The sequence below is a fragment of the Curtobacterium sp. SL109 genome (assembly GCF_026672405.1).
Classification (GTDB): Bacteria; Actinomycetota; Actinomycetes; order Actinomycetales; family Microbacteriaceae; genus Curtobacterium.
Genome location: NZ_JAPPRB010000002.1, coordinates 2,958,756 through 3,737,071, shown reverse-complemented (window position 1 = coordinate 3,737,071; position 778,316 = coordinate 2,958,756). Strand labels below are relative to the sequence as shown.

Genomic DNA, 778,316 nt, shown 5'->3' with positions numbered 1-778,316 from the left:
GTCTGAGACCAGGATCTGGTCGATGGTGTTCCGGTGGTCATAGCGAGAGGGAAACGCCCGGTCACATTCCGAACCCGGAAGCTAAGCCTCTCAGCGCCGATGGTACTGCAAGGGGGACCTTGTGGGAGAGTAGGACGCCGCCGGACTCAACGTAAGAAAAGATGTGGCCATCGGCCCTCCATCGAGAACTCGCAGGGGAGACCCTCGTTCTCGTGGAAGGCCGGTGGCCATTTCTGTTTTCCACGCCCGAGCGTGACTCGACGTGCCGCCCGGTCCGTGATGGACTGGGACGGCTCAGCGTCATGCAGGGCGCACACAACGACACAGCGGACGACCGCCGGCGCAACAGCACCGGCACGCATGAGGAGCAACGGTGGCGAACGACGACGAACGGCGCAACGACCGCGACGACGAGCGGGGGGATCGACCGCGTCGCGATGGCGACAGCGCTCCTCGGGGCGACGGAGCTCCTCGTCGTGACGGGCCGCCCCGTCGTGACGGCCAGGGCGCTGGCCGTGGTGGTTGGTCGTCCGGGCCTCGCGAGTTCGAGCGTCGAGAGAGCGATCGGCGCGAACGGCCCTCTCGTGACGGCGACCGTCCGGCGCGCACTGACCGGCCGGCGCGCGACAGCGCTCCGGGCCGTGGGTTCCGTGACGGTGGTCAGCGTTCCGACCGGCCGGCATGGCGTGGAGAACGGGACGACGCTGGTCGTCCGCCTCGGTCGGGTGGCCCGCGATCGGACCGCCCGTCGGGTTCCGATCGTCCGCGTCGTGATGGGGATCGTCCGTTCAACTCGGATCGTCCGCGTCGTGATGGGGATCGTCCGTTCAACTCGGATCGTCCGCGTCGTGATGGGGATCGGCCGTTCAACTCGGATCGTCCGCGTCGTGATGGGGATCGGCCGTTCAACTCGGATCGTCCGCGTCGTGATGGGGATCGGCCGTTCAACTCGGATCGTCCGCGTCGTGATGGGGATCGGCCGTTCAACTCGGATCGTCCGCGTCGTGATGGGGATCGTCCGTTCAACTCGGATCGTCCGCGTCGTGATGGGGATCGTCCGTTCAACTCGGATCGTCCGCGTCGTGATGGGGATCGTCCGTTCAACTCGGATCGTCCGCGTCGTGATGGGGATCGTCCGTTCAACTCGGATCGTCCGCGTCGTGATGGGGATCGTCCGTTCAACTCGGATCGTCCGCGTCGTGATGGGGATCGTCCGTTCAACTCGGATCGTCCGCGTCGTGACGGCGACCGCCCGTTCAACTCGGACCGTCCGCGTCGTGACGGCGACCGCCCGTTCAACTCGGACCGTCCGCGTCGTGACGGCGACCGCCCGTTCAACTCGGACCGTCCCCGTCGTGACGGCGACCGTCAGGAGCGCGGCCAGTTCAGCACGCGCGGCGGCGACGACCGCAAGCGCTTCGGCGACGGCTCTCGTGCGCCCGGTGCCCGCTTCGGCGAGGCCGCGCGCGACGACTGGGAAGACCGCGACCCGTACGGCACCCGCTCGATCCGCCCGCGCCACGAGGACCCGGAGATCCCCGAGGAGGTCCAGGCGCGCGACCTGCACCCGCAGGCTCGCACGGAGCTGAAGACCCTCAGCAAGGACAACGCCGAGTGGGTGGCGCGCCACCTCGTGACCGCGGCCATGTTCATCGACGACGACCCGGAGCTCGCGAACCAGCACGCCCTCAGCGCTGCTCGTCGTGCCGGTCGGGTCGCAGTGGTCCGGGAGACGGCAGCGATCACCGCCTACCGCCTCGGGGACTTCAGCACCGCCCTCCGAGAGCTGCGCACCTACCGACGCATCTCCGGGCGCAACGACCAGCTCCCGATGATGGTGGACTGCGAACGCGGACTCGGTCGTCCGGAGCGGGCGCTCGAGCTCGGCCGGTCGGTCGAACGCTCGGCGCTCGAACCCGGCGTGCAGGTGGAGCTCGCGATCGCGATGTCCGGCGCGCGTCTCGACCTCGGGAATCCCACAGCTGCCCTCGGTGAGCTGGAGATTCCACAGCTCGACCCGTCCACGGCGTACACGTGGTCGCCCGCGCTCTACAGTGCTTACGCGGCCACGCTCGAGGAGCTCGGCCGCCAGGACGAGGCCGACGAGTGGTGGGCCCGTGTCGATCGTGCGGCAGAGGCCCTCGCCGAAGTCGCCGACGAAGACTCTTGGGAGACAGTTGATGTGGTCGAGGAAACGTTCGAAGTCGACGAGCCCGCTGACGAGCTCGAACAGCCCGGAGACGCCGACGAGCTCGAGCAGCCCGGAGACGTCGACGAACCCGGCGAGCCCGACCAGCTCTCGCCCCTCGGGGACCCCGGCTCCGACGACGACCTCGACGACGAGCCCGACGACGACCTCGGCGAGATCGACGACGACAACCCCCGCGACGTCGACGGGTCCGCAGCCGACTGACACCCCGCGTCCGCCAACGGACGGTGTCGACGTGGTCCTCACCGACCTCGACGGCGTCGTCTACCGCGGCCGCAACGCCATCCCCTACGCGGTGGAGGCCCTGACCCAGGCGTCCCGCACCGCACGGGTGGGCTACATCACGAACAACGCCTCCCGCCGTCCGTCCGACGTCGCCGAGCACCTCGAGGGTTACGGGCTGCAGGTCGGCCCGGACGACGTCGTCACGTCGTCGCAGGCCGGTGTGCGGCTGCTCGAGACCCTCGTGCCGGCGGGCTCCACGGTCCTGGTCATCGGCGGCATCGGCCTGACCAGCATCGTCGAGCAGGCGGGCTTCACCGTGACCGCGAGCGCTGACGACGCACCGGCAGGCGTCATCCAGGGGTTCTCCCCGGACCTCGGGTGGACGCAGCTCGCCGAGGCCTCGTTCGCCCTCGCGGACCCGCAGATCCCCTGGGTCGCGACGAACATGGACTGGTCGATCCCGGTGGAGCGTGGCATCGCGCCGGGCAACGGCACGCTGGTCGCCGCCGTGCACCAGGCGGTCGGTCGGATGCCGGTCGTGGCAGGCAAGCCCGAACGACCGATCTTCGACGCGGCCCTGGCCAGGTTCGGCGGTGAGCGTCCGCTGTTCATCGGGGACCGACTCGACACCGACATCAAGGGCGCCAACGACGCCGGCATCCCGAGCGTGCTCGTGCTGACCGGCATCGACCAGGCCAAGCAGGTGCTGGCGGCGGACGAGCGCTCCCGCCCGACCTACGTGCTGCAGGACCTCCGTGGGCTCTCGGCGCCGTACCCCGTGACACACCGGCACACCGCCGACGACGGCACCCGCTACGTCAGCGTGGGTGATGCCACCGTGCGGATGCAGCGGAACGTCGTCCGCGTCGAGCGGGCGGGGTCCGACGCGATGGACCTGCTGCGTGCGGGGGCGACGGCGATCTGGGACTCCGGCCTGGCCATCTACGGCCTCGACGTGGACCCGCAGCTGTACGGCGGCGAGTAGCGTGTCCGACGTGCCAGTCGACCAGCAGGAGCAGCCCAGCGACATCGCCGAGCGTGCCCGAGCGGCAGAGGAACTCCCGCTGACCGACCGCGCCGACGTCTTCGCCGGTCTGCACGACGAGCTGCGCACGCGGCTCGAGAGCGGCGGCACCGCGAGTGCCTGACGCCGACATGACGGCCCCGGACTCGGTGCAGACCGACGGTGCCGCGGACACGGGCGAGCGTACGGCCGCCGCGCCGGTCCGGCTCGACGCCGCCATCGCCGCACGTGGCCTGGCCAGGTCCCGCACCGCTGCCGCCAAGCTCATCCTGGACGGACGGGTCAGCGTCGACGGCGCTCCGGTCGTCAAGGCGTCGACACCGGTCACCGACGACACCCGGATCGTGGTCGACGCCGGCGACGAGTGGGTGTCCCGTGCGGCGCTCAAGCTCGTCGGCGCGCTCGACACCTTCGGCGTGGACCCGTCGGGCCGCGTCGCGCTGGACGTCGGCGCGAGCACGGGCGGCTTCACGCAGGTGCTCCTGGCCCGCGGAGCACGACGTGTGGTCGCGCTCGACGTCGGGCACGGGCAGCTCGACCCGGTGGTGGGGCTCGACGACCGCGTCACCGTGGTCGAGGGCGTCAACGCCAGGAACCTGACGGCCGCCGACTACCTGGCCCTCGACCCCGCCGCGGGGGAGACCAGCCTGGTCGTCGGGGACCTGTCCTTCATCAGCCTGCGGATCGTCCTGCCCGCACTGGTCGAGGCCGTGCCGGCGGACGAGTACGTCCTGCTCGTCAAGCCGCAGTTCGAGGTCGGTCGGGGTGGTGTCCGTGAGGGCATCGTGCACGACGCCGACCTCCGGAACGACGCCCTGATGAACGTGCTGTGGGCAGCGTGGGACCTCGGCTTCGGCACCGCGGGCATCGCGGCGTCGCCGATCCTCGGCACCCACGGCAACCACGAGTACGTCGCGCGTCTCCAGCGAGGCGCAGGGTCGAACCCGACAGAATGGATCGACCGGGCCACGGAACTGGCGGAAGGAACCCCATGAGCGACGACCGGCACATCCTGCTCGTGTCGCACACGGGTCGGCGGGACTCGATCGACGCCGCGGTCGAGGTCTGCGACCTGCTGCACGCGGCCGGCGTCACCCCGGTGATGCCCTTCGACGAGTACGCCGACATCCGCCGGGCCGAGGCGTCCGTGGGCAAGGTCGACATCCTCGGCGTGGACGTCCAGCTCGAGGACCTCGAGATCGTGATCGTCCTCGGCGGCGACGGCACCATCCTCCGCGCGGCGGAACTCGCACGCGGCACCCACGCCCCGCTCGTCGGCGTGAACCTCGGCCACGTCGGGTTCCTCGCCGAGAGCGAGCGGGACGGCCTCGGCGAGACCGTGCAGCGCGCCCTGTCCGGCGACTACAACGTCGAGGAGCGCGTGGCACTGCAGGTCGACGTCGTCGTCGGCAACGAGGTCGTCTACTCGTCGTGGGCACTCAACGAGGCCACCATCGAGAAGGCCTCCCGCGAGCGCATGCTCGAGGTCGTCACCGAGGTCGACGGTCGTCCGCTGTCGTCCTTCGGCTGCGACGGCGTCGTCGTCTCCACCCCCACCGGCTCCACCGCCTACTCGTTCTCGGGTGGCGGCCCCATCGTCTGGCCGAACGTCGACGCCATCCTCATGGTGCCGCTGAGCGCCCACGCGCTGTTCTCGCGGCCGATCGTCGTCGGGCCGGACTGTGTCCTGGCGATCGAGGTCCTCCGCCGCACGAGCGGTGTCGGCGTGCTGTGGTGCGACGGCCGACGCACGCACGACCTCCCCCCGGGAGCCCGCGTCGAGGTCCGTCGTTCGCCGGAGCCCGTCCGGGTCGCACGGCTCAAGGACGCCCCCTTCACGGACCGCCTCGTGGCGAAGTTCCAGCTCCCGGTCGCCGGCTGGCGCGGCCCGCAGCACGACGACGAGGAGACCGGGGGCGACAGGTGATCGAGGAGATCTCCATCGCCGACCTCGGCGTGATCGGCGAGGCCACCCTCGAGCTCGGCCCCGGCTTCACCGTCGTCACGGGTGAGACCGGCGCCGGCAAGACCATGATCGTCACCGCGCTCGGGCTGCTGCTCGGCGCACGTGCCGACGCCGGCTCGGTCCGCCGTGGTGCCTCGAGCGCCGTGGTCGAGGGCCGCTGGCACGTCCCGGACCACGCCACGGTCGTCGACCGCGTCGAGGACGCCGGCGGCGCGGTGGAGGACGGCGAGCTGATCCTCACGCGCACCGTGTCGGCCGAGGGCCGGAGCCGCGCCACGGTCGGTGGCCGCAGTGCCCCCGTCGCCGTGCTCGGGGAGCTCGCCGACCAGCTCGTCACCGTGCACGGGCAGTCCGACCAGATCCGCCTGACGTCGTCCACCGCCCAGCGTGCGGCGCTCGACGGCTTCGGTGGCGCCACGGTCGAGAAGGCACTGCGGAAGTACGTCACCGCGTACGACGCCTGGCAGGAGCACGCCGCCGAGCTCGAGACCCTGACGCGGGACCGCGACGACCGGCTCGCCGAGGCCGCTCGGCTGCGCGCCGCCTCCGACGAGATCGAGGCCGCGGCACCCCAGCCCGGCGAGGACGCCGAGCTCGCGGAACGCGCCGAGCGCCTCGGCAACCTCGAGGAGCTCCGCCTGTCAGCGGGCCTGGCACACGAAGCCATCTCGTCCGAGTCCCTGGACGGTGCCGCGGACGTGATCGGCCTCGTCGAGGCCGCCCGCCGTGCGGTCGAGCGGGTCGTCAGCGCCGACAGCACCCTGCAGCCGGTCCTCGAGCAGCTCACCGAACTCGGGATCCAGGCCAGCGAGGCCTCGGCCAGCCTGTCGAGCTACCTCGGGTCGCTCGAGCCCGAAGCCGGCCACGACCTCGAACTCATCAACGAACGCCGCGCGGTCCTCGCCGCCCTGGCACGGAAGTACGGCGAGACCGTCGACGACGTCATCGCGTTCGGCGAGCGGGCCTCGAACCGACTGCTCGAACTCGACGGTGACGACGACCGCATCGTCGCCCTGCAGCAGGCCGTCGAGCAGGACGAGCAGACCCTCGCCACGGCGGCCTCCGCGCTGACCTCTGCCCGCACGAAGGCCGCGACCGACCTGGCCAAGCGCGTCACCGCGGAGCTGAAGACGCTGGCGATGGGCGGCGCGACCCTGGTGGTCGAGGTCACCGACGCCGGTGAGTACCGACGCCACGGCCGGGACCAGGTCGCGATCCTGCTCCAGCCGCACTCGGGCACCGACCCGCGACCGATCGGGAAGGGCGCGTCCGGCGGGGAGCTCTCCCGCGTCATGCTCGCGATCGAGGTCGTGATGGCCGGCAGCACGACGGTGCCGACCTTCGTGTTCGACGAGGTGGACGCCGGGGTCGGGGGTGCTGCCGCGATCGAGATCGGCCGTCGGCTGGCCGCGCTCGCCGAACGCACCCAGGTCATCGTCGTCACGCACCTGGCCCAGGTCGCGGCGTTCGCGAACAACCACCTCAACGTCGTGAAGGACGCCAGCGGCGCGGTGACGTCGTCGAGCGTGCGGCGCCTGGAGGGCGACGACCGGCTACAGGAGATGGCCCGGCTGCTCTCCGGCCTCGGCGACAGCGCCAGCGGCATGGAGCACGCCCGCGAACTGCTCGAGGTCGCGGGCCGCTCCGCCTGACCAACGCGAGACGCGCCCGGCGAACGCGAGTCGCGCCTCCCGGCACTTCTGACGTACGATGGAACCCCGTGGCGGACACTCTCAGCAGCGGTACCCAGGCAAGCATCCCGACCCCGAAGGTGACGAAGCAGATCTTCGTGACCGGCGGGGTCGTCTCGTCTCTCGGCAAGGGCCTGACGGCGGCCAGCCTCGGCAACCTCCTCACGGCTCGCGGCCTCCGGGTCGTCATGCAGAAGCTCGACCCGTACCTCAACGTGGACCCGGGCACCATGAACCCGTTCCAGCACGGCGAGGTCTTCGTGACCGACGACGGCGCCGAGACGGACCTCGACATCGGGCACTACGAGCGCTTCCTCGACATCAACCTGTCGCAGTCGGCGAACGTCACGACCGGCCAGGTCTACTCGACGGTCATCGCCAAGGAGCGCCGCGGCGAGTACCTCGGCGACACGGTGCAGGTCATCCCGCACATCACCGACGAGATCAAGCGTCGGATGCGCGAGCAGGCCGGCAACGACCCGCAGCCCGACGTCATCATCACCGAGGTCGGTGGGACCGTCGGTGACATCGAGTCCCAGCCGTTCCTCGAGTCCGCGCGCCAGGTGCGTCACGAGCTCGGCCGCAACAACGTGTTCTTCGTGCACGTGTCGCTGGTGCCGTTCATGAACGCGTCCGGTGAGCAGAAGACGAAGCCGACGCAGCACTCCGTCGCCGCGCTCCGCTCGATCGGCATCCAGCCCGACGCCCTCGTGCTCCGCTCGGACCGCCCGGTGTCTGACTCGAACAAGCGCAAGATCGCGCTCATGTGCGACGTGGACGAGGACGCCGTGGTGAACGCCGTGGACGTCCCGTCGATCTACGACCTGCCGACGCTGCTGAACAGCCAGGGCCTCGACCAGGTCATCGTCGACGCCCTGCACCTCGAGGCCGGCGCGGTGGACTGGACCTCGTGGAACCCGGTGCTGCGCGCGGTGCACGAGCCGAAGAAGGACGTCACCATCGCCCTGGTCGGCAAGTACATCGACCTGCCGGACGCCTACCTGTCGGTCACCGAGGCGCTCCGTGCGGGTGGCTTCGCGCACAACGCCAAGGTCACGCTGAAGTGGGTCGTGTCCGATGACTGCACCACGCCCGAGGGCGCGGCCAAGCAGCTCGGCGACGTCGACGGCATCTGCGTCCCCGGCGGCTTCGGCGTGCGCGGGATCGAGGGCAAGCTCGGTGCGCTGAAGTTCGCGCGCGAGAACCAGATCCCCACGCTCGGCCTGTGCCTCGGCCTGCAGTGCATGGTCATCGAGTACGCCCGGCACGAGGCCGGCCTGGTCGACGCCTCGAGCTCCGAGTTCGACCCGGAGACCTCGACCCCCGTCATCGCGACGATGGCCGAGCAGGTGGACATCATCGCCGGTGGCGACCTCGGCGGCACGATGCGCCTGGGCCTCTACCCCGCCCACTTCACCGAGGGCTCGCTCGCCGCGTCGCTCTACGGAGCCCCCGAGGCCTCCGAGCGGCACCGCCACCGCTACGAGGTCAACAACACGTACCGCCAGCAGATCGCGGACGCCGGCCTGGTGTTCTCGGGCACCTCGCCCGACGGCACGCTCGTGGAGTACGTCGAGCTGGACCGTGCGGAGCACCCGTTCTACATCGGCACGCAGGCGCACCCCGAGCTGCGCTCGCGGCCGAACAACGCGCACCCGCTCTTCGCCGGCCTGGTCGAGGCAGCGATCGCGCGGAACGAGGCGTCGCGCCTCTTCGACCCGGAGTCGGAGCAGGTCGCGTAGCCAGCGTCACCAGCAGACAGACGGGAGGCTCCCCACCGGACCGGTGGGGAGCCTCCCGTCCGTCGTCTGGTCGGGTCCCGAGAAGCGGTGACGGTGGCCGCTGGTTTGATGGGGCCGTGACCGACGAACCGATCTCTGACGAACCCGCTTCCTTCGACGTGACCGACTCCGCGCTCGTGTACGAGGGCGCCGTGTGGAACGTCCGCCGCGACACCGTGGCGTACGGCGACGGCAGCATGGTGCGCGAGTACATCGACCACACCGGCGCGGTCGCCGTGTACGCCGAAGACGACGAGGGCCGCGTGCTCGTCATCCAGCAGTACCGGCACCCCGTGCACCTGCGCGACTGGGAGCTGCCGGCCGGCCTGCTCGACAAGCCGGGGGAGGACCACCTCGTCGCCGCGCAGCGGGAGCTCGCGGAAGAGGCCGACGTGCAGGCGGAGACGTGGGAGCCGCTGGTGCACTACAACACCTCGTCCGGTGGCAGCAACGAGTTCATCGAGGTCTTCCGGGCCCGTGGCGTCACGGCGACGTCGTCGGCCTTCGAGCGGGAGGCCGAGGAAGCCGACATCGTGGTGCGCTGGGTCCCGCGGGCCGAGGTGCTCGAGGGCATCTTCGCCGGCCGCATCCACAACTCGGCGCTGATCGTGGCGGCGCTCGCCGTGGACGCGCTCGAACGCGGTTGACGGGCTGGGCGGGCGCTAGCCTCGTCGGGTGATCCCGCTCGACCGTGCCACCGAGACCTACCTGCGGCACGTCGCAATCGAGCGGGGACTCTCCGACCACACGCTGTCGGCCTACCGGCGGGACCTGGCGACGTTCGCCGAGTGGATCGCCACGCAGCCGGAGGTGTCGTCGGCGGGTGCTGACCGAGCCGGTGGTGCGTCGGTGGCGACCGACGTGGGGCGCTTGGCTCGGGCGGACCTCGCCGGGTTCGTGACGCACCTGGCGACGCGTGAGCCGGCTCCGCTCGCGCCGCGCTCCGTCGCGCGGATGCTCAGCTCCGTTCGGTCGTTCAGCGCGTTCGCCGCGGGGGAGGGCTGGCTGCCGCTCGATCCCGGCGCTTCCGTCCGTCCGCCGAAGGCCCCGATGCGGCTGCCGAAGGCGATCTCGGTGCACGACATGGAGCGGCTGCTCGGAGCGGTCGACGGCGACGACCCCGTGCAGCTCCGGGACCGGGCGCTGCTCGAGCTCCTCTACGCCACGGGTGCGCGCATCTCCGAGGCCGTCGGGTTGTCCATGGACGACGTCACGACACTGTCCGGGGTGGACGAGGCCGCGGACGCCGACACCGACGTCTCCGTGGTGCGGGTCACCGGCAAGGGCAACAAGCAGCGCATCGTGCCGCTCGGCAGCTACGCCCGGGACGCGGTCGAGGCCTACCTGGTGCGGGCGCGGCCGCTGTTCGCCACACGGGGGAGCTCGACGCCGGCGCTGTTCCTCGGGGCCCGGGGTGCGCGGCTGTCCCGCCAGAGCGCCTGGCTCGTGATCCAGGCTGCTGCCGCCGGTGCCGACCTCGCCGAGCACGTGTCACCGCACACCTTCCGACACTTGTTCGCGACGCACCTGCTCGAGGGCGGGGCGGACGTGCGCGTGGTGCAGGAGCTCCTGGGGCACGCGAGCGTCGCGACGACGCAGATCTACACGATGGTGACGGCGGACATGCTGCGGGACGTGTACCAGACGGCGCACCCGCGGGCGCGGCGGTAGGGCGGGCGCGACGGACGCGCGGGCGCGACGGACGCGCGGGCGCGACGGTCGCGCGGGGCGCGTGCGCGGCGTCCGCGCTGGTGTGGGGGTGTCGTGTCAGACCATGTGGGACACGGCGACGACGCCCGTCGCCAGCGCCACGACCATCGCCGAGGCCGACAGGCTCCGGGCCACCGGACGCCAACCGCCCGTGGCGTTCGGGTGCACGAGGCCGGCCACCCCGGCGGTGAACCCGAGCACACTGCAGGCGCCCCAGGGGTTCAGCGCCACGGAGACGACCGCCAGCACGACAGCTAGGCACGTCATCACGCAGAACCGCTGCGCGGCGCCGGCACCGTAGGCCACCGTGCGGCTGTCGGCCGGGCGGGCGAGCACCGAGAACGCCGGCCCGGTGGGCGTCACGACGATCGGCCGGACCGCCTCGACCGGGCGGCTCGGGAGCGGCCTGGTGGCGTCACCCCAGGCGCGGCCGTCCCACCATCGGAGACGGGCGGCTTCCCGGGGGTCCGGGAACCAGCCTGCGGCCGGCAGCGTCACGGGGAGCTCCTGAGAACGGGTGGAAGGTGCTCACTGACGCTAGGACGACGCTGCCGCCTGCCCCAGTCCCAACCCGGGTGTCGGCAGGAAGGGGGACAGGCGGCGGGCGGGGTTCAGGCGGGGACGGGCGCGGCGTCCACCTCGCGCATGACGGCGGCGACCGCAGCCAGCTGCCGGGCGTTGAAGTCGACGCCCAGCTGGATGGGCATTGCTTTTGATGTACATTCATCGTCATGCGCACGCACGCCCGGGTTCAAGCGGCAATTTACACGCGGATCAGCCGGGATCAGACCGGCGAAGGGGAAGGTGTTCAGCGGCAGGAGGAAGCGTGCCGCAAGTTGGCCGAGTCGATGGGCATCGAAAACCCCGTCATCTACTCGGATAACGACATCGGAGCCAGCAATCGAACGGGGCCGAAGGCCCGACCCGAGTACGAGGCCATGCTCCGCGCCGTTCAAGATGGAACGGTCTCCACGATCATCGCCTACTCCAACAGTCGTCTGACTCGACGACCAAAAGAGTGGATCAAGCTGATTGACCTGGCGAGCGAAGGCAAACTTCAGATCGCCACGGTGGTCTCGGGCCGACATGACCTCACGACCGCCGACGGACGAGCCGTAGCGCTCACGGTCGCAGCCTGGGATGGAGCGGAGTCAGACAGAATCTCCGAACGCCAAACAATAACCTTCGAGCGTAATGCATTGGAAGGTAAGCCGAAACTCCAACGGCAGCGAGCCTTTGGCTGGGAGGCGGACGGTATAACGCTCCGCGAGGAAGAGGCGAACCTGATCCGTTCGGCCATCGAGAAGATCAAGAACGGTGCCTCCATCGCCAGTATCCAGCATGAGTGGAACCGAGCCGGGATCAGGACCGCGGTTGATCCCGAGCAGTCGAAGAAGAAGACCAAGCCCACTGGCGAGTGGGAATGGTCAGTGGTCTACCGCGTTCTCCTCGGCTGGCGAACGGTCGGTGTTCGCACCCGCCACAGAGAACCACTCCGCGATGGGCACGGCGAGCTGGTCAAGGGAGCCTGGGAGCCGATCATCACCATCGAGGATCGGAACCAGGCGCTGAGCATGTTGCAGCGGCTGTCGCGGAAGAAGATCCGGACGGGGAGCTGGCCGCTGGCAGGCATCCTGCGCTGTGGTGAGTGCATCCAGCCGCTCTACGGTCAACTACCTTCCGGCACGCGGAGTCGCGCTCTCTACGCCTGCAAAAAGGGGCACCTCGCGATTTCGGCGGGGCTGCTGGAACAGTACCTGATCAGCCTCGTTGCCAACCGCGCCTACAAGGATCAGCAGGGGCGGAGGCAAGCGTACGAGCCGGTGACCGAACAGGATTTCCCCGGCACCGAGGAGATCAAGCGAGCCGAGGAGATGATCCCTGAACTGATGGCGGCTTGGAGAGAACGCCGGTTGGCCGGAGCCATTGCCTTCCCGGAGGTGGAAGTTCTGAACCGACGGATCAAGGAGCTGACGAACCAGCGCGACGAGTTCTTAGCGTCTCACTCAGCACCGATCAGCCCGCTCCGTCGATCAAGCGATGCGCTCGAAGAGCTGTTGGACATGCAAGGGCAGTTCCTGCGAGTTACCCCGCCCTCCCCTTCCAGCGCCGGTCCACGCTTAGGGGAGCCAGATGAGGGCGAGACCAGCAACGCCTGGACGCCCGGTGCCGAGCATGTTCGCAGCCGTGACCGGGTGCAGGAACTTCCCTTCGCTGCAACGGACGAGGAAACCGCCGAGCTGAACACATTGCTGCGCGGTGAGTTCAAGTGGGTCGCCATTAGGAAGGGGAAGGCAGGTCGTCAAAGCGCTGAGCAGTTCGCCTCCCGAGTCGATCCGCTCTGGCGGTGAGCCACCGTTCGAGCGGAGCGCTGGCTACATGCCAGTAGCCAGCTCTCCCCAGCTCACGAAGCGGCAGCGCGATCGAGCGTCGTAACCTTCGAGTACAGTGCGCGGAGCGACTGATCCGACATATCGATGATTGGCTCGTACATGAACGAGTTAAGGTGAAGCGTCTCCGCTGTCGTGAGAAGTACTGATCGAAGCACCCGGAGTTCTTCTGGCTGAGCCGCGCCGCCCTCTTCGACCAGCTTGAATAGCGCCCAGGTCTGATTTTTTGTGATCGTGTCGGTCGCATTGGGGTCGCCGATCAGCTTCAACATGTAGGACTCTGCGCGGAGACGGAGTGCAATCGCGAGAACGATCTTGTTCGCGAAGTTTACGCCTTCATCCGCGTCGAGGCATTCGTCCGCTTCGTGCCAAATCGCGTCAACGACGGTCTCGTCGCCGTCGGGCCAGGCGCTCGCCTCGGTCCCCATGAAGGTTGTATGGAACAAGGCGTCAAGGTCTGCTTGAGTAATTGTACGCGAATCTGTCTTCAGGTGCAGCAGAGAGGTAAGCAGGAGGTAGCTTGAGTCCTGATTGCCCCGGCTGTATTCAAGGATGTTGCGAGCGAACGGGATACACGCGATGCGTTCACGAGCGTTCGTGAACATCTTGCCCTTAAGGTCGCCTTCGAATGGGTTCTGGATGAGCTTACTGTTCATCGCTTCAAACCGAACGCGATCGGTGCTTTTCTCTGCGACGAAACAGCCACCCCAGCTGACTACCTCCCGACCGCGGATGGTGCGCAGGAAGTCAAAGTTGTGTGTCAGGATCACGAGTCGGAAATGTGCCTCCGCCTCCATTTCCTTCAGGTAGTGAATGATGGCGTACTTGTTTTTGTAGTCGAAGGAGTCGGCGATGTCGTCGATGATGAAAAGGCTCAGCTCGCCGGACTTTCGCCTAGCTTCCACCTCGAAAAGGATGTTGAGGATGTAAAGCGCCTTCTTCTCGCCCGTGCTCAGCACCTGCAGGAGGTGTTCACGGTCCACTTGCGTGGAACCGCCGCCGTCTTCGAACTCGAAGTCCACGGTCAAAAACGGTTCCTGGGCGAGCATGACCTGCACGCGATTTTTCGGGACGAGCTTGAACGGTACATCGAAGCGATCGTTGAACTGCTCGATGACTTCTTCCCACTGAGTGCGCTCTGCCGCTGCTGTCTTCAAGATTTCCCGGCGGCGCTCCCGCGAGGACTTGTGCAGACGCACCGCTTCACCGAAAAGCTCGTCGTGAATCTTGAAATAGGAGACCCAGAGCTTTTCCTTGAAGCGATCGATGTTCTCGAACTCAACAAGGAGTTCCGGGCGTCCCGAGATGAACTTGAAGAAGTCGCGTGTAGCTTGATTGGCGTTGAGGGCCTTGCCCAGCCGTTCCAGCCCGGCTGCCAAGTCTGGATCCTCGTGGATGCGTCGCTTCTCCTCGGTGATGAGAGTCGTGAGCTCCTTCTCGCTCGAAATCTCATGGGGTTCGTCCTCGCCAGCGAGAAGGAGCGAGTGCTTGGCCTTGAAGTAACCGTGGCTCACGAGGCTCTTGCTCACGGTTTCCGCGTTGTAGTAGTTGAACGATTCCCGGCTGAAGAAAGTGGAGTCGTCTAGAAGCTGGTTCAGCCGCTGTACATAGTCGGCGAGTAGGTGGCTGAGGTCCGGGTCGGCAAGGACTTTGTCGACGCTGCTGTTGAAGAGAGTGTCGTAGGGGACTCCGGCAAAGACGGGCTCCTCGAGCTCATCGACCTCGTAGCTGACCCGGGTGAGCGCCTCAAAGAAGTTGTCCTCCTCTTTGGTGAAGACCTGTGAGACTAGTTGAGCCACATCTTGCTTGGTCTGTGCGGTCTTCTTCAGTTCTTTGGTTAGATCGCCCTGAATCTTCGACAGCCCCTTCTGGATGCTTTCGAACTCCTTTCGAAGCGATGCATTCACCAGCAAGGTGGTCGCGTATTTGTCCGGCGTGTACTGTTCGTCGTACGCCAAGAAGACGGCGACGGATTCCGGCGTGAGTTCGTTCCCCGAGTCGTCGAGGATGTTCCGGACCGTGTCCCGGTCAGGGAAGACATGGTCGGAAGACTCCTCGCCGCGAGCCAGGTCAAGGAAGGTTCTCGCGAAGCTGGATTTCATCGTCCCGTTCGGCGCGTAGATCGCGATGCTTCGTCGCGGCTCCGGCGTGTTCCTCCTCAAGCGCTCGAACGGCAGTGTGGCGTCTAGCTCTCGGATGCCGTGACAGTTGCGGAGCGAGAGTTGGAGGTTCCTCATGTCGCAGGATCCTAGCGGCACTGGTAGCAAGCAAGGGGGCAGTCCAAACCGGTTTCTTGGCGTGCGGGGAGCTGGACGACCGGGAGTCAACGCCGCAGTGAGCAGTGAGCCTCCGCTCGGACGGGTAAGACCGCTGATGTCATAGCTGAGGGCCGGGGCGACCTTCACGAAACCCCGACCCTTCACTTCTGCTATCGAATGAACAAGCTCAACACCCCCTGAATCACATACATCACCATTACGAGACCCGCGATGAGCACGACGGGCTTGTAGTGCCACGGGAGACGCCTCCAGGCCGACCGGGCTGCGTTCTTGGCGTGCTGCTTCATCTGGTCGTTGAACTTTGACATCAGTTCTTCTCCTTCGTTGTTTCGAGTCCCAGAACGGCTCGGGCTGCCATCCGTTGTCTTGCTTCGCGGCTGCGCCTCTCGTAGGCCTCGCGGCTCTCGTATTCACCGCTGAGCGCGCGCTTGATCGTTTCCGCGGAGCGGTTGATGACCTTGCCGTCCTTCTTCTGCACCTTCGCCATAACGATGCCGATGGCGGTGTAGCCGAGGCCGCGATCATGGAGCGCACGGATCTTCGCGAGGTCGGCGTCGGTGAGTTCCGGCTTGCGACCGAGAGGAACCTCGTTCTGCGCCAAGTAGCCGAGGGAACGCCGGGTCTTCTTCGAGACCTCGACGCGGTAGGTCTCGTCCGTAAGTGCTCGGAAGGTCATCTCGATGGACTGGGCGGCTTCCTCAGCGTCGTCGTAGGTCCGTGCCTCCCGTACGACGAAGATCGACCCGCCAGCGTCGGTGATGTTCCACGCCCAACTGGTTCGGCGAAGCCGGGGCAAATCGGTCTTGGCAAAGACCTGAGTCAGCGAGCCGTAGGCGTCGTCCCGACGCTCCCGGAGCTTGACCGCTTCCTCAATCGTCGTCACACGGACTCCGAGAGCGCAGCTCAACGGGTGTGCGCACACCTCTAGATGCCTTGCCGAAGTGGGCAGGTGGTGAAAGGGCGTCCTGACCTCCTCAGCCGAGGACGCACATCAACACCGTCGGCGCAGATAGACCATCGGTGCCGAAGCTCCCACACCTGTTATGCGACCGCCTGATCCTCGAAGCGGTAGTGTCCCTGAGGGTAGTAGCGACAGCAGTGCCAGCAGGGATCGGTGCGCGGCCAGTCGATGTCCACATGTAAGCCGACTCGTTCTCCAAGCTGTGCCGTGCCTCGCATCACACACCACCCCGGGACGACTATCAATCCCATGCGTCCGACGCCTGCCCTAAGCTGTGTCCAACTCGACCACCACGGAGGGTAACTGTGCGAGATGTATTCAGGGCGTTCTATCCGCCGTCCGACTCCGAGTTTGAGCATCTTTGGAGTGACGGCATCATCGTCTTGGATACAAACACGCTACTCAACTTCTTCCGCTACACGCCAGAAACGCGAGACGACTTCTTCCGCGTTCTAGAAAGTTTCGCGGACGGCTTGTGGCTGCCCTACCAGGTGGGTCTGGAGTTCCAGCAGAGCCGTCTCGCTGTCATCAACTCAACGGGTGAAGCATTCGAGACGGTTCGAAAAGCGGCGAAGACTGCCAAAGACGGCTTGAAGGCCAGCTTTGACGCGTATAGCAACCACCCTACGCTCGACAGAGGCAAGCTTGTCGAGGAGGTCGAAAAGTTATTCAAAAGTTTTGAAGCGAATCTTGCGAAAACCGAGCAGGCGCACAAGCGGTCACTACAGGGGAAAAATGACCCCGAGCGCACTTTCGCTCGAATCACAAATCTCTTCGAGGGGCGTGTCGGGTCTGGGTTCTCAGAGCAGGAGTTGGGGCAGATTCGCTCTGAGGGTCAGGGACGCTACGAGAAGAAGGTGCCGCCGGGCTTCAAGGATGCCAACAAGACGACTGGCGACCCCTATGGTGACCTGATCGTCTGGAAGGAGATCATCCGCCAGGCCGCGGCATCGCAGAAGCCAGTCATCTTCGTGACAGGGGATGTGAAGGAAGACTGGTGGCGCCGCGAGCAGGGGCACACATATGGGCCGCGGCCCGAACTCGTCGATGAGTTCTGGGCGGGGGTGCAGCAGCGAATTCACTTTTACGAGCCGCTTCAGTTCCTGCGGTTCGCGACCAAGCGTAGGCAGGTCAGTATCAGTGATCAGTCGTTCGATGAGGTGGAGCAGGTCGCCGAGGCGGAACGCCTGCGCGATGTGCTGCTGCGCCGACGAGAAGATCTGGTCCGTGAGGCCCGTGTGCGTCGACGCGAGATGGAGCGACAGCAACGAGCGCTGCCTTCTGACGCGCGGCGTAGCGAGCTGCTCGAAGAGCTCTCCGCAATCGACGAAGCTGAGCGCCACATCCGGAATGAGCAGAAAGCTCTCGACGCTAGGTTGAGCGCGGCACTGGGAGGGGGGCTCGCCGGCGAGGATGTTACCGGCGAGAAGCGGCACGAGCAGCTGCGAACTCGCATCCACCAGCAGGAACGGCTCGAACGGCGTCTCGCCGACCTCGGGTCTCTTCGTGAGCGCCGGAACGAGATAGAACGGCAACTACTTGCGACTCATCGATCGCGCGATGACGAGCCGTCGTCATTCAACCAAGTCCGTTGGATGGAAGCAGAACGCGAGCTGAAGAAAGTTGAGCGCGCACTGAGGGAGCTAGACGAGAGCCTTTGAACGCCACTGCGGAGTCGTAATCCACTCGGCCTGACCGAGAGTCGGTGGCGATGTCCTTTCCGCGTTTCCCCAGGGCTTCCTTTTGGCCTGTTCGGCTCCGAAGGTTGCTCAAGTAGTTCGCCATGCATGAGGATGGAGGGCGTGGACATCCAGCAGGCGGTAGACCAGTTCAACAACGCGCTCAACCACTGTGACAACCTGGTTGCCGTTCACCGTGGCCACGGTGGAGTGAATCGCGGACGCCGCTATCAAGAGGTCTCCATCGACCGAGCGGTCATCGTGCTCGCGGTGGCGGCGTGGCAGGCTGCGGTTCAAGACCTCACTACGGCGCTACTAGACACTGCGCGGCCGACGGGGCCGACGCCCATCGATGTCGCGCGTTACAACGCATTGACCGGGTTTGCCAGGAAAGCGATAAGCGACTTCGCAACCCCCAACGCGGAAAATACCCAGCGTCTGATGGTCAGTGCAGGTTTCGATCCGAAGCCACTCTGGACTTAGACCATCGCGGGCGGCCAAGGAAGGCCTCGCACAACTTGGACACCTCACATGGTTTCCGTCAGGCTCAACGAGTGGCTGAAGATACGACACGCGCTGGCGCATGGCCACGAAGAGCTTCCCGTCAATCAAGCTCTCTACTCGGTTCGAAATGCCGGAGTCACTTCGAACCCAACTCTGGTTCTCAAGGATGCGGAAGCGTGCATAGCTTTCTTGAACCGCCTCGTCAGTCTCACCTCGGCAGGGCTTGCCGCGCATCTTGGAATCACGATCGTTTATCCTCGCGGCTAGTGCGCCGATCTGACGAATGGGCAGTCCCGGAAGCTGCGTGAGACCTGACAGGTGCGCCCCTCGGGGTTAAACGCGCGTCTCCAACGCAGGCGCGATGTCTCGCACGATCGAGGTCAGCATTCGTACACAAAAATCAACGCCCAACTGGTTCGGCACGGTGACGAGCACCGTGTCCGCGGCCCGCACGGCTGCGTCTGCCGCGAGCTCCGCGACGAGGTCCTCGGGCGACCCGATGTACGAGCGACCGAACCGGGCGAGGCCGCCGTCGAGGTAGCCGACCTGGTCAGCGCCCTCGGCCTGCGCACGGAGGCCGAAGTAGTGCTGCGACTCGTCGTCGATGATCGGGATGATGCTGCGCGAGACCGAGACGCGGGGTGTGCGCTCCCAGCCCGACTCCGCCCAGACGCGACGGAAGCGTTCGATCTGCTCGGCCTGCAGTTCGTCGAACGGCACGCCGGTGTCCTCAGTGAGGAGCGTCGAGGACATCAGGTTCATGCCCTGCTCGGCCGTCCACTCCGCGGTGGCGCGGGTGCCGGCGCCCCACCAGATGCGGTCGCCGAGTCCGTCGGAGAGCGGCAGGACCGGCAGCGAGCCCTCGGCGCCGGTCATCTGCGGGTTCGCGTTCGCCATCGGCTCGCCGGCGATCGCGCGCCGGAAGACGCTGGTGTGCGCTCGGGCGAGGTCGGCGCCGTTCGGGTCGGAGGCCTCGGGCACGTAGCCGAAGGACTGGTACCCGGCCTGCGCGGTCTCGGGTGACCCACGGCTCACGCCGAGCTGGAGTCGGCCGCCGGAGATGAGGTCGGTCGCTGCCGCCTCCTCCGCCATGTAGAGCGGGTTCTCGTAGCGCATGTCGATCACGCCGGTGCCGATCTCGATGCGGCTGGTCCGGGCGGCGATCGCGGACAGGAGCGGGAAGGGCGCCGCCTGCTGCTGGGCGAAGTGGTGGACGCGGAAGTACGCGCCGTCCACGCCGGCCTCCTCGGCAGCCACCGCGAGGTCGATGCCCTGCACCAGGGCCTCACGACCGCTGCGCACCCTCGACCCCGGCACGTCGCGCCAGTGTCCGAACGACAGGAATCCGATCTTGGTCATGTCGATGCGAACGCATCCGCACGGACGGCCATTCCGCGCGACTACGGTCGGCTCCATGGAGTTCGACCCGCGGAGCGCGCTGACCGACGAGCGAACACGGTCCGAGAAGCTGCTGGCCGACGTCGAGCGGAGCATGCGGGACGTCAGCGACGCCCGCGACGGCGCGAACACGGACGACGAGCACGACCCCGAGGGCGCGACGCTCGCCTGGGAACGCGGCTCGCTCGGCGCGGTGCGGGACGACGCCCGCCGCCGGATCGGGCTGGTCGACGCGGCGCTGGCCCGGCTCGACGCGGGCACGTACGGCACGTGCGCCGTCGGCGGCGAGCCGATCCCGGAGGCGCGGCTGGCGGCGGTCCCGTGGGCCGCGACCTGCGTCGCGCACGCGTGAGGAGCCTCCCGTCCGCCGCCTGGTGACGTGACCCGGTCTGGAGGCTCGGCCACCGTCCACGACGGAGGCGACGGTCACCCGCTGCGCCGGTGATTCTCAGCCGCGGGCCCTACCGTTCCCGCATGGAGACGGACCGGGACCACCTCACTGCGAGCGCAGCGGATGCTGCACGGCCGCAGCGGTTCCGGTGGTTCCACGACATGCGCGCCTGGATCCACGCCCGGCCGCACGTGCACCTGTTCTGGAAGGTGCTGATCGGCATCGTCGGCGGGCTCGTGGTCATCATCGGGCTGATCCTGGTGCCGCTGCCAGGGCCCGGGTGGCTCGTGGTGTTCATCGGGCTGACGATCCTGGCCAGCGAGTTCCACTTCTTCCACCGGATCATCACGTGGCTCCGGGCGCAGCTCCACCGGTTCTGGGACTGGGCGAAGGCCCGCGGTCCTCGGTGGCTGCGCCGGATGGCCGACCGGAACAAGGCGGACGTCGACGCCGCCCACGAGGACGCCCACCGGACCATGGGCCGACAGGCCCGGCCCGGGCACTAGCGCTCGGTCAGTCTGCTGCCGCGGTCCGGATCGAGCCGGTGGCGGTGCGCTCGAGGACCTCGGACGCGTGCTCCTCGACCACGGCGGCGTCCTTCGACACGAGCTGCAGCACGAGGGCGACCCCCGCGGCGAGGACGATGAAGGCGCCGTACCCGGCGATGACCGGTACGAGGCCGACCGTCGGCTCGAGCAGGCCCCCGATCACGGCCGGCACGCCGAACGCCAGGTAGCTGACGACGTAGATCGTCGAGAGCAGACCGGCACGGTGCGTCGGGGCGGCGGTGGCGAGCAGCATCCGGAGCGGCGCCTGGAACCCCGCGCCGAACCCGACGCCGGCGATCGCGCTGCCGACGACGAGCCCCGGCAGGGAGTGCGCGAACACGAAGCCGACCGTGACGACCGGCCCGAGGATCAGTGCGACCAGGCCGATGAGCACGCCGACCCGGGCGTCGAGTCGCTGGATCGCGATGCCCGTCGCTGCACCGACACCGGTGACGACGGCGATGAGGGCCCCGGCGGCGAAGTGGTTGTCGATGCCGAAGACCGCGCCGAGCGCCGAGGGCACGAGCGAGAGGAACAGGCCGCCGAGTGCCCAGCTCGCCACGAGGGAGCCCGCGACACCGCGGAACAGCCGGCGTGAGGACCGCGGCACGGCGATCGTCGGGCGGAGGGAACGCAGGGCTCCCGGACGTCGGGTGACCTGCTCGGGGACGACGACGAGCGCGACGAGCATGAGCACGAGGAGCACGCCGAAGAGCAGGTAGACGAACTGCTCGGGCGCTGGACCCCACTCGACCAGGGCGCCGCTCGACAGGGCGCCGGTGGCGAGCGCGATCGGCGGGACGGCACCGTTCAGCACGCCGGCGAGGGTGGGGTGGCGCTCGAGCGAGTTGTCGATGAGCGCAGCGCCGAGTGCGCCGATGAGCAGTCCGACGGAGACGCCCTGCAGCACACGGTCGAGGATGAGCGCCCCGAGGCCGTCCGCGACCGCGAACAGCCCGAGTGAGACGGCCAGCCCGATGCCGCCGGCCACGAGCACCGGCTTCCGCCCGACGTGGTCGGACAGGCGCCCGGCGACGAGCAGGCTCGCCAGCAGCCCGGCGACGTAGATCGCGAACACGGCGGTGAGCATGAGCGGGGTCAGGTGCCACTCGGCGGCGTACACCGGGTAGATCGGCGACGGGACGGCCGAGGACGCCAGCGACACGAGCAGCAGCGCCGCGATGATCCAGAACCCGGCGACCGAGCGAGTGGACTGCATGAGCGACCCTTCCGTTGTGCGAGGCCCGTCGTGCGCGAGCCGCTGTGCCAGACCCGCTGTACGAGTCTGTTCGTACCGCATTGGTACAGCACGATCGCTGTACGACGCAAGTCGTACTGGGAGGGGAACCCTGGTAGCGTCCCGTCCATGCCCGAGCGCGTCGATGCCCCCGAACGGCTGCCGCAGCCGTCCCCGGCCGAGATGGACCTCCCCGTCGTGTTGGACGCCCTGTCGGATCCGATCCGACTCGCGATCCTGCACCGGTACCTCGTCGACGCCGCCGGCGGTGAGCGCTCCTGCGGATGGGTCGGCATCGACCGGCCGAAGTCCACGTTGACGCACCACTTCCGTGTGCTGCGTGAGGCCGGGCTCCTCGAGCAGCACCTGGAGGGCCTGACCCGGATCAGCCGCGTGCGCGTCGAGGACGTGCAGCAGCGGTTCCCCGGCCTGCTCGACCTGGTCATGGCGTGGCAGGTCCCCGCGGCGCTGATGCGGGCGGACCTGGTCGCATGAGCACGCACACGCTGCCCGAGGTCGTCGCCGAACCGGCCGTCACCTCGGCGCTCGCCGCAGACCTGACGGCCGCGGGCTTCACCGTCGACGGGGTCGACGCACTCTGGGGCGTAGACGCCGCCGAAGCGCTGCACCGCGGCAACCGGGTGCCCGCGCTCCGTGCCCTCGCCGCGCGGGACACGTCCCCGCTCGGCACCCTGGCCACGCTGTTCGTGCTCGGGCTGCCGGTCGCGCGGACCGCGGCTGACGCGGCCTTCCCCTCCGTGCGCGTCGACGAGCTCGTGCGCGCCGGGATCGTGCGTGTGGAGGAGGTCGACGCCCCCGACGTGGACGCGGTCGACGACGCCGACCTGGTGCGGCCCGCGGTGGACCTGCGCCCGTACGCGTTCGTCGACGACGCGGGTGCCGGCAGCTGGTGGATCGTGTCGGACCTCGGGGAGCTCGCACTCGGCGCCGCGCTCGACGAGGAGCACGTGCTCGGCATCGGCGGGGCCACCACCACGCTGAGCGGGCTGCAGGTCCCCGTGCCCGTCCGTCGGGTGCTCGACCTCGGCACCGGCTGCGGCATCCAGGCCATGCACGCCAGACGGTTCGCCGACCAGGTGGTCGCGACGGACATCTCCCGTCGCGCGCTCGACATCGCCCGCTTCAACGCCGAGCTCAACGGCCTGGACGGCATCGAGTTCCGTCTCGGGTCGCTGTTCGAGCCGGTGGCGGGGGAGCGCTTCGACCGCATCGTCTCGAACCCGCCCTTCGTCATCACACCCCGCACCGAGGGCGTGCCGTCGTACGAGTACCGCGACGGCGGCATGGTCGGCGACGCGCTCGTCGAGACCGTGCTGCGCGGTCTCGCCGACCACCTGGAGCCCGGCGGCACCGCGCAGCTGCTCGGCAACTGGGAACACCACTGGGGCGTGGACGGCCTGGACCGCGTCAGCGGGTGGTTCGCCGACACCGACCTGGACGTCTGGGTCGTCGAGCGCGAACGCCAGGACCCGAACCGCTACGCCGAGACCTGGATCCGCGACGGCGGCACCAAGCCCGGCACACCGACGTTCGACCGCCTGGTCGGCGCCTGGCTCGACGACTTCCAGGAACGCCGGGTCATCGGGGTCGGCTTCGGCTACGTCGTGGTCCGGAAGCCCCGGACGGGAGGCCCGGCTGCGCTCCGGCGGTTCGAGCGCGTCCCCGAGACGCTCGGCTCCAACCCCGCTGGCCTCGGTGCCACGGTGGCGCGGCTCCTCGACGCGGCCGAGTGGCTGGCCGCACACGACGACGTCGCGCTCGCGTCGGCGCACCTGCGGGTCGCGGGGGACGTCACCGAGGAGCGCTTCTACTGGCCGGGCAACGACGACCCGACCGTGATGACGCTCGTGCAGGGCGGCGGCTTCGGTCGTCGCGTCGACGCCGACACCGCGCTCGCCGCGTTCGTTGGGGCCTGCGACGGGGAGCTGTCCGTGGCCGCGATCGTCGGCGCGCTCGCGCAGATCACCGGCGTCGACGAGCAGGCGCTCGCCGCGGACCTGCTGCCGGCCGCACGCGAACTGGTCCTCGACGGGCTGCTGTCCCCGGCCTGACCGCTGGGCGCGCTCGTCTCCGGACGCACGTGACCCCGGGCGCGGTCAACGACGCCCGGGGTCACGTGGTGGAGCTCAGGAGCGGTGGTCGCGCCAGGAGTGCTGCGGGTCGTAGCCCAGCAGCTCGCGGGCCTTCTCCGACGACAGCAGGGAGCTGACGCCGTCGATGTCCGAGCGGCGCTCGATGTCGGGCACGAAGCGCTCGACGAGCTCGAGGGTCGGGGTGTCCATCACCGTGTCGGGGCTGGCGATCACGAAGGCCTCGAAGCCGGTGAGCTCGCTCTCGACGGCCTTGCGCACGGCCTGGGCGCCGTCGCGGGAGTCGATGTAGGACCACAGGTTGAAGGTCTTCGCCTCGGGTGTCGCGTCCCACGGGTACGACGGGTAGTCGGTCTCGTCCATGACGTTCGAGAACCGCAGCCCGATCATCTTCAGCGTCGGGTCCCAGCGGGTGAAGTGCCGGGCCATCTCCTCCTCCACGGCCTTGCCGAGGGAGTACGAGGACTGCGGGCGCACCGGGAAGTCCTCGTCGACGGGCAGGTAGGGCGGGTGGTGCTCGCCCATCGGGATGCCGAGCAGGGTCTCGCTCGACGCCCAGACCACGTTCCGGATCTTCGCCGCGCGAGCCGCGTGGAACACGTTGATCGACGAGGTGACGTTGTTCGTGATGAGCGCCACGTCCGGCACCTGCCCGGGAGCGGGGACGGCCGCCAGGTGCACGACCGCGTCGACGTGGTCGTAGCGGTCGTCGACGCCGATGAACGCGTTCAGCACCTGCCCGTAGTCGGTCAGGTCGATGCGGACGAACTGCACCCGTTCGGGCTTGTCGGGCGAGGGGACCCGGTCGAGGAGGACGACGTCGTACCCGTGTTCGTCGAGGTCGCGCACCACCGCTCGTCCGAGCTTGCCGCTGCCGCCGGTCACCACTACGCGAGTCATCGCGCCTCCGCTCATCGTCGAGTTGCTGTCCACCCATCCTGCCGTGCGGGGGTGGACGCAGGCAGGTACTGACGGTGCCCTGCTGTGCCGGGGGTGCGCCGAGCCTCCTGGCCGGTCGTCAGGAGGCGGACACGGCGGCGACCTCGGCGATCGCGAGCCGGGTGACCAGCTCGACGTGCGCGGCCATGTCGCGGCTCGGGTCGAAGAGCCACTGGATCTGCATGCCGTCGGAGACGGCGAGCAGGACGCTCGTGAGCTCCTCGGGGTCGAGGTCGGCGCGCAGCCGGCCGTCCTCCTGCATGCGGCGGAAGTCGGCGGCCATGACCCGACGGAACTTCTCGTAGCGCTCGCGGAACCAGGCGTGCGCGGGGTGCTCCGGGTCGGTCGCCGCCGCGGCGGACAGGTTGACGAACATCTGCACGAGACCGGGGACCTCGGCGTTGTGCCGGACGATCGCTGCGAGGAGCTCCGCCGGGTCGTGGGCGTCCCAGTCGGCGGCGTCGTCGATCGCGTCGCGCCGCCGGAGGACCTCGACCCAGAGTTCGTCCTTGGACTCGAAGTAGTGCAGGAGTCCGGCCTGTGTGAGCCCGACGGCTTCGGAGATGTCCCGGATGCTGGTGCGTCGGAAGCCCTGGCGGGCGACGAGTTCGAGCGCGACGGTGAGGATCTGCTCGCGCTTGGCGATGCCCTTCGCGTAGGAACCCCGTCGTGTCATGGCAGGACTGTACCGCCGACGACAGGGGACCATTCGCAGGCACCTGAGCACCCTTCCATCCGCTTTCCGTGCCATCACCAGATCCATTCACTAGCATGGACGCCAGCGTCAGGCGGCTGGTTACCGTCGACGTGCGCACCGCCAAGGGATCGCCGTGTGAGCGACGCGGCCTCCTGATCCGGCCGATGGAGCCCCGGCGGTCCCGGTGCGTCAGATGCGCCCTCGCGTTCTCGCGGGGGCGCATCGTCGTTCCCTGTCCTGGTGGTTCCGGTCCTGGATGACTTCTGCCGTTGTCGGACAAAGTGATGACGCTTCATCACGATTCCCTGGGAGCAGGACCGCGTGATTGTGACAAACCAGGCGGTAGGTGGAACGATGAGGGCGCCATCTCGGGCGGATCAGGGTCGAGATGGTCATCCGGCTGGGGGCCCCGGGTCGCACCACCCCGAGTGTGCTCCCGCCGGATGTCCTCGTCAGCGGACCAGGTGCGGCGCGACCTGCTCGGCGATCACGGTCAGGATCCGCTCGTGCGACGCGGCGTCGCCGTTGGCCGGCAGCGTGATCACGAGTTCATCCGTCGCGGTGACGGCCGGGTCGGCGCGCAGGGCCTCGACGATCGCGGCGGGTTCGCCGGAGACGACCTTGCTGAAGCGGAACGGCGGGGTGCCGGACAGGGGGCGTCCCTCGTCGTCCATGCCCGAGGCGTAGCTGGTGAGGAACTCCTCGTGGACCTCGCGGTCGTGGTCGTCCAGCAGCGGGACGACGATCCGGCCGACGGCGACCTTCGGGGTGCGCCCGACGTGCGTGCCGGCCGCCTGGAGTTCGGCGAAGCGGGCGCGGTAGGCCTCGATCTGCGCCGCCTGTGCCACGGCGAAGGACTCGCCGGTGTCCTCGGTGTTGAGGGTCGAGCAGTGCAGCAGGAGGCCCTTCTCGGCCGTGCGCACCGCGGTGCCCATGCTGCCGCCACCCCACCACATCCGGTGGCGGAGCTCGGGGCTCAGCGGCTGCAGCGTCAGGTCGGTGCCCTCCGGGATGCTCTCGTAGCCCTTGCCCGACGTGCCCAGCGGCTGGCCGTCGAGGACCTCGAGGAGCCGGGAGGCGCGTGCCTCGGCCTCCTCGCGGAAGCTCCGCTCGACGCTGCCGAACACCGGGTCGAGGATCGGGCCGTAGCCGGCGATCCCCGTGCTGATGCCGAGCTGCACGCGACCGCCGCTGAGCAGGTCGACCGTGCTGGCGTCCTCGGCGAGACGGACCGGGTCCTCGTAGCGCATCCCGAGGACAGCGGTGCCGAAGCCGATCGTGCTGGTCCGCTGCGCGGCGGCGGCGAAGAACGTCATCGGGCTCGTCAGGAACGGCTCGAAGTGCCGACCGCGGACCCACCCGGTGCCGTACCCGAGCCGCTCGGCGGTCTCGAAGAGGCGGAGGCCGTCCTCCAGGGCGGCGGCCGCGCCGACGGCGCCCCCGTGGTTGGGGACGAAGGACAGGAAGCCGAGTTCACGCACGAGTCGAGTGTATGCGGGTGCATGGATCTGTGGAAGGTGCGGTGGCTGTCCACGGATGTCGAGCCTCCCGACCGTCCGCCGGTGCCGGGCTGGGAGGATGGGTGCATGACCGACGTCACCACTGCTGCTCCGCTCGTCGCCGCGATGCCGGCGGCCCCCGGCGGTGTCGTCGACCCCGACGCCGTCTACCAGGCCTTCGCCGACTGGGCCGAGTCGAGCGGGCGACCGCTGTACCCGGCGCAGGACGAAGCCGTCATCGAGCTGGTGTCCGGGGCGAACGTCGTCCTCAGCACGCCCACCGGCACCGGCAAGTCGCTCGTCGCGGCCGGCGCGCACTTCGCCGCGCTCGCCGAGGGCAAGCGCAGCTGGTACACCGCGCCGATCAAGGCCCTGGTGTCGGAGAAGTTCTTCCAGCTCGTCGACCTGTTCGGCGCCCACAACGTCGGCATGGTCACGGGGGACTCCAGCGTCAACGCGGACGCCCCGATCATGTGCTGCACGGCGGAGATCCTCGCCAACCTCGCACTCCGTCAAGGTCCCGACGCGGACGTGGACGTCGTGGTCATGGACGAGTTCCACTTCTACGGCGACGCCGACCGCGGCTGGGCGTGGCAGGTGCCGCTGCTCGTGCTCGAGCATGCGCAGTTCCTGCTCATGTCGGCCACGCTCGGGGACGTCACCACGATCGCGGACGACCTGTCGCGGCGCACGGGCCGGCCGACCGCTCGGGTGACCGGCGTCTCGCGTCCGGTGCCGCTCGAGTACGAGTACGTGATGACCCCGGTGCAGGAGACCGTCGAGCGCCTGCTGGAAGAGGGCAAGGCGCCCGTCTACATCGTGCACTTCGCCCAGGCCGCCGCACTCGAGCGGGCGCAGGCGCTCATGTCCGCCAAGGTCGCCTCGCGTGAACGCCGTGATCAGATCGCCGAGGCAATCGCCACGTTCCGCTTCAGCGCCGGGTTCGGGCAGACGCTCTCCCGCCTGATCCGCGCCGGCATCGGGGTCCACCACGCGGGGATGCTGCCGAAGTACCGACGGCTCGTCGAGCAGCTGGCACAACGTGGGCTGCTCCCCGTCATCTGCGGCACGGACACCCTCGGCGTCGGGATCAACGTGCCGATCCGATCGGTGCTGCTGACCGGCCTGACCAAGTTCGACGGCACCCGGATGCGCCAGCTGTCCGCGCGCGAGTTCCACCAGATCGCCGGACGTGCGGGTCGTGCCGGGTACGACACCGAGGGCGACGTCGTCGCCGAGGCACCTGAGCACGAGATCGAGAACGCCCGTTCGGTGGCCAAGGCGGGGGACGACCCGAAGAAGAAGAACAAGATCAAGCGCAAGAAGGCGCCCGAGGGCTTCGTCTCGTGGGGGCAGGCGTCCTTCGAACGGCTCATCAACGCCGAGCCCGAGCCGATGGTGTCGCGGATGCGGATCACGCACGCGATGGTGCTCGCCGTCGTGGGCCGCGGGGGCGATGCGTTCGAGGACGTCCGGTTGCTCGTGTTCGACAACCACGAGCCGCGGTCCCGCCAGCTCGACATGGCCCGTCGCGCCCTGACGATCGCCCGCACGCTCATCAACGCCCGGGTGATCGAGAAGGTGGACGGCGCGTACCGCGTGACCGTCGACCTGCAGGCCAACTTCGCGCTGAACCAGCCCCTGTCGCCGTTCGCGCTCGCCGCGTTCGAGCTCCTGGACCCCGACTCGCCGACGTACGCGCTCGACATGGTGTCCATCGTCGAGGCCACCCTCGACGACCCCCGCGCGATCCTGTCGCAGCAGCAGTTCAAGGAGCGCGGGGAAGCCGTCGCGCGGATGAAGCAGGAGGGCATCGAGTACGAGGAGCGCATGGAGCTGCTCGAGGAAGTGACCCACCCGAAGCCGCTCGACGAGCTCCTGACCGCCGCGTACGAGGCCTACGCCGCCGAACAGCCGTGGGTGCTCGACTTCACGCTGTCACCCAAGGCCGTCGTCCGCGACATGTACGAGCGCGCGATGACCTTCGGCGACTTCGTGCGGTTCTACCAGCTCACCCGGTCCGAGGGGCTCGTGCTCCGCTACCTCTCCGACGCCTACCGCACGATGCGGCAGACCATCGCGGACGAGCAGCGCACGCAGGAGCTCGACGACCTGATCGAGTGGCTCGGGGAACTCGTGCGCCAGGTCGACTCCTCGCTGGTGGACGAGTGGGAGGCCCTGATGAACGGGGACGTGGCGCTCGCCGAGGCCGAACACGCGGAGATCGCGCCGCCCCAGCCCGCGCGGCTCACCGGCAACGTGCGGGCGTTCCGCGTGCTCGTGCGCAACGCCCTGTTCCAGCGGGTGCTGCTCGCCGCGAACGACGACATCGACGGTCTCGGCGAGCTCGACGCCACCGCCGGCTTCGACCGCGCCGCCTGGGATCTGGTGCTCGAGGAGTACTACGACGAACACGACACCATCGGGATCGACGCCGACGCCCGGTCGATGCAGTTCCTCGACCTGTCCGAGCAGGGGCGGACGTGGCGTGCGCGGCAGATCTTCGCGGACCCGGCCGGCGACAAGGACTTCGGCTTCTCCGCGACGATCGACCTCGACGCCTCGGACGAAGCGGGCGAGGCCGTCGTGCGGGTCACGGAGATCGGTCGCTTCGACGGGTGGACCGAGGTCGACGTCGACTGACGCGCGGTCCGGCGCGCCCTGGTGCGCGGGTGTCCGGCCGTTCGGGGGTGTGCCGGACTTCCGGCGGACGAGTAGCGTCTCCCGCGCCACCTACCGGAAGGAATGCGACATGCGCATCGGATCCAGCATCGCCCTGATCGTCATCGGCGCGATCGTCGCCTTCGCGCTGAACGTGCAGCTCGCCGGCATCGATCTCCGCCTCATCGGCTACATCCTGATGGCCGCGGGCGTCGTCCTGCTCATCATCAGCCTGGCGGTGGCCTTCGGCGGCCGTCGCACCACCACGACCACGCGCTCGGGCGTCGACCCGGCCTCGGGGGAGCAGATCACGCGGCAGGACCGCCGCGACGGCACCTACTGAACCACCTGACTGACTGACGGGTCCGGGCTCTCGAGTCCGGGCCCGTCGTCGTGTGTCCGGGGCCGGGGCCGGGGCCGGGGCCGGGGCCGTGTCTGGTTCCGGTTCTGGCGGCGGTGCGCCGGATTCCGTCCGCGGCGCTGACGGATCCGGTCGACGAAGCGCGGCGCTGACGAACCGGATCCGTCACGGCGCTTCCGGAACTCCGTCGCGCGGAGCAGCGGAGCAGCGGAGCAGCGGAGGCGCGGGTCTTCAGGCCGCGGAGCCCGTGGGCGTCCGAGCTCCGACGACGTCGGCTCAGAACAGGGTCGCGGGCGGAGTCGCCTCGGGGTGCGCTGCCGGCTCCGCGACCTCGACGCGCTTCCGAGTCGGGGGTGCGCTGCCGGCTCCGCGACCTCGACGCGCTTCCGAGTCCGAGCCCGTCGGTGTGTCTCCGGGGCTGGTTCTGGGGGCGGTGCACCGGATTCCGTTTACGGCGCTGACGGATCCGGTCAGCGAAACCCGGCGCTGACGGACCGGATCCGTCACGGCGCTTCCGGAAATCCGTCGCGCGGAGCCGCGGAGGCGCGAGTCGTCAGGCCGTGGAGCCCGTGGGGCTCCGAGCTCCGACGACGTCGGCTCAGAACAGGGTCGCGGGCGGGGTGGCCTCGGGGAGCGCTGCCGGTTCGGCGACCTCGACGCCCGGCCAGCCCGGACCCGTCGGCACGTCGGTGCGGTTCTGGTACGCCGTGGCAGCACCTCGGGCGCGGACGTCGGCGGCCTCGTTCATCTCGTGGCCCATGTGCCCGCGGACCCACTCGAAGGTGACCTTGCGGCCCTGCAGCTCGGCGTCGAGCTCCTTGATGATCTCGACGTTCAGGACGGGCTTGCCGTCGGCCTTGCGCCAGTTCTTCCGCTTCCAGCCGGCGAGCCACTCGGTGCAGGCCTTGATGGCGTACTGGCTGTCGCAGAGGATGTGCAGGGGCTCGCCGGTGTCCTTCGTGGCGCGGAGCAGCTGCAGCACGGCGGTCAGCTCGCCCTGGTTGTTCGTCCCGCGCGGCCACCCACCGGCGGCCCAGCGGTCGTCGTCGACGTACCAGGCCCAGCCGGCCGGGCCGGGGTTGCCGAGGGCGGAGCCGTCAGCTGCTGCGACGATCGTCACGGGGGACCTCCTGAGGTGGGGCGAGTGCCCGACAACGGTAGCGGACCCGGGGAGGTGCTCCCTCAGCGGACGGAGGCGCCGTCGAGCGCCGAGACCAGCGCGTCGCCGTCGGGGACGTCCCAGAACGCGGTGGTCCTCGGGCCGAAGACGCCGTCGAGCCCGGTGTTCGCGTACATCGCCTGTGGGTTGCCGCCTCCGAAGAACGCCCGTGCGCCGGAGTTCCCCGTCTCCCACTGCACCGAGCAGTGGGCTCGGTCGCGCGTCCACTGCACGTTCCGGTCCGTGCGGCGGACGTCGGTCTCGCGGGTGCTGCGGCCGTTCGTGATGAAGACCCGTCGGTCGGTGACCGCGTACACCTCGGTGCGCTTGCGGTGCCGTTTGACGAGGAAGCGGCCGACCAGCATGTACAGGCCGACGAACACGAAGACGCTGCCGAACACCAGGAAGAACGGAGGCGCACCGTCTGTCGTGGCCTCGGTCATCCAGAACGCCATGAACCCGCACCAGAACAGGCTGAACGGGATGAGGAAGCCGTCCCGCCCGGTGAACAGCTTGCGGGGGTCGCTCTGCCCCACCCACAGCAGGTGTTCGCCGCTGCGGAGTTGGTCGGAGGCCAGGGCACGAGGATCCATCACGCCACGACGCTACCGATCCGAGCGTCCCCCGTCCGACCCCCAGAACTGGGAACGCCGGACCCTGGCCCGCCTAGCGTCGGCGGGGACGAGAGGAACACCCATGAGCAACGACATCGCAGGCCCCGAGCACTCCGACGACCGTGACCGCTCCGAGGCACTGACGAACGCCGCACACTCCGACGACGTCGACGGCGTGGACGAGCGCGAGCAGCGGGCGGCCGACACGTCCTACAGCCCGTCGAGCGAGCGGGAGATGGACGCGTCGCAGACCCTGCAGCGCGACGACGACGACCTGCGCGAGGACGGCATCGACCCCTCGCGGATCGTCGCGGCCCCCGGGACCGGCGGCGCCGACGACGCGGGCGACGTCGAGCCCGAGCCCGGTGACCTGCACCTGCCGTGGCAGTCGGAGAGCAACTGACCCTCGCCGCTACGACACCGAGTCCGGGTGGGAGCCCGTCCGCTGCCCGGACTCGAGCGTCGCGATCGCGGCCAGGTCGTCGTCGCTGAGCACGAAGCCCTCGACGTCGAGGTTCGCGCGGATCCGCGACGGCGTCACGGACTTCGGCAGGACGACGACGCCCTGCTGCATGTTCCACCGCACGAGGACCTGCGCCACGCTCACCCCGTGGGCGTCGGCGATGCGTGTCAGCACCGGGTCCTCCACCAGGCGCCCCCGCCCGAGCGGCGACCATGCGCCCGTCACGATGTCGTGCCGCGCGTGGAACGCCATGAGTTCGTGCTGGGGCAGCCACGGGTGCCGCTCCACCTGGTTCAGCGCCGGCACCTCGCCCGTCTCCGCGATGACGCGTTCGAGGTGCGGCACCTGGAAGTTGGAGACGCCCACGCTCCGGGCACGCCCGCTCTCGCGGAGCTCGACGAGGGTGCGCCAGGTCTCGACGTAGCGGTCGTTCGCCGCGGCCGGCCAGTGGATCAGGTACAGGTCGACCGCGTCGAGTCCGAGCCGGTCGAGGCTGGCGTCGAACGCCCGCAGGGTCGCGTCGCGCCCCTGGTGGTCGTTCCACACCTTGGTGGTCACGAAGACGTCGTCACGGTCCAGCCCGGAGGCCCGGATCGCCTTCCCGACCCCGCGTTCGTTCCCGTACATCTCGGCGGTGTCGACGTGGCGGTAGCCGGCGTCGAGCGCGATGCCGACCGCGGTCTCGGCGTCCGCGTCGTCGACCTTGTACACACCGAAGCCGACGGCTGGGACGGAGCGGCCGTTGCGGAGGGGGATGGAGGTGACCATGCGTCCATCCTGCCGCGCGGGGCGGAGGTGGGGCGGGCCTCCAGACCGGATCTGTGGAGAGCGCGCTCGCCGGGGCGTCCTCAGGTGGGGAGGTTGACCGGCTCGGTGTCGGGGATGGGGCTGGCGTCGCGGCCGCGCAGGTCGGGGAGCCAGCGCTTCGCGACCAGCGGCAGGAGCACCCCGACGAACGCTGCTGCTGCACCGACCGCCAGGCCACCGGTGGCGCCGTGCTGGTCGATGAGGAAGCCGGCGACCGCTGATCCACCCGCGGCGCCGATGAGCTGCCCGGTGCCCATCCAGCCGTAGGCCTCGGCGGTGTCGGAGAACTTCACCGTGGCGGACACGGAGCCGAACATCACGGCGAGGGCCGGTGCGATGCCGCCGCCGGCGATGAGGAGTGCGAACGACAGCCACCAGAACCCGGTGCCGAACGTGGCGAGCCCCAGGCCGATGAAGACGATGAGCATGCGGGTCCAGAGCGTGCTCGGCGAGATCGGACGGTGGCCGAACGCCAGACCGCCGACGAGCGAGCCGACCGCGAAGATGGCGAGGACGATGCCGGCGTTCGGGCTGCCCTCGCCGAAGGCGCTGGTGACGCCGGCCTCCACCGCGGCGCACGCCCCGATGAGGAGCAGGCCGGTCAGGGTGGCCACGACGACGGACGGACGCTTCATCACGACGCCGAACGCGCGCTTGGACCGGGGGATGCGCACACGGCCGAGCTCGGGGGAGGCGATGAACCAGACACCGCCGACGACGAGGAACACCATCGCGACGACGATGGCCTCGACCGTGCCGATCTGCGTCGCGACGAACGTGGTGATGACCGGGCCGGCGACCCAGATGAGCTCCTGGGCGCTGGCGTCGAGCGAGAACAGGGGCGTGAGCTGCGCTGAGGTCACCATCTTCGGGTAGATGGTGCGCACCGCCGGCTGCACGGGCGGAACCGCCAGCCCGCCGAGGAACCCGATGACGACGTACGCCCACAGGGGCATCAGCACGAAGGCGATGACGGCCATGCTCGCGAGCGCGACGATGCTGGTCAGGATCAGCACCGGCCGCATGCCCCAGCTCCCCATCCACCGGCTGGTGAGCGGGCCGGCGATGGCCTGGCCGACGCTCGTGGTGGCGAGCACGAGACCCGCGGAGCCGTACGAGCCGAAGATGTGCTCGACGTGCAGCAGGTAGGCGAGCGAGAGCATCCCGAACGGGAACCGTGCGGTGAGCTGGGCGGCGATCACACGGCCGACGCCGGGGGTCTTCAACAGGTTGCCGTACGCGCTCACGCAACGAGTGTACGGACCGGACGGGGCGGCGCGGGGCGTGTGTCACCCGACCGGGGGAGGGTGCCCTGGACGGGGTCCGGGACCCGCTTCTCAGACACGCCGACGAGGGGGTACGAACGGGCCGTTTCCACACCTCGGGACAACCCCCTCCACAGGCTGTTGGCAGTGTCGGTGGTGCGCGCCAGACTGGCGGAAATCCGGGGCTGTGGGGAATCCACAGACTGTGGATGGCGTTGTGGAAACTACAGGGGTGTAACACTTCCTCTAGTGGTCCACCCGGGCATCGGGCACAACATGTAGTAGCGTCGTGCTCAGCACAGCACCAGAACTTCGGGCTCCGAACGGGGTCCAGAACAAGGGGAGAACATGGCCGTCATCGTCTACACCAAGCCGTCCTGCGTCCAGTGCACCGCCACGTACCGGGCCCTCGACAACAAGGGCATCCAGTACGAGGTGCACGACGTCTCGACGGACGACGCCGCCCTCGAGCACGTCAAGAGCCTCGGCTACATGCAGGCCCCCGTCGTCGTGACCGACGACGACCACTGGTCGGGCTTCCGTCCCGACAAGATCGCGACCCTCAGCGCCGAACTGGCGTAGGGCTCCACCGTCCGGCGGACGGTGGGTCGAACTCGATCAGGAGGCTCGACTCACCACCCGCCGGACACCCCCGGTCCGTCTGTCCGCACCTGACAAGGAGCGACACCATGAGCCGAATCGTCTACTTCTCGAGCGTGTCCGGGTACACCGCGCGCTTCATCGAGAAGCTCGGCCGCGACGCGGACCGGATCCCGCTCTACCCGGGCGAACCGTTCCTGCACGTGGACGAACCGTACGTCCTCGTCCTCCCCACCTACGGTGGCGGCAACGGCGAGGGAGCGGTCCCCAAGCAGGTCATCAAGTTCCTGAACGACGAGCACAACCGGTCACTGATCCGGGGCGTCATCGTCGGCGGGAACACGAACTTCGGTGAGGCCTACGGCCTGGCGGGCGACGTCGTGTCGCGCAAGTGCCACGTGCCCGTGCTCTACCGCTTCGAACTCTTCGGCACGCCGGACGACGTGTCCGCGGTCAACTCAGGATTGGATGCATTTTGGACGCAGCAGTTGCAGACGTCGATCTGACGTCGCCGACGACGGGGATGGACTACCACTCCCTCAACGCGATGCTCAACCTCTACGACGCGGACGGCAAGATCCAGTTCGACAAGGACCGCGAAGCCGCCAAGCAGTTCTTCCTGCAGCACGTCAACCAGAACACCGTCTTCTTCCACAACCTGAAGGAGCGGCTGGACTACCTGGTCGAGAACGAGTACTACGAGCAGGCGACGATCGACCTGTACTCGATGGACTTCATCCAGCGCCTGAACGACCTGGCGTACTCGAAGAAGTTCCGGTTCCAGACGTTCCTCGGCGCGTTCAAGTACTACACGAGCTACACGCTCAAGACGTTCGACGGCAAGCGCTACCTCGAGCGCTTCGAGGACCGCGTCGTGATGACCGCCCTCGGCCTGGCCCAGGGCAACGAGCAGCTCGCGATCGACCTCGTCGAGGAGATCGTCGCCGGCCGCTTCCAGCCCGCCACCCCGACGTTCCTCAACACCGCGAAGGCCCAGCGCGGCGAGCTCGTCTCCTGCTTCCTCCTCCGCATCGAGGACAACATGGAGTCGATCTCCCGCGGGATCAACTCCTCGCTGCAGCTCTCGAAGCGCGGCGGCGGCGTGGCCCTGCTGCTCTCCAACATCCGCGAGGCCGGCGCCCCGATCAAGCAGATCGAGAACCAGTCCTCAGGCATCATCCCCGTGATGAAGCTGCTGGAAGACTCCTTCTCCTACGCGAACCAGCTCGGTGCGCGTCAGGGTGCCGGCGCGGTCTACCTCAGCGCCCACCACCCGGACATCATGAAGTTCCTCGACACCAAGCGCGAGAACGCCGACGAGAAGATCCGCATCAAGACGCTGTCCCTCGGCGTCGTCGTGCCGGACATCACGTTCGAGCTCGCGAAGAACAACGAGGACATGTACCTGTTCTCGCCGTACGACGTCGAGAAGGTCTACGGCGTCCCCTTCGGCGACGTCCCGATCTCCGAGAACTACCGCGCGATGGTCGACGACTCGCGCATCAAGAAGACGAAGATCAAGGCGCGCGAGTTCTTCCAGACCATCGCGGAGATCCAGTTCGAGTCGGGCTACCCGTACATCGTGTTCGAGGACACGGTGAACAAGGCCAACCCGATCAAGGGCCGGATCAACATGTCGAACCTGTGCTCGGAGATCCTGCAGGTCAACACCCCGACCACCTTCAACGAGGACCTCTCGTACAAGGAGATCGGCAAGGACATCTCCTGCAACCTCGGCTCGCTGAACATCGCGCTGACGATGGACTCGCCGGACTTCGGCAAGACCATCGAGACCGCCATCCGCGGCCTGACCTCGGTCTCGCAGATGTCCCACATCACGTCGGTCCGCTCCGTCGAGGACGGCAACGACAAGTCGCACGCCATCGGCCTCGGCCAGATGAACCTGCACGGCTACCTGGCTCGTGAGCGCGTGTTCTACGGCTCCGACGAGGGCATCGACTTCACGAACATCTACTTCTACACGGTGCTGTTCCACGCCCTGCGCGCCTCGAACAACATCGCGATCGAGACCGGGGAGACCTTCGACGGCTTCCGCGACTCGAAGTACGCGTCGGGTGAGTTCTTCGACAAGTACACCGACCAGGTCTGGACGCCGGCCACCCCCCGCGTCGCGTCGCTGTTCGACAACGCGGACATCACCATCCCGACGCAGGACGACTGGAAGGCGCTGAAGGCGTCCATCCAGGAGCACGGCATCTACAACCAGAACCTGCAGGCCGTCCCGCCGACCGGTTCGATCTCGTACATCAACCACTCGACGTCGTCGATCCACCCGATCGCGTCGAAGATCGAGATCCGCAAGGAAGGCAAGCTCGGCCGCGTCTACTACCCGGCGCCGTTCATGACGAACGACAACCTGGACTACTACCAGGACGCGTACGAGATCGGTGCCGAGAAGATCATCGACACGTACGCCGCGGCGACGCAGCACGTGGACCAGGGCCTGTCCCTGACGCTGTTCTTCAAGGACACCGCCACCACGCGCGACATCAACAAGGCGCAGATCTACGCATGGCGCAAGGGCATCAAGACGATCTACTACATCCGTCTGCGCCAGCTCGCCCTCGAGGGCACCGAGGTCGAGGGCTGCGTTTCGTGCATGTTGTGACGCCTCCGGCGTCGTGCATGCTGCGTCGTCTCGGTCGCTGACGCGACCACCCCCGGCCTGGAGGCGCGGTGCCAGCCCGCACCGCGCCTCCCGGCCTTCGATTCGTCACCATCTCAATTCCGGAAGAAGCAATGACTCTCACCGACCCGGTCCACGCCACCGGCAAAGCCGTCCCGCTGATCCGTTCGGTCAGCGCGATCAACTGGAACCGCATCCAGGACGAGAAGGACGTCGAGGTCTGGAACCGCCTCGTCAACAACTTCTGGCTGCCCGAGAAGGTGCCGCTGTCGAACGACGTGCAGTCGTGGAACACCCTCACGCCCGAGGAACAGCAGCTCACCATGCGCGTGTTCACCGGTCTGACGCTCCTGGACACCATCCAGGGCACCGTCGGCGCGATCAGCCTGATCCCCGACGCGATCACCCCGCACGAGGAGTCCGTCTACACGAACATCGCGTTCATGGAGTCGGTGCACGCCAAGAGCTACTCGTCGATCTTCTCGACCCTGGCGTCGACGCCCGAGATCGACGACGCCTTCCGCTGGTCCACGGAGAACGTGAACCTGCAGAAGAAGGCGCAGATCGTCCTCGACTACTACACCGGTGACGACCCCCTGAAGCGCAAGGTCGCGTCGACCCTGCTCGAGTCGTTCCTGTTCTACTCCGGCTTCTACCTGCCGATGTACTGGTCCTCGCGCGCGAAGCTCACCAACACCGCTGACCTCATCCGCCTGATCATCCGCGACGAAGCCGTCCACGGTTACTACATCGGGTACAAGTTCCAGAAGGGGCTCGAAGGCGCCTCCGAGGAGCGCAAGCAGGAGATCAAGGACTACACGTTCAGCCTGCTGTTCGAGCTGTACGAGAACGAGATCCAGTACACGCAGGACCTCTACGACCAGGTCGGGCTGACCGAGGACGTCAAGAAGTTCCTGCACTACAACGCCAACAAGGCGCTGATGAACCTGGGCTACGAGCCGATGTTCCCCAAGGAGACGACGGACGTGAACCCGGCGATCCTGTCGGCCCTGTCGCCCAACGCGGACGAGAACCACGACTTCTTCTCGGGGTCGGGCTCGTCGTACGTCATCGGCAAGGCGGAGAGCACTGAGGACGAGGACTGGGACTTCTGAGCCCGGTCTGACTCGTGGGACGCCCCGCTGGCTTCGGCCGGCGGGGCGTTCTTGGTTCGCGGGCGTTGTTGCTGACATGGCCGAATAGCGGACGCTCATCGAGATTCGTTTGGACGGACTATGTGAGACGGGATGCCGGAAGGCGGGCGCCATAAGAGGCCGTGTCCGCTGGAGGACCGGCTACCGGACGCCGAGGCAGCCGTGGTGGCCTCAGTCCCGGTTCCAGAGATCGCGAATCCGCACAAGGAGCCCTGACGGGACTTTTGAACCCTCGACATCGCCGAGAGCGATCCCCGGCGGTCCTGGTACATGGGTGGCACAAGGGGTCACCCCCCACCCTTCCGCCCTGACATACCGGATGTCATCGAGTGGGTGGGGTGCGCGCTGGGTCAGTCGCCGTCGTCGGTCAACCAGTCGGTGTCGGGGTTGGCGAGGAGTGTGGCGAGCCCGACGCTGACGTGCAGCGCCTGCGATGGAGGGACGATCGACTGGTGGTTGATGATGTCGTCTGCTTCGGTGACGACGGCTGCTGCCATGACGACGAACCCTGTGAGGTACGCGCCTTCACGTTCGTCTGCGACGTGGGCGGCCATGGCTTCCTCGACTGCTTGCCTGGTGGTGTCGCTCATCGGTGTGCTGCCCTCCCTGCTGCTGCCCGGTTGCACCTACCTGCGTGCTCGGGTCCTCGGTAGATGCTGCGGTCGTGGTCGTCGTGGCCGAGGTCCCACGGTTTGGTGGGGGTGATGACCTCACCGCAGCGCCAGCACTGCACGGTGCCTCGTGCTACCCGGGGCGCCCAACGTGCCCCCTCCCGGTCATGCCCTGCCCCGTAGCCCCTGGCTTGCCGTGACTCCCTGGCCCGCTGGTCTGCAGGCTGGTGGGTGGGGCAACGGTACGTGCGGGGTGGGGTGAGGGTGGGGCAGCCGGGCTCGGAGCAGACAGGCATGGTGGGCCCTCCCAGCGACTACGCTCTCGTACGTGAACCCCGCTCAGTCTCTCTACGACTACCTCTTGAGCATCAAGGAACGTGTCGCCCCGGGCAACGTCAGCGTCGGGAAGGCGCGCGGCCTTGCTACCTCGGGCGGCATGCATCAGCAGATGCGCGCAGTTATCGACCTGGTCGCGATTCGCGAGGGCATCAATGAGCTGGAGGCGGCCGGTCTGCCTGTTGCCACGTACCGCAAGTACGAACAGGGCTGGGCGAAGATGGTCATGTCGTTCCCAGAAGGCTGGGGCCAGAACGTCGACGCGGAAGCGACCTACCCGATGTCGACCCTTGATCATCTGCACACGTTGGCCGGTTGGTTCGCGACTACCCGGCCGCTGCCGAGCAAGAGGAGCCAGGGGGAGCTGAAGGCGTTCCTGCTCGACGTTCAGAAGCTTCTCGAAGCCGACGACAGCATCAGTGGCGAGCTGAAGGCGTACCTCAACCGACTCATCCGCGAGATGCAGAACGCACTCGACGACGCGGTACTGCTCAAGCGCTTCGACTTCGATGAAGCGGGACGGCGGCTGTGGACCGGGCTCTTCGCGGCTTCGGCTCAGACCCAGGACGAGGAGAAGAAGTCGGCGTGGACTGACCTCGCGAACAAGCTGTGGTGGCCCACCGCTGCTGGCGTGCTCGGGTCTGCGCCCTCGATCATCTCGGGCGTTCTCACCGCTACGGCTCACAACTAACGCGGATCGTCAGTCTCTGGCGGTCGCGCCCCAGTTGCTGAGTGAGGTGCGTATGGGCGGCCGCCAGGAAGTAGGTGGGCCGACGCCGCCTCCTAGAGACGCCGGCCCGTGATCCTTCGCCACCGGCGGCCGGGCGGATTATCCCGTGACCTGGGGCAACGACGCCTCACCGGACGGGGCGCTTCGTTGCTTCTTGGGTTGGCCCTTCCGCCACCGACCGGCCAGCCAGACTCCCGCGCGACAATGCGGACGGCGCCGGAGACGAGTTAGGGACACCTGGTTTGACTGTCCGATGGCCGAAGGCCGATGGGCTACTGAGACATCCTTGGATCGCTTTCCGACGATTGGGAGGACCGCCGAGCGCGCTCCTGCCGGCCCAAAGCAGATTGCGCGTGCATGATCATTTTTGGTGGTGGGATGAAGTCCGACCGGTGGCCTCCGGGCGCTGTCGCCCGCTGACCATAGACTCAGGCTGTGACCGACGGCGAGGTGCGAAGCGATGGTTCCGTGTGCACCAAGGAGGACTGCGCTCCAATACGCCATCACTGGTACGCCTCCGATGGCACGCAAGAACACCGAACCGTTGCCGGCCAAAACGTGGCGCAGGCGCTCCGACAACTGCTCACTGAGGCTGGACTCGAGGGCGAGGATCGGGACCGCGTCATGGGTGAGGTCGCGGCCCGCATGAAGCGACTGGTGCAAGGCAAACTTCTGCCGATTCACCATGTGAAGGGCCCGATGGAGACCGTGACCGGCATCGACCTCTTCGAGGTCCGAACACAGGTGTACCGCGGCGAGGGTATCGACGAGGTGCTGGTGCGCGTCTACCACGTCGAGCCCGTCGACCTAACTCGGGTAGGTGGCTCCACCGTGGTAGGGCTGCATATGCATCTCAAGGACGTCTCAGACCCGAAGCAGGTCCGTAGCCGCCAAGACGAGGAGCTGCAGCACGCTCGCAAGCGTTACTTCGAGGGACGCGGTGGGAAGTGGGGCGGAGCCTCGCTCCCGTAACCACTGGCGGGTTCACAGCAGCGCCATATAGGCTGCGGCCTATGACCATCGAGTTCGACGACGGGCTGGGGTTCGAGGCAGAGGAGACGCCGTCCGAGCGTCTTGCCCGACAGCTCGCAGACGCCGACCTTCAACTGATCGCCCAGATCCGTGCCAAGCGGATCGAGCTCGGCCTCTCGCAGGCCGAACTCGGACGGATGCTGCACATCAGCCAAGCAACAGTTTCCGAGTTCGAGAGCGGGATGACGGAACCAAAGATGCAGACCGTCCGCCGCTACGCACACGCGCTCGGCCTGCTGATCGAGCACTCCGTCCGCGACGTTGACACCACCTACGAGCTGGGGCGCGACGCCGTTGAAATCGAGCTCACCAGTGGTGCGAGATTCACCGCGCAGACCGGCTCGTACACAGCATTGGCCAACTCGAAGCGAACGGACTTCGCCATTGCAGCGTGACGACCGCGTCGACGGTGACGAGCAGTTGGCGGTCAGCCGAGTCGTCGCGGACATCCATGAGCTGGTCGAACTGGTTGAGCTGGAGGACGTCTTTCTCTGGGAGGAACGAAGCCGCCGCATCGACGAGACGAAGACCGAAGGTGACGAGGTCCCGCGAGTGCGGAACGTGATGAACGTCGCGGACCGCGCCGACGGACTCGGAATCGGCTTTCGTTTCCGGATGACCTTCGACGACCGCCAAGGCAACGAGTTCATTGCCGATCTTCAAGCGCAGTACGAAACACCGGAGCGACTCGAAGTCAGCCAAGAGCTGCAAACCGAATTCGCCGAGAGGGTAGCCTTCTTCACGGTCTACCCGTATCTGCGGGCCTCGATACAGACTGCCGCCGCCCGTATGGGGGTCCCCGCACCGGTGCTGGCGATCGTGCGTGCTGGACAATTCAAACTGGGTTCACCTATGAGCGCAGACGCCGCAGCAAACGAGTTCGAGGACAGGGCGCCCGAAGAGTAGGACCACAGCGACCGTTGCTGTTGACGGGTCAGAGGTGATCGGGGCTGCACAGCTGGTTTCGGGACATACCTGCAAGCATGCGGATCGGAGCGGGTTGGCCTTTTTCAGCCGCCGGCGAGTGGGCTCCGCCGTTCGACGAGGACGTTGTCGCGCCACTGCGGCCGACGGCCCAAACGCCATGAGGCCGATGCGTTCTTGGGTGTCGGGTTCGCGGAACCCGTGGCGGGCGTGGATGGTTCGGGAAGCGGTGTTTTCGGGGAAGATCCCGGACTGGATGGTCCAGATGCCTGCTGCTTCCGTCGATTCGATGAGGGCGTCGAGAAGGGGATGTCCGATGCCGCGGCCCGGCGCCGCGGCCGCGGCGTACACGGAGTGCTCGACGACGCCCCGGTACACCGGCCGGGCCGAGGTTGGGGAGACCACCACCTAGCCGAGGACCTCGGTACGGTCGACGGCGACGAATCGGTGCTCGGGCAGCTTCCCCGCATCGAACGCCTCCCACGTCGGCGGTGCCGCCTCGAACGTTGTGTTTCACGCTCCGTCCTATCGCTGACATGTGGGGGGCGGCACCGCCGCCGTCGCGTGTCCGCGACCGTATGTCGTCGGATGCGTTGGCAGCATCCTGTCCAGCCTCCCGCCTGATTCGTGCGACCATGCCACGCTGCACGCGGCGCGCATCAAGAGCACCTCGGTCAACTACCAACGAGTGAAGTAGCGCATGATCATTCAAGAGACCAACAGCAGCATCAGCAGCATCTTGCGGGACACCTTTGGGCCGATATCTGAGCAGGTGCGCCGCGTACTTGGGTTGCTCGACAACGACGAGAACTTCGCGTGGCAGATCTGGTGGTGTCCAGACGACGCCGACTGGATGTTCAACCCCGAACAGGCTGAGGAGCAGTACGGGGGTTCCTACCTCCAGGCCGGCGGCACCGCGGAGAAGATGAGCGTGGAACTCCGCCGACGTGAGGACGACGGCGAGTACCGCTTCTACATCGTCGGCCGTGACCACGACCTCGCGGAACCGCTCACGGAGACCATCGACGTGCAGGCTGCTCACGAGCCGCGGCACCCGGCAGAGCTCTTCACGGCCGACCAGGCAGCACCGGTTTTCATGCACTACGTCGAACACCAGACAGTCCCCGACGGCCACACGCTCCGGCTCATCGCCGACATGTGACAGATGGCGGCGCCGCCGCCGCGTGTCCGCGACCCTGTTCCGGACTGGAGGCGCGGTGCCAGCTGGCACCGAGCCTCCAGGCTGACCAAGTGGGGACCTGGCTCAGGCGGACTGCGCCGGGTGGCTGGCGAGCACCTTGCCGAGCAGGCCGATGAGGGCCTTGCGCTCGTCGGGGGAGAGCGCGGTCAGGAGCTCCGCCTGCACCGCCTGCGCGTGGTCCAGGAGCTCTGACGACCTGGCTCGGCCCGCTGTCGTGATGGTGACGACGTTCCGCCGCCGGTCCTCCGGGTCCGGCTGCCGGCTCGCGAACCCGTCGGTCTCGAGGCGGACGACGATGCCGTTGACGTTGTTCCGGTCGAGACCGAGGATCCGCCCGATGTCGGCCTGGCTGAGCGGGCCGTTCTCCTCGAGGAGGGACAGGACCGCGAAGTCGGACCGTGCTTCGAGCGGCATCCTGGCGCCCGTGAGGCGCGCCCCGATCGTCGCGACGCGGCCGGCCTGCCAGCTCACCAGGGTCCGGAGTGCCTCGGGAGGTGTCGGCGCTTCATGCATGGCAGCACGATACCAGTTGGCCCGACCAACGATGGGTGTTACCGTTGGCACAACCAACATTGGTCCGACCAAGGAGTTCCGCCATGAACGAAGCACCCTCCACCCACGACCTCTCCGGCCGCCGCGTCCTCGTGCCCGGCGGCACCGGGGGTGTCGGCGAAGGCGTCGTCCGCGCGTACCTCGACGAGGGCGCCGACGTCGTCGTGCCCACCCGGTCCGAGGCGCGCGGAGCCGAGTTGCGCGCTGCGCTCGGCGCGATCGGGACGTCCCCGCTGCTGCACCTGCCGACGCACGACTACACGTCCTTCGCCGGGGCCGAGGCGCTCGGTCGCGAGATGACCGAGCGGATGGGCGGCATCGACGACGTCATCGTGCCCGTGGGCGGCTGGTGGCAGGGCGGGCCGCTGACCGACATCGGCGAGGACGACTGGGCCACTGCCTTCACCGGACTCGCCACGGTGCACATGGCGGTGGCGCGGTCGATCGTGCCTCGGCTCAGCGGCCTCGGCGCGTACACGGTGATCGTCGGCCAGTCAGCCGAGTTCCCGGTGCCCGACAGTGGACTGGTGAGCATGGAGCAGGCCGCGGTGCTCATGATGCAGCGCGTCCTCGCGGCGGAGTCGCCGGACGAGCGGATCCACGCGATGGTGCTCGGGCCTGTCCGGACCCGGTTCGTCGAGGGTGACCCCGAGTGGGTCTCGGCGGCCGAGGTCGGCGCGGTCGCGATCGGGCTGTCTCTTGCGACCGAGGTCAGCAGCCGGACCGTGCCCCTCGGGTCGGCCGCCGAGGCTCGTGCGACGCTCGAAGTGGTGGTGCCAACACGCTGACCGCACGGGTTGCGACAGTCGCGCCCGCTACCGGCTGAGCTCGTCCTCGACGAACGTCGGGCGGCCGAGGGTGACCGCCGGGATCGCCGCCGCGAGCGTGACGGCGAGGAGGAAGAGCAGCGGCAGCGTCCACCCGCCACTGGCGTCGTGGAGCAGCCCGACCAGCAGCGGGCCGAGCGCGCCGAGTGCGTACGCGGTGCCCTGGGCGAAGCCGCTCAACGCGACGGTTCCGCCGTGTGTCCGGGTGCGGACGTTGATGAGCACGAGGCAGACAGGGAACAGGATCGAGCCGCAGCCGATCAGGAGCACCCAGAGCAGGGTGAGTGGCGCGGGCGCGAGCAGCAGGCCGAGGTAGCCGAGTGCGAAGCTCAGGACGCCGGCGGCGATCAGCCAGCCGACGTTGCGGAGTCGGGGCACGAGCAGGGGAGCGATCAGTGCGCCGGGGACGCTGATCACGCCGGTGACGGCGAGGAGCACGCCCGCTTCGGTCGGGGTCGAGCCGGCGACGTCCTGCAGGATCTCGGGCAGCCAGGCGAAGGCCGCGTAGGTGCAGATCGCGCTCGAGGAGAAGAGCGCGGTGATCGACAGTGCGGCGCGGGATCGCCACAGACGGGTGACGACCTCGGTGGGTGCGGGGCTGACGAGACCGGCGTCTGTGCGGCGGAGTTGGCGCTGCTGTGCGAGGACGATGAGCCAGGGGACGAGTGCTGCCGCCGAGGTGACGGCCCAGACGGCGAGTGAGGTCCGCCACCCGGCGTACTGCGCGATGGGTGCAGCCAGAGCGGCCGGTACCGAGGTGCTGACTCCCACGATGCACGCGTAGACCGCGGTCAGCAGGGCCACCCGGTCGGGGAAGTAGCGACGGACGACGGACGGTAACAGCACGTTGCCGACACCGGTCCCGGCGAACGCCAGGATGCTGCCGACCAGCAACATCGCGACACCCGGTGCGACCGCGCGGACGAGGTGGCCGACCGTGATGAGGGCCAGCGCGAGGACGATCCCGCCGTCGAGGCCGAGACGCCGTGCGACGCGTGGGGCCGTGAACCCCGAGGCCGCGAACAGCAGCGGCGGCAGGGTGCCGAGCAGGCCGACGTCGAGGTTCGAGACGGGGAAGTCGGCCCGGATGTCCCCGATGATCGGGGAGACCGCAGCGACCGCTTGGCGGAGGGTGAACGCCACGAGCACGATGCCCAGCAGTGCGGCCGTGCGACCCGCCCACAGAGGAAGGCGACGGCTCTCGAGCATCTGCCGAGTCTAGGGGTGAGGTTGCTTCGTCTCAGGCGCGCGGCCTGGGCTTGGCTTCAGCACCCAGACGGTCTGCTCAGCGGCGCTGGCTCTCGGCGGGCGGGTCCTCGGTCGGAGTCACCAGGAGGGCGGCGGCGATGTTCGCGGCATCGAGCACGACGCGAGTCAGGGGCTCGATGTCGAGATGGGCGCGGTTCATCTCGAGGAGCTTCGCGGCAGCGTGCGCGTAGGCCACGTACCAGTCCTCTGGCGGAAGCTCCCCCGCGGGGATCGCGAAGGTCCGGAGTCCGAAACCCACTGCTTCGCGTGGCATCCAGCGGGCGCTCGTCCCGGGTGCGAACCGCGGGACGTCGAACTCGGGGGTCCCCATCGTCACGCTGCTGTGGTGGCGGATGTCCTCTGCGGTGGGTGCGATCCGCCCGGCGTCGACGAGCGGCGCGGTGACGATCGCGTACACCGAGGCTGGCGCCACGAACAGCGGGTACTCGATCGCCTCGCCCACTGCGAAGCGCTCACCGCCCGGCCCCTGGCCGATCCTGTTGACGCGGCCCTGGTACTCCGGGGAAGCGTTCTCGACACCGCGGAGCGCAGCCACTTGCGCCGCCCGTCCCGCGAGCGACCCGAGGACGGTCAGGACGGTCTCGGCGTGCAGGCCTTGCGGATCCTCGAAGACCGCTGCTGCGTGCGCGAGGATGCCGTCGCCCACGGCTCGCGCACGGGCGTACCGGTCGTCGGCGATCGTCATCGGCGGGGTGGTTGCCGCGCTGGGGGACGCTGCTGCTCCGTCCGGTGCTGCTGCCTGAGGCTCTGTTCCCTCGCGGGGAGGCATGTACTTCGCCATCGCGTTCGCGCTGTCGAGCGCCACCCGGGTCAGGCTCGCGAGGACGGCCGGGTCCGCCCGGTACTGATCGAGGATCGTCTTCACCGCGAGCGCGTAGGCGACGTACCACTGCGTCACGGGCAGCCGTCTGGAGTGCTGGATGGCGAGGGCCCGACCGCAGTGCTCGAGCGCTTCGCGGGGGAGCCACCGCACACTCGTGCCCGGTTCGAGCCGCGGGACCACGAACGCGTCCGTCCCGATGGCCTGCGCGGCACGCACGGTCAGGTCCTCGGCCGACGGCGCCGTCCCGCCGACGGACCGCAGCGGTGTGGTGACGATGTTCCAGACGCTGTACTGAGCGTCGAAGAGCGGGAAGGCGATGGCGTCGCCCATGAGCGCCCGAGCGCCGTTGGCGCCGTCGATCACGAGGTCCGTGCGCGAGGTGTAGTCCGGGTCGCCGGACCGCTTGCCCATCACGAGCGCGGCCTGGGTGCCGAGGCCGGTCATCGCACCGAGCACGGTCACGGCGCTCTGCGGATCGAGGTCGGCTCCGTCGGTGAACGACGTCGTCGTCAGTGTGGCGAGCCGCCGGCCCATGAGCGTCGCGTACGCCAGCGGATTGGTCGTCGCTTCGGCATCGGCCTGCGCGAGCCACCGGTCGAGCTCGGTGTCCTGCCCGGCGCCGTCGCCCGTCGTCGCTGCTGCGCCGTCAGCCTGCGCGCGCCGTTTCCGTCCGAACACGGTTCCCCCTTCGCTCGGTCCATCGTGGCCTGGGCCGCACGGCGGATCGAGCCCGCATCTGGGGGGGGGCTTGTGGTCGCTCCGGTGCTGTCCCCGCGACCGCATTCCGGACTGGAGGCGCGGTGCCAGCTGGCACCGCGCCTCCAGTCCGACTCGGACGCAAGCCTGTCCGCCACCTGCCACGTCAGCGCTGGTGAGTGCGTCGGCCCCTCCGCGCTTCCAAGACGAACTTGGCACCGAGGCCGGCCCCGATCACGACGACGGGGGTGCCGATGAGGAAGACCGCCGATGATGCCTCGGGGGCGCTGGAGGCGATCGCGAGCAGTGCTGCGAGCGCAGTGATGACGATCAGCAGGTACAGCAGCCATGCGCGCATGAGGATTGTCCTTTCCTGCTTCGGGTCAGAAGGGCCTGGACCGTTCTGGAGCGGTACGGCAGTATGTCAGACAACACCAGGACTTCTGCGGCTCGAGTGTCGCAGCTCGACCACAGAGGGAGGCGCCAGGTGCGGAATACGCTGGCGCGCTCGGGACACTGGCGCGCGAGTCTTTGCACAGCCAGCGGCTGGCGGACCGTCCGTGAGCCCCGCGGGCCGTACGCCGCCGCTTCGATGCTCGAGTGGGGGAGCATCACGAAGGGGCTCGTGGGTACGACAGCCCACCTCGCACTCGAGGTCGAGCGGCCGGTCGTGCACTACCTCCCGGGTGTGCCCGATGCCGAGATGACCGTTGCTGATCTCATCCACCACACCTCGGGTCTGCCGCGGCTTCCAGCCACGATGCGCGACCGCCTGTTCGCTGACCCCTACCGAGAGGCTGTCGGGGTTCCTCTGGACCTGGCAGCGGCGGTACCGGTCACTTCCCGAGGCCAGTTCGTGTACTCGAACCTCGGGTACGCCCTCCTCGGTGCAGTGCTCGACGAGGTGCACGGCGACTGGTTCGCCGCTGTACGCCAACACGTCTTCGAGCCAGCGGGGATCAGCTCTGCGGTACTCGTGCCTGCCCCGGCAGAGCGCGTGGTGCCGAAGTTCCTCGGTCGTGCGATCACGCCCTGGGCGCTCGGGGAGTCGTCGTTCGCGGCGGCAGGCGGCGTCTGGTCGACGTTCGACGACCTCTGTCGCTACGCCGACTGGGCGCTCGAGGCTGGCGCTGGGGGCGCTCGCACGGTGAGCTGGCAGCGGCGAGGGGCATCGACCTGGATCAACGGCGAGGTGCGAGCGGCAGGAGCGGTCATCGCCAACGCGGCAGGAGCCACCGCGGTCGTGCACGCGCTTGCGAAGGCTCCGCATGCAGCCGACAAGATCGCCACGGCGCTCATCGAGCAGGAGGTGCGGCGCTAGTGCGACCGGCACCCCGTCGGCTCCTCGCAGTCTTCGCTGCTGCGTTCCCCGTCATCGTCGCGATCGCAATCACCAGCGTCTGGTGGGATCGGCTACCCGATCGGATTGCCACGACGTTCGGTCCGGACGGAAGCCCGACCGGCTACGGAACGCCGGCAGGGACAGCGATCCTGTTCGCCGCGCTGCAGGCGATGTTCCTCGCAGGGGCGATCGGCTCCGCTGTTGCCCGAGACCGGCGCAAGGGTCGCATCGGGTGCGCGGTCACTGCAGGATTCGTCGCGGCTCTCGGGGTCAGCTGGTTGATCATCGCGGGCTCGGCGTCGTCGTCGTTGAGCTCGGCGGCCTGGTGGTTCCTCGCGGCGGCACCAGCATGGGCCTGCGTCCCGTACTGGCTCCTGTCCTGTCCCCACGAGGAGTGAATGGCACGGATCGCTGAGAGGGTGATGGGGCTCGTGAGCGCGGTGAAAGGTGACGCCAGTCCCCACGCGTCCTGTCTGCCGGACCACAGCCGAGCCTCCAGGCCGGGCCGGTCCGAAGACACGCACCCGGCGGACGCGACATGAACGGCGGCCCTCCTCCTTCCGGAAGAGCGCCGCCGTTCTGTCCCGCTGTGGTCAGTGAGCCGACGGGACAGCGGCGCCGACGAGCTCCGCTCGGACGATGTCCGCTCCCGCCGCAAGCGCGCCGAGCTTGTCCAGCGCAGCACCCCGTGCCAGCGGAGCCATGCCGCAGTTGGAGCTCGGGATGAGCTTGTCGGCATCGACGAACTCCAGGGCGCGGCGGAGCACCTCCGCGACCTCCTCCGGGGTCTCGACGGTCTCGGTGGCGACGTCGATCGCGCCGAGCATGACCTTCTTGCCGCGGATGAGTTCGACGAGCTCGAGCGGGACGTGGGAGTGGATGCACTCCAGCGAGACGATGTCGATCGACGACTGCTGCAGGAGCGGGAAGGACTGCTCGTACTGGCGCCACTCGGCCCCGAGCGTCTCCTTCCACTTGTTGTTGGCCTCGATGCCGTAGCCGTAACAGATGTGCACGGCTGTCTCCACGCGGAGTCCCTCGGCGGCGCGTTCGAGCGCGGCGACGCCCCAGTCCTGCACCTCGTCGTGGAAGACGGTGAAGGCGGGCTCGTCGAACTGGATGACGTCGACGCCGGCGTCCTGCAGCTCCCGGGCTTCCTCGTTGAGGATCGTGGCGAACTCCCACGCCAGCTTCTCGCGGCTCTTGTAGTGCTGGTCGGAGAGGGTGTCGATCATCGTCATCGGGCCGGGGAGCGCCCACTTGATCGGGCGGTCGGTCTGGCTCCGCAGGAACGCAGCGTCCTCGACGAACACGGGCGCCCGGCGGCTCACGGCACCGACGACGGTCGGGACGGCGGCGTCGTACCGGTCGCGGATCCGGACGGTCTCCTTGCGGTCGAGGTCGACCCCGTCGAGGTGCTCGATGAACGTCGTGACGAAGTGCTGGCGGGTCTGCTCGCCGTCGCTGACGATGTCGAGGCCGGCGCGCTCCTGCTCGTGGACCGCGGCGCGGAGCGCGTCCTGCTTGCCCTCGGCCAGTGCTGCGCCGTCCAACCGCCAGGGCGACCAGAGCTTCTCGGGCTCGGCGAGCCAGGAGGGTTTCGGCAGGCTGCCGACGATCGCGGTGGGCAGGAGCGTGGTCATGCGGTGTGGGTCCTGTCGTTCAGGGGGCAGGGGGCAGGTGGTCAGCAGGGTGGACGGCCAGCGGGTCAGGCGGCCAGTGGGTCGGGCGGTCAGTGGGCGAGGGCGGTGTGGCTGGTGGCCCACTGCTCGAGCAGCGCCCGGTGCGGCGTCACGAGGTGCTCCTCGGTGTACCGGCCCTGGGTGATGGCGAGGCGGCTCCGTTCCTCCCGGTCGTACGTGACGGACGGCGTGGAGAAGTCCGTGTGCGCCAGGCTCGGGCGGTAGGTGCTCGGAGCGGCGGTGTTCGCGTTGTAGATCTCCGGCCGGTAGATCCTCTGGAACGTCTCCATGGTGCTGATCGTGCCGATGAGCTGCAGGTCCGAGTAGTCGTTCGCCACGTCGCCGCGGGAGTAGAACGCGAGGGGCGCCTTCCCGCCGGCGGGCATGAAGTAGCGGACCTGCATGCCCATCCGACCGAAGTAGTCGTCGGTGAGGGAGGAGTGCTCGTGCTCGTACTCGGCGCCGAGGACCGGGTGGACGTACTCCGTCTGTCGGTAGGTCTGGCTCGTCGAGACGCTGATGCACACGACGGGCTCGACGCTGAAGTTCGACCGGAACGCCGAGGACTCCAGGAAGCGCTGGAAGAGCTGCCCGTGGAGCTCGCCGAAGTCGGACGGGACCGAGGACAGCGACGGCAGCAGGACGGCGAAGTCGTAGTCGCGGAGGTACGAGGAGAAGTTGTTGCCGAGGATCCCCTGGTGGCGCTCGCCGGTGTACTGGTCGAGGATCGCGACGTCGAGCATCTCGAGCAAGGGGAACTCGCCGGCAGAACCCTGGTCGACGAAGTGCGCGGTGACCGAGACGATGTCGAGCTCGACCCGGAAGCGGTCGCCAGCCGAACCGGCAGACCCGGCAGACCCGGCCGACCCGGCCGGGATGCCCGACGCGAGCTCGTTGCAGCGCCGGTCGATCATGCCGATGGCCGTGCGGAGGTTCTGCTGACGGTGCTCACCGCGCGCCAGGTTGGCGAAGTTCGTGGTCAACCGGGAGCTGTCCGCGGGGGAGTAGTCCTCGTCGAACCGCGTCCGCGTGATGCTGAAGGTCAGGTCATTCGCCATCCCCCGAGCATGACGGGACGAGTGGGTCATCGGGTAATCCCCAATTGCTATGCGCTGGTATAGCCTCCGCCTATGGCCCGGGTCTCGAACGACATCACGCTGCAGCAACTGCGGTACTTCATCGAGGTCGCGACGGAGGGCTCGATCAGCGCAGCCGCCGATCTGCTCTACGTCGCGCAACCGACCCTGTCCGCGGCGATGAAGGACCTCGAGACGCGGATCGGGCGCCCGCTGTTCGTCCGGTCGGCCCGCGGGGTGGTGCTCACCGTCGACGGCGTCGAGTTCCTCGGGTACGCCCGACAGGTCGTCGAGCAGGTCTCCCTCCTCGAACAGCGCTACGTCGGTGGGCAACCGTCGCGTCGGCTGCTCGGGGTGTCGGCGCAGCACTACTCGTTCGCCGTGGAGGCCTTCGTCCGCATGGTCGAAGCGGCGGCCGCGGACGAGTACGAGTTCTCCCTCCGCGAGACGCGCACGTGGGACATCATCGAGGACGTCCGCACGCTGCGGAGCGAGGTGGGCATCCTCTACCGCAACGACTTCAACCGGCAGGTCCTCGGGAAGCTGCTCCGGGACGCCGGTGTCGTGTTCACCCCGCTGTTCATCGCGGAGCCGCACATCTTCGTGGCCAAGCGGAATCCGCTCGCGTCCCGGAAACGTGCGACCCTCGCCGACCTCGCGGACCTGCCGCGGCTCACGTTCGACCAGGGCGCGAACAACTCCTTCTACCTGGCCGAGGAGATCCTGTCGACGATGTCGAGCAAACGGGAGATCCGCGTCTCGGACCGGGCGACGATCTTCAACCTCATGATCGGCCTCGGTGGGTACACGATCTCGACGGGGCTCATCAGCGACGACCTCGACCCCGAGATCGTCGCCATCCCGCTCGACGTCGACGAACGCATCGAGATCGGCTGGATCGCCCACGCCTCGGTCCCCCTCACCGTGCAGGCGCAGGCGTACCTGGACGAGCTGCGGGCGGTGGTCACCGGCTACGGCGTCGAGCCGCTCGGCTGAGCGAGTGGACACCGGACGGGAGGCTCGTGGCGGGCCCGCCACGAGCCTCCCGTCCGTCCGTTGTCCTGCCCGCTTCTGCCAGGTCCGAGCAGTTACCCTGAGCCCGCCAGGACCTCGGTCGTGAGCGACAACCCGAAGGCACGCGGAGGCAACGTGGACGGCAGAGCACGGCAACGAGGACACCGACGGATCCGGACGGCATCGCGCGTGGTCGCAGGGGTGCTCGTCGCCCTGGTCGCGACCGTCGCGACGGGGTGCGCCTCGACGAAGCCGGCGGAGCGCGAGCCCCTCGCCGCGTGGAACGCCGCCGTGGCCGACCGGTCTGATGCCCCCGCCAAGTGGGTCGCTCTCGGGGACTCGATCACCGAGGGCCAGGGTGCCTCCGCCCGTTCCACACGCTGGATGGACCTGACGCTGGACCAGCTGCGGAAGCGTCACGCGACGTCGGGGACCCGCGGGGGTGCCGGGTACCTCCCCGCGCAGTTCGCGGTCTACGCGCCGGACTCGACCTGGGGCGACTGGGCGACGTCGAAGACGGGGTCGAGCCAGTACGACGTGACCGTCCCCGACCTCGGCTACCGGGCGGTCGCCATGCAGGGGGGCGCTTCGCGGACCTACCCGTTCACGGGGACCGGCATCGACATCTGGTGGACGCGCTACGACGGGTCGGGCGACTTCACGTACAGCATCGACGGCGGCGCACCCACGACGGTGTCGACGACGGGGAAGGCCAGCACGGGGACGGTCACGAAGGTGGACGGCCTCCGGCGGGGGGAGCACGCCATCACCGTCACCGCAGTGAACCCGTTCTCGCTGCAGGGCTTCACGGTCTACGACGGCGATCGAGACAAGGGCATCCAGCTGTACGACTCGGCGCACTCCGGGGCGACGATCGCGACCTTCACCGAGGACCAGGCTGGGTTCCTGCGGGCCATGCGCCGCGCGGGGCCGAACCTGGTCACCATCACGCTGGGCGGCAACGACTCGCAGCACGTCACGCCCGCGGAGCTCGGACGGCAGTACCAGGGGTTCCTCGAGGCGCTCGCCGCACTCCCCACGAAGCCCTCACTGCTGGTGATCGGCGAGTTCACGCCGGCGCCCGCGATGACGAACAACATGTCGAGCCCCTGGTCGAGCTACCTCTCCGCCACGAAGAAGGCCGCTGCGGCTGCCGGGGCTGCGTACGTGAGCATGGACGACACCTTCCCGAAGGCCACGTACTCCGGCACCGGGATCTACTCGACGGACGGCCTGCACCCGAACGACAAGGGCCAGCGCCGGATCGCGAAGCTCGTGCTGTCCACCCTCGCCGCGCACGAGGACTGACCGACCGCGCCGTGCCGCGGGCGGTCCGCACGAGCTACGGAGTCGCTCCGCCCGGGTGCGCCTGCCGGGTGCGCTGCCGGCGGTCGACGGCGATGATGCCGGCGCCGAGGAGGCCGGCGAGCACGGCACCGACCGTGTTCATGAACCAGTCGTTCGTGTCGCACGCCCTGCCGAGGTCCGGCAGCAGTGCCTGGACGAGCTCGATGGCGGCGGACAGCCCGGACGCCGCAGCCACGACCCAGACCGGTCGGCTCGTGAGCAGCGCGGCGAAGAGCGTCAGCGGGAACAAGAGCGCGACGTTGGCGAGCGTGTCGATGCCCTGGAACGGGACGGAGAACTGCACCGTGCAGAAGGTCCCGTTGCCCCCGTCGCCCGCCGGGGTCATCGTCAACGCGAGCACCCCCACCGCGCTGATGACGGCGAGCGTCACGAGCATCCGCCGAGCCTGCCGGCGGTGCGTCCACCATCCCAGGGCCGTGAACGCGACCAGGACGACCCAGAAGAGCACCTTCACGGCCGATGCGTGGTTGACGAGGAAGGTCGTGATCACGAGGAGATCCTCCCATCGCTCGTGCAGGCCGGCGGTACCGCTGCGCTCGTCGCTATGGTGTCTGCGTGCGAGACCTCGTGTGGGACGGGTACCTGAACGCCCGAGACCTGGGCGGCCTCCCGACGCCCCGGTCCGCGACCGGGGCGACCCGCTTCGGCAGGGTGGCACGAGGGCCGCGCCGCGAGCTGTTGACCGAGACCGGGTGGCGGGACGCCCACGGCTGGGGCCTCGCAGCGGTGGTCGATCTCCGGTGCGCACACGAGGTCGGCGTCCGCGACGGGGACCCCGTCGTCGCTCCCGAGACGCTCGACGCTGTCCCGGTGGTGCACGCGCCGACCGAGGACCAGGACGACCCCGAGTTCCGGGAGACGTGCTTCCCGATCCTGGACTCGCCCGAGTACTGGCGACACAACTGGCGCATCTTGCCGCACCTCGTCCTCGGCACGCTGACGGCGATCGCGGACGCGCCGCACGGACTCCTGGTGCACTGCAGCGCTGGCCGCGACCGAACGGGCATGATCAGCGCGCTCCTGCTCAGCAATGCGGGGGTTGCGCCAGCGGTGGTCGCTGCCGACTACGCGGAGTCGGTCCGGGTGATGGCAGGGGCGAAGTCGCACGCGCCCCACGACCGGCAGGCCACCTGGGGGACGGACGAGGTCGACGAGTGGATCGCGCTGACTGCTCCGATCGTCGAAGACGTGGCTGCCGACGTCGACGCCGCCTTCGCGACCATCGGGGCTGACGCCGAGCTGCGGGTCCGGCTGCGCGGTCGCCTGACGGAGCGCTGATGCGGTGTCGTCGGAGTGCGCTTGCAGTCGCGGTGCTGACGATCGTCGGGGGCGGCCTGAAGACATCGGACGCGGAGCACCTCGACCGCATGATCACGCACGTTCCCGCACGATCCCGCATCATCAGGCATGAGTTACGGTCATGAACTGGCCTGGGCGGGCAGGATCTGACGGGTCGGTCTCGATGGTCGAGGCCCGAAGAGGAGCACCCGCATGTCGTCGAACCCGTACCAGTCGAACGCGCAACAGGCGGCGCCGACCGCAGCGCCCCGTTTCGTCACCATCGCGTTCTGGTTGTACCTGATCACCGCGCTCGCGCACATCGTCGGCATCATCATCAGTGCGACGCGGCTGCCGGCAGCGCAGCAGGCGGCGAAGGACCAGCTCCAGCAGTCGGGGACCTCGACGAACGGCGTGGACGTCAACGGCATCCTCGGCGCGACCCTCGTTGCCAGCATCGTCATCGGCGTGCTCTACATCATCGCGTTCATCGTCTTCGACCTGTTCATGCGCCGCGGTGCGAACTGGGCCCGGATCGTCCTGCTCATCGTGACGATCCTCGGCCTCACCAGCGTGATCGGTGGCTCCGGTGTGGGCGCGGTCGGGGTCCTCGCCTCGGTCGTCGCGGCCGTCCTGACGTTCCTGCCGGCGTCGAACGCCTGGTTCCGCGCGGTGAAGGACCGCAAGCGGGGCGCGATCCAGAACTGACGAGATCCAGACAGGAGGCTCGGTGCCGGTTGGCACCGAGCCTCCTGCACGTCCGAGGGGCTCAAGGGGTCTGCGTCTTCCCGGCGAGGACGGCTGGTTCGGCTCAGCGGAGCGGGGCTGCCCGGTCGAGGCGCGGTGTCGCGATGCCGAGCTCGCGGGCTGTGCGGGACACGTCGTCGATGACGGCGCGCGGTTCTGCGGCGTTCGGGTCACCGTGTCCCGCGAGGCTCGCGCGGGCGATCGGGACGAGGCGCGTCGCTGCTGCGAGCGTGGCTCCCGTCAGCTTCGGGCGCCGCGCGGGGAGCGACGCCGTCCGGTGGAGGCTGAGGTCGACGCCTCGTGCCTCGAGGACCGGGAGGAGCTCGCGGCTCGTCAGGAAGGCGTCGCCGAGTGCGCGCCGGTCCCCGATCATGCTCGCGAGCCCGCCGTGGCGCAGTGCCGCGGAGAACATGCCGGCGTCCAGGACGACGTGCAGCCAGAGCCATCCGCGCATGTCCGGTTGGTCGCGGACGACGAAACCTGCCTGTCGGAAGGCGAGCCGAGCCTCCAGTCCGCGTCGGTCCGGACCGGGTGCCGGTGCTGCCAGGGTGACTGATCGGAGGACCCCACCGTGCAGGACGCCGTCGTCGCTGAAGCCGCCGCCCGCGCCGGGGAAGCCGAACACCACCTGGTCGGCCGGGATCGGGGCGATCGCGTCGACGGGTTCCTCCCAGACGTTGCCGAGGACCACCACTGTCGCGTCGCCGATGCGGGGCGCCAGGAACGCTGCCGCTTCGTGGAGTCGGTGGTGGCCGACGCTGAGGACGACGAGGTCGTAGCCGTCGTCCGGGTGGGCCGACTCACGGAGCTCGGCCCGGTAGGAGGTTGCGCTCCGTCGGCCGAGGGGGCCGCGTCGCCCGTCGACGACGTCCAGCTCCACTCGGTCGCCGTACTCCGCAGCGCGCCCCGGGCGGACGTAGTGGTCGACGTCGTGGCCTGCCTGGTGGAAGGCCTGGCCGTAGATGGTCGCGATGACTCCGCGTCCGAACATGAGGATCCGCATCGTGCACCTGTCCACTAAGTTGGAGGCTGTCTCCACTTGGGAAGATACGGAGACTGTCTCCATTTGTCAACGACTGCTGCCCGATCGAGGAGGACCAGTGCGCGCCGATGCTCGACGGAACCGGGACGCGATCATCGCGGCGGCGCGGACGGTGTTCGAGCGCGACGAGCAGCTCCGGTTCGACGACTTCGCCACCCGTGCCGGTGTCGGGGTCGGGACGCTGTACCGGCACTTCCCGACGCGGGAGGCGTTGGCGGCGGCGGTCTACCAGGGCGAGGTCGAGGCGCTCTGCGGGCAGGCGCGTGACTCGGCGCGGCCGGCGGGGGAGCGCCTCGAGGTGTTCCTGCACACGTTCGTGGAGTACGTGGTCGAGCATGCAGCGTTGGCCCGGACCCTCGCGTCCGTCGTCGATCCGGCGACCCAGGCCGAGGGTGGCAGCGAGCTCGAGCGCACGCTCGGTGACCTGATGGCCTCCGCGGTCGCCGAGGGTGCCATCCGCGAGGATGCGACTGCGGGTGCTGTGCTCGTCGCACTGCACGGCATCGGGTCTGCGACCGATCGGCCCGAGTGGGCGGTGGAGGCGCGAGGGTTGGTGGAGCTGGTGCTACGGGGGCTCAGGACGCGCTGACCTGCGGAAGCGGTCGGCTCGGAGCCAGACGTCCGAGCTAGGCGGCCGGACTGGCGGGTCGTTCCGGGCGGTCGGCGGCGCGTCCGTGCAGCCAGTTCGGTGCCCCGCCTCGGCTCGTCCTTCAGCGTTGGGTGACGCAACATCAGCACGGCGGGCGCTGTCGACCACAGCGAGGTCGGGGCCGTCGCGGTCAGTCCTCGATCGGGTTCTGCGTCAGCGTGAACGTCAGCCCGCTCAGGTTGATCGTCTGCGCCTTGCCGGTCGTCACGTCCGACGACAGACCGATCGTGTAGGTCACGTCGAGCACCGAGGTCCCCGCCGTGGGCTTGACGGTCCAGGTGGTCCGGCCGGCCGGGGCCAGTGACGAACTCGTCGACGAGACGCCGAGCGACTGGGTCGACGCGGCGATGAGGTCGGCGTCGCCGGTGATGCTCTGCGGTGTCCAGGACAGGTCGGCGGAGAGGTCGTCCCCGGTCGCGGTGACGTTCAGCGTCTGGTGGAACTGGTACGTGTTCCCCGGCACCATGCGCACCTTCGCGATGTCCACGACGTCGGAGCGGCCGTTCGTGATGTCCGTCCAGACGCCGTCGGCGTTCGCGGACAGGGCGAGCGTGCCCGAGCTGACGGTCGAGGGCTGGGTCTCGGCGTCGGCGTTCCAGAGGGCGAAGGTGCTCGCGCCACCGAGGAGCAGGGCGATGCCGGCAGCCCCGGCGATGGCACCGTTGACGATCTTGAGCATGGGGTTCCGTTCGGGTCGGGTTCGCGGAATGCCCTGAACGTACCGGTCCCCCGAAGTGCGGACACGGGCCTCATCCACTTCACCGGCCCCCAGAACGAGGGTGTGCCGATGGGTCGCGGTCCACGGCTCCGCGGGACCGTAGAATCTCGTGTGACCTCCGAGCCCCTCGACCCCAGCAGCATCCCTCCCGAGGACCTGGCCGTCACGCTCCGGGTGTTGGAGCAGCTGACCGAGATCGACGATGCGCACCCCGACTTCGTCCGGGTGCGGCACGCGACGGCGAAGATGTTCAAGGCCGTCAAGCGGGCGCACCGGCTCGAGAAGCGCGCGGTCATCGCTGAGGCGGATCGACGCGTCATCGCCGCGACCGCGACCGGCGCCGCGGACCGGATCGACGACGAGACCCGCGGCGTCCCCATCAGCACCTCGACGGCAGCGGCCACCGCCGGCACCCTGCTGAAGGCCCGCCCCTGCTACATGTGCAAGCAGCAGTACACGGTCGTCGACGCGTTCTACCACCAGCTGTGCCCGGCATGCGCTGCCATGAGCCACGCCAAGCGCGACGCCCGGACCGACCTGACGGGCAAGCGCGCCCTGCTCACCGGCGGGCGCGCGAAGATCGGCATGTACATCGCGCTCCGGCTGCTGCGCGACGGTGCCCACACCACCATCACGACCCGGTTCCCGCGCGACGCGGTACGCCGGTTCACGAGCCTGCCCGACTCCGCCGACTGGATCTCGCGTCTGAAGGTCGTCGGCATCGACCTCCGTGACCCCGCGCAGGTCATCGGGCTCGCGGAGGACGTCGCCGCGTCCGGGCCCCTCGACATCCTGGTGAACAACGCCACGCAGACCGTGCGCCGGTCGCCGGGGGCGTACCAGCCGCTCGCCGACGCCGAGCTCGCCCCGCTGCCGGACGGGCCACTGCCCGAGCTGGTGACGTTCGGCCACACGAACGACCAGCACCCGCTGGCACTCGCGCGCTCGGTCACGGCGCACCCCGTGCTCGCGGCCGCCGCGGCCCGGGCGGAGGAGCTCACCGAGCAGGCGATGGCTCCCGGGTCGAGCTCGCTCGAACGACTGGCCGGAGGAACCGCGATCGACGCCGGCGGTCTCGTCCCCGACCTGCACGACGTGAACTCGTGGACGCAGCAGGTCGACGAGGTGGACCCGCTCGAGATGCTCGAGGTGCAGCTCGCGAACACGACGGCACCGTTCATCCTGATCTCGAAGCTCCGAGCGGCGATGGCAGCGAGTGGCGCACGCCGGACGTACGTGGTGAACGTGAGCGCGATGGAAGGGGTGTTCGGCCGTGCGTACAAGGGGCCGGGGCACCCGCACACGAACATGGCGAAGGCTGCGGTCAACATGCTGACGCGGACGAGCGCGCAGGAGATGTTCGAGACGGACCGGATCCTGATGACGAGCGTCGACACCGGCTGGATCACGGACGAGCGGCCGCACCCGACGAAGGTGCGACTGGCGGAGGAGGGCTTCCACGCTCCGCTCGACCTGGTCGACGGAGCAGCACGCGTGTACGACCCGATCGTGCGGGGAGAAGCTGGCGAGGACGTGTTCGGCGTCTTCCTGAAGGACTACCAACCAAGCGCCTGGTGATCCCGGTGCCACCGGCAGGTTCGCGAGCCTAGCGTGGGGTCGTCATGACAGCTGAAGATCGCACAACTCCGGAGTCCGACGTGGCTCCCTCCGACCAGCCGGATCCGAACCGCTGGAAAGCCCTCGTCATCTGCCTGCTCGGCGGCGGGATCGTCCTCCTCGACGTCTCGATCGTCAACGTCGCGCTGCAGTCCATCTCGACCGGGCTCCCGGGCACCTCGCCCGAGGCCGTCCAGTGGATCCTGTCCGGGTACGCCCTGTCCTTCGGGCTCCTCCTGGTACCCGGCGGCCGACTCGGTGACGCCACGGGCCGACGCCGGATGTTCGTCATCGGGGTCGGGCTCTTCACCGTCGCGAGTGCCCTCTGCGGGTTCGCGCCGAACGGCATCGTCCTGGTGGTCGCGCGCCTGGTGCAGGGGCTCGCGGGCGGTCTGCTCACCCCGCAGGTCACCGCGCTCATCCAGCAGCTGTTCCGCGGCAAGGAGCGGGGCACGGCATTCGGGCTCTTCGGGGCGACGGTCGGCATCGCGACCGCGATCGGTCCGCTCATCGGCGGCCTGCTCATCACGGCGTTCGGCACCGAGAACGGGTGGCGCTTCGTCTTCTTCGTGAACCTGCCCGTCGGGATCGTGACGATCCTCCTGGCCTTCCGCTACCTGCCGGGCATGACCAGCACGGAGCGGGGCCGCAAGCACGACTTCGACCCGGTGGGCATCGTGCTGCTCGGTGCCGCGGTGGTCGCGCTGCTCCTGCCGTTCGTGCAGTCCTCGGAGTGGAAGGGCAACACGAAGTGGTGGCTCGTGGTCGTCGCCGTCGTGCTCGGCGCGCTCTTCGTCCTGTGGGAGCGGCGCTACGAGCGGACGAAGGAGCCCCTGATCGACCTGGGGCTGTTCCGCCGTCGGTCCTTCTCGCTCGGCGTCGGCCTGGCCACGCTCTACTTCGCCGGCTTCACCCCGCTGTTCTTCGTCCTGACGCTCGCGCTGCAGTCGGGCCTGCACTACTCGGCGCTGATGGCCGGCCTGTCGTCGGTGCCGTTCGCGATCGGTTCGGGCATCGCCTCGACCATCGGCGGTCGGATCGTGCACCGCTTCGGTCGGCAGCTCATCGTCATCGGGACGATCCTCGTGCTCCTCGGGCTCGGCGCGGTCATCTGGGTGGTCGCCAACCACTACCGGTCCGACCTCGGCTGGTGGCTCGTCCTGCCGCTGCTCGTCGCCGGCATCGGCTCCGGGCTCACCATCTCCCCGAACCAGACGCTCACCCTCTCCGAGGTGCCCGTCGAACAGGGCGGCTCCGCGGGCGGTCTGATCCAGGTCGGCGCCCGGGTCGGTTCCGCAGTGGGCATCGCCGCGGTCGGCAGCGTCTTCTACTCGATCCTGGCGAACTCGAACGGCGACTACGCCAAGGGCCTGCCGCTCGGGCTCGGCGTCTCGCTCGGCTTCGTCGCCGCGGCGCTGGTCGCCGGGATCGTCGACGTGGTCGTCGGCAAGGCGCGGGGGACCGAAGCGACGGTCTGAGCACCGGACCACGGACGGACGGGAGGCTCGGACCACGGACGGACGGGACCATCGGGCAGCCATTCGTCCTGGACGGGTGCGCTGTCGCCGTGGGTGTTGTACGTTCTCCGCATGAGATACATCACATGGAATCGGAGCAAGTTCGTCACCGTGGCGCTCGCAGCCGCCCTGGTCGGCGCGCTCGCGTTGCCCGCGACGGCGTCGGCGTCAGGCGAGGGCCTCGTCGGCGACCAAGCGTCCGGAGGGTCTGCCGTGATCACCGGCGGCGAAGGGACGCGGGTCGTCGTGGACGACACGGCGAACGGCGGGCGCCTGCGGACCACGCAGCGAGTCGGCGGCGGCGTGTGGATCTACGGCATCGGCGGCGGGAACTCGTACTCGTACTACGACCACAGCGGCAAGACGCACAAGTCGACGGCCTGCGCCGGCTTCGGGACGAGCTGCAGGAGTTCCGGGTGGGTGGCGAAGGGCACGCGCTCCGTCGCCCAGGTCCTGCGGACCGCGGGCGGCAACACCGCCTTCTGGGACACGAAGTAACGGCACTCGAGTGGCCTCGAACGTCCTCCGCGTGGGGACCGCTCTCGCAGCCGCGGTGGTCTCGTTCCTGATCGGCTTCGCCGTGCTCAGCGTTCAGGACACGCAGTCGATGGCGACGATCAGGTCGGCACTGATCATCTCCGAGGCGAACGAGGCCGCTCGAGTCGTCGACGTCCTCCGGTCGGAGGCAGAGCACCGCAGCGCCAACTTCTACCGCGTCCGGATGGACCCGACGGGGCGGACCCCGACGCGGACGCTGGTCCCGGTCATCGGTGACCGGGCCGCACACGACCGGGCGTTCCCGGCGGGGGAGTACGCGCGGTTCGACGTCTCCCTGACCACCGAGCTCGAGGCGGCCGGGGACCCGCGCGGCAGCTGGCTCTCGACGCTGCCGCCGCGCGCACTCCAGGACGTCGCGACGACGTTGGGTCGCGCGGGTGTCGAGGCGCAGGTGCAGTCGCTCGGGTGGGCCAGTCTCTTCCGGTTCATGGTCGGGTACACACCGACGGTGACGGCAGCAGTGGTCACGATGAGCGGTGCGTGGCTGCTCGGGTTCGTCCGAGCGGCGTCGCGTGCACGCGTGACAGCGGTCTCCAGGACGCTCGGTGTGCGGTGGCCGTCCGGGCGCGACGTCGGGATGTCCGTGCTGCTCGCAGCCGGCGCGTTCGTCCTCGTCGGCGGGTTCGCGATCGCAGCGCTCGACGGCTACAACGGCGGACACCGGCTGGCCGCCTACTTCGGCGTGAGTGGTGCCGTGTGGGGCTCCCTCGTGATGGCGTTCGTCTGTGGGGCCTGCGTGTCGGGCTCGCTCCCGCGCCGCCTGCGGTTCCGGTCCGCCTTCTCGGGATGGCTGCCGTGGGGCAGAGGAGCTGTTCTGATGCCAGCCGTGCAGGTGCTGACGTTGACGCTCGTCGTGTTCCTCGTCGCACAGGCCGGGACAGCATGGGGATCACTCGTCGTCGTCCGCGACAGCCGTCCTGACTGGCAGGCATGCGCGGGGTGCACGACGACGATCTTCCAGGGCTTCGACGGCCCCACAGCGCTCGAGGACGCAGTGGAGCCGTTCGCCTCGGCGGTCCGTGCCACTGAGGCCTCGGGTGGGGTCCTCCTCAGCTGGGCGCCCGGAGCGGCTCGTGGTGATCGGTACACCCCGGGGGACCCAGGGTCGAACGTGATCGTTGCCAACCCGACGTTCATCGAGCGTTCCCGGGGGCGGGTCCCTGATCCGCTCGACGGGGCGGACGGGCCCGGGGAGTGGGGGCTCCTGGTACCGAGCGACCAGGCAGAGCGGGCAGCGGCCATCGCGGCAGAGTGGCGCATGTCCTTCCGAGAGCCGCTCGGGGAAGTCCCGAACCGGGCGGCGCCGAAACGCCCGCACGTCGCCACATACACGCCCGGTACCGTCTTCAACTACGGCCAGACGGACCTGCGCGACCGGGCGTACTCGGAGTCTCCCGTCATCGTCGTCGTCCCGGCGTCAGCCGGCCTCCTCGACGACGACTCCTACTTCGCCGCCGGCTCCGCCGGGGACCTCCTGTTCACCGGTGGCGCCGCATCGACACACCGGGTGCTCGATGCCGCTGGCGTCCCTCGGTCCGTGTACGTGGTCGACGCGCTCGCCGACCAGATCGACCGCGGCGTCGCGACGGCCCGAGCGTGCCTCCCCATCGCACTGGTCGGTGGCGCAGCCGGGGTCCTCGCTGCGGTGGGCATGCTCGTCGTGCGCACCCGGGCCTCCGTCCTCGCGAACCGCGACCGGCTGCTCTTCCACCGCACGCACGGACGATCACCGAGCCGCGTCCATCTCCGGACCTGGCTCCGGACCGCGGGACTCTTGGCAGGGACCGCGGTCGCCCTCGGCCTGGCGATGCTGAGCGGCCTCACGGGCGCTGACGTCGTTCCTCGGACCGTGGGGGTCGTCTTCGGTGCGGTCGTCGTGCTGGTCGTCCTGACGACCTGGGTCACCACCGCTCGGACCGCCACGACGAAGGAGTTGCTCTCCCATGGGTACTAGCGAGCCAGCGATCGAGGCGATCGGCATCCGCCACGAGGTCGGCGGCCGTCTGCTGTTCGACGCCCTCGATCTGACCGTCCGAGCGGGTGACGTCCACGCGGTGGTCGCACCCTCGGGCGCCGGGAAGTCGACACTGCTCCGGATGATCGGGGGACTCGAGCGCCCGGGTGCCGGCACGATCCGGGTCCTCGACCACGACGTCACGGCACTGCGGGGTGCGGGGCTGCGTCGACACCTCCGCGACCGCGTCGCGTTCGTGTTCCAGGACGCCGGCCTCGTCGAGCGGTGGACGGTCCGGCAGAACATCACGGCGGCCGCTGCGGCAGCGCCACACATCCCGGTCGGCGAGCCGTCGAGCCTGGACGAAGCGGCAGACCTCCTCCATCTGCCGCAGGCGCTCCTGGGACGACGAGCCGCTGAGCTGAGCGGTGGGGAGCGTCAGCGGGTGGCGATCGCCAGGGTCCTCGTCCGCAAGCCACCGGTGGTGCTGATGGACGAGCCGACCGCCGCCCTGGACGCGGAGCTGACCGATCGCGTGGTGCACCTCGTCCGCGAGCTCTCCGATCAGGGTGCAACGATCGTGATGGCGACCCACGACCCGGTGGTCATCGGCGCCGCGGATTCGACCTCGACGCTGTTCCAGCTGCCCACCTGACGCACCGGAGGCGCGCTGACGACGGTCTCCGCACCGGACGGCAGTCCTCGTTTCGCAGCGTGACGGATCCGGTTCGCGGATCCCGGGGCGAGCCGACCAGATCCGTCACGGCGCGAACCAAATTCGGCCCAGCCACCAGGCGGCGGGTTCCGGGTTCAGACCGAGACAGACAGGAGGCTCGGTGCCAGCTGGCACCGAGCCTCCTGTCTGATCCCGGGTCGCGTCAGAACTGCGTGGTGCCCCGCACGGCGCGCGGCCGCCCGTCCGGGTCCACCGCGAGCCGCGCCGCCGGGGCGGCCCACTCGGGCTCGGCGTCTCGCTCGGCTTCGTCGCCGCGGCGCTGGTCGCCGGGATCGTCGACGTGGTCGTCGGCAAGGCACGGGGGACCGAAGCGACGGTCTGAGCACCGGACCGATACGGACCGGAGGCGGTCAGAACGCGGCGAGTGCGTCGCGGACCATGCGGAGTCCCTGCGCTTCGAACGTCTCGTCGTCGACGGCGAAGGCCCACACAGCGGTACCGACCGCCTCGCGGAGCTGCAGCCAGCGCCACGTGTCCGGCTCGCGAGGATCGTCGCCGTAGCCCGCGAAGAAGGCCTGCTCGAGTGACGGGTCGCTCTGCCAGTGCAGGACCGCGAGCCGCGTGAGGTCGAACGCCGGCGGACGGAAGGCGAAGCGTCCGAAGTCGATGGCGTGCAGGCGACCGTCGTGCACGATCCAGTTGCGCGGGTGCCAGTCGCCGTGCGTGGGGACCACCGTCACGGGGCCCGGGGTGAACGTCTGCAGCAGTGACCGGGCTCGTGCCGCGCTGGCAGGGGCGATGCGGTGCGGGGTGTCGAGGGCAGCGAGCACCTTCGCCTGTTCGGCGGCCAGGAAGTGCTCGTCGATCCTGGCCGTCTGGTCGTGCAACCGCCGCAGGACCGTGCCGGCCTGACGATGCAGGTCAGCCGAGGTCTCGTCGGGCGTCGTGAGTGCGAGATGCCCAGGGATGCGGTCGAGGACCAACACCCGGGCATCGACGTCCGCCGCGACCATCCGCGACGTGTCGCCTCGACGGACGAGTGCGCCGGTCCACTCCTGGTGCGCCGCGAGTTCTCGGGCGAAGTGCGTGTTCTGCGGGCCGCAGGCCTTCACGGTGTACTCGCGATCGCCGCTCTGGACATGGAACACCCGGGTGTCGAGCAGCCCCCATGATTCGTCGGAGACCACGGACGCCGCTGGGAGCACCCGTCGGACGAAGGCGACCTGCGCGTCGGTCAGCCCGCTCTCGCTCCACTGCATGTGTCGAATCTACGGACGATGCGCGCTCGCTCGAGCATGGTCGGTGTCTGTGTCGGTGTCTGACGAGCACCGGTTTTCGTTCTCCGGCGTGACGGATCCGGTTCGCGGATCCCGGGGCGAGCCGACTAGATCCGTCACGGCGCGAATCAAATTCGGCCCAGCTACCAGGCGGCGGGTTCCGGGCTCAGACCGAGACGGACGGGAGGCTCGGTGCCAGCTGGCACCGAGCCTCCCGTCTGATCCCGGAGTCGCGTCAGAACTGCGTGGTGCCCCGCACGGCGCGCGGCCGCCCGTCCGGGTCCACCGCGAGCCGCGCCGCCGGGGCGGCCCACAGGCGCTGCAGCGCGGACACCGGCTCCGGCTCGTGCTGCCGGATGCGCCCGGGGGGACGGGGGCCCGGTTGGCCGTCCTCGTACCAGTGGTCGAGCGCCCGGGCGTGGGACCGCCAGAGCGCGAGGAGCTCGGCTCCCGAGCCGTCCAGCCGCGGGTCGTCCGGGGTGGTCGCGAGGTGTTCGGCCCAGAGCTCGTGTCGGAGGTCCCGCGCGAGCGACCCGTCCCCTGCAGAACTGTCGACCACGGCGCAGGTGAGCTCGCTGTCGGAGGTCCAGGAGCGCCGGTTGAAGTTGTCCGAGCCGATCGTGAACCAGGCGTCGTCGACGATGCAGACCTTCGCGTGGATGTAGATCGGGCGGCCGGACTCGTGCTCCAGGTCGAACACCCCCACGCGGTCGGGGGCCGAGCGACGGAGGGTCGTGATCGCGTCGATCTGCCCGAGGCGGCTCGGGGGCCCGCCGAGCACGCCGTCGGAGTTCGGGTACCGGGGCACGAGGATGACCACGCGGAGCTCGGGGTTCCGCTCGAGCGCCTCGGCGATGCCGGTGGCGACCTCGCGGGACCAGAGGTACTGGTCCTCGATGGTGATGAGGTCCCTGGCCGTGCGGAAGGCCTTGCCGTAGGCGCGCGCGATGCTCCGCTCGCCCTGTGGCGCGAACGGGAACGGCGGGCGCTTCACGCCGTAGGTGCGGAGGAGCTGCACCGCGTGGTCCCCGGCCGGCGGCGGCGCGGGCGTGCGTTCGGGCAGCGGCTCGGGGCGGCGCGGCATCCGCGCAAGGCGCTGCAGGAGCATCCGGTACGGCAGGCTGCGGTCGAGCGGGTGCGGGTCGTCCCACCGTTCGGCGAACACGGCGAGGACGTCGGCGACGACCGGGCCGCGGAGCTCCATCGAGGCGTCGTGCCACGCGGGCTGCTTGCCGTAGCGGGAGTCGATCGAGACCGGCTGCGGGTCGCCCTCGTGCGCGGCGTCGTCGCGGCGGCTGTGGCACAGGTCGATGCCACCGACGTAGGCGACGTCGCGCGCGGGGTCGTCCCGGTGCTGGATGACGAAGAACTTCTGGTGGTGGGAGCCGAACACGCGGACGCGCTGGTCGAGGAGGACCTCGCCGCCGGCGTCGTTGATCTTCCGCCCCAGCAGTTCGTTCGCCCGGGAGCTGAGCGACGCCGAGATGCGCTCGCCGTGGGAGCGCCAGATGAGCCCGCGGACCTCGACCCCTGCGCGTGCCCGGTCGGCCAGCAGGTCGCCGATCGTGGGGCCGTCGGGCAGCAGGCGCTCGTCGGCGTCACCGCGCCAGTCGGTGAACCACACGCGGTCACCGGGCTCGAGCGCGGTCAGCTCGGCGTGGATGCGCTCGAAGTACGGCGCCCCGTGCACCAGTGGGCGGACGAGGTTGCCCTCGGACCAGGCGGGGGTGTCACCGGCACCGGCGTGGACCTCGGTGGCGGTGTTGCCGCGCTCGTCGCGGGACAGGAACCAGTGACGCGGGTCGATGGGCACGGTCGAACACTACGGGCAGCGCTTCCCGAGGACCCCGGGCGTGCGCGAGAATCGCCCCATGAACGCTGAACACGAGGACAGGCCGCGCGTGGTCGCGGTGAGCAGGGACGGCGACCACCGGTTCAGCAAGCCGGTCGTGCAGGAGCTCACCCTCGTCGAGGGCTGGGGTGTCGAAGGCGACGCCCACGCCGGCACCACCGTGCAGCACCGCTCACGGGTGGCGCGGGACCCCTCGCAGCCGAACCTCCGTCAGGTGCACCTGATCCACGCCGAGCTGTTCGACGAGGTGGCCGAGGCCGGCTACGCGGTCGCGCCGGGGGAGCTCGGCGAGAACGTCACGACGCGCGGCATCGACCTGCTCGGCCTGCCGGAGGGGACCCTGCTGCACCTCGGCGACGACGCCTGCGTCCGCGTCACGGGCCTGCGCAACCCGTGCCAGCAGATCAACGGCTTCGAACCGGGGCTCCTGCGCGAGGTGCTGGGCAAGACCGAGGACGGGGTCGTCGAGCGCAAGGGCGGGGTGATGAGCGTCGTGGTGTCGGGCGGGGTCGTCCGGCACGGCGACGCGGTCCGCGTCGAGCTCCCCGAGGGCGAGCAGACGCCGCTGCAGCCGGTGTGACCCCCTGACGGACGGGAGGCTCGGTGCCAGCTGGCACCGCGCCTCCCGTCCAGCTCTTGACAGCAGCCGCTTGTAAGTGTTTGATCAGTCACATGCCCGCCACCGGAACCAGCCCCCGCTCCACTGCCGAGGCTCAGCGTGCCCGGATCACCGCGGCTGCCGTCCGGGTCTTCTCGGAGAAGGGCTACCACGCCACCCCGGTCGCGGACGTCGCGGCCGAGGCGGGAGTCTCACCGGCGTACGTCTTCCGGCTCTTCCCCGGCAAGCTCGGCGTGTTCGTCGCGGCGGTCGAGGACACCTACGAACGCGTCGCCGAGGCGCTCGCCGCGGCCGGCGAGTCCAGCGCCGAGTCTGACCCGACCGCTCGACTGGCATCCATGACGAACGCCTACATCGCGCTCGTCGAGGACCGCGACCTGATCATGCTGCAGGCGCACGCGCAGAGCGCCAGCAGCGTGCCCGAGATCCGCGACGCCGTGCGCAGCGGACTCGGCGAGGTCGTCCGTGCCGTCGAGCGGGCCTCGGGGGCGGCGCCCGCCGACATCCAGCGCTTCGTGGCGTACGGGCAGCTGTGTCACCTCATCGTGCAGACGGACCTGTCGGCCGTCGGTGCGTCGTGGGCGCAGTCGATCACGGCCGGCATCCGGCACCGCTGAGCTGCCCCGCTCCTCGCCTTCTTCTTCATGTCCGCAGTTGTGACTGTCCAATCAGTAACCAAACGAATCGAGACCACCATGAACGACACCACCACCCACGTCGTCCTGCCGGGCATCGTCGAGCCGGCCGGGCTCCTGGTCGAGGAGACCCCTGTCGCGGCACCTGGAGCGGGGGAGATGCTCGTCAGCGTCGAGGCGACCGGCATCTCGTACGCCGAACGGGCCATGCGACGCGGCCGCTACTTCATGCAGCCCGCGTTCCCCTTCACACCCGGGTACGACCTCGTCGGCATTGTGACCGCGGTCGGCCCGGATGTCGACCCCGCGATGACCGGGCGGCGCGTGGCGAGCCTGACGAAGACGGGCGCCTGGACCGGACGCGCGGTCGTCGCCGAGCGCGACTCGGTCCTCGTGCCGGACGGTGTCGCGTCCGAGGACGCCGAGGCCGTCACGGTGAACGGCGTCACCGCGTGGCAGATGCTCCACCGTGCCGCGCGGGTGCGTCCGGGGCAGACGATCCTGGTGTTCGGGGCGAACGGCGGCGTCGGCGGTGTGCTCATCCAGCTCGCCCGGCACCACGGCGTCCGCGTGATCGCCGCTGTGTCCCCGCGGCACCACGAGGCCCTGCGACGGGACGGCGTCGACGCCGTGGACTACGCCGACCCCGAGCTCGAAGCCCGGGTGCGCGCGCTCGTTCCGGCCGGGGTCGACGCCGTCTTCGACAACATCGGCGGTGCCACGACGCAGACCGCTCGGTCCCTGCTCGCCCGCGGAGGTGTGCTGGTCTCGTACGCGATCATCGACGCGGTGAGCGGGACGGGCAGCCTGTGGCCGCCGTTCCTGTCCCACATCGGCCGCATCGCGTTCTGGAACGCGCTGCCCGGTCAGCGCGCGGTGTTCTACGACCTGTGGAGCGGACACAGCCGCACGCCGAAGCGGTTCCGCGCGCACCTCGTGGAGGACCTCGGGCGGGTGCTGGAGCTCGTGCGCGACGGGGTCGTCACGCCGAGGATCGCCGCCCGGTTCCCGCTGACCGAGATCGTGCAGGCGATGGAGCTCGCGGAGTCGCGGACGCTCGACGGCAAGGTGGTCCTGCTGCCCTGACGTGGGCCGCGCCGCGACTCCGATCGGTCAGAGCTCGACCGTGCCGTTCTCGATCGGGTCCTTGTCCGGGTTGCGGGTGACCGCGGCCCGAGCGGTCTTCGCGATGTACGCGACGGTGCTGCTCGGCCCCTCCCAGTACTCGGCGGAGTCCGCTTCGACCTTGATCAGTGCCAGGCCCGCCGTGTCGAGCCCGTCCGGGAACCAGGCCTGCAGGGGCTTGACCCACAGTTCCTCGGCCTTCTGGCGGTCGTGGACGACGCTCGCGCGGCCGGCCAGGGACGTCCACGAGTGGCCCTTCGTGTCCGAGAACGACACGTTCACCTCGGGGTGGATGCCGATCTGCTCGGCCTTGGCGGAGTCGTCATAGGCGAAGAACCACAGGTCGCCGTCGAACTCGGCCTCCTGCAGCGCCATCGGGCGGCTGACGTGCTTGCCGTCCGTGGTCATCGTGGTGAGCATCGCGACCTTCGCGTCGTTCATCAGGTCGGCGATGTGGTGCTGGTCGCTGGGGGTGGTGTCGGACATGGGTGTGCTCCTCGTCGAGAGACCGGGTGGTGCTCGTGACGCTACGCGCGGGCGGTCGGGAGGCTCGGTCTCGGTGCGTCGCGCGGCTTTCCGCGACGCACCGTCGTCGGGAACGGGCTGCGGCCTGGAGCCCCGTGGCGACCCGCCGCTCGGTACGGTGATCGACATGGCCACCTTCACGCCCCCGCCCACCGACACCATGCGTGCGAAGCTCCTGCTCGCAGCACGCGAGGAGTTCGCGGCGGTCGGCATCACCGGCGCCCGGATCGAACGCATCGCCGCGTCGTCCTCGAGCAACAAGGCGCAGATCTTCCACTACTTCGGCAGCAAGGAGGGCCTGTTCGACGCGCTCTACGCCCAGACCCTCGCGGAGACGCTCGCACTCGTGCCCCTCGACGCCGAGGACCTGCCCGAGTACGCCGGGCGGCTGCACGACGCCGCGGTGCAGCGGCCGTGGGCGCAGCGCCTGGTGACCTGGTACCGACTGGAGCGCGGTGACGCAGCCCCGATGGAGGCGGTCGTCGCGAGCAACGCCGAGGCGGTCGCCGAGATCGAACGGGCGCAGCGCGCGGGGGTCCTGCCGCGGACCCTCCGTCCCGCGGTGCTGCTCGGGCTCGTGGTGCACCTGGCGGCGTTCTGGAGCGAGACCAGCCCCGAGTTCGACACCCTGGTCACCGCGATGATGCCGGCCCGACGTCGGCAGGTCGTGGTGGACGCGGTCGCGGCGCTCGTGCGGCGCTGACCCCTCCCGACCCGGCGCGCCCGCGTCCTCCGGCGCGCCGGCCTCCTGACCCGTCAGCTCGCGTCCTGGCCCTGGCAGGACCGCACGATCGCGACCGTCACGAGCGCGGCCGCCACGAGCGTCAGCACGACGCCGGCGACCTGCACGCCCGACTCGAACTGCGCCAGCCGCGTGCTCGTCCAGACGGTCGTCGCGATGCTCCCGCTGACCATGGCAGCCAGCACCGCTCCCGAGGCCGCGATCCCGACCCCGGTCGCCAGCTCGCTCGCCGTGTCCACGAGCGCGGCGCCCATCGAGGTCCGGTCGGCGGGCAGCCCGCGGAGGACGTCGTTGCCGGCGACCACGCCGACGACCCGCATGCCGGCAGCGACGAGCATGAGTGCGGCGGCCACCCACCCGTAGCCGAGGTGCCCGAACGCGGCGAACACCCCGAGCCCGAGGACGACGGCCACCGAGCTGGACGCTGCCGCCCGACGGAGCCCGACCCGCTGCACGAACGGCCCGACGAACCGGCCGCTGGCGAGCAGCACGACGACCTGCGGCAGCATCCCGACGGCGGCGGCCGCCGGTGACCAGCCCCAGCCGAACTGCAGCTGGAGCGTCACGAGGTAGGACAGCCCCGCGACGGCGAGTCCCGCGCCGGCCTTGAACGCCAGTCCGCTCGTCACCAGCGGCCGAGCGACGAGTGCGAGGTCGAGCAGCGGGTGCCGGGCCGACCGTTCACGCAGGACGAACGCGACAGCTGCCACCACGGTCATCGCAGCCACCGCCCACGTCTGCCACGACCGGCCGAGGTCGACCGCGAGCGTCGGTGTCACGAGGGCCCCGGCGATCGTCGCGGTCCCGAGGAGGGCGCCCGCGACGTCGATCGGGGCCCGGTGGAGTCCCTCTGCGGTGTCGGGGCCGATGCCGGTCCGGATCCCGACGAACGCGACCAGGGCGATGGGGGCGTTCGCGAGCAGGAGCACCTGCCACGGCGCCACGGCGAGCACCAGGCCGCCGATGGTCGGGCCGATCGCCAGGCCGACCAGTCCCGCCGTCGAGATGACGGTGAGGGCGCGGACGCGCAGGTCCTCGGTGTCGAAGAGCCGGAACGCCAGCGCCATCGACCCCGGGGTGGTCATCGCGGCGGCGACGCCCATCACAGCGCGGAGGGCGATGAGCTCCGGGGTGGTCGTGACGACCACGGTCGCGAGGCTCGCCACCCCGAGCAGCACGAGCCCGACCAGCATGACGCGGCGGCGACCCACCCGGTCGGCGACGGCGCCGAACAGCAGCATCAGCCCACCGAAGACGACGGAGTAGGCGCCCGTGACCCACTGCAGCCCGGTGGTGGTGGCGTGGAGTTCACGGCCGATGGTCGGCAGCGCCACGTTGAGGAGCGAGTTGTCGAGCATCTCGAACAGGAACACGGCGGACAGGCCGGCGAGGGCGAGCCACGCCTCGCGGAGCGAACTCGGCGCGAGGCGACGGAGCGTGGGGACGGCGGACATGAGCGCACTCCTTCAGGTGAAGAAGTGGCGACTCGAGCGAGTCACGTGCGCGCGCCCGGCGCACGTGGCGCGGGCTTTTTCCCTCTGCGCCCACCGTAGATGACGACGTGGGCCGACAGCAAGCACGGCTGCGGGGTCCGCGATGGCGCGGAACACCGGACGGGAGGCTCCCCACCGGGCCGGTGGGGAGCCTCCCGTCCGGTGGGTGGCCGACCGCGGAACGCCTCAGGACGCCTTGCGGCGTCGGGGGGTCGCGGATCGCGGCGGGGCCGCGCGGAGGCGGTCGCCGACCTTGCCGAGGACGGCCGCGAGGGAGTCGACCTCGTCCGTGGTGAGCGTCTCGAAGAGGAGGCCGCGGACGACGGCGATGTGCCCGGGGAAGACGGTGGCGAGGACGGCGCGGCCGGCCTCGGTGATCGTGACGACGACACGGCGTTCGTCCTGGGGTGCGGTCGATCGGCTGACGAGTCCGCGCTGGTCGAGCAGCTGCGCCTGGTACGTCAGGCCGCTGCGGCTGTAGACGACGCCGTCCGCCAGGTCGGTCATGCTGCGGCTGCCCGTCGGGTCGTCGCCGAGCCGCGCGAGCAGCTGGAACTGCACGTAGCTCAGGCCGCCGGCGTCGCGGAGCTGCTGCTCGACCGCGGGACGGAGGAGTGCGCTGACCTCGGTGAAGGCGAAGTACGCGGCGAGCTCCGTCGGGGAGAGTCCGGGCTGGGGTTCGACCATGGTCCGATCCTACCGTTGCTTCGAGTTCGAAGCAGTGCTACGGTCAGCACCAGTTGCTGCGAACTCGAAGCACAAGACGAGAGGCATCACCATGAAGGCAGTCCGTTTCCTCGAGGTCGGTGGACCCGAGGTCCTGCAGTACGTCGACGTCGAGCAGCCCCGGCCGGCCGCCGGCCAGGTGCGGATCCGCGTCGCAGCGTCCGCGTTCAGCTCCGCCGACACCGGCATGCGGGCGGGCGTCCTGCCCATCCCGGTGACGCTCCCGCACGTGCCTGGTTACGACGTGTCCGGCACCGTCGATGCGCTCGGCGACGGCGTCCAGGGCTTCGCGGCTGGCGATGCCGTCATCGCGTTCCTGCCGATGGGCGAGGACGGCGGCGCGGCGGAGTACGTCGTGGCTCCCGCTGACGTGCTGGTCCACGCGCCGACCAGCATCCCGCTGGCCGATGCGGCGGCGCTGCCGTCGGTGGCTCTCACCGCGCAGCAGGCGTTGTTCGACGACGGCGGGCTGCAGGCCGGGCAGCGGGTGTTCATCGTCGGTGCGGGCGGTGTCGTCGGCAAGTACGCGGTGCGCCTGGCGAAGCGCGCAGGCGCCTACGTCATCGCCACGGCGAGCCCGCGGAGCGCCGACGCTGTCCGCGCTGCGGGTGCGGACGAGGTCGTCGACCACACGGTGTCGTCCCTGCGGGAGGCCGTGGCCGAGCCGGTCGACCTGCTCCTGAACCTGGCGCCGATCGAGCCGGCGGAGTTCGCCGCCCTGGTCGAGCTGGTCCGCTCGGGTGGAGTCGTCGTCAGCACCACCGCGTGGATGCCCGCGCCGGACGATGCTGAACGCGGGGTGCGGTCCGTCGTCGTGTTCGTGCGGAGCGACCTCGCGCAACTCGCAGAACTGGTGCGGTTGGTCGACGCGGGGGAGCTGCGGGTGGAGGTCTCGCGGCGGATCCCGTTGGCCGAGCTGCCGGCACTGCACGCCGAGGCTGCCGAGGGCCCGGTCAGCGGGAAGGTGATCGTGCTCCCGGAGGCGGTGTGACGGAGGGGTCCTGATCGGGCAGATCGGTCTCGGAGTGGTCCGGCTCGGGGCGCTGGCGGACGGCGCGCACGGCGATCCAGGTGCTCCAGACCGACCCGGCCACCGCTGCTGCCGCGATGGCCACGACGAGCGGCTCGCTGTCCCACTGGCCGAGCAGACATCCGATGACCCCGGCGACGGCCATCCCCGCGGCGGTCGTGAGCATCGGGACGAGGGCTGCCTGGTGTGCTCGCTGCCATGCGTCAGGGTCTCGGAGGGTGGCCGCCGTGCGGATGCCGAGCCAGCGGTTGCGGGGGACGACGCCACGGGCAGGGAGCACGACGCTGAGGGCGACCAGCACAGCTGCGGCGATTTCGACGACGATCATCGGGGCCGCTGGGGGTCCGGCGACGACATCGGGCTTGTCGTCTCGAGGGCGTCTGGTGGCGGTGTGCTCCCGGCGAGGTGCGCGGCCGTCGTCGCGATCCACAGTGCGGCGAGGGCGATCAGGCCCACGACGCCCGGACCGGCCATGACGAACGCCACGACGAGGGTCACGAGTGCCGCGAGCATGAGCGCCACCGGGAGTCTGCGGCCCCTGGTCGTTCCTTGCTGACTGGTCATGACGCACCCCTCCTCGATCACCATCCGGTCAGACTCATCCTGCCGGTAGCGTGTGACATACGCAACCGTGAGCGAGGAGCAGCATGCATCGACGATCGCCCCTCGGGCAGCGACTCCTCGTCCTCGGGTGGTTCCTGTCGGCGTTCTTCCTCAGCAGCGCGCCGCTTGTCCTCGGGGTCATCGCAGCGGACATCGTGCCCGCTGTCGGCGGTGTCCGGCGGTCCGTTCCTGTACCGGTGCTCGTCCTCGCCCTGATGGCGGTGGTCGGCATCGCGGTCGTCTTCGGCGGTGCGCTCGAACGCCTGGTCGAGCGGCTCGTCACGGCGCGCTCGGTGCTCCAGCGGACCACGCAGGAGGCTGCGTCAGCCCTTCTGCTCTGGCTGCTGCTCCTGCCGCTCATGGAACGCGGACTCGGCGCAGCGGTCGCGGCGGGCGTCTCGATCGCGCTCTACAAGGCGGCCGAACTGGTGCTCGACCGACTCAACCGGACGGGGGCCGACACGGCTGACGACTGAGTCGTGCTGCCCCCGATGGTGCCGACGTCAGCTGAGGCTCTCGAAGACCATCGTGGCCTGGATGCGGTCGCCGCCACCGAGGCCCTTGCTCCCGCTGCTCGCCGTGGTGATCGTGTGGAGCCGGTAGCCCTTCGCCGCCTGCTCGTTGATGGTCTGCTCGAGGGATGTCAGGTTGCCCGAACCGGTCCCGAGGAACTTCTCCTTGAGGATCACCTGGAGGACGACGTACTGCATGGGAAGCTCCTTCTGAGGTCACGGGCGAACCGGACGTCGCCTCGGCCAGTGTCCGACGCACAGCCACCCACGCCGTAGCCCCCGTTCGCGCTGCAACCGGGTCGGCATCTGGCACCGTGCCGCGATGCATCGAGGCGGATGATGCGGTGGCGGGGGCCGCCGGGCGGCGGCTGGCGAGTACCGGCGCCTGCTCCCGGAGTGCGCGGACAGGTGACGGCGGACGCGGGGCGAGACGGACTGGAGGATCCCCACCAGCTGGCAGGGAGCCTCCAGTCCGTCGTCGCTACGGCGACCTGGTGAGCCGGACGGCCGTGGACTCGTACGGCTGGAGCTGCAGGTGCAGCCGGTCTCCCTGGAGGTCGACGGTGCCGGCAGTCTCATCGCCGAGGTAGGTGCTGCGGACCGCCGACGCAACCGCGATGCCGAGGCCGATGGTGAGGTCGACCGGGTGCTCGGACATCGACTGCAGCCGGACGATCGACTGCTGGTCGTCCTCGCCGGCGACGACCGACACCAGCCGGACACGGTCGTCGTCGAGCGTGAGCAGTTCGGCGGACGGGACCGTCGACGCGCCCGAGCCGGATGCCGGTGCCGTGACCATCGGCCGGACCAGGTCCGCGGTGGTCTGGAGCGCGACTGCCTCGACCGGCTGACCCGGTTCGGCACGGACGCCGATCGCGTACTCGAAGGTCGCGGTGAACCCCTGCTCGATCGGGAAGTTCGTGTCCCACACGTTGTTGTGCACCCACGAGTAGACCGTCGCGGAGCGGGCGGGGCTCGTGCTCGCCGGGAACGGCGCGTAGGGCAGGGAGATCGTGCCGGGGTGGACGAGTGGAGCGTCCTTCGTCACCCACACGACGGCCGCGTCCTGGTCCTCGACGCTGACCCAGTTGCGGATCGCGCGCATGTGCTGCGGAGCGCCGGGGATGTGCGGCAGGCCGTCTCCCGTGACGCCACCGGAGACCTCGTACCGGACGACGGGCTGCTCGGCCGCGAAGGGGAACGCGAAGAAGGCGCTCTCCTTGGTCCGCGTGACGGGCTTCGCCAGGCGGTTCGCGATCCGCAGGCGGGGCTCGCCGTGGCGCAGCCGGAGGGTGACCTCGACGCTGTCGACCCCGGCAGCGGCGAAGCGGTAGACCAGGCGCTCCTCGACGGCGTCGGAGACCCGCTCGACCAGGACGGCTGGGCCCCCGGTCGTCCGCGACGCGAGGAGCTCGAGACGATCGGAGCTCCACAGCTTGTTCGCCAGGTGGTTGACGCCGGCTCCCGACGAGCCGTACTCGTCGTAGACGTACCCGTTGAAGCCGGCGGGCGCGTGCTGCTCGACGACCTCGCGCCCGGTCGCCACCTCGACGACGGAGCGGATCGTCGACGTCTGGGGATCGACCGCGACGCGGAGGTAGGCGTTCTCGAGCGTGAAGAGGTCGGCCGCCGGGATGATCAGCGCGTCGTGGGTCCGGGGGAGCTCGGGGGCGGAGTCCGACGACATGACGTCGACCCGCACGAAGCCGAACGCGGGGACGTCGGCCAGCTGCGCAGTGATCCACCGGCCCGACTCGCGGTGCAGGGAGTTCGACTGCGCCTCGACCACGATCGGCAGGTCGGCACCGGTGCGGCCGTCACGGAGCGTGACGTGTGCGTCGAGGGGGACCGTCGACTCCTTGAGCAGGAACCGCACGGCCCCGGTCCGGGCCGCACCGGAGGCGTTCGCGACGACGATCGCCGTGCGGGCGTCCTCGGGGGCGGCGACGGCGTCGGCGAGGTAGACGAGCGCGTGTTCCTCGAAGTCGCGGCCGCGCTGGTGAGCGGTGATCGCCTGCGCGACCTTCCACTGCCACTGGCGCTCGCCGGAGTCGTAGCCCTCGTCGCCGTGCGTCCACGAGTTGCTCGCACCCCACGTGTGCTCGTTGAACATCGAGATCGCGTCGTACGTGGCGTCGGCATCGGCTCGTTCGGTCGGGACGGCCCGCCCGCCGAGCCAGGCTGCGGCCTGGGAGAACGACCGGGCGTCGCTCACGGCGACCTGGGCTTCGCGTGCCAGGGCGAGGGGGACTGCGGCCGACCCGACGCCCTCCACCCACCAGTCGCCCCAGTCGCCCTCGACGGTGACGAGCTCGTCGCCGTGGCGCGCTTCGGCCTCGGCGAAGAAGTCCTCGTTCGTCGAGACCCGGAGCGTCGGTGAGCTCCAGGTGTCGTTCCAGCGGCGGACGACCTCGGAGAGATGCAGGCGCGCGGGACCGTTGTCGCCCATGAACCCCTGGGTGCGGAGGTGCAGGACGTCCCACGGGTAGCCCGAGCGACCCTCGGCCTGTTCGCCGTGCGCCCCGAAGACACCGGGCGGGAACGGGTAACCGCGGGTCGCGAGCGCGGTCAGGTAGGCGGGCAGGTAGGCCTCAGCGACCTCGTACGACTCGGTGAGCCCGACCATCGGACCCTCCATGTACGCCAGACCGTGCGGGCTGTCGGTCATCCAGACCACGATCGAGTTGCCTGCCGGGGTCCGCCAACGGAACAGCCGCGGCAGGTCGAGGGCGCCGTTCTGGTGCGGCATCGACCGCCCCGCCCAGTTGTGGGCGACCGCGAGGTACCGCACGCCGACGTCGTGGAGGGCGTCCGGGAGCCCGGCGACCTGCCCGGGGACGTCCGTCTGCATGGCCGTCGTGAAGTCGATGCCGTACTGGTCGCGGATCCGGCGGGCCTCGCGCAGCAGCTCGTGCAGTTCCTCGGTCGAGCAGGTGTCCGTGTGCAGGTTGTAGGGCATCGCGCTGAGGCCGATCGAGCCCTGGCGGACCAGCTCCACGAACTCGGCGACCTTGGCGGCGGGACGGTGGCGCTCCCAGTCGGCGAAGGCCCAGAGTGCCTCGACGTTCCAGCGGAAGCGTGATGCCTCTGGCCACGCACGCGTCGCCGCGGCCAGTTCGACGGCGGAGTCGAGGTAGGACCGCTGGGAGGAGATGACCGTGGTCTGCGGGTCGGTGTAGCCGAAGTCGAAGTGCGAGTGGTGGACCACGTGCACGGACCAGTCGCGTTGGGGGAGGAGCACGAACGAGATGTCGGTGGCGGTCTCGGACTCGGTCCCAGCCACGGTCAGGGTGACGTCGGTCGGCTCGTCGACCGTGCGGACCAGCAACCGGACGGAGGTCGTGTCCGGCGCCGGGGCAGTGCCCATGACGCGGTCGACGCCGTCGGGGCCGGTGAGGACCGCCGTCACGTCACGGGGTTCGTCGCTGGTCGCGCCGGCGGTCTGGCCGTCGCGTTCGCCGGTGGTCTGGCCGTCGGGTTCCCCGTCGAAGAGCAGGCGCACGCTCTGCACGGCGACGCCGTCGCGCACCGTCTTCAGTGGTTCCGGGATGACCCGCACCCGGAGGTTGCCCACGGTCGCGGCGGCCACGGTGGCGCGGTCGAGGAGCCCGTCACGGGCCTCCAGGTGGGACCAGGGCTGTGCGGAGACGAGGGCTGGTTCGGTCATCGGAGCTGGGGTTCCTTCGGTGGTCGGGAGGAGGATTCGGGTGGTCGGGCTCACGCCGTGGGTGTCAGGCGGTCGGGCTCACGCCGTCGGGTTCAGCCCGCGGGCGAAGAACCGTTGGAACGCGAAGAACACGATGACGGTCGGCAGGGACGCGACGAGCGCCCCGGCCAGCGCGACCGGCGGCCCGTACGTGGAGTAGTTGCCGGTGAGGTCGGCGAGCGTGGCCATCACCGGCCGGATGTTCGGGCTCGACGAGAGCGTCAGGCCGAACAGCAGGTCGTTCCAGATCCAGGTGAACTGGAAGACGAACGCCGCCAGGAGCGCGCTCGTCGAGAGCGGCAGGTGGACCTGGAAGAACATCCGGACCCACCCGGCACCATCGAGCGAGGCGGCCTCGCGGACCTCGTTCGGCAGCCCGGACATGTGCCCGCGGACGACGAAGAACGCGAACGGGATCGTCAGCGCGACGTAGACCAGGAGCATGCCGTACTGCGTGTCGAACAGCGACGTGGCCGCGAACCCGGTGAACAGCGGGGACAGGAAGGCCTGCAGGGGCAGGATCGTCCCGATGTAGATCACCCAGAACCAGAAGGTCGGGCGCTTGACCGGCATGATCGTGACGGCGAACGAGGCGAGCGCGGCGATGAGCACCGCGGCCCCGGCTCCGACCACGGAGTAGAGCAGGCTGTTCAGCATGCCCTGGCCGACGTTGGCGTTCCGGAACGCGATGCCGATGTTGTCGAAGAGGGACCACGAGGTCGGCCACCACGACGGCGTGCCCGAGTAGTCCGCGCCCTTGGTGAAGGCGTTGACGACGAGCAGGTACGACGGGATGAGCCAGATCAGGGACACGACGATGAGCACGGCCGCGAGGACGCGACGGGAGGTCTTGGTCATCTGCGGTCTCCTGCTAGTCGGTGGGTCGGAGTTGCCGGCGGAGGTACGCCCACGAGGCGACGACGACCACGACGGTGAGGAACACGGCGACTGCTGCACCCGAGCCGTACCGGGAGAGCGTGAACGTCTCGCGGTACATGGTGAGCGCGAGGGTCTCGGACGCGGTGCCCGGACCGCCGTTCGTCAGCAGCAGCACCTGGTCGAAGACCTTCAGGCTGCCGACGATCGAGATGCCCACGACGACGACGGTCATCGGGCGCAGCTGCGGGAAGGTCACGGACCAGAACAACCGCCAGCCGGAGGCGCCGTCGATCTGGGCGGCCTCGAGCGTGTTCGGCGGGATCGACTGCAGCCCCACGAGGAACAGGATCACGCAGGCGCCCGTGGCCTGCCAGGTCGTCGCGATGATCATCATCACCGTGTTGAGCGGCCACTGCAGCAGCCACTGCGACACCAGGGGACCGAGGCCCATCGCCCGCAGCAGCGTGTCCAGGCCGCCGTCCGTGGAGAGCATGAAGGTCCAGACCACGGCGGTCGCCGACCCGGAGATGGCGTACGGCAGGACGATGGCGAAGCGTGCGAGTGCGCCGAGCTTGAGCTTCCAGGTGCCGACAGCGATCGCGAGTCCGATGCCGACGGGCAACAGGAGTGTGCCGACCACCCACAGGAAGGTGTTGAGCACCGACTGGCCGAACGCCGGGTCGGCGAACATCGCTCGGTAGTTCCCCAACCCGACCCAGCTCCGGGTGAAGCCGTTGTCGTTGAAGAAGCTGCGGTAGATCGTGAACAGGAACGGAGCGACGAGCAGCGCGAGCACGAGCAGGACCGACGGGGCGAGGAACGCGCCACCGGTCAGCCGGACGCGGAGCGGCACACGGTGGCCCGGCGCGGCCCGGGGCGGACGCGCTGCCGGTGCCTGCGGGTCGACCGCCGCCTCGGGGACGGGAGGTTGCGTGAGTGTCATGCGGCGTTCCAGGTCTTCCACTCGGTCCGGGCGCGGTTCTCCATGGAGCGGAGGGTGGCGGCCCCGTTCGCCTTCGACGGGTTCACCATGAACGCGCCGAGGTCCTGCACGTTGCCCTCGACCAACGGGGTGGGCGACGCCTCCCAGTAGCGCGTCAGCTCGACGGGTCGCACGCGGGCGACGTCCTTCGCGAGGTCCTTGACGAGGTTCGACTTCGGCAGCGCGTGCGGGTTCGGACTCGTGTCGCCGAGGAACCCGACCCACGCGGTCTGCACGTCGGTGGCGAGCCAGTTCTTCGCGACGTCGACGGCTGCACGGTGTCGATGCGCCTTGACCGGCACGGACAGCGAACCACTCTCCACGATGACGGCCGGTTCCGCGTCGCCACGGGGCGGGACGCGGAAGAAGCCGATGTCGTCGTCGGTCAGCCCGGCGGCGAGCAGGGTGTTCGCGAACCAGGTGCCGTAGAGCATCATGCCGAACTTCCCTTTCCCGACGAGTCCGGGGAGGTCGTTCGAGGTGACGTCCGGCGCGGAGAAGAAGCCGTCCGCGTACATCCCCGACCAGAGGTCCATGGCCTCGGTGGCCTGGTCCGCGGTGTAGCTCGCCTTGTTCGTCGTGACCGCCTGGTAGTACGCGGGATCGGTCGAGGCGAGCAGCTGCATGAACCAGATCTCGGCCTCCCACGTCGTGGCACCCGGCGAGAGGAACGGCGTGATGCCCGCGTCCTTGAGCTTCTGCGCGGCGTCCATGACCTCGTCGAACGTGGTCGGTTCGGCGATGTCGTGCTCGGCGAAGGCCTTCTTGCTGTAGAAGACCGCGTAGTAGCTCTTGTAGAGCGGGACGCCGTACGGCTTCCCGCGGTAGCTGAACGACTCGCGTTGCGCCGGGTCGACCCAGCCGCGCTCGGTGACGTCGTCCCAGACGTCGCTGAGGTCGGTGAGGATGTCGGCGCGGGCGATGTCCTGCAACCGGTAGCCGTTGGTCCACTTGATGAGGTCCGTCGTGCTGTTCGTCTGCGCCGTCATCCGGATGATCTGTCCGTAGTTGGCGACGCTGGCCACTGATCGGGACGTGATCTCGTACCCGATGCGCTTCGCGAGCACGGCGGACGCGGCCGCGTAGCCGGGGCCCCACGTCGGGTTGTCGCTGTTCAGGGTCACGGTGCCCGGGGCCGAGGGGAGCGTGTCGGACCCACGGGCGCACGACGCCAGTGCCATGGCGAGGAGACCGCCGCCGCCGAGGGCGAGGGCGGTCCGGCGGGTCACTCCGGGCCCGCTGGAGAACGGATGAGGCATCGGGCGTTCCATTCGACGGTGAATTGATAACGTTACCAAGGGGAGCATACACGGCGGCGGTCCGGCCGCAAGTGGAGCGTCGGGTATACATGGGACCCATGCAGGCAACCGCGGGATCGGGACCGGAGCGGAAGCCCGCGATGACCGTGAAGGACATCGCCCGGGTCGCCGAGGTCAGTCCGATGACCGTCTCTCGGGTGCTCTCCGGAGGCAAGAACGTACGACCGGCACTGCGCGAACACGTCGAACGCGTGATCGCCGAGGTCGGCTACCACCGCAACGAGAACGCCCGCAGCCTGCGACCCGGGCAGCGGTCCGGCCTGGTCGGCGTGATGATCACGAACATCGGCAACCCGTACTACGCAGGCGTCGTGCAGGGCATCGAACAGGTGGTCGCTGCGACCGGGCGCCGGATCCTCGTCGGCACCACGAACGAGGACGGGGACCTCGAGCGCCAGCTGCTCTCCGACTTCCTCGGTCGCCAGGTCGAGGGACTCATCGTCGTGCCGGTGGGGCAGGACGGCGAGCGCTTCACCGCGGCACGTCTGCACGACGCGCCGCTCGTCCTCGCCTCGCGCACGGTCGAGGACGCACCAGCGGACGCAGTCCTCATCGACGACGTCCACGGCGCCCGCGAGGCGACCTCGATCATGCTCGACGAGGGGCACCGCCGGATCGCCTTCCTCGGCAACAAGGTCACCGTGTCCACCGGGCAGCGTCGCCTGGCCGGGTTCCGGAGCGCCTTCGCCGCGAGCGGGACCGACCCGGACGAGCGGTTGATCGTGCTCGAGCTCCAGGACGCCGACGCGGCCGAGCGGGCGATGCGGGAGCTCCTGGTGCTCCCCGATCCGCCGACCGCGGTCTTCGCCGCGAACAACCGGATCAGCGTCGGGGCCATCCGCGCGATCGCGCGGGGCACCGCCGACGGATCGGTCACCGCGCCGCCGCGGCTGTTCGCGTTCGACTCGTTCGACTTCGCCGACATGGCGCCGATCCCGCTGTCGGTGATCGACCACGACCCCGCCGAGCTCGGCCGCGTGGCCGCCAGGATGCTGCTGTCACGTCTCGACGGGTCTGCCGACGGCCAGCCGCCGCGGCTCGTCGAGCTCCCGGTGCACATCGTCCACCACTGAGACGGTCGGCCTGCTCGGTCGGCCGGTCCACTCGGCCTGGAGGCTCGGCTTGCGTCCGCGCGCAGGTTCAGCGGTAGTGTTGGTAACGTTATCAGCGCGAAAGGGGTCCCATGACCGCCTCCCTGCCCGCAGGCGTGACCGCCGGCCAGTACGACAAGGCCCCCGTCATCGACCTCCCGCCCGGCCACGACGTCTGGGCTGCCGAGCGCACCTGGCAGCAGCTCGCGTCGCGGCTCGACGGCCCCGGTCCCCGGACGATGGCCGTGGACACCTACCCCGGCAGCGACCTCGACGGGCTCCGCCGCGAACTCACCGCCGCAGCACCGGACGCCCTCGTCATCGACGTCGAGGACGCAGCTGCCCTGCCCGCCGCCGAGATCGAGGACCGCATCGCCGCGAACCTCACCGACGACCGGGTGTTCGGCGTGCTCGGGCACCAGGTGCTCAGCGACCTCTACGACCAGGAGCGCCTCGAGCAGGTCGCCGAGCGCGTCCGGTCGGCCGGGGGCGCCGTGGTGGTCATCGGCTGGGGTGCCACCCTCGTCCCCACGACGTTCGACACGGTGGTGCTTGCCGACCTCGCCCGCTGGGAGATCCAACGCCGACAGCGAGCAGGTGCCCCGAACTGGCGCGCCGACAACGGCGACGAGGACCAGCTCCGCAAGGTCAAGCGCGGGTACTTCGTCGAGTGGCGGATCGCCGACCGGCACAAGCGCACGTTGTTCGACCGCATCGACCTGGTCCTCGACGGCAACGGGTCGATGGCCGACGCCAAGCTGATCGGGGCCGACACGTTCCGCGCCGGCCTCGAGCTCGCGAGCCGTCGACCATTCCGTGTCGTCCCGTTCTTCGACCCAGGGGTGTGGGGCGGCCAGTGGATGAAGGAGGTCCTCGAGGTCGGGGACGCCGACAACTACGCGTGGTGCTTCGACTGCGTGCCGGAGGAGAACAGCCTGCTCTTCCGCGTCGACGACACGGTCGTCGAGCTCCCGGCGCTCGACCTCGTGTTCCGACACCCGCGCGAGCTCCTCGGTGCCAGGACCTTCGCCCGCTTCGGTGCCGAGTTCCCGATCCGCTTCGACTTCCTCGACACGATGTCCGGCGGCAACCTCTCCCTGCAGGTCCACCCACTGACGGACTACATGCAGAACGTGTTCGGGATGCCCTACACGCAGGACGAGAGCTACTACATGCTCGACGCCGCCGAGGACGCCGTCGTCTACCTCGGGGTCCGCGACGACGCCGACCCGGAGGCCATGCGGTCAGCGCTCCGGACGGCGTCGGACGGCCAGGAGCCCTTCCCGGCCGACCGGTTCGTGAACACCTTCCCGGCGAAGAAGCACGACCACTTCCTCATCCCGGCCGGCACCGTGCACTGTTCCGGCGCCGACTCGATGGTCCTGGAGATCTCCGCGACGCCGTACATCTTCACGTTCAAGATGTGGGACTGGGGCCGGGTGGGTCTGGACGGCGTGCCACGACCGGTCCACCTCGACCACGCCTTCGCGAACATCCAGTGGGACCGCCGCACCGACTTCGCGCGGGACGAACTCGTCAACCAGGTGACCGAGGTGGCACGTGGTGAGGGCTGGGTCGAGGAACGCACCGGCCTGCACGAGCTCGAGTTCATCGAGGTCCGTCGACACTGGTTCGACGGCGTCGTGCTGCACGACACGGACGGCACCGTCAACGTGCTGAACCTCGTCGAGGGCGCCGAGGCCGTCGTCGAGAGCCCGGACGACGCCTTCGAACCGTTCGTCGTGCACTACGCCGAGACCTTCATCGTCCCCGCGAGTGTGGGTCGCTACACGATCCGACCCTGCGGTGCCGGGGCCGGCCAGCGGCTCGGCACCGTGAAGGCGTCCGTCCGGGGGACCGGACTCAGCGACTGAGGTCCGGGTGCCGCTGCCACACGACGGCGGCACCCGACAGCGGTGCTCGGGTGCCGAGCGCCGCGGGGGCGACCACGGCGTCGTCGGTCGCCCGTCCGAGACCCGCCCGGATCGCCGGCGCGACGACTTCCCACGCCCGCGCGATCGAACCGCCGACCACGATCCGCTCGGCGCGGAAGCGATCCACCCAGGGCCGGAGTGCGACCCCGAGCGCTGACGCCGCCGTGTCGAGCACCTCGCGGGCGATGTCGTCCCCGGCTCGGGCCAGGGCGCAGATCTCCTCCACCGAGCTCGTCCGTCCGGAGCGTCGCAGCTGGTCGCGACGGAGTGCGGGGGAGGAGAACGTGTCCTCGAGTGGACGGCCGTCGATCGTCAGCCGGTGGACCTCGCCCTCCTCGGGCACGGTCTCGCCGGTGCTGACCTCGACGCCGTCGACGAGGAACGCCGAGCCGACGCCGGTCCCCAGCGTGATGCAGATCGTCCGGTGGGCGCGTGCACCGGCACCGGCCGCCCACTCGCCGATGCCGTATGCGACGGCGTCGTTGCAGAACCGCACTGCGTCCGGTCCGACCTCGAGCCGCTCGGCGAGGGCGCCGCGCAGGTCGATGCCCGCCAGTGACCGGAACTTGTCGACGCCGGCGAAGGTCCCGGTGCCGGCTCGGTAGTCGAACGGGCCGGGCATCGCGACCGCCCATCCGCGCACCGGTCGCCTCGTCGTGAGTTCCCGTGCTGGACCGGTGAGCTGCTCGAGCAGGACGCCGAGCGGCGCGTGCGGATCGATCGCCGCGCCCCGTTCGACCAGCACGTCGCCGGGGTCCGTCGGGTCGACGAGCGCAGCAGTGACGTGGCTCCCGCCGACGTCCAGGACGCCGACGGGAGCCCGTTCGGTCTGGTCCGTGCTCAACTGACCTCACCGAGTCGGTCGGACGACCAGCCGAGCGCGGCGAAGACCTGGATCATCGCGGCTTGGTCGAGCGTCGCAGCGGGGCGGTCCCAGTCAGGGTCGCCGCCTCCGCTCGGCTGGAAGTGGAACAGCCCGCTCGCCGGGTCGCGGTTGTCCCGCCAGGTCGCGGTGGCCCACTGCTCGGCGGCTGCGCGGTAGGACGGGTCGTGCTGGACGGAGTCGAGCAGCAGCAGGTCCTTGATGTAGAACGCGTTGAACACGGCGGGCTGCTGCTGCAGGCGGTTCTCCGCGGTCCAGTACCGCAGCGACGCCGTGGCCGCGTTCGTCGCCTGTCGCAGGTACTTCGGGTCCTCCGTCGCGCGGTAGAGGATGGTGGCCGTGCCGATCATCGCGCCCGAGTTGTACGTCCACAGGGTCGGGTCGACCGTGCCGTCGTCACTGATGCTGTTCCGGTAGAGACCGGCGGACTCCTTGAGGCACCGGTTGTTCCAGTCGTACAGCTTCGTGCTCCAACGCAGGTAGGACGAGGTGCCCGTCTCCTCGTACAGGTGCGCCGCGAGCTGTGCGGTGAGCCCCGTGACGTTGGCAGCGCGGGTGGTGTTGTCCGGGCGGTCGATCCAGTCGGAGCCGCCCGGGCAGGTCAGGGTGGTGTCGGGGTTCCAGCTCCGCACGGCCACGTCGAAGGCGGCCTCGGCGTGGTCGAGGGCGGCCGGGTCGTCGGTCGCCTGGAACTGACTGACGAACGACAGGCCGACCACGGCGTTGTCGTCGTAGTAGACGTCGCCGCCGGTGCCGAGCGGCGCGGGCAGGTAGGACTCGTACCCGGGTCGGCCCCCGGGAGCGACCGCGTGGTATCGCTCGAAGCCGTCGACGCGTGCAGCAGCGGCGTGGGCGTACGCGGGCCCGACGCCGTCGACGCCCTGCAGATCGAGGGTCGCCTGGGTCGCTTCGCGGTACTCCCAGAGGTACGAGTACGGGTTGCCGGTGGTCGTGTCGGTGTTCTCCCGGTACAGGCCGTGTCCCGCCGAACCGGTGTACAGGGCGTCCTGCATGGCGTCGTAGGTCGCACTGGCGCGCTGCTGCCACACGGCGTCGGGTGATCCCGTCACTGCCTGGGCGGCCTGCGGTGCACCGGACACGGCGACACCGAGGACGATCGCGGCCGCGGTGACCTGTGCGCCGCGGACGGTTGCGCTTCGAGTCGAACTGAGCATCGTTGCTCTCCTTCGCATTGGTATCGTTACCATAAGCGTCTCGGGACCCGGTGACAAGCGCACTGTCCGAGGCGGACGGAGGGCGAGCCTCCCGTCAGCGTGCTGCGTCGGCGGCCGACCGCAGCGTCCGCTCGGCGTCGTCGAGGTAGTCGGTCAGCAGTGCGGACGCCGCCGATCGGTCGTCGGCGCGCAGCGCGTCGACGATCGCCTCGTTCCGCTCGACGAACCCGGCGTGGAAGGACCCGGGGTCGTCCGTGGTGAGGAACGCGAGCCGCATCTCGGCGAGCAGACCGTCCATCAGACCCCAGATCCGTTCGCTCGGGACAGCTCGGACGAGTGCCGCGTGGAAGCGGATGTCGGCGGTGCCGACGGCACGCCAGTCGCCGGCGGCAGCAGCGGCGCGCGCCTCGGACACGGCGGACGAGGCGTCGGCGAGGGCGGGGGAGGACGGCGTGCACGCCCAGATGGCAGCCGATTCGAGCACGCGGCGGGCGGCGTAGAGGTCGACGACGTCGGCGGCCGAGAGTCGGCGGACGAACACCCCGCGGTTGAAGACGTGCTCGACGAGTCGGTCGCGGGCGAGGAGTCGGAAGGCCTCGCGCAGCGTGTTCCGGGAGACCCCGAGCTGGTCGCTCAGGCGTTCCTCGGACAGCTGCGCGCCCGGGGCGAAGTCGCCGGACGCGATCATCGTGCGCAGCCGGGTCGCGGAGGACTCGGCGCCGCTGACGGTTCGGTTCATGCCCCGATCCTGACACGGGCGGGGGACAACTCCTCCACAGGCAGCGTGTGTGACCGCCGTGTTACAAGTCGCGGAAGGGTCTTGTGATTGTTGAACAATGCAGTCCAGACTGTCCCGCATGTTCGTCCTCATCGGCGTCGCCGTCGTCATCGTCGGCTTCGCACTGCGCGTCAACGCGCTGCTCGTCGTCACCGTCGCGGGGATCGTCACCGCGGCCATCGGCGGGATCGGTCCCGTCGGCATCCTCACCGCGTTCGGCGACGGCTTCGCCTCCAGTCGCAGCGTCACGACCTTCGCGCTCGTGCTGCCGGTCATCGGTCTGATCGAGCGCTACGGCCTGCAGGACCAGGCCAAGCGACTCATCGCGAAGCTCGACAAGCTGACCACCGGGCGCCTGCTCGCCGGGTACCTCGCGATCCGGCAGGTCACCGCCGCCGTCGGCCTGACGAGCATCGGTGGCCCGGCGCAGACGGTGCGCCCGCTCGTGTACCCGATGGCCGAGGGCGCCGCCATCAAGAAGTACGGCAGCGTGGACGACCCGATGCGCGAGAAGATCAAGGGCTTCTCCGCGTCCTCGGACACCGTCGGCGTGTTCTTCGGTGAGGACGTCTTCGTCGCGGTCGGCTCGATCCTCCTCATCACCACCTTCGTCGACGCGACCTACGACCTGGCACTCGAGCCGATCGACCTCGCGCTCTGGGCGATCCCGACGGGCATCGCCGCGCTGCTGGTGCACGGCATCCGGCTGCTGCTCTTCGACCGCAAGCTCGACCGGATGGCGGCGGACATGCGCGGCGCCTCGACCACCACGGGGGTGGCAGCGTGATCACCAGCGAATGGCTCTACTGGCTCATCGGCGCGTTCTTCATCGCGGTCGCGGTGCTCATCGTCACGGACCGGGAGCACGCCAAGCGCCTCGGCAACGCGGCCTTCTGGGGCATCCTCGGCATCTCCTTCTTCTACGGCACCTTCGTCGCCGCCAAGACGGCACCCTCGTGGGTCCTCGGCATCGCGGTCCTGGTGATGGTGGCGCTGGCCGGCCTCGGCTTCACCGGCACCACGGCCAGGGGTGGTCGGCCGAGCCGCACCCGCGTGGCGAGCATCCCGGGTGCGGGCGTCGGCGCGGAGACCGGTCCGGCGGAACCCACCGGGGCCATGGCCCGGCAGTCGAGCGACAGCACGAGCGTGCTCGCGACGACGTCGCCTGAGGAACGTGCGTCCTTCGCGACGCGCTTCGGCAACCGGCTCTTCATCCCCGCACTGGTCGTCCCGGTGGTCGCCGTCCTGGTCGCCACGCTCGGCCCGCTCGTCACGATCGGTGGCACGCCGTTGCTCGCCGAGGGCAGTGCGACCCTGACCGGACTCGGCATCGGATCGGTCCTGGCCGTGGTCGTGGCGGTGTTCGTCCTGCGCCCGCCGAAGATCGCCACACCGATCCGCGAGGGCGGCCGACTCCTGCAGGCCATCGGCTGGGCAGCGCTGCTCCCGCAGATGCTCTCCACGCTCGGCATCGTGTTCACGCAGGCCGGGGTCGGCGACGCGGTCGGCACCATCATCAAGACGATCCTGCCGAGCGGTTCGCTGCTCGCCGCGGTCGTCGTCTACTGCCTCGGCATGGCGCTGTTCACCGTCATCATGGGCAACGCGTTCGCCGCGTTCCCGATCATGACCGCCGCGATCGGCTGGCCGGTCCTGGTGCAGGGCTTCGACGGCAACCCGGCGGCCATCTTCGCGATCGGCATGCTCGCCGGCTTCTGCGGCACCCTCGTCACCCCGATGGCGGCGAACTTCAACCTCGTCCCCGCCGCGCTGCTCGAGATGCGGGACAAGTACGGCCCGATCAAGGCCCAGATCCCGACCGCCGCCATCCTGCTCGTCGTCAACATGGGAGTCATGTACGTTGTCGCCTTCTGACCCCACCCGGGCCGCCTGGGCCGCGGACTTCGCCGCCGTGGCCGCGGACAACATCACCCGCGAGTACCCCTACGCGTCGCAGCACACCACGTCCGGCCCGGACGACCGGGCCCTGCCGGTCGAGCTGCACCCGGCCTTCGCCACCTCCTACGACTGGCACTCGTCGGTGCACATGCACTGGCTCGCCGCCCGCTTGGTCGCGTTCGGCCTGCCGGCCAGCCAGGAGGCCCCGATCACCACGATCCTGCAGGCCCACCTGACCGCGGACCACCTGGCGACCGAGGCGGCCTACCTCCGCAGCGCGTCGCACTTCGAGCGCCCCTACGGGTGGGCCTGGGTCATGCGCCTGGCGGCGGAGGTCACGTCGTCGCCGGTGCCCGCCATCCGTGCGCTCGGGCCCGGGTTCGTGCCGGTGGTCGACGCCGTCGAGGACCTCGTCACCCGCTGGGTCGACGGTGCGGCGCACCCCGTCCGGCACGGGGTGCACTCGAACTCCGCGTTCGGGCTGCAGCTCGTGCTCGAGGCCGCCCGGTCGCTCGGGCGGGACGACCTCGCCGCGACGTGCGAGCGCGCTGCGCGTGACTGGTTCGGCGCGGACACCGCGTGGCCCTTCGCGTGGGAGCGCAGCGGGCACGACTTCCTCTCGGCGGGCCTGGCCGAGGCCGACCTCATGCGCGCGGTCCTGCCCCCGGCGGAGTTCGCCCCGTGGGTCCGTGCCTTCTGCTCCGATGTGCGCGCCGGCGACGACGTCCTGCAGTCGACGGTGGTCCGCGACGAGAACGACCCGCAGCAGGTGCATCTGTTCGGGCTCGACCTGTCCCGTGCCGGCGCTGCCCGTCGGGTCGCGGACGCCCTGCGTGCTGCGGGTACGTCGACCGACGACCTCGCGGACCTGCTCGACGACGCGGCGGAGCGGCTGCTCGTGTCCGGGCTCGCCGCGAGCGTCGGCGAGGAGTACTACTCGACGCACTGGTTGGCGAGCTTCGCCTGGGACGCGATGGAGGCCCGCGAACACTCCCTGCGGTGACGGCTGTTCCTCTGGTGTTTGCAGAGACAACATCGGCTGTCAAGCCCCTGCGCTCGTTGTCGTGAACAACTACGTTCTGTGGACAGCCGAGATCCGGCTCGACACCGCAGGGATCCGGTGTCGATCGTCACGTCAGGGAGTGACAGCCATGCAGAAACGAACCACCACCAGAGCGACACTCGCCGCTGTCGTCCTCGGCGCAGCGATCGTCGCCGTCCCGCTCGGATCGACGTCCGTCGCGGAGGCCGGCACCCCGGCACCCGTCGGTGACGTCGGGCCCTTCAAGCAGACGTTCCGCGAGGACTTCAGCACCGCGGCCGCGGCGAACGGCCAGTTCGCCAGGACCTACGCGAACTCCTGGCAGCCCTACCCGGACGGCACCTCCGGGATCTACTCCTCCAGCACGCAGGTCAGCGCCCGCGACGGCTACATGGACGTCAAGCTCGACGGCGCGCGCGGGGCCGCCGGGACCTTCGGCACGCCGAACGGTGCCTGGTCGCACGTCGGCGGGAAGTTCTCGGTCCGGGCGAAGGCCGAGGGCGGGACGGGCAACGGTGCGGCCTTCATGCTGTGGCCGTCGTCGAACGTCTGGTCCGACGGCGAGATCGACTACCCGGAGGGCAACTTCGAGAGCACGCCGATGGCGTTCCAGCACTCGATGACGCCGGGATGGGAAGCCCACTCGACGAGCATCAGCACCGGGGTGTCCTGGCGCCAGTGGCACACCTACTCGGTCGAGTGGATCCCCGGGAAGTCCGTGACCTACCTGGTCGACGGCAGGGTCATCCGGACCGTGACGGTGGACGTGCCGACGACGCCGCACCGGTACATGTTCCAGGTCGGGAACTGGGGCGGCAACGGACACCTCGACATCGACTGGGTCAGCACGTACGCCTACGTCGGCTGATCCGGGTCACACGACCCGGAAGCGGACCGTGTCGCCCGGCCGGAGCTGGGCGGCACGGTCGACCGATGCGGGTGTGAGGACGGCGACGACCGGGTACCCGCCGGTCACGGGGTGGTCGGCGAGGAACAGCACGGGGAAGCCGTCCGGCGGCACCTGGAGCGATCCGGTCTCGACGCCCTCGCTCGGGAGCTCGTGCGTGACTGCGCGGACGAGGGGCTCCGCCGCGGTGGTCCGGACGCCGACACGGTCGCTGTCCGGGCTCACGCGGTGGTCCTGCCCCGTCAGGGTCGTCCGCCACGCAGGTGTGAACCAGTCGTCACGCGGACCCGGGACGACGTCGAGCACGACGGACTCCCACGGCCAGGGCTCGAGCGGCGGCGCGACGGCGTCGACCACGGGCCAGCCGTCGGCCTCGGTGCCGATCGGGAGCGCATCGCCGGCCTGCAGCGGAGCGGGACCGAGCTGCGCGAGCGAGTCCCACGACCGGCTGTCGAGCACCGGCTCGACGGCGAACCCGCCACGGACGGCGACGTACGAGCGCAGGCCGGTGTCGGGGACGCCGAGGTGCACGGTGTCGCCGGGACCGAGCAGCAGGACCTCGTTCGCGGCCGCGCCGTGAACGCTGCCGTCAGCCCGCTCGACCTCGACCGCGCAGGCCGCTCCGGTGACGGCGGCGACCACGTGCGCGTCGGATCGGAGCGAGACGGAGCCGAGCAGGGCCTCCAGGACGGCTGCGCCGGGACGGTTGCCGACCATCCGGTTGGCGAGCGCCGCGGAACCTCGGTCGGCTGCGCCGGCCGCGCCGAGTCCCATGTCGCTGAAGCCCGGGCGGCCGAGGTCCTGGGTCGTGACGCCGAAGCCGATGCGCTCGACGGTGAGCGTGTTCACGTGCCACTCGTGTCGACGAAGCGGATGCGTGTGCCGGCGGGTGCGAGCGCCGGTGGGTCGCGGTCGAGTGACCACATCGGGACGTCGGTGCGCCCGATGAGCTGCCAGCCGCCGGGGGAGGTGCGCGGGTAGACGGCGCTGAACTCCCCGGCGAGGGCGACGGCGCCGCTCGGGACGGCGGTGCGTGCGGTGCTGCGGCGGGGCAGGTCCAGCGAGGGGGCGGTTCCGGTCAGGTAGCTGAAGCCGGGAGCGAAGCCGCAGAAGGCGCTCGTCCAGATCTGGCCGGTGTGCCAGGCGACGAGGTCGGCGGGGGTCATGCCGATGAGGTCGGCCACGGCGGTGAGGTCGTCGCCGTCGTACGTGACGGGGATCACGACGGCTGCGGCTGCGTCAGCGTCCGCGTCTGTGGCCGTCTCGGCTCGTGCTGCGGTGCTGGTGGCGGACGGCGTGATGCCTGCCAGGTCGGCGCGCAGGCGGGCGGCGTCCGTGCGGGTGCGGTCGTAGCGGAACAGGAGCGTGCGGGCGCCGGACACGACCTCGGTGACTCCGGGGGTCGGTGGCCGAGGCCGGCGCGGAAGGCGACCGTGTCCTGCAGGGTGTCGAAGGTGGCGAGCAGGGCGCTGCTGCCGGCGGGGCGGAGGTCGAGCGTCATGCGGGCGTCTGGTCTGTTGCCGCTCCAGGAACGGGCACGGGCACGGGCGCGGTTACGGCTCCGGCTCCGGCTCCGGCTCCGGTGAACGGGGCGATGGCGATGTCCTGCTCGGTCAGCAGCCGGCGGATCGCCCGGGCCATCGCGACGGCGTCGGGGGAGTCGCCGTGGACGCAGACCGAGTCCGCGCGGACGGAGACCTCGGACCCGTCGACGGCGGTCGCGACGCCCTCGGTCACCATGCGGAGGACGCGCTGGGCCACCTGCTCGGGATCGTGCAGGACGGACCCGGGCGTGCTCCGCGACACGAGGGAGCCGTCGGGTTCGTAGGCGCGGTCGGCGAAGGCCTCGCTGACGGCGCGGAGTCCGTGGCGCTCGGCTGCGCGCAGGAGCTCGGAGTCGGGCAGGGCGAGCACGGCGAGGGACGGGTCGACGTCGGCGATCGCGCGGACGACGGCCTCGGCCTGGACCGGGTCGGCGCAGGCGGTGTTGTAGAGCGCCCCGTGGGGCTTGACGTACGTGACCCGGGTGCCGGCGACGCGGGCGGTGGCGGTCATGGCGCCGAGTTGGTACACGACGTCGGCGTGGAGTTCGTCCGGCGTGACGTGCATCGGGCGCCGGCCGAAGCCCGCCAGGTCGCGGTGTGCGACGTGTGCACCGACGGCGACGCCGCGCTCGGCAGCGGCGCGGCAGGTGGCGAGCATGATCGTCGGGTCGCCGGCGTGGAAGCCGCAGGCGATGTTCGCGCTCGAGACGACGTCGAGCATCGCGCCGTCGTCACCCATGCTCCAGGCGCCGTAGCCCTCGCCGAGGTCGCTGTTGAGGTCGATCGTCGTCACGGGTGCTCCCTGTCGTCGCCGGGTTGTTCAACAATCTAGTCCGGGGACGGCGGGGAGGCCAGTGCGGGGCGGTGCGCGTCGGCAGCGCCGTGCCGGAGCTGCACCGCGACGGACGGGAGGCTCGGTGCCAGCTGGCACCGAGCCTCCCGTCCGGGACGCGGCTACTTCGTGAGCACCGCCGCGACCTCCGGGATGCGGTCGATGTACCCGCGCACCAGGTCGCGGGCGATCGTGACGCTGTCCACGAGGGGGTGCAGCGCGAAGGCCTTGAGCGCCTCGTCCTTCGACCCGGTCATGGCGGCGGCGATCGTGTGGCGCTCGACGGCCTTGACCTGGGACATCAGCCCGATCTGGTGCAGGTCTGGCTGGTCGGTGGACATCGGGTGGACGCCGTTCGCGTCGACCATCGTCGGGACCTCGACCACGGCGTCCCGGGGGAGCCCGGCGATCGTGCCGTTGTTCCGGACGTTGAGGATCATCGTCTGGCGCTCGTTGCGGCTGATCGCTGCCATGACCCCGAGGGCGACGCCCGCGTAGCCCTGGTGCGACGGGTCGGTCTCGCGCTCCTTGGCGTCGACCGGCTCGTCCTGCGTGCCGCCCTTCGCCTCGGCCATGTAGGACGCGCTGCGCCGGGCGACGGTCTCGCGCCACAGGTCGGCCACCCCGTCACCCGCGGCGGTGGCCCGGTCGTAGAAGGCGGACTGGCTCTCGGCGAGGAAGTCGCCGCGGGTCTTGCCGGAGCCGATGATCGAGCGCACGGCGTCGCGGTTGAAGTAGTAGTAGTACAGGTACTCGTTCGGGATGGCACCGAGGCTGCGGATCCAGTCGAGCCCGAAGACGTGGCCCTCCTCCATGGCACCGAGACGCCCGTCGTCCGCCATCAGCTCGGGGAGCACGTCGCGGCCGTCGTACATCACGCGGCGCATCCACCCGAGGTGGTTCAGGCCGACGTAGTCCATCTGGACCCGGGTGTGGTCGAGGCCGAGCATGCCGGCGACCCGGCGCCCGAGGCCCGAGGGGGTGTCGCAGATGCCGAGCACGCGGTCGCCGAGGACGGTCTGCATGGCCTCGGTGATGATGCCGGCGGGGTTCGTGAAGTTCATCACGTAGGCGTTGGGTGCGAGGTCGCGGATGACCTTCGCGGCCTCGACCATGACGGGGACGGTGCGGATGGCGTACGCGAGCCCGCCGGGGCCGGTGGTCTCCTGCCCGAGGACGTCGAGGTCGAGCGCGACGTGCTCGTCGCAGCGTCGTCCCTCGAGCCCGCCGACGCGGAGGGCGGCGAAGACGTAGTCACTGCCCTCGACCGCGCGGTGCAGGTCGGTCGTCGGCTTCAGGACCGGGGCGTCGGGGAAGTCGGCCGCGAGCTCGGTGAGGATCGCCACCATCGCGTGCAGGCGGACCTCGTCGACGTCGTACAGCGCGACCTCCTCGACCCGGGGGGAACCGGTGTCGCGCAGGAGTGCCTGGTAGACGTACGGCGTGCGGAACCCGCCGCCTCCGAGGATGCAGAGCTTCATGTGATGACGACCTCTCCGCCGGCGTTCCGGCTGTGTGCGAGTGTTTCGTCGGGGGCGCCGGTCGTCGTGATCAGCGTGTCGACGTCGGTGAGGGAGCAGAGCCGGAGGGCCCCGCTCCCCGGGAACTTGGTCTCGGACGCGAGCAGCACCACACGATCGGCGGCCGCGATCATGGACTGCTTGATGGGGGCCTCGACCGCCATGTTGTCCACCACGTGTCCGTTGGCGCGGACACCGGTGCAGGACAGGAACAGCAGGTCGGCGCTGACCTGCTCGAGCGCGGCCTCGGCGAGCGAACCGACGAGCGTGCGGTAGTTGCGTCGGACGACCCCGCCGAGCAGCACGAGCCGCACGGCCTCGTCGTCACGGAGCACGTCGAACACCGCGAGGTTCGTGGTGATGACGGTGATGTCCCGGCCGCGGAGCAGCTCGGCGATCTGCGGCGTGGTCGTGCCGATGTCGAGGATGACGACCTGGCCGTCGGTGACCATCGCGGCGGCGGCCTCGGCCATGCGGCGCTTGAGGTCGAGGTCACCGGCCTGCTCGAACGGGGTCTCGACGGCCTCGTCCGGGTCGGTGTCGTCCTGCGCCGTGGCTCGCGGGGGGAGGACCGCGCCACCCCACGTGCGGACGAGCTCGCCGTTGCGGTCGAGCATCTCGAGGTCGCGGCGGATCGTCGCCGGGCTGACCGCGAGGGCCTCTGCGAGTTCCTGCACGGAGGCAGCACCGTCAGCCCGGAGTGCCCGGATGATGCGGTTCTGTCGGTCGCGCAGGATCATGGCGTCACAGTAACGCAGTTCGAGCAGAAACAAGCAAGATCGCGCAAGCGGAAGCCGCACTCAAGCAGACTTAACAAATCTGGCGCAACCAGGTAACGTCCTCGCAACACGAAGCACGCAGGCTTGAGCACCACCACCGGATCCGTCCCAGGTCGAGCACACCTGCGCAGCACTGATCCGCGATGACGAGGAGACTGCCGTGACCGAGGCGCATGCCGAGCCACGACCCACCGGACACACCGGCGGGCAGGCCGACGAGACCACTCGCGGCACCCTCCTGTTCGCCGGGGACGTCTACTGCGACGTCGTCTTCTCCGGGGTCACTGCTCCCGAGCAGGGCGCCGAGGTGTTCGCCGAGGCATTCGCCATCACCCCGGGCGGCGTCGCGAACCGTGCGGTCGCCGCTGCCCGAGCCGGTGCCCCGACGATGCTCGCGAGCTGCCTGGGCGACGACGTCCTCGGCCGCCACGTGTACGACGTGCTGACCGCCGAGCCGTTCCTCGACACCTCCCTGCTCGAGCTGGTGCCCGGTCACCAGAGCGCCGTGTCCGTGGCACTCACCGGGCCCGACGACCGCAGCTTCATCACCTACGAGGAGCACCTCGGCCCGACCGTCGTGCCGGACGACATCGGCCCGGTGGCCGCGACGCACGTCGGCATCGCCAAGCCGCTGCCCGCCTGGGTCGCCCGGCTCCGCGCGGCCGGCACCACGGTCGTCGGCGGGGTCGGGTGGGACCACACCGGCGAGTGGAGCGGCGGGGTGCTCGACCGTCTGGCCGAGATCGACGTCTTCGTGCCGAACGACGTCGAGGCCATGCGGTACACCCGGACGGACTCGGCGCTCGCCGCGGCGAAGGTGCTCGCCGAGCGTGTGCCGCTCGCGGTCGTCACCCGTGGGCCCGACGGCGTCGTGGCGGTCGACTCCGCCAACGGCGTGGTCGTCACTGCCGACACGGTCCGTGTCGACGCCGTCGACCCGACCGGCGCCGGTGACGTGTTCGTGGCGTCGTTCATGGCCGGTGTGCACCACGGCTGGGACCTCGAGACGCGGCTGCGGTTCGCTGCCGCCAGCGCGGCCTTCGCCGTCACCGGACTCGGGGGAGCGGCGAGCGCGCCGCACCCGGACGAGCTCCGCGTCTTCCTCGACCAGCGCGCTGCCCCGGGCGACTGGTCCTTCCTCGCCGACGTCCCCAGCGCCGACAACTGACCCGAACACCCACCCCCTCGCAGAACTGGACCCACCATGAAGCACATCAGCAAGGCGTCGATGCTCATCGGCGTCGCAGCGGCGGTCGCCCTCGGCCTCACCGCCTGCACGCCCGGCGGGTCCGCCGCCCCAGCCGCCTCCCAGAGCCTCGGCCCGGTGTCGAAGGACGTGGGCTCGGCGAAGACCACGCTGACCGTCTGGGACCAGAACACGGACACCGGCATCAACGACGCGCAGCAGGTCCTCAACGACGCGTTCGAGAAGGCCCACCCGAACATCACGGTCAAGCGGGTCTCGCGCTCCTTCGCCGACCTGAAGACCACGCTGAAGCTCGCCCTCTCCGGGGACAACCCGCCGGACGTCGTGCAGGCGAACCAGGGCTACCCGGACATGGGCGCGTTCGTGAAGGCCGGGTTCCTGCGCCCCGTCGACGACTACGCCGAGCTCTACGGCTGGGACGACTACTACCCGTCGAGCCTGCTCAAGCTGAACTCGTTCTCCTCGGACGGGACGACCTGGCAGGGGGACCAGCTGTACGGCGTCTCGCAGACCGGTGAGCTGGTGGGCCTGTACTACAACAAGGAGGTCCTCAAGGCGGCGGGGACCGACAGCCCGCCCACCACCGTGGCCGAGCTGACCGAGGACATGCAGAAGGTCAAGGCCGCGGGCACCCTGCCGCTCAGCTACGGCGACGTCGAGAAGAGCCCCGGCATCCACCTCTACGGCCTGGTGCTCTCCGCCCTCGCCGGGCGCGAGTCCGTCAACGACCTGGTCGCCGGCAAGTCCGGCAGCTGGACCGGGGACGACGAGGTCGAGGCAGCCAGCACGATCAGCGGCTGGGTGAAGGACGGCTACGTCACCGAGGGCGCGAACGGCGTCTCCCGCGACGACGCCGTGAGCGCGTTCGGCTCGGGGAAGTCGGCCTTCCTCATCACGGGCACCTGGTACCAGGCCACCCTCGAGGCCGCCAGCAAGGCGAAGGACATCGGGTTCACGGCGCTCACGCCGACCGGGGCCTCGACCCCGGTGACGATGGGCGGCGAGGGCCTCGCCTGGGCCATCACGTCGAAGACGAAGAACGCGGACGCCGCAGCCGCGTACGTCGACTTCGTCACGAACGCGAAGGCCGCCACGACCCTGGTCGACCAAGGCAACCTGCCGACCGTGGTGCCGGACACCGACACCCCCGCCGAGGGCACGATCGCCGGTGACATCACGAGCAACTACAAGACGATCTCCAGCGCCAACGCCCTCACGCCGTACCTCGACTACGCCACCCCGACCTTCTACGACACCATCACCGCGGCCATGCAGGACCTCGTCGCGGGCAAGGCCACACCGGAGCAGTACACGAAGACGCTGCAGACCGACTACACCGGCTTCGTCAAGAAGTGAGGACCGCCTCGTGACCCAGTTGACCGGGACCCGGGCGGGTGCTGCGCCGAGCAGCGCCCGCCCGGCCCCCGCCGGCGCCGCCGCAGCCTGGTGCCGTACCTCTACGTCCTGCCGGCGTTCGTCGTGTTCGCGGTGTTCCTCGGGGTGCCGTTCCTGCAGAGCATCCAGTACTCGTTCTACGACTGGGACGGGCTCTCGCCAGCGACCTGGGCGGGCTTCGCCAACTACGCCGGCGTCGTGACCGACCCGCAGCTCCGCGCGTCGTTCGGGCACGCACTCGTGCTGATGGTGTTCTACGCTGCGATCCCCGTGGTGGTGGCGCTGTTCCTCACCGCGCTGATCTCCCGGGCGAACGGCCTGCGCGGGATGTCGTTCTTCCGCACGGTGCTGTTCCTGCCGCAGGTCATCGCCTCGGTCGTCGTCGCGACGATCTGGGTGTCGATCTACTCCGCCGACGGGCTGCTCAACGACGGCCTGCGCCTGGTCGGCCTCGGGCAGTTCGCCCAGGTCTGGCTCGGCGGGTACGACACGGCCCTGCCCGCGATCGGCTTCGTCGGCACGTGGCTGAACGTCGGCCTGTGCCTGGTGCTGTTCCTCTCCGGCGTGGGCAACATCCACCCGAGCTTGTTCGAGGCCGCCCGCATCGACGGTGCCGGTGCGGCGCGCGAGTTCTTCTCCATCACGTTGCCGTCGCTGCGCGGGCAGATCGCGGCGGCCCTGACGCTCACGGTCGTCTCGGCGCTGAAGACCTTCGACCTGGTCTACGTCACCACCAGCGGCGGACCCGGCAACTCGACGTCCGTCCCGGCGTTCGAGGCCTACAACCGGGCGTTCCAGACCGGGCAGGTCGGCTCGGCAGCGGCGGTCGCCGTCTCGCTCACCGTCGTCATCATGATCGTCACGGCCCTGATCGGTCGTCTGCAGCCGAAGGACGTCGCATGAGGCTCTCCGTCCGCGAGAAGACCGTCAACTACGTCATCCTGACGCTCTTCGCCCTGTTCGCGATCATCCCGCTCATCGGGGTGCTGCTGTCCTCGGTCACCCCGTCGGCGCAGAACTCGGGCGGGTTCAGCCTGCCGACGAAGATCGACCTCGGGAACTTCGGTGCCGCGTGGACGCAGGGGCACTTCGCCACCTACATGTTCTCCAGCGTCCTGGTCACCGTGTCGGTGGTCGTCCTGACCACGATCCTCGCCGTGTTCGCCGGCTTCGCGTTCGGCCGGCTCGACTTCTTCGGCTCCAACGTCCTGTTCTTCGTGATGCTCGCCGGCCTGATGCTCCCGGCCGAGGCCTTCATCATCCCGCTCTACTTCAACCTGCGGTCCGTCGGCCTCACCGACACCTACTCCAGTCTGGTCCTGCCGCAGACCGCGCAGTCCCTGGCCTTCGGCATCTTCTGGATGCGCAGCCAGTTCCGCAGCTTCCCCGGCGAGGTCATCGAGGCCGCCCGCCTCGACGGCGCCCGCGACGTCCGCCTGCTCTGGCAGGTCATGGTCCCCGCGGCGATCGCCCCGATCATGACGATGTCCCTGCTCATCACCATGTGGACGTGGAACGAGTTCCTGCTGCCCCTGGTGCTCATCACGAGCGAGGACCACCGCACGGCCCCCCTCGGCCTCGCGTTCTTCAAGGGCGCGCACCTGACGGACTACTCGTTGCTCTCCGCCGCCGGGGTGATCGTCGCCCTGCCGATCGTCGTCCTCTACTTCTTCCTGCAGAAGCGGTTCATCTCCGGCATGCTCGGCGGCTTCGCCGACCGGTGACCCCGGAACGGACGGGAGGCTCCCCACCAGCTGGTCAGGAGCCTCCCGTCCGTCGTCGGGTCGCGTCGGACGCGATCCGCTAGGAGAGCTCGATCGTGCTGCTGTAGATGCGCTTCACGCCGGGGGCAGCGAGGACCTGGCCGAGCGGGGAGGCGCCCTCGGGGGTGCCACGCCATGCGGCGTAGGCGTCGTGGTCGGCGGTGGTGGTCCAGTGCTCGACGACCACGAGGTGCGTGGGGTCGGCGTCGTCGACCAGGACCTCGAGCGACTCGCAGCCGTGGTGCTGGCGGGTCTGCGCGAGCGTCTCGCGGACCGTCGACTCGACCTCCTCGGGTGAGGCGTCGCTCCGGAGTTGAAGATCGAGGAGGACCGTCGTCGTCATGCTGCACCGTTTCTGTCGTTCTGGGACGCACGTCGGAGGACGCGCTTCCCCTCCAACTCTGCCCGTCCCGCCGGTGTTCCGTCCCAGGGGGTGTCCCGGTCGGTGTCGCGGTGTCGCGGTGTCGCGGTGTCGCGGTGTTGCGGGCGGGAGACGGCCTGAGCGACGAAGTCGTTGTCGTACGACCTCGACGATGTCGTGCCCGAGGTCGCCGGTGTCGGTGTGCGGGCGCGACGCGACACCGTCGGTGTCGTACGACCTCGACGGTGTCGTCCCGTGCGCGCTGCGGGGATGCGTGCGCATGGTCCGACACGGCGGGCGTGGATCGACTCGTGCGGTGTCGGAACCTGCGTGCGGCGGGGATGCGTCCGCGAGGTCCGACACGGCGGGCGTCGATCAACTCGTGCGATGTCGAGAGATGCGTCCGCATGTTCCGACCGGGGACACAGGACACGGGGATGCCGGGACACGGGGTCGGGGACGCGGGGGAGTTCGGTCGGGACGGTGACGGATCTGGTCGGGGGAACTCGGGGGACGCGAACCGGATCCGTCAGGCGGCGGGAGCGGAACCGTCAGACGGCGGCGGCAGCGAGCAGGGACTCCGCGTCGTGCCGGGCGGCGGCGACGGCAGCGGCGTCGAGACCGCAGGCACGGAGGCAGGTCGTGACGATCGCGTCGCGGTCCTCGTCCTCGACCCGACCGGCACGCCGGAGCTGGATGACGGTCTCGGCGAGCTGGATGAGCACGGCGCCGAGCTGCGTCGGGGTGAGTGCCACGTCGGGGGTGGCGGCGCGGGAGCCGAGTCGGCCGTAGGCGTCCTGCAGCTCCTGGCGCTCGACGCGGAACCCGTCGTACCGCTCGCCCTGCACCTCGGGCAGCAGGTACAGCGTCCCGATGTTGTGCGGGGTGCGCACGAGCGTGTCCACGTCGATGAGCACCAGCGCGGCGAGGGCACCCGCGGCGCTCGTCGACCCCGGCACGCGCTGCTCGAGGTCATGGACGACGTCGAGCGAGGGACGAACGGACGTCGTCAGCAGCTCGACGAGCATGTCGTCCTTGCCCGCGAAGTGGTAGTACAGCGACGCCTGCCGGACCCCGACGCGCTCGGCGATCGCGCGGGTCGAGGTCGCGCTGAACCCGTTCTCGACGAACAGCGCCGCCGCAGCGTCGAGGATCTGGTCGCGGGGGCTGAGCTCCGGGCTCGTGTCCGGCACGGCGCGGGGACGTCCGACGCGGGACGGTCGGTCGTCGGAGGGCATGGCCCCATCCTCCCAGGCCACCGTGCTCAGCCCTGCTCCCGGTAGGCACGCCAGCCGCCGTGGTGGGTGATGTCCTCGGCGCCGACGACCGCCAGGGGCTCGACGAGGAAGCCCGTGACGTCCGAGCCGTCCTCGAGCGTGACGGTGCCGATCGCCATCGGTGCGGGCAGTGCGGTGACGAAGGTCGCGAAGCCCGCGGCGGGCAGGCGCCAGACCTCACCGACGACCGAGCCGGCGGCGGGCCCACTGCCGGACCCGACCGGGCCCGCGCGGACCAGCCCCGGCTTCGGCGGCACCGTGTCGAGGGCGTACAGCCGGTAGTCGGAGGCGGTGCGGGCCTCCCGGACGAACGATCCGCCCGCCGCGACCAGCTGACCGTTCAGCGGCTGGTCGCGGAGGTGCGCTCCCACCACCAGCAGGTCGACCGTGGGGGCGAGGAACGCGGAGGCGAGCGCCGCGAGCCGGCGGTCCGTGAATGCGGGACCGGTCAGCATGACGCCGAACGGCAGCCCGTCGACGAAGCCCGCGGGCACCGCGAGCGAGGCCATGTCGAGCAGGTTCGCGAAGTTCGTGTACCGCCCCATCCGGCTGTTCGCACCGATCGGGTCCGCGGCGACCTCGGCGAGTGTCGGGTGCCAGGTGGTGGTCGGCGTCAGGAGCGCGGTCGTGCCCTCGAGCACCGCGCGACCCGCTGCCCCGAGGGCGTCGAGCCGGGCCATGTCGGCGAACAGCTCCGACGCGCTGGGTCGGGCCCCGCCGAGCACGATCGACGCGACGGACGGGTCGAGGTCCTCGCCGACGAGGTCCCGGTGCGCCTCGATGTGGGCGCCGACGGCCGCGTGCCGCTCGGCGACGAACGCCCCGTCGTAGAGCAGCGCCGCGGCGTCGAGGAGCGGGGCGATGTCGACCTCGACGACCTCGTGCCCGAGTGCGCGGAAGCGGTCGACGGCGGCGGCGAACGCGCTGGCCCACCCGTCCGCGAGCCCCTCGAGCTGGGACGGCAGCGGGACGGCGATGCGCGGGAGCGTCGGGAGTGCGGCGTGGGCGCGGTCCTCGCGGGCGAGCGGGTCGATGCCGTCCGGCCCGGTCATCAGCTCGGCGGCGGTCCTGGCGAGCCCGAGCGACGCTGCGAACACCGTGACGCAGTCCTGCGACCGGCACGCCGGCACGACGCCGGTGTTCGGCACGAGCCCCTTCGTCGGCTTGACCCCGACGAGGTTGCCGAGCGCTGCCGGCACCCGACCGGAGCCGGCGGTGTCGGTGCCGAGCGCGAAGTCGACGATCCCGAGCGCGACGGCCGTGGCGGACCCGCTCGACGAGCCGCCGGAGATCCTGGTCGGGTCCCAGGCGTTCCGGACGGCGCCGAAGGGGGAGCGGGTGCCGACCAGGCCGGTGGCGAACTGGTCGAGGTTCGTCTTGCCGACGACGACCGCACCGGCCGCCCGCAGTCGGGCGACCGCGGTGGCGTCGGCCGTGGGCTCGTACGCGTACGACCTGGCGCCGGCGGTCGTGGGCAGGCCGGCGACGTCGATGTTGTCCTTCACGGCGAAGAGCAGCCCGGCGAGGGGGAGCGACGGGTCGACGCGGGAGGCCTCGGCGAGCACGTCGGCGCGGTCGCGCAGGGTGATCCAGACCTCGGGGCGGTCGACCGCGGCGATCCGGTCGAAGGCATCGTGGACGCGGTCAGCCGCGGTGCTCACGGTGCCTGCAGCGGTCGCGCCGACACCGCTGACACCGCTGACACCGCTGACACCGCTGACGGCGCTCATGCCGGTGCCCCGATCGCGGCGAGGACCTGGCCCGGTGCGACCTGCTCGCCCGGTGTGACGTAGACCTCCAGGACGTGTCCGTCCACGGGTGCGTGCACCATCGACTCCATCTTCATCGCCTCCACGGCCAACAGCTTCTGTCCGGCGTCCACCCGGTCGCCCGGTCGGACGTCCACCTGCCACACCGTCGAGGTGAACGGTGCGGTGACGGCCGTCGACCCCTCGGGCACGGTCACCGCGTCGGGCACGACCACGGCCGGTTCGTCGCGGACGTCGAACTCGCCCGAGGCCCGCCACCGGTCCTTCTCCTCGCCGAACGCCCGGGCCTGCTGTGCCCGGAACGCCGCGATCGAGTCCGCGTTGTCCCCGAGGAACCGGTCGTACGACGCGATCGAGAACTCGCCGTCGACGGTCTCGAAGTCCCCGCGGCCGGCGTCGGTCTCGGCCCGCAGCTCGAGGAGCTCCTCGGCACCGACGGGGTACCACTCGATCCGGTCGAAGAACCGGAGCGCCCAGGGGTCCTCCTGGAACAGCCCGCCGCGGCGGAAGCGGTTCCAGATCTGCACGGTGCGGCCGACGAACTGGTAGCCGCCGGGGCCCTCCATCCCGTAGATGCAGAGGTACGCGCCACCGATGCCGACGGAGTTCTCGGCCGTCCAGGTGCGCGCCGGGTTGTACTTCGTGGTGACGAGTCGGTGCCGGGGGTCGAGCGGGGTGGCGACCGGGGCGCCGAGGTACACGTCGCCGAGGCCGAGCACCAGGTAGCTCGCGTCGAACACCGTGCGGAAGACGTCGTCCACGGAGTCCAACCCGTTGATGCGCCGGATGAACTCGATGTTCCAGGGCGTCCACGGGGCGTCGTTCCGGACGCCGTTCATGTACCGCTCGATCGCCAGCCGGGTCGCGGGGTCGTCCCACGACAGCGGCAGCTTCACGGTGCGCGACGGCACGACGAGCTGGTCCGTCGGCGGGATCTCGTCCTCGAGCTCGCGGAGCAGCCCGGCCACGTCGCGCGCCTTGAGCACGGACGCGTCGGTGTGCACCTGCAGCGAACGGATGCCCGGCGTGATGTCGAGGACGCCCTTCGGCGTGTGCTCCTGCAGCTTCGTCATGAGCGCGTGGACCCGCATCCGCAGCGCGATGTCGAGCGTCATGTCGCCGTACTCGACCAGGACGTTGTCGTCGCCGTCGCGGCGGTACGCCACGCTCGGTCGGGTCGGGGTCGCGTCCAGGCGCGCCAGCACCCCGTCGTCGCCGTCACCGCCGGTGCGCCCGTCGCGTCCCGTGCGCGGGACCGTCCTGGAGGCTCGGTTCGCGATGAGCGCGGCGGCGTCGGTCTCGCGGACGGGGACGAAACGGACGGTGTCGCCCGGGCGCAGCTGGCCCAGCTTCCACAGGTCGCCGCTGGCCACCACCGCGGGGCAGACGAACCCGCCGAGGGACGGCCCGTCCGGTCCGAGGATGATCGGGGTGTCGCCGGTGAAGTCGATCGCGCCGACCGCGTACGGGGTGTCGTGGATGTTCGAGGGGTGCAGGCCGGCCTCGCCGCCGTCCGTCCGCGCCCAGCCCGGCCGGGGGCCGATGAGCCGGACACCGGTCCGTGCGGAGTTGTGGTGCACCCCGTAGTCGGTGGCGTAGAACACGTCGAGGTCCGCCCGGGTGAAGAAGTCCGGTGCCGCGTGCGGGCCCTCGGTGACCGCGATCTCCCACGCGTCCGTCAGTGCCGTGCGGTGCTCGGCCTGGGTCGGGCCGCCGACGAGTCCGAGCCGCGTGCCAGCGGGGAAGGCCGGGTGCGGGGCGTCGGAGTCGGGGGAGCCGGGACGGAGCACGTCGCCGGCGAGCAGGGCCCGGCCCGCGTGGCCACCGAAGCCGCCCAGCGTGAACGTGGCCGCGGAGCCGAGGTAGGTCGGCACGTCGAAGCCCCCGCGCACGGCGAGGTAGCTCCGAAGTCCCGGGCCGGGAGCAGTCCCGAGGGCGAGCGTCTGTCCGGCGGCGACCTCGAGCGGCTCCCACAGCGCGACGGGCTCGCCGTCCAGGGTGAGCGGCACGGGTGCCCCGGTGACGGCGACGACCGCGGCGGCCGAGAACGTCAGCGTGGGGCCGGTCGCGGTGACCTCGAGCGCGGGGGCGCCGTCCGGGTTGCCGACCGCCCGGTTCGCCTCGGCGAAGGACGCGGCGTCGAACGGGCCGCTCGGCGGGACCCCGACCTGCCAGTACCCGAGCCGACCGGGCAGGTCCTGCACGGTCGTCATCGTCCCGGGCACCACGACGTCGATGCGCGGGTCCGGGTCCTCGGTCGTGTCGAGCGTGGACGTCGAGTGCGTCGCCGTGCGGAGCTCGAGGTCGTCGGTGAGCGTGCGGAGGAGCCCCGCGTTCGTGACGATGCCGTCGATGCGGGTCTCGGCGAGGGCGTCCCGGAGCCGGTCGAGGGCGTCGTCGCGGGTCTCCCCGGTCGCGATCACCTTCGCCAGCATCGGGTCGTAGAACGCCGACACCTCGGAGCCGGTCTCGACCCAGCCGTCGACGCGGATGCCGGTCGCGGTGCCGTCGTCGGTCGAGGTGGCGGGGAAGACCGCCTGCGTCACCAGGCCGCTCGACGGCAGCGAGCCCTTGGCCGGGTCCTCGGCGTAGACGCGGGCCTCGACGGCGTGCCCGGTCGGGGTCCAGCGGCGGTCGAACACGTCGTCGGGGATGCCGGCAGCGCCGTCGCGGGCCAGCCGGAGCATCAGCTCGACCAGGTCGACGCCGTAGACCTCCTCGGTGACCGGGTGCTCGACCTGCAGGCGGGTGTTCACCTCGAGGAACGACGCTTCCTCGCGCACCGGGTCGTAGACGAACTCGACCGTGCCGGCGCTGCGGTACCCGATGCTCGCCGCGAGCCGACGGGCGGACTCGTGGAGAGCCTCCCGGACGTGGTCCGGCAGTGCCGGGGCCGGAGCCTCCTCGATGACCTTCTGGTTCCGGCGCTGCAGCGAGCAGTCGCGGTCGCCGATGACGGCGACCCGGCCCTCGCCGTCGCCGAAGAGCTGCACCTCGACGTGGCGGGCCGGTCGGACCAGGCGTTCGAGGAAGATGCCGGCGGCGCCGAAGGCGGCTGCTGCGGTGCGTTCGACGCTCGCGTAGGCCTCGCGCACCTCGTCGAGCGTGGCGCAGGCCTGCATGCCGATCCCGCCACCGCCCCCGGTGGCCTTGAGCATGACGGGCAGGCCGATGCGGTCGGCGGCGGTGACGGCGTCCTCGGCTGAGGCGAGCAGTCCGGTGCCGGCGAGCATCGGAACACCGGCGGCGGCGGCGAGCTCGCGGGCGGTGTGCTTGGCGCCGAACGCCACGATCTGGTCGGCGGTCGGGCCGACGAAGCGGATGCCGGCCGCGGCGCAGGCCTGCGCGAACGCGGTGTTCTCGGACAGGAACCCGTAGCCGGGGTGGACCAGGCCGGCTCCGGAGTCGAGTGCTGCCTGGACGACCGCGTCGATGCGCAGGTACGATTCGCGGGCGGGGGCCGGGCCGAGGCGGACGGCGACGTCGGCCTCGCGGACGTGCCCGGCGGCACGGTCGGCGTCGGAGTACACGGCGACCGTGCGCATCCCGAGCGCCTTGGCGGACCGGATGACCCGGCGGGCGATCTCCCCGCGGTTGGCGACGAGGACGGTGTCGGTGCTGAGGGCGGGACGCCCGTCGGGCGTCGGTGCCGGCGTCGCGCCGGTGTCGAGGGCGGTCACGGCTGCACCACGATCATCCGGAGGGGCGTGCAGGAGAAGTCGTTGCAGGGGTTGTTCATCTGCGGGCAGTTCGACACGATCACGAGCACGTCACGCTCCGCCCGGACCGCCACGCGCTTGCCGGGGGCGCTCATGCCGTCGACGATGCCGAGGGCGCCGTCCGCCTCGACCGGGACGTTCATGAACCAGTTGAGGTTCGAGACCAGGTCGCGGACGCCGAGGCCGTGTCGGGCCGCCTCGGCGAGGAAGTTCTCGCGGCAGCCGTGCTGGTACGCCGTGTGGTGCCCGTAGCGGAGCGTGTTCGACTCCTTCGAGCAGGCGCCGCCGATGGTGTCCTGGCGGTCGATCTCGTTGCCGACGACGGTCATCAGCGGGCGGCCTTCGTTCGACATCAGGACCGTGCCGGTGCGGACGTAGGCGTTGCCCTGCGCGACGAGGGTGTCGGGGACGCTGTACCGCTCGTCGGGGTCGTGCGCGTCGTAGACCAGGCAGTCGGCGCTCTGGTTGCCACCGACGTCGACGATCGTGAGCACCTCGCCGGCCCGCACGACGGCGGACCACGGTGCGAGCGGCGCGACCCGGTCGTCACGGACGACCGTGCCGGGCACGAGCGACTCGCTCCAGTCGAGGACGGCGTCGGGCGCGTGCACGGCGCCGACGGGGACGGTGGAGGTGATGGTGTCGGTCATCGTCTCAGCCTCGTGCTTCCGCGTGGTCGATGGAGTTCAGGTAGGCGCGGGTCAGCTCCGGCGTCGCGGTGAAGCGCTCGTCGGCCGCCGTGGTCGGTTCCCCGCGCCAGGCGTGCACGCGCAGGGGCCCCACGACGTAGTCCGGCCGCGGGTCGAGCGGGTGCGCGACGTTCGCGATGAGGACCAGCAGCGGGAGCTCGGCGACGAGCGTGACGTGGCGCCCGGGCCCTGCCGACCCGATCGGCTCCAGCGCGCCCTCGGGGTCGACCCGCACGCCCTGGAAGAACGAGATGCTCGGCGGCAGGTCGCGCTTGGTGAGCCCGTGCTTGGCGGCGGCCTTCGCCAGCAGCGACCGGCCGCTCGGGGACGGCCCCTCGGGGGCGGCGTCGCCGTACTTCGCGGTGTTCCAGGCGTCGGTCGAGGTGCCGCAGAACGCGTCGTGTCGGCCGGAGGTGTCCTCCACGATCGTGGCGAGGGCCCGACCGTCCCCGCTCAGCAGCGGCGACCCGGCGCCGAGGTACGCCTGCCACGGGATCTTCTGCGTGTCCGCGACGTTGAGGCGTTCCCACGGCTCGATCGCGTTGTAGACGACCGTGTTCGCGCAGGCGTCCCCGGTCGGGTCGTCGAGGCGGATGCGGGAGCCGCGGGCGAGGACCCGGTGCGTGTACCCGCCGGGAGCCACCGTCTCGGCCCAGACCAGGTCGGCGGGGTCGACGCCCTCGGGGACGAACGGGGACGTCGACGCCGGCAGCCAGGGCATGTACTCCGACTGCGACCCGGCCTGCGCGCGGGCGTCGGAGCGCGAGGCGGTCACGCTGTCGGTCTGGTGGAGGTCACGCATGGGGGTCCTTCGTGGTGGAGCGGGTGGGGCGGGGTGGTGCCGGTGCGGCGCCGGGGCGCCGCGGGCGCCGCGGCAGGTCAGGCCTCGGCGGCGGCGGGCACGGCGGTCGGCACGGCGGCCGTGGTCGGGACGTGCGCGAGCGTGAGCGGTCCGTGTGCCCGGTGCCGCCACGACGACCAGGCCCAACCGACGAGCAGGACGCCGCCGATGAACAGCAGCGCGCTGTACTGGAGCCACCAGGAGTTGCCGGTCAGGTCGTAGATCTCCGGGCGGGGCCAGATGAGGTTGACCGCCATGCCGATCTGGAACGCGACGGCCAGGGCGTTCAGCGGGATGCCCCACCGGCCGAGCGTGAAGAGCGGCTTGCCGTCCTCGTCGACCCCGGTCGGGAAGCCTTCGCGCCGCAGCCGGATGCGCTGCACCAGCAAAGGCCCGGTCACCCCGAGGTAGGCCAGGTAGAGCATCGCGATGCACAGGCTCGACAGGGCGGTGAAGATCGCGGACTGCCCGATGTTGACCGCGAGGGCGAGTCCGGCGCCGACACCGACGACGATCGATGCGGCGATCGGGGTGCCGGTACGCGGGGAGACCTTCGCGAGCGTGCGGTGGAACGGCAGCGCTCCCTCGCGGGCCATCGAGAAGACCATCCGGGCACCGGCGGTCTGCACGGCCAGCGTGCACGCGAACACGGCGACCGCCACGGTGCAGAGCAGGAGCCGACCGGCCACCTCGCCGAGCGTCGACGTGATCACCCATGCCAGCCCCTGCGTGGCGAGCTTGCCGTTGGTCAGGCTCGGGGCGGCGACGAGTGCGCCGATGATGAGCAGCCCGCCGCCGAGCCCGGACACCGTCAGCGCACGGACGATCGTCTTCGGGGTCGTCCGTCGCGGGTTGTGGGTCTCCTCGGCCAGTTCGCCCGCGGAGTCGAAGCCGACCATCACGTACGCGGCCATCAGCGAGGACGCCAGGAACGCGAAGACGTACGGCTCGGTGCTCGAGGACCCGACGCTGGTGAACACGACGCTCGCGCTGCGGTGGGGGAGCAGGAACAGCGCGCCGATGAGCACGACGACGCCGACGATCTCGATGAGCACGCCGAAGCTCGTCACGCGGGCCATCAGCCGGACGCTCGTGATGTTGACCACGGTGGTCACGACGAGCATCACGAGGCCGAGCACCACGGCGTTCGCAGCACCCGTCGCGGACGCCAGCGAGGGGTCGGCTCCGGCCCCGCCGACGATCTGGAAGCCGCTCCAGATCGCGGGCAGCACGGCCTGCACGGCGATGGCGGCGACCGCGACGGTGAGGGTCTGGCCGATGATCATCGTCCAGCCGGTGAACCAGCCGAACCGGGACCCGGCCAGGCGGCTCGACCACTGGAAGATCGCCCCGGAGATCGGCCACCGGGCGGCGAGCTGCGCGAAGTTCAGTGCGACCAGCAGCTGGCCGCCGAAGACGAGCGGCCACGCCCAGAAGAACGCGGCACCACCGAGCCCGAAGCCGAGTCCGAAGAGCTGGAACACCGTGGTCAGGATGGACACGAAGGAGAAGCCGGCCGCGAAGGAGGAGAACGAGCCGACCCCGCGGTGCAGTTCCTGTTCGTAGCCGATCCGGGCGGTGTCCTGGGTGTCAGGGCCGGCGGAGCCGGTCGACGTGGTGGCGCGCGGTGCGTGGAGCGGAGCTTCTGGAGAGCGCATGGCTTCAGACCTTTCGCGGAGTACCTGTCGGGTGACAGGTAGTGCGACCAAGTGTCGTGCTGGGCTGTGTCGTCGCCGTTGCCCGGCTGTTTCGGGCATGTGACACGGACGGCCCGCGTGTGAACTTCTCGCGTCGGCGGCCTCCACGGGCGACTTGACCTGCCTGTCCTACATACGTAGAGTCAGGGACGTGGAACCCCTGCAACGCATCACGGCCCCGACGGTCGACGTCCTCACGGCCCTGCTCGAGAACGACGGCCCCGTGTGGGGCCTGCTCGTCGTCAAGGAGACGGGACGCCCGACCGGCACCGTCTACCCGATCCTGGAACGCCTCGAGGAACGGGGGTGGGTCGAGTCCTCGTGGGACGACGACCCCGACCACCGCGGCCCCCGACGCCGTCTCTACGCCTTCACCCCGGACGGCCGTGCTGCAGCCCAGGACCTCCGCCGGTCGTGGGTCCGCACCGAGCGGCCGTCCCGTGCCACCGGTGCCACCGGCCCCGCTCGTGCCACCCGCGTCGGGACGGTGGTGACCGCATGAGCCTCCACGAGCACGTCCTCGCGCTCGCCGTGGCCTGGTCACCGGCAGACCAGCGCACCACCCGCCGCGAGCAGTGGGCCGCCGACGTGCGGGACGCCCACGAGCTCGGCCTCCGCCCCGGCCAGGTCGCCCGCGGCGCGCTGCTCACCACGATCGTGCGACGCACCGCCCGGCTCCCGGGCGACGGACCGGTCGCCCCGGTCATCGTCGTGGCCGCCGCGGTCGTCTCCGTCCTCGTCGCCGTCGCGTTCGAGATGCGCCTCGGCGGGCACTTCGGGTCCGGTCAGTGGGGCTGGTACGGGTTCATCGCGGTCGACGCCCTGCTCGGGTCCGTCCTGCCGGCGCTCGCCGTCGCGGCGGTGCTGGTCGTCCGTGGCACGCGTCGAGCGGCCGTCACGGCCCCGGTCACGGCGCTCCTCGTCCTCGCAGCGGTCGTCGTCGGCACGGCCCCCGTGTGGCTCGGCCCGACGCTCGTCCCCGGGGACTGGATCCTGCCGACCGCGGGTCTCGCCGCGTTCCTGCTCTGCACCGCCGGCCCTGGTGCCCGCTGGGCAGCGCTCGTCCTGCCGACGCTGCTGTCCGTCGTGACGCACCAGTTCGCCGGTCGGATCACGGTTACGTGGCTGCCGTTCGCGGACCACCTCCCCGCGCTGCTGGCGCTCGTCGTCGGCACCCTCCTCGTCCTCAGCTCGCCTCGTCAGGAAGCCTCCGTCGCATGAAGAACCGCACCGTCTACATCACCGCGATCGGGACGGGCGCGGTCGTCCTGACCGCCGCCGTCTGCGTGGTCGGGGGCTTCCTCAGCGGGTCGGTCGACGCCGCCGAGATGCCAGCCAGACCGTCGTCGCTCGCACTCCCCACGGGGCCGGCGCTGCTCACCGCGTCCGCCGGGCCGATCGACCTCGAGCTCACCGTCGACGGGCCACGGGTCGTCACGCAGGTCCACGACGACGGCGAGCTGCAGACCGTCGGCGGCGACCGCCTGCACGCCGGACTCGCAGCGGACCGGGTGCTCACGTCGGGATCGGTGTCGGGCGGCGAGGCCGAGGACACCGACCACGCGTACGGGATGCTCGTCGGGCAGGCCGGCGCCGACGTGACCGCGGTGACGGTCGACGCGGACGGGCAGCGGACCGCAGCCGTGCTGCGGGACGGCCAGTGGGCGGCGGTCTGGACCGTCCGCCACGTCGACGACCTGCCGACGGACGCGACCGTCCGGTACACGACGCGGGACGGTGCGGAGCACCGCGTCTCGACGACTGCCGTCGACGACGTGCGTCCGTCCGACGGGTAGCGCCGGCCGCCGGGGTGGCGCGGTGACGGACGGGAGGCACGGTGCGGGCGGGCACCGAGCCTCCCGTCCGTCACCTGGTCCGGTCCCGGGGTCGCACGGCGGAGGGCCCCGCGACCGTGGTCGCGGGGCCCTCCGGTGAGCGTGTCAGCTCACTTGACCTTCGTGGTGATGGTCGGGCTGGTGCTGCCCGCGATCCACTTGGTCGGGGCGAAGGCCGCGTGCAGCTCGTGCGTGCCCTTGCCGAGCGGGATCGTGGCCGTGGCCGTCCCACCGTGGACCGAGAAGGACTTGAGGGTCTTCGAGCCCTCGTAGACCTTCGTGGTGCCGTTCACCGCCAGCCCGGGGGCCGTCACGGTGACGGTCGCCTTGCCGTTGCTGTAGGTGACCTTGGTGGTCGAGGTCGCCCGGACGACGGTGACCGTGGTGGCGGTCGTCGTCGCGGAGTCGGCCCCGGTCCAGTCGGAGTCGCTCGTGAAGGCCGCACTGATGGCGTGCGTGCCGACGGTGAGCTTCGCCGGCAGGGTGATGACGGCCTTGCCGCCGACCACCTTCGCGGTGCCGAGGGGCGTCGTGCCGTCCGTGAAGGCGACCTGGCCCGAGGTGGCGCCGATGCCGTCGCCGATGGTGGCGGTGACCTGCACGGGCTTGACCGCACCGTAGGGCTGCTTGGCGGCGGAGACCGACACGGTCGTCGTCGTCGCCGGGGTGCTGGCGTCGAGCGTGAACGCGTCGACCGTGGAGCCGATCGGCGCCGGGTCGGCCGAGGCCGTCGGCTTCAGGGTCACGCCGCAGCTGTCGACCTTGCCGTGCTGCACGGCCGAGTTGAGCGTGGTGCAGTCGCTGGCGCGGACCGTGGTGACGGCGAGGTTGTCGTCCGTGACGCCGACCTTGACGTAGGTGCGGACGTGCTCCTGGTTCTCGACCGAGTTGGCGAAGTGACGCTGGCCGGTCGGGTCGAGCGGGTCCGGGCCGTAGCCGCCCTGGGTGGAGTCCGGGGTGGTCAGGTCGTAGTACTTCGAGCCCGACGCCGAGTTCGCGGTCAGGTAGATGACGCCACCGGGGCCGGCGAAGACCTCGTCAGCGCCCGGCTGCTCGTCCGGGTTGGCCTTCTTGCCGTTCTTGATCGCGTAGCTGCGCGAGTAGGAGTGGTCGTGGCCCTGCAGGACGATGTCGACGCCCATGTCGGAGAACGCACGCGTGAAGTCGAACCGGCGCTGCTGGTTGTCCTTGTCGTTCGCGTGGTCGGCTGGCGAGTAGATCGAGTGGTGGTAGACCAGCGCGGTCCACTTCGCGTCGTCACCGTGGCGGGTGATCACGTCGCGGACGTAGTTCACGTGCGCTGCGTCCGAGCCGCCCGAGTAGGCGTTCGAGTTGATGTCGATGAACAGGACGCCCTTGTACATGTACCAGTAGTCGCCGCCCGAGTTCGCGGCGGTGTTGCCACCCGGGTAGAAGTCCGGCACCTTGAGCGAGTTCGGCAGCTGGTTGTGCTGCTCGTACGACTTGCCACCGACGTCGTGGTTGCCGATGGTGGAGGCCCACGGGTAGCGCTTCAGCACGTCGCTGCTGTCGGCGAACGCGCCCCACTGGTACTCGTTGTTCGCGTTCTCGACCTGGTCGCCGCCGGAGACGAGGAGCTCGGCGTCCTTCTCCTTGGTCGTCGCGTACTCCAGGGTGTCGGCCCAGCCAGCACCGTCGTCGTCGACGAAGCCCGACGAACCGATCTGCGGGTCACCGAAGAACAGGAAGTCGAAGTCGCCGCTGAAGCTCTTCGTGGTGAACGTGTACGGGGTCGACCAGGCGGAGCCGTCCGCGGCACCGACGTGGTACGTGTACGTCGTGTTCGGCTCGAGGCCGTCGATGACCGCGTGCGCGTTGACGTAGCCGGCCTCGTTGGTGATGCCCGCGATGGTCTTCGTGCTGCTGTCGGTCGTGCTGGTGTCGGCCGCGGTGTTCGCGGTCGCCGATGCACCGATGGTCTTCTTCGCGTCGGTGAAGACGCCGCCGGTCATCGAGTCGGTCTTCTGGATCTCGACCGACTGGGCGACGTTGGTCGGGAAGTACCAGGACGCGATGCGCTGGCTCTCGGTCGCGCCGACGCCGAGCAGGATGTGGATCGGGCCGCCGGTGGAGATGTTCGTGGTCGGCGTGTTCGTGGCCGCGGTGGCGGTGCTGGTGCCCATGAAGGAGGCACCCGCGAGGAGCGCCGCCCCGAGGACTGCGCCGCCGACGCGGAGGGTGGTGGATCTGCGCCGGGTGCTGGCGCCAGACAAGAGACTCATGGAGGGTCCGTTCTCGTGGACAGGGGTGTGTGCTGCACGGAAGACTCTGCATTCGCCTGGCAACGCCTTGGTGAACGCTGTGTGTCCATCCGTTCCGGGTTGGAAGCTGTTCAGCCGGTCAACCCGCCGCGAGCCGTTCCACGAACCAGATCATCCCCATCACGAACACCCCGGCGGTCACGATCCCGGTGACCCAGAGCGACGCCCGGTGGGCCTTCCGACGCAGCAGTGAGAGCGGCGGGAACACGATCACGATGATCGCGAGCTGCACGGCCTCGATGCCGACGTTGAAGATGAGCAGCGACACGAGCAGCTGCCAGGAGAACGCCTCGTGGATCCCGAGCGCCCCGGCGAACCCGAGTCCGTGGATGAGTCCGAACGCGAACACGACCGCCAAGCGCGTCCACCCGGCACGGTCCAGGGCGAACCGACCACCGTCGGGCACGATCAGCTCGTCCGCGTGGGAGCGCCGCCGGAACAGCCGCCAGAGGTACCAGCCGGCGACGGCTGCGATCGACAGGGCGATGAGCGGCTCGACCACGATCGACGGTGGGCTCACGACCCCGAGCGCCGCCAGGATGAACGTGATCGAGTGCGCGATGGTGAACGCCGACGCGGTGAACACGACCTCGCGCAGGCGGCGTGACCCCGCGATGAGCGCGACGAGGAACAGGATGTGGTCGATCCCGGTCAGCAGGTGCTCGGCGCCGAGCTGGAAGAACTCCCAGAACCGGGCACCGGCGGACTGCTCGGTCGAGAACGAGGGTCGGTCGGCGTCGAGCGTCGCGGAGCCCTCCTGCGCGTCCACGGCGTAGGTGACGATCGTCTTGGTGTCCTTCACGAACGTCTCGGAGTCCGGGAACAGCGTCGAGGTGACCACGTGCCCGGCGACCGTGTGCGCGGACGTCGTCGGGCAGTGGAAGTCGGCGACGACCTCGGCGTACGGCACCTCGTCCTGCATGTCGACGTGCATCGGCTGCTGCAGGGTGCCCCGGCACTCGCGGCCCCCGGAGGTCACGGAGAACCGGTCGAGGACGTAGTCGGCCATGGTGTCCCGGTGCTGCTCGGCGATCCGGGTCATGGCGGGGAAGTCCCCGTCGTCCCACGCTGCCTGGCCCTGCCGGTAGAACGCGTCGGCGTGCTCGCTGGTGCCGACGGAGACGAGCATCAGGTCGTACTCCAGGCCCAGCCGTGCCCGTACGACCCCGGAGTCCTCGGAGGTCACGTGGGCGTAGACGACCGAGCTGAATCCGTGCGCCGAGGCGGGTGCGGCACCGCCCACGAGCGCGACCAGGACGGTGCCGAGGAGGACGAGCGCGCCGAGGACCGTGGCGGCCACACGGGCCAGGACTGCGGTGGTGCGGGGGGAGCGGCGTCGGGACGCCGTGCGGGGGGTTCCGGGGATCACCGGCCAGACGATCTCCACCCCTGGCGACCGGCAGGGAAACAGCAGGTGACCAGCAGCTGGACAGCGTTCGGACAGGTGCCCATGACGGACGACGCGGCACCCGGGCCGTGGTTCCATGGTCGCGATCCGCCCGCCGACCCGCCCTTGGAGCCCTCCGTGACCAGCCTCGTCTCCCGCACGACGTCCCTGCTGGCGGCCGTCGCGGTGCTCGGTGCCGGGGCACTGCTCCTCGCCGGGTGCTCGTCCGCGTCCGAGGGCACGGCCGAGCCCCGCGCGACCGCCACCGCGGGCACGCTCGACGCCGGGTTCTGGGACGCGAGCCACCCGCCGGCGCCGGAGTCCACCGTCAGTCCGTCACCCGGGTCGTGGAAGGGCGTGCACCCGCCGTCGGGCTACCGCGTCGTCCTGCTGTCCGCGGGGGACGTCGACGCGGACGGCGATGGCGAGACCGCCGCGTCCGCACCGACGCAGGCGCTGGTCGGGGCCGTCGATGCCTGGGCCGACACCGAGGGCGTCACCCTGACCCGGGTCCAGCCCCGAGGGAGTGAGAACGTGCTCGACGCCGTCGCCACCGCGGTCGGCAAGCACGCCGACCTGGTCATCAGCGTCGGCAACGACATGGTCGACCCGATCGCCGCGATGTCCCCGAGCGCGTTGCACCAGCAGTTCCTGGTGCTCGGGGCCGAGATCGCCGAGCCCACCTCGAACGTCACCGCCGCCGACTGGACCGGCGCGGGCTACCGCGGCGAGGGACTCGGCACCGCGAGCCACCACGACCCCGCGAGCTTCACCGAGGAGCGCGCCGGACGGGCACTCCGCGCGGGCGTCGCCGCCGTGCTGCACGGCTACAACGGCACCGTCGTCTGGGTCGCGTGAGCCCCGACCACCGTTGTGCGGACAGCGACCACCGTTCTGCGGACACTCGCGGACCGGGTGCGGTGCGCCGGACGTATCCTGACGACGGAAGCAACGACGATTCCGGCCGAGCCTCGCATGGTCCGAACCGACGTGTCCGGGTGCGAGACGCAACCTCCTGACCCGAGCGACATGACAGAACACATCATCGAGTACGTCGCCCGTGACCGAACGGGCATCACCGCCGTCATCACCACGACCGGCGTCATCGACGTGGACACCGTGATCCACAACATCAGCTCAGGGCACTCCGGCTACGTCGTCCGCGCGGGCGAGTGGCGTCGTGCCCCCGTCCGCAGCCTCTCCGTGCTGGGCGGTGCCTACCTGTTCGCGAACTGGGACGGCTCCAAGCGCAACAACCTGCACGACGTCGCGTTCCAGGCGCCGACGCGTCCGGCCCGTCCGCAGGGCCCCGGCGGGTTCGTCGCAGCGCTGACGACGGCGCTCGCGATCTTCTTCGGCCGGGACCGCCGCAGCGCCTGACCTGACCTGACCAACCCGGTCCCGGTCGCGGTCCCGGCCGCCCCGCCCCGCCCCGTCTCGGCTCCGCTCGGCAGACGGGTTCGCGAACCGCGCGCTGAAGGATCTGGTCGGCTCGACCCGAGATCCGCCGACCGGATCCGTCATCGGCCCGAACGAACGTCGGTCCGGGCCGGCCCCGGACGGGAGGCGCGAACCGACTCCGCCACGAGCCTCCGGTTCGCGTCGCCGACCGGGAGGTGTGGGTCGACCCCGCCACGAGCCTCCGGTTCGCGTCGCCGACCGGGAGGTGTGGGTCGACCCCGCCACGCGCCTCCGGTTCGCGTCGCCGACCGGGAGGTGTGGGTCGACCCCGCCACGCGCCTCCGGTTCACGTCGCCGAGCGGGACGCATGGGTCGCGCCCGGCCCCGCGCCTCCCGTCCGCGTCGCCGACCGGGAGGTACGGGTCGACCCCGCCACGAGCCTCCGGTTCGCGTCGCCGACCGGTCACGACGCCCCGCTCACGTCCGCCGAGCGGTCACCGGCTGTCGTTCGGACCACGCGGAGCCGACGGTCCCTGGCCACTCGCGGAACCCCGTCGGGGTGTCGTGACCACTCGTCGCCGGCTGTCGTACGCGCTCGCGCGCGCTCCCACGCGCCCCGCACCGTGCGGGGTCCTGCGGCTGGTGCGAGGCTGACCACCCTGTGCGCCGCATCAACCGCGCACGGAGTGGCCGACCTCGCACCAGGACGCGCCCGCGCCGCCCGCAACCGCGCCCGCGCGCCGCCTACTGCGTGACGCCGTCGAGGTCGTCGACCCCGGCGGCGACCGCCGCGGCACGGCGTGCACGCATCGACGGAGCGGCGACGGCCGCGAGGACCGCCAGCACGGCGACCCCGGTGCACGCCCAGAAGCCGATCGTGAACGCGTCGTCGGTGGGGAGCCCCTGCGCGGTGCTGTGCGAGGTGATCAGCGCGGCGATGACGGCGGTGCCGACGCTCGAGCCGATCGTCCGGACGACGGTGTTGGCGCTGATGGCCTCGCCGGTCTGGTTCGCGGGGACGCTCTCGATGATGGCGTTCGAGCACGCGGCCAGGGCCAGGCCGATGCCGATGCCGGTGAAGACGCCGGAGACGACGACCTGCCAGAGCTCGCCGTGGGCGATCGCGGGCAGCAGGAACGCGACGACGATCGAGATCCCGCCGAGCAGCATCGGCGGCTTCGGGCCGATGCGACGCACCAGGATGCCGGCGATCGGTCCGGCGATGACCATCATGACGACGGTCGGCAGCAGGAAGAGCCCGGCCTGGGTGACGTCCTTGCCGAAGCCGTAGCCCAGCGCGCTCGGCAGCTGCAGCAGGGTCGGGACGAGCACGAACGTGCCGAACATCGCGAAGCCGAACACCAGTGCGACCAGGTGCGCGGTCCACACCCCGCGCACGGCGAAGTGCCGGACGTCGATCAGCGGCTCGGCGACGCGGAGCTCGACGAGCACGAACGCGACGAGCGCCACGGCACCGAGAGCCAGCAGCCCGACGGTCTTGGCGTCGCCCCAGCCCCAGGTCTCGCCCTCGCTGACGGCGAGCAGGATCGCGACGAGGGACACCGCGAGCACGCCCGTGCCGAGCATGTCGAGGCGGCCGGGCTTGCGCACCGGGGACTCGGGCATGCCGAACACGGCACCGAGCAGCGCGATCACGACGAGCACGGCGGGCAGCCAGAACAGCCAGTGCCACGACAGGTGCTCGACGATCGGGCCAGCGGCGACGATGCCGACACCGGCACCGATGCCGAAGATCGCGGAGAGCAGGCCGATCGTGACGCTGACCTTCTCCTTGGGGAGCTCGTCGCGGACGATGCCGATCGAGAGCGGCATCACGGCTCCGGCTGCGCCCTGCAGTGCCCGCGCGACGATGAGGGTGCCGAGGTTCGGCGCGAGGGCGGCGAGGACAGCCCCGACGAGCAGGATCGTGAGCACCACGATGAGCACCTTGCGCTTGCCGACCATGTCCCCGAGGCGACCGAGGATCGGCGTGAGCACCGACGCGGACAGCAGGTACGCCGTGAGCACCCAGCTCGTGGCGCTCGTCGAGGCGCCGAGGTCCCTGCCGATCGTCGACAGCGCCGGAGCGACGAGGGACTGCAGGACCGCGAACGACAGGCCGCCGAGCGACAGGTAGACGATGATCGCCGTGCTGTTCGGACGACGGCCGTCCGTGGTCGGGTGGGAGCCGGTGCGGGGGCTCGCCATGGTCTCGGTCATCGTGCTCCGTCTGGTCGATGTAAACAGCTGCTGACTCGACGAGGGTACGCGGTTCGGCGCTGATGTCAACAACTGCTTACATCCCGCCGCGGACCGCTACGCTTCGACCATGAGCAAGGACGCCACGGCCACCCGGCTGCTCCTCGTGCAGGCCGCCCGGCGCCGGTTCGCGTTCGACGGCTACCGCGCCACGACCGTGCGCGACATCGCCGCGGACGCCGGGGTCAACGTCGCGCTGATCAATCGGTACTTCGTGTCGAAGGAGGGGCTCTTCCGCGCCTGCCTCGACCGCGCGGTGCGCGACCTCGACCCGGGGGAGGACGCCACCGGGCACCTCGACCGAGCCCTCCGCGGACTCATCGGACACGTCCTCCGCTCACCCACCGACGAGGACTCGATGCAGCTCATGCTGCTCCTGCGGACCTCGGGCGACGAGGGCGTCGACACGATCCGCCGCGAGACCCTGCACCGCTACGCCGAACGCCTGGCGCAGGCGGTCGGCGACCAGGTCACCGAGGACCTGCTCATCCGCGCCGAGATCGCGCTGTCGGTCGTGCTCGGCATGACGATGCTGCGGACCGCCACGCGGGTCGAGCCCCTCGCCTCCGCCTCGGAGGACGCCGTCGCCGGCCCGCTGGACGACGCGCTCCGCGCGCTCCTGACCGGACCCACTGCCTGACGGGAGGCCCGTGGCGGGGCCCACACGAGCCTCCCGTCCGGTGGTCAGCACCGCACTCGCTGTCCGTCCGGCCCACCGGGACCGAGTACCGTCCAGCATGGACCGTCCGACGCCGACCGGCAGGGAGCACGCCTCGTGACAACCACCCGCGAGCACCGCCTCGTCGACACGTTCGTCGCCCTGACGGACACCCTCGTCGACGACTACGACGTCGTCGACCTGCTGCAGACCCTCGTCGACCGCGCCGTCGAGATCTTCGACGCGGCGGCGGCGGGGATCCTGCTGCTCAACCAGGACCACGAACTCGAGGTGCTGGCGTCGACCAGTGAACGGTCGAGCTTCGTCGGGCTGCTCCAGCTCAACGCCGGCGACGGCCCCTGCATCGAGTGCTTCACGACCGGCGAGCCCGTGTCCGCCGAGGACCCGGCCGAGATGCGCCGGCGCTGGCCGGTGTTCGCGGCGGCGTCCGCCGAGGCCGGCTTCTCCTCGGTGCACGCGATCCCGATGCGGCTGCGCGACACGGTGCTCGGCTCGCTCAACCTGTTCCGCGAGGACGAGGGGGCGCTCAGCCCTGCCGACGCCCTCGCCGCCCAGGCCCTCACCGACGTCGCGACGATCAGCATCCTGCAGCAGCGGACGCTCGAGCAGGCGAGCGTCACCCAGGCCCAGCTGCAGCGCGCCCTCGACAGCCGCGTCGTGATCGAGCAGGCCAAGGGCTTCATCGCGCACACGCACCACGTCGACATGCAGGCGGCGTTCGCGATGCTCCGGCAGCACGCCCGAGCCAACCGCGAACCGCTCGTCGACGTCGCCCGCGCGGTCACGGAACGCCGCTTGACGCTGTCCTGACGGACGGGGCTCCCGCTCCACTACGCTCGGGACCAGTGGCCCCGGACCCCGGCTGCGGTACTGCCCGACCGGAGGACCCTCAATGAGCGAGATCATCACGACCGGACCACGTCCCGGCACCAGTGGCACGTCCAGCTACACGGCGCTGCTCGCCCGGATCAAGGACGAAGGCCTGCTCGGCCGCCGCACCGGCTGGTACTGGGGACTCATCGTCGTCCTCGTCGCCCTGCTGGCGCTCGCCGGAGCCGCGTTCGCCGTGCTCGGCGACTCGTGGTGGCAGCTCGTCATCGCCGGCGTGCTCGGTCTGCTCTTCACGCAGTTCGCCTTCCTGGCGCACGAAGCGGCCCACCGCCAGGTCTTCGCCTCGCACACGTGGAACGACCGCGCTGCCCGCTACGGCGGCACGCTCCTGACCGGGATCAGCTACGCCTGGTGGACCGGCAAGCACACCCGGCACCACGCCAACCCGAACACGGTCGGCAAGGACCCGGACATCTCCTTCGACGCGATCTCCTTCCGCCCCGAGGACGCCGCCAGCCGCACCGGCTTCCTGCGCGTGCTCGTCCGGGTGCAGGGCTGGGCCTTCTTCCCGATGCTGCTCATCGAGGGCGTCAACCTGCACTGGCAGTCGATCCGCACCTACACGAGCCGCGGTCCGGTCAAGGGCCGCTGGTCCGAGGCCTCGGTGTTCGCGGTCCGCTTCGCGCTCTACCTCGGCGTCGTCTTCTGGTTCCTGCCGCTCGGAATGGCGTTCGCGTTCCTCGGCGTGCAGCTCGCCGTGTTCGGCTTCTGCATGGGCATCGCCTTCGCGCCGAACCACAAGGGCATGCCGATCATCGAGCCCGGTCGCCGCGTGGACTTCTTCTCACGCCAGGTCCTGACCTCCCGCGACATCACCGGCGGGCGCTGGGTCGAGTACTTCATGGGCGGCCTCAACCACCAGGTCGAGCACCACCTGTTCCCGAACATGGCCCGACCGAACCTCCGGGCCGCGCGGGTCATCGTGCGCGACTACTGCAAGACGCAGGGCGTGCCGTTCACCGAGACGACCCTCGTGCAGTCGTACGCGATCGTCGTGCGCTACCTCAACGAGGTCGGGCTGGCGGCGGCGGACCCGTTCGCGTGCCCGATGGTCGAGCGGCTGCGCTGAGCCTCAGGCGCGCCCGCGGTTGCGGCGGCGGATCTCCTTCGGCGCCCGGCCTGCCTGGAACGACCGCGCCGGGTCGACGACGAAGCCCTGCCGCAGCGCCTCGCGGCCGATGAGCATCCGGAAGCCCATCTGGTCGCGGTTGCTCAGGGTGACCTCGGCCTCCACCGTGCGGCCGGCGAGCTCGATCGCGGTCAGGACGACGATGCGCTCCTGCGCGTGACCCGACGAGCTCCGGACGACGCGGCGGTCGTGGACGTCGCACTCGACGGTCGCCTGGTCGGCGTCCGAGTCCTGCCAGGGATGCACCGAGAACCGCACCCGGTCACCCGGCAGCTCCTCGAGGTCGAACGCGTGCAGTGCCGAGGTCCGTGCGCCCGTGTCGAGCTTCACCTTGATCCACGGGATGTCCAGGTCCGGCAGCGCGGCCCACTCGCGCCAGCCCGAGACGATCGGCGTGCGCCGCGTGGGCTTCGGGTCGTCGGCCATGCGCCCATCCTGGCAGGGCAGCACCCGCGGCGCGTCGATCGCGGCCCGCGGCACGCCCGCGGGGCGGTTCGTCTGCCAGCATGGAGCGTCGCCGTCGCCACCCCCGAACCCGCGGAGCCTCCCGATGAAACTCGCCATCCTCTCGCGCGCCCCGCAGGCGTACTCGACGCAGCGACTCCGCGCGGCGGCGCTGGACCGCGGCCACGAGGTCAAGGTGCTCAACACCCTGCGCTTCGCCATCGACCTGACCGGGGACGCGCCCGACCTGCAGTACCGCGGCAAGCTGCTGTCCGACTACGACGCCGTCCTGCCGCGCATCGGCAACTCGATCACGTACTACGGCACCGCGGTGGTCCGGCAGTTCGAGCAGATGGACGTCTACACGCCGAACACCGCGAACGGCATCACCAACTCGCGCGACAAGCTCCGGGCCAACCAGATCCTCTCGCGGCACGACATCGGCATGCCGGCGACGACGTTCGTCGCCGGTCGGGCCGACGTCCGCGGGGCCATCGAGCGGGTCGGGGGAGCGCCCGTCGTCATCAAGCTGCTCGAGGGCACCCAGGGCATCGGCGTGATCCTGGCGCCAGAGGCGAAGGTCGCCGAGTCGATCGTCGAGACGCTGCACTCCACGAAGCAGAACGTGCTCATCCAGCGCTTCATCGCGGAGAGCCGCGGGAAGGACATCCGCGCGCTCGTCGTCGGCGACCGGGTCGTGGCCGCCATGCGCCGGAGCGCCAGTGGCGACGAGTTCCGGTCGAACGTGCACCGCGGCGGCACGGTGGAGCAGGTCACGCTCACACCGGAGTACGAAGAGGCGGCGGTCCGTTCCGCGCAGATCATGGGGCTCCGCGTCGCCGGCGTGGACATGCTCGAGGGCAACGACGGCCCCCTGGTGATGGAGGTCAACTCGTCCCCGGGGCTCGAGGGCATCGAGCGCGCCACTGGCCTCGACATCGCCGGCGCGGTCATCGACTTCATCGCGAACCAGGTCGCCTTCCCCGAGATCGACGTCCGCCAGCGCCTGTCGGTGTCGACCGGGTACGGCGTCGCGGAGCTCCTCGTGCACACGAACGCGGACCTGGTCGGCAAGACGATCCACGAGTCCGGCCTCGGCGACCGCGACATCACCGTGCTCACGCTGCACCGCGGCTCGACGGTGATCCCGAACCCCCGCGGCACGGTCACCCTCGAACCGGGCGACCGGCTGCTCTGCTTCGGCAAGCTCGAGGAGATGCGCTCGATGATCCCCGAGCGCCGCAAGCGCCGCGCGAAGCTCCGGAAGCTCCCGAAGGAGCCGCTGCTCGAACCGTGACGCCAGCGGCGTCCGTGACGACGGGCGGGAAGCGCCCCCCAGTGACCGCTTCCCGCCCGTCGTCGGTCATCAGAGGTCGCAGACCGAGGTGGGCAGGTTCTTGTCGGAACTCACCCACACCGAGTCGACGTGCGCCCCGTCGTTGTCGAGTTGGAACGAGACCAGGCCGTCGGGCAGTTCCAGGTCCCACCTCGACCACGCGCCGCTCGCCGTGGAGACCTTCTCCTGCAAGGACGGGTACGCCGCGTGCAGCGCTTCGGAGCTCGATCCGACGCCGATGCCCGCCGGTGTCGTGGGCCCGGCCGTCGTCGTCCGGGGCCGGTCCCCCTCGGCCCCGATGAGCACACCCGTCACCCGGTCGTCGTCGTCGGTGATCCGCAGCGTCGGGCTGCCGTCGCGCGCCCAGGTCCCCGGCGCCGTGCAGCTGCTCGGTGACGCGGGTACCAGCCGGTACGCCTGTTCGAGGTCGTCGCTCTCGGCCTCCGTGGGGCCGCCGAGGGCGACCGGGCCGACCTCGTTGCCGGAGACGGTCCATGTGGATGGGTCGTCGAGTGCGAACGCGCCCTTCGTGGGCGTGACAGAGGGTGTCGCCGAGGGTGTCGGCGCGGGGTCCGGCGTCTCCTCGACGGGTGCCGCCGCGGGGGTGCTGGGTGCTGCCGGTTCGGTGGGGCTGGGCGTGGAGGTGGGTGCTGGTGCGGCGGCGAACGGCTGCGGGATCATGCCGAGGGCGACGCCGCCGCTGGTGGCGCCGAGGCCGAGGAGTGCGATCACGCCGATGGCGATCCCGGTGCGACGGCCGCGCCGGCGGGGTGCCGGCTTCCGGTCCTCCGCGCGGTCGAGCACGCTCTGCTTCATCGCGACGAGCATGCGCTGCAGGTCGTCTCCGGTGGGGGGCTCAGTGTTCATCGTGCATCACCGCCTTCTTCAGTCGGGCTCGGGATCGGGAGACGCGCTGGGTGACGGCGCCGACGCTGAGGCCGAGGATCTCTGCGGCTTCGGCGTAGGAGTGGCCCTCGAGGAGGCAGAGCTCGCAGATCCGTCGGTCGACGGGTGCCAGGGCGGCGATCTCGTCGCGGACCCAGCGCAGGCGCTCGCGGGCCTCGGCGGCGTCCGCGCGGGCCGGCAGGTCCTCCGGCAGTTCGTCACCGGCGCCCTTCGCCAGGCGTCGCGCCTGGTTGCGGGCGTGGTTCCGGCAGACGACCAGCAGCCACGGCAGCAGCGCGCTGGTGGCGAGGTCGATCGTCGCCGCCTTCTGCCAGAGCGTCAGGAACGTGTCCTGCACGAGTTCCTCGACGTCCTGTCGGCGTTCGGCCTGTGCCCATGCGTAGCGGGTCAGGGTGGGTGCGAAGCGGTCGAACGCGTCGGCGAGTGCCGTACGGTCCCCGTCCGCGAGCCGCCGCGTCAGTGTCGCGTCGGCTTGGGTGTCGTCGTCCACGGTTGCCCCCTCTCACCTGAAGAAGTGTCCGGTACCGCCCGATCCTGACGAGCCGTCACACCCATCGGCGTGTCGCACGGGTGCGCCAGTGCAGGAGCACGGTCCGCCAGTGCAGGATCGAGGGGTGAACCAACTCCCCGAGGTCCTCCGGTCACCCCTGCACGTCGCACCGATGGCGGGCGGGCCGTCGACGCCGGCGCTCGTGATCGCCGCGGCCCGGTCCGGTCAGTTCGCGTCCCTGGCCGCCGGGCACCGCACCGCCGAGGAGCTCGCCGCCGAGATCGCCGAGGTCCGCACGCGCACCGACCGGTTCGGCGTCAACGTCTTCGTGCCGAACCCGGTCCCGATCAGCGACGCCGACTACGACCGGTACCGCACGTCCCTCGGCGTCCCCGACCTGCCCGACAAGCGCGAGGACGACGACGCCTGGTCCGACAAGCTCGCGCTGCTCCTCGACGACCCGGTGCCCGTCGTCTCCTTCACGTTCGGGCTGCCGTCGGCCCAGACCGTCGCGGACCTCCGCCGCCGGGGCACGGTGACGGTCCAGGCGGTCACCAACCCGGTCGACGCCGCGGCAGCAGCCGACCGGGGGATCGACGTCCTGGTCGTGCAGGGCGAGGCCGCCGGCGGACACTCCGCCGTCCTCGACCCCGAGCAGTCGCCCGTGTGGGAACCCCTGCCCGACCTGGTGCGCGCGGTCCTGGCGCGGGTCGACCTGCCCGTGGTCGCCGCCGGCGGCATCGGCGGACCTGACGACGTCGAGGCCGTCCGGCTCGCCGGCGCCTCCGCAGCGATGATCGGCACGCTCGTCCTCCGCACCGACGAGGCCGGTACCGGAGCGACCCACCGCGAGGCGCTCGTCGACCCCGTCTTCGACCGCACGGCACTCACCCGCGCCTTCACCGGACGACCGGCACGCGCGCTCGTCAACCGCTTCGTCCGCGAGCACGAGGACGCACCGCTCGGCTACCCGGCGCTGCACCACCTGACCCGGCCCATCCGCACCGCGGCCGCCGCCGACGGTGATGCGCACGCGCTGCACCTGTGGGCCGGCCGGTCCTGGCGGGCCGCGTCGGACGGTCCGCTCGCAGACACCCTGGAGGCCCTGCTCACGTGACCCGCGCCGGTCACCTGATGCGAGCCTCCCGTCCGTCGCCCCGGCCCTGTGCACCGGCGAGTGGCTGTCCACAGGCCAGCCGGGCTGTGCGCGCGCCCGTCGCAGGCGCACTACGCTCGGATGCGGCCCGCGTCGCAACGTTGCGGTGGTCCGCGGACCACTCAGTTCTGGCGTTCAGGAGGACCCCGTGACCGAATCCGCACCCGTCGACCCCACGACGACCGAAGGCTGGAAGACGCTCGCCGGCATCGCCGACGGCTTCTCCCCGGACCTGCGAGGGTGGTTCGACACCGACCCCGGCCGTGCCGAGTCGTACACCTTCCAGGCAGGTGACCTCACCGTCGACCTGTCGAAGGGCCTCGTGACGAAGGAGATCCTCGACGCGCTGCTGCAGCTCGCCGAGGACACCGGCGTCGCCGAGCGCTACCGGGCGATGATCTCCGGCGAGCACATCAACGTGACCGAGGACCGCGCCGTCCTGCACACCGCGCTGCGCCGTCCGGCCACCGGCGAGCTCGTCCCCGCGAAGCCCTTCGTCGTCGACGGCCAGGACGTCGACGCCGACGTGCACGCCACGCTCGACAAGGTCTACGCGTTCGCCGAGCAGGTCCGCTCGGGCGCGTGGAAGGGCGTCACCGGCAAGCGCATCGAGACCGTCGTGAACATCGGCATCGGTGGCTCGGACCTCGGCCCGGTCATGGTGTACGAGGCCCTCAAGCCCTACGTGCAGGCCGGCATCGAAGCCCGCTTCGTGTCGAACATCGACCCGACCGACATCTACGAGAAGACGGCGGACCTCGACCCCGAGACCACGCTGTTCATCGTCGCGTCGAAGACCTTCGGCACCCTCGAGACCCTGACGAACGCCCGTCTGGCGCGCCAGTGGCTGTGGGAGCGGCTCGAGCTGACGGACGCGTCGGACAACGACAAGACCGCCGCGGTGGCCAAGCACTTCGTCGCCGTCTCCACCGCGCTCGACAAGGTCGCCGCGTTCGGCATCGACCCCGAGAACGCATTCGGCTTCTGGGACTGGGTCGGCGGCCGCTACTCCGTCGACTCGGCCATCGGCACCTCGGTGATCGTCGCCGTCGGCAAGGAGAACTGGCAGGACTTCCTCGCCGGGTTCCACACCATCGACGAGCACATGCGCACCACCCCGCTCGCGTCGAACGTGCCCGTCCTCATGGGCCTGCTCAACGTCTGGTACTCGAACTTCCTCGGTGCCCAGAGCCACGCGGTCCTGCCGTACACGCAGTACCTGCACCGCTTCGCCGCGTACCTGCAGCAGCTCACGATGGAGTCGAACGGCAAGCGCGTCCGCTGGGACGGCACCCCCGTCACGACGGACACCGGCGAGGTGTTCTGGGGCGAGCCCGGCACGAACGGCCAGCACGCGTTCTACCAGCTCATCCACCAGGGCACGCGCCTGATCCCGGCCGACTTCATCGCCGTCGCGAACCCGGCCCGTCCGCTCAAGGACGAGACCGGCGACGGCAAGGCGGTCGAGCCCGGCCAGGACGTCCACAACCTGTTCCTCGCGAACTTCTTCGCGCAGACCAAGGCGCTGGCGTTCGGCAAGACGGCTGACGAGGTCCGCGCCGAGGGCACCACCGACGAGTCGATCATCGCTGCCCGCACGTTCACGGGCAACAAGCCGTCGACGTCGATCCTGGCGCCGGCCCTGACCCCGAGCGTCGTCGGTCAGCTCATCGCGCTGTACGAGCACATCGTCTTCACCGAGGGCACCATCTGGGGCATCGACTCCTTCGACCAGTGGGGTGTGGAGCTCGGCAAGCAGCTGGCGCTCCAGATCGCCCCCGCGGTCGACGGCGACCAGTCGGTCCTCGAGACCCAGGACTCCTCGACCAAGGCGCTCATCGCCAAGTACCTGGAGCTCCGTAAGTAGCACCCGGCGCACCACGACACCCCGTCGCCCTCGTGGCGGCGGGGTGTCGTCGTGTCGGGGGCCAGCCGTGCCCCGCGGTGAGATCGCACTTCATGTCGGGTCCCGGCGTGCGGAGGCGACACGAAGTGCGATCTCACCGGGCGCGGAGTCCCGGGGCCCGGGGCCCGGGTCCCGGGCATCGGGTCTCGGGTCTCGGGTTCGGGGTCCCGTGTCTCGGGTTCGGTGAGCGGTCACGACACACCGACTGTGCGTCGTCGAGCGGTCGCGTTCCGTCTCGTACGAGCCGTCCCAGCGACAGCGTGCGACCGTTCAGCGGGTCGGAGAGGCCCCGCCCGAGGTCAGCGTCGGAGCGGGTCGAGGTTCATCGTCGTGCCCTCGTAGAGGTACTGCTGGTCGCCGTACACCGTCAGTGACGGGTTCAGCCAGACGAGGTCCGACACCGACAGGCCGAACCGCGCTGCCACGTCGCCGATGAGGTCATCCGGAGCGACGACGTAGGACGCCGGCGCCCCGCTGGCGGTCGTCGACGGCACCGTGCCCGTGGCGTCCGGAGCGGCTCCACTGTCCGTCGGGTGCACGTTGGTCGTCCTGGCCGGGACCGACCACGACAGCGGCGTCACGGCGAGCACCTTGCCCGGCCCGATCTCGACCGGCAGGGCGGCGTCCGGGGTCGCGGACGAGTACGTCACGAGCGCACCGAGGAAGGACGGGTCGTGGCCAGCCTGCGCCATCGGCACGGAGACCGTCGGGCCGGGGGTGGTCGTCGCTCCGCCGAGCTGTTGGTCACCGTCACCGATGTGGCTCATGCCGTCCCCGACCGCGGGTGTGACGCGGAGGAACGAGGCCGACACCGGGACGGGCAGCGTCGAGGTGAAGCCCGAGTACTGCACGGCGAACCGGTCGTCCTGGTCGGCCACCACTCGGAAGTGGAAGTGCACGCTGCCCTTCGGCGACGCGACGTCCCCTTCGCTGACGACGGTCCCGGGCGGGATCGACGACATGGTCGGCGCGGGGCGTGGTGCCTCGGTCGGGGCAGCCGTCGGCGGTCGAGGCGACGCGGACTCCCGGAGCAGGTCGGCTTCGGTCTGTCCGGCCGCATCGGTGTCGGCGGTCGCACTCGGCGTCGGCGTCGGCGTCGCACTGGTCGACCGCGACGGTGCCGGCAGCGCGTCCTGACCGCCCCGCAGCAGTGAACACCCGCCCACGGTCGTGGTGAGTGCGAGTGCCGCCGCGACGGCTGCGATCCTGGTGGTCCTGGTGTTCACGTTCCCCCTCGTCCGGGATCGTAGCGGACGTGCCCGCGGCGCTGGCGGGCGATCCGGACACTGCGTCGGAGGACACATCGGGTCATTCCGGAACGACGGGAGGCCCGGCTCGCGACCCGACGTGGGGAACGCGAGCCGGGCCTCCCGGTCGTGTGCTTGCCTCAGCTGACGCGGTCGCGGCGGCGACGGCCGAGCAGCCGCAGGACGAAGCCGAGCCCGAGCGCAGCGAGTGCGGCGGACAGCCACCCACCGAGCTCAGCGCCGGTGAACGCCAGCTCGCGGTCCTGCGCGCTGATCGGGGACGGGATCGTCGTGGGGGAGGCGTCGGAGGGTGCCGCGCCGAGCGAACCGCTCGACGAGGTGGTGCCAGGCACCGTCGGCGAGCTCTCGTGGTCTCCGTCCTCGACGGTGCTCTCGGGGACCAGGGTCACGAGCATGCTGCTGCCCTCCGACGTGTTGCCCGTCTCGTCGACGGCGACCACGGTGAGCAGGTGCGCGCCGGGGTCGAGCGGGAGCGCCGTGCGGAAGGCGAAGCGTCCGTCCTGGTCGGCGACGCCGCGGCCGATCTCGCGCCCGTCCTCGTCGCTGACGATGACGGTCGAGCCCGGTTCAGCGGTGCCGCGGACGATGCCCGTGCCGTCGACGATGTCGTCGAAGTGCTCCAGCGCGGGAGCTGCCGGGGCCGTGGTGTCGACGTCGACGGTGGTCTTCGTGGCGGCGGAGGCGTTGCCGGCCGTGTCCTCGGCGATGACCTCGAGGTCGTGCTTGCCGTCCGTCAGGGGTTCGTCGAGCTCCACGGTCCAGCTGCCGTTCTCGTCGGCGGTGTCGCGGCCGAGTTCCTCCCCGTCCTCATCGCGGATGACGACGACGGTGCCGGGTTCGGCGGTGCCGGTGATGGGGCCGGTGCCGTCGGCGAGGTCGGCGGGGCTGGTGACCTTCGGTGCGTCGGGTGCCTTCGTGTCGATGTCGACGGTGGTGTCTGTCGGGTCGGAGGCGTTGCCGGCCTTGTCCTCAGCGACGATCTGGAGGTCGTGGGATCCGTCCTTGAGGGGTTCGTCGAGTTCGATGGTCCAGTTGCCGTTCTCGTTGGTTTCGTCCTGGCCGATGACGTCGCCGTTCTCGTCGCGGATCACGACGATGGTGCCGGGCTCAGCGGTGCCGGTGATGGGTCCCTGTCCGTCGGCGAGGTCCGTCGGGCTGGTGACCTTCGGGGCGTCGGGTGCGTTCGTGTCCACGTCGACCGTGGTCTTCGTCGGGTCGGAGCCGTTCCCGGCCGTGTCCTCGGCGATGACTTCGAGGTCGTGCTTGCCGTCTTCGAGGGGTTCGTCGAGTTCGACGGACCAGTCGCCGTTGTCGTTCGCGGTGTCGCGGCCGATCTCGTCGCCGGTCTCGTCGCGGATGATGACGGTCGCGCCAGGTTCGGCGGTGCCCGTGATCGGGCCCTTCCCATCGGCGAGGTCCGACGGGCTGGTCACGACGGGCGCGTCGGGTGACTTGGTGTCCACGTCGACGGTGGTCTCCGTCGAGTCAGAGGTGTTGCCGGCGTCGTCCTGCGCGATGACTCCGAGGTCGTGCTTGCCGTCCGTGAGGGGCTCGTCGAGTTCGACGGACCAGTTGCCGTTCTCGTCTGCTTCGTCCTGTCCGATGACGTTGCCGTCTTCGTCGCGGATGATGATGGTCGCGCCGGGTTCGGCGGTACCGGTGATGGGGCCCTTCCCGTCTGCGAGGTCGGCCGGGCTGGTCACGACGGGCGCGTTGGGTGCCTTGGTGTCGATGTCGACGGTGGTGTCTGTCGGGTCGGAGGTGTTCCCGGCCTTGTCCTGGGCGATGACCTCGAGGTCGTGCTTACCCTCGGCCAGCGGCTCGTCGAGTGAGACGGTCCAATTGCCGCTCTCGTCGGCTTCGTCCTGCCCGATGACGTCGCCGTTCTCGTCGCGGATGATGATGGTCGCGCCGGGTTCGGTGGTGCCGGTGATGGGGCCCTTCCCGTCTGCGAGGTCGGACGGGCTCGTCACGACAGGCGCGTCGGGTGCCTTGGTGTCGACGTCGACCGTGGTCGGAGTGGGTGCTGACTTGTTGCCGGCGTCGTCCTGCGCGATGACTTCGAGGTCGTGCCTGCCGTCCTTGAGGGGCTCGTCGAGTTCGACGGTCCAGTTCCCGTTCTCGTCGGCTTCGTCCTGCCCGATGACGTTGCCGTCTTCGTCGCGGATGACCACGACGGTTCCCGGCTCTGCGGTACCCGTAATCGGCCCGGTGCCGTCAGCGAGGTCGGCAGGGCTGGTGACCTTCGGGGCGTCGGGCGCCTTGGTGTCGATGTCGATCGTCACCGGAGTGACGGCGGAGTCATTGCCAGCCTTGTCGGACGCGACGACTTCGAGGTCGTGCTTGCCCTCGTCGAGGGGTTCGTCGAGTTCGACGGTCCAGTTGCCGTTCTCGTCGGCCTGGTCGCTCCCGATGACGTCGCCGTTCTCGTCGCGAATCACGACCACCGTTCCCGGCTCTGCTGTGCCGGTGATCGGACCCTTCCCGTCTGCGAGGTCGGAAGGGCTGGTCACCTTGGGTGCGTCAGGTGCCTTCGTGTCCACGTCCACTGCGGTCTTCGTGGGGTCGGACGCGTTCCCGGCCTTGTCGGAAGCGACGACTTCGAGGTCGTGCTTGCCCTCGTCGAGGGGTTCGTCGAGTTCGACGGTCCAATTGCCGTTCTCGTCGGCTTCGCCTTCGCCGATGACGTCGCCGTCCTCGTCGCGGACGACGATGGTCGCGCCGGGCTCTGCGGTGCCGGTGATGGGGCCGGTGCCGTCGGCGAGGTCGGCCGGGCTCGTCACGACGGGTGCGTCGGGTGCCTTGGTGTCGATGTCGACGGTGGTGTCGGTCGGCGTGGAGGTGTTCCCCGCCTTGTCGGACGCGACGACTTCGAGGTCGTGCTTGCCTTCGTCGAGGGGTTCATCGAGTTCGACGGTCCAGTTGCCGTCCTCGTCCGCTTCGTCCTTGCCGATGACGTCGCCGTTCTCGTCGCGGATGACCACGACGGTGCCGGGCTCTGCGGTGCCGCTGATCGGGCCCTGGCCGTCCGAAAGGTCCGACGGGCTGGTCACCTTGGGGGAGTCCGGTGCCTTGGTGTCGACGTCGACGGTGGTGTCGGTCGGCGTGGAGGTGTTGCCGGCCTTGTCCGAAGCGACGACTTCGAGGTCGTGCCTGCCCTCGCCGAGGGGCTCGTCGAGTTCGATGCTCCAGTTGCCGTCCTCGTCGGCTTCGTCCTGCCCGATGACGTTGCCGTTCTCGTCCCGGATCACGATCGTGGCCCCGGGCTCGGCGGTGCCGGTGATCGGTCCGGTGCCGTCGGCCAGGTCCGACGGGCTGGTGACGACGGGCGCGTCCGGGGCGTCGTCATCGACGTCGACGGTGATCGGCGTCGGCGCGGAGACGTTGCCGCTCGCATCGGATGCGACGAGCTCGAGGCGGTGCGCGCCGTCGACGAGCGGCTCGTCGAGCACGATCTCGAACAGTCCCTCGGGTCCTGCCTCGCCACGGCCGATCTCGTCGCCGTCCTCGTTGCGGACGATCACGGTCGCGCCGGGCTCGGCGGAGCCGGTGAAGGGACCGGTGCCGTCAGTCAGGGACTCGGGCGTGGTGCTGATGGGCGCGTCGGGTGCGGTGACGTCCGGCGCGACGACGGTGACCGGCGACGGGCCGGACTCGTTGCCGGCATCGTCCCGGGCGACGACGACGAGCTCGTGGGGGCCTTCGTCGAGTGGTGCGTCGAGACGGACGGCGAACTCGCCGTCGTCGTCTGCTCGGTCCTGCCCCAGGGGCCGCCCGTCCTGGTCCCGGATGACCACGAGGGCGCCCGGTTCCGCGGTGCCGACGACGGGCCCGGTCGGCGACGCGAGCTCCTGTCGGTCGACGGCGGGGGCGTCGGGCGCGGTCGTGTCGAGGACGGTCGCCGTCGCAGCGGTGGCGGGGGAGACGTTGCCGACGGCATCCGCGGCGACGACGTCGAGCTCGATCGTGCCCACAGGGAGCGGCTCGTCGAGCTGCACGGAGAAGGACCCGTCGGCCTCTGCCGTGGCCCTGCCGAGTTCGTTGCCGTCTCGGTCGCGGACGATGACCGTGGAGCGCGGTTCGGCGGACCCGGTGATGGGGCCGGTCGGGTCGGTGAGGGTTCCGGGGTCGTCGACGACCGGAGCGTCGGGGGCGGTCGCGTCGACGTCCAGGGTCGCGACGGTCGGCGTCGCCGTCATGCCGTTGCGGTGCTGCAGGGCGGTGACGGTCACCGGACCCTCGGGCAGGGCCTCGGTGACGGGGAACATCCACGTGCCGTCGTCCTCGACCGGCACGGTGACGAGGGGCTGGTCGCCCACGGTCAGGTCGATGGTCCCGCCGGGGACGCCACGCCCACGGATGACCGGCGTCGGGCCGACCTTCGTCGACGGCTCGTTGATGACGGCAGCGGTGAGGGCGACCGTGATGACGAGGGTGGTGGAGGTCTGCGTGCTGGTGTTCTCGAAGCCGGACTCCGGGTTGGGCACGAAGGAGCCGACGAGCGTGATCTGGTCACCGGGCATCGCATCGGCGTCGACCTTGAAGGGCACGCGGATGTGAGCGAAGTTGGCGCCTCCGGTGCTCAGCGCGTGCGGGTTCGCGTTGACGCAGGTGTTCGTCTTGCGGTCAGCACTGTAGGTACAGCCGACGACGTTGGCCGTCCCCACGTTGGAGACCGCCCACGGGAGCCTCGCCGGGAAGGTGGCCGGCCCGGTGATCGTCCACTGGATGTCGAGCTTCCGGTTGGGCACCGCGACGCTTCCGCGGTTCTTGATGTTCAGCGAGGAGTTGTCGTCGACCTGTTGTCCGGGCAGCGCGGTCGCGGTGCCCCCGCCCTCTGCGACGAGGTTCACGGCGGTCGCACTCGGAGCGGGCGAAGCGGCGGGTGACGGAGCGACCGACGGAGCGACCGACGGAGTGGGCGAAGCAGCGGGCGAAGGATCGACCGCAGGCTCGACCGGGGTCGTGGCCTGCTCGAGTTCGGGCGGCTGCTCAGCCCCCGGCGCCGAGCCGTCGTCGGTCGAGCGCTCCTCCATCGTGGCCTCCGTCGCGGCGGCCACGTCGGGCACGGCCAACGGTGCGAAGGCGAGCAGGAGCGCGGCGGCGGTGGTGGCTCTGGTGCGCGGGGGCATTCGGTCTCCGATCCTCGGGTGTGAGCATAAGCATACGAAATATCAATGACGAACGCAATGCTTCACTCCCGGGAAACGGACCGCCGAACGCTTCCGGATCGCGCATCCAGGCCAGATGCGGAAGTATGTATCGGTGACGATCATGACGGAACGGCCGGTCGACGAGTCGACGACCACTGAAACCGAGCGGCCCGGCAACGCGACGGCGAGGCACGACAACGTCGCGCTGCTCTCGGTGGCGACCACGGTGGCCGAGCGTGTGACGACCTCGGCGGACATCGAGGAGAAGCTCCGCGGGGTGCTCCGACGCCTGCGTCTGCCGATGGGGCTGCTCGAGCGGGTGGCCGGTGTCAAGGAGCGTCGCAACTGGGGCGAGGGGCAGTCCTTCCAGGACGCCGCCATCGACGCCGGACGCCGTGCCATGGCCGAGGCGGGCATCAAGCCCGAGGACGTCGGCCTGCTCATCAACACGTCGGTGACCCGTCCCCACCTCGAACCCTCCGTCGCCGTGCGTCTGCACCACGGGCTCGGGCTGCCGTCGTCGGCGATCAACTTCGACATCGCGAACGCCTGCCTCGGGTTCGTCAACGCCATGAGCGTCGCCGCGGGCATGATCGACTCCGGTCAGATCAAGTACGCGCTCGTGGTCGACGGCGAGGACGCCGACCAGGTGCAGCTCAACACGATCGAGCGCCTGAACCAGGGCGGCCGGAACCGCAAGGACTTCATGAGCGAGTTCGCCAGCCTGACGCTCGGCTCCGGTGCTGCCGCTGCCGTGCTCGGCCCGGCGGACATGCACCCGGGTGGACACCGGATCGTGGGCGGCGTCACCCGCGCGGCGACCCAGTGGTACGACCTCTGTGTCGGCAGCGTCGACGGCATGTTCACGGACGCCAAGATGCTGCTCAAGGGCGGCATGGAGCTCGTCGTCGCGGCCTGGAACGAGGCCCGTGCCCACTTCGACTGGGCGGACATGGACCGCTACGTCCTGCACCAGGTCTCGGACGTGCACACCAACGCCTTCGTCGAGGCCATCGGCGTCCCGCGCGAGAAGGTCCCCACCACGTACGAGCGCTTCGGCAACGTCGGCCCGGCGTCGATCCCGATCACCCTGGCGGACGAGGTCGCGAGCGGACGCATCCGCCCCGGCGACCGCGTCTTCCTCGGCGGGGTCGGCTCCGGCATCAACACGGCGATGATGGAACTCCGCTGGTGACATCGGGGCTGCCCCGCGTCGCCGCGAGCACTGCTCCGGCGACGCAGCCGCCCTTGCTGCCCGGCCTCGACCCCGCGTGGTCGCGCCTGGTCACGGTGCCAGCAGACCGCTCGGTCCGGCCGGGAGGCTCGGATCACGCCGAGCGCACCTGGCACGTCCTCGACACGGCCGGGTCCCTGGCTGCGCTGGGGGTGGAACCGGTCGGCACGCTGCTGTGCGTGCACGGCAACCCGACGTGGTCGTACCTGTGGCGGTCGGTGCTCCGCACCTCGCTCGACGTCGCCGCCGCGGGCGGTCCGGCCTGGCGCGTGGTCGCCGTCGACCAGCTCGACATGGGCTTCTCGGAGCGCACCGGGGTCCTCCGCGGCCTGCCGCAGCGCGTCGCGGACCTCGGTGCGCTGACGGACGAGCTCGGGCTGACCGGACCCGTGGTCACCCTCGGCCACGACTGGGGTGGGGTCGTCTCCCTCGGCTGGGCCGTGGACCACCCGGACCTCGTGGTCGGTGTGACCACGTGCAACACGGCGGTGCACCAGCCCGACGACGCTCCCGTCCCGGCGCCCCTGCGCCTGGCGCTCCGCCCGCAGGTGCTCGGTCGCGGCACGGTCGTCACGCCTGCCTTCCTCGAGACGACGCTGGCGATCGCCCACCCGAAGCTCGACCGGGCCGTGGCGGACGGCTTCCGCGCCCCCTACCGAGGCGCTGCCCGGCGTGGTGGCATCGGCGGCTTCGTCGCCGACATCCCCCTCGGCGCCGCACACCCGAGTGCCCGCGAGCTCGACCGGATCGCGTCCGGCGTGGCCGCGCTCGACGTCCCCGCACTGCTGCTCTGGGGGCCGCGGGACCCGGTGTTCCTGGAGCGCTACCTCGACGACCTGGTCGACCGGCTGCCGCGCGCCGACGTACACCGCTTCGAGGGCGCCGGGCACCTGCTTCCGGAGGATGCCGACGTCGCCGGCACGATGTTCGACTGGTTGGGCGACCGCCTGCCGGAGGGCCACGTGCCCGCTGGGGACGAGCCGAGCCTCCCGTCCGGTCCTGACGCGCCTTCCCGGCCACTGTGGGCGGCACTGGACGCCCTCCGCGACTCGGACGAGGCCGCCCTCGTCGAGATGGCGGCGCCGGGCGGCACCCGGACGATCAGCTGGCGGCTGCTGTCGCGACGCGTCGACGAGGTCGCAGCCGGTCTGCTCGACGTCGGGGTGCGACCGGGTGACCGCGTCTCGCTGCTCGTGACGCCCGGAGCCGACCTGACCGCCGCGCTGTACGGCTCGATCAGGATCGGCGCGACCGTGGTCGTGGCGGACGCGGGACTCGGGCTGCGCGGCCTCACGCGTGCCGTGAAGGGCGCCCGGCCGGACTGGGTCATCGGGGCGCTGCCCGGACTGGCGGCGGCCCGAGCGCTCGGGTGGCCCGGTCGACGGATCGCGACGCTCCCGCTGCCGGCTCCGGCACGCGCGGCGCTCCGGGTGGAGCACACGCTCGCCGGGGTGGCGCGCCGTGGTGCCCGTCGTCTCGCCGCAGGCACCGCGTTGCCGGACGCCCCGCCGTCGGACACCCCGGCTGCCGTGCTCTTCACGTCCGGGTCGACCGGTCCGGCGAAGGGCGTCGTCTACACGCACGCGCAGCTCGGGGCCGTCCGCGACGTGCTCTCGGCGCAGTACGGCATCGGTGTCGGCACGGGGCTCGTCGCCGGCTTCGCCCCGTTCGCGCTGCTCGGACCAGCGCTCGGAGCCCGCTCGGTCGCACCGGACATGGACGTCACCGCGCCCCGCACGCTCACCGCGTCGGCCGTCGCCGCGTCCGTCGTGGCTGCGGACGCGACCGTGGTGTTCCTGTCGCCGGCCGCGCTCGCGAACGTGGTCGCCACCGCGGGTGCGCTCGACGCCTCCGAGCAGGCGGCGCTCGCTCGCGTGCGGCTGTTCCTGTCGGCGGGCGCTCCCGTGTCGGCGGCGTTGCTGACCGCGGCGACCGAGCTGATGCCGAACGCCAGCGCCCACACCCCCTACGGCATGACCGAGGGGTTGCTCATGACCGACGTCGACCTGCCCGCGATCCGTGCGGCTGCCTCGGTCGTCGACGGTGACGGCGACGGTGCTGGCGCCGGCGGGGTCTGCGTCGGCCGGCCCGCGGCGTCCGTGCAGGTGCGCATCGCCCCGCTGTCCGCGTCCGGGTCGCCGACCGGTGACCTCACCGACGAGCCCGACGTCACCGGCGAGATCGTCGTCGCCGCGCCGCACGTGCGCCAGGCCTACGACCGGCTGTGGCGGACGAACCGGGCGTCGCGCCTCGGGCTGACCGACCCGCGCGGCCACCGCACGGGCGACGTCGGCCACCTGGACGCATCCGGGCAGCTCTGGGTCGAGGGCCGGCTGCAGCACGTCGTCACGACGCCGTCCGGGGTGCTGACGCCCGTCGGGCCCGAGCAGCGCATCGAACGCGTGCAGGGCGTGGGACGGGTCGGCGTCGCCGGCATCGGACCCAGCGGCACCCAGCAGGTCGTCGCGGTCGTCGAGACCGTGCCAGCAGCGCGGAAGCCGGGCCTGGCGCCGTCGGACCTCGCCGCAGCCGTGCGTGCCGCGGCGGGGGTCCCCGTGGCCGCCGTGCTCGTCGTGCCGGTGCTGCCGACGGACATCCGCCACAACTCGAAGGTCGACCGCACCCGTCTGGCGCGCTGGGCGACGTCGGTGCTCAGCGGCGGGCGGATGGTGCGGCCGTGAGGGTCCTCGTCACCGGGGCGAGTGGGTTCCTCGGCCGTGCCGTCGCCGGCGCCGTGCGGGACGCCGACCACGAGGTCCGGACGTTCCAGCGGCGACCGTCGGGGGTCGACGGCGTCTCGGACTCGCTCGGGACGATGACCGACGCGGCTGCGGTCGCGCGGGCGGTGGACGGCGTGGAGGCGGTCGTGCACCTCGCCGCGAAGGTCTCGCTCGCCGGCGACCCCGCCGACTTCGAGCGGTTGAACGTCGAGGGCACGCGGACGCTCCTCGCGGCAGCGCGATCGGCCGGGGTGTCCCGGTTCGTGTTCGTGTCGTCACCCTCGGTCGCGCACACCGGGTCGTCGATCTCCGGCGCCGGTGCCGCACCGGCGTCGCCGGCACAGGCCCGCGGGGACTACGCCCGGACGAAGGCCGCCGCCGAGCTGCTCGCCCTGGCCGCCGACGCCCCCGGGTTCGCCGTCGTGGCCGTCCGACCGCACCTGGTGTGGGGCCCGGGGGACACGCAGCTCGTCGGACGGATCGTCGACCGTGCCGCACGAGGGCGACTCCCGCTGCTCGACAGCGGCGCCGCGCTCATCGACTCCTGCTACGTGGACAACGCCGCCTCCGCGATGGTCGCCGCGCTCGACCGTGCCGACGCCGACGAGGTCCACGGCAACGCCTACGTCGTGACGAACGGGGAGCCCCGGCCGGTCGCGGACCTGCTCGACGGCATCTGCCGGGCGTCCGGCGTGCCCACGCCGCGGTGGCACGTCCCCGCCGGTGTCGCCCGCGCGGCCGGGTCCCTCGTCGAGGCCGTGTGGCGCGTCCGTCCGGGTGCGGACGAGCCGCCGATGACGCGGTTCCTCGCCGAGCAGCTGTCGACGTCGCACTGGTTCGACCAGCGGCGCACCCGGCGGGACCTCCGGTGGGAGCCCAGCGTGTCGATCGACGAGGGGCTGCGCCGGCTCGCTGGCTGACGTCCCGCGCCGGGTCGCTGGCCGACGTCCCGCGCCGCTTCGTGCGTGCTGTGGCTGCCGTCCTGTGCCACGCGGTCGTCGCGTCCGTAGTGTCGGGGACATGACAACCACCGTCCTCGTCGCCGGCGCCACCGGAGATCTCGGGGGCCGCATCGTCGGCTCACTCCTCGACCACGACACCCGGGTCCGAGTGCTCTCTCGGCCCGGCAGCTCCTCCGCCACCGAGCAGTACGGCGGCACCGACCGCGTCGAGGTCGTCACCGCGGCGTACACCGACCACGCGGCCCTCGTGGCGGCGCTGACGGACGTCGAGGTCGTCGTCTCCGCGGTCAGCGGCACGCGCTCGGTGATCGTCGACGCGCAGACGGCCCTGCTCGCCGCCGCGGTCGAGGCCGGCGTGCCGCGCTTCATCCCGTCCGACTACTCCGCCGACTACCGGTCCATCACCCCGGGGACGAACCGGAACTTCGAGCTGCGCCGCGAGTTCGCCGCCACCCTCGACGCCGCACCGATCCGCGCCACGTCGGTCCTCAACGGCGCGTTCGCCGACATGCTCACCGGGCAGGCACCCATGATCCTGTTCGACCGTCGCCGCGTGCTGTTCTGGTCCTCGGCCGACCAGGTCCTCGACTTCACCACGAAGGACGACGTCGCGCGCGTGACCGCCGCGGCAGCCCTCGACCCGAACGCCCCGCGGGTCGTCGAGGTCGCTGGGGACCAGGTCACCGCCCGGTCCGTCGTTGACACGATGTCGCGCCTGACGGGCACGCCCTTCCGTCTGCAGTGGGCGGGCACGGCGACGACGCTCTCCGGCATGGCGAAGGTCGGGCGCCGCCTGTCGAAGGACCCGGACGAGCCCTTCCCGGCGTGGCAGGGGATGCAGTACTTCGTGAGCATGTTCAGCGGCGAGGCCGAGCTCCACCACGTGGACAACGACCGCTACGGTCCCCACACGTGGACGACGGTCGAGGACGTCCTGGCAGCGCACGTCGCGGCCTGACCCTCCCGACGCACCCAGCGGCCTGCCAGCGTCGTCCCCGAGACGCTCGCGAGACACCGGTGTCCGGGCGTGACGCCGCGGATGATCGCGGCGTCGTGCGAAGACACCGGTGTCGTGCGTCCGACCACCACCCGTCGACGCAGGACGTACGACGCACGACGCACGACGTACGACGCGGGACGCGGGACGCGGGGAACCGGACGCGGGCGTCGGGCGTCGGCGGTACGGTCGTCGCATGGACAGGTCCGAGGTCATCGCTGCCGCCGCTGCCGCGCACGCCGCCCGCATCGCCGCTGCCGGCGGTGACGACTCCGCCGCGCGGGACCGCGCCGAGTCGGCAGCGTCGGCGCCGCAGGACCACAGCCGCGTGGACGAGGCCGACCGGGCCGCCGACCGCACCGAGGGGGTCCTCTCCGACTGGCGCCGGATGGGCACCCGACGCGGGGTGTCCCCGGACGCGCAGGTCCGGGCAGCGTGGTCCGTCGGCGGCGTCCCCGACCCGGGCCCCGGCCGAGCGCTGGCGAACGTGCTGCTCTCCACGGCAGGCCACGCGGGTCGGGTCGCCGATGCTGCGCGCCGCAACGAACGCCTGAGCGGCGCCGCACGCACGGCCGCACGCCGCACCGTCCGGCGGTACACGGACCACGGCGCCGAGATGTCGACCCTCGGGGACGTCCTGCGCGGCCAGCAGCCCGACGCCGAGTAGGGCACACCGCGCAGCCGGCTCCGGACCGCACCCCGGGAACGACGGGAGGCCCAGTGCCAGCTGGCACCGGGCCTCCCGTCCGAAAGTGGCAGACGCTACGGGCGCAGGAGCACCTTGCCGACGCGACCGGCGGTGTCCGAGGCGCGGACCGCGTCGCGGACGTCCTCGAACACGAAGGTCTCGGCGACGGGGAGCGTCAGCGATCCGTCCAGCACGCGCTGGATGAGCTCACCGAAGAGCTGCTGCTTCGTGTCGGCGGGCATGGTCCGCGACACGACGCTGCCCCAGAAGCCCTTGACCGTGACCTGCTTGAAGATCACGGCACCGGAGGGGATCTCCATCGTCGGCGACGCCATGGCGCCGAAGACGACGAGCGTGCCGTTCTCGGCGAGGGTCGAGACGATGTCGGCCGCGGCCTTCCCGCCGACGGACTCGACGCCCGCGACGATCGGGGCGCCACCGGTGATCGCCGTGACCTGGTCCTGCCAGTCCTCGGCGTCCGTGGCGACGATGCGCTCGATGCCCTGTTCGCGGAGCTCGTCGACCCCGGCGGCGCGACGCACCAGCCCGACGACGTTGATGCCCCGCGCTGCGGCGAGCTGCGCGACCATGCGGCCGACAGCGCCGTTCGCGGCGTTCTGGATGAGCCAGTCGCCCTCGTGCAGGTCGAGGGAGTGCAGCAGGCTGATGGCGCTGAACGGCATCGAGACGAGCTGGGCAGCGGACTCGTCGGTCATGGCCTCGGGCACGGGGATGAGCCCGGCCGCGTCGGCGACGTAGTACTCGGCCCACACGCCGAAGGTCCCACCGGCGACGCGCTGACTGACGGAGAGGGCCGTGACGCCCTCGCCGAGGGCCTCGACGACGCCGAGCGCCTCGGTGCCGGACTGGGCGGGCAGCTCGGGCTTGAAGCCGTAGGTGCCACGGACGGTCCACAGGTCGTGGTTGTGGATCGGGGAGAGGACCGTGCGGACCAGGACCTGGCCGGCGGCGGGCTGGGGGACCGGGCGCTCGGCGACGGTCAGGACGTCGGCAGGCTCGGCGAAGGTCTCGTGGACGACGGCGCGCATGGTGGAGTCGGTCATGGGTCAGTCCTCCGAGACGGTGATGGTGACGTCGATGTTGCCGCGCGTCGCGTTCGAGTACGGGCACACCTGGTGGGCGGCGTCCGCGAGGGCCTGGGCCTGGTCGTGGTCCATGCCCGGGATGACGACCTCGAGCATGACGGCGAGCTGGAAGCCGCCCTGGCCGTTCGGGCCGATCTGCACGCGACCGCCGACGGACGAGTCGGTGACCTTGACCTTCTGCGAGCGGGCGACGCCCTGCAGTGCGGAGTGGAAGCACGCGGCGTAGCCGGCGGCGAAGAGCTGCTCGGGGTTGGCGCCGTTGCCGGAGCCGCCCATGTCCTTCGGGATCGCCATGTCGAGGTCGACGCGGCCGTCGCTGGTGGCGACGTGGCCGTTCCGGCCCTCTCCGGTGGAGATGGCTTCTGCGGTGTAGAGGACGTCCATGGTGGAGGTTCCTTTCCTTCGTGGGGTCAGTGGTCCGTCGGCGCCGGGGCGGGCGCAGCGGCGGCGTGCATCGTCTCGGTCAGACGGTGCAGGGTCTGGATGAGCTCGGCGGCGGCACGCTCGTCGGGCAGCCCCGTGCCGGCGGCGATCCGCCCGGGGATGTCGGCGAGCTCGCCCCGCAGGGCACGCCCGCGCTCGCCGGTGGTCACGGTGACGACGCGCTCGTCGGCACTGCGACGCTCACGGCGCACCAGGTCCGACTGCTCCATGCGGCGCAGCAGCGGCGACAGGGTGCCGGAGTCGAGCTGCAGGTGCTCCCCGAGGCCCGAGACGGTCTGGTCGCCCTCCACCCACAGGGTGACGAGGACGAGGTACTGCGGGTAGGTCAGCCCCCAGGGCTCGAGCATGGAGCGGTAGGCCTGCGTGGTGGCGCGGGTCGCTGCGTAGAGGGAGAAGCACACCATCTCGTCGGTCACGGGCATGACTCCACCGTCGCACACAACCGGGTTGCGCACAACCTTTCCGTGCGCCTGCTGAGCGGTCGCGCAGCGAGGCCGTTAGGCTGACGGGACCAACGATGACCAGCAACCACCCAGCCTCGGCACGAACGACGACCCCGCGAGTCGGCTCGTCGACGTCCCACGGCAAGACGATCCTGATCGGCGAGCACGCCGTGGTGTACGGCGCACCCGCCCTCGTGCTCCCGGTCAACGACGTCCGGGTCACGGCCACGGTCACGCCCACCCCGGGCAGCAGCGGCCACGGGCTCGAGTCCGCGGTGCACACCGGTCCGCTCGACCTCGCCCCCGCCGCGGTCCTGCCCACGGTCACGGCGGTCACCGCCACCCTGCGCCACCTCGGCGTCACGGACCAGCACTTCCACGTGCGGGTCGACAGCGACGTGCCCACCGCCCGCGGCATGGGCTCGAGCGCAGCCGTCGCCGCCGCGGTCACGGCCGCCGTCGCCGACGCCCTCGGGGTGACGCTCGACGCGCAGACCCACCACGACCTGATCCAGGAGTGCGAGCGCGTCGCCCACGGTCGGCCGTCCGGACTCGACGCCCGCGGGGTCGTCGCGGACGTGCCCGTCTGGTTCGAGGACGGCCACGTCGAGCCCGTCGACGTCACCGGTGAGTTCGTCTTCGTCGTCGCCGACACCGGCGTGCCCGGCCACACCCGCGGTGCCGTCGCCGCCGTCCGCGAGCACCACGACCGGGCCCCCGCCGAGGTCGATGCGGTGATCGGACAGATCGGCGACCTGGCCCGACGCGCACGGGGGACACTGGTCGACGGCGATGCCCAGGCGCTCGGTGCCACCATGGACGCCGCGCACGCACTGCTGACCACCCTCGACGTGTCGAGCGACGACCTCGACCGCCTCGTCGGCGCCGCCCGCAGCGCGGACGCCCTCGGCGCGAAGCTCACGGGCGGTGGACGGGGCGGCTGCGTCCTCACACTCGCCGCCGACGGCGACCACGCGGTCCGGATCGCCGACGCGCTCCGTGCCGCCGGTGCCACCGCCACCTGGACCACTCGGATCGGAGACCGTGCCTGATGACCGCCACCGCCGTCGCGCACCCCAACATCGCCCTCGTGAAGTACTGGGGCAAGGCGGACGCCGACCTCGCGCTGCCCGCGACGGGCAGCGTCTCGATGGGCCTCGACGTCTTCCCGACGACGACCTCCGTCACCCTGCAGGACAGCCAGGAGGCCCGTGATGCGTTCGTCCTGAACGGTCGCGTCGTCGACGACGGTCCCCTGACACGCGTCGAGCGGTTCCTCGACCTGGTCCGGGAGCTCGCGGGCAGCGACGCGCGCGCGTCCGTCGAGTCGACGAACACGGTGCCGACGGGTGCCGGCCTGGCCTCGAGCGCCTCCGGCTTCGCGGCGCTCGCCACCGCGGCGGCGGCCGCCTACGGCCTCGACCTGTCCGAGCGTGACCTGTCCCGGCTCGCTCGACGCGGATCGGGGTCTGCGACGCGGTCCATCCCCGGCGGGGTGTCCGTCTGGCACGCGGGCGACGACCAGGGCTCGTTCGCCGAGACGATCCCGGCGCCGCCCATGGCCATGGTCGTCGTGACGATCAACCACGGCCCGAAGGAGATCGGCTCGCGCGAGGCCATGCGCCGCACGATCGCGACGTCGCCGTTCTACCCGGCGTGGGTGACCTCGACGACCACGACCGTCACCGACATGCTCGACGCCTGCGCCGCGGGGGACTTCACCCGCGTGGGCGAGCTCACCGAGAGCAACGCGCTCCGCATGCACGCCACGATCGAGGGCTCGTTCCCGCCCATCCGCTACCTCACGGCCCGCAGCGTCGCGGTGTTCGACGCCGTCGCCGAGCTGCGCGCATCGGGCGTCGAGGCCTACGCGACCGCCGACGCCGGACCGAACGTCGTCGTGCTCACGAAGCCCGAGGACCGGGGCGCCGTGGCGTCTGCGCTCGGGCACCTGGGCGACGTCATCGAGTCCGGCACGGGACCCGCCGCACGTGTGGTCCGCTCCGAAGGAACGGGGAGCCAGCCCGTCCAGAAGGAGACCGCCGAGTGATCGAGTTCCGCGCCCACGGCAAGTTGTTCGTCGCCGGAGAGTACGCCGTCGTCGAGCCCGGGCAGCCGTCCGTGCTCATCGCCCTCGACCGCGCCATCACGGCCACCGTCGCCGAGGGCCACGGCGCCGGCAGCGTGCACTCCGAGGAGTACGGACACCTGCCGCTGACGTGGACCCGGGCCGAGGACGGCCTGGCGCTCGACCGCGAGCACCACCCCTACGACTACGTGATGGCGACGATCGACCTCGTCGAGAAGCTCCGTGCCGAGCTCGGGATCGAACCGCGCTTCCACGACCTGCGCATCATGAGCCAGCTCGACGACGCCAGCGGGCGCAAGTTCGGCCTCGGGTCGTCCGCCGCCGTGACCGTCGCGACCGTCGGTGCCCTCGACCGCTTCTACGGCCTCGGGCTGACCCAGCGCCAGCGCTTCCAGACGGCCCTGCTCGCCACCATCCGGGTGAACCCCCGCGCGTCCGGTGGTGACCTCGCCGCGAGCACCTTCGGCGGGTGGCTCCGCTACAGCGCCCCGGACCGCGAGCGCCTCGCCGAGCACCTCGAGACCCGCACCGTGTCCGAGATCCTGCACGACGCCGACGCGTGGGAGGGCTTCGACGTCGAACGCCTGCCCGAGCCCGAGGACCTGCGGCTGCTCGTCGGCTGGACCGGCTCGCCGGCGTCCACCACGAAGCTCGTCGGTGCCGTGCGTCGGCACCGCAACGGCGGCTACGCGACGTTCCTCGACGACAGCCGCAGCTGCGTCGACGACCTGACCACGGGCCTCCAGACCGGCGACGCCGAGCGTACGCTCGACGCGCTCCGCCGGGCCCGCGGACTCATGCAGCGACTCGGCGACTCCGTCGGGTCCAGCATCGAGACCGACCGCCTGACCACGCTGTGCGACGTCGTCGAGCGCGCGGGCGGGGCGGCCAAGCCGTCCGGTGCCGGCGGCGGCGACTGCGGCATCGCGCTCGTCCCCGCGGACGGCGACATCCCGAGCATCCTCCGCGAGTGGGAGGCCCATAACATCCGGCACCTCACCATCGCCGTGCAACCCCCGGAAGGCCCCCTCGATGCACACCGCTGACAAGACCACCACCCAGACCCCGATCCCGACCCGCTGGGTCGGACCGATCCGGGTCAGCGGCAACGCGGTCGAGGGTGAGCACGAGGTCCCGCTCGCCACGTACGAGTCGCCGCTGTGGCCCTCCGTCGGCCGCGGTGCCCGCATCTCCCGCATGGTCGAGGGCGGCATCGTCGCGACGGTCGTCGACGAGCGGATGACCCGCTCGGTCGTCGTGCGGGCCTCGAGTGCCGCCGCCGCGCACATGGCCACGGGTCGGATCCTGGCGCGCCAGGCCGAGCTCGAGCAGGTCGTCGTCGGGCAGAGCCGGTTCGCCAAGCTCATCGAGGTGCACCCGGAGATCGTCGGGGACCTGCTGTTCCTGCGCTTCGCGTTCACGACGGGCGACGCCTCGGGCCACAACATGGTGACGCAGGCCGCGGACACGCTGCTGCCGACGATCCTGGCGTGGGAGCCGGAGCTGTCGTACGTGTCGATCTCGGGCAACTTCTGCTCCGACAAGAAGGCCACGGCGGTGAACGGCATCCGCGGGCGCGGGCGGCACACGATCGCCGAGATCGTCCTGCCCGGCATGGTCGTCGAGCGCTTCCTGAAGTCGTCCACCGAGCGGATCGTGGAGCTGAACACCGCGAAGAACCTGGTCGGGTCGACGATCGCCGGGGCCCTGCGCTCCGCGAACGCCCACTACGCGAACATGCTCCTCGGCTTCTACCTGGCCACCGGGCAGGACGCCGCCAACATCGTCGAGGGCTCGCAGGGCATCACCTTCGCCGAGGCCCGTGGCGACGACCTGTACTTCTCCTGCTCGCTGCCGCACCTCATCGTCGGCACGGTCGGCAACGGCAAGGGCAACGACCTGCCCGTCGTCGAGGACGCCCTGGTGCGCCTCGGTTGCCGTGAGGACCGCGAGCCCGGCCTCAACGCACGACGACTCGCCGGCCTCTGCGCCGCGACCGTGCTCTGCGGCGAGCTGTCCCTGCTCGCTGCGCAGACCAACCCCGGTGAACTCATGGCGGCGCACGTCGCGATGGAACGTGCCGGATCGACGAAGGGCGGCGACGCAGCATGAGCGCCATCGGCATCCACGACCTGGCGGTCGCGACGGGGCACCACGTGCTCGAACTGGACGACCTGGCCGAACGGCTCGGCGTCGACCCCGCGAAGTACCACGTCGGCATCGGGCAGGACGCCTTCAGCGTGCCGGCACCCGACGAGGACATCGTCACGATGGGCGCCGCCGCGGCCAAGCAGGTCATCGACCGGCACGGCTCCGACGGCATCCGCACGGTGCTCTTCGCCACCGAGTCCGGCATCGACCAGTCCAAGGCCGCCGGCGTCTTCGTGCACGGGCTGCTCGGGCTGCCGCAGGCCGTCCGCGTCGTCGAGCTGAAGCAGGCCTGCTACGGCGGGGCCGCGGCGCTCCAGCTCGCGCTCGGCATCATCGCGCGGAACCCCGACGAGCGCGTGCTCGTCATCGCGGCCGACGTCGCCCGCTACGACGTCGACACCGCCGCCGAGCCCACGCAGGGCGCAGGGGCGGTCGCGGTCCTGGTGTCCGCCGACCCCGACCTGATCGAGATCGAGCCGCTGTCCGGGCTGTTCACCGCCGACGTCGACGACTTCTGGCGGCCGAACGACCGCTCCACTGCGCTGGTCGACGGGCGGCTGTCCGTCAGCGCCTACGTCGACGCCTTCATCGGCGCGTGGGACGACCTCGCCGCGCGGGGCGGCCCCGCGTACGACATGATCGACCGCTTCGTGCACCACCAGCCCTTCACCAAGATGGCCCTCAAGGCCCACCGCAAGCTCACCCAGCACGTCGGCGTGCCGTTCGACGAGACCGAGCTGCAGACCGGCTTCACGTACAACCGGCAGGTCGGCAACACGTACACGGCGTCGCTCTGGATCGCGCTCGCGGCGGTGCTCGACCTCGACGACGACCTCGACGGCACCCGCATCGGGATGTTCAGCTACGGCTCGGGCAGCGTCGGGGAGCTCATCACCGGGGTCGTGCGTCCCGGGTACCGCGAGCACCGTCGCCAGGGAGCGGTCCGTGCGGACCTCGATGCCCGCGTGCCGCTGACCGTCGACGCCTACCGCGCGCTGCACGCCGACGGTGCGGCGACGAGCAAGGACGTCGACCGTCCGCGCGTGACGGCGGCCCCGTTCCGGTTCGCCGGCGTCCTCGGCGGCGCACGGCACTACGAGGCGACCACCCCCGCGGCCTGAGCCGCGGGTCTGGAGCACCCCGAGCCTCCCGTATCGTTGTCATGACGAGTGCGAGGGGATGACGATGCATGACCAGGTCCGCGACCTCGTCGCGTCGCTCCCGCCGGCCCCGCGCCTGTCGGACGTGGTCGACGCCGTCGCGGGACGCGTCGGCAAACCCGTCCGGGTCGTCGACGTCGACGGACCGGGCTGGGGCGGCCTGACCGCCCTCGTGGCGCAGCACGACCACGAGGCGATGGTCCTGGTGCCGACCACCGCCCCGCCGCTGTACCGGATGCACTGCGTGCTGCACGAGCTCGGGCACCTGGTCCGCGGGGACACCGGTGCCCCGCCGACGACGCAGCTCGGCTTCGACAGCTGGGTCTCCGGCGGGCACGTCTGCCAGCGGTCCCTCGACGACCGGCCGGACCTGATCGGCGCCGGCGGTGCGGACGAGCACTTCGCCGAGGCGTTCGCGTACGACCTCGCGCAGGTGCTGCTCGCCGGCACCGTCGACGCCGACGAGCGGACCTACGGGTAGTGGTCGCCCTGCACGCCGCCACGTTCTGGTGCGCGGCACTGATCTTCCTGCTGCGCGCACGGCACGTGTGGCGGAACCCCCAGGGGCGTGCGACCTGGGCGGCCACGGGCGTCGGCGCGCTCGGGCTCCTGACGCTCGGCAGCGTCGTGCCCCAGCGGGACCTCGACGCGCTGCTCGGTGGCACGAACGTCATCAACCTCGCGCAGAACCTGCTCGCCGCCACCGCGTTCTGGCTGATGCTCCGCGCGAGCACGCAGGACCTGCCCGAACGGCCCCTGCTCGCGCGGCCGCTGTCGATCGTCGTGATGCTCGCCGCGTTCACGGTGCCGTTCCTGTTCATCCAGGACCGCGGCGGCACGGTGTTCACGTTCCTCATCGACGAGCTGCACCAGACGCCGACCTGGTTGTACGGGACGATCTACATGTGCGTCGTGGGAGCGCTCGCGGCGTCGACCCTGGTGCGCGGTGTCCTGCGGAGCCCCGGGGCGCTCGTGGTGTTCCGCGTCGGGCTGGTGCTCGTGCTGGTGGCGAGCGTCGACGAGCTGCTCTCGATGGCGGCCGACCACTTCGGGCTGTTCGACGAGCCGACCCGGGTGGTGCTCCGCTTCCTCTTCGACCCGCCCTTCTACGTCGGGATCGTGCTCATCGTGGCCGCCATGGCGTCCCTGACCATGCGGCGGTGGAGCCGCGACGCCGAGTACGTCCGCCACGGCCGTCGGCTGGAGCGCATCGCCCGTCGGCACGGTCTGCGCGGCCGGGGCCGGCGCGGGGACCCGCGCGTGCGGGCCTACGACCTGGTGATCGCGATCCGCGACGCCGAGGTGCAGGGGCAGACGCTGAGTCCGGCCGAGGCGGGGCAGGTGCGGTCGGCGGAGTCCGTGCTGGCGCGGAGCCTGGTCGGATGAGCGGGGTGCAGCGGTGACGGTACTCGGCGTGCTCGGGCTGGTGCTCGTGCTGCTCGTGCTGTTGGGCCTGCTCGTCGTCGTCCGGCTCGTCGTGGGGCGGGTCGTGCTGTCCGGACGGGAGCACTGGACGCCGGTGCTCGCCGTGGACACCGGGTCGATCACGCTGCCGTTGTCGGACGAGACCAGGAGCGTGGGGACGTTCGGGCTGTGGCACGGCGGGGGTGCCGGCGCCGAGCACAGCGTGGCCGGGCGCACCGTAGCCGGGCACACGGTCGTCGGGTCGGTGCTCGAGGTCGACGAGGTGCGCGGGACCGTCCGCCGCGCCGTGCTCGACTCCGTCGGGGACCGTCCCACCGAGGTCCGCTGGACGGGTCACATGCTGCGTGACCCCTCGGTGCTCGGCACCCCGTGGAACGAGGTCGACATCCCGACGGCGTTGGGCCCCGCGCCCGCGTGGCAGATCTCGCCCCCAGCCGCCGGTGCGGCCGGTGCGGCCGTCTCCGTCTCACCTGGCACCCCCGCCGCCTCCCGCACCTGGGCGGTCCACGTGCACGGCATCCGCACCACCCGGGTCACCGCGCTCCGCACCGTCCCCGCGGTGACCGCCCTCGGCTGGACCTCGCTCGTGCCGTCGTTCCGCGGCGACGGCGAAGCCCCGTCGGACACCCCGGCCTCGCACCTCGGCGCGCGGGAGTGGCCGGACGTCGAGGCCGCCCTCGACCACGCCGTCGCCCACGGTGCCGAACGCCTCGTCCTGGTCGGATGGTCGATGGGCGCGACGATCACCCGCGAGCTCCTCGTGCACTCGGCGCACCGGGCACGCATCGCCGGGATCGTCCTGGTCGCACCGGCGCTCGACTGGGCGACGACGGTGCAGACGGCCGCTGCACGCTCCGGGCTGCCCGGCCCCGTCGTCCGCCTGGCGCTCGGGACCATGGCGGCGCCCGGGCTCTGCCGGCTGGTCGGGCTCCGGGCACCGGTCGACGTCCGGGCACTGTCATGGGTGCGGGACCCGACCGCCCCGCCGCTCGACCACCTGCCGCCGACGCTCGTCGTGCACTCGCCGGGGGACCCGACCGTGCCGTTCCGGCTCAGCGAGCAGTTCGCGGCGCAGCACCCCGGGACCGTCACGCTCGCGGTCAGCGAGCCGACCGGACACGGCTGGGAGCGGAACCGTGACGCGGCCTGGTTCGACGCGCAGGTCACCGGGTGGGGCGCCGCGCTCGACTGATGCGTGCGCTCCGGCGGCCCGGCCCCGACAGGCGGTCTCCGGATCGCGCGGTGACGGATCCGGTCGGCGATGCCCGGGGATCGTGAACCGGATCGTTCACCGCGCAATCTCGGATCCCGCGGTCGGCGGCGCAGACCCGGCGCCCCTGACCCGGCGCCCCAGACCCGGCGGTCCCGTACCGACGACGTCCCCGACGCCGCACAGACCGGGTGCACGCCGCGCCCCGACGCCGCGCACGCCACCCGGACGCCGACGCACGTCCGGGGGAGTAGACAGACGCATGGGACAGCTCATCTACGCCGGCGAGACACTCGACCTGCACATCGACGACCGGGCCCTGACGCACCTGCAGATCGTCATCGTCAACCTGCTCCGGCGCGACCACCGCTTCGTGTTCTCGTGGAAGGACGACGTCACCCACGGGGACGGCCGCAGCAGCATCTGGCTGCACCCGAACGTCAGCCTGCACTTCAGCTTCGCGGGCGGTCGCACGCCGTCGATCAACCGGTCGTGGCTCGAACAGCTCTACGCGTCGGCGTCGTCCGGGTCCGGACTCGTGCTCACGCCGGAGCCGGTCGACACCAGCGTGGGTGACGACTCACCGTGGTCGCGCGCCGTGGCGCCGGGCTCCGACGAGTCCTAGCGCCTACCATCATGAAGTTTCTTCGTCAACGGGTTCCGCGCCATCAGGACCATCGCGTACGGTGGCCCCATCGCCCGATGCGCGGACCTGCGCCGGCTCAGGGCGCCGCGTGGGCCTCGGGAGACCTGGATCAGGGGGTTCCCGCGCGTATCGAGTGATGAGGTCGCCGTCCCCGGCAGAGGATTCGGGTTCCGAACCCGGGGGCGGCGACCGCCTCACGATCTCGACAGCCCGCCGTCGCCGCGGTGCTCAGTAGACGTCGCGCACGTACCGCTTCGCCCGCCGCAGGTCGGCCAGGTAGTCCACTGCGTCGTCGGCCCCACGACCGCGCTCCGTCGCGATGACGTCGAGCAGCGCAGCCTCGACGTCCTTCGCCATCCGGGACGCGTCGCCGCACACCGTGAAGGTCGCGCCGTCCTCGAGCCAGGCGTACAGCTCCCGTGACTGCTCACGCATCCGCGTCTGCACGTAGACCTTCTCGGCCTGGTCGCGCGAGAACGCCAGGTCGAGCCGGGTCAGCACACCGTCGGCCTGCAGCGCGGACAGCTCGTCCGCGTAGACGAAGTCCGTGTCGCGGTGCTGGTCACCGAAGAACAGCCAGTTCCGGCCCGTCGCACCGCTCGCGGCACGCTCGTGCAGGAACCCGCGGAACGGCGCGATGCCCGTGCCCGGCCCGACCATGACGAGCGGGGCGTCGCCGTCCGCCGGCACGCCGAACGCCGCGTTCGGCTGCAGGTACACGCCGACCTCGTCGCCGACCTGGACCCGGTCGGCCAGGTGTGTCGACGCCACCCCGGAGTGCTTCCGGTGGTCGTCGCCGTACCGCACGGACGCCACGGTCAGGTGGATCCGGTCCGGGTGCGCGAGCGGGCTCGACGAGATCGAGTACTGGCGCGCCTGCAGCGGCCGGAGGAACGGCAGCAGCTCGTCGAGCCCCGGCGCCGAGTCACCGGCGTCGCGGAGCAGGTCGAGCACGTCGCGCCCCCAGAGCCAGCGGTCGAGCTCCTGCTTGTCGCCGTGCGCGACCACCGCCGCGAGCTCGCTGGCGGGTGCCCGTTGCACGAGGTCGGCGATCAGGTCCTTCGACGGCGTCCGGACCTCGCGGTCCGTGCGCAGCAGCTCGCGGACCGATCGGCCGTCGAACGTCTCGTCGCCCGTGGCACCGAGGTGCTCGAGCAGGTGGTCCACCAGGGTGTCGTCGTTCACGGGCACCACGGCCAGCGCGTCGCCGGCGGCGTACGTGATGCCGCTGTCGCCGAGGTCGAACTCGTAGTGCCGGATCTCCTTCGCGCTGCGCGGGTCGGAGAGCAGACGGTTCTCCACCAGGCGCGCCGGGTACGGGTTGCGCTTGGTCCACTGGGACCCCGGACGGGAGGCCCGGGTCGACCCCGCCCCGCCGGCCGCGGTCGTGCCCGTGGTCACCGGCCCGGTCGCGCCGGTCCCGCCGGTCGCCCCGGTCTCGGCGGCGATCCGGTCGAGGACGGCGGCGGTCCAGAGGGCGGCCGGGTCCTCGTAGTCGACGTCGCAGTCGACGCGGTCGTGCACCCGGGTGGCGCCGAGCTGCTCGAACCGGGTGTCGAGGAGCTTGCCGGCCTGGCAGAACTCGTCATAGCTCGTGTCGCCGAGCCCGAGGACGGCGTACTGCAGGCCCTCGAGGCGGGGCACGGTGCTCGCCTGGACCGCGTCCCAGAACAGGCCGGCGTTGTCGGGCATCTCGCCCTCGCCGTACGTCGAGGTGACGACGAGCACGTGCGACATCCCGGCGAGCTGCTCCGGCGTGACGTCGTCGAGTGCTCGTGCCCGGCCGCCGAGCCCGCGGGCGGTCGCCCCGGCCACGAGCTGGTCGGCGAGGGCCTCCGCCGTGCCGGTCTGCGTGCCGAACAGCACGTCGACGGTGGTCGTCGGCGTGCTCGGGGCCGTGGCGGTGCCGGCGGCGGCGATGCCCGCGATGAACCCGGCGAGCCAGGACTCCTGCGCGGCCGAGAACGGGGCGTCGACCGGGATCAGCTGACCGGTCGGGGGCAGGACGCTCACGCGGTCACCGCCTCGGCCGGGGCCTGCGGGGCGCGGCGGGCGATGTCCTCGAGTGCCGCGGTGGCGAGGAGCTCGTCGAAGCGGGCCTCGTGCAGGCGTCCGTCGTTCTTGGCGTTCTGGTGCATGATCCAGCCCGTGGTGCCGGGTGCGTCCATGCTGCGGTTGTTCCGCTGCGTGAGCGCACGCTTGTGGTCGTCGAGGCGCTTCACCGCGATGAGGGTCGCGAGCTGGTCGTCCGTGAAGCGCTCGAGCGTGCCGCGGAGGTACTTCACGACGCGCTGCTTGACGAAGAAGTCCTCGGTGAGCACCAGGTTCCGCACGGCCTCGAGCACCCGGGGGTCGGCGGGACCGACGGCGCCGGGCACGCGCTCGAGCGCCAGGTCCTGGGCGACACCGAGCACCGTGTACGACGACAGGAGCGAGAACATGTCGCCGCCCTGGTCGCCGAGCGCGGGTGCCCTGCCGCCGAGCACCGTGCGGCGGTCGCGGTAGTCGAGCTTGAACGCGCGGAGCTTGTCCGTCGCGGTCGAGACGGCGAGCTCGTCGAGCAGCTCGTTCCGGGTCGAACCGGCCAGGATCGCGTCGGCGTCCTGGGTGAGCAGGAGCGCCCGGGGCATGCCGACGAAGACGTGCGTCCGCGTGGTCTCCCAGTCCGCGAGCAGGCGGGCGGCGAGCTCGGAGCCCGTCGCTTCGAGGTGCCACGTCAGGAGCAGGCGGGCGGCGTCCTCGTGGAAGGCGCCGCGCGCGGTGTCGAGCACCGGGAAGACCAGGAGCGAGTCGGTGCTGGCGCGCTCGGCCACCCGGCCGGTCGGGTCGTACTGGTACAGGAACCCGCCGGACATGCCGTTGCCGAGGCCCTTGCCGAAGCCGCCGAGGTTGAACACGGCACCGCCGGTCATGTACTCGCAGCCGAAGTCGCCGACGCCCTCGACCACGGCGGTCGCGCCGGAGTTCCGGACGGCGAAGCGGTCGCCCGCCTCGCCCTGCACGAAGGTCCTGCCGCCCGTCGCGCCGAACAGCGCGAAGTTGCCGACCAGGACGTTGCCGCCGCGGTCGGAGCTGCCGCCACCGGGCGCACGGACGACGATGCGCCCGCCGCTCTGGCTCTTGCCGACGCCGTCGTTCGCGGTGCCGGTGTGGTCGAGCGTCACGCCGTCGTTGTTGAACACGCCGTAGGACTGCCCGGCGGAGCCGCTCGTGCGGATCTTCACGGCACCGTCGACGAGCCGACGACGTCCGCGGTCGTCGGTCGACACCGCGGGGGCACCCTGCAGGGCGTCGGCCCCGAGCTCGTGGTTGAGGACGCGCTCCAGGTCGATGCCGAGCTGGCCGCCGACGGACTTGTCCGCGTTGCCGAGGAGCACGCCGTCGATCGTCACGCTGTGCTCGTGCCGGACGAGCAGTGCCTCGCGGACCCGCTCGATGAGCGCGTCGTCGGTGGCGTAGTCCTTCTCCAGGTACTCGGGGTCGGTGACGACCTTCTCGGGCACCTGCGTGAGCAGGGCCCGGACGTCGAGCCGCCCGACGCTGGCCGGGTGGTCGAGGAGCTGGAGCAGGTCGGTGCGGCCACGGGCCTCGCGCAGGGAGCGCAGGCCGAGGCGGGCGAGGATCTGCCGGACGTCGTGGGCGATGTTCAGCAGGTACTGCGCGAGCGCGCGGGGGTCGCCCTCGAACGCCTCGGCGTTCGTGGTCAGGCCCGCCGGGCACTTCACGTTGCAGTTCTTCGCCATCACGCAGCCGAGCATCATCAGCGCGGTGGTGCCGAACTCGAACGAGTCCCCGCCGAGCAGCGCCGAGGTGACGACGTCGCTGCCGGTCTGGTGCGCACCCGAGCAGCGGAGGACGACCTTCTGGCGCAGCCCGTTCGCGACGAGGGCCTGGTGCACCTCGGCCACGCCGATCTCCGCGGAGCGGCCGGCGTACTTCAGGCTCGTGACGGCCGCGGCCCCCGTGCCGCCGGTGTTCCCGGCGACGTTGATGACGTCCGCGCCGGCCTTCGCGACACCCACGGCGATCGTGCCGATGCCCTCGGAGGACACCAGCTTCACGATCACCCGGACGCGCGCGGCCTTGCAGTCGTGGATGAGCTGCGCGAGGTCCTCGATCGAGTACGTGTCGTGGTGCGGCGGCGGCGAGATGAGCTCGACACCGGGGGTGCCACCACGTGCGGCGGCGATGTCGACCGTGACCTTCGCGGCGGGCAGCTGGCCGCCCTCGCCGGGCTTCGCGCCCTGGCCGATCTTGATCTCCAGCTCCTCGAGCATCGGGTCGGCGAGGTAGCCCGCCCAGATGCCGAACCGGCCGGAGGCGAACTGCTTGATGCGGGAGCCGCGGATGGTGCCGTAGCGGGTGTGGTGCTCGCCGCCCTCGCCGCTGTTCGACATCCCGCCGACCATGTTCGTGCCGTGCGCGACGGCCTCGTGCGCGGTCGCGACGAGGGCGCCGTGGCTCATCGCCCCGGACGCCAGGGTCCTGGTGACCTCGTGCGCCGGCTGCACCTCGTCGAGCTCGACGCTGGCCGGGGCGCTCTCGAGCAGCCCGAGCAGGTCCACGGCGGAGCCGGTGGCGCGGAGCGTCACCTGGTCGGCGTCGACGGAGTCGACGTCCACCTGGCCGGGGAAGAGCAGGCCGAGCCCGTCCGCGAGGGCCTGATGGCGCAGTGCACCCAGCGACGCCGTCGACGTGAGCTCCAGGCGGAACCGGGCCGGGCCTCCCGACCGGCTGTCGTCAGCAGACGGACGCGAGCCGAGCAGGCCGCGCACCGTGACGCTGCTGTTGCCGGTCAGCGAGAACCGGCCGAGCTCACGCGCGAAGTCCTCGGCGTCGTCGATGCCGGTGACGTCCGCGGGGAGGGCGAGCACGTCGCGGAGCGCGGAGGGGCGGCGGGAGCGCTCCTCGTGCGTGGTCTGCAGGAACGTGCGGTAGCCGGGGGTGATGCGGAAGGCGTCGATCTCGGCCGTGCTGAGCCGGTCGTAGCCGGTGTTCCGGTACGCCGCGTCGGTGATGCCGAAGGCGTCGTCGAGCTGGCCGAGCGTCAGCAGGCGGAGGGCCTCGGAGTCACCGGCGCGCTCGAAGGACGGGCGCTCCTCGGTCATGCCGCCGAAGCCGCGGACGGACGCCACGCCGAACGAGTGACCGGCGCCGTCCGAGCGCTCCTTGAAGAGGCCGAGCAGCGGCACCTGGGCGTCGCCCTGCACGGCGACGGCGCGCTCGTGCCAGTCGGTCGCCGCCTGCGCGATGCGGGTGAAGCCGACGCCGCCGACCGGGGCCTGCATGTGCGGGAAGACCCGGGCGAACAGGTCGTCACGGGTGTCGAGGTAGTTCGGCTCGAAGAACTCGCCGCCGATGTAGCTCTCGGCGGTGCACAGGCCGACGCGGCCCATCGTCTTCGCGAGGGCCTTCTCCGCGGCCTTCCGGAACTGCTTCAGTGCGAGGTCCGTCGCGGTCAGCTCACCGGCCGGCGCGGGCGCTGCAGGGTACTTCTCCTCGGCACGCAGGCGCGCGGAGAGGCTGTAGACCGCCGCGGCACCGAAGCCGAGGGCCGTCGCCACGTGGTGCGACGACGGCAGCTGCCCGGACTCCGCTACCACGGAGACCCGGAGCCGAAGACCGGTCTCGATGAGGCGCTGGTTCACGGCCGCGACCGCCAGGATCACGGGCAGGGGCGCGCGGGTGGAGGACACCTCGCGGTCCGTGACGACCGCGATGCCGCCGGTGCGCTCGGCGAAGCGGACGACGTCCTCGGCGAGCTGCAGCACGGCGGCGCGCATGGCGTCGGCGTTGGCCTGCTCGTCGTCGCGGACGGGGGTGTAGAGCATGTCGAAGCGCTCGAGCGGCACGACGTCCTGGTCGCGCAGGCGGACCATGTCGAGGTGACCGAGGATCGGCGACTCCACGACGAGTTGCCGGGTCGTCGCGCCGGTGCCGTGGCCCGGGTCGGTGGCGCTGCCGGTGCCGTCCGGCTTGCTGCCGAGGGTCACGCGCATGCTCATGCCGTCGGCCTCGCGGATCGAGTCCAGCGGCGGGTTCGTGACCTGGGCGAAGCGCTGCGAGAAGTACTTCGCCATGCCGCCCTCGGTGTCGCTGAGCGCGTTGATGGCGTTGCCGTAGCCCATCGCCGAGATCCGCTCCGAGCCGTTCTGCAGCATCGGGTCGAGCATGAACCGGAAGCTCTCCTGGTTCAGCGAGTACGCCACGTAGCGGCCCTGGAGCGACAGGTCGCCGTCGTAGCCGAGGGTGTTCGTGGTGCGGTCGTAGTCCGGCGCGGGCAGGTCGTCGAGGTTCACCCGGGCCGCGTCGAGGAGGGTCTCGTAGTCACGGCGGGCAGCGAGCATCGACAGGACCTCGCCGGTGCGCATCAGCGAACCGGTGCGGTGGTCGACGACGAGCATGCCGCCGGCCTCGATCCGGCCGCGGTGCACGACCTCGTCGTCGGGGAACGTCACCTGGCCGGACTCCGACGACACCATGAGGTACTCGGACGTCTGCACCGTGCGCAGCGGCCGCAGCCCGAGGCGGTCGAGCCGGGCGCCCACGACGTCGCCGTCGCTGAAGATCACCGCGGCGGGTCCGTCGTTCTTCTCCTCGTACAGCGAGAAGTACTCGAGCATCGCGCGGACGTCGGGCGTCAGGGTGCGGTCGTTCTCCCACGCCGGCGGCATGAGGGTGACCACGGCCTCGACGATCTCGAGCCCGTCGTCGAACACGCGGCTCTGCAGCGTCTGGTCGAGGCGGCTCGAGTCGGACTGGCCGGGCGGGCGCACGATGCTGCGGGTGCGGGCACGCGCCAGCGCCTCGTCGGACAGCCGGTTCTTCCGGTCGGTGTTCAGCTCGCCGTTGTGCGCCATCAGGCGGAACGGCTGCGCCATCGTCGGGTGCGGCTCGGTGTTCGTCGAGAAGCGGGTGTGGAAGTACAGCGTGCGGACCGAGTGCCGGGGGTCACGGAGGTCCGTGAAGTACCCGATGACCTCGCCGGAGTTCAGGCGGCCCTTGAGGACCTGCGTGCGGGCGCTCAGCGACAGCGGCGACAGGGCGGCGTGCTCCAGGTGCTGCTCGGCTGCCTGACCGTAGGAGACGGCCTCGATGGCGAGCAGCGCCCGGTTCGCGGCGGCGTCGACCTCGGCGCGGGACCAGGCCTCGGGGGCGCGGAAGACCCACTGCACGATGGGGAGCTGGTACTGCTCGGCCTCGGGGCGCGCGACCGTGTGGTCGACGGGGACGTCACGGACCAGGAGGAGCTCGAAGCCCTCGGTGGTGACGGCGTCCGCGACGGTGCGTTCCGCCGCGGCGCGCTCGGTCGGGTCGGTCGGGACGAAGCAGTTCGCGACGCCGAAGTGGCCGGCGCGGAGCGGCTCGCCGGTGAGCGCGCTGAAGAACTCCACCGACAGGTCGATGCTCACGCCCGCGCCGTCGCCGACGCCCTCGGAGGACTTGCCACCGCGGTGCGGGATCGCACAGAGCGCCTCGTCGCCCTTGCGGATGACGTCGTGGCTCGGGGTCCCGTCGAGACGGGTGATGAAGCCGACGCCGCAGGCGGAGGATTCGCGGGCAGGGTCGTACAGACCGAAGGGAGAGGGGTTCACGAGCGTGTCCATGTGGAGCGGGTGCCAGCAGCGGACGACGGAGGCTGCAACGGTGGAGCGCTCGCCGCGGGCAGACCGGTGGGTGGCAGTCGGGCCCTGTGGGGGTGGTGCGGTGAGGCGATGCTACGGGCTGGTATACCGCGGGCGCAACACCGTCGGGTGGGCGGTGGCGCGTCGTGGCTGGTGCCGTTCGGCGCGGACGGGTCGTGCGTGCCTGGTGCCGTTCGGCGCCGCACAGCAGGAACCGGTCCGAACCGCGGACGTGCGCGGTTCGGACCGGTTCCGGTGGTGCAGCGACAGCGGGCTACTCGGCGCCCTCGTCCTCTTCCTGGTTGAAGTGCGAGCCGTCCTCGGTGAAGCCGGCTGCGACGCCCTCGGGGTGGTCGGGGATGGTGCCGTCCTCGCCGAGACCGCCGGGCTTCTCGGTGCCCTCGGGGTCCGGCGTGCTGTCGTGCGCGTGGGTGTCGGATGCGTTGCTGTCGGTCATGCGCTGCTCCTTCGCAGATGGTGAGCGGCGGACGTACGGTCCGTGTCTCGGGATCGCCACGGTACTCACGCTCCTGGAGCACTTGGTGCGAACTTGCGCACCCCGTGCGAGCTCCTGTGGCCGCACGGGGTGCAGGACCTCGCACGGCGCGGGAGAACCCGCACGGTGCGAGCGCGGACGGCTGGTCCCGGGCAGCTCAGGCGTAGCGCCGGGCCGCCCGGAGCGCGGCGTCGGTGTACGAGCCGCCGAACAGCACCACGTGCAGCAGCAGCGGCGCGAGCTGGTGCAGCTCGACGCGCTCCTGCCACCCGGGCGCCAGCCGGGACTCGGCGTCGTAGGCAGCGACGACCGTCTCGAGTCGGGGGAGCCCGAACAGTGCCAGCAGCGCGAGGTCGGTCTCCGCGTGGCCACCGTGCGGGTTCGCGTCGATGAGCACGGCGCCCGTCGGCTCGGAGCTGTCCCGCGGCCAGAGCACGTTCCCCGCCCAGAGGTCGCCGTGCAGCCGCGCGGGGCCGTCCCCGACGAGCGCCGGCTGCGGGGAGCCGAGCGAACCGTCCTCGAGCCGGGCGCACACACGCTCGAACACGGCGGCCTCGGACCCGTCGTACCCGCCGGCGTCGACGATGCGCGACACGTAGTCGCGGATCCGGTACTCCGCGAAGAACTCGCCCCAGGTCTCCGGCGCCTCGGACGCGGGCACGAACGGCGTGCGGGAGCGCCCCATCCGCATCGGCCCGTTCGCCGGGAACCCGGGTGACGGCGCTCCCCAGTGCGCGGCACCGGCGGCGTGGGTGTGGGCCAGCGACCGGCCGAACCGTTCCGCCTGGGCCGCTGTCGGTGCGGTGTCGGAGACGAACTCGAGCTCGAGCACCGTCGGTCGTGGTCGCCCGAGCACCCGGGCGATGCGGGTGCCGCCTGCGTCCTCGGCCTCGGCGAGCCACTCGAGCCCCGCGGCCTCGGCGGCGGCTTCGTTCGGGTCGGTGAAGGTCTTGACGTAGGTCTCGGGCATCACCCCATCCAACCCGGGGACGCCCGGACGCCGGCCGGACGCCGACCGGCGAGGACCGGACGCGACCGTGCCCCACCCGACCGCCCGTCAGACCGCGTCGACCAACGCCCGCGCCAACGGGTGCCACGCCCGCGAGGACGGCCCGCTCAACACCAGCGTCCGCTCGAGCCGGGGGAGGGTCGGCACCATGACGAGGTCCGCCGGCAGCATCACGCGGCCGAGCGTCGGCACGATCGAGACGCCCTCGCCCCGTTGGATCATCCCGAACATCGTGCTCATCTCCCGCACCCGGTGCGCGTAGCGGAAGGGCTGCCCGGCGATCTCGTGCATCCGCTGGATCTGGTACTCGCACCCGCCGCCGCCCGCGACGAGTCCGTCCTCGTGCAGGTCGTCGAGCGTCAGCGCCGTCGCGTCGGCGAGGGGGTGGTCCCGGCGCACCACGGCGGCCATCTCGTCGGTCGCCACGACGACTCCGCCCTCCGGCACGACGGACGGGTCGACGAGCACGGCGGCGTCGACCGTCCCGGCCTCGAGCCACTCGGGCATCTCGTCGTCGTCCCCCTCGTAGACCTGCACGTCGACGTCCGGCAGGGTCACCGCCCACAGCTCGCGGAGCCGCGGCAGCAGGCCCTGGCAGACGGTGGGGACGGCGGCGAGGCGCACGGTGCCGCGCGCTGTGCCGGGCCGGACCACGGCCTCCAGGGCGTCGACGGAGGCGAGCACGCTGCGGGCGTGACCGAGCAGGCGTTCACCCAGCGGGGTGGGTGCGGCGGGACCGCCGCGGCGGAGGACGGCACCGCCCACCTCGCGCTCCAGGCCTGCGACGGCGTGCGAGACGGCCGACTGCCCGACGCCGAGGGCGGCGGCGGCCGCGGTGAACGAGCCGGAGTCGACGGTCCCGACCAGGGCGCGGAGCTGGGCGATGGTGATGTTCATGCGTCTCCCTCATGGGAGCATGAGACGGATGCGTTTGCCTCATGCCGAGCAGTGGCTCGACACTAGCGGCATGAACGCCTTCCTGTTCGTCCTGGTCGCACTCACCTGGGGCTCGAGCTTCCTCTTCATGAAGATCGGGCTCGAGGGCCTCTCGCCGCAGCAGGTCGCGCTCGGACGCGTGCTGCTCGGGGCGCTGACGCTCCTGGTGATCATGGTCGTGACGCGGCGGAAGTGGCCGCGGTCGCTGGCGCTGTGGGGGCACCTGCTCGTGCTCGCGGTGTTCCTGAACGCGGTGCCGTCGAGCCTGGTGGCGTGGGCGGAGCAGAGCGTGCCGAGCGGCCTGGCGAGCATCTACAACGCGACGACGCCGATCATGGTGCTGCTCGCGCTGCCCCTGCTGCTGCCGGCCGAACGGCTGCGCGGTCGGCAGCTCGTCGGCGTGCTGGTGGGGATCCTCGGGGTGCTGGTCCTCGTCGGGCCGTGGGGCCTCATCGGTGACCCGGCCGTGCTCGCCACGGTGCCCGGCCAGCTCGCGCTGCTCGGCATGACCGCCTGCTACGGGTTCGGCCTGGCCTACATGCGCCGGTTCGTCGCGGGCAGCGGCCATGACTCGGTCACGCTGACGACGGTCCAGCTGACGCTGGGCGCGGCGCTGCTGCTCGTGGTCGCGCCCGTCACGGCGACCGGCGCGATGCACCTGGACTGGAGGATCGTGGCTGCGATGCTCGCACTCGGTTGCCTCGGCACGGGGCTGGCCTACATGTGGAACACCGGACTCGTGCAGGCCTGGGGCGCTGCGCGCGCGTCCACGGTGACATACCTGACGCCGGTGGTCGGGGTGGTGCTCGGCGTGCTCGTGTTGGGGGAGCGGGTGCGGTGGAACGAGCCGGTCGGGGGCGTCGTGATCCTGGTGGGGATCGCGCTGGCGTCGGGGGTGCTCGGACGGCGGCGCCGCGCGGCCGTCCCCGACGGGGCGGCTGAGCGTCCTGTCGTGGTTCCGGACGAGGCCCGGGACACCGCACGCGGCGCTTGACGGCGGGGGCGCCGGCCGGAGCCTCCACCCCGCGTGCCCAACGGTCACGACACCCCGCTCACCTTCGCCGAGCGGTCGCTGGTCGTCGGCTGGCGGCCCCGGATCCGACGGTCACCGCCCGTTCGCCGAACCGCCGACGGGGTGTCGTGACCGTTCGCGGGCGCTGAAGTGGCGGACGGCGGACTGCGGACTCCGGACGCCGGGGACACTCGCTGGCGGGAACGCGGAAGGGCACGTCGACGGATCGACGTGCCCTTCCGTTCGCTGCCCGGGGTCAGCGGGTGCGGGTCGTCCCGAGCCGGGGCAGGACGATGCCGAGGACGATCATCGCGACGGCGAGGAACGCGTGCAGCACGTTGTCGGCGCTGTTCAGCGGCACGAAGTTCGCGCCGCTCGTCATGCCGGCGGTGAACAGGCCGAAGACGAACAGCACGGCGTAGACGATGCCGCCGACGAGCAGGTAGAGGCGCGAGCCGCTGGCGGTGCGGGACGCGACGAGCCCGACGATGCCGAAGAGCAGGTGCACGATGTTGTGCAGGATCGACACCTGGAACAGGCCGAGCAGCAGGGCCATCGACCCGTGGCCGGCGAAGGACATCGTGCCCATGTCCATGGTCAGGCCGGGGATGAACCCGGCGATGCCGACGATGAGGAAGACGACACCGAAGAGCAGTGCGCCGCGCTGCGTCCAGGTCGAGCCGGCGGTGGTGCGGGGAGATGCTGCGTTGCTGGTCACGATCGGACCTCTCGTCGGGGCGCGGGTGCCCGCGCGGCCTTCACCGTAGGCGGACGGTCCGGGCCGGGTTCGCCCCAGTTCGGGGGTGCCTCCGTCGCAGCGGCGGGCCGGTCCGGCGGTCAGGCGGCCTGGCCGTCAGCCGCTCCGGCGGTCAGCCGCTCCGCCGGTCAGCCGATCCGCCCGACCGTGACGTGCCAGCCGAGGTCCGAGGCGCGGCGCTCGAGCTCGGACGCGTTCGACCGGCAGAGCGATCCCGAGCCGTCCGGGTAGTACCGGCGGATCGCAGACTCCGGCACGAAGCGCCCGCCGAGGGGGTCGGACCCGAGGTCGCGCACCTTCCACCAGCGCTCGGTGGCCTGTTCGAGCGCGGCGTCGAAGGGGACCTCCACGTCGACGATCTTCAGGCGGTCGTAGCCGGCGTCGTCGAGCTCGGACAACAGGTCGTCGAGGTAGTCGACGCTCGACAGGGTGCCGTGCACGACGACGTTCTCGCCGTCGCGCAGGGACCGACGGCGCAGGGTGTCCGCGACGGCCGTCGACTCGGCGTGCACGAAGCCCGCCAGCTCACGTGGCTGCACGGGGCGGCCGTCGACGAGCACCTGGCCGGTCCACCCGTCGAGCAGCCCGTCCGCCGCGGCACGTTCGAGCAGGGCGTCCTTGAAGTCGTCGGCGTCGACGTGGCGGTAGGCGTCGAGCTCCGGCATCCGCGCCAGGGCCGTCGACTTGCCGGCGCCGGGCGGACCGGCGGTGACGACGACCGCCAGGGTGCCGTCGTCGCTCGGGGCCGGCGTCCGGTCGGCGTGCGCGGCGAGCAGCTCCTCGTGCAGGCGCAGGCGCTCGGCCGTGTAGAGGAAGCCGTCCGGGGCGTACCGCAGTCGGCTGCTCGCCGCGGGGTCGTCCGACCAGGGGTCGTCGAGACAGGCCTGCCGCAGGAACGCGGCGAGCTGGTCGGCGGTGCGGTCGCGGAGCGGACGGTCGTTCGTGTCGGCGTCGGTCACGGGCGGCGGACCCGGCCCTGGCGCCCGGCGATCGCCCGGCGGACCGTCTCGTACTCGCCCTCGCTGATCAGGCCGTCCTGGAACGCGGCGGCGAGCTCCTTCGCGGTGCCGGTCTGGGCCGCGGCGCTGTCGTAGCCGGAGTCACGCGCCGGTGTCCGGTGGGTCATCGCCATCGTCGAGAGCTCGCGCACCATCGTGTCGGAGTCGATCAGGCCTGCCTGGCGCTGGGAGATGACCTCGCGCAGGGACGGCCGCGACGCCGTGAGCGCTCGCCGGGTCAGGCGGCGGGAGACCTCGGGCTGCGAGATGCCGGCGAGCCGGGCGATGTCCCGCTGGGAGACCCCGAGGTCGGCGAGGTCGAAGATGCCGCGACGGAGCTCCATCTCGGCGAGGTGCTGCTGTTCGCGGCTGTGCAGGACGCTGAGGACGGCGGCGCGCACCGACGCGGTGTCACCGTCCATCCGCGCGGCCAGGGCGTCCACGAGCGACTCGAGGTCGTGCCGCGGCCGGCGTCCGGCCCGGTGCCGAGGGTCCATGTCCGTCATCGTCACTCCGTTCCCGCGATGCCGATCGTACCGCCGGCGAGCGCCTGCGATCGTCCGCCGGTGAGCCCCGATCGTCTCGTCGTCGAGCGTCTCCGTAGGATCGGGGCATGGGCGGTGACGGCGTCGACGTGTGGCTCGACTCCTGGCAGGTCGACGAGGACCACTTCGAGGTGTCGCTCGGCGAGCAGGTCGACTGGGACACCGTGACCATGGACGGGTCCTGGGTGTCGCGGCTGTTCGTCGACCGGGCGATCCCGTGGACCCGCGACACCTACGCGGACGCGACCCGAGCGCCGGAGGACCCGTCCTGGCACCGGGTGCAGGGCCGGGTGTCCGGCATCGAGCAGGTCACGGTCGCCTTCGTCGCGTCGGATGACCCGGCGGACCCCGGCCTCGTTCCCGTCCCCGGGACCGCGGTGGTGCAGGCGGTGACCTCTCTCTGGGACCGTCCCACCCAGCCGGACGTGCTGGTCGGGTTCGTCGTCCGCGTGGAGTGATCGCTCCGTCGGCGGGACGTCTGTTGGTCCGGAGGGCGCATCGGGCTCATCGAGGACGCATGGGCTCTTCCCTGGAAGCGGAAAGGGTCCTATGGTTTACAGCGTTGTAAACGGAGCGTCGATCAGGACACTCCGCACACCCGGCCGACCCCGGCCCGATGGACGACGTCGTCCACGAGGAGTTCCCTGTTGCGTCCCTTCTCCGTCCGATCCCGGGGGCGGCAGCGCGCCGTCGCCGCTGCCGTCGTGGGCACGACCGTGCTGGGCCTGCTCGGCCTCGCCGCGCTCCCGGCCACGGCCGACACCGCCGCCGCTCGCACCGTCCAGTCCGGCCAGGCCCGCTTCGAGGTGCTCTCCCCGACGCTGATCCGCACCGAGTACGCCGGGGACAGTCGGTTCACCGACGGCAGCACCTTCAACGTCATCGGTCGCGACGACTTCGCGCCGACGACCTTCACGAAGACCGAGCGGGACGGCTGGCTGACGCTCGACACCGGGTCGATGATCGTCCGCTACAAGGAGGGGTCGGGGGCGTTCACGCAGGACACCCTGCAGACCACCCTGACCCTGCCGTCCGGGCAGCGGGTCGCCGGGACGCCGTGGGTGTCCACGCCGACCCCGTCCTGCGCGATCGGGTCGTTGTGCGAGGCCGAGACGCTCGGGCTCACGGGGCTGTCGCTCGCGACGGACCACGCCGGCTTCACCGGTGCCGGGTTCGCCGCGGGCTTCGAGTCGGTCGGCAACGCCATGACCTTCACGACGACCGCTGCGACGGCCGGTTCGTACGACCTGGCCCTCCGCTACGCGAACTCGCAGGGGGGCGACGGCAAGGTCGCCACCCGCACGCTGAGCGTCACGGTGGACGGCGGTGCCCCGAGGACGATCAGCCTGGCTCCCGGTGCGGACTGGGACGACTGGAGGACCACGGCCGCCACGGCGGTCGACCTGCCCGCCGGCACCCACACGGTGCGCATCGAGCGCGCCGCGGGTGACTCCGGCCAGGTCAACGTCGACAGCCTCGCCCTCGTGACGACGGGTGCCGCGTACCCGGCTCCGACCACGACCGTCGCCGGGCAGGACTGCGCGTTCGGCGCGGTCTGTCAGGCCGAGGACACCACGCTCACCGCCCCCGCCACCGCGGCGACGAACCACAACGGCTTCGCCGGTGACGGCTTCGTCGCCGGGTTCGAGCGTGCGGGCGCCGCGATGACCACCCACGTCACCGGTGTGCCGGCCGCCGGCGACTACACGCTGCAGGTCCGCTACGCCAACGGCGGCACCGCCACACCGACCCTGACCGCGGCCCCGGCCGGACAGGCCACGGCGACGGCGACCCTGCCGCCGACGAGCGGCTGGGACTACTGGAACACCGTGCAGGTGCCGGTGCACCTCGCCGCCGGCGCGAACGACGTCGTGCTCGGCTGCCCGACCGTCGCGGCGAACTGCAACGTCAACTTCGACACCGTCGCCGCGGTCGACTCCGCGTCGCCGGTCCTCGCCGCGCACGCCCCGCTCGGCGGCTACCGTCGCGACCTCGACACCGCCAACGGGTCGGTGAAGACGAACCCGGGCCTGCTCTACCAGGACGGGTGGTCGCTCCTGGACGACAGCGCGTCGGCCGGGTACGACCAGGCGACGGACACCGTCACGCCTGCGAGCGACCACGGCGGGAAGCAGTACCAGGACGGCTACGTCTTCGGCTACGGCACGGACTACCGCCACGCCCTGCAGGAGCTCGCAGTGCTGACCGGCCCGACGAAGCTGCTGCCCCGCTGGGCGTACGGCGTCTGGTACTCCGAGTACTACGACCGCTCGCAGGCGGACTACCTCGCGATCGCGAAGCAGTTCAAGGACGAGCAGGTCCCCGTCGACGTGATGGCGATCGACACGGACTACAAGGTCGGCAGCCCGACGAACGAGGGCGACAGCAAGTGGGACGGCTGGTCGGTCGACCCGGCCCGGATCCCGGACATGACGAGCCTGCTCGCCGACTGGCACGCCGAGGGCATCCACAACACGCTCAACATCCACCCGTCGATCTCGGGCAGTGACCCCCGGTTCGCCCAGGCGCAGGCCACGGCGAAGGGCAAGCTGACCAAGGGCGATGGCGACCGCTGGCTGTTCGACTGGTCCGACCCCGACCAGCTCAAGGCCTACTTCGACCTGCACACGGCGATGCAGCCGAAGGGCGTCGACATGTGGTGGCTCGACTGGTGCTGCAGTGAGGTCTCGAAGTACTCGGCCAACGGCGTCACCCCCGACGCCTTCATCAACCAGCAGTACGCGAAGGCCACCAACGAGGCCCTCGGTGGCCGCGGACTCGCGTTCTCGCGGGCGTACGGGTCGCTGACCGCGGGCGGCTACGGCAACCCGCAGCCCGTGCCGACCGGCCCCTGGGCGGACAAGCGCACCACCGTGCACTTCACCGGCGACACCACGTCGTCGTGGGACATGCTGCTCGCCGAGGTCGGCTACACACCCGGTGAGTCCGCGGCGACCGGCCTCGCGTCGATCAGCCACGACATCGGCGGCCACAACGGTGCCCAGTACGGGATCACCGGCGCCGAGCCGGGGACGACCCAGCTGCCCGAGGACCTCTACGCCCGCTGGGTGCAGCTCGGGACCTTCCAGCCGATCGACCGCCTGCACAGCAACCACAGCGACCGGCTCCCGTGGCAGTACCCGGCTGCGGCGAACGCCTCCGCGAAGCAGTTCCTCGACCTCCGCGAGGACCTGCTCCCGCTGACGTACACGCTCGCCGCCCAGGCGACCGCGACCGGCACCCCGATCCTGCAGCCGCTCTACCTGCAGTACCCCGAGGCGCAGCAGTCGTACGCCATGGCCGGCTCGGAGTACCTGTACGGGCCGGACGTCCTCGTCGCCCCGGTCACGACCGCGAACGACTCCTCGGGGAAGGCCACCCGTTCGGTGTGGTTCCCGGCCGGCAGCTCCTGGACCGACTGGTTCACGGGGGAGACCCACCAGGGCGGCACGACCGCGCAGGTGACGACCGGACTCGACGCGATGCCGGTGTTCGTGAAGAGCGGCGGGATCGTCCCGACCCGATCGCACCACGTCGCGAACGACGGCTCCGGTCCGCTCGACGCCGTGACCCTCCGGGTCGCGACCGGGGCGAACGGCGCCTTCGCGCTGCACGAGGACGCCGGCGAGGACACCGCGACCGCCGGGACCGGTGCGAGCGCGGCCGCGGACGTCACCACGACGGCGGACGCGACGAGCCGGGCGGCGGCGGGCAGTGCCTCCACCGCGGTGCGGTACACGCAGCAGACCGCTGGCGGACAGCTCGCCATCGCGCCGGCCGACGGCTCCTTCGCCGGCCAGGTGCGGGACCGCAGCTGGACCGCGACCTTCACCGACACCGACCGTCCGACCACGGTCACCGTCGACGGTCGTGCCGTCCCGCAGACCGGCTGGACCTACGACGCCGACGCGCGCACCCTGACGGTGCCGGTCGACGAGCGGTCCGTGACCAAGCGCACGGTCGTGCGGTTCTCCACCGCGGCCGCGGTGACCCCGACGCTGCAGGTAGCCGACCCGCGGGTCAAGGCCGGCGCGACGCAGACCGTCACGGGCGGCGGGTTCCCCGCCTCGAGCGACGTGGTGCTCGCGACGCAGCCCGACGTCGGTGGCGTGACCGTGCGGTCCGACGCGGACGGCGCGTTCTCGGCCGACCTGCCGGTGGCGACCACGGCCTCCGGGCGGGTGGGGGTGACGGCATCGGTGGACGGTGCCGTCGTGGCCCGCGCCGCCTTCACGGTGACGGCGGCTGGTCCTGCTCCGACGGCCCCGGCGAGCGGTACTCCCGGTGCCGGACCCACCTCGGGTGCGGGGGCGCCCGGTCCTGGAGGCGGTGGTGCCGCGGACGGCGCCGGTTCCGGTCCGGCACACGCCGGGTCCGGGACGGGGGCCGAGCGTCCGGGTGGGGCGCTCGCGTTCACCGGCGCGGACCTGGTGCCGATGGGGCTGCTCGCCGCGGCGCTGCTGGCTGCCGGAGGCCTGCTGCTGACGCGGCGGCTCCGTCGGGGACGGTCGCGCGGCTGAGGCTGCCCGCCTCCGGCGCCCGTCGCCTGTGAGGCCCGGTGCGAGGTTGCCCACTCCGTGCGATGTCAGGACGTCGCACGGAGTGGGCAAGCTCGCACCAGGCGGCCCCCGGGTCAGAGGGTGACGAGCGCGACGCCGAGTGCGAGCAGGGCGACACCCTGCAGGGTCGCCCGCAGCACGATGACCCGGTCCCACCGCTCCTGCAGCGCGCGGGCGTCCGCGGGGGTCTCGTGGGCGTCGGCCGCTGCGGTGAGCCGCGCGTTGACCAGGGCGCTGATCCGGAGTAGACGACCATCCACGCCACGAGCAGGACGAACGCGCCACCCGCGAGGACGGCGGCGGCCGCATGACCCGCCAGGGCGGCGAGCACGGTCGCGACGAGGGCGAAGAGGAGTCCGACGACGCCGGGCACGCGCATCCGGACGTCGGCGTAGCGGTGCAGGTTGCCCATCACCGCGGTGAGGGCGGCGTCGCTGACCCGGGCGAGGGCCGGGCGCTGGGCGATCGCGCAGAAGACGTCGGTGCCGTAGACGACCCCGGTGCCCATGACCGCGAGCAGTGCGGCGACCTGGACGAGGACGGTCATGCGCGGGACTCCTGGTCCCCGCCGAGTGCCGGGAGGGCGCCGACCTGCTGGAAGACCTCCATCAGGTTGAGCTCGTCCCAGTGCTCCACGAACAGGCCGTCCTCGACGCGCCAGATGTCGATGCTCCGCATCTCGACGGGGCGTCCCGTCGCCGGGATGCCGAGCAGGTCGCCGGTGTGGGTGCCGCGGTACACGAAGCGGCCGACCACGCGGTCACCGGCGACGACGAGGTCCTCCATCGTGACCGTGACGTCGGGCAGGCCGTGGAAGAACGCCGCCCAGAACGTGCGGTTCGCGGCGCGGCCGTCGGGGACGACGACGTTGTGGTTGCGGTAGCCCTCGGCGACGAAGGTGTCGACGAGTTCCGGGTCGTGCGTGTTGAGCATGGTCAGGTACGTCTCGGCGAGTGCTTCGTTGGTGGTCATGACGGTTCCTTCTAGGTTAGCGGTGCTAAGTAGTAGCAACGCTAACCCTGCTCCGACGTCGCGTCAATAGCGGTGCTAGCGACACGTGTTACTGCTAGCATCGCGGCATGGCATCCACGGACCGGCGACAGCGCGAACGCACAGCGCAGCGCGACCTGATCGTCGCGTCCGCTCGGGCACTGGCGGCTCAGGAGGGCTGGGACACGGTCACCACCCGCCGCCTGGCGACCGAGATCGAGTACAGCCAGCCGGTCATCTACAAGCACTTCGCGTCCCTGGACGCCCTGGTCGAGGCCGTGGCACTCGAGGGCTTCGCCGAGCTCGCGGCGGCCCTGCACCAGGCCCGGGCGGGAGCTGCGGGTGCAGGAGCCGTGGCCGTCGTCGCGCACGCGTACGTCGACTGGGCCGTGGCGAACCCGTCGCTCTACGACGCCATGTTCATCCGCGCCACCGGCCTGCACTTCGGTGCCGAGGAGACGCCGCCCGAGCTGACCGACGGGTACGCCGAGCTCCGGGCGGCGACGACTGCGATCGCCGGTGACCGCGACCCCGACGTCCTCGCCGAGGTGCTGTGGGCGGCCCTGCACGGACTGGTCCTGCTCGACCGCGGGGGTCGGCTGCGGCCGGCGCACCGACGGGCCCGCGTCGAGGCGGTGGCTGCGCTCCTGGCCGGCTGACCCGGGCGCACCGAGGTCGTCCGCCGCCGGTCAGCGTTCCGTGGACGCGCGCAGTCCCCGGTCGACGAAGTCGATCATCCACGCGAAGCTCGTGTCGACGTCGGTGCCCATGCGGAAGCCATCCGAGGCCTCGATCGTGGCGAACCCGTGCAGCACGCTCCGGAGCATGCGGATCGCGTGCACCTCGTCGGCCGGGTCGAGGCGGTACCCGCGGAGAGCGGCCGCGAAGGACGCGAGGCTGCGCTCGAGTGCGGTGGCCAGCGGGTCCTCGGGTCCGGTCGGACGTGTGCCGACGGTCGCGGCGTACCGGCCCGGGTGCCGCTGCACGTACTGTCGGACGGTCTGCGCGGCTGCCCCGAGGGCGTCCACGCCCGCGAGACCCTGCATGGCCTCGCGGAGTTCGTCGCCGAGCTCGTTCGCCGCGAGGACCGCGACCCGGCGGGTCAGGTCGGGCAGTCCGTCGACGTGCTTGTAGAGCGAGGGGGACCGCACGCCGAGGCGTTCGGCGACGACGCTCATGCTGAGCTGCGCGAGACCGATCTCGTCGGCGAGCATCGCGGCGGCTTCGGTGACGGTCGCCGGGTCGAGGCCGGCCCTAGGCACGGGGACCCGTGGTGCCCGTGGTGTCCGCGGTGCCGGCACCCACGGTCCGGCGGAGGAACGGCAGCAGCAGGGCCACCACCTGGTCGGGCGTCTCGGTGTGGGGGTAGTGCCCGGCACCGTCGATGACCGCGAGCTCGCCGAGGCCCTCGGTCAGGTCACCGATGACCCGGAGGCCCTCGGCGCGGGGGTCCGCCCAGTCGGGGTCGGCGCTGCCCTCGACGACGAGCACGGGGCAGCGTACGTCGGCCAGGTGGGCGCCGGCGTCGGCGGGGGAGGTCTTGGTCATGGCGCGGAGTGCGGCCATGCGCTCCGGCTGCTGCAGGGTGGTCTCGATGCGGTCGCGCTCCTGGGTCCAGTCGACGGGCTTCGTCGGGACGGCGACGTCGAGGTAGGCCATCCAGCCGGCCAGGCTGCCGGTCGTCATGACCTTCGCGAGCTGCAGGGTGCCGGCGCGGTGGTGCTTGTTGCGCAGGAGCCCGACGAGGTCGACGCCCTGCTTCCGGGTGAACGGGGCGAGCTCGACGATGCCGACGACCACGTCGGGAGCGGTCGCTGCGGCGATGGTGGCGGCACCGCCGCTGATGGACTGCCCGACGACGACGGCCGGCCCGCCGAGGTGGCGGACGACGGCGACGAGGTCGCGGGCGATGTCCGTGCGCTGGTACGACGGCCACGTGGCGCTCGAGTCGCCGCAGCCGCGGACGTCGACGTTCGCGACCCGGTAGCCGGCGGCGACGAGCTGTGGGACGACGAACCGGTACGCGTGGCGGCTGTCGCCCATGCCGTGCGCGAGGACCACGAGCGGGCCGGCACCGGTGACGTCCACCGCGATGGTCCCGTCGTCGGTGCTGATGTGTTCGAGCATGTCGGCCTCCTGGCTAATGGGTGTAGCCAAAAGCTACGACCATTAGCCAGCGATGTCAACACCTCGTCCGTAGGCTGGCCCGATGACGTCACCGGCGCGCCTGCTCTTCGCCTCGTCGCACCCCGGGCCCACGGTCACGGTCACGGTGCTCGCCGCGGTCATCGCCGCCGCGGTCGGCCACCCGGTGTGGCTCGTGGTGCTGGTCGCGCTGACGGTGGTCGCCGGGCAGCTGTCGATCGGCCTGGCGAACGACTGGATCGACGCTGACCGCGACCGGGCCGTCGGCCGCTCGGACAAGCCGGTCGCCCGCGGTCTCATCCGCAAGGAGACGGTCCGGGACGCCGCCGTCGTCACCGCCGGCATCGCCGTCGTCCTCTCCCTGTTCCTCGGACCGGTCGCCGCCGTCGCGCACCTGGTGCTGGTGGCCGCCGGGTGGGCCTACGACGCCGGCCTGAAGCGCTCGGTCTGGTCCGTGGCGCCGTTCGTCGTCGCGTTCGGGATGCTGCCGGTGGTCGCCGTGTCCGCCGGTGCCGACGCGCAGCTCCCCGCCGCATGGGCGATCGCGACCGGCGCGGTGTTCGGCGTCGCGATCCACTGCACGAACGTCCTGCCCGACCTGGTCGACGACGAGGCGACGGGTGTGCGCGGCTTCCCGCACCGGCTCGGCCTGCACGCCGCGGGCGTGGTCGCGTTCGCGTCGCTCGTGGTCGCCGCCGGACTCGTCCTCGTCGGTCAGCTCGGCGGGGACGACCCGGTGCGTGGCCTCGGCGTCGTGCTCGCGGTCGCCGGCACGGTCGTGGTCGTCGTGCTCGCCGTCGTCGGCGTCCGTCTCGTGCTCACCGGTCCACCGACCCGCGTGCTGTTCCGGCTGGTCATCGTGTCGTCGCTGGTGCTCGTCGTCGAGCTGGGACTCGCCGGGGCGCGGCTCGTCGCCTGAGGGGCTTCAGGCCCACCGCATCGCGTACAGGCGCGCCAGCAGGTCGGCGGTCGGGAGGCCCAAGGCCGTCCGCAACAGCGCCTCACGAGCCAGCACGGCCGGCCCCTCGGCACGGCCACCGACGGCCATGTTGGCCTCGGACTGACGCGCGGCCCGCCGGGCGACCGCCTGTCGGCGGCGGGCGTAGCCGGGCCACGGGCCGGCGCTGCCCGTGCGGACACCGTCCGTCAGCAGGGGAGCGAGGTCGGCGGCGTCGAGCCAGCCGAGGTTCATGCCCTGCCCGCCGATCGGGCTGATCTCGTGCGCGGCGTCGCCGATGAGGACGACGCGGCCGATCCCCACGCGGAGGGCCTCGCGGCGACGGACCCGGAAGCCGCTGAGCATCGAGCAGGTGTCGGCGTCGACCGCGGCTCCCGTGCGCTCGCGGACGGTCCGGGCGAGCGTGCCCGCGTCCACCTCGTCGTCGGCGGGGGTCCCGCGGCCGACGAGCGCGACGTAGCGACGGCGGTCGTCGGGCAGCGGGAACGACTCCACGACGCCATCGGGTCCGACGTCGACCAGCGCCGTCGAGCGGGCGGACACGGGCTCGGGGTCGGCGAAGTCGCCCATCACGTAGCGGTCGGGGTAGTCGCGGCCGACGGTGTCGATCCCGAGCAGGTCCCGCACGGTGCTGCGGGCGCCGTCCGCACCGACGACGAACCCGGCTCGCAGCGCGATCGGTGCGCCGTCGGGGCCGGTGCCCTCGACGTCGACGTGGTCCCGGTGACGGTGCAGCGCGGTGACGCTCGTGCCCGTCCGGAGGGCGTCCGGCGACCAGGCCGCGAGCCGGTCCCGCAGGATGCCCTCGGTCCGGTGCTGGTCGAGGGTGGCGACGTACGGGTGCGTGTCCGACGCCCGCGCGAACGACAGCGTGCCGAGGGTCCGGCCGCGACTGCGGGCGATGCCGTGGCGCACGAGCGTGGCCTCGGCGAGGACCGGCACGTCGGCGCCGATCGCGGCGAAGGCGTCGAGGGAGGGTGCGTGGATGCCGATCGCCCGAGAGCCCCACGGGGTGGTGTCCCGCCGCTCCCACACCTGCACGTCGAGCCCCGACTGCGCGAGCAGCGCCGCGAGGAACACCCCGACCGGGCCGCCGCCCACCACGAGGACGTCCGTGGACGACCCGGCCACGTCCTGGGTCACTCGGCCACCTGCGCGGCTGCGCGCTCCGCTGCCAGCAGGCGCCGAGCCTCCCGGAAGCGGCGGCGGAGCCGTTCGATCGGGACCTCGACGGCGTAGGCCGCACCGACGGCGACCAGGATCGCGGTGCCGAGCAGCCAGATCCAGGCGGACGCACCGGCGATGCCGGACACCACGGTGCCGAGCAGGGCGATGACCAGTGGGTGCCAGAGGTACGCGGCGTACGAGACGCGGCGACCGAACCAGGCCACCGGGCGCCACGAGAGCGCCACGGACACCGGCGTCCGCACGGAGACCAGACCGCCGATCAGCAGCGCGGAGACGACACCGGTGGCGGGGAGCAGCAGGCCGAACGTCCAGGCGTGCCGGCCCCAGTCGTCGCCGATCGCGACCTGTACGGCCACCAGGAGCCCGAGACCGACCCAGGTGCCCACGTGCCCGGCGACCCCGGCCGCCCACGTCCGCACCCGCTCGTCGTCGAGGAGCAGCGCGAGCAGGCAGCCCGTCGCCAGCGGGACCAGGCCGAGCACGGGGGAGAAGTAGACGTCCGGCGTCGCTCCGCCACCCGGGGTGCGGTAGCTCGCCCACGAGGCGACGGACGCGCCGACGACCACGACGCCGAGGCCGACGGTGAGCGCTCGACGGTGGGCCCGGACCGCGAACAGCAGCACCAGCACGGGTGGCCAGACGAGGTAGAACTGCTCCTCCATCGACAGGCTCCACGTGTGACCGAAGACGCCCTGGGTGGTGTCCCAGAACGAGCGGAAGAGGTTGCCGGTGTAGGTCAGGGCGATGAGGGCGGCTTCGCCGGCGGAGAACGAGGCGCCCTTGTAGTCGCCGACCCACGACCACAGCGCGATGCCCGCGGCGACCATCACCAGGAGGGCCGGGTACAGGCGGAGCAGGCGCTTCAGCCAGAAGCTGCCGAGGCGGATCCGGCCGGTGCGTCGCTGTTCGCCGAGGAGCAGTGACGTGATGAGGAAGCCGGAGAGCACGAAGAAGACCTGGACGCCGATGAAGCCGCCCTCGAAGCCGGCCACGTGCAGGTGGTAGAGCATGACGATGAGGATCGCGACGGTGCGGAGTCCGTCGAGCGCGGTGGCGCGGTGCGCGAGGGGGCCGGCGGCTGCGGTCGCTGCGGTCTTGGTCGCTGTGCTGGCGGGCGCGGGTGTCGCTGTGCTTGCGGTCGTGCCGGCGGTCGTGGCTTGCGCGAGCGTGCTCGTCGACACGTCGCCTCCTCGTCAGGGGTCGGGTTCCTGACCTGCCAGGATGCTCCGTCAGCCCAAGAGCGACCTCAAGATCGACCTGTACGTCCGTTCGGCGACGGTGCCACGAGGGCCGTCAGGGCGTCGAGGCGTTCCCGGGTGAGGGCCTGCAGGGAGCGGTCCTCGCCCGGTGCGATCCACTGCTGGAACGACAGGTGGAACACCGTGACGGTCATCTCGGCTGCGAGCGTGGCCCCGGGTTCCCCGATGCCACGCTCCCGGAGTGCCTCGCCGATGCGGACCGTGAGCGTCGCCAGCTTGCCGAGTTCGCGCTCGCGGAGGGACGGTTCGGCCTCGATGATCGGCTGGCGCATCCGCGACCAGGCACGGCGCTCGTCGGTGAAGAGGGCGGCCGTGCCCTCGAGTGCCCGGCTGACGAGCTCGAGCGTGGGGGTGCCGTCCGGAGCGGCCACGATCGGGTCGAGGAACATCGCGACGAAGTCCTCCTGTCCGGCGAACAGGACCTCGCGCTTGTCGTCGAAGTGCCGGAAGAACGTGCGTTCCGTGACCTCGGCAGCGGCGGCGATCTCAGCGACGGTGGTGCGCTCGAACCCCTGCTCCGCGAAGAGGTGCAGGGACACGCTCTGCAGGCGCTCGCGGGTGCCGGGTTGCCAACGTGCCATGGGGAGAGTCTACTGATGACAGTGCATGACATCGGGTGCTACGGTGATGTCAGTCGGTGACATCGGGGCGTTGACTCGCCCTGATCGTTCTCGTTCGGTCTCGTTCGTCCTGGAAGGACACACCATGCACGTATTCGTCACCGGAGCCTCCGGCTGGATCGGCTCCGCCACCGTCGACGAGCTCGTCGCCGCCGGCCACCGCGTCACCGGACTCGTCCGCTCGGACGCCTCCGCCGCTGCCGTCACCGCCGCCGGTGCCACACCGCTCCGCGGGGACCTCGACGACCTCGACGCCATCCGCCGCGGGGCGTCGGACGCCGACGCGGTCGTGCACCTCGCCAACAAGCACGACTGGGCGAACGCAGCCGCGACGAACGCCGCCGAGCGTGCCACGGTCGAGACCATCGGCACCGCGCTCGTCGGCACGGACCGCCCCTTCGTCGTGGCCTCGGGCATCGCCGGGCTCGCGCAGGACCGACCGGCCGTCGAGACCGACGTCTCGCCGTTCAGCGGCCCCGATGCCATGCGCGGCGGCAGCGAGAACCGCGCCCTCGACTTCGTCGACCAGGGCGTCCGGACCGTCGCCGCACGCTTCGCCCCGACCGTGCACGGCGTGGGCGACCACGGCTTCATCGCGCTCATCACCGCCGCCGCGACCACGCACGGGGTGTCCGCCTACGTCGGGGAGGGCACCAACTCCTGGTCAGCCGTGCACCGGTCCGACGCTGCGCGGCTCGTCCGGCTCGGGCTCGAGCAGGCGCCCGCCGGCACCCGCATGCACGCCTCGGCGGAGACCGCGATCCCGACGCGGGCGATCGCCGAGGCCATCGGGGACGCCCTCGGGCTCCCCGTCACCTCGGTCGACCCGGCCGACGCCGTCGCCCACTTCGGGTTCATCGGGCAGTTCTTCGCGATGGAGATGTCCGGGTCGTCCGCCGCGACGCGGGAGCTCCTCGGGTGGGAGCCGACCGGCCCCACGCTCCTCGAGGACATCGCCGCGGGCGCCTACGCCGCTGCCACGCGGTAACCGCCGCGCGGTAACCGCTGCGCGGCCCGGTTGGGTCGTGGGCGGGTGCGGGTGCGGCCGGGCGGTGGCCGCCCGGTGGCTGCCCGGTGCGAGGTTGCCCACACGGTGCGGGTCCCTCGCGCTGCACCGGGTGCACGAACGCGCACCGGCCGGAAGAACGCGCACGGTGCGAGCGCCACGAGCCATCCACCGGACGGGAGGCTCGTGGCAGCCCGGCACCGAGCCTCCCGTCCGCCGCGTGGCGGGGAGCGCACGCCGCTTCCGACTCGGAACGACAAACCCGAGGTCGTACGACAGCGATCGTGTCGTCCGTCACGTTCGACCCAGCGCCTCGCGACTCGGAACGACAAAGCCGAGGTCGTACGACAGCGATCGTGTCGTTCGACGTCGAGCTGCTCGGCGCAGCGCGTCCGCGCTACTCGGCCTTCTGCATCTGCCAGGGCTCGGGCTCGCGGTCGCCGTTCGGGCGCACCGGGCGGACGTCCCCGACGATCGGGATCGAGCGCTTCCGCATGAACCACAGGTAGCGCACGAAGAAGTGGGACAGCGTCGACAGGCGGTTGCCGTTGCCGAGCAGCGACGCGATGTGCACCGCGACCCAGGCGGCCCACGCGACGGGCCCGACCATCGTGATGCCGCCGCGGAGCTGAGCCACCGCGGCGTTCGTCCCGATCGTGGCCATCGTGCCCTTGTCGTGGTACTTGAGGTGCTCGGTCGGCTTGCCCTCGAGCGTGCGGACGATCTGCTTGGCGATGTGCTTGCCGCCCTGCAGCGCCGGCTGGGCGAGCTGCGCGAGGGCGTGGTCCTGCGCGGCGATGTCACCGGCGGCCCAGATGCCCTCGACCCCCTTCACGCTGAGGTCGTCGTTCACCTGGATGCGCCCGCCGTGCGTCTGCGGCATGCCCCAGTTCGCGACCTCCTTGTGCGCGGCGACGCCCGTGGCCCAGATGACCTGCGACGCCGGGATGAACTCGCCGTCCGCGGTCATGACGCCGTCGCGGCGGACCTCGGAGACGCCGGTGTTCAGGCGCAGGATGACCCCGCGCTTGCGGAGCACCTTCGCCGCGTACCGACGGAGTCGCGGCGCGAAGGGCTTCAGCAGCTCACCGCTCCGGTGCACGAGCGTGATGGTGATGTTCCCGCGGACGATCTCCGGGTAGGCGCCCTCGAGCGCCTGGTCGCGCAGCTCGGCGAGCGCGCCGGCCATCTCGACGCCGGTCGCACCGCCGCCGACGATGACGATCCGGATCTCGTCCGGGCCCTGGTTGGCTGCCGCTTCCTCCAACCGGGTGAAGAGCTCGTCGCGGATGCGCAGGGCCTGCGACCGGGAGTACATCGAGTACGCGTACTCGTAGGCGCCCGGGGTGCCGAAGTAGCTCGTGTTGACGCCGTTCGCGAGGACCAGGTGGTCGTAGTGCAGGTCCTCCCCGTCGGACATCTCGGCGATCTTCTCGTCCGGTCGGATGTTCGTGAGGAGTCCGTGGCGGAACTCGGCGTTGTCCTGCCGCGCACGGAGGCTCCGGAGGAAGTAGGTCACGTCCCCGGCGTTCAGGCCGCCCGTCGCCACCTGGTACATGAGGGGCTGGAACATGTTGTAGACGTGGCGGTCGACGAGGGTGACGCGGACCGGGGCGTCGGCGAGTTCGCGCATGGCGGCGATCCCGGCGAACCCACCGCCGACGATGACGACGTGCGGGCGAGGGTCCTGCGGCATGGTGAGCTCCGTGGGTGATGCGGTCAACGGCAACCACAACGGTACGCCGCTTCCGGCATCCTCCGGTCCACCCCTGCGGGTGCCGGATCGGAGGATGGGCGCAGCGCCGTCAGTCGGCTCGCGGCGCGTAGGTGCTCACGACGTTGCCGCGGCTCGTCACGGTGCTCTCGACCAGTCGGAGGCGCGTGGGCGGGTCGGTCGGTTCGAAGAGCTTCCGACCGCTGCCGGCGATCGCCGGGTGCACCATGAGCTGCAGTTCGTCGAGGAGCCCCGCGAAGAGCAGGCTGCGCACGAGCGTCACGCTGCCGCAGACCGCGATGGCGCCGCCGTCCCGCTCCTTGAGCTCCCGCACGAAGGCGTGCACGTCTCCCTGGATGCGGGAGCTGTTCTCCCACGTCAGGTCGTCGCCGAGGGTGGTCGAAGCCACGTGCTTCTCGATCGGGTTGATCCACTGGCCGAACGGGTCCTCGGGGTGGGCGGGCCACCACTCGGACCACTCCGTGTAGCTGTTCCGACCGAGGAGCACCGTGTCGGTCCGGGCCATGAAGGTCCCCATGCCCGCGCCGAGCTCGTCGTCGAAGCTGTCGTACTGGAACTTGAAGGGGTCCTGCACCACGCCGTCGACCGACGTGAACAGGCCCGCTGTCACCGTGCGCATGACCGGAGGTTAGTGCGCCGGGCGCCGTCGCGACACCCCCGGGTCGTCCACCGGGCGACTGCGAGCCACGACTGCGTACTGTCGAGGTGTGCGCGCACTGGTGGAGACGGTCTCGGTGGACGGGATGCCCGTCCGGCTCCGCACGATCGCGCCGGCCGGCCGACGGCACGACGCCCTCGAGCCGACCGTCGTCCTGGTGCACGGCATCGGGATGTCGCATCGCTCGTTCGGCCGGTCGCAGATCGCCCTGGCCCGGGAACACCGCACCATCACCGTCGACCTGCCCGGCTTCGGTGGCCTGCCCGGCGCCGGACGCCGACTCGAGATCCCCGAGCTCGCTGACCTCGTCATGCGGGCGGTCCGCTCCCGCGGCGTGCACGAGAGCATCCTGGTCGGCCAGTCGATGGGGGCGCAGGTCGTCGTCGAAGCCGCCATCCGCCATCCGGAGGAGGTCGACTCGGTCGTCCTCGTCGGACCGGTCATCGACGACCACCGGAGGACCCTGCTGCAGCAGGCGCTCTCGCTCGGGGTCGACGGGTTCTTCGAGACGGCGCGGATGAACGCCGTCCTCGTGACCGACTACCTCCGGAGCCTCCGCCAGTACCGCTGGCAGCTCCGGCCGATGATGCGGTACCCGATGCGCGAGGCCGTCGGGCGGTTGCGCGTGCCGGTCCTCGTCGTGCGTGGGCACCGGGACCCCATCGCCAGGAGCGCCTGGACCGCGCGGCTCGCCCAGGTCGCCGAGCGCGGGGCGCTCGCCGAACTCCGGGGGGCGCACCACGTGCAGGAGCACGAGCCGGGCGCCTTCGCGGAGCTCGTCGACGAGTTCCGCCGGATGCAGGCGCTGGAGGCGACCCGATGAGCGGCGGGCAGGTCCACGCGGCCCGAGCCGAGCCTCCTGTCCGGGTGGGACTGGTGCGACGGGCGTGGTGGGCGGTCCTCGACTGGTGCTACGCGATCCGCTGGCAGGTGCAAAGCTTCGGACCGACCACGGCCGACGACTACCGGGACGGTGACGGTCAGCCCGTCGTCGTGATCCCCGGGGTCTACGAGACCTGGCACTTCATGCGGCCGCTCATGGACGCCCTGCACGACCGAGGACATCCCGTGCACGTGCTCGCGTCGTTGCGGCACAACCTCCGGCCGGTCCCGATCTCCGCAGCAGAGGTGATGTCCTCCATCGAGGAGCTCGACCTGCGGAACGTGCTGCTCGTGACCCACAGCAAGGGCGGGCTGATCGGCAAGTACGCGATGGCGCACCTGGACCACGACGGGCGACTCGACCGGATGGTCGCGGTGTCCACCCCGTTCGGCGGTTCCGTCTACGCGAACCTCGCGCCGGTGCCGCACCTGCGGGCGTTCCGGGCGGCGGACCCGGTGCTCGCCGGGCTGGCGCGGGAGCTCGACGCGAACCGGCGGATCACGTCGGTGTACGGGGTGTTCGACACGCTCATCCCCGGGGGCAGCGCGCTCGCCGGGGCCACGAACGTGCGGGTGCCTGTCGGGGGCCACTTCCGGATCCTCGGCGACGCCCGAGCTCGCGACGCCGTGCTCGAGGCGGCCGCGCCGCGCTGACCCGCACGGGCTGCGGCGGCCTGTCCGTGAGCTAGCCGACGGTCCGGTGCGGGGTAGACCACCCCGTGCCCGGTCGTGGCGGCGCACCAGGTGTGGGAGCTCGCACCGGTCGAGCGACCGCGCACGGTGCGGGATCAGCGCCGGGCGACGCTCGCGCGCTCGACGATCCGGTGCGGGATCACGACGGTCGACGGGGGAGCGTCGCGGTCCGCGATCCGTGCCGTCAGCAGGTCGAGGGCAGCGTCGGCGAAGGCCCGTCGGTCGAACGACACCGTGGTCAGGGCGGGGATCGCGAACGCCGCACCGTCGACGTCGTCGAACCCGACCACGCTCACCTGGTCCGGCACGCTGATGCCCCGTGCCGCCAGGACGTGCAGCACGCCGAACGCGATCGAGTCCGTGAACGCGAAGACGGCGTCGGGCAGCGGGTGGGTGTCCAGCCAGACGCCGAAGGCCCCGGCTGCGTCGGCCGTCGACCACCCGGGGAGCGGCACCCGGAGCGCGGGGTCGGGGGTGAGGCCGGCGTCGCGCAGGGCGGCATCGTGTCCGTTGACCCGCCGCTCGCTCGTGGCGGTGACCTGGGCGCCGTCGGCAGCGGGTTCCGGGGCGCCGACCACCGCGATCCGCCGGTGTCCGTGGTCGAGCAGGTAGGTCGTGACCTCGTGCGCTGCGGCACTGCTGTCGACGTGGACCTGGTCGACGTGCTCCGGCTCGACCTCGCCGATGACCACCGTCGGGGGCAGCCCGACGGTCGACGCGAGCACGCTCGCGCTGAGCGACACCGGGTTGAGGACCAGCCCGTCCACCAGGTGCGCCCGGGCGCGGGACACGAGCTGCCGTTCCCGCTCGGGGTCGGCGGCGGTCTGGTCGAGCTGGACGACCCAGTCACGGTCGCGGGCGAGTTCCACGAACCACCGCGCGAGTTCGGCGGAGTAGGCACTGCTCATCTCGGGCAACGTCAGCGCGATCGCACCCGATCGGCCGTTGCGCAGTCCCCGGGCGGACAGGTTCGGGACGTAGTCGAGCTGCTCCAGCGCCTGCTCGACCCGCTCGCGGGTGTCGGGCCGCACGACGACGCCGCCGTTGATGACGTTGGAGACGGTCTTCGGGGAGACCCCGGCGAGGGCTGCCACGTCCCGCACGGTCGCTCGCATGGAGCAACCGTAGCGCGGCGGTGGTCAGGGGCGGCGGTACCGGTGGACGTGCGTGACGTACGGCACCGGGACGGTCGCCCGTCCGGCGGTCTCGGGCGCTCCGTCGAGCAGGTCCTCGACCTGCCGCAGCAGCGCCCGGCGCTCGTCGTCCGGCATCACGATGACGTAGCTCCGCGAGGCGATCATGTCGAGGAAGTCGGCGCGCGACTGCTCGTTGACCCAGGCGAAGGTCTCGTGGGCACCGTCCGTGAAGGGCTCGCCCACGAACGGTCGGTCGTACTGCATGATCCGCGACTCCGGTCGCATGATGAGCGCGCCGAGGTCCGCCGACCAGGCGATGGACTCGTCCCGGATGTTCCACACCAGACCGAGGACTCCGCCCGGTCGGAGGATGCGCGCCGCTTCGAGCGCGCCCGCCGTCGGGTCGACCCAGTGCCACGACTGGGCGAAGGTCACGAGGTCCGCGCTGCCGTCCTCGAGCGGGACGGCCTCGCCGGTCCCCTCGAGCGCCCGAACGCCCGGCAGCACGTCGGTCAGCCGCGCTCGCATCGCGGCATCCGGATCGACCGCCACCACCTCCGCGGCCCGGGGGAGCAGTGTCCTGGTGAACTTGCCCGTCCCGGCGCCGACGTCGACTGCCAGCGTCACGGGATCCGGCGCGAGCCACTCCGCGACCGCCGAGGGGTAGCCGGGGCGTCCGCGCTCGTAGGCGTCGGCGGCTGCGCCGAACGAGCGTGCGTGCTGCTCGAAGGTCATGCGCCCACCCTGCCACGCGGTGTCGGTGGGCAGTGTGGCCGGCCCACTGCCGGACGGGAGGCTCGGGGCGGGCTGGTCCCGGGCCTCCCGTCCGGTGGCGGTGCGCCGACCCGGTCGGCTGCGACCAGTCGAGCCAGGCGGGCTGACCGGGCGATGTGGGCGGCACTCGTAGGGTGGGACGATGCCGAGTCTGGAGCGTGTCCCTGCCCTGGTGGCCACCGGCTTCCTCGCGATCCCCGTCGCCGAAGCCCTGGTCCGCCTGCCCGCCGACGTCCTGAGCCGGATCCAGGCCGCACCGATCGACGCCACCCTGGCGGACACGGCAGCGTTCTCGGAGGCCTACGGCTACCCGCTCGAGGGCGGCGCGAACTGCATCGTCGTGGTGGGCAAGCGCGGCGAGGACCTGACGTACGCGGCGTGCATCGTGCTGGCGTCGACGCGGCTCGACGTGAACCGCACCGTGAAGCAGCTGCTCGGGGCGCGGAAGGCGAGCTTCGCGCCGATGGACGACGCCGTCGCGATGACCGGCATGGAGCACGGTGGGATCACGCCGATCGGGTTGCCGTCCTCGTGGCCCGTCTACGTCGACTCCCGCGTGGCGGGGGTGCCCGAGGTCGTCATCGGTGCTGGCGTCCGTGGGGCGAAGCTGTTCCTGCCCGGGGCCGTCCTGGCCGGGCTGCCCCACGTCGAGGTCGTCGAGGGGCTCGCGACCACGACGGCGGACTGACCGCACGACGGAGGGAGCGGTTCAGTCCTGGCGGGCTGACCACTCCCGGAACGGCAGCGTGGCGTCCTCGCTCGGCCCCTGCTCCGCACGCAGGGTGCGCTCGTCGACCGGCTTCGCGTACTCGTCGTAGAACGTGTCGAGGGTCATCAGGCGGTTGCCGTCCTCGTAGTGCTCCGACTCCTGCTCCCGCGACGCGGCGAACACGATCCGGTCCGGCTGGGCGTAGTACAGCGCACCGAGGCACATCGGGCACGGGTACGCGGTGACGTAGACGTCCGTGCCGGTGAAGTCGGTGATGCCCATCTCGGCGGCCAGTCGGATGGCGGAGATCTCAGCGTGCGCCGTCACGTCACCGGACTGCGCGACCTGGTTCGCGGCTTCCACCAGGACCTTGCCGTCGCGGACGACGAGGCAGGCGAAGGGCTTGCCGCCCTCGCGGACGTTCTGGACGGCGCGCTTCACGACGCGTTCGGTGAACCTGGTGTCGGTCTCGGTGGAGCTCATGCCAGCGACGATGCCACCGAGGGCTGACCGGCCCGTGCGCGGCGAGGTACGGGCAGGGTCAGTCGGTCGGGTTGATGAGGCAGAAGGGGTGTCCGGCGGGGTCGAGGAACACGCGGAAGCTCTCGATGCCGGCGTCGTCCTTCGCCACGCCGGTCGCCGTGGCGCCGATCGCGAGGACCGCGGCTTCGCCGACGTCGAGGTCATCGACCTTGACGTCGATGTGCATCTGCTGCGGGACGTCCTGCCCGGGCCACTCGGGCGCCCGGTAGTGCTCGACCTGCTGGAACGCGAGCAGCGGCCGGCTGCCCTCGAGCGGCAGCACGACCTCGGCCCAGTCCTCGTCGAAGACCACGACCTCGCCGCCGAGGAGCTCAGCGTAGAACCGGGCGAGGGCGCGGGTGTCTGCGCAGTCGAGGACGAGGACGTCGAAGGTGCCGATCATGCCGGTGAGGGTAGTCCTCAGCTGCTGGCGGCGGACAGGGCCTTCGTGATCCGCTGCAGCGAGACCGTCTCGGCGGTGCCGAGCTCCTGCGCGAAGAGGCTCAGCCGGAACTCCTCGAGCATCCACCGGGCGTGGACGAGCTCCGGGTGTGCACCGGCGGCTGGCGGGAACGTGCCGCCCGCGTCCTCGTACCGACCGGTGGCGACCGAGACCTCGCGCATCCAGGTGGCGTCACGCCCGGGGTTCTGCACGAGCTTCGTGACCCGGGCCTCGACGCCCTGCAGGTACACGCGGATCCGACGGAGGCGGTCGAGGCCGGCAACCGCGACGAAGCCCGGGAACACCAGGCGCTCGAGCTGCTGCCGCATGTCGTTCAGCGCGGGGAGCAGCGCCATGGACGTCGCCTGCTTCATCGCGCGCTCGGCCTTCCGCTGGGCGGCGAGGACCGCGGCGACCTCCGACACCGCGGTGAACATCGTGTCGACGACCCCGGCGGACACGGAGTCGCGGACGGCCTCGAACGCGACGCGCGTGTAGAGCAGCCCGTCGGGGTGGGCGGCGCGGATGCCGGCGTCGACCACCGCCGCGAGCACGTCGTCGAACAGCGCGGCCGTCGACGGGTACGGGCTGGCTGCGAGCGCGAGCTTCTCCTGTGACGTCAGGTGCGACTGGATGTAGGACACCGGCGAGGGCACCGCGAGCATCACCAGACGACGGACACCGGCGGGCATGCGGACCGCCCGGTCGGCCGGGGTCGCCAGGAGCTGCACGCCGACCGTGGCCTTCGGGCCGGAGCCTTCCTCGACCAGGGCGGGGTAGGCGCGGATCACGCCGCCCGCCTGCCTGGTGTCGAGCACCTCGGGCAGGTCGGTGTCGGGCCAGGCCACGAGCCCGGAGCGCTCGAGACGACCGGCGGGAGCGGCATCCGCCACCCGTGCGGCCCCGGACCGTCGGCCACCCTGCTGCGTCGCCCGCGCGACGCTCTCCTGGGTGCGGTCCTTGAGCTTGGTCTGCAGGGCCGACAGGTCCTTGCCGGCCTCGACCCGACGACCGCGCTCGTCGACGACGGCGTAGGTCGGCAGCAAGTGAGCGGGGACCCGCGTCATGTCGAAGTTCTGCTCGGTGACCGGCACGTACGTCATGCGCTGGATGGTCTTGGCGAGGGTGGCCCGGAAGCTCTCGGTCGGCGTGGTCGGGGCGTCGTCCGGGAGCTCGTCGACGATCTTCTCCGCCCAGTCCGCCGCGGGGACGACGTTCTTGCGGATCTGCTTCGGCAGGGCCTTGATCAGTGCGGTGACGAGCTCCTTCCGGAGCCCACGGACCTGCCAGTCGAAGCCCTCCTCGCGCATCCGGGGGAGCAGCGCGAGCGGGACCTGCACGCTGACGCCGTCGTCCTCGGCGCCGGGCTCGAAGCGGTACCGGACCGCCAGTCGGTTGTCGCCGGACCGCCACTGCGTGGGGTACTCGGTGTCGTCCTCGGCCGCGGAGGCAGCGGACTCGTCGAGCAGGTCCTCGCGCCGCATCGTCAGGAGGTCGGGTTGTTCCCGGCGCGTCCGGCGCCACCAGCCCTCGAAGTCGCGGGTGGTCGCGATCTCGGCCGGGATGCGGGCGTCGTAGTACTCGTAGACGGTCTCGTCGTCGAGCAGGATGTCGCGGCGACGCGTCCGTTCCTCGAGCTGTTCGAGTTCCTTGCGGAGCGTCCGGTTCGCGCGGTCGAAGGCCTGCTGCGAGTCCCACTCGCCCTCCACCAGGGCATGCCGGATGAAGAGCTCGCGGGAGTGCACGGGGTCGATGCGGGCGTACTGCACCCGCCGACGCTGCACGATGGGCACGCCGAACAGGGTCACCCGCTCGTACGCGACCGCTGCCCCCTGCTTCTTCTCCCAGTGCGGTTCGCCGTAGGTGCGCTTGAGCAGGTCACCGGCGAGCTGTTCGGTCCACAGCGGGTCGATGCGCGCGGCCGTCCGGGCGAACAGCCGACTGGTCTCCACGAGCTCGGCGGCCATCACGGCGTCGGGCTGCTTCTTGGCGAGCACGCTGCCGGGGAACAGCACGAAGCGGGTGTTGCGCGAGCCGAGGTAGTCGCGCTTCTCGCGGTCGCGCAGCCCGATCTGGCTGAGGAGTCCCGCCAGGAGCGAGCGGTGGACGGCGTCGGGGTCGTCCCTGCGGTCGTTGTCCACGTGGACGCCGACCTGCTTGGCGGCGCGGGACAGCTGGCGGTACAGGTCCTGCCACTCGCGGATGCGGAGGTAGTTGAGGAACTCGGCCTTGCACAGCCGCCGGAACGCGCTGGAGGACAGCTCGTCCTGCTTGTCCTGGATGTGGTTCCAGAGGCCGAGCAGGGTGAGGAAGTCGCTGGTCGGGTCGGCGAACCGCGCGTGCAGCTGGTCGGCGTGGGCACGCTTCTCGAGCGGTCGTTCGCGCGGGTCCTGGATGCTCAGGGCCGAGACGATCGCGATGACCTCGCGTCCGACGCCCTGCTTGCCCGCTTCGAGCACCATCCGACCGAGGCGCGGGTCGATCGGCAGGCGGGTGAGCTGCCGTCCGGACTTCGTGATCGCGCCGCCGGCGTCCACCGCGCGGAGCTCGCGGAGCAGGTCGAGGCCGTCCTTGACGCCACGGGAGTCCGGCGGCTGCAGGAACGGGAAGGCCTCGATGTCGCCGAAGCCGAGGCTGATCATCTGCAGGATCACGGCGGCCAGGTTCGTCCGCAGGATCTCGGGGTCGGTGAACTCCGAGCGGCGGTCGAAGTCGTCCTCCGAGTAGAGCCGGATCGCGATGCCCGCGCTGGTGCGTCCGGCGCGACCGGACCGCTGGTTCGCACTGGCCTGCGAGATGGCCTCGATCGGCAGCCGCTGGACCTTGGCGCGGGGGGAGTACCGGGAGATGCGGGCCGTGCCGGTGTCGATGACGTACTTGATGCCGGGGACGGTCAGCGAGGTCTCGGCGACGTTCGTGGCGAGCACCACGCGGCGCCGGACCCCCGGGGTCGCGCTGCGCTGGAACACGCGGTGCTGGTCGGCGGCGGACAACCGCCCGTAGAGCGGCAGGACCTCGGTGCCCGGGTAGTGCTTGCCCTCGATGGCGTCCTGGGCGTCGCGGATCTCGTTCTCGCCGGACAGGAACACGAGGACGTCGCCGGGAGCTTCACGCGCGAGTTCGTCGAGCGCGTCCGTGATGCCGGTGAGCTGGTCGCGGTCGTCGGCGCTGCTGCCGGCGTCGGCCGTCCGCGAGTCGGTCTCGTCGTCGTCGTCGTGGGCGTCCGCGTCGGGCTGGTCGGCGACGAGCGGGCGGTACCGGATCTCCACCGGGTAGGTGCGCCCGGAGACCTCGATGATGGGGGCGTCGTCGAAGTGCGCTGAGAAGGACTGCGGGTCGATCGTGGCGCTCGTGATGATGAGCTTGAGGTCTGGGCGCCGGACGAGCAGCCGCTTCAGGTACCCGAGCAGGAAGTCGATCGTCAGCGAGCGCTCGTGGGCCTCGTCGATGATGATCGTGTCGTAGCGCTTCAGGTCGCGGTCGAAGTGGATCTCGTTGAGCAGGATCCCGTCGGTCATGAGCTTGACCCGGGTGTTCGCGCTGACCTTGTCGGTGAAGCGGACCTGGTACCCGACCAGGTCGCCGAGCTCGCCGCCGAGCTCCTCGGACACGCGCTCCGCGATCGTGCGGGCGGCGATCCGGCGCGGCTGGGTGTGCCCGATGTGCTCGCGACCGAGTTCCAGGCAGATCTTGGGGAGCTGGGTCGTCTTGCCGGAACCCGTGGCGCCGGCGACGATCACGACCTGGTTGTCGCGGATGGCCGCGGCGATGTCGTCCCGCCGCTGCGAGACCGGCAGCTCGGGCGGGTAGGTGATGACGAGCGGCGTGGGAGACATGAGCATTCCAGGATACCGCCCGCGGTCAGCTCGACGCGAGCTGCGCGGTCAGTTCCTCGGTCGAGCGCGCCGGCAGGGCACAGACGTGGTCATGGCAGACGTACGCCGCGGGGTCGAGCGCGTCGCGGCCGTCGAACAGGGAGAACCCGGCGTCCGACCAGGCCCGCGCCTGCTCCGGCGTGACGGACGCCACCACGGAACCAGGGCCGCGCGCGGTGGAGGCGAGCGCCCGGAAGCCCTCCAGCACCCGGGCGTCCGAAGCGACCACGACGATCTCCCGGGACGGCCGCTGCAGGCTGAGCGCCACCCCGAGGGCGTCCGCGTGCCCCAGTGGTCGCGTCGTGCCGGTCCGTGCACGGTCGGCGACCAGACGAGCAGCAGCAGAGCGGTAGCGGTCGTCACCGGTGAGCGCACCGAGCAGCGCACTGGCGTTCGCGAGCGCGATGGTCCCCGACCGGAGTGCGGTCTGCGGCTGCTCCCCGGTCGCCGTGCCCGAGGCCGCGAGAACCGGGTCGACGTCGAGCGTGCCTGCGAGGCCGTCGTCCACCAGGGACCGTGCGGCCGTCGCGTGGCGGAGCTCGCCCGTCACGAGCGCGAGTTCGAGGAGGCCCTCCGCGAGCAGCCCGACGTCCTCGATCGTCGGCAGCGCGCTCGAGACACCCCGGGGCGTGCTCGACCGGACCACCACGTGGCCGTCCTGCACGTGGGCGGCGAGCACGGCGTCGGCAGCGGCGCGGGCGAGGCCGAGCATCTCGTCGTCCCCGTGCCGGGCGCCAGCGATCGCCAGGCCCCGGATCGCCAGGCCGTTCCACCCGGTCAGGACCTGGTCGTCGAGGGGCGGCGGGTCGAACCGCGCGCGCTCGCCGAGGGGCAGTCGGTACCACTCGCCCTCGACTCGGCGACCGTCGATCGTCGACTCGCTGTCCTGCGCCGCGACGAAGGCGCCGTCCGCGCGCCGGAGGGTGTCACGCAGGAAGTCCGCGATGCCCCGCGCCTGGTGTCGTGGGGCGATCGCGAGGAGCCCCGCGTTGTCGTAGAGCATCCGCTCGTAGTGCGGCACGCTCCAGTCGCGCTTGGTCGCGTACCGGAAGACGCCGCCGTCGGCGTCGGTGAGCTCCGACCGTGCGATCACCAGGAGCGACCGCTCGAGCAGTCCCGCCACGACCTCGTCGCCGTCGGCGGCGACGTCGGCCAGGAACTCGAGCAACGGCGCGGAGGGGAACTTCGGCGCGCCGCCGAACCCACCGTGGACCGGGTCCTCACCCTGGGCGAGCGCGTCCACCACGCCCCGGATCGCGTCGACGGACGGGAGGCTCGGCTCGGCTCCGCCCCGATCGGCACCAGCGTCGTCGGTCGCCTCCGACGTCCCCTGCCGGATCGCGGTGGCGATGGCCGCAGCGTTCGCGTGCACTTCGGTCCGACGGTCGCGCCAGGCGTCGAGCACCGCACCGAGGACCTGGCGGAACGCCGGATGCGCGCCCACGGGAGTCGGCGGGTAGTAGGTCCCCGCGAAGAACACGTGGGCGTCGGGCGTCATGAACGCGGTCAGCGGCCACCCGAGCTGGTCGGTGAAGGCCGCCGCCGCCGCCATCGTGCTGGCGTCGACGTCGGGCCGTTCTTCACGGTCGACCTTGACCGCGACGAAGTCCTGCCGGAGCAGCTCGGCGATCTCGGGGTCGGCGAAGCTCTCCCGCGCCATCACGTGGCACCAGTGGCACGTCGCGTAACCGATGGACACCAGGACCGGTACGTCGCGGGCGCGTGCCTCGGCGAAGGCGTCAGGTCCCCATTCACGCCAGTCCACCGGGTTGTCGGCGTGCAGGCGGAGGTAGGGGCTGACGGCGGAGCCGAGCCGATTGTCGTTCATGCACCCAGCGTGCCCGCTCCCCGCTGGACGGCTGGCCGACGTGGCGATGTGGGGAGAGGACGTCGTCGTCCACAGGGCTCAGGCGGGGAGCCACCCCGTCAGGGACGCGAGCCGACGTGCGACGTCGGCGGGGGCCATGGAGTCCGTGTCGATCCGGGTGACGCGGTCCGGGGAAGCCGTGTCGAGCCTCCCGGCTGTCCTGGTGCTGTGCGCGAGCTGGTCCTCCGGGAGCCGACCGCCGGCCCGGTGCCGGAGGCGGGACGCCGTCGTGTCGTCGCCGGCCCGGAGGAGCACGGCGACCACGTGCGGGTCGTCGCCCATCGCGGCGGCGAGCCGGTCTGCCTCGAGCACCGACACGGTGTTCGTGTAGACGAGCCGGTGGTGCCCGAGCTCCCGGTAGTTCGCCCAGATCGCGGCGAGGTTCCGTTCGACGAGCCGCGCCTCGGGGTGCTCGACGTGGGGAGCGGGGTGTGCCAGGTCGAGGACGTCGCCCTCGATCACCGCGTGCCGGACGTCCGCGGCGCGCAGGAGGTCGTGGAGCGCCTCGGCTGCGGTCGACTTGCCGACGCCGGAGCGTCCGCCGACGAACAGGACCTCGGTGCGTGGCACGCGGGTCAGTCCGTGCCCATCGAGAGCAGGACGAGGGCGGCGTCCTCGGGGCCGTAGTCGAACATCCGGTCCCAGAACGGGTCGGACGCCCACGGCACGTCACCGTCGACGGGGGTGCGGTGTGCGGTCTCGACGAGCCAGTCGAGCTCGGGTCCGACGGCCTGCTCGAACCGTGGGGGCTGCCAGCCGAGCGACCGGGCCGCCGTCGTGTCGAGGACGAACGGTGACGACGACGACCACGGGGTGACACCGACGAAGGCCGGGGCGTCGGCGTCGAGCAGCACCTCGTCGAAGCGGTGGTCGAGGTGCGCGGCGACCGTCCGGACGATCTCCAGTGCGCTCGGAGCCGTCTCGTCCGCGACGTTGAGGATGCGTCGGTCCGGGGCGTCCGCGACCAGGCGCACGAGCGACGCGATGCCGCTCGCCGCCGTGGTGTGGTCGACGCCACGGCCGTGATCGGCGAGGAGGACGGGTTCGCGGCCGTCCAGCACCCGCCGGACGACGAACCACTCGCGTGGCCGGCCGATGCCGGGGCCGTACACCTTCGTCGGGCGGAGCACGGTGACGGGGGAGCCGTGGTCGAGCAGCAGCTGTTCGGCGGCGACCTTCGAGGCGCCGTAGCCCTCACGGCTGGTGGGGTCGGCGTCCGCGGCGGCCACCGTCGGCTGGATCTCGGTCACGGCTCCACCGAACACCGGCCGCTCGGGCGAGTTCGCGTGGCGGCCCTGCTCGTCGACGTAGACGGCCTTCGACGACACGAACACCGTCGAGCCGACGTCGGGCAGGTAGGGGAGGAGCTGGGCGGCATCGTCACGGGTGAGCCCGACGGTGTCGACGAGCAGGTCGGCGCCGGGGCGGAGGAGCTCGCGCAGCACGGAGGTGTCACGTCGGTCTCCGGGGACGAACGTGGCGCCGGTGGCCGTCAGGGCGTCGGCTGCCGGCCCGCCGTGGCGCGCAACGACGTCGACCTGCCAGTCGTCGCCGCCCCGGCCGGAGCTGGCACGGAGCTCACGGACGACGGCGGAGCCGATGCCGCCCGTGCCGCCGAGGACCACTGCGCGTCTGGTGCTCATGCCGCCCAACCTAGTGGCGCGTGGGGTCCTGGTCGTGCCCGGACGGGCAACGGGGTGTGCCCGTCAGGAGGCGATGGGCTCCGGCTCGCGCCGCCACCAGTCCGCCAGCGACCCGTCGTACACCTGCACGTGGTCATGCCCGAGGACCGTCAGCGCCAGGGCGTCCACGCATGCGGCACTGCCGACGCCGCAGTAGGTGACGATCTCGTCGGCGGCGAGCACCGGAGCGAAGACGTCCGCGAGTGCCGCGCGGCGTCGGAGCGCGTTGGAGTCCTGGTCGATGACGTGCCGGAGCGTGATCGGGGTCGTCCCCGGGACCAGCGCCGGGTGGTCGGTCCCGAGGACGGTCTCGTCGGCCGCCAGCACCAGGGCTGCGGGCTGCGAGCCGTCCACCGCGCGCTCGACCCGGCTGCGGTCGGCCCAGAGCGGCCGTTCCTCTCCTGCGAAGAAGGCGTCGGCGGCGTCGACCGGGCGGTTCTTGAGGCTGCCGATCCGCACCGGGCGGCCTTCGTCGCGCCACTTCACGAAGCCGCCGTCGAGCACGGCGACGTCGTCGAAGCCGAACGACCGGAAGATCCACCAGAGCCGTGCCGACCACTCGCCCACGCTGTCGTCGTAGACCACGACCGTGGAGGTGTTCGTGATGCCGAGGGCCCGGGCCGCGCGTTCGAAGTGCTCCGCTGACGGCCGCGTGAAGGGCAGGTCGGCGTCGGGCGTGGAGAAGTCCGTGACGAGGTCGGCGTACCGGGCGCCGGGGACGTGCCCGTGCTGCTCGTAGGAGTCCTGCGCGGTGGTCCACGTCATGGTGTGCCCGACCCCCGCGGTGTGCACGGAGGCATCGAGCACGACGAGCTCGTCCGCCCCGAGGTGGTCGGCGAGCCACTGCGTCGACACGAGCGGGGAGGTCAGGACGGAGGGCATGGGTCCGACGATAATGCGGACCCCTGACGCGATCCCGTGGATCAGCAACAATGCGCAATGCACGGGCTGTGCGGCGCCTGTGGGGGAGTGAGCGCGGCGGGGTTCGCGCCACCGCTCCTGACTCGGAACGACAAGGTCGACGTCGTACGACAGCGATGTTGTCGTTCCGAGTCGGCGACGGCTGACGGGGACGGGCGACGGGCGACGGGCGGCGGCGGGCAGACGGCGGCCTCACAGACACGGACAGCCCGCCCGACCGGAGTCGAGCGGGCTGTCCGCCGTACGGGTGGTGCGACCGCTAGTGCGCCGCGACCGGGACGCTGCCCGTGGCGTTCGCGGCGAGGTGCGCGAGCTTCTCGAGGCGGACGCTCTGGCGGTTGATGAGCAGTCCGCTGGCGATCGCGACGAGCACGAGCACGCCGGCCGAGATGCCGAACGCCGCGTGGTAGCCGTCGAGCGTGGCCTGGGCCTGCTGCAGCTTGGTCGGAGCGGCGGACAGTCCAGACAGGCTGTCCTTCACGACGTCGGCGAAGATCGTCGACAGCAGCGCGGTGCCGATCGAGCCACCGATCTGCTGCATCGTGTTCACCGTCGCCGAGGCCACGCCGGCGTCGGCACGGGCCACACCGGTGGTCGCGGTGTTCATCGCGGACGAGAAGATCGTGCCCATGCCGAGTCCGATGACGATCAGCGCCGGCAGGACGGTGCCCGCGTAGGAGCTGTCCAGGTCGGTGCGGAGCAGCAGCAGGAGCCCGGTCGCGGCGACGAGGCCACCGGCGAAGATCAGGACCTTCGGGCCGACGCGGGGCAGCAGGCGGCCGCCGATCTGCGTGGCGGAGATCATGATCGACAGGGGCATCGGCAGGAACGCCAGGCCGGTCTGCAGCGCCGAGAAGCCGAGGGTCTGCTCGAGGTAGTACGTCAGGAACAGGAAGATCCCGAACATGCCGATCGCCACCAGGCCGATGGCGACGAACGAGCCGCCGCGGTCACGGTCGAGCACGACGCGCAGGGGCAGCAGCGGGTGCGCGACACGGGTCTCGATGAAGACGAAGGCCGCGATCAGCACGACACCGACGGCGAGCATCGCGATCGTGACGGGGTCGTCCCAGCCGTTGGTCTCGGCGTTGGAGAAGCCGTAGACGACGCCGACCAGCCCGAGGGTGATCGTGACGACGCCGAGGACGTCGATGCGCGGACGGTCGGCCTTCGGGGGCTTCACCATGAAGACCAGCGCGCCGATGACACCGAGGACGGCGAAGACGACGTTGACGTAGAGGCACCAGCGCCACGAGGTGTACTCGGTCAGGACGCCGCCGAGCAGCAGGCCGATGGCCGCACCGGAGCCGGCGATCGAGCCGAAGATGCCGAACGCGCGGCCGCGTTCCTTCGGGTCACGGAACGTCGTGGTCAGCATGCCGAGCGCGGACGGGGCCAGCAGTGCACCGAAGGCACCCTGCAGGGCGCGGGCGGCGACGAGCAGCCCGAACGAGTCGGCGAGTCCGCCGAGCACCGAGGCGACGGCGAAGCCGACGAGCCCGATGATGAAGGTGTTCTTGCGGCCGAAGAGGTCACCGAGGCGACCACCGAGCAGCAGCAGGGAGCCGAACGCCAGCGAGTACGCCGTGACGACCCACTGTCGCTGGTCCGTGCCGAAGCCGAGGTCCTGCTGTGCCGAGGGGAGCGCGATGTTCACGATGGTGGCGTCGAGCACGACCATGAGCTGCGCGAGGGCGATGACCGCCAGGGTGATCCAGCGGTGGTCCTTGCGGGGCGTGGTGGCCCCGGACGTCGTGGGCGCCGAACCGGTGGGTGCGGGCGCTGTCTGTTCTGCCGTCACGGCAGGCCTCCTTCGAGAAGGGGTGGAGGGTGTTCGCAGCGCGCGCCGTCGGGCGCTGTAGTGAGGTGGTGGAACCGGATGCCAGGCATCCGGTTCCGCCTACTGTAGACCAAAACGGACGGAGTGCATCCGCTTGTTCCCAGAGAGTTCAACTACGGTCGTCACCGTGAGCACCACCGATCAGCACGCCGACCTCGAGCGGCCCCTCCGAGCCGACGCGGCCCGCAACCGCGAGTTGATCCTGCAGACGGCGCGCAAGTGCTTCGCGGAGCGCGGGCTCTCGGTCACGCTGAACGACATCGCGCACGAAGCCGGCGTCGGCGTCGGCACCGTCTACCGCCGCTTCGCCGACAAGGACTCCCTGATCGAGGCCCTCCTCGCGACCAAGTTCGACGCGATGAACGCCGCCGCCGAACGCGCCGCCGAGGAGATCGACCCGCGTGAGTCGCTCCGGCTGTACCTGATGGGCGTGTTCGAGTTCCGCGCCAGGGACCGCGCCCTCGCCGACGCCATCATCCGCGCCGGCAAGGCGCGTCCGTCGATCGTGCAGGAACGCGACCGCCTGGAACGCCAGGTGAACGAGATCATCGGTCGTGCCCGGGACGCCGGCGTGGTCCAGGTCGGCTTCGACTACCGCGACCTGCCGATGCTCACCACCATGATCGGCGCCGTCGCTGACGCCACCCGTGCGCACGACCCGGACGCCTGGCGTCGCTACGCCAAGGTCGTCATCGACGGGGTGCTGCCCCCGGCGGACCCGGACGGCATGCTCGGCGACCCGCTCGACCGCACGACCATCGAGCGCGCGCTGCACGCCCAGTCCTGACCGCTCGCCACGCCGGTCCCAACACACCGGTCACGACACACCGCTCACTACACACCGCTCATGACCGCCAGCGCCCGCCGCCACCGGGCTCCCGACTGGTCAGGACCCACCGTTCACGTCCGCCGACCGGTCGAGAACCGTCGCCTCAGGCGCGCCGAACCGACGGTTCGTGACCACTCGGAGATCGCGGGCGGGGTGTCCTGACCGCTCGCCACGCTGCGGACCGGGCGCACGCCGCCGGTTCCGGACCGACGTGCCAGCGGCGGGCCGTGTCGGACGGGAGTCCCGTGGCGGCCTGGCACCGAGCCTCCCGTCCGGTGGGCGGTCCGGACCAGACCGCCCACGCGACCAGCGCGTGCCCGCCTACAACCAGCTCGGCAGCCAGTAGTGGGACCGGACGAAGTCCCACGGGACCTGCAGCGCCGTCCACATCGGGTACCAGTACGCCGTGGCGAGCAGCACCACCCCGAGGTACACGCCGATCCACACGATCGCCCTGGTCCGACGGGGGCGGGGGTCCTCGCGGGACCCGAGCAGCACCCCGATCACCGCGGCGAGCGCCATGACCATGTAGGGCTCGAACGCGATCGTGTAGAACTGGAAGACCGTCCGGTCGACGTACAGCAACCACGGCAGGTACCCAGCGCCGACGCCCATCGCGACGAAGCCGTACTCCCACCGGCGCCGCAGGACGAACCACACCAGCAGCACGATGACGGCGGCCACCGCCGGGTACCAGATGAACGGGTCCGCGATGCCCGTGATCGCCGCTCCGCACCGGGTGGTCGCACAGCCGGACTCGCCGGCGTTTGTGCCGACGTAGTACATCGACGTCGGCCGCTGCATCAGCAGCCAGAGCAGCGGGTTCGCCTGGTACGAGTGCGGCGTGTGCAGGCCGATGTTGAAGCCGTAGATCTCCGACTGGTAGTGCCACCAGTTCTGCAGGCTGTCCGGCACCCACGACAGCACGCCCCGCCACCGCTGCCCACCGGACGCGATCCACTGGCGGTCCCAGCCGTCCTTCGACACGAACCAGCCGGTCCACGACACCACGTAGGTGACGGCGGCGATCGGCACGGTGAGCAGGAACGACACGGGGGCCTGTTGCAGGAACGCGCTCGAGGACCAGAACTCGATGCCGGCCCGCTTCCGCAGCATCATGTCGACGAGCACGGAGTACACCGCGAAGAACGCCAGGAAGTACATCCCCGTCCACTTGGTGCTCGTGGCGAGCCCGAGCGCCAGCCCCATCGCGAGCAACCACGGACGCCACCACAGCACCGGACCCCACAGGGTGTCGCGACCGGCGGCGACACGCTCCGCCACCCAGCGGTCCAGCCGGCGTTCCGTCCACCGCCGGTCGAGCAGCAGTGCCCCGAAGCCGAGCAGCACGAAGAACGTGACGATGCCGTCGAGCAGCGTCACGCGGGACATCACGATCGCCTGACCGTCGACCGCCATGAACCCGCCGGCGAGCGTGCCGACGAGCGTCGACCGGAACAGCGACCGGGCGATCACCGCGACGAGGAACACCGTGGCGATGCCGAGCACCGCGACGGCGAAGCGCCAGCCGAAGGCGTTGTCCGGGCCGAACAGCAGCATGCCGAGCCCGATGAGGTACTTGCCGAGCGGCGGGTGCGCGATGAACTCCGCGGCACTGGTGAAGATGTCGGTCTGCCCGTCGGTGAACCGCTGGTCGGTCGTCGGGCTCGTCTGATCGGTCGGGTTCGCAGGCCAGGTGCCCTCGTAGCCCAGGTGGACGATGGACCAGCCGTCCTTGACGTAGTAAGTCTCGTCGAACACCAGCGCGTGTGGGCGCCCGAGGTCGATCAGGCGCAGCAGCGCGGCCAGCACGGTGACCGCGATCGGTCCGCCCCAGCGCCACGCGGCGAGCCGCCAGCCGACCGACAGCAGCCGGCCCCACCAGTCGTCGAGACGCGACCCGCGGGCGACGTCGGGCGCAGAGGAGGGTGCGTCGGCCAGGTCCGTGGTCACCCGCACGATCCTACGGATGCGGCGCACGGGCTCGCTGCGACGACAATGGGGCTGTGATCGTGCTCGCAGCAACTCCCATCGGCAACCTCGGCGACGCGTCGCGCCGACTCGTCGAGACCCTCTCGAACGCCACGATCGTGGCCGCGGAGGACACCCGCACCGCGATCCACCTGATGCGGGCACTCGGGATCGAGAACCGCCCGCGGCTCATCCCGCTGCACGAGCACAACGAACGGGCCCGCGCGGCCGAGGTCGTCGAGCTCGCCAGGGACGCCGACGTGGTCGTCCTGACCGACGCGGGCATGCCCGCCATCAGCGACCCGGGCTTCCCCCTGGTCGAGGCCGCGGCCGCGGCCGGCGTGACCGTGACCGCGCTCCCGGGACCGTCCGCCGTGCTCATGGCGCTCGCCGTCTCGGGCCTGCCGACCGACCGCTTCACCTTCGAGGGCTTCCCGACGCGCAAGCAGGGGGAGCGCCGGCGGGTGTTCGAGGCCCTGGCGGGGGAGCAGCGGACGATGGTCTTCTTCGAGTCGCCGCACCGGCTCGCCGACACCCTGGCCGACATGGCCGCCGCGTTCGGTGACGACCGCCGCGGTGTCGTCTGCCGCGAGCTCACGAAGCTCTACGAAGAGGTCAAGCGGGACTCGCTCGCCGGGCTCGCCGCCTGGGCCGCGGACGGCGTCCGCGGGGAGATCTGCGTCGTCGTGGCCGGGGTGTCCGCCTCGGACGACGTCGTCTCGATCGAGGACGGCGTCCGCCTGGTCCTCGAACGCGTCGCCGCCGGCACCCGCATGAAGGAGGCCTCCGCAGCCGTCGCGGACGCGACCGGGCTCTCCAAGCGCGACCTGTACGAAGGCGCGCTCGCCGCGCGGTAGTCGCGAGCAGGACCGGACGGGAGGCTCGGTGCGGCGCCCGCCACGAGCCTCCCGCCTGGTTCTCCACAGGACGGTGCCGGTCGCGTCACGCGGGATGCCCGCGCCCGTAGGATGGTCCGCATGTCCGACGGGTCCTCGTTCAGCATCACCACGCCGATCTTCTACGTGAACGACGTGCCCCACATCGGGCACGCCTACACCGAGGTCGCCGCCGACGTCCTCGCGCGGTGGCACCGCCAGCGCGGCGACGACACCTGGCTGCTCACGGGCACCGACGAGCACGGGCAGAAGATCCTGCGCACCGCCTCGGCGAACGACGTCTCCCCGCAGGAGTGGGCCGACCGCCTGGTGACCGACGCCTGGAAGCCGCTGCTCGACACCGTCGACGTCGCCAACGACGACTTCATCCGCACCACCGACGCCCGCCACGAGCGCGGCGTGACCGCGTTCCTGCAGAAGCTCCACGACGACGGCTACATCTACGCTGGCGAGTTCGAGGGCTTCTACTGCGTGGGGTGTGAGGAGTACAAGCAGCCGAGCGACCTGGTGCCCGGCACCGGCGCGTACGAGGGCCAGCAGGTCTGCGCGATCCACTCCATCCCGGTCGAGGTCCTGGCCGAGCGCAACTACTTCTTCCGGATGTCCGACTTCGAGCAGCGGTTGCTCGACCTGTACGAGTCGAACCCCGAGTTCATCCAGCCCGAGAGCGTCCGCAACGAGATCGTCTCCTTCGTCAAGCAGGGGCTGCGCGACCTCTCCATCTCGCGGTCGAGCTTCGACTGGGGCATCAAGATCCCGTGGGACCACGACCACGTGCTCTACGTGTGGTTCGACGCCCTGCTCAACTACGTCACGGCGCTCGGGTACGGCAGCGACGACGACGAGGCCTTCCGTCGCCTGTGGCCGAGCGTGCACGTCGTCGGCAAGGACATCGCCCGGTTCCATGCGGTGATCTGGCCCGCGATGCTCATGGCCGCCGGGCTCCCGGTGCCCAAGCGCGTGTTCGGCCACGGCTGGCTGCTGGTCGGCGGCGAGAAGATGTCGAAGTCGAAGCTCACCGGCATCGCGCCGTCGGAGATCACCGACACGTTCGGGTCCGACGCCTTCCGCTACTACTTCCTCCGCGCCATCACCTTCGGGCAGGACGGCAACTTCTCGTGGGAGGACATCTCCGCCCGCTACCAGGCCGAGCTCGCGAACGGCTTCGGCAACCTGGCGTCGCGGATCCTCGCGATGCTGCAGAAGTACTTCGACGGTGCCGTCCCGTCGCGGGGCGCACTCGCGCCGTCCGACGTCGCGATCGACGACCTCGCGCGGTCCGTCACCGAGCGTGCCGACGCGGCGATCGAGTCGTTCGCGCCGCACGACGCCATCGCGACCACGTGGGAGCTCGTCGACGCGCTGAACGGGTACATCACCGAGCAGCAGCCGTGGGCGCTTGCGAAGGACGACGCCCAGCGGGAGCGCCTCGGTACCGTGCTGACGACCGCCCTGCGCGGGCTCGGTACGGTCGCCGTGCTGGTCTCCCCGGTGATGCCGAAGGCCACCGCGAAGCTCTGGGCCTCGATCGGCGCCGGCGGAACGATCGACGAGCAGCGGGTCGACCGCGCCTTCGACTGGCAGGGCGCCGACCAGGTGACGCCGCTGGAGTCCGGGCTCTTCCCGCGCATCGAGCAGGCGGAACAGGGCGCAGCGTGAGCGACGTGCACCTCCGCACGCGTGGCGACGCGGCGGACCCGAAGCGGGACCTGTCCTACCCGCCGCTGCCGCAGGCACTCGTCGTGCCGGTGTACGACAACCACACGCACATGGAGATCGCCGACGGCGGGGACAACGCCCTCGACTACCGGGAGCACCTCGACCGCGCATCGAGCGTCGGCGTCCGCGGTGTCGTGCAGGTCGGCACCGACCTCGCGACCTCGCAGTGGTCCGCGTCGATCGCCGCCCGCGAGCCCCGCGTGCTCGCCGCTGTGGCGCTGCACCCGAACGAAGCACCCGCGCTCGATGCCCAGGGACTCCTCGACGAGCACCTGGCCGGGATCGCCGAACTCGCCGCGATGCCCCGGGTCCGGGCCATCGGCGAGACCGGGCTCGACTTCTTCCGCACCGGCGACGACGGCCGCGACGCCCAGGTCCGCTCGTTCGAGGAGCACATCCGGATCGCCAAGGAGCACGACCTCGCGCTGACGATCCACGACCGCGACGCCCACGACGCCGTGGTGGAGGTCCTCGACCGTGTGGGTGCCCCGGAGAAGACCGTCTTCCACTGCTTCTCCGGCGGCCCCGACCTGGCCCGGCTCTGCGCCGAGCGCGGCTGGTACATGTCCTTCGCGGGCACGGTCACGTTCAAGAACGCTCAACTGCTCCGCGACGCCCTGCACGTCGCCCCCCGGCACCTGGTCATGGTCGAGACCGACGCGCCCTACCTGACGCCCACGCCGTTCCGCGGCCGGCCGAACGCCCCCTACCTGATCCCGCTCACCCTCCGCTCGATGGCCGAGACCCTCGGCACCGACGCCTCGATGCTCGCGGCGCAGATCGCGTCGAACACCGAGCTCGTCTACGGCGCCTGGGATGCCGAGCCGGTGACGGTGGACGAATGAGCGCCCTGCTCGGTCCCGCCGAGATCCGCGACCTCGCCAGCCAGCTCGACGTCACCCCGACCAAGAAGCTCGGGCAGAACTTCGTGCACGACGCCAACACGGTCCGGCGCATCGTCGTCGCCGGCGGCGTGACGGCCACGTCGCAGGTGCTCGAGGTCGGGCCGGGCCTCGGATCGCTGACGCTCGGGCTGACCGAGACCGGCGCTCCCGTCACCGCGGTGGAGATCGACGGTCGGCTCGCAGCCCGACTGCCGGCGACCGTCGCCGCGATGCAGCCCGACGCCCGGCTGACGGTCGTGCACCAGGACGCCCTCCGGCTCACCGCGGCCGACCTCGCCGTCGCCCCGACGCACCTGGTCGCGAACCTGCCGTACAACATCTCCGTGCCCGTGCTGCTGCACCTGCTCGCGACCTTCCCGTCGATCGAGCGCTCGCTCGTCATGGTGCAGGCCGAGGTCGGGTACCGCCTCGCCGCGGACCCGGGGAGCAAGGTCTACGGCTCGCCGAGCGTCAAGGCTGCCTGGTACGGCTCGTGGCGGATCGCCGGGCAGGTCAGCCGCCAGGTGTTCTGGCCGGTGCCGAACGTCGACAGTGTGCTCGTCGGGTTCGTGCGGCACGACCCGCCGGGTGACGAGGAGCTGCGCGCGCAGGTGTTCGCCCTGGTCGACGCCGCCTTCCAGCAGCGCCGCAAGATGCTCCGCCAGGCCCTCTCCGGGCTCTTCGGCAGCAGTGCCGGCGCCTCCGAGATGCTCGAGGCCGCCGGGATCGCGCCGACGGCTCGCGGCGAGGAGCTCGGCGTCGACGAGTTCGTGCGTCTCGGCCAGACGGTCCTCGCCGCGGCCTAGTGCCTCGCGCCGCCGCCGCTGGACTCGGCGCCGGCTCAGGCACCGGCACCGGCACCGCCACCGGCACCAGCTCCGTTCGCCCGGAGTGCCGCGATGACCACTTCAGGGTCCTCGCACCGGAACGACAGGTCGCGCTTGCCCCGGATCCGGAGGCGGACTCCTGGGCCGTTGTCCATGAGGACACCGGTGCCGGTCCCCAGGCCGAACCGGATGCCCCAGCCGCCCCACTGTGACCCGCGCAGCTCGACGGGGACCGCTTCGGTGATGGTCGCGGGGTCGATGGTGCGGCGGTACCAGAACGGTGTCATCCGGATGACGAGGGCGTCGTCGACCACGACGGACATCCGGGCGACGGCCAACGCAGCACCGAGGACGGCGACGACGACGATCGTGGCGACGGTGATCACGAGGTCGACGGTGGTCGGCTCGGAACCCGGAGACGCCGGTACCGTCAGCAGCACCACCGTGACGGCGACGCTGCTCAGCACCATCCCGATGCCGAGCAGCCGGAAGAGCCTCGACGTCCCGGTGTGTTCCTCGTGGCGCGCGTTCCCCATGCACCCATCCTGCCGAGTACCGTCGCGCCTGTCGAGTCGTATTCCAAATGCGGTATGACGGGGAGTTCAGTGGCTGGACTCTCGGCCGCCACTAGGCTCTCGACGTGCACCGCCCGAACCGCCTGACCATCACCATCACGCTGCTGTTCGTGCTCGCCGGTCTGGTCGTCGGTGGGATCGCGGTGTCGCGGCTCCTGGTGGCACCGGGGAGTGACGTCGCCTGGGTGTCGGTGCTCCTCGCCGTCGGGATCGTCCTCTGGGGTCTGAACCTCGCCACCCTCGGCGACGACGACCCCGAGCAGGACGACGACGATCCCGGCACGGTGTCGACGCGCACCGAGCTCCTCACCTCCGCCATCGTCGCGGCGCTCGGGTACGTCCTGCTCCGGACGAATTCGGACGTCCCACCGCTGCTGTGCCTGCTGGCGGTCGTGGTCGTCGTGGGCCTCGGCATGACCGAGCGCATCCTCCGGCGCCGACGGGCACGACGGCGTCCGTCCGAGGGCTGACACACACGCCGCACGGTGCGCGGTTCCTCAGCCCGTGCGAGGGCGACCGCCCCGTGCGGGCCGACAACCGCGCACGGGGTGGTCAACCTCGCACCGAGCAGACGAGCCACCCGCCTCAGTGTGCGGCGAGCATCTCGATGAGCTGCTGCTGCGTCCCGTCGCGCTCGGCCCACCGGAGCGGCAGGACGTTCTGCACGAGGATCTCCGGCGACGCCCCGGACGACAGCAGCGCGATGACCTCGTCCAGGTAGGCGGACAGGGGCATCCCGCCGAAGTCCACACCCTCGCCCTGCAGGTCGGTCGCGACCGCCGGCGGCACGAGTTCGAGCACGGACACCGGGGAGCCGACGAGCTGCTGCCGGAGCGACAGCGTGTACGAGTGCACGGCGGCCTTCATGGCGTTGTAGGTCGGGGTCGCGGTGAGCGGCGTGAAGGCCAGACCGGACGAGACCGTCATGACGGTGGCGGCCGGCTGCGCGAGCAGGTGCGGCAGGAAGGCGTCGACGAGCCGCACGGTGCCGAGGAAGTTCGTCGTGACGGTGGCCTCGGCGTCCGCGAGGTGCGCCGATGACCGCAGGTCCTCCTGGCGCATGATCCCCGACATCGTGACGACGGTGTCGAGCGCCGGGTAGGCCTCGGTGACGGAGGCGGCAGCCGCGGTGATCGAGGCCGCGTCGTCGACGTCGAGCTGCACGGTGCCGAACCCGTGCTCGGCGGCGAGGGAGTCGAGCAGCGACCGGCGGCGCCCACCGATGACGACGGTGCTGCCGGCCTGCTGCAGGCGGAGGGCGAGCCCGAGGCCGATGCCCGAGGTCGCGCCGGAGATGAAGACGGTGGAGTTCGTGATGTCCATGTCGACCACGATGCCCGGGCGTCGACGGGTCATCCAGAGCCCGGACATCGGGGGACCGCCGGTCCCTGGCTCCGACGGGCGCCGCGCAGCAGACTGATCCGCATGGACCGTCCGGAACTCGCCGACTTCCTCCGCCGTCGCCGGGAACTCCTGCGCCCGGAGGACGTCGGGCTGGGCGCCGGGGCCCGTCGGCGCACGCCCGGGCTCCGCCGGGAGGAAGTGGCCGCCCTCGCGGGGATGTCGGCCGACTACTACACGCGCCTCGAACAGCAGCGGGGTCCGCAGCCGTCCGAGCAGATGGTCGTCGCGATCGCCCGCGCGCTCCGGTGCAGCCTCGACGAGCGCGACCACCTCCTCCGGCTCGCCGGCCACAACGCCCCGGTCCGCGTCCACCGGTCGGACCACGTCGACCCGGCCATCCTCCGCGTGCTCGACCGACTCGAGGACACCCCGGCCATCGTCGTCAGCGACCTCGGTGAGACCCTCGTCGAGAACCGGCTCGGTGCCGCGCTCCTCGGCAGCACCGTGGGCCTGACGGGCAACGAGCGCTACCAACCGTGGCGCTGGTTCATGACCGACACCGAACCCGCCCGGTACGCGCCGGAGCAGCACGAGCGGCTGGCCAGGGCCCAGGTCGCCGCGCTCCGTGCCGCCGTCGGAGCAGCAGGCCCCGGCGACCGTCGGGCAGCGGCGCTCATCGCCGACCTCGACGCGCAGAGCGAGGCGTTCCGTGACCTCTGGGCTCTGCACGAGGTGGCCAGCCGGTGGGAGGACCACAAGACCTTCGTGCACCCGGAACTCGGGCGGATCACCGCGGACTGCCAGGTGCTGCACACGTCAAACCAGGCGCAGGCGCTCCTGCTCTTCACGGCACCCGCCGGCAGCGAGGACGCCCAGAAGCTCGAACTGCTGGGCGTCGTCGGCGAGCAGGTCTTCACCGAGTAGCACCGCGTCACACACCTGGCACCCGCCGACCGACCGTGCCTAGGGTGGACGCGTGAGCACTCCGCGCGTGTACGTCATCCACGAGAACCCCGAGTGGTTCCCGCCGCTCGCCGCCGCCTTCGAGGCCGAAGGCGTCCCGGTCGAGGAGATCCTCCTCACCGAGGGGCAGATCGACCTCGGTGCCGAACCCGAACCCGGCGTGTACTGGTCGAGGATGTCGGCGAGCTCGCACACCCGCGGGCACGAGCACAGCAAGGAGTACACCCGCGCGGTGCTCGGCTGGCTCGAACGTGCCGGCCGTCAGGTCGTCGGCGGCAGCCACGTGCTCGAACTCGAGGTCTCGAAGGTCGCCCAGCACGGGCTCCTGCAGCAGGCCGGCTTCGACGTCCCGCGCACCACCGCCGTGTTCGGCACGACGACCCTGAAGCAGGCGGCCCGGACCTTCACCGACGGCCAGGACGTCCCCTTCATCACGAAGCACAACCAGGGCGGCAAGGGCCTGGGTGTGCGTCGCTTCGACTCGCTCGCCGAGTTCGACGCGTACGTCGACAGCCCCGAGTTCGAGGCCCCCGTCGACGGCATCACCCTGCTGCAGGAGTTCCTGACGGCCCGCGAGCCCTTCATCACCCGCCTCGAGTTCGTCGGCGGCGAGTTCGTCTACGCCGTCCGCGTCGACACGAGCGCCGGCAGCTTCGAGCTCTGCCCAGCCGACGCCTGCGAGGTGCCGCAGATCATCGCGGGAGCCGTCTGCGACGTCCCCGGCACCGAGACCGCGGGCGCCCCGCCGGCCTTCAGCGTCCGCACCGAGGTCACGCCCACGCACCCCCTGGTCCAGCAGCTCCGCACGTTCCTGGCCGAGCAGCGCATCACGATCGCAGGCGTCGAGTTCATGGAGACGACCGACGGCCGCACGGTCGTCTACGACATCAACACGAACACGAACTACAACCCCGCTGTCGAGGAGTCGGCGCCTGCCTCCGGCCCCCGCTCCATCGCCCGGTACCTCGGCGGCCTGTTGGACGCCACGTCCGGAACCGGCACAGCCGCGACCGCACCTGCGGGCGCACTGGCGCACGTCTGACCTGACCACCCACCGGACGGGAGGCCCGGCTCGCCACCGGCACCGAGCCTCCCGTCCGTCTCCGCTCACCACCTGAGGAACCCACCACCGTGCGATTCGGATACTGGACCCCGCTCTTCGGCGGCTGGCTGCGCAACGTCGACGACGAGCAGATGCCGGTCACCTTCGACTACGTCAAGCGCCTGGCGCAGCGCGCCGAGCGGATCGGCTTCGACCTGACGCTCGTGCCGGAGCTGAACCTCAACGACATCAAGGGCGTGGCGGCGCCGAGCCTGGAGGCCTGGGCGCTCGCGGCGGCGATCGCCGCGACCACCGACCGACTCGAGATCATGGCGGCGATGCGTCCCGGCTACCACCTGCCGGCGGTGACGGCGAAGCAGGCGGCGACGATCGACGACATCTCCGGCGGTCGCTTCACCTTCAACGTGGTGAGCGCCTGGTGGGCCGAGGAAGCCCGGCAGTACGGCGGCATCTTCTCCGAGCACGACGACCGCTACAAGCGCACGGCCGAGTTCGTGGAGGTCATGAAGGGGATGTGGCGGGAGACGCCGTACTCGTTCCACGGCGAGTACTACGACGTCGAGAACGCCCACCTCGAGCCGAAGCCGCGCATCACCCCGCGCATCTACGCCGGCGGCGAGAGCGAGGCCGGCAAGGCGAGCATCACGCACTACGCGGACGCCTACGTCACCCACGGCGGCACGGTCGAGGAGCTCCGGACGAAGATCGCCGAGATGCGCCGTCGTCGTGCGGACGCGGGGCTGCCGCCGTTCGAGGCGTTCGGCATGGCCGCGTACGCGATCGTCCGCGAGACCGAGGACGAGGCCCAGGCCGAGCTGGCGCGGATCACCGACGTGCAGCACGGGAAGGCCTACGAGTCCTACCAGGACTTCATCTCGAAGTCGCAGCTCGAGCACGTGCCCTCGCTCGAGGACTACTCCGTGTCGAACCGGGGGCTGCGACCGCAGTTCGTCGGCACGCCGGAGCAGGTCGCCGCGCGGATCCGCGAGTACGAGGAGGCGGGCGTCGACACGCTGCTGCTGCAGTTCTCCCCGCAGCTCGAGGAGATGGAGCGGTTCGGCGAGCAGGTCATCCCGCTGGTGCGGGCGTCGGTGCCGGACGACGCCGTCTCGTCCGTCGGCGCCGGGCCGGTCGCCTGATGGCGGTCGAGGACGACTGGGCCTTCGAGACCCGGCAGATCCGGGCCGGCTTCAAGTCCGACCCGGGCTTCGGCGGGAACGTGCCGCCCATCGCGCAGACCGCGGCGTTCGTGTACCCGTCGGGTGAGGACGCCGCCGACCGGTTCCTGCTCAACGCGCCCGGGCACACGTACTCGCGGGTGAACAACCCGTCGGCAGCCGCACTGGAACGACGGATCGCCGACCTGGAGGGCGGGGTCGCAGCGCTGGCGCTCGCGTCCGGTCAGGCAGCGACGTCGCTCGCGGTGCTCGGGCTCGCCCGCGCCGGGGACCACATCGTGTCGAGTGCGTCGCTGTACGGGGCGACCTACACGCTGTTCGCGTCGACGCTGAAGGACCTCGGCATCGCGTTCACCTTCGTGCAGGACCCCACCGACCTGTCCGAGTGGGCGGCTGCGGTGCGTCCGGAGACCCGTGCGTTCTTCGGGGAGTCGATCCCGAACCCGCGCGGCGACGTCCTCGACTTCGCCGGGGTGGCGGGCGTGGCGCACGACGCCGGAGTCCCGCTCATCGTCGACAACACCATCGCGACGCCGTACCTGGTCCGGCCGATCGAGCACGGTGCGGACATCGTCGTGCACTCGGCGACGAAGTACCTCGCCGGCCACGGCAGCGCGATCGCGGGGCTCATCGTCGACGGCGGCACGTTCGACTGGGCCGCACACGCCGCGGAGTACCCGCAGCTCGCGACGACCGAGCACTCGGGGTTCTCGGGCACGAACTTCGCCGAGAAGTTCGGACGGCGCGCGTTCATCCAGCGCACCCGGTCGAAGCTGTCGGCGGACCTCGGCCCCGCGATCGCCCCGTTCAACGCCTTCCTGGTGCTGCAGGGCATCCAGACCCTGTCGCTCCGCATGGACCGGCACGTGCAGAACGCCGCCACGGTGGCCGCGTGGCTCGACGCCCACGCGCAGGTCGAACACGTGCACTACGCCGGGCTGCCGAGCTCCCCGTGGCACCACCTGCAGCAGCGGTACGTCCCGAAGGGCCCCTCCGCGGTGCTCGCGTTCGACCTGGCCGGCGGTGTCGAGGCCGGGCGTCGGTTCGTCGCGGCCCTGCAGCTGTTCGACCACGTGTCGAACATCGGTGACGTCCGGTCGCTCGTCGTGCACCCGGCGTCGACCACCCACGTGCAGATGACGCCGTCGGAACGGGCCTCCGCTGGTGTCGGCGAGGGCCTCATCCGGCTGTCCATCGGCCTGGAGCACCCCGACGACATCCTGGCGGACCTGGTGCGGGGCTTCGCGGCCGCGGAGAGCAGCGGGAGCCGGGCGGGATAGGTTGGTCGCATGACCTCGCTGGCAGCACCCACGCGCGTTCGGACGCGCGCTCCCGGCAAGATCAACGTGTTCCTCTCCGTCGGCGCCCTGCAGGACGACGGCTACCACGACGTCGCGACCGCGTACCAGGCGGTGTCCCTGTTCGAGGACGTCGTCGCGGAACCGGCCGACGACTTCACCGTGACCTTCACCGGCTCCGTGGACACCTCGGGCGTCCCGGTCGACGACACGAACCTGGCGATCCGGGCCGCACGGCTCGTCGCGGAGACCGCGGGCTACGCGGGCGGCGTGCGGCTGACGATCGACAAGCGGGTGCCCGTCGCCGGCGGCATGGGTGGCGGCTCGGCGGACGCAGCGGCGACGCTCCTGGCGGTCGACACGCTGTGGGGCACCGCCCTGGGTCGCGACGAACTCCTGCGGCTGGCGGCCGAGCTGGGCGCGGACGTGCCGTTCGCCTTCGCCGGCGGGACCGCGGTGGGCACCGGGCGCGGCGACGAGCTGAGCCCCGCGCTGGCCAAGGGCGAGTTCCAGTGGGTGCTCGCGCTCAGCGACGACGGCCTGTCGACCCCCGCCGTGTACCACGCGCTCGACGAACACCGCGAGCGCTACCGTGCCGACATCGCACCGGCGCCCTCCACGCCGGTCGTCGAGTCGAACGTGCTGCAGGCCCTCCGCGCGGGCGACCCGGACCTGCTCGCCGACTGCCTGCACAACGACCTGCAGGCCCCGGCGATGCACCTGCAGCCCGGGCTCGCCGCCACGCTCGAGGTCGGGGAGCGCTCGGGTGCCCTCGCCGGGCTGGTGTCCGGCAGCGGGCCGACGGTCGCGTTCCTGGTCGCCGACATCGACGCCGCGCTCGAGGTCCAGGTCGCGCTGAGCGCCGCCGGGCTCGTCGCGGTCCGTGCGTCCGGTCCGGTGCACGGCGCGCGCGTCGTCCACTGACGCATCCGTTGCCCTGTCGGGTCTGGCTGTGGCTGTGGCTGCGGCTGCGGTCGGGGGTCCTCGCGGCGCGCGAGTCTCGGCCCCGCGGACGTCCTGTGCGGTCCGGCAGGCGCAGGGTGTCCGCAGGGGCGAGACTCGGGCTGGCCCGCCCGCCCGCCCGCGCTCAGTCGGCCAGGCGCTGGAACAGGACGTGGTCCTGCCACTCGCCGGCGATCCGCAGGTACCGGGGTGCGTAGCCGTAGCGCTCGAAGCCGTTCTTCGCGAGGACGCGCTGCGACCGCTCGTTGTGGGGGAGTGTGCCCGCCTCGACGCGGTGCAGCCCGAGCCGGTCGAAGGCCATCCGGGTGGCGAGTCCGACGGCCGCCGTCGCGGCACCGTTGCCCGCCGCGTCCTCGGACACCCAGTAGCCGAGGGTCGCGGAGCAGAACGCCCCCATCACGATCGAGTTGAGGTTGATCCGCCCGACGACCACACCGTCGGTGGTGATCACGAGCGGCATCATCACGCCCTGCTGTCGCCGCCTGATCGCGGACTGGATCTCGGCGCGCTGGCCGTCCACCGTGAAGAACGTCTCCGGGCGGACCGGGTCCCACGGGGCGAGCCAGGCGCGGTTCCGAGCGAGGAGGTCGCCGAGCCGTTCGGCGTCGGCGGGCTCGATCGGGCGGACGTCGTGCTGCATGACGGCAGCATGGCACACGGCCCGTCGACAACCTCGGAGGTCAGCGGACGCGCACGTACTCCGTCATGATGACCGTCCCCGTCTTCCAGCGCTGCTCGGCCACGAAGCCGTGCTGCTCGAGCACCTCGGTCGTCTTCGGTTCCTTGTTGCGCGAGGTCCCGCCGACGAACCAGACGGTGTCGATGTCGCCGAGGCGTGCGGGCACCGTGGTCGCGACGTCGCCGGTCTGGTTCCACAGGACGCCCGACTCGGCGCCGTTCTTCCGGACGCCGAGGTCCGTCATGCCGGTGAACGCCCACGGGTAGGAGATCCGGATGATGTCGGCCGTGGTGCCCGGGTGGCCGTAGACACTGCCGAACACGACCCCCTCGTCGGCGTCGGGGTGGGCGTCCCGCGCGGCGGCGACGATCGACGCGGCCTTGGCCCAGGTCGAGTCCTGCTTCGCCATCGGCTGCTTGACCGCCATGGCGGCGGGGATCGAGAGCACGAGGAGGAACGCCACGGCGCCCGCGAGCCAGGCCTTCGGGCGCAGGAGCGTGACGGCGAGGGCGATGAGGATCGCGACGAACGGCAGACTCAGGCTGGCGTACTTCGGGGAGTACAGGTGCTCCCCGAGCGCCGTCGCCCCGACGAGGACGGCGGTGGGGACGACCATGAGCGGGAGTGCGACCCGGACGGCCTGCATCCGGAAGAGCGCCCGGACGGTCGGGGACGGGCGACGGACCTGCACCACCGCGGCCACGATGCCGACCACCATCAGCGTCCAGGCGACGGCAGCCGTGACGCCGTCGGCACCGAACCACGCCGTGGCGAAGACCTGCGCGATGGTGCGGTCGCCGACGGGCGCGATCCACCCGACCTGCTTGGACTGCGACACGACCTCGAGCACGAAGGGCGAGACGACGAACGCGGCGGCACCGGACGCGATCGCCCACCGCACGAGCGCACGGCCGGGGACGAGCGGCGGCGCCAGCTGGGCGCGGACGGTCATCGAGGCCCGGCGCAGCTCGGACCGGCGGGCGAGCAGCGTCCAGAGCAGGACGACCGCGTGCGCGACCACGGCGAGGGACAGGTAGACGTTGAAGGTGACCGCGACGAGGGCGAGCGCCCCGTAGGCGATCCACCAGCGCGTGGCGTGGTGCCGCGAGCGCGTGCGGCGCATGGCGGTGAGTCCGACCAGGGTCAGGCAGACCGACAGCGTGGTGATCGTGGCGTACGGACGGCCCTCCGACCCGGCCCACTGCACACGGGGCAGCGCGAGGAACACGAGGCCGGCGACGATGCCGAGCCGCCGACCGCCGAGTCGACGCCCCAGTGCCACGACGAGGGCGGCGGCGACGCCGATGGCGAGGGCACTCGGGAAGCGGAGGGTGAACGGCGTGTACCCGACGAGCCAGAACCAGGCGTGCATGAGGGCGTAGTACAGGCCGTGGACGGCGTCGACGGAGTGCAGCTCCGCCCAGAGCTGGGCCCAGGACCGCTGGGCGCTCGTGACCGTGGCGGCCTCGTCGTACCAGAGCGACGGCACCCACGAGAAGGCGGCGGTGACCAGGACGGCCAGTGCCCCGATGGTGAGTTCCGGGGTCCGCACGACGGCGAGGCCGATCGCGCCGGACACACCGCGCAGCCGGGTCCGCACCGCGGGGGCGGACACCTGACGGGGCACGCCGATGGTGCCGGTACGGGGGGAACTCACGGGGCCGACGGTATCGACGGCCCCTGGGCGGCGACCCGGCGATCTGCCCCGTGCTCCTGAGAATGTCACATTGTGGTTCGGAGCCCTCACAGCATCCGACGGGTCGGGTCCGAGGGCGTCGATCGGGGCAGAGCCGCTAGCATCCGGGGATGAGTGGGTTGCGGGTCAAGGACGCGGCGCGGTACCTCGGGGTGAGTGACGACACGGTCCGACGGCTCGTGGACGCCGGCATCTTCTCGCGTCTTTCGGACGACGCCGGTCGCGCAGTGGTCGACGGACGTGAGCTCGCCGTGCACGCGAAGGCCCACGGCGGTGCGCTGCCCGACCCGGCGTCGTCCGTCAGGAGCTCGGCGCGCAACCGCTTCGTCGGGATCGTGACCGAGGTCGTCACGGACACCGTGATGGCGCAGGTCGAGCTGCAGTGCGGGCCGCACCGGGTCGTCTCGCTCATGAGCGCCGAGGCCGTCCGCGACCTCGGGCTCGAGGTCGGGTCCGTGGCCGTCGCCTCGGTCAAAGCCACGATGGTGACGGTGGAGACCCCCGATGACGACGACTGACGGACCAGCCCCGATGCCGGAGCGCACGACCCCGGCCCCGCTCACCCCGGCCCCGCTCACCCCTGGCCGCCGCCGCCTCGGCTCCCGCACCGCTGCGCTCGACGCCGGTGGTGACCGCACGCTCGGGCGGCTCGCGGCAGCGCGGGTCCTCGTCGTCGGCGCCGGCGGCCTCGGCGCCCCGGTCGTCGCCTACCTCGCGGGCAGCGGCATCGCCCGGCTGACGATCGTCGACCCGGACGTCGTCGACCCGTCGAACCTGGCCCGCCAGACGCTCTTCACGGCGGCGGACGTCGGCCGTCCCAAGGCGCAGGTCGCCGCCGAGCGTGCGGCGGCCGTCGACCCGGAGTGCCGGGTCGACGCCGTCGTCGAGCGGTTCCACGCCGGGCTCGTCGCCGGGCACGACGTGGTCGTCGACGCCGCCGACTCACTCCTGGTCACCCGGGCGGTGTCGGACGCCTGCGCCGCCGAGCACGTCCCGTTCGTCTGGGGGAGCGCCCTCGGGTACGACGGACAGGTCACCGTGTTCGACGACCGGGTCGTCGACTTCCACGACCTGCACCCCGACGTGCAGCCGGACGAGGGCTCGTGTGCCCTCGACGGCGTCCTGCCTGCCCTCTGCGGTGCCGTCGGCTCGGTGATGGCCGCACAGGTCACCGCCCTGGTCGCCGGACTCAGTGAGCCGCTGCTCGGACGGGTCCTCAGCGTCGACGCCCGCCGGTGGCACTGGACCGAGAGCCCGCTCCGCCGAGGGCCTGCCTCCCACCGTCCCGCGCTGGACGCCCCCTCCGAGGACGCCGTGCTGCCGAGGATCGCGCCGTCCGCCCTCGCTGCCCGGATCGCCGACCCGGCGGACGACGTGCTCGTCGTCGACGTCCGGACGCCGGAGGAGCGCGCGCAGGGTGTCGTGTCGGGTGCCGTCCCGCCGGAGGACCTGCCCGCGGACGACGGGCGTGACGTCGTCGTGGTGTGCGCCCGCGGACCCCGAGCCGTCGCCTGGGCCACCGCCGCGGCCGCGTCCGGCCGCAGCGCGGTGGTCCTCGACGGCGGCATGCAGGCATGGGAGCGGGAGGGCCTTCCCACCATCTGAGGCGCAGGTGCGGCTAGTCTGCCGGAAGAGCGACGCGGATGCGTCCCGGAGAGGCCGACCGTGCGCAGCAGGACCACGACCCCGATCGTCGTCGCGGCGGTCAGCCTGGTGCTGCTCACCGGGTGCAGCACCGGCACGAGCCAGGCCAGCAGCACGAGCACGAGCACGAGCACGAGCACCGGCAGCATCACCGTGTTCGCCGCCGCGAGCCTGCAGCAGACGTTCACCACGCTCGGCAGGGACTACGAACGCGCCCACCCCGGCACGACGGTGACGTTCTCCTTCGCCGGCTCGAGCGACCTCGTCACGCAGATCCAGAACGGTGCCCCTGCCGACGTGTTCGCGAGCGCCGACGAGCCGAACATGCGGAAGCTCACCGACGCCCACCTGATCGACGGCAGTGCCGAGCCCTTCGCGACGAACTCCCTGCAGATCGCCGTCGCACCCGGCAACCCGGAGCGCATCCACGACCTCGGCGACCTGACCGCGCCCGGCCTGCAGGTCGTGACGTGCGCCGCGCCCGTGCCCTGCGGTGCGGCGACGCAGGAGGTGGAGCAGGCCGCCGGTGTGACGCTGCGCCCGGTCAGCGAGGAGCAGTCGGTCACCGACGTCCTCGGCAAGGTCGAGTCCGGGCAGGCCGATGCCGGCCTGGTCTACGTCACGGACGTCCGCGGCGCAGGCGGCAAGGTCGACGGGGTGGCGTTCGACGCGGCCCGACGTGCGGTCAACACCGACCCGATCGGCGTGGTGCACGGGTCCGCGAACGCCGATCTCGCCCGGTCGTTCAGCGCGTACGTCCGATCGGAGGACGGACAGAAGGTCCTGGCCGCCGCAGGCTTCGGCGCTCCGTGAGGATCCCCTGGTGGCTCCCGGTCCCGGCGGTCCTCGGCGGCCTGTTCGTCGTCGTGCCCGTCCTCGCGATGGTCGGCCGGGTCCAGTGGGGCTCCTTCGCCGTGCTCGTCACGTCCCCGGCCTCGTTGACCGCCCTCGGCCTCAGCCTCGGCACCGCCGCCGCGGCGACGGGCATCGCGTTCGTCCTCGGTCTGCCGCTCGCGGTCGTGTTCTCCCGCGTCCGCTCCCGCTGGGTCGGCGTGGCCCGCGCGGTCGTCCTGCTGCCGCTCGTGCTCCCGCCCGTCGTCGGTGGGCTCGCGCTCCTGGCGGCGTTCGGGAGGCTCGGGCCCCTGGGCGGCTTCCTCGACGCGCACGGCGTCCGGATCGCGTTCACCACCGCGGCGGTCGTGGTGGCGCAGACGTTCGTCGCGATGCCGTTCCTGGTCACCTCGGTCGAGGGTGCCCTCCGCAGCAGCGGTGACCGGTACGAGCGGGTCGCCGCGACCCTCGGCGCGGGTCCGACCCGCGTCCTGCTCACCGTCACGCTGCCGCGGGCACTCCCCGGCATCGCCTCCGGCCTGGTGCTCTGCTTCGCCCGGGCGCTCGGGGAGTTCGGCGCGACCCTGACCTTCGCCGGCAGCCTGCAGGGCGTCACGAGGACCCTGCCGCTGGAGATCTACCTGCAGCGCGAGGTCGACCCGGACACCGCGATCGCCCTGGCGCTCGTCCTCGTGGTGGTCGCGGTCGTGGTGATCGGCGCGACGTCCGTCCGCTCGGGTCTCCGGCCGGTGACGACGTGAGCGGTCTGCGCGCCCACGTCGTCCTGCGGGACCGGGACGTCGACGTCACGCTCGAGGTCGGGCCCGACGAGTGCGTCGCCGTGATCGGGCCGAACGGCGCCGGCAAGTCCTCCGTCGTCGAGGCCGTCGCCGGCCTGGTGCACCTCGACGCCGGCACGGTGTCGATCGACGGACGCCGCGTCGACGACGGCCGCCACCGCGTGCCGTCGCACCGCCGCCGGGTCGGCCTGGTCGGACAGCGACCGGACCTGTTCCCGCACCTGTCGGTCGCCGCCAACGTCGCCTACGGTCCGCGGGCCGCCGGTGTGCACGGACGGGAGGCCCGGCTCCGCTCCGACGCGGCCCTGGCGGTCGTCGACGCGCTCGCCCTGGCACCGCGTGACCCCGGCTCCCTGTCGGGCGGGCAGGCGCAGCGGGTCGCGGTCGCCCGGGCACTCGGCGCGGACCCGGCGGTGCTGCTGCTCGACGAACCGACCTCGGCACTCGACGTCGAGGCCCGCGAGCACGTCCGCGCGGCCCTCGCCACGGCGATCACCGGACGTCCGACGGTGCTCGTCACGCACGACCCGATCGAGGTCGTCGCCCTCGCGTCCCGCGTGGTGGTGCTCGAGCACGGCCGGGTCGTCGAGACCGGCACCACCGCCGAGGTCCTCGGCCGTCCGACCAGCGCCTTCGGCGCCGCGTTCTCCTGGCTCGCGCTCGTCCCGGGGACGTCCACGACGACCGGGATCGCGCTCGACGACGGAGGTGAGATGGCGTCGGAGACCGGCACCGAGCCTCCCGGCCGTCCGGTCCTGGCCGTGTACCACCCGACGGCCGCCGTCGTCACACGGGACGGTGCCGGGGTGGCACGGCGGGTGCGTGCGGTCGAGCCGCGGGACGGACTGGTCCGTGTCCGGGCCGGTGAGCTCGTCGCCGACGTGACCGTGGCCCACGCGGCACGGCTCGGACTGGCGAGCGGCGACGCGGTGCGCATCGCGGTGCGGCCGGACGAGGTGGACGTCTACGCCCCACGTCGGTGAACCGGACGCGTCGGTGAACCGGACGCGTCGGTGACAGGATTGCCGGATGACCTCGAGGATCCTCCGCGCCTGGCCCGTCGGCACCCCGATCATCGCCGCCCTCGTGCTCGTGCCGGCGTTCGTCATGCACGACCTCGGCACGGTGGCGGTCGTGGTCGTCGCCGTGGTGCTCGCCGGGACGATCCTCGCCGCGGTGCACCACGCCGAGGTCGTCGCGCACCGGGTGGGGGAGCCGTTCGGGTCGCTCGTGCTCGCCGTCGCGGTCACGGTCATCGAGGTCGCGCTCATCATCACGCTGTCGAGCTCCGGCGGCCCGAAGGCCGAGACCCTCGCGCGGGACACCGTGTTCTCGGCGGTGATGATCACGATGAACGGGCTCGTCGGGCTCGCGATCCTGATCGGGACGCTGCGGCACAACACCGTGCGCTTCAACCAGGAGGGCGCCTCGGCGGCCACCATGACCGTCGCGGCGCTTGCGGTGCTGACGCTCGTGCTGCCGACGTTCACCACCGGCACCGACGACTCATCGTTCACGACGGCGCAGCTCGTGTTCGTGGCGTTGGCGTCCCTGGCCCTCTACGGCCTGTTCGTCGTCACCCAGACCGTGGCGCACCGGGACTTCTTCCTGCCCGTCAACCGGGCGGGCGGCGTGCTGACCGAGTCCGAGGACGCCCACGCCGAGCGGCCCACCAGCCGTGCGACGCTGACCTCGCTCGGGCTGCTGCTGCTGGCGCTCGTCGCCGTGGTCGGGCTCGCGAAGGTGGAGTCGCCCGCGATCGAGGCCGGCGTCGCCGCGGTCGGCTTCCCGCCGTCGTTCGTCGGTGTCGTCATCGCGCTGCTGATCCTGCTGCCCGAGGGGATCGCCGCGTCGAAGGCGGCCGCGCGCAACCGCATCCAGACGAGCCTGAACCTGGCGATGGGGTCCGCGATGGCGTCGATCGGGCTGACGATCCCGGCGATCGCCGTCGCCTCGTTCTTCACCGACGGGGTGCTGTTGCTCGGGCTGGGCTCGGCGCAGATCGTGCTGCTCGCGCTGACGATCGTCGCCGCGGTGCTCACCGTGCTGCCCGGTCGGGCGACGCGGCTGCAGGGTGGCGTGCACCTGGTGATCTTCGCCGCGTTCATCGTCCTGTCGGTCAGCCCGTAGGCGCGGGCGGCTGGGCGCGGGTTCGCGTGGTGCGAGCTTGACCGCGTGGTGCGGGGTGGTACCCGCGCACGGGGTGGTCGACCTCGCACGGGCTGAGGGAGCGCGCACGGTGCGAGGCGGGGGCCCGCCGTGCGACGCGGGTCTCAGCCGCCGGCGAAGGGCGGCATCACGTCGACGAGCCCGACCTCGGCGAGCGAGGTCGACCGGTCACGCGTGGTGACGCCGTCGACCAGGTAGGAGCACCGCTCCTGCAGGGCCGCCCACCGCTCGGCGTCGACCGCGGCCACGCTGCCCAGGGCCTCGGCGAGCGTCGGGGCCTGGGTCGTGGTCTCGTCCGTGCCGACCGCAGCCCGTGCGGCGGCGAAGAACCGGATCGTGGTCATCGTCATCCTCCGATCGCGGACATGCCCCGCGCCGGGTGCACCATGCCGTCCTGGTCGTCGCCGTGGTCACGCGGCTTCGCCCACATCGCGAGCCGCCAGGCGTCGAGGACCTCGGCGTCCGAGGCCCCGGCGCGCATCGGCCCGAGCAGGTCGGCCTCCTCGTCGGAGAACAGGCAGCTGCGGACGTGGCCCTCGGCGGTCAGGCGCGTGCGGGTGCAGTCGGCGCAGAACGACTCGGTGACGCTGGCGATGATGCCGACGGTGCCGAGGTCCTGCCCGGTGGCCCGCGAGACGACCCGGAAGCGCTCGGCCGGGGCGCCGTCGCGCGGGGCGGTGTCCGGCGTCAGCACGTACTCGGCGCTGAGGAGCTCGCGGGTCTCGGCAGCGGTGACCATCGAGGTGCCGTCCCAGGCGTGCCCGGGATCGAGCGGCATCTGCTCGATGAAGCGGAGTTCGTGGCCGCGCTCCAGGCACCAGGCGAGCAGCTCCGGCGCCAGGTGGTCGTTCACGCCGCGGAGCAGCACCGCGTTGACCTTGACCCCGAGGCCGGCGTCCGCAGCGGCGGCGATGCCGTCGAGGACCCGGGCGAGGAACGGACGCCGGGTCACCGTGGCGAAGACGTCGGGGTCGACGGTGTCGAGCGAGACGTTCACCCGCTCGAGGCCGGCGGCGCCGAGGTCGGCGGCGCGCGAGGCCAGCCCGATCGCGTTCGTCGTCAGCGAGAGCTCGACCCCGAGCGCGGCGCACCGGGCGATGACGTCGACGAGGTCGGCACGGAGCAGCGGCTCGCCCCCGGTGAAGCGGACCTTGCGGACACCGAGGTGGTCGGCGCCCAGGCGCACGAGCCGCTCGATCTCGGCCGCGGTCATCAGTGCGTCGGTCGGGATGACGGGCAGTCCCTCGGCCGGCATGCAGTAGGTGCAGCGGAGGTTGCAGCGCTCGGTCAGGGAGACCCGGAGGTCGACGGCGCGGCGGCCGAAGCGGTCGACGAGCCCGTCGTCGCCCAGGGGCCGCGGCGGGACCGAGGACTCGGCACGCACGCGGCGGAGCAGCCCGGACGCGGGCAGCACCGAGGAGCCGGGCACAGCCCCGGGCGCCGGAGCAGCCCTAGCAGCCGGAGCCGCAGCGGGGAGGAGCCCCGTCGACGGGAGCGCGCGGGCGGTCATGGCAGCGATGATACGTGCAGCCGCCGGTCCCGCCCGGGGAGCAGCCGGTCCCGCCACCGCACCCAGTCGGACCGCTCGGTGCGGATCAGGGTGACGACGACGATGACGAGCACCGCGCCGCCGAGCCACCAGCGGTAGGCGTCGACGTTCGGCCATTCCCCCCGCACGGCGATCGCGAGTGCGAGCGCCGACCACTCCCACCGGCCGGAGAGCGCCACGAACGGGATGAGCAGCAGGGCGTACCAGGGGTAGCGCGGGGTCACGGCGAGGAACGTCACGCCGATCATCAGCACCTCGCCGGACCACGGCCGGCTCGGGTCGGACAGCCGCCAGGCCAGCACGGCGGCGACGAGCACGGCCAGCCCCACCACGACGGTGCCGGCGTCACCGGGCACGACCAGCGACACGAGGGCGAACCGGGAGCCGTCCTCGTACCCCTCCTCGGTCAGGTAGCCGGGCAGGTACCCGAGGACCTTCGTGCCGGTGGATGCGACGTAGGGCACGTAGAGCAGCCCGAACACCGCGATGCCGACCGGGATCGACCACCAGGCCCGCAATCGCCCGAGGAGCGCCGGGTACACGATCGCCGGGATGAGCTTCGTGCACGTGGCCGCGCCGAGCATGATCCCGCCCCAGATCGGCCGTCCGAACGCGACGAGCACGGCGCCACCGGTGGCCAGCGCGGCCCCGACGACGTCGACGTGCGAGTTCGTGACCGCCTCGGCGGCGACGAGCGGGGACCAGGCCCAGATCGCGGCCCACCACAGCGGACGGCCGGTGCGGCGCAGCACCAGGAGCAGGCCGACTGTGATCCCGAGCGAGACGACCAGCCCGGCGAGCTGGAACGGCCAGTACTGCGCGGTCACGGGCACGGCCGACCGGACCAGCGCGAACCACATCTCGGCGAACGGCGGGTAGATCGTGGGCACGTCGACGCGGTTGATCGCGACGCAGTGCCCATCGGCGCCGTCACCGAGCCCGTGCAGCCGCGGTTTCAGGTTCTCGCACGTCCCGTCGACCTTGTCCGGGAACAGCCAGTCGGGCCGCAGGTGGGCCAACGCCTCGGACTGGGGGGTGTGCGCGTAGGGGGAGACCCCGGCATGCTGCACGATGCCGTCCCATGAGTACCGCGCCGAGTCGGTGCTCGTGTTCGGTGGCCCGGCCATCGCGGCGATCCCCACCACGAGGGCCCCCGCGAGGACGATGATGGTGACCAGGCGGGCCGGGACGAACCGCAGTGCGACGACCGCGATGACGAAGACCGTCCAAGCGATCAGGGTCCACGCAACGAATGACGTTCGATGACCGGACCGGAGGAACCCCAGATGCGTGACGCCGACGGCGATGACGCCCGCCAGGGCCAGCACGCCGACCACGGCGAGCACGGTCGGGAGCAGATGGCCGTGACGAAGTCGCATGATCCGTCGAGGCTACCGATGCTCCGCCGCCTGCTGGGGGACAGCCGCGCGGTGCTGGCGTCCCCGAACCGGAACGCGCGCTCGGCGGTGGTCTTCGGGCGCCTGCTCGGCATCGCGTTCGTGATCTGCTTCGGCACCGGCCTGTTCAGCCACTTCCTGCAGGACCCCCTGCCGTGGATGCGGTTCCCGACCAGGCCGACGCAGCTCTACCAGTTCACGCAGGGCCTGCACATCACGGCGGGGATCGCGATCATCCCGCTCCTGTTCGCCAAGCTCAACACCGTCATGCCCGCGCTCCTGCAGGACCCGCCCGTGCGCGGTCCGCTGCACCTGCTCGAACGGCTCTCCATCGCGGTCTTCGTGTCCGCGGCGATCGTCCAGGTCGGCACCGGTCTGGTGAACACGTACCAGTGGTACCCGTGGCCGTTCCCGTTCCGTCAGGTGCACTACGCGCTGTCGTACGTGCTCATCGGCTCGCTCGTGATCCACATCGCCACGAAGCTGCCGATCATCGTGCGGTACTGGCGGGCGAGGGACTCCTACGACGCCGAGGGCCGCTTCGTCCGTGACGACACGGTGGGCAGCGAACTGCCCCCGTACTCCGGTCTGGAGGCTCCCGCCGCGTCCGCCCCGTACCCCCGGGGGCTCGTGGGTCGCGTCATGCGCTGGGTCGACGGTGCCCCCGCTGCCAGCACGACCGGCGGGGCGGAGCCGTCCCGAGCCTCCCGTCCGGATGACGAGTCTCGGCCTGGCGGACAGGATGCGGCGGACCCCGCGCGGAATCTGTCCCCGGAGCCGAGTCTCGGCGTGCGTGCCGGTCGACGCGAGCGGATCGCCCGACGCGGCTTCTTCGCCGGCGTCGCGGCGGCCACCGCCGGCGTCGTCGTGCTGACCGTCGGCCAGTCGTCGAGGCTCGGCGAGCCGTTCAACGTCTTCGCGCCGCGGCAACGTGGACGCGGTCCGGCCGGACTGCCGGTGAACCGGACAGCGCGTGCCGCCGGGGTGCTCGCCACCGCGACCGCCGCCGACTGGACCCTCACCGTCGTCGGGCCGCGCCTGACGCGGACGTTCTCGCGGGCGGAGCTCGTCGCGCTCGGCATGACCGAGGTGGCACTGCCGATCTCCTGCGTCGAAGGGTGGAGCCAGATGGCCAGGTGGAAGGGCATCCGGATGCGTGACCTGCTCGCGACCGTGCAGGCGGAGCCGTCCTCGGAGGTCCGTGTGACGAGCCTCGAGCGCCACGGCGGCTACCGGGTCATGGACATGGGGCCGGAGTACGCAGCGGACCCGACGACGCTCGTCGCGCTCGAGCTGAACGGTGCGACCCTCGACCTCGACCACGGGTTCCCGGCGCGCATCATCGCTCCCGGACGGCCCGGCGTGCTGCAGACCAAGTGGATCGAGCGGATCGAGGTGCGCTCGTGAGGGCCACGCGGATCGTGCTCGTCGTCCTCGGCGTGCTGGTGCTGGCGTTCGGCGCGTACGTCCTCGTGACGACCGTCAAGCCGAACCGCATCGGCGGGCTCGCGGTCTGGCTCATCGCGGCGGTGGTCCTGCACGACGCGATCCTGTCGCCGTTCGTGGTGCTCGTCGGCCTCGGGCTGCGGCGGGCCGGTCGGGCACTGCGCGTCTGGGTGCTCGTCGTCGTGCAGACCGCGGTCGTGCTCGGCAGCGTGCTCGCCCTGGTGGTCGTGCCGGAGATCGCGGCGAAGGCCCACGGGGCGAAGAACCCGACGGTCGTGCCCTTCGACTACACGGGCCGGCTGCTGCTCGTCGAGGGCGTGCTGCTCGTCGTCGTGGTCGCCGCGCTGGTCATCGGGTTCGTGACGGCACGGAGATCTGCCGGAACAGTGGTTGAATCGACAACCATTTCGTAGGATGGGGTCATGACCGACGAGACGCCCTGGCTGACGCGCGAGCAGCTGCGTGCCTGGATGAAGCTCGTCGCCGTCATGGAGCTCCTGCCGGCGGCGCTCGACCAGCAGCTGCAGCGGGACGCCGACCTGACGCACTTCGACTACATGGTCATCGCGATGCTCTCGGAGACCGACACCCGGACGCTCCGGATGTCGGCGCTCGCCTCGGCCACGAACGCGTCGTTGCCACGGCTGTCCCACGTGGTGTCCCGGCTCGAGAAGCGCGGGCTGGTGTCGCGGTGCCCGTCCGTGGACGACCGCCGGGCCACCGACGTCCGCCTGACCGACGCGGGGTACGCCACGATCGTCGAGGCCGCGCCCGACCACGTCCGCACGGCACGTCGGTTCGTCATCGACGCGCTGTCCGAGGAACAGGTCGTGCAGCTCGACGGGATCGCGAAGTCGCTCCTGACGACGCTCGACCCCGACGGGCGGTTCGCGGCGCTGACGTACCCGCGCGACGAGGACGACACCGCGTTGTGCGAAGCGCGGCTCACCGGGCAATAGGCTCGGCGGCATGAGCCAGCCCGAGGTCGAGTCCGACACGTACAGCTACCTCGGACCGGCCGGCACGTTCACCGAGGCGGCCCTGAAGCTCGTCGACGCCGCGGCCGGCAAGCCCTGGCGGAGCGTCAACAACGTCGGGGAGGCCCTCGACGACGTGATGTCCGGCCGCTCGGTCGGTGCCGTCATCGCGATCGAGAACAGCGTCGACGGCGGGGTCAGCGCCACGCAGGACGCCCTCGCCCGGATCCCCGGCGTGCGCATCGTGGGGGAGTACCTGGTCCCCGTGGACTTCGTGCTCGTCGCCCGGCACGGCACCGCGCTCGCCGACGTCCGCACGGTGAACGCGCACCCCGTCGCCTACGCCCAGACGCACCGCTGGCTCGAGGCCAACGTGCCCGGGCACGGCCACATCCCGGCGTCCTCGAACGTCGCCGCCGCCGTGGCGCTGCTCGACGCGGTCCCGACCGCCGACGCCGCAGTCGCCCCGCCCGGCATCACCGACCACCACGACCTGGCCGTGCTCGCGGAGTCGATCGGCGACAACAGCAGCGCGGTGACGCGGTTCGTCCTGGTGTCGAAGACGCTCTCGATCCCCGAGCGCACCGGTTCGGACAAGACGAGCGTCATCGTCGAGCTGCCCGCCGACCACCCCGGCGCCCTCGTCGACATGCTCGAGCAGTTCGCCACCAGGGGCATCAACATGGGGCTGCTGTCCTCGCGGCCGATCGGTGACGAGCTCGGTCGCTACCGGTTCGTCATCGACCTCGACGGCCACGTCCGCGACGAACGGGTCGCCGACGCCCTGCTCGGGCTGCGCCGCTTCAGCCCCCGCGTGACGTTCCTCGGGTCGTACCCGCGAGCCGACCGGCAGGAGACCGAGGTGTCCCTGCGCTACTCGGACGCCGCGTTCGTCGATGCCCGCGCGTGGCTCCAGGCGATCCTGTCCGGCGAACCCGACGAGCACTGACGCACCGACGCCCGACGGGCACACCGCGCCCACGCGCCCTGCCGTCAGCGGCGGTGCGCGCCCCGCACCTGCCGCGTCGAGCGTGTCTGGTCCTCGGGCCCGGCGACCTTGACACGCAGCCCACCGGCGTCGATCTCGGCGCGGAAGGCCACGACCTCGCCCACCGGATCGCCGTCGATCTCGAACTCGTCCGGACGCTCGAGCCGTGCGGTGAACTCCTCGCCGCGCAGGTAGCGCAGCGGGCGCTCCTCGCGGGCACGCGTCGTGATGCGCTTGCCGATCGCCGTCTGGCCGAGAGCGGACCGGCGGAACGACCGCAGGATCGCGTTCTCCCACAGCATGCGGGCGGCGATCCGGACCCAGCCGAAGAAGCCACGGGGGCGCATGACGACGATGTCGAACACGCCGTCGTCGATCTCGGCGTCGGGCAGCAGCGTCGCGCCGGCCTGCAGCATGCCGCAGTTGCCGACGATCAGGGAGTGTGCGCGCACCGAGCGGTTGCCCTCGCCGTCCAGGCGGTACCGGAACTCGAACGCGTCGGCGTCCCGCAGTGAGCGGATCAACGAGTCGACGTAGGCGAGCCAGCCGACCTTCTTCTTCAGCTCGGGCTTCGTGTTCGCGAGCATCCGGGCGTCGAGCCCGAGGCCGGCCATCACCAGGAAGCCGAACTCCTCGCGCGCACCGTCCGGGCGCTCGACACGCACGGTCCCGAAGTCGATGGCGCGTTCCTCGCCGTGGAACATCGTGTGGACGCTCGCGCGGAGGTCGTCGACCGGCGCGGGGATGTTCCGCGCGAGCAGGTTGCCCGTGCCGCTCGGCAGCAGGGCGAGGGCCGCGTCGGAGCCGTGCACGACCTCGGCCACGGCGCGGACGGTGCCGTCACCACCGGCGGCAGCGATGACGTCGACGCCGGACGCGAGGGCCTCGCGCGTCATCCCGCCGCCCGGGTCCTCCTCCGAGGTCTCGAACCACAGGGTCTCGTTCCAGCCCGCTTCGCGCTGGTGCTGCTCCACCGTCTGCTGCAGCTTCGGCAGGTCCACCTTGACCGGGTTGTAGATGACTGCGGCGGTCTGCCGCTCTGGGGCGAGGGCGTCCGGACGCGTGGACGCGGTCTCCGAGGGCGATGACATGCAACAGACGGTACCGGGCCGGGCCTGTGGAGCGCGCGCCGTCCCGCGGTCTGGACACGGGGCGGACGGGAGGCTCGTGCCGGGGCCGCCCTGAGCCTCCAGTCCGCCCCTGGCTAGGATGGGACCGTGATCGACCCACAGCTGCTGCGCGACGAACCCGATGTCATCAAGGCCTCACAGGCTGCGCGCGGCGCCTCCGTCGACGTCGTCGACGAGGCCGTCGCCGCCGACGCCGCCAGGCGGAGCGCGATCACGTCGTACGAGGCACTGCGCGCCGAGCAGAACGCGTTCGGCAAGACCGTCGCGAAGGCCCCGAAGGACGAGAAGGCCGCCCTCGTGCAGCAGGCCCAGGCGCTCGCCGCCGGGGTGAAGGAGGCCCAGGCCACCGCGACCGCCGCCGAGGAGACCTTCAACCGCGTCGTCCGCGCGATCCCCAACGTCGTCCTGCCCGGTGTCCCCGCCGGCGGCGAGGACGACTTCGTCACGCTGCGCACCGTCGGCACCAAGCCGGAGTTCGCCTTCGAGCCGAAGGACCACGCCGACCTCGGTGAAGCCCTCGACATCATCGACATCGCCCGGGGCGTCAAGGTCTCCGGCTCGCGCTTCTACTTCCTCAAGGGCCTCGGCGCCCGGCTCGAGATCGCGCTGATGTCGCTCGGGCTCGACCGCGCCGTCCAGCACGGGTTCGTCCCGCTCATCACGCCCACGCTCGTGCGCCCCGAGACGATGGCCGGTACCGGCTTCCTCGGCGAGCACGCGGCCGAGGTCTACCGGCTCGAAGCCGACGACCTCTACCTGACCGGCACGAGCGAGGTGGCCCTGGCCGGCTACCACGCCGACGAGATCCTGGCGTTCCCGGACGGCGACGACCAGGCGCTCCGCTACGCCGGCTGGTCGACCTGCTACCGACGCGAAGCCGGGTCGGCGGGCCGCGACAACCGCGGGATCCTGCGCGTGCACCAGTTCAACAAGCTCGAGATGTTCTCCTACGTCCACCCGGACCAGGCCGACGCCGAACACGCCAAGCTCATGGCGTACCAGGAGTCGATGCTGCAGGACCTCGGGCTGCACTACCGCGTGATCGAGACCGCCGCCGGCGACCTCGGCACGAGTGCGGCGCGCAAGTACGACCTCGAGGCCTGGGTCCCCACGCAGGGCACCTTCCGCGAGCTCACCTCGACGTCGAACTGCACCACGTTCCAGGCCCGTCGCCTCGACATCCGCTACCGCACCGAGAGCGGCAAGACGGCCCCGGTCGCCACCCTGAACGGCACGCTCGCCACCACGCGGTGGCTCGTCGCGATCCTCGAGACCCACCAGCAGGCGGACGGCACGGTCGTCGTGCCCGAGGTCCTGCGCCCGTACCTCGGCGGCGTCGAGGTGATCGGACCCCGATGACCAGCACACCCGGATCGTCGTCGTCCCACGGGTCGGCTGCCGCCACGCGCGTCAAGCGCTGGCTCGTCGCGCTCGACATCGACGGCACCGTGATGCGCGAGGACGGCGTCGTCACCCAGGCCACCGTCGACGCCATCCAGGCTGCAGCGGCCGCGGGGCACGAGGTCATGCTCTCCACCGGTCGCAGCGAGGGCATGACCGTGCCCGTGCTCGAGAAGATCGGCATCCAGCCCGAGTACCTGGTCTGTGCCAACGGCGCCGTCACCCTCCGCCGGTCCAGTGCCCCCGGTGCGATCGACGGCTACGTGCGTGTCCACGTCGAGACCTTCGACCCGACCGACGTCCTGCAGACCATCCGCGGCGCCCTGGCGAACGGCGCGTACGGCGTGGAGTCGCCCGACGGTCGCTACCTGCTCTCCGGGCAGTTCCCCGACGACGCCATGACCAAGCACGGCGACCACGTGCCGTTCGAGCAGCTGCTCGGCGTGCAGGCCACCCGGGTCGTGGTGATCTCGCCGGAGCACGGTCTCGAGGAGTTCCTGAAGATCGTCGACCGGATGGGCCTGCACAAGGTCTCGTACAACGTCGGCTGGACCGCCTGGCTCGACATCGCTCCCGAGGGCGTGACGAAGGCCACCGCGATGGAACGTGTGCGCGAGTGGTTCGACATCCCGCGCTCCCGGGTGTTCGCCGCCGGTGACGGCCGCAACGACATCGACATGCTGCGGTGGGCGTCCACGTCCGGCCGCGGGGTCGCGATGGGGCAGGCCCCGTCCGACGTGGTCGACGCCGCGAGCGAGGTCACCGGGGGCGTCACGGACGACGGCCTGGCGGCTGCGCTCGACACGCTGCCGCGGTAGCGCTCGGTCCTGGCTGGTCCTGGCTGGTCCTGGCTGGTCCTGGCCGGTCCTGGCCGGTCTGCAAACGCTGCGCGGCCGGGAGGCCCGGTACACTTCCAGGGACCCGGTCACGTCTCGCCACGTGGCCGGGTCGTGGAGAGTTGTCCGAGTGGCCGATGGAGCCTGTCTTGAAAACAGGTGGGCAGTGATGTCTCGTGGGTTCGAATCCCACACTCTCCGCCAGGTGGCTGGCCGCCGCGCCGCACGGTTCGGTGGTCAGATGACGCCGTCGAGGCGCTCGCCCCGGTGGATCACGTCCTCGGCGAGTTCGCGGAGGCCGCGTCCGGCGCCGCGAGCGCTCGTCCGGAGCGCCTGGAACGCCTCGTCGATCCCGATGCCCTGACGATGGGCGAGCGCACCCTTGGCCTGCTCGAGCGTGATCCGGGCCTCCAGGGCGTCCTGGACCTGGGCGTCGAGGCTCTGCATGCGCCCCTGGTCGCGCTGTCGCACGAGCGCGGCGGACGCGGCGTCGGCGAGCAGCTGCATGAGCACGACGTCACGGTCGTCGTGGCCCTGGTCGTGCGTGGCGAAGACGCAGAGGGAGCCGATCGTGGTGCGACGGAGCCGGATGGGTTCGGCGAAGGTGCCCACCATGCCGCGCTCGCGCATCGTCTCGACGAACGCGGGCCAGTCGGCTGCGCGGGTCCTGACGTCCGGCACGTCGATCGTCTGCCCGGTGTGGAAGCAGTCCATGCAGGAGCCCTCGTTCGTGCCGAGCTGGGCCTCCTCGGCGTCCGTCGACCGTTCGCTGGTGGACGCGATGACGTGCAGGGTCCCGGACCGGTCGGCCAGCACGATGCCGGCCTCGGTCGCTGACGTGCACCGGACACAGGTGTCGATCACGCGGTCCATCGCGTCGAGCACGTCGAGGGACGGGTCGAGCACCGCCTCGAGCTCCGCGGACAGCCCGTCGAAGCGGTCGGGGTGCCGTGTCGTGTCGAGGTGTCGCTCGAAGCGGTTGATGCGTCGGGTGATCTCGGCGACGAACGCGGCGTCCTCGGGTTCGAGCTCGTCGTCCGGAGCGGGTTCGCTCATCACCGCGATCGCCGGACCGAGCAGCAGCCCGACGCTGGCCGCGGCTCCGTGGGCATCGGCGGTCGGGACGTCGACGAGGTCGGTGGTGCTGTGCTGTGCCAACACGACCGAGTAGGCGAGCACCGCGTCGGCGATGGAGTCACCGGTCATGACGCGGTCGTTGCCGTAGACGAGGTACTTCATGCCGACGATGCAACACGCCCCACCCCGAGCGCCCCTCCACAGTGGACACGAAACGAACTGACTAGCCAGAGAACGCGCGTTCCCGTTCGGGGGGTTCTGCCCGACACCCCGGGCCTGGTTTGCTCTTCATGTGGCCGGGTGACCGGCTGCCGCAGCCCACGACGACCTTGGTCGGCCGTGACAGCAGGAGCCGTTGGTACCGGCGTCTGCGAGTGTGTTGCCATGTCGATTCGGGTTCGACCATGTCGATTCGGGTTCGACACGGTGACGCGCTCGATGTTCGCCCGACGCTCCCGAGGGGCCGAGCGGTCATCTGCTGCTGAGGAGCCCCGCGTAGCGTCGAGGCCATGAGCGACATCATCATCTTCGGCGGCCACGGCAAGGTCGCACTCCTCGCGACGCGCATCCTCAGCGACCGGGGCCACCACGTCACGTCCGTCATCCGGAAGGCCGAGCAGGCCGACGAGGTCCGTGCCCACGGGGGCGACCCGGAGGTCGCCGACATCCAGGAGCAGACGATCTCCGGGTTCGAGGACCTGGTCCGCGGCCAGGACGCCGTCGTGTGGTCCGCCGGTGCCGGCGGGGGGTCCGTGGACCGGACCTGGGCGATCGACCGCGACGCCGCCGTGCTGTCGGTGCAGGCAGCCGCGCGCGCGGGTGTCGAGCGGTACGTCATGGTGTCGTGGTCCGGCTCGCAGCTCGACCACGGGGTGCCCCAGGACGACGACTTCTTCGCCTACGCCCAGTCCAAGATGACGGCCGACGCGGTCGTGCGCGACTCCGGGCTCGAGTGGACGATCGTCGCCCCGAGCACCCTGACCGATGACGAGCCCACCGGGCAGGTCGACTGGGCCGGCGAGGGCACGAACGTGTCCCGCGGCGACGTCGCCCACGTGGTCGCCGACGTGCTCGAGACCGGTGGCACCGCCGGCAGCACCTACCGGTTCAACGCCGGGAGCACCCCGATCGCCGAGTTCCTCCGCGCCGACCAGGCCTGAGCCGCGCCGGCACGGGACTCCGGGGGTGCCCGCTGTCCCGTGCCGGTAGCGTTGCCGCGTGCATGACGTGGGTGGAGCAGGGCGACGCGACGTGATCGTCGAGGCGGCGGCCGTCGAGTTCGACCGCGACGGCTACGCGACGGCGAGCATCGCCGGCATCGCGCGGGCCGCCGGCGTCAGCCAAGGATCCCTGCACCGGTCGTTCCCGACCAAGCACGCCGTGGCGCTCGCGGTCATCGACGAGCAGAACGCACGGACCTTCGCCGCGATGAGTGCCGGTGACCCGTCGCCGATCGGCACGCTGGTCCGGGCGTCGCGAGGGATCGCCGACCTGCTGATGCGCGACGTCGTCGTCCGTGCCGGGATCCGGATCTCGTTGGAGCACGGTGTCCTCGCCCAGCAGACGGCGAGCTTCTACGAGCAGTGGATAGCGGGCGTGGTCGACGTCTTCCGGCTCGCCATCGCCAGCGGCGAGGTCAGCACCGACTTGACGCCCGAGGCGCTCGGCGGGACCGTCGTGCCGTACTTCACCGGCGTACAGCTGGTGTCGAACGTGCGCTCCGGGCGCGCGGACCTGCTGCCCGTGGTGGCGACCATGTGGCGGGTCCTGGTCCACGCGGTCGTCGATCGGGCACACCGGGAGCGGCTGCTGCGGGTCGTCGACGACGTGTTCGCGTGAGCGGGGCGTCGGGGGCTGGGCGTGGTGCCGCTCGTCGTGCCGGGGCAGCGAGGGGCCCGCGCCGGGGCCGTCTGCGCGCGCCGCTCGGGTGCCTTGTCGGGGTCGCGGCGGTGGTCCTGGTGCTGGGCATCGGGTTGACCGCGTTCGTCCTCGTGACCCGCGCGACGTCGGACGCGGCACCCGGGACGCCGTTGACGGGGCGGATCAGCCGTGCGGTCGACGTCGACGTGACCATGACGTTCCGCTCGCTCGACCGCGCGACCGAGGCGCAGGCGGACGCGTGGGGGCACGCCGGCATCGTGGACGCGAACACCCCGGCGGAGGGCGAACCCTACGTCGCCGTCGTCGACGTCGCCATTTCGCCGGACGCGACGATCACCGAGGACGACTGGGACCTGTTCGCCTGGACCGGGCGGCACGGGGAGGACGGCCGGGCGCAGGACGTCGCGCCGACCCGGGACGCCACTGCCCCCGACGCTTGTGTCATCGACCGGGCGACGCTCACCGAGGCGCTGAACGAGCGGGGGAGCGCCCGGTACTGCGCCCTCATCCGGTCGGAGGTCGAGCCGGAGGCCGTCGCCTACGGGTGGTTGTACCGGGAGAGCGGCGTCGGGCGGCGCGGCACGATGGCGGCACGACGACCTCCACGCCGCGGTGGGACGTCGGTGACGTCGGCGTGTGGAGCGGGTCGGCGCGCTGACCGGTCCACATGTTGCATACCAACTCCTGACACTGATGTCCCGGTTCGCGTAGGGTCGTCGGCGGAAGGGAGCACCATGAGCACCGCACCGGCAGTCGCGTCCCTGGTCCTCGATGCGCTGGGGGGATCCGCGGACACCTACAAGTTGCAGAAGCTCGTCTACTACTGCCAGGCCTGGCACGTCACGCAGACCAAACGTCCGATGTTCGACGGCGTGATCCAGGCATGGAGGCACGGGCCGGTCGCTGTGGACCTGTGGCCGTTCCACAAGGGTCACTACTGTGTCACGTCCGCGATGGTCGGTCCTGGTGGCGGCACTGAGCTGGATGACTACGCTCTCGCGGTCCTCCGGAGCGTGGTGCAGTACTACGGACAGTTCGAGTCCCACGCGCTCGTGGATCTCACCCACGCCGAGGAACCGTGGCGTTCGGTCTACGTCCCGGGCAGGAACAACCCGATCACCACGGACGCGATGCGCTCGTACTACTCGAAGCTCCTTGCGGGGGACGGGCCGGTTCCAGACCTTCCGCGGTCGAGCATCCGGTACGTGACGGGCGATCAGTTCGACACCCTCGCGTCGGCCGCTGACGACGACTCCGTGAATGCCCGGTTCGCGGCGGCGGTGCTGCGTGGGCAGGACCGGGCGTGACGCCCTGGGTGACGATCGAACGGCTCAGCCACACGCATCACCGCCAGCTGTTCGACTGTGGTGACGAGTGGATGAACTGCTGGGTCCGTGAACGGGCGCTCAAGGACGACCGAGCAGGTCGGACCGCCGTGCACGTCGCGCTGAACTCCGTCGGCGCCGTGGTCGCGGTCTACGCGCTGAACCACGGCTCGATCGAGGTGGCAGGGGGCGCCAGGAGCTCCGAGCCGTTCAGCTCCAACGGCTGGCCGTGCACCGGGCACACCAAGGCCGAGGACACGGGACACGGCTCCTGCTCGACGCGAGCCGTGCGGCTCTGGTCGTCGCAAGCGTCCTTCCAGCCAAGCACTTCGTGGTCGAGGCCTCGGACGAGTACCGCGCGTCCTGGTACGAAGCCCACGGTTTCGTCCGTTGCCTCGGATCGTCGTTGTGGCTCAGCATGTCGATCAGCTCACTCCGTTCGACGATCGCCGCCCTCGACACAGGAACGGCAACGGTCGACGCCTTCGAACGGAGCCGCGCGTTCGCCCACTCCGATGTCGGGACTCGCTAGCGGTCTGCCGGGAGCTCGGGTCAGACGTCGTGGAGCTCGCGGTCCCGGAACCACTTGAGCAGCCACGCGGCGCTCGTGCGGTCGAAGGAGCGCGGGAAGTCCATCGACCCGGACAGGAACGGGCTGAAGCCCTCGACCTCGTGCAGGTCCGTGTCGTCGAGTCCGCGGAACGCCATCGACCAGCCGTCGAACCGGCGCTGTTCGATGTCCTCGCGGATGAGCGAGGTGATCTCCAGGTGCCGGGCGTCGCGCGAGATCGCGGCGAAACGGTCGTCGACGCTCCAGGCCGGTCCCTCGAGCAGCTGCATGAACCGGCCGCCCTTGGCCACGAGCAGCCCGGAGATGCCCATGGCCTCGTTCCGGAGCCGCGACCCCGTGAGGAGTTCCGCGAGGTCGTCGTCACCGAAGTCGTCGGCAGCGCGACTCATGTAGACGATGGAGACCAGCACGCCTCCATCTTGCCGTGTCCGGGGGCTCGAGACACCCCTGGACGGCGGGAAACGAACGAAGTCGCTCAGACGTCCGCGCGACGGACGAACACCCAGCGGCTCATCGCCCAGTACCGGAAGACCATCGCGATCGCGGTGCCGATGACCGGTCCGCTGACGAAGTCCGCGATCTCCTGGGTCGCCCGGGTCACGTTGGGGACCTCGAGGCCGAAGGCGTACCGCGACAGGTACAGCGGCGCTGAGTTCAGGCCGATGCCGATGGCGCTGACGATCACGAAGTAGAGCATCTCGAGCCCGGTGTGCCGGCTCCCGCGGTCGCCGAACGACCACTTCTTGTTGAGCCAGTACGACACGACGGTCGCGACGACGGTGCCGATCACGAGCGCGGTGACGGGGTGCTGGGGGATGACGAAGAGCTTCAGGCCGTAGTTGATCACCATCGTGATCAGGAAGCCGATGCCACCCACGACCAGGAACCGTCCCGCTGAGGGGTACCGGCGGAACAACCGGAGCAGTGCATCCATCAGGATCAGTATGACCATGCCAGGCCCCGTCGAGCGAATCCGCCCCGCCCCCGCGTGAATAGGATCGTGCGCATGGCCACCGTCCTCCTCGTCCGGCACGGACGCACCACCGCCAACGCGACCGGGCTCCTGGCCGGTCGGACCGCCGGCGTCGCGCTCGACTCGGTCGGCAAGCGACAGGCGGCCACGACGGCGGAACGCATCGGCGCCGTGCCGCTGGCGGCGGTGGTGTCGAGCCCCCTCGAGCGGTGCCGGCAGACGGCCAGGGCGATCACGGCGTTCCAGCCGGGCGAGCCGCAGCAGCTCGTCGAGCGCGGCATCATCGAGGCGGACTACGGCGACTGGCAGAACCGGAAGATCAGCGACCTGGCGAAGGAACCGTTGTGGCGCGTGGTGCAGGCCAACCCGAGCGCGGTGGTGTTCCCCGGCGGTGAGTCGATGCAGACCATGCAGTCGCGGGCGGTGGCCGCGATCCGGCGGCTCGACGCGCAGGTCGAGGCCGAGCACGGCCCGAACGCGGTCTGGGTCGCGGTGAGCCACGGCGACATCATCAAGTCCGTGCTCGCCGACGCCCTCGGCATGCACCTCGACCTGTTCCAGCGGATCACGGTCGGGCCCGCGTCGGTGTCCGTCGTCCGCTACGGCGAGCACCGACCCGAGGTCGTCGCGACGAACACGGAGTCGGGTGACCTGTCCTGGCTGGCGAAGGCCCCTGCCCCGACCGGCGACGCCGCGATCGGCGGCGGAGCAGGGAACCCGGCGCCGGACGAGGGCGCCGCGAGCGCCTGACGGACCCCGACGGAGCCCTGCGTTCGGAGACGGGTTCCGCCAGACCCTGAACGGGCGCAGGCTGGCGCTCCTACAATGCCGGTATGCCCACCATCGTCCACGGATTCGACTGGCCGGATCGTCTCGTCGTCGGCACCATCGGGCGCCCCGGTGAGCGGAGCTTCTACCTGCAGGCCCGCGACGGCCGCCGGGTGGTGAGCGTCGCCCTCGAGAAGGAACAGTCGGCGGTCCTGGCCGAGAAGCTCGACGAGCTCCTCGACGAGGTCGCCACGGTGGAGGAGAACCGCTTCAGCGTCCCGCCCACCGTCCCGCGCGAGCTCCACGACGTGGACCCGCTCGACCAGCCCGTCGAGCCCGAGTTCCGCGCCGGTGCCCTGAGCCTGGGGTTCGACCCGGCGACGGCACAGGTCGTCATCGAGGCCTACCCGATCGAGGACGAGCTCGAGATCGTCAGCGAGGAACCCGGCGAGGACGGCGAGCTCGAGGCCGTCGTCGAGATGCCGGAGCCCGCCGAACTGCTCCAGGTGAAGATCCCGGTCGGCACCGCCCGGGCCTTCGTCGAACGGACGCGCGAAGTGGTGGCCGCGGGACGGCTGCCCGGCGAGGCATGAGCGAGGCGCCGGACCCCTCCGGCATGACGCTCACGGCCCGCATCCGTGAGGCCTCCAACGCCACGTTCCTCGCAGAGCTCGACGGCCACGAGGTCGTCTACAAGCCGATCGCCGGTGAGAAGCCGCTCTGGGACTTCCCGGACGGCACCCTGGCCGGCCGTGAGTACTCGGCGTTCCTGGTGTCGGAGGCCTTCGGCTGGCGGGTCGTCCCGCCGACCTGGCTCGGGACCGGACCCCTCGGGCTCGGCATGGTCCAGCGCTGGCAGGACGTCGACCCGGAGCAGGACGCCGTCGACGTGGTCCCGACCGACGAGGCCGAGGCATCCGGCATGAAGACCGTGCTCGAGGCCATCGACGAACACGACCGCCCCGTGACCCTGGTGCACGAGGACACCGCGGCACTCCGGCGGATGGCCGTCTTCGACGTCGTCGTCAACAACGCGGACCGCAAGGGCGGACACGTCCTCGCGATGCCCGACGGGCACCGCCACGGTGTCGACCACGGGCTCACCTTCCACGTCGAGCACAAGCTCCGCACGGTGCTCTGGGGCTGGGTCGACGAGCCCCTCGACGCGGACGAGCTCGCCGGGCTGGAGCGCGTCACCACGGCACTGCACGGCGACCTCGGTGAGCAGCTCACCGAGCACCTGACCGTCGACGAGATCGACAACCTCGAGGCCCGGTGCGCGGCGCTGGCCGCCGTCGGCCGCTTCCCCCCGCCGGCCGGCTACGGCCCGGCGGTTCCCTGGCCACTGTTCTGACGCGCTGCGGGCCGGGCCGAGTCTCGCCCCGGCGGACATCCTGCGGGCCGCACCGCGCGCCATCCGTCCGCAGGACCGAGTCTCGGCGCGCGGACCAGCCGAATGACGGACGGGAGGCTCGGTGCCAGCTGGCACCGAGCCTCCCGTCCGCGGCACGCGCCCGTCAGCCGAAGCGGCTGAACGCGCCGCCACCGCCCCAGTCGTCGTCGCGGAAGAGCGCACCACCGTGCCGTGACCCGAGGTACGACCCGACCACGGCCACGCCGAGGTCGTCGTTCTCCGGGGCCGTGACGGTGCCGTCGACACGCCGTGCCATGCCGTCGATGAACCGGGCCAGCCCCGGGTCGTCGCCGAGGCGGAAGAACGTCGTCTGAGCGCCCAGCCGGTGCGCGTTCTCGAGCTCGCGGACGCTCAGCGCGATCGTCATCGGGTCGGGCGGGTAGCTGAAGTACACCTGCCCGTTCGGCTCGAGGTGCGAGGTCGGCTCCCCGTCGGTGACGATGAGCAACACCGGCTGCGCGGTCGGGTGCTTCAGGAAGTGCCGGTTCGCCAGCAGCAGGGCGTGGTGCAGGTTCGTGCCCTTGTCCCACTCGGCGTCGAGCCCGACGAGCTGCTCGACGTCCATCACCTCGGCCTCGCGACCGAAGGCGATGAGCTGCAGGTCGTCGCCGCGGAACCGGGTGGAGATGAGCGTGTGCAGCGCCAGGGCCGTGCGCTTCATCGGGACCCAGCGGTCCTCCATCGCCATCGAGAACGAGGTGTCGACGAGCAGGGCGACGACGGCCTGCGTGCGGGCCTCGGTCTCCTGGACCTCGACGTCGTCGATCGTCAGGCGGACGGCAGCTCCGTCGCGCCCCGACGCCGCAGTGCGGGTCACGGCGTTCGTGATGGTGCGGGGGATGTCCCAGGGCTCGGTGTCGCCGAACGCCCACTGGCGGGTCGCGCCGGACGGTTCGCCAGCGGCCCCGGACCGGCGGAGGTCCCGCGCGCCCTGGCGTCCCGACATCTTCTGGGCGACGTCCTTCAGCAGGCTCTTGCCGAGCTGCCGCATGGCCTTCGGGGTCAGCTTGTACTGGCCGTCGGCACCGCGGCGCATCGTGCCGGAGTTCCGCAGGGCCTTCTCGAGCTGCTGCAGGGTGCGGGCGTCGACCGCGGCCTCGGACCCGAGCTGACGGGCCAGCGACTCGAGGTCCAGGTCGTCGAGGTCCGAGCCGGGACCCGACTGCGCCAGCTGCTCGGCGAGGGCGTCGAGGTCGGCGATGTCCTGGAACGCACCGGTGCCGTCACCGAGCCCGAGTCCCTGCTCGCCGTCCATCCGCTCGGAGCCGCCCCAGTCCTCGCCGGGGCGGAGCGCACGGAGGTTGCCGTCGAGCTGCGACAGCGCACCCATCAGGTCGGGGCTGCCGAAGGCCTGTTGGGCGAGGGCGTCGAGTTCGTCGCGCTGCTCCTGGGTCATCGAGTTGCGCATCCGCTGGGCGGCGGCGGCCCGGGCAGCGAGGTCGTCGAGGAGCTCGTCGACGTTCTTCGGGTCCGACGGGAAGTACTCCCCGTGCTTCGCCATGAACTCGTCGAACTGCTCCTGCGAGTCGGTGCCGGCGCGGTGGTCCTCGAGCAGCTGGTTGAGGTCCTGCATCATCGCCTGGACGTCGGCGCGGTCGTCGTCGTCGGCGTTCTCGAGCGCCTGCTTCATGCCGGCGAAGCGCTGGTCGAGCATCTCCCGCCCGAGCAGGTCCTTGATCTCCTCGTACTTCTGACGGGCCGTGGGGCTCGTCCAGTCATAGCCGGCGAGCTCGGTCACCGCGGCGGCGGGCGAGGGCGGCAGGCTGTCGAGCTGCATCTCGGCCAGCGCCCGGTCGCCGTCCTCGAGGTCGACGTTGCGCGCCAGCTCACCACGTTCCGCGAGCAGCGCCTCGTCGAGCAGCTGCTTGACCTGCTGCAGCGTGCCGTCGAGGTTGTTCCTGCTCGTCAGCTCGCGACGCTTCTCGGCCACGCGGCGCGCGAGGTCGTCGAGGCCCCGCTGGTCACGGCCGCCGCGACGCAGGAACTCCCGCATCGCGCGCTCGGGGGAGTACCCGGCCATGACGTCCTGACCGATGGCGTCGAGCGCCTCGGACAGGTCGGCGGGCGGGGCGAGGGGGTCTGGACCGCCCTCGTACCGTCCGTACCGGGTGTCCCGTGACAGCCGGCGGTTCTGCCGACTAGCCATAGACGGCTTCGCCCCCGCCGGACTCCTTGCTGATCTTCCGCGCGAGGAACAGGCCCTCGAGCGCGAGCTCGATCGCGCCGGCTCGCTCGCCGTCGTTCGTGGCACCGAGTCGCTCGCAGATCCGGTCGTAGAGGTCGGACTCACCGAGGGACGGCAGCCCCTCGAGGAACGCGCGAGCCGAGACCTGCTCGCCGGTGGTCACCATCGTGCCGCCGTCGAGGGCCTCGATGAGCTGCGCGAGGTCGAGCCCGCGCAGCCGCGACCGGACGGTCTCGGCAGTGGCGGTGCGGAGCAGGTGCTCGAGGACCTCGTCCGCGCGGTCCTCTTCCCCGGACTCGAATTCGATCTTGCCGCCGAGGACGTCGACGGCGGTCTCGAGGTCGATCGGCCGGGCGACCGGTTCGGACTCGCCCTGACGGGCAGCCCGGTGCACGGCGGCGGCGGAGACGGTCTCGGCACCGGCGATGGAGAACCGGGCGCTGACACCGCTGCGCTGGTCGACGGCGCTCGATGCCCGCAGCGCCCGGGTGAAGCGGGCGAGGATCTCGATCAGGGCGTCCGGCACGTCGGCCGTGAGCTCGGCCTCTTGCCGGATGACGGCGATCTCGTCCTCGAGCTCGATCGGGTAGTGCGTGCGGATCTCGGCGCCGAAGCGGTCCTTCAGCGGCGTGATGATCCGGCCGCGGTTGGTGTAGTCCTCGGGGTTCGCACTCGCTACGACGAGGACGTCGAGCGGCAGCCGCAGCACGTAGCCGCGGATCTGCACGTCGCGCTCCTCCATCACGTTGAGCATCGCGACCTGGATGCGCTCGGCGAGGTCGGGCAGCTCGTTGATCGCGACGATGCCGCGGTGCGCCCGGGGGATCAGCCCGAAGTGGATGGTCTCGGGGTCGCCGAGGCTGCGGCCCTCGGCCACCTTCATCGGGTCGACGTCGCCGATCAGGTCGGCCACGGAGGTGTCCGGGGTCGCGAGCTTCTCGACGTAGCGGCCGTCGCGGTGCCACCAGTCGATGGGGAGGGCGTCGCCGAGTTCCTCGGCACGGCGGATGCTGGCCGTGGTGATCGGTTCGAAGGGGTGCTCGCCGAGCTCGGACCCGGCGATCACCGGGGTCCACTCGTCGAGCAGGCCCTGCAGGGTGCGGAGCAGTCGGGTCTTGCCCTGGCCGCGTTCGCCGAGCAGGACGACGTCGTGCCCGGCGATCAGGGCACGTTCGAGCTGGGGGACGACGGTGGTCGCGAAGCCGTGCAGGCCGGGCCACGGATCGGTGCCCTCTCGGAGGGCGGTGAGCAGGTTGTCGCGGATCTCGGCGCGGACCGTCTTCTGGACGTGACCAGAGGTGCGGAGCTCGCCGACCGTTCTCATGGTGGGTCGGGTCACGTCGTCGACGTTACGCCGCCCCACTGACGGACGGGAGGATCGTGGCGGCGCCGCCACGATCCTCCCGTCCGTCGTCGGTGACCGTCTCGGGTCGTCAGCCGAAGAGCCGCTTGCTCGCGATCTCGGCGCCCTCGGTCAGCGAGCGGAGCTTCGCCCACGCGACGTCCGTCGCGACGAACTCGTAGCTGGCGAACGTGGCGAGCCCGCAGTCGGTCCCGGCGACGATGCGGGTCGGGTCCCCGACGGCCTCGGCTGCCTCGACGATGCGGTTCGCGACGAGCTGCGGGTGCTCCAGGTAGTTCGTCGTCACGTCGATGACCCCTGGCACCAGGACGGCACCGTCGGGCAGCGGCAGGTCGCGGAAGGCGGGGAACTCGTGCGCGTGGCGCGGGTTGCCGAACGGGATGCTGAAGGACCCGACCTCGGCGCGGTACAGGTGCGGGAGCAGCACGTCGACGGGCACGTCGTCCTGGTGCGGGCCCTGCCAGTTGCCGTAGCAGACGTGCAGGCGGGTCCGCTCCTTCGGGATGTTGCGGAGCGCGTGGTTGAGCGCGTCGACGTGCAGGTCGACCGCCTGGAGGAACTCCTCGGTGCTCGCGTCGCCGAAGTGGATGACCCGCTCCATCGCGAGGTCAGGAGCGTCCAGTTGGAGGATGTGCCCGCGGGCGACGATCTCCTCGTACTCCACGCGGAGCTGCTCGGCCAGGGCGAAGACGTACTCGCCGTGGTCGGCGTAGTGCGGGTTCGCCTCGTCCAGGAGCATCGTCGTCGCGACGATGCCGGGCGTCGCCGCGGAGATGAAGGTGCCGGCGGGGGTCCGACCGGCCGCCGCGTTCCTGGCGAGCTCCCGCTCGAAGCCGTCGAGGTCCTCGCGGATGCCGGCGCGTTCCTCGTCGTACTGCAGCAGGCCCTGCGCGAGGGGCGTGTCCCAGACCCGGGCGACCTCGGCGCCCTCGTCGATCTGCTTCGCCTGGAACGCGGCGTAGCCCGGGAACCTGACCGAGTCGAGCGTCGGCTTGCGGTGGCCGGTCCCGCCGAACCCGGTCAGGCGCTCGCGGATGTAGGTCGAGAAGCCCACGCGTGGGACCTCGCCGTCGTTCACCACGTCGAGCCCGGCGTCGAGCTGCGCGTCGACGGTGCGGGCGAGGACGGCTGCCGTCTCCTCGCGGAGCGCGGCCTCGTCGTAGGGCGCGCCCTGGTCGCGGGCCACCAGCAGGGCGCTGAGTTCCGGCGTCCGGGGGAGCGATCCGGTGTGGGTGGTCAGGATGCGGTCGGTCGAGTTCTGGAGCGGCACGCTGCAACGCTACTTGTGGGTGGACCGGTGCGGCCGCTGGTGTCCGCCGCGTGCGCCGTGCCGTGCCGTTCCGGACCCGAACCACATCGGCGATCCGGGCGTAGGTTCTCCATCTGTGCCGGGCCGTGGGGGCCCGGCGGGTGAGGAGCAACCGCGATGACGAGCGCGAGCGGACTGCAGGACGGCCAGGTCAGGAGCCTGGTCCCGGCACGGATGGACCGACTGCCGTGGACACGGTTCCACTGGAGCGTCGTGGTGGGACTCGGCATCTCCTGGATCCTCGACGGACTGGAGATCCAGATCGTCTCGAACGCCGGGTTCCAGGCGGACCTGAACCTCTCCACGCAGCAGGTGACGTCGCTCGGCACCGTGTACCTGATCGGACAGGTCGTCGGCGCGGTCGTCTTCGGGCGGTTGTCGGACCGGCTCGGTCGTCGCAAGCTCTTCATCCTGACGCTCGCCATCTACCTGATCGGCTCGGGCATCGCCGGCTTCGCGCAGGACTGGTGGTTCCTCGCCGTCTTCCGCTTCGTCGCGGGCCTCGGCATCGGTGGCGAGTACGCGGCGATCAACTCGGCGATCGACGAGCTGATCCCCGCGAAGTACCGCGGGCACGTCGACATCGCGATCAACGGCACCTACTGGGGCGGCGCCGCACTGGGCGCGTTCGCGAACATCTACCTGCTCGACACCGCGCACTTCGCGGAGAACATCGGGTGGCGGATCGGGTTCTTCCTCGGCCCGGTGCTCGGCATCGCGATCATCTTCCTGCGCCGGCACATCCCCGAGAGTCCACGGTGGCTGATGACCCATGGTCGCGAGGAGGAGGCCGACGCGACGGTCTCCCGGATCGAGGCCGAGGTCGAGCGGGAGTCCGGCAAGCCGCTGGAGAAGGTGGACGACTCCAAGGCCATGACCGTCACGCCGATGGACAAGGTCAGCTTCACGACGATCGTCAAGGTGCTGTTCCAGCAGTACCCGACGCGCACGCTGGTCGGCGCCACGATGATGATCACGCAGGCGTTCCTCTACAACGCGATCTTCTTCACGTACGCACTGGTGCTGACGAACTTCTTCGGGCTGAAGACGTCGGAGACGGCCGTCTACTTCTTCCCCTTCGCGATCGGCAACCTGCTCGGACCGATCCTGCTCGGGCGGCTGTTCGACACGTGGGGTCGTCGGCAGATGATCTTCAGCACGTACCTGATCTCCGGTCTGGTGCTCGCCGTGTCGGCGTTCCTGTTCCAGGCCGACGCCATCACCGCCACCGTGCAGGTCGTCTTCTGGTGCATCTCGTTCTTCTTCGCCTCGGCGGGTGCGTCGAGCGCGTACCTGACCGTCAGTGAGATCTTCCCGCTCGAGCTCCGGTCGCAGGCGATCTCGTACTTCTTCGCGCTGGCCCAGGTCTTCGGCGCGATCGCACCGCTCATCTACGGCGCACTCATCGGTGACGGGTCGTCCCGCGAGCCGCTCTTCTGGGGCTACCTGCTCGGCGCGGGGATCATGATCATCGGCGGCGTCGTCGCGTTGATCTTCGGCGTGGACGCCGCCCGCAAGGGCCTCGAGGACGTCACGCAGCCGCTCTCGGTCATCGTGAAGAAGGAGGACGCGAAGCGCTGACCGGCGATATCCGGAATGTTTAGCGACTGACGATCGATCCTGCAACGCTCTCCTCATCGACCCCCGCCGGGGGTCCACGACGGCGGGAGTGCAGTGATGCAGGACGGACACCGTGCCCTCCACAGGGCGACGATCGGCGGACTCGTCCACCGGTCACGACGGACCACCCCCGGCGGTGGCCGCCGTGCGTGATGGTGGCTCCATGGGGTACGACGACACGGTGACTGCGCCCTCCCCGCGACCGCACCCGCGGGGGCCGCAGACGGACCGCGCAGCGATGTCGGGGCTGGGCGGCCCCGATCCGCTCGGGGTGCGGCGCAGTCTGCTGCGGGACGCGGTCTTCACCTGGCTGCTCGACCGGATCCTCCGGGGGGAGTACCGGCGGGGGCAGCGCCTCCGCCTCGACGCCATCGCGGACGACATGCGGGTCTCCCGGACGCCCGTGCGGGAAGCCCTGGTCCCGCTCGAGTCGCTCCGGCTCGTGTCGGTGCAGCGGTACGTCGGGGTGGTCATCGCGCACTGGTCGCTCGACCAGATGCAGGAGCGCATCCGGCTCGGGTGCACGATGCTCGCCGCTCCGCCGATGCCCGGCTCGCGGTCCGCCGAACGCTTCGACCCGTTCTGGATCCGCGACTGCATGACCGAGGCAGGGGCCTTCGTCGAGCTCGGGTCCTGGCTGCTCCGGCGGTCCGGCGCCACTGTCAGTGCCGACTGGCTGGCGACGCAGCGTCCGGTGCTCGACATGTTCTACACGGACGACGTCGCCGCGGCGAACGGCATCGACGCCGTGGTCGACCGACGCCACCGCCTCGACCTGGTCGAGCGTGCGCGGGCGGCGGCCGTGCGGGACGACCTCGACGACTGCGCCAAGGCGGTCCGAGCGCTCGGGGAGTGCCTGATCGCCCTCCCGGACCGGTTCCGAGCAGCGGAGTCCGCATGACGCCGTGATCCCCGGCGGAAGGCCCTGGTGGGGTCGCCGCAGGTCGTGACCGGCGGGCGTCCACCGTGGCCCCCGAACGAGGCACGCCGAGCCGACCCGGGTCCCTGGCCGCGAGCACCCGCTCGGGTATCGTCCCCCGGCGAGTGGCCGTGCCCGGGGCCGCTCGGAGGGAGCCCACCCGTGACCGATCCCGACGGTCCACAGTCCGCCTTCGACGACGTCCTCGACCCGAGACGCCGCCCGTCCGTCGTCTCCGGCCCGGGTTCCGCGTCAGCGGAGCCCGCCACGGCCGGGGTCAACGTGACCTCGGCGTCAGTCGGCTGGTCAGCGGCGTCGGCATCGCGGCAGCGGTCGCCGTGATGAGCGCCACGTCGCTGTCGGCCTACGCGGCCTACGACGTGGGCCACGGGTTCCAGCAGCGTGCGGTCGACGTCGGCAGCGGTGCGGCGTCGACCGAGGGCGCCTTCAACGTGCTGGCGATCGGCGCGGACAACGACCCGACCCAGGGGGCCGCGTACGGCGACCGCGGTGCCACGCTCAACGACTCGAACGTGCTGCTGCACGTCTCCGCCGACCACACCCACGCGGTCGCGATCAGCTTCCCGCGCGACCTGGTCCTCGACCAGCCGGCGTGCAGCGGTGCGCCAGCGGTGCAGGACACCCCGCTCAACCAGGCGTACGGCCGCGGCGGGATGGACTGCGTCGTCTCGACGATCGAGCACGCGACCGGCATGGACGTGCCCTACGCGGCCCAGGTCAGCTTCGCCGGGGTGATCCGGATGTCGGACGCCGTCGGCGGCGTGCCGGTCTGCGTCACCGACGCGGTCGACGACCCGTACACCGGGCTGCAGCTCGCTGCGGGGGAGCACACCGTCTCCGGGAAGACCGCGCTCGCGTTCCTCCGGGACCGACACGGTGTCGGCGACGGCAGCGACCTCTCGCGGATCTCGAGCCTGCAGCAGTTCCTGTCCTCGTTGCTCCGCAAGGTCAAGCACGAGGGCACGCTCGGCGACCCGGCGAAGCTCTACGGCCTGGCGAAGGCCGCGTCGCAGAACATCACCCTGTCGACCTCGCTCGCGAAGCCCTCGACGATGGTCGACATCGCCCGCGCCTTCGAGGGCATCGACCTCGGTGACATCACCTTCGTGCAGTACCCGGGCAGCGTGGACGACCCCGCCTTCCCGGGCAAGGTCGTCCCCGACCGGGCGACCGCCGACCGCCTGATCCGCGCGGTGCGTGCTGACCGTCCGTTCAGCCTGGACGCCGGTGCCACGGGACGCGGTGCGACCGAGGAGACCCCCGCCGCCGAGACGGACGCCAAGGCTTCTGCGCCGGCGCCGTCGGAGCGCACCGCGACGGCTCCCCGTGCCGCATCGACCCCGTCGGCGACGCCGCGCGAGATGTCCGGCGTCACCGGACAGACCGCGGCCCAGAAGACCTGCGCGGTGGCCGCCGGCGGGTGACCCGGCAGGACGGAGCACCGTCGCGGACGAGGCCGACGCTCACGGAACCGCAAGGCTGGCCTGTGCCAGGCTGTCCCGGTTGCCGAGTCCGCCGACGACAGGAGTGCCCGTGAACGACGTCCGCGACCGATCCCACCGCCTCAACCGGGTGGCCGGGATCGCCCGACACGGACGCCTCCGTCGCCACCAGCCGGTCGGCACCGCCGTCAAGGTGCTCGCCGGAGTCGTGGCCGTCGCACTCGTCAGCACGGCGTCCGTCGCGGCGATCGCGGCGAAGCAGGTCACCGACGACTTCGGTGAGGGCGTGCGCATCCAGGGGCAGTCCGCGATGCCCCGGCCGCAGCAGCAGGACGGTCCGACGCTCAGTGCCTTCGACGGCGGGTTCACGATGCTCGTCGTCGGCACCGACAACGACCCCGAGCAGGGCACCCAGTACGGGGAGCGTGACGCGACCCTCAACGACGTCAACATCCTGCTGCACGTGTCCGCGAACCACACGAACGCCACCGCCGTCAGCATCCCGCGGGACCTGGTCACGCCGATCCCGGCCTGCGCGAAGCCCGACGGGTCCGGTTCGACGCCGGCCATGACGGCGGAGCCCGTCAACGAGGCATGGGGCGAGGGTGGCCTGAACTGCGTGGTGCAGACCGTGCAGGGGCTCACCGGCCTCGACGTGCAGTACTCGGCGGCCGTGTCGTTCAACGGCGTCATCGAGATGTCGAACGCCATCGGCGGCGTGCCGGTCTGTGTCGCCTCGCCGATCCACGACCGCTACACCGGCCTCGACCTGCCGGCGGGGACGACGACGCTGCAGGGGTCGCAGGCGCTCGAGTTCCTGCGCACCCGTCACGGCGTCGGCGACGGGTCGGACCTCGGGCGCATCTCGAGCCAACAGGTCTTCCTGTCCTCGCTGCTCCGCACCGTGAAGGCGAACAGCACCCTGACCTCGCCGACGACGCTCTACAAGCTCGCCCGCGCCGCGGCGTCGAACATGCAGCTCTCGGAGAGCCTGAACGACCCGCGCACCCTGGTCGGCATGGGTCGGGCGCTGCAGGACCTGCCGCTCGACCGGGTCAACTTCGTGCAGTACCCGGGGACGACCGGCGGCACGGGTGTCTACGAGGGCAAGGTGCAGCCGACGACCGAGCTGGCCGACGAGCTCTTCGCCCGGATCAAGGCGGACGAGTCGTTCTCCCTGGGCGCGGGCAGCACGGGGATCGGTTCCGAGTCGGCCCCGGCCGCCCCGAGCCCGGCCGCCCCGGCCCCCGCCACTCCGACCCCGACCGTGCAGCCCCCGGCCGCGCAGACGCCAGCGGCCTCGACTCCAGCAACACCCGCGTCCCCGGTGGCCTCCGGCACGCCGTCAGCTCCCGCCACGACCGACACCCTCGACGGCCTACAGGGGCAGTCCGCCGCGCAGCAGACCTGCTCGAAGGCCTTCGGCTCGTAGCGCGTACCCGCCCCGGAACGCGGAAGCGGGGACACGGCCTGGGCCACGTCCCCGCTCCGGTCACGCCCCGACGGGTGCCGGACACGGGCGAGCCGTGCCGGGTCGAGGGGTGATGCTGCGTGCTGTGTCGCGACGACGGGGACGAGCCCCGGAATGTGATGCCGCGTCGGGTCGAGACTAACCACCGGGGTACGGCCCGACAAGCCCAGTGCGTCCCCACTTCGGGGGACCGGCCGTTGCGGTGCGGATTCCGGCTCAGCACGTGGGGTCGAGCGGGCCCGCGTCCTCCTGTATGGTGGTGTGTGCGTCCGCGAGGGCGCATGGAGACGTCGCATAGTTCGGCCGAGTGCACCACCCTGCTAAGGTGGAGTCCCCCTTAGGGGACCGAGGGTTCAAATCCCTCCGTCTCCGCACTTGAGCACGACCCGCACGACGAAACGCCCCCGTCACGATGACGGGGGCGTTTCCGTGTCCGAGGGGCAGCTCAGCCCGCGGTCGAGTCGATCCAGCGCATCCAGCCCTCGAGCTGCGCCTTCGCACTGTCGAGCGTGCTGTGCTGGCCGTTGACCTCGCCACCCGTGGAGTGCACCGAGTACCGGTCCGACCACGACACCACGCCGACCAGGTCCGGCCCCGAGGAACCCTCCCAGCGGCCGTCGTCGGTCTCGGTCCACAGGATGCCGTCGCGGAGGCTCATCGGGTGCACCTCGGCGAGGACCAGGAGGAGCGACCGCAGCGCATCGGTGCCGTCATGGTCCCGACGGGGACGACGTGCCTGCGAGTGCGTGTGCACGGTGACTGCATGAGGGGCTTCCGGTCGGGCTGCGGACGATGAGATCGTTCCGGCGGCCGAGGTCCTGGGTCACCTGGCACTGACGGTAGTCGCCGCACATCCACGACACACAGGCGACCGACATCGCGCCAGCCGACAGACACCGCGCGGGCCCCGCTACCGTGACGACGTGTCCCGCCGCGCTGTCCTGGTGTCCTCCGCCGTCGTCCTCGTCGCCGTCGTGCTCGGCGGCACCCTGGTCGCCAATGCCCGGACCGGTCACGCGCTCGCGGTCGAGGCCTACGCCGAACCCGGCGGAGCTGCGACCTCGCGGGTGTCGGCCGCAGCGCCGCACGTCACGACGATCGGCATCGACGGCGTCACGATCGCCGAGGACGGTCGGGGGCTGAACCCACCGCCCGAGGGCACCGCGGCACTGGCGAGGACGGCGTCCGGTCGCGGGGCCACCACGGAGCTCCTGGTGAGCAACTACTCCTCGGCGATCGGGGACTTCTCGCCGCGCATCGGGACGGCGCTGCTCGGCTCGGCGGACAACCGGGAGCGGGTCGCGGACGGCGTCGCACGCCTGGCGGCACGCACCGGGATGGACGGCGTGCAGATCGACCTCGAGTCGCTGCGGGCCCGCGACCGGCCGGGGCTGGTCGCGTTCGCCGCGGCGGTGCGGTCCGCGGTGCGTGGACGGCTCGGGTCGGAGGCGTCGGTGTCGATGGCCGTGATGGCATCGACCGACGCCGCCGGGTTCCGCGACACCGGCTACGACCTCCGCGGGCTGATGCGGCACGTCGACCGTTTCGTGCTCATGACCTACGACCAGCACGGCCCGTGGAGCAGCGCGGGCACGGTCGGCGCACTCCCGTGGGCGACAGCGGTGGTGCGGGCGGCGGAGCGTCAGGGGGTGCGGTCGTCGACGATCGACCTCGGCATCGCCGGGTACGGCTACGGCTGGGGCGGCGGTGTCGCGGACGCGCAGCTCACACCCGCCGCGGCTGCGCGGGCGGCGGGGGAGCGCGCGCGGTGGTCCGACCGCGACGGCGAGTGGTCGGCACGACTCGACGACGGGCGCGTCCTGCACTGGTCGGACGCCCGGTCCTTCCACGCGCGGACGGCACTGGCCCGGCAGCTCCGGCTGCACGGCGTCGCGATGTGGTCGCTGAACACGATGGCGCTGCCCCGCTGAGGGCGCGCGGACCGCGCTCTCCGGACGGGAGGCGCGGGTCACCGCAGCCGGTCCGCGCGGGTGATCCGGGCCTCCAGTCCGGCACCCATCCGCGATCCGCGAGTCGGTGACACATCCCCCGGTCCCTGTCACCGGGCCGATGTAGCATGCGCGGACATCCCAACTCCGAGGAGACCTGCGTGCCGGATTCCCCCGACCTCGCCTTCCCTGTCGACCGGGTGCGTGACGCCGGCGCCGCGATCATGTCGGCCGTCGCCACCGTCGTCGACGGCAAGACGGACGCGATCCGCACGGCACTGACGGTGATGCTCGCGCAGGGGCACCTGCTGGTCGAGGACGTCCCCGGCGTCGGCAAGACCGTCCTCGCGAAGGCCCTCGGCGCCTCGGTGGGTGGGTCCGTGAACCGCATCCAGTTCACCTCGGACATGCTGCCGTCCGACGTCACCGGGGTGAACATCTTCGACCAGTCGTCCGGCACCTTCCGGTTCTCGCCCGGCCCCGTCTTCGCGAACGTCGTCATCGGAGATGAGATCAACCGCACGAGCCCGAAGACCCAGTCCGCCCTGCTCGAGGCCATGGCCGAGTCCCAGGTCACGGTCGACGGCGTCACCCGGCAGCTCGACTCGCCGTTCATGATCGTCGCGACGCAGAACCCCGTGGACATGGAGGGCACCTACCCGCTGCCCGAAGCCCAGCGCGACCGCTTCATGGCGCGCATCGCGATGGGGTACCCGAGCGTCGACGCCGAACGGCGCATGCTCTCGAACCGAGGCGGCAGCGACCCCCTCGAGTCCGTGCGTCCCATCGTCGACGTCGACACCCTCCGCGCGATGACGGCCGCGGTGCACGCGGTCCACATCTCCCCGGACGTCGAGGCCTACATCATCGAGATCACCCGCGCGACGCGCACCCACCCGGACCTGGTGCTCGGCGCCAGCCCGCGGGCCACGCTCCACCTCGCCCAGGCAGCCCGCGCCCACGCGGCGCTGCTCGGCCGGCCGTTCGTCACGCCGGACGACGTCGCGGAACTCGCACCGGTCGTGCTGGCCCACCGGCTCGTCCCCGTCGCCCGCGGCCTCGGCGGCTCGACCGAGGACACCGCCCGCGAGATCGTCGTGCGCATCGTCTCCGAGACGTCAGTGCCCTTCACCGCGGCGCCCGTCCGGTCCTGATGTCCCAGGCGTCCTCACCGCTCGCTCGCCGTGCGGGTGCCGCACAGTCGGTGCTCGCGCGGTGGACACGGCGCGGTGCGTCGATGCTCCGGCGCACCCCGTTCCCGCGGCCGACCGCCCGTGGCTGGACGGTCATCGCCGTCGGCATCGGGCTGATCGGCGGCGGACTCGTCGCGACCACGAGCGTCGCGGTGTCCGCGGGGCTGCTGCTGCTCGTCCTCGTGGTGCTCGGCGTCGCGATGGCGTTCCTGGTGGCGGCACCGCTCCGGGGAGCCGGACCGCGCCGCGGGCGATGGTGCAGGTCGGCGAGGTGTACCGCGAGCGGATCACCCTGCGCGGCACCTCGGTCCCGATCGGCCCACGGTCGACGCTCCTGGTGCGGGAACAGCTCGAGGACTCCTTCGCGAGCGTGTCCGAGGCCGAGGCCTACGTGCAGGTCGGCCCGTCGGTGCCGCCAGCCGTGTTCGACGTCGAGGCCCTGGCGATGCACCGCGGTCGCAGCCTGGTCGGCCCGGTGACGATCCGCGTCGAGGACCCGTTCGGCCTGCTCCGCATCGACCGCCCGGTCGTCCCCGCAGAAGAAGTGGTGGTCGTCCCCGCGTCGACCGCGCTCTCGGCGCTGGACACCGGCGCGCTCGCCGGTGCCGTGTCCGCGGACGAGGGCCGTGTCGGCCAGGGCGGGTCGGCGGACGACAGCGAACTCCGTCCGTACCGCCCGGGCGACCCGATCCGCCGCGTGCACTGGGCGCAGAGTGCCCGCCGTGGTGAGCTGCACGTCCGCCAGACCGCCCAGGCGCAGCCGCCCGAGGCCGTCATCGCCCTCGACCTCCGCCGTTCGTCGTACCAGGACCTCGGCCGCGACGACCTCGCCGAGCTGTCGGACCTGGGCGGGGACGCCGCCTTCGAGCACGCCGTCGTCGTCGCGGCGAGCGTCGCACGCGCACTCGCCGCCAGGACCTCCCGTGTCGTGCTCGTCACCGACGACACCGTCACCCGGCACACCGGGGACGCCGGCGGGCTCACCGACGTGCTCGTCGGACTCGCCGACGTCCGGGTCCGCAGCGACGCCCGCGCGCTCACCGACGTGCTGCCCGACGTCCGCGGCCGTGACGTCCACGGCATGGCTGCCGTCGTGACCGGGCACTGCACGGCGGAACAGGCATCGGCCCTCGTCGCCTCGACGAACGGCTCCAGCCGCGGCATCCTCGCCACGATCGTGCCGCCGGACCCGGTGGTCCGCGGGATCCTCGACCGCGGCGGGTGGCGCACCATCGTCGTGCCTGTTGCTCGGACCGGGGCGACCCGATGACCGCGCAGGACGTCCGACCGGGCGGTCGCCCCGACGCCAGGGGCTCCGACCGACGGGCCGACGTGCGCGCGATCCTCGACCGCGCCGACGACCGCCCGGCCCCCGCGGCCGCGGTCGTCGCACTGGCACCCGTGCCGGTGATGATCGCCGCGCTGGCGTTCCGACCGCTCGTGCAGGGCGTCGCCTGGTGGACCTCCGCCCTGGTCATCGTCGTCGTGCTCGTCGGCGTCATGCTCTCGGTGCGGCGACGACCCGCGGGCGTCCGGTTCATCGCCCTCGTCACGACGCTCGTCGCGACCTCGTGCGTGGCCGCCCTGGTCAACGACATCCAACCGCTCGGGTGGCTGGACGGCGACGGCGCCCTCGGGCAGACCATCGCCGCGATCCGGCTGAACCCCGCGCCGCTGCCGCAGACCGACCCGATCCGCCTGGTCGTGATTGTGGCGATCGCCTGGGTCGCGGCGACGTCACTGTTCCTGGCGACGATCGCCCCCGCGGCCGCCCTCGCCGCTGCCCCTGCGCTCGTGATCCTCATCGTGCCGGGCGTCGTCACCGGTACCCCGGCGCCCACCGGCCTGGTGGTGCCCGTCGGGCTGGCGTTCCTCGCCCTGCTCTGGCTGTCGGTCCGTCCGGTGCAGCGGGCGCTCCCGGCGACGGTGGTCGGCGCCCTCGCCCTCGTCATCGCCGTGGGCCTGCCGTCCGTCGTGCCGCTGAACGCGAGCTGGCTGTCCAACGTCACGGGGGCGATCCAGTCGCCGATCCTGCCGGGGCGCCCCGGCACGCTGCTCAACCTCGGCCAGGACCTCCGCCGGCCGAACGAGCTCGAGGTCTTCCGGTACCGCACCTCCGACGGACAGCCCGAGTACCTCAAGCTCGCCGACCTCGACGAGTTCGGGACGGGCGACTGGGTGCCGTCGGCGACCGACGTCAGCAACGCACCGACCGCCGACCAGCAGCAGTGGGCCGTCGGGGTGAACCCCAGGCTCGCCAGCCGCGGTGACGTCACCGTGCAGATCACCGGCCTGTCGAGCAACTACCTGCCGGTGCCGTCCGGTGCGGTGTCGATCGAGTCGAAGTCGACGAACCTCGAGCTCGACCAGTGGCGGTGGATGAACGGCTCGAACACGGTGCGCTCGACCGGCCCCTCCACCCGCCGCGGTGCCACGTACGAGGTGTACGGCGCCTCGACCTTCGCGAACGCGTACCTCGACGCGGTGAACGCCTCCGGTCGGCTCGCAGCGTTCGACGGCCGCGGGTGGCCCACCCCGTCCGGCGGTGAGCTCCGCGCGGACCGGACGCTGCCGAAGGACCTGCCGAAGAGCATCAGGACCACCGCCGACCGGGTGGCCGGCAGCGGGGCGACGGACTACGACAAGGCCCGGTCGCTCGAGCAGTGGTTCCGCAGCGACCTGTTCACGTACTCCGAGACGGCCCCGGTCGAGCAGGGCTACGACGGCGACAGCATGGACGTCGTCGCGAAGTTCCTGCAGGTCCGCCAGGGGTACTGCGTGCACTTCTCCTCCGCCATGGCCGTGATGGCCCGCACGCTCGGCATCCCCTCACGCATCGCGGTCGGGTACCGGGCCGGCGGCACCGCGGTCGACGGCGAGTACACGGTGTCGAACCGGCAGCTGCACTCCTGGCCGGAGCTGTACATCAAGGGCGCCGGCTGGGTGGCCTTCGAGCCGACGCCGGACTCGGACGAGGCCGCCACCTCCGCCCCGCAGCCCTCTGCCAGCCCGACTGCAGCGAACCCCGAGACCCCGCTGCCCGCACCGAGTGACCAGGCCACGCCGACGGCATCGGCGAGCCCCACCCCGAGTGCCTCGGCCGAAGCCGGCGCCTCCGGCGGTCCGGGCTCCGGGGGGAACGGCCCGTGGGGCATCGTGCTCGGCATCCTCATCGCCGCGGCCGTCCTGCTCGCTCCCGGGTTCGTCCGGGCGGCGCGCCGACGCTCCCGCCTCGGTGCCGTCGCCGCGGGCCGTGCGCCGGCGGTGACCGCGTGGCGCGAACTCCTGGACGACGTCGCCGACCACGGCTACGCGCCCGGGGTCGCTGACGCCGGCGACGCCTCGGCTGCGGCACGGACGGCGCGGGCCGTCCTCGGTCGCCTGCGGTCCAGCGTGCCCGGGGCGGTGCTGCCGCTCCTCGAGCGGGTCGTCGACGCGGTCGACCAGGAGCGCTACGCGCCGTCGGGTGCGGTCGACGGGGCAGCGCTCGTCGCCACCCTCCGGGAGGCCCGGGTCGCCCTCGACGCGTCGGTCCGGCTGCCGCAGCGGGTCCGGTCGCGGCTGCTCCCGCCGAGCCTGATGCCCGCGTCGACCTGGTCGCACGAGGGGCGCCGCCGCCGCACCGCGTAGCGCCGCCGCCCGGCTCAGCGCCGTCGGTCGGAGGCGCCCGGTGCGAGGTTGACCACCCGGTGCGCGGCTGCCGGCCCGCACGGGGCGATCGACCTCGCACCGGGCGGGGAGCGCGCACGGTGCTCGGCCGTCCCGCCGCGGGGTGCCGCCGGGCCGGAGCGCTGACGAGCGTCGGACACCGGTTCCCGTTCGCGACGATGACGAATCCGGTTCGCAGAACCCGGGCGTCGCGAACCGGATCCGTCACCGAGCGAAGTGGGAACCGTCCGCGCAGGCGGTGCCACACGGGGCACTCGCGCCTGGTGCGAGGTCGGCCACCCGGTGCGCCGCTGGCGGCCCGCACGACGTGGTCGACCTCGCACGGGACGGGGAGCGTGCACGGTGCGAGCTCGAGCGGCATGGGGCTGGCGCGGCGGACAACCGCGCGGGCAGGCGGCAGGCGGCAGGCGGCAGCCGGCAGGCAGCCGGCCGCCAGACAGCCGGCCGCCAGGATCAACGGCGCCGGATGACCGCCTCGACGAGGGTGGCGACGACCTCGCCCGGGTTCACGTCGTCGAGCGCCGGGGCGTCGAACACGGTGCCGACGTTCGCCGCGATGAGCAGCGTCGTGAAGGTGTCGAGCGGCATCCCCGGGTCGATCTCCGGGTGCGCGCCGAACCACAGCCGCACCAGCCGTGCGACGCCGTCCTGCAGCACCCGGCGCTGACGGACGAACTCGGGCATGGACTCCGGGTGCCGCAGGGCGTACCCGCGGAACTCCGACAGCAGCGCGAACTGGGCGCTCTGGTCGTGTCGGCCGAACGCGGCACGGACGACGTCCCCGATGTCCGCCGCCGGGATGTCGGCGTCGACCAGGTCCTCCAGGGCGCCGAGCACCAGGTTCGTCGCGCGCTGCATGACCTGCGCGACGAGGTCCTCCTTCGAGGAGAAGTTCGAGTAGACCGCGCCCTTGCTGAACCCGGCACGGGCGGCGACGTCGTCGAGCCGGGCCTCGTGCACGCCGTGTTCAGCGATCGCGTCCGCTCCGGCTGCGAGCAACCGCGCACGGACCTCGGCGCGCGGGGTCCTGGTGGTGGCGGGGCCGTCTTCGTCGCTCATCTGGTCCTGGTTCGACGGAGCCCGGAGATCCGGCCGGGCCGATCTGCTGGTGGAACACGTCCATCATGGCGCGAGCGGTGCGGCCTCGGGGACCTCCCGCACCGCGCGTCTGATCGCGCGCGGCGCGGTGGAGCCCCCGTTGGCTGCACACCCCGGACGACGAGTCGGAGGTCGGTACCGCCACGTTCGGGTCGTGCCGGTACTCGACCACGGCTGCGTGGCCGGGGCGAGGTGCGCCGGAGAACTCGATCCCCGGCGGTATCGATGGTACGCCGACCGGGCGGTACGTGACAAGCCTTCAGTGTTCGGGTGTCGGCGTGTCCTCGTCCGTGCGCGCCCGGCCGGTGCCGTTCCGCCGCCCGGGGCGACGCAGCAACCGCACGGCGTCCGGTCGCAGTCCGCGTCCCCGACGGAGCAGCGACGCCAGGGTCGACTGCGGCTGCCAGTCACGGCCGTTCGGCAGGCCCCAGCCCCACCGCACGGCACCCCAGCGCAGCAGCAGCGAGAGCACGACGGCGGCGACGATGCCGATCGTCGGGGACCCCAGCGCGGAGGCGCCGACCATCACGGCGGACGCTGCGACCGCGACCGAGGCGTACAGGGCGTTGCCGCCGAACACCGCCGGCACGCGTCGCAGCAGCAGGTCACGTCCGACCCCGCCCCCGACCGCGGTGATCGTCCCCATGATGATCGCGGCTGGCCACTCCAGCCCGGCGTCGAAGGTGCGCTGGACCCCGACCACCGCCCAGAACCCGATGACGGCGGCGTCGAGGAAGGTGAACAGGCGGTCCCACCCGCGCTCGGAGAACGACACGAGGAACGCGACGAGGGCCCCGGCCACGGCGACCGGCACGTAGAGCGGGTCGGTGAGCGCGACGGGCGGTCCGTTCTGCAGCAGGACGTCGCGGAGCATGCCGCCGCCGAGGCCCGACACGAACCCGACGACGAGGAACCCGAACAGGTCGAAGTCCATCGACCGGGCCACCGCGCCGCCCAGCAGCGCCGACGCGAAGACCCCGGCGAGGTCGAGCACGTTCGTCACCGCGGCGAGGCCGTCGACCGAGAGCAGGTTCATGAGAACCATCAAACCCCACGCCGACGCGCTCGACGGGAGCAGTGAGGTAAGGCTAACCTTGCCTTCGTCATGCTCGCCACACTCGTCATCGGTCTCCGTGAAGGCCTCGAAGCCACGCTCATCGTCGGCATCATCGCCGCGTTCCTGCGCCGCAACCGGGTGCCGCTCGCACCGATGTGGCTCGGTGTCGGCGTCGCCGTGCTGATGAGCATCGGGGTCGGCGTCGGGCTGCAGGCCGTCGAGCAGGCGCTCCCGCAGGCCCAGCAGGAGGGCATGGAGGCGGTCATCGGCATCGTCGCCGTCGTCTTCGTCACCGGGATGATCGTCTGGATGCGCACCCACGCGCGCACGCTGAGCAGCGACCTCGAGGCCAGCGCCACCGCCGCCCTCGGCCGCGGCACCGCGTGGGCCCTCGCCGGCATGGCCTTCCTCGCCGTCCTCAAGGAGGGCTTCGAGACCTCCGTCTTCCTCCTCGCCACCTTCCAGGCGTCGAGCGACACCGGGCTCGCGGCCCTCGGTGCCGTCATCGGCATCGCCGCGGCGGTCGTGGTCGGCTACGGCATCTACACCGGCGGCGTGCGGCTGAACCTCGCGAAGTTCTTCACCGGCACGGGCGTCTTCCTGGTGTTCGTCGCCGGTGGCCTGGTCCTCACGGTCCTCCGTCGTGCGCACGAGGCCGGCTGGGTCGTCATCGGCCAGCAGCGCACCGTCGACCTCAGCTGGCTCGCCCCGAACGGCTCGGTGCAGGGCGCCCTCGTCACCGGTGTGCTCGGCATCCCGCCGGACCCGCGCGTCATCGAGGTGCTCGCCTGGTTCTGCTACGTCGTGCCCGTCCTGGCGCTCTCGATCTGGCCGCGCGCCTGGCGTCCGGCTCCGCGGCGCGTCCCGGCCGTGTGCCTCGGCGTCGCCGCCGTGCTCGCCGTCGCCGCAGCGGCGCTCGCGGTCGCCGTCCCGACCGGTGGCGCCCACCTCCCCTCGACCGTCCCGGTCTCCGGTGACGCCACGTCCGTCTCGGCGGAGGTCCACGGGGCGAGCGCCGTGCTCACCAGCCGAGGCCACGGCCAGGAGGCCCGGGTCGACTTCCCGGCGTCGACCCACCGCACCGTGACCCGCGCTGGTGCGACCGCCGACCGCTGGCGCTCCACCACGAGCGGCGGCACCAGCGGTGAACCGTCGAGCCTGACGCTCGACGACCTGGTCGGCCTGTTCGGCCGCGTGCCCGTCGGTATCTCCCCGTCGACCAACCCGGGGCCGTTCCGGGCCCGCTGGTCCACGTCGCAGACCGTCACCCTCTGGAGCGCCGGGGGTGGCGTCCTGGACGCGACCAGCTCGGAACGGTCCGTGCTCACGCTGAGCGGTGGGGGCCTCCCGTCCGCTCGCACGACGACGCTCGACCGCAGCGTGTACGCGGTGCCGACGTCCCGCGTCCGGGCGAGCGCCACGGCAGTGACGGCAGCCGACACCCGGTCCGCGGAGCTGGCGCTCTGGGGCGCCTGGCTGCCGATCGCCCTGGGCGTCGCCGCCGCGGCCCAGCTCGCCCTCGCAGTCCGTGACCGTCGCCGCCTGGCGACCCCTGTTCCCCACCACCCCGCACCACCCGTCCCCGCCCGCGGCCCGCCCGCCGGGGACCCGACAAGGAGCACCGCCCATGCCGTTCGGTAAGCAGACCGCACGACCCCTGATCACCCTGGGCGCCCTCGGCGCCGTGGCCGCACTCGCCCTCACCGGGTGCGCGTCCACTTCCTCGTCCGCGACGGACGACGCCACCGACTCCGGCAAGGTCGCCCGGGTGTCGATCACCCTGACGAACGACGGCTCGGACGCGTGCGCCGTGTCCACCACGAAGGTGCCGGCAGGCCCCGTGACCTTCACGGTCAAGAACGAGTCGTCCACCGCGATCACCGAGGTCGAGCTGCTGCAGGACCAGCGGATCTTCGGCGAGAAGGAGAACCTCGCGCCGGGCCTCGCCCCGGTCTCGTTCACGAGCACCCTCGGCGGCGGGAAGTACCAGGTGTACTGCCCCGGCGCCGAGCAGGAGATGACCGACCTCACCGTCACCGGCAAGGTCACCTCGACCAAGGGCAGCAGTGCGGCGTCGCTGCTGGAGGACGGCGCCACCGGCTACTCGAAGTACGTGGACGCGCAGGTCAGCGACATGGTGACCGCGGTGAAGCAGCTGCAGACCGACGTCGACGCCGGTGACCTCGACGCCGCCAAGCGTGACTACGCCGAGGCGCGGCCGTACTACGAGCACGTCGAGAGCGACGTCGACGGCTTCGTGAAGAAGGGCTTCAAGGCCACCGACAACGCCGGCAACCTCGACTACCTCATCGACATGCGGGCGTCGAACCTCGACCCGGCCGTCGGGTGGAGCGGGTTCCACGCCGTCGAGCGCGACCTGTTCGAGAGGGGCGCGATCACCGCCTCGACGAAGGACCTGGCCGGCGACCTGACGACGAACGTCGAGCTCCTCGCGAAGCTCGTGCCGACGCTCGACTACAAGCCCGAGGACCTCGCCAACGGCGCCGCCGGCCTGCTCGAGGAGGTCCAGTCGAACAAGATCACCGGCGAGGAAGAGGCCTACAGCCACATCGACCTCGTCGACCTGGCCGCCAACGTCGAGGGCGCACGACAGGCCTTCGCCTACCTCAAGCCGGGCCTGACGAAGACCGACCCGACGCTGACGAAGCAGATCGCGGCGCAGTTCGACACGACGAACACGATGATGGACGGCTTCCGGAACGCGGACGACCTCGGCGGGTTCGACAGCTGGACCGACGCGACGAAGTCCGAGCACGCCAACGCGATCTCGCAGCGTGTGCAGGCACTGCAGGACCCGCTGTCCCGCCTGGCCGAGAAGGTCGCCACCGCGTGAGCGAGGGCGTCTCCCGGCGGGGACTCATCGGCGTCGGGCTCGCTGCAGCGGGCGCGGGCGCGGGCGTCGGAGCGGCCGCCGGCATCGCGGGCGCCACCGGCGCGACGGGCGTGAACCCGTTCGCGGCGGCGACGAACGGCGACGCGTCCATCGACCTGTCGACGAGCCACCCGTCCTACGCGACGGCGGCACGGCAGCCGCAGGGCGGGATCCGCACGGTCCCGCAGCGGTACTGCGTGTTCATGACCTTCGACCTGTCGACCTCGGTCGCCACGGACCTGCAGGTGCTGCTCGCGCGCTGGTCGGCGTCGATCGCGCAGCTCCAGGCCGGCGCGACCGTGGGCTCCGTCGAGCCCGCACACGGCAACGGCGTCGGTGCGGACACCGGCGAGGCGCTCGACCTCGGGCCGGCGTCGCTCACCGTGACGGTCGGCCTCGGCCCCGGGGTCTTCGACGAGCGGTTCGGGCTGGCGTCGCAGCGCCCGGCGAAGCTCGCGGACATCCCCGCGCTGCCGAGCGACCGGCTGCAGGACGAGCTGAGCGGGGGCGACCTGTCCCTGCAGGCGTGCGCCGACGACCCGCAGGTGGCGTACCACGCCGTCCGGGACCTGGCCCGCATCGCCCGGGGGACCGCGACCGTGCGGTGGACCGTGATGGGGTTCGGTCGTGCGTCGGCCGGCCCGTCGCAGACGACCCCGCGCAACCTGATGGGCTTCAAGGACGGCACCCGCAACATCACCACCGATGAGGACTACGACCGCTTCGTGTGGCTCGACCGTTCCGCGGGGTGGATGGCGGGCGGGACGTACCAGGTCGTGCGGAAGATCCAGATGAACATCGAGATCTGGGACGCCGACGTGGTCAGTGACCAGCAGCGGGTGTTCGGGCGGACGAAGATCGAAGGCGCGCCCCTGTCCGGTGGCACGGAGCACACGACGCCGGACTTCCACGCGCGGATGGCGGGCGCGTCCGGCGCGACGAAGATCGACGCCACCTCGCACGTGGCACTCGCCGCGCACGAGAACAACGACGGGGTGAAGATCCTCCGGCGCCCGTACAACTACACGGACGGGCTGAACCGGTACGGCCAGCTCGACGCCGGGCTGCTCTTCGCCGCGTACGTCAACGACCCGGACCACTTCACGCGGATCCAGCGACGCCTGGGCGCGGTCGACCGGCTGAACGACTACGTCGCCCACATCGGGTCCGCGGTGTTCGCGGTGCCGCCGGCGCCCCGGAAGGGGTCGTACATCGGCGAGCAGCTGTTCCGCTGAGGTCTTTCGCGCTGCCGCGCTGCCGGGACTGACTTCTCGGATCCGTCACGACCAGGAAGTGGAAGGGTGTCCTCCGTCGTTTCCCTGGAGACGGAGGACACCCGCGCCGCGGAGTCTTGTCGGGCGGAACCACCGTCCGACGTGAGAGGCGACCCGGCGCGGCGCGTCGCTGTGCGACAGGGCTGAGATTACCCGCCGGAGCCCTGAAAACACAGGGGGTGTCCGGCACGCGTCGGGGCGCGAGCGCCGGGGACACCGGGGTCATGCGAACGGGGGTGTCCCGCTGTGCACCGGAGCAGTCCGGGTCAGCGAGACACCCCCGTCCGGGTCAGCGCTGCAGGCGCCGGCGGCGGGCGATCACCATGGCGGTGATGCCGGCGAGGAGCAGCAGCCCAGCGGCAGCCGCGGGCGCCAGGAGCTCGGCGCCGGTGTACGCCAGCGAACCGTCGGCTGCGGTCGGGGCGCCCTGGGCACCCGGGCCCGCGCCGTGCTCGACCACGGGGTCGACGCCCGGAGCACCTGGAGCACCTGGAGCACCCGGAGCACCCGGGTCGGCCGGGGTGCCCGGAGCGCCGGGGTCGGTCCCCGGGTCCGTCGGATCCGTCCCCGGGCCACCCGGGGTCCCCGGGTCGGTCGGGTCGGTCGGGTCGACGGCCACGGCGAGCGGGATCGTGACCGGCAGGGCGATGCGCGTCGCGCCGACGGTCACCACGAGGGGCTTGTCGGTCGTGTCGGCAGCCGCACGGGCCGCCGGCGCGACGGCCGTCGGCACGTCGAACGCCAGCGTCGCACGACCCTGCTCGTCGGTGGTGTCGACGACCGCCGGGTCGATGTCCGCCGTGGCGAGCACCTGGTCGCCGGCACTGACCTGCACCGAGGTGGGCTGGTCGGCCGCGTTGCTGAACAGCAGCGAGGAGAGCGCCAGGGACACGCGGTCACCGGGCTGGAAGCCACCGGCCGGGGTCGGCGTGATGGTGGCACCGACCGAACGCTGGTCGTCGGCCACGGTCACGTCGCGGTTCGTCTCGAAGTACTCGACCTGCGCCTCGAGGTCGACCGTGCCGCTGTCCTGCTTGGCGGCGGCACCCGCGAAGGCGGTGAAGTTGTCGCCACCCGATGCCAGGAACGAGTTCACCGTGACCTTGTACGTCGTCGCGGGGTCGATCGCGGCACCGTCGAGCGTCATCGAGGTGATGCGGGAGCCCGTCGCGGCTGCGGGGTTGTAGGTGTACGCGAAGCCGTCGGAGACGCCGAGCTTCAGGAACGGACGACCGGTGGCCGACGGGGGCTGCCACTGCTGCTCGAGCGCCTGCTCGACCTGCGCGCCGGTCAGGTCGAGCACGACGAGGGTGTTCGCGAACGGCTGGACGAGGGCGGCCTCCTTGTAGGTGACGGTGCCACCGAGGAGGTCGGCGCGGAGCCCACCGGGGTTCATGAACGCGATCTGGGACCCCTGGCGGTCCGCGGTGGCGGTGCGCTGGACCTCGGCGACGAAGTTGCCGAGCGTGGACTCGCCGCCACGGTTCTCGCTGCCGTCGGTCTGCACCGCGCGGCGCATGTCGACGTCGGTGGTGCCGAGCTCCACGGCGCCGAGGACGTCGGCCTCGGCCACCGCGGCGGCGACCGTCGCGGCCACGCCGGCGTCGGGGGCGAAGGTGCCGTCGACCAGGCGGATGTCCTCGCCGGTCGCGGTGACGCTGCCGTCGGCGGCGACGGTGAGCTGGAGGTGCCCGAGGTTGAAGCCGTACGACCCGGTCTGGATCACCGGGCGGGGGACCGTGCCGCCGTCCGGCACGACGTCGTGCACGTAGGTCTGGTGCGTGTGCCCGGAGAGGATGGCGGACACGTCGGGGGTCACGCCGTGCACGGCCCGCGCGAAGGCGCTGTCGCCGTCGAGGTCGCTCGCGGCGGCGGTCTCGGCACCGTCGTGGACGATGAGGACCAGGACGTCGGCCTCGCCGTTCGCCGCGTCGCCGTCGAGCAGGTCGGTCGCGACGGCGTTCACCGAGTCGGTGATGTCGGCCATCTCGAGCGACGCGATGCCGTCGGGGCTGACGAGTCCGGTGAGGTCGACGGTCGCGCCGATGAAGCCGACGCGCTTGCCGCTGATCTCCTGGATCGAGTACGGGTCGAACGCGGGCTCGCCCGTCGCCCGGTCGAGGATGTTCGCGGAGACGTAGTCCCACTGCGCGTTGCGGGCGTCATCCGGCCCGATCACGCGGTCCTGCAGGTCGGCGCGGCCCTTGTCGAGCTCGTGGTTGCCGATCGCGCTCACCGAGAGGTCCATCGCGTTGAGGACGTCGATCGTGGGCTGGTCCTGCTGGATGAAGGACTCGAACGTGGAGGCGCCGATGTTGTCGCCGGCGCTCACGAACGCGGAGGTGGAGGGGTCGTCGCCCCGGAGCTGGTCGAGGGCGCCGGCGAGCACCGCGGCACCGGCGGCGTCGCCGGAGCGGGGCGGCGTGCTCAGGGACTGGGCGATGCGGCCGTGGAAGTCGTTCACGTCGTAGACGTCGATCGTCGTGTCGCCCTCGGCGGCGGAGGCCACCGACGGGACGGACAGGGCGACGAGGACACCGGCCGTGACGAGTGCTGCGCCCGAACGGGCAGCGCGCTTGCGGAGGGAGGAGTGTGCGTTCATCGCCGTCGAACCTACGAGGACGTACAGCCGACGCGCCAGGGGAGCCTCGCGACCGTCACACGGTGTTCACACAGCGGCCGGCAGAGCCACCCCAGACTGCGTCAGTCCCGCCCGAGCGCGCCCTTCACCCGCTCCGTGACCTCGGTCGCCATCGCCTTCGCCGAGTCCTTCACCACGCCGAGCTCCACCGGGTCGCCCTTCAGCAGGCTCTTCGCCGTGTTGATCGCGTACTCCTTGGTGATGTGGGGCGGCAGCGGCGGCACGTTCCGGCTGACGTAGGCGTCGATGAGGGTCACGCCCTGGTGCGCGAAGGCGCGCTCGACGGCGGCGTCCACCTCGGAGTCCTCGTGCACCGCGATGCCCTGGAAGCCGAGCAGCGTGGCGTACCCGGCGTAGTCCATCGTCTCGACGTCCTGCGACCCGGGCCACATCGGGTTGCCGTCCTCGGTGCGCATCTCCCACGAGACCTGCCCGAGGTCGTCGTTGTGCATGACCACGACGACGAGCTGCTGGTTCGGCCAGGCCGCCATGTACTTCTTCACGGTGATGAGCTCGTTCATGCCGAGCATCTGGAACGCGCCGTCGCCGATCGTGCAGACGGCGGGACGGTCGGGGAACGCGAACTTCGCGGCGACGGCGTACGGCATCGCCGCGAGCATCGTCGCCAGGCGTCCGGACATGTCGCCGCGCATGCCCTTCCGCAGCCGGATGTGGTGGCCGTACCAGTCCGCCGTGGTGCCGGCGTCCGCGGTGACGGTCACGCCCTCGGGCAGTCGGTCGTTCACCGCCTGGATGACCCGGCGCGGGTTCACGCCGTCGGAGTACTCGACCTCGGCCTGCGCCCGCATCTCGGACTCCCACTCGCGCATCTCCGACGCGACGGTGTCCTGGAACGCGGTGTCGTCCGTCTGCTCGAGCAGCGGCAGCACCGCGTCGAGCGTCGACCCGACGTCGCCCCACAGGTTCAGCTCGGTCGGGTAGCGCAGGCCGAGCTGCTCCGGCTTGATGTCGACCTGGATGCCACGCGCCTGCCCGCTCTTCGGCATGTACTCGCCGTAGGGGTAGTTCGTCCCGAGCAGCACGAGCGTGTCGCAGTCGCGGATCTGGTGGAGCGACGGCAGCGACCCGAGCAGGCCGAGCTGCTGCGAGTGGTACGGCACGTCGGACGGGATCACGTCCTTGCCGCGGAGCGCCGTGATGATGCCGGCGCCGACCTTCTCGGCGGCGGCGAGCACCTGCTCCGTTGCACCGCGGGCACCGGCACCGACCAGGAACGTCACCTTCGACCCGGCGTTGATGATGTCCGCCATCTTCTGGATCTCGTCGGCGGGCGGCGTGATCCGCGTGGAGGCCGGCACGTCACTCGACCGCGACGCCCAGTGCTCGAGCGGCGGGGCGTCGTAGGACATCGCCTGCACGTCGTGGGGCAGGATCACCACGGCCGGCTGCTTCCGGAGCGACGCGGTGCGGAACGCGGTGTCGAGGACGACCCCGACGGCCTCCGGGGTGGCGACGGTCTGCACGTAGCAGGCGACGTCGGCGAAGACCCGCTCCAGGTTCGACTCCTGCTGCGTGAACGACCCGATCGACGCGAGCCCCTGCTGGCCGACGATCGCCACGACGGGCTGGTTGTCCATCTGCGCGTCGTACAGCCCGTTCAGCAGGTGGAAGGCGCCCGGGCTCGACGTCGCGACACAGACCCCGACCTCGCCGGTGAACTTGGCGTGCGCGGTCGCCATCAGCGCGGCGATCTCCTCGTGCGTGGGCCGGACGTACTCCAGCCCCTCGCCCTTCCCGGCGGCCTTGCCCAGGGCGCCGTCGAAGGCGCCGATCCCGTCACCCGGGTACCCGAAGACGCGCGAGACGCCCCACGTCTTGATGCGGTCGATGACGAAGTCGCTCACGGTCTGTCCCATGCACCCAGCGTGCGCGGGAGCGCGCGGACCGGCTCCCAGGGATCGCAGTCCTCAGGCAGATCCGAGCCTCCAGTCAGTCGTCTTCCGCGATCAGCGGACGGAGGGTGCGGTGCGCGATGCGCAGGCCCTCGAGGACCTTCTCGTCCGTGCCGCCCCAGAGCGGGTCCTCGTGCTCGACCGAGAGGGTGCCGGTGAAGCCGGCCTCGTACAGTCGGTCCACCACGTGCGGCCAGTCGACGACCCCGCGACCCGGAACGCGGAACCGCCACCAGCCCATGTCCCAGGGGTCGTCGCCCTTGTCCACCTTGCCGAAGAAGCCGTACGCGTTCCGTCGCTCGGGGAAGAGCTCGAGGTCCTTCGCCTGCGCGTGCACGATGTGCTCCGCGAACGGCAGGATCGTCTCGACGGGGTCGATGCCGATCCAGGTCAGGTGGGACGGGTCCCAGTTCAGACCGAAGCCGAGCCCCGTCACCCAGCCCCAGAGCTCGGGGGAGTAGGCGATGTTGCCGGGGTAGCCGTCGGGGTGCCAGCCCTCCATCACGCAGTTCTCGATGATGAGCTGCACGCCGCGCTCGCCGGCGTAGTCCACGAGCTCCGGCAGGACCCGGTCGCCCTCGGCCATGTTCTCGCGCACCGACTTCGTCATGTCGCGGCCGATGAAGGTGCCGACGTAGGGGACCCCGAGCGTCTGCGCCGCGTCGACGGCGTGCTTGAGGTGCGTGCGGATCTCCGCGCGACGGGCGGGGTCCTGGTGCAGGTTGTTCTCGTAGTAGGCGAGGGCGCTGATCTCGAGCCCGGTGCGGTCGAGCAGCTCCCGGGTCGCGGCCGCGTCCTCGTCGGTGAGGGTCGCGACGGGCAGGTGTGCCGCCTCGAAGTCCCGGCCGCCGGTGCCGGGCCAGACCGCGACCTCGAGGCGTTCGTAGCCCTGTCCCTGGGCGAAGTCCGCGATCCGGTCGAGCGACCAGCCGGGCAGGCACGCGGTCAGCATCCCGAGCTTCATGCGATCTCCTTCCAGGTGTCGTCGCCGGCGCTGGCGACGACGGCGTCGATGATCTGCGCGGACCGTGCCCCGTCGGCGAACGTCGGCAGCCCGTCGGGGGCCACGCCGGTGCGGACCGCGGTGTACGTGTCGGCGACGAACGCGGCGAAGGCGTCCAGGTAGCCCTGCGGGTGTCCGGACGGCACGACCGCCAGACGGCGCTGGTCGACGGACCCCTGCGACGGGTCGCGGACCAGGATCTGCGCACCGCGCTCGTTGCCGAACCAGGCGGACTCGGGGGCTTCCTGGTCGAACGCCGCCGAGCCGCGGGTGCCGTCCACCTCGAACCACAGCCGGTTCTTCCGGCCCGCGGACACCTGCGAGATCACGACGTTGCCGATGCGACCGGTCCCGGTGCGGAAGGTGGCGACGGCGGTGTCCTCGGTCGTGACCTCGGCGCGGGTGCTGGCGTCGGCGATCGGGTCCGGGTCGGGGGAGCCGGAGAAGGACGGCCCCGACGCGGCCGGTCTGGTCGGGAAGACGATGTCGGTGACGGCGCTGACGGACGCGAAGCGCTCGCCGGTGACGAACTCGACCAGGTCGCACCAGTGCGACCCGATGTCGGCGAACGCCCGCGACATCCCGCCGGCGCCGGCGTCGACCCGCCACGAGGACGAGTCCTCGTCGAGCATCCAGTCCTGCAGGTAGTGGCCGTGCACCGCGAGCACGCGGCCGAGGTCACCGTCGGCGATCTTCGCCCGGACCTCACGCACCATCGGGTGGAAGCGGTAGACGAACGGCACCGTCGCGACGACCCCGGCCGTGCGCGCAGCGTGTTCGAGTTCGAGGGCCTGCTCGCTCGACACCGCGAGGGGCTTCTCACACACGACGTTGATGCCGGCGCGGATGACCGCGAGCGCCTGGGGGTGGTGCTGGTCGTTCGGCGTGCACACGTGCACGACGTCGGGCCGGTCCGCGATCACGTCGTCGAGGGACGCGTAGCCGGTCGGGACGTCGAGCTGCGCCGCGACCTGCACGGACCGCTCCGGGTTCCGGCCGAGGACCCCGAGCACCTCGGCCCCGGCGGCCCTGGCGGCGCGCACGTGCACCGCGGCGATCATCCCGGTGCCCACGACGACCACGCGCAGGCGTCGTCCGGTCTCGTCATTCGTCATGGGGCTCCCTCGCGCCGTCGCGCCCACAGTATTGGAACCAGCCGACCACGCACCGGAACCGGTGGGTACGGTCTGGGGCATGGCGAGCCTCCAGACCACACTGCTCATCCTCGGCGCGAGCGGGGACCTGTCCAAGCGACTGCTGCTGCCGGGCCTCGCGACCCTGCTGGAGGTCAAGGAGGACTGGGAGATCCAGCTCGTCGGGGCCGGCGTGGAGGACATCCCGGACGCCGACTGGAAGCGACTCGTCCACGACGCGTTCGAAGACGCACAGGCGTCGAAGAACGAGGAAGACGAGGGCGCATCCGGCACCGCGACCCTGTCGAAGCGGCTGCAGGACGTCGTCGACGCCTCGAGCTACCGCAAGGCCGACGTCACCAGCGCCGACGACCTGAAGGCCCTGCTCGCGGACTGCCACCACGACCCGGCCGTCTACTTCGCACTGCCGCCGGCCGTCACCGAGAAGAGCTGCGCCGTCCTCAAGGACCTCGACCTGCCGGCCGGCACCCGCCTGGCGCTCGAGAAGCCCTTCGGCACCGACGCCGAGAGCGCCGAGCACCTCAACGACCTGCTGCACTCGTTCCTGCCCGAGTCCCGCATCCACCGCGTCGACCACTTCCTCGGCCGGTCCACCGTGCTGAACCTGCTCGGCCTGCGCTTCGCGAACCGCATCATCGAGCCGCTGCTGTCGTCCGTGCACGTCGAGCGCGTCGACATCGTCTACGACGAGACCCTCGGGCTCGAAGGCCGTGCGCGCTACTACGACAAGGCCGGCGCCCTGGTCGACATGATCCAGAGCCACCTGCTGCAGGTCATGGCCGTCGTCGCGATGGAGGCCCCCGCCTCGATCGACGCCGACGACCTCCGCACGCAGAAGGAACTCGTGCTCCGCGCCGTGCGGCCCTGGGGCGGCGACCCGCTCACCGCCGGGCGCCGGGCGCGGTACACGGCGGGGACCGTGGGCGACCGGCAGCTGCCGTCCTACGTCGACGAGGACGGCGTCGACCCGTCGATCGGCACCGAGACGCTCGCGCAGATCCAGCTCGAGATCGCGAACTGGCGCTGGGCCGGCGTGCCCTTCACCCTGCGGTCCGGCAAGGCCCTCGGTGCCCAGCGTCGCGAGATCGTCGTCACGTTCAAGGACTCCCCGCACGTGCCCGACGGGCTGACCGGGGTGCAGCGACCCGACCGGCTCCGCATCTGGATCGCCCCGGACAAGATGGACCTCGAGCTCAACGTCAACGGCCCCGGCGACCCGTACACGATCGACCACACCGTGCTCGAGACGACGTTCAACCCCGGCCGGCTCAGCGCCTACGGCGAGGTCCTCGCCGGCGTGCTCGAGGGTGACGCGACGCTCTCCGTCCGCGGGGACAGCGCGGTGCAGGGGTGGAAGGTCGTCGAGCCCTTCGTCACCGCGTGGAAGGCCGGCACGACGCCGCTGGACGACTACGCCGCCGGGTCCGAGGGGCCCGAGGGCTGGGACAACATCGACTGCTGACCGGCGTTGCTCGGCCATGGCGTCATGCGCTGCGCTCGGCTGGCGCCGTGGCGGGGGCGCGTAGCGTCCGTGGCATGACCACGACCGACGACGTCCTCGCCACCGTTCCCGAACCCGCCGGAGCCGACATCCGTGTCGAGCCCGTCCGCTACGACCACGAGGGGACCACCCTCGCCGGTGTCCTCGCGAAGGACCACGCCGTGTCCGGCCCCCGCCCGGCCGTGCTCGTCATCCAGGACTGGCACGGGGTGAACGAGCACGTCGAGGCCCGCGTCACGATGCTCGCGCGCCAGGGGTACGTGGCCTTCGGCGCCGACGTCTACGGGGAGGGCGTCCGCCCCGGCGACGACACCGCGGCCGAGGTCGCCGGGTCGTTCTACCAGGACCTGCCGCTCATGCGGGCGCGGGTGCAGGCGGGCCTCGACCGGCTCCGCGAGGACCCCGACGTCGACCACTCCCGGATCGTCGTGCTGGGCTACTGCTTCGGTGGTTCCGCGGCGCTCGAGCTCGCCCGCACCGGTGCCGACCTGGCCGGCGCGGTGTCGTTCCACGGCGGCCTGATCGTGCACGACCCCTCGGACGCGGCCCAGATCCGCACGAAGCTGCTCGTGCTCACCGGTGCAGCCGACCCCGTCGTCCCCGACGAGACCGTGCACGCGTGGCAGGACGAGATGCGCGGGGCGCCCGAGGTCGACTGGCAGGTCGTCACGTACGCCGGGGCGATGCACGCCTTCGCCGTCCCCGGGACCGACGCTCCGGACCACGGTGCGCAGTACCAGGAGCGCGCCGACCGCCGCTCGTGGCAGGCGCTCCAGGTGTTCCTGGCCGAGGTGTTCGGCGAGGAGCTCGCCACCGTCTGACCAGTCTCCGAGCCGGGCGACACGCCGACCTCGGCGTCGAGCCCGGCTCGATTGGCGCGGGGGCCGCACCTGTTGTAGAGTCTTCCACGGCCGCTTCGGCAGCCATGCGCTCGTAGCTCAATGGATAGAGCATCTGACTACGGATCAGAAGGTTGGGGGTTCGAGTCCCTTCGAGCGCACAGGGCTGGATCAGGCAACTGACCAGCAGGCAACAACGAACAGACGAAGGGCCCCGGCATCGCCGGGGCCCTTCGTCGTTCCGCTGGTCGTCGGACCGGCTCAGGCCTGGTCGTTCTCCGGCGCGGCAGGCTCGCCGCCGGAGTCCACGTCGCTGTCCTGGTGCGGGTCCTCGGTCGCGTTGCCGGTGCTCGATCCGTCGCCGAGGTCGGCGGTGCGCTGACGCTCCTCGTCGCTGACGTCGGTCGAGCCGTCGGGTGCTGACTGTCCTGTGGTGTCGTCGCTCATGGCCCGGACGCTACGCGCACCCGCACGGAGGGGTCGCAGCTACTGGGAGACGTCGCGGTCGAGGCGGTCGAGCAGGGCCTCGAGCGAGACCTCGAACTCCTCGTCGCTGCGGTCCTCGCTGAGCAGGGTGCGGAGTCGCCGGACCTCGGGGGCGACGTCGAGGGACATGCTGCCGTCGCCCTGGGGGACGTCGGCGCCGCCCTCGTCGAGGGGTTCCTCGGCCGGCCCGGCCTCGGCGCCGCGGACCACGGACTGCAGCAGGAGCTGGCCGAGCAGGAAGCTGCTGAACGCGCGGTAGGCGTTGACCGCCTGGGGGTCCGAGAACCCGGCCTCGGTCAGCGCAGTGAGGAAGGTGTTGACGACCTCGACGCTCCGGAGTGGCGGACGGAGCCACGGGGCGGCGGGGTGGCGGGTCGCCACGAGCGGGAAGGCCTTCGGGTGATCGGTGGCGATGCGGCGGACCTCGTGGGCGACGGTCTGCAGGAACGCCTGCCAGTGGTCGCCCTCGGCCTCGTCGAGCTGCGCGGTGAGCTCGCTCATGAGCGAGGCGACGACGCCCTCGAGCAGGTCCTCCTTGCCGTGCACGTACCGGTACAGCGACATGGCCTCGACGCCGAGCTCCTGCGCGAGGGACCGCATCGACAGTCCCGAGGGACCGGACTCGTCGATCTGGCTCAGCGCCGCCGCGATGATGAGCTCGCGGCTGAGTCGGGGACCGGTGGCTCCGGCCCGGTTCGCCTTCGTGCGTTCCGCCACGGGAGTTCCTCACAGATCTGCCGTCCACCGGCCGCGATGCGCGTTCCGGAAGTCCGCCGGGCGCAGTCCTTCACGATAGCCCGACTTACGTTGTAAGCTCCGAACCGGCTTACACCGTAAGTCAACCGAGGCGGCACCTGTGCCGGCACGCGGGACCCGTCCGTGTTCTCTGCCCCACAGCGCCATCGAGCTCCACCCGAGCAACCGCCTCGTCTCTCCTCACACCGAACCCGGTCGACCACGCCGGGGAAAAGGAGCACCACCATGATCGACAGCAGCACCGTCAACCAGCTCGTCGGCGCCGACGTGTACGGCAGCGACGACGCCAAGATCGGCACCGTCGGACAGGTCTACGTCGACAACGACACCCAGGCCCCGACCTGGGTCACCATCCGCACCGGCCTGTTCGGCACCTCGGAGTCCTTCGCGCCGCTCGACGACGCGACCTTCGACGGCAGCGCCGTGCACGTCACGCACGACAAGGCCTTCGTCAAGGACGCCCCCCGCGTCGACGCCGACGGCGAGCTCGACCCGTCCGAGGAGCAGGCGCTGTACTCGTACTACGGCAACGGCGACGTCGCCACCCACGGTGCCCCGACCGAGTCCCCGCTCTACGACCAGGACGCCGACCGCGGCGTGGACGCCGAGCGCGTGGGCGACCACGGCACGGACGCCCACGGCACGAACGACCACGGCACGAACGACCACGGCCCCCAGGGCCACGACACCTCCGGCCCGACCACGGACGACGCGATGACCCGCTCCGAGGAGCGTCTCCACGTCGGCACCGAGCGCGTCGAGGCCGGCCGCGCACGCCTGCGGAAGCACATCGTCACCGAGAACGTCACCACGAACGTCCCGGTGAGCCACGAGGAGGTCACGCTCTCCCGCGAGCCGATCACCGACGCCAACGCGGCCGACGCCCTCGCCGGTCCGGACCTCAGCGAGGAGGAGCACGAGGTCGTCCTCACCGAGGAGCGCGTCGTGACCGCGAAGGAGACCGTCCCCGTCGAGCGCGTCAGCCTCGGCACCGAGACCGTCACCGAGCAGCAGACGGTGAACGAGGACGTCGCGCACGAGGAGATCGAGCTCGTCGAGCCCGGCACCGACGGCACGACGACGACCGACACCTCGGCCGTCGACCGTGACGCCCGCTCCTAGGCACTGACCGCGGGCGACCGGACCGGCACCCTCCGGCCGGTCGCCCGCCTCCCTGCACGCTGCACCACCCGTTCGCTGCACCCGCACGCGACGCCCCGCGCCATGCGCCCTGCGCCCGAGAGGCCACCCCCATGAACTTCCCCGCTGCCCTGCAGAACGGACTCGCCGCGGTCATCGCGTTCGTCCCGCTCGCACTCCTGTTCCTGCTCATCCTCGTCGTCGGCCTGATCGTCGCGAAGCTCATCGAGAAGGGCCTGTCGCGCCTGCTGACGAAGGTCGGCTTCGACCGCGCCGTCGAGCGCGGCGGCATCAAGAAGGCACTCGCGAACTCCAAGCTCGACGCCTCCGACATCGTGTCGAAGATCATCTACTACACGCTGGTGCTGTTCGTGCTCCAGTTCGCGTTCGGTGTCTTCGGACGGAACCCGGTCAGTGACCTGCTCGCGGGCATCATCGGCTTCCTGCCGAAGATCATCGTCGCGATCATCATCATCGTGATCGCCGCCGCGATCGCCGCCGGCGTGAAGGGCCTGATCCAGAACACCCTCGGCGGCCTGTCCTACGGCAAGGTCCTCGCCAACGTGGCCGCCGTGTTCATCCTGTTCCTCGGGGCCACCGCCGCGCTGAACCAGGTCGGCATCGCCACGACGGTCACGACCCCGATCCTCATCGCGGTCCTCGCGATCATCGCCGGCGTCGTCATCGTCGGTGCCGGTGGCGGGCTCATCAAGCCGATGCAGCAGCGCTGGGAGTCCATCCTGACGAAGGCCGAGGCCGAGGCGCCGAAGATCCAGCAGCACGCGCAGAACGCGCCGTCCGTCGCCGAGCAGGCCAAGCAGGCTGCTGCCACGGCCAAGCAGGCCAGTCAGTCGTCGACCAGCAGCGCCCACCGCGCCCGCTGACCAGCACACTCGTGCCACGGCCCCGCTCCCACGAGCGGGGCCGTCGCGCGTCCCCGCACCACCCCGCCGCGCATCGGAGCAACCATGACCGACCACCACGTCCCGCAGCCCGCCCCCGGTGACGACGACCAGGAGGCCACCGTGGTCCGCCACGAGGAACGCCTCCTCGTCGGCACCGAGGTGCACGCCACCGAGCGGGTCCGGCTCGAACGCTTCATCGTCACCGAGCAGCGGACGATCACCGTCGACGTCCGCCGCGAGGAGGTCCGGCTCGTCCGCGAACCCCTCGCCGACGGTCCCGCCCTGCCCGCGGACAGCCCGGCGCCGGCCCGGGAACCGGTCGTGGTGGTCCTGCACGAGGAGCAGGTCGTCGTGTCCAAGCGGATCGTGCCGGTCGAGCGCGTGACGCTCACGGTCCACACCGTCACCGAGGACCACCCGGTCGACGCGGTGCTCCGGCACGAGGAGGTCACCGTCGACGAGGACAGCACGCGGGACCCCGACACGCGCCGCTGAGCCAGCGACGCCCGGCACCAGCGACCGGCCGTCAGGCCGAACGACGCGGCAGACCGGTCAGGCCGTCAGCGCCTCCGTGTCGGACGCGGCCTCCGAGCCTCCGAGCCTCCGTCCTGGGTGTGGTCGAGGCGACCACGAGTCTGGGTGGGCGTCTCGCCGTACCGCTGGCGGTAGGCCGCCGCGAACCGACCCTGGTTCGAGAACCCCCACTTCAGCGCGATCTGCCCGATCGACGTGTGGCCGTCGACCAGGAGCTCCGCGTGGGCCGCGGTGAGCCGCGCGTCACGCACGTACTCCATCGGCGTCAGGTCGAGTGCGCGGCGGAACGCGAGCTGGAGCGCACGCGGCGAGGTGCCGGCAGCCGCGGCGATGTCGACGGCCGTGACGTGCTGGAGCAGGTTGGCCCGGATGAACGTGACGGCCCGGCCGACCGTGCGCGGTGCCTCGTGCTCGTCGACGTCGCGCCGGAGGCCGGCGGGGACGACCTTCGCCGCGGACTCCAGGTACCGCGTGGCGATCCTCCGGACGTCGTCCGAGCTGCCGACGGGGTGGCTGTCGAGGATGAACCGGACGTGGGCCGTGACGTGTGCCCAGTACTGCGTCAGGACGACGGCCTCGGTCGGACGGGATTCGGGATCGCGCTCTGTGGGGATGCTGTCGCCTCTACGCACCAGGGGGAGAGGCGCCGCGGAGATGCGTGAAGGCGGGACCAGCAACGACGTTGCCTGCGCAGCGTACCTCCTTCGCCTGCGCGCGATGCGGCGTTGAACGATCCGTCGCCCTGTCTCGTCGTCCGGGTATGGGACTCCGAACTCGCACCAAGGTCATCATCGGCATCACCACCGGCGTCGTCGTGGTCGGCGCCGCCGCCCTGATCGGCGGCCCGCTCATCTACGCGAACGTCGTCAACGGCCAGGCGGCCGCCGCCCCGAGCCTCGCACCGAGCTCGTCCGCCACCCTCGACGCCTCCGACGCGGACGGCACCTGGACCAGCCGCGACACGTCGTACGCCGGCTACCGGGTGCACGAGGTCCTGCAGGGCCAGGATGTCGACGTGGTCGGACGGACGAAGCAGGTGGAGGCGGACGCCACGGTCGACCGCGGGCAGCTCCGGAAGGCCACCGTGACCGTCCAGGTGGCGAAGATCAGCACGCCCGAGGCAGCCCGCGACGCCTACTTCCGTTCGAAGGCCCTCGAGACGGACCAGTTCCCGACCGCCACCTTCACGGTGACGAAGCCGGTCGACGTGTCGCAGGCGCTCGCCGGGACGACGCAGGACGTCTCCCTGACCGGGACGATGGACCTGCACGGGGTCGAGAAGCCGGTGACCGCCGACGCCCAGGTCGCCGTCGGCGAGGACGGCACCGTGCAGGTCGCGGGGTCCGTGCCGGTCACCTTCGCCGACTACGGCGTGACGGCTCCCTCGCTCGGCTTCGTGACCGTGGACGGGAAGGGCTCCGTGGAGTTCTCCCTCGACCTGGCACGGTGACCGTGGCGAGCCGGTCCGCGGACGAACTGCTCGTGACGCTCCACCGTGAGCACGGCGACGCGCTCACCCGGTACGTCCGGCACCTGACGCGGGACGGCTCGACCGTCGACGACGTCGTCCAGGAGACGATGGTGCGCGCCTGGCAGCGCCCGGCCGTGCTCGAACGATCGCCGGACAGCGTCCGCGCGTGGCTGTTCACCGTGGCGCGGAACCTGGTCGTCGACGACGCCCGCTCCGCCAGGAACCGGCGGGAGCACGGCAGCGACGACCCCGTGGACCGCGTCGAGGCCGACCGCACCGACGCCGTCCTCGACCGCATCGTGGTCGCCGACGCGCTCACGACCCTGTCGCCGGAACACCAGCGGGTCGTGGTCGACGCCTACTGGCTCGGCCACACCGTCCCGGAGATCGCCAGGCGGAACGACATCCCCGAGGGCACCGCGAAGTCGCGCCTGCACTACGGGCTCCGGGCCCTCCGGCTCGCACTGCAGGAACGAGGCGTGACCCGATGAACGAGGACCGGTACACCGAGTGGGACGCCGCGTACGTGCTCGGCGCGCTGCCGCAGGACGAGCGGCTCGAGTACGAACGGCACCTCGCCACGTGCGACCGCTGTGCGGACGCCGTCGCCGAGCTCGCCGGGTTGCCCGGACTGCTCGGGAAGCTCCCCGCTGACCAAGCGGTCGAGATCGCGGACACGGACTGGAGGCTCGTCCCGGCCTCCGAGAGCACCCTCGCCGCCGTCGCGCACCGCGTCCGCCACCGTCGGCGTCGTCGTCGGGTGTGGGTCGCCGCCACGGCCTGCCTCGCCGTCGTGGTCGCCGTGCTGGGGGTCTCGCCGTCGGGACCGCGGCCGACCGGGGCTCCGTGCAGGCCGGCCCGACCACGACCACGACCGCCGGTCCCGGGGCCGACCGGTACGCGATGTCGGGTCGACAGGGCTTCACGGTGGACCTCGCCGTGCAGGACGCCTCGTGGGGCACCCGCTTCGACTGGGGCTGCTCCTACGGCGGCAAGGACTGGGCCGCTGACGGGTCGGTGATGTACGACCTCGTGGTGGTCCGGACGGACGGCAGGACGCAGACGGTCGGCACGTGGACGGCAGCGGGGGAGGACGCCAGCGGTCTGGCCGCGACGACCGACATCCAGCGCGCCGACATCTCCGGCGTCCAGGTCCGCCTGCACGACGGCGGCCTCACGCTCGCCAGCGTCGACCTCTGACCCGCCGACCCCCTACGGACGGGAGGCTCCCTGCCAGCTGGCAGGGAGCCTCCCGTTCGTCCGTGGCGCCGCTCGACGCCGCGCCGCCGGACGTGTCGCGACCGCCGGGCCGGTGTCGTGCCTCCATCGATGCGCGCGCATCGGGCGACACGCTCCGGAGGGGCGCGCGGCGCATCCGCACTGCGCCTGTCGCTTCCACCGGAGGCAGCAGGCGCCTTCCTGTCCGCCGGTCACGGGCGCCGGCGCCGTGCTGCCGGTCGGGTTGCGACCGCCGGGTCAGTGTCGTGCCTCCATCGATGCGCGCGCATCGGGCGACACGCTGCCGAGGGGCGCGCGGCGCATCCGCACGGCCCGTGTCGCTTCCGCCGGTGCGGGCGGGACGGCGGCGGACTCGGCGACCGGACGATCGACGGGAGGCTCGGTGCCAGCTGGCACCGAGCCTCCCGTCCGGCTGGGGTGCTGACTAGGCGACGGAGGACGCGCGCACGTCCGCCAGCGTCGGGTAGTCGGTGTAGCCCTCGGCGCCCTGGCCGTAGAAGAGCTCCGGGCGGGGCTCGTTGAGCTCCGTGTCCTGCTCCCAGCGGTACGCGAGGTCCGGGTTCGCGATGGCGGCACGGCCGACGGCCACCGCGTCCGCCTGGTCGGTGTCGACCAGCACGACGGCCTCGTCACGCGTGGTGAGCGAGGAGAAGCCCGAGTTCACGATGAACGGCGCGCCCGCGGTGCGACGGACGTGCTGCACGAGGTCGCCCGTCGGGTCGGCGTGCAGGACGTCGATGAAGGCGAGTCCGAGCGGCGCGAGGCCCTCGGCGATCGCGGTGTAGACGGCGCGGGTCTCGACGGCGTCGTCCTCGAGGACGCCCTGGATGCCGTGCTCCGGCGACAGGCGGATGCCCGTGCGGTCGGCGCCGACGGCCTCGGCGACGGCCGTGGCGACCTCGATCGCGAAGCGGGCACGGTTCTCAGGGGAACCGCCGTACTGGTCGGTGCGGGTGTTCGACACCGGGGACATGAACTCGTGGACCAGGTAGCCGTTGGCGCCGTGGACCTCGACGCCGTCGAGCCCGGCGGCGATGGCGTTGCGAGCGGACTGCGCGAACTGCTGGACGACCTCGGCGACCTCGTCGGTGGTCAGCTCGTGGGGGACCGGCATGTCGGCCTTGGACCCGTCGGCGAGGTGCGTCTGACCGGGGGCGGCGACGGCGCTCGGGCCGACGATGCGCGGGGTCTGCGAGATGTCGGGGTGCGAGACACGACCACCGTGCATGAGCTGCATCACGATGGTGCCGCCCTCGGCGTGCACGGCGTCGGCCACGCGGCGCCAGCCGGCGATCTGCTCGTCGGTCTCGATGCCGGGCTGGCCGGGGTAGGAGCGGCCTTCCTGCACGGGCCAGGTGCCCTCGGTGATGATCATGCCGAGGCCGGCGCGCTGACGGTAGTGCTCGACCAGCAGGTCGTTCGGGATGCCGTGCTCGCCGGCACGGGTGCGCGTGAGCGGGGCCATGACGATGCGGTTCGACAGGCGCATGGCGCCGAAGGAGGTGGGTTCGAAGAGCTTCACGTGCGGGTCAACGCGCTGTTGCCGTGTGCAATTCCACAGCTCGTGCCGCTCGGAGGTTCTTCTCAGTCGCGGGGGCCGGACGGCGTCCGTCGCGCGAGCCGGGGCGTCGGTCGGCGTCAGTCGCGGGGCGTCGGTCGGCGTCAGTCGCGGGGGCAGACGAGCGTGGAGGATCGGACCTGGCCCTCGGGACGGATCACCTGGTGTCGCGACAGGGGCTTGTGGCAGATGGGGCATCCGCGGTCGACGGAGCGGTCGTCGACACCCTCGTCGTGCCCCGCGCCGATCTGCGACGGTCCCATCTTCTCGATGAGCGTCGTGTTCCACCGCTGGTACCACCCGCTGAAGCGTCCCATGGTCCTGCCTTTCGTTCGTCCACTCATCATTGTTGCACGAACGATCTAGACCGTGTCGACGACGTCGAGCAGGGCGGTGAGTTCGTCCTTGAGGGCCTCGAGTCGGGCGACCGGCCACCCGAGTCGGTCGGCTACCGCGACGGGCACGGCTCGGGCGCGCTCGCGGAGGGCTCGTCCGGCCGTGGTCAGCGACACCTCGAGCTGCCGTTCGTCGGCGGCGCTGCGGGTGCGGCGCAGGTACCCCGCGGCCTCGAGGCGCTTCAGCAGCGGGCTCAACGTCGCCGAGTCGAGGTGGAGCTCGTCCGCGATGGCGCGCACGGAGCGGGGGTCCTGCTCCCACAGGGCCAGCATCACGAGGTACTGCGGGTGTGTCAGACCGAGCGGGTCGAGCAGGTCGCGGTAGAGCCCGATCACGCTGCGGCTCGTGGCGGCGAGTGCGAAGCACAGCTGCCGGTCGAGGGTGAGGGGGTCGAGCTCGGTGGAGGCCATGCACCGAGGATACCGTTCGTGCGCGAAGGACCTGCGGCACGGGGTCCGCGCGCGTCCGCCTGCCTCGACCACGTGAGATCGCAGTCCGTGTCGCCTCCGGAACGGGGGAGGCGACACGGACTGCGATCTCGGGGTGGGAGGGTGCTACTCCGCGCGGTGGGCGGGCACGTGGCCCGAGTCGTGCGGGTTGGCGTCCGGCTCCACCGGCAGCGCGTGGGTGCCCGTGTGCGTGGACTCCTGGGCGCTGCGTCCGTCACCCGGGTGCGACCGCTCGAGCTTGGCGCCCTCGACGTCGACGTCCGGCACGATGCGGTCGAGCCACTTCGGGAACCACCAGGCGCTCCTGCCGAGCAGGTGCATCGCGGCCGGGATGAGCAGCATGCGGACGACGAACGCGTCGACCAGCACACCGAACGCCAGACCGAACCCGATCGGCTTGATCGTGGAGGAGTCCGAGAAGATGAACCCGGCGAACACGGAGATCATGATGATCGCCGCTGCCGTGACCACCGCTCGACCGGCGTGCAGACCGCGCTGGACCGCCACCTTCGCGCTCGCACCGTGGGCGTACGCCTCGCGCATGCCCGACACCAGGAACAGCTGGTAGTCCATCGCCAGGCCGAACAGGATGCCGATCTCGATGATGGGCAGGAAGCTCAGGATCGGCGCGGGGTCGTGCACGCCGAAGACGCTGCCGAGCCACCCCCACTGGTAGATCGCCGTCAGGCCACCGAAGGCCGCGAGCACGGACAGGATGAAGCCCGCCGTGGCCGTGATCGGGACCAGGAAGGAGCGGAACACGACGATCAGGATGATGAGCGACAGTCCGACCACCACCGCCAGGTAGAGCGGCAGCACGTTCGAGAGCTTCTCGGAGACGTCGATGTTCGCGGACGCGTTGCCCGCGACGCCGAGCGTGGCCTTCCCGTCGTCGACCGTCACGTTCTGCGTCCGGAGGTCCTTGACGAGGTCCTCGGTCGAGATGCTGTCCGGTCCGCCGTTCGGCTTCACCTGGAACGCGATGATGTCGCGGGCCTTCGAGGCGCCGATCGGCAGCACGGCGTCGACGTCGTCGTTCTTCGCGATCGCCTGGCCGATGGTGACCTCGGTCGCGGTGACGTCGTCCGCGCTGACCGCCTTCGGCAGGGTGGCCACGACGAGCAGCGGGCCGTTCTGCCCGGCGCCGAACTCCTTGCTCAGCGTCTTGTACGCCTTGTACTGGCTGGAGTCGACGGCCTCCGACGAGCCCGACGGCAGTCCGAGGCGCATCTGCGTCGCGGGCAGCGCGATCGTGCCGAGCACGGCGACGCCGGCGACGAGCGTGATGACCGCGCGCCAGGTCGACATGGGCTTGTTCGGGACGCGGGTCGAACCGGTGTTGCCGATCCGGGTCCGTTCCTTCCCCCGGAGGATCCGCATGCCGATGATCGACAGCAGCGCCGGGGTGAAGGACGTGGCGATGAGGATGGCGAAGAACACCGCGACGGCGCCCACCGTGCCCATCAGGCCGAGGAAGGGGATGCCGGTGATGTTGAGCGCCAGCAGGGCCACGATGACCGTGGCGCCGGCGAACACGACGGCGTTGCCGGACGTGCCGTTGGCGAGCCCGATGGACTCGTGCACGCCCATGCCCTGCTTCAGCTGGGTGCGGTGGCGGTTCAGGATGAACAGCGAGTAGTCGATGCCGACCGCCAGGCCGAGCATCACCCCCAGCACCGGCGTGACCGAGATGAACTCGACGAGGCTGGAGAACGACAGGGCCGCGAGCGACGCCACCCCGATGCCGAGCACGGCGCTGACGAGCGGCACCGCGGCACCGACGAGCGTCCGGAGCATCAGGAACAGCACGATCGCGGCGACGATCACACCGGCGATCTCACCCGGGCCGAGGATCGACGGGACGCCCTGGGCGATGTCGTTCGACACGTACACGCGGACGCCGTCGATCTTCGCCGCCTCGGCCTTGTCGGAGATCGCGGTCTTGGTGCTCTGCGGGACCTCGTACGTCGACTTGGTGAACTGCACGGTGCCGATCGCGGCGCTGCCGTTCGAGGAGACGAAGCGGATGTCCTTCGACAGGTCGAGCAGGTCGGACCCCTGCTCCAGCTCCTTCGCGTTGTCGTCGAGCTTGGTGGTGTTCTCGTCGATCTTCTGCTGCGCCTCGGTGAGCTGCTGCTCACCGGACGTGAGCTGGGCCTGCTGGGCGTCGATCTGCGCCTGGGCCTGCGCCAGCTGCGCCTGCGCTGCCTGAGCCTGCGCTGCCTGGGCCTGTGCCGCTGCGCCGGAGGCTGCTGCGCCGGTCGCCGCTGCACCGGAGGCCGACGCTGCGGAGAGCTGCTGCTTCTGGGCGTCGAGCTTCGCCTGGGCGTCGGCGATCTGCTGCTTGCCGGACTCGAGCTGGGCCTTCTGGGCGTCGAGCTGCGCCTGGCCGTCCGTGATCTGCTGGCGGCCGTCGCTGATCTGCTTGCGGCCGTCGACGATCTTCTGGCGCTGGTCGTCGAGCCGGTCCTGCGTGCTGAACCCCGAGGTCGCACCCTTGACGCCGTTGAGGTCCTCGAGATCCGTGAGGAAGTCGTCGACCCCGCTCTTCTGCGCGCTGGTGAAGGCCTTGCCGTCGGTCGTCTCGAAGACGATCGTGCCGTTCCCGCCGTTGGCACTCGGGAACTTGTCCGCGAGCTGGTCCTGCACCTGGCTGGTCTTGGTGTTCGGGATCGTGATCGACGAGGAGATCGTCCCCGCGAACAGGGCGTAGGTGCCGCCCGTGATCCCCAGGATGACGATCCAGGCGATGATCACGAGCCAGTGCCGTCGGGCGGCGAATCGTCCGAGGCGGTAGAGCAGACCGGCCATGGGTGCCCCGTTCCTTTCGTAGTGGGTGGTGCGTGCGGAGTGGGGTACGCCGGTGGACCCCTGGTGGTGATGTCAGTGCGCGGGCAGGTACCCGCTGCGGACGCTGTGCACGAGCCGTGCGAGCAGGGCGTCCCAGTCGTCGAGGGCGTCCTGGTCGAGTCGCGGCCCGGTCGTCGTGAGCCAGTGTTCCGCGATGACGACGATGCCGCTCATGAGCGAGTCGACGAGCAGTGCCGCGTCGAGTTCGTCGGCGGCGGGGTGGCGTCGGATGACCTCGACACGGAGGCGGTCAGTCACCCGGGCGAAGGCCGTCTGGGTGAGGATCGCGGCCTTGGCGTCGGTCTCCTCGTCCGGTTCACCGAGGATGGTGGCCATCCGGGCGATGGCGGGCGCCAGGTCGGCGCCGCGGGCCGCGGACTCGAGTTCGTCGAACATCGAGGAGCGGGAGCCGTCTCCGACCGGCGTGTTGGCGATGTCGCCGAGGAACCGGTCGATGATCACCGACAGCACCTCTTCGCAGACCGTGAGCAGGATCTCGTCGAGCGAGGAGAAGTGGTTGAACACCGTGCGCCGGGCGACGTCGGCGCGGGCGGCGAGCTCGTCCACGCTGAACCCACGTCCGCCACGCTCGTCGACGAGGTCACGCGCGGCCTGGAGGATCGCAGCACGGTGCTTCGCCTTGAGGGCAGCACGGCGGTCGATCGACAGGGTCACACAGGCAACACTAGGTGCAACGATGCACTCAGTGCACCGAAGCGGAGCGGACGCTCAGTCTTGTCCCCCGCAGCCGGTGGAAGACTGGCGGGACGGCCATCGTCACCGGCCGACCGACCCGTACGAAGGAGTACCGATGTCCGTCCCCCTGTCCCCGGCCACACTCGACGAGATCGCCGCGGCGGGGGTCGCCGTCCCGACCTACGACCGCACCGGGATCACCGCCGGCATCGTCCACTTCGGCGTCGGCGGGTTCCACCGGGCGCACCAGGCGATGGTCATCGACCGGCTCCTGCAGCGCGGTGAGGCCCGGGAGTACGGCATCTGCGGCGTGGGCGTCCTCGAGCAGGACCGCCGCATGGCCGAGGCGATGCGGACACAGGACGGGCTCTACACGCTCGTCCTCAAGCACCCGGACGGCACCCGCGAAGCCAGGGTCATCGGCAGCATCGTCGACTGCCTGCTCGCCGTGGACGACCCGGACGCCGTCGTCGAGAAGATGGCGTCGCCGGAGACGAAGATCGTCAGCCTGACCATCACCGAGGGCGGGTACAACTTCGACCACGTCACCGGCGCGTTCGTCGAGGACGAGCCCGGCGTGGTCGCGGACGTCGACGGGGACACCCCGCCGCGCACCGTCTTCGGCCTCGTGGTGGCAGCCCTCCGTCGGCGACGCGACCGGGGCCTCGAGCCCTTCACGGTGATGTCGTGCGACAACATCCAGGGCAACGGCCACGTCGCCCGGGCGATGTTCACCGCCTTCGCCCGCCTGCAGGACCCGCGGTTCGCGGAGTGGATGGACGAGCACGTCTCCTTCCCGAACTCGATGGTCGACCGGATCACCCCCGTCACCACCGACGAGGACCGGGCAGCGGTGCGCGACGACCTCGGCATCGAGGACGCCTGGCCCGTCGTCGCCGAGCCCTTCTTCCAGTGGGTGCTCGAGGACGACCACCCCGCCGGGCGCCCGGCGTACGAGGACGTCGACGTGCAGATCGTCGCGGACGTCGAGCCGTACGAGCTGATGAAGCTGCGGCTCCTCAACGCCTCGCACCAGGGCCTGTGCTACTTCGGGTACCTCTCCGGCCATCGCTACGCCCACGAGGCCACCCAGGACCCGGCGATCGCGACGTTCCTCCGGCGGTACATGGACGAGGAGGCCACCCCGACGCTGCAGCCGGTGCCGGGCATCGACCTCGAGGACTACAAGGCGACGCTCATCGAGCGCTTCCAGAACCCTGAGGTCCGCGACACGCTGGCCAGGCTCTGCGCCGAGTCGAGCGACCGGATCCCGAAGTGGCTGCTGCCGGTCGTCCGTGAGAACCTCCGGTCGGGCGGACCTGTCGCCCTGTCGGCCGGGATCGTCGCGTCCTGGGCGCGCTACGCCGAGGGCACCGACGAGTCGGGGGAGCCCATCGAGATCGTCGACCGCCTGGCCGAGTCCCTCAACCGCATCGCCCTGACCCAGCGGGAGGACCCGCTGGCCTTCATCGCGAACCGGCAGGTGTTCGGCGACCTCGTCGACGACGAGCGGTTCGTCGCGGCGTACCGCGACGCCCTCGACGGGCTCGTCCGCGACGGTGCACACGCCACGGTGGAGCGGCTGTCGCGTTCTTGACGCGGGGAGGAGCAGCGCACAGGGTGCGCGGGAGGACGGCGGGATGCGATCGATGACGACGACGTCCGCTGCGGCCGTGGTCCTCGCGGTGGCCCTCGCGCTGGCCGGGTGCAGTGGGACCACAGCGTCCCCGACGGTGTCGCCGACGTCCGGCGCGACGTCCACGACGAGTGCTGCACCCGCGACGCCGACGTCCGTCGCGACCTCGTCGCCCGAGGCCGAGGCCGAGGCCGACCGTGCCTTCCGCACGCTCGAGCGCGACCACGCCGCACGGCTCGGCGTCGTGGCGATCGACACCGGCACCGGCAGGCAGGTCGTCTGGCGTGCGGGGGAGCGGTTCGCCTTCGCCTCGACGAACAAGGTCTTCGTCGCGGCGGCACTGCGCGCACGGTCCTCGGACGCCGACCTCGACACCGTCGTGCACTACGACCGAGCAGATCTGCTGGCCCACGCCCCCGTGACGAGTCAGTCCGTCGACACCGGGATGACCGTGCGGGCGCTCCTGGACGCGATGCTCCGCTCCAGCGACAACACCGCGGCGAACCTGCTCGTGGAGCGCGTCGGTGGGCCGGGCGAGGTGCAGCGGTTCCTGCGTGACCTCGGCGACCGGACGACGAACGTCGACCGCGTGGAGCCCGACCTGAACCAGGCCATCCCGGGTGACCCGCGGGACACCACCACGCCGGCGCAGTTCGCGGCGGACCTGCGGGACGTCCTCTTCGGATCGGCGCTCGATCCGTCCGATCGGAGGATGGTGCACGACGCAATGCTCGGCAACACCACGGGGGACGCGACGATCCGGGCAGGGGTCGATCCCGGCTGGTCGGTCGCGGACAAGACGGGGACGGGTTCGTACGGCGTCCGCAACGACATCGGCGTCGTGACCCCGCCGGGCGGCGCGCCCGTCGTCGTGGTCGTGATGACGAGCAAGGACGAGGCCGACGCGGAGCCGGACGACGCCCTGGTGGCCGCGGCGACCAGGGCGGCGGTCACCGCGGCAGGGTCGCCGCCCAGCGCCCGATGACGTCGTAGGCACGTTCCCGGACGGCCGGCTCGGAGAGCACCACGTCGTGCAGCGCACCGCGCAGCCGTCGGACGGTGACCTCGTCGCCCAGCGACAGTGCGCGCCGTGCGACGGCGTCCACGTTCAGGGCGACGTCGGCGTGGGCCATGCCCTCGTTCCACCGCGGTTGGAGCATGCTCTTGTCGCTCAGCATGACGAGGACGGGGAAGGGCATGCCCAGCCCTCGCTCCACGGTGTGCTGTCCGGCGAAGACCGCTGCCAGCCATCCGGGGTGCAGCGGGAAGCCGCGCTCGGGACGCCAGTGTTGGTCGTAGGTCCAGCTGCCCTCGCCGGTGCTCGAGACCGTCCGGGTGTAGAAGCCCGGGTCCACGGCCGGGATCGGAGCGAGCGGGTTGCGGCGCGCCCCGAGGCGGATGAGCGGCGCCACCAGCGTTCGACCGACCGCGTCGCCCTGGAACTCGAGCCACGGGCTGTTCAGCACCAGGCCGTCGACGAGGTCCTGGTGCCGCGACGCCCAGAGCGCGAGGGTGAGCCCGCCCGTCGAGTGCCCCATCGGCACCAGCCGCCGGCGCGGACCGTGGTGCTCGGCGGCGATGGCATCGAGTGCGGCGCGGATGTTGTCGTCGTACACCCCGAGGTCGTCGGCGCCACCGGGGGTCTGTCCCGGCCGGAGGCTCCTGCCGTACTTCCGGAGGTCGAGGGCGTGGAACCGGGCGCCGAGTCGTTCGACGCGCTCGGCGAGCTCGGTCTGGAAGAAGTAGTCGGACCAGCCGTGCACGTACAGCACGTCGGTGCCCTGGAGCGGCCCGCGCTGGTGCAGCAGATCGGCGGGCGTCCGGCGTCGCCGCACGAGCGTCGCGACGACGGGGCCCTCGGCATCCGCTCCGAGCGGCAGCTCCAGCCGTTCGTACGACGGACCGAGGACGTCCTGGACCCAGCCCGATCGCGTCATGCTCCGTTCCTACAGGAACACCGACCGCCAGGGACACGCTCCACTGAGCAGCGCTCAGCGGTCGCACGTACGCTCGTCGTCATGTCTGACTTCACCGCCGCACAGGCCGCCGTCGTCCGCATCGAGCGCGCCGAGGAGGGACGCTGGGACCTCAGCGTCATCAGCGACAGCGGCGTCCGCATGGGGCACGGCGAGTACCTCTTCGAGGCCGACCAGGACGACGCGCAGAGCGAGATCGCCGCGGCCGCCGAGTTCGTGCGCGGCTACGGGTTCCGCTTCGAGTCCGACGCGGTCGTCGGGGACGGCCCGGACGCCTTCTGGGCACCCCTGCTGCCGCTCGACGCCTGACCCCCGCGGAGCAGCCGGGACCACCGGCAGCGCTCTAGGACACTTCCCGGCTGTCCTCGAGCCACCCGGCGAGTTCCGTCATCGCCGCTGCCTGCGACGCGTAGTCGAGCCCCGGCACCGGCCAGCTGTGCACCTGCCCGGCGACGAGCGCCGGATCGTCGGCGAAGGTCGGCTGCGCCAGGAGTTCCCGCACCTGGTACCCCTCCGGGGAGAGCAGGATCACGTCACCCTCGACCTTGCCCGCGTTGGCCCAGCTGGAGACGCCCCAGTAGAAGCCCGTCGAGCCAGGGTCGACGAGGTCCACGCCGAGGCTGTCGTAGAGCTGCAGGGTCGGCTCGTCGGCGGGACGGGTGACGTACACGCCGTCAGCGTCGGCGTACATCGACACCACCCGGAGGTCACGGCCGTCGGCGGCGTCCGACAGCGCTGCACGCGCGGTGTCGAACGCGCGCTCGGCGGTGTCGACGGTCGTCCGGGCAGCGCCGAGTGCCTCCGCCAACCGGGTGACCTGTCGGACGGCGTCGAGGCCCTTCCCGCCCCACTCGACGCGGAGGACGGGCGCGATCTTCCCGATCTGCTCCTGCCGGGAGCGGCTCGCGAACCCGGTGCCGAGGGCGTCGGCGTCCACGGACCCGTCCGTCGGGTAGACCGACGTCACGACGAGGTCCGGCTCGAGGTCTCCGAGCCGGTTCAGGTCCACGTCGCCGTCGTCCGTCCCGACCTCGGTGATGCCGGTGGTGTCGAGATCGTCGAACCGGGCATCCTCCGACAGGGGGACCTGCCCGAAGGTCCCGACCGGGTGCAGGCCGTACTGCAGGAAGGAGACGGCGAGGTCGTCCACCACGACGATGCGCTCAGGCCGGTGGTCGAGCTTGATCGTGGTGCCGGTCGCGTCCTCGAACGACCAGGCGTCAGCGGCCGGGCGGGGGCGGGCGTCCGCGCTGCTCGTGGGTCCGGTGACCGTGGTCCCGCCCGTGCAGCCCGTGAGCAGGAGGACTCCGACGACGACGGCCGTCAACAGGCCGGCGCGACGGGTGCCGGATCGGGGGAGCTCCACGGCAGGAGAGCGTATCCGACACTCCGCGCGCGACCGCGACGACGCCCGACCCCCGGTGACCCCGAGGCGGAGCTCGTGCCAGGGTGGTGGCATGGGGACGGCACGGGGGACGGCGACGATCGGCACGCTCATGGCAGCGGTGCTGCTGATGACCGGGTGTGCGCAGGACATGGACGACTCGGCGCCGCCCGGACCAGCGGCGTCCCGGGCCACACCGACCCGCATCCCCACCCCGACGGCGACCCCCACCCCGACGGCGACGACCCCGGCGATCGCGCGGGCGCTGCCGGACACGGTCGACGCGGGCACGGTGGCCGCCGGTGTCTCGGCGACGGCGTCGGCGACCGGCCCGTCGAACGTGGCGTTCCACACCGAGGGGCAGTTCGCCGTCGTGATCGAGCTGGACTGCTCGGCCTGCACCGGCACCGCGACGGTCACCGCACCGGGGCGGATGTCCCCGTTCGGCCGTGCCACCGCACCCCTGACCGGCTCGTTCCTGACGGCGGTCTTCCGGGACGACGCCCCGGACCAGACGGTGATCGTCGACGCGCAGGGCCCGTGGTCGGTCACGATGCGCAGCTGGAACGACCTGCCCACCGTCGCGGGAGCGCAGTCGGGCACGGGCCCGGCGGTGCTGTTCTTCCAGGACGACGTGCCGCACGTGGCCGTCGACTTCCGGCCGGCCGGCGCCGAGGACTCCTTCAACGCACGGGCCTTCACCACGTCGGACGACACACAGGTCTTCGGGGACAGCGGGGCCTTCGCGAAGCAGTTCGACGTCGACCTGCCCGGCGTCGTGGCGATCCAGACGAACGGCACGTGGACGGTCACACCCGTTCCCTGACCCGGACGCCGTGGTCGTTCCTTCCCACGTCGCTCGCGATGGGATGGCGTCCCGCGCGTTGCAGGTCAGGACACCCGACCCGCTACGCGCGATTCACCGTGCTGAGCGCGATCCCACTCGCCACGCGCGGATCCACTCGCCACGCGGACGACCGACCCACCGAGGGGTGCAGACCGCACCACGGACGGACGGGAGGCCCGGTGCCAGCTGGCACCGGACCTCCCGTCCGTCGTGTGGTCGCGTCAGCCCTTCAGGCCGGAACCGGTCACGCCCTCCACGATCTGCCGCTGGAAGATCAGGTAGAGGATGATCAGCGGCAGCGCCGCGAGCAGCGCACCCGCCTGGATGTCGGCGTAACGCTGACCGAAGCTGCCCTGGACCGTGGCGAGCCCGACCGGGATCGTCATGAGGTCCGGGTTCGACAGCACGAACAGCGGCAGCAGCAGGTTGTTCCACACCCCGACGAAGGTCAGGATCGTGACGGCCGCGATCACCGGACGCGACAGCGGCAGGATGACCGACCAGTAGACCTTCCAGATGCCGGCGCCGTCGATGCGGGCCGCCTCCTCGAGCTCACGGGGGATGCCGTCGAAGAACTGCTTGAAGATGAACACCGCGATCACGGCGGGCACCTGCGGGAAGATGACCGACCAGTAGGTGTTCAGCAGGCCGACGGCGTTGAGCTCCTGGAAGATCGGGATGATCAGGACCTGGGTCGGGATCATGATGCCCAGGATGATGAGCAGGAACGCGACGTTCCGGCCGCGGAACACCAGGCGGGACAGCGCGAACGCCGCCATCGAGGCGAACAGCACGGTCAGCACCGCGGTGACGATGCTCGTGATGGCGCTGGCGAGGTACCAGTTCCAGATGTCGCCGGCCTGGAACAGTGCCGCGTAGGAGTGCAGCGTCGGGTTCCAGTTCGACAGGATCGAGTTGGCGCCGAGCGCCGCGACGCCGTTGTCGGACAGCGAGGTCTTCAGGGCGAAGACGCTCGGGATGAGCCAGATGATCGCGAAGACCGTCAGGATGATGCCCGACGCGATCGTGAAGCCGCGGCCGCTGACGCCGATCTTGGCGGCACTCGTGGGTGCGGCCGACGAGACGCCGGACCGGAACTTCGGCCGGTCGGTGGTGATGCTCTCGGTGGTGGTCATCTCAGGCTCCGATCTCACGCTTGGCGGCCACGCGCTCGATGACCTGCCGGATGACGGCGATCGCGACGATCACGATGAACAGGAGGACGGACGCGGCCGAGGCGGCACCCAACCGGTTGTCGGTGAAGCCGACGCCGGTGATGAGCTGCAGCGAGACCTGGGTCGAGATGCCCGGTCCGCCGTTCGTCATCAGGTAGACCTGGTCGAAGATCTTCAGGCTGGCGATGATCTGCAGCAGGATGACCAGGGTCGTCGTGCGGCCGAGCAGCGGCAGCGTGATCGACTTGATCTGCTGCCAGTTCGACGCACCGTCGACCGCGGCCGCTTCGTACAGCTCGCGGGGGATCTCCTGCAGGCCGGCCAGGTACAGCACGAAGTTGAAGCCGAGGGTCCACCACACGGTGGCGATGGCGACGCCGATCATGGCCGTGTTCGGGCTCGCCAGCATGCCGGCGCCGGGGGTCAGCCCGAGCAGCGACTGCGCGCTCGCCCAGAGGCCGGTGCTCGGCGTGAAGATGAACACCCAGATCAGCGAGATCGTCGCCGACGGCAGGATGAACGGCAGGAAGAACGCCAGGCGGAAGAACCACTGGCCCTTGTTCATCCGGTTCGTCAGCACGGCGAACACGAACGCCAGGATCACCAGCGGCGGGGTCGTGTAGAGCGTGAACTGCAGCGTGTGCCAGAGCGAGGACCAGAAGTCGTCGCGTCCGAGCATCTCCGCGTAGTTCGCGAACCCGGCGAAGGTGCCGAGGCCGGTGCGCACCGTCGAGGTGTTGAAGAAGCTCGTGACGATCATCCAGATCGTCGGACCGAGCAGGAAGGCGATGTAGAACAGGCCGAAGGGGGCCAGGAACAGCCAACCGCTGCGGCCCTGGCCGCGGGTCAGGCTGGTGCGGTAGGTGCGCAGCTTGCGGGGCGCGCTCGCCGCGTCCGTGGGCCGGTCGAGGACAGGTGCTGTGGTCACGTCATCGTGCCTTTCGCAGGGTGTTCACGGCGTTCGTGGTGGTCGTCGGGCCGATCACAGCGGGCTCGGCGTGTTGAGGTAGGTCGACAGCTGGGACTTGATCGCGCTCATGGCAGCGGCGGGGGAGCTGCTGCCCTGCTGGACGAGCGCGAGCTGGGCGCCGACGGTGTTCTCGAAGGTGGAGCCGGACCCGCCGTACCAGGCGGCGTCGTCGAACACGGCGGACTCGGCGGCCGAGGCGTAGTTCGACTGGGGCGTCAGCTTCTTGTACGCGGAGCTGTCGAACGTCGGCATGTACGCCGGGACGTGCCCGCCCTGCGCCCACGTGAGGCTCTGCTCGAGCATCTGCTTGATGAAGAGCATCGCGGCCTTCTTCTGCTCCGGCGTGCGGTCCTTCCGCGGCAGGATGAAGGTGTGCGAGTCGGCCTGGGTCGCCGGCTTGTCGAAGAGCTGCGGGATCGGTGCCATGCCGAACTTCAGCCCCTTGATCGACTGCGCGGTGCTGATCTCCCACTCGCCCTGCATGAAGAAGCCGGCCTTGCCGGTGAACATCAGCGTCTGCGCGGTGGCGTAGTCGAGGCCCTTGTTGAGCCAGCCGCTCTTGACCCACTTCTGGGTCATCTCGGTGACCTTCGAGTAGGCGTCCTCGTTCACCGTGAGCTTCGCGCCGCCGTCGCTGATGAACGGGGTGGCACCCTGGATCTGGTTGTACATCGTCCAGAAGAAACGCCACGGGGTGGCGATCTCGCTGACGTTCGCCACGTTCAGGGCCGTGCCACCCGTGACCTTCGAGACGGCGGCGAGGGCGCTCTCGAAGGCGTCGATGCCGGTCAGGTCCTTGAGGTTGCCGTCGCCGTCGATCAGACCGGCCTTCTGGCAGACGTCGACGTTGTAGAACAGCACGAAGGGGTGCGTGTCGAGCGGGACACAGATGTTCTTGCCGTCGGTCTTCTGCGCGGTCCAGGCCTTCTGGTTGAAGTCGCTGGCGCTGAGCCCGACACCGGCCAGGTCGTCGGCTGTGATCGGGTCGAGCAGGTCGCCGTCCCAGAGCGGCTTCGCCCGGGTCAGGTGAGCGATCGCGACGTCCGGCGGCTTGTTCCCGACGGTGGCGAGTGTGACCTTGGAGTAGTACGGGTTGCCCCAGGCGAACGTCGTCGCCTGCAGGGAGCTGGAGCCGCCGTGCTGCTTGGCGTAGCCGGCTTCCATCTCCTGCATGCGGAGACCGTCGCCACCGCCGAAGAGGTTCCAGAAGACGAGCGTCTCCGGGTTGAGCGCACTGCCGGCGAGGCCAGCGGAGAGCGGGCTCGAGCACGCGGCGAGGGGGAGGACGGTCGCGGCCGCCGCTCCGGCAGCCAGGAGGCTCCGCCGGGTGAAACCGGCGCCCCGTGACTGCGAGACGGGTGGTACGGGTCGGATCGGCATGGCATCACTCCATCGTGGGCCGGGCTGCGGAACACGTGGGTCAGTGCTCCGTGAGCGCTCACATTAGCCCCGCTGTCCGCGGCGCGCCACCCCTTTCGTCACGACATGGATACCGGTAGCGTTACGGAACAGGTGAGCGCTCACTCTCCGGAACTGACGGGGACCGAGCGCCGCCGACCGCACCGGGTGCAGTGCGCCCGGAGCCCACGAGCCAGCAGATGATCGAAGGAGATCCATGCCCCGCACACACCTCGTCCTCGACGCCGCGTTCACCGTGGGGCCGGTGCGCCGCCGCATCTTCGGTGGGTTCGTCGAGCACCTCGGTCGCCACGTCTACGACGGCATCCACGAGCCCGCCCACGAGAGCGCCGACGAGCACGGCTTCCGCAAGGACGTCATCGAGCTCGTCAAGGAGCTCGGCGTCACCACCATCCGCTACCCCGGCGGCAACTTCGTCTCCGGCTACAAGTGGGAGGACGGCGTCGGCCCGGTCGACCAGCGTCCCCGCCGCCTCGACCTCGCGTGGCACTCCACCGAGACGAACGAGGTCGGCCTGCACGAGTTCCAGCAGTGGCTCGACTCGGTCGGCTCCGAGATGATGCTCGCCGTGAACCTCGGCACCCGCGGCACCGACGCCGCCATCGAGCTGCTCGAGTACGCGAACATCCGCAGCGGCACCGCGCTCGCCGACCAGCGTCGTGCGAACGGCCGCGAGGAGCCCTTCGGCATCACCATGTGGTGCCTCGGCAACGAGATGGACGGCCCCTGGCAGCTCGGCCACAAGAACGCCGACGACTACGGCAAGCTCGCGGCGATGACCGCCAAGGGCATGCGGCAGATCCAGCCCGACCTGGAGCTCGTCATCTGTGGGTCCTCCGGGGCGTCGATGCCGACGTTCGGGGAGTGGGAGCGCACGGTCCTCGAGCACGCCTACGACGACGTCGACTACATCTCGGCCCACGCCTACTACGAAGAGGGCACGGACATGCCGACCTTCCTGGCGTCCGGCGTCAACATGGACCGCTTCATCGACACGGTCACCACCGCGGCCGACCACGTCAAGGCGCACAAGAAGTCCGACAAGCGCATCGACATCTCGTTCGACGAGTGGAACGTCTGGTCGATCTCGAAGTGGAACGAGCAGCAGAAGGAGTTCACGCTCGACGAGTGGCCCGTCGCCCCGCGTCTGCTCGAGGACATCTACACGGTGGCGGACGCCGTCGTCGTCGGTGGCCTGCTCATCTCGCTGCTGCGCCACGCGGACCGCGTCGCGTCGGCCTCGATCGCGCAGCTCGTCAACGTGATCGGCCCGATCATGACCGAGCCCGGTGGCGAGGCCTGGCGCCAGACCACCTTCTTCCCGTTCTCGCTGACCTCGCGGCTCGCCCACGGCACCTCGCTGCAGGTCATCGCGTCCGGTGACACGGTCGACGGTGGCACGTACGGCGAGGTCCCGGTCGTGGACTCCGCCGCCACGATCGAGGACGGCAAGGCCGCCGTGTTCCTGGTCAACCGCCACCCCTCGGAGAGCACGACGGTCACCATCGACCTGTCGGGGCTCGACGTCACGGGTGACGTCCACGCCGAGGGCGTCTGGGACGACGACCTGCACGCGGTCAACGACCTGACGAACACGTCGCGCGTCGGCCTCCGCACGAACGAGACGGCTCGCCGCGAGGGCGACACCGTCACGATCGAGCTCCCCCCGGTGAGCTGGACGGCGCTGTCGATCGGCTAGTCCCGGTCGGGGTCGGTCCCTGCTGAGCAGGTCGGAACGCGCGTCGGTGGTCGGATCGTCCGACCCCCGACGCGCGTTTCCGCGTTCCAGCGCAGGCGCGATGGGCCGGAACGCACCACGGGGCGGCCGGGAGGCTCGGTGCCAGGCCGCCATGCCGCCATGCCGCCACGAGCCTCCTGTCCGGCACGCGGCGCGGCCGCCGCGATCTGCCGCCGGTCGATCCGCGCACAGGAGGTCGAATCGGACGGAGGGGGTCGGATCATCCGACCCCCGACGCGCGTTTTCGCGTTCCAGCGCAGGCGCGATGGGCCGGAACGCACCACGGGGCGGCCGGGAGGCTCGGTGCGAGGCCGCCACGAGCCTCCTGTCCGGCACGTGGTCCGTCTCGGTGGGCCGGCTCGCACGGTGCGGAGTCCCTCGCACGGTGCGAGGGTGATCGCCCCGTGCGGGGACACGGGCGCGCACGGGGTGCGCAACCTCGTACCACGCGCCCGCCCCGCCCGCGCGCGCTGCGCTACCGCGGCGGCGCCGCCGTGCTCGCGCGCTCGACCAGGCGCACCGGGACGAGGTCCGTCGTGGCGACGACCGGCGCGCCCTCGATCTGGGCGAGCAGGGTCGAGACCGCGCGACGACCGACCTCGTCGAAGGACTGGTGCACGGTGGTCAGCGGCGGCCAGAACGAGTCGGACTCCGGCGAGTCGTCGAAGCCCACCACGCTGAGGGACTCCGGCACGGTGCGCCCGAGCTCGTGGCAGGCGCGGAGGATCCCGCGGGCGGTCTGGTCGTTCGCGGCGAACACCGCGGTGATCTCCGGGCGCCGGGCGATCTCGAGGCCGGCGCGGTAGCCGGAGGACGTGTTCCAGTCCCCGTGGAACGCCGGCGGGACGACCCGGCCGGCGCGCTCGAGCGTGGTCTGCCACGCCGCCAGTCGTCGCGCCGCCGAGTACGACGACGAGGGCCCGGCGACGTGCCACACGGTGTCGTGGCCCAGGTCGAGCAGGTGCTGCGTGGCGAGCCGGGCGCCGTCGGTCTGGTCGGTGTCGATCGCCGGGTGCTCGGTGGTGCCCGTGGAGTCGACGACGACCATCGGGACGCCGTCGGGCAGGGCCACCTCGGCGGTGTCGATGACGTGGGACTCGATGATGATCACCACGCCGTCGACGGCTTGTTCGTGCAGGCGGGAGAAGGCCGAGCGGACCCCCTCCTCGGTGCGGGAGGCCATCGGCAGCAGCGTGATCGTGAAGTCCGCGGCCCCGGCGGCGTCGGCGATGGCCTCGAGCGTGCGCATGTTGCCGAAGGACGCGAGCGTGAACATGATCACGCCGATCGTCCGGAAGCGCCCGGAGCGCAGTGCCCGCGCAGCCCGGTTCGGGCGGTACCCGAGCGAGGCCATCGCCTGCTGGACGCGCTCGCGGGTGTCGGGACTGACGTTGTCGAAGCCGCGGGCGACCCGCGAGACCGTCTGCATCGAGACGCCGGCGGCGTCGGCGACGGCGGCCATCGACGGGGCGCGACGGCCGGTGGCGGACAGGTCGGTCGTCACGTCGCTCCTTCGTCGGGCGTGGCCGGGACGAACGCCCGGGGGGCAGCCGGACAGGGAGCCGACCGCTCCGAACGGTAACGCATGTTGACGTTGCCATGCTATCGTCGGCTCGTTCGATGTTGACGTCAACATCGACGTCCCCGAACGCAGCAACCGCGTTCCACGCACGCACCAGCCGCGTCCCCGAACGCAGCAGACGAAGGAGTCACATGAGCACGCTCGCAGCGCGCACGGCCCCGGCCGGGTCGCCGGCAGCGCCACCGCGACGGCGGCCGAAGCCGAGGGGCCGGTTCACCGGGTGGCTGTTCGTCGGACCGTTCGTCGTCGTCCTGGTCCTCATGCTCATCGTGCCGATCGGGTACGCGCTGTGGCTCAGCCTGTTCCGTGACCAGCTCGTCGGCGGCAACCAGTTCGTGTGGTTCGCGAACTACCTGCAGCTCTTCCAGGACTCGCAGTTCTGGTCCGGCTTCGGGCGGGTCGTCGTCTTCCTGGTCATCCAGGTGCCGATCATGCTCGGGCTCGCCCTCGTCGCCGCCCTCACGCTCGACAGCGCGCGGCTCTGGGGAACGTCGTTCTTCCGCATCGCGGTGTTCCTGCCCTACGCGGTCCCCGGCGTCGTCGCAGCGCTCATCTGGGGCTTCATCTACGGCAACCAGTTCGGCCTGACCGGTGCGGCGAACGACGCGCTCGGCATCGACCTGCTGCAGCCGTTCAGCCCGACCTGGGTCCTCACGTCGATCGGCAACGTCGTCACGTGGGAGTTCCTCGGCTACAACATGCTGATCTTCTACGCGGCCCTCCGCACCGTCCCCGGCGAGCTGTACGAGGCCGCCGAGCTCGACGGTGCCGGCCCCCTGCGCACGGTGTTCTCGATCAAGCTCCCGGCGCTCCGTGGCCCGATGGTCATCGCCACGATCTTCTCGATCATCGGCAGCTTCCAGCTCTTCAACGAGCCGAACCTGTTGAAGACCCTCGCCCCGAACGTCATCGGCAGCTCCTTCACGCCGAACATGTACGCCTACTCGCTGTCCTTCAGCGGCCAGCAGTTCAACTACTCCGCCACCGTCGCCATCGTGATGGGCGTCATCACCGCCGTGATCGCCTACGTCGTGCAGGTCCGCGGCACCCGACAGGAGAACCGATGAGCACCCTGCAGCACCCCGCCACCGGTCCGGCCGGCCCGGCCACGGTGACCGAGGCGACCACGACGCTCCGCAACGGCCGTCGCGGAGCGGGACGATCCTCCCGGAAGGCGGACCAGCCCGTCGACGGCCGCAAGCCGAAGCGCTCCGGTCTCCTGACCGCCGTGATGATCGTCTTCGTCGTGTACTCGTTCGCGCCGCTGTTCTACCTGCTCGTGAACAGCACGAAGACGCAGTCGTCGCTGCTCTCCACCTTCGGCCTCTGGTTCGGCGGGGACTTCAACCTCTGGCAGAACATCGTCGACACCGTCACGTACAACGACGGCATCTTCCTGCAGTGGTTCGGCAACACGCTGCTCTACGTGGTGGTCGGTGCCGGCGGAGCGACGCTCCTGGCGACCGTCGCCGGCTACGGCATGGCGAAGTTCGCGTTCCCCGGCCGCCGCGCCGTGTTCGCGATCGTCCTCGGAGCCATCGCGGTGCCCGGCACGGCCCTCGCCGTCCCGACCTTCCTGCTCTTCTCGCAGGTCGGCCTGACGAACACCCCGTGGGCGATCATCCTGCCCTCGCTGATCAGCCCGTTCGGCATGTACCTGGTCTGGACGTACGCGGTCGACGCTATCCCGTCCGAGCTCCTCGAGGCCGCCCGCATGGACGGCGCGGGGGAGTTCCGGATCTTCTTCACGATCGCGCTCCGCCTGCTCGCCCCCGGTGTCGTCACCGTGCTCCTGTTCGCCGTCGTCGCGACGTGGAACAACTACTTCCTGCCGCTCATCATGCTGAGCGACCCGAAGTGGTACCCGCTCACCGTCGGCCTCAACCAGTGGAACGCGCAGGCCACCGGTTCCGGTGCGCAGCCGATCTACAACCTCGTCGTCACCGGTTCGCTCCTCACGATCATCCCGATCGTGGTCGCGTTCCTCTTCCTGCAGCGCTTCTGGCAGTCCGGCCTCGCCGCCGGGTCCGTCAAGGCCTGACCCACGGCCAGGAGGCTCGGGGCGACCCCGCCACGCACCTCCCGCCCGCCAGCCCCACAGCAGCACCCCCCAACACGAAGAAGTGAAAGGCACCCCATGAACACGAAGGCCCGGCGCGGACTCAGCGCCCTCGCCATCGGCGTCACCGCCGCCATCGCCCTGGCGGCCTGCTCGTCCGGCGGTTCGTCCTCCGGCGGCTCCGCCTCGGACATCGACTCGGCGCTCGCCAAGGGCGGCACCCTGACGTACTGGTCCTGGACCCCGTCCGCGAAGGCCCAGGTCGCCGCGTTCGAGAAGCAGTACCCGAAGGTGGACGTCAAGCTCGTCAACGCCGGCACCGGTGCCGACCAGTACACGAAGCTGCAGAACACGATCAAGGCCGGCTCGGGTGCCCCCGACGTCGCGCAGGTCGAGTACTACGCCATCCCGCAGTTCTCGCTGTCCGAGTCGCTCCTCGACCTGTCGAGCTACGGCTTCGACGGCCTGAAGAGCAAGTTCGCGGCCAGCACGTGGAGCTCCGTGACGAACGGGGACAAGGTCTACGGCCTGCCCCAGGACTCCGGCCCCATGGCGCTGTTCTACAACAAGAAGGTCTTCGACGCGAACGGCATCACCGTCCCGAAGACGTGGGACGAGTACGTCACCGCGGCCGAGAAGCTGCACCAGTCCGACCCCGACGCCTACATCGCGGCGGACTCCGGTGACGCCGGCTTCACGACCAGCATGATCGCCCAGGCCGGTGGCACGCCGTTCACCACGAAGGGCGACAAGGTGACGGTCAACCTGCAGGACGAGGGCACCAAGAAGTGGACCTCGACCTGGAACGAGCTCGTCGAGAAGAAGCTGCTCGCCAAGACCGTCGGCTGGACCGACGACTGGTACAAGCAGCTCGGCAACGGCCAGATCGCGACCCTCATCACGGGCGCGTGGATGCCGGGCAACCTCGAGGCGAGCGTCGCCGACGCCAAGGGTGACTGGCGCGTCGCACCGATGCCGACCTACGACGGCTCGAAGGCCGTCACCGCGAACAACGGCGGCAGCGCCGAGGTCGTCATGAAGCAGACGAAGAACCCGGCCCTCGCCGCCGGCTTCCTCAAGTGGCTGAACTCGTCGAAGGCCTCCACGAAGATCTTCATGGAGTCCGGCGGCTTCCCGTCGACCACCGCTGACCTGGAGTCCTCGGCCTTCCTCAACGAGGAGCCGGAGTACTTCGGTGGCCAGAAGATCAACGAGGTCCTCGTCGACGCGTCGAAGTCGTCCGACAACGACTTCACCTACCTGCCGTACCAGGTGTACGCGAACAGCGTCTACGCCGACACCGTCGGGCAGTCCTACGAGAAGGGCACCTCGCTGGAGTCCGGGCTCGAGGCCTGGCAGAACTCGCTCGTGAAGTACGGCAAGCAGCAGGGCTTCACGGTCTCGACCAAGTAGCACCAGCTCCACCATCCCGGGGCCGTGCGGACACCAGTCCGCACGGCCCCGCTCTCTGCACCGGGCCGTCCCCGCGGCCCCGCTCTGACGAAAGGCTCTGCCCATGCGCTTCGCGATCGGCGACACCGACTTCCTGCTCGACGGCGAGCCGCACCGGGTCCTCTCCGGCGCGATCCACTACTTCCGCGTCCACCCGGACCTGTGGGCCGACCGCATCCGCAAGGCCAAGCTCATGGGCCTCAACACCGTCGAGACCTACGTCGCGTGGAACGCGCACGAGGCCTCGCCCGGGCAGTTCGACTTCACCGGTGGACTCGACCTCGGTCGGTTCCTCGACCTCGTCGCCGCCGAGGGCATGCACGCCATCGTCCGTCCCGGCCCGTACATCTGTGCCGAGTGGACCAACGGCGGGCTGCCGTACTGGCTGTTCACCGACGGCACCGTGGGCATCCGCCGCGACGAGCCGCAGTTCCTCGCCGCCGTGTCGCGGTACCTCGACGCCCTCGCGCCGATCCTCGTCCCACGGCAGATCGACGCCGGCGGGACGGACGGCCCCGGCGGGCCGATCGTCCTCGTGCAGGTCGAGAACGAGTACGGCGCCTACGGCTCGGACCCCGTCTACCTGGCCAAGCTCGAGGCGATGCACCGCGCGATCGGCCTCACCGTCCCCTTCACGAGCGTCGACCAGCCGATGGGCACCATGCTCGAGGACGGCTCGCTGCCGTCGCTGCACAAGACCGGGTCGTTCGGGTCCCGCTCCGAGTCGCGTCTGGCCCGGCTCCGGCAGGCGCAGCCCACCGGACCGCTGATGTGCTCGGAGTTCTGGGACGGCTGGTTCGACAGCTGGGGCGAGCACCACCACACCACCTCGGCTGCGGACAGCGCCGCCGACCTCGACGTCCTGCTCGCCGCCGGCGGCTCCGTCAACGTCTACATGTTCCACGGCGGCACGAACTTCGGCTTCACGAACGGCGCCAACGACAAGGGCGTGTACCGGCCGATCGCGACGTCGTACGACTACGACGCCCCGCTCGACGAGGCCGGTCGCCCCACCGCGAAGTTCCACGCGTTCCGCTCCGTCATCGAGCGCTACGCGCCCGTGCCGCCGCTGCCGGCCGCCATGGAGCCCGGTGGGTCCGGCGTGCTGCACGACGGCCCCGGTGCCGACACCGGTGCCGACGCCGGCCAGGAGGCCCCGATCGCCCCCGCCACGGACCTCGCCGTCCAGCTCGACCGGTCCACGGCCCTCCGCACGCTGCTCCCGCAGCTCACGTCGTGGACCACGCACGAGACCACCCCCACGTTCGACGAGCTCGGTGCCGCCTCGGGCTTCGTGCTGTACCGCACCGAGGTCGACCTGCCCGCCGGCGGTGTGCTCACCGTCGGGGGAGAGGTCCGCGACCGCGTCCTCGTCAGCGTCGACGGTCGCTCGGTCGGCGTCCTCGAGCGCGAGCACCACGACCGGGCCATCGCGCTCCCGCCGGTCACCGGGACGCTCGAGCTCCTCGTCGAGGACCAGGGCCGCGTCGACTACGGCACCCGCATCGGCGAGCCGAAGGGCCTGATCGGCGGCGTCACCGTGGACGGCGTGCCGCTGTCCCGGTGGACGGCGTCGCCGCTCGCGCTCGACCCCATGCCGTCCGCGGCGCTCGACGTGCTGCGCGCGCTGGAGCCCGTCGGTTCCGCAGCCGGTGCCGACGTCCTGGCCGGACCCGTCGTGGCGCTCGGGTCGTTCGAGCTCGACGCGCCGTCCGACCGGTACCTGGCGCTCGACGGCTTCCGCAAGGGCGTCGCCTGGGTGAACGGGTTCTGCCTCGGGCGGTACTGGTCGCGCGGGCCGCAGCAGACCCTGGCGGTGCCGGGGCCGGTCCTGCGTGCGGGTCGGAACGAGGTCGTCGTGTTCGAGCTGCACGCGTCGGCGTCCCGCACCGTGCAGCTGCGCGTCGAGCCCGACCTCGGCCACACCGAGGCCTGACCGGGTCTTCTCGCTGCGGTCCTGCCGCGGGTCGAATCGCGCTCAGGAGGTCGAATCGCGCGTCGCGGGTCGTTCGTCCCGACCTCCCACGCGCGTTCCCACTCCCCATCGCGGGCGTCATGGGAAGGACCGCGCGCGGGGGTCAGGCGTCGGGACCGGTTGCCCACTCCCGGACCTGCAGCAGCGCCTCCCGACGCCAGCGCCAGTACGGCGCGAACTTCGTGCCGTCGTCCTCCCAGGCCCGCGTGAGCAGCCCGATCTGACGACGGCGTTCCCGCCCGGCGGTGTCTCGCCACTCGACCCAGGCGTCGTCGAGCACGGCGGTGATGCGCGCGCGGGGGATCGTCCACGAGACGAGGAAGCCGTCGTACCGGAGCTCGTCATCGGCGAGGTGGACCGCGACCCGGGGCAGGCGGCTCGTGAGCCAGATCCCCGTCGCGACGAAGACCGTGCCGAGGACGACGAGGAACACCCGGGCCGACGCGTCCGGGGACGTCGCAGCGAGGGCGATCGCGACTCCGGTGCCCATGAACACCGGGCCCATCACGATCACGTTGATCACACGGTCGAGCTTCGGCGGGCGGATCGTGGTCGTCACGCGGTGCCGGCGTCGAGGGCGTCGAGCTCCGCGCGGGCACGCTCGGCATCGGCGACACGGTCGGCCTCCGGGCGCTCCCACCACACCGGGCCGCGTTCGCCGAGGCCGTGCTTGGCGAGGCCGTTCCGGTGCCGGGCGGCAGCGAGTGCCGCGTCGTCGCCCGAGCGCTTGGCCTGCTTGACCGCGTTCCGCCCACGACCGAGGTGCGACCGGAGCGCCGCGGCGGTCTCCTCGGGCACGGCGGGGTCGGTGCGGCGCCAGCGTCGGCCGTCCACGACGAAGAAGTGGTCGTCCGGCTCGCTCATGCGTCTGAGTCTGCACCGTCGGTGGTGCCCGGTAGACAGGGAACGATGACCGAACCCCGCGTGCGCCCGATGCTCGACGTCCACCGCATCTACGCCGAACCCGCTGCGCTCGAGCTGCCCCGTGGGGCCGAGGTCGTCGCCAGGTGGCCCGACGCCGAGGTCGTCCCCGTCGAGTCGCACTGGAACATCCCCGAGGTCCACGGCGACGAGCGCAACGTCTCGCGCTGGGTGCGGATCAAGACCGAGGCGCTGGTGCTCGGCGTGAAGAAGTCGCTCGTCACCCGGCCGAACGGTCGCTCGGCGGACTTCATCGCGCCGTCGACGGCGAACGGCTGCGCGATGGCGTGCGCGTACTGCTACGTGCCGCGCCGCAAGGGCTACAGCAACCCCGTGACGGTCTTCGCGAACATCGAGCAGATCACCAAGCACGTCGCGCGGAACATCCACAAGCAGGGGGAGAAGACCGAGCCGAACCAGTGCGACCCCGACGCCTGGGTCTACGACATCGGCGAGAACAGCGACTGCTCGGTCGACGCGATGATCAGCGACAACGTGCGCGACCTCTGCGACCTGTTCCGGATGACCCCGACGGCCAAGGCGTCGTTCGCGACGAAGTACGTCAACCGCGACCTGCTCGACTGGGACCCGATGGGGCGCACGCGCATCCGGTTCTCGCTCATGCCGCACGAGACCGCGAAGGTCACCGACATCCGCACCTCCCCGATCGCCGAGCGGATCGCCGCGGTGAACGACTTCGTCGACGCGGGGTACGAGGTCCACCTCAACTTCTCGCCCGTGATCCTCACCCCGACGTGGGAGTCCGACTGGGCCGAGCTCCTGCGTCAGGTCGACGACGTGCTGTCCCCGCGGGCGAAGGCGCAGCTCGCATCGGAGGTCATCTTCCTCACGCACAACGAGCCCCTGCACCAGGTCAACCTCGGCTGGCACCCGAAGGCCGAGGACCTGATCTGGCGTCCCGACCTGCAGGAGCAGAAGGTGTCGCAGAACGGTGCCGTCAACGTCCGGTACCGCTCGGGCATGAAGGGGCAGCTCGTCGAGCGGTTCCGCGAGCTCGTCGCCGAGCACCTGCCGTCCTGCCGCATCCGCTACGCCTTCTGAGCACCGGACCGAACGCACGAACGGCCCGGCATCCGTGGATGCCGGGCCGCTCACGCGGTCAGGAGCAGATGCTCACTTGCCGTCGACGGCGTCCTTCGCCTTCTCGGTCTCCATGCGCGCCTCGCCCATGTGCTGGTCCTTCTTGCCCTGGGCATGCAGTTCCTGGTCGTCGGTGTGCTCGCCGACGGTCTCCTCGACCTTGCCGACGATCTTCTGGGTGGCGTCCTTGGCCTTGTCTCCGAGCGACATGGTGATTCCTTCCGGTGGGGCATCACCGGTGGTCCCGGCGGTGTGTCACCGACAGTACGGACGCCTCTGTACCCCGTTCACTGCGGCGGGACAGGTGCCGGCTGATCAGGGGATCAGACGGTCTGCGCGGTAGCGCGCGAACAGGTCGGCGAAGGCCTGCTCGGTGCGGCGGTAGCCGGTGAACCCGGCGTCTCGGCTCTTGCCCATGTCGGTGACGACCTCCATGGCCCGACCCAGGTCGGCGTCGGTGTGCCACCACGACGCGACACGGGTGATGTCCGGCTCGACGAGGCCGTGGCGCTCGGCGATGCCGGCCCAGGCGGCCTCGTACGGGGCCATCTGCTGCTCGAGCGGTCGGGCCTGCTCGGAGAACCCGACGACGCGCGCCGGGTCGACCCCGAGGTGCGCGGCGAGCCGCGGCCACATCCAGCGCCAGCGGAAGACGTCGCCGTTGACGATGTTGAACGGCTCGTCGGCGCCCTCGGGCGAGGTCGCCGCCCACACCATGTGCTCGGCGAGCAGACCGGCGTCGGTCATGTCGGTCAGGCCGTTCCACTGGGCCTCGCTGCCGGGGAAGACGAAGTCCAGGTCGAGCTCCTTCGCCAGCGTCGCCTGCACCGCGAGGGTCAGGCCCATGTTCATCGCGTTGCCGACCGCGTGACCGATCACCGTGTGGGAGCGGTGCACGGACCAGGTGAAGCCCTGACGCTCGGCGGCGGCGAAGAGCTCGTCCTCCTGCGCGTAGTAGAAGTTCGGGGTGTCGAGCCGCGGCTCCTCCTCGTGGAAGGGGGTGTCCGGCATCTCGCCGGCGGCGTACGCCTCGAACGGGCCGAGGTAGTGCTTCAGCCCGGTCACCAGCGCGACGTGGGCGAGCGGCGCGTGGTCGAGGGCGGCGAGCAGGTCGCGCACCATCGCACTGTTCACGGCGATGTTCTCGGCCTCGGTCGCCTGTCGCTGCCACGCGGTGAAGAACACGTGCGTGGGCCGCTCGTCAGCGAGTGCGCTGCGGAGCCCCTCGGGGTCGCGGAGGTCGGCGGCGATGCCACGGACGCCGTTGCGGGTCCCTGCTCGTCGGGAGAGTGCGCTCACCTCCCACCCGTCCTGGGTCAGGCGCTCGACGAGGGCCGAGCCGGTGATGCCGCTGGCGCCCACGACGAGGGCGCTGCGCTGGGCGGTGGACTGTGTGGTGGTTCCGTCGGGAGTCATCGCTGGTAGCCAACACCTGTCGTCGCGAGGGTGTTCCCTCAGCGTGGACGGCGGATCCGGATCGGGCCCTTGGCGGTCGAGGGGTCGACGACGTTCCCACCCTGGGTGATCTCGACCTCGCCCCGGGCCACCATCCGCCGTGCGGCTCGACGGGCGGGTTCCATCAGGTCGCGCCAGTCCTCGCCACCGATCGCCCGCGCGGCGTCCGACGGGCAGATGCTCGAGGTCAGCACCCGGGCGTCCAGCAGTTCGTCGATGGTGCGCTCGAGCGTGCGGTCGGTGTCGTCGAGCTTGTGCCGACGGCAGGCGTCAGAGCACCACTTCGCATCGGGTGACGCCGACTCCGGCATGCGACGCCCGCAGGACGCACACGTGCGCTCGGCCTGCGCGGCCTCGACCCGGCGTGCGTCGTCCTCGGTGCGGATCGCTCGTCCCATGCGTCCATCATCGTCCGGAAGCGCACTCCCGTACCCAGCCGACGTCGAACTGGCAGCATCGGAGCAGTGACTCCCGACAGCGCCCCCGCCCGACCGTCCGAGCCCGCCTGGGTCGAGCACGTGCTGTGGTGGCACGTCTACCCGCTCGGCTTCGTCGGCGCCGAGGTCCGCCCCGAGACGCCCGTCGGCGACCGGCAGGTGGAGCACCGCCTCGACCGGATCACCGGCTGGCTCGACCACGTCGTCGACCTCGGGCTGAACGGACTGCTCCTCGGACCGGTCTTCGCGAGCAGCACGCACGGGTACGACACGGTCGACCACCTGCGGGTCGACCCGCGCCTCGGGGACGACGCCGACTTCGACGCCCTCGTGACCGCGGCGCACGAGCGCGGCACCCGGGTGGTGCTCGACGGCGTCTTCAACCACGTCGGCCATGAGCACCCGGCGTTCCGGGCGCTCGAGACCGACGGCCCCGCGGCGGTGTCCGCACCGCTGTTCGGCATCGACTGGACCGGCTGGAACCCGGGCGACCCGGTGCCGGTCGGGCTGTTCGAGGGCCACGACATCCTGGTGGCGCTCGACCACTCGTCGCAGGCGACCGAGGACCTCGTCGTCGACGTGATGACCCACTGGCTGGAGCGCGGCGTCGACGGGTGGCGGCTCGACGCGGCCTACGCGGTGCCGTCGGCGTTCTGGGCGCGAGTGCTGCCGCGCGTGCGGGAGCGGTTCCCGGACGCGTGGTTCACCGGCGAGGTCATCCACGGCGACACGGCCACGATCGTCACCGAGTCGACGATGGACTCGACCACGCAGTACGAGCTGTGGCAGGCGGTCTGGCACGGGATCGCCGACCGCAACTGCTTCGAGCTGGCGCACGCGATCGAACGCCACGACGCCCTGCTCGCCACGTCGGCCCCGAGCACGTTCATCGGCAACCACGACGTGACCCGCATCGCCAGTGCGGTGGGGGAGCGGTTCGCGCCGCACGCGGCCGCGGTGCTGTTCACCGTCGCCGGCACCCCGAGCGTGTGGGCGGGCGACGAGTACGGGTGGACCGGGGAGAAGGAGGAACGCCTCGGTGGTGACGACGCCGTCCGTCCGGAGTTCCCGCCGACGCCTCCGGAGCCGACGGCCCTGACCCACACGTACGAGGCGCTCGTCGCCCTCCGCCGTCGGCACCCCTGGCTGCACCGGGCGCACACCGACGTCGTGCACCTGGAGAACACCGTCGTCGTGCTGCGGACGGCGACCGGGGACGACGCGGTCGTGACCGCCCTGAACCTGGCCGACGACCCGGTCGAGGTGCCTGCGGCCGACGCGACCCGGGTGGAGGCGGGCGACGGCGACCTGCGCGACGGCACCCTGAGCCTCCCGGCTGCCGGGTGGGCCGTCCTGACCCGCTGACCCCGGGAACGAGACTCGGGCCGGCGGACAGTTCCGCGGGTTCGTGACCCGCAGAGTGTCCGCCGGCCCGAGTCTCGGTCCAGCGCGGTGCGCCCTACTTCCGAGCGGACGCCGCCCGGCGCTTGTTGAACACGTCGAACGCGACGGCGGCGAGCAGCACCAGGCCCTTGATGAGGGACTGGAACTCGGTGCCGACACCGAGGATCGACATGCCGTTGTTCAGGATGCCGATGATGAGACCACCGACGATGGCGCCCGGCACGGTGCCGATGCCGCCGGTGACGGCAGCGCCACCGATGAACACGGCGGCGATGGCGTCGAGCTCGAAGCCGTTGCCCGCGCTCGGCGAGGCGAGGTTGAGCTGGCCGGTGAAGACCACGCCGGCCAGGGCCGAGATGACACCCATGTTGACGAAGAGCAGGAACGTGACGCGCTTCGTCTTGACGCCGGACAGCTGCGCCGCGAGGGCGTTGCCGCCGATGGCGTAGATGTGGCGACCGAACACCGCGCTGCGCATGACGAGCGAGTACACGACCACCAGCACGCCGAGGATGACGAGCACGATCGGGGTGCCGTTGTAGCTGGCGAGGAGCAGTGCGACGTACATGACCAGCGCGACGGTGAAGACGAGCTTCGTCATGAACCAGGCGAAGGGCTCGTCCTCGAGCTGGTACTTGCGACGCGTGGCACGGCCACGGAACGCGGTGACGACCAGGATCGCGGCGGCCGCGAAGCCGAGGATCATCGTCAGCGGTTCGTAGCCCGAGCTGCCGAACGCCGGCAGGAAGCCGGAGCCGAGCGAGCGGAAGCCCTCCGGGAACGGCGAGATCTGCTGGTTCTGCAGGGCGATCTGGGCCGCACCACGGAAGGCGAGCATGCCCGCCAGCGTCACGATGAACGCCGGGATCCCGAAGTAGGCGATCCAGAAGCCCTGCCAGGCGCCGACGAGGGCACCGATGACCAGGCAGAGGACGACCGCGATCGGCCACGGCACGTGCCACTGGGTGATCATCACGCCGGCCATCGCACCGGTGAAGGCGACGACGGACCCGACCGACAGGTCGATGTGGCCGGCGATGATGACCATCACCATGCCGATGGCGAGGATCAGGATGTAGCTGTTCTGGACGACCAGGTTCGAGACGTTGATCGGGGCGAGGGTGATCCCGCCGGTCGTCACCTGGAAGAAGATGACGATGACGATCAGCGCGATGAACAGGCCGATCTGCCGGAGCTGCCCGGTGAGGTAACTAGCTGCGGACTTGAGCGCGTTCATTGACTGGGGTCTCCCGTTCCTGGGTCATGTACTGCATGAGGGTCTCCGGCGTCGCCTCGGAGCGGGGGACGTCCGCCGTGATGCGACCCTCGGAAAGGGTGTAGATGCGGTCACAGATGCCGAGCAGCTCGGGGAGTTCCGAGGAGATCACGATGATCCCCTTCCCCTGGTCCGCGAGCGCGTTGATGATCGTGTAGATCTCGTACTTGGCGCCGACGTCGATGCCGCGGGTGGGCTCGTCGAGGATGAGCACGTCGGGGTCGGCGTACATCCACTTCGACAGGACGACCTTCTGCTGGTTGCCACCGGAGAGCTTCCCGGTGACCGCGTTGACGGTCGGTGCCTTGATGTTCATGTTCTTGAGGAACTGCCGCGCGACGGTGGTCTCCTCGGAGCCGTTCACGAAGCCCCACTTGGCGAGCTTGCCGAGTGCCGAGCCGGAGACGTTCCGCTTGATGTCGTCGAGCAGGTTCAGGCCGTAGCGCTTGCGGTCCTCGGTGGCGTAGGCGATGCCGTTGTCGATCGCCGCGGTCACCGTGTTCGTCTTGATCGGGACGCCGCGCTTGTAGACGGTGCCCGAGATGCCGGTGCCGTACGAGTGCCCGAAGACGCTCATCGCGAGCTCGGTCCGTCCGGCGCCCATCAGCCCCGCGATGCCGACGATCTCACCGGCGCGGACGTTGAGGTTCGCCTGGTGGATGATCTCGCGCGAGCCGTCGAGCGGGTGGTGGACGGTCCAGTCCTCGATCCGCAGGAGCTCCTCGCCGATCGTCGACTCGTGCTCCGGGTAGCGGGTCGACAGGTCGCGACCGACCATGCCGCGGATGATCCGGTTCTCGGAGATGTCGTCGGCGTGCATGTCGAGCGTCTCGATCGTCTGCCCGTCGCGGATGATCGTCACCTTGTCGGCGATCGCCTTGATCTCGTTGAGCTTGTGGCTGATGATGATCGCCGTCATGCCCTCGGCCTGCAGCGAGCGGATCAGCTCGAGCAGGTGCGCCGAGTCGTCGTCGTTCAGGGCCGCGGTCGGCTCGTCGAGGATGAGGAGCTTGACCTTCTTCGACAGGGCCTTGGCGATCTCCACGAGCTGCTGCTTGCCGACGCCGATGTCCACGATCTTCGTGATCGGGTTGTCCTTCAGGCCGACGCGCTGCAGGAGCTCGGCGGCCGCCAGGTTCGTCTTGTTCCAGTCGATGAAGCCGCCCTTGGACCGCTCGTTGCCGAGGAAGATGTTCTCGGCGATCGACAGGAACGGGCTGAGCGCGAGCTCCTGGTGGATGATCACGACGCCGGCTTCCTCGGAGTCGTTGATGTTCGAGAACTTCACGGGCTGGCCGTCGAGCAGGATCTCGCCCTCGAAGGACCCGGCCGGGTAGACCCCGGACAACACCTTCATCAGCGTGGACTTGCCCGCGCCGTTCTCGCCGCAGATCGCGTGGACCTGGCCGCGTTCGACCTCGATGGAGACGCCCTGCAGGGCCTTGACGCCGGGGAACGTCTTGGTGATGTCCCGCATCTCGAGGATGGTGTCCGTCACGTGGACTGCCTTCCGTTGTGCGCGCGAGCGCGCGTGGTGAGACGAGCGGGAGGCGCGGTGCGGTCTGGCACCGCGCCTCCCGTTCTGGAAGAGGGGGCGGACAGGAGGCGCGGTGCGGTGTGGCACCGCGCCTCCTGTCCGGTGTGGAGCTGGACCTACTTGAGGTCGGCGTCCGAGTAGTAGCCCGAGTCGACGAGGACCTTCTTGTAGTTGTCCTTCGTGACGACCGTCGGCTGGAAGAGGAAGGTCGGGACGACCTTCACCTTGTTGTCGTAGGTCTTCGTGTCGTTGACCTCGGGCTTCTTGCCGGACAGCAGGTCCTCGGCCATGCTCGCCGACTTCTCGGCCAGCTGACGCGTGTCCTTGTAGATGGTCGAGTACTGCTGGTCAGCGATGATCGACTTGACGCTGGCGGCCTCGGCGTCCTGACCGGTGATGGTCGGGAGCGGACGGCTCGAGGTGCCGTAGCCGGCGCCCTGGAGCGCCGAGATGATGCCGATCGACATGCCGTCGTACGGGGAAAGCACGCCGTTCAGCGTGGTGCCACCGGAGTACGACTTCGCGACGAGGTTCTGCATGCGGGACTTGGCGGTCGCCGGGTCCCACTGCAGCGTGGCGGCCTGCGTGAAGCCGTCCTGGCCGGAGCCGATCTTGATGGTGCCGTCCTCGATGTACGGCTTGAGGGTCTTCATCGCGCCGTTGAAGAAGAACGTGGCGTTGTTGTCGTCGGGCGAACCGGCGAAGACCTCGATGTTGAAGGGGCCCTTCTTGCCGGTCTTCTTGCCGTCCGCGTCGAGCACACCGAGACCGGTGAGCAGCGAGGTGGCCTGGTCGACGCCGACCTTCTCGTTGTCGAACGAGACGTAGTAGTCGACGTTCTTGTTGCCCGTGAGCAGGCGATCGTAGGAGATCACCTTGATGCCGGCCTTGGCGGCGGCGTCGAGCTGGTCGGAGAGCGAACCACCGTCGATGGACGCGACGATGAGGACCTTCGCGCCCTTGGTGATCATGTTGCTGACCTGCTGGACCTGCTGCGGGATCTTGTTGTCCGCGTACTCCAGGTCGACCTTGTAGCCGGCCTTCTCGAGGTCGGACTTGACGGCGTTGCCGTCCTTGATCCACCGCTCGGAGACCTTGGTCGGCATGGCGACGCCGACCAGGGCGCCCTTGTTGTCGGTGCTGCCGCTGCCGCCACCGTCGGAGGAGGCGCGACCGCCGGCCGAGCAGCCGGCGAGTGCGATGGCGATGCCGAGGGCTGCGACGCCCGCGACGATCCTGCGCTTCATCATCGAAGTACCTCTGTTCCCGCCACGTCGACGTCGACGTGAGCTGTGTGACCTCGGCTGCTGTGCCGGTGTCGGAGTGTGATGCTCTGAGTGAGCGCTCACATCTTGGGCTGCGCACGACGCCGTGTCAACTCGCTCAGCCGTTTCGTGCGGGCCGTGCGGTTCTCCCACCGAGCGGTACGGTGTGCACGTGACCACCGCATCGACGACGAACGGCAAGGGGCGCAAGGCCCCCACCATCTTCGACGTCGCCGAGCGCGCCGGGGTCTCGCACCAGACGGTGTCCCGCGTGATCAACGGGGACCCGACGGTCCGCGACCACTTCCGGTCCCGGGTCACGACGGCCATCGGGGAGCTCGGCTACCGTCCGCGCGCCGCCGCCAGGGCCCTCGCCGGCGGCCGGAGCAAGGCCCTCGGACTGGTGACGGCGGGGGACGCGCTCTACGGCCCGTCGAGCACCGCGATCGGGTTCGAACGCGCGGCACGCACCGCCGGGTACCACGTGCTGCTCTCCACCCTGCCGGACGACCCGCGGCCCGCCGACCTGACCAGCGCCCTCGTCAGCCTGCTCGCGCAGGACGTCGCCGCGGTCGTGCTCGTCGCCGCCGACAACCGTGTGCTCGACGCCCTCGCGTCGCTGACGGTGCCGGTGACCGTGCCCGTCGTGGTCTCGAACGCGATGCAGCGGGACGCGATCCCGGCGGCGTCCCGCGCCGAGCAGCTCCTGCCGAGCGTCGCAGCCGTGGCGATCGACCAGGTCGTCGGCACCACCCTGGCGATGCAGCACCTGTTCGGTCGCGGGCACCGGCGCATCGTGCACATCTCGGGGCCCACGGTCTCGCAGGAGTCCGAGGTGCGCCGGACCACCTACACGCGGCTCATGGTCGAGGCCGGGCTCGAACCCGTCGTGCTCGACGGCGACTGGACCCCGGCGAGCGGGTTCGCGGCCGGGCGGATGATCGACGCGACGGCGGTGGACGCGGTCTTCTGCGGGAACGACCAGATGGCGCTCGGGGTGCTGCACGCCTTCGCCGACGACGGGCTCCGCGTGCCGGACGACATCGCCGTGCTCGGCTTCGACGACATCCCCGAGGCCGAGCACTTCACCCCGCCGCTCACCACCATCCGGCAGGACTTCATGGCGATGGGGGAGCGGGTGCTCGCCTCGGTGCGGTCACTGGTCGAGGGGCGACCGCTCGACGACACGCTCATCCAGCCGCAGCTCGTGGTGCGCCGCTCGGCCTGAGGTCGGCCCGCTGCCGCTCGGTGCGGCTTCTGTGCCGCGGTGCGAGGTTGCGCACACCGTGCCGCCCTCTGGCCGGGCATCGGGTGCGCAACCTCGCACGAGGCTGCTCAGCGAGCGAGCGGCAGCCAGACGCGCATCGGGACCGCACCGCGGTTCGCCCACGCGTAGTACGGGATCGCGACCGCGCTGACGGACGGGGAGCGGCCCGGCTCGGCCCCGCCGGCACCGGTCACGTCGTCGACGGTGGCCGCGTCGACGGCCGCACCCGAGCCTCCCGGGCGGCTCGCCGTGTCGAGACGGCGGTACGGCCACGCTGCCTGCTCGTGCCGCGTCGGGGCGTGGGCCGGGACGCGCAGCGTGACGATGCCGTCGAGGAGGTCCTCGCGGGGTTCCTCGGTGATCACCGCGTCGGCGTCGACCGTCAGGTCGTCGACCGTGAAGCCGTCCTGGTCGGGCTGCTCGACGGCGTAGACGAGGGGGCCGCGTTCGATCGCGACCTGGCCTCGCGCGGCGTCGATGCGGGCGTCCGCAACGAACCGGTGGGGCGTGGTGTCGAACACGAGCTCGACGGTGTCGCCGGCGTGCCAATCGCGGTCGATCGTGTGCAGGGAGCCAGCGGACGGGTGGGCCTCGGTGCCGTCGACCGTGACCGTCGTCGTGTCCGACCACGCCGGGATCCGCAGCCCCAGGGCGAGGGGACCGTCCTGCGTCACCGTGACCAGGACACGGCCGTCGTGCGGGTAGCCCGTCTCGACGGAGACCGGGCCGAGGTCGGCGGTCGCGTACTGGTGCACCTGGAGTCCGCCGTCGGTCGCGGTGACGAGGTAGCCGTCCAGGCTCGCGAACGTGCGCATGATGTTCGGCGGGCAGCACGCGCAGTCGAACCAGCCGCGGCGGCCGTGGGCGGGGGAGCGGTTCTCGTCGGCGAGGGCGGCGTCGCGGTGCTGCAGCGGGTTGACGTAGAAGTACTCCGTGCCCGCCAGGCTGACCCCGGGCAGGAACGCGTTGTACAGCAGGCGCTCGATCGCGTCGGCGTACTCGGGCTTGCCCGTCGCCAGGAGCAGGCGCCACGCCCACTGCACGCCGCCGATCGCGGCGCAGGTCTCGGCGTAGCCGCGGTCGGTCGGGAGCTCGTACGGGTCGCCGAACGCCTCCCAGTCCCAGCGGGCGCCGAGGCCGCCGGTGATGAATGCCTTCGTCGCCATCATGTCGGTGAACTGGCGCTCGCTCGCGGCCAGGAGCTCGGTGTCGCCGGTCTCGATCGCGACGTCGACGGCCCCCGCGGCGAGGTACACGGCGCGGACGGCGTGGCCCTCGACGGTGGTGGCGGTGCGCGCGGGGACACGGTCGGAGAAGTAGGTCGGCTCGCCGCCGGCGCGCTCGATGATGCCTTGTCCACGGGCGTCGACGAACCAGTGCGCCAGGTCGAGGTAGGCGCGGGTGCCGGTCTCGCGGTACAGCTCGACCAGGCCCATCTCGACGACGGGGTGGCCGTCGATGTCGTGCTTCCTGGGCGTGCCGTCCGGTGCGGTGCCGTCGCCGAAGGTCCGCACGAGGTGGTCCGCGTTCTTGATGGCGACCTCGAGCAGGCCGGTGTCACCCGTCGCACGGGACTGCGCGACCGCTGCCTGCATGAGGTGGCCGGCGCAGTACATCTCGTGGCTCCACTTGAGGTCTGTGTACCGCTCGCCGTTCCCGCGCACCTGCTGCACGGAGTCGAGGTAGCCGTCGTCGGCCTGGGCGGCGGCGACGAGCGCGGTGACCTCGCGCTGCAGGTCGCGGAGGTCCTCGGCGGGTTCGCGGCCGAGCTCCCACGCAACGGCCTCGAGCCACTTGTACACGTCCGAGTCCATGAAGATCGGGCCGACGACCTCGCCCTGCTCCGTCCCCGCGGCGATGCGGAGGTTCCGGAAGTTGCCGGCGGTGTCGAGCTGGCGGTACCCGTCACGGACCGCGTCGCGGCCGTTGCGGTCCTGGCGCAGGTGCCAGAAGCCGCCGGTGATGCGCGGGGTGGCGGTGCCGGCCCCGGTGGTGAGTGGACGGACCGTCAGGTGCGCGGCGGCGGTCGGGAGGACCGGGGTCGCGGTGCGCACGCGGCTGTCGGTGGTGAGCGTGGTGGTCATGACAGCTCCTGGTGACGACGGTGTCGGAAAACGGTTTCTGGATCGTGACGCTACGACACGATCCGCCGGCGTGCAAGGGGCTTCCACGTCCCGTTCTATGCTGCGGTGGCAGCTCGACGAACGGAAAGGGGATTGCCGTGACGATCGAACGACCCGGCCGCTCCGGTCGCCCAGGCGGTGCTCCCGTGCGGATCACCGACGTGGCGGCGCTCGCCGGGGTGTCGATCGGCACCGCGTCGAAGGCCCTCAACGACACCGGGCAGCTCCGCGAGGAGACCCGTGCCCGCGTCCGCGACGCCGCGGCCAAGCTCGGGTTCGTCGGCGACGCCCGCGGTCGGGCGCTGTCGTCCGGTCGCTCGTACACGGTCGGCATGATCACGACGGACTCCTTCGGCCGCTTCTCGATCCCCGTGCTGCTCGGCGCCGAGGACGTGCTCTCCGCGGGGCGGATGGCCGTCCTGCTCTGCGACACCCGAGACGACCACGTCCGCGAGGAGCACTACCTGCGCTCCCTCGCCTCCCGCGGCGTCGACGGCATCATCGTCACCGGGCGGTCCGCCGACCCGCGCCCACCGATCGACGTGTCCATCCCCGTCGTCTACGCCTTCACCCCGTCCACCGACCCCGACGACGTCTCGGTCACGCTCGACGACGAGCACGGTGCCGGGCTCGTCGCGTCCCACCTGCTGACGCTCGGGCGCCGGCGCGTGGCGATCGCCACCGGGCCCGCGTGGCACCGCTCCGCCTCGCGTCGTGTCACCGGGGCGTCCGAGGCGCTCGGCACTGCGCTCGTGTCGCCGCCGCTGTACGGGGAGTGGTCGGAGCGCTGGGGGCGGCAGGCCGTCGACGTGCTCGCGCGGGGGACCGTCGACGTCGACGCGGTCGTCTGCGGGTCGGACCAGATCGCGCGGGGCGTGTGCGACCGGCTGCGCGAGCTCGGACGCTCCGTGCCCGAGGACGTCGCCGTCACCGGCTTCGACGACTGGGACGTGATGGCCCTCGCGAGCCGCCCGCCGCTGACCACCGTCGACCTGCGGCTCGAGGAGCTCGGTCGGGTCGCGGGCCAGGCGCTGCTCGACCTGATCGAGGGCTCGTCTGCCGCGTCGGCCGTGGTGACCCCGTCGCTCGTCATCCGCGGCAGCACGATCGGCGCCTGACGCGCCTGCCCCGGGCGTGGGGTCCGCGCCCCCGGCCCCGGGCGTGGGGGCCGCGCGCGCCCCCTGCACCTGGCGGTGAGATCGCACTTCGTGTCGGCTCCGCCGCAGTCGAGGCGACACCAAGTGCGATCTCGCCGAGGTCCGGGCGGGCGCGACCGGTCAGGACTCCCCCCGCTCACGTCCGCCGAGGGGCCATGAGGCGTCGGCCGGAGCGCCGGCGAGCGACGACGAGCGACCGGTCGACGGCCCGCGCACGGGGTGTCGCGACCGGTCGAGCCCCAACACGCGGCCGCGTTGCGAGAGTGAGCGCTCACGTGCCAGGATGTGAGCGCTCACGCATCGCAGCGTGCACGGACGACGATGTCTCGGGAGGACAGCATGGGCGACGACCGCCGACAGCGCATCGAGGACGGTCGCGCGACCCTCGGGATCGAGCTCGGATCGACCCGCATCAAGGCCGTGCTCATCGACGAGGACCACGTCCCCCTCGCCAGCGGCGACCACGAGTGGGAGAACGCCTTCGTCGACGGCCGCTGGACCTACTCGCTCGAGGACGTCGAGACCGGCCTCCGCGCCGCGTACGCCGCCCTCGTCGCCGACGTCGAGTCGCAGTACGGCGTCCGCCCCACAACCTTCCGCGCGCTCGGCGTCTCCGCGATGATGCACGGCTACCTGGCGTTCGACGCCGCGGGGGAGCTGCTCGTGCCGTTCCGCACGTGGCGCAACACCTCCACCGGCCCCGCTGCCGAGGCACTCAGCGAGCGCCTCGGGTTCAACATCCCGCTGCGCTGGTCCGTCGCGCACCTGTACCAGGCCGTCCTCGACGAGGAGCCCCACGTCGCCGAGGTCGCCCGGGTCACCACCCTCGCCGGGTACGTCCACCACCGCCTGACCGGGCAGGACGTCCTCGGGGTCGGTGACGCGAGCGGGATGTTCCCGATCGACCCGGCGACCCGCGACTACGACCTCGCGATGCTCGCAACGGCGGACGAGCTGATCGGCGCAGGCGCAGGCACAGGCGCAGGCACGCACACCGGCATCCGCGCCCTGTTCCCCGAGGTGCTCGTCGCCGGGCAGGACGCCGGCGCGCTCACGGCCGAGGGTGCCGCGTGGCTCGACCCGACCGGCGCCCTCGAGCCCGGCGTCCCGCTCTGCCCGCCCGAGGGCGACGCCGGCACCGGCATGGTGGCGACGAACGCCGTCGCTCCCCGCACCGGCAACGTCAGCGTCGGCACGAGCATCTTCGCGATGGTCGTCCTCGAGCGCGCGATGGCCCAGGCGCACGAGGAGCTCGACGTCGTCACCACGCCCGCCGGTGACGCCGTGGCGATGGTGCACTGCAACAACGGCGCGAGCGAGATCGCCGCGTGGGCCCGGGTGTTCGGACGCTTCGCCGAGGCCGCCGGCACCCCGCTCGACATCGACCACGTGTACGCGACGCTCCTCGCCGAGGCCGAGCAGGCCGACCCCGACGCCGGCGGGCTACTCTCCTACAACTACCTGGCGGGCGAGCCCGTCACGCACGTCGAGGCCGGCCGTCCGCTCCTGGTCCGCGGGGCCGGCAGCGCGTTCACCCTCGGCAACCTCGTCCGCGCCGAGGTCCAGGGCGCCTTCGCGACACTGGCGATCGGCATGGACGTGCTGGCGGAGGAGGACGTCCGGGTCGACCGGATGACCGCGCACGGCGGGCTCTTCCGGACGCCCGGCGCCCCGCAGCGCCTGCTCGCCGCCGCGCTCCGCGTGCCCGTCGCGCTCGAGGAGACCGCTGGCGAAGGTGGTGCCTGGGGCATCGCCGTGCTGGCCGCGTACCTCGAGCACGCCGGCGACACCGACCTGACGACCCACCTGGCGGAGCGCGTGTTCGGCGGGGACGCCGTGCACGTGGCCGACCCCGACGAGCACGACGTCGCCGGGTTCCGCACCTACCTCGAGCGCTTCCGCGCCGGTCTGCCCCTGCAGGCAGCAGCGGTCGCCGCCACCACCAGCGACGCCGCCACAGGCGAGCTCGACGCCACCACAGACGAACCCGAGACGACGGCCGGAGCCGAGCCGAGCCTCCAGACCGAGAAGGAGCCGACCCGATGACGGACGCGACCCACCACGACCAGACCACCCAGGAGGCCGTGGCCGCGACGCGTGCTCGCGTCGCCTCCCTGCACGGCGAGCTGGTCCGCTACGGCCTGGTCATCTGGACCGGCGGCAACGTCTCCGAGCGCGTGCCCGGCACCGACCTCTTCGTGATCAAGCCGAGCGGGGTGTCCAGCGACGACCTGACGCCCGAGAACCAGGTCGTCTGCACGCTCGACGGCGTCCCCGCGGAGGGCTGGGGCAACGCGCACGGCCCCTCGAGCGACACCGCGGCGCACGCCTACGTGTACCGGAACATGCCCGAGGTCGGCGGCGTCGTGCACACCCACTCCACCTACGCGACCGCGTGGGCTGCCCGCGCCGAGGCCATCCCGTGCGTGATCACCGCGATGGCGGACGAGTTCGGCGGCCCGATCCCGGTCGGCCCGTTCGCGATCATCGGCGACGACTCGATCGGCCACGGCATCGTCGACACCCTCTCCGGACACCGCTCCCGTGCCGTCCTGATGCAGAACCACGGCGTCTTCACGATCGGCAAGGACGCGAAGGACGCCGTCAAGGCCGCCGTGATGGCCGAGGACGTGGCGCGCACGGTCCACATCGCGAAGCAGGGCGGCGAGGTCGTCCCGATCGCGGAAGCAGACATCGATCGACTCTTCGATCGCTACCAGAACGTCTACGGACAGAACCCCGAAGGAGCCATGCGATGACGCAGGACAACGTCGACCCCCAGGCCACACTCGACGGCTACGAGGTCTGGTTCCTCACCGGCTCGCAGGGCCTGTACGGCGAGGAGACCCTCCGCCAGGTCGAGGAGCAGAGCCGCGCCGTCCACGAGACGCTCGCCGGTGCACTGCCGGTGAAGCTCGTGTGGAAGCCCGTGCTCAAGGACGCCGACGGCATCCGCCGGGCGCTCATCGAGGCCAGCGCCGACGACAAGGTGATCGGTGTCACCGCCTGGATGCACACCTTCAGCCCCGCGAAGATGTGGATCGGCGGCCTGAATGCCCTGACCAAGCCGCTGCTGCACCTGCACACGCAGGCGAACGTGGCGCTGCCGTGGTCGGAGATCGACTTCGACTTCATGAACCTGAACCAGGCCGCCCACGGCGACCGTGAGTTCGGCTACGCCCTGGCCCGCATGGGCGTCCGGCACGCGACCGCCATCGGCCACGTGTCCGACGAGCGCGTCCAGCAGCGCGTGTCGAACTGGGTGCGCGCGGCAGCCGGTGCCGCCGCGATCCGCGAGCTCAAGCTCACCCGCTTCGGTGACAACATGCGCTACGTCGCCGTCACCGAGGGCGACAAGACCGAGGCCGAGATCTCGCTCGGCGTGCAGGTCAACACCTGGGCGGTCAACGAGCTGGCCGCAGCGGTCGACGCGGCGGAAGCCGACACGGCGGCGGTGGACGCGCTCGTCGCGTCCTACGAGTCGGCGTACGACGTCGACCCGTCGCTGCGCGGCGACGGTGACCGCCACGGCGCACTCCGCGACGGCGCCGCGATCGAGCTCGGCCTCCGTGCGCTCCTGCAGCAGAACGGCTCCGCCGCGTTCACCACGAACTTCGAGGACCTCGGCACGCTCAAGCAGCTCCCCGGCCTGGCCGTGCAGCGCCTGATGGCCGACGGCTACGGCTTCGGCGCCGAGGGCGACTGGAAGACCGCCGTGCTGGTCCGCGCGATGAACGTCGCCGGCGCCGGGCTCCCCGGTGGCGCGTCGCTCATGGAGGACTACACGTACGACCTCACCCCGGGTGCGGAGAAGATCCTCGGCGCCCACATGCTCGAGGTCTCCCCGACGCTGACCTCGACGCGTCCGACGCTCGAGATCCACCCGCTCGGCATCGGCGGCAAGGACGACCCGGTGCGCCTGGTCTTCACCGCCGACTCCGGCGAGGCGGTCGTGGTCGCGCTCTCCGACACCCGCGACGGCTTCCGCCTCACCGCGAACGTCGTCGACGTGGTCCCGCCGACCGAGGCCCTGCCGAAGCTGCCCGTCGGCCGTGCCGTCTGGGAGCCGCGCCCGTCGTTCCCCGTCGCCGCCGAGGCCTGGCTCACCGCCGGGGCCGCGCACCACACCGTCATGACGACGGCCGTCGGCCTGCAGGTGGTCGAGGACCTCGCGACGATGCTCGGGACCGAGTTCCTGGTCATCGACGAGCACACCACCTCGCGCGGCTTCCGCGACGAGGTGCGCGGGCAGCAGACCTGGCACCGTCTCGACCGCGGCTTCTGAGGAGCCGTACGATGACCGACGTGACCACGGAGCAGCGGACCAACTGGGCCGGCAACGTCACCTACCGGGCGTCGGCGCTGCTGCGCCCGACCTCGGTGGGTGAGGTCCAGGACCTCGTCACGTCGACACCGCGGCTGACGGCGCTCGGGTCGACGCACTCGTTCAACGAGGTCGCCGACACCGACGCCGTCCAGCTCACGCTGACGGAGATGCCGCCGTCGCTGGAGATCGACACGGCCCGCCGGACGGTCCGGGTCGCCGCCGGCATGACGCACGCGCAGGTCGCGGCCGGCCTGGAGGCTCGTGGCTGGGCACTCGGGAACCTCGCGTCCCTGCCGCACATCTCCACGGCCGGGGCCGTCGCCACGGGCACGCACGGCTCCGGTGTGCGGAACCCCTCGCTGGCGCAGGCGGTGGTCGGGTTGGACGTGGTGCGTGCCTCGGGCGAGCTCGAGCACGTGTCGGCTGCTTCCGGGTCCGGGTCCGGGTCCGGGTCCGGGGCGTCCGGGTTCCTTGATGCCCATCGTGTGGCGCTCGGGGCGCTCGGCGTCGTCACGGCGCTGGAGCTCGCGATCGAGCCGACGTTCGAGGTCGCCACGACCGTGCACCTCGACCTGCCGTGGGACGCGGTCGAGGAGCACTTCGACGCGGTGATGGCCGACGCCTACTCGGTGTCGATGTTCACGGCGTTCGACGACCGCGGCGCACGCCAGGTCTGGACGAAGCACCGCGTGGACGAGCCCGCGCCGAGCGTCGACCTCGTCGCGCTCGGCGCCCGCCGTGCGACCGAGGCCGTGCACCCGGGCGAGAACGACGCCGCCAGCGTCACCGAACAGGGCGGCGTGCCCGGGCCCTGGTCCGAGCGCCTGCCGCACTTCCGCTCGACGTTCTCGCCGTCCACCGGCGCGGAGATCCAGGCCGAGTACCTCATCCCAGCAGCGTCCGCGGTCCCGGCGCTCCGGGCACTGCGTCCGCTCGCCGACCTGTTCGCCCCGCTGCTCATCGCCGCCGAGGTCCGGACCGTCGCGGCCGACACCGCCTGGCTCGCGCCCTCCACCGGTCGGCAGTCGGTCGGGCTGCACTTCACCTTCCGACGGGACGCCTCCGCCGTGGCAGCGGCGGTGTTCCGGATCGAGGAGGTGCTCGCACCGTTCGACCCGCGGCCGCACTGGGGGAAGGTCTCCGCGGCCTCGCCCGCTCGACTGCACGAGGCCTACCCGCAGCTGGCGGCGTTCGCGGACCTGGCGCGGTCGCTCGACCCGGCGGGGCGCTTCCGGAACGGGTTCCTCGAGCGCACCCTGGGTTGACGAGGAGTGCTCCGCGCCACGCCTGGGCCGGCGCTCGTCGTCCGGTGACATCGAGGACCTCCTGGTCCCGCCGCCGGTGGACACGAGGAGCAGTCGGCCAGGGGTGTGGAGCCGAGCGGGCTCGGCTCCACTTCTTCCCGAGCGGTGACTCGGGGAAGTGTGGGTTCCCCTGGCTTTTCCACTCGGAGAGCGAACCGAAGCCCTGAACTGTTGTCGCAGTTCCGGGCTTCACTCGTTCGCCCTGGGGCAGCGGTCCGGCGGTCGCGCTGCTCCACTCGTCAGCCTACCGATACTGGAGTATCAGGGAGGTGTTGGTGCTTCTCCCAGGGGATCGGGATGGGTTCTGCGGGCGCTGCACTGCTCCGGTGCTGAGTGCTCACATGTGAGGACGCAAAGGTCGGGTCATGGCGAACCTCTCTCGGATCATCGGCATGGCCTCGAAGGTCATCGACAAGCAGCTGCAGCAGCGTGGGCAGGGGGAGCGGACCGGCGGGCAACAGCCGGGCGGGCAGCAGCCCAGCGGCACGGACTGGCGCAGCGTCGTGCGGAGCGCAGCGGACAGGCTCACGGGGGACGACCGCACCGGCCAGCAGCGCCCGCCGCAGCAGCACGGACAGCGGCACTCGCAGCAGCAGCACGGCCAGCCGCCCCAGCAGCACGGGCGGCCGCGCGGTACCGGCCCTACCGATCACGACAAGGTCGCGCTCGCGAAGTACGACTACCTCCTGCGCACGTCGTCGCCGGAGCAGCTCGAGCAGGTCCACGACGACGCCTTCGCCCGACTCACGCCCGAGCAGCGCCAGCAGGTCCTGCAGCGCATGAACGCCGAGCTGCCGCCGCACGAGCGCGTCGCCGACGACTCCGCGGGTCCGATGGCCCGTGCCATGACCCGCGGTGAGGACGGGCGCCCCGGACTCATCCGTCGGGTCCTCGGCGGCGGGAACGGCCCCGGCTCGGGCAACCGTGGCCGCATGGGCGCGATGGCCGGCGGCGCAGCAGTCGGCGCCGGGGCGATGGCGCTCGGCGGGATCGCCGTCGCGGTCGCCGGGGGAGCGGTCGTCAGCGCCGCCGCGGCCCCGGTCCTCGCGGGGGCCGCGGACCTGGGCGTGGACTTCGAGGGCATCGCGTCGGGCATCGGGGACTTCGGGCTCGCCGACCTCGGTGGTGACGTCGAGGGCTTCGCGGCCGAGGGGGAGCAGTTCCTCGGCGGTGTGGGCGAGCACGTGTCCGGCTTCGGCGAGCAGGCGTCCGGACTCGGCGAACAGGCGTCGGACCTCGGCAACGACTTCCTCGGCGGGCTCTTCGACCGCTGACCCGCGCCGGCGCGCGGCGCGCCACGGAACGGACACGGCACCGTGCATCTGCACGGTGCCGTGTCCGTTCAGCGATGTGGCAGCGGGATCGATCAGACGGCGATGCGGCCGCCGTCGACGGGCAGGACGGCACCGTGCACGAAGGACGCCGCGTCCGTGGCGAGGAAGACGATCGCCTGTGCGACCTCCTCCGCCGTCCCCGGTCGGCCCGCGGGGCCCGCTGCCGCGAGCTGGTCGAGTGCCTCGCCCATCGCAGCGGTGCCCTCGGTTCGGGTCGGGCCGGGGCTGACGGCGTTGACGCGGACCCCGGCCGGACCGAACTCCGCGGCCCACGACTTCGTCAGCAGCACGAGTGCGGCCTTCGTGGAGCCGTAGAGCCCCATGCCGGCAGCACCGAACTCGGCCACCATCGTGGTGACGTTGACGATCGCTCCGCCGCCTCGCGCGGCCATGGCGGGAGCGAGGGTCGCGACGAGGAAGTACGGCGCCTTGACGTTGATGGCGAAGACCTCGTCGAAGCCTGCCGAGGTCGTGTCCGCCGTGGTACCGAAGGGGAAGATGCCGGCGCTGTTGACGAGCACGTCGACCGTGCCGCCGCCGATGCGCAGCGCCTCGGCGGCGAGGTGCGCCGTGCTCGACTCGTCGCGGAGGTCTGCCTCGACGAACTCCGCCCGGCCGCCGGATGCACGGATCGACCGGACGACCTCCTCGCCGCGGGTGGAGTCCCTGCCCGAGACGACGACGTGCAGGCCCTGTGCGGCGAGGAGTTCGGCGGTTGCGCGTCCGATGCCGCTGGTGGCCCCGGTGACGAGAGCGGTCGTGGTCGTGGTCATGGTCATGGTGTGTTCCTGACTGAACAGATCGGTTTGGCTTGCGGTGTTGGTAACTGTACAGATCAGTGCAGTAAAGTCAAACCATGTCCACACCGCCGGAACCCCGTACCCGTCGACGCCCGGCCTACGAGCGCGCTGTCGCCACCGCTGACCGGTTGTTCTACGAACAGGGCATCCATGCCGTCGGGGTGGACCAGGTCGCAGCTGAGGCCGACATCTCGAAGGCGAGCCTCTACACGCACTTCCGGACGAAGGACGACCTGGTGCTCGGGTACCTCCGCGGGCGCAGCAGGTCGTGGCAGGAGCACGTCGCCGTCGAGCTCCCCGCTCGCGGCGGCACGGCGACCGAGCGGGTCCTCGCTGTCTTCGACCTGCTCGGTGAGTGGTTCGACGAGCCCGGGTACCGCGGCTGCCCCTTCATCAACGTCGAGGCGGAGTACGGCGCAGGCCACCCGACCCACGAGGTGACCCTGGAGCACCGCGACTGGGTCCGCGACCTCTTCACGGCACTGCTGGTGGAGGCCGGGGCAGCGGACGCCGAGTCGACCGCGCTCGAGCTCTGCCTGCTGTACGACGGTGCCATGGCGAGCGCCCAGGCGGATGCGTCGCGGCCCTGGGCAGCCGCGGCCCGACGTGCGGCGGGACGACTCCTCGAACCGCGCTGAGACGCGCCCGCTCGCGTTCGCCCGTGGACGGATCGAGAACGACCGGTCCACCCCGCTCCGTGGATTGTTGCGTCGTGCGTCATCGCCTGTCTCCGTGCGCATGGGCGCGGTGTCAGGATGGACGCCGCCCGGCCTGGATCGGCCGCGAGCCCCACAGCACCGACCTCTCGAGGAGCACCACGTCATGAGACGCTCGAACCGACTGACCATCACCGCGGCCGTCGCCGCAGCCGCAGCCCTGGTCCTCACCGGTTGCTCGGGCGGTGGTGCCTCCGACGACGCGTCCTCCGGCACGAACAAGGGCGGGACGCTGAACGTCCTCACCACGGCAACGTCGGTGCACCTCGACCCCGCCACCAGCCAGGGCCTCGGCATCACGTCGCTCGGCCTGGTGCTCCGTCGTCTGACGGCCTGGGACGTCGAGCCGGGGAAGACCGCGAAGGTGGTCCCGGACCTCGCGACGAACACCGGCGACTCGAGCGACGGCGGAAAGACCTGGACGTACCACCTCAAGAAGGGGCTCACGTTCCAGGACGGCTCCGCCATCACCACGAAGGACATCAAGTGGGGCATCGAGCGCTCGTTCGCGCCGACCCTGCCCGGCGGCCTGAGCTACCACAAGTCGCTGCTGGTCGGTGGCGACACGTACCGGGGGCCGTTCGACGGCACGACCCTCGACAGCATCGAGACGCCGGACGACTCCACGATCGTGTTCAAGCTCACCGCGGCCTACGGCGACTGGCCGTGGATCGTCTCGATGCCCGCGTTCTCCCCGGTCCCCGAGGGCGACGGCACGGACACCGGCGCGTACGACGCCAAGCCCGTCGCGAGCGGCCCGTACCAGGTGCAGGCCAACCAGCAGGGGTCGCAGATCACCCTGGTCCGGAACAAGGAGTGGAGCGCGAAGACCGACTCGGTCCGCACAGCCGGCCCGTCGAAGGTCGTGTTCAAGGAGTCGCAGGACCCCTCCACCGTCACGCAGACGCTGATCGCCGACAACGGCGACGCGAAGAACTCGTTCGGTGCCACGTTCCTGGGTGCGGCCGAGCTGAACCAGGTGCGCGCCAACCCGTCCGCGCAGGACCGTCTCGCGACGTCGAAGGCCGGTCCGCTCCAGTACCTGGCGATCAACACCCAGCGTGGCGCCCTCAAGGACCTCCAGGTGCGCAAGGCCCTGCAGTACGCGGTCGACCGCAAGTCCTACCGGATCGCCTCGGGTGGTGCCCTCGCCGGCAGCTACGCCTCGACGCTCATCACGCCCGGCATCGCCGGCCGGAAGAGCTACGACCTGTACCAGCCGGGTGCGACCGGTGACGTGGCGAAGGCGAAGCAGCTGCTCGAGAAGGCCGGCGCGACCGACCTGAAGCTCACGCTCGCGACACAGAACGACCCCGCCAACCTCGCCGAGGCGCAGGCGATCCAGGCCGGGCTCAAGCGTGCGGGCATCGCCGTGACCCTCAAGCCGCTCGACATCGACTCGTTCTACACGGCGACGACGGACGGCACCGACTTCGACCTGGCGCTGTTCAGCTGGCAGCCCGACTTCCCGAGCGCGAACGCCAACATCCAGCCGCTCTTCGCGTCGTCGGAGATCGGTGGCGGCCGCTACAACGTCTCGAAGTACAGCAACCCGGAGGTCGACGCGCTCATCGCCGAGGCGACCGGCACCATCGACCAGCAGGACGCCCGGAAGCTCTGGGCCGAGGCGGACCGGAAGATCATGGCCGACGCGCCCATCGTCCCGTTGACCTACGCCAAGCAGTCGTTCCTGGCCGGGTCGAACGTGCAGGACTTCCGCATCGCGGACTTCCCGGCGTACCCGAACTACCTCAAGGTCTCGCTCGCCCAGTGAGCGACCCCATCCTGCAGGTCGAGGGGCTCCGTGTCGCGTTCGGCGACGCGGAGCCCGTCGTGCGTGACGTCTCCTTCGCGCTGACGCCCGGCCGCGTGCTCGCCCTGGTCGGCGAGTCCGGCTCGGGGAAGTCCGTCAGCGCGATGAGCGTGCTCGGACTCCTGCCACCCCAGGCCCGGGTCTCGGGCAGTGCCCGGTTCCGCGGCGAGGAGCTCGTCGGCGCGCCCGTCGAGTCCCTGCGCGCGGTCCGTGGCGCGGGCATCGGCGTGGTCTTCCAGGAGCCGATGAACTCGTTCACCCCCGTCCTGTCGATCGGCACGCAGATCGCCGAGGCGGTCCGCGCCCACCCGAGTGGCCTCGACCGTGCCGGGGTGTCCGCCCGCATCGACGAGCTGCTGCGATCCGCGGGCCTCGACGACCCGGCACACATCCGAGGGGCGTACCCGCACGAGCTCTCCGGCGGCCAGCTGCAGCGCGCGATGATCGCGATGGCGCTCGCCGGTGACCCCGTCGCGCTCATCGCCGACGAACCGACGACTGCCCTCGACGTCACCGTGCAGGCGGGCATCCTCGACCTGCTGCGACACCTCTGCCACGAGCGCGACCTCGCGGTCCTGCTCATCACGCACGACATGGGTGTGGTCGCGGACGTCGCCGACGAGGTCCTCGTCATGCGGCGTGGCGAGCCGGTCGAACACGGCCCGGTCGCCGACCTCTTCGCCGCCCCGCAGGCCGCGTACACGCGAGCCCTGCTCGCCGCCGTCCCCGCCCTGGGCCCACTCGCGCCGGTACCGCCGCGCAGCGGAGCCTGCGGAGCTGCGGGGCGGCCGAGCGCGTGGGGAGAGGCCCGTCCGGCGTCCGCCCCGCCCGCCCAGCCCGCAACGGGGCCGGCCGAGTCTCGCCCCACCGGACAGGATGTGGGCCGCGCAGGCCGCGATCTGTCCGCCGGGCCGAGACTCGCCGACGCGAGCGGCGGGGCGGGGCCGAGACTCGGCGACGCGAGCGGCGGGGCGGAGACGAGCCGCGCCTCCCGGCCGGTGGTGGCGCGACTGCGCGACGTGAGCGTGCGGTACGACCGGCGCGGCGCGCCGACCGTCTCAGGCATCGACCTGGAGCTGCGGGCCGGCGAGACGCTCGGCCTCGTGGGGGAGTCGGGGTCCGGCAAGTCGACGGTGGGGCGCGCGCTCGCCGGCCTCGTGCCGGTCGTGGCCGGCAGCGTCGAGGTGGACGGCAGCGACCTCCGGACGGCGCGCGGACGACGGCTGCGCGAGGTCCGCAGTCGTGTCGGCATCGTCTTCCAGGACCCGGCATCGTCCCTGAACCCGCGCCAGACCATCGGGTGGAGCATCGCCGAACCGCTGCTGGTCCACGGTTCCACGCCCGCCGACCGGAGCACGCGCGTGCGCGACCTGCTCGACGCGGTGCAGCTCGACCCGACCTGGGCAGAGCGGTTCCCGCACGAGCTGTCCGGCGGGCAGCGACAGCGTGTGGCGGTCGCTCGGGCCCTCGCGCTGCGGCCGGCGCTCGTCGTCGCCGACGAACCGACCTCTGCGCTCGACGTGACGGTGCAGGCAGCCGTGCTCGACCTGCTCTCCGCGCTGCAGGACGACTTCGGGTTCGGCATGCTGCTCATCAGCCACGACCTCGCGGTGGTGCGGCAGCTCGCGGACGAGGTCGTCGTGCTCCACGACGGCCGCGTCGTCGAACGTGGCCGCACCGAGACCGTGCTCGACGACCCGCAGGAGGACTACACGCGCATGCTGCTCGCCGCCGCCCCCGTGGCCGATCCGGCTCGCCAGGCCGCTCGCCGTGCCGCCTGGCGTCGTCTCGTGGAGGTGGGACCGTGACCGCGAACGTCGTCGAGCGGCCCGTCGCCGCCTCCGGCCGGTCGACCGGGTTCCGCGCGGTCGTCCGACGCGTCCGGCAGGACCGCTGGGCCGTCACGAGCGCGGTCGTCATCGCGGTCTTCCTGCTCGTCGCCGTCCTCGCCCCCGTGATCGCCGGGATCAGCGGGCAGGACCCGTACAGCTACCACATCGGGGCGCTCAACTCCTTCGGGGCGCCGCGGGGAGCGCTCGGCGGGGTCAGCGGCACGCACTGGTTCGGCGTCGAACCGCTGACGGGGCGCGACCTGTTCGCCATCGTCACGTACGGCGCGCGGACCTCGCTCGGGATCGGCCTGGCGGCGACCGCGATGTCGATCGTCATCGGTGTGCTCGTCGGCGTCACGACGGGGTTCTTCGGCGGCTGGTACGACCGCGTGCTGAGCCGGATCGTCGACGTGATGTTCGGGTTCCCGTCGCTCGTGTTCATGATCGCGCTCACCGCCATCGTGCCGACGTCGTTCCCGAAGCCGCTGCTCGTCGTGCTGGTCATCGGGTTCTTCGGGTGGCCGGCCGTCGCGCGGGTCATCCGCGGACAGACGCTGTCCCTGCGGTCGCGGAACTACGTCGTGGCCTCGACCGCGCTCGGCGCCGGGCGGTGGCACGTCATCCGGACGCAGCTGCTGCCGAACCTCGCCGCGACGATCACCGTCTACGCGACGATCTCGATCCCGTCGATGATCGGTGCCGAGGCCGCGCTGTCGTTCCTCGCCGTGGGTGTCACCCCGCCGACGCCGTCGTGGGGTCGCAGCATCGGCGACGCGATCGGCTGGGTGCAGACCGACCCGATGTACCTGCTGTTCCCCGGCATCGCCCTGTTCCTCGTGACCCTGGCGTTCAACGTGCTCGGCGACGCCCTGCGCGACGCCCTCGATCCGCGCGGAGGCACCCGGTGACCGCGTTCCGCTTCGTCCTGTTCCGCGTGCTCGGCGCCGTGGTCGTGCTGCTCGTCGTCGCCGCGGTGACCTACGCACTGTTCATGCTGCTGCCGACGAACCCCGCGCGCGCCATCTGCGACAAGCCCTGCACCCCGGACCGACTGCGCGAGGTGCAGGCGTTCCTCGGCACGGACAAGCCGTGGATCGCCCAGTTCGGCGCGTACCTCGGCGGGATCGTCACCGGTCGGACGTTCGGCACCGGCGCCTCGGTCATCCACTGCGCGGCACCGTGCTTCGGGTACTCGTTCCAGCTGCACGACAGCGTCACCTCGCTCATCCTGACGCGGCTGCCGGTCACGGCCTCGATCGCCGTCGGTGCCGCCCTGCTGTGGCTCGTCGCCGGTGTCGCCGGGGGAGCGGCCTCGGCACTGCGCCGGGGGTCCCTGCTCGACCGCACCGTGATGGGCATCGCCGTCGCCGGGGTCTCCGCGCCGTCGTACCTGGTCGGGTTGCTCGCGATCCTGCTGTTCGGGTTCGTGCTCGGGGTGCTGCCGACCAGCGGGTACGTGCCCTTCACCGAGGACCCGGTCGGCTGGTTCACGCACCTGGTGCTGCCGTGGTGCGTGCTCGCGTTCATCAGTGCCGCGATCTACGCCCGCCTGACCCGGGGCGAGATGCTCGAGTCGATGTCGCAGGACTTCGTCCGGACGGCTCGCGCCAAGGGCCTCCGCGAGCGCCAGGTCGTCGTGCGGCACGGGCTGCGGACGGCGATCCTGCCCGTGGTGACCCTGTTCGGGCTCGACCTCGGGTCGCTGCTCGGCGGGGCGGTCATCACCGAGAAGGTGTTCTCGATGCAGGGCCTCGGGGCGCTGCTCATCGACGCGGTGCACACGCTCGACCTGCAGGTGGTCGTCGGCTTCACGCTGTTCTCGGCGTTCCTGGTGGTCACCGCGAACGTGGTCGTCGACGTGGTCTACAGCGTGGTCGATCCCCGTGTGCGGCGGCGGGGGTAGACGGGCCGTCGCGTCGTCTGCCCCCCGCGCCTCAGAAGTACGTGATGCCGTGCGGCGTCCGCGGGGGCAGCAGCATCGCGCGGAGCCGGAGTGCGGCCTCGTCCGACGCCCGGAGCAGCCCGGCGGCGGCGAGCGTCACCGGGGACACCGAGCCGATCAGCAGCGCACCGAGGTCGGCCACGTCGAGCGCGACGTCGACACCGGCCCCGTCGACCTCGCTGAGGACGTCGGACGACAACCGCGTGACCGTGCCCGCGCCCGACACGACGTCGAGCCGGTACGTGCCGGTGGCGAAGCCCATCGCGTCGGACACCGCGAGGGTCACCGAGCCGTCGACCGCGTACGGCCGCGAGGACAGCGTCGCCGGGACGTCGAGCACGCGCAGCCAGACGTGGTCCTCCTCGTGGTCGACGTCGTACGCGCGGTTGTCGGCGAGCGCGGCCACGATCGGGTCGTCGAGCCGCGAGCGCTTGTACTGCACCACGTCGTTGAGGTCGATCGAGAGCAGGAACTCCCACATCGAGAGGTAGGCGGCGTCGTCCGTGTACACGAGGTCCACGACCTCGACGGTGGTCTCGCCGCCCGAGTCCTTGACCCTCCAGGTGACGTAGCCGTCGATCTCGTCGGTGCCCTCGGCCCGGTGCACGGCGCCGCGGACGTCCTTCGCCTTCTCGCCGTCGCCGGTCAGCGCACCGAAGACGACGGGCCACGTGCCGGAGTTGCGGACCATGGAGCCGGGCGTGCGCTCGTGGAAGCGGTCGAAGACGCCGCGTCCGACGCCGTCGGCCAGCCAGGCCAGCGGCACGACGGTCACGGTGCCCGAGGTCGGTGCCAGGAACGGCAGCGCCCGGTTCCGTCGGACGCTGACGGCCCGCTCGCGGATCGCGCTGCCGAAGCCGAAGCGTCGGTAGATCGTGCCCTCGGACGCGGTGAGCGAGGCGAGCGCGTAGCCCTGCTCGACACCGCGGGTCAGGGCGTGCGTCATCATGGCGCGGAGGATCCCGCGGCGACGCTCGGTCGGTCGGACCGTCACCCCGGTGATGGCCTGCGTGTCCACGCGTGCACCGTCGCCCCAGCTCAGCCCCTTGCGGAGCCAGGTGAACGTGCCGACGGGCCAGGTCTCGTCGACGGAGCCCGGGAAGGGCTCGCGGAGGTACACGCCGAGGAAGGTCTCCCCGTCCTCGACGAAGTCCGCCGCCATGCGCGCGGCGGACTCGTGCGACAGGGTGCCCTCGTGGAAGCCCATGCCCACGGCGTCCATCCACGGAGCGGTGCGGGCGTCGGGTGCCCCGTCGGCATCGGTGCCTGGGGTGAACTCGCGCAGGTCGAAGCGGTCGCTGAAGTCGTCGTTGATCGGTGCCACGCTCCGACCCTATCGGGGCGGTGTCCGGCGGACCGAGGGACCAGGGTCAGAGCGTGGCGACGACGAGCCACGCGACGAGCGAGAACCCCGCAGCGCGCAGCACCGACGCCGCGACCGGCTGCCGGCGCCACGTCGCGACGAACTCGGCGACCGCCGCGGCGAGCGCCGTCAGCGTGACCACCACGACGATGCCCGGGAACGGGTGTCCGACGACCCCGGCGCCCACCTGGTGGAACGCCACGATGCCCCACGGCACGATCCCGACCGCCGACCCGAGCCCGAGTGCCACGCGGGACCCGTCGGTGGACCGCTCGTCGCGCTGCTGGACCACCGCGAACAGCACCCCGGCCGACGCCAGGGCGTAGACGCCGACCAGTGCACCGACGTCCCGGACGCCGTTGAGCTGCGCGACGACGAACAGGGTGATCGGCGTGGTCAGCAGCGGGTCGAGCGCACCGGACCACCACGCAGGCGACGCGCCGGACGCCGACGGCAGCGCGCCGGACCGTGCTGGCAGCGCCCATGCCGCGGCCGACAGCGCGAGCACCACGACCATCGCGACGCCGAGGCCCACGTGCGAGAGCGTCCGGGTCGGCAGGCCGTCGAGCGTGACCGTCACGGCCCGCACGGTGCGCTCGCCGAGCAGGACCACCAGCAGCGCGCCGACTGCCTGGACGCCCATCAGGATGCTGATCGTCCTGCTCCGTGCGCCCATGTCTCCAGAGCCTGCCAGGTGGAGCAGGTGAGCGCGCACGGCGGGACCTTGACCAGCACGCCGGACCCGAGGACGATCACCGCATGAGCCTCTTCATCACCTGTCCCGTCGAGAGCGTCGAGCGCGCGACGGCCTTCTACCGGGCCCTCGGCTGGACGCTCGACCCCGCGATGTCGGGCGAGCAGGCCTCGTGCTTCGCCATCGCGCCGGAGCAGTACGTCATGCTCACCAGCCGCGAGCTGTACGCCAGCGTCGGCGGGTCCGAGGAGCTCGTGGGCGGACCGGACACCCCGTCGAAGGTCACCGTCTCGTTCGACCTCGACAGCCGTCAGGTGGTCGACGACCTGGTCGAGCGCGCCGCAGCAGCCGGTGGGCGGGTCGGCGACACCGACGAGTACCCGTTCATGTACCAGCGCCAGTTCGACGACCCGGACGGCTACCACTGGTCGCCGTTCTGGATGCACCCGGAGCCGTCTGCGGCGCCCTGACCGCACGGACCACCGGCCGGGAGGCCCGGTGCCAGCCCGCACCGAGCCTCCCGTCCGGTGGGTGGTCGCGACCGTGCGCCGTCACGGCATGCGCCGGGCGGCCTCCTGGGCCACGACCTGCTCGCGGTCCGGCATCTGCCGGAGCTGCTGCAGCGGCCGCGTCATGCGGGTGTTGCCCCGGAGCGCTGGCTCCGCCCGGTCGAGGAACGCCCAGTACCCGGCGGTGAACGGGCAGGCGTCCTCGCCCAGCCGTTCCGTCGGGTCGAACCGGCAGCCGCCGCAGTGGTCCGTCATCCTGTCGATGTAGCGCCCGCCGGCCGCGTACGGCTTCGTGGCGACGACCCCGCCGTCCGCGTGCTGCGACATCCCGATGATGTTCGCCGGCATCACCCAGTCGGTGCCGTCGACGAAGACGTCGGTGAACCACTCGGTCAGCTCCACGGGGTCCCAGCCCCGCTGGAGCGAGAAGTTCCCGAGGACCATCAGCCGCTGGATGTGGTGCAGCCAGCCGTGGTCCCTGGCGTCGTCGAGCGCGGTGGACAGGCAGACCGCGTCCACCTCGGACGAGTCGAGTTCGCGCCACCAGCGGGGGAGCGAGGACCCGTTCGACGGTCCGCCGTTCCGCGGCCGGTCCTTCCGCGGTCCGTCGTTCCGCGTCCCGAGTGCCGACGCATCGGCGCCGTACTCGTCCCCGAGCCACCAGTAGAGGTGCCAGACGTAGTCGCGCCAGCCCGCGACCTGTCGGACGAAGCCCTCCACACTGCCGATGGGGGCGCCGCCGTCCTCGTACGCGCGGACCGCTGCCGTGACCGCGTCGCGCGGGTCCAGCACGCCGAGGTTCAGTGGCACGCTCAGCAGCGAGTGCGCCATCGTCCGGTCGTTGGTCAGGACGGCGTCCTCGTACGGTCCGAAGTCGCCGAGCCGGACCTCGAGGAAGTCGTCGAGCGCTGCTCTGGCCTCGTCGGCGGTGACGGCGAAGCGGCGGCGGTCGTCCCGTCCGACGAACTGCACGACACCGTCGCGCTCCCACCGGTCGAGGTCCTCGCGCACCTCGGCGTCGACCTCGTCCTCCGTCGGTGACCACGGTCCGGGCAGCCCGAGGGTCGTCGCGCCGCGCGGCGGGGACTGCCGGTTGTCGGCGTCGTGGCTGAAGACGCCGCCGACCGGGGCGGTGCCGTCCATCAACCAACCCTCGCGACGGCGCACCTGCTCGTAGAAGGCCTCCATCAGGAACCGCCCGCCACGGCCGCGGGCCCAGGCGGCGAAGTCGTCCTCGGAGGTGACGAACCCGCGGCTCGGCAGGACCGTCACGCCGTGCTCCCGCACCTGCCGGCGGAGAGTCCGGGACGGCGGGTCCACGACCTCGAGGTCGTCCTGTCCGGCGAGCACATCCTCCAGTCGGAGGACCTGGACGTGGTCCGCCCGGTCGCCGAGCTCCCGCACCCGGTGTCGGAGGGCGCTCAACCACAGGTGTGCCTTGGCTCGGTGCACGGGGCGGGCGGTGAAGAACTCGCGGGCCTCGACGACGACCGCGGGGCCGCCGTCGTCGAACAGCGGGCCGTACTGGCCGGGGAGCACGAGACGGCGGCGTGGCGAGTCGGTCACCTCGCGGACGCTACGCGGTCCGCCCGCGTGCCGCTGGGCTGGTGGATGCGCCGAGTGGTCAGGACACCCCGCGTGCGCGTCGTCGAGTGGCCGAGAACGGTCGGGCCGACGGCTCTGGACCGACGGTTCGCGACCGTTCGCCGGACGTGCGCGGGGAGTCGTGACCGGTCGGGCGGGCGGTGTGCGGGGCTGGGAGGGGTGGGGCGGTCAGTCGGTGGCGCCTGCGGGTGGGTCGACCAGCAGCGCGACGCGGTCGGTCAGGTAGTCGACGAGGGGGACGGCAGCGCCGGAGGTCGGCGACCACCGGACGAACGGCTCGTCGTCACGCACGAACAGCACCCCGTCGCCGTCGACCAGCGCGTCGTCGAGGGGGATCGGTGTCGCGCCGTGGTTCACCGTGTCGCCCGCGTCGAAGCGACCGCGGACGGCTGCCGCGCGGTAGGCACGACGGGTCTCGGCGGACACGGACACGAACTGCGCCCGCCCGGGGTCGGTGACGCGGGTGATGGTGCCCGTCGCCCAGACCCTGCCCCCGGTCTCCAGGGAGGACCCGATCAGCAGGGCCCCGACCCGCCAGACCCGACCGAGCGGGCGCATCGTCGGCTCGCGGCGGACGCCGAGCACCGCCTTCGGCCGGACGTACTCGCCGAGGGCCTCGTCCCGGACACCGGCGGTCCGCAGTCGTCGGGCGGCGTCGTCGAGCAGTGCCTGCGCCCGTGCCACACCGTCCGTCACGTCCCCAGAGCCTAGACGCGGGGGTCCGGCACGGGCCGCAGTGAGCAGGCGGGGTACGTGCGACTGGACCGGTACGCGGACGGGACGGCGTTCCATGAACGGGCAGCGTCGCCCGCTCCGGGGACGCCGACCCGACGACGAGGGACGTCCCAGTGCCCCACGCATTCGACCCCGAGCACCTCCGCCCTGTCAGCCTGCGCGCCGTCGCCGACGCGGTCGGAGGCACCGATGTCCGAGGCACCGCGGTCGGACGCATCGCCGTCGGAGCCACCGCGCCGGGGCGCGACGTCCTCGTCACGGGGATGACGGTCAGCACCGGGGACGCCCGGCCCGGCGTGCTCTTCGCGGCCCTGCCCGGACGCCACGGACACGGGGCGGACCACGTCGAGGCCGCCCGTCGAGCGGGTGCCGTCGCGGTCCTGACCGACGCCGCCGGGGAGCCGACCGCGACCGCGAGTGGACTGCCCGTCGTCGTGGTGCCCGACGTCCGGGGCGTCCTCGGTGCCGCTGCCCGCGCGGTGTACGGCACGGGCGACCTCGGTGTCCCGATGCTCGGGGTGACGGGCACGAACGGCAAGACCTCGACCGTGTACGTGCTCGACGCGCTCATGCGTCGGCTGGGGTGGCCCACCGCGCTCACGTCGACCGCGGAACGCCGGGTCCGGGACGACGCCGTCGCCGCGCGCCTGACCACCCCGGAAGCGCCGGAGCTGCACGCCTTCCTGGCCCGGGCCGCCGAGCAGGGCGTCCGGGGCATCGCGGTGGAGGCCAGCGCGCAGGGCCTCAGCCGCCACCGGCTCGACGGCGTGCGGTTCGACGTCGCCGGGTTCACGAACCTCAGCCACGACCACCTCGACGACTACGCGGACATGGACACGTACCTCCGGGCGAAGGCGGCGCTGTTCACCCCGGAGCACGCGCGCCGTGGTGTGGTCTCGGTGGACAGCGCCGCGGGCCGGACGATCGTCCGGGACGCCGGCGTCCCCGTCGAGACGATCACCTCGCTGCCCGAGCAGGACGCGACCTGGCGCGTGGCCGTGCTCGACCAGCGCCTGGACGGCACGCGCTTCCGCCTGACCGGGCCGGACGGCACGGACATCGTCACCGAGGTGCCGCTGCTCGGCCGGCACATGGCGGCGGACACCGGCCTCGCGATGGCGATGCTGATCCGCGCCGGGGTCGGTCCCGAGCGCCTCCGAGCCGCGGTGGGCGACCGGCTCGAGGTCGTCGTCCCCGGTCGGATGTCCGACGCCTCGGCACCGACCGGCCCGCGGGTGTTCGTCGACTTCGCCCACACGCCCGACGCCTTCGCGAAGAGCCTCGAGGCGGTCCGTGCCGTCGCCCCCGCGCGCGTGGCGATCGTCCTCGGCGCCGACGGCGACCGGGACCCGACGAAGCGACACGGCATGGGCGTCGTCGCGGCGACCGCGGCCGACGTCGTCGTGGTCGCCGACCACCACCCCCGCTTCGAGGACCCCGCCCCGATCCGCGCGGCGATCCTGGCCGGCGCGCGGTCAGTCGGGTCGGAGGCGCTCATCGTCGAGGAACCCGATCCGGCGACCGCGATCCGGACGGCGCTCGCCGCGATCGGTGACGACGGGGTCGTCTACTGGGCGGGACCGGGACTCACCGACTACCGGGACGTCCGCGGGGAGCACGTGCCGTACTCGTCGTTCGAGGACGCCCGCATGGCGCTCGCCGAGGCGGGTCACCCGGCGGAGGACACCGTCCCGTGCGGCTGACCCGTCCGCCGGTACCCGGCGACGTGCCGAGGACCTGAGCGGCGTGCGCGGCGACGACGACGCCGGGATCCCGAGACCGTGCCGGCGATGATCATCACCGCGCCGTAGGTGAGCAGCACCGGGGCGATCGTCGGGACGAGCCAGCTGCGCGACCCGTTGACGAGCTGGTTGACCCAGCCGATCCCGGGGACGCTGTACCAGACGACACCGCGCACCTGCGCGGGCACCACCGCTGCCGCGTCCGCGACGGCGTTGTTGTCGCCCTTGAGCACGAAGCTCCTGGATCCGTCCGACGCGGTCGCGATCGACACGACGCGGTGGCTGACGACCTCGGGCTGCCCCGACGCGATCTGGTAGGTCACGACGTCCCCCACGTGGATGTCGTCGACCGGGGTCGGCCGGACGACGAGCAGCGTGCCGGGGGGCAGCGTCGGCTCCATCGACTGCGTCAGGACGGTCAGCGGCGTGGACCCGGTGGCCTTCGGGACCACGATCACCACGAGGGCGACCCCGACGACCGCGAGCAGCAGCCCGGTGCTCAGGCCCAACGCGATCGCGTGCAGTGCCGCCCGCCAGCCGGTGCGCGGGCGCGGGGCCGGACGTCGGGTCGAGTCCGGACGTGGGGTCAGGGTCAAGCGCCGCATCGGATCGCCGCTCCGTCGTTCTGCGTGAACAGGGTCACCGGTCCGCTGCCGGCGACCGTCGAGGTGGGTGCACCGGTGCTGTCGACCACCTTGACCACGACGGTCGAGGTGCCGGCGGGGATCGACGACGGGAAGTCGGACGGCGCGAGCTGGATCGAGCCGGAGTAGTCCTGCGACGTCTTCCCGACCATCGTGTCGCCGACGTAGGCCGCGTACCAGGTCTCGGTCGGACGCGACGACGCCGGCCAGGTCAGGTCGACGTAGTTGCCGTCGTGGTCGGTGCACGTCGTGGCGGGGGACGCGGTCGTCGCCGCGGAGGTGTTCAGGTAGAACCCGCCCGAGACCGGAGCGGAGACCCAGGACCCCCAGCTCGTCGTCAGGGTGACCCGGATGTTGGCCGTCGCCGGGGTCGGCGCGGACGCCCGCGGCGTGCTCCTGGTGCACCACACCACCTCGGTGTGGGCGGCGAGCGTCGTGGTCATGCTCGGCAGTGACGCCCAGGTGCCGGTGACCGATCCGCTGCCGACGGGCGCGCCGTCGGTGCAGTCCGCCGTCGTGGGGACCGGCCAGGCGACGACGTCGATGGCCTGCGCGAGCGCGAGCGAACTGTCACTCGTGACACTGACGGAGGTCGTCGTGGTTCCCCGCAGGTTCTCCGAGTTCATCAGCGTCAGGGGCTTGGTCAGGGAGGTGACCGTGCTGGAGAACGTCGTCGTCAGGTCCTCCGCGCCCTTGATCCCGGCGGCGACCTTGCCGATCGTGGTGCTCGACGTCGCCTTCGCGGACGCGGTCCAGAGCGCCCACGCGGCACTCGAACCGCCGACGACCAGCGCCAGGCTCAGCAGCGCGGCGAGGAGCACGCGGACCCGGCGGCTCACGGCGCGACCTGCGTCCCGGTCACGGTCATCGTGAAGTCGGTCACGGCGCCCGACACGCTCTGCGGCGCGTCCATCGACAGCAGGATCTCGATGCAGCCCATGCCGGAGGCGCCCGGGGGCAGGGTGTAGTACCCGCTGCCGGTGTCGAAGGTGGCGAGCGGACCGGTCGCACCGGAGATGCCCGCATGGCACTCCGCCGCCGAACCGACGGACGCGAGCCGCAGGGTCTGCGCGCCGAGGACGACGTCGTCGGTGGTGTCGGCGTAGGACACCTTCGTCGCGGTGATGGCCACGCGCATCGAGAGCGGGACCGTCCCCGTGTTCCGCACGGTGAACGTCCCCGTCGTGCTCGACCCCGGCCCGATCGCCGTCTGGTACATCGGTGACAGCGGGCTCACGGTCAGCGTCGCCGTACCGGAGCGCACGACCGACGACTTCGTGTTCGCCGAGGCGTTCCACAGGGCGTAGGTCCCGCCGGTGCCGAGCACCGACGCGACCACGGCGACCGCCAGGGCGAGCGCGGTGGCCCACACCCAGCGGTGACGCGACGGCGCGCGGTGGCGACGTCGTGATGCGGTCGAACTGGTCATTTCCCGTCACCCCCCGGTGGACGTGGTCGTGGTGGTGGAACCGGCGCGGTCGACGGATCAGGGACCGACCGCGCCGGTGATCAGGAGCCGATCGCGGTCTGCGTCAGCGTGAACGCGAGTGCGCCGACGTTGACGGAGCCGTTCTGGCCCGTCGTGGCCGACGAGGGCAGCTCGATCGTGAAGACGACCTTCACGGCCGAGGTGCCGGCGGCAGGGGAGACCACGAAGGTGTTGGTCGAGGAGGTCGACTGCACGACCGACGCGCTCGACGAGGTGACCGCGAGGGTCTTCGTCGTCGCGGCGATCAGGCCGGAGTCGCCCGTGATGCTCTGGTTCGCGTAGGTCAGGTTCGCCTTGAGGTCCTGGCCGGTCGCGGCGATGTTGAGGGTCTGCGTGAACTGGTACTTGTTGCCGGGCACCATGAGCACGGACGCGGGGTTGATCGTGGCGGAGCGGCCGTTCGTCAGGTCGGTCCACACGCCGTCGTTCGCAGCCGTGAGGGTCAGGGTGCCGGAGCTGATGGACGACGCGGCGCTGGAGGCGTTGGCGTTCCAGAGCGCGAAGCTGCCCGCCCCTCCGAGGAGGAGCGCGATGCCGGCGGCGCCGGCGAGGGCACCCGTGACGATCTTGTGCATGGTGGATCCGTTCCTGCGCTGGAGGGAGCGCTGAGGCCGCCGGCACGGTGGTTCGGGTTGCGTGCAGGCGGGACGGTGTCATCGACCCCGTGGTACGAGGGTCGCGGCTGACCGGTGCCGAGCGGGACCGCCGGGCTCCGGAGCTCAGGGCGGCTCGGGCGGGCTGGATTCCGTCTGACATCGACGCTACCGGTCCCCCAAAGTGCTGACAACAAAGATGATGCGTCTGAATGGACCCAAAACGGGGGTGATTTTCGTCCCCAGGAGTGCCGACGCGATCTGTACCCCGTTTCGACGGACATCCCGGAGGAATGCCCACCAGACCCATACGGTTGCATCGACCGGAATCGAGGAGGGGACCATGGGCATCGTGCGCTGGTTGTTCGACGCGCAGATCGTCATCGGGGACCAGACGGTGCTCTGGCGCGAGGTGATCGGCAACGTCTTCGGGCTGCTCAGCGCGCTCGGCGGGATGCGTCGACGCATCTGGGCCTGGCCCGTCGGCATCGTCGGCAACGCCCTGCTCTTCACGGTCTTCATGGGCGCGCTCTTCGACACCCCGAACCCCGTCAACCTGCTCGGGCAGGCCGGCCGCCAGGTGATGTTCATCATCGTCAGCGTCTACGGCTGGTACCGCTGGACGCACCGCCCTGCGGAGTCGGTCACCGTGATCGACCCGCGCTGGGCCTCCTGGCGGACACGCGGGCTCCTCGTGGTCGCCCTGGTCGGTGGCACGGCGCTGCTCACGCCCGTCTTCCGCGCGCTCGGGTCCTACGAGCCCGTCTGGTCCGATGCCTGGATCTTCGTCGGGTCCCTGCTCGCGACGTACGGCATGGCGAAGGGCTGGGTCGAGTTCTGGTTGATCTGGGTCGCCGTCGACCTGGTCGGGGTGCCGCTGCTCTTCTCGGCCGGGTACTACGCCTCCGGGCTGATGTACGTCGTGTACGGCGTCTTCACCCTCACCGGGTTCTTCGTGTGGATGCGGCAGCGCACCCGTCCGTCCGCTGCCCCGGTCACCGTCGGCTGACCACCGCAGGGGGCATGATGACGGCATGACCGAGGCAGCCGTCGTCACCGGGTGGCGCGTGTACCGCGCGCGCCGCACCGAGTTCCTCGACGCCGCGCGCGTCCGGCGGCGCACCCTCGTCTGCGGCCTCGTCGCCGCGGTGCTCGGCACGGTCGGCGTCGTCGCGCAGCTGCTCTGGCAGGCCGTGCTGGAGGCGCCGCTCGCGCTGGCCCTCGTCGGGATCGTGGCGTTCGCCGCCGCCGTGGGCTGCCTCGCCGCCACCTTCCTGCGGACGGCGTCGACCCCGGCCACCCTCGAGCCCGCGGCCCTGACCGGCGACTGGCGACGCTCCGAGCGCATCGGTCAGCAGTTCGGCCCCCGAGCGCCGGCGATGCTCCCCGAGGACCGCGACGAGGTGCTGCGACGTGCCGAGGCGTCGGCGGGCGCTGGCGTCGTCGTGTTCGACCGGACGCGCTGGCTCCCCGTCGGGTGGCTCGTCGCATGGGTGGGCCTGCTCGTCGTCGGGCTCGCGTCCACCGACGAGCTGGTCCTCCTGCTCCTGCCGCCCGTGTTCGCGCTGCTCCAGTCGTCGACCGCGATCACCGCACTGCTCGGCCTGGGTCGCGCCGACGCCGCCCGCCGCCGTGCCGAGGGGATGCCCTCGTACGACCCACCGCCCGCCGCACCCACCAGGAACCGCGACCCCCGCGGCTCGAAGCTCGGCCTGCCCGAGGCCTGAGCGCGCGAGCACCCCCCGCACTGGGACACGACGCAGCCCCTACCTGTGCGATGGGATGTCCGAGTGCAGACACTCACCGAGGGACTCTCCGACGGGACGCTCGACGCCGAGCAGCCGTTGCCAGAACAGACCATCGCCGAGCGCCTCGTCCGTGCCGCGATCCGCGCCTACCGGCTGCACCCGTTCAACGACGTCGACGCCGCGGTCGTGGCGGACGTCGCCGGGCTCCCGCTCGACGCCGTCTCCCGCGCGTTCCCGACGTGGGACGCGCTGCTGCTCGTGACGTACGACCACTGGACGGCGATGCGCAGTTCGACCCGTCGCCGGACCCCCACCTGCACGGTCGAGCACGTCCGGCAGATGCTCGCCGAGGACGTCGCCGACCCGGGCCGCGTCCGGGTGCTCGCCGGCGTCATCAACATGGCCGGTGCCGGCACGAGCTTCGCCGACCTGTTCCGGAAGCGCTACCAGGACTACGTCGTCGGGCTCACCGTCGGCCTGCAGCGGGACGTCGACGCCGGCATCGAGTCGATCGTCATCGCGCCCGAGCGTGCCGCGACGCAGCTCCTCGCCGTCTACGAGGGCCTGCAGATCCAGATGCTCGTCCGTCCGCACCTCGACGCCCTGACGGAGTTCGAGCACGCCGTGCGGGCGCTCCGCGAAGGCTGGCGTCGGCGCCACGTGCCGGCGTGGGACCTCGGCTCCGTGCCGGCGTGGGACCTCGGCTCGGTGCCGACGTCCCCGATCCTCCCGGCCTGACCTCCAGTTCCTCCCCGAGAAAGCACTTGCCAAAACGGAAAGTGCTTGCCAGACTGGTGGCAACGGGAGGGAACACCATGACCGACACCACCACCACCGGCGGCATCGACCCGACGGGCGCACGCGAGCTGCTCGACCGGGCGGACCGCATCAGTCGCCGCGCGCACGACGCCGTGCGCTGGCCGTACGTCACCTTCATCACGGCCCTCGGGGTCGCGACCTCGCTCGGCACGCTGGCGATGGGGCTCACGACGGGCACCGCGTTCGCCGCGGTCTACGTCGGCACGCTCGCGGCGCTCGTCGCGCTCGTGATCGGCTTCATGCTGGCGATCCGCGGCCGTTCGGCCTTCGCCAGCAGCCGGCGCTGGACCGTCTACATCGCCAGCTGGGCCGTGACCTACTGCGCCGCGATCGCGGTCGTCGGCTGGGTCCACGGCTCGGTGCTGTGGTCCGGCGTCACGTCCGGCCTGGTCCTCGTCGTCGCGCTCGTCTGCGCCGCGTGGGAGTCGCGATCGTGACGCTCGAGCAGGGCACCCACCCGCGGCACCGCCTCGACGACCTGCTGCAGAACGCCGTGCGGTTCTCGATCGTCGCCGCACTCGACCGCGCCGGGACGCTCGGCTTCCGCGAGGTCCGTGACGCCGTGGAGGTCACCGACTCCGCCCTCAGCAAGCAGGTGGCAGCGCTCGAGGCCGCCGGGTACGTCGCCGTCGGCAAGGCGTTCGTCGGCAAGACCCCGCGGACCTCGTTGACGCTGACGCGCGACGGTCGCGCCGCCTGGCGCGGCCACCTGGACGCCCTGCGGCAGATCGCGGGCAGCGACCAGGAGTCGCCCGGTCACCACTGACGGACAGGAGGCCCGGTGCCAGCTGGCACCGGGCCTCCAGTCGGTCACCGGGTCGCGGCGCGGCGGTGCCGTGACCGGTCAGGAACGTCGCCAGGACGCGATCTGGCGCAGCGTCACCTTGGAGCCGTACTGGGCGACGGAGTGCCGGAACAGGTACTGCGCGAACCAGAGCAGCAGGACCGCGACGCCGAAGACCTCGACGATGCAGACGACGGACTCCAGCGGGGACAGCGCCCCGACGGCGTTCCGGACCATCGCGGTGACCGGCGTGAACGTGGGGAAGTACGTGAAGAACGCCACGACCGGGCTGGTCGGGCTCGTCATCACGAAGAACGCCGCGTACACGGGGATGATCAGCGCGAAGATCGCCGTGGACTGCAGGGCGGAGGCGTCCTTGATCGAGGGGACCGCGGCGCCGACGGCGACGAACAGCGCCGAGGCGAGCAGCACCCCGCCGACGAGCAGCAGCGCACCGACGAGCATCCGCCACGGGTCGATCGTCACGGGGCCGACCCGACCGGCCAGCAGGGGGACCACCACCACGAGCGACAGCAGTCCCGGCACCATGAAGACGCCGATCTGCACCAGGCAGACGAGCAGCATCGCCACGACCTTGCCGCGGATGAGGTCGCCGGCGGTCACCGTGGTCAGGATCATCTCGGAGATCCGGTTCTCCTTCTCCTCGACGACGACCGTCACCATGCGGGCGGCGAGCAGGATCACGAGCCCGAAGAACGCGGCGACGTAGAGCAGCGGCGGCACGATCGACAGCCACCCGGGCGCGACCCGGCCGTCGGCGTACGCCGTGACGTCCGCGCTCGGCGGTGACCGGAGGAGCGCCACGGCCTCGGGGTCGTCGACGTCCGCGGCCACGCTCTGCTCGAGGACGCGCTGCGCCAGCGACGCGTACGCGTTGTTCTCGAACAGGCCGCGGTCGGTCGCGGTGACCCGGATCGACTCGGTCGAGGGCGTCGCCGGGAACACGACGAGGGCCTCGAGCCGCCCGGCGACGACGTCCGCCCGGTCCCCGGACTCGTCGTCCGACGGGGTCCCGCCCCAGCGCGCGGCGACGGACTCGGAGACGAGCCCCGAGCGGTCGACGTAGTGGAACGGGGTCTTCGTCGCCGAGGCCCGCGAGAGCGCGGAGTCGGTGCCGGCGGCCTGCCCGACGCCGACCAGCAGTGAGACGAGGACGACGACCAGGGGCAGCGCGAGGGTGCCGATCCAGAACGCGGGCTTCTTGACCGCGCGGGTGAACTCGAACCGGATGACGGTGCCGATGCGGCTCATCGTGTGCTCCTGGCGGTCTCGTCGACGAGGGCGTCGTGGCCGTAGACCTGGACGAAGATCTCGTCGAGGGGGATCTTGCGCATCTCGAAGCCGCTGACGTGCACGCCGGCGCCGACCAGCGCGGCGAGGATGTCCGACCCGTCCGGTGCCGCGCTCGTCGACGGGACGAGGTAGGCGACGTGGCCCTCGTGCCGCGCGAGCTTGTAGAGGGGGGAGCGGGGCACCGGTCCGCTCAGCGACACCTTGGCGACCGCTCCGCCGAAGGCGTCCTGCACCTCGGAGATGGTGCCGTAGGCCGCCGCGTCCCCGTCCTTGAGCAGCAGGATCCGGTCGCACAGGCGCTCGACCTCGTCCATGTGGTGGGTCACCAGGACGACCGTGGCGCCGTCGGCCTTCCGCTCGTCGACCAGGTCGAGGAGCAGCCGGCGGTTCACCGGGTCGAGGCCCTTCGTCGGCTCGTCGAGGATGAGCAGGCGCGGACGGTCCATGATCGTGATGCCGAGCTGGACCTTCTGCTGCTGCCCGCCGGAGAGCTTGTCGACCCGGAGCTTGGCCTTGTCCGCCAGGCCGACACGGGCCAGGTAGTCCATCGACCACGCGGTCGCGGCCGGGCGCTGCATCCCGCGGAGCGCGGCGAAGTACGTCATCACGTCGAGGACGGACTCCTTGCGGTAGAGCCCACGCTCCTCGGGCAGGTAGCCGATCCCGCCGGTGGCCGGACGGTAGGGGCGCCCGTCGATCGTCAACGTGCCCGACGTCGGCGCGGTGATGCCGAGGAGCGCCCGGATCGTCGTCGTCTTGCCGGAGCCGTTGCTGCCGAGGAGCCCGAAGGTCTCACCGGGGGCGACGTCGAACGACAGACCGTCCACCACGGCACGGTCCCCGAACCGCATCACGAAGTCCTGCACGCTGATGCTCGCCCCGGCCATGGAGCCCCCTTCTCGCTCCGCTGACCCTACCGGCCCCGTGTGTGGCCCACCCTCCCAGGCACCCCCGACCCGGGTCGGGCAAGCTCGTCCTCGAATGAGAGGACCTCACATGGACCGCATCCGGCGTCTCCCGCTCCCGGCACTGCTGCCGATCATGTTCGTCGTGGTCGGCGGCGCCTACTTCGCCATCGGCTTCGTCACCGGCTTCGTCACCGGGCACACCGGCGAATCGATCGCCGACCGGCTGGTCTCCGCATTGATCTACGCCGCCGTCCTCACGATCGGCTTCGGAGTGCTCGTCGCCGTCCGTCGCCGGAAGGCCGGCGGGGCGGACGAACTCAGCCGTATGCAGCGGGCGTTCAAAGCCGGGACGGTGCCGCCCGCCGTGGATCCTGCGGTCTGGATCCCCATGTTCGAGAAATGGCGACGGCAGTACCGCCGGAACAGGTGGTTCGGCCCGGTGGTCTTCGGTCTGTTCACTGCGCTGGGAGTGTGGCTGGCGGTCACGGAGCGTCCGGTCTGGTGGCTGTACGTGGCATTGTTCCTCGGGCTCGTCGTCTGGTCTGTCCTGGCAACCCCGCGTGCGCTCCGGAAGATCGACGCCATGCTCGAGGAACTCCGTCGTCGCCCGATCACCTCGGCCCCCGCGGGCTCGGCACCCGGGACGCCGCAACCCACCGCCGGCGCCGCCTGGACCCTGCCCGGCGACGAGGCACCCAGACCGTAGGACTCGTCCGGGGCGGTGACGGATCCGGTTCGCGATCCTCGGGGGTGGAGAACCCGATCCGTCACCGCCGAATCTGAACGCCGTCGTCCCGCCAGCGCCGCCGCCGGAGCCGCCGCCAGCGTCCCGGCCGGCCGGCCCAGCCCGGACCGGGCTCAGCGGGGGATCGGCGCCAGACGCTGCAGCTGGGTGACGTGCCCGGGCTCGAGCTCCTCCAGGGACGCGACGCCGAGCAGCCGCATGGTCCGCTCGATCTGCTCGGACAGGATCTGGATCATCCGGTCGACGCCTGCCTCGCCCCCGGCCATCAGGCCGTAGAGGTACGCCCGACCGACCATCGTGTACCGGGCGCCGAGCGCGACGGCGGCGACGATGTCCGCGCCGGACATGATGCCCGTGTCGAGGTGCACCTCGGTGTCCATGCCGACCTCCTTGACCACGGCGGGCAGCAGGTGGAACGGGACCGGCGCGCGGTCGAGCTGGCGTCCGCCGTGGTTCGACAGGGTGATGCCGTCGACGCCCATCGCGGCCAGGCGCTTGGCGTCCGCCAGGGACTGCACGCCCTTCACGACGATCCTGCCCTTCCACTGCGTGCGGATCCACGCGAGGTCCTCGTAGGTGACGGTCGGGTCGAACATGTGGTCGAGGAGCTCCCCGACGGTGCCGGACCAGCGGTCGAGCGAGGCGAACGCCAGCGGCTCGGTCGTCAGGAAGTCGAACCACCACCACGGGCGCGGGATGGCGTTGACGATGGTCTTCACGCCGAGCTGCGGCGGGATCGAGAACCCGTTGCGCTTGTCGCGGAGCCGCGCTCCCGCGACGGGCACGTCGACGGTGACGAGGAGCGTGTCGAAGCCGGCGGCCTCGGCGCGCGACACCAGCGCCATCGACTTCTCGCGGTCCTTCCACATGTACAGCTGGAACCAGTTGCGTCCGTGGGGGTTGGCGTCGCGGACGTCCTCGATCGCGGTGGTGCCCATCGTGGACAGGGCGAACGGGATGCCCGCGCGGCCGGCTGCCCGGGCCCCGGCGCGCTCGCCCTCGGTCTGCATCATCCGCGTGAAGCCGGTGGGGGCGATGCCGAACGGGTACGCCACCGGAGCGCCGAGCACGTCCCAGTCGGTGCGCACCGTCGACACGTCCCGCAGCACCGCCGGCGTGAACTCGATGTCCTCGAACGCCTGCCGCGCCCGGGCCAGGGAGATCTCGGCCTCGGCGGCGCCCTCCGTGTAGTCGAACGCGGCCCGCGGGGTCCGCCGCTCCGCGATCGCCCGGAGGTCCCAGATCGTCAGGGCGTTCTCGAGCCGACGGCGGCGGGCGTTGAGGTCCGGCTTCCGGAACTGCATGAGCGGCGCGAGGTCGCGGATGGTCGGCAGCTGCCGCTTCATCGGGGTCCGCGCGCTCGACGGTGTGCCCGGGGTCGCTGCCGGTGCCCCGGTCGCGGGGTCGACGCGGTGCTGGTCGTCGGTCGAGGTCATGCGGACGTCCTCTGTCTCGTGGTGGGTCGATGTGCTGGGTGCCCTGGTCGCGGACTGTACCGGACGGGTTCGACGGTCCGGGCGACCACCGCTCGGAGTGCTTCGAGCGACGCCCCGCCCAGGCCGGCGAGCCCGACGGCCCGCGCCTGGACCAGGACGTTGCCGAGTGCCGTGGCCTCCACGGGTCCGGCCAGGACGGGCAGGCCCGTCCGGTCGGCCGTCAGCTGGCAGAGCAGGCGGTTCTGCGAGCCACCGCCGACGACGTGCACCTGCCGGACGTCCTTCCCCGTGACCGCGCTGATCGTCCGCAGGGTGTCGGCGTACGCCGCCGCGAGGGACTCCAGGATCGACCGCACGACCTCGGCACGGCCCACGGGAGCCGGGAGCCCGTGCTCGGCGCACCAGGCGGCGATCCGCGCCGGCATGTCGCCCGGCGGCGTGAACGACGCGTCCGCCGGGTCGAAGACGGGGACCTGGGTGGCGACGGCCGCGGCGGCGGCGAGCAGGGCCTCCAGGTCGGTCGTGGAGCCGTCCCGCTCCCAGGTCCGGACGCTCTCGGACAGCAGCCACAGGCCGGACACGTTCTTCAGGAACCGGACCCGGCCGTCGACGCCGCCCTCGTTCGTGCAGTTCGCCGCGCGGGCCGCCTCCGTGAGGACCGGCGCGTCGAGCTCGACGCCGACGAGCGACCACGTGCCGGAGGAGATGTAGGCCACGTCGTCGTCGGTCGCGGGGACCGCGACGACCGCGCTCGCGGTGTCGTGCGAGCCGACGAGCGTGACGTGGGCAGCGTGTCGACCGGTCCCGGTGCCGACGGCGGCCGCCACGGACGGCAGCAGGGGGCCGAGTCGGTCACCCGGGTCACGGAGCGGGGCCAGGAACCCGGACGGGAGGCTCGCCGCGGCCAGCAGGGTCGGGTCCCAGTCGCGCGTGGTCGCGTGCAGCAGACCGGTCGTCGAGGCGTTGGTGCGCTCGGCGGCCTCGACCCCGGTGAGCCTTGAGCCGAACAGGTCGGCGACGAGGAGCGCTCGGTCGGCACGGCCGCGCGCTGGGTCGGCCGCGAGCTGGAACAGCGTGTTGAACGGCAGGTGCTGCAGGCCGTTCCGGGCGTAGAGCTCGGCAGCGCCGATCCGGGCGTGCACGATCCCGACGCCGCGCTCGTGCCGGTCGTCGCGGTAGTGCACCGGTGGTCCGAGCAGCCGTCCGTCGCGGAGCAGGCCGTAGTCGACCGCCCACGAGTCGATCCCGATGCTGGCGAGGCCCGGGTGGCCTCCGAACGCGCCGCGGAGCCCGTCGAGCACCTGGCGCTCGAGCTCCTCGACGTCCCAGTGCAGGGTGTCCCGGCCACCCTCGGTCCGGGTGACGGGGCCGTTCGGGAACCGGGCGACCTGCTCCATCCGGACCCCGTCGGCGTCCACGTGCCCGACCACCACGCGCCCGCTCGTCGCGCCGAGGTCCACCGCCGCGACGCTGCCGCCCGAGGTCACCACGTCACCGGAGGAACGCGGCGGCCACGCCCGCGTCGACGGGCACGTGCAGCCCGGTGGTGTGCGAGAAGTCCGCCGTGCAGATCGCCGCGACGGCGTTCGCGACGTTCTCGGGCACGACCTCCCGCTTGAGGATCGTGCGCTGCGCGTAGAACGCGCCGAGGTCCTGCTCGTCGATGCCGTACGTCGCCGCACGGTTCGCGCCCCAGCCGCTCGCGAAGATGCCGGAGCCACGGACGACCCCGTCGGGGTTGATGCCGTTCACGCGGACCCCGTGTTCGCCGAGTTCGGCCGCGAGGAGCCGGACCTGGTGCGCCTGGTCGGCCTTCGTGGCGGAGTACGCGATGTTGTTCGGTCCCGCGAACACCGAGTTCTTCGACGAGATGTACACGATGTCACCGCCGAGCCCCTGTTCGATGAGCACCTTGGCGGCCGCCTTCGACACCAGGAACGAGCCCTTCGCCATGACGTCGTGCTGCAGGTCCCAGTCCTGTTCGGTGGTCTCGAGGAGGCTCTTGGACAGCGAGAGCCCGGCGTTGTTCACGACGAGGTCCAGGCCGCCGAAGTGCAGCAGCGTCTCCTGGACCGCCCGCTCGACGGCCGCGGCGCTCGTGACGTCGGCGGCGATGCCGATCGCTCGGTCCGTGTCGCCGATCTCGGCAGCGGCGGCCTGGGCCTTCCCGAGGTCGAGGTCCGCGATGACGACCGCGGCGCCGTCGGCCGCCAGGCGCGTCGCGATGGCCTTGCCGATGCCCGACGCGGCCCCGGTCACCAGGGCGATGCGCGTCGCGAGCACCTTCGGGGCGGGCATCCGCTGGAGCTTCGCCTCCTCGAGCGCCCAGTACTCGATCCGGAACTTCTCCGCTTCGTCGATCGGGGCGTAGGTGCTCAGCGACTCGGCGCCACGCATCACGTTGACGGCGTTCGTGTAGAACTCACCGGCGACCCGCGCGGTCTGGGCGTCCCTGCCGTAGGAGAACATCCCCACTCCTGGCACCAGCACGATGAGCGGGTCGGCGCCGCGGATGGCGGGGGAGTCCTCGTCGGCGTGGCGGTCGTAGTAGGCCTGGTAGTCCGCGCGGTACTGCTCGTGGAGTTCGTGCAGGCGCCCGATCGCGTCCTCGACCGACGCACTCGCGGGCAGGTCGAGGACGAGCGGCTTCACCTTCGTGCGCAGGAAGTGGTCCGGGCAGCTCGTGCCGAGGGCGGCGAGTTCCTCCGCCCGGGCCGACGCCAGGAAGTCGAGGACGACGTCCGTGTCGGTGAAGTGCCCGACGACCGGCTTGTCGTGCCCCGCGATGCCGCGGATCGTCGGGGCGAGGGCAGCGGCACGTGCCCGGCGCTCCTCGGTCGGCAGGGCCTGGTACCCGGGGCGCACGGGGCCGAACGGCTCGGGTCGCCCGTTCGCGGCGATGTACCGCTCGGCGGTGTCGATGATCCAGCGGGAGTTCGCCTCGGCCTCGTCGCTCGTGTCGCCCCACGCCGTGATGCCGTGGCCGCCGAGGACCGTGCCGATCGCCTCGGGGTGGTCCCGCTCGACGGCGGCGATGTCGAGCCCGAGCTGGAACCCCGGACGACGCCACGGCACCCAGACGACCTTCTCGCCGAAGATGCGCTCAGTCAGGGCCGGGCCGTCCGCCGCGGTGGCGATCGCGATGCCGGCGTCCGGGTGCAGGTGGTCGACGTGCGGGGCGCGCACGAGGGCGTGCATCGCGGTGTCGATCGACGGTGCTGCGCCGCCCTTCCCGAACAGGCAGTGGTCGAACGCGGCGACCATCTCGTCCTCGCGCTCGATGCCCGGGTAGACGTGCTGCAGCGCCCGGACCCGGTCGAGTCGCAGCACGGCGAGGCCCGCCGGGGTGAGGGTGCCGAGGTCGCCCCCGGAGCCCTTCACCCACAGCAGCTCCACCGGTTCGCCAGTCACCGGGTCGGTCGCGGTGCCCGTCGCGGACGTGTTGCCGCCGGCGTAGTTGGTGATGCGCGGGTCGGAGCCGAGCGCGTTCGAGCGCGCGACGAGTGCCGCGACCGTCGCGTCTGCGTCGGTGCCGTGCGCTGCGGGGTCCACCCGTGCCTCCAGGTCGTTGATCGACATGTCCCTACGCACCCCAACCGGCCTGGACGCCACCGACGCGGTCGGTCGCGATGGACTGCTGGTAGCCGGAGTCGAGGTAGGCGCGCATCGGGTTCGCCGGCAGGCCGCGCGACTCGCGCCAGGCCGCCAGGTCCTTCCGGACGTCGGTCTGGAACGCGTCCATGAAGACCTCGTTCGCACCGAGCACGTCGTGGGCCTCCTGGGCCGCGGTCAGGGCCACGCGGTCCAGGAGCAGCGCGCGGGCCGTCATCTCCTGCACGTTCAGCACCGACCGGATCTGGCCGGGGATCTTGTCCTCGACGTTGTGGCACTGGTCGAGCATGAACGCGACGTCGGCGTTGTCGTACCCGCCGCCACGGATGACCTCGACCAGGATCCGGAAGAGCTGGAACGGGTCGGCAGCGCCCACGATCAGGTCGTCGTCGGCGTAGAAGCGGGAGTTGAAGTCGAAGCTCCCGAGCTTCCCGAGGCGCAGCAGCTGCATGACGATGAACTCGATGTTCGTGCCGGGGGCGTGGTGCCCGGTGTCGAGGCAGACCATCGCCTTCGGGCCGAGGGCGCTCGTCTGCACGTAGCTGGTGCCCCAGTCCGGCACGTCCGTGTGGTAGAACGCCGGCTCGAAGAACTTGTACTCGAGCACCAGACGCTGGTCGTCGCCGAGGCGGTCGTAGATCGTGCTGAGCGACTCGTGCAGGCGGTCCTGGCGTTCGCGCATGTCGGCCTGGCCGGGGTAGTTCGACCCCTCCGCGAGCCAGATCTTCAGGTCGCGGCTGCCGGTGGCGTCCATCACGTCGATGCAGCGCAGGTGGTGGTCGATGGCCTTCTGCCGGACGACGGCGTCCGTGTGGGTGAGCGCGCCGAACTTGTAGTCGTCGTCCTGGAACGTGTTCGAGTTGATCGTCCCGAGCCGCACGCCGTGCTCCTCGGCGTGACGGCGCAGGTCGGCGAAGTCGTCGACGAGGTCCCACGGGATGTGCAGCGCGACCGTCGGGGCGAGCCCGGTGTACCGGTGCACCTGGGCGGCGTCGGCGATCTTCTCGTACGGGTCCCTCGGGGTGCCCGGCGTGGTGAACACCTTGAAGCGGGTGCCGGAGTTGCCGAAGGCCCATGACGGCAGTTCGATCTGCTGGCGTGTCAGTTGGTCGGCGATGCCGGCGAAGCTCGGGGTGGATGTCATCGTGTCACTTCCTCGTGTGCGAGTGGTTCGTGCTGCTGCGGCCGGGACATCAGGGCACCGGGACCGCCGCCGGCGCCCGCAGCTCGTGGGTGCCGCCCGTCAGGCGCTGCTCCTCGAGCCCGGGCAGACGCACCACCGCGGTCACGCCCTCCGGCACGGTCACCCGCACCAGGAGTGCCTCGTCGTCCAGCTCCCACCGCACGGCGACGTGCCCGTGCACGGTGTCGAGCGTCGTCTCCGCCCACGTCAGCCCACCACCGGGCTGCGGCGCGACGAGCACCGTCTCGTACCCGGGCGTCAGCGGCGCGAGGCCACCGACCACCCGGTGCATCCAGTCCGCCACGGCACCGAGTGCGTAGTGGTTGAACGAGGTCATCTCGCCCGGGTTGATCGTGCCGTCGGGCAGCATCGAGTCCCAGCGCTCCCACACCGTCGTCGCGCCCATCGTCACCGGGTAGAGCCACGACGGGCACTCCGTCTGCAGCAGCAGCCGGTACGCGTCGTCGAGGTGCCCGGTCTGCGTCAGCGCGTCCGTGATGAAGGGCGTCCCCGCGAAGCCCGTCGAGATCCGGTACCCGGACTCGGCCGCCAGCTCGGCGAGCCGGTCGCCCGCCGCACGGGTGTCCTCGTCGGAGAGGATCCCGAACACGATCGCCAGCGCGTAGACCGTGGTGCAGTCCGACCTGATCCGGCCGTCCGTCACGTAGTGCTCCCGGAACGCGGCCTGGAGGCTCGCAGCCATCTCCCGGGCCTCGTTCGCCTCCGCCTCGTGGCCGGGGAGCAGGGCGCCCGCCTCGGCGACGAGGGTCGCCGACCGGAACGCGCAGACCGTCGCGACGACGCCGGGGTCGGCCTTCGCCTTCGCGGCGTCCTCCGGCGGGGCGTCGGGGTCGAGCCAGTCACCGAACTGGAAGACCGTGTCCCAGAGCCCCTGCGGCGAGAGGTGGTCGCGGATCCGGCGGAGGTGCGCCGTCATCGAGTCGAACTGCTCCTCGAGCACCGCGGTGTCGCCGTACGCCTGGTACAGCGTCCACGGCACCCAGACCCCGGCGTCCGACCAGATCGCGGTGGCGTCGGGGACGCCGAAGTCCTCGGCGGGGGAGTACTTGAGCACGTCCGGCACGACGAACGGGATGACCCCGTCGGCGTGCTGCTGCTCGAGCCACACGTCCCGCAGCCAGTCGCCGAGGAACGCCCGGGTGTCGAACAGGTACGACGCCGTCGGGGCGAACGCGGCGATGTCGCCCGTCCACCCGAGTCGCTCGTCGCGCTGCGGGCAGTCCGTCGGGACGCTGAGGAAGTTGCCCTGCATGCCCCGCACGACGTTCTCGTGGAAGGTGTTGAGCAGGTCGTGGCTCGACGTGAACGTGCCGGTACGGGTCAGGTCGCTGCCGACCTGCACGGCGGTGACGGCCGCGCGGAGGTCGTCGAGTGAGCCCGGCCACCCGTCGACCTCGGCGTACCGGAACCCGTGGAAGGTGAAGCGGGGCTCGAACACGTCGGGGGCGTCGGCGCCGCTGCCGCTCAGGGTGACGTGGTCCGTCGCCTTCGCCGTGCGCAGGGGTCGGGTGCCGAGCTCGTCGTGCTCGAGCACCTCGGCGTGCCGGAGCGTCAGGACCGTGCCGGCGGGGCCCGATGCCGTGACCCGGACCCAGCCGACCAGGTTCACGCCGAAGTCGACGAGCGTGGCGCCGGACGGGCTCGTCCAGACGTCGACCGGGGCGATCTCCGCGAGGGGCCGGACGGGTGGCACGGTGTCGGCGACGAGCTCGCGGTCGCCGATCGACACGGTGTGCACGCCGGCCGCGTGCTCGAGCTGCCCCGGGTGCTTCCACGTGGTGTCGTCGACCCGGGCGTCGACGTCCTGGCCGTCGTAGAGCTGGTCGTCCGTGATCGGGCTCGGCAGCGCCTGCCAGTCGGTGTCCGTTGCGATGGTCTGCTCGTGGCCGTCGGCGAAGGTGACGTGCAGTTCGGCGAAGCCGGCGCGTTCGTCTGTGTACCAGCCGCCGCCACCGCCCCAGGCGAGCCGACCGGCTGCCCAGCCGCGGCCGAGGACCAGGGCGAGCACGGTGGCGCTGCCCGGTGTCGTGGTCAGGTGCTCGGTGACGTCGTGCGAGACGACGCGGATGCGCCACTCGTAGCTCGTCCACCCGGGTTCGAGCAGGTGGTCCGAGACGCGGGTGCCGCCGAGCCAGGCCTCGACGACGCCGAGGGCGCTGACGTCGAGGGTCGCCGCGGTCACGGCGCCGTGACCTGCGTCGAGGGTGAACTCCCGACGGAGGATCGGCGCGCTGCCGAAGGCGGCGTCGTCGTCGGCCGCGATGAAGGGTGCGGTCCAGGTGGTCATGGTGTCCTTCCGGCGGTCGTCGTCGACGGCCGCGTCGTGGGGTCGGTGGGTCGGTGTGTCCGTGGGGCTGGCGGTGGTGGGCCGACCCGCGCGGGGCGGGGCGGTCCTCCTGGCCGGGGTGGGCGTCAGCCCTTGACGGCGCCGCTGGTCATGCCGGCGACGATCTGGCGTTGGAAGAAGACGTAGAGGATCAGCGGGGGGATCGTGATGAGCAGCACGTCGGTGAACAGCAGGTTCAACTGGCTGACGGACTGGCTCTGGAACGCGTAGAGCGTCTGCTGGACCGTGGCGTTCTCGGACCCGGGCAGGAAGTACAGCGGGTTCGCGAAGTCGTTGAACACGGCGACGGACTGCACGAGCACGACCGTGATGATGACCGGCTTGAGCAGCGGCAGGACGACCCCGAAGAACAGGCGGATCGGACCGGCGCCGTCGAGCACGGCGGCCTCGTCGAGCTCCTTCGGGATCGTCGCGACGAACGCCCGGAAGAGCAGGATGCAGAACGACAGGCCGAACGTGGCCTCGATGAGGATCATGCCGCCCATCGTCTTGAACAGGTTGAGCCCCTGCAGCACCCAGATCGTCGGGACGATCGCGGGCGGGACGATGAGCCCGGCGAGCACGAAGAAGTTGATCAGCCCGTTCCACCGGCCCGGACGACGCTGCAGCACGTAGCCGACCATGGCGGAGAAGACCACCATGATGAGCACGCTGCCGACGGTCAGCACGGCGCTGTTCACGAACGCCCGGACGATGCCGGACTCGCCGCTCTGGAACACCGCCCGCAGGTTCTGCCACAGCTGCCAGTTGGTCGGCAGGGTGAAGCCGAGCTGGTTCGCCTCGGCCGGGGACTTCGCCGCCTGCAGCAGCACGAAGACGAACGGCACGAGGAACACGACGAACGACACCACGATGGCGACGACGCCGATCACCCACCGACGGACGGTGCCGGGGTGGCGGCGGCGCGCTGGCGTGGCCGGGCGGGCCGCGGTGACGGCGCTCACAGTTCCGGCTCCTTCCGGTTCAGCAGCCACGAGACCGGCACCATGATCGCGGTGACGACGACGAAGAGCACGACGTTGCCGGCGGTCGACAGGCCGTAGAAGCCCGCCTGGTACTGCTTGTAGATCACACTCGCGATCACGTCGCTCGTGAAGCCGGGTCCGCCGCCGGTCATCGCCCAGATGAGGTCGAAGGACCGCAGGCCGCCGATGAGCGACAGGATGATGACGGTGCCCATCGCCGGCCGGGACAACGGCAGGGTGATGTTCCTGAAGATGGTCCACGCGCTCGCACCGTCGACGCGCGCGGCCTCGAAGTACTCCTGCGGGATCGCGACGATGCCCGCGATGAAGATGAGCGTCGCGATGCCGACGCCCTTCCACACGTCCACCGCGGCGACGCTCCAGAGGGCGAGGGCCGGGTCGGTCAGCCACCCGGGCGTGGGGAGGCCGACCGAACCGAGGATCCCGTTGACGATCCCGTGGAAGGGGTCGAGCAGGGCCTTGAACGTGATGCCGATGCCGATCGTCGACACGAGCACCGGGAAGAAGACGACCGCCCGGAGGTAGCCGCGCCCGAGCACCGGGGACGTGAGGAGCAGGGCGAGGGCGAGTCCGAGGACCACCTTCGCCGCGCTCGTCACGAAGCCGTACTCGAACGTGTGCACGAACCCGGAGACGAGCTGCGGGTCCTGGAAGAACCGGACGAAGTTGTCGAAGCCGATGAAGGTCTGGTCGAACAGCGTCCAGCGCGTCAGGGCGAACCAGAAGCCGGCGAACGTCGGGACCGCGAAGAACACGACGTACAGCGCGATCGCGGGGATGAAGAACCACGCGGGGTAGAACGAGCGCATCCTGCTGCGGGCCGGACCCGGTCCTGCCTTCGTCGTCTGCGGCGGGGCCACCGCCGTCGTGAGCGTCGCGGTCACGTCCTCACCAGCCCTTGATGCCGAGCTGCTGGGCCTGCTGCACGACGTCCTGGTCGTACTGCTTCGCGCCGACGGCCGCGGTCGAGATGCCGGAACCGACCTGCACGCAGATCTTCTCGAGGTTCGGGCCCTTGATGGGGGAGAGGAACTCGAGGGCCGGCGTGGCCTTGCTGTCGTCGATGTACTGCTGGAGGTCACCGAGCATCGGCGGCACGTCGTCGGGCAGGGTGCACGTCGAGATGACGTACGGGCCACCGGGCGTCCCGGTGTCGTTCTGGATCGCGCAGCCCTTCGACGAGTTGACGAAGGCGATGAACTTCTTCGCCGCCGCCAGCTTGTCACCCTCGGTCGTCTTCGGGATGTACAGGCCGTTCGGCTCCCAGATCGTCAGGGTGGTGTCGTCGGCGTCCTCGGCCGGCAGGGCGAAGGCACCGATGTCGTCGACCGCGTCCGGGCTGTCCTGCTGCAGGGTCGAGATGGCGTTCGTCAGCATCGGGTACTGCGCCCCGGTGCCGTCGGCGAGCATCTTCAGGCCGTTCGCCTGGGTGGCCGAGGCGAAGTCCTGGTTCAGCAGGCCCTTGTCCTTGACCTCGGCGAGGTGGTCGAAGCCCGCCAAGGCCGGGTCCTTCGCGTAGGACTCCTTGTTGGCGGTGTACTTCGACGCCCAGTTGGCCTGCTGCGCCGTGATGTTGGCGAAGTCGCCGAGCACGAACAGCTGGCTGGTCCAGGTGTCGCCGTAGGTCTGGATGACCGGGGTGACCGTGCCGGCGTCCTTGATCGCCTCGCTGTTGCTGATGAACTCGTCCCACGTGGTGGGGACCTTCAGCCCGAGGTCGGCGTAGACCTTCTTGTTGTACATGACCGCGCCGCCGAAGCTGGTGCCGATCGGGGCGCCGTACACGCCCTTGTCCGTGCTGACGACCTTCGTGAACTGCTCGTCGACGTCCTTCGTCCAGCTCTGGTCGGACAGGTCCACGAGGGTGTTGTCCGGGTTGAGTGCCTGCATCAGCGACCCGGAGTTGTAGTTGAAGACGTCGGCCATCTCGCCCGTCGACAGCTGGGTCTTCACGAGGTTGTCGCCCTCGGTGCCCTGCGGTCGGGTGTCGAACTTGACGGTTACGCCCGGGTTCGCCTCCTCGAACGCGGCGATGAGCGGCTTCGCGGTGGCGGCGGTCGCCGGGGAGTTGTCTGCCTGGTAGGTGATCTCGACGTCGCCGCCGCCGCCGGTGTCGGCCGAGCCGCCGGACGAACAGCCGGCGAGACCGCCGATGAGGACCGTGGCGCCGCCGATGGCGAGCAGCCGGGTGGTCAGGGAACGAGCTGACATCCTTACCTCCTCGTAAGGGCCCGGATGGTGGGACACCCGGGTGGAACGGACCCGACACCGCATCGTCGCGGTGCCTGGCTGATGCTGTTAGAACGTTTCAATCGGAATGGAACCACGAGGATTGAAGCGTGTCAATCGGTCGAGGGAGATCGGTGGTGGTGGGGCGTGTGGGTGGTGGGTCGAACCGCGCGTGGTGGGTCCGATCCCGCGTTGGAGGTCGGATCGCGCTGAGCGAGTCGTTCGTTCCCACCACCAACGCGCGGAACCGCTTCCCATCGCAAGGGATGTGGGAAGGAACGCGCCGATCGGGCACGGCACACCGCTTCCCATCGCGGGCGCCACGGGAAGGAACGCGCACGGGACCCCGCCGGGAACCCGCGGTCAGGGCTCCGTGCGCCGCAGGTCGCTCGGGGCGCAGGCCGCCGCCCGGGCAGCCGCCGCCGCAGCCGAGCGTCCGATGGTGCTCTCGCGGGGGACCAGCTCGCTGCCGATCACCACGGTCCGGTGCACGTGCGTGTCGGGTGCGTCGGTGAGCTCGGCGAGGAGCAGCTCCACGGCCGCTGCCCCCATCTCGGCCCCGTGCATCGTCACCGAGGTGAGCGGTACCGCACCACCCCAGGCGATCGAGTTGTGGTCGCACCCGGACACCGGGATGTCCTCGGGGACCCGGAGCCCCGCGGCCCGGAGCTCCGTCACGACGGCCATGGCGAGCAGGTCGGTCACCCCGAGGACCCCGTCGGGCCGTTCATCGGCGGACATCCGCGCGATCCGGGCTCCGGCGTCGGTGCCGCCCGGCGGGTCGATGTCCCCGGCGTCGACGTCGATCAGGGCCACCCCGGGGTGGGCGGCGACGGCGCGGAGGACCCCGGCCCGACGCCGGTGCACCGGTTGCAGGTCGAGCCGGGCGCTGACGAACCCGATGCGTCGACACCCCTGGGCGATGAGGTGCTCGGTGGCGATGAAGCCCGCCTGTTCGTTGTCCACCACGACCGAGCAGGCGTCGACCTCGGCTGGCTCGTAGTTGACGTAGACGACGGGCCGGCCGTGGCGGCGGGTGAGTTCGACCTGGTCCCGGGACTCGGTCATCGTGGCGAGCAGGATCCCCGAGACGCGGGAGCTCTCGAGCGACGCGAGGTGGTCGCCCTGGGCGCGGAGGTCGTCCTCGCTGCTCGTGATGAGCAGGGTGCGGTCCCGCGCGCGGGCGGCGAGCTGGGCACCGCTGACCATGTCGCTGAACAGGGAGTTGCGGAGCGACATGACGACGAGGCCGATCGCGCGGCTGCTGCCGGCGACGAGGGCCCGGGCGTTGCGGTTCGGCGTGTACCCGAGCTCGGCGATCGCGGTCTGGACCCGCTCGGCGGTGGCTGGTCGGACGCGCTCCGGGTGGTTCAGCACGTTGGAGACCGTGGCGAGCGAGACCCCGGCTCGAGCGGCGACGTGGTGGACGCTCGGTGGCCCGTCACGACGCGGGGACTGGGCCATCCCACGATCGTAGACGGAGCGCGGAGCACAGACCGGCGGCTCGGGCGCAGGCCGGCGGCGCGGGTGCAGCCGGTCAGTGGACGGTGGACTGCCGCACGACGAGCTCCGGCGTGAACTCGACCTGTTCGAGCTCGACGTCCTGCCCCTGGTCGACCTGCCGCACCAGCAGCTCGATCGCCCGGCGGCCCAGGTCCTGCGCCGGCTGCCGGACCGAGGTCAGGGGCACGACGGCGGCCTCGGCGAACGCGATGTCGTCGTAGCCGACGATGGCGATCTCGTCCGGCACGGCGACGGAGCCGCGCATGACGAAGGCCTGCTCGAGCCCCACGGCGACCAGGTCGTTCGCCGCGAACACGGCGTCGGGGCGCTCGGACGCGGGTCGGCGCTGGAGCTCCTCACCGACACGGCGGCCCTCGAGCACGGACAGGGACGTCGTCGGCAGCACCTCGAGGGACGCGCCCACGGCGGTGGTCGCCGCGAGGGCTCCCGCGTGCCGGTCGACGACCTGACGGATGCCGAACGGGCCACCGACGTAGGCGATCCGGCGTCGACCGATCGCGAGCAGGTGTTCGACCGCGATCCGACCGCCTGCGACGTCGTCGACGGACACGGAGGCGAACGACGCGTCGTCGGCCCGGCGGTCGACGAGCACGACGACGGTGCCCTGGTCGCGGAGCCGTGCGAGCCGGGACAGGTCGTCGCCGGCGGGGGAGATGAGCAGCCCGGCGACGCGGCGTTCCTCGAACAGGTCGACGTAGGTGCGTTCACGGTCGGTGGACTCGTCCGAGTTGCCGATGAGGACGGCGAGGCCCTTCGACAGCGCGGCGTCCTCGGCGCCGCGCGCGACGTCGGTGAAGAACGGGTTGCCACCGTCGAGCACGATGAGCCCGACCGTGGAGCTCCGCCCGGCGCGGAGCTGTCGGGCGGAGTCGTTCCGCACGAAGCCGAGTTCGGCGATGGCGTTCTGCACCCGGAGGACGGTGCCGGGGGCGACCTTCTCGGGACGGTTCAGCACGTTCGACACCGTGCCGAGGGACACACCGGCGAGTGCTGCGACCTCCCGAACACTCACCGTCATGCGGTCATCCTGACAGTTGGCGGGTCCAGCGGGTCGTCAGTCGGTCCGCAGGGTGTCGTTCGTGTCGGCCGCGACCGGCTCCTTCGTGGTCCACCCGTACCAGCGGCCGTCGACCTCGGCGGTGGCGCGGCCGTCGCCGCACGTGAGCAGCCCGGTCGTGGGCAGGCTGTCGGGCAGGAACCCGGCGGACATCGCGGGGCCGCCGTGGGGCCCGTCGAGGGGCGTGCAGGCCGCGGTGTCGACGTCCGAGGCGGAGTCGAAGGCGATGACGTACCCGGGCTCCTCGGTGTCGAGCCGGACGTCGATGTCCGTCGCGTCCTCGGGGACCCAGGCCGGCATGAACCAGGCGAGGTCCTCCGAGTCCGCCTTCGACGGGGCGTCGGAGTACGTGTCGTAGTGCTGCTGCTGTTCCTTCTGGTACGGCTCCAGCAGGCTGCACCCGGTGAGGGTGGCGACAATGAGGCCCATCCCGAGCACGGCGAGCCCGGAGGTCAGGGCGGAGCGCTCGGAACGGGTGGTGGCGGAGGATGCGTTCGTGGTCATGAGACCATCCTCGAACCGACATGCGACCGGTGGAATGCGGTCCTCACCCGCTTCGGGGTGGGGTTGTCCCCCCGGTCGGCGGTCCGGTCCCGCTCCGGTGGCGGGACGGTCCCACCGGACTGGAGGCGCGCCTCCAGTCCGGTGGGATGCGCTCAGTGACCGACGGTGACGGTCTGGTCGAGCTGGTTCCGACCCGTCTTCGCGTCCCAGGTGCCGACGTTCGCGGTCTGGACCGCGAAGTCCGGGTTGCCGGCGGTGCTGCGCTCGGCTGCCGGCATGGCCAGCGCGAGGGACCAGGTGCCCTTCGGCAGGCCGCGGAGCGGTGCCGAGACGGTGACCGTCGTGCCCGGCTGCCAGGAGCGGACGTCCGTGCGCACCGGCACGGAGACGGTCCGCTTGCCGTTGGTCAGGACGACCTGCACCGGGCGGGCGTTGTACGGCGCGGCCCAGCCGTCGTTGCGGACGGAGACCGAGACGGACGGCGTGCGGCCGGTGGTGACCGTGCTCTTCGTCATGGTGAAGCGGTAGCCCAGACGCTTGGCGGTCTCGGTCATCCCGGCGTCACCCCACGTGGTGAGCACGTCCTGGTTGTAGTCCAGGTTGAGGTAGCTGTAGTGGTACTTCGCCATCTCGGCGGAAGCGGACGGGAACTCGGACCGCGGCGGGTTCACCGTGCAGGTCTCGCCACCGACGGGCACGTACCGCGAGTCCGCTGCCAGGTAGTCCTGGTCGAGCGAGAGCGGGTCGGACAGGAACGTGCCGAAGTCGTCGGGCGACGCCAGGAAGCAGTCGTTGTGGTGGCCGACGCGCGACTTCGCCGAGCCGTCGTGGGCCTGGGTCGGCGTGAGTGCACCGGCTGTGCCGGACGGCAGACCGAGCGCTGCCTGCTTCGTGGCCATGGTGCGGACCTGCACCGAGCGGCTTCCCGGCAGCGCGGCGAGTTCGGCCCGCAGCACCTGTCGGCGTGCAGCCTGGTCGGCCTCGGTCAGGACGCCGGGGTTCGACGGGTCGCTGGCGAAGTGGTCGGTGTAGTAGCCCTCGCCCCAGAGGCCGATGAAGCCCTCCTGCAGGGTCGGGATGACGTCGGCGTTGCGGCGGAGGAGCGGCGTGAGCTGCTTGATGTGCCCGAGGACGGTCGGCAGGTCGGCGTCGCCGTACGGTGCCGTGTACGGGTAGTCGCCGCCCTGGACGTAGGCGAAGCGGGTGATGACCCCGACGCCGGCCTGGCGTGCGGTGTCGTAGTCCCGCTGCACGAGCTTCAGCCACGCCGGGTCGAGCCGGGCCTGGTCGACGAACTTCTCCATGTAGAACACCCGCACGATCTGCGTGACGCCGTCGGCGCGGTAGGAGCGCAGCGTCGCGAGGTCGAGCGGCGTGTAGCCGGTGCCGTCGGCGCGGTAGTGCGTCGCCGTCGTGTGGTCGAAGCCACGCTCCGGGTTCGGGATCACGGCGTTGCTCGCCGTGTAGGAGACCGTCGACGAGTGCGACGGTGCGCGGTGCGTCGCGGTCGCCGCGGAGGCGGCGGTCGGGACGGCGAGTGTCAGAGCGGCAGCGGCTGCGACAGCCCCCGCGACGATGCGGTGGTGGAGCATGGAGGAGTCCCTCTCTCGGCCACGCGTGGACCTCGACACCGCGACCCCTGATCGCGGCGGTCCTGCGTGATTCTGGTGTGAAGGTACGTCAACCGATCAGAAGTGCGCAAGGCCAGTGCGCAGACCAGTCATCGCCGCGCGATGGTGGCGAGGGCCTCCGCGGCGCGCTCGGTGTCCTCGTGGGTGACGTCGAGGTGCGTGACCACACGGACCTTCGTCCGGCCGAGCTGCATCAGCCGCACACCCCGCGCAGCGGCCTCGGCGACGAACGCCCCCGGGTCGGCGACCTCGGCGAAGACGATGTTCGTGTCGACCGTCGCGGGGTCGACCCCGAGCGCGTCGGCGAGCACCCGCGCGTTCGCGTGGTCGTCGGCGAGCCGCTCGACGTTGTTGCGCAGGGCGAAACGACCGGCGGCCGCCAGCATGCCCGTCTGCCGCATGCCGCCGCCGTACCGCTTCCGCCAGAGCCGCGCGGCGGCGATGTGCTCGGCGGACCCGACGAGCACCGACCCGACGGGCGCACCGAGGCCCTTCGACAGACACACCGAGACCGTGTCGAAGCCGTCGGCGAGCTCGGGGAGCGGCCGACCCGAGGCGACGTGCGCGTTCCACAGGCGTGCGCCGTCGAGGTGCAGGGCGATGCCGTGCTCGCGCGCGAAGGCCTGCACGGCGAGCACCTCGTCCTGCGGCTGCACCGTCCCGCCGCCGAAGTTGTGCGTGTTCTCGAGGGAGATCGCCGTCGTCGACACCGAGTACGCGCCGGCGTTCGGCTCGGCGATGTCCCGCACGGCATCGGCCACGAGCCGGCCGTGGTCCGACGCCCAGGTGCGGGTCGTGATGCCGGAGAAGACCGCGGCGGCCCCGAGCTCGGCACGGACGACGTGGGCCTGTACGTCGGCGACGAGCTCCTCCCCGGGACCGACGAGCAGCCGGAGCCCGAGCTGGTTCGCCATCGAGCCGGACGGGGTGAAGAGCCCCGCGGGGTGTCCGAGCAGGTCGGCGACGTCCTGCTCCAGGCGGGTCGTCTCGGGGTCCTCGCCGTAGACGTCGTCGCCGACCTCGGCGTCGAGCATCGCTGCGCGCATCTCGGGGGTGGGTCGGGTCACGGTGTCGGAACGCGGGGCGATCACCCGACCACGCTAGCGGCTGGCGTCGGGCACCGCGGGCCGGCGTCGGGCACCGCGGGCCGGCGACGGGCACCGCGGGCTGGCGTCGGGCACCGCGGCTAGCGTTGGCGCCATGCAGCCACCCGTTCTCGGAACCCTCCGAATCCTGCACCTGTCCGACACCCACCTGACGGGCGACGGCGCCCTCCACCAGGGCACGGTCGACACCACCGCGGCCCTCGAGACCCTGCTGCACCGGCTCGACGTGGTCGAGGGCGTCGGGCTCGTCGTCGTCTCGGGCGACCTGTCCGAGGCCGGCTCACCGGCGTCGTACCAGGCGCTGCGTGACCGGGTGGGGGACTGGGCAACGCGCCACGGTGCCGCGCTCGTGGTCGTGCCGGGCAACCACGACAAGCGCGAGGGCTTCCGGCAGGTGCTCGCGAACGGGCACGTCCTGGGCGAGGGCGGCACACCCCTCATGCACACGCTCGAGTACCAGCCGCCGACGGTGCCGCTCCGCGGACAGTCGGTCGTCGCCGGCCGTCGGGTCGTCACCGTCGACACCAGCGTGCCGGGCGCCGGGTACGGGGCGGTCAGCGCCGAGTCCCTCGAGCACCTCCGCGCGGCGCTCGCCGGTGACCCCGCGCCGCACGGGTCCGTCGTCGTGCTGCACCACCCGCCGCTGCCGGCCCCGACCGCCCTGCACGCTGCCCTGCGGCTGCAGAACCCCGGGGACCTGGCCGACGCGGTGCGGGGGAGTGACGTGCGGGTCGTCCTCGCCGGTCACTACCACCACCACTCCGCGGGCTCGGTCGGTGGCGTGCCGGTGCTCGTCGCGCCCGGCGTCGCGAACGACACCGACGTCATCGGTCCGTACGGCGAGGAGTCGGCCTACGTCGGCACCGGTGCACTCCTCGTGGACCTCGCCGAGGACGGCACCCTCTGGTCGACACCGGTCCGGGTGCCCGTGCCGGCGTCGGACACGATCGCGGTGCACCACGACGCGGCCTCGGTGGCGCGGATCATCGCCGTGGCCGGGGCGCACTGACCCGGACGGCGCGCGGTCCGGTCGGCGCACGCCGGACCGGCCGCTCCAGGTGCTCAGCGCACGCGCGGCGCGCCCGTGAGGACCCCGGGCGTCCGGGACGACCGCCCGGTTCTCGTGTAAGCCGGAGCGCAAGGAAACGAAGGAGTGCCCCATGCGACACGGCAACGCTGTGCAGTACGACCGGTACGGCGACTTCGACGTCGTCCAGCTCGTCGACATCGAACGACCGAAGCCAGGACCCGACGAGGTCGTCGTCGAGGTCTCGGTCGCCGGTCTGAACCACATCGAGCGGTTCCTCCGCGAAGGCAAGCTCAAGGAGTTCGTCGACCTCGACTTCCCGGCGCGCCAGGGCGTGGACTTCGCCGGCGTCGTGGTGGCCCGCGGGGCCGAGGTCCGCGACCTGCACGTCAACGACGAGGTGATGGGCCACGCGCCCCACGGTGGGTCACACGCGACCTGGGTGACCGTCCCGCGGGGTGCCGTGGTGAAGAAGCCCTCGACCATGACGTTCGAGGTCGCCGGCAGCCTGTACCTGGCCGGGTGCACGGCGCTCTCCATCGTCCGGTCGCTCAAGCTCGGCCCGGACGACACCGTCGTGATCAGCGCGGCCGCCGGCGGCGTCGGGCACATCGAGTGCCAGCTCGCCAAGGAGACCGGTGCGACGGTCATCGGCCTCGGCAGCCCGCGCAACCACGACGCCCTCCGGCAGATCGGCGTCCTCCCGGTGTCCTACGGCGAGGGTGAGCTCGACCGCATCCGCGAGATCGCCGACGGTCGCCCGGTCACGGCGTTCATCGACAACCGGGAGCACAACGAGAACGTCGCCCTCGCGGCGGACCTCGGCGTCAGCGACAAGCGGTTCGTCACGAGCGAGCAGCGCCGCGACCTGGAGATCCGGTTCCTCCGGGCACCCGGTGACGACCAGGAGGCGTCGGAGATGCTGACCCGGCTCGGCGACCTCGTGCAGCGGCACAAGGTGCAGTTCATCATCTCCGGGTACTACCCGTTCGAGTACATCGTCGACGCGTACGAGGACCTGGCCGAGATGCACTCCCGTGGCAAGGTCGTCGTCGGCATGCAGCCGGTGGAGACCGGGTCGCGCCTGCACTGGTACAAGTCCGAGAAGTCCCGCGACCTGCACGACCCCGTCTCGCGTGCCGTGCCGCACCCCGAGGCGTCCTAGGGCCGGCGCCAGCGCCGCGAGGGCGTCCTAGCTGAGGACGTCCTTCGTGGCGAAGCGCCCGTAGGCCAGGGTGCCGAAGACCGCCACGTAGCCGAGCTGCAGCAGTGCGTTGCTGCCGAACGAGTCGAACGCGATCGGGTCCCGCAGCAGGTCGCCGAACCCGAGCCACTGGTGCGAGAACAGGAACGGGTGCAGCCAGTCGAGCTGCGGGAGCTGGTCGAGGACCTGGGACGCCCCGGCCAGCACCACGGTCGACGCCATCGCACCCACCGGCACGTTCGTCAGCGACGACGCGAAGAGCCCGATCGCGGACAGCCCGAGCATCGACAGCGTGACGTAGAGCGCCAGCAGGAGGGCCCGGCCGGCGTAGGACCAGCCGTCGACCTGCGTGCCCGAGAGCAGCGTGACCGGTCCGATCGGGAACAGCGCCGCACCGATCGCGGCACCGACGAGCACGATGACCAGCGTCGCCGCCAGGCAGAAGGCGACCGCGCCGACGTACTTCACGAGGATGAACCGCAGGCGCCCGGTGGGAGCGACGAGCAGGTAGCGGATGGTGCCGTGGCTGGCCTCACCCGCGACGGTGTCGCCGGCCACCACCCCGACGGTGAGCGGCAGGAACAGCGGGATCGACACGGTGAGCGCCGTGAACGACACGAACAGCCCGTTGTTCGTGATGTCGCCGAGGAACGCCGGCCCGCCGGAGTCCCCGCCGGTGGTCAGGCGGACTGCCACGGCGATGAGGATCGGCACGAGTGCGAGTGCCCCGAGCATCGCCCAGGCGCGGCGGCGACGGAACACCAGGGCGAGCTCGGAGCCGAGCAGCGCGAACGGACGGGTTCGGCGGGGCTCCTGCTCGACGGCGGGCGCGGTCGGTGCGACGGCCGCGTCAGGCTGCGACATCGAATCCCTCTCCGGTCAGGGCGACGAACAGGTCCTCGAGCGTGCCGCCACCGACGGCCAGTCCGCGGATCCGGACGTCGGCCCGGACGAGCTCGGCGGCGATGGTCTCGGGGAGGACCTCGGCGGGCAGGTCCGCCACCAGGACGTCCGCCCCGCCGTCGTGGCGTGGCGCGAGCCCGAGGCGCAGCAGCACGGTGCTGGCCTGTCCGAGGTCGGGCGTGCGGACCGTCACCGTGCGCGCACCCGCGGAGCGCAGGTCGTCGAGCGTGCCCTGCGCGACGATCCTGCCGGTGCGCATGACCGCGGCGTGCGTGCAGACCTGTTCGATCTCGGCGAGCAGGTGGCTCGACACGAAGACCGTGGTGCCGTCGTCGGCGAGGGAGCGGATGAGGTTGCGGACCTCCCGCGTGCCCTGGGGGTCCAGGCCGTTCGTCGGCTCGTCGAGCACCAGGAGCTCGCGCGGGGTGAGCAGCGCGTTCGCCAGGCCCAGGCGCTGCTTCATGCCGAGCGAGTAGGCGTGCGCCTTCTTGTCCGCGGCGTGCGACAACCCGACGCGGTCGAGCGCGTGTGCGACGCGGTCCTTCCGGGTGCGGGAGTCCGTGGTCGGGTCGGCGGCGTCGAACCGGGAGAGGTTCGCGCGGCCGGACAGGTACGGGTAGAACGCCGGCCCCTCGACCAGCGCACCGACCTTCGGCAGCACCCGGCGGAGTCCGGCGGGCATCGACTCGCCGAGCACCTCGATCGAGCCGCTCGTGGCCGAGGACAGCCCGAGGAGCATCCGGATGGTGGTCGTCTTGCCGGACCCGTTCGGCCCGAGGAAGCCGAAGACCGCCCCGCGCGGGACCACGAGGTCGATCCCGTCGACGGCGCGCTGCTTGCGGAAGACCTTCGCCAGGCCCGTGGTGCGGATCGCGAGGTCGGTGCCGGACGCCGGGGTGGCGGCGTCCGGCGTCATCGCGCTCTCGGTGTCGGTCGTGCTCACTTCGCGGCGGCGACCAGGCTCGACACGGGCACGGCGCCCGCGAGCACGCGGCCGTCGTCGGTCAGGTAGACGGACACGAGCGAGGTCTGGATGGCGCGGCCGCCGTCCACGGCCCGCGTGAGCTGGCCGAGGAGGCCCTGGGCGTCCGCTCCGAGCGCACCCTGGTCAGCGGTGCCGGCCGGGAGTTCGGCGATCGTCGACCAACCGCTGCCCGTGAGGGTCGGGGCGTCGTCGCCCGCGCCGTGGGCACCGCGGTGCGACCCGGCGTGGTCCGCTGCGTCGGAGAGGTCCTTCGTGGTGACCTTCGCCCCGGACGGCGGGGTGAAGTCGAAGAGCCGGGCGGCCGGTGCGCCGTAGTCGAGGCTCGTGAAGCCGACCTGGACCGCGGGCTCGGACTGGCCGTCGGCCTGGACGGCGGCACGGAGCGGGAGCCCGGTCTGCTTGTCGACGGCCAGCTCGACGCTGCCCACGAGGGTGTCGGAGGACTTCGGCGTGAGGACGAGCTGCCAGGCGTCGTGGCCGGCCACCGAGGTGGTGGTGGGCTTCGAGACGGTGGTGCTCGGGCGGATCGCGGCGATCGCCTGCTTCGCGAGGTCTGCCGGGGTCATGGTGCCGTCGCGGAACGACTCCTTGACGTGGTCCGGCAGCGTGACGTGGGTGGCTTCGCGGGCCTTCGAGTCCCAGGTCCAGACGTCGGAGCCGTTGCGGACGAGGTCCTGCTCGGCGAGCTGTTGCGTGACCTGCACGCGCTGCTTCGTCGCGCCGTCGACGTACACGCGGGCGGTGTGCGAGGACGTGAGGAGGGAGAGGGCGTCCGAGGCATTGCCCTCGAGCGAGGAACCACCCGAGCCAGCGGGGAGTTCCGGCAGGCCGAGGTCGCTCGTCTGCGAGAGCTTGCCGGAGTACTGGGCGTCGGAGGACTTCGCGACGCTGGCGATGACGTCCGCGGCGGTCGGGTCCGTCCCGGCGATCGGGTCGTTCGCGGCGCTCGCGAGCGTCGGGGCGGCGATGGCGCCGGCGACGACGACCGGTGCGATGACGGCGGGCAGCCAGGCGGACTTCTTCATCGTCCATCTCCTCGGATGGTGGAGCCCCTCGCCAGGGGGCGCGGGATCAGCAGCACACTAGGTCGGGCAACCGACAGTGGGCTGTGTCCTCGGGGGGTCGTCGGCGCTTCGTAGACTCGTGGCCTGGCCGGGCGACGGTCGGTGGCGGCGAGGGAGACGGCATGCGGGCGGTGCTCGGTCTGGACATCGGGACGTCGAGCACGAAGGCGCTCCTCGTCCGGCTCGACGGCACGATCCTGGCCGAGGTCGGACGGCACCACGAGGTCGACCGTCCCGAGCAGGGCCTCGTCGAGATGGACCCCGAGCTGTGGTGGAGCGAGTTCTGCGACCTGACGCGGGAGCTCCTCGCGATGGAGCCCGACGCCCGGGTCGAGTCCGTCGGCGTGAGCGGCATCGGCCCGTGCGTGCTCCTCACCGACGCGTCGTCCAGGCCCCTGCGCCCCGCGATCCTCTACGGCGTCGACACCCGCACGGCCGGCATGCTCGACGACCTGACCGCGGAGCTCGGCGGCGAGGACGCGGTCCGTGCCCGCTGTGGTTCGGCGCTCAGCACGCAGGCCGCCGGCGCGAAGCTCGCCTGGGTCGCCCGCAACGAACCCGAGGTGTGGGCGCGGGCCGAGCGGTTCACGATGCCGTCGTCCCGGGTCGTCGAGCTGCTCACCGGGGAGTACGTCCTCGACCACCACTCCGCCAGCCAGAGCACCCCGCTGTACGACGTCCACACGAACGCCTGGATCCCCGAGTGGTGCGCGCTCGTCGCACCCGGTCTGCCCATGCCCCGACTGCTCTGGTCCGGTGACGCCGCCGGGACCGTCACCGGCGCGGCGGCCGCGGCCACGGGCCTCCCGGTCGGGATCCCGGTCACGGCCGGGACCATCGACGCCTGGGCGGAGGGGCTCAGCGTGGGGGCGTCGGTGCCGGGCCGGATGTCGCTGCAGTACGGCACCACCATGTTCATGATCACGCCCACGCCCGAGCCCACCCGTGTACCGGGGATGTGGACGACGGTCGGCACCCACCCGGACCAGCCGTGCGTGTCCGGGGGGACGGCGACCTCCGGTGCGGTGACCGACTGGCTGCGGCGGCTCGTCGACGCGGACTGGCCGACGATGCTCGCGGAGGCGGACGCCTCGGGCGTCGGCGCACACGGGCTGCTGATGCTGCCGTACTTCGCGGGGGAGCGGACACCGATCGCGGACCCCGACGCGCGCGGGGTGATCGCCGGGCTCACCGTGCGGCACACCCGGGGCGACCTGTACCGGGCGACGCTCGAGGCGACGGCGTTCGCGGTGCGGCACAACATCGAGACGCTGCGGGCGGCCGGTGTGCCCGTGCGGGAGCTCGTCGGTGCCGGGGGTGGCCTGCTCGGGCGGCTGTGGCCCCGGATCGTCACGGACGTCACCGGGCTGCCGCAGACGATCCCCTCCGTCACCGTGGGGGCGTCCTACGGGTCGGCGTTCCTGGCGGCGGCGCTCGTCACCGCGGTCGACATCGCGGTGTGGAACCCGCCGGCGAGCGTCATCGAGCCGGACCCCGACCGGGCCGCGGCGTACGAGGCCGGGTACCGCGACTACCGGGAGCTGTACGAGGTCACGAAGGCCGTCGTGCACCGGCTGGCTGCCCGGAGCCGGTGAGCGCGCGGTTCCGCGTGGAGCCGCACGGCAGACATCGGCTCGCGCCACGGAACTCCGTGGCGCGAGCCGATGTCGGTTGTGCGCAGACGACTGCGCCTGCGGGCAGCTGCGACGGCGCGTGCGGCCTACGCCTGCGCGTCGACGCCCGCGGGTGCGCTGCCGTCGTACTCGCAGATCGCGTTGACCTTGTCGGCGCTGGCGCTCGAGGTGTCGAACTCGTAGCCGAGCCACTCCTTCGCCAGGCGCCGGGCGAGCTCGACGCCGATGACGCGCTGGCCCATGCAGAGGACCTGGGCGTCGTTGGAGAGGATCGAGCGCTCCACGCTGTACGAGTCGTGCGCGGTGACGGCGCGGATGCCGGGGACCTTGTTCGCGGCGATCGCGACGCCGAGTCCGGTGCCGCAGAACAGGATCGCGCGGTCGGCCTCCCCGTTCGCGACCATGCGGGCGGCGTCGACGGCGACGTGCGGGTACGCGGTGTGCCCATCGGCGTCGACGCCCACGTCGGTCACCGACGAGACGCGCTCGTCGGCCTCGAGGTCCTTCTTGAGGATCTCCTTGTAGTCGAACCCGGCATCGTCCGAGCCGATCACGAGACGGTACGTCATGCGTGTGTTCCTTCCTTGTCAGCAGCGCGTGCGGCGAGCACTTCGCCGACGCGCGTGAGGATCATCCCCATCGAGGTGGCGCCCGCGTCGGGCGTCCCCAGGCTCTTCTCCGCCAGCGGCCGGGCACGCCCGACCTTCGGCTTGAGGTCGGCGGTGGCTTCGCCCTCCGACACGGCGACGACGGCAGCAGCCTGCCACGCGTCGGTGAGCGAGCGTCCAGACGCCACCGACGACCGGAGCTCGTCCACGAACGGCAGCAGGGCGTCGAGCATCGTCTTGTCCCCGCGGGACGCCCCGCCGAGGTGCACGATCGAGTCGGCGAAGGCCTGGGCGGCCTCGACGACGTCGGTGGCCTCGATGGTCTCGCGGTCGTCGCGCAGCGACCGGCCGAAGGCCTCGAGTGCCGCACCCCACAGGACCCCGGAGGTGCCGCCCGCGAACTCGGCCCACGCGTCACCGGCGCGTCCGAGGACGAAGGCGACCCCGGCCTCCTGGCCGAGCGCGTCGACCGCCCTGCGGGCCGCACCGATCCCCTTGACCATGCCACGGCCGTGGTCGCCGTCCCCGGCGACCGCGTCGATGCGGCCGAGCTGTTCCTCGTGGTCGCGGAGGAGCGCGTCCACGGCCTCGACGGCGGCGCGCGCGGTCTGCGCGGCCGACCGGGAGGCTCCGCTCGCGTCCGGCACGACGGTCGCCGCCTCTTCGGCTTCGGCAGCGGCCTCGGCCGACACGAGCGCATCGACCGGCGCCGCCACCTTGCGGTAGGCGGGTGTGTAGGCGTCGGCGCGCCAGAGGCGCTCGAGCTCGTCGTCGAGCCACTGCAGGGTCAGCGAGCAGCCGCCCATGTCGAGGCTCGTGACGAGTTCACCGACCTCGGGCTCGACGACCTCGATCCCCGCGTCGGCGAGGAGCGGGAGCACCCGGCCCCAGAGCAGGAACAGCTCCTCGTACTTGGTGTCGCCGAGGCCGTTGAGGATCGGGGCGACCCGGGTGCCGGCGGCGTCCGGGCGGTCGGCCAGCAGCCGTTCGACGAGCAGGCTCGCGAGGTCGGTCGCGCTGAGCAGGGGGACGTCCTCGATGCCGGGCTCGCCGTGGATGCCGAGTCCGAGGCCGAGGTGGCCTTCCGGCACCGTGAAGAGCGGTTCGGTGGCCCCGGGCATCGTGCAGCCCGAGAACGCGACGCCGATCGTGCGCGTGGCGGTGTTGCTCGCGTTCCCGACCCGCTCGACCTCGTCGAGGGACGCCCCCTCGGCGGCGACCGCGCCCATCGCCTTGAAGACGGAGAAGTCGCCCGCGATGCCGCGGCGCTTCGACTCCTCGTCGGCGCTGGCGATGTCGTCCGTGACGACGACGATGCGGGTGTCGATGCCCTCGGCGCGGAGTCGTTCGGCGGCGAGCCCGAAGTTCATCGTGTCGCCGGCGTAGTTGCCGAAGGAGAGCACGACGCCCCTGCCCTGGTCGGCGGCCTTGGCGACCGCGTAGACCTGCGCGGTCGAGGGCGACGTGAAGATGTTGCCGACGACGGCACCGGTGGCGAAGCCCGGGCCGACGACGCCGCAGAACGCGGGGTAGTGCCCGGAGCCGCCGCCGACGACGACCGCGACCTGCGGTTCCGCGCCCTTCGTCGGGAGGCCGACGACGCCGCCGTGGACGCCCCGCACGCGGTCGGCGTAGAGGGCGAGCCAGCCGGCGAGCTGGTCCTCGGCGAAGTCCTCCGGGTGATCGTGGATCGTGGTCATGACAGCGCTGTCCTTCGTCTCGGGTGTTCAGTGTGCGCCTGCCGCCGCAGCGACAGGGTCAGGCGTGCATGCTCGGGATGCACTCGTGCATGCTCGGGACTCAGCTGTGCATGCCCGGGATGATGGAGACCTTGACGGAGGCGCCGGCGGAGTCGCCGACGAGGTCGAGGGCTTCTTGGAAGGCTTCGAGGGGGAACTGGTGGGTGCAGATCCGGTCCATGGGGAGGGTCTGGGTCTCGAGGAGCTTGATGGCGGCGGGCCAGGTGTGGGGGCCGAGGTGGGCGCCGCGGATGTCGAGTTCCTTGTCGTCGGAGATGATGGACCAGTCGACGGAGACGTTGTCCTTGAAGACGGAGTACTCGACGAAGGTGCCGAGTTTGCGGAGCAGGTTCAGGCCCTGGGGGACGGCGGAGGGGTGGCCGGTGGCTTCGATGTAGACGTCGGCGCCGTAGCCGTCGGTGAGGTCCTTGATGATCTGGACGGCGTCCTCGTTGGCGATGTTGATGGTGAGGTCGGCGCCGACCGCTTTGGCGAGGTCGAGTTTGGTGTCGAGGACGTCGAGGGCGATGATCCGCAGGGGGTTCTTCTGGCGGGCTCCGGCGATGGCGGAGAGGCCGATGGGGCCGGCGCCGGCGATGACGACGGTGTCGCCGAACTTGATCTCGGCGCGTTCGACGGCGTGGAAGGCGCAGGAGAGGGGTTCGGCGAACGCGGCGACCTGTCCGGGGAGGTCAGCGGACACGGGGTGGGTGAGGGCCTTGGCGGGGACGAGGACGTACTCGGCCATCGCGCCGTCGTGGCCCTTGAAGCCGAACATGTCATGCACGGCGCACATCCAGTAGGCGCCTTCGAGGCAGTAGCGGCATTCCCAGCAGGGCACGATCTGCTCGCACGCGATCCGGTCCCCGAGGGTCAGCTTCCGCTTGGTGAGGGTGTCCTGGTCGCCGGCGATGACGGTGCCGACGAACTCGTGTCCGGGGATCCGGTTCGTCTCGGCCCATGCCGGTCGGTTCTCGTCCCCCCAGAACTTCGCGGCGCCGTGGTAGCACTTCAGGTCCGAGGCGCAGATCCCGACGGCGTCGGTGCGGAGCAGCAGTTCCCCGGGGCCCGGGGTGGGGACGGGTCGGGTCTCGAGGCGGTAGTCGCCGGGGCCGTGCACGACGACCGCCCGCATCGTCGCAGGGATCCCGGAATCGGTGGTGTCCGTCGGGGTGGTGGTGTCCGTCGTCGTCGACATGCGCTGTGTCCTCCGTTGGTCAGCAGTGGTTCGACCACGACTGTACACCGCACAGAACAAATGTACAGAACACAATTTCTGGACGGAGAGCGCGTTACGATCGCAGCATGTCCGACGAGATGCCCGCACCGGACTCCGCGCGCAGTCGCTTCCCGCTCGACACCGTGTACCAGGCGGCGCGGATGTACTACCTCGAGGACGCCACCCAGGTCGAGATCGCCGCACGGCTCGGGGTCTCCCGCCCCACGGTGTCGCGGCTCGTGGCCGAGGCCCGTCGTGCCGGACTCGTGCGCATCGAGGTCGTCGACCCGTTCCAGGACGAGACCGTCGCGCTGGCCGAGCGCCTGCAGGTCGTGCTGGGTCTGCACGCGGTGCACCTCGCCGCCGTGACCCACACCACGACGCTCGGTGCCGACCTCGCCGTGCCGCTCGCCGCCGCGCTGGAGGACATGGCGCTGGTCGCAGGTGACGCGGTGCTGATGTCCTCGGGCCGGACGGTGTACGACGTCGCCCGCGGGGGGATGCCGCAGCTGCCGGGCGTGCAGCTCGTCCCGACCGTCGGCGGTCAGGCGGACCCGATGCCGTGGTTCCAGACGAACGAGATCACCCGGACGGCCGCCGAGCACTCCGGTGCGATCCCGGCGTTCCTCTTCGCGCAGGCGCTCCCGTCCGAGGCGATGCGGGCCTCCCTCGACGAGGACCCCGCGTTCCAGCACGTCATCGGCCTGTGGGGTCGGGCGAAGGGCGCCGTGCTCGGCATCGGGGCGCCGACCCCGACGCGGGACGCCCTGGCGCGGGGCATCCCCGTGGAGGACCGGGCCTTCGACCTGGCCGCCGGCGACGTCTGCCTGAACTTCTACGCGCCCGACGGGTCCCCGATCGAGTTCCCGGGGAGCGACCGGATGGTGCGGACCTCGCGCGAGGTCCTGGCGGCGGTCCCGCACGCGGTGGGCGTGGCCGTGGGCGAGGCGAAGGTGCCGAGCATCATCGGCGCCGTCCGCGGGGGGCTCGTCAACGAACTGGTCTCGGACGCGGCGACCGCACGGGCACTGCTCGACGCGCTGGCCTGACGCGGCGGCGGTCCGGGCTGCACCCGCGCGGCGCTCGTGGCTACATCTGGTCGGTGTGGGTGCGGCGGACGTCCCAGAGGTGGTGCACCGGGTCGTGCGCGTAGTAGACGGCGAGGGTCGCGACCGTGAAGGTGCTGCCGTCCGAGCGGAGCCCGGTGCGCTCGAGCTGGTCGTCACGGACCTCGTCGAAGGCCACGGCGGCGCGGTGGGCGGCAGCGCCGAGCTCGCGGGCGACGGTGGCCGGGTCCTGCTCGGCGTACCGGTCCTCGACCGCGGTGGCGTCCTGGTCCCAGTTCGGGAAGGTGGGGGCGTCCTCGGTGAGCATGAGCGTGAGGCGTTCGGTCATCGTCGCGTGGACGTCGCGCACGTGGGCGGCGTACTCGAGCGTGGACCAGGTGTGCTCGTCCGGGCGCTGCCGGGCGTCCTCGCGGAGCAGTGCCCCGGGCCAGCCCGTGGCGTTCGCCTCGACGATGCCGGGCACGTCGCGGATCGTCGTCGCACTGCCGTCGTAGCCGCAGTCGGTGCACGGGGTCTCGATGACCCAGGTCCAGTTCTTCGTGTCGGGTTCGATCGCCATGGCCCGATCGTAGGGGGCGGCCGATGGGGGCGCGTCCGGGCGGCACCGACACACGCGCCTCCGTAGGGTGGCTGCATGCGACTGCTGCTGATCCGACACGGCCAGACCCCCGCCAACGTGACCGGCGTCCTCGACGCCGAGGTCCCAGGCCCCGGACTCACCGAGCTCGGGCAGCAGCAGGCCGAGGCGCTGCCGGCGGCCCTCGCCGAGCGCGGCATCGAGCGGGTCTTCGTGTCGTCGATGCTCCGGACGCAGCTGACCGCGGCGCCGCTGGCGGAGGCGCTCGGCCTCGAGCCCGCGGTGCTGCCGGGCCTCCGCGAGATCGAGGCCGGCGACCTGCAGGGCAAGCGCGACCAGACCTCCGTGCAGCGCTACCTGGCCACGTGCTACGCCTGGGCGTCCGGGGAGCGCGAGGCCCGGATGGCCGGCGCCGAGACCGGCGAGGACTTCTTCGACCGCTACGACGACGCGATCGCCCAGGTCGAGGCGAGCGGCGCGGACGTCGTCGCCGTGTTCAGCCACGGGGCCGCGATCCGGATCTGGGCCGCGACGACGGCGCAGAACGTGCCGAACGACCTCGGCTCGCGGCGGCACCTGGAGAACACCGGCGTCGTCGAGCTCGAGGGCTCCACGGCCGACGGCTGGCGCCTGGTCGACTGGGAGGGTGAGCCGCTCGGCGGCGACGACCTCATCGACCGGACCGCGCAGGACCCGACCGGCGAGCAGTTCTAGCGAGCGAGAGCGTCGCGCGGTCGACGCGACCCGGCCACAGACGAACGGGAGGCCCGGTACCAGCTGGTACCGGGCCTCCCGTCCGTCAGTGGGCCGTGATCAGGCGTGCGCCGCCGACGCGGTCAGCGGCACGACCACGCCGTGCGACTCGCGCAGGACGTCGAGCGTGTGCTGGACCTCGTCCGCGCGCTGCTCGGCGTCCCAGCCGAGGACACCGGCGAGGACGTCGGCCAGCTCGTCGAGCAGGTCGATCGTGACCCCGCCGACGAACGCGAGGTTCGTGCGACGCAGCACCACGTCGATCAGGTGCACGGCGTGCTCGTGCTGGGCGAAGTAGGCCACCTCGGCACGGGTGAGCCCGGCGTCGGACTCGAGCGGCTCGACCGGTCCGTCCGTCAGGACGTCCACGACCTCGGCGGCACGGGTGCCGTAGCGCTGCAGGAGCCCCTCGACCAGCTCGGTGTCGAGCCCGTCGCGGTGCGACTTGACCCACAGGGCGCGCTGGGCGTCCGTGGTCGGGAACTCCTTGCCACCGCCGATCGGCATGCCGGTCGTGTCGACCTTGCGAGCCATGCCGAGCTTCTGCGTGGCCTCGGTCGACAGGTGCGCGGCGAGGGCGCGGAAGGTGGTCCACTTGCCGCCGACGAGCGACAGCACGGTCGTCTTCCCGAGCCCCGGGATCGTGGTGTCCACGATGCGGTAGTCGCGGGAGACGAAGCCGGGGGCGGTGTCCTCGTGACGGGGGAGCGGGCGGATGCCGGAGTAGCTGTAGACGATGTGGTCGCGGGTGACGTCGATCTGCGGGAACACGTGCTTGACGAGCCCGAAGAAGTAGTCGATCTCCTCGTCGGTGGTCACGACCGGCTTCGACGGGTCGGCGTCGATGTCGGTGGTGCCGATGAGGACCCGGCCCTTGAGCGGGTAGATCAGGACGATGCGTCCGTCGTCGTTCTCGAAGAACAGCTCGCGGCCCTTGGTGGCCTCGAGGAGCTCGTCGTTGTGCACGACGATGTGCGAGCCCTTGGTGCCGCCCATGAACTTCGTCTCGCCGCCGAACGCCTGGTTCGTGAGGTCGGTCCACGGCCCGGAGGCGTTGATCACGACGTCCGCCTGGAAGGCGAACTCCTCGCCGGTCTCGCGGTCGCGGAGCAGGACGCCGCCGTCGCGGGTGCCCGCGGCCTCGACGTAGTTGGTCGCACGGGCGGTCGCGGCGGAGCCGGTCCCGGTGCCGGCGGCCAGGCCGTCCTTGAGGACGTCGAGCGCCAGGCGCTCCGGCTCGTGCACCGAGGCGTCGTAGTAGGTGCCCGTGTACTTCAGGTCCTTGTTGAGGGCCGGCATGTCCGCCAGCGCCGCCTTCTTCGTGCGGAAGACGTGCTTGGGGACCGAGCCGCCGTCGCGGGAGAAGGAGTCGTAGATCGTCATGCCGATCTTGATGAGCATCGCGCCGCGCTCCTTCGTGGAGCGCTGCTTGTGCGTCAGCATGCGGAGCGGGGCGTTCATGATGCCGGAGAACGTCGAGAAGATCGGCATCGTCGTCTGCAGCGGCTTGACGTAGTGCGGGGCGATGCGGATCAGGCCGTTGCGCTCCTGCACGCTCTCGCGGACGAGGCGGAACTCGCCGTTCTCGAGGTAGCGGATGCCGCCGTGGATCATGTGGCTCGACGCCGCGGAGGCGCCGGATGCGTAGTCGCCGCGCTCGACGAGCGCGACGTCGACGCCCTGCAGGGCGAGGTCGCGGAAGGTGGCGATGCCGTTGATGCCGCCACCCACGATGAGGACCTGTGCGTTCGGGCGCTCGGTGAGGTCGGTCACCGTGCGTCGGGGCTGCGTCGTCTTCGACATGTGCGTACGCGTCGCTTTCTGGGGTCGGTTCTGGTGGTCTCCATCGATCGTGCGCCCGCTGAGAAGTCGTGGCAACTTGCGTGCACGAACGTGCAGCACGTCTGTGGGCACGTCCGGCACGGCGGACAGGAGGCTCGACCGAGGTTGCAGAGGCCGTGCACGTCCGTGCATGGTTGGCTCCATGAACACGAGCGCAGGTCCAGCGAGTTCCCTTGCAGGGTGGACCTGGTGAGCGACGCGGCACAGCCGATGCGGACGCAGCAGGCCCTGCGCGCTGCACACCTGTACTACCTGCAGGACCTGACGATGGACGCCATCGCGGACGAGCTCGGCACGTCCCGGTCGTCGGTCTCCCGGTTGCTCAAGCACGCCAGGGACACCGGGCTCGTCGACATCCAGATCCGGTCGCCCCTGGACCAGGCCGCGGCACTCAGTCGGAACATCCGTGCACGGTTCGGGGTGCACGCCCACGTCGTGCCGGTGCCGGACCACACGAGCGACGTCGACCGCCTGGAACGGGTGGCGCTGTCGGCGGCCCGGATCCTGACCCAGTACATCGAGTCGAACATGGTGATCGGCCTGTCGTGGGGCTCGACGGTGAGCGCCGTCAGCCGGTTCCTCGTGCCGAAGACCACCCACGGGTCCACGGTCGTGCAGGTGAACGGCGCCGCGAACACCCGCACCACCGGCATCGTCTACGCGTCCGAGATCCTCCGGCGGTTCGGCGAGGCGTACGGCGCCCTCGTGCAGCAGTTCCCCGTGCCGGCGTTCTTCGACGACCCCGCGACGAAGGAGGCCCTGTTCCGCGAGCGCTCCATCCGCCGCGTGCTCGACCTGCACGAGCGGATGGACGTCGTCGTGTTCGGTGTCGGTGCGCCGCAGGCCCCGGTGCCCTCGCACGTCTACTCCGGCGGCTACCTCGACCCCGCCGACCGCGAGGAGCTCACCCGCGCCGGCGTCGTCGGCGACGTCTCGACCGTCTTCTACCGCGCGGACGGGTCGTGGCGGGACATCGGGCTGAACGCCCGCGCCGGTGGCCCCGACCTGGACATCATCAAGCGGGCGCCGCGGCGGATCTGCGTGGTCGCCGGACGGGGCAAGGCGGCGTCGCTCCGCGGGGCGCTCGCAGCCGGGCTCGTGACGGACCTGATCCTCGACGAGAGCATCGGGCAGGCGATCCTGCAGAACTGAGGCGGTCGTCCGGCTGGTCTGACCGACGCGCTGGTTTGTCGGTGGTGGTCGATACGTTCTCGCCCATGGTGCTCTCCACGCAGACCCGGCCGTCGGCCACGACGCTCGGAACCCCTCCCGCAACGCCGGTGGCCGGTGCTCCGGAGCGCCCGGGTGCGCGCTGGTTCCGTCGGGTCAAGGGCACCGACATCGACCACGCGGTCGCCTTCTTCTCCGAGGGCTACGACCTCCGCTCACCGGTCGTCCGACGCACCTCACGGCACACGCCGTGGGACTTCTCCGGGGTCGGCGACGAGCGCATGTCCCTGCGGACCGCGCGTGCCGCCGTCGACTTCCGCGGTGCGTGCCGCACTGACGACGAGTTCCACGTGGTCTGGCTGCGGTCGGGGTCGACCTCGTTCTCCCACCGCGGCGAGCACGTCGACCTGCAGCCCGGCGTGCCCGTGGTGCTGCCGATCGGTGACACCTGGGAGATGCACCACCGCGACATCTCCCTCAACATCGTCCAGCTCGACCGCCGCTTCGTGACGGCCCTGACCGGGGACCCGGACTTCGCGTTCGAGCCCCTCCAGCGGCCGTCGACCGAGGGCGTCCGCGTGTGGCAGGACGTCGTCCGCCGCAACTCGTCGACCTGGCTGGACCGCGGCACCGATCTCAGCAGCGTCGCACGCCGCGACATCGCCGAGTCCTTCGCCCGCGCGGCACTCACCGCCTTCCCCCGGCGCGAGGTCTGGCGGGCATCGGTGGACGGCACCGGGCCGGAGCACGAGCGGCTCCGACGCGCGCTCGAGTTCGTGCACGCCCACGCCGCCGAGGCCATCGGCACGCCGGAGATCGCGTCGGCCGCCGGCCTCAGCCCGCGGGGGCTGCAGCAGTCGCTGCGTCGGCACCTCGACCAGACGCCGGGGGAGCTGCTCCGGCAGGTGCGGCTCGACGGCGCCCACGCGGAACTCCGTCGCGCCGACCGTGACGAGGTCTCGGTCGCCGAGATCGCACGGGCATGGGGCTTCGGGCACCTCGGTCGGTTCTCCGCCGCGTACCGGGTGCGCTTCGGCGAGCTGCCGAGCGAGTCGCTCCGCAGCAGGGGCTGACCGCACGGGCGATCCGCAGGGCTGACCGAATCCCGTTGCACGGATCGGCCCAGGATCATCCAGATGTTCGGCTGTCACACGCCGGACACACGTGAGTGGCTGGATGGTCGGGTCAGCGCGGACACCCCGCGCACCGCCCACGAAGGAGTCCGCCATGCGCATCGGCGTCCCCACCGAGATCAAGAACAACGAGTTCCGCGTCGCCGTCACCCCGGCGGGTGTCGGTGAGCTCACGACCCACGGACACCAGGTGCTCGTGCAGGCCGGTGCCGGCGACGGATCGTCCTTCCCGGACGCCGAGTACGTCGCCGCCGGGGCCACGATCGTGCCGAGCGCGGCCGAGGTCTGGGCGGACGCCGAGCTCGTCCTCAAGGTGAAGGAGCCGGTCGCGTCCGAGTACGCGTCGATCCGCCCGGGCCAGGTGCTGTTCACCTACCTGCACCTCGCGGCCGACCGCGCGCTGACCACCGTCCTGACGGACTCCGGCGCGACGGCGATCGCCTACGAGACCGTGCAGCTGCCGGACCGGTCGCTGCCGCTGCTGTCCCCGATGTCCGAGATCGCCGGGCGGCTGTCCGCCCAGGTCGGCGCGAACCACCTGCTCCGCGCGAACGGTGGCCGCGGGCTGCTGCTCGGCGGTGTCCCCGGCACGCCGAAGGGCCGCGTCGTGGTGATCGGTGGTGGGGTCGCCGGCGAGCACGCCGCGGCGATGGCACTCGGACTCGGCGCCGAGGTCACCGTGTTCGACATCAGCCTGCCGCGGCTGCGGGCACTCGACGCTCGGTTCGACGGCCGCATCACCACGCTGCGGTCCTCGTCCCACGCGATCGCGTCGGCACTGCGCGAGGCCGACCTGGTGATCGGGTCCGTGCTCATCCCCGGTGCCTCGGCGCCGAAGCTCGTCACCGACGCGATGGTCGCCGACATGCGTCCGGGCTCGGTGCTCGTCGACATCGCGATCGACCAGGGCGGGTGCTTCGAGGGCTCGCGGCCGACCACGCACGACGACCCGACCTTCGCCGTGCACGACGCCGTCTACTACTGCGTGGCGAACATGCCCGGGGCCGTCCCGCGCACCTCGACCATCGCGCTGACGAACGCGACGCTGCCCTACGCCCTCGCGATCGCCGACCAGGGGTGGGCGGCGGCGATGGAGTCCGACGCGGCACTCGCCCGCGGGCTCAACGTGCACGACGGCCGCGTCACGAACGAAGCCGTCGCGGCCGCGCACGGCCTGGTCGCGTCCGCGCGGTAGGCGCTGCGCGCGGCGCGCTGCGCGCGGCGCGCTGCGCGCTGCCGAGTCTCGCCCAGCCGGACACCCTGCGCGCCGAACGGCCCGCAGAATGTCCGCGGGGCCGAGTCTCGGCCGCGGGGGGCTGCGGGGACGCGGGCCGCGGGCCGTGCGCGCGACCGACCGACCGACCGGCGGAAGCGACAACGTCGGTGCGATCGCGCGGCGCTTCCGCACGCCCGATGTCGCTTTGGTCGCGGGCGGCTCCATGCCCTCGCATCGAGCGACACGGGCGGGGGGAGTGCGCGGCGCTTCCGCACGGGCTGTGTCGCTTTCGTCGGGTGCGTGCGTGCGGCCGCGGGCGACGGGTGGCGCACTGCCGAATCTCGTTCAGCCGGACACTATGCGCGCCGAACGGCCCGCACGGTGTCCGCGGCGCCGAGTCTCGGGGCCGCGGGGCCGCGGGCGCTCGGGCACGCACGACCGACCGGTGGAAGCGACAGCGTCCCTGCGACCGCGCGGCGCTTGCGCACGCCCGGTGTCGCGTTCGTCGCGGGCGGCTCCATGCCCGCGCATCGAGCGACGCCGTCGGTGCGATCGCGTCGCGCTTCTGCACGCCCGGTGTCGCTTCCGCCGGACGTGCGGGACCGCCGGCCGGTGTCGCCGGCACGCGGGTGCGGCGCGGGTGGGCACGGTCGCGCTGCCGAGTCTCGCGCGGCCGGACACCCTGCGCGCCGATGGCCCCGCAGAGTGTCCGCGGGGCCGAGTCTCGGCGCGCACGGGCAGCCGCGTGCAGCCCGCACGCGGGCAGCCGCACGCGGCCAGCCCGCCCCGCGTCAGCTCACGCGGGCGGCACTGGCCGAGCGCGCGGCGGACCAACCCGCGCGGGCCCGCACCACGAGCGTGACGACCACCGCGGCTGCCGCGGCCACGATCGCCGCGACGGCGGTCGGCACCGAGACGAGGGGCCCGTCGAGCCGCGCGACCGCGACCCACGCCAGACCCCAGCCGAGGGAGACGACCGGGGAGAGCCGGCCCCGGCCACCGATCGCCACGAGGACCCCGACGAGCCCGGCGACCGCTGCCACGGCGACGCCCCAGACGTCCTGCCCGAGGCCGAACCCGCGGAAGCCCGCTGCCGTCAGCACCGCGGCCGTGTTCGCCGCCGTCGCCACGCACACCCACCCGAGGTAGAGGCCGAACGTGCCGTCGGTGATGACCGCCTCGACGGTGCCGGACGGCGTCGTGCGCCGCAGGACCACGAACGCCCACACGAGCACCCCGAGCAGCGCGACGATGATCGGCTCGCTGGCCCAGAGGAAGCCGAACTGCACGGACAGGATCCATGCCGCGTTGAGCAGCAGGGACAGCGTCGCGGGCACGGCGAGCCGGTCGTGGCGGGCCTGGTCGGCACGGCGGGGCAGGAACTGCCAGACCGCGAACGCGATGAGCCCGACGTAGATGACGCTCCAGATGCCGAACGCCGGGCCGCCGGGGGCGATCGCCGTCGAGGACGCGGACAGCGCCCCACCGGCGGCGTCCTGGATGGGCGTGCCACCGGCAGCGCCCGACCCGATGAACGAGCCCACCACGGCGATGACGGCACTGGCCGCGATCACGATCTTCCGGAACCATCGCATGGCGTCTTCCCTTTCGTCAGCATGCTGTCGATCTGCACGGTAGGCGGTGGTCGGGGCCCGGCGCGCAGCGCGCACCCAGGTACGGTCGTCGACCGCTCCACGGGTGCGTAGGTTGGGCACGTGACCGTCGAGCTCAACACCGTGTACATCGACCGCATCGCCCCGATCGCGAGTCCCTCGCTCGACGACAGCTTCCGGATGATGCGGGAGCAGGGGGCCACCGTCTGCATCGTCCTGTACCAGCCCGACCCGGTCGAGCTCGGGGACGTCGCCGTCGCCCTGGGCCTGCACGAGCTCGCGGTCGAGGACTCCGCCGAGGGGCACCAGCGGCCGAAGCTCGAGCGCTACGGGTCGACGCTCTTCGCGGTCCTCAAGCCGGCGCTGTACAACGACCGCCGCGAGGAGGTCGAGTTCGGCGAGGTGCACGCCTTCGTCGGCGACGACTTCTTCCTCGCCGTCGTGCAGGCCGACCCGCGCGGTCGGAACGTCGTCCCGCGGGCCCTGCAGCGGATGAGCGGCAAGCCGGGCCTGGTGACGGCGGGCTCGCAGGCGCAGCTCTGGGCGCTCATGGACACGATCGTCGACGACTACCGTCCGGTCACCGAGGGGCTCGAGGAGGACATCAACCAGATCGAGGACCAGCTCTTCGCCGGGGTCCCCGGGGTGTCCCGCCGCATCTACGAGCTGTTCGGCGAGGTCGTCGACTTCCAGCGGGCAGCACGGCCGCTCATCCACATGATCGAGAACATCCACCGCGGCGCCGAGAAGTACCACCTGCCCGTGGAGATGCAGCGGCGCTACCGCGACGTGCTCGACCACGCGATCCGCACGGTGGAGCGCGTGGACACCTTCCGCCAACTGCTGCAGAACGCGCTGACGGTCGACGCGACCCTGGCGGCGCAGAAGCAGAACGACGACACGAAGAAGATCTCCGGCTGGGCGGCGATCCTGTTCGCGCCGACGCTCATCGCCGCGATCTACGGCATGAACTTCACTCACATGCCCGAGCTCACCTGGACGTGGGGGTACCCGTTGGCGGTCCTCGCGATGGTCGTCTTCGCCGCGGCGCTGTTCGTCGTCTTCAAGGTCAAGCGCTGGTTCTGACATACTGGCCGCCCACTTAGTTGCACGGCGGAAGAAATAACCCAGGAGATCCGATGACGCACCTCCCGCACGCCCTCGTCCACCTGTCCACCGCCGGGGTCTCCCTGGTCCTCGACTGCACGCGGGGCCGGTTGCCGGCCGTCGTGCACTGGGGCGCAGCGCTGGGCGAGCAGTCGACCAGCGACCTGCTCGCGCTCGTCGAGGCCGGTCTCGAACCGGTCGTCTCGAACGCGATCGACGAGCCGATCCGCCTGGCCGTCCTGCCGGAGCAGCACGCCGGGTGGTCGGGCAAGCCGGGCCTGTCCGGACACCGCGACGGGCACGACTGGTCGCCCCGGTTCATCGTGACCAGCCTCGACGTGATCGGCGAAGCCCACGAGACCGCGCCCGGGCCGGACGAGACGGAAGCCGCTCCCGTCCTCATCGACACCGGAGCCGCACGCCTCGTCGTCGAGGCCACCGACGACACCGCCCAGCTCGCCGTCCGTCTCGAGATCGAGCTGCTCCCCGCCGGCCTGGTCCGCACGCGTGCCGCCGTCACGAACACCGGCGCGGGGACGTACACGGTCGACGAGCTCACGGTCGCCCTGCCGATCCCGACCCGCGCGCGGGAGATCCTCGACTTCGCCGGACGCTGGGGCAAGGAGCGCACCCCGCAGCGCCGCGAACTCGTCGTCGGCATCCACGAGCGCGAGGGGCGCAAGGGCCGCACGGGCGCCGACGCCGCCACGGTCCTGAGCGTCGGCGAGCCGGGCTTCGGCTTCGCGCACGGTGAGGTCTGGGGCGTCCACACCGCGTGGAGCGGCAACCACCGCCACCACGCCGAACGCCTGTTCAACGGCCGCCAGGTCCTCGGCGGCGGCGAGCTCCTGCTGCCCGGCGAGGTCCGGCTCGGCACGGGGGAGTCGTACGAGGGGCCGTGGCTCTACGGCGCCTACGCCACCGGCCTCGACGACCAGGCACGCCGGTTCCACCGCCACCTGCGCAGCCGCCCGCAGCACCCGACGAGCGTCCGCCCGATGACGATCAACGTCTGGGAGGCCGTCTACTTCGACCACGACCTCGACCGCCTGAAGGACCTCGCCGACCGGTCCGCCCGCCTCGGCGTGGAGCGCTTCGTCCTCGACGACGGCTGGTTTCGCCACCGCCGCAACGACTTCGCGGGCCTCGGCGACTGGTTCGTCGACGAGACGGTCTGGCCCGACGGCCTGGGCCCGCTCGTCGACCACGTCCGAGCCGCCGGCATGCAGTTCGGCCTGTGGTTCGAGCCGGAGATGGTCAACGAGGACAGCGACCTGGCGCGGGCGCACCCGGACTGGGTCATGCAGGCCGACGGACGGCTGCCGGTCCGCTCCCGCCACCAGCAGGTCCTCAACCTCGCGATCCCGGAGGCCTACGAGTACGTCCTCGACCGCATGGTCGCGATCATCGACGAGTACCGGATCGACTACGTCAAGTGGGACCACAACCGCGACCTGGTCGAGGCCGGGCACCGGGACGGCGGCGCGGCCGTGCACGAGCAGACCCTGGCGGCCTACCGGCTGATGGCAGCGCTCAAGGACCGCTTCCCCGGGTTCGAGATCGAGTCGTGCTCGTCGGGCGGCTCCCGCGTCGACCTCGGCGTCATCGAGCACACCGACCGCGTCTGGGTGTCCGACTGCATCGACCCGCTCGAACGCCAGCAGATGAACCGGTGGACCATGCAGCTCCTGCCGCCGGAGCTGCTCGGCTCGCACATCGCCAGCGGGGTGAACCACACGACCGGGCGCTGGCACGACCTGTCCTTCCGCGCGGGCACGGCCCTGTTCGGGCACCTCGGCATCGAGTGGGACCTGGCCACGGCGACCGAGGCCGAGGAGCGCGACCTCGCCGAGTGGATCGCCCTGTACAAGGACGTCCGCGGGCTGCTGCACGGCGGGGACCTGGTCCGCGTGGACCAGGTCGACGAGACGCTCAACGTGTACGGCGCGGTGTCCTCCGACCGGCGCGAGGCGATGTTCTTCCTCGCGTCGCTCACGGCACCCGAGGTCAGCCTGCGCGGCCGCATCACCTTCCGCGACCTCGACCCCGAGGCGCGCTACCGCGTGGACCCGGTGCTCATCGGCAGCGGGAGCGACGGCGTGCGCGCGCCGGTCTGGTGGTCGGGGGAGCGGGTCTTCACCGGCCGTGTCCTGGAGACGGTGGGGCTCGAGGCCCCGTCGACGTACGCCGAGCGCGTGGTGCCGTTCCGCCTCACCGCGATCTGACGCCACCACGGGACGGACGGGAGGCTCGTGGCCAGCTGGCCCCGAGCCTCCCGTCCGTCGTCCGGGGGCGAGACCCGAGCAGTCCCGGCGGATGTCTTGACAAGCCGTTTCTTTTGCAGCGACACTAAACCCGACCGGCAGCGTTGCCGGACGGAACCGACGCGACGAAGGAGTCACGATGGCCACCGAAACACCACTGCCGTCACCCCTGACGGTGACCGCCGACCGGCGGAGCCGCCCGGTGGAGGAGCGTGCCGGCACCGGGACCCCGGCACCGCGGCGACGTCGCCCGCCGAACGACCTGCGGCTCGCGCTCGTGTTCATCGCCCCGGCCGCGATCGGGTTCGCGCTGTTCCTGCTGTGGCCGACCGTCCGCGGGATCTACCTGTCCTTCACGTCGTACAACCTGCTCACGCCGCCGGTGTTCACCGGCCTGCAGAACTACGAGCGGCTCGTGCAGGACTCGATCTTCTGGCACTCGATGCTCGTCACGGTCGAGTACGTCCTGCTGAACATCGGGTTCCAGACGGTCCTGGCGCTGTTCATCGCCGTGATGATGCACCGGCTGACGAAGTCGACGTTCGTCCGCGGGATCGTCCTGGCGCCGTACCTGGTGTCGAACGTCGTGGCCGCGCTCATCTGGCTGTGGATCCTCGACACGCAGCTCGGCATCGGCAACGAGGTGCTCTCCGCCATCGGCGTCGGCCGCATCCCGTTCCTGCAGAGCGACGTCTGGGGCATCCCGACGATCGCGTTCATCAACGTCTGGCGGAACGTCGGCTACACGGCGCTGCTCATCTTCGCGGGCCTGCAGGCGCTGCCCGAGCAGGTGTACGAGGCCGGCCGGATCGACGGCGCGAGCGAGTGGAAGATGTTCTGGGGGATCACGGTCCCGCTGCTCCGCCCGATCCTGTCGCTCGTGCTCATCATCACGATCATCGGCTCGTTCCAGGTGTTCGACACCGTCGCCGTCACCACCCAGGGTGGTCCGGCGAACGCCACGAACGTCGTGCAGAACTACATCTACAACCTGGCCTTCGGCCGGTTCCAGTTCGGCTACGCGTCCGCCGTCTCGGTGGCCCTCCTCATCGTCCTCAGCGTCATCACGTTCATCCAGTACCGACTCTCGCGTTCCGGCGAGAGCGACCTGGACTGACGCGGCCAACCAGCACTCCCGGAAGCGAGTCGAAGATGACCAGCACCCTCCCGCCCGTGGTCGACCCCGTCACCACCCGCGCCGTCACCACCGCCGGCAGCAAGCCCGCCCGTCCCCGTCCCTCCGTCGGCCGCGTCGCCGCCTGGATCGCGATGATCGCCGTGATCGTCGTGACCCTGTTCCCTTTCTACTGGATCCTCCGCACGGCACTGTCCTCGAACGGCGCGATCTCCGCCGACCCCACCTCGCTGCTGCCGACCGGGTTCAGCCTCGGCGGGTTCGAGCGGGTGTTCGGCCTGCAGACGACGAAGGAGGCGCTGTCGCAGGGCGGTTCCGGCGCGACGCTGAACTTCTGGCAGTACCTGCTCAACTCCGTCCTGACCGCCACGATGATCACCGTCGGGCAGGTGTTCTTCTCCGCCGCGGCCGCCTACGCCTTCGCCCGGCTCCGCTGGCCCGGACGCGACAAGGTCTTCGGGGTGTTCCTCGCCGGCCTGATGGTCCCGACGATCTTCACGCTGCTGCCGAACTTCGCGCTCATCAAGTCGCTCGGGCTCGTCGACACCCTGCTCGGGATCTCGCTGCCGTCGATGCTGATGACGCCGTTCGCGGTGTTCTTCCTGCGGCAGTTCTTCCTCGGCATCTCGAAGGAGGTCGAGGAGGCGGCGCTCATCGACGGCGCCGGCAAGGTCCGCGTGTTCTTCCGGCTCATCCTGCCGATGGCCTCGGCACCGATCGCGACGCTCGCCGTGCTGACGTACATCACCGCCTGGAACGACTACTTCTGGCCGCTCATGGTGTCGTACACCGACAGCTCGCGCGTGCTCACCGTGGCCCTCGGCGTCTTCAAGTCGCAGGCACCGCAGTCCGGCACCGACTGGTCGGGCCTGATGGCCGCGACGCTCGTGGCGGCGCTCCCGATGATCGTGCTGTTCGGCCTCTTCGCCAAGCGCATCGTCAACTCCATCGGCTTCTCCGGCATCAAGTAGGGACGCTCCCATGACGAACTCCATCACCCGCCGCGCACTGTTCGCCGGCGGCGCCTCCGCCCTGGCCCTCGGTGCCCTCGCCGCGTGCTCCTCGCCGGGACGCAGCAGCTCGACGGGCGGTGCGACCGGCACCGTGTCGTACTGGCTCTGGGACTCCAACCAGCTGCCCGCGTACCAGGCCGTCGCGAAGGCCTTCGAGCGGGAGAACCCCGACATCCGGATCAAGATCACCCAGCTCGGCTGGAACGACTACTGGACGAAGCTCACCGCCGGGTTCATCGCCGGCACCGCGCCCGACGTCTTCACCGACCACCTGACGAAGTTCCCGCAGTACGCCGACCTCGACGTGCTGTACGAACTCGACGAGCTCGAGGCCACCGCCGGCATCCGTGACGCCGACTACCAGTCCGGGCTCGCCGAGCTGTGGAAGGGCCGCAACGGGCACCGCTACGGGTCCCCGAAGGACTGGGACACCATCGCGATGTTCTACGACGAGGCGGTCATGCAGAAGGCCGGCGTCACCCCGGAGCAGCTCGCCGCCCTGGAGTGGAACCCCGAGGACGGCGGCACGTTCGAGCGGATGCTCGCCCACCTCACCATCGACGGCAAGGGCCGCCGCGGGGACGAACCGGGCTTCGACAAGACCGACGTGGCCGTCTACGGGATGAGCTCGAACGGCAGCGGCGGCGACGGCTTCGGCCAGACGCAGTGGTCGCCGTTCACCGGCTCGACGGACTGGTTCTACACGAACGCCAACCCGTGGGGGAACAGGTTCCGGTACGACGACGCCGGGTTCCAGAAGACGATCTCGTGGTACTTCGGCCTGGCGGACAAGGGCTACATGCCGAAGTACGGCGTCTTCTCGACGACGACCGGCCCGGACGTGCAGCTCGGCGCGAAGAAGGTCGCGCTGTCGTTCAACGGCTCGTGGATGATCGGTGCGTACGGCAACCTGCCGGACATGCAGGTCGGCATCGCGCCGACCCCGATCGGCCCGGTGGGACACCGCGCCTCGATGTTCAACGGGCTCGGTGACTCGATCACGAAGCAGGCGCGGAACCCGGAGGCCGCCGCGAAGTGGGTCGCGTTCCTCGGGGGAGCGACCGCGCAGCAGATCGTCGGCCGCGCCGGCATCGTGTTCCCGGCGCGTCCGGAGGGCACCGAGGCCGCCGTCGCGGCGTTCCGCGAGAAGGGCTTCGACGTGTCCGCGTTCACCGGCCAGGTCGCGGAGAAGACCACGTTCCTGTTCCCGGTGACGCGGAACCCCGGGGACGTGCAGGCCCTGGTGCAGCCCGCGTTCGACGACATCTACGCCAACGGCAAACCGGTCAGCACGCTGACCGGGATGAACGACCAGGTGAACACGCTCCTGCAGCTCACGTAGCGCCGCGGGTCGCGACCAGGGCCGGACGGGAGGCTCCCCACCAGACCGGTGGGGAGCCTCCCGTCCGGTGCGTGGTGCGTGCCGAGGCAGCGCGCTCAGGCGCCGAGTGCGTGCATCTGGATGGCGACCGCCGCGGCGCCGCGTGCCCACTCGTTGAAGCGGAACGGCTGGACGACCACGGTCGGGGCGGGGGTCGACCAGTGCCGGGCGGCCTCGATCGAGCGGTCGAGCGCTGCCCGACCGGTCTCGGCGAGCCCGACGAGTTCGCCGGAGAGCAGGACGACCTCGGGGTCGACGACGTTGACGACGTCCGCGACGAGGAGCCCGAGGGCCTCGGCCGCGTGGTCGACGACGGCGCGGGCGGCGGTGTCGCCGTCGCGGGCGGCATCGAGCAGCTCGGTGGCGGTGACCTCGCGGCCGAGCGCGGCGCTGCCGGCCAGGCTGACGGCCCGTTCGCTGAGGACGGCACGGGCGCACCCGCGGTGCCCGAACTCGCAGCGCACGTCGGACTCGGCGACCGCGCCGCCGAGTCGCTGGTGACCGATGCTGCCCGCGGTGGAGTGCGCGCCGGCGACGACGGTCCCGCCGAGGACCAGGCCCAGCCCGATGCCGGCGCCGATGGTCAGCAGGGCGAACGAGCGGTGGTCGCGGCCCTCGCCGAACCAGTGCTCGGCGTGGGTGAGCGCCCGGACGTCGTTCTCCACCGAGCACGGCAGGCCGGTGGCGTCGGTGAGCAGGGCGGCGAGGGGGACGTCCTCCCAGCCGAGGAACGGGGCGCGGCGGACCTCGCGGCGGCCGACGGTGGCGCCACCGAGGGCGACGCAGACCCCACGGACGCGGTCGTCCTCGGCGGTGAGGGCGCGGACGACCTCGGCGATCCGGGCGACGACGGCGGGGACGTCGGTGGCGGAGAGGGACTCCTCGCGCTCGGTGAGGACCCGGCCGCGGTGGTCGGTCGCCACGGCGAAGAGCCCGTCGCCGGTGAGCTTCACGCCGACGAAGTGGTGGGCGTCCGGGTCGATGTCGAGCGGGATCGACGGACGTCCGGTGGTGGTGGGCTGCACGACGTCGCGCTCGACGAGGATCCCGGCCTCGAGCAGCGGGCGGGTGATGCGCGACAGGCTCGGGCCGGACAGGCCGAGGCGCTCGGCGAGCTCGGTGCGGGGGCGCGGTCCGGCGCGGAGGACCTCGAGCACGACCGACTGCGCACTGCCCGCGAGGGGCTCCCAGCCATGCTGCACGGCCGTCGGGACCGGGGCGGGGTCGGGTGTCTCGCTCACGCGGTCAGCCTAGGCGCGGCGGGACCCGTCGCTCCGCCGACCCGGGGGCGTTCGTGGCGGCCGATAGGGTCGTTGCCATGCCGAACACCGCTCGCACGACGTCCGGCTGGGCACTCAAGCTCGGGGTCGTCACCGCACTCGTCGGCCTCGGCGGCGGGGTCGCCGGGATCGCCGTGTGGCTCGCCCTGCAGCTGATCCAGTTCGTCGCCTTCGGGTACGCCTTCGGTGGGCACCTCGAGGCCGCCGACGCCCCCTCGCCGCTGACCCGGTTCGTCGCGATCACCGCGGCCGGCCTGCTCACGGCGTTCGCCTGGTGGGCGCTCCGCCGGTGGGGGCGCCCGATCGTGTCGGTGCCAGCGGCGGTGGGCGGGAAGCGGATGCCCGCGCTCGCGACGCTGGCGAACGCCGGCGTCCAGATCCTGGCCGTCGGGCTCGGTGCCTCGATCGGGAAGGAGGTGGCGCCGCGTGAGGTCGGCGCCTGGCTCGCCCAGCTCGTGACGGCCCGCGCCGGGTTGTCCGCGCGCGAGACGAAGATCCTCGTCGCCTGCGGTGCCGCCGCCGGCCTGGCTGCGGTCTACGACGTCCCGCTCGGGGGCGCGCTGTTCGCCGTCGAGGTCCTGCTCGGGGAGCTCACCTTCGCCACCGCCCTGCCGGCCTTCGTCACGAGCGCCGTCGCGGCCGGGGTGGCACGCCTGGTGATCCCGGACGAGGTGCTCTACCACGTGCCCGCCACGCACCTCTCGCCGTCGCTGCTCGTCTGGGCGGTGGTGGTCGGTCCCGTGCTCGGGTTCGCCGGGGTGGGGTTCGTGAAGCTGACGAACCGGCTGCAGGGCATCGCGCCGAAGGGCTGGCACCTGCTCGTGCTGCTGCCGCTCGTGTTCGCGATGGTCGGGCTGATCGCCGTGCCCTTCCCCGAGGTCCTCGGCAACGGCCGGGCCCTCGCGGTCACGGCGATGAACACCGCGCTCGACGACGGCACCGTCATCGGCATGGTCCCCATCGTGCTGCTGCTCGTCCTCGGCATCGTCCGGACCATCACCACGGCGGCGACGATCGGTGCCGGCGCGGTCGGTGGCACCCTGACGCCGTCGATCGCCATCGGTGCCGCGTTCGGTGGGTTCCTCGGCGGGGCGTGGGCGATGATGTGGCCCGCGGACGGCCCGAGCCTGGTGTCGTTCGCGTTCATCGGGGCGGCGGCGTTCCTGGCGACCACGATGCGGGCGCCCTTCACCGCGCTCGTGCTCGTCGTCGAGTTCACCCAGCAGGGCACGGACATCCTCATCCCGTCGCTGCTCGCGGTCAGCGGGTCGGTCGCGGTCAGCTACGTCCTGGCCCGCCGGCGCAGCGCCCAGATGGTCTGACGGCCGCGACCCGGTCCCGTCCCGCCCGCCGTCCGAGGGGCCGGTACACGATCCGGAGCGCTGGCCTACCATCGGCTGCACGCGGCGGGCGCTCGGGCCCGCCTGACACGAGAGGCACCGACATGGCGGGGTTCGACGACATCACCAAGAAGGCCCAGGCGTTCCTCAAGGACGGCAAGGTCCAGGACGCCCTGAAGAGCGAGAAGGCCGAGGGCGTCAGCGACAAGGTGCTCGACGGCGTCGCCGACGCCGTGAAGAAGGCCACCGGCGGCAAGTACGACGACAAGATCGAGGGCGCACGCGACACCGCGGACAAGCACCTCGGGAACGAGTGACACCACTCGTCGTGACCGACGGCCCCGGACCGCAGGCGCGGACCGGGGCCGTCCTGCGTCCTGGACCCCGAGCAGGCGCTGCCGTGCGTCCGACTGGACTCCTGCTGGAACAACGGGGACGATGGGTCGGTTGTCCCCGACGACAGCAGGAGGAACCAGCGCCGTGACGATCGAGGCACCAGAGAGACCGCTCACCACCGACGAGGTCGAGCGGATCAAGGCCGACTTCCCGATCCTGCAGCAGGAGGTGAACGGCCACCCGCTCGCGTACCTCGACTCCGGCGCCACGGCCGAACGCCCGCGGCAGGTGCTCGACGCCGAGCGCCGCTTCCTCGAGCACGACAACGCCGCCGTGCACCGGGGAGCGCACACCCTCGCCGCGCTGAGCACCGACGCGTACGAGGACGCCCGCGCCACCGTCGCCGGCTTCGTCAACGCGTCGAGCCCGAGCGAGGTCGTCTGGACCGCGAACGCCACGGACGCGCTCAACCTGGTGTCGTACGGCATCGCGAACGCCAGCCGCGGGCGCGGGGGAGCCGCCGCCGAGCGCTTCCGCCTCGGTGCCGGCGACGAGGTGCTGGTCACCGAGGCCGAGCACCACGCGAACCTCGTGCCGTGGCAGGAGCTCGCCGCCGCGACCGGTGCGACCCTCCGCTTCGTGCCCGTCGACGACGACGGCTGCTGGAGCGCCGCCGACGCCCTGGCGCTGATCTCCGACCGGACCGCCGTCGTCGCGTTCGCCCACGTGTCGAACGTCACCGGCATGATCGCGCCCGTCGCCGAGATCGTGGCAGCCGCACACGCCCACGGTGCCCTCGTCGTCCTCGACGCCTGCCAGTCGGCACCGCACCGCCCCGTCGACGTGCAGCAGCTCGGCGTCGACTTCGCTGCGTTCTCCGGGCACAAGATGCTCGGCCCGAACGGCATCGGCGTGCTCTGGGGACGCCAGGAGCTCCTCGACGCCCTGCCCCCGTTCCGCACCGGCGGCTCGATGATCACCACGGTCACGATGGAGCACACCGAGTTCATGCCGGCGCCGGAGCGCTTCGAGGCCGGCACGCAGCCCGTGTCCCAGGCCGTGGCGCTCGCCGAGGCCGTCCGCTACCTGCAGGGCATCGGGATGGAGCGCGTCCGCGTGCACGAGGAACACCTCGCCGAGCGCATGCTCACGGGCCTGGCCGCCGTGCCCGGCATCCACGTCGTCGGTCCCGCCGCCGGGGTGCCGCGTTCCGGCCTGGTGTCGTTCGACGTCGACGGGGTGCACGCGCACGACGTGGCGCAGTACCTCGACGCGCAGGGCATCGCCGTCCGCTCCGGTCACCACTGCGCCCAGCCGCTGCACCGCCGGCTCGGCCTGACCGCGACCAGCCGGGCGAGCACCTACGTCTACACGACCGACCAGGACGTCGACCGCTTCGTGCAGGCGGTCAGCGAGATCCGCGCCTACTTCGGAGCCACCGCGTGAACAGCCTCGACAGCCTGTACCAGCAGGTCATCCTCGACCACGCCAAGGCCCGGCACGGCGACGGCGACCTGCCCGACGCCGACGCGTCGCACTTCGAGCGGAACCCGACCTGCGGCGACGAGATCACCGTCAGCGTCCGCCTCGACCCCGGCACCGACCGCGTCGCCGGGCTCGCCTGGCAGGGCGACGGCTGCTCGATCTCGATGGCCTCGGCGTCCGTGCTCACCGACATGGCCGTCGGCCGGACGGCGTCCGAGCTGCTCACGCTGACCGAGGCGTTCCGCACGATGATGCGGTCCCGCGGTGTCGGCGAGCCCGACGAGGACGTCCTCGAGGACCTCGTCGCCTTCCACGGCGTCTCGAAGTTCGTCATGCGCGTGAAGTGCGGGATGCTCGCCTGGGTGGCGGCGGAAGCCGCCGTCCGCGAGGCGAGCGCGGCCCGCTGACGCGACCCGGTGCCGGACAGGAGGCTCATGGCGGCGCCGCCACGCGCCTCCCGTCCGGGGTGCAGGCTGGTGACATGACCACCCCGAACCGTGCCCTCGTCCTCGTCGACGTCCAGCAGCAGTACTTCTCCGGCCCCCTGGAGATCCAGTACCCCGCCCACACCGAGTCCCTGCCCCGGATCACGGCTGCCATCGACGCCGCGACCGAGGCCGGCGTCCCCGTCGTCGTCGTGCAGCACTCCGGCGGCGCCAGCGCGCCGGTGTTCAACCCCACGACCCCCGAGTACGCGCTGCACCCCGAGGTGCAGTCCCGCCGGCAGGACGACTGGAAGCGGGTCACGAAGCAGTTCGGCTCGGTGTTCGCCGGCACCGACCTGCTCGCATGGCTGCGCGAGCGGGACGTCGACACGATCACGCTGGTGGGCTACATGACGAACAACTGCATCATCGCGAGCGCGGCCGAGGCTGAGACGCACGCCATCGCGGTCGAGGTGCTCTCCGACGCCACGGGTGCGATCAGCATCGCGAACGCCGCGGGTCAGGCCGACGCGGAGACCGTGCACCGCACGCTGATGGCGGTGCTGCAGTCCAACTTCGCCTCCGTCGCGACGACCGACCGCTGGGTCGCCGTGCTCGGGACGGACCAGGCCCTCGCCGGTGACGACCTGGTGACGTCGGCGCAGGCGGGCGCCGAGCGCTTCCCGGTCAGCTGAGCACGGCCCGGTCGACCGCGGCCAGGACCGTCGCCACCTCGGTGCGTTCGGTGTAGTCGACCTTGACGTCGACGAACCGCACGACCCCGGCGGCGTCGACCACGACGACCGAGGGGAACGGGATCTGCGCCGTGTGGTCCGCGTTGCTGTCCGCGACGTCGAAGCCGAGTTCGGTGTGCGCCGCTCGTGCCTCGGCGCTCGGCGCGGTCACGATCCCGAGGCGTCCCGCCAGGGCGTTCTCGGGGTCGGACAGCACGGGGAACTCGAGCGCTCCGTTCGCGACGGCCTGTTCCGAGCCCTCGGGCGTCTGCGGCGAGACGGCGATGAGCCGCGTCCCGCGCTCCTGCAGCTCGGGGAGCAGCTCCTGCTGGTACGTGCGGAGCGTGAGGTTGCAGTACGGGCACCAGGCGCCCCGGTAGAAGACCACGACGGCCGGTGCTCCGCCCAGTTCACCGACGAGGGTGGTGGCCGCGCCGGTCGGCGTCAGGAGGTCGGCGTCGGGGACCTGGTCGCCCACGCCGACGACGCTCGACGGCACGCCCGCCGACCGGAGCGCGGACTGCTCGGCGTCGAACACCGCGGACAGGTCGGGACCGATCTGTGCGGTGAAGCCGTCGTTGAAGGTGTCGACCTGGTCGGCGATGGACGGTCCTGGCATGCCGGTCCTCCTGGGTTCGGGATCGGCGCGGGCCGCCGATGAACGGAGCCTAGGCACGCGGTCGAGCGCCCGTCGCGGCGCGTGTCACCGGGCGTCACGGAAGCGGTGTGCGTGCAGGCGGTGGCCGGTGTCGCGGATCGGACCAGGCTCAGAGGCCCGAGCCCCGCCCCTCGGCTACGGGCGGTACTCGTCCCGCTTCTGGTGGTACAGCGCCCGCTGCGACTCCAGGTCGTGCGTGTGCGCGCCGCCCATGGCCCCGATGGTCTTCGCGGCGGACACCAGCCCAGCCGCGACGGCCCTGGCGATGACGATGAGGATCTGCATGACGCCTCCTGTTCCCCGGAACGTACCAGGGGCGCGGCCGATCCGTGCTGTGCCGGTGGAGCGGGGTCGGGTCCGCCGCCCCACCGGCTCGCGCACACCGTCCTGCTAGGTCAGAGCGGGTGCGGACCACACGATGCCCGAGCGAGAGGGGGGAACGCGCTCGGGCACCGCGGGTTCTAGCGGCCTCGTCGGAGCGCCGCCGAGCGCACCGAGAGCCAGATCGAGAGTCCGTAGACGACGAACGCGAGCACGACGTGCCACGGGGTGACCCAGTCCCAGCCGAGCGTGGTGATGCAGTGGCCGAGCAGCCACTGGACCACGGCGAGGACGAACAGCACCGCCGCACCGACGACGGCACCCCGGGCCGCACGCAGGCGGAGGGCACCGACGACCGCGGCGGCGAGTGCGAACACCATCACCGGGTAGGCGATGAGTCCGTGCGCGTCCGTCCAGACCTCCTTCGCCCCCTGCGACAGCCCGTCGGAGATGAACTCCCCGGCGGTGAGCGACTGCAGGAAGACGAACAGGACGGTCAGCCCCACGAGGGCCGCGAAGACGCGACGAGGTCCGGCGGCGACGCTGACGTCGCGCGCAGCGGCCCGGGTGGAGGGAACGGTCATGGGGCAGACGGTAACCCCGCCGGACACGGTCGGCCGGGGTGGCATCGTTCGAAGGTTCACACGAACGCCGGGGCGCGATGCTGGTTGGCTGAGCGGATGCCCCGACCCGAAGCGTCCCGCGCCACACCCGAGTGCGGCGGGCGGCGTCCGTCGGGGGCCGGCGGCGGGGTCTGACCGTGGCGGCGATCCTGGTGGTCGAGGACGACCCGGCGATGGGCGCCCTCGTCGAGCGTGGCCTGACGATCGAGGGCCACACGGTGACGCTCGTGTCCGACGGCGCCGCGGCGCTCCGACACGGCGGGACGGGGTCCTTCGACGCCGCCGCGATCGACGTCATGCTGCCGGACATGACCGGGTTCGAGGTCTGTCGGCGGCTCCGCGAGGCGGGACAGGACCTGCCCGTGATCCTCGTGACCGCGAGGGACGCCGTCGACGACCGCGTGTTCGGTCTCGACTCCGGCGCGGACGACTACCTGACGAAGCCCTTCGCCATCGCGGAGCTGAACGCGCGGATCCGGGCGCAGCTCCGGCGGCGTGCTGCCGGGTCGGCCACGATCGTGCAGGCCGGCGTCGTGCGGCTCGACGTCGTCGCGGTCCGGGCCTCCGTCCGCGGTCGTGACCTGCCGCTCAGCGTGAAGGAGTTCTCCCTGCTGCGCTTCCTCATCCAGGGCTCGCCGCTGCCCCGGTCACGCGCCGAGGTCCTCGAGGAGGTCTGGGGCAGTGCCGAGCACTTCGACCCGACGATCGTCGACCAGTACGTCAGCTACGTGCGGAAGAAGCTCCAGGCGTCCGGAGCGGACCTCGTCATCCGCACCGTCCGCGGCGTCGGCTACGCGCTCGACGTCGAGGCCGAGGCCACCCCGTGACGCCGTTCCGGTGGCTGTCGATCCGGGCTCGGATCACGCTCGGCAGCGTCGTCATCGGCGCCGTCGTCCTGAGCGGCGTCGCCTTCGTCCTGCACGAGCAGATCGAGCACGCGACGCTCGAGGCGGACCGGTCGCTCGCCGCCGGGGACGCCGCGGCCTTCGTCGCCGACCTGCACCAGGACCCGGAGGAGCCGCCGGACATCCCCGCTGCGGACGTCCTGGTCGCGATCCGGACCGAGGGCGGTCGCTGGGTCGCCGACTCCCTGCCCGAGGACCTCCGGCTCGTGCTGCCGCCGGGCATCCCCGACCGCACGGTCACCCTGCGGCTGCACACGGACCGCCGAGCGGCGACGGTCATCGGCACCCCGGTGACGAACGACCGCGGGACGTACGTCGTCTGGGCGGCCCACGACGGTCGGGCCGGCGAGGAGACGGTCGCCAGCGTCGACCGGTCGCTGGTCATCGGCACGCTGTTGGCGCTCGCGGCCTTCGCGGGGACGGCCTGGCTGCTGACGACGCTCGCACTCCGGCCGGTGTCGCGGATGCGCCGCACCGCCGAGCTGCTGAGCACCGGGGCCGTCGGCGGTCACCTGCCGATCGGGTCGTCCCAGGACGAGGTGGCTGAGCTCGCGCGCACCCTGAACGCCTTCATCGACCGGCAGCGGGAGAACACCGAGCGTGAGCACCGGATGATCGCCGATGCGAGCCACGAACTCCGGACGCCCCTCGCTGCCCTCACTGCGCGGCTCGAACTCGCGCACCGGGCAGCCGGGGACGCCGACGCCCTGGAACGCGAACTCGACGCGGCGGAGGTCGACGCCGGACGGCTCGTCGCCCTGGCGAACACGATGCTCGAACTCAGCCGGCTCGACGAGCAGGGCCCACCCCCGGAGACGGCCGCCGCCGACCTGGTCACGGAGCTGATGGGGTCCGTCGACCGGATGCGCACCCTGGCCGGCACCGGCACCGGCGCGGACATCGACTTCGAGGTCGAGGTCCCGGCACTCGGGGAGCGGTACCCGGTCGGACCGGCGGCGTTCGCCCGTGTCGTCGACAACCTCGTCGCCAACGCGGTCGCCGCGGCTGACACCGGTGTCGTCGTGCGGATCACGCTCCTGCAGGACGACACGCACGACCTGGTGCTGCGGGTCGTCGACGACGGTCCCGGCATCGCGGAGGCGTTCCTCCCGCGGGCCTTCGACCGGTTCACCCGCGCCGACCCCGCCCGGCGGTCCGGGCTCGGCGGCAGCGGTCTGGGTCTGGCCCTGGTCCGGGCGACGGCGGAGCGGGGCGGCGGATCCGTCCGGCTGACGAACCGACCGACCGGCGGCGCGGAGGCGGAGGTCCGGTTCCCCACCCGGTGAGCAGCGGACGGGAGGCTCGTGGCGGGCCCGCCACGAGCCTCCCGTCCGGCGGCCGCATCGGATCGGTGCGATCATGCTGTCGTGTCGACCGAGCCCGTCCCCACCGTCCTGTTCGTCTGCGTCCACAACGCCGGACGCTCCCAGATGGCCGCCGCGTACCTGCAGCACCTCGCCGGGGACCGGATCGCCGTGCGGAGCGCCGGGTCCGAGCCGGCCGACCAGCTGAACCCCGTCGTGGTGCAGGCCATGCTCGAGGAGGGCATCGACATCCGCAACGAACAGCCGGCGCTGCTCAGCACCGACGCGGTCGCCGCCGCCGACGTCGTGGTGACGATGGGGTGCGGCGACGCCTGCCCGGTGTTCCCCGGGAAGCGCTACGAGGACTGGGAGCTGACCGACCCGGCGGGGCTCGACCTCGACGCGGTCCGTCCGATCCGCGACGACATCCGGGACCGTGTCCGGGTGCTGATCGCCGAGATCGTCTGACCCCGGACCCGCGGGGCGCGGCCGCTCAGCCGGCGGCCCCGACCGCCCCGAGGGCACCGAGCACGCCGGTGTGTTCCAGCACGATCTGCACGCCGATGAGGATGAGGACCACCCCGCCGACGACCTCCGCGGGACGTCCGAAGCGCGCGCCGACCCGACGCCCCACGACCACGCCGACGAAGGACAGCACGGCGGTCGTGACGCCGATGAGCAGCACCGCCCAACCGATGGACACCGGCAGGAACGCCAGCGTCACCCCGACCGCGAGGGCGTCGATGCTCGTGGCGAGGGACAGCACGAGGAGCTCGCGGACGGGCAGGCGGTCGGTGTCCTCCGCGTCGTCCTGACCGCCGCGGACGGCCTCCCAGAGCATCTTGCCGCCGACGAGCGTGAGCAGCCCGAAGGCCACCCAGTGGTCCACACCGGCGATCGACTTGGCGAACGTGGTGCCGAGCAGCCACCCGACGAGCGGCATGCCCGCCTGGAAGACACCGAACGCGACGGCGATCACGACCGCGTGCCGGACGTCGAACCGCCGCATGTGCAGGCCCTTGCCGAGCGCGACGGCGAAGGCGTCGGCGGAGACGCCGAGCGCGATGAGGAACAGGGCCCAGAACGACATGGGGAGCGCCTTCCGAGGTGGGGGTTGCAAGACTCCGGCGTCTCGGGACGGAACGATCCTGCCATCCCGCTGACGAGCCTCCGACCGGAAAAGGCCTGGTCAGGAGGATTCGTCGCGACGAATTCGCGGCGGAGGCGAGCCGAGCCTCCCGTCATCCTTCGTCACCTTGGGTGCCGGACGCGGTGCGCGGTCGTAGCGTCGCGCTCGTGACGGACACGACGAACCCCACCCGGCAGATCCGCTTCAACGCGTTCGACATGAACTGCGTCGCCCACCAGTCCTCCGGGCTGTGGCGCCACCCGCGCGACCGGTCCAGGGACTACCGCGACCTGACGTACTGGACGGACCTGGCGAAGACGCTGGAGCGCGGGGCGTTCGACGGCATCTTCATCGCCGACGTGCTCGGCACGTACGACGTCTACGGCGGGTCGAACGAGGCCGCGCTCCGCACCGGGTCGCAGGTGCCGGTCAACGACCCGATCCTGCTCGTGTCCGCGATGGCGTCGGTCACCGAGCACCTCGGGTTCGGCATCACCGCCGGGACGGCCTACGAGCACCCCTACCCCTTCGCGCGTCGGGTCTCGACGCTCGACCACCTGACGAAGGGCCGCGTCGGCTGGAACGTCGTCACCGGGTACCTGCCGAGCGCCGCGCGGAACATGGGCCAGACCGACCAGCTGAGCCACGACGACCGGTACGACGTGGCCGACGAGTACCTCGAGGTGCTCTACAAGCTGTGGGAGGGCTCGTGGGAGGACGACGCCGTCGTCGAGGACCGCGAGACCGGCGTGTTCACCGACCCGTCGAAGGTGCACCCGATCGAGCACCACGGTGAGCACTTCGACGTGCCGGGGATCCACCTGTCCGAGCCGTCGGTCCAGCGCACGCCGGTGATCTACCAGGCCGGGGCCTCACCGCGGGGGATCGCGTTCGCGGCCGAGAACGCCGAGGCGGTCTTCGTCGGGGCGCCCACGCTGCCCCAGCTCACCGCGACGGTGACGAAGATCCGGGACGCCCTCGAAGCCGCCGGGCGGGACCGGTACGCGGCGAAGGTCTACACGCTGCTGACGGTCATCACGGACGCCACCGACGAGCTCGCGCAGGCGAAGTACGAGGACTACCTGTCGTACGCGTCCGAGCTCGGCGCGCTCGTGCTGAACTCGGGCTGGATGGGCGTCGACCTGTCGCAGTGGGACCTCGACGAGCCCCTCGGCCAGGTCGACTCGAACGCGATCCAGTCCGCGGCGGCGAACATCTCCGCGGCGACGGGCTCCGACGGTGCGACGTGGACCATCCGCGACCTCGCCCGGCACACGGCGATCGGCGGGCTCGGCCCGGTGGCCGTCGGCGGCGGGGCCACGATCGCCACGCAGCTGCAGGAGATCCAGGAACAGACCGACGTCGACGGCTTCAACCTCGCCTACGCCGTCACGCCGGGCACGTGGGAGGACGTCATCGAGTTCGTCGTGCCCGAGCTGCGGGCCCGGGGTGCCTACCCGGAGGCCTACGTCGAGGGCTCGCTGCGCCACAAGCTGCACGGGCGCGGCGACCGGCTGCCCGACGAGCACCGCGGCGCGGGGTTCCGGGTGCGCAGCGGGGCGGCCGTAGGCTGACCGGGTGATCGAGTCGTCCGTGGTCGTGCGTGCAGCCACCCCGGACGAGGACCCCGCCTGCGTCGACGTCTGGACCGCGGCCGTCGCAGCTCGGGACGGCGTGCCCGAGGACTCCGCGGTGCGGGTCCGGGCCGAGGCGAAGTTCGCGGTCCCGCGGGTGGCGTGCCTGGTGGCGTCAGCGGACCCGACTGCTCTGCTGGACGGGTTCGTGCTCGTCACCGCGCCCGGCACGGGACGCCCGACGGACCCGCCCGACGCCGCCTACCTCTCGCTCCTGGCCGTCCGGCCCGACCTGCAGGCCCGCGGTGTCGGCCGCGCGCTCCTCGTCGCCGCCGTCGAGGCGGCGGGCGCCGCCGGGCACCCCGCGGTGGTCCTGCACGCCCTCGACGACAACCTGCCGGCCCTGCGGCTCTACGAGGCGGCCGGCTTCCGTCCCACCGGTGTCACATTCCCGCATGCCCTGACCGGGAGGCGCACCGCGACCTACGTCGTCGGCATGCCGTGGGCGCCGGGCGCGTGAGCAGCGCCCCGCGCCGCCGTCCCTGACGTCGTCGCCCGATCCGGGTCGGCGTCCGCCGCCGACGGCCGCGGCTGCGCCGTGAGACGGGCGTTCGCGGCTGCGGCCGCGGCGGTCATGCGCGCGAGGAACGCAATCACGACACGGGTCTCCTCGGGGTCGGTGCCCTGCACGGTCTCCGCGATCTCGGACCCGGCGAAGCCGAGGAAGCGGGCGCTCTCGGCTCGTGCCGCGTCCGTGGGGCGGAGGGCGACCCGGCGTCGGTCGGTGCTCTCCCGGTGACGGGCGACGTGCCCGGCGGCCTCGAGCCGGTCGATCAGGATCGAGGTCGCTCCCGAGGTCATGCCGATCAGCCGGGCGAGCCGTGCCGGCGACAGGGGATCGCCGCCCTGCTCCGCCCAGACGATCTGCCCGAGCGCGTTCGCGTCCGAGACCGGCAGGTCCATCCACGTCGACAGGTGCCGGTTCAGCTCGTCGAACGTCACCGCCCAGTCGCGGAGTCGGTGCATCACCGTGACCTGGTCGTCGTCCCAGTCGACGGCCAGGGGATCGAGTCCGGGCATCCAGGTTCCTTTGCTGTGTAGTGTCTTTACTGTAAAGCATGACGGGTGGCGCGAACCGTGAGTCCCGTCCCGCACAGAGGAGCAGCACATGACCGCACGACACGCAGTGATCTCCGGAGCCAGCATCGCAGGCCTCTCGGCCGCCTGGTGGCTCCGTCACGCGGGCTGGGACGTCACCGTCGTCGAACGAGCCTCGGCCTTCCGCGACGGCGGCCAGAACGTGGACGTCCGCGGTGTCGCCCGCGAGGTGCTCGACCGGATGGGTCTCGTCGACGCGATCCGGGCGGTGAACACGACGGAGACGGGCACGGTGCTCGTCGACCGCGACGGCCGGGTCACGGCCGAGCTGCCGTCGGACGGTCCGGACGGGGCCACCGCCGAGCTCGAGGTGCTCCGCGGGGACTTCGCCCGGGTGGTCCTCGACGACCTCCCCGACGGTGTGCAGTTCGTCTACGGCGAGACGATCCAGGACGTCGAGGACGGTGCCGCGAGCGTCGTGCCGGACCGTGTGACGGTCACGACCAGTGCCGGCCGTGTCCTGCACGCCGACCTGCTGGTGGTCGCCGAGGGCGTGCGCTCCCGGACGCGCGACAAGGTCTTCGCGGACGACGGCGACGTGGACGAGCGCGACCTCGGCGTCACGATGGTGTTCGGGACGATCCCGCGCATCCCGTCCGACGACGACCGCTGGCGCTGGTACACCACGGTCGGCGGGCGTCAGGTGCACCTGCGCCCCGACCCGTACGGCACGACCCGGGCGATCCTGGCGCACGCCGGTGTCGACGACCTGGTCGGCCTCGACCGGGCGGCGGTGCTCGCGAAGCTGCGGGAGCGGTACGCCGACGCCGGGTGGCAGACCGACCGCGTGCTCGACGGCTTCGCGGTCTCGGACGACGTGTACCTCGACGAGCTGACCCAGATCCGGATGCCGCGCTGGCAGCGTGGCCGCGTCTGCGTGATCGGGGACGCTGCCTGGTGCGTCACGCCGATGGGCGGGGGAGGTGCGTCGCTCGCGCTCACGAGCGGCTACGTGCTCGCCGCGTCGCTGCAGGCGGTGGACCGCGGGGACGACGCGCTCACGCAGGCCGACCTCGACCGGGCGTTCGGGTCCTTCGACTCCTGGCTCCGGCCGTTGGTCGACCAGATCCAGGGCATCCCGAAGGGCATCGTGCACTTCGCCTACCCGCAGACACGGCTCGGCCTGGCTGCCCGACGGGTCGCGGACAAGGTCCTGATGTCGAAGCTGTTCGCCCCGGTCACGGCGAAGCTCACCCACGTGGCCGACACCGACCGTCCCCTGCCGGAGCTGACCGTCGTCCGATCGTGATCCCACTCCGCGTCTGAGGATGGTTCACTGCGACTGTGAGGTGGACGACGGGCGCACGGGCGAGCACACGCCGACGGCGGGCAGGGGCACGGTGGCGGGCGGCGACGCCGGCGATCGGCGTCCCGGCTCTGGTGCTCGTCCTCGCGTTGTCGGGCTGCGGGGTGGTCTCGTCGGGCGCCTCGGGCTCGTGTGCCGTCAAGGAGATCGAGCTCGGGGAGTCGGCCCTGCACCCCGGTGGTGCCGTCGAGCTCAGCGTCGACTGGATGACCGCGACGTGCGAGGACACGGGCGGCGTGAACCGGACGGCCGAGGACGTCGCGGTGTCCGTCACTCCGGCGTCCACGGGGCACGAGTACGTGCTGGCGACCGTGGACCGGGCGGTCGGCGAGCGGTACACCGTCCGTGGGCGGTTCACCCTGCCGGCCGACCTCCCCCTGGGTGACGCGACGCTCGCCGTGACGTCCCAGATGGGCGACGGCGCGGAGGCGTCCCGGACGGTCACGATCACGGCTCCCTGACGAGCCGCGGCGACCAGACCGACGCCCCTCCGGACCAGCCCGGACCGGAGGGTCGGATCAGGTCGTGTCAGATCGCGAAGGCGATCGTGTCCGTCTCCGACACCGGGGCCCACTTGGGCCGCGGCGCGTGCGCGAGGTACGGCTGCGGCGTCGGGTAGCTCACGATCTCGAGCGTCGAGCCCCACGGGGTGCGGGTGTACACGAACCGGTTGCCGGCGCCCGCCTCGGGACCGCGCAGGTCGCGCGGGTCGGAGTTGCGTCGCCCACCGGCGGCCTCCACCTTCGCGAGGGTCGCGTCGAGGTCGTCCGCGTACACGGCGAGGTGCTGCCAGCCGAGGTCGGACGGGTGCGCAGGGTCGCGCTGGTCCGGGCCCAGGTACTCGAACAGCTCGAGCCCGGGGCCCTCGGGGAGCGCCAGCATGCGGATCGCCCCCTGCGCCATGGACGACGGCATGCCGAGGTACCGATGCGCTTCGGGCGTGCCGTTCGGTGCCTCGTCGCGGAGCCTGATGTCGTACAGGACGACGGCGTCGAGCGCCGCCATGAAGAACATCGTGGCTGCGTCGATGCACGGCACCGTGACGCCCACGTGGTCGATCCTGATTCCCCTGGTCATTCGTGATTTGTAGCAGCGGAGGGGACGCTCCCGTCCGGCTGGACGGGAGCGATGCGTCATCGCTGCGGCAACCCGCATGAGACTGCCAGGACGCACAGCATCGTGGTCCCCCATCGTCGTCCCACACCCAGTTCCGGGGGGTCGGGTCACCGGGTCGGCGGCACGGGTGTCCACGCGGGGAACGTCGCGGAGCGGCCGTCGCCGGAGGACCGCCGGGTCACCCGTCGCCCCACCCAGGGCAGGACGTGCTGGCGGTAGTACCGGAGCTCCTCGGACACCCGGGTGCGTGCGGCACCGGGCGGTGTCGGGACGACGGGTGCGGGGCCGTCGGCGACCGCGTGCAGCGCCAGGTCCGCGACCCGCTGGTGCCCGGTCGCGTTCATGTGCAGGCGGTCGTCCGACCAGAACTCCGCACGCCCGAGGTGGGGGTCGCGGGACACGTCGACGAACGGCAGGTCGAGGCGCTCCGCGAGGCTGCCCAGCGCGTCGGCCCAGGCGTCCCCTCGGTGGTTGATCAAGCTGCCGAGCGGCATCCGCGCGCTCGGGTCGGCCGGGCTCAGCAGGGCGAACCGGATGCCGCGGGACAGGACGCGCTCGATCTCCCGCCCGAGTCGTGCGGCCAGCGCGGCGGGGTCGAACCGTGGCCGGAGCAGGTCGTTCCCGCCGGCGCAGAAGGTGACGAGCGTCGGCGCCGGGTCGAGGGCCAGTGCCGCGTCGAGCTGCCCGTCGAGGACCCCCGCGAGCAGGCGCCCGCGGACCGCGAGGTTGGCGTACTGGACCTCGGCGCCGGTCTGGGCGGCGAGTCCGCTCGCGAGGCGCCCCGTCCACCCGGGGAGGGGCACGGGGTCGGTGTCGCCGATGCCCTCGGAGAAGCTGTCGCCGATCGCCACGTAGCGGATGGTCTGGTCCATGGCCCCATCTTCCTGCACACGCCTGTGCACGTTCCGGTGGTGCCGACGTGGACCGGACCGTCTGGAGGCCCGGCACCGGTCCGACGGACCGGCACCGGGCCTCCGGACGGTCACCTGCTCAGAGCACCGACTTCGGGACCCGGTGCAGCGTCACCGCCCCGACCGCGGCGAACGGGTGGAGCGGGTCCGGCGTGCCGGAGCCCGTCGGGCCGCCGAGCTTGGAGTCACCGACGGCGCTGAGGACCGCGTAGGCGTCGTCGGCGTCCCAGCCGTGCTCGTTGACGAGGAACGCGAAGGCGTCCTCGTACCCGCGCCGCACGCTCTCCTGCACGGGCTCGCCGAGGCCGACGAACAGCCAGTCCTCCGACGTCTCGATGCGCGGTGCCCGCAGCGTGGGGCCGCCCTTGACGAGGTCAACGGACACGACGGCGGTGCCCTGGGCCTCGATGGCGACGAAGGACGACTCGCCCTCGGCCATGAGCGCGTGGATGTCCCCGATGGACAGCAGCGCCCCGGGCACGCGGACGGGCAGGTACACGGTGGAGCCGGGGCGGGCCTCGGTGACGTCCATGTTCCCGCCCTCGGGGAAGGCCGGCATGATCGTCGAGTTCTCGCCCTCGGCCGGGGCCGTGCCGATGCAGCCGATCATCGGTCGGACGGGGAACCGGTGCCGGTCGGACACCTGCACCATCCCGTCCTCGATCGGGCAGCGGCGCGCGAAGACGCGGTCGCCCATCACGTGCTGCAGTGCACCCGAGCCCGGCAACGAGACCGACCAGCCGTGCGTGGTCAGCTCGATCGCGTGGATGGTCACGGCGAGGGTGTCGCCGGGCTCGGCGCCCTCGACGAAGACCGGCCCGGTGACGGGGTTGATCGGCGCCTGCAGCTGCGCCATGTCGTGGTGGTCGTCGAGCTCGGCGTAGACGGCGTCCGTCGTCTCGAAGCCGATCGTCTCGCCGGTGCCGGGCCGGACCGTCAGGACGGGCTCCCGGTCAGCGGCGAAGCCCGGGCGGCCGAGCGTGTTCGGCAGGAGGTGGTCGGGGGTCATCGGATCTCTCCTTCGGCGCCGACCTCGGTGGACCGGCCGGTGAAGCGGTAGTACAGGAACACGAGGGCGCCGACGGCGAGCCAGATGACGCCGCCGACCTTGGCCTCGACGGCGGCGTTCAGCAGCACGTAGCCGATGATCAGGAAGCCGATGAGCGGCACGACGAGGTGCAGCAGCCAGTTGCGCGACTTCCCCTTCACGATGTGGTGCACGAACACCGACACGTGCAGGAGCATGAAGCCGAACAGGGCGCCGAAGTTGACCAGGGACGAGATCGTGTCGATCTGCCCGACGAAGAACAGCACCAGGATCGCGGAGAGCACCGAGACGACGATGATCGCGTTCTGCGGGACCTTCCGGCCGTTGAGCGTGTGCAGGAACGCGGGCAGCTGCCGGTCGCGGCTCATCGAGAAGAGCAGGCGGCTGGTGGCGGCCTGCGCGGCCATGGCGTTCGCGATGCCCACGGCGAGCACATTCACGGCGAAGAACGCGGTCGCCCAGCCGCTCGACGACGCCTGCTCGACGATCGTGAAGAAGGCGTTGCCCGCCTCACTGTCCGAGAAGGCCGCACGGCCCCCGGCGAGGGCGCTGGCGAGCCACGTCTGCAGCACGAACAGGAACGCGACGATGAGGAGCGCCAGGATCATCGCCGTGCCTGCTCCGCCGCGGCGTCCGGTCGACTCCTCGGACAGGGTCGAGATGCCGTCGAAGCCGAGGAAGCTCAGCACCGCGATCGACAGCGCCGACGCGATCAGGGGTGCCGACACCTTGGCCGGGTCCCAGATCTGGTCGGTGCTGAACGACGCGTCCGGGACGGTGCCGCCCGTGAGTGCGGTCACGGCGATGACGACGAAGATGACCACGAAGACGAGCTCGATGAGCAGGAAGATGCGGTTCGCGAGCTTGAGCGACGACACCCCGGCGAGGTTGATCACGGTGTTGACCGCCACGAAGACGAGCGCCCACAGCCACCGCGGGGTGCCGGGGAAGATGCCGACCATGCTCTCCGCCGCGAAGACGTAGAGCAGCGTCGGGACGAGCAGGTAGTCGAGCAGGATCGCCCACCCGGCGAAGAACCCGGCGGTGGGGTGGATGCCGCGGCCGACGTAGGAGAACACGCTGCCGGCGAGCGGGATCGACTTCGCCATCTGGGCGTACGCGAGGGCGGTGAAGATCATCGCCACGAGTCCGACGACGTAGACGAGCGGCACCATGCCGGACGAGGCGTTGTAGACGGTGCCGAAGATCGCCCACGGGGCGATCGGCACCATGAAGACGAGCCCGTAGATGAGCAGGTCGGTGGTTGAGACGGAGCGTTTCAGCTCCTGCTTGTAGCCGTAGGCCTCGAGCTGCTGCTGCGCGGAGAGCTCGGTGTGCTGCTGCGACATGACGGTTCCGTTTCGGGTTGAGGGACGGTGCGGGGGCGGTGCGGGGAGCGGCGGTGCGGTGGAGCGGCGGTGCGGTGGAGCGGCGGACGGGAGGCGCGTGGCGGGCTGCTGGGAGCCTCCCGTCCGGTGGTGGCCGGGTCAGGCGGCGTCGCGGCCGGCGTCGTCGTGTGCGTCCATGAAGGCCGCGACGACGCGGCGGAACTCCTCCGGCTGTTCGAGGTGGCTGCAGTGGCTGGCGCCGGGGAAGACGTGCTGGCGGACGTCGGCGATCCGGTCCACGAAGGGGGCCCACGTGGCGGGGGTCGCCTCGTCGTGCTCGCCGGCGACGACGAGCGTCGGGACGGTGACGCGGTCGAGCCGGTCGATGACGGTCCAGTCGCGCAGGGTGCCGATGACGTGGAACTCGTTCGGGCCGTTCATGGTGTGGTAGACGGTCGGTTCCGCCTCCATCTGGGCCTCGGAGTCGACGAAGTCCGGGTGGTTCGGGACGACGCGGCAGACGTGGCGCTCGTAGAACACCTGCGTCGCGGCGACGTACTCCGCGGCGTCCGTGGTGCCGGCCTCCTCGTGCCGGGTCAGGGCCTCCTGCACGTCGGCGGGCAGCTGCGCGCGGAGCTCGGCGGCGCCCTCGACCCAGAGCTGCATCGAGGCGGGGGAGTTGCAGATCATGAGCGACCGGAGCCCCTCGGGCTGGCGCACCGCGATCTCGGCGCCGAGCATCCCGCCCCAGGACTGTCCGAGCACGTGGTGCTCCCCGAGGCCCAGGTGCTCGACGAGCGCGGTGTACTCGTCGACGAACAGCTGGGGCTGCCAGGAGTCGACCGGGGCGTCCGGCCGGTGGGAGCTGCGACCGCAGCCGAACTGGTCGTGGTGCACGACGGTGCGTCCGGTCTCGTCCGCCAGGGCGGCGAGGTTGCGGAGGTAGTCGTGGGCCATGCCGGGGCCGCCGTGCAGCACGACGAGGGGCAGGGCGCCGGGGACGGGTTCGTCCGGAGTGGTGATCCGGTACCAGGTCTCGCCGTCCTGGAACGGCATCGTGGATTCGCTGACGCGGGACATGACGGTCAGCATGGACGGGCGAAAGGTCCCAGGCAAGACCTTTTCTCCTCGTTTAACGTGGTCGTAACAGGGCAACGCGGCGGAGAGGGGTCTCGTGACGGTTCGTGCGCCGGAGACCCGCGTCGACGAGGTCGAGGACCGCCTGGTCACCGCCGTCGCCGTGGGGGAGTACCTGCCCGGCACGGGGCTGCCGCCGGAACGCGAGCTCGCCGCGCTGCTCGGCGTCGCGCGGGTCACCGTGCGTGGCGCGATCGCCCGGCTGGTCGACCGCGGGCTGCTCGAGACCCGACGCGGTCGTGGCGGCGGCACCTTCGTCCGGACGCAGTGGCCGGACTCCTCGTCCGAGGCCGTCGGCCGCGTGCTGCTCGCCCGCTGGGCCGGCATCCAGGACAGTGCCGACGCCATCGCGCTGCTCCACGGGGCCCTCGCGACCGCCGCCGCCGAGCGCGTCACGCCGACTGAGGCCACGGCCATCCGGCAGTGCCTCGAGGCCTTCCGCGCCGCCGCGTCCGGCGCCGAGAAGCAGCAGGCCGACGCGGTGCTGCACCGCACCATCATCGAGGCCGCCCGCAACGAGGCCCTGCGCGCGGCGCTCGCCGGCCTCGAGGCTCAGATCTCCATCGCCGCTCCCGCGCACCTCTGGGGCACCGCCGACGGGATGGCCGTCATGGAGGAGCGGGCGCTCCACGACCACGAGGCCCTCGTCGACGCCGTGTGTGACGGACGCGCCGCGGACGCCGGCGTCATCGCGCGGAAGCACGTCGGGATCGACGTCGAACTCCTGCAGCAGGCCATGCTCCGCGCCGGTCAGGTCCCGACCCAGGACTGACCAGCGCCTTGACCAGCGCCCCGGACCCCGGCGTGACCCGGACCTGTCGGCGTGATCCGGATGACCTGTACATGCCATGGGATCCGTGGTGGTACAAGCACCCTCTACTGGGGGCACGGAAGCCCTGTCAACCCCGTTCCGCCGGCCGATCGTGCCACGTAACATCCTCGCGAGCGGCTGAGAGGCGGCCGCTCGGACACCCCTCGGGACAGGGGTCTCGTGGTCACATCAGGGAGTGACAGCTCATGCAGAAACGCACCACCATGCGGTCCGTGCTGGCCGCCGCAGTGCTCTCCGCGGCCCTCGTCGCCGTGCCGGTCGGGTCCGGCGCGACGGCCACCGCCGCCACCTCCGCGACGTTCAAGCAGACCTTCGCGGAGAGCTTCCGGACGAACGCCGCCGCCAACGGACCGTTCGCCAGGACCTACGCCAACTCGTGGCAGCCCTACCCCGACGGGACGGGCGGCATGTACTGGTCCGGGTCGCAGATCAGCGCCGCGAACGGCGTCATGGACGTCAAGCTCGGCGGGGCGAAGGGCGCTGCCGGCACCTTCGGCACACCGACCGGCGCCTGGGGCCACAAGGGCGGCAAGTTCGAGGTCCGGGCGAAGGCCACCGGCGGCACGGCGAACGGCGCGGCCTTCATCCTGTGGCCGACGTCGAACGTGTGGTCCGAGGGTGAGATCGACTTCCCGGAGAGCAACTTCGAGGCCACCCCGATGCTCCACCAGCACTCGATGGTCGCCGGGCAGGAGTCCAGCGCGACGAGTGTCTCGACGGGCGTCTCGTGGCGCACGTGGCACACGTACTCGGTCGAGTGGATCCCGGGGAAGTCCGTGCGCTACCTCGTCGACGGCGCGGTGGTGTCGACGGTCACGAAGAACGTGCCGAGGACGGCGCACCGCTACATGTTCCAGGTGGGCAACTGGGGCGCGGCGGGGCACCTGTACATCGACTACGTGCGCACCTTCAGCTACGTGGGCTGAGCTCCGCGGCGAGCGAGCGGTTCCGCTCCGCGATCAGCCGCACCAGGTGGCGCCGGAGCACCAGGACCTCGGCGAGCCGGCCGAGCGGGCCGAGCGGCGCGCGGAACGGGACGGTGTCGACCATCCGCGTCCCGCGCGCCGACGGCTCGAACCGGTGCTCGTGCCGGAACCGGGCGAACGGACCACGGACCTGTTCGTCGACGAACCGGTGAGGAGCCTCCAGGCTCGTGATCTGGCTCGTCATCCGCCAGACGACACCGAGGTGGCGGGCACGCCACGTGACGGACTCGCCGAGGCCGATGGATCCGGTGGTCGTGCCGGCGACGGCCCGCTCGCCGGTGGCGGCCATCGAGCGCTCGTGCGCGCCGATGTCGAGCGACACCGCGAAGGCGCGCTCCGGCGACGCAGCGAGCTCGGTCTCGATGCGGAAGGTCGCAGTCATGGTCCGATCCTGGCCGAGCAGGCGGCAGGATGGGGGCATGTCCGCCATCACGACCGCCAGGAGGCTCGCCCCGGGTCTCGCACTCGCCACCGGGATCGCCGTGGTCGCCACCGTGATCGGTCGGTTCCTGCCCGTCGTCGGCGCACCGGTGAGCGGGGTGGTGCTCGGCGCCGTGATCGGGCTCGTGCGGCGACCGTCCGACGCGGTGAAGCCCGGCATCACGACCGCGAGCAAGTTCGTGCTCCAGCTCGCCGTGGTGCTGCTCGGTGCGCAGCTGTCGCTCCTCGAGGTCGCGCGCGTCGGCGTCGAGTCGCTGCCCGTGATGCTCGGCACACTCGTGATCTGCCTGGTCGCCGCGTGGCTGGTCGGACGGGCGCTCGGCGTGGTCGGCAACCTGCGCACGCTCATCGGGGTCGGGACGGGCATCTGCGGGGCGTCCGCGATCGCCGCGGTCACGCCGGTCATCGGAGCGCTCTCGGTCGAGGTCGCGTACGCCGTCTCCACGATCTTCCTGTTCAACGTCGCCGCGGTGATCGTCTTCCCGGTCGTCGGGCACGCCCTCGGGATGAGCCAGCACGCGTTCGGGCTGTTCGCCGGCACCGCCGTGAACGACACGTCGTCGGTGGTGGCAGCCGCGAGCACCTACGGCACGCAGGCCGCGAACTTCGCCGTCGTCGTGAAGCTCGTCCGGACGCTCATGATCATCCCGATCGTGCTCGGGCTCGCGTGGATCGTCGGGCGTCGGGAGCAGGCCGCTGCCGCGATCGCCGCGTCGGAGGCCGGCGCCGAGCCGACACCCGCCGTCCGCTGGACCCCACGGCGGGTGTTCCGCCTGGTCCCGTGGTTCCTCATCGGCTTCGTCGTCGCCGCGGCGGTCAACTCCACCGGGGTCCTCCCGGGGCCGGTGCACCCGGCGATCGCCGCGGTCGCCGCGTTCCTCATCACCGTGGCGCTCAGCGCGATCGGACTGTCCACCGACGTCGCCGGCTTCCGGCGCGCCGGGTTCCGGCCGCTCGTGCTCGGGCTCGTGCTGTGGGTCGTCGTGTCGCTGTCGAGCCTCGGGCTGATGGCCGTGACCGGCTCGTTCTGACGTCGTCCGTGCCGCCCGGTAGCGTCGGGGGCATGACCTCTCCCTTCCCGGTGATCGACGGCCACAACGACCTGCCGTGGGAGCGCCGCGAGTCGCACGACTCCGGGCTCGACGGCATCGACACCGAGCAGGACTCCCTCCACACCGACCTGCCGAAGCTCCGCGCCGGCGGTGTCGTCGGGCAGTTCTGGTCGGTCTTCGTGCCCGCGGACGACCCCGACCCCGTGCGGACGACCCTGCAGCAGGTCGACCTCGTGCACCGGATGGTCGAGCGGTACCCGGACGACCTCGCCCTCGCCAGGACCGCCGCCGAGGTCCGCGCCGCCGTCGACTCCGGGCGCATCGCGTCGTTGCTCGGCGCCGAGGGCGGACACTCGATCGGCGACGACCTCGCCGTGCTCCGCGTCCTCGCACGGCTCGGCGTGCGCTACATGACCCTGACGCACAACGAGGACACGCCCTGGGCCGACTCGGCCACGGGAGCCCGGGCGCACGGTGGCCTGACGGATCGCGGGCGGGAGGTCGTCGCGGAGATGGAGCGCAACGGCATGCTCGTCGACCTGTCCCACACCGCCCCGGCGACGATGCGCGACACCCTCGACGTCGCCACCCGCCCGGTCCTCTTCAGCCACTCGTCCACCGTCGCGATCGACGACCACCCGCGGAACGTCCCCGACGACGTGCTCGCCCGCCTGGCCGACAACGGCGGCGTCGTGATGCTGACGTTCGTGCCGAAGTTCGTCTCGCGCGCCTGGGCCGACTGGGAGGAGGCCGGCTCCGAGGGGGAGGGTCCGCTCGTCACGGTGTCGGACGTCGCGGACCACGTCGAGCACGCGCGGGAGGTCGCCGGCGCCGCACACATCGGCCTCGGCGGGGACTACGACGGCACCCCGGTGCTGCCGCCGGACCTGCGCGACGTGTCGCGGTACCCGGTGCTCGCCGCCGAGCTCGAGCGCCGCGGGTGGGGTGCCGCGGACCTCGGGGCGCTGGCGAGCGGCAACGTGCTCCGCGTGCTCGAGGCCACCGACGACCGTTTCACCCGCACGGCCCTCGTGCGCTGAGCCCGCAGCGCCCGTCCTCCCCTCCATCGAGGGAGCAGGAGTCGTCGGGTCGCGCGGGCCCACACGACGTCTTCTGCTCCCTCGATGCGGCGACCGCGGGGTACGAGCGACGGACGGGAGGGCGTGGTGCGCCCCGCGGTCGGGGCGCGTCACAGACACGGCCACGTCGGGTCCGGTGGCTAGGATCGCAGGCGCACACCGCGCCTCCAGGATGGGTCGCGGACGCGACCGACGTGAGGACGGAACCGATGAGCGGCACCATCTACGACAACATCTCGCAGGCCTTCGGGAACACCCCGCTCGTGCGGCTGAACCGGCTGCCGGCCGAGGGCGGGGCTGAGGTCCTCGCGAAGCTCGAGTTCTACAACCCGGGCGCCAGCGTGAAGGACCGCCTCGGCGTCGCGATCATCGACGCTGCCGAGGAGTCCGGCGAACTCAAGCCGGGCGGCACGATCGTGGAGGGCTCGTCGGGCAACACCGGCATCGCGCTCGCCCTGGTCGGCGCTGCGCGTGGGTACGACGTGATCGTGACGATGCCCGAGACCATGAGCGTCGAGCGTCGGGCCGTGATGCGCGCGTACGGCGCCGAGATCGTCCTGACCCCTGGCGCTGAGGGCATGCAGGGCGCCGTTGCCCGGGCCGCGGCCATCGTCGACGAGACGCCCGGCGCGATCCTGGCCCACCAGTTCGAGACAGCCGCGAACGCCGCCATCCACCGTCGGACCACGGCGGAGGAGATCCTCCGCGACACCGAGGAGCACGTGGACGTGTTCATCGCGGGCGTCGGGACCGGCGGCACCATCACGGGTGTCGGCCAGGTGCTCAAGGAACGCGTGCCCGGCGTGCAGATCGTCGCCGTCGAACCCGCGGACTCGCCGCTCCTGACGCAGGGCAAGGCCGGGCCGCACAAGATCGCCGGCATCGGCGCGAACTTCGTCCCCGAGGTGCTCGACCGCTCCGTCATCGACGAGGTCTTCGACGTCGAGCTCGACGACGCCCTGCGGGTGGCCCGTGCCCTGGCCACCGACGAGGGCATCCTCGCGGGCATCTCCTCCGGTGCGATCATCCACGCCGCCCTCGTCATCGCGGCGCGGCCCGAGAACGCCGGCAAGCGCATCGTCGCGATCGTCTGCGACACCGGCGAGCGCTACCTGTCGACCGTGCTGTTCGAGGGGCTCACTGCGTGACCCGAGCTCGACGAGGCGTGCTGTGGACCATCCGCGAGGACCTCGCCGCAGCACGCCGAGGTGACCCGGCAGCGCGCGGGGACCTCGAGAACGCCGTGGTCTACTCCGGGTTGCACGCGATCTGGGCATACCGGCTGTCGCACCGGCTGTGGCTGGCGCAGGGGCTGCCCGGCTCCCGGTTCGCCGCCCGGATCGTCGCGCAGACGGCCCGCATGCTCACCGGCATCGAGATCCACCCCGGTGCCCGCATCGGCGAGCGGTTCTTCATCGACCACGGCATGGGTGTCGTCATCGGCGAGACGGCCGTCGTCGGGCATGACGTCCTGATGTTCCACGGCGTGACACTCGGCGGACGCGGCGGTGCCCACGGCCCGGGCGCCAAACGGCACCCGACCGTGGGGGACCGCGTGGTGCTCGGCGCCGGGTCGTCCCTGATCGGCGCGATCACGGTCGGGGACGACTCGGTCGTCGGCGCGGGCACGGTCGTCACGAAGGACGTCCCCGCGGGGTCGGTCGTCACCGGTGTCGCCGGCGCCGCCCGACCGCGGTCGGGCGGCGAGGGCGTGCCGGCGCTCTGACCGGGACACTGCCGGGGCCGGACCCCCGGCGTCGGGTCAGCTCTTCTCGCAGGCGATGCCGTCACCGTCGCGGTCGGACTTCTTGTTCGCGTTGTACAGGGCGTCGTCCTTCTTGACCGTGCCCTGGAGCGCGCGGTAGGTCACCTTCCCGCCGGACGTGACCTTGTTCCTGGTCACCGACTTCTTCGCGATGCCGCCGGAGTAGACCTTGTTGATCGCGGTGCAGTTCTTGTAGACGGTCGGAGCGGCCTGGGCCGACGCTGCTCCGCCGAGCGACACGGTGGTCGCCAGGACGGCTGCGGCAGCGGACAGGCCGATGGTGCGGATGACACGGTTGGTGCGCATGGGTTCCCCCGGGAGGTCGATGTCGCGTCGGGTACGCGGCACGCTGATCATATGGATTCCTCAGCTGCTGTGGGGGTGATGTCCCGATCGTGCGGCATGCTGGCGTGATGGACGGGCAAGCCCTGCACGAGGTCGCACTGCGGACGGCCCTGGCGCTGCCCGCGACCGAGGAGACGCAGCCCTTCGGCGAGGGCGCGATCGTCGTCAAGGTCGTCGGGAAGATGTTCGTGATGACGACCGAGCTGCGGGGCGTCCCGATCGTGAACCTCAAGTGCGCACCGCCCCACGGCGCTGCGCTGGTGCGCGACCTCGCCGAGGTCACGCCGGGGTGGCACATGGACAAGCGCCACTGGATCACGCTGTCGCCGGGGCCGGGCATCGACGAGGTCCTGGTGGAGGACCTCGTCGCCAACGCATGGGACCTCGTCGTGGCGGGCCTCCCGCGGGCGCGGCGGCCGCTCGACCCGATGCGGGGGGACGGCGTGCCGCCGAGCGGAGGGGCAGCCGGTCCGTCATGACCGTGGCACGGACATCGCGTCGCGACGGGTCGCGATGTCCGCGGGCGGGCGGGCGCGGGCGGCCTGGAGGACCGGTGCCAGTCCGCCGGACGCGTCCCGGGCCTCCAGGCGGTTCGGTCCGCATCTGCACAACGGAAGTGGGCTCGCGCCGCCTTCGTGGGTGGTTCGAGCCGGCACCGGTGGTGCGGTGCCGGTTCGCGCCCCGGCCCCTGCGCCCAGCCCGCCCGCGCCCCTAGACGGCCGCGCGGACCCGCCCGGGCGCCAGCGCCTTGCGCGCCTCGCGCTCCACCTTCGGCGCGACCGGCCGGTCGACGTCGAGCACGGCCTGCGCCTGTTCCGGTGTGAGCCCGGCGAACATGTCGCCGATGGTGACGCCGTGCGCCGGCCGGTCGACGACGGTGACGGAGTCGCCCGCAGCGACCGGCCCCGACTTCAGCACGCGGAGGTACGCGCCGGGTCGGCCCTCGTCCGCGAACCGCTTCACCCACTTCGCGATGCCCATCCGCCGGGCGAAGGTGCCACAGGGGATGCGGGGGATCGTGACCTCGAGCAGCAGGGTCTCGCCGACGCGCCAGCGCTCCCCGATGACCGCTCCGGTGACCTCGACCCCGGACGTGCGGAGGTTCTCGCCGAACAGCCCGGCGGGCACGGGGCGGTCGAGCATCGCGGCGAAGTGCTCGGCGTCCTCGTCGGCGTAGGCGTACACGGCCTGGTCCTCGCCGCCGTGGTGCTTCCGGTCGGCCTGCACGTCGGCGTGCAACCCGAGCGGCCGGACACGGACGGGCCCCTCGACGGGGCGTTTGTCGATGGCCGTGACCCCGATGACGCCGGAGTCGGGCAGCAGGCGGTCCACACGGCAGACGGCGATCACGGTCGACATGGGACAACCCTGCCGCATCCGGGGTCCCGACCGGAAGCTGGCAGTTGCCTGGACCCCGTGACGATCCACCCGGGCCCGCCGTCCCATCCGTGAACGACGAACACCACGACCCGCGACAGAAGGAGCACGACCATGACCGACATCACCCGCGCCACGAGCGCCACCCCCACCGCCTCCGGCAAGACCGTCATCGACGACGCCGTCGTCTCGAAGGTCGCCGGCATCGCCGTGCGCGAGGTCCCCGGCGTCCACGGCCTCGGTGGCGGCGCAGCCCGTGCCATCGGTGCCCTCCGCGACGCCATCGGCCAGCGCGACCACAGCCAGGGCGTCAAGGTCGAGGTCGGCGAGCACCAGGTCGCTGCCGACGTCGTCATCGTCGCCGAGTACCCCGTCGCGCTGCAGGACCTCGCCGAGGCCGTCCGCTCGTCGGTCACCCGCGCGATCGAGCAGCTCGTGGGCCTCGACGTCACCGAGGTCAACGTCACGGTGCAGGACGTCTTCATCCCGGGCGAGGACGACGACGCCGAGGACGCGCAGCCGGCTCGCGTCGCCTGAGACCGCGCACGGCGTTCCCCCATCACTGACCAGTAGAAGGTAAGCGTGCAGCACCAACCTCCCGGGACGGCCCTCGTCGACCTGGACGACGGCGTCCTCGCCGGCCGCTCGGCCGACGGGGACGTCCGGGCGTTCGAGGTCCTGATCCGGCGGCACACGCCGCTGCTCCGGGCCTACGCGCGTCGCACGCTCGGCTCCACCGACGAGCTCGACGACGTCGTGCAGGAGACCTTCATCACCGCGTGGGACAAGCTCGACGCCCTCGAGGACCGCGCGCACGTCCGGGCGTGGATGATGCGGATCCTCTCGCGCAAGTGCCTCGACCGCATCCGTGCCCGCCGCGACCACGACGACGTCACCGAGCTCGAGGTCGCCGCTCCCACCGACGGTGCCCCCGAGCGGGTCGCCGAGGCGCGGGACCGGGAGCACGCGGCCGAGCTCGCCCTGGCGTCCCTGCCCGAGGCGCAGCGTCGGTGCTGGGTGATGAAGGAACTCCTCGGCTACCGGTACGAGGAGATCGCGGAGGAGCTCGACGTGCCGCTCTCGACCGTCCGGGGGCTGCTGTCCCGAGCCCGGAAGAACATGATCAGTCTGATGGAGGGATGGCGATGACCGCCGGACCCGACCCCCGCGAGAGCGACCCCAGCGTCCTCGCCGCCCTCGAACCCGAGGACCTCGACGGACACTCGATCGACGAGCTCGCCGACTACCTCGACGCCGGCATGCAGCCGGCGGACCCGAGCATCGACGACTCGCCCGCGTGCCAGAACGCCCTCGCCGCCATCATCCGGCTGCGGAACGCCTCGCTCAGCGCCCTCGAGACGGCAGCCCAGCTCGAGGCCCCCGCGGACGAGTCCTGGATCGGTGGGGTGCTGGCGAACATCTCGCTCGAAGCCCGTGCCGGCCGCGACGTCCCCCTGCGCGCCGAGTCCGAGACCGAGCGTCCCGTGATGACCGAGGGCGCGATCCGCTCCCTCGTCCGTCGTGCCGGCGACGCCGTCCCCGGCATCGTCGTCTCACGCTGTTCCATCGAGGGCGACGTCACCGTCTTCGCCGCACCCGTGCGTGTCACGGTCGAGGTCGCGATCATCGCCGGCCCCGCGATCCACGCGACGGCGGAGCTGGTCCGCGCCGGTGTGACCACCGCGCTGGCCGAGCAGACCGACCTGGTCGTCGAGGCCGTCGACGTCCTGGTCCGCGACCTCCTGGTCGAGCCGGCAGCCGTCTCCGAGGCCGCCTCCGGACGGACCCGCACGGTCGACCCGACCGACACCACCGACAGCACCGCAGGGGAGGCCGACGCATGAGCGACACCGACGACACCCGTGAGACCGGCACGCAGCTCCCTGCCGCGGTCCCGTCCGAGCCGCCCACGTGGTCGGCCGCTGCCCTCGCCGCGATCGAGGCCGTCGTCCTCGAGGTCCCCGGCGTCGCCGACCTCTTCCGCGCCCGCCCGACGGTGCAGAGCGCCGTCACCGCGATCCGCTTCGGCGTCACCCCGACGGTCAGTCGTCTGGTGCTCGACGGCGCCGTGCTCCGCATCGTGATCGGCACCGACGGCTTCGCGCCGGCACCGGCCGTCGCCCGCGCCGTGCACGACGCCGCTCTCGACGAGGCCGCCCGGCACCGTCTCGTGCTCTCGCGCGTCGACGTCCGCATCGCCCGCATCGGCTGACGCGACCACAGACGGACGGGAGGCCCGTGGCGGCGCCGCCACGGGCCTCCAGTCCGCCGTCAGGCCCGGTCAGGAGTACCTGTAGAAGCCCTCCCCGGACTCCACGCCGAACTTCCCCTGGTCGAGGTAGTGCTCCTGCAGGTACGCGGCCCAGAGCCGCGCACCCTCGTCGTCGCTGGCCGACGAGATGGCGTGGACCGTCCGGAGACCGACCACGTCGATGATCTGGAACGGCCCCATCGGGGCTCCGGTCCCGATGCGCCAGGTCGCGTCGACCGTCTCGGGTTCGGCCACGCCGCGCAGGACGAGCTGGGCGGCAGCGCCGAGGAGCGGGACGAGCAGGGAGTTGAGGACGTACCCGGGCTGCTCCTTGCGGACGGGGATCGGGACCATGCCGATCTCGGCCGCGAACGCGAGGACCCGGTCGAACACGGCCGGGTCGGTCTCCGGGCCGCCCATCACCTCGGCGGTGTTCTGCCGCCAGATGTGGTTCGCGAAGTGCAGCGCGAGGAACCGGTCCGGCCGGCCGGTGGCCTCGGCGAGCTGGCTCGGCAGCAAGGTCGAGGAGTTCGTCGCGAACACGGTCGACTCCGGAGCCGTCCGTGCGAGTTCGGCGTAGACGCGTTCCTTGAGCGTGAGGACCTCGGGGACGGCCTCGATGACGAGGTCCGCCTCCGCCGCGCACGTGGCGAGGTCGCTGGTGAGGGTGATGCGGGCGATGCCGGCGTCAGCCGCATCGCGGTGCTCCTCGCCGAGGTCGGCCAGGTACTGCGTGTGGATCGTCTGCAGCCGGGTACGCGCAGCCTCGAGCGCCTGCTCGTCGACGTCGTACGCGACGACCGGGAGGCCGTGGACGGCTCCCTGGAACGCGATCTGCGCGCCGAGGACGCCGGCGCCGACGACGGTGACGTGGGGGAAGGTGGTCATGGGGTCCTGCTTCCTGGGAGGGGGACGGCGGCGACTTCGAGCACCACGACGATCGCGGCCACCAGCAGCGCCGTCGCGACGAGCGAGGCTGCCGGCACGGCGGTGCTCGCGACGATCGCGAGGGTGAGGACGACGACGGTCACGTTCGCCCGGAGGGTGAGCGACGGGCGCAGGGCCAGCGCCCAGACGGCGGCGACGAAGACCGCCACGGGGACCGCGACGGTCGCGGCGACCGAGGCGTGCGACAGGTCCGCGTGGCCCGCGTCGGCGCTCACCGCGACCTCGATCCCGGCGGGCAGGGCGGCAGCGGCGGCGAACACGACGTAGTGCCCGTAGCCGAACAGCAGCGCGCTCGGCAGACCGCGGATGTGCTCGTGCTGCTCGCGGGAGAAGTAGATCCACCACAGTCCGGCGACGATCACGAGCCCACCGGCGGCGAGGACCAGCAGCGGCGCCAGGTGTTCCGCGTCGTGCAGGCCGTCGATGACCGCGCTCGCGGAGGCGACGAGCCCCTCGCCGAGGACGATCAGCGTGAACAGCGAGTACCGCTCCGCGATGTGGCGTCGGTGCCAGGGCGTCGTCGCGGTGCCGGACTCCGCCCACACCGGGACGGCCATCTCGAGCAGCACGAGCACCGGCGCCACGAACGGCATGGAGCCGGCGGGCAGGAACAGCATGGCGACCCACAGCGCCTGCACGACGACGATGCCCACGGCGTAGCGCACCGCGTTCGCCCGGTACGCCGGGCTGGACACGGCCGCACGGATCCACTGTGCGACGAGGGCCAGGCGCATGACGACGTACCCGATGACGACGACGGTGAAGTCGCCGTCCTGCATCGCCGGACCGACCCCGGCGGCGAGCACGAGCACACCGGCCATCTGCACGAAGGTCGTGACGCGGTACAGCCAGTCGTCGGTGTCGAACGAGGTGGCGAACCACGTGAAGTTGATCCACGCCCACCAGATCGAGAAGAAGACCAGCGCGTAGGCGAGGACCGCGGCCGTGACGTGGCCCTCGGCCTCGATCTCGTGCAGGTTCGTCGCGGCGAAGCCCACCGCGACGACGAACACCAGGTCGAACAGCAGCTCGAGCGGGCTCGCGGCTCGGTGGTCCTCGGCGGGGTCGCGGGGCGCCATGCGGCGGAGTCCGGTCAGCGGGGGCACGGGTTCTGCTTACACGGCGACGGGCCCCGAGGGGAACCCGGGACCCGTCGCCGTGCGTGTCGTCTGCTGAGGAGCGGGTGGTCGCTCAGTAGAAGTTGTTCGCCTGCGAGTGGCCCCACGCGGCGCACGGGGTGCCGTACGCGGCCGAGATGTACTGCAGCCCCCAGGTGACCTGGGTGGTGGCGTTGGTCTGCCAGTCGGCCGCGACCGTCCCCATCTTCGACCCGGGCAGGGCCTGCGGGATGCCGGTGGCGCCACCGTTCGCGTTGTACGCCCGGTAGTTCCAGCCCGACTCCTTGGTCCACAGGTTGTCGAGGCACTGGAACTGGTCGGCTCCCCAGCCGAACCGCGACGCGGCGAGGGCGCTCGCGGTGGCCTTGGCTCCGGCCGGGGTGTTCGCGGCCGCCTGTGCTGCTGCGGCCTTCGCGGCGGCTGCTGCTGCTGCGTCGGCGGCGGCCTTCGCGGCTGCGGCGTCCGCCCGGGCCTTCGCTTCGGCGGCCCGGGCGTCGGCGTCGCGCTTGTCCTGGTCGGCGCTCGCCTGGGCGACGTCCTGCACGGTGTCGACGGTCGTCTCGATCCGGTCGCTGAGCGCGCCGCCCGAGAGCGTCGGGTAGTCGGACAGCGCCGAGATGTGGCGCTCGAGCGTCGACGTGTCGGTCTTGTCGTTGGCGTCCGCGAGGACCGTGCGCGCGGTGACGATGGTCGCCGCCGCCTGGGCCCGGTCGAGGTCGGTGCCGTGGAGCGCCGGCGTCGCGGAGGCGCTGGCGGTCGGGACCCCGAGCGCCTCACCGAGGGCGGGCTGGGTGCCGACGGCGAGCGCACCGCCCGCGATCGCGAGGACCGCGGCGCCGCTGACGGCGAGGACACCGCGGCGACGCAGGGCCCGGCGGAACCGGCGGCTCGGGGAGTCCAGCGCCTGTCGGCGGGTGGTGGGGGTGGGGGTCGTGCTCGGGGGGAGGGGGTGCTGTCCTGTCATCGTTTCCGGTGGTCAGGCGGCTCCGATCGTGCGCGCTGCGTCGTCGCGCGGGCACGGGGAGCCGGGGGAGACCGGACGGTGGTGTGGGGCCCGTCCGTCCGCCGGTGCGCGGCCGTGTGGGGCGGCCGCCGCGGTGGCGAAGCGGCAACGATGACTCGTCACCCTGAACGGACGGTCCATCCCGGGCCCGATCCAGCCCTCCTGAACGGCCGGTAACGGTTCGGTAACGGCTGGTTCAGCGGTCCGAGCTGGCATTCTCCTGAGCGGTCCGACCCTGCGCCACACGCTCGAGGGCGTCGAGGGCCTGGGCGATCGCGGCGACGTCGTCAGCGGGCAGTTCCTCGATGAGCTCGGCGACCAGTCCGGTGCGTCGGGAACGGGCTTCCTCGACCGCGGCGATGCCGGCCTCGGTGGCGCTCACCATGAACGCGCGGCCGTCGGTCGGGTCGGCTTCGCGGGCGATGAAGCCGCGCTGTTCGAGCTCCGTCAGGATGCGGGTCATCGTGGGCTTCGTGACGACCTCGATCCGCGACAGGTCGCCGGGGCGCAGGGGTCCGTGGGCCTGGATCGTGGCGAGCGCGGAGATGATCCCGTACCCGAGCGAGGCGGAGTCGGTGCGGGCGCGGCGGTTGATCCGTCCGACCGCTCCGGCGAGGCGTGCGGCGACCTCGGTGCGGTCCGTCTGCCGAGTGCTCATCTGCTGCTCCGGGAGTGCTCGTCGGGTGGGTTCCCGCGATGCTACCGGCTGGCTGCGGCGCGCTGCTGGGAGTCCTCGGCGGGGTGTCGGCTGGTCGGCGCGGAACGAGGAACCGCCCGTCTCGCGGGTCGAGGCGGGCGGTTCCTGTGTGGATGCTCAGGCGTTCGCAGGAACGGGGGTCCTCAGCGCTTCTGACCGGGCAGCTGGTGGATGGCCTCGGTCGCGAGTTCGGCGGCGACGTTGTCCCCGCTCTCGGTGGCGGCGCGGAGCACGCGGAAGTCCTCGGTGATCCGGTCCCAGTCGACGAGCTGGTCGAGGTTCGGCAGGCGCAGCCGGAACGCCAGGCCGTCCATCGTGTCGATGCACACGCGCTGCAGGTTCGGGTTGCCGCACTCGGCGACGTACAGCGCGAAGACCCCGAGGGCGTCGGTGTTCACCGCGGCGACGTCGTGGGCCTCGAGCTCGGTGATGGTGCGGTCGAGCGCGGTCAGGATCTTCTTGCGGGACGCCGTGGTGAGGCGGGGCACCGCGAGCCGTACGACGCCGCCGAAGAGCACGCCGAGGGTCTGCATGGCCTCGATCACCTCGGCCGGGTCGGGCGTCGTCACGCGCGTGTAGCGGTTCGGCGCCATCTCGATCAGGCCGGCGCGGGCGAGCTGGCTGAGGGCTTCGCGGATGGGGGTGCGGGAGACACCGAGCCAGGAGATGAGCTCGTCGTCGTTGAGTCGCTCACCCGGCTCGAGCGTGCCGTCCATGATCGCCTCGTGGATCTTCTGACGGACGGTGTCGCGGAGCAGCTGGTGCTCGGTCGGGGCGCTGGTGGGGACCGGCATGTCGTTTCCTTCGGGTCGGGTTCGTCCGGTTCGACCAGGGATCTGTGCGGACGCATCGGTCACGATACCTGATATGCGAACGGCGTTGCGCTCGGATCGGGAGTGTCAGGTCGCGGTGCGCAGCAGGGCCAGCGTGCGGTCGTCCTCAGTGCCGTCCCACCAGCGGTCGAGCACCCGGCGGAAGGGCGCGGGGTCCGGTGCGACGGCGGCGAACAGCGTCATCGAGGAGCGCAGCTTCAGGGCGTCGATGCCGCCCATGAGCGCGTCCACGCTCGACGCCGGCGCGGTGGCGGCCGCGTCGGTGACCTCGGCCAGCCGGCTGCCGAGCACGGGGTGCGCGAGGTACGCCATGGCCTCGTCGGGGCCGGTGACCGCGTACCGCTCGGCGGTGGCGCTGCGCCCGAGCCCGGCGAGCTGCGGGAACACGAACCACATCCAGTGCGAGGACTTGCGGCCCCGCCGGAGCTCCGCCAGCGCGACGGCGTGCACGCCGTCCTGCGCCCGCACGAAGCGGTCGAGGTCGAACGGGTCGCGCCCAGCTGCGGCGCTCACCGGACCACGTCTCCCCAGCCGTACCGGACCGTCGTGCCGTCGAGCACGAGCACCGAGTCCGGTGCGCGGTCGAACAGCCCCGGCAGGCCGACGGCAGCGGGCAGGTCGCCCTCGAGCCGGTCGAGCCGGGCCCGGCGCAGGACGAGTGGTGGGTGCTGCCGCTGCCAGAACACCGTCTGCGCGAGGAGCTTCGCGTGGATCCCCGCCCGGGTCGAGAGCTCGGCGGCGAGGGCGGAGTCGTCGACCTCACCGGCCACGACGCGGACGGTGGTGGCGAGACGGGGCCGTGCCGGGCCTCCGACCCGGAGCGACGGCACCGACCGGAGCCGACCTGCCCACCGGTCCGGGTGCCGCACCGAGCGGTACTCGAGCGTGTCCCCGCGGCGCCGACCGCCGGCGCGGGAGAACGTGTACGGCACGCCGAGCAGGGCGTGCGCGGCGACGATCGCCGGGACGTTGTTCGTGTCGACCGTCCGGTAGACGACCCCGTGGCGGCCGCGGTCGTCGACCGTGAGGACCTCGATCGTCACCTCGGTCATCGACCCGAGCCGACGCGACGGCGGGAACGGCGGGACCGCGGTCTCGCGGAACACGTAGGAGGACAGCCCGGCCCAGGCGCTGCCGTCCACGACGTCGGGACGGACGCCGCGGGGGAGCAGCGGTGCCAGGGCCTCCGGGTCGTGCCGCCAGTGCGCGAAGACGACGTCGTCCCACGCGTGCACGGTCACCGGGCGGTGCAGCAGCGGGACCGAGGCCCGGTCCCGCGGGGACACGCTCACCGGCGGGGCGCGTGCCGGCTGACGCGCAGGGCCCAGGCGACGAGCGGTGCCTGCAGGGGCAGTCGGACGACCGCGACGAGCCGCGAGGCCCTGGTCGAACGGGGGCTGTCCAGCAGGTCGCGTGCCATCTTCACGTTGGCGGGGAAGACCGCGACGAACAGTGCCGCTGCGGCGAGCCCGGCGGCGCGGCGGGTGGCGGGCACCGCGAGGCCGGCGGCGATGCCGAGCTCGGCGATCCCGGACGCCAGGGTCGTGGTGCGCGGGGGCAGACCGGTCGGCACGATCCGGTCGTAGCCGCGCGGGCGGAGGAAGTGCGTGGCACCGGCGCCGCCCAGGAGGACGGCGAGCACGGCCGCCGTCCTGGAGGCGCGTCTGGCGCGGTCGGAGCGTCGTCCCATGGCGCCCATCGTGGCCCTGGGACCCCGGGATGCTCCCAGAGCGACCACAGGAAGAGGTCAGCTCAGGTCAGGGCGGTCGCGACCAGGTCCAGCAGGACCGTGGCGACCTCGGCCTTCGTGCCGGCGGCCTCCCGCACCACCGCGCCGCCGGGCACCAGGACCTCGACCTGGTTCTCCTCGCGCTCGAAGCCCGCCGACCAGCCGACGTGGTTCACCACGAGCAGGTCCGCCGGCTTCCGGGCGATCTTGGCGCGGCCGAGCTCGATGCGGGCGTCCCGGTCGGGCTCGGTCTCGGCGGCGAACCCCACGATCACCTGCCCGGCACGGCGGTTCGCCACGAGGTCGGCGAGCACGTCCGGGTTCCGCACCAGCTCCAGCGTCATCCGCTCGCCCTGCGCGTCCTTCTTGAGCTTCTCCTGGAGCACCTCGGCGGGGCGGTAGTCGGCGACCGCTGCGGTCATCACGACGACGTCGGCCTCGGCGGCTGCGGCGTGCACGGCCTCGGCGAGCTCGAGGGCGGAGCCGACGGGGACGATCCGGGCGTCGAGGCCGGCGGTCAGGCCCGCGTCGACGTTCGCGGACACCAGGGTGACGGTCGCGCCCCGGGACGCAGCGGCCGCGGCGATCGCCACGCCCTGTCGGCCGCTGGAGCGGTTGCCGACGAAGCGCACCGGGTCGAAGGGCTCGCGGGTGCCGCCGGCGCTGACGACGACGTGGACGCCGGCCAGGTCGCCCTGCTCGCCGCGGGCGCCGGTGCCGGCAGGGGAGCCGGTGCCGGCCGGGGAGTCGGTGCCGGCCGGGAGGCTCGGCTCGGCCCCGGTGGTCCGGCTCGCGTCCGTCGTCTGCGCGAGCACCGCCAGGGCGGCGGCCGCGATGTCCTCCGGTTCCGACATCCGTCCGATGCCGGCGTCGTCGCCGGTGAGCGCGCCGACGACCGGCCCGACGACGTGCACGCCGCGGTCGCGGAGCGTGGCGAGGTTCGCCCGGGTGGCGGGGTGCTCCCACATCTGCGGGTGCATCGCGGGGGCGACGACGACGGGCGCCTCGGTCGCCAGCAGGGTCGTGCCGAGCAGGTCCCCGGCGAGGCCAGCCGCCATCCGAGCGAGGGAGTCAGCGGTCGCGGGGGCGACGACCACGAGGTCCGCGCGACGCCCGAGCGACACGTGGCGCACCTCGGCGACGTCCTCGAACACGCTCGTCGTGACCGGGTTCCGGCTCAGGGCCTCGAGCGTCGGCAGTCCGACGAAGCGCAGCGCGCCCTCGGTCGGGACCACGTGGACGTCGTGGCCCGCCTTGACGAACTCGCGGATCACCTGCACGGCCTTGTACGCCGCGATCCCCCCGGTGATGCCGACGACGATGGTCCTGCGCTGCTCCGGTGCCTCGTTCACAGCGCTCACGCTACCCGGACGGCCCGGCCCGGCGGTCGGCGAGCGGGTGGCAGGATCGGTCGCATGTGCACCGTCGTCGTCCGCGTCGATCCCCGATCGGCGTGGCCCGTCACCATGCTCGCCATGCGTGACGAGTCCCCGTCCCGCCCGTGGGACCCGCCCGCCGCCTGGTGGCCCGACCGCGACCCGGCCGTCCGCGGAGTCCGCGACCGCGAGGCCGGCGGGGCCTGGCTCGCCGCGTCCGACGAACGTGGGCTCGCCGTCGTGCTGAACCGGTGGGAGGACGTCCCCTCCGCCGACGGCACCTGGACCACCCGCGGGGTGCTGCCCCTCGACGCCGTCGCCGACCGGGAGCTGCCGGGACACGACGGCTCGGTGCCGACGACCCGGGCGTTCAACCTCGTGCGGGCCACCGCGTCCGGTGCCGAGGTGCTGTCGTGGGACGGCGTCCGTGTCCGGACGACGGAGCTCGGGCCGGGCGTGCACATGGTCACGCACGGTGAGCCCGACGACCCCGCGGCACCGCGGATCGGCCGGTGGCTCGAGGCCTTCCGGCAGGTCGCCGCGCCGGACGGACCGCCCGAACTCGCGCCCTTCGACGAGCTCCGCGCCGCCGAGGCCCGGTCAGACGCCGGTGACGGCTCGGATGCCGGCTCGGACGCGGGCGACGGCTGGGGACCGTGGTTCGGGGTCCTCGCCGCCTCGGCCGCGCTGTCGCCGGACGACCCCGACGCGATCCTCCGCGACACCGTCGAGCCCGAGGGGCACTTCGCGACGCTCTCGATCGTGGCGGCGGCCGTCGGGCACGGGCGCACGGTGCTGCAGCACGCGCGGCTCGCCGACCCGGGTGACGTCAGCGGCTCCGTGGAGCTCCACCGCGCCTGACGCGTCTGCGCCCCGGTGCTCAGGCCGGCAGGTGCGTCCCCGTCAGGTCCTCGGCCACGGCCCACAGGCTGCGTGCCAGGTCGGTGCTCCGGGCCGAGCGGGGGATCGACGCGACGGACGTCGGGCCCGTGATGCCGAACGCCCCGGCGGGTCCGTAGTACGCCCCACCCGTGGCAGCACGCCCGACCGCGGCGAAGAGCAGCGGCTCACTGCCCTGCTCCACGCCCTGCGTCCACGGCCACGCCCGCTGGTCCGAGGACACCGGTGCCGACCGCCCGAGTGACCGCCCGGCGGACTGCAGGTTCGTGCGCGTGTAGCCGGGGTGCGCGGCGGTGCTGAGGAGCGGCCAGTCGAGCTCGACGGACAGCGTGTGCAGGTGCAGCGCGAACAGCAGGTCGGCGAGCTTCGACTGGGCGTAGGCCCGGAACGGGCTGTAGCCGCGCTGCCACTGCAGGTCCTCGAACCGGATGCGCCCGGGCACCGCCGCGAGGCTCGACATCGTCGCCACGCGCGGTGCCTCGGCACGCAGCAGTGCCGGCATCAGCAGGTTCGTCAGCGCGAAGGGGGCGAGGAAGTTCGTGCCGAACTGCAGCTCGAAGCCGTCGACGGTCTCGAACCGTTCGCGCGGCGCCATCACGCCCGCGTTGTTCACGAGCACGTCGAGGGGGCGGTCGTCGTCGAGCACGCCCGCGGCGAAGCGGCGGACGCTCGCCAGGTCGGCGAGGTCGAGCTCGCGCACCTCGACCGAGGCGCCGGGGTGCGCGGCGCGGATCTCGTCCGCAGCGGCCTCGCCCTTCGACGTCGTGCGCACGGCGATGACGACGTCGGCACCGGCGGCGGCCAGGCGGGTGGCGGTCTCCTTGCCGGTGCCGCTGTTGGACCCGGTGACGATGATGCGTCGGCCGGTCTGGTCGGGGATCTGCGGCATGGGCGCGACGGTACACGCGGGCCCTGCCGACCCCTCGCGTCCGACGTCCCCCTGTGCTAGATTCATGCGTACGCATCAATCAGGAGGCATCGCATGAGCAACGCATTCGGCACCGGTCGTCCCTCGGACGTCCCGCCGCCCGCACCGGACCGCGTCGGTCCCGTGCAGCTCGGCCTCGACACGTTCGGCGACGTCACCGACCGCCTCGACGGCACCACCCGCACCCACGCGCAGAGCCTCCGCGACCTCGTCGACGAGGCCGTCCTCGCCGACCGGGTGGGCATCGACTTCATCGGCGTGGGGGAGCACCACCGCGCCGACTACTCCGTCAGCGCCCCCGAGGTCGTCCTCGCCGCCATCGCCGCCCGCACCGAGCGCATCCGGATGGGCTCAGCCGTCACCGTGCTGTCCTCCGACGACCCGGTCCGCGTGTACGAGCGCTTCGCCACCGTCGACGCGCTCTCGAACGGCCGCGCCGAGGTCATCCTCGGCCGTGGGTCCTTCACCGAGTCCTTCCCGCTGTTCGGCTTCGACCTGTCCGACTACGAGGTCCTGTTCGAGGAGAAGCTGCAGCTCTGGGCGGCCCTCCGCGGCGGCGACACCGTCACGTGGAGCGGCACCAAGCGCGCCCCGTTGACCGAGCAGGACGTCTTCCCGAAGCTCGAGCACGGCCCCATCCCGACGTGGATCGGCGTCGGCGGGTCGCCCCAGTCGGTCATCCGCGCCGCGTCCTACGGCATGCCGCTGTTCCTCGCGATCATCGGTGGGCAGCCCGCGCAGTTCGCCCCGTTCTCGCGCCTGTACCGCCAGGCCCTCGACCAGCTCGAGATCCCGCAGCAGCCGATCGCGATGCACTCGCCCGGGTTCGTCGCCGCGACCGACGAGGAAGCCGCCGAGCGCTACTGGCCGTACCACAAGGACGTCACCGACCGGCTGGGGCGCGAGCGCGGCTGGCCGCCCCTCGACGTCGCCCAGTACCAGGCCGGGCTCTCCGCCGGCGGCTCGCTGTACGTCGGTTCGCCGGAGACCGTCGCCCGCAAGATCGCCCGCAACATGCGGATCCTCGGCGTCTCCCGCTTCGACATGCGCTACGCCACCGGGCGTCTGCCGCACGAGGACATGATGCGCTCCATCGAGCTCTACGGCACCGCGGTCGCGCCGCGGGTCCGCGAGCTGCTGGCGGAGCCCGTCCCCGTCCCCTGACCGACCTGCCGGGAGGCCCAGTGCGCGTCCGCCGCACCGCCTCACGGGAGCGCCGGGTAGCGTCCACCGCATGCCACAGCACTCCAGCACGATCGAACGTCGCTTCCGTGGGCGGATCATGGGCGTCGGCACGACCTCGGGCGTCCGGCTCGTCATCGGCATGTGGGAGCAGTCCCCGTTCGGTGCGTTCACGGACGTCTTCGTGGAGCTGCCCGACGGGTCCAGCGTGCTGCTCGCCCCGGACGAGATCGTCGCCGCCTACGTCTCCGGCACCTACCGCTTCGACGCGGTCGACGTCCTGCCGGTCAACGCCCGGCGCACGGCGTCCGGCCTGGAGCTCGACGCCGGCCAGCTCCGCGCGACGATCGACGTCGGCACGATCTCGCCGCTCGGTCGGCTGCTGCGGGTCGTGCCGAAGCCGATAGCCCGCGACCCGAGGTGGCTCCGGACGATCAACCCGATCGCGCGGCTCGTCGCACCGGGTGCCGGCACAGCGGGCTCGGCGGGCAACGGCCGCCGCGAGTACTACGGGGTGACCGGGGCGCACGACGTCACCGGCGTGCGCGGGACCTGGGCGGGCGAGCCCCTCGGGGACCTGGCGCCGCTCGACCCGCCCGTGCGCTTCGGCTTCGCGTCGATGCCGCGCATCCCACAGGTCGTCGACGTCGAGACGACCATCCACGAGCCCGCCTGACGGACCCGCACCGCGCGCCCCGCAGCCGGCGGGGCGGAGTCGCGCCGAGCCTCCTGGCCGGTCGGGAGCGGTTGACCGACGTGCTGGACGTGTCCAGGGTCGAGGGGCAGACTGACCCGAACGGTACGCCCCCGGGTTGCCCGGCCAGGTCGGTGCAACGGGGCACTCGATGCGAAGGAGCACCATGACCGACACGCAGGCGGACCAACTCGCCGCCATCTCGGACATCGTCCACGGAGCCCGAACCGCCCTCCTGACCACGGTCAGCGAGGACGGGTCCCTGCACGCACGACCGCTCGCGGTGCAGGACAAGACCTTCCACCGCACCCTGCGCTTCCTGGTGCAGGACGGCAGCGAGAAGGTCGCCGACATCGCCAGGAACCCGCACGTCAACGTCGCGATCGAGTCCCAGGGCGGCTACCTCTCCATCGCGGGGACGGCCACGGTCACCCAGGACGACTCGGTCATCGACGAGCTGTGGTCGCCGTTCGCCGAGGCCTGGTTCCCGGACGGACGGGACGACCCCTCGATCCGGCTCCTCACCGTCGAGGGCGACTCGGTGGAGTACTGGACGCAGGACTCCGGCAAGGTCGGCACCCTCGTGCAGACGATGAAGGCCGCGCTCGGGCGGGAGTCCCAGCCCGACGTCGGTAGCCACGGCACGGTCGAGCTCTAGCGGGCGAGGGGCCTCGCACGGCGCGCGATCAGGCAGCCGGTGCGAGGCCCCTCACTCCGTGCAGCGCTGGGAGCGCTCACGAGGTGGTCAAGCTCGCACCGAGCGCCTGCACCGCCGCGCGGTTGCGCTCTGCGCTGGCGCTCGGAAGCACCGTCACGGGGGGCCGAGCAGCCACAGCACCGCGACGAGCACCGGCTGCCCGAGCACCGCGCACGTCACCAGCGTCCACCGCATCCACGGCTTCGCGACGAGCTCCGGCGACCCGAGCAGCGGCGCGAGCGGCATGAGCAGCCGAGGCGTGGAGGCCATCGGCAGCGACACCGCGAAGACGTACAGCGCGTAGGCCCCCGAGAACACCAGCGTGGTGGTCCCCAGCCTGCGGGTCGACCGTCGCAGCAGCCACACCGGGTACCCGACGAGCAGCCCGATCACGATCATGACCCCGCCGACGCCGAGCCACTTCGCCGTCGTGAGGAACCACGGCGTCAGCGGCATGAAGTCGACGCGCCCGATGAAGTTCACCCACCACGACATCTCCGTCGCCAGGTAGGCGTCCGGCTGCCCGGTCACGTGCGCCGCCACGAACGGCCACGCCAGCCCGGCCGCCACCATCGTCACGCCGGCCCCGACGACCCGCACCAGTTCGCCGAGCGGGAACCCGTCGAGCACGCGGACGGACCCGCGGCGCAGTTGGACCAGTCGGATCAGGGCGACCACGCCGAGTGTCAGCGGCAGCGCCAGGGCCCCCGGGCGGGTGAAGGCGGCGGCGACCCCGAGCAGCGTCAGCAGCCCGTACCGCCGGTGCTCCAGCGCCAGGAGCGCGCCGAACGTCAGCGCGAGGAACGTGCTCTCCGCGTACCCGACCTGCAACAGGAAGGACAGCGGTCCGCACGTGAAGAAGAAGACCGCCCACATGGCGGCTGCGTCACCGGCACGTTCGCGCACGAGTCGGTGCAGGAGCAGCGCGGCGACGAACCCGGCGATCAGGGCCACCGCCGGTGCGCCGACGTCGAACGGCAGCCCGGTCGACACGGTCAGCAGCCGGATGGTGAACGGGAACGCGGGCAGGAACGCCCAGGCGTTCTGGGCGACGTGCCCGGCGGCGTCGAGCGGCAGCGTGGTCGGGTAGCCGTGCAGCGAGATCTGCTCGTAGTACTGGCCGTCCCAGGACGTGAGGAACCGCAGGAACCCGTGCTCGTTCCCCCAGATCGCGTTCTCCGGTTGCGAGCGCGCCATCAGCGGGTACGCCAACGCCAGCCAGAGCGTCGACACGAGACGACCGCCGGTCCAGACCAGCAGCACGGCGGCCCACGCGGGGAGGCTCGCCACCGCGTCGATCGCACGGCGTCGACCGGTCGCGATCGACTGCGGCAGGGTCCCCTCGAGACGGGTCACGTGTGTGTCCCACGTCGTTCGGGCAGAGCAGACGGCACCACAGCAGGGTAGCGAGGGAACGCTGGACGGTCGCCGTCGGCCTTGGCCGACACGCGGCGGGGACCGGACGGGAGGCTCGCCGACCCGTTGTGCAGGCCGGAAAGCGCGTGTCCCGTGGCCGGCCGCGGCAGCGGTGGCGGCCCTAGCCTGGAGGCGCCGTCCGTTCGACCCGTTCGTTCGACCCCGTCCGTTCGACCCCGTCCGGTCGACCCCGTCCACTCGAATCCAGGAGGACCCACCGTGCCGAAGACCGCCATCGTGACCGACAACGCCCCGAAGCCTGCCGGCCCCTACAGCCAGGGCATCGTCGCCAACGGCTTCCTGTACACCGCCGGGTTCGGCCCGCAGGACCCGGCCACCGGGGCGATGGCCGAGGACGTCGCCGGGCAGACCGCGCAGGTGCTCGCGAACGTGGCGGCCGTCCTCGCCGAGCACGGAGCCACCCTCGACGACGTCGTGAAGTCGACCGTGCACCTCGAGCACTCCGACCGCGACTTCCCGGCCTTCAACGAGGAGTACGCCAAGCACTTCACGGCGCCGTACCCCGTGCGCACCACGGTGCAGTCGCACCTCGCCGGCATCCTCGTGGAGATCGACGTCGTGGCGGTGCTGCCCAGCGCGTCCTGAGGCCGTCGCACGCATCGACCCCCGGTCAGCCGGCTCTGCGGAGTCCCTGGCCGGGGGTCGCGTGCGTCAGGGCGCCGTCGCGGAGCACGGGGACGCCGGCGACCAGGACGTCGTCGATGCCCTCGGCCAGGAGCATCGGGAGCGCGTAGGTCGAACGGGCTGCCACCCGGGCCGGGTCCACGACGACGAGGTCCGCGACCGCCCCGACCGCGACCGTGCCGCGGTCGCCCAGGCGGTGACGTTCCGCGGCGGTCGTCGCGAGGTGGCGTGCGGCCTCGGCCCAGCTGAGCCGCCCGGGCACCGCGTACTCCTCGAGGTACCGCGCGAAGGTGCCGTACGCACGGGGATGCGGGTGCGTGCCGACGAAGATGCCGTCGGACCCGGCGGTGTGTCCCGGTCGGCGGAACAACGGCGCGAGGTCGTCGGCGCTCCTCGGCGCGGGGACCCGCATCACGACGGTGACCTGCGACGACGACGCCACCAGCACGTCGAGGGCGAGGTCCACGGGGTCCGTGCCCGTCACGGCGGCCGCCACGGTGAGCGTCCGGCCCTGCAGCGCGCGGAACGCCGACGCGGGCACGTGCGACAGCGTCACCTGGTCGGCCCACCCGGCACCGAGGTCAGCGCGTCCGAGCACCCGGTCGAGCACGGCCGCGCGGACACGGGCACGCCCGGCGGGGTCCCCTGTCGCCGCCGCCAGGTCGCTCGTGCCCGGTCGCGCCAGCTCGGCCGGCAGCAGCAGCATCGACAGGATCGTGCACCCGCGGGAGTACGGGTACGCGTCGAAGGACATCGGCGCGCCCGACCGCTCCAGGTCGTCGAGGACGCCGAGCACCAGGTCGACAGGCGCGTGCAGGTGCGACACGTGCGCACGGACCCCGGTGGCGCGGACGACCGACGCGATCTCCTCGAGGCCGACCCGGGCGTTCGCCTCGTACCCGCCGCGCATGTGCGACACGTACAGCCCCTCGGCGTCGGCCACCTCGACGCACAGCGCCGTCAGCTCCGCCGTGTCCGCGTACAGCCCCGGTACGTAGTCGAGCCCCGTGGACAGGCCGACCGCGCCCTCGTCGAGGCCGTTGCGGACGAGGGTGCGCATCGCGCGGAGCTCGTCCGGGGCCGCGGCGCCCCGACCGTCCCCGCGCACCAGGTGCCGGACCGTCCCGGCGGGCACGAGCGTCGCCACGTTGAGCGGGGTCGTGCCGTCGTACGTCGCGAGCAGGTCCCCGACGCCACCGCCGTCGTGGTGCGGGTGTTCGCCGTCGATCGCGCCGAAGGCGGTCCGGGCCCAGGCCCCGTCGCCTGGGGCGGGACCGACGCCGTCCTGCCCGGTGACGATCGTCGTGACGCCCTGCCGGAGGAGCGCGAGCTGCACCTCGGGCTCGAACACGAGGGCACCGGCATGCGAGTGCGCGTCGACGAACCCCGGCAGCACGAGGCGCTCGCCGCAGTCGACGACGACGGCACCGGGTGGCTCGGGGACCGCGGGCGCGATGCGGGTGATGCGGTCGTCCTCGACCAGGACGTCGGCGAGCCGCACCCCGTCGTCGTCGACCACGGAGCCGCCGCGGAGCAGGACCGTCGTCATCGGGGCAGCCCGCTCAGGAGCTGCCCGGCTCGGACCCGGAGCGCGTCGAGGTCACCGGTGTGCAGGGCGTCCCCGACGAGCGGCGACCCCAGCCCGACGGCGACGGCCCCGGCGGCGAGGTAGTCGGCCGCGTCGTCCAGCCCGATGCCACCGGCTGCGACGACGTCCACGAAGTCGAGCGGTGCGAGGACCTGCCGCAGGAACGCCGGACCGCCGAGCTGTGCGGCCGGGAACACCTTGACCGCCCGGGCACCGAGCTGCCAGGCACGCACGATCTCCGTCGGCGTCGCAGCGCCCGGGTACCAACCGAGGCCGCGCTCGTGGGCGCGCTCCCCGATGACCGGGTCGGTGTGCGGACTCACGGCGAACACCGCACCCGCCACGGCTGCGTCGTCGAGCTGGCGGGTGTCCATGACCGTCCCGACACCGACCGACGCCTCGCTGCCGTACCGGTCGACGGCCCAGGCGATGCCCTCGCGCCACCGCGGGGTGTTCGTCGTGATCTCGATCGCCACGACACCGGCCTCGACCAGGGTGCGGACGACGTCCTCGACGTGCTCGCCGGTCCCACCGCGCAGGATCGCGATCGCGGGTCCCGCCTGGTGCCGGTGGCGCTCGCGGGCGTCGGCGGTCGTGGTGCTGGGTGCGGGGTCGGTCATCGTGCGCGTCCTCGTGCTCGTGGGTGGGCGGGGGTCGGTCAGCGGTCGACGCGGTCGTGGACGGCGTGGACGGCGTGGTCGACGTCCCCGGGGGCGACGAGCCCGAGCGCGCCGGGGTCGGGTCGTCGCCAGTCGCCGTGCACCGTGCAGGCGAGGGCTCCGGCGTCGGCAGCCGCGTCGAGGGCCTCGGCCGGGGAGCGTCCCGCGAGGTCGGCGGCGAGCCACGCGGCGACGAAGGCGTCCCCGGCGCCGACCGGGTCCACCACGGCGACCGGGCTGGCCGCGCGACGGTGGATCGTGCCCGCGACGGACGCCACCGCGCCGCGCGAGCCGAGCTTCACGACGGCGGTGCCGTTCGCGAGCGCGGCGAGCTCGTGGGCCAGGGCCTCGTCGTCCCCGGGGCGTTCGTCCCGCCCGAGGACGAGCCGGGCCTCGTCGTCCCCGGCGAAGACGACCGCGGCCCGGGCAGCGACGGCGCGGTACCAGCCCCGCCCGGTCACGTCGTCGACGAGCTTCGGTCGGTGGTTGACGTCGAAGGACACGGGGACACCGGCGTCGGTGGCACGCACGACCGCCGCGTGCACGGTCTCGCGGGCGGTGTCGGAGAGCGCGAGCGTGATGCCGGTGAGGTGGAGCAGCGCGGCCCGTTCGACGAGCCCGGACGGCAGGTCGCCGGGCGCGAACGCCGACGCCGCCGAGCCCCCGCGGTGGTAGGTCACCCGCGTGCGGCCGTCCGGCAGCCGCTCCTTCATCATGATGCCGGTCGACCGCTCCGGGTCCCGCACGCCGACGACCTCGACGCCCTGGGCCGCCACGTCCGCCAGCACACGGTCCCCGGCGGGGTCCACCCCGACCCGACCGACCCACGTCACGGGGACCCCGGCGTGCGCCAGGCCGATCGCGACGTTGCTCTCGGCGCCGCCGGTGTCGACGCGCATCGTGTCGAGCTCGAGCAGGGCGCCGTGGCCGCCGAGCAGCAGCATCGTCTCGCCGAAGGTCAGCACCCCGGTCGCCCCGGTCGCCCCGGTCACCGCGGTCACCGTGGGCTCCTCGCGAGTGCGAGCTGGGCGGAGGACGACCCGAGCGCGACCGAGATCTCCAGCGCGGTGCGGACCACGCCGTCGCCGAGCTCGCGGACGGCGGAGGCGCGGAACCCGGACGCCAGGCCCGAGATGCTCATGGCACCGACCACCTGGTTCGCGTGGTCGAGCACCGGTGCCGCGACGCACCGGATGTCCGGCTCGTTCTCCCGGTCGTCGATGCCGTAGCCGCGGTCCCGCGTCCGTCCGATCTCCTGGCGCCAGCGGTCGTCGTCGGTGATCGAGTGCTCGGTCACCGCGGTGGCGGGCGTCGCCAGGACCCGGCCGAGCAGGTCCGGGTCGCCGAACGCCACCATCGCCTTGCCCGACGCCGTGTTGCGCATCGGCAGGCGGTTCCCGATCCGGGAGCCCATCCGGACGGTCCCGCGGGTCTCGACCTTGTCGACGTAGACGATGTCGGTGCCGTCCGGTACGACGAGGTGGCACGTCAGCCCGGTCTGCTCGGCGGTGCGCCGGAGGAACGGGGCCGCGGCCGCACGCAGGTCGATGCCCTCGAGGTAGCTCTGCCCGAGGAGCAGCGACCCGAGCCCGAGCGTGAAGCCCGCGTCCGCGGTCCGGCGGAGCAGGTCGTTCTCGAGCATCGGGGCCGTCAGCCGCAGGACGGTGGACTTCGACGTGCCGAGCTCTCCGCTCAGCGTGGTGAGGCTGACCGACGGCGCACCGTTCCGGGTCCGGTCCGCGACGAGGTCGAGGATGCGCAGGCCCCGGCGCAGCGAGAGCGCGGCGTTGCGGACGGGTGCCTCGGCGGCGTTCGTCTCCACGGCGCGCATCAGAACCACGTCGTGATCGTCTCGAGCACGGTGTCGTCGTCGTCGACCACCTGGACGGCCCGCCACTTGTCGAAAACCGTGCACGGGTGCGAGATCCCGAACACGACGACGTCGCCGGGCGTCACCACGACCTCCGGTGCCAGCGCGAGGTAGCAGTGCTGGTCGTCGAGGCGGGTGACGGTGACCGCCCCGGGAGCCGGTGCGGTGCCGGGGAGCCGCTCCGAGCCTCCTGGCCGGATCTGCCGCACGACGGGCAGGCCCTCGTCGAACGAGATGTCGCGCTTGCCGACCGCGACGAGTGCCAGACCGGGCTCCGGGCACGAGGTGACCCGGCCCCAGACCTCGATCGCGGGGCGCAACGAGCCCTCGGCGGGGTGCCGGCCGAAGGGTGTGCGGGCGGCGTAGAAGCCGTCGTCGTGGGTCAGGGACGCGCCGGAGCGGAGCACGACGTCGAGGTCGGCCGGTCGGTCTGCGACTGCGTCGCGCACGGCGTCGAACCAGGCGCTGCCGCCCATGCTCAGCAGCGCGCGCTCGCCGGGGACCAGGTGGCGGACGGCGGCCGCGACGGCGAGGACGCCCGAGACGTAGGCGCGTGCGGCGTCGACGTCGGGCAGGCCGCCCTCGTAGCCGGCGACGCCGCGGAGGACGACGCCCGGCCCTGCTCCGGCCGCTGCCTCGGCGACCTCGATCGCCGCCTCGGGGGAGCGGACCCCGGTGCGGCCGCCCACGAAGCCGACCTCGACGACGACCTGCACCGCTCCGTCGACGGCCCGGGCGGCGTCGGCCGCGGCACGGACACCGGCGGACGAGTCGACCCAGCAGAGGACGTCCGATGCCGGGTCGACGGCCCGGCGGGAGGCGAGCCAGCGGAGTCCGGCGGGGTCGAGCACCTCGTTCGCGACGAGGAGGTGGCGCAGCCCGTGCTCCCACGCGACCATGGCCTGCTGCACCGAGGCGACCGTGACGCCCCACGCGCCGGCGTCGACCTGGCGGTGGGCGAGGGCCGGGGCCATGTGCGTCTTCATGTGCGGCGCGAAGAGCATGTCGTGGCGCTCGACCCAGGCCTGCATGACGGCCGTGTTCGACGCCAGGGCGGACTCGCGGAGCGTCATGACGGGCAGGTGGGCGTCGTCGAGGACGTGCCGGTGCGTGGTGCTGCTGCCCGGTTCGGGTACGCCCTTGGTGGTCACGGTGGCGGGGGTGGTCGGCATCGATCCTCCTGTCGCGTCCGGTCGGTCGACGGGGTCCACGTTCGTGCAGGCACGGGGCGCCGGACAACGTCGTCCGGCCCAGCGTTCCACGGTGCAGAACCTCACGCCAGGGGCAGCGCCTGGCGGCGCCTGGCGGCACCGTGGCGGACCCGGGCATAGCATTCCTGGGACATGACGACGACGACATCGGCCAGACGACGCACGGGCAGCACGGCGGTGGCGGTGCTCGTCGCCGGGACGTTCTTCATGGAGCTCCTCGACGGCACGATCCTCGCCACCGCGGCCCCGGCGATGGGGCGGGACCTCGGGGTCGACTCGGCGGCGATCGGCATCGCGATCACCGCCTACCTCGTGACCCTCGCCGTGCTCATCCCGGTGAGCGGGTGGCTGACGGACCGGATCGGCTCGCGGACGGTGTTCGCGGCGGCGATCGCGGTGTTCACCGTCGCCTCGGGGCTGTGCGCGCTGTCCACCGGCCTCGTCGACCTCACGCTCTGGCGGGTCCTGCAGGGCGTCGGCGGCGCGCTGATGGTGCCCGTCGGGCGGCTCGTCGTGCTCCGGAGCGCCGGCAAGGACCAGCTCGTCACGGCCATCGCGATCCTGACCTGGCCGGCCCTGGCGGCGCCGATCATCGCGCCGTTCATCGGCGGGGTGCTCGTTGACACCCTCACCTGGCACTGGATCTTCCTCGTCAACCTGCCGCTCGGGGCGATCGCGTTCGTCGCCGCGCTCGTGCTCGTGCCGCAGGAGCGGGCCGCCCAGCGCGTGCCGTTCGACTGGCTCGGGTCCCTGCTCGCGTGCTTCGGTCTCGGCGCCCTCGTGGTGATGGCCTCGCTGCTGGCGCTCGACACCGTGCCGGTGGTGGCCGTGGTCGTGTCCGGTGTCGTCGGAGCGGTCTGCACGTGGCTCGCCATCCGGCACTTCCGCCGCGCGCCGCACCCGATCATGGGGCTCGACGCGTTCCGGCTCGAGACCTTCCGGGTGTCGCACGCCGGCGGCAGCCTGTTCCGTCTGGCCGTCTCCGCGGTGCCGTTCGTGCTGCCGCTGCTGTTCCAGGACGCCTGGGGGTGGTCGGCGCTCGAGGCCGGCAGCGCCGTGCTGTTCGTCTTCGTCGGCAACCTCGGCATCAAGCCCGCGACCACCCCGCTGCTGCGCTGGTTCGGGTACCGGCCCGTCGTCGTCGTGTCCGCCGGGGTCGCCGCGCTGACCGTCGTGGCGATGGCCTTCCTGACGCCGGACACCCCGTTCTGGCTGCTCGCCGTGCTCCTCGTGGTGAGCGGAGCCGCGCGGTCGGTCGGCTTCACCGCGTACAACACCATCGCCTTCGCCGACGTCGAGCAGGCCGACATGACCCCGGCGAACACGCTGTCCTCGACGCTGCAGCAGACCGCGGCCGGGTTCGGGGTGGCCGTCGCGGCCGTGGTCATCCGGGCGGGCGCCGGGCTCGAGGGCTCCGGGGCCTACGCCGTCGCCTTCTGGGTCATCGCCGCGCTGCTCGTCGTGGCCCTGGTCGAGGGCGTGCTGATGAGCCGCTCCGCCGGCGAGGCCATCCGTCCTGCCCGTCGGCAGCGGGTGCGGGCCTGACCGTTCCCGCGCTGGTCGTGCAGACGGGCGCCAGTCCGCGCGCTCGTCACGCGGATGCCGGCGCGGGCTAGGGCGTGTGCGGGCGCCTGTTCGCGCGCTCGTCACGCGGACGAAACCGCCAGCCGATACAGTCACAGCAACTGCTTGCCGACGCCGAGTACCGTTGCGCCGGCAGACTGAGCGGGACGCAGGGACCCGGCTCCGGAAGGAAGGCAGCATGCCCGTGCCAGACCACGAGGGGACCATCCCGATGGACACCGACGTCCAACCCACCGCCATCCGCGTCGTCAGCTACAACCTGCGGGAGCACACCGCGAACAGCGAGCTCGCCGCCCTCGCCGAGTCGTCCCAGGCCGACGTGCTCTGCGTGCAGGAGTGCGACAGCAACGACCTGGCGCCGTCGATCGGCGGGCTGACCCTCGCCGCGTCGACCAAGGCGAACCGCCTCGGCCTCGCCATCTACAAGCGCGACGACCGCTTCGAGCTCCGGGACTTCCGCGTGCACTCGTTGCAGAAGTCCCTGCACGACCGGGTCCTCGCACCCGCGCACGAGCGGCTCATCGCCATGCACCTCCGCGATGCCGAGGCCGACACCGACGTCATCGTCGCCTCGTTCCACGCCTCGCCGCTCACCGCCACGAACTCGCTGCGCCGCAAGCAGATCGAGGCCGCGCACCAGTTCGTCCGCGACCTCTCGAGCGAGGCCCCGGCGATCATGGTCGGCGACTTCAACTACCCCTGGTTCCAGACGAACCTGCGCCGGAAGATCGAGTCGCACGGCTTCGCGCTGTCGCTGTCGGACCAGCCGACCTACCTGCGCTACCGCAAGTTCACCGGGCACTTCGACTTCGCCACCAGCGTCGGACTGCACATCGCCGGCGTGGAGACCCTGCCCGCCGGCATCTCCGACCACCGGCCGATCCTGGTGCGGGCGCACTACGAGACCTCGGCGGCTGCCGGCGCGGGCTCGTCGGCCGCGGGCGCCGTCGCGGCTGACCCCGCCGCCTGACCCGCGTCGCCCGCGCTGCCCGCCCGCCCGCCCGGTTCGAGTGGTCAGGACACCCCGCTGGGTGGTCGCCGAGCGGGCGCCTCCCGTCGGTCGGCGGCCTCGCGGCCGACGACGAGCGACCGCTCGCCGGACGTGAGCGGGGTGTCGTGACCGGTCGGCGGGCCGCAGGGTGCGGTTCGGGCGCGCACCGAGCCTCCGGTCCGAGCGTCCGGTGAGATCGCAGTTCGTGTCGGCTCCGGCGAGACGGAGGCGACACGAACTGCGACCTCACCAGCGCGAGTGGGCGCAGCTCGTCGCTCCGCAGCCGGGAGGCTCGGCGCGGCCCCGCCGCACCGGCGCGAGTGGGCGCGACACCCCGTCGGGTGGGTGCCGAGTGGGCGCAGCTCGTCGGTCGGCGGCCTCGCGGCCGACGACGAGCGACCGCTCGGCGGACGTGAGCGGGGTGTCGTGACCGGTCGGGAGGCTCGGCGTGGCCCCGCCTCGCCCGACCGACCGCGCGGCCGCGCCACACCGCCGGGGTGAGATCGCAGTTCGTGTCGGCTCCGGCGAGACGGACGCGACACGAACTGCGACCTCACCAGTGCGAGTGGGCGCCGCTCGTCGCTCCACAGCCGGGAGGCTCGGCGTGGCCCCGCCTCGCCCGACCGACCGCGCGGCCGCGCCACACCGCCGGGGTGAGATCGCAGTTCGTGTCGGCTCCGGCGAGACGGAGGCGACACGAAGTGCGACCTCACCGGCGCGAGTGGGCGCAGCTCGTCGCTCCGCAGCCGGGAGGCTCGGTGCGGCCCCGCCGCACCGGCGCGAGTGGGCGCGACACCCCGTCGGGTGGGTGCCGAGTGGGCGCAACCCGTCGCTCGGCGGCCTCGCGGCCGACGACGAGCGACCGCTCGCCGGACGTGAGCGGGGTGTCGTGACCGGTCGGGAGGCTCGGCGCGGCCCCGCCTCGCACCTCGCCCGACCTCCCGACCTCCCGACCTCCCGTCGCCCGACCGTGCCACACCGCCGGGGTGAGATCGCAGTCCGTGTCGCCTCCGGAGCGGAGGAGGCGACACGAAGTGCGATCTCGGCGCAGCCCGCGCCCGCGCCCGCGTCAGCGACGGAGCGTTGCGCGCGCCAGGCGGTTGCCGACGAACTGGCCGAGCTGCACGATGACGACGATCGCGGCCACCGAGACGTAGACGATCCACCAGTCGTAGCGCTGCGAGCCGTAGGTGATCGCGTACTCGCCCAGGCCGCCGCCGCCGATGAGTGCGCCCTGCGCCGTCATGTCCACGATGCCGATGAAGATGAACGTGTACCCGAGGATGAGCGGCCCGAGGCCCTCCGGGATGAGCACGGTCAGCAGGATCGACACCGGGTGCGCGCCGGAGGCCCGTGCGGCCTCGACCACGCCGGGGTCGACCGACAGCAGGTTCTGCTCCACGATGCGGGCGACGGCGAACGACGCCGCGAGGGAGATCGCGAACGTGACCGCTGGCACGCCGATCGTGGTCTGCACGACGACGCGGGACAGCGGTGCGATCGCGGCGAGGAAGATCACGAACGGGATGGGTCGCACCAGGTTCACGAGCAGGTTGATCACCGTGTACGCGGTGCGGCTGCCGAGCAGGTTGCCCGGCCGGGTGGCGTAGAGGGCGAGGCCGAGCGCCAGGCCGATGAGCCCGGCGATCACCAGCGAGACGATCGACATGACGATGGTGTCGCGCACCGACGACAGGAACACGTCGAACGTGTCGATCACGCTCTGGAAGGAGTTGTTCATCGTCCGTCCTCCTCATCGGTGGTGACACCCGCGGCGCGGAGGGCGGAGACCGCGGCGTCGACGGCGCCGGACCCAGGCCCAGCGTCGGCCCCGGCGTCGGCCAGCTCGTACGTGAGCGACCCGATCCGGCGCTCCCGGATCTCGCCCACGCCCCCGTAGACCAGCTCCGCCGTGACGCCCGCGGTGCGGAACGCCTGGTCGATGCGGTTCTGCAGCCCGGCTTCGTCGGTGATCTGCACCGTGACCAGGCGCCCCGGGTGCCGTTCCCGCAGTCGGACCAGCGTCTCCGCGGAGGGCCGGTCGTGCAGGGCGGTGCGGACGAAGCGCTGCGCGGCCTGGGTCTGCGGCGTGGAGAACACGTCGTAGACGTCGCCGACCTCGACCACGCGGCCCCGTTCCATGACGGCGACCCGGTCGGCGATCTGCCGGACGGCGTCCATCTCGTGCGTGATGACGATGATCGTGACGCCGAGCTCCCGGTTCACCCGACGGAGGAGCGCGAGCACCTCCGAGGTGGTCTCCGGGTCGAGCGCGCTCGTGGCCTCGTCCGCCAGCAGCAGCTCGGGATTGGACGCCAGCGCCCGGGCGATGCCGACGCGCTGCTTCTGCCCGCCGGAGAGCTGCTCGGGGTAGGCGTGGGCCCGGTCGAGCAGCCCCACGAAGTCGAGCAGTTCGGCCACGCGTCGGTCCCGCTCGTCCTTGGCGACACCGGCGACCTTGAGCGGGTACGCCACGTTGCCGGCGATGGTGCGGGAGCGGAACAGGTTGAACTGCTGGAAGATCATCCCGATCCGGCGCCGGGCCAGACGGCGGTCCCGCTCGGGGATCGCCGTCAGCTCCTGGCCGGCGACCGTGACCGTGCCCGCCGTGGGCAGTTCGAGTGCGTTGACCAGGCGGACCAGGGTGGACTTGCCGGCACCGGAGTACCCGATGACGCCGAGGACCTCACCCTGTTCGACGTCGAGGGTGACGTCCTCGACGGCGGCGACGGTCTCGCCGGTGTCGGCGCGGCGGTAGCTCTTGGAGACACCGCGGAGTTCGACGAGGGCAGCCACTACTTCGTTGCCGCCTTCGCGTCCTTCTCGACCGCCGAGAGCTCCTGCTGCAGGGCAGCGGGGCTCTCGTCGCTCGGCACCGCGTCGGGGTAGTCCTTCGCGAACACTCCTCCTGCACGGCGTCGTCCTGGAACAGCTTCGCGAGCGCGAGGTAGGTCGGATTGTCCTTGTCGGCGTTCCGCGCGGCGAACACGTTCACGTACGGGGCGGCCGAGGCGCTCTTCGGGTCGTCCTGGAAGATCGCGTCCTTCGTGTCGAGCCCGGCGGACGTGGCGAAGTTGACGTTGACGATCGAGCCCTCGACCGAGCCCTGCTGCAGCGCGTTCGCGGTCTGCGAGGCGTCGAGCGGCTGGACGTCGACCTTGTGCGAGGTGATGTCGGCGACGGTGGAGAACGCGTTGCCGCCGTCCTTCAGCTCGAGCAGCTTCGCGGACTGCAGCACCAGGAGCGCGCGGGCCTCGTTGATGGCGTCGTTCGGGATCGCGATCTTCGCGCCCTCCTCGAAGTCGTCCACGTCCGAGACCTTCGTCGAGTACAGCGGCAGCGGGTAGACGGCCGTCGCGCCGATCGGCTGCAGGTCGTCGTCGGAGGTGACGTTGTAGTTCGCCAGGTACTGGATGTGCTGGAACTGGTTGAGGTCGACCTGCTCGTCCTTGAGCGCGGGGTTCGGCAGCGAGTAGTCCGAGAAGTTCTTGAGCTGCACGGTGACGTTCAGGTCCTTCTTCGCCAGGTCGACGTACGTCTTCCAGTACGGCAGGGACTTGTCCGAGACACCGATCGACACGGTCTTCGGCGCTGCGCTCGACGCGGACCCGGCGGTGTCGTCGCCACCGTTCCGGACGGCGACCACGACGATCGCGACGATGATCGCGACGACGACGACCGCGGCGGCGACGATCCAGCCGATCGGGCGCTTGCGCTTCGGCTTGGCGGGCAGTGCGGGTGCGGTCATGGGGTGCTCCTCGTGGGTCGGCGGGGTCACACGCTCGTGGACTGACCACGAGTGTGGCCGTCGGCGGGAGCACGGTCGACTTGCGTTCCGTCGTGTTACGCGCAGCCGACGCGGGCAGACTCGGACGGGTGCGCAGCATCGAACTCGTCCTCGACGGCCCCTCGGACGCGGCGGTGCGCGCGCTGTGGCAGACCCTCGTCGCCGCAGAGCTCCCGAGCCTCGGCCACTCCGGTACGAACGACCCGCACGTCACACTCGCCGCGGGGGAGACGCTGCCCGTCCCGACCGAGGCCGACGCCGCCCTGCCCGAGGCCCTGCGCGTGGCTGGCGTCCTGCTCTTCCCCGCCGGCCCCGGGCGCCACGTGCTCGGCCTCGGCGTGGTCGTCGACGAGCCGCTCGCCCGCTTCCACCGCGCGGTCCACACCGCCGCTCCCGGGTCCCTCGACTCGTCGCTCCCCGGCCGCTGGGCCCCGCACGTCACCCTGGCACGCCGCATCCGCGACGTCGACCTGCCCGCGGCGCTCCGGGTGCTCACCGCGGACGCGCCCCTGCCCGAGGTGCTCACCGTCGGCGGCCTCCGCCACTGGGACGGCGACGCGAAGGCGGTCACCCCGCTGCCGTGAGCCGGGTGGCGGACCGATGGCGGGCCTCCCGGCCGGTCTGGAGGCTCGGATCAGGCCCGCAGGACCCGCTCACCGAACGCCGACGCGAACGTCCGGTGCGGGTCGGTCCGCGCGATGAGCGCGCGGACGTCCGGCAGACGCGGGTAGAGGGTCTCGACCGCGTCGCCGTCGAGGGAGCTCATCTTGCCCCAGTGCGGGCGGCCGCCGAGGGGAGCGAGCCGGGCCTCGAGGTCGGGGAGCAGAGCGGCGACCTCCTCGGGGTGCTTCTGCCAGGTGAAGGCGATGCAGAAGGTGTCCTCGCCCTGGGACGGGCTGAGCCACAGGTCGTCGGTGGCCATCGTGCGGAGCTCGGCGACGTGCAGGTGCGGCTGGATGCGGTCGGCCAGGCCGCGGAGGGCGTCGAGCGCCGCCGCCGCGTGGCGGAGCGGGACGAAGTGCTCGCTCTGCACCTCGGAGCCGTGGGAGGGGACGGAGTCGATGGGGAAGTGCGGCAGGCGGTCCCACCACGGGCCGACCGAGCCGTCGCGTGCGGTGTGGTGGTCGTTGCCGGGGGATCCGGGCAGTCGCGGGACGCCGAACAAGGTGTCGGGGACGTCCTCGGTCGTGTCGACGCGGGACTTCACGAGGACCTCGCTGACCTCGTCGCCGAACCGGGTGTAGGCGCAGACGGAGTAGCCGGCGGCGTGGACCTCGGCGGCGTGGTCGAGGAACGTGCGCCAGGGGAACGGGCCGTAGGTGTCCTGGCGCATCCGGTACGCGGGTTCGACGTCGAGCGTGACCCGGGTGACGATGCCGAACAGCCCGAGGTGCAGGACGCTGCCGGCGAAGTCGGCGTCGCCGCGGCGGAGGGTGCGGGTGCTGCCGTCGGGGCCGACGACCTCGAGTGCCCGGACCGCGGTGGACAGCGAGCCGAGGGTCGTGCCGGAGCCGTGCGTGCCGGTCGCGATCGCACCGCCGACGGAGATGTGGGGGAGCGACCCCATGTTGTGCAGGGCGAGGCCGGCGGCGTCGAGCTCGGGGGCGACCCGACCGTAGCGGGTGCCGGCGCCGAGGGTGACGGTGGTGCCGTCGTCACCGATCACCAGGTCGGTGGGGACGCCGGTCAGGTCGAGCAGCACGCCGGGGGTGTCAGCGACGTCGTTGAACGAGTGGCGTGTGCCGAGGCCGTGGACGCGCGGGGCCCGGGCGACGACGTCGGCGACCTCGTCGAGGGAGGTCGGACGGACGACGCGCTCCGCGGTGTAGGTGACGGTGCCGGACCAGTTGAGCTCGCTCGTCGTCGAGTGCATGCCCCCACGATGCCACCCGCCGGTGTGCGGCGGGGAAGCGCGTGCGGCGTCGGCTGGCGCCGCACAACGGAAACCGGCTCGATCCGCGGATGTCCGTGGTTCGAGCCGGTTCAGGTGGTGCGACGCCGATCTGCGCAGCCGCAGCCGCAGCCGCAGCCGTAGCCGCAGCCGAAGCAGCCGCAGCCGCTGCCGCGCGCTAGTGCGCCATCGGGGGCGTCGGGGCGCCCTCGGGGACGACGGGCTTCCGCACGAAGCAGGCCGCCAGGATGGTGAACAGCGAGATGATCCCACCGACGAGGAACGCGGTGCGGACGCCCGAGGACGTCGCCTCGGCCAGGCCGTCCGCGCCGGAACCCGCGGTCGCCGTCGCGGCGCCGATCGTCAGGAGCGTGATGAACAGGGCGGTGCCGGCAGCCCCGGCGAGCTGCTGCGCCGTGCCGAGCACCGCGCTGCCGTGCGAGTAGAGCTTCGGGGGCAGGCCGCCGAGCGCCGCGGTGAACAGCGGCGTGAAGCTCAGCGCGAGGCCGATGCTCAGGACGACGTGTGCGGCGAGGACGAACCACACGTTCGTGTCCGTGCCGACGGTCGCCAGCGCGAAGAGCACGACGCTGATGATGACCGCGCCGGGGATCAGGAGCACCCGGGGACCACGTCGGTCGTAGATGCGGCCGACGATCGGGGACAGCAGCCCCATCAGCAGGCCACCGGGGAGCAGGAGCAGTCCGACGTTCAGGACCTCGAGCCCGAGGACGCGCTCGAGGTAGATCGGCAGCAGGATCAGCGTGCCGAGCATCACCAGGAAGCTCAGGCCCATCCCGACGATCGGGACGGTGAAGCCCTTCGTCTGGAACGTGCGCAGGTCGAGCAGGGCGCTGTCGGTGCGCTGCAGGCGCGTCTGCCGGACGATGAACAGCGCCAGGCCGACGGCGCCGACGACCAGGGCGGTGACCGGCATGACCGGGCCGGTCGTCGCGATCTCACCGATGCTGGACAGGCCGTAGACGATCCCGCCGAACGCGAACGCCGACAGGATGACGGAGACCACGTCGAGCGGCGCCTTGCGCGGGGTGCCGACGTTGCGGACCTTCACCATGCCGAGGATCAGCGCGGCGACGGCGATCGGCAGCACGAACCCGAACAGCCACCGCCACGAGAACGCGTTGAGGATCAGGCCGGAGATCGTCGGGCCGACGGCGGGGGCGACCGAGATGACGATCGAGATGTTGCCCATCACGCGGCCGCGGTGCGCGGGGTCGATGAGGGTCAGGACGGTGGTCATGAGCAGCGGCATCATGATCGCGGTGCCGCTGGCCTGCACGATGCGGCCGATGAGCAGCACGGAGAACCCGGGGGCGAGCAACGCGATGAGCGTGCCGGCGGAGAACAGGCTCATCGCCCAGACGAACACCGGCCGGGTGTTGAAGCGCTGGATCAGGAACCCGGTGATCGGGATGACGACGGCCATCGTCAGCAGGAAGCCGGTCGTCAGCCACTGCCCGGTCGCGGCGCTGATGTCGAGGTCGTCCATGAGCCGCGGCAGGGCCACGCCCATGATCGTCTCGTTGAGGATCACGACGAACGCCGAGACCAGGAGCAGCCCGATCACGAGTCGGTCGTCGGCCGCGGACCGCACCGGAGCGGGCTGCGACCCGGTCCGCTGAGCGGTGTCGATGGCGTGGTCGGTCATGTGTGGCTCCGAACGAGAGTCGATGGGCAGTGCCACGGGTGCAGCACCTGAGCGTTCTCGATCATTCCGCGACGCGCCGATCGATCTCGGTCTGGCCGCTCAGCGCAGGATGTCGAACCGCTCGGTGTCCCCGTGCGGGACGACCGGCCGCGTCGACACGTCCGTCACGGTGGCGGCCGGCGGACCGGTGCGGAGCATCTCGACCAGGGCGTCGACGGCAGCCGACGGCCCCTCGGCCTCGACCTCCACCGTGCCGTCGAAGAGGTTCCGGGCGTACCCCGCGAGTTCGAGCCCGTCCGCCTTGCGTGCCGTCCACCAGCGGAAACCGACCCCCTGGACCGTCCCCGCGACGACGACGTGCACCCTGGTCACCGTTGTCATGTCGCCAATGTAGGCGGCCTGGGTTTCCCGCCGGTCACCGCCGTGCTTCCGATGGATGTCGGAGTGTTTCGACCAGGTGTCGCCGCGTGTCGTGGACGGTGATAGTGTCCTGTCAACCCCAACACTTACAGTCAGGATGACCTGAAGCATGGACGACACCGGCATCCGCCTCGCGGTCTCCACCGTGATCGTCGCGCTGCGCCCCCATCCCGACACCGGGGCGCCGGCGCTGTGGATGCCGTTGGTCCGGCGCACGGCCGAACCCCACGAAGGGTCGTGGGCACTGCCCGGCGGGTGGGTCGGTGCGGACGAGGGGCTCGAGGACTCCGCAGCCGCCCGGCTCCGTGAGACGACGAACGTCCAGCCGCGCTACCTGGAGCAGCTCTACGCGTTCGGTGACGTCGGCCGGTCCCCGAGCCGGGTCGTGTCGATCGTGTACTGGGCCCTCGTCCGTCCGGCCGAGGCCAGCTCGGTGCCCGACGACTGGAACGTGCGCTGGTTCCTGGCGGACGAGCACCCGCCGCTCGCGTTCGACCACGACCGCATCGTCGAGTACGCCCTGTGGCGGCTCCGCACGAAGATGTCCTACTCCCGGATCGCGCAGGCGTTCCTCGGCCACCGCTTCACCCTCGCCGAGCTCCGCGGCGTGTACGAGGCCGTGCTCGGCCGCACGCTCGACCCCGCCAACTTCCGGCGGCAGGTCGCGCAGTCCGACGCGGTGATCGCCACCGACGAGACCACGAGCGGGGACCGGCACCGTCCGGCCCGCCTGTACCGCTCGAACCCCGACCTGGCCTACGCGGACAACGGCCCGCTGCAGTCCGGCCCCACCACCCGCACGACCTGACGGGAACCACCGTGTCCATCGCCACCACCATCGAACTGATCTCCAACGGCCGCGCCGAGGGCAGCACCTGCACGCCCGACCTGGCGATGCCGACGTGGGACTTCGACGCCCGCCCCGGCTACGGCCCGGGCTCGTCGATGTCCGACGTCATCCCGACCACCGCTCCGCGCCAGGGGGTGCTGCCGGAGGAGTACAAGCAGGCACCGGTCGAGGAGCTGCACGCGCGCATCGAGCGGGCGAAGGCGACGCTCGGCGACCGGGTCGTCGTCCTCGGGCACTTCTACCAGCGCGACGAGGTGGTCCGGCACGCGGACTTCCTCGGCGACTCGTTCCAGCTCGCCAACGCGGCGCTGACCAAGCCCGACGCCGAGGCGATCGTCTTCTGCGGCGTCCACTTCATGGCCGAGACCGCCGACGTCCTGGCTCGTGACGACCAGCGGGTCATCCTGCCGAACCTGGCCGCGGGGTGCTCGATGGCGGACATGGCCGACATCGACAGCGTCGAGGCTGCCTGGGCCGAGCTCGAGGCCGTCTACGGCACCGAGCCCGACGCCGACGGCCGCGTGCCGGTCATCCCCGTCACGTACATGAACTCGGCCGCCGACCTCAAGGCGTTCTGCGGTCGGCACGGCGGCATCGTGTGCACCTCCTCGAACGCGGCGACCGTGCTCGAGTGGGCGTTCGAGCGGGGCCAGCGCGTCCTGTTCTTCCCCGACCAGCACCTCGGCCGGAACACCGCGAAGGCGATGGGCATCAGCACCGACCTGATGCCGATGTGGAACCCCCGGCTGCCGGGGGGCGGCAACACCGCGGCGGACCTGCTCGCGGCGAAGGTCGTCCTGTGGCACGGCTTCTGCTCGGTCCACCGGCGCTTCACCGTCGACCAGATCGAGCAGGCGCGGCGTGACCACCCGGGCGTGACGGTGATCGTCCACCCGGAGTGCCCGATGGCCGTCGTGGACGCCGCGGACGTGGCCGGCAGCACGGACCTGATCCGGAAGACCGTCGCGGCGGCCACGGAACCGACGACCTTCGCGATCGGCACCGAGATCAACATGGTCAACCGGCTGGCGGCGGAGTACCCGCAGCACACGGTCTTCTGCCTCGACCCGGTCGTCTGCCCGTGCTCGACGATGTACCGGATCCACCCGGGCTACCTGGCGTGGGTGCTCGAGGCGCTCGTGCGCGGCGAGGTCCTCAACGAGATCGTCGTCCCGGACGCGGTCAAGGCGGACGCCAAGGTCGCGCTCGAGCGGATGCTGGCAGCGAAGCCGAGGGCCTGACCGTGCACGTCGTCATCGTCGGCTCCGGCATCGCCGGCCTCACCGCCGCGATCCGCGCCAGTGCCCGCCACGACGTCACCCTCGTGACGAAGGGGTCCCTCGCCGACGCCGCGACGAGCCACGCCCAGGGCGGGGTCGCCGTCGCGCTCGGCGCCGACGACTCGGCGACCCTGCACGCGGCCGACACGCACGTCGCCGCGGCGGGCAGCGCGGACGCCCGCGCGGTCGACGTGCTCTGCACCGACGGCCCCGCCCGCGTCCAGGACCTGCTCGCCCTCGGGGTGCCGTTCGACCGCACCGACGACCCGAGCAGCCTCGACCGCCACGGCGACGACCTGGCCCGCGGGCGCGAGGCAGCGCACGGTCGCTGGCGCGTCGTCCACGCCGCCGGGGACGCGACCGGCGCCGCGATCGAACGGACCCTCATCGCGGCGCTCCACCGCCGACACGTCACGATCCTCGAGCGAACCTGCCTGACCGACCTCGTCCTGCGGGACGGCGCAGTCGTCGGCATCGACGTGCTCGACCTGCTCGGCGAACCCCGACGGATCGACGCCGACGCGGTCGTGCTCGCCTCCGGGGGAGCTGGCCACCTGTACCGCGAGACGACGAACCCGCTCGTCGCGACGGGCGACGGAGCCGCGGCGGCCTGGCGTGCCGGAGCCGTCCTCGCCGACCTGGAGTACGTGCAGTTCCACCCGACCCGGCTCGCGGTCCCCGGCGGCGGCCTGGTCTCCGAGGCCGTCCGCGGCGAGGGTGCCGTCCTCCGCGACGCCCGAGGCCACCGCTTCATGGGGGCACTGCACCCGGACGCCGAACTCGCCCCCCGCGACGTGGTCGCCCGGGGGATCGCCGCCGCCATCCGTGACCACGGCGCGGTGTTCCTCGACGCCAGCGGCCTCGACGCAGCGTTCCTCGTCGGACGTTTCCCCGGCCTCACCCGCGCCACCCGTGCCGCGGGCTTCGACTGGACCCGCGAGGGCGTCCCGGTCGCCCCCGCCGCGCACTACTCCATGGGCGGGGTCGCCACCGACGCCGAGGGACGCACGAGCCTGCCCGGCCTGTCCGCCGTCGGCGAGGTCGCGTGCACCGGCGTCCACGGCGCCAACCGCCTCGCCTCCAACTCCCTGCTCGAGGGCCTCGTCTTCGCGGTCCGCGCGGCAGACGCGCTCGGGGCTCCACGGCCGGGGCGGCTCCGGCTCCGCGGTGACGCGACGCTGCCCGTCACCAGGGTGACGGACCTGCCGGAGCCGGTGCGAGCCTCCCGTCCGGTGGATGGTGACCAGGGACGGACGGGAGGCCCCGATCGCCTCCCCGAGCCGGCGGACGTCCGGCGGGTGCTGCAGTCCGTCATGACCGAGCGGGTCGGGCTGCTCCGGGACGCGGCCGGGCTGGCGTCCGCGCGGTGCGACCTGGCCGCGCTCACCGTCGACGGACCGACGACGGTCCGCGGGCACGAGGACCGCGCGCTCCTCGACCTCGCCCGGCTGGTCGGGCGCGCTGCCGAGGCCCGCACCGAGTCCCGCGGCGCCCACGCCAGGACCGACCACCCCGACACGGACCCCGGTGCTCCCGCGTCCCTCGCGTGGTCGCGCGCCGTCAGGTCCGCTGCCACCCCCGCTCCCGTTCCCGCTCCCGTTCCCGTTCCCGTCCCCGCTCCCGTCACCGAAGAGGCCATCGCATGACCAGCACCGCCACGTCGACCGTCGACCCCGGCACCGTCCCGCAGCACGTGCTCCGACGCGTCATCGACACGGCGCTCGAGGAGGACGCGCCCTGGGGGGACGTCACCAGCGAGACGCTCATCCCCGCGGACGCGACGGCCACCGCGACGCTCGGTGCCCGCGAGGCCGGCGTGCTGAGCGGCGGCGCGGTCGTCGTCGCGGTCATGCACGCGGTCGACCCGACGATCACGGTGTCGCTGCACCACGCCGATGGCGCTCCCTTCGCGCCCGGGGACGTCCTGGCGACCGTGTCCGGTCCAGCGCGGTCCGTGCTCCGCGCCGAGCGGGTCGCGCTCAACCTGGTGCAGCGGATGTCCGGCATCGCGACGGCCACCGCGCGGTACGTCGACGCGGTGTCCGGCACGAGCGCGCGGATCGTCGACACCCGCAAGACCACGCCGGGGCTCCGCGCGCTCGAGCGGTACGCGGTGCGGTGTGGCGGCGGCCACAACCACCGCACGTCGCTGTCGGACGCGGTGCTCGCGAAGGACAACCACCTGGCGGTGCTGCTCGCGAGCGGGATCGGCATCGGCGACGCGATCCGTGGTGCACGAGCACGACTCGGGCACACCGTGCACCTGGAGGTCGAGGTGGACCGGCTCGACCAGGTCGAACCCGTCGTCGCCGCGGGCGTGGACACGATCATGCTCGACAACTTCACCCCGGCGGACCTCGTCACCGGCGTCGGCATCGTCGCCGGGCGGGCGCTCGTCGAGGCCTCGGGTGGGGTGTCCCTCGAGACCGTCGCGGCGATCGCGGCCACGGGCGTCGACGTCATCTCGGTCGGCGCCTTGACGCACTCGGCGAGGGCGCTCGACCTCGGGCTGGACATCGCCGTGGCGGTGCCGGCTGCCGCTCCGCCGGCCGTCGCTGGTCCGCCGGCCGTCGCTGCTCCGTCGGCCTGACCGGCGTGTTCTACCTGGACCGGGCGGCCACGACGCCCGTCCGTCGCGAGGTGCTCGAGGCGATGTGGCCCTGGCTCACCGGCGGCTTCGGTAACCCGTCCTCCTCCCACGGCATCGGGGACCAGGCGGCCAGGGGCCTCGCCGACGCGCGGGCCCGGGTGGCCGCCGTGTTGGGGTGCCGCCCGGCCGAGGTCGTCTTCACCGCCGGGGGGACCGAGGGCGCCAACACCGCGGTGAAGGGCCTGGCGCTCGCCGCACCCCGGGGACGGCACGTCGTCACGAGCGCGATCGAACACGAGGCGGTGCTCGCCAGCTGCGACCACCTCGCCCGGTTCCACGACGTCACCGTCACGGTGCTCCCCGTCGACCGGGACGGCCTGGTCACGCCCGCGGTGCTGGCCGCAGCCCTCCGGCCCGACACCACGCTCGTGTCGATCGCCCACGCCGACAACGAGATCGGCACCGTGCAGGACGTCCCCGCGCTCGCCGCGGTCACGCACGCGGTCGGTGCCCGGTTCCACACCGACGCCGTCCAGTCCGCGCCGTGGCTGCCGATCGGGCTCGACCGGCTCGGCGTGGATGCCCTGACGTTCTCCGGCCACAAGCTCGGCGCGCCGAAGGGCACTGGTGTGCTCGTGCTGCGCGCCGGTGTGCCGATGGAGCCGCTCGTGCACGGCGGGGGACAGGAGCGAGGCCGACGCTCGGGCACCGAGGACGTCGCCGGCGCGGTCGCGGTGGCCACGGCGCTGATGCTGTCCGACGCTGCTCGGGAGACCGCGGCCCGGACGGCGTCGGCGACGCGGGACGCGGTGATCGCGGGGGTGCTGGCCCGGGTGCCGGGTGCGGTGCTGACCGGGTCGCCGTCGGCTCGGCTGCCCGGGCACGCGTCCTTCTGCTTCCCCGCGACGGCGGAGCTCCCGGGGGTCAACGGCGAGACGGTGCTGCTGGAGCTCGAGCAGCGGGACGTCGTGTCGTCCTCGGGGAGCGCGTGCGCGGCTGGCAGCACCGAGGCGTCGCACGTGCTCACCGCGCTGGGCCTGTCCGAGGGCGTCGCCAGGAGTGCCGTCCGCCTGACCTTCGACGCCGGCCTGACGGAGGCCGACGTGCCCCTCGTCGTCGACGCGGTGGCCTCGGCGGTGGGGTCCGTGCGGGTGCTCGGCTGAGCTGTCGCAGGGTGTACTAGACGTTCTACTCCATCTCTGGGGTCCTGTCCCCCCTTCTGCGGACAAGCAATCTGCGACAGAGTGTCCACATGGCAAACGCGACGATGACCCGGACACCCCGGGAGGACCGCTTCCTGGCGGTGCAGCTCCTCCCGGCACCGGCGACCATCGTGGCGCTCGCCGTGGCAGCCGGACACGACGTCGGCACCGCCCCACTCGGTCTGATCGCCGTCGTGGGTGCGCTCGCCACGATCGGGAGTGCCCTGCTCCCGATGCTCTGCCGGTCCATGCCTGCTCCGAGCGAGTCGGAGCGGTACCGAGAGGACACCGAACACCTCTGAGGACCCGCGCCCTCGGTTCCGACACCCCCATGGGAACCGAAGTGGCGCGACCAGACCGGACGCGACCCTGAAACCGCGTCCGGAGCGGGCGAGGCGAACCCCTGTCGCCGCCGTCCGCTGCACCCGAGGCCCGCCGTGGGCATGCGGGACGTCAATCCCCTGAACGACGTCCACATCGCTCCCCACGGCGGGCCCGGGTGCACTTCCGCGCCCGCGCCCGGTGCTGGACTGCACGGTGCTCGCCGCTAGCGTGGCCGCGTGCCCTCCTACCGCGTGACCCTCGCCGTCGGTGCCCTCGCCCCCGGGGTCGCCCCGGACGCCGTGCTGCCCGAGGCCGCCCGACTCGTCGCCGAGCGGACCGTCGTCGAGGCCCAGGACGTCCGACTGCTGCGCGGGGTGCCCTGCGCGGTCGTCCGCTACGAGGCCGCCGAGGACAGCGACGCCGTCGCGATCGCCCGCCACGCGGTGCACGGTCTGCGCGACACGGTCGAGATCCGGTCGGACCGGGTCACCCGGCGCGACGGGGCGCGGTGGACGCCGATCGCTTGAGCGCGCTCGCGGACTGCACCGGCCAGACGTAGTCCAGGTCGTCCGGCACGTCGGGGAACAGCGGGAGGTAGTGCTCCCGGTCCTTCTGCACGAGCTTCGAGCGGTGCGACACGTGCACGGCTTCGTCGTCGTTCCACGCCGGCCGCGGGTAGTCGCCGCGCTCGTAGGCGGCCAGGTCCTCGGGGACGCGGGCCAGGTCCTCGAGCGTCTTCGCCAGGCAGGTGTCGGCGTACCCGCGTTCCAGCCACACCGAGCAGGTGGCGTCCTGGTACGCCATCAGCGCCGGCCGGTACCCGCGCCACATCGCCGTCACCGGGTGGTGCTGCCAGCCATAGTCGGGCAGCGTCAGCGCGCGCATCACCTGCAGCGTCTCGACGCGCTGCTTGCCGAGCCGCTTGTCGTCGAGGACCTCGGCAGAGGCACGGAAGTCGGCGAAGGGCAGGAACGTCTGCATGCCGCGAACGGTACGCGGCCCGGCTGGGGTGACACATGCCGTCACACGCGAGCAGCCGCCCGACGCCCGTGTGAGCATCGGAGGCATGAGTGGAGCACACGTCGTCGGCGTCAGCGGCAGCCCGTCCGACCCGTCCCGCACGTCGACGCTGGTCGCGGCCACGGTCGCCCGGCTCGGCGAGGAGCTCGACGGCGCCGAGACCCGGACGGTCGAGATCGGCCCGCTGCTGGCCGACCTCGGGGCAGCGTCCGACCGGGCCTCGATGGCACCGGCGACGATCGCTGCGCTCGAGGCCGTCGAGTCCGCGGACGTCCTCGTCGTCGGCAGTCCCGCGTTCCGGGCGGCCTACTCCGGCGCGTTCAAGCTCTTCTTCGACTGGGTCGGACAGTACGACCTCGTCGACACCCCGGTGCTCCTGACCGCGACGGGCGGCAGCGACCGGCACGCGCTGCTCGTCGAGCACCAGATGCGTCCGCTGTTCGGCTTCTTCCAGTCCACGACGCTGCCGCTCGGGGTGTTCGGCAACGAGCGCGACTTCACCAAGCACGAGGGCGGCTACGACATCACGAGCCTCGACTTGGAGCTCCGCATCGACCAGGCCGTGCGGCGCGCGCTCCCGATCATCCGCGGCGGCTTCGCGACGGCCGCCACCGCCGACGTGCGCCGTCCCGCCGACTTCTGACGCGCCCCGCCCGCGCCCGCGCCCGCCCCGGTCCGTGCCCGTGCTCGTGCTCCGCAAGACTCCGGTGTCTCGCGGAACGTCCTGTGCGAAACACCGGTGTCTGGTGAAGACGCCGGGGGAATCCGCGGCGCGGCACCGCAACACCGGTGTCTGGCGCACGGCGACCGCCGACGCAGCCACGACGCCGACGTCGAGACGCCGCCGGCGGCGTGCGGGTCAGCGCAGCAGGGACGCCAGGTGGGCCACGGCCAGGCGGTACCCGTCCGCGCCGGCCCCGGCGATGACCGCGGTCGCGGCCGTGGCCACGTGGTCGACGTGCCGGAAGGGCTCCCGCTTCCAGGTGTTCGAGAGGTGGACCTCGACCACGGGGACGGACAGTGCCTCGACGGCGTCGTGCAGCGCGACCGAGGTGTGGGCGTAGGCGGCGGGGTTGATCACGACGCCGTCGAAGTCGTCGAGCGCCTCGTGCAGCCACTCGACGAGTTCGCCCTCGCGGTTGGTCTGGCGGAAGTCGACGCCGAGCCCGTGGACCTCGGCCTCCGCACGGACGATGCCCTCGACGTCCGCGAGCGTGACCGTGCCGTACTGCTCCGGGTCGCGGCGCCCCAGGATGTCGAGGTTCGGGCCGTTGAGGACGAGGATGCGCGACTGCTCGGTCATGCGGCGAGCCTACCGACGACCACGCGCGGTCCCGGTGGCCGGTCGGTCGGGCAGGATGGTGGCGTGAGCGACCTGGTGATCGGTGACGACGGACTGGCCCGGCCGGTGTGGGCGTCGACGGACCCCCTGCTGCGGGACTACTACGACACCGAGTGGGGCATGCCCGTCCACGACGAGCGGGGCGTGTTCGAGCGGCTCTCGCTCGAGGCCTTCCAGTCCGGACTGTCGTGGCGCACCATCCTCGCCAAGCGACCGGCGTTCCGCGCTGCCTTCGCCGACTTCGACCCGGACGCGGTCGCGGCCTTCGGAGAGCAGGACGTCGAGCGGCTGCTGGCCGACGCCGGCATCGTGCGCAACCGGGCGAAGATCCTGGCGACGATCACCAACGCGAACGCGACGGTCGCCCTGCGCGCGGACGGCGGGCTCGCCGACTTCGTGTGGTCCTTCCGGCCGTCGACGACCCCCGAGCCGTCCAGCTTCGCCGAGGTCCCGACGACGAGCGACGAGTCCGTCGCCCTGTCGAAGGCCCTGCGGAAGCGCGGGTTCGCCTTCGTCGGCCCGACGACCATGCACGCGCTCATGGAGGCCCTCGGGATCGTCGACACGCACCTCGTCGGCAGTCACCGCCGCGGCAGCTCGGGCGTCTGGAACTGACCAGACCACCAGCGGCCACACTGCCGGCGACCAGACCGCCGGCGGCCAGACCGCCAGCGGCCGGACCGCCAGCGAGCGACCGGGGCTAGGGTCGCGGGCATGACGACCGAGAGCACCGTCCGGATCGCGTTCCTGTTGTTCCCGGACCTGACACAGCTCGACCTGACCGGCCCAGCGCAGGTGCTCACCCGTGTGCCGGGCGCCCGCGTGGAGTACGTCGCCGCGACGCTCGACCCGGTGCCGAGCGACTGCGAGCTCGCGCTCGTGCCGACCGTCACCCTCGCCGACGCCGCACCGGCGGACGTCCTGGTCGTCCCCGGCGGCGACGGCGCCTTCGACGCCATGCTCGACCCCGCCGTCGTCGCGTTCGTCCGCCGTCAGGCCGAGCACGCCACCTGGGTCACCTCGGTGTGCACGGGGGCGTTCGTCCTCGGTGCCGCCGGGTTGCTCGCCGGCAAGCGGGCGACGACGCACTGGGCCTCGAAGCCGATGCTCGCCGCGTTCGGGGCGACGCCGGTGGACGAGCGGTACGTCGTCGACGGTGCCGTCGTCACCGCGGCCGGTGTCAGCGCGGGCATCGACATGGCGCTCTGGCTCGCTGCCGAGCTCGCCGGGCAGTCCGCCGCGGAGCGCATCCAGCTGCAGATCGAGTACGACCCGCACCCGCCGTTCGACGCCGGTTCGGCGGAGCGTGCTGACGCCCGGGTCGTCACCGCGGCCCGGACGGCAGCCGAGTCAGCACGCGGCGACCGCGTCGGGCGAGCCGCAGCGGCCGTGCTGCGCTGACCGACGCGTGACGGGTCAGTCCAGCGGGATCTTCATCTGCACGGAGGTCACGCCGTACCCGAGCTGCTCGTAGAGCTCTGCAGCACCCGTGTTGTAGCCGAACACGTTCAGGCCGATCGAGGCCGCGCCCGCGTCCTTCGCGACGACGTGCGCCTGTTCGAGCGCGCGCCGGGCATGCCCACGACGCCGGTGTGCCTCCGCGATCTCGATGTCGAAGACCCACCAGTCACGGCCCGCCGGTTCGAACGGCCCGATCCACAGGGAGCCGACCACGGTGTCGTCACCGTCGACGACGTCCCACACGTGGTGGCCCGGAGCGGGAGTGCCACCCGGGAACCACGTGTCGACGGACTTCCGCATGGCGACCTCGGCCTGGGCCTCGGTGTCGCCGGACCGGATCCGGGACGCCACGTACTCGGCCATGCTCGTCTCGAGCCAGGCCGGGAGGCTCGTGGCCGCCATCACGCGCAGGCGCGTGTGGGTCATCGGTTGCCCTTGGAACCCCGGCTCGGCTTGCCGCGCATCTTCCCGCGCCCCGGGGTGGGGCCCTTGCCGGTGTTCGACTTCTTGCCGGCGCCGGACTTGCCGCCGCCGGGTGACTTCGCCTTCGCCTTGCCGCCGGGGGCCTCACCGGAACGGGAACTGCCGGCCGAGGCGTTCCTGGCCGCACCACGCGCCGGACGCGAGGGCTCATCGGCGGAGCGCTCCGAGCCTCCTGGCTGGTCCGGCTGGCTCCGGGAGCTGTTGGCGGTCCGCCCACGGACGACGCCGATGAACTCCTCGGTCAGCTCGGAGGAGTCCTCGTCGCGCCAGACCAGCGCGACGCGGGTGCCCTCGGCGTCGGCGAGCGGGCGGGCGACGAGGTCCTTGCGGCTGGCCTTGCGGAAGAGCGACTGCGGGAGGACGACCACGCCGACGTTCGCCTCGACGAGGTCGAGCGCAGCGTCGACGTCAGCCGGGACGGGCCCGGCGTCGATCATGTGGACGGTCTCCAGGTGGGCAGCCGTGACCTCGGTGGCCTTCGCGAGGTCCGAGTCCTTCGGGGTCGCGACGACGGCGGTCTCGGTCCAGAGGGGGATGGCGCGGAGGTCTTCGGGGACGGGCATCCTGGCGAAGACCATGTCGACGACGTCGTCCTCGGCGGAGAGCGCCGCGACGAGGTCGCCCTGCCCGACGGGGCGGAGCCGGAGCTCGACGGAGGGGAAGCGGTCGCGCCAGACCCTGGCCCACTTGGCGGGTGAGACGCCCGGCACGAACGCGATGGTGAGTGCCACGGTCATGCAACCGAGCATAGGGGCCGTACCCTTGACCCCATGGCGCAGGAACAGACGATGAAGCCCGAGACGGCTGCGAAGAAGCTCGGCATCCTGCTGTCGGCCGCTCCGGAGTCCTTCCGCGACGCGCCCGTCACGCGGACCGCCTTCGACGAGCTCCGCACCGAGCCGCCGGCGTGGCTCGAGGAGCTCCGCCGCGACGGCCCGCACCCGCGACCCGTCGTCGCGCAGAAGCTCGGGGTGTCGATCTCCGGCCTCGCCCGCTCCGGCATCGAGGACGCGCTCACCACGGCCGAGATCAAGCAGCTGCTCGTGGAGAAGCCCGAGTGGCTCGTCCAGGAGCGCGCGACCCAGGCCGCCGTGCACGAGGAGAACGCCCGCGTGAAGCACGAGCGCGCCGCCAAGGCCGCCGCCCGCACCGAGGCCTGACACCCTCCACCCCGAACTGACCCGCCCGGACCGACCCAGGACCGCCCGTGCACGAGACCGTCGCCGACGCCATGCTCGTCGTGCCGCAGTTCGCGTCCGTGTGCTGCATCGTCGGGGACCGGTACCGCCCGCGCCCCGGGGTGATCGTGCCCGCGGCCGTGATGCTCGTGGCGATGCTCATGCCCGTCGTGCACGCGGGGTCCTCGTGGACGCTGCTCGCCGCGACGGTGCTGCTGCTCCTGGCGCCGCTGCCGGTCATGCGCCGCCGCCGTGCCGACGGGCGTCGTGCTGAGCCGATGGACGTGCACCGGGCGCTGTCCTCGGTCGTGATGGCGGGGATGCTCCTGATGGGGCACGCCTCCGGGCTCGCCGACCCGCACGCCGGACACGGCATCGCGCTGTCGGCCGTGCTCGGTGGTGGCGTGATCGGCTACTGCGCCTTCAGCGGCTGGTTGCTGCGGTACGAGTGGGGACGCGACGACCGTCGCTCCGTGCGCAGCGGCGAGGTCTTCGCGATGACGGTCGCCGTGATCGGCATGACCCTCGCGATGTAGGGACCCCGCGGGTTCGTCGTCTCCCCTCGGGCGACCTGCCGACCCCGCGCTACGGTGGTCGGGTGTCCGACCACCCTGCCCGCCGCCCCGACCCGGCGCCGCGCCTCGACGAGGTGGACGAGCGCATCCTCTGGACCCTGGCCGCCGACGCCAGGATCCCGAACAACCGGTTGGCGGCCGCGGTGGGCATCGCCCCGTCGACGTGCCTGACGCGGGTGCGTGCGCTCGAGGACGCCGGCGTGATCCGTGGCTACCGCGCGGACGTCGACGTCGCGCGGCTCGGGTTCTCGATCGAGGCCATGGTGTCGGTCCGGGTCCACGCGGCCGCACGGCACGAGCTCCGCGACTTCGCCAAGCGCCTGCTGCGGGTGCCCGTCGTGCTCGACGTGTCGTTCCTGGCGGGCGACAAGGACTTCCTCGTGCACATCGCCTGCACGTCGACCGAGCAGCTGCGGGACTTCGTCGCCGACGAGCTCAGCGGGGACCCCTCGGTTGCCACGACCCAGACGAACATCGTGTTCGAACGGCTCGTCGCGGACCGGGAGCGGCAGGCGCGGTCGTACGACGAGCTCCGGCGCTGGCAGGCCTGAGCGGCTTCCTGCGGCTCCGGGTCAGCGCGTGCGGGTCATGGGGACGTGGGGGATCGCGTCCTCGACGAAGTCCTCACCCGAGCGGACGAAGCCGAAGCGGCCGTACCACTGCTCGAGGTGTGCCTGGGCGTTGAGCGTCACGACGGGGGAGCGGGTCTCGGCGATCGCGGCCTGCATGAGCGCTGCCCCGAGGCCGGCGCCGCGGGCGTGTGCGGCGGTGGCGACGCGGCCGATGCGCTCGGTGCCGTCGTCCTCGCGCAGCAGTCGCAGCGTCGAGTCGACCGAGCCCTCGCCTGCCCAGAACTGGATCGTGCCGGGCTCGAGGTCGCGGCCGTCGATGTCCCCGTACGCGCACTCCTGCTCGACGACGAAGACGTCCTGACGGAGGCGGAGGATCTCGTGCAACGTGACGACGTCGAGGTTGCGGGTGGGGGCACTGAAGGTCGAGGGCAACTTCGTTCCTGACGTTTTCTTGGGAAATCGGGTGCGCGGCGCCGAACTGGGCGTACCGTGCCGGTCAACCACTCTACGTGCGCAGCCAGACCAGGAGGTGAGCGCATGGACAACCCGTTGCGCGCACCCTGGCGCGCTGCGATCCGGTACGCCCTCGTGGGCACCGGTGTCAGCGCGGCCGCCGTGCTGCTCTCGTTGACGCTCGGCGCGCAGACCGCGTCCGCCGCCGAGCACGCCCCGAGCCTGCGCACCACCGCGTCGTCCACCTCCGGACTGCTCGGCGGGGTCGTCGGCGGCGTCACGGACACGGCCGGCCAGGCCGTCGACGCCGTGGTCGCCCCGGTCCGCCAGGTCGTCGCACCGGCACCCGCACCGGCTGCTCCGGCGCCGGCACCGGTCGTCGTGCCCGCAGCTCCGGCCCCCGCGCCGGTCCCGACGGCACCGGCACCAGCACAGGTCCGCCCGGCACCCGCCGCACCCGCTCCCGTCGCAGCGGCACCCGCCCCGGTGCACCAGCAGCCCTCGGCCACCGCCCCCGCGGCGACCGCGCCGGCGACCGCCCCCACGACGACCCTTCCGACGCCCGCTGCCGCGCAGCCCGCCCAGCCGGCCCCGGCGGTGGTGCCGACCACCCCGACGACCGCGGCCGACCCGACGGACGCCACTCCGGCCTCCCGTCCGGTCACCGGCACCGTGGCCGCCCTGCTCCGTCCCGTCACCGGGACCGTCCAGGGACTCACCGGCGCACGCCCGGTCGCATCGCTCGTCGACACGCTGGACGGCGTCGTCGGAGCACTGCCGGTCGTCGGCAGCGTCGTCGGTGACGACACGCTCGGCACCGTCACCGGACCGGTCACCGGGGTCGTCGACGACGTCCTCGGCGACGTCGGCACGGTCGTCGGCGAGGTCCCGGACGTCGTGGCCGACCCGCTCCCGCCGGTCCTCGGCACCCTGCCTGGAGGCTCGACCCCCCTCCCACAGCTCCCCGCACCCCCGGTGGGTGGCGGCTCCGGAACGGTGGGGCACCCGGGCGGGTCGGCCAGCGGCGGACCCGTGGTCCCGCGACCCACAGCGGGGACACGAACCGCCGGTGCAGCCACGATGACCGGTGTGCGCGCGTCGACTGCCCCCGTCGCCGAGCGCAGTGCGTCAGTGTCGGACCGGTCGGCAGCGGACGTCCGGACGGCCGTCCCACTGCTGGCGCCGACCGTGACCACGAGCGCGCCGGACTCGGCGACGCTCGGCGGCACGGCGCTGTTCGTCCCGCAGGGGACTCCCGGAGAGACGCCGCTCGGCGACTCCGGACTCGGACTCACCGGCGGCACCACGACCGGCGGTTCCGCCGGTGCGGGTGTCGTCGGGACGGTCGGCGCCTCCGCCGACCAGGACCCCCTCGCCGCTGGGACCCGCGGTTCGCTCGCCGTCGACGTGGTCCCCACGTCGCCCACCGGCGACCACGACGTCGCACCTGACTGAGGTCGGCGCACCTGCCCGTTCGGCAGGACGCGCCATCCGATCGCACCCGCGGTCGGCACACAAGACCTCAACGCAGGAGTGATGACCATGAACAAGCACGTCTCGAGAGGGCTGTGGTTCGCCCTCTTCCTCGGTGGACTGACGCTCGGGGGGACGGCCGCGGCGAACGCGGCGACGACCTCCGGTACGGACGGCATCGTGTCAGGAACCCAGGTGGCGCCGTCGATCGGCGCCCCCGTCTCCGTCGGCGGGAACGCGCTCGGCGTCCTCGGCGACGCGGTGTCGTCGGCCGTGGCAGCTCCGGCTGCTGCACCGTCGCCGGCTGCCGTCCCCGCCCCGGCTGCTGCCGCTCCCACCACCTCGGGATCGGACGGCATCGCCTCCGGCACCCAGGTCGCCGGGGTCGTCAGCGTGCCGGTCGACGTGACCGGCAACGCGGTGGCCGTGCTCGGTGACGCTGCTGCGTCGGCTGCACCTGCGGCTGCAACTGCTGCACCTGCGGCGGCTCCGGCTGCACCTGCCGCGGCTCCGGCTGCACCTGCTGCATCCGCGCCGGCACCCGCACCCGCTGCGGCTCCCGCCACGTCCGGGTCGGACGGGATCGCGTCGGGCACCCAGGTCGTGCCCGCCGTCCAGGTCCCGGTGACCATCGGTGGCAACGGTCTCGGCGTCCTCGGCGAGGGCACGGCGTCGGGCTCGACGCCCACGACGGGGTCCGGCGCCGCTGGGACCGGGACCGCTGGTCCGGGAGGGACGACCTCCGGTGCTGACGGGACGCTGTCCGGCACGCAGGTGTCGCCGGTCGTCTCGGTGCCGGTGACGATCTCGGGCAACGGGATCGGGCTGCTCGGCGACGGGGCTGCGACGGGCTCGGGCTCGTCGCCGGCGTCGTCGCAGCCGACCGCTCCCGCCACGGGATCGGGCACCGCGCCCGTCACCTCGGGTGAGGACGGGATCGGTTCGGGCACGCAGGTCACCCCGGTGGTCAGCCTGCCGGTCACGGTCGGTGGGAACGGGATCGGTGTCGTCGGTGACGGCACCAGCACGAACACGGGCACGGGCACGAACACCGGGTCGACCACGCCGGTCGGCACGGGCACGGGTACCGGGGGCACGACCTCCGGGAACGGCGGGATCGGTTCGGGCACGCAGGTCACCCCGGTGATCAGCCTGCCGGTCACGGTCGGTGGGAACGGCGTCGGCGTCGTCGGTGACGGCACCAGCACGAACACGGGCACCGGGTCGACCACGCCGGTCGGCACAGGCACGGGCACGGGCACGGGTACCGGGGGCACGACCTCCGGGAACGGTGGCATCGGTTCGGGCACGCAGGTCACCCCGGTGATCAGCCTGCCGGTCACGGTCGGTGGGAACGGCATCGGCGTCGTCGGTGACGGCACCAGCACCGGGACGACCCGGAGCGACGGCACGACGCCCGTCACCACCCCGGGCGCCGGCACGACGCCCGTCACCACCCCCGGTGGCACGACCACCCCCGGTGGCACGACCACCCCCGGTGGCACGACGACCCCCGGTGGCACGACGACGCCGGGCGGCACGACCACCCCTGGTGGGACGACCGTCCCGACCGGCGACGACGGCACCACCCCCGGTGACGTCACGACGGTCCCCGCGGGCACGACCACGACCGGCACCACGCCGACCGTGACCGCCGCCGTCACCACCGCCGAGGCCGCTCGCACCACCGCCACGACCACCCCGGTCGGGACGGCAGCGACGACACCCGCAGCCGCGACTGGCACGGGCACCGGCGCCACGCCGGCCGGACTCGCCTACACCGGGGCGTCCTCGCCCCTCGTGCCCGCGGGTCTCGCACTGCTGCTCCTGCTGCTCGGGGTCGGGACGCTCGTCCTCCGTCGCCAGCACTAGCAGGACCAGGGCCGAGGGACACCGGTACGCCGGTGTCCCTCGGTGGCACGCCTGGGAGCGATCTGATCGCCGACTGTGGGCCGCTGATGTCGATGCTGTGAACAGTGGAAGCGGTGCAGCAGCCGCTCGGGAGCCGCAGGGCTGGACGATGGACCCGTGTTCACCGAACTGCTCCGCATCCCGATCGTGACCCCGAGGGTCCTGGTCCCCGTCGACGTCGTCGCCGGGCTGCTGGCCCTCTGGGCCGTCGTCGGCCCCCTCGGCCGACGCTCCCGACGGGGCGTGGGCCGGACCATCGTGAGCGGTCGGGGTCGACTCGCCGTGCGCGGAGGTGCGCTGCTCGTCGGGGCCGGGGTGGGCCTCCTGGCCGTCTGGTGGTTCGGTGACGTGCAGGACGACTTCGGCGTTGCCTTCACACCGGTCACGCGGATGTGGGTCGCCTTCCTCGGCGCGACCGTGGCGCTGTGCATCACCGTCCTCGTGCAGGGCGGGTGGGGGCGTCGGTCCGTGGCGATCGCCGCGCTCGCCGGCGTGGCGCTGGCCACCGGACTCGGTATCAACGTCGACTTCGGTGCCTACCGGACCATCGAACAGGCGATCACCACCGACCCGTACCCGGCGGGGTCGCTCGGGCACCAGCACGCGGCCCCGGCGGACGCGACGGTGGTGGACGCGGCCACCTGGACGGCACCGGCCTCGATGCCGGATCACGCCCGCACGATCTCGGTGCAGATCCCGGGCACGGTGTCCCACTTCCACGCGCGCCGCGCGGTCGTGTGGCTGCCACCGGCGGCCCTCACCGCCCACCCACCGACGCTGCCGGTCCTGGTCGCGCTGTCCGGGCAGCCCGGCCAGCCGTCCGACATGTTCCAGGCGGGTGAGCTCGGCGAGGACCTCGACACGTACGCTCGGGCGCACCACGGCCTCGCCCCGATCGTCGTCAGCCCGGACCAGCTCGGGGCGCCGAACCGGAACCCGATGTGCGTGGACTCCCGACGGCTCGGACGGAGCGCGACCTACGTCATGACCGACACCGTCGACTGGATCCGGCAGCACCTCGACGTGGCCGCGGCCCCGAGCGGCTGGGGCATCACCGGTTTCTCGCAGGGGGCGACCTGCGCGATGCAGTTCTCCACCGAGCACCCCGACGTGTTCGGGTCGGCACTCGCGATCTCGAGCGAGCTCACGGTGAAGAACGGGTCGGAGGCGCACACGGTCAAGGTCGGGTTCGACGGCTCCCGCTCGGCGTACGAGGCCGCTGCCCCCATCGCGACGATGCGCCGGCACGCACCGTACCGACAGCACCTCACGGTGTTCGGCTTCGGGCAGGACGACGCCCCCTATCGGGCCTCGACCACCGCGCTCCGCGCCGCAGCGGGGCGCGCGGGGATGCAGACGTCCCTGATCGTCTCGCCGGGCTCCGCCCACGACTGGAACACGGTGCGGTACGTGCTGACGCACGGGCTGCCGCAGGTCGTCGCGCACCTCGGTCTCCCGGCACAGGCCGGTGCGCTGTGAGCACCGCGAACGCGACCGCCACCGCGTCCCGACGTCGTCCGTCCCTCCGCGACGTCGGCCGCTCTCCGCTCCGCGCGGTCCGGCGGTCGCCGGTGACGGCCGCGATCGTCGTGCTGGTCCTCGCGACGTCGGTCATCGGGGTCGTGATGCGCCTGACCCACGGCGTCGCAGCCGGGCACCACGCCCACGCTGCTGCGCTCGGCGACGCCTTCGGTCCGGCGTCGTTCGGTCCGCTCCGCGTGTTCGTCGTCTCGACCGGCGTCGTCGCGCTCCTGCTCACCCTCGCCGGCGTCGTCGTGCTGGTCGGCGCAGCGGAGCGCCTGATGGGCTCGTGGCGCACGGCGGTCGCCTTCGTCGTGACGACCGTGGTCGGGACGGGCATCGGAGCGCTCAGCGCCTTCGTCGACCTCGACGGACGGAACGCCGGGGCGCTCATCGCCGGACGAGCGACGGCCTTCGACCCGTGGACAGCCATCGTCGGCACGATCGCCACGGCGAGCGCCTTCGCCGGTCCGCTGTGGCGTCGCCGCATCCGGGTGGGCACCCTGGCCGTGGTGGCCGCCCTGTTCCTCTACGCCGGACACGCGTCCGACCTCTACGCGGTGCTCGCCGCCGCGGCCGGCTGGGTGCTCGGCGAGACCCTCCGCAACGCCCCGAAGCGTGTCGGCTGGACCCGCAGCTCGCACCGGGAGACCCGGGTGCTCCTCGGCACCGCGGTGCTGGTGTCGGCCGTCGGCCCGGTCATCGCGCTCGTGTCCCGCGCCCGGGTCGGGATCCTCGCGCCGATCGCCGCCGTCGTCGGTGCGGGCCCGGTCACCCCGGTCGCCGGATGCCGGGCCGACGGGGTCGCCGGGCAGTGCCTCCGCGGACTGCTGGCGTACCGGGCAACGGACCCGTGGACGCTGCTCCTCGCGGTCCCGCCGCTCCTCGTCCTGGTCGTGGGCGGGCTCGGGCTGTTCCGAGGCAGTCGGTTCGCGGTGTGGCTGGTCGTGGTCGTGGACCTGGTGACGGCGATCGCCGCCGCGGTCACCTACGGCCTGGTGCCCGGCCGGGTCGAACGGCTGCACGGGACCGAGGACCGGCTCATCGTGACGCTGTCGATCATCGCGTCGATCGCGGTCCCGCTCGCCACGGCCGTCGTCCTGGTGCTGCTGCGTCGGTCGTTCACCGTGCTGCCCACCCGCCGTCGTCTCGCCGGGTTCGGGATCGCCGTGCTCGGCGCCGCCGTCGTGCTCGTCGTCGTGATGCTCGTCGTCGCCGACGCCTCCCCGGTCCGCATCGACGAGCCCTGGCGCATCGTCGTCTCCGCGCTCGGCCCGCTCGCGCCGACGACGTTCTGGGAGCACCTGCCGCGGCTCGACCCCGGGCTCCGGCTGACCCTCGGTCTCGCCGGTCCGATCCTGTGGCTCGTGGTGGCCGTCGCCGCCGTCCGCCCGACGGGTGCCGCACCGACCGACACCGACCTCGACGGCAGCCGGGCCGCGCGGGAGCAGGCCCGGGCACTGCTCGTGGCCGGCGGGGGAGACACCTTCGGCTGGATGACGACGTGGCAGGGCAACGCCTACTGGTTCACGGCAGACGGTCGAGCCGGCATCGCGTACCGGCGGAACGGTGGCGTCGCGGTGACGCTCGGCGGGCCGTTCGGACACCAGGACGCACGCGACGACGCCCTCACGGCCTTCGCCCGGTTCTGCGACGACAACGGCTGGACCCCGGTGCTCTACGGCGTCGACGAGACCGTCGCCGCGCCCCTCCGCGCGCTCGGCTGGGGCACGCTCCCGGTCGCCGAGGACGCGGACTTCGACCCGCGGGACTGGACGACGAGCGGCAAGAAGAAGCAGGACGTCCGCACCTCGGTGAACAAGGCGGCGCGCGAGGGCATCACGGCGACGTGGTCGAGCTGGCAGGACCTGCCCACGGCCACCGTCCGCCAGATCGAGGCGATCTCCGAGGAGTGGGTCTCGGAGCGTGAGCTGCCGGAGATGGGCTTCACGCTCGGCGGCGTCGACGAGATGCGGGACCCGGCCGTCCGGACGCTCGTCGCGCAGGACGCCGAGGGCACCGTGCTCGCCGTGACGAGCTGGCTGCCCTCCTACGACCAGGGCCGCGTCGTCGGGTGGACGCTGGACGTGATGCGTCGCACGAGCGCGGCACCGAACGGCGTGATGGAGTTCCTCGTCGCGAGCGCCGCGGACCGGATGCGTGAGGACGGTGTCGCGCGCCTGAGCCTGTCCGCTGCACCGCTGGCCCAGGCGCCCTCGACCGCGTCGGCGCGGGGGTCGGCCCCGTCGGACCCGTCGGCGGCGTCGGCCCCGTCCGCGGCGTCGTCGTCGCCCGGGGAGGGCGTGCAGAACCTCCTCGAACTCGTCGGCGGGGTGCTCGAGCCGGTCTACGGGTTCCGGTCGCTGCTCAAGTTCAAGCTCAAGTTCGGGCCGGAGCTGCACCCGCTCGTCCTGGCGTACCCGGACCCCGTGGCGCTGCCGTCGATCGGCATCGCCGTGGTCCGCGCGTACCTGCCGGACCTGTCGCTCCGCCAGGCGGTGGCGCTGGCGCGGGGGCGTGGATGACCGCGTGTGACCCGCACGCCGCGCGCGTCAGGGGGCTGGGGTATCGTTCGGGGTACGCAAGCGCTCCGGGGTCGGTGCAAGTCCGAACCGGTGGTGACAGTCCACGAGCTGACGACGGGTGAACTCCCGACCGATGCTGACCCGGTGGGATTCCGGGACCGACGGTGAGAGTCCGGATGGTAGGCGCGCTGGCGGAGGACACGACCATGCCCACCACGCGGCGTGGACGCGACCTCCGCTCTGCCGACGATCGTCGTGCACACCCGGAGTCCCGTTGAGAGGACACCAGTGTTCACCGGCATCATCGAGGAACTCGGCACCGTCACCGCCGTCGACGCCCACGGCGACTCCGTCGCGCTCACCATCCGCGGCCCGCTCGTGGTCTCGGACGCCCGGCACGGCGACTCGATCGCGACGAGCGGCGTCTGCCTGACCGTCGTCGACCAGACGTCCGACACCTTCACCACCTTCGTCATGAAGCAGACGCTCGACATGAGCGCACACGGCTCGCTCCGCGTCGGTGACCCGGTCAACCTCGAGCGTGCGGCGTCCGTCGGCGACCGACTCGGTGGGCACATCGTCCAGGGCCACGTCGACGGCACCGCCACCGTGCTCGAGACCGCCGACGGGGACGGCTGGCGCCGCGTCCGCTTCGCCCTGACGCCGGAGCTCAGCCCGCTCGTCGTCGACAAGGGCTCGGTCGCGCTCGACGGCGTCTCGCTCACCGTCAGCGCCGTCTCGCCGGAGTCCACCGACCCCGCCGCAGCCTGGTTCGAGGTCAGCCTCATCCCCGAGACCCTCAGCGCCACCACCCTCGGCGACCGCGTCCCCGGCGACCGCGTCAACGTCGAGACCGACGTCCTCGCGCGCCACGTCCGCCGCATGCTGCGGCTCGACGCGGCGGCGCGCGAGCAGACCCCCGCCGACCCGTCGGAGCTCGCCCCCGACTTCTCCAGCCTGGAGGCCCGGTGATGGTCGTCGACGCATCGCAGCACCCCGACGTGACCGCACCAGGGCACGTGGCCGGCTCCTCGTCGGTGGTCGCGCCCGCACGTGTGCCCGGCCTGTCCACCGTGGACGACGCCGTCGCCGCGATCGCGGCCGGCCGTCCGGTGATCGTCGCCGACGACGAGTCCCGTGAGAACGAGGGTGACGTCATCCTCTCCGCCGAGCTCGCGACACCCGAGTGGATCGCCTGGACCGTGGCGCACTCGTCGGGGTTCATCTGTGCCCCGGTGAGCACCGAGATCGCCGACGCCCTCGACCTGCCGCCGATGGTCGAGCACAACGAGGACGTCCGCGGCACCGCCTACACGGTGACCGTCGACGCCGCGGTCGGGGTCACGACCGGCATCAGCGCCCACGACCGCGCCCGGACGCTGCGGGTCCTCGCCGACCCCACCTCGGTGCGCGACGACCTGCACCGCCCCGGACACGTCGTGCCCCTGCGAGCCCGACCCGGCGGCGTCCGCGAGCGCTCCGGGCACACCGAAGCAGCGATCGACCTCGTCACCGCAGCCGGGCTGCGACCGGCGGCGGCGATCTGCGAGATCGTCGACGAGGACGGCAGCATGATGCGGCTGCCGCGGCTCGTCGAACTGGGGGCGCGCGAGGGCGTGCCCGTCATCACCATCGCTGCGCTGGCCGAGTGGCTTGACGCAGCCGACCGGGCGACGACGATCGTCGTGCCCACGGAAGGAACCACACGATGAGCGGAGCAGGCGCGGCGGACCGCGACCAGGTCGACGGCAGCGGCATCCGGGTGGCGATCGTCGCCGGACAGTGGCACGACACCATCGCGGCAGGGCTCCTCGCCGGGGCCCAGCGCGAGGTCGAGCGGCTCGGCGCCGAGGCCACCGTCATCCCCGTCCCGGGCAGCTTCGAGCTGCCCGTCGTGGCCAAGGTCGCCCTCGAGTCCGGCTTCGACGCCGCGGTCGCGCTCGGCGTGATCATCCGCGGCGGCACCCCGCACTTCGAGTACGTCTCCGACGCGGCCACGAGCGGCCTCACCCGCGTGGCGATCGACACCGGCAAGCCCGTCGGCTTCGGGGTGCTCACCCTGGACGACGAGCAGCAGGGGATCGACCGGGCCGGCCTGCCCGGGTCGAAGGAGGACAAGGGTGCCGAGGCCGCACACGCCGCCATCGCGACGGCCGTCGCCCTGCGGAGCCTGCGCGTCCCCGCCTGAGCCCGGTCACGGCGCGGATCGGCCCGCGACGCAGAACGGCCCCGCACCGGTGAGGTGCGGGGCCGTTCTCGACGTTGTGGCTACTTCTTGCCGAAGACGTGGATCGGCAGGAAGAAGGAGAGCGACATCAGGAGGACGCCCGCCATGAATACGAAGGCCTGACCCGAGTCCACCTGGAACGCGAACCCGAACAGGTACATCGACACCAGCAGCAGCAGGATCGAGAAGAAAGCGGCGATGACGCGGCCCACAGGGTACCTCCGGAGGTCAGACGGGTGGATCACCCCAAGTCTATCCCCAGGGGCGCCCGCGCTGGTTCACGCAGCGGGCTTGGTGGACACGAGCCGGTCGACGACGCCGAGCAACGACTCCATGTCGACCGTCGCGCGGTCGGGCCGGACGTCGCTCGCGGCACCCAGTGACGCGGCGTGGTACAGCCCGTCGCCCATCAGCTTGATCGCCTGCGCGGTGGGTGCGTCGCCGAGGGCCTCGACCAGGGTGGCGAGCCAGGCGTTCTCGGTCTCGTCGAGCGTGCGCCCGGCTTCCGCGTACCCGGCCTGCTGCAGACGGCTGGCGGCGAGGAGCGCCAGGTCGAGCTCGCTGCCGACGAACTGGCAGTTGCGGACGAAGTAGCGGGCGGGCCCGTCCTCGGCGTCGCGCATCCGTTCGACGTCGGCCGTGGACAGGTCGACGAGGCGGTCGCAGAGCCCCTCGACGAGGGCGGCCTTCGAGCCGAAGTGGTAGAGCAGTCCGCCCTTCGACACCCCGGCACGAGCGGCGACGGCGTCGAGCGTGGCGGGACGCTCGCCCTCCTCGCACACGATGGCGACGAAGCTGTCGAGGACGCGGTCGCGGGCACTGGCCATGGGGGAAGTCTAGGGAACCACGGGCTCGTGCTGGTCCCACGGCCGCCTCGTGAACGCTCACGACCCTTGATCGAGCGGAGGGAACTGCCCTAGGGTCGTCGTGACCGTGAAGGTTCACGAGACGAACAGGATCCGCATGTCAGCGCAGACCGCGACCACCACCGGCACCACCCCGACCCCGTCCGGCGACACCCCCGGCTGGGCCGTCCTCGGCCCGGGGAGCATCGCCCGCCGGTTCCTCTCCCAGCTGCCGGCGAGCACGGCAGGCGCCACGCTCGTCGCCGCGGGCAGCTCGTCCGTCGAGCGCGCACGTTCGTTCGCCGAGGACGCCGCCGGCCACGGGTTCGCCGACGTCACGGCGACGACCTACGTCGAGGTGCTCGCCGACCCACGCGTCGACGCCGTCTACGTCTCGACCGTGCACACCGGTCACGCGCACCTGGTGTTGGCAGCGCTGCAGGCGGTCAAGGCCGTGCTGTGCGAGAAGCCCCTCGCGCCGAACCACGGCACCGCGATGGCCCTGGTCGACGCCGCCCGGGTCGCCGGCCTGCCCCTGGTCGAGGCCTACATGTACCGCTTCCACCCGCAGACCTCGGCACTGCTCGACCTCGTCCGCCAGGGCGCGATCGGCGACGTCACCCACGTCGACGCCTCCTTCGCGTTCCGGGTGGGGGAGCGCACCGGGCGGCTGTTCGACGTCGACACCGCCGGGGGCGGCATCCTCGACGTCGGCGGCTACCCCGTGACGATGACCGCGGCGATCGTGCAGGCCGCCACGGGCACGGCCGTCGCGGAGCCGACGGACCTGACCGCCACCGGCACCCTCGGCCCGACCGGCGTCGACGAGTGGACCACCGCCGACCTGACCTACCGCGGCCGCGCCGGTCGCACGATCACCGCGAACGTCCGCACCGGTGTCCGCGTGCAGGACGACAACGCCGTCACCGTGTACGGCACCCGCGGACGCATCACCCTGGCGGACCCGTGGACGCTCGGCGACGACCCGACGATCGTCGTCAGCACCGTCGACGACGACCCCCGCACGCTGTCCTTCGCCGGCGAGCACCCCTACGCCCGTGAAGCCGACGCCACCACCGCCGCACTTGCCGCCGGCCAGGGCGAGGCCGCGCAGATGACCCTCGACGAGTCACTCGCCACCGCCCGCACGCTCGACCGCTGGCGCGCCGCGATCGACCTGCGCTACCCGTTCGAGGCCGAGACCGCCGACATCCCCACCGTCAGCGGCCGACCGCTCACCGTCGCGTCCGACACCACGATGCTGTACGGCGAGGTGCCCGGCGTCGGCAAGCGGATGTCGCGCCTGGTGATGGGCGTCGACAACCAGCCCGACCTGGCCCACGCCAGCGCGGTCTTCGACCTGTTCGTGGAGCGGGGCGGCAACGTCTTCGACACCGGGTACATCTACGGCGGCGGCGTGCTCGAAGGTCGTCTGGGGAAGTGGATCCAGAACCGCGGCATCCGGGACGACGTCGTCGTGATCACGAAGGGTGCCCACACCCCGTACTGCGACCCGGAGTCCCTCAGCCGTCAGCTGCTCGAGAGCCTCGAGCGCCAGGGCACCGACCACGCGGACATCTACATGATGCACCGCGACAACGAGGACGTGCCCGTGGGGGAGTTCGTCGACGTGCTCGACGAGCACCGCCGCGCCGGCCGCATCCGCGTGTACGGCGGGTCGAACTGGAGCCTGGCGCGCTTCGACGAGGCGAACGCCTACGCGAAGGCGAACGGCAAGCACGGGTTCGACGTCCTCAGCAACCACTTCGGGCTCGCCGAGGCGTACGACGTGCCGTGGGAGGGGTGCCGCCACGTCACCGACGCCGCGTCGAAGGCGTGGCTCGAGGAGCGCCAGGTCCCACTGCTGCCCTGGTCGTCCCAGGCGCGCGGGTTCTTCACCGGTCGTGCGACGCCGGAGGACACCAGCGACGCCGAGCTCGTCCGCTGCTACTACAGCGACGACAACTTCGAGCGGCTCCGACGTGCGAGCGAACTCGGCGAGCAGTTCGGCGTCCCCGCCACGGCGATCGCCCTGGCGTACGTCCTCAACCAGCCGTTCCCGACCTTCCCGCTCTTCGGACCGCGCACCATCGCCGAGGCCCGCTCCTCGATGACCGGCCTCTCCGTCGAGCTCACCCCGGAGCAGGTCGCGTGGCTGGACCTCCGCGCCTGAGCGAGACGACGCCGGGTGCGATGACGCCGGGCGCGACGACGCCGGGCGAGACGACGCCAGGCGCGACGCCGCCGGGCGAGACGACCGCGGGCAAGCAGCCCCCGACCCCCGCCGGCCGCGCGACGATCATCGACGTCGCCGCGGCCGCCGGGGTGTCCCGGCAGACGGTCACCCGGGCGATGAACGGCATGACCGGCATCAGCGCGGCGACCAAGGAGCGGGTCCTCCTGGCGGCCGAGGCCCTCGACTACCGCCCGTCCCGCTTCGGCCGTGGCCTGGTCACCGGCGGCGACCACCAGCTCGGCCTGGTCGTCGACGACCTCCGCAATCCGTACTCGCCGGAGCTCGCCGCCGCGGTGCTCGGGTTGGCCGCGGACCGCGGGTGGAACGTGATGCTCGCCGACGTCGGGCTCGCGAGCGACCCGTCCCGCATGGTGCAGGCCCTCGGCGTCCAGACCGACGTCGTCATCGGGTACCTCGGGCTGCGCGCTCCGGAGTGGATCGAACAGCTCGGCTCGGTGCCGGTCGTCGAGCTCGACCCCGCCGGCACGGTCACCCGGGCGGCCGTACGCATCGACCCGACCGAGGCCATCGACGCACTCGCCGACCACCTCGTCGCCACGGGCGTCAAGCACCCCGTGGTCCTCGACGCCTCGACCGACGGAGCGCCCAGCCACCGCGGTGGGCTGATGGCCGACGCGCTGCGCCGACGCGGCTACCTGCCAGAACTCGTCCACGGCGGGGAACCGACCGCTGCGGCAGGCGCCGCGGCCACCGAACGACTGCTCACCGACCGCCGACGGCTCGACGCCGTGCTCGCCTTCAACGACGTGACCGCCCTCGGCGTGCTGTCGGCCTGCCGCCGTGCGGGCGTCGACGTGCCGGGTGACGTCCGCGTGGTCGGCGTGGACGGCCTGCCGCTCGGCGGTCTCGTCGCGCCGACCCTCACCACGCTCGCGGTCGACCTCGAGACGGTCGCGCAGCAGGCGCTCGACCTCGCGCTCGGCATGCTCGCGGGGGACCTCCCGCGCCAGGGACCGACGGTGCAGCGCACCGTGCGCCACCGCCTGCTGGTGCGCGAGTCGGCCTGACCGCTCGGCCGGGGCAGTGGGCACGACCACCGCCGGACGGGAGGCTCGGCGCAAGTCCGGCACCGAGCCTCCTTCCCGACGTTGGTTGCATTTGCAACCACAACCGTCCGGACGGTACAGTAGACGGAGTCCTGCCGGGCCGCGTGACGACTTCCGCGCCCGTGGCACCTCCCTCGAAGTCCTCGGAGCACCACCATGTCCGCACTCCTCACCAGTCCCGTCGCCACGCGTGTCACCGCGAGCCGCGCACGACGGTTCCTGGCGCTCGCGGTCCTGATGCTGCCCGTCCTGCTCATCTCGGTCGACAACACGATCCTCAGCTTCGCGCTGCCGTCCATCGCCCGGGCGCTGAACCCGGACGCCACCACGCAGCTCTGGATCGTCGACGCCTACCCGCTCGTGCTGGCCGGGCTGCTCGTGGTGATGGGCAGCATCGGTGACCGGATCGGACGCCGCCGGATCCTGGTGGTCGGTGCGACCGGGTTCGCCGCGATGTCCGTCGCGGCCGCCTTCGCCACCGACGCCTGGATGCTCGTCGCCGCCCGCGTGGCGATGGGCGTGTTCGGCGCGATGCTCATGCCGGCGACGCTCTCGATCATCCGCAACGTGTTCCCCGATGCGGGGGAGCGTCGCATGGCCCTCGCCGTCTGGTCGACGATGTTCGCCGCGGGGAACGCCCTCGGCCCGCTCGTCGGCGGCGCGCTCCTGGCGCACTTCCACTGGGGCAGCGTGTTCCTGGTCGCGGTGCCGATCCTCGTCGTGATGCTGGCGGCCGTGCCGTTCTGCGTGCCGGAGTCCCGCGACCGCAACCCCGGTCCGGTCGACGTCGTGAGCATGCTGCTCTCGCTCGGCACGCTGGCGCCGGTCGCGTGGGCGATCAAGTCGATCGTGCACCCCGAGGAGCGCGGCCTCGCCATCGCGATGGTCGCCGTCGGCGTGATCTGCGGCATCACCTTCGTCCGTCGGCAGCTCCGCACGCGCACCCCGATGCTCGACCTCCGGCTGTTCCGCAGCACGGCGTTCACGGGCAGCGTGCTGATGAACATGGCGGCGATGTTCTCGCTCACCGGGTTCCTGTTCTTCATCGCCCAGCACCTGCAGCTCGTGGCCGGGCTCGACCCCTTCGCGTCCGGCATCGTCCTGATCCCCGGGTCCGTGCTGACCATCGTCGCGGGCATCGTCGCCGTGCCGATCGTGGCCCGTGTCGCGCCGCGGTGGGTCGTCAGCGTCGCCCTGCTGTTCTCCGCCGCCGCGTACGGCCTGGTCGCGGTGCTCGGGCACCATGCATCGATCGCCGCGCTGGCGTTCGCCTTCGTGCTGCTCGGCATCGGGATCGGCGCGTCCGAGACGATCACGAACGACCTCATCATCTCCACGGCCCCGGCGGACAAGGCCGGCGCGGCGTCGGCGGTGTCCGAGACCGCGTACGAGATCGGTGCCGTGCTGGGGACCGCGATCCTCGGCACGATCCTGGCCACGGCCTACCGCGCGCACGTCGTGGTGCCGGGCGGGCTGTCGTCGACGTCGCACACCGCGGCGCAGGAGACCCTCGGCGGCGCGGTGTCGGCGGCGAACGAGCTCGGCGGCACCGCTGGGCAGGTGCTCCTCGAGTCGGCCCGGGCGGCGTTCGACTCCGGCGTGACGATCACGGCCGGCGTCGCCGCGGTGCTCATGGTCGTCGCCGCCGCGGGCGCGGTCGTCATGCTGCGTCGCCGCTGACCCCCTGCTGGGCCCGCGCGGTGGGCCGCCACCGCGCCGTCCGGTCGGCGCGCCCGGGATGCCCCGAACCTGGGAATCGTTGACCTCAACCAGGGTTCAGGTCATACGTTGGGACCTGGCCACGAGGACCACGGCCACACCGCACCCGAACGAGGAACGAACGACGACTCCCATGCCCGAAGCCATCCCCGCGGACGCCGTCCCGACCACCATCGCCGACGCCTACAAGTCCGCGTTCCGTGGCCACCCCGCCGGCGTCGCCGTGATCACCGCCGAGGGACCGGACGGCCCGACCGGCCTGACCGCCTCCAGCGTCGCGAGCGTCGCGATCGACCCGCCCGTCCTGGTGTTCTCCCTCTCCACGAACTCGGGGTCAGCCGGCACGATCCTCGGCGCCCCGCTGTTCGTCGTGCACCTCATGGACTCGCACGGCGTCGCCCTCGCCCGGCGGTTCGCGTCGACCGGCAGCCCCGCGGCCGACGACCCGATCTGGGGGACGCTGCCCTCCGGCGACCGCTACCTCCCCTCTGCGGCGTCGGCGCTCCGGTGCCGCCCGCTCTCGACCACGCCCATCGGCAGCTCGACCGTCGTCGTCGCCGAGGTGCTCGACATCGTGCTCGGCTCCGAGCGCGGCGAGCCGCTGGTCTACCACAACCGGGAATTCCACTCCCTCACCGATCGTTCCCGGCTCTCGTGAGCTGCGGAGCACCATCCGCCAACCACTGATCGAAAGGAACTCACATGGCTGAGTACACCCTGCCGGAGCTGCCGTACGACTACGCCGCACTCGAGCCGCACATCAGCGGCAAGATCATGCAGCTGCACCACGACAAGCACCACCAGGCCTACGTCACCGGTGCGAACACCGCCCTGCAGCAGCTCGGCGAGGCCCGCGAGTCCGGCAACTTCGGTGCGATCAACAAGCTCGAGAAGGACCTCGCCTTCCACCTCGGTGGGCACGTCAACCACTCGATCTTCTGGACCAACCTCGGCCCGGACACCAAGGTCCCCGAGGGCGAGCTCGCCGCGGCGATCGACGAGTTCTTCGGCTCCTTCGACACGTTCAAGGCGCAGTTCGCCGCCGTCGCGAACGGCATCCAGGGCTCCGGCTGGTCCGTCCTGGCCTGGGACACCGTCGGCCAGAAGCTGACCACGTTCCAGCTCTTCGACCAGCAGGGCAACATCCCGTTCGGTCTCGTCCCGATCTTCATGCTCGACATGTGGGAGCACGCCTTCTACCTCGACTACCTCAACGTCAAGGCGGACTACGTCAAGGCCGTGTGGAACATCGTCGACTGGGAGAACGTCGCCGCGCGCTTCGCGAACGCGAAGTCGCAGAGCTTCGTCACGCTCTGACACACCGACGGCGGGTCACGGTGGTGACCTGACGACGGACGGGAGGCCCGGTGCCAGCTGGCACCGGGCCTCCCGTCCGTCTGCCGTGCGGTCCGAGGATCAGGTCGTCACGAACGCCGTGCGGGCCACCAGGCCGGCGGCGAGGGCGCGGAGCGCCGCGTCCGCGTCGGTCCGCTCCGGGTCGACGACCGCTCCCCACTGGATGCCGCGGGCCGCCAGGACCGTGCCCTGTGCCGTGCGTGCCGCCTCGGCATCACAGCGGTCGTGTGCTCGGCACCAGGCGGCGACGGCGTCGATCTCGGCGCGGTGCACGGACCGTTCGCGATCTCGATCGCAGAGGGACTCCACGGAGCCGAGCTCGAAGGTCAACCGTGCGGCGAGGGCGCGTTCCGGGTCGTCGAGGCCGCCGAAGACGGCCACCAGGTAGGTGGCGAGGCCGTCCTGGTCGGTGGCGGGGTCGAGCGTGAGACCCGCGGTGGCCTCGGCCAGGTGCTCGACGACGGCGTCCACGAGGGCGTCGCGGGATCCGAAGTGGTAGACGATCGGGTAGGCGCTGGTGCCGAGGACGCGGCCGAGGCTGCGGACCGAGACGTCCTCGAGCTTGGTGCCCTGGAGGTGCTGCGCGACCTTGCTGATGATCGCCGGCTTCAGGGTCGGGTCGGGCTTGCGAGGCATGGGCGTCTCCGCGGGAGCAGTGGATGGCGGGTCGCCGGTGTACGACCATCACACATGGTAGCGGTGATGTACCAGTTGTCGGTCCAGACGTGGCGGGGGACTGTGTCCCGGCTGGGCGTCCGGGCCCGAGTCTGTACGAACAGAAGTGGAGTAATTCTCGGATTCACGTATCGTGGAGATGATGACCCCGCCTCCCGAACGCCCCGTGCCGCCCCTCAGCGCCGCAGCACCCGGTCACGGACGGTCGGTCGGGGGCCGACGCCGCGGTGCCGGGAAACGCTTCCTGGTCGTCGGCGACGTCCTCGACGGCGTGCTCGTCCAGACGAGCGCCAGGACGACCGGCGACCACGACCCCGCCGCCGTGATCCGACACCGACCCGCCGGGGCTGCCGGCGCCGCCGCCACGTGGCTCGGATGGCTCGGTGCGGAGGTGGACCTGGTCGGTCGGGTCGGGGTCGACGACGTGTACCGCCACGAGCGCGCCCTCGAGGACGCCGGGGTGCGCGCGAGGATCGGCTACGACCCCAGGACGTCGACCGGTGCCGTGGTGTCCGTGCGGAGCAGCGTCGGCCGGACGTCCATGTCGGACGGGGGCGCCAGCGCGCTCCTCGGCGCCGACGACGTCCCGCTCGACCTGGTCCAGCGCGCCGACGTCGTCCACCTGACCGGAGCCGCGATGCTCGGGTCGGGCGGCACGGAGCGCATCGCCGCGCTCGTCGCCCGGGCCCGGGTCGGCGGTGCCCGTGTCTCGCTCGACCCGTCGTCGGTCGCCGTGGTGCGGTCGATCGGGGGTGCGGCCTTCCTCGCCGCGATCACGGGCGTCGACGTGCTGATGCCCGGGCAGGACGAGGCCCTCGCGCTCACCGGGGCGTCCGACGTGGTCGCCGCCGCCGCTGAACTCGCGCGCCACGCGCCGCTCGTCCTCGTCACGCTCGGCCACGAGGGCGTGCTCGTCGCGCGGCCCGGGCGGACACCGCAGCCGGTGCCCGCGACGCCGGCCACGGTGGTCGACACGATCGGGGCGGGGGACGCCTTCGCTGCTGGCTTCCTCCGCGCCTGGGCGACCGACGCCGTCCGGGTCGGGGCGGCCACGCGCGAGGGGGACCCGGGTCGCGGCTCGCGCGCTCGGGTTCGTGGGTGGGCGGCCGCCCGTCTGAGCCGCCCGGTCGTCGTCAGGTCGTCAGGCGGTCAGCTCGGCGGGCGGTGTCCTCGCCGGGCGGCCAGCGCGTCCTGCTGCCGGCTCATCGGGCGACGTGCTCGTCAGGCCGTGCCTTCGGCGGGTTCGGCGGTGACGGTGAGCGTCTGGACGCGCCCGGCCGCGAGCGGCGCCAGGCGGATCTCCACGCGCAGCCGACCCGCGGTGCCGGGCAGCCACCAGCGGAGGTGTGTCGGCGTGTTCGACAGCTCCTGCACCGGGGGAGCCGAGCGGTCGGCACCCACCTGGGCGACCGCGGCCTCCAGGGTCTGCCGACGGCGGTCGTACGGCACGTCCATCGCGACGTTCGGCGTGCAGATGGTGTCCGCCAGGTCGTCGTCCCTGTCCGCGAGGAGCCGAAACACGGCAGCCTGCGCGGCGCGGGTCTCCGGGAGGACCTCGGGCGTCGGGGGCGTCGTCGGGCTCGTGGCGGCCAGCAGCAGGTCGTGGGCGGTCTCGGCCGCGACCGAGACCTTCGCCTGGGTGGCGTTCTCGAAGGCGACGACACCGAGGCCGTTCCGGACGGACCACCGCATGTGGGCCGAGAAGCCCGGGTAGCCGCCCGAGTGCGACACGATCGCGCCGTGGTGGTCGTCCTGCTCGACGAACAGCCCGAAGCCGTACCCGACCGGTCGTCGCGCACCCGGGACGGCTGCGCCCGGGATGTGCCGCATGGCCTGCTGCATGTGCCGGCGGTCAGCCGCGGAGACCGGGCCGTCCTCGGCCTCGGCGCCCGGCCGACGCATCGGCGCGAAGGCCGACGACAGGTGCCGTGCCCACCGCGACAGGTCCGCCACGGTGGAGTACAGGCCGCCGATCGGGGAGAAGGCCCCCGGGCCGGTCAGCGGCAGCGGCTCGAAGGTGCCGCGGTACGGGCGGACACCGGTCACGACGTACCCGCGGGCGTCCTGCTCGGTGAAGACGGTGTCGTCGAGACCGAGCGGCCGGAGCACGACGTCGGTGGCGACGTCGGTGAACGGACGGCCGGCGACGACGGACACCGCCCGTCCGAGCAGTGCGTAGCCGAGGTTCGAGTACGCGAAGCCCGTTCCGGGCACGGAGTCGAAGAGGAGCCCGGCGCGCAGGACGTCGTCGAGGTCGGCGTCGGCGATGGCCTCCTGGCGGTCGCCCCACGGGTCGTCGGTCGGGAACCCGGCCGACATCGTCAGGAGCATCCGCAGCGTCGGCACGGGGGAGTCCGGCGTCGGCAGGGTGACCTCGGCGAACGCCGGGACGAACTCGGTGACCGGGGCGTCGAGCGACACCCGGCCGTCGGCGACGAGGGAGAGCAGCGTGGCCGCGGTGACGCTCTTCGTGCAGGACGCGATGCGGTACACCGTGTGTGCATCGGGAGCCCTGCCGTCGCCACGGTCGCCGTGCCCGCCCGAGGCGACGAGGCCGTCGGCGTCGAACACACCCCACACCGAGCTCGGGGTGGTGCCGCGTTCGACCCGCTCGCGGAACAGGTCGTCGACCCGCCGGAGCACGGCGGGGTCGAGCGGAGCGGAGCCGTCGGCGGGTGCGCCCGGTGCCGCCGCGGACGACGACGTCACGATCGCCGCATCTGGTCGTAGGCGTCGAGGGCGCGTTGCCGGGTCGCCTTGAGGTCGACCATCGGCTCCGGGCGGTCCTCGTCGGCCGGCACCCAGCGCCGGACGTACTCGCGGTGCTTGTCGAACCGCTCGAGCTGCCGGTCCGGGTTGAACACCCGGAAGTACGGCGCCGCGTCGAAGCCGGACCCGGCGACCCACTGCCAGTTCCCGGCGTTGTTCGCCGGGTCGGCGTCGACGAGGGTGTCCCAGAACCACTGTTCGCCGATGCGCCAGTCCACGAGCAGGTTCTTCACGAGGAAGCTCGCCGTGGCCAGGCGGACCCGGTTGTGCATGGCGCCGGAGCTCCAGAGCTCCCGCATGCCGGCGTCGACCAGGTCGAAGCCCGTGCGGCCCTGGTACCAGCGCTGCAGTTCGTCCTCGGAGGCCTCGCGCCACGGGAACGCGTCGAACTCCCGACGGACGTTGACGGTGGCGAGCTGTTCGCAGTGGAAGTACTCGTTCCAGTTGAACTCGCGCCAGGCGAGCTGTCGGAGGAACGCCGGTGCCTGCTGCCGCTGGTGCGGTTCGAGTCGCCCGTGCAGGCGGTGCCACACCTGGTACGGGCTGATCTCGCCCCAGCGCAGGTGCGGCGAGAGGTCGCTCGTGGCCGCCATCGCGGGTTCGTCGCGCTGCTCGTAGTCCTCGAGCGCGTTGTCGACGAAGTCCTCGAGGAGCTTCGCCGCGCCCTGCTCACCCGGGGTCCAGGCGTCGCGGAGTCCGCCGGCCCAGTCCGGGGCGGTCGGCAGCAGGGCCCAGTCGGCGAGGTCGTCGCCCGCGGCGTCCGACGGGGACGGCAGCTCGCGCGGCTTCGGGAGCGGGTGCCGGGGCTCCGGCATCGCCTGTGCCGCACGCCAGAACGGCGTGAACACCTTGTACGGCTCGCCCTGCCCGGTGCGGACCGTCCACGGTTCCCAGAGCAGCGCGGCCGCGAAGCTGTGGGCCTCGATGCCGCGGTCGGTCAGGGACGCCTTGATGCCGGCGTCGATGTCGCGCTCGACCGGCCCGTAGCGACGGTTCCAGAAGACCCCGTCCGCGCCGGTGTCCGCGACGAGCTGGTCGATGACGTCCGCAGCGGCGCCCCGACGCAGGACGAGCCGCGACCCGTGCTGACGCAGGTCGGCGTCGAGCGAGGCCAGCGAGTGGTGCAGCCACCAGCGTGCCGCGGCCCCGAGCGGGCGGATGCCGGCGCTGTCGTCATCGAGCACGTAGACGACGGTCAGGTCGCCGCCGTGCTCCATCCCCGCACGGAGGGCCGGGTTGTCCGCGAGCCGCAGGTCGTCCCGCAGCCAGACCAGTGCGCCCGTCATGCGGAGACGGTGTCGGTCGTGGCACCGCGTCGCGCCGCCGGGAGCTCCCCGGTGGCCACGCGGAGCTTCGTGCAGAGGTCGGTGAGCGTCCGGAGCTCGGCGTCGTCGAGGCCGGCGCTGAGCTGCTCGGCGATGCTGGTGGCGTGCTGGACGGCGACGGCGCGGTAGACGTCGAACCCGTGCGGCGTCAGCGCGACGATGACCCCGCGGGCGTCGGTCGGGTCCGGCTGCTTCTCGACGATGCCGCGGGTGGCGAGCCGGTCGACCAGGCGGCTGACGCTCGGCTGCGTCAGGAGGAGGTGGCCGGTGAGGTCGCGCATCCGGCAGCGGCGGCCCGGCTGCGTGGAGAGGTTGAAGCAGACGTCGTACTCGTTGAAGGAGATCTCGTCCCCGGGGAACTCGCTGTTGAGGTTCCGCATCACGGACACCTGCGCCCGGAAGAGGGCTTCCCACGCGGAGACGGCGACGGCCTTCTCACTGCGGGTGGGGTCCGGGACGACGGTCTTGTCGTGCCCGAGCGTCCTGGCGTCCAGGAGTGTCGGCTCGTCCACGAGCGCCTCGTCGTCCACGGTCGCGGTCCTCTCGGTCGGGTGGCTCACCACACTACCGACGGCATCGGACACTGGTCGGCCACGCCGCCGCCCGTCCGTCGACGGCGCGGGCGGGGGAACGCACGAGGGCCGGTCGTCCTGGGGACGACCGGCCCTCTCCCTTGCACCAAGAGTGTCCTGCAATCACATTCCACAGCCGCTGCCACAGCAAACAACGACTGCAGAACTGACTGTATAACGAAGGGGTAACGGGCGCCAGCGGCAATCCTGCTTCGTTGCCTGCGAGTTCCCTCGGAGCCGGGCGAACGAGGGGCAGGCGGCCGCGCCGGACCGCCCCGTGCTCAGAAGAGGTCGGGCGACGGGGTGGAGGCGTAGCGGACGGCGACGTCGGCGTGGCGGTCGAAGCGGTACCCGACGCCGCGGACCGTGCGCACGATCTCCTCGAACGCGCCGAGCTTGGAGCGGAGACGACGGACGTGCACGTCGATGGTCCGCTCGTTCGGGGTCTCGTCCTCACCGTCGGACCACAGGCCCTCGATGATCGCCGAGCGGTCCACCGTGCGGCCCTCGCGGAGCACGAGGAACTGCAGCAGCTCGAACTCCTTGAACGTCAGGGGAGCCGCTTCGCCGTCGAGGGTGACGCGCTTGCGGGAGATGTCGATGACGACGCCGGTCTCCTCGGGCTCGGGCTTCTCGGCCTGCTTCCGTGCGGCGACGGCCGACCGGTCCTGCAGGGCGAGTCGGACGACGTCGACGTCACGTCCACCGGAGTGCTCGGCGGCGACGGCCACGGCAGCGTAGGTCTCCGCAGTGGGGACCAGCTGCGCGGTGAGCGCCTTGAGCTGCTCGACGACCGCAGCGAGCGTGGTGCCGGCCGCGGCGGCCTTCTCCTCGTCGATCCCGACGTAGAGCGCGAAGCCACGTGCCTCGGTGCCCTCGGGCAGGGCGCGGTTCCGCTGCGGAGCGACCACGGGGCTGGTCGGGATGGTCGTGCGCTCCGGCTGGACCGCCGCGCGACGGGGCCGGATCGGCGTCACCGTGCCGAGGTCGGTCGGGGCCGGTGCTGCGGCGCGGAGGGCGGTCTGGGGCTGGGGGATGGTGAGCGACATGGCGGTTCTCCGTGCGGTGTGGCCGCGACTGCTCCCGCAGTGCGTCCGGTGTCGAATGCGTCGTCCCGGGTGGCGTCCGCCTGACGGCGGGAGGCATCGGCGACCAACGGTCCTGCTGCGGACCGGGGCTGCCCGGGGATGCGGGGAGACGACCTCGAGACGGGACGTGTCGCGTCGTCGGTGGTCGTCACCCGAGGATCACGCGCTCGCGACGGGGGTGGTGTCGCGGGGGATCCGGCTGGAACGGGTACCGGTCAGGCACACATTCGACAACGCATGACCGCCGTCGTCGGCATCATCATGCCGGTCGTCCCCACTGCCCCTGCGGAGGAGCACGCCTCGGAGAGGACGCGGGTGGACACGAGTGCAGTCATGGACACGAGTATCAGCGGTATACCAAGCCGCTGTCAACCGTCCGACCGGACGGTGCGGTCGTGTCGGACCGGCTACTCGGCCAGGCCGTACAGGCGGTCGCCGGCGTCGCCGAGACCGGGGACGATGTACCCGTTCTCGTCGAGCCGCTCGTCGAGCGCGCCGAGCACGATCGTGACGTCGCGGTCGCCGACGGCTTCCTCGACGGCCTTGAGTCCCTCGGGTGCGCCGAGGATGCACACGCACGTGACGTCCTCGGCTCCGCGGGCGAACAGGAAGTCGATCGCCGCTGCGAGGGTGCCGCCCGTGGCCAGCATCGGGTCGAGCACGAAGCACTGGCGGTTCGACAGGTCGTCGGGGAGGCGCTCCGCGTAGGTCTGCGGCTCGAGGGTCTCCTCGTTGCGCGCCATGCCGAGGAAGCCGACCTCGGCGGTCGGGACGAGCTTGACCATGCCCTCGAGCATGCCGAGGCCTGCACGGAGGATCGGCACGACGAGCGGACGCGGCTTCGCGATGGCGACGCCCATGGTCTGGGCGACCGGGGTCGAGATCGGCGTGGCCGTGACGCGGACGTTCCGGGTGGCTTCGTACGCCAGGAGCGTGACGAGCTCCTCGGTCAGCGCCCGGAAGGTGGGCGATGGCGTGGTCCGGTCGCGGAGCACCGAGAGCTTGTGCGTGATGAGCGGGTGGTCGGCGACGTGGACTCGCATAGGGTCGAGCGTAGCGTGCCCCGTGCCGACCAGCGGTCGCGGGCGTCACCGAGGAACCCCCAGGAGGACCCGTGGAGCACCCCGCCGCCCGTCCGTACGTGGCGGCGATGGAACGGGCGCTCGACGAGGCCCGGGCGTGCCTCGCCACCGGGGACGTGCCCGTCGGCGCCGTGGTGCTCGACGAACACGGTGCCGTGGTCGCGACCGGACGCAACGAACGCGAGGCGACACAGGACCCGACCGCGCACGCCGAGGTCATCGCGCTCCGGGCAGCCGCGGCCGCGACGGGGGACTGGCACCTCGACCGGCACACGCTCGTCGTCACGCTCGAGCCCTGCCCGATGTGCGCCGGTGCGGTCCTCGCGGCCCGCGTGCCCCGGGTCGTGTTCGGCGCCTGGGACCCGAAGGCCGGGGCGTCGGGCAGCGTCTACGACATCGCCCGGGACCGCCGGCTGCCGCACCGGACCGAGGTCGTGGCGGGCGTGCTGGAGGAGCAGTGCGCGGCACTCCTGGACGACTTCTTCGGCGAGCGCCGCTGACGCTGACGCCGCTGAGCGCTAGTCGGCCGCGCGGATCACGATCGCCTCGGTCGGCGGACGCGGCCCGGTGCGGAGCACGTCGGGTTCGACGTAGATGACCCGGGCGATCGGGACGGCCGCGCGGACCCGCTGCTCGACGGTGTCGATGCCCGCCGCGACGTCCCCGAGCCGTCGGTCCCCGTCGACCGCCACCTTCACGCCCACCATGAGCTCGTCCGGGCCGAGGTACAGGGTCTTGATGTGGATGATCGACTCGACCTCGGGGCCGTCGAGCACGGCCGCCTTGATCGCCGTCACGTCCGCGGCGCTGGCACCCTCGCCGACGAGCAGGCTCTTCGTCTCGATGCCGAGCACCAGGGCCACGGCGATGAGCAGCACGGCGATGAGCACGGTGCCGATCGCGTCGAACACCCCGTTGCTGGTGAGCGCGGTGAGGCCGACGCCGAAGAACGCGAAGACGAGCCCGACCAGGGCTGCGGTGTCCTCGAGCATCACGACGGGCAGCTCCGGTGCCTTCGCCCGGCGCACGTACTGCACCCACGAGAGCGAGCCCTTGTTCGGCTTCGCCTCCTTCAGTGCGGTGCGGAGCGAGAAGCCCTCGAGCCCGATCGCGATGAGGAGCACCACCATCGGCAACCACCAGTTGTCGAGCGGGTGCGGGTCGGCGAACTTCTCGATGCCCTCGTAGAGCGAGAACACACCGCCGACGGAGAACAGCACGATCGAGACGACGAAGGCGTAGACGTAGCGCTCGCGGCCGTAGCCGAACGGGTGCTCCTCGTCCGCGGCACGTCGGGCGCGTCGGCCGCCGAGCAGCAGCAGGAGCTGGTTCGCGGAGTCGGCGAGCGAGTGCACGCCCTCCGCGAGCATCGACGCGGACCCGCTGATCGCTGCGGCGATGAACTTCACGACCGCGATGCCGACGTTCGCACCGAGTGCGGCGAAGATGGCCCGGTTGCCTCCGGAAGCGCTCACTGTGACCCCTGTCTCGAACCTGCTGCTCGATCCTACGGGCAGCCTGCTCGGTAGGGTCGGGCCATGACGATCGAACTGCCCCGCACCGCCCTCCTCGGCGTCGGTTCCATGTCCGGCGCGGTCCTCGACGGCCTGCTCGCCGCCGGCCTCGCCCCGGAGACGGTGGTCCTGACGACGAAGTCCGAGGCGTCAGCGGCGGCGCACCGCGAACGCGGGCTCCACGCCCACGCGACCGACACCGACCCGGACGCGAACCGCGCCGCCGTCCGCGGGGCGGGCGTCGTGGTGCTCGGCGTGAAGCCCTTCGTGATCGGCGACCTCCTCGACGAGGTGGCCGGTGACCTCGAGCCCGGTGCCGTCGTGGTGTCCGTCGCGGTCGGTGTCACCACCGCAGCGATGGAGGCCCGCGTCCCCGACTCCGTCCGTGTCGTCCGGGCACTGCCGAACACGCCGATCGGCGTCGGCCACGGCGTCACGGGCATCAGCGGTGGCGCGTCCGCCGACGCCGTGGCCGTCGCGCTGGCATCGAGCCTCTTCGACGTCTCCGGCTCCGTGATCGAGGTCCCCGAGGACCGGCTCGACGCCCTGTCCGCCGTGTCCGGCTCCGGCCCCGCGTACGTCTTCCTGCTCATCGAGCAGTGGCAGCAGGCCGCCGAGTCGCTCGGCTTCACCCCGGAGCAGGCCGAGACGATGGTGCAGGGCACGATGCGCGGCGCGGTCGAGCTGCTCGAGCGCTCCGGTCGCGAACCCGCCGACCTCCGCCGTGCGGTCACGAGCCCGAAGGGCACCACCGAGCGCGCGGTCGCGGTCCTGCAGGACGCCGACCTCGCCGCGACGCTCCGCCGGGCCGCGGACGCGGCGATCGCACGGGCCGAGGAGCTGTCGAAGCTCTAGACGCACCCAGTCGACGGACGGGAGGCTCGTGGCGGCGCCGCCACGAGCCTCCCCCCACCGGCACGGCCTGTCTGCCGCTGGCGCGTCAGCCAGGGACCGGCGGCGTGGGCCCAGTCTGTCCTGTGGTCACTCCAGGGCCGCGAAGCGCTCCAGCGCGGTGGTGGACCCGGAGACGATGATCACGTCGTGCTCGCCGATCACGCTCTCCGGCGTGGCGGGCACGAACGGCTCTCCCGGCGGCTTGATGCCGAGGACCGTCAGGCCGAACCGCGTGCGGATGACGGTCGTGGCCAGGTCCTTCCCGCGCACCGTGCGCGGCGGGAACATCTTGACCACGGCGAAGTCGTCGTCGAACTCGATGAAGTCGAGCATCCGGCCCGACACCAGGTGCGCGGTGCGCTCGCCGGCTTCGCGCTCGGGGTAGACGACGTGGTTGGCGCCGATGCGCGACAGGATCGTGCCGTGCGAGCGGCTGATCGCCTTCGCCCAGATCTGCGGGATGCCGAGGTCGACCAGGTTCGCGGTGATGAGCACGCTCGACTCGAGGTCGCTGCCCGTGCCGACCACGGCGATCGGGAAGTCGCCCGCACCGATCTGCCGCAGGGCGTCGATGTCGGTGGCGTCCGCCTGCACGGCGTGCGTGACGCGGTCCGACCACTTCTGGACCAGGCCGGCGTCGGTGTCGACGACCAGGACCTCGCGGTCCTGTCGTTCGAGCTGGCCGGCGGTGGCGGCGCCGAAGCGGCCGAGGCCGATCACCAGCACGGGTGCGTCGTGGCTGACGGCGCCGAGCGGGTGCGGCGGGCGGGTTCGGTCAGCCAACGATCGGCCTCTCCTCGGGACGGCGGAACAGTTGCCGGCTCTGGCTGGCAGCCAGTGCTGCGGCGATGGTCACTGTACCGACACGGCCCAGGAACATCGTGGCCGCGAGCACGTACTTGCCGGATTCCGGCAGGTCGGCGGAGACGCCGGAGGACAGCCCACACGTGGCGAAGGCCGAGATGACCTCGAACAGCACGCGGTCGAGCGAATCGTGGGTGATCTGCAGCAGGACGACCGTGGCGACGGCGACGATGGTCGCTCCCCACAGCACGACGGCGACCGCGACGCGGAGCACGTCGCTCGGGATCCGGCGGCCGAAGGCCTCCATGCTCTGGCGCCCACGGGCCTCGGCCACCGCCGCCAGGAAGAGCACCGCGAGGGTCGTGACCTTGATGCCGCCGGCGGTCGACGCGGAGCCGCCGCCGATGAACATGAGCATGTCCGTGACGAGCAGGCTCGACCCGTTCAGCTGGTCGAAGTCGACGAGGGAGAAGCCGCCCGAGCGGGTCATCGTCGACAGGAACAGGGCCTGGAACGCGGTGCGACCGGCGCCCTCGCGGCCGAAGGTCGCCGGGTTCGAGGCCTCGAGCGCGATGTAGACCACCGCGCCGCCGACGAGCAGGACCGCGCTGGTCGCGAGCGTGAGCTTGACGTGGATCGGCCACCGACGGGGCGTCCGGAGCTGCTTCGTCAGGGCACGGATGACCGGGAAGCCGATCGAGCCCGCGACGACGCCGATCATCAGCAGCGTCAGGAACCAGTAGTCGTGGGCGAACGGGTCGAGCCCGCTGGCGTTCGGCGCGAAGCCGGTGTTCGTGAACGCCATCGCCGCGTAGTAGAAGGAGTCGCCGACCGCCGTCCAGAACGGCATCCCGGCGAGGAGCACCGACGGCAGGAGCAGCAGCCCGAGCACGATCTCGATCGACAGGGTGCTCACCGCGACCGTGGCGAGCAGGGTGCCGACCTCGCCGAGCCGGACGGCCTGGCCCTCGGGCGCGGCGCCGTGGTGCGTACGGAGCGGGTTGGAGTCCCCGGCGGCCATGAGCTTGGCGCGCAGCCCGAGCTTCCGCGTGACGAACAGGCCGAGGATCGACGCGAAGGTCAGCACGCCGACCGCACCGATCTGCGTGCCGATGACGACGAGCGTCTTGCCGAAGACCGACCAGTGCGTCGCCATGTCGACGGTCGCGAGCCCGGTGACGCAGACGACGGACGCGGCGGTGAACAGCGCGTCCGCGAAGTGCGTCGACTCCCCGTCGGCCGCCGCGAGCGGGGTCATGAACAGCGCCGTGAAGACGAAGATCAGCGCGACGAACACCACGATCGCCAGACGGGACGGCGACGAGCGGAGCACCGTGCCGATGCGCGAGGGTCGCTTGCGACTCGGGGTCGGCAGGACCTTCGGGGGCTCCGTGCGATCGAGCATCGTATGCCTCCGAGGACATGGGCGGGACGCATCGCATGGTACATCCGCGGTCGGCCGGTTAGCCTCTCCCCATGGCCGACATCTTCAGCGTGGTCGCGGACCCGACGCGGCGGGAGCTCCTCGGGACGCTGCTCGCGGCGTACGGCTCCGACGCCACCGCGGGGGAGCTCAGCGTCGGTCAGCTCGTCGAGAAGCTCGGGGTCAGCCAGCCCACGGTCTCGAAGCACCTCCGCGTGCTCCGGGACATCGGCCTCGTCACCTCCCGGGAAGAAGGGCAGCACCGCTACTACCGGCTCGACCCGGAGCCGCTGCTGCACATCGAGGAGTGGGTCCTGCCGTTCACCGGCGCGGTCGACGCCGACGGCACGCTGGCGACCACCGCATGGACGCCCGACGGGCAGCCGGTGTCGGTGCGGCGGAACGGCGTCGCGGGCAAGGCCACGGTGGAGGTCGGCATCGAGCTCGGGCGCGTCATGGCCGAGGCGTCGCACCGCGCCACCGCGGCGTTCTCGGGCGCGCAGCAGGGGTGGGGGAAGGTCGTCGAGACCTCGCGCCGCCGCTTCACCAAACGGCCCGATCAGGACTGACCCGCGAGTCTGGACACGAGGCCGCACGCGCCCCTACAGTTGCCAGTGACCACTCAGGTCACACCAATCTCCCGCGTTCGGGTCCGAGCGTGAGCGACCGAAGGCGGACCATGGCCGGCAGTTTCGACGACGTGCGCTTCCTCACCGTCGCGGAGGTCGCCGAGATGATGCGCGTCTCGAAGATGACGGTGTACCGGATGGTCCACGCGGGGGAGCTCCCCGCGATCCGTTTCGGCCGGTCCTTCCGCGTGCCGGAGTCCGCCGTCGCCGAGGTCCTGCGCGGCGGGATCGCCGACGTCGGCTAGCGCTGACCAGCCCCGGCGAGCCGGCGCGTTCGACATCACAGTCGCGCTCCGGTAGCATCGGGCAGGTTGATTTTCCGCGGCTTCATCGGCCCGGTGTCCGTACATCACCATCAGTCCGAGCGAGGTCCACATGGGTTCTGTCATCAAGAAGCGTCGCAAGCGCATGGCGAAGAAGAAGCACCGCAAGCTCCTTCGCAAGACGCGCCACCAGCGTCGCAACAAGAAGTAAGTCGAAGGACTTGCCGCAGAAGCCCCGGTTCGCCGGGGCTTTCGCATTTCCCGGGCGGTCTACCCTGGTTCCATGCCAGCCGTGACGCTCCTCACCAAGCCCGGATGCCACCTCTGTGACGACGCCCGACCGGTCGTCGAGTCTGTCGTCGCCGCCCACCCGGGCGTGACGCTGACCGAGCGGTCGATCCTCGACGACGAGGCGCTCCGGCTCGAGTACGCGGAGGACATCCCTGTCGTGCTCATCGACGGCCGGGTGCACAGCAACTGGCGCGTCGATGCCGCTCGGCTGGCCGCGGCGCTCGAGCGGGCGGCCGCGCGGGCCTGACGCGCGCGGGCCTGCCGCGCGGGTCCGCGGCGCGGCTGCGTCGGTCTGCGCCTGCGCCTGCGCCTGCGCCTGCGCCCTTCGCCTGCGCCCGCCGTCGCCGCCGCCGCCGCCGGTTCGCCGTGCCGGCGCACAACGGAAACCGGCTCGAACCACGGACATCCGCGGTTCGAGCCGGTCTCGGTTGTGCGACGTGCGCCGGCGGTCAGCGCCGCCGCAGTGCCTACGGGGTGAGGCGCGTCGGGCCGCGGAACAGATAGGTGACCTCGCGGATGGACGGCTCGCCGAGCATGAGCATCAGCACGCGCGCCAGGCCCATGCCGAACCCACCGTGCGGCGGCACGCCGTAGCGGAAGAAGTCGAGGTACCAACCGAGCTCGGCCGGGTCGAGGCCCTTCTCCTCCGCCTGCGCGGTGAGGACGTCGACGCGGTGCTCGCGCTGCGCGCCCGTGGAGATCTCCGCACCGTTGAACAGCAGGTCGTAGCTGTTCGTGAGCGTCGGGTCGTCGGCGTGGCGCATGTGGTAGTACGGCCGGATCGAGGCGTCGTAGTCGGTGACGAAGACGAACTCGGAGCCGTGGTGCTCCTTGGCCCAGGCCGACACGCGGCGCTCGCCCTCGGGGTCGAGGTCACCGTCGGCGCGGACGACGTCGTGGCCGCTGTCGACGACGATCTGACGCGCCTCGGCCAGGGTCACGCGGGGGAACGGCGTCGACGGGACCTGCAGCTCGAAGCCGAAGACCTCCTGGATCGCGTCACCGTACTTCTCCTTGACGGCCGTGATGCCGGCGACGAGGACCTCCTCGTGCATCGCCATGACGTCCTCGTGCGACTCGATCCACGAGAACTCGGCGTCGACGCTCGTGAACTCGGTGGCGTGGCGCGAGGTGAACGAGGGGTCGGCGCGGAAGGCGTCGGCGATCTCGAACACGGCACCGAAGCCAGCGGGCTGGGCCATCTGCTTGAAGTTCTGCGGCGACTGCGCCAGGTAGGCGGTCGTCTCGAAGTACTCGAGCTGGAAGAGCTCGGCGCGCGACTCGGATGCCGACGCCATCAGCTTCGGGGTGTGGATCTCGATGTAGTCGCGCTCGACCCAGTAGGTGCGGAAGGCGTGCTCCAGCGTCGTCTGGATGCGGAAGATCAGGTTCTGCTTGCGGTTGCGCAGGTCGAGGAAGCGCCAGTCGAGGCGCTTGTCGAGCGAGGAGTCGTCCGCGATCGGCGTCTCCGGGATGGCGGCGCTGACGACGGTCAGGTCGCCGACCTTGACCTCGAGGCCACCGAGCTTCACGCGCTCGTCGTGCTTGAGCGTGCCGGTCACGTGGATGAAGGAGCCGTGCGCCAGACCGGAGATCGACTCCGTCGTGGCGAGCGCGGTCGCCGAGGCGTCGTCGCCCTCCACGGCCTCACGCGTCGCGGGGTTGACGAGCTGGACGGCGCCGGTCTCGTCGCGGAGCACGACGAACTGCACCTTCTTCTGGTCGCGGACGGTCTCGACCCATCCGGCCACGGAGACGGGACCGTCGGGGAGTGCTGCGAGGTCGCTGATGCGGGTGCGTTCGATCACGGTCGTCGAGTCTACCGGGACGGGCGCGGCGGTCCAGGTGCGCAGGATCTTGCTCCTCCACAGCGCGGCTCACGTCGGGCGTTCTCCACGGAGGCGGACGGGAGGCTCGGCTCGCCTTGGGTGCTCCGTAGCGTTCTCGACGTGGCCGGGTCGCGAGCAGGGGAGGAGGTCCTCATGACGGCGGGGACCGAGGTGCTCGCGGCCTGGCCGCCCGCGGCGGTGGCGACGGTCGTCGGCTCGCTGCTGGCGCTCGCTGGTACCGGCATCGGCGTCGTCTGGTCGACCGTCCGGTGGTGGCAGGAACGTGACCGGAACGAACGCGCGCACCGGTGGGCTCAGGTGACGTGGGCGATCGAGATGATCTGTGCCGGAGACGTGGCGCGGAGCGAGATCGGCGCCCGAGCCGTCGATGCGATGTACGAGATGCAGATACCTGGGCAGATCGACGACCCGATCGCCAGGGTCGTGGTGAAGTTCCTGGTGGAGGGAGACGATCATGTACCCGATCCGTCGGACGACGGACGAACGTCAGCAGATCCGTGAGCAGTTCAACCGAGATCTCCTCGCGCAGTTCCCACGGAAGAAGGCACTGCGCCTGATCGCTGAGTACGACCGCGTGCAGGAGCGGTGGGAGCAGCGGCGACCGCGCTGGCAGCAGTCACTGCGGACGCCCGAGGCCGGGGAGTCAGGGGAGGGCGGCGCGCAGGGTGCCGAGCGTGCCGATGAACTCCTCGGCCATGCCCGCCCGCTCGACGAGCTTCGCGTGACGGGCTCGGGCGTCCTCGAGGAAGGCGTCGAGGCGCGCTGCCCGTGCGGCCGTGTCGTCCGCGTCGGCGCCCGGCAGCCCGTCGACGATGCTGAGCAGGTCGCCCATCTCCTCGAGTGAGAACCCGAGGGGCTTCATCCGACGGATCACCAGCAGCCGCTCGAGGTCGCCGTCCGTGTAGACGCGGAAGCCGCCGGTGGTGCGGCCGCTCGGCACCAGCAGGCCGACCTCGTCGTAGTGCCGGATCGTGCGGAGCGACATGTCGGCGCGCTCGGCGAGTTCGCCGATGTGCATGGTCTGGGTCACGTCGGACATGGTGGCAGACCTCCTCGGGTGGGTGCTGGTGGGACCCTACCCTCACGTGACGGTAGAGTCGGCGGTGATGTCGACCACCATGCACGCCCCGACCGTCCTCTCGGCCCTCCGCTCGCCGCGGCTGCTCTCGCGCGAGGTCCTCGCGGGGATCGTCACCGCGCTCGCGCTCATCCCCGAGGCGATCTCGTTCTCCGTCGTCGCCGGTGTCGACCCGGCCGTCGGGCTGTTCTCCAGCGTCGTGATCGCCGTGGTGATCTCGATCGTGGGCGGTCGCCCGGCGATGGTCTCCGCCGCCGCTGGTTCGGTGGCGCTCGTGATCGCCCCGCTCGTGCGCGACCACGGCATCGACTACCTCGTCCCGACGATCGTGCTCGGCGGCCTGATGCAGCTCGTGCTCGGGTTCCTCGGGGTCGCCCGGCTGATGCGGTTCATCCCGCGCAGCGTGAACGTCGCCTTCGTGAACGCCCTGGCGATCCTGATCTTCACGGCCCAGCTGCCGAACCTGCTCGGGCCGGACGTCCCCTTCGTCGTGTGGCCGCTCACGGCCCTCGGCGTCGGCATCATCGTCGCCTTCCCCTTCCTCACCAAGGCCGTGCCGGCGCCGCTCATCGCGGTCGTCGTGATCACGCTCATCACGGTCGTCTTCAGCATCGCGGTGCCGACGGTCGGCGACGAGGGTGCGCTGCCCACGGCACTGCCCGGGTTCAACGGCATCACCGTGCCCTTCACCTTCGAGACCCTGACGACGATCGCGCCGTTCGCGTTCGGCATGGCGATCGTCGGCCTCATCGAGACGCTCCTCACCGCGCAGCTCGTCGACGCGATCACCGACACGGGGTCGAGCAAGTGGCGGGAGTCGTGGGGGCAGGGCGTCGCGAACATCGCCTCCGCGTTCTTCGGCGGGACCGGTGGCTGCGCGATGATCGGGCAGACCGTCATCAACGTGAAGACCGCCGGCGCCCGCACCCGGATCTCCACCTTCGCGGCCGGGGCCTCCGTGCTGGTCCTGACGATCGTGCTGCACGACGTCGTCGCGCAGATCCCGATGGCGGCGCTCACCGCGGTGATGCTGATGGTCTGCGTGGCGACGTTCGACTGGCACAGCATCCGCCCGCGCACGCTCGGTCGGATGCCCCTCGGCGAGACCGCCGTCATGGTGATCACCGTGCTCGTGGTCGTCGCGACGGACAACCTCGCGACCGGGGTGCTCGTGGGCGTGGTCGTCGCCGCCCTCGTGTTCGCCCGGCGGGTCGCGCACGTGGTCGAGGTCGTGCGCGAGCCCGTCGACGAGCGCACCGTCCGGTACCGGGTGCGCGGTGCGCTGTTCTTCGCGTCGTCGAACGACCTCGTGACGCGCTTCTCCTACGCGGACGACCCGGAGCGCGTCGTGATCGACATGTCCGAGGCCCACGTCTTCGACGCCAGCACGGTGGCCGCCCTCGACGGCATCGAGCAGCGGTTCGCCAAGCACGGCTCGAGCGTCGAGGTGGTCAACTTGAACACGGGGTCCATCGCCCTGCACGGCAGGCTCTCCGGGCACCTCGGCTGAACGGTCCCGAAGCCGTGGATTCGCCCTGCGGGCAGTGGGGTCGGTGGATCGACCTAGACTGGAACCCATGCCCGCGACCCGAATCCACCTCGTGCGACACGGCGAGGTACACAACCCGGACCGTGTGCTCTACGGACGGCTCCCGGGCTTCGGGCTGAGCGAGCTCGGTGCCCGCATGGCCACCGCGTCCGCGACCGCGTGGAAGACCGCCGGGGTGGACGTCCGCCGCATCGTGGCCTCACCGCTCCAGCGCACGCAGGAGTCCGCAGCTCCGTGGTCCGAGCTGTACGGGCTCGACGTCTCCCTCGACGAACGGCTCATCGAACCGACGAACCGGTACGAGGGCCAGCCTCCCGGGTTCACGAAGCGCTCGGTCCGTCGCCCGGCGGAGTGGCCCTGGATCGCGAACCCCTGGCGTCCCAGCTGGGGTGAGGCCTACGAGTCGATCGCGAACCGCATGGTCGCTGCGATCACCACCTCGTGGGAGAGCGTCGAGGACGGCGACGTCGTCCTCGTCAGCCACCAGCTCCCGATCTGGATGGTCCACCGGCGACTCGCGGGGGAGCCCCTGTGGCACGACCCGCGCAAGCGCCGCTGCGACCTGTCGAGCATCACCACCCTCGAGCGTGTGCCCGCCACGCCGAACGGTCGGTTCACCGAGGTCGGGTACGCGGACCCCGCGCTGGAACTGCGCGCGTCCGCGATCGACGAAGGAGCAGTGTGACCGTCAGCAGCATCAGGAAGCGTCTCCTCGTGGTCGGCGCGACGGCCCTCGTCTCCGCCCTCGCCCTGACCGGGTGTTCCGGCGGGGGCGACACCCTGGCGAAGCAGTACGGCAACGGCACCACGCAGAACTACATCTCCGGCGACGGTGCGGTGACCGAGGTCTCCGCCAAGGACCGCAAGGACACGGTCGACTTCTCCACCAAGGACTCCGACGGCGAGCGCGTCTCGTCGAAGGCCCTGCGCGGCAAGGTCGTGGTGCTGAACTTCTGGTACGCCAGCTGCCCGCCCTGCCGGGCCGAGGCCAAGTACCTCAGCAAGGTCCAGGCGGAGTACGCCGACAAGGACGTCCAGTTCATCGGCGTCAACGTCCGTGACCAGGCCGCCACCGCCGCCGCCTTCGAGCGCACCTTCAAGGTCGACTACCCGACGGTGCTCGACGCCGACACGGGCACCATGCAGCTCGCCCTGTCCGGCCAGATCGCACCGAACGCCGTCCCCGCGACGATCGTCCTCGACACGAAGGGCCGGGTCGCGGCTCGCGTCCTCGGCGCCGTCGACGGCACGAGCATCCTCGACACCCTGGTCAGCGACGAGCTCAAGGCGTCCTGACCCCATGAGCGGCAACCCCTTCTCCGACGCGATCCTCAGCGGGCAGATGCTCGTCGCCCTCCCGGTGGCGCTGCTGGCGGGGCTCGTGTCGTTCCTGTCGCCGTGCGTCCTGCCGCTCGTCCCCGGGTACCTCGGGTACGTCAGCGGCATCGCCGACGCCGGTCGTCGGGGTCGCGGGCGCGTCGTCCTCGGGGTGCTGCTCTTCGTCCTCGGCTTCACCGTGGTGTTCGTGGCCTACACGACCGTCTTCGGCGCGCTCGGCTTCTGGCTGGTGCGCTGGCGCGACGTCATCACGCAGGTCCTCGGCGTCGTGGTGATCCTGATGGGGCTGGTGTTCATCGGCCGGTTCACCTTCCTGCAGCGTTCGCTGAAGCCCTCGTGGACCCCGGCGACCGGGCTCGTCGGCGCCCCGCTGCTGGGCATCGTGTTCGGCCTCGGCTGGACCCCCTGCCTCGGCCCGACGCTCGCCGCCATCAACCTGCTCAGCGTGCAGTCCGGCAGCGCCTGGCAGGGCATGTGGCTCGGCGTCGCCTACTGCCTCGGGCTCGGCATCCCGTTCCTGCTCGTCGCCCTCGGCGCCGGGTGGGCGGCCGGAGCGATCCGCGCCGTGAAGCGCCACATGCGCACCGTCAACATCATCGGAGGATCCATCCTGATCGTCATCGGCCTGCTCATGGTCACCGGCATCTGGTCGGCCGTCATGTCGAGCGCCGGGGCGGTGATCCAGAGCTTTGTCCCCGCGGTCTGACCCCACGAACGAGACCCCCGACGAGTCCGGCGCCGACGTCGCCTCCGACCCGCAGCGGCCGTCCGACCACGTCGACGGCACCGCACAGGCGCCCTCCGACGGCGTCAACCAGCCGAAGCTCGGCGTGCTCGGCTACGTCCGGTACTTCTGGCGCCAGCTCACGAGCATGCGCACGGCGCTGTTCCTGCTGATGATGCTCGCCCTCGCGGCGATCCCGGGCTCGCTCGTGCCACAGCGCACCGCGGACCCGAACGGCGTCGTGCAGTACAAGGCCGACCACACCACGCTCTACCCGATCCTCGACAAGCTCCAGGTCTTCGACACCTACACGTCCGTGTGGTTCTCGGCGATCTACCTGCTGCTCTTCGTCTCCCTCATCGGCTGCATCATCCCCCGCACGCGGCACCACTGGCAGGCGCTCCGCACCCGCCCGCCGAGGACCCCGGCGCGACTGACGCGGCTCGCCGGCTTCCGCAGCGCGGCCGTGCAGCGCGACACCCTGACGGACGGCGGCGACACGACGGACGCGGCCACGAGCCTCCCGTCCGTCGACCACGCGATCTCGCGCGCCGCCGCCGTCCTGAAGCGGTCCGGGTACCGGGTCGAGCGCTTCGGCGACTCGGTGAGCGCGGAGCGCGGGTACCTCCGCGAGACCGGCAACCTGGTGTTCCACGCGGCACTGGTGGGCGTCCTGGTGGCCGTCGGCATCGGCGGCGGGTTCGGGTACACGGGACAGCGCCTGCTGGTGGAGGGCCAGACGTTCTCCAACGTCCTCGGGTCCTACGACTCGTTCAACCCGGGGCGCTGGTTCCAGCAGACCGACCTCAAGGGCTACAACCTGACGCTCGACAAGTTCGTCACGAAGTACGAGGAGCGGAACCTCAACGCCCTCGGGCAGGCGCTGGACTACTCGGCGACCGTGACCAGCCGCGAGAAGGGCGGCGACGCGTCCACCGAGCGACTCGGCGTGAACGACCCGCTGTCGATCGGCGGCACCAACGTCTACCTGCTCGGCAACGGCTACGCCATGCAGGTCACCGTGCGGGACGGCGACGGCAACGTCGCACTCAAGGACGTCGTGCCGTTCCTGCCCGCTGACGCCAACTACACCTCCACCGGCGTCATCAAGGTGCCGGACGCGTCCCCGACGCAGCTCGGCATGGTCGGCTTCTTCTACCCGACGGCCGTCAAGCAGTCCACCGGGGCGTTCTCGTCGTCCTACCCCGACACCGAGAACCCGGTGCTGAGCCTGCAGGTCTACACGGGTGACCTCGGGCTCGACGACGGCGTGCCGCGCAGCGTCTACCAGCTCTCCACCAAGGGGCTGACGCAGATCGCCGGCACCAAGGCCGCGTCCCCGAGCGTCCAGCTGAAGCCGGGACAGACCAAGACGCTCCCGGACGGCGCCGGGTCCATCACGTTCGACGGCGTCAAGCGGTACGTGTCGCTCGACGTCCACCACGACCCCTCGCAGCTGTGGGTCGGCGGGTTCGCGATCCTCAGCGTCCTCGGGCTGCTGACCTCGCTGTTCGTCCCGCGCCGACGCGTGTGGGTCAAGGCGGTGCCCCGGACCGGTTCCGACCAGGGCGAGTACGACCTCGAGTACGCGGGCCTGGCCCGCGGCGAGGACCCCAACCTCGAGCGCGCCGTCGCCGAGATCGCCAACCGACACTTGTCGGACCTCGGAGTTAGGATGCCCTCGTGAATGACATGACTGCGAACCTCGCGACCTACTCGGTCGTCCTCACGTACTCGGCGATGGCCGTCTACGTGATCGCGTTCATCTCGTTCGCGCTGGACATGGCCAAACGCTCCGGTGACGTCCGCGTCGCCGAGGGCGCCGACCGCGGCGCGGACGTCGCTGCGACCGCGTCGAAGCGGCAGGCCAAGACCGTCGCTACCGTGCAGGGCGGCACCGTCGTGCTCGAGCGCGTCGAAGCCCCCGTCAAGTCCGGCTCCGGGCGTGGCGGCGGCTCGCGGTTCGAACGCGTCGGCATGGCGATGACGATCCTCGCGCTCGTGCTGCACGTCGGCGCGGTCGTCCTCCGGGGCATCGCGGCTGACCGCGTGCCGTGGGGCAACATGTTCGAGTTCTCCCTCACGGGCACGGCGCTGATCATCGCGATCTTCCTGCTCGTGCAGCTCTGGCAGAACCTGAAGTTCCTCGGCGTCTTCATCACCGGCCTGACGATCATCCTGCTCGGCATCGCGACGGTGAACTACTACGTCCCCGTCGTCCCGCTGCAGCCTGCGCTGCAGTCGTACTGGCTCGTCCTGCACGTGTTCGTCGCCATCTCCGGCACCGGGTTCTTCGCGCTGGGCGCGGGTCTCGCGGTGTCGCAGCTCGTGCAGACCTACCGGCTCGGGCACAGCGGTGCGGCCAAGAAGCTCCGGTTCATGGAGACCCTGCCCGACGCCGACCGGCTCGAGGTCCTGACCTACCGCGTCCTGCTCGTCGGCTTCGTGCTGTGGACCTTCACCCTCATCGCCGGTGCCATCTGGGCCGAGCGTGCCTGGGGTCGCTACTGGGGCTGGGACACCAAGGAAGTCTGGACGTTCATCATCTGGGTCATCTACGCGGGCTACATCCACGCCCGTGCGACCCGGGGCTGGCGCGGAGCGCGGTCGTCGTGGCTGGCGCTCATCGGCTTCGGCGCCGTCATGTTCAACTTCTCGGTCGTCAACGTGTTCTTCAAGGGGCTGCACAGCTACTCCGGTCTGTGAGTCGTCGCTGACGCGTCCTCCCAGGAGGCCCGGTGCAGGTCCGCCTCGCACCGGGCCTCCGGTGCGTCCGGGTCCGGTCTGTGGTGCGGCGTCCGGGGCCGGCGCGGCGTTCGGGGCCGGGGCGGCATCCGGGGCCGGCGCGGCGTTCGGGCCGGCGCAGCATCGGGGGCCAGCGCGGCGTTCGGGCCGGCGCGGCATCCGGGGCTTGTCAAGTGGTCGCAACACCCCGCAGGACGTGCGCCCAGCGGCCACAGGTCGTCGTCGGCGCCCGCGCCGACCGACGAGACCTGACCGCTCGACGGACGTGAGCGGGGTGTCGCGACCGGTCGCGGCGCCCCGCGGCGGCGCGCGGTGCGCGGCGCGGCGTTCGGGGAAGGCGCGGCGACTGGGGCGGGGGCGGCGTCCGGGGCTTGTCGAGTGGTCGCAACACCCCGCAGGACGTGCGCCCAGCGGTCACAGGACGTCGTCGGCGCCCGCGCCGGCCGACGAGACCTGACCATTCGACGGACGTGAGCGGGGTGTCGCGACCGGTCGCGGCGGCCGCGGGCGCGCGGCGCGCGGCGCAGGACGCTGCGAGCAGCGCGTGTCACCGTTCGCTGAGATCGCACTTCGTGTCGCCTTCGGGCCGCCGGAGGCGACACGAAGTGTGATCTCACCGGGGACTGCGCGGGTGCGGGCCGGGCGCGGCGCGGCGCGGCGCGGTGCGCGGTGCGCGGTGCGCGGCCACGCTACGCGCCGGCGAGGAGCGCGTGCACGCGCTCCAGCCGCGCCCGCCACCACGCTGCCCGCTCGGGCGCGGCACGGAAGCGCGCCACGAGCTCCGGCGACACGTCGACGCGGCGGACGGGGATCCTCCCGGCTGTGGGCAGGAGCGGCGCCGAGGTGACGTCCCCCTCGAACATGACGGCCGTCCCGAGGCCCGCGGCGTAGCCCGGGGACATCGCCGACGCCGCGAGGAACGCCCCCATCCCGAGCCCGACGGACGTGTCCAGCGCGCTGGACACCACGCAGGGGAGCCCGGCCTCGGCGATGACGGCCTGCGCCGCGGTGATCCCGCCGAGGGGCTGCGCCTTGACGACGAGGACGTCCGCGGCGCCGGCCCGGGCGACGGCGAGCGGGTCCGAGGCCTTGCGGACGCTCTCGTCCGCAGCGATCCGCACCCCGAGGCCGTCGATCCGGCGTCGCAGTTCCGCGAGTTCGGGGACCGTGCGGCACGGCTGCTCGGCGTACTGCAGGTCGAAGGGCGCCAGGCGTTCCAGCGCGACGACGGCCTCGTCCACGCTCCACAGCCCGTTCGCGTCGATGCGCACGGCGGCGTCCGGCCCCATCACCCGCCGGACCTCGGCGACACGGGCGACGTCGTCCTCGACCGTGGTGCCGGGTTCGGCCACCTTGACCTTCGCTGTCGTGCAGCCGGGGTACCGCCCGAGCAGGTCGGCGACGGCCGACGATGCGATCGCCGGCACCGTGGCGTTGACCGGCACGGAGTCAGCGGCGGGTTCGTGGTCCGTCCAGCCGAAGTCGATCGCGGCACGCAGCCAGGCGGCGGACTCCTGGTCGTCGTACTCGACGAAGGGGGAGAACTCGGTCCAGCCCGCCGGGCCGCGGAGGACGAGGGCCTCGCGGACGGTGATCCCGCGGAACCGGACGCGCATCGGGAGGGCGACCACGTGCGCGTCGGCGAGCAGGTCGGTGAGGGCGGGGAGTGACGGGACCACGTCCCCATCCTCCCAGCGTCGGTCCGTCCCCGTGCCGTCCGGACGCCGTCCCTCGGCCCTCGACTGCTGCCCAGCGGACCTCACGGTTCCTCGGAGGGGACCGCCAGCGCAGGGCATTAGCATGCATCGGTCGGCCGAGGTCGACCCGCGGCCATGACGACAGAAGGAGGCTCCGTGACGCCAGATCCGCACCAGCGGTCGTCACGAAGCCCGTCGTCGTCCCGAGCAGCGAACGCCCCAGCAGCCACGTCGCCAGCCGCGAAGGCGCGTGCCGCACGAGCCTCGTCGGCACGAACCACGTCCTCGTCGGGGACCGACGACTTCGCTCGGCTGATGCGGAACAACACCGTCGACGTGCGCCAGCAGCAGGGATCGGCCCGGCGGCAGCGCAAGAGCCCCCTCGCCGGCAAGCTGGCGCTCGGGCTCGCCGTCGTCTCCGCGGCCGTCGACGCCAGTGCCTTCGCGGTGTACATGGGCGGCGACACCACCTTCGCGTTCGGCATCTGCTTCGTCGTCGTGTTCCTGACCCTGATCGCGGCCATCCTCGGGTTCATCGCGGCCGTCGGGGGACTCGGCCGCTGGTACGGCGCCATCGGTGTCGTCCTGGCGTTCTTCGCCAACCCGGTGATCCTCATCGTGCTCGTCGTCATGGTGGCCCCGGAGCTCCTGACCGACATGAGCGCGTAGTCCGAGCGGCAGTACCGTGGGAGCATGCCCGCTCCCGTCTCCGACCTGTTCGACCCCGACGTCTGGACCGAGGCCCCCGTGGCCGCCTCCTTCACGGACATCACCTACCACAAGCACGTCGACCACGGCATCGTCCGAGTGGCCTTCGACCGGCCCGAAGTCCGCAATGCCTTCCGTCCGCGCACGGTCGACGAGCTCTACCGGGCACTGGACGACGCCCGGCAGGACCCCCGCGTCGGCGTCGTCCTGCTCACGGGCAACGGCCCGAGCCCGAAGGACGGCGGCTGGGCGTTCTGCTCCGGCGGCGACCAGCGCATCCGGGGTCGGAGCGGCTACCAGTACGTCGGCGACGAGGGTGCACCGCCGGAGGGTGTCGACCCCGCCGCCGCGCAGGCCTCGATGGGCCGCCTGCACATCCTCGAGGTCCAGCGCCTCATCCGGATGATGCCGAAGGTCGTCGTCGCCGTGGTGCCGGGCTGGGCAGCCGGCGGCGGGCACTCCCTGCACGCGATCTGCGACCTCACGATCGCGAGCGCCGAGCACGGGAAGTTCAAGCAGACCGACGCCGACGTGGGCTCGTTCGACGGCGGGTACGGCAGCGCCTACTACGCCAAGCAGATCGGCCAGAAGCTCGCACGGGAGGTCTTCTTCCTCGCCGAGGAGTACTCCGCGCAGCGCGCCTACGAGATGGGTGCGGTGAACAAGGTGGTCCCGCACGAGGACCTCGAGCGCGAGGCGATCCGCTGGGGCCAGACCATCCTCGGCAAGTCCCCGACCGCGATCCGGATGCTGAAGTACGCCTTCAACGCGGTCGACGACGGGCTGGTCGGCCAGCAGGTCTTCGCCGGCGAGGCCACCCGCCTGGCGTACGGCACGGACGAAGCCGTCGAGGGCCGCGACTCCTTCCTCGAGAAGCGCGCCCCCGAGTGGACGTCCTTCCCCTGGCACTACTGATGACCCGTCCACTGGTCGCGCTGGACGCGTCCGACCCGCTGGCCGTGCTGCGCGGCCTGGAGGCGGCACTCGCCGGCGGCCCCGCACTGCTGCCGGTCGACCAGGACGCCCCGGCGCTGCCGACGCCGCCACCGGCCGAGGTGCAGCAGCGGGTCGCCCTCGTCGTCACCACGAGCGGGTCCACCGGCACCGGCAAGCGGGTGGCGCTGTCGTCGGAGGCGCTCCTCGCCGGGGCCGCCGCCGCCGACGCGGCACTCGGCGGACCGGGCGGGTGGGTGCTCGCGCTGCCGACGCACTACATCGCGGGCCTCAACGTCCTGACGCGGTCGGTCACCGCGGGCACCGCCCCCAGCGTCGTCGCGCCGGGGCACTTCACGGCGGCGGCGTTCGCGGACGCGGCCGAGCGGCTCGTCACGGGGCCCGCGGCGCCGCGACGGTACACCTCGCTCGTCCCCGTGCAGCTCGCCCGCGTGCTCGACGACGAGCGCGCTTCGACCGCACTCGCCGGCTTCGACGCGGTCCTCGTCGGCGGGCAGTCGACCCCGGCGCCGCTCCGGGCCCGGGCGGTCGCCGCAGGCGTCCGGGTCGTCACCACGTACGGCGCCAGCGAGACGAGTGGCGGCTGCGTCTACGACGGCGTGCCGTTCGGGACCGTCCGGACCGAGCTGGTCGACGGCGAACTCCAGCTCGCCGGCCCGATGCTCGCCGAGGGGTACCTCGGCGACGACGACCGGACCGCGTCGACCTTCGTCGTGCGCGACGGCCTGCGGTGGTACCGCACGGGCGACGCCGCCGAGGTCGAGGACGGCCGCGTCCGGGTGCTCGGGCGGCTCGACGACGTCGTGATCTCCGGCGGGGAGAAGGTCCCCCTCGGGGCCGTCGAACGGCTCGTCCGCGAGCTCCCGGGCCAGGAGGGCGCCGTGGTGACACGGCGGTCGTCGGGGGAGTGGGGTGAGGTCCCCGTCGTCGTGACGGCCGAGCCCCTCGACCTCGAACAGGTCCGGGACCACGTCGGAGCCGCCCTCGGTCGAGCCGCACGTCCGGCGGCCGTGGTCCTCGTGGACACCGTGCCGATGCTCGCGTCCGGCAAACCCGACCGTCGGGCCGTCCGCGCCGTCGCCGATCCGGACGCCTGACGCCGGTACGCTTGACGGTCGTGGCACGAGCGAAGAACACGACCCAGAAGAAGGGCCGCTCCGGCAACCCGGCGAAGGCCGCGGGACCGGCACGGACGAAGCGACGCGCGACCGCGAGCGACTGGATCGGCGGCGCCCGCCTCCGCACCCTGACGCTCGGTGTCGTCCCGGTCGTCCTCGGTACCGCCGTCGGCTTCGTGGACAGCGGCACGACCGGGGACTTCGGCGCCTACCTGCAGCAGGACGGCCACCTCGCGCTGGCGATCCTGGCGCTGCTCGTCGCGCTGTTCCTGCAGATCGGCGTGAACTACAGCAACGACTACTCGGACGGCGTCCGTGGCACCGACGAGTTCCGCGTCGGACCCGCACGCCTCACGGGGGCAGGTCTCGCCGCCCCGCGGACGGTCCTCACCGTCGCGCTGACGTTCTTCGGGCTCGCCGCGGTCGCCGGGATCGTCATCGTCGTGCTCACGCAGCTCTGGTGGCTGCTGCTCGTCGGCGCGGCCGCCATCGTCGCCGCGTGGTTCTACACGGGTGGCAAGAAGCCGTACGGGTACAACGCCCTCGGCGAGGTCTTCGTGTTCGTCTTCTTCGGTCTGGTCGCGGTGCTCGGCACGCAGTACGTGCAGATCCGCGAGGTCACCGGGAGCGGCTGGGTGGCTGCCGTGGCGGCGGGCTTCTTCGCCTGCGCCGTGCTCATGGTGAACAACATCCGCGACATCGACGAGGACCGGCTCGCGGGGAAGCGGACCCTGGCCGTCCTGCTCGGTCGCCCGGTCGCCCGCACGCTGTACGGGGTCTTCCTGATGCTGCCCTACGTCGCGCTGCTCTGGTTCGTGCTGCTGTACTTCCGGTCCGGCTTCACGTACTTCACGCTGCTGCTCGCCCTGCCGGCCCTGGTGATCGGCGTCACGTCCCGGAAGCCGCGCGAGCTCATCACCGCGCTGCAGCTGTCGTCGTTCTCAGCACTGGCGTACGGCGTGGTCCTCGCGGTCACGCTGGCCGTCCAGCCGTAGCGACCGCAGCCAGCGCAGCGGCGGAGCAGCCGGTCCCGGCGCTCAGTCGGCCGTCGGGTGCTCCCGGCGCTCCGCGTGGCGTTCGGCGTCCGACACGGGCCGCACGGCGGGGGCGTCGGTGTCCTCGGCGTCGACGAAGTCGTCCTCGAAGTCCGAGTCCGCGTCGTGGTCCGGTCGCACCCGCCGGGTGGCCAGGCTCGTGGTCACCCGGTCGCGGAGCCGGGGCAGCGCGATGTAGGACACGAGCAGCCCGATGAGGGCCGCGCCGATGGTCGCCCAGTACCAGGGCAGCCCCACCACGAACAGGACGACGAGCGCCGCCGCGAAGATGCCGAGCCGGGCGAGGGTGTACACGAGCCACGCTTTCACGCGGCAAGTCTACGGACGCGTGACCATGAGTCGGGTCACAGAATCCCGACCTAGACTCCCCGCATGGTCCGTCTCTGGCTCGTCGTCGTCGTCGCCGCCGTGGCGTTCACGGTCTACGCGGTCATCGACTGCGCGACCATGCCACGGCCGCGGATCCGGTCACTGGGACGCGGACTCTGGATCGTGCTGATCGTCATCCTGCCGGTCCTCGGCGCGGTCCTCTGGTTCCTGCTCGGTCGTGCGCCCGCCGCCCCCGAGCGTGTGTCCCGGTACCGTGGTCCCGAAGACGACCCGGACTTCCTCGGCGAGCAGGCTCCCGAGCGGCCCCGCACGGACAAGGACCAGGACGACGTCACCCTCCGAGATCTCGAAGACCAGTTCCACGACACCGACGACGACGGCCGCACCGATCGCTGACGGACCCGGGCCCACAGCGGGCTCGGCGTCGGGCAGTCCGGCCTCGGACTTCGCTCTGGCGATGCTGCAGGAGTTCGCATCCGCCGGGGTCACCGACGTCGTGGTCAGCCCCGGTTCCCGGTCGCAGGCGCTCGCCCTCGCCGCGGTCGCCCTCGAGCGCGCCGGCGGCATCACCGTGCACGTGCGGCTCGACGAGCGGACGGCCGGGTTCTTCGCGCTCGGGCTCGCCGTCGAGAGCGGACGGCCCGCGGCGATCGTGACGACCTCGGGCACCGCGGTCGCGAACCTGCACCCCGCCGTCCTCGAGGCCCACCACTCCGGCGTGCCGATGATCGTCCTGTCTGCCGACCGCCCCGGGGAGCTCCGCGGCATCGGGAGCAACCAGACCACCGTGCAGCCGGGGATCTTCGCGTCGGCGGTCGCCTTCGTCCGCGAGGTCGAGGCCCCCACCGCGCACGGCGTCGAGGCCTCCACCCGGCAGACCCTCCGTGAACTCGTCCGCCAGACCGTCGCCGCCGCCGCCGGACACACCGGGCAGCCGGGTCCGGCGCAGCTCGACGTCGCCTTCCGCGAGCCGCTCTCGGCCACGCTGACCGACGTCGAGGGCGTACCCGACGACGCGATCGACCTCGACTTCGCCCGCCGCCGTGTGCACACCGGGCTGCCCGTCGCGGAGCTCACGCCGGACGACGACCCCGCCACCGTGGTGATCGCCGGGCACGACGCCGGCGAGGACGCCGAACGGATCGCGTGGGAGCTCGGTGCGCCGCTGCTGGCCGAGGTGTCGAGCGGGGCGCGCTTCGGGCGGAACCTCGTCGTCGCCTACCGCGAGCTCCTCCGCGACCCGGAGTTCGGCGGTCGCGTCCGCCGCGCCGTCGTGCTCGGCCACCCCACGCTCTCCCGGGAGGTCCCCGCGCTCCTGCAGCGCGCCGACGTCGAGGTGGTGACGGTCCGCGGGGCGGGAGCCGACCCGTTCGACCCGAGCCGGGCCTCCCGGCTGGTCGCCGACGTCCGCGTGACCGGCCGGACCGCGCCGTCGCACCGCGCGTGGGTCGGCCGCTGGGTCGCCGCCAGCCGCAGCGCGCTCGGCGACGGCGACGCCGGCCCCGACCTCGGCGCCAAGCGGTCCGAGGACCGCGCCGAGCGCAACCGGTTCCTCAAGGACGAGGTCGCGCTGCGCCGTCGGCCCGTCGACCGTGCCATGCTCGCCGAGGCGGTGTGGGGCGTCACCTGGCCGCACGACCGGCTCGTGCTCGGCGCATCGCAGATCATCCGGGTCGCCGACGCCCACGTGCTGGGCAAGAAGATCCGCGTGCACGCGAACCGTGGGCTCGCCGGCATCGACGGCACCGTCTCGACCGCGCTCGGCATCGCCGCGGCGCTCGAGCGGACCTCGGCGGCGGTCGGCACCACCCGCGTCCTGCTCGGTGACCTCACCCTGCTGCACGACGTCGGTGCCTTCGTCACCGGCACGCACGAGCCCACCCACCGCGTCCAGGTCATCGTCGGCAACGACGACGGCGGGGCGATCTTCCGCGGGCTCGAGGTCGCCGAGACAACCCCGCCCGAGGACATGGCCCGCATGATGACCACGCCGCAGCACGTCGACGTCGAGCGTGTCGTGACCGGGCTCGGGTGGGAGTACCGCCGGGCCGCGACCTGGGGCGACCTCGAGCGCGTCCTGACCGACCCCGCCGAGCGCGTGGTCATCGAGGTGCCGCTGGCCGACTGAGCCGCGCGGGGGACCGCGCACGGTGCGAGGCGGCGGACACCCCTGCGGACGGGAGGCTCGGTGCCGGTCCGGAACCGAGCCTCCCGTCCGGTGGTCCGCGAGTCCGCGCGTGGTGCGAGGGTGCCCACTCCGTGCGCGCCTGTCGGCCCGCACGGGGTGACCGAGCTCGCACCAGCCGGGGAACCGGGCACGGTGCGAGGCGGCTGGCGCGCCCCGCCGCTACGCGAGCGCGTCGCGGATGGGGCGGAACTTCAGTGCCGTCTCGGCGACCTCGCGTGCCGGGTCGGACCCGGCGACGATGCCGGCGCCCGCCCACGCGGTGACGGTGCCGTCCTCGTCGATCTGGGCACTGCGGAGCGCGAGCATCCACTCGCCGTCCCCGGACGCGCCGAACCAGCCGACCGGCCCGGCGTAGCGACCGCGGTCGCCGCCCTCCAGCTCGGCGACGAGGCGGACCGCGACGTCCGTGGGGGTCCCGGCGACGGCAGCGGTCGGGTGCAGGGCGTCCGCGACGTCGAGCGAGGTGGTGCCCACCGGCAGCGTCGCCTGGACGTCGCTCGCCAGGTGCCAGAGGTTCGGCAGCTGCAGGCGGAACGGCTCGGGGTCGACGCGGAGGTCGGTGGCGAGGGGGCGCAGCGCGTCGACGAGGCTCGCGATGGCGAAGGTGTGTTCCTGGACGTCCTTCGCGCTCCCGGCCAGGGCCTCGGCCGCCGCCCGGTCGGACACCGGGTCGCTGCCCCGTGCCGCGCTGCCGGCGAGCACCCGTGCGGTGAGCCGGGTGCCGTCGGTGCGGGCGAGCGTCTCCGGGGTCGCCCCGACGAGCCCGTCGACGGCGAACGTCACGCACTGCGGGTAGGTCGCGGCGAGGTCGAGCAGGAGTGCGCGGCGGTCGGCCCCGGTGGGCAGCGTCCCGACGAGGTCACGGGCCAGGACGACCTTGCGGGCGTCGCCGGCGGTGATGCGGCGGACGGCCTCGGCGACCGAGGCAGCGTAGGCCTCCTCGTCGATGCGACCGGGACCGAGTGCGACGGAGAGGTGCCCGCCGACCTGGGGGACGGGGACGGACGTCCGGGTGAAGGCGAGGGGCTCCGGGTCGAGGGTGGTGTCGACCGCGGTCAGCCAGGCCTTCCCGCGGCGGCGACCGACGACGACCCGCGGGACGATGAGCACGCTCGTGGCCGCGGAGTCGTCGGCGAACGCGAACGAGCCGAACGCGACGAGTCCGGAGCCGCGGAGCTGCACGGGGTCGTCCACCTGCGCGGTCGCGACGATGGAGCGCCACACGCGTGCGGCGTCGCGCATCCGGTCGGGACCGGAGAACTCGTACCGGACGGCCTCGCCGATGCCGACGATGCCGTCGCCGTTGCGCACGAACGCCAGCGGCTGGTCGGGGAGCGTGTGGCGGAGCACGGCGCCCGGGTCGTCGAGGATCCGGGTCGAGACCGTGAGCGGCGGGGCCGCCGTGGCGGATCGGGACACGCTCTGATCGTACGCGCCGGGCAGGCCCTGGACCGACTCGCCGCACGTCCCGGGAACGCACGGCACGGCCCTCTAGGATTGGACCGTGAGCAGAGCGGACATGCAGAAGCGGCCGGACGAGGTGGCGGCCATGTTCGACGACGTCGCGGAGAAGTACGACCTGACGAACGACATCCTCTCCGCCGGCAACGCCCCGCTGTGGCGGGTCGCAACCGTACGCGCCGTCGACCCCCAGCCGGGCGAGCGCGTCCTCGACATCGCCGCGGGCACCGGGACGAGCGCCGCGGTGCTCGCCAAGAAGGGTGCCGAGGTCACCGCACTCGACCTCTCCGCGGGCATGATCGCCGTCGGCCGGCAGCGTCACCCCGAGATCACCTTCGTCGAGGGCGACGCCGAGCACCTGCCCTTCGAGGACGACACCTTCGACGCCGTCACGATCTCCTTCGGGCTACGCAACGTGAACGACCCGATGCAGGCCCTCGGCGAGATGCTCCGGGTGCTCAAGCCCGGTGGCCGCGTCGTCATCTGCGAGTTCTCCACGCCCCCGCTCGCCGCCCTGCGGTTCGGGTACTTCTCGTACCTCAAGCGCGTCCTCCCGGGGATCGCCCGCGTCTCGAGCAGCAACCCCGCCGCCTACCGCTACCTCGCCGAGTCGATCGAGGCCTGGCCCGAGCAGCAGGTGCTCAGCCAGTGGCTGCGTGGCGTCGGCTTCACGATGGTCGCCCACCGCAACCTGACCGCGGGCATCGTCGCGCTGCACCGCGGCCGCAAGCCCGTGGCCGGCACCGTCCGTGAGTCCGCAGCACGCCGGGCCAAGGCGCGTCGCGACCACCACGCCACCGGCGAGCAGCCGACGGTCGAGCAGTCCGCTGACCGGCCCGGTGCCGAGTCGACCGACAGCTGACCGGTCCTTCCCCCCGCACACGGACTTCCCCCGAACACGGAGCACCACTTGAACCCGAGCGTCCCGGTCGCACGCCGCGCACCGAGTCTCCGAGCGTCGCTCGGCATCGGCGAGCGGTTGTTCGCCAGCCCCGCTGAGCGCCGGTTCATCAGCGCCGTGGACGACGGACTCGAGCTCGTCGAGCAGGGGCTCGAGGACGCCATGCGCTCCGCCGACACTCTGGCCGACACGACGAGCCGGTACCTGCTCTCCGCGGGCGGCAAGCGGATCCGCCCGACCCTCACCCTGCTCATCGCGCAGCTCGGCAACGGCGTGACCGACCACGTGGTCAAGGCCGCGGTGAGCGTCGAGACGACGCACCTGGCGTCGCTCTACCACGACGACGTCATGGATGAAGCGCCTGTGCGCCGCGGGGTCCCCGCCGCGCACGTGACGTACGGCAACAACGTCGCGATCCTCACCGGGGACCTGCTCTTCGCGCGCGCCAGCCTCATCACCGCCGACCTCGGGCCCGAGGGCATCCGGATGCAGGCCGAGACCTTCCAGCGCCTCTGCATGGGGCAGCTGCACGAGACGACGGGCCCGCAGCCCGAGGACGACCCCGTCGAGCACTACATCCAGGTGCTCAGCGACAAGACCGGCTCCCTCATCGCGACCGCGGCCCGCGCCGGGGTGCTCTTCTCCGGGGCCGACCGCGCGTACCTCGACGCCGTCGGCACCTTCGGCGAGAAGGTCGGCGTCGCCTTCCAGCTCGTCGACGACGTCATCGACCTCGCCCCGGCGAAGGACAAGACCGGCAAGATCGCCGGCAACGACCTGCGCGCGGGCGTCGACACCCTGCCGCTGCTCCAGCTGCGTCGTCGTGCGGCGACCGAACCCGGCGCAGCAGCACTGGTGGAGCGCATCGAGCGGGACGTCACCGGCGCTCCCGACGACGCCGTCACCACCGACGCCTACCTCTCCGCCGTCGCCGCCCTGCGGGACCACGAGGCCACCGCGGCGACCCGCGCGCTCGCGGCGCAGTGGGCCGGCGAAGCCGTGGTCGCCCTCGAACCCCTGCCCGACGGCGTGGTCAAGCGCGCCCTCACCCGCTTCGCGGAGTCCGTGGTGGACCGCAGCCGCTGACGTCGGCACCATCGCCACACGGACGACGGCGCCGCCGTCCGTCCCCGGAGCACACCGCTCGAACGAACTGGAGACCCACGTGCCCACCCTCCGCCTCGCCATCGTCGGCGCCGGTCCCGCCGGCATCTACGCCGCGGACATCCTCCTGCGGGAAGCACACGCGTACGACGTGTCGATCGACCTCTTCGAGCAGCTCCCGGCGCCGTACGGTCTGGTCCGCTACGGCGTCGCCCCGGACCACCCCCGCATCAAGGGCATCATCAACGCGCTCCGCGACGTGCTCGACAGCGGGCACATCCGCATCTTCGGCAACGTCGAGTACGGCAAGGACATCACCCTCGACGACCTCAAGAAGCACTACAACGCGGTCGTCTTCTCGACCGGTGCGGTGAAGGACGCCGACCTCGACGTGCCGGGCATCGAACTCGAGGGCTCCTACGGCGCCGCGGAGTTCGTCAGCTGGTTCGACGGGCACCCCGACGTGCCGCGCACGTGGCCGCTCACCGCCGAGAGCGTCGCGGTCATCGGCAACGGCAACGTGGCACTCGACGTCTCCCGCATCCTCGCGAAGCACGCCGACGACCTGCTGCCGACCGAGGTGCCGGACAACGTCTACCAGGGGCTCAAGGCCTCGCCGGTCACCGACGTCCACGTCTTCGGCCGTCGTGGCCCGGCGCAGGTGAAGTTCACCCCGCTCGAACTCCGCGAGCTCGGCGAGGTCCCCGACGTCGACGTCGTCGTGTACGACGAGGACTTCGACCACGACGAGGCGTCGCTCACGGCGATCCAGACGAACAAGCAGGTCATGGTCATCGACCGTGTCCTGCAGCAGTGGCGGAAGCGCGAGCCCGGCACGGCCAGCCGTCGTCTGCACCTGCACTTCTACGCGAAGCCGCTCGAGTTCGTCGGCGACGACCAGGGCCGCGTCGCGGCGATCCGGTACGAGCGCACGCGGCCGAACGGGCAGGGCGGCGTCGAGGGCACCGGCGAGGTCCGCGAGATCCCGATCCAGGCCGCCTACCGCGCCGTCGGGTACTTCGGGTCGCCGCTGCCCGGGCTGCCCTTCGACGAGCGTCGCGGCGTCATCCCGAACCACGAGGGCCAGGTCCTCGACGACGACAACCAGCAGATGCCGGGCGTCTACGCCACGGGGTGGATCAAGCGCGGACCGGTCGGCCTGATCGGCCACACCAAGTCCGACGCGATGGAGACCGTCCAGCACATCGTCAACGACCAGGCCCAGTGGTGGTCACCGGAGGACCCCTCCGACGAGGCCGTGCCGGCACTGCTCCGCGAGCGTGGGGTCGAGTACACCGACCTCGACGGCTGGCACCGCCTGGACGAGCACGAGATCGCCCTCGGCGCGCCCCACGGCCGCGCCCGGGTCAAGGTCGTCCCGCGCGAGGAGATGGTCGACGCGTCGCTCGGTCGCGTCGACGCGCCGAGCACCGGCGCGCCGAGCATCGACCAGGTCTGACGCATGACGTCCGTGCGCCCCGCCCCCGTCGCCCGGGTGCGGGGCGCTCGCCTGTCGGGGGTCGACGTGGCCCGCGCGGTCGCGCTGCTCGGGATGATGGCCGCGCACGTCGGCGGCATCACCGACCACCTCGACTGGGTCGACCCGTCGTCGTGGTCCGCCGTGGTGAACGGCCGGTCGTCGTCGCTGTTCGCCGTCCTCGCGGGCGTCTCGGTCGGCCTGGTCAGCGGGCGCACCACCCCACCCGGCCCGCCGGAGATCACCCGTGTCCGGGCACGGCTCGCGATCCGCGCGGTCCTGATCGTCATGATCGGGGTGGCGCTGATGCTGCTCGGCACGCCGGTGTACGTCATCCTGCCCACCTACGGCGTGCTCTTCCTGCTCGTCCTGCCCGCGCTCCGCTGGCCCCCGTGGGCCGTCTTCTCCGCGGCGGGGGCGTGCGCGCTGCTGTCGGCGCCGTTCGCGATCGCGATCGTGCCCCTGTTCGCCGGCACCAGCTCCTTCGAGCAGCAGCTCGGCCTGGTCTACCCCGTGGTCACCTTCCTGACGTACGTCCTGGTCGGTCTCGGTGTCGCCCGGAGCGGTCTGGAGGCTCGCAGCACCCAGGTCGCGCTCCTCGCGTCCGGCATCGTGGTCGCCACCACCGCCTACGTCGTCGGTGCCCTTGTCGCACCGATCCCCGCCGACGGGAACGCGTTCCCGGGGGTGCCGTACGTGCCCCAGGGCTCGACCGCCGGGCAGGCCGCGGCGCAGGTGTTCCTCTCGCCGCGCGACCACTCGTCCTCGATCGTCGACGTCGTGGGCACGATCGGTGTGGCGCTCGCGGTCATCGGGCTGAGCTCGCTCCTGGTCGACGGGCGCGCGCGGATCGTCCAGCGCATCGCCTTCCCGCTCGTCGCGATCGGGTCGATGCCGCTCTCGATCTACGCGCTGCACCTCGTCGTGATCGCCGCGGTGCCCGGCCTGCCCGACGGGCTCGCCACCTGGTGGGGGTTCGCCGTGGGCGCCGCGCTGTTCGCGATGCTGTGGCAGCGGTTCCTCGGGCGGGGGCCGCTCGAACGTCTGATCGCCCACATCGCGAGCACCGTCCCGCGCTGACCCCGCTCGCGGCAGGCAGCCCAGCACGGGGCGAACCGCACCCGACCGCCGGTGCGAGGTTGTCCACCCGGTGCGAGGACATGGGCCCTCACCGAGTGCACGACCTCGCACGGGCCAGAGGGCCTCGCACGGTGCAAACCGCAGCCGCGGCCGCGGCCGCAACCGCAGCCGCAGCCGGCGTGACGGAGGCGGGGGAGCCTCCTGGCAGGTGGCTACTGCAGGGCGGCGGTGAGCCGCGCGACGTTGTCGAGCACCTGGGAACGACGCGTCCGACCGAGCCACTCGTCCAGGTCGAGCTCCGAGCTCTGCGCCCGGTAGGCGTCCTGCACGCCGCGCAGGGCGTCGACGAACCGCTCGCCGCGCACGAGCACCGAGATCTCCAGGTTCAGGCTGAACGAGCGCATGTCCATGTTGCTCGACCCGATCACCGCGACGTCGTCGTCGATCGTGAAGTGCTTGGCGTGCAGGACCGTCGGGGCCTTGTACAGCCAGATCTTCACGCCCGCGCGGAGGAGCCCCTCGTAGTACGACCGCTGCGCGTGCCACGTCATGGCGTGGTCGCCGATCTCACCCACGAAGAGCTCGACCTCGACCCCGCGCTGTGCCGTCGTCGTGATGGCGTAGAGCATCGAGTCGTCGGGGACGAAGTACGGCGAGGTGATCGACACCCGCTTCTGGGCCGAGTACAGCAGCGCGTTGAACAGACGCAGGTTGTTCTCGCCGTCGAAGCCCGGCCCCGACGGGACGACCTGACAGTCGAGGGCGTCGCCACGGTCGGCCCGGTGGACCGGGTCGCTCTCGCGGAGCAGCAGCTCGTCGGTCTCGCTGTACCAGTCGGTGACGAACAGGGCGTTGATCCCCGCGACGACCGGCCCCTCGAAGCGCGCGAACAGGTCCTTGTACGCCAGACCCCGCGCGATGTTGCCCTTGAGGTCGTACGACTTGTCGATGAGGTTCTGCGACCCGGTGAACGCGATCGAGCCGTCGATCACCATGATCTTCCGGTGGTTCCGCAGGTCCGGGCGCTGGAACTTGCCCTGCAGCGGCTGCAGCGGGAGCATCAGGTGCCACTCGATGCCGGCGTCGTCGAGGAACGCGAGGGTGTCCTTGAACGCCGGGTACCCGCGGCTCGCCCAGTGGTCCATGAGGAAGCGGACCCGGACACCACGTGCCTGGGCGCGAGCCAGGGCGTCGAAGAACGGACGGGTGGTGTCGTCGAGCGTCGCGATGTAGAACTCGACGTGCACGAAGCGTCGCGAGCCGTCGATCGCGCGTGCCATCTCGAGGATCGCGTCCTCGGAGTCGGGGTAGAGCTCCGCGGAGTTGCCACCCACCAGCGGCATCGCGCCGAGCTTCCGGTTCAGCTCCGTGATGCTCTCGAACCACGGCGGCCACGGGTGGTCACGGCGTACCCGCTCGATGCCCTCGGTCTGCTCGAGGATGTACGCGTTGATCTCGGTCTGCTTCTCACGCCGTGCCTTCGGCAGCTTCGTCGACCCGATGATGAGGAAGACGATGAACCCGATGTAGGGGATGAGGAAGATCGCCAGCAACCACCCGGTCGCCGTCTGCGGCTTGCGGTTGATCGGGACGTAGATGATCGCGAACACACGGATCGCCAGGTCCAGCAGGACGAGCAGGACGGTGAGGGCGACGGTGAGCCAGTGCTCCACGGGGGCGTCGTGTCGTCAGCGGATCGGCGCGGGCGGGCGCGTCAGCGGAAGTTGATGAACTGGAGCGGGACGTCGAACTCTTCGCCCTTGAGCAGCTGGATGGTGTTCTGCAGGTCGTCGCGGCTCTTCGACGAGACCCGGAGCTCGTCGCCCTGGATCTGGCTCTTCACGGTCTTCGGGGCCTGCGCCCGCAGGAACGCGCCGATCTTCTTCGCGACGTCCTGCTCGATGCCGTTCTTGAACTTCACCTCGATGCGGAACTCCTTGCCCGAGGCGTACGGGTCACCGGCGTCGATGCTCTTCAGGCTGATGCCGCGCTTGATCGCCTTGGACTCGAACACGTCGAGGACGGCCGTCGCACGCTCGGCGGTGTTCGCCTTGATGAGGACGTCCTCACCGCTGAACGCGATCGAGGCGCCGACCCCCTTGAAGTCGTAGCGCTGCTCGATCTCCTTGGCGGCCTGGTTGAGGGCGTTGTCCGCCTCCATCTTGTCGACCTTGCTGACCACGTCGAAGGAGCTGTCTGCCATGCCGACCACCCTATCCGGCGACGCCGACCTCGGTTGGTCACGACCACGTTCAGCCATCCGGTATGCTGTTCTGGCGCCTCCGGTTGGTGATCACACGGGCTGGGTGCGCACATGGCGAGTTACCCAAGCGGCCAAAGGGATCTGACTGTAAATCAGCCGGCGTAGCCTTCGGGGGTTCGAATCCCTCACTCGCCACGTGTCCATTCGCTGAAGAACGCTCTGCGAGTGGCCGAGCAACCAGAGCAGGGCCCCGTTTCTGACGGGGCCCTTTCTCGTTGGCCCCGTTCTCAACGGGGCCCTTCCTCATTTCGCCTCGTTCCGGACGGCGACCTCTCTGGTTCGCCCTGTTCCTCACGGGGCCCTTTCTCGTTGACCGCGCGCGAGACGTGAGAGTGCCGGACTGGAGGCTCGGTGCCAGCTGGCACCGAGCCTCCAGTCCGGCAGTCGTGGACCCCGCACCGCGTGCGGACGCGCACGTTCCTTCCCCTCACGCCCGCGAGGGGAAGCCGAACCGCGCGTCGGAGGCCGGGAGAACCGACGCACACCGCGCGATCCCACCTCCCACGCCTGGGACCACCACCCGCCCGTGCTGGGAGGATCAGCGCATGAGTGCTGCGCCGACCCCGACCGACCTCGCCGACCTGGCCGAGTCCATCGCCACCGAAGCCGCGGCCCTCGCGGCCCGACGCCGAGCCGACGGCGTCGAGGTCGCCGACCGGAAGTCGAGCATCGCCGACGTCGTCACCGCCGCGGACCAGGAGGTCGAGGACCTCATCCGCGCCCGCATCGCCGCCGCCCGCCCCGACGACGCCTTCTTCGGCGAGGAGACCGGCGCGAGCACCGGCAGCACCGGCCTCACCTGGGTCGTCGACCCGATCGACGGCACCGTCAACTACCTCTACGGCAGCCCCGCCTACGCCGTCAGCATCGGTGTCGTCCGCGGCGAGGCCGACCCCGCCCGCTGGGAACCCGTCGCCGGCATCGTCATCGCACCCGCGACGGGTGACGTCTTCCGCGCCGTCGCGGGGGAGCCCGCGACGCTGAACGGCACCCGCCTGCGCGTGTCCGAGCCGGGCTCCCTCGCCGAGACCCTCGTGGCCACCGGGTTCGGCTACACCGTCGACCGCCGCAAGGAGCAGGTCGCCGTGCTCGCCGGACTCCTCGGGGACGTGCGGGACATCCGCCGCGGCGGCTCTGCCGCGCTCGACTGCTGCGCCGTCGGGGCCGGCACGGTCGACGCCTACTACGAGCGGGGCATCAACCCGTGGGACATGGCCGCCGGGTCGATCGTCGCGGTGTGCGCCGGGGCCGTCTCCCGCACGTGGGAGGCTGGCGGCACCCGGTCCTTCCTGTTCGCCGCACCCGCGATCGCCGAGCAGCTCGAGGCCCTGGTCCGGCGCGCGGAAGCCGAGGTCCTCACCGACTGAGCGGCGGCGTGCCCCTCGGACTGGTGCTGCGCTGCCCCTCGCTCTGGGCTCGACTGTGGGCATGCCCACGACTGGCGGGACGCCGTGACCCCTGGTAGCGTCGTCGAGTCCCGTTATCTGCTCGTTACCAATGAGCGCATCTGCCCCGATCAGGATCATCACCGCACGTATGCCCCAGACTCCGCTCTCGCCCGTCGTCTCCGGACGAACCACCACCGACGCAACGGCGCAGTCCCCGCAACCGACCTCGGTCGTGCACCTCACCCGCCGAGCCCGCATCGAAGCGGAACGCGCTGCCGTGAAGCAGGGCGTCCAGCGCATGTCGGCATCGGACTCCCACGTGCTGCCCGCGCCGGTCGCCGCCGCACCGATGGGCACGGCTCCGGTCTCGCCCATCGACGCAGGCGCTGCCGCAGCGATGCCCGTCACGCCGCCGGCCCCCGCGTCCCCGGTCCTGCCTGAGTCCGCCTTCGGCCCGGTCACGCCCCCGGCGCCGAGCTCGCCCGTCGTCGCACCGACCACGAAGCGTGCCAGCACCCGCCGTCGCACCCCGTCGGCCGCCCCGAAGCCCGCGCCCGTCGCGAAGCAGCCGGCGCCCGTCGCCAAGCAGGCCGCGACCGTCCGCGTCGACCGCGCGACGCGCCACCTCGGAGCCGTCAAGCGCCCGGCCGCCGCGACCACCCAGCGCGGGGGAGCGGCCTTCCGCCGGAACGCCTCGCGCGTCACCGCCGTCGGGGCCCTGCTCTTCGCCGCCGGTCTGGTCGTCTCGACCTCGCTGCCCGCGCAGGCGCTGTACACCGCGGAGCCCGGTTCGCCGATCGCCCGCGCCGCAGCCGCCGGCGACCCGCAGTCCTTCCGCTCCGGCGACACCACCACGGGGTCGATCGACCGCGACGCCTACACGGTGACGGCCGCCGCCGCGCAGCCGAAGGTCACGGACTCGTCGTCCTTCACGAACGACCCGACCGGCACCATCCAGTGGCCGTTCCCCACCGGCGTCCCGATCACCTCCGGGTTCGGCGGGCGCCAGGTCGCGGGCTGCTCCTTCTGCTCGACGAACCACCAGGGCGTCGACTTCGCCCCGGGCGCCGGCACGCCGATCCACGTGATCGCCGCCGGCACGGTCGTCAAGGTGCAGGCCCACGACGGTGGCTTCGGCAACGACGTCTGGGTCGAGCACGAGGTCGACGGCAAGCAGTTCACCAGCGTGTACGGCCACATGCAGGACAACTCGTTCCAGGTCATGCAGGGCCAGCAGGTGGAGGTCGGGGACGTCCTCGGTCTCGTCGGCAGCACCGGCAACTCGACCGGCCCGCACCTGCACCTTGAGGTGCACCTCGACGGCGTCCCGGTGGACCCGCTGGTGTGGCTCAGGGCCAACGCGAACTGACCTCCGCGGACGGCACGCCCGGGCGTCACGGTGGGTTCCAGACCACCGTCCGGGTTCTGCTATCCTCGTGTGGTGCCGCTCGCGGTACACGCCCCGATAGCTCAGTGGTAGAGCACTTCCATGGTAAGGAAGGGGTCGTCAGTTCAATCCTGACTCGGGGCTCCGACCCGGCGTGAACACAGCGCCGGATCTCTGGCGGGGTAGCTCAGTTGGTTAGAGCACACGACTCATAATCGTGGGGTCGCGGGTTCAAGTCCCGCCCTCGCTACCGCAAGCCCGGCGTCCACGCCGGGCTTTCGTCGTCTCCGGGGGTCGCGTCGTTCCCATCGTCGCGCCGCCCGCCTCGAGCGTGACGTGGCGGGGCACCACCGAAGTCGGTTCGCGCCACGGACGTCGGTGGCGCGAACCCGCGTTCGTGGTGCGGTGCCAGTTCACGCCGCGGACGGGCAGGAGGCCCGGTGCCGGACCGCCATCGAGCCTCCTGTCCGGCGTCGCGACCAGCGGTGCCCCGTCCGCGCTACTGCGCCCGGTCGACCCGCCCGACGAGCACGCCCGCCGACCGCAGGGCGCCCTCGACCGAGGACGTCACCTGCTGCCAGCGCGCCCGTCGCCGCGTCGCGCCGATCGACCCGCCCGCGACGGCGGTGCCGTGTCCCGCGTGCCGGAGCGTCAGGAACGACCGGCAGCCGGTCGTGGAGACGACGACCTCGTAGCGGCGGTACTCCCGCGACAGGTGGACCATCGCCCCGAGCAGCGTCGTCAGCACGCGGTTGCCGGACGTGGCGGTGATGGAGCCGGGCAGGGCCTCGACCCGGTGCCCGGCGGTGCGGAGCGCGGAACCGGCGGCCTCCATCGCGGTGCGTCGATCGCCGGTGTGGACGGCGAACTCGATCGTGTCCTCCATGGTTCCCCCCGAGAGTCGTGACGACCCGGTCGGCGCCGGGCCTGGCGACGTCCCCCGACGTCACCGCGCCCAGGGTAACCGATGCATGCTCATGGACTCCAGCACTGTCCGGGGGCGTCGGTAGACTGCCGGTCGTGTCAGTGAACCCCGAGCTCGTCGGCAGGACGTTCCCGCCGGCCCCGCCCTACCTGGTCGGTCGAGAGAAGGTGCGCGAGTTCGCCCGCGCCACGTTCGCCACGAACCCGATCCACCACGAGACCGCCGCCGCCCGAGCCGCCGGCCACGACGACGTCGTCGCGCCGGCCACCTTCGCGGTGGTCGTGCAGGAAGCCACCCTCGCGCAGCTCCTGGCCGAGCCGGACGCCGGCATCGACTTCTCCCGCGTGGTCCACGGCGAGCAGAAGTTCACCTACGCCCGACCGATCGTCGCCGGCGACGAACTCACCGCCACACTGACCGTCACGAGCGTCAAGACCCTCGGCGGCAACGCGATGGTCACGGCGGAGAGCACCATGACCGACGCCACGGGGGAGCACGTCGTCACGGCGACGTCGACCCTCGTCGTCCGAGGAGACGACGCATGACCACCGACACCACCACCGCCGAGGTCGGCACCGTCGTCGCCGAACGCGACGTCCACCTCACCCGCGACGCCCTGGTGCGCTACGCAGGGGCCTCGGGTGACTTCAACCCGATCCACTACCGCGACGACGTCGCCGCCTCCGTGGGGCTCCCCGGTGTGCTCGCGCACGGCATGCTGACGATGGGCCTCGCCGTCCAGCCGGTGTCCGAGTGGCTCGGCGACCGCGGGTGGATCGCCTCGTACGGCGTCCGCTTCACCCGTCCCGTCGTCGTCGACCCCGAGCAGGGCGCCACGGTCGGCGTCGTCGCCAAGGTCGGCACCGTCGACGACCAGGGCCGTCCCGCCCGCATCGACCTCACCGTGACCGCCGCCGGGCAGACCGTGCTCGGCAAGGCGCAGGTCACGGTGGCGTTCCACTGACCGTGGCAGCGACGACGCTCGCCGACCTCACCACCCTCGGCGTCGGCGGCGACGCCGGGCGCCTGCTGGTCGCGCACACCACCGACGAACTCGTCGCGCACACGCGGGACGCCTGGGACGACGACGACTGGCTCGTGGTCGGTGGCGGCAGCAACCTCCTGGTCGCCGACAGCGGCTTCGACGGCACCGTCGTCCTCGTCCGCACGCGCGGCGTCGAGCACGAGCGCACCGCCGACGGCGTCACCGTCCGCGTCGCCGCCGGCGAACCGTGGGACGCGTTCGTCGCGTCGACCGTCGAGCTCGGCTTCACCGGGATGGAGGCCCTGAGTGGCATCCCGGGCACCGTCGGAGCGTCCCCCGTGCAGAACATCGGGGCGTACGGGGTCGAGCTCTCCGACGTGCTCACCCGCGTCGAGTTCCTCGATGCGGCCACGGGGGAGCGCGCGTGGCTCGACGCCGCCGAGCTCGAGCTCGGCTACCGCACGAGCACCCTCAAGCACGGCCGCCGCGGTGTGGTGCTCACCGTGGAGTTCGCCCTCGGCACCGACACCGACGGCGGTGTCCCGGTGCGCTACGCCCAGCTGGCCGGGTCCCTCGGGGTCGAGCTCGGTGCGCGTGTCGACCCCGCCGTGGTGCGGTCGACCGTGCTCGCGCTCCGTGCGTCGAAGGGCATGGTCCTCGACGCCGCCGACCCGGACACCCGGAGCGCGGGGTCGTTCTTCACGAACCCGATCGTGTCAGCGGGCTTCGCCGAGACCCTGCCGGACGACGCGCCGCGGTGGCCGGCGGGTGACGAGGTCAAGCTCAGCGCCGCGTGGCTCATCGAGCACGCCGGGGTGCACCGCGGGTACGGCATCGCCGGGTCCCGCGCAGGCATCTCGACGAAGCACACGCTCGCGCTGACCAACCGCGGCGGTGCGTCCGCCGCCCAGGTCGCCGAGCTCGCCCGCTACGTCCAGGTGAGCGTCCTCAACCGCTTCGGTGTGACGCTCGCGCCGGAGCCCGTCGTGGTCGGCGACCTGCTCGCCTGACCCACGCCGGGCCTCCTGGCGGTTCGCCGTGTCAGCTGAAGAACGCTGCCAGGCGGGCGACGCCCTCGGCGATGTCCTCGTCGCCCAGGGCGTAGGACAGGCGCAGGTACCCGGAGGGGCCGAAGGCCTCGCCGGGGACGACCGCGACCTCGGCGTGCTCGAGGACCAGGTCGGCGAGCTCGAGCGTGGTGGTCGGGGTGCTGCCGGCCCACTCGCGGCCGAGCAGTGCCGTGACGTCGGGGTAGACGTAGAAGGCGCCCTCCGGTGTCGGCGTGACGAAGCCGGGGATCGCGTTGAGCCCGTCGACGATGGCCTTCCGGCGGCGGTCGAAGGCCTCGCGCATGGCCACGACGGGTTCCTGCGGTCCGGTGAGCGCGGCGATGGCCGCCCGCTGGGAGACGTTCGACACGTTCGACGACAGGTGCGACTGCAGGTTCGACGCGGCCTTGACGGCGTCGGCCGGGCCGATGAACCACCCGACGCGCCAGCCGGTCATGGCGTAGGTCTTGGCGACGCCGTTCACCAGGATCGTGGTGTCGGCGAGGGCGGGCACGGCCTCGAGGATGCCGGTGAAGGTGATGCCGTCGTAGACGAGGTCCTGGTAGATCTCGTCGCTGATCACCCAGATGCCGTGCTCGAGCGCCCACTCGCCGATGGCGCGGGTCTGCTCGGCGGAGTACACGGCGCCGGTCGGGTTCGACGGGGAGCAGAACAGCAGCGCCTTGGTCTTCGGCGTGCGCGCTGCCTCCAGCTGCTCGACCGTGACGAGGTAGCCCTGGTCGCTGCCGGCGAAGACCTCGACGGGTTCGCCGCCGGCCAGCCGGATCGCCTCGGGGTAGGTCGTCCAGTACGGCGCGGGGAGCAGGACCTCGTCGCCGTCGTCCACGATCGTGGCGAAGGCCTGGTAGACGGCCTGCTTGCCGCCGTTCGTGATGATGACCCGGGACGGGTCGACCGCGATGCCGGAGCTGCGTGCCGTCTTGTCGGCGACGGCCTGCTTCAGCTCGGGGAGGCCCGTCGCCGGGGTGTAGCGGTGGTTCTTCGGGTCCTTCGCCGCGGCGACCGCGGCGTCGACGACGTGGTCCGGCGTCGCGAAGTCCGGCTCGCCGGCAGCGAAGGAGATCACCGGGCGCCCGGCGGCCTTCAGCGCCTTCGCCTTGGCGTCGACCTTCAGCGTCGCGGACTCGGCGATCGCGGCGATGCGCGAGGCGATGCGCGGTCGCTGGTGGGCGGTGGACTCGGGGCCGGGGGCTGCGGTGCTCACCGGCCCAGCCTATCGGCGCGGCACGCCGGAGCACCGCCCAAGTGGACACCGCGTGACGCACTCCCGTACACTCATCTGCGGTGGTCACGGCCTGCCTGATGGCGGACGTGTCCACTCGGGAGACGAACAGTCTCCTGAAGGGCGGTGGCTCAATTGGTAGAGCAGCGGTCTCCAAAACCGCAGGTTGCAGGTTCGAGTCCTGTCCGCCCTGCACATCTGGAAAGGTGACGAGTTGGCCAGCAAAGACATGGACACGACGGCGGACGACGTCGTCGCCCAGGCGAAGCAGGACCGGGCCACGCGCCGCGGGCCGTTCGCTGCCATCGCGCTGTTCATCCGCCAGGTCATCGGCGAGCTCCGCAAGGTCGTGACGCCGACCCGCAAGGAGCTCTTCAGCTACACCGGCGTCGTGCTGGTGTTCGTCGTCGTGATGATGGTCCTCGTGTCGATCCTCGACTTCGTGTTCGGCCTCGGCGTCGGGTACGTCTTCGGCAACGGCCCCACGGCCTGACCCGCTCGGACGTCCGTCCCGACCCACCGGCAGGCCGCCAGCGGTCGTCGTCGGCGCAGATCGAAGACCGTGCCGACGGACCTCGTCCGCACGGACAACGGGCCGACCGCAACCCGATCCGAACCACCGAACGGAAAGAACCGACAGTGTCTGACTACTCCCGCGACGACATCGACCTCGCGACCGCTGCAGAGCAGTCCTCCGAGGTGGAGGAGAACCAGGAAGGCAACGTCGAGACGGGCGAAGGCCGCTCGGCCGAGTCCGCCGAGGAGCGCGCGATCGGCATCGAGGACGAGGACGACGAGTCGCTCGGTCTCAGCGCCGAGCCGGACGACGGTGACGTCGACGGCATCGACGAGACGCTGACCGCCCTCGCCGAGTCCCGCGACCCCGAAGCCGACGCCGTCGTGGACGACGCGCTCGAGATCGACACCCCCGACGAGGCCGAGGCCGCCGTCGAGGCCGTCGAGGACGAGGAAGAGTCCGAGCTCGAGGACGAGACCGCCGCAGAGGCGAACGAGACCATCGCCGCCGAGGAGTCCGCGGACACCCTCGGTGCGATCGCCCCGGAGTCCGAGGTCGACCTGGCCCCCGACACCGAGGTCACCATCGTGGCCGAGGACGACGTCGACGCCGAGGACGACGAGCCCGCCGAGGTCGACCCGTACGAGGCCTTCAAGGCCGAGCTGCGGATGAAGCCGGGCAAGTGGTACGTCATCCACTCCTACGCGGGCTTCGAGCGCCGCGTGAAGTCGAACATCGAGAACCGCATGGTCTCGATGTCGATGGAGGACTACATCTACCAGGTCGAGGTCCCGATGGAGGACGTCGTCGAGATCAAGAACGGTCAGCGCAAGCTCGTCACGCGCGTCCGGATCCCCGGCTACGTGCTCGTCCGCCTCGACCTCAACGAGGACTCGTGGTCCGTCGTCCGGCACACCCCGGGTGTCACCGGCTTCGTCGGCAACGCGCACAACCCGACCCCGCTCCGCTTCGACGAGGCCTTCGGCATGCTGAAGTCCCTGGTGCAGGTCGCCGAGACCGCACCGTCGAAGGGCGGCAAGGGCTCCGGCCTCACGCAGGCCCAGCCGGCCGCCGAGGTCGACTTCGAGGTCGGCGAGACGATCACCATCAAGGAGGGCTCGTTCGCGGGTCTCCCCGGGTCGATCTCCGAGATCAAGCCGGAGAGCGGCAAGCTCACCGTCCTCGTCTCGCTGTTCGAGCGTGAGACCCCGGTCGAGCTCAGCTTCGACCAGGTCACCAAGCTCTAGCGGTCACACATCCACTAGACTCATCGAGTTTGGGTCTGCTGCGTCACGCGCCGCAGGCTCGTCACCGCGAGCCGGATCCGCCGGTCACGCGGGAGAGTGCACGGATTCCCCGTGCGTTCGATCCCAGGAGGAAAGCGAACATGGCACCGAAGAAGAAGGTCACGGGCCTGATCAAGCTGCAGATCAACGCGGGCGCCGCCAACCCGGCACCCCCGATCGGTCCCGCGCTCGGTCAGCACGGCGTGAACATCATGGAGTTCTGCAAGGCGTACAACGCCGCGACCGAGTCGCAGCGCGGCAACGTCGTCCCGGTGGAGATCACCGTCTACGAGGACCGTTCGTTCACGTTCATCCTCAAGACCCCGCCGGCCGCCGAGCTCATCAAGAAGGCTGCGGGTGTGCAGAAGGGGTCCGCGACCCCGCACACGGTCAAGGTCGCGAAGATCTCGATGGACCAGGTCCGTCAGATCGCCGAGACCAAGCAGGCCGACCTGAACGCCAACGACATCGAGCAGGCCGCGAAGATCATCGCCGGTACCGCACGCTCGATGGGCATCACGGTCGAGGCCTAGGCCTCACCGCCTCAGGCACACACCCCAGACACCCTTCCGTGGGAGAGCCTCGCCGGCTCGCCAACCACGTATCTCGCAAGGAGACCACCATGGCGAAGAAGTCAAAGGCCTACCAGGCCGCGGCCGCGAAGATCCAGGCCGACAAGTTCTACACCCCGACCGAGGCTGTCGCACTGGCCAAGGAGACCGGCTCTGCGAAGACCGACTCCACGGTCGAGGTCGCGCTGAAGCTCGGCGTCGACCCCCGCAAGGCGGACCAGATGGTGCGCGGCACCGTCATCCTGCCGCACGGCACCGGCAAGACCGCCCGCGTCATCGTCTTCGCGACGGGCGCTGCGGCCGAGGCCGCGATCGCCGCCGGCGCCGACGAGGTCGGTGGCGACGAGCTCATCGCGAAGGTCGCCGAGGGCTACACCTCGTTCGACTCCGCCGTCTCGACCCCCGAGCTCATGGGCAAGGTCGGTCGTCTGGGCAAGGTGCTGGGCCCGCGTGGCCTCATGCCGAACCCGAAGACCGGCACCGTGACCCCGAACGTCGCGCAGGCCGTGAACGACATCAAGGGCGGCAAGATCGAGTTCCGCGTCGACAAGCACTCCAACGTGCACTTCGTCGTCGGCAAGGCCTCGTTCACCCCGGAGCAGCTCGACGAGAACATCTCGACCGCGCTCGAGGAGATCAACCGCCTCAAGCCGAGCGCCTCGAAGGGCCGCTACGTCATGAAGGGCGCCGTCTCGACGACCTTCGGGCCGGGCATCCCGCTCGACGTCAACAGCATCTGATCGTCCTGATCTGATCACCACGAACGCCCCGGACCGACATCGGTCCGGGGCGTTCGTGCGTCCTGCCCACTAACGTGGCAGCGTGCGCACGTTCGTCAACACCCTCCGGCTCGTCGCCGTGGTCCTGGTCGTCGCCGCGATCGTCGCGCAGTTCCTGCGGAGCATCGCGAGTCCGACCTTCAACCCGTTCAACTTCTTCGGGTACTTCACGATCCAGTCGAACGTGTTCATCGCGGTGGCGCTGGCCGTCACGCTGGTGTCGGCGGCGAAACGGCAGCGCGAGGGGCTCGGTGCATCGGTGTTCCGCGGTGCGTCGACGGTCTACATCGCGACGACCGGCATCGTCTACAACACCCTGCTCGTACACGCGTCGCTCGACCAGTCGTTCACGGTGCAGTGGTCGAACGACGTCCTGCACCGGGTCCTCCCCGTGTACGCCGTCCTCGACTGGCTGCTGTTCTCGGACCGGGCGCGCCTGCTGCTGCGGCACGTCTGGCTGTTCCTGATCTACCCGGCCGTCTGGCTCGTGGTGGTCCTGATCCGTGGTGCGACCGACGGGTGGGTGCCGTACCCGTTCCTCGACTCGGCGCAGGGGTACGGCGTCGTCGCGCTGTACTGCCTCGGCGTCGCGGTGTTCATCGGGTTGATGGGGATCCTGGTGGTCGGGATGAGTCGACTCCGCCTGGTCCGGGTCTGACGACGCACTCCAGCACCTGGCTCTCCGACCCTCACAGGGACGGCAGGGACCGGCGGAGCCCGTCGGGATCGGCGCTCCGCCGGTCGGTCGAGGGGGGATCAGGTGCCCTCGGCCAGCCGGATCGCGCCAGGTCGTCGTCGACGGACGCGGATCGGTACGGCCGCCGGGGTCCTGGGCTGCAGTGCGGTCAGGATAGACCAGGGCCGGGGACGGGTCCAGTGGTGCGCTGAGCGGTCAGCGCGCGCTGCGGAGCCGGTCGAGGACCATGTCCGCGAGTCCGACGAGCCCACGGATCTGGTCGTCGTCGCGGTCGATCCACCGGCACTCGGGCTCGTCGGCGACGGGCACGAAGTCGTCGTGCTTCTCCCAGACGAACAGGGTGCGCTCGGCGCCGAGGACGTACTGCTGCCACCACACCTGACGGAGGTAGTGGCGGGGGATGCGCTTCCAGCCGTTCGACGTGGTCTTGATCTCGGCGAGCAGGAGCCGGCCGTCGCGGTCGTGCCCGACGCCGTCCGGGGTGGCGAGGTGCGCTCGGTTGGCCGCGGCGTGGAACAGGTGTGCCGACGGCAGGATCCCGTGGGTGGCGGCGACCCAGGCGGCGAGGACGGGCTCGCGGTCCTTGCCGTGCTCGGTGTAGACGTTGCCGGAGAACCGCGAGCCGTACCGCTTGTCGGTGACGACGGCCTCCACCGCGCGGAGCGACGCCAGCCGGGCGACGTCCGTGGCGGTGATGCCCATGGCCCGGGCGCGCAGCCAGGCGACGCGGTCCGAGGAGTGCGCGACGATCCGCTCGGTGTGCCCGCGCAGTGCTGTGAAGCTGTCCCGTCGGATCGGCGGGGTGTGCGCGTCCGCCGGGGACGCGTCGGGGCCGGCCAGGGCCTCCAGACTGTCCCACAGGGTGGGCTGCACGATCGTCACCAGATGATTCTCCACCCGCGCACCGACGTGCCGGAACCGGCGCGCGGTCAGGACACGAGCTCCCGGCCCTCGGCGTAGGTGACGAGCTCGTCGACGCCGGCGGGGGAGAGGGCGTACCCGATGGCGAGGGCGGCGGCTCCCTGCAGTGCGGCGATGCCGCCGGCGCGGGACTGGGCGATGACGAGGTGCTCGGTGGCGAGGGGCATCGAGCGGGAGTAGACGACCTCCCGGACGCCGGCGAGCAGATGCTCCCCGGCCTGCGTGATCGAACCACCGAGGACGATCACCGACGGGTTCATCAGCGACACGCACGTGGCGAGGACCTCGCCGATGTCCCGGCCGGCCTGGCGGACGGCGCCGATCGCGTCGAGGTCCGACCGGGTGACCAGGTCGATGACGTCCGCGCTCGTGTACACGTCGTGTCCCTTGGCCCGGAGGGCGCGGGCGATCGCCGGGCCTGACGCGACGGCCTCGAGGCAGCCGGTGTTGCCGCAGTGGCAGGGGACGCTGCCGGCGCTGGACACCCGCACGTGACCGATGTCACCCGCGGTGCCCTGGGCGCCACGCTGGAGCCGGCCCTCGGACACGATGCCGGACCCGATGCCCGTCGCGACCTTGACGAAGAGCAGGTGGTCGACGCCCGACCAGCCGTGTTCCCGTTCGCCGAGTGCGGCGATGTTGACGTCGTTGTCGAGCAGGACGTGGGCCTGGATGTGCTGCCGGAGCCACGCGGGGACGTCGAAGCCGTCCCATCCGGGCATGATCGGCGGGTTCGCGGGGCGTCCGGTGGAGAACTCGACGGGACCGGGCACGCCGATGCCGATCGCGATCACGTCGTCGCGGGTGCGCCCGACCTCGTCGAGGAGGTCGTCGATGGCCTGCACGAGCCACGAGAGCGTGGGGACGGGGCCGGCGGCGATGTCGATCTGGGCCTCGCGGGTGGCGAGCGGCTGCGCGACGAGGTCCGTCACGGCGACGCGGCCGTGCGAGGCACCGAGGTCGGCGGCGATGACCAGGCGGGACGTGGGCCGCAGTGCGACCTGGGCGGGTGGACGTCCACCGGTGGACGCCGCCGTCTCGACCGCGCCGACCAGGCCGACGTCGATGAGGGCGTCCAGGCGCACGCCGATGGTCGAGCGTGCTGCTCCCGTCAGGGCGGCGAGTTCCGACCGGGTCCGCGGCACACCGTCGCGGAGGATCTGGAAGAGCTCGCTCGTCCCGACCGGAGGCGACGCTGCCGTCCGTGCCAAGTCGACCATGGTGCGAGTGAAACACACTTCGAATGCGCCACGCAACGAAGTGCGTCGAACGTCTGCGGACTTCTGCTTGACGACCGACAGAAGTACTCGTAGTGTGACGATCGGTCAGTGACGACCCGCACCAACTCGACGAGGAGAACACCGGTGACCCAACCGCTTTCGGTCCAGCTCTACACGGTCCGTGACGCGCTCTCGGCCGATCTGCCCGGCACGCTGCAGCGCATCGCCGGCATCGGCTTCACGAACGTGGAGCTCTTCGGCTACGTCGACCGCGCCGACGAGTACGCGACCGCCCTGCGGGACGCCGGCCTCGTCGCACCGAGCGGTCACGCCCGGCTGCTGGACGCCGGCGAGCAGGACCTCGAGCAGATCTTCCACGCCACCTCCACGGTCGGCACGGGCACGCTCATCGACCCGCACATCGACGAGGCCCGCTGGACCACCCGCGAGGACGTCGAGGCGATCGCCCGCGAACTGAGCGCCCTCGCGCCCCGCGCCGCCGACCACGGCCTGACCCTCGGCTACCACAACCACGCGTTCGAGTTCTCGAACCGCATCGACGGCGTCAGCGCCTACGAGGTCTTCGCCGACGCACTCTCCGACGACGTCGTGCTCGAGCTCGACACCTACTGGGTCACGGTCGGCGGTGACGACCCGGTGGCGATCATCGGCAAGTACGGCGACAAGGTCCAGTTCCTGCACGTCAAGGACGGCGACGGCTCGCACGACGACACGAAGCAGGTCGCCGTGGGCAACGGCATCATGCCGATCGCCGACATCATCGCCGCGGCACCGGACGCCCAGCACGTGATCGAGCTCGACGACCACGAGGGTGACGTGTTCCAGGCCGTCACCGACTCGTACGCATTCCTGCAGGGAGCACACGCATGACCGACACCACGACCGACACGACGTCGGCCACCACCACCGCGACCACCCGGAAGACCGGCCCCGTCGGCGTCGGCGTCATCGGCGCCGGGGTCATCTCGGACCAGTACCTCGGCAACCTCACGGTCTTCCCCGACGTGCAGGTCCGCTTCATCGCCGACATCGACCTCGAGCGCGCTGCCGCCCAGGCCGAGAAGTGGGGCGTCCCCGCCTCCGGTACCGTCGCCGAGCTCCTGGCGGACGACGACATCGAGATCGTCGTCAACCTGACCATCCCGGCCGCCCACGTCGAGGTCGCCCTCGAGGCCGTCGCCGCCGGCAAGCACGTGTGGGGCGAGAAGCCCTACGCCCTCGACCGCGACAGCGCCGCGCAGCTCCGTGACGCAGCAGCCGCAGCAGGCGTGACCGTCTCCGTCGCCCCGGACACCTTCCTCGGGGCCGGCCTGCAGACCGCGCTCCGGACGATCCGCGAGGGTCGCATCGGCACTCCGCTGAACGGCCTGACGCTCTTCCAGAGCCCCGGCCCGGAGTCGTGGCACCCGAGCCCCGAGTTCCTCTTCGCGTACGGCGCCGGCCCGCTGTTCGACATCGGCCCGTACTACATCACCACGCTCGTCCAGGCCTTCGGCCCGGTGAAGAAGGTCACGGCCACCGCGTCGAAGTCCCGTGCCACGCGCACGATCGGCTCCGGCCCGAAGGCCGGCACGGAGTTCCCGGTGGACGTCCCGACGAACCACTCCGCGCTCATCGAGTTCGAGGACGGCGGGAGCGCGCAGAGCGTCTTCTCGTTCGAGTCCGACCGCGGCCGGACCGGCTTCGTCGAGATCGCGGGCGAGACCGGCACGGTCGTCTTCCCCGACCCGAACGACTTCGACGGCGACACCGAGCTGTACGTGCTCGGTTCCGAGGAGCCGGAGACCATCCCGGCCGTCGGGTCCACCTACTCGCGGGGGACCGGTGTGGTCGACCTGGCCCGCTCCCTCCGTGCCGGCGAGGAGAACCGGGTCCCCGGTGCGCTCGCCTTCCACGTCCTCGACGTGATGGTCTCCATCGCCGAGGCAGCAGAACGTGGCGAGGCGGTGCTCGTGACGAGCACCGTGTCGCCGTCCCAGACCCTCCCCGAAGGCTGGGACCCCGCGGAACAGACCCTGGTCTGACCCGCAGAACACCGCAGCACCGCAACACCGCACCACCGAACACCGCACCACCGCACCACCGCACCACCGAACACAGCAGCACCCGAACCGCTCCTCCCGGAGCACAGCACCACCCCCTTGCACCATCTCAACGACGAGAAAGTAGAGAGTCATGCGCACTGCCATCCGCGCACTGGCCATCACCGCGGCCGCGGCACTCACCGTGACCGGCCTCGCAGCCTGCTCCGCCGGAGGGTCCGGTTCCTCGGGCGACTCCAAGACGCTCACCTACTGGGCGTCGAACCAGGGCACCTCCCTGCAGAACGACAAGGAGGTGCTGACCCCCGTCCTCAAGAAGTTCACCAAGGAGACCGGGATCAAGGTCGACCTCCAGGTCATCGGCTGGAACGACCTGCAGACGAAGATCCAGACGGCCGTCACCTCGGGCCAGGGCCCGGACGTCGTCAACATCGGCAACACGTGGGCGACCTCGCTCCAGGCCACCGGCGCCTTCAAGGAGTTCGGTGCCTCGGAGATGAAGGCGATCGGCGGGTCCGACAAGTTCGGCAAGGTCGCGCTCTCCACCGGTGGCGCCCCCGGCAAGACCGTCACCAGCGTCCCGCTGTACGGCCTCGCCTACGGCCTGTACTACAACAAGCAGATGCTGCAGGACGCCGGCATCACCCCGCCCACCACGTGGGAGGACCTGGTCACCGACGCCAAGAAGCTCACCACGGGTGGCAAGTACGGCTTCAGCCTCGCGGGTGGTTCGTACACCGAGAACGCGCACTTCGCGTTCATCAACTCGGCGCAGAACGGCGGCGAGTGGTTCGACAAGAGCGGCAAGCCGACCTTCACCTCGAAGGCCAACGTCGACGGCATCAAGCGCTACCTCGACCTGATGCAGGACGCCAAGGTCGCGAACCCGTCGAACGCCCAGTACGACAACGCGACCCAGTCGGTCACGGACTTCGCGAACAAGAAGGCCGCGTTCATCCTGAACCAGAACAACGCGAACAACACGATCGAGTCCCTCGGGATGAAGTCGGACGAGTACGGCGTCGTCGCGCTGCCCGCCCCGGCGGACGGCAAGGAGATCGCCAGCTTCCCGGCCGGCATCAACCTGTCGATCTTCAAGAACACGAAGAACGAGGACGGCGCGCTCAAGTTCGTCAAGTACATGACGAGCGCGAACACGCAGACCACGCTCGACAAGCCGTACTCGGCCCTCCCGGTGCTCGCTGCCGCGGCCGACTCGGTCACCGACGAGCAGACGAAGACGTTCCTCGACATCTACAACAACAAGGCGAAGCCGCTCCCGCTGGTGCCCGCCGAGGACCAGTTCGAGTCCACGGTCGGCAAGGCGATGAACGACATGTTCGCCAAGATCGCGACCGGCGGCACCGTCTCGGCCAGCGACATCAAGTCCGCACTGCAGACCGCCCAGGACCAGGTGTCCCAGGCGAACGGCTGATCCACACCCAGCCCGGAGGCCCGGGGCGCGTCCGCAGGACCGCCCCGGGCCTCCACCCCGCATCACCAGACTCGAACTCCTGACGCCGAAAGGCCCTGCCCATGTCCACGACGGTCCTGCCTGACTCCGAGGCCATCGACCTGACGCACACGAAGGCCCCGACCCTGTCGGGTCCTCCGCCCAGGGGGAAGCGCCGCCTGCAGTGGCTGCCGTACGCCCTCGTCGGTCCTGCCATCCTCTTCGAGCTGCTCATCCACATCGTGCCGATGCTCGTCGGCATCTGGATCAGCTTCGTGCAGCTCACCAAGTACTTCATCGCGAACTGGGGTGCCGCGCCCTTCGCCGGGCTGCACAACTACTCCGTCGCGATCGACTTCAACCAGGCGATCGGCCGTGGGCTCCTCAACTCGTTCCTGATCACCTGCGCGTTCACCGTGCTCGTCGTCGGGCTCTCGTGGGGCTTCGGCATGGCGGCCGCGGTCGCCCTGCAGAAGGAGTTCCGGGGTCGCGGCCTGTTCCGCACCCTGTTCCTGGTGCCGTACGCACTGCCCATGTACGCCGGCGTCATCACGTGGAAGTTCATGTTCCAGCGTGACTCCGGTGCGCTGAACCACCTGCTCGTCGACCAGCTGCACCTGTTCAACCAGGCGCCGTTCTGGCTCATCGGCAACAACGCCTTCGTGGCCGTGGTCGTCGTGGCGATCTGGAAGACCTGGCCCTTCGCGTTCCTCATGCTGATGGCCGGCCTGCAGTCCGTGCCGGCCGACGTGTACGAGGCCGCATCGGTCGACGGCGCCAAGCCGTTCCGCCAGTGGCGCTCGATCACGCTGCCGATGGTCCGCCCGGTCAACGTGACGCTCGTGCTCGTGATGTTCCTCTGGACGTTCAACGACTTCAACACGCCGTTCGTGCTCTTCGGTTCCACCGCGCAGCCGCCGGCGGCCGACCTGCTGAGCTTCCACATCTACAACGCGTCGTTCATCACCTGGAACTTCGGCTCCGGCGCTGCGATGAGCGTGCTGCTCCTCATCTTCCTGCTCATCGTGACCGGCATCTACCTCGCCGTGACCAACCGGAGGTCCGTCCGTGCGTGAAACAGTCGGCGCCAAGTCCTTCAAGGTCGTCGTCCTGACGCTCCTGACGATCTTCACGGTCGTCCCGCTCTACGTGATGATCACCACGGCCATCAAGCCGCTCGGTGACGTGCAGAACGACTTCACGTGGATCCCCACGCGGATCACGTTCCAGCCGTTCATCGACATGTGGTCGACCGTCCCGCTGGGGCAGTACTTCATCAACTCGCTCGTCGTCTGCACGGTCGCGACGGTGTTCTCGCTCATCATCGCCACGTTCGCCGCGTACGCCGTGTCGCGCTGGAACTTCAAGGGCAAGAGCGCCTTCACCACGACGGTGCTCTCCACGCAGATGTTCCCCGGCGTGCTGTTCCTGCTGCCGCTGTTCCTGATCTTCACGAACCTCGGCCAGACGCTGGGCATCCAGCTCGTCGGCAGCTGGCTCGGCCTGATCATCACGTACCTGACCTTCACGCTGCCGTTCTCGATCTGGATGCTCGCGGGCTACTTCGAGACGATCCCGCGTGAGCTCGACGAGGCCGCGATGGTCGACGGCTCGGGCCCGATGGGTGCGCTGTTCCGGATCATCCTGCCGTCGGCCCGCCCGGGTCTGGTGGCGGTCGGCATCTACTCGTTCATGACGGCGTGGGGCGAGGTCCTCTTCGCCTCGGTCATGACGAACGGCAACGGGCAGACGCTCGCGGTCGGTCTGCAGCAGTACTCGACGCAGACCAACGTCTACTGGAACCAGATCATGGCGGCGAGCCTCGTGGTGAGCATCCCCGTCGTCATCGCCTTCCTCGTGGTCCAGCGCCAGTTCGTCGCCGGACTGACCGCCGGTGCGGTGAAGTAGGGCCGACCAACCCTCGCCAGACACCGGTGTCCAGGTGCCGCGCCGCGACTTTCCGCGGTTCGGTGCCTGGACACCGGTGTTTCGCGGAGAAGGACCAGCGACCCGCTCGAACCAGGAGGATGGACCCATGAGCGACACCAGGGGGCGGCAGCTGCTGCCCGGACAGACCAGCCGCGTGCACGTGTACGACGTCGCCACCAGGACCGCGCGGCTCGTGTTCGCGTCCGACACCGTGCTCGTCGAGGCCCCGAACGTGCTCGACGAGCACACCCTCGTGCTGAACGGCAACGGCGACCTGTGGCTGCTGCCGCTGCCCGCACCCGGGGACGACACCGTGCTCGACGAGACCGCGCTCGTGCCGGTCCCGATGGACGGCGTCGACGAGATCAACAACGACCACGTGCTCGACCCGTCCGGTGCCTCGGTGGTGGTGAGTGCCAGGAACGGCGAGCTGTACCGCGTGCCGCTGCCCGCAGGCGGACCCACCGAGCAGATCACCGACGTCGCGCAGGCGCTGCCCGTCGCCCGCAAGTACTACCTGCACGGCATCGCGCCGGACGGGTCCTCGCTCGCGGCCATCGTCGGCGACCTGTCCGAGGACGGCGTCTGGACGACCGACGTCGCGCTCGTCGACCCGACCTCGGGCGCGACCACCTTCGTGACGCGGGACGAGCACCCGACGGACGGCTGCTCGTTCGCGGGCGACGTGCTCGTGTACAACTCGGAGCGCTTCACCCCGGGGACCGCCCAGTTGGTGTCCCTGCGCGCAGGTTCGAGCGACCCCGTGCAGATCACGGCCGACGACCGCGTGAACTGGTTCCCGCACGTGTCGCCGGACGGCGCGCACCTGCTCTACCTGTCGTACGAGCCCGGCGTGCAGGGCCACCCGGCCGACCACCGCGTGGAGCTCCGGCTACTGCCGGGCAGCCTGGTGCGCGGAGCGCGGATCGCGGTCCTGCCCGAGACGCTCGTCGCACTCGACGGCGGCCAGGGGACGGTCAACGTCCCGCCGTGGGCCCCGGACTCGACGTGGTTCGCGTACTGCGACTACCCCGTCGCCGGCTGAGCGTCCCGCCCGAGCGCCTGGACGCGACCGCCTGGAGGCCCGGTGCCGGTCCACGAGACCGGCACCGGGCCTCCAGGCGGTGACGGGCGCACCGTCCGCGCGTCAGGGACGTGTCGTCAGCTCGCGCACCTGTCCCTGCTGCAGGAGCAGCCGGCGCTCGGCGCGCCCCGCGACCCACGAGTCGTGGGTGACGATCACCACGGTCAGGCCGCGATCGCGCCACTGCCGCTCGATGATCGCCATGATCTCGTCGCGGGTGCCCTCGTCCAGGGCGCCGGTCGGCTCGTCCGCCAGGAGCACCCGCGGGTTCTTCACGAGCGCCCGGGCGATCGCGACGCGCTGCTGCTGCCCGCCGGAGAGCTCAGCCGGCAGGTGGTCCAGGCGCTCACCGAGGCCGACCTCCCGCAGGGCCTCGGTCGCGCGGCGGCGTACCTCCTGCCGGGACTGCTTCGCCAGCGAACCCGCGAACGCCGTCTCGACGTTCTCGAGCGCGGTCAGCGTCGGGATCAGGTTGAAGCCCTGGAAGACGAAGCCGATCTCGGTGGCCCGCAGGTCGGTCAGCGCCCGGTCCCCGAGCGTCGCCACGTCACGACCGGCGAGCTCCACCGATCCCGCGCTCGGCCGGTCGAGCGCACCGAGCACCTGCAGCAGCGTCGACTTCCCGCCGCCGGTCGGCCCCTGGACCGCCACGAGCTGTCCCGCGGGGATCACCAGGTCGACGTCCGACAGCGCGGTGACGGTCCGTTTCCCCTGCTGGTACGTCTTGCTCACGGCGGTCAGGCGGTAGACGGGCCGGGAGGCCGTGCCCCGGTCGTCCGTGTCGGCTGCGGTCGCGGTGGTGGTCACGGTGGCTCCTCGGGTCGGGGTGGTCGGGGCGTTCGGATGGGTCGGGGTGCTCGCGCGCATCAGGCGACGCTCCGCAGCGCCTCGGCGGGGCGCAGCCGGGAGGCACGCCACCCGCCGAGCGCACCGGCGACCAGTCCGCCGAGGACCGCCAGGCCGATCGCGAGGAGGAACACCTCGACGGTGACGGGGGCGTGCAGGACGACGTCCGTGGTCGCCGCGGTGCTCGCGCCGCCGCCGAACCCGCCTGCTGGGGCACCGCCGGTCGTGCCGCTCCCTGCCGCGGCCGTCGCGGCGGCGCCGGACATGCCGCCGGAGCCGGGGCCGCGTGTGGTGGTGGACGCGGTGCTCGCGGAGACCGTCGGGGCGATGACGTTGACGACGAGGATGCCGATGAGCCCCGCCGCGGCGCCGATCACGCCGCCGATGAGGCCCTGCACGAGGGACTCGCCGGCGACCTGCCGGGTGATCCGCCCGTTCGACCAGCCGATGGCCTTGAGCGTGCCGAACTCCCGGGTGCGCCGGGTGACGCCGGAGATCGTGAAGAGGATCGCGATGAGGAACGCCGCGGCGAGGACGAGGAGCGACAGCCACCGGCCGAGGTTCGCGACGAGGCTCGATGCCGTGGCCAGGGACCCGGACACGCTCGAGGCGAGGTCGGCCTCGGTGGAGACGGTGGCACTCGAGAGCTTCGCCTGCAGGGCCGTCTTCACCGCTGCGACGTCGGACGACGAGGTCGCCGAGACGTACACGGACGTCACCTCGCCGTCGAGGTCCGCGAGCGCCTGGGCCGTGTCGAGGGGCACGTAGGTGTTCGAGCCGGTGGTGCTCGCCGATCCGGTCGAGGCGACGATCCCGATGACGGTGAAGTCCTTGCCGCCGATCTCGAGCGTGTCCCCGACGGCCTTCGACTCGCTCTTGGCGTAGGCGGCGTCGAGCACGACGACGTCCTTGCCGGCGTCGCTCGTCCGGAACGCACGGCCCGTCGTGACCTCGGTGCTCGTCAGCGGACCGACGGTGTCGCCGGACACCGGGATGCCGGTCACCGTGAAGGAATCGACGCTGAACGAGCCGCCGCCGAAGCCACCGCCACCCGTCCCGGCGTCGCCGCTCGGGGCCTGCCGAGTGGCGGCACCGTCGCTGCTGCTGCTGCTGTCGCTGCCCTGCTTGACCGAGCCGGAGAACGTGCTGTTCTCGAGGGTCAGCACGCCGGTGGCGGCCTCGACCCCGTCGGTCGCCGTCACCGCGGCGAGGTTCGCGGCGGACAGGGTGGACGTGCCGCGGGTCACGGCGAGGCGGGACTGGGACAGGTCCGTGCTGCCGGAGGAGCCCGACGAGCCCTGGTCGCCGAAGTCGAAGGACGGGCGCCCGCCGCTCGTCGACGACGGGGTCTCGGTCTTGGTCACGGTGATGTCCGTGCCGACGCCGTACACGGACTGCAGGACGCTCGACTGCGCGGTCTGCACGCCGCTGGAGATCGAGGAGACGATCACCACGAGGGCGATGGCGAGCGCCATGCCGATCGCGATGATGACCGTCTGCTTCCTGCGGTTCGTGAGTTCGCGCCTGAGGTAGGTCAGGAACATGGTTCTCCTCGGTGGGGGTCGGCAACCAGGTCACCGTCCACGCACCGGATGCGTGGCGGGGCCGACCGAGGAGACGCTAGGCAGCCGTCCAGTGGCTGCCCCATGCCGTTCCGGTGAACCGCCTATGGGGCGTAGGTCTGCCGGAGGTGCTCCGCGTAGCCGCCCGGGGTGCGCCCCGCGAAGCGGCCGCTCGTGACGACGGGGAGGTCGGTCGTCGCCTCGACCCGCAGCCCCAGCGCGTGCGCGCGCTCGACCAGGCGGACGTCCTCGTGCTCGGGGACGGGGTCGAACCCGCCGAGGGCCGTGTACGCCGCGGCGAGCACCCCGAGGTTCGCGCCGTGCACGTGGCCGAGTGCCGCTCCGGGCGGGTGCGCGATCGTCCAGCGCTCGAGGACGTCGGGGTCGAGGTCGCGCGGGTCGGGCACCACGGCGCCGATCAGCACGTGCCACCCGGCGACGAGCGCGTCGGCCTGCTGGACGAGCCACCACTCGTCGACGCGCGAGTCCGCGTCGGTGTGGGCGAGCCACTGCCGGACCGGGTCGGGGGTGCCGGCGGCGCGGATCGCGTGCGCGACGCCGAGCGAGCGGGCACGTCCGACCCCGACGTGCGCGGTCTCGATGTGGTCGATGCCGTGGTCGCGGACGATCGCCGCCGAGTCGTCGGTGCAGCCGTCGAGCACCACGGTGATGCCGACCCGGACGTCCGGGCGCTCCACGGCCAGCCGGACCACGGCGGCGTCGAGGGCGTCAAGGCAGGCGCCGATCCGGTCCTCCTCGTCGTGTGCGGGCACGACGACGTCGATGCGGTGCATCACCCCGGGCGTCACTGACCCCGTGCCCGTTCCTGCTCCGGTCCGTGCGTCCGTCCCTGCGTCCGTCACCGGACGAGTCCTTCGCCCCGGGCGACCGAGACCACGCCGGGGCCGGGCAGGACGCTCAGCACGAAGTCGTCCTCGACGTGCCGGACGATCGCGGGCCGGGGCCAGCGCTCGGTGAGGCGGGCGTCGACGACGTCCCCGCTCGAGACAGCCTCGTCGTCGGGGTGGCGCCAGTGGCAGGCGACGAGCACGCCGTCGTCGGCGAGTGACGCGATGACGTGGTCGATCGTCCGGTCGAGGTCGTCGGGGGAGAGGTAGTAGCCGACCTCGGACATCACGACGAGGTCCCAGGTGCCCTCGGGCCAGTCGTCCGGCAGCGCGGCCTGCAGGAACCGGGCGTGCGGCGCACGGGAGCGGGCTCGCTCGAGCGGTGCGGCGGCGATGTCGGTGCCGAGGACGTCGTCGGCGCGGTCGGTCAGCGCGGCGGTCAGCACACCGGTCGCGCAACCGATCTCGAGCGCCGACCGGTACCGCTCGCGGGGCAGCGCCGCCAGGGTGACGGCACGCTTCCGACGCTCGTACCAGGAGCCGTCGAAGTCCCACCCCTCGGGCTTCCTGGCGTAGTGGGCGTCGAAGGACTCCCGGGAGCGTGAGCGTTGCCCGCCGAAGAACCACTCGGTGTGGCGGAGGTGGTGGGCGGCGTGCCGGTCGTTGACGACGGGCTCGTCGCCGGGCGCGGGGGAGAGCGGCAGCACCTGCGACCGGTAGGCCGCGAGCGCGGCACGCTTCCGGTCGAGGACGTCGTCGGTCAGCGCGAGCGCGCCGGCGGTGGGCCACGGCGCGGCGGGCTCGGCGGCGTCGTCCCAGTGCCAGGCCCAGATCGGGTAGGACAGCAGGTCGACGTCGGGCCGCTCGGCGCTGACGGCCTCGGCCACCTCGCCGGCGACACGGTGGTCGCGGTGTCCGTCCCCGCGCCAGGGCGCCACGAGGAGCGAGCGGCCGGGGGTGGCGTCGAGCCGGGCGACCAGGGCGTCCCGCAGCGTTTCCGGCTGCTCGCGGAGGCCGACGTCCGGCACCCCGAGGGACCCGGCGGTGACCTCGGGGTGGAGCAGCTCGAGGGCGTCCCGGAACTCGGTGGCACGCACGGCCGCGAGCTCGTCGGGGGTGGTCGTGGGGGAGTCGGGGTGCGATCCCTCGCCGAGCGTCACGAGCACGACGTGCACGGGCAGGCCCGCGTCCGCCGCCGCGGCGATGAGGCCACCGGCGCCGAGCGTCTCGTCGTCGGGGTGCGGCGCGACGACGACGACGGCCTGGTAGCCGTCGAGGTCGACCGCGTCGGGGGAGAGCGTGTCGAGGAACGTCGTCCAGGCCTCGGGGTCGGTCCCCGGCTCCCGGTGGTCGAAGCTCACCACGCCACACCGCCACGCTCGAGGACCATCCGGCCGATGCGGGCGAGGTCCCGGTCGCCGTGGTCCTGCAGCACGTAGAGCTCGAGGTCGGCGACCCGCGCGGCCACGGCGGCCTCGGACGTCAGCGGGCCGGGGCCGACCGTGGAGACCACCCGGGTGCGGACGGCGTCGACGGCCCGGCGGACCCGCGAGCGGACGGTCTGCGCGACGAGGGGCCAGTCGGCGTCCTGGTCGGTGTCGATGCGCGCGGCTGCGTCGGCGAGGGCGTCCTCGGCGTCCGCGAGGTCGGCGACCACGGCACCGAGCGCGACGCGGAGCAGCTCGGCGTCCGGACGCGCCGCGGCGTGGTCGCGGAGCACGCGGGCGAGCCCGACGGCCCCGCCCCACCAGCACGCGGCGACGACGATGCCGCCCCACGCGAACCCGGGACGGGTCAGGTACCAGCCGGGGTCGCCGACCGGGACGGCCACGACCCCGTCGAAGTCCACCGGGCCGCTCGGCACGTCCGGCATGCCGCGCGCGACCCAGGCCTCGTCGTGCGTGGTGACACCGTCCTGCCGCAGGTCGACGGCGAACAGCTGCCGGTCGTCCCCGCGGTGCGCGGTCACCAGGGCGTGCGAGAGCTGCGACGCGAGCGAGCACCAGGGCTTCGTGCCGTCGAGCACGACCCCGCCGGCACCATCGCCGGAGGCCTCGAGCCGCAGCCCGGGACCCTCTGCGGCGAAGACGCCCCAGGTCGAGCCCGCCGGGACCTCGGCGTCCGCCTGCGCCAGGATCGAGAGCGCGTCCAGGTGCGGCTCGACCGTCCGGGCCAGCCCGACGTCGACCGCGGCGACGGCGGCGAGGGTGACGAAGGACCGGGCCGCCGTGCCCGTGGTGAGCGGTGGGGTGGTGGCGGCGAGGGACCGCGCGACGGCGAGCCGGTCCGCCGGAGCCGAGCCGGGCCTCCCGGCTGTCGCCGTCAGTGCGGCGACGTCGACGGCAGCTGCGTCGGCGGGCCAGGCAGCAGAACGGATCATGTTCCCCACCGTACGGATGTGGACATGATGCGTGACAGATCATCCACAGACCGCCGTGGGCTGTTCCACAGACGACTCATAGACTCGTCTCGATACTCGAAGACGTGACCATCTCCCAGCCCTCCGCAGCCCCACGCCTCACGCGTGCCGACGGTTCGCCGTTGCGCATCCTCGTCGTCGACGACGAAGCCAGCCTCACCGACCTGCTCTCCATGGCGCTGCGGTACGAGGGCTGGGACGTCACGAGCGCGAACGGCGGACAGGACGCCCTGACGAAGGCGCGGGAGTTCAAGCCGGACGCCATGGTGCTCGACGTGATGATGCCGGACCTCGACGGGCTGCAGGTCCTCAGCCGGCTCCGCCAGAACAACGACGACACCCCGGTGCTGTTCCTCACCGCGAAGGACAGCGTCGAGGACCGCGTCACCGGCCTCACCGCCGGCGGGGACGACTACGTCACGAAGCCGTTCTCCCTTGAGGAGGTCGTCGCGCGCCTCCGCGGGCTCATCCGCCGCTCGCAGATCTCGATCTCCGAGGCCGGCGACTCCCGCATCGTCGTCGGCGACCTGGTGCTCGACGAGGAGTCGTACGAGGTGTCCCGCGCCGGCCGGCCCATCGAGCTGACCGCCACCGAGTTCGAGCTCCTGCGCTTCCTGATGCGCAACCCCCGGCGTGTGCTGTCGAAGGCGCAGATCCTCGACCGCGTGTGGTCGTACGACTTCGGCGGCAAGTCCAGCGTCGTCGAGATCTACATCTCCTACCTCCGCAAGAAGATCGACGCCGGCGAGCAGCCGATGATCCACACCGTGCGCGGTGTCGGGTACGTCATCAAGCCCGTCGTCTGATCCCGTGACCCTGCGCCGCCGGCTCGTCCTGAGCATCGTCGCCCTCGTCGTCGCCGTCAGCGCGATCATCGGCGCTGGCAGCATCGTCGCGCTGTTCTCGATCCAGCGCTCCGCGATCGACCAACAGCTGCAGTACGCCACGAGCCGCGCCCAGAAGTCGATCGAGGGGCAGGGATCCGGCGGGCCGGGGCTCGACATCGGCCGCCCGTCCGGGCAGGCCGCCGGCACCCTCACCGCCTACTTCCTCAACGGCAACGCCGTCATCGGCAGCGTGCTCGAGGACGACGGCCACCTCGACAGCCTGGCTGCGTCGGCCGTCGAACCGCTCGGCGGCGTGCGCGTCGACGGGCAGCCGAGGACCGTGGACCTCGGCGGGGGCCTCGGCCGCTACCGGGTGAGCGCCGCGCCGGTCGGCCCGGCCGTGCTCGTCGTCGGCCTGCCCATGGCGCCCGTGTACGAGAGCGTCTGGAAGCTGTTCGGCGTCGTGCTCGTCGTGATGCTGCTCGCGCTCGTCGTCGCCTCGGCCGCCGCGGCGCTCGCCGTTCGACGCTCCCTCCGACCGCTCGAACGCGTCGCCGAGACCGCCACGACGGTCGCCGGCATGCCCCTCGACCGCAGCGACGCCCTCGACGGCATCCGCGTGCCGGACACCGACCCGCGCACCGAGGTCGGTCGGGTGGGCACCGCGTTCAACCGGATGCTCGGTCACATCGGCGGGGCGATGCAGGCCCGGGAACGCTCCGAGCAGAAGGTGCGGCAGTTCGTCGCGGACGCCTCGCACGAGCTCCGCACGCCGCTGGCCTCGGTCCGCGGCTACGCCGAGCTCACCCGCCGGATGGGCGGTGACCTGCCGCCGGACGTCGTCTACGCGATGAGCCGGATCGAGTCCGAGTCGCTGCGGATGACCTCGATGGTCGAGGACCTGCTGCTCCTGGCCCGGCTCGACGAGGGCCGCGAGGTCCAGCTCGACGACGTGGACCTGACCGGGCTGGTGCTCGACGCGGTCAACGACGCCCACGCGGCCTCGCCCGAGCACGTCATCGAGGTCGACGTCCCGCCCACCCCGGTCGTCGTGCTGGGCGACGCTGCCCGGCTGCACCAGGTCATCGTCAACCTCGTCACGAACGCCAGGACCCACACCCCCGACGGCACCCGCATCACGGTGGGTATCGAGACGGTCCCCGACGGTGTCGACCTGACCGTGCGGGACACCGGACAGGGGATCGACCCGGCGTTCCTGCCGAAGCTGTTCGAGCGGTTCGCCCGCGCCGACAGCTCGCGGTCGCGGACCGCGGGGTCGACGGGCCTCGGGCTGGCGATCGTCGACGCGGTCGTGCAGGCACACGGCGGCAGGGTCGGGGTCGAGAGTCGTCCGGGCGACACCGTCTTCACGGTGCACCTGCCCGCGCGGGCGGGTGCAGGTGCTGCTGGTGCTGCGGCCGCTCCTGCGTCTGCGGACGCGTGGTCCGGCGTGCCGGACCGCGCGTGACGGGACGGTCCGCACCCACCGGACGGGAGGCTCGTGGCGGGCCGGCACCGAGCCTCCCGTCCGGGGGTTGGTGGCGTCCACCGCATCTGCTACAGTTCTCGAAGCCAAAGACCGCCGGTTTGCTGCTGTGCTCGCACAGCAGTCGAAGGTCCTCCATCATGAGGCAGCCCGCGCAGGTGTTCCGAACCACTCCATCCGCTTGCGGGGGAGCAGCTCCGAGCCTCTGCGCCGGAGCTTTTTTCATGTGCTGTGTTCGTTGCAGTGGGACCTGGGGCTGCCGGCAAGACCCCCAAGGAGAACCATGGCGAACAAGGAAGCTGCGGTCGCCGAGCTCACGGAGTCCTTCCGTAGCTCGAACGCCGTTCTGCTCACCGAGTACCGCGGTCTCACGGTCGCGCAGCTCAAGGAGCTCCGCAACTCGATCCGTGAGCACGCCACGTACGCCGTGGTGAAGAACACGCTGACCAAGATCGCGGCGAACAACGCCGGCATCTCGTCGTTCGACGACGAACTCGCCGGTCCGTCCGCTCTCGCCTTCGTCCACGGTGACACCGTCGCCGTCGCGAAGTCGCTGCGTGCATTCGCCAAGGCGAACCCCGAGCTCGTGGTGAAGGGCGGTTACTTCGACGGTAACCCGCTCACCGCGACCGAGGTGGACAAGCTCGCCGACCTCGAGTCCCGTGAAGTGCTGCTCGGCAAGCTCGCCGGCGCACTCAAGGCCTCGCTGTTCGGTGCTGCGTACCTGTTCCAGGCACCCCTCTCGCAGGCCGTCCGCACGGTGGACGCCCTTCGCGAGAAGCAGGAGTCCGCGGCCTGACCAGGCACGCGTTCATCAACCACACGCACTAGCTAGTAGTAGGAGAAAATCATGGCGAAGCTTTCGCAGGACGAGCTCATCGAGGCCTTCAAGGAGCTCACGCTCATCGAGCTCTCGGACTTCGTGAAGAAGTTCGAAGAGGTCTTCGAGGTCACCGCTGCTGCCCCCGTCGCCGCTGCCGCGGTCGGTGGCGCTGCTGCCCCCGCCGAGGAGGTCGAGGAGAAGACCGAGTTCGACGTCGTGCTCAAGTCGGCCGGTGACAAGAAGATCCAGGTCATCAAGGAGGTCCGCAGCCTCACGTCGCTCGGCCTGGGCGAGGCCAAGGCCCTCGTCGAGACCCCCGACGCCAAGGTGATCGAGGGCGCGAACAAGGAGACGGCCGACAAGGCCAAGGCTTCCCTCGAGGCAGCCGGCGCCACCGTCGAGCTCGTCTGAGTCCGACCTTCTGGTCACGAAGGCCGCTGCCCCTCGGGGTGGCGGCCTTCGTCGTGTGCGGGGCGCGGGCGCGTTGGTCGGCCGGCGGGTGGCTGACGCGGCTGGTTGGCGTGCTCGGGGGTTGTCCGGCGAAAGCGACGTCGTGGGTGCGTTCGCGCGGCGCAATCGGCGCCCCGATGTCGCCCGATGCGCCTGCATCTGATGCGAGGGCATCGGGCGACATCCTCCGGCCCGTTGCGCGTCGCTCCGCAGGAGGTCGTGTCGCATCCGTCGCGGAGCCGTTCCTCCACAGACGACCGGGTGGCCGGAGTTCTCCACGGATCGCTCGGGCGTCGTCACCGTGTCCGGGCCGGCAGCGAAGCTCGTTGCATGGAGATCGAGAGCGCACACGAACCACGTCTCTGGCGTGCGTCGACGGGCCGCACCACTGCCCGCCGCTTCCAGCGGATGGCGCGGGCGGGGACCCTGCAGCGGCTGGTGCCGGGCGTCTACCTCCGACCGGACGACTGGGACGGGCTCGATGCTCGGTCGCGGCACCTCGTCCTGATCCGGGCGCTTGCTCCGCGTCTCCCTCGTGACGCCGCTATCTCACACCTCTCCGCGGCGGCGGTCCGGGGCTGGGCGCACATCGGCCGATGGCCCGACCGTGTGCAGGTCACCCAGGCCGGCGGGGCCCGGAGCGAGATCTCCCGTGTGACCGTGCGGTCCTCGCCGCCGTTCGACGCAGAGCGACCGGGGGCCGACACCTTCGCCGGCGTCGAACTCGTCAGCGCCGCAGCGACCGCATTCGGCGCTGTGCTCGATGCGACGTTCTCGCGCGCAGTGGTGCTGCTCGACGATGCGTACCGGAAGGGACTGCGCCCCGCGGAGGTCGAGCCACTCGTGGAGCAGCACGGGTCTCGGGGGCGCGTCCACCTCGAACGGGTGCTCCGCACGAGTGACGTCCGCCACGAGTCGGTCGGGGAGTCGTTCTGCGCTGCACGACTGGCCGAACTCGGGTTCGTCGACGTCGTCGCGCAGCAGGAGTTCCCGCGTCAGGACGGCTCGGTCGACCGGGTCGACTTCTGGCTGCCGTCGGTCGGGTTCGTGGTGGAGTTCGACGGCCGTCAGAAGTACACCGACCCGACGATGACAGGCGGGCGGGCACCCGCGGACGTCCTGTGGCAGGAGAAGATCCGGGAGGACCGCATCCGTCCGCAGGTCAACGGGTTCATCCGTGTGCGGTGGTGGCACCTCGTCGATCCGGACCGGCTCCGCGCGCTGTTCCGGCAGTTCGGGCTGGTGCCGTGACCAGCGCCGTCCCGGCAGTGCGGGGCGCTGCGTCGCGGGTCAGCGGAGGGTGCTGTGGCGGCGACCGTAGAGCGCGTAGAGCACCGCGCCGGCGACCATCCAGATGCCGAACGCGATCCAGGTGCCCGCGCCGAGGAACACCGCGAGCAGGGCGCAGCTCAGGGTGCCGAGGACCGGGACGACCGGGAAGAGCGGGACCCGGTACGAGCGCTCGAGGTCGGGCTGCGACCGGCGGAGGATGATCACGGAGACGTTCACGAGCGCGAAGGCCACCAGCGTGCCGATGCTCGTCGCGTCAGCGAGCTCCCCGAGGGGGACCAGCGCCGCGACGACCGTCACCACGAGGCCCACGATCAGCGTGTTCACGACGGGGGTGCCCGTGCGCTTCGACACCCGGCCGAAGGCCTTCGGCACCAGGCCGTCGCGCGCCATGGTCAGCAGGATGCGTGTCTGGCCGTACAGGACCGTCAGCACGACACTGGCGATGGCGATGACCGCGCCGACGGAGAACACGAGTGCCACGACCGGCTGTCCGGTGACGGCGACGACGATGCGGACGAGGGAGGCCTCGGTGGAGGAGAACGACGTCCACGACCGAGCGCCGATCGCCGCGACGGCCACCAGGATGTACAGCGTCGTGATGAGGGCGATCGACCCGATGATGGCGCGGGGGAGGTCGCGGCGGGGGTCCTTCGCCTCCTCTCCGGCGGTCGAGGCCGCGTCGAACCCGATGTAGGAGAAGAACAGGCGCGAGGCGGCGGCGGTGACCCCGGCAGCGCCCATCGGTGCGAGCGGCGCGAAGTTCTGCGCGCGGAAGGCGGTGAAGGCCACGACGACGAAGAACACCAGCAGGGCGATCTTCACGATGACCATCAGCGTGTTGACCCAGGCGCTCTCGCGGGCCCCCGGCAGCAGCACCGCCGTCGCCAGCAGGACGAGCACGGCCGCCGGCAGGTTGACCACGCCGCCGTCACCAGGAGGGGCCGACAGGGCCACGGGCAGATGGGTGCCGAACACCTTCAGGGTCTCGTCGACGTACTCGCTCGCACCCACGGCGACCGCGGCGACGGACACGGCGTACTCGAGCACGAGACACCAGCCGCAGACCCAGGCGATGCCCTCGCCCATCGTCGCGTACGTGTAGGAGTAGCTCGACCCGGACGTCGGGACGGCGCCGGCCATCTCGGCGTACGACAGGGCGGACAGCAGCGCCGCGATGCCCGCCACGACGAACGAGATCCAGACGGCGGGCCCGGCGAGGGGGACCGCGGTGCCGAGCACGACGAGGATCCCGGTGCCGAGCGTGGCGCCGACGCTGATCATCGTCAGGTGCCACACGCCGAGCGTCCGGCGGAGCGGCTGGCCGTCGACCCCGGCTGCTGCCTCGGCCTGCAACTGGTCGATCGGCTTGCGCCGGGCCAGTTGGTGACGGAGGGACGTGGCGGGGCGAGACTGCGCGGACGACATGGGACCTCGTGGAGCAGGGAACGGGACGGGTCATGCTCGCACGGCCCCGGATGGGGGTCAATTCCACAGGACCTCGCAGGTGGCACGTCCATGTCCGACAGCGGGGTTACATTGACTCGGGAGTGCGCACCGTCCGGTCGCGCCGGGTGGAAGGAGCTCGCATGAGCATGCGCGGTGGTGGTGGACACGGCGGCGGGCGGATCTCCAGCGGCGACTTCGACGCGCAGCGGGCCGCCAACGCGGCGGCACCGCGGATCCCGAACCTCCTCGGTCGCATCGCCGGGCTCTTCGGCCCGCACCGCCGGTCGATCGGGTTCACCGTGGCGCTCGTCCTGCTCGGCGCAGCCCTGTCCGTGATCCCGCCCCTGCTGACCCAGCGGGCCTTCGACGAGGGACTGTTCCCGAAGTCGGGCACCCCGGACGTGCCGGTGCTCGCCTGGCTCGTGACGGCGATGGTGCTCCTCTGGATCGCCAACGCCGGCGTCGGCGTGTGGCAGACGTACCTGACGGCGACGGTCGGCAACAAGGTCATGGGGTCCCTGCGGATGCGGCTGTTCGCGCACCTGCAGCGGATGGAGCTCGCGTTCTTCACGCGGACGAAGACGGGCGTGATCCAGTCGCGGCTGCAGAACGACGTCGGCGGTGTCGCCAGCGTGCTGAACAACACCATCTCCTCCGTGCTCGGCAACACCGTGACGGTGATCGCCGCGGTGGTCGCGATGCTGCTCCTCAGCTGGCAGATGACCATCGTCGCGGTCGTCCTGCTGCCGCTGCTCGTCATCGCGCAGCGCCGCGTGGGCCAGGTCCGCGCGAAGATCGCCGGGCAGACCCAGGAGTCGCTGTCGGACATGACCGCGATCACGCAGGAGGCCCTGAGCGTGTCGGGCATCCTGCTCGCGAAGAGCTTCAACCAGCAACGCAGCGAGACCCACCGGTACGGCGACGAGAACCGCAACCAGATCTCGCTGCAGGTCCGCCAGCAGATGTCCGGGCAGTGGTTCTTCGCGATCGTCCAGATCTTCCTGTCGATCATCCCGGCGATCATCTACCTGGTCGCGGCGTACCTGATCCTCGGCGGCGTCCCGATCACCGCCGGCACGATCGTGGCGTTCACGACGGTGCAGTCGCGCCTGCTGTTCCCGACGGTCGGGCTGCTCCGCGTCGTGCTGGACCTGCAGACGTCGGGAGCGCTGTTCGCCCGCATCTTCGAGTACCTCGACCTGAAGCCCGCCATCACCGACGCACCGACGGCGCACAAGGTCGACGAGCAGCGGGTCGGTCACGTCGCGTTCGACGACGTCACGTTCACCTACCCGGACGGCGAGGCCGACAAGCCGACGCTGCGCGGGGTCTCCTTCGAGCTCCAGCCCGGCCAGTTCGCCGCGTTCGTCGGCCCGTCGGGCGCGGGCAAGACGACCGTGTCCTACCTGGTGCCGCGGTTGTACGAGGCCACGACGGGGTCGGTCCGGTTCGCCGGGTCCGACGTCCGTGACCTGGAGCACGAGGACCTCATGCGCCACATCGGCATCGTGAGCCAGGAGACCTACCTGTTCCACGCGACGATCGGCGACAACCTCCGCTACGCCAAGCCCGAGGCCACGGCCGAGGAACTCGAGCACGCAGCACGGGCGGCGAACATCCACGAGACCATCGCCTCGTTCCCGGACGGCTACGACACCGTCGTGGGGGAGCGCGGCTACCGCCTGTCCGGCGGGGAGAAGCAGCGCATCGCGATCGCACGGGTGCTGCTGAAGGACCCGCCGGTCCTGGTCCTCGACGAGGCCACCAGCGCGCTCGACTCGATCTCGGAACGCGTGGTGCAGACGGCGCTCGACAACGCCGCGCGCGGCCGCACCACGATCTCGATCGCGCACCGCCTGTCGACCGTCCGTGACGCCGACGTCGTCTTCGTGCTCGACCACGGGCAGATCGTCGAGCAGGGCACGCACGAGGAACTGCTCGCCCTCGGCGGGACGTACGCGCTGCTGCACCAGCAGCAGAACGCGCCGGCCGACCTGGTCTGAGTCGCCGAGCGGGTGATGCCGGGAGGCCCGTTGCGGCCCCGCCACGGACGATCCAGACCGCCCCGACGGCCGGCCGACATCTGGCGTCGCATGCCTGGGTGGCGCGGAGGTGCGCCGCCTAGGATCAACGCGTGCGTTACGCGAACTCCGTCGTCGACCTGGTCGGCGACACCCCTCTCGTCAAGCTGAACCGGGTCACCGAGGGCGTCCGAGCGACGGTCCTGGTCAAGGTGGAGTACTTCAACCCCGGCGGGTCCGCGAAGGACCGCATCGCGACGCGGATCATCGACGCGGCGGAGGCCGCCGGTGACCTGCGCCCGGGCGGCACGATCGTCGAACCGACCTCGGGCAACACCGGCGTCGGCCTGGCGCTCGTCGCCCAGCAGCGCGGGTACCGCTGCGTGTTCGTCCTGCCCGACAAGGTCGGCGAGGACAAGCGGAACGTGCTGACGGCCTACGGCGCCGAGATCGTCGTCACGCCGACCGCGGTCCCGCCCGAGCACCCCGAGTCGTACTACTCGGTGTCCGACCGGCTCGTGCAGGAGATCCCCGGCGCCTACAAGCCGAACCAGTACGCGAACCCGAACGGCCCGCGCAGCCACTACGAGACCACGGGTCCGGAGATCTGGCGTGACACCGAGGCGCAGCTGACCCACTTCGTGGCGGGCGTCGGAACCGGCGGCACGATCTCCGGCACCGGCAAGTACCTGAAGGAGGCCTCCGACGGGCGCGTGCGCATCATCGGCGCCGACCCCGAGGGCTCCGTCTACTCGGGTGGCACCGGTCGCCCCTACCTCGTCGAGGGCGTCGGCGAGGACTTCTGGCCGAGCGCGTACGACCCCGACATCGCGGACGAGATCATCGCCGTGTCGGACGCCGAGTCGTTCGCGATGACGCGTCGACTGGCCCGCGAGGAAGGGCTGCTCGTCGGCGGCTCCAGCGGCATGGCCGTCGTCGCCGCGCTGCGGGCCGCCCGTGACCTGACCGAGGACGACGTCGTGGTCGTGCTGTTGCCCGACGGTGGCCGCGGCTACCTCGGCAAGATCTTCAACGACCGCTGGATGCGCTCGTACGGCTTCGCCGAGACCGACGACGCCCGCACGGTCGGGTCGCTCATCGCCGGCAAGGACGGCCGCCTGCCGGACCTCGTCCACGCGCACCCGGGGGACACCGTCCGCGAGGTCGTCGACATCATGTCGAAGTACGGCGTCTCGCAGATGCCCGTCCTCAGCGCCGAGCCGCCCGTCGTGATCGGCGAGGTCATCGGCGCCGTCGCCGAGAAGGACCTGCTCGAGCACGTCTTCACCGGTGCGGCGAAGAGGGCCGACCGTCTGGCCGAGTCCGTCGGCGACCCCCTGCCGCTCATCGGTGTCGGTGAGTCGGTGTCGTCGGCTCGTCGTGCCCTCGAGACCGTGGACGCGTTGCTCGTGGTCGAGGACGGCAAGCCCGTCACCGTCCTGACGCGACACGACCTGCTCACCTACCTCTCGGAGTGAGCGCGGCCGCGCACCCACCCTCGCGGTGCGCACCACGCGGCAGCGCACCCACCGATCGGTGCGCGCCCGACGCGATCCGAGCCTCCCGTCCGCTCCTGACCTGGAGAACAGCACCATGACCGAGTTCAGCACCCGCGCCGTCCACGCCGGCCAGGACCCCGACGCCACCACCGGCGCCGTCATCCCGCCCCTGCACCTGACCTCCACCTACGTGCAGGACGGCATCGGGCAGATGCGGAACGGGTACGAGTACTCGCGGTCCGCGAACCCGACCCGTGACTCGCTGCAGACCCTGCTCGCCGACCTCGACGGCGGCGTGGCGGCGTACTCGTTCGCCTCCGGCCTGGCCGGGGAGGACGCCCTGCTCCGCGCCACGCTCGCCCCCGGCGCACGCGTGGTGATGGGGAACGACGTCTACGGCGGCACCCACCGCCTGGTGAGCCGCCTGCACGTGCCGTGGGGCGTCGAGCTCGTCGTCGTCGACATGAGCGACCTCGACCTGGTCCGCGGTGCGCTCGAGGGCGCGCCCGAGAAGACCGTGCTGTGGGTCGAGACGCCGACGAACCCGCTCATGAAGATCGCCGACATCGCAGCGCTCGCCGAGGTCGGGCACGCAGCCGGAGCCCTCGTCGTCGTCGACAACACGTTCGCGTCGCCGTACCTGCAGCAGCCGCTGTCGCTCGGCGCCGACGTGGTGGCGTACTCGACCACGAAGTACCTCGGCGGGCACTCGGACGTCGTCGGCGGGGCGATCGTGCTCAAGGACCAGGAGCTGGCGGACAAGGTGCAGTTCCTGCAGTTCGGTGCCGGGGCGATCTCGTCGCCGTTCGACGCCTGGCTGACGATCCGCGGCATCAAGACCCTGGCCGTCCGGATGGAGCGCCACTCGCAGAACGCGCAGGCCGTCGCCGAGGCCCTCGTCGAACACCCGGCCGTCGAGCGCGTCTTCTACCCGGGCCTCGCCGACCACCCCGGGCACGACGTCGCGTCCCGCCAGATGCGCGGGTTCGGCGGGATGTTGTCCGTGGCGCTCGCCGGGGGACCCGAGGCGGCGAAGCGCTTCGCGGAGTCGACCGAGCTGTTCGCGCTCGCGGAGTCGCTCGGCGGCGTCGAGTCGCTCATCGGCTACCCGAGCGAGATGACCCACGCGTCGGTGAAGGGCACCGAGCTGGCCGTGCCGGAGAACGTCGTGCGCCTGTCGGTCGGCATCGAGGACGCGGGCGACCTGGTCGCCGACGTGCAGCAGGCGCTCGCCCGCTAGCCGAGCCCGCCAGCTGACCCCGCCAGCCGACCCCGCCAGCCGAGTCCGCCAGCCGAGCCCGCCAGCCGAGCCTGCCGCCGACCCCGCTGGCCGAGTCCGCCAGCGGAGCCCGCCAGCCGAGCCCGCTGGCGCGGCCGTGTCCCCGGCCACTCCTACGATGGTCCGGTGACCACCGACGGACGCGCGACGAGGGCGACGCGCACCACCCTGTTCAGCCGGCGGTACGCGCTGTCCACGATCGGCATGGTCGCCATCGTCGGTGTGGCCGCGTTCCAGAACCTGGCGATGACGACGATCATGCCCGTGATCAGCCGTGACCTGCACGGGGAGACCCTCTACTCGCTGAGCTTCGCCGCCCCGCTCGCCGCCGGCGTCCCGGGGATGGTGCTCGCCGGCAACTGGACCGACCGCGCGGGCGGCCGGGTCGTGGCGTGGGTGTCGGCGATGCTCTTCGCCATCGGCACGGCCGTCGTCATGCTCGCGCCGACGATGCCCGTGTTCCTCGCCGGGCGCCTGGTCGAGGGCTTCGGCGCCGGCGCGATCGACGTCGTCCTCTACGTGCTGGTCGCCCGCGTCTTCCCGGAGGACCTGCACGGCCCGGTGTTCGCCGGGTTCGCCGCCGCGTGGGTGGTCCCGGCGCTCGTGGGCCCTGCCATCGCCGGGTACGTCACCGAGCTCGCGAGCTGGCACTGGGTCTTCGCCGGTGCCCTCGCGATCGCGGTCGTCGCGTTCGCCCTGCTCGTGCCCACGCTCCGGCACCTCCGCCCGCCGGCGCCCGAGCTCCGGCCACCGTGGCAGCGCGCCCGCATCGGGTGGTCCGTCGCCGCTGCCGTGGCGGTGCTGCTGCTCAACGTCGCCCCGGACCTGCCCGTCGTGTTCCGCGTGCTGGCGGTCGTCGTCGGGATCGTGGGCGCGTGGTTCGCCCTCCGTCCGCTCCTGCCACGCCGTACGCTGACCGCGGGTCCGGGGCTGCCGTCGGTGGTGCTGCTCCGCGGGGTGCTCGCGGCCGGGTTCTTCGGCAGCGAGGCCTACGTCCCCTTCCTGCTCCAGGCCCAGCACGGCCTGTCGGCCTCGGACGCCGGGCTCGCGCTGACCGTCTCCGCGCTGAGCTGGGCGAGCGCGAGCTGGCTGCACGGCCGGCTGGGGGAGCACCGCCTGCCGGCCGCCCGCCTGTTCGGCATCGGGTTGACGCTCGTGCTGGTCAGCCTGGTGTCCGCCCTCGCCGTGGCCGCGTGGGACCTGCCCGTTTGGGTGCTGTTGGCGGGGTGGTTCGTCGGCGGCGCGGGGATTGTCTTCGCCTTCCCGAGGACCTCGATGCTGACGCTGCGGTTCTCCACCGAGGGCGACGACGGCTTCGCCAGCTCGGCCCTCACGATCGCGGACGCCGCCGGCAGCGTGGTGGGACTCGCCGTCGCCGGGCTGCTGTTCACCTCTGCCGGCGGTCGGGACCACCCCGTCGCCTTCGCCCTGGTCTTCGCGGCGATGATCGTGATCACCCTGGTCGGGCTGGCCGCGGTCCGGCGCCTCGGTCCGGTCCCGCCTCCGTCCTCGGTGACCGGGTAGCGCCGACGGCAACGGCGACGGCGACTGCAACGGGAACAGGACCGGGGACCGGGGACCGGGGACCGGGTAGCGTGGGGGACCCACGACGAGGAGGAACCGTGCGCCGCATCCTGGCCGCCGCCATCGCGCTGAGCGCCGTCGCCGTGCTCGCCGGGTGCACGGGGACGACCTCGATGGCGCCGACCCCGGTGAAGAGCACGGACCTGACGAGCTCCGACGGCGGTTTCGACCAGCACGCGGTCGTCGGCGTGGTCCTGCTGGCCGCCGACGCGACGCCCGGGGCGAGCTCCGGCGGCGTGGCGCTGACCGACCGGTTCCGCGAGGACCTCACGACCGCGGGCTTCCGCCCGGACGTCCGGGTCGCCAGCGCCACCGACCCGGCGTCGTCGCAGGCCTCGGCCATCCGCGAGCTCGTGCGGGACGGCGCGAAGGCCCTCCTGGTGGAGGCCGCCGACCCGGACGCACTGACCGGCGAGGTGCAGACGGCCCACGACGCCGGTGTCGTCGTCGTCGCGCTCGGCGACCCGCTGCCGGCCACCGGCACCGGGGGCGACGGCATCTCCTCCGACTACCGCGTCCAGGGCCGCGACTCCGACGCTGCGCTCGTCGGACGCGCCGTCGCCGTCATCGAGGCGCTGCAGCGCGGGACGAAACCACCGACCGACTGACGCCGACCCCGCCACGTCGCGGTGTCGCGTGGCCGGGACGCGCCGGACGGGAGGCTCCCCACCCGCTGCTGGGGAGCCTCCCGTCCGTCGTCTGGTCGCGCCGACCGGCGCAAGCCCGGGCCCCGTGTTCTCGGCGCGGACCCAGCTGGCACGCCGCCAGCCCGCGGAACGCCGGGAGTCCACGCTGAGCAGGGCGACAGCTTCCGACCCCCGTCCGGGTGACGTCGTCCGTCGGTGGAACCACTGACTGTCAACTGGTTCCACATGCTCACTACAGTCAGCTCACCGCAGCCCACGAAGCCGCTGGAACGACCGGTCGCACGCGCGGACGGCCCTCCCGCGGCGGGCTCCCCGAGAGGACCCCGACGTGCACCGACGCCCACCGACTCCCCGCTCGACCATCCTGTCCACGAGGCCCCGGACCGCAGCGTTCGCCCTCGCCACCGCTGCCTGCACCATCGGCGCCGTGCTGTTCGCCGCCGGTCCCGCCGACGCCGCGACCCGCCACGTGCTGCCCGACTCCGTCCCGACGTGGGCCACCGCGGCCGACGACACCGGCACCGTCGCGGCGTCGACCGACGTCGAGGGCGAGGTGTACCTGCCCCTGAAGGACCAGGCGGGCGCCGAGGCCCTGGCGACGGCGGTCTCGACCCCGGGGACCAGTCGCTACCGGAAGCCGCTCAGCCCCAAGGCGTGGATCGCGGCGTACGCCCCGACGAAGAGCGACGTCGACCAGGTCACCGGGTTCCTGCGGGCCCAGGGGCTGTCGATCACCGGCGTCCCCGCCAGCCACGAGTTCGTCGTGTTCCGCGGGTCGGCGTCGGTCGTGGACTCGGTCCTCGGCACGACCCGGCACGCCTACCGCCACGCGCAGCAGACCCTCGTCGCCCCGTCCACCGCGCCGAGCCTGCCCGCGTCCATCGCGGGACTCGTCAGCGGCGTCAGCGTCGACCAGGGTCGGCTGCTCACCCACCCGGAGCTCGTGCAGCAGGGCGAGACCCCGGCGTCCTCCACGCCGACCCGGAGCCTGCGGCAGCAGGCGGCTGCACCGACCGGCATCAACGCGACGTGCTCGGCCTACGACGGCCAGCACACCGCGACCGTGCCCGCCGCGTACGGCCGCACCAGCGTCCCGACCTTCGCCTGCGGCTACGTGCCGAACCAGATCCGGTCGGCGTACGGCGTCGACGCGCTCGGCAAGCAGGGCGTCTCGGGCCAGGGGCAGACGGTCGCGGTCATCGACGCGTACGCCTCGCCGTCGATCATCCACGACACGGACAGCTACTCCGCCCAGCACGGGGAGCCCGCGCTGACGAGTGCGACCTTCGAGCAGCGCATCCCCGCGCCGTCGCAGTTCACCGACCAGGCGCTGTGCCAGCAGCCGAGCGGATGGCAGGGCGAGGAGACCCTCGACGTCCAGTCGGTGCACGCGGTCGCCCCGTCGGGGAAGATCCTCTACGTCGGCGGCACGAACTGCGGTGGTGGCCTCGACGTCGCGATGTCCCGGATCCTCGACCAGGGGCTCGCGGACCTCGTGAGCAACAGCTACGGCGACGTCGGCGAGAACCTGCCGCTCGCGAGCATCCGCGGCCAGGAGAACCTGCACATCCAGGCCGCCGGCGAGGGCATCGGCTTGTACTTCTCCAGCGGTGACAACGGCGACGAGTCCGCCTCGCTCGGCAGTGCCCAGCCCGACTTCCCCGCGTCGAGCCCCTGGGTGACCTCGGTCGGTGGCACGAGCCTCGGCGTGGCGAAGGACGGCCACAAGACGTACGAGACCGGGTGGGGCGACCTGCTCGACCAGATCGTCACCAGCCCGCGCGGCAACGTCTACACGACGCCGCTCCCCGGTGGCATCGTCGGTGGCGGAGCCGGCGGTGGGCGGAGCACGCTCTTCGACCAGCCTGCGTACCAGCGCGGCGTCGTGCCGGCCGGGCTCGCGAACGGCAAGCGCGTGTCGCCCGACCTGGCGGCGCTCGCGGACCCGTACACCGGCTTCTCGATCGGGATCCGTCCGATCACCGACGACGCGAAGCTGACCACCGGAGCGTTCGAGAACGAGACGTACGGCGGCACCTCGCTCGCCTCGCCGATCACGGCGGCGCTGTCCGCGCTGGTGCAGCAGTCGACGAACACCCGGCTCGGGTTCGCGAACCCGACGCTGTACGCGACGTACCGCGCCGCCCCGGCGTCGTTCTCGGACGTCACGCCGCCGGCGTCGCCGATCGCGCTCGCGTACACCAGCGCGACCTCGGGGCACGACTTCCTCGTGACGCTCGACCACGACACGTCGCTGACCACGGCGACGGGCTACGACGACGTCACCGGTCTCGGGGCGGTCTCGTTCCGCGGGCTGTCGGCGGTGGCGCGCCGGTAGGCGCAGGGCCGGGTCGTGACGGACGGGAGGCTCCCCACCGGTCACGACCGGCCCGCCGCTGGCGCGTCGGTCCGGAACCGGCCGGCGTGGGCCCAAATGCCAGCTGGCACCGAGCCTCCCGTCCGTCACGTAGTGCGCGGATGTGCTGGCGCACTGGTGCGAGGTCGGCCACCCGGTGCGGGCCTGGCGGGTCGCACGGGGTGGTCGACCCCGCACGGGGCGAGTGACCGCGCACCGTGCGTGGTCGGAGCGGGCGTCAGAGACGGGGGTGTCAGCTCCACCACGCGGGGAAGGACCGCGTGATCGTGTCGACGAGGGCCCGACGGGAGCGTCGGGGGCCGGCGAGCCAGGCCTCGATCGCACCGACGAAGCCCTGCGCCACGAAGCCGGCGGCGACGTCGTCGAGGATCTCCGGACGCGCGGCAGCGTCCAGCGCCTCGATGTGCCGGACGCTCGAGACGGTGAAGTGCTCGACGAGCAGCCGGTGCAGCGAGCCGTCGTTCGGGTCCGGCAGGGCCCGGGCGTAGATGTCCCGGTGCGTGATGACGTGCTCGACGACCGCGTTGATGCCACGGCGGGTGATGGCCGCCAGCTCCTCGGCGTCCGCGCCCTGTTCCGCGGCGGTGCGGCGGGCGGTGGCGTCCTCGTCACGGATGTCGTCGAGCTCGGGGGTGAGCACGTCGGCGAGCAGCGACCCGGGGGAGACGGCGTGCGAGTAGAACGTGGCCCGGTTGATCCCGGCCGCGCGGGTGACGTCCGCCACCGTGATCTCGGACACCGGCCGGCTCGCCGCGAGTCGCAGGATCGCTTCACGCAGGGCAGCCGTGGTGTGCAGGATCCGAGCGTCCACCATGACGCCCACCCCCTCTTCCGTGCTGGTCGCCCGGGCTCCCGAGCATGCCGACGCTACCGCAGGACGGGTGACGGTGTCGCGGTCGGGCCTCGGTGCGTAGGATGGTACCGCGGCCGAATCGATTCGAGCGTGGCCGCGATCACCACTCGCAACCACCCCTCATCGCCGAAGGACCTGTCGTGACCGCGCCCGCCACCACCGGCTCGCTGAGAGTCATCCTGCACCCGGGGGACTCGCTCTCCCGGGCCCAACGTCTCGTCTACGTGTTCGTCCTCGGCGCCCTCACCGCGCTCGGTCCGTTCACGATCGACCTGTACCTGCCGGCGTTCCCGGCGCTGAAGCAGCAGTTCGGGGTGACCGACGGCGCCGTGCAGCTCACCCTCACCGCCACCACGCTCGGGTTCGCGGCCGGGCAGCTACTCGTCGGGCCCTGGAGCGACAAGGTCGGCCGCCGACTGCCGCTGATCATCGCCACGACGGTGCACATCGCGGCGTCGATCGGGGCGGCGACGGCGCCGAACATCGAGGTGCTCGGGCTGTTCCGCGTGCTGCAGGGCATGGGCGCCGCTGCCGGTGGTGTCGTCGCGATGGCCACCGTGCGCGACCTGTTCGGTGGGAAGCCCCTGGTCCGGATGCTGTCGCGCCTGGCGATGGTGAACGGGCTCGCACCGATCCTGGCGCCGCTCATCGGTTCGCAGATGCTGCGGTTCACGAGCTGGCGCGGGATCTTCGTGTTCCTCGCGTGCTACGGCCTGGCGGTCGTCATCGCGTCGATCCTGCTCATCGTCGAGACGCTGCCGCCGGCCCGTCGTCAGGAGGCGGGCCACTCGACCATGGGGCAGCGCTACCGCGCGCTCTTCTCGGACCGCATCTTCGTCGGCGTCGCGCTCATCGGGGCGATGGTCTTCAGCGGGTTGTTCTCGTACCTCAGTGCCTCGCCGTTCCTGTTCCAGGGCGTGTACGGCCTCGACGCCCAGCAGTACGGGCTGCTCTTCGCGGTGAACTCGGTCGGGGTCGTCCTCGGCGTGCAGATCTCCGCCCGGCTCGCACAGCGGGTCGGTCCGCAGTGGATCCTGGCGTGCTCGACGGCCACGCTGTTCCTGGCGTCGACGGCGATCATCGTGCTCGACCTGCTCGGCGCCGGGCTCGTCGGGGTCCTCGTCCCGCTCTGGTTCTTCATCGCCGCGTGCGGGTTCTCGTTCCCGCTCGTGCAGGTCATCGGGCTCGCCTCCCACGGGAAAGAGGCCGGGACCGCCGCCTCGGTCCTCGGTGCGCTGAACTTCGGCGTGGCCGGGCTCATCTCGCCGATCGTCGGGTGGCTCGGCATCACGCACGCTGCACCCATGGCGGGCGTCATGGCCTCGACGGCGGCGGTCGCGATCCTGCTGCTGTGGTTCGTCGTGCGACCGCGGACGGTGCCGGCGCTGTCGCACTGAGGTCGGTCGGGCGACTTCTCCACAGGTCGTACCGCGGGGTCGGCGGCGTCCCTAGGCTGAGCGCATGAGCGACGCGGTGGACCAGGCACGGGCAGCGGCCGAGGCAGCGCGGGCAGCGGCGGACCAGGCACGACGCCTCGCGGACGAAGCAGCTGCTCGCGCCGAGGAGCTCGCCGCGGCACTGGCCCAGGCGGTCCCCACGGTGCCTGACGCAACCACACCGGGTCCGCAGGCAGTGCCGACGGCCGACACCGAGCCTCCCGTCGGGCCGCTCGGAGCGGACGCGGTCGCGGCCATCCGGGACGGCTACACGGTCACCGGGACGGCGCTGGAACTCGGCGCCCTGGTCAACGGTGACGCCCAGCCCGACGTCCAGGTCCGCATCCCGCTCGGCATGCTGAACCGGCACGGCCTGGTCGCCGGCGCGACGGGCACCGGGAAGACCCGCACGCTGCAGCTCCTCGCCGAGCAGATCGCCGCGAACGGCGTCCCCGTGTTCGCCGCGGACGTGAAGGGCGACCTGTCCGGGCTCGCGGTCGCCGGGCAGGGCTCCGAGAAGCTCCTGGCACGGACGTCGGGCATCGGGCAGGACTGGACACCGGCCGCCAGCCAGGCGGAGTTCTACTCGCTCGGCGGCCTGGGGACCGGCGTGCCGATCCGTGCGACCGTGTCCGGGTTCGGACCGCTGCTGCTGGCGAAGGTCCTGGGGCTGAACGACACGCAGGAGTCCTCGCTCGGGCTCGTCTTCCACTACGCCGAACAGGCCGGGCTGGCGCTCGTCGACCTCGCCGACCTGCGGAGCGTCCTGACCTTCCTGGTGAGCGACGACGGCAAGCCCGAACTCGCGGACCTCGGGGGACTGTCGAGGCAGACGGCCGGTGTCATCCTGCGGGAGCTCGTCACGTTCGCCGACCGCGGCGCCGACCGGTTCTTCGGTGCACCGGAGATCGACACGCAGGTGTTCCTCCGGACGGCGGCGGACGGTCGCGGCATCGTGAGCCTGCTCGAGGTGCCGGGGGTGCAAGACCAGCCCGAGGTCTTCTCGACCTTCCTGATGTGGCTGCTCGCGGACCTGTACAACGAGCTGCCGGAGGTGGGTGACCAGGACAAGCCGAAGCTCGTGTTCTTCTTCGACGAGGCGCACCTGCTGTTCACCGGCGCGTCGAAGGACTTCCTCGAACAGATCGTCCGGACCGTGCGGCTCATCCGGTCGAAGGGCGTCGGCATCGTCTTCGTCACGCAGACCCCGAAGGACGTGCCGAACGACGTCCTGGCGCAGCTCGGCTCCCGCGTGCAGCACCAGCTCCGCGCGCACACCCCGGACGACGCCAAGGCCCTGCGCGCCACGGTCTCGACCTACCCCACGAGCGAGTACGACCTCGGCGAGGTGCTGACGTCCCTGGCCACCGGTGAGGCGATCGTCACCGTGATGGACGAGCGCGGTGCTCCGACCCCGGTGGCGTGGACCCGACTGCGCGCACCCCAGGGGTCCATGGACCCGATGCCGGCAGCCGAGATGGAGGCCCGGGTCGCCGCCTCCCCGCTCCTCGCGACGTACGGCACCCCGGTCGACCCTGACTCCGCGCGCGAGGTCCTCGCGCGCCGGATGGAGGCGGCAGCGGCACAGTCGGCCGCCGCTGACGCTGCGGAGCAGGCAGCAGCAGCCGAGGCCGACGCGGCCAGGGAAGCCGCCCGGGTCGCCGCCGCGGAGGCGAAGGAGGCCGCCGCGCAGGCGAAGCGGGAGGCCCGGGAACAGACCGCCGCGCAGCGGGAGTACGAGCGCACGCAGCGCGAGTTCGAACGGGCCGAGCGGACGGCCGCGCAGCGACGTGGTCGCACGACGTCGCGGTCGCGGACCTCGTCGTCCCGGAGGGCCGGCGACCCGTTGTCCGACCTGCTCGGTGGGGGACTGGGCCAGGCGATCGCCAAGGAGGTCGTGCAGGGCATCTTCTCGACCCTGCGCCGCCGACGCTGAGCTGTCGGCAGGGTCACCGCGTCGGGTCGACGGCCGTGGTCAGCAGGGCTGCCGCGTGCCCGCTGTGGTCAGCAGGGCTTCCGGCGGTCGGCTGAGCGCGTCGGCAGGTAGCGCCGGGCGAAGTCCCGCGCGGGCAACGGGCGCGTGAGCTCCGTGACCTGCACACCGAGGGCGTCGACGACCCGGTCGAGCCCAGCGTCGCCCCACACGTCCGAGCGCATCCGGAAGAGGTGCCGGTCGTCGGGGCCGTACGCCACGAGGACCCGGGTGGTCCGGTCGACCGAGCTGCCGAAGGTGGTGGCGAGGACGACCCGCTCGACGCAGGACCGACCGACGGACCGCTTCGGCGACAGCACGCCGCGGACCATGACGCCGTCGTGGCTGATCCCGACGAACGCGGACCGCAGCCGGACGAAGACGACGCCGGCGGCGACGGCCAGCAGCACGACCACGGTGGCGACCAGCGCCCAGAGCCGCAGCGGGAACGAGACCCAGACGAGGGCGACCGCGAGCGGCACCGCCGAGAACACGATGCTGAGCGCGGTCGACCGCACGAGTGCGACCCGGGGACGGACCAGGACGTCGAACGTCACCGGTTCCGGACCCGCCGTCGTCGCCGTCGTCTCCCCCACGGCCGTCTCCTCGTCCCCTCGGGTGCACCCGAGGCGCGCCGTCGGGAGCGCTCCGGGACGGCGCCCCTGCCGTCTGCGTGTGCACGACGCAACCGTCCCTCGGGTGCGTCGTACCGGCAGCATAGGGGAGGGTGTGGCCGCTGCGACAGGTCTGTCCACCCTTCTGGGGGAGCACCAGGGAACCGGGGTTCAGCGTGGTCCACCGGGTGGGGGACCGTGACACGTCATCGTCGCGAAGCAGCGCCGTACCTGCTCCGGACCTGCTCCGGAACGACGAGAGCGCACGGGCCCTGGTGGACTCGTGCGCTCTCGGTCGTGCGGTTCTTCGTGGCGGAGAATGGGGGATTCGAACCCCCGAGGGCTTGCACCCAACACGCTTTCCAAGCGTGCGCCATAGGCCACTAGGCGAATTCTCCTGGTGCCGTCTCGCGATGACGACACCCCATGGTACAGGTCTTCGGGGGTGTGGACGACCACTGCCGTCCACAGGTCGATCCGTTCCCAGAGGGCACGGCAGCGGCACGGCTAGCCTGGAGCGGTGTCGACCCGCATCTACATCACGTCAGCAGAAGGACACACGGGCAAGAGCACGGTGGCGCTCGGTGTCCTCGAGACCCTCGCCCGCACGGTCGGACGCGTCGGCGTGTTCCGGCCCGTCGCCCGTTCGGTGGAGGAACCCGACTACGTGCTCGAGCTCCTGCTCCAGCACACCGCCGCCGGGCAGTCCTACGACGACGCCGTCGGTGTCACGTACGACGACGTCCACGCCGACCCCGACGCGGCACTCGCCACGATCGTCGGCCGCTTCGCCCAGGTCGAGCGCCAGTGCGACGCCGTCGTGGTCCTCGGCTCCGACTACACCGACGTCGGCAGCCCCACCGAGCTGTCCTTCAACGCCAAGGTCGCGGCCAACCTCGGTGCGCCCGTGCTCCTCGTCCTCGGTGGACGGGACTCGGCCGGACGCGCTGCCAGGACGCCTGCCGACATGGGCCAGGTCGCGGACGTCACGACGAGCGAACTCCGCGCGGCGCACGCGCAGCTGCTGGGCATCGTGGTCAACCGTGCCGACCCGGAGGCGCTGGCCGCGATCTGCGACGGTGTCTCCGCAGCCGTGCAGGACCACCACCCCGACACCCTGGTGTGGGCGATCCCCGAGGACTCGGTCCTCGTCGCGCCGACCGTGCGCGCGCTGCTCGCCGCGACGGAGGCCACGCTGGTCCGCGGCGACGACGCCCTGCTCGACCGCGAAGCCCTCGGCACGGTCGTCGCGGGCATGAGCATGGAGAACGTGCTGCCGCGGCTGATCGAGGGCGGCATCGTCGTGGTGCCGGGGGACCGCAACGACGTCCTCATCGCCACGCTCCTCGCGAACCAGTCGGACACGTTCCCGAGCCTCGCCGGCGTGATCCTCAACGGCGGGTTCGAGACCGCGCCGCAGATCACCCGGCTGCTCGAGGGCCTGTCGAGCTCGCTGCCGATCGCGAGCAGCGACCTCGGCACGTACGACACGGCACTGCGCATCACGCAGACCCGTGGGCGTCTGGCGGCCGACTCCCCGCGGAAGGCCGACCTGGCGCTGTCGCTGTTCGAGCGCCACGTGCAGGCCGACGCGCTCCTCGCCCGCCTCCAGGTCACGCCGTCGGGCGTCGTCACGCCGCTGATGTTCGAACACGGGCTGCTCGACCGGGCGCGCGAGTACGGCACGCGGATCGTGCTGCCCGAGGGCGACGACGACCGGATCCTGCGCGCGGCCTCGACCCTGCTGCAGCGGCAGGTCTGCGCGCTCACGATCCTCGGGGACCCGGCGGCGATCCGGGCGCGGGCGACGGAGCTCGGCCTCGACCTCGAGGCAGCGCAGCTCGTGTCGCCCTTCGACCCCGAGCTCCGCGAGCGCTTCGCGGAGGAGTACACCACGCTCCGCGCACACAAGGGCATGAGCATCGAGCTCGCCCGCGACACCGTCACCGACGTCTCGTACTTCGGCACGATGATGGTCCAGCTCGGGCTCGCCGACGGCATGGTGTCCGGCGCGAAGCACACGACGGCACACACCATCCGGCCGTCCTTCGAGATCATCAAGACCCGTCCGGACACGTCCATCGTGTCGAGCGTGTTCCTGATGGCGCTCGCCGACCGGGTGCTCGTCTACGGCGACTGCGCGGTCATCCCCGACCCGACGAGCGAGCAGCTGGCGGACATCGCGATCTCCTCCGCCGAGACCGCCACCCAGTTCGGCATCGAACCCCGCGTGGCGATGCTGAGCTACTCGACCGGGGACAGCGGCTCCGGAGCCGACGTCGACAAGGTCCGCGCCGGCACCGCCTTCGTGCGGGAGCGCCGACCGGACCTGCTCGTGGAGGGGCCGATCCAGTACGACGCCGCCGCCGACCCGACGGTCGCGAGCACGAAGATGCCGGACTCGCCGGTCGCCGGCCACGCGACGGTCTTCATCTTCCCGGACCTCAACACGGGCAACAACACCTACAAGGCAGTGCAGCGGTCCGCCGGTGCGGTCGCGATCGGTCCGGTGCTGCAGGGGCTCCGCAAGCCGATCAACGACCTGTCCCGCGGGGCGCTCGTCAGCGACATCGTGAACACCGTCGCGATCACGGCGATCCAGGCCGGCACCGCGCGGACGGACGGCAGCACGCCGGTCGACCCCGCCGCACCCACCGACCCCGCCGCACCCACCGACCCCGCCGCACCCACCGACACCGCCGCACCCACCGACCCCGCTGTGCCCACCCACACCGCACCCGGCGCTCGCTGAGCGCCGGACGCCACCCGAGCCTCCAGACCGGCCCCCGGGCCATGCACAGAAAGCGAGCCATCGTGACCGCCGCCCTCGTCGTGAACTCCGGATCGAGTTCGTTCAAGTACCAGCTCATCGAACTCGACGGCGAGCGCGAGCTCGCATCCGGACTCGTGGAGCGCATCGGCGAGTCGACGGGTGCGTGGAAGCACACGAACGCGCTGACGGGGGAGTCCTCGTCGAACGACTCGGCGTCGGTCCCCGACCACGCCGCCGGGTTCCAGGCGATGATCGACGCGTTCGCGAAGGTGGGGCCGTCGTTCGACGAGCACCCGCCGTCGGTCGTGGGGCACCGCGTCGTGCACGGTGGCACGGCCTTCGACGCCGCCACCATCGTCACGGACGAGGTCGAGCAGCAGATCGAGGCCCTGTCGAGCCTGGCGCCGCTGCACAACCCCGCGAACCTCGAGGGCATCCGCGCCGCGAAGCAGGTGTTCTCCGAGGTGCCGCACGTCGCCGTGTTCGACACCGCGTTCCACCAGACGATGCCGCCGCACGCGTACACGTACGCGATCCCGGCCGACCTCGCCGAGCAGCACCAGATCCGCCGCTACGGCATGCACGGCACGAGCCACAAGTACGTCTCCGAGCAGGCGGCCGTCTTCCTGGACCGCCCGCTGTCCGAGCTGAAGACGATCGTGCTGCACCTCGGCAACGGCGCGTCGGCCGCGGCGATCGACGGCGGCCGGTCGATCGAGACCTCGATGGGGCTGACGCCGCTCGAGGGCCTCGTCATGGGCACCCGGTCCGGGGACCTCGACCCGGCCGTGCTGATCCACCTGCACCGTGAGGCCGGGATGTCGTTCGACGACCTCGACACGATGCTGAACAAGCAGTCTGGGCTGCTCGGTCTGACCGGCAACGGCGACATGCGCGACGTACAGGCCGCGGCGATCGACGGCGACGAGACCGCCGAGGCAGCGCTCGCCGTCTACCGGCACCGCATCCGCCGCTACGTGGGGGCCTACACCGCGCAGCTCGGCGGGCTCGACGCCGTCGTCTTCACCGCGGGCGTCGGGGAGAACAACGCGCTGCTGCGTCGTCGGGTGCTCGCCGGGCTGGAGCACCTCGGCATCGAGATCGACAACGACCGGAACGAGCTGCACGCGAAGGACGCCCGCCTCATCTCGACGGACTCCTCGCGGGTCGCCGTGCTGGTCATCCCGACGAACGAGGAGCTCGAGATCGCCCGGCAGTCGGCGGCCGTCGCGCTGTAGTCGCGCTGTCGTCGCACCGTCGTCGCGCTGTCGTCTCGCCGTCGTCGCGCACCGGGGGCGTCGGCGTCTCGCGGGGGAGCGCCGCCCGCGTCAGCCCAGCGCCGCGAGCGCCGCCGGGATCGGCGTGTTGCCGCTCGTGACCTCGAACTGCACGCCCACCGCGGTGTCGTCGAGCAGCGCGTGCACCACGACCGCGGCGACGTCGGCGCGGGGGATCGACCCCCGGGGCACGGTGCGGCCCACGGTGACGGTGCCCTGCGGCGGGGTGTCGAGCAGCCCGCCGGGGCGCACGATCGTCCAGCGCAGGCGGCGCGCCCGGAGGTTCGCGTCGGCCTCGGCCTTGGCGCGCAGGTAGACCTGGAACACGGCGTCCTCGTCCTGCGCGGGCACCACGGCCCGGGTGGCGTCGTACGTGTCGGCGCCCATCGCGGAGATCATCACGTAGCGCTCGATGCCCGACCGCACGGCGGCGTCGGCCAGCAGCACGGCACCGTCGCGGTCGACGGAGAGCTTCCGCTCGGCCCCGCTGCCCGGTCCCGCTCCGGCGGCGAAGACCACCGCGTCGACCCCGCGCAGGCGCAGCGCCAGGTCGTCGTCGTCCAGCTGCTCGAGGTCGGCGACGATCGCCCTCGCACCGGCCTGTTCCACGTCGGCGACGTGCGCGGGGTTGCGGACGATGCTGAGCGCCTGGTGTCCGGCGTCGGTGAGCTGTCGGGCGAGGAGGAGGGCGATCTGGCCGTGTCCTCCGGCGATGGCGATCTTCATGGCGTCAATCCTGCCCCCTGTGATCCGGTAGACTTCTCGGCGGCTCCTCACGTGACGCCATCCAGGCCAACTCCCCCAGGGCGGAAACGCAGCAAGGGCAACCTGGCTCTGGCGGGTGCGTGAGGAGTCTTTTTCATGTCCGGGCGGGACATCGTCCCGATCGTGTGTGAAGATCATCCCAGGAACCACCAACCAGGGTTCCGACCACTCCCGACGAACCATCGGGAGGATCAGCCCCTCCGGCTCACCACCGGCGGGAATCCGAGGATCAGGTGGCGGGCGTGCCCGTCAGGATGAGGAACACACATGCGCAAGCACGTGTCGCTTCGTGGTACCCGAACGCACGGGACCGGCGACAGGACAGGACGGCCCTCCGCCGACGACCGACGACTGCTGCTCCGCAGCGGCGTCGTGGCCACGGTCACCGCGCTCATCGCCGCGACCGTGGCGATCCAGCCAGCGGCGGCGGCCCAGACGGACCGCACCGAGGGCGAAGGCGTCCTGCTCGGGGGATCGGGCATCGTCGACGTCGACACCCTGGCGCAGCTCGCGGGCGCCTACTCGGCACGGGGCGCGACGAGCGGTGGCGGCACCACGAGCCAGCCGCTCGACGTCACGGCCCTGAACGCGCTGAACGTCGACCTCGGGAACGACATCGACCTGCTCGGGCCGAACGGGATCCTCCGGCTCGGGGCCGCTGGGCAGTACGCCACGACGTCGGCCACCGGTGCCACGGCGTCCTCGGGGGTCATCACCGGCAACGGGGCGATCGGCGTCGGCTCCGGCACGAACGGGTCGAGCGCGACCGTGAACCTGAACCCGCTGCTCTCCCGCGTCGGGGCGGACGCATCGGTGCTCGCGGACGGGCGGCTCACCGTCGGGGCACTGGCCTCGACGATCTCCGCCGCGCGTGGCTCGACGGTCACCACCACGAGCGACTACCGGATCGCGGACGCGCAGCTCAGCCTGCAGAGCCCGGCGGTCGCGGGGCTGACCACGTCGCTCCGCAGCGACCTCCGCACGTTCTCCTCCGGCGTGAACTCGACCCTCGGGGCGAACGGCGCGCTCTCCGGCCTCACCGGGCAGCTGACGACCGGGCTCACCGGGGCGCTGTCGTCCCTCGGGGTCATCTCCCTCAACGGGACGACCGTGCGAGCGACGGTCGACCTGAACCTCGACGACACGCTGACGCAGGTCCTCGCGCAGCCGCTCACGTCCGGGGCGGTCACCCTCACCCCGTCGACGGGCGCGGTCACGGTCGACCTCGACCAGCTCACCGCGCTGAACGGCCAGCCCGCGAACACGCCGGTGCTGACGCAGCAGGCGGTGACGTCGATCAACACGGCGATCGCGGACATCCTCGGCCGCCAGCTGCCGACGGCGCTGCAGACCGCCGTGGTCAACACGATCAACTCCACGGCGATCTCGATCCGCGTCACGGCGAACGCGACGCTGCTGGGACTGCCGGTCGCACCCCTCGTCGTCAACGTGACCTCCACGCTCGGGCAGGTCCTCGGCACGACCACCGGCACCCCGGTGGTGACCGCCTCCGGCCTCGGGCTCCTCGGCTCCGCGCTGGTCCCCGTCGTCACGCCGGTCGTGACCACCACGCTCATCCCGGGCGTCCGCGCCGTCGCCGGGCCGCTCCTCACCGGGGACGCCCTCACCACGCTCGGGACCACGCTGACCGCGACGACCACCGCGGTGTCGCGCCTGCTCTCGCCCGTCGTGCTGCTGCTCCGCCAGGTGATCGACCTGACCGTGAACGCGCAGGACACCACGACCGGGTTCCGTGACCGCCGAGGGACCGACGCCGGCACCCGCAGCGTCCACGCCCTCCGCCTGTCGATCCTGCCCGGCGCAGACGTGGCGACCGTCGACCTGGCCACCTCCACCGTGCGGGCGGCAGCGATCGCACCGGTGACGATCACCGCCCCGACGGCCGACCAGTCCTTCAGCGTGCCGACGGCGACCGCCACCCGGTCGATCACGGTCAGCGGCACCGGCGACCCGGGCGCCGCGGTCGCGGTCGACCTCGGCGACGGCCGCACCGCCACGGCCACGGTCGCCGCGGACGGCACCTGGACGACCGCAGTCGGGATGGTCCCGACGGGCACCCACACGGCCACGGCCACCCAGACCGTCGGTGGCACCGCGGCCGGCACCGCGACCCAGACCTTCGAGGTCGTCGCCCAGCGGGCACTGACCATCACCACGCCGACCGCCGGGCAGACCTTCACCGTCGCCGGTGCCTCGGCCCCGGTCACCCTGACGGGCTCGGCGACGCCGAACGCCACGATCGCCGTCGACCTCGGTGACGGCCGCACCGCCACCGGCACCGCCGACGGCACGGGCGCGTGGTCCGTCACCGTTCCCGGCGTCCCCGCCGGCACCCACACGGCGAGCGTCACGCAGACCGTGGGGGACATGACGTCCGCCCCGGTCACGCGGACGTTCCGCGTGGTCCAGGCAGCGGCGCTGACCGTCACCACCCCGACCGCCGGGCAGGAGTTCCCGGCCGCCGACGCCGCAGCCACGCGCGACGTCCGCGTCTCGGGCGCCGGTCAGCCCGGTGCGACGATCGCCGTCGACGCAGGTGACGGTCGCACGGCCACCACCACCGTGGACGCCGACGGCTCCTGGTCGACCACGCTCCAGCGGGTGCCCGTCGGCGACCACACCGCACGGGTCACCCAGACGGTCGGCACCTCCACGAGCGCCGCGGTCTCCCGCGCGTTCTCGGTGACCGCTGCTCCGGCGTTGACGATCACGGCACCGGCGGACGACAGCACGATCGTGGTCGCCGACGCGTCGTCGACCACGCCGGTCACGGTCCGCGGCACTGCAGCGCCCGAGGCCCGCGTCGACGTCACGATCGGCGGCGCGTTCGTCGCCACGGTCACCGCCGACGAGGACGGCGCCTGGACCACCACCTTCCGCGGCGTCCCCGTCGGTCCCCGGACCGTCACGGCCACGCAGACGGTCGGCGACTCCACGTCCCGCCCGGTCACCTCGACCTTCGCGGTCACGGCAGGCGACCCGCTGACCATCACCGACCCGGCCGACGGCGACGTCGTCACCGTGCTCGGCCAGCGCACCGACCTGCCGGTCACCGGCACGGCGGAGGCGGGCGCCGACGTCACGGTCGACCTCGGCGGCGACCTGACGGCGACGACCACGGCGGACGACGACGGCGACTGGACGGTCACCGTCCGCGACGTCCCCGTCGGCCGGCACACCATCTCGGCCACGCAGACGGTCAACGGCACGACCTCGCCGGTCCTCGAGCAGGTCGTGACGGTCCGCACCGCCGCGCCGCTCGCCGTGACCGCCCCGACCCAGGGAGCGACGACCACGGTCGCACAGGACTCCTCGCGCATCGACGTCCCGGTCACCGGCACCGCCGAGCCCGGGGCGGCGATCAGCGTCGTCCTCGACGACCGTGACCCCGTCACCACCACGGCCACCGACGGTGGCACCTGGCGTGTGACGCTGCCGGCGGTCCGCACGGGCGACCACACCGCCTCGGTCACGCAGACCGTGGACGGCGCCACGAGCACCGCGATCGACCGCGACTTCTCCGTCGAGGCCGGTGCCGCGCTCGAGATCGACACCCCGACGGCACAGCAGGCCGTCCCCGCGGGCGGCGACCGCACGGCCGCCGTGATCGCGAGCGGTTCGGCCGAGTCCGGCGCCACCGTCACGGTGCGCTTCGACGACGGCGACCCGATCGTGGTCACCGCCGGCCCCGACGGCCGCTGGACGGCCCCGACAACCGGTGGCACCGCGCTCCCGATCGGTGCACACACCGTCACCGCGACGCAGACGGTGAACGCGACGGACGGTCCCGTCGTCAGCCGCGACTTCACCGTCGTGTCCGGCCGGGCGGTCACGATCGACACCCCGCCGACCGGCCTCCGGTTCGTGGTGGTCGACGAGGACGCCACCACGGCCGTCCGGATCACCGGCACCGCGGAGCCCGGTGCGGACGTCGTGGTCGCCGTGGGCGGCAGCCGTCTCACGACGACGGCCGACCCCGACACGGGCGACTGGGCGGTGACCGCGCGGGACCTCGCGCCCACCGGTACGTACACCGTGAACGCCACCCAGACGGTCAACGGCGTCGACACCAGCGCGCTGCCGATCACGTTCCAGGTCGTCACGGCGGCCCCGGTCCGGATCACCACGCCCGGCGCCGACGACACCACCACCGTCGCGGGCGAGGACGTCACCACCGACGTCACCGTCTCGGGCACCGCCCAGCCCGGCGCGTCCGTCACGGCGACCACCCCGGGAGCCCCGCGCCAGACCGTGACCGTCGGCGACGACGGTACGTGGGCGGTCACGTTCCCGGACCTCGCCGTCGGTGACCACCGGGTGTCGGTCACGCAGACCCTCGGCGGCGCCACCTCGGCCGCCGTCGCCCGCACCGTCACGATCACGGCCGCCGACCCGGTGACGGTCACGAGCCCGGCAGCCGACGACGTCCTGTACGTCATCGGCGACGACGGCACGCGCGACGTGACCGTCTCGGGCACCGCCGCGGCCGGCGCCCCGGTCACGGTGCGGCTCGGCGACGACGAGCTGCGCACCACCGCGGACGCCGACGGCGACTGGACGGTCACCTTCACCGGCGTGCCGGTGGGCGACCAGCCCGTCACCGCGACCCAGACGGTGGCCGGCACCACGGCCTCCAGTCCGGACCGCACGGTCTCGGTGCAGGCAGCCGGCGACGTCACCATCACGACGCCGGAGGACGGCACCCGCCTCGTCGTCGCGGACGCGAACGGCACGGCTGACGTGCGGACGGGAGGCTCGGCGCAGCCGGGCGCGTCCGTCACGGTCCGCCTCTCCGACGGGTCCACGCACACCGTCACCGCGGACGACGACGGTGCCTGGACGTGGACGTTCCAGGACCGGCCCGTCGGGGACCTGCGGGTCACCGCGACCGAGCGGTTCGCCGGCCAGACCTCGGCAGCGGGACCCGTCGCGGTCTCCGTGGTCGCCGGTGCGCGGCTGACCGTCACCGACCCGGCTGGTGCGACCCGCGTCATGGTCGCCGACGACGACGCCACCACCGACGTCGACTTCGCGGGGGCCGGCCAGCCGGGCGCCACCGTGACCGTCGACCTCGGTGCCGGGGGCTCCGCGACCGCCACCGTGCGGGGCGACGGCTCGTGGGACACGACCGTGCAGGACGTGCCGACCGGCTCGTACACCGCCTCGGTGACCCAGTCGGTGAACGGCACGACGAGCGCGGCGGTCGAACGCCCCGTGGACGTCGTGGCCGCGGCCGACCTGACGATCCGCCAGCCCGACGCCGACGAGCCGGTCACGGTCGCCGACGGCGACCAGACCACGACGGTCGTCGTCGCCGGTGACGCCCAGCCGGGCGCCACCGTGACCGTGACGGTGGACGACCGCGACCCGGTGCAGGTCACCGCGGGCACGGACGGCACCTGGACGGTCGAGGTCCCGCGTCTCGGCGTCGGCGACCACGACGTCAGCGTCACGCAGACGGTCGGCGGGTCCACCTCGACGGCACCCGTCGCCTCGACCTTCGAGGTCGTCGCCGGTGCACCCGTCCGGGTCACCGCACCGACCGCCGACGCGGAGTTCCGTGTCGGTGACGCCGGCGCCACCACCACGATCCGCGTCAGCGGGACCGCGGAGCCCGGCGCGAACGTCGTCGTGGACCTCGGTGGCGGCCGGAGCGAGTCCACGACCGTCGACCGCGACGGCCGCTGGACCGTCGACGTCACGGACGTCGGAGCCGGGGACCCGGTGGTGTCGGTGACGCAGCGCATCGGCGACACACGGTCCGCTCCGGTCACGGTGCCGGTCCACGTCGTCGTCGCCGACCCGCTCACGATCGCGGTCCCCGCGGACCAGTCGACGATCCGCGTCGCCCAGGACGACTCCACCACGACGGTCACCGCGAGCGGTGCTGCCGCTGTCGGAGCCACGGTCCGGGTCCGTCTGGACGACGGCACCGAGCGGAGCACCACCGCGACGGACGCCGGCACGTGGTCGGTCGACTTCGCCCGGGTCGGGACGGGGCGCCACACCGTGCGCGCCACCCAGACCGTCGACGGGTCGACGTCGAGCCCGGTCGCCTCGCGGTTCACCGTCGCCGGTGCCACCACCCTGGCGATCGACGCCCCCGCGGCCGGTTCCACGATCACCGTCCCCGCCGGCACCACCGGCACGGACGTGGTCGTCAACGGCACCGGGCAGCCCGGCGCCACGGTCATGGTCGTCGCCGACGGGAGCGACCCCGTCGCAGTGCCAGTCGGGACCGACGGCCGCTGGACGACCACCCTCGAGGGCCTCGACGCCGGCGCCCACCAGCTGTCGGTGACGCAGGTCGTCAACGGCACGACCTCCGACCCGGTCGGCCGCGGCTTCACCGTCGTGGTCGCCGACGCGGAGAGCATCGTCGTGACCTCGCCGGCAGCGGGCACCGTGTACCGCGTGCTCGGCGGCCCGACCGACGTGGTCGTGACGGGCACGGCAGCGGCACGCGCCGCGGTGTCCGTGACGGTCGACGGCGGCACGGCGGTCACGACCACGGCCGACACCGACGGGGCCTGGCGCGTCACGGTGCCGGGCATCGGGACCGGAGCCCACACGATCGCCGCGACGCAGACCGTCGACGGTCGGGACAGCGCTGCCCCCGAGGTCGGGTTCTCCGTGGTCGCCGCGACGCCGGTGACCGTGTCGAACCCCACCGACGGCCAGGTGTTCCCGGTCACGGGTGACACCGCGACGGTCCCGGTGAGCGGCACGGCCGAGCCCGGGGCGAGCGTCACGGTCGAGCTCGACGGACGGACGGTCACCACCGTCGCCGGCGCCGACGGCTCGTGGACGGTCACCCTCGACAACGTGTCGCCCGGCACGCAGACGGTCTCCGTGACGGAGACGGTCGGAGGTCGCACGTCCGACCCCGTGACCGTCGACGTGCGGGTCGTCATGGCCCAGCCGGACGACGTGGTGATCACCGCGCCGACCCCCGGGCAGCTGATCCCGGCCTCCGGGACCGGCCCGACGGGCTCGTTCACGGTGACCGGTCAGGCGACGCCGGGCGTCATGGTCACGGTCACCCTGTCCACCGGGCAGGTGCGCACCACCACCGCGGACGACGACGGTGACTGGAGCGTCCTGTTCGACCGGGTGCCGGAGGGGGAGTGGACCATCGGTGCGACGCAGACCGTCAACGGGGTCGACGCGCAGGCGCCGACGGTGACGATCGTGGTCCAGGCGGTGGACCCGATCGCGGTCACCTCGCCGATGCCGGGACAGCACCAGACCGCCGGTGATGAGGGCTGGGTCGACTGGACCGTCACCGGGACCGCCGAGCCCGGCGCGACCGTCACGGTCTGGGCGGGCGACGGGACCCCGGTCACGACGACCGCCGACGCGGACGGCTCTTGGTCGGTCGTGCTCCGGCTGCCCGTCGGTACGCACCGGCTGAACGCGACGCAGACGATCCGTGGCGTCACGTCTGCCCCGCAGGTGCGGACCGTCATGGTCGACGCCGCGGTCGCGGGCCAGCCGACCGAGCCGGGTCAGCCGGGAACGCCCGGCCAACCGGGCACGCCGGGTCAGCCGGGCACGCCCGGTCAGCCGGGTACGCCCGGGTTCCCGGGCACGGGTGGCACCGGAGGCACCGGTCTGCCGGGCTCCGGGGTGGGTGGCGGCACCGCTGGCGGCACCACCGGCCAGGGCACGCGAGGCGGTGACCTCGCCTTCACCGGCGCGGACGTCGCCCCGCTCGCCGCGGCCGCCGGCGGCCTGGTGGTCCTCGGGTTCCTGCTGCTCGGGCTGTCGCGCCTGGCACGCGGTGTCCGCCGCCGCCGGAGCTGACCGCTCGTCCTCCAGCGCGCCTCCCGTCCGTCGTCCTGACGGCCGGGAGGCGCGCTGCCGTTCCCGGGTCCCGTCACCCTCCGCCGGTGGCGGCTCCAGGGCCGCGGGCAGCCTGTGGAGAGCGGCCTCCGGGTGTCGGCCGTCCCGGCTACCCTTGTCGCGTGGTCACCGCCCTGTATCGCCGTTACCGGCCTGAGAACTTCGCCGAGCTCATCGGGCAGTCGCAGGTCACCGACCCGCTCCGCACGGCGCTCCGCACCAACCGCGTCAACCACGCGTACCTGTTCAGCGGACCGCGCGGCTGCGGCAAGACGACGTCGGCGCGCATCCTGGCGCGCTGCCTGAACTGCGCTGAAGGCCCCACCGACACCCCCTGCGGTGTCTGCCCGAGCTGCGTCGAGCTGGCGCGCGGCGGCAGCGGCTCGCTCGACGTCATCGAGATCGACGCCGCCAGCCACAACGGGGTCGACGACGCCCGCGACCTCCGCGACCGCGCCGTGTTCGCCCCCGCGCGCGACCGCTACAAGATCTTCATCCTCGACGAGGCCCACATGGTCACGCCGCAGGGCTTCAACGCGCTGCTCAAGCTGGTCGAGGAACCGCCGGAGCACGTCAAGTTCATCTTCGCCACCACCGAACCCGAGAAGGTCATCGGGACGATCCGGTCGCGCACCCACCACTACCCGTTCCGGCTCGTCCCGCCCGCGGCGATGCTCGAGTACGTCGAGCAGCTCTGCACGCAGGAGTCCGTGACCGTGGCACCCGGGGTGCTGCCCCTCGTCGTCCGGGCTGGCGGCGGGTCCGTCCGCGACACCCTCTCCCTGCTCGACCAGCTCATCGCCGGCAGCGAGGACGGAGCGCTCCGCTACGAGCGTGCCGTGGCCCTGCTCGGGTACACCGACAGCGCGCTCCTCGACGACGTCGTCGACGCGCTCGCCGTCGCCGACCCGGGCTCGGCGTTCGCCACCGTCGACCGGGTCGTCCAGACCGGGCAGGACCCCCGCCGCTTCGTCGAGGACCTGCTCGAGCGCCTCCGCGACCTCATCGTCGTCGCCGCGACGAACGAGAGCGCCGGGGCGGTCCTGCGCGGGGTCTCACCCGAGGAGCTCGACACCATGTCCCGGCAGGCCGGCGTGTTCGGCGCGACCGGGCTGTCCCGTGGCGCGGACATCGCGAACCGGGCACTCACCGACATGACGGGGGCGACGTCCCCGCGGCTGCACCTCGAGCTGATGGTCGCGCGGATGCTCGTGCCGGAAGCCGACGACTCCCAGCGCGGGGCGCTCGCGCGGGTCGAGCGGCTCGAACGCCGGGTCGGGGTCGGCGACGCGGGTGGCCACAGCGGTGGTCCCGCGGTGCTCGAGTCCGCTCCGCCAGCTGCCGCGCCGGTCCGTGGCGCGGGGTCGTCGGTGCCGGCCTCGTCCGTGCCGGCCTCGTCGGTGCCGGCCTCGTCCGCGATGCAGCCGGTCCGGCAGTCCGAGCCCGTGTCGACGTCCACCAGCAGCGCGCCCGACACGGTCGGGGTGCCGTCCGGGTCCTCGTCCGCCGCCGGGTCCTCGTCAGGTGCGCCGTCGTCTGGTGTGTCGTCCGCTGCGTCGTCGTCCGGTGACGCTGCGGACGCGGCTCCCGCAGCTGCATCGGCAGCGCAGGACGCGGCCGCCTCGTGGGCCGCGGTTGCTCCGGGCAGCGCGGACTCGTCGGGGTCGTCTGGGTCGTCTGGGTCATCTGGGTCGTCGGCGCCATCCGGCTCGTCGTCGACGCCGGGCACCGACGCGTCTCCGACCTCCGAGTCCACCGGTCGCACGGGCTCCGCCGGTTCCGCGCCGAGCGAGCACGCCTCGTCGTCGTCCACCGGTCAGGGCACCGTCATCGGTTCCGAGCCGGCTGTGCGTCCGATCGCGCCGGTCGGGCTCCAGCAGATGCGCGACGCCTGGACGCAGGTCCTCGACCACGTGCAGCACGCCAAGCGCTCCGCCTGGACCGTCGTCGTCACGGCACAGGTGACCGCACTGCGCGACGACGTCCTGACGCTGACGTTCCCGAGCCAGCAGGACGTCGCCTCGTTCAAGGAGATGGCCGACCCCGCCACCAGTGTCAGCGAACTCGTCCGCGCGGCGATCCTCGACGTGCTCGGGTTCCGGGTGAAGTTCGTCGCACGCGGACCCGGCGGCGCCGGCGGCCCCGGACAGCAGCGTCCGGCCGAGCCCCCGCGTGACCAGCCCGTCGCGGCAGCGCAGCGTTCCGCGCCGGCCCAGGCGGCACCGGCACCGAGCCCTGCAGCGGCGTCCGCGCCGGCGCCGACGACCTCGGCTCAGCGGGCCCCGGTCGAGCAGGTCCCGGTCGACCAGGCTCCGGTCGAACAGACACCGGAGCGACCGGCATCCGCCCAGCAGGCGCCGTCCGCACCGGCGGCCACCGCACCGGCGTCCCCGCCTCAGCAGGAGGCACCGCGCAGCGCGCCCGAGCAGCCTGCGCAGCAGCAGCAGGCCGAGCCCCGGCCCTCCACGCCGCCGCAGGTCGAGTCCAGCCCGGCCGTCGAGCAGGCGCCGGTGTCGAACGCCCCCGTGACCGAGTGGGCGGTCGCGACGATCCCGTCCACCGACCCGAGCACCGGCGCCGTGCCCGAGGGCGTCGAGCCGGCCTGGGGAGCACCCTTCGGGTCGACCGGGCCCTCGGACACCGTCGCCCCGACGACCACCACCGCTCCGGACACCGCGGCACCGACCCGCGCCAGCTCCGCGGACGCGGTGCCCGCGTCCGGCTCGTCCGCGTCCGGCACCCGCGACGGACAGCGGGCCTCGGCGGGTTCCCCTGGCGCAGCGCCCGGGGCGGACGTCCCCGTCGACGACTACCCGATGGACGACGGCCCCTTCGACGACGGCCCCTACGACGACGGCGCCCCGTTCCCCGACCCCGGCTTCGGCGGGCGCGCAGCGGGACCGGCACCCACGCAGCAGGCGCCCACGCGATCGGCACCCGCGCAGCCGGCGTCGGCTCCCGCACAGCAGGCCCCGACGCAGCAGGCGCCGGCACGGCAGGCTCCGGCCCAGCAGCCGCGTCGAGCACCCGTCCCCGGACGCTACGGCGAGGCCGTGGTGCGTGAGATCCTCGGCGCGCAGTTCATCGAGGAGACCACCCTGAGCGAAGGCAGCTGATGTACGACGGCATCGTCCAGGACCTCATCGACGAGTTCGGTCGTCTCCCCGGCATCGGCCCCAAGTCGGCGCAACGGATCGCCTTCCACATCCTGCAGAACGAGTCGTTCGACCCCGCCCGGCTCGCCGAGCTCCTCGCCGACGTCAAGGAACGGGTCCGGTTCTGCGAGGTCTGCGGCAACGTGACCGAGTCGGTGCGCTGCAGCATCTGCCGCGACCTCCGCCGCCAGCCCCAGACCATCTGCGTGGTCGAGGAAGCGAAGGACGTCGCCGCGATCGAGCGCACCCGCGAGTTCCGCGGGCTGTACCACGTGCTCGGCGGGGCGATCAGCCCGATCGACGGCGTCGGCCCGGACGACCTCCGGATCCAGCAGCTCATGACGCGACTGGCCGACGGCACCGTGGACGAGGTCATCATCGCGACCGACCCCAACCTCGAGGGAGAGGCCACCGCGACCTACCTCAGCCGACTCCTCGTGCCGATGGGCATCAGGACGACCCGCCTGGCGTCCGGCCTGCCCGTCGGTGGCGACCTGGAGTACGCGGACGAGGTCACCCTCGGCCGTGCGTTCGAGGGCCGGCGCGTCGTCGGCGGCTGACCAGCCGGCTCCGTCACGCACGATCGTTGCGCGGACACCCGCTCGCACGCAACATCCCCGAAACACCGTCTACGATTGTCGTCAGCCGCGCCCGTCGCGGACCACCTCGTCCCAGGAGTACCCGCCCGTGGCCTTGATCGTGCAGAAGTTCGGTGGATCCTCCGTCGCGGACGCGGAGAGCATCAAGCGCGTGGCGAAGCGGATCGTCGAGACGAAGAAGGCCGGCAACGACGTCGTCGTGGCGGTCTCGGCGATGGGCGACACCACCGACGAGCTCGTCGACCTCGCGCACCAGGTCACGCCGATCCCCGCCGGCCGCGAGCTCGACATGCTCCTGACCGCGGGGGAGCGCATCTCGATGGCGCTGCTCGCGATGGCGATCAAGAGCCAGGGCGTCGAAGCTTCGTCCTACACCGGCAGCCAGGCGGGCATGCTCACCGACGCCCAGCACGGCAAGGCCCGCATCGTCGACGTCACCCCGAAGCGCGTGCGCGAGGCCCTCGACGCCGGCCACGTGGCGATCGTCGCCGGGTTCCAGGGCTTCAACCGCACGACGGGCGAGATCACCACGCTCGGCCGTGGCGGATCCGACACGACCGCCGTCGCCCTCGCGGCCGCCCTCGACGCCGACATCTGCGAGATCTACACCGACGTCGACGGCATCTTCTCCGCCGACCCCCGCATCGTGCCCAAGGCGCGCAAGATCGACCGCATCACGAGCGAGGAGATGCTCGAGCTCGCGGCGTCCGGCGCCAAGGTCCTCTACATCCGAGCCGTCGAGTACGCCAGGCGGCACGGCGTCACCCTCCACGTCCGTTCGTCGTTCTCCAACGCCGAGGGCACCATCGTCTACAACCCTGCGAAGGGGGAAACCGTGGAAGAACCGATCATCACCGGCATCGCCGGAGACCTCTCCGAGGGCAAGATCACCGTCGTCGGCGTGCCCGACCAGCCCGGCAAGGCAGCGGAGATCTTCACGATCGTGGCCCGTGCCGGCGCGAACATCGACATGATCGTGCAGAACGTGTCGGCGGCCTCGACCGGTCGCACCGACATCTCCTTCACGCTGCCGAAGGACCAGGGCCAGAACGTCCTGACCGCGCTCGGCGTCGCGAAGGCGGACATCGGCTTCGAGAGCATCCAGTACGACGACCAGATCGGCAAGCTCGCCCTGGTCGGTGCTGGCATGCGCACGAACGCCGGCGTGTCCGCGGAGCTCTTCCGCGCGCTGCACCAGGCGTCGATCAACATCGAGATGATCTCCACGTCGGAGATCCGCATCTCGGTCGTCACCCGCGCCGACACCCTGAACGAGGCCATGCGCGTCGTGCACGAGGCCTTCGGCCTCGACGCCGACAGCGAGGCCGTCGTCTACGCCGGCACCGGCCGCTGACCCGCACCACCAGGAGCCACCCATGACCCGAGAACTCACCGTCGCCGTCGTCGGCGCCACCGGCCAGGTCGGCGCCGTGATGCGTCGCCTGCTCGAGGAGCGCGACTTCCCGGCCACCACCGTCCGCTTCTTCGCGAGTGCCCGGTCCGCCGGTACGACCCTGTCCTTCCGCGGGCAGGACATCGTGGTCGAGGACAGCGAGACCGCCGACCCGTCGGGCATCGACATCGCACTGTTCTCGGCCGGGGCCACCGCGTCCCGTGCGCTCGCGCCGCGGTTCGCCGCCGCCGGCGCCCTGGTGATCGACAACTCGAGCGCCTGGCGCATGGACCCCGACGTGCCGCTCGTCGTCAGCGAGGTCAACCCGCACGCCATCGACGCCGCGGGCAAGGGCATCGTCGCGAACCCGAACTGCACGACGATGGCGATCATGCCGGTGCTCAAGGTCCTCGACACCGAGGCCGGGCTGCAGCGCCTGGTCGCCACCACCTACCAGGCGGTCTCCGGCAGCGGGCTCGCCGGCGTCGAGGAGCTGCTCGGCCAGGCCCGTGCCGCACTCGACCAGGACACCGCGGCGCTCACCCAGGACGGCAGCGCCGTGCGCTTCCCCGAACCGGTCAAGTACGTCCGTCCGATCGCCTTCGACGTCATCCCGCTCGCCGGCAGCATCGTCGACGACGGCCTCGGCGAGACCGACGAGGAGAAGAAGCTCCGCAACGAGAGCCGGAAGATCCTCGAGCTCCCCGACCTGCTCGTCGCCGGCACCTGCGTCCGGGTCCCGGTCTTCACCGGCCACTCGATCTCCGTGCACGCCGAGTTCGCCCGGCCGCTGTCGCCGGAGCGCGCCACCGAGCTCCTCGCCGCGGCGCCGGGCGTCGAGCTGTCCGACGTGCCGACCCCGCTGCAGGCCGCCGGGCAGGACCCGACGTTCGTCGGGCGCATCCGCGCCGACCAGTCCGCTCCGGAGGGCCACGGCCTGGTCCTGTTCGTCAGCAACGACAACCTGCGGAAGGGCGCGGCGCTGAACGCCGTGCAGATCGCCGAGGTCGTGGTCGCGCGACGCGCGGTCGCCGCCTGACGGACGCACCCCCCCCCCTGACGGACGGGAGGCCCGGTGCCAGCTGGCACCGGGCCTCCCGTCCGTCATCGCGGAACCGTCTCGGTCACCCGCCGCGCTGTCAGCACCCGACGCTAGGATCGTCTGGTGGCAGTGAAGCAGGTGGACCCGATCGACGTCGTCCTCATCGGGGGCGGCATCATGAGCGCCACGTTGGGCGCCCTCATCCACCGGCTGGAGCCGTCATGGAAGATCCGGGTGTACGAGCGCCTCGGCAGCGTCGCGCAGGAGAGCTCGAACCCGTGGAACAACGCGGGCACGGGGCACTCCGCACTCTGTGAGCTGAACTACACGCCGGAGCTGCCCGACGGCCGCGTGGAGATCACGAAGGCCGTCAACGTCAACGAGCAGTTCCAGGTCTCGCGGCAGTTCTGGTCGTTCCTCGTCGAGACCGGCACGCTGCCCGACCCGTCCAACTTCATCAACCCGACGCCGCACATCTCCTTCGTCTGGGGTGCGGACAACGTCGCCTACATGCGCGCTCGGTACGAGGCCATGAAGGACCACCCCCTGTTCGCCGGGCTCGAGTTCAGCGACGACGCCGAGCAGATCCGCAAGTGGGCCCCGGCGCTCATCCCGGGCCGCAAGAAGGACCAGCCGATCGCGGCGACCTACTCGGCCGCCGGGTCGGACGTCGACTTCGGGTCGCTCACCCGGCAGCTCTTCGACCAGCTCGAGGTCGACGGCGTCGAGTTCGAGCCAAGTCACCGCGTGCGGAACATCAGCCGCGGCAAGGAGTTCGACGGCTGGGCGCTCGACGTCGTGAACGAGGTCGGCCGGTCCCCGCAGAAGATCGCGGCGAAGTTCGTCTTCGTCGGCGCGGGCGGTGGGGCCCTGCAGCTGCTGCAGAAGTCCGGCATCCCGGAGATCCGCGGCTACGGCGGGTTCCCGGTGTCGGGGGAGTTCCTCCGCACCGACGACCCCGAGGTCGTCCAGAAGCACGCGGCGAAGGTCTACGGCAAGGCGAGCGTCGGCGCCCCGCCGATGTCCGTGCCGCACCTCGACACCCGCATCGTCGACGGCAAGGCCTCGCTGATGTTCGGCCCGTACGCCGGCTTCAGCCCCAAGTTCCTCAAGCAGGGATCGGTGCTCGACCTGTTCCGGTCCATCCGTCCGCACAACCTGCGCCCGATGCTCAGCGTCGCGTTCTCGAACTTCGACCTGCTGCGGTACCTGATCGGGCAGCTGCTCGCGTCGAAGTCGACGAAGTTCGACGCGCTGCGCGACTTCATGCCGAGCGCCGAACCCGAGCACTGGCACAAGATCATCGCCGGGCAGCGCGTGCAGGTCATCAAGCCGGACAAGGACAAGGGCGGCGTCCTGCAGTTCGGGACCGAGGTCATCACGGCAGCGGACGGCTCCATCGCCGGGCTGCTCGGTGCGTCGCCCGGGGCATCGACCGCGGTGCCGATCATGCTCGGACTGCTGCGGAAGTGCTTCCCCGACCGCTGGGACCGCTGGGAAGACGCGGTCCGCGTGATGGTCCCGACGTACGGCAAGGACCTCGGCGCGGACGCGGCACTCGCCGACGAGACCCTCGGCCGCACGGCCGCGGTGCTCGGCCTGCACCACTGACGGGTCCCGGCGTGCCCTGACCCGCTCCGGGTTGCGCTGACCCGACTCGGGTTGCGCCGTGTTCGAACGTGTGTTCGAATGGCGCCATGCGATGGAACGGGCAGGCGATCGACGCGTCGCTCAGTGACGCCCTGCCGGGGCTCGAGTCGAACAGCGGGTTCGTGCGGAGCGTCACGACGCCGGAGTTCGCGGGGGTCACCTTCCACGAGGTCCTGGCGAAGTCCGCACTGAACCGGGTCAACGGGGTGCAGGGGGACACCTGGGGGATGACGATCAACCCCTACCGCGGCTGCAGCCACGCCTGCGTGTACTGCTTCGCCCGGCCCACGCACACGTACCTGGAGTTCGACGCCGGCGCCGACTTCGACCAGCAGATCGTCGTGAAGACCAACGTCGCAGATGTCCTGCGTCGTGAACTGGCGAAGCCGAGCTGGGACCGCCACCCGGTCGCGCTCGGCACCAACACCGACCCCTACCAGCGGGCCGAGGGCCGGTACCGCCTGATGCCCGGCATCATCGAGGCCCTGGCCGAGTCCGGCACCCCGTTCAGCATCCTGACGAAGGGCACGCTGCTCCGTCGGGACATCCCGCTCCTGGTCGAGGCCGCGCGCACCGTGCCGGTCGACGTGGCGATGTCCATCGCCGTGTACGACGACGACCTGCAGCAGTCCGTCGAGCCGGGCACCCCGACGACCTCGGCGCGTCTCGCGACGGTCCGTGCAGTGGTCGACGCCGGCCTGCCGTGCTCGGTGTTCCTGATGCCGGTGCTGCCGTACGTCACGGACACCATCGCCCACCTCGACGACGCGATCGGTCGCGCGGCGGCGGCCGGTGCCACGAGCCTGATGTACTCGGCCCTGCACCTGAAGCCCGGAGTCAAGCCCTGGTACATGGAGTGGCTGGCGCGCACGCACCCGGACCTCGTGTCCCGCTACCGCGCAATGTACCTCGACAACACGTACGCGCCGAAGGACTACCGCCGGTGGCTCGCCGAGCGCATCCGGCCGATCATGCGGGCGCACGGCGTCGGACTCGGCCGGGTGGACCCGGCAACGGGCTCCATGGGGTTCTCCGACGGCCCGACGGACGTCCGACCGGTCGCGCTCGGCGTCGAGGGCCCCGGCAGCGACCGGGAGGCCGGCGTCTCACCGCTGAAGCGTGCCGACCCCGGGTGGGACCGCCGCCGCACCGGGATCTCGAACGGCGTGCCGACGCTGTTCTGACGCCGGTCCGGGGCGCAGTCCAGCACACCTTCGGGGGACATCCAACGTCAGACCCCTGCCGCTATCATCGAAGCAGTCGTCATCCGGTACCCGATCCGGGGTACACGACCGCGTCGATGGTGGTTGGATCGTGGGCGGCGCTCCCTGGCTCCCGGAAGGAGACGCACCGTGCTCGGCATCCCCACGCATCTCGCTCCGCGAGTGAACGCGTGGTCGACCGTGCGGGCCTTCCACGCCGCCGCGGTCGGGTCGCTGCTGGCCGCCGCGGTGACGCTCCTGCTCTTCGTCCTGACCGACACCGACGTGCGGGTGGTGGGAGCGCTGGTCGCCCTGCTGCCGATGCTCGGGATGATCGGCGTCCACGTGCAGTTCGGCACGTGGCGCTCCGCGATCGCCTTCCTGCTCGTCGGCGGGGTCTGCGTCTGGTGGTTCTCGGTCGTCGTGCAGCGGGACATCGCGGTGCCGTGGGTGACGTCGTACCTGCTCTCGCTCGTGGTCGTGCCGCTCGTGTTGGTCGGCGGCGCCGGTGCGGTCCCCGGTCGTGTGGTCCTGTGGTCCGTCGGCGGGTTCGCCGTCGGGCGGATCGCGACGGGCATCGCCAGCGCGCAGACCGGCGGGCCCGGACACCCGCTCGTGCTCGCGTGGATGACGCTGGCGTTCGTCGCCGGCATCGTCCTGGTCGGTGGACGCAGCACCGCCCGGTCGCAGCGCGTCCAGCCCGAGCTCCTGCGTTCCGCGCGAGAGGAGCACGTGTCCGCGTACCGCGCCGGCGTCGAGTCCGAGGCCTCCGCGATCCTGCACGACACCGTCCTGAACCACCTGGGGGCGATCGCCCTCGCGCCCGACGGCCCGATGGACGAGCAGCTGGCCCGGACGGTGGACGCCGACTTCGCGATGCTCACCGGCAAGGCCTGGCTGGCGAGCGAGCAGCACGACGCCGGTGACAGCGCCGCGGTCGACGCCTTCGACCATGTGGTCGAGGAACACCGGGCCGAGGGGCTGCACGTCCTGGTCACGGGGGACCCCGCGGCGCTCGCCCGACTCGAGTCCCCGTCCCTGACCGCGCTCGTCCGGGCTGTCGGTGCCTGCCTGGCGAACGTCCGGAAGCACGCCGGCACCGACTCCGCTGAGGTGAGCGTGTTCGACGACGGTGCCGCCTGCACCGTGATGGTCGTCGACGACGGCCGCGGCTTCGACGAGCAGCAGACCGGCGCCGACCGGATGGGCCTGCGCAACTCCGTCCGCGAGCGCATCGGTCGTGTCGGCGGTGACGTCCAGGTGTGGACGTCGCCCGGCAGCGGCACGAGCGTGATGATGTCCGTGCCGTACGCCACTGCCCCGAGTCCCGTGCGGGTCATCGGCCACGGCGACACCGACGGCCTGCAGGAGTCCGCGTGAGGGGCACCAGGACCGCGCAGCAGTACGACCCGCTCGGCGCGATGGGGTCGCGGCCACTCGCCGTCGGCCTCGGTGCCGTGGGGGTGCTCTGGGCGATCGTCGTGTCGGTCTTCGACCGTGACGTCCTCGGCAGTCCCACCCTCAGCGCCGTCGCGGTGCTCCTGGTCGCGGCGTCCACCGCCGTCGTGATCGTCGCGTCCAGTCCCTTCCTCGCGCCGTTCCCGCGCTGGGCCTTCGTCGCACACGTCGCGCTGCTCGGCACCGCCGTCGTCGCGAGCGTCGCCGCGCAGTGGGGCCCCGACCGCAACGCGCTGAACGACTTCATGTCCCTGCTGACCGCCACCGGGATCGTGATGGTCGCGCCGTACCGGCCGTGGCTCGACCTCGTCGTGGGCGGCCTGGTGCTCGCAGCCGTCGACGCCGTGACCTGGGGAGTCGCGGCGACCGTCTTCCCGCACGCGGTGCCCGTCGCGGTGTCGGCGTTCCTGGCCGCCGCCCCGACCCTCGTGCTGACGGTCGCCGCCGTGGTCTTCGCGTGGACGTTCGCAGGCCTCGCCGAACGCGTGCAGATCCGCGCGGGGTCGTACTCCGTCGAGCGTGCCGAGCGCGACGGCATCGCGGAGAGCGTCCAGCAGGACCGCTCCTCGATCCTCGCCGAGGACGTCGCGCCGTTCTTCGCCGAGCTCCGCACCCGCGAGACGATCACCGACGCCGACCGGGCCCGAGCACGCTCGATCGCCGACGGCATCCGCCGCGTGATGGTCGCTGACGCCGACCGCACCTGGCTGCAGCAGGCGGTCCGCGCCGAGGGCGGGGCAGCGGCCACGATCAACGACCCCGACGGGCTCATCGCCGCGCTCGACGCCGACCAGCGCACCGTCGTCCGGACGTTCCTGCGTGCCGTGCTCCGAGCCTCCACCGTCGACCCGGCCGGCTTCCACGCCACGGTCGCGCGCCGACCCGACGACCGTGTCGACGTCACGTTCGAGGCCGTGGTGGCCGACTCCGACGTCGGCATCCACCGTGCCTTCGACCCCTACCTCGCCGTCCTCCGCGTGACGTTCCCGGACCTCGACGTCGCCGTCCGTCCGTCCGCCCTCGCATTAAGGTTCTCCTATGACCAGCACTGACCCGAACAGGCTCTCGGAGGGCATGCCAGCCCTGCCGAACCCCGGATCGCGCCGTGTACGACTGGCCATCCTCGACGACCACGAGGTCCTGCTCGACAGCCTCTCCAGCTGGATCGCCGTGAACGCCTTCGACTTCGACCTGGCCCTCACCGCGCACACCTGGCTCGAGATGGTCCACAGCGACAGCTTCCCGACCGACCTGGTGTTCCTCGACTTCCAGCTCAAGGAACCCGTCTCGATCGAAGCCCGCGTGCGCACCTGCCGTGCCGCCGGCGCGAAGGTCGTCGTGCTCTCGAGCCTCGACACCCGCGAGTCCCGCGACCGAGCCCTCGCAGCCGGCGCCTCGGCGTTCCTGTCGAAGTCGCTGCCGATGCGCGAGGTCATGGACGTCGCCCGTGACGTCATGGGCGTCGCCCGCGAGACCCCGCCACAGCGCGAGTGGCGTCCGCTGCCGACCGGGGCGACGGCGCACCAGCGGCCCAAGCTCAGCCACGGCGAAGAAGAAGCCCTGCGGCTCTACGTGTCCGGGTACTCCACGAACGAGGTCGCCGCGCAGATGAACGTCCAGTACGAGACCGCCAAGACCTACCTGCGCCGCGTGCGCGAGAAGTACGCCAAGGTCGGTCGTCCGGCGTCGAAGAAGTCCGACCTGATCCGTCGTGCGGCGGAGGACGGCTTCCTCTCCTAGTGGCCAAGCTCTACTTCCGCTACGGGGCCATGAACAGCGGCAAGAGCACGGGCCTGCTGCAGGCTGCGTACAACTACGAGGAACGCGGCCAGCGGGTGCTCCTCGCCAAGCCCGGCGTCGACACGAAGGGCGACCGTGAGATCGTCTCCCGGCTCGGGGTCACGCGGCAGGTCGACGTCGTGTTCGCCGCCGAGGACGACGTCCGCACCGCCGTGGCCGCGGCCGGAGCCGTCGATCCAGCCTCCGCCGAGCTCGACGGCATGGTCCGCCCGGTGAGCTGCGTGCTCGTCGACGAGGCCCAGTTCCTCACGCCGCACCAGGTCGACGACCTGCTGCGCATCGCGGTGCTCGACGACGTCCCCGTGATCGCCTACGGCATCCGCACGGACTTCCGCACCGAGGCCTTCCCGGGCAGCCGACGCCTGCTGGAGCTCGCGCACTCGCTCGAGGAGCTCAAGACCATCTGCCGCTGCGGCCGCAAGGCGGTCTTCAACGCCCGCAAGGTCGACGGCGCCTTCGTGTTCGACGGCTCGCAGGTGGCCATCGACGGCGTCGACGTCGAGTACGAGTCCCTCTGCGCCAACTGCTACCTCACGGAATCGGGCGGTCGCCTCGACGGCGACCTCGGCTGACCGGTAGCGCCACGCCTCCGCGTCCCGGACGGGAGGCTCGGTGCCGGACCGGTGCCGAGCCTCCCGTCCGTCGTCGTGCGCGTCCGCCGCGGAATGTCGGCGCGGCACCGCGCGTTCCACCCTCCATGAGCGACGCTTCCCTGCACCTGTCCGTCCTCGACCTGGCGACCCGCGAGTACGGCCAGTCCAACACCCAGGCCCTGCAGGGGTCCATCGACATGGCCGTGCATGCCGAGGGCCTCGGCTACGAGCGCTTCTGGGTCGCCGAACACCACGGCATGCCCGGGATCACCTCCTCGGCCCCCGCCGTCCTCCTGAGCGCCGTGGGCGCCGCCACGAAGACGATCCGCATCGGCTCCGGTGGCGTGATGCTGCCGAACCACGCGCCGCTCGTCGTCGCGGAGCAGTTCGGCACGCTCCGGGCGCTCTACGGCGACCGCGTCGACCTCGGCCTCGGGCGTGCCCCGGGCACGGACGGCGCGACCGCGATGGCGCTCCGCCGCACGGACCGGCTCGACGTGGACGACTTCCCCGAGCGCCTCGCCGACCTCATCGGCTTCTTCACCGGCATGGACGCCGAGAACCCCCTGTCCCGCATCCGCGCGGTGCCCGGCTACGGCGACGTGCCGGAGTTCTGGCTGCTCGGGTCCTCCGGGTACAGCGCCCAGGTCGCCGGTGCGCTGGGCATCTCGTTCGCGTTCGCCCACCACTTCGCCTCCGACAACACCGAGGCCGCGCTCGCGCTCTACCGGGACTCGTTCCGGCCCTCGCGCTTCCGCTCGGAGCCGAACGCGCTCATCGGCGTGCAGGTCGTCACGGACGAGGACCCCGCCGTCGTCGACGAGCAGTCCGCCCCCGGCATGATCTCGTTCATCCGGATGCGCCAGGGCACCAAGCCCGAGCCCGTCTCGATGGACGAGGCCCGCGCCTACCAGTTCAGCGACCTCGAGCGCCGGTTCATCGCTGCCCGCACCGAGCGTCAGGCCTACGGCACGGCTGACCAGGTCGCCGACAAGATCAACGCGCTGGTGGAGTCCACCGGGGCGAACGGCGTCATCGTGGCACCGGGTGCCGCCCAGGCGCGGTACCGGCACCAGGCGCTCGACGTCGTGGCGTCGCTGCACGCAGCCGGCCGCCTGGTCCGGCGCTCGGTCGCGGTCGCGTAGGGGACGCGCGGCACTCGCGCCGCGCACGTCGAGGGAGCAGGAACCGTCGGGTCCGGTGGACCGACTCGACGGTTCCTGCTCCCTCGTTCGTCGGGCCGGGAGGCTCGGCTCCGCTGAGCAGACCGAGTCGCGTGGCCGTCGCCACGGCCGGTGCGATCGGTGCCGGGTGCGGAACCACGAAGGCCCGGGTCCTGATGGACCCGGGCCTTCTCGTGTCGGGGTGACAGGATTTGAACCTGCGACCTCCTCGTCCCGAACGAGGCGCGCTACCAAGCTGCGCCACACCCCGAGGTGTGTTGGCCGCTCCGCGGAGCGACCCATGAAGTCTAGCGGATGATCGACGTGCTCACGACCACGCGGCGACCGCTCGGGCGCGTCGTGGTCAGGCGGTCCGGGCAGTCAGGGTGACCACGACGGCCTCGGGGCGGACGGCAAAGCGCACGGGTGCGTAGATCGACGTCCCGAGGCCGGCGGACACGTTCAGCCATGCCCAGTGCGTCCGGTTCTGCCACTGGTGCAGACCGCTGGCGTACCGGCGGGGGAGGTCGCTGTTCGTGACGAGTGCACCGACGCCGGGGATCGCGACCTGTCCACCGTGGGTGTGCCCGGCGAAGATCACGTCAGCACCCTGCGTGACGAAGGCGTCGAGGACCCGGCGGTAGGGCGCGTGCGTGACGCCGATGGAGACCGGCGCGGGGCCGTCCTCGTCCTCTGACCACGGGACCTCGCCGCGCATCTCGTCGACGTTCGTCGGGAGGACGTCGAGGCGGTCCCAGTCGCGGTGGGCGTCGGAGGTGCCGAAGAGCTCGAACCGCGAGCCGCGGACCTCGATCGCTCGCGCCTTGTCGTTGAGGTCGAGCCAGCCGAGCGACTCGAAGAACGCCGTCTGCCGCTCGATGTCGAGGTCGACCGCACGGGCCTTGGCGTGCATCGCACTCGGGCCACCGAAGTACTTCAGCGGGTTGCGCGGGGAGGGGCCGTAGAAGTCGTTCGACCCGTAGACGAACGCCCCGGGCACGCCGCGGAAGGGCTCGAGTGCGTACTCCACCGCGGTGTTGGCGGTCTCGTGTCCGAGGTTGTCGCCGGTGTTCACGATGAAGTCGGGCTCGACCAGGCTGAGGTCGCGCAGCCACTGCTGCTTGTCCGCCTGCCACGGGGCCATGTGGATGTCCGAGAGGTGCAGGACGACCACGTCACGAGCACCCGGCGGCAGGACCGGGACGGTCTCCCACCGGATGCCGAACCGCCGACGCTCGACGAGCGCGCCCCAGGCCGCGGAGCCCGCACCGACGACGGCGCCGGCCGCGAGGACCCCCAGGCCGGCGCGGCCAGCCGTCACTTGCAGCCCTTCCCGGGCTTGCCGTCCTTGTTGCCGAAGAGCTGCAGGGTGATCCCCGTGTCCTTCGACGCGTTGGTGCCGGGGCCCGGGTCCGAGCTCGCGACGCGGCACTCGTTCTTGCCGTCGCCCTTCGCGAACTGCTCGGACACCCCGACGTTGCCGAAGCCGGCATTCGAGAGCGTCGAGCGAGCGCCGCCGACCGACTTGCCACCGACGTCGGGGACCGTGGCCTGCGAGCCGTCAGACGTGTAGACCGTCACGCTCGAGCCTTTCGAGAGGGCCGAACCAGCGCCGGGCGAGGTCGAGAGGACGGAACCAGGAGCGCCGCCACCCGGCTGCGTGCCGCCGTCCACGTAGGTGAAGCCGGCACCGGCGAGCGTCGTGCGAGCCTGGTCACCGCTCTGGCCGACGACGTTCGGCAGCGTGATGCTGTTGCCACGGATGGCCGAGGGCGTCGGGGCCTCGAACTGGCCACCCGGGTACTGCGAGTTCACGATGCTCTGGGCCTGACGCCACAGCGAGGTGCGCGACAGCGAGTACAGCCCCTGGGGACCTGCGACGCGACGGAGGCTCTGCTTGGTGCCGTCAGCGCGGCCCTCGATGTTGCCGAGCCAGGTCGCCGTGGCGATCTTCGTGCTGGACCCGACGAGCCAGATCTGGTCGGCGTCGTCCGTCGTGCCGGTCTTGCCGAACTCGTCGAAGCCGTCCGGGGTGCGGGCGCCGCCGGCGGTGCCGATGGTCATCGTCTTCTTCATCGCGTAGATCGCGGTCTTGGCGACGGTCGGGTCGATGGCCTGCGTGCAGTCCTTCGGCTGCCCGCCGAGGGACTTGCCGTCGGCGTTGGTGATGTTGTCGATCGCGATCGGGCGGCAGAACGTGCCGTTGTTGGCGATGCCGGCGTACGCGGCGGCCATCGTCAGCGGGGCGATGTAGTTCGTTCCGAGGACGGCCGACGGGTTCAGCTCGATCTCGTTCGTCGTGGGCTTGGACATGTCGTCGCCGTAGCCCGCGAGGGGCGTGCGCGGCTTCGCGAGGTGCACGCCGAGGCTCTCCGCGGTCTTCCGGATGTCGCAGTAGTCGAGCTTCTGCGCCATGTTGACGAACGCGACGTTGACGGACCGGTAGGTGGCGCTCTCGACGGTCATGTTGCCGCCTTCACCGGCCGAGTCGTTCTTCGGCTGGTAGATCGGCGAGATCCCGGACGTGGAACCACAGACCCGGTAGGACGTGAACCCGCGGGGGGTCCCGCTCACGGTCTCGTTCAGGCCGTGGCCGTTCTGCAGCCAGTTCAGGAGCGTGAAGGCCTTGAAGGTCGATCCGGTCTGGAAGCCCTCACCGCCGCCGTACTGGGAGTCGACGTTGAAGTTGATGCCGGTGTCCGTTGCCGGGGCGCAGGCGTTCGGGTCGGCGCCCTGCTTGCCGCAGCTGATGAGCTGGTTGTAGTTCTTGTTCTGCACCATGGTCACGATGCGTCCGGTGTCGGCCTCGACGGAGTCGATCGTGCCACCGAAGTTGAAGCGGGCCTCGGTGTTCGGCGCGTAGGCGTTGATCAGGTCCTTCTGCGCCGAGTTCAGGTCGAGGCTCAGCGTCGTCTGGATCGTGTAGCCACCGTTGCGCCAGGCAGCGTCCCGCTGCTTCTGCGTCGAGCCGAGCTGCGACATCTCACGCACGACCTGCACGGCGTAGTCGCAGAAGAACTGCGAGCCGTTGCCGGCAGCGGCCTTGCAGCCCTGGTTCGGCGCCGTGAGGTGCACGTAGTCCGCCGGCTTGGACGCGAGGGCCTCGTCGAGCTGCTCGCGCGTGAGGTGCTTCTGCGCGTACATGCTCTTGAGGATGACGTCGCGACGAGCCACGTTGGCGTCGTAGAACTTCGGGTCGGACAGGTTGCGGCTGTTCGGGGACTGCACGATCGCCAGGATCGAGGCTGCCTCTGCCGGGGTGAGGTCGGTCGCGCTCTTGTTGTAGTAGTGCTGCGCCGCGGCCTGCACGCCGTAGGTCTGGTCGCCGAAGTAGGCGATGTTGAGGTACCCGGTGAGGATCTGCTGGTGCGAGTACCGCTTGGCGAGGCCGATCGCCAGCTTCATCTCCTCGAGCTTGCGGGAGATCGTCTGCTTGACGGCTTCGTTGTACGCCTTGTCGCGTTCCTCTTGCGTGGGGAGCTCGAGGGCCTGCTGCATCTTGATGTTGCGGACGAGCTGCATCGTCAGCGTGGAACCACCGCCGGACTCACCCAGTCCGCCGGCGAGCGACCCGACACCGGCACGCACGAGCGAGGTCATGTCGACGCCACCGTGGTCGTAGAAGCGCTTGTCCTCGCCGTCGATCGCGGCGTTCTTCAGCTGGTCGCTGATCTGGTCGAACTTGAGCTCCTGGCGGTTCTGGTCGTAGACCGTCGCCAGGTGCACGGGCTGTCCGCCCTGGTAGGCGAGGACCTCGTTGCGCTGCGGCAGGTCACCGAGCTCGATGTACTCGGGCAGTGACTCGAACACACCGATCGTCGAGGTCGTCGTGACACCGGCGACCGCGATCGCCGGGGTGACCCCGATGGTGACCAGGAGGCCGGCGAGCACGCTGAAGCCGGTGAAACCGATGAAGGCGCCGACTGCAGAGACGGGCTTGGTCCGCGATGCAGACGTCTTCTGGGCAGACATAGGATGCAGCCTAAACGACACCCACGACTGAAAGGCTGGCAAGGAACCGCATGACTCGCTGGGAGTACTTCACCACGCCCTTGATGATCCACAACACCACCGCCATCCTCAACAACTACGGGGACGAGGGCTGGGAACTGGTCCAGATCGTCACCGGTCCCGAGGGCGGGCTCGTCGCCTACCTGAAGCGTCCGAAGGCCCAGGCGTGAGCGTCTCCGACCGCCTCGCGGAGCTCGGGCTGACGATCCCCGCCGTCGCCGCGCCCGTCGCCGCCTACGTCCCAGCGGTCGTCACCGGCCGGTACGTCCAGACGGCGGGCCAGCTGCCGTTCGTCGACGGCTCGCTGCCCGTCACCGGCAAGGTCGGCTCGGACGTCGACGCCGCGACCGCCACGGCCCAGGCCCGCCAGGCCGCGCTCAACGGGCTCGCTGCCGTCGCCTCGGTCGCCGGGTCGCTCGACCGGGTCGCCCGGGTCGTGAAGGTCACGGTCTTCGTGGCGTCGGACCCGTCCTTCACGGGCCAGCCCGGTGTCGCGAACGGTGCCTCCACCCTCATCGGTGACGTCTTCGGCGAGGCGGGCGTCCACGCGCGCAGTGCAGTCGGCGTCGCCGTGCTCCCGCTCGACGCACCCGTCGAGGTCGAGCTGGTCGTCGAGCTGACTGACTGACGGACCGTCAGCCGCGGACCGACCGCGAGCAGGGCCTCCCGTCTGGACTGACTGGAGGCCCTGCTCGCGTTTGGCGGTCTACATGAGATCAGCGATGGTCGCCATGATCGTCGGGTCGGCCAACGTGGTCGTGTCGCCGATGCGGCGGCCCTCGGCCGCGTCGCGGAGCAGCCGGCGCATGATCTTGCCGGACCGCGTCTTCGGGAGCTCCGGCACGACCACGACCTGGCGGGGCTTGGCGATCGCGCCGATCCGGGTCCCGACCCAGGCGCGCAGCTCGGCGGCGACGGCCTCGCGGTCGGCGCCCTCCGCTGCCTCGGTCGTCAGGATCACGAACGCGACGATGGCCTGGCCGGTCGTCTCGTCGGCTGCCCCGACGACGGCCGCCTCGGCGACGCCCTCGTGGCCGACGAGTGCCGACTCGATCTCCGCGGTGGAGAGCCGGTGGCCCGACACGTTCATCACGTCGTCGACGCGGCCCTGCACCCAGATGTCGCCCTGGCCGTCGAGCCGGGCGCCGTCGCCGGCGAAGTAGCGGCCGGGGAAGCGGTCCCAGTACGTCTCGACGAAGCGGTCCGGGTCGTTCCAGATGCCGCGCGCCATCGACGGCCACGGTTCGGTGATGGTGAGGTAGCCGCTCTCGCCCGGGTCGGCGCGGTTGCCGTCCTCGTCCACGATCTCGGCGACGATGCCCGGCAGCGGCGTCTGCGCTGCGCCCGGCTTGAGCTTCGTGACGCCGGGGAGCGCGGAGATCATGATCGCGCCGGTCTCGGTCTGCCACCAGGTGTCGACGATCGGGGTGCGGTCGTGGCCGATGACCTGCCGGTACCAGTGCCAGGCCTCGGGGTTGATCGGTTCGCCGACGCTGCCGAGCAGGCGCAGCGACGACAGGTCGTGTGCGTCGGGGACCTGTCGGCCGGCCTTCATCGCTGCGCGGACCGCGGTCGGGGCCGTGTAGAGGACGGTGACGCCGTACTGGTCGACGAGGTCCCACCAGCGGCCGGGCTTCGGCTCGTCCGGGGTGCCCTCGTAGAGGACCTGGGTCACGCCGTTGGCGAGGGGCCCGTAGACGACGTACGTGTGTCCGGTGATCCAGCCGATGTCGGCGGTGCACCAGTACACGTCCTTCTCCGGGTGCATGTCGAAGACGTTCTTCTGCGTGTAGGCGGCCTGGGTGAGGTACCCGCCCGAGGTGTGCACGATGCCCTTCGGCTTCCCGGTCGTGCCCGAGGTGTACAGGATGAAGAGGGGGTTCTCGGCCGGGAAGGCCTTCGGTTCGTGGTGGTCGTCCGCCGCCGCCAGCTCGTCGTGCCACCACCGGTCGCGGTCGTCGTGCCAGTCGATGGCGTTCTCGCCGCGCCGGACGACCAGGACGTGCTCGACGCTGTCCGTGCCCTCGCCCTGCAGTGCCTCGTCCACCGCGGGCTTGAGGGCCGCGACGGCCCCGCGCCGCCAGCCGCCGTCCGCCGTGACCACGAGCTTCGCGCCGGCGTCCTCGATGCGGGCGCGGAGGCTCTCCGCGCTGAACCCGCCGAAGACCACCGAGTGCACGGCGCCGATGCGGGCGACGGCGAGCATGGTGACGACGGCCTCCGGGATGAGCGGGAGGTAGACGACCACACGGTCGCCCTGGCCGACGCCGAGGTCCGTGAGCATGTTCGCCGCGCGTTGCACGTCGGCGGTCAGCTCGGCGTACGTGATGCGGCGGGTGTCACCGCGGGCGCCCTCGAAGTGGATCGCGACCCGGTCGCCGTTGCCCGCGCGGACGTGGCGGTCCAGGCAGTTCTCCGCGACGTTGAGGGTGCCGTCGTCGAACCACGTCGCGAACGGTGCGCCCGACCAGTCGAGTGTCCGCGTGAACGGCGTGCGCCACTCGAGGAGCTCCCGCGACTGGTCCGCCCAGAACTGTTCGCGGTCCGTGCCGGCAGCGGTGTGCAGGTCCTCGTGCGCGACGGCGTCGGCGACGAACTCCGGTGTCGGGGGGAACGTGGGCGAGTCGTCGTGCCGTGCGTCGTCGCCCGCGTGGGGTGCGTCGCGTGCGTCGTCGCCTCGGGGGTCGACCTGGGTCGGAGTGGACATCGATGTCCTTTCGCGTCGGTGCGTCCGGTGTGCACACGGAGACTACCGCTCGGCCGGAGGGGGAGGTGCGTCGTGCAACGGGCGGTTCTGCAGGGCGAGGTGGGGGTGGCGCCGGGGGTCCGCGCTGGTTGACGTGGGCGGTTCGTGCGCGTGTCGATCAGGCCGGTGTGGGCGGTTCGCGTTCGTGTCCGTCCAGCCGGTGTGGGCGGTTCGTGCGCGTGTCCGTCGTACGCCCTCGGCGGACACGCGCCGGATGCGCGACACGGGTTGCCCCGGATGCCCCGACGTGGGGTACAGTGGTGCTTGCCGGACTCGTTTCCGGCGGCATCGGATCGGATTCCCCCCAATCCTCCGGTGTCCTGGCGGCACCTGTTCCCCCCAACCGGTGCCGCCTCTTCTTTTTCCCGGACGCGATCGACGCCTCCCGGGGGCTGCCACGGCCCAGGAGTCCGGGTCGATCCGCGCGGTGGCGCGGAACGGTGGACAGACCGGTACATGTCGACGCATACACCACCACTGACCGACCGGTGGTACATCGGTGGAACGACCCCGTCGGGAAGCGGGCGTGCCCGGGTTCTCGGGCCCGCAGGGAGCGAGACTCCGCTCCGAGGCCGAGCGGGGTACGTCGCTACTGAACGGGGTACAAAACGTCTCGCTGCCAGGAGAGCCACAGGGCCTCCACAGACCCCTGCATGGTCCGGCATGGCCGCATCGGGACCGCTTAACGTGCCCGCATGCACCGCCACCGCGCCGACGCCCCGCCGTTCCTGCCCGGGTCGACCCCGCCCGTCCGGGTCCGCAGCGGGACCGACACGCTGGAGTTCGAGGAGCTCGCGCCGTTCGTGCTCGACGACACCGTGACCGACGTCCTCGTCCAGGGCGGCGTGTCGGTGTGGGTCGACCGCGGCACGGGACTCGTGGACACCGGGCTCCGGGTCGACGAGACCCGGACCCGGGAACTCGCGACCCGGCTCGTCGCGCTCGGTGGCCGGCACGTCGACGAGTCCACCCCGATCGCGGACGTCCGCCACGGCGACGGCATCCGTGTCCACGTGGTCCTCGCACCCGTGGCGGTGCGCGGGACGACCCTGTCCATCCGTCTCCCGCGCGGCGCACCGCCGACGATCGACTCCCTGACGCACAGCGGCGTGTTCGCCCGGGTGCCGCGGCGACTCGTCGAGGACGCGGTCGCGCGGCGGCGGAACGTCCTGGTCTCCGGCGCCACCGGCAGCGGGAAGACGACGCTGCTGGCGGCCATGCTCGCGCTCGTCCCGCACGACGAACGCATCGTCACGGTCGAGGACGTCGCCGAGCTCCGCGTCGACCACCCGCACGTGGTGGGGCTCGAGGCCCGGCAGGCGAACGCAGAGGGCGCGGGAGCGCTCGGGCTCGACCGGCTCGTGCGCGAGGCCCTGCGGATGCGGCCGGACCGGATCGTCGTCGGCGAGTGCCGCGGTGCCGAGGTGCGGGAGCTGATGTCGGCGCTCAACACCGGGCACGACGGCGGCGCCGGCACCGTGCACGCGAACGGGATCGCCGACGTGCCCGCGCGGCTCGAAGCCCTCGGTGCGCTGGCAGGGCTCGCCCCCGACGCGCTCGCGCGGCAGGCCGTGAGCGCGTTCGACCTCGTGCTGCACCTGGAGCGTTCACGGGGATCACGGCGGTTGGCCGCTGTCGGGAGGCTCGGGGTCGACTCCGCCGGCCGCCTGGCCGTCGCGCCGGGGGCCGGGACGGAGCCGCATGGCCGTCGACGTCCGGTCCTGGTCGCCGAGCGTCGGTGAGCCGGCCGGCTCCGGCGTTCGACCCGGTCCGTGCTGCCCGGGCGCTCGACCAGGTGGCGACGTTGGTCGCGGCCGGGATCGCGGCGCCCCGGGCGATGGCCCTGGCTGCGTTCGACGCCGAGCGGGGCAGCGGCGCTCCCGCGTGGGACGACGTCCACGCCGTCCTCGCCGTCGCCGAGCGCACGGGGGCACCCGTCGCACCCACGCTCCGCGCGCTGGCAGGAGCCCTGCGGCGCGCGGCGTCCGGCGACCGTGCCGTCCGGGTCGCGCTCGCCGGACCACGGACCAGTGCGAACGTCGTGCTCACGCTGCCGGTGCTCGGTGTCGTGCTCGGCTCCCTGTGGGGGATCGACACCGCGGCGGTGCTCCTGGGCTCGCCCGTGGGGTGGGCCTGTGGCACGTCCGCGCTGCTCCTGGTCGGCGTCGGTCGTGCCTGGACCGCGCGGATGATCCGCGCCGCGACCCCGGAGGGCGGGATCCCGGGGGTGCTCCTCGACGCATGGGCGGTGGCGCTCGCCGGGGGAGGCTCCTGGACGAGTGCCGCGTCGGCCGTCCGCACGGCCCTCGGCCAGCGACCGTCGCGGCCCGTCGAGGCAGCGCGGCTGGGGGAGACGCTCGACCTGGCCCGTCGAGCCGGGGTGCCTGCGGCAGCGCTGCTCCGGGCCGCCGCTGACGACGTGCGCGACGACGTCGCCGCGGACGCCCTGGCCGCTGCGGAACGGCTCGGCGTCCGGCTCGTGCTGCCGCTCGGGACGTGTGTGCTGCCGGCGTTCGTGCTCGTGGGGGTGGTCCCCGTGGTCGTCGGCATCCTGTCCTCCACCGTCCCGGGGATCGGATGACTTGTCCACGGATGCGTCCTGGGCCGGGTCGTCGGTCGTGCCCGGTCGCCAGGCTGGTCCCACCAGAAGAGAAGGGAACCCACCATGACCACCCACACCCCGGACGCCCAGCCCGTTCGCCGCTCCGACGTCCACCGTCCTCCTGCACTCGACGACGACCGCGGGTCCGCCACCGCCGAGTACGCCGTCGTGATCCTCGCCGCGGTGGCCTTCGCCGGCGTCCTCGTGGCGGTGATGCGCTCCGGCGAGGTCCAGGCGATCCTCACCGACCTGGTCCGCGGTGCGCTCTCCCTGTGACCGCGGTGCCGTCACGGTCGAGTTCGCCGTCGCGTTGCCCGTCGTGGCCGTGGTCGTGTCCCTGGCGATCGGCGGGGTCGTGCTCGTCGACGCGCAGGGTCGTCTGCAGGTCGCTGCCGCCACGGCCGCCCGGGCCTGGGGCCGGGACGACGCCGACGGCGCCCAGGCTGCCCTGGGGCGTCTCGCCGGTGGATCCGACAGCCACGTCGCCCGGCACGACGGACTGGTCTGCGTCACCGTCGAGCGCACGGGCAGCGGGCCCTTCTCCTCCCTCACGCTCGGTGCGACGGGCTGCGCGGCGGACGGCGGCCGCTGACCGCGGTTCCGCGACGGTCGTCATGGTCGGCGTCGTCACCACGACGGTGTTCCTGGCCACGGTGCTCCTCGCCGCCGCGGGGACACGGGTCGCGGTCGTGCGGTCCCAGGGGGCCGCAGACGCCGCCGCCGTGGCCGGGGCGGCGGCAGCTGTCGGGCTGGTCCCCGGCGCACCGTGCGCAGCCGCGGACCGGACCGCGCGCGGCAACGGGGCGCGGGTCTCCTCGTGCGACGTCGCCGACGCCGTCGTCCGGATCCGGGTGGGCCTGCGTGCCGGTCCGTTCACGGTGGAAGCCGCCGCGCTCGCCGGTCCTCCGCCCGTCGACAGATGACGACACGACCCGGACATCGACCCGGCGGGCATCCCCGTCACTGTGTGTATGGTGTGCCTGTCGGCCCGCCGGTCATCGATGTCCCGGTCGACCCGGGCGCGTCCGCGTCCCAGGGCCGACAGCACCATCGATCAAGGAGTCACGTGCCAGGCACGAAGAAGCTCGTGATCGTCGAGAGCCCCGCGAAGGCGAAGACGATCGCGCAATACCTCGGTGACGGATACGAAGTCCAGGCGTCAGTCGGACACATCCGTGACCTCATCGAGCCCAAGAACCTGCCCCCGGAGCTCAAGAAGGGGTCGATCGGCAAGTTCTCGGTCGACGTCGACAACGGGTTCGAGCCGTACTACGTGGTCTCCGACGCCAAGAAGAAGACGGTCGCCGACCTCAAGCGCGCTCTGAAGGACGCCGACGAGCTCTACCTCGCAACAGATGAGGACCGCGAGGGCGAGGCCATCGCGTGGCACCTCCTGCAGGTCCTGAAGCCCAAGGTGCCCGTCAAGCGCATGGTCTTCCACGAGATCACCAAGGAAGCCATCCAGCGGGCTCAGGAAGCCACCCGCGAACTCGACACCGCCTTGGTCGACGCCCAGGAGACCCGCCGCATCCTCGACCGTCTCTACGGCTTCGAGGTCTCGCCGGTGCTGTGGCGCAAGGTCGGCCCCGGCCTGTCCGCCGGCCGCGTGCAGTCCGCCGCCACCCGACTCGTCGTCGACCGGGAGCGCGAGCGACTCGCCTTCGTCTCGGCGAACTACTGGGACCTGACCGCTCGATTCGAGAAGGCCGGCGACAGCGCGTTCACGGCCAAGCTCGCCCGGATCCACGGCACGCGTGTCGCCTCCGGCCGTGACTTCGACGACCGCGGTGTCACCACCTCCGACGCCGTGCGGCTCGACGAGGCCTCCGCCACCGCCCTGACCGCCGTGCTCGAGCGTGCCGGTGACGCCGTCGTGCGCAGCGTCGACTCCAAGCCCTACACGCGACGACCGGCCGCGCCGTTCACCACGTCGACACTGCAGCAGGAGGCCGCGCGCAAGCTCCGCTTCTCCGCGCGCCAGACGATGAGCGTCGCCCAGTCGCTGTACGAGAACGGCCACATCACCTACATGCGAACCGACTCCGCGTCGCTCTCGCAGCAGGCCGTCGCCGCCGCCCGCAAGCAGGCCGCCGAGCTCTACGGCGGGGACACCATCCCGGACAAGCCGCGCAGCTACGCCGGCAAGAGCAAGAACGCCCAGGAAGCCCACGAGGCCATCCGTCCCGCCGGTGACGTGTTCCGCACACCGTCGCAGATGGAGAAGGTCCTCCGCGGCAACGACTGGAAGCTCTACGACCTCATCTGGAAGCGCACCGTCGCGTCGCAGATGGCCGACGCCAAGGGCTCCACCGCGTCCGTGGTCCTCGGGATCACCTCCACGGAGTCCGTCGAGGGCCTCGCGTCCACGGCGACGGGCACGGACGTCGAGTTCACCGCGTCCGGCACCGTCATCACGTTCCGCGGCTTCCTCAACGCCTACGAAGAAGGCCGCGACGAAGAGCGCCACGACGCATCGGCGAACGCCGCGGACGCCAAGCTCCCGGTGATGACCGAGGGCGACCACCTCGGCGTCGACGAGGTGGAGGCCAAGGGCCACGACACCTCCGCACCGCCCCGCTACACCGAGGCCAGCCTGGTCAAGACGCTGGAGGAGCTCGGTATCGGGCGTCCGTCCACGTACGCCGCGATCATCTCGACGATCGTCGACCGCGGCTACGTGACCCCGCGTGGCACCTCGCTCGTCCCGAACTGGATCGCGTTCAGCGTGGTCCGGCTGCTCGAGGACTACTTCGGCGACCTCGTCGAGTACGACTTCACGGCCGAGATGGAGAACGACCTCGACCGGATCGCCAACGGCGAAGCCGACCGCGTCGACTGGCTCAAGGGCTTCTACTTCGGTGGCGGAGACCAGCGCGGCCTCCGCACGGTCATCGACAACCTCGGTGAGATCGACGCCAGGGAGATCAACTCCGTCGAGCTCTCGCCCGGGCTGACCCTCCGCATCGGTCGGTACGGCCCGTACATCGAGACCCCGAGCGACGACCCGGAGAAGCCCCGCCGCGTCAACGTCCCCGAGGACCTCGCCCCGGACGAGCTCACGGCCGAGAAGGCCCGCGAACTCGTCGAGGCCCCGGTCGTCAGCGACCGCGTGGTCGGCATCAACCCGGAGACGGGGAAAGAGGTCCTGGCGAAGGACGGCCGCTTCGGTCCGTACGTGACCGAGCGCACGCCCGAGCCCGAGCCCCAGGTGGACCCCGCCACGGGAGAGGTCATCGAGACCCCTGCCGAGCCGGAGCCCGTCGCGACCACCGCTGCTGCGAAGAAGACCACCGCAGCCGCCGCGAAGAAGGCCGCCGCCGCCGGGACGACCGCCACGGCGACCAAGGCCAAGAAGCCCGCGAAGAAGGCTGCCGCTCCGAAGGAGCGCACCGCGTCGCTGTTCAAGTCGATGGACCCGCAGAGCGTGGACCTCGAGACGGCGCTGAAGCTGCTGTCCCTTCCCAGGACCGTCGGCGCAGACCCGGAGTCCGGCGACGAGATCACCGCGCAGAACGGTCGCTACGGCCCGTACCTGAAGAAGGGGACGGACACCCGCACGCTGCCGAGCGAGGACGCCATCTTCGATGTCGACCTGGCCGGAGCGCTCGAGATCTTCGCGCAGCCGAAGTACGGCGCCAAGCGCGCCGCGAGTGCGTCGCTCAAGGAGTTCGAAGCGGACCCGGTGTCCGGCAAGCCGATCAAGATGAAGGACGGCCGTTTCGGGCCGTACGTCACCGACGGTGAGACGAACGCCACGATCCCGCGCGGCGAAGAGGTCGAGGCCGTGGACTTCGAACGGGCCGTCCAGCTGCTCGCCGACAAGCGCGCGAAGGGCCCCGTGAAGAAGAAGGCCCCCGCGCGACGCGCTCCGGCCAAGAAGAAGTGACCGGCCGCTTCATCACGCTCGAGGGCGGCGACGGGGCGGGGAAGACCACGCAGGTCGAACTCCTGACGGCGTGGCTCGAGGCCCATGGCCGCACGGTCGTGCGCACCCGCGAACCCGGGGGCACCGACCTCGGGCTCCGCATCCGGGACATCGTCCTGCACGAGCGGGGGCACATCGCCCCGCGCGCCGAGGCCCTGCTGTACGCAGCCGACCGGGCGCACCACGTCGAGACCGTGGTGCGGCCGGCGCTCGCCCGGGGCGACGTCGTGCTGCAGGACCGCTACATCGACTCCTCCGTCGCGTACCAGGGCGTCGCCCGTGGTCTCGGTGCCGACCACGTCCGCGACGTCTCTGCGTGGGCTGCCGACGGCCTCCGGCCCGATCGGACGGTGCTGCTCGACCTCGACGTCGCCGAGGGCCGTGCCCGCGTCGCTGCCGCTCGTGGCGACACCTTCGACCGTCTCGAGTCCGAAGCCGCTGCGTTCCACGACACCGTCCGCCGAGCCTTTCTGGACATGGCAGACGCCGAGCCCGACCGGTTCCTCGTGGTGGACGCCGCCCAGCCCGCGGACGACGTCCAGCAGGCGATCCGCCGCGCGCTGGCACCGCTCGTCGGGATCGACGCGTGAGCGCGGCGCCGTCGGCCGTTGCCGCCGGGACGCGCGCCCCGTCGGCCGTTGCTGCCGGGACGCGCGCGGCCCCGTCGGTGGTCGCTGCCAGGATGTCCGCGTGAGCGTGTGGGACGGCCTGACCGGCCAGGACGAAGCGGTCGCCGCGCTCCGCAACGCGGCCGAGTCACCCGACGGCACCGGCGGGATGACCCACTCGTGGTTGATCACCGGCCCCGCGGGGTCCGGCAGGTCCAACGTCGCGACCGCCTTCGCCGCAGCCCTCGTCGGCTCCGGCCCGGACGACGACCACACCCTCCGACAGATCACAGCGCACACGCACCCGGACGTCTCCGTGCTCACCACGCAGCGGGTGATCATCACGATCGACGAGATCCGGCACCTCGTCACGTCGTCGTACTACTCGCCGTCCGTGGGCCGGTGGCGTGTCGTCATCATCGAGGACGCCGACCGCATGACGGAGCGCACGTCCAACCTGCTGCTCAAGGCGCTCGAGGAACCGCCGGAGCGCACCGTGTGGATCCTGTGTGCGCCGAGTGAGGCCGACCTGCTCCCGACCATCCGGTCCCGCGTCCGATCGGTCCGGCTCCGGGTCCCCGACATCGAGTCCGTGGCCGACCTGCTCGTCAGCCGGACGGGTGTCGACCACGCCCTCGCGCTCGACGCGGCACGGCAGGCCCAGAGCCACATCGGCATGGCACAGCGCCTCGCCACCAGCCCAGAGGCCCGGGAGCGTCGGCGCAGGACCCTGCAGACCGTGCTCGGCATCCGGAGCGTCGGGGAGGCCGTCACCGCCGCAGCTGAGCTCCTCGCCGTCGCCGACGAGGACGCCAAGTCCATCACCCTCGAGCGCGACGCAGAGGAGCGTGACGCCGCCCTCCGGTCCCTCGGGGTCGAACCCGGTGGCACGGTCCCGCCGGCGCTCCGGTCGCAGCTCCGCGCCATGGAGGAGGACCAGAAGCGTCGGGCCACCAGAAGCCTCCGCGACGGCCTCGACCGCATCCTGGTCGACGTGTCCTCGCTCTACCGGGACCTCCTGCTCATGGGACTCGGTGCGCCGGGCGAATCGGTGAACCTCGCGATGCAGGCCGAGCTCGACCGTGCCCAGGAGTCGGTCCCGCCGGCGGCGGCGCTCGAGATCCTGGACGCGATCGCTCTGGCGCGTCAGCGGATCGCCGCGAACGTCGCTGCGCTGCTGGCGCTCGAAGCGCTCCTGGTCACCCTGGTGCGCGCGCTGCGCTGACCTCAGCGACCTCAGCGACCTCCGCTGGGACGCATGGGGACCGGGTCCGACGCGCGCGGTGCGCTCGTTTCGCGCTCACCCGTCTGAACCTGTATAGTCGTGACCCGTGCCGCTCCGGTTCCGGAGCGTCCGCCGCCTTAGCTCAGTCGGTAGAGCGATTCACTCGTAATGAATAGGTCGTCGGTTCGATTCCGACAGGCGGCTCCCTCGGAGGCCCCGGTCAGACCGCGTTCACGCGCAGGTCAGACCGGGGTCTTCTCGTGTACTGGCGCGTCACGCGTCACGCGTCACGTCTCACGTGACCGCGGAGGTCGGCGGTGTGCAGAACGCGGCCGTCAGGAGCGCGCGCCCGGAAGCTGGCGTCCCCCGACCCCACCGGGCCGCCGCGTCAGTTCGTGGTGGTGGCGACCCAGTCGATGAGCAGGTGCCCCGGCTGGCCCCAGTTGCCGGTCTGGACCATGTAGCGGTGCGCCGTCGTGGGGACGTTCTGGGTCACCGTGCCGATGAGCTCGCCGTCGAGGTAGTACTTGACGTACTGCCCGGGGACCCAGTCGGTCGTGTAGGTGTGCCAGCCGTGCCACGAGACGTGCGTGTCGATCGACTTGGCCGTGTCCTCGTGTCCGGGGACCATGGAGTGGTGGAAGACCGTCGGGCGCCCGTCGAACTGCCCCTCGGGGTAGTTCAGCTCGCCGTCGCTCCGGACGTTCGACGTCGGCCAGAGCATCACGGCCACGCCGTTGCCGGCGCCGCCGCTGGCCTTCGCGCGGATGCTGAAGGTCCCTCCGACGTGCGACCAGGCATCAGTCGGGGTCCCGAACGTGCCGGCGACACCGTGTGAACCGTCCAGGGCGACGTCCATCACGCCGTCGTGGGCACTCGCGACCAGGCTCGACCAGTACTTGCCTCCGGTGGCGTCGGGGTAGGGCTGCCAGGCGTTCGCGTAGGTGGCAGCGAAGGCACCACCTGCCGACGCGGGCGTGTCGAAGCCCTCGGAGAACGTGGTGCCAGCCGGGGGGACCGTCGTCACGTCAGCAGCAGCCGGGGGCGCCGCCGGACCTGGTTCCGCCGTCGAGGCGGTGACGGGCGGGACGGCGGGCGTGGTCGACTCGTCGACGGGCGCGGACGCTGCAGACCCCGCAGCCGAGGGCTGCTTCGTCGTGGGAGCGGAGGGAGTGGCGCTCTGCACCGAGCTGCCGGCCGTCCCGGGGGCGGGCTCGGAGGAGCCGGCCGGGGCGACGGTCGCGAGGGCCAGCGCCGCCGCACCCGCCGCCACCACCACCACTGTCATCACACGCTTGATCATGGGAACCCCGCGGAACATCTGCCTCAGGGATCTCCAGGGTCCAGATCGTTCTCGTCATCACCTTCGAGTACGCCTCAACGCTAACGACGCGCGTCCGAGGTGTCTGGTCCGGCAGGCAGGTCAGCGCACCCTTTGCGGCTTCCCGCTGACATGACAGTGTGCGACGTGATGGCCGTCCCCAGTCCGGGGGGCAATCTGCGCAGGGTGGCTGCTCACGGCAGGTAGTACGTGGGGTTCGGCAGCTTGACGGACCGGTCGGCCGACCCCCCGAGCAGGTCGCTGAACTGGTCGCCGATGTTCGCCACGACGTCGTGGTGCCCGCCGCTGCGCGACTCGATGTGCGCACGTGTCTGCGACTTGTACTCGACCGTCGTGCACTTGGCGGTGGCGCACTGCACGTACGACGGCTGCTGCGAGGCACCGACACCGGTCCACTTCGTGTAGTACGTCTGCGTGCCACGGCGTTCGGCGGCGAACTGCGGGAAGCCGACCTTCTGCAGGTTGGCGATCGTGGCCGCCTTCTGGTCGTCGTTGCGGCCGGTCAGTCCGATGACGGAGCAGCCGGACCGCTGCGCGACGGCGACGAGGGACGTCATCGACGGGGTGGCCGGGAAGCGCTGGTCCTGGACCCAGACGTCCTGCTCGGCGGGGTTGAACACGAAGTGCATGTCGGCGACCTCCATGTCGTAGGTCCACAGCGTGGTGTCGTCCGCGTCGAGGACCACCGCGGGGTTGCGGTGCTGGTACCGGCCGGCGGCGCACTGGGCGGCGATGACCGGTGCCTGGCGGGCCACGATCGCGCGCATCTCGCGGATGTAGGGGGAGTCGTCCTTGTTCGCGATGCCGGTGCCCGGGTCGCCGTAGTAGGTCGCGATGGTTGACTTCACCGAGTCGATGTTCGGGATGCCCTCACCGCCCTGCGTGGCACCGGAGGAGCCGTCCGGCGCCATCGTGAACCGGGTCCGCGGTGCGAGCCGGGGCTCGGTGACACCCGGCAGGTTCGTCGAGGGCAGGTAGTAGGTCGGGTTGGGGAGCTTCAGGGTGCGGTCGGCGTACCCGCCCTGCAGGTCGCTCCACTGGTCGCCGACGTTCAGCGTGATGTCGTACCCGAGGTCCTGCTCGATGTGCTTGCGAGTCTGGGCCTTGTACTCGACGGTGGTGCACTTGGCGGTCGCGCACTGCACGTAGGACGGCTGCTGGGAGGCGCCGACGCCGGTCCACTTCGTGAAGAAGGTGTCCGGGGTGAAGCCCTGGTACCCGACCTTGGTGAGGTTGGCGACGGTGGCCGCCTTCTGGTCGTCGTTCCGGCCGGTGAGCCCGAAGACCGTGAAGCCCATCCGCGACGCGGTGTTCACGAAGCCCACCATCGACGGGGTGGCCGGGAAGCGCTGGTCCTGCACCCAGACGTCCTGTTCGGTGGGGTCGAACACGAAGTGCATGTCCGCCACCTCCATGTCGTAGGTCCACAGGGTCGTGTCGTCGGCGTCGAGCACGATCGCGGGCTTCTCGCCGCGGCGGACCGCGTGGTCGTGGATCCGCTGCAGCTGCGCCGTCTGCCGGGCGACGATGCCGGCCATCTCGCGGATGTAGGGGGAGTCCGCCTTGTCGGCGATGCCGGTGCCGGGGTCGCCGTAGTAGGTGGCGATGGTCTTCTTGACGGAGTCGATGTTGGGGATGCCCTCGCCGCCCTGCGTCGCACCGGAGGACCCGTCCGGCGCCATCGTGAAGGCGGTCCGCGGTGCGAGTGCGGCGTCGCTCCCGTGGCCGTGCCCGTGGCCGGGTGCGCCCCATCCGTGCGCTGACGCCGGGACGGCGCCGACGACGGTGGACGTGACGACGACAGCTGCTGCCGCCGCGGCGACGGCGAGGAACCGGGAAGGGGACGCGGAACGGCGCATGGGGATCCTGATCTCGAGGTGGCGACCCCTGACCGGGGGACACCCGAGCACGCTAGCTGGCAATCGGCCGTGCAGTCCAGAGCAATCCGCTGCATGTGGAGGGACATGAACAGACCGACAGGTGTGGAGGACCTGCTGGTAGACATGGCACATGACGGTTCGATGGGGAGTCATCGGGACGGGCGGCATCGCCCGGACCTTCGTGGGCGACTGCACCGCGGCGGGGGTGGTGTTCACCGCGGTCGGCAGCCGGACGCAGGAGAGCGCCGACGCCTTCGCCGCCGAGCACGGCATCCCACACGCGCACGGCAGCTACGAGGACCTCGTCGCGGACGACGAGGTCGACGCGGTCTACGTAGCCACGCCGCACTCCCGTCACGCCCAGGACGCCCTGCTGGCCATCGCCGCCGGCAAGCACGTGCTCGTCGAGAAGGCGTTCACCATCACCGCCGACGAGGCCCGCACGGTCGTCGACGCCGCACGACGTGCCGACGTCGCCGTGATGGAGGCGATGTGGACCCGCTTCCTGCCGCAGATGACGATGATCCGCGAGCTCGTCGCCGAGGGACGCATCGGGCGCCCCCGACTCGTGGAGGCCACCCACCACCAGGCGCTCCCGGACGACCCGACGCACCGGCTCAACGACCCCGCACTCGGCGGCGGCGCGATCCTGGACCTCGGCGTCTACCCGATCTCGTTCGCGATCGACGTCCTCGGAGCGCCGACCGCGGTCGCCGCAGCCGGCACCCTCAGCGACCAGGGCGTGGACACACAGATGGGCATCGTGATGACCCACGAGGGCGGGACGCAGTCGACGGTGCACTTCGCGCTCGACGTGCGGAGCCCCAACACGGCGTCGATCATCGGCGAGGACGGGCGGATCGACGTCGACGCGACCTGGTACACCCCGACGACGTGGCGGCTCCGCGACCGGGACGGCGCCGTCGTCGAGGAGTTCGACGGCCGCGAGGAACTGTCCGGGTACGCGCACGAGGTCCGCGCCTTCGAGGCGATGGTCGCGTCCGGCGACCACGAGGGCGGCGCGATGGACCCCGAGGAGACCGTCGTCGTGATGGCCGCCATGGACGAGGCCCGCCGACAGGTCGGCGTCCGCTACGCCGCCGACTCCGCCTCCTCCACCGTCGGCTAGGGCCTCCCGGTCCTCCACAGGTCGGCAGACCCGGCCTGGAGGCTCCTCCCGCACTTCCGTAGGATCGCTTCCGATGTCCGAGCACCAGTCCATCCCCGACCGCCTCCGTGGCGGCCTCTCCGCGATCCGCGGCTCGATCAAGCGGAAGCCGCTGCCGTGGGCGGTGGGTGGACTGGTCGCCGTCGTCGCGATCGGGTCGGGCGGCGCCGTCGCGATCGCGTCGGCTGATGCACCCACCCCTGCGGCCTCGGCCTCGGGGCGCACGACGGCCTCCGCCACGCCGACCCGGACGCCCTCGGCGACGCCGACACCGACACCGACGTCGACGCCGAGCGCCACCCCGACCGTGACGCCGACGCCGACCCCGGCGCAGGCGGCGGCTCCCGCTCGGACCTGCTCGATCGCGGGTGCGGCCTCGGCTCCCGGGCTCGGCACCTTCGAGGGCTTCGTCATGAACGCCACGACGGGGGAGACACTGTTCTCCAGGAGCGGTGACACCCCGGCCCAGACCGGCAGCGTCATGAAGACCCTGACGACCGCGACGGCACTGGCGGTCCTCGGCGGCGGCCACACGATCCCCACCACCGTCACCGACGAGGGCAGCGGCACGATCGCGATCGTCGGCCACGGTGACGCCACCCTGTCGCAGGGCGGCGCCACGGTCTACCCGGGGGCACCCACGCTCGCGCAGCTCGCCCAGCAGGTGAAGGCGCGCCTCGGCGCGACCCCCGTCTCCACGATCGTCACGGACGACACCTACTGGGACGACGCCGACGCCTGGGACCCGACCTGGCCCGTGAGCGAGCGCACGATCGGGTACCAGCCGAAGGTGACCGCGCTCATGGTCGACGGCGACCGCGCGAACCCCGGAGCAGCGACGTCGCCCCGCTCCGAGGACCCGGTCGGACGCGCCGGTGCGGCGTTCCGCACTGCCCTCGCGAACGCCGGTGTCGTCGGTGCGGGGAACGCGCAGCTGGTCAAGCGGGCCACGACGAGCCAGACCACGATCGCGACGGTGTCCTCGCAGCCGGTGTCCACACTCATCGGGCAGATGATCCCGAACTCCGACAACACCCTCGCCGAGATGCTCGCCAGGATCTCCTCGCGGGAGTCCGGCGGCGGTGGGTCCGCCGCGTCGCTCTCCGGCGTGTACCAGCGGGCGCTCGCCACCTACGGGGTCGACCCGGCCGGCATCGTGATCAAGGACGGTTCCGGGGAGAGCGCCGCGAACGCGGTGTCCCCGGCGTTCGTGGCGCACCTCATGGTCCCGGTCGCCGCCGGTGCGAAGGGCCTCGGCACGCTGGCCCAGGTGCTGCCGGTGTCCGGCCAGTCGGGCACGCTCACCAGCCGCTTCACGGGTGCGAACGCCGTCGCCCGCGGGGCTGTGCACGCGAAGACCGGCTGGATCGACAGCGCGAACACCCTCGGCGGGTACATCGACGCCGCGGACGGCACCAAGCTGACCTTCGCCTTCTACGCGATCGGCTCCCCGCGGGCCTCGGCGCTCCCGGCACTCGACGCGGTGACCGCGGCCGCGTACTCCTGCGGGAACCGCCTCACGGGGTCCTGAGCCGACGGGTGTTGGATGGGTCCATGACCAGGGCTCTCCTCGTGGTGGACATGCAGAACGACTTCACCGAGGGCGGTGCGCTCGGCGTCGGCGGCGGCAACGACCTCGCCACCCGCATCACCGCCTTCCTCGCTCGACACGCTGACGAGTACGACCTCATCGTCGGCTCCCGCGACTGGCACGACGCGGACGGCGACAACGGCGGGCACTTCGCCCGCGCGGACGCCCCCGACTTCGAGACGACCTGGCCGGTGCACTGCGTCGCCGGGACGCCTGGTGCCGAGTACCACCCGGACCTCGACACGGCGCCGATCGACGTCCACGTGATGAAGGGGCAGGGCGCACCGGCCTACTCGGCGTTCGAGGGCACGACGGAGTCCGGCCAGGACCTCGTCGACGTGCTGTTCGACCGCCAGGTGCACGAGATCGACATCGTCGGGATCGCCACCGACCACTGCGTGCGCGCCACCGCCGAGGACGGCCTGCGCGCCGGGCTCGACGTCGTGGTGTTCGAGGACCTGGTGGTCGGGGTGGACCCGACCCGCAGTGCCGCCGCACTCGAGGAGATCCGCACCGGCGGCGGCCACGTCGACCGGAGCGACATGGACGAGGGGCTCGCGAACCCCGGAGGAGCACAGCTGTGACCACGAACGACACGACCACCACCACGACCGTCGCCGACGAGCACGTCCACGTCGAGGACGTCCCCACGGGCCTGCTCATCGGCGGCAGCTGGCGCCCCGCGACCGGCGGACGCACCATCGCCGTGCAGGACCCCTCGACGGGCGCCGTCCTGGCCGAGGTCGCCGACGCCACCCCCGAGGACGGCATCGCCGCGCTCGACGCCGCCGTCGCCGCGCAGGACGCCTGGGCCGCCACCGCCCCCCGGGAACGCTCCGACGTCCTCCGCCGGACGTTCGACCTGGTGCACGAGCACACCGACGACCTCGCGGCGCTGATGACCCTGGAGATGGGCAAGCCCCTCGCCGAGTCCCGGGGCGAGGTCGTCTACGGCGCCGAGTTCCTCCGCTGGTTCTCCGAGGAGGCCGTCCGCATCGGCGGTGACTACCGCACCAACCCCGAGGGCACCGGTCGCGGCATCGTGCTGAAGCGCCCCGTCGGCCCCGTCTACGCGATCACGCCGTGGAACTTCCCGCTGGCGATGGCGACCAGGAAGATCGCCCCGGCGCTCGCCGCCGGGTGCACGGTCGTCATCAAGCCCGCCGACCTGACGCCGCTGACCACGCTGTTCCTCGCGGAGCTGTTCCGTCGGGCAGGGCTGCCGGACGGTGTCCTCAACGTGGTGACGTCCTCGGACGCCAAGGAGCTCTCGGCGCCGATCATCGCCGACCGCCGGCTGCGCAAGCTCACCTTCACCGGGTCGACGCCCGTCGGCTCGGCGCTCCTCAAGCAGGCGGCCGACAACGTCCTCCGCACGAGCATGGAGCTCGGCGGCAACGCCCCGCTGCTCGTGTTCGACGACGCCGACCTCGACACCGCCGTCACGTCCGCGATGCAGGCGAAGTTCCGCAACGTCGGAGAGGCCTGCACCGCCGCCAACCGCTTCTTCGTGCAGGACGGCATCGCCGACGCGTTCCTCGCGGCCCTCACGGCGAAGGTGGAGGCGCTCCGCATCGGCCGGGGCTCGGAGGACGGCACCACCATCGGGCCGCTCATCGACGGCCGTGCGGTCGACAAGGCCGCTGCACTCGTCGACGACGCCGTGGAGCGCGGGGCCCGGCTCGTCGTCGGCGGCGAGCGGGTCGACCGTCAGGGGACGTTCTACGGGCCGACCGTCCTCGACGACGTGCAGCCCGGGTCCGACATCCTGACGACCGAGATCTTCGGACCGGTCGTGGCGATCACCCGGTTCCACACCGAGGACGAGGGCATCCGGCTCGCGAACGACACCGAGTACGGCCTCGTCGCCTACGCCTACACGTCCGACTTCGCCCGCGGGCAGCGGTTGGCCGAGCGGCTGGAGACGGGCATGCTCGGGCTGAACACCGGGGTGGTGTCGAACGCCGCGTTCCCCTTCGGCGGCGTCAAGGCCTCCGGGATCGGGCGCGAGGGCTCGCACGAGGGCATCGAGGAGTACCTCGAGACCGTGTACGTCCTGACACCAGACCCCTTCGCGCGCTAGTCGACCCCGACGGCGGCGATCGACCCCGCTAGACCAGGAGCTGGTGCTTCGCCAGGTCCCGGTACAGCGGGGTCGACTCGACGAGCTCCGAGTGCGTCCCGACACCCACGACCCGGCCGTGCTCGAGCACGACGATGACGTCCGAGTCCACGACCGTGGACAGGCGGTGCGCGATCACGAGCAGGGTGCGGTCCTCGGCGACGGCGTCGATGGCCAGGCGCATCTTCTGCTCGTTCACGCCGTCGAGCGAGGACGTCGACTCGTCGAGCAGCAGGATCGGGGGAGCGGCCAACAGGGCGCGGGCGATCGCCAGGCGCTGGCGTTCACCACCCGACAGCATCACGCCGTCCTCACCGACCTGGGCGTCGAGCCCTCGGGCGTCACGGTGCAGGACCTCGCCGAGGTTGACGGCCTCGAGCACGCGGACGCAGTCCTGCTCCGACGCGGTCGGTGACCCGAGCAGCAGGTTGGCCCGGATGGTGCCGGCGAGCACGGGAGCGTCCTGCTCGACGTACCCGATCTGTGCGCGGAGCTCGTCGCGGTCCAGCCCGCGGACGTCGATCCCACCCAGGCGAATGACGCCGTCGGTCGGGTCGTAGAAGCGCTCGATGAGGGCGAGGGTCGTGGACTTGCCCGCGCCAGAGGGGCCGACGAGGGCGACCCGCGATCCGCGCGGCACGCGGAAGGAGACGTCGTGCAGCACCGCCTGCTCGTCGTCGTCGGCCTCGGTGTCCTGAGTGCGGCCTCCTGGCTGGTCGGCACGGTCGCCGGACGCGACCGCGCCGTCGGGACCGCTCGCGTCGGCGGAGCGGGCGTACCGGAACGACACGTGTTCGAAGGTGATGGCGTCGTCGGTGGCGACCGCTGCGGCGGGCCGGACGGCGGCGTCGTCCTGGTCCTCGGTCGGCAGGTGCAGGATCTCCTCGATCCGGCCGAGCGCGCCGAGGGCCTGAGCGACGGCGACCGCTGCCCCCATGGCCTGCCCGAGCGGCATGATCATCATGAAGAGCAGCAGGATGAAGGTGATGAGCGTGGCGATGGTGATCGTGCCCGCGGCGACCTGGGCCCCGCCGACGCCGAGGACGGCGATGAATGCCACCTGCATCACGATGCTCGCGACGGGGACGACGAACGCCGACATCTTCGCGATGTCGAGGCCGCGGCGGTAGGCCTCGGTCGCGTGGGTGTCGACCTCGGTGACCTCACGCTCCGTGGCACCGGCGGCGCGGATGGTGCGCACGGCGCCGATGCCGCGCTCGACGGCTGCGGTGAGGTCGCCGACCTTCTCCTGGGCGCACGCTTCGACGCGACGCGGATGCGCCGGCTGAGACCGCCGACCACGACGATGGCGACGAGGACGATGGCGAGGGTGATGCCCAGCAGCAGCGGGTCGATGATCGCCATCGCGATGATCGCGCCGATGAAGGTGAGCGAGCCGCCGATCGACTCGATGAGGCCCTGGGTCAGGACGGCCCGCAGCAGGGTGGTGTCGCTGCCGACACGGGACACGAGGTCGCCCGTGCGGCGCGTGTCGAACTCGGAGATGGGCAGGTTCAGGATGCGCGCGATGAGCTTGCGGCGGGTGGAGAGCACGACGCCCTCACCGGCGCGCTGCAGCAGGAAGTGCTGGATGCCGTTGAGCAGTCCGGCCACGATGACGAGCCCGACCAGCAGCCACACGAGCATGCTCAGCGTGTTGCCGTGCTGCACCGCGGTGATCACCTGGTTCACCAGCAGCGGCTGCGCCAGGGACGCGCCCGCTCCGAGGATGCTCAGCACGATGATGACGACCATCGCCGGCTTGTTCTCGAACAGGTAGGACAGCAGACGTCCGAACGTGGCACGGGGGCCGTCGGTCGTCTTCGGGCGGGCGAAGGGGAGGCTCATCGTGTCCTAGTTTCTGCCGTACTTCTTGTGCACTGCCTGGCGACTGACGCCGAGGAGCGTCGCGATCTCCTGCCACGAGGCACCGGCGACGCGGGCGCGGCGGGCGGCGAGCTCCTCGGTGCGGTCGAGTTCCCGGCGGAGGTCGCGGACGCTGGCGAGCGCGGAGAAGGGGTCGTCCCCTGATGCTCCCGCTGCGAGGTGCGTGATCGTCGGCCGGTCCATGCCTGTCAACCTACATTGACGCGCCGACATCCGTCAACCTGGGTTGACACCTGCGACCTGCGACCTGCGACCTGCGCCCGGACGGACGGGAGGCCCGGTGCCAGCTGGCACCGGGCCTCCCGTCCGCGCAGGTGGTCGCGACTACCGCGTGCGCTCGGGGGAGGTGACGCCGGCGCGGGCCGCGTCGGCCTCTCCGAAGTCGCTGCCGCGGGTCTCGCGGACGAGCAGCAGCGCGACGAGGGTGACCACGGCCGCGATGGTCAGGTAGAGCCCGACGAGGAAGATGTTGCCGTCCGGCTTCCACAGCGCCAGGGCGATCGTCGGCGCCAGCGAGGCACCGAGGATCGAGGCGATGTTGTAGGCCAGCGCGGAGCCCGTGTACCGGACGTTCGCGGGGAACAGCTCCGGCAGCAGCGCGCCCATCGGCCCGAACGTCAGGCCCATCAGGGACAGACCGACGATGAGGAACGTCACGACGGTGACCGGGCCGTGCGACGCCGCGAACCAGAACTGGAACGTCAGGCCGAACAGCGCGATCCCGATGGTCGTCGGGATGAGCGTGCGACGACGTCCGAACCGGTCGGCGAGCATCCCGGCGATCGGGGTGAAGATGCCGAAGAACACGACGCCGATCATGAGCAGCGTGAGGAACTCCCCGCGGGAGTACCCGAGGCCGACCTTCGGCACGAGCGCCGAGGCGGTGGCGCCGGTGGTGCCGTACGACAGCGTGAACGTGGTCATGAAGTAGAAGAGCACGTACGTGGCGACCATGCCGAAGGTGCCGACGATGACGGCCGTCCACGAGGTGCGGAACACGCGGCCCAGCGGGATCTTCGCGACGGTGCCGGACTCCTGCACGCCGCGGAACACGGTCGACTCGACCAGGCGGAAGCGGACGTACAGACCGACGAGCACGAGCACGGCGGAGAGCAGGAACGGCAGGCGCCAGCCCCACGCCTGGAAGTCGGGGTTGGGGGTGCCGTCGGCGCCGGCGGGCATCGCGGCGTTGATCGCGATGAACAGGCCGTTGGCGAGCAGGAACCCGATCGGGGCGCCGAGCTGGGGCATCGAGCCGAAGACACCGCGCTTGCCGGCGGGCGCGTTCTCCGTCGCGAGCAGTGCCGCGCCGGACCACTCGCCGCCGAGGCCGACGCCCTGGGCGAAGCGCATCACCGCGAGGAGCACGGGCGCCCAGATGCCGATCGAGTCGAACGTCGGCAGGCAGCCGATGAGGAACGTCGCCGTGCCCATCACGAGCAGCGAGGCGACGAGGGTGGTCTTGCGGCCGATGCGGTCACCGAAGTGGCCGAAGATGATCGACCCGACCGGACGGGCGAAGAACGCCAGCGCGAAGGTCACGAACGAGGACAGCTGCGACGCGGTCGGGTCCTCGTTCGGGAAGAAGAGCGTCGGGAAGACGAGGACCGCGGCCGTCGCGTAGACGTAGAAGTCGTAGAACTCGATCGACGTGCCGATGAGGCTCGCGACGACGACCCGGGACCGCGGGTTCGTCTTCTGGGTGGGGGCAGGTGCAGCCGATGTGGCGGGCATGGTCGTTCTCCGTGCAGAGCGCCCGGACCGGGCGCGGCTGTGCCGAACGGCGGACACCGTGTGGGCCGCGTGGTGGGCGGTGACCGACGGGTGCGCTCGGGAGGTGGTGGACCGCTCGTGACGGAACGACCAGTCTATGTCCGCCGCCACCGACCTGCGAATCCGCCCCACGACGGGCGAGCGGTCAGTTGTGTGCGCCGGCCTCGAGGTGCGCGGGGAGCTGGTGGCCCATCCGGTCGCGCTTGGTGTCGAGGTAGCCGGCGTTCTGCGCGGAGATGCCGACGACGAGCGGCACGAGGCCGTCGACCGTGATGCCGTGCTCCTCGAGCTGCCGACGCTTCTCCGGGTTGTTCGACAGGAGCCGGACGCGGCCGATCCCGAGCTCGGTGAGGATGCCGGCGGCTCCGCCGTAGGCGCGGGAGTCGGCGGGCAGGCCGAGCGCGAGGTTGGCGTCGAGGGTGTCGAGGCCGTCCTCCTGCAGGCGGTAGGCCTTGAGCTTGTTCACCAGGCCGATGCCACGGCCCTCGTGCCCACGGAGGTAGACGACCACGCCGCCCTCGGCCGCGATGGTGTCGAGCGCGGCGTCGAGCTGGGGGCCGCACTCGCACTTCAGCGAGCCGAAGGCCTCGCCGGTCAGGCACTCGGAGTGCACGCGCACCAGGGCGCCGTCGGTCGGGGCGGAGCCGTCCGGGAGCGCGCCGATGATCGCGACGTGCTCCGCTCCGGTCACCAGGTCGTGGTAGGCGCGCATCTCGAACGTGCCGTGGGTCGTCGGCACCTTCGTCGCGACCTCGAACCGGACCGGACTGCCCGGGGTGGGAGATGTCAGGGCGTCGGTCATGTGGTGCTCCGGTCGGTACGGGCCCCGTCGTCTGCGTGCCGTCCGGGCTGCCGCTGTGTGGCCGCGGGGATCGGTCGTGCACGCACCAGCAGGTCGGGGCCGAGGCTGGTGGTCGATAGTACGTCCAACCGCAGACGTTCCTGCATGCTTCCCACGCCGATGTCCCCGAGGGCGACCCGGGGTCCGCCGAGCAGCACGGGGGCGACGTAGGCCAGCACCTCGTCGACGAGTCCTGCGGCGATGAACGCCGACGCGACGGTGGGGCCGCCCTCGACGAAGACGGTGCGGATGCCCTCGGCGGCGAGGGCCTGGAGCGCCCGGTGCGGGTCGTGTCCGGGGAGCTGCAGGAACCCGCGCGGGTGGCGGCGGACGGCGGCGTCGGCCGGGACGTCGCGGTCGCCGAGCACCACCGCGAGCGGCTGGTCGGCGAGGAGCTCGCCGGCGTCACCGCGGGCGGTCAGGGACGCGTCGTCGGCGAGGACGGTGCCGGTGCCGACGAGGATCGCGTCGTGGGCGGCGCGCTGCTCGTGCACGTGCTGCCGCGCGGCGGCGCCGGTGATCCACCTGCTCGACCCGTCGGCTGCCGCTGCCCGGCCGTCGAGACTCGACGCCCACTTCACGGTCACCCACGGACGACCCAGACGGACCGACGTGAGCCACCGCTCGAGGAACGCGGTCGCCTGGTCGGCGAGGACGCCGGAGACCACGTCGACCCCGGCGGCACGGAGACGGTCGGCACCGCCGTGCACCGCCGGCCCCGGGTCGTCGATGGCGTAGACGACCCGGGCGACGTCGGCCTCGATGAGCGCGACGGAGCACGGGCCGGTGCGACCGACGTGGTCGCAGGGTTCGAGGGTGACGACGACTGTCGCCCCGCGCTGCTGCTCCGGCGTGAGCTGCGAGAGGGCGTCGACCTCGGCGTGCGCGGTGCCGGCGCCACGGTGGTGGCCCTCGGCGATGGTGGTGCCGTCGGGGGCGAGCACGACGGCGCCGACGCGGGCGTGGTCGCCGAGCGCGGGACCGAGCGCGGCGAGCTCGAGCGCCCGGCGCATGGCCCGCACCTCGGCCTCCGACACGGACCCGTCGGGTCCCTCCGACACTGACCTGCTGTTCACGAGCCGAGACTACCGGGACGTCGGGACGGCCCCTGGGGCATCACCCGGAGCGTACGACTCGGACGGCCACGGCAGGTCGGACGCCGGGGTGCCGTCGGCACGACGGAGTCCCTTCCACGCCGACGTGGGGGAGCCGTCCCGGCCCGGGATGTTGGCGCTGCCGGTGCCCGTGTACGCGAAGCCCGCACGCCGGGCGACACTCGCCGAGGCCACGTTGCCGACGTAGCACTCCCAGTACACGTCGGGCGCGCCACGGTCGAAGGCCCAGTCGACGACCAGCGCAACGGCGTCGTGCACGAGCCCCTGCCCGCGGGCACCGGGTGCGAGCCAGAAGCCGAGGTCACGGTGCGCCGTGCGGTACGAGATCACGCCCTCGAGCCAGATCGAGCCCGGTCGACGGATCGCCCAGGTGTACTCGCGGTCGGACGCCCACCCCGGTCCGACGAGCGCGTCCACGAAGGCGGCGGCGTCCTGCGGGCGGTACGGCGTGGGCACGGTCGTCCACCGCACCACCTCGGGGTCCTGGCAGCCCTCGGTGATCGCGACGGTGTCGGCGCGGGTCGGGACGTCGAGGCGGACCCGGTCGGACGCGAGCGTGACGGGGAGCACGTCAGCGGCGCACGCGCGGGACGAACCCGATGCGGTCGTAGACACGGGCGAGGGTCTCGGTCGCGATCGACTCGGCACGGTCGGCGCCGAGCGCGAGCAGACGGTCGAGCTCGGCCGGGTCGTCGAGGAGCTCCAGCGTGCGGGCGCGGACCGGCTCGAGTTCGGCGACGACGGCGTCGGCCACCTCGCCCTTGAGGTCCCCGTAGCCCTTGCCGGCGAACGAGGCCTCGAGCTCGGCGACCGGCGTGCGGGTGAACGCCGACAGGACCGACAGCAGGTTCGTCACGCCGGGCTTCTCCGTGCGGTCCGCGCGGATCTCCCGCTCGGTGTCCGTGACCGCCGACCGGATCTTCTTCGCGGTGCGCTTCGGCTCGTCGAGGAGCAGCACCAGGCCCGAGTCCGAGGCTGCGGACTTGCTCATCTTGCTGGTCGGGTCCTGCAGGTCGTAGATGCGCGCGGTGTCGGCGAGGATCCGGGCCTCGGGCACGACGAACGTGTCGCCGAACCGGGAGTTGAAGCGTCCGGCGAGGTCGCGGGTGAGCTCGACGTGCTGGCGCTGGTCGTCCCCGACGGGCACCACCTCGGCGTCGTAGAGCAGGATGTCGGCGGCCATCAGGACCGGGTAGGTGAAGAGCCCCACGGATGCGGCCTCGGCGCCCTGGCGCGCGGACTTGTCCTTGAACTGGGTCATCCGGCTCGCTTCGCCGAACCCGGTGAGCGTGTTGAGCACCCAGGCCAGCTCAGCGTGCGCGGGGACGTGCGACTGGATGAACAGCGTCGAGCGCTCCGGGTCGATGCCGGCGGCGATGTACTGCGCCGCGGTGCGACGGGTGTTCTCACGCAGGGCGGCGGGGTCCTGCGGCGACGTGATCGCGTGCATGTCGACCACGCAGAAGATCGCGTCGTGGTCGTCCTGCAGGTCCCGCCACTGCATGAGCGCGCCGATGTAGTTGCCGAGGTGCAGCGAGCCGGCGGACGGCTGGATGCCGGAGAAGATGCGGGGGTTCGTCATCGTGGTGGTTCCTGTGGTTCGGGGTGGGGGAAGCGGGGTCAGAGCTCGTAGTCGACGACCACGGGGGCGTGGTCGGACCATCGCTGGTCGTACGCGCTCGCGCGGTCGACCGTGTAGGTCTGCACCGTCGCGGCGAGCTCGGGCGTGGCCATCTGGTAGTCGATGCGCCAGCCGGAGTCGTTGTCGAAGGCCTGTCCGCGCCAGGACCACCACGTGTACGGGCCGTCGACGTCGCCGGCCTGCTCACGACCGACGTCGACCCAGCCGAGGCCGGGCCCCGTGGAACCGTCAGCGCCCTCGACGGGTTCGCCCTCGGTGCCGAAGAACCGGCTGAAGTAGGCACGCTCCCGCGGCAGGAAGCCCGCACGCTTGACGTTGCCCTTCCAGTTCTTGATGTCGCGCTGGTCGTGCCCGACGTTGAGGTCACCGACGACGACGGCGAGCGGGTTGTGCGCGCGGACCTGTGGCAGCCGCTCGGTCATGGCGTCGAGGAACTTCCACTTCTCGTCCTGCTTGGGGGTGTCCGCTTCTCCGGAGTGGACGTACGTCGACACGACGGTGACCATCGTGCCGTCGATCTCGTAGTCGGCCTCGAGCCAACGACCGGCGGAGTCGAACTCCGCGGGGCCCAGCTCGACGCGGTGGATGTGCGCGCGGTGCCGAGAGGCGATCGCGACGCCCGCACGGCCCTTCGCCGTGGCCGGGTCGTGGACGACGTCCCACTCGTCGCCGAGCAGGGCGGTCAGGTCGTCGCTCGACGCGCGGACCTCCTGCAGGGCGAGGACGTCCACGTCACGGGTCGCCAGCCAGTCGCCCATGCCCTTGCGGAAGGCGGCGCGCACGCCGTTCACGTTGACGGATGCGAGGCGCAGGCGAGTCATGCAGGACACCTTATCGGCGGTGGCCGACAGCCTGCGGACGCGGGTGCGCGCGCACTGGAGGCCCGGTGCCAGCTGGCACCGGGCCTCCCGTCGGAGACGCAGGTCGCGTCACCGCGACCAGTGCGGTCAGGCCGCGTCGTGGTCCGTCTTCAGGAACTCGACCAGGCTGTCGGCCGTGGTCTCGGCGTCGTCGCCGGTCACGGTCAGCGTGACCTCGTCGCCGTTCTCGACCCCGAGGCCGAGCAGACCGAGGATGCTGCCGGCGTTGGCCGACTTCTCGCCCTTGTTGATCGTGACCTGGTGCCCGGACGCGGTGACGCTCTGGACGAACAGCGACGCCGGGCGGGCGTGCAGACCGGATCCGCTGGCGACGGTGACGGTGCGGGTGGCTTCGGACATCGATGAACTCCTTCGACGGGATGGTCGGCCCATGCTAGCGAGCCGGTGGTTGGGGGAGACCGACGGTCAGGACCGGCCGGGCCAGAACACCTCGGCGCCGGCGGCCTCGACCTCGCGGACCAGGTCGAGGTTGACGGCGGGGTCGGTGATGATCGTGTCGATCGCGGCGAGCGGGGCGACGCGGCCGAACTCCTCGCGGCCGAACTTCGTGTGGTCGGCGAGCAGGATGCTCCGTCTGGCGGCCTTGATCATCGCGGACTTCACGGCTGCCTCGGCCATGTTGTGCGTGGTCAGGCCGCGCTCGGGCGTGATGCCGTTGATGCTGATGAAGGCCACGTCCACGCTGACCATCCCGATGAGCTGGTGCGTCCACGTGCCGACGCCGGCGAGCGAGTCGCTGCGGATGTTCCCGCCGAGCAGGTGCAGGTCGATGCCCGGGCGGTTCGCGACGGCCATCGCCACCGGCAGCGAGTGCGTGACGACGGTGAGCCCGCGGTCGGTCGGAAGCATCTCGGCGAGGCAGATCGTCGACGTGCCGGCGTCGATCATGACCGAGCCGTTCTCGGGCAGCTCCTCGAGCGCGGCCTCGGCGATCACCATCTTCTCCGGCTGGTTGATGCCGCCGCGGTCGCCGACGCCCGGGTGCAGGGTGATCCGCTCGACGGGGATCGCACCGCCGTGGGCACGCCGGACGAGTCCGCGGCGCTCGAGGGAGGTGAGGTCGCGCCGGATGGTCTCCGGCGTGACCTCGAGGAGCTCGGCGAGGTCCTTGACGTCGACGCGGCCGGCGGCACGGGCCTGCTCGACGATGCGCTGGTGGCGCTCTGGTGCGTACATCGGACCTCGGGGTCTCGTGGTGATGGCGTCCGTCTGACCACTTCGGAGCAGAACTGACCACTTCGGAGCAGAACGGACACGGACGGATGCGTTGGCGGCGACCGACGCCCGAAGTGGGGGCAGGTCAGACCGAAACGGGCATCTGTTTGTGCATTTTTATCCCCGGATGTGTTTGTTTGTCAACGCGGATCGAGGTATGGTGCTCCAAGCCGCACGGGCGTGGTCCGTTCGTGTCGCTGTGCACCGAACTGAACCACCCCACCGCAAGCGCGTGTGAGATGAAGGAGTCTCGAATGTCCGAACTGCTCGGAACCGGCGTCGGCCGAGGCGTTGCCCACGGCACCGTGCTCCGGATGGCGGACCCGCTCGGCGAACCGTCGACCGCACCGCTCGAGGGCTCGTCGGACGACGCCAAGCAGGCCGTGCACGCAGCGCTCGCCGCGGTGGCCGAGGACCTCACCAAGCGCGGACAGCTCGCCGGCGGCGACGCCCAGGCCGTGCTCGAGGCCCAGGCGCTCATGGCGCAGGACCCCACCCTCCTCGACGACGTGCACACCCGCATCGACGGCGGCACGAACGCCGAACGCGCCGTGTACGAGGCCTTCGCGCAGTTCCGCGACCTGCTCGTCGGCATGGGCGGCTACATGGGGGAGCGTGCCGCCGACCTCGACGACGTCGCCCAGCGCATCGTCGCCAAGCTCCGCGGGGTGCACGCCCCGGGCGTCCCCGAGTCGGACACCCCCTTCGTGCTCGTCGCCCGCGACCTCGCCCCGGCCGACACCGCACTCCTCGACCTCGAGAAGGTCCTCGCGCTCGTCACCCGTGACGGCGGCCCGACCTCGCACACCGCGATCCTCGCCCGCGCCAAGGGCATCACCGCCATCGTCGGCGTCACCGGCGCGGACGACCTCACCGACGGGCAGGCCGTCGTCGTCGACGCCGCAGCCGGCACCGTCGTCACCGAGCCCTCCGCCGAGCTCGTCGCCGACGTCGAGCAGCGCATCGCCGACCGCCTCGCCGCCGCCGCTGCTCCGTTGACCGCCGGGGCACTCGCCGACGGCCACGTCGTGCCGCTGCTGGCCAACCTCGGCAGCCCGGCCGACGCCGCCGGCGCCGTTGCTCTCGGTGCGGAGGGCGTGGGGCTCTTCCGCACCGAGTTCCTCTTCCTCGACTCCCCGAAGGCGCCGACGGTCGACGAGCAGAAGGCCTCGTACGTCCAGCTCCTCGCCGCGTTCCCGGGCAAGAAGGTCGTCGTCCGGGCGCTCGACGCCGGTGCCGACAAGCCGCTGCCGTTCCTGACCGACAAGGACGAGGAGAACCCGGCGCTCGGCCGCCGCGGGCTCCGGGCGCTCCGGAACCACCCCGAGGTGCTCCGCGACCAGCTCACCGCGCTCGCCCAGGCCGACGCCGAGACCGAGGCGGACCTCTGGGTGATGGCCCCGATGGTCGCCGACGCCGAGGAGACCGAGTACTTCGTCGACCTGGCCCGCGAGCTCGGGATCCGCACCGCCGGCGTGATGGCCGAGGTCCCCTCGCTCGCGCTGATGGCCGAGCAGGTCTTCGTCTCCGCCGACTTCGTGTCCATCGGCACGAACGACCTGACCCAGTACACGATGGCCGCCGACCGCATGCTCGGCACCGTCGCGAACTACCAGGACCCCTGGCACCCCGCCGTCCTGCGCCTCGTCGCGCAGCTCGGCACGGCCGGGGCCGACGCCGGCAAGGCCGTCGGCATCTGCGGTGAGGCGGCGGCCGACCCGCTCCTCGCCGTCGTGCTCGTCGGCCTCGGCGCCACCACCCTCTCCATGACCCCCGCGGCCCTCGCCGACGTGCGTGCCGAACTCGGCAGGCACACCCTCGACGAGGCCCGCGAGATGGCCCGGGCGGCACTCGCCGCGTCCACGGCGGCGGCCGCGAAGTCCGCCGCGGCGGCCGCGCACGCCGCCTGAGCCACCCAGCACCACCCCGCAGCACCCAGCACCCCCAGCACCAACCCGTCCCCTCCACGCAGCAGCACCACCACACAGAAAGTCACCGCACATGACAACGTCGTCCGTTGCAGCGCCAGACGCCCCCGCCCAGTCGCGGGGTGGCGCACGCGTCGCCGTTCAGAAGTTCGGCACGTTCCTCTCCGGCATGGTCATGCCCAACATCGCGATCTTCATCGCGTGGGGCATCATCACCGCCTTCTTCATCGAGACCGGCTGGACGCCCGTGGGCATCCTCGGCGGCTTCGGTGAGACGAACGGCGTGGCGAACGTCGGACTCGTCGGCCCGATCCTGACCTACCTCATCCCGCTCGCGATCGCGATCCAGGGTGGCCGGATGGTCTACGAGACCCGCGGCGCCGTCGTCGGGTCGATCATGACCATGGGCGTCATCATCGGTGCCAGCGGCACGACGATGATCCTCGGCGCGATGATCTGTGGCCCGCTCGGCGCCTACCTGATCAAGCAGGTCGACCGCATCTGGGACGGCAAGATCAAGCCCGGCTTCGAGATGCTCGTGAACAACTACGCGGCCGGCATCCTCGGCTTCGGTCTCGCGATGATCGGCTTCTTCTGGCTCGCCCCGCTGTTCAAGCTCATCGCCGAGGGCCTCGGCGACGCGGTGAACTTCCTCGTGCAGCACTCCCTGCTGCCCGTCGCGAGCATCATCATCGAGCCCGCCAAGGTCTTCTTCCTCAACAACGCGATCAACCACGGCGTGCTCGACCAGCTCGGCGCGCAGCAGGTCCAGGAGTCCGGCAAGAGCATCCTGTTCCTGCTCGAGGCGAACCCCGGCCCCGGCCTGGGCATCCTGCTCGCCTTCACCTTCTTCGGTGTCGGCATCGCCCGCTCGACCGCTCCCGGCGCGATCATCATCCAGTTCTTCGGTGGCATCCACGAGATCTACTTCCCGTACGTGCTGCAGAAGCCGATCCTGTTCATCGCCGTCATCCTCGGTGGTGCGACCGGTGTCGCCACGAACGTCGCCTTCAAGTCCGGCCTCGTCGCCCCGGCGTCGCCCGGCTCGATCTTCGCGGTGCTCGGCGCCACGGAGCGCAACAGCTTCCTCGGCGTCATCCTCTCGGTGATCCTGTCGGCCGCGGTGTCCTTCGCCGTCGCGTCCTTCTTCCTCATCGCCACCCGCAAGCGCGACCTCGCCGCCGGCAACGCCGGTGACATGAGCGCCGCGATGGCCAAGCTCCAGGCGAACAAGGGCCGCGACGTCAACGCCGCGACCTCGGGCCTGCTCGGCAACAACGCACCCCGCAACGACGAGGAGACCGAGGCCGCCTTCGGTGGTGTCGGTTCCGGCACCGCCACCGCGACGCGCGTCGAGAACGTCGTCTTCGCCTGCGACGCCGGCATGGGCTCGAGCGCCATGGGTGCGAGCGTCCTCCGCAACAAGATCAAGAAGGCCGGCATCGAGGGCGTCACCGTCGTCAACAAGGCCATCGCGAACCTGTCGGGCGACGAGGACCTCATCATCACGCAGGAGGAACTGACCCCCCGCGCCAAGCAGAAGAACCCGAACGCGCAGCACGTGTCGGTCGGCAACTTCATGAACGCACCCCAGTACGACCAGGTCGTCGACCAGCTGAAGAACCAGTAACACCGACCGGGTCCGTCCAGCGGCCCGATCCACCGGCCGGTCCACGACCAGTCAGCAAGTGCACGATGGAGAGGGGGCGGGCAACCGCCCCCTCTTCCACATCCACGGAGCGCTCGAACACGACGCGTCCATCCACGAACCGAGGAGAACCACAGATGCCCGTCCTGCAGGAGAGCCAGATCCGGATCCACACCGAGGACACCGCCCCGACCAAGTCGGAGGCGATGAAGGAGGCCGCCGAGATCCTCGAGGCCGCCGGTGCGGTCACGGGCGACTACTACCCGGCCATGCTCGAGCGCGAGAAGAGCGTCTCGACGTACATGGGCAACTTCCTCGCCATCCCGCACGGCACGAACGACGCGAAGGACGCCATCAAGTCCTCGGCCCTGTCGTTCATCCGCTACGCGGCGCCGATCGACTGGGACGGCAACGAGGTCCGCTTCGTGGTGGGCATCGCCGGCGTCAACAACGAGCACCTCGACATCCTGTCGAAGATCGCGATCGTCTTCTCCGACGAGGACGAGGTCCAGAAGCTGACGGACGCCCCGGACACCGCGGCGATCCTCGCGATCCTCGGTGAGGTCAACGAGTGAGCACCGCCGTCCACTTCGGCGCCGGCAACATCGGCCGCGGCTTCGTCGGGCTCCTGCTGCACGAGGCCGGCTACGAGGTCGTCTTCGCCGACGTCGCCGCCCCGGTCATCGACGCCCTCGCTGCCGCTGACTCGTACACCGTGCACGAGGTCGGCACCGGTGCCCAGGACCACGAGGTCACGAACTTCCGTGCGCTCAACAGCGCCCAGGACGAGCCGGCCGTCGTCGCGGAGATCGCCGCGGCGGACATCGTCACCTGTGCCGTCGGGCCGAACGTCCTGAAGTTCATCGCACCGGTGATCGCCGCCGCGCTGCAGCAGCGCGACGCCGACGCTGCCCCCATCGCCGTGATGGCGTGCGAGAACGCCCTGAACGCGACCGACCGTCTCCGCGAGTTCGTCGTCGAGGCCCTGCCTGCCGACGTCCGCGACGCGAGCCTGGCCAAGGCCGTCTTCGCGAACACCGCGGTCGACCGCATCGTGCCGGCCCAGCCCGAGGGCGGCGGCCTCGACGTCACCGTCGAGACCTACTTCGAGTGGGCCATCGACCGGACGCCGTTCCACGGCACCGAGCCGGCGATCCCCGGCGCGCACTACGTCGACGGCCTCGCCGCGTCCATCGAGCGGAAGCTCTTCACGGTGAACACCGGGCACGCCACCGTCGCGTACCACGGCTTCCTCGCCGGGGCGGACAAGATCTCCGACGCGATCGCAATCCCCGCCGTGCGCTCCGCGCTCGAGTCGGTGCTCGGCGAGACGAGCGACCTGCTCGTCCGTCGTCACGAGCTCGACCCCGAGGTGCACCGCGCCTACGTGGCCGCGATCATCGCGCGCTTCGAGAACCCGCACCTGCCCGACACCGTCACGCGCGTGGGCCGCCAGCCGCTCCGCAAGCTGTCCCGCGACGAGCGGTTCGTCTCACCGGCAGCCGCCCTGGCCGAGGAGGGCACCGAGCCCGTCGCGCTCCTCGACGCCATGGGTGCCGCGCTCCGCTTCGACGTCGCCGACGACGAGCAGAGCGTCGAGCTGCAGGCGCTCCTCGCCTCCGACCGTGCGGACGCCGACGTGGCGTCCGAGATCACGGGCCTGGACGCGGAGCACCCGCTGCACGCCGCGTTCACCGACCGGGTGCACGCCGCGCGTTCCTGACGCAGCCACCAACGGACGGGAGGCCCGGTGCCAGCTGGCACCGGGCCTCCCGTCCGTCACGGGGTCGCCGGTGCGGCTGCCGCAGCCGGTGCGGCTGTCGGCAACCGCCCTCAGGCGACGCGGAGCGTGAGGCCGTCGTGGTCGACTGTGATGCGTGCGGCGGTGACCCTGCCGAACGGGTCGCCGTCGAGCTGCAGCTGCTCCGGCGCGTCGAGTTCCAGGTCGAAGGACCGCGCACTCGTGTACCGGAGCGTCTTCGACGTGGGCAGGACCCAGGCGAGCAGCCGGCCGAACCGGGTGCGGTGGAAGAACCGGTTCAGGGACAGCCCGTACCCGACCCCGCTCCAGCCGATGGCGCGCTTCGGCTGGAAGGCGACCGCGTCGAGCACGCCGTCGTCCGGCCGGGCGTCCGGCAGGAGCAGCACCCCGGCCGTCAACGAGCCGCAGTTGCCGACGATGACGGTGTGCGCCCGCATGGTCCTGGCGGGAGCGTCGTCCAGCCGGTAGCGGACCGCGATCTGCCGGTTCCCGATGACCGACCGGATGATCGGGTCGGAGTACGCCACCCAGCCGAACCGCTTCTTGAGCCGTGGACTGGTGTTCGCCGCCATGTCCGCGTCCAGCCCGATGCCCGCCATCACCAGGAAGGCGTGGCGCGCAACGGTCCCCTCGACGTCGGTCAGCTCCGCGAGCGCGACGTCGACCCGCCGATCCGTCCCGGTGAACGCCGCACGGACGGCTGCGCGCACGTCGTTCAGCGGGATGCGGAGGTTCCGCGCGTACAGGTTGCCGGTGCCTGCTGGCAGCAGGGCGACGGGGACGTCGGACCCGCGGAGCTCCTCGGCGACGATCCGCAGCGTGCCGTCCCCGCCGGCGACCAGCACGACGTCGGCTCCTGACGCGCGGGCCGCACGGGCGGCCCCGCGGCCGTCATCGGTGGCGTCGGTCTCGAACCAGACGCTCGACGCCCAGCCGTGTTCGGACTCGGCTGCCGAGACCGTCGACCGCAGCAGACCGACGTCGACCTTCACGGGGTTGACGACCAGGGCGAGGCGGTGGTCGGGACCGTGGGTGGGCTCGTCGTGCGGCATCGCGTCGACTGTAGTGGACCGCGCACCGGACACCGCCTGTGTCTGCGCCCGGGACGCCGTGCGCACTGCCTGGCCGATCCACGCCCAGCAGCACCCCCCGAACGGGTCATCCCTGGGCGTCCGTACCCCGGTCGCGGGCCGGGATGCCTGAGACTCCGCTCACCGGGAAGCACGTGGGGGTCGTCGACGCCTGCCGGTGCTCCCCGATCGCAGGCAGGGGCCGTCATGGCCAGCACGCATCCCATCCGTCCGTTCGCGATCGTCACGACGGGGATCGGGCTCGCCGCGGTCCTGGCCCTCGGGTCGGCGTCCTCCGCTGCTGCAGCCACCGTCATCGACGGGCCGGTCGACCTGGGCACGGCCTCGACCTACGGTGTCCTCGGCGCCAGCACCGTGACGAACACCGGCCCCACGGTCGTCAACGGCGATCTCGGCCTGTCACCCGGCACCTCGATCACCGGGTTCGGCGGCGCACCGAACGGCGCGGTCAACGGTGAGACGCACCAGACCGACGCTCCGGCCACCCAGGCGCAGATCGACACGACGACCGCGTACAACGTGGCCGCGTCGCTCACGCCGAACCAGACCGGTCTCGGCGAGCTGAACGGCCTCAGCCTGACCCCCGGCGTGTACCGGGGCGGGGAGCTGGCGCTGGCGAACAACGGCGCCCTGACCCTGGCCGGCACCGCCGACTCGGTCTGGGTGTTCCAGGCGGCATCGACGCTGACCATCGGCTCGGCGTCCCGCATCACGATCACCGGCGGCGCGAACGCCTGCAACGTGTTCTGGCAGGTCGGCAGCTCGGCGACCATCGGCACCCGCGCGCAGTTCCAGGGCACCGTCCTGGCCGACCAGTCCGTCACCGCCACCACCGGTGCGACCATCGCCGGTCGGCTGCTCGCCCGGAACGCCGCCGTGACGCTCGACACGAACCGCATCACTGCGCCCACCGGCTGCGCCACGCCGGGCACCACGCAGCCGAGCGTCGCACCGACGATCACCTCCGGCACCCCCGACGGCGCGACCGCCGGGACGCCGTACTCCTCGACCGTGACCGCGACCGGGCTGCCCCGTCCGACGTTCTCCGCGAACGGCACGCTGCCGGCCGGCCTGGCGATCAACGGCCTCACCGGCGTGATCTCGGGCACGCCCACGACGCCGGGCACCACCGCCGTGACGATCACGGTCGGCAACGGCACCGGTCCGGACGCGGTCCAGTCCTTCGACCTGGTCGTGGCCCCCGCGGCGGTCGTCCCGACGCCGACGCCGACGCCGACCGCCACGCCGACACCGACCGTCCCCACCGCCGTGCCGACGGTCGGCGTGCCGACACCCGGAGCCTCGGCCACGCCCGGCGCGGTCGGTGTCGGTGGCACGGGCGGCGGGACCGGCGGCGGGTCCGGCCCGTCCGAGCTCGCCTTCACCGGCGCTGACCCGGTCCCCGGCATCGTGGCCGCCGGCTCGATGCTGGCCGCCGGTGCGTTCCTGCTCGTGCTCCGTCAGCGTCGCCGCACGGCAGCGCTCCGACGCCTCGTGCGCTGACGCCCTGATGACGGAAGGACCCGGCTGCGTGGAGCGGCTGGGTCCTTCCCGTTGACCTCCTGTCATGGCGGCGTAGCGTCCGAGCCATGACGAAGCAGTGGGTGGCGCCCAGCGCCGGTGGCAGCGAGGTCCTGACGTTCGTGGACGTCGACGTCCCCGCGCCGGGACCGGGTGAGGTCACGATCACGGTCCGGGCCGCCGGCATGAACCCCGCCGACACGAAGCACACCCGCGCGGGAGACCCCTCGGCGTACCCGATGGCGATCGGCTACGAGGTCGCCGGCGTCCTCAGTGCTCTCGGCCCCGACACGACCATCGCATCCGGCGGGGGAGCGGTCGGCGACGAGGTCCTGGCGTTCCGGATCGCCGGCGGATGGACGCCGTCCATCACCGTGCTGGCGGCCGACGTCTTCGCGAAGCCGGCGTCGCTCGACGACGCGCAGGCGGCGAACCTGCTGCTGGCCGGCACGACCGCAGCCGACGTCATCCGCGTGACCCGAGCCTCCGGACGGGACACGGTCCTGCTCCACGGCGCCTCCGGCGCGGTCGGTGTCAGCGTCCTGCAGCAGCTGCGCCTGCTCGGGACACGGGTGATCGGCACGTCCTCCGAGGGTGGTGCCGACACCGTGCGCCGGTACGGCGGCGAGTGGGTCGCCTACGGCGACGGCCTGGAGGCTCGGGTCCGGGACCTCGCACCGCACGGTGTCGACGTGGCCATCGACTGCGTCGGGACGGACGAGGCGGTCGACGTGTCGCTGGCCCTGGTCGCCGACCGCGACCGGATCGTCACCATCGCGGCGCAGGCACGCGCGGCGGCGGAGGGCTTCGCCGCGGTCGGCGGTGCCCAGCCGGAGAGCAAGGCGTTCCGGGACTCGGTGCGCCAGCGCCTCATCGACCTCGCCGCTGCCGGGCAGCTCGAGGTGCCGGTCGCGCGGACGTTCCCCCTCGCGGACGCGCGGGAGGCCGCCGAGCTGCTGGAGTCCGGACACCCGGGCGGCAAGCTCGCACTGCTCCCCTGACGGGGGCCACACGGTGCCGGTCGGTTCTGATTGACTCTCACGAGTACCAGCCGACCAACAGGGAGCACCCGTGAGCGACCAGTACCCACCGCAGAACCCGTACGGGCAGCAGCCAGGAGGGCCCCAGTACGGCGGCCCGCCGCAGGGCGGGCAGCCACCGTACGGACAACCGCCGTCCGGCCAGCCGTCCTCCGGACCGGGTGGCGAGCCGCCGCTGTGGGCGCCGTGGTACGGCATCTCGTTCCCCAAGGCCCTGGCACGCTTCTTCAAGAAGTACGTCGCGTTCAGCGGTCGTGCCAGCCGGAGTGAGTTCTGGTGGGTCGTCCTGTGGAGCGTCGTCATCTCGATCGTCATCAGCCTGATCGGTGGTGCGGTCGACGGCGCTGCCGGCACCCACCAGGACCAGTACGGCAACGGCCCGTTCGAGAACACGCTGTCCGGGCTCTGGGGCCTGGCGACGCTGCTGCCGAGCATCGCGATCCAGATGCGCCGCCTGCACGACGCGAACTTCAGCGGCTGGTTCTGGCTGCTCGTCTTCATCCCCGTCCTCGGGTGGATCGCCCTCATCGTGCTCAGTGCGATGCAGTCGAACCCCGCGGGGCAGCGCTTCGACCGCCCGGAGGCCACCCGATGAGCACCGACGGCACGCCGCAGTGGAACCAGCCGCAGGGGAACCCGGCGCAGCCCCCGGGCCAGCGCCAGGACCAGGACCAGGACCAGCAGTGGCAGCAGCCCGGGCAGTACGACCAGCAGCCGGGGCACACGCCGCAGTACGGTGCGCCGGTGCCGACCGTGCCCGCTGGCGAGCCGCCGCTGTGGGCGCCCTGGTACGGCATCGCGTTCCCGAAGGCCGTCAACCGCTTCTTCAAGAAGTACGCCCGGTTCGACGGTCGCGCCAGCCGCAGCGAGTTCTGGTGGTGGGTGCTCGCGAACGCGATCGTCTACATCGCGCTCTATGCCGTGCTGCTCGCGGTCATCTTCGCCACGGGCGACACGACCTCGTCGAGCTCGGCGACCGGCGTGCAGGCGGACGCGACGTCGAACTCTCCGCTCATCGCCATCCCGATCGGACTGCTGGGCCTGTGGGTCCTCGCGACGCTCATCCCGAACATCGCCATCGAGGTCCGTCGTCTGCACGACGCGAACCTCGCCGGCCCCTTCTGGTTCCTCTCGGTCATCCCAGGCGTCGGCCCGATCGTGCTCCTGGTGCTGATGCTGCTCGAGTCGAGGCCCGAGGGGCAGCGGTTCGACCAGCCCGAGCGCGGCTGACTCGACACCGGGTCGGACACGACGAAGCCGCCGTTCCCCTGGGGGAGCGGCGGCTTCGTCGTGGTGCGGACCGTGCGCCCGGTCGAGCAGACGGCGCCCGGCTCAGAGGGCGTCCGGCTCAGACGGCGCGGACGCGGACCAGTGAGCCGTCGACGACGAGGTCACGCACGGTGAGCGACTGGTCGGCGACCTGGAAGCGCAGCGCGCCGCCGGGCTGGTCGAACCACGGCTGCACGAAGCGGACCGTGACCAGGAACGGGCGGTCGACCACGTAGCGGTGGACCTCCGGTGCCTGGACGACGTGCGGCGGGAGCGACCGCGCCGGCAGCGGGGTGTCGAGCGGGTGGAGCAGGTAGCCGTCGGGGCCACCGATGCGGTCGACGGGGACACCGGCCGGGATCTGGATCGTCAGCCCCTGCTCGCCGGCCTGGCCGACCTGCTGCGCGAGCTGCGGGTACGTCGAGGCCGCACGGTCGCGGAGGCCGTCGAGCTCGTGCCGGGGCAGGTCCCGCGGCTGCGGGAACGGACGGTTCAGGAACCGTCGGAGCATCTCGACCGCGTCGTCCTCGCCACGGGCCGTCGCCAGACGACGCGCGGTGCCGTAGTCGACGACCTCGAGCGCGAAGGTGTCCGCTCCGTCGGCGGGGACCAGGCGCAGGGCGCCCTCCACCGGCGGCTCGTGCAGGGTCTCACCGGGGAGCTGCACGTAGCGGATCGTGTAGCCGAGCTGGTCGAGGATGGGGCGGGTGTCCGCGAACGTCATGAGCGGGAGCCTACTGGGCTGACCTCTGCCGGGGCTGGTCCCACGGGGACCTAGCTCCGCCCCCGCATGATCGCCTGCTTGACCTCCGAGATGGCCTTGGTCACCTGGATGCCGCGCGGGCAGGCGTCGGTGCAGTTGAAGGTCGTGCGGCAGCGCCACACGCCTTCCTTGTCGTTGAGGATGTCGAGGCGCACGTCGGCGGCGTCGTCACGGGAGTCGAAGATGAACCGGTGGGCGTTCACGATCGCGGCCGGGCCGAAGTACTGGCCGTCGGTCCAGAACACCGGGCAGGACGACGTGCACGCGGCGCAGAGGATGCACTTCGTGGTGTCGTCGAAGCGGGCACGGTCGGCGACCGACTGCACGCGCTCCTTGCCGGGCTCCGGGGCCTTCGAGGCCTGCAGGAAGGGCTGGACGTCGCGGAACGACTTGAAGAAGGGCTCCATGTCGACGACGAGGTCCTTCTCCAGCGGCAGGCCCTTGATGGCCTCGACGTAGATCGGCTTCGAGACGTCGAGGTCCTTGATCAGGGTCTTGCACGCCAGACGGTTGCGGCCGTTGATGCGCATCGCGTCGGACCCGCACACGCCGTGTGCGCAGGAGCGACGGAAGGTCAGCGAGCCGTCCTGCTCCCACTTGATCTGGTGCAGGGCGTCGAGGATGCGGTCGGTCGGCAGCATCATGACGTCGAAGTCCTGCCAGCGCGGCTCGTCGTCGACGTCCGGGTCGAAACGCCGGACGATCACGGTGACCCGGAAGGAGCCGGGAGGGGCGGTGGCCGCGTCGGTGCGGGGTGCGTCGGAGACCAGGGTGTCGGTCATCAGTACTTCCTCTCCATCGGCTCGTAGCGCGTCATGACGACGGGCTTCCAGTCGAGCGTGATGTGGTCGTCGGCGAGTGACGAGTGCGGATCGCCCGTCAGGTAGGCCATGGTGTGCTTCATGTAGTTCTCGTCGTCACGCTTCGGGAAGTCGTCGCGCATGTGCCCACCGCGGGACTCCTTGCGGTTCCGGGCGGAGTAGACGACGACCTCGGCGAGGTCGAGCAGGAACCCGAGCTCGACGGCCTCGAGCAGCTCGGTGTTGAACCGCTTGCCCTTGTCCTGCACGGAGACGTGCATGAAGCGGTTGCGCAGCGTGTGGATGGTCTCGGTGACGCGCGCCAGGGAGTCGTCGGTGCGGAACACCTGCGCGTTCTTGTCCATCTCCTCCTGCAGCTCCTTGCGGAGCGCCGCGACGCGCTCGGTGCCGGTGGAGGCCCGGAGCTGCTCGAGCATGCCGCGGACGTTCGCCGCGGGGTCCTCGGGCAGGGGGAGGAACTCGGCCGTCTGGACCCACTCGGCGGCGTTGTTGCCCGAGCGCTTGCCGAAGACGTTGATGTCGAGGAGCGAGTTCGTGCCGAGGCGGTTCGACCCGTGGACCGAGACGCAGGCGCACTCGCCGGCGGCGTACATGCCGGGCACGACGGTGTCGTTGTCGCTGAGGACCTCGGCGTTCGTGTTCGTCGGGATGCCGCCCATGGCGTAGTGCGCGGTCGGCATCACGGGCACCGGCTCGACGACCGGGTCCACGCCGAGGTAGGTGCGGGCGAACTCGGTGATGTCGGGGAGCTTGGTCTCGAGGACCTCGGCGCCGAGGTGGGTGCAGTCGAGCAGCACGTAGTCCTTGTTCGGACCGGCACCACGGCCTTCCGCGACTTCCTGCACCATGCACCTGGCGACGATGTCGCGCGGGGCGAGGTCCTTGATCGTGGGGGCGTAGCGCTCCATGAAGCGCTCACCCGAGGCGTTGCGGAGGATCGCGCCCTCGCCGCGGGCGCCCTCGGTCAGCAGGATGCCGAGGCCGGCGAGCCCGGTCGGGTGGAACTGGAAGAACTCCATGTCCTCGAGCGGCAGGCCGGTGCGCCAGACGATGCCGACGCCGTCACCGGTCAGGGTGTGCGCGTTCGAGGTGGTCTTGTACATCTTGCCGAAGCCGCCGGTGGCGAAGATCATCGCCTTCGCGTGGAAGACGTGCAGCTCACCGGTCGAGAGCTCGAACGCGACGACGCCGGCCGGCTGCTTGCGGGTGACGCCGTCCTCGCCGACGACGTCGACCATGATGAGGTCGAGCGCGTAGAACTCGTTGAAGAAGTTCACACCGAGCTTGACGCAGTTCTGGAACAGCGTCTGCAGGATCATGTGGCCGGTGCGGTCGGCGGCGTAGCACGCACGGCGGACCGGGGCCTTGCCGTGGTCGCGGGTGTGCCCACCGAAGCGGCGCTGGTCGATCTTGCCCTCGGGCGTGCGGTTGAACGGCAGGCCCATGTTCTCGAGGTCGATCACCGCGTCGATGGCTTCCTTCGCGAGGATCTCGGCGGCGTCCTGGTCGACCAGGTAGTCGCCGCCCTTGATCGTGTCGAAGGTGTGCCACTCCCAGGAGTCCTCCTCGACGTTGGCGAGCGCCGCCGCCATGCCGCCCTGCGCCGCACCCGTGTGGGAGCGGGTCGGGTAGAGCTTCGAGATCACGGCGGTGTTGGCCTTCGGGCCGGCCTCGATCGCGGCGCGCATGCCGGCGCCTCCTGCGCCGATGGTGACGATGTCGAACTGGTGGTGGTGGACGGTGATGTCGGGCACAGGGGTCTTTCGATCGAGAGCGGAGCTGGAGCGGACGGTCGCGCGTGCGGCTACTGGGCCGGGCAGAACGACGGCAGGTCCGCGGCGGCGGCGCCGGCGGGGCACGGGTCGAAGGTCCAGCAGACGAGCGTGCCGAGGACGATGAGCAGCACGCACGCGACCAGGATCGCGACGAGCAGCGTCTTCCGGACGGCGGGCTTCGCCACGTAGTCGTTGACGATGGTGCGCATGCCGTTCGAGCCGTGGATCAGCGCGAGCCACAGCATGAGGGTGTCCCACACCTGCCAGAACGGGTTGGCCCACTTGCCGGCCACGAACGCGAAGTCGATCTGCTTGACGCCCTCGCCGGCGACCATGTTGACGAACAGGTGGCCGAAGATCAGCACGACCAGGAGCACGCCGGAGGCGCGCATGTAGATCCAGCCCCACTTCTCCCAGTTGGTGGTGCGGCGGGCGGCCTCGGGACTGCGAGGAGGAGCGACGGTCTCGGTGGTCATCGGTGGCCCCTGATCAGTTGAAGTCGGCGACGAGGTTCATGAGCTGGCGCGGCAGGAAGCCCGCGATCGCCACGGCCCAGAGGACGAGGACGATCCAGAACATCGCGCGCTGGTACTTCGGCCCCTTGGACCAGAAGTCGACCAGGATGATCCGCAGCCCGTTGAACGCGTGGAAGACGATGGCCATCACGAGGCCGATCTCGCCGAGGTTCATGATCGGGGTCTTGTACGTCCCGATGACCGCGTTGTAGGCCTCTGGTGACAGGCGCACGAGCGCGGTGTCGAGGATGTGCACCAGCAGGAAGAAGTAGATCGCGACACCGGTGATCCGGTGCAGGACCCACGACCACATGCCGGTGCTGCCGCGGTAGAGCGTCCCCTGGAAGTTCCGCGGCGCGCGCGGCGCATCGATGGTCACCTGCGGTTCAGCTGTCGCTGTACCTGTGGTCTGCTCGGCCATGAGCTCGCCTTCCGTTGGGACAGGCGCACCGATCGGCGCGCCGTTGCCGTCGTGTTCGTGTGGAACACCTCCCATCCTACGACCGACCGCTGACCTTCTCGTTCCACCCCGCCCGGACGCCGCGGCTCACGGTCGGCGGGACACCGATGTGCCGCGCCGTCTGGTGGTGCACGAGCAGCTCGTCGCCGACCGCCTCCCACGTCGTGCCCTCGACCCGGAGCCGTCCCGCCGACCCCATCCGCTCGGCCCGGGAGCGGTCGAGGTGCAGGCCGAGGACCGCCGCCCGGAGCCCGTCCACGTCGTCCGGGTCGTACAGCTCGCCGTCGAGCCCCGGGGCGACGAGGTCGAGCGGGCCGCCCGACCCCGGCGCCACGACGGGGAGCCCGGCGGCGTGGGCCTCCTGCAGGGTCTGGCCGAAGGTCTCGGCCGGGCCCGTGTGCACGAACACGTCGAGCGCCGCGTACGCGTCGGCCAGCGCCTCACCGCGGAGCGGCCCGGTGAACGTCACGTCCAGGTGGCGGAGCCGTCGTTCCAGGAACTGCCGGGAGGGCCCGCCTCCTGCGACCACGATCCGGATGCCCGGGACGCCGCCGAGGTCCGCGAGCCGCTCGACCTCCTTCTCCGGTGCCAGCCGGCCCACGTACCCGACGATGGTCTCGCCGTGCGGGGCGATCCGTCGTCGCATCGCACGCACGTGCGCGCTCCGGCGCCGAGCCGGGTGGAAGAGGGCGGTGTCGACGCCGCGACCCCACCGCGCGACGCGGGGCACCCCCTCGGCCTCGAGCATCGCGGCGGTGGCGCTCGACGGGGCGAGCGTCAGCGACGCCCCGGCGTGGATGCGACCGAGGATCTTCCGCACCAACGGGACGGTCGCGGTCAGGCCGTTGCGGCGGGCGAACCCGGCCACGTCGGTCTGGAAGACGGCGACGGAGGGGATGCCGAGCCTCCCGGCCGCCGTGATCGCGCGCCCACCGAGCAGGAACGGACTGGCGGCGTGCAGGACGTCGGCGCCGGAGGCGGCGAGGATCGTGTCGAGGACGGGGTGGGGGAGGGCGACCGGGAACTGGCGGTAGGCGACCGCCGGGACCCGGTGGACGTCGAAGGAGCGGTGTCGCTCGATCTCGGTCCGCGACCGGAACTGGGTGAGCCCAGGGGTGTCGGGCGCGATCACGACCGCGCGGTGGCCACGGCGCTCCAGGTGGTCGAGGACCGCCAGGACGCTGGTGGTCACGCCGTTGAGGGTGGGCAGGAAGCTCTCGGTCACGACGGCGACGGTCCGTTGGGACGTGCCGCGCTCCACGCTGCGTGCGTTCATGGCGACTCCGATGCTGCGCGGGCCACGTGTCCTGGCGGGGGGCCTCGACGTGAACGGCGGGCGCGGAGGTGGTGAACGGATGCGGGATCGGTGCGGGAAGCCCCCAGGGTCCTCTCGGGAACACCGATAGGTTGTGGCTGTGGCAGACCCCCTCGACGACTTCTACGCGATCATCCCGGCCGGCGGCATCGGCTCCCGGCTGTGGCCGCTCTCGCGTGCCGACGCCCCCAAGTTCCTGCACGACCTGACCGGGTCGGGCACCTCGCTCCTCCGCCAGACCTGGGACCGACTCGCGCCGCTGGCCGGTGAGTCCCGGATCATGGTGGTCACCGGTCGGGCGCACCGCGTCGCGGTCGAGTCGCAGCTGCCGGGCGTGCAGGACCACAACGTCGTGCTCGAGAGCGAGCCGAAGGACTCCACGGCGGCCATCGGCCTCGCCGCGGCGATCCTGCACCGCCGCGAGCCCGACGTCGTCATCGGCTCCTTCGCCGCCGACCACGTGATCGGTGACGCCAGGGGCTTCCGCCGCTCCGTCGCCGAGGCCGTGGCCGCCGCCCGCGCCGGGTACGTCACCACGATCGGCATCACGCCGTCCGAGCCCGCGATCGGGTTCGGCTACATCCACGTCGGCGCCTCGCTCGGCATCGACTCCGCCCCGCAGGCCCACGCGGTGAGCGCGTTCGTCGAGAAGCCCGACCTGGACACCGCCTCGGCGTACCTGGAGGACGGCAACTACCTCTGGAACGCCGGCATGTTCATCTCCCGCGCCGACGTGCTGCTCGAGGAGATCGGTCGCAACGAGCCGAAGCTGCTCGCCGGCATCGAGGAGCTCGCCGCCGCGTGGGACACCTCGTCGCGCGGTGCCGTCGTGGACGCCGTCTGGCCCGAGCTGAAGAAGATCGCGATCGACTACTCGGTCGCCGAACCCGCGGCCGCCGCCGGTCGCCTCGCCGTGGTCCCCGGGGACTTCGACTGGGACGACGTCGGGGACTTCGCCTCGCTCGCCAAGCTGCAGTCCGGCGGCCTGGCGAACCACCTGGCCGTCCTCGGCGACGGCGCCAGGATCCTCGCGGACTCCTCCAGCGGCATCGTCGTCTCGCACAGCCAGCGCCTCATCTCGCTCATCGGCGTCGAGGACATCGTCGTCGTGGACACCCCCGACGCCCTCCTCGTCACGACGAGCGCGAACGCCCAGCGCGTCAAGGGTGTGGTGGACGCACTGAAGATCAGCGGCCGGGACGACGTCCTGTAGCGCTCCATCACGAAATCCGCGGAATCGGGGTGCGGATCGGGGGTCCGCGTTACGGGCGCGTTACGGCGCGGTCGCGATCCCGTAACCGATCCGCAGGGGGGTCCCGGGGCGTCCTGTACCGGCCAGGCGGTCGTGTACTGTCGCCACGATCGCCCGGTGCGCAGTGACCGGGCCAAGCTCCCCGGAGGAACCCACCCGTGTCATCTCGTACCCGTCAGATCGCCCTGAGCGGTCTCGCGCTCGTCGGCACCGTCGCCGTGCTCGCCGGTTGCTCGGCTGCCCCGTCCAGCACCGCGACGTCGAAGAAGTCCGACTTCCTGCCGTGCATGGTCTCCGACGCCGGCGGCTTCGACGACAAGTCGTTCAACCAGCTCGGCTTCGAGGGCATGAAGGACGCGGCGTCCGACCTCGGCTCCCAGTACAAGAAGGCCGAGTCGAAGGACGCGACCGTCTACGACTCGAACATCCAGCAGCTCGTCACCCAGAACTGCAACCTCGTCGTCACCGTCGGCTTCAACCTCGCCGCGGCGACGAAGAAGCAGGCGGCCGCGAACCCCGACACGAACTTCGCGATCATCGACGACAACTCGATCGACGCGAAGAACGTCAAGCCGATCACGTTCGACACCTCGCAGGCAGCGTTCCTCGCCGGCTACGCGGCGGCGTCCTACTCGAAGACCGGCACCGTCGGCACCTTCGGTGGCATGCAGATCCCGACCGTCACCATCTTCATGGACGGCTTCGCGGACGGCGTCAAGTACTACAACGAGCAGAAGAAGAAGGACGTCAAGGTCGTCGGCTGGGACGAGTCCAGCCAGAAGGGCTCCTTCACCGGTGGCTTCGAGGCCGGCACGCAGGCCAAGTCGGTCGCGCAGTCGCTCCTCGACCAGGACGCCGACGTGATCCTGCCCGTCGGTGGCCCGATCTACCAGAGCGCCGCAGAGGCCATCAAGGACGCCGACAACGGCTCCGTGCTGGTCGGTGCGGACAGCGACCTCTACGAGGCCGACCCCCGCTACAAGGACATCGCCTTCACCTCGGTGGAGAAGGGCATGAAGCCCGCGACGAAGGACGTCGTCGAGCAGGCCGCCAAGGGCGACTTCTCGAAGACCCCGTACGTCGGCACGCTGAAGAACGACGGCGTCGGCATCGCCCCCTTCCACGACTACGAGTCGAAGGTCGACAAGGGCCTGCAGGGCGAGCTGGACACGATCAAGTCCGGCATCATCGACGGCTCGATCAAGGTCGCCACGAAGGCGACCGTCAAGTAGCACGACCGGTGCGGGCGGGGGATCACTCCTCCGCCCGCATTCGTGCGCTCCGCACCACCCGCGACAGGAACAGTGAAGACCCGACATGAAGCTCGAACTCCGTGACATCACGAAGCGGTTCGGCCCCCTGGTGGCGAACGACCACATCTCCATCACCGTCGAACCCGGCGAGGTCCACTGCCTGCTCGGCGAGAACGGTGCCGGCAAGTCGACGCTGATGAACGTCCTCTACGGCATGTACCAGGCCGACGAGGGCGAGATCCTGCTGGACGACGTCGTCCAGGCGTTCGACGGCCCCGGCGACGCGATGCGCGCGGGCATCGGCATGGTGCACCAGCACTTCATGCTCGTCCCGGTGTTCACGGTCGCCGAGAACGTGATGCTCGGACAAGAGGAGACGGCGTTCGGCGGCCGCCTCGACCTGGCCGGCGCACGCAAGCGGGTCCGCGAGATCTCCGAGCGCTTCGGCTTCGACGTCGACCCCGACGCGCGGGTCGAGGACCTGCCCGTCGGCGTGCAGCAGCGCGTGGAGATCATCAAGGCGCTGTCCCGCGACGCCTCCGTGCTGGTGTTCGACGAGCCCACGGCCGTCCTCACCCCGCAGGAGACCGACGAGCTGATGGGCATCATGCGCCAGCTCCGCGAGGCGGGCACCGCCATCGTCTTCATCACCCACAAGCTCCGCGAGGTCCGCGAGGTCGCAGACCGCATCACCGTGATCCGGCTCGGCAAGGTCGTCGGCGAGGCCTCGCCCACCGCGTCCAACGGCGAGCTCGCCGCGCTCATGGTCGGCCGCAGCGTCTCGCTCGTCGTCGACAAGACCCCGGCGACCGCGGGCGAGGACGCCCTGGTCGTCGAGCACGTCACCGTGACCGACCCGTCCGGCATCGTGCTCGTCGACGACGTCTCGTTCACCGTCCGTCGCGGCGAGGTCCTGGCGATCGCGGGTGTGCAGGGCAACGGGCAGACCGAGCTCACCGAGGCGATCATGGGCCTCGAGCCGGTCCGCTCCGGCCACATCGTGCTCGACGGCCGCGAGGTCACCGGGCGCAGCGTCAAGCAGATCCTCGACGCCGGCGTCGGGTTCGTCCCGGAGGACCGGAAGGAGGACGGCCTGGTCGGCGAGTTCACCATCGCGGAGAACCTCATGCTCGACCGCGCCGACTCCGCCGAGTTCGTCCGCGCCGGCACGATCCGGGCCGCGGAGCGGGACACCTTCGCCGACGAGAAGATCGCCGAGTTCGACATCCGGACGCCCGGTCGCACCACCGCGGCCGGTCGGCTGTCCGGCGGCAACCAGCAGAAGATCGTCCTGGCCCGCGAACTCAGCCGTGACCTGCGCCTGTTCGTCGCCGCCCAGCCCACCCGTGGCATCGACGTCGGTTCGATCGAGTTCGTGCACAAGCGCATCGTCGCGACGCGCGACACCGGCGTCCCGGTGATCGTCGTCTCCACCGAGCTCGACGAGGTCGTCGCGCTCGCCGACCGGATCGCCGTGATGTACCGCGGTGCGATCGTCGGCATCGTCCCGGCGACCACGCCGCGCGACGTCCTCGGACTCATGATGGCGGGCGAACTGCCCGCGGGAACGGAGCTCGCCGCGTGAGCGACACCACGCCGCAGCACGGGGGCACCACGCCGCCGTCCGACAGCAGCACCCCCATCGACGGCACGACCGACGGCAGCGTCGGCACCCCGGCGTCCGACGGCAGCGTCGGCAGCGTCGGCAGCGTCGGCACCGTCGGCACGCCGGCCTCTGACGACCGTCTGCAGGACGTCGTCGCGGGCGCCCCGCACCTGATGACCGACTCGGCCACCGACAGCGAGCGCCGTGAAGGCCGCTGGAGCGACGCCATGCAGAGCATCGTGAACGGCTCGGTCCTGACGACCGTGCTCGCGGTGGTCCTGGCACTCGTCGCGAGCGGCATCCTCATCGCCCTCACCGACAAGGACGTACAGGCCGCCGCCGGGTACTTCTTCGCCCGCCCGATGGACACCCTGCGCGCGGTCGGCTCGGCGGTCGGCGGGTCCTACGCGTCGCTCTTCCAGGGCTCGGTCATCAACTTCGGCGCCCCGACGGCCGCCGCAGCCATCGCGCCGATCACCCGCTCCGTGGACTACGCCGTGCCGCTCGTCGTGGCCGGACTCGGCGTCGCCGTGGCGTTCCGCGCCGGCCTGTTCAACATCGGCGGCCAGGGGCAGGTCCTCATCGCCGCCGGTACCGCCGGCTGGGTCGGGTTCTCCTTCGACCTGCCGGCCGCCGTGCACATCCCGCTCACGATCCTCGCCGGCATCGTCGGCGGTGCCGTCTGGGCCGGGATCGTCGGGCTGATCAAGGCCAGGACCGGTGCCAACGAGGTCGTCCTGACGATCATGTTGAACTACGTCGCGCTCTACCTGCTCGCCTTCGCCCTGCGGACCCCCGGGCTCCTGCAGGCCGGCGGCAGCCCGAACCCGATCTCCCCGGCGACGAAGGACAGCGCACTGCTGCCCGGGCTCTTCGGTCCGCGCTTCGGGATCAACGTCGGCTTCCTCGTCGCGATCGCCGCGGTGATCGTCGTGTGGTGGCTGCTCAACAAGTCCTCGCTCGGCTTCCGCTTCCGGACCATCGGCGAGAACCCCCGTGCGGCTCGCGTCGCCGGCATGAGCGTGCCCCGCCTGACCATCTGGGTGCTGGTGATCTCCGGCGGGCTCATCGGCATCGCCGGCGCCTACCAGGTGGAGGGCGCCGTCACGACCGGGTTCACCTCGGGCATCGACGCCGGCATCGGCTTCGACGCGATCACCGTCGCGCTCCTCGGCCGCTCCAAGCCGTGGGGCACCTTCTGGGCGGCGATCCTGTTCGGCGTGCTGAAGAACGGCGGCTACGCCATGCAGGCCGCCAACAGCATCCCGATCGACATCGTCGACGTCATCCAGGCCCTCATCGTCCTCTTCATCGCGGCCCCGCCGCTCGTCCGCGCGATCTTCCGGATCCCGCAGCCGGGCGCCCGTCGACGCACCAAGCAGCCCAGCAAGCGGAAGGCGGTCGCCGCGTGAGCACCCTCAGCCCCACCGCGGTCCCGTCGGCCCCCGTCGCCGACCGAGCCGTCGAGACCACCAGGAGCTGGAAGGCCCCGATCGCGTTCGCGGTGTTCACCGTGCTCGCCGTGGTCCTGTTCCTCGTCGTCCGCCGGAGCGGCACGACGACGTTCCGGCTCGCCAACCCCGGCGACTTCGTCCAGCTGCCCGACGTCGGCCTGCCGTCCGTCGCGACCGGTGTCGTCGTCGTCGTGCTGCTCGCCCTCGCCACGGCCGCGTCGTTCCTCCTGGTCTCGCGGTCCCGCCCGGTGCCCCTCTGGCTGACGAGCGTCTTCGCCGTCCTGTTCGTGATCGGGTTCCTGACGTGGGCCGCCGCGGGCAGGACCATCCCGCTGCCCGGCCTGCTCGTCGGCGCGATCGGTCTCAGCGTCCCGCTCGTGTTCGGTGCCCTCGGCGGCGTCATCTCCGAGCGCGTCGGCGTCGTGAACATCGCGATCGAGGGCCAGTTCCTCGCCGGTGCCTTCACCTCGGCGCTCATCGCCTCGCTGACCGGCTCCGCGTGGGTCGGCCTGGTCGGTGCCCTCGTCGCCGGCGTGCTGGTGTCGTTCGTCCTCGCGGCGTTCAGCATCAAGTACCTCGTCGACCAGGTCATCGTCGGTGTCGTCATCAACGCGTTCATCTCCGGCCTGACCGGCTTCCTGTACTCGCAGGTGCTGTCGCCGGACGAGGAGCGCCTCAACGTCGGCGTGACCTTCCCGCGCTTCGAGATCCCCGTGCTCCACCAGATCCCGGTGATCGGTCCGGTCTTCTTCGAGCAGACCGTCATCGTCTACCTGGCGTACGTGGCCGTCGCGGTCGTCACCTTCGCGCTGTTCAAGACCCGCTGGGGCCTGCGCCTCCGCGCGGTCGGCGAGCACCCGGAAGCGGCGGACACCGTCGGCATCAACGTCACCGGCACGCGGTTCTGGAACGTCTCGCTCGCCGGTGCGATCGCCGGCCTCGGCGGTGCGTACTTCACGCTCGACGCCGTCGGACCGTTCACCAAGGACATGACCGACGGCGCCGGCTACATCGCGCTGGCGGCGGTCATCTTCGGACGCTGGGACCCGGTGCGCGCCACCCTCGCGGCGCTGCTGTTCGGCTTCGCGTCCAACCTGCAGAACACGCTCGGGGCGATCAACTCGCCGGTGCCGAGCGAGTTCCTGCTGATGCTGCCGTACGTCGTCACGATCTTCGCGGTGGCCGGCCTGGTGGGCCAGTCGCGGGGACCGGCGGCCGCCGGCAAGCCCTACTTCAAGAGCTAGCCCCCTGCTCGCACGACACCGGTGTCGCGGGGTCGCGCCGCGGACGTCCGCGGCTCGTCCACGCAACACCGGTGTCGTGCAGCGAGACACCACCACCACGAACCACCACCACGAACCACCAGCACGAACCACCACCGAACAGGAGGCCCGGCACATGACCGACACGAACGCTGCGGGTGACCAGGGGGTCACCACCGACCCGACGACCGGCGAGCCGTCCTGGACCGACCCGGCCACGAGCCTCCCGTCCGACCCGGACACCGTGATCGACGCGAGCGTCGACGTGGACTGGACCGCCCTGCGGGAGGCCGCGACGACCGCCATGGGGCGGGCGTACGCGCCGTACTCGTCGTTCCCGGTGGGGGCTGCCGCGCTCACCGACGACGGTCGGATCGTCTCCGGCTGCAACATCGAGAACGCCTCGTACGGGGTCACGCTCTGCGCCGAGTGCTCCCTGGTGTCGCAGCTGCACATGACCGGTGGCGGCAAGCTCGTCGCGTTCACCTGCGTGGACGGCGACGGCGCGACGCTCATGCCGTGCGGGCGCTGCCGCCAGCTGCTGTTCGAGCACTCGGCCGAGGGCATGCTGCTCGAGACCGTCTCCGGCATCCGCACCATCGACGAGGTGCTGCCCGACGCGTTCGGGCCGCGCACCCTCGTCACCTACCAGCAGGAGCACTGAGCATGGCCGTCGAGCCGTTCGACACCGTCGACCTCATCCGCACGAAGCGCTCCGGCGACACCCTGAGCACCGCCGAGATCGACTGGCTGGTGGACGCGTACACGCGTGGCTACGTCGAGGACCCGCAGATGGCGGCGTTCGCGATGGCGGTCTTCCTGAACGGGATGGACCGCCGCGAGGTCAAGGACCTGACGCTCGCGATGATCGCGTCGGGGGAGCGGATGTCGTTCGGCTCGCTCGGCAAGACCACCGTCGACAAGCACTCCACCGGCGGGGTCGGCGACAAGATCACGTTGCCGCTGGCACCCCTCGTGGCGTCGTTCGGCGTCGCCGTCCCGCAGCTGTCCGGGCGCGGGCTCGGCCACACCGGCGGCACGCTCGACAAGCTCGAGTCGATCCCCGGGTGGCAGGCGTCGATCTCGAACGAGCGCATGATGTCGGTGCTCTCCGACGTCGGCGCGGTCATCTGCGCCGCGGGCTCCGGCTTGGCGCCCGCGGACAAGAAGCTCTACGCGCTCCGCGACATCACGGGCACCGTCGAGTGCATCCCGCTCATCGCGTCGAGCATCATGTCGAAGAAGATCGCCGAGGGCACGGGCGCGCTCGTGCTCGACGTGAAGTTCGGGTCCGGGGCGTTCATGCCCTCGTACGAGGCCTCGCGGGAACTCGCGCAGACCATGGTCGACCTCGGCACCGACGCCGGCGTGGCCACCTCGGCGCTGTTGACCGACATGGAGGTCCCGCTCGGGCTGACCATCGGCAACGCGCTCGAGGTCCGCGAGTCGGTCGCGGTCCTGGAGGGCGGGGGACCGGCCGACGTCGTCGCGCTGACCGTCGCGCTCGCGACCGAGATGCTGACGCTCGCCGGGCTGCCGGACGCCGACCCGGCCGCCGCGCTGGCGGACGGGCATGCGATGGACACCTGGCGCCGGATGATCGCGGCGCAGGGCGGCGACCCGGACGCGGCGCTGCCGGTCGCGCGCGAGCAGCACGTCGTCACGGCGCCCGCCTCCGGGGTGCTCGCCACCCAGGACGCGCTGCCGTTCGGCATCGCGGCCTGGAGGCTCGGTGCGGGTCGTGCGCGCGCGCAGGACCCGGTGCAGGCCGGCGCCGGCATCGAGCTCCACGCCAAGCCGGGTGACGCCGTGACCGAGGGGCAGCCGCTCTGGACGCTGCACACCGACGAGCCATCGCGGTTCGAGCGGGCGCTGGAGTCGCTCGAGGGTGCGTGGTCGATCGGTGCGTCGGCTGCGCCGCGTGGGCCGATCGTGCGGGAGCGCATCCAGGGCTAGGGCTGGGCGGCGCGTGCTGGGTGGTCCGCGCGGGCGTGGGTGCTGGACGGTCCGCGCGGGCGGTGCGTGCTGGGCGCGTGTTCGGCCAGGGGATAGCCTTGGCTCCATGAGCGCCGACGACGCCCCCACGTACCGACTGCCCGACGCGGGTGCCGTGATCAACGACCTGCCGAAGGTCTCGCTTCACGACCACCTCGACGGCGGACTCCGCCCCACCACGATCATCGAGCTCGCTGACTCGGCGGGCGTCACGCTCCCGACCACGGACCCGGTCGAGCTCGGGCAGTGGTTCGCCGACCAGGCCGACTCCGGCTCGCTCGTCGAGTACCTCAAGACGTTCGACGTCACCACGAGCGTCATGCAGACGGCGCACGGCCTGACGCGCGTCGCCCGGGACTTCGTCGAGGACCTCATCGCCGACGGCGTCGTCTACGGCGAGGTCCGCTGGGCACCCGAGCAGCACCTGCAGGGCGGGCTGAGCCTCGACGAGACGGTCGAGGCCGTGCAGGCCGGCATCGAGGAAGCGGTCGACGCCGCCGGCGGAGCGATCCGCGTCGGGCAGCTCGTCACCGCGATGCGCCACGCGGACCGGTCCCTCGAGATCGCCGAGCTGGCCGTCCGGCACCGCGACCACGGCGTCGTCGGGTTCGACATCGCCGGTGCCGAGGCGGGCTTCCCCGCGTCGAACCACCGCGCGGCGTTCGACTACCTGGCATCCGAGCTGTTCCCCGTCACCGTGCACGCTGGCGAGGCCGACGGGCTCGCGTCGATCCGTTCGGCGCTCGTCGACGGTCGCGCGCTCCGCCTCGGACACGGGGTGCGGTTGTTCGAGGACGTCCAGCTCTCCGACGGCGGCGACGGCTCCACGCTCGCCTCCCTCGGCGAGATCGCGTCGTGGGTGCGCGACCGCGAGATCCCGCTCGAGCTCTCGCCGTCCTCGAACCTGCAGACCGGCGCCATCGCGGCGTGGGGCGACGACCTCGCCGACCACCCGTTCGACGTGCTGTACCAGCTCGGGTTCCGCGTCACGGTGAACACCGACAACCGCCTGATGAGCAACACGACGCTGACGAAGGAGCTCGCGCTCCTGGCCGGCACCTTCGGCTACGACCTCGACGACCTCGCCGCGTTCCAGATCAACGCGGCGCTCGGCTCGTTCCTGCCGCTGGAGGACCGCGAGGAGATCATCGCCCTCATCACCGCCGGGTACGCGGAGGCCTGATCGCGATGGGCCTGCCGCCGCTGTTCGACGACGCCGTCGTGCTCGGGGCGTCCGCGCCGTCGTGGCGTGACGCGCTCCGGCTGGCCGGCGGCGCCCTCGTGCGGTCCGGCGCCACGACCGGCGCCTACACGGACGCCATGGTCGCGATGGTCGAGGAGCACGGCCCGTACATCGTCATCTCGCCGGGTCTGGCGTTCGCGCACGCCCGTCCGGGGGACTCGGTCCTCCGGGACGGGCTGTCCGTGGTGACGCTCGCGCAGCCCGTGCCGTTCGGCCACCCGCACAACGACCCCGTCGACGTCGTCCTCGGGCTCGCGGTGGCGGGCGTGGGGACGCACCTCGAGTCGATCGGTGCGATCGCGAACCTGTTCAACGACGCCACGGTGACCTCGCGTCTGGCAGCGGCGAGGACGCCAGACGAGGTCCGGGAGATCATGGGAGTGTCGGCGTGAAGATCGTGACCATCTGCGGCGCGGGGATCGGCTCCAGCGCCATCCTCAAGGTGAACGCCGAGAAGGCGCTGGCGACGCTCGGGCTGGCGGCCGAGGTCGTCGCCGCCGACGTCGCGTCCGTCCGCGAGGTCTCCGACGACGCCAACGTGATCCTCACGTCGCAGGAGTTCGTCGAGGCCATCGGGACGACCTACGCCGAGGTCATCGTCATCCGGAACCACTTCGACCAGAGCGAGATCACGGCGGCCGTGGAGAGGTCCCTGGGGGAGTCACCGGCCCCGTAGCATTGCTCCATGGCCAGCACGAACCCGCTCAACGACCCCTCCGTCGACCCGTTCGACGTCGCCCGTGACGCTGCGGCGGTGATCGCCGAGCAGTCCGGCATCGACCGCCACGACATCGCCCTGACGCTCGGGTCCGGGTGGGGCAAGGCCGCCGACCTCATCGGCGAGACCGTCTCCGAGATCCCCGCGTCGGACGTCCCCGGGTTCAGCGCGTCCGCGGTCCCCGGGCACTCGGGGACGGTGCGCTCGATCCGCCTCGCGGACGGCCGGCACGCCCTGGTGATCGGCGCGCGGACCCACTACTACGAAGGCCACGGCGTGCGTCGGGTCGTGCACAGCGTGCGCACCGCCGCGGCGACCGGTGCCACGACGATGGTGCTCACGAACGGCGCCGGCGGCATCAAGGAGACCTGGACTCCCGGCACGCCCGTGCTCATCAGCGACCACATCAACCTGACGGCGGACAGCCCGCTCGAAGGCGCCACGTTCATCGACCTGACCGACCTGTACTCGGCACGGCTGCGGGCGGTCGCCAAGCAGGTGGACCCGTCCCTCGACGAGGGCGTCTACACGCAGTTCCGCGGCCCGCACTACGAGACCCCGGCCGAGGTCCAGATGGCCAAGGCGATCGGCGGGCACATCGTCGGCATGTCCACGGCGCTCGAGGCCATCGCGGCCCGGCAGTCCGGCATGGAGGTCCTCGGGTTCTCCCTCATCACGAACCTCGCCGCCGGCATCCAGACGACGCCGCTCTCCCACGCCGAGGTGCTCGAGGCCGGGCGCATCGCCGAGCCCGTGATCGCGGACCTGCTCGCCCGGGTGGTGGCGGCACTGTGAGCCCGTCCACGGGTGTGGACGCCTCGGGCAGCGCCGGCACGCTCGACGTCGCGCGTGCCTGGCTGGCGCAGGACCCGGACCCGGAGACCCGCGCCGAGCTCGACGCGGTCGTCACGGCCGCTGCCAGCGGAGACGCCGCGGCACTCGCGCAGCTCGAGGAACGCTTCGCCGGACGCCTGCAGTTCGGCACCGCCGGGCTCCGCGCCGAGCTCGGGTGGGGTCCGCTGCGGATGAACCGTGTGGTCGTCACGCAGGCGGCAGCGGGGCTCGCCCGGTTCCTCGTCGACACCGGTCGGCAGCGCAGCGTCGTCATCGGCTACGACGGCCGCGTGAACTCGGACGTCTTCGCCCGTGACTCGGCCGAGGTCATGCGCGGCCTCGGGCTCGACGTCACCCTGCTGCCCACCGCCCTGCCGACCCCCGTGCTGGCGTTCGCGGTGCGGCACCTCGACGTGGGCGCAGGGGTCATGGTCACCGCGAGCCACAACCCGCCGCGGGACAACGGCTACAAGGTGTACCTGGGCGGCGACGACGCCGGCTCCCAGATCGTCCCGCCGGTCGACGCCGAGATCGCCGCGGCGATCGACGGCGTCGCAGCGGGCTCGATCGCCGACCTGCCCCGCGGGACCGACCACACCGTCGCCGACGACGCGCTGGTCGACGCCTACGTGGCCGCCACGGCCGCGACCGTCGGCGCACCGGCGCTCCCGGCCGCCGAGCAGCCCTCCGTGGTCTACACGGCCATGCACGGCGTCGGGTGGCAGACCGCGAAGGCCGTGTTCGCCGCCGCCGGGTTCGCCGAGCCCGCGGTCGTCCCCGAACAGATCGACCCGGACGGCGCGTTCCCCACGGTGGCGTTCCCGAACCCCGAAGAGCCGGGCGCCATGGACCTGGCGATCGCCCGCGGTGTCGCCGTCGGCGCGGACCTCGTCATCGCGAACGACCCCGACGCCGACCGCCTGGCGCTGGCGATCCCGTCCGGCGACTCCTACCGCCGGCTCTCCGGCAACGAGGTCGGGTGGCTCCTCGGCTGGCGTGCTGCCGCACGTGCGGCCGAGGCCGGTCAGACCGGCACCCTGTCGGCGTCGATCGTGTCGTCGCCCGCGCTGGCACGGGTCGCCGCACGCTACGGTCTGCAGCACCGGGACACCCTGACCGGCTTCAAGTGGGTCTCCCGCGTGCCCGACCTGCTGTTCGGGTACGAAGAGGCGCTCGGCTACCTCGTCGACCCGCAGGTCGTGCGCGACAAGGACGGCATCTCGGCGGCGCTGTCGCTGCTCGACCTCGCGACGGAGCTCGCGGCGTCCGGGTCGACCATCGCCGACCAGCTCGATGCCTTCGCGGCCGAGTTCGGGGCCTTCGCATCCGGGCAGGTCGCCACCCGCGTGGACGACCTGTCGCGCATCGGGGAGGTCATGGCTGCGCTGCGGTCCTCGCCGCCGACCACCCTCGGGCCGCTCGACGTCCTCGCGACGACGGACTACGCCGCCGGCGTGCAGGGCTTCCCGCCGTCGGACATCCTGCGCTACGACCTCAGCGGCGACGCACGGGTGATCGTCCGCCCGAGCGGGACCGAGCCCAAGGTGAAGGTCTACATCGACACCGTCGCTGCGACCTCCGCCGAGGCCCAGTCCCTCGTCGACGCCCTCGCCGAGGCGATCCGCCCCCGCGTCTCGTAGCGCTCGGCGCCGCCGCCCGGGAGTGCGCCCGCCCCGCCGCCGCTGTTCTGCGCGCCGCGGTTCTGCCTCGGAAAACACCGGTGTTCAGCAGTCGCGCCGCAGTTGTTCGCGGCTCGGCTGCCGAACACCGGTGTCTTGCGAGGCCGGCGGCGCGTGACGTAGTCCTCCACAACGGGGATCACGCGCCACTTCTCCCCAGTTGACCCGGGTCGCTCGACGGACCGGAGCGATGGAACGACATCGTGAGCGGCATGACGCACCTCACCGTGTTCAGCATCGCCTCGACGGACCCCGACCCCTCCGCTCGCCGCCGGCTCTCCGCTGCAGCCCGACGCGGTGCGCTGCGTCGACTCACCGCCGGTCGGTACGTCCTCGCCGAAGCAGCGGAGTCGGCGTCGGACCACGAAGTCCACCGAGCGCGGATCGACGCAGTGCTACCCGGGGTCGCGCCACACGTGATCGTCTCCCACGAATCCGCCGTCGTCCTGCACGGACTGCCGTGGGTGGGATCGCTGCCCGAGGTGGTGGTGGTCTCCGACCCGCACCTCGGGACCGGGCACCGGAGGGCACACGTGCAGAAGGTCGGGGCTGCCGGACGACGCTTGGACCCCGTGGTGATCGCCGGTCATGCCGTGACCTCACTCGCCGTCACCGCAGTGGACATCGCGCTCCGGGCGCCGTTCCGGACAGCCGTCGTCGTGCTCGACGCGGTGCTGGCTCGTGGGATCGAGCGGGACGTCCTGATCGCGGAACTCCGCGCACGGACACCTCGCCCCCGCGCTGTCACACGCGCTCGCCTCGCCATCGAGTTCGCCGACGCCGCGAGCGGTTCGCCGGGGGAGTCCGTGGCCCGCGTCCGGATGGCGCAGGACGGGTTCTCACAGCCGGTGCTCCAGCAGGAGTTCCACGACGAGGGCGGGTTCGTCGCCCGCGTCGACTTCTGGTTCCCGGAGGTCGGAGTCGTGGTCGAGTTCGACGGGCTGGCGAAGTACCGCGACCGGGCGTTGCGCGGCGGGCGTTCGCCGGAACAGGTCGTCGTCGACGAGAAGCTCCGGGAGGACCGGCTGCGAGCGGTCCCCGGCGTCAGGACCGTCGTCCGCCTGACCTGGCGCGACGTCGACGACGGCGGATCCGCCCCTCAGCGCCTCGACGCAGCGGGGGTCCCTCGAGTCGACCGAACGTAGGACACCGGTGTCTTGCAATCGAGCCGCGGATGAACGCGGCGCGGATGCAGAACACCGGTGTCGTGCGGATCCCGCCGGGCGGCCGCGGCGCCGCCGGACAGCGCCGCCGCGCCGCCGCCGGCAGCGCCGGCGCCGGGCTACGCGAGCTCGAGCAGGACGTGGCCGGACGAGATCGTCTGGCCGACGGGGGCGTCGAGCGACGTGACGACGCCGTCCTTGTGGGCCTGCACGGGCTGTTCCATCTTCATGGCCTCGAGCACGACGAGCAGGTCGCCCTTCACCACGGTGTCACCCTCGGCGACCGCGAGCTTCACCACGGTGGCCTGCATCGGCGAGGTGACGGACGAGCCCGACGCGGCGCGCCCGCCCTTCACCGCCGAGGAGCGACGACGAGGGGGAGCGGACGGACCTGCCGGACGACGACCAGCCGCGGCGGTGCCACCGACGATCGCGGGCATGGTGACCTCGATGCGCTTGCCCTGGACCTCGACCACGACGGTGTCACGGTCGCCGGGCGTCGGCAGCTCCTCGGGGGAGCCGCTCCACGGCGGGATGTCGTTGACGAAGTCGGTCTCGATCCACTGCGTGTAGATGCTGAACGGTTCGTCGTCGGCCGTCGCGAACGCGGGGTCCGACACGACCGCACGGTGGAAGGGCAGCACGGTCGGCAGCCCGGCGACCTCGAACTCGGCGAGTGCCCGACGTGCACGCTCCAGGGCCTCGGCCCGGGTGGCGCCGGTGACGATGAGCTTCGCGAGCATCGAGTCGAACGAGCCGGACACGACGTCGCCGGACACGACGCCAGAGTCGACGCGGACACCGGGGCCGGACGGCGCGTTGAACACGTGCACGGGACCGGGCGCCGGGAAGAAGTTGCGGCCCGGGTCCTCGCCGTTGATGCGGAACTCGAACGAGTGGCCACGGGGCGTCGGGTCGGCGTAGTCGAGCACGCCGCCCTCGGCGATGCGGAACTGCTCGCGCACCAGGTCGATGCCGGTGACCTCTTCGGACACGCAGTGCTCGACCTGCAGGCGGGTGTTGACCTCGAGGAACGACACCGTGCCGTCGGCCCCGATGAGGAACTCGCAGGTGCCGGCGCCGACGTAGCCGACCTCGCGGAGGATCGCCTTGGACGACTCGTAGAGCAGGGTCTGCTGCGCGTCGGTCAGGTACGGCGCGGGCGCTTCCTCGACGAGCTTCTGGTGCCGACGCTGCAGCGAGCAGTCGCGGGTCGACACGACGACGACGTTGCCGTGCGCGTCGGCCAGGCACTGGGTCTCGACGTGTCGCGGCTTGTCGAGGTACTTCTCGACGAAGCACTCGCCGCGCCCGAAGGCCGCGATGGCCTCGCGCGTGGCCGACTCGAACAGCTCCTCGATCTGGGAACGTTCGCGCACGACCTTGAGCCCACGACCGCCACCACCGAAGGCGGCCTTGATCGCGACGGGCAGCCCGACCTCGTCGGCGAACGCGACGACCTCGGAGACGTCCTGCACGGGCTCGATGGTCCCGGGGGCGAGCGGCGCGCCGACCTTCTCGGCCACGTGGCGCGCGGAGACCTTGTCGCCGAGGCGCTCGATGGACTCGGGGGACGGGCCGATCCAGACCAGCCCGGCGTCGAGGACGGCGCGGGCGAAGTCGGCGTTCTCGGCGAGGAAGCCGTAGCCCGGGTGCACGGCGTCGGCGCCGGACCGTCGGGCGACGGACATGATCTTGTCGATGACCAGGTACGTGTCGGCACTCGTGGTGCCGTTCAGCGCGTAGGCCTCGTCGGCGAGGCGGGCGTGGAGCGCGTCACGGTCCTGGTCGGCGTAGACGGCGACCGAGGCCGTGCCAGCATCGCGGGCCGCACGGATGATGCGGACGGCGATCTCGCCGCGGTTCGCGATGAGGACCTTGCTGATACGGGGCATGACACATCAGCGTATTCGCGGAGGCGCAGACGGAATTGAGCGGCATCCACAACAAAGCACCGGAAAAGCAGGTGGATGTCTACAGTGCCCAGAAGTCGTGCCAGGAGACCCCGAACCCCCGCAGCAGCATCGACCGGAGGACCGGGAGCGACAGCCCGACCACGGCCGAGGGCGCGCCGTCGATGCGCGTGATGTACGCCGCCGCCCGCCCGTCGATGGTGAACGCCCCGGCGACCTCGAGCGGCTCGCCCGTCGCCACGTACGCGTCGATCTCCTCCGGGGACACGTCGTCGGCGAAGGTCAGCACCGCGCTGTCCACGGCGACGACGTGGTCGCCGTCCACGACGAGGGCCGAGCCGCCAGGGGCGACGGGTCCCAGGGACGGGACGGTCGCCGGGGACGCCAGCGCGGCCGTGGAGCCGGCCACGTCACGGACTGGAGGCTCGGTGCCGGGCTGCCCCGGTCCTCTCCCCACCGGCACGGCCGGCCCGCCGCTGGCGCGTCGGTCCGGAACCGGCGGCGTGGGCCCAGTCCGTCCGGTGGTCGCGTCGCGGCGCCGGTCGACGACGCAGTGGCCGCTCCACAGCGTGCCGCCACCGGTGGCGAGCATCTGCCGCCAGCGCTCCCGGGCCACCTCCGGGTCGTGTGGCTTGCCGTACAGGCGCCCGTCGACCTCGAACGCGGAGTCGCCACCGAAGACGAAGCCATCCACCGGCGACCCGGCGGCGGACGCGTCGGCGACCGCGTCAGCCTTGGCGACGGCGAGGAGCGCGACGAGCTCCGGACCGGTGAGGTCACGGCCGAGCGCGTCGCGGGCAGCAGCGGCCGCGGCGTCCTCGTCGACCCCGGGCGCGACGAGCACCGGCTCGATCCCGGACTGGGCGAGGAGTGCTCGGCGGGCGGGGGAGGTACTCGCGAGGTACAGACGCATGGGAACATCGAACCATGGGTGAATCCGTCGGAACGCTGCTCGAACTCGACGTCACCGGGATCGCCCACGGCGGCATCTCGGTGGCACGGCACGAGGGGCGCGTGGTGTTCGTCTCGGACGCGATCCCGGGGGAGTCCGTCGTCGCCCGGGTGACCGAGGACCGGAAGAAGTCGTTCTGGCGCGCAGACACCGTCAGCGTGACGACGGCGAGCGAGCACCGGGTGGACCACGTCTGGCCGGAGGCCGCGCTCGACCGCGACCCCGCCGAGCGACCCGGTGGCGCCGAGTTCGGCCACATCGCCCTCGCCCACCAGCGCACCCTGAAGCACGACGTGCTCCTCGACTCCTTCTCGCGCTTCGCCCACGTCGACCTGACGGAGGTGCTCGGCCGGGACGTCGTCGTCGAGGCCGCACCCGGCGACGACGCGGCGAACGGCCTCGGCTGGCGCACCCGTGTGCGGCTGCACGTCGACGAGGAGGGCACCGCCGGTCCCTTCGCCGCTCGCTCGCACACGGTCGTGCCGGTGACGGGCCTGCCGCTCGCGACGGCCACCGTGCAGGAGAGCGCCCCGCTCGCCCGCGGGGCCATGCCGGGCGCGTCGGTCCTCGACGTCCTCGCACCGAGCGGCTCCGAGGGAGCACGCCTGATCGTCGACGAGCAGGCCCCGACCGCGGTCACCGAGGTCGTCGGGAACCGCACCTTCACCGTCGACGACACCGGCTTCTGGCAGGTCCACCGCGCCGCGGCGTCCGTCCTGACCGAGGCCGTGCAGGACCTCGTCGACCGCGACCGCCTGGACGCCGACGGCATCCACCTCGACCTCTACGGCGGTGTCGGGCTGCTCGCCGCGGCCGTCGGTGACCTCGTCGGCCCGAAGGCCCGCCTGACCAGCGTCGAGAGCGCCGGGCGGGCGACCGAGCACGCGCAGGAGAACCTCGCCGAGTGGATCGGCGCCCGCGCCGAGCCCGGACGCGTCGACCGGTGGCTCGCCCGCACGGTGCAGACCGCGTCGCGCAGTGAGCTCGACCGCTACCGGGCCGGCACGGTCGTGCTCGACCCGCCGCGCTCCGGCGCCGGTCGCGAGGTCGCCGTGCAGATCGCCGCACTGCAGCCCGCGCAGGTCGTCTACGTCGCCTGTGACCCTGTCGCCCTGGCCCGCGACGTCGCCACGTTCGCCGACCTCGGGTACCGTCTCGAGGCCCTCCGTGCCTTCGACCTGTTCCCGCACACGCACCACATGGAGGCCGTCGCGCGGCTGGTCCCGGTCGCGTAGCGCACACTGTGTGTGGCGACATCTGAACCTGGGTCCGACCTGGGTATCCTGGTCGTCGTTGGCAACTCGGTTTCAGGGGCCGGGTGTCATCAGATGAGAGGGCATCGTGGCTGCAGACACCATCACCACAGCAGGAACGACCGACGTGAGCACGAGGCCCGTGCGCGTCGCGATCGTGGACGACCACGAGTCCGTGCGGCTCGGGATCCAGGCAGCGTGCCAGAACGAGGGCTTCGAGGTCGTGCTCACCGCGGCCAGCGTGCCGGAGTACATCGCGAACCTCGACGCGCGTGAGGTCGACGTCGTCGTGCTCGACCTGTCGCTCGGCGACGGGTCCACGGTGACCGAGAACGTGAAGGGCGTGCAGGGGACCGGTTCGGCCGTCCTGGTGCACAGCATCGCCGACCGCGTCGCGAACGTCCGGGAAGCACTGGCGGCAGGGGCCGCCGGGGTCATCCCGAAGTCGTCCGCGACGAAGACCGTGATGGCCGCCGTCGCGACCGTCGCCCGCGGGGACGTGCTGAACAACCTCGAGTGGGCGAGCGCCATCGACGCCGACCGTGACTTCGCCAAGGCGCAGCTCGGCCGTCGTGAGCGCGAGATCCTGCACCTCTACGCATCGGGTCTGCCGCTCAAGCTCGCCGCGCAGCAGCTCGGCATCGGCTACTCGACGGCGCGCGAGTACCTCGACCGCATCCGCGTGAAGTACGTCGAGGTCGGCCGTCCGGCCCCGACGAAGGTCGACCTGCTCCGCCGTGCGGTGGAGGACGGCATCCTGCCGGGGCTCGACTCGGGCGTCGACCCGGACGCCGACAACCGCTGACGGCGTCCGCCTCGATGACGAACGAGGTCGCACCGTTCGGTGCCGACCCGGCGCGCAGCGTCCGGGCGACCGTGTCCCAGGCGTCCGTCGAGCGCGCCTTCGCGATCCTGCTCGCCGTGTTCGCGATCGGGTTCGGGCTGGCGAACGCGACGCACGTGGCCGAGCAGCTGCCCTACCTCGACCCGGTGTGGGGCGTCGTGGTGCCGTCGGTGCTCGCGGCGGCGTTCTTCCTGGTCGGCGCCTCCGTCTTCGTGCAGCGCCTGGTCCAGCCGGCGCAGATCGCCACGGCGGTCCTGTTCCTCGGGGCGCTCGTCGCCTGGCCGTTCACGGTCGCAGGGTCGATCCCGCCGGACCAGCCGCCCTGGCCGTGGTGGCTGTGCAACATCGGCACGATCGCCGCCGCCATGGGGTTCGCCACGTGGCGCGCGACGATCTACAACGCGGTCGTGCCCGTGGCGTACGTCATCATCCGGCTGAGCCCAGCCGGCGGAGACGTCGGGGTGACGAAAGCCGTGCTCGAGGGCGTGAACATCGGCATCCTCGGCGGAGCGGCCCTGGTGCTCATCGTGATGCTCCGTCGTGCCGCCGCCTCCGTCGACTCGGCGCAGGCGACCGCGGTCCGGCGCTACTCGCTCGCGATCCGGGAGCACGCCACCGAGGTGGAGCGCGTGCAGGTCGACGCGATCGTGCACGACAGCGTCCTCACCACGCTGCTCTCCGCCGCCCGGGCCGACACCCCGGACGCGACGACGCTCTCCGCCCGGATGGCCCGCAACGCGCTCGACCACCTCGCCGCCGCGGCCGCCGACGGCCCGGGCGAGGTCCCCCCGGTGCTCCTGCCCGAGCTCCGCGAGCGGATCGCCGACGCCGTGGGGTCCCTGGCTGCCCCGGTCCGGGTGGACGGCGGTCCTCTCGGGCAGACGACCCTGCCGGCGGCGGCGGCCGACGCGATCGCCTCGGCCGCGCTGCAGGCAGCCGTGAACAGCGTCCAGCACGCCGGTGACGGGGTCGCGCGCTGGATCACCGTCGACGAGGTGGCGGGCGCCGTCGTCCGGGTCGAGGTCGCCGACGACGGCTCCGGCTTCGACGTCGAGGCGATCCCCGCCGAGCGTCTCGGCGTCCGCCGGTCGATCATCGAGCGCGTGGCGTCGGCCGGTGGCCTCGCCGAGATCCGGACCGCCCCGGGGAGTGGGACACGCATCGTCCTCACCTGGCCAGCACCCGCGGCGGTGAGCGCGTGAAGGTCTCGGTCCCCGCGGGCGTCGCGACGGGGCTCGCCGCGCTGTTCTCGCTCTACCACCTGCTCCTCGCGACCACGACGCTGTTCTGGGTCGGGAACATCGGCCCCGTCGTCGCGTGCATGGTGCTCTACGCCGCGGCGACCGGTACGGCCCTGTTCATCCGTGGGTCCGCACTGCCGGTCTGGGCCGCGTGCTTCTCGCTGGCGACCGCGATCATGATGCCGCTCGTCGCGGCTCCGGTGTCACCCGCGGATGCCGGGACGGGGCAGGCGAACGGCACGTGGTGGGTCGCCGCCGTCGGCACGCTCATGGTCATCCTCGTCGTCCGGCAGCGCGCGCCCTTCGCCTGGGTCGGTGTCCTGGTCCTCGCGGTGACCACGCTGTCCTGGGCGGGGATCGGGGCGCTCGGGGACCTCGGGGTGCTCGGCAGCGTCTCGTGGGTCGTCATCGCCACGGCGTTCACCGCCGCGATGAACCGGGCCACCCGCATCCAGCGCGACTTCATCCGCGCCGAGCAGGAGACCGTCGACTGGCAGGCCGCGCAGGACGCCCACGTCTTCGAGCGGCAGTTCCGCCTGAGCCAGACCACACGGATGGCGCGGCCGATGCTGCAGCGGATCATCGACTCCTGCGGCGGACTGACCGACGACGAGCGCACCGAGTGCCTGCACCTCGAGCAGGCCATCCGCGACGAGATCCGCGGCCGCTCGTTGCTCTCCGACGACGTCCGGGACGAGGTCATGCGGCTGCGCCGTCGAGGTGCCGTCGTGCAGCTCCACGACGACGGCGGGCTCGACGAGCTCGAGGTCGACGACCTCCGCCGCATCCACAGCGAGCTCGCCGACGCGCTGCGACAGGCGCACGACGCCGACAACGTCATCGTGCGCACCGTGCCCGAGGGCGCCGACGCCGCGGTCACGGTCGTCGGGCTGCGGCTCGACCTCGCCGCGAGCGAGTCCGCGGCCCTCGGCGCCGGGCTCGACGACGAGGACGACGACGACGACTCCGCCGTCGCCGTGTGGCTCGAGATCCCCCGGCACGAGACCGTCTGACGCGCGGTCGCGACGACAGGGCCGTCCTGCGACAGGGTCGTCGTCGGACGACAGGGTCGTCGTCGGACGACAGCGTCGTCGTCGGACGACAGCGACGATGTCGCGACGGCCGGGAGGCTCGGGTCGACTCCGCCTCGTCGGGCACCCTGACCGGTGCGCCGCCGAGGCAGGACGACAGGGTCGAGGTCGTACGACAGCGACGGTGTCGTTCCGAGTCGGGGGGGGGCACCGGCCCACGCGCCGAACGAGCCCGGAAACGGGGAACGGGCCGGTCGAGGTACTCAACCGGCCCGTTCACGACCCGAGGCAGAGCGGCAACCCGAATGTCGCCCTGGCTCGCAACGACCAGTGACGTCGTACCCTAGTCGGCCACTGATCGACGATGTTCTTCTGGGAAGGACACCGAACACTGATTACTATGCCCGCTGCCACGCCTCGTGTCAGTCGTCATTATGGGGGACAATTCCTGCGCGTTCTGTCCCCATCGGCGTTTCATGCCCCCCAGTCGAGGGGTGCTGGTCCGCGGAAGTGCACGCTGCAACGCGGATACCGGCGGGTACCCCAGGGGTACAACCAGGGCGGTTGCCGTCCCCCGAGGGCGCACGGGGGTCAGCGGAGGGACCGCGACCAGGCTCCCGGGCCGTGCGGCAGCGGTCCGCGGAGTCCGCGCGCGGCCGACTCCCACCCGACGCGCGGGGAGACCTCGACGCGAGCAGGGCCCGCCGCAGCAGCCTGGTCGGCCTGGTGCTGGAGCACGGCGACGACGGCGGCGAGCTCCTCCGGCGACGGGTCCCCGGCGACGACACGGACGTCCGCGACGGCACCGACGTCTCGGGCCGCCGCCCCGGGCTGAGACCCCGTCACAGGGGGATGTTCCCGTGCTTCTTGGGCGGCAGCGTCGCGCGCTTGCCCCGGAGCGCCCGGAGCGCCTTGATCACGGAGACGCGGGTGGCGTGCGGCTGGATGATGCCGTCGAGCTCGCCACGCTCGGCCGCCAGGTACGGCGAGGCCACGTTGTACGTGTACTCGTTCGCCAGGCGGGAGCGCACGGCGGCGACGTCCTCGCCGGCGTCCTCGGCGCGCTTGATCTCCGACCGGTACAGGATGTTCACCGCACCCTGACCGCCCATCACGGCGATCTCGGCGGTCGGCCACGCCAGGTTGATGTCGGCGCCGAGCTGCTTCGAACCCATCACGATGTACGCCCCGCCGTAGGCCTTGCGCGTGATGACCGTGACGAGGGGGACGGTGGCCTCGGCGTAGGCGTACAGGAGCTTGGCGCCGCGGCGGATGACCCCGGTCCACTCCTGGTCGGTGCCGGGCAGGTACCCGGGCACGTCGACGAGGGTCAGGATCGGGATCCCGAACGCGTCGCAGAACCGGACGAAGCGCGCGGCCTTCTCGCCGGCGTCGATGTTCAGCGTGCCGGCCATCGCCTGCGGCTGGTTCGCGATGATGCCGACCGTGCGGCCCTCGACCCGACCGAACCCGATGAGGATGTTCGGTGCGAACAGCGGCTGGACCTCGAGGAAGTCCCCGTCGTCGACGACGTGCTCGATGATCTGCGTGACGTCGTACGGCTGGTTCGTGGAGTCCGGGATCACGACGTCGAGCTCGCGGTCGGCGTCGGTGGTCTCGAGCTCGGGGGCGACGTCGTACGCAGGGGGGTCGGAGAGGTTGTTGTCCGGCAGGAACCCGATGAGCGACCTGGCGTAGTCGAGCGCGTCGGACTCGTCGTCGGCCAGGTAGTGCGCGACGCCGGAGACCGCGTTGTGCGTCTGGGCACCGCCGAGCTCCTCGAAGCCGACGTCCTCGCCCGTGACGGTCTTGATGACGTCGGGGCCGGTGACGAACATGTGGCTGGTCTTGTCGACCATGATCACGAAGTCGGTGAGGGCGGGGGAGTACACCGCACCGCCGGCGGCCGGGCCCATCACGATCGAGATCTGTGGGATCACCCCGGAGGCCGCGGTGTTGAGGCGGAAGATCTCGCCGTACTTGCCGAGCGCGACCACTCCCTCCTGGATGCGGGCGCCGCCGGAGTCGAGGATGCCGATGATCGGCACGCCCGTCTTCATGGCGTGCTCCATCACCTTGATGATCTTCTCGCCGGCGACCTCGCCGAGCGAGCCGCCGAAGACGGTGAAGTCCTGCGCGTACACCGCGACCTGGCGGCCGTGGATCGTGCCGAAGCCGGTGACGACCGCGTCGCCGTAGGGCCGCTTGGCCTCCATGCCGAAGGCGTGGGTGCGGTGCCGGACGAACTCGTCGAGCTCGACGAAGGAGTTCTCGTCGAGGAGCTGCTCGATCCGCTCGCGCGCCGTCGTCTTGCCCTTGGCGTGCTGCTTCGCGATGGCGGCTTCGCCCGCTGCGGTCACGGCTTCGTGGTACCGCACGCGGAGGTCGGCGAGCCGGCCGGCCGTCGTGGAGAGATCGGGGGTGTCACCTTGAGTCACCCGCTCACCCTACCGGCGTGCCGAGACCGGGCCGTTGGAGGACCCGCACGGTTCCTGCCCGTACATTTGCACGCATGTCCACACCCGCACTCCCGCGTTCCCGCGCCGCCGTCGCGTCCTCGGGAGCGGTCCTCGACGTCCGGGAGTCCACCGGGTCGACCAACGCCGACCTGCTGCAGGCAGCGTCCGGCCTGCCGGACGGCAGCGTCGTCGCGACGCTCGACCAGACGGCCGGTCGCGGTCGTCTCGACCGCTCCTGGACCGCACCGACCGGGCAGACCCTCGCCGCCAGCGTCCTGGTGCGCGCCGACCTCACCGACCGCGACCGCGGCTGGCTGCCGCTCGTGGCGGGCGCCGCGATGCGCGACGCGGTGCGCGCGGCCCTGGAGCCGGCACCGGACGACCGAGCTGACGGGGCGGACGCGAGTCGGGCCTCCCACCCGGGTGGGACGGAACGGGTGCTCGTGAAGTGGCCCAACGACGTCCTGGTCGACGGCCGCAAGGTCTGCGGGATCCTCTGCCAGGTCGCGGACGACGGCGCGGTCGTCGTCGGAGCCGGCGTGAACCTCACCATCCCCGCCGACGCGCTGCCGACACCGAACGCGACCTCGCTCCTGGCGGCGGGCGCGACCGGCGACGCGGCCGACCTGGCAGACGCGGTCCTGTCCGGCTTCGTCGCGGGCGTCCGGGAGGCCGTGGTCGCCCTGGCGACGGGCGGTGCGGACGCCGACGCGGTCCGGTCCCACGTCCGGGCCGTCTGCGGCACGATCGGTGCGCGGGTCCGGCTGGAACTGCCGGACGGCAGCGTCGTCGAGGCGGACGCCACCGGGATCGACGACGACGGCCGCATCACGATCCGGGATCGAGACGGTGTCAGCAGGGGCGTCGCCGTCGGGGACGTCACCCACCTGCGGTATGCATGACGCCATGACCGCCGAGCCCCCGCCAGAACGCGTCGTCGCGCGGCTGCGGCCGCACGCGCGGAGCCTGGTGCGTCCGGCGGTCTTCGTCGTGCTCGTCGCCGCTGCCGGCGGCTTCGGGTTCGGGGTGTTCCGGGCGCAGTACGCGTGGGTGAACGCCGTGATCGCGGTCCTCGTCCTGGCGCTCGTGCTGGTCGGCGGCATCGTGCCGCTCGTCCGCTGGATGACCCGTCGCTACGTCGTCACCACCCGGCGGCTGGTCGTCGTGCACGGTCTCGGCACCAGGACCCGGCGGGAGCTGCTGCACTCGCGCGGGTACGACGTGACCGTGCGGCGCCGCGGACTGCAGGGGCTGTTCCGCTCCGGGGACGTGCTCGTCTTCCCCGGGGACGACCCGGCCGTGGTGCTCGCCGACGTGCCCCACGCGGACCTGGTCGTCGCCGTCCTGCACGACATGGTGGAGGCCCACGAGGCCAGGCGGCGCCACCGCGAGCCGGACTGGGACGAGATCGTCGGCGGACCCGACCGGCCGTCGTGGGGCGACGTGCACCGCCGGTAGTTCCGGTACCGTCTTCCCGTGCGTATCTCTGTCATCGGCTGCGGGTACCTCGGTGCCGTGCACGCCGCCTCCATGGCCAAACTCGGACACGAGGTCGTCGCGGTCGACGTCGACCCGGTGAAGATCGAGCGGCTCGCCGCCGGCGACGCCCCGTTCTTCGAACCGGGACTCCCCGAGATCCTCTCCGAGGCGATCGAGTCCGGACGCATCCGCTTCACCACGGACATGTCCGAGGTCGCCGGATCCCGCGTGCACTTCGTCGCCGTCGGCACCCCGCAGGGCCCGACCGGTGCCGCGGACCTGACGTACGTCGACGCCGCCGTGGCCGCGCTGACGCAGTACGTGGCCGCCGACGAGTTCGTCGTCGGCAAGTCCACCGTCCCCGTCGGCACCGCCGCCCGCCTGGCGACGTCCCTGTCCGCGGCCGTGCCCGGCGCGACGCTCGTGTGGAACCCCGAGTTCCTCCGCGAGGGCTTCGCGGTGCAGGACACCATCTCCCCGGACCGCCTGGTCTACGGCGTGCCGTCCGGCGCCGCGGGCGAGTCCGCCGTCGCCGCCCTCGACGAGGTCTACGCCACGACCCTGGCCGAGGGCACCCCGCGCCTGGTGGTCGACCTGGCCACCGCCGAGCTCGTCAAGGTCAGCGCGAACGCGTTCCTGGCGACGAAGATCTCCTTCATCAACGCGATGGCCGAGATCGCCGAGGTCGTCGGCGCCGACGTCACGGCGCTCGCCGACGCCATCGGGCACGACGCCCGCATCGGCCGGAAGTTCCTCAACGCCGGCCTCGGGTTCGGCGGGGGCTGCCTGCCGAAGGACATCCGCGCGTTCCAGGCCCGGGCGACCGAGCTCGGCGTGGGGGAGTCGCTGGCGTTCCTGGCCGACGTCGACGCCATCAACCTGCGGCGTCGCGCGCACGTCGTCACCCTCGCCGAGGACCTGCTCGGCGGTGACGTCACGGGCAAGCACGTGGCCGTCCTCGGGCTCGCGTTCAAGCCGAACTCGGACGACGTCCGCGACTCCCCGGCGCTCGACATCACCGCACGGCTGCACGAGCTCGGCGCCGTCGTCTCGGCGTACGACCCCGAGGCCAACGGCACCGCCGCCCGCATCCACCCCGAGGTCCACTACGTCGACAGCGCGGACGAGGCACTCCGCGGCGCCGACCTGGTGCTCGTGCTGACCGAGTGGAACGAGTTCCGCCAGCTCGACCCCGCCGTGGTCGCCGGTCTCGTCGAGCGCCCGGTCGTGGTGGACGGCCGGAACTGCCTGGACCGCGACGCCTGGACCGCCGCGGGCTTCACGGTGCGCGGGATGGGCCGCTAACACCCGGACGATCCGACCCGCGGGTCGTCGGCGGCAGCCCGCCGTCGGGCCGCGGGTCGTCCGACGTCCTCACCCGCGCGCGGGTCCGCCGGCGTCGTGCCCGGTGGACGTCGGGCCCGGTGGGCGTGGGGCTCAGCGGTCGAGGTCGACGACCTGCACCCGGCACGGCTCGACGTCAGCACCCTTGACGTCCTGGCACGTGGTGTCCACGACGACCTCGTCGACCACCGTGCCGGCACCGGTGAGGTCCTTCGGCTGGGCGTCCTCCGGCGTGAACTGCAGCCAGTACTGGACGTCCGCCCGGTGCAGCAGCCGGACGAACGACGGGTCCTGGATGTCGTACCGCTGCGAGTCCGTGCCGGAGACGTGCGCGTCGAGCCGGAACGCGAGCTGTGCCATCGCCCGTGCGTTCGAGCCCGCGATGCGGCTGTCCCGCGGGATCGTGTGGTGTGCGCGGAGCGCCTCGACGAGCGGCTCCTTCTGCGTGACCGTGGGGCCGGCGACCTGCAGGGGCGGCGCGCCGATGGAGCCACCGAGGACCGACGAGAACGGTGCGGCCAGGCCGAGGGCGTTCTGCGTGACGGACGCCGTGACCACGAGCAGGCAGGCCACGACGGCCAGGACCCTGCGCACGGTGCGCCCGCGTCCGATCCGGTGCCAGGCGTCCGGCAGCAGCGCCGCGACCATGATCACCGTGCCGGAGGCCAGCGGCAGGTAGTAGCGGGCGTTCCCGCCGAAGGACTCGACCGTGGCGATGCCGGCGTAGCCGAGCCAGTACACGCCGGTGGCCACGGCTGCGACCGTCGCGAATGCGTGCCGGCGGGTGTCCACCAGGCGGAACAGGAGCGCCGCGGCGAACAGCACGCCGATCCACGTCGCGAACGGTGCGAAGGAGCTGATCCGGAGCTGGTAGTAGGGCAGCGCGTCCAGCCGCTGGGAGACGTAGTAGGTGAGCTTGCCGGCGAGCGTGGTCGTGGTGGACGCGCGGTCCTCGTCGTCACCGGTGTCCGCCCGGGAGGCCGTGGTCGTCCTCGGCGCGGACAGCGCGCGGCCGTCGAACACGCTCGGGGTGCGGTCCTCGGCGGGGGAGAACGCGCTGGCGTCCGGCGGGCGGGGGAGCACGTAGTCGTCGTCCGGGCCGTCGGCCGCGTCGGTGAACTTGCTCTCGGTGTTCACCACGAGCGACGACCCCGCGGTCACCGTGTGGTACTTCACCGACAGCGCCACGACCCACGGTGCCGACACGACGACGACGGCGACCGCCGCGGTGAGGACGAGGACGAGGGAACCGCGGAGCGCCGCCCGGTCGCGGTGGTCGGTGCGCCACCAGCGGAACGCGAACCAGAGCGGCACGACGACGACGAACACCGGGACCAGGAAGAGCTTGGCGAAGTACCCGAGCGCGCAGAGGGCGCCGAGGGCGGCAGCGACGACGATGCGCCGTCGCCGTGAGCCGTGTCGGGCACGGTCCGCGACGAGCATCATCCAGACGAAGCCGACGAACCAGAGCAGGACGAGCAGGTCGGGAGTCTGCCGGGCCACGTTGGCCAGCAGCACGGGCGCGGTCGCCGCCGTCGTGAAGGCCGTCGCCCAGCCGCTCCTGGTCACGCGGAGCACGAGCCAGGCGCTGACGACCAGGATCGCGACGCAGACGACGGCGTTCGTCGCCAGGAAGGCCGACGTCAGTCCGAGGCCGGAGCGGATGAACGGCGCCATCAGCCACGACGTCATGGGGGACCAGTAGGCGTTGACGGCGTCCGTGACGTCGCCCTCGGCGTACTTCCGGGCGATGCCCATGTAGGAGATGCCGTCGATGTTCGTCACCAGGGCGCGACTGCGGTACGCCATCGACACGATCGGCACCGACAGCGCCACCACCAGCAGCAGGTTCAGCACGACGGCACGGAGCGTCGGGCGCGTCGTCGCCCCGCCGGTCCGCGCCGGGTGCGCCGCGGGGGCGGTGTGACTCATCGGTGCCTCTCTCCGCGGCGGCTCGACGTGCCCGTCGCAGTCCGATCACGATACCGTCCGGCCCGCGGCACACGGTCCCGAGCAGCAGGTGTTGGGGATCATGCCCGCGACGGGATATCTTCGTGTCGATGTCCGGAAGCGCGTTCGACACCAAGCCCCCCGGCCGCTCCGTCGCCCACGCATCGTCAGGGGGCCTGCCCGAGCGGCTCCGGCTGCTCACCGTCCCCGGCCGGCTCGGGGTCCTCCTCGCCAGCCCGTGGCTGTTCCGGCTGACGATCGTCCTCTTCGTGGCGCTCGGCGTGGTCTTCGCCCTCGTGCTGCACTACCCGATCGTCGACGGCAACGGCAACGTCCCCTACGTCGGCACGATCGCCCCCGACGAGCACCGGCACATCGCGAACATCCTGTTCTACGCGCACCGGTCGATCTCGGCCGGACCGATCATCGACAGCGTGCCCACGCGCGACCTGGCGATGGGCGAGGTGCTGCGCTTCCCGAGCTACTTCTACTACTACGTCATGTCCTTCCCGGTGAAGGTCATGATCAACGAAGCGCTGCCCTACTCGTGGATCGTCGTCTTCCTGCGGCTCGTCAACCTGGTCTTCGGGGTGCTCGGGCTCATGGTCATGCGCTCGCTCCTCAGGGCGATGGGGTTCTCGGCCTCGATCACCATGCTGTCGGTCGTCGTGCTCGCCTTCACCGGGCGGTACATCTGGCAGTCGGCGGCGGTGAGCTACGACGCCCCCGGCATGACCCTGTTCCTCCTCTGCCTGCTCTTCTCGGCACGGTTCATCCACGCCCCGAGCCCGACGACGCTGGCCAAGGCGGTCGTCGCCGGCGGCTGGGCGATCATCGCGAAGTACACCTTCGTGCCGTTCGTCGTCGTCGCCATCGTGGTCGCCGTCGCCCTCGTGGCGCAGCGCGACGGCCTGCGCGGGGTGGTCGACGTCCGGCACGCGGTCTCGGCGTTCGTCGCCGGCATCCGCCGGCACGTCGTCGGGACGGTCGCCTGGGTCCTGGCGTTCGTCGTCGCAGCGGCGCTCATCGTCGAGCGCTACGGGATCAACCTGGTCCGGTACCGCCAGTTCAACCCCGACTGCGACAAGCTGCACACCCACCAGCAGTGCCTGACGTTCGACATCTACGCCAGGAACTACGCCGCGGAGCGCGTGCACGACCTCGCCGTGCTGAACGGGCAGCAGCAGACGCCGCTCGACGTGCTCGAGTTCATCGGCCGCTGGTGCACGACGTACCTGCAGTCGATCTTCTTCTACCGTGACCGCAACTCGACCTGGGCGATCAACCCCGTCGTGTCCGTGCTCGGGACCGTCGTGTTCGTGGCGGCCTGTGTCGCCGTCGTGCTCGCCGCGCGGTCGCTGCTGCGGACCCGGGCGTTCGTCTGGGGCTTCGCGGTCGCCGGTGTGTACGTCGTCGCCATGTTCGTGTTCAACCTCCAGACGTTCCTGCGGCTCGACAACGACTACGCGTTCTCCGGCCGGTACCTGCTCCCGGTGCTGCCGATCATCTACGCGTTCGCGATCGTCTCGGCGATGGCGTTCTGGCGGTCCCTCCCCGTCGGCTGGCGGCGCGTCGCGGTGCTCCCGGTGCTGCTCGTCGTGCTCGTCGTCCTCGTGACCTACTCCGCGCCCGTCGCCTTCTTCGCCTACGCCCGCGACCCGAGCTGGTACACGGACACGGCGCTGCGGCTGCTGCCGCACTGGCTGACCGGGTGGACGGGAGCGGGCGCATGAGCACCGTGAAGCCCTGGTCCCGCCGTCGCCGGTGGTCGATCGGCATCGTCCTCGTCCTGGTCCTGCTGGTCGCCGTCGGCTACCAGCGCCTCTCCGCGGGGCCGGCCGGCGAGACCGTGGGGTCGTGCACCGTGGTCAACCACCCGTCCGTCGACGACCGCACCCGGTGCGAGGGCGCCGACCTCGCCGGGCAGGACCTCCGTGAGCGGGACCTCCGTCTCGCCGACCTCCGCGGCGTCGACCTCTCCGGCGCCGACCTGCGCGGCGCGATCCTCTACGGCGCCGACCTGGCGGGGGCTGACCTGCACGGGACCGACCTCGGCGAGGCGGACCTGACCGCGGCGAAGCTCACCGGTGCGCAGCTCGGCGACACCCGTTTCACCCGGGCGGTCATCAGCGGCATGGACGTGACGGGCACCCCGCTCGCGACGACGTCCCAGTCGGTGTGGGCGGACGGCGAGACGCCGGTGCTGCTCAAGTGGTCCTCCGGCGAGCAGCCCGGCGTCGTGCAGAACACGTGCGACGACCGCGAGGGGCTGTTCTACCCGGGCAGCACTGCGGTGACGTGCCAGATCACCACCGGGACTGACGTCGGGCAGGCGCTGCAGTACCAGATCCAGATGGAGGTCAAGCAGGCCCCCGTCATCACGGCCCCGGACAGCGTCACCCTGACCGTCGGGCGGACGGCGTCGGTCCAGGTCCACGCCGACAGCCCCTACCCGCAGGTCGAGGCGCACTTCGACGGCGCGCTGCCGAAGGGCCTGCGGTGGGACGCGGCCACGCAGCGGATCGTCGGGAAGCCCACGGCCGCCGCGGTCGGGCAGCGCACCGTCGTCCTGCGTGCGGACAACGGGCGCTCCGTGACGAAGTCGATCCAGATCACCGTGCTCGCCGGCTGACACTGTGCTCGCCGGCTGACACCGTGCTCGCCGGCTGACCGGCGCGACGCCCCCGGGTCGGACCTGCGGTGCGTCGCGCCGTCAGCGCGTCGGGCGCAGGACCTCCGCCGTGCGCGTCGACTCCTGGCCGACCCGGTCAGGGTGGTACACCCACGCCTTGTAGAGCCAGAACCGGAACGCCGTGCCGAGCGCCAGGCCGATGACGTTCCCGGAGACGTTGTCCGCGAGCGCCGAGGTGTACCCGAGCACGTAGTGGGAGACGCCGAGGCAGCCGAGCGAGATCACCATGCCGCCGAGCGAGACGACGACGAACTCGACGCCCTCCTTCGCGGCGACGGACCGACGCTGGTGGCGGAAGGTCCAGTACCGGTTGCCGACCCAGTTCACGAAGATGGCGACCGTGGTGGAGACGACCTTCGCCCAGAACGGCCCCGAGTGGACGTCGTCCGGCGAGAGCACGGTCGCGCGCAGCAGGTTGAACACGCCGAAGTCGACGACGAAGCCGACCGCGCCGACGATGCCGAAGCGGGCGAGCTGGGCGATGAGGCGCCGCACGTGGTCTCCTGGATCCGTAGAGTTGGCGTCGGCCCGTCCCGAGGACGGCGCGGGGTCGATCGACGATCGACAATCCGGAATGGTAGACGACCGGGTCTCACCGCACGGTGGGAACCGCGGAAGGAACACACAGCATGGCGTTGCGCGTCGGAGTGGTCGGCGGAGGGCAGCTCGCCCGCATGATGGTGCCGGCAGCGGTGGAGCTCGGGATCGACATCCGGGTCCTCGCCGAGGGGCCGGACATGTCCGCGGCGATCGCGGCGACGGCCGAGGGCGACTACCACGACGCCGACACCGTGCTCGCCTTCGCACGGGACGTCGACGTCGTCACGTTCGACCACGAGCACGTCCCGCAGGACGTCCTCCGTGCCCTGGTCGCCGCCGGCGTCGCCGTCCGTCCGGGTCCGGACGCGCTCGCCGTCGCCCAGGACAAGATCGTCATGCGCACCCGGCTCACCGAGCTCGGACTGCCCGTGCCGGACTGGGCCGCGGTCCACGACCCCGACGAGCTCCGCGCCTTCCTCGACGCCCACGGGGGGCGGGCCGTCGTGAAGACCGCCCGTGGCGGCTACGACGGCAAGGGCGTCCGCGTCGTGACCGACCCCGCCGACGTCGAGGACTGGTTCATCGCCCTCGCGGAGAGCGGCAGTGCGCAGGCGCTCCTGGCGGAGGAGTTCGTGCCGTTCACCCGCGAGCTCGCCCAGTCCGTCGCCCGCCGCCCGTCGGGTGAGGTCGTGGCGTGGCCGCTCGTCGAGACCGAGCAGCGCGACGGCGTCTGCGCCGAGGTCATCGCCCCCGCGCCCGACAGTGCTGGCCGCCTCGCCGACCTGGCGGAGTCGATCGCGGTGCGCATCGCCGAGGAGCTCGACGTCACTGGTGTGCTCGCGGTCGAGCTGTTCCAGACCGGTGACGAGCGGATCCTCATCAACGAGCTCGCGATGCGGCCGCACAACACCGGCCACTGGTCGATCGACGGCGCGACGACGAGCCAGTTCGAGCAGCACCTCCGCGCGGTCCTCGACCTGCCGCTCGGTGCGACCGGGACGAACGCCCCCGTCGCCGTGATGGTGAACGTCCTCGGTGGCCCGGCCGACGGCGACCTCGCCGCGCGGTACCCGGGCGCCCTCGCGGCCTTCCCCGAGGCCAAGTACCACTTCTACGGCAAGGCCCCGCGCCCCGGCCGCAAGATCGGGCACGTCACCGTGACCGGCGACGACGTCGACGACGTCGTGTACCGGGCGCGGAGCGCAGCGGCGCACTTCGACGACTGACCCGGCCAGCGCGACCGGCCGACGGCGGGGACCGCGCACCGGACGGGAGGCCCGTGGCGGGCCCGCACCGAGCCTCCCGTCCGGTGGGTGGCGACGTCGACGGCGGCTGCCACCCGTCCAGGTGGCACCCGCTCTGGCGGCTGGTCGGCGTGGGCAGGGCGTGGTGCCATGGACGGGTCAGGGGAAGTCCGTCCAGGGGAGCCGTCCATGCCACGCCGTCCGCGCGTCAGCGCCCGCGCCCACTCCGTGGTCTCCGTCGTCGCGACGGTCACCGCGGCCCTCGTCGTCGGAGCCCTCGTCGTGCCCTCCGGGCCCGCCGACGCCGCGACACCGGCTGCGGTGCGTTCCGCGACCGCTGCGGCGCTCTACGGGAACGGGCAGTACACGTCGCCCACCAGCGAGGCCGCCAGGGCCGCCGGTGCGCTCGCGTCCTCGGACCCGGCGGGCGCCCGTGCCGCATCGACCATCGCGCGGTACCCGGTCGCGACCTGGCTCGGTGAGTGGACGACGGGTGCCGCGCTCGACCGGACGCTCGACACCGCGACCGCCGGGGCCGCGGCGAACGGGACCACGGCCGTCTTCGTCACCTACGCCATCCCGCAGCGCGACTGCGGCGGGTACTCGGCCGGTGGGTTCGACGAGACGTCCTACGACGCGTGGATCGACCGGATCGTGACGAAGCTCGCGGGCAAGCGGGCTGCGGTCGTCGTCGAGCCGGACTCGCTCGCCATGCTCAGCAACGACCGCTGCACGCCGACCCTCGACCAGCAGCGGTACCGGATCCTGTCCCGCGAGGTCGCCGCGTTCACCGCTGCCGGGGTCCCCGCGTACCTCGATGCCGGCAACTCGAACTGGGTGCCGCCCACGACGATGGCCGCGCGGCTGCGGAGCGCGGGCGTGCAGGACGCCCGCGGGTTCTTCACCAACGTCGCCAACTACTACCCGGTGGCGCAGGAGCAGGCCTACGCCGAGAAGCTCTCCGCGCTGACCGGGGGCTCGCACTACGTCATCGACACCTCGCGGAACGGGCAGGGCTGGCGTGGCACGTGGTGCAACGCCCCCGGCGCCGGACTCGGCACCAGCCCACGGGTCGTCGCCGACGGCTCCGCCCTCGACGCGCTCCTCTGGGTGAAGACCCCTGGCGCCAGCGACGGCACGTGCAACGGCGGTCCGGCCGCGGGGAAGTGGTACTCCGCCTCCGCCCAGGTGCTGGTCGCCAACGCCGTGCTCGGTGCGCCGCAACCCGTCCGGTCGCCGGTGGGGACCCTCGACGCCGCGTCCGGAGCGGCCGCGTCGGTCCGTGTCAGCGGATGGGCGTTCGACCAGGACGAGGCCGACACGGCGCTCACGGTCCGCGTCACGGTCGACGGCCGGGTCGCAGGGTCGGGCCTGGCGGACCGGGCCCGGCAGGACGTCGGCGACACCTACGGGGTCGGGGCCGCCCACGGCTACGACGTCACGGTCCCCGCGGCAGCAGGCACGCGTACGGTCTGCGTCACCGCCGTCAACGTCTCCCGGGGCGCCGACGAGCGACTGGGATGCGACGACGTCACGGTCCTCGGGCACGACCCGGTCGTCCGGCTGACCCAGGCCGTGGTCGTCCCGGCAGGGATCCGGGCGCAGGGCGTCGCGGTCGACGGGGACGCTCCGGGGACGGCGCTGCCGGTCGCGCTGGTCGTGGACGGCCTAACCGTCCGAACCGCCAGGGCCGACCGGGTCCGCAGCGACCTGGCCGACCTCGGCGTCGGGACGGCGCACGGGTTCGCCGCGGTGGTGCCGGCCGGCGCCGGCAGGCACACGGTCTGCGTCCGGGCGACCAACACCGGGCCGGGACAGGACGTCACGGCGCCGTGCTCGGTCGTCACCGTCGCTGCCAGTGCCCCCTCCGGCGCCCTCGAGACCGTCGTCTCCAGCGCGCACCGCCGGGTGGACGTCGCTGGGCACGCCTTCGACCGCGAGGACACGGGCGCTCCCGTGACGATCGTGGTGACCGTCGCCGGCAAGCAGGTCGGCCGCTTCACCGCGGACCGCGTCCGTGCCGACGTGGACCGGTCGACCGGTGCCGGGGCCGCCCACGGCTTCACCGCGCGGGTGGTCGGGGTGACCGGCACGCGGAGCGTGTGCGTCCGGGCCGTCGGGATCGGTGCCGGTGGCGACCGGTCGCTCGGCTGCCGCACGGTCACGGTGCGCTGACGGCTAGGCTCGTCGGGTGACCGACACCACCGTGCCCGCACCGCTCGTCTCGATCATCATGGGGTCCGACTCGGACTGGCCGACCATGCGGGCCGCGGCCGAGATCCTCGACGAACTCGGCATCCCCTACGAGGCCGACGTCGTCTCGGCGCACCGCACCCCGGACAAGATGGTCCGCTACGGCCGCGGTGCCGCTGCCCGTGGCCTCCGCGTCGTCATCGCCGGCGCAGGGGGTGCCGCTCACCTGCCGGGCATGGTCGCGTCCCTGACCACGCTGCCCGTGATCGGGGTGCCCGTGCAGCTCGCGCGCCTGGACGGCCTGGACTCGCTGCTGTCCATCGTGCAGATGCCCGCCGGCATCCCGGTGGCGACGATGGCGATCAACGGTGCGGCGAACGCCGGCCTGTTCGCCGCGCGGATCATCGGCTCGTCCGAGCCCGCCGTGGCCGAGCGCCTGGCGGAGTACGCCGCGGGCCTCGAGCAGGTCGTCGAGCGGAAGGCCGAGGCGCTGCGCGCGCAGCTCTGACGACGCCGTCGACCGGGGGTCAGGCGGCCGTGGCCGTGCCCGTGACGCCGTCGACCGTGACCGACCGGGTCGCGCCGCCAGCGCTGAGGGTGGCGGTCCACACGGGGGCCGACCCGGACCCGCCGAGCACGAGGGACGTCAGGGTGCTGCCGGACACGGCACCGACCGCGCTGGTCGCGGCAGCGTCGGCCTTGACCTGCAGTGCTCCGGCACGGGCGACGTTCGCGGCCTTCGTGGCGGAGTCGGCGTCCTTCGGGAAGGGGCCGGACGTCACGCGCCCGAGCGTCGCCGACACGACCGACTGCGTCTGGGAGCCGTCGGGGCCGGACACGAGCACGGTCCAGTTGTCACCGGACCCGACGAGGGAGACGACGGTGCCGCCGCCGGCCGCTGCCACGCCCTGCGCGGTCACCGCGGCGAAGTCCACGGAGTCGGGCTGGTCGACGCCGCTGCCGTTGCCCGTGCCGGGACCGGTGCCGTCGTCCGCCGGTCCGGTCTGGTCGTCCGACGGGGTGCTCGCCGAGGGGGACGGCGTGGTCCCGCTCGTCGGGGCGGCCGACGCCACCGGCGTCCGGGTCGGGGTGGCCGTGGCGGTCGCCGAGGCGGACCGGGTGGCCGAGGGGGAGCGGGTCGGGGTCCGGTCGTCGCCGCCGGAGCACGCCGCGAGGGTCGTCGTCAGGCCGAGCCCGAGGACGATCGTGGCGGTGAGGACGGGGAGGGAACGACGTCGCTGCATGTCCCGATGATGGCAGCCGTGCGCACGCGGGAACGGCGGCGACACGGAGCGTCCGGCCATCGATGCCGAGCCGTGATCCGTGGCGCCTGCGAGGTGTGCGGCGCCTGCGGTGCGTGGCTACAGGTCCGCGTGCAGCTGCCAGGTCTCCAGCGCGGAGTCGCGCCAGTCGAACATGCGCGCCGGGTCCGGCCCGGCGACGGCGAGCTGCCCGGCCAGGTGGTGGTCGTTGACGACCTGGTAGACCGCCTGCGCGATGCGCGCCGGGTAGGAGTCACGGGGGTCGCGGTCGACCGTGACGCCGGCGTCCGAGGCGACCTCGCGCACGGCGGGGTCGTCGGAGTGGATCACCGGGGTGCCGAAGCTCATGGCCTCCACCACGGGGAGGCCGAAGCCCTCGGCGAGGCTCGGGAACACGAACACCGTCGCCCGGTCGTAGACGACGGCCAGGTCGGCGTCGTCGACGTGGCCGAGGACCTTGACCCGGTCGGCGGCGAGTCCGGCGCGCTCGGCGGTCTCGATGACGTCGACGTCGCCCCAGCCGTCCGGTCCTGCGATGACCAGCGGGACGTCGCGCGGTGCCTCGGGGTGCGCCATGGCCTCGATGAGGTAGCGCAGGCCCTTCCGGGGTTCGAGGGTGCCGACGGCGAGGACGTAGCGGTCGGGCAGGCCGAGGCGTTCGGCGCGGAGGTCGGCGTCGACGGGGACGCGCAGCTTGGCGCTCGGGGCGCCGCCGATCACCCGGAGCCGGTCGTCGAAGCGGTGCACGTCGTTCAGCGCCGCGGCGACCGCGTGGGTCGGCACCACGACGGCGTCGGCGTGGCGCCAGGCCCGCTTCACCATCGCCTTGTGGAAGTGCACGCCGCGGGAGGTGAGGGTCTCCGGGTGCGTCCACGGCACCGTGTCGTGGACCGTGACGACGGTCTGGTGGCCGACGTCCTGGAAGCGGTTGTGCTTCACCAGCGGTGCCAGCACGCTCGGTGCGTGGACCATGCCGCGGGACGCACCGCGTGCCAGACCGGCCTGCCAGGCGAGGGAGAGCTCCCGTCGGGGCAGGGCGAGGCGCTCGAGGTCGCCCAGCCCGGGCAGCAGGGTCCGCAGCCGCTGGAGCTCCGCGGGAGAGGCGGCCGACACCACCGCTTCGACGTCGCACCCGGCCGGCGCGGTCTCGATGAGCTTCCGGGCGAGTTCCTCCGCGTAGCGTCCGATGCCGCCCGGGACCGGTGCGATCACCTGGTCCACGATCACGCGGAGAGTGGTCATGCGGTGTGGCTCCTCGGGGTTCTCGGACGGGACGGCTGGCGGCCCGGACGGGACACTATCAGGGCGCGCCGGGACTTCCCGGGAGGCTGTCGGCGGGCGTCGTGGCGGCCGCGCGACGCCGGTGTCGCACCGCGAGGGCGGCGCCGAGACCGGCCAGGACGACGTCGCCGAGGGTCATGAACGCCCGGCTGACCACCGCCAGCGCGAGGGCACCAGTGGGGTTCGTCACCGACCCGAGCAGCAGCAGGAGGACGGCTTCGCGCGGCCCGAGCCCCGCGGGTGCGATGACCACCAGGAAGCCGACGAGCCAGGCCACCGCGTACGCACCGGTCGCGACGGGGAAGAGCACGGACGAGTGCGCACCGAAGGCGTGCAGCACGACGGTGGCCTGGGCGCCGTACGCGATCCACATCACGACGGACCAGACGATCGACATCACGGTGCCGCCCCAGGTCAGCGTGATCGTCTGCGGCGGCCGACGGAGCAGCCGCATGGCGAGGGCGATGAGGCGACCGAGCACCGGCGGCGTCAGGGCGACGAGACCCAGCACCACGACGATGCCGAGCCACCAGAACGTCGCGAGGCCGTCCGTCGAGCCGAGCAGCAGCGCGAGGATGCCCACGAGTGCGGCGGTCACCATGCTGACGAGCATCGACGCGAGCGAGGCGACCGCGCTGCCGGTCCTGGCCAGCCCGTGCGCGCGGCCGAGCTCGGCCTGGGCCGCGATCGACCAGACGCCACCGGGGATGTACTTGCCGAGCTGGCCGACGAAGAAGATGGACGACGCCGCAGCGAGCCGGACGTGGAAGCCGGTGGCTGCCATCATGGCGCGCCAGGAGAGCATGTTCGCGACCAGGGCCACGAGGGTGAGCACGATCCCGAGCGTCACGGTCACGGCGTCGAGCCGAGCGAAGTCGGCGACGATCTCGTCCCACTGCCGCGCGACCCCGACGACGAGCAGCACCACCGCGACGATCGCAGCCGCCCACTTCACGACGTTCAGGACGCGGGCGCGGCGGCTCCTGGGCGCGACGACGGGCACCTCGGCGCCGGTGGTCGGGCCGGCGGCGGGGTCATGAGCAGGACGTCCATCGGCCGATGCTGCGTCGGCGGCGGACCCCGTAGGCTGTCGTGCGTCCATCGACCGACAACTCTAAGCGAGAGCGCTGCATGCATCCCGACCCTGTTGCCCGTCCGACACTCCTCGTCGCCGCGTCGACGTTCCCGGCCGAGCCGGGCGACGGCACCCCGGGCTTCGTGCTCGACCTCGCCCTGGCCCTGTCGAGCGACCACCGGGTCGTGGTGGTGGCCCCGATGACGAAGGGTGCGGCGAAGCACCAGCGCATCGGCGACGTCGAGGTCCGTCGGTACTCGTACTTCCCGGCCCGCTGGCGGGACCTGGCCGACGGGGCCATCGTGGACAACCTCCGCGCGGCACCGGTCCGCTGGCTGCAGGTCCCCTTCTTCTTCGGGGCGATGGCCGTCGCGCTCCGCCGCGAGGCCAGGCGCTCCCGAGCCGATGCGGCGCTGCTGCACTGGATCATCCCGCAGGGGGCGGTCGGCAAGCTCGTCCTCGGCGACCTGCCCCGCGTGGTGACGACGCTGGGTGGCGACCTCTACGCGCTGCGGCACCCGGTCCTCCAACGCGTCAAGCGGGCGGTCATCGCGAGCGCGGCCTCCGTGACCTGCATGAGCACCGACATGGCCCTCGAGCTCCGCAAGCTCGGGGCGCGGGACGACCAGGTCCACATCGTGCCGATGGGCGTCGACCTCGAGCCCATCTCCCGAGCGGTGGCCAGCGAGACCCGCACCCCGGGTCGGCTGCTCTTCGTCGGACGGCTCGTCGAGAAGAAGGGCGCGACCGTGCTCCTCGACGCACTCGACCGTGTCGCACACCGCCCGGCCGAGGTCGTCGTCGTCGGCGACGGGCCCCTCCGGCAGGCGCTCGAGGCCCGTGCCGGCAGCGGGGTCGACTTCGTCGGTGCGCAGGGCAAGGCCGCCCTCGCCGCCCACTACGCGAAGGCCGGGATCGCGGTCTACCCGTCCGTCCCCGCGGCGAACGGTGACCGCGACGGGCTGCCCGTCGCGCTCCTCGAGGCCATGTCGGCCGGCTGCGCGGTCGTCGCGTCCGCCGTGCCCGGGATCGTCGACGTGGTCGAGGACGGCGTGAACGGCCTGCTCGTCGCGCCGGGTGACGCGGACGCCCTCGCAGCGGCGGTGGACCGGCTCCTCGCCGACCCGGCGCTCGCGGAGCGCCTCGGCGCGGGTGCCCGCGCGACGGCCGCGGCCTACACGGTCGAGGCCGTGGGGGACCGCTACCGCACGCTCATCGCCGACGCACTCCAGCGCTGAGCTGACGCGCGCTGAGCTGACGCGCTCCGGCGCTGAACCGACGCGCTCCGGCGCCGAGCGGACGCGCTCCGGCGCTGAGCGGACGCGTTCCAGGGCTGAGCACGGGTCGCGCGTCGCGTGCCGGTCAGCGGCCGGCGCGGACCGCGTCGACGGTCCGGCGCACGCCGACGTCGAACGGCACGTGCGTCCGGGCGTCCAGCGCCGTCATGACCCGCGACCGGAAGCGGAGGTCCCGGCCGTGGGAGGTCGCGGCGGGATCGTGGCCCTCGCGCACGTCGAGCGGCTCGTCGAACGCGGCCGACACCGCCTCGACGACCTCGGTGATGGTGCGCCCCTGCTGTGACGCGAAGATCTTCGTCGTGGTCGCTCCCGCTGCACCGTCGGCCACGGCCGTCAGCCCGTCGGCGACCATCGCGGCGGCGTCGTCGATGTAGAGGTAGTCGCGGGTGGTGTCCATCGGCACGTAGATCGACGACGGGCGGCCCTCGATGTGGGCCAGCGCCAGCTGCGACACCAGGCCCTGCGGCTTCCGCAGGTTGGCGCCGGGACCGTAGAGGTTCGAGATCCGCCCGACGAGCAGCGGCGCGCCGGTGGCCTCGGCGAAGTCCCGGAAGCGGGCCTCGGCGGCGAGCCGGCTGCGGCCGTAGGGCGCGAGGGGCAGCGGCTCGGTGTCCTCGTCGAACGGTGCGCCGCTCGCACCGGCGTACACGCCGCCGGCGGACGACGCGAAGAACAGGGACCCGGGGGCGTCCGCGGTCGGTCCGGTCGCGTCGAGCACCCGCCCGAGGATCGTCGCCTCGGCGGCGAAGGCCTGTTCGCCGGTCGCGACGATGCCGCTGCCGGCGCACCAGACGAGTCGCCACGGCGCGCCGTCGGCCTGGAGGCTCGTCACGGCGTCCCGGAGCAGGGTCGCGGCCGCCTCGGTGTCGCTCCAGGGCACGCGGGGGACGACCACGCGGTCACCCGCGTGCTCGAGCGCCGCCACGACGGCACCACCGAGGAACCCGCCGCCCCCGACGACGAGCGCAGTTGCTGCACTCACGCGGTGAGGACCCCCGCCTCGGCAGCGGCGTGCAGGGCGTCGCGCCAGTCGCGCATCGGGGCGAGGCCCGCGCGGGACCAGGCGTCGTGTCCGAGCACGCTGTAGGCGGGGCGCGGTGCCGGTCGGACGAACGCGGAGCTGTCCGTGGGCAGGACGCGTTCGGGGTCGAGCCCGACCTCGGTGAAGATCGCCTTGGTGAAGTCGAGCCACGATCCCTGCCCGGCGTTCGTGCCGTGGTAGATGCCCGCGGGCGCGTCGGCGTCCAGCATCGCGACGATCTGCCGGGCGAGGTCGCCCGTCCACGTCGGCTGCCCGACCTGGTCGGTGACGACGCTGACGGTCTCGTGCGACCCGGCGAGCCGGATCATCGTCTTGGCGAAGTTGGGGCCGCCTGCCCCGTAGAGCCAGGCCGCGCGCACGATCCAGGAGGAGTCCGGTGCGACACGTCGGACGGCGGCTTCGCCTGCGGCCTTCGTGCGGCCGTAGGCACCGATCGGGTCGGTGGGCTCGTCCTCGGCGTACGGGGAGGTGCCGTTGCCGTCGAAGACGTAGTCCGTCGAGACGTGCACGAGCTTCGCCCCGGCGGCGACCGCGGCCGTCGCGAGGACCTCGGGGCCACGGGCGTTCACGGCGTGGGCGTCGTCCTCGTGGGACTCGGCGTCGTCGACCTTGGTGTAGGCGGCGGCGTTGATGACGACGTCGTGCCCAGCGACCGCCGCGGCGACCGCGGACGGGTCGGTGATGTCGAGGTCGGCGCGGGAGAGCGCGGTCACGTCACGTCCGGCGAGGGCCTGCTGGAGGTCCTGTCCGAGCATGCCTGCCGCGCCGGTGACGAGGTAGCGGGTCATGGTCTGGTCCGTCGTCCGGGCTCAGGCCAGGGCCGCGCGCTCCTTGAGCGGCTCCCACCAGGCGCGGTTGTCGCGGTACCACTGGACGACGTCGGCGAGCCCCTGCTCGAAGGGGACCTGGGGCTCGTAGCCGAGCTCGGCCTGGATCTTGCTGATGTCCACCGAGTAGCGGAGGTCGTGACCGAGGCGGTCCGCGACGCGGTCGACGTACGACCAGTCCTTGCCGGTGGCCTCGAGCAGCAGCTCGGTGAGCTCCTTGTTCGTCAGCTCCGTGCCGCCGCCGATGTTGTAGATCTCGCCGGCGCGGCCGCGGGTGAGGACCATCGCGATGCCGCGGGTGTGGTCGTCCACGTGCAGCCAGTCGCGGATGTTGTTGCCCTCGCCGTAGAGGGGGACGTGCACGTCGTCGATGAGGTTCGTGACGAAGAGCGGGATGACCTTCTCCGGGAAGTGGTACGGCCCGTAGTTGTTCGAGCAGCGCGTGATCGAGAGGTTCAGCCCGTGCGTGCGGTGGTAACTGCGGGCGAGCAGGTCGCTGCCGGCCTTCGACGCCGAGTAGGGGGAGTTCGGCTCGAGCGGCCGTTCCTCGTCCCACGAGCCCTCGCTGATGGAGCCGTAGACCTCGTCCGTGGAGACGTGCACGAAGCGCTCGGTGCCGTGACGCAGGGCTGCGTCGAGCAGGCGCTGGGTGCCGACGACGTTGGTCTCGACGAAGATGCCGGAGTCGCGGACGGAGCGGTCGACGTGGGACTCGGCGGCGAAGTGCACGATGGCGTCGATGCCGGGCACGACCTCGTCGAGCGCGGCGGCGTCGCGGATGTCGCCCTGGACGAAGCGGTAGCGCGGGGAGTCCGCGACCGGGGCCAGGTTGGCCAGGTTGCCCGAGTAGGTGAGGGCGTCGTAGACGACGACCTCGGCGCCCTCGAGGCCCGGGTAGGCGTCCTGGAGGGTTCGACGGACGAAGTTCGAGCCGATGAAGCCGGCTCCTCCGGTGACGAGGATCTTCACGCTGGTTTCCTTTTCCTGGCCGTTGGCGGACGGCGAGCAGTCTAGCGGGGGAGTCGGTCGGGGTCGTCGAGCGCGCCGGGGAGCGGGGACGGGGTCCTGGCGACGGCGACCACGGCGAACGCCGTGGCGGCCAGCGCGAGCAGCGCGAGGACGCCGGTTGCGAGGGCACCGAGGTGGCCGTCGGACCACACCGCGTACCCGGCGCCCGGCACGAGCCGCACACGGGCCGTCACGAGCCCGGTCGCGGCGAGGGCACCGGCACCGGCGACGACGAGAACCGGCAGCAGTCGCCGAGCCCGTCCGCCGAGTGGCAGACGTCGCCAGGCCAGTGCGCTGAGCACGACGACCGCGACGACGGCGGGGAACAGGTAGCGGCCCTGCGTGCCGACGACAGCGGTCGTCGTGAGGTAGCCGCGGACGCTCGTGAGCGTCTGGGCGACGAGCAGGAGCACGGGGAAGACGGCGAGCAGGACGGCGGCGCGTCGTTCCGCCGACCGCCGGAAGGCCCAGACCACGACGACGCCGACCGTGACGAGCGTCAGCGGCACGACCAGCCACGGTGACAGCGCCGCGAAGGCGTTCACGCCGAAGCTGCCCCAGAACGTGCGGATCACGGTGCCCCAGCTCACGTCCACGAAGGTCAGCAGGTCGGGCCCCTGCCCGCGGGGGAAGGACTGCGGCGGGCGGATGGCCGCGTACCCGTCGGGCTGCAGCGTGCCGTACACGAGCAGGTTCCTGACCCACCACCACCCGCCCACGACGCCGGCGAGGAGCAGCGTGCCGAGCGTCTCGACGAGGCGGCGTCCCCACGCGGGTGCTCCGGGGCCGACGAGCAGGGCGAGCGCCACGACGGGGACGGCGGGCAGCCCGGTGCCCTTCGTGATGACGAGCGCGCCGAGCGCGATGCCGAGCAGCACCAGGGTCCGCCGACGACGGTCCCCGGTCATCGTCCGCACGAGCAGCACGGTGACGACGCCCCCGAGCGTCATCGTCAGGGCGTCGTTCGTCACCGACGCGGCGATCGAGGCCAGCTCCGGGACGGCGAGCACCGCGGCTGCCCCGACCACGGCGGCCCGCGGTGACCGGGTCAGCCGACGGACCGCTGCCCAGGCCAGCACGGGGAGCGGGAGCACCACGAGCGCGTCGAACAGGCGCAGGGCCAGCAGGGCGTGGTCCCAGCGCAGGTGCTCGAAGCCCACCAGCCGGAGGACCACGCCCTGCAGTGCGTCGGCGGTCGGCGGGTGCTGGTTCATCTGTTCCACCCCGCCGACCTCGCTCCCCGGGTGTGCCGTGCGGAGCTCCTGCACCGTGACACGCGACCACGCGCTCACGGTGTCGGTGCCGGCGGCGGCCTGACCGGCGGCGGCCTGCACCGCGTTCAGGAAGCGCTGGTCGCCGGGGCCGACCCAGCGGTCGCCGATCGCGAGGTGCATCGCGGTGTCGAAGTGCGCCTTCTCGTCGGGTGCCTGGAACGGCGGCACCAGCACTGCCCAGAGCCCGAGGACGAAGGCGAACGCGACGACGACCATCCCGAGCGCGAGGCGCTCGGTCCGTCCGACGCGCGGTCGGACCACCGGGGCGTCCGGTCCTCTCGTCATCCGCTCAGTCGCCGTAGCGCGCGAGCTTCTGCAGGTCGAGCTGTTCCTCGGCCAGGGTGCGGTTCATCCGCGTCAGGTCGGCCACCACGCCGATCACCATCGACAGCAACGCGCTGATGACCAGCGTGACGCCGAGGATCAGGGACTGCAGGTGGTTCCCGCCGCTGTCGGTCCACAGCAGCACGAGGTACCGCACGAAGGGGATCAGCCCGGCGACGCCGAAGACCGCGCTGACCGAGGCGAACAGCGCCATCGGCCGGTACATCAGGTACACCCGGGCGATCGCCGACCCGGACTGGAACATGTGCTGCCAGATGTTCTTGAACAACCGGGACTCGCGGGTCTTCGCGTTCGTGGTGATCGGGATGCTCGCGATCGCCAGGCGCTTGTAGCCGGCCTGGACGATGGTCTCCATGCAGTAGCTGAAGCGCGTCACGATGTTGAGACGGATCAGCGAGTACTTCGAGTAGGCGCGGAAGCCACTCGCGGCATCGGGCAGGTCGAGCCCCGCGGCACGGCTGGCCACGAAGGACCCGAAGCGCTGCATGAGCTTCTTGAAGCCCGAGAAGTGCTCGATCGTCCGGGTCTGCCGGTCGCCGATGACGATGTCCGCCGTGCCCTCGATGATCGGCTGCACGAGCTCGGTGATGTGCGCCTGCGGGTACTGGTTGTCGCCGTCGGTGTTCACGACGATGTCGGCGCCGTGGAGCAGCGCGTAGTCCACGCCGTCACGGAACGAGCGCGCCAGGCCCATGTTCGTGGTGTGCCGGACGAAGTGGGTGACCCCGTGGGCCCGTGCGACCTCGACGGTGCGGTCGGTCGAGCCGTCGTCGATGATGAGGATCTCGATCTCGTCGACGCCGGGGATCGACGTCGGGATCGTCTCGAGGACCGACGGGAGCGTCTCCTCTTCGTTGAGGCAGGGGATCTGGACGAACAGTTTCACGAGGCGGTGGGTTCCCTGGTTCGATGCTGTGACGGGGCACACGGACGTCCCAGTCTATGCAGGGTGTTCCTCGTGCCGTGCCACGATGGGTGCATGGCTCCTCTCCGGTCGACCGTCGCCCGTCTGCTCGGCCGGGCCGCACCGCAGCCGCAGCCGCTCGCACCGCAGGCGCCGCCGCTCGTCGGCTTCGTGGTGCACGGTGCCGGCGGCGTGCACCCGGCCTCCGCGCACATCCGTGTCACCGGGCGGATGTCGGCGCTCGCCGCGTCCGGCGCGGCACGCGTCGCGCAGGTCGACCCGGTGCGCTGGGCGGACGGGTCGGACACCGCGCACCTCGACGCGGTCCTGGTGCAGCGTGACGCGTTCCCGCTCGCCGCGCTCGACGCCGCGTTCGCCCGGGCCGCCGCCGAGGGCACCCGGATCGTCGCCGAGGTGGACGACGACTTCTTCACCGCCGAGGCCCGCGAGCGACTGGCCCGCGCCGAGTACGACCCCGACCGCCTGGCCGCCGTCGACCGGCTCGTCCGCGGCGCCGACGCCGTGGTCGTCTCGACCGAGCCCCTCCGTGCCGTCCTCGCCGCCGAGGGCATCGACGCCGTCGTCGTGCCGAACGGCGTCCAGCCCGGGCTGTGGGCGCACGACCCGGTGACCCCGACCACCGACGGTCCCCGTCGGGTCCTCTACATGGGGAGCGCGACGCACGGCGGCGACCTCGACCTGCTCCGCGACGTGTTCGACGGGTTCGTGGACGACGACGGCCGACCCGTCCGGCTCGAGGTCGTCGGGGTGACGCACGACGACGACGCCTGGCACGACCGCCTCGCCCTGCCGGAGGGCACGTCGCACTACCCCGAGTTCGTGGCCTTCCTCCGCGAGCACGCGGACCGCTGGTCGGCCGGCGTCGCACCGCTGACGGACGACCGGTTCAACGACGCCAAGAGCGACCTGAAGTTCCTGGAGTACTCGATGCTCGGGCTGCCCTTCGTCGGGTCCGACCGGCCCTCCTACGCCGGCGTCGACGCACACGGCGGACTCCTCGCCGACGACGGCACGGACTCCTGGCGCGCTGCGCTGCGCACCGCGTTCCGCGACCCCGAGGACCGCGTCCGCCGGGCCCAGGCGTACGTCCGCGCCGAGCGCGTCGTGGCCGAGGGGCGCGACGAGCCGGGCGAACGGGCCTGGCGGTCGGCACTCGGACTGTCCTGACCGACGGCCCGGCACCCCGCACATCAGCGGACCGGTTGCTACGCTGCTCCGGTGCAGATCCGCGAACTCAAGATCCAAGGCGCGTGGGAGTTCACCCCCGTCCAGCACGGCGACGCACGGGGAGCCTTCCTCGAGGCCTACCGTGCCGACGTGCTCGAGGAGACCGTCGGTCACCCGCTCGACCTCCGCCAGGTGAACATGTCGATCTCGGCGCGCGGTGTCGCGCGCGGGATCCACTACGCGCTCGTGGCCCCGAGCCAGGCGAAGTACGTCACCGCCGTGCGCGGCGCGTTCATCGACTACATCATCGACATCCGCGTCGGGTCGCCGACGTTCGGGCAGTGGGACTCGGTGCGCATCGACGACGTCGACCGCCGTGCCGTCTACCTCTCCGAGGGCCTCGGCCACGCGATCGTCGCGCTCGAGGACGCCTCCACGGTGAACTACCTCGTCAGCGCCCACTACGACCCCCAGCGCGAGAAGGGCATCAGCATCCTCGACCCGACCGTCGGTCTGACGCTGCCCGACGGCATCGGCGAGCCCGTGCTGAGCGAGAAGGACACCAGCGCATTGACCCTCGAACAGGCCGCCGAGCTCGGGCTGCTCCCGACGTACGACGAGTGCGTCGCCTACACCGAGTCCCTCCGGACCACGAAGAAGTAGAGGACCATCCCCATGAAGGGCATCATCCTGGCCGGCGGTTCCGGCACCCGCCTCTGGCCGATCACCAAGGGCATCTCGAAGCAGCTCATGCCCATCTACGACAAGCCGATGGTGTACTACCCGCTGTCGACGCTGATGATGGCCGGCATCCGCGAGGTCCTCGTCATCACGACGCCGGAGTACAACGACCAGTTCCGGGCGCTCCTCGGCGACGGCTCGGCCCTCGGCATGACGATCGAGTACGCCGTGCAGCCGAGCCCCGACGGCCTGGCCCAGGCGTTCGTGATCGGTGAGGACTTCATCGGCGACGACAGCGTGGCGCTCGTCCTCGGCGACAACATCTTCCACGGCACGGGCCTCGGCACCAGCCTGCAGAAGAACACCACCGTGCAGGGCGCGACGATCTTCGCCTACCACGTGGCCGACCCCAAGTCGTACGGCGTCGTGGAGTTCGACGACGACTTCACCGCGGTCTCCATCGAGGAGAAGCCGACCCACCCGAAGTCGAACTACGCGGTGCCCGGGCTGTACTTCTACGACAACGACGTCGTGGAGATCGCCAAGACCATCGAGCCGAGTGCCCGCGGTGAGCTCGAGATCTCGACCGTCAACGAGCGCTACCTGGAGGCCGGCACCCTCGGCGTCGAGGTCCTCGACCGCGGCACCGCCTGGCTCGACACCGGCACGTTCGAGTCGATGATGCAGGCGTCCGAGTACGTCAAGGTGATCGAGGACCGCCAGGGCCACAAGATCGGTTGCATCGAGGAGATCGCCTGGCGCAACGGCTGGATCGACGACGCCGCGCTCGCCGACCTCGCCGCCCCGCTCGCCAAGAGCGGCTACGGGGTCTACCTGCAGCACCTGCTCCGCGGCTGACCGTGGCGTTCCGTCGCCTGCTCGGCCGGCCCGGTGTCCCCGCGACCACGACCGGGCCGGACGGGCCAGCCGGGGGCGAGCCGAGCCTCCCGGTCGACACGTCCCTGGTGACGGACGCACCGCAGCCGGGGACGGACGGCTTCGACGTCGTCGTCACGGTGGCCGAGTCGGCGTTCCGCGCCGGTGCACACCTGGGTGCCGTGCGCGCGGCGCGCATCGCCGGGGCACGGACCGTCCTGGTGAGCGCGTACGACGTGCACGCCGGACCGCAGAGCACCTACCCGCCCGTCCTCGCCGGTGACGACCACGACGTCGCCCGCGCCACCGTCGCGGCCACCTGGGGCGGTGCCGTCGCCGCCGCGCGGCCCCTTCTCCGGTCGTCGGTCGTCGTCGTGCAGGACGCCGGCATCGCCCTGCCGGACGGCGCGCTCGCCCGGCTGGTGGCGGCCGTGGGTCCGGTGGGCGGTCCCGACCACGACCGCCGGGAGGCCGTGGTCGCCCTGCCCGTGGTCCGCACCCCGGACGACGTGGTCGCGAGTGCGGGCGCGGTGCTGGTCCGGGGGACCGCGCCGGTCGCGTCGCTCCTCCGGGGACACCCGTCCGAGGACGCCGAGGCCCTCGACGGCGCGCGGGTGTTCGCCGGCGACGAGCCCTGCTTCGCCGTGCGCACCACCGCGCTCGCGGTGCCCGTCGTCACCGTCGACACCCGGACCGCCGTCGCCCGGTTGACCCGTGACTCCGCGGACGCCGCGAGCGGGGACTGCGTCGTGGTGCCCGTCGGACGGGTCTACCGCACGTCCGTCCTCCGGGAGCGCCGCTACGACACCGACGCCGCCGACGCACTGGCCGTCTGGCGGGGGCGGTCCGACGACGCGGTGGACACGGCGTTGGCCCGCCTCGGCCTGGCGCCCGACGAGACGTCGGCGGACGCGGCCGGGGCGCCGGTCGCGCTCCGGGAGCCGGTCGTCCGGGGGACGTGGCTCCGCACGCTCGACCGCGGCGAACGCCTGCGCTGGTCGGTCCGGATCGCCGCGCACCCGGGCCCCCGCGGGGACGACTGGGGCGACACGTTCTTCGCGCGCGACCTCGCCGTCGCGCTCCGCGGGCTCGGGCAGGACGTCGTGGTGGACCACCGCGAGTCCCACGTCCGGCCCTTCTCCGAGCACCTCGACGACGTCGCATTGACCCTCCGCGGCCTCGACGACACCCCCGTGCACCCCACGGCGACGAACGTGCTCTGGGTGATCTCGCACCCCGACCTGGTGACGGCCGCCGAGCTGGCACGCCACGAGCTCCGCTTCGCCGCGGGCCCGGTGTGGGCCGCGCGCGTGACGGCGGGGACCGGGCTCGCCGTCGGGCCGCTCCTGCAGGCCACGGACCCGGCGCGCTTCCATCCGGGGCCCGCCGACCCGGCCTTCCCGGACCTCGACACGGCGTTCGTCGGCAAGACCCGACGGGTGTTCCGTCCCGTCGTGCGGGACGCCGTCGAGGCCGGGGTCGACCTCGCCGTCTGGGGCGAGGGCTGGGAGTCGCTGCTGCCGGACGGCGTGCACCGCGGCGTGTTCGTGCCGAACGAGCAGCTGCCGGCGCTCTACCGGAGCGCCCGGGTCGTCCTCAACGACCACTGGGACGACATGGCGCGGGACGGCTTCGTGTCGAACCGCCTGTTCGACGCCGCGGCCTCCGGAGCGCTCGTCGTCACGGATCCCGTGCCGGGCACCGAGGCGCTGTTCCACGGCGCGGTGCGGCCCTACACCGACGTGGCGGACCTGCGGGAGCTGGTCCAGCTGGGGGAGTCGGCGTCGGACGCTGACCGTGCGGCGCGCGGGGCCAGGATCGGTGCCGAGCACTCCTTCGCGCGGCGGGCCGAGACGCTGCTCGACGCAGTGCGACGGGAGCGCGGCGGGCGGCAGGAGCGCGGGCGGCGCTGACGGCCGCTGGGCGGCCGGCCGCTGGGCGGGTGCTCTGCGGCCGTCAGCGGTGGCGGATGCGGCGGGCGATGGTGCCGGCGCGGTCGGCCAGGCGGACGACACGACGCGCACGCATCCGGTCGATTTCGCCCTGCAGGTCCCGCTGGAACGTGTCCGCCCGCGTGCGCTCGAACTGCACCGCCGAGCGGAGGGTGTCCGCCGTGGCCCGTTCGGCGGCGAGGGCGTCCTCGAGGTCCTCGATGCGCAGGTCCCGCGACACGATCGAGCGGCCGAGGGCCTGCAGCCGTCGGACCTCGGCGGGGGCGACGAGCGGGTCCGGCTCGCCGTCCACCGCCGGGGAGCCGGCGCGACGGAGCCCGTCCGCGATGCCGTCGTCCCGGCGGAACGAGCTGGCCTCGGCCTCGTCGTCCGTCACGAACCGCAGGGAGAAGGCCGCCTGCAGCAGCCCGTCCTGCAGTCGCCGGTAGTCGATCATGCCGTGGTGGCGCGGGCTCGGCGTGAGGTCGGGGTTCGCCTCGTAGGCACGGCCGCTGACCTCGACGCGGTGCTCGTACTGCTTCCAGGAGCGCCACGGCAGGTGCAGGACCTCGAGCGCCAGGTCGTCGGGCACCGGGGCGCCGTTCGCAACGCTCGCGCGGTGGTTGCCCTGCACGACGGTGACCTCGGGGTCCCCGACGTGCACCGTGTTCGGCGTCGGTGGGGCGACGAGGCCGGCGGCACGGAGTTCCTCCGCCGTGCGCTCGTCCCGCCAGTGCAGCCGCTCCACGCCGGCCCCGGACTTCGCCATCCGGCCGGTCAGGTTGACGACCGGGACGAAGAACGCGCCGATGGCCGGGTCGAGCTGCTCGAACACCTGACGGACGGTGCGAGACCGGTCCACGGGGAGGATGAACTCGTCCGCGTCCGCGTTGACGACCCAGTCGGCGTGGTGGACGCTGGCGGCGTCGCGGGCCATGCCGGTGACCACGGTGCCCTGCTGCTTGCGGTGCACCGGGTCGTGGCGCAGGTCGACCACGACGTCGGTGCGCTCGGCGAAGGCCCGCACGAGGTCGGCGGTGCCGTCCGTCGACCCGTTGTCCGTGATGACGAAGACGTCGAACCCCTGTGCGACGTGGTGGTCGAACCACGCGGGCAGGACGTCCGCTTCGTCGCGGACCATCAGGGTGACGGCGAGGATCATGTGCTGCGCTCCGGGTCGGGGAGAGGTGACGGGTTCCTGAGAGAGGCTACCGGGTCAGCGGGTGTGGGTGGCGCGGGCCCGGATCGCCAGTGCCGTCCGCAGGGCGACCCGGAGCGGCCAGAGCCACCACGCCGAGTACTTCTGCGCGAGGAAGCGGTAGGCGCTCTCGTGGTGTGCACGGCGCATGCGCTCGGACGACCCCTGCGTCGCCGTCCCGCCGATGTGCGTCGCGGTCGCCGCGGGCTCGAACACGTTGCGCAGGCCGAGCCGGCCGATCCGCCAGCCGAGGTCGACGTCCTCGAAGTACATGAAGTACCCCTCGTCGAAGCCGCCGAGCCGGTCGAGGACGTCGCGACGGACCAGCACGCAGGCGCCGGAGAGCCACCCGGCGTCACGGCGGGTCGAGTGGTCGCCGTCCTGCCGGTAGCGCCTGGTCCACGGGTTGCCCTGCCAGACGTTGGCGAAGGCCGCGTGTCCGAGGCCGGTCCGGAGGGACGGCAGGAGGCGGGCCGAGGGGTAGACGTCGCCGTTCGGTTCGAGCAGCTTCGGGCCGACGGACCCGATCGTCGGGTCGGCCCTGGCGGTGTCGAGCATCCGGTCGAGGGCCGCCGGCTCGAGCACCACGTCGGGGTTGGACACGAGCACCCAGCCCACGTCGGGGTCGAGGGTGTCGACGGCGCGGTTGACGGCACCGCCGTACCCGAGGTTGGCGCCGACCGCCACGAACCGGGCACCGGCGGCCTCGGTGACCTCGCGGAGGTGCGCCGCACTCGCGGAGTCGTTGTCGGCCACCACCACCTCGACGTCCCGCGTGCTCGCTGCCCGCGTCGACGCGAGGAACGGGCCGAGGACGTCGTCGGAGTTGTACGAGACGGTGACGATGGCGGTGCGGTCGCCGGACGTGCCGGTCATGCGTAGACCTCGACGTGGCGCTCGGCGCAGGCGGCCCAGGTGAAGGAAGCGGCCCGGCGTCCGGCGCGGGCGACACGGTCGGCGCGCACGGCGTCGTCGTCGGCCAGCATCGTGGCCAGTGCCGCACGGATGGGACCGGCGTCCGGCTCCGTGTAGGTCACGGTGTCGCCGCCGACCTCGGGGATCGCCAGACGGCGGGTGGTGAGCACGTCGGCACCGGATGCCATGGCCTCGAGCACGGGCAGCCCGAAGCCCTCGGCGGTGCTCGGGTAGACCACGACGCGGGACCCGCCGAGGAAGGCGCGGAGCTCGTCGAGCGGCAGGTAGCCGAGGTGTCGGAGGGGCTGACCGGGGTGGTCGCCGGCGGCCTCGAGCAGGGTCCGGGCGGCGTCGTCCCACCCGAGCCCACCCGCCACGAGGAGCGGGGGCGTCGACGGGTCGGCCGCGCTCAGCGCCGCGTGGGCCTCGACGAGCGCCGGCACGCGCTTGCGGGGTTCGACGGTGCCGAGGAAGGCGATCCAGTCGTCGCCGTCCGACATCCCGTGCGCGGCACGGAACGCGCGGAGCTCGGCGTCGGTCGGGGGTGGAAGACCCCGCGGTCGACGCCGAGGTGCGCCACGACGGTCGGACGTCGAGGACGACCTGTCAGGCGGTCGAGCTCGGCGACGGTGGCCGCGCTCGGGGCGACGGTCGCGCGGGCTGCACGCCGCGCCATCCGGGTCCAGGTGCGGAAGAAGCGGACCTTCAGCGACGAGTGTGCACCGGGGTCGGAGAAGAAGGTGGCGTCGTGCAGGGTGACGACCGTGCGCGCCGCGTGCAGCAGCGGGAACGTGTAGTGCGGGCTGTGCAGGACGTCCGCCCCGACGCGGCGGAGCAGGCCGGGCAGCCCGAGCTGTTCCCACACCAGGCGGAGCGGCCGTGACGACGTCCAGGCGGGCGCCGGGTGGTACCGGTGCGCCGGCGCGGTGTCGCGGAGCCACGCGAGGTCGCCGGGCTTCACGACCACGTCGACCCGGACGTCGAGCTCCGCCAGCCCGACGAGCAGCCCGGCGATGTAGCGGGCGACACCGCCACGGTTCGGCGGGACGGACGTCGCGTCGACGAGCACGGGGAGTGCCCGCACGTCAGCCCTTGACCTGGCGCTCGGTGCTCCGCGTCCAGGCGATGCCGGACTGCCGGTCCTCGTCGACCACGGTGAAGCGGGCAGCTTCTCGCTCGATGACGATGTGTTCGCCGGTCGCCTTCGCCAGGAACACGTGCACGAAGTACGCGCCGCCGCCCAGCCGGACGTCCGTCAGCCGCCACTCGACGGTCGCCGTGCCGTTCAGCGGGTCGTGCTTGGTCTCGAGCTGCCGGCTGTCCACGCCGAACGCGGGGTGGCCGAACTGGTTCTCGATCTTGATGCCAGCGCGCCACTCGGGCAGCGGGGTCGTGTGCGAGAAGGTCGCGCGCACCACGATGTCGTCGCCCGGGCGGTGGTCCTCGCCGGGGGCGCGGCCCGGGATCTCGAGCTCGACGTGCTCGACCTTGCCGGGGTTGGCGTCCTCTTCCGGGTGGGACGCCTCGGCCTCGGCGATGCGACGGCCTTCGAGGATCTCGCGGAAGTTCTTCACCGCGAGGCGGGCGGACCCCTGGAACTTGACCTCGCCGTGGTGCAGGACGACGGCGGAGTCGCAGAGCTCCTGCACCTGGCCGAGCGAGTGGCTGACGAGGACGATCGTGCGGCCCTGCGCCTGGAACTCGCGGATCTTGTCGAGGCACTTCTTCTGGAACTGTTCGTCACCGACGGCCAGGACCTCGTCGACGAGCAGGACATCGGGGTCGGTGTTGATGGCGACGGCGAAGGCCAGCCGGACGTACATGCCGGACGAGTAGAACTTCACCTGGGTGTCGATGAAGTCGCCGATGCCGGAGAACTGCAGGATGTCGTCGAAGCGCTCCTCGGTCTCCTCCTGCGTCTGGCCGAGGATCGCGGCGTTCAGGTAGACGTTCTCGCGGCCGGTCAGGTCGGGGTGGAAGCCGGCGCCGAGCTCGATGAGCGCGGCCAGACGACCACGGCGCTCGACGGTCCCGGTGGTCGGTTCGAGGATGCCGCCGATGGTCTTCAGCAGCGTGGACTTGCCCGAGCCGTTCGGTCCGAGCAGCCCGATCGTGGTGCCGGCCGGGATGTCGAGGTTGATGTCCTTGAGCGCCCAGAAGTCCTCGCTGTGCCGGCGTCCGGCGCGACCGAGGGTGACGACACGCTCCTTGAGGGAGTTGTCCTTGCGGATCGTGAAGCGCTTCGAGACGTTCTTCACCGTCACGACGGCGGGGGCGTCGGCGAACGGGGAGCGGGTCTCCTGCGTGAGGCTGTTGTCGATGCTCATCGGGTCAGATCTCCTGGGCGAAGTTGCCCTGCAACTTGGCGAACACGCGCTGGCACACGAGGAGCGCGACCAGGCCGACGACCCCGGCGACGCCCAGACGGAGCAGCAGGTGGGCGGGGTACTCGGCGTCCGGACCGGCGGTCCAGAAGGCGCGGTGGATGCCGAGGACGGCCAGCGTGATGGGGTTGGCGGTGTACAGGTTGAGCAGCCACTCCGGGGCGCGGGACGCGACCATCTGCCAGCTGTAGACGATCGGCGAGCCCCACATGAGCAGGAGCACCAGGACCTCGACGAGGTACTGCATGTCGCGCAGGTACACGTTCGCTGCCGCCAGCAGCAACGCGAACGCGGTCGCCCAGATGAGGATGACGAGCGTCGCGGGGAAGAAGTAGAGCAGGTCGAGCCGGACCCAGGCGAAGCCGCTCTGGAGCACCGCCGCGGCGAGCAGCACGACGAGCTGCACACCGAAGTTGAACAGCGCCGCGCCCACGCTGGCCAGGGGGTAGATCTCCCGCGGGAGGTAGATCTTCTTGATCAGGCCGCCGTTCGACACGATGGACGCCGTGCCCGACGCGACGATCTCGCTGAACAGCCCGTACAGCGTCAGCCCGGAGAACACGTAGATCGCGAACTCGGGGATGTTGCGGGACGCGCCCAGGATCTGGCCGAGGACGAAGTAGTAGATCGCCAGCTGCACGAGCGGACGGATGAGCGTCCAGGCGAACCCGAGCGCACTGTCCTTGTACCGCGACTTCAGGTCGCGGCGGATCAGCAGGTCGAGCAGCTGCCGGTGCGCGAAGACCTCGCGGATCGAACCGATGACCGCGGTGGCGGGACGGCCCGCGGGGACCATCCGTTCCTGCCGGAGGCGGTCGAAGCGCTCGGTGACGATGTTGCTCAAAGGGGATCCTTCAGTTCTGACGCGGGAGACGGGTCACTGTACCTCGGTGACCGGGGGCCACCGTCGGACGTCAGCGCCCGTTCTTGCTCTCGCGCATGATGCGCACGCGGTTCTGCACCTTGTCCCGGAGCCCGCTCATGCCGTTCTCGCGGAGGTACCAGGTGGCCAGACGGACGTCGCGGGACAGCCCGTGCCGGCTGTTCGCGATCTGGTGGAACTGCATCTCCCGCTGCCGGGCCGGGCTGAGTGCCACGCGCGGACGGCCAGCGGCGGCGACGGAACCGGCAGGCACTGCAGCCTCGTGTGCGCGGTCGGCGGCGACGGACGGGTCCTTGCAGAACTCGACGAGCGGGGCCAGGGCGCGTTCCCACGTGAAGTCCTGACGGACCCGGCTGACGGCGTCGCGAGCCGCCTGGGCGGCCTCGGGGTCGTACAGCATCGACTCGAGGGCGGCGGCGAGGGCGTCGACGTCGCGCTCGTGCACCGCGACGCCCATGCCCTCGGCGGCGACGAGGTCACCGAAGCTGTCGCCGTCGGTCGTCACGATGGGCAGGTTCGCCCACATGTAGTCGAGGATGCGCGTGCGGAACGAGAACGTGGTCTCGATGTGCGCGAAGTGCGTGGACACCCCGGCGTCCGCTTCGAGCAGGTAGTTCTGGCGGTCGTCGAGCGCGACCCACTGCTCGTTGAAGAACACGTGCTTGCCGGTCAGGCCGAGCTCCGCGCTGAGGCGACGGGTCTCCGCGACGATCGCCATCTCCGGCACGTCGGGGTTCGGGTGCGCGACCCCGAGGAAGAACAGCCGGATGTCGTCGTGGGTCTCGGCCACCTTGGCGATGGCACGCACGAGCGACGGGGTGTCGAACCAGTTGTAGATGCCGCCGCCCCAGATGACGACCTTGTCGTCCTCGCCGATGCCGGGCGTGACGCCGCGGATCGCCTTGCGGGTGTGCTCCGGCGGCGTGGAGTCCATGCCGAACGGCGCGATGGCGATGAGCTTGTTCAGGTTGTCGTCGGCGAGGTAGTTGTCCGGGTTCACGCGACCGACGGCGGCGAGCTGCCCGAGCCAGAACAGGCGCTGGCGCTCGGAGGCGCAGAGGAAGAAGTCGCCGCGCTCGAGCTGAGCGTTGATCACCTCGGTGGTGGAGGTGACCTGGTTGCGCCAGCCGACGTCGCCGTTGTCGCGGGCCTGCTCGAGCTGCTCGAGGTGCATCGGGTCGTACAGGTCGACGACCATGATCTTGTTCGAGCGCTGCAGCGTCGTGAAGTGGTGGAGTGCGTATCCCTGGAAGAAGATGACGTCGGCCCACTCCTCGTGGTCCTTCATCGCGCGCTCGTGCTGCAGCGGGACGCGGATCACCTCGAAGCGGTCGGACTTGCGGTTCGCCACGTTCCAGGTCACCAGGCGGACGTCGTTGTGCTCGCTGAGCGCCTCGGCGATCTTCCACGCGCGCATGCCGGGCCCGGCCATCTTCTCGCCGAGGGCGTCCCCGGTGATGACGAGCACGCGGTTGCGGTGCATCGGCTGCTCGACGTCGAAGGCCTGCATGATCGCCTGGTAGCCCTCGAGGAAGTAGCCGTCCTCGAAGAGCGGCTTGAAGGCGTCGCCGAACAGGCGGAAGACCTCCTTGTCCGTCTTGACGCGCTGGCCCTGGATGCGGCGGCGGTCCTCGGAGAGCCGGGGGAGGTCGGTGACGAACTGGTCGAGCGCGTACAGGCCCGCGACCGTCTCCTTCGACATCGGCGTCGTCGGGTCGAACTCGTCCGGGGCGCCGGTGAAGCGGCGGATGTCGAACTCGGACGAGTCGCGGCCGCTCTTGGCGACGGCACGGCGTGCGAGCAGGGCCAGCGCCGCGGGGAGGAACACCCCGAGGTTCTCGTCGGAGAGGTTCTTGTAGAGCAGGTGCAGGGCGTTCCGCTCGAGCAGGTACATCTCGCGGTGGTCGCCGAACGACTTCATCGACCCGTGGTGCTTGTGGAACACGACCGAGCGCGGGGCGAACCGCACGCGGTAGCCGAGCAGGTTGAGGCGCCAGCCGAGGTCCACGTCGTCGTAGAACATGAACAGGCCCTCATCGAACCCGCCGACCTCGAGGAAGACGTCGCGCCGGACGAACAGCGCGCTCCCGGTGCCGAACAGCAGGTCGCGCGGCTCGTCGAAGCGGCCGTCGTCGAGCTCGGCGATGTGGTTCTTGTAGCCCATGCCGAACCAGCTGAGGCCCGACTCGACGAAGTCGATCGTCTTGCCCTCCCAGTCGAGGACCTTGCTCGCGACCGCCGCGACGCGGGGGCTCGGGGCGAAGCCCGCGATGCCCTCCCGGACCCAGGCCACGTCCGGCTTGGCGTCGTTGTTGAGGAACGCGACGACGTCCCCGCTGGCCTCGCGCGCGCCGAGGTTGCTGCCGCCGGTGAAGCCGAGGTTCTCGGCGGAGACGATGATCTTCACGTTCGCCTGCTCGCCGAGCGCCGCGCGGAGCCGGGCCTCGCTGTCGTCGCCGGAACCGTTCTCGACGACGACGATCTCCAGGCGGTCCGCCGGCCAGTCGACCTCGCTGAGCCGCGCGATGCACTCGAGCGTGTCGTCGGTCCCGCGGAAGTTGATGACGACGACGGACACGCGAGGCGCGAAGGTAGACACGGACGAAACTCCATACGTCGGCTGGCGAGGATGCCCCGGAAGGCGGCACCACTATACCCAGGGGCCCTGCACGGCCCGGCGTCGCCGAGCCCGGGCAGCCGCGCCGCGTCCGGCGACGTCGTGGCGCCGTCACCCTGGGAGACTGGGCCGGTGGACGCCTCCGTGATCGTCATCGACTGGCACCAGCCCGAGCTCACCCGCCGGGCGGTCGACTCCGTGCTCTCGCAACGGGTCGACGCCGAGACCGAGGTCGTCCTCGTCGTGAACGAGGCCGACGACGCCACCGTCGCCGCCTACCGTGCCGACTACCCGGGCGTCGTCGTGGTGCCGGAGCCGACGAACTCGGGCTTCGCCGGCGGGGTGGCGCGCGGTGTCGCTGCCGCCTCCGGCGCGGTGCTCGTGCTCCTCAACAACGACGCGGTCGCCGACCACGGGTTCCTCGACCGGGGCCTGGCGTGCCTCGCCGCCGGTGGTCCGCGGACGGCAGCCGTCGCGGCCACAGCGGTCCTCGAGGGCGCGTTCGCCGTCGTGCCCGACGGCGCCGGCCGCAGTGACCACGACCTCGTCGCGGCGGACGGCCGGCGGTGGCGACGGGTCGAGACCGGCGGGCAGACCCTCGTGAACGGCACGGGCGTGGTGCTCGACCGCTCCGGCAACGGCCGCGACCGCGACTGGCTCCGTCCGGTCGACGACGCCCCGGAACACGCACCCCTGTTCGGGTTCTCCGGTGGCGCCGCGTTCCTGCGGCGATCGGCTCTCGAGGAGGTCGGCGGCTTCGACGAGTCCCTCTTCATGTACTACGAGGACCTCGACGTCGCGTGGCGGCTCCGCCTCGCCAGGTACACGGTCGGAGCGGCTCCGGACGCGGTCGTGGTGCACCGGCACGCCGCGAGCTCGGGCAGCGACTCGACGCTCGTCCGCACGCAGAGCATGCGCAACCGCCTCGCCGTGACGGTCCGCAACGGCTCGGCGCGGATGACTACGCGGGTCCTGCTCAGGACCCTCGTCCGGCTGGGACGCGACCTCCTCCGGCCGGCAGCGGCACAGCTCCCGCCCACCGCGTGGTGGCGGCTGACCCGGGAGGCCCCTGCCGTCCTCCGTCACGCACGTCGCCTCCGCCGTGCGGACCGGGTGTCACGCGTTGCGCGTCGTCGCGTCGAAGCCGCGCTCGCCACCGCAGACTGAACGAGCGCACAGGATCGCGTCGTGGACGCGAGGAGCGGCGGGCCGCGGCCGCCGCGGGGAGCCGCCCCGCGCCTCCCGTTCGGGGGCACGGCCGAGGGCTGTGTAACCACTGTGACGCGCGTAGTCTGATGCGACACGTGTGTCCCGACCGCGATCAGGGGTCGGTCGGAGGCGCTCAGCCCGAACCGCGTGCCCACCACCCCGTCGCCGCCCCCGGAAAGGCCCCTCGACGTGAAGAAGGTCGTCGCAATCCTCGCCAGTGTGCTCGCCGTCGCGAGCGTGCTGGTCGGGTTCCAGCTCACCGCCCAAGCCGGACAGGAGCCGGCCAGTGCGCTGAGCGGCTCGTCCTTCCAGGCGGGCAACATCATCTCGGACACGAACTTCTACGCCGGGACGTCGATGTCCGTCGACGGCGTGCAGTCGTTCCTCAACACGCAGATCGGGTCGTGCGCGTCGTCGTCCTGCCTGAACGTCGGACGCTTCGGGATGAACTCCCGCTCGGCCGACCCGATGTGCAACGCCCTCACCGGCGGGTCCTCCCTCTCCGCCGCGGTCATCATCACCCGCGTCGCGGCGGCCTGCGGCATCAGCCCGAAGGTCATCCTCGTCACGCTCCAGAAGGAGCAGACGCTGATCAACGGCGCGACCGCGCGGAACCCCTCCGCCGCCCGGCTCGAGCGGGCGATGGGCTACGCCTGCCCCGACAACGTCGGCGGACACTGTGACCCGGCCTACGCCGGCGTCGGCAACCAGATCTACTGGTCCGCCTGGCAGTGGAAGCGCTACGGCAACCCGCCCGGCACCAGCAACTACTTCACCTGGTTCAACCCGGGCAACCGCGCGGTCCAGTACAACGTGCCGGTCAGCTGCGGCACCAAGACGGTCGCCGTGCAGAACCGCGCGACCGCCGCGCTGTACTACTACACGCCGTACACGCCGAACACGGCGGCGCTGAACAACCTGTACGGCACGGGTGACGGCTGCTCGGCCTACGGCAACCGGAACTTCTGGCGCCTCTACACCGACTGGTTCGGCTCGACCACCGGTGTGAGCACCTCCGCCAAGGGCACGCTCGACGGCATCGCGACGAGCTACAACGCGATCACCGTCAACGGCTGGGCCCTCGACACGACCACGAACAAGAGCACCCGCGTCGACGTCTACGTCGGTTCGAAGGGCACCGCGGTGCAGGCGGACCAGAACCGCCCGGACATCGCGGCCGCGTACCCGAAGCTCGGCGCGAAGCACGGCTTCAACCAGCGCATCCCGGCGGCCGCCGGTTCCCAGAAGGTCTGCGCCTACGCGATCTCCATCGACGGCAAGACGAACCAGGAGCTCGGCTGCCAGACGGTCTCGGTGCCGGACGGCTCGCCGTTCGGGTCCCTCGACAGCGCCAGGGCCGTGCCGGGTGGCGTCGCCGTCACCGGGTGGGCGATCGACCCCGAGTCCAGTGGACGCATCGGCGCGCACATCACCGTCGACGGGACGATCGTCAAGAAGATGTGGGCCCAGGCGCCGCGCGCCGACGTCGGGCGGGCCTACCCCTCGGCGGGGCCGGACCACGGGTACACCGCGACCGTCACGGCACCGGGAGGCAGCCACAGGATCTGCGTGCTCGGCATCAACGTCAAGAACGGCGGGAACGCGAACGTCGGGTCCTGCAAGACCGTCGACGTCCCCGGGAGCACCCCGACGGGCGCACTGGACAGCGTCACCGCCACCACGTCGACGATCTCGGTCTCCGGCTGGGCCGTCGACGGGGACTCCGTCGACCCGATCACGGTGACCGTGTCGATCGACGGCAAGGGCCGTACCTTCACGACGAAGTCCGGCCGCGGCGACATCGCGAAGCGCTACCCCGCCTACGGGTCGCTCCGCGGCTTCGAGGGCACCTGGACCGTCGGGAACGGCAAGCACACGGTCTGCGTGACGGCGAACAACGTCGGGGCGGGCGGCAACGCGTCCCTCGGCTGCAAGGCCGTCACCGTGACGAACAAGGCCCCGATCGGCAGCTTCGACGTGGCGAAGGCCGTGTCGGGCGGCGTGCAGGTGTCGGGCTGGGCGATCGACCCGGACACCTCGGCGTCGATCGGTGTCGACGTCTACGTCGACGGCGTCGGCAAGCGGGTCATCGCGAACCGCACGCGCAGCGACGTCGCACGGTCGTACCCCGCGGCGGGGCCGGCGCACGGGTACGACGTCAGGCTCGGGGCACGCGCCGGGTCGCACGAGGTGTGTGTCTACGGCATCGACTCCGTCGGTGGCTCGAACACGGCCTTCGGGTGCCGGACCGTGACGGTGCGCTGAGGCACGGCATCGTCGCGCCACCACGGACGCCCGCCGGTCGCTGACCGGCGGGCGTCCGTCGTCCGCCCCTCCTCGTCGTGGCTCTGGGCCGCCTGTGCGCGGCTCCGCCGTCGTCGCTCCCGGTTGTGAGAGGATCTCCCGGTGCTCGAGACCAGTCCCCCCGATCAGGGCGCGGCCACGGACCTGCGCGCTGCCGACCCCGGGTCCGGCCGCCGTCACCGTCTGATGTCCGTCGTCGTCCCCGTCCTGCTGGGGGCCGTCATCGCCGCCCTCGGGTGGCTCCGCCTGACGCCCGAGGTGCGCAACACCCTCTGGGCCGAGGACGGCAAGGTCTTCCTCGAGGAGCAGTACGACCGCGGTGTGCTCGGGGCGCTGTTCCACGACTACGCCGGGTACCTCCACGTCGTCCCGCGCGCCCTGGTGGCGGTGGCGTCGCACGTCGCGTCCGTCGACCGGTTCGCCGTGACCGTCTCGATCCTCTGCGTGCTCGTCACCGCCGCGGTCGGTGCGGCCGTCTACGTGCTGACCGCGGGCGTCCTGCGCTCCGTCGTCGCCCGGGTGCTGCTCGCCCTGGTCCCGACGCTCCTGCCGCTCGGCCCGATGGAGATCCAGGCGAACGCCGCGAACCTGCACTGGTTCCTGATGTTCCTGATGCCGTTCCTGCTGCTCACCCCGGTGAAGTCGTGGACGAAGGGAATCGTGCTCGGCGTCGTCGCGCTGCTCTGCGGGCTGACCGAGATCCAGGTCGTCGCGTTCTTCCCGCTGTTCTTCGTCGGCATCCGCAACCGGCATCGCTGGCCGGTCATCGCCGGCGCCGTCCTCGGCGGTGCCGCGCAGGTCGTCACCACGCTCATGCACCCGCGCGCACCCGCGACGGTGCCGCACGACTCCGTGGCCGACATGGTGCTCGGGTACATCGTGCAGCCGTTCGGCGGGTCGTGGACGTGGAGCATGCCGACGCTCGGCCGGCTCATCGCCGAGCACGGCGTCGTCGTCGTCGTGGCCCCGTTCGTGGTCGCCGTGCTGCTCGTCGCCGCCGGGTTCTGGCTCGGCATGGGCAAGCAGCGATGGACGCTCGCGTCGATGCTCTGGGGCTCCGCTGCCGTCTGGTTCGGTGCCGTGTGGCTGAACCCGAACGAGATGCTGGCCTTCGCCCACTTCGACCACGCGCAGTGGTTGGGGATCTGGACGTTCCGCTACAGCGCGTCCGGGTCGATGTACGTGATCGCCGGGTTCGTCGTGCTCGTGGACGTGTTCCTCGCCCGGCCGGCCCTGGTCGTCCGCGTCCTCGGCGTGGTCCTCGCGCTCGTCGTCGTCTGGGCCTTCGTCGCGAACTTCGCGATGGACAAGGCCAACCGGCAGAACGGCCCGATCTGGGAGCAGCAGGTCGACTCCTCGCAGACCGACGCCGCGTGCGAGGCTGCGCCGTCCGGCAACGCCACGATCCAGATCGCGCCAGGCCCGCAGTGGGCCGTCACCGTGCCCTGTGCCCTGATCGACGGAGGTGCCGCGCGCTGAGCGCGGTGCCCCGGACACCGAGAGAACCGCCATGAACGACTCCCTGAAGCCCACCGCCCTGGTCATCGTCCCGACGTACAACGAGGCCGAGAACGTCCGCGACATCGCCGAGCGGATCCTCACCGAAGTGCCGTCGGCGCACCTGCTCGTCGTGGACGACGGCAGCCCGGACGGCACGGGCGACCTCGTCGACGAGCTCGCCGAGACCGACGACCGCGTGCACCTGATGCGCCGCTCCGGCAAGCTCGGGCTCGGCACCGCGTACGTCGCCGGCTTCCGGTGGGGGCTGGAGCGCGGGTACGACCTGCTCATCGAGATGGACGCCGACGGCTCACACCCCGCGGAACGGCTGCCCGCGCTGATCGCGGCGGTGGCCGACGCACCCCCGGAAGCGAACGTGATGCTCGCGATCGGGTCGCGGTGGGTCGAGGGCGGCTCGGTCGTGGACTGGCCGAAGCACCGCGAGCTCCTGAGCCGCGGCGGCAACGGGTACGCGCGCGTCATGCTCGGGCTCGACGTGCACGACATCACCGCCGGCTTCCGTGTCTACCGCGCGGACGCGATCGCGCGGATGGAGCTCGACGCCGTCGACTCGAAGGGTTACTGCTTCCAGGTCGACATGACGCTGCGCGTGCACGACCTCGGCGGCACGATCGTCGAGGTGCCGATCCGCTTCCGCGACCGCATCCACGGGGTGTCGAAGATGAGCCAGGCCATCGTCGTCGAGGCCATGGTCAAGACCACCCAGTGGGGGCTCCAGCGCCGGTTCCGCCCGCGGTCGGGCTCGGGGTCGGCGGGCGCGACGCGTCGCTGACTGGTCACGACACCCCGTTCAGGTTCGCCGACCGGTCCACGTCCGTCGTGCTGGCGGCGCACGTCCGACGGATGATGACCGCTCGGCGGTGAGGTGCGGTGAATCGCGACCGCTGACGGACGGGAGGCTCGGTGTCAGCTGGCACCGCGCCTCCCGTCCGTCCGCTTGTCTGTCCGTCCGTCCGCGGTGCGCTCCCACCCATGACGCATGCGATGGCAGGCGGGATCGCGCCGAGGAGGTCGGAACGTCCGACCTCCTACGCGCGGATCGACTCGCTGTGCGTGGGGGGACTCGCGTCGTGCGGCGCTGCTGGTGGCCGCTCGGGCTCCGACCACTGCTGCACCGCGGGCTCGCTGCGCAGGAACACCACGGCGAGCGCCACGAGCAGGGCAGCCCGACCCCAGATGCCGACCGCGAGGGCCTGGTCCGCCCAGGTCAGTGCCGTCTGCCCGATCGCGCCGTAGTACTGCGAGCGGAACCAGCCGACGAACGCGGCGAGGTCCGCGAGCAGGTAGGCCGTGACCCACCACCCGCCCACGCGGAGCACGACGAAGAACGGCACCAGCCACAGCACGTACTGCAGCGAGTCGACCTTGTTGCACACCATGTAGACCGCCAGCAGCGCCGCGGCGGACTGCAGCCAGGGTGTCCTCCCGCGGCGGAGCGCGAGCACGACGGTCACCGCGAGGACGACGAGCACGCCGAGCGCGGTCGCGGCCGTCGAGAGCGCCGTCATCCGGTGCTGGAACGCCGGGTCCCCGCTCGAGGACCACGGCAGCAGGCCCCAGTACCAGACGGACAGCGTCGACGCCCCGGTGGCGCGCTCGGCCTGGAACCGGACCGGCGCGAGCCAGCCGTCGAGGTCCAGGAGCGCGAAGGGCACGTTGGCCAGCAGGGGAACGAGCAGCCCGCCCCCGAGCGCGGCGCTGGCCTGGGCGACGCGACGCCCGAGGGGACGGCCGTCCCGGTCGAGCAGCGCCGCGAGGACGATCGCCGCGACGAACATGATCGGGTACAGCTTGAACGCCGCTCCGGTCCCGAACGCGAGCCCGGCGAGGCCGAAGCGCAGCCACGGGGACGACCGGAAGCGGGGCGTCGTCATCGCGGTGACGCCCAGCACGGTGCAGAGCACGGGGAGCAGGTCCCAGTTGTAGGCCGCGTACAGCGCCAACGGCGGGGTGGCGGCGAACACCCACGCACGGCGTCCGGTCAGCCGCACGAGCAGCAGCGTGACGGCGACGGCGAGCACCCCGGCGACGACGGCGGTGAGGACGAGGAAGCCGCGGGCGGAGTCGACCGGCAGCGCGGTCAGCCAGATCCACAGGCCACCGAGCGTCGGGTACTCGACCGTGCCGCCGGTCAGGGTGAGGGGGTGGCTGGTGAACGTGCCGTTGACGTAGGGCAGCCGGTGCAGTCCGAGGTCGCGCGGGGTCCACAGTGCGGCGACGTCGCTCCAGCACGCGGACCGGCCGATGTGCGCTGCGCGGGTGAGACCGGGTGGCGGCGGGCCCGTGCAGGGCAGCTTCGACAGCAGGCTGATCCCGGTCAGGACCAGGACCAGCACGCACATGGCGAGCTGTTCCAGCCGGCCGGGGTGTCTCACACGCAGCTCGTGTTCCGGTCGAAGCCGTTGGCGACGTACTGCACCATCTCGACGCGGCCACCACCGACGAACGGGGCGGTCGAGCAGGCGGCCTGCGCCCGCGCGAGCGTGGACGGGCCGGTCGCGCGCCAGGTGGGCAGACGCCAGAGCTGGCTGCTCGAGGGCACGGTGCCGAACAGCTGCGTCCACTCGCCGGGCGACGAGTACAGCCCGACGGTCGCGCCCGAGGCACGGAACGCGTCCGTCATCCCCTCGAGCGTTGCCCGGTTGCGGGTGACGTCGGTCTGCCAGGAGCCGTCGGTCTCGGCGTCGAGCCACCAGCGGTACGTCGTGGACGCGGGGACGCCGCGGTCCGCGAGGTCCTGGACCGCGCGGTTCCAGCCGTAGACGTAGGAACAGGCGAGCGACGTCAGACCGCCGGTGCCGCCGCCGCACACGCCGTAGCGAGCCGGGACGACGACCTTCCCGCCGTGCGGGTCGGTGTTGCTCGTCGGCCAGGACGAGCGGGGCAGCGACGGGTCGTCCTTGAAGGCCTGCCCCGGGTTCGCCGTGTTCACGTAGAGCTGGGTGGTGGGCTGCGACGTGCCCCCCGTCGAGCCGGCCGCCCAGCGGAGCTGGTCCGCGAGGCAGGGGTTCGTCGTCGTCGCCAGGCCGTCGTTCACGCCGACGATGCCGAACGCCGCATCCGACGGCCAGGTGGTCGCGGACACCGTGCACTGCGGCCAGGACAGGTCGGCACCGATGCCGGACCCGGACGAACCGTCGAGGAAGTACCCGGACACGTCGAGGTACAGGTGCGCCGTGCCCGACCGCACCTTCGCCTGCACCCGGCGGTCCACCGTCGTGCCGGTCACCTTCGGCATCGTCAGCGCGGCGACCGACTGACCCGCGCGGTAGTTCTGCGTGGCGACCTGGGGATCCTGACCGGCCGGGGTCAACCGCAGGTACCCCGTGGCGGTCGGGTGCGTGACCTGGGCGGTCGCGACGACGGCGGTGGCCGTGCCCGGCACGCCCGCGGTGCCGCTCAGGCGGATGGGGGAGGCGGCGGTGCCGAGGTCGCCCGAGTACGCGCGGACGGTGTCGATCGGCACGAACACCGACCCCGACGTCGCCGAGGAGTAGTAGCCGGTGACGTCCATGTAGACCGTGGCGGTGCCGGCGGAGACCTTCACCTGCGCGGCACCTCCGGAGAGCCCGACGATCACCAGGTTCGACACGGGTGTGTCCGCGCGGTACACCTGCGCGGCGACCTGGGCGTCGTGGCCGGCCGACGTGACGCGGACGTACCCGTCGGCCGTCTGGGACTGCACGCCGACGTTCACGGCGACGGCGGTGGCGTCGCTGGGGACGCCGGCGGCATCGGCGCCGGTCAGCGGCACCTCGGTCGGGTCCGTGCCGACCGTGGCGCCGAAGACCCGGCTGTTCGTCACCGGAGTGTAGGTCGAGCCCCGACCGTCGGCGTAGTAGCCGGAGACGTCGAAGTAGACCTGGGCCGCGCCGGCCGACAGCTTGACCTGCACCCTGCCCCCGGAGAGCTTCACGGTGGTGAGGTTCGAGATGGACCCACCGCGGGTGAACGCCTGCGTCACGACCTGCGGGTCGGACCCGGCCGGCGTCACCCGGACGTACCCGGCGGCGGTCGGGGACTTGACCTCGACGTTGAGGACGACGGCCCTGGCGTTCGACGGCACGCCCGCCTTCCCGCTGATCGGGACGACGGTGGGCTTCGTGCCGACCGACCCGGCGTACACGCGGCTGGTCTCGACGGGGGTGTAGCGCCCGGTCAGCGGGGCCGCGGCCTGAGCTGCACCGGCGGGCGTGACGACCGCGAGTCCCACCACGACGAGCAGGACGCCGAGGACGAGGGCGACGAAGTGGTGCACACGCTGCATCGAGCTCTCCCGTTCCGGCCGCCCCCTGACGACCACGGGCAGTGTACCCGGCGGCCTCCGACGGACGCAGGCCCCCGACGGGCCCCCGACGGCGGCCGTGCCCGCTCGCGTCAGCGCGGCAGGCGGCCCCGCCAGGACCGGCGTCGTGCGGCGATGACGAGCACGGCGGTGAACACCATGAGCCCCGCGCCGTGCAGCAGGTAGCTCTCCGCGGTGCTCGTGACGGCCAGCAGCACGAGCACCGCGGCTGGCCACACGTACGCCACCCCGGGGAACGTCGTCGCCGTCACCCAGGCCCGGGCGAACGCCAGCACCGCGGTGCCGAGCAGGATGAGCATGCCGGCCAGTCCGATCTGCAGCCAGGCGTCGACGAACGCGTTCAGGGCCGACGTGAAGGGCAGGCCGCTCGGCGCGAGGACGACGTCGAACGGGACGACCGGTTCGCTCGGCCACGTCCCCACCCAGCCCCAGCCCTGGACCGGGTGCTGCTCGATGAGCACCCGGAGCTGCGACCACAGCGCCAGCCGTGACGCACTGCCACCGGCCGCCCCGATCTCGGCCAGGATCCGGGAGCGCGCGAGCACCGCGACGACGGCCACGACCATGACGAAGACCCCGAGCACGCCGTTCACGACGGGGCGGGTGCGGGGCTGCGCGTGTCGGAGCGCCCACAGCGCCAGGGCGGTGACGGCGAGGGCGATCATCGCCAGACCGGTGATCGGGGACTGCACGAGCATGAGCGCGATGACGGCCAGGGCGGTGGACGCGACGGCACGCCAGGCGGTCACCGACCGGGTGAGGAACTCCACCACGAACGTCACGAGCGCCATCGCGGCGACGAACCCCATGAAGTTGCGGGTGCCGCCGATGCCCTGGATGGGTCCGCCGTAGGCGATGTCGCCGCGGATGCCGAAGCCCGGGATGGGGACGTCGAGCACGAGCCCGGACAGGACCTCGAGCCCGAGGGCCACGACGAGCAGGATGCGGAACGCGTCGCCCGAGGCCCGGATGACCTGCACGAGGTCCCGGCCGAGCGCCAGGTACAGCCCCAGGCCGACGAAGCCGAGCGTCGCAGCGAACCCGCGGAGCGCCACCCACGAGTACTCGCTCCACAGGACGCTCAGCGCGCAGTACCCGACGAAGGCGAGCAGGGAGAGCGGGAGGACACCGTGCCACTCGATCCGGTACCGCTGCCCCAGCAGGCTCAGGCCGCCGAGGACGACGAGCGTCACCAGGACGGCCCACGTGCCGGCGCTCCCGACCAGCGCCTGCACCGTGGGCTGACCGAAGGCGAACATGAGGATCACGGTCGCGAGGGCCTGGCTGAAGCGCCCTCCGGCGGAGAACCCGATCCACGCGGACAGGTAGCGGCGCCCGAGCGCGCGTCTGGTCACCCTGCCGTCCGTCACTGGACCATCTTGGCCCACGCGGCCGGACGACCGCCGCGTCATGCCGGTGCGTCGATATCGCAGATCGCGATGTCTCCGCTAGCGTCATCGCTCGATGCAACGAGCACGTGCGAGGACCGTCGGCGCCGTCGGCCTCGTGGCGCTCGCGCTGGCCGCCGCGACGACCGCGTGGGTCCGCCTCGGGCCCGCCGCCCGCGGGACCGGCTGGGCGGAGGACGTCGGCCTCTTCCTCCGCGAGCACCAGGCACTGGGACCCGTCGGCAGCCTGTTCCACCCGTACGCCGGGTACCTGCACCTCGTGCCCCGGCTCGTCGTCGACGTCGCCCTCGCGCTGCCGGTCGACCGGTACGCCCTGTCGGTCTCGCTGCTCTGCTGCGCGCTGGTCGGGCTCGTGTCGGCGGCGCTGTTCGTCCTGGCCCGCGACGTCGTCCGTCCCTGGCCCCTGCGGCTCGTGCTCGCCGCCGTCCCTGTGCTGCTGCCGAGCGCGCCGTGGGAGGTCACCGGCAACGCCGCGAACCTGCACACCTTCGCCCTCGTGCTCTCCCCGTGGCTCTTCGCCTACCGCGCCAGGACGTGGTGGGGCGCCGGTGTCACCGCCTCGGCCGCCGTCCTCGTCACCTGCACGGAGGTCCAGGCCGTCCTGTTCCTGCCGCTGCTGCTCCTGGCCTGGCTGCCGGTGCGGGGCACAGGCCGGGCCGCACTCCGAGCGCTCCCCGTGACGGTCACGGCGCTCGCCGGGGGTGCGGCGCAGGTCGTCACCGCGCTCACCACCGCGCGGACCTCGACCCCGGGGGACCCGCGGGTCCTCGACGTCGCCGCCGGGTACCTGACGAACGTCGTCGGCGGGAGCTGGTCCGCCGACGTCGGAGCCGTCGGACGCGCGGTCGTCGACCGCGGCTGGGTGGTCCTCGTCGTGCCGTCCGCACTGCTGCTCGCGGTGCTGGTCGTCGCCGTGGTCGCGGCGCGGTGGCGGGCACGGGTGCTCCTGGCCGCCCTGACGACCGGGTCCGTCGTGGTGTGGAGCGCCGCACTCGCTGCCAACGACTCGGCCGATGCACGGTGGTCCGACGCGGTCCCCGCCGTGCTGACCGAGGCCACTCCGTCCCGGTACGCGGCCGCGGCCGGTCTGCTGCTCACGAGCGCGGTCGTCGTCGCGGCGGCGACGCTGGTGGACCCCGGCCGTCGCGCCGTCCGGCTCGCGTCCGACGCGGTGCCGCCGGTCCGGACGGGAGGCACGGTGCGCGTCGCTCGCGCGGCCGTCGGCTGGGTCGTGGTCGCCCTGGTCGTCACGGCGTGGGTGGGCGCCGCCGCCCCCGGACCGACGACCCGGGACGGCGGACACCTCTGGCAGCCGCAGTTCCGGCAGGCGGAGGCATCGTGCCGAGCGGACCCGGAGCGACGGACGGTGTCGGTCCGAGCCCTGCCGTGGACCGCCCAGGTGCCCTGTTCGCTGGTGCTCCGGGACCGGTGAGGGCGGCGTGGCCCGTGCTCAGCGGGCGACGGGCCAGCGGAACTCGCGCTTCGTCGGGGGCGTCCGGGGGCCGTCTCCGACCGACACCGGCTCCTCGCCGACGAGGACGATGCGTGACTTGACCGCGATGAGGGCGAACAGCACCCAGTTGCCCTGGTAGAGCAGCCGTGACTCCGCGACCGACTGCACCAGGAGCGCCACGACGACGAGCAGCGGCAGGAGCGACACCGGGTCGAAGCGACGCGGCTGCAGGCTGGCGTCGTAGCCGATCCGGGTGGCGCAGGACCACGAGCGGTTCAGCGTCGTCAGGACGTACAGCGCGAACAGGACCAGCCCGACGATGCCGGTCTGCATCCACACGTCGAGGAAGGCGTCGTGCGCCTGCAGGTAGGTCACGCCGTTGCGCGGGGCGAGGTCCGCGAGCTCGGGGATGCTCGGCCACCAGTAGCCGATCCATCCGAGACCGAGCACGGGGTGCTCGTGCACCTGCCCGAGGACGGCCTGCCAGATCTCGCCGCGACCGGTGAAGTCGGCGCTCTTGCCGAGGAGCCCGGCCACGGCGCCGCGGGACACGATCCCGACCACCACGACGACGGCCGCGATGCCGGCGATCGCGAGGTACCTGGGGGTGCGGCGCTCGGTCGGGACCCGGCGCACGACCAGGGCGGCGAGGAGCACGAGGGCGACGACCGCGGCGGCGACCACGACGGTCGAGGAGCGGGTCAGCAGGAACACGACCGCGGCGACGACGAGCCAGCCGACGGCGCTGTTCCGGCGGATCCGGCCCTCGGCGAGCTGCACGCCGACGGCGATCGCGGTCAGGAGGGCGACCATCGCGAGGAGGTTGGCGTTGCCCGGCAGCCCCTGGATGCGGCCACCCGTGAACAGCTCGGCGCGGGAGAAGTAGAACGCGTCCGGGATGTCCCGGTCCCCGTAGTGGGTCCAGATCGGCGCGATGGGGTGCCGCACGACGACCGCCACGACGGCCTCGAACAGCAGGGACAGGCCGAGCACGCCCCGGAACGCCAGGCTGATCGCGTCGAGCACCCGGCGCCAGGTCAGCCCGGACGCGATCGCGAACGCGACGAGGGCGCAGAGGACCTGCGCGACGAGGCTGGCGACGGTGGCGAAGCGCCAGTGCGACCACGCCACCGAGACCAGGCACCAGGCCAGGAAGAGCCACTGCGACCGCGGGGTCCGTCGGATGGTCGGTCGGGCCCGGACGACGATCGCGATGCCCCAGGCCCCCTCGAGCGCCCAGACCACGGCGGCGCCGTACCACGTGAGCATGTTCGGGACGGCGTCCCCGGCGAACAGCGTGAAGAGCACCGCGGTGGCGAAGGCGAAGACCTCGCGCTCGGGAACGGTGCCGCGCGCCAGGGGCCAGGTGTTCGTCACGAGGACAGGCTAACGCGCGGGAGGACGGCGACCGCGCTCAGCGTCCGACCGCGTCCAGGGCCCGCGCGATCCTGGCTCCCAGGAACGGCGCGAGCGTGGTGGCGTAGGTCGCGGTGAGGTGCGTGGGGTCACGGTGCACGACGACGCCCCCGACGACCGCCGGGCAGCTGTCCGCGGTGCAGTACCAGTCGGTCATGTCGACGAACCGGGCCGCCGCGCCGATCCGGGCGACGGCCTGCTGCGACCCGTCGAACGACGCCGTCGCCTCGGCGCGCGGCACGTCGCAGGCGGACGTCGTCGGCCCGCGCATCTGCGCCACGCAGTCGAGGGTGTCGGGACGGGCCACCGGGTTGTCCCGGATCGCGACGACCGGCACGCCGTTGTCGGTCGCGGCCCGCCACGCCCCGACCAGTCCGTCGACGACGGTGGCCTCGTTCGTGCTGCCGGCCGGGACGATGACCGGGCTCTTCGTGGTCGCGTGCGTCACGACGACACCGTCGAGCTCGTCGGCGTGGGCGCGGATCCAGGCGGTCGCGGAGCGCTTCCATCCCTGACAGGTGTCCGTGTAGGCCTGGGACGGCGCCCACTGCTCGGCGGTCGTGAGGTAGCACCCGATGTGCCCGGCGACGTCGATGCGCCAGTGCCGCTGCTGGGCGATCGCCCGGTACGCCGAGATGAGGGCGTTGTTGTGCGAGTCCCCGACGGCGAGCAGGTGCTTCGTGTACCCGGTCGACGGCCCCAGCGTGCAGACGTTGAAGTCCGCCGTGGTGTTCGACCAGCACGCGTCGCGGTTCTGGTCGTCCCCCGCGGCGGCTGCGGGCGCCGGCACCCGGACGTCGGCGAGCCTCGGGTCGACGCAGGGGTCGGCCGACCCGATGCGGGCGGCGGCACCGAAGCAGGCGACGTCACCGGCCTGCAGGCGCTGCTGGTACGCCGCGGCCTGGTCCTGCTGCACCTGGAGCGCCCCGAGGGTGCCCGCCCCGAGCGCGACGACGAGCACCGAGCCGAGGACGCCGTAGAGCGCGACACGACGCGGCCGGAGGGCGCTGACCCACGAGGAGGAACGCAGGGGCTCCTCGACGAGCAGCGTCGTCACGGCGGCGACCACGACCGACCCGACGAGCACGACGACCTTCGACCGCAGGCCGAGCGGGTGCCCGAGGACGATCGGCAGCAGCACGACCGCCGGCCAGTGCCAGAGGTACACCGCGTAGGAGATCCGGCCGATGAACGCCACTGGGGCGAACCGGCCGAGCACGGCGAGCCCGGAGTGGCCGCCGAGCAGCACCACGAGCACCGCCCCGACCACGGGCAGCAGCGCCGCGGTGCCGGGGAACGGGGTCGCCGGGGTGATCGCCCACAGGGCCGCGAGCAGCAGGACCAGACCCAGCCACGAGCCTCCCGACCGGACCCACCTGGCCACGCGCGTGCGGGGCGCCGCCAGCACGACGGTGGACGCGAGCCCACCGAGCGCGAACTCCCACGCGCGCGTCGCCGTCGAGAAGTAGGCGATGCCGGGCGCGGTCCGGGTCTCGACCACGCACCAGACGAACGACAGGACGACGACCGCGGCGAGCAGGACCCGCGCGGTCCGCACGGGGGAGTGCCAGCGCGTCCGGCGGAGGGCCAGCGCCAGCAGGGCCAGCACGACCGGGAGGGCGATGTAGAACTGCTCCTCGACCGACAGCGACCAGAAGTGCTGGAACGGCGACGGCTGGTTGTCCGACGCCAGGTAGTCGACGGAGTCGGACGCCAGCTGCCAGTTCTGCACGTACACCGTGGACGCGATGAGCTCGCGGCCGTACTGCCCCCAGAGCGTGCTCGGGACGGTCAGCAGCACGGCCGTGCCGGTGGCGAGCAGCGTCAGGAACGCGCCGGGCAGCAACCGCTTCGCCCGCCGGGCCCAGAACCGACCAAGGGCGATGCGTCCGGTCGACACCTGCTCGCGGAGCAGGTGTCCGGTGATGAGGTATCCCGAGATGACGAAGAACACGTCGACGCCGACGAAGCCGCCGGGCAGCCGGTTCGGCCACAGGTGGTAGGCGACCACGGCCAGGACGGCGAAGGCCCGCAGCCCCTGGACGTCCCACCGCGTGGTGTCGCGGGCTCGCGGGCGCGGCGGCGCCGACGCGGTGTCGAGGAGTGCAGACATCGCGGAGAGTCTATGTATCGCGGATCGTCCACGGCGACGACACCGGCTGCCGATACGCTCGGCACATGTTCCTCGGCATCACCAACACCCCGCGCGACTACGCGTGGGGCTCCGTCTCCGCCATCCCCGAGCTCCTCGGCCGCACCGTCACCGGCGCCCCGCAGGCGGAGCTCTGGCTCGGTGCGCACCCGGGCAGCCCCAGCGTGGTCGTGAACCCCGCGATGGTCGGCGGCGCGGACACCGTGCTCGACTGGATCGCCGCCGAACCGCAGGTCGCCCTCGGCGGGGACCGCACCGGCCTGCCGTTCCTGCTCAAGGTGCTCGCCGCCGCGGCACCCCTGTCACTGCAGGCCCACCCGACACCGGAACAGGCCCGCGACGGCTTCGAGCGCGAGGACGCCGCCGGTGTCGCGCTCGACGACCCCGCCCGCAACTACAAGGACCCGTACCCGAAGCCCGAGCTCGTCGTGGCGCTCAGCGAGAGGTTCGAGGCCCTCAGCGGCTTCCGGCCCGTCGAGTCCACGCTCGCCGACGTCGAGACGCTCGACGGGGGCAGCGGCCGCCTCGGCCCGCTCGTCGCGCACCTGCACCAGGGGCTCGAGGACACCGTCCGGTGGCTCGAGGACGCCGACGGGTCCGCGCTCGCGGTCGTCGACGCGGTCGGGCACCTGGCACCAGACGTCCAGGACCCCTCCGCGAACATCGCGACCGCCGCGGCGCTCGCCGAGTCGTACCCGGGGGACCCCGGCGTCGTCGTGTCGCTCCTCATGCACCGCGTGACGCTCAGCCGCGGCCAGGCGATGTACCTGCCCGCCGGCAACATCCACGCCTACCTCGACGGCCTCGGCATCGAGCTGATGGCGCCGTCCGACAACGTGTTGCGCGGCGGTCTCACGCCCAAGCACGTCGACGTGCCGGAGCTGCTGCGCGTGCTCGACTTCACCGCGTACCCGGCGCCGCTCCTCGAACCCGAGGAGATCGCGCCCGGCGTCGACCGCTTCGCCCCGGCCGGCGTGGGCTTCGCGCTCGTGCGCGTCACCGGCGACGGGCGGCCCGTCGGGCTGAGCACGGGCGGCGTCGCACCGCTGTCCGGGCCCTCGATCGCGATCTGCACCGAGGGCGTCGTCACGCTGGTCGGGGCGACCTCGGCGACGCTGCTCCGTCGGGGCGAGTCGTGCTTCGTCACCCCGGACGAGGGCGACGTCACCGTCGAGGCCGACTCGTCGGACGGCGTCACCTCGACGGTCTTCATCGCGACGGGGGCGTAGCGGCTCGGGCGGCGGCGGCGGCGGCGGCCGCGGCTGCGGGCGCTTCTGCGGCTTCGCGCAGCGGGTGCGCGGTGCTCCGCGGCGGTCGGCGGTGCCGCGTCCGCTAGCGTGGCGACCATGAGTTGGCTGGTCACCGGCGGTGCCGGGTACATCGGATCCCACGTCGTCCGGGCGCTCCGCGCGGCGGACATCGACACCGTCGCGCTGGACGACCTCTCGAGCGGCTTCCGCTCGTTCGTCCCCGACGACGTCCCCTTCGTCGAGGGCACGATCCTCGACGGCGACCTGGTCGCACGCACGATCCGGGAGCACGGCGTCACGGGCGTCGTGCACGTCGCGGGGTTCAAGTACGCCGGCGTCTCCGTCGAGCGTCCGCTGCACACCTACGAGCAGAACGTCACCGGCATGGCCACGCTCCTCCGCGCGATGGCGGACGCCGACGTCGACAAGGTCGTGTTCTCCTCGAGCGCCGCGGTCTACGGCACGCCCGACGTCGAGACGGTCGTCGAGTCCACCCCGAAGAACCCGGAGTCGCCCTACGGCGAGTCGAAGCTCATCGGCGAGTGGCTGCTGAAGGACATGGAGGTCGCGCGCGGCTTCACCACGACGTCCCTGCGGTACTTCAACGTCGTCGGCTCCGGCGTGCCCGACCTGTACGACGCCAGCCCGCACAACCTCTTCCCGCTCGTGTTCGACGCGCTGCTCGCCGGTCGCACCCCGCGGATCAACGGCGACGACTACGCCACGCCCGACGGCACCTGCGTCCGCGACTACGTGCACGTGGCCGACCTGGCACACTCGCACGCGATCGCCGCGGCGAAGCTCGAGGCGGGGGAGCCCCTCGACCGCGCCTACAACCTCGGCAGCGGCGACGGCGTCAGCGTCCGGCAGATCATGGACGCCATGGCCCGCGGCACCGGCATCCCGTTCGAGCCGGAGATCGCCCCGCGCCGCCCGGGCGACCCGGACCGCATCGTCGCCACGGGCGAGGCTGCCGCGCGCGACCTCGACTGGGCGATGCGCCACACCCTCGACGAGATGGTCTCCAGCGCCTGGGAGGCCCGCCGCCGCGTCGGCTGACGCCCGGGCACGCCGGCTGACGCCCGGGCACGCCGCGCGTGGTGAGCCGCACGACACCGGTGTTCGTGCGCCGCGCCGCGTCTTCCCGCGGCGCGGACGCTGAACACCGGTGTCTCGCGTCCCGCGCTGTGCGTGCCGCTCCCGTCGTGTCCCCCGAGACGCCGACAGAACGGGTGCGACACGCCCGAATGGGGGACATGACACGCCGGAACGCTCGGTGCCTCTTATGATCCGCGACTTGACTCAGGCGAATCACACCGCTGTAATTACAGGCAACGACCGACAGCGAGACGAACCAAGGGGTGATCAGGGTGAGCGGTTCCGACTTCCACGCCGGAGTTCCGGAAGACTGGCACGTCGACCCCGTGGCGCTCGGCGTCCCGGGCGTCCGGCGTCCGGAGACCGACGACGAGGAGAACCCGCTCGCCTGGCAGGCGGACTCGCTCTGCGCGCAGACGGACCCCGAGGCCTTCTTCCCGGAGAAGGGCGGCTCCACGCGCGAGGCGAAGAAGATCTGCACCACGTGCGAGGTCCGGTCGCAGTGCCTCGAGTACGCCCTCGAGAACGACGAGCGCTTCGGCATCTGGGGCGGCCTCTCCGAGCGCGAGCGCCGCAAGCTCCGGAAGCGCGCGTAGCGACCCGCCACCGCGCCTCCGGTCCGATCTGGAGGCCCGGATCGCGTCCGTCCCGCACCGCGCGTTGATCGTCTCCACAGGTTCACGGCGCGCCGACCAACCGGTCCGCAGCCGTGCCTCCAGTCCGTAGAGTGTCGCCCGTCATGCAGCCCAGTTCCGCTCAGCCCCGTGTCACCGCCGTCCTGGTCGTCGCCAACGGGGCGGACCACCTCGACCGGACGCTGGACGCCCTCGCCGGACAGACCCGGCACCCGGAGAACCTGGTGGTCGTCGACGTCGGCTCGACGGACGGCTCGACCGCCCAGCTCGAGTTCGGCGGTTCCGCCCAGCTGACGCGGATCCCCGCCGGTCGCTCGTTCGGCGATGCGGTCGCCGTCGCCGAGAAGGCCGCGCCGCGTCCCGAGTCCGACGAGGCCGTCGACGAGTGGCTGTGGCTCATCGGGCACGACAACGCCCCCACGCCGACGGCCCTCGCCGAGATGCTCGCGGCGGTGGAGATCGCCCCGTCCGTGGCGGTCGCCGGCCCCAAGCTCGTCGACCCGCGCGACGCCTCGCGCATCCGCGACCTCGGCGAGAGCATGACCCGGTTCGGCCGGTCCCTCGTCCTCGTGCAGGACGAGCTGGACCAGGGCCAGCACGACCGCAACACCGACGTGATGGCGGTCGCCGCGGGCGGGATGCTCGTGCGTCGCTCGGTCTGGGTGACGCTCGGCGGGTTCGACCCGGCGCTGCCCGACGTCGACGCCGCGCTCGACTTCTGCGTGCGCGTCCGCCTCGCCGGGTACCGCGTCGCCGTCGTGCCCGAGGCGCGGGCGACGAGTGCCGGACCGATCGAGGAGTTCGGCCGCAAGCGTGTGTCCGAGGGCCGCCGCGTGCGGATGCACCGGCAGGCCCAGCTGCACCGCCGCATGACCTATGCGCCCCTCGGGGTGCTCTGGATCCACTGGTTGACCCTCGTGCCGTTCGCGGTCGGGCGGGCGATCGGCCACCTCGTCGCGAAGCACCCGGCTGCCGTGTCGGGGGAGCTCTCCGCCGCGTTCGCCGTGGCCTTCGGCGGCGGGGTGTCGAAGGCCCGGAAGTCCCTGGCGCGCACGAAGAAGCTCGGGTGGGCCGCCGTCGAACCCCTGCGCGTCAGCTGGCGCCGGGTCCACGAACGGCGGACGACGTCCCGCGACGTCGAGCTCGCCCGCGTCGAGGACGCTCCGGTCGCCCGGGCCTCGTTCCTCGGCGACGGCGGCATCTGGGTCGTCCTGGCCGCGGCGCTCCTCAGCGTCGTCACCCTCTTCCCGCTGCTCGGCTCGCCGGCGTTGACCGGTGGGGGACTCCTGCCGCTGTCCACCTCGGTCGCGAAGCTCTGGCAGAACGTCGGGTACGGCTGGCACACCCTCGGGACCGGGTCCACCGGCCCGAGCGACCCGTTCGCCGCCGTGCTCGCCGTGCTGGGGTCGATCGTGGCCTGGTCGCCGTCGACCGCCGTCGTGCTGGTGATGCTGCTGGCGTTCCCGGTGTCCGCGCTCGGTGCGTGGTTCGTCGTCCGCAAGCTCACGACCCGTACCTGGGTGCCGGTGGTCGGCGCGGCGTTGTACACGATCGCCCCGGCGCTCGTCGGCGCCGTCACCACGGGCCACCTCGGGGCGGTCATCGCGCACGTGCTGCTGCCCTGGCTGTTCCTCACCGTGCTCGAGGCGCACCGCTCCTGGGCCTCGGCCGCCGGCGCCGCACTGCTCTTCGCCGGGGTCGCCGCCTCGGCACCGTCACTCCTGCCGGTCCTGCTCATCGGGTGGCTCGTGTCGCTCGTCAGCGGGTGGCGGCACGCGCACCGACGGGTGTTCATCCCGGTCCCCGCCGCGGTGCTCTTCCTGCCGCTCGTGCTCACGCAGATCGCCCGCGGCAACGTGCTCGGCGTCTTCGCCGACCCGGGTGTGCCCTCGGCGACCCGCGCGCCCTCGGCCCTGCAGCTCGCGATCGGGCAGCCCCTGCCCGACTGGAACGGGTGGCTGCCGGTGACCTCGCCGCTGTCCGCCGTCGTCGCTGCGCTGCCCATCGCCCTCGCCGTCCTCGCGCTCCCCGTCGCCGTGACCGCCATCGGCGCCCTCCTCGGGCACCGCTGGCACGTCGCGGGCGTGGCGCTCATCACCGCCCTGCTCGGGTTCGCCACGGCCTTCGCCGCCACCCACGTCGCGGTCACCGGCGTCGGGGCCACGACCACCATCGTCTGGCCGGGCAGCGGTCTGACGGTCTACTGGCTCGCGCTCGTCGTCGCCGTCTCGATCGGCATCGACACGCTGCCACGCCGGGCCCCGGTCGTCGGGGTCGTCGCCGCGGTGTTCGCCGGCGCGGCCGTGGCGCCCGCGTTCGCCGCGTTCTACCTCGGCAACGCGGTCATCCAGCCGACCACGGGCCGGGTGCTCAGCGCCTACGTCAACGCCGAGGCACAGGCGAACCCGGACGTCGGCACGCTCGTCGTCGAACCGCAGACGAACGGCTCGCTCGCGGTGTCGCTCGAGCGCGGGCAGGGCTCGACGCTCGACGACCAGACCACGCTCGACGCCACGGCGCTGTCGCTGTCGTCCTCCGGGTCGCGGCTGGCCACCCTCGCGGGCAACCTGGCGAGCCGCAGCGGCTACGACCCGCGTCCGGCGCTCGAGGAGCTCGGCGTCAGCTTCGTGCTGCTCGACGACGCACCGGACGACGACCTCGCGCAGCAGGTCCACGACCGCGCCGCCGGGGCCATCGGGCAGAACGCGCTCTTCACGAGCATCGGCGAGACGACGAGCGGTCAGCTCTTCCACTACGAGGGCGACGTCGACCGTCCGAGCACCGGGTCCGCCGCGGCGAGGACGACGCACGTGCTCTACCTGGTGGTCCTCGGGGTGGTGTTCGGCGCCGCGGCACTCCTCGCCGTGCCGACCGCACCGCGCCGACGCCGGGCCACCTCGAACGTCCTCGAGGCCGACGAACCCGCCACCACCTTCGACGAGGAGCGCGACGAATGACCACCACCGCTCGCCGCTGGGTGCTCCGCGGGACCGCCACCGCGATCGCCGTGGTCGTCGCCGCCGGCACCATCGCCGCCGCGCACACCTTCGGCACCCAGGAGACGCCCGGCCGTCCCGCCGGCCGCACGGTGACACCCGTCCCGGCCGACGCCGAACGCGTCTGCGCGGGCAGTGCCCTCCGGCTCTCCGACGACGCCGGCAACGACGCGACGACGGCCACCCCGGTCGGGTCGGCCAGCATCGCGACGGCCACCACGGGCAGCACGGTCGACCGGACCGACCTGCAGTCCTCGACCACGGGCAGCAGCAACCCGACGCTGCTCACCGCGCCGGCGGCGGAGACCACCCCGCAGGTCGCCGGGTCGAGCTACCAGAGCGTCTCCAACGGCGACCTGGTCGGCATCGGTGCCGCCTCGTGCGACGACCCCTCGCAGTCGACCTGGCTCGTCGGTGGCTCGACCGAGACCGGCCGCACCAGCCTCATCACGCTCTCCAACCCGACCGACGTCAACGCCACGGTCGACCTGTCCGTGTTCGACGCCACCGGCACCGTGAGCGCTCCGGGCACGACCGGCATCGTCGTCGCGCCGAACTCGCAGAAGGTCGTGCCGCTGTCGGGCTTCGTCTCCGACCAGGCCTCGACGGTCGTCCACGTCACCTCGTCCGGCGGTCAGATCGTCGCCCACATGCAGGAGACCGTCGTCCGGACGCTCACCCCCGGCGGGTACGACATCGTCTCCGGCGGCGTGGGACCGGCGCGGGCCCAAGTCATCCCCGGCGTCGTCCTCCGCGACATCCAGCAGGCCCAGCGCGGCGACGACACCGCCGACGCCGCACCGGTCGTCCGGCTGTTCGTGCCCGGCAGCAGGGCGGCCCGCGTCACCCTCGGCATCACGACGGCGACGGGCGGCGGCACCACGGTGAACACCACCGCCGAGCCGGGCGTGGTCACCGACGTCGCACTCGACGACTTCGAGGACGGCCGGTACTCGGTCACGGTCAGCTCCACGCAGCCCGTCGTCGCCGGTGCGCGGTCGACCACGCCGACGGCCGAGCGCGGCACGGACCTCGGCTGGTTCGCCTCGGCGGCACCGCTCGGCAAGCGCGTCGTCACCGCGGTCGCACCCGGGGACGGCGTCCGTCTCAACCTGGTGAACCCGACGACCGAGGACGCCCGTGTGACGATCGCGTCGGGCGACGACCGGCAGCGCGTCGACGTCGCGGCCGGGGCGACCTCGACCGTGCGCGTCCAGACGGCGAAGCAGCTCGTGATCACCGGCGCCGACCGGGTCGTCGCGGGCGTCACCTACGCCGGCGGCGACGGCCTCGCGGGGTTCCCGCTCCGCCCCGCGACCGAGGTCTCGAGCCCGGTCCGCGTCTACCCCTGAGGCCGAGCGGGTCTCCAGCAGATCGAGGGACCAGGCGCACGCGCAGGCGCGCGGCGCCTCACCAGTGGCGGTAGCGGTCCGGCGCCAGGTCCCACGGGTCCTTGTCGAGGAGCTCGGCGACCGCACGGAACACCGCGGTCTCGACGACGATGCGCCGGTCCACGTCGTCCTTCTCGGGGGAGTGCGTGACACGCTCGACGGGGATCCGGAACACGGTCACCCGCCGCTCGCCGTGCTCGACCCGCCACCGCGGCAGCGCGTCCGGCAGCCCGGGCCCGGTCGGCATGTCGGCGACCTGGAACACGACGCCCTGCAGCTCGTCCGGCCAGAGCCCGAGCAGGTAGTGGGCGGTGTCACCGACGATCCGGTCGAAGGCCTCGGCCCGGGTGATGACCGGCGCGAGCTCCGGACCGGTGACGCTGGAGCGGTGGCCCCGGCCGTGGCGGGAGCGCCCGCGACCGCGGGCGACCGGGGTGACGAGTCGGGGCTTGCGGCGCATCCCCACATCGTACGCGCGGCACCGGACGCCGTCGGGGCGTCCGTTAGGGTCGTCGACGAGATGGACGTACGGATCTGCAGCAAGGTCGCCTGTGGCGCGAGCGCCTCGTCGACCCTGACGTACGACTACGGCGACTCGATGGTCGTCATCGGTCCGCTCTCCACCCGCGTCGAACCGCACGGCTACGACCTGTGCGCCCGCCACGCCGCCCGCCTGCGCGTGCCACAGGGCTGGCACGTCATCCGCCGTGAGCCGCTCCGCGAGGAACGCGCCGCCGACTGACCCGGCCGTCCGCGTACGCGGGCCGGTCCACCCGGGTGGTCCGAGCCTCCCGTCCGGCCTGGAGGCCCGCCCCACCACCGCGACCACCGGCACCGTCCAGGACGACCGGCTCGCACCTGCGGGAGGTGTCTCCCACCGGCGGGAGGTGTCTCCCACCGGCGGGAGGTGTCTCCCACCTGCGGGAGGTGTCGGGGGCCCGTGGGAGACTGACCGCATGCCCACCGACACCCGCGCCGCAGCAGCACACCGCGTGGCCGACCTCGGCCTCGCCGAGGCAGGCCGCCACCAGATCCGCCTCGCCGAGAACGAGATGCCGGGGCTGATGTCCCTGCGCGAGGAGTTCGGCCCGTCGCAGCCGCTCGCCGGTGCCCGCATCGCCGGGTCGCTGCACATGACCGTGCAGACGGCCGTGCTCATCGAGACGCTCACGGCACTCGGTGCCCAGGTGCGCTGGGCGAGCTGCAACATCTTCTCCACGCAGGACGAAGCCGCAGCGGCCATCGCCGTCGGCCCGACCGGCACCCCCGACGCCCCCGCCGGCGTGCCCGTGTTCGCGTGGAAGGGCGAGACGCTCGAAGAGTACTGGTGGTGCACCAACCAGGTCTTCGACTGGAGTGCCGAGGCCGCAGCGGCCGGGGCCAGCTGGTCGGGCCCGAACCTGATCCTCGACGACGGTGGCGACGCCACGATGCTCGTCCACACGGGCGCTGACGCCGAAGCCGCAGGCCGCGTGCCGGACGCCGGCGACGACGCCAGCGCCGAGTACCGGATCGTGCTCGACACGATCGCGTCGTCGTTGCGGGACTCCTCCGACCGCTGGACCCGCATCGCCGCGGACATCCAGGGCGTGACGGAAGAGACCACCACCGGCGTGCACCGTCTCTACGAGCTCGCGCGCACCGACCAGCTCAAGTTCCCGGCCATCAACGTCAACGACTCGGTCACCAAGAGCAAGTTCGACAACAAGTACGGCATCCGGCACTCGCTGCCCGACGGCCTGAACCGCGCCACCGACGTGCTCATCGGCGGCAAGGTCGTGTTCGTCGTGGGCTACGGCGACGTCGGCAAGGGCGCGGCCGAGGCCATGCGGGGCCAGGGCGCCCGCGTCATCGTCAGCGAGGTCGACCCCATCTGCGCGCTGCAGGCCGCGATGGACGGCTACCAGGTCGCACGCCTGTCGGACGTCGTCGACCAGGTCGACATCGTCGTCACGTGCACGGGCAACCTCGGGGTCGTCGGTGTCGAGGACATGCTCGCGCTGAAGCACCTGGCGATCGTCGCGAACGTCGGACACTTCGACAACGAGATCGACATGGTCGGCCTCGAGACCCTGCCCGGCGCCGAGAAGGTCGAGATCAAGCCGCAGGTGCACGAGTGGCGCCTGCCGAACGGCCGTTCGATCCTGGTCCTCAGCGAAGGCCGCCTGATGAACCTCGGCAACGCGACCGGGCACCCGTCCTTCGTGATGAGCAACTCCTTCACGAACCAGGTCCTCGCGCAGATCGAGCTGCACACCCGGCGCGAGTCCTACCCGACCGGCGTGTACGTGCTGCCGAAGCACCTCGACGAGAAGGTCGCGCGACTGCACCTCGACGCGCTCGGTGTCCGGCTGACCGAGCTCCGGCCGGAGCAGGCGTCGTACATCGGCGTCCCGGTCGAGGGCCCCTTCAAGCCGGACCACTACCGGTACTGAGGCCCGTCCGCCTGCGGCTGCTCGCTGCTCAAGCGGCTGCGGCGGCTGCGGCGGCTGCAGAAACACCGGTGTTCAGTCGCAGCGCCGCGTACTCACGCGGCGCGAACGACGAACACCGGTGTTTTGCGGAGCCAGACCGGGCCGGGCAGCCGGGCCGGGCAGCCGGGACCCGCGCCGCGCCAGCGCCTCAGCGCGGGAAGCCCGGCGGCCGCGCCCCAGCCGTCGCGGTGGCGTCGGCGAGCGTCCGTGCGCGGGACCCGAACGCCCGCAGGTCGCGCTCGCGCCGGAGTGCGACGACCCCCGCCAGGAACTCCACCGCGGGCACGGGCGGCACCGGGTGTGCGTACTCGGCGACCTCGGCGGCGAGTGCGAGCGCGGTGGCGTCCCGGAGCTCGGGTCGCACCGACGCGGCACCGCGGAAGAACGCTCCGAGCCGGTTCTCCAGGCGCTGGGGGAGCGCCCGGACGTCGGCGACGGCGGACCACCCGACGAGGGACGGCGGCAGGAGCACGACCGGGTCCGTCGACTGCGGCAGTCGCTCGTGCTGCACGACGGTCCCGGCGAGCAGGTCCCCGAGTCGCCGCGGCCTCGAGCCGAAGAGCGCCACCACCATCGCCACCGAGCCGAACGTCGTCCACAGCTCGAGCACGCCGACGAGCGACCGGGTGAACGCGTGCCGGAACGACACCGCGCCACCGTCGACCCGCTCGACCCGGGTGCCGAGGGCGTACCGACCGACGCTCTTGCCCCGCGTCACGGTCTCGACGGCCGCGGGCACCAGGACGAGGACGGTGACGAGCGAGGCGATCAGCGCCGCGGCGACCCACGCCTGGTCGATGCCGGCCGGCACGACCCGCAGGAACCCGAGCAGCAGCATGAGGTACAGCGCGATCAGGCACGCACCGTCGAGGAGCCCCGCTGCCAGCCGGAGCGCGATGCCCGCGGGGACGACGTCGAGTGCGACGGCCTCACCGACGACGAGCTCGTCGGAGGTCTCGTCGAGGGCCCGGACGAAACGGGCATCGGCGAGGTCCCGGGTCGTCCGTCGCTTCGGCATGGTTCCATTGTGTCGGAACGACCCCGGCGCGACCATGCCGGGGTCGAACCGGGAACGCGTCCGGCGCGACCACGCCGGGACGCACCGTGGCACGAGGGGGGAACAGCATGGACCTGGACGCGTACTCGGCGACGCACCGCGACCAGTGGGACGAGCTCGACCGCCTGACCCGCCGCCGGACCACCTCCGGCGAGGACGTCGACCGCCTGCTCACGGGGTACCAGTCCGCCGCGACCGACCTCGCTCGCATCCGCGGCGTCGCCCCGCGCTCGGCGACCGGGGACCGGCTCTCGCTTCGGCTGTACCGCGCCAGGTTGCGGTTCACCGGCGCGCCCGCCGACCCGCTGACGATGCTCACCGCGTTCTTCGCGCTCCAGCTGCCGGCGGCCCTGTACCGGATCCGCTGGGTGACGATCTGGGTGACGGTCGCCACGGTCGCCATCGCGGTCATCACGGGCGTGTGGATCACCGAGACCCCGGGGGCGGTCGCCACGTTCGGCACCGACGCCGCCCTGCGGCAGTACGCCACCCAGGACTTCGTCGACTACTACTCCGACCACGGGCTCGGGGCGTTCTCGGCCCAGGTGTGGACGAACAACGCGTTCGTCGCCGCGCGGATGGTGGCCTTCGGCATCACGGGACTGTTCGTGCCGGCCGCGGTCGGGCAGAACGCGCTGAACCTCGGCGTGTCCGGGGCGATCATGCACTCGCAGGGTCGGCTCGGTGACTTCTTCCTCTACATCGCCCCGCACGGCCAGCTCGAGCTCTACTCGGTGTTCCTCGCGGCCGCGGCCGGGCTCATGATCTTCTGGTCGTGGGTCGCTCCCGGGCAGCGCACGCGGGCACAGGCCCTCGCCGAGGACGGCCGGGCGCTCATCGCCGTGGCCATCGGCCTGGTGCTGACCCTGCTGCTGTCCGGCATCATCGAGGGCACCGTCACTCGCCAGGACTGGCCGTGGCCGGTGAAGATCGGCATCGGCACGGTGGCCCTCGCCGCCGTGCTGACCTACCAGTGGGTGCTCGGACGTCGGGCGTACCGGGCGGGGGAGCGCGGCGACGTCGAGGAGTTCGACCGCGGCACCGCGGCGATCGTCGCCGGCTGACCGCACGGATGCACGCCCCACACGGACGGGCCGCCCGTCCTCAGAGCCGCCCGGCTGCCTTCGCCCGCAGGTAGGCGTCGGCCACCATCGGCGGCACCGACTCCGGTGCCCCGTGCACGACCTCGACGCCGGCTCGACGGGCCACGTCCGCCACGCCGTCCGCGTCGAGCAGGGTCCGCTCCGCCGCCGCACGACGGTAGACGTCGCGCCCGGCACCACCCGCGCCCGCACGACCGGCACCCGTACCGGCACCCGTACCGGCACCGGCACCGGCCGGGAGGCTCGCACCCGGCCCGCCACCCCGTCCGGCGTCGCCTCGCCCCGCCATCGCGGCCACGGCCGGGTCGTCCACGGCCGTCACCACCACCGCGTGCCGTCGCGCGAGCGCCGGCAGCATCGTGAGCAGGTCGGCGGACGCCCCGACGGAGTCGAGACTGGTCGCGAGCACCACGAGGGACCGCTGCGTCGTGACGCTGTCCACCAGCGCCGGCACCGCGGACCAGTCGGTTGCGGCGAGTCCCGGTTCCGCGAGCGCGAGCGTCTCCCCGAACCGCTGCACGACGTCGACGCGGGTGGCCCCGTGCACGCGTCCGCGCGGCTGGTCGTCGAGGACCACCAGGTCGACCCGGTCTCCGGCGGCTGCGGCGAGTGCGCCGACGAGCAGGGCGGTCTCGATGAAGGTGTCCAGGCGGGGTTCGTCGCCGACGCGTCCGGCCCCGGCACGCCCGGCGTCGACGACGACGACCACGCGCCGGTCCCGCTCGGGGCGCCAGGTCCGCACGACGAGGTCCTGCCGCCGTGCCGTGGCCCGCCAGTCGATCGACCGGACGTCGTCCCCGCGCACGTAGTCACGCAACGAGTCGAACTCTGTTCCGTGTCCGCGGAGCTGCAGCGTCGTCTCGCCGTCGAGTTCCCGGAGCCGGGCGAGCCGCGAGGGCAGGTGTCGACGCGACCGGAACGGCGGCGTCACGACGAGCTCCGCGCCCGTCGGGATCACCCGTTGCCGGGCTGCGAGCCCGAGCGGGCCGAACGCACGGACGGCGATCCCCGCACTCCGACGACGTCCGCGCCGGAAGGGGGCGAAGCGCATCCTGGCGGTGCGGCGTTCCTCGGCGGGGACGGTCATCCGGATCCGCCGTGGTGCATGACCGGCGGAGGGCTCCCACATGTCGCGGACCTCGGCGCGCAGGGGACGACGGCCGTCGTTCGCGAGGACGAGCGTCGCGTCGGCGACGGTGTCCCGCCGGGCCAGCCGGGGCATCCGCCGCTCGACCCGGACGGCCGCCAGATCTGCGGCGAGCACCAGGTCCAGCCCCGCGGCGAGCACGACGACACCCGCCCACGCGACACCGCCCCACCCGCTGGCGAACAGCACGGTGGGGACGATCGCGACGGCGAGGAGCGCGACGAACCGGCCGGAGATCGCCACTAGATCGGCACCCGCACCTGCTCGAGCACCTGCTGCAGCACGCCGTCGGCGCCGACGCCCTCGAGTTCGGCGTCCGCGGCGACCCGCAGCCGGTGCCGCCACACGGGCAGCAGCATCGCCTGGACGTGGTCGGGCGTGATGCCGTCGTACCCGGTGAGCCACGCCCAGGCCTTCGCAGCCGCGAGCAGGGCCGTGGCACCGCGGGGGCTGACCCCGACCCGCACCGACGGCGCCTGCCGGGTCGCCCGGGCGAGGTCGACGATGTACGCGAGCACGTCGTCCCGGGCACCGACAGCGCGCACCGCTCGTTGGGCGGCGAGGACCTCGTCCGCGCCGACGACCGGCACGATGCCCGCCGAGCGGACGTCCCGCGGGACGAACCCGTCGGCGTGCCGGCGGAGCACCTGCCACTCGACGTCCCGCGGTGGGACGTCGAGGGTGAGCTTCATCAGGAAGCGGTCGAGCTGGGCCTCTGGCAGCGTGTAGGTGCCCTCGAACTCGATCGGGTTCATCGTCGCCGCGACGAAGAACGGGTCGGGGAGCAGCTTCGGCGACCCGTCGACGCTGACCTGGCGTTCCTCCATGGCCTCGAGCAGCGCGGACTGCGTCTTCGGTGGCGTGCGGTTCACCTCGTCGGCGAGGAGCACGTTCGTGAAGACGGGCCCCTCGCGGAACGGGAAGGTCCCGGTGGAGGCGTCGTAGACGAGCGACCCGGTGACGTCGCCGGGCATCAGGTCCGGGGTGAACTGGATGCGCTTCGTGTCGAGCGACATCGCGGCGGCGAGGCTCCGCACCAGCAGGGTCTTCGCGACACCGGGGACGCCCTCCAGCAGGACGTGGCCCTGCGCCAGCAGCCCGACGATCATCCCGGAGACGGCACCCTCCTGCCCGACGACGGCTTTGCCGACCTCGACGCGCACGCGGGTGAAGGCGTCGCGGAGCTCATCGGTCGTCGTGGCGCCGGTGGCGCCGGTGGTGGTGGGCAGGTCGGTCACGGTCGTCCTCCTGGTCGGGGGTCGGTCAGGTGTGTGGTTCCGGTGGCGGTCGGGTCGGTCGGCCGGGAGGCTCGTGGTGCGTCCCCGGCGACGGCTCGCCGCACGGCGCGTTCCAGGTCGTCGATCGCGGCAGCGCCGTCGACGAGCGCTCGGTCGTCGGGCGTCGGTCCGCCGACGAGCACGGCGCCGACCCGTGCCGCCGGCAGGCCGGTGGCGTCGGCGGCACGGCGGACGACCTCGTCGACGTGGGCGGAGCGGGGGAGCCCGAGCGAGCGACCGACCCGCCGGAGGGCGGCGACCCGGAGGGTGTCGAGCGCGTGGGTGCGGTCGCGGGTCCTGGCGTAGAGGCGTGCTCGGCCCTCGGTCGTCTCCGAGGCGCGGACCACGACGGGCATCGACTCGACGACGAGCGGGCCGAGCCGACGGCCGCGCCACACGCCGGCGGCGATCGCCACCGCTGCGGCCATGCCGATCGCGCTCGGCACCCACGGGGGAGCGAGGTCACCGAGCGACGGTGCGGCGTCGGTGCTCCCAGCACGGGGCACGTACCAGGACAGGTGGTCGGCGCCGCCGAGCAGGCCGAGTGCCAGCGCCGCGTTCCCCGCGGTCGTGACGGTGTCGTTGCGGAACGCGTCGGTGGTGCCGACGAGCGTCACGGTCCCCGTGGCGGTGTCCGTCCGGACGAGTCCCCAGACGCGGGCGCTGCCGGTGCCGTCCGGGGCGCAGCGCGTGCCGGCGGACGCCCGCACCGTGTACCCGGAGCCGGTCGGGGTGACCGACCGGGCACTCCGGGCCGCCGGGATCCCGCACGCGGCCGTCGAGACCGGTCCGGTCGCCTGGACGGGCCCGGCCGGGTCGGCGCGGACGCGGAAGGACTCGAGGACGCCCGGGTCGGTGGTGACGAGCACCACGTCCGACGCGGAGCGCGCGATGCGCCGTGCGACGCCCGCGGAGAGGACGCCGGCGGAGTCGTCGACGAGGACCGTGCCGTCGGGGTCGACCCGGTCGGCGTCCCGGACGACGTCGACCGTGGTGCCGCGCTGCTCGAGGACCCGGACGAGCGCCTTCGAACCGCTCGCGGTCGCCGACCCGGGGTCGAGCGGGGTGTCCGTGGGGCTGGAGCCACTGCCGACCGCCGCCGTGACCGCCGCGAGCAGGAGCCCGACCAGCACGATGGCGACCCAGAACACGACGCGGAACCGTCGGCCCTCGCGCTGCCCGTCCGGCGTCGGCGCACCCGGGCTGGCGGTGCCGCGGTCGCGCGTCGGCGTCGTCGTGGCGGTCGTCGTCGTGGTCATGCGGGGACCACCGGCCCGTCCGTCCGGACCGGTCGGGCCGTGCGGAGCCGGTCCTCGGTGTCGAGGACCTGACGCGCTGCAGCCTCGTCGGTGTCGAGCCCGAGGTACCGCACGTCGTCGAACGTGGTCGCTGCCCGGTGCAGGTCGTCGCGGAACGACGGGAACGGCCGGGAGGCCCGGACCGCGATCGCGCCTGCGGTCGCTCCGGGGACGTCGGGGACGAGGTCGCGCTCACCGAGACCACGGGCGACGGCCCGGTAGCCCTCGAGCACGGCGGTCGACCAGTCCCCGTCGCGCATCGCGGTGCGGGCGGCCGAGGCGATGGTGGCGGCCGAGCGCAGGTCGTCGTCGTCGAGGACTCCGCGGACGTCGTCGGCCCGGAGCCGGGCGCGGCGCCGCGGCAGTCCGCGCGAGACGACGACGAGCACGACCACCGCGACGAGCACGACGATCGCCACGACGAGCAGCGTGCGGCTGAGCCCGACACCGCCGACGCCGTCCGGACGGAGCGAACTGAACCACGCGAGGACGTCCTGCGACGCCCGGTCCCACCAGGTCACGTGCGCGCCGCTGTACTCACCGCGCTCGAGCTCCCGCTCGAGGAGCCGCCGGGCCTGGTCGGGGTCGACGCTCGTCATCCCCGCCCGTCCGGTCGCGACGGACCCCACTGCGGCGGTTGCGGCTGCTGCCCGCCCCACTGCGGCGGCTGCTGCTGCCCACCCCACTGCTGCGGCTGCTGGCCCAGCGGCGGTTGCGGACCCCACGGCGGGGGCGGCGGACCCCAGGGCTGCTGCGGCTGCTGCGGCCACGGACGCTGGGCGACGGGGTGTGCGGGGGCGAACGGGTCCGCGGGCTGGCCGGTCTCCAGGTGCGCCGCGATGCGCTGGTCGAGGGCCTCGGTCCGGATGCGGCGGTCGATCGCCAGGAAGGTCGTCACCGAGGCGCTCAGGACGTCCGTGATGCACTGCACCGCGATCGTCAGGAGGCTGCCGACCACGAGCGCGACGACGGCTCCGGCCGACAGGCCACCTGGGCGCCCCGTCGTCTGCCCGAGCGGGTCGAACACGCCGGAGAACAGCGAGACGCCGAGGGTGAGCGGCGTGCTCGCGATGCCCGCGACGATGCTGAAGGCGATCTGCACGAGGAGCAGGATGCCGAACGTCCGCCAGAACGCACCGCGGGTCAGCCGCCAGGACTGCGCGGCGGCGGAGAACACCCCGCGGCCCTCGAGCGCGATGGTCGGCACCGTGAAGGCGAACCGGGTGGCGAAGAAGGCCACGAGCAGCCCGAAGACGAGCCCGAGCCCGAGGAGCGCCAGGAAGAACCCGCCGATCGCCGTGTCCGTCGCGCCCAGCGCCCCGAAGAAGCCGATCAGCACGGCCACGAACACCGCGCCGATCACCGCGCCGGCCGCGAGCTGCAGGAGCATCCACCACAGCACCGACAGCCGCCGGCCCTCGAGGAGCGCCCAGAGCCCGCGGAACGTGCCGCGCCGGCCGAGCACCCGCTGCCCGGTGTCGACCGCGACCGGGGCGACGAGGAACCCGCGTGCCAGGAACGCCAGGAACGGCACCCCGAGCGCGAGCAGGATGTAGAGCGTGACCGAGCCCGCGGTGATCGCGTCGGCGTCCGAGCCGGGTCCGGACCCGGTACCGGTCCCCGTGCCGATCGCGGAGAGCATCCGCTCCTGCAGCGACCGCTGCCCGAGGGTCGTGGCGACGGTGGACGCCAGGCCGAGCACGCCGGAGAGCAGCAGGCTCCAGAGGAGCAGCACGCGCGCGTTGCGCCGGAACACGGTGAACGCGCCGGCCAGCACGTCACCGAGCCCGAGCGGGCGCAGCGGGATCACCGGACGGGACGGCGGTGTCGGACCGGACCCGCGCCCTGGAGGCGGGGGTGTCGGAGACGGAGGCGGCGTCGTGCCGTACCGGGAGCCTCCTGGCTGAGGACCCTGCTGTCCACCCGACTGCTGTCCACCCGACTGCTGTCCACCCGACTGCTGTCCACCGGACTGCTGTCCGTCGGGCTGCTGTCCGTCGGCAGGGCCCCCGCCCGCCCCTGGTGTCTGCCATCCATCGCCGGCCATCGGACCGCCCCCTCACGTCGGCCGCGCCGGGAACACGCGGACCTCCCCATCCTGGCGGAAAACCCGGCGTGACGGGGCCTCGGCTATCGTGAACGGACGGTGCCTGCCCGGGCATCCCCGCACGCCACCCGGAGTCCACATCACATGACACCGCGCATCCTCGTCGTCGACGACGACCAGGCCCTCGCCGAGATGATCGGCATCGTCCTCCGCGCCGAGGGCTACGAGCCCGAGTTCAGCGGCGACGGCAACGACGCCGTCGAGGCCTTCCACGCGACGAAGCCCGACCTGGTGCTCCTCGACGTCATGCTCCCGGGCATCGACGGCATCGAGGTGTGCCGCCGGATCCGCGCCGAGAGCGGCACGCCGATCATCATGCTCACCGCGAAGGGCGACACGTCCGACGTCGTCGCCGGCCTCGAGAACGGCGCCGACGACTACGTGGTCAAGCCCTTCAACCCGAAGGAGCTCGTCGCCCGCATCCGCACGCGCCTGCGGCCGACCGCCTCCGACGCGACGGTCCTGCACGTCGGTGACCTGGTCGTCGACGTCCCCGGTCACGAGGTCCGCCGCGGTGACGCCGTGATCGCGCTGACCCCGCTCGAGTTCGACCTGCTGCGGGCCCTCGCCGAGAAGCCGAACCAGGTCTTCACGCGCGAGATGCTGCTCGAGCAGGTGTGGGGCTACCACTACAAGGCCGACACCCGACTCGTGAACGTGCACGTGCAGCGGCTCCGCGCGAAGATCGAGCACGACCCCGACGCACCGCGCATCGTGACCACCGTCCGCGGCGTCGGCTACCGCGCCGGGGGAGCCTGAGCACCGTGCCGAGCTCGTCCGGGCAGCCGTCCCTGTCGCGGACGCGTCGACGGCTCCGCGCCTGGGCCAGACGGGGCTGGCGGGGCATCGCGTTCTTCTGGCGGCGCTCGCTGATGTTCCGGTCGGTGGCGATCACCGTCACCACCACCGGACTCGCCGTCGCGATCATCGGCACCGCGGTGATGCTGAGCATCTCGAGCAACGTGTACTCGCAGCGCCGCGACCAGATCGAGGCCGAGTCCGCCAGGGCCACGAACGTGGCGCAGGGCATCTTCGACGCGGCCACGGCGGCCGAGGACAACAACCAGTCCGAGCTCGAGACGCTGCAGAACGAGGCGCAGCGCGCGATCCTGTCGAACACGACGAGCCCCGGCGGCACGAGCATCGCGATCGAGCGCTCGCCCGGGGCGTCGGGCCCGCAGACGCTGCAGAACCTGGCCAGCCAGTACTTCCCGGACGCCGTCATCACGGACGAGCTCCGGAAGGAGGTGGCGAAGAACACCGGCAAGCTCAGCCTGCAGGCCGTGCGCCTCGACGACGCCGGTCGCCGGCAGCCGGGGCTCGCCGTCGGGTCGACGCTGCAGATCCCGAGTGCCGGGCAGTACGAGCTCTACCTGGTGTACGACCTCTCCGACGCCCAGCAGACCCTCGACTTCGTGTCGCAGACGCTCTCGATCGGCGGTGTCGCGCTCATCGTGCTCATCGCCCTCGTCACGTCGCTCGTCGTCCGGCTCGTCGTCGTGCCGATCCGCGGCGCAGCGGAGACGAGCCGGAAGATCGCCTCGGGACGGCTCGACGAGCGGATCCCGGTGAAGGGGCAGGACGACGTCGCCACCCTCGCGCGGAGCTTCAACGGGATGGCGGACGCCGTCAGCCGGCAGATCACCCAGCTCGCCGAGCTGTCCCGGGTGCAGCAGCGCTTCGTCTCCGACGTCTCCCACGAGCTGCGCACGCCGCTCACCACGATCCGCCTGGCGGGCGACGTGCTCTACGACGCCCGGCACGCGTTCGAACCCGCGGTGGGGCGCTCGGCCGAGCTCCTCCACGACCAGATCGACCGCTTCGAGCTGCTCCTGTCCGACCTCCTCGAGATCTCCCGCTACGACGCGCAGGCCGTCGAGCTCGAGACCGAGCCCGTCGTGCCGGCGTCGCTCACCGCCGACATCGTCGACGAGTTCCGTCCGCTCGCCGAGCGCGCCGGCGTCGAGCTCGTCCTCGCGACCCCCGGCGGGCACACCACGATGCAGCTCGACGGACGACGCATCCGGCGCATCCTGCGCAACCTCGTCGGCAACGCCGTCGAGCACGGGGACGGCAAGCCCGTGCACGTGGTCGTCGACAGCGACGCCAGGACCGTCGCGATCGCCGTGCGGGACCACGGCGTCGGGATGCCGGCTGAGGACACCGCACGCGTGTTCGACCGGTTCTGGCGCGCCGACCCGAGCCGCAAGCGCACCATCGGCGGCACGGGTCTCGGCCTGGCGATCAGCCTCGGCGACGCCAACCTCCACGGTGGGCGCATCGACGTCTGGTCCCGACCGGGGGAAGGCTCGGCGTTCGTGCTCACCGTCCCGCGCCGCGGGCAGGAGGCCACGGCGACGTCGGCCATCCCGCTGCCCGAGCTCGACGAGCACTACGACGGCCCGAGCGGAGGAGACACCCGATGACCAGGACCACCGCGACCCCGCCAGCCGGCCGGGGCACCCCGGGCACCCGGGGCGCCGGCGGCTCGCGCCGACGTTCGCCCCGCCGGCTGCTCGCCGTCGCGCTCGCCGCGCTCACCCTCGTCGCGCTCACCGCCTGCGCCGCCATCCCCACCGGCGGTCCGGTGCGGAGCGGTCAGGACCTCAAGGACGACACCGTGTCCGGGGTCGACTACCGCCCGAGCGGGCCGGAGAAGGGCTCCGCCCAGGACACCATCCTGCAGCAGTTCATCGAGGCCGCGACCGGGGCCCAGGACAACTACGCCATCGCCCGCGAGTTCCTCAGCGCCTCCTTCGCCCAGAAGTGGAACCCGCGCCAGAGCGTCACCGTCCGCCAGGGCGCCGGGGACGTCGACCGCACCGGCACCCGCGAGCTCACGTACACGCTCACGGCGAGCGCCACCGTCGACAGCGACGGCGAGTACACCCAGGCCGTCCGCCCCACCTCGTCCACGCTGACCTTCCAGTTCGTGAAGGAGGACGGCGAGTGGCGCATCAGCTACGCGCCGGACGGCATCATCCTGACGCCGGTCAGCTTCGAGCAGGTGTTCCAGGCGCACGCCCTGTACTTCTACGACCCCACCTACCGCTTCCTGGTGCCGGACGAGCGCTGGTTCCTGGCCCGCTCCTCCACGAGCACCCGGATCGCGAGCGCCCTGCTCGCCGGTCCGGCCGACTGGCTCAAGGGTGCCGTGGTGTCCTCGTTCCCCGAGGGCACGCAGCTCTCGCTGAACGCCGTCACGGTGGACAACGGCAGCGCCCAGGTGGACCTGTCGAGCGACGCGCTCCGTGCGACCACCGTCGACAAGGTGCGGATGCGGGAGCAGCTGGCCCGCTCGCTGTCGACGGTCGCGACCATCTCCTCGATCACGATGACCATCGAGGGCGCCACCTTCTCCGTGCCGGACTCCAGCGGCACGAGCGCCGTCGTCGACCCCGACGTCGACCCGCGCCCGCTCGTCGTCGACGACGACACCGTCGGCTTCGCGACCCCGGGCAGCGGGGACGTCTCCACGCTCGGCAACGGGCTCGGGAGCGCTCTCAGCCGCCTCGACCCGACGTCGCTGTCGCTGACCGCCTCGGGGTCGGACGCCGCGTTCGGCAACGTCGACGGCGTGTGGACGGTCAAGAACGGCAAGCGGCCGCTGCGCATCGTCGCCGGTGACGGGTTCGTCGACCCGTCCGTGGACGACGCGGGCTTCGTGTGGGTGGGGACCGCGAAGGACACCAGGAAGATCACGGCCTACGGCTTCGCCGGTGACTCGCACGCCGTCGCGTCGACCCTGCCGGACGGGGACCTGGTCTCCTTCCAGGTGTCCCGCGACTCCACCAGGGCACTCGCCCTCGTCGACACCGGAGCCGGGTCCGCGCTCTACGTGATGGCGATCATCCGCGACTCGGACCGCTCACCGACGGCGCTCGGTGCACCCGTGCGCCTGCAGGCCGCAGCCGGCGAGGCACTCGGCGCCACGTGGGTGAGCGACCTCGACGTCGCCTCGCTCGGGCAGACGTCGAGTGGACCGAGCGTCGTCCGTGCCACCATCGGCGGGCAGTCGGTCGCCCTGCAGCGACCGGAGGACGAGGCGACGCAGATCGTCGGCGGCAGCGCGCACTCGCTGCTCCTGCTGATGCGGGACGGGCAGGTCGTGCAGTCCACCGGCGGCGGGTGGGACCGGACCGGGATCAGCGCGTCGGTGCTCGGCGTCCAGCGCTGACGGGGCGGGGCAGGCGGTCCCACGACGGCCGGGCCAGCTGTCCCTCCACGGCCGGTCCGGCCGTCCCTCCACAGCCGGTCCGGCCGGGAGGCCCTCCACCGGTCCGCCCCCCGGCCCCCGCCCGGCGTCCTCCCGCCGCCAGGATCGCCCCATGACCCCGGCTCCACACCCCTGGCGCGACGCACTCGTCGCCGTCCTCGCCCTGTTCCTGCCCGTTGCCTGTCTCGGCTGCGGCGCGCCCGACCGCGCCCTCTGCCGGTCCTGCCGTGCCACCCTCGAGGGCTGCCCGCACCGGGTCCGGCTCGTCGGCGGGGTGCGCCTCGACGCCGCCTTCGAGTACGAGGGCCTCGTCCGCACCCTGCTCCTCGAGCTCAAGCTGCGCGGCCGTGTCGACGTCGCCGGTCCCCTCGGCCGCCGGACCGCCGCGCTGGTGCGTCGTGCGCTCGCCGAGGCACCGCCGGGCACGCTCGTCCTCCGCGTCCCGCCGTCCCCGCGTGGCCGGCGTCGACGCGGCTTCGACCCCGTGGTGCTCCTGCTCGCTCGGGGCGGTGTGCGGGGGACCGGGCAGCTGCACCGTGCCCGGGCACGCGGCCGTGGGCTGCTCGGTGGCAGCCGGCACGGTGGCGGCGTGCACGGTGGCAGCCGGCACGATGGCAGCCTGCACGCTGTCGGCCTGCACGGTGTCGGCCTGCGCGCCGGGGCGGGCCAGAAGGAGCGGACGGCGCTGGAACGGGTGGCCGCCACGGTCGGCACCCTCCGAGCCGTGCGGGTCGAGGGCCGCACCGTCGTCCTCGTCGACGACGTCGTCACCACCGGGGTGACGATGGCCGAGGCGGTCCGTGCCGTGCGGGCAGCCGGTGGCCGGGTGGTGCGGTGCGTCGCGACGGCGAGCGTCGAGGCATGACGCCGACCTCGGGTGAACGCCCGGTGTCCTCTGTGCATCCGGTGGGTGTCCGCTCCGACGCGCCCACACCCGGTGACACGGGTCCGTCGGCGGGTCTAGCGTCCCTGGCAAGGCGTCGGAGTTCGCCGGAAGCAGGTGACGCGCCGACTCAGTGATGGGAGCCGCCATGGACGTGACGATCACAGGCCGGAACGTCGGGGTCACCGACCGATTCCGTACCTACGTCGAGCAGAAGTCCGACAAGATCGACGTGCTCGCCGATCGCGCACTCGCCTTCGAGGTGCGGATCAGCCGACACAACGAGAAGAGCGGCGGCGGTCAGGGCGAGGACCGCGTCGAACTGACGCTCATCGGTCCGGGGCCCCTCGTGCGGGCCGAGTCCGCCGCGTCGGACAAGTACGCCGCGTTCGACCTCGCCTTCGCCCGGATCATGGAGCGCCTCCGCCGGGCCCGCGACCGCCGCAAGGTGCACCGCGGTCGCCACCGTCCGACCTCCGTCGCCGAGGCGGCCGGGTCCGCGTTCGACGGCATGGACGTCGTGCCCGCCGACGGCAAGCTCATCGAGGACGTCGCCACGGGGGCGATCCCGGTGGTGACCGAGGAGCCCCACGACGACGAGGACGAGGTCTACTCGCCCGTCGTCATCCGCGAGAAGGTCTTCACCGCGGAGCCGATGACCGTGGACGACGCGCTCTACTTCATGGAGCTCGTCGGACACGACTTCTACCTGTTCGTCGACGCGGAGACCCGCCGTCCGAGCGTCGTCTACCGACGCAAGGGCTGGGACTACGGCGTCATCGGGCTCGACGGCACCGACGCCGTCCGCACCGACGAAGCCGCCGACGAGACGACGCAGACGGAGCCCGCGGCCGCGCTCGCCTGAGCGTCCGAGGGACCACCCCGGTGTGCGCGGCCCGTTCGGGGGCCGCGCACACCTGTGTTCCGTCGGCGTTCCTCACAGCACAGGGCTCGGGCGGGTTGCTAGCATGACTGGCTGTTCGGACGCGCCGACCGCGCGCGACGAACCGTAAGGAGTTCACGTGGCAAACGTGCTGGAGAAGGTCCTCCGCGTCGGTGAAGGACGCACCCTCCGACGACTGAAGGCGTACGCCTCCGCGATCAACGACCTCGAGGACGACTTCGCGAGCCTCAGCGACGAGGAGCTCCAGGACGAGACCAAGGAGCTGCGCGAGCGGTACGCCAACGGCGAGACCCTCGACGACCTGCTGCCGGAGGCCTTCGCCGCCGTGCGCGAGGCCTCGAAGCGCACCCTCGGCATGCGGCACTTCGACGTGCAGCTCATGGGTGGCGCGGCGCTCCACCTCGGCAACATCGCCGAGATGAAGACCGGTGAGGGCAAGACCCTCGTCGCGACGACCGCGGCGTACCTCAACGCGATCCCGTCGCGCGGCGTCCACGTCATCACCGTGAACGACTTCCTGGCGTCGTACCAGTCCGAGCTCATGGGCCGTGTGTTCCGTGCCCTCGGCATGACGACCGGGTGCATCGTGGCGAACCAGTCGCCGGCCGAGCGCCGCGAGCAGTACGCCGCCGACATCACCTACGGCACGAACAACGAGTTCGGCTTCGACTACCTGCGCGACAACATGGCCTGGCAGGCCGTCGACATGGTGCAGCGCGGCCACTTCTTCGCCATCGTGGACGAGGTCGACTCGATCCTCATCGACGAGGCCCGCACGCCGCTCATCATCTCGGGCCCGTCCTCCGGTGAGGCCAACCGCTGGTTCACCGAGTTCGCCTCGATCGCCAAGCGCCTCACCGCGGGCGAGGACTTCGAGGTCGACGAGAAGAAGCGCACCGTCGGTGTGCTCGAGCCCGGCATCGAGAAGGTCGAGGACTACCTCGGCATCGACAACCTCTACGAGTCGGCGAACACCCCGCTGATCTCCTTCCTGAACAACGCCATCAAGGCGGACTCCCTGTTCAAGCGCGACAAGGACTACGTCGTGATGAACGGCGAGGTGCTCATCGTCGACGAGCACACCGGCCGCATCCTGATGGGCCGTCGCTACAACGAGGGCATCCACCAGGCGATCGAGGCCAAGGAGGGCGTCGAGGTCAAGGCCGAGAACCAGACCCTCGCCACCGTCACGCTGCAGAACTACTTCCGCCTGTACCAGAAGCTCTCCGGCATGACCGGCACCGCGGAGACCGAAGCGGCCGAGTTCATGTCGACGTACAAGCTCGGCGTCGTCGCCATCCCGACGAACAAGCCGATGCAGCGCATCGACCAGACCGACCTCGTCTACAAGAACGAGAAGGCCAAGTTCGAGCAGGTCGCCAACGACATCGAGGAGCGCCACGAGAAGGGCCAGCCCGTCCTCGTCGGCACCACGAGCGTCGAGAAGTCCGAGTACCTCTCCAAGCTCCTCGCGAAGAAGGGCGTCAAGCACGAGGTCCTCAACGCGAAGAACCACGCACGAGAAGCCGCCATCGTCGCCCAGGCCGGACGCTACGGCGCCGTGACGGTCGCCACGAACATGGCCGGCCGCGGCACCGACATCATGCTCGGTGGCAACTCGGAGTTCCTCGCGGTGCAGGAGATGCACACGAAGGGCCTCTCGCCCACCGAGACCCCCGACGAGTACGAGTCCGCCTGGGACGAGGTCTTCGCGAAGACGAAGGCGATCGTCGAGGAAGAGGGCGACAAGGTCCGCGCGGTCGGCGGCCTGTACGTCCTCGGCACCGAGCGCCACGAGTCCCGCCGCATCGACAACCAGCTGCGTGGTCGTTCCGGCCGTCAGGGTGACCCGGGCGAGAGCCGCTTCTACCTGTCGCTGACCGACGACCTCATGCGCCTGTTCAACTCCGGTGCCGCCGAGAGCCTGATGGGCCGCTCGAACGTCCCGGACGACCTCGCCATCGAGAACAAGCTCGTCGGCCGTGCGATCCGGTCCGCCCAGTCCCAGGTCGAGGGCCGCAACGCCGAGATCCGCAAGAACGTCCTCAAGTACGACGACGTCCTCAACCGGCAGCGCGAGGCGATCTACAGCGACCGTCGCCACATCCTCGAGGGCGACGACCTCCACGAGCGCACGCAGAACTTCCTGAAGAACGTCGTGGACGACGTCATCGACACCCACACCGGCGAGGGCTCCCCGGACGACTGGGACCTCGACGCCATGTGGACCGAGCTCGGCACGCTCTTCCCGATCTCGATCACGATCGACGAGATCATCACCGAGGCCGGCTCGAAGGGCAAGGCGACGCGGGAGTTCCTCGGTCGCGAGATCCTCTCCGACGCCCAGCTCGCCTACGCCAAGCGCGAGGAGACCCTCGGCGAAGAGGCGATGCGCGAGCTCGAGCGTCGCGTCGTCCTCTCGGTGGTCGACCGCCGCTGGCGTGACCACCTCTACGAGATGGACTACCTCAAGGACGGCATCGGCCTCCGTGCCATGGCGCAGCGTGACCCGCTGGTCGAGTACCAGCGCGAGGGCTACGCCCTGTTCCAGACGATGATGGGGCAGATCCGCGAGGAGTCGGTCGGCTTCCTGTTCAACCTCGAGGTGCAGGTCCAGTCGGACGGCGAGAACGCGGTCATCGAGGCCAAGGGCCTCGACGAGGAAGAGGTCGCCGGCCTCGAGTTCTCCGCTCCGTCGATCGACGGCGAGGTCGAGGTCCGCGACGAGCGCGGTCGCCTCGAGCAGGCCGCCACGGCGCTGGCTCAGCAGGCGCAGGCGGAAGAAGAGGCCGAGATCGCGCCCGAGAAGGGCTCGGCCTTCGGCTCGGCCGCCACGGCGACCGGTCAGGCGACGGCCACCAACCGCGCCGACCGTCGTCAGGCCGCCAAGAAGGGCTAGACCGGACCACGCCACCAGACGGGAGGCCCGGTGCCAGCTGGCACCGGGCCTCCCGTCTGTGGCGTGGTCCGTCGAGGAGCGACCGCGCCGGTCAGAGCATCCCGATCGCGGTGGCGCGCCACCGCCCGGCACGCTCCTCGAGCCGGATCGCGACCGCTCGGGCGCGGCTCCGGGTGTGGACCACCACGCTCGCCTCGGCCACGCCGTCCCGCGGGCGGCTCACCACGACGGTCCCGACGCGGATCGACGGCCGTCGGTTCCGGTGCGGGGAGGCGGACCGTGCCCGGGCGGCGTACGCCGCTCGCTGGTGGAGGTGCCGCTGCACGTCGTCCGTGATCCACCGGGCGATGCTCTCGACGTCCCGAGCGCCGGTGAGGATCTCGGCGACGCAGAGTGCCAGCGCCTGCGCGGTCGCTGCCGGGTCGGGGAGGGGTGGTGATTCCGGTGTCGACTCGTCGGCCCGGTCCGGCCCGTCGTCTCCGACCGGTCGTGGCACGAGCGCCGTCGTCGCAGCGTGCTCGAACCCGACGGTGTCGACCCGCAGTGCCGTCGCCTCCTGCCCGACCGCAGTGACTCCCGCCTCCGTGCTCTGGTGCGGATCGTCGTCGACCCGCTGTGCTTCCCGCGCCACCCCGGCCCCTTTCGTTGGTGGGCAGAGCGTATGGGGAATGCGAAATGCGAAATGACGACGAGCCTGACCTGTGGAGAACGGCGATCTGTCCACAACGCGCCCGGACCTAGACTGGTCGGGTGTCGACCCTCAGTGATCTCGTCCTCGCACAAGGCCGGTCCTCCGAAGCGGACGTGGAGTGGCTCCACCTGCTCGTGGGGGACTGGCAGCTCCTCTCGGACCTGTCGTTCGCCGACATGGTGCTCTGGGTGCCGACGGCCGAGGACGGCTCCTTCGTGGCCGTCGCCCACGCCCGTCCGTCGTCCGCCGCGACGCTGTTCTACCGCGACATCGTCGGGCAGGAGATCCGCGAGGAGTGGCGCGAGCAGGTCACCGAGAGCTTCGCGTCCGCCCGCGTCGTCGACTCCGCCGAGCCGGACTGGTACGAGGACACCCCGACCCGCGTCCGGGCCATCCCCGTGCTCCGGCGCCTCAGCGCGAAGAGCAAGCAGACGACCGACCGGCCGATCGCCGTCGTCACGCGCCACTCGAACCAGGACGAGATGCGCACGCCGAGCCGCCAGGAGCTCAACTTCACCGCGAGCGCGAACGACCTGTTCGGCATGATCGCGACGGGCGACTTCCCGGACCTCGGTGCTCCGGCCGGCCCGCGTCGTGGCGCACCCCGTGCGAGCGACGGCCTGCTCCGCCTCGACACGAACGGCATCGTCACGTTCGCCAGCCCGAACGGCCTGAGCGCCTTCAACCGGATGGGCTTCGAGGGCGAACTCGAGCGGAAGTCCCTGGCCGAGGTCACCACTGAACTCCTCGGCGCCCAGCTCGACGTCGACGAGTCCCTGCCGCTCGTCGTCACCGGGCGTGCTCCCTGGCGCGCGGACATCGAGTCGAACGGCGTCGCGGTCACCCTGCGGTCGATCCCGCTGCGCGACCACGGTGAGCGGATCGGCGCGGTCGTGCTCTGCCGCGACGTCACCGAGATGCGGCACCAGGAGCGCGAGCTGATCACCAAGGACGCGACGATCCGCGAGATCCACCACCGCGTGAAGAACAACCTGCAGACGGTGGCCTCGCTCCTGCGCATCCAGGCGCGGCGCACGCACTCGGAAGAGGCCAAGACGTCCCTGCAGAACGCGATGCGGCGCGTGGCGGCGATCGCCGTCGTGCACGACACCCTGTCGACCGGCCTCAGCCAGAACGTCGACTTCGACGAGGTCTTCGACTCCGTGCTCAAGCTCGTGACCGAGGTCGCGGCGTCCCACAACACGACCGTGCACCCGAAGAAGACCGGGGAGTTCGGCGTCCTGCCCTCCGAGGCTGCCACGCCGCTCGCGCTCGGGCTGACGGAGCTCGTGACGAACGCGGTGGAGCACGGACTCGACGGCCGCGACGGCGAGGTCGAGATCGTCGCCCACCGCTCGGACGACCACCTCGAGATCCAGGTCCGCGACAACGGCGTGGGGCTGCCCGAGGGCAAGGTCGGCTCAGGCCTCGGCACGCAGATCGTCCGCACGCTCATCCAGGGCGAGCTCGGCGGCACGATCGACTGGCACACGCTCACCGGCAGCGGCACCGAGGTCACGATCTCGATCCCGTTCCGCTGGGAGACCGCGGCCGCGTAGCCGCGTGCGCGTGCGCGTGCGCGTGCGCGTGCATGTCCGTGCCGTGCCGAGCCGAGCGTGCGCCTGGCCAGGGCGGGTCCGGGCATCGCGAAACACCGGTGTTCAGCTATCGCGCCGCGACTTCCCGCGGCGTGACTGCAGAACACCGGTGTCTTGCGAGCCCAGCCGCCGCCCCGCGCACGACGACGCCCGCCGCACCCCGAGGGGCACGACGGGCGTCGGTGTCAGCGCTGCGGCGTCAGGAGGCGCGGCGAGCCCGGGCGGCGCGACGCTTGAGCGCGCGACGCTCGTCCTCGCTGAGGCCACCCCAGACACCGGAGTCCTGGTTGTTCTCGAGTGCGTACTGCAGGCACATCTCCGTCACCGTGCAACGAGCGCACACCGACTTGGCCTTCTCGATCTGGTCCACCGCGGGCCCGGTGTTCCCGACGGGGAAGAAGAGCTCGGGGTCTGCGGTGAGGCAAGCTGCCTTGTCACGCCAATCCATGTGGTGGTGCTCCTTGATGTCAGTGCTCGAACGGCAGGCCGGGGCCGTGGTTCGGGGCTGGAGGACTCTGCACATGCACATGTGACGAGCGGGAAGATCCTGTGGGGAGGAAACCGCGCGGGGAGAGCCTGACGCCCGCAGAACGCTCGGGGGAAGAACGTCGAACCACGGGGAGACGCACACCACATCGTGCCGTCCAAACGACCTCGAACATCGTTCCATACTGATATGACCAAATCAAGGGTTGCAATGCTGGAGGATCTCTGTGTCTGACCCCACCTCGACCGCCCCCGACGCTCCCGAGCCGCGGTCGCGGGCGATGTACGGCCTGCTCATCGTCCTCGCGCTCGAGTTCCTCGCCGTCGCGGTCGTGACGGTCGTCCTGCTCGTCGAGCTCCTCGTCGCGCCGGCCACCAGCGTGGCGTCCGGCATCGCCCTCGTGTTGCTGGCAGCGATCGCCGCGCTGTGGCTCGGGTCGCTGCTCGTCGGTCTCTGGCGCAGCCGGCCGTGGGTGCGCAGCGGCATCGTCGTGTGGCAGGTCCTGCAGGGAGCGCTCGCGATCGGCGCGTTCCAGGGCGTGTTCCGGGTCCCGGCGGTCGGGTGGGCACTGCTCCTGCCGGCGCTCGTCGCCATCACGCTGGTGCTGTCGAAGTCGGTGACGACCACGTTGGCCCGCCGGGTCGAGTAGCGCCCAGCGACGCCACCACCGTCACCGCCGGCGACACCACCGTCACCGCCGGCGACACCACCGGCGACGCACTGGAGGCCCGGTGCCGGTCCCAGGGACCGGCACCGGGCCTCCAGCGCGTCGCAGACTCAGACCAGGCCGAGCTTCTTCCGGAGGCTCGCCACGTGACCGGTCGCCTTCACGTTGTAGAGGGGGAGCTGCACGGTGCCGTCCTCGTCGACGACGATCGTCGACCGGATCGTGCCGGTGACGACCTTGCCGTAGGTGTTCTTCTCGCCCCAGGCCGCGTACGCCTTGTGCACCGCGAGGTCCGGGTCGCTCAGCAGCGGGAAGGTCAGGGCCTGCTCGTCCTTGAAGGTCGCGAGGGCGGGGAGGTCGTCCTTCGACACGCCGAGGACCTCGTACCCGGCGGCCTGCAACGAGGACATGTTGTCGCGGAAGTCGCAGGCCTCGGTGGTGCAGCCCGGGGTGGACGCCGCGGGGTAGAAGTACACGATGACCTTGCGTCCGCGCAGGGACCCGAGGGTGTGCTCGGTGCCGTCCTGGTCCTGCAGGGTGAAGTCCGGGGCGGTGTCGCCGGCGACGAGACGGTCGGTCATGGTGCTCCTGTTCGGTCGGGACCCGGAGGTGTTCTCGGGCGCCCGAATCCCATGCTATTGTTGATTCCCGTTGCGGGACACACACCGGAACGGCACTCGCAAGCAGAGTGCATGCACCTCTAGCTCAATTGGCAGAGCAACTGACTCTTAATCAGTGGGTTCTCGGTTCAAGTCCGAGGGGGTGCACACGACTGAGACCCTCGCTCCGGCGGGGGTCTTCGTGTATCCGGAGGGGGTCGGGACGCATGGACACGCACGAACCGAAGGGCGGCGCGCTCGACGCCGCCGAACTCGCACGTCGGCTCAACCTGCTGCTCGACTTCGAGGAGTCGCAGCGCGGCGCGCCGGTGCCGTTCTCCGCGATCGAGGAGTGGGTCGACGCCCACGGCGGATCGCTCTCCCGTGCGAAGTGGACCTACATGATCTCGGGCGACGGTCGTCGCAACCGGGACACCGCGCTGCTGCAGCTCCTCGCCGGCTTCTTCGAGGTCGACGAGCGCTTCCTGCTCGAGGACAGCCAGATCCCGGAGCGGATCGGCGCGCAGCTCGCCCTCGTCCGGTCGCTCCGCTCGGCCCGGGTCAGCGGGTTCGCCGCCCGCACGTTCCCCGGCGAGCTCTCACCCGACGCCCTCCGCCGGATCGCCGCGGTGATCGAGGAGGAGTCGCAGCGCGGGATCCTGCCGTGACCGCTGACCGCGTGGACGCCTTCTGGGACCGCGGACGCGACGAGCGCTGGGCGGACGTGGACGACGCCGTCCGCGTGGCCTCGGAGATCGTCGGCAAGCCGATCGTCGTGCGGGAAGAGGCCTTCCTGGCGAACGAGCCCGTCTGCGGCTTCGTCGCGACGCTCGAGCACCAGCACCTCATCATGATCTCGCCGTCCCCCTCGCGCACCTTCCGCGCATTCGTGATCGGGCACGAGCTCGGCCACGTGCTGCACGCCCACCACGACGCCGCGGCGCAGTCGGCGTACATCCGGGACGTCATCCCGGACCTGCCCGAGTACAAGGTCGAGCGGGCCATGGCGCGCGGCTTGTTCGAGAACGCCTTCGAACGCGAGGCCGAGCACTTCGCCGACCGCCTCGCGCAGCTCATCCGCGACCACCGCAGCCGGCCGAGCGCCTTCCGCGGCGTCTTCGGCTGAGCGGACACCCGCGATGATCCTCGCCGTCGCCCAGGCCGTCCTGCTCGTCGCGGGTGCGGTCGTCCTGTTCGTCCTGCAGCGCGGGCAGGACCGCACGTTGGCCGTGACGTTCCTGCTGTTCTCCGCCACGATCGTCACGAACGTCGACCCGCTCTACCGCTGGCTCGACCCCCTGGTCGGCGGCCGGAACGTCGTGACCGTGGTCAGCGACTGCCTGATGATCGCCGGCACGAGCACGCTGCTCTGGGGCGTCGCGAAGGCCGTCGGTGCTGACAGTCGGTGGTTGCGGACCGCGATCATCGTGTCCTGCGCCGTCGTCGGGGTCGTGATCGTCACCGCGTTCGTCGTGCTCGACAAGCCCCCGACGACGACGACCTTCATGCTCGTCGCCGGGGCCGAGCCGGCAGCGGCGGTCTACTCGATCGCGCAGACGGTCTACCTCGGGGTGGCCCTCGCCGCCACCGGGTGGATCTGCGTGCTGCACGTCCGCGAGGCCCGCACGCGCACGGACCTCGTCGGGCTCTGGGTCCTCGTGCTCGGCGGTGTGGCCGGGGTCGTGCGGATGGCGGTCGTCATCGTGATGGACCTCGCACACGTGTCCGGGGACGTCGCCCTGACCCGGCGGCTCTCGCTGCCGTACGACATCGCCACCCCGGGCGCGGTCCTCTGCGTCGCGTCGGGCATGCTCCTGCTCGTCATCGGGCACCGCACCGCCCGTGCCCGGCGTGCCCGCGCCGTGGAGACCGCGATCGCGACCCTCACGCCCTTGCACGCCCGCATGGGCAGCGACAACGAGTACCCGGCCACCGCCGACCCCGCCACACGGCTCAGCCGCCTGATCGTCGAGATCAACGACGGCGTCCGCAGCTCCCGGTCCTCGCTGGACGACCACGAGCGCACCGCCCTCGCCCGGGCCGAGTCAGCGCTCGACGCCTCCTGACCCGTCCGGAGCGAGCACGGGTCGACGTGGGACGCCACGGAGTGTATGTTCGTAGCCATTGCTACACTTCGTGTGGTGATCGCCGGTGGGACTCGGCCGCGTTGGGGGCGGCCGAGCACCCCGGACCGGAGCGACGCAGGCCCGAGCACCTCGGACGCCGTCGGTAGACTCCCGAGGTGCTCGTCTTCGCTGCAGTCGTCCTGTTCATCGGTGCCCTGTTCAACCTGGTCGCCTGGCCCCGCTTCTTCCAGCGGGTCGCGAAGGACACCCGCGCGCGTGACGCAGCCGGCCGCCCGACGACCTTCTACCGGGTGCACCTGGTCCTGCTGCTGATCGCCCTGGCGATCACCGCCGCCTCGATCGTCGCCGGGATCCTGCTGCTCGTCTGAGGCCCGTCCCGCGCGGTCGCCGGAGCGCCCACCCGGCCGACCACCGGACGGGAGGCGCGGGACCGGCCCGCCCCGAGCCTCCAGACCGTGGGCGGTCACCACCACCGCTTCAGGCGCGCTTCAGCGCGGCCCGAGGACAATGGCGGCCATGCGTGTCCTGGTGGTCGATGACGAGGTCCGACTCGCCGACGGTGTGCGCCGCGGGCTCGAAGCCGAGGGCTGGGCGGTCGACGTCGCCCACGACGGCATCGACGGCCTGTGGCACGCGCGCGAGTTCCACTACGACGCCGTCGTGCTCGACCTGATGATGCCGGGCCTGAGCGGCTGGGCGGTCTGCGGGCAGCTGCGGGCCGAGGGCAACTGGACGCCGGTGCTCATGCTCACGGCGAAGGACGGCGAGTGGGACCAGGTCGAGGCGCTCGACGCCGGTGCCGACGACTACGTGACGAAGCCGTTCTCGCACCCGGTGCTCGTCGCCCGTCTCCGCGCCCTGGTGCGCCGTGGTGCGCGGGAGCGGCCCGCCGTCCTGACCGTGGGGGACCTGCGCGTCGACCCGGCAGCGCGGACGGCTGCCCGCGGTGACACGCCCCTCGACCTGACGAGCCGCGAGTTCGCGGTGCTGGAGTTCCTCGTCCGCCGGGCCGGGCAGGTCTGCTCGAAGCGCGAGGTGATCGAGAACGTGTGGGACGTCGACTTCGACGGTGACCCGAACATCGTGGAGGTCTACGTCGGACACCTCCGTCGCAAGGTCGACCGGCCGTTCGGACGCGCCACGATCGAGACGGTGCGGGGTGCCGGCTACCGGCTGGCGGACGACGGTGCCTGAGCGGGGACGGGTCCACCGCCCGCAGAGCCTCCGGGCGCGGACGACCCTCGCCGCGGTGCTCGTGGTGCTGGGGGCCCTGGTCATCGGGTCCGTGGCGTTCGTCACCGTGCTGCGGCTCGTGCTCGTCGACGGCGTGCGTGCCGGTGCCGAGAGCGGTCTCGAGCAGGCCGCCGCACGGGTCGAGGCCGACGGCGCCTCGGCGGTGGACAGCTACGACGAGGTCCTCGTGCAGGTCGTCGGTGACGGCGGCCGCGTCCTCGCCCACGGTGACGATGCCGACCCGCCGGCGCTCCCGACGGCGGACGAGTCGCGGGTCACGCTCGACGGGGAGCGGTGGCTGCTTGTCGCGGACGACGTCGACCTGCCCGGCGGGTCCGAGGCGACCATCGTCTACGGTGCGTCGCTCGACGCCGCCGACACGGCGACGACCGCGGTGGTGACCCTGCTCGCGATCGGTGTCCCGCTCCTCGTGACGCTGATGGGCATCGGGACGTGGATCGTCGTCGGCCGGTCGCTCCGGCCCGTCGAGCGGATCCGCCGCGAGGTCGCCACGGTCGGCGCGGCGTCGCACGGCGTGCGGGTCGCGGTGCCGGAGACCGGGGACGAGGTGGCCCGGCTGGCGGACACCATGAACGACATGCTCGACCGGCTCGAGCGGGCCGCGGTGGCGCAGCGGCGGTTCGTCGCCGACGCGTCGCACGAGCTGCGGTCGCCGATCGCGTCGGTGCGGCAGCACGCCTCCGTCGCCAGGGCCCATCCCGACCGGATCGACGTCGACGAGCTGACCGAGGTCGTCCTCGCGGAGAACGACCGCCTCGCCGGCCTCGTTGACGGGCTGCTCGAGCTCTCCCGGCTGGACGAGCGCGGGATCGGGCAGCGGCGTGCGGTGGACCTCGACGACCTGGCGCTGGCCGAGGTGTCGCGGACCCGGGCCGCTGGCGGCTGCACCGTCGACGGCTCGGGGATCAGTGCCGCCCGGGTGCTCGGCGACGAGCGGGTGCTCAGCCGGGTCGTCCGGAACCTCGTGGACAACGCCTGCCGGCACGCGCGCGAGCGGATCGCCGTCGCCGTGCGCGAGGTCGGGGGAGCGGCGGAGCTGACCGTCGACGACGACGGCAGCGGCGTGCCCGAGGCCGAGCGCGAGCGGGTGTTCGACCGCTTCGTCCGCCTCGACGAGTCCCGCAGCCGCGACGCCGGCGGGTCGGGCCTCGGGCTGGCCATCGTGCGGGACGCAGTGCGGGCGCACGGCGGGTCCGTCGAGGTCGTGACGTCGCCGCTCGGGGGCGCGCGGTTCGTGGTACGACTGCCGCTCGGCGGCTGACCAGGGTGACACGGCTGTCCCTGCGACTGACCAGGCGGCTGTCCAGACGGCTTCAGGCCTGCTTCAGCACCTGACCCCGAGGGTGGTGCCCATGGACATCACCGACATGACCCGCACCCGCCGCATCGCCCTCTCCGCCTCCGTGCTCCTCGCCGGGGCCCTCGTCGTGACCGGCTGCGCGAGCGACGACCGCGACGACGACGACACCGCTGCCGGCACCGGCACCGCGCAGTCCTCGGGCGCGGTCGCCGGCTCGGCCAGTGGCGCCGCCACCTCGGCCGCCGCGTCGAACGACGCCCTGGTGGCCGCCGCTGCGACCGCCCGTGACGCCGTCGACTCCGGCGCCCCCACCGTCGTCGGCGTCGAGCAGGAGCGCGGCGGCACCACCTGGCAGGTCCTCGTCGTGACGTCGGACGGCCAGGAGCACGAGGTGCACACGAACGCCGCCGGGTCCGCCGTCGAGGGCACCCCGACCGTGGACGACTCCGACGCCGACGACGTGCGGGAGAACGAGCGCTTCGTGGCCGCCGCGGAGCTCGACGTCGCCGACGCCGCCGGGAAGCTCCAGGACGTCGTCGCCGGGACGGTCACCGAGCTCGGGCTCGACGACCACCTCGGGAAGGTCGTCTGGGAGGGCGACGTGCGCGACGACGCCGGCACGAAGCACAGCATCCGCATCGACGCCGGTTCCGGTGCGACGGTGACGAACACGGTCGACACGGACGACTGTCCCGTCCGACCCCGACGCGCGCACCACGGCCGCCGACCTGCTGGTCGGCGGCCGTGGTGCGTCAGGACTCGGTCGGAGCCGGTTCGCCGAGGACCCGCTGCAGCGCCAGGGCCGCGACGCCCCGGTCGGAGGTGTCGAGCAGCACTCGGTAGGTGTCCTCGGGGGTCACGAACTCCACGCAGACGGCGTCGAAGTCGCACGGCTCGATGCGCCAGCCCTGGACGTGCTCCATCGGCACCGCCGTCAGGCCGTCGCGCTCGTAGCTCGTCTCGGCGTGCACCCGGTCGGGGAACACGCGGACACGGCCGAAGGTGCCACGCCACGAGAGCTGGAGGTCGAGCGTCGGGGAAGCAGAGAGGTCCGGCACCCGCTGATCGTAGCGGCGGGTGCCGGACCTCTCGGTGTCACGAGGATGCTCGTCGCGTTGCGCGGACAAGCATCAGGAGTGGGAGTCGTCCCCGTCCGTGTCGGTGTCGCCGCGGCGGACCTGGTTCGCCGGGTCGCGGCCGGTGATCGGGTAGGGGCCGGTGACGCCCTCGCGGAGCGAGGCGATGCGGAGGATCCGGTCGCGCTGCAGGAACCACCCGACGACGAGCAGCGGGATGATGATCACGAGCGAGGCGATGGTGAGGGTGCCGACCGGCCAGTCGATCGCCATCAGCACGAGCACCGACAACAGGAACGCCAGGGTCAGCCACGAGGTGACGGGCGCACCGGGCAGCTTGAACGACGGTTCCTTCGCCAGGCCCTGCTTCGCCCACTGCCGCAGCTTCATCTGGCAGAGGATGATCGTGCCCCACGCGGTGATGATCCCGAGGCTCGCGATGTTCAGGGCGATCTCGAACGCCTGGCTCGGGACGAAGTAGTTCAGGGCCACGCCGGCGACCGTGAACGCGGCCGTCAGCAGGATGCCCGCGAACGGCACGCCGCCCTTGGTCATCTTCGTCGTCCACTTCGGCGCCGACCCGTTCATGCCCATCGAGTGCAGGGCGCGTCCGGTCGAGTACAGCCCGGCGTTGAGCGAGGACAGCGCGGCGGTCAGGACGACGAAGTTCATGATCGAGCCGACGACCACCCCGACCTGCGGGTTGCCGAGCGACGAGAAGAACGTCACGAACGGGCTCTGGCCCTCCTTGTACGAGGTGTACGGGAGCAGGAGCGAGAGGAGCACGACCGAGCCGACGTAGAACACGGCGATGCGGAGGACGACGGAGTTGATGGCGCGGGGGATGACCTTCTCGGTGTCCTGGGTCTCGCCGGACGCGGTGCCGACGAGCTCGATCGCGGCGTACGCGAAGACGACGCCCTGCACCACCAGCACGGCGGGCAGCAGGCCGTTCGGGATCAGACCGCCGTTGTCCTGCCAGATCGAGAACCCGGTGCGGACCGCCTCGCCGCCGGTCTCGACCGGGAACGCGAAGATCAGCCAGACCAGTGCCACGACGAGGAACGCCACCAGGGCGACGACCTTGATGATGGCGAACCAGAACTCCAGCTCACCGAAGACCTTGACCGCCACCATGTTCGCCGCCAGGACGACGATCAGCGCGATGAGTGCCAGCAACCACTGCGGTGCCGCGGTGAAGGCCCGCCAGTACTGCAGGTACAGGGCGACGGCGGTGGTGTCGACGATCGAGGTCATCGCCCAGTTGAGGAAGTACATCCAGCCGGCGGCGTAGGCGAACTTCTCGCCGTAGAACTCGCGGGCGTAGGAGATGAACGACCCGGAGGACGGGCGGTGGAGGACGAGCTCGCCGAGGGCCCGGAGGATGAAGAACGCGAACACGCCGGCGATCAGGTACACCACGGCCAGGGCGGGCCCGGCGGTGTGCAGCCGTCCACCGGCACCCAGGAAGAGCCCGGTGCCGATCGCCCCGCCGATCGCGATCATCTGGAGCTGCCTGGGCTTCAGTCCGTGCTGGTAGCCCTCCTGCTCGTGCGAGAAGTCGTTGGCGGGCGCACGGTCCACCCCGGTGTCGTTCTGCGCTGTCATGCCGACACGCTACAGGCGGATCGGGCCGATGCATCACATCCACCTCCGAACGGGCTGGGTCCTGTCCACCAACCTGCCGACATCGCACACGACCCCACACCGGGGCTGTCCGTCGGCTGGACGGCGCGCGAGCGGCGTTGCCACGATGGTCGGATGGACATCCTCATCCGCCTCCTGGTCGCGGTCGGGTCCGCCCTCCTCGTGACCGCCGTCGTCGCGCTCGTCCTGCACCTGGTCTTCCGGGCACTCGGCCGTCGTGAGCGCTGGGCCGCCTCGCTGTCCCGACGCTCCCGCCACGCCACCAGGACGATGCTGCTCGTCGCCCTGCTCTGGGTGGCGTTCGCCTCCACGATCCCCGACACCGACCGGTACCCCTGGCGCGACGCCGTCTCCCACGTCTTCCTCGTCGCCACCATCGGCGTCGGCACGTGGCTCGCATGTGTGCTTGCGGTGTTCCTCGAGAGTCTCGGGCTGCACAAGTACCGCGTCGACGTCCCGGACAACCGGGTCGCCCGTCGGATCCGCACGCAGGTGCTCATCCTCCGCCGGCTCACCGTCGCGGTGCTCGTGATCATCGGCGTCGGCGCGATCCTCCTGACGTTCCCCGGGGTCGAGGCCGCCGGCGCGAGCGTCCTCGCCTCAGCCGGGCTCATCTCGGTGATCGCCGGCCTCGCCGCGCAGTCGACGCTCGGCAACGTCTTCGCCGGCATGCAGCTGGCGTTCTCCGGGTCGATCCGCGTGGACGACGTCGTCGTGGTCGAGCAGCAGTGGGGCCGCATCGAGGAGATCACCCTGACGTACGTCGTCGTCCACCTCTGGGACGACCGCCGTTTCGTGCTGCCGTCGACGTACTTCACCTCGACGCCGTTCGAGAACTGGACCCGCACGAGCAGCGAGCTCCTCGGCGCGGTCGAGTTCGACCTGGACTGGCGGGTCAGCCCGGCGGAGATGCGCACGGAGCTCGACCGCATCCTCGAGACCTCGACGATCTGGGACCGCCGCACCAAGGTGCTCCAGGTCACGGACGCGGTCGGCGGGATGGTGCGCGTGCGCATCCTGGTGACCGCACCGGACGCCGGTGGCCTGTTCGACCTGCGCTGCTACGTCCGCGAGGAGATGGTCGACTGGCTGCAGCGCACCCACCCGGACGCGCTCCCGGTCCAGCGCGTGCAGCTCGCCGAGCCCGCCGCCCCCGCCCGGCGGCGCAGCCGGTCGTCGGAGGGCGACGCGTCGCTCTTCGGCGAGGGGGACGAGCGCGCGGCGCTCTTCACCGGCCCGATCCAGACCTCGGACATCCGGACGTCGGACGTCCCACCGGAGCGGTAGCGGCGACCCCGGACGCGACAGGAGGCCCGGTGCCAGCTGGCACCGGGCCTCCTGTCGCGTCCCGTGGGGACGTCAGCTCACGGCTGACGCGAGCGCACTGCGCGGTCGTCCTCGACGACCGTGCCGATGGCGACGATCGTCGTCGAGATCCACGCCACCCAGGTCAGGGCGAGACGCCAGTCCCTGGGCCCCTGCCGGGTGGTCTGCAGAACGCTGTAGCCGCTGATGAGGGAACTCCACACCGCACCGTTGAACATGAACTTGCGCACAGATGCCTCCTGTTGTCGTCGGGTCAACGCTACCGGTGGGTACATTGGAACGCCGCCGGGCGCACAGGCACCTCCGGCTCACCACCGCGAGGAGAACCACCGTGCGCCAAGCCGTCATCGGAGCCGCCCTGCTCGTCGCCGGGGCCGTGTGCGTGGCCCTCGGGCTGCTGCCGCTCACCGACCTCGGGGAGCTCGCCGCCCGGGTCCTGCCCGTCCTCGGGTTCGTCCTCGGGCTCACGATCGTCTCGGAGCTCGCCGCGGACGCCGGGGTGTTCGACCGCCTGGCCGACGTCGCCGCGCGCATCGGCGGCGGCCGGACCATCGGGCTGTTGGGCGCGGTCGTCGTCCTCGCCGTGGTCTGCACCGTGTTCCTGTCCATCGACACCACCGCCCTGCCCCTCACCCCGATCGTCATCGCGCTCGCACGCCGGGTGGGGCTCCCGCCGATGCCGTTCGCGCTGACCACCGTGTGGCTGGCGAACACGGCCTCGCTCCTGCTGCCCGTGTCGAACCTGACGAACCTGCTCGCCGTCGACCGCATCGGGCTCGACGGCCCACTGCCCTTCGCCGGCCTGATGGTCTGGGCCGCGCTCGCCGGGGTCGTCGTGCCGTGCGCCGTGCTGCTCGTGGTGTTCCGCGGCAAGCTCTTCGGCCGGTACACCCCGGTCGAGGTGCGCCGGCCCGCTGACCCGGTGTTCTTCGGGGCGGCGTCGGCCGTCCTCGTGGCGCTCGTCATCGCCCTGACCGTCGGCGTGACCGTGTGGGTCGCCGCACTGGCCGCGGCGGTCCTGCTCGTCGTGGTCGCCGCCTTCCGGGCGCCGTCCGAGCTGAAGCCCTCCCGGGTGCCGTGGTCGACGCTCGTGTTCGCCGCCGGGCTGTTCGTCGTCGTCGAGACCCTGCACACGACGGGCATCACCGACCCGCTCGTGCAGGCCGTCTCCGGCGGCACCGGCACCGGCTCGCTGCTGCTGCTCGGCGGTGCCGGTGCGGTGTCCGCCAACGTGATCGACAACCTGCCCGCCTACCTGGTGCTCGAGCCCTCGGCGGGGCACGAGGCCCTGCGGTACGCCGCGCTCCTCATCGGTGTGAACGCGGGCTGCCTCATCACGCCGTGGGCCTCGCTGGCGACGCTGCTGTGGCACGCGCGGCTCAGCGCCGAGGGCGTGCACCTGTCGTGGGGGCGCTACATGGCGCTCGGCTGCGTCGTCGCGCCGCTCACGGTCGTCGCCGGGATCCTCGCGCTGCGGCTGTAGCGCCGGCGGGGGTGCCCGTGCGCGCGCCTCGGGCTACAGCCAGTCGCGGTGCTTGAACGACCGGTAGAGCAGCAGCGACGTCACGATGATGAGCGCCACGGACGCGAACAGCCCGCTCCAGTGGCCCTCGCCGGGGAACGTCACGTTCTGCCCGAAGAACCCGGTGATCGCGGTCGGGATGGCGATGATCGCCGCCCAGCTCGTCACCTTCTTCATCACGGTGTTCTGCCGGTTCGACGCCAGGTTGAGGTTCGTGTCGAGCACGCTGCCCACGGCGTCACGGAGCTGGTCGACCGAGTCCGCGATGGAGACCAGGTGGTCCTCGACGTCGCGGAAGTACGGGCGGATGCCGTTGACGATGGTCTCCGCGTCCCCGTGCAGGAGCGACGCGACGCTGTCCTTCGTCGGGACGACCTGCCGCCGCAGCACCCCGAGCGCCTTGCGCAACCGGAACGACCGGCGCTGGATCTGCTGCTCACGGGGGTCGCCGTGCTCGAACAGGTCGTCCTCGAGCGCGTCGATGTCCTGCTCGATCTGCTCGACCACGGCGGTGGCGTGGTCGACGACGGCGTCGAGGAGCGCCCACACGAGCCACGGCACCCCGTGCTCGGCCATGTCGGCGTTCGACGCGAGCCGGCGCTCGACCGCGGCGATGTCGACGTCCGCGCCGTGGATCGTCACGAGGGCCCGCTTCGTCACGAAGGCCTTGACCTCGCGCGTGACGAGCTCGCCCTCGGCGTCCCGACCGTGCACGTCGTAGACGACCAGGAACAGGCTGTCGCGGTACCGGTCGAGCTTCGGACGCTGTCCGTGTTCGACGGCGTCCTCGACGGCGAGCGCGTGGATGCCGAGCTCCTCCTCGACCTGGCGGAGGTCGGTCGCCGACGGGTCCGTGTAGTCGATCCAGACGAAGGCGTCCTCGTCGGCGACCAGGTCCGAGACACGGTCGACGGGGAAGTCCCGCTCCGCGTCCGAACCGTTCCGCCACGAGCGAGTGCTGACCATGCGCCAGAGCCTAGTGAGCGACGACTGCGCGCCGGGACCGGGACGACCGGCCCTGCCGCGCAGTCTGCTCAGGTTCCGCTTCCGGGAGCGGGGGACCGGCACGCTGGTAGTTTCGGTGGCGTGTCAGCTCCGCATCCTTCGTCCACCAAGTACTCCTTCGTCGTCGCCAGCAACCGTCTCCCCGTGGACCGCGTCGTCGACGAGGACGGCAACGAGGGCTGGCGGCACTCTCCCGGTGGCCTCGTCACCGCGCTCGAGCCGGTCATGCGCGCCAACGACGGCGCCTGGGTCGGCTGGGTCGGCCAGCCCGACGTCGACGTCGACCCCTTCGACAACGAGGGCATCCACATCGTCCCCGTCCCGCTCAGCGCGAGCGACGTGCAGGACTACTACGAGGGGTTCAGCAACGACACCCTCTGGCCGCTCTACCACGACGTCATCGAGCACCCGAGCTACCACCGCGACTGGTGGAACGCGTACAAGAGCGTGAACAAGCGCTTCGCGGAGCAGATCGCCGACATCGTCGAGCAGGACGGCATCGTCTGGGTGCAGGACTACCAGCTGCAGCTCGTGCCGGCGCTGCTGCGGGAGCTCCGCCCCGACGTCACGATCGGGTTCTTCAACCACATCCCGTTCCCGCCCGTCGGCATCTACGCGCAGCTGCCGTGGCGCGCCCAGATCCTCGACGGCCTGCTCGGCGCCGACGTGATCGGGTTCCAGCGCCAGGACGACGCCAGCGACTTCCTCCGTGCGGTCCGCCACATCAAGGGCTACACGACCAAGGGCACGACGATCGACGTCCCCGTGGACGACCCGGCGGCTCCCCGCAGCCGCAAGGGCATCACCGTGCGCCACGTCGAGGCCCGCCACTTCCCGATCTCGATCGACGCCGAGAGCTTCGAGGACATCGCCAGGAAGCCCGAGGTGCAGGAGCGCGCCCGCGAGATCCGCGCCGGACTCGGCAACCCGAAGACCGTGCTGCTCGGGGTCGACCGACTCGACTACACCAAGGGCATCCGGCACCGCATCAAGGCGTTCGGCGAGCTGATCGAGGACGGCCGCATCCGGGTCGAGGACGCCACCCTCGTGCAGGTCGCCAGCCCGAGCCGCGAGCGCGTCGACACGTACCGCACCCTGCGCGACGAGATCGAGCTGAGCGTCGGCCGGATCAACGGCGACCTCGGCACCATCGGCCACCAGCCGATCTCGTACCTGCACCACGGGTACCCCCGCGAGGAGATGGTCGCGCTCTACCTGGCCGCCGACATCATGCTCGTGACCGCGCTCCGGGACGGCATGAACCTCGTCGCCAAGGAGTACGTCGCCACGCGCTTCGACAACGACGGCGTGCTGATCCTCTCGGAGTTCGCCGGTGCCGCCGACGAGCTGAAGCAGGCGGTCATCATCAACCCGCACGACATCGGCGCCATGAAGGACGCCGTCGAGCGGGCGATCGAGATGCCCCGCCGCGAGCGCTCCACCCGCATGCGCGCACTCCGCAAGCGGGTCCGCGACAACGACGTGGCCCGCTGGTCGCGGTCGTTCCTCGAGGCGCTCGACCGGCACGCCCCGCGCAACGCGCGGATCGACGCGTCGGCGACGGAGCCGGCCGACCGCCACCGCGAGGCCCAGACCGACGGCATGTCGATCTTCGACCAGGACGCCCAGAAGGCGCGTGCAGCAGAGGACACCCGGGAGGCCCGTGATGCGTGACGAGACCACTGACACCACCGTCGACGGGTCGGCGCTCACAGCGGCCCTGGCGGGCCTCGGCGACGCTCCGCGTCTCCTGGTCGCCCTGGACTTCGACGGCACCCTGGCGCCGTTCGCCGACGACCCCGGCCACGTCGGGGCCCTGCCCGGCAGCTGGGCCGCCGTGCTCACCCTGCAGCGGGCGAAGGACACCGAGGTGGTGCTCGTCTCCGGTCGGCCGCTCGACAGCCTCGCGGCGGTCACGCAGGCGCCGGCGGACATGGCGCTCGTCGGCTCGCACGGCGTCGAGTGGCGGGTCGACGGTCACGCCGAGGACGCCCTGACCGAGGACGAACAGCAGCGGGTCGCCCGGGTCGGTGCGGCGCTCGACGCGGTCGGCGAGCGGTTCCCGGGCGTCGTCATCGAGCACAAGCCCGCGGGGCACGGTGTGCACACGCGCCGGGTCAGCGCCGAGGTCGCCGCCGAGGCGGACGCGGCGGCGAGTGCGGCTGCGCACGAGGCCGACGCCGACGTGCTCGAGCGCGGCGGCAAGGACATCCTCGAGTTCGCCGTCCGGCACGTCACGAAGGGCGACGCGATCGCTCGGCTCCGCGACCTCCGCGGCTCGGACGCCGTGTTCTTCGCCGGCGACGACGTCACCGACGAGGACGCATTCCGCGTGCTCGGCGACGGCGACGTAGGCGTGAAGGTGGGGGAGGGCGACACGCTCGCCGGTTTCCGCGTCGCCGACCCGGCGGCGCTGACCGACGTCCTGAAGCAGCTCGCGCGCCTGCGTGCGGTGCGCTGACCAGGCCGAGCCGAGCCTCCCGTCCGCCCTGCCCCGCCCGTCATTCGAGCTGAACACCGGTGTTCAGCAACCACGCCGCGTGTCGGCGCGGTTCGAACGCTGAACACCGGTGTTTCGCGAGCTCACGCCCGCCCGTCGCAACATGCGGATGCATGGACGTGCGCCGCTGGTATCCCAATCCGTCCTAGACTCAGCGCATGCCTGACATCGACGTGAAGCCGCGGAGCCGGGTCGTCACCGACGGGATCGAAGCAACCACCTCGCGTGGCATGCTGCGGGCCGTCGGGATGGGCGACGAGGACTGGGAGAAGCCGCAGATCGGCATCGCCTCGTCCTGGAACGAGATCACCCCGTGCAACCTGTCCCTCGACCGACTCGCCCAGGGCGCCAAGGAAGGCGTCCACGGCGGTGGCGGCTACCCGCTGCAGTTCGGGACCATCTCCGTCTCGGACGGCATCTCCATGGGCCACGAGGGCATGCACTTCTCCCTCGTCTCGCGTGAGGTCATCGCGGACAGCGTCGAGACGGTCGTCAACGCCGAGCGCCTCGACGGCACCGTGCTGCTCGCCGGCTGCGACAAGTCGCTGCCGGGCATGCTCATGGCCGCGGCCCGCCTCGACCTCGCGAGCGTCTTCCTCTACGCCGGCTCGGTCATGCCGGGCTACGTCAAGCAGGCCGACGGCTCGATGAAGGAAGTCACGATCATCGACTCCTTCGAGGGCGTCGGCGCGTGCAAGGCCGGCACCATGAGCGAAGAGGAGCTCAAGAAGATCGAGTGCGCGATCGTCCCGGGCGAAGGCGCCTGCGGCGGGATGTACACGGCCAACACGATGGCGTCCGTCGCCGAGGCCCTCGGGATGTCGCTGCCCGGCTCGGCCGCGCCGCCCAGCGCCGACCGTCGCCGTGACTACTACGCGCACCGTTCCGGCGAGGCCGTCGTGAACATGCTCCGGCTCGGCATCACCGCGCGCCAGATCCTGACGAAGGAGGCGTTCGAGAACGCCATCGCCGTCGCCATGGCCCTCGGAGGCTCGACCAACGTCGTGCTGCACCTGCTCGCGATCGCGCACGAGGCCGAGGTCGAGCTCACCCTCGACGACTTCAACCGCATCGGCTCGAAGGTCCCGCACCTGGCCGACATGAAGCCCTTCGGCAAGTACGTCATGCTCGACGTGGACCGCAACGGCGGCATCCCGGTGATCATGAAGGCGCTGCTCGACGCCGGCCTGCTGCACGGCGAGTGCATGACCGTGACGGGCAAGACCGTCGCGGAGAACCTCGCCGAGATCGACCCGCCGGAGCTCGACGGCAAGGTCTTCCGCACGCTCGACAACCCGATCCACGCCACCGGCGGCCTGACGATCCTGCAGGGCTCGTTCGCTCCCGAGGGTGCGGTCGTGAAGACGGCCGGCTTCGACGCCGAGGTCTTCGAGGGTCCCGCGCGGGTGTTCGACCGCGAACGCTCCGCCATGGACGCCCTGACCGAGGGCCGGATCCACAAGGGCGACGTCGTCGTCATCCGCTACGAGGGCCCGAAGGGCGGCCCCGGCATGCGCGAGATGCTCGCCATCACGGCGGCCATCAAGGGCGCGGGCCTCGGCAAGGATGTACTACTCTTGACCGACGGTCGATTCTCAGGCGGCACAACCGGCCTCTGCATCGGCCACATCGCACCGGAGGCAGTGGACGCAGGTCCCGTCGCCTTCGTGCGCGATGGCGACCGCATCCGTGTCGACATCGCGGCTCGGACGCTCGACCTACTGGTCGACGCCGCCGAGCTGGAGGCCCGCCGTGACGGCTGGGCGCCGCTGCCCCCGCGCTACACCCGCGGAGTCCTCGCGAAGTACGCCAAGCTCGTCCAGTCCGCCGCCACCGGCGCGGTCACGGGCTAGCGTCGACACCCGCATCACCGCCACCTCTCCAGGCAGGAAACCCCACATGCCCACGGAAGCAACACCGCTGTCCGCGGCCACCGGAGCGCGTCGCACGCCGGAGGTCCTCACCGGCTCGGGGGCCGTCCTGCGGTCCCTCGAGCACCTCGGGATCACCGACGTCTTCGGGCTGCCCGGCGGCGCGATCATCCCGTTCTACGACGAGCTCATGGCGTCGGGGACGATCCGCCACATCCTGGTCCGGCACGAGCAGGGCGCCGGGCACGCCGCCGAGGGCTACGCGTCCTCGTCCGGCAAGGTCGGCGTCGCCATCGCCACGTCCGGCCCCGGTGCGACGAACCTCGTCACCGCCATCGCTGACGCCTACATGGACTCGGTGCCGTTCATCGCGATCACCGGTCAGGTGTTCTCGACACTGATGGGCACCGACGCGTTCCAGGAGGCCGACATCGTCGGCATCACGATGCCGATCACGAAGCACTCGTTCCTGGTGACGAAGCCCGAGGACGTCCCCGCGACGATCGCGGCGGCCTACCAGATCGCCACGACGGGCCGGCCCGGCCCGGTGCTCGTCGACATCACCAAGGACGCCCAGCAGAAGTCGGCTCCGTACGTCTGGCCGCCCAAGGTCGACCTGCCCGGCTACCGCCCGGTCACGAAGGCCCACGGCAAGCAGATCACCGCGGCGGCACAGCTGCTCGCGTCGTCCTCCCGCCCGGTGCTCTACGTCGGCGGCGGCGTCATCCGCTCCGGTGCGTCGAAGGAGCTCCTCGCGTTCGCCGAGGCCACCGGTGCCCCCGTCGTCACGACGCTGATGGCGCGCGGCGCCTTCCCGGACTCGCACGCGCAGCACCTCGGCATGCCGGGCATGCACGGCACGGTGCCGGCGGTGCTCGGGCTGCAGGAGAGCGACCTGATCATCGCGCTCGGTGCCCGGTTCGACGACCGCGTCACGGGCAAGGTCGACGACTTCGCCCCGGGTGCCAAGGTCGTCCACGTCGACATCGACCCCGCCGAGATCTCGAAGATCCGGTACGCGGACGTCCCGATCGTCGGTGACGCGAAGGAGGTCCTGGTCGACCTCACCGCGGCGTGGGCCGACGTGCCGGTCGACGACCGTGCATCGACCTCCGACTGGTGGGCACACCTCGAGCAGCTGCGGACCGACTTCCCGCTCGGCTACACCGAACCGACCGACGGGCTCCTCGCCCCGCAGGCGATCATCAAGCGGATCGGCGAGATGACCGGACCCGAGGGCGTCTTCGCCTCCGGGGTCGGCCAGCACCAGATGTGGTCTGCACAGTTCATCCAGTACGAGCGCCCGAACGCCTGGCTCAACTCCGGCGGTGCCGGCACGATGGGCTACTCGGTCCCGGCCGCGATGGGCGCCAAGGTGGCGCAGCCCGACCGTGTCGTCTGGGCGATCGACGGCGACGGCTGCTTCCAGATGACCAACCAGGAACTCGCGACCTGTGTCATCAACGACATCCCGATCAAGGTCGCGATCATCAACAACTCGTCGCTCGGCATGGTGCGGCAGTGGCAGACGCTGTTCTACGACGGACGCCACTCGTTCACCGACCTGCAGACGGGCCACGGCACCAAGCGGATCCCCGACTTCGTGAAGCTCGCCGACGCGTACGGCGCCCTCGGCATCCGCGTCGAGAAGGCCGACGAGGTCGACGCCGCCATCCAGCTCGCGCTCGACACGAACGACCGCCCGGTCGTCATCGACTTCGTCGTCAGCCGCGACTCCATGGTGTGGCCGATGGTCCCGCAGGGGACCGGCAACTCCTCCATCGAGTACGCCCGCGAACTCGCCCCCACCTGGGACGACGAGGACGCCGACATGACGGGAGAACCCGCATGAGCCACGTCCTGTCCCTCCTGGTGGAGGACAAGCCCGGCCTGCTGACGCGCGTCGCCGGGCTGTTCGCCCGACGGGGCTTCAACATCGAGTCCCTCGCCGTGGGCAACACCGAGGTGGAGGGCCTGTCCCGCATCACGGTGGTCGTCGACGTCGAGGACCTGCCGCTCGAACAGGTGACCAAGCAGCTCAACAAGCTCGTCAACGTCATCAAGATCGTCGAACTCGACTTCCCACAGTCGGTCCAGCGCGAGCACATGCTCGTGAAGGTCCGTGTCGACAACCAGACGCGCTCGGCCGTGCTCGAAGCAGTGACCCTGTTCCGTGCCCAGGTCGTCGACGTCGCGAACGACTCGCTCATCGTCGAGGTGACCGGTGACCCCGGCAAGATCCAGGCGATCCTCCGCGTGCTCGAGCCCTACGGCATCAAGGAGCTCGCCCGCGCGGGTCTCCTCGGCATGGGCCGCGGACCGAAGAGCATCACCGATCGGGTGCGCTGAGCACCGCCACGCACCCGCACGAACACCGACCCAGGAGAACCACACCGTGACTGACATCGTGTACGACGCCGACGCCGACCTGACGCTCATCCAGGGCAAGAAGGTCGCGGTCATCGGCTACGGCTCGCAGGGCCACGCCCACGCCCTCAACCTCCGCGACTCCGGCGTCGAGGTGAAGATCGGTCTGCAGGAGGGCTCCAAGAGCCGCCAGAAGGCCGAGGAGGCCGGCTTCGAGGTGCACACGCCCGCCGAGGCCACGAAGTGGGCCGACGTCATCGTGATCCTCGCGCCCGACCAGGTCCAGCGCATCGTCTACAAGGACGACATCGAGCCGAACCTGCAGCCGGGCGCCACGCTCGTCTTCGGCCACGGCTTCAACATCCGCTACGGCTACATCGAGGCGCCCGCCGGCGTCGACGTCACCCTCGTCGCCCCGAAGGGCCCGGGTCACACCGTGCGCCGTGAGTACGAGGCCGGCCGCGGCGTCCCCGTGATCGTCGCCGTCGAGGTCGACTCGTCCGGCAGCGCCTGGGACCTCGCCTGGTCCTACGCGAAGGCCATCGGCGGCCTGCGCTCCGGCGGCATCAAGACGACCTTCACCGAGGAGACCGAGACCGACCTGTTCGGCGAGCAGGCCGTCCTCTGCGGTGGCACGTCGCAGCTCATCCAGTACGGCTTCGAGACCCTGGTCGAGGCGGGCTACCAGCCGCAGATCGCGTACTTCGAGGTCCTGCACGAGCTCAAGCTCATCGTCGACCTGATCTGGGAGGGCGGCCTCACCAAGCAGCGCTGGTCGATCTCCGACACGGCCGAGTTCGGTGACTACGTCTCCGGTCCCCGCGTGATCTCGCCCGAGGTCAAGGAGAACATGAAGGCGGTGCTCGCGGACATCCAGAACGGTGCCTTCGCGAAGCGCTTCATCGACGACCAGGACGCCGGCGCACCGGAGTTCAAGGCCCTGCGCGAGAAGGGCGAGGGCCACCCGATCGAGGCCACCGGCCGCGAGCTCCGCAAGCTGTTCGCATGGAAGCAGTCGGACTCCGACTACGTCGACGGTTCGGCCGCGCGGTAGTCTTCCCGAGAACCACTCGACGACGAGGCGGCGGTGTGCACCCGTGCACCGCCGCCTCTCGATGTGACCCGAACGACATGAAGCCCTTCTCCACCACCCCCGGCGCCACGCACAGGCGTCCCTCCGCCCCTGCCCAGGGCGTCGAGCACCGCCGCTCCTCCTCGCTGGGCGGTCCCCGCGCCACGTGGCAGGACCGGCCCGACCAGCATGGGATGATCGTTCGATGGCGGTGACGAAGCGAGCGGTCCACATCGGCGCCGGCAAGATCGGGCGCGGGTTCGTGGGCCAGTTCCTCGTGGCGAGCGGCTACGAACTCACCTTCGTCGACGTCGACGAACGTGTGGTCTCCGCACTCAACGAAGCCGGCCGCTTCGTCGTCCACGAGGTGGGCGAAGCCCCCGTCGAGCACGTCGTGCACGGCTTCCGGGCGCTCAGCAGCAAGTCCGACCGCGCCCGGGTCGTCCAGGCGATCGCCGAGGCGGACGTCGTCACCACCGCCGTCGGCGCCCGCACGCTGCCGCTCGTCGCACCGATCATCGCCGAGGGCCTCGCGGCACGGCCGGCCGAGGCCGGCGTCGTCACGATCGTGGCGTGCGAGAACGCCTACAACGCCACCGACTCGCTGCACGCCAGCATCCGTCGTGCCCCGGTGCTCGAGGACCGGGTCGTCGCCGCGGTCTTCGCCAACTGCGCGATCGACCGGATCGTCCCCGACCAGTCCGGCGTCCTCGGACAGCTCGGCGGCCTGGACGTCGTGCTCGAGCCCTTCTACGAGTGGGTCATCGAACGCACACCCTTTGCCGGCACCGACGCCGAACCGCCCGCGATCGACGGCGTCACCTGGGTCGACGACCTGCAGCCGTTCGTCGAGCGGAAGCTCTACACGGTGAACACCGCCCACGCCACGGCCGCCTACCACGGCTACGTCCGGGGGATCCGGCTCATCCGGGAAGCCCTCGAGGACCCCACGGTGCGCGCGGCGGTGGACGGCGTCCTCGCGGAGACCACCGAGCTGCTCGTCGCCAAGCACGGCTTCGACCGCGCGGACCATGCCCGCTACGTCGCCGCGAACCTGTCCAGGATCGCGAACCCGCACCTGCCGGACACCACCGCGCGCGTCGGGCGGAACCCGCTCCGCAAGCTCGGTCGCCGCGAACGGTTCATCGGTCCGGCCGCGCAGCTCGCCGAGCGCGGGATGCCCGTCGAGCACCTGGTCGGCGCGGTCCGCGTGGCGCTCGCCTTCGACGACCAGGACGACCCCGAGTCGATCGAGCTGCACGCCCTGCTCCGCTCCGGTGCGACGGCGCACGCCCTCACCGAGATCCTCACCGGACTGATGGAGAGCCACCCGCTGTTCCCGGCGGTGCGCGACGTGGTCGCCGAGGTCCTGCAGACCGAGGCAGCGGACGTCTGACCCGTCCACAGGACGCCCCGTACGGTCCACGGCTGTCCGCGGCCTCTCGTAGGATCGAGGGCATGAACCCGGCACCTCCCGCACACGACGGCGCCGCCGCGTCCCCGCCGGACCCGGCCGTCGACCACGACGACGACGACGCACTCTCCTGGGGAGACGCCGCCGACGCCACCCACGTCGACGCCGCGCACAACCCGGTGCGGGTCCGCGCGCGTCGGGAGTCCGACGTGGAGCAGCCACTCGGGTCCGGGGCCCTCGTCGGCATGGGCGTCTTCGGTGGTGTCTACCTGCTCTACACGGTCGCCTGGCTCGTCAGCGCCAGCCTGCTGACCATCACCGGCACGGGTGTCGCCGGCATCGTGTCCGAGGTCATGCGCGTCCTCGCGATCATGGCGCCGGCGTTCTGGTTCGCCGCCACGCTCTGGCTCGGGCAGGGCAGCCGCAACCGCACCCGGTTCACCTGGCTGCTCATCGGGGCGCTCGTCCTCATCCCCTGGCCCTTCATCATGACCAGGAGCTTCGGGTGACCGCCGCGGACACCGACCGGCGCCGCGTCGTCGCCACCCCCGGCAAGGTCGTGGTCTGGGTCGTCGCCGCCCTGTGCCTGGCGTACGTGACGTGGCAGGCCGTCGGCAACTTCGTCGGGGTCTCCAAGTCCGTCGCGGACTTCAACGCCTTCGTCCACAAGAACGGCGGCACCGGCCTCGAGACCTCCACGCCGTGGGTCGCGCTCGTCATCGACGTCGCCATCGCGCCGGTCGCGTTCGTCGCCGCCTGGGTCGTCTCCCGTCGGATGGACGTCGTCCGCACGGTCGTGGTCTTCGTCGCCGCGCTCTGCGCGGTGTCCGCGCTCTGGTTCACCCTGCTGCAGTACGTCGGCAGCACGCTCCGCATCGGGTCCTGACCCGACCGGTCGACGGACAGGAGGCCCGTGGCGGCGCCGCCACGGGCCTCCCGTTTCGTCATGCGGTTCTCCACAGGCCCCCACCCACGGTCGTAACGCGCCCGTCGGCGTCGATACGATGGGCGGACACCGCCCGTCTCGTGTGAGGAAACAGCTGTGCCGAAGCCGGTCGTCCTGATCGCCGAAGAACTCTCGCCCGCCACAGTCGACGCCCTCGGGCCCGACTTCGAGATCCGGAACGTGGACGGCACCGACCGTGCCGCACTCCTGGCCTCCCTCACCGACGCGCACGCCGTCCTGGTGCGTTCAGCCACCAAGGTCGACGCCGAGGCCATCGCCGCGGCACCGAACCTCAAGGTCGTCGCCCGCGCCGGCGTCGGCCTCGACAACGTGGACATCAAGGCGGCCACCACCGCCGGTGTGATGGTCGTGAACGCCCCGACGTCGAACATCATCTCGGCGGCCGAGCTCACGGTCGGCCACATCCTCTCGCTCGCGCGCCACATCCCGGCAGCGCACGCGTCGCTGGCGGCGGGCGCGTGGAAGCGGTCCGCGTACACCGGCGTCGAGCTCTACGAGAAGACCGTCGGCATCATCGGCCTCGGTCGCATCGGTGCCCTCATCACGCAGCGGCTGCAGGCCTTCGGCGTCTCGGTCATCGCGTACGACCCCTACGTCACCACGGCCCGCGCCCAGCAGCTCGGCGTCGAGCTCGTCTCGCTCGACGACCTCCTCCGCCGTGCCGACTTCGTCACGATCCACATGCCGAAGACCCCCGAGACCCTCGGGATGATCTCCGACGACCAGTTCGCGGTCATGAAGCCGACCGCGTTCGTCGTGAACGTCGCCCGCGGCGGCCTGATCGACGAGGACGCCCTGCACCGGGCACTGACCGCCGGACAGATCGCCGGCGCCGGCCTCGACGTCTTCGTCACCGAGCCCCCGACGGACTCGCCGCTGCTCGCACTGCCGAACGTCGTCGTCACGCCGCACCTCGGCGCCTCGACCGACGAAGCCCAGGAGAAGGCGGGCGTCTCGGTCGCCCGGTCCGTGCGGCTGGCCCTCGGCGGGGAGCTCGTCCCCGACGCCGTCAACGTCGCCGGTGGCGTCATCGACCCCTACGTCCGCCCGGGGATCCCCCTGGTCGAGAAGCTCGGGCAGGTCTTCACCGCGCTCGCCACGTCGCCGGTCACCAGCATCGACGTCGAGGTCCACGGCGAGCTCGCCGGCTTCGACGTCAGCGTGCTGAAGCTCGCGGCGCTGAAGGGCGTCTTCACCGACGTCGTGAGCGACCAGGTCTCCTACGTCAACGCCCCGCTGATCGCGGAGCAGCGCGGGGTCTCCGTCCGGCTCATCACGGACACCGACAGCACCGAGTACCGCAACGTGCTGACGATCCGTGGTGCCCAGTCCGACGGGCCCGCGATCAGCGTCTCGGGGACCCTGACCGGGCCGAAGCAGGTCGAGAAGCTCGTCGAGATCAACGGCTACGACGTCGAGGTCGCGCTCGACAAGCACCACGTCGTCATGGACTACACCGACCGCCCGGGCATCGTCGCGGTCTACGGCAAGGAGTTCGGCGAGGCCGGCATCAACATCGCCGCCATGCAGATCGCGCGCCAGGCCGCCGGCGGACAGGCCCTGAGCGTCCTGACCGTGGACTCGCCCGTGCCCGCGGAGATCCTCGAGCACGTCCGTTCGACGATCGACGCCTCCTCGCTCCGCGAGATCGACATCACGCTCTAGGAGCCGGCATGACGCAGACACTGCAGCTCGCGGTCATCCGCGGCGACGGCATCGGTCCCGAGGTCGTGGACCAGGCCCTCCGGGTCCTGCACGCCGTCGCCCCGGACGACCTGGTCATCCAGGAGACCCCCTTCGCCCTCGGTGCGACCCGGTACCTCGAGACCGGCGAGATCCTGACGCAGGACGACCTCGACGCCCTGGCCACGCACGACGCGATCCTGCTCGGCGCCGTCGGCGGGGACCCGCGCGACCCCCGGCTCGCCGGCGGGATCATCGAGCGCGGGTTGCTGCTGCGGCTCCGGTTCGCGTTCGACCACTACGTCAACCTGCGTCCGACCAAGGTCCACGACTCCGTGGCCTCGCCGCTCGCGGCGCCCGGCACCGTCGACTTCGTGGTGGTGCGCGAGGGCACCGAGGGGCCCTACGTCGGCAACGGGGGAGCGATCCGCGTCGGCACGCCGCACGAGATCGCGACCGAGGTCTCGCTGAACACCGCGCACGGGGTGGAGCGCACCGTCCGCTACGCGTTCGACCTCGCCAGCCGGCGCGAGCGCAAGCACCTGACGCTCGTGCACAAGAGCAACGTGCTGGTGCACGCCGGATCGCTCTGGCAGCGCACCGTCGACGCCGTGGCGCAGGAGCACCCCGACGTCACCGTCGACTACCAGCACGTGGACGCCGTCACGATCCACATGGTGCGCGACCCCGGTCGCTTCGACGTCATCGTCACCGACAACCTGTTCGGCGACATCATCACCGACCTGGCCGGCGCGATCAGCGGCGGCATCGGGCTGGCGGCCTCGGGGAACATCAACCCGGACGGCACCTTCCCCAGCATGTTCGAGCCGGTGCACGGGTCCGCGCCGGACATCGCGGGTCAGCAGAAGGCCGACCCCACGGCCGCCGTCCTCTCCGTCGCCCTGCTGCTCGACCACATCGGTCGCGCGGACCTGGCAGCGATCGTGACGGCTGCGGTGGAGGCCGACCTGGCCGACCGGGGCACATCCGAGCGGAGCACGACCGAGATCGGCGACGCCGTCGTCAGCGCGGTCGCCGCACGCACCAGAACCGCCTGAGAAGGAGCCACACCGATGAGCAGCGACACCGTCAGCGACGACTCGGTCTTCGGACTCGAGTTCTCCACCACCCCGTCGGCGAAGCGTCGTGCAGAGGCCGAGCGCGAGGGCATCCTCGCGGACCCCGGGTTCGGCAAGCACTTCACCGACCACATGGCCACCATCGAGTGGACGGTCGACGACGGCTGGCACGACGCCTCCATCCACCCGTACGGACCGCTGTCGCTCGACCCGAGCGCCAGCGTCCTGCACTACGCGCAGGAGATCTTCGAGGGGCTCAAGGCCTACCGGCACCCCGACGGGTCCGTGTGGACGTTCCGCCCGGACGCGAACGCCCGACGCTTCCAGCGCTCGGCCCGGCGCCTGGCGCTGCCGGAGCTCCCGGTCGAGGCCTTCGTGGAGTCGATCCGGCAGCTCGTCCAGACCGACGTGGACTGGGTGCCGTCGGCTCCGGAGACCAGTCTGTACCTGCGGCCGTTCATGATCGCGACGGAGTCCTTCCTCGGGGTCCGCGCTGCCCAGGCCGTGGCGTACCACTGCATCGCCAGCCCGGCCGGTGCGTACTTCACCTCGGGCCCGAAGCCCGTGTCGATCTGGCTCTCCACGAACTACGCCCGCGCCGGCCGCGGCGGCACGGGTGCGGCGAAGACGGGTGGCAACTACGCCGCGTCCCTGCTCCCGCAGCAGGAGGCCTACGAGCACGGTTGCCAGCAGGTGATGTTCCTCGACTCCGAAGAGGGGCGCTACCTCGAGGAGCTCGGCGGCATGAACGTCGTGCTCGTCAAGGCCGACGGCACCCTGGTGACGCCCGACTCGCCCTCCATCCTCGAGGGCATCACGCGCGACTCGATCCTGCAGCTGGCAGAGGACCGCGGTCTGCGGGTGGAACGTCGACGGGTGACGCTCGACGAGTGGCGCGACGGCGTGGCGGACGGCTCGATCACCGAGGCCTTCGCGTGCGGCACTGCCGCGGTGGTGACCCCGATCGCCGAGCTCCGCGGCGACGGCTTCACGATCGGTTCGCCGACCGTGGGGGCCGGCGAACTCACCATGTCCCTCCGCGAGGAACTGACCGACATCCAGTCCGGCCGTCGTCCCGACCCGCACGGGTGGATGACCAAGCTGACCGACGCGTCCTGATCGCGGCACGGACGTCGGTAGGGTCGAAGCGTGAAGATCGCACGGTTCAGCAGCAAGGGTGAAGACCCCCGGTACGGCATCCTCGATGAGCGCGCTCTGGTGGTGCTCGCGGGGGACCCGATGTACCAGGGGTTCGAGACGACGGGGGAGCGGGTGCCACTGTCGGACGTCAAGCTCCTCGCCCCGGTGATCCCGCGGTCGAAGGTCATCGGCGTCGGGCTCAACTACGCCGAGCACGAAGCCGAGATGGACGACGTGTCAGGCGACGACCCCGTGGTGTTCCTCAAGCCGAACACCTCGGTGATCGGCCCGGACGAACCGATCCGCCTGCCCGAGGGCATCGGTCGCGTCGACCACGAGGGCGAGCTCGCCATCGTGATCGGCTCCCTCGCGAAGAACGTCAAGCGCGAGGACTTCGCCAGCGTCATCCTCGGGTACACGATCGCGAACGACGTCACCGCCCGAGACCTGCAGGCGCGCGACGGTCAGTGGGCCCGCGCGAAGGGCTTCGACACCTTCTGCCCGCTCGGACCCGTCATCGAGACCGAACTCGACCCGTCGGACGTCCGACTCGAGACCCGCGTCGACGGTGACCTGCGGCAGGTGGCCTCGACGAGCGAGATGGTCCACGACATCCCGTCGCTCATCGAGTTCGTGTCGGCGATCTGGACGCTGCTGCCCGGCGACGTGATCCTGACCGGCACGCCCGCGGGTGTCGGCGAGATCCACGACGGCGAGGTCGTCGAGGTCACCATCTCCGGGATCGGCACGCTGAAGAACCCGGTCATCGCACGCCGCTGAACGACCCCGACCGCATGGTCACGAGGGCCCGACGTCCACCCGGATGTCGGGCCCTCGGTCGTCCCCGGGGCGCGATCCGCGTCGTTCCGGGCGACACGCCGTCGTGCGGACTCGGTTTGCCCAATCGGCGGATCGCCCGTAATGTTCTTACTCGTCACCCCAAAGGTGCGGCGGGAACGCCGAGACGGTCACCGGAGCGAGAGCCCCGGGAGACGCAGTCCGGATCACGTCGGCCTCAAGCGGGACCACCCACTCCAATGAAGCCGGTCATCATGACCGCCACTGAAGTAGTGGTACAGTACCGAAGTTGCCTGGACGGGCATCCTGCAGAGGGAAGAAGTCCGGTGCGTCTGGTCCTTGAGAACTCAACAGCGTGCACATTGTCAATGCCAATTTATTGACCTCGTCGCCGAGCTTGCTCGGTGTCGGAGACAATTCCTTTTGGATTGAAGATTGTCAGTAGACAGTCAACAGTCAGAATCAACTCGCTGACACTTCGGTGTTGGTTGTAATTTTTTTACGGAGAGTTTGATCCTGGCTCAGGACGAACGCTGGCGGCGTGCTTAACACATGCAAGTCGAACGATGATGCCCAGCTTGCTGGGTTGATTAGTGGCGAACGGGTGAGTAACACGTGAGTAACCTGCCCCTGACTCTGGGATAAGCGTTGGAAACGACGTCTAATACTGGATATGATCGCCGGCCGCATGGTCTGGTGGTGGAAAGATTTTTTGGTTGGGGATGGACTCGCGGCCTATCAGCTTGTTGGTGAGGTAATGGCTCACCAAGGCGACGACGGGTAGCCGGCCTGAGAGGGTGACCGGCCACACTGGGACTGAGACACGGCCCAGACTCCTACGGGAGGCAGCAGTGGGGAATATTGCACAATGGGCGAAAGCCTGATGCAGCAACGCCGCGTGAGGGATGACGGCCTTCGGGTTGTAAACCTCTTTTAGTAGGGAAGAAGCGAAAGTGACGGTACCTGCAGAAAAAGCACCGGCTAACTACGTGCCAGCAGCCGCGGTAATACGTAGGGTGCAAGCGTTGTCCGGAATTATTGGGCGTAAAGAGCTCGTAGGCGGTTTGTCGCGTCTGCTGTGAAATCCCGAGGCTCAACCTCGGGCTTGCAGTGGGTACGGGCAGACTAGAGTGCGGTAGGGGAGATTGGAATTCCTGGTGTAGCGGTGGAATGCGCAGATATCAGGAGGAACACCGATGGCGAAGGCAGATCTCTGGGCCGTAACTGACGCTGAGGAGCGAAAGCATGGGGAGCGAACAGGATTAGATACCCTGGTAGTCCATGCCGTAAACGTTGGGCGCTAGATGTAGGGACCTTTCCACGGTTTCTGTGTCGTAGCTAACGCATTAAGCGCCCCGCCTGGGGAGTACGGCCGCAAGGCTAAAACTCAAAGGAATTGACGGGGGCCCGCACAAGCGGCGGAGCATGCGGATTAATTCGATGCAACGCGAAGAACCTTACCAAGGCTTGACATACACCGGAAACGGCCAGAGATGGTCGCCCCCTTGTGGTCGGTGTACAGGTGGTGCATGGTTGTCGTCAGCTCGTGTCGTGAGATGTTGGGTTAAGTCCCGCAACGAGCGCAACCCTCGTTCTATGTTGCCAGCGGGTTATGCCGGGGACTCATAGGAGACTGCCGGGGTCAACTCGGAGGAAGGTGGGGATGACGTCAAATCATCATGCCCCTTATGTCTTGGGCTTCACGCATGCTACAATGGCCGGTACAAAGGGCTGCGATACCGTAAGGTGGAGCGAATCCCAAAAAGCCGGTCTCAGTTCGGATTGAGGTCTGCAACTCGACCTCATGAAGTCGGAGTCGCTAGTAATCGCAGATCAGCAACGCTGCGGTGAATACGTTCCCGGGCCTTGTACACACCGCCCGTCAAGTCATGAAAGTCGGTAACACCCGAAGCCGGTGGCCTAACCCTTGTGGAAGGAGCCGTCGAAGGTGGGATCGGTGATTAGGACTAAGTCGTAACAAGGTAGCCGTACCGGAAGGTGCGGCTGGATCACCTCCTTTCTAAGGAGCATCTGGTCAGTGCTGGTCACCGCATGGTGGTCCGGTTCACTGGTCCAGGCGCCCGATTCGGACCGAACGTGTCCGACGGGTAGCTCATGGGTGGAACATTGACAGTGCAGTTGGGAGTGATGCTCTCGATCTTCAGTACACCGGGCCTGCCTGGTTGGAACGGGTCGGGGTGGAGCGAGCAGCTGGTGCACGTTGTTGGGTCCTGAGGGACCAGGCTTCCTACCGGGTGTGGGTCGCGTCTTCCGATTCGGGAGGTGTGGACCTACGGCACGGTGGGGGTTGGGCCTACGGGTCCTTCGTTGGGCCGCATGAAGCTGGAGGGTTACCTCTGGGGGAGTGTGGTGCCGATCGTATGTTGAGAACTACACAGTGGACGCGAGCATCTTTAGATTCGCGTGATGAGCAGCACGGGCCTTCTCGGTTCGTGTGTGGCTTGTGACGTTGGATCGCAATTTTAATCTTTGTGGTCAAGTTTCTAAGAGCAAACGGTGGATGCCTTGGCATCTGGAGCCGAAGAAGGACGTAGAAATCTGCGATAAGCCTCGGGGAGCTGATAATCGAGCTTTGATCCGAGGATTTCCGAATGGGGAAACCCCGCCAGGCGTTTTGCGACCTGGTGACTCCCGCCTGAATATATAGGGCGGGTAGAGGGAACGTGGGGAAGTGAAACATCTCAGTACCCACAGGAAGAGAAAACAACATGTGATTCCGTGAGTAGTGGCGAGCGAAAGCGGATGAGGCTAAACCGATCATGTGTGATAGCCGGCGGGCGTTGCATGGTCGGGGTTGTGGGACACGTCACTCAGTTCTGCCGGACTGGGACGGTTACAGCGCATCATAGTCGAACCGGTTTGAAAGCCGGGCCGTAGTGGGTGCCAGCCCCGTAGACGAAATGGTGTTATGGCCGGATGTGTATCCCAAGTAGCACGGGGCCCGAGAAATCCCGTGTGAATCTGTCAGGACCACCTGATAAGCCTAAATACTCCCAGATGACCGATAGCGGACAAGTACCGTGAGGGAAAGGTGAAAAGTACCCCGGGAGGGGAGTGAAATAGTACCTGAAACCGTTTGCTTACAAACCGTCGGAGCCTCCTTAGTAGGGGTGACGGCGTGCCTTTTGAAGAATGAGCCTGCGAGTTAGTGATATGTGGCGAGGTTAACCCGTGTGGGGCAGCCGTAGCGAAAGCGAGTCTGAATAGGGCGATTCAGTCGCATGTCCTAGACCCGAAGCGAAGTGATCTATCCATGGCCAGGTTGAAGCGACGGTAAGACGTCGTGGAGGACCGAACCCACTTCAGTTGAAAATGGAGGGGATGAGCTGTGGATAGGGGTGAAAGGCCAATCAAACTTCGTGATAGCTGGTTCTCTCCGAAATGCATTTAGGTGCAGCGTTGCGTGTTTCTCGCCGGAGGTAGAGCTACTGGATGGCCGATGGGCCTCAACAGGTTACTGACGTCAGCCAAACTCCGAATGCCGGTGAGTGAGAGCGCAGCAGTGAGACGGTGGGGGATAAGCTTCATCGTCGAGAGGGAAACAACCCAGACTACCAACTAAGGTCCCTAAGCGTGTGCTAAGTGGGAAAGGATGTGGAGTTGCACAGACAACCAGGAGGTTGGCTTAGAAGCAGCCACCCTTGAAAGAGTGCGTAATAGCTCACTGGTCAAGTGATTCCGCGCCGACAATGTAACGGGGCTCAAGCACACCACCGAAGTTGTAGATTTCGCACTATAGACAAGCCTTCGTGGTTCAGTCGTGCGGAGTGGTAGGAGAGCGTCGTGTGGCGAGTGAAGCGGCGGAGTGATCCAGCCGTGGACGCTACACGAGTGAGAATGCAGGCATGAGTAGCGAAAGACGGGTGAGAAACCCGTCCTCCGAAAGACCAAGGGTTCCAGGGCCAGGTTAATCCGCCCTGGGTAAGTCGGGACCTAAGGCGAGGCCGACAGGCGTAGTCGATGGACAACGGGTTGATATTCCCGTACCGGCGAACAACCGCCCAAGCTAATCCAGTGGTGCTAAGAGTCCTAACCCGGATCAACCGGATCCCTTCGGGGTGATGGTGGCCGGTCTAACGCTCGACCCCATGCTGGTGCGGTTAGCGTATGAACAGGTGTGACGCAGGAAGGTAGCTGAGCCAGGCGATGGTATCCGTAAGGTGATCCTGGTGTAAGGATGTAGGGCTGACGATAGGCAAATCCGTCGTCTGTATGCCTGAGATCCGACGCGTACCCGTGAGGGGAAATCAGTGATCCTATGCTGCCGAGAAAAGCATCGACGCGAGGTTGCAGCCGCCCGTACCCGAAACCGACTCAGGTGGTCAGGTAGAGAATACCAAGGAGATCGAGATAATCATGGTTAAGGAACTCGGCAAAATGCCCCCGTAACTTCGGGAGAAGGGGGGCCGGACGCGTGACCGGATTTACTCCGTGAGCGTTGAAGGCCGCAGAGACCAGTGGGAAGCGACTGTTTACTAAAAACACAGGTCCGTGCGAAGTCGCAAGACGATGTATACGGACTGACGCCTGCCCGGTGCTGGAAGGTTAAGAGGAGGGGTTAGCCTTTGGGCGAAGCTCTGAATTTAAGCCCCAGTAAACGGCGGTGGTAACTATAACCATCCTAAGGTAGCGAAATTCCTTGTCGGGTAAGTTCCGACCTGCACGAATGGCGTAACGACTTCCCAGCTGTCTCAACCGTGAACTCGGCGAAATTGCACTACGAGTAAAGATGCTCGTTACGCGCAGCAGGACGGAAAGACCCCGTGACCTTTACTACAGTTTGGTATTGGTGTTCGGAGTGGCTTGTGTAGGATAGGTGGGAGACTGTGAAGCGGGCACGCTAGTGTTCGTGGAGTCATTGTTGAAATACCACTCTGGTCACTTTGGATGTCTAACGTAGGACCCTGATCGGGTTCATGGACAGTGCCTGATGGGTAGTTTAACTGGGGCGGTTGCCTCCTAAAGAGTAACGGAGGCGCCCAAAGGTTCCCTCAACCTGGTTGGCAATCAGGTGGCGAGTGTAAGTGCACAAGGGAGCTTGACTGTGAGACTGACAGGTCGAGCAGGGACGAAAGTCGGGACTAGTGATCCGGCAGTGGCTTGTGGAAGCGCTGTCGCTCAACGGATAAAAGGTACCTCGGGGATAACAGGCTGATCTTGCCCAAGAGTCCATATCGACGGCATGGTTTGGCACCTCGATGTCGGCTCGTCGCATCCTGGGGCTGGAGTAGGTCCCAAGGGTTGGGCTGTTCGCCCATTAAAGCGGTACGCGAGCTGGGTTTAGAACGTCGTGAGACAGTTCGGTCCCTATCCGCTGCGCGCGTTGGAAATTTGAGAAGATCTATCCCTAGTACGAGAGGACCGGGATGGACGAACCTCTGGTGTGTCAGTTGTTCTGCCAAGGGCACCGCTGATTAGCTACGTTCGGACCGGATAACCGCTGAAAGCATCTAAGCGGGAAGCCGTCTTCGAGATGAGATTTCCATGCACCTTGAGTGTGAGAGGCTCCCAGCAGATTACTGGGTTGATAGGCCGGATGTGGAAGCGGGGACTAACGACCCGTGGAGCTGACCGGTACTAATAAGCCGAAGACTTGACACCAACTATTTCCCCACCTCGTGTGGGGGCTCGCGTCCACTTTGTGGTTCCCGACAGATGATCGGGAATCAAACTGAATACACCGCTACGGCGGAGCAGTCTGAGACCAGGATCTGGTCGATGGTGTTCCGGTGGTCATAGCGAGAGGGAAACGCCCGGTCACATTCCGAACCCGGAAGCTAAGCCTCTCAGCGCCGATGGTACTGCAAGGGGGACCTTGTGGGAGAGTAGGACGCCGCCGGACTTACTTTGCAACACCAGGGAACCCCTGACCATTCATGGTCAGGGGTTTTCTGCGTTCGGCGGGTAGGATCGGAAGCGTCATGACTGCGCCTTTCACCACCGCCACCGGCTCCGATGTCCGCGTCCGTTTCTGCCCGTCCCCGACAGGCACCCCGCACGTCGGACTCGTGCGGACGGCCTTGTTCAACTGGGCCTACGCCCGGCACACCGGCGGCAAGCTCGTCTTCCGCATCGAGGACACCGACGCCGCGCGGGACAGCGAAGAGTCCTACGAGCAGCTCATCGACGCGCTGCGGTGGCTCCGGCTGGACTGGGACGAAGGCGTCGAGGTCGGTGGACCCCACGGGCCGTACCGGCAGTCGGAGCGCACGGACGTCTACCAGGACGTCATCGCGAAGCTCCAGGCCTCCGGGCACGTGTACGAGTCGTTCGTCACGCCCGAGGAGATGGAGGCCCGCAACGTCGCTGCCGGCCGTGACCCGAAGCAGGGGTACGACAACCACGAGCGCGACCTCACCGACGAGGAGCGTCAGGCGTTCCGCGACCAGGGCCGTGCGCCGGCGCTGCGACTCCGGGTGCCGGACCGCGACCTGAGCTTCCAGGACCTGGTCCGCGGGGAGATCACGTTCAAGCAGGGGACGTTCCCCGACTTCGTGGTGGTGCGTCCGAACGGCAAGCCGCTCTACACGTTCACGAACCCCCTCGACGACGCACTGATGGGCATCACCCACGTGCTCCGTGGTGAGGACCTGCTGTCGTCGACGCCGCGACAGATCGCCCTGTACGAGGCCCTGTACGAGATCGGCCTGACCGGCTTCATCCCGGTGTTCGGGCACCTGCCGTTCGTGATGGGGGAGGGCAACAAGAAGCTCTCCAAGCGCGACCCCGAGTCGAACCTGTTCCACCACCGCGCTGCCGGCATGATCCCCGAGGGGCTCATGAACTACCTGGCGCTGCTCGGCTGGTCGATCGGTCCCGACCGGGACGTGTTCTCCATCGACGAGATGGTGCAGGCCTTCGACGTCGCCGACGTCAACCCGAACCCGGCACGCTTCGACCACAAGAAGGCCGAGGCCATCAACGGTGACCACATCCGGCTGCTCGACCCGGCCGACTTCCGTGACCGTCTGAAGCCCTACCTGACCGACTTCCTCAGCGAGCCGGCGACGCCCGAGCAGGAGCGTGTCCTCGAGCTGGCGGCGCCGCTCGTGCAGGAACGCATGCAGCTGTTGGGGGAGGCGCCGGGCATGCTCGGGTTCCTCTTCACCGCCGACGCCGACCTGGTCGTCGAGGACGACGCGCTCGCGAGCCTCAAGGGCGACCCGACCGAGGTCCTGCAGGCGAGCACCGCCGCGCTCGAGGGCGTCGAGGACTGGCGCACCGAGCCGATCGAGGCAGCGCTCCGCACGGCACTCATCGACGGCCTCGGGCTCAAGCCGCGCGTGGCGTTCGGACCGCTGCGCGTCGCGGTCTCCGGTCGCCGGATCAGCCCCCCGCTGTTCGAGTCGATGGAGATCCTCGGCAAGGACTCCACGCTCGCCCGTCTGCGCGCCCTCGCGGCCCGCTGAGACGACGCCCACGGCATGGACGAGGACGGGCAGACGGTCCACGACGTCGCGGTGATCGGTGCCGGTCCGGCCGGGCTCAGCGCCGCGCTGAACCTGGTCCGGGCGAAACGGACCGTGCTGCTGGTCGACGCCAACCGGCCGCGCAACGCCGCCACGCTCCGGTCGCACGGGTTCC

General features: G+C 71.6%; 699 protein-coding genes, 11 tRNA genes, 4 rRNA genes, 1 other RNA gene, 8 pseudogenes and 1 riboswitch (1 of these 724 only partly in view). Of the genes and pseudogenes, 421 read left to right on the top strand and 302 right to left on the bottom strand.

Annotation, left to right across the window (positions count from 1 at the left end):
* The first annotated feature begins 29 nt into the window (after window positions 1–29).
* The 11 genes from rrf (OVA28_RS19065) to OVA28_RS19015 all read left to right on the top strand — a co-directional run bounded on the left by rrf (OVA28_RS19065) (window position 30) and on the right by OVA28_RS19015 (window position 10,567).
* Window positions 30–146 (top strand): 5S ribosomal RNA (gene rrf / locus OVA28_RS19065).
* Window positions 147–437: 291 nt separating this feature from the next.
* The gene (locus OVA28_RS19060) at window positions 438–1,589 is read left to right on the top strand and encodes a hypothetical protein (protein ID WP_268098135.1); all 1,152 of its coding nucleotides are present in this window, start codon (window positions 438–440) and stop codon (window positions 1,587–1,589) included.
* Between the two features lie 29 nt (window positions 1,590–1,618).
* Window positions 1,619–2,413 carry a hypothetical protein gene (locus OVA28_RS19055; protein ID WP_268098134.1) on the top strand — a complete coding sequence of 265 codons (795 nt, stop codon included), beginning with the start codon at window positions 1,619–1,621 and terminating at the stop codon, window positions 2,411–2,413.
* A gap of 31 nt (window positions 2,414–2,444) precedes the next feature.
* Entirely contained in the window at window positions 2,445–3,419 is a 975-nt protein-coding gene (locus OVA28_RS19050; RefSeq protein WP_268098133.1) for an HAD-IIA family hydrolase, read from the top strand.
* A gap of 10 nt (window positions 3,420–3,429) precedes the next feature.
* The gene (locus OVA28_RS19045) at window positions 3,430–3,582 is read left to right on the top strand and encodes a hypothetical protein (protein ID WP_175481374.1); all 153 of its coding nucleotides are present in this window, start codon (window positions 3,430–3,432) and stop codon (window positions 3,580–3,582) included.
* Window positions 3,575–4,453: a TlyA family RNA methyltransferase gene (locus OVA28_RS19040; RefSeq protein ID WP_268098131.1), complete on the top strand. Its 879-nt coding sequence runs from the start codon at window positions 3,575–3,577 to the stop codon at window positions 4,451–4,453. The genes OVA28_RS19045 and OVA28_RS19040 overlap by 8 nt, the downstream gene beginning before the upstream one ends.
* The gene (locus tag OVA28_RS19035) at window positions 4,450–5,385 is read left to right on the top strand and encodes an NAD kinase (RefSeq protein WP_194663445.1); all 936 of its coding nucleotides are present in this window, start codon (window positions 4,450–4,452) and stop codon (window positions 5,383–5,385) included. Before OVA28_RS19040 ends, OVA28_RS19035 begins: the two co-directional genes overlap by 4 nt.
* Complete coding sequence (gene recN / locus OVA28_RS19030; protein WP_268098130.1) at window positions 5,382–7,076, top strand: DNA repair protein RecN; 1,695 nt, start codon at window positions 5,382–5,384, stop codon at window positions 7,074–7,076. Before OVA28_RS19035 ends, recN begins: the two co-directional genes overlap by 4 nt.
* Window positions 7,077–7,144: 68 nt before the next feature.
* On the top strand, window positions 7,145–8,857 hold the full coding sequence (locus tag OVA28_RS19025) for a CTP synthase (RefSeq protein ID WP_416354661.1): 1,713 nt from the start codon (window positions 7,145–7,147) through the stop codon (window positions 8,855–8,857).
* 116 nt (window positions 8,858–8,973) lie between these two features.
* The gene (locus OVA28_RS19020) at window positions 8,974–9,543 is read left to right on the top strand and encodes an NUDIX domain-containing protein (protein WP_268098129.1); all 570 of its coding nucleotides are present in this window, start codon (window positions 8,974–8,976) and stop codon (window positions 9,541–9,543) included.
* A 31-nt stretch (window positions 9,544–9,574) separates the two neighbouring features.
* Window positions 9,575–10,567, top strand: a complete 993-nt coding sequence (locus OVA28_RS19015) for a site-specific tyrosine recombinase XerD (protein ID WP_268098245.1) — start codon at window positions 9,575–9,577, stop codon at window positions 10,565–10,567.
* A gap of 96 nt (window positions 10,568–10,663) precedes the next feature.
* Here the strand turns inward: OVA28_RS19015 and OVA28_RS19010 are convergent, their stop codons facing one another.
* Window positions 10,664–11,104, bottom strand: a complete 441-nt coding sequence (locus tag OVA28_RS19010; protein WP_268098128.1) for a DUF2510 domain-containing protein — start codon at window positions 11,102–11,104, stop codon at window positions 10,664–10,666.
* Window positions 11,105–11,337: 233 nt separating this feature from the next.
* On the opposite strand from OVA28_RS19010, the gene OVA28_RS19005 reads away from it, so the two are divergent.
* Window positions 11,338–12,957, top strand: a complete 1,620-nt coding sequence (locus OVA28_RS19005) for a recombinase family protein (protein WP_268098127.1) — start codon at window positions 11,338–11,340, stop codon at window positions 12,955–12,957.
* Window positions 12,958–13,010: 53 nt separating this feature from the next.
* Here the strand turns inward: OVA28_RS19005 and OVA28_RS19000 are convergent, their stop codons facing one another.
* Window positions 13,011–15,233, bottom strand: a complete 2,223-nt coding sequence (locus OVA28_RS19000; RefSeq protein ID WP_268098126.1) for a hypothetical protein — start codon at window positions 15,231–15,233, stop codon at window positions 13,011–13,013.
* Between the two features lie 349 nt (window positions 15,234–15,582).
* The gene (locus OVA28_RS18995; protein WP_268098125.1) at window positions 15,583–16,158 is read right to left on the bottom strand and encodes a hypothetical protein; all 576 of its coding nucleotides are present in this window, start codon (window positions 16,156–16,158) and stop codon (window positions 15,583–15,585) included.
* A gap of 383 nt (window positions 16,159–16,541) precedes the next feature.
* On the opposite strand from OVA28_RS18995, the gene OVA28_RS18990 reads away from it, so the two are divergent.
* Window positions 16,542–17,897: a PIN-like domain-containing protein gene (locus OVA28_RS18990; RefSeq protein WP_268098124.1), complete on the top strand. Its 1,356-nt coding sequence runs from the start codon at window positions 16,542–16,544 to the stop codon at window positions 17,895–17,897.
* 141 nt (window positions 17,898–18,038) lie between these two features.
* Window positions 18,039–18,398 carry a hypothetical protein gene (locus OVA28_RS18985; RefSeq protein ID WP_268098122.1) on the top strand — a complete coding sequence of 120 codons (360 nt, stop codon included), beginning with the start codon at window positions 18,039–18,041 and terminating at the stop codon, window positions 18,396–18,398.
* A gap of 354 nt (window positions 18,399–18,752) precedes the next feature.
* Here the strand turns inward: OVA28_RS18985 and OVA28_RS18980 are convergent, their stop codons facing one another.
* Window positions 18,753–19,784, bottom strand: a complete 1,032-nt coding sequence (locus OVA28_RS18980) for an LLM class flavin-dependent oxidoreductase (RefSeq protein WP_268098244.1) — start codon at window positions 19,782–19,784, stop codon at window positions 18,753–18,755.
* A gap of 49 nt (window positions 19,785–19,833) precedes the next feature.
* Here OVA28_RS18980 and OVA28_RS18975 point away from each other — a divergent pair, with 49 nt between their 5' ends.
* Window positions 19,834–20,169: a TraR/DksA family transcriptional regulator gene (locus tag OVA28_RS18975; protein WP_268098121.1), complete on the top strand. Its 336-nt coding sequence runs from the start codon at window positions 19,834–19,836 to the stop codon at window positions 20,167–20,169.
* A gap of 122 nt (window positions 20,170–20,291) precedes the next feature.
* On the top strand, window positions 20,292–20,714 hold the full coding sequence (locus tag OVA28_RS18970; protein ID WP_228506079.1) for a TIGR02611 family protein: 423 nt from the start codon (window positions 20,292–20,294) through the stop codon (window positions 20,712–20,714).
* Between the two features lie 7 nt (window positions 20,715–20,721).
* Here the strand turns inward: OVA28_RS18970 and OVA28_RS18965 are convergent, their stop codons facing one another.
* A complete protein-coding gene (locus OVA28_RS18965; RefSeq protein WP_268098118.1) occupies window positions 20,722–21,975 on the bottom strand; it encodes an MFS transporter in 1,254 nt (417 codons plus the stop codon).
* Between the two features lie 147 nt (window positions 21,976–22,122).
* On the opposite strand from OVA28_RS18965, the gene OVA28_RS18960 reads away from it, so the two are divergent.
* Window positions 22,123–22,488: an ArsR/SmtB family transcription factor gene (locus tag OVA28_RS18960; protein WP_194663457.1), complete on the top strand. Its 366-nt coding sequence runs from the start codon at window positions 22,123–22,125 to the stop codon at window positions 22,486–22,488.
* Window positions 22,485–24,065, top strand: coding sequence for a DUF7059 domain-containing protein (locus OVA28_RS18955; RefSeq protein ID WP_268098117.1), 1,581 nt, complete (start codon window positions 22,485–22,487; stop codon window positions 24,063–24,065). Before OVA28_RS18960 ends, OVA28_RS18955 begins: the two co-directional genes overlap by 4 nt.
* Before the next feature lie 75 nt (window positions 24,066–24,140).
* On the opposite strand, the gene OVA28_RS18950 is transcribed toward OVA28_RS18955, so the two are convergent.
* The 3 genes from OVA28_RS18950 to OVA28_RS18940 form a co-directional block, all read right to left on the bottom strand.
* The gene (locus OVA28_RS18950; protein WP_194663459.1) at window positions 24,141–25,004 is read right to left on the bottom strand and encodes an NAD-dependent epimerase/dehydratase family protein; all 864 of its coding nucleotides are present in this window, start codon (window positions 25,002–25,004) and stop codon (window positions 24,141–24,143) included.
* 118 nt (window positions 25,005–25,122) lie between these two features.
* Window positions 25,123–25,719 (bottom strand): TetR/AcrR family transcriptional regulator, encoded by a 597-nt coding sequence (locus tag OVA28_RS18945; RefSeq protein WP_268098116.1) that lies wholly within the window; start codon window positions 25,717–25,719, stop codon window positions 25,123–25,125.
* A gap of 473 nt (window positions 25,720–26,192) precedes the next feature.
* Entirely contained in the window at window positions 26,193–27,221 is a 1,029-nt protein-coding gene (locus OVA28_RS18940; RefSeq protein WP_268098115.1) for an LLM class flavin-dependent oxidoreductase, read from the bottom strand.
* A gap of 105 nt (window positions 27,222–27,326) precedes the next feature.
* Here OVA28_RS18940 and OVA28_RS18935 point away from each other — a divergent pair, with 105 nt between their 5' ends.
* Window positions 27,327–29,882: a DEAD/DEAH box helicase gene (locus OVA28_RS18935; RefSeq protein ID WP_442780815.1), complete on the top strand. Its 2,556-nt coding sequence runs from the start codon at window positions 27,327–27,329 to the stop codon at window positions 29,880–29,882.
* A gap of 109 nt (window positions 29,883–29,991) precedes the next feature.
* Complete coding sequence (locus OVA28_RS18930) at window positions 29,992–30,243, top strand: DUF6458 family protein (RefSeq protein WP_194663464.1); 252 nt, start codon at window positions 29,992–29,994, stop codon at window positions 30,241–30,243.
* A 616-nt stretch (window positions 30,244–30,859) separates the two neighbouring features.
* On the opposite strand, the gene OVA28_RS18925 is transcribed toward OVA28_RS18930, so the two are convergent.
* A complete protein-coding gene (locus tag OVA28_RS18925; RefSeq protein ID WP_268098114.1) occupies window positions 30,860–31,381 on the bottom strand; it encodes a ribonuclease H family protein in 522 nt (173 codons plus the stop codon).
* Between the two features lie 62 nt (window positions 31,382–31,443).
* Window positions 31,444–32,016: a hypothetical protein gene (locus OVA28_RS18920; RefSeq protein WP_268098113.1), complete on the bottom strand. Its 573-nt coding sequence runs from the start codon at window positions 32,014–32,016 to the stop codon at window positions 31,444–31,446.
* 100 nt (window positions 32,017–32,116) lie between these two features.
* On the opposite strand from OVA28_RS18920, the gene OVA28_RS18915 reads away from it, so the two are divergent.
* A complete protein-coding gene (locus OVA28_RS18915; protein WP_194663470.1) occupies window positions 32,117–32,437 on the top strand; it encodes a hypothetical protein in 321 nt (106 codons plus the stop codon).
* A gap of 9 nt (window positions 32,438–32,446) precedes the next feature.
* Here the strand turns inward: OVA28_RS18915 and OVA28_RS18910 are convergent, their stop codons facing one another.
* Both OVA28_RS18910 and OVA28_RS18905 read right to left on the bottom strand, forming a co-directional pair.
* Window positions 32,447–33,265, bottom strand: coding sequence for an aldo/keto reductase (locus OVA28_RS18910; protein WP_268098112.1), 819 nt, complete (start codon window positions 33,263–33,265; stop codon window positions 32,447–32,449).
* Between the two features lie 80 nt (window positions 33,266–33,345).
* Window positions 33,346–34,551: an MFS transporter gene (locus OVA28_RS18905; protein WP_194663474.1), complete on the bottom strand. Its 1,206-nt coding sequence runs from the start codon at window positions 34,549–34,551 to the stop codon at window positions 33,346–33,348.
* Window positions 34,552–34,917: 366 nt separating this feature from the next.
* Between OVA28_RS18905 and nrdH the strand changes: the two genes are divergently transcribed.
* The 4 genes from nrdH (at window position 34,918) to nrdF (ending at window position 38,931) form a co-directional block, all read left to right on the top strand.
* Complete coding sequence (gene nrdH / locus OVA28_RS18900) at window positions 34,918–35,151, top strand: glutaredoxin-like protein NrdH (RefSeq protein ID WP_071277742.1); 234 nt, start codon at window positions 34,918–34,920, stop codon at window positions 35,149–35,151.
* A gap of 107 nt (window positions 35,152–35,258) precedes the next feature.
* On the top strand, window positions 35,259–35,675 hold the full coding sequence (gene nrdI, locus OVA28_RS18895; RefSeq protein ID WP_194663476.1) for a class Ib ribonucleoside-diphosphate reductase assembly flavoprotein NrdI: 417 nt from the start codon (window positions 35,259–35,261) through the stop codon (window positions 35,673–35,675).
* Between the two features lie 17 nt (window positions 35,676–35,692).
* Window positions 35,693–37,798 (top strand): class 1b ribonucleoside-diphosphate reductase subunit alpha, encoded by a 2,106-nt coding sequence (gene nrdE, locus OVA28_RS18890; protein WP_268098111.1) that lies wholly within the window; start codon window positions 35,693–35,695, stop codon window positions 37,796–37,798.
* 131 nt (window positions 37,799–37,929) lie between these two features.
* A complete protein-coding gene (gene nrdF / locus OVA28_RS18885) occupies window positions 37,930–38,931 on the top strand; it encodes a class 1b ribonucleoside-diphosphate reductase subunit beta (protein ID WP_056119980.1) in 1,002 nt (333 codons plus the stop codon).
* Between the two features lie 389 nt (window positions 38,932–39,320).
* Here the strand turns inward: nrdF and OVA28_RS18880 are convergent, their stop codons facing one another.
* A complete protein-coding gene (locus OVA28_RS18880; protein WP_268098109.1) occupies window positions 39,321–39,560 on the bottom strand; it encodes a hypothetical protein in 240 nt (79 codons plus the stop codon).
* Between the two features lie 349 nt (window positions 39,561–39,909).
* Between OVA28_RS18880 and OVA28_RS18875 the strand changes: the two genes are divergently transcribed.
* From OVA28_RS18875 to OVA28_RS18855, 5 genes are all read left to right on the top strand, one after another.
* Window positions 39,910–40,608, top strand: a complete 699-nt coding sequence (locus OVA28_RS18875) for a hypothetical protein (RefSeq protein WP_268098108.1) — start codon at window positions 39,910–39,912, stop codon at window positions 40,606–40,608.
* Window positions 40,609–41,082: 474 nt separating this feature from the next.
* Entirely contained in the window at window positions 41,083–41,619 is a 537-nt protein-coding gene (locus OVA28_RS18870; RefSeq protein WP_268098107.1) for a hypothetical protein, read from the top strand.
* Window positions 41,620–41,660: 41 nt separating this feature from the next.
* Window positions 41,661–42,074, top strand: coding sequence for a helix-turn-helix domain-containing protein (locus tag OVA28_RS18865; RefSeq protein WP_268098106.1), 414 nt, complete (start codon window positions 41,661–41,663; stop codon window positions 42,072–42,074).
* On the top strand, window positions 42,064–42,585 hold the full coding sequence (locus OVA28_RS18860) for a hypothetical protein (RefSeq protein ID WP_268098104.1): 522 nt from the start codon (window positions 42,064–42,066) through the stop codon (window positions 42,583–42,585). The genes OVA28_RS18865 and OVA28_RS18860 overlap by 11 nt, the downstream gene beginning before the upstream one ends.
* Window positions 42,586–43,303: 718 nt before the next feature.
* The gene (locus OVA28_RS18855) at window positions 43,304–43,765 is read left to right on the top strand and encodes a hypothetical protein (RefSeq protein ID WP_268098103.1); all 462 of its coding nucleotides are present in this window, start codon (window positions 43,304–43,306) and stop codon (window positions 43,763–43,765) included.
* A gap of 102 nt (window positions 43,766–43,867) precedes the next feature.
* On the opposite strand, the gene OVA28_RS18850 is transcribed toward OVA28_RS18855, so the two are convergent.
* Window positions 43,868–44,317, bottom strand: coding sequence for a MarR family winged helix-turn-helix transcriptional regulator (locus OVA28_RS18850; RefSeq protein WP_268098102.1), 450 nt, complete (start codon window positions 44,315–44,317; stop codon window positions 43,868–43,870).
* Between the two features lie 83 nt (window positions 44,318–44,400).
* Here OVA28_RS18850 and OVA28_RS18845 point away from each other — a divergent pair, with 83 nt between their 5' ends.
* On the top strand, window positions 44,401–45,144 hold the full coding sequence (locus tag OVA28_RS18845) for an SDR family oxidoreductase (RefSeq protein WP_268098101.1): 744 nt from the start codon (window positions 44,401–44,403) through the stop codon (window positions 45,142–45,144).
* A gap of 27 nt (window positions 45,145–45,171) precedes the next feature.
* Here OVA28_RS18845 and OVA28_RS18840 read toward each other — a convergent pair whose 3' ends face one another.
* The 3 genes from OVA28_RS18840 to OVA28_RS18830 form a co-directional block, all read right to left on the bottom strand.
* Window positions 45,172–46,392, bottom strand: a complete 1,221-nt coding sequence (locus tag OVA28_RS18840) for an MFS transporter (RefSeq protein WP_268098100.1) — start codon at window positions 46,390–46,392, stop codon at window positions 45,172–45,174.
* A 76-nt stretch (window positions 46,393–46,468) separates the two neighbouring features.
* Window positions 46,469–47,953 carry a hypothetical protein gene (locus tag OVA28_RS18835; RefSeq protein ID WP_268098099.1) on the bottom strand — a complete coding sequence of 495 codons (1,485 nt, stop codon included), beginning with the start codon at window positions 47,951–47,953 and terminating at the stop codon, window positions 46,469–46,471.
* A 184-nt stretch (window positions 47,954–48,137) separates the two neighbouring features.
* On the bottom strand, window positions 48,138–48,329 hold the full coding sequence (locus OVA28_RS18830; RefSeq protein WP_268098098.1) for a hypothetical protein: 192 nt from the start codon (window positions 48,327–48,329) through the stop codon (window positions 48,138–48,140).
* A gap of 96 nt (window positions 48,330–48,425) precedes the next feature.
* Between OVA28_RS18830 and OVA28_RS18825 the strand changes: the two genes are divergently transcribed.
* Complete coding sequence (locus OVA28_RS18825; RefSeq protein ID WP_268098097.1) at window positions 48,426–49,292, top strand: serine hydrolase domain-containing protein; 867 nt, start codon at window positions 48,426–48,428, stop codon at window positions 49,290–49,292.
* Window positions 49,292–49,711 carry a DUF1648 domain-containing protein gene (locus OVA28_RS19255; protein ID WP_442780814.1) on the top strand — a complete coding sequence of 140 codons (420 nt, stop codon included), beginning with the start codon at window positions 49,292–49,294 and terminating at the stop codon, window positions 49,709–49,711. The genes OVA28_RS18825 and OVA28_RS19255 overlap by 1 nt, the downstream gene beginning before the upstream one ends.
* Window positions 49,712–49,906: 195 nt before the next feature.
* On the opposite strand, the gene OVA28_RS18820 is transcribed toward OVA28_RS19255, so the two are convergent.
* Together OVA28_RS18820 and OVA28_RS18815 are read right to left on the bottom strand one after the other, a co-directional pair.
* Window positions 49,907–50,956 (bottom strand): methionine synthase, encoded by a 1,050-nt coding sequence (locus OVA28_RS18820; RefSeq protein ID WP_268098096.1) that lies wholly within the window; start codon window positions 50,954–50,956, stop codon window positions 49,907–49,909.
* An 89-nt stretch (window positions 50,957–51,045) separates the two neighbouring features.
* Window positions 51,046–52,053: a putative oxygenase MesX gene (locus tag OVA28_RS18815; protein ID WP_268098095.1), complete on the bottom strand. Its 1,008-nt coding sequence runs from the start codon at window positions 52,051–52,053 to the stop codon at window positions 51,046–51,048.
* A 72-nt stretch (window positions 52,054–52,125) separates the two neighbouring features.
* Between OVA28_RS18815 and OVA28_RS18810 the strand changes: the two genes are divergently transcribed.
* Entirely contained in the window at window positions 52,126–53,067 is a 942-nt protein-coding gene (locus OVA28_RS18810) for a LysR family transcriptional regulator (protein WP_268098094.1), read from the top strand.
* Window positions 53,068–53,187: 120 nt separating this feature from the next.
* Window positions 53,188–54,393, top strand: coding sequence for a GDSL-type esterase/lipase family protein (locus tag OVA28_RS18805; protein WP_268098093.1), 1,206 nt, complete (start codon window positions 53,188–53,190; stop codon window positions 54,391–54,393).
* A gap of 34 nt (window positions 54,394–54,427) precedes the next feature.
* Here the strand turns inward: OVA28_RS18805 and OVA28_RS18800 are convergent, their stop codons facing one another.
* On the bottom strand, window positions 54,428–54,943 hold the full coding sequence (locus tag OVA28_RS18800) for a VanZ family protein (RefSeq protein WP_268098091.1): 516 nt from the start codon (window positions 54,941–54,943) through the stop codon (window positions 54,428–54,430).
* A gap of 65 nt (window positions 54,944–55,008) precedes the next feature.
* Between OVA28_RS18800 and OVA28_RS18795 the strand changes: the two genes are divergently transcribed.
* The gene (locus OVA28_RS18795; RefSeq protein WP_268098090.1) at window positions 55,009–55,731 is read left to right on the top strand and encodes a tyrosine-protein phosphatase; all 723 of its coding nucleotides are present in this window, start codon (window positions 55,009–55,011) and stop codon (window positions 55,729–55,731) included.
* Window positions 55,732–55,944: 213 nt separating this feature from the next.
* Entirely contained in the window at window positions 55,945–56,439 is a 495-nt protein-coding gene (locus OVA28_RS18790; RefSeq protein WP_268098089.1) for a hypothetical protein, read from the top strand.
* Window positions 56,440–56,542: 103 nt separating this feature from the next.
* On the opposite strand, the gene OVA28_RS18785 is transcribed toward OVA28_RS18790, so the two are convergent.
* Window positions 56,543–57,469 carry a ketopantoate reductase family protein gene (locus OVA28_RS18785; protein WP_268098088.1) on the bottom strand — a complete coding sequence of 309 codons (927 nt, stop codon included), beginning with the start codon at window positions 57,467–57,469 and terminating at the stop codon, window positions 56,543–56,545.
* On the opposite strand from OVA28_RS18785, the gene OVA28_RS18780 reads away from it, so the two are divergent.
* Entirely contained in the window at window positions 57,468–58,109 is a 642-nt protein-coding gene (locus tag OVA28_RS18780) for a TetR/AcrR family transcriptional regulator (RefSeq protein WP_268098087.1), read from the top strand. The two genes, OVA28_RS18785 and OVA28_RS18780, sit on opposite strands and share 2 nt — an antisense overlap.
* A 190-nt stretch (window positions 58,110–58,299) precedes the next feature.
* Here the strand turns inward: OVA28_RS18780 and OVA28_RS18775 are convergent, their stop codons facing one another.
* The gene (locus tag OVA28_RS18775) at window positions 58,300–58,848 is read right to left on the bottom strand and encodes an alternate-type signal peptide domain-containing protein (RefSeq protein WP_268098086.1); all 549 of its coding nucleotides are present in this window, start codon (window positions 58,846–58,848) and stop codon (window positions 58,300–58,302) included.
* Window positions 58,849–58,956: 108 nt separating this feature from the next.
* Between OVA28_RS18775 and OVA28_RS18770 the strand changes: the two genes are divergently transcribed.
* The 5 genes from OVA28_RS18770 to OVA28_RS18750 all read left to right on the top strand — a co-directional run bounded on the left by OVA28_RS18770 (window position 58,957) and on the right by OVA28_RS18750 (window position 65,188).
* Entirely contained in the window at window positions 58,957–60,465 is a 1,509-nt protein-coding gene (locus tag OVA28_RS18770; protein ID WP_442780813.1) for an SDR family NAD(P)-dependent oxidoreductase, read from the top strand.
* 44 nt (window positions 60,466–60,509) lie between these two features.
* Window positions 60,510–61,982, top strand: a complete 1,473-nt coding sequence (locus tag OVA28_RS18765) for an MFS transporter (protein WP_268098084.1) — start codon at window positions 60,510–60,512, stop codon at window positions 61,980–61,982.
* A 111-nt stretch (window positions 61,983–62,093) separates the two neighbouring features.
* Window positions 62,094–62,519, top strand: coding sequence for a lactococcin 972 family bacteriocin (locus OVA28_RS18760; RefSeq protein WP_268098083.1), 426 nt, complete (start codon window positions 62,094–62,096; stop codon window positions 62,517–62,519).
* A 31-nt stretch (window positions 62,520–62,550) separates the two neighbouring features.
* Window positions 62,551–64,533 (top strand): hypothetical protein, encoded by a 1,983-nt coding sequence (locus OVA28_RS18755; protein ID WP_268098082.1) that lies wholly within the window; start codon window positions 62,551–62,553, stop codon window positions 64,531–64,533.
* Window positions 64,523–65,188 carry an ABC transporter ATP-binding protein gene (locus OVA28_RS18750; protein ID WP_194663533.1) on the top strand — a complete coding sequence of 222 codons (666 nt, stop codon included), beginning with the start codon at window positions 64,523–64,525 and terminating at the stop codon, window positions 65,186–65,188. Before OVA28_RS18755 ends, OVA28_RS18750 begins: the two co-directional genes overlap by 11 nt.
* A 431-nt stretch (window positions 65,189–65,619) precedes the next feature.
* Here OVA28_RS18750 and OVA28_RS18745 read toward each other — a convergent pair whose 3' ends face one another.
* On the bottom strand, window positions 65,620–66,468 hold the full coding sequence (locus OVA28_RS18745) for an aminoglycoside phosphotransferase family protein (protein WP_268098079.1): 849 nt from the start codon (window positions 66,466–66,468) through the stop codon (window positions 65,620–65,622).
* Window positions 66,469–66,721: 253 nt separating this feature from the next.
* Window positions 66,722–68,299 (bottom strand): phospholipase D family protein, encoded by a 1,578-nt coding sequence (locus OVA28_RS18740; RefSeq protein WP_268098078.1) that lies wholly within the window; start codon window positions 68,297–68,299, stop codon window positions 66,722–66,724.
* 58 nt (window positions 68,300–68,357) lie between these two features.
* Between OVA28_RS18740 and OVA28_RS18735 the strand changes: the two genes are divergently transcribed.
* From OVA28_RS18735 to OVA28_RS18725, 3 genes are all read left to right on the top strand, one after another.
* Window positions 68,358–68,918 (top strand): MOSC domain-containing protein, encoded by a 561-nt coding sequence (locus OVA28_RS18735; RefSeq protein WP_268098077.1) that lies wholly within the window; start codon window positions 68,358–68,360, stop codon window positions 68,916–68,918.
* A 92-nt stretch (window positions 68,919–69,010) separates the two neighbouring features.
* The gene (locus tag OVA28_RS18730; RefSeq protein ID WP_268098076.1) at window positions 69,011–69,574 is read left to right on the top strand and encodes a TetR/AcrR family transcriptional regulator; all 564 of its coding nucleotides are present in this window, start codon (window positions 69,011–69,013) and stop codon (window positions 69,572–69,574) included.
* Window positions 69,575–69,652: 78 nt separating this feature from the next.
* Window positions 69,653–70,678, top strand: coding sequence for a zinc-binding dehydrogenase (locus OVA28_RS18725; RefSeq protein ID WP_268098075.1), 1,026 nt, complete (start codon window positions 69,653–69,655; stop codon window positions 70,676–70,678).
* A gap of 27 nt (window positions 70,679–70,705) precedes the next feature.
* On the opposite strand, the gene OVA28_RS18720 is transcribed toward OVA28_RS18725, so the two are convergent.
* Complete coding sequence (locus OVA28_RS18720) at window positions 70,706–71,203, bottom strand: pyridoxamine 5'-phosphate oxidase family protein (protein WP_194661548.1); 498 nt, start codon at window positions 71,201–71,203, stop codon at window positions 70,706–70,708.
* Window positions 71,204–71,369: 166 nt separating this feature from the next.
* On the opposite strand from OVA28_RS18720, the gene OVA28_RS18715 reads away from it, so the two are divergent.
* Complete coding sequence (locus tag OVA28_RS18715) at window positions 71,370–71,945, top strand: TetR family transcriptional regulator (RefSeq protein ID WP_268098074.1); 576 nt, start codon at window positions 71,370–71,372, stop codon at window positions 71,943–71,945.
* A 53-nt stretch (window positions 71,946–71,998) separates the two neighbouring features.
* On the opposite strand, the gene OVA28_RS18710 is transcribed toward OVA28_RS18715, so the two are convergent.
* Window positions 71,999–73,438: an MFS transporter gene (locus OVA28_RS18710; protein WP_268098072.1), complete on the bottom strand. Its 1,440-nt coding sequence runs from the start codon at window positions 73,436–73,438 to the stop codon at window positions 71,999–72,001.
* Window positions 73,439–73,663: 225 nt separating this feature from the next.
* Window positions 73,664–74,164: a MarR family winged helix-turn-helix transcriptional regulator gene (locus tag OVA28_RS18705; RefSeq protein WP_268098071.1), complete on the bottom strand. Its 501-nt coding sequence runs from the start codon at window positions 74,162–74,164 to the stop codon at window positions 73,664–73,666.
* Between the two features lie 91 nt (window positions 74,165–74,255).
* Between OVA28_RS18705 and OVA28_RS18700 the strand changes: the two genes are divergently transcribed.
* Window positions 74,256–75,194 carry an NADP-dependent oxidoreductase gene (locus OVA28_RS18700; protein WP_268098070.1) on the top strand — a complete coding sequence of 313 codons (939 nt, stop codon included), beginning with the start codon at window positions 74,256–74,258 and terminating at the stop codon, window positions 75,192–75,194.
* On the opposite strand, the gene OVA28_RS18695 is transcribed toward OVA28_RS18700, so the two are convergent.
* Complete coding sequence (locus tag OVA28_RS18695; RefSeq protein ID WP_268098069.1) at window positions 75,157–75,561, bottom strand: SdpI family protein; 405 nt, start codon at window positions 75,559–75,561, stop codon at window positions 75,157–75,159. The genes OVA28_RS18700 and OVA28_RS18695 overlap by 38 nt on opposite strands.
* Window positions 75,558–75,797, bottom strand: a complete 240-nt coding sequence (locus tag OVA28_RS18690) for a hypothetical protein (protein WP_268098068.1) — start codon at window positions 75,795–75,797, stop codon at window positions 75,558–75,560. Before OVA28_RS18690 ends, OVA28_RS18695 begins: the two co-directional genes overlap by 4 nt.
* Before the next feature lie 83 nt (window positions 75,798–75,880).
* Between OVA28_RS18690 and OVA28_RS18685 the strand changes: the two genes are divergently transcribed.
* Entirely contained in the window at window positions 75,881–76,312 is a 432-nt protein-coding gene (locus OVA28_RS18685) for a hypothetical protein (RefSeq protein WP_268098067.1), read from the top strand.
* A gap of 27 nt (window positions 76,313–76,339) precedes the next feature.
* Here OVA28_RS18685 and OVA28_RS18680 read toward each other — a convergent pair whose 3' ends face one another.
* The 5 genes from OVA28_RS18680 to OVA28_RS18660 all read right to left on the bottom strand — a co-directional run bounded on the left by OVA28_RS18680 (window position 76,340) and on the right by OVA28_RS18660 (window position 83,174).
* Entirely contained in the window at window positions 76,340–76,546 is a 207-nt protein-coding gene (locus OVA28_RS18680) for a DUF4177 domain-containing protein (protein ID WP_194661555.1), read from the bottom strand.
* Window positions 76,547–76,829: 283 nt separating this feature from the next.
* Window positions 76,830–80,015: a glycoside hydrolase family 38 C-terminal domain-containing protein gene (locus tag OVA28_RS18675; protein ID WP_268098066.1), complete on the bottom strand. Its 3,186-nt coding sequence runs from the start codon at window positions 80,013–80,015 to the stop codon at window positions 76,830–76,832.
* A 78-nt stretch (window positions 80,016–80,093) separates the two neighbouring features.
* Entirely contained in the window at window positions 80,094–80,912 is an 819-nt protein-coding gene (locus OVA28_RS18670; protein ID WP_268098065.1) for a carbohydrate ABC transporter permease, read from the bottom strand.
* A gap of 13 nt (window positions 80,913–80,925) precedes the next feature.
* Window positions 80,926–81,876: a carbohydrate ABC transporter permease gene (locus OVA28_RS18665; RefSeq protein WP_268098064.1), complete on the bottom strand. Its 951-nt coding sequence runs from the start codon at window positions 81,874–81,876 to the stop codon at window positions 80,926–80,928.
* Window positions 81,873–83,174 (bottom strand): ABC transporter substrate-binding protein, encoded by a 1,302-nt coding sequence (locus tag OVA28_RS18660; protein WP_268098063.1) that lies wholly within the window; start codon window positions 83,172–83,174, stop codon window positions 81,873–81,875. The genes OVA28_RS18665 and OVA28_RS18660 overlap by 4 nt, the downstream gene beginning before the upstream one ends.
* A gap of 98 nt (window positions 83,175–83,272) precedes the next feature.
* Here OVA28_RS18660 and OVA28_RS18655 point away from each other — a divergent pair, with 98 nt between their 5' ends.
* Window positions 83,273–84,307: a LacI family DNA-binding transcriptional regulator gene (locus tag OVA28_RS18655; RefSeq protein WP_268098062.1), complete on the top strand. Its 1,035-nt coding sequence runs from the start codon at window positions 83,273–83,275 to the stop codon at window positions 84,305–84,307.
* 110 nt (window positions 84,308–84,417) lie between these two features.
* Complete coding sequence (locus OVA28_RS18650) at window positions 84,418–86,199, top strand: class I mannose-6-phosphate isomerase (RefSeq protein ID WP_268098061.1); 1,782 nt, start codon at window positions 84,418–84,420, stop codon at window positions 86,197–86,199.
* Here the strand turns inward: OVA28_RS18650 and OVA28_RS18645 are convergent.
* From OVA28_RS18645 to OVA28_RS18635, 3 genes are all read right to left on the bottom strand, one after another.
* Window positions 86,189–87,103 carry an ROK family protein gene (locus OVA28_RS18645; RefSeq protein WP_268098060.1) on the bottom strand — a complete coding sequence of 305 codons (915 nt, stop codon included), beginning with the start codon at window positions 87,101–87,103 and terminating at the stop codon, window positions 86,189–86,191. The two genes, OVA28_RS18650 and OVA28_RS18645, sit on opposite strands and share 11 nt — an antisense overlap.
* Complete coding sequence (locus OVA28_RS18640; RefSeq protein WP_268098059.1) at window positions 87,100–88,317, bottom strand: glycoside hydrolase family 76 protein; 1,218 nt, start codon at window positions 88,315–88,317, stop codon at window positions 87,100–87,102. Before OVA28_RS18640 ends, OVA28_RS18645 begins: the two co-directional genes overlap by 4 nt.
* 94 nt (window positions 88,318–88,411) lie before the next feature.
* Window positions 88,412–89,056, bottom strand: a complete 645-nt coding sequence (locus OVA28_RS18635) for a GntR family transcriptional regulator (protein ID WP_268098058.1) — start codon at window positions 89,054–89,056, stop codon at window positions 88,412–88,414.
* Between the two features lie 118 nt (window positions 89,057–89,174).
* On the opposite strand from OVA28_RS18635, the gene OVA28_RS18630 reads away from it, so the two are divergent.
* The 4 genes from OVA28_RS18630 to OVA28_RS18615 all read left to right on the top strand — a co-directional run bounded on the left by OVA28_RS18630 (window position 89,175) and on the right by OVA28_RS18615 (window position 92,904).
* Window positions 89,175–89,882, top strand: a complete 708-nt coding sequence (locus OVA28_RS18630) for a DUF969 domain-containing protein (RefSeq protein ID WP_194661557.1) — start codon at window positions 89,175–89,177, stop codon at window positions 89,880–89,882.
* Window positions 89,879–90,970: a DUF979 domain-containing protein gene (locus tag OVA28_RS18625; RefSeq protein ID WP_268098057.1), complete on the top strand. Its 1,092-nt coding sequence runs from the start codon at window positions 89,879–89,881 to the stop codon at window positions 90,968–90,970. Before OVA28_RS18630 ends, OVA28_RS18625 begins: the two co-directional genes overlap by 4 nt.
* Window positions 90,957–91,997, top strand: coding sequence for a DUF2891 family protein (locus OVA28_RS18620; protein ID WP_268098055.1), 1,041 nt, complete (start codon window positions 90,957–90,959; stop codon window positions 91,995–91,997). Before OVA28_RS18625 ends, OVA28_RS18620 begins: the two co-directional genes overlap by 14 nt.
* Before the next feature lie 148 nt (window positions 91,998–92,145).
* Window positions 92,146–92,904, top strand: a complete 759-nt coding sequence (locus tag OVA28_RS18615; protein ID WP_268098054.1) for a glycoside hydrolase family 16 protein — start codon at window positions 92,146–92,148, stop codon at window positions 92,902–92,904.
* A 6-nt stretch (window positions 92,905–92,910) separates the two neighbouring features.
* On the opposite strand, the gene OVA28_RS18610 is transcribed toward OVA28_RS18615, so the two are convergent.
* The 5 genes from OVA28_RS18610 to OVA28_RS18590 all read right to left on the bottom strand — a co-directional run bounded on the left by OVA28_RS18610 (window position 92,911) and on the right by OVA28_RS18590 (window position 97,579).
* Window positions 92,911–93,792, bottom strand: a complete 882-nt coding sequence (locus OVA28_RS18610) for a biotin-dependent carboxyltransferase family protein (RefSeq protein ID WP_268098053.1) — start codon at window positions 93,790–93,792, stop codon at window positions 92,911–92,913.
* Window positions 93,789–94,325: a 5-oxoprolinase subunit B family protein gene (locus OVA28_RS18605; RefSeq protein ID WP_268098052.1), complete on the bottom strand. Its 537-nt coding sequence runs from the start codon at window positions 94,323–94,325 to the stop codon at window positions 93,789–93,791. Before OVA28_RS18605 ends, OVA28_RS18610 begins: the two co-directional genes overlap by 4 nt.
* A 115-nt stretch (window positions 94,326–94,440) precedes the next feature.
* A complete protein-coding gene (locus OVA28_RS18600; protein ID WP_268098051.1) occupies window positions 94,441–95,280 on the bottom strand; it encodes a LamB/YcsF family protein in 840 nt (279 codons plus the stop codon).
* A 161-nt stretch (window positions 95,281–95,441) separates the two neighbouring features.
* Entirely contained in the window at window positions 95,442–96,800 is a 1,359-nt protein-coding gene (locus OVA28_RS18595) for a 6-phospho-beta-glucosidase (RefSeq protein ID WP_268098050.1), read from the bottom strand.
* Entirely contained in the window at window positions 96,797–97,579 is a 783-nt protein-coding gene (locus OVA28_RS18590) for a DeoR/GlpR family DNA-binding transcription regulator (RefSeq protein ID WP_194661564.1), read from the bottom strand. Before OVA28_RS18590 ends, OVA28_RS18595 begins: the two co-directional genes overlap by 4 nt.
* Before the next feature lie 199 nt (window positions 97,580–97,778).
* Here OVA28_RS18590 and OVA28_RS18585 point away from each other — a divergent pair, with 199 nt between their 5' ends.
* The 4 genes from OVA28_RS18585 to OVA28_RS18570 all read left to right on the top strand — a co-directional run bounded on the left by OVA28_RS18585 (window position 97,779) and on the right by OVA28_RS18570 (window position 101,944).
* Entirely contained in the window at window positions 97,779–98,786 is a 1,008-nt protein-coding gene (locus OVA28_RS18585; protein ID WP_268098049.1) for a carbohydrate kinase family protein, read from the top strand.
* A 36-nt stretch (window positions 98,787–98,822) separates the two neighbouring features.
* Window positions 98,823–100,181: an extracellular solute-binding protein gene (locus tag OVA28_RS18580; protein WP_268098048.1), complete on the top strand. Its 1,359-nt coding sequence runs from the start codon at window positions 98,823–98,825 to the stop codon at window positions 100,179–100,181.
* Between the two features lie 90 nt (window positions 100,182–100,271).
* A complete protein-coding gene (locus tag OVA28_RS18575) occupies window positions 100,272–101,123 on the top strand; it encodes a carbohydrate ABC transporter permease (protein WP_268098047.1) in 852 nt (283 codons plus the stop codon).
* Entirely contained in the window at window positions 101,120–101,944 is an 825-nt protein-coding gene (locus OVA28_RS18570; protein ID WP_194661567.1) for a carbohydrate ABC transporter permease, read from the top strand. Before OVA28_RS18575 ends, OVA28_RS18570 begins: the two co-directional genes overlap by 4 nt.
* 79 nt (window positions 101,945–102,023) lie before the next feature.
* On the opposite strand, the gene OVA28_RS18565 is transcribed toward OVA28_RS18570, so the two are convergent.
* From OVA28_RS18565 to OVA28_RS18535, 7 genes are all read right to left on the bottom strand, one after another.
* Complete coding sequence (locus OVA28_RS18565) at window positions 102,024–102,326, bottom strand: putative quinol monooxygenase (RefSeq protein ID WP_268098046.1); 303 nt, start codon at window positions 102,324–102,326, stop codon at window positions 102,024–102,026.
* A gap of 569 nt (window positions 102,327–102,895) precedes the next feature.
* A complete protein-coding gene (locus OVA28_RS18560) occupies window positions 102,896–103,582 on the bottom strand; it encodes a TetR/AcrR family transcriptional regulator (protein WP_268098045.1) in 687 nt (228 codons plus the stop codon).
* Between the two features lie 26 nt (window positions 103,583–103,608).
* A complete protein-coding gene (gene atzF, locus OVA28_RS18555; RefSeq protein ID WP_268098044.1) occupies window positions 103,609–105,351 on the bottom strand; it encodes an allophanate hydrolase in 1,743 nt (580 codons plus the stop codon).
* On the bottom strand, window positions 105,348–109,070 hold the full coding sequence (gene uca, locus OVA28_RS18550) for an urea carboxylase (RefSeq protein ID WP_268098043.1): 3,723 nt from the start codon (window positions 109,068–109,070) through the stop codon (window positions 105,348–105,350). Before uca ends, atzF begins: the two co-directional genes overlap by 4 nt.
* Complete coding sequence (locus OVA28_RS18545; protein ID WP_194661572.1) at window positions 109,067–109,759, bottom strand: urea amidolyase associated protein UAAP2; 693 nt, start codon at window positions 109,757–109,759, stop codon at window positions 109,067–109,069. Before OVA28_RS18545 ends, uca begins: the two co-directional genes overlap by 4 nt.
* A gap of 4 nt (window positions 109,760–109,763) precedes the next feature.
* A complete protein-coding gene (locus OVA28_RS18540) occupies window positions 109,764–110,600 on the bottom strand; it encodes an urea amidolyase associated protein UAAP1 (protein ID WP_268098041.1) in 837 nt (278 codons plus the stop codon).
* Between the two features lie 77 nt (window positions 110,601–110,677).
* Entirely contained in the window at window positions 110,678–112,297 is a 1,620-nt protein-coding gene (locus OVA28_RS18535) for an APC family permease (protein WP_268098040.1), read from the bottom strand.
* 190 nt (window positions 112,298–112,487) lie between these two features.
* Here OVA28_RS18535 and OVA28_RS18530 point away from each other — a divergent pair, with 190 nt between their 5' ends.
* The 3 genes from OVA28_RS18530 to OVA28_RS18520 are packed head-to-tail and all read left to right on the top strand — an operon-like array spanning window position 112,488 to window position 114,132.
* Window positions 112,488–112,838 carry a PadR family transcriptional regulator gene (locus OVA28_RS18530; protein WP_268098039.1) on the top strand — a complete coding sequence of 117 codons (351 nt, stop codon included), beginning with the start codon at window positions 112,488–112,490 and terminating at the stop codon, window positions 112,836–112,838.
* Window positions 112,835–113,557 (top strand): hypothetical protein, encoded by a 723-nt coding sequence (locus OVA28_RS18525; RefSeq protein ID WP_268098037.1) that lies wholly within the window; start codon window positions 112,835–112,837, stop codon window positions 113,555–113,557. Before OVA28_RS18530 ends, OVA28_RS18525 begins: the two co-directional genes overlap by 4 nt.
* Window positions 113,554–114,132 carry a hypothetical protein gene (locus OVA28_RS18520; protein WP_268098036.1) on the top strand — a complete coding sequence of 193 codons (579 nt, stop codon included), beginning with the start codon at window positions 113,554–113,556 and terminating at the stop codon, window positions 114,130–114,132. The genes OVA28_RS18525 and OVA28_RS18520 overlap by 4 nt, the downstream gene beginning before the upstream one ends.
* A 149-nt stretch (window positions 114,133–114,281) precedes the next feature.
* On the opposite strand, the gene OVA28_RS18515 is transcribed toward OVA28_RS18520, so the two are convergent.
* Both OVA28_RS18515 and OVA28_RS18510 read right to left on the bottom strand, forming a co-directional pair.
* Window positions 114,282–116,414: a fibronectin type III domain-containing protein gene (locus OVA28_RS18515; protein WP_268098034.1), complete on the bottom strand. Its 2,133-nt coding sequence runs from the start codon at window positions 116,412–116,414 to the stop codon at window positions 114,282–114,284.
* Between the two features lie 118 nt (window positions 116,415–116,532).
* Window positions 116,533–117,822 (bottom strand): HupE/UreJ family protein, encoded by a 1,290-nt coding sequence (locus OVA28_RS18510; protein ID WP_268098033.1) that lies wholly within the window; start codon window positions 117,820–117,822, stop codon window positions 116,533–116,535.
* A 156-nt stretch (window positions 117,823–117,978) separates the two neighbouring features.
* Here OVA28_RS18510 and OVA28_RS18505 point away from each other — a divergent pair, with 156 nt between their 5' ends.
* Together OVA28_RS18505 and OVA28_RS18500 are read left to right on the top strand one after the other, a co-directional pair.
* Window positions 117,979–118,698 carry a hypothetical protein gene (locus OVA28_RS18505; RefSeq protein WP_268098032.1) on the top strand — a complete coding sequence of 240 codons (720 nt, stop codon included), beginning with the start codon at window positions 117,979–117,981 and terminating at the stop codon, window positions 118,696–118,698.
* Between the two features lie 171 nt (window positions 118,699–118,869).
* Window positions 118,870–119,220, top strand: coding sequence for a hypothetical protein (locus tag OVA28_RS18500; RefSeq protein ID WP_268098031.1), 351 nt, complete (start codon window positions 118,870–118,872; stop codon window positions 119,218–119,220).
* Between the two features lie 765 nt (window positions 119,221–119,985).
* Here the strand turns inward: OVA28_RS18500 and OVA28_RS18495 are convergent.
* On the bottom strand, window positions 119,986–121,461 hold the full coding sequence (locus OVA28_RS18495) for an MFS transporter (RefSeq protein ID WP_268098030.1): 1,476 nt from the start codon (window positions 121,459–121,461) through the stop codon (window positions 119,986–119,988).
* 109 nt (window positions 121,462–121,570) lie between these two features.
* Between OVA28_RS18495 and OVA28_RS18490 the strand changes: the two genes are divergently transcribed.
* From OVA28_RS18490 to OVA28_RS18480, 3 genes are all read left to right on the top strand, one after another.
* Window positions 121,571–122,140, top strand: coding sequence for a TetR/AcrR family transcriptional regulator (locus tag OVA28_RS18490; RefSeq protein WP_268098029.1), 570 nt, complete (start codon window positions 121,571–121,573; stop codon window positions 122,138–122,140).
* Window positions 122,141–122,275: 135 nt separating this feature from the next.
* A complete protein-coding gene (locus OVA28_RS18485) occupies window positions 122,276–122,989 on the top strand; it encodes a GAF and ANTAR domain-containing protein (RefSeq protein ID WP_268098028.1) in 714 nt (237 codons plus the stop codon).
* An 82-nt stretch (window positions 122,990–123,071) separates the two neighbouring features.
* Complete coding sequence (locus OVA28_RS18480) at window positions 123,072–124,139, top strand: fatty acid desaturase family protein (protein ID WP_194661582.1); 1,068 nt, start codon at window positions 123,072–123,074, stop codon at window positions 124,137–124,139.
* Between the two features lie 3 nt (window positions 124,140–124,142).
* Here OVA28_RS18480 and OVA28_RS18475 read toward each other — a convergent pair whose 3' ends face one another.
* Entirely contained in the window at window positions 124,143–124,625 is a 483-nt protein-coding gene (locus OVA28_RS18475; RefSeq protein ID WP_194661583.1) for an ATP-dependent zinc protease family protein, read from the bottom strand.
* A gap of 124 nt (window positions 124,626–124,749) precedes the next feature.
* Between OVA28_RS18475 and rimK the strand changes: the two genes are divergently transcribed.
* Window positions 124,750–125,940, top strand: coding sequence for a 30S ribosomal protein S6--L-glutamate ligase (gene rimK / locus OVA28_RS18470; RefSeq protein WP_194661584.1), 1,191 nt, complete (start codon window positions 124,750–124,752; stop codon window positions 125,938–125,940).
* 69 nt (window positions 125,941–126,009) lie between these two features.
* Here rimK and OVA28_RS18465 read toward each other — a convergent pair whose 3' ends face one another.
* Both OVA28_RS18465 and OVA28_RS18460 read right to left on the bottom strand, forming a co-directional pair.
* The gene (locus tag OVA28_RS18465; protein WP_268098027.1) at window positions 126,010–126,846 is read right to left on the bottom strand and encodes a hypothetical protein; all 837 of its coding nucleotides are present in this window, start codon (window positions 126,844–126,846) and stop codon (window positions 126,010–126,012) included.
* Window positions 126,836–127,375, bottom strand: coding sequence for an RNA polymerase sigma factor (locus tag OVA28_RS18460; protein WP_268098026.1), 540 nt, complete (start codon window positions 127,373–127,375; stop codon window positions 126,836–126,838). The genes OVA28_RS18465 and OVA28_RS18460 overlap by 11 nt, the downstream gene beginning before the upstream one ends.
* Window positions 127,376–127,499: 124 nt before the next feature.
* Between OVA28_RS18460 and OVA28_RS18455 the strand changes: the two genes are divergently transcribed.
* Entirely contained in the window at window positions 127,500–128,492 is a 993-nt protein-coding gene (locus OVA28_RS18455; protein WP_268098025.1) for a nitronate monooxygenase, read from the top strand.
* A 187-nt stretch (window positions 128,493–128,679) separates the two neighbouring features.
* Window positions 128,680–130,398: a glucose-6-phosphate isomerase gene (gene pgi, locus OVA28_RS18450; protein WP_268098024.1), complete on the top strand. Its 1,719-nt coding sequence runs from the start codon at window positions 128,680–128,682 to the stop codon at window positions 130,396–130,398.
* Between the two features lie 338 nt (window positions 130,399–130,736).
* Here pgi and OVA28_RS18445 read toward each other — a convergent pair whose 3' ends face one another.
* Window positions 130,737–131,663, bottom strand: coding sequence for a LysM domain-containing protein (locus OVA28_RS18445; RefSeq protein ID WP_268098023.1), 927 nt, complete (start codon window positions 131,661–131,663; stop codon window positions 130,737–130,739).
* Between the two features lie 161 nt (window positions 131,664–131,824).
* Window positions 131,825–136,837 carry an Ig-like domain-containing protein gene (locus tag OVA28_RS18440; RefSeq protein WP_268098022.1) on the bottom strand — a complete coding sequence of 1,671 codons (5,013 nt, stop codon included), beginning with the start codon at window positions 136,835–136,837 and terminating at the stop codon, window positions 131,825–131,827.
* 142 nt (window positions 136,838–136,979) lie between these two features.
* Here OVA28_RS18440 and OVA28_RS18435 point away from each other — a divergent pair, with 142 nt between their 5' ends.
* From OVA28_RS18435 to OVA28_RS18415, 5 genes are all read left to right on the top strand, one after another.
* Window positions 136,980–138,053, top strand: a complete 1,074-nt coding sequence (locus tag OVA28_RS18435) for a 3-oxoacyl-ACP synthase III (protein ID WP_194661823.1) — start codon at window positions 136,980–136,982, stop codon at window positions 138,051–138,053.
* A complete protein-coding gene (locus OVA28_RS18430; protein ID WP_268098021.1) occupies window positions 138,050–140,773 on the top strand; it encodes an alpha/beta fold hydrolase in 2,724 nt (907 codons plus the stop codon). Before OVA28_RS18435 ends, OVA28_RS18430 begins: the two co-directional genes overlap by 4 nt.
* The gene (locus tag OVA28_RS18425) at window positions 140,770–141,732 is read left to right on the top strand and encodes an NAD-dependent epimerase/dehydratase family protein (protein ID WP_268098019.1); all 963 of its coding nucleotides are present in this window, start codon (window positions 140,770–140,772) and stop codon (window positions 141,730–141,732) included. Before OVA28_RS18430 ends, OVA28_RS18425 begins: the two co-directional genes overlap by 4 nt.
* A gap of 100 nt (window positions 141,733–141,832) precedes the next feature.
* Window positions 141,833–142,732, top strand: a complete 900-nt coding sequence (locus tag OVA28_RS18420) for an NmrA family NAD(P)-binding protein (protein WP_268098018.1) — start codon at window positions 141,833–141,835, stop codon at window positions 142,730–142,732.
* Window positions 142,733–142,967: 235 nt separating this feature from the next.
* A complete protein-coding gene (locus OVA28_RS18415) occupies window positions 142,968–143,438 on the top strand; it encodes a hypothetical protein (RefSeq protein WP_268098017.1) in 471 nt (156 codons plus the stop codon).
* A 95-nt stretch (window positions 143,439–143,533) separates the two neighbouring features.
* On the opposite strand, the gene OVA28_RS18410 is transcribed toward OVA28_RS18415, so the two are convergent.
* The 3 genes from OVA28_RS18410 to OVA28_RS18400 are packed head-to-tail and all read right to left on the bottom strand — an operon-like array spanning window position 143,534 to window position 145,431.
* Window positions 143,534–144,508: a zinc-binding dehydrogenase gene (locus OVA28_RS18410; protein ID WP_268098242.1), complete on the bottom strand. Its 975-nt coding sequence runs from the start codon at window positions 144,506–144,508 to the stop codon at window positions 143,534–143,536.
* 18 nt (window positions 144,509–144,526) lie between these two features.
* Window positions 144,527–144,949, bottom strand: a complete 423-nt coding sequence (locus OVA28_RS18405) for an organic hydroperoxide resistance protein (RefSeq protein ID WP_071278111.1) — start codon at window positions 144,947–144,949, stop codon at window positions 144,527–144,529.
* A gap of 26 nt (window positions 144,950–144,975) precedes the next feature.
* Entirely contained in the window at window positions 144,976–145,431 is a 456-nt protein-coding gene (locus tag OVA28_RS18400) for a MarR family winged helix-turn-helix transcriptional regulator (protein WP_194661593.1), read from the bottom strand.
* Window positions 145,432–145,526: 95 nt separating this feature from the next.
* Here OVA28_RS18400 and mvk point away from each other — a divergent pair, with 95 nt between their 5' ends.
* From mvk to OVA28_RS18355, 9 genes are all read left to right on the top strand, one after another.
* Entirely contained in the window at window positions 145,527–146,504 is a 978-nt protein-coding gene (gene mvk, locus OVA28_RS18395) for a mevalonate kinase (RefSeq protein WP_194661594.1), read from the top strand.
* Window positions 146,504–147,502 (top strand): diphosphomevalonate decarboxylase, encoded by a 999-nt coding sequence (gene mvaD / locus OVA28_RS18390; RefSeq protein WP_268098016.1) that lies wholly within the window; start codon window positions 146,504–146,506, stop codon window positions 147,500–147,502. Before mvk ends, mvaD begins: the two co-directional genes overlap by 1 nt.
* Window positions 147,499–148,587, top strand: coding sequence for a phosphomevalonate kinase (locus tag OVA28_RS18385; protein WP_268098015.1), 1,089 nt, complete (start codon window positions 147,499–147,501; stop codon window positions 148,585–148,587). Before mvaD ends, OVA28_RS18385 begins: the two co-directional genes overlap by 4 nt.
* Window positions 148,574–149,653: a hydroxymethylglutaryl-CoA reductase gene (locus tag OVA28_RS18380; protein WP_194661596.1), complete on the top strand. Its 1,080-nt coding sequence runs from the start codon at window positions 148,574–148,576 to the stop codon at window positions 149,651–149,653. The genes OVA28_RS18385 and OVA28_RS18380 overlap by 14 nt, the downstream gene beginning before the upstream one ends.
* Window positions 149,650–150,813, top strand: a complete 1,164-nt coding sequence (locus OVA28_RS18375) for a hydroxymethylglutaryl-CoA synthase (protein WP_268098014.1) — start codon at window positions 149,650–149,652, stop codon at window positions 150,811–150,813. Before OVA28_RS18380 ends, OVA28_RS18375 begins: the two co-directional genes overlap by 4 nt.
* Window positions 150,814–150,877: 64 nt before the next feature.
* Window positions 150,878–151,333 carry a hypothetical protein gene (locus OVA28_RS18370; RefSeq protein WP_268098013.1) on the top strand — a complete coding sequence of 152 codons (456 nt, stop codon included), beginning with the start codon at window positions 150,878–150,880 and terminating at the stop codon, window positions 151,331–151,333.
* Entirely contained in the window at window positions 151,333–152,238 is a 906-nt protein-coding gene (locus tag OVA28_RS18365; RefSeq protein WP_268098012.1) for a hypothetical protein, read from the top strand. The genes OVA28_RS18370 and OVA28_RS18365 overlap by 1 nt, the downstream gene beginning before the upstream one ends.
* 13 nt (window positions 152,239–152,251) lie before the next feature.
* On the top strand, window positions 152,252–153,469 hold the full coding sequence (locus OVA28_RS18360) for an alpha/beta hydrolase family protein (RefSeq protein WP_268098011.1): 1,218 nt from the start codon (window positions 152,252–152,254) through the stop codon (window positions 153,467–153,469).
* Between the two features lie 280 nt (window positions 153,470–153,749).
* Window positions 153,750–154,112, top strand: coding sequence for a DUF7882 family protein (locus OVA28_RS18355; RefSeq protein WP_194661601.1), 363 nt, complete (start codon window positions 153,750–153,752; stop codon window positions 154,110–154,112).
* 249 nt (window positions 154,113–154,361) lie between these two features.
* Here OVA28_RS18355 and OVA28_RS18350 read toward each other — a convergent pair whose 3' ends face one another.
* The 5 genes from OVA28_RS18350 to OVA28_RS18330 all read right to left on the bottom strand — a co-directional run bounded on the left by OVA28_RS18350 (window position 154,362) and on the right by OVA28_RS18330 (window position 164,160).
* On the bottom strand, window positions 154,362–156,146 hold the full coding sequence (locus OVA28_RS18350; protein WP_268098010.1) for a sulfite reductase subunit alpha: 1,785 nt from the start codon (window positions 156,144–156,146) through the stop codon (window positions 154,362–154,364).
* Entirely contained in the window at window positions 156,143–161,740 is a 5,598-nt protein-coding gene (locus OVA28_RS18345) for a glutamate synthase-related protein (protein ID WP_268098009.1), read from the bottom strand. The genes OVA28_RS18350 and OVA28_RS18345 overlap by 4 nt, the downstream gene beginning before the upstream one ends.
* 292 nt (window positions 161,741–162,032) lie before the next feature.
* Entirely contained in the window at window positions 162,033–162,215 is a 183-nt protein-coding gene (locus OVA28_RS18340) for a hypothetical protein (RefSeq protein WP_071278138.1), read from the bottom strand.
* A 196-nt stretch (window positions 162,216–162,411) separates the two neighbouring features.
* Window positions 162,412–163,224 (bottom strand): fructosamine kinase family protein, encoded by an 813-nt coding sequence (locus OVA28_RS18335; protein WP_194661604.1) that lies wholly within the window; start codon window positions 163,222–163,224, stop codon window positions 162,412–162,414.
* A gap of 87 nt (window positions 163,225–163,311) precedes the next feature.
* Window positions 163,312–164,160 (bottom strand): LysR family transcriptional regulator, encoded by an 849-nt coding sequence (locus OVA28_RS18330; protein ID WP_268098008.1) that lies wholly within the window; start codon window positions 164,158–164,160, stop codon window positions 163,312–163,314.
* Window positions 164,161–164,230: 70 nt separating this feature from the next.
* On the opposite strand from OVA28_RS18330, the gene OVA28_RS18325 reads away from it, so the two are divergent.
* Window positions 164,231–165,193 carry a DMT family transporter gene (locus tag OVA28_RS18325; RefSeq protein ID WP_268098007.1) on the top strand — a complete coding sequence of 321 codons (963 nt, stop codon included), beginning with the start codon at window positions 164,231–164,233 and terminating at the stop codon, window positions 165,191–165,193.
* Window positions 165,194–165,467: 274 nt separating this feature from the next.
* On the opposite strand, the gene OVA28_RS18320 is transcribed toward OVA28_RS18325, so the two are convergent.
* The 3 genes from OVA28_RS18320 to OVA28_RS18310 all read right to left on the bottom strand — a co-directional run bounded on the left by OVA28_RS18320 (window position 165,468) and on the right by OVA28_RS18310 (window position 167,463).
* Window positions 165,468–165,929: a DUF4383 domain-containing protein gene (locus OVA28_RS18320; RefSeq protein WP_194661607.1), complete on the bottom strand. Its 462-nt coding sequence runs from the start codon at window positions 165,927–165,929 to the stop codon at window positions 165,468–165,470.
* Window positions 165,930–166,096: 167 nt separating this feature from the next.
* On the bottom strand, window positions 166,097–166,927 hold the full coding sequence (locus tag OVA28_RS18315; RefSeq protein WP_268098006.1) for a zeta toxin family protein: 831 nt from the start codon (window positions 166,925–166,927) through the stop codon (window positions 166,097–166,099).
* Window positions 166,924–167,463 (bottom strand): hypothetical protein, encoded by a 540-nt coding sequence (locus tag OVA28_RS18310; RefSeq protein WP_268098005.1) that lies wholly within the window; start codon window positions 167,461–167,463, stop codon window positions 166,924–166,926. Before OVA28_RS18310 ends, OVA28_RS18315 begins: the two co-directional genes overlap by 4 nt.
* Window positions 167,464–167,579: 116 nt before the next feature.
* On the opposite strand from OVA28_RS18310, the gene OVA28_RS18305 reads away from it, so the two are divergent.
* Together OVA28_RS18305 and OVA28_RS18300 are read left to right on the top strand one after the other, a co-directional pair.
* Window positions 167,580–167,969 (top strand): DUF6578 domain-containing protein, encoded by a 390-nt coding sequence (locus OVA28_RS18305; RefSeq protein WP_268098004.1) that lies wholly within the window; start codon window positions 167,580–167,582, stop codon window positions 167,967–167,969.
* Window positions 167,970–168,158: 189 nt separating this feature from the next.
* Complete coding sequence (locus OVA28_RS18300) at window positions 168,159–172,031, top strand: TIM-barrel domain-containing protein (protein ID WP_268098003.1); 3,873 nt, start codon at window positions 168,159–168,161, stop codon at window positions 172,029–172,031.
* 113 nt (window positions 172,032–172,144) lie between these two features.
* Here the strand turns inward: OVA28_RS18300 and OVA28_RS18295 are convergent, their stop codons facing one another.
* Window positions 172,145–172,330 carry a hypothetical protein gene (locus OVA28_RS18295; protein ID WP_268098002.1) on the bottom strand — a complete coding sequence of 62 codons (186 nt, stop codon included), beginning with the start codon at window positions 172,328–172,330 and terminating at the stop codon, window positions 172,145–172,147.
* A gap of 283 nt (window positions 172,331–172,613) precedes the next feature.
* The gene (locus OVA28_RS18290; RefSeq protein ID WP_268098001.1) at window positions 172,614–173,042 is read right to left on the bottom strand and encodes an ester cyclase; all 429 of its coding nucleotides are present in this window, start codon (window positions 173,040–173,042) and stop codon (window positions 172,614–172,616) included.
* Between the two features lie 107 nt (window positions 173,043–173,149).
* On the opposite strand from OVA28_RS18290, the gene OVA28_RS18285 reads away from it, so the two are divergent.
* Window positions 173,150–173,719 carry a TetR/AcrR family transcriptional regulator gene (locus OVA28_RS18285; RefSeq protein WP_268098000.1) on the top strand — a complete coding sequence of 190 codons (570 nt, stop codon included), beginning with the start codon at window positions 173,150–173,152 and terminating at the stop codon, window positions 173,717–173,719.
* A 30-nt stretch (window positions 173,720–173,749) separates the two neighbouring features.
* On the opposite strand, the gene OVA28_RS18280 is transcribed toward OVA28_RS18285, so the two are convergent.
* On the bottom strand, window positions 173,750–174,322 hold the full coding sequence (locus OVA28_RS18280) for a TetR/AcrR family transcriptional regulator (RefSeq protein WP_268097999.1): 573 nt from the start codon (window positions 174,320–174,322) through the stop codon (window positions 173,750–173,752).
* Window positions 174,315–175,187 (bottom strand): alpha/beta fold hydrolase, encoded by an 873-nt coding sequence (locus OVA28_RS18275; protein WP_268097998.1) that lies wholly within the window; start codon window positions 175,185–175,187, stop codon window positions 174,315–174,317. Before OVA28_RS18275 ends, OVA28_RS18280 begins: the two co-directional genes overlap by 8 nt.
* An 82-nt stretch (window positions 175,188–175,269) precedes the next feature.
* On the opposite strand from OVA28_RS18275, the gene OVA28_RS18270 reads away from it, so the two are divergent.
* Window positions 175,270–176,124 (top strand): UbiA family prenyltransferase, encoded by an 855-nt coding sequence (locus tag OVA28_RS18270; RefSeq protein ID WP_268097997.1) that lies wholly within the window; start codon window positions 175,270–175,272, stop codon window positions 176,122–176,124.
* 6 nt (window positions 176,125–176,130) lie between these two features.
* Here OVA28_RS18270 and OVA28_RS18265 read toward each other — a convergent pair whose 3' ends face one another.
* From OVA28_RS18265 to OVA28_RS18255, 3 genes are all read right to left on the bottom strand, one after another.
* Complete coding sequence (locus OVA28_RS18265) at window positions 176,131–177,306, bottom strand: FAD-dependent oxidoreductase (RefSeq protein ID WP_268097996.1); 1,176 nt, start codon at window positions 177,304–177,306, stop codon at window positions 176,131–176,133.
* On the bottom strand, window positions 177,303–178,532 hold the full coding sequence (locus OVA28_RS18260; protein ID WP_268097995.1) for an acyltransferase family protein: 1,230 nt from the start codon (window positions 178,530–178,532) through the stop codon (window positions 177,303–177,305). Before OVA28_RS18260 ends, OVA28_RS18265 begins: the two co-directional genes overlap by 4 nt.
* A gap of 65 nt (window positions 178,533–178,597) precedes the next feature.
* Window positions 178,598–179,191 (bottom strand): TetR/AcrR family transcriptional regulator, encoded by a 594-nt coding sequence (locus OVA28_RS18255; RefSeq protein WP_268097994.1) that lies wholly within the window; start codon window positions 179,189–179,191, stop codon window positions 178,598–178,600.
* Window positions 179,192–179,315: 124 nt separating this feature from the next.
* Here OVA28_RS18255 and OVA28_RS18250 point away from each other — a divergent pair, with 124 nt between their 5' ends.
* The gene (locus OVA28_RS18250; RefSeq protein ID WP_268097993.1) at window positions 179,316–180,218 is read left to right on the top strand and encodes an SDR family oxidoreductase; all 903 of its coding nucleotides are present in this window, start codon (window positions 179,316–179,318) and stop codon (window positions 180,216–180,218) included.
* 415 nt (window positions 180,219–180,633) lie between these two features.
* Here OVA28_RS18250 and OVA28_RS18245 read toward each other — a convergent pair whose 3' ends face one another.
* Window positions 180,634–181,932 carry an NAD(P)/FAD-dependent oxidoreductase gene (locus OVA28_RS18245; protein WP_268097992.1) on the bottom strand — a complete coding sequence of 433 codons (1,299 nt, stop codon included), beginning with the start codon at window positions 181,930–181,932 and terminating at the stop codon, window positions 180,634–180,636.
* Between the two features lie 109 nt (window positions 181,933–182,041).
* On the bottom strand, window positions 182,042–182,590 hold the full coding sequence (locus OVA28_RS18240; RefSeq protein WP_268097990.1) for a dihydrofolate reductase family protein: 549 nt from the start codon (window positions 182,588–182,590) through the stop codon (window positions 182,042–182,044).
* A gap of 88 nt (window positions 182,591–182,678) precedes the next feature.
* Between OVA28_RS18240 and OVA28_RS18235 the strand changes: the two genes are divergently transcribed.
* Both OVA28_RS18235 and OVA28_RS18230 read left to right on the top strand, forming a co-directional pair.
* Window positions 182,679–183,452: an alpha/beta fold hydrolase gene (locus OVA28_RS18235; RefSeq protein ID WP_268097989.1), complete on the top strand. Its 774-nt coding sequence runs from the start codon at window positions 182,679–182,681 to the stop codon at window positions 183,450–183,452.
* Window positions 183,449–184,165 carry an esterase/lipase family protein gene (locus tag OVA28_RS18230; protein ID WP_228505469.1) on the top strand — a complete coding sequence of 239 codons (717 nt, stop codon included), beginning with the start codon at window positions 183,449–183,451 and terminating at the stop codon, window positions 184,163–184,165. The genes OVA28_RS18235 and OVA28_RS18230 overlap by 4 nt, the downstream gene beginning before the upstream one ends.
* Before the next feature lie 134 nt (window positions 184,166–184,299).
* On the opposite strand, the gene OVA28_RS18225 is transcribed toward OVA28_RS18230, so the two are convergent.
* Both OVA28_RS18225 and OVA28_RS18220 read right to left on the bottom strand, forming a co-directional pair.
* Window positions 184,300–185,319 (bottom strand): LacI family DNA-binding transcriptional regulator, encoded by a 1,020-nt coding sequence (locus OVA28_RS18225; RefSeq protein ID WP_194661620.1) that lies wholly within the window; start codon window positions 185,317–185,319, stop codon window positions 184,300–184,302.
* 24 nt (window positions 185,320–185,343) lie between these two features.
* Window positions 185,344–186,075 carry a class I SAM-dependent methyltransferase gene (locus OVA28_RS18220; protein ID WP_194661621.1) on the bottom strand — a complete coding sequence of 244 codons (732 nt, stop codon included), beginning with the start codon at window positions 186,073–186,075 and terminating at the stop codon, window positions 185,344–185,346.
* Window positions 186,076–186,256: 181 nt separating this feature from the next.
* On the opposite strand from OVA28_RS18220, the gene OVA28_RS18215 reads away from it, so the two are divergent.
* Complete coding sequence (locus tag OVA28_RS18215; protein ID WP_268097987.1) at window positions 186,257–186,802, top strand: YbaK/EbsC family protein; 546 nt, start codon at window positions 186,257–186,259, stop codon at window positions 186,800–186,802.
* A 21-nt stretch (window positions 186,803–186,823) separates the two neighbouring features.
* Here OVA28_RS18215 and OVA28_RS18210 read toward each other — a convergent pair whose 3' ends face one another.
* From OVA28_RS18210 to OVA28_RS18175, 8 genes are all read right to left on the bottom strand, one after another.
* Window positions 186,824–187,306, bottom strand: a complete 483-nt coding sequence (locus OVA28_RS18210) for a nucleoside deaminase (protein ID WP_268097986.1) — start codon at window positions 187,304–187,306, stop codon at window positions 186,824–186,826.
* A 58-nt stretch (window positions 187,307–187,364) separates the two neighbouring features.
* Entirely contained in the window at window positions 187,365–187,748 is a 384-nt protein-coding gene (locus OVA28_RS18205; RefSeq protein WP_268097985.1) for a VOC family protein, read from the bottom strand.
* 17 nt (window positions 187,749–187,765) lie between these two features.
* On the bottom strand, window positions 187,766–191,623 hold the full coding sequence (gene hrpA / locus OVA28_RS18200) for an ATP-dependent RNA helicase HrpA (RefSeq protein WP_442780812.1): 3,858 nt from the start codon (window positions 191,621–191,623) through the stop codon (window positions 187,766–187,768).
* A 25-nt stretch (window positions 191,624–191,648) separates the two neighbouring features.
* Entirely contained in the window at window positions 191,649–193,490 is a 1,842-nt protein-coding gene (locus OVA28_RS18195; RefSeq protein ID WP_268097983.1) for a thioredoxin domain-containing protein, read from the bottom strand.
* 78 nt (window positions 193,491–193,568) lie between these two features.
* Complete coding sequence (locus tag OVA28_RS18190) at window positions 193,569–194,099, bottom strand: ATPase (RefSeq protein WP_268097982.1); 531 nt, start codon at window positions 194,097–194,099, stop codon at window positions 193,569–193,571.
* A 5-nt stretch (window positions 194,100–194,104) separates the two neighbouring features.
* A complete protein-coding gene (locus tag OVA28_RS18185) occupies window positions 194,105–195,172 on the bottom strand; it encodes an NAD-dependent epimerase/dehydratase family protein (protein ID WP_268097981.1) in 1,068 nt (355 codons plus the stop codon).
* 63 nt (window positions 195,173–195,235) lie between these two features.
* On the bottom strand, window positions 195,236–196,093 hold the full coding sequence (locus OVA28_RS18180) for a sulfurtransferase (RefSeq protein ID WP_268097980.1): 858 nt from the start codon (window positions 196,091–196,093) through the stop codon (window positions 195,236–195,238).
* Window positions 196,094–196,391: 298 nt separating this feature from the next.
* A complete protein-coding gene (locus OVA28_RS18175) occupies window positions 196,392–197,933 on the bottom strand; it encodes an MFS transporter (RefSeq protein ID WP_194661630.1) in 1,542 nt (513 codons plus the stop codon).
* Between the two features lie 166 nt (window positions 197,934–198,099).
* Between OVA28_RS18175 and OVA28_RS18170 the strand changes: the two genes are divergently transcribed.
* Window positions 198,100–198,759: a TetR/AcrR family transcriptional regulator gene (locus OVA28_RS18170; RefSeq protein ID WP_194661631.1), complete on the top strand. Its 660-nt coding sequence runs from the start codon at window positions 198,100–198,102 to the stop codon at window positions 198,757–198,759.
* A 363-nt stretch (window positions 198,760–199,122) separates the two neighbouring features.
* Here the strand turns inward: OVA28_RS18170 and OVA28_RS18165 are convergent, their stop codons facing one another.
* The gene (locus OVA28_RS18165) at window positions 199,123–200,754 is read right to left on the bottom strand and encodes a dolichyl-phosphate-mannose--protein mannosyltransferase (protein ID WP_268097979.1); all 1,632 of its coding nucleotides are present in this window, start codon (window positions 200,752–200,754) and stop codon (window positions 199,123–199,125) included.
* A gap of 53 nt (window positions 200,755–200,807) precedes the next feature.
* Between OVA28_RS18165 and rsmI the strand changes: the two genes are divergently transcribed.
* From rsmI to rsmA, 4 genes are all read left to right on the top strand, one after another.
* The gene (rsmI, locus tag OVA28_RS18160) at window positions 200,808–201,629 is read left to right on the top strand and encodes a 16S rRNA (cytidine(1402)-2'-O)-methyltransferase (protein WP_268097978.1); all 822 of its coding nucleotides are present in this window, start codon (window positions 200,808–200,810) and stop codon (window positions 201,627–201,629) included.
* A 120-nt stretch (window positions 201,630–201,749) separates the two neighbouring features.
* Window positions 201,750–203,327, top strand: a complete 1,578-nt coding sequence (gene metG / locus OVA28_RS18155; protein WP_194661634.1) for a methionine--tRNA ligase — start codon at window positions 201,750–201,752, stop codon at window positions 203,325–203,327.
* The gene (locus OVA28_RS18150) at window positions 203,324–204,232 is read left to right on the top strand and encodes a TatD family hydrolase (RefSeq protein WP_194661635.1); all 909 of its coding nucleotides are present in this window, start codon (window positions 203,324–203,326) and stop codon (window positions 204,230–204,232) included. Before metG ends, OVA28_RS18150 begins: the two co-directional genes overlap by 4 nt.
* Window positions 204,229–205,077, top strand: coding sequence for a 16S rRNA (adenine(1518)-N(6)/adenine(1519)-N(6))-dimethyltransferase RsmA (gene rsmA, locus OVA28_RS18145; protein ID WP_268097977.1), 849 nt, complete (start codon window positions 204,229–204,231; stop codon window positions 205,075–205,077). Before OVA28_RS18150 ends, rsmA begins: the two co-directional genes overlap by 4 nt.
* A gap of 35 nt (window positions 205,078–205,112) precedes the next feature.
* Here rsmA and OVA28_RS18140 read toward each other — a convergent pair whose 3' ends face one another.
* On the bottom strand, window positions 205,113–205,634 hold the full coding sequence (locus OVA28_RS18140) for a hypothetical protein (protein ID WP_268097976.1): 522 nt from the start codon (window positions 205,632–205,634) through the stop codon (window positions 205,113–205,115).
* Between the two features lie 104 nt (window positions 205,635–205,738).
* On the opposite strand from OVA28_RS18140, the gene OVA28_RS18135 reads away from it, so the two are divergent.
* The gene (locus OVA28_RS18135; RefSeq protein ID WP_268097975.1) at window positions 205,739–206,143 is read left to right on the top strand and encodes a hypothetical protein; all 405 of its coding nucleotides are present in this window, start codon (window positions 205,739–205,741) and stop codon (window positions 206,141–206,143) included.
* 115 nt (window positions 206,144–206,258) lie between these two features.
* Here the strand turns inward: OVA28_RS18135 and OVA28_RS18130 are convergent, their stop codons facing one another.
* Complete coding sequence (locus OVA28_RS18130; RefSeq protein ID WP_268097974.1) at window positions 206,259–207,029, bottom strand: SDR family oxidoreductase; 771 nt, start codon at window positions 207,027–207,029, stop codon at window positions 206,259–206,261.
* A gap of 69 nt (window positions 207,030–207,098) precedes the next feature.
* Here OVA28_RS18130 and OVA28_RS18125 point away from each other — a divergent pair, with 69 nt between their 5' ends.
* The 5 genes from OVA28_RS18125 to OVA28_RS18105 all read left to right on the top strand — a co-directional run bounded on the left by OVA28_RS18125 (window position 207,099) and on the right by OVA28_RS18105 (window position 212,443).
* Window positions 207,099–207,941 carry a helix-turn-helix transcriptional regulator gene (locus OVA28_RS18125; RefSeq protein WP_268097973.1) on the top strand — a complete coding sequence of 281 codons (843 nt, stop codon included), beginning with the start codon at window positions 207,099–207,101 and terminating at the stop codon, window positions 207,939–207,941.
* A gap of 52 nt (window positions 207,942–207,993) precedes the next feature.
* On the top strand, window positions 207,994–209,022 hold the full coding sequence (locus tag OVA28_RS18120) for an ATP-grasp domain-containing protein (RefSeq protein ID WP_268097972.1): 1,029 nt from the start codon (window positions 207,994–207,996) through the stop codon (window positions 209,020–209,022).
* A gap of 89 nt (window positions 209,023–209,111) precedes the next feature.
* The gene (locus OVA28_RS18115; RefSeq protein WP_268097971.1) at window positions 209,112–210,182 is read left to right on the top strand and encodes an LLM class flavin-dependent oxidoreductase; all 1,071 of its coding nucleotides are present in this window, start codon (window positions 209,112–209,114) and stop codon (window positions 210,180–210,182) included.
* On the top strand, window positions 210,182–211,501 hold the full coding sequence (locus OVA28_RS18110) for an O-acetylhomoserine aminocarboxypropyltransferase/cysteine synthase family protein (RefSeq protein WP_268097970.1): 1,320 nt from the start codon (window positions 210,182–210,184) through the stop codon (window positions 211,499–211,501). The genes OVA28_RS18115 and OVA28_RS18110 overlap by 1 nt, the downstream gene beginning before the upstream one ends.
* A gap of 9 nt (window positions 211,502–211,510) precedes the next feature.
* Window positions 211,511–212,443, top strand: a complete 933-nt coding sequence (locus OVA28_RS18105; RefSeq protein WP_268097969.1) for a 4-(cytidine 5'-diphospho)-2-C-methyl-D-erythritol kinase — start codon at window positions 211,511–211,513, stop codon at window positions 212,441–212,443.
* A gap of 163 nt (window positions 212,444–212,606) precedes the next feature.
* Here the strand turns inward: OVA28_RS18105 and OVA28_RS18100 are convergent, their stop codons facing one another.
* Together OVA28_RS18100 and OVA28_RS18095 are read right to left on the bottom strand one after the other, a co-directional pair.
* Window positions 212,607–213,122 carry a GNAT family N-acetyltransferase gene (locus OVA28_RS18100; protein WP_268097968.1) on the bottom strand — a complete coding sequence of 172 codons (516 nt, stop codon included), beginning with the start codon at window positions 213,120–213,122 and terminating at the stop codon, window positions 212,607–212,609.
* 40 nt (window positions 213,123–213,162) lie between these two features.
* Entirely contained in the window at window positions 213,163–214,818 is a 1,656-nt protein-coding gene (locus OVA28_RS18095; RefSeq protein WP_268097967.1) for a glycosyltransferase family 39 protein, read from the bottom strand.
* Between the two features lie 149 nt (window positions 214,819–214,967).
* Here OVA28_RS18095 and OVA28_RS18090 point away from each other — a divergent pair, with 149 nt between their 5' ends.
* Genes OVA28_RS18090 through OVA28_RS18065 form a run of 6 tightly spaced genes read left to right on the top strand, consistent with a single transcriptional unit; the run spans window position 214,968 to window position 220,262 of the window.
* Window positions 214,968–215,375, top strand: coding sequence for a TOBE domain-containing protein (locus OVA28_RS18090; protein ID WP_268097966.1), 408 nt, complete (start codon window positions 214,968–214,970; stop codon window positions 215,373–215,375).
* Window positions 215,362–216,462: a HesA/MoeB/ThiF family protein gene (locus OVA28_RS18085; RefSeq protein ID WP_268097964.1), complete on the top strand. Its 1,101-nt coding sequence runs from the start codon at window positions 215,362–215,364 to the stop codon at window positions 216,460–216,462. The genes OVA28_RS18090 and OVA28_RS18085 overlap by 14 nt, the downstream gene beginning before the upstream one ends.
* Before the next feature lie 60 nt (window positions 216,463–216,522).
* Window positions 216,523–217,314, top strand: coding sequence for a molybdate ABC transporter substrate-binding protein (gene modA, locus OVA28_RS18080; RefSeq protein ID WP_268097962.1), 792 nt, complete (start codon window positions 216,523–216,525; stop codon window positions 217,312–217,314).
* The gene (locus OVA28_RS18075) at window positions 217,311–218,093 is read left to right on the top strand and encodes an ABC transporter permease (RefSeq protein ID WP_268097961.1); all 783 of its coding nucleotides are present in this window, start codon (window positions 217,311–217,313) and stop codon (window positions 218,091–218,093) included. Before modA ends, OVA28_RS18075 begins: the two co-directional genes overlap by 4 nt.
* Window positions 218,090–219,115, top strand: a complete 1,026-nt coding sequence (locus OVA28_RS18070; RefSeq protein WP_268097960.1) for an ABC transporter ATP-binding protein — start codon at window positions 218,090–218,092, stop codon at window positions 219,113–219,115. Before OVA28_RS18075 ends, OVA28_RS18070 begins: the two co-directional genes overlap by 4 nt.
* A 46-nt stretch (window positions 219,116–219,161) precedes the next feature.
* Window positions 219,162–220,262 (top strand): calcium:proton antiporter, encoded by a 1,101-nt coding sequence (locus OVA28_RS18065; RefSeq protein WP_268097959.1) that lies wholly within the window; start codon window positions 219,162–219,164, stop codon window positions 220,260–220,262.
* 143 nt (window positions 220,263–220,405) lie between these two features.
* Here the strand turns inward: OVA28_RS18065 and OVA28_RS18060 are convergent, their stop codons facing one another.
* Genes OVA28_RS18060 through OVA28_RS18050 form a run of 3 tightly spaced genes read right to left on the bottom strand, consistent with a single transcriptional unit; the run spans window position 220,406 to window position 223,187 of the window.
* On the bottom strand, window positions 220,406–220,645 hold the full coding sequence (locus OVA28_RS18060) for a MoaD/ThiS family protein (protein WP_228505475.1): 240 nt from the start codon (window positions 220,643–220,645) through the stop codon (window positions 220,406–220,408).
* Between the two features lie 2 nt (window positions 220,646–220,647).
* Window positions 220,648–221,811 (bottom strand): GTP 3',8-cyclase MoaA, encoded by a 1,164-nt coding sequence (moaA, locus tag OVA28_RS18055; protein ID WP_268097958.1) that lies wholly within the window; start codon window positions 221,809–221,811, stop codon window positions 220,648–220,650.
* The gene (locus OVA28_RS18050; RefSeq protein ID WP_268097957.1) at window positions 221,808–223,187 is read right to left on the bottom strand and encodes a glycosyltransferase 87 family protein; all 1,380 of its coding nucleotides are present in this window, start codon (window positions 223,185–223,187) and stop codon (window positions 221,808–221,810) included. Before OVA28_RS18050 ends, moaA begins: the two co-directional genes overlap by 4 nt.
* Between OVA28_RS18050 and OVA28_RS18045 the strand changes: the two genes are divergently transcribed.
* Genes OVA28_RS18045 through pheA form a run of 4 tightly spaced genes read left to right on the top strand, consistent with a single transcriptional unit; the run spans window position 223,137 to window position 226,619 of the window.
* The gene (locus tag OVA28_RS18045; protein ID WP_268097956.1) at window positions 223,137–224,654 is read left to right on the top strand and encodes a molybdopterin-dependent oxidoreductase; all 1,518 of its coding nucleotides are present in this window, start codon (window positions 223,137–223,139) and stop codon (window positions 224,652–224,654) included. The two genes, OVA28_RS18050 and OVA28_RS18045, sit on opposite strands and share 51 nt — an antisense overlap.
* On the top strand, window positions 224,651–225,106 hold the full coding sequence (locus tag OVA28_RS18040) for a hypothetical protein (protein WP_268097955.1): 456 nt from the start codon (window positions 224,651–224,653) through the stop codon (window positions 225,104–225,106). The genes OVA28_RS18045 and OVA28_RS18040 overlap by 4 nt, the downstream gene beginning before the upstream one ends.
* 9 nt (window positions 225,107–225,115) lie before the next feature.
* Window positions 225,116–225,652, top strand: a complete 537-nt coding sequence (locus tag OVA28_RS18035) for a MarR family winged helix-turn-helix transcriptional regulator (RefSeq protein WP_194661656.1) — start codon at window positions 225,116–225,118, stop codon at window positions 225,650–225,652.
* Window positions 225,653–225,662: 10 nt separating this feature from the next.
* Window positions 225,663–226,619, top strand: a complete 957-nt coding sequence (gene pheA / locus OVA28_RS18030) for a prephenate dehydratase (protein WP_268097954.1) — start codon at window positions 225,663–225,665, stop codon at window positions 226,617–226,619.
* A gap of 44 nt (window positions 226,620–226,663) precedes the next feature.
* Here pheA and OVA28_RS18025 read toward each other — a convergent pair whose 3' ends face one another.
* Window positions 226,664–227,749, bottom strand: coding sequence for a diacylglycerol/lipid kinase family protein (locus OVA28_RS18025; protein WP_194661658.1), 1,086 nt, complete (start codon window positions 227,747–227,749; stop codon window positions 226,664–226,666).
* Between the two features lie 126 nt (window positions 227,750–227,875).
* Here OVA28_RS18025 and serS point away from each other — a divergent pair, with 126 nt between their 5' ends.
* The 3 genes from serS to OVA28_RS18010 all read left to right on the top strand — a co-directional run bounded on the left by serS (window position 227,876) and on the right by OVA28_RS18010 (window position 230,229).
* On the top strand, window positions 227,876–229,147 hold the full coding sequence (gene serS / locus OVA28_RS18020; protein ID WP_268097953.1) for a serine--tRNA ligase: 1,272 nt from the start codon (window positions 227,876–227,878) through the stop codon (window positions 229,145–229,147).
* Window positions 229,144–230,007: an HAD family hydrolase gene (locus OVA28_RS18015; protein ID WP_268097952.1), complete on the top strand. Its 864-nt coding sequence runs from the start codon at window positions 229,144–229,146 to the stop codon at window positions 230,005–230,007. Before serS ends, OVA28_RS18015 begins: the two co-directional genes overlap by 4 nt.
* A 134-nt stretch (window positions 230,008–230,141) precedes the next feature.
* Window positions 230,142–230,229, top strand: a tRNA-Ser gene (locus OVA28_RS18010).
* Between the two features lie 33 nt (window positions 230,230–230,262).
* Here the strand turns inward: OVA28_RS18010 and OVA28_RS18005 are convergent.
* Window positions 230,263–231,264, bottom strand: coding sequence for a GAF and ANTAR domain-containing protein (locus OVA28_RS18005; RefSeq protein WP_268097951.1), 1,002 nt, complete (start codon window positions 231,262–231,264; stop codon window positions 230,263–230,265).
* A 347-nt stretch (window positions 231,265–231,611) separates the two neighbouring features.
* On the opposite strand from OVA28_RS18005, the gene OVA28_RS18000 reads away from it, so the two are divergent.
* The 4 genes and pseudogenes from OVA28_RS18000 to OVA28_RS19250 form a co-directional block, all read left to right on the top strand.
* A complete protein-coding gene (locus OVA28_RS18000) occupies window positions 231,612–232,262 on the top strand; it encodes an SDR family oxidoreductase (RefSeq protein ID WP_268097950.1) in 651 nt (216 codons plus the stop codon).
* Window positions 232,263–232,320: 58 nt separating this feature from the next.
* Window positions 232,321–232,941 carry a TetR/AcrR family transcriptional regulator gene (locus tag OVA28_RS17995; RefSeq protein ID WP_268097949.1) on the top strand — a complete coding sequence of 207 codons (621 nt, stop codon included), beginning with the start codon at window positions 232,321–232,323 and terminating at the stop codon, window positions 232,939–232,941.
* Window positions 232,942–233,051: 110 nt separating this feature from the next.
* Entirely contained in the window at window positions 233,052–234,290 is a 1,239-nt protein-coding gene (locus OVA28_RS17990; protein ID WP_268097948.1) for a Panacea domain-containing protein, read from the top strand.
* Window positions 234,291–234,525: 235 nt separating this feature from the next.
* Window positions 234,526–234,840: pseudogene (locus OVA28_RS19250) on the top strand (GNAT family N-acetyltransferase); the annotation flags it as partial.
* 20 nt (window positions 234,841–234,860) lie between these two features.
* Here OVA28_RS19250 and OVA28_RS17985 read toward each other — a convergent pair.
* Together OVA28_RS17985 and OVA28_RS17980 are read right to left on the bottom strand one after the other, a co-directional pair.
* Complete coding sequence (locus OVA28_RS17985) at window positions 234,861–235,289, bottom strand: BLUF domain-containing protein (RefSeq protein ID WP_194661667.1); 429 nt, start codon at window positions 235,287–235,289, stop codon at window positions 234,861–234,863.
* Between the two features lie 65 nt (window positions 235,290–235,354).
* A complete protein-coding gene (locus OVA28_RS17980; protein WP_194661668.1) occupies window positions 235,355–235,813 on the bottom strand; it encodes a GtrA family protein in 459 nt (152 codons plus the stop codon).
* A 72-nt stretch (window positions 235,814–235,885) separates the two neighbouring features.
* On the opposite strand from OVA28_RS17980, the gene OVA28_RS17975 reads away from it, so the two are divergent.
* The 3 genes from OVA28_RS17975 (at window position 235,886) to OVA28_RS17965 (ending at window position 237,974) form a co-directional block, all read left to right on the top strand.
* Entirely contained in the window at window positions 235,886–236,602 is a 717-nt protein-coding gene (locus tag OVA28_RS17975) for a histidine phosphatase family protein (protein ID WP_268097947.1), read from the top strand.
* Between the two features lie 83 nt (window positions 236,603–236,685).
* Complete coding sequence (locus OVA28_RS17970) at window positions 236,686–237,213, top strand: DUF3090 domain-containing protein (RefSeq protein WP_194661670.1); 528 nt, start codon at window positions 236,686–236,688, stop codon at window positions 237,211–237,213.
* On the top strand, window positions 237,210–237,974 hold the full coding sequence (locus OVA28_RS17965) for an SCO1664 family protein (RefSeq protein ID WP_268097946.1): 765 nt from the start codon (window positions 237,210–237,212) through the stop codon (window positions 237,972–237,974). The genes OVA28_RS17970 and OVA28_RS17965 overlap by 4 nt, the downstream gene beginning before the upstream one ends.
* 163 nt (window positions 237,975–238,137) lie before the next feature.
* On the opposite strand, the gene OVA28_RS17960 is transcribed toward OVA28_RS17965, so the two are convergent.
* The 3 genes from OVA28_RS17960 to OVA28_RS17950 all read right to left on the bottom strand — a co-directional run bounded on the left by OVA28_RS17960 (window position 238,138) and on the right by OVA28_RS17950 (window position 242,852).
* Entirely contained in the window at window positions 238,138–240,180 is a 2,043-nt protein-coding gene (locus OVA28_RS17960; RefSeq protein WP_268097945.1) for a vWA domain-containing protein, read from the bottom strand.
* Entirely contained in the window at window positions 240,173–241,543 is a 1,371-nt protein-coding gene (locus OVA28_RS17955) for an ATP-binding protein (RefSeq protein ID WP_194661845.1), read from the bottom strand. Before OVA28_RS17955 ends, OVA28_RS17960 begins: the two co-directional genes overlap by 8 nt.
* Before the next feature lie 109 nt (window positions 241,544–241,652).
* Complete coding sequence (locus OVA28_RS17950; protein WP_268097943.1) at window positions 241,653–242,852, bottom strand: cobalamin-independent methionine synthase II family protein; 1,200 nt, start codon at window positions 242,850–242,852, stop codon at window positions 241,653–241,655.
* Between the two features lie 156 nt (window positions 242,853–243,008).
* Between OVA28_RS17950 and OVA28_RS17945 the strand changes: the two genes are divergently transcribed.
* The 6 genes from OVA28_RS17945 to OVA28_RS17920 all read left to right on the top strand — a co-directional run bounded on the left by OVA28_RS17945 (window position 243,009) and on the right by OVA28_RS17920 (window position 248,736).
* Window positions 243,009–244,472, top strand: a complete 1,464-nt coding sequence (locus tag OVA28_RS17945) for an MFS transporter (RefSeq protein ID WP_194661674.1) — start codon at window positions 243,009–243,011, stop codon at window positions 244,470–244,472.
* A gap of 202 nt (window positions 244,473–244,674) precedes the next feature.
* Window positions 244,675–245,412, top strand: coding sequence for a GntR family transcriptional regulator (locus OVA28_RS17940; RefSeq protein ID WP_268097942.1), 738 nt, complete (start codon window positions 244,675–244,677; stop codon window positions 245,410–245,412).
* A gap of 180 nt (window positions 245,413–245,592) precedes the next feature.
* Entirely contained in the window at window positions 245,593–245,772 is a 180-nt protein-coding gene (locus OVA28_RS17935) for a hypothetical protein (protein ID WP_268097941.1), read from the top strand.
* Window positions 245,772–246,875, top strand: coding sequence for an LCP family protein (locus OVA28_RS17930; protein ID WP_268097940.1), 1,104 nt, complete (start codon window positions 245,772–245,774; stop codon window positions 246,873–246,875). Before OVA28_RS17935 ends, OVA28_RS17930 begins: the two co-directional genes overlap by 1 nt.
* Window positions 246,876–246,984: 109 nt before the next feature.
* The gene (locus OVA28_RS17925) at window positions 246,985–248,325 is read left to right on the top strand and encodes an LCP family protein (RefSeq protein ID WP_268097939.1); all 1,341 of its coding nucleotides are present in this window, start codon (window positions 246,985–246,987) and stop codon (window positions 248,323–248,325) included.
* Window positions 248,326–248,647: 322 nt separating this feature from the next.
* A tRNA-Ser gene (locus tag OVA28_RS17920) sits at window positions 248,648–248,736 on the top strand.
* A 73-nt stretch (window positions 248,737–248,809) separates the two neighbouring features.
* Here the strand turns inward: OVA28_RS17920 and OVA28_RS17915 are convergent.
* Window positions 248,810–249,118: a hypothetical protein gene (locus tag OVA28_RS17915; RefSeq protein WP_268097938.1), complete on the bottom strand. Its 309-nt coding sequence runs from the start codon at window positions 249,116–249,118 to the stop codon at window positions 248,810–248,812.
* A gap of 169 nt (window positions 249,119–249,287) precedes the next feature.
* On the opposite strand from OVA28_RS17915, the gene OVA28_RS17910 reads away from it, so the two are divergent.
* The 4 genes from OVA28_RS17910 to OVA28_RS17895 all read left to right on the top strand — a co-directional run bounded on the left by OVA28_RS17910 (window position 249,288) and on the right by OVA28_RS17895 (window position 255,136).
* Entirely contained in the window at window positions 249,288–250,295 is a 1,008-nt protein-coding gene (locus OVA28_RS17910; protein WP_268097937.1) for a glycosyl hydrolase family 18 protein, read from the top strand.
* A 146-nt stretch (window positions 250,296–250,441) separates the two neighbouring features.
* Window positions 250,442–251,467: an AAA family ATPase gene (locus tag OVA28_RS17905; RefSeq protein ID WP_194661680.1), complete on the top strand. Its 1,026-nt coding sequence runs from the start codon at window positions 250,442–250,444 to the stop codon at window positions 251,465–251,467.
* Window positions 251,468–251,759: 292 nt separating this feature from the next.
* On the top strand, window positions 251,760–252,776 hold the full coding sequence (locus tag OVA28_RS17900) for a DUF58 domain-containing protein (protein ID WP_268097936.1): 1,017 nt from the start codon (window positions 251,760–251,762) through the stop codon (window positions 252,774–252,776).
* On the top strand, window positions 252,773–255,136 hold the full coding sequence (locus OVA28_RS17895; protein WP_268097935.1) for a transglutaminase family protein: 2,364 nt from the start codon (window positions 252,773–252,775) through the stop codon (window positions 255,134–255,136). The genes OVA28_RS17900 and OVA28_RS17895 overlap by 4 nt, the downstream gene beginning before the upstream one ends.
* A 492-nt stretch (window positions 255,137–255,628) precedes the next feature.
* Here OVA28_RS17895 and OVA28_RS17890 read toward each other — a convergent pair whose 3' ends face one another.
* On the bottom strand, window positions 255,629–256,234 hold the full coding sequence (locus OVA28_RS17890) for a TetR/AcrR family transcriptional regulator (RefSeq protein WP_268097934.1): 606 nt from the start codon (window positions 256,232–256,234) through the stop codon (window positions 255,629–255,631).
* Between the two features lie 298 nt (window positions 256,235–256,532).
* On the bottom strand, window positions 256,533–257,309 hold the full coding sequence (locus OVA28_RS17885) for a trimeric intracellular cation channel family protein (protein ID WP_194661684.1): 777 nt from the start codon (window positions 257,307–257,309) through the stop codon (window positions 256,533–256,535).
* A gap of 69 nt (window positions 257,310–257,378) precedes the next feature.
* Here OVA28_RS17885 and efeU point away from each other — a divergent pair, with 69 nt between their 5' ends.
* Genes efeU through OVA28_RS17870 form a run of 3 tightly spaced genes read left to right on the top strand, consistent with a single transcriptional unit; the run spans window position 257,379 to window position 261,458 of the window.
* Window positions 257,379–258,971 (top strand): iron uptake transporter permease EfeU, encoded by a 1,593-nt coding sequence (gene efeU, locus OVA28_RS17880; RefSeq protein ID WP_268097933.1) that lies wholly within the window; start codon window positions 257,379–257,381, stop codon window positions 258,969–258,971.
* The gene (efeO, locus tag OVA28_RS17875; RefSeq protein WP_268097932.1) at window positions 258,958–260,184 is read left to right on the top strand and encodes an iron uptake system protein EfeO; all 1,227 of its coding nucleotides are present in this window, start codon (window positions 258,958–258,960) and stop codon (window positions 260,182–260,184) included. Before efeU ends, efeO begins: the two co-directional genes overlap by 14 nt.
* Window positions 260,181–261,458, top strand: coding sequence for a Dyp-type peroxidase (locus OVA28_RS17870; RefSeq protein ID WP_268097930.1), 1,278 nt, complete (start codon window positions 260,181–260,183; stop codon window positions 261,456–261,458). Before efeO ends, OVA28_RS17870 begins: the two co-directional genes overlap by 4 nt.
* 328 nt (window positions 261,459–261,786) lie before the next feature.
* Here OVA28_RS17870 and OVA28_RS17865 read toward each other — a convergent pair whose 3' ends face one another.
* From OVA28_RS17865 to OVA28_RS17850, 4 genes are all read right to left on the bottom strand, one after another.
* Complete coding sequence (locus OVA28_RS17865) at window positions 261,787–264,099, bottom strand: bifunctional metallophosphatase/5'-nucleotidase (RefSeq protein ID WP_268097929.1); 2,313 nt, start codon at window positions 264,097–264,099, stop codon at window positions 261,787–261,789.
* Between the two features lie 101 nt (window positions 264,100–264,200).
* Window positions 264,201–266,015, bottom strand: a complete 1,815-nt coding sequence (locus OVA28_RS17860) for a thiamine pyrophosphate-requiring protein (protein ID WP_268097928.1) — start codon at window positions 266,013–266,015, stop codon at window positions 264,201–264,203.
* A 73-nt stretch (window positions 266,016–266,088) separates the two neighbouring features.
* Window positions 266,089–267,015 (bottom strand): sugar phosphate isomerase/epimerase family protein, encoded by a 927-nt coding sequence (locus OVA28_RS17855; RefSeq protein ID WP_268097927.1) that lies wholly within the window; start codon window positions 267,013–267,015, stop codon window positions 266,089–266,091.
* Window positions 267,012–268,169: a Gfo/Idh/MocA family protein gene (locus tag OVA28_RS17850; RefSeq protein WP_268097926.1), complete on the bottom strand. Its 1,158-nt coding sequence runs from the start codon at window positions 268,167–268,169 to the stop codon at window positions 267,012–267,014. The genes OVA28_RS17855 and OVA28_RS17850 overlap by 4 nt, the downstream gene beginning before the upstream one ends.
* Window positions 268,170–268,248: 79 nt before the next feature.
* On the opposite strand from OVA28_RS17850, the gene OVA28_RS17845 reads away from it, so the two are divergent.
* From OVA28_RS17845 to OVA28_RS17835, 3 genes are all read left to right on the top strand, one after another.
* A complete protein-coding gene (locus tag OVA28_RS17845; RefSeq protein ID WP_268097925.1) occupies window positions 268,249–269,670 on the top strand; it encodes a glucose-6-phosphate dehydrogenase in 1,422 nt (473 codons plus the stop codon).
* Between the two features lie 74 nt (window positions 269,671–269,744).
* A complete protein-coding gene (locus OVA28_RS17840; protein ID WP_268097924.1) occupies window positions 269,745–270,530 on the top strand; it encodes a dienelactone hydrolase family protein in 786 nt (261 codons plus the stop codon).
* Between the two features lie 106 nt (window positions 270,531–270,636).
* Window positions 270,637–270,709: transfer RNA gene (locus OVA28_RS17835), tRNA-Arg, on the top strand.
* Between the two features lie 100 nt (window positions 270,710–270,809).
* On the opposite strand, the gene OVA28_RS17830 is transcribed toward OVA28_RS17835, so the two are convergent.
* Together OVA28_RS17830 and OVA28_RS17825 are read right to left on the bottom strand one after the other, a co-directional pair.
* Window positions 270,810–270,995, bottom strand: coding sequence for a hypothetical protein (locus OVA28_RS17830; RefSeq protein ID WP_194661695.1), 186 nt, complete (start codon window positions 270,993–270,995; stop codon window positions 270,810–270,812).
* A 39-nt stretch (window positions 270,996–271,034) separates the two neighbouring features.
* The gene (locus tag OVA28_RS17825; protein WP_194661696.1) at window positions 271,035–271,751 is read right to left on the bottom strand and encodes a TetR/AcrR family transcriptional regulator C-terminal domain-containing protein; all 717 of its coding nucleotides are present in this window, start codon (window positions 271,749–271,751) and stop codon (window positions 271,035–271,037) included.
* Window positions 271,752–272,015: 264 nt separating this feature from the next.
* Between OVA28_RS17825 and OVA28_RS17820 the strand changes: the two genes are divergently transcribed.
* The 3 genes from OVA28_RS17820 (at window position 272,016) to OVA28_RS17810 (ending at window position 274,330) form a co-directional block, all read left to right on the top strand.
* On the top strand, window positions 272,016–272,912 hold the full coding sequence (locus tag OVA28_RS17820) for a PRC and DUF2382 domain-containing protein (protein ID WP_268097923.1): 897 nt from the start codon (window positions 272,016–272,018) through the stop codon (window positions 272,910–272,912).
* A gap of 131 nt (window positions 272,913–273,043) precedes the next feature.
* Window positions 273,044–273,814: a mechanosensitive ion channel family protein gene (locus OVA28_RS17815; protein WP_268097922.1), complete on the top strand. Its 771-nt coding sequence runs from the start codon at window positions 273,044–273,046 to the stop codon at window positions 273,812–273,814.
* A gap of 84 nt (window positions 273,815–273,898) precedes the next feature.
* Entirely contained in the window at window positions 273,899–274,330 is a 432-nt protein-coding gene (locus OVA28_RS17810) for a YsnF/AvaK domain-containing protein (RefSeq protein ID WP_194661699.1), read from the top strand.
* Between the two features lie 65 nt (window positions 274,331–274,395).
* Here the strand turns inward: OVA28_RS17810 and OVA28_RS17805 are convergent, their stop codons facing one another.
* The gene (locus tag OVA28_RS17805; protein ID WP_268097921.1) at window positions 274,396–275,001 is read right to left on the bottom strand and encodes a helix-turn-helix transcriptional regulator; all 606 of its coding nucleotides are present in this window, start codon (window positions 274,999–275,001) and stop codon (window positions 274,396–274,398) included.
* A gap of 128 nt (window positions 275,002–275,129) precedes the next feature.
* Between OVA28_RS17805 and OVA28_RS17800 the strand changes: the two genes are divergently transcribed.
* The 4 genes and pseudogenes from OVA28_RS17800 to OVA28_RS17790 all read left to right on the top strand — a co-directional run bounded on the left by OVA28_RS17800 (window position 275,130) and on the right by OVA28_RS17790 (window position 277,040).
* Window positions 275,130–275,819, top strand: a complete 690-nt coding sequence (locus OVA28_RS17800; protein ID WP_268097920.1) for a YceI family protein — start codon at window positions 275,130–275,132, stop codon at window positions 275,817–275,819.
* A gap of 32 nt (window positions 275,820–275,851) precedes the next feature.
* Window positions 275,852–276,331 (top strand): sigma-70 family RNA polymerase sigma factor, encoded by a 480-nt coding sequence (locus OVA28_RS17795; protein ID WP_323743317.1) that lies wholly within the window; start codon window positions 275,852–275,854, stop codon window positions 276,329–276,331.
* Window positions 276,328–276,426 (top strand): annotated as a pseudogene (locus tag OVA28_RS19245) (zf-HC2 domain-containing protein); the annotation flags it as partial. The gene OVA28_RS17795 and the pseudogene OVA28_RS19245, both read left to right, overlap by 4 nt.
* Window positions 276,427–276,686: 260 nt before the next feature.
* Complete coding sequence (locus OVA28_RS17790; RefSeq protein ID WP_268097919.1) at window positions 276,687–277,040, top strand: hypothetical protein; 354 nt, start codon at window positions 276,687–276,689, stop codon at window positions 277,038–277,040.
* Window positions 277,041–277,503: 463 nt separating this feature from the next.
* Here the strand turns inward: OVA28_RS17790 and OVA28_RS17785 are convergent, their stop codons facing one another.
* The 5 genes from OVA28_RS17785 to OVA28_RS17765 form a co-directional block, all read right to left on the bottom strand.
* Window positions 277,504–278,601, bottom strand: a complete 1,098-nt coding sequence (locus tag OVA28_RS17785; protein ID WP_268097918.1) for an alkene reductase — start codon at window positions 278,599–278,601, stop codon at window positions 277,504–277,506.
* Between the two features lie 140 nt (window positions 278,602–278,741).
* On the bottom strand, window positions 278,742–278,954 hold the full coding sequence (locus OVA28_RS17780; RefSeq protein WP_071269526.1) for a hypothetical protein: 213 nt from the start codon (window positions 278,952–278,954) through the stop codon (window positions 278,742–278,744).
* 45 nt (window positions 278,955–278,999) lie between these two features.
* Window positions 279,000–279,443 (bottom strand): MarR family winged helix-turn-helix transcriptional regulator, encoded by a 444-nt coding sequence (locus tag OVA28_RS17775; protein WP_268097917.1) that lies wholly within the window; start codon window positions 279,441–279,443, stop codon window positions 279,000–279,002.
* 144 nt (window positions 279,444–279,587) lie between these two features.
* Window positions 279,588–282,293 carry an MMPL family transporter gene (locus tag OVA28_RS17770; RefSeq protein ID WP_268097916.1) on the bottom strand — a complete coding sequence of 902 codons (2,706 nt, stop codon included), beginning with the start codon at window positions 282,291–282,293 and terminating at the stop codon, window positions 279,588–279,590.
* Between the two features lie 72 nt (window positions 282,294–282,365).
* Window positions 282,366–283,007, bottom strand: coding sequence for a TetR/AcrR family transcriptional regulator (locus OVA28_RS17765; protein ID WP_194661707.1), 642 nt, complete (start codon window positions 283,005–283,007; stop codon window positions 282,366–282,368).
* 136 nt (window positions 283,008–283,143) lie between these two features.
* Between OVA28_RS17765 and OVA28_RS17760 the strand changes: the two genes are divergently transcribed.
* Together OVA28_RS17760 and bla are read left to right on the top strand one after the other, a co-directional pair.
* Window positions 283,144–284,625: a mannitol dehydrogenase family protein gene (locus OVA28_RS17760; RefSeq protein WP_268097915.1), complete on the top strand. Its 1,482-nt coding sequence runs from the start codon at window positions 283,144–283,146 to the stop codon at window positions 284,623–284,625.
* Window positions 284,626–284,677: 52 nt separating this feature from the next.
* Window positions 284,678–285,649 carry a class A beta-lactamase gene (gene bla, locus OVA28_RS17755; RefSeq protein ID WP_268097914.1) on the top strand — a complete coding sequence of 324 codons (972 nt, stop codon included), beginning with the start codon at window positions 284,678–284,680 and terminating at the stop codon, window positions 285,647–285,649.
* On the opposite strand, the gene OVA28_RS17750 is transcribed toward bla, so the two are convergent.
* Window positions 285,615–286,601 (bottom strand): alpha/beta hydrolase, encoded by a 987-nt coding sequence (locus tag OVA28_RS17750; RefSeq protein ID WP_268097913.1) that lies wholly within the window; start codon window positions 286,599–286,601, stop codon window positions 285,615–285,617. The two genes, bla and OVA28_RS17750, sit on opposite strands and share 35 nt — an antisense overlap.
* Window positions 286,602–286,682: 81 nt before the next feature.
* Between OVA28_RS17750 and OVA28_RS17745 the strand changes: the two genes are divergently transcribed.
* On the top strand, window positions 286,683–286,949 hold the full coding sequence (locus OVA28_RS17745) for a hypothetical protein (RefSeq protein WP_194661711.1): 267 nt from the start codon (window positions 286,683–286,685) through the stop codon (window positions 286,947–286,949).
* A 34-nt stretch (window positions 286,950–286,983) separates the two neighbouring features.
* Here OVA28_RS17745 and OVA28_RS17740 read toward each other — a convergent pair whose 3' ends face one another.
* Entirely contained in the window at window positions 286,984–288,006 is a 1,023-nt protein-coding gene (locus OVA28_RS17740) for an ABC transporter substrate-binding protein (RefSeq protein WP_268097912.1), read from the bottom strand.
* A 91-nt stretch (window positions 288,007–288,097) separates the two neighbouring features.
* Between OVA28_RS17740 and OVA28_RS17735 the strand changes: the two genes are divergently transcribed.
* Complete coding sequence (locus OVA28_RS17735) at window positions 288,098–288,850, top strand: hypothetical protein (RefSeq protein WP_268097911.1); 753 nt, start codon at window positions 288,098–288,100, stop codon at window positions 288,848–288,850.
* A gap of 242 nt (window positions 288,851–289,092) precedes the next feature.
* Here the strand turns inward: OVA28_RS17735 and OVA28_RS17730 are convergent, their stop codons facing one another.
* The 3 genes from OVA28_RS17730 to OVA28_RS17720 are packed head-to-tail and all read right to left on the bottom strand — an operon-like array spanning window position 289,093 to window position 292,396.
* Window positions 289,093–290,007, bottom strand: coding sequence for a carbohydrate ABC transporter permease (locus OVA28_RS17730; protein ID WP_194661714.1), 915 nt, complete (start codon window positions 290,005–290,007; stop codon window positions 289,093–289,095).
* 1 nt (window position 290,008) lies between these two features.
* Entirely contained in the window at window positions 290,009–290,974 is a 966-nt protein-coding gene (locus OVA28_RS17725; RefSeq protein WP_194661715.1) for a carbohydrate ABC transporter permease, read from the bottom strand.
* Window positions 290,975–291,028: 54 nt separating this feature from the next.
* Window positions 291,029–292,396 (bottom strand): extracellular solute-binding protein, encoded by a 1,368-nt coding sequence (locus OVA28_RS17720; RefSeq protein WP_268097909.1) that lies wholly within the window; start codon window positions 292,394–292,396, stop codon window positions 291,029–291,031.
* A gap of 235 nt (window positions 292,397–292,631) precedes the next feature.
* On the opposite strand from OVA28_RS17720, the gene arfA reads away from it, so the two are divergent.
* Complete coding sequence (arfA, locus tag OVA28_RS17715; protein ID WP_194661717.1) at window positions 292,632–294,134, top strand: arabinosylfuranosidase ArfA; 1,503 nt, start codon at window positions 292,632–292,634, stop codon at window positions 294,132–294,134.
* 514 nt (window positions 294,135–294,648) lie between these two features.
* Here arfA and OVA28_RS17710 read toward each other — a convergent pair.
* Window positions 294,649–295,635 (bottom strand): LacI family DNA-binding transcriptional regulator, encoded by a 987-nt coding sequence (locus tag OVA28_RS17710; protein ID WP_268098241.1) that lies wholly within the window; start codon window positions 295,633–295,635, stop codon window positions 294,649–294,651.
* Between the two features lie 251 nt (window positions 295,636–295,886).
* Here OVA28_RS17710 and OVA28_RS17705 point away from each other — a divergent pair, with 251 nt between their 5' ends.
* The 4 genes from OVA28_RS17705 (at window position 295,887) to OVA28_RS17690 (ending at window position 301,202) form a co-directional block, all read left to right on the top strand.
* Entirely contained in the window at window positions 295,887–296,822 is a 936-nt protein-coding gene (locus tag OVA28_RS17705) for a carbohydrate ABC transporter permease (protein WP_194628628.1), read from the top strand.
* Window positions 296,819–297,796 (top strand): carbohydrate ABC transporter permease, encoded by a 978-nt coding sequence (locus OVA28_RS17700; protein WP_442780809.1) that lies wholly within the window; start codon window positions 296,819–296,821, stop codon window positions 297,794–297,796. Before OVA28_RS17705 ends, OVA28_RS17700 begins: the two co-directional genes overlap by 4 nt.
* A 96-nt stretch (window positions 297,797–297,892) precedes the next feature.
* Window positions 297,893–299,227: an ABC transporter substrate-binding protein gene (locus OVA28_RS17695; RefSeq protein WP_268097907.1), complete on the top strand. Its 1,335-nt coding sequence runs from the start codon at window positions 297,893–297,895 to the stop codon at window positions 299,225–299,227.
* 103 nt (window positions 299,228–299,330) lie between these two features.
* Window positions 299,331–301,202 carry a glycoside hydrolase family 35 protein gene (locus OVA28_RS17690; protein WP_268097906.1) on the top strand — a complete coding sequence of 624 codons (1,872 nt, stop codon included), beginning with the start codon at window positions 299,331–299,333 and terminating at the stop codon, window positions 301,200–301,202.
* Between the two features lie 142 nt (window positions 301,203–301,344).
* Here the strand turns inward: OVA28_RS17690 and OVA28_RS17685 are convergent, their stop codons facing one another.
* Both OVA28_RS17685 and OVA28_RS17680 read right to left on the bottom strand, forming a co-directional pair.
* Window positions 301,345–301,800 (bottom strand): hypothetical protein, encoded by a 456-nt coding sequence (locus OVA28_RS17685; protein WP_268097905.1) that lies wholly within the window; start codon window positions 301,798–301,800, stop codon window positions 301,345–301,347.
* Window positions 301,797–302,105 carry a biopolymer transporter Tol gene (locus OVA28_RS17680; protein ID WP_268097904.1) on the bottom strand — a complete coding sequence of 103 codons (309 nt, stop codon included), beginning with the start codon at window positions 302,103–302,105 and terminating at the stop codon, window positions 301,797–301,799. Before OVA28_RS17680 ends, OVA28_RS17685 begins: the two co-directional genes overlap by 4 nt.
* A 45-nt stretch (window positions 302,106–302,150) precedes the next feature.
* Here OVA28_RS17680 and OVA28_RS17675 point away from each other — a divergent pair, with 45 nt between their 5' ends.
* Entirely contained in the window at window positions 302,151–303,224 is a 1,074-nt protein-coding gene (locus tag OVA28_RS17675; RefSeq protein WP_268097903.1) for a spore photoproduct lyase family protein, read from the top strand.
* Between the two features lie 72 nt (window positions 303,225–303,296).
* Here OVA28_RS17675 and OVA28_RS17670 read toward each other — a convergent pair whose 3' ends face one another.
* From OVA28_RS17670 to OVA28_RS17660, 3 genes are all read right to left on the bottom strand, one after another.
* Complete coding sequence (locus OVA28_RS17670) at window positions 303,297–303,473, bottom strand: CsbD family protein (RefSeq protein WP_139200483.1); 177 nt, start codon at window positions 303,471–303,473, stop codon at window positions 303,297–303,299.
* 105 nt (window positions 303,474–303,578) lie between these two features.
* Window positions 303,579–304,679: an SDR family oxidoreductase gene (locus tag OVA28_RS17665; RefSeq protein ID WP_268097902.1), complete on the bottom strand. Its 1,101-nt coding sequence runs from the start codon at window positions 304,677–304,679 to the stop codon at window positions 303,579–303,581.
* A gap of 38 nt (window positions 304,680–304,717) precedes the next feature.
* Window positions 304,718–305,116 carry a DUF3253 domain-containing protein gene (locus tag OVA28_RS17660; RefSeq protein ID WP_268097901.1) on the bottom strand — a complete coding sequence of 133 codons (399 nt, stop codon included), beginning with the start codon at window positions 305,114–305,116 and terminating at the stop codon, window positions 304,718–304,720.
* Between the two features lie 66 nt (window positions 305,117–305,182).
* Here OVA28_RS17660 and OVA28_RS17655 point away from each other — a divergent pair, with 66 nt between their 5' ends.
* Window positions 305,183–306,520 carry an alpha-amylase family glycosyl hydrolase gene (locus OVA28_RS17655; RefSeq protein ID WP_268097900.1) on the top strand — a complete coding sequence of 446 codons (1,338 nt, stop codon included), beginning with the start codon at window positions 305,183–305,185 and terminating at the stop codon, window positions 306,518–306,520.
* Window positions 306,521–306,614: 94 nt separating this feature from the next.
* Here the strand turns inward: OVA28_RS17655 and mmsB are convergent, their stop codons facing one another.
* From mmsB to chvE, 3 genes are all read right to left on the bottom strand, one after another.
* Entirely contained in the window at window positions 306,615–307,796 is a 1,182-nt protein-coding gene (gene mmsB / locus OVA28_RS17650) for a multiple monosaccharide ABC transporter permease (protein WP_071269573.1), read from the bottom strand.
* Entirely contained in the window at window positions 307,771–309,333 is a 1,563-nt protein-coding gene (mmsA, locus tag OVA28_RS17645) for a multiple monosaccharide ABC transporter ATP-binding protein (RefSeq protein WP_194661726.1), read from the bottom strand. The genes mmsB and mmsA overlap by 26 nt, the downstream gene beginning before the upstream one ends.
* Before the next feature lie 155 nt (window positions 309,334–309,488).
* Window positions 309,489–310,622 (bottom strand): multiple monosaccharide ABC transporter substrate-binding protein, encoded by a 1,134-nt coding sequence (gene chvE / locus OVA28_RS17640; protein WP_194661727.1) that lies wholly within the window; start codon window positions 310,620–310,622, stop codon window positions 309,489–309,491.
* Between the two features lie 187 nt (window positions 310,623–310,809).
* Between chvE and OVA28_RS17635 the strand changes: the two genes are divergently transcribed.
* Window positions 310,810–311,865: a LacI family DNA-binding transcriptional regulator gene (locus OVA28_RS17635; RefSeq protein WP_194661728.1), complete on the top strand. Its 1,056-nt coding sequence runs from the start codon at window positions 310,810–310,812 to the stop codon at window positions 311,863–311,865.
* Window positions 311,866–311,972: 107 nt separating this feature from the next.
* Here OVA28_RS17635 and OVA28_RS17630 read toward each other — a convergent pair whose 3' ends face one another.
* The gene (locus OVA28_RS17630; protein ID WP_268097899.1) at window positions 311,973–313,988 is read right to left on the bottom strand and encodes a glycoside hydrolase family 127 protein; all 2,016 of its coding nucleotides are present in this window, start codon (window positions 313,986–313,988) and stop codon (window positions 311,973–311,975) included.
* A 137-nt stretch (window positions 313,989–314,125) separates the two neighbouring features.
* Between OVA28_RS17630 and OVA28_RS17625 the strand changes: the two genes are divergently transcribed.
* The 6 genes from OVA28_RS17625 to OVA28_RS17600 all read left to right on the top strand — a co-directional run bounded on the left by OVA28_RS17625 (window position 314,126) and on the right by OVA28_RS17600 (window position 322,089).
* Window positions 314,126–315,145, top strand: coding sequence for a LacI family DNA-binding transcriptional regulator (locus OVA28_RS17625; protein WP_268097898.1), 1,020 nt, complete (start codon window positions 314,126–314,128; stop codon window positions 315,143–315,145).
* A 378-nt stretch (window positions 315,146–315,523) separates the two neighbouring features.
* A complete protein-coding gene (locus OVA28_RS17620; protein WP_268097897.1) occupies window positions 315,524–317,230 on the top strand; it encodes a xylulokinase in 1,707 nt (568 codons plus the stop codon).
* The gene (locus OVA28_RS17615) at window positions 317,227–317,943 is read left to right on the top strand and encodes an L-ribulose-5-phosphate 4-epimerase (protein ID WP_268097896.1); all 717 of its coding nucleotides are present in this window, start codon (window positions 317,227–317,229) and stop codon (window positions 317,941–317,943) included. The genes OVA28_RS17620 and OVA28_RS17615 overlap by 4 nt, the downstream gene beginning before the upstream one ends.
* Window positions 317,940–319,469: an L-arabinose isomerase gene (gene araA / locus OVA28_RS17610; protein WP_194661732.1), complete on the top strand. Its 1,530-nt coding sequence runs from the start codon at window positions 317,940–317,942 to the stop codon at window positions 319,467–319,469. Before OVA28_RS17615 ends, araA begins: the two co-directional genes overlap by 4 nt.
* Window positions 319,470–319,480: 11 nt before the next feature.
* On the top strand, window positions 319,481–320,776 hold the full coding sequence (locus tag OVA28_RS17605; RefSeq protein ID WP_268097895.1) for an FAD-binding protein: 1,296 nt from the start codon (window positions 319,481–319,483) through the stop codon (window positions 320,774–320,776).
* A 404-nt stretch (window positions 320,777–321,180) separates the two neighbouring features.
* The gene (locus OVA28_RS17600; protein ID WP_268097894.1) at window positions 321,181–322,089 is read left to right on the top strand and encodes a cation-transporting ATPase; all 909 of its coding nucleotides are present in this window, start codon (window positions 321,181–321,183) and stop codon (window positions 322,087–322,089) included.
* A 92-nt stretch (window positions 322,090–322,181) separates the two neighbouring features.
* Here OVA28_RS17600 and OVA28_RS17595 read toward each other — a convergent pair whose 3' ends face one another.
* A complete protein-coding gene (locus tag OVA28_RS17595; protein ID WP_268097893.1) occupies window positions 322,182–322,928 on the bottom strand; it encodes an SDR family NAD(P)-dependent oxidoreductase in 747 nt (248 codons plus the stop codon).
* Between the two features lie 77 nt (window positions 322,929–323,005).
* Between OVA28_RS17595 and OVA28_RS17590 the strand changes: the two genes are divergently transcribed.
* The 5 genes from OVA28_RS17590 to OVA28_RS17570 all read left to right on the top strand — a co-directional run bounded on the left by OVA28_RS17590 (window position 323,006) and on the right by OVA28_RS17570 (window position 329,213).
* Window positions 323,006–323,587, top strand: a complete 582-nt coding sequence (locus tag OVA28_RS17590; RefSeq protein ID WP_268097892.1) for a TetR/AcrR family transcriptional regulator — start codon at window positions 323,006–323,008, stop codon at window positions 323,585–323,587.
* Between the two features lie 184 nt (window positions 323,588–323,771).
* Entirely contained in the window at window positions 323,772–325,439 is a 1,668-nt protein-coding gene (locus OVA28_RS17585; protein ID WP_268097891.1) for an ABC transporter substrate-binding protein, read from the top strand.
* Window positions 325,436–327,286 (top strand): dipeptide ABC transporter ATP-binding protein, encoded by a 1,851-nt coding sequence (locus OVA28_RS17580; protein ID WP_268097890.1) that lies wholly within the window; start codon window positions 325,436–325,438, stop codon window positions 327,284–327,286. The genes OVA28_RS17585 and OVA28_RS17580 overlap by 4 nt, the downstream gene beginning before the upstream one ends.
* Window positions 327,283–328,218, top strand: a complete 936-nt coding sequence (locus OVA28_RS17575; RefSeq protein ID WP_268097889.1) for an ABC transporter permease — start codon at window positions 327,283–327,285, stop codon at window positions 328,216–328,218. Before OVA28_RS17580 ends, OVA28_RS17575 begins: the two co-directional genes overlap by 4 nt.
* A complete protein-coding gene (locus OVA28_RS17570; protein ID WP_194661739.1) occupies window positions 328,215–329,213 on the top strand; it encodes an ABC transporter permease in 999 nt (332 codons plus the stop codon). The genes OVA28_RS17575 and OVA28_RS17570 overlap by 4 nt, the downstream gene beginning before the upstream one ends.
* Window positions 329,214–329,244: 31 nt before the next feature.
* On the opposite strand, the gene OVA28_RS17565 is transcribed toward OVA28_RS17570, so the two are convergent.
* Together OVA28_RS17565 and OVA28_RS17560 are read right to left on the bottom strand one after the other, a co-directional pair.
* Window positions 329,245–330,576, bottom strand: a complete 1,332-nt coding sequence (locus OVA28_RS17565; RefSeq protein ID WP_268097888.1) for a GNAT family N-acetyltransferase — start codon at window positions 330,574–330,576, stop codon at window positions 329,245–329,247.
* Window positions 330,577–330,622: 46 nt separating this feature from the next.
* A complete protein-coding gene (locus tag OVA28_RS17560) occupies window positions 330,623–331,291 on the bottom strand; it encodes a hypothetical protein (protein ID WP_268097887.1) in 669 nt (222 codons plus the stop codon).
* 83 nt (window positions 331,292–331,374) lie between these two features.
* Between OVA28_RS17560 and OVA28_RS17555 the strand changes: the two genes are divergently transcribed.
* Window positions 331,375–331,779 carry a VOC family protein gene (locus OVA28_RS17555; RefSeq protein WP_268097886.1) on the top strand — a complete coding sequence of 135 codons (405 nt, stop codon included), beginning with the start codon at window positions 331,375–331,377 and terminating at the stop codon, window positions 331,777–331,779.
* Window positions 331,780–331,860: 81 nt separating this feature from the next.
* Here the strand turns inward: OVA28_RS17555 and OVA28_RS17550 are convergent, their stop codons facing one another.
* Both OVA28_RS17550 and OVA28_RS17545 read right to left on the bottom strand, forming a co-directional pair.
* Window positions 331,861–333,384, bottom strand: a complete 1,524-nt coding sequence (locus OVA28_RS17550; RefSeq protein WP_268097885.1) for a cryptochrome/photolyase family protein — start codon at window positions 333,382–333,384, stop codon at window positions 331,861–331,863.
* Between the two features lie 207 nt (window positions 333,385–333,591).
* Window positions 333,592–334,119 carry a hypothetical protein gene (locus tag OVA28_RS17545; protein ID WP_268097884.1) on the bottom strand — a complete coding sequence of 176 codons (528 nt, stop codon included), beginning with the start codon at window positions 334,117–334,119 and terminating at the stop codon, window positions 333,592–333,594.
* Window positions 334,120–334,271: 152 nt separating this feature from the next.
* Between OVA28_RS17545 and OVA28_RS17540 the strand changes: the two genes are divergently transcribed.
* The gene (locus tag OVA28_RS17540; RefSeq protein ID WP_268097883.1) at window positions 334,272–335,861 is read left to right on the top strand and encodes a Mur ligase family protein; all 1,590 of its coding nucleotides are present in this window, start codon (window positions 334,272–334,274) and stop codon (window positions 335,859–335,861) included.
* Here the strand turns inward: OVA28_RS17540 and OVA28_RS17535 are convergent.
* The 4 genes from OVA28_RS17535 to OVA28_RS17520 form a co-directional block, all read right to left on the bottom strand.
* Entirely contained in the window at window positions 335,828–336,496 is a 669-nt protein-coding gene (locus OVA28_RS17535; RefSeq protein ID WP_268097882.1) for a signal peptidase I, read from the bottom strand. The genes OVA28_RS17540 and OVA28_RS17535 overlap by 34 nt on opposite strands.
* Window positions 336,493–337,383, bottom strand: coding sequence for a hypothetical protein (locus tag OVA28_RS17530; protein WP_268097881.1), 891 nt, complete (start codon window positions 337,381–337,383; stop codon window positions 336,493–336,495). The genes OVA28_RS17535 and OVA28_RS17530 overlap by 4 nt, the downstream gene beginning before the upstream one ends.
* Complete coding sequence (locus OVA28_RS17525; protein WP_268097880.1) at window positions 337,380–337,973, bottom strand: TasA family protein; 594 nt, start codon at window positions 337,971–337,973, stop codon at window positions 337,380–337,382. Before OVA28_RS17525 ends, OVA28_RS17530 begins: the two co-directional genes overlap by 4 nt.
* A gap of 80 nt (window positions 337,974–338,053) precedes the next feature.
* Entirely contained in the window at window positions 338,054–338,608 is a 555-nt protein-coding gene (locus tag OVA28_RS17520) for an alternate-type signal peptide domain-containing protein (RefSeq protein ID WP_194661747.1), read from the bottom strand.
* Between the two features lie 361 nt (window positions 338,609–338,969).
* Here OVA28_RS17520 and pnuC point away from each other — a divergent pair, with 361 nt between their 5' ends.
* The 5 genes from pnuC to OVA28_RS17495 all read left to right on the top strand — a co-directional run bounded on the left by pnuC (window position 338,970) and on the right by OVA28_RS17495 (window position 341,959).
* Window positions 338,970–339,635, top strand: a complete 666-nt coding sequence (gene pnuC / locus OVA28_RS17515) for a nicotinamide riboside transporter PnuC (RefSeq protein ID WP_194661748.1) — start codon at window positions 338,970–338,972, stop codon at window positions 339,633–339,635.
* 25 nt (window positions 339,636–339,660) lie between these two features.
* On the top strand, window positions 339,661–340,353 hold the full coding sequence (locus OVA28_RS17510; protein ID WP_268097878.1) for a hypothetical protein: 693 nt from the start codon (window positions 339,661–339,663) through the stop codon (window positions 340,351–340,353).
* Window positions 340,354–340,416: 63 nt separating this feature from the next.
* Entirely contained in the window at window positions 340,417–341,112 is a 696-nt protein-coding gene (locus OVA28_RS17505) for a hypothetical protein (RefSeq protein ID WP_268097877.1), read from the top strand.
* A 77-nt stretch (window positions 341,113–341,189) separates the two neighbouring features.
* Complete coding sequence (locus tag OVA28_RS17500; protein ID WP_268097876.1) at window positions 341,190–341,630, top strand: chemotaxis protein CheY; 441 nt, start codon at window positions 341,190–341,192, stop codon at window positions 341,628–341,630.
* Complete coding sequence (locus OVA28_RS17495; RefSeq protein ID WP_268097874.1) at window positions 341,612–341,959, top strand: winged helix-turn-helix domain-containing protein; 348 nt, start codon at window positions 341,612–341,614, stop codon at window positions 341,957–341,959. The genes OVA28_RS17500 and OVA28_RS17495 overlap by 19 nt, the downstream gene beginning before the upstream one ends.
* Window positions 341,960–342,037: 78 nt before the next feature.
* Here the strand turns inward: OVA28_RS17495 and OVA28_RS17490 are convergent, their stop codons facing one another.
* Together OVA28_RS17490 and OVA28_RS17485 are read right to left on the bottom strand one after the other, a co-directional pair.
* On the bottom strand, window positions 342,038–343,249 hold the full coding sequence (locus OVA28_RS17490; protein WP_268097873.1) for an ABC transporter permease: 1,212 nt from the start codon (window positions 343,247–343,249) through the stop codon (window positions 342,038–342,040).
* Window positions 343,246–344,178, bottom strand: coding sequence for an ABC transporter ATP-binding protein (locus tag OVA28_RS17485; protein ID WP_268097872.1), 933 nt, complete (start codon window positions 344,176–344,178; stop codon window positions 343,246–343,248). Before OVA28_RS17485 ends, OVA28_RS17490 begins: the two co-directional genes overlap by 4 nt.
* 109 nt (window positions 344,179–344,287) lie before the next feature.
* On the opposite strand from OVA28_RS17485, the gene OVA28_RS17480 reads away from it, so the two are divergent.
* Entirely contained in the window at window positions 344,288–344,905 is a 618-nt protein-coding gene (locus OVA28_RS17480; protein ID WP_268097871.1) for a hypothetical protein, read from the top strand.
* A gap of 152 nt (window positions 344,906–345,057) precedes the next feature.
* Here the strand turns inward: OVA28_RS17480 and OVA28_RS17475 are convergent, their stop codons facing one another.
* From OVA28_RS17475 to OVA28_RS17415, 13 genes are all read right to left on the bottom strand, one after another.
* The gene (locus tag OVA28_RS17475; RefSeq protein WP_194661857.1) at window positions 345,058–346,290 is read right to left on the bottom strand and encodes an alpha-hydroxy acid oxidase; all 1,233 of its coding nucleotides are present in this window, start codon (window positions 346,288–346,290) and stop codon (window positions 345,058–345,060) included.
* 86 nt (window positions 346,291–346,376) lie between these two features.
* Window positions 346,377–347,870 carry a rhamnulokinase gene (locus OVA28_RS17470; protein WP_268097870.1) on the bottom strand — a complete coding sequence of 498 codons (1,494 nt, stop codon included), beginning with the start codon at window positions 347,868–347,870 and terminating at the stop codon, window positions 346,377–346,379.
* A 1-nt stretch (window position 347,871) separates the two neighbouring features.
* Entirely contained in the window at window positions 347,872–349,959 is a 2,088-nt protein-coding gene (locus OVA28_RS17465; RefSeq protein WP_268097869.1) for a bifunctional aldolase/short-chain dehydrogenase, read from the bottom strand.
* A 4-nt stretch (window positions 349,960–349,963) separates the two neighbouring features.
* Window positions 349,964–351,136, bottom strand: coding sequence for an L-rhamnose isomerase (gene rhaI, locus OVA28_RS17460; protein WP_194661758.1), 1,173 nt, complete (start codon window positions 351,134–351,136; stop codon window positions 349,964–349,966).
* A gap of 49 nt (window positions 351,137–351,185) precedes the next feature.
* Window positions 351,186–353,483 carry a family 78 glycoside hydrolase catalytic domain gene (locus OVA28_RS17455; protein WP_268097868.1) on the bottom strand — a complete coding sequence of 766 codons (2,298 nt, stop codon included), beginning with the start codon at window positions 353,481–353,483 and terminating at the stop codon, window positions 351,186–351,188.
* 125 nt (window positions 353,484–353,608) lie between these two features.
* Complete coding sequence (locus tag OVA28_RS17450) at window positions 353,609–354,487, bottom strand: carbohydrate ABC transporter permease (protein ID WP_268097867.1); 879 nt, start codon at window positions 354,485–354,487, stop codon at window positions 353,609–353,611.
* Window positions 354,484–355,338 carry a carbohydrate ABC transporter permease gene (locus tag OVA28_RS17445; RefSeq protein WP_194661859.1) on the bottom strand — a complete coding sequence of 285 codons (855 nt, stop codon included), beginning with the start codon at window positions 355,336–355,338 and terminating at the stop codon, window positions 354,484–354,486. The genes OVA28_RS17450 and OVA28_RS17445 overlap by 4 nt, the downstream gene beginning before the upstream one ends.
* Window positions 355,339–355,417: 79 nt before the next feature.
* Window positions 355,418–356,740: an ABC transporter substrate-binding protein gene (locus OVA28_RS17440; protein WP_268097866.1), complete on the bottom strand. Its 1,323-nt coding sequence runs from the start codon at window positions 356,738–356,740 to the stop codon at window positions 355,418–355,420.
* Window positions 356,741–357,121: 381 nt separating this feature from the next.
* Window positions 357,122–358,222: a LacI family DNA-binding transcriptional regulator gene (locus tag OVA28_RS17435; protein WP_268097865.1), complete on the bottom strand. Its 1,101-nt coding sequence runs from the start codon at window positions 358,220–358,222 to the stop codon at window positions 357,122–357,124.
* Between the two features lie 73 nt (window positions 358,223–358,295).
* Window positions 358,296–359,300 (bottom strand): LacI family DNA-binding transcriptional regulator, encoded by a 1,005-nt coding sequence (locus tag OVA28_RS17430; protein WP_268097864.1) that lies wholly within the window; start codon window positions 359,298–359,300, stop codon window positions 358,296–358,298.
* A 36-nt stretch (window positions 359,301–359,336) separates the two neighbouring features.
* Complete coding sequence (locus tag OVA28_RS17425; protein WP_268097863.1) at window positions 359,337–359,843, bottom strand: hypothetical protein; 507 nt, start codon at window positions 359,841–359,843, stop codon at window positions 359,337–359,339.
* Between the two features lie 152 nt (window positions 359,844–359,995).
* A complete protein-coding gene (locus OVA28_RS17420; protein ID WP_268097862.1) occupies window positions 359,996–361,435 on the bottom strand; it encodes a DUF4832 domain-containing protein in 1,440 nt (479 codons plus the stop codon).
* 128 nt (window positions 361,436–361,563) lie between these two features.
* Complete coding sequence (locus OVA28_RS17415; RefSeq protein WP_268097861.1) at window positions 361,564–362,565, bottom strand: threonine aldolase family protein; 1,002 nt, start codon at window positions 362,563–362,565, stop codon at window positions 361,564–361,566.
* A gap of 109 nt (window positions 362,566–362,674) precedes the next feature.
* On the opposite strand from OVA28_RS17415, the gene OVA28_RS17410 reads away from it, so the two are divergent.
* Window positions 362,675–363,589: a metallophosphoesterase gene (locus OVA28_RS17410; protein WP_268097860.1), complete on the top strand. Its 915-nt coding sequence runs from the start codon at window positions 362,675–362,677 to the stop codon at window positions 363,587–363,589.
* Between the two features lie 151 nt (window positions 363,590–363,740).
* Complete coding sequence (locus OVA28_RS17405; protein WP_268097859.1) at window positions 363,741–364,772, top strand: NADP-dependent oxidoreductase; 1,032 nt, start codon at window positions 363,741–363,743, stop codon at window positions 364,770–364,772.
* A gap of 27 nt (window positions 364,773–364,799) precedes the next feature.
* Here the strand turns inward: OVA28_RS17405 and OVA28_RS17400 are convergent, their stop codons facing one another.
* Genes OVA28_RS17400 through OVA28_RS17390 form a run of 3 tightly spaced genes read right to left on the bottom strand, consistent with a single transcriptional unit; the run spans window position 364,800 to window position 367,724 of the window.
* Window positions 364,800–365,675, bottom strand: coding sequence for an ABC transporter permease (locus OVA28_RS17400; protein WP_268097858.1), 876 nt, complete (start codon window positions 365,673–365,675; stop codon window positions 364,800–364,802).
* Complete coding sequence (locus OVA28_RS17395) at window positions 365,662–366,630, bottom strand: ABC transporter ATP-binding protein (RefSeq protein ID WP_268098240.1); 969 nt, start codon at window positions 366,628–366,630, stop codon at window positions 365,662–365,664. The genes OVA28_RS17400 and OVA28_RS17395 overlap by 14 nt, the downstream gene beginning before the upstream one ends.
* A 23-nt stretch (window positions 366,631–366,653) precedes the next feature.
* Window positions 366,654–367,724, bottom strand: coding sequence for a LolA family protein (locus OVA28_RS17390; RefSeq protein ID WP_268097857.1), 1,071 nt, complete (start codon window positions 367,722–367,724; stop codon window positions 366,654–366,656).
* A 161-nt stretch (window positions 367,725–367,885) separates the two neighbouring features.
* Here OVA28_RS17390 and OVA28_RS17385 point away from each other — a divergent pair, with 161 nt between their 5' ends.
* Window positions 367,886–369,358 (top strand): FGGY-family carbohydrate kinase, encoded by a 1,473-nt coding sequence (locus OVA28_RS17385; RefSeq protein WP_268097856.1) that lies wholly within the window; start codon window positions 367,886–367,888, stop codon window positions 369,356–369,358.
* A 125-nt stretch (window positions 369,359–369,483) separates the two neighbouring features.
* Here the strand turns inward: OVA28_RS17385 and OVA28_RS17380 are convergent, their stop codons facing one another.
* From OVA28_RS17380 to OVA28_RS17370, 3 genes are all read right to left on the bottom strand, one after another.
* Window positions 369,484–369,966: a ribose-5-phosphate isomerase gene (locus OVA28_RS17380; protein ID WP_267424077.1), complete on the bottom strand. Its 483-nt coding sequence runs from the start codon at window positions 369,964–369,966 to the stop codon at window positions 369,484–369,486.
* Window positions 369,963–371,705, bottom strand: a complete 1,743-nt coding sequence (locus OVA28_RS17375; RefSeq protein ID WP_268097855.1) for a dihydroxyacetone kinase family protein — start codon at window positions 371,703–371,705, stop codon at window positions 369,963–369,965. The genes OVA28_RS17380 and OVA28_RS17375 overlap by 4 nt, the downstream gene beginning before the upstream one ends.
* Before the next feature lie 100 nt (window positions 371,706–371,805).
* Entirely contained in the window at window positions 371,806–372,942 is a 1,137-nt protein-coding gene (locus tag OVA28_RS17370) for a zinc-binding dehydrogenase (protein ID WP_268097854.1), read from the bottom strand.
* 107 nt (window positions 372,943–373,049) lie between these two features.
* Between OVA28_RS17370 and OVA28_RS17365 the strand changes: the two genes are divergently transcribed.
* On the top strand, window positions 373,050–374,012 hold the full coding sequence (locus OVA28_RS17365; protein ID WP_228505656.1) for a sugar-binding transcriptional regulator: 963 nt from the start codon (window positions 373,050–373,052) through the stop codon (window positions 374,010–374,012).
* A 40-nt stretch (window positions 374,013–374,052) separates the two neighbouring features.
* Here the strand turns inward: OVA28_RS17365 and OVA28_RS17360 are convergent, their stop codons facing one another.
* On the bottom strand, window positions 374,053–374,589 hold the full coding sequence (locus tag OVA28_RS17360; protein ID WP_268097852.1) for a DinB family protein: 537 nt from the start codon (window positions 374,587–374,589) through the stop codon (window positions 374,053–374,055).
* Between the two features lie 75 nt (window positions 374,590–374,664).
* Between OVA28_RS17360 and OVA28_RS17355 the strand changes: the two genes are divergently transcribed.
* The gene (locus tag OVA28_RS17355; RefSeq protein WP_194662458.1) at window positions 374,665–375,321 is read left to right on the top strand and encodes a histidine phosphatase family protein; all 657 of its coding nucleotides are present in this window, start codon (window positions 374,665–374,667) and stop codon (window positions 375,319–375,321) included.
* Window positions 375,322–375,420: 99 nt separating this feature from the next.
* Here OVA28_RS17355 and OVA28_RS17350 read toward each other — a convergent pair whose 3' ends face one another.
* Window positions 375,421–377,163, bottom strand: coding sequence for a glycerol-3-phosphate dehydrogenase/oxidase (locus tag OVA28_RS17350; RefSeq protein ID WP_268097851.1), 1,743 nt, complete (start codon window positions 377,161–377,163; stop codon window positions 375,421–375,423).
* A gap of 249 nt (window positions 377,164–377,412) precedes the next feature.
* Here OVA28_RS17350 and OVA28_RS17345 point away from each other — a divergent pair, with 249 nt between their 5' ends.
* The 3 genes from OVA28_RS17345 (at window position 377,413) to ald (ending at window position 380,700) form a co-directional block, all read left to right on the top strand.
* Complete coding sequence (locus tag OVA28_RS17345; protein ID WP_194627429.1) at window positions 377,413–378,354, top strand: sugar-binding transcriptional regulator; 942 nt, start codon at window positions 377,413–377,415, stop codon at window positions 378,352–378,354.
* A 65-nt stretch (window positions 378,355–378,419) separates the two neighbouring features.
* Window positions 378,420–379,445 (top strand): helix-turn-helix transcriptional regulator, encoded by a 1,026-nt coding sequence (locus OVA28_RS19160; protein WP_326493763.1) that lies wholly within the window; start codon window positions 378,420–378,422, stop codon window positions 379,443–379,445.
* A 154-nt stretch (window positions 379,446–379,599) separates the two neighbouring features.
* A complete protein-coding gene (gene ald / locus OVA28_RS17335; RefSeq protein WP_268097850.1) occupies window positions 379,600–380,700 on the top strand; it encodes an alanine dehydrogenase in 1,101 nt (366 codons plus the stop codon).
* 812 nt (window positions 380,701–381,512) lie between these two features.
* Here the strand turns inward: ald and OVA28_RS17330 are convergent.
* Window positions 381,513–382,316, bottom strand: a complete 804-nt coding sequence (locus OVA28_RS17330) for a tryptophan-rich sensory protein (RefSeq protein ID WP_268097849.1) — start codon at window positions 382,314–382,316, stop codon at window positions 381,513–381,515.
* 120 nt (window positions 382,317–382,436) lie between these two features.
* On the opposite strand from OVA28_RS17330, the gene OVA28_RS17325 reads away from it, so the two are divergent.
* From OVA28_RS17325 to OVA28_RS17305, 5 genes are all read left to right on the top strand, one after another.
* Window positions 382,437–383,420 (top strand): magnesium and cobalt transport protein CorA, encoded by a 984-nt coding sequence (locus OVA28_RS17325; RefSeq protein ID WP_071269702.1) that lies wholly within the window; start codon window positions 382,437–382,439, stop codon window positions 383,418–383,420.
* Window positions 383,421–383,473: 53 nt separating this feature from the next.
* A complete protein-coding gene (locus OVA28_RS17320; RefSeq protein ID WP_268097848.1) occupies window positions 383,474–385,666 on the top strand; it encodes an alpha-galactosidase in 2,193 nt (730 codons plus the stop codon).
* A 178-nt stretch (window positions 385,667–385,844) separates the two neighbouring features.
* Entirely contained in the window at window positions 385,845–386,822 is a 978-nt protein-coding gene (locus OVA28_RS17315; protein WP_194662452.1) for a carbohydrate ABC transporter permease, read from the top strand.
* A gap of 35 nt (window positions 386,823–386,857) precedes the next feature.
* The gene (locus OVA28_RS17310) at window positions 386,858–387,811 is read left to right on the top strand and encodes a carbohydrate ABC transporter permease (RefSeq protein WP_194662450.1); all 954 of its coding nucleotides are present in this window, start codon (window positions 386,858–386,860) and stop codon (window positions 387,809–387,811) included.
* 10 nt (window positions 387,812–387,821) lie between these two features.
* Window positions 387,822–389,195 (top strand): ABC transporter substrate-binding protein, encoded by a 1,374-nt coding sequence (locus OVA28_RS17305; RefSeq protein WP_268097847.1) that lies wholly within the window; start codon window positions 387,822–387,824, stop codon window positions 389,193–389,195.
* Between the two features lie 95 nt (window positions 389,196–389,290).
* Here the strand turns inward: OVA28_RS17305 and OVA28_RS17300 are convergent, their stop codons facing one another.
* Window positions 389,291–390,475 carry an ROK family transcriptional regulator gene (locus tag OVA28_RS17300; RefSeq protein WP_268097846.1) on the bottom strand — a complete coding sequence of 395 codons (1,185 nt, stop codon included), beginning with the start codon at window positions 390,473–390,475 and terminating at the stop codon, window positions 389,291–389,293.
* A gap of 77 nt (window positions 390,476–390,552) precedes the next feature.
* On the opposite strand from OVA28_RS17300, the gene OVA28_RS17295 reads away from it, so the two are divergent.
* From OVA28_RS17295 to OVA28_RS17275, 5 genes are all read left to right on the top strand, one after another.
* A complete protein-coding gene (locus tag OVA28_RS17295) occupies window positions 390,553–391,836 on the top strand; it encodes a chloride channel protein (protein ID WP_268097845.1) in 1,284 nt (427 codons plus the stop codon).
* Between the two features lie 122 nt (window positions 391,837–391,958).
* Complete coding sequence (locus OVA28_RS17290) at window positions 391,959–392,171, top strand: Rv0909 family putative TA system antitoxin (protein ID WP_071269705.1); 213 nt, start codon at window positions 391,959–391,961, stop codon at window positions 392,169–392,171.
* 121 nt (window positions 392,172–392,292) lie between these two features.
* Entirely contained in the window at window positions 392,293–393,636 is a 1,344-nt protein-coding gene (locus OVA28_RS17285) for an aminotransferase class V-fold PLP-dependent enzyme (protein ID WP_442780808.1), read from the top strand.
* Window positions 393,633–394,082, top strand: coding sequence for a Fe-S cluster assembly sulfur transfer protein SufU (gene sufU / locus OVA28_RS17280; RefSeq protein ID WP_268097843.1), 450 nt, complete (start codon window positions 393,633–393,635; stop codon window positions 394,080–394,082). The genes OVA28_RS17285 and sufU overlap by 4 nt, the downstream gene beginning before the upstream one ends.
* Before the next feature lie 74 nt (window positions 394,083–394,156).
* The gene (locus OVA28_RS17275) at window positions 394,157–394,795 is read left to right on the top strand and encodes an isochorismatase family protein (RefSeq protein WP_268097842.1); all 639 of its coding nucleotides are present in this window, start codon (window positions 394,157–394,159) and stop codon (window positions 394,793–394,795) included.
* Here the strand turns inward: OVA28_RS17275 and OVA28_RS17270 are convergent.
* From OVA28_RS17270 to OVA28_RS17260, 3 genes are all read right to left on the bottom strand, one after another.
* The gene (locus OVA28_RS17270) at window positions 394,788–395,453 is read right to left on the bottom strand and encodes a peroxiredoxin-like family protein (RefSeq protein ID WP_268097840.1); all 666 of its coding nucleotides are present in this window, start codon (window positions 395,451–395,453) and stop codon (window positions 394,788–394,790) included. The two genes, OVA28_RS17275 and OVA28_RS17270, sit on opposite strands and share 8 nt — an antisense overlap.
* A 174-nt stretch (window positions 395,454–395,627) precedes the next feature.
* The gene (locus OVA28_RS17265) at window positions 395,628–395,777 is read right to left on the bottom strand and encodes a hypothetical protein (RefSeq protein ID WP_268097838.1); all 150 of its coding nucleotides are present in this window, start codon (window positions 395,775–395,777) and stop codon (window positions 395,628–395,630) included.
* Window positions 395,778–395,953: 176 nt separating this feature from the next.
* Entirely contained in the window at window positions 395,954–396,397 is a 444-nt protein-coding gene (locus tag OVA28_RS17260) for a hypothetical protein (protein ID WP_268097836.1), read from the bottom strand.
* Window positions 396,398–396,573: 176 nt separating this feature from the next.
* Between OVA28_RS17260 and OVA28_RS17255 the strand changes: the two genes are divergently transcribed.
* From OVA28_RS17255 to OVA28_RS17245, 3 genes are all read left to right on the top strand, one after another.
* Window positions 396,574–397,263 (top strand): response regulator transcription factor, encoded by a 690-nt coding sequence (locus OVA28_RS17255; RefSeq protein WP_268097835.1) that lies wholly within the window; start codon window positions 396,574–396,576, stop codon window positions 397,261–397,263.
* Complete coding sequence (locus tag OVA28_RS17250) at window positions 397,260–398,627, top strand: sensor histidine kinase (RefSeq protein WP_268097834.1); 1,368 nt, start codon at window positions 397,260–397,262, stop codon at window positions 398,625–398,627. Before OVA28_RS17255 ends, OVA28_RS17250 begins: the two co-directional genes overlap by 4 nt.
* 81 nt (window positions 398,628–398,708) lie before the next feature.
* A complete protein-coding gene (locus tag OVA28_RS17245; RefSeq protein ID WP_268097833.1) occupies window positions 398,709–399,113 on the top strand; it encodes an arsenate reductase ArsC in 405 nt (134 codons plus the stop codon).
* Window positions 399,114–399,138: 25 nt separating this feature from the next.
* On the opposite strand, the gene OVA28_RS17240 is transcribed toward OVA28_RS17245, so the two are convergent.
* Complete coding sequence (locus tag OVA28_RS17240; protein WP_194662425.1) at window positions 399,139–399,735, bottom strand: manganese efflux pump MntP; 597 nt, start codon at window positions 399,733–399,735, stop codon at window positions 399,139–399,141.
* A gap of 206 nt (window positions 399,736–399,941) precedes the next feature.
* On the opposite strand from OVA28_RS17240, the gene OVA28_RS17235 reads away from it, so the two are divergent.
* Window positions 399,942–401,348 (top strand): LLM class flavin-dependent oxidoreductase, encoded by a 1,407-nt coding sequence (locus OVA28_RS17235; RefSeq protein WP_268097831.1) that lies wholly within the window; start codon window positions 399,942–399,944, stop codon window positions 401,346–401,348.
* Between the two features lie 4 nt (window positions 401,349–401,352).
* The gene (locus tag OVA28_RS17230; RefSeq protein WP_194662423.1) at window positions 401,353–401,868 is read left to right on the top strand and encodes a GNAT family N-acetyltransferase; all 516 of its coding nucleotides are present in this window, start codon (window positions 401,353–401,355) and stop codon (window positions 401,866–401,868) included.
* On the opposite strand, the gene OVA28_RS17225 is transcribed toward OVA28_RS17230, so the two are convergent.
* A complete protein-coding gene (locus OVA28_RS17225; protein ID WP_268097830.1) occupies window positions 401,832–402,428 on the bottom strand; it encodes a MarR family winged helix-turn-helix transcriptional regulator in 597 nt (198 codons plus the stop codon). The two genes, OVA28_RS17230 and OVA28_RS17225, sit on opposite strands and share 37 nt — an antisense overlap.
* An 88-nt stretch (window positions 402,429–402,516) precedes the next feature.
* Here OVA28_RS17225 and OVA28_RS17220 point away from each other — a divergent pair, with 88 nt between their 5' ends.
* Both OVA28_RS17220 and OVA28_RS17215 read left to right on the top strand, forming a co-directional pair.
* Window positions 402,517–403,755, top strand: a complete 1,239-nt coding sequence (locus tag OVA28_RS17220; protein ID WP_268097829.1) for an FAD-dependent monooxygenase — start codon at window positions 402,517–402,519, stop codon at window positions 403,753–403,755.
* A 35-nt stretch (window positions 403,756–403,790) separates the two neighbouring features.
* Complete coding sequence (locus OVA28_RS17215) at window positions 403,791–404,273, top strand: hypothetical protein (RefSeq protein WP_268097828.1); 483 nt, start codon at window positions 403,791–403,793, stop codon at window positions 404,271–404,273.
* A gap of 67 nt (window positions 404,274–404,340) precedes the next feature.
* Here OVA28_RS17215 and OVA28_RS17210 read toward each other — a convergent pair whose 3' ends face one another.
* The 5 genes from OVA28_RS17210 to OVA28_RS17190 all read right to left on the bottom strand — a co-directional run bounded on the left by OVA28_RS17210 (window position 404,341) and on the right by OVA28_RS17190 (window position 409,295).
* A complete protein-coding gene (locus OVA28_RS17210; RefSeq protein WP_268097827.1) occupies window positions 404,341–404,889 on the bottom strand; it encodes a VOC family protein in 549 nt (182 codons plus the stop codon).
* A gap of 146 nt (window positions 404,890–405,035) precedes the next feature.
* Complete coding sequence (locus OVA28_RS17205) at window positions 405,036–405,800, bottom strand: SGNH/GDSL hydrolase family protein (RefSeq protein ID WP_268097826.1); 765 nt, start codon at window positions 405,798–405,800, stop codon at window positions 405,036–405,038.
* 118 nt (window positions 405,801–405,918) lie between these two features.
* Window positions 405,919–406,848 carry an acetamidase/formamidase family protein gene (locus tag OVA28_RS17200; RefSeq protein WP_268097825.1) on the bottom strand — a complete coding sequence of 310 codons (930 nt, stop codon included), beginning with the start codon at window positions 406,846–406,848 and terminating at the stop codon, window positions 405,919–405,921.
* Window positions 406,845–408,236 (bottom strand): APC family permease, encoded by a 1,392-nt coding sequence (locus OVA28_RS17195; protein ID WP_268097824.1) that lies wholly within the window; start codon window positions 408,234–408,236, stop codon window positions 406,845–406,847. Before OVA28_RS17195 ends, OVA28_RS17200 begins: the two co-directional genes overlap by 4 nt.
* 138 nt (window positions 408,237–408,374) lie before the next feature.
* Window positions 408,375–409,295 carry a proline iminopeptidase-family hydrolase gene (locus OVA28_RS17190; RefSeq protein WP_268097823.1) on the bottom strand — a complete coding sequence of 307 codons (921 nt, stop codon included), beginning with the start codon at window positions 409,293–409,295 and terminating at the stop codon, window positions 408,375–408,377.
* A 94-nt stretch (window positions 409,296–409,389) separates the two neighbouring features.
* On the opposite strand from OVA28_RS17190, the gene OVA28_RS17185 reads away from it, so the two are divergent.
* Complete coding sequence (locus tag OVA28_RS17185; RefSeq protein WP_268097822.1) at window positions 409,390–410,124, top strand: FadR/GntR family transcriptional regulator; 735 nt, start codon at window positions 409,390–409,392, stop codon at window positions 410,122–410,124.
* Between the two features lie 245 nt (window positions 410,125–410,369).
* Complete coding sequence (locus OVA28_RS17180) at window positions 410,370–411,110, top strand: glycoside hydrolase family 16 protein (protein ID WP_194662409.1); 741 nt, start codon at window positions 410,370–410,372, stop codon at window positions 411,108–411,110.
* Here OVA28_RS17180 and OVA28_RS17175 read toward each other — a convergent pair.
* Window positions 411,094–411,552 (bottom strand): SRPBCC family protein, encoded by a 459-nt coding sequence (locus tag OVA28_RS17175; RefSeq protein ID WP_268097821.1) that lies wholly within the window; start codon window positions 411,550–411,552, stop codon window positions 411,094–411,096. The genes OVA28_RS17180 and OVA28_RS17175 overlap by 17 nt on opposite strands.
* Window positions 411,553–411,589: 37 nt before the next feature.
* Between OVA28_RS17175 and OVA28_RS17170 the strand changes: the two genes are divergently transcribed.
* The 4 genes from OVA28_RS17170 to epsC all read left to right on the top strand — a co-directional run bounded on the left by OVA28_RS17170 (window position 411,590) and on the right by epsC (window position 415,468).
* Window positions 411,590–412,642 (top strand): YeiH family protein, encoded by a 1,053-nt coding sequence (locus OVA28_RS17170; RefSeq protein ID WP_268097820.1) that lies wholly within the window; start codon window positions 411,590–411,592, stop codon window positions 412,640–412,642.
* Between the two features lie 32 nt (window positions 412,643–412,674).
* The gene (locus OVA28_RS17165; RefSeq protein ID WP_268097819.1) at window positions 412,675–413,703 is read left to right on the top strand and encodes a dipeptidase; all 1,029 of its coding nucleotides are present in this window, start codon (window positions 412,675–412,677) and stop codon (window positions 413,701–413,703) included.
* A gap of 248 nt (window positions 413,704–413,951) precedes the next feature.
* Window positions 413,952–414,890 (top strand): cysteine synthase A, encoded by a 939-nt coding sequence (gene cysK, locus OVA28_RS17160; RefSeq protein ID WP_268097818.1) that lies wholly within the window; start codon window positions 413,952–413,954, stop codon window positions 414,888–414,890.
* A complete protein-coding gene (epsC, locus tag OVA28_RS17155) occupies window positions 414,887–415,468 on the top strand; it encodes a serine O-acetyltransferase EpsC (RefSeq protein ID WP_268097817.1) in 582 nt (193 codons plus the stop codon). The genes cysK and epsC overlap by 4 nt, the downstream gene beginning before the upstream one ends.
* 36 nt (window positions 415,469–415,504) lie before the next feature.
* Here epsC and OVA28_RS17150 read toward each other — a convergent pair whose 3' ends face one another.
* Window positions 415,505–415,813 (bottom strand): excalibur calcium-binding domain-containing protein, encoded by a 309-nt coding sequence (locus tag OVA28_RS17150; RefSeq protein WP_268097816.1) that lies wholly within the window; start codon window positions 415,811–415,813, stop codon window positions 415,505–415,507.
* A 107-nt stretch (window positions 415,814–415,920) separates the two neighbouring features.
* On the opposite strand from OVA28_RS17150, the gene OVA28_RS17145 reads away from it, so the two are divergent.
* On the top strand, window positions 415,921–416,331 hold the full coding sequence (locus OVA28_RS17145) for an MmcQ/YjbR family DNA-binding protein (RefSeq protein WP_268097815.1): 411 nt from the start codon (window positions 415,921–415,923) through the stop codon (window positions 416,329–416,331).
* A 232-nt stretch (window positions 416,332–416,563) separates the two neighbouring features.
* On the opposite strand, the gene OVA28_RS17140 is transcribed toward OVA28_RS17145, so the two are convergent.
* Complete coding sequence (locus tag OVA28_RS17140; protein ID WP_268097813.1) at window positions 416,564–417,211, bottom strand: MOSC domain-containing protein; 648 nt, start codon at window positions 417,209–417,211, stop codon at window positions 416,564–416,566.
* A gap of 132 nt (window positions 417,212–417,343) precedes the next feature.
* On the opposite strand from OVA28_RS17140, the gene OVA28_RS17135 reads away from it, so the two are divergent.
* From OVA28_RS17135 to OVA28_RS17120, 4 genes are read left to right on the top strand one after another with little or no spacing between them, the layout of a single operon-like run.
* Window positions 417,344–417,766: an Asp23/Gls24 family envelope stress response protein gene (locus tag OVA28_RS17135; protein WP_268097812.1), complete on the top strand. Its 423-nt coding sequence runs from the start codon at window positions 417,344–417,346 to the stop codon at window positions 417,764–417,766.
* Window positions 417,767–417,811: 45 nt separating this feature from the next.
* The gene (locus OVA28_RS17130) at window positions 417,812–418,378 is read left to right on the top strand and encodes an RNA polymerase sigma factor (RefSeq protein WP_268097811.1); all 567 of its coding nucleotides are present in this window, start codon (window positions 417,812–417,814) and stop codon (window positions 418,376–418,378) included.
* Window positions 418,375–419,073, top strand: coding sequence for a hypothetical protein (locus OVA28_RS17125; RefSeq protein WP_268097810.1), 699 nt, complete (start codon window positions 418,375–418,377; stop codon window positions 419,071–419,073). Before OVA28_RS17130 ends, OVA28_RS17125 begins: the two co-directional genes overlap by 4 nt.
* On the top strand, window positions 419,070–419,441 hold the full coding sequence (locus OVA28_RS17120) for a hypothetical protein (RefSeq protein ID WP_268097809.1): 372 nt from the start codon (window positions 419,070–419,072) through the stop codon (window positions 419,439–419,441). Before OVA28_RS17125 ends, OVA28_RS17120 begins: the two co-directional genes overlap by 4 nt.
* Before the next feature lie 69 nt (window positions 419,442–419,510).
* Here the strand turns inward: OVA28_RS17120 and OVA28_RS17115 are convergent, their stop codons facing one another.
* From OVA28_RS17115 to OVA28_RS17075, 9 genes are all read right to left on the bottom strand, one after another.
* Window positions 419,511–420,368, bottom strand: a complete 858-nt coding sequence (locus tag OVA28_RS17115; RefSeq protein ID WP_194662388.1) for a 3-hydroxyacyl-CoA dehydrogenase — start codon at window positions 420,366–420,368, stop codon at window positions 419,511–419,513.
* The gene (locus tag OVA28_RS17110) at window positions 420,365–421,534 is read right to left on the bottom strand and encodes a low temperature requirement protein A (RefSeq protein ID WP_268097808.1); all 1,170 of its coding nucleotides are present in this window, start codon (window positions 421,532–421,534) and stop codon (window positions 420,365–420,367) included. The genes OVA28_RS17115 and OVA28_RS17110 overlap by 4 nt, the downstream gene beginning before the upstream one ends.
* 85 nt (window positions 421,535–421,619) lie before the next feature.
* Window positions 421,620–422,510 (bottom strand): phospholipase, encoded by an 891-nt coding sequence (locus OVA28_RS17105; protein WP_268097807.1) that lies wholly within the window; start codon window positions 422,508–422,510, stop codon window positions 421,620–421,622.
* Window positions 422,511–422,745: 235 nt separating this feature from the next.
* On the bottom strand, window positions 422,746–423,207 hold the full coding sequence (locus tag OVA28_RS17100) for a MarR family winged helix-turn-helix transcriptional regulator (RefSeq protein ID WP_194662385.1): 462 nt from the start codon (window positions 423,205–423,207) through the stop codon (window positions 422,746–422,748).
* A gap of 182 nt (window positions 423,208–423,389) precedes the next feature.
* Entirely contained in the window at window positions 423,390–424,040 is a 651-nt protein-coding gene (locus OVA28_RS17095; RefSeq protein ID WP_194662383.1) for a GntR family transcriptional regulator, read from the bottom strand.
* Between the two features lie 105 nt (window positions 424,041–424,145).
* The gene (locus OVA28_RS17090) at window positions 424,146–424,592 is read right to left on the bottom strand and encodes a DUF1810 domain-containing protein (RefSeq protein ID WP_268097806.1); all 447 of its coding nucleotides are present in this window, start codon (window positions 424,590–424,592) and stop codon (window positions 424,146–424,148) included.
* The gene (locus OVA28_RS17085; protein WP_268097805.1) at window positions 424,589–425,371 is read right to left on the bottom strand and encodes a DUF2071 domain-containing protein; all 783 of its coding nucleotides are present in this window, start codon (window positions 425,369–425,371) and stop codon (window positions 424,589–424,591) included. Before OVA28_RS17085 ends, OVA28_RS17090 begins: the two co-directional genes overlap by 4 nt.
* The gene (locus tag OVA28_RS17080; protein WP_268097804.1) at window positions 425,368–425,769 is read right to left on the bottom strand and encodes a DoxX family protein; all 402 of its coding nucleotides are present in this window, start codon (window positions 425,767–425,769) and stop codon (window positions 425,368–425,370) included. The genes OVA28_RS17085 and OVA28_RS17080 overlap by 4 nt, the downstream gene beginning before the upstream one ends.
* 62 nt (window positions 425,770–425,831) lie before the next feature.
* On the bottom strand, window positions 425,832–427,160 hold the full coding sequence (locus OVA28_RS17075; RefSeq protein ID WP_268097803.1) for a bifunctional phosphopantothenoylcysteine decarboxylase/phosphopantothenate synthase: 1,329 nt from the start codon (window positions 427,158–427,160) through the stop codon (window positions 425,832–425,834).
* Between the two features lie 63 nt (window positions 427,161–427,223).
* Between OVA28_RS17075 and OVA28_RS17070 the strand changes: the two genes are divergently transcribed.
* Window positions 427,224–428,045 carry an NRDE family protein gene (locus OVA28_RS17070; RefSeq protein ID WP_268097802.1) on the top strand — a complete coding sequence of 274 codons (822 nt, stop codon included), beginning with the start codon at window positions 427,224–427,226 and terminating at the stop codon, window positions 428,043–428,045.
* A 19-nt stretch (window positions 428,046–428,064) separates the two neighbouring features.
* Here OVA28_RS17070 and OVA28_RS17065 read toward each other — a convergent pair whose 3' ends face one another.
* Entirely contained in the window at window positions 428,065–428,973 is a 909-nt protein-coding gene (locus tag OVA28_RS17065) for an SDR family oxidoreductase (protein ID WP_268097801.1), read from the bottom strand.
* A gap of 93 nt (window positions 428,974–429,066) precedes the next feature.
* Here OVA28_RS17065 and OVA28_RS17060 point away from each other — a divergent pair, with 93 nt between their 5' ends.
* The 3 genes from OVA28_RS17060 (at window position 429,067) to OVA28_RS17050 (ending at window position 431,546) form a co-directional block, all read left to right on the top strand.
* Entirely contained in the window at window positions 429,067–430,176 is a 1,110-nt protein-coding gene (locus tag OVA28_RS17060) for an LLM class flavin-dependent oxidoreductase (RefSeq protein WP_268097800.1), read from the top strand.
* Between the two features lie 70 nt (window positions 430,177–430,246).
* A complete protein-coding gene (locus OVA28_RS17055) occupies window positions 430,247–430,870 on the top strand; it encodes a hypothetical protein (RefSeq protein WP_194662369.1) in 624 nt (207 codons plus the stop codon).
* A 184-nt stretch (window positions 430,871–431,054) separates the two neighbouring features.
* Window positions 431,055–431,546 (top strand): pyridoxamine 5'-phosphate oxidase family protein, encoded by a 492-nt coding sequence (locus OVA28_RS17050; RefSeq protein ID WP_194662367.1) that lies wholly within the window; start codon window positions 431,055–431,057, stop codon window positions 431,544–431,546.
* A gap of 153 nt (window positions 431,547–431,699) precedes the next feature.
* On the opposite strand, the gene OVA28_RS17045 is transcribed toward OVA28_RS17050, so the two are convergent.
* Entirely contained in the window at window positions 431,700–432,941 is a 1,242-nt protein-coding gene (locus tag OVA28_RS17045) for a hypothetical protein (RefSeq protein ID WP_268097798.1), read from the bottom strand.
* Window positions 432,942–433,220: 279 nt separating this feature from the next.
* Between OVA28_RS17045 and OVA28_RS17040 the strand changes: the two genes are divergently transcribed.
* A complete protein-coding gene (locus tag OVA28_RS17040; protein WP_194662363.1) occupies window positions 433,221–433,607 on the top strand; it encodes a RidA family protein in 387 nt (128 codons plus the stop codon).
* A 25-nt stretch (window positions 433,608–433,632) separates the two neighbouring features.
* Here the strand turns inward: OVA28_RS17040 and OVA28_RS17035 are convergent, their stop codons facing one another.
* From OVA28_RS17035 to OVA28_RS17015, 5 genes are read right to left on the bottom strand one after another with little or no spacing between them, the layout of a single operon-like run.
* Window positions 433,633–435,195 (bottom strand): N-acyl-D-amino-acid deacylase family protein, encoded by a 1,563-nt coding sequence (locus OVA28_RS17035; protein ID WP_268097797.1) that lies wholly within the window; start codon window positions 435,193–435,195, stop codon window positions 433,633–433,635.
* Window positions 435,192–435,854, bottom strand: a complete 663-nt coding sequence (locus tag OVA28_RS17030; RefSeq protein WP_268097796.1) for a bifunctional 4-hydroxy-2-oxoglutarate aldolase/2-dehydro-3-deoxy-phosphogluconate aldolase — start codon at window positions 435,852–435,854, stop codon at window positions 435,192–435,194. Before OVA28_RS17030 ends, OVA28_RS17035 begins: the two co-directional genes overlap by 4 nt.
* A 38-nt stretch (window positions 435,855–435,892) precedes the next feature.
* Complete coding sequence (locus OVA28_RS17025; protein WP_268097795.1) at window positions 435,893–436,894, bottom strand: sugar kinase; 1,002 nt, start codon at window positions 436,892–436,894, stop codon at window positions 435,893–435,895.
* Window positions 436,891–437,724, bottom strand: coding sequence for an IclR family transcriptional regulator (locus tag OVA28_RS17020; protein ID WP_268098238.1), 834 nt, complete (start codon window positions 437,722–437,724; stop codon window positions 436,891–436,893). Before OVA28_RS17020 ends, OVA28_RS17025 begins: the two co-directional genes overlap by 4 nt.
* Window positions 437,724–438,935 (bottom strand): alanine racemase, encoded by a 1,212-nt coding sequence (locus OVA28_RS17015; protein WP_268097794.1) that lies wholly within the window; start codon window positions 438,933–438,935, stop codon window positions 437,724–437,726. The genes OVA28_RS17020 and OVA28_RS17015 overlap by 1 nt, the downstream gene beginning before the upstream one ends.
* Before the next feature lie 171 nt (window positions 438,936–439,106).
* Between OVA28_RS17015 and OVA28_RS17010 the strand changes: the two genes are divergently transcribed.
* Both OVA28_RS17010 and OVA28_RS17005 read left to right on the top strand, forming a co-directional pair.
* A complete protein-coding gene (locus tag OVA28_RS17010; protein ID WP_268097793.1) occupies window positions 439,107–440,519 on the top strand; it encodes an MFS transporter in 1,413 nt (470 codons plus the stop codon).
* 217 nt (window positions 440,520–440,736) lie between these two features.
* The gene (locus OVA28_RS17005) at window positions 440,737–441,528 is read left to right on the top strand and encodes an endonuclease/exonuclease/phosphatase family protein (RefSeq protein ID WP_268097792.1); all 792 of its coding nucleotides are present in this window, start codon (window positions 440,737–440,739) and stop codon (window positions 441,526–441,528) included.
* A 1,090-nt stretch (window positions 441,529–442,618) separates the two neighbouring features.
* On the opposite strand, the gene OVA28_RS17000 is transcribed toward OVA28_RS17005, so the two are convergent.
* The 4 genes and pseudogenes from OVA28_RS17000 to OVA28_RS16990 all read right to left on the bottom strand — a co-directional run bounded on the left by OVA28_RS17000 (window position 442,619) and on the right by OVA28_RS16990 (window position 445,297).
* The gene (locus OVA28_RS17000) at window positions 442,619–443,290 is read right to left on the bottom strand and encodes a methionine ABC transporter permease (protein WP_194662349.1); all 672 of its coding nucleotides are present in this window, start codon (window positions 443,288–443,290) and stop codon (window positions 442,619–442,621) included.
* The gene (locus OVA28_RS19240) at window positions 443,287–443,691 is read right to left on the bottom strand and encodes an NIL domain-containing protein (RefSeq protein WP_442780832.1); all 405 of its coding nucleotides are present in this window, start codon (window positions 443,689–443,691) and stop codon (window positions 443,287–443,289) included. Before OVA28_RS19240 ends, OVA28_RS17000 begins: the two co-directional genes overlap by 4 nt.
* A gap of 123 nt (window positions 443,692–443,814) precedes the next feature.
* Window positions 443,815–444,345 (bottom strand): annotated as a pseudogene (locus tag OVA28_RS19235) (methionine ABC transporter ATP-binding protein); the annotation flags it as partial.
* Entirely contained in the window at window positions 444,236–445,297 is a 1,062-nt protein-coding gene (locus OVA28_RS16990; protein WP_268097790.1) for a MetQ/NlpA family ABC transporter substrate-binding protein, read from the bottom strand. The gene OVA28_RS16990 and the pseudogene OVA28_RS19235, both read right to left, overlap by 110 nt.
* A gap of 128 nt (window positions 445,298–445,425) precedes the next feature.
* On the opposite strand from OVA28_RS16990, the gene OVA28_RS16985 reads away from it, so the two are divergent.
* Complete coding sequence (locus tag OVA28_RS16985) at window positions 445,426–445,920, top strand: 2'-5' RNA ligase family protein (protein WP_268097789.1); 495 nt, start codon at window positions 445,426–445,428, stop codon at window positions 445,918–445,920.
* 50 nt (window positions 445,921–445,970) lie between these two features.
* On the opposite strand, the gene OVA28_RS16980 is transcribed toward OVA28_RS16985, so the two are convergent.
* From OVA28_RS16980 to OVA28_RS16970, 3 genes are all read right to left on the bottom strand, one after another.
* Complete coding sequence (locus OVA28_RS16980; protein WP_268097788.1) at window positions 445,971–447,209, bottom strand: FAD-binding protein; 1,239 nt, start codon at window positions 447,207–447,209, stop codon at window positions 445,971–445,973.
* Between the two features lie 196 nt (window positions 447,210–447,405).
* Entirely contained in the window at window positions 447,406–448,896 is a 1,491-nt protein-coding gene (locus tag OVA28_RS16975) for an MDR family MFS transporter (RefSeq protein ID WP_268097787.1), read from the bottom strand.
* Between the two features lie 99 nt (window positions 448,897–448,995).
* A complete protein-coding gene (locus tag OVA28_RS16970; RefSeq protein ID WP_194662337.1) occupies window positions 448,996–449,277 on the bottom strand; it encodes an acylphosphatase in 282 nt (93 codons plus the stop codon).
* A gap of 148 nt (window positions 449,278–449,425) precedes the next feature.
* On the opposite strand from OVA28_RS16970, the gene OVA28_RS16965 reads away from it, so the two are divergent.
* The 7 genes from OVA28_RS16965 (at window position 449,426) to OVA28_RS16935 (ending at window position 456,089) form a co-directional block, all read left to right on the top strand.
* Window positions 449,426–450,124, top strand: a complete 699-nt coding sequence (locus OVA28_RS16965; protein ID WP_268097786.1) for an NUDIX hydrolase — start codon at window positions 449,426–449,428, stop codon at window positions 450,122–450,124.
* 11 nt (window positions 450,125–450,135) lie between these two features.
* Window positions 450,136–451,407: a quinolinate synthase NadA gene (gene nadA / locus OVA28_RS16960; RefSeq protein WP_268097785.1), complete on the top strand. Its 1,272-nt coding sequence runs from the start codon at window positions 450,136–450,138 to the stop codon at window positions 451,405–451,407.
* 2 nt (window positions 451,408–451,409) lie between these two features.
* Window positions 451,410–453,092 (top strand): L-aspartate oxidase, encoded by a 1,683-nt coding sequence (locus OVA28_RS16955; protein ID WP_268097784.1) that lies wholly within the window; start codon window positions 451,410–451,412, stop codon window positions 453,090–453,092.
* Window positions 453,089–454,036, top strand: a complete 948-nt coding sequence (nadC, locus tag OVA28_RS16950; RefSeq protein WP_268097783.1) for a carboxylating nicotinate-nucleotide diphosphorylase — start codon at window positions 453,089–453,091, stop codon at window positions 454,034–454,036. Before OVA28_RS16955 ends, nadC begins: the two co-directional genes overlap by 4 nt.
* Window positions 454,037–454,041: 5 nt before the next feature.
* Entirely contained in the window at window positions 454,042–455,199 is a 1,158-nt protein-coding gene (locus OVA28_RS16945) for a cysteine desulfurase family protein (RefSeq protein WP_268097781.1), read from the top strand.
* An 89-nt stretch (window positions 455,200–455,288) separates the two neighbouring features.
* Window positions 455,289–455,540 (top strand): hypothetical protein, encoded by a 252-nt coding sequence (locus tag OVA28_RS16940; RefSeq protein WP_268097780.1) that lies wholly within the window; start codon window positions 455,289–455,291, stop codon window positions 455,538–455,540.
* A gap of 258 nt (window positions 455,541–455,798) precedes the next feature.
* Entirely contained in the window at window positions 455,799–456,089 is a 291-nt protein-coding gene (locus OVA28_RS16935; protein ID WP_268097778.1) for a hypothetical protein, read from the top strand.
* On the opposite strand, the gene OVA28_RS16930 is transcribed toward OVA28_RS16935, so the two are convergent.
* On the bottom strand, window positions 456,049–456,543 hold the full coding sequence (locus OVA28_RS16930; RefSeq protein WP_268097777.1) for an MSMEG_6728 family protein: 495 nt from the start codon (window positions 456,541–456,543) through the stop codon (window positions 456,049–456,051). The genes OVA28_RS16935 and OVA28_RS16930 overlap by 41 nt on opposite strands.
* 85 nt (window positions 456,544–456,628) lie before the next feature.
* On the opposite strand from OVA28_RS16930, the gene OVA28_RS16925 reads away from it, so the two are divergent.
* On the top strand, window positions 456,629–457,225 hold the full coding sequence (locus OVA28_RS16925; RefSeq protein WP_194662322.1) for an NAD(P)H-dependent oxidoreductase: 597 nt from the start codon (window positions 456,629–456,631) through the stop codon (window positions 457,223–457,225).
* Between the two features lie 216 nt (window positions 457,226–457,441).
* Here the strand turns inward: OVA28_RS16925 and aroQ are convergent, their stop codons facing one another.
* Window positions 457,442–457,885, bottom strand: coding sequence for a type II 3-dehydroquinate dehydratase (gene aroQ, locus OVA28_RS16920; protein ID WP_268097776.1), 444 nt, complete (start codon window positions 457,883–457,885; stop codon window positions 457,442–457,444).
* Window positions 457,886–457,948: 63 nt separating this feature from the next.
* Here aroQ and OVA28_RS16915 point away from each other — a divergent pair, with 63 nt between their 5' ends.
* Together OVA28_RS16915 and OVA28_RS16910 are read left to right on the top strand one after the other, a co-directional pair.
* Window positions 457,949–458,539: a DNA-3-methyladenine glycosylase I gene (locus OVA28_RS16915; protein ID WP_268097775.1), complete on the top strand. Its 591-nt coding sequence runs from the start codon at window positions 457,949–457,951 to the stop codon at window positions 458,537–458,539.
* Window positions 458,540–458,638: 99 nt separating this feature from the next.
* Window positions 458,639–459,325: a DJ-1/PfpI family protein gene (locus OVA28_RS16910; protein WP_268097774.1), complete on the top strand. Its 687-nt coding sequence runs from the start codon at window positions 458,639–458,641 to the stop codon at window positions 459,323–459,325.
* A gap of 15 nt (window positions 459,326–459,340) precedes the next feature.
* On the opposite strand, the gene OVA28_RS16905 is transcribed toward OVA28_RS16910, so the two are convergent.
* Both OVA28_RS16905 and OVA28_RS16900 read right to left on the bottom strand, forming a co-directional pair.
* On the bottom strand, window positions 459,341–459,811 hold the full coding sequence (locus OVA28_RS16905) for a GNAT family N-acetyltransferase (protein WP_268097773.1): 471 nt from the start codon (window positions 459,809–459,811) through the stop codon (window positions 459,341–459,343).
* Window positions 459,808–460,605 (bottom strand): LysR family transcriptional regulator substrate-binding protein, encoded by a 798-nt coding sequence (locus OVA28_RS16900; RefSeq protein WP_268097772.1) that lies wholly within the window; start codon window positions 460,603–460,605, stop codon window positions 459,808–459,810. Before OVA28_RS16900 ends, OVA28_RS16905 begins: the two co-directional genes overlap by 4 nt.
* A 33-nt stretch (window positions 460,606–460,638) precedes the next feature.
* Between OVA28_RS16900 and OVA28_RS16895 the strand changes: the two genes are divergently transcribed.
* From OVA28_RS16895 to OVA28_RS16885, 3 genes are all read left to right on the top strand, one after another.
* A complete protein-coding gene (locus OVA28_RS16895; protein ID WP_194662315.1) occupies window positions 460,639–461,028 on the top strand; it encodes a DUF5997 family protein in 390 nt (129 codons plus the stop codon).
* A 47-nt stretch (window positions 461,029–461,075) separates the two neighbouring features.
* A complete protein-coding gene (locus OVA28_RS16890; protein ID WP_268097771.1) occupies window positions 461,076–461,582 on the top strand; it encodes a hypothetical protein in 507 nt (168 codons plus the stop codon).
* Between the two features lie 62 nt (window positions 461,583–461,644).
* On the top strand, window positions 461,645–462,172 hold the full coding sequence (locus OVA28_RS16885; RefSeq protein ID WP_268097770.1) for an Lrp/AsnC family transcriptional regulator: 528 nt from the start codon (window positions 461,645–461,647) through the stop codon (window positions 462,170–462,172).
* Window positions 462,173–462,193: 21 nt separating this feature from the next.
* Here OVA28_RS16885 and OVA28_RS16880 read toward each other — a convergent pair whose 3' ends face one another.
* Window positions 462,194–462,625: a GNAT family N-acetyltransferase gene (locus OVA28_RS16880; protein WP_194662309.1), complete on the bottom strand. Its 432-nt coding sequence runs from the start codon at window positions 462,623–462,625 to the stop codon at window positions 462,194–462,196.
* A gap of 105 nt (window positions 462,626–462,730) precedes the next feature.
* Between OVA28_RS16880 and OVA28_RS16875 the strand changes: the two genes are divergently transcribed.
* The 7 genes from OVA28_RS16875 to ribH all read left to right on the top strand — a co-directional run bounded on the left by OVA28_RS16875 (window position 462,731) and on the right by ribH (window position 472,264).
* A complete protein-coding gene (locus OVA28_RS16875) occupies window positions 462,731–464,101 on the top strand; it encodes a hypothetical protein (protein WP_268097769.1) in 1,371 nt (456 codons plus the stop codon).
* Between the two features lie 87 nt (window positions 464,102–464,188).
* Window positions 464,189–465,991 carry a chaplin family protein gene (locus tag OVA28_RS16870; protein WP_268097768.1) on the top strand — a complete coding sequence of 601 codons (1,803 nt, stop codon included), beginning with the start codon at window positions 464,189–464,191 and terminating at the stop codon, window positions 465,989–465,991.
* A 156-nt stretch (window positions 465,992–466,147) separates the two neighbouring features.
* Window positions 466,148–467,509 (top strand): alpha/beta hydrolase, encoded by a 1,362-nt coding sequence (locus OVA28_RS16865; RefSeq protein ID WP_268097767.1) that lies wholly within the window; start codon window positions 466,148–466,150, stop codon window positions 467,507–467,509.
* On the top strand, window positions 467,506–470,076 hold the full coding sequence (locus tag OVA28_RS16860; RefSeq protein WP_268097766.1) for a bifunctional lysylphosphatidylglycerol flippase/synthetase MprF: 2,571 nt from the start codon (window positions 467,506–467,508) through the stop codon (window positions 470,074–470,076). Before OVA28_RS16865 ends, OVA28_RS16860 begins: the two co-directional genes overlap by 4 nt.
* Window positions 470,077–470,133: 57 nt before the next feature.
* Window positions 470,134–470,268, top strand: a riboswitch (FMN riboswitch).
* Between the two features lie 96 nt (window positions 470,269–470,364).
* Complete coding sequence (locus tag OVA28_RS16855) at window positions 470,365–471,048, top strand: riboflavin synthase (RefSeq protein WP_194662302.1); 684 nt, start codon at window positions 470,365–470,367, stop codon at window positions 471,046–471,048.
* Window positions 471,048–471,788: a 3,4-dihydroxy-2-butanone-4-phosphate synthase gene (ribB, locus tag OVA28_RS16850; protein WP_442780807.1), complete on the top strand. Its 741-nt coding sequence runs from the start codon at window positions 471,048–471,050 to the stop codon at window positions 471,786–471,788. The genes OVA28_RS16855 and ribB overlap by 1 nt, the downstream gene beginning before the upstream one ends.
* The gene (ribH, locus tag OVA28_RS16845; protein ID WP_071269986.1) at window positions 471,785–472,264 is read left to right on the top strand and encodes a 6,7-dimethyl-8-ribityllumazine synthase; all 480 of its coding nucleotides are present in this window, start codon (window positions 471,785–471,787) and stop codon (window positions 472,262–472,264) included. The genes ribB and ribH overlap by 4 nt, the downstream gene beginning before the upstream one ends.
* Window positions 472,265–472,344: 80 nt before the next feature.
* On the opposite strand, the gene OVA28_RS16840 is transcribed toward ribH, so the two are convergent.
* Complete coding sequence (locus OVA28_RS16840) at window positions 472,345–472,515, bottom strand: hypothetical protein (RefSeq protein WP_194662300.1); 171 nt, start codon at window positions 472,513–472,515, stop codon at window positions 472,345–472,347.
* 66 nt (window positions 472,516–472,581) lie between these two features.
* Window positions 472,582–473,130, bottom strand: coding sequence for a TetR/AcrR family transcriptional regulator (locus OVA28_RS16835; protein ID WP_194662298.1), 549 nt, complete (start codon window positions 473,128–473,130; stop codon window positions 472,582–472,584).
* Between the two features lie 136 nt (window positions 473,131–473,266).
* Between OVA28_RS16835 and OVA28_RS16830 the strand changes: the two genes are divergently transcribed.
* From OVA28_RS16830 to OVA28_RS16810, 5 genes are all read left to right on the top strand, one after another.
* Entirely contained in the window at window positions 473,267–475,321 is a 2,055-nt protein-coding gene (locus OVA28_RS16830; protein ID WP_268097765.1) for an aldo/keto reductase, read from the top strand.
* Entirely contained in the window at window positions 475,300–476,412 is a 1,113-nt protein-coding gene (locus tag OVA28_RS16825; RefSeq protein ID WP_268097764.1) for a LacI family DNA-binding transcriptional regulator, read from the top strand. The genes OVA28_RS16830 and OVA28_RS16825 overlap by 22 nt, the downstream gene beginning before the upstream one ends.
* A 195-nt stretch (window positions 476,413–476,607) precedes the next feature.
* Window positions 476,608–478,131 (top strand): MFS transporter, encoded by a 1,524-nt coding sequence (locus OVA28_RS16820; RefSeq protein WP_268097763.1) that lies wholly within the window; start codon window positions 476,608–476,610, stop codon window positions 478,129–478,131.
* A gap of 172 nt (window positions 478,132–478,303) precedes the next feature.
* Complete coding sequence (locus OVA28_RS16815) at window positions 478,304–478,828, top strand: flavin reductase family protein (protein WP_194662292.1); 525 nt, start codon at window positions 478,304–478,306, stop codon at window positions 478,826–478,828.
* A 44-nt stretch (window positions 478,829–478,872) separates the two neighbouring features.
* Window positions 478,873–479,487 carry a superoxide dismutase gene (locus tag OVA28_RS16810; RefSeq protein ID WP_194662291.1) on the top strand — a complete coding sequence of 205 codons (615 nt, stop codon included), beginning with the start codon at window positions 478,873–478,875 and terminating at the stop codon, window positions 479,485–479,487.
* 99 nt (window positions 479,488–479,586) lie between these two features.
* Here the strand turns inward: OVA28_RS16810 and OVA28_RS16805 are convergent, their stop codons facing one another.
* Complete coding sequence (locus OVA28_RS16805) at window positions 479,587–480,162, bottom strand: hypothetical protein (RefSeq protein ID WP_268097762.1); 576 nt, start codon at window positions 480,160–480,162, stop codon at window positions 479,587–479,589.
* 178 nt (window positions 480,163–480,340) lie between these two features.
* Here OVA28_RS16805 and OVA28_RS19230 point away from each other — a divergent pair.
* A pseudogene (locus OVA28_RS19230) lies at window positions 480,341–481,174 on the top strand (carbohydrate kinase family protein); the annotation flags it as partial.
* Between the two features lie 248 nt (window positions 481,175–481,422).
* On the opposite strand, the gene OVA28_RS16795 reads toward OVA28_RS19230, so the two are convergent.
* The 5 genes from OVA28_RS16795 to upp form a co-directional block, all read right to left on the bottom strand.
* Window positions 481,423–482,910 (bottom strand): serine hydrolase domain-containing protein, encoded by a 1,488-nt coding sequence (locus OVA28_RS16795; RefSeq protein WP_268097759.1) that lies wholly within the window; start codon window positions 482,908–482,910, stop codon window positions 481,423–481,425.
* Window positions 482,907–484,256 (bottom strand): cryptochrome/photolyase family protein, encoded by a 1,350-nt coding sequence (locus OVA28_RS16790; protein ID WP_268097758.1) that lies wholly within the window; start codon window positions 484,254–484,256, stop codon window positions 482,907–482,909. The genes OVA28_RS16795 and OVA28_RS16790 overlap by 4 nt, the downstream gene beginning before the upstream one ends.
* Window positions 484,253–484,825 (bottom strand): MarR family winged helix-turn-helix transcriptional regulator, encoded by a 573-nt coding sequence (locus tag OVA28_RS16785; RefSeq protein WP_326493762.1) that lies wholly within the window; start codon window positions 484,823–484,825, stop codon window positions 484,253–484,255. Before OVA28_RS16785 ends, OVA28_RS16790 begins: the two co-directional genes overlap by 4 nt.
* Before the next feature lie 323 nt (window positions 484,826–485,148).
* Complete coding sequence (locus tag OVA28_RS16780; protein ID WP_268097757.1) at window positions 485,149–485,916, bottom strand: winged helix-turn-helix domain-containing protein; 768 nt, start codon at window positions 485,914–485,916, stop codon at window positions 485,149–485,151.
* Window positions 485,917–486,362: 446 nt separating this feature from the next.
* Window positions 486,363–486,998 carry a uracil phosphoribosyltransferase gene (upp, locus tag OVA28_RS16775; protein WP_194662279.1) on the bottom strand — a complete coding sequence of 212 codons (636 nt, stop codon included), beginning with the start codon at window positions 486,996–486,998 and terminating at the stop codon, window positions 486,363–486,365.
* A gap of 107 nt (window positions 486,999–487,105) precedes the next feature.
* Between upp and OVA28_RS16770 the strand changes: the two genes are divergently transcribed.
* Window positions 487,106–487,537 (top strand): nucleoside deaminase, encoded by a 432-nt coding sequence (locus OVA28_RS16770; protein ID WP_268098236.1) that lies wholly within the window; start codon window positions 487,106–487,108, stop codon window positions 487,535–487,537.
* A gap of 18 nt (window positions 487,538–487,555) precedes the next feature.
* Here OVA28_RS16770 and OVA28_RS16765 read toward each other — a convergent pair whose 3' ends face one another.
* Window positions 487,556–488,512 carry a cation diffusion facilitator family transporter gene (locus OVA28_RS16765; RefSeq protein ID WP_268097756.1) on the bottom strand — a complete coding sequence of 319 codons (957 nt, stop codon included), beginning with the start codon at window positions 488,510–488,512 and terminating at the stop codon, window positions 487,556–487,558.
* Between the two features lie 63 nt (window positions 488,513–488,575).
* Here OVA28_RS16765 and proC point away from each other — a divergent pair, with 63 nt between their 5' ends.
* Window positions 488,576–489,406, top strand: a complete 831-nt coding sequence (gene proC, locus OVA28_RS16760) for a pyrroline-5-carboxylate reductase (protein ID WP_268097755.1) — start codon at window positions 488,576–488,578, stop codon at window positions 489,404–489,406.
* Between the two features lie 126 nt (window positions 489,407–489,532).
* On the opposite strand, the gene OVA28_RS16755 is transcribed toward proC, so the two are convergent.
* Entirely contained in the window at window positions 489,533–490,228 is a 696-nt protein-coding gene (locus OVA28_RS16755) for a potassium channel family protein (RefSeq protein WP_071270072.1), read from the bottom strand.
* Window positions 490,221–491,654 (bottom strand): TrkH family potassium uptake protein, encoded by a 1,434-nt coding sequence (locus tag OVA28_RS16750; protein WP_268097753.1) that lies wholly within the window; start codon window positions 491,652–491,654, stop codon window positions 490,221–490,223. The genes OVA28_RS16755 and OVA28_RS16750 overlap by 8 nt, the downstream gene beginning before the upstream one ends.
* A gap of 71 nt (window positions 491,655–491,725) precedes the next feature.
* On the opposite strand from OVA28_RS16750, the gene OVA28_RS16745 reads away from it, so the two are divergent.
* From OVA28_RS16745 to OVA28_RS16730, 4 genes are all read left to right on the top strand, one after another.
* A complete protein-coding gene (locus OVA28_RS16745; protein ID WP_194662271.1) occupies window positions 491,726–492,241 on the top strand; it encodes an ArsR/SmtB family transcription factor in 516 nt (171 codons plus the stop codon).
* Between the two features lie 110 nt (window positions 492,242–492,351).
* Window positions 492,352–492,546, top strand: coding sequence for a helix-turn-helix domain-containing protein (locus OVA28_RS16740; RefSeq protein WP_071270101.1), 195 nt, complete (start codon window positions 492,352–492,354; stop codon window positions 492,544–492,546).
* A gap of 130 nt (window positions 492,547–492,676) precedes the next feature.
* Window positions 492,677–492,775 (top strand): 30S ribosomal protein bS22, encoded by a 99-nt coding sequence (locus OVA28_RS16735; protein ID WP_003792170.1) that lies wholly within the window; start codon window positions 492,677–492,679, stop codon window positions 492,773–492,775.
* Window positions 492,776–492,847: 72 nt separating this feature from the next.
* The gene (locus tag OVA28_RS16730; protein WP_268097752.1) at window positions 492,848–493,102 is read left to right on the top strand and encodes a glutaredoxin family protein; all 255 of its coding nucleotides are present in this window, start codon (window positions 492,848–492,850) and stop codon (window positions 493,100–493,102) included.
* A gap of 220 nt (window positions 493,103–493,322) precedes the next feature.
* Here the strand turns inward: OVA28_RS16730 and aspS are convergent, their stop codons facing one another.
* A complete protein-coding gene (gene aspS / locus OVA28_RS16725) occupies window positions 493,323–494,663 on the bottom strand; it encodes an aspartate--tRNA(Asn) ligase (RefSeq protein WP_268097751.1) in 1,341 nt (446 codons plus the stop codon).
* A gap of 174 nt (window positions 494,664–494,837) precedes the next feature.
* Between aspS and OVA28_RS16720 the strand changes: the two genes are divergently transcribed.
* Window positions 494,838–495,206: a hypothetical protein gene (locus tag OVA28_RS16720; protein ID WP_268097750.1), complete on the top strand. Its 369-nt coding sequence runs from the start codon at window positions 494,838–494,840 to the stop codon at window positions 495,204–495,206.
* A 142-nt stretch (window positions 495,207–495,348) separates the two neighbouring features.
* Here OVA28_RS16720 and OVA28_RS16715 read toward each other — a convergent pair whose 3' ends face one another.
* Entirely contained in the window at window positions 495,349–495,744 is a 396-nt protein-coding gene (locus tag OVA28_RS16715) for a helix-turn-helix domain-containing protein (protein WP_194662267.1), read from the bottom strand.
* 67 nt (window positions 495,745–495,811) lie between these two features.
* On the opposite strand from OVA28_RS16715, the gene OVA28_RS16710 reads away from it, so the two are divergent.
* From OVA28_RS16710 to ccsB, 6 genes are all read left to right on the top strand, one after another.
* Window positions 495,812–497,293 (top strand): SulP family inorganic anion transporter, encoded by a 1,482-nt coding sequence (locus OVA28_RS16710; RefSeq protein WP_268097749.1) that lies wholly within the window; start codon window positions 495,812–495,814, stop codon window positions 497,291–497,293.
* A 67-nt stretch (window positions 497,294–497,360) separates the two neighbouring features.
* On the top strand, window positions 497,361–498,017 hold the full coding sequence (locus OVA28_RS16705; protein WP_268097747.1) for a histidine phosphatase family protein: 657 nt from the start codon (window positions 497,361–497,363) through the stop codon (window positions 498,015–498,017).
* Window positions 498,014–498,628 carry a TlpA family protein disulfide reductase gene (locus tag OVA28_RS16700; protein ID WP_268097746.1) on the top strand — a complete coding sequence of 205 codons (615 nt, stop codon included), beginning with the start codon at window positions 498,014–498,016 and terminating at the stop codon, window positions 498,626–498,628. Before OVA28_RS16705 ends, OVA28_RS16700 begins: the two co-directional genes overlap by 4 nt.
* Before the next feature lie 4 nt (window positions 498,629–498,632).
* Entirely contained in the window at window positions 498,633–499,376 is a 744-nt protein-coding gene (locus OVA28_RS16695) for a cytochrome c biogenesis CcdA family protein (protein WP_194662263.1), read from the top strand.
* A complete protein-coding gene (gene resB / locus OVA28_RS16690; RefSeq protein WP_194662255.1) occupies window positions 499,360–501,081 on the top strand; it encodes a cytochrome c biogenesis protein ResB in 1,722 nt (573 codons plus the stop codon). The genes OVA28_RS16695 and resB overlap by 17 nt, the downstream gene beginning before the upstream one ends.
* 5 nt (window positions 501,082–501,086) lie before the next feature.
* Window positions 501,087–502,100, top strand: coding sequence for a c-type cytochrome biogenesis protein CcsB (ccsB, locus tag OVA28_RS16685; RefSeq protein ID WP_268098235.1), 1,014 nt, complete (start codon window positions 501,087–501,089; stop codon window positions 502,098–502,100).
* Window positions 502,101–502,828: 728 nt separating this feature from the next.
* Here ccsB and OVA28_RS16680 read toward each other — a convergent pair.
* On the bottom strand, window positions 502,829–503,818 hold the full coding sequence (locus tag OVA28_RS16680) for an o-succinylbenzoate synthase (protein ID WP_268097745.1): 990 nt from the start codon (window positions 503,816–503,818) through the stop codon (window positions 502,829–502,831).
* Between the two features lie 333 nt (window positions 503,819–504,151).
* On the opposite strand from OVA28_RS16680, the gene OVA28_RS16675 reads away from it, so the two are divergent.
* From OVA28_RS16675 to OVA28_RS16660, 4 genes are read left to right on the top strand one after another with little or no spacing between them, the layout of a single operon-like run.
* Window positions 504,152–504,505: a hypothetical protein gene (locus OVA28_RS16675; protein ID WP_194662252.1), complete on the top strand. Its 354-nt coding sequence runs from the start codon at window positions 504,152–504,154 to the stop codon at window positions 504,503–504,505.
* A 24-nt stretch (window positions 504,506–504,529) separates the two neighbouring features.
* Window positions 504,530–505,459 carry a 1,4-dihydroxy-2-naphthoyl-CoA synthase gene (locus tag OVA28_RS16670; RefSeq protein WP_268097744.1) on the top strand — a complete coding sequence of 310 codons (930 nt, stop codon included), beginning with the start codon at window positions 504,530–504,532 and terminating at the stop codon, window positions 505,457–505,459.
* A complete protein-coding gene (locus OVA28_RS16665) occupies window positions 505,459–506,595 on the top strand; it encodes an AMP-binding protein (protein WP_268097743.1) in 1,137 nt (378 codons plus the stop codon). The genes OVA28_RS16670 and OVA28_RS16665 overlap by 1 nt, the downstream gene beginning before the upstream one ends.
* Window positions 506,596–506,606: 11 nt before the next feature.
* A complete protein-coding gene (locus OVA28_RS16660; protein ID WP_194662246.1) occupies window positions 506,607–507,611 on the top strand; it encodes a 1,4-dihydroxy-2-naphthoate polyprenyltransferase in 1,005 nt (334 codons plus the stop codon).
* Window positions 507,612–507,653: 42 nt separating this feature from the next.
* Here OVA28_RS16660 and OVA28_RS16655 read toward each other — a convergent pair whose 3' ends face one another.
* Window positions 507,654–507,980: a DUF4229 domain-containing protein gene (locus OVA28_RS16655; protein ID WP_268097741.1), complete on the bottom strand. Its 327-nt coding sequence runs from the start codon at window positions 507,978–507,980 to the stop codon at window positions 507,654–507,656.
* A 63-nt stretch (window positions 507,981–508,043) separates the two neighbouring features.
* Between OVA28_RS16655 and OVA28_RS16650 the strand changes: the two genes are divergently transcribed.
* Together OVA28_RS16650 and menD are read left to right on the top strand one after the other, a co-directional pair.
* On the top strand, window positions 508,044–508,397 hold the full coding sequence (locus OVA28_RS16650) for a PLD nuclease N-terminal domain-containing protein (protein WP_194662242.1): 354 nt from the start codon (window positions 508,044–508,046) through the stop codon (window positions 508,395–508,397).
* 61 nt (window positions 508,398–508,458) lie between these two features.
* On the top strand, window positions 508,459–510,129 hold the full coding sequence (menD, locus tag OVA28_RS16645; protein WP_268097740.1) for a 2-succinyl-5-enolpyruvyl-6-hydroxy-3-cyclohexene-1-carboxylic-acid synthase: 1,671 nt from the start codon (window positions 508,459–508,461) through the stop codon (window positions 510,127–510,129).
* 219 nt (window positions 510,130–510,348) lie between these two features.
* Here menD and OVA28_RS16640 read toward each other — a convergent pair whose 3' ends face one another.
* Window positions 510,349–511,608 carry an isochorismate synthase gene (locus OVA28_RS16640; RefSeq protein WP_268097739.1) on the bottom strand — a complete coding sequence of 420 codons (1,260 nt, stop codon included), beginning with the start codon at window positions 511,606–511,608 and terminating at the stop codon, window positions 510,349–510,351.
* Between the two features lie 85 nt (window positions 511,609–511,693).
* On the opposite strand from OVA28_RS16640, the gene OVA28_RS16635 reads away from it, so the two are divergent.
* The 4 genes from OVA28_RS16635 to OVA28_RS16620 all read left to right on the top strand — a co-directional run bounded on the left by OVA28_RS16635 (window position 511,694) and on the right by OVA28_RS16620 (window position 516,212).
* The gene (locus OVA28_RS16635) at window positions 511,694–512,512 is read left to right on the top strand and encodes a demethylmenaquinone methyltransferase (RefSeq protein WP_268097738.1); all 819 of its coding nucleotides are present in this window, start codon (window positions 511,694–511,696) and stop codon (window positions 512,510–512,512) included.
* Window positions 512,513–512,560: 48 nt separating this feature from the next.
* Window positions 512,561–513,637 carry a polyprenyl synthetase family protein gene (locus tag OVA28_RS16630; protein WP_268097737.1) on the top strand — a complete coding sequence of 359 codons (1,077 nt, stop codon included), beginning with the start codon at window positions 512,561–512,563 and terminating at the stop codon, window positions 513,635–513,637.
* 79 nt (window positions 513,638–513,716) lie between these two features.
* Window positions 513,717–515,114, top strand: coding sequence for an FAD-dependent oxidoreductase (locus OVA28_RS16625; RefSeq protein ID WP_268097736.1), 1,398 nt, complete (start codon window positions 513,717–513,719; stop codon window positions 515,112–515,114).
* 3 nt (window positions 515,115–515,117) lie between these two features.
* Entirely contained in the window at window positions 515,118–516,212 is a 1,095-nt protein-coding gene (locus OVA28_RS16620) for a heparan-alpha-glucosaminide N-acetyltransferase domain-containing protein (protein WP_268097735.1), read from the top strand.
* A 212-nt stretch (window positions 516,213–516,424) separates the two neighbouring features.
* Here OVA28_RS16620 and cls read toward each other — a convergent pair whose 3' ends face one another.
* Both cls and OVA28_RS16610 read right to left on the bottom strand, forming a co-directional pair.
* Window positions 516,425–517,885 (bottom strand): cardiolipin synthase, encoded by a 1,461-nt coding sequence (gene cls / locus OVA28_RS16615; protein WP_268097734.1) that lies wholly within the window; start codon window positions 517,883–517,885, stop codon window positions 516,425–516,427.
* 41 nt (window positions 517,886–517,926) lie between these two features.
* Window positions 517,927–518,415 (bottom strand): YajQ family cyclic di-GMP-binding protein, encoded by a 489-nt coding sequence (locus OVA28_RS16610; protein WP_194662228.1) that lies wholly within the window; start codon window positions 518,413–518,415, stop codon window positions 517,927–517,929.
* A gap of 113 nt (window positions 518,416–518,528) precedes the next feature.
* Here OVA28_RS16610 and OVA28_RS16605 point away from each other — a divergent pair.
* From OVA28_RS16605 to OVA28_RS16585, 5 genes are all read left to right on the top strand, one after another.
* Window positions 518,529–518,610, top strand: a tRNA-Tyr gene (locus OVA28_RS16605).
* A gap of 410 nt (window positions 518,611–519,020) precedes the next feature.
* Window positions 519,021–519,842 carry an inositol monophosphatase family protein gene (locus tag OVA28_RS16600; RefSeq protein WP_268097733.1) on the top strand — a complete coding sequence of 274 codons (822 nt, stop codon included), beginning with the start codon at window positions 519,021–519,023 and terminating at the stop codon, window positions 519,840–519,842.
* A 169-nt stretch (window positions 519,843–520,011) separates the two neighbouring features.
* Complete coding sequence (locus OVA28_RS16595) at window positions 520,012–521,232, top strand: M23 family metallopeptidase (RefSeq protein WP_326493761.1); 1,221 nt, start codon at window positions 520,012–520,014, stop codon at window positions 521,230–521,232.
* A gap of 90 nt (window positions 521,233–521,322) precedes the next feature.
* Window positions 521,323–521,394 (top strand) — tRNA-Thr (locus OVA28_RS16590).
* A 32-nt stretch (window positions 521,395–521,426) separates the two neighbouring features.
* Window positions 521,427–521,500: transfer RNA gene (locus OVA28_RS16585), tRNA-Met, on the top strand.
* A 249-nt stretch (window positions 521,501–521,749) separates the two neighbouring features.
* Here the strand turns inward: OVA28_RS16585 and OVA28_RS16580 are convergent.
* Window positions 521,750–522,136 (bottom strand): hypothetical protein, encoded by a 387-nt coding sequence (locus tag OVA28_RS16580; protein ID WP_268097732.1) that lies wholly within the window; start codon window positions 522,134–522,136, stop codon window positions 521,750–521,752.
* 134 nt (window positions 522,137–522,270) lie between these two features.
* On the opposite strand from OVA28_RS16580, the gene OVA28_RS16575 reads away from it, so the two are divergent.
* Genes OVA28_RS16575 through OVA28_RS16565 form a run of 3 tightly spaced genes read left to right on the top strand, consistent with a single transcriptional unit; the run spans window position 522,271 to window position 524,170 of the window.
* A complete protein-coding gene (locus OVA28_RS16575) occupies window positions 522,271–522,720 on the top strand; it encodes an FAS1-like dehydratase domain-containing protein (protein ID WP_194662221.1) in 450 nt (149 codons plus the stop codon).
* Window positions 522,717–523,139, top strand: a complete 423-nt coding sequence (locus OVA28_RS16570) for a MaoC/PaaZ C-terminal domain-containing protein (RefSeq protein ID WP_194662218.1) — start codon at window positions 522,717–522,719, stop codon at window positions 523,137–523,139. Before OVA28_RS16575 ends, OVA28_RS16570 begins: the two co-directional genes overlap by 4 nt.
* Entirely contained in the window at window positions 523,136–524,170 is a 1,035-nt protein-coding gene (locus OVA28_RS16565; RefSeq protein WP_442780831.1) for a UDP-N-acetylmuramate dehydrogenase, read from the top strand. Before OVA28_RS16570 ends, OVA28_RS16565 begins: the two co-directional genes overlap by 4 nt.
* Window positions 524,171–524,201: 31 nt before the next feature.
* Here OVA28_RS16565 and OVA28_RS16560 read toward each other — a convergent pair whose 3' ends face one another.
* Complete coding sequence (locus tag OVA28_RS16560) at window positions 524,202–525,434, bottom strand: pyridoxal phosphate-dependent aminotransferase (protein ID WP_268097730.1); 1,233 nt, start codon at window positions 525,432–525,434, stop codon at window positions 524,202–524,204.
* 138 nt (window positions 525,435–525,572) lie between these two features.
* Between OVA28_RS16560 and OVA28_RS16555 the strand changes: the two genes are divergently transcribed.
* The 6 genes from OVA28_RS16555 to OVA28_RS16530 all read left to right on the top strand — a co-directional run bounded on the left by OVA28_RS16555 (window position 525,573) and on the right by OVA28_RS16530 (window position 529,264).
* Window positions 525,573–525,645, top strand: a tRNA-Trp gene (locus OVA28_RS16555).
* Between the two features lie 36 nt (window positions 525,646–525,681).
* Complete coding sequence (gene secE, locus OVA28_RS16550) at window positions 525,682–525,945, top strand: preprotein translocase subunit SecE (RefSeq protein WP_175481264.1); 264 nt, start codon at window positions 525,682–525,684, stop codon at window positions 525,943–525,945.
* Between the two features lie 146 nt (window positions 525,946–526,091).
* On the top strand, window positions 526,092–527,216 hold the full coding sequence (gene nusG / locus OVA28_RS16545) for a transcription termination/antitermination protein NusG (protein ID WP_194662214.1): 1,125 nt from the start codon (window positions 526,092–526,094) through the stop codon (window positions 527,214–527,216).
* 140 nt (window positions 527,217–527,356) lie between these two features.
* Window positions 527,357–527,788 (top strand): 50S ribosomal protein L11, encoded by a 432-nt coding sequence (rplK, locus tag OVA28_RS16540; RefSeq protein WP_071270180.1) that lies wholly within the window; start codon window positions 527,357–527,359, stop codon window positions 527,786–527,788.
* Between the two features lie 89 nt (window positions 527,789–527,877).
* Window positions 527,878–528,567, top strand: coding sequence for a 50S ribosomal protein L1 (gene rplA, locus OVA28_RS16535; RefSeq protein ID WP_071270183.1), 690 nt, complete (start codon window positions 527,878–527,880; stop codon window positions 528,565–528,567).
* Between the two features lie 82 nt (window positions 528,568–528,649).
* Window positions 528,650–529,264: a Pr6Pr family membrane protein gene (locus OVA28_RS16530; RefSeq protein ID WP_268097729.1), complete on the top strand. Its 615-nt coding sequence runs from the start codon at window positions 528,650–528,652 to the stop codon at window positions 529,262–529,264.
* Window positions 529,265–529,498: 234 nt separating this feature from the next.
* Here OVA28_RS16530 and OVA28_RS16525 read toward each other — a convergent pair whose 3' ends face one another.
* Both OVA28_RS16525 and OVA28_RS16520 read right to left on the bottom strand, forming a co-directional pair.
* On the bottom strand, window positions 529,499–530,185 hold the full coding sequence (locus tag OVA28_RS16525; protein ID WP_442780806.1) for a YqaJ viral recombinase family protein: 687 nt from the start codon (window positions 530,183–530,185) through the stop codon (window positions 529,499–529,501).
* 47 nt (window positions 530,186–530,232) lie between these two features.
* Window positions 530,233–531,444: an ROK family protein gene (locus tag OVA28_RS16520; protein ID WP_194662209.1), complete on the bottom strand. Its 1,212-nt coding sequence runs from the start codon at window positions 531,442–531,444 to the stop codon at window positions 530,233–530,235.
* Between the two features lie 144 nt (window positions 531,445–531,588).
* Between OVA28_RS16520 and OVA28_RS16515 the strand changes: the two genes are divergently transcribed.
* The 6 genes from OVA28_RS16515 (at window position 531,589) to OVA28_RS16490 (ending at window position 537,934) form a co-directional block, all read left to right on the top strand.
* Complete coding sequence (locus OVA28_RS16515) at window positions 531,589–532,335, top strand: sugar phosphate isomerase/epimerase family protein (protein WP_268097728.1); 747 nt, start codon at window positions 531,589–531,591, stop codon at window positions 532,333–532,335.
* Window positions 532,332–533,489, top strand: a complete 1,158-nt coding sequence (locus OVA28_RS16510) for a Gfo/Idh/MocA family protein (protein ID WP_268097727.1) — start codon at window positions 532,332–532,334, stop codon at window positions 533,487–533,489. The genes OVA28_RS16515 and OVA28_RS16510 overlap by 4 nt, the downstream gene beginning before the upstream one ends.
* Window positions 533,490–533,640: 151 nt before the next feature.
* Window positions 533,641–534,942, top strand: coding sequence for an ABC transporter substrate-binding protein (locus OVA28_RS16505; RefSeq protein ID WP_194662206.1), 1,302 nt, complete (start codon window positions 533,641–533,643; stop codon window positions 534,940–534,942).
* 101 nt (window positions 534,943–535,043) lie between these two features.
* Complete coding sequence (locus OVA28_RS16500) at window positions 535,044–536,036, top strand: carbohydrate ABC transporter permease (RefSeq protein WP_194627079.1); 993 nt, start codon at window positions 535,044–535,046, stop codon at window positions 536,034–536,036.
* Window positions 536,029–536,868 (top strand): carbohydrate ABC transporter permease, encoded by an 840-nt coding sequence (locus tag OVA28_RS16495; RefSeq protein ID WP_071270201.1) that lies wholly within the window; start codon window positions 536,029–536,031, stop codon window positions 536,866–536,868. The genes OVA28_RS16500 and OVA28_RS16495 overlap by 8 nt, the downstream gene beginning before the upstream one ends.
* A 127-nt stretch (window positions 536,869–536,995) precedes the next feature.
* Window positions 536,996–537,934: a biopolymer transporter Tol gene (locus OVA28_RS16490; protein ID WP_268097726.1), complete on the top strand. Its 939-nt coding sequence runs from the start codon at window positions 536,996–536,998 to the stop codon at window positions 537,932–537,934.
* Between the two features lie 102 nt (window positions 537,935–538,036).
* Here OVA28_RS16490 and OVA28_RS16485 read toward each other — a convergent pair whose 3' ends face one another.
* From OVA28_RS16485 to OVA28_RS16465, 5 genes are all read right to left on the bottom strand, one after another.
* Window positions 538,037–538,780 (bottom strand): ABC transporter ATP-binding protein, encoded by a 744-nt coding sequence (locus tag OVA28_RS16485; protein WP_268097724.1) that lies wholly within the window; start codon window positions 538,778–538,780, stop codon window positions 538,037–538,039.
* Between the two features lie 59 nt (window positions 538,781–538,839).
* Window positions 538,840–540,363 (bottom strand): ABC transporter permease, encoded by a 1,524-nt coding sequence (locus tag OVA28_RS16480; RefSeq protein WP_268097723.1) that lies wholly within the window; start codon window positions 540,361–540,363, stop codon window positions 538,840–538,842.
* A gap of 122 nt (window positions 540,364–540,485) precedes the next feature.
* Window positions 540,486–541,244, bottom strand: coding sequence for a glycosyltransferase (locus OVA28_RS16475; RefSeq protein WP_268097722.1), 759 nt, complete (start codon window positions 541,242–541,244; stop codon window positions 540,486–540,488).
* Window positions 541,241–542,590 carry a PIG-L family deacetylase gene (locus OVA28_RS16470; RefSeq protein ID WP_268097721.1) on the bottom strand — a complete coding sequence of 450 codons (1,350 nt, stop codon included), beginning with the start codon at window positions 542,588–542,590 and terminating at the stop codon, window positions 541,241–541,243. The genes OVA28_RS16475 and OVA28_RS16470 overlap by 4 nt, the downstream gene beginning before the upstream one ends.
* On the bottom strand, window positions 542,587–543,609 hold the full coding sequence (locus tag OVA28_RS16465; protein ID WP_268097720.1) for an acyl-CoA dehydrogenase: 1,023 nt from the start codon (window positions 543,607–543,609) through the stop codon (window positions 542,587–542,589). The genes OVA28_RS16470 and OVA28_RS16465 overlap by 4 nt, the downstream gene beginning before the upstream one ends.
* Before the next feature lie 104 nt (window positions 543,610–543,713).
* Here OVA28_RS16465 and OVA28_RS16460 point away from each other — a divergent pair, with 104 nt between their 5' ends.
* The 5 genes from OVA28_RS16460 (at window position 543,714) to OVA28_RS16440 (ending at window position 548,485) form a co-directional block, all read left to right on the top strand.
* Window positions 543,714–544,454, top strand: a complete 741-nt coding sequence (locus tag OVA28_RS16460; RefSeq protein WP_194627066.1) for a response regulator transcription factor — start codon at window positions 543,714–543,716, stop codon at window positions 544,452–544,454.
* Between the two features lie 4 nt (window positions 544,455–544,458).
* Window positions 544,459–545,943, top strand: coding sequence for a sensor histidine kinase (locus OVA28_RS16455; protein WP_268097719.1), 1,485 nt, complete (start codon window positions 544,459–544,461; stop codon window positions 545,941–545,943).
* A gap of 301 nt (window positions 545,944–546,244) precedes the next feature.
* Window positions 546,245–546,760, top strand: coding sequence for a 50S ribosomal protein L10 (rplJ, locus tag OVA28_RS16450; protein WP_017888663.1), 516 nt, complete (start codon window positions 546,245–546,247; stop codon window positions 546,758–546,760).
* Between the two features lie 51 nt (window positions 546,761–546,811).
* Window positions 546,812–547,195 (top strand): 50S ribosomal protein L7/L12, encoded by a 384-nt coding sequence (gene rplL, locus OVA28_RS16445; protein ID WP_071270222.1) that lies wholly within the window; start codon window positions 546,812–546,814, stop codon window positions 547,193–547,195.
* Window positions 547,196–547,564: 369 nt separating this feature from the next.
* Window positions 547,565–548,485, top strand: coding sequence for a hypothetical protein (locus OVA28_RS16440; protein ID WP_268097716.1), 921 nt, complete (start codon window positions 547,565–547,567; stop codon window positions 548,483–548,485).
* A gap of 39 nt (window positions 548,486–548,524) precedes the next feature.
* Here the strand turns inward: OVA28_RS16440 and OVA28_RS16435 are convergent, their stop codons facing one another.
* Complete coding sequence (locus OVA28_RS16435) at window positions 548,525–549,952, bottom strand: APC family permease (RefSeq protein ID WP_268097714.1); 1,428 nt, start codon at window positions 549,950–549,952, stop codon at window positions 548,525–548,527.
* Between the two features lie 161 nt (window positions 549,953–550,113).
* On the opposite strand from OVA28_RS16435, the gene OVA28_RS16430 reads away from it, so the two are divergent.
* The 6 genes from OVA28_RS16430 to OVA28_RS16405 all read left to right on the top strand — a co-directional run bounded on the left by OVA28_RS16430 (window position 550,114) and on the right by OVA28_RS16405 (window position 559,341).
* A complete protein-coding gene (locus OVA28_RS16430; RefSeq protein ID WP_268097713.1) occupies window positions 550,114–551,976 on the top strand; it encodes an ABC transporter ATP-binding protein in 1,863 nt (620 codons plus the stop codon).
* 131 nt (window positions 551,977–552,107) lie between these two features.
* Window positions 552,108–553,472 (top strand): cystathionine beta-synthase, encoded by a 1,365-nt coding sequence (locus OVA28_RS16425; RefSeq protein WP_268097712.1) that lies wholly within the window; start codon window positions 552,108–552,110, stop codon window positions 553,470–553,472.
* Between the two features lie 115 nt (window positions 553,473–553,587).
* Window positions 553,588–554,733 carry a cystathionine gamma-synthase gene (locus OVA28_RS16420; protein ID WP_268097711.1) on the top strand — a complete coding sequence of 382 codons (1,146 nt, stop codon included), beginning with the start codon at window positions 553,588–553,590 and terminating at the stop codon, window positions 554,731–554,733.
* 165 nt (window positions 554,734–554,898) lie between these two features.
* The gene (locus OVA28_RS16415) at window positions 554,899–556,296 is read left to right on the top strand and encodes an MFS transporter (protein ID WP_268097710.1); all 1,398 of its coding nucleotides are present in this window, start codon (window positions 554,899–554,901) and stop codon (window positions 556,294–556,296) included.
* Between the two features lie 98 nt (window positions 556,297–556,394).
* Entirely contained in the window at window positions 556,395–556,964 is a 570-nt protein-coding gene (locus OVA28_RS16410) for a substrate-binding domain-containing protein (RefSeq protein WP_268097709.1), read from the top strand.
* Window positions 556,965–557,331: 367 nt separating this feature from the next.
* Complete coding sequence (locus tag OVA28_RS16405) at window positions 557,332–559,341, top strand: S53 family peptidase (protein WP_268097708.1); 2,010 nt, start codon at window positions 557,332–557,334, stop codon at window positions 559,339–559,341.
* Between the two features lie 271 nt (window positions 559,342–559,612).
* Here OVA28_RS16405 and OVA28_RS16400 read toward each other — a convergent pair whose 3' ends face one another.
* A complete protein-coding gene (locus tag OVA28_RS16400) occupies window positions 559,613–560,194 on the bottom strand; it encodes a TetR/AcrR family transcriptional regulator (RefSeq protein ID WP_268097707.1) in 582 nt (193 codons plus the stop codon).
* A 179-nt stretch (window positions 560,195–560,373) separates the two neighbouring features.
* On the opposite strand from OVA28_RS16400, the gene OVA28_RS16395 reads away from it, so the two are divergent.
* Together OVA28_RS16395 and OVA28_RS16390 are read left to right on the top strand one after the other, a co-directional pair.
* Complete coding sequence (locus tag OVA28_RS16395) at window positions 560,374–561,630, top strand: multidrug effflux MFS transporter (RefSeq protein WP_268097706.1); 1,257 nt, start codon at window positions 560,374–560,376, stop codon at window positions 561,628–561,630.
* A gap of 64 nt (window positions 561,631–561,694) precedes the next feature.
* Window positions 561,695–563,605, top strand: coding sequence for a helicase HerA-like domain-containing protein (locus OVA28_RS16390; protein ID WP_268097705.1), 1,911 nt, complete (start codon window positions 561,695–561,697; stop codon window positions 563,603–563,605).
* A gap of 68 nt (window positions 563,606–563,673) precedes the next feature.
* On the opposite strand, the gene OVA28_RS16385 is transcribed toward OVA28_RS16390, so the two are convergent.
* Both OVA28_RS16385 and OVA28_RS16380 read right to left on the bottom strand, forming a co-directional pair.
* Window positions 563,674–564,237, bottom strand: coding sequence for a hypothetical protein (locus tag OVA28_RS16385; RefSeq protein ID WP_268097704.1), 564 nt, complete (start codon window positions 564,235–564,237; stop codon window positions 563,674–563,676).
* Between the two features lie 328 nt (window positions 564,238–564,565).
* Window positions 564,566–564,653: transfer RNA gene (locus tag OVA28_RS16380), tRNA-Ser, on the bottom strand.
* 122 nt (window positions 564,654–564,775) lie between these two features.
* Here OVA28_RS16380 and pta point away from each other — a divergent pair.
* Together pta and OVA28_RS16370 are read left to right on the top strand one after the other, a co-directional pair.
* Window positions 564,776–567,007 carry a phosphate acetyltransferase gene (gene pta, locus OVA28_RS16375; protein WP_268097703.1) on the top strand — a complete coding sequence of 744 codons (2,232 nt, stop codon included), beginning with the start codon at window positions 564,776–564,778 and terminating at the stop codon, window positions 567,005–567,007.
* 62 nt (window positions 567,008–567,069) lie between these two features.
* Complete coding sequence (locus OVA28_RS16370) at window positions 567,070–568,266, top strand: acetate/propionate family kinase (RefSeq protein WP_268097702.1); 1,197 nt, start codon at window positions 567,070–567,072, stop codon at window positions 568,264–568,266.
* Window positions 568,267–568,356: 90 nt separating this feature from the next.
* Here the strand turns inward: OVA28_RS16370 and OVA28_RS16365 are convergent, their stop codons facing one another.
* Window positions 568,357–569,031: an NAD(P)H-binding protein gene (locus OVA28_RS16365; RefSeq protein WP_194662172.1), complete on the bottom strand. Its 675-nt coding sequence runs from the start codon at window positions 569,029–569,031 to the stop codon at window positions 568,357–568,359.
* Window positions 569,032–569,069: 38 nt separating this feature from the next.
* Between OVA28_RS16365 and ffs the strand changes: the two genes are divergently transcribed.
* The 13 genes from ffs to OVA28_RS16300 all read left to right on the top strand — a co-directional run bounded on the left by ffs (window position 569,070) and on the right by OVA28_RS16300 (window position 590,973).
* Window positions 569,070–569,166: signal recognition particle sRNA small type (ffs, locus tag OVA28_RS16360), an RNA gene on the top strand.
* 171 nt (window positions 569,167–569,337) lie between these two features.
* Window positions 569,338–576,897 (top strand): choice-of-anchor G family protein, encoded by a 7,560-nt coding sequence (locus OVA28_RS16355; RefSeq protein ID WP_268097701.1) that lies wholly within the window; start codon window positions 569,338–569,340, stop codon window positions 576,895–576,897.
* Window positions 576,898–577,058: 161 nt separating this feature from the next.
* The gene (locus OVA28_RS16350; RefSeq protein ID WP_268097700.1) at window positions 577,059–580,052 is read left to right on the top strand and encodes a DNA polymerase III subunit gamma and tau; all 2,994 of its coding nucleotides are present in this window, start codon (window positions 577,059–577,061) and stop codon (window positions 580,050–580,052) included.
* Entirely contained in the window at window positions 580,052–580,651 is a 600-nt protein-coding gene (gene recR, locus OVA28_RS16345) for a recombination mediator RecR (protein ID WP_268097699.1), read from the top strand. Before OVA28_RS16350 ends, recR begins: the two co-directional genes overlap by 1 nt.
* A 127-nt stretch (window positions 580,652–580,778) precedes the next feature.
* Window positions 580,779–582,044 (top strand): aspartate kinase, encoded by a 1,266-nt coding sequence (locus OVA28_RS16340; RefSeq protein WP_071270270.1) that lies wholly within the window; start codon window positions 580,779–580,781, stop codon window positions 582,042–582,044.
* 22 nt (window positions 582,045–582,066) lie between these two features.
* Window positions 582,067–583,122: an aspartate-semialdehyde dehydrogenase gene (locus OVA28_RS16335; RefSeq protein ID WP_268097697.1), complete on the top strand. Its 1,056-nt coding sequence runs from the start codon at window positions 582,067–582,069 to the stop codon at window positions 583,120–583,122.
* A 126-nt stretch (window positions 583,123–583,248) separates the two neighbouring features.
* The gene (locus OVA28_RS16330; RefSeq protein WP_194662165.1) at window positions 583,249–584,736 is read left to right on the top strand and encodes a malate:quinone oxidoreductase; all 1,488 of its coding nucleotides are present in this window, start codon (window positions 583,249–583,251) and stop codon (window positions 584,734–584,736) included.
* Between the two features lie 86 nt (window positions 584,737–584,822).
* A complete protein-coding gene (locus tag OVA28_RS16325) occupies window positions 584,823–585,959 on the top strand; it encodes an Rv2578c family radical SAM protein (protein ID WP_268097696.1) in 1,137 nt (378 codons plus the stop codon).
* Window positions 585,960–586,127: 168 nt separating this feature from the next.
* Window positions 586,128–587,357, top strand: a complete 1,230-nt coding sequence (locus tag OVA28_RS16320) for a sensor histidine kinase (protein ID WP_268097695.1) — start codon at window positions 586,128–586,130, stop codon at window positions 587,355–587,357.
* On the top strand, window positions 587,354–588,487 hold the full coding sequence (locus OVA28_RS16315) for a hypothetical protein (protein WP_268097694.1): 1,134 nt from the start codon (window positions 587,354–587,356) through the stop codon (window positions 588,485–588,487). The genes OVA28_RS16320 and OVA28_RS16315 overlap by 4 nt, the downstream gene beginning before the upstream one ends.
* Complete coding sequence (locus tag OVA28_RS16310) at window positions 588,474–589,175, top strand: DNA-binding response regulator (protein WP_071270285.1); 702 nt, start codon at window positions 588,474–588,476, stop codon at window positions 589,173–589,175. The genes OVA28_RS16315 and OVA28_RS16310 overlap by 14 nt, the downstream gene beginning before the upstream one ends.
* The gene (locus tag OVA28_RS16305; protein ID WP_194662161.1) at window positions 589,175–589,807 is read left to right on the top strand and encodes a thymidine kinase; all 633 of its coding nucleotides are present in this window, start codon (window positions 589,175–589,177) and stop codon (window positions 589,805–589,807) included. Before OVA28_RS16310 ends, OVA28_RS16305 begins: the two co-directional genes overlap by 1 nt.
* A 125-nt stretch (window positions 589,808–589,932) precedes the next feature.
* Entirely contained in the window at window positions 589,933–590,973 is a 1,041-nt protein-coding gene (locus tag OVA28_RS16300) for an LLM class flavin-dependent oxidoreductase (RefSeq protein WP_268097692.1), read from the top strand.
* A gap of 215 nt (window positions 590,974–591,188) precedes the next feature.
* On the opposite strand, the gene OVA28_RS16295 is transcribed toward OVA28_RS16300, so the two are convergent.
* The 3 genes from OVA28_RS16295 to OVA28_RS16285 form a co-directional block, all read right to left on the bottom strand.
* Window positions 591,189–591,262 (bottom strand) — tRNA-Pro (locus tag OVA28_RS16295).
* A 93-nt stretch (window positions 591,263–591,355) separates the two neighbouring features.
* The gene (locus OVA28_RS16290; protein ID WP_268097691.1) at window positions 591,356–592,312 is read right to left on the bottom strand and encodes a metallophosphoesterase; all 957 of its coding nucleotides are present in this window, start codon (window positions 592,310–592,312) and stop codon (window positions 591,356–591,358) included.
* On the bottom strand, window positions 592,309–594,963 hold the full coding sequence (locus OVA28_RS16285) for a transglycosylase domain-containing protein (RefSeq protein ID WP_268097690.1): 2,655 nt from the start codon (window positions 594,961–594,963) through the stop codon (window positions 592,309–592,311). The genes OVA28_RS16290 and OVA28_RS16285 overlap by 4 nt, the downstream gene beginning before the upstream one ends.
* Window positions 594,964–595,013: 50 nt before the next feature.
* On the opposite strand from OVA28_RS16285, the gene OVA28_RS16280 reads away from it, so the two are divergent.
* Entirely contained in the window at window positions 595,014–595,172 is a 159-nt protein-coding gene (locus OVA28_RS16280; RefSeq protein WP_111106559.1) for a DUF4177 domain-containing protein, read from the top strand.
* A complete protein-coding gene (locus tag OVA28_RS16275; RefSeq protein WP_268097689.1) occupies window positions 595,169–595,630 on the top strand; it encodes a RidA family protein in 462 nt (153 codons plus the stop codon). The genes OVA28_RS16280 and OVA28_RS16275 overlap by 4 nt, the downstream gene beginning before the upstream one ends.
* 78 nt (window positions 595,631–595,708) lie before the next feature.
* Here OVA28_RS16275 and acs read toward each other — a convergent pair whose 3' ends face one another.
* Window positions 595,709–597,709, bottom strand: coding sequence for an acetate--CoA ligase (acs, locus tag OVA28_RS16270; protein WP_268097688.1), 2,001 nt, complete (start codon window positions 597,707–597,709; stop codon window positions 595,709–595,711).
* Between the two features lie 734 nt (window positions 597,710–598,443).
* Between acs and OVA28_RS16265 the strand changes: the two genes are divergently transcribed.
* The 9 genes from OVA28_RS16265 (at window position 598,444) to OVA28_RS16225 (ending at window position 606,312) form a co-directional block, all read left to right on the top strand.
* On the top strand, window positions 598,444–599,490 hold the full coding sequence (locus OVA28_RS16265) for a TadA family conjugal transfer-associated ATPase (protein WP_268097687.1): 1,047 nt from the start codon (window positions 598,444–598,446) through the stop codon (window positions 599,488–599,490).
* Complete coding sequence (locus OVA28_RS16260; protein ID WP_268097686.1) at window positions 599,487–600,329, top strand: type II secretion system F family protein; 843 nt, start codon at window positions 599,487–599,489, stop codon at window positions 600,327–600,329. The genes OVA28_RS16265 and OVA28_RS16260 overlap by 4 nt, the downstream gene beginning before the upstream one ends.
* Window positions 600,330–600,413: 84 nt before the next feature.
* A complete protein-coding gene (locus OVA28_RS16255) occupies window positions 600,414–600,626 on the top strand; it encodes a DUF4244 domain-containing protein (RefSeq protein ID WP_194662125.1) in 213 nt (70 codons plus the stop codon).
* Entirely contained in the window at window positions 600,610–600,942 is a 333-nt protein-coding gene (locus OVA28_RS16250; RefSeq protein ID WP_268097685.1) for a TadE family type IV pilus minor pilin, read from the top strand. Before OVA28_RS16255 ends, OVA28_RS16250 begins: the two co-directional genes overlap by 17 nt.
* The gene (locus OVA28_RS16245) at window positions 600,908–601,273 is read left to right on the top strand and encodes an Rv3654c family TadE-like protein (protein WP_268097684.1); all 366 of its coding nucleotides are present in this window, start codon (window positions 600,908–600,910) and stop codon (window positions 601,271–601,273) included. Before OVA28_RS16250 ends, OVA28_RS16245 begins: the two co-directional genes overlap by 35 nt.
* Window positions 601,274–601,416: 143 nt before the next feature.
* Window positions 601,417–604,236: a type I DNA topoisomerase gene (gene topA / locus OVA28_RS16240; protein ID WP_194662119.1), complete on the top strand. Its 2,820-nt coding sequence runs from the start codon at window positions 601,417–601,419 to the stop codon at window positions 604,234–604,236.
* The gene (tmk, locus tag OVA28_RS16235) at window positions 604,233–604,865 is read left to right on the top strand and encodes a dTMP kinase (RefSeq protein ID WP_268097683.1); all 633 of its coding nucleotides are present in this window, start codon (window positions 604,233–604,235) and stop codon (window positions 604,863–604,865) included. Before topA ends, tmk begins: the two co-directional genes overlap by 4 nt.
* Before the next feature lie 100 nt (window positions 604,866–604,965).
* The gene (locus OVA28_RS16230; protein ID WP_268097682.1) at window positions 604,966–606,108 is read left to right on the top strand and encodes a DNA polymerase III subunit delta'; all 1,143 of its coding nucleotides are present in this window, start codon (window positions 604,966–604,968) and stop codon (window positions 606,106–606,108) included.
* A 131-nt stretch (window positions 606,109–606,239) separates the two neighbouring features.
* Window positions 606,240–606,312, top strand: a tRNA-Thr gene (locus tag OVA28_RS16225).
* 184 nt (window positions 606,313–606,496) lie between these two features.
* On the opposite strand, the gene OVA28_RS16220 is transcribed toward OVA28_RS16225, so the two are convergent.
* Both OVA28_RS16220 and OVA28_RS16215 read right to left on the bottom strand, forming a co-directional pair.
* On the bottom strand, window positions 606,497–607,411 hold the full coding sequence (locus OVA28_RS16220; protein WP_268097681.1) for a family 16 glycosylhydrolase: 915 nt from the start codon (window positions 607,409–607,411) through the stop codon (window positions 606,497–606,499).
* A gap of 212 nt (window positions 607,412–607,623) precedes the next feature.
* A complete protein-coding gene (locus OVA28_RS16215; RefSeq protein WP_268097680.1) occupies window positions 607,624–609,309 on the bottom strand; it encodes an HAD family acid phosphatase in 1,686 nt (561 codons plus the stop codon).
* A 151-nt stretch (window positions 609,310–609,460) separates the two neighbouring features.
* Here OVA28_RS16215 and OVA28_RS16210 point away from each other — a divergent pair, with 151 nt between their 5' ends.
* The 4 genes from OVA28_RS16210 to OVA28_RS16195 all read left to right on the top strand — a co-directional run bounded on the left by OVA28_RS16210 (window position 609,461) and on the right by OVA28_RS16195 (window position 614,172).
* The gene (locus OVA28_RS16210) at window positions 609,461–610,459 is read left to right on the top strand and encodes a Gfo/Idh/MocA family protein (protein ID WP_268097679.1); all 999 of its coding nucleotides are present in this window, start codon (window positions 609,461–609,463) and stop codon (window positions 610,457–610,459) included.
* Window positions 610,460–610,532: 73 nt separating this feature from the next.
* Window positions 610,533–612,029: a D-alanyl-D-alanine carboxypeptidase/D-alanyl-D-alanine-endopeptidase gene (locus OVA28_RS16205; RefSeq protein WP_268097678.1), complete on the top strand. Its 1,497-nt coding sequence runs from the start codon at window positions 610,533–610,535 to the stop codon at window positions 612,027–612,029.
* A gap of 23 nt (window positions 612,030–612,052) precedes the next feature.
* Window positions 612,053–612,673 (top strand): isochorismatase family protein, encoded by a 621-nt coding sequence (locus OVA28_RS16200; RefSeq protein ID WP_268097677.1) that lies wholly within the window; start codon window positions 612,053–612,055, stop codon window positions 612,671–612,673.
* Complete coding sequence (locus OVA28_RS16195; RefSeq protein ID WP_442780805.1) at window positions 612,670–614,172, top strand: NAD-dependent succinate-semialdehyde dehydrogenase; 1,503 nt, start codon at window positions 612,670–612,672, stop codon at window positions 614,170–614,172. The genes OVA28_RS16200 and OVA28_RS16195 overlap by 4 nt, the downstream gene beginning before the upstream one ends.
* Before the next feature lie 28 nt (window positions 614,173–614,200).
* Here OVA28_RS16195 and OVA28_RS16190 read toward each other — a convergent pair.
* The 10 genes and pseudogenes from OVA28_RS16190 to OVA28_RS16145 form a co-directional block, all read right to left on the bottom strand.
* Window positions 614,201–616,059: pseudogene (locus OVA28_RS16190) on the bottom strand (ABC transporter ATP-binding protein).
* Between the two features lie 6 nt (window positions 616,060–616,065).
* Window positions 616,066–616,281 (bottom strand): hypothetical protein, encoded by a 216-nt coding sequence (locus tag OVA28_RS16185; RefSeq protein ID WP_194662099.1) that lies wholly within the window; start codon window positions 616,279–616,281, stop codon window positions 616,066–616,068.
* A 141-nt stretch (window positions 616,282–616,422) separates the two neighbouring features.
* On the bottom strand, window positions 616,423–617,832 hold the full coding sequence (locus OVA28_RS16180; protein WP_268097676.1) for an MFS transporter: 1,410 nt from the start codon (window positions 617,830–617,832) through the stop codon (window positions 616,423–616,425).
* A gap of 184 nt (window positions 617,833–618,016) precedes the next feature.
* Window positions 618,017–618,640: pseudogene (gene ribA, locus OVA28_RS16175) on the bottom strand (GTP cyclohydrolase II); the annotation flags it as partial.
* Window positions 618,641–618,669: 29 nt separating this feature from the next.
* The gene (gene ribD, locus OVA28_RS16170; protein WP_268098230.1) at window positions 618,670–619,725 is read right to left on the bottom strand and encodes a bifunctional diaminohydroxyphosphoribosylaminopyrimidine deaminase/5-amino-6-(5-phosphoribosylamino)uracil reductase RibD; all 1,056 of its coding nucleotides are present in this window, start codon (window positions 619,723–619,725) and stop codon (window positions 618,670–618,672) included.
* Between the two features lie 72 nt (window positions 619,726–619,797).
* A complete protein-coding gene (locus OVA28_RS16165; RefSeq protein WP_268097675.1) occupies window positions 619,798–620,442 on the bottom strand; it encodes a GNAT family N-acetyltransferase in 645 nt (214 codons plus the stop codon).
* Entirely contained in the window at window positions 620,399–621,409 is a 1,011-nt protein-coding gene (gene trpS, locus OVA28_RS16160; RefSeq protein ID WP_194662088.1) for a tryptophan--tRNA ligase, read from the bottom strand. Before trpS ends, OVA28_RS16165 begins: the two co-directional genes overlap by 44 nt.
* A gap of 38 nt (window positions 621,410–621,447) precedes the next feature.
* On the bottom strand, window positions 621,448–622,290 hold the full coding sequence (locus OVA28_RS16155; RefSeq protein ID WP_268097674.1) for an exodeoxyribonuclease III: 843 nt from the start codon (window positions 622,288–622,290) through the stop codon (window positions 621,448–621,450).
* A gap of 126 nt (window positions 622,291–622,416) precedes the next feature.
* A complete protein-coding gene (locus OVA28_RS16150) occupies window positions 622,417–622,689 on the bottom strand; it encodes an HPr family phosphocarrier protein (RefSeq protein ID WP_071270420.1) in 273 nt (90 codons plus the stop codon).
* A gap of 66 nt (window positions 622,690–622,755) precedes the next feature.
* On the bottom strand, window positions 622,756–623,526 hold the full coding sequence (locus OVA28_RS16145) for a DeoR/GlpR family DNA-binding transcription regulator (protein ID WP_194662083.1): 771 nt from the start codon (window positions 623,524–623,526) through the stop codon (window positions 622,756–622,758).
* 293 nt (window positions 623,527–623,819) lie between these two features.
* Here OVA28_RS16145 and ptsP point away from each other — a divergent pair, with 293 nt between their 5' ends.
* The 4 genes from ptsP (at window position 623,820) to OVA28_RS16125 (ending at window position 628,864) form a co-directional block, all read left to right on the top strand.
* Entirely contained in the window at window positions 623,820–625,475 is a 1,656-nt protein-coding gene (gene ptsP / locus OVA28_RS16140; RefSeq protein WP_268097673.1) for a phosphoenolpyruvate--protein phosphotransferase, read from the top strand.
* 91 nt (window positions 625,476–625,566) lie between these two features.
* Window positions 625,567–627,123, top strand: coding sequence for a PTS mannitol transporter subunit IICB (locus OVA28_RS16135; protein ID WP_194629992.1), 1,557 nt, complete (start codon window positions 625,567–625,569; stop codon window positions 627,121–627,123).
* A 155-nt stretch (window positions 627,124–627,278) separates the two neighbouring features.
* Window positions 627,279–627,716 carry a PTS sugar transporter subunit IIA gene (locus OVA28_RS16130; protein ID WP_194662079.1) on the top strand — a complete coding sequence of 146 codons (438 nt, stop codon included), beginning with the start codon at window positions 627,279–627,281 and terminating at the stop codon, window positions 627,714–627,716.
* Window positions 627,713–628,864, top strand: coding sequence for a mannitol-1-phosphate 5-dehydrogenase (locus OVA28_RS16125; RefSeq protein ID WP_268097672.1), 1,152 nt, complete (start codon window positions 627,713–627,715; stop codon window positions 628,862–628,864). Before OVA28_RS16130 ends, OVA28_RS16125 begins: the two co-directional genes overlap by 4 nt.
* 110 nt (window positions 628,865–628,974) lie before the next feature.
* Here the strand turns inward: OVA28_RS16125 and OVA28_RS16120 are convergent, their stop codons facing one another.
* Entirely contained in the window at window positions 628,975–629,955 is a 981-nt protein-coding gene (locus OVA28_RS16120) for a diacylglycerol/lipid kinase family protein (protein WP_268097671.1), read from the bottom strand.
* 225 nt (window positions 629,956–630,180) lie between these two features.
* On the opposite strand from OVA28_RS16120, the gene OVA28_RS16115 reads away from it, so the two are divergent.
* From OVA28_RS16115 to OVA28_RS16100, 4 genes are all read left to right on the top strand, one after another.
* Window positions 630,181–631,497, top strand: coding sequence for an ice-binding family protein (locus OVA28_RS16115; RefSeq protein ID WP_268097670.1), 1,317 nt, complete (start codon window positions 630,181–630,183; stop codon window positions 631,495–631,497).
* An 86-nt stretch (window positions 631,498–631,583) separates the two neighbouring features.
* Window positions 631,584–632,516 carry an NADP-dependent oxidoreductase gene (locus OVA28_RS16110; RefSeq protein WP_268097669.1) on the top strand — a complete coding sequence of 311 codons (933 nt, stop codon included), beginning with the start codon at window positions 631,584–631,586 and terminating at the stop codon, window positions 632,514–632,516.
* A gap of 70 nt (window positions 632,517–632,586) precedes the next feature.
* Complete coding sequence (locus tag OVA28_RS16105; protein ID WP_268097668.1) at window positions 632,587–633,150, top strand: DUF805 domain-containing protein; 564 nt, start codon at window positions 632,587–632,589, stop codon at window positions 633,148–633,150.
* Window positions 633,147–633,785: a DUF805 domain-containing protein gene (locus tag OVA28_RS16100; protein WP_268097667.1), complete on the top strand. Its 639-nt coding sequence runs from the start codon at window positions 633,147–633,149 to the stop codon at window positions 633,783–633,785. Before OVA28_RS16105 ends, OVA28_RS16100 begins: the two co-directional genes overlap by 4 nt.
* Window positions 633,786–633,903: 118 nt before the next feature.
* On the opposite strand, the gene OVA28_RS16095 is transcribed toward OVA28_RS16100, so the two are convergent.
* The 6 genes from OVA28_RS16095 to OVA28_RS16070 all read right to left on the bottom strand — a co-directional run bounded on the left by OVA28_RS16095 (window position 633,904) and on the right by OVA28_RS16070 (window position 639,434).
* Window positions 633,904–634,548 (bottom strand): TNT domain-containing protein, encoded by a 645-nt coding sequence (locus OVA28_RS16095; protein ID WP_268097666.1) that lies wholly within the window; start codon window positions 634,546–634,548, stop codon window positions 633,904–633,906.
* A gap of 50 nt (window positions 634,549–634,598) precedes the next feature.
* Window positions 634,599–635,369 (bottom strand): succinate dehydrogenase iron-sulfur subunit, encoded by a 771-nt coding sequence (locus OVA28_RS16090; protein ID WP_194662071.1) that lies wholly within the window; start codon window positions 635,367–635,369, stop codon window positions 634,599–634,601.
* The gene (sdhA, locus tag OVA28_RS16085; protein WP_268097665.1) at window positions 635,369–637,162 is read right to left on the bottom strand and encodes a succinate dehydrogenase flavoprotein subunit; all 1,794 of its coding nucleotides are present in this window, start codon (window positions 637,160–637,162) and stop codon (window positions 635,369–635,371) included. The genes OVA28_RS16090 and sdhA overlap by 1 nt, the downstream gene beginning before the upstream one ends.
* A 50-nt stretch (window positions 637,163–637,212) precedes the next feature.
* Entirely contained in the window at window positions 637,213–637,659 is a 447-nt protein-coding gene (gene sdhD / locus OVA28_RS16080; protein ID WP_071271610.1) for a succinate dehydrogenase, hydrophobic membrane anchor protein, read from the bottom strand.
* Between the two features lie 13 nt (window positions 637,660–637,672).
* Window positions 637,673–638,119: a succinate dehydrogenase, cytochrome b556 subunit gene (sdhC, locus tag OVA28_RS16075; RefSeq protein WP_194630015.1), complete on the bottom strand. Its 447-nt coding sequence runs from the start codon at window positions 638,117–638,119 to the stop codon at window positions 637,673–637,675.
* A gap of 76 nt (window positions 638,120–638,195) precedes the next feature.
* Window positions 638,196–639,434 (bottom strand): glycosyltransferase family 4 protein, encoded by a 1,239-nt coding sequence (locus OVA28_RS16070; protein WP_268097664.1) that lies wholly within the window; start codon window positions 639,432–639,434, stop codon window positions 638,196–638,198.
* 139 nt (window positions 639,435–639,573) lie between these two features.
* Here OVA28_RS16070 and OVA28_RS16065 point away from each other — a divergent pair, with 139 nt between their 5' ends.
* From OVA28_RS16065 to OVA28_RS16005, 13 genes are all read left to right on the top strand, one after another.
* A complete protein-coding gene (locus tag OVA28_RS16065; protein WP_194662065.1) occupies window positions 639,574–640,686 on the top strand; it encodes a mannose-1-phosphate guanylyltransferase in 1,113 nt (370 codons plus the stop codon).
* Between the two features lie 197 nt (window positions 640,687–640,883).
* Window positions 640,884–641,957, top strand: coding sequence for a BMP family lipoprotein (locus tag OVA28_RS16060; RefSeq protein ID WP_194662063.1), 1,074 nt, complete (start codon window positions 640,884–640,886; stop codon window positions 641,955–641,957).
* A gap of 85 nt (window positions 641,958–642,042) precedes the next feature.
* On the top strand, window positions 642,043–643,563 hold the full coding sequence (locus OVA28_RS16055; RefSeq protein WP_268097662.1) for an ABC transporter ATP-binding protein: 1,521 nt from the start codon (window positions 642,043–642,045) through the stop codon (window positions 643,561–643,563).
* Window positions 643,560–644,996, top strand: coding sequence for an ABC transporter permease (locus OVA28_RS16050; protein WP_442780804.1), 1,437 nt, complete (start codon window positions 643,560–643,562; stop codon window positions 644,994–644,996). Before OVA28_RS16055 ends, OVA28_RS16050 begins: the two co-directional genes overlap by 4 nt.
* Entirely contained in the window at window positions 644,993–646,282 is a 1,290-nt protein-coding gene (locus OVA28_RS16045; RefSeq protein WP_268097661.1) for an ABC transporter permease, read from the top strand. The genes OVA28_RS16050 and OVA28_RS16045 overlap by 4 nt, the downstream gene beginning before the upstream one ends.
* 154 nt (window positions 646,283–646,436) lie before the next feature.
* The gene (locus OVA28_RS16040; protein ID WP_267421308.1) at window positions 646,437–646,964 is read left to right on the top strand and encodes a cytidine deaminase; all 528 of its coding nucleotides are present in this window, start codon (window positions 646,437–646,439) and stop codon (window positions 646,962–646,964) included.
* Window positions 646,965–646,966: 2 nt separating this feature from the next.
* Window positions 646,967–648,256 carry a thymidine phosphorylase gene (locus OVA28_RS16035; protein WP_268097660.1) on the top strand — a complete coding sequence of 430 codons (1,290 nt, stop codon included), beginning with the start codon at window positions 646,967–646,969 and terminating at the stop codon, window positions 648,254–648,256.
* A 106-nt stretch (window positions 648,257–648,362) separates the two neighbouring features.
* A complete protein-coding gene (locus OVA28_RS16030; RefSeq protein WP_194662055.1) occupies window positions 648,363–649,478 on the top strand; it encodes an adenosine deaminase in 1,116 nt (371 codons plus the stop codon).
* A gap of 5 nt (window positions 649,479–649,483) precedes the next feature.
* Window positions 649,484–649,930: a PTS sugar transporter subunit IIA gene (locus tag OVA28_RS16025; RefSeq protein WP_268097659.1), complete on the top strand. Its 447-nt coding sequence runs from the start codon at window positions 649,484–649,486 to the stop codon at window positions 649,928–649,930.
* Window positions 649,927–650,214, top strand: a complete 288-nt coding sequence (locus OVA28_RS16020; RefSeq protein ID WP_268097658.1) for a PTS sugar transporter subunit IIB — start codon at window positions 649,927–649,929, stop codon at window positions 650,212–650,214. Before OVA28_RS16025 ends, OVA28_RS16020 begins: the two co-directional genes overlap by 4 nt.
* Window positions 650,215–650,223: 9 nt before the next feature.
* Window positions 650,224–651,051 carry a purine-nucleoside phosphorylase gene (locus OVA28_RS16015; RefSeq protein ID WP_268097657.1) on the top strand — a complete coding sequence of 276 codons (828 nt, stop codon included), beginning with the start codon at window positions 650,224–650,226 and terminating at the stop codon, window positions 651,049–651,051.
* Window positions 651,048–652,730, top strand: coding sequence for a phospho-sugar mutase (locus OVA28_RS16010; RefSeq protein ID WP_268097656.1), 1,683 nt, complete (start codon window positions 651,048–651,050; stop codon window positions 652,728–652,730). Before OVA28_RS16015 ends, OVA28_RS16010 begins: the two co-directional genes overlap by 4 nt.
* A 251-nt stretch (window positions 652,731–652,981) precedes the next feature.
* Complete coding sequence (locus OVA28_RS16005; protein ID WP_268097655.1) at window positions 652,982–653,914, top strand: hypothetical protein; 933 nt, start codon at window positions 652,982–652,984, stop codon at window positions 653,912–653,914.
* Between the two features lie 137 nt (window positions 653,915–654,051).
* Here OVA28_RS16005 and OVA28_RS16000 read toward each other — a convergent pair whose 3' ends face one another.
* Both OVA28_RS16000 and OVA28_RS15995 read right to left on the bottom strand, forming a co-directional pair.
* Window positions 654,052–655,827, bottom strand: a complete 1,776-nt coding sequence (locus OVA28_RS16000) for an acetyl/propionyl/methylcrotonyl-CoA carboxylase subunit alpha (protein WP_194662044.1) — start codon at window positions 655,825–655,827, stop codon at window positions 654,052–654,054.
* A 79-nt stretch (window positions 655,828–655,906) separates the two neighbouring features.
* On the bottom strand, window positions 655,907–656,758 hold the full coding sequence (locus OVA28_RS15995) for a Maf family protein (protein ID WP_268097654.1): 852 nt from the start codon (window positions 656,756–656,758) through the stop codon (window positions 655,907–655,909).
* Between the two features lie 14 nt (window positions 656,759–656,772).
* Between OVA28_RS15995 and OVA28_RS15990 the strand changes: the two genes are divergently transcribed.
* The 4 genes from OVA28_RS15990 (at window position 656,773) to OVA28_RS15975 (ending at window position 661,148) form a co-directional block, all read left to right on the top strand.
* The gene (locus OVA28_RS15990) at window positions 656,773–658,032 is read left to right on the top strand and encodes a class I SAM-dependent RNA methyltransferase (RefSeq protein ID WP_268097653.1); all 1,260 of its coding nucleotides are present in this window, start codon (window positions 656,773–656,775) and stop codon (window positions 658,030–658,032) included.
* A gap of 145 nt (window positions 658,033–658,177) precedes the next feature.
* Window positions 658,178–658,855 carry a response regulator transcription factor gene (locus OVA28_RS15985; RefSeq protein ID WP_268097652.1) on the top strand — a complete coding sequence of 226 codons (678 nt, stop codon included), beginning with the start codon at window positions 658,178–658,180 and terminating at the stop codon, window positions 658,853–658,855.
* 14 nt (window positions 658,856–658,869) lie between these two features.
* Window positions 658,870–660,096 carry a sensor histidine kinase gene (locus OVA28_RS15980; RefSeq protein ID WP_268097651.1) on the top strand — a complete coding sequence of 409 codons (1,227 nt, stop codon included), beginning with the start codon at window positions 658,870–658,872 and terminating at the stop codon, window positions 660,094–660,096.
* A complete protein-coding gene (locus OVA28_RS15975; RefSeq protein ID WP_268097650.1) occupies window positions 660,093–661,148 on the top strand; it encodes a hypothetical protein in 1,056 nt (351 codons plus the stop codon). Before OVA28_RS15980 ends, OVA28_RS15975 begins: the two co-directional genes overlap by 4 nt.
* A 609-nt stretch (window positions 661,149–661,757) precedes the next feature.
* On the opposite strand, the gene OVA28_RS15970 is transcribed toward OVA28_RS15975, so the two are convergent.
* Both OVA28_RS15970 and OVA28_RS15965 read right to left on the bottom strand, forming a co-directional pair.
* Window positions 661,758–662,012: an acyl-CoA carboxylase subunit epsilon gene (locus OVA28_RS15970; protein WP_194662036.1), complete on the bottom strand. Its 255-nt coding sequence runs from the start codon at window positions 662,010–662,012 to the stop codon at window positions 661,758–661,760.
* Window positions 662,009–663,604: an acyl-CoA carboxylase subunit beta gene (locus tag OVA28_RS15965; protein ID WP_194662035.1), complete on the bottom strand. Its 1,596-nt coding sequence runs from the start codon at window positions 663,602–663,604 to the stop codon at window positions 662,009–662,011. The genes OVA28_RS15970 and OVA28_RS15965 overlap by 4 nt, the downstream gene beginning before the upstream one ends.
* A gap of 74 nt (window positions 663,605–663,678) precedes the next feature.
* Between OVA28_RS15965 and OVA28_RS15960 the strand changes: the two genes are divergently transcribed.
* The 3 genes from OVA28_RS15960 to OVA28_RS15950 are packed head-to-tail and all read left to right on the top strand — an operon-like array spanning window position 663,679 to window position 666,409.
* Entirely contained in the window at window positions 663,679–664,527 is an 849-nt protein-coding gene (locus OVA28_RS15960) for a biotin--[acetyl-CoA-carboxylase] ligase (protein WP_194662034.1), read from the top strand.
* A gap of 4 nt (window positions 664,528–664,531) precedes the next feature.
* Window positions 664,532–665,083, top strand: coding sequence for a PH domain-containing protein (locus OVA28_RS15955; protein ID WP_268097648.1), 552 nt, complete (start codon window positions 664,532–664,534; stop codon window positions 665,081–665,083).
* 18 nt (window positions 665,084–665,101) lie between these two features.
* A complete protein-coding gene (locus OVA28_RS15950; protein WP_268097647.1) occupies window positions 665,102–666,409 on the top strand; it encodes a UDP-glucose dehydrogenase family protein in 1,308 nt (435 codons plus the stop codon).
* Window positions 666,410–666,541: 132 nt separating this feature from the next.
* On the opposite strand, the gene OVA28_RS15945 is transcribed toward OVA28_RS15950, so the two are convergent.
* Window positions 666,542–668,380: a hypothetical protein gene (locus OVA28_RS15945; RefSeq protein ID WP_268097646.1), complete on the bottom strand. Its 1,839-nt coding sequence runs from the start codon at window positions 668,378–668,380 to the stop codon at window positions 666,542–666,544.
* A 128-nt stretch (window positions 668,381–668,508) separates the two neighbouring features.
* Between OVA28_RS15945 and OVA28_RS15940 the strand changes: the two genes are divergently transcribed.
* Window positions 668,509–670,131, top strand: coding sequence for a phospholipid carrier-dependent glycosyltransferase (locus OVA28_RS15940; RefSeq protein ID WP_268097645.1), 1,623 nt, complete (start codon window positions 668,509–668,511; stop codon window positions 670,129–670,131).
* The gene (locus OVA28_RS15935) at window positions 670,128–671,030 is read left to right on the top strand and encodes a pentapeptide repeat-containing protein (RefSeq protein ID WP_268097644.1); all 903 of its coding nucleotides are present in this window, start codon (window positions 670,128–670,130) and stop codon (window positions 671,028–671,030) included. The genes OVA28_RS15940 and OVA28_RS15935 overlap by 4 nt, the downstream gene beginning before the upstream one ends.
* Before the next feature lie 81 nt (window positions 671,031–671,111).
* Here OVA28_RS15935 and OVA28_RS15930 read toward each other — a convergent pair whose 3' ends face one another.
* Complete coding sequence (locus tag OVA28_RS15930) at window positions 671,112–671,585, bottom strand: GtrA family protein (RefSeq protein WP_194662023.1); 474 nt, start codon at window positions 671,583–671,585, stop codon at window positions 671,112–671,114.
* Window positions 671,586–671,719: 134 nt separating this feature from the next.
* Between OVA28_RS15930 and OVA28_RS15925 the strand changes: the two genes are divergently transcribed.
* The 3 genes from OVA28_RS15925 (at window position 671,720) to purE (ending at window position 675,575) form a co-directional block, all read left to right on the top strand.
* The gene (locus OVA28_RS15925; protein WP_268097643.1) at window positions 671,720–672,856 is read left to right on the top strand and encodes a 5-(carboxyamino)imidazole ribonucleotide synthase; all 1,137 of its coding nucleotides are present in this window, start codon (window positions 671,720–671,722) and stop codon (window positions 672,854–672,856) included.
* 207 nt (window positions 672,857–673,063) lie between these two features.
* Entirely contained in the window at window positions 673,064–675,049 is a 1,986-nt protein-coding gene (locus OVA28_RS15920; RefSeq protein ID WP_268097642.1) for a glycoside hydrolase family 6 protein, read from the top strand.
* A 16-nt stretch (window positions 675,050–675,065) separates the two neighbouring features.
* Entirely contained in the window at window positions 675,066–675,575 is a 510-nt protein-coding gene (gene purE, locus OVA28_RS15915) for a 5-(carboxyamino)imidazole ribonucleotide mutase (protein ID WP_268097641.1), read from the top strand.
* A gap of 19 nt (window positions 675,576–675,594) precedes the next feature.
* Here purE and OVA28_RS15910 read toward each other — a convergent pair whose 3' ends face one another.
* The 3 genes from OVA28_RS15910 to OVA28_RS15900 all read right to left on the bottom strand — a co-directional run bounded on the left by OVA28_RS15910 (window position 675,595) and on the right by OVA28_RS15900 (window position 678,712).
* The gene (locus tag OVA28_RS15910; RefSeq protein WP_268097640.1) at window positions 675,595–676,311 is read right to left on the bottom strand and encodes a hypothetical protein; all 717 of its coding nucleotides are present in this window, start codon (window positions 676,309–676,311) and stop codon (window positions 675,595–675,597) included.
* A gap of 117 nt (window positions 676,312–676,428) precedes the next feature.
* Window positions 676,429–677,571: a glycosyltransferase family 4 protein gene (locus tag OVA28_RS15905; protein ID WP_268097639.1), complete on the bottom strand. Its 1,143-nt coding sequence runs from the start codon at window positions 677,569–677,571 to the stop codon at window positions 676,429–676,431.
* Window positions 677,572–677,629: 58 nt separating this feature from the next.
* Window positions 677,630–678,712, bottom strand: a complete 1,083-nt coding sequence (locus tag OVA28_RS15900; protein ID WP_268097638.1) for a lysylphosphatidylglycerol synthase transmembrane domain-containing protein — start codon at window positions 678,710–678,712, stop codon at window positions 677,630–677,632.
* A gap of 29 nt (window positions 678,713–678,741) precedes the next feature.
* Here OVA28_RS15900 and OVA28_RS15895 point away from each other — a divergent pair, with 29 nt between their 5' ends.
* On the top strand, window positions 678,742–679,923 hold the full coding sequence (locus OVA28_RS15895; RefSeq protein WP_194662016.1) for a glycosyltransferase: 1,182 nt from the start codon (window positions 678,742–678,744) through the stop codon (window positions 679,921–679,923).
* 124 nt (window positions 679,924–680,047) lie between these two features.
* On the opposite strand, the gene OVA28_RS15890 is transcribed toward OVA28_RS15895, so the two are convergent.
* The 5 genes from OVA28_RS15890 to OVA28_RS15870 are packed head-to-tail and all read right to left on the bottom strand — an operon-like array spanning window position 680,048 to window position 685,365.
* A complete protein-coding gene (locus tag OVA28_RS15890) occupies window positions 680,048–680,965 on the bottom strand; it encodes an NAD-dependent epimerase/dehydratase family protein (protein WP_268097637.1) in 918 nt (305 codons plus the stop codon).
* Window positions 680,962–681,813 carry a dTDP-4-dehydrorhamnose reductase gene (rfbD, locus tag OVA28_RS15885; RefSeq protein ID WP_268097636.1) on the bottom strand — a complete coding sequence of 284 codons (852 nt, stop codon included), beginning with the start codon at window positions 681,811–681,813 and terminating at the stop codon, window positions 680,962–680,964. The genes OVA28_RS15890 and rfbD overlap by 4 nt, the downstream gene beginning before the upstream one ends.
* A gap of 21 nt (window positions 681,814–681,834) precedes the next feature.
* Entirely contained in the window at window positions 681,835–682,821 is a 987-nt protein-coding gene (gene rfbB, locus OVA28_RS15880; RefSeq protein ID WP_268097635.1) for a dTDP-glucose 4,6-dehydratase, read from the bottom strand.
* A gap of 41 nt (window positions 682,822–682,862) precedes the next feature.
* A complete protein-coding gene (locus tag OVA28_RS15875; RefSeq protein ID WP_268097634.1) occupies window positions 682,863–684,419 on the bottom strand; it encodes a DUF2142 domain-containing protein in 1,557 nt (518 codons plus the stop codon).
* A gap of 4 nt (window positions 684,420–684,423) precedes the next feature.
* A complete protein-coding gene (locus OVA28_RS15870; RefSeq protein WP_194662006.1) occupies window positions 684,424–685,365 on the bottom strand; it encodes a glycosyltransferase family 2 protein in 942 nt (313 codons plus the stop codon).
* A gap of 93 nt (window positions 685,366–685,458) precedes the next feature.
* Here OVA28_RS15870 and OVA28_RS15865 point away from each other — a divergent pair, with 93 nt between their 5' ends.
* Genes OVA28_RS15865 through OVA28_RS15850 form a run of 4 tightly spaced genes read left to right on the top strand, consistent with a single transcriptional unit; the run spans window position 685,459 to window position 690,041 of the window.
* Window positions 685,459–686,571, top strand: a complete 1,113-nt coding sequence (locus tag OVA28_RS15865) for a hypothetical protein (RefSeq protein ID WP_268097633.1) — start codon at window positions 685,459–685,461, stop codon at window positions 686,569–686,571.
* 51 nt (window positions 686,572–686,622) lie between these two features.
* The gene (locus tag OVA28_RS15860; protein ID WP_268097632.1) at window positions 686,623–687,234 is read left to right on the top strand and encodes a dTDP-4-dehydrorhamnose 3,5-epimerase family protein; all 612 of its coding nucleotides are present in this window, start codon (window positions 686,623–686,625) and stop codon (window positions 687,232–687,234) included.
* 12 nt (window positions 687,235–687,246) lie between these two features.
* Complete coding sequence (rfbA, locus tag OVA28_RS15855; protein ID WP_268097631.1) at window positions 687,247–688,110, top strand: glucose-1-phosphate thymidylyltransferase RfbA; 864 nt, start codon at window positions 687,247–687,249, stop codon at window positions 688,108–688,110.
* A gap of 2 nt (window positions 688,111–688,112) precedes the next feature.
* Window positions 688,113–690,041: a glycosyltransferase family protein gene (locus OVA28_RS15850; protein ID WP_268097630.1), complete on the top strand. Its 1,929-nt coding sequence runs from the start codon at window positions 688,113–688,115 to the stop codon at window positions 690,039–690,041.
* 43 nt (window positions 690,042–690,084) lie between these two features.
* On the opposite strand, the gene OVA28_RS15845 is transcribed toward OVA28_RS15850, so the two are convergent.
* The 7 genes from OVA28_RS15845 to OVA28_RS15815 form a co-directional block, all read right to left on the bottom strand.
* Entirely contained in the window at window positions 690,085–691,221 is a 1,137-nt protein-coding gene (locus tag OVA28_RS15845; RefSeq protein ID WP_268097629.1) for a glycosyltransferase family 2 protein, read from the bottom strand.
* 54 nt (window positions 691,222–691,275) lie between these two features.
* A complete protein-coding gene (locus tag OVA28_RS15840) occupies window positions 691,276–692,133 on the bottom strand; it encodes a glycosyltransferase family 2 protein (RefSeq protein ID WP_268097628.1) in 858 nt (285 codons plus the stop codon).
* Window positions 692,130–692,672, bottom strand: a complete 543-nt coding sequence (locus OVA28_RS15835; RefSeq protein WP_268097627.1) for a glycosyltransferase — start codon at window positions 692,670–692,672, stop codon at window positions 692,130–692,132. Before OVA28_RS15835 ends, OVA28_RS15840 begins: the two co-directional genes overlap by 4 nt.
* A complete protein-coding gene (locus OVA28_RS15830) occupies window positions 692,582–693,256 on the bottom strand; it encodes a glycosyltransferase (protein WP_268097625.1) in 675 nt (224 codons plus the stop codon). Before OVA28_RS15830 ends, OVA28_RS15835 begins: the two co-directional genes overlap by 91 nt.
* 1 nt (window position 693,257) lies before the next feature.
* On the bottom strand, window positions 693,258–694,499 hold the full coding sequence (locus OVA28_RS15825; protein WP_194661991.1) for an ABC transporter ATP-binding protein: 1,242 nt from the start codon (window positions 694,497–694,499) through the stop codon (window positions 693,258–693,260).
* 4 nt (window positions 694,500–694,503) lie between these two features.
* The gene (locus OVA28_RS15820) at window positions 694,504–695,400 is read right to left on the bottom strand and encodes an ABC transporter permease (protein WP_268097624.1); all 897 of its coding nucleotides are present in this window, start codon (window positions 695,398–695,400) and stop codon (window positions 694,504–694,506) included.
* 70 nt (window positions 695,401–695,470) lie between these two features.
* Window positions 695,471–698,017, bottom strand: coding sequence for a glycosyltransferase (locus OVA28_RS15815; RefSeq protein WP_268097622.1), 2,547 nt, complete (start codon window positions 698,015–698,017; stop codon window positions 695,471–695,473).
* 171 nt (window positions 698,018–698,188) lie between these two features.
* On the opposite strand from OVA28_RS15815, the gene OVA28_RS15810 reads away from it, so the two are divergent.
* The 4 genes from OVA28_RS15810 to OVA28_RS15795 all read left to right on the top strand — a co-directional run bounded on the left by OVA28_RS15810 (window position 698,189) and on the right by OVA28_RS15795 (window position 703,862).
* Window positions 698,189–699,223: a glycosyltransferase family 2 protein gene (locus OVA28_RS15810; RefSeq protein WP_268097621.1), complete on the top strand. Its 1,035-nt coding sequence runs from the start codon at window positions 698,189–698,191 to the stop codon at window positions 699,221–699,223.
* A 231-nt stretch (window positions 699,224–699,454) separates the two neighbouring features.
* Window positions 699,455–701,530, top strand: coding sequence for a hypothetical protein (locus tag OVA28_RS15805; protein WP_268097620.1), 2,076 nt, complete (start codon window positions 699,455–699,457; stop codon window positions 701,528–701,530).
* Between the two features lie 141 nt (window positions 701,531–701,671).
* Window positions 701,672–703,048 carry a hypothetical protein gene (locus OVA28_RS15800; RefSeq protein ID WP_268097619.1) on the top strand — a complete coding sequence of 459 codons (1,377 nt, stop codon included), beginning with the start codon at window positions 701,672–701,674 and terminating at the stop codon, window positions 703,046–703,048.
* Window positions 703,049–703,079: 31 nt separating this feature from the next.
* The gene (locus tag OVA28_RS15795) at window positions 703,080–703,862 is read left to right on the top strand and encodes a polyprenol monophosphomannose synthase (RefSeq protein WP_268097618.1); all 783 of its coding nucleotides are present in this window, start codon (window positions 703,080–703,082) and stop codon (window positions 703,860–703,862) included.
* A gap of 256 nt (window positions 703,863–704,118) precedes the next feature.
* Here OVA28_RS15795 and OVA28_RS15790 read toward each other — a convergent pair whose 3' ends face one another.
* The 3 genes from OVA28_RS15790 to OVA28_RS15780 all read right to left on the bottom strand — a co-directional run bounded on the left by OVA28_RS15790 (window position 704,119) and on the right by OVA28_RS15780 (window position 708,751).
* Window positions 704,119–705,465, bottom strand: a complete 1,347-nt coding sequence (locus OVA28_RS15790; RefSeq protein WP_268097617.1) for a hypothetical protein — start codon at window positions 705,463–705,465, stop codon at window positions 704,119–704,121.
* Window positions 705,462–707,357, bottom strand: a complete 1,896-nt coding sequence (locus tag OVA28_RS15785; protein WP_268097616.1) for a hypothetical protein — start codon at window positions 707,355–707,357, stop codon at window positions 705,462–705,464. Before OVA28_RS15785 ends, OVA28_RS15790 begins: the two co-directional genes overlap by 4 nt.
* Before the next feature lie 110 nt (window positions 707,358–707,467).
* Window positions 707,468–708,751, bottom strand: a complete 1,284-nt coding sequence (locus OVA28_RS15780) for an O-antigen ligase family protein (protein WP_268097615.1) — start codon at window positions 708,749–708,751, stop codon at window positions 707,468–707,470.
* A gap of 109 nt (window positions 708,752–708,860) precedes the next feature.
* Between OVA28_RS15780 and OVA28_RS15775 the strand changes: the two genes are divergently transcribed.
* Window positions 708,861–710,237, top strand: coding sequence for a hypothetical protein (locus OVA28_RS15775; RefSeq protein ID WP_268097614.1), 1,377 nt, complete (start codon window positions 708,861–708,863; stop codon window positions 710,235–710,237).
* Between the two features lie 18 nt (window positions 710,238–710,255).
* On the opposite strand, the gene OVA28_RS15770 is transcribed toward OVA28_RS15775, so the two are convergent.
* A complete protein-coding gene (locus tag OVA28_RS15770; RefSeq protein ID WP_268097613.1) occupies window positions 710,256–711,635 on the bottom strand; it encodes an O-antigen ligase family protein in 1,380 nt (459 codons plus the stop codon).
* A 37-nt stretch (window positions 711,636–711,672) separates the two neighbouring features.
* Window positions 711,673–713,787 carry an acyltransferase family protein gene (locus tag OVA28_RS15765; protein ID WP_268097612.1) on the bottom strand — a complete coding sequence of 705 codons (2,115 nt, stop codon included), beginning with the start codon at window positions 713,785–713,787 and terminating at the stop codon, window positions 711,673–711,675.
* Window positions 713,788–713,852: 65 nt separating this feature from the next.
* Here OVA28_RS15765 and manA point away from each other — a divergent pair, with 65 nt between their 5' ends.
* The 5 genes from manA (at window position 713,853) to OVA28_RS15740 (ending at window position 721,157) form a co-directional block, all read left to right on the top strand.
* Window positions 713,853–715,055, top strand: a complete 1,203-nt coding sequence (gene manA / locus OVA28_RS15760; protein ID WP_194661967.1) for a mannose-6-phosphate isomerase, class I — start codon at window positions 713,853–713,855, stop codon at window positions 715,053–715,055.
* Between the two features lie 117 nt (window positions 715,056–715,172).
* On the top strand, window positions 715,173–716,135 hold the full coding sequence (galE, locus tag OVA28_RS15755) for a UDP-glucose 4-epimerase GalE (RefSeq protein ID WP_194661965.1): 963 nt from the start codon (window positions 715,173–715,175) through the stop codon (window positions 716,133–716,135).
* A gap of 302 nt (window positions 716,136–716,437) precedes the next feature.
* Entirely contained in the window at window positions 716,438–716,770 is a 333-nt protein-coding gene (locus OVA28_RS15750; RefSeq protein ID WP_374116128.1) for a WhiB family transcriptional regulator, read from the top strand.
* A gap of 143 nt (window positions 716,771–716,913) precedes the next feature.
* Window positions 716,914–719,766: a glycosyltransferase family 2 protein gene (locus OVA28_RS15745; RefSeq protein WP_268097609.1), complete on the top strand. Its 2,853-nt coding sequence runs from the start codon at window positions 716,914–716,916 to the stop codon at window positions 719,764–719,766.
* Window positions 719,763–721,157 carry a DUF5719 family protein gene (locus tag OVA28_RS15740; protein ID WP_194661961.1) on the top strand — a complete coding sequence of 465 codons (1,395 nt, stop codon included), beginning with the start codon at window positions 719,763–719,765 and terminating at the stop codon, window positions 721,155–721,157. Before OVA28_RS15745 ends, OVA28_RS15740 begins: the two co-directional genes overlap by 4 nt.
* 58 nt (window positions 721,158–721,215) lie before the next feature.
* Here the strand turns inward: OVA28_RS15740 and OVA28_RS15735 are convergent, their stop codons facing one another.
* The gene (locus OVA28_RS15735) at window positions 721,216–721,656 is read right to left on the bottom strand and encodes a metallopeptidase family protein (protein ID WP_268097608.1); all 441 of its coding nucleotides are present in this window, start codon (window positions 721,654–721,656) and stop codon (window positions 721,216–721,218) included.
* Window positions 721,657–721,716: 60 nt separating this feature from the next.
* On the opposite strand from OVA28_RS15735, the gene OVA28_RS15730 reads away from it, so the two are divergent.
* Together OVA28_RS15730 and ahcY are read left to right on the top strand one after the other, a co-directional pair.
* Entirely contained in the window at window positions 721,717–721,938 is a 222-nt protein-coding gene (locus OVA28_RS15730; RefSeq protein ID WP_194661957.1) for a DUF3499 family protein, read from the top strand.
* A 214-nt stretch (window positions 721,939–722,152) separates the two neighbouring features.
* Entirely contained in the window at window positions 722,153–723,631 is a 1,479-nt protein-coding gene (gene ahcY / locus OVA28_RS15725) for an adenosylhomocysteinase (protein ID WP_268097607.1), read from the top strand.
* Between the two features lie 187 nt (window positions 723,632–723,818).
* Here ahcY and OVA28_RS15720 read toward each other — a convergent pair whose 3' ends face one another.
* On the bottom strand, window positions 723,819–724,688 hold the full coding sequence (locus tag OVA28_RS15720) for an RDD family protein (protein ID WP_268097606.1): 870 nt from the start codon (window positions 724,686–724,688) through the stop codon (window positions 723,819–723,821).
* Between the two features lie 107 nt (window positions 724,689–724,795).
* Here OVA28_RS15720 and OVA28_RS15715 point away from each other — a divergent pair, with 107 nt between their 5' ends.
* Entirely contained in the window at window positions 724,796–725,791 is a 996-nt protein-coding gene (locus tag OVA28_RS15715; RefSeq protein WP_268097605.1) for a stage II sporulation protein M, read from the top strand.
* A gap of 40 nt (window positions 725,792–725,831) precedes the next feature.
* Here the strand turns inward: OVA28_RS15715 and OVA28_RS15710 are convergent, their stop codons facing one another.
* The 5 genes from OVA28_RS15710 to OVA28_RS15690 are packed head-to-tail and all read right to left on the bottom strand — an operon-like array spanning window position 725,832 to window position 731,362.
* Window positions 725,832–727,220, bottom strand: coding sequence for a DUF58 domain-containing protein (locus OVA28_RS15710; RefSeq protein WP_268097604.1), 1,389 nt, complete (start codon window positions 727,218–727,220; stop codon window positions 725,832–725,834).
* Complete coding sequence (locus OVA28_RS15705; RefSeq protein ID WP_268097603.1) at window positions 727,220–728,215, bottom strand: AAA family ATPase; 996 nt, start codon at window positions 728,213–728,215, stop codon at window positions 727,220–727,222. Before OVA28_RS15705 ends, OVA28_RS15710 begins: the two co-directional genes overlap by 1 nt.
* Window positions 728,212–729,513 (bottom strand): DUF4350 domain-containing protein, encoded by a 1,302-nt coding sequence (locus OVA28_RS15700; protein ID WP_268097602.1) that lies wholly within the window; start codon window positions 729,511–729,513, stop codon window positions 728,212–728,214. Before OVA28_RS15700 ends, OVA28_RS15705 begins: the two co-directional genes overlap by 4 nt.
* Complete coding sequence (locus OVA28_RS15695) at window positions 729,510–730,151, bottom strand: DUF4129 domain-containing protein (protein ID WP_268097600.1); 642 nt, start codon at window positions 730,149–730,151, stop codon at window positions 729,510–729,512. The genes OVA28_RS15700 and OVA28_RS15695 overlap by 4 nt, the downstream gene beginning before the upstream one ends.
* Complete coding sequence (locus tag OVA28_RS15690) at window positions 730,148–731,362, bottom strand: glycerophosphoryl diester phosphodiesterase membrane domain-containing protein (RefSeq protein ID WP_268097599.1); 1,215 nt, start codon at window positions 731,360–731,362, stop codon at window positions 730,148–730,150. Before OVA28_RS15690 ends, OVA28_RS15695 begins: the two co-directional genes overlap by 4 nt.
* Window positions 731,363–731,743: 381 nt before the next feature.
* Here OVA28_RS15690 and mtrA point away from each other — a divergent pair, with 381 nt between their 5' ends.
* From mtrA to secA, 6 genes are all read left to right on the top strand, one after another.
* The gene (gene mtrA / locus OVA28_RS15685; RefSeq protein WP_071271417.1) at window positions 731,744–732,418 is read left to right on the top strand and encodes an MtrAB system response regulator MtrA; all 675 of its coding nucleotides are present in this window, start codon (window positions 731,744–731,746) and stop codon (window positions 732,416–732,418) included.
* 5 nt (window positions 732,419–732,423) lie between these two features.
* Window positions 732,424–734,085, top strand: a complete 1,662-nt coding sequence (gene mtrB, locus OVA28_RS15680; protein WP_268097598.1) for an MtrAB system histidine kinase MtrB — start codon at window positions 732,424–732,426, stop codon at window positions 734,083–734,085.
* The gene (locus OVA28_RS15675; protein WP_268097597.1) at window positions 734,082–735,836 is read left to right on the top strand and encodes a GerMN domain-containing protein; all 1,755 of its coding nucleotides are present in this window, start codon (window positions 734,082–734,084) and stop codon (window positions 735,834–735,836) included. Before mtrB ends, OVA28_RS15675 begins: the two co-directional genes overlap by 4 nt.
* A gap of 151 nt (window positions 735,837–735,987) precedes the next feature.
* Window positions 735,988–736,740 (top strand): ComF family protein, encoded by a 753-nt coding sequence (locus OVA28_RS15670; protein ID WP_268097596.1) that lies wholly within the window; start codon window positions 735,988–735,990, stop codon window positions 736,738–736,740.
* 166 nt (window positions 736,741–736,906) lie between these two features.
* Window positions 736,907–737,623, top strand: a complete 717-nt coding sequence (gene hpf, locus OVA28_RS15665) for a ribosome hibernation-promoting factor, HPF/YfiA family (RefSeq protein WP_268097594.1) — start codon at window positions 736,907–736,909, stop codon at window positions 737,621–737,623.
* A gap of 157 nt (window positions 737,624–737,780) precedes the next feature.
* Complete coding sequence (gene secA, locus OVA28_RS15660; RefSeq protein ID WP_194661934.1) at window positions 737,781–740,561, top strand: preprotein translocase subunit SecA; 2,781 nt, start codon at window positions 737,781–737,783, stop codon at window positions 740,559–740,561.
* A gap of 91 nt (window positions 740,562–740,652) precedes the next feature.
* Here the strand turns inward: secA and OVA28_RS15655 are convergent, their stop codons facing one another.
* Complete coding sequence (locus tag OVA28_RS15655) at window positions 740,653–741,192, bottom strand: Rv3235 family protein (protein WP_268097593.1); 540 nt, start codon at window positions 741,190–741,192, stop codon at window positions 740,653–740,655.
* Window positions 741,193–741,311: 119 nt separating this feature from the next.
* Here OVA28_RS15655 and OVA28_RS15650 point away from each other — a divergent pair, with 119 nt between their 5' ends.
* A complete protein-coding gene (locus OVA28_RS15650) occupies window positions 741,312–742,811 on the top strand; it encodes a sensor histidine kinase (protein WP_194661920.1) in 1,500 nt (499 codons plus the stop codon).
* A 238-nt stretch (window positions 742,812–743,049) separates the two neighbouring features.
* Here OVA28_RS15650 and OVA28_RS15645 read toward each other — a convergent pair whose 3' ends face one another.
* Complete coding sequence (locus tag OVA28_RS15645; protein WP_017888820.1) at window positions 743,050–743,298, bottom strand: WhiB family transcriptional regulator; 249 nt, start codon at window positions 743,296–743,298, stop codon at window positions 743,050–743,052.
* 265 nt (window positions 743,299–743,563) lie between these two features.
* Here OVA28_RS15645 and OVA28_RS15640 point away from each other — a divergent pair, with 265 nt between their 5' ends.
* Entirely contained in the window at window positions 743,564–743,986 is a 423-nt protein-coding gene (locus OVA28_RS15640) for a hypothetical protein (RefSeq protein ID WP_268097587.1), read from the top strand.
* A gap of 128 nt (window positions 743,987–744,114) precedes the next feature.
* On the opposite strand, the gene bcp is transcribed toward OVA28_RS15640, so the two are convergent.
* Entirely contained in the window at window positions 744,115–744,585 is a 471-nt protein-coding gene (gene bcp, locus OVA28_RS15635) for a thioredoxin-dependent thiol peroxidase (protein WP_194661916.1), read from the bottom strand.
* 113 nt (window positions 744,586–744,698) lie between these two features.
* On the opposite strand from bcp, the gene OVA28_RS15630 reads away from it, so the two are divergent.
* From OVA28_RS15630 to OVA28_RS19225, 8 genes and pseudogenes are all read left to right on the top strand, one after another.
* Window positions 744,699–744,771, top strand: a tRNA-Lys gene (locus tag OVA28_RS15630).
* A gap of 59 nt (window positions 744,772–744,830) precedes the next feature.
* Window positions 744,831–745,271 (top strand): hypothetical protein, encoded by a 441-nt coding sequence (locus OVA28_RS15625; RefSeq protein WP_194661914.1) that lies wholly within the window; start codon window positions 744,831–744,833, stop codon window positions 745,269–745,271.
* On the top strand, window positions 745,268–745,729 hold the full coding sequence (locus OVA28_RS15620; RefSeq protein WP_194661913.1) for an ImmA/IrrE family metallo-endopeptidase: 462 nt from the start codon (window positions 745,268–745,270) through the stop codon (window positions 745,727–745,729). The genes OVA28_RS15625 and OVA28_RS15620 overlap by 4 nt, the downstream gene beginning before the upstream one ends.
* Before the next feature lie 13 nt (window positions 745,730–745,742).
* Window positions 745,743–746,669, top strand: a complete 927-nt coding sequence (locus OVA28_RS15615; RefSeq protein ID WP_268097586.1) for a hypothetical protein — start codon at window positions 745,743–745,745, stop codon at window positions 746,667–746,669.
* A gap of 176 nt (window positions 746,670–746,845) precedes the next feature.
* Window positions 746,846–747,058 carry an SCO4848 family membrane protein gene (locus tag OVA28_RS15610; protein WP_071271390.1) on the top strand — a complete coding sequence of 71 codons (213 nt, stop codon included), beginning with the start codon at window positions 746,846–746,848 and terminating at the stop codon, window positions 747,056–747,058.
* Window positions 747,059–747,206: 148 nt separating this feature from the next.
* Window positions 747,207–747,884, top strand: coding sequence for a response regulator transcription factor (locus OVA28_RS15605; RefSeq protein ID WP_194661906.1), 678 nt, complete (start codon window positions 747,207–747,209; stop codon window positions 747,882–747,884).
* Window positions 747,877–749,205: a sensor histidine kinase gene (locus tag OVA28_RS15600; RefSeq protein ID WP_268097585.1), complete on the top strand. Its 1,329-nt coding sequence runs from the start codon at window positions 747,877–747,879 to the stop codon at window positions 749,203–749,205. The genes OVA28_RS15605 and OVA28_RS15600 overlap by 8 nt, the downstream gene beginning before the upstream one ends.
* 91 nt (window positions 749,206–749,296) lie before the next feature.
* Window positions 749,297–749,842 (top strand): annotated as a pseudogene (locus OVA28_RS19225) (hypothetical protein); the annotation flags it as partial.
* 154 nt (window positions 749,843–749,996) lie between these two features.
* Here the strand turns inward: OVA28_RS19225 and OVA28_RS15590 are convergent.
* Entirely contained in the window at window positions 749,997–750,302 is a 306-nt protein-coding gene (locus OVA28_RS15590) for a hypothetical protein (RefSeq protein ID WP_194661899.1), read from the bottom strand.
* Window positions 750,303–750,374: 72 nt separating this feature from the next.
* Complete coding sequence (locus OVA28_RS15585; protein ID WP_268097583.1) at window positions 750,375–751,928, bottom strand: amino acid permease; 1,554 nt, start codon at window positions 751,926–751,928, stop codon at window positions 750,375–750,377.
* 153 nt (window positions 751,929–752,081) lie between these two features.
* Here OVA28_RS15585 and OVA28_RS15580 point away from each other — a divergent pair, with 153 nt between their 5' ends.
* Window positions 752,082–753,254 (top strand): mechanosensitive ion channel family protein, encoded by a 1,173-nt coding sequence (locus OVA28_RS15580; protein WP_268097582.1) that lies wholly within the window; start codon window positions 752,082–752,084, stop codon window positions 753,252–753,254.
* Window positions 753,255–753,331: 77 nt separating this feature from the next.
* Here OVA28_RS15580 and OVA28_RS15575 read toward each other — a convergent pair whose 3' ends face one another.
* Window positions 753,332–753,523, bottom strand: a complete 192-nt coding sequence (locus OVA28_RS15575; protein ID WP_071271369.1) for a hypothetical protein — start codon at window positions 753,521–753,523, stop codon at window positions 753,332–753,334.
* 101 nt (window positions 753,524–753,624) lie between these two features.
* Between OVA28_RS15575 and OVA28_RS15570 the strand changes: the two genes are divergently transcribed.
* The gene (locus tag OVA28_RS15570; protein WP_268097581.1) at window positions 753,625–754,776 is read left to right on the top strand and encodes an SLC13 family permease; all 1,152 of its coding nucleotides are present in this window, start codon (window positions 753,625–753,627) and stop codon (window positions 754,774–754,776) included.
* Between the two features lie 33 nt (window positions 754,777–754,809).
* On the opposite strand, the gene OVA28_RS15565 is transcribed toward OVA28_RS15570, so the two are convergent.
* Window positions 754,810–755,781: a magnesium transporter CorA family protein gene (locus OVA28_RS15565; protein ID WP_194661892.1), complete on the bottom strand. Its 972-nt coding sequence runs from the start codon at window positions 755,779–755,781 to the stop codon at window positions 754,810–754,812.
* A gap of 120 nt (window positions 755,782–755,901) precedes the next feature.
* Between OVA28_RS15565 and otsA the strand changes: the two genes are divergently transcribed.
* The 18 genes and pseudogenes from otsA to OVA28_RS19155 all read left to right on the top strand — a co-directional run.
* Complete coding sequence (gene otsA, locus OVA28_RS15560; protein WP_194661891.1) at window positions 755,902–757,494, top strand: alpha,alpha-trehalose-phosphate synthase (UDP-forming); 1,593 nt, start codon at window positions 755,902–755,904, stop codon at window positions 757,492–757,494.
* Window positions 757,487–758,281, top strand: a complete 795-nt coding sequence (gene otsB, locus OVA28_RS15555) for a trehalose-phosphatase (RefSeq protein ID WP_268097580.1) — start codon at window positions 757,487–757,489, stop codon at window positions 758,279–758,281. Before otsA ends, otsB begins: the two co-directional genes overlap by 8 nt.
* Before the next feature lie 197 nt (window positions 758,282–758,478).
* Window positions 758,479–760,173 carry a dihydroxy-acid dehydratase gene (gene ilvD / locus OVA28_RS15550; RefSeq protein ID WP_194661880.1) on the top strand — a complete coding sequence of 565 codons (1,695 nt, stop codon included), beginning with the start codon at window positions 758,479–758,481 and terminating at the stop codon, window positions 760,171–760,173.
* A gap of 46 nt (window positions 760,174–760,219) precedes the next feature.
* Window positions 760,220–762,043 carry an acetolactate synthase large subunit gene (locus tag OVA28_RS15545; protein WP_268097579.1) on the top strand — a complete coding sequence of 608 codons (1,824 nt, stop codon included), beginning with the start codon at window positions 760,220–760,222 and terminating at the stop codon, window positions 762,041–762,043.
* Window positions 762,040–762,540 carry an acetolactate synthase small subunit gene (gene ilvN, locus OVA28_RS15540; RefSeq protein ID WP_071271345.1) on the top strand — a complete coding sequence of 167 codons (501 nt, stop codon included), beginning with the start codon at window positions 762,040–762,042 and terminating at the stop codon, window positions 762,538–762,540. Before OVA28_RS15545 ends, ilvN begins: the two co-directional genes overlap by 4 nt.
* 46 nt (window positions 762,541–762,586) lie before the next feature.
* Window positions 762,587–763,612: a ketol-acid reductoisomerase gene (gene ilvC / locus OVA28_RS15535; RefSeq protein WP_071271342.1), complete on the top strand. Its 1,026-nt coding sequence runs from the start codon at window positions 762,587–762,589 to the stop codon at window positions 763,610–763,612.
* A gap of 223 nt (window positions 763,613–763,835) precedes the next feature.
* Window positions 763,836–765,026 carry a mannitol-1-phosphate 5-dehydrogenase gene (locus OVA28_RS15530; protein WP_194661876.1) on the top strand — a complete coding sequence of 397 codons (1,191 nt, stop codon included), beginning with the start codon at window positions 763,836–763,838 and terminating at the stop codon, window positions 765,024–765,026.
* Between the two features lie 62 nt (window positions 765,027–765,088).
* Window positions 765,089–765,553 (top strand): hypothetical protein, encoded by a 465-nt coding sequence (locus OVA28_RS15525; RefSeq protein ID WP_268097578.1) that lies wholly within the window; start codon window positions 765,089–765,091, stop codon window positions 765,551–765,553.
* Window positions 765,550–765,930: a hypothetical protein gene (locus tag OVA28_RS15520; RefSeq protein WP_194661872.1), complete on the top strand. Its 381-nt coding sequence runs from the start codon at window positions 765,550–765,552 to the stop codon at window positions 765,928–765,930. The genes OVA28_RS15525 and OVA28_RS15520 overlap by 4 nt, the downstream gene beginning before the upstream one ends.
* Before the next feature lie 156 nt (window positions 765,931–766,086).
* Window positions 766,087–767,676, top strand: a complete 1,590-nt coding sequence (serA, locus tag OVA28_RS15515; protein ID WP_268097577.1) for a phosphoglycerate dehydrogenase — start codon at window positions 766,087–766,089, stop codon at window positions 767,674–767,676.
* An 8-nt stretch (window positions 767,677–767,684) separates the two neighbouring features.
* The gene (locus OVA28_RS15510; RefSeq protein ID WP_268097576.1) at window positions 767,685–768,752 is read left to right on the top strand and encodes a 3-isopropylmalate dehydrogenase; all 1,068 of its coding nucleotides are present in this window, start codon (window positions 767,685–767,687) and stop codon (window positions 768,750–768,752) included.
* 15 nt (window positions 768,753–768,767) lie between these two features.
* The gene (locus OVA28_RS15505) at window positions 768,768–769,892 is read left to right on the top strand and encodes a branched-chain amino acid aminotransferase (protein ID WP_268097575.1); all 1,125 of its coding nucleotides are present in this window, start codon (window positions 768,768–768,770) and stop codon (window positions 769,890–769,892) included.
* A gap of 30 nt (window positions 769,893–769,922) precedes the next feature.
* Window positions 769,923–770,693 (top strand): fumarylacetoacetate hydrolase family protein, encoded by a 771-nt coding sequence (locus OVA28_RS15500; protein WP_268097574.1) that lies wholly within the window; start codon window positions 769,923–769,925, stop codon window positions 770,691–770,693.
* A 516-nt stretch (window positions 770,694–771,209) separates the two neighbouring features.
* Window positions 771,210–772,731: ribosomal RNA gene (locus OVA28_RS15495) — 16S ribosomal RNA — on the top strand.
* Between the two features lie 474 nt (window positions 772,732–773,205).
* A 23S ribosomal RNA gene (locus OVA28_RS15490) occupies window positions 773,206–776,333 on the top strand.
* A gap of 124 nt (window positions 776,334–776,457) precedes the next feature.
* Window positions 776,458–776,574: ribosomal RNA gene (gene rrf / locus OVA28_RS15485) — 5S ribosomal RNA — on the top strand.
* The 16S, 23S and 5S rRNA genes sit together here, the layout of an rRNA operon.
* Window positions 776,575–776,653: 79 nt before the next feature.
* The gene (gene gltX, locus OVA28_RS15480; RefSeq protein WP_194660201.1) at window positions 776,654–778,141 is read left to right on the top strand and encodes a glutamate--tRNA ligase; all 1,488 of its coding nucleotides are present in this window, start codon (window positions 776,654–776,656) and stop codon (window positions 778,139–778,141) included.
* 15 nt (window positions 778,142–778,156) lie between these two features.
* A pseudogene (locus tag OVA28_RS19155) lies at window positions 778,157–778,316 on the top strand (NAD(P)/FAD-dependent oxidoreductase) (its annotated part continues 236 nt past the right edge of the window); the annotation flags it as partial.

Excerpts from the sequence above, each read along its gene's own strand:
- OVA28_RS19060 (WP_268098135.1), top strand. The coding sequence starts at position 438 with ATGGCGACAGCGCTCCTCGGGGCGACGGAGCTCCTCGTCGTGACGGGC.
- OVA28_RS19035 (WP_194663445.1), top strand. The coding sequence starts at position 4,450 with ATGAGCGACGACCGGCACATCCTGCTCGTGTCGCACACGGGTCGGCGG.
- OVA28_RS19005 (WP_268098127.1), top strand. The coding sequence starts at position 11,338 with ATGCGCACGCACGCCCGGGTTCAAGCGGCAATTTACACGCGGATCAGC.
- OVA28_RS19000 (WP_268098126.1), bottom strand. The coding sequence starts at position 15,233 with ATGAGGAACCTCCAACTCTCGCTCCGCAACTGTCACGGCATCCGAGAG.
- OVA28_RS18975 (WP_268098121.1), top strand. The coding sequence starts at position 19,834 with ATGGAGTTCGACCCGCGGAGCGCGCTGACCGACGAGCGAACACGGTCC.
- OVA28_RS18970 (WP_228506079.1), top strand. The coding sequence starts at position 20,292 with ATGGAGACGGACCGGGACCACCTCACTGCGAGCGCAGCGGATGCTGCA.
- OVA28_RS18965 (WP_268098118.1), bottom strand. The coding sequence starts at position 21,975 with ATGCAGTCCACTCGCTCGGTCGCCGGGTTCTGGATCATCGCGGCGCTG.
- OVA28_RS18960 (WP_194663457.1), top strand. The coding sequence starts at position 22,123 with ATGCCCGAGCGCGTCGATGCCCCCGAACGGCTGCCGCAGCCGTCCCCG.
- OVA28_RS18955 (WP_268098117.1), top strand. The coding sequence starts at position 22,485 with ATGAGCACGCACACGCTGCCCGAGGTCGTCGCCGAACCGGCCGTCACC.
- OVA28_RS18950 (WP_194663459.1), bottom strand. The coding sequence starts at position 25,004 with ATGACTCGCGTAGTGGTGACCGGCGGCAGCGGCAAGCTCGGACGAGCG.
- OVA28_RS18945 (WP_268098116.1), bottom strand. The coding sequence starts at position 25,719 with ATGACACGACGGGGTTCCTACGCGAAGGGCATCGCCAAGCGCGAGCAG.
- OVA28_RS18935 (WP_442780815.1), top strand. The coding sequence starts at position 27,327 with ATGACCGACGTCACCACTGCTGCTCCGCTCGTCGCCGCGATGCCGGCG.
- OVA28_RS18930 (WP_194663464.1), top strand. The coding sequence starts at position 29,992 with ATGCGCATCGGATCCAGCATCGCCCTGATCGTCATCGGCGCGATCGTC.
- OVA28_RS18915 (WP_194663470.1), top strand. The coding sequence starts at position 32,117 with ATGAGCAACGACATCGCAGGCCCCGAGCACTCCGACGACCGTGACCGC.
- OVA28_RS18910 (WP_268098112.1), bottom strand. The coding sequence starts at position 33,265 with ATGGTCACCTCCATCCCCCTCCGCAACGGCCGCTCCGTCCCAGCCGTC.
- nrdH (WP_071277742.1), top strand. The coding sequence starts at position 34,918 with ATGGCCGTCATCGTCTACACCAAGCCGTCCTGCGTCCAGTGCACCGCC.
- nrdI (WP_194663476.1), top strand. The coding sequence starts at position 35,259 with ATGAGCCGAATCGTCTACTTCTCGAGCGTGTCCGGGTACACCGCGCGC.
- nrdE (WP_268098111.1), top strand. The coding sequence starts at position 35,693 with ATGGACTACCACTCCCTCAACGCGATGCTCAACCTCTACGACGCGGAC.
- nrdF (WP_056119980.1), top strand. The coding sequence starts at position 37,930 with ATGACTCTCACCGACCCGGTCCACGCCACCGGCAAAGCCGTCCCGCTG.
- OVA28_RS18880 (WP_268098109.1), bottom strand. The coding sequence starts at position 39,560 with ATGAGCGACACCACCAGGCAAGCAGTCGAGGAAGCCATGGCCGCCCAC.
- OVA28_RS18865 (WP_268098106.1), top strand. The coding sequence starts at position 41,661 with ATGACCATCGAGTTCGACGACGGGCTGGGGTTCGAGGCAGAGGAGACG.
- OVA28_RS18855 (WP_268098103.1), top strand. The coding sequence starts at position 43,304 with ATGATCATTCAAGAGACCAACAGCAGCATCAGCAGCATCTTGCGGGAC.
- OVA28_RS18850 (WP_268098102.1), bottom strand. The coding sequence starts at position 44,317 with ATGCATGAAGCGCCGACACCTCCCGAGGCACTCCGGACCCTGGTGAGC.
- OVA28_RS18845 (WP_268098101.1), top strand. The coding sequence starts at position 44,401 with ATGAACGAAGCACCCTCCACCCACGACCTCTCCGGCCGCCGCGTCCTC.
- OVA28_RS18840 (WP_268098100.1), bottom strand. The coding sequence starts at position 46,392 with ATGCTCGAGAGCCGTCGCCTTCCTCTGTGGGCGGGTCGCACGGCCGCA.
- OVA28_RS18830 (WP_268098098.1), bottom strand. The coding sequence starts at position 48,329 with ATGCGCGCATGGCTGCTGTACCTGCTGATCGTCATCACTGCGCTCGCA.
- OVA28_RS18820 (WP_268098096.1), bottom strand. The coding sequence starts at position 50,956 with ATGACCACGCTCCTGCCCACCGCGATCGTCGGCAGCCTGCCGAAACCC.
- OVA28_RS18815 (WP_268098095.1), bottom strand. The coding sequence starts at position 52,053 with ATGGCGAATGACCTGACCTTCAGCATCACGCGGACGCGGTTCGACGAG.
- OVA28_RS18810 (WP_268098094.1), top strand. The coding sequence starts at position 52,126 with ATGGCCCGGGTCTCGAACGACATCACGCTGCAGCAACTGCGGTACTTC.
- OVA28_RS18790 (WP_268098089.1), top strand. The coding sequence starts at position 55,945 with ATGTCGTCGAACCCGTACCAGTCGAACGCGCAACAGGCGGCGCCGACC.
- OVA28_RS18780 (WP_268098087.1), top strand. The coding sequence starts at position 57,468 with ATGAGGATCCGCATCGTGCACCTGTCCACTAAGTTGGAGGCTGTCTCC.
- OVA28_RS18785 (WP_268098088.1), bottom strand. The coding sequence starts at position 57,469 with ATGTTCGGACGCGGAGTCATCGCGACCATCTACGGCCAGGCCTTCCAC.
- OVA28_RS18775 (WP_268098086.1), bottom strand. The coding sequence starts at position 58,848 with ATGCTCAAGATCGTCAACGGTGCCATCGCCGGGGCTGCCGGCATCGCC.
- OVA28_RS18770 (WP_442780813.1), top strand. The coding sequence starts at position 58,957 with ATGGGTCGCGGTCCACGGCTCCGCGGGACCGTAGAATCTCGTGTGACC.
- OVA28_RS18765 (WP_268098084.1), top strand. The coding sequence starts at position 60,510 with ATGACAGCTGAAGATCGCACAACTCCGGAGTCCGACGTGGCTCCCTCC.
- OVA28_RS18760 (WP_268098083.1), top strand. The coding sequence starts at position 62,094 with ATGAGATACATCACATGGAATCGGAGCAAGTTCGTCACCGTGGCGCTC.
- OVA28_RS18750 (WP_194663533.1), top strand. The coding sequence starts at position 64,523 with ATGGGTACTAGCGAGCCAGCGATCGAGGCGATCGGCATCCGCCACGAG.
- OVA28_RS18745 (WP_268098079.1), bottom strand. The coding sequence starts at position 66,468 with ATGCAGTGGAGCGAGAGCGGGCTGACCGACGCGCAGGTCGCCTTCGTC.
- OVA28_RS18735 (WP_268098077.1), top strand. The coding sequence starts at position 68,358 with ATGAACGCTGAACACGAGGACAGGCCGCGCGTGGTCGCGGTGAGCAGG.
- OVA28_RS18730 (WP_268098076.1), top strand. The coding sequence starts at position 69,011 with ATGCCCGCCACCGGAACCAGCCCCCGCTCCACTGCCGAGGCTCAGCGT.
- OVA28_RS18725 (WP_268098075.1), top strand. The coding sequence starts at position 69,653 with ATGAACGACACCACCACCCACGTCGTCCTGCCGGGCATCGTCGAGCCG.
- OVA28_RS18720 (WP_194661548.1), bottom strand. The coding sequence starts at position 71,203 with ATGTCCGACACCACCCCCAGCGACCAGCACCACATCGCCGACCTGATG.
- OVA28_RS18715 (WP_268098074.1), top strand. The coding sequence starts at position 71,370 with ATGGCCACCTTCACGCCCCCGCCCACCGACACCATGCGTGCGAAGCTC.
- OVA28_RS18710 (WP_268098072.1), bottom strand. The coding sequence starts at position 73,438 with ATGTCCGCCGTCCCCACGCTCCGTCGCCTCGCGCCGAGTTCGCTCCGC.
- OVA28_RS18705 (WP_268098071.1), bottom strand. The coding sequence starts at position 74,164 with ATGGTCGAACCCCAGCCCGGACTCTCCCCGACGGAGCTCGCCGCGTAC.
- OVA28_RS18700 (WP_268098070.1), top strand. The coding sequence starts at position 74,256 with ATGAAGGCAGTCCGTTTCCTCGAGGTCGGTGGACCCGAGGTCCTGCAG.
- OVA28_RS18695 (WP_268098069.1), bottom strand. The coding sequence starts at position 75,561 with ATGATCGTCGTCGAAATCGCCGCAGCTGTGCTGGTCGCCCTCAGCGTC.
- OVA28_RS18690 (WP_268098068.1), bottom strand. The coding sequence starts at position 75,797 with ATGACCAGTCAGCAAGGAACGACCAGGGGCCGCAGACTCCCGGTGGCG.
- OVA28_RS18685 (WP_268098067.1), top strand. The coding sequence starts at position 75,881 with ATGCATCGACGATCGCCCCTCGGGCAGCGACTCCTCGTCCTCGGGTGG.
- OVA28_RS18680 (WP_194661555.1), bottom strand. The coding sequence starts at position 76,546 with ATGCAGTACGTCGTCCTCCAGGTGATCCTCAAGGAGAAGTTCCTCGGG.
- OVA28_RS18675 (WP_268098066.1), bottom strand. The coding sequence starts at position 80,015 with ATGACCGAACCAGCCCTCGTCTCCGCACAGCCCTGGTCCCACCTGGAG.
- OVA28_RS18670 (WP_268098065.1), bottom strand. The coding sequence starts at position 80,912 with ATGACCAAGACCTCCCGTCGCGTCCTCGCGGCCGTGCTCATCGTCGTG.
- OVA28_RS18665 (WP_268098064.1), bottom strand. The coding sequence starts at position 81,876 with ATGACACTCACGCAACCTCCCGTCCCCGAGGCGGCGGTCGACCCGCAG.
- OVA28_RS18660 (WP_268098063.1), bottom strand. The coding sequence starts at position 83,174 with ATGCCTCATCCGTTCTCCAGCGGGCCCGGAGTGACCCGCCGGACCGCC.
- OVA28_RS18655 (WP_268098062.1), top strand. The coding sequence starts at position 83,273 with ATGCAGGCAACCGCGGGATCGGGACCGGAGCGGAAGCCCGCGATGACC.
- OVA28_RS18650 (WP_268098061.1), top strand. The coding sequence starts at position 84,418 with ATGACCGCCTCCCTGCCCGCAGGCGTGACCGCCGGCCAGTACGACAAG.
- OVA28_RS18640 (WP_268098059.1), bottom strand. The coding sequence starts at position 88,317 with ATGCTCAGTTCGACTCGAAGCGCAACCGTCCGCGGCGCACAGGTCACC.
- OVA28_RS18635 (WP_268098058.1), bottom strand. The coding sequence starts at position 89,056 with ATGAACCGAACCGTCAGCGGCGCCGAGTCCTCCGCGACCCGGCTGCGC.
- OVA28_RS18630 (WP_194661557.1), top strand. The coding sequence starts at position 89,175 with ATGTTCGTCCTCATCGGCGTCGCCGTCGTCATCGTCGGCTTCGCACTG.
- OVA28_RS18615 (WP_268098054.1), top strand. The coding sequence starts at position 92,146 with ATGCAGAAACGAACCACCACCAGAGCGACACTCGCCGCTGTCGTCCTC.
- OVA28_RS18595 (WP_268098050.1), bottom strand. The coding sequence starts at position 96,800 with ATGAAGCTCTGCATCCTCGGAGGCGGCGGGTTCCGCACGCCGTACGTC.
- OVA28_RS18590 (WP_194661564.1), bottom strand. The coding sequence starts at position 97,579 with ATGATCCTGCGCGACCGACAGAACCGCATCATCCGGGCACTCCGGGCT.
- OVA28_RS18580 (WP_268098048.1), top strand. The coding sequence starts at position 98,823 with ATGAAGCACATCAGCAAGGCGTCGATGCTCATCGGCGTCGCAGCGGCG.
- OVA28_RS18570 (WP_194661567.1), top strand. The coding sequence starts at position 101,120 with ATGAGGCTCTCCGTCCGCGAGAAGACCGTCAACTACGTCATCCTGACG.
- OVA28_RS18565 (WP_268098046.1), bottom strand. The coding sequence starts at position 102,326 with ATGACGACGACGGTCCTCCTCGATCTTCAACTCCGGAGCGACGCCTCA.
- OVA28_RS18560 (WP_268098045.1), bottom strand. The coding sequence starts at position 103,582 with ATGCCCTCCGACGACCGACCGTCCCGCGTCGGACGTCCCCGCGCCGTG.
- atzF (WP_268098044.1), bottom strand. The coding sequence starts at position 105,351 with ATGAGCGCCGTCAGCGGTGTCAGCGGTGTCAGCGGTGTCAGCGGTGTC.
- OVA28_RS18545 (WP_194661572.1), bottom strand. The coding sequence starts at position 109,759 with ATGACCGACACCATCACCTCCACCGTCCCCGTCGGCGCCGTGCACGCG.
- OVA28_RS18540 (WP_268098041.1), bottom strand. The coding sequence starts at position 110,600 with ATGCGTGACCTCCACCAGACCGACAGCGTGACCGCCTCGCGCTCCGAC.
- OVA28_RS18535 (WP_268098040.1), bottom strand. The coding sequence starts at position 112,297 with ATGCGCTCTCCAGAAGCTCCGCTCCACGCACCGCGCGCCACCACGTCG.
- OVA28_RS18525 (WP_268098037.1), top strand. The coding sequence starts at position 112,835 with ATGAGCCTCCACGAGCACGTCCTCGCGCTCGCCGTGGCCTGGTCACCG.
- OVA28_RS18520 (WP_268098036.1), top strand. The coding sequence starts at position 113,554 with ATGAAGAACCGCACCGTCTACATCACCGCGATCGGGACGGGCGCGGTC.
- OVA28_RS18515 (WP_268098034.1), bottom strand. The coding sequence starts at position 116,414 with ATGAGTCTCTTGTCTGGCGCCAGCACCCGGCGCAGATCCACCACCCTC.
- OVA28_RS18500 (WP_268098031.1), top strand. The coding sequence starts at position 118,870 with ATGACAGAACACATCATCGAGTACGTCGCCCGTGACCGAACGGGCATC.
- OVA28_RS18495 (WP_268098030.1), bottom strand. The coding sequence starts at position 121,461 with ATGACCGAGACCATGGCGAGCCCCCGCACCGGCTCCCACCCGACCACG.
- OVA28_RS18490 (WP_268098029.1), top strand. The coding sequence starts at position 121,571 with ATGAGCAAGGACGCCACGGCCACCCGGCTGCTCCTCGTGCAGGCCGCC.
- OVA28_RS18480 (WP_194661582.1), top strand. The coding sequence starts at position 123,072 with ATGAGCGAGATCATCACGACCGGACCACGTCCCGGCACCAGTGGCACG.
- OVA28_RS18475 (WP_194661583.1), bottom strand. The coding sequence starts at position 124,625 with ATGGCCGACGACCCGAAGCCCACGCGGCGCACGCCGATCGTCTCGGGC.
- rimK (WP_194661584.1), top strand. The coding sequence starts at position 124,750 with ATGAAACTCGCCATCCTCTCGCGCGCCCCGCAGGCGTACTCGACGCAG.
- OVA28_RS18465 (WP_268098027.1), bottom strand. The coding sequence starts at position 126,846 with ATGAACACTGAGCCCCCCACCGGAGACGACCTGCAGCGCATGCTCGTC.
- OVA28_RS18440 (WP_268098022.1), bottom strand. The coding sequence starts at position 136,837 with ATGCCCCCGCGCACCAGAGCCACCACCGCCGCCGCGCTCCTGCTCGCC.
- OVA28_RS18435 (WP_194661823.1), top strand. The coding sequence starts at position 136,980 with ATGACGGAACGGCCGGTCGACGAGTCGACGACCACTGAAACCGAGCGG.
- OVA28_RS18420 (WP_268098018.1), top strand. The coding sequence starts at position 141,833 with ATGACAACCACCGTCCTCGTCGCCGGCGCCACCGGAGATCTCGGGGGC.
- OVA28_RS18415 (WP_268098017.1), top strand. The coding sequence starts at position 142,968 with ATGGACAGGTCCGAGGTCATCGCTGCCGCCGCTGCCGCGCACGCCGCC.
- OVA28_RS18410 (WP_268098242.1), bottom strand. The coding sequence starts at position 144,508 with ATGCGCGCCGTCGTCCACGAGACCTTCGCCGAGCCTGCCGACGTCCTG.
- OVA28_RS18405 (WP_071278111.1), bottom strand. The coding sequence starts at position 144,949 with ATGGACGTCCTCTACACCGCAGAAGCCATCTCCACCGGAGAGGGCCGG.
- OVA28_RS18400 (WP_194661593.1), bottom strand. The coding sequence starts at position 145,431 with ATGCCCGTGACCGACGAGATGGTGTGCTTCTCCCTCTACGCAGCGACC.
- mvk (WP_194661594.1), top strand. The coding sequence starts at position 145,527 with ATGACCAGCAACCACCCAGCCTCGGCACGAACGACGACCCCGCGAGTC.
- mvaD (WP_268098016.1), top strand. The coding sequence starts at position 146,504 with ATGACCGCCACCGCCGTCGCGCACCCCAACATCGCCCTCGTGAAGTAC.
- OVA28_RS18380 (WP_194661596.1), top strand. The coding sequence starts at position 148,574 with ATGCACACCGCTGACAAGACCACCACCCAGACCCCGATCCCGACCCGC.
- OVA28_RS18375 (WP_268098014.1), top strand. The coding sequence starts at position 149,650 with ATGAGCGCCATCGGCATCCACGACCTGGCGGTCGCGACGGGGCACCAC.
- OVA28_RS18370 (WP_268098013.1), top strand. The coding sequence starts at position 150,878 with ATGCATGACCAGGTCCGCGACCTCGTCGCGTCGCTCCCGCCGGCCCCG.
- OVA28_RS18355 (WP_194661601.1), top strand. The coding sequence starts at position 153,750 with ATGGGACAGCTCATCTACGCCGGCGAGACACTCGACCTGCACATCGAC.
- OVA28_RS18345 (WP_268098009.1), bottom strand. The coding sequence starts at position 161,740 with ATGGACACGCTCGTGAACCCCTCTCCCTTCGGTCTGTACGACCCTGCC.
- OVA28_RS18340 (WP_071278138.1), bottom strand. The coding sequence starts at position 162,215 with ATGACCGACAGCAACGCATCCGACACCCACGCGCACGACAGCACGCCG.
- OVA28_RS18335 (WP_194661604.1), bottom strand. The coding sequence starts at position 163,224 with ATGCCCGAGACCTACGTCAAGACCTTCACCGACCCGAACGAAGCCGCC.
- OVA28_RS18330 (WP_268098008.1), bottom strand. The coding sequence starts at position 164,160 with ATGAACATCACCATCGCCCAGCTCCGCGCCCTGGTCGGGACCGTCGAC.
- OVA28_RS18325 (WP_268098007.1), top strand. The coding sequence starts at position 164,231 with ATGAACGCCTTCCTGTTCGTCCTGGTCGCACTCACCTGGGGCTCGAGC.
- OVA28_RS18310 (WP_268098005.1), bottom strand. The coding sequence starts at position 167,463 with ATGGACCCTCGGCACCGGGCCGGACGCCGGCCGCGGCACGACCTCGAG.
- OVA28_RS18305 (WP_268098004.1), top strand. The coding sequence starts at position 167,580 with ATGGGCGGTGACGGCGTCGACGTGTGGCTCGACTCCTGGCAGGTCGAC.
- OVA28_RS18290 (WP_268098001.1), bottom strand. The coding sequence starts at position 173,042 with ATGACCACCAACGAAGCACTCGCCGAGACGTACCTGACCATGCTCAAC.
- OVA28_RS18285 (WP_268098000.1), top strand. The coding sequence starts at position 173,150 with ATGGCATCCACGGACCGGCGACAGCGCGAACGCACAGCGCAGCGCGAC.
- OVA28_RS18275 (WP_268097998.1), bottom strand. The coding sequence starts at position 175,187 with ATGCTCGAACACATCAGCACCGACGACGGGACCATCGCGGTGGACGTC.
- OVA28_RS18270 (WP_268097997.1), top strand. The coding sequence starts at position 175,270 with ATGACGTCACCGGCGCGCCTGCTCTTCGCCTCGTCGCACCCCGGGCCC.
- OVA28_RS18255 (WP_268097994.1), bottom strand. The coding sequence starts at position 179,191 with ATGGCACGTTGGCAACCCGGCACCCGCGAGCGCCTGCAGAGCGTGTCC.
- OVA28_RS18250 (WP_268097993.1), top strand. The coding sequence starts at position 179,316 with ATGCACGTATTCGTCACCGGAGCCTCCGGCTGGATCGGCTCCGCCACC.
- OVA28_RS18245 (WP_268097992.1), bottom strand. The coding sequence starts at position 181,932 with ATGCCGCAGGACCCTCGCCCGCACGTCGTCATCGTCGGCGGTGGGTTC.
- OVA28_RS18240 (WP_268097990.1), bottom strand. The coding sequence starts at position 182,590 with ATGCGCACGGTGACAGCGGGCCTGTTCACGTCGGTCGACGGCGTGGTG.
- OVA28_RS18230 (WP_228505469.1), top strand. The coding sequence starts at position 183,449 with ATGAGCGGCGGGCAGGTCCACGCGGCCCGAGCCGAGCCTCCTGTCCGG.
- OVA28_RS18225 (WP_194661620.1), bottom strand. The coding sequence starts at position 185,319 with ATGCGAGCGACCGTGCGGGACGTGGCAGCCCTCGCCGGGGTCTCCCCG.
- OVA28_RS18220 (WP_194661621.1), bottom strand. The coding sequence starts at position 186,075 with ATGACCTTCGAGCAGCACGCACGCTCGTTCGGCGCAGCCGCCGACGCC.
- OVA28_RS18215 (WP_268097987.1), top strand. The coding sequence starts at position 186,257 with ATGCCGAGTCTGGAGCGTGTCCCTGCCCTGGTGGCCACCGGCTTCCTC.
- OVA28_RS18210 (WP_268097986.1), bottom strand. The coding sequence starts at position 187,306 with ATGAGCTCCACCGAGACCGACACCAGGTTCACCGAACGCGTCGTGAAG.
- OVA28_RS18205 (WP_268097985.1), bottom strand. The coding sequence starts at position 187,748 with ATGATCGGCACCTTCGACGTCCTCGTCCTCGACTGCGCAGACACCCGC.
- hrpA (WP_442780812.1), bottom strand. The coding sequence starts at position 191,623 with ATGTCTCCCACGCCGCTCGTCATCACCTACCCGCCCGAGCTGCCGGTC.
- OVA28_RS18195 (WP_268097983.1), bottom strand. The coding sequence starts at position 193,490 with ATGAACGACAATCGGCTCGGCTCCGCCGTCAGCCCCTACCTCCGCCTG.
- OVA28_RS18185 (WP_268097981.1), bottom strand. The coding sequence starts at position 195,172 with ATGAGCACCAGACGCGCAGTGGTCCTCGGCGGCACGGGCGGCATCGGC.
- OVA28_RS18180 (WP_268097980.1), bottom strand. The coding sequence starts at position 196,093 with ATGCCCTCCGTCCTGACCTCCCCGCTCGTGTCGACGCAGTGGCTCGCC.
- metG (WP_194661634.1), top strand. The coding sequence starts at position 201,750 with ATGTCCGACGGGTCCTCGTTCAGCATCACCACGCCGATCTTCTACGTG.
- rsmA (WP_268097977.1), top strand. The coding sequence starts at position 204,229 with ATGAGCGCCCTGCTCGGTCCCGCCGAGATCCGCGACCTCGCCAGCCAG.
- OVA28_RS18140 (WP_268097976.1), bottom strand. The coding sequence starts at position 205,634 with ATGGGGAACGCGCGCCACGAGGAACACACCGGGACGTCGAGGCTCTTC.
- OVA28_RS18130 (WP_268097974.1), bottom strand. The coding sequence starts at position 207,029 with ATGACCCGTCGACGCCCGGGCATCGTGGTCGACATGGACATCACGAAC.
- OVA28_RS18125 (WP_268097973.1), top strand. The coding sequence starts at position 207,099 with ATGGACCGTCCGGAACTCGCCGACTTCCTCCGCCGTCGCCGGGAACTC.
- OVA28_RS18110 (WP_268097970.1), top strand. The coding sequence starts at position 210,182 with ATGGCGGTCGAGGACGACTGGGCCTTCGAGACCCGGCAGATCCGGGCC.
- OVA28_RS18105 (WP_268097969.1), top strand. The coding sequence starts at position 211,511 with ATGACCTCGCTGGCAGCACCCACGCGCGTTCGGACGCGCGCTCCCGGC.
- OVA28_RS18100 (WP_268097968.1), bottom strand. The coding sequence starts at position 213,122 with ATGCAGCACGACGTCCGCCCGATCGAGCCCGCCGACGCCGAACGGCTC.
- OVA28_RS18090 (WP_268097966.1), top strand. The coding sequence starts at position 214,968 with ATGAGTGGGTTGCGGGTCAAGGACGCGGCGCGGTACCTCGGGGTGAGT.
- OVA28_RS18085 (WP_268097964.1), top strand. The coding sequence starts at position 215,362 with ATGACGACGACTGACGGACCAGCCCCGATGCCGGAGCGCACGACCCCG.
- OVA28_RS18065 (WP_268097959.1), top strand. The coding sequence starts at position 219,162 with ATGACCTCGAGGATCCTCCGCGCCTGGCCCGTCGGCACCCCGATCATC.
- OVA28_RS18060 (WP_228505475.1), bottom strand. The coding sequence starts at position 220,645 with ATGACCACGATCCGGTTCTTCGCCGCCGCACGGGCTGCGGTCGGCACG.
- moaA (WP_268097958.1), bottom strand. The coding sequence starts at position 221,811 with ATGACCGCCCGCGCGCTCCCGTCGACGGGGCTCCTCCCCGCTGCGGCT.
- OVA28_RS18045 (WP_268097956.1), top strand. The coding sequence starts at position 223,137 with ATGCGTGACGCCGACGGCGATGACGCCCGCCAGGGCCAGCACGCCGAC.
- OVA28_RS18035 (WP_194661656.1), top strand. The coding sequence starts at position 225,116 with ATGACCGACGAGACGCCCTGGCTGACGCGCGAGCAGCTGCGTGCCTGG.
- pheA (WP_268097954.1), top strand. The coding sequence starts at position 225,663 with ATGAGCCAGCCCGAGGTCGAGTCCGACACGTACAGCTACCTCGGACCG.
- OVA28_RS18025 (WP_194661658.1), bottom strand. The coding sequence starts at position 227,749 with ATGTCATCGCCCTCGGAGACCGCGTCCACGCGTCCGGACGCCCTCGCC.
- OVA28_RS18015 (WP_268097952.1), top strand. The coding sequence starts at position 229,144 with ATGACCAGCACACCCGGATCGTCGTCGTCCCACGGGTCGGCTGCCGCC.
- OVA28_RS18005 (WP_268097951.1), bottom strand. The coding sequence starts at position 231,264 with ATGAAGTACCTCGTCTACGGCAACGACCGCGTCATGACCGGTGACTCC.
- OVA28_RS18000 (WP_268097950.1), top strand. The coding sequence starts at position 231,612 with ATGAGCGACATCATCATCTTCGGCGGCCACGGCAAGGTCGCACTCCTC.
- OVA28_RS17980 (WP_194661668.1), bottom strand. The coding sequence starts at position 235,813 with ATGGATGCACTGCTCCGGTTGTTCCGCCGGTACCCCTCAGCGGGACGG.
- OVA28_RS17975 (WP_268097947.1), top strand. The coding sequence starts at position 235,886 with ATGGCCACCGTCCTCCTCGTCCGGCACGGACGCACCACCGCCAACGCG.
- OVA28_RS17970 (WP_194661670.1), top strand. The coding sequence starts at position 236,686 with ATGCCCACCATCGTCCACGGATTCGACTGGCCGGATCGTCTCGTCGTC.
- OVA28_RS17965 (WP_268097946.1), top strand. The coding sequence starts at position 237,210 with ATGAGCGAGGCGCCGGACCCCTCCGGCATGACGCTCACGGCCCGCATC.
- OVA28_RS17960 (WP_268097945.1), bottom strand. The coding sequence starts at position 240,180 with ATGGCTAGTCGGCAGAACCGCCGGCTGTCACGGGACACCCGGTACGGA.
- OVA28_RS17955 (WP_194661845.1), bottom strand. The coding sequence starts at position 241,543 with ATGAGAACGGTCGGCGAGCTCCGCACCTCTGGTCACGTCCAGAAGACG.
- OVA28_RS17945 (WP_194661674.1), top strand. The coding sequence starts at position 243,009 with ATGACGAGCGCGAGCGGACTGCAGGACGGCCAGGTCAGGAGCCTGGTC.
- OVA28_RS17940 (WP_268097942.1), top strand. The coding sequence starts at position 244,675 with ATGGGGTACGACGACACGGTGACTGCGCCCTCCCCGCGACCGCACCCG.
- OVA28_RS17930 (WP_268097940.1), top strand. The coding sequence starts at position 245,772 with ATGAGCGCCACGTCGCTGTCGGCCTACGCGGCCTACGACGTGGGCCAC.
- OVA28_RS17905 (WP_194661680.1), top strand. The coding sequence starts at position 250,442 with ATGCGCGGACATCCCAACTCCGAGGAGACCTGCGTGCCGGATTCCCCC.
- OVA28_RS17900 (WP_268097936.1), top strand. The coding sequence starts at position 251,760 with ATGGTGCAGGTCGGCGAGGTGTACCGCGAGCGGATCACCCTGCGCGGC.
- OVA28_RS17895 (WP_268097935.1), top strand. The coding sequence starts at position 252,773 with ATGACCGCGCAGGACGTCCGACCGGGCGGTCGCCCCGACGCCAGGGGC.
- OVA28_RS17890 (WP_268097934.1), bottom strand. The coding sequence starts at position 256,234 with ATGAGCGACGAAGACGGCCCCGCCACCACCAGGACCCCGCGCGCCGAG.
- OVA28_RS17885 (WP_194661684.1), bottom strand. The coding sequence starts at position 257,309 with ATGAACCTGCTCTCGGTCGACGGCCTCGCCGCGGTGACGAACGTGCTC.
- efeU (WP_268097933.1), top strand. The coding sequence starts at position 257,379 with ATGCTCGCCACACTCGTCATCGGTCTCCGTGAAGGCCTCGAAGCCACG.
- efeO (WP_268097932.1), top strand. The coding sequence starts at position 258,958 with ATGCCGTTCGGTAAGCAGACCGCACGACCCCTGATCACCCTGGGCGCC.
- OVA28_RS17865 (WP_268097929.1), bottom strand. The coding sequence starts at position 264,099 with ATGAACGCACACTCCTCCCTCCGCAAGCGCGCTGCCCGTTCGGGCGCA.
- OVA28_RS17860 (WP_268097928.1), bottom strand. The coding sequence starts at position 266,015 with ATGGGACAGACCGTGAGCGACTTCGTCATCGACCGCATCAAGACGTGG.
- OVA28_RS17855 (WP_268097927.1), bottom strand. The coding sequence starts at position 267,015 with ATGAAGCTCGGGATGCTGACCGCGTGCCTGCCCGGCTGGTCGCTCGAC.
- OVA28_RS17850 (WP_268097926.1), bottom strand. The coding sequence starts at position 268,169 with ATGACGAATGACGAGACCGGACGACGCCTGCGCGTGGTCGTCGTGGGC.
- OVA28_RS17845 (WP_268097925.1), top strand. The coding sequence starts at position 268,249 with ATGGCGAGCCTCCAGACCACACTGCTCATCCTCGGCGCGAGCGGGGAC.
- OVA28_RS17840 (WP_268097924.1), top strand. The coding sequence starts at position 269,745 with ATGACCACGACCGACGACGTCCTCGCCACCGTTCCCGAACCCGCCGGA.
- OVA28_RS17830 (WP_194661695.1), bottom strand. The coding sequence starts at position 270,995 with ATGAGCGACGACACCACAGGACAGTCAGCACCCGACGGCTCGACCGAC.
- OVA28_RS17820 (WP_268097923.1), top strand. The coding sequence starts at position 272,016 with ATGATCGACAGCAGCACCGTCAACCAGCTCGTCGGCGCCGACGTGTAC.
- OVA28_RS17815 (WP_268097922.1), top strand. The coding sequence starts at position 273,044 with ATGAACTTCCCCGCTGCCCTGCAGAACGGACTCGCCGCGGTCATCGCG.
- OVA28_RS17810 (WP_194661699.1), top strand. The coding sequence starts at position 273,899 with ATGACCGACCACCACGTCCCGCAGCCCGCCCCCGGTGACGACGACCAG.
- OVA28_RS17800 (WP_268097920.1), top strand. The coding sequence starts at position 275,130 with ATGGGACTCCGAACTCGCACCAAGGTCATCATCGGCATCACCACCGGC.
- OVA28_RS17780 (WP_071269526.1), bottom strand. The coding sequence starts at position 278,954 with ATGGGACGCTTCAGCGGGTGGTACCAGCGGTGGAACACGACGCTCATC.
- OVA28_RS17775 (WP_268097917.1), bottom strand. The coding sequence starts at position 279,443 with ATGGCCTCCACCGAGCTCGACCCCCTCACCCTCGACCGGCAGCTGTGC.
- OVA28_RS17770 (WP_268097916.1), bottom strand. The coding sequence starts at position 282,293 with ATGGCCGGTCTGCTCTACCGCCTCGGACGATTCGCCGCCCGACGGCAC.
- OVA28_RS17760 (WP_268097915.1), top strand. The coding sequence starts at position 283,144 with ATGTCCGTCCCCCTGTCCCCGGCCACACTCGACGAGATCGCCGCGGCG.
- bla (WP_268097914.1), top strand. The coding sequence starts at position 284,678 with ATGACGACGACGTCCGCTGCGGCCGTGGTCCTCGCGGTGGCCCTCGCG.
- OVA28_RS17750 (WP_268097913.1), bottom strand. The coding sequence starts at position 286,601 with ATGACGCGATCGGGCTGGGTCCAGGACGTCCTCGGTCCGTCGTACGAA.
- OVA28_RS17745 (WP_194661711.1), top strand. The coding sequence starts at position 286,683 with ATGTCTGACTTCACCGCCGCACAGGCCGCCGTCGTCCGCATCGAGCGC.
- OVA28_RS17735 (WP_268097911.1), top strand. The coding sequence starts at position 288,098 with ATGGGGACGGCACGGGGGACGGCGACGATCGGCACGCTCATGGCAGCG.
- OVA28_RS17730 (WP_194661714.1), bottom strand. The coding sequence starts at position 290,007 with ATGACCACCACCGAGAGCATCACCACCGACCGGCCGAAGTTCCGGTCC.
- OVA28_RS17720 (WP_268097909.1), bottom strand. The coding sequence starts at position 292,396 with ATGCCGATCCGACCCGTACCACCCGTCTCGCAGTCACGGGGCGCCGGT.
- arfA (WP_194661717.1), top strand. The coding sequence starts at position 292,632 with ATGCCCCGCACACACCTCGTCCTCGACGCCGCGTTCACCGTGGGGCCG.
- OVA28_RS17710 (WP_268098241.1), bottom strand. The coding sequence starts at position 295,635 with ATGGCCGCCGTCGCCGACGCCGCCGGCGTCTCGATGCAGACGGTCTCG.
- OVA28_RS17705 (WP_194628628.1), top strand. The coding sequence starts at position 295,887 with ATGAGCACGCTCGCAGCGCGCACGGCCCCGGCCGGGTCGCCGGCAGCG.
- OVA28_RS17700 (WP_442780809.1), top strand. The coding sequence starts at position 296,819 with ATGAGCACCCTGCAGCACCCCGCCACCGGTCCGGCCGGCCCGGCCACG.
- OVA28_RS17695 (WP_268097907.1), top strand. The coding sequence starts at position 297,893 with ATGAACACGAAGGCCCGGCGCGGACTCAGCGCCCTCGCCATCGGCGTC.
- OVA28_RS17690 (WP_268097906.1), top strand. The coding sequence starts at position 299,331 with ATGCGCTTCGCGATCGGCGACACCGACTTCCTGCTCGACGGCGAGCCG.
- OVA28_RS17680 (WP_268097904.1), bottom strand. The coding sequence starts at position 302,105 with ATGAGCGAGCCGGACGACCACTTCTTCGTCGTGGACGGCCGACGCTGG.
- OVA28_RS17675 (WP_268097903.1), top strand. The coding sequence starts at position 302,151 with ATGACCGAACCCCGCGTGCGCCCGATGCTCGACGTCCACCGCATCTAC.
- OVA28_RS17670 (WP_139200483.1), bottom strand. The coding sequence starts at position 303,473 with ATGTCGCTCGGAGACAAGGCCAAGGACGCCACCCAGAAGATCGTCGGC.
- OVA28_RS17665 (WP_268097902.1), bottom strand. The coding sequence starts at position 304,679 with ATGACTCCCGACGGAACCACCACACAGTCCACCGCCCAGCGCAGCGCC.
- OVA28_RS17660 (WP_268097901.1), bottom strand. The coding sequence starts at position 305,116 with ATGGGACGAGCGATCCGCACCGAGGACGACGCACGCCGGGTCGAGGCC.
- mmsB (WP_071269573.1), bottom strand. The coding sequence starts at position 307,796 with ATGAACGCGCTCAAGTCCGCAGCTAGTTACCTCACCGGGCAGCTCCGG.
- chvE (WP_194661727.1), bottom strand. The coding sequence starts at position 310,622 with ATGATGAAGCGCAGGATCGTCGCGGGCGTCGCAGCCCTCGGCATCGCC.
- OVA28_RS17630 (WP_268097899.1), bottom strand. The coding sequence starts at position 313,988 with ATGACCACCACGCTCACCACCGACAGCCGCGTGCGCACCGCGACCCCG.
- OVA28_RS17620 (WP_268097897.1), top strand. The coding sequence starts at position 315,524 with ATGGGCGACGACCGCCGACAGCGCATCGAGGACGGTCGCGCGACCCTC.
- OVA28_RS17615 (WP_268097896.1), top strand. The coding sequence starts at position 317,227 with ATGACGGACGCGACCCACCACGACCAGACCACCCAGGAGGCCGTGGCC.
- araA (WP_194661732.1), top strand. The coding sequence starts at position 317,940 with ATGACGCAGGACAACGTCGACCCCCAGGCCACACTCGACGGCTACGAG.
- OVA28_RS17605 (WP_268097895.1), top strand. The coding sequence starts at position 319,481 with ATGACCGACGTGACCACGGAGCAGCGGACCAACTGGGCCGGCAACGTC.
- OVA28_RS17600 (WP_268097894.1), top strand. The coding sequence starts at position 321,181 with ATGGCGAACCTCTCTCGGATCATCGGCATGGCCTCGAAGGTCATCGAC.
- OVA28_RS17595 (WP_268097893.1), bottom strand. The coding sequence starts at position 322,928 with ATGACCATGACCACGACCACGACCGCTCTCGTCACCGGGGCCACCAGC.
- OVA28_RS17590 (WP_268097892.1), top strand. The coding sequence starts at position 323,006 with ATGTCCACACCGCCGGAACCCCGTACCCGTCGACGCCCGGCCTACGAG.
- OVA28_RS17585 (WP_268097891.1), top strand. The coding sequence starts at position 323,772 with ATGAGACGCTCGAACCGACTGACCATCACCGCGGCCGTCGCCGCAGCC.
- OVA28_RS17560 (WP_268097887.1), bottom strand. The coding sequence starts at position 331,291 with ATGGGCGCACGGAGCAGGACGATCAGCATCCTGATGGGCGTCCAGGCA.
- OVA28_RS17555 (WP_268097886.1), top strand. The coding sequence starts at position 331,375 with ATGAGCCTCTTCATCACCTGTCCCGTCGAGAGCGTCGAGCGCGCGACG.
- OVA28_RS17525 (WP_268097880.1), bottom strand. The coding sequence starts at position 337,973 with ATGACCAGTTCGACCGCATCACGACGTCGCCACCGCGCGCCGTCGCGT.
- OVA28_RS17520 (WP_194661747.1), bottom strand. The coding sequence starts at position 338,608 with ATGCACAAGATCGTCACGGGTGCCCTCGCCGGCGCCGCCGGCATCGCG.
- pnuC (WP_194661748.1), top strand. The coding sequence starts at position 338,970 with ATGGGCATCGTGCGCTGGTTGTTCGACGCGCAGATCGTCATCGGGGAC.
- OVA28_RS17510 (WP_268097878.1), top strand. The coding sequence starts at position 339,661 with ATGACCGAGGCAGCCGTCGTCACCGGGTGGCGCGTGTACCGCGCGCGC.
- OVA28_RS17500 (WP_268097876.1), top strand. The coding sequence starts at position 341,190 with ATGACCGACACCACCACCACCGGCGGCATCGACCCGACGGGCGCACGC.
- OVA28_RS17490 (WP_268097873.1), bottom strand. The coding sequence starts at position 343,249 with ATGAGCCGCATCGGCACCGTCATCCGGTTCGAGTTCACCCGCGCGGTC.
- OVA28_RS17485 (WP_268097872.1), bottom strand. The coding sequence starts at position 344,178 with ATGGCCGGGGCGAGCATCAGCGTGCAGGACTTCGTGATGCGGTTCGGG.
- OVA28_RS17480 (WP_268097871.1), top strand. The coding sequence starts at position 344,288 with ATGGACCGCATCCGGCGTCTCCCGCTCCCGGCACTGCTGCCGATCATG.
- OVA28_RS17475 (WP_194661857.1), bottom strand. The coding sequence starts at position 346,290 with ATGAAGCGGCAGCTGCCGACCATCCGCGACCTCGCGCCGCTCATGCAG.
- OVA28_RS17465 (WP_268097869.1), bottom strand. The coding sequence starts at position 349,959 with ATGTCGATCAACGACCTGGAGGCACGGGTGGACCCCGCAGCGCACGGC.
- rhaI (WP_194661758.1), bottom strand. The coding sequence starts at position 351,136 with ATGACATCCACCCCGAGCTTCGCCGGCATCGCCGACCAACTGACACGC.
- OVA28_RS17455 (WP_268097868.1), bottom strand. The coding sequence starts at position 353,483 with ATGACCACCTGGACCGCACCCTTCATCGCGGCCGACGACGACGCCGCC.
- OVA28_RS17445 (WP_194661859.1), bottom strand. The coding sequence starts at position 355,338 with ATGCGCTCGTTCTACCCCGCGTGGTTCTTCATCCCCGCGATCGCGCTG.
- OVA28_RS17440 (WP_268097866.1), bottom strand. The coding sequence starts at position 356,740 with ATGTCAGCTCGTTCCCTGACCACCCGGCTGCTCGCCATCGGCGGCGCC.
- OVA28_RS17435 (WP_268097865.1), bottom strand. The coding sequence starts at position 358,222 with ATGGCCCAGTCCCCGCGTCGTGACGGGCCACCGAGCGTCCACCACGTC.
- OVA28_RS17430 (WP_268097864.1), bottom strand. The coding sequence starts at position 359,300 with ATGACGGTGAGTGTTCGGGAGGTCGCAGCACTCGCCGGTGTGTCCCTC.
- OVA28_RS17425 (WP_268097863.1), bottom strand. The coding sequence starts at position 359,843 with ATGACCACGAACGCATCCTCCGCCACCACCCGTTCCGAGCGCTCCGCC.
- OVA28_RS17420 (WP_268097862.1), bottom strand. The coding sequence starts at position 361,435 with ATGCTCCACCACCGCATCGTCGCGGGGGCTGTCGCAGCCGCTGCCGCT.
- OVA28_RS17410 (WP_268097860.1), top strand. The coding sequence starts at position 362,675 with ATGCAGCCACCCGTTCTCGGAACCCTCCGAATCCTGCACCTGTCCGAC.
- OVA28_RS17405 (WP_268097859.1), top strand. The coding sequence starts at position 363,741 with ATGCGACACGGCAACGCTGTGCAGTACGACCGGTACGGCGACTTCGAC.
- OVA28_RS17400 (WP_268097858.1), bottom strand. The coding sequence starts at position 365,675 with ATGTCGCAGCCTGACGCGGCCGTCGCACCGACCGCGCCCGCCGTCGAG.
- OVA28_RS17395 (WP_268098240.1), bottom strand. The coding sequence starts at position 366,630 with ATGACGCCGGACGCCGCCACCCCGGCGTCCGGCACCGACCTCGCGATC.
- OVA28_RS17390 (WP_268097857.1), bottom strand. The coding sequence starts at position 367,724 with ATGAAGAAGTCCGCCTGGCTGCCCGCCGTCATCGCACCGGTCGTCGTC.
- OVA28_RS17385 (WP_268097856.1), top strand. The coding sequence starts at position 367,886 with ATGCGGGCGGTGCTCGGTCTGGACATCGGGACGTCGAGCACGAAGGCG.
- OVA28_RS17380 (WP_267424077.1), bottom strand. The coding sequence starts at position 369,966 with ATGACGTACCGTCTCGTGATCGGCTCGGACGATGCCGGGTTCGACTAC.
- OVA28_RS17375 (WP_268097855.1), bottom strand. The coding sequence starts at position 371,705 with ATGACCACGATCCACGATCACCCGGAGGACTTCGCCGAGGACCAGCTC.
- OVA28_RS17370 (WP_268097854.1), bottom strand. The coding sequence starts at position 372,942 with ATGTCGACGACGACGGACACCACCACCCCGACGGACACCACCGATTCC.
- OVA28_RS17365 (WP_228505656.1), top strand. The coding sequence starts at position 373,050 with ATGTCCGACGAGATGCCCGCACCGGACTCCGCGCGCAGTCGCTTCCCG.
- OVA28_RS17360 (WP_268097852.1), bottom strand. The coding sequence starts at position 374,589 with ATGGCGATCGAACCCGACACGAAGAACTGGACCTGGGTCATCGAGACC.
- OVA28_RS17355 (WP_194662458.1), top strand. The coding sequence starts at position 374,665 with ATGCGACTGCTGCTGATCCGACACGGCCAGACCCCCGCCAACGTGACC.
- OVA28_RS17350 (WP_268097851.1), bottom strand. The coding sequence starts at position 377,163 with ATGTCGAAGACGACGCAGCCCCGACGCACGGTGACCGACCTCACCGAG.
- OVA28_RS17345 (WP_194627429.1), top strand. The coding sequence starts at position 377,413 with ATGCGGACGCAGCAGGCCCTGCGCGCTGCACACCTGTACTACCTGCAG.
- OVA28_RS19160 (WP_326493763.1), top strand. The coding sequence starts at position 378,420 with ATGGTGCTCTCCACGCAGACCCGGCCGTCGGCCACGACGCTCGGAACC.
- ald (WP_268097850.1), top strand. The coding sequence starts at position 379,600 with ATGCGCATCGGCGTCCCCACCGAGATCAAGAACAACGAGTTCCGCGTC.
- OVA28_RS17330 (WP_268097849.1), bottom strand. The coding sequence starts at position 382,316 with ATGCGATGGTTCCGGAAGATCGTGATCGCGGCCAGTGCCGTCATCGCC.
- OVA28_RS17320 (WP_268097848.1), top strand. The coding sequence starts at position 383,474 with ATGACGCACCTCCCGCACGCCCTCGTCCACCTGTCCACCGCCGGGGTC.
- OVA28_RS17315 (WP_194662452.1), top strand. The coding sequence starts at position 385,845 with ATGGCCACCGAAACACCACTGCCGTCACCCCTGACGGTGACCGCCGAC.
- OVA28_RS17310 (WP_194662450.1), top strand. The coding sequence starts at position 386,858 with ATGACCAGCACCCTCCCGCCCGTGGTCGACCCCGTCACCACCCGCGCC.
- OVA28_RS17305 (WP_268097847.1), top strand. The coding sequence starts at position 387,822 with ATGACGAACTCCATCACCCGCCGCGCACTGTTCGCCGGCGGCGCCTCC.
- OVA28_RS17295 (WP_268097845.1), top strand. The coding sequence starts at position 390,553 with ATGCCGAACACCGCTCGCACGACGTCCGGCTGGGCACTCAAGCTCGGG.
- OVA28_RS17290 (WP_071269705.1), top strand. The coding sequence starts at position 391,959 with ATGGCGGGGTTCGACGACATCACCAAGAAGGCCCAGGCGTTCCTCAAG.
- OVA28_RS17285 (WP_442780808.1), top strand. The coding sequence starts at position 392,293 with ATGGGTCGGTTGTCCCCGACGACAGCAGGAGGAACCAGCGCCGTGACG.
- OVA28_RS17275 (WP_268097842.1), top strand. The coding sequence starts at position 394,157 with ATGACCACCCCGAACCGTGCCCTCGTCCTCGTCGACGTCCAGCAGCAG.
- OVA28_RS17270 (WP_268097840.1), bottom strand. The coding sequence starts at position 395,453 with ATGCCAGGACCGTCCATCGCCGACCAGGTCGACACCTTCAACGACGGC.
- OVA28_RS17265 (WP_268097838.1), bottom strand. The coding sequence starts at position 395,777 with ATGCAGATCCTCATCGTCATCGCCAGGGCCGTCGCGGCTGGGCTGGTG.
- OVA28_RS17260 (WP_268097836.1), bottom strand. The coding sequence starts at position 396,397 with ATGACCGTTCCCTCCACCCGGGCCGCTGCGCGCGACGTCAGCGTCGCC.
- OVA28_RS17240 (WP_194662425.1), bottom strand. The coding sequence starts at position 399,735 with ATGTCGTTCTGGGCCCTGTTCCTCATCGCGCTCGGCGTCTCCGCCGAC.
- OVA28_RS17225 (WP_268097830.1), bottom strand. The coding sequence starts at position 402,428 with ATGCCCGGACTCGATCCCCTGGCCGTCGACTGGGACGACGACCAGGTC.
- OVA28_RS17220 (WP_268097829.1), top strand. The coding sequence starts at position 402,517 with ATGACCGCACGACACGCAGTGATCTCCGGAGCCAGCATCGCAGGCCTC.
- OVA28_RS17210 (WP_268097827.1), bottom strand. The coding sequence starts at position 404,889 with ATGACCAGGGGAATCAGGATCGACCACGTGGGCGTCACGGTGCCGTGC.
- OVA28_RS17205 (WP_268097826.1), bottom strand. The coding sequence starts at position 405,800 with ATGGACCAGACCATCCGCTACGTGGCGATCGGCGACAGCTTCTCCGAG.
- OVA28_RS17200 (WP_268097825.1), bottom strand. The coding sequence starts at position 406,848 with ATGACCCCCGACCACCTCCTGCCGAACACGCTCGGCCGCCCGGGCTTC.
- OVA28_RS17195 (WP_268097824.1), bottom strand. The coding sequence starts at position 408,236 with ATGTCGCAGCAGCACACCGAGCTCTCCGCGCAGCAGCAGCTCGAGGCC.
- OVA28_RS17190 (WP_268097823.1), bottom strand. The coding sequence starts at position 409,295 with ATGTCCCGCGTCAGCGAATCCACGATGCCGTTCCAGGACGGCGAGACC.
- OVA28_RS17180 (WP_194662409.1), top strand. The coding sequence starts at position 410,370 with ATGCAGAAACGCACCACCATGCGGTCCGTGCTGGCCGCCGCAGTGCTC.
- OVA28_RS17175 (WP_268097821.1), bottom strand. The coding sequence starts at position 411,552 with ATGACTGCGACCTTCCGCATCGAGACCGAGCTCGCTGCGTCGCCGGAG.
- OVA28_RS17170 (WP_268097820.1), top strand. The coding sequence starts at position 411,590 with ATGTCCGCCATCACGACCGCCAGGAGGCTCGCCCCGGGTCTCGCACTC.
- OVA28_RS17165 (WP_268097819.1), top strand. The coding sequence starts at position 412,675 with ATGACCTCTCCCTTCCCGGTGATCGACGGCCACAACGACCTGCCGTGG.
- cysK (WP_268097818.1), top strand. The coding sequence starts at position 413,952 with ATGAGCGGCACCATCTACGACAACATCTCGCAGGCCTTCGGGAACACC.
- OVA28_RS17150 (WP_268097816.1), bottom strand. The coding sequence starts at position 415,813 with ATGCGCACCAACCGTGTCATCCGCACCATCGGCCTGTCCGCTGCCGCA.
- OVA28_RS17145 (WP_268097815.1), top strand. The coding sequence starts at position 415,921 with ATGGACGGGCAAGCCCTGCACGAGGTCGCACTGCGGACGGCCCTGGCG.
- OVA28_RS17140 (WP_268097813.1), bottom strand. The coding sequence starts at position 417,211 with ATGTCGACCGTGATCGCCGTCTGCCGTGTGGACCGCCTGCTGCCCGAC.
- OVA28_RS17135 (WP_268097812.1), top strand. The coding sequence starts at position 417,344 with ATGACCGACATCACCCGCGCCACGAGCGCCACCCCCACCGCCTCCGGC.
- OVA28_RS17125 (WP_268097810.1), top strand. The coding sequence starts at position 418,375 with ATGACCGCCGGACCCGACCCCCGCGAGAGCGACCCCAGCGTCCTCGCC.
- OVA28_RS17120 (WP_268097809.1), top strand. The coding sequence starts at position 419,070 with ATGAGCGACACCGACGACACCCGTGAGACCGGCACGCAGCTCCCTGCC.
- OVA28_RS17115 (WP_194662388.1), bottom strand. The coding sequence starts at position 420,368 with ATGACCACCTTCCCCCACGTCACCGTCGTCGGCGCCGGCGTCCTCGGC.
- OVA28_RS17105 (WP_268097807.1), bottom strand. The coding sequence starts at position 422,510 with ATGACAGGACAGCACCCCCTCCCCCCGAGCACGACCCCCACCCCCACC.
- OVA28_RS17100 (WP_194662385.1), bottom strand. The coding sequence starts at position 423,207 with ATGAGCACTCGGCAGACGGACCGCACCGAGGTCGCCGCACGCCTCGCC.
- OVA28_RS17095 (WP_194662383.1), bottom strand. The coding sequence starts at position 424,040 with ATGCCGGTCCCCACCAGCGCCCCGACCGAGCACCAGCTGCTCCGCGAC.
- OVA28_RS17080 (WP_268097804.1), bottom strand. The coding sequence starts at position 425,769 with ATGGGACGACGCTCCGACCGCGCCAGACGCGCCTCCAGGACGGCGGCC.
- OVA28_RS17070 (WP_268097802.1), top strand. The coding sequence starts at position 427,224 with ATGTGCACCGTCGTCGTCCGCGTCGATCCCCGATCGGCGTGGCCCGTC.
- OVA28_RS17065 (WP_268097801.1), bottom strand. The coding sequence starts at position 428,973 with ATGCCGCAGATCCCCGACCAGACCGGCCGACGCATCATCGTCACCGGG.
- OVA28_RS17060 (WP_268097800.1), top strand. The coding sequence starts at position 429,067 with ATGAGCAACGCATTCGGCACCGGTCGTCCCTCGGACGTCCCGCCGCCC.
- OVA28_RS17055 (WP_194662369.1), top strand. The coding sequence starts at position 430,247 with ATGCCACAGCACTCCAGCACGATCGAACGTCGCTTCCGTGGGCGGATC.
- OVA28_RS17050 (WP_194662367.1), top strand. The coding sequence starts at position 431,055 with ATGACCGACACGCAGGCGGACCAACTCGCCGCCATCTCGGACATCGTC.
- OVA28_RS17035 (WP_268097797.1), bottom strand. The coding sequence starts at position 435,195 with ATGACGACGGTCCTGCTCCGCGGCGGCTCCGTGGTCGACGACGACGGG.
- OVA28_RS17030 (WP_268097796.1), bottom strand. The coding sequence starts at position 435,854 with ATGACCGACCCCGCACCCAGCACCACGACCGCCGACGCCCGCGAGCGC.
- OVA28_RS17020 (WP_268098238.1), bottom strand. The coding sequence starts at position 437,724 with ATGCGCGCCGTGGAGACGAACGCCGCCGAGGCACCCGTCCGCAACGCC.
- OVA28_RS17015 (WP_268097794.1), bottom strand. The coding sequence starts at position 438,935 with ATGCCGACCACCCCCGCCACCGTGACCACCAAGGGCGTACCCGAACCG.
- OVA28_RS17010 (WP_268097793.1), top strand. The coding sequence starts at position 439,107 with ATGACGACGACGACATCGGCCAGACGACGCACGGGCAGCACGGCGGTG.
- OVA28_RS17005 (WP_268097792.1), top strand. The coding sequence starts at position 440,737 with ATGCCCGTGCCAGACCACGAGGGGACCATCCCGATGGACACCGACGTC.
- OVA28_RS17000 (WP_194662349.1), bottom strand. The coding sequence starts at position 443,290 with ATGAACAACTCCTTCCAGAGCGTGATCGACACGTTCGACGTGTTCCTG.
- OVA28_RS19240 (WP_442780832.1), bottom strand. The coding sequence starts at position 443,691 with ATGGAACGGGGCCGCGTGGTCGAGGTCGGCGACGTCTACGACGTGTTC.
- OVA28_RS16990 (WP_268097790.1), bottom strand. The coding sequence starts at position 445,297 with ATGACCGCACCCGCACTGCCCGCCAAGCCGAAGCGCAAGCGCCCGATC.
- OVA28_RS16980 (WP_268097788.1), bottom strand. The coding sequence starts at position 447,209 with ATGCACTCGACGACGAGCGAGCTCAACTGGTCCGGCACCGTCACCTAC.
- OVA28_RS16975 (WP_268097787.1), bottom strand. The coding sequence starts at position 448,896 with ATGACCGACCACGCCATCGACACCGCTCAGCGGACCGGGTCGCAGCCC.
- OVA28_RS16970 (WP_194662337.1), bottom strand. The coding sequence starts at position 449,277 with ATGACAACGGTGACCAGGGTGCACGTCGTCGTCGCGGGGACGGTCCAG.
- OVA28_RS16965 (WP_268097786.1), top strand. The coding sequence starts at position 449,426 with ATGGACGACACCGGCATCCGCCTCGCGGTCTCCACCGTGATCGTCGCG.
- nadC (WP_268097783.1), top strand. The coding sequence starts at position 453,089 with ATGACCAGCACCGCCACGTCGACCGTCGACCCCGGCACCGTCCCGCAG.
- OVA28_RS16940 (WP_268097780.1), top strand. The coding sequence starts at position 455,289 with ATGGCAAACGCGACGATGACCCGGACACCCCGGGAGGACCGCTTCCTG.
- OVA28_RS16930 (WP_268097777.1), bottom strand. The coding sequence starts at position 456,543 with ATGCAGACGTTCCTGCCCTTCGCCGACTTCCGTGCCTCTGCCGAGGTC.
- OVA28_RS16925 (WP_194662322.1), top strand. The coding sequence starts at position 456,629 with ATGAGTGGAGCACACGTCGTCGGCGTCAGCGGCAGCCCGTCCGACCCG.
- aroQ (WP_268097776.1), bottom strand. The coding sequence starts at position 457,885 with ATGACCGAGCAGTCGCGCATCCTCGTCCTCAACGGCCCGAACCTCGAC.
- OVA28_RS16910 (WP_268097774.1), top strand. The coding sequence starts at position 458,639 with ATGACGACCGAGAGCACCGTCCGGATCGCGTTCCTGTTGTTCCCGGAC.
- OVA28_RS16905 (WP_268097773.1), bottom strand. The coding sequence starts at position 459,811 with ATGACCCACACGCGCCTGCGCGTGATGGCGGCCACGAGCCTCCCGGCC.
- OVA28_RS16900 (WP_268097772.1), bottom strand. The coding sequence starts at position 460,605 with ATGACCGTGGCACTCACCATCGCGTTCGTGCCGGGCGTCTCACCCGCC.
- OVA28_RS16895 (WP_194662315.1), top strand. The coding sequence starts at position 460,639 with ATGGCGCAGGAACAGACGATGAAGCCCGAGACGGCTGCGAAGAAGCTC.
- OVA28_RS16875 (WP_268097769.1), top strand. The coding sequence starts at position 462,731 with ATGGACAACCCGTTGCGCGCACCCTGGCGCGCTGCGATCCGGTACGCC.
- OVA28_RS16870 (WP_268097768.1), top strand. The coding sequence starts at position 464,189 with ATGAACAAGCACGTCTCGAGAGGGCTGTGGTTCGCCCTCTTCCTCGGT.
- ribB (WP_442780807.1), top strand. The coding sequence starts at position 471,048 with ATGGTCGTCGACGCATCGCAGCACCCCGACGTGACCGCACCAGGGCAC.
- ribH (WP_071269986.1), top strand. The coding sequence starts at position 471,785 with ATGAGCGGAGCAGGCGCGGCGGACCGCGACCAGGTCGACGGCAGCGGC.
- OVA28_RS16835 (WP_194662298.1), bottom strand. The coding sequence starts at position 473,130 with ATGGCCAGTGCCCGCGACCGCGTCCTCGACAGCTTCGTCGCCATCGTG.
- OVA28_RS16830 (WP_268097765.1), top strand. The coding sequence starts at position 473,267 with ATGTCAGCGCAGACCGCGACCACCACCGGCACCACCCCGACCCCGTCC.
- OVA28_RS16820 (WP_268097763.1), top strand. The coding sequence starts at position 476,608 with ATGTCCGCACTCCTCACCAGTCCCGTCGCCACGCGTGTCACCGCGAGC.
- OVA28_RS16815 (WP_194662292.1), top strand. The coding sequence starts at position 478,304 with ATGCCCGAAGCCATCCCCGCGGACGCCGTCCCGACCACCATCGCCGAC.
- OVA28_RS16810 (WP_194662291.1), top strand. The coding sequence starts at position 478,873 with ATGGCTGAGTACACCCTGCCGGAGCTGCCGTACGACTACGCCGCACTC.
- OVA28_RS16805 (WP_268097762.1), bottom strand. The coding sequence starts at position 480,162 with ATGCCTCGCAAGCCCGACCCGACCCTGAAGCCGGCGATCATCAGCAAG.
- OVA28_RS16790 (WP_268097758.1), bottom strand. The coding sequence starts at position 484,256 with ATGACGGGCGCACTGGTCTGGCTGCGGGACGACCTGCGGCTCGCGGAC.
- OVA28_RS16780 (WP_268097757.1), bottom strand. The coding sequence starts at position 485,916 with ATGTCGCTCACCATCCCCCAGCCCCAGACCGCCCTCCGCGCCGCAGCA.
- upp (WP_194662279.1), bottom strand. The coding sequence starts at position 486,998 with ATGCGAGTCCACGTCGCCGACCACCCGCTCATCACGCACAAGCTCTCG.
- OVA28_RS16770 (WP_268098236.1), top strand. The coding sequence starts at position 487,106 with ATGGAACGGGCGCTCGACGAGGCCCGGGCGTGCCTCGCCACCGGGGAC.
- proC (WP_268097755.1), top strand. The coding sequence starts at position 488,576 with ATGACGATCGAACTGCCCCGCACCGCCCTCCTCGGCGTCGGTTCCATG.
- OVA28_RS16750 (WP_268097753.1), bottom strand. The coding sequence starts at position 491,654 with ATGCTCGATCGCACGGAGCCCCCGAAGGTCCTGCCGACCCCGAGTCGC.
- OVA28_RS16745 (WP_194662271.1), top strand. The coding sequence starts at position 491,726 with ATGGCCGACATCTTCAGCGTGGTCGCGGACCCGACGCGGCGGGAGCTC.
- OVA28_RS16740 (WP_071270101.1), top strand. The coding sequence starts at position 492,352 with ATGGCCGGCAGTTTCGACGACGTGCGCTTCCTCACCGTCGCGGAGGTC.
- OVA28_RS16735 (WP_003792170.1), top strand. The coding sequence starts at position 492,677 with ATGGGTTCTGTCATCAAGAAGCGTCGCAAGCGCATGGCGAAGAAGAAG.
- OVA28_RS16730 (WP_268097752.1), top strand. The coding sequence starts at position 492,848 with ATGCCAGCCGTGACGCTCCTCACCAAGCCCGGATGCCACCTCTGTGAC.
- OVA28_RS16720 (WP_268097750.1), top strand. The coding sequence starts at position 494,838 with ATGACGGCGGGGACCGAGGTGCTCGCGGCCTGGCCGCCCGCGGCGGTG.
- OVA28_RS16715 (WP_194662267.1), bottom strand. The coding sequence starts at position 495,744 with ATGTCCGACGTGACCCAGACCATGCACATCGGCGAACTCGCCGAGCGC.
- OVA28_RS16710 (WP_268097749.1), top strand. The coding sequence starts at position 495,812 with ATGTCGACCACCATGCACGCCCCGACCGTCCTCTCGGCCCTCCGCTCG.
- OVA28_RS16705 (WP_268097747.1), top strand. The coding sequence starts at position 497,361 with ATGCCCGCGACCCGAATCCACCTCGTGCGACACGGCGAGGTACACAAC.
- OVA28_RS16695 (WP_194662263.1), top strand. The coding sequence starts at position 498,633 with ATGAGCGGCAACCCCTTCTCCGACGCGATCCTCAGCGGGCAGATGCTC.
- ccsB (WP_268098235.1), top strand. The coding sequence starts at position 501,087 with ATGACTGCGAACCTCGCGACCTACTCGGTCGTCCTCACGTACTCGGCG.
- OVA28_RS16675 (WP_194662252.1), top strand. The coding sequence starts at position 504,152 with ATGCGGAACAACACCGTCGACGTGCGCCAGCAGCAGGGATCGGCCCGG.
- OVA28_RS16670 (WP_268097744.1), top strand. The coding sequence starts at position 504,530 with ATGCCCGCTCCCGTCTCCGACCTGTTCGACCCCGACGTCTGGACCGAG.
- OVA28_RS16665 (WP_268097743.1), top strand. The coding sequence starts at position 505,459 with ATGACCCGTCCACTGGTCGCGCTGGACGCGTCCGACCCGCTGGCCGTG.
- OVA28_RS16650 (WP_194662242.1), top strand. The coding sequence starts at position 508,044 with ATGGTCCGTCTCTGGCTCGTCGTCGTCGTCGCCGCCGTGGCGTTCACG.
- menD (WP_268097740.1), top strand. The coding sequence starts at position 508,459 with ATGCTGCAGGAGTTCGCATCCGCCGGGGTCACCGACGTCGTGGTCAGC.
- OVA28_RS16620 (WP_268097735.1), top strand. The coding sequence starts at position 515,118 with ATGACGTCCGTGCGCCCCGCCCCCGTCGCCCGGGTGCGGGGCGCTCGC.
- OVA28_RS16610 (WP_194662228.1), bottom strand. The coding sequence starts at position 518,415 with ATGGCAGACAGCTCCTTCGACGTGGTCAGCAAGGTCGACAAGATGGAG.
- OVA28_RS16600 (WP_268097733.1), top strand. The coding sequence starts at position 519,021 with ATGAGTGCTGCGCCGACCCCGACCGACCTCGCCGACCTGGCCGAGTCC.
- OVA28_RS16595 (WP_326493761.1), top strand. The coding sequence starts at position 520,012 with ATGCCCCAGACTCCGCTCTCGCCCGTCGTCTCCGGACGAACCACCACC.
- OVA28_RS16580 (WP_268097732.1), bottom strand. The coding sequence starts at position 522,136 with ATGGAGGACACGATCGAGTTCGCCGTCCACACCGGCGATCGACGCACC.
- OVA28_RS16570 (WP_194662218.1), top strand. The coding sequence starts at position 522,717 with ATGACCACCGACACCACCACCGCCGAGGTCGGCACCGTCGTCGCCGAA.
- secE (WP_175481264.1), top strand. The coding sequence starts at position 525,682 with ATGGACACGACGGCGGACGACGTCGTCGCCCAGGCGAAGCAGGACCGG.
- rplK (WP_071270180.1), top strand. The coding sequence starts at position 527,357 with ATGGCACCGAAGAAGAAGGTCACGGGCCTGATCAAGCTGCAGATCAAC.
- rplA (WP_071270183.1), top strand. The coding sequence starts at position 527,878 with ATGGCGAAGAAGTCAAAGGCCTACCAGGCCGCGGCCGCGAAGATCCAG.
- OVA28_RS16520 (WP_194662209.1), bottom strand. The coding sequence starts at position 531,444 with ATGGTCGACTTGGCACGGACGGCAGCGTCGCCTCCGGTCGGGACGAGC.
- OVA28_RS16510 (WP_268097727.1), top strand. The coding sequence starts at position 532,332 with ATGACCGACACCACGACCGACACGACGTCGGCCACCACCACCGCGACC.
- OVA28_RS16505 (WP_194662206.1), top strand. The coding sequence starts at position 533,641 with ATGCGCACTGCCATCCGCGCACTGGCCATCACCGCGGCCGCGGCACTC.
- OVA28_RS16500 (WP_194627079.1), top strand. The coding sequence starts at position 535,044 with ATGTCCACGACGGTCCTGCCTGACTCCGAGGCCATCGACCTGACGCAC.
- OVA28_RS16490 (WP_268097726.1), top strand. The coding sequence starts at position 536,996 with ATGAGCGACACCAGGGGGCGGCAGCTGCTGCCCGGACAGACCAGCCGC.
- OVA28_RS16480 (WP_268097723.1), bottom strand. The coding sequence starts at position 540,363 with ATGTTCCTGACCTACCTCAGGCGCGAACTCACGAACCGCAGGAAGCAG.
- OVA28_RS16465 (WP_268097720.1), bottom strand. The coding sequence starts at position 543,609 with ATGATCCGTTCTGCTGCCTGGCCCGCCGACGCAGCTGCCGTCGACGTC.
- rplJ (WP_017888663.1), top strand. The coding sequence starts at position 546,245 with ATGGCGAACAAGGAAGCTGCGGTCGCCGAGCTCACGGAGTCCTTCCGT.
- rplL (WP_071270222.1), top strand. The coding sequence starts at position 546,812 with ATGGCGAAGCTTTCGCAGGACGAGCTCATCGAGGCCTTCAAGGAGCTC.
- OVA28_RS16440 (WP_268097716.1), top strand. The coding sequence starts at position 547,565 with ATGGAGATCGAGAGCGCACACGAACCACGTCTCTGGCGTGCGTCGACG.
- OVA28_RS16435 (WP_268097714.1), bottom strand. The coding sequence starts at position 549,952 with ATGTCGTCCGCGCAGTCTCGCCCCGCCACGTCCCTCCGTCACCAACTG.
- OVA28_RS16430 (WP_268097713.1), top strand. The coding sequence starts at position 550,114 with ATGAGCATGCGCGGTGGTGGTGGACACGGCGGCGGGCGGATCTCCAGC.
- OVA28_RS16420 (WP_268097711.1), top strand. The coding sequence starts at position 553,588 with ATGACCGAGTTCAGCACCCGCGCCGTCCACGCCGGCCAGGACCCCGAC.
- OVA28_RS16400 (WP_268097707.1), bottom strand. The coding sequence starts at position 560,194 with ATGGTGGACGCTCGGATCCTGCACACCACGGCTGCCCTGCGTGAAGCG.
- OVA28_RS16390 (WP_268097705.1), top strand. The coding sequence starts at position 561,695 with ATGAGCGACGCGGTGGACCAGGCACGGGCAGCGGCCGAGGCAGCGCGG.
- OVA28_RS16365 (WP_194662172.1), bottom strand. The coding sequence starts at position 569,031 with ATGAAGATCGCCATCGCCGGAGGACACGGCCAGATCGCCCTCCTCCTC.
- OVA28_RS16355 (WP_268097701.1), top strand. The coding sequence starts at position 569,338 with ATGCGCAAGCACGTGTCGCTTCGTGGTACCCGAACGCACGGGACCGGC.
- recR (WP_268097699.1), top strand. The coding sequence starts at position 580,052 with ATGTACGACGGCATCGTCCAGGACCTCATCGACGAGTTCGGTCGTCTC.
- OVA28_RS16335 (WP_268097697.1), top strand. The coding sequence starts at position 582,067 with ATGACCCGAGAACTCACCGTCGCCGTCGTCGGCGCCACCGGCCAGGTC.
- OVA28_RS16325 (WP_268097696.1), top strand. The coding sequence starts at position 584,823 with ATGCGATGGAACGGGCAGGCGATCGACGCGTCGCTCAGTGACGCCCTG.
- OVA28_RS16310 (WP_071270285.1), top strand. The coding sequence starts at position 588,474 with ATGACCAGCACTGACCCGAACAGGCTCTCGGAGGGCATGCCAGCCCTG.
- OVA28_RS16300 (WP_268097692.1), top strand. The coding sequence starts at position 589,933 with ATGAGCGACGCTTCCCTGCACCTGTCCGTCCTCGACCTGGCGACCCGC.
- OVA28_RS16285 (WP_268097690.1), bottom strand. The coding sequence starts at position 594,963 with ATGTCTGCCCAGAAGACGTCTGCATCGCGGACCAAGCCCGTCTCTGCA.
- OVA28_RS16280 (WP_111106559.1), top strand. The coding sequence starts at position 595,014 with ATGACTCGCTGGGAGTACTTCACCACGCCCTTGATGATCCACAACACC.
- acs (WP_268097688.1), bottom strand. The coding sequence starts at position 597,709 with ATGTCCACTCCGACCCAGGTCGACCCCCGAGGCGACGACGCACGCGAC.
- OVA28_RS16265 (WP_268097687.1), top strand. The coding sequence starts at position 598,444 with ATGCACCGCCACCGCGCCGACGCCCCGCCGTTCCTGCCCGGGTCGACC.
- OVA28_RS16255 (WP_194662125.1), top strand. The coding sequence starts at position 600,414 with ATGACCACCCACACCCCGGACGCCCAGCCCGTTCGCCGCTCCGACGTC.
- OVA28_RS16220 (WP_268097681.1), bottom strand. The coding sequence starts at position 607,411 with ATGATCAAGCGTGTGATGACAGTGGTGGTGGTGGCGGCGGGTGCGGCG.
- OVA28_RS16215 (WP_268097680.1), bottom strand. The coding sequence starts at position 609,309 with ATGCGCCGTTCCGCGTCCCCTTCCCGGTTCCTCGCCGTCGCCGCGGCG.
- OVA28_RS16210 (WP_268097679.1), top strand. The coding sequence starts at position 609,461 with ATGACGGTTCGATGGGGAGTCATCGGGACGGGCGGCATCGCCCGGACC.
- OVA28_RS16205 (WP_268097678.1), top strand. The coding sequence starts at position 610,533 with ATGTCCGAGCACCAGTCCATCCCCGACCGCCTCCGTGGCGGCCTCTCC.
- OVA28_RS16200 (WP_268097677.1), top strand. The coding sequence starts at position 612,053 with ATGACCAGGGCTCTCCTCGTGGTGGACATGCAGAACGACTTCACCGAG.
- OVA28_RS16185 (WP_194662099.1), bottom strand. The coding sequence starts at position 616,281 with ATGGACCGGCCGACGATCACGCACCTCGCAGCGGGAGCATCAGGGGAC.
- OVA28_RS16180 (WP_268097676.1), bottom strand. The coding sequence starts at position 617,832 with ATGCCCGCCACATCGGCTGCACCTGCCCCCACCCAGAAGACGAACCCG.
- ribD (WP_268098230.1), bottom strand. The coding sequence starts at position 619,725 with ATGCGCCGGGCGCTCGAGCTCGCCGCGCTCGGTCCCGCGCTCGGCGAC.
- trpS (WP_194662088.1), bottom strand. The coding sequence starts at position 621,409 with ATGACGAACCCCCGCATCTTCTCCGGCATCCAGCCGTCCGCCGGCTCG.
- OVA28_RS16155 (WP_268097674.1), bottom strand. The coding sequence starts at position 622,290 with ATGACTCGCCTGCGCCTCGCATCCGTCAACGTGAACGGCGTGCGCGCC.
- OVA28_RS16150 (WP_071270420.1), bottom strand. The coding sequence starts at position 622,689 with ATGTCCGAAGCCACCCGCACCGTCACCGTCGCCAGCGGATCCGGTCTG.
- OVA28_RS16145 (WP_194662083.1), bottom strand. The coding sequence starts at position 623,526 with ATGTACGCACCAGAGCGCCACCAGCGCATCGTCGAGCAGGCCCGTGCC.
- ptsP (WP_268097673.1), top strand. The coding sequence starts at position 623,820 with ATGTCCGAACTGCTCGGAACCGGCGTCGGCCGAGGCGTTGCCCACGGC.
- OVA28_RS16135 (WP_194629992.1), top strand. The coding sequence starts at position 625,567 with ATGACAACGTCGTCCGTTGCAGCGCCAGACGCCCCCGCCCAGTCGCGG.
- OVA28_RS16130 (WP_194662079.1), top strand. The coding sequence starts at position 627,279 with ATGCCCGTCCTGCAGGAGAGCCAGATCCGGATCCACACCGAGGACACC.
- OVA28_RS16120 (WP_268097671.1), bottom strand. The coding sequence starts at position 629,955 with ATGCCGCACGACGAGCCCACCCACGGTCCCGACCACCGCCTCGCCCTG.
- OVA28_RS16115 (WP_268097670.1), top strand. The coding sequence starts at position 630,181 with ATGGCCAGCACGCATCCCATCCGTCCGTTCGCGATCGTCACGACGGGG.
- OVA28_RS16110 (WP_268097669.1), top strand. The coding sequence starts at position 631,584 with ATGACGAAGCAGTGGGTGGCGCCCAGCGCCGGTGGCAGCGAGGTCCTG.
- OVA28_RS16100 (WP_268097667.1), top strand. The coding sequence starts at position 633,147 with ATGAGCACCGACGGCACGCCGCAGTGGAACCAGCCGCAGGGGAACCCG.
- OVA28_RS16095 (WP_268097666.1), bottom strand. The coding sequence starts at position 634,548 with ATGACGTTCGCGGACACCCGCCCCATCCTCGACCAGCTCGGCTACACG.
- OVA28_RS16090 (WP_194662071.1), bottom strand. The coding sequence starts at position 635,369 with ATGACCGACACCCTGGTCTCCGACGCACCCCGCACCGACGCGGCCACC.
- sdhD (WP_071271610.1), bottom strand. The coding sequence starts at position 637,659 with ATGACCACCGAGACCGTCGCTCCTCCTCGCAGTCCCGAGGCCGCCCGC.
- sdhC (WP_194630015.1), bottom strand. The coding sequence starts at position 638,119 with ATGGCCGAGCAGACCACAGGTACAGCGACAGCTGAACCGCAGGTGACC.
- OVA28_RS16070 (WP_268097664.1), bottom strand. The coding sequence starts at position 639,434 with ATGAACGCACGCAGCGTGGAGCGCGGCACGTCCCAACGGACCGTCGCC.
- OVA28_RS16055 (WP_268097662.1), top strand. The coding sequence starts at position 642,043 with ATGAAGCTCGAACTCCGTGACATCACGAAGCGGTTCGGCCCCCTGGTG.
- OVA28_RS16040 (WP_267421308.1), top strand. The coding sequence starts at position 646,437 with ATGACCGACACGAACGCTGCGGGTGACCAGGGGGTCACCACCGACCCG.
- OVA28_RS16035 (WP_268097660.1), top strand. The coding sequence starts at position 646,967 with ATGGCCGTCGAGCCGTTCGACACCGTCGACCTCATCCGCACGAAGCGC.
- OVA28_RS16030 (WP_194662055.1), top strand. The coding sequence starts at position 648,363 with ATGAGCGCCGACGACGCCCCCACGTACCGACTGCCCGACGCGGGTGCC.
- OVA28_RS16025 (WP_268097659.1), top strand. The coding sequence starts at position 649,484 with ATGGGCCTGCCGCCGCTGTTCGACGACGCCGTCGTGCTCGGGGCGTCC.
- OVA28_RS16015 (WP_268097657.1), top strand. The coding sequence starts at position 650,224 with ATGGCCAGCACGAACCCGCTCAACGACCCCTCCGTCGACCCGTTCGAC.
- OVA28_RS16005 (WP_268097655.1), top strand. The coding sequence starts at position 652,982 with ATGACGCACCTCACCGTGTTCAGCATCGCCTCGACGGACCCCGACCCC.
- OVA28_RS16000 (WP_194662044.1), bottom strand. The coding sequence starts at position 655,827 with ATGCCCCGTATCAGCAAGGTCCTCATCGCGAACCGCGGCGAGATCGCC.
- OVA28_RS15995 (WP_268097654.1), bottom strand. The coding sequence starts at position 656,758 with ATGCGTCTGTACCTCGCGAGTACCTCCCCCGCCCGCCGAGCACTCCTC.
- OVA28_RS15990 (WP_268097653.1), top strand. The coding sequence starts at position 656,773 with ATGGGTGAATCCGTCGGAACGCTGCTCGAACTCGACGTCACCGGGATC.
- OVA28_RS15980 (WP_268097651.1), top strand. The coding sequence starts at position 658,870 with ATGACGAACGAGGTCGCACCGTTCGGTGCCGACCCGGCGCGCAGCGTC.
- OVA28_RS15960 (WP_194662034.1), top strand. The coding sequence starts at position 663,679 with ATGTCCACACCCGCACTCCCGCGTTCCCGCGCCGCCGTCGCGTCCTCG.
- OVA28_RS15955 (WP_268097648.1), top strand. The coding sequence starts at position 664,532 with ATGACCGCCGAGCCCCCGCCAGAACGCGTCGTCGCGCGGCTGCGGCCG.
- OVA28_RS15945 (WP_268097646.1), bottom strand. The coding sequence starts at position 668,380 with ATGAGTCACACCGCCCCCGCGGCGCACCCGGCGCGGACCGGCGGGGCG.
- OVA28_RS15940 (WP_268097645.1), top strand. The coding sequence starts at position 668,509 with ATGTCCGGAAGCGCGTTCGACACCAAGCCCCCCGGCCGCTCCGTCGCC.
- OVA28_RS15935 (WP_268097644.1), top strand. The coding sequence starts at position 670,128 with ATGAGCACCGTGAAGCCCTGGTCCCGCCGTCGCCGGTGGTCGATCGGC.
- OVA28_RS15925 (WP_268097643.1), top strand. The coding sequence starts at position 671,720 with ATGGCGTTGCGCGTCGGAGTGGTCGGCGGAGGGCAGCTCGCCCGCATG.
- OVA28_RS15920 (WP_268097642.1), top strand. The coding sequence starts at position 673,064 with ATGCCACGCCGTCCGCGCGTCAGCGCCCGCGCCCACTCCGTGGTCTCC.
- OVA28_RS15910 (WP_268097640.1), bottom strand. The coding sequence starts at position 676,311 with ATGCAGCGACGTCGTTCCCTCCCCGTCCTCACCGCCACGATCGTCCTC.
- OVA28_RS15905 (WP_268097639.1), bottom strand. The coding sequence starts at position 677,571 with ATGACCACTCTCCGCGTGATCGTGGACCAGGTGATCGCACCGGTCCCG.
- OVA28_RS15900 (WP_268097638.1), bottom strand. The coding sequence starts at position 678,712 with ATGGACGCACGACAGCCTACGGGGTCCGCCGCCGACGCAGCATCGGCC.
- OVA28_RS15895 (WP_194662016.1), top strand. The coding sequence starts at position 678,742 with ATGCATCCCGACCCTGTTGCCCGTCCGACACTCCTCGTCGCCGCGTCG.
- rfbD (WP_268097636.1), bottom strand. The coding sequence starts at position 681,813 with ATGACCCGCTACCTCGTCACCGGCGCGGCAGGCATGCTCGGACAGGAC.
- OVA28_RS15875 (WP_268097634.1), bottom strand. The coding sequence starts at position 684,419 with ATGACGAGAGGACCGGACGCCCCGGTGGTCCGACCGCGCGTCGGACGG.
- OVA28_RS15865 (WP_268097633.1), top strand. The coding sequence starts at position 685,459 with ATGGCTCCTCTCCGGTCGACCGTCGCCCGTCTGCTCGGCCGGGCCGCA.
- rfbA (WP_268097631.1), top strand. The coding sequence starts at position 687,247 with ATGAAGGGCATCATCCTGGCCGGCGGTTCCGGCACCCGCCTCTGGCCG.
- OVA28_RS15845 (WP_268097629.1), bottom strand. The coding sequence starts at position 691,221 with ATGATCCTCGCCGTCACCCTGATGGTCCGCGACGAAGCGGACGTCCTG.
- OVA28_RS15840 (WP_268097628.1), bottom strand. The coding sequence starts at position 692,133 with ATGACCGGCACGTCCGGCGACCGCACCGCCATCGTCACCGTCTCGTAC.
- OVA28_RS15835 (WP_268097627.1), bottom strand. The coding sequence starts at position 692,672 with ATGTCGGACGGCGACGACTGGATCGCCTTCCTCGGCACCGTCGAACCC.
- OVA28_RS15825 (WP_194661991.1), bottom strand. The coding sequence starts at position 694,499 with ATGAGCATCGACAACAGCCTCACGCAGGAGACCCGCTCCCCGTTCGCC.
- OVA28_RS15795 (WP_268097618.1), top strand. The coding sequence starts at position 703,080 with ATGAACGACTCCCTGAAGCCCACCGCCCTGGTCATCGTCCCGACGTAC.
- OVA28_RS15785 (WP_268097616.1), bottom strand. The coding sequence starts at position 707,357 with ATGCAGCGTGTGCACCACTTCGTCGCCCTCGTCCTCGGCGTCCTGCTC.
- OVA28_RS15775 (WP_268097614.1), top strand. The coding sequence starts at position 708,861 with ATGCAACGAGCACGTGCGAGGACCGTCGGCGCCGTCGGCCTCGTGGCG.
- OVA28_RS15765 (WP_268097612.1), bottom strand. The coding sequence starts at position 713,787 with ATGTCTGCACTCCTCGACACCGCGTCGGCGCCGCCGCGCCCGCGAGCC.
- manA (WP_194661967.1), top strand. The coding sequence starts at position 713,853 with ATGTTCCTCGGCATCACCAACACCCCGCGCGACTACGCGTGGGGCTCC.
- galE (WP_194661965.1), top strand. The coding sequence starts at position 715,173 with ATGAGTTGGCTGGTCACCGGCGGTGCCGGGTACATCGGATCCCACGTC.
- OVA28_RS15745 (WP_268097609.1), top strand. The coding sequence starts at position 716,914 with ATGCAGCCCAGTTCCGCTCAGCCCCGTGTCACCGCCGTCCTGGTCGTC.
- OVA28_RS15740 (WP_194661961.1), top strand. The coding sequence starts at position 719,763 with ATGACCACCACCGCTCGCCGCTGGGTGCTCCGCGGGACCGCCACCGCG.
- OVA28_RS15735 (WP_268097608.1), bottom strand. The coding sequence starts at position 721,656 with ATGCGCCGCAAGCCCCGACTCGTCACCCCGGTCGCCCGCGGTCGCGGG.
- OVA28_RS15730 (WP_194661957.1), top strand. The coding sequence starts at position 721,717 with ATGGACGTACGGATCTGCAGCAAGGTCGCCTGTGGCGCGAGCGCCTCG.
- ahcY (WP_268097607.1), top strand. The coding sequence starts at position 722,153 with ATGCCCACCGACACCCGCGCCGCAGCAGCACACCGCGTGGCCGACCTC.
- OVA28_RS15720 (WP_268097606.1), bottom strand. The coding sequence starts at position 724,688 with ATGCCGAAGCGACGGACGACCCGGGACCTCGCCGATGCCCGTTTCGTC.
- OVA28_RS15715 (WP_268097605.1), top strand. The coding sequence starts at position 724,796 with ATGGACCTGGACGCGTACTCGGCGACGCACCGCGACCAGTGGGACGAG.
- OVA28_RS15700 (WP_268097602.1), bottom strand. The coding sequence starts at position 729,513 with ATGACCACGACGACGACCGCCACGACGACGCCGACGCGCGACCGCGGC.
- OVA28_RS15695 (WP_268097600.1), bottom strand. The coding sequence starts at position 730,151 with ATGACGAGCGTCGACCCCGACCAGGCCCGGCGGCTCCTCGAGCGGGAG.
- mtrA (WP_071271417.1), top strand. The coding sequence starts at position 731,744 with ATGACACCGCGCATCCTCGTCGTCGACGACGACCAGGCCCTCGCCGAG.
- OVA28_RS15675 (WP_268097597.1), top strand. The coding sequence starts at position 734,082 with ATGACCAGGACCACCGCGACCCCGCCAGCCGGCCGGGGCACCCCGGGC.
- OVA28_RS15670 (WP_268097596.1), top strand. The coding sequence starts at position 735,988 with ATGACCCCGGCTCCACACCCCTGGCGCGACGCACTCGTCGCCGTCCTC.
- hpf (WP_268097594.1), top strand. The coding sequence starts at position 736,907 with ATGGACGTGACGATCACAGGCCGGAACGTCGGGGTCACCGACCGATTC.
- OVA28_RS15645 (WP_017888820.1), bottom strand. The coding sequence starts at position 743,298 with ATGGATTGGCGTGACAAGGCAGCTTGCCTCACCGCAGACCCCGAGCTC.
- bcp (WP_194661916.1), bottom strand. The coding sequence starts at position 744,585 with ATGACCGACCGTCTCGTCGCCGGCGACACCGCCCCGGACTTCACCCTG.
- OVA28_RS15625 (WP_194661914.1), top strand. The coding sequence starts at position 744,831 with ATGGACACGCACGAACCGAAGGGCGGCGCGCTCGACGCCGCCGAACTC.
- OVA28_RS15615 (WP_268097586.1), top strand. The coding sequence starts at position 745,743 with ATGATCCTCGCCGTCGCCCAGGCCGTCCTGCTCGTCGCGGGTGCGGTC.
- OVA28_RS15605 (WP_194661906.1), top strand. The coding sequence starts at position 747,207 with ATGCGTGTCCTGGTGGTCGATGACGAGGTCCGACTCGCCGACGGTGTG.
- OVA28_RS15585 (WP_268097583.1), bottom strand. The coding sequence starts at position 751,928 with ATGACAGCGCAGAACGACACCGGGGTGGACCGTGCGCCCGCCAACGAC.
- OVA28_RS15580 (WP_268097582.1), top strand. The coding sequence starts at position 752,082 with ATGGACATCCTCATCCGCCTCCTGGTCGCGGTCGGGTCCGCCCTCCTC.
- OVA28_RS15565 (WP_194661892.1), bottom strand. The coding sequence starts at position 755,781 with ATGGTCAGCACTCGCTCGTGGCGGAACGGTTCGGACGCGGAGCGGGAC.
- otsB (WP_268097580.1), top strand. The coding sequence starts at position 757,487 with ATGCGTGACGAGACCACTGACACCACCGTCGACGGGTCGGCGCTCACA.
- ilvD (WP_194661880.1), top strand. The coding sequence starts at position 758,479 with ATGCCTGACATCGACGTGAAGCCGCGGAGCCGGGTCGTCACCGACGGG.
- OVA28_RS15545 (WP_268097579.1), top strand. The coding sequence starts at position 760,220 with ATGCCCACGGAAGCAACACCGCTGTCCGCGGCCACCGGAGCGCGTCGC.
- ilvN (WP_071271345.1), top strand. The coding sequence starts at position 762,040 with ATGAGCCACGTCCTGTCCCTCCTGGTGGAGGACAAGCCCGGCCTGCTG.
- OVA28_RS15530 (WP_194661876.1), top strand. The coding sequence starts at position 763,836 with ATGGCGGTGACGAAGCGAGCGGTCCACATCGGCGCCGGCAAGATCGGG.
- OVA28_RS15525 (WP_268097578.1), top strand. The coding sequence starts at position 765,089 with ATGAACCCGGCACCTCCCGCACACGACGGCGCCGCCGCGTCCCCGCCG.
- OVA28_RS15510 (WP_268097576.1), top strand. The coding sequence starts at position 767,685 with ATGACGCAGACACTGCAGCTCGCGGTCATCCGCGGCGACGGCATCGGT.
- OVA28_RS15505 (WP_268097575.1), top strand. The coding sequence starts at position 768,768 with ATGAGCAGCGACACCGTCAGCGACGACTCGGTCTTCGGACTCGAGTTC.
- gltX (WP_194660201.1), top strand. The coding sequence starts at position 776,654 with ATGACTGCGCCTTTCACCACCGCCACCGGCTCCGATGTCCGCGTCCGT.